832 protein-coding genes, 5 tRNA genes, 1 other RNA gene, 1 pseudogene, 2 riboswitches and 2 other annotated features (2 of these 843 only partly in view) are annotated in these 922,746 nt (G+C 59.4%); of the genes and pseudogenes, 282 read left to right on the top strand and 557 right to left on the bottom strand.

The window, feature by feature from the left end; all coding sequences use genetic code 11:
• The 27 genes from H8K20_RS04765 to H8K20_RS04635 all read right to left on the bottom strand — a co-directional run.
• Nucleotides 1-239, bottom strand: partial view of a preprotein translocase subunit SecD gene (locus H8K20_RS04765; protein WP_105203884.1) — the 5' end (the start) only. Its footprint begins 1,162 nt before the window's first position; 239 of the gene's 1,401 nt are visible here — the first part of the coding sequence; its start codon is at nt 237-239; the stop codon falls past the left edge of the window.
• Between the two features lie 149 nt (nt 240-388).
• On the bottom strand, nt 389-1,021 hold the full coding sequence (locus H8K20_RS04760) for a precorrin-8X methylmutase (RefSeq protein ID WP_207721454.1): 633 nt from the start codon (nt 1,019-1,021) through the stop codon (nt 389-391).
• Nucleotides 1,018-2,511, bottom strand: coding sequence for a cobyric acid synthase (locus H8K20_RS04755; RefSeq protein ID WP_186487642.1), 1,494 nt, complete (start codon nt 2,509-2,511; stop codon nt 1,018-1,020). The genes H8K20_RS04760 and H8K20_RS04755 overlap by 4 nt, the downstream gene beginning before the upstream one ends.
• Nucleotides 2,493-3,467: a hypothetical protein gene (locus H8K20_RS04750; protein WP_186487641.1), complete on the bottom strand. Its 975-nt coding sequence runs from the start codon at nt 3,465-3,467 to the stop codon at nt 2,493-2,495. Before H8K20_RS04750 ends, H8K20_RS04755 begins: the two co-directional genes overlap by 19 nt.
• Nucleotides 3,464-4,522, bottom strand: coding sequence for a threonine-phosphate decarboxylase CobD (cobD, locus tag H8K20_RS04745; protein WP_186487640.1), 1,059 nt, complete (start codon nt 4,520-4,522; stop codon nt 3,464-3,466). Before cobD ends, H8K20_RS04750 begins: the two co-directional genes overlap by 4 nt.
• An 18-nt stretch (nt 4,523-4,540) precedes the next feature.
• Nucleotides 4,541-5,506: an adenosylcobinamide-phosphate synthase CbiB gene (cbiB, locus tag H8K20_RS04740; protein WP_186487639.1), complete on the bottom strand. Its 966-nt coding sequence runs from the start codon at nt 5,504-5,506 to the stop codon at nt 4,541-4,543.
• A 19-nt stretch (nt 5,507-5,525) separates the two neighbouring features.
• A complete protein-coding gene (locus H8K20_RS04735; protein ID WP_186487638.1) occupies nt 5,526-6,110 on the bottom strand; it encodes a histidine phosphatase family protein in 585 nt (194 codons plus the stop codon).
• Nucleotides 6,101-6,496, bottom strand: a complete 396-nt coding sequence (locus H8K20_RS04730) for a bifunctional adenosylcobinamide kinase/adenosylcobinamide-phosphate guanylyltransferase (RefSeq protein WP_186487637.1) — start codon at nt 6,494-6,496, stop codon at nt 6,101-6,103. Before H8K20_RS04730 ends, H8K20_RS04735 begins: the two co-directional genes overlap by 10 nt.
• Nucleotides 6,493-7,266 (bottom strand): adenosylcobinamide-GDP ribazoletransferase, encoded by a 774-nt coding sequence (locus H8K20_RS04725; protein ID WP_341480815.1) that lies wholly within the window; start codon nt 7,264-7,266, stop codon nt 6,493-6,495. Before H8K20_RS04725 ends, H8K20_RS04730 begins: the two co-directional genes overlap by 4 nt.
• Complete coding sequence (locus tag H8K20_RS04720; protein ID WP_243206316.1) at nt 7,260-7,781, bottom strand: bifunctional adenosylcobinamide kinase/adenosylcobinamide-phosphate guanylyltransferase; 522 nt, start codon at nt 7,779-7,781, stop codon at nt 7,260-7,262. Before H8K20_RS04720 ends, H8K20_RS04725 begins: the two co-directional genes overlap by 7 nt.
• The gene (locus H8K20_RS04715; RefSeq protein WP_186487635.1) at nt 7,781-9,166 is read right to left on the bottom strand and encodes a cobyrinic acid a,c-diamide synthase CobB; all 1,386 of its coding nucleotides are present in this window, start codon (nt 9,164-9,166) and stop codon (nt 7,781-7,783) included. The genes H8K20_RS04720 and H8K20_RS04715 overlap by 1 nt, the downstream gene beginning before the upstream one ends.
• Nucleotides 9,163-10,341: a precorrin-6y C5,15-methyltransferase (decarboxylating) subunit CbiE gene (cbiE, locus tag H8K20_RS04710; protein ID WP_186487634.1), complete on the bottom strand. Its 1,179-nt coding sequence runs from the start codon at nt 10,339-10,341 to the stop codon at nt 9,163-9,165. Before cbiE ends, H8K20_RS04715 begins: the two co-directional genes overlap by 4 nt.
• 14 nt (nt 10,342-10,355) lie before the next feature.
• Nucleotides 10,356-10,721, bottom strand: a complete 366-nt coding sequence (locus H8K20_RS04705; protein ID WP_105203862.1) for a sirohydrochlorin chelatase — start codon at nt 10,719-10,721, stop codon at nt 10,356-10,358.
• Entirely contained in the window at nt 10,718-11,986 is a 1,269-nt protein-coding gene (gene hemL, locus H8K20_RS04700; RefSeq protein WP_186487633.1) for a glutamate-1-semialdehyde 2,1-aminomutase, read from the bottom strand. Before hemL ends, H8K20_RS04705 begins: the two co-directional genes overlap by 4 nt.
• Nucleotides 11,986-12,963: a porphobilinogen synthase gene (gene hemB, locus H8K20_RS04695; protein ID WP_105203858.1), complete on the bottom strand. Its 978-nt coding sequence runs from the start codon at nt 12,961-12,963 to the stop codon at nt 11,986-11,988. The genes hemL and hemB overlap by 1 nt, the downstream gene beginning before the upstream one ends.
• Nucleotides 12,947-14,431: a uroporphyrinogen-III C-methyltransferase gene (gene cobA / locus H8K20_RS04690; protein WP_186487632.1), complete on the bottom strand. Its 1,485-nt coding sequence runs from the start codon at nt 14,429-14,431 to the stop codon at nt 12,947-12,949. Before cobA ends, hemB begins: the two co-directional genes overlap by 17 nt.
• Complete coding sequence (hemC, locus tag H8K20_RS04685) at nt 14,418-15,305, bottom strand: hydroxymethylbilane synthase (protein WP_186487631.1); 888 nt, start codon at nt 15,303-15,305, stop codon at nt 14,418-14,420. Before hemC ends, cobA begins: the two co-directional genes overlap by 14 nt.
• On the bottom strand, nt 15,283-16,539 hold the full coding sequence (gene cobK, locus H8K20_RS04680) for a precorrin-6A reductase (RefSeq protein WP_186487630.1): 1,257 nt from the start codon (nt 16,537-16,539) through the stop codon (nt 15,283-15,285). The genes hemC and cobK overlap by 23 nt, the downstream gene beginning before the upstream one ends.
• Entirely contained in the window at nt 16,526-17,266 is a 741-nt protein-coding gene (cobJ, locus tag H8K20_RS04675; protein ID WP_105203851.1) for a precorrin-3B C(17)-methyltransferase, read from the bottom strand. The genes cobK and cobJ overlap by 14 nt, the downstream gene beginning before the upstream one ends.
• Nucleotides 17,263-18,264: a glutamyl-tRNA reductase gene (locus H8K20_RS04670; RefSeq protein WP_186487629.1), complete on the bottom strand. Its 1,002-nt coding sequence runs from the start codon at nt 18,262-18,264 to the stop codon at nt 17,263-17,265. Before H8K20_RS04670 ends, cobJ begins: the two co-directional genes overlap by 4 nt.
• On the bottom strand, nt 18,261-19,247 hold the full coding sequence (locus H8K20_RS04665; RefSeq protein WP_186487628.1) for a cobalamin biosynthesis protein: 987 nt from the start codon (nt 19,245-19,247) through the stop codon (nt 18,261-18,263). The genes H8K20_RS04670 and H8K20_RS04665 overlap by 4 nt, the downstream gene beginning before the upstream one ends.
• A complete protein-coding gene (cobM, locus tag H8K20_RS04660; protein ID WP_186487627.1) occupies nt 19,244-19,999 on the bottom strand; it encodes a precorrin-4 C(11)-methyltransferase in 756 nt (251 codons plus the stop codon). Before cobM ends, H8K20_RS04665 begins: the two co-directional genes overlap by 4 nt.
• A complete protein-coding gene (cobI, locus tag H8K20_RS04655; protein ID WP_186487626.1) occupies nt 19,996-20,682 on the bottom strand; it encodes a precorrin-2 C(20)-methyltransferase in 687 nt (228 codons plus the stop codon). Before cobI ends, cobM begins: the two co-directional genes overlap by 4 nt.
• Complete coding sequence (cbiD, locus tag H8K20_RS04650; protein WP_186487625.1) at nt 20,679-21,806, bottom strand: cobalt-precorrin-5B (C(1))-methyltransferase CbiD; 1,128 nt, start codon at nt 21,804-21,806, stop codon at nt 20,679-20,681. Before cbiD ends, cobI begins: the two co-directional genes overlap by 4 nt.
• 181 nt (nt 21,807-21,987) lie before the next feature.
• Nucleotides 21,988-22,171, bottom strand: a riboswitch (cobalamin riboswitch).
• An 809-nt stretch (nt 22,172-22,980) separates the two neighbouring features.
• On the bottom strand, nt 22,981-24,282 hold the full coding sequence (locus H8K20_RS04645; protein ID WP_186488204.1) for an aspartate aminotransferase type Ic: 1,302 nt from the start codon (nt 24,280-24,282) through the stop codon (nt 22,981-22,983).
• A gap of 402 nt (nt 24,283-24,684) precedes the next feature.
• Nucleotides 24,685-26,076, bottom strand: a complete 1,392-nt coding sequence (gene asnS, locus H8K20_RS04640) for an asparagine--tRNA ligase (RefSeq protein ID WP_186487624.1) — start codon at nt 26,074-26,076, stop codon at nt 24,685-24,687.
• A gap of 141 nt (nt 26,077-26,217) precedes the next feature.
• On the bottom strand, nt 26,218-26,841 hold the full coding sequence (locus H8K20_RS04635) for a stage II sporulation protein M (RefSeq protein WP_186487623.1): 624 nt from the start codon (nt 26,839-26,841) through the stop codon (nt 26,218-26,220).
• 140 nt (nt 26,842-26,981) lie between these two features.
• Here H8K20_RS04635 and H8K20_RS04630 point away from each other — a divergent pair, with 140 nt between their 5' ends.
• From H8K20_RS04630 to H8K20_RS04620, 3 genes are all read left to right on the top strand, one after another.
• On the top strand, nt 26,982-27,134 hold the full coding sequence (locus tag H8K20_RS04630; protein WP_164998124.1) for a hypothetical protein: 153 nt from the start codon (nt 26,982-26,984) through the stop codon (nt 27,132-27,134).
• Between the two features lie 123 nt (nt 27,135-27,257).
• The gene (locus tag H8K20_RS04625; protein ID WP_105203837.1) at nt 27,258-27,866 is read left to right on the top strand and encodes a sugar O-acetyltransferase; all 609 of its coding nucleotides are present in this window, start codon (nt 27,258-27,260) and stop codon (nt 27,864-27,866) included.
• 51 nt (nt 27,867-27,917) lie between these two features.
• A complete protein-coding gene (locus H8K20_RS04620; protein ID WP_186487622.1) occupies nt 27,918-28,325 on the top strand; it encodes a VOC family protein in 408 nt (135 codons plus the stop codon).
• Nucleotides 28,326-28,465: 140 nt separating this feature from the next.
• Here H8K20_RS04620 and feoB read toward each other — a convergent pair whose 3' ends face one another.
• Entirely contained in the window at nt 28,466-30,613 is a 2,148-nt protein-coding gene (feoB, locus tag H8K20_RS04615; protein WP_186487621.1) for a ferrous iron transport protein B, read from the bottom strand.
• A 103-nt stretch (nt 30,614-30,716) separates the two neighbouring features.
• On the bottom strand, nt 30,717-30,989 hold the full coding sequence (locus H8K20_RS04610; protein ID WP_105203819.1) for a FeoA family protein: 273 nt from the start codon (nt 30,987-30,989) through the stop codon (nt 30,717-30,719).
• Nucleotides 30,990-31,208: 219 nt separating this feature from the next.
• Here H8K20_RS04610 and H8K20_RS04605 point away from each other — a divergent pair, with 219 nt between their 5' ends.
• From H8K20_RS04605 to H8K20_RS04595, 3 genes are all read left to right on the top strand, one after another.
• Nucleotides 31,209-31,646 (top strand): metal-dependent transcriptional regulator, encoded by a 438-nt coding sequence (locus tag H8K20_RS04605; protein WP_243562506.1) that lies wholly within the window; start codon nt 31,209-31,211, stop codon nt 31,644-31,646.
• A gap of 116 nt (nt 31,647-31,762) precedes the next feature.
• Nucleotides 31,763-33,298: a cardiolipin synthase gene (gene cls, locus H8K20_RS04600; protein ID WP_186487620.1), complete on the top strand. Its 1,536-nt coding sequence runs from the start codon at nt 31,763-31,765 to the stop codon at nt 33,296-33,298.
• Between the two features lie 172 nt (nt 33,299-33,470).
• Nucleotides 33,471-34,124 carry a CatB-related O-acetyltransferase gene (locus tag H8K20_RS04595; RefSeq protein ID WP_186487619.1) on the top strand — a complete coding sequence of 218 codons (654 nt, stop codon included), beginning with the start codon at nt 33,471-33,473 and terminating at the stop codon, nt 34,122-34,124.
• Between the two features lie 198 nt (nt 34,125-34,322).
• Here H8K20_RS04595 and H8K20_RS04590 read toward each other — a convergent pair whose 3' ends face one another.
• From H8K20_RS04590 to H8K20_RS04550, 9 genes are all read right to left on the bottom strand, one after another.
• A complete protein-coding gene (locus tag H8K20_RS04590) occupies nt 34,323-35,186 on the bottom strand; it encodes an SPL family radical SAM protein (RefSeq protein ID WP_186487618.1) in 864 nt (287 codons plus the stop codon).
• Between the two features lie 108 nt (nt 35,187-35,294).
• The gene (locus tag H8K20_RS04585; protein WP_186487617.1) at nt 35,295-36,128 is read right to left on the bottom strand and encodes a CPBP family glutamic-type intramembrane protease; all 834 of its coding nucleotides are present in this window, start codon (nt 36,126-36,128) and stop codon (nt 35,295-35,297) included.
• A gap of 2 nt (nt 36,129-36,130) precedes the next feature.
• The gene (locus H8K20_RS04580; protein WP_186487616.1) at nt 36,131-37,039 is read right to left on the bottom strand and encodes a helix-turn-helix domain-containing protein; all 909 of its coding nucleotides are present in this window, start codon (nt 37,037-37,039) and stop codon (nt 36,131-36,133) included.
• Nucleotides 37,040-37,296: 257 nt separating this feature from the next.
• On the bottom strand, nt 37,297-38,142 hold the full coding sequence (locus tag H8K20_RS04575; RefSeq protein WP_186487615.1) for a TIGR03915 family putative DNA repair protein: 846 nt from the start codon (nt 38,140-38,142) through the stop codon (nt 37,297-37,299).
• Nucleotides 38,121-39,431: a putative DNA modification/repair radical SAM protein gene (locus H8K20_RS04570; protein ID WP_186487614.1), complete on the bottom strand. Its 1,311-nt coding sequence runs from the start codon at nt 39,429-39,431 to the stop codon at nt 38,121-38,123. The genes H8K20_RS04575 and H8K20_RS04570 overlap by 22 nt, the downstream gene beginning before the upstream one ends.
• Before the next feature lie 151 nt (nt 39,432-39,582).
• Nucleotides 39,583-41,244, bottom strand: coding sequence for an AMP-binding protein (locus H8K20_RS04565; protein ID WP_186487613.1), 1,662 nt, complete (start codon nt 41,242-41,244; stop codon nt 39,583-39,585).
• Nucleotides 41,245-41,290: 46 nt separating this feature from the next.
• Complete coding sequence (locus H8K20_RS04560; RefSeq protein ID WP_186487612.1) at nt 41,291-42,445, bottom strand: M20 metallopeptidase family protein; 1,155 nt, start codon at nt 42,443-42,445, stop codon at nt 41,291-41,293.
• A gap of 64 nt (nt 42,446-42,509) precedes the next feature.
• Nucleotides 42,510-43,091: a helix-turn-helix domain-containing protein gene (locus tag H8K20_RS04555; RefSeq protein WP_186487611.1), complete on the bottom strand. Its 582-nt coding sequence runs from the start codon at nt 43,089-43,091 to the stop codon at nt 42,510-42,512.
• Nucleotides 43,092-43,518: 427 nt separating this feature from the next.
• Nucleotides 43,519-43,845, bottom strand: a complete 327-nt coding sequence (locus H8K20_RS04550; RefSeq protein WP_186487610.1) for a ComEA family DNA-binding protein — start codon at nt 43,843-43,845, stop codon at nt 43,519-43,521.
• 87 nt (nt 43,846-43,932) lie between these two features.
• On the opposite strand from H8K20_RS04550, the gene H8K20_RS04545 reads away from it, so the two are divergent.
• Nucleotides 43,933-44,331: a secondary thiamine-phosphate synthase enzyme YjbQ gene (locus H8K20_RS04545; protein WP_154865537.1), complete on the top strand. Its 399-nt coding sequence runs from the start codon at nt 43,933-43,935 to the stop codon at nt 44,329-44,331.
• 127 nt (nt 44,332-44,458) lie between these two features.
• Here the strand turns inward: H8K20_RS04545 and H8K20_RS04540 are convergent, their stop codons facing one another.
• The 18 genes from H8K20_RS04540 to miaB form a co-directional block, all read right to left on the bottom strand.
• Nucleotides 44,459-44,971, bottom strand: a complete 513-nt coding sequence (locus H8K20_RS04540) for a GNAT family N-acetyltransferase (RefSeq protein WP_186487609.1) — start codon at nt 44,969-44,971, stop codon at nt 44,459-44,461.
• A gap of 49 nt (nt 44,972-45,020) precedes the next feature.
• A complete protein-coding gene (locus tag H8K20_RS04535) occupies nt 45,021-45,287 on the bottom strand; it encodes a thioredoxin family protein (protein WP_341480813.1) in 267 nt (88 codons plus the stop codon).
• A gap of 144 nt (nt 45,288-45,431) precedes the next feature.
• The gene (locus H8K20_RS04530) at nt 45,432-45,995 is read right to left on the bottom strand and encodes a DUF2812 domain-containing protein (protein WP_105203806.1); all 564 of its coding nucleotides are present in this window, start codon (nt 45,993-45,995) and stop codon (nt 45,432-45,434) included.
• 145 nt (nt 45,996-46,140) lie between these two features.
• On the bottom strand, nt 46,141-47,088 hold the full coding sequence (locus H8K20_RS04525; RefSeq protein ID WP_186487608.1) for a transketolase family protein: 948 nt from the start codon (nt 47,086-47,088) through the stop codon (nt 46,141-46,143).
• Nucleotide 47,089: 1 nt separating this feature from the next.
• Nucleotides 47,090-47,935, bottom strand: coding sequence for a transketolase (locus H8K20_RS04520; RefSeq protein ID WP_105203804.1), 846 nt, complete (start codon nt 47,933-47,935; stop codon nt 47,090-47,092).
• Nucleotides 47,936-47,992: 57 nt separating this feature from the next.
• Nucleotides 47,993-48,814: a Cof-type HAD-IIB family hydrolase gene (locus H8K20_RS04515; protein ID WP_105203803.1), complete on the bottom strand. Its 822-nt coding sequence runs from the start codon at nt 48,812-48,814 to the stop codon at nt 47,993-47,995.
• Nucleotides 48,815-48,857: 43 nt separating this feature from the next.
• On the bottom strand, nt 48,858-49,784 hold the full coding sequence (locus H8K20_RS04510; RefSeq protein ID WP_105203802.1) for an RluA family pseudouridine synthase: 927 nt from the start codon (nt 49,782-49,784) through the stop codon (nt 48,858-48,860).
• Nucleotides 49,781-50,257: a signal peptidase II gene (lspA, locus tag H8K20_RS04505; protein ID WP_186487607.1), complete on the bottom strand. Its 477-nt coding sequence runs from the start codon at nt 50,255-50,257 to the stop codon at nt 49,781-49,783. Before lspA ends, H8K20_RS04510 begins: the two co-directional genes overlap by 4 nt.
• A gap of 91 nt (nt 50,258-50,348) precedes the next feature.
• Nucleotides 50,349-50,960, bottom strand: a complete 612-nt coding sequence (locus H8K20_RS04500) for a DivIVA domain-containing protein (RefSeq protein ID WP_186487606.1) — start codon at nt 50,958-50,960, stop codon at nt 50,349-50,351.
• Nucleotides 50,961-51,010: 50 nt separating this feature from the next.
• Entirely contained in the window at nt 51,011-51,757 is a 747-nt protein-coding gene (locus H8K20_RS04495; protein WP_186487605.1) for a YlmH/Sll1252 family protein, read from the bottom strand.
• A 6-nt stretch (nt 51,758-51,763) separates the two neighbouring features.
• The gene (locus tag H8K20_RS04490; protein ID WP_105203798.1) at nt 51,764-52,240 is read right to left on the bottom strand and encodes a cell division protein SepF; all 477 of its coding nucleotides are present in this window, start codon (nt 52,238-52,240) and stop codon (nt 51,764-51,766) included.
• Nucleotides 52,241-52,265: 25 nt separating this feature from the next.
• Entirely contained in the window at nt 52,266-52,961 is a 696-nt protein-coding gene (locus H8K20_RS04485) for a YggS family pyridoxal phosphate-dependent enzyme (protein ID WP_186487604.1), read from the bottom strand.
• The gene (locus tag H8K20_RS04480) at nt 52,942-54,150 is read right to left on the bottom strand and encodes a biotin/lipoyl attachment domain-containing protein (protein WP_186487603.1); all 1,209 of its coding nucleotides are present in this window, start codon (nt 54,148-54,150) and stop codon (nt 52,942-52,944) included. The genes H8K20_RS04485 and H8K20_RS04480 overlap by 20 nt, the downstream gene beginning before the upstream one ends.
• Nucleotides 54,143-55,123, bottom strand: coding sequence for a tRNA (adenosine(37)-N6)-dimethylallyltransferase MiaA (miaA, locus tag H8K20_RS04475; protein WP_105203795.1), 981 nt, complete (start codon nt 55,121-55,123; stop codon nt 54,143-54,145). Before miaA ends, H8K20_RS04480 begins: the two co-directional genes overlap by 8 nt.
• A 68-nt stretch (nt 55,124-55,191) precedes the next feature.
• Nucleotides 55,192-57,303, bottom strand: coding sequence for a DNA mismatch repair endonuclease MutL (mutL, locus tag H8K20_RS04470; RefSeq protein ID WP_186487602.1), 2,112 nt, complete (start codon nt 57,301-57,303; stop codon nt 55,192-55,194).
• Nucleotides 57,304-57,341: 38 nt separating this feature from the next.
• Nucleotides 57,342-59,951 (bottom strand): DNA mismatch repair protein MutS, encoded by a 2,610-nt coding sequence (gene mutS, locus H8K20_RS04465; protein WP_186487601.1) that lies wholly within the window; start codon nt 59,949-59,951, stop codon nt 57,342-57,344.
• A 102-nt stretch (nt 59,952-60,053) separates the two neighbouring features.
• A complete protein-coding gene (locus H8K20_RS04460; RefSeq protein WP_186487600.1) occupies nt 60,054-60,470 on the bottom strand; it encodes a YlbF/YmcA family competence regulator in 417 nt (138 codons plus the stop codon).
• An 80-nt stretch (nt 60,471-60,550) separates the two neighbouring features.
• Complete coding sequence (gene miaB, locus H8K20_RS04455; protein WP_207721452.1) at nt 60,551-61,975, bottom strand: tRNA (N6-isopentenyl adenosine(37)-C2)-methylthiotransferase MiaB; 1,425 nt, start codon at nt 61,973-61,975, stop codon at nt 60,551-60,553.
• A gap of 234 nt (nt 61,976-62,209) precedes the next feature.
• On the opposite strand from miaB, the gene H8K20_RS04450 reads away from it, so the two are divergent.
• Nucleotides 62,210-63,343, top strand: a complete 1,134-nt coding sequence (locus tag H8K20_RS04450; protein ID WP_186487599.1) for an AI-2E family transporter — start codon at nt 62,210-62,212, stop codon at nt 63,341-63,343.
• Between the two features lie 264 nt (nt 63,344-63,607).
• Here H8K20_RS04450 and H8K20_RS04445 read toward each other — a convergent pair whose 3' ends face one another.
• The 5 genes from H8K20_RS04445 to H8K20_RS04425 all read right to left on the bottom strand — a co-directional run bounded on the left by H8K20_RS04445 (nt 63,608) and on the right by H8K20_RS04425 (nt 67,137).
• Nucleotides 63,608-64,555: a DUF4097 family beta strand repeat-containing protein gene (locus H8K20_RS04445; protein WP_186487598.1), complete on the bottom strand. Its 948-nt coding sequence runs from the start codon at nt 64,553-64,555 to the stop codon at nt 63,608-63,610.
• Nucleotides 64,552-65,133: a DUF1700 domain-containing protein gene (locus H8K20_RS04440; RefSeq protein WP_186487597.1), complete on the bottom strand. Its 582-nt coding sequence runs from the start codon at nt 65,131-65,133 to the stop codon at nt 64,552-64,554. Before H8K20_RS04440 ends, H8K20_RS04445 begins: the two co-directional genes overlap by 4 nt.
• Entirely contained in the window at nt 65,111-65,446 is a 336-nt protein-coding gene (locus H8K20_RS04435) for a PadR family transcriptional regulator (RefSeq protein ID WP_105203788.1), read from the bottom strand. Before H8K20_RS04435 ends, H8K20_RS04440 begins: the two co-directional genes overlap by 23 nt.
• A 147-nt stretch (nt 65,447-65,593) precedes the next feature.
• Nucleotides 65,594-66,772 (bottom strand): enoyl-ACP reductase FabV, encoded by a 1,179-nt coding sequence (gene fabV, locus H8K20_RS04430; protein WP_186487596.1) that lies wholly within the window; start codon nt 66,770-66,772, stop codon nt 65,594-65,596.
• A 119-nt stretch (nt 66,773-66,891) separates the two neighbouring features.
• Complete coding sequence (locus H8K20_RS04425; protein WP_186487595.1) at nt 66,892-67,137, bottom strand: helix-turn-helix domain-containing protein; 246 nt, start codon at nt 67,135-67,137, stop codon at nt 66,892-66,894.
• A gap of 178 nt (nt 67,138-67,315) precedes the next feature.
• Between H8K20_RS04425 and H8K20_RS04420 the strand changes: the two genes are divergently transcribed.
• Nucleotides 67,316-68,404 carry a lipid II:glycine glycyltransferase FemX gene (locus H8K20_RS04420; protein ID WP_186487594.1) on the top strand — a complete coding sequence of 363 codons (1,089 nt, stop codon included), beginning with the start codon at nt 67,316-67,318 and terminating at the stop codon, nt 68,402-68,404.
• A 478-nt stretch (nt 68,405-68,882) separates the two neighbouring features.
• Here H8K20_RS04420 and H8K20_RS04415 read toward each other — a convergent pair whose 3' ends face one another.
• The 4 genes from H8K20_RS04415 to H8K20_RS04400 form a co-directional block, all read right to left on the bottom strand.
• Nucleotides 68,883-69,044 (bottom strand): rubredoxin, encoded by a 162-nt coding sequence (locus H8K20_RS04415; protein WP_186487593.1) that lies wholly within the window; start codon nt 69,042-69,044, stop codon nt 68,883-68,885.
• A gap of 155 nt (nt 69,045-69,199) precedes the next feature.
• Entirely contained in the window at nt 69,200-72,034 is a 2,835-nt protein-coding gene (gene uvrA / locus H8K20_RS04410; protein ID WP_186487592.1) for an excinuclease ABC subunit UvrA, read from the bottom strand.
• Nucleotides 72,035-72,099: 65 nt separating this feature from the next.
• Nucleotides 72,100-74,070: an excinuclease ABC subunit UvrB gene (uvrB, locus tag H8K20_RS04405; RefSeq protein ID WP_105203782.1), complete on the bottom strand. Its 1,971-nt coding sequence runs from the start codon at nt 74,068-74,070 to the stop codon at nt 72,100-72,102.
• A gap of 306 nt (nt 74,071-74,376) precedes the next feature.
• Complete coding sequence (locus H8K20_RS04400; RefSeq protein ID WP_164998121.1) at nt 74,377-75,060, bottom strand: JAB domain-containing protein; 684 nt, start codon at nt 75,058-75,060, stop codon at nt 74,377-74,379.
• Nucleotides 75,061-75,200: 140 nt separating this feature from the next.
• Here H8K20_RS04400 and H8K20_RS04395 point away from each other — a divergent pair, with 140 nt between their 5' ends.
• The gene (locus H8K20_RS04395) at nt 75,201-76,169 is read left to right on the top strand and encodes an RluA family pseudouridine synthase (protein WP_105204099.1); all 969 of its coding nucleotides are present in this window, start codon (nt 75,201-75,203) and stop codon (nt 76,167-76,169) included.
• Between the two features lie 68 nt (nt 76,170-76,237).
• Here H8K20_RS04395 and H8K20_RS04390 read toward each other — a convergent pair whose 3' ends face one another.
• From H8K20_RS04390 to H8K20_RS04330, 13 genes are all read right to left on the bottom strand, one after another.
• Nucleotides 76,238-80,482, bottom strand: a complete 4,245-nt coding sequence (locus H8K20_RS04390; protein ID WP_243206178.1) for a PolC-type DNA polymerase III — start codon at nt 80,480-80,482, stop codon at nt 76,238-76,240.
• An 82-nt stretch (nt 80,483-80,564) separates the two neighbouring features.
• Nucleotides 80,565-81,614, bottom strand: coding sequence for a flavodoxin-dependent (E)-4-hydroxy-3-methylbut-2-enyl-diphosphate synthase (gene ispG / locus H8K20_RS04385; RefSeq protein ID WP_186487591.1), 1,050 nt, complete (start codon nt 81,612-81,614; stop codon nt 80,565-80,567).
• 141 nt (nt 81,615-81,755) lie between these two features.
• The gene (locus H8K20_RS04380; RefSeq protein ID WP_186487590.1) at nt 81,756-82,790 is read right to left on the bottom strand and encodes a M50 family metallopeptidase; all 1,035 of its coding nucleotides are present in this window, start codon (nt 82,788-82,790) and stop codon (nt 81,756-81,758) included.
• Between the two features lie 93 nt (nt 82,791-82,883).
• On the bottom strand, nt 82,884-84,038 hold the full coding sequence (locus H8K20_RS04375) for a 1-deoxy-D-xylulose-5-phosphate reductoisomerase (RefSeq protein WP_186487589.1): 1,155 nt from the start codon (nt 84,036-84,038) through the stop codon (nt 82,884-82,886).
• A gap of 161 nt (nt 84,039-84,199) precedes the next feature.
• Nucleotides 84,200-85,030, bottom strand: coding sequence for a phosphatidate cytidylyltransferase (locus H8K20_RS04370; protein ID WP_186487588.1), 831 nt, complete (start codon nt 85,028-85,030; stop codon nt 84,200-84,202).
• A 2-nt stretch (nt 85,031-85,032) separates the two neighbouring features.
• The gene (locus tag H8K20_RS04365; protein WP_186487587.1) at nt 85,033-85,779 is read right to left on the bottom strand and encodes an isoprenyl transferase; all 747 of its coding nucleotides are present in this window, start codon (nt 85,777-85,779) and stop codon (nt 85,033-85,035) included.
• A 4-nt stretch (nt 85,780-85,783) separates the two neighbouring features.
• Nucleotides 85,784-86,338, bottom strand: a complete 555-nt coding sequence (gene frr, locus H8K20_RS04360) for a ribosome recycling factor (RefSeq protein WP_105203775.1) — start codon at nt 86,336-86,338, stop codon at nt 85,784-85,786.
• A gap of 75 nt (nt 86,339-86,413) precedes the next feature.
• Nucleotides 86,414-87,124 (bottom strand): UMP kinase, encoded by a 711-nt coding sequence (pyrH, locus tag H8K20_RS04355; RefSeq protein WP_105203774.1) that lies wholly within the window; start codon nt 87,122-87,124, stop codon nt 86,414-86,416.
• 203 nt (nt 87,125-87,327) lie between these two features.
• Complete coding sequence (locus H8K20_RS04350) at nt 87,328-89,301, bottom strand: LTA synthase family protein (RefSeq protein ID WP_186487586.1); 1,974 nt, start codon at nt 89,299-89,301, stop codon at nt 87,328-87,330.
• Between the two features lie 232 nt (nt 89,302-89,533).
• Nucleotides 89,534-91,630 (bottom strand): LTA synthase family protein, encoded by a 2,097-nt coding sequence (locus tag H8K20_RS04345; RefSeq protein WP_186487585.1) that lies wholly within the window; start codon nt 91,628-91,630, stop codon nt 89,534-89,536.
• 324 nt (nt 91,631-91,954) lie between these two features.
• Nucleotides 91,955-92,863 (bottom strand): translation elongation factor Ts, encoded by a 909-nt coding sequence (tsf, locus tag H8K20_RS04340; RefSeq protein WP_105203771.1) that lies wholly within the window; start codon nt 92,861-92,863, stop codon nt 91,955-91,957.
• Between the two features lie 92 nt (nt 92,864-92,955).
• On the bottom strand, nt 92,956-93,678 hold the full coding sequence (rpsB, locus tag H8K20_RS04335) for a 30S ribosomal protein S2 (protein ID WP_186487584.1): 723 nt from the start codon (nt 93,676-93,678) through the stop codon (nt 92,956-92,958).
• A 180-nt stretch (nt 93,679-93,858) separates the two neighbouring features.
• Nucleotides 93,859-94,149 (bottom strand): YlmC/YmxH family sporulation protein, encoded by a 291-nt coding sequence (locus H8K20_RS04330; protein ID WP_105203769.1) that lies wholly within the window; start codon nt 94,147-94,149, stop codon nt 93,859-93,861.
• Nucleotides 94,150-94,404: 255 nt separating this feature from the next.
• Here H8K20_RS04330 and sdaAB point away from each other — a divergent pair, with 255 nt between their 5' ends.
• Both sdaAB and sdaAA read left to right on the top strand, forming a co-directional pair.
• A complete protein-coding gene (gene sdaAB / locus H8K20_RS04325) occupies nt 94,405-95,079 on the top strand; it encodes an L-serine ammonia-lyase, iron-sulfur-dependent subunit beta (protein ID WP_105203768.1) in 675 nt (224 codons plus the stop codon).
• Between the two features lie 25 nt (nt 95,080-95,104).
• Entirely contained in the window at nt 95,105-95,977 is an 873-nt protein-coding gene (sdaAA, locus tag H8K20_RS04320) for an L-serine ammonia-lyase, iron-sulfur-dependent, subunit alpha (RefSeq protein ID WP_186487583.1), read from the top strand.
• Between the two features lie 142 nt (nt 95,978-96,119).
• Here sdaAA and H8K20_RS04315 read toward each other — a convergent pair whose 3' ends face one another.
• Entirely contained in the window at nt 96,120-96,467 is a 348-nt protein-coding gene (locus tag H8K20_RS04315) for a TetR-like C-terminal domain-containing protein (protein ID WP_341480812.1), read from the bottom strand.
• Between the two features lie 297 nt (nt 96,468-96,764).
• Between H8K20_RS04315 and H8K20_RS04310 the strand changes: the two genes are divergently transcribed.
• The 3 genes from H8K20_RS04310 (at nt 96,765) to H8K20_RS04300 (ending at nt 98,099) form a co-directional block, all read left to right on the top strand.
• Nucleotides 96,765-96,995: a hypothetical protein gene (locus H8K20_RS04310; RefSeq protein ID WP_186487582.1), complete on the top strand. Its 231-nt coding sequence runs from the start codon at nt 96,765-96,767 to the stop codon at nt 96,993-96,995.
• Nucleotides 96,992-97,363: a hypothetical protein gene (locus H8K20_RS04305; protein ID WP_186487581.1), complete on the top strand. Its 372-nt coding sequence runs from the start codon at nt 96,992-96,994 to the stop codon at nt 97,361-97,363. Before H8K20_RS04310 ends, H8K20_RS04305 begins: the two co-directional genes overlap by 4 nt.
• Nucleotides 97,364-97,796: 433 nt before the next feature.
• On the top strand, nt 97,797-98,099 hold the full coding sequence (locus H8K20_RS04300) for a hypothetical protein (protein ID WP_186487580.1): 303 nt from the start codon (nt 97,797-97,799) through the stop codon (nt 98,097-98,099).
• 89 nt (nt 98,100-98,188) lie between these two features.
• Here the strand turns inward: H8K20_RS04300 and H8K20_RS04295 are convergent, their stop codons facing one another.
• Nucleotides 98,189-98,704 (bottom strand): hypothetical protein, encoded by a 516-nt coding sequence (locus H8K20_RS04295; RefSeq protein WP_186487579.1) that lies wholly within the window; start codon nt 98,702-98,704, stop codon nt 98,189-98,191.
• Between the two features lie 161 nt (nt 98,705-98,865).
• On the opposite strand from H8K20_RS04295, the gene H8K20_RS04290 reads away from it, so the two are divergent.
• Both H8K20_RS04290 and H8K20_RS04285 read left to right on the top strand, forming a co-directional pair.
• Nucleotides 98,866-99,207: a helix-turn-helix domain-containing protein gene (locus tag H8K20_RS04290; RefSeq protein ID WP_105203761.1), complete on the top strand. Its 342-nt coding sequence runs from the start codon at nt 98,866-98,868 to the stop codon at nt 99,205-99,207.
• Nucleotides 99,208-99,868: 661 nt separating this feature from the next.
• Complete coding sequence (locus tag H8K20_RS04285) at nt 99,869-100,093, top strand: phosphotransferase (protein ID WP_186487578.1); 225 nt, start codon at nt 99,869-99,871, stop codon at nt 100,091-100,093.
• Nucleotides 100,094-100,584: 491 nt separating this feature from the next.
• On the opposite strand, the gene H8K20_RS04280 is transcribed toward H8K20_RS04285, so the two are convergent.
• From H8K20_RS04280 to H8K20_RS04240, 9 genes are all read right to left on the bottom strand, one after another.
• Nucleotides 100,585-102,927, bottom strand: a complete 2,343-nt coding sequence (locus tag H8K20_RS04280; protein WP_186487577.1) for an endonuclease MutS2 — start codon at nt 102,925-102,927, stop codon at nt 100,585-100,587.
• 181 nt (nt 102,928-103,108) lie between these two features.
• Nucleotides 103,109-103,861 carry a DNA repair protein RecO gene (gene recO / locus H8K20_RS04275; protein ID WP_207721451.1) on the bottom strand — a complete coding sequence of 251 codons (753 nt, stop codon included), beginning with the start codon at nt 103,859-103,861 and terminating at the stop codon, nt 103,109-103,111.
• Nucleotides 103,824-103,973: a hypothetical protein gene (locus H8K20_RS04270; RefSeq protein WP_164998116.1), complete on the bottom strand. Its 150-nt coding sequence runs from the start codon at nt 103,971-103,973 to the stop codon at nt 103,824-103,826. The genes recO and H8K20_RS04270 overlap by 38 nt, the downstream gene beginning before the upstream one ends.
• 172 nt (nt 103,974-104,145) lie before the next feature.
• On the bottom strand, nt 104,146-105,069 hold the full coding sequence (gene era / locus H8K20_RS04265; protein ID WP_105203755.1) for a GTPase Era: 924 nt from the start codon (nt 105,067-105,069) through the stop codon (nt 104,146-104,148).
• 75 nt (nt 105,070-105,144) lie between these two features.
• Nucleotides 105,145-105,624 (bottom strand): diacylglycerol kinase, encoded by a 480-nt coding sequence (locus H8K20_RS04260; protein WP_186487576.1) that lies wholly within the window; start codon nt 105,622-105,624, stop codon nt 105,145-105,147.
• Nucleotides 105,625-105,781: 157 nt separating this feature from the next.
• Nucleotides 105,782-106,291: an rRNA maturation RNase YbeY gene (ybeY, locus tag H8K20_RS04255; RefSeq protein ID WP_105204095.1), complete on the bottom strand. Its 510-nt coding sequence runs from the start codon at nt 106,289-106,291 to the stop codon at nt 105,782-105,784.
• 65 nt (nt 106,292-106,356) lie between these two features.
• The gene (locus H8K20_RS04250; protein ID WP_186487575.1) at nt 106,357-107,361 is read right to left on the bottom strand and encodes a PhoH family protein; all 1,005 of its coding nucleotides are present in this window, start codon (nt 107,359-107,361) and stop codon (nt 106,357-106,359) included.
• A gap of 237 nt (nt 107,362-107,598) precedes the next feature.
• Nucleotides 107,599-108,774, bottom strand: a complete 1,176-nt coding sequence (locus tag H8K20_RS04245; protein WP_105203752.1) for a sporulation protein YqfD — start codon at nt 108,772-108,774, stop codon at nt 107,599-107,601.
• Between the two features lie 54 nt (nt 108,775-108,828).
• Nucleotides 108,829-109,125 (bottom strand): YabP/YqfC family sporulation protein, encoded by a 297-nt coding sequence (locus tag H8K20_RS04240; protein WP_186487574.1) that lies wholly within the window; start codon nt 109,123-109,125, stop codon nt 108,829-108,831.
• A gap of 118 nt (nt 109,126-109,243) precedes the next feature.
• Between H8K20_RS04240 and H8K20_RS04235 the strand changes: the two genes are divergently transcribed.
• The gene (locus tag H8K20_RS04235; RefSeq protein ID WP_186487573.1) at nt 109,244-110,341 is read left to right on the top strand and encodes a hypothetical protein; all 1,098 of its coding nucleotides are present in this window, start codon (nt 109,244-109,246) and stop codon (nt 110,339-110,341) included.
• A gap of 110 nt (nt 110,342-110,451) precedes the next feature.
• A complete protein-coding gene (locus H8K20_RS04230) occupies nt 110,452-110,676 on the top strand; it encodes a hypothetical protein (RefSeq protein WP_243206177.1) in 225 nt (74 codons plus the stop codon).
• Nucleotides 110,677-110,758: 82 nt separating this feature from the next.
• Here H8K20_RS04230 and H8K20_RS04225 read toward each other — a convergent pair whose 3' ends face one another.
• Nucleotides 110,759-111,514, bottom strand: coding sequence for a sulfite exporter TauE/SafE family protein (locus H8K20_RS04225; RefSeq protein WP_207721450.1), 756 nt, complete (start codon nt 111,512-111,514; stop codon nt 110,759-110,761).
• A gap of 19 nt (nt 111,515-111,533) precedes the next feature.
• On the bottom strand, nt 111,534-112,844 hold the full coding sequence (locus H8K20_RS04220) for an amidohydrolase family protein (RefSeq protein ID WP_186487572.1): 1,311 nt from the start codon (nt 112,842-112,844) through the stop codon (nt 111,534-111,536).
• Between the two features lie 194 nt (nt 112,845-113,038).
• Here H8K20_RS04220 and H8K20_RS04215 point away from each other — a divergent pair, with 194 nt between their 5' ends.
• A complete protein-coding gene (locus H8K20_RS04215) occupies nt 113,039-113,731 on the top strand; it encodes a Crp/Fnr family transcriptional regulator (RefSeq protein ID WP_154865570.1) in 693 nt (230 codons plus the stop codon).
• Between the two features lie 73 nt (nt 113,732-113,804).
• Here the strand turns inward: H8K20_RS04215 and H8K20_RS04210 are convergent, their stop codons facing one another.
• Nucleotides 113,805-114,638 carry an SGNH/GDSL hydrolase family protein gene (locus H8K20_RS04210; RefSeq protein WP_186487571.1) on the bottom strand — a complete coding sequence of 278 codons (834 nt, stop codon included), beginning with the start codon at nt 114,636-114,638 and terminating at the stop codon, nt 113,805-113,807.
• A gap of 158 nt (nt 114,639-114,796) precedes the next feature.
• Here H8K20_RS04210 and H8K20_RS04205 point away from each other — a divergent pair.
• The 3 genes from H8K20_RS04205 to H8K20_RS04195 all read left to right on the top strand — a co-directional run bounded on the left by H8K20_RS04205 (nt 114,797) and on the right by H8K20_RS04195 (nt 120,376).
• Nucleotides 114,797-114,872: transfer RNA gene (locus H8K20_RS04205), tRNA-Thr, on the top strand.
• Between the two features lie 133 nt (nt 114,873-115,005).
• Complete coding sequence (locus tag H8K20_RS04200; protein WP_186487570.1) at nt 115,006-117,450, top strand: ATP-binding cassette domain-containing protein; 2,445 nt, start codon at nt 115,006-115,008, stop codon at nt 117,448-117,450.
• A 442-nt stretch (nt 117,451-117,892) separates the two neighbouring features.
• Nucleotides 117,893-120,376 carry a transporter substrate-binding domain-containing diguanylate cyclase gene (locus H8K20_RS04195; RefSeq protein ID WP_186487569.1) on the top strand — a complete coding sequence of 828 codons (2,484 nt, stop codon included), beginning with the start codon at nt 117,893-117,895 and terminating at the stop codon, nt 120,374-120,376.
• Nucleotides 120,377-120,739: 363 nt separating this feature from the next.
• Here the strand turns inward: H8K20_RS04195 and H8K20_RS04190 are convergent, their stop codons facing one another.
• Nucleotides 120,740-121,360 carry a DJ-1/PfpI family protein gene (locus H8K20_RS04190; RefSeq protein ID WP_105203745.1) on the bottom strand — a complete coding sequence of 207 codons (621 nt, stop codon included), beginning with the start codon at nt 121,358-121,360 and terminating at the stop codon, nt 120,740-120,742.
• Between the two features lie 611 nt (nt 121,361-121,971).
• Nucleotides 121,972-122,661, bottom strand: a complete 690-nt coding sequence (locus tag H8K20_RS04185) for an ATP-binding protein (protein ID WP_186487568.1) — start codon at nt 122,659-122,661, stop codon at nt 121,972-121,974.
• Nucleotides 122,662-123,229: 568 nt separating this feature from the next.
• On the opposite strand from H8K20_RS04185, the gene abc-f reads away from it, so the two are divergent.
• Nucleotides 123,230-124,891 (top strand): ribosomal protection-like ABC-F family protein, encoded by a 1,662-nt coding sequence (abc-f, locus tag H8K20_RS04180; protein WP_186487567.1) that lies wholly within the window; start codon nt 123,230-123,232, stop codon nt 124,889-124,891.
• A 267-nt stretch (nt 124,892-125,158) separates the two neighbouring features.
• On the opposite strand, the gene H8K20_RS04175 is transcribed toward abc-f, so the two are convergent.
• Nucleotides 125,159-125,452: a hypothetical protein gene (locus H8K20_RS04175; protein WP_186487566.1), complete on the bottom strand. Its 294-nt coding sequence runs from the start codon at nt 125,450-125,452 to the stop codon at nt 125,159-125,161.
• A gap of 158 nt (nt 125,453-125,610) precedes the next feature.
• Between H8K20_RS04175 and H8K20_RS04170 the strand changes: the two genes are divergently transcribed.
• Entirely contained in the window at nt 125,611-126,021 is a 411-nt protein-coding gene (locus H8K20_RS04170; RefSeq protein WP_186487565.1) for a hypothetical protein, read from the top strand.
• A gap of 164 nt (nt 126,022-126,185) precedes the next feature.
• On the opposite strand, the gene H8K20_RS04165 is transcribed toward H8K20_RS04170, so the two are convergent.
• Nucleotides 126,186-126,434 carry a DUF6514 family protein gene (locus tag H8K20_RS04165; RefSeq protein ID WP_105203740.1) on the bottom strand — a complete coding sequence of 83 codons (249 nt, stop codon included), beginning with the start codon at nt 126,432-126,434 and terminating at the stop codon, nt 126,186-126,188.
• A 558-nt stretch (nt 126,435-126,992) separates the two neighbouring features.
• Between H8K20_RS04165 and rlmD the strand changes: the two genes are divergently transcribed.
• From rlmD to H8K20_RS04120, 10 genes are all read left to right on the top strand, one after another.
• Nucleotides 126,993-128,387: a 23S rRNA (uracil(1939)-C(5))-methyltransferase RlmD gene (gene rlmD, locus H8K20_RS04160; RefSeq protein WP_186487564.1), complete on the top strand. Its 1,395-nt coding sequence runs from the start codon at nt 126,993-126,995 to the stop codon at nt 128,385-128,387.
• A gap of 296 nt (nt 128,388-128,683) precedes the next feature.
• A complete protein-coding gene (locus H8K20_RS04155; RefSeq protein WP_186487563.1) occupies nt 128,684-129,514 on the top strand; it encodes a hypothetical protein in 831 nt (276 codons plus the stop codon).
• On the top strand, nt 129,514-129,696 hold the full coding sequence (locus H8K20_RS14185; protein WP_341480811.1) for an NUDIX domain-containing protein: 183 nt from the start codon (nt 129,514-129,516) through the stop codon (nt 129,694-129,696). Before H8K20_RS04155 ends, H8K20_RS14185 begins: the two co-directional genes overlap by 1 nt.
• A gap of 23 nt (nt 129,697-129,719) precedes the next feature.
• Nucleotides 129,720-129,917, top strand: coding sequence for an NUDIX hydrolase (locus H8K20_RS14180; protein ID WP_341480810.1), 198 nt, complete (start codon nt 129,720-129,722; stop codon nt 129,915-129,917).
• A 271-nt stretch (nt 129,918-130,188) separates the two neighbouring features.
• Nucleotides 130,189-131,205 carry a diguanylate cyclase domain-containing protein gene (locus H8K20_RS04145; RefSeq protein WP_186487562.1) on the top strand — a complete coding sequence of 339 codons (1,017 nt, stop codon included), beginning with the start codon at nt 130,189-130,191 and terminating at the stop codon, nt 131,203-131,205.
• 16 nt (nt 131,206-131,221) lie between these two features.
• Complete coding sequence (locus H8K20_RS04140) at nt 131,222-131,551, top strand: cupin domain-containing protein (RefSeq protein WP_105203737.1); 330 nt, start codon at nt 131,222-131,224, stop codon at nt 131,549-131,551.
• A gap of 506 nt (nt 131,552-132,057) precedes the next feature.
• Entirely contained in the window at nt 132,058-132,966 is a 909-nt protein-coding gene (locus H8K20_RS04135; protein ID WP_186487561.1) for a magnesium transporter CorA family protein, read from the top strand.
• Between the two features lie 62 nt (nt 132,967-133,028).
• Nucleotides 133,029-135,710 carry a bifunctional diguanylate cyclase/phosphodiesterase gene (locus H8K20_RS04130; protein WP_186487560.1) on the top strand — a complete coding sequence of 894 codons (2,682 nt, stop codon included), beginning with the start codon at nt 133,029-133,031 and terminating at the stop codon, nt 135,708-135,710.
• An 85-nt stretch (nt 135,711-135,795) separates the two neighbouring features.
• A complete protein-coding gene (locus H8K20_RS04125) occupies nt 135,796-137,217 on the top strand; it encodes a S41 family peptidase (protein WP_186487559.1) in 1,422 nt (473 codons plus the stop codon).
• Nucleotides 137,218-137,229: 12 nt separating this feature from the next.
• The gene (locus H8K20_RS04120) at nt 137,230-137,586 is read left to right on the top strand and encodes an MGMT family protein (protein WP_186487558.1); all 357 of its coding nucleotides are present in this window, start codon (nt 137,230-137,232) and stop codon (nt 137,584-137,586) included.
• 352 nt (nt 137,587-137,938) lie between these two features.
• Here the strand turns inward: H8K20_RS04120 and H8K20_RS04115 are convergent, their stop codons facing one another.
• From H8K20_RS04115 to H8K20_RS04080, 8 genes are all read right to left on the bottom strand, one after another.
• Nucleotides 137,939-138,733 (bottom strand): type III pantothenate kinase, encoded by a 795-nt coding sequence (locus H8K20_RS04115; protein ID WP_186487557.1) that lies wholly within the window; start codon nt 138,731-138,733, stop codon nt 137,939-137,941.
• A 159-nt stretch (nt 138,734-138,892) separates the two neighbouring features.
• A complete protein-coding gene (locus tag H8K20_RS04110; RefSeq protein ID WP_186487556.1) occupies nt 138,893-139,426 on the bottom strand; it encodes an HAAS signaling domain-containing protein in 534 nt (177 codons plus the stop codon).
• A gap of 2 nt (nt 139,427-139,428) precedes the next feature.
• Nucleotides 139,429-139,767, bottom strand: a complete 339-nt coding sequence (locus H8K20_RS04105; RefSeq protein WP_105203730.1) for a PadR family transcriptional regulator — start codon at nt 139,765-139,767, stop codon at nt 139,429-139,431.
• Between the two features lie 370 nt (nt 139,768-140,137).
• Nucleotides 140,138-140,947, bottom strand: a complete 810-nt coding sequence (locus tag H8K20_RS14175) for a pentapeptide repeat-containing protein (protein ID WP_186487555.1) — start codon at nt 140,945-140,947, stop codon at nt 140,138-140,140.
• 146 nt (nt 140,948-141,093) lie between these two features.
• A complete protein-coding gene (locus H8K20_RS04095) occupies nt 141,094-141,963 on the bottom strand; it encodes a putative ABC transporter permease (protein ID WP_186487554.1) in 870 nt (289 codons plus the stop codon).
• Between the two features lie 37 nt (nt 141,964-142,000).
• A complete protein-coding gene (locus H8K20_RS14005; protein ID WP_186487553.1) occupies nt 142,001-143,356 on the bottom strand; it encodes a 2-hydroxyacyl-CoA dehydratase in 1,356 nt (451 codons plus the stop codon).
• Nucleotides 143,346-146,288, bottom strand: a complete 2,943-nt coding sequence (locus tag H8K20_RS04085) for an acyl-CoA dehydratase activase (protein ID WP_186487552.1) — start codon at nt 146,286-146,288, stop codon at nt 143,346-143,348. The genes H8K20_RS14005 and H8K20_RS04085 overlap by 11 nt, the downstream gene beginning before the upstream one ends.
• A gap of 28 nt (nt 146,289-146,316) precedes the next feature.
• Nucleotides 146,317-146,901 carry a TetR/AcrR family transcriptional regulator gene (locus H8K20_RS04080; RefSeq protein ID WP_105203725.1) on the bottom strand — a complete coding sequence of 195 codons (585 nt, stop codon included), beginning with the start codon at nt 146,899-146,901 and terminating at the stop codon, nt 146,317-146,319.
• Between the two features lie 406 nt (nt 146,902-147,307).
• Here H8K20_RS04080 and H8K20_RS04075 point away from each other — a divergent pair, with 406 nt between their 5' ends.
• Both H8K20_RS04075 and H8K20_RS04070 read left to right on the top strand, forming a co-directional pair.
• Nucleotides 147,308-148,402, top strand: coding sequence for a hypothetical protein (locus tag H8K20_RS04075; RefSeq protein WP_207721449.1), 1,095 nt, complete (start codon nt 147,308-147,310; stop codon nt 148,400-148,402).
• Nucleotides 148,403-148,535: 133 nt separating this feature from the next.
• Nucleotides 148,536-149,933 (top strand): MATE family efflux transporter, encoded by a 1,398-nt coding sequence (locus H8K20_RS04070; protein ID WP_243206176.1) that lies wholly within the window; start codon nt 148,536-148,538, stop codon nt 149,931-149,933.
• Between the two features lie 204 nt (nt 149,934-150,137).
• Here H8K20_RS04070 and spoIVA read toward each other — a convergent pair whose 3' ends face one another.
• The 23 genes from spoIVA to H8K20_RS03955 all read right to left on the bottom strand — a co-directional run bounded on the left by spoIVA (nt 150,138) and on the right by H8K20_RS03955 (nt 172,657).
• Nucleotides 150,138-151,613 carry a stage IV sporulation protein A gene (gene spoIVA, locus H8K20_RS04065; protein WP_105203723.1) on the bottom strand — a complete coding sequence of 492 codons (1,476 nt, stop codon included), beginning with the start codon at nt 151,611-151,613 and terminating at the stop codon, nt 150,138-150,140.
• Between the two features lie 16 nt (nt 151,614-151,629).
• Nucleotides 151,630-153,168, bottom strand: a complete 1,539-nt coding sequence (locus H8K20_RS04060) for a DUF3794 and LysM peptidoglycan-binding domain-containing protein (RefSeq protein ID WP_186487550.1) — start codon at nt 153,166-153,168, stop codon at nt 151,630-151,632.
• 366 nt (nt 153,169-153,534) lie between these two features.
• Nucleotides 153,535-154,383: a cupin domain-containing protein gene (locus H8K20_RS04055; RefSeq protein WP_186487549.1), complete on the bottom strand. Its 849-nt coding sequence runs from the start codon at nt 154,381-154,383 to the stop codon at nt 153,535-153,537.
• Nucleotides 154,384-154,641: 258 nt separating this feature from the next.
• Nucleotides 154,642-154,725, bottom strand: coding sequence for a stage V sporulation protein SpoVM (gene spoVM / locus H8K20_RS14290; protein WP_105203720.1), 84 nt, complete (start codon nt 154,723-154,725; stop codon nt 154,642-154,644).
• Between the two features lie 50 nt (nt 154,726-154,775).
• A complete protein-coding gene (locus H8K20_RS04045) occupies nt 154,776-154,916 on the bottom strand; it encodes a hypothetical protein (protein WP_164998113.1) in 141 nt (46 codons plus the stop codon).
• Between the two features lie 57 nt (nt 154,917-154,973).
• The gene (locus tag H8K20_RS04040; RefSeq protein ID WP_154865595.1) at nt 154,974-155,603 is read right to left on the bottom strand and encodes a thiamine diphosphokinase; all 630 of its coding nucleotides are present in this window, start codon (nt 155,601-155,603) and stop codon (nt 154,974-154,976) included.
• 121 nt (nt 155,604-155,724) lie between these two features.
• Nucleotides 155,725-156,600 (bottom strand): ribosome small subunit-dependent GTPase A, encoded by an 876-nt coding sequence (gene rsgA, locus H8K20_RS04035; protein WP_186487548.1) that lies wholly within the window; start codon nt 156,598-156,600, stop codon nt 155,725-155,727.
• Between the two features lie 6 nt (nt 156,601-156,606).
• The gene (pknB, locus tag H8K20_RS04030) at nt 156,607-158,421 is read right to left on the bottom strand and encodes a Stk1 family PASTA domain-containing Ser/Thr kinase (RefSeq protein WP_154865597.1); all 1,815 of its coding nucleotides are present in this window, start codon (nt 158,419-158,421) and stop codon (nt 156,607-156,609) included.
• 13 nt (nt 158,422-158,434) lie between these two features.
• Nucleotides 158,435-159,160 carry a Stp1/IreP family PP2C-type Ser/Thr phosphatase gene (locus H8K20_RS04025; RefSeq protein ID WP_105203716.1) on the bottom strand — a complete coding sequence of 242 codons (726 nt, stop codon included), beginning with the start codon at nt 159,158-159,160 and terminating at the stop codon, nt 158,435-158,437.
• 14 nt (nt 159,161-159,174) lie between these two features.
• Nucleotides 159,175-160,197 (bottom strand): dual-specificity RNA methyltransferase RlmN, encoded by a 1,023-nt coding sequence (rlmN, locus tag H8K20_RS04020; protein ID WP_186487547.1) that lies wholly within the window; start codon nt 160,195-160,197, stop codon nt 159,175-159,177.
• On the bottom strand, nt 160,185-161,504 hold the full coding sequence (rsmB, locus tag H8K20_RS04015; RefSeq protein ID WP_186487546.1) for a 16S rRNA (cytosine(967)-C(5))-methyltransferase RsmB: 1,320 nt from the start codon (nt 161,502-161,504) through the stop codon (nt 160,185-160,187). The genes rlmN and rsmB overlap by 13 nt, the downstream gene beginning before the upstream one ends.
• A gap of 25 nt (nt 161,505-161,529) precedes the next feature.
• A complete protein-coding gene (locus H8K20_RS04010) occupies nt 161,530-162,225 on the bottom strand; it encodes a zinc metallopeptidase (protein WP_186487545.1) in 696 nt (231 codons plus the stop codon).
• A gap of 22 nt (nt 162,226-162,247) precedes the next feature.
• Nucleotides 162,248-163,195, bottom strand: a complete 948-nt coding sequence (gene fmt / locus H8K20_RS04005) for a methionyl-tRNA formyltransferase (protein ID WP_186487544.1) — start codon at nt 163,193-163,195, stop codon at nt 162,248-162,250.
• A 20-nt stretch (nt 163,196-163,215) separates the two neighbouring features.
• Entirely contained in the window at nt 163,216-163,734 is a 519-nt protein-coding gene (def, locus tag H8K20_RS04000; RefSeq protein ID WP_105203711.1) for a peptide deformylase, read from the bottom strand.
• 156 nt (nt 163,735-163,890) lie between these two features.
• Nucleotides 163,891-166,338: a replication restart helicase PriA gene (priA, locus tag H8K20_RS03995; RefSeq protein WP_186487543.1), complete on the bottom strand. Its 2,448-nt coding sequence runs from the start codon at nt 166,336-166,338 to the stop codon at nt 163,891-163,893.
• 222 nt (nt 166,339-166,560) lie between these two features.
• Entirely contained in the window at nt 166,561-167,778 is a 1,218-nt protein-coding gene (coaBC, locus tag H8K20_RS03990; protein WP_186487542.1) for a bifunctional phosphopantothenoylcysteine decarboxylase/phosphopantothenate--cysteine ligase CoaBC, read from the bottom strand.
• 99 nt (nt 167,779-167,877) lie between these two features.
• Nucleotides 167,878-168,114 carry a DNA-directed RNA polymerase subunit omega gene (gene rpoZ, locus H8K20_RS03985; RefSeq protein ID WP_243206175.1) on the bottom strand — a complete coding sequence of 79 codons (237 nt, stop codon included), beginning with the start codon at nt 168,112-168,114 and terminating at the stop codon, nt 167,878-167,880.
• Nucleotides 168,107-168,727: a guanylate kinase gene (gene gmk, locus H8K20_RS03980; protein WP_105203708.1), complete on the bottom strand. Its 621-nt coding sequence runs from the start codon at nt 168,725-168,727 to the stop codon at nt 168,107-168,109. Before gmk ends, rpoZ begins: the two co-directional genes overlap by 8 nt.
• Nucleotides 168,717-168,992, bottom strand: coding sequence for an extracellular matrix/biofilm regulator RemA (gene remA / locus H8K20_RS03975; RefSeq protein WP_105203707.1), 276 nt, complete (start codon nt 168,990-168,992; stop codon nt 168,717-168,719). The genes gmk and remA overlap by 11 nt, the downstream gene beginning before the upstream one ends.
• Before the next feature lie 25 nt (nt 168,993-169,017).
• On the bottom strand, nt 169,018-169,896 hold the full coding sequence (locus tag H8K20_RS03970; RefSeq protein ID WP_154865604.1) for a YicC/YloC family endoribonuclease: 879 nt from the start codon (nt 169,894-169,896) through the stop codon (nt 169,018-169,020).
• Between the two features lie 245 nt (nt 169,897-170,141).
• A complete protein-coding gene (locus H8K20_RS03965; protein ID WP_186487541.1) occupies nt 170,142-171,164 on the bottom strand; it encodes a PfkB family carbohydrate kinase in 1,023 nt (340 codons plus the stop codon).
• Nucleotides 171,165-171,170: 6 nt separating this feature from the next.
• The gene (locus H8K20_RS03960; RefSeq protein WP_186487540.1) at nt 171,171-171,860 is read right to left on the bottom strand and encodes a phosphoribosylanthranilate isomerase; all 690 of its coding nucleotides are present in this window, start codon (nt 171,858-171,860) and stop codon (nt 171,171-171,173) included.
• Between the two features lie 134 nt (nt 171,861-171,994).
• Nucleotides 171,995-172,657 (bottom strand): Crp/Fnr family transcriptional regulator, encoded by a 663-nt coding sequence (locus H8K20_RS03955; protein ID WP_164998111.1) that lies wholly within the window; start codon nt 172,655-172,657, stop codon nt 171,995-171,997.
• A gap of 139 nt (nt 172,658-172,796) precedes the next feature.
• Here H8K20_RS03955 and H8K20_RS03950 point away from each other — a divergent pair, with 139 nt between their 5' ends.
• Nucleotides 172,797-174,200: a spore germination protein gene (locus H8K20_RS03950; protein WP_154865606.1), complete on the top strand. Its 1,404-nt coding sequence runs from the start codon at nt 172,797-172,799 to the stop codon at nt 174,198-174,200.
• Nucleotides 174,201-174,276: 76 nt separating this feature from the next.
• Here H8K20_RS03950 and msrB read toward each other — a convergent pair whose 3' ends face one another.
• On the bottom strand, nt 174,277-174,762 hold the full coding sequence (msrB, locus tag H8K20_RS03945; RefSeq protein WP_207204800.1) for a peptide-methionine (R)-S-oxide reductase MsrB: 486 nt from the start codon (nt 174,760-174,762) through the stop codon (nt 174,277-174,279).
• 236 nt (nt 174,763-174,998) lie between these two features.
• Between msrB and H8K20_RS03940 the strand changes: the two genes are divergently transcribed.
• From H8K20_RS03940 to H8K20_RS03930, 3 genes are read left to right on the top strand one after another with little or no spacing between them, the layout of a single operon-like run.
• The gene (locus H8K20_RS03940) at nt 174,999-175,145 is read left to right on the top strand and encodes a hypothetical protein (RefSeq protein ID WP_186487539.1); all 147 of its coding nucleotides are present in this window, start codon (nt 174,999-175,001) and stop codon (nt 175,143-175,145) included.
• Nucleotides 175,145-175,330: a hypothetical protein gene (locus H8K20_RS03935; protein WP_105203700.1), complete on the top strand. Its 186-nt coding sequence runs from the start codon at nt 175,145-175,147 to the stop codon at nt 175,328-175,330. The genes H8K20_RS03940 and H8K20_RS03935 overlap by 1 nt, the downstream gene beginning before the upstream one ends.
• A gap of 19 nt (nt 175,331-175,349) precedes the next feature.
• Nucleotides 175,350-175,541, top strand: coding sequence for a hypothetical protein (locus H8K20_RS03930; protein WP_105203699.1), 192 nt, complete (start codon nt 175,350-175,352; stop codon nt 175,539-175,541).
• Between the two features lie 88 nt (nt 175,542-175,629).
• Here the strand turns inward: H8K20_RS03930 and H8K20_RS03925 are convergent, their stop codons facing one another.
• On the bottom strand, nt 175,630-175,986 hold the full coding sequence (locus H8K20_RS03925) for a hypothetical protein (protein ID WP_105203698.1): 357 nt from the start codon (nt 175,984-175,986) through the stop codon (nt 175,630-175,632).
• Between the two features lie 281 nt (nt 175,987-176,267).
• Here H8K20_RS03925 and mutY point away from each other — a divergent pair, with 281 nt between their 5' ends.
• The gene (gene mutY, locus H8K20_RS03920; protein WP_186487538.1) at nt 176,268-177,362 is read left to right on the top strand and encodes an A/G-specific adenine glycosylase; all 1,095 of its coding nucleotides are present in this window, start codon (nt 176,268-176,270) and stop codon (nt 177,360-177,362) included.
• Nucleotides 177,363-177,405: 43 nt separating this feature from the next.
• On the top strand, nt 177,406-177,966 hold the full coding sequence (locus H8K20_RS03915) for an NUDIX hydrolase (RefSeq protein ID WP_341480809.1): 561 nt from the start codon (nt 177,406-177,408) through the stop codon (nt 177,964-177,966).
• Nucleotides 177,967-178,014: 48 nt separating this feature from the next.
• Here H8K20_RS03915 and H8K20_RS03910 read toward each other — a convergent pair whose 3' ends face one another.
• The 6 genes from H8K20_RS03910 to H8K20_RS14170 all read right to left on the bottom strand — a co-directional run bounded on the left by H8K20_RS03910 (nt 178,015) and on the right by H8K20_RS14170 (nt 184,799).
• On the bottom strand, nt 178,015-178,950 hold the full coding sequence (locus tag H8K20_RS03910; RefSeq protein WP_105203696.1) for a glycosyltransferase family 2 protein: 936 nt from the start codon (nt 178,948-178,950) through the stop codon (nt 178,015-178,017).
• A gap of 120 nt (nt 178,951-179,070) precedes the next feature.
• On the bottom strand, nt 179,071-179,208 hold the full coding sequence (locus H8K20_RS03905) for an OadG-related small transporter subunit (protein WP_164998109.1): 138 nt from the start codon (nt 179,206-179,208) through the stop codon (nt 179,071-179,073).
• 12 nt (nt 179,209-179,220) lie between these two features.
• The gene (locus tag H8K20_RS03900) at nt 179,221-180,342 is read right to left on the bottom strand and encodes a sodium ion-translocating decarboxylase subunit beta (RefSeq protein ID WP_105203695.1); all 1,122 of its coding nucleotides are present in this window, start codon (nt 180,340-180,342) and stop codon (nt 179,221-179,223) included.
• A 364-nt stretch (nt 180,343-180,706) separates the two neighbouring features.
• Nucleotides 180,707-182,080 carry a hemolysin family protein gene (locus tag H8K20_RS03895; protein WP_186487537.1) on the bottom strand — a complete coding sequence of 458 codons (1,374 nt, stop codon included), beginning with the start codon at nt 182,078-182,080 and terminating at the stop codon, nt 180,707-180,709.
• Nucleotides 182,081-182,373: 293 nt separating this feature from the next.
• Nucleotides 182,374-182,952, bottom strand: a complete 579-nt coding sequence (locus H8K20_RS03890) for a response regulator (protein WP_105203693.1) — start codon at nt 182,950-182,952, stop codon at nt 182,374-182,376.
• The gene (locus H8K20_RS14170; protein ID WP_154865611.1) at nt 182,949-184,799 is read right to left on the bottom strand and encodes a sensor histidine kinase; all 1,851 of its coding nucleotides are present in this window, start codon (nt 184,797-184,799) and stop codon (nt 182,949-182,951) included. The genes H8K20_RS03890 and H8K20_RS14170 overlap by 4 nt, the downstream gene beginning before the upstream one ends.
• A gap of 301 nt (nt 184,800-185,100) precedes the next feature.
• Between H8K20_RS14170 and H8K20_RS03880 the strand changes: the two genes are divergently transcribed.
• The 4 genes from H8K20_RS03880 to H8K20_RS03865 all read left to right on the top strand — a co-directional run bounded on the left by H8K20_RS03880 (nt 185,101) and on the right by H8K20_RS03865 (nt 189,354).
• The gene (locus H8K20_RS03880; protein ID WP_243206174.1) at nt 185,101-185,925 is read left to right on the top strand and encodes a DUF368 domain-containing protein; all 825 of its coding nucleotides are present in this window, start codon (nt 185,101-185,103) and stop codon (nt 185,923-185,925) included.
• Nucleotides 185,926-185,980: 55 nt separating this feature from the next.
• Nucleotides 185,981-187,609, top strand: a complete 1,629-nt coding sequence (locus tag H8K20_RS03875) for a Na/Pi cotransporter family protein (RefSeq protein ID WP_186487536.1) — start codon at nt 185,981-185,983, stop codon at nt 187,607-187,609.
• Between the two features lie 333 nt (nt 187,610-187,942).
• Nucleotides 187,943-188,512: an RNA polymerase sigma factor gene (locus tag H8K20_RS03870; RefSeq protein WP_154865612.1), complete on the top strand. Its 570-nt coding sequence runs from the start codon at nt 187,943-187,945 to the stop codon at nt 188,510-188,512.
• Nucleotides 188,509-189,354, top strand: a complete 846-nt coding sequence (locus H8K20_RS03865) for an anti-sigma-V factor rsiV (RefSeq protein WP_105203689.1) — start codon at nt 188,509-188,511, stop codon at nt 189,352-189,354. The genes H8K20_RS03870 and H8K20_RS03865 overlap by 4 nt, the downstream gene beginning before the upstream one ends.
• Nucleotides 189,355-189,591: 237 nt before the next feature.
• On the opposite strand, the gene H8K20_RS03860 is transcribed toward H8K20_RS03865, so the two are convergent.
• Complete coding sequence (locus H8K20_RS03860; protein ID WP_186487535.1) at nt 189,592-191,694, bottom strand: SH3 domain-containing protein; 2,103 nt, start codon at nt 191,692-191,694, stop codon at nt 189,592-189,594.
• A 247-nt stretch (nt 191,695-191,941) separates the two neighbouring features.
• On the opposite strand from H8K20_RS03860, the gene H8K20_RS03855 reads away from it, so the two are divergent.
• A complete protein-coding gene (locus H8K20_RS03855) occupies nt 191,942-192,442 on the top strand; it encodes a hypothetical protein (protein ID WP_186487534.1) in 501 nt (166 codons plus the stop codon).
• Between the two features lie 136 nt (nt 192,443-192,578).
• On the opposite strand, the gene H8K20_RS03850 is transcribed toward H8K20_RS03855, so the two are convergent.
• The 9 genes from H8K20_RS03850 to H8K20_RS03810 form a co-directional block, all read right to left on the bottom strand.
• A complete protein-coding gene (locus H8K20_RS03850; RefSeq protein WP_164998108.1) occupies nt 192,579-192,974 on the bottom strand; it encodes a desulfoferrodoxin family protein in 396 nt (131 codons plus the stop codon).
• Nucleotides 192,975-193,137: 163 nt separating this feature from the next.
• On the bottom strand, nt 193,138-194,376 hold the full coding sequence (gene dinB / locus H8K20_RS03845) for a DNA polymerase IV (RefSeq protein ID WP_186487533.1): 1,239 nt from the start codon (nt 194,374-194,376) through the stop codon (nt 193,138-193,140).
• Nucleotides 194,377-195,035: 659 nt separating this feature from the next.
• Nucleotides 195,036-195,992 carry a PfkB family carbohydrate kinase gene (locus H8K20_RS03840; protein ID WP_186487532.1) on the bottom strand — a complete coding sequence of 319 codons (957 nt, stop codon included), beginning with the start codon at nt 195,990-195,992 and terminating at the stop codon, nt 195,036-195,038.
• Between the two features lie 277 nt (nt 195,993-196,269).
• A complete protein-coding gene (locus H8K20_RS03835; RefSeq protein ID WP_186487531.1) occupies nt 196,270-197,805 on the bottom strand; it encodes a hypothetical protein in 1,536 nt (511 codons plus the stop codon).
• A gap of 544 nt (nt 197,806-198,349) precedes the next feature.
• A complete protein-coding gene (locus tag H8K20_RS03830; protein ID WP_105203682.1) occupies nt 198,350-198,820 on the bottom strand; it encodes a VOC family protein in 471 nt (156 codons plus the stop codon).
• Nucleotides 198,821-198,950: 130 nt separating this feature from the next.
• On the bottom strand, nt 198,951-199,652 hold the full coding sequence (locus tag H8K20_RS03825; RefSeq protein ID WP_105203681.1) for a response regulator: 702 nt from the start codon (nt 199,650-199,652) through the stop codon (nt 198,951-198,953).
• Nucleotides 199,645-202,335: an ATP-binding protein gene (locus tag H8K20_RS03820; RefSeq protein ID WP_207721509.1), complete on the bottom strand. Its 2,691-nt coding sequence runs from the start codon at nt 202,333-202,335 to the stop codon at nt 199,645-199,647. Before H8K20_RS03820 ends, H8K20_RS03825 begins: the two co-directional genes overlap by 8 nt.
• A gap of 129 nt (nt 202,336-202,464) precedes the next feature.
• Nucleotides 202,465-203,337, bottom strand: coding sequence for a hypothetical protein (locus tag H8K20_RS03815; protein WP_186487529.1), 873 nt, complete (start codon nt 203,335-203,337; stop codon nt 202,465-202,467).
• A 227-nt stretch (nt 203,338-203,564) separates the two neighbouring features.
• Nucleotides 203,565-205,682: a putative bifunctional diguanylate cyclase/phosphodiesterase gene (locus tag H8K20_RS03810; RefSeq protein ID WP_186487528.1), complete on the bottom strand. Its 2,118-nt coding sequence runs from the start codon at nt 205,680-205,682 to the stop codon at nt 203,565-203,567.
• 215 nt (nt 205,683-205,897) lie between these two features.
• On the opposite strand from H8K20_RS03810, the gene H8K20_RS03805 reads away from it, so the two are divergent.
• Complete coding sequence (locus H8K20_RS03805) at nt 205,898-206,848, top strand: 2-hydroxyacid dehydrogenase (protein ID WP_186487527.1); 951 nt, start codon at nt 205,898-205,900, stop codon at nt 206,846-206,848.
• Nucleotides 206,849-206,918: 70 nt separating this feature from the next.
• On the opposite strand, the gene H8K20_RS03800 is transcribed toward H8K20_RS03805, so the two are convergent.
• Complete coding sequence (locus tag H8K20_RS03800; RefSeq protein ID WP_186487526.1) at nt 206,919-208,667, bottom strand: DUF885 domain-containing protein; 1,749 nt, start codon at nt 208,665-208,667, stop codon at nt 206,919-206,921.
• Nucleotides 208,668-208,814: 147 nt separating this feature from the next.
• Nucleotides 208,815-208,930, top strand: a riboswitch (TPP riboswitch).
• Between the two features lie 120 nt (nt 208,931-209,050).
• Between H8K20_RS03800 and H8K20_RS03795 the strand changes: the two genes are divergently transcribed.
• Both H8K20_RS03795 and H8K20_RS03790 read left to right on the top strand, forming a co-directional pair.
• The gene (locus tag H8K20_RS03795; RefSeq protein WP_207721447.1) at nt 209,051-209,608 is read left to right on the top strand and encodes an energy-coupled thiamine transporter ThiT; all 558 of its coding nucleotides are present in this window, start codon (nt 209,051-209,053) and stop codon (nt 209,606-209,608) included.
• A gap of 3 nt (nt 209,609-209,611) precedes the next feature.
• Nucleotides 209,612-210,406: a TatD family hydrolase gene (locus H8K20_RS03790; protein ID WP_186487525.1), complete on the top strand. Its 795-nt coding sequence runs from the start codon at nt 209,612-209,614 to the stop codon at nt 210,404-210,406.
• 283 nt (nt 210,407-210,689) lie between these two features.
• On the opposite strand, the gene H8K20_RS03785 is transcribed toward H8K20_RS03790, so the two are convergent.
• From H8K20_RS03785 to H8K20_RS03735, 11 genes are all read right to left on the bottom strand, one after another.
• A complete protein-coding gene (locus H8K20_RS03785) occupies nt 210,690-211,208 on the bottom strand; it encodes a hypothetical protein (protein ID WP_186487524.1) in 519 nt (172 codons plus the stop codon).
• The gene (locus H8K20_RS03780) at nt 211,205-212,047 is read right to left on the bottom strand and encodes a TFIIB-type zinc ribbon-containing protein (RefSeq protein ID WP_186487523.1); all 843 of its coding nucleotides are present in this window, start codon (nt 212,045-212,047) and stop codon (nt 211,205-211,207) included. Before H8K20_RS03780 ends, H8K20_RS03785 begins: the two co-directional genes overlap by 4 nt.
• Nucleotides 212,048-212,281: 234 nt before the next feature.
• The gene (locus H8K20_RS03775) at nt 212,282-213,277 is read right to left on the bottom strand and encodes a carbohydrate kinase family protein (RefSeq protein ID WP_186487522.1); all 996 of its coding nucleotides are present in this window, start codon (nt 213,275-213,277) and stop codon (nt 212,282-212,284) included.
• Between the two features lie 12 nt (nt 213,278-213,289).
• Nucleotides 213,290-214,333 (bottom strand): ADP-ribosylglycohydrolase family protein, encoded by a 1,044-nt coding sequence (locus H8K20_RS03770; RefSeq protein WP_243562477.1) that lies wholly within the window; start codon nt 214,331-214,333, stop codon nt 213,290-213,292.
• Nucleotides 214,334-214,505: 172 nt separating this feature from the next.
• Entirely contained in the window at nt 214,506-215,114 is a 609-nt protein-coding gene (locus H8K20_RS03765) for a ribonuclease M5 (protein ID WP_186487521.1), read from the bottom strand.
• A gap of 24 nt (nt 215,115-215,138) precedes the next feature.
• Nucleotides 215,139-216,170 carry a DNA polymerase III subunit delta gene (holA, locus tag H8K20_RS03760; RefSeq protein WP_186487520.1) on the bottom strand — a complete coding sequence of 344 codons (1,032 nt, stop codon included), beginning with the start codon at nt 216,168-216,170 and terminating at the stop codon, nt 215,139-215,141.
• Between the two features lie 72 nt (nt 216,171-216,242).
• Nucleotides 216,243-217,733: a ComEC/Rec2 family competence protein gene (locus tag H8K20_RS03755; protein WP_186487519.1), complete on the bottom strand. Its 1,491-nt coding sequence runs from the start codon at nt 217,731-217,733 to the stop codon at nt 216,243-216,245.
• An 89-nt stretch (nt 217,734-217,822) separates the two neighbouring features.
• On the bottom strand, nt 217,823-218,368 hold the full coding sequence (locus H8K20_RS03750) for a phosphoribosyltransferase family protein (RefSeq protein ID WP_154865629.1): 546 nt from the start codon (nt 218,366-218,368) through the stop codon (nt 217,823-217,825).
• Nucleotides 218,369-218,609: 241 nt separating this feature from the next.
• Complete coding sequence (locus H8K20_RS03745; RefSeq protein WP_105203668.1) at nt 218,610-218,954, bottom strand: histidine triad nucleotide-binding protein; 345 nt, start codon at nt 218,952-218,954, stop codon at nt 218,610-218,612.
• Nucleotides 218,955-219,013: 59 nt separating this feature from the next.
• Nucleotides 219,014-221,671, bottom strand: a complete 2,658-nt coding sequence (gene alaS, locus H8K20_RS03740; protein WP_186487518.1) for an alanine--tRNA ligase — start codon at nt 221,669-221,671, stop codon at nt 219,014-219,016.
• Between the two features lie 99 nt (nt 221,672-221,770).
• Nucleotides 221,771-221,983: a binding site (T-box leader), on the bottom strand.
• Nucleotides 221,984-222,093: 110 nt separating this feature from the next.
• The gene (locus H8K20_RS03735) at nt 222,094-223,092 is read right to left on the bottom strand and encodes an NAD-dependent epimerase/dehydratase family protein (RefSeq protein ID WP_186487517.1); all 999 of its coding nucleotides are present in this window, start codon (nt 223,090-223,092) and stop codon (nt 222,094-222,096) included.
• Between the two features lie 156 nt (nt 223,093-223,248).
• On the opposite strand from H8K20_RS03735, the gene H8K20_RS03730 reads away from it, so the two are divergent.
• The gene (locus tag H8K20_RS03730; RefSeq protein ID WP_243206173.1) at nt 223,249-223,839 is read left to right on the top strand and encodes a TetR/AcrR family transcriptional regulator; all 591 of its coding nucleotides are present in this window, start codon (nt 223,249-223,251) and stop codon (nt 223,837-223,839) included.
• A 92-nt stretch (nt 223,840-223,931) separates the two neighbouring features.
• Here H8K20_RS03730 and H8K20_RS03725 read toward each other — a convergent pair whose 3' ends face one another.
• The 5 genes from H8K20_RS03725 to H8K20_RS03705 form a co-directional block, all read right to left on the bottom strand.
• Complete coding sequence (locus H8K20_RS03725; RefSeq protein WP_186487516.1) at nt 223,932-224,822, bottom strand: YitT family protein; 891 nt, start codon at nt 224,820-224,822, stop codon at nt 223,932-223,934.
• A gap of 252 nt (nt 224,823-225,074) precedes the next feature.
• Nucleotides 225,075-225,992, bottom strand: coding sequence for a 1-phosphofructokinase (pfkB, locus tag H8K20_RS03720; RefSeq protein ID WP_186487515.1), 918 nt, complete (start codon nt 225,990-225,992; stop codon nt 225,075-225,077).
• Between the two features lie 220 nt (nt 225,993-226,212).
• Nucleotides 226,213-227,814, bottom strand: coding sequence for a peptidoglycan D,D-transpeptidase FtsI family protein (locus H8K20_RS03715; protein WP_154865634.1), 1,602 nt, complete (start codon nt 227,812-227,814; stop codon nt 226,213-226,215).
• 186 nt (nt 227,815-228,000) lie between these two features.
• The gene (locus H8K20_RS03710) at nt 228,001-228,309 is read right to left on the bottom strand and encodes a hypothetical protein (protein WP_186487514.1); all 309 of its coding nucleotides are present in this window, start codon (nt 228,307-228,309) and stop codon (nt 228,001-228,003) included.
• Nucleotides 228,306-229,058, bottom strand: coding sequence for a pseudouridine synthase (locus H8K20_RS03705; RefSeq protein ID WP_154865636.1), 753 nt, complete (start codon nt 229,056-229,058; stop codon nt 228,306-228,308). The genes H8K20_RS03710 and H8K20_RS03705 overlap by 4 nt, the downstream gene beginning before the upstream one ends.
• Before the next feature lie 474 nt (nt 229,059-229,532).
• Here H8K20_RS03705 and mgtE point away from each other — a divergent pair, with 474 nt between their 5' ends.
• From mgtE to H8K20_RS03690, 3 genes are all read left to right on the top strand, one after another.
• Entirely contained in the window at nt 229,533-230,879 is a 1,347-nt protein-coding gene (gene mgtE, locus H8K20_RS03700; protein WP_186487513.1) for a magnesium transporter, read from the top strand.
• 204 nt (nt 230,880-231,083) lie between these two features.
• On the top strand, nt 231,084-231,260 hold the full coding sequence (locus H8K20_RS03695; RefSeq protein WP_186487512.1) for a hypothetical protein: 177 nt from the start codon (nt 231,084-231,086) through the stop codon (nt 231,258-231,260).
• 36 nt (nt 231,261-231,296) lie between these two features.
• Complete coding sequence (locus H8K20_RS03690) at nt 231,297-231,749, top strand: hypothetical protein (RefSeq protein WP_186487511.1); 453 nt, start codon at nt 231,297-231,299, stop codon at nt 231,747-231,749.
• On the opposite strand, the gene H8K20_RS03685 is transcribed toward H8K20_RS03690, so the two are convergent.
• The 5 genes from H8K20_RS03685 to H8K20_RS03665 all read right to left on the bottom strand — a co-directional run bounded on the left by H8K20_RS03685 (nt 231,724) and on the right by H8K20_RS03665 (nt 235,921).
• Complete coding sequence (locus H8K20_RS03685) at nt 231,724-232,908, bottom strand: D-alanyl-D-alanine carboxypeptidase family protein (protein WP_186487510.1); 1,185 nt, start codon at nt 232,906-232,908, stop codon at nt 231,724-231,726. The two genes, H8K20_RS03690 and H8K20_RS03685, sit on opposite strands and share 26 nt — an antisense overlap.
• Nucleotides 232,909-232,992: 84 nt before the next feature.
• On the bottom strand, nt 232,993-234,078 hold the full coding sequence (locus H8K20_RS03680) for a MalY/PatB family protein (RefSeq protein WP_341480808.1): 1,086 nt from the start codon (nt 234,076-234,078) through the stop codon (nt 232,993-232,995).
• A gap of 115 nt (nt 234,079-234,193) precedes the next feature.
• Complete coding sequence (locus H8K20_RS03675; protein WP_129589451.1) at nt 234,194-234,562, bottom strand: cyclophilin-like fold protein; 369 nt, start codon at nt 234,560-234,562, stop codon at nt 234,194-234,196.
• A gap of 206 nt (nt 234,563-234,768) precedes the next feature.
• The gene (locus tag H8K20_RS03670; RefSeq protein WP_186487509.1) at nt 234,769-235,635 is read right to left on the bottom strand and encodes a DUF3737 family protein; all 867 of its coding nucleotides are present in this window, start codon (nt 235,633-235,635) and stop codon (nt 234,769-234,771) included.
• Between the two features lie 85 nt (nt 235,636-235,720).
• Nucleotides 235,721-235,921 carry a hypothetical protein gene (locus H8K20_RS03665; protein ID WP_207721446.1) on the bottom strand — a complete coding sequence of 67 codons (201 nt, stop codon included), beginning with the start codon at nt 235,919-235,921 and terminating at the stop codon, nt 235,721-235,723.
• Between the two features lie 271 nt (nt 235,922-236,192).
• Between H8K20_RS03665 and H8K20_RS03660 the strand changes: the two genes are divergently transcribed.
• On the top strand, nt 236,193-237,098 hold the full coding sequence (locus H8K20_RS03660) for a LysR substrate-binding domain-containing protein (protein ID WP_186487508.1): 906 nt from the start codon (nt 236,193-236,195) through the stop codon (nt 237,096-237,098).
• Nucleotides 237,099-237,192: 94 nt separating this feature from the next.
• On the opposite strand, the gene H8K20_RS03655 is transcribed toward H8K20_RS03660, so the two are convergent.
• From H8K20_RS03655 to H8K20_RS03610, 10 genes are all read right to left on the bottom strand, one after another.
• Nucleotides 237,193-238,359, bottom strand: a complete 1,167-nt coding sequence (locus H8K20_RS03655; protein ID WP_186487507.1) for an iron-containing alcohol dehydrogenase — start codon at nt 238,357-238,359, stop codon at nt 237,193-237,195.
• 89 nt (nt 238,360-238,448) lie between these two features.
• Nucleotides 238,449-239,564: an aldo/keto reductase gene (locus H8K20_RS03650; protein WP_243206172.1), complete on the bottom strand. Its 1,116-nt coding sequence runs from the start codon at nt 239,562-239,564 to the stop codon at nt 238,449-238,451.
• 536 nt (nt 239,565-240,100) lie between these two features.
• Nucleotides 240,101-240,820 carry a hypothetical protein gene (locus H8K20_RS03645; RefSeq protein WP_186487506.1) on the bottom strand — a complete coding sequence of 240 codons (720 nt, stop codon included), beginning with the start codon at nt 240,818-240,820 and terminating at the stop codon, nt 240,101-240,103.
• Nucleotides 240,817-241,230, bottom strand: a complete 414-nt coding sequence (locus H8K20_RS03640; protein WP_186487505.1) for a cupin domain-containing protein — start codon at nt 241,228-241,230, stop codon at nt 240,817-240,819. Before H8K20_RS03640 ends, H8K20_RS03645 begins: the two co-directional genes overlap by 4 nt.
• A gap of 200 nt (nt 241,231-241,430) precedes the next feature.
• Complete coding sequence (locus H8K20_RS03635; protein ID WP_243562749.1) at nt 241,431-242,126, bottom strand: carboxymuconolactone decarboxylase family protein; 696 nt, start codon at nt 242,124-242,126, stop codon at nt 241,431-241,433.
• 16 nt (nt 242,127-242,142) lie between these two features.
• Complete coding sequence (locus H8K20_RS03630) at nt 242,143-243,180, bottom strand: aldo/keto reductase (protein WP_186487504.1); 1,038 nt, start codon at nt 243,178-243,180, stop codon at nt 242,143-242,145.
• 16 nt (nt 243,181-243,196) lie between these two features.
• The gene (locus tag H8K20_RS03625; protein WP_186487503.1) at nt 243,197-243,832 is read right to left on the bottom strand and encodes a flavodoxin; all 636 of its coding nucleotides are present in this window, start codon (nt 243,830-243,832) and stop codon (nt 243,197-243,199) included.
• 15 nt (nt 243,833-243,847) lie between these two features.
• Nucleotides 243,848-244,330 (bottom strand): flavodoxin, encoded by a 483-nt coding sequence (locus H8K20_RS03620; RefSeq protein ID WP_154865650.1) that lies wholly within the window; start codon nt 244,328-244,330, stop codon nt 243,848-243,850.
• Between the two features lie 293 nt (nt 244,331-244,623).
• Nucleotides 244,624-244,995: a MerR family transcriptional regulator gene (locus tag H8K20_RS03615; RefSeq protein ID WP_341480806.1), complete on the bottom strand. Its 372-nt coding sequence runs from the start codon at nt 244,993-244,995 to the stop codon at nt 244,624-244,626.
• A gap of 156 nt (nt 244,996-245,151) precedes the next feature.
• Nucleotides 245,152-246,039 carry a LysR family transcriptional regulator gene (locus H8K20_RS03610; RefSeq protein ID WP_186487502.1) on the bottom strand — a complete coding sequence of 296 codons (888 nt, stop codon included), beginning with the start codon at nt 246,037-246,039 and terminating at the stop codon, nt 245,152-245,154.
• Between the two features lie 326 nt (nt 246,040-246,365).
• On the opposite strand from H8K20_RS03610, the gene H8K20_RS03605 reads away from it, so the two are divergent.
• The 5 genes from H8K20_RS03605 to H8K20_RS03585 all read left to right on the top strand — a co-directional run bounded on the left by H8K20_RS03605 (nt 246,366) and on the right by H8K20_RS03585 (nt 254,419).
• The gene (locus H8K20_RS03605) at nt 246,366-246,944 is read left to right on the top strand and encodes a helix-turn-helix domain-containing protein (protein WP_186487501.1); all 579 of its coding nucleotides are present in this window, start codon (nt 246,366-246,368) and stop codon (nt 246,942-246,944) included.
• A complete protein-coding gene (locus tag H8K20_RS03600) occupies nt 246,938-247,651 on the top strand; it encodes an ABC transporter ATP-binding protein (protein WP_105205635.1) in 714 nt (237 codons plus the stop codon). The genes H8K20_RS03605 and H8K20_RS03600 overlap by 7 nt, the downstream gene beginning before the upstream one ends.
• The gene (locus H8K20_RS03595) at nt 247,644-249,254 is read left to right on the top strand and encodes a hypothetical protein (protein WP_186487500.1); all 1,611 of its coding nucleotides are present in this window, start codon (nt 247,644-247,646) and stop codon (nt 249,252-249,254) included. The genes H8K20_RS03600 and H8K20_RS03595 overlap by 8 nt, the downstream gene beginning before the upstream one ends.
• Nucleotides 249,255-249,499: 245 nt before the next feature.
• Nucleotides 249,500-250,759 (top strand): Ltp family lipoprotein, encoded by a 1,260-nt coding sequence (locus H8K20_RS03590; RefSeq protein WP_186487499.1) that lies wholly within the window; start codon nt 249,500-249,502, stop codon nt 250,757-250,759.
• A gap of 801 nt (nt 250,760-251,560) precedes the next feature.
• Entirely contained in the window at nt 251,561-254,419 is a 2,859-nt protein-coding gene (locus tag H8K20_RS03585; protein ID WP_186487498.1) for an MBG domain-containing protein, read from the top strand.
• Between the two features lie 374 nt (nt 254,420-254,793).
• Here the strand turns inward: H8K20_RS03585 and H8K20_RS03580 are convergent, their stop codons facing one another.
• Nucleotides 254,794-257,325, bottom strand: a complete 2,532-nt coding sequence (locus tag H8K20_RS03580; protein WP_186487497.1) for an excinuclease ABC subunit UvrA — start codon at nt 257,323-257,325, stop codon at nt 254,794-254,796.
• Between the two features lie 310 nt (nt 257,326-257,635).
• On the opposite strand from H8K20_RS03580, the gene H8K20_RS03575 reads away from it, so the two are divergent.
• On the top strand, nt 257,636-257,971 hold the full coding sequence (locus H8K20_RS03575; protein WP_105205640.1) for a transporter: 336 nt from the start codon (nt 257,636-257,638) through the stop codon (nt 257,969-257,971).
• Nucleotides 257,972-258,342: 371 nt separating this feature from the next.
• Nucleotides 258,343-258,576: a helix-turn-helix domain-containing protein gene (locus H8K20_RS03570; protein WP_105205641.1), complete on the top strand. Its 234-nt coding sequence runs from the start codon at nt 258,343-258,345 to the stop codon at nt 258,574-258,576.
• A 168-nt stretch (nt 258,577-258,744) separates the two neighbouring features.
• On the opposite strand, the gene H8K20_RS03565 is transcribed toward H8K20_RS03570, so the two are convergent.
• From H8K20_RS03565 to H8K20_RS03540, 6 genes are all read right to left on the bottom strand, one after another.
• Nucleotides 258,745-259,257 (bottom strand): hypothetical protein, encoded by a 513-nt coding sequence (locus H8K20_RS03565; protein WP_186487496.1) that lies wholly within the window; start codon nt 259,255-259,257, stop codon nt 258,745-258,747.
• A 342-nt stretch (nt 259,258-259,599) separates the two neighbouring features.
• A complete protein-coding gene (locus tag H8K20_RS03560; RefSeq protein ID WP_186487495.1) occupies nt 259,600-260,766 on the bottom strand; it encodes a hypothetical protein in 1,167 nt (388 codons plus the stop codon).
• 611 nt (nt 260,767-261,377) lie between these two features.
• On the bottom strand, nt 261,378-262,289 hold the full coding sequence (locus H8K20_RS03555) for a LytR/AlgR family response regulator transcription factor (protein WP_105205644.1): 912 nt from the start codon (nt 262,287-262,289) through the stop codon (nt 261,378-261,380).
• An 851-nt stretch (nt 262,290-263,140) separates the two neighbouring features.
• Nucleotides 263,141-263,335, bottom strand: coding sequence for an RpiB/LacA/LacB family sugar-phosphate isomerase (locus H8K20_RS03550; RefSeq protein WP_186487494.1), 195 nt, complete (start codon nt 263,333-263,335; stop codon nt 263,141-263,143).
• Between the two features lie 378 nt (nt 263,336-263,713).
• Nucleotides 263,714-263,938: a hypothetical protein gene (locus tag H8K20_RS03545; RefSeq protein WP_186487493.1), complete on the bottom strand. Its 225-nt coding sequence runs from the start codon at nt 263,936-263,938 to the stop codon at nt 263,714-263,716.
• Between the two features lie 140 nt (nt 263,939-264,078).
• A complete protein-coding gene (locus H8K20_RS03540) occupies nt 264,079-264,753 on the bottom strand; it encodes a DUF2786 domain-containing protein (RefSeq protein WP_154865667.1) in 675 nt (224 codons plus the stop codon).
• 248 nt (nt 264,754-265,001) lie between these two features.
• Between H8K20_RS03540 and H8K20_RS03535 the strand changes: the two genes are divergently transcribed.
• Nucleotides 265,002-265,727 (top strand): DUF3592 domain-containing protein, encoded by a 726-nt coding sequence (locus H8K20_RS03535; protein WP_186487492.1) that lies wholly within the window; start codon nt 265,002-265,004, stop codon nt 265,725-265,727.
• Between the two features lie 672 nt (nt 265,728-266,399).
• Here H8K20_RS03535 and ytfJ read toward each other — a convergent pair.
• From ytfJ to H8K20_RS03510, 5 genes are read right to left on the bottom strand one after another with little or no spacing between them, the layout of a single operon-like run.
• Nucleotides 266,400-266,840: a GerW family sporulation protein gene (gene ytfJ, locus H8K20_RS03530; RefSeq protein WP_186487491.1), complete on the bottom strand. Its 441-nt coding sequence runs from the start codon at nt 266,838-266,840 to the stop codon at nt 266,400-266,402.
• A gap of 15 nt (nt 266,841-266,855) precedes the next feature.
• On the bottom strand, nt 266,856-267,512 hold the full coding sequence (locus H8K20_RS03525) for a DUF2953 domain-containing protein (protein WP_186487490.1): 657 nt from the start codon (nt 267,510-267,512) through the stop codon (nt 266,856-266,858).
• Between the two features lie 54 nt (nt 267,513-267,566).
• The gene (scpB, locus tag H8K20_RS03520) at nt 267,567-268,133 is read right to left on the bottom strand and encodes an SMC-Scp complex subunit ScpB (protein WP_105205654.1); all 567 of its coding nucleotides are present in this window, start codon (nt 268,131-268,133) and stop codon (nt 267,567-267,569) included.
• Between the two features lie 3 nt (nt 268,134-268,136).
• Nucleotides 268,137-268,865, bottom strand: a complete 729-nt coding sequence (locus H8K20_RS03515) for a segregation and condensation protein A (protein WP_154865671.1) — start codon at nt 268,863-268,865, stop codon at nt 268,137-268,139.
• Nucleotides 268,862-269,518, bottom strand: coding sequence for a site-2 protease family protein (locus H8K20_RS03510; RefSeq protein ID WP_105205656.1), 657 nt, complete (start codon nt 269,516-269,518; stop codon nt 268,862-268,864). Before H8K20_RS03510 ends, H8K20_RS03515 begins: the two co-directional genes overlap by 4 nt.
• Nucleotides 269,519-269,736: 218 nt before the next feature.
• On the opposite strand from H8K20_RS03510, the gene H8K20_RS03505 reads away from it, so the two are divergent.
• The 3 genes from H8K20_RS03505 to H8K20_RS03495 all read left to right on the top strand — a co-directional run bounded on the left by H8K20_RS03505 (nt 269,737) and on the right by H8K20_RS03495 (nt 271,767).
• The gene (locus H8K20_RS03505; protein ID WP_186487489.1) at nt 269,737-270,276 is read left to right on the top strand and encodes a GNAT family N-acetyltransferase; all 540 of its coding nucleotides are present in this window, start codon (nt 269,737-269,739) and stop codon (nt 270,274-270,276) included.
• 137 nt (nt 270,277-270,413) lie between these two features.
• Nucleotides 270,414-270,602: a 50S ribosomal protein L28 gene (gene rpmB, locus H8K20_RS03500; RefSeq protein WP_105205658.1), complete on the top strand. Its 189-nt coding sequence runs from the start codon at nt 270,414-270,416 to the stop codon at nt 270,600-270,602.
• 265 nt (nt 270,603-270,867) lie between these two features.
• The gene (locus H8K20_RS03495; protein WP_105205659.1) at nt 270,868-271,767 is read left to right on the top strand and encodes a diacylglycerol/lipid kinase family protein; all 900 of its coding nucleotides are present in this window, start codon (nt 270,868-270,870) and stop codon (nt 271,765-271,767) included.
• 156 nt (nt 271,768-271,923) lie between these two features.
• On the opposite strand, the gene H8K20_RS03490 is transcribed toward H8K20_RS03495, so the two are convergent.
• The 17 genes from H8K20_RS03490 to H8K20_RS03410 all read right to left on the bottom strand — a co-directional run bounded on the left by H8K20_RS03490 (nt 271,924) and on the right by H8K20_RS03410 (nt 287,776).
• A complete protein-coding gene (locus H8K20_RS03490) occupies nt 271,924-272,871 on the bottom strand; it encodes an AraC family transcriptional regulator (RefSeq protein WP_243206171.1) in 948 nt (315 codons plus the stop codon).
• An 825-nt stretch (nt 272,872-273,696) separates the two neighbouring features.
• Nucleotides 273,697-274,095 carry a pyridoxamine 5'-phosphate oxidase family protein gene (locus tag H8K20_RS03485; RefSeq protein ID WP_186487488.1) on the bottom strand — a complete coding sequence of 133 codons (399 nt, stop codon included), beginning with the start codon at nt 274,093-274,095 and terminating at the stop codon, nt 273,697-273,699.
• A 95-nt stretch (nt 274,096-274,190) separates the two neighbouring features.
• On the bottom strand, nt 274,191-274,571 hold the full coding sequence (locus H8K20_RS03480) for a sulfite exporter TauE/SafE family protein (protein WP_154865673.1): 381 nt from the start codon (nt 274,569-274,571) through the stop codon (nt 274,191-274,193).
• Nucleotides 274,568-274,945 (bottom strand): TSUP family transporter, encoded by a 378-nt coding sequence (locus tag H8K20_RS03475; protein ID WP_186487487.1) that lies wholly within the window; start codon nt 274,943-274,945, stop codon nt 274,568-274,570. The genes H8K20_RS03480 and H8K20_RS03475 overlap by 4 nt, the downstream gene beginning before the upstream one ends.
• Before the next feature lie 143 nt (nt 274,946-275,088).
• Nucleotides 275,089-275,736 (bottom strand): HD domain-containing protein, encoded by a 648-nt coding sequence (locus tag H8K20_RS03470; RefSeq protein ID WP_186488192.1) that lies wholly within the window; start codon nt 275,734-275,736, stop codon nt 275,089-275,091.
• A gap of 2 nt (nt 275,737-275,738) precedes the next feature.
• Nucleotides 275,739-276,746 (bottom strand): NAD(P)H-dependent glycerol-3-phosphate dehydrogenase, encoded by a 1,008-nt coding sequence (locus H8K20_RS03465; RefSeq protein ID WP_105205662.1) that lies wholly within the window; start codon nt 276,744-276,746, stop codon nt 275,739-275,741.
• Nucleotides 276,747-276,755: 9 nt separating this feature from the next.
• Nucleotides 276,756-277,439 carry a glycerol-3-phosphate 1-O-acyltransferase PlsY gene (gene plsY, locus H8K20_RS03460; RefSeq protein WP_243206170.1) on the bottom strand — a complete coding sequence of 228 codons (684 nt, stop codon included), beginning with the start codon at nt 277,437-277,439 and terminating at the stop codon, nt 276,756-276,758.
• A 21-nt stretch (nt 277,440-277,460) separates the two neighbouring features.
• Complete coding sequence (der, locus tag H8K20_RS03455; RefSeq protein WP_105205663.1) at nt 277,461-278,780, bottom strand: ribosome biogenesis GTPase Der; 1,320 nt, start codon at nt 278,778-278,780, stop codon at nt 277,461-277,463.
• Nucleotides 278,781-280,085 (bottom strand): DUF512 domain-containing protein, encoded by a 1,305-nt coding sequence (locus tag H8K20_RS03450; RefSeq protein ID WP_186487486.1) that lies wholly within the window; start codon nt 280,083-280,085, stop codon nt 278,781-278,783.
• A 168-nt stretch (nt 280,086-280,253) separates the two neighbouring features.
• Complete coding sequence (gene rpmF / locus H8K20_RS03445; protein ID WP_105205665.1) at nt 280,254-280,436, bottom strand: 50S ribosomal protein L32; 183 nt, start codon at nt 280,434-280,436, stop codon at nt 280,254-280,256.
• A gap of 36 nt (nt 280,437-280,472) precedes the next feature.
• Nucleotides 280,473-280,964, bottom strand: a complete 492-nt coding sequence (locus tag H8K20_RS03440) for a YceD family protein (RefSeq protein ID WP_154865675.1) — start codon at nt 280,962-280,964, stop codon at nt 280,473-280,475.
• Between the two features lie 141 nt (nt 280,965-281,105).
• Complete coding sequence (locus H8K20_RS03435) at nt 281,106-282,005, bottom strand: diaminopimelate dehydrogenase (protein WP_306418982.1); 900 nt, start codon at nt 282,003-282,005, stop codon at nt 281,106-281,108.
• A 299-nt stretch (nt 282,006-282,304) separates the two neighbouring features.
• The gene (locus H8K20_RS03430; protein WP_105205667.1) at nt 282,305-282,718 is read right to left on the bottom strand and encodes a hypothetical protein; all 414 of its coding nucleotides are present in this window, start codon (nt 282,716-282,718) and stop codon (nt 282,305-282,307) included.
• Between the two features lie 53 nt (nt 282,719-282,771).
• Nucleotides 282,772-284,112, bottom strand: a complete 1,341-nt coding sequence (locus H8K20_RS03425; protein ID WP_186487485.1) for a glucose-6-phosphate isomerase — start codon at nt 284,110-284,112, stop codon at nt 282,772-282,774.
• A gap of 100 nt (nt 284,113-284,212) precedes the next feature.
• Nucleotides 284,213-285,436: a D-alanyl-D-alanine carboxypeptidase family protein gene (locus H8K20_RS03420; protein ID WP_243206169.1), complete on the bottom strand. Its 1,224-nt coding sequence runs from the start codon at nt 285,434-285,436 to the stop codon at nt 284,213-284,215.
• Nucleotides 285,437-285,638: 202 nt separating this feature from the next.
• Entirely contained in the window at nt 285,639-286,244 is a 606-nt protein-coding gene (locus H8K20_RS03415; protein ID WP_186487484.1) for a uridine kinase family protein, read from the bottom strand.
• A gap of 1,289 nt (nt 286,245-287,533) precedes the next feature.
• Complete coding sequence (locus H8K20_RS03410) at nt 287,534-287,776, bottom strand: HPr family phosphocarrier protein (protein WP_105205669.1); 243 nt, start codon at nt 287,774-287,776, stop codon at nt 287,534-287,536.
• A 329-nt stretch (nt 287,777-288,105) separates the two neighbouring features.
• Here H8K20_RS03410 and mtaB point away from each other — a divergent pair, with 329 nt between their 5' ends.
• Nucleotides 288,106-289,446 (top strand): tRNA (N(6)-L-threonylcarbamoyladenosine(37)-C(2))-methylthiotransferase MtaB, encoded by a 1,341-nt coding sequence (mtaB, locus tag H8K20_RS03405; protein WP_186487483.1) that lies wholly within the window; start codon nt 288,106-288,108, stop codon nt 289,444-289,446.
• A gap of 84 nt (nt 289,447-289,530) precedes the next feature.
• Here the strand turns inward: mtaB and H8K20_RS03400 are convergent, their stop codons facing one another.
• Entirely contained in the window at nt 289,531-290,184 is a 654-nt protein-coding gene (locus H8K20_RS03400; RefSeq protein WP_105205670.1) for a hypothetical protein, read from the bottom strand.
• 237 nt (nt 290,185-290,421) lie between these two features.
• On the opposite strand from H8K20_RS03400, the gene H8K20_RS03395 reads away from it, so the two are divergent.
• Both H8K20_RS03395 and H8K20_RS03390 read left to right on the top strand, forming a co-directional pair.
• Complete coding sequence (locus tag H8K20_RS03395) at nt 290,422-291,162, top strand: TVP38/TMEM64 family protein (RefSeq protein ID WP_105205671.1); 741 nt, start codon at nt 290,422-290,424, stop codon at nt 291,160-291,162.
• 212 nt (nt 291,163-291,374) lie between these two features.
• The gene (locus H8K20_RS03390; RefSeq protein ID WP_243562759.1) at nt 291,375-292,865 is read left to right on the top strand and encodes a phosphate--AMP phosphotransferase; all 1,491 of its coding nucleotides are present in this window, start codon (nt 291,375-291,377) and stop codon (nt 292,863-292,865) included.
• 184 nt (nt 292,866-293,049) lie between these two features.
• On the opposite strand, the gene H8K20_RS03385 is transcribed toward H8K20_RS03390, so the two are convergent.
• From H8K20_RS03385 to H8K20_RS03350, 8 genes are all read right to left on the bottom strand, one after another.
• On the bottom strand, nt 293,050-294,414 hold the full coding sequence (locus tag H8K20_RS03385; protein WP_129589456.1) for an MATE family efflux transporter: 1,365 nt from the start codon (nt 294,412-294,414) through the stop codon (nt 293,050-293,052).
• Between the two features lie 73 nt (nt 294,415-294,487).
• Nucleotides 294,488-294,718, bottom strand: coding sequence for a DUF3006 domain-containing protein (locus H8K20_RS03380; protein WP_186487482.1), 231 nt, complete (start codon nt 294,716-294,718; stop codon nt 294,488-294,490).
• A gap of 149 nt (nt 294,719-294,867) precedes the next feature.
• Nucleotides 294,868-295,050 (bottom strand): hypothetical protein, encoded by a 183-nt coding sequence (locus tag H8K20_RS03375; protein ID WP_186487481.1) that lies wholly within the window; start codon nt 295,048-295,050, stop codon nt 294,868-294,870.
• A 48-nt stretch (nt 295,051-295,098) separates the two neighbouring features.
• Nucleotides 295,099-296,058, bottom strand: a complete 960-nt coding sequence (locus tag H8K20_RS03370) for a ComEC/Rec2 family competence protein (RefSeq protein WP_186487480.1) — start codon at nt 296,056-296,058, stop codon at nt 295,099-295,101.
• Nucleotides 295,998-297,989 carry a YgiQ family radical SAM protein gene (locus tag H8K20_RS03365; protein WP_186487479.1) on the bottom strand — a complete coding sequence of 664 codons (1,992 nt, stop codon included), beginning with the start codon at nt 297,987-297,989 and terminating at the stop codon, nt 295,998-296,000. Before H8K20_RS03365 ends, H8K20_RS03370 begins: the two co-directional genes overlap by 61 nt.
• An 85-nt stretch (nt 297,990-298,074) precedes the next feature.
• A complete protein-coding gene (locus H8K20_RS03360; protein ID WP_186487478.1) occupies nt 298,075-300,576 on the bottom strand; it encodes a DNA translocase FtsK in 2,502 nt (833 codons plus the stop codon).
• A gap of 138 nt (nt 300,577-300,714) precedes the next feature.
• Nucleotides 300,715-300,927 (bottom strand): YlzJ-like family protein, encoded by a 213-nt coding sequence (locus tag H8K20_RS03355; protein ID WP_105205678.1) that lies wholly within the window; start codon nt 300,925-300,927, stop codon nt 300,715-300,717.
• Nucleotides 300,928-301,755: 828 nt separating this feature from the next.
• Nucleotides 301,756-302,502, bottom strand: coding sequence for a ClpP family protease (locus tag H8K20_RS03350; protein WP_186487477.1), 747 nt, complete (start codon nt 302,500-302,502; stop codon nt 301,756-301,758).
• Nucleotides 302,503-302,821: 319 nt separating this feature from the next.
• On the opposite strand from H8K20_RS03350, the gene H8K20_RS03345 reads away from it, so the two are divergent.
• The 5 genes from H8K20_RS03345 to H8K20_RS03325 all read left to right on the top strand — a co-directional run bounded on the left by H8K20_RS03345 (nt 302,822) and on the right by H8K20_RS03325 (nt 308,818).
• Nucleotides 302,822-304,762: an aconitate hydratase gene (locus H8K20_RS03345; protein WP_186487476.1), complete on the top strand. Its 1,941-nt coding sequence runs from the start codon at nt 302,822-302,824 to the stop codon at nt 304,760-304,762.
• A 5-nt stretch (nt 304,763-304,767) separates the two neighbouring features.
• Nucleotides 304,768-305,934 carry an isocitrate/isopropylmalate family dehydrogenase gene (locus H8K20_RS03340; RefSeq protein ID WP_105205682.1) on the top strand — a complete coding sequence of 389 codons (1,167 nt, stop codon included), beginning with the start codon at nt 304,768-304,770 and terminating at the stop codon, nt 305,932-305,934.
• Nucleotides 305,935-306,253: 319 nt separating this feature from the next.
• Nucleotides 306,254-306,904, top strand: coding sequence for a redox-sensing transcriptional repressor Rex (locus H8K20_RS03335; RefSeq protein ID WP_370738827.1), 651 nt, complete (start codon nt 306,254-306,256; stop codon nt 306,902-306,904).
• Between the two features lie 13 nt (nt 306,905-306,917).
• Nucleotides 306,918-308,318, top strand: a complete 1,401-nt coding sequence (locus H8K20_RS03330; protein WP_186487475.1) for an ArnT family glycosyltransferase — start codon at nt 306,918-306,920, stop codon at nt 308,316-308,318.
• A gap of 23 nt (nt 308,319-308,341) precedes the next feature.
• Nucleotides 308,342-308,818 (top strand): pyridoxamine 5'-phosphate oxidase family protein, encoded by a 477-nt coding sequence (locus H8K20_RS03325; RefSeq protein ID WP_105205684.1) that lies wholly within the window; start codon nt 308,342-308,344, stop codon nt 308,816-308,818.
• 110 nt (nt 308,819-308,928) lie between these two features.
• Here the strand turns inward: H8K20_RS03325 and H8K20_RS03320 are convergent, their stop codons facing one another.
• Nucleotides 308,929-309,648 carry a purine-nucleoside phosphorylase gene (locus H8K20_RS03320; RefSeq protein ID WP_105205685.1) on the bottom strand — a complete coding sequence of 240 codons (720 nt, stop codon included), beginning with the start codon at nt 309,646-309,648 and terminating at the stop codon, nt 308,929-308,931.
• 368 nt (nt 309,649-310,016) lie between these two features.
• Between H8K20_RS03320 and H8K20_RS03315 the strand changes: the two genes are divergently transcribed.
• From H8K20_RS03315 to H8K20_RS03300, 4 genes are all read left to right on the top strand, one after another.
• Nucleotides 310,017-311,402 carry a lipopolysaccharide biosynthesis protein gene (locus tag H8K20_RS03315; RefSeq protein WP_164998280.1) on the top strand — a complete coding sequence of 462 codons (1,386 nt, stop codon included), beginning with the start codon at nt 310,017-310,019 and terminating at the stop codon, nt 311,400-311,402.
• Nucleotides 311,403-311,569: 167 nt separating this feature from the next.
• Nucleotides 311,570-312,061 (top strand): RNA polymerase sigma factor, encoded by a 492-nt coding sequence (locus tag H8K20_RS03310; protein WP_186487474.1) that lies wholly within the window; start codon nt 311,570-311,572, stop codon nt 312,059-312,061.
• On the top strand, nt 312,058-312,612 hold the full coding sequence (locus H8K20_RS03305; protein WP_154865691.1) for a zf-HC2 domain-containing protein: 555 nt from the start codon (nt 312,058-312,060) through the stop codon (nt 312,610-312,612). The genes H8K20_RS03310 and H8K20_RS03305 overlap by 4 nt, the downstream gene beginning before the upstream one ends.
• Nucleotides 312,609-313,430 (top strand): YfjL-like protein, encoded by an 822-nt coding sequence (locus H8K20_RS03300; RefSeq protein WP_186487473.1) that lies wholly within the window; start codon nt 312,609-312,611, stop codon nt 313,428-313,430. The genes H8K20_RS03305 and H8K20_RS03300 overlap by 4 nt, the downstream gene beginning before the upstream one ends.
• Before the next feature lie 403 nt (nt 313,431-313,833).
• Here H8K20_RS03300 and H8K20_RS03295 read toward each other — a convergent pair whose 3' ends face one another.
• Entirely contained in the window at nt 313,834-315,024 is a 1,191-nt protein-coding gene (locus tag H8K20_RS03295; protein ID WP_186487472.1) for a CynX/NimT family MFS transporter, read from the bottom strand.
• 287 nt (nt 315,025-315,311) lie between these two features.
• On the opposite strand from H8K20_RS03295, the gene H8K20_RS03290 reads away from it, so the two are divergent.
• The 4 genes from H8K20_RS03290 to H8K20_RS03275 all read left to right on the top strand — a co-directional run bounded on the left by H8K20_RS03290 (nt 315,312) and on the right by H8K20_RS03275 (nt 320,695).
• Nucleotides 315,312-316,541: a nucleoside hydrolase gene (locus H8K20_RS03290; RefSeq protein WP_186487471.1), complete on the top strand. Its 1,230-nt coding sequence runs from the start codon at nt 315,312-315,314 to the stop codon at nt 316,539-316,541.
• A gap of 358 nt (nt 316,542-316,899) precedes the next feature.
• Nucleotides 316,900-318,024, top strand: coding sequence for a nucleoside hydrolase (locus H8K20_RS03285; protein ID WP_186487470.1), 1,125 nt, complete (start codon nt 316,900-316,902; stop codon nt 318,022-318,024).
• A 324-nt stretch (nt 318,025-318,348) separates the two neighbouring features.
• The gene (locus H8K20_RS03280) at nt 318,349-319,500 is read left to right on the top strand and encodes a nucleoside hydrolase (protein WP_186487469.1); all 1,152 of its coding nucleotides are present in this window, start codon (nt 318,349-318,351) and stop codon (nt 319,498-319,500) included.
• A 40-nt stretch (nt 319,501-319,540) separates the two neighbouring features.
• The gene (locus H8K20_RS03275; RefSeq protein ID WP_186487468.1) at nt 319,541-320,695 is read left to right on the top strand and encodes a hypothetical protein; all 1,155 of its coding nucleotides are present in this window, start codon (nt 319,541-319,543) and stop codon (nt 320,693-320,695) included.
• Nucleotides 320,696-321,009: 314 nt separating this feature from the next.
• On the opposite strand, the gene H8K20_RS03270 is transcribed toward H8K20_RS03275, so the two are convergent.
• From H8K20_RS03270 to H8K20_RS03245, 6 genes are all read right to left on the bottom strand, one after another.
• Nucleotides 321,010-321,480, bottom strand: a complete 471-nt coding sequence (locus tag H8K20_RS03270) for a VOC family protein (RefSeq protein ID WP_186487467.1) — start codon at nt 321,478-321,480, stop codon at nt 321,010-321,012.
• An 852-nt stretch (nt 321,481-322,332) separates the two neighbouring features.
• Nucleotides 322,333-323,622, bottom strand: a complete 1,290-nt coding sequence (locus H8K20_RS03265; protein ID WP_186487466.1) for a hypothetical protein — start codon at nt 323,620-323,622, stop codon at nt 322,333-322,335.
• Between the two features lie 13 nt (nt 323,623-323,635).
• Nucleotides 323,636-324,649: a nucleoside hydrolase gene (locus H8K20_RS03260; protein WP_186487465.1), complete on the bottom strand. Its 1,014-nt coding sequence runs from the start codon at nt 324,647-324,649 to the stop codon at nt 323,636-323,638.
• 59 nt (nt 324,650-324,708) lie between these two features.
• Nucleotides 324,709-327,321 (bottom strand): transglutaminase-like domain-containing protein, encoded by a 2,613-nt coding sequence (locus tag H8K20_RS03255; RefSeq protein WP_186487464.1) that lies wholly within the window; start codon nt 327,319-327,321, stop codon nt 324,709-324,711.
• 43 nt (nt 327,322-327,364) lie between these two features.
• Nucleotides 327,365-328,552, bottom strand: coding sequence for a DUF58 domain-containing protein (locus H8K20_RS03250; RefSeq protein WP_186487463.1), 1,188 nt, complete (start codon nt 328,550-328,552; stop codon nt 327,365-327,367).
• A 53-nt stretch (nt 328,553-328,605) separates the two neighbouring features.
• Nucleotides 328,606-329,562, bottom strand: coding sequence for an AAA family ATPase (locus H8K20_RS03245; RefSeq protein ID WP_105205700.1), 957 nt, complete (start codon nt 329,560-329,562; stop codon nt 328,606-328,608).
• Between the two features lie 371 nt (nt 329,563-329,933).
• Here H8K20_RS03245 and H8K20_RS03240 point away from each other — a divergent pair, with 371 nt between their 5' ends.
• Nucleotides 329,934-330,953, top strand: a complete 1,020-nt coding sequence (locus H8K20_RS03240) for a nucleoside hydrolase (RefSeq protein ID WP_164998282.1) — start codon at nt 329,934-329,936, stop codon at nt 330,951-330,953.
• An 87-nt stretch (nt 330,954-331,040) separates the two neighbouring features.
• Here H8K20_RS03240 and putP read toward each other — a convergent pair whose 3' ends face one another.
• From putP to H8K20_RS03195, 9 genes are all read right to left on the bottom strand, one after another.
• Complete coding sequence (gene putP / locus H8K20_RS03235; RefSeq protein ID WP_186487462.1) at nt 331,041-332,540, bottom strand: sodium/proline symporter PutP; 1,500 nt, start codon at nt 332,538-332,540, stop codon at nt 331,041-331,043.
• Nucleotides 332,541-332,864: 324 nt separating this feature from the next.
• Nucleotides 332,865-334,328 (bottom strand): potassium/proton antiporter, encoded by a 1,464-nt coding sequence (locus tag H8K20_RS03230; RefSeq protein WP_186487461.1) that lies wholly within the window; start codon nt 334,326-334,328, stop codon nt 332,865-332,867.
• Between the two features lie 389 nt (nt 334,329-334,717).
• Nucleotides 334,718-335,491, bottom strand: coding sequence for an RNA polymerase sporulation sigma factor SigG (gene sigG / locus H8K20_RS03225; RefSeq protein ID WP_105205704.1), 774 nt, complete (start codon nt 335,489-335,491; stop codon nt 334,718-334,720).
• Nucleotides 335,492-336,794: 1,303 nt separating this feature from the next.
• A complete protein-coding gene (locus H8K20_RS03220) occupies nt 336,795-337,049 on the bottom strand; it encodes a helix-turn-helix domain-containing protein (protein ID WP_105205705.1) in 255 nt (84 codons plus the stop codon).
• Between the two features lie 491 nt (nt 337,050-337,540).
• The gene (locus H8K20_RS03215) at nt 337,541-338,005 is read right to left on the bottom strand and encodes a threonine/serine exporter family protein (protein WP_105205706.1); all 465 of its coding nucleotides are present in this window, start codon (nt 338,003-338,005) and stop codon (nt 337,541-337,543) included.
• On the bottom strand, nt 338,006-338,800 hold the full coding sequence (locus tag H8K20_RS03210; protein WP_105205707.1) for a threonine/serine exporter family protein: 795 nt from the start codon (nt 338,798-338,800) through the stop codon (nt 338,006-338,008).
• A gap of 28 nt (nt 338,801-338,828) precedes the next feature.
• Complete coding sequence (locus H8K20_RS03205) at nt 338,829-340,622, bottom strand: glycerophosphodiester phosphodiesterase family protein (protein ID WP_186487460.1); 1,794 nt, start codon at nt 340,620-340,622, stop codon at nt 338,829-338,831.
• Between the two features lie 252 nt (nt 340,623-340,874).
• Nucleotides 340,875-341,567, bottom strand: coding sequence for an RNA polymerase sporulation sigma factor SigE (sigE, locus tag H8K20_RS03200; RefSeq protein ID WP_105205709.1), 693 nt, complete (start codon nt 341,565-341,567; stop codon nt 340,875-340,877).
• A gap of 141 nt (nt 341,568-341,708) precedes the next feature.
• A complete protein-coding gene (locus H8K20_RS03195; RefSeq protein WP_164998284.1) occupies nt 341,709-342,545 on the bottom strand; it encodes a sigma-E processing peptidase SpoIIGA in 837 nt (278 codons plus the stop codon).
• Nucleotides 342,546-342,958: 413 nt separating this feature from the next.
• On the opposite strand from H8K20_RS03195, the gene H8K20_RS03190 reads away from it, so the two are divergent.
• Both H8K20_RS03190 and H8K20_RS03185 read left to right on the top strand, forming a co-directional pair.
• Nucleotides 342,959-343,939, top strand: coding sequence for a nucleoside hydrolase (locus H8K20_RS03190; protein WP_154865707.1), 981 nt, complete (start codon nt 342,959-342,961; stop codon nt 343,937-343,939).
• A 2,037-nt stretch (nt 343,940-345,976) separates the two neighbouring features.
• Nucleotides 345,977-348,745 carry a DUF7601 domain-containing protein gene (locus H8K20_RS03185; RefSeq protein WP_186487459.1) on the top strand — a complete coding sequence of 923 codons (2,769 nt, stop codon included), beginning with the start codon at nt 345,977-345,979 and terminating at the stop codon, nt 348,743-348,745.
• Between the two features lie 132 nt (nt 348,746-348,877).
• Here the strand turns inward: H8K20_RS03185 and H8K20_RS03180 are convergent, their stop codons facing one another.
• Nucleotides 348,878-349,174: a Dabb family protein gene (locus H8K20_RS03180; protein ID WP_105206000.1), complete on the bottom strand. Its 297-nt coding sequence runs from the start codon at nt 349,172-349,174 to the stop codon at nt 348,878-348,880.
• 270 nt (nt 349,175-349,444) lie between these two features.
• Here H8K20_RS03180 and H8K20_RS03175 point away from each other — a divergent pair, with 270 nt between their 5' ends.
• Entirely contained in the window at nt 349,445-350,137 is a 693-nt protein-coding gene (locus tag H8K20_RS03175; protein ID WP_186487458.1) for a transglycosylase domain-containing protein, read from the top strand.
• Between the two features lie 89 nt (nt 350,138-350,226).
• Here the strand turns inward: H8K20_RS03175 and H8K20_RS03170 are convergent, their stop codons facing one another.
• The 10 genes from H8K20_RS03170 to H8K20_RS03130 all read right to left on the bottom strand — a co-directional run bounded on the left by H8K20_RS03170 (nt 350,227) and on the right by H8K20_RS03130 (nt 362,661).
• A complete protein-coding gene (locus tag H8K20_RS03170; protein ID WP_164998307.1) occupies nt 350,227-350,622 on the bottom strand; it encodes a DUF3795 domain-containing protein in 396 nt (131 codons plus the stop codon).
• 43 nt (nt 350,623-350,665) lie between these two features.
• Nucleotides 350,666-351,751: a butyrate kinase gene (buk, locus tag H8K20_RS03165; protein WP_186487457.1), complete on the bottom strand. Its 1,086-nt coding sequence runs from the start codon at nt 351,749-351,751 to the stop codon at nt 350,666-350,668.
• Between the two features lie 68 nt (nt 351,752-351,819).
• Nucleotides 351,820-352,260, bottom strand: a complete 441-nt coding sequence (locus tag H8K20_RS03160) for an ACT domain-containing protein (RefSeq protein WP_186487456.1) — start codon at nt 352,258-352,260, stop codon at nt 351,820-351,822.
• A 13-nt stretch (nt 352,261-352,273) separates the two neighbouring features.
• Nucleotides 352,274-357,001, bottom strand: coding sequence for a sensor domain-containing protein (locus H8K20_RS03155; RefSeq protein ID WP_186487455.1), 4,728 nt, complete (start codon nt 356,999-357,001; stop codon nt 352,274-352,276).
• A gap of 134 nt (nt 357,002-357,135) precedes the next feature.
• On the bottom strand, nt 357,136-359,574 hold the full coding sequence (locus tag H8K20_RS03150) for a diguanylate cyclase domain-containing protein (protein WP_186487454.1): 2,439 nt from the start codon (nt 359,572-359,574) through the stop codon (nt 357,136-357,138).
• A 921-nt stretch (nt 359,575-360,495) separates the two neighbouring features.
• Nucleotides 360,496-361,071, bottom strand: a complete 576-nt coding sequence (locus H8K20_RS03145; protein WP_186487453.1) for a hypothetical protein — start codon at nt 361,069-361,071, stop codon at nt 360,496-360,498.
• 117 nt (nt 361,072-361,188) lie between these two features.
• Entirely contained in the window at nt 361,189-361,362 is a 174-nt protein-coding gene (locus H8K20_RS03140; RefSeq protein WP_186487452.1) for a hypothetical protein, read from the bottom strand.
• Nucleotides 361,359-362,165, bottom strand: coding sequence for a Lin1244/Lin1753 domain-containing protein (locus H8K20_RS03135; RefSeq protein ID WP_279287465.1), 807 nt, complete (start codon nt 362,163-362,165; stop codon nt 361,359-361,361). Before H8K20_RS03135 ends, H8K20_RS03140 begins: the two co-directional genes overlap by 4 nt.
• Nucleotides 362,166-362,188: 23 nt before the next feature.
• Entirely contained in the window at nt 362,189-362,374 is a 186-nt protein-coding gene (locus H8K20_RS13630; protein WP_164998309.1) for a hypothetical protein, read from the bottom strand.
• 74 nt (nt 362,375-362,448) lie between these two features.
• Nucleotides 362,449-362,661, bottom strand: a complete 213-nt coding sequence (locus tag H8K20_RS03130; protein WP_105206020.1) for a helix-turn-helix transcriptional regulator — start codon at nt 362,659-362,661, stop codon at nt 362,449-362,451.
• Between the two features lie 292 nt (nt 362,662-362,953).
• Here H8K20_RS03130 and H8K20_RS03125 point away from each other — a divergent pair, with 292 nt between their 5' ends.
• Both H8K20_RS03125 and H8K20_RS03120 read left to right on the top strand, forming a co-directional pair.
• Complete coding sequence (locus tag H8K20_RS03125) at nt 362,954-363,301, top strand: helix-turn-helix domain-containing protein (RefSeq protein ID WP_186487451.1); 348 nt, start codon at nt 362,954-362,956, stop codon at nt 363,299-363,301.
• Nucleotides 363,302-363,727, top strand: a complete 426-nt coding sequence (locus tag H8K20_RS03120; protein WP_186487450.1) for an ImmA/IrrE family metallo-endopeptidase — start codon at nt 363,302-363,304, stop codon at nt 363,725-363,727.
• A 741-nt stretch (nt 363,728-364,468) separates the two neighbouring features.
• Here H8K20_RS03120 and H8K20_RS03115 read toward each other — a convergent pair.
• Entirely contained in the window at nt 364,469-365,362 is an 894-nt protein-coding gene (locus H8K20_RS03115) for a hypothetical protein (protein WP_186487449.1), read from the bottom strand.
• A gap of 326 nt (nt 365,363-365,688) precedes the next feature.
• Nucleotides 365,689-367,458 carry a zinc ribbon domain-containing protein gene (locus tag H8K20_RS03110; RefSeq protein ID WP_186487448.1) on the bottom strand — a complete coding sequence of 590 codons (1,770 nt, stop codon included), beginning with the start codon at nt 367,456-367,458 and terminating at the stop codon, nt 365,689-365,691.
• A gap of 493 nt (nt 367,459-367,951) precedes the next feature.
• Here H8K20_RS03110 and H8K20_RS03105 point away from each other — a divergent pair, with 493 nt between their 5' ends.
• From H8K20_RS03105 to H8K20_RS03090, 4 genes are all read left to right on the top strand, one after another.
• Entirely contained in the window at nt 367,952-368,719 is a 768-nt protein-coding gene (locus H8K20_RS03105; protein WP_186487447.1) for a type III pantothenate kinase, read from the top strand.
• 183 nt (nt 368,720-368,902) lie between these two features.
• Nucleotides 368,903-369,568 carry an ECF transporter S component gene (locus H8K20_RS03100; protein ID WP_105205791.1) on the top strand — a complete coding sequence of 222 codons (666 nt, stop codon included), beginning with the start codon at nt 368,903-368,905 and terminating at the stop codon, nt 369,566-369,568.
• Between the two features lie 260 nt (nt 369,569-369,828).
• The gene (locus H8K20_RS03095; protein ID WP_105205792.1) at nt 369,829-370,494 is read left to right on the top strand and encodes a recombinase family protein; all 666 of its coding nucleotides are present in this window, start codon (nt 369,829-369,831) and stop codon (nt 370,492-370,494) included.
• A gap of 231 nt (nt 370,495-370,725) precedes the next feature.
• Nucleotides 370,726-370,962 (top strand): hypothetical protein, encoded by a 237-nt coding sequence (locus H8K20_RS03090; RefSeq protein ID WP_105205793.1) that lies wholly within the window; start codon nt 370,726-370,728, stop codon nt 370,960-370,962.
• Nucleotides 370,963-371,126: 164 nt separating this feature from the next.
• On the opposite strand, the gene H8K20_RS03085 is transcribed toward H8K20_RS03090, so the two are convergent.
• The 3 genes from H8K20_RS03085 to H8K20_RS03075 are packed head-to-tail and all read right to left on the bottom strand — an operon-like array spanning nt 371,127 to nt 373,422.
• Nucleotides 371,127-371,924, bottom strand: coding sequence for an ABC transporter permease subunit (locus tag H8K20_RS03085; RefSeq protein ID WP_105205794.1), 798 nt, complete (start codon nt 371,922-371,924; stop codon nt 371,127-371,129).
• Entirely contained in the window at nt 371,921-372,805 is an 885-nt protein-coding gene (locus H8K20_RS03080; RefSeq protein ID WP_186487446.1) for an ATP-binding cassette domain-containing protein, read from the bottom strand. Before H8K20_RS03080 ends, H8K20_RS03085 begins: the two co-directional genes overlap by 4 nt.
• Nucleotides 372,802-373,422, bottom strand: coding sequence for a TetR/AcrR family transcriptional regulator (locus H8K20_RS03075; protein ID WP_105205796.1), 621 nt, complete (start codon nt 373,420-373,422; stop codon nt 372,802-372,804). Before H8K20_RS03075 ends, H8K20_RS03080 begins: the two co-directional genes overlap by 4 nt.
• A 189-nt stretch (nt 373,423-373,611) precedes the next feature.
• Between H8K20_RS03075 and H8K20_RS03070 the strand changes: the two genes are divergently transcribed.
• Complete coding sequence (locus tag H8K20_RS03070) at nt 373,612-374,100, top strand: NUDIX domain-containing protein (protein WP_186487445.1); 489 nt, start codon at nt 373,612-373,614, stop codon at nt 374,098-374,100.
• 60 nt (nt 374,101-374,160) lie between these two features.
• Nucleotides 374,161-374,928 carry a 4Fe-4S binding protein gene (locus H8K20_RS03065; RefSeq protein WP_186487444.1) on the top strand — a complete coding sequence of 256 codons (768 nt, stop codon included), beginning with the start codon at nt 374,161-374,163 and terminating at the stop codon, nt 374,926-374,928.
• A gap of 234 nt (nt 374,929-375,162) precedes the next feature.
• Here the strand turns inward: H8K20_RS03065 and H8K20_RS03060 are convergent, their stop codons facing one another.
• Nucleotides 375,163-375,642 carry a DUF6530 family protein gene (locus H8K20_RS03060; protein WP_154865730.1) on the bottom strand — a complete coding sequence of 160 codons (480 nt, stop codon included), beginning with the start codon at nt 375,640-375,642 and terminating at the stop codon, nt 375,163-375,165.
• A gap of 195 nt (nt 375,643-375,837) precedes the next feature.
• Between H8K20_RS03060 and H8K20_RS03055 the strand changes: the two genes are divergently transcribed.
• Nucleotides 375,838-376,644 carry an MBL fold metallo-hydrolase gene (locus H8K20_RS03055; RefSeq protein ID WP_186487443.1) on the top strand — a complete coding sequence of 269 codons (807 nt, stop codon included), beginning with the start codon at nt 375,838-375,840 and terminating at the stop codon, nt 376,642-376,644.
• A 125-nt stretch (nt 376,645-376,769) separates the two neighbouring features.
• Here the strand turns inward: H8K20_RS03055 and H8K20_RS03050 are convergent, their stop codons facing one another.
• From H8K20_RS03050 to metF, 4 genes are all read right to left on the bottom strand, one after another.
• A complete protein-coding gene (locus tag H8K20_RS03050) occupies nt 376,770-377,495 on the bottom strand; it encodes a gamma-glutamyl-gamma-aminobutyrate hydrolase family protein (RefSeq protein ID WP_105205801.1) in 726 nt (241 codons plus the stop codon).
• 61 nt (nt 377,496-377,556) lie between these two features.
• The gene (locus tag H8K20_RS03045) at nt 377,557-379,941 is read right to left on the bottom strand and encodes a homocysteine S-methyltransferase family protein (RefSeq protein ID WP_341480804.1); all 2,385 of its coding nucleotides are present in this window, start codon (nt 379,939-379,941) and stop codon (nt 377,557-377,559) included.
• Nucleotides 379,928-380,644, bottom strand: coding sequence for a vitamin B12 dependent methionine synthase, activation domain protein (locus tag H8K20_RS03040; protein WP_186487442.1), 717 nt, complete (start codon nt 380,642-380,644; stop codon nt 379,928-379,930). Before H8K20_RS03040 ends, H8K20_RS03045 begins: the two co-directional genes overlap by 14 nt.
• 4 nt (nt 380,645-380,648) lie before the next feature.
• Nucleotides 380,649-381,533 carry a methylenetetrahydrofolate reductase [NAD(P)H] gene (gene metF / locus H8K20_RS03035; protein ID WP_105205803.1) on the bottom strand — a complete coding sequence of 295 codons (885 nt, stop codon included), beginning with the start codon at nt 381,531-381,533 and terminating at the stop codon, nt 380,649-380,651.
• Nucleotides 381,534-381,846: 313 nt separating this feature from the next.
• Here metF and H8K20_RS03030 point away from each other — a divergent pair, with 313 nt between their 5' ends.
• From H8K20_RS03030 to H8K20_RS03010, 5 genes are all read left to right on the top strand, one after another.
• A complete protein-coding gene (locus H8K20_RS03030; protein WP_164998290.1) occupies nt 381,847-382,860 on the top strand; it encodes a carbon-nitrogen hydrolase family protein in 1,014 nt (337 codons plus the stop codon).
• Between the two features lie 236 nt (nt 382,861-383,096).
• Nucleotides 383,097-384,281, top strand: a complete 1,185-nt coding sequence (locus H8K20_RS03025; RefSeq protein ID WP_186487441.1) for an SIS domain-containing protein — start codon at nt 383,097-383,099, stop codon at nt 384,279-384,281.
• A 63-nt stretch (nt 384,282-384,344) separates the two neighbouring features.
• Nucleotides 384,345-385,409 carry an SIS domain-containing protein gene (locus H8K20_RS03020; RefSeq protein WP_186487440.1) on the top strand — a complete coding sequence of 355 codons (1,065 nt, stop codon included), beginning with the start codon at nt 384,345-384,347 and terminating at the stop codon, nt 385,407-385,409.
• A gap of 28 nt (nt 385,410-385,437) precedes the next feature.
• Nucleotides 385,438-386,376: a carbohydrate kinase family protein gene (locus tag H8K20_RS03015; RefSeq protein WP_178089717.1), complete on the top strand. Its 939-nt coding sequence runs from the start codon at nt 385,438-385,440 to the stop codon at nt 386,374-386,376.
• A 108-nt stretch (nt 386,377-386,484) separates the two neighbouring features.
• Nucleotides 386,485-387,558, top strand: coding sequence for a 6-phosphofructokinase (locus tag H8K20_RS03010; protein ID WP_105205808.1), 1,074 nt, complete (start codon nt 386,485-386,487; stop codon nt 387,556-387,558).
• 317 nt (nt 387,559-387,875) lie between these two features.
• Here the strand turns inward: H8K20_RS03010 and H8K20_RS03005 are convergent, their stop codons facing one another.
• From H8K20_RS03005 to H8K20_RS02985, 5 genes are all read right to left on the bottom strand, one after another.
• A complete protein-coding gene (locus H8K20_RS03005) occupies nt 387,876-388,088 on the bottom strand; it encodes a hypothetical protein (protein WP_186487439.1) in 213 nt (70 codons plus the stop codon).
• Nucleotides 388,085-388,774 carry an L-2-amino-thiazoline-4-carboxylic acid hydrolase gene (locus H8K20_RS03000; protein ID WP_186487438.1) on the bottom strand — a complete coding sequence of 230 codons (690 nt, stop codon included), beginning with the start codon at nt 388,772-388,774 and terminating at the stop codon, nt 388,085-388,087. The genes H8K20_RS03005 and H8K20_RS03000 overlap by 4 nt, the downstream gene beginning before the upstream one ends.
• A 202-nt stretch (nt 388,775-388,976) precedes the next feature.
• The gene (locus tag H8K20_RS02995; protein ID WP_186487437.1) at nt 388,977-390,167 is read right to left on the bottom strand and encodes a tRNA nucleotidyltransferase/poly(A) polymerase-related protein; all 1,191 of its coding nucleotides are present in this window, start codon (nt 390,165-390,167) and stop codon (nt 388,977-388,979) included.
• 36 nt (nt 390,168-390,203) lie between these two features.
• The gene (locus H8K20_RS02990; RefSeq protein ID WP_154865740.1) at nt 390,204-390,953 is read right to left on the bottom strand and encodes an exodeoxyribonuclease III; all 750 of its coding nucleotides are present in this window, start codon (nt 390,951-390,953) and stop codon (nt 390,204-390,206) included.
• A 256-nt stretch (nt 390,954-391,209) separates the two neighbouring features.
• Nucleotides 391,210-392,817, bottom strand: coding sequence for an ABC-F family ATP-binding cassette domain-containing protein (locus H8K20_RS02985; RefSeq protein WP_154865741.1), 1,608 nt, complete (start codon nt 392,815-392,817; stop codon nt 391,210-391,212).
• 238 nt (nt 392,818-393,055) lie between these two features.
• On the opposite strand from H8K20_RS02985, the gene H8K20_RS02980 reads away from it, so the two are divergent.
• The gene (locus H8K20_RS02980) at nt 393,056-393,457 is read left to right on the top strand and encodes a zinc-ribbon domain-containing protein (RefSeq protein ID WP_186487436.1); all 402 of its coding nucleotides are present in this window, start codon (nt 393,056-393,058) and stop codon (nt 393,455-393,457) included.
• 330 nt (nt 393,458-393,787) lie between these two features.
• Here the strand turns inward: H8K20_RS02980 and H8K20_RS02975 are convergent, their stop codons facing one another.
• The 3 genes from H8K20_RS02975 to H8K20_RS02965 all read right to left on the bottom strand — a co-directional run bounded on the left by H8K20_RS02975 (nt 393,788) and on the right by H8K20_RS02965 (nt 396,756).
• Nucleotides 393,788-394,990: an AfsR/SARP family transcriptional regulator gene (locus H8K20_RS02975; RefSeq protein ID WP_186487435.1), complete on the bottom strand. Its 1,203-nt coding sequence runs from the start codon at nt 394,988-394,990 to the stop codon at nt 393,788-393,790.
• Between the two features lie 244 nt (nt 394,991-395,234).
• Nucleotides 395,235-396,374 carry a M20/M25/M40 family metallo-hydrolase gene (locus tag H8K20_RS02970; RefSeq protein WP_105205815.1) on the bottom strand — a complete coding sequence of 380 codons (1,140 nt, stop codon included), beginning with the start codon at nt 396,372-396,374 and terminating at the stop codon, nt 395,235-395,237.
• A gap of 205 nt (nt 396,375-396,579) precedes the next feature.
• A complete protein-coding gene (locus tag H8K20_RS02965; RefSeq protein ID WP_164998293.1) occupies nt 396,580-396,756 on the bottom strand; it encodes a hypothetical protein in 177 nt (58 codons plus the stop codon).
• A 457-nt stretch (nt 396,757-397,213) separates the two neighbouring features.
• On the opposite strand from H8K20_RS02965, the gene H8K20_RS02960 reads away from it, so the two are divergent.
• Nucleotides 397,214-397,495 (top strand): DUF6809 family protein, encoded by a 282-nt coding sequence (locus tag H8K20_RS02960; RefSeq protein WP_186487434.1) that lies wholly within the window; start codon nt 397,214-397,216, stop codon nt 397,493-397,495.
• Between the two features lie 54 nt (nt 397,496-397,549).
• On the opposite strand, the gene H8K20_RS02955 is transcribed toward H8K20_RS02960, so the two are convergent.
• The 42 genes from H8K20_RS02955 to H8K20_RS02750 all read right to left on the bottom strand — a co-directional run bounded on the left by H8K20_RS02955 (nt 397,550) and on the right by H8K20_RS02750 (nt 446,492).
• Nucleotides 397,550-398,029 (bottom strand): pyridoxamine 5'-phosphate oxidase family protein, encoded by a 480-nt coding sequence (locus H8K20_RS02955; protein ID WP_186487433.1) that lies wholly within the window; start codon nt 398,027-398,029, stop codon nt 397,550-397,552.
• Nucleotides 398,030-398,082: 53 nt separating this feature from the next.
• The gene (locus tag H8K20_RS02950) at nt 398,083-398,640 is read right to left on the bottom strand and encodes a cyclase family protein (RefSeq protein ID WP_105205817.1); all 558 of its coding nucleotides are present in this window, start codon (nt 398,638-398,640) and stop codon (nt 398,083-398,085) included.
• Complete coding sequence (locus H8K20_RS02945) at nt 398,641-399,090, bottom strand: MarR family transcriptional regulator (protein ID WP_186487432.1); 450 nt, start codon at nt 399,088-399,090, stop codon at nt 398,641-398,643.
• Nucleotides 399,091-399,262: 172 nt separating this feature from the next.
• Nucleotides 399,263-400,480: a metal-dependent hydrolase family protein gene (locus H8K20_RS02940; protein WP_186487431.1), complete on the bottom strand. Its 1,218-nt coding sequence runs from the start codon at nt 400,478-400,480 to the stop codon at nt 399,263-399,265.
• 77 nt (nt 400,481-400,557) lie between these two features.
• Entirely contained in the window at nt 400,558-400,839 is a 282-nt protein-coding gene (locus tag H8K20_RS02935) for a DUF6506 family protein (RefSeq protein WP_186487430.1), read from the bottom strand.
• A 148-nt stretch (nt 400,840-400,987) separates the two neighbouring features.
• A complete protein-coding gene (locus H8K20_RS02930; RefSeq protein WP_105205821.1) occupies nt 400,988-402,202 on the bottom strand; it encodes a metal-dependent hydrolase family protein in 1,215 nt (404 codons plus the stop codon).
• Nucleotides 402,203-402,404: 202 nt separating this feature from the next.
• The gene (locus H8K20_RS02925) at nt 402,405-403,616 is read right to left on the bottom strand and encodes a hypothetical protein (protein ID WP_186487429.1); all 1,212 of its coding nucleotides are present in this window, start codon (nt 403,614-403,616) and stop codon (nt 402,405-402,407) included.
• Nucleotides 403,617-405,180: 1,564 nt separating this feature from the next.
• On the bottom strand, nt 405,181-405,630 hold the full coding sequence (locus tag H8K20_RS02920) for a GtrA family protein (RefSeq protein ID WP_186487428.1): 450 nt from the start codon (nt 405,628-405,630) through the stop codon (nt 405,181-405,183).
• A 212-nt stretch (nt 405,631-405,842) separates the two neighbouring features.
• On the bottom strand, nt 405,843-406,430 hold the full coding sequence (locus H8K20_RS02915; protein WP_186487427.1) for a GrpB family protein: 588 nt from the start codon (nt 406,428-406,430) through the stop codon (nt 405,843-405,845).
• A gap of 110 nt (nt 406,431-406,540) precedes the next feature.
• A complete protein-coding gene (locus tag H8K20_RS02910; RefSeq protein ID WP_105205826.1) occupies nt 406,541-406,996 on the bottom strand; it encodes a CD1247 N-terminal domain-containing protein in 456 nt (151 codons plus the stop codon).
• Between the two features lie 82 nt (nt 406,997-407,078).
• On the bottom strand, nt 407,079-407,636 hold the full coding sequence (efp, locus tag H8K20_RS02905; RefSeq protein WP_105205827.1) for an elongation factor P: 558 nt from the start codon (nt 407,634-407,636) through the stop codon (nt 407,079-407,081).
• Between the two features lie 147 nt (nt 407,637-407,783).
• Complete coding sequence (locus H8K20_RS02900; protein WP_105205828.1) at nt 407,784-408,836, bottom strand: M24 family metallopeptidase; 1,053 nt, start codon at nt 408,834-408,836, stop codon at nt 407,784-407,786.
• Nucleotides 408,837-408,840: 4 nt separating this feature from the next.
• Nucleotides 408,841-409,305 (bottom strand): type II 3-dehydroquinate dehydratase, encoded by a 465-nt coding sequence (gene aroQ, locus H8K20_RS02895; protein ID WP_154865752.1) that lies wholly within the window; start codon nt 409,303-409,305, stop codon nt 408,841-408,843.
• Nucleotides 409,306-409,344: 39 nt separating this feature from the next.
• A complete protein-coding gene (locus H8K20_RS02890) occupies nt 409,345-410,067 on the bottom strand; it encodes a uracil-DNA glycosylase family protein (RefSeq protein WP_186487426.1) in 723 nt (240 codons plus the stop codon).
• A gap of 11 nt (nt 410,068-410,078) precedes the next feature.
• Nucleotides 410,079-410,948 (bottom strand): TIM barrel protein, encoded by an 870-nt coding sequence (locus H8K20_RS02885; protein WP_186487425.1) that lies wholly within the window; start codon nt 410,946-410,948, stop codon nt 410,079-410,081.
• 45 nt (nt 410,949-410,993) lie between these two features.
• Nucleotides 410,994-411,476, bottom strand: coding sequence for a YqeG family HAD IIIA-type phosphatase (locus H8K20_RS02880; protein ID WP_105205832.1), 483 nt, complete (start codon nt 411,474-411,476; stop codon nt 410,994-410,996).
• A gap of 244 nt (nt 411,477-411,720) precedes the next feature.
• A complete protein-coding gene (locus H8K20_RS02875; RefSeq protein ID WP_186487424.1) occupies nt 411,721-413,832 on the bottom strand; it encodes an Ig-like domain-containing protein in 2,112 nt (703 codons plus the stop codon).
• A gap of 677 nt (nt 413,833-414,509) precedes the next feature.
• Nucleotides 414,510-414,692 (bottom strand): 30S ribosomal protein S21, encoded by a 183-nt coding sequence (gene rpsU, locus H8K20_RS02870; protein ID WP_105205834.1) that lies wholly within the window; start codon nt 414,690-414,692, stop codon nt 414,510-414,512.
• Nucleotides 414,693-414,867: 175 nt separating this feature from the next.
• Nucleotides 414,868-417,282 carry a leucine--tRNA ligase gene (leuS, locus tag H8K20_RS02865; protein WP_186487423.1) on the bottom strand — a complete coding sequence of 805 codons (2,415 nt, stop codon included), beginning with the start codon at nt 417,280-417,282 and terminating at the stop codon, nt 414,868-414,870.
• Nucleotides 417,279-417,629, bottom strand: a complete 351-nt coding sequence (rsfS, locus tag H8K20_RS02860) for a ribosome silencing factor (protein WP_105205836.1) — start codon at nt 417,627-417,629, stop codon at nt 417,279-417,281. The genes leuS and rsfS overlap by 4 nt, the downstream gene beginning before the upstream one ends.
• 22 nt (nt 417,630-417,651) lie before the next feature.
• Nucleotides 417,652-418,869, bottom strand: coding sequence for an LCP family protein (locus H8K20_RS02855; protein ID WP_186487422.1), 1,218 nt, complete (start codon nt 418,867-418,869; stop codon nt 417,652-417,654).
• Nucleotides 418,870-418,871: 2 nt separating this feature from the next.
• On the bottom strand, nt 418,872-419,474 hold the full coding sequence (gene yqeK / locus H8K20_RS02850) for a bis(5'-nucleosyl)-tetraphosphatase (symmetrical) YqeK (RefSeq protein ID WP_164998296.1): 603 nt from the start codon (nt 419,472-419,474) through the stop codon (nt 418,872-418,874).
• Nucleotides 419,471-420,085, bottom strand: coding sequence for a nicotinate (nicotinamide) nucleotide adenylyltransferase (nadD, locus tag H8K20_RS02845; RefSeq protein WP_186487421.1), 615 nt, complete (start codon nt 420,083-420,085; stop codon nt 419,471-419,473). The genes yqeK and nadD overlap by 4 nt, the downstream gene beginning before the upstream one ends.
• A gap of 69 nt (nt 420,086-420,154) precedes the next feature.
• Nucleotides 420,155-420,451 carry a YhbY family RNA-binding protein gene (locus H8K20_RS02840; RefSeq protein ID WP_105205840.1) on the bottom strand — a complete coding sequence of 99 codons (297 nt, stop codon included), beginning with the start codon at nt 420,449-420,451 and terminating at the stop codon, nt 420,155-420,157.
• 2 nt (nt 420,452-420,453) lie between these two features.
• Nucleotides 420,454-421,050, bottom strand: coding sequence for an XTP/dITP diphosphatase (locus H8K20_RS02835; RefSeq protein WP_186487420.1), 597 nt, complete (start codon nt 421,048-421,050; stop codon nt 420,454-420,456).
• A 548-nt stretch (nt 421,051-421,598) separates the two neighbouring features.
• Entirely contained in the window at nt 421,599-422,513 is a 915-nt protein-coding gene (ftsY, locus tag H8K20_RS02830) for a signal recognition particle-docking protein FtsY (RefSeq protein WP_105205842.1), read from the bottom strand.
• A gap of 75 nt (nt 422,514-422,588) precedes the next feature.
• On the bottom strand, nt 422,589-426,155 hold the full coding sequence (gene smc, locus H8K20_RS02825) for a chromosome segregation protein SMC (RefSeq protein ID WP_186487419.1): 3,567 nt from the start codon (nt 426,153-426,155) through the stop codon (nt 422,589-422,591).
• 4 nt (nt 426,156-426,159) lie between these two features.
• A complete protein-coding gene (locus H8K20_RS02820) occupies nt 426,160-427,158 on the bottom strand; it encodes a radical SAM protein (protein ID WP_186487418.1) in 999 nt (332 codons plus the stop codon).
• Nucleotides 427,155-427,835 carry a ribonuclease III gene (gene rnc / locus H8K20_RS02815; protein WP_105205845.1) on the bottom strand — a complete coding sequence of 227 codons (681 nt, stop codon included), beginning with the start codon at nt 427,833-427,835 and terminating at the stop codon, nt 427,155-427,157. Before rnc ends, H8K20_RS02820 begins: the two co-directional genes overlap by 4 nt.
• A 25-nt stretch (nt 427,836-427,860) precedes the next feature.
• Complete coding sequence (gene plsX, locus H8K20_RS02810) at nt 427,861-428,889, bottom strand: phosphate acyltransferase PlsX (RefSeq protein ID WP_186487417.1); 1,029 nt, start codon at nt 428,887-428,889, stop codon at nt 427,861-427,863.
• A 56-nt stretch (nt 428,890-428,945) separates the two neighbouring features.
• A complete protein-coding gene (trmFO, locus tag H8K20_RS02805) occupies nt 428,946-430,265 on the bottom strand; it encodes a methylenetetrahydrofolate--tRNA-(uracil(54)-C(5))-methyltransferase (FADH(2)-oxidizing) TrmFO (RefSeq protein ID WP_105205847.1) in 1,320 nt (439 codons plus the stop codon).
• Nucleotides 430,266-430,330: 65 nt separating this feature from the next.
• The gene (topA, locus tag H8K20_RS02800; protein WP_105205848.1) at nt 430,331-432,406 is read right to left on the bottom strand and encodes a type I DNA topoisomerase; all 2,076 of its coding nucleotides are present in this window, start codon (nt 432,404-432,406) and stop codon (nt 430,331-430,333) included.
• 92 nt (nt 432,407-432,498) lie between these two features.
• The gene (locus H8K20_RS02795) at nt 432,499-433,557 is read right to left on the bottom strand and encodes a DNA-processing protein DprA (protein ID WP_186487416.1); all 1,059 of its coding nucleotides are present in this window, start codon (nt 433,555-433,557) and stop codon (nt 432,499-432,501) included.
• Entirely contained in the window at nt 433,554-434,351 is a 798-nt protein-coding gene (locus H8K20_RS02790; protein WP_186487415.1) for a TrmH family RNA methyltransferase, read from the bottom strand. The genes H8K20_RS02795 and H8K20_RS02790 overlap by 4 nt, the downstream gene beginning before the upstream one ends.
• Before the next feature lie 1,060 nt (nt 434,352-435,411).
• A complete protein-coding gene (gene rplT / locus H8K20_RS02785) occupies nt 435,412-435,765 on the bottom strand; it encodes a 50S ribosomal protein L20 (protein WP_105205851.1) in 354 nt (117 codons plus the stop codon).
• Between the two features lie 117 nt (nt 435,766-435,882).
• Nucleotides 435,883-436,080 carry a 50S ribosomal protein L35 gene (gene rpmI / locus H8K20_RS02780; RefSeq protein WP_105205852.1) on the bottom strand — a complete coding sequence of 66 codons (198 nt, stop codon included), beginning with the start codon at nt 436,078-436,080 and terminating at the stop codon, nt 435,883-435,885.
• Between the two features lie 20 nt (nt 436,081-436,100).
• Nucleotides 436,101-436,625: a translation initiation factor IF-3 gene (gene infC / locus H8K20_RS02775; protein ID WP_154865770.1), complete on the bottom strand. Its 525-nt coding sequence runs from the start codon at nt 436,623-436,625 to the stop codon at nt 436,101-436,103.
• 308 nt (nt 436,626-436,933) lie between these two features.
• Nucleotides 436,934-437,776, bottom strand: a complete 843-nt coding sequence (locus H8K20_RS02770; protein ID WP_186487414.1) for a putative RNA methyltransferase — start codon at nt 437,774-437,776, stop codon at nt 436,934-436,936.
• A gap of 34 nt (nt 437,777-437,810) precedes the next feature.
• Nucleotides 437,811-441,404, bottom strand: a complete 3,594-nt coding sequence (locus tag H8K20_RS02765) for a UvrD-helicase domain-containing protein (protein ID WP_186487413.1) — start codon at nt 441,402-441,404, stop codon at nt 437,811-437,813.
• Nucleotides 441,394-444,702, bottom strand: coding sequence for a PD-(D/E)XK nuclease family protein (locus H8K20_RS02760; protein ID WP_186487412.1), 3,309 nt, complete (start codon nt 444,700-444,702; stop codon nt 441,394-441,396). The genes H8K20_RS02765 and H8K20_RS02760 overlap by 11 nt, the downstream gene beginning before the upstream one ends.
• 480 nt (nt 444,703-445,182) lie before the next feature.
• The gene (locus H8K20_RS13765) at nt 445,183-445,344 is read right to left on the bottom strand and encodes a cupin domain-containing protein (protein ID WP_341480803.1); all 162 of its coding nucleotides are present in this window, start codon (nt 445,342-445,344) and stop codon (nt 445,183-445,185) included.
• A gap of 218 nt (nt 445,345-445,562) precedes the next feature.
• On the bottom strand, nt 445,563-446,492 hold the full coding sequence (locus tag H8K20_RS02750; protein WP_105205858.1) for a carbohydrate kinase family protein: 930 nt from the start codon (nt 446,490-446,492) through the stop codon (nt 445,563-445,565).
• A 186-nt stretch (nt 446,493-446,678) separates the two neighbouring features.
• Between H8K20_RS02750 and H8K20_RS02745 the strand changes: the two genes are divergently transcribed.
• On the top strand, nt 446,679-448,637 hold the full coding sequence (locus H8K20_RS02745) for an elongation factor G (protein ID WP_186487411.1): 1,959 nt from the start codon (nt 446,679-446,681) through the stop codon (nt 448,635-448,637).
• A gap of 91 nt (nt 448,638-448,728) precedes the next feature.
• Here H8K20_RS02745 and H8K20_RS02740 read toward each other — a convergent pair whose 3' ends face one another.
• The gene (locus tag H8K20_RS02740) at nt 448,729-449,292 is read right to left on the bottom strand and encodes a biotin transporter BioY (RefSeq protein WP_186487410.1); all 564 of its coding nucleotides are present in this window, start codon (nt 449,290-449,292) and stop codon (nt 448,729-448,731) included.
• Nucleotides 449,293-449,409: 117 nt separating this feature from the next.
• Nucleotides 449,410-450,024, bottom strand: a complete 615-nt coding sequence (gene spoIIR, locus H8K20_RS02735; RefSeq protein ID WP_186487409.1) for a stage II sporulation protein R — start codon at nt 450,022-450,024, stop codon at nt 449,410-449,412.
• A 365-nt stretch (nt 450,025-450,389) separates the two neighbouring features.
• Between spoIIR and H8K20_RS02730 the strand changes: the two genes are divergently transcribed.
• From H8K20_RS02730 to H8K20_RS02710, 5 genes are all read left to right on the top strand, one after another.
• On the top strand, nt 450,390-450,671 hold the full coding sequence (locus H8K20_RS02730) for a CD3324 family protein (RefSeq protein ID WP_154865779.1): 282 nt from the start codon (nt 450,390-450,392) through the stop codon (nt 450,669-450,671).
• A 155-nt stretch (nt 450,672-450,826) separates the two neighbouring features.
• Nucleotides 450,827-452,200 carry a neutral/alkaline non-lysosomal ceramidase N-terminal domain-containing protein gene (locus H8K20_RS02725; protein ID WP_243206257.1) on the top strand — a complete coding sequence of 458 codons (1,374 nt, stop codon included), beginning with the start codon at nt 450,827-450,829 and terminating at the stop codon, nt 452,198-452,200.
• A gap of 283 nt (nt 452,201-452,483) precedes the next feature.
• On the top strand, nt 452,484-453,083 hold the full coding sequence (locus H8K20_RS02720; protein ID WP_186487407.1) for a sugar O-acetyltransferase: 600 nt from the start codon (nt 452,484-452,486) through the stop codon (nt 453,081-453,083).
• A gap of 30 nt (nt 453,084-453,113) precedes the next feature.
• On the top strand, nt 453,114-453,464 hold the full coding sequence (locus H8K20_RS02715; RefSeq protein ID WP_475600691.1) for a GNAT family N-acetyltransferase: 351 nt from the start codon (nt 453,114-453,116) through the stop codon (nt 453,462-453,464).
• 47 nt (nt 453,465-453,511) lie between these two features.
• Nucleotides 453,512-453,895, top strand: a complete 384-nt coding sequence (locus tag H8K20_RS02710) for a GNAT family N-acetyltransferase (protein WP_207721443.1) — start codon at nt 453,512-453,514, stop codon at nt 453,893-453,895.
• 186 nt (nt 453,896-454,081) lie between these two features.
• Here the strand turns inward: H8K20_RS02710 and ispE are convergent, their stop codons facing one another.
• The 4 genes from ispE to H8K20_RS02690 all read right to left on the bottom strand — a co-directional run bounded on the left by ispE (nt 454,082) and on the right by H8K20_RS02690 (nt 457,896).
• On the bottom strand, nt 454,082-454,963 hold the full coding sequence (gene ispE / locus H8K20_RS02705) for a 4-(cytidine 5'-diphospho)-2-C-methyl-D-erythritol kinase (RefSeq protein ID WP_186487405.1): 882 nt from the start codon (nt 454,961-454,963) through the stop codon (nt 454,082-454,084).
• 21 nt (nt 454,964-454,984) lie between these two features.
• On the bottom strand, nt 454,985-456,166 hold the full coding sequence (locus H8K20_RS02700; protein ID WP_186487404.1) for a DUF362 domain-containing protein: 1,182 nt from the start codon (nt 456,164-456,166) through the stop codon (nt 454,985-454,987).
• A gap of 81 nt (nt 456,167-456,247) precedes the next feature.
• On the bottom strand, nt 456,248-457,381 hold the full coding sequence (locus tag H8K20_RS02695) for an aminotransferase class I/II-fold pyridoxal phosphate-dependent enzyme (protein WP_207721501.1): 1,134 nt from the start codon (nt 457,379-457,381) through the stop codon (nt 456,248-456,250).
• A 35-nt stretch (nt 457,382-457,416) separates the two neighbouring features.
• Nucleotides 457,417-457,896 (bottom strand): Lrp/AsnC family transcriptional regulator, encoded by a 480-nt coding sequence (locus tag H8K20_RS02690; protein WP_164998104.1) that lies wholly within the window; start codon nt 457,894-457,896, stop codon nt 457,417-457,419.
• 440 nt (nt 457,897-458,336) lie between these two features.
• Between H8K20_RS02690 and nadE the strand changes: the two genes are divergently transcribed.
• From nadE to H8K20_RS02675, 3 genes are all read left to right on the top strand, one after another.
• Nucleotides 458,337-460,088 (top strand): NAD(+) synthase, encoded by a 1,752-nt coding sequence (gene nadE / locus H8K20_RS14165; protein WP_186487403.1) that lies wholly within the window; start codon nt 458,337-458,339, stop codon nt 460,086-460,088.
• Nucleotides 460,089-460,149: 61 nt separating this feature from the next.
• On the top strand, nt 460,150-460,419 hold the full coding sequence (locus H8K20_RS02680; protein ID WP_105203631.1) for an ACT domain-containing protein: 270 nt from the start codon (nt 460,150-460,152) through the stop codon (nt 460,417-460,419).
• Nucleotides 460,420-460,431: 12 nt separating this feature from the next.
• On the top strand, nt 460,432-461,787 hold the full coding sequence (locus H8K20_RS02675; protein WP_186487402.1) for a PFL family protein: 1,356 nt from the start codon (nt 460,432-460,434) through the stop codon (nt 461,785-461,787).
• A 605-nt stretch (nt 461,788-462,392) separates the two neighbouring features.
• On the opposite strand, the gene H8K20_RS02670 is transcribed toward H8K20_RS02675, so the two are convergent.
• Nucleotides 462,393-462,899, bottom strand: coding sequence for a prolyl-tRNA synthetase associated domain-containing protein (locus tag H8K20_RS02670; RefSeq protein ID WP_186487401.1), 507 nt, complete (start codon nt 462,897-462,899; stop codon nt 462,393-462,395).
• A 399-nt stretch (nt 462,900-463,298) separates the two neighbouring features.
• On the opposite strand from H8K20_RS02670, the gene H8K20_RS02665 reads away from it, so the two are divergent.
• On the top strand, nt 463,299-463,787 hold the full coding sequence (locus tag H8K20_RS02665; protein WP_186487400.1) for an RNA polymerase sigma factor: 489 nt from the start codon (nt 463,299-463,301) through the stop codon (nt 463,785-463,787).
• Nucleotides 463,780-464,823 carry a hypothetical protein gene (locus H8K20_RS02660; RefSeq protein WP_186487399.1) on the top strand — a complete coding sequence of 348 codons (1,044 nt, stop codon included), beginning with the start codon at nt 463,780-463,782 and terminating at the stop codon, nt 464,821-464,823. Before H8K20_RS02665 ends, H8K20_RS02660 begins: the two co-directional genes overlap by 8 nt.
• Before the next feature lie 344 nt (nt 464,824-465,167).
• Here the strand turns inward: H8K20_RS02660 and H8K20_RS02655 are convergent, their stop codons facing one another.
• Together H8K20_RS02655 and H8K20_RS02650 are read right to left on the bottom strand one after the other, a co-directional pair.
• Complete coding sequence (locus tag H8K20_RS02655) at nt 465,168-465,641, bottom strand: AraC family transcriptional regulator (RefSeq protein WP_186487398.1); 474 nt, start codon at nt 465,639-465,641, stop codon at nt 465,168-465,170.
• Nucleotides 465,642-465,977: 336 nt separating this feature from the next.
• Complete coding sequence (locus H8K20_RS02650; protein ID WP_186487397.1) at nt 465,978-466,646, bottom strand: GNAT family N-acetyltransferase; 669 nt, start codon at nt 466,644-466,646, stop codon at nt 465,978-465,980.
• A gap of 85 nt (nt 466,647-466,731) precedes the next feature.
• Between H8K20_RS02650 and H8K20_RS02645 the strand changes: the two genes are divergently transcribed.
• The 3 genes from H8K20_RS02645 to H8K20_RS02635 all read left to right on the top strand — a co-directional run bounded on the left by H8K20_RS02645 (nt 466,732) and on the right by H8K20_RS02635 (nt 470,400).
• Entirely contained in the window at nt 466,732-467,535 is an 804-nt protein-coding gene (locus H8K20_RS02645) for a MerR family transcriptional regulator (protein ID WP_186487396.1), read from the top strand.
• A 575-nt stretch (nt 467,536-468,110) separates the two neighbouring features.
• Nucleotides 468,111-469,667 carry an ABC transporter permease gene (locus H8K20_RS02640; protein WP_186487395.1) on the top strand — a complete coding sequence of 519 codons (1,557 nt, stop codon included), beginning with the start codon at nt 468,111-468,113 and terminating at the stop codon, nt 469,665-469,667.
• 76 nt (nt 469,668-469,743) lie between these two features.
• Nucleotides 469,744-470,400, top strand: coding sequence for an ABC transporter ATP-binding protein (locus tag H8K20_RS02635; protein WP_186487394.1), 657 nt, complete (start codon nt 469,744-469,746; stop codon nt 470,398-470,400).
• A 285-nt stretch (nt 470,401-470,685) separates the two neighbouring features.
• Here H8K20_RS02635 and H8K20_RS02630 read toward each other — a convergent pair whose 3' ends face one another.
• Both H8K20_RS02630 and H8K20_RS02625 read right to left on the bottom strand, forming a co-directional pair.
• The gene (locus H8K20_RS02630) at nt 470,686-472,272 is read right to left on the bottom strand and encodes a leucine-rich repeat domain-containing protein (protein ID WP_186487393.1); all 1,587 of its coding nucleotides are present in this window, start codon (nt 472,270-472,272) and stop codon (nt 470,686-470,688) included.
• Nucleotides 472,273-472,593: 321 nt separating this feature from the next.
• Nucleotides 472,594-473,175, bottom strand: a complete 582-nt coding sequence (locus H8K20_RS02625) for a TFIIB-type zinc ribbon-containing protein (protein WP_186487392.1) — start codon at nt 473,173-473,175, stop codon at nt 472,594-472,596.
• A gap of 386 nt (nt 473,176-473,561) precedes the next feature.
• On the opposite strand from H8K20_RS02625, the gene H8K20_RS02620 reads away from it, so the two are divergent.
• The 12 genes from H8K20_RS02620 (at nt 473,562) to H8K20_RS02565 (ending at nt 484,343) form a co-directional block, all read left to right on the top strand.
• Nucleotides 473,562-473,876 (top strand): hypothetical protein, encoded by a 315-nt coding sequence (locus H8K20_RS02620; RefSeq protein ID WP_129589371.1) that lies wholly within the window; start codon nt 473,562-473,564, stop codon nt 473,874-473,876.
• Nucleotides 473,877-474,920, top strand: coding sequence for a V-type ATPase subunit (locus H8K20_RS02615; RefSeq protein WP_105203619.1), 1,044 nt, complete (start codon nt 473,877-473,879; stop codon nt 474,918-474,920).
• A 151-nt stretch (nt 474,921-475,071) separates the two neighbouring features.
• Nucleotides 475,072-477,102, top strand: a complete 2,031-nt coding sequence (locus tag H8K20_RS02610; RefSeq protein ID WP_186487391.1) for a V-type ATP synthase subunit I — start codon at nt 475,072-475,074, stop codon at nt 477,100-477,102.
• A gap of 48 nt (nt 477,103-477,150) precedes the next feature.
• Complete coding sequence (locus H8K20_RS02605) at nt 477,151-477,576, top strand: ATP synthase subunit C (RefSeq protein ID WP_105203617.1); 426 nt, start codon at nt 477,151-477,153, stop codon at nt 477,574-477,576.
• A gap of 120 nt (nt 477,577-477,696) precedes the next feature.
• Nucleotides 477,697-478,005: a V-type ATP synthase subunit F gene (locus H8K20_RS02600; RefSeq protein ID WP_105203616.1), complete on the top strand. Its 309-nt coding sequence runs from the start codon at nt 477,697-477,699 to the stop codon at nt 478,003-478,005.
• Between the two features lie 11 nt (nt 478,006-478,016).
• The gene (locus tag H8K20_RS02595) at nt 478,017-478,619 is read left to right on the top strand and encodes a V-type ATP synthase subunit E (RefSeq protein WP_154865798.1); all 603 of its coding nucleotides are present in this window, start codon (nt 478,017-478,019) and stop codon (nt 478,617-478,619) included.
• Between the two features lie 473 nt (nt 478,620-479,092).
• The gene (locus H8K20_RS02590; protein WP_154865800.1) at nt 479,093-480,841 is read left to right on the top strand and encodes a V-type ATP synthase subunit A; all 1,749 of its coding nucleotides are present in this window, start codon (nt 479,093-479,095) and stop codon (nt 480,839-480,841) included.
• 15 nt (nt 480,842-480,856) lie between these two features.
• Nucleotides 480,857-482,251, top strand: coding sequence for a V-type ATP synthase subunit B (locus H8K20_RS02585; protein WP_105203613.1), 1,395 nt, complete (start codon nt 480,857-480,859; stop codon nt 482,249-482,251).
• A gap of 6 nt (nt 482,252-482,257) precedes the next feature.
• Nucleotides 482,258-482,884, top strand: a complete 627-nt coding sequence (locus H8K20_RS02580) for a V-type ATP synthase subunit D (protein WP_105203612.1) — start codon at nt 482,258-482,260, stop codon at nt 482,882-482,884.
• Between the two features lie 254 nt (nt 482,885-483,138).
• Nucleotides 483,139-483,381, top strand: coding sequence for a sigma factor (locus H8K20_RS02575; RefSeq protein WP_186487390.1), 243 nt, complete (start codon nt 483,139-483,141; stop codon nt 483,379-483,381).
• 262 nt (nt 483,382-483,643) lie between these two features.
• A complete protein-coding gene (locus H8K20_RS02570; protein ID WP_186487389.1) occupies nt 483,644-483,886 on the top strand; it encodes a hypothetical protein in 243 nt (80 codons plus the stop codon).
• A gap of 244 nt (nt 483,887-484,130) precedes the next feature.
• On the top strand, nt 484,131-484,343 hold the full coding sequence (locus H8K20_RS02565) for a hypothetical protein (protein WP_186487388.1): 213 nt from the start codon (nt 484,131-484,133) through the stop codon (nt 484,341-484,343).
• Nucleotides 484,344-484,570: 227 nt separating this feature from the next.
• Here the strand turns inward: H8K20_RS02565 and H8K20_RS02560 are convergent, their stop codons facing one another.
• On the bottom strand, nt 484,571-484,744 hold the full coding sequence (locus tag H8K20_RS02560; RefSeq protein ID WP_186487387.1) for a hypothetical protein: 174 nt from the start codon (nt 484,742-484,744) through the stop codon (nt 484,571-484,573).
• 316 nt (nt 484,745-485,060) lie between these two features.
• On the opposite strand from H8K20_RS02560, the gene H8K20_RS02555 reads away from it, so the two are divergent.
• Nucleotides 485,061-485,276: a DUF378 domain-containing protein gene (locus H8K20_RS02555; protein ID WP_105203608.1), complete on the top strand. Its 216-nt coding sequence runs from the start codon at nt 485,061-485,063 to the stop codon at nt 485,274-485,276.
• Nucleotides 485,277-485,499: 223 nt separating this feature from the next.
• Entirely contained in the window at nt 485,500-486,675 is a 1,176-nt protein-coding gene (locus H8K20_RS02550; protein WP_186487386.1) for a M20 metallopeptidase family protein, read from the top strand.
• A gap of 237 nt (nt 486,676-486,912) precedes the next feature.
• On the opposite strand, the gene H8K20_RS02545 is transcribed toward H8K20_RS02550, so the two are convergent.
• Nucleotides 486,913-488,109, bottom strand: coding sequence for an acetate/propionate family kinase (locus tag H8K20_RS02545; RefSeq protein ID WP_105203606.1), 1,197 nt, complete (start codon nt 488,107-488,109; stop codon nt 486,913-486,915).
• A gap of 127 nt (nt 488,110-488,236) precedes the next feature.
• On the opposite strand from H8K20_RS02545, the gene H8K20_RS02540 reads away from it, so the two are divergent.
• From H8K20_RS02540 to H8K20_RS02515, 6 genes are all read left to right on the top strand, one after another.
• Nucleotides 488,237-489,373 (top strand): nucleotidyltransferase family protein, encoded by a 1,137-nt coding sequence (locus H8K20_RS02540; protein ID WP_186487385.1) that lies wholly within the window; start codon nt 488,237-488,239, stop codon nt 489,371-489,373.
• 146 nt (nt 489,374-489,519) lie between these two features.
• A complete protein-coding gene (gene guaA / locus H8K20_RS02535; protein ID WP_186487384.1) occupies nt 489,520-491,055 on the top strand; it encodes a glutamine-hydrolyzing GMP synthase in 1,536 nt (511 codons plus the stop codon).
• Between the two features lie 260 nt (nt 491,056-491,315).
• The gene (locus H8K20_RS02530) at nt 491,316-492,467 is read left to right on the top strand and encodes an aldo/keto reductase (RefSeq protein WP_186487383.1); all 1,152 of its coding nucleotides are present in this window, start codon (nt 491,316-491,318) and stop codon (nt 492,465-492,467) included.
• A gap of 18 nt (nt 492,468-492,485) precedes the next feature.
• Nucleotides 492,486-492,872, top strand: coding sequence for a MerR family transcriptional regulator (locus H8K20_RS02525; RefSeq protein WP_105203594.1), 387 nt, complete (start codon nt 492,486-492,488; stop codon nt 492,870-492,872).
• 143 nt (nt 492,873-493,015) lie between these two features.
• A complete protein-coding gene (locus H8K20_RS02520) occupies nt 493,016-494,467 on the top strand; it encodes a M20 family metallopeptidase (RefSeq protein ID WP_341480802.1) in 1,452 nt (483 codons plus the stop codon).
• 160 nt (nt 494,468-494,627) lie between these two features.
• A complete protein-coding gene (locus H8K20_RS02515; RefSeq protein WP_186487381.1) occupies nt 494,628-496,169 on the top strand; it encodes an NAD(P)H-hydrate dehydratase in 1,542 nt (513 codons plus the stop codon).
• A gap of 435 nt (nt 496,170-496,604) precedes the next feature.
• Here H8K20_RS02515 and H8K20_RS02510 read toward each other — a convergent pair whose 3' ends face one another.
• From H8K20_RS02510 to H8K20_RS02470, 9 genes are all read right to left on the bottom strand, one after another.
• Nucleotides 496,605-497,807, bottom strand: coding sequence for a hypothetical protein (locus H8K20_RS02510; RefSeq protein ID WP_186487380.1), 1,203 nt, complete (start codon nt 497,805-497,807; stop codon nt 496,605-496,607).
• Nucleotides 497,808-497,850: 43 nt separating this feature from the next.
• Complete coding sequence (locus H8K20_RS02505; RefSeq protein WP_186487379.1) at nt 497,851-498,966, bottom strand: nucleoside hydrolase; 1,116 nt, start codon at nt 498,964-498,966, stop codon at nt 497,851-497,853.
• Nucleotides 498,967-498,976: 10 nt separating this feature from the next.
• The gene (locus H8K20_RS02500; RefSeq protein ID WP_186487378.1) at nt 498,977-500,044 is read right to left on the bottom strand and encodes a nucleoside hydrolase; all 1,068 of its coding nucleotides are present in this window, start codon (nt 500,042-500,044) and stop codon (nt 498,977-498,979) included.
• Between the two features lie 17 nt (nt 500,045-500,061).
• Nucleotides 500,062-502,770 carry a transglutaminase domain-containing protein gene (locus tag H8K20_RS02495; RefSeq protein WP_186487377.1) on the bottom strand — a complete coding sequence of 903 codons (2,709 nt, stop codon included), beginning with the start codon at nt 502,768-502,770 and terminating at the stop codon, nt 500,062-500,064.
• A gap of 14 nt (nt 502,771-502,784) precedes the next feature.
• A complete protein-coding gene (locus tag H8K20_RS02490) occupies nt 502,785-503,825 on the bottom strand; it encodes a DUF58 domain-containing protein (RefSeq protein ID WP_186487376.1) in 1,041 nt (346 codons plus the stop codon).
• 163 nt (nt 503,826-503,988) lie between these two features.
• Entirely contained in the window at nt 503,989-504,963 is a 975-nt protein-coding gene (locus H8K20_RS02485) for an AAA family ATPase (protein ID WP_186487375.1), read from the bottom strand.
• 507 nt (nt 504,964-505,470) lie between these two features.
• Nucleotides 505,471-505,995, bottom strand: coding sequence for an AAA family ATPase (locus H8K20_RS02480; RefSeq protein ID WP_186487374.1), 525 nt, complete (start codon nt 505,993-505,995; stop codon nt 505,471-505,473).
• 60 nt (nt 505,996-506,055) lie between these two features.
• Nucleotides 506,056-506,763 carry a Bax inhibitor-1/YccA family protein gene (locus H8K20_RS02475; protein ID WP_154865821.1) on the bottom strand — a complete coding sequence of 236 codons (708 nt, stop codon included), beginning with the start codon at nt 506,761-506,763 and terminating at the stop codon, nt 506,056-506,058.
• Between the two features lie 147 nt (nt 506,764-506,910).
• Entirely contained in the window at nt 506,911-508,035 is a 1,125-nt protein-coding gene (locus H8K20_RS02470; protein WP_154865822.1) for an FtsW/RodA/SpoVE family cell cycle protein, read from the bottom strand.
• A gap of 320 nt (nt 508,036-508,355) precedes the next feature.
• On the opposite strand from H8K20_RS02470, the gene H8K20_RS02465 reads away from it, so the two are divergent.
• The 5 genes from H8K20_RS02465 (at nt 508,356) to upp (ending at nt 512,386) form a co-directional block, all read left to right on the top strand.
• Complete coding sequence (locus tag H8K20_RS02465) at nt 508,356-510,023, top strand: formate--tetrahydrofolate ligase (protein WP_186487373.1); 1,668 nt, start codon at nt 508,356-508,358, stop codon at nt 510,021-510,023.
• Between the two features lies 1 nt (nt 510,024).
• Nucleotides 510,025-510,453, top strand: coding sequence for a tRNA (adenosine(37)-N6)-threonylcarbamoyltransferase complex ATPase subunit type 1 TsaE (tsaE, locus tag H8K20_RS02460; protein WP_105203587.1), 429 nt, complete (start codon nt 510,025-510,027; stop codon nt 510,451-510,453).
• Nucleotides 510,454-510,456: 3 nt separating this feature from the next.
• Nucleotides 510,457-511,173, top strand: coding sequence for a tRNA (adenosine(37)-N6)-threonylcarbamoyltransferase complex dimerization subunit type 1 TsaB (gene tsaB / locus H8K20_RS02455; protein WP_186487372.1), 717 nt, complete (start codon nt 510,457-510,459; stop codon nt 511,171-511,173).
• 97 nt (nt 511,174-511,270) lie between these two features.
• The gene (rpiB, locus tag H8K20_RS02450) at nt 511,271-511,711 is read left to right on the top strand and encodes a ribose 5-phosphate isomerase B (protein WP_105203585.1); all 441 of its coding nucleotides are present in this window, start codon (nt 511,271-511,273) and stop codon (nt 511,709-511,711) included.
• A 42-nt stretch (nt 511,712-511,753) separates the two neighbouring features.
• The gene (gene upp, locus H8K20_RS02445) at nt 511,754-512,386 is read left to right on the top strand and encodes a uracil phosphoribosyltransferase (RefSeq protein WP_105203584.1); all 633 of its coding nucleotides are present in this window, start codon (nt 511,754-511,756) and stop codon (nt 512,384-512,386) included.
• A 119-nt stretch (nt 512,387-512,505) separates the two neighbouring features.
• Here upp and rihB read toward each other — a convergent pair whose 3' ends face one another.
• On the bottom strand, nt 512,506-513,441 hold the full coding sequence (rihB, locus tag H8K20_RS02440; protein WP_186487371.1) for a ribosylpyrimidine nucleosidase: 936 nt from the start codon (nt 513,439-513,441) through the stop codon (nt 512,506-512,508).
• Between the two features lie 122 nt (nt 513,442-513,563).
• On the opposite strand from rihB, the gene yeiL reads away from it, so the two are divergent.
• Entirely contained in the window at nt 513,564-514,250 is a 687-nt protein-coding gene (gene yeiL, locus H8K20_RS02435; protein ID WP_186487370.1) for a transcriptional regulator YeiL, read from the top strand.
• A gap of 102 nt (nt 514,251-514,352) precedes the next feature.
• Here the strand turns inward: yeiL and H8K20_RS14000 are convergent, their stop codons facing one another.
• The 9 genes from H8K20_RS14000 to H8K20_RS02390 form a co-directional block, all read right to left on the bottom strand.
• On the bottom strand, nt 514,353-514,943 hold the full coding sequence (locus H8K20_RS14000) for a sugar O-acetyltransferase (protein ID WP_178089729.1): 591 nt from the start codon (nt 514,941-514,943) through the stop codon (nt 514,353-514,355).
• A gap of 270 nt (nt 514,944-515,213) precedes the next feature.
• Nucleotides 515,214-515,732, bottom strand: a complete 519-nt coding sequence (locus H8K20_RS02425) for a methyltransferase family protein (protein ID WP_186487369.1) — start codon at nt 515,730-515,732, stop codon at nt 515,214-515,216.
• Nucleotides 515,733-515,824: 92 nt separating this feature from the next.
• Complete coding sequence (locus H8K20_RS02420) at nt 515,825-516,421, bottom strand: sugar O-acetyltransferase (protein WP_186487368.1); 597 nt, start codon at nt 516,419-516,421, stop codon at nt 515,825-515,827.
• A gap of 16 nt (nt 516,422-516,437) precedes the next feature.
• Nucleotides 516,438-518,198 carry an Rqc2 family fibronectin-binding protein gene (locus tag H8K20_RS02415; RefSeq protein ID WP_186487367.1) on the bottom strand — a complete coding sequence of 587 codons (1,761 nt, stop codon included), beginning with the start codon at nt 518,196-518,198 and terminating at the stop codon, nt 516,438-516,440.
• The gene (locus tag H8K20_RS02410) at nt 518,198-518,938 is read right to left on the bottom strand and encodes a Nif3-like dinuclear metal center hexameric protein (protein ID WP_186487366.1); all 741 of its coding nucleotides are present in this window, start codon (nt 518,936-518,938) and stop codon (nt 518,198-518,200) included. The genes H8K20_RS02415 and H8K20_RS02410 overlap by 1 nt, the downstream gene beginning before the upstream one ends.
• A 140-nt stretch (nt 518,939-519,078) precedes the next feature.
• Complete coding sequence (locus tag H8K20_RS02405; protein ID WP_105203578.1) at nt 519,079-519,738, bottom strand: class I SAM-dependent methyltransferase; 660 nt, start codon at nt 519,736-519,738, stop codon at nt 519,079-519,081.
• The gene (locus H8K20_RS02400) at nt 519,719-520,999 is read right to left on the bottom strand and encodes an MFS transporter (RefSeq protein WP_105203577.1); all 1,281 of its coding nucleotides are present in this window, start codon (nt 520,997-520,999) and stop codon (nt 519,719-519,721) included. The genes H8K20_RS02405 and H8K20_RS02400 overlap by 20 nt, the downstream gene beginning before the upstream one ends.
• 139 nt (nt 521,000-521,138) lie before the next feature.
• Nucleotides 521,139-521,342, bottom strand: a complete 204-nt coding sequence (locus H8K20_RS02395) for a DUF1858 domain-containing protein (RefSeq protein WP_105203576.1) — start codon at nt 521,340-521,342, stop codon at nt 521,139-521,141.
• A 339-nt stretch (nt 521,343-521,681) separates the two neighbouring features.
• Nucleotides 521,682-522,524 carry a MerR family transcriptional regulator gene (locus tag H8K20_RS02390; protein WP_186487365.1) on the bottom strand — a complete coding sequence of 281 codons (843 nt, stop codon included), beginning with the start codon at nt 522,522-522,524 and terminating at the stop codon, nt 521,682-521,684.
• 270 nt (nt 522,525-522,794) lie between these two features.
• Here H8K20_RS02390 and H8K20_RS02385 point away from each other — a divergent pair, with 270 nt between their 5' ends.
• The 5 genes from H8K20_RS02385 (at nt 522,795) to H8K20_RS02365 (ending at nt 533,525) form a co-directional block, all read left to right on the top strand.
• Nucleotides 522,795-524,216, top strand: a complete 1,422-nt coding sequence (locus H8K20_RS02385; protein WP_186487364.1) for an MATE family efflux transporter — start codon at nt 522,795-522,797, stop codon at nt 524,214-524,216.
• Nucleotides 524,213-524,686 (top strand): MarR family winged helix-turn-helix transcriptional regulator, encoded by a 474-nt coding sequence (locus H8K20_RS02380; RefSeq protein ID WP_105203573.1) that lies wholly within the window; start codon nt 524,213-524,215, stop codon nt 524,684-524,686. Before H8K20_RS02385 ends, H8K20_RS02380 begins: the two co-directional genes overlap by 4 nt.
• Nucleotides 524,687-525,088: 402 nt before the next feature.
• Nucleotides 525,089-526,447 (top strand): Trk system potassium transporter TrkA, encoded by a 1,359-nt coding sequence (gene trkA / locus H8K20_RS02375; protein WP_154865831.1) that lies wholly within the window; start codon nt 525,089-525,091, stop codon nt 526,445-526,447.
• A gap of 48 nt (nt 526,448-526,495) precedes the next feature.
• Nucleotides 526,496-527,977 carry a TrkH family potassium uptake protein gene (locus H8K20_RS02370; RefSeq protein WP_105203571.1) on the top strand — a complete coding sequence of 494 codons (1,482 nt, stop codon included), beginning with the start codon at nt 526,496-526,498 and terminating at the stop codon, nt 527,975-527,977.
• A 622-nt stretch (nt 527,978-528,599) separates the two neighbouring features.
• Complete coding sequence (locus H8K20_RS02365) at nt 528,600-533,525, top strand: Cna B-type domain-containing protein (RefSeq protein WP_186487363.1); 4,926 nt, start codon at nt 528,600-528,602, stop codon at nt 533,523-533,525.
• 147 nt (nt 533,526-533,672) lie between these two features.
• On the opposite strand, the gene H8K20_RS02360 is transcribed toward H8K20_RS02365, so the two are convergent.
• The 9 genes from H8K20_RS02360 to H8K20_RS02320 form a co-directional block, all read right to left on the bottom strand.
• Nucleotides 533,673-534,737, bottom strand: coding sequence for an ABC transporter ATP-binding protein (locus H8K20_RS02360; protein WP_186487362.1), 1,065 nt, complete (start codon nt 534,735-534,737; stop codon nt 533,673-533,675).
• 4 nt (nt 534,738-534,741) lie between these two features.
• On the bottom strand, nt 534,742-535,509 hold the full coding sequence (locus H8K20_RS02355) for a tyrosine-protein phosphatase (RefSeq protein ID WP_243206167.1): 768 nt from the start codon (nt 535,507-535,509) through the stop codon (nt 534,742-534,744).
• A complete protein-coding gene (locus H8K20_RS02350) occupies nt 535,494-536,315 on the bottom strand; it encodes a carbohydrate ABC transporter permease (protein WP_243562443.1) in 822 nt (273 codons plus the stop codon). Before H8K20_RS02350 ends, H8K20_RS02355 begins: the two co-directional genes overlap by 16 nt.
• A gap of 16 nt (nt 536,316-536,331) precedes the next feature.
• Nucleotides 536,332-537,270 carry a carbohydrate ABC transporter permease gene (locus H8K20_RS02345; protein WP_154865836.1) on the bottom strand — a complete coding sequence of 313 codons (939 nt, stop codon included), beginning with the start codon at nt 537,268-537,270 and terminating at the stop codon, nt 536,332-536,334.
• 13 nt (nt 537,271-537,283) lie between these two features.
• Entirely contained in the window at nt 537,284-538,612 is a 1,329-nt protein-coding gene (locus H8K20_RS02340) for an ABC transporter substrate-binding protein (protein WP_186487360.1), read from the bottom strand.
• A 46-nt stretch (nt 538,613-538,658) separates the two neighbouring features.
• Nucleotides 538,659-539,483, bottom strand: a complete 825-nt coding sequence (locus H8K20_RS02335; RefSeq protein ID WP_186487359.1) for a metallophosphoesterase family protein — start codon at nt 539,481-539,483, stop codon at nt 538,659-538,661.
• Between the two features lie 353 nt (nt 539,484-539,836).
• Nucleotides 539,837-541,798, bottom strand: coding sequence for a putative bifunctional diguanylate cyclase/phosphodiesterase (locus H8K20_RS02330; RefSeq protein WP_186487358.1), 1,962 nt, complete (start codon nt 541,796-541,798; stop codon nt 539,837-539,839).
• 372 nt (nt 541,799-542,170) lie between these two features.
• Nucleotides 542,171-543,886: an adenine deaminase C-terminal domain-containing protein gene (locus H8K20_RS02325; RefSeq protein ID WP_186487357.1), complete on the bottom strand. Its 1,716-nt coding sequence runs from the start codon at nt 543,884-543,886 to the stop codon at nt 542,171-542,173.
• A 75-nt stretch (nt 543,887-543,961) separates the two neighbouring features.
• The gene (locus H8K20_RS02320; RefSeq protein ID WP_164998095.1) at nt 543,962-544,861 is read right to left on the bottom strand and encodes a LysR family transcriptional regulator; all 900 of its coding nucleotides are present in this window, start codon (nt 544,859-544,861) and stop codon (nt 543,962-543,964) included.
• 174 nt (nt 544,862-545,035) lie between these two features.
• Here H8K20_RS02320 and H8K20_RS02315 point away from each other — a divergent pair, with 174 nt between their 5' ends.
• Nucleotides 545,036-546,226 (top strand): coenzyme F420-0:L-glutamate ligase, encoded by a 1,191-nt coding sequence (locus tag H8K20_RS02315; RefSeq protein WP_186487356.1) that lies wholly within the window; start codon nt 545,036-545,038, stop codon nt 546,224-546,226.
• A 97-nt stretch (nt 546,227-546,323) separates the two neighbouring features.
• Here H8K20_RS02315 and H8K20_RS02310 read toward each other — a convergent pair whose 3' ends face one another.
• The 12 genes from H8K20_RS02310 to H8K20_RS14160 form a co-directional block, all read right to left on the bottom strand.
• A complete protein-coding gene (locus H8K20_RS02310) occupies nt 546,324-546,809 on the bottom strand; it encodes a 3D domain-containing protein (RefSeq protein ID WP_186487355.1) in 486 nt (161 codons plus the stop codon).
• A 224-nt stretch (nt 546,810-547,033) separates the two neighbouring features.
• The gene (locus tag H8K20_RS02305) at nt 547,034-549,928 is read right to left on the bottom strand and encodes a bacterial Ig-like domain-containing protein (protein WP_186487354.1); all 2,895 of its coding nucleotides are present in this window, start codon (nt 549,926-549,928) and stop codon (nt 547,034-547,036) included.
• Between the two features lie 412 nt (nt 549,929-550,340).
• Nucleotides 550,341-551,591 (bottom strand): ABC transporter substrate-binding protein, encoded by a 1,251-nt coding sequence (locus H8K20_RS02300; protein ID WP_105203557.1) that lies wholly within the window; start codon nt 551,589-551,591, stop codon nt 550,341-550,343.
• On the bottom strand, nt 551,588-552,394 hold the full coding sequence (locus H8K20_RS02295) for an ABC transporter permease (RefSeq protein WP_105203556.1): 807 nt from the start codon (nt 552,392-552,394) through the stop codon (nt 551,588-551,590). The genes H8K20_RS02300 and H8K20_RS02295 overlap by 4 nt, the downstream gene beginning before the upstream one ends.
• Nucleotides 552,391-553,203: an ABC transporter permease gene (locus tag H8K20_RS02290; protein WP_186487353.1), complete on the bottom strand. Its 813-nt coding sequence runs from the start codon at nt 553,201-553,203 to the stop codon at nt 552,391-552,393. Before H8K20_RS02290 ends, H8K20_RS02295 begins: the two co-directional genes overlap by 4 nt.
• Before the next feature lie 2 nt (nt 553,204-553,205).
• Entirely contained in the window at nt 553,206-554,255 is a 1,050-nt protein-coding gene (gene potA / locus H8K20_RS02285; RefSeq protein WP_105203554.1) for a spermidine/putrescine ABC transporter ATP-binding protein, read from the bottom strand.
• 435 nt (nt 554,256-554,690) lie between these two features.
• Nucleotides 554,691-555,008, bottom strand: coding sequence for a hypothetical protein (locus tag H8K20_RS02280; RefSeq protein ID WP_186487352.1), 318 nt, complete (start codon nt 555,006-555,008; stop codon nt 554,691-554,693).
• Between the two features lie 2 nt (nt 555,009-555,010).
• Nucleotides 555,011-555,361 carry a hypothetical protein gene (locus H8K20_RS02275; protein WP_105203552.1) on the bottom strand — a complete coding sequence of 117 codons (351 nt, stop codon included), beginning with the start codon at nt 555,359-555,361 and terminating at the stop codon, nt 555,011-555,013.
• A gap of 157 nt (nt 555,362-555,518) precedes the next feature.
• Nucleotides 555,519-557,903 (bottom strand): ABC transporter permease, encoded by a 2,385-nt coding sequence (locus H8K20_RS02270; RefSeq protein ID WP_186487351.1) that lies wholly within the window; start codon nt 557,901-557,903, stop codon nt 555,519-555,521.
• A 1-nt stretch (nt 557,904) separates the two neighbouring features.
• The gene (locus H8K20_RS02265) at nt 557,905-558,663 is read right to left on the bottom strand and encodes an ABC transporter ATP-binding protein (RefSeq protein ID WP_105203550.1); all 759 of its coding nucleotides are present in this window, start codon (nt 558,661-558,663) and stop codon (nt 557,905-557,907) included.
• Nucleotides 558,664-558,698: 35 nt separating this feature from the next.
• A complete protein-coding gene (locus tag H8K20_RS02260) occupies nt 558,699-559,301 on the bottom strand; it encodes a TetR/AcrR family transcriptional regulator (RefSeq protein ID WP_164998093.1) in 603 nt (200 codons plus the stop codon).
• A 239-nt stretch (nt 559,302-559,540) separates the two neighbouring features.
• Entirely contained in the window at nt 559,541-561,781 is a 2,241-nt protein-coding gene (locus tag H8K20_RS14160; RefSeq protein WP_186487350.1) for an EAL domain-containing protein, read from the bottom strand.
• Between the two features lie 150 nt (nt 561,782-561,931).
• Between H8K20_RS14160 and H8K20_RS02250 the strand changes: the two genes are divergently transcribed.
• Nucleotides 561,932-563,401, top strand: coding sequence for a GntR family transcriptional regulator (locus tag H8K20_RS02250; RefSeq protein WP_186487349.1), 1,470 nt, complete (start codon nt 561,932-561,934; stop codon nt 563,399-563,401).
• A 1,091-nt stretch (nt 563,402-564,492) separates the two neighbouring features.
• Here the strand turns inward: H8K20_RS02250 and H8K20_RS02245 are convergent.
• Complete coding sequence (locus tag H8K20_RS02245; RefSeq protein ID WP_186487348.1) at nt 564,493-566,034, bottom strand: ATP-dependent nuclease; 1,542 nt, start codon at nt 566,032-566,034, stop codon at nt 564,493-564,495.
• 167 nt (nt 566,035-566,201) lie between these two features.
• A tRNA-Pro gene (locus tag H8K20_RS02240) sits at nt 566,202-566,278 on the bottom strand.
• 259 nt (nt 566,279-566,537) lie between these two features.
• On the opposite strand from H8K20_RS02240, the gene H8K20_RS02235 reads away from it, so the two are divergent.
• The 3 genes from H8K20_RS02235 to H8K20_RS02225 all read left to right on the top strand — a co-directional run bounded on the left by H8K20_RS02235 (nt 566,538) and on the right by H8K20_RS02225 (nt 568,132).
• Nucleotides 566,538-567,194, top strand: coding sequence for a hypothetical protein (locus tag H8K20_RS02235; protein ID WP_186487347.1), 657 nt, complete (start codon nt 566,538-566,540; stop codon nt 567,192-567,194).
• A 121-nt stretch (nt 567,195-567,315) separates the two neighbouring features.
• Nucleotides 567,316-567,735, top strand: coding sequence for a hypothetical protein (locus H8K20_RS02230; RefSeq protein WP_186487346.1), 420 nt, complete (start codon nt 567,316-567,318; stop codon nt 567,733-567,735).
• A 214-nt stretch (nt 567,736-567,949) separates the two neighbouring features.
• Nucleotides 567,950-568,132, top strand: coding sequence for a hypothetical protein (locus H8K20_RS02225; RefSeq protein WP_186487345.1), 183 nt, complete (start codon nt 567,950-567,952; stop codon nt 568,130-568,132).
• A gap of 103 nt (nt 568,133-568,235) precedes the next feature.
• On the opposite strand, the gene H8K20_RS02220 is transcribed toward H8K20_RS02225, so the two are convergent.
• A complete protein-coding gene (locus tag H8K20_RS02220; protein WP_186487344.1) occupies nt 568,236-568,679 on the bottom strand; it encodes an Lrp/AsnC family transcriptional regulator in 444 nt (147 codons plus the stop codon).
• 293 nt (nt 568,680-568,972) lie between these two features.
• On the opposite strand from H8K20_RS02220, the gene H8K20_RS02215 reads away from it, so the two are divergent.
• A complete protein-coding gene (locus H8K20_RS02215) occupies nt 568,973-570,373 on the top strand; it encodes an aspartate ammonia-lyase (protein WP_186487343.1) in 1,401 nt (466 codons plus the stop codon).
• Between the two features lie 300 nt (nt 570,374-570,673).
• Entirely contained in the window at nt 570,674-571,120 is a 447-nt protein-coding gene (locus H8K20_RS02210) for an effector binding domain-containing protein (protein WP_186487342.1), read from the top strand.
• Nucleotides 571,121-571,214: 94 nt separating this feature from the next.
• Here H8K20_RS02210 and H8K20_RS02205 read toward each other — a convergent pair whose 3' ends face one another.
• The 3 genes from H8K20_RS02205 to H8K20_RS02195 all read right to left on the bottom strand — a co-directional run bounded on the left by H8K20_RS02205 (nt 571,215) and on the right by H8K20_RS02195 (nt 574,109).
• Nucleotides 571,215-572,078: an LD-carboxypeptidase gene (locus H8K20_RS02205; RefSeq protein ID WP_186487341.1), complete on the bottom strand. Its 864-nt coding sequence runs from the start codon at nt 572,076-572,078 to the stop codon at nt 571,215-571,217.
• The gene (locus tag H8K20_RS02200; RefSeq protein ID WP_186487340.1) at nt 572,069-572,422 is read right to left on the bottom strand and encodes a winged helix-turn-helix transcriptional regulator; all 354 of its coding nucleotides are present in this window, start codon (nt 572,420-572,422) and stop codon (nt 572,069-572,071) included. Before H8K20_RS02200 ends, H8K20_RS02205 begins: the two co-directional genes overlap by 10 nt.
• A gap of 1,126 nt (nt 572,423-573,548) precedes the next feature.
• Nucleotides 573,549-574,109, bottom strand: coding sequence for a YdeI/OmpD-associated family protein (locus H8K20_RS02195; protein ID WP_186487339.1), 561 nt, complete (start codon nt 574,107-574,109; stop codon nt 573,549-573,551).
• 2,094 nt (nt 574,110-576,203) lie between these two features.
• Between H8K20_RS02195 and H8K20_RS02190 the strand changes: the two genes are divergently transcribed.
• The 5 genes from H8K20_RS02190 (at nt 576,204) to trxA (ending at nt 580,964) form a co-directional block, all read left to right on the top strand.
• Nucleotides 576,204-576,995, top strand: coding sequence for a substrate-binding periplasmic protein (locus H8K20_RS02190; protein WP_154865853.1), 792 nt, complete (start codon nt 576,204-576,206; stop codon nt 576,993-576,995).
• Between the two features lie 256 nt (nt 576,996-577,251).
• Nucleotides 577,252-578,601, top strand: a complete 1,350-nt coding sequence (locus H8K20_RS02185; RefSeq protein ID WP_154865854.1) for an MATE family efflux transporter — start codon at nt 577,252-577,254, stop codon at nt 578,599-578,601.
• Nucleotides 578,602-579,030: 429 nt separating this feature from the next.
• Nucleotides 579,031-579,471, top strand: coding sequence for an RNA polymerase sigma factor (locus H8K20_RS02180; RefSeq protein WP_154867115.1), 441 nt, complete (start codon nt 579,031-579,033; stop codon nt 579,469-579,471).
• Complete coding sequence (locus H8K20_RS14155) at nt 579,468-580,445, top strand: zf-HC2 domain-containing protein (RefSeq protein WP_207721441.1); 978 nt, start codon at nt 579,468-579,470, stop codon at nt 580,443-580,445. Before H8K20_RS02180 ends, H8K20_RS14155 begins: the two co-directional genes overlap by 4 nt.
• 207 nt (nt 580,446-580,652) lie before the next feature.
• The gene (gene trxA, locus H8K20_RS02170; RefSeq protein ID WP_105203535.1) at nt 580,653-580,964 is read left to right on the top strand and encodes a thioredoxin; all 312 of its coding nucleotides are present in this window, start codon (nt 580,653-580,655) and stop codon (nt 580,962-580,964) included.
• On the opposite strand, the gene H8K20_RS02165 is transcribed toward trxA, so the two are convergent.
• On the bottom strand, nt 580,950-581,636 hold the full coding sequence (locus H8K20_RS02165; RefSeq protein ID WP_370738796.1) for a Crp/Fnr family transcriptional regulator: 687 nt from the start codon (nt 581,634-581,636) through the stop codon (nt 580,950-580,952). The genes trxA and H8K20_RS02165 overlap by 15 nt on opposite strands.
• A 164-nt stretch (nt 581,637-581,800) precedes the next feature.
• Between H8K20_RS02165 and H8K20_RS02160 the strand changes: the two genes are divergently transcribed.
• A complete protein-coding gene (locus H8K20_RS02160; RefSeq protein ID WP_186487338.1) occupies nt 581,801-583,483 on the top strand; it encodes an FAD-dependent oxidoreductase in 1,683 nt (560 codons plus the stop codon).
• A gap of 44 nt (nt 583,484-583,527) precedes the next feature.
• On the opposite strand, the gene H8K20_RS02155 is transcribed toward H8K20_RS02160, so the two are convergent.
• From H8K20_RS02155 to H8K20_RS02140, 4 genes are all read right to left on the bottom strand, one after another.
• Nucleotides 583,528-583,764 (bottom strand): hypothetical protein, encoded by a 237-nt coding sequence (locus H8K20_RS02155; protein WP_105203532.1) that lies wholly within the window; start codon nt 583,762-583,764, stop codon nt 583,528-583,530.
• A gap of 12 nt (nt 583,765-583,776) precedes the next feature.
• On the bottom strand, nt 583,777-585,051 hold the full coding sequence (locus H8K20_RS02150) for a replication-associated recombination protein A (RefSeq protein WP_154865857.1): 1,275 nt from the start codon (nt 585,049-585,051) through the stop codon (nt 583,777-583,779).
• 426 nt (nt 585,052-585,477) lie between these two features.
• Nucleotides 585,478-586,734 (bottom strand): serine hydroxymethyltransferase, encoded by a 1,257-nt coding sequence (gene glyA / locus H8K20_RS02145; RefSeq protein ID WP_186487337.1) that lies wholly within the window; start codon nt 586,732-586,734, stop codon nt 585,478-585,480.
• A 121-nt stretch (nt 586,735-586,855) separates the two neighbouring features.
• Nucleotides 586,856-587,269, bottom strand: coding sequence for a DUF2752 domain-containing protein (locus H8K20_RS02140; RefSeq protein WP_105203529.1), 414 nt, complete (start codon nt 587,267-587,269; stop codon nt 586,856-586,858).
• Between the two features lie 250 nt (nt 587,270-587,519).
• On the opposite strand from H8K20_RS02140, the gene nth reads away from it, so the two are divergent.
• Nucleotides 587,520-588,215, top strand: coding sequence for an endonuclease III (gene nth / locus H8K20_RS02135; protein ID WP_186487336.1), 696 nt, complete (start codon nt 587,520-587,522; stop codon nt 588,213-588,215).
• Nucleotides 588,216-589,080: 865 nt separating this feature from the next.
• Here nth and H8K20_RS02130 read toward each other — a convergent pair.
• The 14 genes from H8K20_RS02130 to H8K20_RS02065 all read right to left on the bottom strand — a co-directional run bounded on the left by H8K20_RS02130 (nt 589,081) and on the right by H8K20_RS02065 (nt 602,379).
• Nucleotides 589,081-590,223 (bottom strand): DHHW family protein, encoded by a 1,143-nt coding sequence (locus H8K20_RS02130; RefSeq protein WP_186487335.1) that lies wholly within the window; start codon nt 590,221-590,223, stop codon nt 589,081-589,083.
• Nucleotides 590,224-590,247: 24 nt separating this feature from the next.
• Nucleotides 590,248-591,657: an MBOAT family protein gene (locus H8K20_RS02125; RefSeq protein WP_186487334.1), complete on the bottom strand. Its 1,410-nt coding sequence runs from the start codon at nt 591,655-591,657 to the stop codon at nt 590,248-590,250.
• Nucleotides 591,658-591,706: 49 nt separating this feature from the next.
• Entirely contained in the window at nt 591,707-592,285 is a 579-nt protein-coding gene (locus H8K20_RS02120; protein WP_186487333.1) for a DUF4358 domain-containing protein, read from the bottom strand.
• A 116-nt stretch (nt 592,286-592,401) separates the two neighbouring features.
• Nucleotides 592,402-593,277, bottom strand: a complete 876-nt coding sequence (locus H8K20_RS02115) for an aminoglycoside 6-adenylyltransferase (protein WP_186487332.1) — start codon at nt 593,275-593,277, stop codon at nt 592,402-592,404.
• Between the two features lie 185 nt (nt 593,278-593,462).
• Nucleotides 593,463-593,672, bottom strand: a complete 210-nt coding sequence (locus H8K20_RS02110) for a helix-turn-helix transcriptional regulator (protein ID WP_105203521.1) — start codon at nt 593,670-593,672, stop codon at nt 593,463-593,465.
• Nucleotides 593,673-593,676: 4 nt separating this feature from the next.
• Nucleotides 593,677-593,988 carry a DUF6442 family protein gene (locus tag H8K20_RS02105; protein WP_154865865.1) on the bottom strand — a complete coding sequence of 104 codons (312 nt, stop codon included), beginning with the start codon at nt 593,986-593,988 and terminating at the stop codon, nt 593,677-593,679.
• A gap of 216 nt (nt 593,989-594,204) precedes the next feature.
• Entirely contained in the window at nt 594,205-595,605 is a 1,401-nt protein-coding gene (locus H8K20_RS02100; RefSeq protein ID WP_105203519.1) for an MATE family efflux transporter, read from the bottom strand.
• A 238-nt stretch (nt 595,606-595,843) separates the two neighbouring features.
• Entirely contained in the window at nt 595,844-596,233 is a 390-nt protein-coding gene (locus tag H8K20_RS02095) for a thioesterase family protein (RefSeq protein ID WP_186487331.1), read from the bottom strand.
• Between the two features lies 1 nt (nt 596,234).
• Nucleotides 596,235-598,715, bottom strand: a complete 2,481-nt coding sequence (locus H8K20_RS02090; RefSeq protein ID WP_105203517.1) for an ATP-dependent Clp protease ATP-binding subunit — start codon at nt 598,713-598,715, stop codon at nt 596,235-596,237.
• 60 nt (nt 598,716-598,775) lie between these two features.
• Entirely contained in the window at nt 598,776-599,882 is a 1,107-nt protein-coding gene (locus H8K20_RS02085; RefSeq protein WP_186487330.1) for an ATP--guanido phosphotransferase, read from the bottom strand.
• The gene (locus tag H8K20_RS14150) at nt 599,875-600,345 is read right to left on the bottom strand and encodes a UvrB/UvrC motif-containing protein (protein WP_186487329.1); all 471 of its coding nucleotides are present in this window, start codon (nt 600,343-600,345) and stop codon (nt 599,875-599,877) included. Before H8K20_RS14150 ends, H8K20_RS02085 begins: the two co-directional genes overlap by 8 nt.
• Nucleotides 600,346-600,368: 23 nt before the next feature.
• Complete coding sequence (locus H8K20_RS02075) at nt 600,369-600,818, bottom strand: CtsR family transcriptional regulator (RefSeq protein ID WP_105203514.1); 450 nt, start codon at nt 600,816-600,818, stop codon at nt 600,369-600,371.
• 411 nt (nt 600,819-601,229) lie between these two features.
• Nucleotides 601,230-601,487 (bottom strand): TIGR03905 family TSCPD domain-containing protein, encoded by a 258-nt coding sequence (locus H8K20_RS02070; protein WP_105203513.1) that lies wholly within the window; start codon nt 601,485-601,487, stop codon nt 601,230-601,232.
• Between the two features lie 49 nt (nt 601,488-601,536).
• Nucleotides 601,537-602,379: a PHP domain-containing protein gene (locus H8K20_RS02065; protein ID WP_186487328.1), complete on the bottom strand. Its 843-nt coding sequence runs from the start codon at nt 602,377-602,379 to the stop codon at nt 601,537-601,539.
• A gap of 175 nt (nt 602,380-602,554) precedes the next feature.
• Here H8K20_RS02065 and H8K20_RS02060 point away from each other — a divergent pair, with 175 nt between their 5' ends.
• Both H8K20_RS02060 and H8K20_RS02055 read left to right on the top strand, forming a co-directional pair.
• Nucleotides 602,555-603,493 (top strand): DnaD domain protein, encoded by a 939-nt coding sequence (locus H8K20_RS02060; protein ID WP_105203511.1) that lies wholly within the window; start codon nt 602,555-602,557, stop codon nt 603,491-603,493.
• Nucleotides 603,494-603,583: 90 nt separating this feature from the next.
• On the top strand, nt 603,584-604,558 hold the full coding sequence (locus H8K20_RS02055) for an ATP-binding protein (RefSeq protein WP_186487327.1): 975 nt from the start codon (nt 603,584-603,586) through the stop codon (nt 604,556-604,558).
• A 104-nt stretch (nt 604,559-604,662) separates the two neighbouring features.
• Here H8K20_RS02055 and H8K20_RS02050 read toward each other — a convergent pair whose 3' ends face one another.
• The 3 genes from H8K20_RS02050 to prfB all read right to left on the bottom strand — a co-directional run bounded on the left by H8K20_RS02050 (nt 604,663) and on the right by prfB (nt 607,115).
• Entirely contained in the window at nt 604,663-604,995 is a 333-nt protein-coding gene (locus H8K20_RS02050) for a MarR family transcriptional regulator (RefSeq protein ID WP_105203509.1), read from the bottom strand.
• A gap of 206 nt (nt 604,996-605,201) precedes the next feature.
• On the bottom strand, nt 605,202-605,828 hold the full coding sequence (locus tag H8K20_RS02045) for a recombinase family protein (RefSeq protein ID WP_105203508.1): 627 nt from the start codon (nt 605,826-605,828) through the stop codon (nt 605,202-605,204).
• Nucleotides 605,829-605,993: 165 nt separating this feature from the next.
• A complete protein-coding gene (gene prfB / locus H8K20_RS02040; protein ID WP_105203507.1) occupies nt 605,994-607,115 on the bottom strand; it encodes a peptide chain release factor 2 in 1,122 nt (373 codons plus the stop codon).
• A 379-nt stretch (nt 607,116-607,494) separates the two neighbouring features.
• Here prfB and H8K20_RS02035 point away from each other — a divergent pair, with 379 nt between their 5' ends.
• From H8K20_RS02035 to rpsR, 5 genes are all read left to right on the top strand, one after another.
• Nucleotides 607,495-608,454, top strand: a complete 960-nt coding sequence (locus tag H8K20_RS02035; protein ID WP_105203506.1) for an RING finger protein — start codon at nt 607,495-607,497, stop codon at nt 608,452-608,454.
• A 61-nt stretch (nt 608,455-608,515) separates the two neighbouring features.
• A complete protein-coding gene (gene galU / locus H8K20_RS02030) occupies nt 608,516-609,394 on the top strand; it encodes a UTP--glucose-1-phosphate uridylyltransferase GalU (protein ID WP_186488186.1) in 879 nt (292 codons plus the stop codon).
• Between the two features lie 175 nt (nt 609,395-609,569).
• Nucleotides 609,570-609,860 (top strand): 30S ribosomal protein S6, encoded by a 291-nt coding sequence (gene rpsF, locus H8K20_RS02025; protein WP_105203505.1) that lies wholly within the window; start codon nt 609,570-609,572, stop codon nt 609,858-609,860.
• Nucleotides 609,861-609,876: 16 nt separating this feature from the next.
• Nucleotides 609,877-610,332: a single-stranded DNA-binding protein gene (locus H8K20_RS02020; RefSeq protein ID WP_105203504.1), complete on the top strand. Its 456-nt coding sequence runs from the start codon at nt 609,877-609,879 to the stop codon at nt 610,330-610,332.
• A 21-nt stretch (nt 610,333-610,353) separates the two neighbouring features.
• Entirely contained in the window at nt 610,354-610,674 is a 321-nt protein-coding gene (gene rpsR, locus H8K20_RS02015; RefSeq protein ID WP_105203503.1) for a 30S ribosomal protein S18, read from the top strand.
• Between the two features lie 183 nt (nt 610,675-610,857).
• Here the strand turns inward: rpsR and H8K20_RS02010 are convergent, their stop codons facing one another.
• From H8K20_RS02010 to H8K20_RS01935, 16 genes are all read right to left on the bottom strand, one after another.
• Entirely contained in the window at nt 610,858-612,627 is a 1,770-nt protein-coding gene (locus H8K20_RS02010; protein ID WP_186487326.1) for a PASTA domain-containing protein, read from the bottom strand.
• A 561-nt stretch (nt 612,628-613,188) separates the two neighbouring features.
• Nucleotides 613,189-613,914 (bottom strand): YebC/PmpR family DNA-binding transcriptional regulator, encoded by a 726-nt coding sequence (locus H8K20_RS02005; RefSeq protein WP_186487325.1) that lies wholly within the window; start codon nt 613,912-613,914, stop codon nt 613,189-613,191.
• 153 nt (nt 613,915-614,067) lie between these two features.
• Nucleotides 614,068-614,478 carry a Mini-ribonuclease 3 gene (locus H8K20_RS02000; RefSeq protein WP_105203499.1) on the bottom strand — a complete coding sequence of 137 codons (411 nt, stop codon included), beginning with the start codon at nt 614,476-614,478 and terminating at the stop codon, nt 614,068-614,070.
• A gap of 184 nt (nt 614,479-614,662) precedes the next feature.
• A complete protein-coding gene (gene obgE, locus H8K20_RS01995) occupies nt 614,663-615,934 on the bottom strand; it encodes a GTPase ObgE (protein ID WP_186487324.1) in 1,272 nt (423 codons plus the stop codon).
• A 195-nt stretch (nt 615,935-616,129) separates the two neighbouring features.
• The gene (gene rpmA, locus H8K20_RS01990; protein ID WP_105203497.1) at nt 616,130-616,411 is read right to left on the bottom strand and encodes a 50S ribosomal protein L27; all 282 of its coding nucleotides are present in this window, start codon (nt 616,409-616,411) and stop codon (nt 616,130-616,132) included.
• 4 nt (nt 616,412-616,415) lie between these two features.
• Nucleotides 616,416-616,730, bottom strand: a complete 315-nt coding sequence (locus tag H8K20_RS01985; protein ID WP_186487323.1) for a ribosomal-processing cysteine protease Prp — start codon at nt 616,728-616,730, stop codon at nt 616,416-616,418.
• A gap of 9 nt (nt 616,731-616,739) precedes the next feature.
• Nucleotides 616,740-617,051: a 50S ribosomal protein L21 gene (gene rplU, locus H8K20_RS01980; RefSeq protein ID WP_105203495.1), complete on the bottom strand. Its 312-nt coding sequence runs from the start codon at nt 617,049-617,051 to the stop codon at nt 616,740-616,742.
• Nucleotides 617,052-617,201: 150 nt separating this feature from the next.
• Nucleotides 617,202-618,062 (bottom strand): bifunctional methylenetetrahydrofolate dehydrogenase/methenyltetrahydrofolate cyclohydrolase FolD, encoded by an 861-nt coding sequence (folD, locus tag H8K20_RS01975; protein ID WP_186487322.1) that lies wholly within the window; start codon nt 618,060-618,062, stop codon nt 617,202-617,204.
• 2 nt (nt 618,063-618,064) lie between these two features.
• Nucleotides 618,065-619,129 (bottom strand): prolipoprotein diacylglyceryl transferase, encoded by a 1,065-nt coding sequence (gene lgt / locus H8K20_RS01970; RefSeq protein WP_186487321.1) that lies wholly within the window; start codon nt 619,127-619,129, stop codon nt 618,065-618,067.
• 88 nt (nt 619,130-619,217) lie between these two features.
• The gene (gene yfmH, locus H8K20_RS01965; RefSeq protein WP_154865880.1) at nt 619,218-620,483 is read right to left on the bottom strand and encodes an EF-P 5-aminopentanol modification-associated protein YfmH; all 1,266 of its coding nucleotides are present in this window, start codon (nt 620,481-620,483) and stop codon (nt 619,218-619,220) included.
• Between the two features lie 6 nt (nt 620,484-620,489).
• On the bottom strand, nt 620,490-621,776 hold the full coding sequence (locus H8K20_RS01960; RefSeq protein WP_186487320.1) for a M16 family metallopeptidase: 1,287 nt from the start codon (nt 621,774-621,776) through the stop codon (nt 620,490-620,492).
• A gap of 308 nt (nt 621,777-622,084) precedes the next feature.
• On the bottom strand, nt 622,085-623,293 hold the full coding sequence (locus H8K20_RS01955; protein WP_105203490.1) for an aspartate kinase: 1,209 nt from the start codon (nt 623,291-623,293) through the stop codon (nt 622,085-622,087).
• A 60-nt stretch (nt 623,294-623,353) separates the two neighbouring features.
• Nucleotides 623,354-624,277: a homoserine kinase gene (gene thrB / locus H8K20_RS01950; RefSeq protein WP_105203489.1), complete on the bottom strand. Its 924-nt coding sequence runs from the start codon at nt 624,275-624,277 to the stop codon at nt 623,354-623,356.
• A 48-nt stretch (nt 624,278-624,325) separates the two neighbouring features.
• Entirely contained in the window at nt 624,326-625,561 is a 1,236-nt protein-coding gene (locus H8K20_RS01945) for a homoserine dehydrogenase (RefSeq protein WP_186488185.1), read from the bottom strand.
• 5 nt (nt 625,562-625,566) lie between these two features.
• On the bottom strand, nt 625,567-626,007 hold the full coding sequence (locus tag H8K20_RS01940) for an ACT domain-containing protein (protein ID WP_164998089.1): 441 nt from the start codon (nt 626,005-626,007) through the stop codon (nt 625,567-625,569).
• A 247-nt stretch (nt 626,008-626,254) separates the two neighbouring features.
• Entirely contained in the window at nt 626,255-628,717 is a 2,463-nt protein-coding gene (locus tag H8K20_RS01935; protein ID WP_178089738.1) for a transglycosylase domain-containing protein, read from the bottom strand.
• A gap of 289 nt (nt 628,718-629,006) precedes the next feature.
• On the opposite strand from H8K20_RS01935, the gene H8K20_RS01930 reads away from it, so the two are divergent.
• Nucleotides 629,007-629,315 carry a BofC C-terminal domain-containing protein gene (locus H8K20_RS01930; RefSeq protein WP_154865884.1) on the top strand — a complete coding sequence of 103 codons (309 nt, stop codon included), beginning with the start codon at nt 629,007-629,009 and terminating at the stop codon, nt 629,313-629,315.
• 89 nt (nt 629,316-629,404) lie between these two features.
• Here the strand turns inward: H8K20_RS01930 and H8K20_RS01925 are convergent, their stop codons facing one another.
• From H8K20_RS01925 to H8K20_RS01915, 3 genes are all read right to left on the bottom strand, one after another.
• On the bottom strand, nt 629,405-630,082 hold the full coding sequence (locus tag H8K20_RS01925) for a YczE/YyaS/YitT family protein (RefSeq protein ID WP_186487319.1): 678 nt from the start codon (nt 630,080-630,082) through the stop codon (nt 629,405-629,407).
• 71 nt (nt 630,083-630,153) lie between these two features.
• Nucleotides 630,154-630,858, bottom strand: coding sequence for a DUF6198 family protein (locus H8K20_RS01920; protein WP_186487318.1), 705 nt, complete (start codon nt 630,856-630,858; stop codon nt 630,154-630,156).
• A gap of 211 nt (nt 630,859-631,069) precedes the next feature.
• Complete coding sequence (locus H8K20_RS01915) at nt 631,070-631,783, bottom strand: hypothetical protein (RefSeq protein WP_105203482.1); 714 nt, start codon at nt 631,781-631,783, stop codon at nt 631,070-631,072.
• A gap of 269 nt (nt 631,784-632,052) precedes the next feature.
• On the opposite strand from H8K20_RS01915, the gene H8K20_RS01910 reads away from it, so the two are divergent.
• Entirely contained in the window at nt 632,053-633,819 is a 1,767-nt protein-coding gene (locus H8K20_RS01910; RefSeq protein ID WP_105203481.1) for a phosphoenolpyruvate carboxykinase (GTP), read from the top strand.
• Between the two features lie 107 nt (nt 633,820-633,926).
• Nucleotides 633,927-634,202, top strand: a complete 276-nt coding sequence (locus tag H8K20_RS01905) for a DUF1294 domain-containing protein (protein ID WP_186487317.1) — start codon at nt 633,927-633,929, stop codon at nt 634,200-634,202.
• Nucleotides 634,203-634,375: 173 nt separating this feature from the next.
• On the opposite strand, the gene H8K20_RS01900 is transcribed toward H8K20_RS01905, so the two are convergent.
• On the bottom strand, nt 634,376-635,647 hold the full coding sequence (locus H8K20_RS01900; RefSeq protein ID WP_186487316.1) for a DUF1015 domain-containing protein: 1,272 nt from the start codon (nt 635,645-635,647) through the stop codon (nt 634,376-634,378).
• A gap of 83 nt (nt 635,648-635,730) precedes the next feature.
• Entirely contained in the window at nt 635,731-636,720 is a 990-nt protein-coding gene (locus tag H8K20_RS01895; RefSeq protein ID WP_186487315.1) for a biotin--[acetyl-CoA-carboxylase] ligase, read from the bottom strand.
• A 188-nt stretch (nt 636,721-636,908) separates the two neighbouring features.
• Between H8K20_RS01895 and sigK the strand changes: the two genes are divergently transcribed.
• Nucleotides 636,909-637,622: an RNA polymerase sporulation sigma factor SigK gene (sigK, locus tag H8K20_RS01890; RefSeq protein WP_105203477.1), complete on the top strand. Its 714-nt coding sequence runs from the start codon at nt 636,909-636,911 to the stop codon at nt 637,620-637,622.
• Between the two features lie 68 nt (nt 637,623-637,690).
• On the opposite strand, the gene H8K20_RS01885 is transcribed toward sigK, so the two are convergent.
• The 8 genes from H8K20_RS01885 to H8K20_RS01850 form a co-directional block, all read right to left on the bottom strand.
• Nucleotides 637,691-638,887, bottom strand: coding sequence for a cation:proton antiporter domain-containing protein (locus H8K20_RS01885; protein WP_186487314.1), 1,197 nt, complete (start codon nt 638,885-638,887; stop codon nt 637,691-637,693).
• 1 nt (nt 638,888) lies between these two features.
• Complete coding sequence (locus H8K20_RS01880) at nt 638,889-639,233, bottom strand: hypothetical protein (protein WP_186487313.1); 345 nt, start codon at nt 639,231-639,233, stop codon at nt 638,889-638,891.
• A gap of 252 nt (nt 639,234-639,485) precedes the next feature.
• On the bottom strand, nt 639,486-640,208 hold the full coding sequence (locus H8K20_RS01875) for an ATP-binding cassette domain-containing protein (protein WP_186487312.1): 723 nt from the start codon (nt 640,206-640,208) through the stop codon (nt 639,486-639,488).
• Nucleotides 640,183-640,872, bottom strand: coding sequence for an amino acid ABC transporter permease (locus tag H8K20_RS01870; protein WP_164998085.1), 690 nt, complete (start codon nt 640,870-640,872; stop codon nt 640,183-640,185). The genes H8K20_RS01875 and H8K20_RS01870 overlap by 26 nt, the downstream gene beginning before the upstream one ends.
• A 113-nt stretch (nt 640,873-640,985) precedes the next feature.
• A complete protein-coding gene (locus H8K20_RS01865; protein ID WP_105203472.1) occupies nt 640,986-641,870 on the bottom strand; it encodes a transporter substrate-binding domain-containing protein in 885 nt (294 codons plus the stop codon).
• A 229-nt stretch (nt 641,871-642,099) separates the two neighbouring features.
• Nucleotides 642,100-643,689: a citramalate synthase gene (gene cimA / locus H8K20_RS01860; protein ID WP_186487311.1), complete on the bottom strand. Its 1,590-nt coding sequence runs from the start codon at nt 643,687-643,689 to the stop codon at nt 642,100-642,102.
• 116 nt (nt 643,690-643,805) lie between these two features.
• A complete protein-coding gene (locus H8K20_RS01855) occupies nt 643,806-644,708 on the bottom strand; it encodes a ribokinase (RefSeq protein ID WP_105203470.1) in 903 nt (300 codons plus the stop codon).
• Nucleotides 644,709-645,068: 360 nt separating this feature from the next.
• On the bottom strand, nt 645,069-645,977 hold the full coding sequence (locus H8K20_RS01850) for a zinc dependent phospholipase C family protein (RefSeq protein WP_154865893.1): 909 nt from the start codon (nt 645,975-645,977) through the stop codon (nt 645,069-645,071).
• 266 nt (nt 645,978-646,243) lie between these two features.
• On the opposite strand from H8K20_RS01850, the gene H8K20_RS01845 reads away from it, so the two are divergent.
• Nucleotides 646,244-647,494, top strand: coding sequence for an MFS transporter (locus H8K20_RS01845; protein ID WP_186487310.1), 1,251 nt, complete (start codon nt 646,244-646,246; stop codon nt 647,492-647,494).
• Between the two features lie 291 nt (nt 647,495-647,785).
• Here the strand turns inward: H8K20_RS01845 and H8K20_RS01840 are convergent, their stop codons facing one another.
• From H8K20_RS01840 to ispD, 26 genes are all read right to left on the bottom strand, one after another.
• Nucleotides 647,786-649,474 carry a hypothetical protein gene (locus tag H8K20_RS01840; RefSeq protein ID WP_105203467.1) on the bottom strand — a complete coding sequence of 563 codons (1,689 nt, stop codon included), beginning with the start codon at nt 649,472-649,474 and terminating at the stop codon, nt 647,786-647,788.
• Between the two features lie 330 nt (nt 649,475-649,804).
• On the bottom strand, nt 649,805-650,914 hold the full coding sequence (locus H8K20_RS01835; protein ID WP_186487309.1) for a THUMP domain-containing class I SAM-dependent RNA methyltransferase: 1,110 nt from the start codon (nt 650,912-650,914) through the stop codon (nt 649,805-649,807).
• 97 nt (nt 650,915-651,011) lie between these two features.
• Nucleotides 651,012-651,530: a ribosome hibernation-promoting factor, HPF/YfiA family gene (gene hpf, locus H8K20_RS14145; RefSeq protein ID WP_105203465.1), complete on the bottom strand. Its 519-nt coding sequence runs from the start codon at nt 651,528-651,530 to the stop codon at nt 651,012-651,014.
• Nucleotides 651,531-651,629: 99 nt separating this feature from the next.
• Nucleotides 651,630-652,793, bottom strand: coding sequence for an amidohydrolase (locus H8K20_RS01825; RefSeq protein ID WP_186487308.1), 1,164 nt, complete (start codon nt 652,791-652,793; stop codon nt 651,630-651,632).
• A 105-nt stretch (nt 652,794-652,898) separates the two neighbouring features.
• The gene (locus H8K20_RS01820) at nt 652,899-653,426 is read right to left on the bottom strand and encodes a S1 RNA-binding domain-containing protein (RefSeq protein WP_105203463.1); all 528 of its coding nucleotides are present in this window, start codon (nt 653,424-653,426) and stop codon (nt 652,899-652,901) included.
• A 160-nt stretch (nt 653,427-653,586) separates the two neighbouring features.
• The gene (locus tag H8K20_RS01815; RefSeq protein ID WP_186487307.1) at nt 653,587-653,895 is read right to left on the bottom strand and encodes an FtsB family cell division protein; all 309 of its coding nucleotides are present in this window, start codon (nt 653,893-653,895) and stop codon (nt 653,587-653,589) included.
• A complete protein-coding gene (yabQ, locus tag H8K20_RS01810; RefSeq protein ID WP_186487306.1) occupies nt 653,873-654,508 on the bottom strand; it encodes a spore cortex biosynthesis protein YabQ in 636 nt (211 codons plus the stop codon). The genes H8K20_RS01815 and yabQ overlap by 23 nt, the downstream gene beginning before the upstream one ends.
• A 12-nt stretch (nt 654,509-654,520) precedes the next feature.
• Nucleotides 654,521-654,811, bottom strand: coding sequence for a sporulation protein YabP (gene yabP / locus H8K20_RS01805; RefSeq protein WP_105203460.1), 291 nt, complete (start codon nt 654,809-654,811; stop codon nt 654,521-654,523).
• A gap of 108 nt (nt 654,812-654,919) precedes the next feature.
• The gene (locus tag H8K20_RS01800; protein ID WP_105203459.1) at nt 654,920-655,162 is read right to left on the bottom strand and encodes an RNA-binding S4 domain-containing protein; all 243 of its coding nucleotides are present in this window, start codon (nt 655,160-655,162) and stop codon (nt 654,920-654,922) included.
• A gap of 139 nt (nt 655,163-655,301) precedes the next feature.
• Nucleotides 655,302-655,592 (bottom strand): HU family DNA-binding protein, encoded by a 291-nt coding sequence (locus tag H8K20_RS01795; protein WP_279287455.1) that lies wholly within the window; start codon nt 655,590-655,592, stop codon nt 655,302-655,304.
• A gap of 62 nt (nt 655,593-655,654) precedes the next feature.
• A complete protein-coding gene (gene mazG, locus H8K20_RS01790; RefSeq protein WP_164998084.1) occupies nt 655,655-656,365 on the bottom strand; it encodes a nucleoside triphosphate pyrophosphohydrolase in 711 nt (236 codons plus the stop codon).
• A 111-nt stretch (nt 656,366-656,476) separates the two neighbouring features.
• Entirely contained in the window at nt 656,477-658,246 is a 1,770-nt protein-coding gene (locus H8K20_RS14140) for an oligosaccharide flippase family protein (protein ID WP_186487305.1), read from the bottom strand.
• A 92-nt stretch (nt 658,247-658,338) separates the two neighbouring features.
• Nucleotides 658,339-659,295, bottom strand: a complete 957-nt coding sequence (locus H8K20_RS01780) for a nitrilase-related carbon-nitrogen hydrolase (RefSeq protein WP_186487304.1) — start codon at nt 659,293-659,295, stop codon at nt 658,339-658,341.
• A 190-nt stretch (nt 659,296-659,485) separates the two neighbouring features.
• Nucleotides 659,486-661,606, bottom strand: a complete 2,121-nt coding sequence (locus tag H8K20_RS01775) for a glutamine synthetase III family protein (protein WP_186487303.1) — start codon at nt 661,604-661,606, stop codon at nt 659,486-659,488.
• Between the two features lie 51 nt (nt 661,607-661,657).
• Nucleotides 661,658-662,068 (bottom strand): zinc finger Ran-binding domain-containing protein, encoded by a 411-nt coding sequence (locus H8K20_RS01770; RefSeq protein ID WP_154865899.1) that lies wholly within the window; start codon nt 662,066-662,068, stop codon nt 661,658-661,660.
• A gap of 55 nt (nt 662,069-662,123) precedes the next feature.
• Nucleotides 662,124-663,071, bottom strand: a complete 948-nt coding sequence (locus H8K20_RS01765) for a nucleoside kinase (protein WP_105203452.1) — start codon at nt 663,069-663,071, stop codon at nt 662,124-662,126.
• On the bottom strand, nt 663,049-664,524 hold the full coding sequence (gene hemZ / locus H8K20_RS01760) for a coproporphyrinogen dehydrogenase HemZ (RefSeq protein ID WP_186487302.1): 1,476 nt from the start codon (nt 664,522-664,524) through the stop codon (nt 663,049-663,051). The genes H8K20_RS01765 and hemZ overlap by 23 nt, the downstream gene beginning before the upstream one ends.
• An 11-nt stretch (nt 664,525-664,535) precedes the next feature.
• Nucleotides 664,536-665,159, bottom strand: a complete 624-nt coding sequence (locus H8K20_RS01755; protein WP_105203450.1) for an MBL fold metallo-hydrolase — start codon at nt 665,157-665,159, stop codon at nt 664,536-664,538.
• Between the two features lie 80 nt (nt 665,160-665,239).
• Complete coding sequence (gene dtd / locus H8K20_RS01750) at nt 665,240-665,704, bottom strand: D-aminoacyl-tRNA deacylase (protein WP_186487301.1); 465 nt, start codon at nt 665,702-665,704, stop codon at nt 665,240-665,242.
• Between the two features lie 30 nt (nt 665,705-665,734).
• Nucleotides 665,735-667,921 (bottom strand): RelA/SpoT family protein, encoded by a 2,187-nt coding sequence (locus tag H8K20_RS01745; RefSeq protein WP_186487300.1) that lies wholly within the window; start codon nt 667,919-667,921, stop codon nt 665,735-665,737.
• The gene (recJ, locus tag H8K20_RS01740; RefSeq protein WP_186487299.1) at nt 667,912-669,975 is read right to left on the bottom strand and encodes a single-stranded-DNA-specific exonuclease RecJ; all 2,064 of its coding nucleotides are present in this window, start codon (nt 669,973-669,975) and stop codon (nt 667,912-667,914) included. Before recJ ends, H8K20_RS01745 begins: the two co-directional genes overlap by 10 nt.
• A 178-nt stretch (nt 669,976-670,153) precedes the next feature.
• A complete protein-coding gene (locus H8K20_RS01735; protein ID WP_186487298.1) occupies nt 670,154-671,761 on the bottom strand; it encodes an NAD(P)/FAD-dependent oxidoreductase in 1,608 nt (535 codons plus the stop codon).
• 187 nt (nt 671,762-671,948) lie between these two features.
• Entirely contained in the window at nt 671,949-673,220 is a 1,272-nt protein-coding gene (locus H8K20_RS01730) for a CdaR family protein (protein ID WP_186487297.1), read from the bottom strand.
• Nucleotides 673,217-674,086, bottom strand: a complete 870-nt coding sequence (gene cdaA / locus H8K20_RS01725) for a diadenylate cyclase CdaA (protein WP_243562437.1) — start codon at nt 674,084-674,086, stop codon at nt 673,217-673,219. The genes H8K20_RS01730 and cdaA overlap by 4 nt, the downstream gene beginning before the upstream one ends.
• Nucleotides 674,071-674,586: a 2-C-methyl-D-erythritol 2,4-cyclodiphosphate synthase gene (gene ispF / locus H8K20_RS01720; RefSeq protein WP_186487296.1), complete on the bottom strand. Its 516-nt coding sequence runs from the start codon at nt 674,584-674,586 to the stop codon at nt 674,071-674,073. Before ispF ends, cdaA begins: the two co-directional genes overlap by 16 nt.
• A 73-nt stretch (nt 674,587-674,659) precedes the next feature.
• Nucleotides 674,660-675,358, bottom strand: coding sequence for a 2-C-methyl-D-erythritol 4-phosphate cytidylyltransferase (gene ispD, locus H8K20_RS01715; protein WP_186487295.1), 699 nt, complete (start codon nt 675,356-675,358; stop codon nt 674,660-674,662).
• Nucleotides 675,359-675,653: 295 nt separating this feature from the next.
• Between ispD and H8K20_RS01710 the strand changes: the two genes are divergently transcribed.
• From H8K20_RS01710 to H8K20_RS01685, 5 genes are all read left to right on the top strand, one after another.
• Nucleotides 675,654-676,976 carry an amidohydrolase gene (locus H8K20_RS01710; protein ID WP_105203442.1) on the top strand — a complete coding sequence of 441 codons (1,323 nt, stop codon included), beginning with the start codon at nt 675,654-675,656 and terminating at the stop codon, nt 676,974-676,976.
• Nucleotides 676,977-677,463: 487 nt separating this feature from the next.
• Entirely contained in the window at nt 677,464-678,228 is a 765-nt protein-coding gene (locus H8K20_RS01700) for a hypothetical protein (RefSeq protein WP_186487294.1), read from the top strand.
• A gap of 1,113 nt (nt 678,229-679,341) precedes the next feature.
• Nucleotides 679,342-679,872 carry a sigma-70 family RNA polymerase sigma factor gene (locus tag H8K20_RS01695; protein ID WP_105203438.1) on the top strand — a complete coding sequence of 177 codons (531 nt, stop codon included), beginning with the start codon at nt 679,342-679,344 and terminating at the stop codon, nt 679,870-679,872.
• A 273-nt stretch (nt 679,873-680,145) separates the two neighbouring features.
• Entirely contained in the window at nt 680,146-682,275 is a 2,130-nt protein-coding gene (locus H8K20_RS01690) for a glycoside hydrolase domain-containing protein (protein ID WP_186487293.1), read from the top strand.
• Nucleotides 682,276-682,374: 99 nt separating this feature from the next.
• Nucleotides 682,375-683,475 (top strand): hypothetical protein, encoded by a 1,101-nt coding sequence (locus H8K20_RS01685; protein ID WP_129589365.1) that lies wholly within the window; start codon nt 682,375-682,377, stop codon nt 683,473-683,475.
• Between the two features lie 358 nt (nt 683,476-683,833).
• Here the strand turns inward: H8K20_RS01685 and H8K20_RS01680 are convergent, their stop codons facing one another.
• Entirely contained in the window at nt 683,834-683,971 is a 138-nt protein-coding gene (locus tag H8K20_RS01680; protein ID WP_164998081.1) for a hypothetical protein, read from the bottom strand.
• 954 nt (nt 683,972-684,925) lie between these two features.
• On the opposite strand from H8K20_RS01680, the gene H8K20_RS14135 reads away from it, so the two are divergent.
• The 7 genes from H8K20_RS14135 (at nt 684,926) to H8K20_RS01645 (ending at nt 692,718) form a co-directional block, all read left to right on the top strand.
• The gene (locus H8K20_RS14135; RefSeq protein WP_105203436.1) at nt 684,926-685,603 is read left to right on the top strand and encodes a response regulator transcription factor; all 678 of its coding nucleotides are present in this window, start codon (nt 684,926-684,928) and stop codon (nt 685,601-685,603) included.
• Complete coding sequence (locus H8K20_RS01670; RefSeq protein ID WP_186487292.1) at nt 685,585-688,197, top strand: ATP-binding protein; 2,613 nt, start codon at nt 685,585-685,587, stop codon at nt 688,195-688,197. The genes H8K20_RS14135 and H8K20_RS01670 overlap by 19 nt, the downstream gene beginning before the upstream one ends.
• A 3-nt stretch (nt 688,198-688,200) precedes the next feature.
• Nucleotides 688,201-688,866 carry an ABC transporter ATP-binding protein gene (locus tag H8K20_RS01665; protein ID WP_186487291.1) on the top strand — a complete coding sequence of 222 codons (666 nt, stop codon included), beginning with the start codon at nt 688,201-688,203 and terminating at the stop codon, nt 688,864-688,866.
• 16 nt (nt 688,867-688,882) lie between these two features.
• The gene (locus tag H8K20_RS01660) at nt 688,883-690,115 is read left to right on the top strand and encodes an ABC transporter permease (protein ID WP_186487290.1); all 1,233 of its coding nucleotides are present in this window, start codon (nt 688,883-688,885) and stop codon (nt 690,113-690,115) included.
• Between the two features lie 12 nt (nt 690,116-690,127).
• The gene (locus H8K20_RS01655; RefSeq protein WP_186487289.1) at nt 690,128-690,643 is read left to right on the top strand and encodes a hypothetical protein; all 516 of its coding nucleotides are present in this window, start codon (nt 690,128-690,130) and stop codon (nt 690,641-690,643) included.
• 53 nt (nt 690,644-690,696) lie between these two features.
• Nucleotides 690,697-690,951, top strand: a complete 255-nt coding sequence (locus tag H8K20_RS01650; protein ID WP_186487288.1) for a hypothetical protein — start codon at nt 690,697-690,699, stop codon at nt 690,949-690,951.
• Between the two features lie 306 nt (nt 690,952-691,257).
• Nucleotides 691,258-692,718 carry a KUP/HAK/KT family potassium transporter gene (locus H8K20_RS01645; RefSeq protein WP_243206163.1) on the top strand — a complete coding sequence of 487 codons (1,461 nt, stop codon included), beginning with the start codon at nt 691,258-691,260 and terminating at the stop codon, nt 692,716-692,718.
• A gap of 67 nt (nt 692,719-692,785) precedes the next feature.
• Here H8K20_RS01645 and H8K20_RS01640 read toward each other — a convergent pair whose 3' ends face one another.
• Nucleotides 692,786-693,247, bottom strand: a complete 462-nt coding sequence (locus tag H8K20_RS01640; RefSeq protein ID WP_105203430.1) for an S-ribosylhomocysteine lyase — start codon at nt 693,245-693,247, stop codon at nt 692,786-692,788.
• Nucleotides 693,248-693,459: 212 nt separating this feature from the next.
• Here H8K20_RS01640 and H8K20_RS01635 point away from each other — a divergent pair, with 212 nt between their 5' ends.
• From H8K20_RS01635 to H8K20_RS01590, 10 genes are all read left to right on the top strand, one after another.
• Nucleotides 693,460-694,227, top strand: a complete 768-nt coding sequence (locus tag H8K20_RS01635; RefSeq protein WP_105203429.1) for an ABC transporter ATP-binding protein — start codon at nt 693,460-693,462, stop codon at nt 694,225-694,227.
• On the top strand, nt 694,220-695,047 hold the full coding sequence (locus H8K20_RS01630; RefSeq protein WP_105203428.1) for an ABC transporter permease: 828 nt from the start codon (nt 694,220-694,222) through the stop codon (nt 695,045-695,047). Before H8K20_RS01635 ends, H8K20_RS01630 begins: the two co-directional genes overlap by 8 nt.
• 143 nt (nt 695,048-695,190) lie before the next feature.
• A complete protein-coding gene (locus H8K20_RS01625; protein ID WP_105203427.1) occupies nt 695,191-696,210 on the top strand; it encodes an ABC transporter substrate-binding protein in 1,020 nt (339 codons plus the stop codon).
• A 180-nt stretch (nt 696,211-696,390) separates the two neighbouring features.
• A complete protein-coding gene (gene cls / locus H8K20_RS01620; RefSeq protein ID WP_341480799.1) occupies nt 696,391-697,926 on the top strand; it encodes a cardiolipin synthase in 1,536 nt (511 codons plus the stop codon).
• 33 nt (nt 697,927-697,959) lie between these two features.
• Nucleotides 697,960-698,652 (top strand): Crp/Fnr family transcriptional regulator, encoded by a 693-nt coding sequence (locus tag H8K20_RS01615; protein ID WP_186487287.1) that lies wholly within the window; start codon nt 697,960-697,962, stop codon nt 698,650-698,652.
• Nucleotides 698,653-698,814: 162 nt separating this feature from the next.
• Nucleotides 698,815-699,822 (top strand): MqnA/MqnD/SBP family protein, encoded by a 1,008-nt coding sequence (locus H8K20_RS01610; RefSeq protein ID WP_186487286.1) that lies wholly within the window; start codon nt 698,815-698,817, stop codon nt 699,820-699,822.
• Nucleotides 699,812-700,564: an ABC transporter permease gene (locus H8K20_RS01605; RefSeq protein ID WP_186487285.1), complete on the top strand. Its 753-nt coding sequence runs from the start codon at nt 699,812-699,814 to the stop codon at nt 700,562-700,564. The genes H8K20_RS01610 and H8K20_RS01605 overlap by 11 nt, the downstream gene beginning before the upstream one ends.
• On the top strand, nt 700,561-701,154 hold the full coding sequence (locus H8K20_RS01600) for an ATP-binding cassette domain-containing protein (protein ID WP_243562435.1): 594 nt from the start codon (nt 700,561-700,563) through the stop codon (nt 701,152-701,154). The genes H8K20_RS01605 and H8K20_RS01600 overlap by 4 nt, the downstream gene beginning before the upstream one ends.
• Nucleotides 701,154-702,137 (top strand): biotin synthase BioB, encoded by a 984-nt coding sequence (locus tag H8K20_RS01595; protein WP_186487284.1) that lies wholly within the window; start codon nt 701,154-701,156, stop codon nt 702,135-702,137. Before H8K20_RS01600 ends, H8K20_RS01595 begins: the two co-directional genes overlap by 1 nt.
• Nucleotides 702,138-702,394: 257 nt before the next feature.
• Nucleotides 702,395-702,973 carry a helix-turn-helix domain-containing protein gene (locus H8K20_RS01590; RefSeq protein WP_186487283.1) on the top strand — a complete coding sequence of 193 codons (579 nt, stop codon included), beginning with the start codon at nt 702,395-702,397 and terminating at the stop codon, nt 702,971-702,973.
• Between the two features lie 149 nt (nt 702,974-703,122).
• On the opposite strand, the gene H8K20_RS01585 is transcribed toward H8K20_RS01590, so the two are convergent.
• The 7 genes from H8K20_RS01585 to ung form a co-directional block, all read right to left on the bottom strand.
• A complete protein-coding gene (locus H8K20_RS01585; RefSeq protein WP_207721440.1) occupies nt 703,123-703,962 on the bottom strand; it encodes a prenyltransferase/squalene oxidase repeat-containing protein in 840 nt (279 codons plus the stop codon).
• 193 nt (nt 703,963-704,155) lie between these two features.
• Nucleotides 704,156-704,806: a putative ABC transporter permease gene (locus H8K20_RS01580; protein ID WP_164998079.1), complete on the bottom strand. Its 651-nt coding sequence runs from the start codon at nt 704,804-704,806 to the stop codon at nt 704,156-704,158.
• A gap of 43 nt (nt 704,807-704,849) precedes the next feature.
• Nucleotides 704,850-705,062, bottom strand: coding sequence for a hypothetical protein (locus tag H8K20_RS01575; protein ID WP_154865925.1), 213 nt, complete (start codon nt 705,060-705,062; stop codon nt 704,850-704,852).
• A 14-nt stretch (nt 705,063-705,076) separates the two neighbouring features.
• Nucleotides 705,077-705,877, bottom strand: coding sequence for a hypothetical protein (locus tag H8K20_RS01570; protein WP_186487282.1), 801 nt, complete (start codon nt 705,875-705,877; stop codon nt 705,077-705,079).
• Complete coding sequence (locus H8K20_RS01565) at nt 705,871-706,569, bottom strand: ABC transporter ATP-binding protein (RefSeq protein WP_105203416.1); 699 nt, start codon at nt 706,567-706,569, stop codon at nt 705,871-705,873. The genes H8K20_RS01570 and H8K20_RS01565 overlap by 7 nt, the downstream gene beginning before the upstream one ends.
• A gap of 6 nt (nt 706,570-706,575) precedes the next feature.
• Nucleotides 706,576-706,941, bottom strand: a complete 366-nt coding sequence (locus H8K20_RS01560; protein ID WP_105203415.1) for a GntR family transcriptional regulator — start codon at nt 706,939-706,941, stop codon at nt 706,576-706,578.
• A gap of 190 nt (nt 706,942-707,131) precedes the next feature.
• Nucleotides 707,132-707,848: a uracil-DNA glycosylase gene (gene ung / locus H8K20_RS01555; protein ID WP_186487281.1), complete on the bottom strand. Its 717-nt coding sequence runs from the start codon at nt 707,846-707,848 to the stop codon at nt 707,132-707,134.
• A gap of 257 nt (nt 707,849-708,105) precedes the next feature.
• Here ung and H8K20_RS01550 point away from each other — a divergent pair, with 257 nt between their 5' ends.
• On the top strand, nt 708,106-709,377 hold the full coding sequence (locus H8K20_RS01550) for an LCP family protein (protein ID WP_186487280.1): 1,272 nt from the start codon (nt 708,106-708,108) through the stop codon (nt 709,375-709,377).
• Nucleotides 709,378-709,483: 106 nt separating this feature from the next.
• Here H8K20_RS01550 and H8K20_RS01545 read toward each other — a convergent pair whose 3' ends face one another.
• Complete coding sequence (locus tag H8K20_RS01545) at nt 709,484-710,476, bottom strand: nucleoside hydrolase (protein ID WP_105203412.1); 993 nt, start codon at nt 710,474-710,476, stop codon at nt 709,484-709,486.
• 15 nt (nt 710,477-710,491) lie between these two features.
• Nucleotides 710,492-711,568, bottom strand: coding sequence for a BMP family ABC transporter substrate-binding protein (locus tag H8K20_RS01540; RefSeq protein ID WP_105203411.1), 1,077 nt, complete (start codon nt 711,566-711,568; stop codon nt 710,492-710,494).
• A gap of 38 nt (nt 711,569-711,606) precedes the next feature.
• Here H8K20_RS01540 and H8K20_RS01535 point away from each other — a divergent pair, with 38 nt between their 5' ends.
• The 4 genes from H8K20_RS01535 to H8K20_RS01520 all read left to right on the top strand — a co-directional run bounded on the left by H8K20_RS01535 (nt 711,607) and on the right by H8K20_RS01520 (nt 715,738).
• Nucleotides 711,607-712,233, top strand: a complete 627-nt coding sequence (locus tag H8K20_RS01535) for a helix-turn-helix domain-containing protein (protein WP_186487279.1) — start codon at nt 711,607-711,609, stop codon at nt 712,231-712,233.
• A 455-nt stretch (nt 712,234-712,688) separates the two neighbouring features.
• A complete protein-coding gene (locus tag H8K20_RS01530; RefSeq protein WP_154865931.1) occupies nt 712,689-713,849 on the top strand; it encodes a pyridoxal phosphate-dependent aminotransferase in 1,161 nt (386 codons plus the stop codon).
• Nucleotides 713,850-713,955: 106 nt separating this feature from the next.
• Nucleotides 713,956-714,918, top strand: coding sequence for an NAD(P)-dependent oxidoreductase (locus H8K20_RS01525; protein ID WP_186487278.1), 963 nt, complete (start codon nt 713,956-713,958; stop codon nt 714,916-714,918).
• A gap of 115 nt (nt 714,919-715,033) precedes the next feature.
• Nucleotides 715,034-715,738: a 5'-methylthioadenosine/S-adenosylhomocysteine nucleosidase gene (locus H8K20_RS01520; protein WP_186487277.1), complete on the top strand. Its 705-nt coding sequence runs from the start codon at nt 715,034-715,036 to the stop codon at nt 715,736-715,738.
• Nucleotides 715,739-715,868: 130 nt separating this feature from the next.
• On the opposite strand, the gene H8K20_RS01515 is transcribed toward H8K20_RS01520, so the two are convergent.
• Nucleotides 715,869-717,659, bottom strand: a complete 1,791-nt coding sequence (locus H8K20_RS01515) for a hypothetical protein (RefSeq protein WP_186487276.1) — start codon at nt 717,657-717,659, stop codon at nt 715,869-715,871.
• A gap of 332 nt (nt 717,660-717,991) precedes the next feature.
• Here H8K20_RS01515 and H8K20_RS13965 point away from each other — a divergent pair, with 332 nt between their 5' ends.
• The 6 genes from H8K20_RS13965 to H8K20_RS01490 all read left to right on the top strand — a co-directional run bounded on the left by H8K20_RS13965 (nt 717,992) and on the right by H8K20_RS01490 (nt 723,228).
• Nucleotides 717,992-718,126, top strand: a complete 135-nt coding sequence (locus H8K20_RS13965) for a hypothetical protein (protein WP_279287402.1) — start codon at nt 717,992-717,994, stop codon at nt 718,124-718,126.
• 164 nt (nt 718,127-718,290) lie between these two features.
• On the top strand, nt 718,291-718,695 hold the full coding sequence (locus tag H8K20_RS01510) for a NusG domain II-containing protein (protein ID WP_186487275.1): 405 nt from the start codon (nt 718,291-718,293) through the stop codon (nt 718,693-718,695).
• A 582-nt stretch (nt 718,696-719,277) separates the two neighbouring features.
• Complete coding sequence (locus H8K20_RS01505) at nt 719,278-720,672, top strand: ADP-ribosylglycohydrolase family protein (RefSeq protein WP_186487274.1); 1,395 nt, start codon at nt 719,278-719,280, stop codon at nt 720,670-720,672.
• 161 nt (nt 720,673-720,833) lie between these two features.
• Nucleotides 720,834-721,007 (top strand): hypothetical protein, encoded by a 174-nt coding sequence (locus H8K20_RS01500; protein ID WP_186487273.1) that lies wholly within the window; start codon nt 720,834-720,836, stop codon nt 721,005-721,007.
• A gap of 928 nt (nt 721,008-721,935) precedes the next feature.
• Nucleotides 721,936-722,541 carry a pentapeptide repeat-containing protein gene (locus tag H8K20_RS01495; protein ID WP_186487272.1) on the top strand — a complete coding sequence of 202 codons (606 nt, stop codon included), beginning with the start codon at nt 721,936-721,938 and terminating at the stop codon, nt 722,539-722,541.
• A 93-nt stretch (nt 722,542-722,634) separates the two neighbouring features.
• Nucleotides 722,635-723,228 carry a sugar O-acetyltransferase gene (locus tag H8K20_RS01490; RefSeq protein WP_186487271.1) on the top strand — a complete coding sequence of 198 codons (594 nt, stop codon included), beginning with the start codon at nt 722,635-722,637 and terminating at the stop codon, nt 723,226-723,228.
• Nucleotides 723,229-723,592: 364 nt separating this feature from the next.
• On the opposite strand, the gene H8K20_RS01485 is transcribed toward H8K20_RS01490, so the two are convergent.
• The 3 genes from H8K20_RS01485 to H8K20_RS01475 form a co-directional block, all read right to left on the bottom strand.
• Nucleotides 723,593-724,393, bottom strand: coding sequence for a ZIP family metal transporter (locus H8K20_RS01485; RefSeq protein ID WP_186487270.1), 801 nt, complete (start codon nt 724,391-724,393; stop codon nt 723,593-723,595).
• Nucleotides 724,394-724,533: 140 nt separating this feature from the next.
• A complete protein-coding gene (gene rbr / locus H8K20_RS01480; RefSeq protein ID WP_105203399.1) occupies nt 724,534-725,073 on the bottom strand; it encodes a rubrerythrin in 540 nt (179 codons plus the stop codon).
• Nucleotides 725,074-725,152: 79 nt separating this feature from the next.
• Nucleotides 725,153-725,551 (bottom strand): Fur family transcriptional regulator, encoded by a 399-nt coding sequence (locus tag H8K20_RS01475; RefSeq protein WP_186487269.1) that lies wholly within the window; start codon nt 725,549-725,551, stop codon nt 725,153-725,155.
• Nucleotides 725,552-725,912: 361 nt separating this feature from the next.
• Here H8K20_RS01475 and H8K20_RS01470 point away from each other — a divergent pair, with 361 nt between their 5' ends.
• Nucleotides 725,913-726,158 carry a hypothetical protein gene (locus H8K20_RS01470; protein WP_105203397.1) on the top strand — a complete coding sequence of 82 codons (246 nt, stop codon included), beginning with the start codon at nt 725,913-725,915 and terminating at the stop codon, nt 726,156-726,158.
• Between the two features lie 103 nt (nt 726,159-726,261).
• On the top strand, nt 726,262-727,653 hold the full coding sequence (locus tag H8K20_RS01465; protein ID WP_186487268.1) for a Sapep family Mn(2+)-dependent dipeptidase: 1,392 nt from the start codon (nt 726,262-726,264) through the stop codon (nt 727,651-727,653).
• Between the two features lie 119 nt (nt 727,654-727,772).
• Here H8K20_RS01465 and H8K20_RS01460 read toward each other — a convergent pair whose 3' ends face one another.
• Together H8K20_RS01460 and H8K20_RS01455 are read right to left on the bottom strand one after the other, a co-directional pair.
• The gene (locus H8K20_RS01460) at nt 727,773-728,147 is read right to left on the bottom strand and encodes a DUF4180 domain-containing protein (RefSeq protein WP_186487267.1); all 375 of its coding nucleotides are present in this window, start codon (nt 728,145-728,147) and stop codon (nt 727,773-727,775) included.
• A gap of 48 nt (nt 728,148-728,195) precedes the next feature.
• On the bottom strand, nt 728,196-729,290 hold the full coding sequence (locus tag H8K20_RS01455; RefSeq protein ID WP_186487266.1) for a helix-turn-helix domain-containing protein: 1,095 nt from the start codon (nt 729,288-729,290) through the stop codon (nt 728,196-728,198).
• A 210-nt stretch (nt 729,291-729,500) separates the two neighbouring features.
• On the opposite strand from H8K20_RS01455, the gene H8K20_RS01450 reads away from it, so the two are divergent.
• Both H8K20_RS01450 and H8K20_RS01445 read left to right on the top strand, forming a co-directional pair.
• Entirely contained in the window at nt 729,501-730,322 is an 822-nt protein-coding gene (locus H8K20_RS01450; RefSeq protein ID WP_186487265.1) for an HAD family hydrolase, read from the top strand.
• Nucleotides 730,323-730,351: 29 nt separating this feature from the next.
• Complete coding sequence (locus H8K20_RS01445; protein WP_186487264.1) at nt 730,352-731,509, top strand: glycerate kinase; 1,158 nt, start codon at nt 730,352-730,354, stop codon at nt 731,507-731,509.
• Nucleotides 731,510-731,767: 258 nt separating this feature from the next.
• Here H8K20_RS01445 and H8K20_RS01440 read toward each other — a convergent pair whose 3' ends face one another.
• Nucleotides 731,768-732,268, bottom strand: a complete 501-nt coding sequence (locus tag H8K20_RS01440; RefSeq protein ID WP_186487263.1) for a methylated-DNA--[protein]-cysteine S-methyltransferase — start codon at nt 732,266-732,268, stop codon at nt 731,768-731,770.
• A 216-nt stretch (nt 732,269-732,484) separates the two neighbouring features.
• Between H8K20_RS01440 and H8K20_RS01435 the strand changes: the two genes are divergently transcribed.
• The 3 genes from H8K20_RS01435 (at nt 732,485) to H8K20_RS13720 (ending at nt 736,831) form a co-directional block, all read left to right on the top strand.
• The gene (locus H8K20_RS01435) at nt 732,485-733,381 is read left to right on the top strand and encodes a polysaccharide deacetylase family protein (RefSeq protein WP_186487262.1); all 897 of its coding nucleotides are present in this window, start codon (nt 732,485-732,487) and stop codon (nt 733,379-733,381) included.
• A 316-nt stretch (nt 733,382-733,697) separates the two neighbouring features.
• Nucleotides 733,698-735,476 (top strand): Na/Pi cotransporter family protein, encoded by a 1,779-nt coding sequence (locus H8K20_RS01430; RefSeq protein WP_105203390.1) that lies wholly within the window; start codon nt 733,698-733,700, stop codon nt 735,474-735,476.
• A 179-nt stretch (nt 735,477-735,655) separates the two neighbouring features.
• Nucleotides 735,656-736,831 carry a YibE/F family protein gene (locus H8K20_RS13720; protein WP_186487261.1) on the top strand — a complete coding sequence of 392 codons (1,176 nt, stop codon included), beginning with the start codon at nt 735,656-735,658 and terminating at the stop codon, nt 736,829-736,831.
• Between the two features lie 65 nt (nt 736,832-736,896).
• On the opposite strand, the gene H8K20_RS01420 is transcribed toward H8K20_RS13720, so the two are convergent.
• On the bottom strand, nt 736,897-737,520 hold the full coding sequence (locus H8K20_RS01420) for an AAA family ATPase (protein ID WP_105203388.1): 624 nt from the start codon (nt 737,518-737,520) through the stop codon (nt 736,897-736,899).
• A gap of 264 nt (nt 737,521-737,784) precedes the next feature.
• Between H8K20_RS01420 and H8K20_RS01415 the strand changes: the two genes are divergently transcribed.
• Nucleotides 737,785-738,423, top strand: a complete 639-nt coding sequence (locus H8K20_RS01415; protein ID WP_186487260.1) for a hypothetical protein — start codon at nt 737,785-737,787, stop codon at nt 738,421-738,423.
• 129 nt (nt 738,424-738,552) lie between these two features.
• On the top strand, nt 738,553-739,125 hold the full coding sequence (locus H8K20_RS01410) for a phosphatase PAP2 family protein (protein ID WP_105203386.1): 573 nt from the start codon (nt 738,553-738,555) through the stop codon (nt 739,123-739,125).
• Nucleotides 739,126-739,259: 134 nt separating this feature from the next.
• Here H8K20_RS01410 and H8K20_RS01405 read toward each other — a convergent pair whose 3' ends face one another.
• Entirely contained in the window at nt 739,260-740,345 is a 1,086-nt protein-coding gene (locus H8K20_RS01405) for a BMP family ABC transporter substrate-binding protein (RefSeq protein ID WP_186487259.1), read from the bottom strand.
• Between the two features lie 259 nt (nt 740,346-740,604).
• Between H8K20_RS01405 and H8K20_RS01400 the strand changes: the two genes are divergently transcribed.
• Nucleotides 740,605-741,438: a DeoR/GlpR family DNA-binding transcription regulator gene (locus H8K20_RS01400; protein WP_186487258.1), complete on the top strand. Its 834-nt coding sequence runs from the start codon at nt 740,605-740,607 to the stop codon at nt 741,436-741,438.
• Nucleotides 741,439-741,560: 122 nt separating this feature from the next.
• On the opposite strand, the gene H8K20_RS01395 is transcribed toward H8K20_RS01400, so the two are convergent.
• The 5 genes from H8K20_RS01395 to H8K20_RS01375 all read right to left on the bottom strand — a co-directional run bounded on the left by H8K20_RS01395 (nt 741,561) and on the right by H8K20_RS01375 (nt 744,163).
• Nucleotides 741,561-741,737, bottom strand: a complete 177-nt coding sequence (locus H8K20_RS01395; protein ID WP_186487257.1) for a hypothetical protein — start codon at nt 741,735-741,737, stop codon at nt 741,561-741,563.
• Between the two features lie 40 nt (nt 741,738-741,777).
• Nucleotides 741,778-741,990, bottom strand: a complete 213-nt coding sequence (locus H8K20_RS01390) for a hypothetical protein (protein WP_186487256.1) — start codon at nt 741,988-741,990, stop codon at nt 741,778-741,780.
• On the bottom strand, nt 741,987-742,352 hold the full coding sequence (locus H8K20_RS01385; protein ID WP_186487255.1) for a hypothetical protein: 366 nt from the start codon (nt 742,350-742,352) through the stop codon (nt 741,987-741,989). The genes H8K20_RS01390 and H8K20_RS01385 overlap by 4 nt, the downstream gene beginning before the upstream one ends.
• Before the next feature lie 156 nt (nt 742,353-742,508).
• Nucleotides 742,509-743,012, bottom strand: a complete 504-nt coding sequence (locus H8K20_RS01380) for a zinc ribbon domain-containing protein (protein ID WP_186487254.1) — start codon at nt 743,010-743,012, stop codon at nt 742,509-742,511.
• Nucleotides 743,013-743,248: 236 nt separating this feature from the next.
• The gene (locus H8K20_RS01375; RefSeq protein WP_186487253.1) at nt 743,249-744,163 is read right to left on the bottom strand and encodes a 4Fe-4S binding protein; all 915 of its coding nucleotides are present in this window, start codon (nt 744,161-744,163) and stop codon (nt 743,249-743,251) included.
• A 140-nt stretch (nt 744,164-744,303) separates the two neighbouring features.
• Between H8K20_RS01375 and H8K20_RS01370 the strand changes: the two genes are divergently transcribed.
• Nucleotides 744,304-745,191 carry a LysR family transcriptional regulator gene (locus H8K20_RS01370; RefSeq protein WP_154865953.1) on the top strand — a complete coding sequence of 296 codons (888 nt, stop codon included), beginning with the start codon at nt 744,304-744,306 and terminating at the stop codon, nt 745,189-745,191.
• 126 nt (nt 745,192-745,317) lie between these two features.
• Here the strand turns inward: H8K20_RS01370 and H8K20_RS01365 are convergent, their stop codons facing one another.
• Nucleotides 745,318-746,148: a MerR family transcriptional regulator gene (locus tag H8K20_RS01365; RefSeq protein WP_186487252.1), complete on the bottom strand. Its 831-nt coding sequence runs from the start codon at nt 746,146-746,148 to the stop codon at nt 745,318-745,320.
• A 112-nt stretch (nt 746,149-746,260) separates the two neighbouring features.
• Between H8K20_RS01365 and H8K20_RS01360 the strand changes: the two genes are divergently transcribed.
• A complete protein-coding gene (locus tag H8K20_RS01360) occupies nt 746,261-747,208 on the top strand; it encodes a nucleoside hydrolase (protein ID WP_105203378.1) in 948 nt (315 codons plus the stop codon).
• A gap of 196 nt (nt 747,209-747,404) precedes the next feature.
• Here H8K20_RS01360 and H8K20_RS01355 read toward each other — a convergent pair whose 3' ends face one another.
• Both H8K20_RS01355 and H8K20_RS01350 read right to left on the bottom strand, forming a co-directional pair.
• Nucleotides 747,405-748,820: an MATE family efflux transporter gene (locus H8K20_RS01355; RefSeq protein WP_105203377.1), complete on the bottom strand. Its 1,416-nt coding sequence runs from the start codon at nt 748,818-748,820 to the stop codon at nt 747,405-747,407.
• A gap of 280 nt (nt 748,821-749,100) precedes the next feature.
• Nucleotides 749,101-749,176 (bottom strand) — tRNA-Lys (locus tag H8K20_RS01350).
• Nucleotides 749,177-749,506: 330 nt separating this feature from the next.
• On the opposite strand from H8K20_RS01350, the gene H8K20_RS01345 reads away from it, so the two are divergent.
• Together H8K20_RS01345 and H8K20_RS01340 are read left to right on the top strand one after the other, a co-directional pair.
• Nucleotides 749,507-750,199, top strand: a complete 693-nt coding sequence (locus tag H8K20_RS01345; protein WP_186487251.1) for a phosphoribosylanthranilate isomerase — start codon at nt 749,507-749,509, stop codon at nt 750,197-750,199.
• Nucleotides 750,196-751,209 carry a PfkB family carbohydrate kinase gene (locus H8K20_RS01340; RefSeq protein WP_186487250.1) on the top strand — a complete coding sequence of 338 codons (1,014 nt, stop codon included), beginning with the start codon at nt 750,196-750,198 and terminating at the stop codon, nt 751,207-751,209. The genes H8K20_RS01345 and H8K20_RS01340 overlap by 4 nt, the downstream gene beginning before the upstream one ends.
• 95 nt (nt 751,210-751,304) lie before the next feature.
• Here H8K20_RS01340 and thrS read toward each other — a convergent pair whose 3' ends face one another.
• Nucleotides 751,305-753,215: a threonine--tRNA ligase gene (thrS, locus tag H8K20_RS01335; protein ID WP_186487249.1), complete on the bottom strand. Its 1,911-nt coding sequence runs from the start codon at nt 753,213-753,215 to the stop codon at nt 751,305-751,307.
• 532 nt (nt 753,216-753,747) lie between these two features.
• On the opposite strand from thrS, the gene rny reads away from it, so the two are divergent.
• The 3 genes from rny to H8K20_RS01320 all read left to right on the top strand — a co-directional run bounded on the left by rny (nt 753,748) and on the right by H8K20_RS01320 (nt 756,494).
• Entirely contained in the window at nt 753,748-755,304 is a 1,557-nt protein-coding gene (rny, locus tag H8K20_RS01330) for a ribonuclease Y (RefSeq protein ID WP_154866009.1), read from the top strand.
• A gap of 72 nt (nt 755,305-755,376) precedes the next feature.
• Nucleotides 755,377-756,141, top strand: a complete 765-nt coding sequence (locus H8K20_RS01325) for a TIGR00282 family metallophosphoesterase (protein ID WP_105203372.1) — start codon at nt 755,377-755,379, stop codon at nt 756,139-756,141.
• Between the two features lie 92 nt (nt 756,142-756,233).
• Nucleotides 756,234-756,494: a stage V sporulation protein S gene (locus H8K20_RS01320; RefSeq protein WP_105203371.1), complete on the top strand. Its 261-nt coding sequence runs from the start codon at nt 756,234-756,236 to the stop codon at nt 756,492-756,494.
• Between the two features lie 129 nt (nt 756,495-756,623).
• On the opposite strand, the gene H8K20_RS01315 is transcribed toward H8K20_RS01320, so the two are convergent.
• Entirely contained in the window at nt 756,624-757,118 is a 495-nt protein-coding gene (locus tag H8K20_RS01315) for a YbhB/YbcL family Raf kinase inhibitor-like protein (RefSeq protein ID WP_186487248.1), read from the bottom strand.
• Nucleotides 757,119-757,435: 317 nt separating this feature from the next.
• Between H8K20_RS01315 and H8K20_RS01310 the strand changes: the two genes are divergently transcribed.
• The 5 genes from H8K20_RS01310 to H8K20_RS01290 all read left to right on the top strand — a co-directional run bounded on the left by H8K20_RS01310 (nt 757,436) and on the right by H8K20_RS01290 (nt 765,372).
• Nucleotides 757,436-757,798 carry an Asp23/Gls24 family envelope stress response protein gene (locus H8K20_RS01310; protein WP_370738795.1) on the top strand — a complete coding sequence of 121 codons (363 nt, stop codon included), beginning with the start codon at nt 757,436-757,438 and terminating at the stop codon, nt 757,796-757,798.
• Between the two features lie 12 nt (nt 757,799-757,810).
• Entirely contained in the window at nt 757,811-759,499 is a 1,689-nt protein-coding gene (locus tag H8K20_RS01305; RefSeq protein ID WP_186487247.1) for a DAK2 domain-containing protein, read from the top strand.
• Between the two features lie 67 nt (nt 759,500-759,566).
• Complete coding sequence (gene recG / locus H8K20_RS01300; RefSeq protein ID WP_186487246.1) at nt 759,567-761,600, top strand: ATP-dependent DNA helicase RecG; 2,034 nt, start codon at nt 759,567-759,569, stop codon at nt 761,598-761,600.
• 56 nt (nt 761,601-761,656) lie between these two features.
• Entirely contained in the window at nt 761,657-762,940 is a 1,284-nt protein-coding gene (locus H8K20_RS01295) for an amidohydrolase family protein (protein ID WP_186487245.1), read from the top strand.
• A 194-nt stretch (nt 762,941-763,134) separates the two neighbouring features.
• Nucleotides 763,135-765,372: a DUF3825 domain-containing protein gene (locus tag H8K20_RS01290; protein WP_186487244.1), complete on the top strand. Its 2,238-nt coding sequence runs from the start codon at nt 763,135-763,137 to the stop codon at nt 765,370-765,372.
• Between the two features lie 330 nt (nt 765,373-765,702).
• Here H8K20_RS01290 and clpB read toward each other — a convergent pair whose 3' ends face one another.
• From clpB to H8K20_RS01275, 3 genes are all read right to left on the bottom strand, one after another.
• Entirely contained in the window at nt 765,703-768,330 is a 2,628-nt protein-coding gene (clpB, locus tag H8K20_RS01285; RefSeq protein ID WP_186487243.1) for an ATP-dependent chaperone ClpB, read from the bottom strand.
• A 224-nt stretch (nt 768,331-768,554) separates the two neighbouring features.
• Nucleotides 768,555-768,950 (bottom strand): hypothetical protein, encoded by a 396-nt coding sequence (locus H8K20_RS01280; RefSeq protein WP_186487242.1) that lies wholly within the window; start codon nt 768,948-768,950, stop codon nt 768,555-768,557.
• Nucleotides 768,951-769,132: 182 nt separating this feature from the next.
• On the bottom strand, nt 769,133-769,762 hold the full coding sequence (locus tag H8K20_RS01275; protein WP_186487241.1) for a TFIIB-type zinc ribbon-containing protein: 630 nt from the start codon (nt 769,760-769,762) through the stop codon (nt 769,133-769,135).
• A gap of 696 nt (nt 769,763-770,458) precedes the next feature.
• Here H8K20_RS01275 and H8K20_RS01270 point away from each other — a divergent pair.
• Nucleotides 770,459-772,009, top strand: coding sequence for an MATE family efflux transporter (locus H8K20_RS01270; RefSeq protein WP_186487240.1), 1,551 nt, complete (start codon nt 770,459-770,461; stop codon nt 772,007-772,009).
• A 1,104-nt stretch (nt 772,010-773,113) separates the two neighbouring features.
• Here H8K20_RS01270 and H8K20_RS01265 read toward each other — a convergent pair.
• Entirely contained in the window at nt 773,114-773,866 is a 753-nt protein-coding gene (locus H8K20_RS01265; RefSeq protein ID WP_341480798.1) for a class I SAM-dependent methyltransferase, read from the bottom strand.
• A 244-nt stretch (nt 773,867-774,110) separates the two neighbouring features.
• Here H8K20_RS01265 and H8K20_RS01260 point away from each other — a divergent pair.
• The 4 genes and pseudogenes from H8K20_RS01260 (at nt 774,111) to H8K20_RS01245 (ending at nt 775,523) form a co-directional block, all read left to right on the top strand.
• Nucleotides 774,111-774,403, top strand: a pseudogene (locus H8K20_RS01260) (DUF2089 family protein).
• Nucleotides 774,404-774,405: 2 nt separating this feature from the next.
• Nucleotides 774,406-774,747, top strand: a complete 342-nt coding sequence (locus H8K20_RS01255) for a hypothetical protein (protein ID WP_186487238.1) — start codon at nt 774,406-774,408, stop codon at nt 774,745-774,747.
• 46 nt (nt 774,748-774,793) lie between these two features.
• Complete coding sequence (locus H8K20_RS01250) at nt 774,794-775,138, top strand: hypothetical protein (protein WP_105203357.1); 345 nt, start codon at nt 774,794-774,796, stop codon at nt 775,136-775,138.
• 217 nt (nt 775,139-775,355) lie between these two features.
• Nucleotides 775,356-775,523 (top strand): DUF1540 domain-containing protein, encoded by a 168-nt coding sequence (locus H8K20_RS01245; RefSeq protein WP_105203356.1) that lies wholly within the window; start codon nt 775,356-775,358, stop codon nt 775,521-775,523.
• A 107-nt stretch (nt 775,524-775,630) separates the two neighbouring features.
• Here H8K20_RS01245 and H8K20_RS01240 read toward each other — a convergent pair whose 3' ends face one another.
• Both H8K20_RS01240 and H8K20_RS01235 read right to left on the bottom strand, forming a co-directional pair.
• Nucleotides 775,631-776,284, bottom strand: a complete 654-nt coding sequence (locus H8K20_RS01240; protein ID WP_186487237.1) for a metallophosphoesterase — start codon at nt 776,282-776,284, stop codon at nt 775,631-775,633.
• 11 nt (nt 776,285-776,295) lie between these two features.
• The gene (locus H8K20_RS01235) at nt 776,296-777,552 is read right to left on the bottom strand and encodes an O-acetylhomoserine aminocarboxypropyltransferase/cysteine synthase family protein (protein ID WP_243206221.1); all 1,257 of its coding nucleotides are present in this window, start codon (nt 777,550-777,552) and stop codon (nt 776,296-776,298) included.
• Nucleotides 777,553-777,778: 226 nt separating this feature from the next.
• Here H8K20_RS01235 and H8K20_RS01230 point away from each other — a divergent pair, with 226 nt between their 5' ends.
• Nucleotides 777,779-779,110, top strand: coding sequence for a D-alanyl-D-alanine carboxypeptidase family protein (locus H8K20_RS01230; protein ID WP_186487236.1), 1,332 nt, complete (start codon nt 777,779-777,781; stop codon nt 779,108-779,110).
• A 692-nt stretch (nt 779,111-779,802) separates the two neighbouring features.
• On the opposite strand, the gene H8K20_RS01225 is transcribed toward H8K20_RS01230, so the two are convergent.
• Both H8K20_RS01225 and H8K20_RS01220 read right to left on the bottom strand, forming a co-directional pair.
• Entirely contained in the window at nt 779,803-780,282 is a 480-nt protein-coding gene (locus H8K20_RS01225; RefSeq protein WP_186487235.1) for a GNAT family N-acetyltransferase, read from the bottom strand.
• A complete protein-coding gene (locus H8K20_RS01220) occupies nt 780,263-780,958 on the bottom strand; it encodes a YczE/YyaS/YitT family protein (RefSeq protein WP_186487234.1) in 696 nt (231 codons plus the stop codon). The genes H8K20_RS01225 and H8K20_RS01220 overlap by 20 nt, the downstream gene beginning before the upstream one ends.
• A 112-nt stretch (nt 780,959-781,070) precedes the next feature.
• On the opposite strand from H8K20_RS01220, the gene H8K20_RS01215 reads away from it, so the two are divergent.
• A complete protein-coding gene (locus H8K20_RS01215; RefSeq protein WP_186487233.1) occupies nt 781,071-781,961 on the top strand; it encodes a LysR family transcriptional regulator in 891 nt (296 codons plus the stop codon).
• Between the two features lie 533 nt (nt 781,962-782,494).
• Here H8K20_RS01215 and H8K20_RS01210 read toward each other — a convergent pair.
• The 8 genes from H8K20_RS01210 to rpmG form a co-directional block, all read right to left on the bottom strand.
• Nucleotides 782,495-783,403: a nucleoside hydrolase gene (locus H8K20_RS01210; protein WP_186487232.1), complete on the bottom strand. Its 909-nt coding sequence runs from the start codon at nt 783,401-783,403 to the stop codon at nt 782,495-782,497.
• Between the two features lie 360 nt (nt 783,404-783,763).
• The gene (rplL, locus tag H8K20_RS01205; RefSeq protein WP_105203349.1) at nt 783,764-784,138 is read right to left on the bottom strand and encodes a 50S ribosomal protein L7/L12; all 375 of its coding nucleotides are present in this window, start codon (nt 784,136-784,138) and stop codon (nt 783,764-783,766) included.
• Nucleotides 784,139-784,188: 50 nt separating this feature from the next.
• On the bottom strand, nt 784,189-784,701 hold the full coding sequence (gene rplJ / locus H8K20_RS01200; RefSeq protein ID WP_105203348.1) for a 50S ribosomal protein L10: 513 nt from the start codon (nt 784,699-784,701) through the stop codon (nt 784,189-784,191).
• A 48-nt stretch (nt 784,702-784,749) separates the two neighbouring features.
• Nucleotides 784,750-784,913: a sequence feature (ribosomal protein L10 leader region), on the bottom strand.
• Between the two features lie 37 nt (nt 784,914-784,950).
• The gene (rplA, locus tag H8K20_RS01195) at nt 784,951-785,646 is read right to left on the bottom strand and encodes a 50S ribosomal protein L1 (RefSeq protein WP_105203347.1); all 696 of its coding nucleotides are present in this window, start codon (nt 785,644-785,646) and stop codon (nt 784,951-784,953) included.
• A gap of 58 nt (nt 785,647-785,704) precedes the next feature.
• Nucleotides 785,705-786,130: a 50S ribosomal protein L11 gene (rplK, locus tag H8K20_RS01190; RefSeq protein ID WP_105203346.1), complete on the bottom strand. Its 426-nt coding sequence runs from the start codon at nt 786,128-786,130 to the stop codon at nt 785,705-785,707.
• Nucleotides 786,131-786,244: 114 nt separating this feature from the next.
• On the bottom strand, nt 786,245-786,766 hold the full coding sequence (nusG, locus tag H8K20_RS01185) for a transcription termination/antitermination protein NusG (RefSeq protein ID WP_105203345.1): 522 nt from the start codon (nt 786,764-786,766) through the stop codon (nt 786,245-786,247).
• Nucleotides 786,767-786,801: 35 nt separating this feature from the next.
• Nucleotides 786,802-787,053 carry a preprotein translocase subunit SecE gene (gene secE, locus H8K20_RS01180; RefSeq protein WP_105203344.1) on the bottom strand — a complete coding sequence of 84 codons (252 nt, stop codon included), beginning with the start codon at nt 787,051-787,053 and terminating at the stop codon, nt 786,802-786,804.
• A gap of 24 nt (nt 787,054-787,077) precedes the next feature.
• Nucleotides 787,078-787,227, bottom strand: a complete 150-nt coding sequence (gene rpmG / locus H8K20_RS01175; RefSeq protein ID WP_105203343.1) for a 50S ribosomal protein L33 — start codon at nt 787,225-787,227, stop codon at nt 787,078-787,080.
• A 511-nt stretch (nt 787,228-787,738) separates the two neighbouring features.
• Between rpmG and H8K20_RS01170 the strand changes: the two genes are divergently transcribed.
• The 7 genes from H8K20_RS01170 (at nt 787,739) to H8K20_RS01140 (ending at nt 795,603) form a co-directional block, all read left to right on the top strand.
• A complete protein-coding gene (locus tag H8K20_RS01170) occupies nt 787,739-788,806 on the top strand; it encodes a D-alanine--D-alanine ligase family protein (RefSeq protein ID WP_186487231.1) in 1,068 nt (355 codons plus the stop codon).
• Nucleotides 788,807-788,853: 47 nt separating this feature from the next.
• A complete protein-coding gene (murI, locus tag H8K20_RS01165; protein WP_186487230.1) occupies nt 788,854-789,672 on the top strand; it encodes a glutamate racemase in 819 nt (272 codons plus the stop codon).
• A gap of 199 nt (nt 789,673-789,871) precedes the next feature.
• Complete coding sequence (vanR, locus tag H8K20_RS01160) at nt 789,872-790,573, top strand: VanR-ABDEGLN family response regulator transcription factor (protein WP_186487229.1); 702 nt, start codon at nt 789,872-789,874, stop codon at nt 790,571-790,573.
• Nucleotides 790,563-791,741, top strand: a complete 1,179-nt coding sequence (locus H8K20_RS01155; protein WP_243206161.1) for a sensor histidine kinase — start codon at nt 790,563-790,565, stop codon at nt 791,739-791,741. The genes vanR and H8K20_RS01155 overlap by 11 nt, the downstream gene beginning before the upstream one ends.
• A gap of 160 nt (nt 791,742-791,901) precedes the next feature.
• The gene (locus H8K20_RS01150) at nt 791,902-792,324 is read left to right on the top strand and encodes a YwiB family protein (RefSeq protein ID WP_164998065.1); all 423 of its coding nucleotides are present in this window, start codon (nt 791,902-791,904) and stop codon (nt 792,322-792,324) included.
• Nucleotides 792,325-792,575: 251 nt separating this feature from the next.
• Nucleotides 792,576-794,270: an arginine--tRNA ligase gene (argS, locus tag H8K20_RS01145; protein ID WP_105203338.1), complete on the top strand. Its 1,695-nt coding sequence runs from the start codon at nt 792,576-792,578 to the stop codon at nt 794,268-794,270.
• Nucleotides 794,271-794,433: 163 nt separating this feature from the next.
• On the top strand, nt 794,434-795,603 hold the full coding sequence (locus H8K20_RS01140) for a M20 metallopeptidase family protein (RefSeq protein ID WP_186487228.1): 1,170 nt from the start codon (nt 794,434-794,436) through the stop codon (nt 795,601-795,603).
• Between the two features lie 907 nt (nt 795,604-796,510).
• On the opposite strand, the gene H8K20_RS01135 is transcribed toward H8K20_RS01140, so the two are convergent.
• From H8K20_RS01135 to cdd, 4 genes are all read right to left on the bottom strand, one after another.
• Entirely contained in the window at nt 796,511-797,071 is a 561-nt protein-coding gene (locus H8K20_RS01135) for a DUF5105 domain-containing protein (RefSeq protein WP_186487227.1), read from the bottom strand.
• 268 nt (nt 797,072-797,339) lie between these two features.
• Complete coding sequence (gene rsmA / locus H8K20_RS01130; protein WP_186487226.1) at nt 797,340-798,200, bottom strand: 16S rRNA (adenine(1518)-N(6)/adenine(1519)-N(6))-dimethyltransferase RsmA; 861 nt, start codon at nt 798,198-798,200, stop codon at nt 797,340-797,342.
• Nucleotides 798,201-798,629 (bottom strand): cytidine deaminase, encoded by a 429-nt coding sequence (locus H8K20_RS01125; protein WP_105203334.1) that lies wholly within the window; start codon nt 798,627-798,629, stop codon nt 798,201-798,203. It abuts the gene before it with no gap.
• A gap of 120 nt (nt 798,630-798,749) precedes the next feature.
• The gene (gene cdd, locus H8K20_RS01120) at nt 798,750-799,169 is read right to left on the bottom strand and encodes a cytidine deaminase (protein WP_105203333.1); all 420 of its coding nucleotides are present in this window, start codon (nt 799,167-799,169) and stop codon (nt 798,750-798,752) included.
• 252 nt (nt 799,170-799,421) lie between these two features.
• Here cdd and H8K20_RS01115 point away from each other — a divergent pair, with 252 nt between their 5' ends.
• Together H8K20_RS01115 and H8K20_RS01110 are read left to right on the top strand one after the other, a co-directional pair.
• Complete coding sequence (locus H8K20_RS01115) at nt 799,422-799,916, top strand: deoxycytidylate deaminase (RefSeq protein ID WP_186487225.1); 495 nt, start codon at nt 799,422-799,424, stop codon at nt 799,914-799,916.
• A gap of 142 nt (nt 799,917-800,058) precedes the next feature.
• Nucleotides 800,059-800,964, top strand: a complete 906-nt coding sequence (locus H8K20_RS01110; RefSeq protein WP_186487224.1) for an NAD(P)-dependent oxidoreductase — start codon at nt 800,059-800,061, stop codon at nt 800,962-800,964.
• A gap of 3,486 nt (nt 800,965-804,450) precedes the next feature.
• Here the strand turns inward: H8K20_RS01110 and H8K20_RS01105 are convergent.
• The 7 genes from H8K20_RS01105 to H8K20_RS01075 all read right to left on the bottom strand — a co-directional run bounded on the left by H8K20_RS01105 (nt 804,451) and on the right by H8K20_RS01075 (nt 813,784).
• Nucleotides 804,451-805,554 (bottom strand): alkaline phosphatase family protein, encoded by a 1,104-nt coding sequence (locus tag H8K20_RS01105; protein WP_186487223.1) that lies wholly within the window; start codon nt 805,552-805,554, stop codon nt 804,451-804,453.
• Nucleotides 805,555-805,944: 390 nt separating this feature from the next.
• The gene (locus tag H8K20_RS01100) at nt 805,945-806,796 is read right to left on the bottom strand and encodes an aldo/keto reductase (RefSeq protein WP_186487222.1); all 852 of its coding nucleotides are present in this window, start codon (nt 806,794-806,796) and stop codon (nt 805,945-805,947) included.
• Between the two features lie 220 nt (nt 806,797-807,016).
• Entirely contained in the window at nt 807,017-807,625 is a 609-nt protein-coding gene (locus H8K20_RS14130) for a DUF454 family protein (protein WP_341480797.1), read from the bottom strand.
• Nucleotides 807,626-807,630: 5 nt separating this feature from the next.
• Nucleotides 807,631-807,969 (bottom strand): nitrous oxide-stimulated promoter family protein, encoded by a 339-nt coding sequence (locus H8K20_RS01090; RefSeq protein ID WP_186487220.1) that lies wholly within the window; start codon nt 807,967-807,969, stop codon nt 807,631-807,633.
• Nucleotides 807,969-809,627 carry a thiol reductant ABC exporter subunit CydC gene (gene cydC, locus H8K20_RS01085; protein WP_341480796.1) on the bottom strand — a complete coding sequence of 553 codons (1,659 nt, stop codon included), beginning with the start codon at nt 809,625-809,627 and terminating at the stop codon, nt 807,969-807,971. Before cydC ends, H8K20_RS01090 begins: the two co-directional genes overlap by 1 nt.
• Entirely contained in the window at nt 809,624-811,366 is a 1,743-nt protein-coding gene (locus H8K20_RS01080; RefSeq protein WP_186487219.1) for an ABC transporter ATP-binding protein/permease, read from the bottom strand. The genes cydC and H8K20_RS01080 overlap by 4 nt, the downstream gene beginning before the upstream one ends.
• Before the next feature lie 414 nt (nt 811,367-811,780).
• Nucleotides 811,781-813,784 (bottom strand): alpha amylase C-terminal domain-containing protein, encoded by a 2,004-nt coding sequence (locus H8K20_RS01075; RefSeq protein ID WP_243206160.1) that lies wholly within the window; start codon nt 813,782-813,784, stop codon nt 811,781-811,783.
• A 359-nt stretch (nt 813,785-814,143) separates the two neighbouring features.
• On the opposite strand from H8K20_RS01075, the gene H8K20_RS01070 reads away from it, so the two are divergent.
• The 3 genes from H8K20_RS01070 to H8K20_RS01060 all read left to right on the top strand — a co-directional run bounded on the left by H8K20_RS01070 (nt 814,144) and on the right by H8K20_RS01060 (nt 817,292).
• Nucleotides 814,144-815,382 (top strand): ROK family protein, encoded by a 1,239-nt coding sequence (locus H8K20_RS01070; protein WP_186487218.1) that lies wholly within the window; start codon nt 814,144-814,146, stop codon nt 815,380-815,382.
• Between the two features lie 79 nt (nt 815,383-815,461).
• Nucleotides 815,462-816,334 carry a D-psicose 3-epimerase gene (locus H8K20_RS01065; RefSeq protein WP_105203324.1) on the top strand — a complete coding sequence of 291 codons (873 nt, stop codon included), beginning with the start codon at nt 815,462-815,464 and terminating at the stop codon, nt 816,332-816,334.
• A 13-nt stretch (nt 816,335-816,347) separates the two neighbouring features.
• A complete protein-coding gene (locus tag H8K20_RS01060; RefSeq protein WP_243206218.1) occupies nt 816,348-817,292 on the top strand; it encodes a carbohydrate kinase family protein in 945 nt (314 codons plus the stop codon).
• Between the two features lie 83 nt (nt 817,293-817,375).
• On the opposite strand, the gene H8K20_RS01055 is transcribed toward H8K20_RS01060, so the two are convergent.
• Nucleotides 817,376-817,987, bottom strand: coding sequence for an HD domain-containing protein (locus H8K20_RS01055; RefSeq protein WP_105203648.1), 612 nt, complete (start codon nt 817,985-817,987; stop codon nt 817,376-817,378).
• A gap of 206 nt (nt 817,988-818,193) precedes the next feature.
• Nucleotides 818,194-818,790 carry a peptidylprolyl isomerase gene (locus H8K20_RS01050; protein WP_186487216.1) on the bottom strand — a complete coding sequence of 199 codons (597 nt, stop codon included), beginning with the start codon at nt 818,788-818,790 and terminating at the stop codon, nt 818,194-818,196.
• A gap of 421 nt (nt 818,791-819,211) precedes the next feature.
• On the opposite strand from H8K20_RS01050, the gene H8K20_RS01045 reads away from it, so the two are divergent.
• The 3 genes from H8K20_RS01045 (at nt 819,212) to H8K20_RS01035 (ending at nt 820,525) form a co-directional block, all read left to right on the top strand.
• Entirely contained in the window at nt 819,212-819,538 is a 327-nt protein-coding gene (locus H8K20_RS01045) for a DUF1292 domain-containing protein (protein ID WP_105203322.1), read from the top strand.
• 26 nt (nt 819,539-819,564) lie between these two features.
• Nucleotides 819,565-819,759, top strand: a non-coding RNA gene (gene ssrS, locus H8K20_RS01040) — 6S RNA.
• A 52-nt stretch (nt 819,760-819,811) separates the two neighbouring features.
• Complete coding sequence (locus H8K20_RS01035) at nt 819,812-820,525, top strand: tRNA threonylcarbamoyladenosine dehydratase (RefSeq protein WP_186487215.1); 714 nt, start codon at nt 819,812-819,814, stop codon at nt 820,523-820,525.
• Nucleotides 820,526-820,600: 75 nt separating this feature from the next.
• Here H8K20_RS01035 and H8K20_RS01030 read toward each other — a convergent pair whose 3' ends face one another.
• The 20 genes from H8K20_RS01030 to H8K20_RS00935 all read right to left on the bottom strand — a co-directional run bounded on the left by H8K20_RS01030 (nt 820,601) and on the right by H8K20_RS00935 (nt 844,958).
• A complete protein-coding gene (locus tag H8K20_RS01030) occupies nt 820,601-821,146 on the bottom strand; it encodes a GNAT family N-acetyltransferase (protein ID WP_186487214.1) in 546 nt (181 codons plus the stop codon).
• Nucleotides 821,147-821,200: 54 nt separating this feature from the next.
• Nucleotides 821,201-821,647 carry a Holliday junction resolvase RuvX gene (ruvX, locus tag H8K20_RS01025; RefSeq protein ID WP_186487213.1) on the bottom strand — a complete coding sequence of 149 codons (447 nt, stop codon included), beginning with the start codon at nt 821,645-821,647 and terminating at the stop codon, nt 821,201-821,203.
• Between the two features lie 53 nt (nt 821,648-821,700).
• Nucleotides 821,701-822,360, bottom strand: coding sequence for a histidine phosphatase family protein (locus tag H8K20_RS01020; RefSeq protein ID WP_178089761.1), 660 nt, complete (start codon nt 822,358-822,360; stop codon nt 821,701-821,703).
• A 299-nt stretch (nt 822,361-822,659) separates the two neighbouring features.
• Nucleotides 822,660-824,153 (bottom strand): lysine--tRNA ligase, encoded by a 1,494-nt coding sequence (gene lysS / locus H8K20_RS01015; protein ID WP_105203317.1) that lies wholly within the window; start codon nt 824,151-824,153, stop codon nt 822,660-822,662.
• Nucleotides 824,154-824,262: 109 nt separating this feature from the next.
• On the bottom strand, nt 824,263-824,739 hold the full coding sequence (gene greA / locus H8K20_RS01010; protein WP_105203316.1) for a transcription elongation factor GreA: 477 nt from the start codon (nt 824,737-824,739) through the stop codon (nt 824,263-824,265).
• A 212-nt stretch (nt 824,740-824,951) separates the two neighbouring features.
• On the bottom strand, nt 824,952-825,674 hold the full coding sequence (locus H8K20_RS01005; protein WP_105203315.1) for a hypothetical protein: 723 nt from the start codon (nt 825,672-825,674) through the stop codon (nt 824,952-824,954).
• Between the two features lie 203 nt (nt 825,675-825,877).
• Nucleotides 825,878-827,152 (bottom strand): S41 family peptidase, encoded by a 1,275-nt coding sequence (locus H8K20_RS01000; RefSeq protein WP_105203314.1) that lies wholly within the window; start codon nt 827,150-827,152, stop codon nt 825,878-825,880.
• Nucleotides 827,153-827,390: 238 nt separating this feature from the next.
• Nucleotides 827,391-828,590: a murein hydrolase activator EnvC family protein gene (locus H8K20_RS00995; RefSeq protein WP_186487212.1), complete on the bottom strand. Its 1,200-nt coding sequence runs from the start codon at nt 828,588-828,590 to the stop codon at nt 827,391-827,393.
• 305 nt (nt 828,591-828,895) lie between these two features.
• Nucleotides 828,896-830,248 (bottom strand): peptidoglycan DD-metalloendopeptidase family protein, encoded by a 1,353-nt coding sequence (locus tag H8K20_RS14125; protein WP_186487211.1) that lies wholly within the window; start codon nt 830,246-830,248, stop codon nt 828,896-828,898.
• A gap of 104 nt (nt 830,249-830,352) precedes the next feature.
• Nucleotides 830,353-831,264: a permease-like cell division protein FtsX gene (gene ftsX / locus H8K20_RS00985; protein WP_105203311.1), complete on the bottom strand. Its 912-nt coding sequence runs from the start codon at nt 831,262-831,264 to the stop codon at nt 830,353-830,355.
• Between the two features lies 1 nt (nt 831,265).
• Nucleotides 831,266-831,943 (bottom strand): cell division ATP-binding protein FtsE, encoded by a 678-nt coding sequence (gene ftsE, locus H8K20_RS00980; RefSeq protein ID WP_105203310.1) that lies wholly within the window; start codon nt 831,941-831,943, stop codon nt 831,266-831,268.
• A 19-nt stretch (nt 831,944-831,962) separates the two neighbouring features.
• Nucleotides 831,963-833,048, bottom strand: coding sequence for a PucR family transcriptional regulator (locus H8K20_RS00975; protein WP_105203309.1), 1,086 nt, complete (start codon nt 833,046-833,048; stop codon nt 831,963-831,965).
• 409 nt (nt 833,049-833,457) lie between these two features.
• Nucleotides 833,458-834,342: an ICP22 family protein gene (locus H8K20_RS00970; RefSeq protein ID WP_105203308.1), complete on the bottom strand. Its 885-nt coding sequence runs from the start codon at nt 834,340-834,342 to the stop codon at nt 833,458-833,460.
• Between the two features lie 351 nt (nt 834,343-834,693).
• On the bottom strand, nt 834,694-835,464 hold the full coding sequence (locus H8K20_RS00965; protein ID WP_186487210.1) for a DUF4830 domain-containing protein: 771 nt from the start codon (nt 835,462-835,464) through the stop codon (nt 834,694-834,696).
• A 180-nt stretch (nt 835,465-835,644) separates the two neighbouring features.
• Nucleotides 835,645-836,298 (bottom strand): Crp/Fnr family transcriptional regulator, encoded by a 654-nt coding sequence (locus H8K20_RS00960; protein ID WP_164998059.1) that lies wholly within the window; start codon nt 836,296-836,298, stop codon nt 835,645-835,647.
• Between the two features lie 398 nt (nt 836,299-836,696).
• Nucleotides 836,697-837,692: a nucleoside hydrolase gene (locus H8K20_RS00955; RefSeq protein WP_105203305.1), complete on the bottom strand. Its 996-nt coding sequence runs from the start codon at nt 837,690-837,692 to the stop codon at nt 836,697-836,699.
• Nucleotides 837,693-838,308: 616 nt separating this feature from the next.
• On the bottom strand, nt 838,309-840,387 hold the full coding sequence (locus H8K20_RS00950; protein WP_186487209.1) for an elongation factor G: 2,079 nt from the start codon (nt 840,385-840,387) through the stop codon (nt 838,309-838,311).
• 352 nt (nt 840,388-840,739) lie between these two features.
• Nucleotides 840,740-843,664, bottom strand: coding sequence for an HAD family hydrolase (locus H8K20_RS00945; protein WP_186487208.1), 2,925 nt, complete (start codon nt 843,662-843,664; stop codon nt 840,740-840,742).
• Nucleotides 843,665-844,417, bottom strand: a complete 753-nt coding sequence (gene rlmB, locus H8K20_RS00940) for a 23S rRNA (guanosine(2251)-2'-O)-methyltransferase RlmB (protein ID WP_105203646.1) — start codon at nt 844,415-844,417, stop codon at nt 843,665-843,667.
• 295 nt (nt 844,418-844,712) lie between these two features.
• On the bottom strand, nt 844,713-844,958 hold the full coding sequence (locus H8K20_RS00935) for a hypothetical protein (RefSeq protein WP_129589359.1): 246 nt from the start codon (nt 844,956-844,958) through the stop codon (nt 844,713-844,715).
• A gap of 560 nt (nt 844,959-845,518) precedes the next feature.
• Between H8K20_RS00935 and H8K20_RS00930 the strand changes: the two genes are divergently transcribed.
• The 3 genes from H8K20_RS00930 to H8K20_RS00920 all read left to right on the top strand — a co-directional run bounded on the left by H8K20_RS00930 (nt 845,519) and on the right by H8K20_RS00920 (nt 848,132).
• Entirely contained in the window at nt 845,519-846,463 is a 945-nt protein-coding gene (locus H8K20_RS00930; RefSeq protein ID WP_186487207.1) for a DNA-3-methyladenine glycosylase family protein, read from the top strand.
• Nucleotides 846,464-846,625: 162 nt separating this feature from the next.
• Complete coding sequence (gene fba / locus H8K20_RS00925) at nt 846,626-847,561, top strand: class II fructose-1,6-bisphosphate aldolase (RefSeq protein ID WP_105203300.1); 936 nt, start codon at nt 846,626-846,628, stop codon at nt 847,559-847,561.
• A 115-nt stretch (nt 847,562-847,676) separates the two neighbouring features.
• On the top strand, nt 847,677-848,132 hold the full coding sequence (locus tag H8K20_RS00920) for a low molecular weight protein-tyrosine-phosphatase (RefSeq protein ID WP_186487206.1): 456 nt from the start codon (nt 847,677-847,679) through the stop codon (nt 848,130-848,132).
• A gap of 68 nt (nt 848,133-848,200) precedes the next feature.
• Here the strand turns inward: H8K20_RS00920 and H8K20_RS00915 are convergent, their stop codons facing one another.
• From H8K20_RS00915 to H8K20_RS00895, 5 genes are all read right to left on the bottom strand, one after another.
• On the bottom strand, nt 848,201-849,214 hold the full coding sequence (locus tag H8K20_RS00915) for a DUF4179 domain-containing protein (RefSeq protein ID WP_186487205.1): 1,014 nt from the start codon (nt 849,212-849,214) through the stop codon (nt 848,201-848,203).
• Entirely contained in the window at nt 849,198-849,755 is a 558-nt protein-coding gene (locus H8K20_RS00910; RefSeq protein WP_186487204.1) for a sigma-70 family RNA polymerase sigma factor, read from the bottom strand. The genes H8K20_RS00915 and H8K20_RS00910 overlap by 17 nt, the downstream gene beginning before the upstream one ends.
• 165 nt (nt 849,756-849,920) lie before the next feature.
• Complete coding sequence (locus tag H8K20_RS00905) at nt 849,921-850,979, bottom strand: DUF4179 domain-containing protein (protein ID WP_186487203.1); 1,059 nt, start codon at nt 850,977-850,979, stop codon at nt 849,921-849,923.
• Nucleotides 850,976-851,515, bottom strand: a complete 540-nt coding sequence (locus H8K20_RS00900) for a sigma-70 family RNA polymerase sigma factor (RefSeq protein ID WP_129589355.1) — start codon at nt 851,513-851,515, stop codon at nt 850,976-850,978. The genes H8K20_RS00905 and H8K20_RS00900 overlap by 4 nt, the downstream gene beginning before the upstream one ends.
• Before the next feature lie 215 nt (nt 851,516-851,730).
• Nucleotides 851,731-854,097, bottom strand: coding sequence for a SpoIIE family protein phosphatase (locus H8K20_RS00895; protein WP_186487202.1), 2,367 nt, complete (start codon nt 854,095-854,097; stop codon nt 851,731-851,733).
• 520 nt (nt 854,098-854,617) lie between these two features.
• Here H8K20_RS00895 and H8K20_RS00890 point away from each other — a divergent pair.
• A complete protein-coding gene (locus H8K20_RS00890) occupies nt 854,618-855,709 on the top strand; it encodes a nucleoside 2-deoxyribosyltransferase (protein ID WP_154866060.1) in 1,092 nt (363 codons plus the stop codon).
• 110 nt (nt 855,710-855,819) lie between these two features.
• Here H8K20_RS00890 and H8K20_RS00885 read toward each other — a convergent pair whose 3' ends face one another.
• Nucleotides 855,820-856,299 (bottom strand): DUF4624 family lipoprotein, encoded by a 480-nt coding sequence (locus tag H8K20_RS00885; RefSeq protein WP_186487201.1) that lies wholly within the window; start codon nt 856,297-856,299, stop codon nt 855,820-855,822.
• A 327-nt stretch (nt 856,300-856,626) separates the two neighbouring features.
• On the opposite strand from H8K20_RS00885, the gene H8K20_RS00880 reads away from it, so the two are divergent.
• The 4 genes from H8K20_RS00880 (at nt 856,627) to H8K20_RS00865 (ending at nt 861,183) form a co-directional block, all read left to right on the top strand.
• Nucleotides 856,627-857,298 carry a response regulator transcription factor gene (locus tag H8K20_RS00880; RefSeq protein WP_105203287.1) on the top strand — a complete coding sequence of 224 codons (672 nt, stop codon included), beginning with the start codon at nt 856,627-856,629 and terminating at the stop codon, nt 857,296-857,298.
• Nucleotides 857,295-858,305 (top strand): sensor histidine kinase, encoded by a 1,011-nt coding sequence (locus H8K20_RS00875; RefSeq protein WP_207721438.1) that lies wholly within the window; start codon nt 857,295-857,297, stop codon nt 858,303-858,305. The genes H8K20_RS00880 and H8K20_RS00875 overlap by 4 nt, the downstream gene beginning before the upstream one ends.
• 117 nt (nt 858,306-858,422) lie before the next feature.
• Nucleotides 858,423-859,190 carry an ABC transporter ATP-binding protein gene (locus H8K20_RS00870; RefSeq protein WP_105203286.1) on the top strand — a complete coding sequence of 256 codons (768 nt, stop codon included), beginning with the start codon at nt 858,423-858,425 and terminating at the stop codon, nt 859,188-859,190.
• Nucleotides 859,183-861,183: an FtsX-like permease family protein gene (locus tag H8K20_RS00865; RefSeq protein WP_186487200.1), complete on the top strand. Its 2,001-nt coding sequence runs from the start codon at nt 859,183-859,185 to the stop codon at nt 861,181-861,183. The genes H8K20_RS00870 and H8K20_RS00865 overlap by 8 nt, the downstream gene beginning before the upstream one ends.
• A gap of 544 nt (nt 861,184-861,727) precedes the next feature.
• Here H8K20_RS00865 and H8K20_RS00860 read toward each other — a convergent pair.
• From H8K20_RS00860 to gltX, 3 genes are all read right to left on the bottom strand, one after another.
• Nucleotides 861,728-862,672 (bottom strand): nucleoside hydrolase, encoded by a 945-nt coding sequence (locus H8K20_RS00860; protein WP_186487199.1) that lies wholly within the window; start codon nt 862,670-862,672, stop codon nt 861,728-861,730.
• 16 nt (nt 862,673-862,688) lie between these two features.
• The gene (locus H8K20_RS00855; protein WP_154866065.1) at nt 862,689-863,627 is read right to left on the bottom strand and encodes a nucleoside hydrolase; all 939 of its coding nucleotides are present in this window, start codon (nt 863,625-863,627) and stop codon (nt 862,689-862,691) included.
• Between the two features lie 226 nt (nt 863,628-863,853).
• A complete protein-coding gene (gltX, locus tag H8K20_RS00850) occupies nt 863,854-865,320 on the bottom strand; it encodes a glutamate--tRNA ligase (RefSeq protein ID WP_186487198.1) in 1,467 nt (488 codons plus the stop codon).
• Nucleotides 865,321-865,589: 269 nt separating this feature from the next.
• Between gltX and H8K20_RS00845 the strand changes: the two genes are divergently transcribed.
• The 3 genes from H8K20_RS00845 (at nt 865,590) to H8K20_RS00835 (ending at nt 868,605) form a co-directional block, all read left to right on the top strand.
• Nucleotides 865,590-866,780, top strand: a complete 1,191-nt coding sequence (locus H8K20_RS00845) for an aminotransferase-like domain-containing protein (RefSeq protein WP_186487197.1) — start codon at nt 865,590-865,592, stop codon at nt 866,778-866,780.
• Nucleotides 866,781-866,869: 89 nt separating this feature from the next.
• Complete coding sequence (gene trpS, locus H8K20_RS00840) at nt 866,870-867,874, top strand: tryptophan--tRNA ligase (protein WP_154866067.1); 1,005 nt, start codon at nt 866,870-866,872, stop codon at nt 867,872-867,874.
• Nucleotides 867,875-868,299: 425 nt separating this feature from the next.
• Complete coding sequence (locus tag H8K20_RS00835) at nt 868,300-868,605, top strand: helix-turn-helix domain-containing protein (protein ID WP_105203278.1); 306 nt, start codon at nt 868,300-868,302, stop codon at nt 868,603-868,605.
• A 153-nt stretch (nt 868,606-868,758) separates the two neighbouring features.
• Here H8K20_RS00835 and H8K20_RS00830 read toward each other — a convergent pair whose 3' ends face one another.
• Nucleotides 868,759-869,274 (bottom strand): spore maturation protein, encoded by a 516-nt coding sequence (locus tag H8K20_RS00830; RefSeq protein WP_186487195.1) that lies wholly within the window; start codon nt 869,272-869,274, stop codon nt 868,759-868,761.
• A complete protein-coding gene (locus tag H8K20_RS00825) occupies nt 869,271-869,858 on the bottom strand; it encodes a nucleoside recognition domain-containing protein (protein ID WP_164998056.1) in 588 nt (195 codons plus the stop codon). The genes H8K20_RS00830 and H8K20_RS00825 overlap by 4 nt, the downstream gene beginning before the upstream one ends.
• 177 nt (nt 869,859-870,035) lie before the next feature.
• On the opposite strand from H8K20_RS00825, the gene H8K20_RS00820 reads away from it, so the two are divergent.
• Nucleotides 870,036-870,284, top strand: a complete 249-nt coding sequence (locus H8K20_RS00820; protein WP_105203276.1) for an AbrB/MazE/SpoVT family DNA-binding domain-containing protein — start codon at nt 870,036-870,038, stop codon at nt 870,282-870,284.
• 109 nt (nt 870,285-870,393) lie between these two features.
• On the opposite strand, the gene H8K20_RS00815 is transcribed toward H8K20_RS00820, so the two are convergent.
• Genes H8K20_RS00815 through H8K20_RS00805 form a run of 3 tightly spaced genes read right to left on the bottom strand, consistent with a single transcriptional unit; the run spans nt 870,394 to nt 872,455 of the window.
• Nucleotides 870,394-871,236 carry a DUF975 family protein gene (locus H8K20_RS00815; protein WP_186487193.1) on the bottom strand — a complete coding sequence of 281 codons (843 nt, stop codon included), beginning with the start codon at nt 871,234-871,236 and terminating at the stop codon, nt 870,394-870,396.
• A 17-nt stretch (nt 871,237-871,253) separates the two neighbouring features.
• Complete coding sequence (locus tag H8K20_RS00810; protein WP_154866070.1) at nt 871,254-871,778, bottom strand: cob(I)yrinic acid a,c-diamide adenosyltransferase; 525 nt, start codon at nt 871,776-871,778, stop codon at nt 871,254-871,256.
• Complete coding sequence (locus H8K20_RS00805; RefSeq protein ID WP_186487191.1) at nt 871,778-872,455, bottom strand: histidine phosphatase family protein; 678 nt, start codon at nt 872,453-872,455, stop codon at nt 871,778-871,780. Before H8K20_RS00805 ends, H8K20_RS00810 begins: the two co-directional genes overlap by 1 nt.
• Before the next feature lie 133 nt (nt 872,456-872,588).
• Here H8K20_RS00805 and H8K20_RS00800 point away from each other — a divergent pair, with 133 nt between their 5' ends.
• Together H8K20_RS00800 and H8K20_RS00795 are read left to right on the top strand one after the other, a co-directional pair.
• Complete coding sequence (locus tag H8K20_RS00800; protein WP_154866072.1) at nt 872,589-873,296, top strand: helix-turn-helix domain-containing protein; 708 nt, start codon at nt 872,589-872,591, stop codon at nt 873,294-873,296.
• A gap of 350 nt (nt 873,297-873,646) precedes the next feature.
• Nucleotides 873,647-874,981 carry an APC family permease gene (locus H8K20_RS00795; RefSeq protein ID WP_243206158.1) on the top strand — a complete coding sequence of 445 codons (1,335 nt, stop codon included), beginning with the start codon at nt 873,647-873,649 and terminating at the stop codon, nt 874,979-874,981.
• A gap of 1,555 nt (nt 874,982-876,536) precedes the next feature.
• Here H8K20_RS00795 and gap read toward each other — a convergent pair.
• Nucleotides 876,537-877,553, bottom strand: a complete 1,017-nt coding sequence (gap, locus tag H8K20_RS00790; protein WP_105203270.1) for a type I glyceraldehyde-3-phosphate dehydrogenase — start codon at nt 877,551-877,553, stop codon at nt 876,537-876,539.
• Nucleotides 877,554-877,793: 240 nt separating this feature from the next.
• On the opposite strand from gap, the gene H8K20_RS00785 reads away from it, so the two are divergent.
• The gene (locus H8K20_RS00785; protein WP_186487189.1) at nt 877,794-878,948 is read left to right on the top strand and encodes a sensor histidine kinase; all 1,155 of its coding nucleotides are present in this window, start codon (nt 877,794-877,796) and stop codon (nt 878,946-878,948) included.
• Between the two features lie 68 nt (nt 878,949-879,016).
• Here the strand turns inward: H8K20_RS00785 and H8K20_RS00780 are convergent, their stop codons facing one another.
• A complete protein-coding gene (locus H8K20_RS00780; protein ID WP_186487187.1) occupies nt 879,017-879,931 on the bottom strand; it encodes a hypothetical protein in 915 nt (304 codons plus the stop codon).
• Between the two features lie 12 nt (nt 879,932-879,943).
• Nucleotides 879,944-881,308, bottom strand: coding sequence for a citrate synthase (locus H8K20_RS00775; RefSeq protein WP_105203267.1), 1,365 nt, complete (start codon nt 881,306-881,308; stop codon nt 879,944-879,946).
• Between the two features lie 354 nt (nt 881,309-881,662).
• Between H8K20_RS00775 and spoIID the strand changes: the two genes are divergently transcribed.
• From spoIID to H8K20_RS00755, 4 genes are all read left to right on the top strand, one after another.
• Complete coding sequence (spoIID, locus tag H8K20_RS00770) at nt 881,663-882,679, top strand: stage II sporulation protein D (RefSeq protein WP_186487185.1); 1,017 nt, start codon at nt 881,663-881,665, stop codon at nt 882,677-882,679.
• A gap of 124 nt (nt 882,680-882,803) precedes the next feature.
• Nucleotides 882,804-883,196 (top strand): ArsR/SmtB family transcription factor, encoded by a 393-nt coding sequence (locus H8K20_RS00765; RefSeq protein ID WP_243206157.1) that lies wholly within the window; start codon nt 882,804-882,806, stop codon nt 883,194-883,196.
• A gap of 30 nt (nt 883,197-883,226) precedes the next feature.
• The gene (locus tag H8K20_RS00760) at nt 883,227-885,899 is read left to right on the top strand and encodes a heavy metal translocating P-type ATPase (RefSeq protein ID WP_186487183.1); all 2,673 of its coding nucleotides are present in this window, start codon (nt 883,227-883,229) and stop codon (nt 885,897-885,899) included.
• A 325-nt stretch (nt 885,900-886,224) separates the two neighbouring features.
• Nucleotides 886,225-887,688, top strand: a complete 1,464-nt coding sequence (locus H8K20_RS00755; protein ID WP_154866078.1) for an amidohydrolase — start codon at nt 886,225-886,227, stop codon at nt 887,686-887,688.
• A 64-nt stretch (nt 887,689-887,752) separates the two neighbouring features.
• Here H8K20_RS00755 and H8K20_RS00750 read toward each other — a convergent pair whose 3' ends face one another.
• Complete coding sequence (locus tag H8K20_RS00750; protein WP_178089766.1) at nt 887,753-888,178, bottom strand: DUF2871 domain-containing protein; 426 nt, start codon at nt 888,176-888,178, stop codon at nt 887,753-887,755.
• Between the two features lie 204 nt (nt 888,179-888,382).
• Here H8K20_RS00750 and H8K20_RS00745 point away from each other — a divergent pair, with 204 nt between their 5' ends.
• From H8K20_RS00745 to H8K20_RS00735, 3 genes are all read left to right on the top strand, one after another.
• Entirely contained in the window at nt 888,383-889,141 is a 759-nt protein-coding gene (locus H8K20_RS00745) for a hypothetical protein (protein WP_186487181.1), read from the top strand.
• A gap of 276 nt (nt 889,142-889,417) precedes the next feature.
• A complete protein-coding gene (locus H8K20_RS00740; protein ID WP_186487179.1) occupies nt 889,418-890,815 on the top strand; it encodes an MATE family efflux transporter in 1,398 nt (465 codons plus the stop codon).
• A gap of 230 nt (nt 890,816-891,045) precedes the next feature.
• A complete protein-coding gene (locus H8K20_RS00735; RefSeq protein ID WP_186487177.1) occupies nt 891,046-892,443 on the top strand; it encodes a hypothetical protein in 1,398 nt (465 codons plus the stop codon).
• 269 nt (nt 892,444-892,712) lie between these two features.
• Here H8K20_RS00735 and H8K20_RS00730 read toward each other — a convergent pair.
• The 5 genes from H8K20_RS00730 to H8K20_RS00710 form a co-directional block, all read right to left on the bottom strand.
• Nucleotides 892,713-892,803, bottom strand: a tRNA-Ser gene (locus H8K20_RS00730).
• A gap of 38 nt (nt 892,804-892,841) precedes the next feature.
• A tRNA-Ser gene (locus H8K20_RS00725) sits at nt 892,842-892,928 on the bottom strand.
• A gap of 194 nt (nt 892,929-893,122) precedes the next feature.
• The gene (locus tag H8K20_RS00720) at nt 893,123-894,040 is read right to left on the bottom strand and encodes a pseudouridine-5'-phosphate glycosidase (protein ID WP_105203259.1); all 918 of its coding nucleotides are present in this window, start codon (nt 894,038-894,040) and stop codon (nt 893,123-893,125) included.
• Nucleotides 894,041-894,070: 30 nt separating this feature from the next.
• Entirely contained in the window at nt 894,071-895,045 is a 975-nt protein-coding gene (locus H8K20_RS00715) for a PfkB family carbohydrate kinase (RefSeq protein WP_186487175.1), read from the bottom strand.
• Between the two features lie 13 nt (nt 895,046-895,058).
• A complete protein-coding gene (locus tag H8K20_RS00710) occupies nt 895,059-896,225 on the bottom strand; it encodes a mandelate racemase/muconate lactonizing enzyme family protein (protein WP_186487173.1) in 1,167 nt (388 codons plus the stop codon).
• 234 nt (nt 896,226-896,459) lie between these two features.
• Here H8K20_RS00710 and H8K20_RS00705 point away from each other — a divergent pair, with 234 nt between their 5' ends.
• The gene (locus H8K20_RS00705) at nt 896,460-897,599 is read left to right on the top strand and encodes a PfkB family carbohydrate kinase (RefSeq protein WP_186487172.1); all 1,140 of its coding nucleotides are present in this window, start codon (nt 896,460-896,462) and stop codon (nt 897,597-897,599) included.
• 76 nt (nt 897,600-897,675) lie between these two features.
• On the opposite strand, the gene H8K20_RS00700 is transcribed toward H8K20_RS00705, so the two are convergent.
• Together H8K20_RS00700 and H8K20_RS00695 are read right to left on the bottom strand one after the other, a co-directional pair.
• Nucleotides 897,676-898,995 carry an MATE family efflux transporter gene (locus tag H8K20_RS00700; protein WP_407938503.1) on the bottom strand — a complete coding sequence of 440 codons (1,320 nt, stop codon included), beginning with the start codon at nt 898,993-898,995 and terminating at the stop codon, nt 897,676-897,678.
• 35 nt (nt 898,996-899,030) lie between these two features.
• On the bottom strand, nt 899,031-900,266 hold the full coding sequence (locus H8K20_RS00695; protein ID WP_186487170.1) for an MFS transporter: 1,236 nt from the start codon (nt 900,264-900,266) through the stop codon (nt 899,031-899,033).
• Between the two features lie 188 nt (nt 900,267-900,454).
• Between H8K20_RS00695 and H8K20_RS00690 the strand changes: the two genes are divergently transcribed.
• Nucleotides 900,455-901,051, top strand: a complete 597-nt coding sequence (locus H8K20_RS00690) for a GNAT family N-acetyltransferase (RefSeq protein ID WP_186487169.1) — start codon at nt 900,455-900,457, stop codon at nt 901,049-901,051.
• A gap of 72 nt (nt 901,052-901,123) precedes the next feature.
• Here H8K20_RS00690 and H8K20_RS00685 read toward each other — a convergent pair whose 3' ends face one another.
• On the bottom strand, nt 901,124-902,482 hold the full coding sequence (locus tag H8K20_RS00685) for a hypothetical protein (protein ID WP_186487168.1): 1,359 nt from the start codon (nt 902,480-902,482) through the stop codon (nt 901,124-901,126).
• Between the two features lie 233 nt (nt 902,483-902,715).
• On the opposite strand from H8K20_RS00685, the gene H8K20_RS00680 reads away from it, so the two are divergent.
• Both H8K20_RS00680 and H8K20_RS00675 read left to right on the top strand, forming a co-directional pair.
• On the top strand, nt 902,716-903,345 hold the full coding sequence (locus H8K20_RS00680) for a DUF6198 family protein (RefSeq protein ID WP_154866090.1): 630 nt from the start codon (nt 902,716-902,718) through the stop codon (nt 903,343-903,345).
• A 252-nt stretch (nt 903,346-903,597) separates the two neighbouring features.
• Nucleotides 903,598-904,764 (top strand): amidohydrolase, encoded by a 1,167-nt coding sequence (locus tag H8K20_RS00675; RefSeq protein ID WP_186487167.1) that lies wholly within the window; start codon nt 903,598-903,600, stop codon nt 904,762-904,764.
• A 90-nt stretch (nt 904,765-904,854) separates the two neighbouring features.
• Here the strand turns inward: H8K20_RS00675 and H8K20_RS00670 are convergent, their stop codons facing one another.
• The 7 genes from H8K20_RS00670 to H8K20_RS00640 all read right to left on the bottom strand — a co-directional run bounded on the left by H8K20_RS00670 (nt 904,855) and on the right by H8K20_RS00640 (nt 912,731).
• Nucleotides 904,855-905,187, bottom strand: a complete 333-nt coding sequence (locus H8K20_RS00670; RefSeq protein WP_105203248.1) for a helix-turn-helix domain-containing protein — start codon at nt 905,185-905,187, stop codon at nt 904,855-904,857.
• Nucleotides 905,188-905,312: 125 nt separating this feature from the next.
• Nucleotides 905,313-906,827 carry a glycerol kinase GlpK gene (gene glpK, locus H8K20_RS00665; protein WP_105203247.1) on the bottom strand — a complete coding sequence of 505 codons (1,515 nt, stop codon included), beginning with the start codon at nt 906,825-906,827 and terminating at the stop codon, nt 905,313-905,315.
• Between the two features lie 149 nt (nt 906,828-906,976).
• On the bottom strand, nt 906,977-908,179 hold the full coding sequence (locus tag H8K20_RS00660; protein WP_186487166.1) for an LL-diaminopimelate aminotransferase: 1,203 nt from the start codon (nt 908,177-908,179) through the stop codon (nt 906,977-906,979).
• A 75-nt stretch (nt 908,180-908,254) separates the two neighbouring features.
• The gene (locus H8K20_RS00655; protein ID WP_105203245.1) at nt 908,255-909,865 is read right to left on the bottom strand and encodes a CTP synthase; all 1,611 of its coding nucleotides are present in this window, start codon (nt 909,863-909,865) and stop codon (nt 908,255-908,257) included.
• Between the two features lie 59 nt (nt 909,866-909,924).
• Nucleotides 909,925-910,764: a diaminopimelate epimerase gene (gene dapF / locus H8K20_RS00650; protein WP_186487165.1), complete on the bottom strand. Its 840-nt coding sequence runs from the start codon at nt 910,762-910,764 to the stop codon at nt 909,925-909,927.
• A gap of 41 nt (nt 910,765-910,805) precedes the next feature.
• A complete protein-coding gene (locus H8K20_RS00645) occupies nt 910,806-911,375 on the bottom strand; it encodes an ANTAR domain-containing response regulator (RefSeq protein ID WP_186487164.1) in 570 nt (189 codons plus the stop codon).
• 36 nt (nt 911,376-911,411) lie between these two features.
• Nucleotides 911,412-912,731 carry a glutamine synthetase family protein gene (locus H8K20_RS00640; RefSeq protein WP_154866093.1) on the bottom strand — a complete coding sequence of 440 codons (1,320 nt, stop codon included), beginning with the start codon at nt 912,729-912,731 and terminating at the stop codon, nt 911,412-911,414.
• Nucleotides 912,732-913,175: 444 nt separating this feature from the next.
• Here H8K20_RS00640 and H8K20_RS00635 point away from each other — a divergent pair, with 444 nt between their 5' ends.
• The 5 genes from H8K20_RS00635 (at nt 913,176) to H8K20_RS00615 (ending at nt 917,560) form a co-directional block, all read left to right on the top strand.
• On the top strand, nt 913,176-915,269 hold the full coding sequence (locus H8K20_RS00635; protein ID WP_186487163.1) for a glutamine synthetase III family protein: 2,094 nt from the start codon (nt 913,176-913,178) through the stop codon (nt 915,267-915,269).
• Nucleotides 915,270-915,601: 332 nt separating this feature from the next.
• Nucleotides 915,602-915,814, top strand: coding sequence for a hypothetical protein (locus tag H8K20_RS00630; RefSeq protein ID WP_105203240.1), 213 nt, complete (start codon nt 915,602-915,604; stop codon nt 915,812-915,814).
• A gap of 111 nt (nt 915,815-915,925) precedes the next feature.
• Entirely contained in the window at nt 915,926-916,267 is a 342-nt protein-coding gene (locus H8K20_RS00625) for a DUF134 domain-containing protein (RefSeq protein ID WP_105203239.1), read from the top strand.
• Between the two features lie 85 nt (nt 916,268-916,352).
• Nucleotides 916,353-917,201 (top strand): Mrp/NBP35 family ATP-binding protein, encoded by an 849-nt coding sequence (locus tag H8K20_RS00620; protein WP_105203238.1) that lies wholly within the window; start codon nt 916,353-916,355, stop codon nt 917,199-917,201.
• A gap of 5 nt (nt 917,202-917,206) precedes the next feature.
• The gene (locus tag H8K20_RS00615; protein ID WP_186487162.1) at nt 917,207-917,560 is read left to right on the top strand and encodes a NifB/NifX family molybdenum-iron cluster-binding protein; all 354 of its coding nucleotides are present in this window, start codon (nt 917,207-917,209) and stop codon (nt 917,558-917,560) included.
• 544 nt (nt 917,561-918,104) lie between these two features.
• Here the strand turns inward: H8K20_RS00615 and H8K20_RS00610 are convergent.
• From H8K20_RS00610 to H8K20_RS00590, 6 genes are all read right to left on the bottom strand, one after another.
• Nucleotides 918,105-918,821, bottom strand: a complete 717-nt coding sequence (locus tag H8K20_RS00610; RefSeq protein ID WP_186487161.1) for a hypothetical protein — start codon at nt 918,819-918,821, stop codon at nt 918,105-918,107.
• 1 nt (nt 918,822) lies between these two features.
• Nucleotides 918,823-920,187, bottom strand: coding sequence for a MurT ligase domain-containing protein (locus H8K20_RS00605; RefSeq protein WP_186487159.1), 1,365 nt, complete (start codon nt 920,185-920,187; stop codon nt 918,823-918,825).
• 358 nt (nt 920,188-920,545) lie between these two features.
• The gene (locus H8K20_RS00600; protein ID WP_154866098.1) at nt 920,546-920,851 is read right to left on the bottom strand and encodes a hypothetical protein; all 306 of its coding nucleotides are present in this window, start codon (nt 920,849-920,851) and stop codon (nt 920,546-920,548) included.
• Nucleotides 920,852-921,158: 307 nt separating this feature from the next.
• Nucleotides 921,159-921,743 carry a hypothetical protein gene (locus H8K20_RS00595; RefSeq protein ID WP_186487157.1) on the bottom strand — a complete coding sequence of 195 codons (585 nt, stop codon included), beginning with the start codon at nt 921,741-921,743 and terminating at the stop codon, nt 921,159-921,161.
• Nucleotides 921,744-921,977: 234 nt separating this feature from the next.
• Nucleotides 921,978-922,109 (bottom strand): hypothetical protein, encoded by a 132-nt coding sequence (locus H8K20_RS13960; protein ID WP_279287398.1) that lies wholly within the window; start codon nt 922,107-922,109, stop codon nt 921,978-921,980.
• A 534-nt stretch (nt 922,110-922,643) separates the two neighbouring features.
• Nucleotides 922,644-922,746: the 3' end of an aldo/keto reductase gene (locus tag H8K20_RS00590; protein ID WP_186487155.1), read on the bottom strand. 1,025 nt of this gene lie beyond the right edge of the window; 103 of the gene's 1,128 nt are visible here — the last part of the coding sequence; the start codon falls outside the window, past its right edge — the gene reads right to left on this strand; the stop codon is at nt 922,644-922,646.

Below are 922,746 nucleotides of genomic sequence, written 5' to 3'. Positions count from 1 at the left end.
TGGATGATCGATTCCGCCGCGGCCAGCTCGTCTTTGGTCGCCTTGGTGCCCTCGGGCGGGGTAAAGGTCACGTCCACACCGCCGCGGATATCAATGCCCCAGCGGATGGTGTCCACACCCTTGAGTATCGGGGTCTTGACGTCGCCGTACTGGCTGGTGATGCCAAACAGTGCAGTGTAGGCCAAGAACGCGATGAGAGCCGCAACGACGAAGAACGTAGCTTTTCCTCTCTTTTTCACTTGGGTTTCCTCCCATGCCAAATTCGGTAATATACCTGTCACGACCGCCTACCGAAAAGCGGCAGACGGTCGTGCAAATTACCGTATACACAACGTTTATTATATTGAAAACCGGATAAAAAGTCAATAAGCGCCCCCGTGCAGGCCAATCACTGCCGGCCGTCGGCCATATACAGCAGCGCATTGCAGATGCAGGCGGCAATATTGCTGCCCCCCTTACGCCCCCGGGCTGCGATACAGCACAGCCCGCTCTCGATCAGCCGCTCTTTCGATTCGATCACGTTGACAAAGCCCACCGGTACACCAATAATACCGGCCGGCCCCACGCACCCCTGGCCAGCCAGCTCCACCAAATGTAAAAGCGCTGTGGGCGCATTGCCGATGGCAAACAGCAGCGGCCCCGAAAGCGCCGCAGCGCGCTCCATCGAAACCACCGCCCGCGTAACCTGCCGCTGACGGGCCTCAGCGGCCACATCAGAGTCAGACATAAAACAGTGTACCTGCCCGCCAAAACGGGCCAGTACCGTCTTATTGATGCCCGCTCTGGCCATCTGGGTATCGGTGACGATGTGTGCCCCGGCGCGCAGAGCCGCGAGCATCCGCTCTACCGCCCCATCAGAAAAATACAGATTATCAGCGTAGTCGAAGTCGGCCGAGGTGTGGATGCAGCGCTTGATGATCGGCGCCTGCCGGGGATCTAGCTGCCTTGGTCCCAGCTCCTGGGTGATGATCTCAAAACTGCGGCTCTCGATATCCGCTGGCCTTATATTCTCTATCTTCAAAATAGTGCACCGGCTTTCTCTGTCTCTTGTGCGGGCGGCAGCCCCCGCTCTACGATCTCGTAAATAGCACGCATATCCAGGGCCTGCCGCAGCCCGTCGGCCAGCAGATCGTACTGTCGCTCCTTAAAGGCCTGCATATCGAAGGCCTGCACATCGCTGTCGTCGAGCCCTTTTTGCCGTAGCAGCGCCGATACCACTGTACCGGCTATACCCGGGCTGTCAAAAAAGCCGTGCAGGTAGGTGCCGTACACGTTGCCTTTGTGCACCAGGGGGCAGTCGCCGCTGGTGCGGCCCATGTGGATCTCGTACCCGCTGTACGCAAGCCCCGAAAGACCGGTAAAGATGCCCCCTACGGCTGGCAGCCTGCCCTGCACCTGGGTGCGGTGCTTTTGTGGGGCAAATACCGTCTCTCCATCCAAGAGTCCCATCCCGGCCATCTCGCCGCCGTGCTCCACACCATCGGGGTCGCACAGGCTCCTCCCCAACATCTGGTAGCCGCCGCACACGCCCAGCACCGGTTTTCCACGGGCCGCGTGTTTGCACACCGCCGCCTCTAGCCCCGACTGCCGCAGCCACCGCAGGTCATCCATGGTATTTTTAGTTCCCGGCAAGACGATCAGATCCGGTTCTGCCAATTCCCGCACGCTGCCCACGTACCGCAGCGACACGCCATCTATATACTCCAGCGCGTTAAAGTCGGTAAAGTTCGAGATGCGCGGCAGCCGCAGCACGGCAATGTCCACCAGCGCCGGGCGTACAGCGGCGGTAAAGCGATCACTCAGGCTGTCCTCGTCGTCTAACTGCAGCGGCATATAGGGCACCACCCCGGCTACCGGCACGCCAGTCAACCGCTCTAAAGTATCCAGCCCCGGCTGCAAAATAGTCACGTCACCGCGAAATTTATTGATGATGGTGGCTTTCACCATCGCCCGCTCGTCGGGGTCCAGCAGCATCATCGTGCCCACCAGCGCCGCAAACACACCGCCCCGGTCAATGTCCCCCACCAGAAGCACCGGCGCGCGCGCCAACTTGGCCATGCCCATGTTGACGATATCCTGCTGCTTCAGATTGATCTCTGCCGGGCTGCCGGCCCCCTCGATGACGATGATGTCATTTTCTGTCGCCAGCGACCGGTAGGCGCGCTCTATATCCGGCACCAGCGCCGCCTTGCGGGCAAAGTACTCCCGGGCGCTCATGTTGCCCCATACCTCACCGCCCACGATCACCTGCGAGCCCTGGTCGCTGGTGGGTTTGAGTAAAATGGGATTCATGCGCACATCGGGCTCTATGCCGGCGGCCTCCGCCTGCATCACCTGCGCGCGCCCCATCTCCAGCCCGTCGGCTGTAATAAACGAGTTGAGGGCCATGTTCTGCGACTTAAACGGCGCCACCCGGTAGCCGTCCTGCCTAAAAATGCGGCACAGCCCCGCCGCCACCAGGCTCTTGCCGGCATTCGAGGTGGTCCCCTGTATCATAATTGCTCGTGCCATTTTGCCACCTCCTCTGTGGGGTCAAAAACAAATGTCGGCACCGCACCGGCCCAGTGCTTGCCGGTGCGGCAGTCGGTCCCGTGATCCGCCGTAACGATCAGCGTGCTCTGCGGCGGCAGCGCGCCGGCCAGCGGAGCCAGAAATTCCCGCTCGATGCGCTGTAAAAAGGCTGTCTTCTGCCGGCGGTCGCGGCGGTGAGCCGCCTCGTCGGCGCCGTTTATATGTATCAGTACAAAGGGATAGGTCCTGGCCGCCTGTAGCGCACAGCGCAGCTTTTGGCTCAGGTCGGTATCCACTTCGGCAGTGCTGCCCGGCGGCACCAAACAGCTGAGTTCCAGCGCGCGCCCCAGTCCGGCCACCACCTCGGTGCGGCAAACCACTGCCCCCGGCGCAAGACCCAGTTGCGCGGCGGTGGGCAGCGGCGCATAGGCCGCCTGTCCCCAGGGCCACAGCCCATACCGGGCAACGAGCTGCCGCAAAAAGAGCTGCAGCGCCGGGTCCCCCGCTGTCGGCAGCAATAGATCCACACGCCGGTTCTGGTTTTGATGGGGGGCGAAGGTACATATGCCGCGCTCCAGGTGCCCCAATCCCGGCAGTACCAGCAGGTTTTTATAGCCACCCAGCGGTATCCAGCGCCCGGTATCCCCCAGCGGCGGCAGCGGCCGGTAGCAGCTGGGCCCCAGCTTGCCCCCCGCCAGGTCGATGCCGTTACAGCGCAGCACCAGGTCCCCTCTGGCCGCCGGCTCCCCAGTGGCCAGCGCCTCCAGCCAGGCCCGGCCGGTCGGTACCTGGGCTGCTTTTACCCCCAACATAGTCAAAATACAGCACAGGCTGTCCGGCGTCATACCGGCTGGGGTGTGGCTGTGGGTCCAACGGTAATCCGCCCGCTCTAAAGTGGGCAGCAATCTGGCCTCATCCGGCATCATACCATCGATGATAAGCAGTACCGTGTTCACCGCTTCACCTCCTGGTGCAATGCAGCCAGCAGTCGCCGGCAGTCGCTTTCGCCGCGCACCGCTACCCGGTAGTCCCCCGGCTGCAGTCCCTCATAGTTGCGGCAATCGCGGATGAGGATGCCCCGCTGCGCCAGCTTGAAAGCCAGCTGCGTATCTCCGGCGCTAAACAGCAGGTAATTTGCCATCGAGGGGTATACGGTAAACCCCAGCCGCCGCAGTCCCTCGGTCAAAAGCCGCCGGTTCTTTTCTACCAGCAGCACCGTCTGCCGGCGGTGCTGCTGGCATTTGAGCGCCGCTATCCCGCTGACTGCCGCCACCGTCGAAACGCTCCAGGGCTGACCGGTGGCCCGTACCTGCTCGGCCAGCGCCGGTCTGCCACACAGCAGGTAACCCAGGCGAACGCCGGCCATAGCATACATTTTGGTAAAGGCCCGCAAAATACACAGCTGGGGCTGGTTTTGCAGTTGGGGACACAGTGAATAGCGCGTCTCCTCGGCCATAAAGTCCACAAAGCACTCATCTACCACCAGCAGCACCCCACAACGGCGGCAGCGCTGCAGCACCTGCTGTAGCAGCGCCGGGTCTGCAGGCATACCGGTGGGGTTATTGGGGTTACACAAAAAAAGCATGTCCAGTCCGGGCTCAATGGCCGCCAGTATTCCCTCATCCAGGGCAAAATCGCGCGATCTTTTCAGCGGGTAATGCTCTGCCGAACAGCCCACCAGCGCCAGCGCCTGGGCGTACTCGGCAAAGGTAGGGGCCAGCACTAGCGCCCGTCGGGGCCGCCGCGCCAGCACCAGCCGAAAGATCAGGTCTGCAGCGCCGTTGCCGCACACGATGTTCGCGGCGTCCAGCTGGTGATGGTCCGCCAGCGCCCCGCGCAGGTCCCGGCACAGCGGGTCGGGGTAGGCGGCATAGTCGGGTATATGCTCCACAATGGCCCGCTGTACCTCCGGCGGCATCCCCAATGGGTTTATGTTGGCCGAAAAGTCACACAGCGGTTCTTCGGTGTCCCGGGGCGTATAGATATCGCCCCCGTGTATCAGCGGTCGCACCGCAGCCCATCCCCTCTTTTAAAAGTATAACATCGCCGCTGTCGCCAACAGCCGGCTCCCCCACAGCAGTAAAAACGCCAACGCCGAAGTGGTGTACAGCAGTCGGATCGCCGTGATGATATCCGCCGGTGTCACCGGACGCATATCGTCACCGATGGTGGGCTTAGCCACCAGCCGGCCAAAGTAATAGGCATCCCCCGCCAACTGCACCTGTAGTGCCCCGGCGGCCACCGCCTCGGTGCGGGCGCTGTTCGGGCTGGCGTGGTTTTTGCGGTCGCGGCGGTAGATGCGCCGGGCGCCGGCACTGTCCAGCCGGCACAGTGCCGACGCCGCGATCATCAGCCAGGCCGATAAGATAGCCGGCAAAAAGTTGGCCAGATCATCCAACTTGGCGGCAAAGCGCCCAAACAGCAAATAGCGGTCGTTTTTATAGCCGATCATCGAGTCCAGGGTGTTGATGGCCTTGTACAAAAAACCCAGCGGCGCCCCGCCGATAGCCAGGTAAAAAATCGGCGCCACCACCCCGTCCGAGGTGTTTTCGGCGATGGTCTCGATCACTGCGCGGGTAATGTGGGCCTCGTCCAAGCGTTCGGTATCTCGCCCCACGATCCACGACAGGTACTTTCTGGCCCCGGGCAGGTCGCCCCGCACCAGTGGCCGATACACCCGCCGGCTCTCGGTCGCCAGCGACTTGGTGGCCAGTATCTGGTAGCAAAATACCGTCTCCAGCGCCACCTGAGGCCAAAAGCCCCAGCTGCCGGCCAGCAGTAAAAGCCCCCACGGCAAAAGCAGCGAGATCGCCGTCACCCCCACCGTGAGTACCGCCCCGGCCAAGTACTCCCGGCGTGGCCACAGCCGCCGCAGCAGCTTTTCCCCGCGGGCGATCAAAAAGCCGATAAACTGCACCGGGTGGGGCAGACTGTGCGGGTCCCCCAGCAGCAGGTCCAGCAGATATCCCGCCGGCAGTGCTATGAGTATCGACATCTCTCTCCCCCCTTATTGTCTACAGCGGCCGTATCTCACTGGCCATCTGGGTCTCGGTATCGAAGTAAAAGCGGTAGCCGCCGCCGTTTTTGACCTGCCAGCGGTAAAAATCGCCGCGCGGCCGGCCGCATTGTTCCAGCACCGCCATAATGGTGCCCCCGTGGCAAACTACTGCGGCCCGCTCATCCCGGTAAAGTCCAGCGCAAAGCTCGGTAAATCCGCGCCAACACCGCCGCCGAAACTGCACGGGATCCTCTCCGCCGGGAAAGGCGGTACGCCCACCGCTGTCCAGCCACTGCTGATAGGCGGGGTGTCCGCTGAGCTGGTGGTGACTTTTTCCCTCGAACTGGCCAAAATCACATTCCCGCAGCGCCTCTACACACACGGCTTGCCGCTGGGGATACACGATCTGGGCGGTCTGCACGCACCGCCGTAAAGGGCTGCAAAATACGGTCTCTACCGTCGGGTAGCGCCCCCGCTGTCGATCCAGCTGCAGCTGCCGGGTGCTCTCGATACACAGCGGCTCATCGGTGCAGCCGATGTAGGCCCCCCGCCGGTTGCCCGCTGTCGCCCCGTGGCGGATGAGCGCGATCTCTACACGCACGGCAGTTCCCCCTTTACTGCAGTGGGGATGCCGCAGCACAGCCGCACCACCAGGGGCAGTTTGCCGGTCAGCCAGCAGCACAACCGCCCCACTTCCTCGCGCCAACGGCGCCGGTCGGCCTCTATCGGCACTACCCCGGCCCCCACCTCATCGCAGAGGATCACACAGTCCCCTCTCTGCAGGTAGGGCTGCAGCACCGTCCGGGGCTCTATCCCCTCCGCCAGCAGCCGCTTTACCAGCAGGTGCAGCTCGCCCAACACCGGGTACCGAGCTAATTGGCACCAGTCGTCCCGCCCGCCGTCAAAAATATCCTGGGGCCGGTAGCCGAGCTGTTCAGTGTAGTGGCGCTTGCCGCTATACGCCGCACCAACGATCAGCGCTCTCATAAAAAGCACCCCGCCAGCGCCGCCACTGCCAGCAGCCACAGCTCGGTCACGCAGAGCAAAAAACCTGCCAAGTCGCCCGAAAGCCCGCCAAATTCCCGCATGCACATCCGCCAAAACAGCCAAAACAGCACCACACAACCGGCCGCGGCTATCGCTGCCGCCCGCCAGTTGACAGCTGCCATAGTCAGCAGCGCCAGCAACGCATATAAAAAGCTGGTAGCGCGCACCGTGTTTTTTTCAGCACTGTCTGAAAACAGATACACCAGCCCCTCTTTTTTGGCCATGGGAAAGCTCACCACCGCCGCAGCACTCATGCTGCGCGACAGCACAAAGCCCGCGCACAGCACCACCCACCACCGGGTATCGGCGGCAAACTGTCCGGCCAGCGCATAGCTTGCCAGCAGCAGCACCCCACAGTAGATCACGCCAAAAGCGCCTACATGGGGGTCTTTCAGTATCTCCAGCTTGCGCTGCTTTTCCAGGTGTGAACCCAGCGCATCACAGCTGTCGATAAATCCGTCCAAATGGATCCCGCCGGTCAGCAGCAGTGGCAGCAATACCACTCCCCCCGCCGTCAACATCGCCCCCAGCGTCAGGTGGCGGCACAGCTGCAGCCATCCCCAAACTGCTGCTCCGATACAGCCGCCCACCAAGGGGAAAAAGCACATCGCATACTTCATCGTGCTCTTCTTCCACTGCACCTGCGGCATAGGCAGCACCGAATACATGGTAAATGCGGTCGCCAGACCACCCAGCAGTTCTCTCACCACAGCGCCTCTCCTCTCAAAAAATGCGGCACCCCACATATCACATCGGCCACCAGATCGCTCTGTCTTGCCAGTAGGCAGTTGATGCGCCCCAGCAGTTCGATATAGTGCCAGGTCTCGCTGCTGTACTCGTCGGCACTGGCCCCCACCTCGTTTGTCACCACGATCAAGTGGGTACACCGCTCGTACAGCGCGGTGATCCCCTGCAAAATGTAAGTATCGGCCCTGTCGCCGGCTCCGCCAGGGGCATAGAGTTCATTGGCCAGCAGGTTGCCCATGCATTCCAGCAGCACCGTATCACAGCCGCAGGTATGCAGTGCGCCGATATCGGTGTAGCGGTCCACGCTCAAAAAGCCTTTGTGTTGCCGCTGCTGCCGGTGACGCCGAATGCGCTGGGCCGCCTCGTCGCCAAACGGCTCCATGGTGGCCACGTACAGCTTGTTTTTCCCCCAGCGCTGGGCCAGCGTCTCGGCCAGCAGCGATTTGCCGCTGCCCGAGGGCCCGCAGAGCAGCGCCATCACGGTGCGGTCCCTCTGTTCTTGCGATACGCTCGGCAGGAGTCGACAAAGCGCTGCGCGATCTGGGGCGCTCCCGCCCAGTGCAGATGGGGGTAACCGGCGAATATCTGTCCCTTGGCAGCAACACACTCCCAGCTGCGCCCGCCCTTTTGGGCTGTAAAGGCATCTCCATTACAGCTGTTGTCGGCATAGTGGAACTCATGAGCCATCACTTGCTCACCGGCTTTAAATAGCAGCGTATCTCTTTTGGCTGTCAACTGGTGGTAGCCAAAGCGGCACAATCTCTGACCCATACTGCTCTCGCCCGGCAGGATGCCGGCCATGGGCCAGCGCTCCCCATCCTGGTCGGTAATAGCCTGTTGCAGATACATAAAGCCACCGCACTCGGCGTATATGGGCATATCTTCTGCCGCCGCCTGACGCAAGTCGGCCAGCATGCTCTCGTTGTGTGAAAGCTGCCGCCCGTACATCTCCGGATATCCCCCAGGCAGGATCAACCCGCCCAGATCTTTTGGCAAGTGTTTATCCTTTACAGGAGAAAAAGGAACGATCTGTGCCCCACAGCAGCGCAACAGGTCCAGGTTGTCCTGATAAAAAAAGCAAAACGCCGCATCCCAGGCCAGCCCTATCCGCACCGGTGCCGCTGTACTGGTCAAGTCTGGCCACAGCGGCTCGGCGATAAATGGCCTCCCCGTCTTAGCCAGATCCAGTAACCCCTCCAGATCTATCGAGCTCTCGGCCTCATCGGCCAGCAGATCCAGTTTGTGCTGCAGATCGGCTACCTCTCCAGCTGTCACCAACCCCAGGTGGCGGCTGGCCAGCACTGCCTGGGGCACCGGCGGTAAATAGCCGTAAACGGGTATCCCACAGTGCTGCTGCAACAGTTCCCGGTATACCGGGAACATGGCCGGCTTGCACCTGCTCAGGAGCAAGCCCTGCACTTGGTTGGGTGCAAAACGCAAATATCCCTCTACCAGCGCGGCCAGCGAGCGCCCCATCCCCCGCACATCTACCACCAGTACCGTGGGGGTACCGGTCAGCAGTGCCAGCTGGTTGGTCGAGTCCTGCTCTTCCATCATGCTGCGCCCGTCATACAGCCCCATCACACCCTCGATCAGCGATAGATCACACCCGTCCGCGTGGGCCGCCAACAGGTCACACACCGCTGCCGGTCCACAGAGCACCGTGTCCAGGTTGTAAGACGGCACCCCCAGTACCTGGGTGTGAAACATGGGGTCTATGTAATCGGGCCCACATTTAAAACTGTGCAGGCGCAGGCCGCGGCGCTGCAGGGCACGCAGTATCGCACAGGTACAGGTCGTCTTTCCCGCCCCGCTGCCGGTAGCAGCCAGCAGCAACCGGGGCGGGTTATAGGTGCCTTTCATCGCCCGCTTCGGCCACTTATGATATACACCGGGTTTTGTCCCATCATCATATGGCTCGCCCCCACTTTTTTGGCATTGGCCGCAGAAATACTGGTGATCTGCGGTTCTATATCGTGGCGCTGTAGTGCCTGTATGGCCCTCTGTAACGTCTCCAGTGTAATGGCGGTGATCACCAGACGGGCAGCGGGATTTTTAAGCAGCACTTGGTCAATGATATCGCCCAGCTTTCCGCCGCTGCCGCCGATAAACACCGCGTCCGGCAGCGGCAACGCTGCCAGCTTATCCGGTGCCTCGGCATCTACCGACACTACGTTGTAGGCGCCCAGCGCGGCAATATTTTGCCGCAACAGCGCCAGCGCCTCCGGGTCTCGCTCCAGGGCGTACACAGTGCCCCGGCAGGCGCGGTAAGCGGCCGATACCGCCACCGATCCGGTCCCCGCTCCGATGTCGTATACACAGTCGCCCGGTGCCACCTCTAAATAGGCAAGGCACAGAGCGCGCACCGGCTCTTTGGTCATGGGGGCCGCCCCGCGCACAAAGTCGCTGTCGTGTAAACAGCGGGCTGGGTCGCGGGCATCGGGGTTTTGTACCAGCATCACGCTCAGGTCGCCAAACGTCTGCTCAGCCAGTTCGGCCGCCGTGCCGGTGGTGATGCGCTCGCTCGGCAGCGCCAAATCTTCCCCCACTGTCACCGGCAGCTTCCCCAGGCCGGCTGCCAGCAGCTGGGCACACAGCTGTTGGGGCCTCAGCACTCCGCCGGTCAGGGCAAATACCTGCCGGTTATAGCACGCCCAGGGTACGATCTGCATGTCGCGGCCATGGGCACTCAGCATACAGGTGTCCTGGTAATCGACGCCCAGTCGCGCGCACAGCAGCTGCAAGCTGCTGATACCGGGTAAAAAGCACAGCTGCCAGCGGTCTTTGTACCGCTTTTGCAGCGAGGCGGCCAAACTGTAAAAGCCCACATCGCCCGATACCAACACGCCCCAGTCAGCGCTGTCCGGCGCTGTATCCAGCGCCGCAAATATCTCCGGCAGCCCCATAGACCGGCTGTTGGCGACAAGCGCCCCCAACTGGCGGTGCAGCCGCGGGGTGCACAGCAGCAGGTCGGTCTGTGCCATCGCTGCCCGCACCTCACCGGTCAAAAGCGCCAAGCTCCCCGGGCCGGCTCCCATAACCGTCAGCCTTCTCACAGCTCGGCCGACTCCGCTACCCGTTGGGCCAACACATCCGCTATGCGCGGGTCCTCACCCAGCGCCTTGCCCATGGTCACCGTCACCCCCGGGTGACAGTCACAAAAAGCCTGTACCTCACCGGGTATATCTTCTTTGATATGGATGCCCGAAAACAAAAAGTAGGGCACTACCCGCACGTGGTCCACCCCTTGGTCGACCAGCCTCTGCAGCCCAGTGGCAATATTTTTTTCTGAAAACTCCATATAGGCACTCTCCAGCGGAGGAGTCACCTTCTGCCGCACCATCTCTATAATGGCCTCAAAAGTCTTCTCAGTGGTCTTTTCACGGCTTCCGTGGGCAACGATCAGCGTTCCGGTCATGCTTGTATCCCTCCAAATTGTCTAATAACTTCCACTGTGTGGTCAAGGTCTTCCTGGGTGTGAGCGGCGCCCACAAACATCGCCTCAAACTGCGCCGGTGCAATGTAGATACCGCGGTCCAGCAAAAAGTGAAAATAGCGGGCATAGGCAGTGGTGTCGCTTTGGCGGGCGGTGTCGTAATCGGTCACCGGCACGTCACTAAAAAATGCGCACACCAGCGACCCCACCTGGTTCACCTGGCAGCCGGTGTACCGGCGGATACCCGCGGCGAGATAGCGGGCCTTTTCCTCTATCTCGCCGTATATCTGGGGCCGGTCGCGCAGCTGGGTCAGTGTGGCCAGCCCGGCCGCCATAGCCACCGGGTTTCCTGACAGGGTTCCCGCCTGGTACACGCTGCCCACCGGCGAAACGAACTCCATCACCTGGCGTTTGCCGGCATAGGCGCCTACCGGCATCCCGCCGCCGATGATCTTACCATAGGTGACCAGATCGGCCTCCACGCCAAAATAGGCCATAGCTCCGCCCAGCGCCAGGCGAAAACCGGTGATGACCTCATCAAAGATGAGCAGCGCTCCATACTGGTCGCACAGCTGCCGCAGCCCGGGCAAAAAGCCGTCAGCCGGCCCCACTACACCCATGTTGGCCCCCACCGGCTCTACGATCACCGCCGCCACCTGCCCGGCATTTTTGGCAAACAGCTCCGCCACCGAGTCCAGGTCGTTATAGTTTGCCAGCAGCGTATCTTGGGCCGCACCGGCAGTCACACCGCTGCTGTCGGGATTGCCGGTCGTCAGTGCGCCCGAGCCCGCCTTTACCAGCATGCTGTCGCAGTGACCGTGGTAGCAGCCGGCAAATTTTATGATCTTGTCGCGGCCGGTATAGCCCCTTGCCAGCCGGATCGCACTCATCACCGCCTCGGTGCCGCTGTTTACCATGCGCACCATCTCCACCGGCTCCACCAGCTGGCAAATGAGCTCGGCCATCTGTACCTCCAGCTCGGTGGCCGCGCCAAAGCTCAGGCCGTTTTGCATGGTCTCCTGCACCGCCCGCAAGATCACCGGGTCGCTGTGCCCCAAGATCATCGGCCCCCACGATCCGATATAGTCGATATAGGCCTTGCCGTCCACGTCATATATGCGGTCGCCGGCCGCCCGAGCCATAAAGCGCGGTGCGCCCCCCACAGCGTGAAAGGCCCGCACCGGGCTGTTTACCCCGCCGGGCAGCACCTGTCTGGCCCGCTGGTATAGCTTTTCCGATCTGCCCATCAGCCAATATCTCCTCTCTGTATGGCGCCCGCCAGCTCTCTGGCGTAATAGGTGATGAGGATATCCGCCCCGGCGCGAAATACCGCCACCGCGCTCTCACACATCACCCCGTATTCGTCGATGAGCCCGGCGGCGGCCGCCGCCTTGGTCATGGCATACTCCCCGCTCACGCTGTAGGCGGCCAGTGGCAGATGGGTGTGCTGCTTTACCGCCTGTATCACGTCCAAATAGGCCAACGCAGGCTTCACCATCAGCAGGTCGGCCCCCTCTTTTACATCGGCCAGCGCCTCTTTAATCGCCTCCCGGCGGTTGTGGCAGTCCATCTGGTACGACTTGCGGTCGCCAAAGCTGGGAGCTGAGCCAGCCGCATCGCGAAATGGTCCGTAAAAGCTGGAGGCGTATTTCACCGCGTACGACAGTATGGGTAAATGGCCAAAGCCGGCCTCGTCCAGCGCCCGGCGAATAGCCTCTACCCGCCCATCCATCATGTCCGAGGGGGCCACCATGTCTGCTCCCGCCCGCGCGTGTGAAACGGCAATGCGCGCCAGATAGGGCAGTGTCTGATCATTGTCCACTGTCTGCCCGCTCAGTATGCCGCAGTGCCCGTGCGAGGTGTACTCACACATGCAGATGTCAGTGATCAGGTACACGCGGTCGCCAAACTGGCGCCGAATGGCCCGCAGCCCCTGCTGGACTACACCGTCATCATCATAGGCGCCGCAGCCCACTTCATCCTTGTGCTCCGGCAGGCCAAACAGCAAAAACTTCGATACCCCACACTGCAGCGCCCGCTCTATCTCTTCGCCGATGCGGTCAGGGCTGCAGTGGTACTGCCCGGGCAGCGACGGTATCTCCTCTTTGATATCCTGCCCCTCTTTAATAAATACCGGCAGCACCAGCGCCTCGGCGCTCATACGCGTCTCCCGCACCAGTTCACGCAACATGGGGGTGGTGCGCAGTCTACGTCCTCTCATCATAAGCCAACTCTCCCATCCATCTCAGCATGGCCGGTATCGTCGCCTCCGGCGACACCTCTACGCGCATGCCGCACGCGGCGGCAGCACGGGCCGTCTGCGGCCCTATACAGAGCGCGCGTATCGTGCGGCAGTCATATGTGTCCCCCAGCGCCGCCATCAGTCCCCGTACACAGCTGGCACTGGTAAAAGTAACCGCATCAAACGCCGCCGGGTCAACACCGGTCACCGGCAGCTGCACCGTCTCGTACACGTCCAGCTTTTTGTGGGCAATGCCCGCGGCCGTCAAAATCTGCCCCAACTGTGGTGCTGCTACCCTGGCCTGTATCAGCAGCAGGTCGTCTTCTGGCCCCACCAGCCGCTGCTCCAGCATCTGCTGGGCCAGGTCCTGTCCGCTGTACCGACTGGGTACAAAGTCTGCCCGCAGCCCGTAGGGGCGCAGCGCCGCCGCCGTCTGTCGACCCACGGCAAATAGTCTTCGGCCAAACAGAGCTCGTGCATCCTGTCTCTGCTGCCACAGCCGTTCCATAAAGGCCTCTACTCCTACGGCGCTGGTAAATACCAGTGCCGTATAGCGGCTTAGGTCGGGCCATAAAAACTCTAGCGGGCGGGTCTCTATGGTCGGGGCGCAAACAACCTCTGCCCCCAACTGGCGCAGGCCGTCAGCCATCTTCTGGGCTCCATCCCGCGAGCGGGTCACCAAAAAGCGTCTCCCCTTCAGAGGCAGAGCATCAAACCAGTCAAATTCATCGGCTAAGGCGCACACCCGCCCCACAATAATAAGCGCCGGCGACTGCACTGCGTTTTTTTGTACCGTATCCTCCAGTCGGCACAGTGCGGTGACAAAACGCCGCTGTTGGGGCCGGGTGCCGTTTTCTACAACTGCCGCCGGCATCTGCGGGTCCATCCCCGCCCGCAGCAGCCCCTCGGCGATCTCTCCTACACTGGCTACCGACATCAAAAACAAAAGTGTACCGCCCAGCCGCACCAGCGCCGGGTAATCGAGCTGCAGTTGCTGGTCTTGCCGCCGGTGCCCGGTAATGATATGTAAAGACGAGCAGAAGTCCCGGTGGGTCACCGGGATACCGGCATAGGTAGCCGCCGCTATGGCCGAGGTGATGCCCGGCACCACCTCAAACGCGATACCCGCCTCCCGCAGGGCCTCCAGCTCCTCGCCGCCGCGGCCAAATACGAAGCTGTCGCCACCCTTTAGCCGTACCACCGGCCCCCCATTCTGGGCCTGCTCCACCAGTATCTGGTTGATACGCCACTGGGGCACCGGGTGGTCGCCGGCGCGTTTGCCCACATCTATCCTTTTGGCCCCGGCAGGTATCATTGCTAAAATATCAGCGCCCACCAGCCGGTCGTACACCACCGTTTGGGCCGCCGCCAACAGCGCCGCCCCTCTCTGGGTCAATAGTCCCTTGTCTCCGGGTCCGGCCCCCACCAGATACACTTTACCTGCCGCCACCAAAAGCCCCCCTCATCTTTTCTGCCAGCGTCTGTCCCAGCTCCACCGGCCGGTCGATGGGACCGCGGCAGCTGTCAATGGCAAAGTCGTCGCTGCCCTCACCGGCAAAAAGCCCGGTCAGGGTAATGATATCCCCCTTCACCGTAGCATAGGCCGCCACTGGTGAAGAACAGCCGCCATCCAGTGTCCGCACAAAGCTGCGCTCGCAGTCACAGACTACTTTGGCCAGCGGGTCGTGGGCTGCTCGTACCGGTGTCGCATCAAAATCGCGCCGGGCCTGCACGGCCATCACCCCCTGACAGGCGGCCGGCAGTATCTGCGCGACCGAGTAGATATGGGCGATGCGCGCCTGTAGTCCCAGCCGCTTTATGCCCGCATAGGCCAGCACCAGCCCGCTGTATTCGCCCCGGTCCAGCTTTTGCAGCCTGGTCAAAACATTGCCCCGCACCGGTTTCACCTGCATGTGCGGGTACAGCTTTTGCAGCTGTATGCGGCGGCGGGCGCTGGCACAGCCCAGCGGCAGCGCCGGGTCCAACTCTTTTGCCCCCAGGGGCAGTATCAGCACATCGCGGGGGTCTTCCCGCGGCGACACCGCCACCACTGGCAGCGCCGGGTCCTCCTCCATGGGCATGTCTTTGTAGCTGTGCACCGTCAGGTCGGCCCGCCCCTCCAGCAGCGCCTTGTCCAGTTCCTTCACAAACAGTCCTTTACCACCGATCTTGTCCAGCGTGCGGTCCAGTATCTTGTCACCGGTGGTCTTCATGGTCAAGAGCTCCAGCTCTATTTCTGGGTGCGCCGCTTTTATGGCCTCCATCACCAGCTGCGACTGGATGATTGCCAACCTGCTCTCTCTACTCGCTACCGTTATCTTCATGCCGTAATACCTCCCGGATCTTTGCCGCCGTGCGGGCCACCTGCCGGTGATCTCCGCCGCGCCCCACCAGCGCTGCCGTCTGTGTCTCCCCCAGCGCCAGCGCGGGAAAGTAAAAGTCGCACTGGTGCCGGTCGCTGGCGTTGTTTGCGAAAATGCCGCGATCCTGTGCGCAATTGACGACCCATCTGTTTACTTCACTGCTGTCAGTGGCCGCCAGCACCACATCGCTCTGCCTCACGTCCGGCTCGGCAAAGCAGCGCTTCCGCCAGCATATCGCCCCCTGCCCGGCCAGGTCTCGCAGATGTTTACTCACCTGTGGCGCTACCACTGTCACCTGCTGCCAATCAAAGTGCAGCAGCGACTGCACGCGCCTGGTCGCCACCTGGCCGCCGCCCACCACCAGCACCCTCTTGTTCGCTGTTTGCACAAACAGTGGAAAGTAGCGCCGCCACACCGCCGACACTTCACATTCTTCTGGCAGCTGCCAAATCGCAGCAATGCGCCGCCACACCTCTGCCAGCGAAAGTCCCTGTTCGCTAGTGGGGCGGTCGATGACCACCACCTGGGCGCCGGCCATCTTTGCCCCCTGCAGCTTTTGCGCAAATCCACCCGCCGCGCCCGAGCTCTTGGTCAGCAGGTAGCGGCAACTGTATTGGCGCAAAAGTGCCGCATTCAGCTCGGCCGAAAACGGCCCCTGCATACACAGGATGTGCGCCCCCGCAAAACCCAGCGCCCGGCAGGCAGACAGGTTTTCTTCCAGTGGCAAAATGCGGGCGTAAACCCGCTTCCGGTAGTCCGGCAGCTGGCACAACTGCTCTAGCTGCTTGCTGCCGACGGTACATAAAATTCCACCATCGGTATCCCGCAAGTAGTCTACTGCCGCCGCCATATCGGTGCAGTTTATCACCTCTTCGCCCGGCTGCTCGGGCCGCACCAACCGCAGGTAAGGTACCCGCCGCACCGCGCAGGCGGCGGCGATGTTGGCCGTGGCCCTATCGGCATAGGGGTGGGTGGCATCCACCACCAGCCGGTATGTCCCGCCGGCCAGCATCGCCGCTATCTGCCCCTCGTCCAGCCGCCCGGTATGTATTTTTCCGCCCAGCTCCTGCAGCTGGCTGCGGCCGTAATCGGTGGCCACCGCCGCCTCGGCGTCGATACCGCAGTTCAGAGCGCGGGCAAACAGCTCCCGCCCCTCGCTGGTGCCGGCAAACAGCAGCAGCTTACCGGGCGCCATCAGTGCAGTACCCCCGGGGCGTCACCATGCGATTGCCGATCTGCATAGTCTGGCTGTTGCCGATAAACACGGTGGTGAACATATCCGCCGGCATATCCCGCAGCTGTGCCAACGTGCACACCTGGCTCTGCTGCCCTGCGCGGCCGATGTTGCGCACCACACCGCAAACGGTAGCGGGCGATTGATGGCGCAGAACCTCATCGCAGGCCCTCTGCAGATAGTCGTGCCGCTTTTTGCTGGCCGGGTTATACAGGCAGATAACAAAATCCGCCTGTGCTGCCAACTGCAGCCGCCTGGCGATCTTCTCCCACGGCGTCAGCAGGTCGCTCAGGCTGATCACGGCAAAGTCGTGGATGAGCGGCGCCCCCAGCACGGCCGCACCGCTGCAGGCGGCGGTGATACCGGGCAGTATCTCCACCTGCACCGCCGGGTACTCCTGCGCCAGCTGCAGCAAGACGCCGGCCATACCGTACACTCCGCTGTCACCGCTGCACACCAGCGCTACCGTATGGCCGGCCGCCGCCTGTTCCAAAGCCAGCCGGCAGCGCTCCACCTCCCGCCTCATCGGGGTCGAGAGCACCGTTTTGCCCGCTGTCAGGTCAGCTACCAGCTCTACATACAGCGTGTAGCCCACCACCGTGTCGCTCTCTTCTATAGCCCGCAGTGCGTCACCGGTCATAAAACAGCTGTTGCCCGGGCCCAGGCCCACCGCATACAGTTTGCTCATTGCGCCACTACCTCCTCTCTGTATCGCCGCCACTTCTGTAGATCTGCGTAGTGCTTTTCGATCAACCGGTCTATCTCCTCCAGCTGTCGGCGGTGGTCAGCGGCGATATCCTGCCCCGACAGCGTATCCACGTTATACAGGGTGATGCCCGGCAGTTGACCGATGCTGCGCTGAATATCACGCGGCACCGCCAGATCGATGAGCAGCGCCGGCTGACGCTGCAGCTGTGTAAAGCCCTCCAGCTTTATCGTGTGGTGGGGGCTGGAAGTCGCGCTCACCACCGCGTCAAAGCGGGGCATCTGCTCGTAGCGCTGGCTGTAGTCAAAGGCCTGTGCGCCGCTCGGCAGCTCTACCTGGCTGTACTTGTACTGGCGCAGCGTCATGCTCACTCTGTAACCGCTGTCTAAAAGCGCCTGCGCCACCAGCTTGCCCACTTCCCCGTTGCCGATCACCAGAACCTCTTCTACCGGCTGTCCAAAGCTTTTTATAGCCGCCAGCGTCTGTATCGCTACCGAGTCCACCGCCCGCGAAAAGCGCACCTTGGTCTTTATATCCTTAGCCGCCGCGATCGCCGTGCGAAAAGTCACCTCTAAATAGCTGTCGATAGCCCCGCAGGCTCGGGCGTGTGCCTGGGCATTTTTCACCTGGGTGATGATCTGGTCCTCGCCCCATATCTGCGATTTGGCCCCGCAGGCCAGCCGGCACAGGTGCCAAAATGCCTCCCGGCCACGGCGGCCGCGGTACATCTGCGCATACTGCGCTGCATCTTCGCCCATGGCTGCACACAGCAGCAAAAACGGGTCGGGCGCATGGTCCTCCGCACACGAGAGGTACACCTCGGTGCGGTTGCAGGTGCACAGAAGTACCGCCCCCAATACACCGCGCTGCTGCCGCAAACTGTCATACAGTTCCTGACAGCGCGACTTGGTAAATGAAAATTTTTCACGGATGTCGATGCCCGCCAAGCTGTGGTCGATGCCCGCCATACAGATATTCAAAAGCTACAACTCCAATCTGCCGCCGCCAGCGCCAGCGTCATGCCGTCGCACACCTGTTTCGATAAGATCAGCTCTCCGCCGGCAGCCACTGCGCTGCGCTCGCACACGTTGTCCGTCCCGGTGGTGCGCAGCACGAAATCCGATACGGCAAACCGCCCCGGCACCGCCTGCAACTGCGCGGCCGAATAGGTCCAAAAAGGCAGGCTGTACTTTTGCGCCAGCGCACAGATGGCCGGCTCCTCCCGCTTGAGGTCGATAGAGGCCAGCCCCCGCACCGCCAGCGGCGAAACGCCGGCCAGCTGCAGCGACTGCACAAAAAAGCGCTCCAATGCCTGCGCGTCGGTCCCCTTTTTGCAGCCGACGCCCACCGTCACGATGCGGGGGTACAGGTGCAGCGTGGTCGTAAAGGGCTGTCTTTTTCCATCCAGCGAGATGCACAGCCCCACCTGCGCCCCGGTTCCCGTCTCCAGGCCCGGCGGCAGCTGTCCGCGCACCTCAAAATCACTGTACAGGCCCACCGTCTGGCCCCGCAAAAGCGTGCCCGACACCGCCCGGATGCGGTCGATCTCACCGATGACACAGCCCGCTTTCTGGCTCCACAGGTCCACGGCAAATACGCCGTTCAGGTCGGTGGCCGTAGTCAGTACCGGGGTGGCTCCCAGCTGCCGGGCCAGTTTGGTGGCCAGCGCATTAGCGCCCCCCAAATGCCCCGACAAAATAGGGATGACGAACTGCCCCTTCTCGTCCAGCACCAGCACGGCCGGGTCGCGGTCTTTACGGCGCAGGTGCGGCGCGATAGCCCGCACCGCAATACCTGCCGCCCCCACAAACACCAGTCCCTCACAGTCGGGCATCCAGGTGGCAACGAACTCGTCCAGCGGCATATCTCGCGGGCGCAGCGTACAGCTGTAACCGGGCAGCTGGGCAATATATCGGGCCAGCGCCGCCCCCGCCGCGGTAAAGGCACACAGCGCCAACTTCACTGGCTGGCCTCGCGAAACAGGTGCGAAAACCCCGGGTCATAGAGCTTTGAGCGCTGGTATTCGTCGCCCAAAAACTCCCCCACCAAAATAAGGGCCGTCTTGTCTATCCCGTGGCTGGCTGCCGCCGCTGCCAACTCCCCCACTTTGGTGTGGACGATCTGCTGGTCGGGCCAGCTGGCCCGATATACGATGGCCGCCGGCGTATCGGCCCGGTATCCGCCCTCCAACAGCTGGCGCGATAGTTTTTTTAGCATACCGGCGCTCAAAAACACCACCATGCTGGCACCATGGGCCGCCAGCGCCGGTATGCGCTCGGCCTCTGGCACCGGGGTGCGCCCCTCCAGGCGGGTCAGTATCACCGTCTGGCTCACTCCGGGCAGCGTGTACTCCGCTCCCACGGCCGCCGCCGCCCCGCAAAATGAGCTCACGCCCGGCACCACCTCGTAGGCGATGCCCAGCTGTTCTAACCGGTCCATCTGCTCGCGGATCGCACCGTACAGACAGGGGTCACCGGTGTGCAGGCGCACCGTGTTCTTGTGCTCCCGCTCTCCCCGCTGCATCACTGCCAATACCTCTTCCAGCGTCATGGCCGCGCTGTTATAGATCTCGCATCCCGGTCTGGTGCTCTTTAGCAGCTCAGGGTTCACCAGCGACCCGGCGTAGATAACGATGTCGGCGGCCGCCAGCTTCTGCTGGCCCCGCACAGTGATGAGGTCTGGTGCCCCCGGTCCCGCTCCCACAAAATCGATCACTGGCTCTCCTCCTTGGCGATCACTACTGTAAAATAGCTGGCGCTTTCATCTATCTGTTTTAGATCTTCATACAGCGCCTGCCCCGGCATCCCACAGCGCTCTACCGCCTGCGCGCGCAGCTGCGGCCTCGCCGCCAGCTGTTTTTTTATCTGCTGCAGGCTGCGCCCCGACTTCATCAGCACTTTGGTGCCGGGGTAATCCAGCGCCAGCTGGCTGTCCGGGTACGAGGCAGGTATCACATGCAGCATCTCGCCCCCCTCACACAGCGGCATATCCAAAGCCGCCGCCGCCGCGCAAAACGACGGCACCCCCGGCACGATACGGGTGGGGTACCCCCGCTCTTTTAAAATGCGGTGCAAATACATCGGGGTGGCGTATACCGTGGGGTCTCCCAACGTCAAAAACGCCACATTCTCCCCCCGTTCCAAATAGCCGGCCAGCAGGTCGGCGTTTTGGGCAAATACCGCCTGCAGCTGCCCGCGGTCGCGGCTCATGGGGGCTGGGCAGTAGAGCAGCTCTTTGCCCTCCAGCAGCGCCCCGGCAATGCGCGCTGCTGCGTTGTCCCCAGCACCGCTGGCCGGCAGTGCCACCACCCGGCAGCGCTTAATGGTGTCCACCGCCGCCAATGTCAGCAGCTGTGGGTCACCGGGGCCTACCCCCACGCTAATAAAAGTTCCCGTCATCTGTGTTCTCCTCTTATCTGCGCCGCCAGCGCCTGGGCGCCATCGGTCTGGGCCAGCAGCGTCTGCCCACTGCCAAACAGCAGCACTTCTACTGCCAGTCGCCCTTTGGTGCGGTAGTCGATCTGCCGGCATATCCGCTCTAACACCACAGCAAATACCGGTCCGGTCAGTGCGTGCCGGTCTAGCAGCTCCACCGCGCGGTCGGTGGTATTACAGCAGAGCAGCTGCTGTACCAGCGCACGCGGTGCCCCACAGGCAGCGGCGTGGGCAGCCAGTATCTCCATGCGGCAGTCAGCCACCGAAGAATGGGTGTTCATCACTCCGCCGGCCACCTTTACCAGCTTTCCCACATGTCCCACCAGCAGCGCCTGTTTAAAGCTCTTATACACCAGGTAATCCAACGTATCACCGATGAAATTCGAAAATTTAATGCTATTTTCCAGGTCTAGCCCCAGCTTTTCCAGGCAGTAATCACGCCCATAATTTCCCGGGGAAAGTACCACTCTCTCCGGGTCGCGCAGTTTGGCCCGGTCAACGAGCAGGTGGATGGTCTCGGTCAGAGCGCGTTCGCTCATGGGCTCCACGATACCAGTGGTCCCCAGAATAGAGATCCCCCCCGCAATGCCAAGCCGCGGATTAAAGGTCTCTCTGGCGATCTCGGCGCCGTTTTCAGCGCCGATGCGCACCTGCAGTCCACCGCTATACGCACAGGTATCGCACAGTCGCCGCAGGTTCTCCTCGATCATCCTGCGGGGCACCGGATTTATGGCCGGTTGGCCCACCGGCACCTGCAGCCCCGGCTGGGTCACTGTGCCCACCCCGGCCCCACCCAGCAGCTCTATGCCGGATGGGATACAGCGTACCTGGGCCGTAATGCCCATGCCGTGGGTCACATCGGGGTCGTCCCCGGCATCTTTAACCACCCGGGCCTCTGTGCAGTCTTGCTGCCAGCACACCTGGGCCGACAGCCGGGCCGTCTGTCCGCCGGGCAGCGTGATCTGCACCTGGGTCAGGTTCTCCCCGCGCAGCAGCAGCCAAGCCGCGGCCACCGCAGCGGCGGCGGCACAGCTGCCGGTGGTGTAGCCCCGGCGCAGGGCCTGTCCATTTTTTATCACCTGCCGCACCGATCTACACCCCCATACTCTCTCCCGCTGCCTGGCGGCACAAAAAAGCTCCCTGCCACCCTGTACCGCGCAGAGGGGGGCAGAGAGCCTATCGCCAAGTGCCCGCTGCACCCACAGTATCAAAGATCACACGGGCGCAGCGATCGCTCCAGTCGACGGCATTCCCTGTCCTCCGCAGCAAAATGACATCTCGAGCAGAGCAGGTCTTCTGGCTCAGCATCAGCGCGCCGCCCGGCCTTCCCGGCCCTTCAGGACCAGTGGCACACAGTGGGGGCGCTCCGCATCACAGCAACGGGATTGCGCAGGACTTGCACCTGACTTCCCTTTTCATCACCCAGCGGTGAACTCTCTCGTCTGTTCTCTATTATACGGCATGCAAAGCAGGGCTGTCAAACCGGCTCCTCCCCCCAACACACCGCCGCCACAGCTGTTGTTTCCGGTTTTAATGTGCTGGTTCTCGGCTCTCTGCGGTGCGCGATCCCATCACCAAAAAACGCTCTCCCCATCAGCCCTACTTTATCCCAGCATACAAATACAGATGTTCGATTCGATGTCATTGCATCTTCCTCGCAATAACATCGCGCCGCGCCAACAATATAAGCACCTGTCTGCGCCAGATCGACCGCCCTTCATCGGGCAAAGATCTGTTTTTGTATACCAAGCCCACCGGAGCAACTGTTGTGCCAATAATCCAATCATGCGCTGTGGCGCCACAGCACAAAAGCTGCAAAATAAACACAACCACAATCGCAACATGTTCTCACGATCTCTCCCGCCCACCGTCAAGTCGGTGCTCCCCTCCTGACCTGTTTCGCCCGGTCCACAGCACCCGATCGCACCCACACCACACTACGGGCCAATAGTCCACACCTGCGGCAGCCCCATACCGCACAGCGGCCGCCTCTTTATCTCCCCCATCCTGTCGGCGCTCGTTTGCCGCCCACCACCACCCCCATAAAAATTCGATGGTACTCATCCTGGCCATCTGTTTGCGTGCCGCACGCCAAAAAAATTGCTCTTTCAGTAATCTCCGAAAAAGCGTCTAAACATCTCCGCGCCCCGCATTTTCGCTCAGCCCACTCCTCAAAATACTTTGCAGCACACAGAGCGCACATAAAAACACCCCGGCAGCGCAGTCGCCACCGGGGTGTCGTATTCTCGTGATCTATGCCTTTCAGGCCGCCAGCCGCTCCCGAGCTGCCTGTTCCAGCGAGGCGATCTTTACCGCCAGGCAAAAGATCTCCATGGCTTTTTGCAGTTCTTCCAGGCTGGGGTAGGTAGGGGCAATACGGATGTTGGCGTCGTGCGGGTCCTTGCCGTACGGGTAGGTAGCTCCCACCGCAGTCAGCTTCACCCCGCAGTCACCGCACAGCTGCTCCACCCGTTTGGCACAGCCATCCAGGGTGAAAAAGCTGACGAAATAGCCGCCGTAGGGCCTGCTCCAACGGCCGATCTCGCGGCCGTCCAGGTGCCGGTGCAGCATCGTGTCCACCAGCTCAAACTTGGGGCGGATAATGGCGGCGTGCTTTTCCATGTGAGCCATAATGCCGTCCACATCTTTAAAAAATCGCACATGCCGCAGTTGGTTGATCTTGTCCGGGCCGATCGTCTGGGCCAAAATGCGCTTTTTCATATAGGCCATAGTGCGGCGGCTGCCGGCCATGATCGCCAGGCCCGAGCCGGGCAGCGATATCTTCGAAGTCGAGGTGAACACCAGCGGCATATCCTCACTGCCGTACTCAGCGCACACGTCCAAAATATTGGGTAAGCTGTCGCGGCGCTCTTTTTCCAGGTGGTGTACCATATAGGCATTATCCCACATCAGCACAAAATCAGGGGCCGCCGGCTTCATGGCCGCCAGGCGCCGCACCGTCTCCGCCGAGTAGGTCGTCCCCTCGGGGTTCGAGTACATCGGCACCGACCACATGCCCTTGATGCTGGCGTCCTGCGCCACCAGCGCCTCTACCGCATCCATATCCGGGCCATCTGGCAACATGTCCACATTGATCATCTCAATACCCAGTTCCTCGCAGATCCCAAAATGGCGGTCATAGCCCGGCACCGGGCAGATGAACTTCACTTTTTCCTCCCGGCACCAGGGGCGCTCGCTGCGGGCATTGCCCAGCAGCATAAACTTGGCCAGCGCGTCATACATCAGGTTCAGGCTGGAGTTGCCACCTATAAACAGCTGTTCCTCCGGCACACCCATCAGCTCTCCAAACAGCCGCTTGGCTTCCGGTACACCGTCTAGGATCCCGTAATTGCGGCAGTCAAAACCGTCCTCACTAAAAAAGTCCCGGGTGTCTTCCAGCACCTTGTACATGCCCATGCTCAGGTCCAGCTGCTGGGTGCAGGGCTTGCCGCGCGACATATCCAGTTTCAGGTCTTCGCCCTGATATATTTTATAGAGCTGGTAAAACTTCTCCAGCTTCCCCTTGATCTCCTCTGTCGACAATGCGCTGTATGGCTGCGCCATAAAACTCGACTCCCCTTCAAAAAATTTGCAAACCAAAAATTCAAATTCCTGCATTTTAGTGGCTAACACACCACTTTGCTCCGGTCTCTCTCTTTAGTATATGCACTATTCTACACCCAAAAACACAGCTGTATCAACTGTTCAGAACATCTTTGGACAACGGCACAAAAATGCAAGTATCCAAAATCGTTTTTTGCAAAAACCACACAAAGTTTAGGGAAAAGTTCACCAAAACACAAGAAAAAAGAGCCTGCAAGCAAGCTCTTTTTTTGCATTTTGTCTCTGTATCAAATACAGCCGTGTATTTACAGAAAGCACATTTGTGATTTCGTCCAAAAGCAAGCGTCACGACTTATCAAAAACAGCAAAACCGCTGCCACTGGCCTTTGGCAATTTTGCCCTTTAAAACTCGGCCGAACCGGTGGTGCGGGGGAACGGCAGAACATCGCGGATATTCTGGATACCGGTGATATACATGATCAGCCGCTCAAAGCCCAACCCAAATCCGGCGTGCTTGGCACTGCCAAACCGGCGCAGGTCCATGTACCAGCTGTAGTCCTCTTCTTTAAGGCCCATCTCCTGCATCCGCTCGCGCAATACGTCCAGCCGCTCCTCGCGCTGGCTGCCGCCAATGATCTCACCAACGCCGGGCACCAGCAGGTCGGTAGCAGCTACCGTTTTGCCGTCGTCGTTCAGGCGCATGTAAAAGGCCTTGATCTCTTTGGGGTAATCGGTCACGAACACCGGTTGGCCAAACACCTGTTCGGTCAGGTAGCGCTCGTGTTCGGTCTGCAGGTCACAGCCCCAGTATACCGGGTACTCAAAGCGGTCTTTTACCTTTTCCAGTATCTCCACTGCCTCGGTGTAGGTGCAGCGGCTAAACTCGGCGTTCACCAGCTTATTCAGCCGCTCCAGCAGACCCTTGTCCACAAACTGGTCAAAAAAGGCCAGCTCGTCCGGGCACTGCTCCAACACATACCCGATGACCGATTTGAGCATCGCCTCTGCCAGATCCATATCGTCCTGCAAGTCGGCAAAGGCGATCTCCGGCTCGATCATCCAAAACTCAGCTGCGTGGCGCGGCGTATTGGAGTTCTCTGCCCGGAAGGTGGGCCCAAAGGTGTACACCTTGCCAAAAGCCAGCGCCATGCACTCGGCGTTGAGCTGGCCCGATACTGTCAGACTGGTCTCCTTGCCAAAAAAGTCCTGGCTGTAGTCGATGCTGCCGTCTTCGCTGCGGGGCGGGTCTTGCATGTCCAGGGTGGTCACCCGAAACATCTCCCCGGCCCCCTCACAGTCGCTGCCGGTGATCAGCGGCGTGTGGGCGTACACAAAGCCGTTTTCATTAAAAAATTTGTGCAGCGCGTAGGCCGCTACCGAGCGCACCCGAAAAGCCGCACTGTACAGGTTGGTGCGGGGGCGCAGATGGGCGATAGTCCGCAAAAACTCCACCGAGTGGCGCTTTTTCTGCAGCGGATAGTCCGGGGTCGAGGGGCCCTCTACCTCAATGGCAGCCGCGTGCACCTCAAACGGCTGACGGGCGTCCGGGGTCAGCACCAGCGTTCCCTCTACCATCAGCGCACTGCCCACATTCAGCTTGGAGAGCTCTTTAAACCCCTCGACTTTGCCGTCCTCAAAAACGACCTGCAGATTCTTAAAGCAGCTGCCGTCGTTGAGCTCAATAAATCCCAGCGATTTCGAGGCGCGCAGCGTGCGCACCCAGCCACATACCTTTACCGGTCCCTCTTTCTGCTCGGCTGCGCGGTACAGCTGAGCAATAGTCTTTCTCTCCATGTCGTCTCTCCTCCAACAAAAATGCTATCCCCCGGCGGCAAACTACCGGTCACGGGGCAAACTACACAGTAATGTTATTAGTATAGTACAAAAACGCGGGTGTTACAAGGTGCGGCGGCAATATCGCCACCGCACTCCGCCTCACAAAAACAGCGCAAAAATATGCGGCGTTATGTATACCTCCACCGGCGCGGCGATCAGCAGCAGTGGCACCGCCACCGTCAAATACAGCCGCAGTGCATTCACAAACACCGCTGTAAACGGTACGCCCCGGCGCTGGCCCACCAATTTACACACTAGCTCAAAGCACAAATAGGCCCCCAGCGCACACGACAACACAATGGCCGGCAATTCAAAGATCCCGTGGGGCAGTATCCCCATAAAATAGGTAAACAGCCCGGCGCCGTAACTGGTATAAGCCGCCCCCAGCACCCCCAGTATAGCGGCATTTACCCCCAGTGAAAAAAGCGGCAAAAACAAAAACGGCACCAGCCCCATCAGCGCCGTAGTGGCGGTGGCACGAATGTTTCCAAAAAGCACTGCCACCAGCGATAAGCCGCCGTCCGCCCGGTACACGCCTTTGCTGGTAAAGGTGGCTGATATCGCCTCCAACAGCTGGCTCAGCAGTTGGGGGTTCCGGGCGATCACCATCCCCGTCGCCAACGCCGCCCCAAAAAATAAAATACTGGCGCCCCAAAAATATCTCTGCAGCCGGTTTTTAAAAAAGTACCAGCTCAGCACATATTGCCGCTTTACAAAACGCATCTGCACCGCTCCTTTTTTGCCAATACTACACTATACTCTACACGTTGTGGCAAAAATGTCAATCACGCACCAAAACCGGCAGAGATTGGCGCCGATAACCGGTGCTCACCGGCAAAAACTACTGTTGGAGGTGAATTTTCATGGAGATGAAACAGCCCATTGATCTGTCATCCAGCACCTGCTTTGCCAAGCTGCCCACCTTTATTCAGGAGTCTATCCGGCAAAACGGGGTCAACTTTTACAGCGAGCAGGAGCTCGTGCAGTGCGCTCAGAACATTCTCGACCAGATCTGAGCACCCACCAGGGGCCAAAAGCCCCTGTACATAACTGCCGCCACCCGATATTCTGCCCGCCCTGTGTTGCCATAAGCTGGCAGTATGTGGTAACATGGTGAAAAACTGAAAGGCGGTGCCCCCGTGGCCTACAACGACAAAGTAAAGCTCGACAATTACTACCACTACGTCGAGCCCTGGTGGCAGGATGCCTACCGGGCCAGCCAGCTCACCTACGACTATAACCTCACCCGTATCACCGAGGTACAAAAGCGCGATGAGATCTTGCGCGATCTGTTTGCCAAAGTGGGAGAAAAGCCCCTCATCGAGCCCCCTTTTCACTGTGACCGCGGCTTTTTTACCACCATCGGTAACAATTTCTACGCCAATTTCGGTTTTACCCTGCTGGATTCGGGTGAAGTAGTCATCGGCGACGACGTGCAGATCGGCCCCAACGTCACCATCTGTACTGCCAGCCATCCGGTCCACCCCGAGGAGCGCATCCAGGGCGGCATCATCAATGAACCGGTACATATCGGCAACAACGTCTGGATCGGTGCCCATGTCTTTATCGGCCCGGGGGTGCACATCGGCGACAACGCGGTCATCGGCGCCGGCAGCATCGTCATCCGTGATATCCCGGCCAATACAGTGGCGGTGGGCAACCCCTGCCGCGTCCTGCGCCAGATCACCGATGCCGACCGCATGGACGAAAAGACCCGTCAAAACTACGTCGGCAACGCCGATCTGTAACACGGCGCAGCGCGCACATCGCCGGCAGTTATAAAAAGGAGTACAGCCATCATGCGCTTTGACAAATTGACTGTTCGCATCCTGGTGCGAAAAAATTACGGCCAGTGTTTTGACTTCTACACTCAAAAACTCGGTCTCACTCCCGTTTGGGGCGACCGCAACGGCCCCTACACCTCCTTCGCCACAGCTCCGGGCCAGCCGCCCTGCTTCGCCATTTTTTCCGGTGCCAACATGCCCATGTTTCAGGGCTACCAGCCGCCTGTGGGCACCCCACAGCAGCCCGATACAGTGGCCGCCATCCTCCCCACCAGCGATCTGGAGGGCGACTATCAGCGCCTCCGCGCAGCCGGCGTGCAATTTTTGGGCGAGCCGCAGTACATCGCAGACTGGGGCATGCACTGCACCTATTTTCGTGACCCCGAGGGAAATCTCTTCGAGCTCAGCGGCGGCGATATCTAGCGCCGAATGTCCGGTACCCAAACGCAATAAAGAGCAGGCGCTCCTCTCTCACAGGAGCGCCCGCTCTTTTTCTTTTTTTCAGCTCCATGCACACCCGGCAGCCGCCGAATATACGGCCGCGCCTCGCGCACCCATCCCGGTCAGGCCAGCCCCAAAAGCCTTGCGGTCGTAGCCACGATAAAGCAGATGACGATACCAAATAAAGTCGGCACCGCAAACGAGACCAGCGTCCACCGCAAGCTCTGGGTCTCCTTTTTTATGGTCATGCAGGTAGTGGAGCAGGGCCAATGCATCAGGCAAAACAGCATGGTACAAACAGCGGTCAGCCAAGTCCAGCCGTTTTGTACCAGCAGCTCCTTCAGCTGTACCAAGCTGCTGAACTCCATTATACTGCCGGCTGACATATAGGCCATGATCATGATAGGCACCACGATCTCGTTGGCGGGGAAGCCCAAAATAAACGCCAGCAAGATCACGCCATCCATGCCGATGAGATGGGCAAACGGGTCTAAAAATCCGGCGCAATGGGCCAGCAGGCTGACACCTCCCATCTGCACGTTGGCCATCAGCCAGATGATGAGCCCCGCCGGAGCTGCCACCGCTACCGCCCGCCCCAGTACGAACAGCGTCCGGTCAAAGATCGACCGCACGATCACCTTGCCGATCTGCGGCTTACGGTAGGGGGGCAGTTCCAGCGTAAAGCTCGATGGTATGCCCTTTAAGATGGTCTTTGACAAAAGCCGCGACACCAAAAAGGTCATGACCACTCCCAGCACGATCACCCCAGTCAGCAGCAGTGTCGATGAGATCGACTGCCAAGCCCCGGCAGCCGCCCCCACAAAAAACATCGAGATGATTGCAATAAGCGTCGGGAAACGGCCGTTGCAGGGGACAAAGTTGTTGGTGATGGTAGCGATGAGCCGTTCTCGGGGCGAATCAATGATGCGGCAGCCCACGATGCCGGCGGCATTACAGCCAAACCCCATGCACATGGTCAGCGCCTGCTTGCCGCAGGCACAGGCTTTTTTAAACTGGTGGTCCAGGTTGAACGCCACCCGCGGCAGGTAGCCAAAGTCCTCCAGCAGCGTAAACAGTGGAAAGAAGATCGCCATTGGCGGCAGCATCACCGACACTACCCACGCCAGCACCCGATATACTCCCAATATCAGCGCCCCGTGCAGCCAAGCCGGCGCATGCAGCCACATAAACAGGTCGGTCAGTCGGTCCTGTACCCAAAATAGTCCGTCGGCCAGCATCTGTGACGGGTAGTTGGCCCCGGTAATGGTCAGCCAAAACACCACCGCCAGCAGCGCCAACATAATGGGGATACCGGTCCACTTACCGGTGAGGATCTTATCCAGCTTGCGGTCATAGCCGCCCGACCGTTTGGTGGTCGTGATGCAGTCCTCGCAGATCTCCTCGGCCGCCAGCACGATGCACGATACCGTATTATCCAAAAACTTGTCGCGGTCGATCCCCTGCTCCTGCAGCTGCCGCCAGGCCCCGGTCACTGCCGTGCCGATTGCGCTGTCTGGACCTATGTCTACCTGCAAATGCCCGGCCAGCGTAGCGCAGAGCACCGGTTCCCCCTCCAGCAGCTTCAGCGCTACCCAGCGGCTCGAGAGATCTTTGAGATCGACCTGATCCAGCACTGGGGTCAGCTGCGCGATAGCCGCCTCGATAGGTGCTGTGTAGCGGATGGGGCGCGGCGCAGGGTGTATTTCTCCGTGCGAGACCTGTTCCACCACCTCCACCAACTCTTTAAGTCCCTTACCGCTGCGGGCGGCAGCGCCCACCACCGGTAGACCCAGATTTTGCGACAGCTTTTTAAGGTCGATCTGCACCTTCTTTTTCTTGGCCTCATCCATCAAATTGGCGCATACCACTACGTTGGGCGTAATCTCAGCTGTCTGCAGTACCAGGTTCAAGTTGCGCTCTAAACAGGTGGCGTCGCACACTACTACCGCTGCATCCGCCCCGCCAAAGCAGATAAAATCGCGGGCTACCTCCTCCTCGGCAGAGTGGGCCATTAGGGAATATGTACCCGGCAGATCTACGAACACATAGCTGTTTTTACCGTGTTGGTGGCGTCCTTGAGCATTGGTCACTGTTTTTCCCGGCCAATTGCCGGTGTGCTGGTTGAGCCCCGTCAGTTCGTTAAACACTGTACTTTTGCCCACATTGGGGTTGCCCGCCAGAGCGATGACTTTTTCTTCTGGGCTGGTGCGCTGTATCACCAGCCCCTGATCTACTGCACCGTGGCCGGTGGATTCGGCTGTTAGGCCCATATGGTATCCTCTCCTATCTGCTTTGCCAGTATTTCTATGTAAAGCGCCCGCTTATGGGGCCTTTTTACAGGCCGCAGGCGCAAAGTTAAGCGGCGATAACGGTTCAGCTGAGTACCTTCTCCCGCCCCCGTTCAAAGCTGGTGGCCTCGACTAAGATGCGCTCGCTGTCCTCTTGCCGCAGGGCGATTACCGCCCCGCGGATAAGGTAGGCGACGGGGTCGCCAGAAAAGCTCTTTTGCAGGCACTGTACCTCTGTGCCCTCGATAATGCCGATATCCTGCAGGCGGCGGCGCATGCTGCCGGCTGATTCTATGGCGTGGACTCTGCCCAATTGGCCCTCGTGCAGGTGGTCGAGCGGTAGGTATCTATCTTTCACGGTAATCTCTCCTCTAGTCGCAGCGGCATAGGTATGCCGCCAAAATCATAAGTATGGTCTGTGGCACCGACCTACAAGATACGCGGTTGACCCGGCAGAAGCCGGAGAAATATAGATGATCTCCCCAAAAAGTTAGACCGGGGAAACTCTCACTTTCTGCTACAGTATATTCACATACCCGTCAGGGTGACACAGAGGTAAAAATACGGAGGTACTGCCGTGCACAGCCAAGACCAATTTTACACGCCCACCGGATATGACCGTCTCATCCACCGCGAATTGTCGGCGGCCATGGAAGACTATTTAGAAATGATCCTGCGCATGCAGCCACAGAGCGGCGAGATCGGGGTGAATGCGCTAGCGGCTCTCCTGCACGTACAACCGTCCAGTGCGTCAAAAATGGTAGCTCGGTTGCGTCAAGAGGGCTTTATAGAGCCGGGGCGGTACGGGCCGATCTCTCTTACAGCTAAAGGCAGCGACTACGGCAGCTACCTGCTACACCGCCACCAGGTGTTGTGTGAATTTTTTTGTGCCCTCAACCAGAGCGAGGATGAACTGGAACAGGTGGAGCAGATCGAGCACTATATCACCCCTAAAACAGTGGCCAATATGCAGCGCCTACTGCCCCTTATCAAACGATTTTCCCCTACCGAGTGACCAGCGTGCACCGGGGGACAAGATATGCTATAATAATCTATTATATAATCCGCCCGGGCCTTGGTCGCCCGCGAAACTCGTCACATGCGAAACTTTGCTGTTAAGGAGCCCTCATCGTGAAAAAATTTCTAAATATGCTGTTTAGCCGGGTGGTCATCATCAGCCTGTCTATTGCCATACAGGCCGCATTTTTGGTCCTCCTCATCTGGCGTTTTAACAACTATTACGTCTATGTGCACGCTGCCTGTGTTCTGTTGAGCCTGGTCGTGACGCTGGGCATTATCGGCGGACGTTCAAACCCCGGCTATAAGATCGCCTGGCTGGTACCAATTTTGCTGTTCCCCATTTTTGGCGGGCTGTTTTACCTGATGTTTGGGCGCAACCAACTCAGTGCCCGCGAGCGCAAGAAAATGGCCGAGATACAGCGCCACACCGAGAGCGTGGTGGACCTGAGCGGACAGATGTCGGACGAGCTGTACCAAATAGACGCCGATGCCGGCAGCATCTCCCGCTATATTGCCCGCAACGCGCTCTCACCACTGTATCAAAACACTGCCGCCACCTATTTTCCCATTGGCGAAGCCAAATTTGCCAGCCTGCTCGAAGAATTACAAAAGGCTCAGCACTTTATTTTTATGGAGTATTTTATCATCCAAGAGGGAAAGATGTGGGACCCGATCTTGGAGATCTTGACCCAAAAAGCAAAGCAGGGTGTTGAAGTGCGGGTGATCTACGACGATGTTGGCTGCATCGATACGCTCCCCTACCACTACGACCGCGAACTGGAGAAACTGGGGATCGCCTGCTGCGCCTTTAACCCCTTTGTGCCGGTGCTCTCGGCGCGGCTCAATAACCGCGACCACCGCAAGATCGTAGTCATTGACGGGCACACCGGCTTTACCGGGGGCATCAATCTGGCCGACGAGTACATCAATGCCTACCCCAAACACGGGCACTGGAAAGACGCCGCTATCATGCTTAAAGGTGACGCCGTGTGGAGCCTGACGGTGATGTTTTTGAGCATGTGGAACTACCTGCGACACACCGATGAGGACTATACCCGCTACCGCAGCACCGGTACTACCGGCCATCAGCTGGCGGCACCGGGCTATCTGCAGCCCTTTTCAGACAGCCCACTGGACCACGAGGCGGTGGGCGAAACAGTCTACATGCAGCTGATAAGCCGGGCCAAAAAATATGTGTACATCAATACCCCTTATCTGATCATCGACAACGAGATGGTCACTGCGCTGACCACTGCAGCCAAGTCGGGCGTGGACGTGCGCATTATTACTCCGCACATCGCCGATAAATGGTATGTGCATGCGGTGACCCGCGCCTACTATAAAATTCTGGTGGAGAGCGGGGTCAAGATCTTCGAGTACACCCCCGGGTTCGTTCATGCTAAGACCTTTGTAGTGGATGATATCTACGGTGTGGTGGGCACCATCAATTTAGACTACCGCAGCCTGTACCTGCACTTTGAGTGTGGGGTGTGGATGTATAAGACACCCTGCTTGACCGATATGAAGCGCGACTTTTTAGAGACGCAGCAAAAATGTCAGTCCATCACATTGCAGCAGTGCCAAAAGGTATCGCTGCCCACCCGTATATGTCGCGCGCTGCTGCGGGTATTTGCGCCGCTGATGTAGATGATAAACGAAACATACGCGTATTCGGGACGCACTTTAAATGTGAATAAATTGTAAAAACTATCGATAGAGTGAGCAAAAATGAGAGAAATACGGAAGAAAAGAGCAGTCGCAACGGCATCGAAAAATACAGATGGAGGTGATAAGGAGAAAAAATAGGAGGCATTTTCGTATGCAGATACCAGACCCAAACGCGATCTTTCCAAACGAGTATAAGACATCTTGTTTTATAAAAAATGTGATCACTGCTCCCAACATTCAAGTTGGCGACTATACCTATTATGACGATCCGGTAGACCCCACTGCTTTTGAGCGAAACAACGTGTTATTTAACTGGCCGGAGTTTGGCGACCGGCTGATTATTGGCAAATTTTGTGCTATAGCCAGCGGGACCACCTTTGTTATGGGCAGCGCCAATCACCGACTGGACAGTGTGAGCACCTACCCCTTCCACGTGTTTGGCGGTGCGTGGGCCCAGAACACGCCGCCCCACCTGACCCAGCTGCCCTTTAAAGGCGATACGGTGATTGGCAACGACGTGTGGATCGGGCGGGAGAGCGTGATCATGCCGGGGGTGAAGATCGGTGATGGGGCCATTGTCGCCGCTTACTCGGTGGTGACAAAAGATGTAGCCTCCTATACGCTGGTGGGCGGCAATCCGGCTCGATCTATTCGCAAGCGCTTCGATGACTCACTGATCCGGCAGCTGTTGGATCTGCGCTGGTGGGATATGGAGCCCAACCGGCTCGCCGCCTTTTTGCCGGTGCTATGTAGCAGCGATCTGGCAGAGGTGCGCCGTGCGATCAAAACACATTTAGACACATAAAAATGTGCCGGCACCGGCGGCTAACTGGCCAGCGGTGCTTCATCAAAAATGCTATGACCGAGAGGGGGCCGGCAGCCATATTTGGCTGTCGGCCCCCTCTTGGCGTAGAATTAAAGACGTTTTGTTTACAAACTGATGTGGGTGATGGAGCAGTACATTATCTATCGGTCTGTGGGGGCGCCAAATGAGCCCTATCTTTTAAAAAAGACGCAGCTGATCTCGCTCTTGATCCAGCGTGTGCAGATAGGTAAATATCTGCCGGTTGTCGTGCATGATACTGTGCGCTGCACACTGCTGATGAAAAAACTGCATGAGTTCTTTATTGCGTGGGCTCACTATACTATACTGGTCGCCATAGGTCTGGATATAGCGCTTCTTTAGGTGGGGAAACAGATTATCGAGCTGTGCGTAAAAGTACTCGCGGCTCCCTTCGCGCAGGGTGAGCCCCATGCCAAAGCAGATGATACCGCGCACCTTGGCCTGCACGCAGTAATCCAGGATACCGGCGATATTTTGATGGTCGTCGTTTATAAAGGGCAGGATCGGACACAGCCACACCACAGTTGGTATACCTGCTGCACGCAGCGCTTGCAGGGCCGCAAACCGCCGGCTGGTAACGCTTACCCGGGGCTCCAGCTTTTGGCACAGCACATCGTCATAGGTGGTCAATGTCATCTGCACCACGCATTTTGTCTGCCGGTTTATTTTTTGCAGGAGATCGATATCGCGCAGCACCAGATCGGACTTGGTGATGAGAGTAAAGCCGCAGCCGTACCGATAGGCGAGCTCCAGGGCTTGGCGAAGATGCTGCAGCTGCTGTTCGGGTGGAATATACGGATCGGTCATGGAGCCGGTGCTCAACATACAGGGGCGGCGTTTGCGGCGCAGTGCATCCTCTAGAAGCTCGATGGCATTTTGCTTGACCTCGATATCGGTAAAATCGTGGTCCATGTGGTAGCACCGGCTCCTGGAATCACAGTAGATACACCCGTGGGTGCATCCTCGGTATAAATTCATGCCGTTTTTAGCCGACAGTATCCCTTTTGTTTCTACAAAATGCATGGCTGCCCCTCCCCGCTCTTGATCCTGGCCCGTTTTGTGGTCTGTAACTGCAGTATAACAGATAGAACCTGACATCTGCCGTCAGGTTCTATCTGCTGTGCTATAAAATTATACAAAGCCCATATCGGGCAGTTTGCCAATATGCCGCCTTTCAAAAAACAGGTCCCGGTTGCAGAGCACGATCGCCACAGCCGCTGCGGTGATCACGACCGTCTCGACACATTTGGTGAGCGGGGTCATGGCGATCTTTTCCTGAAAGAAATTTACAAACAGGTGAAAGATGATACAGGCCAGCATACTGCGGCCATTTTTTACGTATACCCAGGTAGTGATAAAGCCCAGCGGCACCACACTAACCAAAAAATTGAGCGCATAGAGCAGTCCCAGCGCCCGCAGCCCGGCGTGGTAGGTACCGGGTACCCAAAACAGCGGCAGGTGCCACGCTGACCAGATAAGGCCAAAGAGGATAGACTCTTTAAACCAACTGTGGTATTGGGCGATTGCGTCCTCCCCATACCCGCGCCAGCCCAGCTCCTCGATGACCGCGGCCAGAAGGATCGTCAGCAGCGCAGAGCTGCCGCCGACTGAAAAAGAGAAATCGGCGGTGAGTGAAAATTGGGAGATCGGTTGCCCCACCAATAGCGACACCAGAATAGAGACCACTACGATAGCCGCAAACAGCGCCACTGCCGCCAGCAGATTGCCGGGGTGGATACAAGCTGCATGGAGCAGCTTGCGCCAAAGATCTGCCCGAAGTGCTCTGCTGCCTGAAAAGATGACAAAGCACACTGCGGTCACCGCCGGCACACACAGCCCCAAAAACATGAGTGGCAGTGCGGCCCGCCCGTTGGCGGTAAAAATGGCAGCAAACCAAAATGACCAGGTCAGCACAAAGACGAGCAGGTAAAAGAGCGCCGGGCGATACCGGTACCGCTGCGCCACGGCTATGCCTCTCCCCGACTGGCTGAGACGCTGCTGATGATCAGTTCACTTTTGATCCCGTTGAGCTCCACGATATTCTCACAATTTTGCACCGCCTCTCCCGAAAGAGAAAAATCGGCGGTGGGCTGTCCATCGCGCTGATAAAAAACCCGGTTGCGAATGCCTTTTACCACCGCGATAAACGGCGTCTTGGCCGGTAGAGAGAGCTTGGAGGATGCCGATAGCTGGTTGATATCTAACCGCCCGGAAAGTGATCGGCACTGTATCTGCATATCGCGGTTGCAGTTGAGCTCGACATGGCCCACGCCCGGCTCCAACACTACCTGGCCAGCGCTGCCGGAATACTCGAGCCTATCGGCGCACAGCCCCTTTACCACGAGCTGTTCGGTATTGCCACTGAGCTCGATATCCTTTACATAGTGGAGGGGAAACTGGATGGACAGGCCCAGCACCTCTTTTGCCCTGGACTCGGTCAGGTCGCCAAAGCGGCGCACGTCGATATCGATGCGCTGTTTTACATCGTCGATCTTTACTTTCAGCAGTTTTTGTATATCGGGCAGTTGTTCGGAATAAAGACACACCCGTATCTTCTCTCCGCCATAGCTGCTCAACTCGGTCCGTTTGGCCCCGGCCATGGTGATATCGTAGCTCTTTAGGCGGTCGATATCGTATTCAGTGATGCTCTCGAACCGAGCGGTTTTGGACTCGGCCGGCGGGGTACTATTTCCCAGCAGCTCATCCACCGAGATAGCGAACAGCTGGGCGATGGCCCGCAGGTTCTCTATATCGGGCACACCGCCACCGGTCTCCCATTTGGTCACCGCCTGCCGTGACACGTGCAGCCGGTCGGCCAGCCCCTCTTGCGACAATTTGGCCTGCTTGCGCAGTGCTTTGATCTTTTCGGCGATCATACTCTCGTCCCTCCTGATTAAGTCGATAGCGCCAGCATAGCAGACTTAAGGCGGCAAGACAAGCAACCGCTGTTTGCAGCGGTGCATTTTTTGCTACGCTGCGTAGCAAATGCCCCCAAAAGGGCTTTATAGAGCCGATCTTCTTTAAAATGGGCGTTGCCTATAACATGCCAACTATCTGTCCTATTAAAAATGGCGGCGGTATAAAGGACAAAGGGCTCCGCCCGAGTGTCGCAAAAAAAGAGCAGTTGGGCAGCTCATTTTTTGGGCAGACGCAGATCGGCGGCGGATACCGGTGGGAACCAGGGCGCTATATCGCCGCTGGGGAGCACGATCTTTTTAGATGGAGCACTCTGCTGCCGCATCTCGACCATGTTGTGCCAATAGCGCTTGGGCATATGCCCCATCTGACAGTGCAGATTTTGCCGTGGCACGATGTTGACGGCGGCACAAAAGCCTTTCCATAAACGCTGGTAGGTGCGCTCCTCATCCTCCTCGTCGGGCAGCTGTAAGTCCTGCATCGACACGATCTTAGAGCGGTGTGGCTGGTATACCAGGCCCATTTGATGGGATCGGTCGTAGATGAGGAACTGCTCTTCGTGATAGCGGTCGGTAAAGTGGTCCCTGATGAGGGGCAACACATAGTGCTTGGGGTCGATCACCGACACCAAACTGCCGCGGTAGTCGGCAAAACGGATGAACTGGATCATCTGCCCGGCCTCGTTTTGGGCGGCCCGGGCCAGCTGATGCAGTGCCGCTACCCGGTCGTCGGCCAGCATGTCGACCACGGCCGGCCCTACCCGGTACCCCAGCTGTAAAAAGGCACAGATCGTCAGCGCCTTCTCTTCGCCGCCGTATAAAAAGCAGGCGTGTACCAGCGCAGCAGCCCGGGGCCCCAGTTTTTTAGGGATCGAGCGCTCTACCCGGCGGGCCTTTTCCGGCTCGGTTGGGATCTTGTGCACCGCAAACAGGCTGGTCTGCCCCTGCTGGGGGGTGCAGATGTCGACCGGCAGCTGTTTTGTTGCCACGCTGTGAAACACACAGCAGAGCAGCCCAGCATAGCTGCCGTCGTATTGGTACACTACATCTGCCCGGTCAGACATTGGGTCACATCCTCTCTGGTGATGGGGGCCGTATCGAAAAGCGACAGCTGTTGGGGCATATCCTGCGGCAGCATAGCGGCACTGCGGTCGCTGATCAGCGCCCGAAAAGCCGACTGGGGGGTGATCTTTAGGCCCGGGGTGATCTTGCCGCGACAGGTGATGAAGTACTGGGCCCGCTTGAGCACGACGCCGATCTTTTTGAGGCCGCTGTAGTCCAAATTGCCGGTGCGGCGAGCGGCCACGATGCGCTGTGCGCTGTGCACGCCGATGCCCGGTACCCGCAGCAACATTTCAATAGGGGCACGATTTATCTCGACCGGAAAGTGCTCCATATGGTGCAGCGCCCAGTTGCACTTGGGATCGAGATAGGGATTAAAGTAGGGGTGGCCATCATCGAGCAGCTCGGAGGCGTCGAAGCCGTAAAAGCGCAGCAGCCAATCGGCCTGATACAACCGGTGTTCCCGCAACAGAGGCGGTTTGGTACCGATGGCCGGCAGCAGCCCTTCGTCGCGTACCACCGGCGTATAGGCCGAGAAAAACACCCGCTTTAGCCGGTACTTGCGGTACAGCCCCTGGGTGAGCTGCAGGATCTGGTAGTCGGTATCCGGGGTGGCGCCGATGATCATTTGGGTGCTCTGCCCGGCGGGGGCAAATTTTGGCGCCTGCCGGTAGCGCACCAGATCGGTGCTGTTTTGCTGCACGCCCTGTTTGATCAGTCCCATGGGGCGCAGAATATCGGTCTTGGACTTTTGCGGAGCCAGCGCCTGCAAACTCTTTTGTGAGGGGAGCTCGATGTTGACGCTGAGCCGGTCGGCCAGATAGCCCAGCCGGGTGATGAGCAGGTCGCTGGCGCCGGGGATGGCCTTGGCATGGATATAGCCGCCAAAGCGATATTCCTCTCGCAAAATGCGCAGCGTCTCGATCATCCGCTCACAGGTATGATCGGGATCTCTGATGATACCGGAGCTCAAAAACAGCCCCTCGATATAATTGCGGCGGTAAAACTGGATGGTCAGGTCGGCCAGCTCCCGCGGGGTAAAGGTGGCCCGGGGCACATCGTTAGAACTGCGGTTGACGCAGTACTTACAGTCGTAGGCACAGGCGTTTGACATGAGCACCTTGAGCAGTGAAATACAGCGCCCGTCGGCCGAAAAGGCGTGGCAGATGCCCGCCGCCACTGCGCTGCCGATGGTGCTGCCGGCACCGCTGCGCTGCACCCCCGAGGAAGTACAGGCTACATCATACTTGGCCGCGTCGGATAATATCGAGAGTTTTTGATAGAGGTCCACTGCAATCGCCCCAAACTAAACATTTGTTTGTTTTAGTATAGTACAAGAAACTTGTTCTGTCAACCCAAAGTAAGCAGGCCCGCAGCGCGCTGCGGCAGCAAGAAAAAAGAGCAGCGGCTCAAAGCGCCACTGCTCTTTTTAGGTGTTTACCTCACAGGTGTTTGCCCCGCAGCACATCGCGCTTGATCTTGCCGCTGATCGTTTTGGGCAGCGCGTCGACGAACTCGATGATACGGGGATATTTATAGGGGGCGGTCTGGTGCTTGACAAAATCCTGCAGCTCGACGATGAGCTCATCGGAGGGCTGATACCCCTGGGTGAGCATGATGGTGGCCTTTACCACCTGCCCGCGGATGGGATCGGGGGCACCGGTGACGGCACACTCGAGCACGGCCGGGTGCTCCATGAGGACGCTCTCGATCTCGAACGGGCCGATGCGATAGCCCGAGGCCTTGATGACATCGTCGGTGCGGCCCACATACCACAGATAGCCGTCCTCATCCTGCCAGGCGATATCGCGGGTGTGGTAGTAGCCGTCGTGCCAGATCTCCTCGGTGCGCTTATCGTCTTGATAGTAGCCGCAGAACAGTCCGGCCGGCACCCCGTCGCGGGTGTCAATGACGATCTCCCCCTCCTCGCCGGGGTCGACGATATTGCCGTCCTCATCCATCAGCTGGATGCTGTACTGGGGCGAGGGCCGACCCATCGAGCCCAGTCTGAGCGGCATGTTCTGGATGTTGCCGATGAGCAGGGTCGACTCGCTCTGGCCAAAGCCCTCGGTGAGATCGAGTCCGGTATACTCTTTAAAGCGACTGAATACTTCGGGGTTCAGCGCCTCGCCGGCGGTGGTGGCGTGCTGCAGTGAGGAGAGATCGAAGTCCTGCATCCCCTCTTTGATAAAAAAGCGGAAAATAGTCGGCGGGGCGCAAAAGGTGGTGATGCGGTACTTCTCGATCAGCGCCAGCAGGTCTTTGGGCTTAAACTTGTTGTAGTCGTAGACGAAGATACCGGCGCCCATGATCCACTGTCCGTAGATCTTGCCCCAACTGGCCTTGGCCCAACCGGTGTCGGCCACGGTGAGGTGCAGCCCGTCAGGATCGACTTTGTGCCAGTACTTAGCGGTCACGATATGGCCCAGCGGGTAGCGAAAATCGTGCAGGACCATTTTGGGCATTCCGGTGGTGCCGGAGGTAAAGAAGATGAGCATGGGGTCGCCGGCGGCGGTGGGGATGCGCTCCAGTGTGCGGGGCATCTCGTGCAGGCGGGCGTGAAACGGCACCCACCCCTCTCTGGCGCCGCGGGCGATGATCTTGTGTTTTAAGCTGGGGCACTGTTTTTGAGCGGCATCGATATCGGCGGCGGTGTCGCCGTCGGCTGTACAGATAGCCGCCACTGCCTGACAGGCCTTGATGCGGTACACCAGGTCGGGCGTAGTGAGCATGTGGGTGGCCGGCACGGCGATGGCCCCGATCTTGTGCAGCGCCACGATGGTGAACCAGTACTCGTAATGGCGCTTCAAGATGACCAGCACCGGGTCGCCTTTTTTGATACCCAGCTCTAAGAGCATGTTGGCCACCTGATTGGAGCGCTTGGAGATATCGGCAAAGGTGAAGCGGGAGGCACCGCCACGGTCGTCGGTCCAGACCAGAGCGCGGCGGCGGGGCTCGGCCGCGGCGATGCGGTCGATGATATCATAGCCAAAATTGAAGTTTTGGGGGCAGTGGACCGAAAAATTGGTGAGCGCACCGTCTTCGCCAAACTGCTCGGTGCAGAATTCCCGGTAAAAAGTACGGATATCAAAGGCTTTTTTCATCGTACAAACCTCGCTTTGCGCTTTATTGGGGTGCTTGTTTTGTGCCCTACTGGGCCAGCGCGTCTAGTGCCAGCTGGGCGTACAGGGCAACGCCGGTCTCGAAGGCGCTCTCATCGATGGTGAAGCGGTCGCTGTGCTGGGGCCACTCTCCGCCGCCGCCCAGACTAAAGAACCCGGCTTTGGTGTAGGAGGTGTACTCGGAGAAATCCTCACCGCCCATCTGGGGCTCAAAATCGGCTACCATATCGGCATCGGTGATCTTGCGGGCGGCGGCCAGGCCCAGGTCGGTGGCCTCCTGGTCGCAGATGAGCACATCGGTGATCATGTCGTACTGTACCTCAGCCTCACAGCGGAAGGCAGCCGCGGTCATTTTGGCGATGCGCTCGACGACGCCGGGCAGCTGCTGATGGATGTCGCGGTTAAAGCTGCGGATGGTGCCCTCCAGTACCGCCTCGCCCGAGACGATGTTGAAACGGCTGCCCGAGTGCATTTGGCCGATGGTCACGACCAGCGGCTCCATGGGAGAAAACTCGCGGCTGACCATGGTCTGCAGGTTCATGATGAGCGAACCGGCGGCCACGGTGGCGTCGATGCCGGTGTGAGGGGCGGCACCGTGGCACACCTTTCCTTTGATGGTGATCTTATACTGGTCGGTGGCGGCGTGGGTGGCGCCGGCGCGACCCATGATCTTACCCACCGGCTGCTGGGCGATGATGTGGATGCCGTAGGCGTAGTCGACATCCTGCATGGCTCCCTGCTCGATCATCAGCTTAGCCCCTTCGCAGACCTCTTCGGCGGGCTGGAACAAAAGGCGGACGGTGCCGCTATACTGGTCGCGGATCTCGCTGAGCAGCCGGGCCGCCCCCAGCAGCATGGCGCCGTGGGTGTCGTGGCCACAGGCGTGCATAAAGCCGTCGTTTATGCTCTTAAAGGGCAGATCGGTGTGCTCGGTCAGCGACAGCGCGTCGATATCTCCCCGCAGGGCGACACATTTGCCGGGGCCTTTACCCCCCTGTATCTCGGCGATAACACCGGTGGGCTCGGTACGGCGGTAGGAGATACCCAGCTTGTCGAGCTCCTCACAGATGCGGTCGGTGGTGCGAAACTCCTGCAGGCTGGCCTCGGGGTGCTGGTGGATGTCGCGGCGAAAAGCCACCACATAATCTTGCAGTTCGCGTGCTCTGTTTCTGATATCGTTCATTATACTCTTCCTCTCTCTACTCTCTACTGATACTGGTGTGTGGAACTATGGATCATCTGGTATCCTATTTTTCTCCGCTGCCGCCGTGGATGACGATGGCCAGGAAGGTGCAATCCTGTCCGCCGACGGCGATCATCCCATGGGGGTAACTGGAGTCGTAGTAGATGCTGTCCCCCTCATTGAGAATGGTGGTGTGGCCGTCCACCTCGACTTTGAGCGAGCCCTTGAGCACGAAATCGAACTCCTGGCCCTTGTGGGTCGACATGGAGATGGGGCCGTCTTCGGTCCCCTCCTCGTAGGGGGCGGTGACGTAGAGCGGCTCTGAGAGCTTGGAGCGGAACAGGTGTGCCTTGTGCAGATACTCAAAACCGCTGCGGCGCTCGATAGGCAGCCCTTTATCGCGCCGGACGATGGTGTAGATGTTGAGTTTGGGACGCTCGCCGGTGAGCAGCTCGATGACATCTACCCCAAAGATGTCGGCGCATTTGTTGAGGAAGGTGACGGCGAAGTCCTCCTCCCCATCCTCCAGCCGGGCATATTCAGCGGCTGTTTTGCCGGTCTTTTGGGCCATCTCCTCGATGGTGATCCCCAAAATCTCGCGCATCACCCGGATGCGCATTGCGATCTCTGCGATCTTGCTGTCCATACTTGCGACCTCCCAATCGATCTTAGCAACAAAAAAAGACCCATCCCTCAAAAGGGACGAGCCGTAAATACAATTACTACCCGCGGTACCACCCAAATTGCACGTATAGCGTGCCACTTAGCAGGGTTCCAACAAACCCCGAACCCCTAACGCGGTCCATTCGGGAGTGACTTACTGGCCGCCAAAGCGGTGTTCTGCCCTCCAACTCGGGAGCGACTGATCGCTTTACCACCTGCCGGTTTTCACCAACCACCGGCTCTCTGTAAGGAGGCTTGGGAGCGACCCCTCTCCGTCACTGTCGTTGTGTTTATTATAGCGCAGTGATTTCGTTTGTCAACAGATTTTTTTGATCTATCGCCGGATATTGGAAAATCTCACACAGTTTTTGCTATATGCGCTGCTATTTGTTGTGAAAAACGGATGGTTTTTAGTAAAAAACATACTGTAACACGACGGGGAGGCTTTCGTTGTCGACACCATAGATCTGCAAGAGGTCATCTTCTTTTCTGAAATAGCCGCGCTTTTGACGCCGGGAGAGCGCCGAGTCGACCAGTTGGGGGTAAAAGATATCTACTTCTAGGAGCTGTTCGCGCGTGGCCACATTGATGTTGAGGCGCCCGCGGCCATCTTGCAGCTGGGTGCTGGGGGGCACCGACTTGAGACGCGCCCCTTGCCAGATGAGCAGTGCCCCGGCTATAATGAGTACGAGCGACAAAAACAGGCGGATCTGCCTGGTCTCTCCGGGTAATTTCACGCCTGCCCCCCCTTTTATGATCGGCTAGTACCAGTGTAGCACAGTTGGGGGCAAATAGACAGCGCTATAAGCAGAGGAGGAACACAGATGTTTTTGCAAAAGTACCAGCTGCCCACCGGGCGGCACAGCTTTCACGACATCACCGCCACGGTGCGCCGGGCCATTAGCGAGAGCGGTGTACAGGAGGGGGTGGCGGTGATCTTTACCCCGCACACCACGGCTGGCATCACCATCAACGAAAATGCCGACCCGGACGTGCTGCACGACCTGGAGTACGGGCTGGACCACACCTTCCCCAACCTGCCCCAGTACCGCCACGCCGAGGAGAACTCCGACGCACACATGAAGTCGAGCCTGGTATCGGCTTCGCTCTCGGTCATCATTACCGGCGGTAAGCCCATTTTAGGTGTTTGGCAGGATATTTATTTTTGCGAATTCGACGGCCCGCGCCACCGCACCTACTACATAAAGGTGCTGGAGGGATAAGAAGAAAAAAGCGCTGCCGCTCCCCCGTAAAATGGGGGGTGGGCAGCGCTTTTTTGCGCTCGTGTAGTTTGTGTAGTTATGACCAGGGCGGCCTATCATGGCGCCGAGACTCCACTGCGCCGGCCCGCTAAAGCTGAGCGGGCGGCGCGCTGTCGCCGGGGGTACCAAAAGGACTGGGCGCACAGCTTTTTTGCAGGTAGCGGGCGGCAGCCTGATCGCGATAACCGCACTTTTGGTACAGAGCCTGCGCCGGGCTATTGTAACCGGCTACTAGCAGGCGCAGGTCACAGCAGCCCTGTTTTTGCGCCCGCTGCTCGGCTTTTTTGAGCAGTGCGCTGGCTACGCCTTGGCGGCGGTTGTTGGGGCGCACCCACAGCTCGTCGACAAACAGGCTGCCCCGGCCCTGATAGCGCCCCAGCTTGGGCAAAAAGAGCAGCGTGCACCAGCCGATCATCCGCTGGTCCTCACAGGCGGCGTATACCCAGCAGCCGGGATACTGCAGCTGAGCCAACTGGGTACGCCGGTCCTGGCGGTCTGCGGTGCGGCGCTCCTCCTCGGTGCGGGGGCGGCCGTTGGCGCGCTCGAACAGCATATCGCTGAACTGGGCATAGTTTTTTTCTGTTACCCGGACGATCTCCAAAAGCCGTCTCTCCCCTCTTTTTGACTTATTTACGGTTGCTGCCAGGTATTTAGGACTGCAGCGCGCGGATGAACACCTGCTCCACCTTTTCCAGTGTGGGGACGCCTTCGAGCACCTTTTCATCCCCCACAAAATAGGTGGGTACATACCAGTAGTTGAGGCCTTTTGTCTTTTCGGGCTCGCGGCTCTCCTCTACCGTCTCGATCTCGACCTGGCCGTACTCCGGGTGCTGGGCGACCAGCTGCTCCACCATAGAAAAGGCCTGCTGGCAGTAGGGACAACTCTCTAAATACATCATTTTTACCGGTCTTGCCACCGAAAATTCCTCCCCTCAAAATGTAAACGAATTGTAAATTCGAGCATTTTTCGGCCGATCGGCACCTGTTATGCCGGGCAGGTCCCCGCCGCAGGTGCTGTGGCCGCTCTCTTTATAAGTATGGCCTGCGTGGGCGCCGCGTACCTATTTTGGCGGCTGGCGGTCCCCTTTTTTAGCGGCGTAGAGGGTTATAAAGTATGTGCCGCCCATAAAAAGGAGCAAAATGCCCAGCGCCAGCGCGCCAAAGCGCAGGGCCGTCCACCGAAAGTACTGGAACACAAAGGACAACAGCAGCGCCAGCACGGCCAGCACCAATGTGCGCAGGCCCGACTTTTTGTAGGCGGCGCGATCGATGACCGCCCCGACCGCCGGCTGGGGCTGGGACTCGTTTGGGCGGGGCGGCGTACCGGCAGCGGCCCTGAAAAAGTGGCAGCCCTCGCCGCAGGAGGCCACGTACGCCCAGCCAGAGCGGGCAAAGCCGGAGACGTAGTCGCTCATGTCGGCGGCGCGGGGGCGCGCCACATCGTAGCAGTACACACAGTTTAGCGGCTGGCCCTGCTCGAGCACGAAGCCGCGGTCGCCAAAGCCGCGCAGATGCCAGCCCTGAGCGGCATAGTAGGCCAGCATCTCCATCTCGTCATCTGCCCCTTCGGCGGGCAATTTGCCGGGCTGAAAGCTGCCGGAGGGGATCACTTTTTTGCTGTTCAATATCACTTGCTCCTTTTGCTGCCGAGATCACCGGTCATTACCGGAACTATAACACCTTTTACAGTAGCACAAAAGCACCGGCTCCGTCAAATAAAAAGGGCGGGCTCCCCGACGGGAAACCTGCCCTTTTTTGAAGGAAGTAAAATTACTTTTTGGCAATAGCCTCTTTGACCTTGTCGACGATGTTGGCAGCGCGCAGGCCGAAGATATCCAGCAGCTCGGCGGCGGGGCCGGACATGCCGAATTTGTCGTAGATACCCAGCTTGACGACCGGTACCGGGCACTCCTCGGTGACGACCTCGGACACGGCCGAGCCCAGTCCGCCGATGACGCTGTGCTCCTCGGCGGTGACGATGGCGCCGGTCTCTTTAGCGGCCTTGACGATGATGTCGCGGTCGATGGGCTTGATGGTGTGGATGTTGATGACCCGGGCGCTGATGCCGTCGGCTTTTAACAGCTCGGCAGCCTCGAGAGCCTCGGATACCATGAGACCGGTGGCGACGATGGTCACATCGCTGCCGTCGGCCAGCTGGATGCCTTTGCCGATCTCGAATTTATAGTCGGCACTGGTGTTGATGACCGGGGCGGCCAGACGGCCAAAACGCAGGTAGACCGGACCGTAGTAGTTGATAGCAGCCTCGACAGCGGCTTTGGCCTCGATATCGTCGGCGGGGTTGATGACCACCATACCGGGGATGGTGCGCATGAGGGCGATATCCTCGTTGCACTGGTGGGTGGCACCGTCTTCGCCCACGGTGATACCGGCATGGGTGGCGCCGATCTTCACGTTGAGGTGGGGGTAGCCCACGGCGTTGCGGACCTGCTCGTAAGCGCGGCCGGCTGCAAACATGGCAAAGGTGCTGGCAAACGGGACCTTGCCGGTGGTGGCCAGACCGGCGGCGATGCCGATCATGTTGGCCTCGGCGATGCCGCAGTCGATAAAGCGGTCGGGATAAGCTTTTTTAAAGGTGCCGGTCTTGGTGGCGGCAGCCAAATCGGCGTCTAATACAACGACCTCGGGGTACTTCTCGGCCAGGTCTCTCAGGGCCTCGCCATAGCTCTCGCGCGTAGCCTTTTTCACTACATCTGCCATGTTACTGCACCTCCAGTTCTGCCAGGACAGCGCCCAGCTCTTTCATCGCGATCTCGTACTGCTCGTCGTTGGGGGCGGCACCGTGCCAGGAGACATTGTTCTCCATGTAGGAGACGCCTTTGCCCTTGACGCTCTTCTGAACGATGGCGACGGGCTTGTCGGTGACGGCTCTGGCCTCGGCAAAGGCGGCCTCGATCTGGTCGAAGTCGTGGCCGTCGATCTCGATGACATGCCAGTTAAAGGCGGCAAATTTGGCGCCGATGGGGTAAGGCGAGCAGACTTCCTCGACGGTGCCGTCGATCTGCAGGTTGTTGTTGTCGACCACGACCGTTAAGTTGGTCAGCCCCTTGGCACCGGCAAACATGGCGGCCTCCCAGATCTGGCCCTCCTGGATCTCACCGTCGCCGCAGATGGCGTATACACGGTAGTCTTTGCCCGACATTTTAGCCGACAGAGCCATACCGCAGGCAACCGACAGCCCCTGACCCAGCGAGCCGGAGGACATGTCCACACCGGGGGTGCCCTTCATGTCGGGGTGGCCCTGCAGCATCGCGTGGGGCTTTCTGAGCTTTTTGAGCTCCTCGAGGGGGAAGTAGCCGCGGTTGGCCAGTGCGGAGTACAGAGCCGGAGCGGTGTGGCCCTTGGAGAGCACTAAGCGGTCGCGATCCTCCATCTTGGGGTTCTGGGGATCGATGTTCATCTCTTTAAAATAGAGATAGGTCATTGTATCCGCGATAGAAAGAGAGCCACCCGGATGACCCGATTTTGCGTTGTAAACCGCCTCGATGGCACCCATACGCACTTTACATGCGGTAGCGGCAAGTTGCTTTTTTGTTGCCTGGTCCATAACTTTACCTCCTAATATTTTGTGCAAAAACGCCGCAGGGCGGCGAATCGACCTGATTTACAGCTGGGTGTAGTTGCGCTGCAGATAGCTCAAAAACTGGGCTACGCCCCCCTCGAGACAGGGGCCGGTCACCATGTCGGCCTCGACCTTAATGTCGTCGGGGGCCTCCTGCATGGCGACGGAAAAATGCGCGGCCCGCAGCATCTGCAGGTCGTTGTAGTAGTCCCCGATGGCGATGGTGCCGTCTTGACCCAGGCCCAGCAGACCGGCCAGGTCGTGCAGTGCCTCGCCTTTATCCACCCCTTCGGCCATCACCTCGAGGTAGTCCTCGCCGGTGCGCACATAGTACACGCCGGGGATGTTTTGGGCCTGCAGGTGATCGCAGAGCGGCTGCACCTGGGCCGGCGGCAGACAAAACAGAATCTTATACCAGTTCTGGGGGATATTCTCTACATCCGTTACTATATATTTTAATCTATCTACGCTTGTATGTCTATGGGTAATCGCATTGTTTTTGACCACGTAAATCTTTTTTTCACACATGATCTCGGCCCCGATACCGCCAAAAGCGGCGATGGCCGCCGCCAACACCTGGCGGGCCGCCGGCTGGGGCAAAAAGCGCTCGCGCAGCGGTCGGTCGGCGGCGTAGTCGTAGATGAGCGCGCCGTTGTTGAGGATGGCCGGGGCCGAGATATCTACTTGGGAGAGATAGCGCAGCGCCGAGGGGTGGTGCCGCCCGGTGGCGATGGTGAAACGGCCGCCGGCGGCGGCAAAATCGGCCACTGCCCGACGGTTCTCCTCCGGTACGCCGATACCGGCTTTGAGCAGGGTGCCGTCCATATCGGACACGACGATAAAGTCCTGTAAGTTGCGCTCCATAAAGAGGTCCTCCTGTACAAATGGTGGTGGTATGCCGACGGGCTCAGCGGCCGGCCCGGCAGAGTGCCAGCGCCCGGGTAAAGTAGGGCGGCAGCGGGCTCTCGAACGCCATATACGCGCCGCTGCCGGGGTGGATAAAGCCAATGAAAGCGGCGTGCAGACACTGACCCTGCAGACCCAGTGCCGGCTTTTTGGGGCCGTAGACCACATCGCCGGCCACCGGGTGGCCGGTGTGGGCCAGCTGCACCCGTATCTGATGGGTGCGGCCGGTGTAGAGCTTGAGCTTTAAATAGCTGTAGGGGCCCAGATGCTCGAGCACCTGTACATCGGTGCGGGCATAGCGCCCCCCCTCCCCGACTACCGCCATTTTTTTGCGGTCTTTGGGGCTGCGGGCGATCTGTCCCTCGAGTGTGAAGGCATCGCTTTGAAAGCCGCCGTGGCAGATGGCCCGGTACTCGCGGTCGAAGGTGTGGGCCTCTATCTGCTGCGCCAGCTGGCGGTGGGCGCAGTCGGTCTTGGCCACCAGTAAAAGGCCACTGGTATCTTTGTCGATGCGGTGCAGGATACCCGGGCGCAGCGGCCCGTTTACCGACGACAGCCCCCCGCGCCCATAGCGGCTGAGCAGGGCGGCAGCCAGCGTGTCACGCTCGCCGCCGGCACCCGGGTGTACGACCATGCCCCGCGGCTTGTCGACTACCGCCAGACAGTCATCTTCGTAGAGGATGTGCAGTGGGATATCGGCCGGGAGGAGCTCGGGCTCGGGCGGTCGATCGGGCAGTGCGAGCGCGACCTGCTGCCCGGGCTGCAGGCGGTACTTTTTATTTTGCTGGCAGGCGCCCTGGACAGACACACAGCCAGCGCCGATGAGCCGCTGGGCCTGGGCGCGGGAGGAGACCGGCGGCTGGGCGGCCAAAAACACGTCGAGCCGGGCGGGCGCAGAGACAGTAAAGACATGTGTGGTACCACTCACGAGGACTGCTCCTTTTTGGTGAAGGTGCGGTCGATAAACAGCACGTAGATGAGCATGCAGGCCACCCCGCAGCAAACCAGACAATCGGCCAGGTTAAAGACCGGAAAGTTAAAGGGCAGAAAGTGCAGATAATCTACCACAAAGCCCCGGCATACCCGGTCGATGAGGTTGCCGATGCCGCCGGCCATAACCACCAGCAGACAGCGGTTGATGACCCGATCTTGAAAGACGTTTTTGTAGAGCACCCAGCCGCCGATGACGATGATGGCGCTGGTGAGGACGACTAAAAACAGCACGTTGCCCTGAAAGATACCGAAAGCCGCCCCCCGGTTCTCGACATAGGTGAGCGAGAAGATACCGGGGATGAGCGGCACGCTGCCCACCGGCTGCAAAAAGGCCAGAACGGCCAGCTTGATGAGTTGGTCTGCGGCGATCAGCGCCGCGGCGCTGAGCACGATGGTCAAAAGCGACATAGTCCCTCCCGATAAACAGGCCCCATAATGGGGCCATTACAAAGAAAACAGCTAACCGACCGTTAGCTGTTTTCTCCACTGTGAAACACCGCTAGGCTTGTGCGCCCTCCTCGGTGTGGGTGCCAAAATCGAAGTTGCTCTCGAAGAGACCGGGATCGATCTTGTTATCGACGGCGGGCTCTTCGCTCTCGGCGACTGGGGCCTCGGCCTCGGCTGCCTCGGGCTGGGGAGCGGGTTCTTCGCTCTCGGCCGGCTCTTCGGCCGGGATCTGGCTGATGAGCTCGATATGGTCGCGGTACAGGGAGAGCATGGCATTTTTAAAGGCGCTGACCTCGGCCTTCATGCGCACCAGCTCCTCTTTGTAAAAGCCGATCTTATCCTCGGCTTTGGCCAGCATGCTGTCGCTTTTGATGGTGGCGTCGCGCAGGATGATCTCGGCTTTTTGCCGGGCCTCGCTGACCACCGAGTTGCCCAGCTTTTGGGCCCCCAGCAGTGCGGCGCGCAGGCTGTCTTCATCCTTGCGGTAGTCCTCCAGCTTTTCGGCCAAGATCTCTAATTTGGCCTCGGCGTCTTCTTTTTCGGACTGCAGTTTCTCTACCGTCTCGATGACGTTGTCGATGAAGTCGTCCACCGAGTCGGCTTTATAGCCCTTGAGGCCCGCACGCTCGAAGGTCGCATTTTTGATCTGGTCCAGTGTCAGCATGAAAATATCCTCCTGTATCTCGCACACAAGCGCCGCCGGTGAGCGGCAATTCAGATATAGCGTTTATAGACCGCCAACAGGCGTCCTTTTTTGGTGCTGCCCTCTACCCCGCAAAATATGTACTTGCCGCGGTGGCGCACCGACAACACATCACCCGGCGCCACCTGGGCGCTGGGCGAGAGCACCTCGCGGTGGTTGAGCGCCACCTGGCCGGACAGGATGATGGGCTTTAGACCGCTGCGGCTGCCGCCCAGCGCCCCAGCCAGCACACAGTCGAGCCGCGGGGCGGTGATCACGGCAGTAAAGGTCTCGGTCTTTTGGGTGAACAGGTCGGGGTCGCTCCCCTGCTGGGCGCGCACACCGACCCGGCCCACCTTTTGGAGCGAGAGCGCGATCTGGGCCGCATTTTGATGCACCAGCACACAGGTCTTGCCCGCACCCACACAGATATCGCCCACCAGTGAGCGGGCGATCTGCTGCGCCATGAGGCTGCCCAAAAAATCGCGGTGGGTGAGCGCGTCTTTTTCGCGGTAGGTGTAGAGCACCGGCACGATGGGAAAGTCGCCGTCGTCGATGGGCACCCCGGTGCCGCTGATGCACAGCACCGTGCGCACCGCACCGCTGTAGCCGCCAAAAAAACGGTAGTCGCCGTCTTTTTGGGCGCGGAGCATCTCCTCGGCCAGCGCGCGCTGGTGTTCATCTAAAAATTGGGTGGTCTTGAGCGCGCTGCGACCGGTACACAGCCGCAGCATATCCTGCACCGAGCGCAAAAAGAGCTGCTGACTATCTTGTGCCATGACAGCCTAGAAGAATACGCCGCTGGACTCCAGTTCGTCGATCAGCTCGCCCACCAGCGCCACGTTATAGGGGGTGATGATGAAGGTGGAGTTGGCCACTCGCTGGATCTGGCCGTTGTTGGCGTAGGCCACACCGCTGAGAAAATCGACCAAGCGGCGGGCGATATCTTTATTGGTGGACTCCAGATTGAGCACCACGGTGCGCTTGGCGTTGAGGTGATCGGCCACGGCCGAGGCGTCGTCGAACTTTTCGGGTTTGACCAGTACCACCTGCAGCTGGGCGGTAGCGTTGATGTTGACGACCTTGTTGCTGCGCTTGGAGGCCACCTCGTCGTAGCCGATCACCGTGTCGTCGGAGCGATCTTTGGCACTGCTGCCCGAGACCATCTCGACGTTCTCATCGTAGCTGTCGTCATAGCTCTCGTCGTAGTCGTCCTCGGACTCCATGCCCATAAAATCTTTGAATTTATCTACCAGTCCCATAGTGTTTTCCTCCTAAAATCTTATGTCAATCTCGGGCGCCAAAGAGGGTGCGCCCCAGCCGGACCTGCGTACTGCCACAGGCGATAGCGGCCTGAAAGTCGCCCGACATGCCCATTGACAGAGTTTCCATAAAGACATTATCTATTTTTTTATCTTTTATGTCAACAAAGAGTTTGTACATTTCATCAAAATAGTGCTTTTGCACGGCGATATCCTCTGAAATCGGGGGAATTGCCATCAAGCCGGCCACCCGCAGGCCCGAAAAACCGGATATTTCTGTTAAAAATTCCGTTAATTTCCCCGGCAATATACCGCCTTTGCTGGCCTCGCCGCCGATGTTCACCTCTATCAGGACATCCATTTTTTTGCCGATAGCCGCGCAGCGCTTGGAGATCTCACGTGCCAGCTCCAGGCTGTCGACGCTCTCGATCATGTGGACCTTGTCGACGATGTACTTGACCTTGTTGCGCTGCAGCTGGCCGATAAAATGGATCTCGAGCCCCTGCTTGTGGTAGGTGGGGTACTTGTCTAAAAATTCCTGTACCCGGTTTTCGCCGATCAGGTCGAGCCCGGCGTCGATATAGGCGTTGACCTTTTCGGCCGGCACCGTTTTGGTGACCCCCATCAGCCGCACCGCGCCGGGACCGCGGCCGGCGGCCGAAGCTGCCTGGGCCACCTGCGCACAGAGCTGCCTATAGCGGTCAACTGAGTAGTTTTCCATCGTAGATATCCTTCCCTTTGATGATGACCTCGTCGTATACCTTTAAGGCATTGGGGTCGGAGACCACCTCTTCCACCAGCAGGTAGCCGTTCTCCTGCAGCAGGATGTTGATCTCGCGGAACACCGCTTTGCCGCCCTTTTTCACGTATACGCCTTTTTTGTTGTCCTGCACCCGCAGCGCCTCTTCGGGCACCCGGATGCCTTTTTGCAATTTTTGACTGATCTGCACGTTTTGGATGCGCAGGTTGACCAAGTCTTTGGTGATCATATCGCAGCTGATGATGACCAGCATCTCGTCGCCGCTGGGCACCACCCGCAGGACCTGGCCGGGAATAGACTCGCTGGTGACGCCCAAAAAGTCCATATACAGCGTTTTCCCCTCGCTCACCCAGGTGTTGTCGCTGGGCAGCACACAGGCCAGATACCAGTCGAAATCGGCCACCAGACGGCCAAAATTGCCGTGTTCATCGGGGGTCTCTTCGCCGTTTATGATCTTCTTCACCTCGTCGGCGGTGAGCTGCTGCACCGTTTCGGGGGTGAGCTTCCCCTCGAACCCGTCGACGACGCTGGAAAAGTAGCCGGAGCTCTGGGCGTATTCGTAGGCTACCTGACTGGGCGCCTGGGCCTGCAGCGCATCGAGCTCGGCCTGCAGGGCGGCGATCTGCCCCGAGAGGTCGACTACTTTGCCGGTGGCAGCCTGACGGCGGCTGATCTGGGTGATGAGCTGGTTTTTATAGGTGGCGGCACCGGTAAAGGTGTTTTGGTGGAACGCCCCCTGGGCGCTGGCGGCGGTATTCAGGATCTGGTTGCTGAGGCTCTCGGGGTCGCCGAAACTGGTCTCGGTATTTTGGAACTGGGTCATGGTTGCCAGCTCGCTGCGCACCTGTTCGGTGCGGGTGACCACCGCCGAATCTTCGGCGCTGCCGTACACCGAGGCCAGCAGCTGGCCGCCGGATACTTTGGAGCCGTCGGTGACCGCATAGCCGTAGTAGCCCTGATTTTGCGGAGTGAGCACCGACTCCTGCCGGATGATAACCGACTGGGCGGTGACCGAATCGGCCATGACGTAGCTGACGGCCACCTCGGTCTTGTAGCCGGTGGCGAAGATGGAGACCGCCTGTACCCCCAGGTACAGCACGGCCAGCCCCACCAGCGCCACGGTGCCGATGATCTTGATTGCTTTAGACATGTGCTTTCCTCCCTGTGGGGCTGATGGGGCCGGCCAAATGCTCACGGCAGAGGGCTATGGCCTCCGCGGCGATCTGCGGCGGTGTTTTTTCGTCGGCGGTGATCCAGCAGATATCGGGATTGCGGCGAAACCAGGTGAGCTGCCGCTTGGCGTAGTTGCGGGTGCGCCTTTTCAGATTCTCCAGACACTGCTGCAGCGTGTCCTCCCCGTCGAAGTAGTCGCGCAGCTCTTTGTAGCCGATGGCCTGCGCGGCGGTGCGGTACTCGCTCTGCTTGCTGTAAAAGTCGAGCGCCTCCCCCACCAGGCCGGTCTGGGCCATCTGGTCTACCCGGCGGTCGATGCGGTCGTACAACAGCTGGCGGTCGCGGTAGGCGATGCCGATATAGCGGCAGTCGTAGAGCGGCCGGCGCGACACCGCCTGCCGCTGCAGCTCGGTCATGCTTTTGCCCGACAGGATACAGCACTCCAGCGCCCGCAGTACCCGGCCGGTATTGTTGGGGTGCAATTTGACCGCCAGATCGGGGTCGAGGGCCATCAGCCGCTGATGCATGTGGGCCGGTCCCATCCGCGAGAGTTCCTCCTGCAGCTGCTTTTTGAGCGAGTCGTCGCCCAGAACAGCGTCAAAATCCATATTCTTAATGAGCGCATCTACGTACAGGCCGGTGCCGCCGGCCACGATAGGCAGTCTGCCCCGGCGGTGGATATCGGCGATGACCGCCTGTGCGTCGCGCACATAGTCGGCCACCGAATAGGCACAGCAGGGCTCTAAAAAGCTGATGAGGTGGTGGGGTACGCCCTGCATCTCCTCGGCGGTGGGCTTGGCGGTGGCGATGTCCATCCCCTTATAGATCTGCATCGAATCGGCGCTGACCACCTCGCCGTCCAGCGCCTTGGCGATCTCGACAGCCAGGCCGGTTTTTCCCGAGGCGGTGGGGCCCACGACAGCTATAACTTTTATCATCTGCTCATCCATCTTGCATTTTCCTCGTTTTAACTGTTTTTTATCGCGGTGCGCTGCACAGACGCCCCCTTTGGGGCTTTTTACTGGCGGCCGAACTGCCGCTCGAAGTCGGTGCGGGTCATCTCGATGACGATGGGGCGGCCGTGTGGGCAGTACTTGATGATGCCGGTGCGGTAGATCTGCTCGATGAGCTGCTGCAGCTCGTACAGACTGGAGCGGTCGCCGCCCTTGATGGCCCCCCGGCAGGAGATGGACTGAAACAGCCAGTCGAGATGGGAGGCCTGCACCGCCTGACCCTGGGTGGTGAGCAGGTTGCTGGCGATCTCCTCGAAGATATCGGCCAGGCCCACCTGCTCTAAAAACACCGGGATCTCGCGCACCACCACCGTGTTTTGGCCGAACTCCTCAGCTACGAAGCCGGCGTCTTGCAGCAGCTGCCGGCTGGCCACCACTGCGTCGATCTCCTCTTTGGAGAGCGTGACGCTGACCGGGTCCAGGAGCATCTGGCGGTCGATACTGCCCCACTCCTGCCGCAGCCGCTCGTAGAGGATGCGCTCGTGGGCGGCGTGTTTGTCGACGATGAACAGGCTGTTGCCGCTCTGGCAGAGGATATAGGTCTTAAACACCTCGCCGATGACGGTGGGCACCGGTTCCTGCTGCTCCTCTGTCTCGTGCGGGGCCAGCGCCAGCTGGTCGGGTGCCGACACCGGCGTTGCCGGGGTGCAGACAGGCGCCGCATCCGCATTTTGGGGAGGTGTCGCAGCGGCCGGCGGCGGGGAGACTGGAGCCGGCGCGCGGTCCTGCCGCGGCTGGAGGTCCGGCTCCTCTACCTCGATATCCAGCTGACGGCTGCGGGCGGCCTGACGGGCCATATTCTCGCGCAGCAGCTTGGTCACTGCGGCGGGCAGCTGTTGCGTGTACTGGCCGTTTTGTACCTCTACCGTGCCGGTAGGGGCATGCAGCGAGAGATCTCTTTCCCGCCCGACGCCTGTTTTTGCCAAAGCTGCGTCCGGGCGGGCCGAACCAAAACGACGGCGGAACTCGTCGGCGCTCATGCGCTCGCTGCGCAGGCCCTCCGCAGCTTTTTTCTCTGTTAAAGTATCTGGCTTTACAGCGGTCGCTACCGCCGTTTGCGGCGCAGACGACCGCTGCCCGGCCAGAGAACTCATGGCACTGCCCAGTGCGGCGGCAGTTTGGTCGGAGTAGTTGGCGATGGCCGACCTGGTGGCGGCGTAGATGGCGCCGAACACCTCTTTTTCGGCGGCAAAGCGCACCTCTATCTTGGCCGGATGCACGTTGACGTCCACCAGCTCCTGCGGCATGGTGACAAACAGAAAACAGGCGGGGAACTTGCCGCTCATCAGCACGCCGCGGTAACCCTGCTCCAGCGCCACCATGCCGGTCTTGGTCTTGACCAGGCGGCCGTTTATGTAGAAGTGCTGCAGCGTGCGGTTTGACTTGGCCAGCTGCGGCTTGGAGATAAAGCCCTCTACCCGGTAGTAGCCCTCCTGGTAGGAGACGGGGATGAGCGAGGTGGCCACCGTTTTGCCAAACAGGCTGAAGATGGTATCTTGCAGCTTGCCGGTGCCGGGGGTATGCAGCTTGTCCACCCCGTCGCGCACAAAGCGAAAGGAGATGTGCGGGTGGGAGAGGGCCACCTTTTGCATGACCCCCTCTACCGAATTGCCCTCGGTGACATTTTTCTTTAAGAACTTCATCCGCGCCGGGGTGTTAAAAAAGATGTCGCGCACCACGATGGTGGTGCCCACCGGGCAGCCGGCATCTTCTGCCTCGCCGGCGCTGCCGCCCTCGATACAAAAGCGGGTGCCGGCCACCTCTTCCCGGGGACGGGTGATGAGCTCTACCCGGCAGACCGAGCTGATGGCCGCCAGCGCCTCGCCGCGAAAGCCCAAAGTGCCGATGTGGCCCAGGTCCTCCTCGGTGGATATTTTGCTGGTGGCGTGGCGCAAAAAGGCGGTGGGCACGTCTTGCCGCAGAATGCCGCAGCCGTTGTCGCTGACGCGGATATAGGAGATACCACCGTCTTTTATCTCGACGGTGATGGCGTCGGCCCCCGAGTCGATGGCGTTCTCGACCAGCTCTTTGACCACCGAGGCCGGGCGCTCCACCACCTCGCCGGCGGCGATGAGCTCGGCCACATGGCCCTGCAGTAGATTGATGCGTTCGCGCATGGCGCACCTCCTTTTTTACGGTAAACTCTTTGCTCTGCTCACTCTTTGACCATCTGGGCCAGCTCGTAGAGGATGTTGAGCGCCTCGATGGGGGTGAGCGTGTTGACGTCGATCTGTTTGATGCGCTCTTCGAGCTTGCTCTGGCTGGACATGGCAAATAAGTTGGGCTGCTCTTCCTCATGCCTGGGGGCCGCCTGCCGGTGGCGCGGCTGATCCTGGCTCTCGAGCGAGGCCAGTATCTCTTTAGCCCGGTTGACCACAAAGTCGTTGACCCCGGCCAGCTTGGCCACCTCGATGCCGTAGCTCTCATCGGCGCCGCCGGGCACGATACGCCGCAAAAAGGTGATGTCGTCCCCCCTCTTTTTGACGGCGATGTTGTAGTTTTTGACGTTGGAAAAGCTCTCTTCGAGTGCGGTGAGCTCGTGGTAGTGGGTAGCAAACAGCGTTTTGGCTCCCAGCTTGCGGCGGTTGCCGATATACTCGAGCACCGCGCGGGCGATGCTCATGCCGTCGAAGGTGGAGGTGCCGCGGCCGATCTCATCCAGGATGAGCAGGCTGTGGCGGCTGGCATTTTGCAGGATGTGGGCCACCTCGCTCATCTCGACCATGAAGGTGGATTTGCCGGCGGCCAGATCGTCGGAGGCGCCCACGCGGGTGAACACCGCGTCGACGATGCCGATCTCGGCGCTGGATGCGGGCACGAAACAGCCCATCTGGGCCATGAGCGTGATGAGCGCCACCTGCCGCATATAGGTGGATTTGCCGGCCATATTGGGGCCGGTGATGATGGCGATCTGGTTGTCGCGCTCGTCGAGCAGCGTGTCGTTGGGCACAAAGGGCACGTCTTTTTGCAGCTTTTCCACCACCGGGTGGCGGCCGTCTTTGATGCGGATGGCCTCCCCGGCGGTGACGGTGGGGCGCACGTAGCCGCCGCGCTCGCTGACGGCGGCAAAGGAGATGAGCGTATCCAGCAGCGCCAGCTGGTGGGAGGTCTCCTCCACCCGGGCTATCTGGGCGGTGATCTTTTTGCAGAGCCCATCGTACAGCTGCCGCTCGAGGGCGATGATCTCGTCGCTGGCGTTTAGGATGCGGCTCTCGAGCTCCTTGAGCTCCTGGGTGATGTAGCGCTCGCAGTTGGTGAGCGTCTGCTTGCGGATAAAGCTGTCGGGCACCAGATCGGTCTGGCCTTTAGAGACCTCTATGTAGTAGCCGAACACCTTGTTGTAGCCGACTTTTAAGTTGCGGATACCGGTCTCCTCTTTGACCTGGGCCTCCATGCGCAGGAGGATGTCTTTGGAGTGATCGATGAGGTCGCGCAGCTCGTCGACTTGCGGGTTGTAGCCGTAGCGGATGACCCGGCCGTCTTTTAAGGTGACCGGCGGGTCGTCCTCGATGGCCTCGTCGATAAGGGCCTTGAGGTCGTTTAGCGGGTCTATCCCATCACGGCACTGGCGCAGCAGGTCGCAGTCGAAAGCGGTCAGCGACTGGCGGATCGAGGGCAGCTGGCTGGCGGTGTAGGCCAGCGCCCGCACCTCTTTGGGGCCGGCGGAACCGAAGACGATACGGCTCATCAGCCGCTGCAGGTCGGAGATCTTTTGCAGGTGCTCGGTGATCTCGCTGCGGGCGGTGAGATTTTGCATGAGCTGCCCCACCGCATCCAGCCGTTTTTCGATCTGCACGATACCGGTGAGCGGCTGCTCGACAAAGCTGCGGATGAGCCGCTTGCCCATGGCCGTTTTGGTCTTGTCGAGCACCCACAGGAGGCTGCCCCGCTTCTCGCCGGTGCGCATGGTCTCGGTGAGCTCCAGGTTGCGCCGGGAGCTCAGGTCGAGGTTCATGTAGCTGTCGGTCTGATAGATGGTGAGCTCGCGGATGCGCTCGACGCCCTTTTGCTGGGTGTGGTCGAGGTAGTGCAGCAAAATGGAGATGGCAGTACTGCACAGCGGCTTGCCGGTGAGCCCCAGCTCACTGGGGTCTGCCACCCCGAACTGGTCGGCGATGCGGCGGGCGTTCTGCTCTGGCTCGAACTGGTCGCCCACCAGCTTGACCACCTGGCAGCCGATCTGCTCGCTGATATCGTCGAGCGCGCGCTTGAGCTGCAGCGAATTCTGGCACAGCAGGATCTCGGAGGGGGAGAATTTGCCCAGCTGGTCGATGATCTTCTGCTGGCAGTCTTTGCCCGAGAGCTGGGTCACCAGCATCTGGCCGGTGGAGATGTCGGCCAGGCACATGCCGGCGGTGTTCTTATCGGTGGCGATGGAGCAGAGGAAGTTGTTTTTTCCCTCCTCGAGCATGCCGGTCTCGAGTACGGTGCCGGGGGTGTAGATGCGCACCACTTCGCGCTCGACCAGTGTGCGGCCCTTCTGCGGCTCGGTCACCTGCTCGCAGATGGCGACGTTGTAACCTTTTTTCAAGAGCCTCTGTATGTAGCCCTCACAGCTGTGGTAGGGCACCCCGCACATGGGGGCCCGCTCGTCGAGGCCACAGTCGCGCCCGGTGAGGGTGAGGTCCAGCTCTTTGGACGCCTTGAGCGCGTCGTCGAAAAACATCTCGTAAAAGTCACCGAGGCGGAAAAACAATATCTCGTCTTTGTGCTGTTCTTTGATGCGCATGTACTGCTGCATCATGGGCGACAAATTCTCACACATCTCTTTTCTGCTCCTACCCTGCGCCCCGACCTGTCCGAGGCGCCCATATCCCATACAGGGCCGCGGTCGCCCGCAGCCCTGTAGCAAGTGCTCTATCGGTCCTTAACAGCCACAGCCGCCGCAGGAGGCACAGTTGCCGCCGCAGCCGGCGCTCTCGACATCGATGGCGTCGGGGTCCTCGCCGTTGATGGCGCCCATGAGGATGGCGTTGATCTGGTTGGCCAGCTGGTCCATGGCCTCTTTGGCGCCGGAGAAGATCACCATATTGGGGTTTTGCATGATCTTGGCGTAGAGGTCGCGCATCTCCTGATTGAGGGTGTCGATGCGCTGCTGGTCCTTATCTTTTTTGCCCATCTCGCCGTTGATGTTCATGCGCACCAGGTTGAATTTACCGATGAGCTCGGCCAGGGCCTTGTCGTTGTCGTTGCCCTGCTTGGCCAGCTCCAGCGCCAGGTAGCGGTCGTCCTTCTGGATCTCTTTGGCCAGCTCGCGGGCCAGCTTTAAAATCGCGTCGTCCATTTTATTGCCTCCAAAAATTTTGTTATATCCTGCCGACAGCCGCCGGCGAAATATCGGTATGATCGTGCCGGATACGGCGGTCAGTCGACCCGGTGGCCCACCAGCGCCCAGCTGGCGACCCGGTCGACCTCTACGGTGACAAAGTGGCCACAGAGGGTGCTATCTCCGATAAAGTCCACCACCATATTGTGTTCGTCGCGGCCGCTCATATACCCGGGGCCGGTCTTGCCAGGGCCCTCGCACAGCACCCGGACCGTTTGGCCCACCAGCTCGCCATAGCGCTGCCGGCCCACCTGCCGCTGTACCTCCAGCAGCTGGCCAAACCAGCGCGACTTTTCTTTGGCCGGTACCGGGTCCTCCATTTTGGCGGCGCGGGTGCCCGGCCGCGGGGAGAAGATAAAGGTAAACAGGCTGTCGTAGCGCACCTTTTTGATGAGGTCGACGGTCTGCAAAAATTCCTCGTACTGCTCGCCGGGGAAACCCACGATGATGTCGCTGGTAAAGGAGACCGCGGGGATCTTTTGGCGGGCGTAGTCGACGATAGACAGGTATTTCTCGACGTCGTAGTGGCGATTCATCTCGCGCAGTACCCGGTCACAGCCCGACTGGACCGGCAGGTGGATGTGATTACAGAGCTTGTCGTTTTGGGCGATGGTATCGATGAGCTTGTGGGTGATATCTTTGGGGTGTGAGGTCATGAACCGTATCCAGAAATCACCGGGTATCTGGCAGATGCGCTGCAACAGGTCGGCGAAGTCGCAGGGCTCGGCCAGGCCTTTGCCGTAGGAGTTGACGTTTTGGCCCAGCAGAGTGATATCGCGGTACCCCTGCCCCACCAGCTGCTCGATCTCGCGCAGCACATCGGCCGGCTGGCGGCTGACCTCGCGGCCCCGCACCAGCGGCACCACGCAGTAGGAACAGAAGTTGTCGCACCCGTACATGATGGGCACCCAGGCCTTGAGGCTGCCCTCGCGGCGGGTGGGGATCCCCTCGTAGATGATGTTTTTCTGCTCGTCCGTGTCGAACACCCGCTTTTTGCCCTGCTGGCGGCCCTGCAACAGCTCGCACAGATTTTGCGGCAGGTTTTGCAGGGCGTGGGTGCCGAACACCAGGTCGACATAGGGGTAGCTCTTTTTGATCTTCTCGGCCACCGCCGGCTGCTGCATCATACAGCCGCACAGACCGATGACCATGTCGGGGTTGCGGCGCTTGGCGTGTTTGAGTGCGCCCACATTGCCAAACAATTTTTCCTCGGCGTGCTCGCGGATGGCGCAGGTATTGTAGATGACCAGGTCGGCCCGGCCGGGGTCGGCGGTGAAACCGTAACCCATCTGAGCCAGCAGGCCGCTGATCTTTTCGCCGTCGCTGACATTTCCCTGACAGCCGTAGGAGTGTACGTGAGCCAGTGGTATGCGGTCGCCGAAAAGGCGCTGTATCAGCTGGCGGGCGCTATCTAAAAGGCGGCTGTCGAACTGCTGGCTGCCGCCGGTACCGGTGATTTCCAAACTGTGTCCTCCCCAAATGAACTTACTGCTTTATCATACCATTTTCGTCAGTTTTCTTCAAGTTCTTTGCCCGCCAAAAATACCGCCCCGAAAAAGCGTAAAACTGTGACCTGCCGCCGCGGATTTGTTTTGACATCCCACTTTCTGACAACTATAATATGGGGTATGCAAGCCGCACCAACTGAGCCATCCGCTGCGCCCGGCACGGCGCTTACACTGTGAGGACGTGATACATTGAAAGCATACTTCGAGACCCTTAAAAAGTACTGGCTGCCCATCACCTACGCTATTTTACTTTACCTGGCGCTCAATAACCTGGGCGCGCTGTACGAGATGCTGTCTTACTCGATGGGGCTCATCAGCCCCATCCTCATCGGCATTTTTATCGCCTTTATCCTGAACCTGCCCATGCGGGTGATCGAGGCGAAGCTGGTGGGGCGGCTGATCAGCCGGGAGAAAAAGCCCAGCCTGTGCCGGGCCGTCTCTATCGTGCTGACCATTTTACTGGTACTGGCCATCTTCACTCTGCTTATCTGGTACATCATCCCCGAAGTGAGCCGCAGCGTGATGACGCTGGGCAACCGGGTGCCGTCTTACGTGCAGGAACTGCAGAACCTGCTCATCAAGCTGTCTAAAAACATCGAGCTGCCAAAAGAGGTCATCGCCCAGCTGACCAAGACCTTCAACGATCTGCTGGAGAGCGCGGTCAATTTTCTCTCGGACCTGGCGCCACTGGTGGTGGGCTCGGTGATGGGGGTGGCCTCCAGCATCGTCAATTTCATCATGGGCTTTGTGTTTGCCATCTACCTGCTGTTTGGCAAGGAGCGCATGCTGCGGGGCATTAAAAAGGTCGCCGCCTGCGCACTGCCCAAAAACTTTTACGACCGCAGCCTGTCGGTGTGCCGCCTGACCAACGAGACCTTCTGCTGCTACTTTACCGGTCAGTTGACCGAGGCTTTTATTTTGGGTGGGCTGTGCTTTTTGGGCATGAGCATCTTTAAGTTTCCCTTCGCCCCGCTCATCAGCGTCATCGTGGGGGCCACCGCGCTGATCCCCATATTGGGCGCCTACATCGGCGCCATCCCCAGTGCGCTGCTGATCCTGATCGAGGACCCCATCAAGGCGCTGTGGTTCGTGGTGTTCATCATCTGCCTGCAGCAGTTAGAGGGCAGTCTCATCTATCCGCGCATCGTGGGCACCTCCATCGGGCTGTCGGGTTTTTGGGTGATGGCGGCCATGATCATCGGCTCGGCCACCTACGGCATCATGGGCATTTTGCTGGGCGTGCCCATCTGCTCGGTGCTCTACACCCTGATCTCTCGCAAGACCAACCAGACCCTGAAAAAGAAAAACATACAGATCGAATAGAGGCGATAAAAAGGCCCGCTCGTGTGACCGAGCGGGCCTTTTTCTATTTGTCGATCAGCACCTGCCGCGCCGCCGGCCAGACATGTCGGTGGCGGTGCATGATGGGCGCCGCCCACGCCACTCGCCGACTGGCAGCAGGCTTTTTTAGAGCGCAATACAAGCATCTCACGCCCGGGGGCAACTGCTGCGCAAAAAGATGCGCAACCGGGGGCGCTTTAGGGCACACCGGCACCGCAGGTGCGCAGGCCGAGATTGGACCGGCGACTACTGCTGGACGAACTCAAGACGGATCGAGGCGTTGGTGGTCTCGGCCAACAGCTGTTTGGCGCGTGCCTTATCTATGCCGGAGGACCCGGGCTCGGCCGAGCCGTTGGTGGTGGTGCAGATGATATTATAATCCTGCTGGCGGCCATCTATACTGCCCTTGATACTGCCGTTGCGGGTATGCAGCTCGATATCCGGCGCCTGCAGACGCTCCAGGACGATAGCCCCGTTGCTGGTCTCGGCCCGCAGCGTCTCTTGCAGGTGCACGTCGGTGAGCTCCAGCTTGCCGTTGGTGGAGTGCACGCTGCCGCTTTTGGCCGACACGCGCAGCAGTTCGCATTTGGCGTTGGAGGTGGTGGCGCTCAGCGACTCCTGTATGCTGACGGTGTTCAGATCGATCTTGCCGTTGGTCGAGGTGGCCTGCAGGCTGTAACAGGACACATCCTGCAGCTCGATCTTGGCGTTGGTGGTGCTCAGCAGCACAGCCTGCTCGGTGTGCAGGCCGGTGAGCGTGATACGGCCGTTACGGGTCTTGCCGGTGATGCTGCCCGCGTAGTTTTTGGGCAGTATTACCCTGACCGGGGCGATATCCAGCTGCATGATGCCGTCGACGAAGGGATTATACCAGCGGCGCACATCGCGGGCGTACACTTTGAGCTTGTGGCCCACCTGCTCGACGGTAAACTCGCGCCGGGTGCTCTCTTGATACTCTACCTGGATCTGGGTGGCGGTCTCGTCCACCTCGATCTGCAGCCGCAGATTTTCGATATCTACCTCTAGCTGCTCTACGCTCTGGCTCTGTTTTGCTGTATACATCTTGCTCTCCCCCACACTGCCGTCCATCTGATATATGTCGAAACCGGACATGGCGAAACCGCAGGCGGCGAGCACCAGCCCCACCCCGCACAGGCCGCCGGCTACCGCCAGCCATACTCTTGTCTTTTTCACTGGGCAGTCCTCCTCTCGGCGCTCTTACCGCGCAGTCTTTTGATCAGGGTGTCTATCAGCCGGCACAGCGCGCCCCACAGCTTGTAGCTGCCCAGGCCAAACGGTATGGCCAGACCAGATACGAACAGGCAGCAGCCCACTTGAAACAGCCCGGCGGCTGGTTCGCGAAAGGCCAGCAGCACCGATGGCACCAGCATGAGCACTCCGCACAGGCCCATGACCCCCGCAGTCAGCAGCAGTGCGAGGACCACGATGAAGGCCGAGAGCAGCAGAGCCAAGGCGGCGATGCCCAGCGACAACCACAGCGGCGAGCCCAGGACCAGCGCCACGGTGATGAGCACTTTAGAGCCGGTACCGCTGCCGGTGCTGCTGTTGGGCGCGGCTCCGTTTTCCTCTAAGATCTTGACGGCCACCTGGTGCGGCGTGCCCAGCTGCGCCACTGCCTGGGCCTCGCTCATACCGCCCTCGATCTTGTCGTCGATGATCTCGGCATAGTACTGGAATATCTGTTCCCGCTCCTGCGGGGAGAGCTGCCCCAGCAACTTGCGCAGCTCTTTAAAAAATCTCTCGCGGTCCATCGGTCTGGTCCTCCTCGATTATAAAGTGGTATATTTTTTCGATCTCGCGCCACTGATCGATAAATTCGGCGATGCGCTGCTGCCCCTCGGGGGTGATGCGGTAATACTTGCGCAGCCGCCCGTTGTGGGCCTGGGTGTAGGTGAGCAGGCAGCCCCCGGCCTCCAACCGTTTTAAGATCGGATACAGGGTCGATTCGGATACGGCGGCGTACGGGGGCAGGTCCCCCATGATCTTATAGCCGTAGGAGTCTTCGCGCCGCAGCAGCGAGAGCACACATATCTCCAGCAGCCCCTTTTTGAGCTGTGTATCCATGGCGTTACCTCCCTTTACCTAATACTATATAATACATAGTATACTTTGTCAACAAGAAAAGAGGACCCACAGCCATGCGCTGCGGGCCCTCTTTTATGCGGTATTTTGATCTGAGTGGAGTGCGGCCGGCCCCGTCACAGACGGGCTCTAGCTGTGGATACTGGGGATCGCGACATCGGGATCGACATCCTGCTTATAGTCCACGCCCTCGATGCCAAAGCCGAACATACGGTAAAAGTCGTCCCAGTAGCCGTCGATATCGGCCAGCTGCGAGACATTTTGACTGTTGAGCTGCTCCCAGATAAGGCTCACCTGTTCCTGCACGTCGGGGCGCATCTCGAGGTCGTCGAGCCGCAGGTAGCCCTGCTCGTCGGTCTGGGGCGCGGCGCCAAACAGTTTTTGGGAGAACAGGCGGTACATCTGGCGGGCACAGCCCTCGTGCAGGTCTTTCTCTTTCATGACTTTATAGAGGATGGACACGTAGAGCGGCACGATGGGGATAGCGGCTGAGGACTGGGTGACCAGCGCCTTATTCACCGAGACATAGCTGTGCACACCCGGTATCTGCGCCGCTATTTGGCCGGCCGTTTGATAGAGGTGTTTTTTGGCCTGGCCGATAGAGCCGTTTAAGTACATGGGATGGGTGAGCGCGGGCCCGATGTACGAATAGGCCACGGTGGTGGCGCCGGGGGCCAGCACACCGGCATTTTGCAGCTGCAGCATCCAGTCCATCCAGTCCTCGCCGCCCATCACTTTAACGGTGTCGGCAATCTCCTGTTCGGTGGCCTGCGGGATGGTGATCTCGGACACCTGGCGGGTCTTGAGATCGATGGTCTTGTTGGTGTAGGGCTCGCCGGTGGTCTTGAGCACCGAGGAGTAGGTCACCTCCCCCACCGTGCGGCGCGGTGCGGCCAGACTGTAGATCACCATATCTACCTGGCCCAGATCGCGGCGGATGCGGGCGATCGTCTCTTCTTTTATCTGGGGGGAAAAGGCGTCGCCGTTTATGGTTTGGGCATACAGGCCGTCGGCGGCGGCAAATTCCTCGAAGGCGGCGCAGTTGTACCAGCCGGCGGTAGCGGTGCGCTTACCGGCTGCCGGGCGCTCGAACGCCACCCCGAGCGTGGCGGCGCCGCAGCCAAACGCGGCCGCGATGCGCGAGGAGAGGCCGTAGCCGGTAGAACAGCCCAACACCAACACCTTTTTAGGGCCGCTGACTGCCGGCTGAGATTTTACATAGTCTATTTGGCGCTTTACCTCTGCCCGGCAGCCCACGGGGTGGGCGGTGGTACAGATAAAACCCCTGATCTTTGGCTCGATCACCATAAAAATTCCTCCTTTGGAACGTCTGTTCGCAGATGAAAGAGGGTCTCCCCTGTTTTCCTGGGTATTATACCACAGCGCAGCAGAGCGAAACAAGGCGGCAGCAAAAGATATTTAGACAGTCAAAGTTTATAATGTTCCCGCCTTTCCCGCGAGGGGGGCGGTGCCGGGTCATCGGTGCGGTCGAGCAGGTAGTCGACACTGGTTCCGTAAAAATCGGCCAATTTACAGAGCACCTCGGCGGTGAGGGCTATAGTGCCCGTCTCGTACTGGGAGTAGGTATTTTGGGCCATGCCCAACAGCTGGGCCAGCTCCCGCTGGCGGATATCACGATCGACCCGCAGGTCTTTTATGTGTTTATAAGCCATATCGCATCACCGATCTCAGTATGGCTTATCTGTATAACAGATATTGACTTTTATCTGGAATACAGATAACATGAGTATTAAACACCATATGCGGTCTGCGGCAAAATCCCCCGCTGTCGCAGCGGACTTTTGCCCCGTCATCCAGAGCGGTGACAGGGCCGACAGATCGGAGCGCAACATGTACCAGATCATCGATCATCCAGACGACAGCCAAGTGACCGAATACGAGGCCTTTATCTGCGCCTGCCACAACGGCAGCTTTACCCAATCGGCCGCCTGGGCGCAGGTAAAGGCCGGTTGGGGTCACTATTTGCTGGTATCGCGCCGGACCGATGGCGCTCTGCGCGGGGCGGCACTGGTGCTGCACAAAAAACTGCCGCCGCCCTTTGGGGGCATACTGTATAGCCCCCGCGGGCCGGTGGGTGACCTGAGCGACGAGGCGCTGGTGGCGGATTTCGCCGACGGCGCCCGGGAGTTGGCACACCGCTGTCACGCCTGTTTTTACCGCTGTGACCCCTGGCTAGCCAGTAACGAACCAAAGGTGCTGACCCCGTGGCGACAGGCCGGCTTTCGGCCGGGGCCGCAACAGGGCGATTACAATACCATCCAGCCCCGTACCCTGTATGTATTGCCGCTGGCTGGACGGGACCGCGCACAGATACTCGCCGACTTTCACCCCAAGTGGCGGTACAACCTGCGGCTGGCCCAGCGGCGCGGTGTAGTGTGCGCGCTGTGCGGAGAGGAGGCACTGGACGAGTTTTACGAGCTGATGATCGAGACCGGGCGGCGGGATGGATTCACCATCCGCCCCAAAGCGTATTTCTCTGCCCTGTTGCGGGCCTTTGGGCCCCAGTGCGCCCGGCTTTTTATCTGTCGGCACGAAGGGCGGGCGCTGTCGGGGGCGCTGTGTATACGCTATGGGGGTAAGGCCTGCTATCTGTACGGGGCCTCTAGTAGCTGTGAGCGCCGCTGCATGCCCAACCACCTGATGCAGTGGGAGATGATCTGCTGGGCACTGGACGGCGGCTGCACCGTTTACGACTTTGGGGCAATCCCCCACTGGCAGCAGCCACAGCACCCCGATTACGGCATATACCGCTTTAAAAAGGGGTTTGGCGGGCAACCCTGCACCTTTGCCGGCGAGCTGGACCTCGTGTCCCGGCCGGCAGCTTACCACCTGCTGATGGCCGGGCAGCGGTGGGGCTGTTTCTGGCGAAAGATGGGGCGCTACTTACACCGGCACCATAACCGGCGCTATCGGTCGTAGGCGACGGTGAAAAAGAGAAGTGCGGTGGGTACATATGTACCCGCGCACGTAGATGCGGGTGCGAGCGGTCAAATGCACGGATCGCGGACAACTGGCAGTGGGGGCGGGTCTATGCCGGGCTGCACCGGGCGGCCTGACAGGTGGCGGTGGAGCGGTATGCGGGCTCTGACCGGTGACACCACTGTTTTTTAGAACACAGTAGCCGGGCAGAGCTGCCGGGGTTGTGTTGTGGGTATGGACTGACACCGGTGATCTTGTATCGCCTAGAGCGCGCTACCGGACAGCGATAAGGGACAAGCAGATATGTCAGTGCGCTGGAGGGCGCTGGAGGCCCGCTTGGGGCACTGTGGCGTCCCCTAGGGGCAAAGGAGAACTCTGTTTGAGCGACCTCTGCCCTGCCCTTTTTTGCACAGAAAAAAGCAGGCGGCACACATGAGATGTGCCGTCTGCTCTCTTTTTTAAAAGCTATCGCTGAAAATCAGGCCTGCTCCTCGAACATATCTTTGCCTACGCCGCACAGGGGGCAGACAAAATCCTCGGGCACGTCGGCCCAGACAGTACCGGCAGCAACGCCGGCGTCGGGAGCGCCTTCAGCCTCGTCGTAAACATAACCACAAACGGTGCACACATATTTTGTCATGTGAAAAACTCCTTTCAGTGAAGGCGCCGGTGTTTTGGGTAGCGCCTCTTTGTTACGATCTAATTATACCAAGTTAGTCCACAATTGTAAATACCCTTTTTGCAAGAATTTCCAGACTCTGTGCACGGGGACGCAAAATGGGCGGCCAGCCGCCACTACTGCGAATCGGCCAGCATTTTTTGCAGGTATTTACCGGTGTAGGAGCCGGCCACTTTGGCCACCTTTTCGGGGGTGCCGGTAGCCACGATCTCGCCGCCCTGATCGCCGCCCTCGGGGCCGATGTCGATGATGTAGTCGGCCACCTTGACGATATCCAGGTTGTGCTCGATGACGATAATGGTGTTGCCGGCGTCTACCAGCCGCTGCAGCACGCCGATGAGCTTGTGCACGTCGGCGGTGTGCAGGCCGGTGGTGGGCTCATCCAGCACGTAGATGGTCTTGCCGGTGGCCCGGCGCGACAGCTCCAGCGAGAGTTTCACCCGCTGTGCCTCGCCGCCGGAGAGGGTGGTGGCCGGCTGGCCCAGCTTGATGTAGCCCAGGCCCACGTCTAAGAGGGTCTGCAGCTTGGCCTTGATGCGGGGGATGTTCTCGAAAAACACATAGGCCTCGTCGATGGACATCTCCAGCACGTCGTAAATGCTCTTACCTTTATATTTTACTTCCAAAGTCTCGCGATTATACCGTTTGCCGTGGCATACATCGCAGGGGACGAAGATATCGGGCAAAAAATGCATCTCGATCTTGATGATGCCGTCGCCCTGACAGGCCTCGCAGCGGCCGCCTTTGACATTGAAGGAGAAGCGGCTGGAGGTGTAGCCGCGTGCCTTGGCGTCGGCGGTCTCGGCAAAGAAGTTGCGGATATCGGTGAACACGCCGGTATAGGTGGCGGGGTTGGAGCGCGGGGTGCGGCCGATGGGAGACTGGTCAATACCGATGACCTTGTCGAGATTTTCCATGCCCACGATCTTTTGGTGCTTGCCCGGCCGCGATTTGGCGCCGTTGAGTTCCTTGGCCAGCGCCTTGTAGAGCACCTCGTTGATGAGTGAGGATTTGCCCGAGCCGGACACGCCGGTCACACAGGTAAAGGTGCCCAGCGGTATTTTGACGTTGACGTTTTTCAGGTTGTTCTGAGACGCTTTTTTGACCTCGATAAATTTACCGTTGCCCTTACGGCGGGACTTGGGCACCTCGATCTTTTGGGCGCCGCAGAGGTACTGGCCGGTGACGGACTCTTTGCAGTTCTCGATATCCCGCAGGCTGCCGGCGGCCACCACTTCCCCGCCGTACACCCCGGCGCCGGGGCCGATATCGACGATGTAGTCGGCCTCGCGGATGGTGTCCTCGTCGTGCTCCACCACAATGAGGGTATTGCCCAGGTCGCGCAGCCGCTTGAGGGTGCCGATGAGTTTGTCGTTGTCGCGCTGGTGCAGGCCGATGCTGGGCTCGTCGAGGATGTAGAGCACCCCCATCAGCGAGGAGCCGATCTGGGTGGCCAGGCGGATGCGCTGGCTCTCGCCGCCGGAGAGAGTGGTGGCCGAGCGGGCCAGGGTCAGGTAGCCCAGACCCACGCTCTTTAAGAAGGTGAGTCTCTCCTTGATCTCTTTAAACACCTGGCCGGCAATCATCTCGTCGCGCTCGCTCAGGTGCATGTTCTCGATAAAGCTGAGCTCGTCGACCACCGACATGTTGGTGAACTCGATAATGTTCTTGCCGGCGATGGTGACCGCCAGAGACTCTTTTTTCAGCCGGTCGCCGCCGCAGTCGGGGCACAGCACCGAGCTCATCACATCCTGTATCTCCTCGCGCATCCAGTTGCTGCTGGTCTCGCGGAAACGGCGCTCGAGATTGTTGATGATGCCCTCGAAGGTGGTCTTGTACACGCCGGTGCCGTACTCGTTTTGGCGGGTCATCTCGATGGCCTTTTTGCCGGTGCCGTAGAGGATGGCCTCCTGCCCCTTTTTGGGGATCTCGGCAAAAGGGGTGTCGAGGGTGAAGCCGTAGGCCTTGGCCAGCCCGTCGTAGTACATGTGGGAGATGGTGGACGAGTCTTTGTAGTACCAGCCGGAGGCGCGGATGGCCCCCTGGCGGATGGACTTTTTCTTGTCGGGCACCACCAGATCGGGGTCTACCTTGAGAAAGGTGCCCAGGCCGGTGCACTTCTCGCAGGCGCCAAAGGGGTTGTTGAACGAGAACATGCGGGGCTCGAGCTCCTCGATGCTGACCCCGTGCTCGGGGCAGGCGTAGTTTTGGGAGAAGAGCAGCTCCTCTTTTCCCACCACGTCGATGATGACCAGCCCGCCCGAGAGCGAGGTGGCGGTCTCCAGTGAATCGGTCAGGCGGGACTTGATCCCCTCTTTGATGACCAGGCGGTCGATGACCACCTCGATGTTGTGCTTTTTATTCTTGTCGAGCTTTATCTCCTCGGTCAGGTCGAAGATGCTGCCGTCGGCCCGCACCCGCACAAAGCCGCTGCGCCGGGCCGACTCGAACTCTTTGAGGTGTTCGCCTTTGCGGCCGCGCACCACCGGCGCCAGCACCTGGATGCGGTCCCCCTCATCCAGTGAGAGCACCTTGTCCACGATCTGGTCGATGGTCTGCTGCTTGATCTCGCGCCCGCAGATGGGGCAGTGGGGCACGCCGATACGGGCGTACAGTAGGCGCAGGTAGTCGTATATTTCGGTGACGGTGCCCACGGTGGAGCGCGGGTTGCGGGAGGTGGTCTTCTGGTCGATGGAGATGGCGGGGCTCAGCCCCTCGATGTAGTCGACGTCCGGCTTTTCCATCTGGCCCAAAAACTGGCGGGCGTAGGAGGACAGGCTCTCGACGTACCGGCGCTGTCCGTCGGCGTAGATGGTGTCGAAGGCCAGCGACGACTTGCCCGAGCCCGACAGCCCGGTAAAGACCACCAGCTGGTCGCGGGGGATGGTGACATCGACGTTTTTCAGGTTGTGCTCGCGGGCACCTTTGATGCGGATCTTATCTGTAGCCAATCTGCGTTCCTCTCTTTTATAAACTTCCTCTTTTTGGGGAGATCGTTGGGGGATACTGGGTCTATCTATTTCATCGCCTTGAGCTTGGCGATCTTGTCGCGCAAGAACGCCGCCTGCTCGAACTCCAGCAGCTGGGCCGCCTGGCGCATCTCTTTGGTGAGCGCGTCGATCATCTCCATCTTCTTGGCACGGCTGAGTTTTTTGTATTTCTTCTCGTCGTCGGTATCTTTGGAAGATATCTCGATAATGTCGCGCACCGGCTTGATGATGGTCTGGGGGGTGATGCCGTGCTCCTGGTTATATTTGCCCTGGATGGCGCGGCGGCGCTCGGTCTCGCGGATGGCCGCCTCCATGGAGCGGGTGACGCTGTCGGCGTACATGATGACCTGGCCGCCGGCGTTGCGGGCGGCGCGGCCGATGGTCTGTATCAGCGAGGTCTCGGAGCGGAGGAAACCCTCCTTGTCGGCGTCGAGGATGGCCACCAGCGACACCTCGGGGATATCCAGCCCCTCACGCAGTAGGTTGATGCCCACCAGCACGTCGAACTCACCCAGGCGCAGGTCGCGGATGATCTCCATGCGCTCGATGGTCTCGGTGCCGTGGTGCATGTAGCGCACCCGCACGTCCATCCCCTCCAGGTAATCGGTCAGGTCCTCGGCCATCTTTTTGGTGAGGGTGGTCACCAGCACCCGCTCGCCGCGCTGGCGGCGCTTCTGTATCTCGCCGTAAAGGTCGTCTATCTGGCCCTCGACCGGCTTGACGATGACCTCGGGGTCCATCAGGCCGGTGGGGCGGATGACCTGCTCCACGATCTGGGTGCTCTTTTCGCGCTCCAGCTCGTTGGGGGTGGCCGAGACGAAGATGACCTGGTTGAGCTTTTGGTAGAACTCGTCGAAGTTGAGCGGCCGGTTGTCGAAGGCCGACGGCAGGCGGAACCCGTAGTCGACCAGGTTTTTTTTGCGGGCGAAGTCGCCGGCGAACATGCCGCGCACCTGCGGCAGCGACACGTGGGACTCGTCGACGAACAGCAAAAAGTCGTCGGGGAAATAGTCGAGCAGGGTGTTGGGGGTGCTGCCCGGCTCGCGGCCCGAGAGCACCCGTGAGTAGTTCTCGATCCCCTTACAGAAACCGATCTCCTGCAGCATCTCGATGTCGTAGTGGGTGCGCTGCTCGATGCGCTGGGCCTCGATGAGTTTGCCCTCGGCCTTAAACTGGGCGATGCGCTGCTGCAGCTCCTCCTCGATGTTGGCGATAGCCGCCTTCATCTTCTCCTGCGGGACGATGTAGTGGGAGGCCGGGTAGATGGCCACATGGCCCACCACGTTCTTCACCTCGCCGGTGAGGGGGTTTATCTCGCAGATGCGGTCGATCTCGTCGCCGAAAAACTCGACCCGGATGGCCGTCTCGGACGAGTAGGCGGGGTAGATCTCCACCACGTCGCCCCGCACCCGGAATTTATTGCGCACAAAGTTGAGGTCGTTGCGCTCGTACTGCAGGCTCACCAGTTTTTTGATGAGCTCGTCGCGGTCTTTTTCCATGCCCGGGCGCAGCGAGATGACCATGGTGTGGTAGTCGATGGGGTCGCCCAGCGAGTAGATACAGGAGACGCTGGCCACCAGGATGACGTCGCGCCGCTCGGACAGAGCGGCGGTGGCCGAGTGGCGCATGCGCTCGATCTCCTCGTTGATGGCGCTGTCTTTTTCGATATAGGTATCGGTGGAGGCGATGTAGGCCTCGGGCTGGTAGTAGTCGTAATAGGAGACAAAATACTCGACCGCATTGTGGGGGAAAAACTCGCGGAACTCGGAGCACAGCTGTGCGGCCAGTGTTTTGTTGTGGGCCAGTACCAGTGTGGGGCGGCCGGTATTGGCGATGATGTTGGCCATGGTAAAGGTCTTGCCCGAGCCGGTGACGCCCAGCAGCGTCTGCTCTTTGTCGCCCCGCAGCACCCCCGCGGTGAGCTTTTCGATGGCCTGTGGCTGGTCGCCGGTAGGGCTGTACGGCGCCACCAGCTGAAAAACTTTTTCTTCGCCCATATCTCTTCCCTATCTTCCAATGCTCTATAAGAACAAACGTTTCTGCACCTTAATATACTACTGCTTTTGTAGGTCTTTGTCAACCGGATCTGTCGAGATCGGTCGCCGCTGGACCGAGTCGCCAGCGACCCGCCCGCCACAGCTATTCTGCCCACTGCCGGGCGCAGTACAGTCACTTTTCTGCCCAATCTCCATCATACCACAAACTGCGGCCAAAAGAGATAAAATCTCCTATATTTTTGCAACAGAGGAAAGTGTTTATGGGCAAAAAAGCGCCTGCCCTGCCCGGTGGCAGGACAGGCGGCACTAGAGCCCGACGAACAGGTTGCTGTCGCGCAGGGAGACAAAGTCGTCGCCGGCGACGATGATGTGGTCGAACAGCTGGATATTCAGGTCGCGCAGCGTTTTGTAGATCTCGAGGGTGGCGTGGATGTCCTCGTCGGAGGGCATAGCCACCCCGCCGGGGTGGTTGTGGGCGATGGCCACCAGGTTCGACTTGGCCACCACCGCCCGCTCGGCGATCTTTTGCCGGTTGACCTGTACCGCATTGTGGCTGCCGCCGCCGATACACTCACACTTGAGCAGCGAAAAGCGGTCGTCGAAACAGAGCAGGTAGACCTCCTCATCGGTCTTGCCCAAAAAGACCGGCAGCATGTATTGACCGATCTTCTCGGAGGTGTTGAGCACCCGGGAGCTGTCCTGTCCGTCGCGCATGTAGCGGCTAAAGAGGGCCAGCACCGTCTTGAGCATGACGGCGGTGTTATAACCCACCCCCGGCACCTGCTGTAGCAGCTGCACATCGGCCTCTAAAACGCCTTTGACACTGCCGAAGGTGTTTAGCAGCTGGTGGGCCAGATCGTTGGTGTCGCGCTGGGGAATGGCCGAGTAGAGCAGGATCTCGAGCAGCATGTGATCGGGCAGGCCCGCCGGCCCGGCCTGTAAAAACAGCTGCCGGGTGCGCTCCCGGTGGCCGTAGTGATTGTGTTTCATAGACGCCCCTGCCCCGCTGCAAAAAAGATTTGTGTTGCCGCACATTATCCAGTACAATACCAGTAGGCCCGCACCTCCAAAAACAGAGGTGCTTGCTTTTTGACAAATTGCGACATGTATACCCGTTTAGTATATACTATTTGCGGGCAGAAGGAAAGAGGAGAACTGCTCTGTTTACACTGATCATTGGCGACAACGACGCCGGGCAGCGACTGGATAAATTTTTGCTCAAGACGCTGGTGCACTGTCCTAAGTCGCTGCTCTATAAAGCCAATCGGCAAAAGAAGATCAAGGTCAATCGCAAGCGGGTGGAGCTGTCGGCCATGCTGCAGCCGGGCGACCAGCTGGACCTGTACCTGCCAGACGAGTTTGACCCGGCACAGCGGGGCGGCGCGGTGGCAGGGACACTGCCGGCCGCAGTGCCGCCCCTGCCGGCGGATGACATCGTGTACGAGGACGATCATCTGCTGGTGGTCAATAAGCCGGTGGGGACTCCTGCCCACAGCGAGCAGCGGGGTGCTTGTAACCTGCGCGATCAGGTGCTCTGTTACCTGATGGCCAGCGGCAGCTACCGGCCGCAGCGGGAACTGAGTTTTGTGCCGGCGCTGGCCAACCGGCTGGACCGCAACACCCAGGGGCTGGTGCTGGTGGGCAAGACCGCCCCGGCGCTGCGGGAGCTGTGCCGGCTGATACGGGAGGACCGGGTGCAAAAGCGGTATTTGTGCCTGGTATCCGGCGTGCCGCAGCCGGACCGGGCGGTGCTGACCGGCTACCTGCGCAAGGACCGACAGCAGAACCGGTCTGAGATCTTGGACGAGCCGGTACCGGGTGCCAAAAAGGTAGTGACCGAATACCGGGTGCTGCGGCAGCTGGGTGGACACGCCGAGGTAGAGGTACTTTTGCACACCGGGCGCTCACACCAGATACGGGCGCAGATGGCGGCTATCGGCCACCCGATACTGGGCGACAAAAAATACGGCGGCCAGCACCCTGCATACCGCTGGCAGGCGCTCTGCGCCTATCGGCTGCAGCTGCAGCCCGAGCCGGACAGTATGCTTTCTTACCTGGCCGGGCGAGAGTTTGCGGTGGACCCCTGGTTTGCTATATGATAAAGAGCGAGCCGACATGCCCCTTAGGATGGGCTGTGTCGGCTCGCTCTTTTCGCGCAACGAAACGATTAGAAAAAGGTCATTTGGCTGGACTGGGGCAGGTCTCCGAAAGCGCCAAACTCCTTGAGGCTCTCGACCACCGTTTTGGAGATGCCCGAACGGGTCTGCAGCTCGTCGATAGAGATGAAGTCCCCCTCCTTGACCGCGGCTTCCAGCCCCTGGGCGGCGGTATCGCCCACGCCTTTGATACAGTTAAAGGGCAGGCGGATCTTGCCGTTTTCGATCTGGTAATTGGTGGCCGAGGAGTGGTAGATATCTACCGGCAAAAACTCGTAGCCGCGCAGCTGCATCTCGTAGAGGATCTGGTAGGTCTGGAATGCGTCTTCCTCTTTGACCGAGCGCTCGTTTCCCTTGGCGCGCAGCGCCTCCATCTGCACCTTGGTATATGCCTTTCCCTTGACCGCCGCGTGGGCGTCGAGATCGCCGCCGCGCACGGTGAAGTGGGCGGCGTAGAACTCCAGCGGGCGGTGGAGCTTAAACCAGGCCAGCCGCAGTGCGCCGATGACGTAGGCGGCAGCATGAGCTTTGGGGAACATGTACTTGATCTTTAGACAGCTCTCGATATACCACTCGGGCACACCGTGCTCGCGCATGGCGGCGTAGTGCTCTTCGGTGAACAGCTTTTTGGCGTTGCCTTTACGGGTGATCTCCATGATCTTAAAGGCCATGCTGGGATCGAGCCCCTTGTGCATGAGGTAGACCATGATGCTGTCGCGGGTACCGATCACCTCGCTGATGGTGCAGGTGCCGTTTTTGATGAGGTCTTTGGCGTTGCCCAGCCACACGTCGGTGCCGTGGGACAGGCCGGATATCTGCAGCAGGTCGGAAAAGTTTTGCGGCTGCGCGTCGATGAGCATCTGTCGGGCAAAGCTGGTGCCCATCTCGGGGATGGCAAAGGTACCGGTCTCGCTGCCCAGTTCCTCAGGGGTGAGGCCCAGCGGCTCGGGGCTGGTAAAAAGCCGGTACACCTGTCTGTCGTTCATGGGGACGGTGTTGATATCGATGCCGGTGAGGCGCTCCAGATGCTTGCAGAGGGTGGGCACATCGTGACCCAGCTCGTCGAGTTTGAGGATGGTGTCGTGCAGCGAGTGGAAGTCGAAGTGGGTGGTGATGATATCGGAATCAGCTTTCTCGGCCGGGTGCTGGACGGGGGTAAAGTCGTACACGTCGTAGTTGGAGGGCACCACCACCATGCCGCCGGGGTGCTGGCCGGTGGTGCGCTTGACGCCGGTACAGCCCTGCACCAGCCGTTTCATCTCGGCCTTATGCACCACCCGGCCCCGCTCTTCGAGGTAACGCATGACAAAGCCGTAGGCGGTCTTATCCTGCACGCCGGAGATGGTACCGGCTTTGAATACGTGGTCCTTGCCGAACAGCTCCTCAGTATATTTGTGGGCGCTGGACTGGTACTCGCCGGAAAAGTTGAGGTCGATATCGGGGGCCTTGTCACCATTAAAACCCAAAAAGGTCTCGAAGGGGATATCGTGACCGTCGCCGTGCAGCGGCGTGCCGCACCGCGGGCAGTTTTTCTCCGGCAGGTCAAAGCCGGAGCCCACGCTGCCGTCGGTGATGAATTCGGAGTATTTGCAATTCGGACAGCTGTAGTGAGGAGACAGCGGGTTTACCTCGGAGATGCCGGCCATGCTGGCCACGAACGAGGAGCCCACCGAACCGCGGGAGCCCACCAGATAGCCGTCGGACTCGCTCTTGGCCACCAGCTTTTGGGCGATGATGTACAAGACGGCAAAGCCGTGCTTGATGATGGACTGCAGCTCGCGGTCCAGCCGCTTTTCGACGATCTCGGGCAGCGGCGTGCCGTAGAGCGACTCAGCCCGCTCGTGGGTGATGCGCACCAGGTCCTCTTCGGCCCCCTCGATGGTGGGGGTAAAGGTGCCTTTGGGGATGGGGCGGATGTCGCGCTCTATGGTATCGGCCAGCATATTGGGATTGGTGATGACCACCTCGCGGGCCAGGTCCTCCCCCAGGTAGGAAAATTCTTTGAGCATCTCCTGGGTGGTCTTAAAGTAGAGCGGCGCCTGTTCACCGGCATCGGAAAAGCCCATACCGGCCATGAGTATCTCGCGGAAGATGGCGTCTTCGGGGTTTTGGAAGTGCACGTCGCCGGTGGCCACCACCGGTTTGCCCAGCTCTTTGCCCAGTTGACACACGGTGCGGTTGTAGCCCTGGATCACCGTCTCGTCGGCCACGGTGCCGTTGCGGATCATAAACTGGTTGTTGCCCAGAGGCTGGATCTCTAAAAAGTCGTAAAAGCGGGCGATCTCGAGCAGCTCCTTGTAGGGCTTGCCGTCGATGATGGCGCGGTAGAGCTCGCCGGCCTCGCAGGCACTGCCGATGAGCAGCCCCTCCCGCAGGGCATTTATGCGGCTGCGGGGCATACGGGGGCGCTTGAAGTAGTAGTCGAGGTTGCTCTCGCTGACCAGCTTGTAGAGATTTTTGAGGCCGGTATGGGTCTGCACCAGCAAAATGATGTGATAGGTGCGCAGCTTTTGGGGATCGGCCCCCGGCAGAGCGGCCTGGATGCCGTCGGTATCCTGCACCCCCAGCTCGGCCAAGCGCTCGAACAGTTTTTCTAGGATGAGGGCCAGTTGTTTGGCATCGTCGCTGGCGCGGTGGTGATTAAAATCGGGTAGATTAAAGTATTTGGACACCGTGTTGAGTTTATAGTTGTGCAGATCTTTAAACAGCATTTGGGTGAGCGTGACGGTGTCTATGTAGGTGTTGTGAAAGTCGAGATCGTGCCGGCGGCTGGCGGCGGCGATAAAGCCGGTATCGAAGTCGGCGTTGTGGGCGACTAAGATGCGGTCGCCGCAGAAGGCGAGAAAGTCGGCGACCGCCTGGGCCTCTTTGGGGGCGCCGGCCACCATGGAATCGTCGATGCCGGTGAGTTGGGTAATCTTGGGCGGGATGGGCATCTCCGGGTCGACAAACGTCTCGAAGCGGTCGATCTCTTTTCCGCCCTGCACCAGTACCGCGCCGATCTCGGTGATGCGGTCCTGGGCGTTGGAGAGGCCGGTGGTCTCGATATCGAAAACGATATACTCGTCCTGCAGCGAGGCATTTTTGCCGCCTTTTACGCAGGGGACCGCGTCGTTGACGTAGTAGCCCTCCACCCCGTAGATCGCTTTGAAATCGGGATCGTCTTTCTGTATTTTGGCCACCGTGTTCATCACGTCAGGGTAGGCCTGCAGCACGCCGTGGTCGGTGATGGCCACCGCTTTATGGCCCCACTTGTGCGCCTGCATGATGAGGTCAGAGGCCTCGGACAAGCCGTCCATGGAGGACATTTTGGTATGCATGTGCAGCTCGACTCTCTTTTCGGGCGCTGTATCCTGCCGGCCCATCTCCCCCTCGATCAAATTGATATCGTAGGGCATGACGTTGATGTCGCGGTCAAACTTGTCGTAGCTGACCTTACCGCGAACCAGGATATTGTCGCCGTTTTTGAGGGTCATCACCCCGGCCAGCTTGTCCGGCTCCTTGATGACCTTTACGGTCATGGAGCCGGTGCCGTCGGTGATATCCAGCAGCACGATGAGCCGGGCGCCGTTTTGGATCTCTTTTTTCTCGATCGAGAACACGCTGCCCCGGATCACTACCATGTCGTACTCGTCGGTGAGATCACCCAGCGGGGTGATACCGGAGTCTTTGATGGTCTTGCCGAAGAGCACGTCGCCTTCCCCGGTGTATACCTTTACCGGTGACTTCTCTTTTTTGGGCAGCTCTTTTACGTAGGTGATACGCTCTTTGGGCGGCTCGGCCTCGACCTCGACAGCGCCGGTAAAGACCACCTTGGCCGGTCTTCCGTACAGGGCAGCCGCCTTCTGGCTGAACTTCTGGGCAAAACCCATACCCTCTAAGATGCGCAGCCCGCCGCCGCTCAACTCGACGGCGTAGGTGCAGCTCTCGGCGTCGAAGGACACCTGGCACTCGCTGAAGATGCAGTCGAACATGGAATTTTCTTCGCGTATGTATTCGGCGATGATGTGAAAGGCATCTTCGTCGAGCGCCACACCGCTAAAGCGGGGGTTGAGCCGCACGCCGCAGCCCAGCTGCAGGCCCAAATGGCTGCTGCAGCCCCGCAGCACCTGGCAGGACACCGGCTGAGGAAAATCGGCCTGTATCTCGATCTGGTTGCCGGCCCGGTCTACGGCGATACCCAGCACGCTGCCGCAGGACAGCGACTGGTACTCGCCGCCGGCGACCCCCAATTGCTCAAATAAACCGCTACTCAAATCTTCACCTCAAAAAAATCGCTCTGCTGCCGGCTGCCACTGCGGAAGCCGATCTTTCTTATGTATACGGCACCGACGGCGCTCACAGCCGTTCGATCTCCTCTATCAGGGCCGGCAGGATCTGGTCTTCCGGCACCTTGCGCAGTATCTTGCCGTGGGAGAACAGCAGACCGCAGCCGTCGCCACCGGCCACGCCGATATCGGCCTCTCTGGCCTCGCCCGGGCCGTTGACCGCGCAGCCCATCACCGCCACGGTGATGGGCTTGTCCATATCCCGCACCAGCTCGGTCACCTGCTCGGCCAGACCGATGAGGTCGATCTGGGTGCGGCCGCAGGTCGGGCAGGAGATCACCTCTGCCCCGCCCTGACGCAGACCCACTGTTTTGAGTATATCTCTGGCGGCGTACACCTCTTTGACCGGATCGGCCGTCAGCGACACCCGCAGTGTGTCGCCGATGCCGCACAGCAGCAGCGAGCCGATACCGACGGCGTTTTTGATGGTGCCCATACGCTCGGTGCCGGCCTCGGTCACGCCCAGGTGCAGCGGGTAATCGCAGCAGCTGGACATGAGCCGGTAGGCCTCGTACATGGTCTGTACATTGGAGGACTTCAGGCTGATGACGATATCCTCAAAGTCAAATCTCTCCAGCAAAGAGATGTGGTATTGGGCGCTCTCGACCAGTGCCTGAGCCGTGGGGTGACCGTATTTTTGTAGGATCTCTTTTTCCAGACTGCCGCCGTTTACCCCGATACGGATGGGCACGCGGCGGGCGCGGCATGCGTCGACCACCGCTTTTACCCGCTCGTTAGAGCCGATGTTGCCCGGATTGATGCGCACCTTGTCCACCCCGGCCTCGACGGCGGCGATGGCCAGCCGATAGTCGAAGTGGATATCGGCCACCAGCGGGATATCCACCGCCTTTTTGATGGCCGGGATCAGCGCCATCGCCTCCATATTGGGGATAGCGGCCCGCAGTATCTCGCAGCCGGCAGTCTGCAGCGCCTTAGCCTGCTCTACACTGCCGGCTATGTCGGTCGCCGGCGTGCTGAGCATGGACTGAATGGCGATGGGGTGATCGCCCCCCAGCTTTACGCCGCCTACATCTACAACACGGGTATGTCTTCTCTGCATGATATATCTCCCTCGTCTTTCACTTCCTGCACCAGTCCTGCACCGGTAGGGCCGGCAGTATACCGGCCCTACCGCCAAACCGCGCCGCGGCTATTTTCTCGGCGCATCAGGGCCGCTGACCTTACACATCTCGGGCGCCGGTCAGCGGGTAAATATGCGGGTGATGTCGCTGTAGCTGACAAACAGCATAAAACCGATGAGCAGTAAAAAGCCCACTGCGTGGATCGCGCCTTCGTACTTGGCGGGGATGGGCTTGCGCCGCACCGCCTCGATGAGCAGGAAGACCAGCCGTCCGCCGTCGAGCGCAGGGATGGGCAACAGGTTGAAGATGCCCACATTGATGGTGAGCAGCGCCAGCATACTGAGGGTAGTCTCCCAGCCCATGCCCACCGCCTGATCGATGACATCGATGGTGCCGATGGGGCCTGCCACCTGGGAAATAGGCACGTTGCCGGTGACCAGGTCGATGAGCGAGACCCAGACCATCTTGCCCACCGAGACGGTCCAGAGGGCGCTCTCTTTGATCACGCCGCCCACTGTTTTTTCGACTCCCAGCACCCAGAAGTCGCGGCTGATATACTGGTTGCCGCTGTCATCTTTGGCCATGGAGAACTCTACCCCGTTCAGCTCTACCAGCTTGCCGTCGCGCCGGACGGCCATATCTACCTTGCCGTCTTTGTCGCGCATCAGCTCAAAGTCGATATCGTTGGCGATAAAGACCCGCCGCCCGTTGATGGCGTGGATCTCGTCGCCTACCTGCAGGCCGCTCTGGGCACTGAGGGAACTGTCGCCGAATTTAGCCACGGTGGTGGTGGGCACCAGCTTGGCGATGGAGGTGAGGATGACCAAAATGACGAAACCCAGGATCAGGTTCATGGCGGCGCCGGCGATCACCACGAGGATGCGTATCCAAATAGGGCGCTGGCCAAAGGAGTGGGGATCGGGCGAGTCCTCGTCTTCCCCCTCCATCGAGACAAAACCGCCGATGGGTACCAGCCGCAGTGCATAGGTCGTGTCGCCTTTTTGTTTTTTGAGCAGCGTGGGGCCCATGCCGATGGCGAACTCGTTGACCTTGATACCTCCCAGCTTGGCCACCACAAAGTGGCCCAGCTCGTGTATCATGATGATCAGCCCGAACATCAGGATAGCCAGACAGATGGATAACACAAAACTCATAGTACACCTAGATCCTCACTGGGCGGCACAGCGCCGCCGTATTTTCTATTTTATTATGACCGCCACCGGTGTCAAATGCGCTGACAGCAGTGCTTATGCGCCGACAGCTGCACGCACGAACGCGCGGGCCTCCTGGTCCTGGGCCAGCACATCCTCTAGAGAATATACGTCCTTTTGCGGCAGAGTATGCATGGCCGCCCGGGCCAGCTCCCCGATCTGTAAAAAGCCGATCTTGCCCTGCAAAAACAGCGCCACCGCCTCTTCGTTGGCACCGCTGACGGTACAGGGGGCCAACCCGCCCCGGCGCGCGGCCTCGATACAGATGCCCAGACAGGTAAAGGTCTCGATGTCGGGGCGGGCAAAAGTTAAGCTGCCGCAGTCGGCCAGCGAGAGCTCTTTTACCGGCGATGGCCAGCGGTCGGGATAGGTCAGCGCGTACTGGATGGGGATGCGCATATCCGGCACGCCGAGCTGCGCCAGCATAGAGTTGTCGTCGAATTGTACCAGCGAGTGGATGATACTCTCTCGGTGCACCACGATATCGATCTCGTCGGGTGTTTTATCGAAAAGCCAGCTGGCCTCGATGAGCTCCAGCCCCTTATTCATGAGCGTGGCCGAATCGATGGTGATCTTGGCGCCCATATCCCAGTTGGGGTGTTTGAGCGCATCTTTTACCGTGACCTGCGCCAGCATATCGCGGCTGTAGCCGAAAAAGGGGCCGCCGGAGGCGGTGAGCACCACTTTTTTCAGCCGCCGGGCCGAGTGCTTATCCTGCAGGCACTGAAAGATGGCCGAGTGCTCACTGTCCACCGGCAGGATATCGACCCCCATTTTTTTAGCCAGGTCGGTTACCAGCTTGCCGCCGGCCACCAAGGTCTCTTTGTTGGCCAGAGCGATGGTGGTGCCCGCTGCGATGGCGGTGAGCGTGGGCTGCAGGCCGACCATACCCACCACCGAGTTGAGCAGGATATCGTTTTGCTCCAGCGCCGCCAAGGTGCACAGACCATCCATTCCTGCCAACACCTGAATATCGGTATCGGCCAGGGCGGTCCTCAGCTCCTTGGCCGCTGTCTCGTCCATCATACAGGCATATTGGGGGGTAAAAATGCGGCACTGCTCTTCCAGCTGAGACACCGAAGAATTGGCCGAGAGGCCCACCACTGTAAATTGGTCGGGGTGGCTGCTGATCACATCCAGCGCCTGGGTACCGATAGAGCCGGTAGACCCCAAGATCGTCACTCGTTTCATTGCTACACTCCGTTTTTCATAGGGGCCAGGTTCGGGAGCACCGGGGCCCAGCACGGCGCAAGGGGGGCCATAAATGCCCCCCTCTGCCGCACATGTATCCTCTATCTATCTGCAAAAGCCAGCCGGCCGCTGCCGAATGGGCACACCCATACACGGCCAGTTTACCGCGCGATGATCGGCAGAAAGCTGGCCATAAAGAGCACTGTGGGCGCGGTGAATAACACGCTGTCGAACCGATCCATAGCGCCGCCGTGGCCGGGCATGATATTGCCGTAGTCTTTGATCTGCATCTGCCGCTTTAGACTGGAGGCCACCAGGTCACCCATCATGCCCAGCAGCGAGGCTACGGCCACCGTGAGTGCCAGGTACAGGTGATTGATGGACGATACTCCGTCGTTAAAATGGGTATACAGTGCGGCGATACCGGCCATGAGCAATGCGCAGACGACGACACCGCCAACAGCGCCCTCGACTGTTTTGTTGGGGCTGACATGGGGCGACATTTTGTGTTTGCCGAACAGACGTCCACAGAAATAGGCGCCCGAATCGGTGAGCCAGGCACTGCCCAGCGCCACAAACAGCAAAAACAGCGCATCGGGGCCAAACGCTGTGCGCATGTACACGGCGCTGCCAAAGCCGAACAGGATGGCCATGGTCTCGAGATACAGCATGGCCACATTGGCATAGGGTACATCCTGAAAGTGAAATACAGTAAAACTGAGTACGCCCACCGTAAAGCAGAACAGACCGGCCAAAAACGGCAGGAAACCACCGAGGGGCAGGTACTCGTAAAACACCACGAACAGGCCGAACAGGCCGCACCAGAGATACAGCCCAAGGTGCTGTTTGAGTTTTACCGCACGGCACACCTCAAAGATGGCCAGCAGCACGATAGCCCCGATGATGGCGTTAAAAAACACCGTATCGAAGAGCAGTACGGCGATAGCCAGCACCACCAGGCCACCCATGGCCGAAAGTATGCGGGTCTTCAAGATCAAACCCCTCCAAATCTGCGATTTCTATTCTGGTATTCCAGCAGAGCCCGGTCGAGGTGGTGGCGCCTAAAGTCAGGCCACAGCACATCCATAAACACCAGCTCGCTGTAGGCCGACTGCCACATGAGAAAATTGGAGAGGCGCTGCTCCCCGCTGGGGCGGATGATGAGATCGGGATCGGGCTGGCCGGCGGTATAGAGGTGTTCTTCCAGCACCGTCTCGTCGACCTGCTCTGGGGTTAAACGACCCGCCGCCACTTCGCCGGCTATCTGTTGCACGGCCTGCATGATCTCGGCCCGCCCACCGTAATTGAGGGCGATATTCAAGATCATCTTGTCGTACTGGGCGCTGTCAGCCTCCAGCTTATCGATCAGGGCGATGATATCGGGTGCCAACGGGGCCTTATCACCCAGTATCTTTACCCGCACCTCTTCCTCGCGGTAGTCGAAAGCATCTTTTAGATAGCTGCGCAAAAGGTCCATGATGCTGTCGACTTCCTGTTGCGGCCGCTTCCAGTTTTCAGTTGAGAACGCGTACACCGTCATGTACTTGATCCCGATATCTTTGCAGTAGCGGACCATATCGCGAAAGACCTGAGCCCCTTTTTGATGCCCAGCCGACCGCGGCAGCCGACGCTTTTTGGCCCAGCGGCCGTTGCCGTCCATAATGAAGGCCACGTGAGCCGGCAGGTGCTCGAAGTCGGGCCGCAACAGCACCTTGCTCTTTTTTAAATTAAACCAGGCCACCGCCCTAGATCTCCATGATCTCTTTTTCTTTTTGTTTGGTGGCAGCTTCGACCTTTTCGCAGTAGTTGTCGGTCAGCTTCTGGATATCTTTCTCGGCTACTTTCAGCTCGTCCTCGGTGATCTCGGACGACTTCTTCATCGCCTTGAATTTATCGATCGCATCGCGGCGGATCGAACGGATGGCCACCTTGCACTCCTCGCCCATCTTGTGGATCTGCTTGACGATATCTTTTCTGCGCTCCTCGGTCAGCGGGGGGAAAGAGATGCGCAGCAGCTTGCCGTCGTTCATGGGATTGAGGCCCAGATCGGAAGACAGGATGGCCTTCTCGATGTTTTTCAGCGCCGATGCATCCCAGGGCTGTACCACCAAGGTGCGGGCGTCGGGCAGCGAGATCGCCGCCATCTGGCTGATCTGGGTGGGGGCGCCATAGTAGTCGACAGTCACCTTGTCGAGTACGGCGGGGTTGGCGCGGCCGGCACGGATCGAGGAGAACTCGTTCATCATCACATCGATGGATTTGCCCATCTTGCCTTCATACTTTTTCAGTTGCTCTTTCATGTTGATACCTCCGGCTGTATATATAGGTGGATGGCGGCCGCCGCGAAGCGGCTGGCCCGTATAGAAAGATCTCTCTTAATCCTCGATGACGATGGTGCCCACCTGCTCGCCGCACATGGCTTTGACGATGTTGTGGGGGTCGCTGAGGTCAAACAGTAAAATGGGCAGATCGTTGTCTTTGCACAGAGATGCCGCGGTAGAATCCATGACGCCCAGCGAGTCGGTGAGCACCTTGGTAAAGGACACCTTGTCATAGCGGACGGCGTCGCCAAACTTTTTGGGGTCTTTGTCGTAGACGCCGTCGACCATGGTAGCCTTAAAAATGATCTCGGCATTGATCTCTGCCGCGCGCAGCGAAGCGGCAGTATCGGTAGAGAAATAGGGGTTGCCGGTACCGCAGGCCAGGATCACCACTCTCCCCTTTTCCAGGTGGCGGACTGCCTTGTTGCGGATATAGGGCTCTGCCACCTGCTGCATGGGCAGTGCTGTCTGTACCCGCACCGGCACGCCCAGCTGCTCCAGTGCGTCGGCTACCGCCAAAGCGTTGATAACGGTGGCCAACATGCCCATGTGGTCGGCACGGGTGCGCTCCATCTCGCCGCTGCTGCGACCGCGCCAAAAGTTGCCGCCGCCTACCACGATGGCGATCTGGGCGCCCATCTCTACGCAGGTCTTGATATTTTTGCAGATATCGGTGACGATGTCGTAATCGATGCCCATCTTCCGCTCGCCGGCCAGGGCCTCACCGGAAATTTTCAGCAGGACCCGCTTGTACTTCAGCTCCATGTTCTAAACACTCCTACCCATTATTATTCATCCTGTATTTTACCCTATTTCGACTCGGTCTGTAAAGGACATAGGGGGAAATTCACAAATTGTCATGAAAGCGAACAACCACAACACGTGTTTTTCTACTTTCTGTCCTATGGGAACATGCAGATAGACAAAGTCTCTGCCGAGCTGACTTGCCGCGGCAGAGACTTGTAGAGCTATTGTGATTTTGCGCTATAGAGACCGGGGATGCGGTTTTTAGAGTCGAACACGCTATTGTACTGTAGCATCTCGTAGCCGTGTAACAGCTCATCGTCGGGCTCTTCTCCCCGCTGATAGTAGTTGCCCTGACTGTCGATAACGCCCAGCGCATTGATCACCGGATACTGCGCATACACCTGCTTGAGGTACTGGTTGTACGGCGGCAGCGGCAGACCGGCAGTCTCGAGGAGCAGTGTAGACAGATAATTTGCACTGATCTTATCCACCTCTCTGCTCTCGATATCGTAGTTGGCCCAGATAATAAATGGGGTGACATACTCCAACTGGCGCTCCTCAATGGTTTTTTCACTGGACTCTTTGCCGTCTAATTCCCGATAGAAGTCGGTACTCAAAGACGGCTGGTGGTCACCGAACATCAAAATGATCGTGGGTTCTTCCTGCTGACTAAAATAGGTGACGAGTTCCTGAAAAGCCAGATCGGATTCGCGGATCAGAGATAGATACTGCTCAGCGTCAGGGTAGCTCCCCTGCATATTTTGAATACGCACCGTCGGCTCGTAGCTCTCATTTGTGTACCCACCGTGATTTTGCATCGTCACATCAAATACAAAGAGCGGCGTATCGGCATCCTTCTCTTCGTACTGGCGGATGATCTCGCTATAAGTACAGCGGTCAGAGGGGAGATCACGTACGACATCTAGCTGAAAATCGTAGGTATCGATAAACTTCGTGTCATCAAAGCCCATCCAGGGGTATACACGGTATCGATTCCAGCTTGTATGTGAAAACGGATGCATAGCAGTTTTTTTATATCCTAAATCACCCAACGTCCGTACTAAACTACCGGTATTCCCATGTATGTACTGCTGATAAACGATACTTCCAGCTGGGAGATACGCAACCGTTCCACCTGACAAAAACTCCCACTCGCTGTTGCTGGTTCTTCCTCCAAAAACAGACATATATAAATTGCCACGCACAGTGTTTTCATATAATGAACTTATAAACGGTGTATAGGCTGGCTCTACCTCCAAATCTCCGCGTGCCGAGAGATCTGAAAACGATTCATTCATTATAGCAATGATGTTGGGGCGTTGCACTTCAGAAAATAGCTGCGTTTCATCTGAAGTGATCAATAAGTCGTTTACTTTTTGAGGTGTGTAACCATCTGGCTTATCAGCGTCTAGATACTGTGCATTGAGCACAAACCCCAGCATAACACCTTGTTGTTTATATGTGATCTCTTGTACCCAAAAATCGACAACGTCCAACCCCACATTGGCCAGAGCATTGGTCTTATAAACGCCAAAGAAAGCTGTTAGTGTAAAAAGTGCTACTATGCCTTTTTGTATCCATTTTTTCCATCTATTCTTACAGACCATACGGCAGGAATTCCACAGTGAGATAGCCGCCACCAGCACCACTGACGTCAATAAGATCGTGCCTGTCAGCTCTAGGCGATAACTCCCCATTACGTTAGCTGCAGTGCGAATGGCAAAAAGATCTGCTGGCAGTAATGGCGTTCCTCGGAAAATGTATACCAAGTAAAAAACAAGCCCAATGAAAAATGAGATAGACAGTGTTATCACCGCCGATATTTTAGCCCGATTGGTAAATAGATACACAGTGCATAAAATCAGCAAATATATAAAATAATTGGCAATAAACGCCAGCGGCGAAAACTGTGTGAGAACACTGCCATTTAGTGTTTCAACCATCCAGAAACAGAGAAGTGGCGTGGCGAAAAAAAGCAGCACACTGAGCACAATATCTACTTTGGGATGCAGGGTGATTTTGGGAATAAGCAGACAACCGGCCAAAAGGACCAAGCCCAACGCAGTACAGGCCAAATTGCGACTATAGACCCCGTCCACAAGAAACAGCGCCCGATTGTAGTAGATAAAAGTCAGCAGAAAAAATATTGGCGGCACGGTCAGTGCTGCCCGCTTTTTACTAAATTCTATATGCATGGATCCACCCCTGATGCTCTTTATTGCCATATTGGTATCTCAAAACAGGACCGCGTTTCAGCCAGACTCTTCATTCCTTCACTAAATAGTTAGTATACCATATGAAAATAGTTTACAAAAGGGTTACACGGCCATTACATTTCACAAATTTTTACCATTTACACGGAATTTTTACACAAAAAGACAGCTACCCAAATAAAAGGCAGCTGTTTTTTTGTTATTAATGCTCTTTTTATGCGGCGGCAGCGGTATTTTCTGAGCTGGTCTGCTGCGTGTCGGGAGACGTTGGTCCGGCATCGCTGCTCTGCGAGGAACTACTGCCCAAGTCGGCCGGCGGATCCTCTTTCTTGACTTTTAAGGCAAACACGCCTTTGAGCTTGTTTTTAGGGTCAAAGAGATTGTTGTACTGCAGAATGCTGTACTCGTCCAGCAGCGGATTGTCGGTGCCCGGATCGCCCACGGCGTAGTACTGGCCATTTTTGTCGATGATGCCGGTGGAGTCGATGACTGGGAACTCTTTGTACAGGTTTAGGAGGAACTTGTTGTAGGCCGGCAATTTGAGGCCCGCAGTTTTGAGCAGCAGACTGGAGAGGTAGTTGGTACTGATGCGCGCGATCTCCTGCTCCTCGATATCGTAATTGGCCCAGATCACAAAAGGCACCTCGTAGAGCTTTTGGGTCTCCTCGATGGTGAGGTCGTCTAAGCTCTTACCCATGAGCTTTTCAAAAAATTTGGTCTGCAGTTTGGGCTGGTGATCGCCGAACATCAGGATGATCGTCGGCTCCTCCTGCTGGCTGAAGTAATTGACCAGTTCCTGGAAGGCGGTGTCCGACTCCTTGATGAGCGAGAGGTACTGCTCAGCGTCGTCGTAGGTGCCTTCTGGTTTGGTGATGTGCACGGTGGGCTCGTAATCGCTGTAGTTATAGCCGCCGTGATTTTGCATGGTCACGTTAAACACGAACATCTTTTCGCCGGGCATACGGCTCTCGTACAGATCGATGATCTTGCGGTAGCTCTCGCGGTCACTGATATAGTCGCGGATCTTCTCGGGCGGGGTCTCCTGCTTTTCGAAGTCGTAGATGCTGTAGAAACGATCGAAGCCCAGCAGCGGATAGACGTTCTCGCGGTTCCACCCCTCGGGGTAATAGGGGTGGATGGCTGAGGTGGTGTAGCCCTGCTCTTTTAAAATAGAGGCCAGCGAGTCGGTGGGCTCTTCTATGTACTGCTGATAGGGGTACACGCCGGGCGAGAGATGCGACATGCTGTTGCCGGTGATGAACTCGAACTCGGTGTTGCAGGTGCCGGCACCTTTGACCGGCACATAGAGCGTGCCTTTGACGGTGTTTTCTTTTAAACTGCGCACAAAAGGCATGTAATCCTGATCGGTCTGCAGGTCGCCCACCACCCCCAGATCGGAGAAGGTCTCGTTCATGATAGCGATGACGTTGGGGCTCTTTTTGCTGGCTTTGGCCGTATCGGACTTATAGTCGCCGTTTTTGATGATCTGCTGGGCCTTCTCAGCCGAGTACTCCTCTGGCTCTTTGATGGAGATGTACTTTAGATTCATGGCAAAATAGGTGACTACACCGTTACGCTGGTACTGCTTGGCCGGCTGCCACAGCGTAAAGCTGAGACCCATCCAGTCCATGAGCGGGGTGGCGTAAAAAAGCAGTGCAAAGAGCGGCGCCGCCAGCGCCAGTGCGGCGCGGTGCCAGAGCTTTTCGCGCACCTTGACTTGGCACAGCTTGATTGCGAGGATGATGACAAACGCCAGCACCAGCACGGCCAGCACCAAAAGATCGGTGACTTTATAGCTGTAGCCGCCGGCCACATCCATGGCGATGCCCAGCACCAGCAAGTCGCCGGGCAGTACCGGGGTGCCGCGGAAAGTGAGCACCGCCTGATAGGCGGCGCCCAGAATGAAAGCCAGCGCATTGACGGTGATAATGGTGACCCGCATGCGGTTCGACAGTGCATAGACCAGGAGGTGGAGCACTAAAAACCACAGGTAGTTGAGCACGATCGCGCCGGGCTTTATCTCGAAGGGATTGTTGTCGTTAAAGATCTCGATGATGCAGAACGCGGCCAGTGGGGACAAAAACAGACAGCTGTGCACCACGTGCTTTTGCAGCTTTTCGCCGATGTTCCAGTCGAAAGTGAGCGCCAGCCCGATGAGCACGGCAAAGATAAAGCAGGCAATGTAGTGCATGCGCCGCAGGTTGCCGTTCTCGTTGACGAAAACGTTGCCGAGCAGCAGCAGGCCCGCCAGCAGTGCAGCGGTGATGGGCAGCGCGTACAGGCTGCGTTTTTTATTGAAACGAAAACTCATAGAGAAGACTCCTATTGTCGAATAAATACACCGATATCTTCTCAATTTTACACAAAACGGCGCAAGAATTCTATAAGAATCGGTAAAATTTAAGAGTTTTGTAATTTTACGTTGAGGCAGAGGTGATTTTTTGGTGATAAATCATTAAAAACCAGGTAAAATTTTACCGTCTTTCTCTACTTTCCCATCGATCAAACTGTGGACAAACTGTAAAAACAGGCCTTTTTTCGCTGATTTTTTATCGGATCGTGCAAAAAAGTGCAGGCCGCTCTCTACGCAGAGAGCGGCCTGCACCTAAGATCGCCACAAGACGAGACGACTGATCTATTTTACCATTTTGGCAACTTCGGCGGCCAGATCGTCCTGACGCTTCTCGATGCCTTCGCCTTTTTCAAAGCGGACGAACTTGACGATCTCGATCTTGCCACCCAGCTCTTTGGCGGTGTTCTGGGTGTATTTGGCGACCGTCAGATCCTGATCTTTGACGAAGGGCTGCTCTAACAGGCAGACCTCTTTAAAGAACTTGTTGATGCGGCCCATGACCATCTTCTCGGCGATGTTGGCGGGCTTGCCCTCATTGAGAGCCTGTACTTTGAGGATCTCTTTTTCTTTCTCGACCTGCTCGGCGGGGACCTCTTCCTTGCGCACGAAGGTGGGGTTGGCCGCGGCGATCTGCATGGCGACATCTTTGCCGTAGGCGGCAAACTCGGGCTTGCCGGCCAGATCGGTGTCGAACAGCACCATGACGCCGTGGGTGCCGCCGCCGTGGATGTAGGTGACGACATCGCCCTCGAAGCGGGCAAAACGGCGGATGATAAGATTTTCGCCGATGGTGAGGATCTTCTCGCGGAGCATCTCCTCGACGGTCATGTCGCTGTCGACGGCCTTCTCGGCCATCAGGGCAGCCACGTCGGCGGGGTTTTTCTGAGCCACGGTCTTGGCGCAGGTGTCGACAAAGGCCTGGAACTCGGCGTTTTTGGCCACGAAATCGGTCTCGCTGTTAACCTCGATGACGACGCCCACTTTGTTCACGTCGTCCACATAGGCGTACACCAGGCCGTCGGCGGCGATGCGGCCGGACTTTTTGGCGGCGGCGGCCAGGCCTTTTTCACGCAGCAGCTCGATGGCTTTGTCCATGTCGCCCTCGGCCTCGGTGAGGGCCTTCTTGCAGTCCATCATGCCGCAGCCGGTCTTTTCGCGCAGCTCTTTTACGTCTTTGGCGGTAAATGCCATTTTTGGTTCCTCCTAAATCTAGTCTATCCAAGCAGTGCCCGTGCAAACTGTACTGCGCGGGCACTCTGCTTATTATTTAAAATTGAGTAAGCTTATGCCTCGGCTTCTTCGGCGGCAGCGTCTTCTACCTGCTCGCCCTGACGGCCCTCGAGGTAGGCGTTGGCCATAGCGCCGGAGATGAGTTTGACCGCGCGGATGGCGTCGTCGTTGCCGGGGATGACATAGTCGATGTCGTCGGGGTCGCAGTTGGTGTCGACGATGGCCACGATGGGAATGTGCAGCTTCTTGGCCTCGGACACGGCGATCTTCTCTTTTCTGGGATCGACAATGAACAGGGCGCCGGGCAGACGCTCCATGGTCTTGACGCCGCCCAGGAATTTCTCGAGGCGCTCGATTTCGAGGTTCAGTTTGATGACCTCTTTTTTGGGCAGCAGATCAAAGGTGCCGTCCTCTTTCATATTATTGAGCTGATACAGGCGGTCGATGCGCTTGCGGATGGTGCGGAAGTTGGTGAGCATACCGCCCAGCCAACGGGCGTTGACATAGTGCACACCAGCTCTGGTGGCCTCGTCGCGGATGGACTCCTGCGCCTGTTTTTTGGTGCCGACGAACAGCACGCTGTCGCCCTGCTCGGCCACCGAGCGGACGAAGCTATAGGCCTCATCCAGCTTTTTGACCGTCTTTTGCAGGTCGATGATGTAGATGCCGTTTCTCTCGGTGAAGATGTAGGGAGCCATTTTGGGGTTCCATCTTCTGGTCTGGTGGCCAAAGTGCACGCCGGCCTCGAGTAGCTGTTTCATGGATACTGCTGCCATAGAATTTTTCCTCCTAGGTTTTTCCGCCGCTGTATTTCCTCCACAGCGAAGACCCTGCTGTTGCGGGCACCTTCTGTGGCTGTACAGCGTGTGTTTTATTTTTGCCTGACCTGGCAAGTTTGCCATAAATCAGAACAGTACTTTGGTAGTATAGCATGTGCACCGGTAAAATGCAACGGGTCAACTGAAAAATTTGTCCAGCATCCCGCTCTTTTTTTTGCGCAGCTGGGGCTGCTCTGTATAGTGTACCAGCACCGTGTCGCGGCCGATCTTCTGAATGTCGCCCCACTTGATGATGATATCTGGTGTGCGGCCCAAAAGGCCGAAAAATTTGAGCCGTCCAAACAAGATCAGGGCGGTTATCTGGGCGGTGTCGCCGTCGAACTCCAGGTCGCACACCTCTCCCAGCTTGACGCCGTCGGATATACTGATGACGTCTTTGTTTTTCAAGTCGTAAAAACTGCTGATCATCGGATAGATCTCCCTCCCCTATTGGCGGTATCTTGTCCCGCTGTTTTGGCAAAAAGCACGCCGCTTTTACAATGTATGCGCCCCGCCCGATATGTAGGCCCTTTTTAGTTGACTTTCGCCCGGTCATTTTGGATAATATAAGGTACAGGTACGGGAAAATACGGTTTTGGCGGCGCACAGATCCGGCTCGGCGGCAAAAAAAAGAGCCGGCGAGCGGCCTGAGCGCGGCAAGACGTTGCAAAAAGGAGTATTGTCATGGACAGTTCCAGCACCAGCCTCTTTGATATTTTGGGGCCCATCATGATCGGGCCCTCGAGCTCGCACACGGCGGGGGCGCTGCGCATTGGGCGCGCGGCCGGCATGCTGTGTACAGCACCGGTGGTAAAGGCGGTATTCAGGCTGCATGGCTCGTTTGCCAGCACCTATAAGGGGCACGGCTCGGACCGGGCGCTGGCCGCCGGCGTGTTGGGCATGCAGACGGACGACCCGGACATAAAAAACGCCCTGGAGATCTGCCGGCAGCGGGGCATAGAGGTAAAATTTACCGAGGCCGACCTGGGCGAGGTACACCCCAATACCGTACAGGTGGAGTTGACCGACGCCGGCGGTATACGCCACGTGCTGACCGGGTGCTCGGTGGGTGGGGGCGCGGTGCGCATTATCGGCATCGACGGCTTTGACACCGGCATTACCGGCGAGTACCCGACCATTGTGACCAAGCACCACGATAAAGTGGGCGTAATCAAAAATGTGGTGTCGTGCATTTCGGACGCGGAGGTCAATATCGTGACCATCAACCTGGCGCGCAGCCAGAAGGGCAAGCTGGCCACCGCCATTATTGAGACCGATACGCTGGTGGATGGCGACGTGGTGGAGAAGATCGGGCAGCTAGAGCACATGGTCGACGTGCTGACCATGGACAAATTTTAAGGCCTTTACTTAAGGAGGAGACAGCGTGTTTCGATACGGTCATGAGCTGGCGGCGCACTGCGCGCAGACCGGCAAGACGATAGCTGAGGTAGCCATAGAAGAGGAGATGCAAAACAGCGAGTGCAGCCGCGAGCTGGTGTTTGCCAAATTGGCCCGGCGGCGGGCGGTGATGGAAAAGGCCTGCCGCGCCACGCTAAAGCAGCCGGTGCCTTCGGTGAGCGGACTGACCGGGGGCGACGCCAGTTTGCTAAATAGTTTTTTGCAGCAGGGCGCACCGCTGCTGGGCGGCCCCACTGCCAAGGCGGTGGCGTATGCGCTGTCGTGCTTTGAGGTGAACACCTCGATGGGGGCCATTGTGGCCTGCCCTACCGCCGGGTCGTGCGGGATCGTGCCGGGGGCGCTGTTTGCAGTGGCCGAACAGCTCGGCGCCAGCGACGAGCAGCTGCTAAAGGCCTTTGCCGCGGCCAGCTACGTGGGAATGATCATTGCCCGCAACGCCACGGTATCGGGCGCTGAAGGCGGCTGCCAGGCCGAGTGCGGCTCGGCCGCGGCCATGGCGGCGGCGGCGCTGGTCGAGCTGCGCGGCGGCGACGCCGAGATGTGCCTGTCGGCGGCGGCCATCGCCATCAAGAACGTGATGGGGCTGGTGTGCGACCCGGTGGCCGGGCTGGTGGAGATTCCCTGCGCCAAGCGCAACGCCTCGGGCGTGGTGAACGCGATCTTGTGCAGTGACCTGGCGATGGCGGGCATTAAGAGCCAGATACCGTTTGACGAGGTGGTGAGCGCCATGCGCAAGGTGGGCAGACTGCTGCCCGAATCGCTGCGGGAGACCGCCAAGGGAGGCGTGGCCACCACCCCGACCGGCCTGCGGATGAAAAAGCAGGTGTTTGGCGAGTAGGCCAGCACACCCGGCAGCATTTTAAGCCTTATGTTACAAAAAAGAGAGCGGACACAGCTGAAGTTGTGTCCGCTCTCTTTTTTTGGGCGGGCGCCTGCAGTGCCGAAAACAGCCGGGGCGGCATAAAACAGGCCGCCCACCGCTACTTGGGACCGTACTCGGCCCGCAGGATCTCGGCCATTTGCTGCGGGGTCTCGCGGCAGCCGTTATGCAGCCACTTTTTGATGATGGCGTTAAGGCCGTGCCGAAAAAACTCGATATGGTAATCGATATAGCGGTCGCCGTAGTAGGCGGCTGCCTGACGGGTATCGTACTCGGCGACCCCGAGCGCGCCGGTGCTGCCCGGGTGCTCGAGCTTAAAATACGTCTGGTAAAAAAGCTGATTTTGATAGATGTGACAAAAGAGCTTGTAAAAGTCGTTGCTGTTATACTTTTGCTCCCGCTCATCTTGATACAGCTCGGCCACCTGCCGCTCCAGTTCTTTTTGCACGGCGTCGGCCAGATCGAAGATATCGAGATAGCTGGCGTAAAAAGTGGTGCGGTTGACACCGGCGATCTGGCAGACGGCGGTGACGGTGATCTTATCGAGCTCGGTGTGCTGCAGCAGCTGTATAAAGGCGGCCTGTATTTTTGTTTGCGCCGGTTGTTGGGCGTATTCAGGGCAGTCTCCCCCCTTTTTATTATCGCTACAGATGTGGGTGATCTGATGATTGTACCGGTACTTTTTCTACATTATACTGGATACAGACGACCTGGACAAGTGTTGTGATAATAGGAGGAGACGGCGATGTCAAAACTGAGAGAGGCCAACCGGCCGATAGAAGACGCGGTAGTAGGCAGCTACCACAAGATCGAAAAAAAGGTGGTGGACAGCTACCGCAAGATCGAGGACCGCTTTATCGACGCCTTTTTGGCACAGGACGATGAGAGCACCGAACAGGCGCGGGCGCGTGTTGTGCAGCAGCGAGAAGAGCGGCAGTGCCAGCAGGACCGGCGGGCCGGGAGGAGAGAGAGATGAAGAAGATCGATCTGGTGACGATGCTGATGGGTGCGGTCGGTGGGATCGCCTTCTCTTTGGGCATGTGCATGTGTACCGTTACCCAGTGGGACACCTTTGGACCGGGTGTGATCACCGGGGCGGCAGGGCTGCTATTTTTAGTGGCTGCACTGGCTGTGCACCGCCGCGGACACGGCAAGCGCTGGACGGCAATAAGCGGCCGAGCGGTGGGCACGGTGGCCCTGGGCGCAGCAGGCGCGCTGACATTGGGACTCGGCATGTGCATGAGCATGGTGTGGAGCGGACTTTTGGTACCCGGTATTGCCGTGGGGATATTGGGTATCGCGATGCTGCTGTGCCTGGTGCCGCTGTGCCACAGTCGCCACTAGAGAAAAGCCCCAAACGGCCGCTGTGGACCCGCATACTGTACCCCCACTGGTGGGTCTTGCTGCTGTTGTCGCCGATCGCTGTGATGGGACCGGCCGCCGCTTTGACGGCGCGCCACCCACCCACGGCAGCTGCGCCGGCCCTGTATATGCCGACCTTTTACGTGGCGGCGGCCACGGCGGCGCGGGCCTACCGGCTGCTCCGGGGCGCCGGGCGGTGGCTGGGCGGCAGGCCGCTGGTACGCCGCTACCGGACCGAGCAGGGCTTTCGGATGCGGGTGACGCTTTACCTGTCGCTGGGTGCAAACACAGTATACGCGCTGTACAAGCTGGCAGCCGGCCATCGGTACCGGGCCTGGTGGCTGGGAGCTGAAGCCCTCTACTATCTGCCTACAGCTTTGGGGCGGCGATCGCCGGCTCTGTGCGCGGCCGCCGGTTGGGCGACCCCATTTATGCGGCCAGCCGGGCTATTGCTGCGGCTGCGGCGCTGGTGTCGGTATTTTGGCTGCAGGCGGCGATGCTGCACAAGTTTGGCGGCAGTGCTCGCTGGCAGCGGCAGATGAACCTGGGCACTGGGGCGGCGGTACTTTTGCTGGTGGCGGCGATGGCCGTATACATGATCGCGCACGGGCAGCGGGCGCTAAAAGCGCTGCCCAGAGCAGAACACAGCGCCGACAAAACCGACCTGCACACGGCACAGTGCGGACAGACCCGCTTGAGACACAATAAGAGCCTGTAGAGAAGATGCTCTCTACAGGCTCTTATCTTTAGGAGGCAGTGCCGACAGCACCGGCGGTAAGCGACACTGGCCCAGGCACCAGCCCGCGTTTAGAGCTGGTCTTTTTTGTTTTCGAGCTCGCTTTTATACGCGGGGCCCATCGTGCACTGCAGGATCTCCCCGAAACTGTCGCTGTATTCCTGCTGTGTGATATCGTCGACAAAATATTCGATATCCAGGCGCATGCGGATACATTTGTCGTCGTCTAAGTAAAAGGCTATCGAGCTGGCCTTGCTGGTGATCTCGTTTATCAGGGCCATCTCCTCGCTGTCGGTGAATTCAAAGGCCGGGAGGGTGACCTGGATGGAGGCACTGCCCGGCCCCTCGCTTATCACGCCTTTTACCTGTCCTCCACCTTGCTTTGCCATCTCGTCACACTTGGCGAGCAGCTGCTCATAGGTCTGTCTCCCCTCTTCACTGACATGCTTAGGGATGGCGTCTATATACGCGGCCATCTCTTTGAAGAAACCTTTTTGGGTGAGCTGCCCAAAGAATTCGGAGCCGCCGCTCCGGAGGACCTCCGCCTCATCCACCCGATAATCCCGCTCAAAAAACTGCTTTTCCATCTCATTACTCCTTTCGGTATACTTGTTCTCATATAGCATACCATATTTGTGCACAAATTTCATCCCATTAGTGATAATTTTATTCCCAATGGTTTATTTATCATCTTACCCTCCGCACATATACTAGTAGTACCAGAGTATTACTGACAGTGGGGGTGGCAATGAATAAGCCTTTAAATCTATCATCGATCGGCAAACAGATAAGAAAATACCGCGTACAAAAGGGCTGGAGACAGGATGATCTGGCGGAAAAAGCGGATCTGAGCCACAATTATATCAGTTTGATCGAGCGCGGCGTAAAATTGCCGGCGCTGGATACTTTTATTCGGATAGCCAACGCGCTGGAGGTCACGGCAGATATGCTGCTCGCGGACGTTCTGGAGGAACACCATGTGAAAAACCTGGTGCTTTATGATGAGTTTGAGACATTACCAGATCATGTTAAAAGCCAGATATTTGAGGTAGTGACTGCCCTGATCGAACACGCGCAAAAAAACAGTTAAGTGATATCTAGCAGCGGGACCCAGCGCCCGTTTTTGCTGTGCCGCCACCCGGGGCGATCGGGGGGCGGATCTGAATAGCTAGAGCGGTATACCGGGCTCTGTGGGAAAACCTGCAGGGCCCGCTTTTTATAGGTAGAAAGGAAGTGGCGGCGCATGCAACAGCGCGCGCCGATAAGCCATTTGGTGCGGGCCTTTATCCGCGAGCCATTTTTGCTGGAATTGTTGGGATAATCGCACAACACCGTATACTGACACGCACACAGGGCATTTGGGCACACCCGTTTATTTTGCACCTGACTGCCACCAGCTACCAAAGCAGGACCAAGCTACTGAGCGAGATGGACGTTTTGCTGTACCTTGCTCAGGCGGGGAGCCCCTGCCGCCACACCGATCCGCCCGCTGTGGGGCGAACTGGTCACGGCCGGACAGCAGGAGGCCCAGGCGGTATTGGCGGCCGCTTTTGCAATTTCGGCCGGCCGGGTGAACAGAACAGAGCGCCCTAACGACCGCGCCTACAGTTTGGAGATCGGCACGCTGTCGAGACAGTACCGGCCAGGAAGCGGATATTCCAGGCGGCGCACATTTTTCAGGGGCAACACCTGGTTAAGTCAGCAGCAGGCAGCAAAGAACAGCAGCGGGCAGCAGAGGGCGGCAGAGAAATTTGGCCGCTGCGGCCGGCGGGCCGGCACGCGCCTATCAGGATTTTTTGTTACAGCTGGCAGTGCTGGCAAGAAACGACACCAATTTGGGCCTGACCCACGGGGACTACCTGCTTTCAAATATGAACATAACTGCTGACGGCCCAGTGACGGTATACGACTTTGACGAGTGTGCATACGGCTGGTCGCTCTTGGACATAGCCGTTTACCTGTACTACTTTACCTGATCGGCGACGAACCCTGAAGGGGCAGTATGCAGAGCCGGGGCCCCAACGATCTGCGTACCGATCTCTGTGCGGGTACCGGCGCGAAAAGCAGCTGCCCACCGGCGGAACTTGACCAGCTGGACCTGTTTTTACTCTATGCGACTACCCGCTGCCGTCGATTATCGGCTATTAGAGGGCGAGACGAACAGTCGCCGTGGGACCGCGACCTAAAGATCGCCGCCACCCGGAGCGTACTGAGCACTGTATCAAAAGCCGTTTTTTGACAGTGGCCCTCTGAAGGTCCAGCTGGCTGAAGAACAGCCGAGTGGCAGGTGACGCTTTTAGCCGGCGCCGCAGGGCATGAAACCATGCGCTTACCGACCCGGCTGTTTGGACGGGCCCGCCGGAAGCAGCCAACTGTGGACCTGCCCGCAATCGCCCCCTATAAAGCAGATAACAGAACGCGATAAATATGCCACCTGTCAGCTGACAGGTGGCATATTTTAGTGTGATCATTGAATGGTGACGATGGTGACGCCCGCCTCGCCTTCACCAAAGGTGCCCAGGCGGTAGCCGGCTACATTTTTGTGGTGGCGCAGGTACTCGTGGATGCCTTTGCGTAGGGCACCGGTACCTTTGCCGTGGATGATGCTCAGCTGGGTGAGGCCGGAGAGCAGCCCCTGATCGATAAAGCTGTCGATCTCCATGGTTGCCTCCTCTACGTTCATACCGCGCACATCGATCTCCATCTCGACTTTGGCACTGGCTTTGCTGCGCGGACCGCGGTAGCTCTGGCTCTTTTTCTTTTTGGGCGTCTCGAGCAGGCGCAGCCGGTCGAGGGTGACGGTGGTCTTCATGGCGCCGGCCTGCACCTCGGCTTTTTTGCCGGTGACGCGCAGTACCTCGGCCGGGGCGTTCATCCCTTTGATGGTGACGGTGTCGCCGGGGCGCAGCGGCCGGGGCAGCTGGTAGTGATCGTCGGACTCTATCGGTTTGCCGGCGATGTCGTAGAGCTTATCCACCCGGTTGCGCACCGCACCGGGGGTGAGGGACGCATCTTTTTTGCGGTGGCGCTCTTTGATCTCGGCGATGACCTGCTCGCTCTCGCGCTTGACCTTGTCGATGACGGTGCTGGCGTAGTAGTGGGCGCGCTCGGTCTCGTCTTTTGCCTGGCGCAGGCGGCGGTCGATCTCCTTTTTGCTCTCTTCCTGCTGGCGCCTGGCCTTTTGGGCGTAGTGCTCGGCCAGCTCGGTCTGGTGGACCAGCTCGGCGCGCTTTTGCTCGAGGCTCTCGATGACATCCTCGAATTTGAGGTCGTCGGACTGGACATAGCCCTTGGCCGCATCGATGATCATGCGGTTGATGCCCAGTTTGCCGGCGATGGCAAAGGCGTTGGAGCGGCCGGGCACACCGGTGATGAGCCGGTAGGTGGGGCGCAGGCTCTCGACATCGAACTCGCAGCTGGCGTTTTCGACCCCGCCCTCTTTGAGGGCGTACATCTTGAGCTCGGCGTAGTGGGTGGAGGCGGCCGTTTTGCAGCCCACCGAGCGCAGGTGCTCCAGTATGGCGATGGCCAGCGCCGCGCCTTCGGTGGGGTCGGTGCCGGCGCCCAGCTCATCGAGCAACACCAGCGACCCCCTGCCGGCGTATTTTAGGATATCGACGATGTTGACCAGGTGGGAGGAGAAGGTGGAGAGAGACTGCTCGATGCTCTGCTCGTCGCCGATGTCGGCAAAGATGCCGCTGAAATAGCCCATCCGGCTGCCCTGAGCGGCGGGGATGAGCAGCCCCGCTTTGGCCATGAGGGCAAAGAGGCCCAGCGTTTTGAGACACACTGTTTTGCCGCCGGTGTTGGGGCCGGTGATGACCAGAGTATCGTACTGCTGACCCAGCGAGATATCGACCGGTACCACCACCTCTTTGGCGATGAGCGGGTGGCGGGCCCGGCGCAGCTCGATCTGCAGGTCGTCGCCCAGCAGGGGCTTGGTGCAGTCGTACAGGCGGGCCAGGCGGGCCTTGGCCATGAGCAGGTCGATCTGGCAGAGCAGATCGTAATCGTAGAGGATATCCTGCCGCACGCCCACCACGAAATCGGTGAGCTCGGCCAGGATGCGCTCGATCTCCTGCTGCTCTTTGACTTTGCCTATGCGCACCTCGTTGTTGAGCTCGACTACGGCCATGGGCTCGACGAAAAGGGTGGCCCCGCTTTGGGAGGTATCGTGTACCAGGCCCGGCAGTGAGCCCTTATACTCCTGCTTGACCGGCAACACGAAACGGCCGTCGCGCATGGTGACGATGCTCTCTTGCAGGTATTTTTGCTGGGTGCTGGAGTGGATGATGGCGTCGAGCTTTTCGCGGGCGCGGTTTTGCGCCCGCAGAATGGCCCGGCGGATGGAGAACAGCTCGTCGCTGGCGGTGTCGGCCAATTCCTCCTCATTCTCGATGGCGCTGTCGATACGGCGGTAGATCTCGCTGTGGAACACCAGCTGATCGAAATAGGGATCGAGCACGCCGGTGGTCCCCTCACAGTTTCGGTACCAGCTGAGCGCGTCGCGGCAGCCGGCCATGAGTCTGGCCACGTTGAGCAGCTCGCGGATGGAGAGCACGCCGCCTTTTTGCGCGCGGGTGAGCGGCTGGGTCACGTCGTGAATGTGGCCGATCCCCGGCTCGGAGTAGCGCAAAAACAGCGTGTACATCTCGTCGGTGCGGTCGAGGGAGGCCACGGCGTCGGCGTAGCTCTGGCTGAGCAGCCCCTGGGGGTCGAGCTGGGTATTTTTTTCGCAGAAGGTGCGCTTTTGCAGGGTATGTACGATCTTATCGAATTCCAGCAATTTAAAGTGTTTTTGGATGTCCATACTGCTCCTCATGCCCGTTTTTTCGGGTCTAAATGGGTATGCGGCCCGAAAAAGCGGGCCGTCGCGGCAGTTATTATTATGTGATCGACGGGCGGCGGACCGATCGGGCGCCGCCCGGCATACAGGCTACGTAGAAAAGCTTTTGTGGCGAGTGGGCTCTGACGGCGTTTGCCGCCGGCGGTCACAGCAGACCTTTATAAAAGTCCAGCGCCTTGAAGCGGCCGTCGGTCTGATAGATGAGGTACTGCTCGGCCAGTTTTTCGAGGGTGGCGAGCGTAGCGGCATCTACCCGGAAGTTGAAGAGGCGGGAGAAATCGCTGTAGATGATGTGGCGCATGGCGGCCAGCAGCCCTGACCCCAGCAGCGTATAGTGGCTGTCGTCGACGGGGAGGTGGCATTCGCGGCAGATGAGGTCGCCGCTCTGGGGGCTAAAGTACATGCCCTGATCGACAAACTGGCCGCAGCGCGCGCAACCCACCAGGTCGGGCATGTAGCCGCTCATGGACAAGAGCCGCAGCTCGAAGAGCGGCTTGAGGTAAGAGATATCGCGTTTGCCGTTGTCTAAAAAATAGAGCGTGTTGAGCACCAGCTTCAGGTGGCCGCGCAGGTCGGTCTCGTCGGGCGCCAGTTTGCGCACCAGCTCTAAAAAATACATGGCCAGCGACAGCTTGACCACGTCTTGGCGGAGGTTCCAAAACTGGACCTCGATACGGGCGTCGTCGACGGTGTACATGCTTTTGCCCTGATAGAGAGAAAAGCTGGAATACGCCAAAAGGCTGGTGGAGCTCACCAGCCTGCTGCGCACCCGCATGGCCCCTTTACAGGAGGCCGACACGAGACCGAGACCGTCGGTCAGGATGTGGACGATCTTGTCCGCCTCGCCGACTTTCACCTCTTTAACTACGATCCCTTTCACTGAATAGATGCCGCTCAATGGCCTGTACCTCTGCTGTGTGTGCCTGCTGGCAGTAGGCCAGATAGTCGCCCACCGCGCCGGTGTGCGCAAATCTGTCCCACAGCTGCAGCTCTAAGGGCTCCTGTTTCATCCGCCGCGCCTCCTTTTTGTATAAGATCGCTTTGATCTTACTGTGCACAAAAAGTCGCGGCGGTATGTCTGCCAAAAGTTTCTTTGGCGTTTTGCCTGATTTACGGGGATAAAGTTTTAAATATTTCTGATGGGGGCGCGGCGCGTTTCGACACGCGGCGCCGAGAGAGGTGCTACTCCTCGACCAGGCCGAAGTTTTTGATGAGCCCCTCTTTGTTGCGCCAGTCCTCTTTTACCTTGACCCAGCACTGCAGATTGACCCGGCAGCCCAAAAACTGCTCGATGTCCTGGCGGGACTGGGAGAGTATTTTTTTGAGCATACTGCCCTGCTTGCCGATGATCATCCCCTTGTGGGACTGCCGCTCGCAGTAGACGGTGCAGTCGATATCCACCAGGTCCTGACCGGGGCGCTCTTTAAACTTCTCGACTACCACGGCAGTGCCGTGGGGGATCTCCTCGAACATGTTGCGCAGGATCTTCTCGCGCACGATCTCGGAGACGATGACCCGCTCGGGCTGGTCGGTCAGGGCGTCGTCGGGGAAAAAGTGGGGGCTCTCGACGGCGTAGTCCTTTAGGGCGGCGATGAGGTCGTCTACCCCGTCGCGCTGGGTGGCGGAGATAAAGAACACCGCGGCAAAATCGGCTTTTTGGGTGAACTGGGCGGCGCGGGCGAGCAGTTGCTCTTTATTATCGACGGTGTCTATTTTGTTGACACAGAGAATGGCCGGGGCGCCGGAGGCACCGATATCGGCCAGCAGCTGCTCCTCGGCTTCGCGGATGGGGCCGGAGGGCTCGGTGACCAGCACGCTGACATCGACGTCGCCGATGGCCTGACCTACCGCCTTGACCATGTGGGCGCTGAGCTTGGTCTTGCCTTTGTGCAGGCCGGGCGTGTCGATAAAGACCATCTGCGTCTCGTTTTGAGTGAGCACGCCGGTGATCTTGGTGCGGGTGGTCTGGGGCTTGTCGGAGACGATGGCCACCTTTTCTTGCAGGATGGCGTTGAGCAGCGAGGACTTGCCCACGTTGGGGCGGCCCACGATGCTCACAAAGACCGATCTGCTGCCCATTGGCTCGGGGCGGGGGGTATCTGTCATAAGTCGTTCCTCTCGTGGTAAAAGCCGGCCGGCCCGCCCCACCGCGTTTTGCGGACATAGAGCGGTTGGCGGCTGTTATTTTTTGTTAAGTCCGCCGCGCACCAGCAGCCAGCTGGCTAAAAGCAGCAGGGCGGTGAGCGGCAGCGGCCAGGGGCTGCGCAGGGCGGCGAGCAGCCGTGCCGGGCGGCCTGACTGGCAAAAGAGCAGCAGGCCGACGGCGGCCGCGGCTATGGCCGCCACCAGCACGGAGGCGGCCGCTACATCTTTACAGCGGCCGATGGCGCTGTCGTGTTCGGGGCAGACCTTGTCGCACAGTACCTCCAGCGCGGTGTTGCCGAGCTCGGCGGCCAACACACTGCCGCAGCACAGGGCGATCAGGCCCCACTGGCCGGCTGAAAAGCGGGCGAAAAAGCCCAGGTAGCACACCCAGACGGCGGCCGCCAGGTGAAAGCGCAGGTTGCGCTGGCTGCCCAGCGCCCAAAAAAGGCCGCGAAAGGCATGTCCAAAACTGTGAACAAATTGTAAAAACAGCCCTTTTGGGCGCTGTTTTGGCACCTTATCGCCCCCTTAATGGCCGGCAGCTCCGCCCGCCCCCTATGTAAGCCGGCAGACTGGGCCCGGGCGCCGATGCTGTGCAGCGGGCGACAGACCGGCACCGGACCGGGTCCTGATGGCCGCACAGATGTTCGCGGCCGGGCGGTGGCGGGCCTTTTTATTTTAAGATGTCTTCGTCGACGTAGCTGGCGTTGCGGGGCAGGCCCAGTTTGAGCATGATCGCCTCTTCTTTTTCGCGCATGCGCACCTGCTCCAAGCCGCCGCCTTCGTGGTCGTAGCCGAGGATGTGCAGCATGGAATGGGTGGTGAGAAAGGCGATCTCGCGCTGGAAGGAGTGGCCGTAGATCTCGGCCTGGGACTGGGCGCGCTCGGCGGAGATGACAATATCGCCCAGCACGAAGGCGCCGGTCTCCATATTCTTGTCGTACACGCCGTCTTTGCCCAGGGGAAAGCTGAGCACGTCGGTGGGTATATCTTTGTTGCGATAGGCAGCGTTGAGCTCCTGGATCTGCTCGTTGTCGACGAAGGTGACGCTCACCTCGGCCGGGCCGGGGAACTGCTCGGCGGCCAGCACAGCAGTGCAGGCACGGCGGACCAGCAGGCGCAGCCCAGAGGGCAGCTTGACCTGTTTTTGCTTGTTGGTGATCAAAACTTTTACACTAGCCATGGTGTTTCTCCTCACGTCACTGTGCCGATCTTTTACCGGCACTACTTTTACACGTACGCCCATTTTTACCTCTTATCTGTATGGGGCTGCTCTGGTGAGCGGGCCTTTTTATTTTCCTGTTTTTGGTAGTAGCGCTCGTAGGCCCGGATGATCTCCATGACCAGGCGGTGGCGCACCACGTCTTTTTCGGTAAAATATATCTGGGCGATATCCTCCACGTCGCGCACGATGCGGGCGGCGACGACCAGGCCGGACTGGCGGCTGTCGGGCAGGTCGATCTGGGTGATGTCGCCGGTGACCACCGCTTTGGAGCCGTCCCCCAGGCGGGTGAGGAACATCTTCATCTGCTCGGGGGTGGTGTTTTGGGCCTCGTCCAGAATGATGAACGACTCGTTTAAAGTGCGGCCGCGCATGTAGGCCAGCGGCGCCACCTCGATGTTGCCGCGCTCCTGATATTTATAGAAAGTCTCGGCGCCGAGCATGTCAAACAGAGCGTCGTACAGGGGGCGCAGATAGGGATCGACCTTCATCTGCAGGTCGCCGGGCAGAAAGCCCAGTTTTTCGCCCGCCTCGACCGCCGGGCGGGTGAGGATGATCTTCTCGACCTCGCCGGCGCGAAAGGCCTTGACGGCCATAGCCACGGCCAGATAGGTCTTGCCGGTGCCGGCGGGGCCGATGCCGAACACCACCGAATTTTGGGCGATGGCCTCGACATATTTTTTTTGGCCGAAGGTCTTGGCCTTGATGGGGCGGCCCTTGGCCGAGAGACAGACGATGTCGCCGTCGGCGACCGGGGGCGGCTGGCTGTCGCCGCCGGCGGCCAGCTCGAGCGAATAGCGCACGTTTTGGTCGTCTAGCGGGGTGCCGCTTTTTTGGATGAGCAGCAGGTTCTCGATCGCCTTTTTGGCCCCTGCCGTCTGCACCTCGTCGCCGTCGAGACGCACCGCCCCGTCGTGGGAGGTGATGCGCACCCCGAAGCGCCGCTCGATCTGCTTGACGTTCTCGTCGAAGCGGCCAAACAGCTCGGCCAGCTGCTGGGGGGTACAGCCCTCCAGTAAAAGTTCTTCCATGTACATACCTCGATCATCATAGCGCTGTGGCGGCGATGCCTTTGGGCCCGGAGGCCAAAAACTGCCGCCTATCCAGACATATCCCGACACCGGGGCGACCGGCGCGCAGTGGCGCCCGGGCTGCCGGCCGTCGGGATAGCTGGCTGCACCGCAGCAGCGACCGGCCGGGGCCAGTCTTTTTCTGCGGGGCGAGAAATTTACTTTGATTATAGCACAAAACTAGAAAATGTAACAGTATTATTGCGAAATTTCTTGTGATTTTGCTATATTTTCTTCACAGGTCACGGTGTACTCGACGAACAGGCTGCCGTCGCGCTCCTCGAGCTGGGTGACGGCGCACTGCGGCGCGAGATCTTTGTAGTTTTGAGCCATAAAGGCCTGCACCTGCTCGTCGGCCTGCTGTTTGGCCTCCTCGGAGGTGAGCGTGCGGACCTGACTTTTGACCGGGGTGATCTTTTGGGTGATGAGGTCGATGGGGATCTCGACCGAGAGCAGTTTGAGATCCCACTTCTTTTTCTGGATCATGAACTCCCCCTCCAGCTTTTTGGGAAAGTACAGGGGCAGCTTGAAGCCGAACAGGTCGAGCACGCGCTGCTCTTTGGCCTCGCCGGCGGGGACCCATTCGGTCTTTTGCAGGGGGATGAGATAGGAGACCTTCTCCTCGGTCTGGGCCCAGACCTCGCCCTGCGCGTGCTTGTAGACGGTGCGCTGCCAGTAGTCCTGGAACATGCCGCTGATGAGCACATCCCCCTGCCCTACATACTGACCGATCTCCACCTGAGGGTGGCCCTCCAGCGGCTGGATGCGCAGGATCTTGCCCTTTTTGGCCGCGACGATGTCGCAGGGCTGGCGGGGGTCGACGATCTCGCCTTTTTTCTGCTGCTCGCGCACCTCGATAAACAGCTGGGTACCCTTGTTGGAGATGGTCATATCGGCCAGGTCGGGCAGCGCCAGCAGCGCCTTTTCCTCGGTGGCTTTGCGGTTGAGCCGCCGCAGGTCTTTGCCCTTATTGACCCCCAGGTCGGACAGTGTTTGCAAAATGGACTGGGTGCTGACCTTCTCGTTGCCGGTGACCTGGATGGTCCAGGTGAGGTGGGACATGTGCAGCAGAAACCCGGCGCAGAGCAGCAGACCCACCACAGCGCCGATGCGCTTGCGGTAGCGGCGCGCCCAGAAGGGCAGCCCCTTCTTTTTTTGGATGCGCAGGCGCACGCCGGTACTGCGGGCCAGGTGGTGCATCTGCTTGTAGTCACGCGCCACGGTGTTGGCGGTAAAGCCCTCGGGCTCTTTTTGCAGGCCCCACAGGCGCAGGCCGTTTTTGTTTACCAGATTGATGAACCGCTCGCTGAAGATGCCGCGCAGGCGAAACTGCACGGTGCCCAGCAGCCAGCGGATAAACGAGACCAGATACAAACCCTGTCTCCCCCTTTTTCTTCTTGTGACCGGCCGGGCGGCCGTATCTCTTCCCTAGTGCATGTACTCGATGGTGACAAATCTGCCCTGGACGATCGCATCGGTATCACTCATGCATTTGAGGGACAGGTCTTCCCCCTCGAACTTTATCTGCATTTTGCCCAGGCTGAGCACGATGACGCTCTCGTCGTACTCCAGTACACCCTGACAGCCCTCGATGATGGCCTCGGTATTGCCCATGAGCTCGATGCGGCTGTCGGTGAGGTGGGCGCTGTTGATGAGCTGCTTGGTATCTACCAGCAGTGAAAAGGGCTTTTTTTCGCCCTGCTTGTTTTTTCTGCGTCTGTTCATGGCCGATCCCTCCCGTTCATATATATTAGCCAGCGGCTGCATTTAGCCCCCGGGCCGCCGAGTATCTGCCGCGGGGAGGCAAAATGGCCGATAAGGAGTGGGGTACTGGATGTATGCTATGTGGGGAAAAGTGAAAAAATACGCCGGCGAGGGCTGGCAGATCGCCGTTTGCCTGCTGCTTTTGTGGGGGGGGACCGCCGGCGGAGACCTGACCCGGCAGGGGGTGCTGCGGGGGCTGGCCACCTGCTATAAAGTGCTCATCCCTTCGCTGTTCCCGTTTATGATCGTGGCCGGACTGGTGATGAACACCCCTATGTCGCGGGTGATCAGCTGGCTGCTGCGGCCCCTGAGCCGCTGGGTGCTGCGGGTGTCGCCCCAGGGGGGGAGCGTGTTTGCCATGTCGATGATCGGCGGCTTTCCGGTGGGGGCCAAGCTGGTGCGCGCCGGGTACGACGGCGGACAGCTGCCGGGAGACGAGGCCCGGCGGCTGGCGCTGTACTGCATCGGCGCGGGGCCGGCCTTTGTGGTGACCGGGGTGGGCATGGGCATGTTTGGCAGCGCTGCGGTGGGCGGGCTCTACTACCTGTGCTGTGTGCTGAGTGCGCTGATACTGGGGGCGCTGCTGAGCCGACTGCCGGGCCGGCGGCGGGGACCGGCGGTCGCCCCGGCCAGGGCAGCTGTAAAGGCAAAAGACTTTCCCCCGTTTTCGGCGGCACTGGTGACGGCGGTGAGCACAGCGGTGACCTCGATGCTGTCGATCTGCGGGTATGTGATCGCCTTTTCGGCGCTGCTGGAACTGGTGCGGCGCTGGCTGCCGCTGCCCGCCCACCTGACTGCGCTGCTGAGCGGGCTGCTGGAGGTGACGACCGGCTGTGCGGCGGCCAGCGGGCTGCCGGGCAAGCTGGGGCTGTGCGCGGCGGCGTTTTTTTTGGGGTGCACGGGGCTCTCGGTCGTTTGCCAGGTGCTGTTTTGCCTGGGGGACCTGGCCGACATGGGGCGGCTGCTGCTTTGCCGGCTGCTGAGCGGCGTGCTGACGCTGGGGCTTTTTTTGCTGCTTTACGGGCTGCTGCCCAGCGAGAGCGCCGATGTGTGGCAGAATGTGGCCATCCCCCTGAAAACCGCCCACAACAGCCCGGCCACCGCGCTGCTGCTGGTGCTGTTTTGCCTGTGTGCGCTGTGGAAATTTTGCCGCCCGCACACCGCTTTACGGCGGTAAAAAAATGCGGTATACTGAGATGCAGCGGCGGTACCGGAGGAACGATGCCCGCCGCCAGAAAATGGATGCTGCGCAAGAGAAGTCAGCACATAGATAGGAGCGGTGCCACTTTGTTCGGCAACAGCCAGAAATTATTTGGAAGATCTATCGAGCCCAGCTGCAACTACTGCGAACACGGGCGGGCCATGCGCGGGCAGGACCTGATCCTGTGCGATAAAAAAGGGGTGGTGGCCCCTTATTACAGCTGCAAAAAGTTTATGTATGCCCCCTTAAAGCGGGTGCCCAAGCCACGGCCCAAGCCAATGGATTTTGACCCCGACGATTTTAAGCTGTAAAGGCAAAAGCCCTCCGCACGGTGCGGAGGGCTTTTTGATATCGGCGGCCGGGAGGCCTGTCGTATACACAGCCTGAGCGGCGCTACAGGACCATTTTGAGCAGCATATAGCAGGAGGCGCCGATAGCCAGCGCAGCCACCATCCACTTGAGCAGTTTCAGGTTGACTTTGCCCGCGACTTTGGCCCCCACCAGCACCCCTACAGCGTGGGTGGCGACACAGACAGCGGCCAGCAGCAGGAAGTTTTTGCCCTGCACCTGACCCATATAGCCGACACAGGCCGGCAGGGCGATTGCCACCGAATCGAGCAGGCTGATGCCCACGGCCGCCCGCAGGTCGACCCCCAGCAGCGCCAGCAGCGGCACCACCAGGATGGGACCGCCGGCCCCGGTGAGCGAGCAGATGGCGGCGGTGACTGCGCCCATGAGCAGCAAAAACGGCTTGCTGGCGGTGAGCGGCGAGCGATCTTTGCCCGGATCTTGCCGGTCTTTTTTGACCAGGATCGAGATGCCGGAGGCCAGCACCACGGTGTAGAGCAGCACTTTGGCGATATCTACCGGGATGAGCGTGTTCAGCCACACCCCGCCCAGAGCGCCCAGCACGCTGCCGGCGCAGAGCGGCAGCGCCAGCTGCATATCGAGGTGGCCCTCTTTTTTATAGGACCAGGCCCCGAGGATACCGGAGGTGAGAAAGGCCAAAAAGGCCAGTGCCAGCGAGTCGGCCAGCGGCAGGCCCAGAAAGCCCCCGAAGGTGATGGGCAGCAGAAAGCCGGCGATGCCGGAAATGCCGATGAGCACCCCGACGGCCAGACTGGAAAGGCCAATGATGGTAATGATCAAGATGTTCTCCCCTTTTTATTTAGTTGCATATGAGCCGTTTGTGCAGGTCGGCGGCGCGGCGCAGCACAGCTTTTTCGTCGATGGTCTTTACTTGCCGGTCACGCATGAGCCACCGGCCGGCTACCATCGAATCGCAGACATCGGCGGCGGTGACCGTTTCGACCAGTGTATGTACGAGGTCGGCGGTGGGCAGGATGTGGGGCTGACAGAGATCGATGGCGATGAGATCGGCCTGATAGCCGGGGGCCAAACGGCCGATATGGCGGCGCCCCAGCGCGGCGGCCGAGCCGGCGGTGGCCATGTGCAGGATGGTGGCGGCGGGCAGGATGGCGGGATCGGCGGTGGCGGCCCCGTTGACGGCGTTTTGCACCGAGCGCAGGATCTTCATCTCGTTCCAGAGACTGAGACCGCCGTGGGCGGCGCCGTCGGTGCCCAGGCCCACGGGGATGCCCTGCTCGAGCAGGCGGGGGGCCGGCGGCACCCCTTTACCGCTGTTGCTGAAGGGGCAGTGTACGGCGCGCACGCCCCGCGCGGCCATGAGCGATATCTCGCTGTCGGAGACGAAGATACAGTGGGCGGCCAACAGCCGACCGCCCAGTACGCCCAGCGACTCCAGATAGGCCATGGGGCGCAGCTTGTACTTTTCGAGACAGGCATTTACCTCGCCGGGGTACTCGTTCATGTGTACGTGTACGCTGGTGCCCAGCTCCTCGGCGGCGGCAAAGGTGCCGGCTATTAGCTGGGGGGAGCAGGAGAGCAGCGTGCGCAGCGAGAAGGACACGGTGAGCCGCCCCTGCGCCTTTTGGTGCCAGCGCGCAAACAGCTGGCGGTTATTTTGCAGCGCCTGCTGCGCATCGGCCCGCATGGTGGCGGGGACGCCGGGCTGATCGATGGTGGAGCAGGTGAGATCGGCGCGCAGACCGGAATCGGCCACCGCCTGGGCCACTTCGTCCATAAAGCGGCCGCCGGCATCGGCAAAGGCGGTGGTGCCGGACTTTATCATCTCGAGGCAGGCCAGCTGGGCGCTGACCTGGACGGTCTCCCGGTCGAGGCCGCTCTCGAACGGGAGCATGATGCGGGTCCAGATCATGGGCAGCTCGTCTAGGATACGGCCCCGCAAGAGCTGCTGACAGGTGTGGGTGTGGCCGTCGATAAGGCCGGGCATGTAGAGCTTGCCGCTGCCGTCTACCAGTTGGACGGCGGCATCTGCAGCAAGGTCTGGGCCCAGCGCGGCGATCTTTTGCCCGCTGATACCGATATCCCAGCCGGTGTGCAGCTGCATATCTGCATCGAGCACGGTGGCGTTTTGTATGAGCACATCATAGTTCATAAAATAGTCCTCCCCTATTTTGCGGCGGCGGGCGGCATTTTTTAGATCGGCGCCGCCGGCCCGGCCAGCGCCCAGCACCCAGTATAGCGGAGGGGCGAGGCGGCTGAACAGGACAAAAGTCTCTTTTCAGGAAAAAAAGTTTGCCGTATACTGTATATATAAGGGACAGCGCCCGATAGAGCGGAGGGATACGGATGCAGATAGATCAGATATTGGCGCGCACCGCCAACTGGCCGGAGCTGTGCCGCTGCTTGGCGGCAATGCCGCCGGCGCTGGCCGCCACAGCCAGCGAGCAGCGCTATGACGCCGGTGCACTGCTGCAGCAAAAAGGCGACGAGGTGGACCGGCTGGGCATTTTGTGCCGAGGCAGCTTGCGGGTGGTGAACCCCTTTGACACCGGCGACAGCTATGTGATCGAACAGGATGACGCGGTGGACTTTGTTGGCGACGTGGTGCTGCTGGCCGGCGAGCGCCGGGCCCCTATCTCGCTGCAGGCGGTGACCGACTGCCTGATCTTGTGGTTTGAGCGGGCGGCGTTTGCCCGCTGGGTGCAGGGCGACCCCGCACTGCTGCGGCTGATGGCCGGGCACATTGCCGGCAAGCTGTACCGCTCCTCTTACCGGCACGGGCAGCCGCTGTTTTACCCCGGCCCGCGGCTGCTGGCCGACTTTTTGAGCCGCTATGCCGACCAGAACCGGCCGGGCGACGACGGGCGCTACCGCGTGACGGATACCCGGCAGCAGTTGGCCCAGCTGCTGGGGCTGAGCCAAAAGACGGTGGACCGGGCGGTGGCCCAGCTGAAAAAGCAGCAGCTCATCGATACCGACCGGGGCAAGATCGTATTTTCTGACCGACAGGCGGCCGGGCTGCGAGAGCTGGGCAGCTGACGGGCACACAGGCAAGCGGCAGGCCCCGGTGGGACCTGCCGCTTGTTTTTTACTGTATTGATTTTTGACCCGCTCAACCGGCGGTGTAGCTGCGGATGGTGGACAGCCAGGCATCGACAGCCTGCTGCGACAGCTGCAGCTGAGAGGTGCCGGTATCGACGCTGGCGACGAACTGCGACAGCTCCTCCCCCTGCGGCTGCAGGTAGTAGATCTCGAGCTCTTCACACAGGGATAAGAGCAGCTCGTCGTAGGACTGAATCTTGCTGTTTTGGAAGTTGGGCAGCGCCTGCTGGGTGGCGCTGTCGACGGTGGGGATGGCCAGCAGGTAGACCTGTGCTTTGGGCAGCTCTTTTTGCACCCGCTGCACAAAATCGCGTATGCTGCTGCGCATATCTTCGCCGGAGAGCCAGGAGACGCCGTTGAGACCCAGGCAGATATACACCTTTTTGGGGCCACTGTTTTTGAGCGCCTGCAGGGCGGTGACGCTCTGCCCGTTTTGCGTGAACAGCTGCTCGCGCAGAATGTTGCTGGGGTTTGCTTTGCCGGTAGCCAAAAACAGAGTGCTCCCATCCCAAAAGCTGTGTTTGGAGAGCGCGGCGACCAGGTCGTCACCCACAAAGGCGGCGTCTTTAAAGTAGCCGGCCGTCTTCTCTTTCCCCTTTTTGGGGGTGACTTTTTGAGCGGCGGCGCTGCTGGCGGCCGTGCCCGACTGGTTGCCGACCAGGTTGGCGGTGGTGTGTTTTTCGTTGCCGGGGCCGTCGCTCTGGGGCCAGAGCAAAAAGGCCAGCAGCACGACCAGCGCCACCGCCAGCACGGCCAGCACGATCTTTTGGCCGCGGCGGCTCTTGGGTACCATCTCGTTCATATCGAAGCGGTTTTTATGAAAAAGGGGGCTATTTCTTCTCACGCCGAGTCCTCCCTGTTCGGATCATATCGATCTGCTCAAACTGCGCCGGGGCACAGACAGTTCTTATATTATAGCGCAGAACCAAAAAAAATGAAAGCTACCTCTTGACTGTTTGACGAAAATAGTGAATAATAGTGTGTGTTCTGTGACGGGACCGTGCTAGAGTGGCTCAGTTGGTAGAGCAGCTGATTCGTAATCAGCAGGCCGTGGGTTCGAGTCCCATCTCTAGCTCCAAAAATAGCGCCGGACTTTTATGTCGGGGCGCTATTTTTTATTTTTTCAGTGCTGTTTGAGCGGCGGCCGGGAGCGCGCCGGAGCCAGCGGGACCGGGCGCCGGGCGAGCAGACCAGAGCGTGAGGAGGTATGTATGCGCAACATTCAGATCGTGGGGGCCAGAGAGGGAAACTTGCAAAACATTTCTCTGGAAATACCGAGGGATAAGCTGGTGGTGTTTACCGGGCTATCGGGCTCGGGCAAGTCGACACTGCTGCTTGACGTGCTGTTTAACGAGTGCCAGCGGCAGTACCTGGAGGCCATGGCTATGGAGGGCATTCGCAAGCCGCAGGTGGAGCGCATACGGGGCGCGTCGCCGGCCATCTATATCTCTCAGGGTGACGCCAACAGAAACCCGCGCTCGACGGTGGGTACCAAGACCGACCTGTACACCGACCTGCGCATGATCTACGAAAAGCTGGGCGAGCGCAGCTGCCCCCACTGCGGGGCGCACATCGCGGCGGCCGACTGCCGCGAGGAGACCGAAAAGCGCGACGGCGAGTTTTACGTGTACATGTACTGCTGCCGGTGCGGGCAGCGGATGCGCAAGCTCACCCGCACCGACTTTTCGTTTAACACCCGCGAAGGCGCCTGCCTCACCTGCGCGGGACTGGGCAGTGTGCACACCGTGCGGCGGGAGGCGGCGGTGGACGAAGCGCTGGCGCTGGAGGACGGGGCGGTGCGCTGCTGGGAAAAGCAGTACGCCAAATACCAGCTGTCGCTGCTGTACCGGACCTATGCCCACTACGGTCTGCCGGCGCCCGCCCACCAGCCGGTAGCCCAGTTCAGCGCGCTGCAGCGGGCGATCCTCTACGAGGGGAGCAGCTGTGCGCTGGTGCGGCAGGTAATGCCGGACTGCCCGCCGCCCAAGACCGCGGGGGCCGGCAGATTTGAGGGGGTGGTGCCCAACCTGCAGCGGCGCCTGGCGGAAAAAAGCGGCGACGCCGGCAGCCTGGAGCCGTTTTTTGAGCACGCGGTATGCCCGGACTGCCGCGGCCAGCAGCTGGGGCCGACGTCGCGGGCGGTGACTGTGCGGGGCACCCGGCTGCCGCAGCTGGCGCAGTACACCCTGCAAAAGCTCTGCCGCTGGGCAGAGACGCTGCGAGCCGACCTGCCCCGGCCCCAGCTGGCGCTGGTGGCGGACTACCTGCTGGACATAGAGACCAAGCTGGGCCGACTGCGGCGGGTGGGGCTTGACTACCTGACATTACAGCGGCAGGTAGTGAGCCTGTCGGGCGGCGAGCGACAGCGGCTGCGGTTGGCGGCGGCGCTGGACTGCGACTTATCGGGCCTGTTATACATTTTAGACGAGCCCACCGCCGGGCTGCACCCCCGCGACACGGCCGGACTGGTGGACATTTTAAAAAAGCTGCGCGACTTGGGGAACACCGTACTGGTTATTGAGCACGACCCCGACGTAATGGCCGCCGCCGACTATCTGATCGACATGGGGCCGGGCGCCGGGCGGCACGGCGGGCAGGTGGTATCGGCCGGTACACCGGCGGACATTGCGCGGCAGGACACGGCCACCGGGCGCTGCCTGCGCCGGGCACCGCTGGGCAAGACCCAATACCGGGCGGCCGACGGCGCGGTGGATATCGGCAACGCAGTTATGCACAACCTGCAGGGGCTGGACCTGCGCCTGCCCTGTGGCTGCCTGGTGGCGGTGACCGGGCCCTCGGGCTCGGGCAAGTCGACGCTGGTATTCGAAGTGCTTGCCAAAGGGCAGCCCGACAGCGGCGCGAACGCGGTGCGCGGGCGGCAGCAGTTTGCGCAGGTGGTGGAGGTACGACAGGGCAGCATAGCGCGGATGAAGCGCTCGAACGTGGCGACTTACTGCGGGGTATACAGCGAGATACGGGCGCTGTACGCCCGCACCGAGGAGGCCAAAAAGGCGGGGCTGGGGGCCGGCCACTTCTCTTTCAACTCGCCCGGTGGGCGGTGTGAGGCCTGTCAGGGCATGGGCCGGGTGGACAGTAACCTGCTGTTTTTTACCGATGCCCAGGTGGTGTGCCCGGTGTGCGGCGGGCGGCGCTTTTCGCCGGCGGTACTGGCGGTGAAGCTGCATGGGCTGTCGATCAGCGAGGTGCTGGACCTTTCGGTCGAGGAGGCGGCGGTACTGTTTGAGGGCTGCCCCAAGGTGGCCGGCCCCTTAAAGCTCCTGCAGGAGGTGGGGCTTGGGTACCTGCAGCTGGGGCAGGCGCTGACGACCTTGTCGGGCGGTGAGGGACAGCGGCTGAAGCTGGCCAGAGAGCTGATCGCCAGCCGACAGGGAGAGAAGACCCTGTACCTGATGGACGAGCCCACCGCCGGGCTGCACCCACAGGATATCGATCATTTTTTGGCGCTGCTGGACCGGCTGGTGGACGCCGGTAACACGGTGGTCGTGGTGGAGCACAACCCCCAGCTGATCAAAAGCTGCGACTGGGTCATCGACCTGGGACCCGACGGCGGCGACCGGGGCGGACAGCTGATATTTGCCGGCACCCCCGCCCAACTGCGAGGCTTTGTCGGCAGCGCCACGGCGGCTTACCTGTAAAGGGGGCGGCCGCACCCGACAGCGATACCTTTTTAAAGTACCGAGAAAAAAGCTCCCTGACAGCTGTCATCCCGACAGTTGTCAGGGGGCTCTTTTTTTCGATATCTCCCCTCTTTGTGGCGGCGGGGAGCTGGCGGCACCGGGAGAGCGGACAGCAATGTGTGTGCCGTGGACAGAGCACTGTAAGCTCCGGTCACAAACTAGCGATCTTTCGTATACAATAGATAATATCTGGGACAATATTGTACTTTATCGCTAAATATATAGAAAACTATGCGGAAATGCTTGTCCTTACTTGCCTATATCCGTCAAGATAAGCTATAATAGATATATTTGAACCGAGTTTTGCGTTGTGACCGTTTACAGAGTGCTGATATGTGCATGATTATGGTGCTTTTATTCTGTTGGCGGGCAGCGATCTTGATATTTGGAGATTTGCCTTATGAAAAAAGCACTGTGTCTGCTCTCTGCCCTGCTTTTGGCCGTGCTGGCGCCGCTGTCGGTGCTGGCCTCGGCGGAAAACGGGGACTATATCATCGATGAGGAGCGGGTCATTCGGGTGGCTTATCCGATCCAGCGCGGGCTGACCGATGTGGACGAGGACGGCAACCTGTGCGGCTACACCTACGAATACCTGCAGGAGATCGCCCAGTACACCGGCTGGAGCTACGAGTTCGTGCAGACCGACGGCAGTACCGACAGTTTGATGGACCTGATGGAACAGGTACAGAGCGGTGAGATCGACCTGATGGGATCTATGTCGTACACCGAGGCGGCAGCAGAGATGTTCAACTACAGCAGCTATAGCTACGCCACCTCTGAGACGGTGCTGCAGACCTCTTACAGCAAGATGCAGGAGGTGGTATTCAACTCGCAGCTGCCGCAGACCTTTAAGATCGCGGTGACCGGAAACGAGAACAGCCGCAACGTCAAGGAGCTGCAGGACTACTGCAGCCTCAACCAGATCACGCCGGAGTTCGTCCACTGTGATAACGACGATGAGATGGTAAAGGCGGTGCAGGAAGACCGGGCGGACATGCTGCTGAGCACCAGCTTCAACTACCTGGAGGACATGTGGACCATAGCCAAGTTCTCGCCCAAGCCGGTGTACTTCGTGGCCTCTAAAAATGCCAAAGCGGACATTATGGAGGACCTGAACACCGCTATCATGCATATTGAGCAGTCGGACGCCAACTTTGCCACCCGGCTTTATAACAAATACTTTTTGCCCCAGACCAAAGACCTGGTATTTTCGGAGGCGGAAAAGCAGCACCTGCAGGAGACCGGCGTTTTGAAGGTCGGCGTGCTGAGCGGACAGCCGCCGTTTCAGCAGGTGGGGGTGGACGGTGAGGCCAGCGGAATGGCCATCGACATGCTCGACTACATCAAGACACACACCGGGCTTAAGTTTGAGCTGGTGTACGCCGACAGCCAAAACGCGCTGTATGACCTGGTCAAGGAGAAAAAGGTGGACCTGGTGGCCGGCATGCCGTACGACTACGATCTGGCCCAGGCCAAACACCTCTCGATGACCCAGCCCTATGTCTCGTCGCAGTACATACTGGTAATGAACGACAAGAGCAGCAACGACAGCCTGAAGGACAAGCGGCCGGCGCTGCTGGCTAACAGCCCTTTTCGCGGCGATGCAGATACCGAGGCGGCCATATACGAGACCACCAGGGAATGCGTGCACGCTGTGGCCAGCGGTGAAGCTGACTACACCTACATCGACACCTACTCGGCCCAGTACTACATGAACCAGCCCGAGTACCGCAACCTGCGGCTGATCTCACAGAACTACGGCACCTACACGGTGTGTTTTGGCGTGGTAAAGCCGGGGCGGCAGGAGCTGCTCTCGATCTTTAACCGGGTGATCTCCACGGCGCCGGAGGAGGACATCCAGAACATCATCAACAAAAACACGCTGCAGAAGACCCCGTTTTCGCTGGGGGACCTGATCCGCCAGAACCCGGTGGGATCGATCGCGCTGGTGGGCGGCGTGCTGCTGGTCATCATCCTCATCCTGCTGTACTTTTTGCGGCAGCGCGCCCGCATGAGCAAGCAGGCGGCGCTGGAGCTGAAAAAGCACCTGCAGGTGTATGCGCTGGTAAATGAGTACTTTTTTGAGTACGATTTTGCCACCGATACCTCGATGGTGTCGGTGCCGCCCAAGGATACCCAGGGGCCGTCGCAGCTGGTGTGCATCGACCACAAAAAGCCGCTGGAGGACGAGATGCTGCGCATCAGCAGAGAGCGGTTTTTAGCGGCGGTGCGGAGCGTGCAAAACGGCATACAGGAAATAGAGCTCTACTGGGACGGCGACATGCACTGGGTGCGCGTGGCCCTGGAGACGGTGCTGGACGGCGACCGGCCCATCTACACGCTGGGCAAGTTCAACATCATCGACGACGAGAAGAAGGAAAAAGAGGAGCTGCTGGAGAAGTCGCAGCTGGATAGCCTGACGCACATCCTCAACGCCGAGACCTGCCGCAGCCGCATCGTGGAAGACCTGCAGCTGTTACAGGACGGCGAGCACGGGGCGATGATCCTCATCGACATCGACCGCTTTAAGGAGATAAACGACACCTACGGACACATGAAGGGCGACGAGGCGCTGCAGAGCATGGCTGTGTTGCTGCGCTCCACCTTCCGCGCCGACGACGTGGTGGGGCGGCCCGGCGGGGATGAGTTTATCGTGTACATGAAAAACGTGACCGACACCGAGGCGCTGCGCGCCAAGTGCCGCACATTGTGCGACCGCGTACAGCAGCTGACGGTGGCCGGCAGCGGACTCACCATTAGCGCCGGGGGCATTTTGGCCCAAAAAGGCGATAGCTATAACGACCTGTATGTAGAGGCCGACCAGGCGCTGTACCGGGCCAAGAATGCCGGGCGCAACCGGTTTCAGATCGCGCCGCGCGACTGACCGCTCCCCCACCCTGCTTTTTGACTGCCCGCCAACGGAATAGAGAGAGTCCCCGGCAGATGAATTGCATCTGCCGGGGACTCTTTTATGTTGTGCGCCCAGATGAAAAAGACAGGCGGCGTTTTTATAGTTTTGGGGGCGAGCCTGCTACAGGTCCAGTCTGGGGGTTTGCCGAGCCTGGTTCACCGCTTTGGGGAACGACATCTTTTACAGGGAAAAAGGCAGGTAGCGGCTGGCCCTGTACGGCGCAAGTATCGGGGCGGGAAAACCGGCTGGGCAGAAAAGGCCCTCGATGAAAGATACGTGGTTAAAAGCAGTCTTCCCGGCGTCTGACTGGTGCGCTGCTGAGACACACTGCCGGAGCTAGACGACTTCTTCCCAGGAAGTGGCGTCTTGGGGCAGCGGAGCGCCGTAATAGCCCTTTTTGTGAAAGTCGTACCACTCGGTGATCTTGGGCTCGGGCGCGACTTGCAGGGCGAGCAGCACCTCGCGTGCAAACTCCAGCGCGGCGGTGCCGTTGGCGGTGACGATGCCGCCATCGGACACCGCCTGCTGGGGCAGAAAGTTGGGCTCCCCAGTATAGGCGGCACCGGCCCACGCCTTGAGATCTTCCAGGTCGTTGGCGGTGTGGCGGACGGTATTGAGTACGCCCAAGGTACCTAAAAAGCCGGCGGCGTCACAGATGGCGCCCAGCAGCTTGCCGCTACCCAGACACTGATGCACCAGTGGTGCCAACTGGCGGGCGGTCTCTTCACGCCAGGACATGCCGCCCACCAAAATCAGCGCCTGATAGTCGCTGGGGGCTGTTTGCAGATCAAAATCGGGTACTGCGAGCAGACCGCCGATAGAGCGCACCGGCGCGGGTGTGACGGATACCGTTTGACAGATAAAGGCATTTTGCCCCAGCATGCGGATGGCCGAGGCGAGATAGGCGGCCTCCCAGTCGGCCCACTGATCCAGCAGTGCAAAAAGTACAGTTTTCACGGGCAGTAGCTCCTTTCAAAAGGGCGGCCGAGCGGCCGCGGCAGTGCCGGCCGGCAAATGGCCGGACAGGCTGTAGGCTGATTGTATTCCTATGGGGCGGTGATGTCAACTGCCGTATGTACTGGGTAGAGCGTGCGGCGAGAGGGGCACGGCAACTGTAGGGCGGGATAAGCGGCAGGGTGGCACGGGGAGCAGGAGGCGTAGAGACACACCCTGTAGGAACATGAATGGCGGCAGTTTGAGGGGAGATACTGCCCTGGCTGCTGGAGCGCGCCAAGACCTACCTCGAGATCTATTTGCTGTTTTTAATAAGCTGCTGATAAAGGGACTGCCCCGCCGAGTTATACTATGTTTCTACCTCGATAGGGCAGCCAGACCTTTAGCCGGTCTGGGCGCTACTTGTAAGACCAGCCAGCTGGCAGCGCGCGCTAGACCGGCGGAGAATATCCCCCCTGCCCCACTCTGTGCGGATATTGCCGTGCGGGTACAAAGGGTAACCGGCACCAATGCGCTTGGCAAAAAGAGAAGGTGCAGCGGGTCCTATCGTTTTGCGCACAAAAAACGGGCCGGGGCTGTACTCTGCCGCCCCGGCCCGTTGGATATGCTGTTTTTTACTGCTCGACCTCGGACAGGATATCGCCATTTGTGCGCAGGGTGACCACCCGGCAGGGAATGTTTTTGCCGCACTGGGCCAAGGCGCGCTCTACTGCCGCCTGCAGGCCACCGCAACAGGGCACTTCCATACGCAGCACGGTGACCGAGCGCAGGTCGTTTTGCGCCAGTATCTGGGCCAGTTTGTCGGCATAATCTACCCCGTCTAGTTTGGGGCAACCGATGACCGTGACCCGGCCGCTCATAAACCGCTGGTGAAAATCACCGCGGGCAAAAGCGGTACAGTCGGCGGCGATGAGCAGATCGGCCCCATCGAAATAGGGGGCGCTGACTGGTACCAGCTTGATCTGTACCGGCCACTGGGCCAGCTGGCTGGGGGTCTCGGCGCCGGGCTCCTCCTTTTGCCGGGGGTGCAGGGAGGCGGCTCTGCTGCCCGGGCAGCCGCTCTGGCGGGCAGCCATTTTGGCCTCGACGGCGGCGCGGTCGTAAGGCAGGGCCTCGCGCTCGACAAAGGTGATCGCCCCGGTGGGACAGGTGGGCAGGCAGTCGCCCAGACCGTCACAGTAGTCGTCGCGCAGCAGCTTGGCTTTTCCGTCGACCATGCCGATGGCGCCTTCGTGGCAGGCGCGTGCGCACAGCCCACAGCCATTACACGCTTTTTGGTCTATGTGAATGATTTTTCTGATCATCTCGGTATCCTCCTACTGTTGGCGGCTCGCTGCCGCTTGGTGTATCTCTACTATAACATGGGGCTGCCGCCACGTATGTTGTTTTTACAACAAAGCAAAAAGATCACCTGCTCTATTTTAAAACAGGGATTCCGCCCCGTGCTGTTATACCGGGTGGGTGCTGCCAAAAGCGCCTTGGGCACCGCCTGATCTGTTGCTTTTTGGGAGGCTGTGGACCGGATACGGCCTTTAAAGGCGACAGCTGCTGTTTCGCGGCCGAACCGGGTCTCTGGAGCGTGCGGCCAGCCGACACTGAAGCGACACTTGCATATAGCGGCGCGGTCTGCTATACTCGTAGACATAGAATTTAGAAAGGCGAGGTAATCACACCGCGAATGAGACTGTAAAAACCTTTGTACGCCACAATAACGATACTCAAGACGCCCTTTAAAGAGGGGCGCCGGGGGTGCTTTGTGCGACAAAGGGGAAAACAGTGCGGTGTGCGGCGAGACGGCGGTTTCGCTCTGTTTTTTGGCGCGCCTTTTGTTTTCCTCCCGTACAGGTCACCCCTGTAAGGGAGGTTTTTTATTTGACTGAAAACAAAATACTTCTATCTATTCGCGGGCTGACCTATTTTGTGGGAGAGCGCCGCCTGCTGGACATTCCCCAGCTGCGCATCACAGAGACAGACCACATCGGTATAGTGGGAGAGAACGGCTGCGGCAAGTCGACGCTGCTGGACTTGATGGCCGGGGTGCGGCAGCCCGAGAGCGGCAGCATAAAGCGATACTGCCCGCTGGCTTATTGCCGGCAGCTGGCAGCAGCCGATCTATCGGCAGCTGATGGGCCGCTGGCGGCGCTGGGGGCGGGTGTGCTGGCCAAGCAGCCGGGCCGCAGCGGCGGCGAGGAGACCCGGGTAAAGCTGGCCGCCGCTTTGGAGGAGCGGGCCCCCCTTTTGCTGTGCGATGAGCCCACGGCCAACCTGGACGAGAGCGGGCAAAAAGAGATCTGCCAGCGGTTGGCCGAGGTGGAGACGCTGGTACTGGTGAGCCACGACCGAGCGCTGCTGAACGCTCTGTGCCGCACGATATGGGAGGTGCGCGGCGGCGAGCTGCACATCTACCCCGGCGACTACGACTGCTACCGCCGGCAAAAAGACCTGGAGGCGGAGACCGCACGACAAAAGTGGACGGCGTACAGCGAGGAGCGCGCCCGTTTACAGGCCGCTGCCAGCCAGGCCTCGCACCAGGCAGGTAAAGTAAAAAAAGCCCCCAGCCGCATGGGCAACTCGGAGGCCCGGCTCCACCGGCGGGAGGCGACCCAGAAATCCGCCAAGATCGCCCGCCGCAAAAAAGTGTTGGAGAGCCGTCTTGCGCGGATGGAGGAGGTGGAAAAGCCGCGCGAGGACGACAGCATCGCCCTGCATATCGACCCCGAGCCGCTGAGGGCCCGCACGGCCCTGTCGGCCAGCGGACTCACAGCGGGATACACGGCCGGTAGGGCGATCATCTCGGACGCCACCTTCACTCTGCCCACCGGCAGCAAGACCGCCCTGATCGGCCCCAACGGCGCGGGCAAGACCACGCTTTTGCGCGTTCTGGCGGGCGAGCTCTCCCCCATCGGCGGCAGTTATCGGCTCTCGCCCCAGGCCCGACTGGGTTTTTTGCGGCAGGGATTTGAACAGCTGGACGAGCGCCGGACGATCTTAGAGAACGCGCTGGATGGCGCATGCCAGAGCCCGACGCTGGTGCGCACCGTACTGGGCCGGCTTTTCTTTCGGCGGGAGGAAGTGAACAAGCCGCTGGGGGTGCTCAGCGGCGGGGAGCGGATGAAGGTGGCACTGTGCAAGCTGCTGGTGGGGGGATGTAATCTGCTCTTTCTCGACGAGCCGACCAACTACCTGGATCTCCCCGCGGTGGAGGCGCTGCAGGGCTTGTTGCAGAGCTATACCGGCACGCTGCTGCTGGTCAGCCATGACGAGGCCTTTTTAGAGGCGGTGGCCGACCGGCTGCTGCTTATGGACGGCGGTGAAGTGCGCGCCTTTGCCGGCGGGCTGCGCGACTGGCACCGACAGCGGGAGCTGCCGCTCAAAAAGGCGGCGCGGGACGCCACCCTGCAGAGGACCGTGCTGGAAATGCGGCTGAGCCAGCTGGCGGTGGAGATATCTGCCGCCCCGGCGCCTGAGAAAGAGGCGCTGGAGCAGGCTTACCAGAACACGGTGGCCGAGCTGCGCCGGCTGCGGGAACTGTAATAAAAGACCGGCCCTTGTTGGAGGGCCGGTCTTTTGACGGTACAGGATAAACACGGCGGCCGGGCCTTATTCACCGGTGATAAGGTAAGGCACAAGTGTCCATAGCAAGAGGCATAGCGGCGACAGCAGCTGGCCGCGGTAGGCCGGTCTTTGAGCTGCTGATCTGAAAGGCATACCACTGGCGCCGTTTATAGAGACTGGGCGGCGCCCGCCCAGACCGACAGCCCTGCGCGGCGATATGGGCCGCCTGCGCCGCACACGCTGCTGCTAGTAAAAACGGCGGCCGTCGGGCTGGGTGCCTTCGGACACCTTTTGCAGATAAGCGGCGACCTGCTCGGTGAGCCAGTCGGCAGCCTGCTGGCGGCCGCTCTCGTCGAGGGGGAAAGTTTGGCTGGCGACGATCTCGCTCTTTTCCTGACAGTAGGGGCCGTACCAGACACAGGCGGCGAACTGGCCGTTTTGCGGCTCGACGCGAAAGCGAAAGCCCTGCTGGCTGCCGGTATAGACGTTGTCGCTCTCGAAATAGGCAAAGTTGGGCAGAGTAATGGGTGTTATTTTCATTGGTGCTCTCCTCACAATTTATCACCACTATTATATACCATTTTTTGCAGGGTGCATAGACTGGTAGATGCAGCCATTTTTTGTGGTGGAAATACTTGTCGGATACGGTAAAAAGGTCTATAATATCTTTTCGTCACGCCATGGAAAGGAACGAGAAAATGGAGACCATCGAACAGATCTATGCCAGCGACGTATACCGGCCCTTCGTGCGATTTTGCCAGCTCAACGGGCTGCGGGACATGCAGCAGCTGGACAGCAGAGTTTTGGCCCGTGCGGCCAGCTGGCCCGGTATGAACGCCCAACTGCTGGCCCGGGTAAAGCTGGTTTACACCACCTACCGCAAGAAGAACCCACCGGCCGTGCCGCCGGCCTCCGCCCCGGCTGCAACGCCCCGGCTGGAGGAACAGGTGCGGGCGTATTTTGCACAAAACGCCCACAAACTGATCCACATCAGCGACCTGATGCGCGAGGTGGGCGGCGGGCTGAAGCGGGCCGATATGGCCAAGATGCTGGCCCGCACCGACTGGTGCCGGCAGGTGGACGGCTCCACATACTTTTATCAGCCCTGAACAGCAAGGCGGCGCTGGGGCCAATACCTGAAAGCGCCAATAAACAGAGGACGGTACCGAGCGGATAGATCTCCGCTGTACCGTCCTCTTTCTGCTTATGATGTTTGGGGCAGCTGCCGCCGGCTGCCCTATGTACCCGATCGATCAAAAGGGTCATACCAAAATCATACCACGGAGAAGTCCACTAAAAAGTCTTCCACCACGTCCTGCAGCTGGCAGGGGGAGAGCTGATCTCTGGTACAGGCAGCCGCCAACTCGTCTACACTTGACTTGCAGGTGTAGATATCCGCTATGCGCTGACAGACCGTGCCGCCACCGTCACATACGGCGATACCGTATGTGACGTAGCGCCCAATGTCGGGGTGTTCTCTCTCCTCCTCGTACGTCGCATACTGCCAACTGTTTGCACACATGTTATTTCCTCCTCTTTTCACCGGTGCCCACGGCATGCTTTATACTGTTAGCGTTCATTGCTGTGACTGGTGATACGGCTTTTTAGACCTCTCACGCTTTGTACAAGTAGCTGTAAAATTTTTACATGTCGCTCATTTAGGATACTGGCGCACCAAAGAAATAGCAATGTATTATATTACCCGTTATAAAAGACATGAACATTCGTTTTTGCCAGATAATCGCATAGACATGCCATTTGTGGAGACCCCATCAAAATCATATACATATTTCGACACCTTATTCTTCCAAAAAAATTTAATTTTCCCCATCTTTATCGTCTAAACTAACCAGTATTTTCTTATAAACTCCTATTTTCGTATACGTTCTTGAGCATTTCTTTACAAATGGTGTGCACCAGGTGCGACTGCTCACAATCACACACTGTGCAGCCACCGCCATGACCGGTGAGACGGCACATTGAAAAGCCGCCTCGTTTCCTGTACACTGTAGATATGTAATTATATAAGAGACTGACTTTTGGCCGAACGCGACACCGGCCTTTTTGGGAATGAGATACTATGATAAAGAAAAACGATATCTATACTTGTGAGATCACCGGCACCACCCACGACGGCAGTGGTGTGGGGCGGGTGGACGGTTTTGCCCTGTTTGTGCCCGGTGCTATTGTGGGAGAGCGGGTGCGGATACAGGTGCTAAAAGTGCTGGCCCATTACGGCTATGCCAAGATCGTGGAGATCATTGAGCCCAGCCCCGCGCGCATCGAGAGCGATTGCCCGGTGAGCAGCCGCTGCGGCGGCTGTACCTACCGCCACATGACCTATAAACAGGAGCTGGCGATCAAGACAGAGCATGTGCGGGACTGCCTGTACAAAAACGCCGGTATAGAGATGCCGCTGCCCGACTGTTTGCCCAGCCCGCTGCAGCAGGGGTACCGCAACAAATGTCAGTACCCGGTCAGCTGGAAGGATGGGCGACTGGTATTTGGGTACTACGGCAAAAACAGCCACCGGCTGGTACCCTGCACCAGCTGCCGACTACATCCGCCGGTATTTGACGAGATCGCTGCGTTTTTGTGCGATCACCTGGGGCGGCTGGGAGTAGACGCCTATGATGAGATACAGCACCGGGGGCTATTGCGGCACATCTGTCTGCGCCGGGCCGAGACCAGCGGTCAGATCATGGTGACGCTGGTGGTTTGCGGGGACGCGTTGCCCCAAGAGCAGCAGCTGTGCCGGGATCTCTGCGCCGCCTTCCCGCAGGTGTGCAGCATTTACTGCAGCAGTCAGAAAGCGCGCACCAACGTGGTAATGGGCCGCCACTGCCGGCTGCTGTGGGGGCAAAAGCAGATCTATGACCGGCTGTGCGGGGTGGAGCTGGGCATCTCTCCCCTGTCGTTTTATCAGGTAAACCGCCAGAGCGCCCAGAACCTGTATCAACTGGCCGCCGATTTTGCCCAGCTGCAAAAAGAGGATATCCTGCTGGACCTGTACTGCGGTACCGGGGCGATCGGGCTGGGTATGGCCGCGCGGGTACAGGCTCTTTACGGGGTGGAAGTGATCGCCGACGCCGTGCAGGACGCCCGGGACAACGCCCGCCGCAACGGTATCGAGAACGCCCAGTTTTTGTGCGGCGACTGCAAGAGCGCCGTCGACTACTTTGCCGCGCATCATATAGAGCCCACGGTGGTGATACTGGACCCACCTCGCAAGGGGTGTGATAGCCATGTGATCGACGAGGTGTGCGCGCTGGCCCCCCAGCGCGTGGTGATGATCTCGTGTAACGCCGCCACGATGGCCCGGGACGCAGCGCTGTTTTGCCGGGGCGGCTACTGGCTGGAAAAGGTGCAGCCGGTGGATCTGTTTCCCCGCACGGCGCACGTGGAGACGGTGGTGCTGATGTCACGGACTAAAAAAATGAAGGAAACAGGGGATTCCCGGGAGAGTTGGGATTGACATGGGGTAGGTTGAATAGATAGGATTGTCAAATATCGCTTTTGTCGTTTTGTGAAGAGATCAATTTTATACATGGTATGGAATATTTAGCAATTAGACAGACAGCCGATAGATGGGGCATCTCATTAGAAGAATGCAAGTGTTATGCACTGAAGCCTGGCGTAATGAAGATTGGTTTCTATTGGGCCATTCCTGCTGATGCGGAAAAGCTGGAAGACCAGAGCGTCAAAAGTGGAAAATATATAAAGAAAAATAATAATGATAAAAATGTAGGGTAGTGCCCAAGAGGAATTGTCATGGATTTAGTAAATAACAAAGTAAAAAGTAAGGCTTTAGGAATAGGAACCGTTATAGAACAGGATGACAGTCATATTATCGTGCAGTTCGCGGCAAAGAAAAGTACATTTCAATATCCAGAGGCTTTTAGAAAATTTCTGACAGTGGAAGACGATGAAATCCAGCAGACGTTGCTGGCGGAAATTACAGCAGCAGACGCACTTATCGCAGAAGCAAAAATCAAAGCGGAAGAGACTCGTAAGGCAGCAGAGCAAGCTAAGTTAGAAGAGTTGGATGCAAAATCTGAACGTAAAACAACAAGCAAGCCTGCAAAAAGAATTGAGCGTATGGAAGGCCAACACCTTATATTCCTTGTATTCCAGGGAGGTACCTTTGCCAAGGAGTATAAAGGTGGCTACATTTGGGCACCAAAACTCAATCAGGGCGGTGGTACATGCCATCACTGGGATAAGATGTTAGATGTTCGTAAAGGAGATATTATTCTTCACTGTGCAGATGGTCTTGTTGAAGCCATTAGTGTTGCAAAGGGACCTTGTTTTGATTGCGAAAGCCCTGATGAACTTGCAGAAGAAAAGCTCTGGGCTAAAAATGGCAGAATGGTTAATTGCGATTATGTCAAAATCCAAAAGCCTATTAGACACTCTGATTATAAGCATACAATCCTGAATTATTGCTGTGCGAAATATTCTCCGTTTGATAAGGACGGTAACGGCAATATGGGTTACTTGTTTGATTTGGATCGTGAGCTCGCAAAGTTCTTTGTTGAGAAGACCATTATTAACAACAGTTACCTGCTTGGCTTAGAATGTGTACAAGAGGTTTTGAAATAATGGCGAAGGTGGTAAAAGTTGTGGCAACGGTAATCTGTGATTCCGTGTATGAGAAAAGACAAATATTTGCTACGGCTAGAGATTATGATGAATTTAAAAGCCAGTGGGAGTTTCCGGGCGGAAAAGTAGAAGCCGGCGAGACGCCGCAGCAAGCCCTTGTCAGAGGAAAAAAGAAAAACTAGAAACAGATATAAAGGTTGGAGAATTGATAGGTACTATTGAATATGGCTATCCTACCTTCCAACTATCTATGGACTGTTTCTGGTGTGAAGTGATTTATGGAGAACTGAAGCTGCTGGAGGTAGAATCAGCACGTTGGCTTACAAAAGATACACTGTATGATGTGCAGTGGTTGCCGGCGGATATTATTTTGATTGCTGAAATTGAAAATCTGATGAATTGAATTCGGTTCACGAAAATTATGAGGTATGTAATGAAATTACTGTATAGAGCAAACGTTAAAACGTGCTCGAAATATTTTCGCAAACGGGCAGGCAGTATAGATATACTTTCTGTCGTATCGCGCCATGTGGAGACGGTGGTGCTGATGGTGAGAGGTGTTGCGGGCCGGTGACCGTAAAGTTGGATAGATAAAACAGTCGACAGCTTTTTTATCGTGTGGTATGATGAGACTCATCGATTTATGATCTTGGGACGAGAGGAGGAGACCGCTATTGCAGAGCGATCTGTGTCGGGAGGCCTGTGAACTGCTACAGCAGCTGATGGAGAGCTATGTCTCGGGCAGCCCGGGCATGGTCATGGGCATGATCAAACACCTCTCCCCGGATATTTTGGTCATTGGCACCGGCAAACACGAGCTTTATGAAAACCTGGCGGCACTGCTGCAGGGACTTGAGAAAGACCAGCAGGAGGCCGAGGGGATCGATTTTGTGATAAAAAATGCCTGGTACCAGGCCAAACCCTTAGCCGAAGATATTTGCGTGGTATACGGCGAATTTGAGGCCTGTGAGGCGGAGACCGAGGGCAAACAGGTGGTGATCAACATGGACACCCGGCTGACGGCCACCGTTCACCGCGACGCCGGCGGACAGCTTATGATCGACAGCCTGCACCACTCTACGCCGTATGTCTACCAGCAGGAGGGGGAGTATTACCCCAAGACTTTTGCCGACCAAGCCGAGGCGGCCCTGCGCCGCAGTGCGGCACTGGAAAAGGATGTACAGTTGGATGCTTTGACCGAGCTGTATAACCGCAAGTACACTGAAAAGTACATTGGGCAGTTACTGGGCAAAGGCGGACCGGGTGGCTGTTTATTTTTGCTGGATATAGATGACTTTAAAATGGTCAATGATACATATGGGCACCAGACGGGCGATACTCTGCTCAAACAGATCGCGGCAGTGCTGCTGCGCTGCGCGGGCGAAAGCGGGGTGGCCGGCCGGGTGGGCGGCGACGAGTTCATGTTGTTTTTGCCCGATATTCTGGATGAGCGGGAGCGCACTGCGATTGCCCGGCAGCTGATCGCGCAGACCGGCGAGGTGTTTGTGGCGCTGGAGCTGCCGCACAGCTGCTCGATCGGCGGAGCCAGCGCTGTGGGCGGGACCAGTACCTTTGCCGAGATCTACCGCCGGGCGGACGACGCGCTGTACCGGGCCAAAGCCGCCGGCAAAGGGGTGTACCGCAGCAGCGAAGACCGGCAGATAAAGAGTTGTATCGACACCGAAATATAGAAAAAAGGAGTATTTTATGGCGGGACTTAAAAACATTGACAAGGCGGCGATCTTGACGCTGAAAGAGCAGGTGGACTACCAGCCGGGGCAGGTGGTGAGCAAGACGCTGGCACAAAATGACGCGCTGAGCATAACGCTGTTTTCGTTTGCCGCCGGTGAGGAGATCAGCACCCATGAATCGGGCGGCGATGCGCTGGTGACCTGCCTGGACGGCGTGGGGCGCATCACCATAGACGGAGAACCCCATCTGCTGCACGAGGGGGAGTCAATCGTGATGCCGGCTAAACACCCCCATGCAGTGTACGGTGAAGAGAATTTTAAGATGTTACTAGTAGTGGTGTTTTGAGACCCAGCACACAGAGAGGACCGCTCTGCCGACCGGCAGGGCGGTTTTTTTGCCGGCTCCTCTCTTTTGACAGCTGATACGGTCTGTACGGCGGATATGCGGTGAAGCACCCCCTGTGCAGATCTGTACGCCGCGTGAACACGGTGGTAAAAACGGTAGTGGCAGGTGGCGACACTGCGCCGGCCCTTTTGCAGCTGCACCTCTCCCCTGCACTGCCAGCACGACTGCCGGCAGATATTTTGAGATATTTGACGCGCCTACCATCTTTATGACAACTGCACAAATTGCAGTGCGATATTCGGCATATGGTTATGGCACCATAAAAATAGAGCACCATTATTTCCCAGCTTATCGACCCGCTGAAAGGTGAGCAAAATCGACCTATTTCTTCGCGGCGGGAGTGGATCTGTGGTATAATAGTCAAAAATAGCCCAAAATAGTTGCCTGTTGGATCGCGCAGTTCGGCTTTTTGCCGAGAGCGCGGTTAGAGGAGGTCTGTTCACTGCATGTTTTACACGATAGGCACCCAGGAGTTGACGCCGGTACCGGGCACCCAGTGGCTGGCAGGTGGCGGTGGAGTCGGCACCTGCACGACTGACGAGTGGGAGGAGCTCCCCGCATGGCTGCGGCGCGCCGCCCAGCATCAGAGCGGAGCCATTCACTTTTGCAAGCTGGAGCGCTATCCCCGTTACCTGATGGGCACGCTACATGTGCCGGCCAAGAGGCAGCCGGGTCAACATTTGGTGCTGGCCTTTTACATGTTTGACGGGCACCTGCTGTTTTGGGATGACAGCGGCACGGTAGAAAACTTTTTACAGCGGCAGCTGGCGCAGCCACTGCGGGGACGGCTGTCGGCCGGGCGGGTGCTGTGCGAATTTTTACTGTGGCTGGTGGACGAGGACCTGACCTATTTAGAGGAACAGGAGAGCCGCATCGAGGACCTGGAGGAGGCTGTGCTGGCCGGGGAGAGAAAACAGCTGGGCGCCGAGATCCTGGCGGTGAAAAAAGAGACCTCTCACCTGTACCGCTACTACAGCCACCTGACCGATATGGGCCAGCGGTTACAGGAGAGCTGCGGCAGCTTTTTTGAGACGGAGGACAGTACCATTTTTGGCCTGTTTGCCGACCGTGCTGCCCGGCTGCAGAGCGAGACCCAGGTGCAAAGAGAGTATGCCGCACAGGTGCAGGAACTCTACCAGGCGCAGATCGGCATTCGCCAAAATGATATTATGAAGGTACTGACCATCGTCACCACCATCTTTTTGCCGCTGACGCTGATCGCCGGCTGGTACGGGATGAACTTTTTGCACATGCCGGAACTGAGCTGGACATACGGCTACCCCGCTGTGATATTCGTGAGCATTTTGGTGGTGGCCGGGTGCATCTGTCTATTTAAGAGCAGAAAATTTTGGTAGCGTACACCACTTAGTGGCGGTGCAGGATACCTTTACCGATAAGACAGGAAGGAGCGGCTAGTATGGCCTGTATCCACAAGCGATCTCTGGCGGCAGGGGGACCTGCCGATCTGCCGGGGGCGCGCTCTTTGGCGCGGCCGGCGACCGACGAAGCGACTGTACCGGCGCGCGACGATGCGCTGCAGTCGTGGGTATTTGACGCCATCATGGAGAAGATACGCGCCAACGTGTACATCACCCGCCCCGAGACCGGCGAGATCTTGTTTGTAAACAGCGCGATGCAGGAGGCGTTTGGCGGCGCAGAGACGCTGGTGGGCAAGACCTGCTGGCAGACGCTGCAGCGCGGCATGGATGGCCCCTGCCCCTTTTGCCCAGTGCCCAAGCTGATGGCCGGCGGAGACAAGAGCCCGGCCTGTGTGTGGGAGGAGCACAATACGGTAAACGACCGGGTGTATGAAAATCACGACAGTCTGTTGCAGTGGATCGATGGCACTACGGTACATTTTCAGTATTCGCTGGACGTGACCGAGACCAAGCGGCTGCAGCGGGCGGCCAGCATCGACGAGCTGACCCACACCTATAACCGCCGAGCCGGTCGCGAGAAGCTGGGACAGAGCATCGCCCAATGCCGCCAGGCGGGGCGTACCTTCTTTTTGTGCATGTACGACATCAACCTTCTCAAGGAAGTAAACGACCTGTACGGCCATACCGAGGGCGACTTTCTCATCGCTGCCGCGGCCCGGGCAGTAAAGGCGCAGATGACACCGCCTGACTACCTGTTTCGCCTGAGCGGTGACGAGTTTATCGCCGTGTTTTTTACCGATGACGGCCAGCAGGTACAGACGCGCATCGAGCGGGCGCTGTTACAGCTCAGCGATACCCGCCGCCAGCTGGATAAACCCTACACCATGGGCTTTTGCTACGGGATCATAGCGGTGTACCCTCAGGATGCGCTGGAGATGAAGGAGATACTGCGCCTGGTAGACCAGAAGATGTACGAGCAAAAGCGCGCCTATCACATTCGCCGTGCCCAGAATTTGGCGGAGAGCGGGGCCGGCAGAGAACCGGGCCCGATCTCGTTTGACTACGACAAGGAGCGGCTGTACGACGCTTTGGTACAGAGCACCGACGACTACCTGTACGTGTGCAACATGAAAACCGGCGTGTTTCGCTACTCGGCGGCTATGGTGCGCGAATTTGACTTGCCCGGCGAGGTGATCGCCAACGCGGCCGCCGTATGGGGCAGCCACGTGCACCCCCACGACAAGGCCTCGTTTTTAGAGTCGAACCAGGAGATCACCGATGGGCGCACCGACAGCCACCTGGTGGAATACCGGGCCCGCAACCGGCGCGGCGAATGGGTGTGGATGCGCTGCCGCGGCCATTTAGAGCGCGACGAGGACGGCGAACCGGTGCTATTTGCCGGCTTTATCACCAATTTGGGCAAGCGCGGAAAGATCGATCTGCTGACCGGGCTCTACAATAAATTTGAGTTTGAGCAGGTCATCACCGCCCATTTGCAGGAGCGTCCAGCTGACCCATTACAGGTAGCGGTGCTGGACCTGGACGACTTTGGACGCATCAACGACCTGTATGACCGGGATTTTGGCGACGCAGTCATTCGGGTGACTGGCCAGCGCATTTGTGCTATACTGCCCGATGGGGCCCAGCTGTTTCGGTTGGATGGCGACGAGTTCGGCATGATCTACCGCGACAGCGATACTGGGCCGCTAGAGCAGTTTTTTGAGGATATGCAGCGCACCTTTGGCCGCCAGCAGGAGTACGACGGGCAGAAATACTTTTGCACGCTGTCGGCCGGCTGTGCCGGTTATCCTGCCGACAGCGACAACTACCTGCAGCTTTTTAAGTACGCCAGCTACGCACTGGAGTACGCCAAGCAGGGTGGAGCGGGCAATGTGGCGCATTTTTCGGCCGAGATATTTGGCCACAAGTCGCAGGCGCTGCGGCTGAGCGAGGCGCTGCGCGACAGTGTAGAAAATGGATTTAGTGGCTTTTCGCTGGCCTTTCAGCCTCAGGTGGAGGCCGATACCGGCAAGCTGACCGGGGCCGAGGCGCTGGCCCGCTGGCAGCACCCGGATCTTGGCCCGGTATCGCCGGCGGAATTTATTCCCCTGCTGGAGGAGAGCGGGCTGATCCACCCGGTGGGGCGCTGGATATTTGAACGCGCGGTGCAGGCATACCGGCACTGGGCGCAGAAGGTGCCCAGCTTTTCGATGAGTGTGAATCTGTCGCGTCTACAGCTGACCCAGCCCAGCTTTATCGACTATATGCAGCAGGTGCTGCAGGAGAGCGGCGCAGACCCCAGACAGATCGTGGTGGAACTGACCGAGAGCTATATCGCCGCCAACATCGACGAGGACCGCGCGGTGCTCGACCGCATCCGCGCCTTGGGCATGCGCATCGCCATCGACGATTTCGGCACCGGCTACTCGTCGCTGGGTATTTTGAAGCGGCGACCGGGGCAGCTGGTAAAGATAGACCGCACCTTTGTGCAGGATATCCTGCACAGTTCTTTTGACACCACATTCATCCGCTTTATCGTGGCGCTGTGCCACGACGGCGGCATGCAGGTACTGCTGGAGGGCGTGGAGACCTGGGAGGAGTACCGGGCGGTAAAAGATATGGGCCTCGACTACATACAGGGTTTTTTATTTGGCCGGCCAGTAGACGGGGACGTATTCTCTGCCCTACCCGAGCAACTGCCGGCACAGGGCCGACAATGAGCGGCTATATACGGATATAGACATGTTACACCGAGCGGCTTTACGCCACCTACCCGCAGCTGTCAGCTGATACAGGAGTTTTGTCATGTCCCCAAGTGAAAAACGACCCACGAAAGACCTGTCCCCCGCCCCACGGCGGCACCCGCTGGCAGCGCGTGCTGCGGTGTGCCTGGCACTGATCGCCACGCTGTGCATGGGGCTGTGGGGCGGGTATGCACTGCGCTTTACCCACACCGACCAGGTGCAGGATGAGCTGCAAAAAAACTGGGCCTATCCCGACAGAGAAAAGCCCGATATGCAAAAAGCGGCCCTGGAGGGCATGATCAGCGCCTTAGACGACCCCTACACCCACCTGTTTACCCCCAGTGAAGGGGAGGCGTACAACCAGAGCGTAGACGGGGCGGTACTGGGTATAGGCCTTGGTTACCGGCCGCTGGAGCGGGGTGTTTTGGTGATCGAAGCCTACCGGGACGGGCCGGCCGAAAAGGCGGGCATACTGCCGGGAGACATCATCACCCAGGTGAACGGCACTGATATTACCGAGGAGGATGCGCCGGTCGGCGAGCTGCTGACCGACGGCGGCGCCGGCACGCGCACCCTGACGGTACAGCGCGGCCAAGAACTGCTCACGGTAGAGGTGGAAGTAAAAGAGCTGCAAAACGACCTGTTTTACGAGGTGCGCACCGCCGGCGACAAGTCGTTTGGCTATGTGCAGCTGACTACCTTCGGCTCGGATACCGGCGAGCATTTGGAAGAGGCGCTGCAGGACTTTAAAGAGCAGCATATCGACATACTGGTGCTGGACCTGCGGGACAACGGAGGCGGCTATTTAACTGCCGCCAAGCAGGTGCTGGACCTGTTTGTGAAAAAGGGAGAGCTGCTGTTCACTGTAGACCCGGGAAACGGTATCGATCAAAAATACCGGGCCACTGGGCGCGACAAGTACACCTTTGCCCACAGCTATCTGCTGGTAAACGGCGAGACCGCCTCGGCCTCGGAGATCGCGGCGGCGGCGCTGTCACAGCTGGCCGATTTTCAGCTGGTGGGCACGCAGACTTACGGCAAAGGTGTCGTGCAGCGGCAGAAAGAGCTGACAGACGGCTCGATCCTAAAATACACCTATGCCCGGTGGCTGACACCGGACGGCAGCTGCGTGGAGGGACAGGGGCTGACACCGGACATCGAGGTGTCCAACCCCCAGATGGGGGAAGATATCCCGCTGCGCATCGAGCGAGACTGGCAGGTAGACGGCGTGGGCGACGAGGTGGCTTACACCCAACAGCTGCTGGCGACACTGGGTTATGCGCCCGACCGCACCGACGGCTACTACTCGGAGGCCACGCGGCAGGCGATGCAGGACTTTGAGCGACAGCACGGCCTGGAACCCGACGGGATCTGCAGCCACAGCGACTACCGGTATTTGGTGGCCTACACAGTGCTACACATATCCAGTGATGAAAACGACGATCAGTACCGCGCGCTGCTCGAGCAGATCGAACAGCTTTAGGAGGTGCCTAGAATGGACTTTTATCGCCGGGTGGCAGTGGTGGGGCAGCGCATCCCCCGCGGGCGGGTAGCTACCTATGGGCAGATAGCCATGTTGTGCCAAAAGCCACGGGCGGCGCGCCAGGTGGGGTATGCGCTGGGGCGGGTGCTGCCGCCGGGGACATTGCCGGCCCAGCGGGTAGTGGGCCACGGTGGACGGCTTTCGGGCGCGCGGTCGTTTGCCACGCCGCACACCCAGCGCGAGCTGCTGGAACGAGAAGGCGTCTGCTTTTTGCCCGATGGGCGGGTAGATATGGTGCGCTCGGCTTGGCAGACCACACTGCAACAGGTCCAGGAATTGGAGGCGCTCTTTTTGCAGTTGGGGATATAGCGCCGCCAGATCTGAATCGCTGGGCGGCAGAACGCCGACTGGACCAAGTCACGTCGCGCAGTGCGGAACTGCCGTGTGGAGAGCTTTTACCGCATATGATAAAAAGAGCAGCGGAACGTTACCCCATGGGTAGCTGTCCCCTGCTCTTTTTTAATTTTTAACATATGCGCACAGGCGGATGGTCGGATGCCGATCGCCCAGGTCGCGGCTCTTGTTAAATACAGCGGCAGTAACCCTGCCCTGCATCGCAGCAGACAGCCGAACCACCTTGCCGCCGGCCCGCTGCTGCCACCGGGGAACGGCGGGTACTTTGATGAAATAACAGAGACAGACGGGCGGAACATCGGCAATGTCAGCAGCCGCGTTGCCGGCTGATATGGCGGTCGTACAGCAGCTTGATGCCGTCGAGTATGAGCGTTTTATCGATGGCACAGAAGTTGTGGTATTCCTGCCCCACCGTTTTGGCCAGACCACCGGTGCCAACCACTTTGACAGGCGCCCCCAACTGCTGTGAGAGCTTATCGACAATGTTGCTCACAGCACCGGCGTAGCCGTAGATGATGCCCGACTGCATGCTGGTGACGGTGGACACGCCGATGGCCCCTGTCTCGGGGACCTCGATCTCGACCCGGGGCAGCTTGGCGGTGCGCTCGACCAGCGCATCCATCGAGATCTTAAGGCCCGGGTAGATGGCACCGCCCAGATAGGCGCCGTCACAGTCGACCACATCGAAGGTGGTGGCGGTGCCAAAATCCACCACGATGAGCGGCGCGCCGTATTTGTGGCAGGCGGCGACTGCTGTGACCAGCCGGTCGGCCCCCACTTCGCTGGGGTTACCGTAGCGGTTGACGATATCTACCGGCAGATTTTCGCCCACCAGCAGCGCCTCTTTATCAAAGTACTTGCGCACCATATTTTGCACTGTATAGTTGAGCTGCGGCACTACCGACGAGATGACGATATCCTGCACCTGAAAGCGGTCGAGCCCGTTGAGGGCAAAAAACTGGGTGACCGAAAGGCCCAACTCGTCGGAGGTGATCGCCTTGTTGGTGGAGAGACGAAATTTGTGCTGCAGGCTGTCGCCCACAAAAACGCCAAATTCCATATTGGTATTGCCGATGTCTATGACTAGGACGGTGGGGTACATGGCAGGATGCCCCTTTCTGTAATTTGCTGATGTTTTTGCCGGGCAGCGGCGGCCTGTACCGGCAGTGGATGCCCGGCTGGCGCCAGGCAGCGGCCGGAGCTGGGATGCAGGCTGCACGGCCCTTGACGGTTTACAGTGTAGCGGTAAACCGCCAGCTTGTCAATCGTTCTTTTCGCGGTGCAGTTGGCGGTTTAGGCAGAGCAGTATTACCAGCGCTATCGCCAGCACCAGCAGGCAGGGCCAAAACAGCCCGCCGGTGACCGAAGTCGTGACAAATATACGCGTTGGGCCGTCTGCCCCGCCGATGATGCCGATGGAGCCAGCAGAACCCAGATGCCCACCGGTTACCCGATATATCAGCGGCAATACCAGCTGTATCAGCCACAGAAGTAAGCCGGCGCCGCTCGCAAATAAGAGCATCCATGCACCGCCGCGGGCGATGCGCAGCCCCTGCTGACGGCCGGTGGGCTGGATGCTCTGGTAGTTGCGGCTGAGCTCGGCGGCCAGTTCTGCCGGTGGGCCCATGCGGGCGACGATCTGGGCAGTGCTCTCCCCTGCCTCGAGCGCGGCGGCGATATCGCTCTGCAGATCGGCGACGACCCGGGTGCGCAGACCGCGGGGCAGCCGCAGCTCCCGGTACACCTGTTTTACATACTTCTCTGCCTCGGGGGGCAGTAAATCGTATCTTTGCATCTCTATTCCTCCCCCAAAAAGTGATCGGTACTGCGGCAGAGCGCCTGCCACAGCTGCCGCATATCACAGAGCTGCCGGCGCCCCTGCTCGGTAATGGTGTAATATTTTTTTGGCACGCCGCGGCCCGGCTGCTCCTCCCACCGGCTGGTGATGGCGCCGTCGTCCTCCAACCGGTACAAAATGGGATACAGAGTCCCCTCCTTGAGGGCAAACAGACCATTGCTGCCACTTTCCAGCGTGCTGATAAGCTGATAGCCATAGGTGGGCTGGTGGGATATCAGTTGGAGGATGACGAGCTCGAGCACCCCTTTTTTCATCTGTCGATAATAGCGATCCTGCACCCGGCTTTTCCCCCCATATACTTTGTATTACTATGTATTTGCAATTTTAGTATAGTCAGCTGATGGACAGCTGTCAAGACATTCATTACAAAAAAGAGGACTGCATATATTGCAGTCCTCTTTTTATAGCCGTGGTGGGGGTTGCATGTACATGCTGCGGGGAGTGCGGAGATATGCGATCTGGGATGATCGCCGGTGCTTACCGGCCTGTTTTGCCCCGGCGCAGTACACCGGACAGCTGTGCCTGCGCATGCCAGCCACGCTGCCGCTTTAGGGCTTTTCTGCCATTATAAAAATGCATCGACAGGGCAAGCTCCTCCAGCCAAAAGCTGGTAAAGGAGGCAGCCGGATACCAGCGGCGGGACACCGGTCACTGCCAGGAGACAGGCCTGCACAGGCCGGCAGGGAGCCGGGTACTGCTGTCGCCGCGGGCGGCATTCAGCTGCCCCTGCAGTAAAAACAGACTGCTGTGCAGGTCGGCGCCGCGCAGGTCACAGTCGCGCAGGTCGGCCCCCAGCAAGCTAGTACCGGACAGATCACAGCCCCGCAAGTCGGCGGCGATGAGCAGTGCCATAGAGAGGTCGCGCTCCCGCAATGTGCGTCGGCGCAGATCTCGGCCCAGATATATGCCCGGGTATTTGCCGTCCATCTTTTTACAGGACAGCGCCACCGCCCGTTTGAGCAGCTGGTTGGCGTCGGTGCGGCAGCGCTCCACATCGACCTGCAACAGTGGCAGCAGCGGCAGTGAGACCAGCCGGCAGAGCTCGTCCAATGCCCGGTCGAGCTGCTCCCAGAGCGGCTGCGCCGCCGGCAGGATCGAGGCCTCGGCCAGGTACCAGCACACTTGATAGAGCTGCCACAGCTGCAAAAATGCCGCTGACAGCCGCTCTTGCTCTGCCCTGCCGGCAGGGAGACCGCCCGCGAGCGCTGTAGCCCGCTGACCGGCTCCCATACAGTCGAAAGCCATGCAGCCGGTATACTTTTTCTGGGCCAGTTTCTGGTGGATGGCACAGCGGAAATCGCGCTGTAGATGTTGGCAGGGAACACCGGCAGGCTTGTCGGCGGGAAATCCCTCGCTGCGGGCACAGTACAGCGCCACGCAGCACAGCCCACAGCAGTTTTCGCAGTCGATGGTCATCTGTCTTTTTAGTTGGTCGGCACGCTGTTGGCGATGATCCACGGTGTTTTCCCCCTCAATGCCGCCCCCGCAGGCGGATGTATAGAACTGGTGGGCCGCAACGGTTGCTGCGGCCCACCAAAAATGTACCGGTAGATACTGGACTCTGGCTCTTTTTTACGCGGCTGCCCACACAGATCGGACGATCGCTATTTCTCTTTCTGGCGCAATTTTTGGCGCAAGCTCTGGTGCAGCTTGGCCAGCTGGTCGGAATAGCGGGTGGAGCGCATGTGGGGGAACGCGCGGCGCAGACGGCGTTTGGCAAAGCTCTCCTCCTGCGAGAGCGCCTGCAGGCGGGCAAGCAGCTTTTGCAGGCCGGCCCCACGCTGAGCGCGGCGGTCGTCTCGCCGCTCCTCCAGTTCGGCCGCCAGCTGTGCCAGTTGTTCTTTTTTGCCGTCGAAGTAGCCCTCGACCCGCTCGATGAACTCCTCGGCGCCGGCAGTGACCCCGCTCTCCTCCAGCTTGAGCCGCAGCTCCTGTGCCACCTGGGCAAAACTGGCCGTGTCGCGGTCGAGGCCGAGCAGTGCCCGCAGTGTGACGGCACTATCGACGATAAACAGTGCCAGCAGCACCGCTGCCAAAGTCCAGAGGGCCCATACAGGCAGTGCACCGAACATCGTTTCGACCCGGGGGTGCAGCACATACATCACAAACAGACACAGTGCGCCGAACTCCAGCGAATTGAGCAGACATACCCGCCCATTGATCTGTAGTTTAAACTGGGAATAGTCCCACCAGCGGGTGTGGAACAGTTTTTCCATAGCCCAGCTGGTGAAGTATTCCAGGCAGGTGGTGAGCAGCATCCCCAGCAGAAATACCGCCCAGGGGGATTTGCGCACCGGGGTGAGACAAAAGATCACCGCCAGTGCGCCAAAGCCGTAGATGGGGCACACCGGCCCACCGAGAAAGCCCCGGTTGACCAGTTTGCGCTGGATGACCGAGCAGTAGACCGTCTCGCACATCCAGCCCACAAAGCTGTAGAAAGCCAGGTATAAAAATGTGAGTACTACAGTTTCCAAATCGCAAACGCCCCTTTAGTTTTTTGCCCGTTTTTGTTTACAGGGTCACCGTCTCGCGCTGATCGCGCTCGGCCGGGATAGCGGCGGCCGGTTCGGTCTTGTCGAGGATAGGCTTGGGTTTCCCCGCCGCCGGTGCGGCACCGAACTCCTCGGTGAGGCGGGCGTTGGAGAGCATGAGCTTGAGCCGGTTCTCCTGGTTGATGGGAGTGGCGCTGGGATCGTAGTCCACCGCCACGATGTTGGCCTGGGGGTACTTGTTTTTGATCTTGCGCATCATGCCTTTAGCGATGATGTGGTTGGGCAGGCAGCCAAAAGGCTGGGTGCACACCACGTTGTTGACCCCGCTCTGGATGAGCTCGAGCATCTCGGCGGTGAGCAGCCACCCCTCACCCATTTTAGCGCCTTTGCCGATAAAGCCATCTACAGCTGCTTCGAGCTCGGCAAAAGGTGTGGGGGCGGTGAACTCACCGTGTTTTTTGATGGCCCGGATCATCTGGTTTTGCCAGTGCTGGCAGTAGCGCAGCGACAGCGTCTTGATGGTCTTGCCACCTTTGGTACCGCCGTAGAGCTTGTAGTCGATAATGCCATTTTTGAGACAGTAGAGGCAGAAATCCAACACGCCAGAGACCACCGGCTGGGCCCCTTCTTTGATGAGGAAGTTCTCGAGGTCGTTGTTGCCCAGCGGGGCGTATTTCATGTAGATCTCGCCGACGATGCCCACCTTGATCTTTTTTTCGCGGTGGCGCTCGATGGCGGCAAAATCCTCTAAGATCTCGCGGTAGTTGTGGCCCACCCGCAAAAACTTGCCGCTGGAGAACTGGCGGTTCATGATCTTGATCCAGCGGTCGACCACTTTATCGGTCTGCCCCTTTTTGAGCTCGTAGGGCTTGCACTGATTGCGCAGCCACATGAGCATGTCGCCGTAGATCATGGCATACACGATCTTGATGAGCATTTTGGGGGTGATCTTAAAACCGGTACCGCCGGCCAGGTCGGTAAAGTTGATGCTGATGACCGGCACCTGGGGAAATCCGCTCTGCCGCAGCGCCTTGCGCAGCAGGTATATGTAGTTGGAGGCGCGGCAACCGCCGCCGGTCTGGGTGATGAGCAGCGCTGTTTTGTTGACGTCGTATTGGCCGCTCTTGAGTGCATCGATCATCTGCCCAATGACCAGCAGAGCCGGATAACAGGTGTCGTTGTGCACGTTTTTAAGGCCTTCATCCACCAGCCGGCGGCCGGTAGTGCGCAGCAGCTCGGCGCGGTAGCCGCTCTCGCGCAGGATCTGCACGATCATCTCAAAATGGATGGGCAGCATCATGGGCACCAGGATGGTATAGTCCTCGCGCATGGCCGGGGTGAACTCCACCGGCTTGTTCTGGTGTTCAGTTGGCATGCTCTTTCTCCCTCTCGTCCATGGCTGCCAGCAGACTGCGCAGCCTGATCTTGATGGCGCCCAGGTTGTCGATCTCGTCGATCTTCAGCTGGGTGTACAGCTTGTCGCTCTCCCGCAGGATATCCCGTACCTCATCGGTGGTGATGGCATCTAAGCCACAGCCAAAGCTCACCAGCTGCACCAGCTCGGTACCCGGCGCGTGGGACACATAACGGGCGGCGTTATACATGCGGGCGTGGTAGGTCCACTGGTTGAGCACGTTGGTTTGGGGGGCATTGGCCAGGTTGGCCACACAGTCCTCGGTCACCACCACAAAGCCCAGGCTGGAGAGCAGCTTGTCGATGCCGTGGTTTATCTCGGGGTCGATGTGATAGGGGCGGCCGGCCAGCACCACCGTTTTTTTGTGGTGATCTTTGGCAAAGCGCAGCGCCCGCATTCCTTCCTCGCAGATATCGGCGCGATGGGCGTCGTAGGCGGCATAGGCCTTTTCGCTGGCCTGCTGCACCTCTTTTTTCGTCAGGGCAAAGCCGTACTCGTTGAGGTATTTGATGATCTTTTGCTCGAAGATCTTTTTGTCGTTGAGACTGATGTAGGGGTAGATGAACTGTACCCCATCCATAGGCACATTGCCCTTGATGAGTTCGGGGTAATAGGCCACCACCGGGCAGTTATAGCAGTTTTGCGAGATCGACTCGTCAAAATTATAGCTCATACAGGGGTAGAAGATGGTCTTGACCCCTTTTTCGAGCAGCGTGCGGATATGGCCGTGTACCAGCTTGGCCGGGTAACACACCGTGTCGGAGGGGATCGTATTTTGCCCCTTGAGGTACATCTGCTTGGTGGAGCGGCCGGAGGTGACTACCTCGAAGCCCAGTTCGGTGAAAAAGGTGTGCCAAAAGGGCAGGTTTTCGTAGCTGTTGAGGCACATGGGCAGACCGATCTGCCCCCGCGGGCCGGGCCGGCCGGTGTAGCTCATGAGTTTTTTGTATTTGTAGGCCACCATGTTGGGCAGCTGGACATCGGCCTTTTTGCCGGTGACCGGGCGCTCGCAGCGGTTGCCGGCGATAAAGCGGCTGCCGTCGGAAAAGGTGTTGACGGTGAGGTTACAGTGGTTGGTACAGATACCGCAGACCGTGGCTTTAGACTGGTGCGTGAACGCCGCCAACTGCTGGGCGGTGAGCACCGTCGACTGACTGCCCGCATTGCGCATGGCCCAGATGGCCGCACCAAAAGCGCCCATCAGGCCGGCGATGGCCGGTCGCACCACTTTGCGGCCCAACTCTTTTTCAAAACTGCGCAGCACCGAGTCGTTTAAAAAGGTGCCGCCCTGCACCACGATGTTTTGGCCGATATCGTCGGCGCTGCGGGCACGGATGACCTTATACAGCGCGTTTTTGACCACGCTCATGGCCAGACCAGCCGAGATATCCTCGACGGTGGCACCGTTTTTCTGCGCCTGTTTGACCGAGGAATTCATGAACACCGTACAGCGGGTACCCAGATCGACCGGGTGTTTGGCAAAGAGGCCCAGGGTGGCAAACTCGGTGATGGGGTAGCCCAGGCTCTTGGCAAAAGTCTCGATAAACGAGCCGCAGCCGGAGGAGCAAGCCTCGTTGAGGACGATATCGTCGATGGTATCATCTTTGATCTTGAAGCACTTCATGTCCTGCCCGCCGATATCGATGATAAAATCGACCGCCGGATCAAAGTGCTTGGCAGCAGTAAAATGGGCCATGGTCTCGACCACGCCAAAATCCAGGTGGAAGGCGGCGCGGATCAGGTCTTCGCCGTAACCGGTCACCGCGGCACCGGCGATCGTGAGCCCCGGCCCCGCCTGGCTGTAGATCTCGTCGAGCTGGCGCTTGACGGCGGTGATGGGGTTGCCCAGGTTGTTGACGTAATCGCTGTAGAGAATGTGGTAATCCTCATCCAGCAGCACCGTTTTAGTAGTGGTGCTGCCGGCGTCTACCCCCAGAAAGGCCCGACCTGAAAATGCGGACAGGTCGCGCTGCTCCACCGCAGTGGCGGCGTGGCGATCACAGAAATCCTGGTACTCCTGCTCGTCGGCGAACAGCGGTTCCATCCCCTGTACCTCCTGCGGGGCGGCCAGCACCTGGGTGAAGATCTGCTCGAGTTCATCGTAACTGCGGTAGCCCGACAGCCCCTTACTGTACAGGGCGGCGCCCAGCGCCACAAAATAGGGGGCCAGCGGGTGAAAGTTGGCGCTCTCCCCATCCAGTTCCAGCGTTTTGATAAAGCGCTCCTGCAGGCCCTTGAGGAAGGAGAGCGGCCCGCCCAAAAACAGCACGTTGCCCTCGATCTCGCGGCCCTGAGCCAAGCCGGCGATGGTCTGGTCGACCACCGCCTGAAAGATGCTGGCGGCTATATTTTCGGGCTGGGCACCCTGATTGATCAGCGGCTGGATATCAGTTTTGGCAAATACCCCGCAGCGGGAGGCAATGGGATAAATGCGGTCGTGGGCCAGACTCAGCCGATCCAGCTCGGCCAGGTCTACGTTGAGCAGGCTGGCCATCTGGTCGATAAAGGCACCAGTACCGCCGGCACAGGTGCTGTTCATCCGTTCTTCCAGCGCCCCTTTTAAGAAGATGATCTTGGCGTCCTCACCGCCCAGCTCGATGACCACGTCGGTGCTGGGCACATACTGCCGCACCGCACCGGCAGTGGCGTACACCTCCTGCACGAAATCGATACCGCTCTCTTTGGCCATGCCCAGACCGGCACTACCGGTGATGGCGATGCGCAGGTGGTGACCGGTGAGCAGCTCCTTGAGACTCTGTATCTTTTCCAGAGCCATCTCCCGCACCCGGGAGCGGTGGCGCTCGTAGCTCTTGTAAACCAGATTGTCCTGCGTGTCGAGCACCACGACCTTAATGGTCGTACTGCCTACATCCAGTCCTATTTTATAGCTCATATTTTCTTCTCCTTGCCGGGTAACAGCGCTAGCGACTGCTGCAGAGTTTGGATACAGTATGTAAAATAAGGGGCCTTACCACCCGGATATCGTCGGGCTGCCGCCGAACTACCGCGTAGTAGCTGGAGCTGACGACGAATTCCAGGGCCATGGCCATGCGATTGAAGTCGTCACGGGTGGGCTCGCCACAGCAGAAGTGGCCGACCAGACGCCGTAAAAAGTGCCCCTGGGGCACCGAGAGCTGGCCGCTCTCTACATAGCTGGCGAGTACGCCCCGCTCTTTGCTGGCCATGATAAAGCGCAAGATATGTGGATTTTGCGTATAAAAATCTATCAGTGCGCCACAAAAAGTCACCGGCCAGTCCTCCCCCTGCGCGGGGGGCGCCTGCTGCAGCGTGTATTCGAACACCTCAAACGTTTTATCGAGCACGGCCTGATCGATAATGGCCTGTTTGTCTTTAAAATAGGTGTAGACACTGCCTTTGGCCACGCCGGCTTTCTGGGCGATCTGCCCCACCGAGGTGCCCCCGATGCCTTGGCGCAGAAACAGCTCGATAGCGGCATTCTCGATGCGCAGCCGCTTGTCGTCGGTGCGCAGGGCGCTCTCTTGCATCTGTGGCTCATCCCTTTCCGGTTTGGTAAACAGACTAAATTCAAATGACAAAAACTGTCGGGTATCGCCAAAATTCTTATCCAGTCTCTATGATAAACCTTTATTGACCGCCGGTCAACGGATGAGAAAACAGATTTTTAAAGTTAGGCGAATAGACCAGTTTGTGCTGACCATTCCCGGCTGTAATTATCCACTTTTTCGGTATATATTAAGAAACTGTGTACGTTATCGCTCCGGGCCGGCTTGTCTACTTTCTATTTGTATGCCGCTCCCAGCCACAACTTGCCTCATCGCGGAATGCACCTATTCTCCCCTGTACCATACCATCTGCACAAGCACGGCCGCTCTTTTTTGCCCTATCCTGAGAATATTTGCCGAGACGGTTTTCTAAATGAAGATATATAGTATGATAGAGGTGATCTATGTTTTGGTGAGGTGGTACGAGATGTGGAAAAAATGGGCGCCGCTGTTGTGCGCGGCGCTACTGGTATTGCTGACCGGCTGTGCCGGCGGTGAAAAGAAACACGGGAGCGGGGACGGGGCAAAAAAGAGTGCTGGCCCCACCTATGCCGACCGCCTGTACGACGACACTGGCGGCCGCTATCTCAACGCCCGCTTGGTTCAGGATAGCGACCATCTGTACCTCTGTGGCAACACGGCGCTTTATCAGGTGGACAGAAAGACCGACAGGGCCCAGCTGCTGGTGGAACACGGCAGCGAGATCGGCGCGCTGTTTCGCTACAAGCACTGCCTGTACTACACCGACATTCAGGCAAACAGCGCCTGGGTATACGACCTGAAGGCAAAAAAAGAGAGCCCTCTGCCCATACCTCCCATCGAGAACATCATCTTGGACGAGTGCCACTGCACCTATCGTGGAGATGATGCCTCTACCCGCTACCGCACCTACTGCCTAGAGCCCGACCCCACCGTCCCCCAGCTGATAGACGATAAGCTGTACAAGGCGGCCGACACCGGCGGTGAGATACTAGAGACCATTTTACAGCCGGAAGAAGGGCTCTTTATCCGGGCCTATCGGCCGGAATTCTACCGACAAAACCGCCATATATGGTTGCGAGACATCTCGTATGAAGGGGATGCCATGCAGGTCATCACTGAACTGTATGTACCCGAAGGCGCCTATTATACCGATCTGGCCGGGCAGCTGCAGTTTGCCGGTGTCGATGGAAAAAAGCAGATCGTCGCCGACTTGGGGGACAGCTGTCGGATATACCTGGCCAACTACGATGAGCAGTGGCTATATGGGGTCTGCTCCACCGACTGCCAGGTGGATTTCGTGCAGATCTCCCGGCAAAACGGACAGATGACGGTACTGCCCGCCATGCAGCACGCCTCCGACCAGTACGCCCTGACCCCAGCCGCCCAATTTTCAGTGAACACAGCCGACGGCTGGGTGTACTTTCTGGATGCCCAGCAAGAGAAGCTGATGCGCTTTCGGGCCGCCGAGCCAGACCATGTACAGGCAGAGCCCTTTGCCTGAGCTGCGCAGAACGCACAGCGCTCTACAAGCGCGCCCTTATGCACCAGGGGTGGCTTGTTACGGCGGCCCAAGTGGTGTATAATAAGGTTATATTCTGCGCGGCGGCAGCTCTTTTGGGCTTGCCGTTGCGCTTTTGTCGGGGGGAATCGATACGGGAGAGAAAAACGACTTTTCCAAGGGTAAGGTGTGGAAAAACATCCTCAACCTGGCGCTGCCCATGACTCTGGCGCAGCTCATCAACGTGCTGTACAACGTAGTCGACCGCATGTACATCGGGCATATTCCCCAGGCCTCGACGCTGGCGCTGACCGGGTTGGGCCTCACCTTCCCCATCATCTCTATCATCACGGCTTTTGCCAACCTCTTTGGCATGGGTGGTGCGCCGCTCTGCTCGATAGCGCGGGGCAAAGGAGACCATGAGCGCGCTGAGACCATTATGGGCAACGCCTTCTTTCTGCTGGTGTCGGTGGGCCTAGGGCTGACGGCGCTGTTTTTGTTGTTTAAAAAGCCGCTTCTCTATCTTTTTGGCGCCAGCAGCCAAACTTTCCCCTACGCCGACAGTTACCTGACCATCTACCTATGCGGCAGTGTTTTTGTAATGGTCGGGTTGGGCATGAACAGCTTTATCAACTCGCAGGGGTTTGCCCGCACCGGTATGATGACGGTGCTGCTGGGGGCAGTCGTCAACATCGTGCTGGACCCGCTATTTATCTTTGTGCTGCACATGGGGGTCCAGGGGGCGGCACTGGCCACCATCATTGCCCAATTTTTGTCGGCTGCCTGGGTGCTGCGGTTCCTCACCGGCAAAAAAGCGATCTACCGCATCCAGAAAAAGACTATGAAACTGCAGTGGCCGCTGGTCAAAGAGATCATTGCGCTGGGACTCTCGAACTTCTGCTTTGCCATCACCAACAGCTTGGTGCAGATCGTCTGCAACATCAACCTGCAGCAGTTTGGCGGTGACCTGTATATCGGTATCATGACAGTGGCCGGGTCGATCCGCGAGGTGGTGAGCATGCCTATCAACGGCGTGACGAGCGGCGCCCAGCCGGTGATGGGCTATAACTTTGGCGCCGAAAAGTATGAGCGGGTGCGCAGTTCCATCCGCTTTACCTCGGTGGCCTGTATCGTGTACACGACTGTGATCTGGATCGTGCTGATGGTGTTTCCCGAACCGTTCATCCACCTCTTTAACAGCGACCCGCAACTGATCAAGGAAGGGGCATCTTCGCTGAATGTCTACTTCTTCGGCTACTTCATGATGGCTTTTCAGCAGGCGGGGCAGTCCACATTCGTAGCGCTGGGAAAGTCGAAACAGGCAGTGTTTTTCTCGCTGCTGCGCAAAGTGGTGATCGTCGTGCCGCTGACCATCCTGCTCCCCCGCATGTTTGGTCTGGGCGTGGTCGGTGTATTCCTGGCCGAGCCCATCTCGAACTTTGTGGGCGGTGCCGCCTGTTATGTGACGATGCTGTTCACAGTGTACCGGCCGCTGAAAGGCGCCAGCGGGGACCGGGTGACCGCAGATACATGATCTATAACCTGTTTTCTTTAGAAGAGCTACCTTATGGTGGCTCTTTTTTGTTATGTCGATCATCGATGGCCTTTTTAAAAAAACATCAGACAAATCTATAGACCTACACAGCGCAACCCAACAAACCACGCCGGGACTGACCGCAGTCAGGCCCGGCGTGGTTCAGGGAACGGATACGTGCACTTTTGAGGAGGGGGAACGCCCCTAGATGATGATGCAGATGAGACCGGAGCAGCCCTCGTTGATGACCCGCTCTACCGTCTCCTGTATCTTGCCGCGCGCGTCTTGGGGCATGCGGTAGAGCTTGTTGTGCAGCCCCTCGTTAACTAAGTCGTGCAGGCTCTTACCAAAGATGTTCGACTCCCAGATCTTGCTGGGATTCTCCTCGAACTCTTTGAGCAGGTACATGACCAGTTCTTCCGACTGCTTTTCGCTGCCCACGATGGGGCTCACCTCGGTGTTGATGTTGGCCTTCATCATATGGATAGAGGGAGCTGACGCCTTGAGCCGCACGCCGTAACGCCCACCCTGCTTGACGATCTCCGGCTCCTCTAAACTGAGTTCATCGATAGAGGGCATTACGATCCCATAACCGGTGGCCTCGACCTCAGCCAACGCATCTTTTATCTTGTCGTACTCTGCTTTGGCCGCAGCCAGGTCCATGATACAGGGCATCAGGTCCGACTCGTCGTTCAGGTCCAGGCCCGTATTCTCGGCAATGATCTTATAAAACAGATCCTGCTCCAGACCAATATTGAGCACGGCGGTGCCGGTAGCCAGGTCGATGCTCTTTACATTGACATTGGATATCTGCTCACAGTCATAGAGCTTTTGGGCAGTGGCGTCGATCTTGGAGATGTGATCGATGCCCTCAAACAGCTCGATGATCTTGCCAAACACCGACTGGCGCAGCCAGTGATCTTGTTTCAGCGTATTGATCCAGCGTGGCATCTGCACCGAGATCTCTTTGACCGGGAACTCGTACAGCAGTGCTTTGAGGATATCGGTGATGTCCTGCCCGGTCAAGTCGAGACAGTTGAGTGCCAACACCGGTACGTTGTGGCGATCTTGTAGGTATTCCCGCAGTTTTTGAGTTTTATCGCTGCCGGGATGAGCGGAGTTGAGCAGGATGAGGAACGGTTTTCCCCGCTCTTTGAGCTCTTTGATCACTCTGGTCTCGGCCTCTACATAATCCTCTCGCGGGATATCGCTGATAGAACCGTCGGTGGTGACTACGATGCCCACTGTAGCGTGTTCGCGTATGACCTTTTCGGTGCCTATCTCGGCGGCCTGCTCAAAAGGTATGGGCTCATCTGACCAAGGCGAATCGACCAGTCTGGTCTCGCCCCCGTCCAGGTATCCCACGGCGCTGTCGACCACATACCCCACACAGTCGACCATGCGCACCCGGAAATGGGCGCCGCTATCCAGATCCACCTCGATGGCCTCTTCGGGAATGAACTTGGGCTCGGTGGTCATGATCATCTTTCCGGCCGCCGACTGCGGCAGCTCATCTACAGTGCGCTGTCTTATGAAGTCATCGTGGATGTTGGGGATCACCAGCGTCTCCATCATCCGCTTGATAAAGGTGGATTTTCCAGTGCGTACCGGACCCACCACCCCCACGTAAATGTCGCCCGCTGTGCGCTGAGCTATGTCTTTATAGATATCGTGTTGCATGGCTATCCCCCCGCTTTTATTCCGAGACGATCGGGATCAGCAGAGTTCTCTTGTCCCCGATCCGGTCGTCTTCCAAGTCATTAGACTGCATGATGGCATCTACCGAGGTATTGTACCGTTTGGCGATCTGCCATACTTCTTCACCGGTGTCACAGTAGTAGATGGTGAGAGCGGTATTTTTGTCTACCTCTTTGACCGTCTCCTCATCCACGGTGACATCTTCGACCACATTGCCCGAAAATTGCTGGGTGAGCACAGCTTGGCAAGCGATATCCAGCTGCAGCTCGATGGCACCGTCTCCCCCCAGCGACCAACTGATGGTCGCGATCTGGGCATTTAGGTCCACAGCCGCGCTTTCAGCTGATTGACCGGCGGGCAGACGCAATTCGCAGTCGAGATTTTTGTCCTGCACCTGCAGCACCTCATCGGCGCCGCGTCCCAACACTGTGACTTTAATAGTACCGGAAGATACGACGTTCTCCCCTTCGGTGCGGCTGCCCATCAGGTTGAGTTCGCCCCACACATCGTAGATGGTCTCGATGGGGGCCCCGTCAAGGTGCAGCTGTTTTTTGATCTGTACGGTAGTGGGGGCCAAGATCGTCGACGAAGCACAGGCAAACGGTTTTGTCTTGTACTGGTAGTCATAGGTAGTGGAAAACACATCGCGTATCGTCTCGACGGTGGTCTGCTCAAAACAGATAGCGGTGACCTCCCCCACGATCTGGGTGGAGAGTACAGTATTTTCGCCTTCTATATTCTGCTTGAGCTCCACTTTGCTGTCGAGAACGGCTAGACGCACATCGTACTGCATGTCGGAGGTGCACCCGTCGATATCGACCACCTGGCTGACGGGTATGACATAGTCGGCTGTCTGCACGCTGCCATCCTCCATCAGGTAGGTGACGTGGGTCTTACACTCCCCTTTGATGATGACTTTGTTGGTTATAACTTTGTAGTCGCCGGGTTCGATACGGCTCTCGGCGCCGATGACGGCCCGTACAGAGCCGTTTAAGGCCAGATCGGTCTCGTCTTCAGCACTAAAGAGCTTTTGCCCCATTGCCGCGGGGAAGCTGGCCTGCATCTCCTCTTTTTTCTGCTGGATACCACCGCCCTGCACGTCACTGAGTACTGTTTGGGTGCTGACTCCACTGACCTTTACCCGGATGGATACCGAGCTGCGCACCGAGATAGCGCGGGGGTTGGTGGCACGGCAGTTGATATACTCGCCTTTCACTGCCGTCTCGACCAGATCGCTCTCGATGGGGACTTTGCAGTCTATCTGTTTGGTAAAAGGAATGGTCTGCTCAAAACACTGCAGAGCACTGCTGTCTTCTGAGGTGTACAGCAGGGTGAACTGCAGGTAGCCGTCGAGAATGACTTTCGAATCTACCTTTTGTTTGTTGACGATGTGGGGCGTGCCGATGCACTTGACGATGCGCACGATCTCTGCCAGATAATCGGGCAGGATGAAATCGCTCTCTACCGTCTGTTCAAACGTCTTGTCTAATACGGCGTTGCCCAGCTGGTAGGTCCTGGTATCTTTTTTCAGCTCCATGGCGTAAAACCTCCTCAAGTTCCCGTTTAATCCATCTTTATTTGGACAGGGAGGGGTTTATGACACCTTATCGCGTGATCGGCCCCACATATTTGTAAAAAATATCGTTTATCCGCTCTCGGCCCTGCTGTGCGATACGTGCGGGGACTTTTGGCAGGCCTGCAGACCTCCTGCCGCCGAGCAGCGGCGCGAGTTTTGCGAAGCGAAGGTTTACGGCTCAGTACTGTATAGCATGATTTTATATGTATATGCGGAATATCTGAAAGAGCCGCCCTGCTCTGCCGGCGTATCGCGACTTTAGGGACTAAATAAAGAGGACCGGAAGCAGATACACCTGCCCCCGGTCTTTTTTATTTACATGGCACTTTACTTTTTCTCGGTCAGTAGCGCTGGAGCGCACTGTACATTGGCGATCGCGCTGGCCGACCAGTATGCGAGCATGTGCAGCGGTCGATCGCCGGTAGCTACTATCTTGTAGGGTTGATCGGCAAAGATATAATAGGCGATATCTTTTTGCAGGGCAAACACCTCATCGGGAAAGATGAGCAGACCGGCGCCAGCGGTAACAAGGGCCATCTCATCGGCGTTGCGCGAGACATAAAAGCCCCCGCGCTGGCTGGCAGCTGGTTGGGCGACTACACGGCCGGAAGAAAGGCCCGGCGTCTCGAGCACAGCCTCGACGGTGGCGGCACCGCCCCACAGCTGGTACACTTGGCCCTGGCCGCGATGGGCAATGCGGTACCCACCGTCACGGCAGTAGTACTCATTTTGATCCCAGCGGCCGCGATCAGCCCCCAGTTGGCCGGGAAAGCGCTCAGTAGCTGAACCGTTGACCCCGATACACAGCTCGATACCCACATCGGTCATATTTTTTAGCCGGTGCGGCTGGCCCTCGGCGTGGAACATACAGTCGCCGGCCTGGACCTGATGCGTGCTGCCATCGGGGTAATACTGACAGCCACGGCCGGTGAGCGCATACTCGATCTCGGACCGATTTTCGTGGTACACATAACCGGGCAGGCTGGGTGAGGATACCCCCGCCCCCTGTATGGCCCGCATAAGGGACATCTTGTCTTCATCAAAGATGGTCTTGCCCAAATTTCCCCGATTGATGGGGCAGCCATCAAAACTGGGAGAAGCCGCCCAGCGAGCCGCTTCTACGTACTGACCGGTGACCAGGTCTTTGCCCACGTCGGTATCCATCACTCTGTACATCCGCTGACATCTCCTTTATCGTTTAGGCCGCATACACATACGGCCCAACGCCTTTTTACCATCATACTGCGGCGCTGATGGCACGTCAAGGACAGCCAAATAGAAGCAGCGATTCGGACTCTTTTTGTTCTGGCTCTATTGGCCCATAGCCGGTACAGCGGTTTGCCGAGGCAGAATATATGCCGGCTGGCCAGGTTTAGACACACAATAAGCAAAGAGCCGTCTACCTCCCCGCATGTGGGGGCAGACGGCTCTTTGTCACCTGTGTTCGTCTTTGATCTTGAAGATCTTTTTTAAGATACCGGACATGAATTTTGAGCTCTTGATCACTACGACTTGCATGCTGTGTGCCCCCTATTCTTGATCGCCCGGCCCCACAGGAGGGGCTGTGTTCAGCAGGAAACGAGCAGGCCCAGTAAAATGAGCACGACTGCCACGACCACCACTACAGAACCGGAGCTGAGACAGAAAGAGAGCAGTAGACCGGCGCCCAGTGTGACCATCATCAGTTTGAGCGCTCTGTTTCGTTTCACGGTCATTCCCCCCTCCTGCCTGTTTAGTACAGTATATACAGAAGGGGCGTTTTTGGTTCATTCCCGCACCAAAAGCACCAGCAAAACACCTTGTTTTACCCCGATCTTGCAGCAGATGTCGGTGAACTCGTTGCTGACCCCAATCGGAAAATGGCTCTCCATCGTGTAGCCGGACAGCGGGTACTTGACCCCCTGCAAACTGACGCCCAGGCACTGCGGGGTGAAACTGAATACCGAGAGATAGCGATACCCCTCGTCGGGCAGCAGCACCTCTTCGTCTTGCAGCATGAAGGCGCGGGTGCTGGCATCAGCCAGCACGCCGCTGGCCCCCTGCGCCTTTAAATAAAAGAGATTTTGCAAATTGGCGATCGTGTGATCGAGCCGGGCGCCGGTGCCCCCCAAGATCAAGAAATCTTCGAAACCGCGTCTCAGTCCCTCTTTGAGGGCGATGCGGGTATCGGTGTCATCTTTGACCGGATCGAACTTGACGGTGGGGATATCGGCGGGGAGGACATCGATAGAGTCGAGATCGCCCATGAGCAGATCGGGCGTTATGCCGGCTTTTTGCAGGTGCCGGTACCCGCCGTCGGCGCAGATGACAAAATCTTGCGGGCCTATTTGCGACCGCAAAAAGTCCACCTCCTCCATGGGGGCGGCTCCCACCACTACACAGCGCGATTTCTCCACGGCTCTTCACTTTCCTTTCTCTGTACAGAGCTCTGGGGCCTCGGGGCCCGCTCGCACAGGGGGGACAGCTAAGAAAGCCGTCCCCCATTTTTATCGCCGAGACCGCCGTACTGCACGGCCGCTACAGCTGCCAATCTTTGATATCTTTTACTGCCTGGTAGAGGGCCACGTAACTCTGGTGGCGGGAGGGGGCGATCTTGCCCTGCTCCAGTGCGGCCAGCACGGCGCAGCCCTTTTCACAGGTGTGGGAACAGCCCACGAACTTACACTGCCCCACCAGCGGCGCGATCTCGCGGAAGGTGTACTGCAGCTGATCTTTTAATATGCCTTCCTGCCGGTGCAGGTCCACATCGGAAAAGCCCGGCGTATCGGCGATATAGCCGCCAAAGGGCAGCTGGAACAGCTCCACGTGGCGGGTGGTGTGCCGACCGCGGCCCAGCTTTTCGCTGGTCTCGCCGGTCTTGAGGGAGAGGCCCAGCCCCAGATGGTTGAGCAGGGTGGATTTGCCCACCCCCGAATTGCCGCAAAAGGCGGAGACTTTGCCGGCCAGACAGTCGAGGACCTGCTGCTTCCAGGCTTTTTGCTGGTAGTCCACCTCGATGACGGTAAAGCCCGCCTGGCGGTAGATATCGGCCACCCCGGGCAGCTGGGCCATATCCAGCTTGGTGAGCACTATGATCGGCTCGACATCTTTATATTCGGCGATCGAGAGCAGTTTGTCGACCACGAACAGGTTGGGCGACGGACTGACTGCCGACACTACCACGATGAACTGGTCGATATTGGCCATGGGCGGCCGGATAAAGGCGTTTTTACGGGGGGAGATCTCCTCGATGACCCCCTTCTCGTTTTGATCGACCGAGATCGTGACCTCGTCGCCCACTGTCGGGCTGAGGCCGCGCTTGCGAAAAATGCCTTTGGCACGGCACTCGATCAGGCCGCTGCCGCACTGTACATAGTAAAAGCCGCTTATAGCCTTTAAAATGCGCCCGTTCATCATCGGCTACTCCCCTTCTTCGCCGCTGTCAGCGCTGGAACCGGAGCTGGAGCTGGACTGGCTGGACGAGCTGGAGCTGGAGGAAGAGCTGCTGGACTGGCTCGAAGAGGCGGCGGGCTCTTTTCCCTCGCTGATCTGGATAGAGACTACCGTACCTTTGGCCACCCGGATGCCTTTGCTGGGGTTTTGGCTGACGACTTTGCCTTTGTCGGCATCGCTGTCGGTATAGACGTTCTCTACCCCGCCGATGGTCAGCCCTTTGGCCGACAGTGCGGCGCGAGCGCTGGACTCGGACAGGCCTATGAGATTGGGCACCTCGACCAGTTCATCCTGGGGCTCCTCTTCCTTTTCGGCCCCGTCGCTGACAACCAGTGTTACGGTGCTGCCTTTTTTGACCTCGGTACCCGCTTCGGGATCGAGACGGATGACGTACTTGAGCGGCACCGTGTCGCTCTTTTCGCGGGTGACGCTCACCACCAGGTCCATCTTTTCCAGCTGGCGCTGGGCGCTGGAGGCCTCGACATTTGAGAGGTCGGGGATCTTTACCACCTCGGGGCCCTTGCTGACTTTTACAGTGATGGCCTGCGATTTTTTGATCTTGGTGCCCGCGCGGGGCGATTGGGAGATGATGGTCCCCTTTTCGACCTTGTCGCTGTAGGCCTCTTCTTTTTTGAAAGTGTAGTCTTTATACTGCTCTTTGGCCTGGGTATAGGTGAGACCGGTCACCTGTGGGACCGATACCTTTTTGCCGCCGAACACGCCGGTATTGACCAGCACCATGCCGATGATGAGCAGCAGCGCCGCCACCAGAAAAGCTGCGGCCACACCGCCCAGCACCACCATATTGTTGACCTTTTTTTTGCCCGGTTTGGCGCCGGACGTTTTTTTGCCGGTCTCTGGCGGCTGGGTCTGCTTTTCACGCACGTCTTCGATGGCATTTACGTATTTGGTGGGTTCGGCGTCGACGAAATACTTGTACTGGAAGCTGATGGAGGGGTTCTTTTTAAACTCCTCGATATCCAGGAGCATCTCTGAGGCCGACTGATAGCGCAGATTTACATCTTTCTGCATGGCCTTTAAGGTGATCTCCTCCAGCCCCTCGGGAATATCGGCGTTGATAGAGCGGGGGGATACCGGTTTATCGGATATCTGTTTAATGGCCACACTGACGGCAGTATCGGCCTCGAAAGGCAGCTGGCCGGTGAGCATCTCGAAGAGGATGACCCCGGTGGAGTAGAGATCGGCTTTGGCGTCGGTCTCGTCCCCACGGGCCTGCTCGGGGCTGATATAGTGCACCGAACCGATGGCCTTATCGGTGATGGTGCGATTTTCGCTGCGGGCAAAGCGGGCGATGCCAAAATCCATCACCTTGAGCGAACCGTCGGGCAGCAGCATGATGTTTTGCGGCTTGATATCGCGGTGGATGATGCCCCGGTCGTGAGCGTGTTGCAGCGCCCGCAATATCTGCTGCGTGAAGTGGACGGCATCTTTCCAGGTGAGCACCCCCTGCTGCTGGATGTACTCTTTTAAAGTGATGCCGTCGATGTGCTCCATGACGATGTAGTTGATGCGGTCGGTGAAGTTGACATCGAACACCTTGACGATGTTGGGATGGGAGAGCAGAGCGATAGCCCGCGACTCGTTTTTAAAGCGGCGGATGAACTCCTCGTTCTCGGCAAACTCGTCTTTGAGGATCTTGACCGCCACTGTTTTTTGCTCGAGCAGGTCGGTGGCTTTGTACACGTTGGCCATGCCGCCGATGCCGATGATCTCCTGCACCAGGTAGCGGCCATCCAGTCTTTTTCCGATATATTTGTCCATAGTGACCTGCCCCCTAACCGATCAAAACTGCAGTGGAGTTGTCGCTGCCGCCGCGGGCGTTGGCCTCGTCGATGAGCGCCTGGGCCGCATCGAAAAAGTCGTGTTCGCGCACCAGCTGCCAGAGTTCACGGTCATCGATATGGCCGGTGACCCCGTCGGTGCACAAAAGCAGGATATCCCCATCCTGCAGAGGGATCTCGTCGTAGTCGATATCTATGTTGCGGTTGATACCCACCGCCCGGGTGATGACGTTGCGCTTGGGGTGGTTTTTGGCCTCTTCGGGCGAGATCTGTCCCTGGTCTACCAGCACCTGTACCATCGAGTGGTCGCGGGTGAGCTGCACGATATCGTCTTTTTGCAGTAAGTAGGCGCGGGAATCGCCCACATGGGCGATATGTGCCACCGAGTCTTTGACCACACAGGCCACCAGCGTGGTGCCCATGCCGGCCAGTTCGGGCTGCTCCATGATCTTGTCGATCATCAAGTTGTTGGCCCGGGAGATGGCCACCTCTAAAAAGTTTTTGAGCGACCCGCTGGGCAGCTGGTCGAGACCCTCGTCCACCGACTGCTCGAAGGCGTCGACCACCAGTTTGCTGGCTATAGCGCCGCCCACCGCGCCGCCCATACCGTCGCACACCACCGACCAGATGGTCCCGTCGGCCAGAGCGCCGGATTTGGCGCAGTCTTGATTTTGCTGCCGCATAACACCGGTATCGGTTTGAGATACGATCCTAAGCATACTGTCTCCTCCTACTACTGTTGCAAGCTCTGGCGGCGCAGCTGGCCGCAGGCGGCACTGATATCCTGCCCCAGTGTGCGCCGTACCGTGGCGTTGACTCCCCGGTCTTGCAGCCAGGCCTGAAATTGCGAGACCTGATGGCTCTGTGTGTAGCCGGTCTCCTGTACTTTATTGACCGGTATCAGGTTCACATGACACATGAGACCGCGGCACAGGTCGGCCAGCTGCCGGGCGCAGTCACGGCTGTCGTTGACCCCGTCGATAAGCGTGTACTCGAAGCTTATGCGGCGGCCAGTCTTTTGCTCGAACTGGCGGCAGGCGGCGAGCACCTGGTGGATGCGGTATTTGCGGTTGACCGGCATCAGCTGGTCGCGCAGCGCGTCGTTTGGCGCGTGCAGCGAGATGGAGAGCGTGATGGGCAGCCCCTCATCGGCCAGCTTTAAAATACCCGGCACGATGCCGCAGGTAGAGAGTGTGATGTGCCGGGGGCTGAGATCCATACCGCGGCTATCGGTAACCAGGCGGATAAAATCCAGCACGTTCTGGTAGTTGTCCAGCGGCTCGCCGATGCCCATGAGCACGATGTTGCCGATGCGCTCGCCCAGATCATCGGCGGCAGTGTAGATCTGATCGAGTATCTCGGCGGCGGTGAGATCGCGCACATAGCCGGCCAGTGTGGATGCGCAGAAACTGCAGCCCATTTTGCAGCCCACCTGGGTGGAGAGACAGATGGACAGGCCGTGCTTATAGCGCATGACCACGCACTCTACCGTCTCGCCGTCGGGCAGTGAAAACAGGTATTTTACGGTGCCGTCGAGCTGGGAGACCAGCTTTTTCTCGATGGTCACTTTGGCGATGGTGCCGCGCGCTGCCAGCTGCTCGCGAAAGGCCTTGGGCAGGTTTTTCATATCCTCGAAGGCGGCGGCGCGCTTTTGGTGCAGCCAGCCAAACAGCTGGCCGGCGCGGTAGGCCGGTTGGCCGCACGCCTTGACCAGCTCTTCTACCTGTGCATAAGAGAGACCATTTATCTGTTGCATGGGGTTCCCCTTTTCAGTTTGGCGATAAAAAAGCCGTCGCTGCCCGTTTGATGGGGCAGCAGTGTAGCCATGCCGTCGGTGACGGTGGCGCCGGGACACAGACCGGTGAGATCGACGGCGGTAAAATCGGGGCAGTCGCGCAGGAATTTGCCCACCACGCCCTGATTTTCATTGGGGCTGAGGGTACAGGTGGAGTACACCAGCACGCCGCCGGGGCGCAGCTGTTCTGCCGCCTGTTTTAAGATGCGCAGCTGCAGATCGGGCAGATCTTTGATCTCGCCGCGCTGCTTGTAGCGCAAGTCGGGCTTTTTGCCCAGGATACCCAACCCCGAGCAGGGCACGTCGCACAGTATCTTGTCGGCCAGCGGCACCCCGGTATAGGGGGTGGTGGCGTCGTGACAAGCGGCAGTGAGGTTTATGATGCCCAGGCGCCGGGCGCCATCTTCGATCTTGGGCAGCTTTTGTGCCCAGATATCGAAAGCGCAGAGCCGCCCCTGGCCGCCCATGTACTGGGCGACAGTAAAGCTCTTGCCGCCGGGGGCGGCGCAGCAGTCGAGTACCGTGTCGCCGGGCTGGGCACCCAGCGCCTGGCAGCAGTACTGCGATGAGAGGTCCTGTACATGAAACAGCCCCTCGGCAAAGCTGGGCAGCCCCGGCAGGTAGCCGGTACGGCGCAAGAGCAGGCAGTTTGGCAGCGCGGTGGGCTCGGCTGTCAGCCCCTCATCAGAGAGGCGCCGGATCAGGTCTGGGGCGGTAGTCCGGAGCGTATTGACCCGGATGAACGTGGGAAACTCGCCCTCGAAACGGGCCAGCAGCTGGCGTGTCTGCTCCTCTCCGTAGGCCTTACACCACATCTTGGCGATCCAGGGCTCTACCGAATAGCGCACCGACAAATCGCTGCCGCTATAAGTGGGTTTGCCATCGCGCAGGTAACAGCGCAACACGGCATTGACCAGACCGGTGGCACTTTTTTGCCGCAGCAGAGCCGGCAGCCGCACGGTCTCGTTGACGGCGGCGGCATCGGGCACCCCATCCATCGACTGCAGCTGGTACAGGCCCAGCCGCAGCGTGTTGCAAATCGGCGGGGTGAGCTTTTTGCCCGCACAGTACCCTGCGAGCTGCGCATCCAGCCGACGGCGGGCGGCGGTGACCCCATAGACCATGCGGGTGCACAGCGCCCGCTCTTTGGCCGGCAGCCCGCTTTTTTGCAGGGCGGCATCGAGAGCTGCATCGACGTAGCCGCCGTCCTCGCACCGGGTGAGCACCTGTACGGCTACCAGTCGGGGGTTTTGTTGCCCAGCTGCCATGTGCAGCCCTCCTTTTTGCTTACATCTAGTCGTTGCGGCGGCGGCCGAACAGCAGCACCAGCCGCAACAGGTTGGCCAGCGATACCAAGAGCGACGCCACATAGGTGAGCGCGGCGGCGGTGAGCACCTTTTTGGCCCCCTGCAGCTCCTCGCTGGAGAGCATGGCCTGCTGGCCGATGATGGCGATGGCCCGGCGGGAGGCGTTAAACTCTACCGGCAGCGTGATGAGCTGGAATACCACCACCAGGGAAAACAGCACGATACCGGCAGTTACCAGTGGCTGCGCGCCCATGAAATAGCCGATGAGCACCAGCGGGATCGACAGCGTGGAGCCCAAATTGGTGAGTGGGATGATAGCATTGCGCAGTTTTAGCGGCGCGTAGTGCTCGGCGTGCTGCAGCGCATGCCCGGCCTCGTGTGCGGCGACCCCGATGGAGGCCACCGATGTGGAACCGTACACATCCTGCGAGAGGCGGATGACCCCGGCGCGCGGATCGTAGTGGTCGGTAAGGCTGCCGGCCACCGGCTCGACCCGAATGTCGTAAAGGCCGGCCCCGCGCAGGATATCCTCTGCCGCGCGGCTGCCGCTGATGCCACGGCTGGAGAGCACCCGGCTGTAGCGGGCAAAGGTGGACTTTACCTTGTACTGGGCCCACACGGTGATGAGCAGTGCGGGGACCACCAGCAGCAGATAGTAGTAGTCAAAGTAGAAAAAAGGCATGTATGCCCCTCCTTTTTGGGGGCTATTCCCCCATTTTGCGGCCCAGCTGCAGCCCGCGGCGGCACTTTGCACCATGCCCCTGCAAGAACTGCTCTGCGCTCATGCGCTTTGACCCCTCGAGCAATACATCTGTCAGGGCTACGACTCCGCCGTCGCCGCAGGCCACCTGCAGTGTGCCGTCGGCGGTCAGCTGGCCGGCGGCGGTGCCGGCAGCGCCCGAAATCACCCGAGAGGAAAACACCTTGAGCTTTTTGCCGTCAAAAAAAGTATGGGCTACCGGCCAGGGATTTAGGCCGCGAATGTGATCGTGTACCTGCTGTGCCGTAAGCGAGAAGTCGAGCTCGGCGATCTGCTTGTCCAGCATGGGGGCGTAGGTGGACTGACCGTCGTCCTGCTTTTGACGGGGCGCGGTGCCGTCGGCGATGCCCGTGAGCGTTTTGAGGAGCAGATCGGCCCCCACCTTGGCCAGGCGCTGATACAGCTGGCCGGAGGTCTCGTCCCCGCCGATCTCGACGGTGTCGGTGTAGATCATGTCGCCGGTGTCGAGACCGGCGTCCATATACATGGTGGTGACGCCCGTCGTCTTCTCCCCGTTTATCACCGACCACTGGATAGGTGCGGCGCCCCGGTATTTGGGCAGCAGCGAGCCGTGGACGTTGATACAGCCCAGCGGCGGCAGATCGATGACCTGCTGAGGCAGTATTTTGCCGTAGGCCACCACGGCGATGAGGTCGGGCTGCAGGCTGGCCAGCAGCTCGATCGTCTCGGCTTTTTTGACCGAGGCGGGCTGGTATACCGGGATGCCGAGCTGTTGCGCCAGCTGTTTGACCGGCGGTGCGGTGAGTACTTTTTTGCGCCCGACCGGCTTATCCGGCTGGGTAAATGCGGCGACGACCCGGTGCCCGCTGTCGGCCAGCGCCTGCAGGCTGACAGCGGCAAACTCCGGTGTGCCCATAAAGACGATGTTCATAAATCGGCCCCCTTATCTGCTCAGTGCGCCTGCTCCTGCTCGGCCTCGTACTCGGCCTGCTTCTCGGCCACCAGCTCCTCCAGCTCTTCCTGGGTGAGCATCTTCTCGGCTTTGTCCACATACAAAACGCCGTCTAAATGGTCCAGCTCGTGGCACACGCAGCGGGCAAACAGGTCCTCGCCTTCCTCTTCGTGCACGGCGCCGGTGCGGTCCTGAAAGCGCACCCGCAATTTATGCGGGCGCACCACAAAGCCCCACTGGCCGGGAAATGACAGGCAGCCCTCCAGACCGTCATCCTCCCCCTCGGTCCAGAGGATCTCGGGGTTTACCAGCTCCATGGGGCCATCGCCCACATTGATGACTACTACCCTGCGCAAAACGCCTACCTGCGGGGCGGCCAGGCCGGCGCCTTCGGCCTGTTCCAGCGTCTGATACATGTCGTCGATCAGGGTGGCCAGCTTGTCGTCGAACACCTCGACCCGGCGGCTCTTTTTGCGCAGGATCTCCTGCTCTTTGGTCAAAATATTGCGGTATGCCATCGTTTCATCTCCTATATCTGTGGGGCGCGCCCCGGTAAATATGCCGTAAAACCGCAGTGCGATGCGGCTGCGCAGTGCTTTTGCAGTGCTCTTATTATAGCATCCGGGCGGATGCGGTTTGGTTTCTCAATTGTTAATAAACTGTTACTTTGGGCTTTAAATCTCGCCTTGCGGCCAGAAATCGACTGCTAAACGCACCCCGAACAGCTTTTTTTGCTCGGCCAGCTGCAGGATCGCGGTGCGAAACAGCTGGCGGGTGCGGGCGTCTTTGCGGCACTTGGCGATGATCTTGTAGCGGTAGCGGTCGCCGACCCGCTCGACCAGAAACGGGGTGGGGCCCATGAGCCGCAGCGGCAGCCCCGCATACTCGCCGGTGGCCAGCTGACCCAGTATCTCCATCAGCGCCCGGCCGGCCTGCAGGCAGCTCTCGCGCTGGGTGGCCGAGAGCGAGAACATGGCCATGTGGCAGTAGGGCGGATAGAGCAGATAGCGGCGGGCCTGCAGCTCCTCCGTAGCGAAGGTGTCGTAGTCCTGCTTGGCGGCCAGCTGCAGCACCCGGTTTTTCGGGTCGAAGGTCTGCAGGATGGCGCGGCCGGCATCGGCCCCACGGCCGCCGCGGCCCACCACCTGGGTGACCAGTGAGAAACAGCGCTCGTAGCTCTGGTAGCTGGTGCCGGCCAGAAGGTTGTCGATACCCAGCACCCCCACCAGCGTGACGCCGGGAAAATCGAGCCCCTTGGCCACCATCTGGGTGCCCACCAGCACATCGTATTCGCCGCGGGAAAAAGCCTCTAAAAAGGTGCGGTGGGCGTTTTTGGAGGCGGTGGTATCGGTGTCCATACGCAGGATGCGGGCCCCGGGCAGCGCCTTTTCCAGCTCGTCCTCCAGCTTTTGGGTGCCGGCGCCAAGCAGGCGCAGATGGGGTTCGCCGCAGTTGTCACAGCAGGTGGCCATAGGCGCCGAGTAGCCGCAGTAATGGCACATGAGCCGCCCGTTGGCCCGGTGATAGGTGAGCGGTATGTCGCAGTGGGGGCACTTGGCCACCGCCCCGCAGGTGGGACAGGTGGCCGAGGTGTGGTACCCCCGGCGGTTGAGCAGCAGGATGCTCTGCTTGCCGGCCTGCAGGTTTTTTTGCAGCTCGCGGCGCAGGGGGCGCGACAGATCTTCCACCGCGCCGGCGGCCATCTCGGCCCGCATATCCACCATCTGTACCTGGGGCAGCTGCGCACCGGCGTAGCGGGCCGGCAGCTGGTAGAGTGCGATCTCGCCTTTTTTGGCGCGGTAATAGGTGTCGATGCTGGGGGTGGCCGAGGCCAGCACCACCTGGGCCCCGTGGCGGCGGGCCCGCCAGCAGGCCACATCGCGGGCGTGGTAGCGGGGGGCCGAGTCGGAGTGATAGCTGCTCTCCTGCTCCTCGTCGAGGACGATGAGACCGATGTTTTCGAGTGGGGCAAACACTGCCGAGCGGGTGCCGATGACGATATCGGCCTCTTTTTGACGGATGCGCCGGTACTCGCTGAGACGCTGGCCCACCGAGAGCGCCGAGTGGATGACCGCCACCCGCTGGCCAAAGAGCTTTTTAAAGCGGGTGATCACCTGGGGGGTGAGCGAGATCTCGGGCACCAGCAGCATAGCCTGCCGCCCCTGCTCGAGCGCGTGGCGGATGAGGTCGACGAACACCACCGTTTTGCCGGAGCCGGTGACCCCGTAGAGCAGGTCGCAGCCCCAGCTGCCGCTGTCCATACGGCCCCGGATATCGGCGGCGATCTGCTGCTGGGCGCAGGTGAGCTGCACCGGCTGCTCGCCGCCGCTTTCTACAGTGAACACCTCTTTGTAGTCGTACTGCTCGAAGTAGCGGGCAGCGCCGGCGCGCACCAGCCGGTCGGCCACCGAGCGGGTGACCCCGGTCTGGTACAGCGCCGCGCGCAGCGGCATACCGGTATTGCCGCAGGGAGCCAGCAGCTGGTAGAGCTGCTGCTGTTTGGCGGTGAGCTTGCCCGAAAAGCCGGCGGTGGCGGCGATGCTGGTGGCCTGGTCGCTGACGTAGCGGCGGCGGTTCTCGGCCGTTTTGAGCAGCGCCCCCCGGCGCAGGAGCTCAGCGATCGCGCGGTCGCCGGGCTCCAGCTCCAGCTGGCGGCACAGCGCCCGCAGCTCGGCTCGGCCGCCCTGTGCGGCCAGACAGTCGAGCACCCGGGCCTCGGTCTCGGACCGGGGGGCGGTATCGGGGGCGGTGAGCTGCAGGTACTCGCGGATGTGCACCCCGGCCCCGGCGGGCAAAATGGCTTTGGCCGCGTCGTACCAGGTGCAGAAAGTGGACTCTTTTAAGTAGTCGATGAGGTCCAACAGCTCGGGGCTGTCGCACAATTCGCTGTCGTACACAGTGGCGATCGTTTTGTAGCCGGTACAGTCGCACGCATCTCTATCCTCGCAGGAGAGCACCAGCGCACTGCGCACCCGGCCCCCGCGGCCAAAAGGCACCGTGACCCGGGCGCCGCGGCGCACCTGGGGAGCCAGCTCGTCGGGTACGAGATAGCTGTAGCCCCGGTCAAAGTAGAAAGCGGCACCGTCCACCGCTACCGTCGCTATACGTTTTGCCGCGGACAATGGCCGCCCCCCTTTTTTGACAGCGCGTACAGCCGACACCGAAAGCGGCATAGAGCGGCACGGGCTGCTTTTAAGTGTGGTAACGATCTTTCCTCCCGATCGCGCACGCGCACATCGGGCCGGTATGCCGACATGCAGGCGATCGGATAAACAGGCCGGGCACAAGTTGCCGCGCGCCACCCACGGTCCGGTACTGCCGGCCTAGCGCGCGCCGATCACCGATCACTGCGCGGCGGGATTTTTTTGCCGGTAGATGGCCAGCAGTTTATCCAGCAGGCGGTCGGCCAGCTCCTCTTTGCTCATGAGCGGCAGCGGCAGCTCCTCGTCTTTAGACAGCAGCGTGGCCACATTGGTGTCGACGCCGAACCCGGCGCCGGGCTGTTTTAAGCTGTTGGCGACGATGAGGTCGCAGTGCTTGCTGTCGAGTTTTTTGCGGGAGTTCTCGATGAGGTCGCGGGTCTCCATGGAAAAGCCGCAGACCACCTGGCCCGGAGCGGCGGCGTGGCCCACCTCTTTTAGGATATCTTTGGTGCGCACCAGTTGCAGCGTGCCGTCGGACTGAGACTTTTTGATCTTGTCGTCGGCAAACTGCGCCGGGGTGAAGTCGGCCACGGCGGCGGCTTTGACGATGATATCCTGTGTCGGCAGCCGGGTCATCACCGCCTCGTACATCTGGCTGGCCGAATCGATGGGCACCATCGCCACCCCCGGCGGCGGGATCAGCTGTACTTTGCCGGTGACCAGCGTGACCTCGGCCCCGCGGCGGCGGGCACAGTCGGCGATGGCATAGCCCATTTTGCCGGTGGAGCGGTTGGAGATAAAGCGCACCGGGTCTAAGAACTCGCGGGTGGGGCCGGCGGTCACCAGTATGCGTTTGCCGGCCAAGTCTTGCCGCTGCTCGAGTTGGCGCAGGATACAGTCCACCAGCTCGGGGGGCTCGGGCAGACGGCCGGCGCCTATGTCGCCGCAGGCCAACCGCCCGCTGCCGGGCTGCAGGATGAGCATGCCCAGGTCGCGCAGCGTCTGGATGTTTTTTTGCACCACCGGGTTTTGCAGCATGGCGGTATTCATGGCCGGGGCGATGATCTTTTTGCAGGTGGCGGCCAGAAAGGTGGTGGTGAGCATATCGTCGGCGATACCGCCGGCAAATTTGCCGATGATGTTGGCGCTGGCCGGGGCCACCACGAACAGATCGGCCCCGGTGTTGAGCGAGATGTGCTTGACATCCCAGGAGAACAGCCGGTCGAAAGTATCGATATAGGTCTTGTTTTTGGTGAGGGTCTCGAAGGTGAGCGGGGTGATGAACTGGGTGGCGTTCTCGGTCATGATGACGTGCACGTCGACCCCTAACTTGGTCAGGGCGCTGGCCACGTTGGCCATCTTATAGGCGGCGATACCGCCGGTGATGCCCAGCAGCACCTTTTTTCCGGTATAGTCCACAGGCGTTTCCCCCTCTGCTGGCCGGCTCGCCGCCGGCGCTATCGGTCATAAAAGGCGTAGGGGGAGGGGCTGGCCCCTCCCCTGCTATAGATATCGTGTTCAGTCGTTATCGTGGTGGGTGGCCGGGCGCACCGAGCACTCACCGTCGGCAAACTCCTCCACCGCCAGCTTGACCGGCTTTTCGGTGAGGATCTCTTTTTCTTCCTCGGCCTCCTCGCAGATCTCGCGGGCGCGTTTGGCGACGGCCACTACCAGCGAATAGTAGCTCTGGTTGGGCTCTAACAGCTCGGACATGGCCGGGCGCAGCATATTGGTCTCTCTTTTGGTATTAGACATGTTGTATCACTCTTTCCATAAATGCACGCATGCGCGTGGTGGCGGTCTTTTCGGCCTGCATGATGGCGCCGATGCGGCCCACGCATTGCTCCACTGTATCGTTTAGGGCCAGGTAGTCGTAGTTGACGTACTCACCCAGCTCGCTTCTGGCCACTTCGAGGCGGCGCTCGATGGTGGCGCTGTCCTCGGTCCCGCGGCCGGTGAGGCGCTCGCGCAGCTCTTTGATGCTGGGCGGGGCGATGAAGATGAGCACCGCCTCGGGCAGCAGGCGCTTTACGTTCTTGCCGCCGGTCACCTCGATCTCCAGCAGCATGTCGCGGCCCTGGCGCAGGGTCTCTTCGACCGGGGCGCGGGGCGTGCCGTAGTAGTTGCCGCAGTACTCCACGTACTCCAGCATCTCGCCGCTGGCTATCTTGTTTTCAAAATCCTGGCGGGTGATGAAAAAATAGTCTTTGCCGTCGATCTCGCCGGGGCGGGGGCTGCGGGTGGTAGCCGACACCGAAAAGGCGAAGCGGTCGGCATCCTGCTGCAGCATATGGCGGATGACCGTTCCTTTGCCCGAGCCCGAGGGCCCGGAGAGCACGTATAAAATACCCCTGCTGTCACTGCCCATCTTCCAGCTGTACCTCCTCTATGAGTTCCTGTTTTTCGTCGAGCCGGCCGGCTATGGTCTCGGGTTGGATGGCTGAGAGCACCACGTGGTCGCTGTCGGTGACGATGACCGCGCGGGTGCGCCGCCCGTAAGTGGCGTCAATGAGCAGGCCTTTGTCGCGGGCCTCCTGAATGATACGCTTGATGGGGGCCGACTCGGGGCTGACCACCGCCACCAGGCGGGAGGCCGAGACCATGTTGCCAAAGCCTATGTTGAGTAATTTCATACTGTTTCTCCTGCCGCTGGGGCCGTCACTCGATGTTTTGCACCTGTTCGCGCATCTTCTCGATCTCGCTCTTGAGCTCGACTACCAGCTTGGTGACGGCCATATCGGAGCACTTGGAGCCGATGGTATTGGCCTCGCGGTTAAATTCCTGTACCAAAAAGTCGAGCTTGCGGCCCACGGCGCCGCCGGCGGCAAAGATCTCCTCCAGCGAGCGGATGTGGCTGCGCAGCCGCACGACCTCCTCGTCCACCGCCACCTTGTCGGCGAAGATGGCCGCCTCGGTGAGGATGCGGGCCTCGTCGATCTGGCGGCTCTCCAGTATCTCTTGCAGTTTGGCCTGCAGGCGCTGCCGATATGCCTGTACCGTCTGGGGGGAGAGCACCTCGATCTCGTCGACCAGCTGGCCCACCCGCGACGCGCGGCAGGTGATGTCTTCTGCCATGCGGGCGCCTTCTTTTTGCCGCATGGTGCAAAACTCCTCCAGCGCGGCGGCGGCCACCTGGCTCACCAGCTGCCACACCTGCTGGGGGTCCTCCTGGGCGCGCTGCACCAGAAACACATCGGGGAAGCGGGCCACGTCGCACAGCGAGAGGTCATCGCGCACCTGCAGCTCCTGCTGCACGCCGCGCAGCGCCTGCACATAGCCGGCGGCCACCGCCCGATCGACGGCGATATGGGTATCTTGCCCCTGGATGGCCTGGAGATAGAGGTTGAGCTGGATCTTGCCGCGGGAGACCTGCGACGAGACCAGCGCCTTGAGTTTATCCTCCAGGTAGCCGTACATGCGGGGGGTCTTGCAGGCGAACTCGAAATAGCGGTGATTGACGCTCTTGAGCTCTACCAAAATGTCGTAGCCGCCCAGCTGCTGTTGGCTGCGGCCGTAACCGGTCATGCTCCTGACCATTTGCACACTCCCAATTTACAGCCGGTGCTCTGACAAGAGTACCGGCTGACTTTGATTTCTGTATAGTTTTCTTAAAAACATTCTACTATTTTTGACGGGGTGCTGTCAACCGAAAGGGCCGTCAAAATCGTCCATCCTCGTCTTTTGGCCGTTTTTCGCTGCCGGGCGCCGGCGGCGGGCCAAGAAAGAGCGCACCGGGGACACGAGGTCACCGGTGCGCTCTTGAGAGGTGCTCTTTTTGTATTCTAGACAGCGACCGGGCCGATCTGAGCGGCGATATCGGCGTGCTCGGCCATAAAAGCGGCCAGTTGCCGGCTGTTGGGGGTGGTGCGGCTGCCGGTAAACTGGATGGAGTAGCCGGCGGCGGCACTGCCCCACAGCAGGCAGTCGCGCAGGGACTTGTTTTGCACATAGGCGGTGAGGAACCCGGCGTTAAAGGCGTCGCCGGCGCCCAGCGTGTCTTTTACCGATACCGGGAAGGCCGGCATTTGGCAGCTCTCGCCGGGGCCGAACACCGCCGCCCCGGCGGCGCCGTTTTTGCTCACTACCACCCGGCAGCTCCGGCTCAACTTCTGCGCTGCCTGCACCCAGTCGGTGCAGCCGGTCAAGATGGGCAGCTCCTGGGTGGCAGAGCCGAACAGGATGTCGCTCGCGGCGGCGGCCTGCTCGAAGGCGCGGCGGATATCGTCGGTATAGCCGTGGGCCTCGACGCGCATATTGAGGTCGAAAGCCACCGTGACCCCCAGTTTATGGCAGCGGTGCATACAGTCGATGAGCGTGCTGCGGGTGGGGTCGAACAGGATGGGCACCCCGGTGGTGTAAAATACCGAGAACTGCGCCAGCAGCGCATCGGGCAGGTGATCGGGGGTGAGCAGTGTGAAAGCCGCCCCCTGCTCGGGGAAGGCAAAGCTCAGTTCGCGGTCGCCGTTTTGGTCGAAGATGTTGACGGTGACCATGGTAAAGCCGCCGGGCAGACGCACCAGATGGCTGGTGTCCACCCCGTCCTTTTCGAGGTGGTCGATGGAGAATTGGCCAAAGCCATCGGCCCCGATGAGGCCGGCGATGGCCACGCGGGTGCCCAGCCGACCCAGGCCCACTGCGGTGTTGGCCGCTGTGCCGCCGGGGCAGAGCATGCCTTTATTGCCCACCGAACCGCCGCGCATCAGGTCCTCGGCGCTCTGGGTGACAGTCTTGACGGCTCGGCGGTCGATGTTGATATCGGCGTTTATATCCCCCACGCAGAGGACGCCGGCTCTATTTTGTGGCACCGCCGCTCACCTCCCGGCCGCTTTGGCCGCCTGACAGAAAGCCCGCACTTTGGCGATATCTTTTTTCTGCAGGCGCGTGCCGTCGGGCAGGAACTCGTCGGTCTTGGTGAGCGAGTCGACGCCCCAGGGGCGGACGTGCTCGATGGCGGCGGCCACGTTGTCGGGGCCCAGGCCGCCGGCGATGATGACCGGGACATCGACCGACTCCACGATCTGGCGATCGAGATCCCAGTCGTGGGTGACGCCGGCCGCGCCGATCTCATCGTGGTCCGGCGCCACCGAGTCTAAAATGAGCAGGTCGGCCCACTGGGCGTATTTCTTGGCAAAATCCACCGCCTCGGGGCCGGTCATGGGCACCGCCTGCATGACCCGGGTGCCGGGCGAGAGCTCTTTGATCGTTTTGACGAACGGCTCGCTGACGAAAAAGCGCTTGCCGGTGACGTGGATGATGTCGGGGTGGTACTCGCTGGCCATGTCGTAGTAAAACTGGGGGTCGTCGTTAACCGATAGGAAAGAGAGCACCGCTCTGCCGCGGCAGGCGTTTAGGATATCGTGGCAGACCGACTTGGGCACCCCGCAGGGGATGGGCTTGCCGTCTTCCAGCTGCTCGGGCAGCAGGCCGAGATGGTCGGCCCCAGCCTCGATGCAGGCCAGCGCCTCTTCTACGGTTTGGATGGAGTAAATCTGGGTGATCATGTCGCATTGCCGCCTTTCTGTTATTAGGTGGGCACCGCGCCGGGCGCGATGCTGTTTACACCTATCATGATAGACTGGGGCCGCTGCCCCCGGCAAGGACCCAGGTCCGATAAGGCGCCTAAAATGCGGCGCTGTTATTGTATAAATCGCCAGTGGCCGTTTTGGCAGGAGAGCCCGGCGCGGCGGGCCTGTGCGAACAGGGCGGCGCGGTCGAGAATGGTGATGGCGGTGCGGTCGACATCAATAAACCCCTGCTGGCGAAAGCGGGCCAGCACCCGGTTGGTACTGCGGGGGGCGGCGGCCATCTGCCAGACCACGTGCGCTTTGTCGAGCTGTGACTGGCCGCGCTGGGCCGCCTGGGCCAGTTCTAGGAGCAGGATCTGGTCGAGAGTGGCGCAGCTGTTGAGCGCCGCCTGCTGGGAGAGCAGCACCACTTTTTGGGCCAGCTGGTCCATGACCTGACGGCAAAAGGGCCAGCTGGAACGGCACCAGTCGAAAAAGTCCTCCCGGGTGAGGCAGAGCGTTTCGCAGGCGGTCACTGCGCGGGCGGTGTGCAGCACCGACTGCTGGCCCAGCGCCTCCAGGTCGCCGATGAGCACCCCCGGCTGCATGAGCCCCACCGAGAACTGACGCCCATCGGCCAGCTGCTTGAAGATCTCTACCTGGCCCTGCCGCAGCAGGTAGAGCCAGTGCTCCTGCTCTCCCTGCAAGAGCAGCAGTTCGCCCGGGTCAAAACTGCGGGCCAGCAAGCGCTGGCGGATCGCGGCTGGGCAGCTGTCGAGCAGTTTATCCTCCACGGTCAAGTCACCTCCCTATCTACACAATCACATCTTTCACATTGGTTTTATTTTAGCATGTGCAGCGGACTGCTGGCAATGACGAGCGCTGCATAGGGCAACTTTTTACCGGGCAGACTGACTGTTGGAGGTGAGTGCTGTGAGACCTGACGAGCTGCGGGCCCTGTTGCCCATGGAAAAGAGCTTTGACCTGCTGGAAAAAGCCATCGTTATCGGCCAGCGGCAGTGCACGATGTACTTTGTCGACGGCTTTGTAAAGGACGACCTGCTGCAGCGCATCATGCAGTTTTGGTACTCTATCAAAAAAGAGCAGATGGACCGGCTGCAGTCGCTGGAACAATTTGGCGACCAGTTTATGCCCTATGTGGAGTACACGGTAGAGACAGACCCCCAAAAGGCGGTGGACAGCCTGCTGGCCGGGCCGGCGCTGATGCTTATAGAGGGGCTGGAGGGCTGCATTGTTTTAGATACCCGCACCTACCCGGCCAGAGGCGTTGACGAGCCGGAAAAGGACAAGGTGCTGCGGGGCAGCCGCGACGGCTTTACCGAGACGGTGGTATTCAATACCGCTCTGATCCGCCGCCGCATCCGCGACCCCAAGCTGGTGTTTGAGATCTTCTCGGTGGGGGCGCAGTCGAAGACCGACGTCGTGGTGGGCTATATCGGCGGCAAAGCCGATGAAAAACTGCTGCAGTCGCTGCGGGAGCGCCTACAGCAGCTGGATGTAAAAAACGAGATCATCAACCAGCAGAACCTGGTGGAGCTGCTGTTGCCGCGGCCATCGCTCAACCCGTTCCCCAAGGTGCGCAACAGCGAGCGCCCGGACGTGACCGCCGCCAACCTGGTGGAGGGGCGGGTGGTGCTGCTGGTGGACAACTGCCCCACCTCGATCATTTTGCCCACCCGGCTGGTAGACTTTACCCAGGAGGCCGACGACTTCTATTTTCCGCCGCTGGTGGGGTGGTATATGAAGATGATCCGCATCTCCACTGCCTTTGTCACCATGCTCATCACCCCGGTGTGGATGCTGGCGCTGCACTACCCCGACAAGATCCCATCGCTATTTTCGTTTTTAAAGGTGGAGAACACCTCGGCGCTGCCCATCGTGCTGCAGCTCATCCTCATCGAGTTCGCCATCGATGGGCTGCGGCTGGCCAGCATCAACACCCCTTCGGTGCTCTCGAGTTCATTTAGCATCGTCGGCGGGCTGATACTGGGTGATTTTGCGGTGCAGTCGGGGGTGGCGATCCCGCAGACGATCTTCTACATGTCGTTCGTGGCCATCGCCACCTTTTCTCAGCCGAGCATCGAGCTGGGCTACTCGATCAAATTTTGCCGCATGGGGCTTTTGGTGCTGACCTGGGCGTTTGGTATTTGGGGCTTTGGCGCCGGGCTGGTGCTGATCTTTATCATGGCCGCGGTCAATTCTACCATCACCAGAGACCGCTACCTCTCCCCCATCTGCCCCTTTGAACCGCGGGGCTTCATCGACCTGTTCAAGCGGCGCTTTGCCCGCAACAGCCAGCACCCGCACCACTCGTGAGAGAGAAATAAAAAGCACAGGGCCGCCCGCATGGATAGCGGCCCTGTGCTTTGACATTTTTAAAAAGGCTGGCGGTTCAGCCGTCGACCAGCGGTAACAGATAGCCGTAACCGGCGCGCTGCATCTCACTTTTGGGGATAAAGCGCAGTGCGGCGGCGTTGATGCAGTAGCGCAGGCCGCCGCGCTCGGCCGGGCCGTCGTCAAAGACGTGGCCCAGGTGGCTGTCGCCCAGCTTGCTGCGCACCTCGGTGCGGCACATGCCCAGCGAGTGATCGGGCCGTTCCTCCAGCAGGTCTTGCCGGATGGGGCGGGTAAAGCTGGGCCATCCGCAGCCGGCGTCAAATTTGTCGTTGGAACAAAAGAGCGGCTCGCCGGTGGCGATATCGACATAGATGCCGGGCCGCTGCTCCTGCCAATAACTGCTGCTGTAGGGTTCCTCGGTATGGTCTTTGCGCACCACGGCAAACTGCTGGGGCGTGAGCCGCTTTTTTAGCTGTGCATCGCTGGGGCGTGTATAGCGCACCGGCTGTTTGGGCCGCTGTTCACTGGGTTGTATGGGCATGTATCTTTTCCCCCTCATCATTCTCGTCTCTCGGTCGCCGGCAGGCGGCGATATGCGGGCTTTTTTCATAAAATTAGTATAACCCAAATAGAACCCAAAATCGGTGTACGGCCTGTAGCGCTGAGATTTTCCATGGATGGTGCCGGCGGCGCGCTCCATACTAACAGTGCGGGGCGAAATCGATTTTTTATGGGGACCTGCCGCCGGACCGCCCCGCTAGAGAAAAGGAGAGAGACATGGGAGAACAAAACGCGCAGCAGTACGAGATCGCCCCCCTGACCCCGCAGGAGGCGCTGACCATCGGCGAGGTGGAGCGCCAGATCGCCGACGTGTTGGGGGACGAGCTGATACTGATCGCCTACCGCAAAAAAGGGGGACAGTGATGGCCGAGGAACTGTATTACCGGTTGGGGCTGTCGGATTTGCTGGACCAGGACCTATCGGCCTACGAGTACTACTGCAGCCAGCCGGTGTTTATAAAGCGCAAGCTGGACGCGCTGGATATCGGCAGCTTTGAGGAGCTGCAGCGAGCCGTGGGGATGCTGGCGGCCAAGTACACCCCTTTTTGATCAAGAGGAGGGCTAAACGGTGAAAAAGGAAAAGAAAAACACCCGCTACCAAGACCTGTACGAACTCATCGATCGAAGCGAAAAGGCCCACCAGTTGTTTGCGGCGCTGCCCCAGTATGTGCAGGGCATGATCGGTGACCGGGCCGAGAACGTGCACACCTACAAGGAGCTGTCTGCCTTTGCCGACAATCTGACCGCCGGAGACGACTGAGCGGACGCCTTGCCGGGGCAGATAAACCGACAAAAAGGGCCGCGAGAGCGGCCCTTTTTTACATATGGATACCCCTTTACTCAGGTGACTAGCGGCAGGAGCAGCCCACGTACTGGATGCAGACGTCGACGACCATATCTTCGCAGCTCTGGCAGCCGGTGAGCGGCACCATGATCTCCAGCGGGATCTCGGTCTTGCAGTCACAGCCCTCCGGCCGTACCGGTGTAAAGTAGCTGGCGGTGGCCACGGTCTCCCCGCACTCACATTCGCTGTCGCGGACCTCTACAAAGATGTAGTAGTCCATATCGCGCAGGCCGAAGACCTCCAGCATGATGCGCATCTTCTGGGCGGCAGGTGGCGCGGTGATGCAGCCGTGTACCTCGCAGCAGGCGTCAGAGTCCTCTACTGCTACCGATTCCAGGGTCTTTTTCATAAGAAATGCCATGTCAATATCTCCCCCATCGATTTTGGTATTGGGCTGGCCGCTGCTTGGCACAGGAGCGGCAAATTGCGGAGAACCTGCCGTCTGGCGGGCCAGCTCTTTGTGTCATGCTATGCCAGACCGACCGATAGGTTCCTGCACTGGTGGCCATAAGTGTCCAAAAAGTGGGTATTTGCGTTTTTTATGGCCCTGTGGGGCGCAGATGTGCTATACTTGGGCGGTAAAGAGATTTTTGCCGGGACACTCTCGTGGTACCCGGCCGACCGATACCGATCCGGAGGATTATGGACGAGATCTTACATACAGACCTAGCCCCGGGAGAGTGCCGGGAACTGCTGGCGGCGATGAGCCAGCCGCTGCTGCAGTGGTACGACCGCAGCGCCCGGGTGCTGCCCTGGCGTGAGCGGCCCACCCCTTACCGGGTGTGGGTGTCGGAGATCATGCTGCAGCAGACCCGGGTGGCGGCGGTACTGCCCTACTTTGAGCGCTTTGTGACCGCGCTGCCCGATGAGCAGGCACTGGCCGACGCGCCCCAGGACCAGCTGCTCAAGCTGTGGGAGGGGCTGGGCTACTATAACCGAGTAAAAAATATGCAAAAATGTGCCCGGGAGGTGGTGGCCTGCCACGGGGGCCGACTGCCGGGCGACTACTGCGCGCTGCTCAAGCTGCCGGGCATCGGCGCATACACGGCCGGGGCCATCGCCTCTATCGCCTTTGGCCAGCGCTTTCCGGCAGTGGACGGCAATGTACTGCGGGTGATGGCACGGCTCATCAGCTGCGACAGCGACATTTTGCAGCCCCGGGTAAAAAAGGCCTTTGGCGAGCTGGTGCTCAGCGCTATGCCACACCACCGACCGGGGGACTTTAACCAAGCGATGATGGAGCTGGGGGCGACCATCTGCCTGCCCAACACGCTGCCTTTGTGTCCCAGCTGCCCGCTGGGGGACATCTGCCGCGGACGGGCGCTGCAGACCCATCACCACCTGCCCCATAAGGCCCCCAAAAAGGCCAAACGCAATGAACAGTGGACGGTGGTGGTGGCCCGCTGGCAGGGGCGCATCCTGCTGCAGCGGCGGCCGGAGAGCGGGCTGTTGGGCGGTATGTACCAGTACCTGTGCCTGCCGGGCCATTTAGGCGCGGAGGAGTGTCAACAGCAGCTGGCCGCACAGGGGTTTTGCGTACACACCTTGCGCCCGCTGGGGGCGGCCAAGCATATTTTTACCCATATCGTGTGGCAGATGGAGGGGTACCTGGCCGACCTGAGCGCACCACCCCAAGAGCCCCTGTACACCTTGGAGGAGATCGAAGAGCAGCTGTCGGTGCCCAGCGCTTTTGCACACTATACCCGTCAGCTGCCGACCCTGCCACTGCCCCTTTGAGGCAGCGGCGGGGAGAGCATAAATACCAGAGGAGTGGATACAAGTGGAACTGAAAACACTGTTGGAGCAGTACCGGCCGCTGTGTGAGCAGGAGGAGAAGGACCGGGAAGTGATGCTCTCGTACATGCGGCAATTTGACAACCTGTACACCCGGGAAAACGAGTTCGCCCACTTTACCAGTTCGGCCTTTATCGTGAACCCAGCGCGGGACAAGACGCTGATGATCTACCACAATATATATGACAGCTGGGCCTGGACCGGCGGGCACGCCGACGGCATGCAGGACCTTTTGGCCGTGGCGGTAAAGGAGGCCCAGGAGGAGACCGGGCTGGCCCAATTTGCGCCCCTGTACGGCGGGCAGATCTACACGCTGGATATTTTGCCGGTGTGGGGGCACGTAAAGCGGGGCAAATATGTATCGTCGCACCTGCACCTGTCGCTTTGCTATGCGCTGGAAGCTGACGACACGCTGCCGCTGACTGTGAAACCAGACGAAAACAGCGGGGTGAAATGGGTGCCCATCGACGAGATGATCGCCCACTCCAGCGAAAAAGACATGCACCCGGTATACCAGAAGCTGATCGACAAGTTGAGGGAGCTGTAGAGCTGGAATAAAAAAGAGGGACAGGTAACGCCTGTCCCTCTTTTTTATTTAGTGTTCTTCCCGCAGGATATAAATAGGCCTTTTTTTGGTCTCGAGATAGGTCTTGGCCAGGTACTGGCCCAAAATGCCCATACAAAACAGCTGGATGCCGCCGATAAAGGTGATGATACACACCAGTGATGGCCAGCCGGAGACCGGATCGCCCCACACCAGCGTGCGCACGATGATAAAGAGCACGGCGACGACAGCTACCAGGCACAGCAGAAAACCGAATACCGAAGCCAGTGCCAGCGGCGTGGTGGAAAAGGCGATGATGCCCTCCATCGAGTAGAGGAACAGCTTCCAGAACGACCACTTGGTCTCCCCCGCTACCCGCTCTACATTTTCGTAGGCCAGCCACTTGGTGCGAAAGCCCACCCAGCCAAAAATACCTTTGGAAAAGCGGTTGTACTCGCTCATGGAGAGGATGGCGTCGACCATCTGCCTGGTCATGAGCCGGTAGTCACGGGCGCCATCGACGATATCGGCCTTGGATATCTTGTTGATGAGCTTATAGAACATGCGGGCAAAAAAAGAGCGGATGGGGGGCTCTCCCTTACGGGATACCCGGCGGGTGGCCACGCTGTCATAGCCCTCTTCGGTAATGGCGGTATACATCTCATCGAGCAGCGCCGGCGGGTCTTGCAAGTCGGCGTCCATCAGCACCACAAAATCGCCTTTGGCGTGCTGCAGACCGGCATAGATGGCCGCCTCTTTGCCAAAATTGCGGGAAAAAGACAGATAATGCACCCGACTGTCGGCCGCGGCCAGTTGGCGGCAGACCGCCAGCGTCTGATCTTTTGAGCCGTCGTCGACAAAGATATACTCGAATTCCACCGGGTGCTTTTTGACCATCTCGTCGGCTACCCGGGTCATTTCTTTGTGAAACAGCGGGAGCGACTCCTCCTCGTTGTAGCTGGGGACGATGACCGTTATGAGCTGCATTTGTAGTTCCACCTTTGCGCATTTTTTATAAAAAAGAACAGGCAACCGCTGCCGCCTGTTCTAAGTTTAGGGGAAGTTTGTGGCAAAGTCAACTACGGGGTCAAAAACTTCAGGAAATCATCAGGAATCCTTTTCGGGGAAAAAGCGGCCCAGCAGTTTGATGCACAGATAGACCACCATGATGACCGTGAATATGCCCAGCATGCCGTAGAGCATCATGGGCAGGGTGGAAAGAAAATTTTCGATATTGAGATCCATTATACTCTCTCCTTAGCGGGCGATGAGGCTGATGATCAGACCGCCGGCGATGACCGAGGCGATCTGGCCGGACACGTTGGCGCCGGCCGCGTGCATGAGCAGGAAGTTCTGCGGGTCCTCTTGCAGGCCCATTTTGTGGATGACTCTGGCGGACATGGGGAACGCCGAGATGCCGGCGGCGCCGACCATGGGGTTGATCTTATTTTTACTAAACAGGTTGAGCAGCTTGGCGAACATCACGCCGCCCACAGTATCGAACACGAACGCCACCAGGCCCAGGGCCATGATGAGCAACGTCTCTTTGCGCAAAAACTGGTCGGCCTGCATTTTGGTGGCCACTGTGATGCCCAAGAGCAGTGTGATGAGGTTGGCCAGCTCTTTTTGGGCGCTCTCGGACAGAGCGCGCAGCACGCCGCATTCGCGGATGAGGTTGCCGAACATCAAAAAGCCCACCAGCGCCACCGAGCGGGGCGCGACCAGACCGGCGATAGCGGTGACCACGATGGGAAACAGGATGCGGGTGGTCTTAGACACGTTGCCCGGCTTGTAGGGCATGCGGATACGCCGCTCTTTTTGGGTGGTGATGAGCCGGATGACCGGCGGCTGTACGATGGGCACCAGGGCCATGTAAGAGTAGGCGGCCACGATGATGGCCCCCAGGTAGTTGGAGCCGAAATAGTTGGCCACAAAGATGGAGGTGGGGCCGTCGGCAGCGCCGATGATGGCGATCGAAGCGGCGTCTTTCATATCGAAAAACAGCGACGAGAGACTGAGTGTAAAGAAGATGCCGAACTGGGCGGCAGCGCCGAACAGCAGCATTTTGGGGTTGGAGAGCAGCGGGCCAAAATCGATCATGGCGCCGATGCCGATAAACAGCAGCAGCGGAAACAGCTCGTTGGCGATGCCGGCGTTAAACAGCGTGTCGATCGGGCCGTGCTCCACCACGCCCTCGATCGTTTGATTCACGGCGCCAGACAGCGGCAAATTGACCAGTATAGCGCCAAAGCCCATGGGCAAGAGCAGGGCGGGCTCCATCTCTTTTTTGATGGCCAGCCAGATGAGCAGGCCGCCAATGACCCACATGATGATCTGTCCGGGCTGCAGATTGAGGATATTTTCAAATAAAATTTCCATCGCTCGGTGTACCTTCTCCTTTTCGTTTGGCGGCGCTGGGCCGCCGACCGTATTCCCCCACCCGCGGCGGGTGGGGGGCGTATCTATAAAAAGCGCCCGTATCTTCTCTGCGTTATCCTGTAGAGTGTTGACCGCTGTTGGTACCTTTTATGCCTGCCGGCGGGCGCTGAGAGCCGAAACAGGGCAAAAGAAAAAGACTCCTATCACAGCGGATCACTGTGATAAAAGTCTTACTTTCTATAGTAGGCGCGGACCTCTTTACAGAGATCGGTATGACGCGATCTACTACGCCGCTGCCGTGGCGGCGCAAGTTACTCCCTCTTATCGAGAAACAAATATGCAATTTATAAATATCATCATACCATCACCCATCAGTTTCTTCCAGGGGTCCCGGTAGATTTTCGGTGTTTTGCTCGGTTTTTTTGCTTGGGAATACGCGTACCTGTGCAATACGCTGCCCCTCGATACGGGTGACCTGCAGCTGCAGAGCATCTCCCAAAGGCAGCAGGATCGCCTCTCCCGGGGACGGAATGCGGTCGAGCACCTCCACCACGTAGCCGGCCAGCGTGTCGTACTCCCCCTGATAGGGGATATTCGTCTGCAGGATCTTTTCGGCCTCCTCCAGAGTGACGCTGCCGTCGAAAATACAGCTGCCATCGGGCTGCCAGCAGAATTCCAGCTCCTGGGTATCGTACTCGTCCTCAATGGGGCCGACGATGCTCTCGAGCAGGTCCTCCATGGTGGCGATGCCGGCGGTGCCGCCGTACTCATCTACCACCACAGCCATATGGGTGTGGTCCTGGCGCATCTGCGCCAGCAGCTTGCCGCACATTTTGGCCTGGGGGATGAATACCGCCGGGCGCAGATAGTCTTTTACCGAGAAGTGTGCCGCCCGGTCCGGCTCCACCAGATCCAGCAGATCTTTGGCGTAGACGATGCCCAGGATATCGTCTACATCTTCGCCGTAGACCGGGATGCGGGAGTAGCCCTCCTGCCGGATGACTTCCAGCAGCTGGGGCAGAGTGATATCCTCCCCCACCGCTACCATATCGGTGCGGTGGGTCATCACATCTTCTACCCGACGGTCGCCGGCGGCCAAGATATTTTCGATCATATCCTTCTCGCTGTTTTCCAACACGCCTTGGCCGGCGCCTTCGTCGATGAGCAGCAGGATATCTTCCTCGCTCACCTGCTCGGTATCTTCACTGCCCAGGCCCATCAATTTTAGTATGCCGTTGGTGCTGTGGGCCAACAGGGCGACGAACGGTTTGGCGATACGGGAAAAGTACCAGATGGGGGTGGCTACTTTCAGGGACACCCCTTCTGCGTTTTTCATGGCGATGCGCTTGGGCACCAGCTCGCCGAAGATGATGGTGAAGTACGAGAGTATCAGCGTGATGACCACCAGCGATACGCCCTCGATCACCGAGCGGGGAATAGGCACGTCGCCGATGGCTTTGACCAGCATGCCGGCAAAGTTCTCGGCCGCCACGGCCGAGGCCAGAAAGCCGGACAGCGTGATGCCCACCTGGATAGTGGAGAGAAAGTCGGAAGACGACCTGGTGAGGCGGGCCAGATAGCCGGCCCGGCGGTCGCCCTGCTCGCTGCGCTTTTGCAGCTTGGCGCGATTGAGCGAGATGACGGCGATCTCGCTCATGGCAAAAAAGGCGTTGGCGCCGATGAGCAAGAGCAGAATGAATAAGCTCAAAAATAAGTTACCGCTACTGTCGGGGTCCATGTAAGGAAATCTCCTCCTCGTAAAAATGTGGATATCGGTCCAGTTTTATGGGCGGTAGAGCCGGGCTCGGCGCACCGCTGTGGCGTTTTCGGGCCTGACCTCGCCCTACTGGCCGTGAGTCTATTATAGCAGGCTGCGGGGGCAGCGCCAAACGACGCCAGCAGCTATCTTCTGCGCGCTAGCGAGCGCCTGACGCCGTGGGCGGGGCGATTTTGGGCCCCTTTTCAAATATTTTACCCGCTGAACCTGCATTTTTTGCGCAAAATAAGTTTTGTGTAATAGTTTGTGCCGACTCAACTTTCGGCGCTGCGCAATGTGTCGCACAGAAGCTGATATTTTTCGGCAGCGGCAACATCGCCCTGACCCCGGGCGGCGGCTGCCAGCAGGCGGTATATCTCGGGGTCCAGCGTGTGGCGGGGGAGCATGGCCAGCAGGCTATCGGCCGCCTGGCTGTATGCCCCCAGGCCCAACTGACCCTCGATATAGGCCAGCAGAGCGGTCTCGTCGCCGGCCAGCTCCTGCTGCAGCTCCTCTAATACTTTTTTGATCTTGTCGGCGGTAAACGGTTTTTGCAGGTAACACAGCGCCCCCAGATTGGTGGTCTCCACTGCATTTTTTATGGTGCCGTAGGCAGTCATCACCACCACCGGCGTATCGATATGCTGCTGGCGCAACCGCCGCAGCACCTCGGTGCCGGACATCTCGGGCATTTTGATATCCAGCATGATGAGGTCGTACGGGGTGCTCTGGGCCATCTCCAGCGCCTGGGGGCCGTTTTGGGCGGTGGCCACTTGATAGCCCTCATGCTCCAGGCAGCGGCTGAGCAGCAGCCGGATATTTTTGGTGTCGTCGGCGATCAGGGCACGCTTCATAGGTCGCTGTCCTCCTCTGGTCGTGTAGTCTTATCATATATGGGCACGGTAAAAGAAAAAATGCTGCCGCCGGTCGCGCCCGGTCGGACCCAGATATCGCCGCCGTGGGCCCGGACGATCTTCTGGGATAAAAACAGCCCGATACCGCTGCCCCGTGTCTCGAGATCATTTTCCTGATAGGTAAAGTCGCTCTCGAATATCTTGTGCAGATATTCCGGCGGTACCCCCATGCCGGTATCGGCTACCGACACTTCTACCCATCCGCCGCCAGTATCGGCAGCCGAGAGTCGGATATCGTCGCCGGGACGGGTGTATTTGAGCGCATTGCCCAGAATGTTGGAAAAGACCCAGCCCAGCTTTTCACCGTCGCAGTACACCGGCGGCAGAGCGGGCATATCGACTGCCAGCGACACCTGGCTGTAGCGGGCCAGGTCGGCAAACTGGGCAGTGGTCTGCCGGGCGATCTGCCGGATATCGGTGGCAGCCATGCGGTAGGACACGTTTCCCGACTGTACTTTAGAGAGCTCCAGCAGGTCCTCGATGAGGCGCCCCATGCGGTCGATATCCTCCCGCAGGGCGGACACCACCTCGGCCTGCTGCTGCCCCAGCGGACCCATGTCGCCGTTTTGCAGCATGCTGGCACCCATGAGCATGCTGGTAAGCGGGGTCTTGAGCTCGTGGGAGACTGTGGCGATAAAGTCGCCGCGGATCTTCTCGGTCTTTTTGACGACGGTGATGTTTTGCAGCAGCAGCGACAGGCACCAGGGGCTGTCGGCGCTGACGTGGGGCATGCGCGTACAGACGGCGTTGAAAACCCGCTCGTCGCCGGGCAGCTGCAGCTGGCACTCGCTGCGCTGCTCGCCGCCCAGCACCGACTCGGCCATAGAGACGACCTGCTCGCTGTCCAGTACCTCTAATATATGGCGGCCGGAGGCGACCGATTCAGCGGTGGAGAACAGGCGGCAGGCAGCGGGGTTCATGGTCTGTATGAGCAGCCGGCCATCGAGCAGAAAAAAGGCGTCTTCCATATTTTGCAAGATGGCATCGGTCTTTTTCTTCTCGGCCAGCAGTTCGTTGACCCCCTGCTCGTCAAAGGCGCGCAGCTGGCCGATCATCTTGTTGAACTCCCGCTCCAGCTGGCCGATCTCACCGGGGGCCGCGAGCGATACCTCGCGCAGCTCGCCGCCGGCGGAAACATCGCGCAGGCCTTGACACAGCTGGCCCAGCGGGGCCAGATAGCGCCGAGTGCCGCGCAGCGACAGCCAGAGCCCCAGCGCCGTCAGCAGTGCCGAAAAGCCCAGGATTCCCGCCGAGAGCCCCACCGCCTGACGGGTGGCGGCATTTTTGCGGCTGAGCATTTGGGTGCTGGCCGTCTGCCGCGCCCGCCGCAGACCGGCCTTAATCTCCTCCAGATCGGGTGCCAAGCTCTGCTGGTAGTAGCTGTACATCTGCTGCTGGTCCGGCTGCTCCTGCAATAGAGAGAAGGCTTTGCAGTAGTGGTCGTACCGGGCGGTGAGCTTCTCGACTTCCCGTTTCATCTCGGCGCTCTGGGCGCCGGCCTCCAGCTGGTACTGCCATTTGAGATAGTTTTGCATCCCCTCGGTAAACACCTCGATGCCGCCCACCCGGTCAAAGCTCATATAGGTGAGCGCGGCGCTGTCTTGCCGGTCGATGAGCTCGAGCATCTCGTCTGCTGCCTGGATGTTTTTATAGTCCTCCTCGATCATGCCGTCGACGTTTTTCCCCACCCAGTACATCGCGCCGGTCGACACGGCGCCAACAGTCAAGATGCACAGCGCCAAGGCGACGTAGATGGTGGTAAATTTGTGCCGCAAAGTGCCCCGCACAGCCCGCACCTCCACTTTTTTATCGATTGCCGCAGCAAAGGCAGTGCGCGGCCCCACGTCCCATTATAGTGGAAAGCCAGAGGGTTACAACCGCTTATTCCTGCAAAAAACAGCCGTATTTTGACGAAAGGCAAGGAAAACAGCGGTTTTTACAGCGTTATCGCCTTTAAAAAGGCATGGCAATATAAAAGCAACGGAATATGAGGGTTTGCGCATCAAAAGACTGACAAACTACAATGGTAGGTGCGGGATGGCCGACACCCGGCCGCCCCTGTTTTTAGCAGAAAAAGGAGTGTTTTACTTGCATGAAGATAAAAAGAGCATGGCCAAGACAGCTCTTTCCGGGGTGGTGGTCGGCTCCTCGATGCTCATTCCCGGCGTATCTGGCGGGACCACTGCCATCATGCTGGGCATTTACGACCGACTGGTGCGCAGCATATCGGGACTGCGGCGTCACCCCAAAGAGAGCCTGCTGTTTTTAGGGCTCTTTTGTCTGGGCGGCGGGGCGGGCATGCTGCTGTTTTCCAGACTGGCGCTGTTTGTTGTAGAGCAGCTTGCCTACCCGGCCCAGTACTTTTTTACCGGGGCGATATTGGGCAGTTTGCCGCTGCTGATCAAAAAGTCTACGGTGCGCCGCTTTACCCCCGGCACAGCCCTGTTTGGGGTGGTGGGCTTTTTGCTGGTGCTGGCCCTGCGGCTGGTGCCCAAAGACCTGTTCGTGCTGTACGGCAAGGTAGATGTGGCCACGATGCTGCTGCTGGCCTTTACCGGGGTGATCATCGCCGTTGCATTGGTTTTGCCGGGTATCAGCGCCTCGCACATGCTGCTGCTTTTGGGGCTGTACCAGATGACCCTCAAGGCCATCGGCGACTTTTATCTGCCCTTTTTGATCCCGTTGGGACTGGGTGGTATCGCCGGTATCTTTTTGTGTACCGCCGCGCTGGAGCGGGCCATGGACGGACATCCCCAGCAGACGTACATGCTCATCGTGGGGTTTGTGGCCGCGTCGGTCATGGAGGTCTTTCCCGGACTGCCGGGCAGTGTGGGGCTGTGGTTCATCTGCCCGCTGTGCCTGGTGGCGGGGGCGCTGCTCATCTACTGGGTGAGCGGTAAATTTGGCCAGTAGACAGCAGACGTAAGGCGGCACTGCCGGGGATTTTTTGAGGGAGGAAATGACAGCCATGCATGTAAGCGATTATTTGATGACTGCCGGGGGACTGGCCCTGTTTTTGTACGGTATGAAGATGATGAGCGGCGGCCTGGAGGCCGCTGCCGGTACGCGGCTGAAAACGCTGCTGGAAAAGCTGACCTCCAACCGCATTTTAGGGGTGCTGGTGGGGGCCGGTATCACCATGGTGATCCAGTCCTCCTCGGCCACTACCGTAATGGTGGTGGGGTTTGTCAACTCCGGCCTGATGGGGCTCAGCCAGGCGGTGTGGGTGATCATGGGCGCCAATATCGGCACCACCATCACCGGGCAGCTCATCGCTCTGGACGTGGGGGCGCTGGCCCCTGTGGTGGCGCTGGCCGGCGTGGTGATGGTCACCTTTTTCAAACAGAAAAAGGTGGTGGATACCGGTACGATCATCGCCGGGTTGGGGATTTTGTTCATCGGCATGGACCTGATGAGCTCATCGCTGCAGCCGCTGCAGAACTCCCCTGCCTTCATCTCGATGATGACTAAATTTTCAAATCCCCTGCTGGGGATCTTGGCCGGGGCAGTATTCACCGCTATCATCCAGTCCTCCTCAGCCTCGGTAGGCATTTTGCAGGCGCTGGCCACCAGCGGGCTCATTGGGTTGGGCAGCTCGGTCTACGTGTTGTTTGGGCAGAATATCGGCACCTGTATCACGGCGGTTCTGGCCAGCATCGGCACCAACAAAAATGCCCGCCGCAGCACGATCATCCACATCCTGTTCAACTGTATCGGTACTGCGGTGTTCGTGATCATCTGCATGACCACCCCATTCGTGTCGTTTATGCAGTCGCTGACGCCGGATAACCCCGCCGCCCAGATCGCCAACGTACATACGCTGTTTAACATCGTGACGACCCTGCTGCTGCTCCCCTTTGGGCAGCTGCTGGCAAAAGCTGCCTGCCGCATACTGCCCGGCGAGGATCAGCCGGACGCCGACATGGCCCCGTTACATCTGACCGAGCAGGGTATGGGCTCGACGGCTATCGCCATCTCGCAGCTGGAGCGCGAGGTGGGGCACATGTATGAGCTGGCCTGCCAAAACCTATTTGACGGTATGGACAGCGTGGTAGCCGGTAAGGCGGCCGACTTAAAAAAGATCGAGGAGCGGGAGGAGTATATCGACTACCTCAACACCGCTATCACCAGCTATATAGCCGGCGTCACTGCGGAAAATATCGCCGCCCGCGACGCGGCGGCCCTCAATGCACTGTTCTCTGTTGCCGGCAACGTGGAGCGCATGGGCGACCACGCCATGAATATTGCCCAGTACACCCAGAGCGCCAAGGATCGGGGCGTAGAGTTTTCAGACGGCGCCACCCAGGAGATGGAGATCATGCGCGAGGTACTGCGGCGGGGGCTGGAAGTGCTGCCGAGATCGTTTGCCGCCGACCGCCGTCAGGGTCTATCGGCCATCTCTCACGCCGAGGAGAAGATCGACGAGATGAACCGCCGCTTTCGGCATAACCAGATCAGCCGCCTGGGCAGCCACCAGTGCAGCGCCCAGGCCTGTGTGATGTACAGCGAGCTGCTGACCGATGTGGAGCGGGTGGGCGACCACCTGCTGAACATCGCCCAGGCCTGTTACCAGCACGAACTGCAGCTGGTATTTTAAGTTTGGTTCCCCATTATTTCAAAATAGAAAATACCTGTAGAGAAAAAGGCGCCACAGCTGCTACCAACTGCTGCGGTGCCTTTTTCTGTTTGCCAGACCGCCCCGCTCACACTTTTTATTGAGCGCCGCCGCCCGCGCTGGTATACTGCCAGTGAGGGGCGCGCGTCTGTCGCCGGACCATGCGCCCCAAAAGAGCCCACCTTGTTACCGGGGCAAAAACTGCGGCGGACTATGTGACTTTTTTGATGTACTGCCCGTCTAAAAGACAGTGAGATGATCTGGTCGGCCCTACATTTTGCGGGCGGGCTTTGCGATATAGAGGAGTGATCTGGCTTGCACAACGCTGCCAACGACCCCCTGCGACCGCGCTTTACCGCCTTTGTGCGCGAGCGCCAACAGGATTTTTATAAACTGGCCTACAGCTATGTACACAACCAGGACGCCGCCATGGACATGGTGCAAAACGCGATCGTACAGGCGCTGGGGAGCCTGCACCGCCTGCGCCAGCCCCAGTACATGGAGACCTGGTTCTACCGCATTCTGGTCAATGCCTGCCTGAGCTACCTGCGCACCGCCGGCCGGGTCGTGCTGGTGGACCAGCTGCCGCCGCAGTCGGCGCCGCACAGCGATCTGGACCGCTCGATGGATATCGACCGCGCGCTGGACCAACTGCCGCCCAAGCTGAAAACGGTCATTGTTCTGCGCTATTTTGAGGACCGCCCACTGCAGCAGATAGCGATGATGACCGGAGTGGGGCTGAGCTGTGCCAAGGGGCGGCTGTACCGCGCACTGCAGGCCCTGCAGCGCATACTGGGCGAAGAGCTGGAGGAACTGCAGCAGCTGGAGGCCAAAAATCCGGCGGCTGCCGGCACCTACCGGGACAGAGAGGAGCCTTTGAGATGAAAAATCTGCGCCGCGCCAGAGAGCGCTACGACCAGACCCCCACTCCGCCGCTGCTGGCCGGGCGGGTAGAAAACGCCCTCAATGCAACCGGCCCCAAGCCCCGCCGCCAGCTGGTGTGGCTGCGGTACACGGCGCTGGCCACCGCATTTTTGTGCGGGGTGTTCGTGTTGTCGGTCAACCTGAGCCCGGCGTTTGCCAGTTCAGTATATGCCATACCGGTGCTGGGTGAAGTGGCGCGGGTGGTGACCTTTACCGAGTACTCCCACCAGGACGACAGCGGCCTGATCAGCGTAAAGCTGCCGGCGCTGCAAAACACCGGCAATACCCGCCTGGAGCGGCGCATAAATCGCGAGATCCAGCAAAAGATGAATGCCCGGGCCGACGAGGCGCGCAGCTGGGCGCGCTCCTACAAAGACTCGTTTTTGGCCGCTGGATTTACCGAGGAGGAGTACCGGCCGGTGGAGACGGTCATCGACTACGAGATCGAGTACTCGGGACCGGACCGGGTGTCGTTCATGATCGTGCAGTACACCTCCTGTATCAACTACCAGGAGGAGCGCTTTTACTACAACATCGACCTAGAGAGCGGCGAGGAGCTCACCCTGAAAGACCTGCTGGGCAAACATTACCGGGAGATCTGCGATGAACAGATACGCCGGCAGATAGAGGAGCGCAAAAAAGACCCGCAAAACAGCTATTTTGACGGCGATATGGGCTTTACCTCGATACGGGCCGACCAGCCGTTTTACCTGAATGAAAAGCAGCAGGTGGTGGTCGTGTTTGCCAAGTACGCGATAGCGCCCGGTTATATGGGTGTACAGGAATTCGTGATCGAGCCGTAGCTGCCGGGCCCTGGGGCCGGTGCGGGGATTGTGGCTCACTCTGCCGCTGCCGCCGGCACGCCCCCCTGACCAGCGCCCGATAAAAAAGGGGTTTGAGTTATACACGATGCATTGTACACCGCGCACACCCGGCCGATACCGGCGGCGAACTGCATGGCCAATACAATAGATAAAAAGCAGTTCTGTGGGGAAAAAGATCCCCGCAGAGCTGCTTTTTTTATCGCGGTTTAAATATTGTCAGCTGTCCAGCGCCACATAGTCGCCGTGCACGTAACCCAGTACACCACTGGGCAGCCGCACCCAGTACCAGCCGTTTTGTTTTTCGCCGATGACGGTGAGCATATCGCCCCGGTTTAACAGGCCCAGAACGGCGGATGCGGTGCTGCTCTGGCTGCGCAGCCGCACGCTGTTACCGGTGATGTGCGCCCCCCGACCGAGCGCCACGTAATCGCCGTGTACATAGCCTTCGGTACCGTCGGCCAACCGCACCCGGTACCAGCCGTTTTGCACCTCGCCTACGGCGGTAAAGGCATCTCCCCGATTTAATAGCCCCAGGATATCGGCCACCGTAGAGGGTCGGGCGCGCACCCGTACCCGGTCACCGGTAGAGTAGGCCGGCCGATCGACCACCGGTCTTGTAAAGCTGACATAATCACTGTGCACGTAGCCGGTGGTGCCGTCGGTCAGCTGTACCTGATACCAGCTGTTTTGCGCCTCTCCCACCACCGTAAAGGCATCGCCGCGGGAGAGATGGCGCAGAATATCGCCCCCGGTAGAGGGCTGGGCGCGCACCCGTACCCGGTCGCCGGTGGAATAACCCGTGCGGGTGATCACCGGCGGCACCTCCGGCTCTTCTACCTGGATATAGTCGGCGCTGACGTAGCCGTAGCCGTTGTCGGCCAGCCGAATGCGATACCAGCCATCCAGCCGGGCCACGATGGTGACCTGCTGCCCCTGGGCGAGAAAGCCGATAGTGTCGCTGGCGGTGGTGGGGCGGCGGCGAATGCGCAGCGAAGAGGCGGTGACTTTGCCGCTGAGCGATACCTCTTCCTCGCTCTCCCCCTCTACCCAGCCGGGCAGCTGGCCCAGCACCTCGTCGGAGGCCTGTGAGAGCGCCCAGGAACCCAGGCCCTTTAGGTCGTACTGGTGCATGAGCTGAGCCTTGGCCTGCAGCGACTGCCCATTTTCAAACCAGACGGTATAGTTTCCCGGCGTCAGCGGCTTGCCGGCCACTGTATACACCTTATCCCCCTCACGCACAGTAAACTCCGCCTTGGGCGACTGCATCGTGTCGGAATACGTGATGGTGGCGCGGTAGTCGGCCAGCATGCGCTCCAGCGTTTTGATGCTGATACCGTTACCCTGCAGGCGTCCGTCGGCGCTCCAAATGCGGCCGTACAGCGGGACGCCCAGCACGATCTTTTCGGCTGGGACGTGTTGCAGCGCGTAGCGGATGGACTTTTCGACGAATGGCGCGCTGGCTACCGGGCCGGGGGCGCTCCCCTCCCAGCTCTCGTCGTAGGCCATGATCATCAGATAGTCGGCGTATTGGGCCAGCCCGGCATAGTCGTACGAGCCGTGCCAGCCGGTAGTCCACCCGTTGGGGTTGGCCGCCACTGCCACCGATACCTCTTTGCCCGCCGGCAGGCGCTGCCGCAAAATGCGCACCAGCTGCGTATAGGCATCGCGGTGGGCGGCGGTGACGTTTTCGATGTCGACATTCACCCCGTCGAGGCCGTGGGTATTGATGGCGTCGATGATCTGCCCGGCCAGTTTCTCCGGGTCCTGCAGGGCCCGCTCGCCGGCGGTGCGATCCCAGTGGTTGCTGAGCATGGGAACCACCTTGATGCCCATCTGGTGCATGGCGTCGACCAGCGTGGCACTGACCCCGTTGAGCGAGAGCTCTCCCTGGGCGCTGATATCGAAGTAGCTGGGAGACACGGTGTCGAAATTTCCAACAGCCTGCACCTGGGCAATCTGCTGGGAGACGCTGCCGCCGTACAGGTAGGTCATGTGAAATTTATCCCCCGCGCGCACCGCTTGCTCTACCGCCGCGAGCACCCCATCGGCGATGGAGGTGAAGTGGGGGCTCTCGGCCAGAGCAACCGTGGCGGCGCTAAAGGGGATGACCGCCACCAGCAGGCCGGCCACCACAAAGCGGATGGTCTTGATCTTTTTTTGGCGGCCGTCTTTGGCCAGATAGGCCGCCAGCTGTTTTTCTGGTTTGGGAGCCGAATTTCCGCCCCACAGGTCAAAGCCGAACTCCGCCTCTCTCCAGGGTATTTCGACGATCAGGTCGTACCCGCCGTCGGTGCGCTGTGTAAGACTATACGTATACATGCTTTTTTACCACCTCTCTCTGTTATCAGGATGTGGATTTGCGCCAAAAATATGCAGGTCTGCACCGCCGGCCACCGCCACTTTTTTACCGCCGGCGGCCCGTGCTCACACTATATGTAGCGCCGGGCGCAGTGGTCCCGTACGGGGGCGGCGACGCCCGGGTTTGGCACCAATCCGGGCGGCTGCATATACTGAGGTTACAGGCGGGCCCATTACGCCTGCAAATCCAGAAAGGAGATCTTATTTTATGAGCAACTCCAAATTCGGCTGCCTCATTGCCGGGCTGCTGAGCGTGGTGTTTGGCGGATTCATCGCCTACGCCTTTTATCAGGGCGACCGCGCTTTCATCTCGCTGCTGGCACCTTTTATCCTGGTGCTGTCGTTCATTATGCTGATGGCTCTGTTATACACGGCGGTAAAGAACGCCAGCCAGGAGAAAAATCTTCTCAACCAGTGTATGTGCGGGTACGGAAAATGCCTGATCGTCACCACGGCGGTCACCTTTTTGCTGTCGCTGCTGCTGGCCATTCTCATCGACGGGTCGCTGTCGATCATTTTGACCACCGTTATCGTCGGCCTGTGGGCCGCGTTCCTGGCGGCTGCCATTATGATCCTGGCCATGCTGCTGTCGTGTGTGTTTGAGGCGCGCTGCCCGCGGCCCGAGCCCTGCTACCCCCGCGAGAGCGACTACCGCCGCGAGAGCCGCGGACCCGATTCCAGCCGCTACGACGACCGCTACGGCCGCTAAAGACAACCTGCACACCGGCACTGCGCTGCCCGGCCCTGCCTAGCGCTGCCTGGCGCACCCACTGCGCCGCCACATAAAAAGAGGAGGTCCCGCCAGTTTGGCAGGGCCTCCTCTTTTGCTTTTCACCGCCCGGAGCCTATATGTCCTGCCGCCACAGGCCGTGCAGGTTGCAGTGGGCGTATACCGCCACCGGGCTCTCGCCCGGCGCCAACACGAACTGACACACCGGCTGGCTCTGGGCGGTGAGCAGGTGGTAGTGGCCGCCGCAGTCGGTCTGCAAAAACACCCAGTCGATGAGGTGTTCCTCGCCCATGGGGTGGTGGTTCTGCCCCACCTCTACCGTGACGGTATCGTCTTGCCGCAACACCACCGGCTGGTGTTTTTCCACGGCGGCATCTACCTGGCCGGGCACCAGCTTTTGCAGCTGTTGGCCGCAGCACATCAGCGGGGCATCGAGGCCCCAGGGCACGATGGCAAAGCCCGGGCACTGGTCGCTGGTGAGAAACTGTAAGCTCTCTTTGGTCTGTCTCATAGTGATCCTCCTGTTGCGCCGGCGATACGGCTGTTTAACAGCCGTGCGGGGCCGGTGACTATCTTGTTATCCACATCCCAAACTATGGGCCAAAAAGAGCGCAAGTATACAAAAAAGGCGCATCCCAAAACAGAGTTTGGGACACGCTCACATATTCACAGATCTATTCCCGGTCGCCGCCGGGCTCTATCTCGTCGGGGCGGCGGTGAAAGATATCGCTCTCGATGAGCGAGCCAAAGCCCACCGAATCGCTGCCGTACCGCTGGCGGATGGCATCGAGTGCCTGCTCCAGCTTTTGCTGGCGCTCGTGGTCGGGGGTGGAGGAAGGCACATCGAGCCGCAGCTGCTCGCCGGTATCCTGATCGGTGAGTGCGGTGCCGGTCACCGTGAGCATGCGAATGGGCTTTTTCATGTCCCAGCTGCGCTCGATGATGGCCATCGCGGCACAAAACAGCTCCCGCGCCAGATTGGTGGAGCGGGAGAGCCCCTGCTGGCGCGAGATGACGCGCAGATCGGGCGACTTGATCTGCACCTGTACCGTTTGGCAGTAGAGCTTGTGGGCGCGCAGACGGGCGGCCACCGTGTCGCACAGGGACAGCACCCCGGCGCGGATATCGCGCTGGCCCACCAGATTGCGGCGAAAAGTGATGCTGTTGCCCACGCTCTTGACTTCGCGCTGCTCATCAAAGCGGCGCACCGGGCTGTCATCGAGACCCTGGGCGTAGATCTTGGCCGTTAGGCCCCCTTTACCCAGCAGGCGCTGCAGCAGCCAGTCGTCGGCGCGGGCCAGATCGCCTATGGTGTGGATGCCCGCCCGCGCCAGCTTGCCGGCAGCCACCTGCCCGATAAACAGCATGCGCTCGGCCGGCAGCGGCCACAGCAGGCTGGTGTAATTTTGGCGGGTGATCACGGTGGTGGCATCGGGCTTTTTATAGTCGCTGCCCAGTTTGGCAAACACCTTGTTAAAAGATACTCCCACCGAGATAGTGACCTTTACCTCTTGGCGGATACGGCGGCGCAGCTCGTCGGCGATCTTTTCGCCGCTGCCAAACAGACGGTAGCTGCCGCCCACATCCAGCCAGCTCTCGTCGATGGAAAAGGGTTCGACCAGGTCGGTATACTGCTGATAGATGGCATTTATCTGCTGGGAGAACTGGCGGTACAGGTCGTGGTGAGAGGGGGCCAGCACCAAGTCGGGGCACTTGCGCTTAGCCTGCCACACCGTCTCGGCAGTCTTGATGCCGTAGGCCTTAGCCAGCTCGTTTTTGGCCAGAATGATGCCGTGTCGGCTCTCGGGGTCGCCGCACACAGCCATGGGCACGTTGCGGTACTGGGGGTGCAGCGCACACTCTACCGAGGCATAAAAGCCATTGCAGTCACAGTGCAGTATCGTGCGGTCCACGCCCGTCCCCCCAGTAAAATCAAAAGTTTGTTCTTTATAGAGTATAGCACATCGGCCGGACCGGGGCAACCGCTCTTCGTTCCCCCGGCAGCAATGAAAAGTACACTGCGGCTGTGTTGTAACAGACAAATAAAGGAGTTGGGGAAAACCAGGGATCTGCTGCAGCTGGCTATAGCTGATGGAGCGCTGCACAGTGCGGCGATGGACTATTGGCAGGAACTTCTGGCGCACGGCGGGCGGTAGCAGCACGGCGGCGCGCTGCCGGGATGATGGACACCCGCCACTACCTCAACGACTTTTGCGGCAATACAGCGGCTGTATCGGCTACGGGGAACGGCCCATCGAACGAGGCAAGAGATATGCCACCCCGCTCTTACAGCTGTCGCGCGGTTACCGCCGGCAGCTGGAGCCCAAGTGGGGGCTGCCGGGCTGCGACTTGCAAAACGGGGGCGCGCGCCGCACCATCGAACGCGGCGGCAGGCTGGATAATGCGTTTGGATCACCCACACCGACAGGCAAGAGGCACTGCTCTACTGGATCGAGATACAAACAGGCACCGTTCTATCGGGTACTGTATAGACGGCGGGATCGGTGGGTGTCTCATCCTCCCCACCGGGTCCCGCCGCATTTTCGCTTTTTCCGGCCTCAACAGTCAAACCTCACCGGGATATATGCTTTAGCACAGGCGCATAGCGGCGCTCGGCGATAAAATGCTGCACCACCTGTGCCGATACCGCCCCGCCCCGCGGGTCGCGGTAGAGTGTGGAACGGGCGGCAGCAGCCGAGGCGAACAGAGCACATTTCTCGAGCGGCCAGCGGTTGGTCAGGCCGTAGAGAAAGGCGCCGTTATAGGTGTCGCCGGCGCCGGTGGTATCGACAGCCGCCACCGGTAGGGCCGGCACCTGCAGCGCCACATCACGGGTGTAGATACGGCTGCCCTGCGCGCCCAGCGTGTGGGCCACGATACAATTTGGTGCGCGCTGAAGCAGCTGTTGGATGGCCCGGTGGCCGCTGTCGCCGCAAAACTTTTGGTAGGCAAACTCGTTGAGCGAGAGAAAGCTGCAGCGTGAAAAATAGAAGTCGTCCTGCTGACGGCTCTCAAATGAAGCCGCCTCGGCATCGATAGCCAGTTTGACCCCGCCGCGCAGCACGGTATCGAGCATTTTTTGGGGATGGGGAAAGCAGCGCAGGTCGCTCAGGTTCACCAGCAGCCAATCGGCGCCGCCGATCAGCGCCAGCTCGCTCTCGGTATAGGGTACGGGCTGGTGGGGCTGCTCCAGCGAAAAAATGGTGCGCTCACCGGACCGGGCGGTCTTTAAGATGACACAGTGGTGGTTTTGATACCCCTGTTTGGTGCGCACCAGATCGGTCTTGATGCCCTGCTGGCGCATGAGCTGCTGGTGCATAGCCGTGCTCTCGTCCTCGGCGCCAAAAGTCTCGGCAATGTAGCAGGTGAGGCCCAGCGCCGCCATGACAAAGGCGGAATTGGAAAAGCCACCGGCCACCTTCTCTCTGCGGTAGACCGATATCTTCTCTCCCGCCATCGGGTAGTGCTCGGCCTCCCAGTACTCGTCCTGCACGCTGCGGCCCAGGGTAACGACATAGGGCTTATCCACGCGATCAACTCCTGTCTATACGTCTCTGGCTTTATGATACGCCCCGCCAGCGGCAGATACAATGACCTGCAGCGCCGAAATACCGGTGCCACATTTGGCCAAAACTCCCGGTAGTCTCCCCTTTTTATGCCGCCGCAGCACACATTTTATCGGTGATCTTTAGCCGTAAAGGTCCGCTTGTCCCCCAACAGCGGCACCGACCGGGCCCCGGCAAAAAGAAAACAGCCGACAGGACAAGACCTGTCGGCTGTTTGATCATGACATCGGACCTGTGCTGCTACCGCACCTGTTTTTTGCGCTTATACAGGCTCAGGCCGGTAATCGCAGCGGCTGAGAGCACCAGCACACCGCCCCAGAGCAAAACGCTGCTGTCGCCGGTAGCGGGCGCCTGTGTATCTTCACTCTCGGGTTTTTGCCCGTCGCTGGGCTCGGGCTCTTTTTGCTCGCCGGTGGCGGGCAGTACAGTGTCTTCCCTGGTGATCTCCTGCGTCAAGTCTGCATCGGCAAAGTACTTACCGCAGGCCGCACAGTACCAGTATGCCACGTTGCCTTCCTCGGTGGCTGTCGCCTCTTTGCCCTCTACCTTTTGGGCCTGGTGACCAGTGGCGGCGAGCAGGATATCTGCCGCTGTAATGGCCTGCTGACAGTCCTCATCGGCAAAGTACTGCTTGCAGTTGTCGCAGTACCAGTAGGGGATGTTTCCATGCTCGATGCAGGTGGCCTCTATGCCGTCCACCGCCGAGAGCTGTTTGTGGGCGCACTGGAAAGCAGGGGCAAACTGTCCGTCGTAGGCCGTTTCGAGCGGATAGCTCTTTTCGGGCGTCACGATCTCGGCAAAAAATACAGCGGGCTTCCAGGCGGCATAAGCCTCGCCTTTTATGACGGTCCAGTCCTGATCGCGCCCCTCGACGAGCTCGACACCGCTTGTAGTCACCTGATAAAACGGGGCGCTGCTCAGGCCCTCGGCGGTGATATAGCCGTTTTCCGCCTGATAGGCCAGCTGCTCCTTGTCGGCCGTATACGCCACGATCAGCTTTCCGTCGGCGTCTCTCATACCCACCTGGATAGCGGTGATCGAGTCGGTATCAAAGCCGCCCACGTATTTCCAGCCCAGATTGTAGGCATTGCTCCAGCTATCGCCCCAGGCGCCGCAGTCGGTAATGACGACATTGGCCACCGGCCGGCCCACTTTTAAGCCGCCGGACACCGAGATGTCGTTAAACCAGATATAGCCGCGCGTACCGCAATCGGCGCTCTTTACCTTCATGTCGATGTCGCCGGTGGTGCTTACCTGCTCGCCGTTTTTTAACAGCGAAAACTCGGCGTACAGGTCGCCGGAATGATCAAAATACCGGTACTGCAGCGTGTACACGCCCGCCTCGGTCACTTTGCCCTGATAGCCGGGCTGCATACCGGCAGCCACCGACACGCTCCCGTCGTTGTCTTTCCAGAACTGGACCATCAGTTCGGTCCGATACTGGCCCTGCTTGTCGTTCATCGAGACCGACAGGGCAAACTTCTCGCCGACTGTCATGCTGGCGGGGTCGATGGTCACGTCTACCGCGTCCAGCGTCTCGCCATCGGCCAGGCTGGCCCCGCCCGCTTTGGTATAGGGCCCGCAGTGGGAGTTATCTGTATTGAGCGCCGGGTCGCCCGTGTAGGTGCAAGTCCCATCCTCGTTGGCCTGAATACTGCCGTATCCGTTTCCAGTGATCCATTCGCTGCTTTCTGCCGAGGCTGCGCTCAGCGGCACCGCGCTCACCGTGAGCAGCGCCGCCGTCAAAACGGCAAGCAGCTTACTTTTTTTCCTCACAACTAAAACCTCCTGTTTTTTGACCGGGAAGAGGTCGGCGGCTCTTCATACGGGGAGCGGCACCCAGCCTCTTCTCCACTTACTGGAACACTGTGCCCATCGATTGAAAACGTTTACTTTTTCATATCGCCGCCGTTTTCGGCAACTATTCCAAATAGGTAACTGGAAAAAGGCTTGAAACATGGAAAATTGTGGTGTACAATGTGGATGTGTGAACGAGTTGCCGACCGAACGAAATTCTAATCTTTTTCGTTCACAAACAGCGTGTAAAGTACACAATATTAAAACACATTGTCCCATCACAAAAGTGTATGTGCGCCGCCCAAATCGGAGCGGCGTTTTTTTAGCTAAAGACCCAGCTGTCTCCGCGGGCAGATGGGCCTTGAGGAAATCTGTCGACCGGCTCTCTCACCGGCGCTCGGTCCCGGCAAATGTTGGGCGACAGCGATACTCTTTGTGCGTTATCGCAAAAAAGAGGCTCCACTGTATAGTGGAACCTCTTTTTTATGTGCCTATAGCTGCCGGTACTTGCCGGGCGACGTCTCTATGAAAATTTGCCGTCGAGGGGGCCATCGACCAGCAGGCCCATGACCTCGATATGGATGCCGTCGGGGTCGACGATATGCACCCACTGACCATAGGTGAGCTTGGTCACCGGGCTGGCAATGGGCACGCCCAGCTGCTGCATCTGCTCTAAAAAGTCGTCGAAGTGTTCTACGATCAGGGAGATGTGCCCCAGGCCCACCCGATTTTGAGCGATGGGGCCGGTGTGGCCGGGAGCGCTCTTATACTGCATCAGCTCCATGGTGATACCGTAGCCCTGCAGCTGCGCCAGTTCCAGGGCGGCGCCAGGTACGCACAGGCCCATCTCCACCTTTTCTGGTCCCTCGGCCCAGCGGTCACGAAGGTCAAAACCCAGGATACGGGTGTAAAAATCGACCGATCGGTCGAGGTCCTGCACCACAAAACCAATATGGTGCAGATGGTGTACGTATTTTTTTGCACAATAAGCCATCTGTTCTCCCCCATTTTTCGCGCGGGCAGAGACCCGCCCTTTTTATCAGCATAGCGCACCGACCGGGTGCTGTAAAGTATTGCTGTAAAAAGCCGCCTGCCAAAAATGGCGGCGGCTTTTTGTGCAGATATCACTCTATGCGCAGCATGCGGTAACCGACCCCTACATGGGTCTGGATATACTTGGGATGTGCGGTATCGGTCTCGATCTTTTTGCGCAGCGTAGCCATGAATACCCGCAGCGACGCCACATCGCCGGCCCAGCTGGAGCCCCACACCTCTTTGGTGATAAAGGTGTGGGTGAGCACCTTGCCCACGTTTTTGGCCAGCAGGCACAAGAGCTTATACTCGATCGGGGTCAGGTGCAGCTCCCGCCCGGCCAGATACACGCAGCCGGAGGGGTAATCGATGCGCAGGTCGCCGTTTACGAATATCGGCTCCTCCCCCTCAGCCGGGCCCTGCATGTAGTGCAGGCGCCGCAGCGTGACCCGCACCCGGGCCAGCAGCTCATCGACCGAGAAGGGCTTGGTCAGGTAATCGTCGGCACCGGCGTCCAGCGCCTCGATCTTGTCGCGGTCCTCGCTGCGGGCGCTGATGACGATGATGGGCATATTCGACCAGCTGCGGATCTTTTTGATGATCTCCACCCCGTCCATATCCGGCAGACCCAGGTCCAGCAGCACGATATCCGGTTTTTGCGATACCGCCTCTACCACCGCCTCACCGCCGGTCTTGGCCATGTGGTACTGGTAGGACTGGGTCTCGAGGGTGGTGGCGATGAGGTTGCGGACGGCGGTGTCGTCTTCAACTACCAGGATGAGCGGTTTATTCATGTAGCGTTACCTCCTCTGCGGGCAGGGTGAAACAAAATACCGTACCTTGGGGCTGGTTGTCGCGGACTGTTATCTGCCCTCCGTGCGCATTGACGATAGACTTGCACAGCGCCAGGCCCATGCCCATACTGCGGCGGCTGTCGGCGATATCGGAACCCAGCGTATAAAACATCTCGAACACCCGCTTTTTCTGTTCGTCGGGGATGCCGGGCCCATTGTCGGCGATCTCGACGGCTACCATATCGCCCTGTTTTTGGCTGGTGAGCACGATCGTCGACCCGGGCGGGGTGTACTTGATGGCGTTGTCTAAAATATTGATGACCACCTGTACGATGAGCCGGGCATCCATCTTGGCCAGCAGCAGTTCGTCTGAACACTGCACGTCGATGTGATACTGGTCGCTGTGGCGGGGCAGGTGGCGCAGCGCCTCGTCGATGACCTCCTCCACCAGCTCGGCCTGGGTGTGTATCTGCATGGTGCCGTCTTCGATACGGGTGACCGAGAGCAGGTTCTCCACCAGGTTGATCAGCCACATGGCGTCGTCGTAGATGTCGCCGTACAGCTGTTTTTGCTTGGCTTTTGAAAGCGAGTCGGCGCTGGCCAGCAGCACTCCGGCATTGCCGGAGATCGAAGTCAGCGGCGTGCGCAGATCGTGGGAGATAGAGCGCAGCAGATTGGCCCGCAGCTGCTCATTTTTGGCCCGGGCGGCCGCCTCCTCCCGCTTTTGTACCAGCAGCTCTTTTTCCAGTGCCAAGCCGCATTCGCCCAGTATCGAGAGCACCAGGCTGTAGGTGAAGCTGTCGGGCTCATCGCTCTCTAGGGCAATGCCCACCACACCGTACACCGCATTGGCCCCGCGCACCGCCAGGTACTGGCACTGGGCACTGCCCAGTGTGCTGGTGCCGGCGCCGGCCCGCTTGTTGTTTTTATACACCCAATGGGCCACCGCCCGCTCATTTTCATCCAGCAGGTCCTGGTGCTCGGCGCCGCTCCGGCTGGAAAAGAGAGTGGGCTGGCCCAGGCTGCCGTCTTCGGGCAGATAAAATACGATGTCCCGGTCCAGCAGCTTGATGAGCTGGCCGGCGGTGACGCTGACGATGTCGCGCTGCTCCTGCTTTTGCTGCAGCATCTGGTTGGTCTCGAGCAACACCTTGGTGCGATAGGCCACCATCGCCGACTGTTTGGCCTGTTTTTTTATTTTGCCAGCCAACGAGCCGGTTATAAAGGCGGCGGCAAACATGATGACGAAGGTGACCGGGTAGCCCTGGTCGTAGGCGTTAAAGGTAAAGCGCGGTTGGGTGAACAGAAAGTTAAAGATGAGCACGCTGGCCAGCGACATGACGCCGCTGTACACCAGCCCGTTGGTGGCCACCGCCGAGAGCAGCACCCCCAAAATGTAGACGGTGATGATGTTGACGTCGCTAAAGCCCAGCCGATCAAAACCGATGCCGACGAGCGTTACCGCCAGCAGGATACCCAGACACTTGGCGAACTCGACTGCCGGGCGTGCCCTGTCTGTGCGGGGCACCGGGCGGGGGCGGTAGGGCGGCAGCTCGCGGTCGGGGATGATGTAGATATCTAAATTGGGCGAGTAGGTGGCCAGCTGCTCAGAGAGCGAGCGGCGGCGCAGCCCCAGGCGCCGCTGGGTACCGCTGCGGCCGATAACGATCTTCGACACGCCAACGATGCGGGCGAACTCGGCAATCTGGTAGGGGACGTCGTCGCCGTATACCGTCTCGATGCGGGCGCCCAGCTGTTGGGCCAGATGGATATTTTGGCGCAGCCGGTCGCGGTCTTTTCGGTTCATGCTGGCAAAGCCGGTCGTCTCGACGAACAACGCCGTAAAGGTGCCGCGAAAAGCCAGAGCCATGCGGGCTGCCGTGCGGATGATCTTGGCGTTGGAGGGCGAGGAGGACAGACAGACCAGAATGTGTTCGCCGGTGTAGTAATCGCTGCCGGAGGACTGCTTGCTGCGCTCGCCCACCCGGTTGACTCGGTCGGCCGTACGGCGCAGGGCGATCTCGCGCAGGGCCGTCAGGTTCTCGAGACTAAAAAAGTGGCCCATGGCCTGCCGGGCCTGGCGCGGCTGGTACACCTTGCCGTCGCGCAGGCGGGCCAGCAGATCTTCCGGCTCGATATCCACCAGCTCTACCTGGTCGGCCCCGTCGAACACCCGGTCGGGGATGCGCTCGCGCACGCTGACACCGGTGATCGAGGCCACGATGTCGTTGAGGCTCTCGATGTGCTGTACGTTGACGGTGGTGTACACGTCGATACCGGCCGCCAGCAGCTCCTCAATGTCCTGATAGCGCTTTTGATGGCGGCAGCCCTCGGCGTTTTGGTGGGCCAGTTCATCGACCAGCAGCAGCTGGGGGTGGCGCTCGATAGCCCGGTCGAGGTCGAATTCCCGCAGCTGTACCCCTTTGTAGAGCAGCTGCCTGGCCGGCAGCTGCTCCAGCCCCTCCAGCAGCGCCATCGTCTGGGGGCGGGTGTGGGGCTCGATGTAGCCGGCCACCACATCGATGCCCTGCTCGGCGGCATCGTGGGCGGCCTGCAGCATGGCATAGGTCTTACCCACACCGGCGGCATAGCCAAAAAAGATCTTCAGCCGGCCGCGGTGGCGCGCCTCTTCCTCCCGCTCGATCTGGCGCAGGATATCCCGCGGGGTCTTGGGGTCTTGCAGCACAAAAGTCACCTCCACTGTATTTTGCCCGGTACCGACCGGATCTCTACTCCCTACTATACCGTATAGGGCGTGAAAAGAGCGTTAATATCTGATAAAGAGGTATAAAGATAGCATAAAGATAGCCGCTCACCCGGCGATGGGAAACAGTGCGCGCAGTAAAAAGCGCTGGGCGTCGGTGCCGCGCTGGTAGTCGAGCGCTAGGCGCTGGCCGCCACGGTACAGGTGAAAGCCGGTCTTGCCATCGGTCTGGGTATACACACCGGCGCGATCCATTGCCGTGGTCAGCGCCAGATACCAGCCAAAGTCGGGGCAGCTGTCGCCCAGCGCTGCCAGCGCCCAGCCAAACTCGGCCGGGTCGTCACCATCCTGTAAAAAGGCCAGCCACAATTCCTGTCGCTGCAGCACGCTCAGCGCCTGCTGCCAGTTTTCTGTACCCGCCCCGTCGCACAGCGGCAGGTAGCGAAAATAGCTGTCGGTATCTCGGGGGCCGCAGCTGCCCAACTCCTCCTCTAAAAACGGGGTGCGGGGCAGAGCCAACAGATCGCAGCCGGGGTGAATGCCCATAAGCATCGACGCGATCTGCTGCCCGGCCACCCGATCGGGCACCGCGATACACAGGCAGATATCGCACAGGGTATCGAAGTCCTGCCCGGTAACGGTGCGGGTCTGGTACGAGATGCCGTGCCAATCGGGCGCCCAGGTGGCCGAGATATCGGCCGGTTCGCCCCAGTCGGTGCTGCCGCAAAAACGCAGCGGATAGTGCTGTGAGATCAGTGCGGCGGCCAGATCGTATTGGCTCAGCAGGTCATCGCAATCGGCGCAGCCGCCGGGCCAGTAAACCCACACCGACTCCTGGCCCTGTAACACCTGCGGCAAAGCCTCCAGCTGCTGATCCAGCTGCCACACCAACTGGCACAGCCGCCACAGGTCGGCAGCCGGCTCGATATGGGCATCTACCTGTACTTGCCACTGCCGGGCGAGCACTTTTTGATATTTCATCTGCGGTCCCTCTCTCTGCTGTAAAAGATCTGGAGAATACACATCCTCTGTCCTTAGCATAGCAAATCGCGGGTAAATGTAGTGTTAGGGCCGCCGGCCGGCAGATAAAGATCAGGTAAAGCTCCGCCCGATACAGCACCGCTCACACAAAAAAATAGCAAGGCGGCAAAAAGGCGGCGGCAGGCGGAGATGCCCGCCTACTGCCGCCGCCTACAAAGTGCTGCCGCTCACTGCTTATTTGCCAGATAGCGCTGATAAAATTCCTCGCCGGGCATGGGGTGGGCAAAGTGAAAGCCCTGACCCAGCTTGCAGCCGTAGGTGCGCAGCAGTAGCAGCTGCTGCACCGTCTCTATCCCCTCGGCCACCGGGGTGGTCCCCAGGTCTTGGCACAGGCTGATACCGTGCTTGGCCACCACTGTGGCCTGCGGTTGCTGCCCGATCTCCTCGACCAAGCTGCGGTCGAATTTGATCTCGTCGAAGCCGGCGGCGGTGAGCACCGACAGATTGGAATACTGCGAGCCAAAATCGTCTAGTGAGAGCGAGAACCCGGCCCCTTTTATCTGCTGGGCGATATCGCCCAGCGAGACGCCGTCCATCTTGCCGGTGCTCTCGGTCACCTCGACGATGATCTGCCCGGGGGCGATACCGTACCGCTGCAAGATGCTCTTCATCTTCTCTTCCACACCGTGTTCCATCAGGGTGATGCGCGAGAAGTTCACCGCGATCTGCTCCGGGGCACAGCCTTTCTCCCGCCACTCTTTGAGCCACTTGCAGACGGTGCGCAGCACAAAGAAATCCACATGGCGGATCACACCGCCCGCCTCGTACAGGGGGATGAACCGGTCGGGCGGGATGACCGACCCGTCGCTGCCGCGGCGGCGCACCAGCGCCTCGGCGCCGGCCATCGCCCCGGTGACCAGGTCGAATTTGGGCTGGAGATATACCATAAACTCGCCGGCGTCCAGCGCCTTTTTCAGCTCCTGCGACAGCACCCCGCGCCGGGGGTGGCGGATGCGGTGGGTGGAGCTGTTATAGTAGGCCTGTTTCTCGACGTACATCAGGTTGTCGCTGTAGCTGATCTGCTGGGAGGGGTGCACCTGCCCCGCGCTCCAGTTGACGCCGATCGAAAAGCCGGCCAAACTGTCTTTCGCCTCGTAGCGGCGCAGCGCCTCTACCCGGCGGTCGAACTCCTCGCGCTCGGCGTCGATGAGCAGGCCCACGAATTCGTCGCCGCCGATGCGAAAGGTGTGCTCGGGGAATATCTCCCGCAGGCCGTGGCCCACACTGCGTATCATCTCGTCGCCGTACTGGTGGCCAAAGCTATCGTTTGCCACCTTGAGGCCGTTGATATCGATGAACACCACCCCCATCGACCGGGGCGGCGCCTTGTCGAGCCCCGCCAAAAAGCTGATATACTGGTGGCGGTTGCCCAGGCCGGTGAGCCCATCGGTGTAGCTGAGCTCTTTGAGCTGCTCGAGCAGGTGGCGCTTTTGGATGTCCTCTTTGATAAAATAGGTGATGGATTTGAGCAGATGGGTCTCGCCGGTATTGGCGGCGGGATTATCTACACCGATGAACCCGCTGAGGGTCTCCCCCTCCCACAGCGGCGCGGCCATCAGGCTGTCGATCTGCTGTGGGGCCAGTATCTGGTACTCGATCGAATCGGGCTGCAGGGTCTTGCCGGCAGAGGTGAGAAAAAACTCCCCCTGGGTGGTGAAGTACTCCATCCAGCGGTCGATAGCGGTGATCGGGATTTGCTGCAGATTTTCGATCTGCGGCTGTACCTGTTCCTGGCACCACTCGTAGGAGTTAGAGATCATTTGCCCGCCGGGATCGACCTCGAAGAGATAGGCGCGGTCGGCCTGGTAGTAGCCGCCGATGATCGAGAGCAGCTTGTTGATGGCCGTGTCGGTATCGTCCTCACCCGAGAGCGTATGTACACAGCGCAGCAGCGTCTCCTCGGTGGTGAGCTGGTTTTGCAGATGCAGGTTGGTGTTCTCGCTGTCGGTAATATCGGTACAGATCTCCAGCCGCACCAGGCGGCCGCCGGGGAGTTTAAACAGCTTATCCCGCAGCAGATAGTACTGCTTTAAAATGGGGTTATAGTGTTTCCAGTACAGATACTTTTCGGTGGTGAGCAGATGATTGGTGCAAAACGGGCAGGGGGCCTCTAGCCCCTGCAGCACCCGGTAGCAGGGCTGGCCCAGATAGGCGTCGCCGCAGAGACCGAAGCCGCGCACCACCGCCTTGTTGACATACAGCAGTTCGTAGGTTGAGGGGTCGGCCACATAGGCCATATTCTCGCTCTCATCGGCGATGAGGGCGGCGATCTGTTCGCGCTGCATAATCGTTCTCCCGCAGTTGGCCGCACAAGGGGCACGGCCTGACCAGTCTACTTTGTCTCATTATACCCCAAACGGCCACATCTGCGCAAGCAGATACGGCAGCTGACCGCACTTTGTGACCGCCGCACTTTACGGCGCCGGCGCGATAGCGTATACTGATAAAAAAGTGGGGCCGCAGCTTGGCCCCACCGACCAGAAAAAGGTGGTATGACCATATGGACGACAAGACCGTACTGCTCAATGCGGCACGCATCGATTTCGACGGCAAGATAGACATGTGCAGTTTGGCCAGCCAGGTGACCGTATACGACGACACCCCGGCCGAGCTCATCTGCCAGCGGGCACAGGGCCACCGCATCGTGGTGACCAAAGAAATGCCCATGCCCGCCGCCGTGATCGACGCGCTGCCCAGCTGTGTGCAGCTCATCTGCGAGGCGGGTACCGGCTACAACAACATCGACCTGGATGCCGCCCGCCGCCGGGGGATCGCCGTGTGCAACATCCCCGCTTACAGCACCCAGCGGGTGGCGCACACCGTTATTATGATGCTGCTGGCGCTGGCCTCCTCTATGGGGGTGCAAAAGGCTATGTTGGCGCGCGGCGACCACCGCAATTTTACCGATCATTTGGCGGTGCCGCACACCGAAGTAAACGGCAAGACGCTGGGTATCATCGGCGCCGGCACCATCGGCCGCGAGGTGATGCGGGTGGCGCGGGCGATGGACATGCAGATCCTCGCCTACACCCGCACCCCCCGCCCCGACGAGGACGGCATCCGCTACGTGGCGCTGGATGAGGTGCTCAAAAACTGCGATTATCTCAGTCTGCACTGCCCCCTGACTGAAGATACCCGCCACATGATCGACCGCCGGGCGCTAGAGCTGATGAAGCCCACCGCCTGTGTGATCAACACCTCCCGCGGGGCGCTCATCGATCAGCCGGCCCTGATCGAGGCACTGCAGCAGGGGGTCATTGCCGGGGCCGGGCTGGATGTGCTGGAACAGGAGCCGCCGGCCGAGGACTGCCCGCTCTACACGATGGACAACGTCATCCTCACCCCGCACATGGGCTGGAAGGGGCTGGAGACCCGGCAGCGGCTGGTCTCGCTGCTGGCCCAAAACATCCGCCACTTTGTGGCCGGCGACCCCATCAACCGCGTCGTTTGACCGCTGTTATAAAACGGCTGCAAAACGCCCCACCGCACGATAACTACGGTGGGGCGTTTTTGTCTGCGCGCTATTTATAACTCTCAATAAAGCTGGCTACCTGCTGTTTTTGCACCTCGTAAGAGCAGCCGCCCAGCGAGGCAAACATCTGGTGAAAGGCGCTCTCGTCAAATTCTTTGCCCAGCTCTTTTTGGGCCTGCTGGTAAAGCTGGCGAATGAGCAGCGCCCCCACCCCGTAGGAGAGATAGGTGCCGGGGTCATCGGTGACCTGCTGGTAGACAGCCTGAGCCCCGTCATCGCCAAATATAGTCGCCAGGGACGCGATCACCTCCTGCTCACTGTAGTCGCCGCTGTGAGCCATGATATCGGCTTTGCAGTAAAGCAGCAGCGAGGCAAAGCTGTTGTGCGCTAGCAGCGCTGTCGCCTCCTTGTCATCGGTGGGCAAATACTGATAGCCGTAGCCGTACTCCACATAGGTGGCCCACCCCTCGCTGTAGCCGTTAAAGCTCGTAAAGGCCCGCACGTCGTCGGTGCGCGCACGCATCTCCATATTTGTCTGGTACAGGTGGCCCGGGTACCCCTCGTGGGCTATGGTAGTGTAATCGGCGACCGGGTCGCTGCTTTCCAAATTGGGGTTTACGTACACCACATTGGCGCCCGAGCCGTCGATGGGCGGGATGATGTACAGGGCGGGGTTGGGGATGGCGCTGTCGGTGGGCAACTCTTTTACCCGGCAATCTACGCCGGAGAGCGGCGGGAAAGAAGACGCTGTTTTCTCTTGCAGGTCCTCTAGCATCTGCTGCGGTGCCATTTCTGGCAAAGTCAGTGCAAAGGCCCGCTCTATAGTATTTTCGTCGGTGCCGGCCATCGCCTGCATCTCTTTGGCGATAGCCCGGTCCACCAGGTCTTCCAGCTCATCGAGCCGGCCGTAGTAACCGGTCTTCTCTTTGACCAGATTTTGGTAGTACGCTTTTCCCTGTTTGGTGGTGCCCAGGCCGGCGTGCTGACTGCAGCTGGGGCGCAGCGCCTCCAGCCCCTGGATCAGTGTCTGGTAGGCGGGCACTACCTGCTCCAGCACCAAACTGCTATTTCGCTGGGTGTACTGCTGCCGCTGCTGCTCATCGGTATCGGGTATCGCCTCCAGGCGCTGGGAAAAGGTGGTGATCAGCGCATTTTGCTGCGGATCGCGCACATTGGTGGTCAAGGCCTCCAGTGCCGCATCGAGCTGTGCGGTGGTCATAAAGGTACCGGCAGCCGCCTTTTGCTGCTCGAACAGGAGTATCTCGCCAAAGTAGCGGGGCATGTCGCCCAGCAGAGCCAGATAGTCCTCCACATCCCCGCTGTCCTGCAGCGCATACTCGGACAGCAGCAGCGGTATCTGGTTGACCAGCCCGTTGGGAGAGCAGTACTCGTAATACAGTGCCAGGCCGGCATAGTCCGCCTGCACCTGCAGGTAGTCTTCCAGCACGTCATATACCAGCTGCTGGCTCTCGGTCAGCGCCTCTCTCTTAAAGGCCCGCAGCTCTTTGAGCTGCTCAGTGCTCTGATCGGCGGCCTGCTCCCAACTGTCGCGGCCGACACTGCCCCAGGTGGCCGGGCCGGAGGTATAGCCCCGGGCCTCGGGGTCCAGCAAAATAAAGTGCTCGCTCATCTTGTCGGCGGCCAGTGATTGCTGGGTGAGCCGGTGGGTGAACGCGTTGAAGTTTTGTTGCTGGGCCCTGTCTTGGCTGCCGGTGGCGCACCCGGCCAGCAGCGAGACCAGCAATGCCAAACATAGAAAGAGCGCCGCCGGTCGGCGGGCGCGGTAGACGGTGTGCATAAAATGCCCCCTTATTTTATCGCTGTGTTCAGTATAGCACAGGGCGGCGGTAAAAAATAGCACATTGCCCCGGAGCGGCACCCCTTGACAGCTACCGGCCAGCGGCATATAATGAGCACGGCTAGACAGGATGTGACAGATCCTGCTGTGAGCCGACAGGGGTGCTGGGTGCAAGCCCGGCTGAGATAGAGCGTAACGCCGCTCTGGACCCTCTATACCTGATCCGGGTAATGCCGGCGTAGGAAGGTTTTTAAAAGCTTGTATTACGCACCGCATTACAGACATGCCGGTGCGTTTTTTGCGCCTTGTGCGCTTTTAGGTGCCGCCACCGGCCAGACCCACGACCGCCGCCATATGCGGCAGAAAGAAAAGGAGCATATACGATGTCAACACAGTCGAGCCGAAACTCAAAGGTGCGCATCCTCTGTGAAGGGGCGCTGATGGTGGCGGCAGCCATCATTCTGAGCTATTTTAAACTGCAGTTTTTACTGGCCGGGTCGATCAGCTTTGCCATGATCCCCATCATCATCTTCGCCGTTCGCCGGGGCGCCGGTTGGGGCGTAGCCGCCGGTGTGGTGTACGGTACCTTAAAATTTATTTTGGGTGCGGGCTATGCCTGGAACTGGGCCTCTATTTTGCTGGACTACTCGCTGGCCTACGGTGCGGTGGGCTTTGCCGGGCTGTGTAAGGGCCGCAAATGGGGGCTGCCGGTAGGCGCCTTCGTGGGCTGCTTTGCCCGCTTTATCGTCCACTTTATCAGCGGTATCACCATCTACAAGATCACCGCCCCCACCGAGGTCATCGGTGTAACGGTAGCCAATCCCTGGATCTACTCGCTGCTCTATAACATCTCGTACATGCTGCCCAATACCATCATTGCCATCGTGGCCGGCCTGCTGCTGACTGCCCCACTGAAGAAATACATGCGGGGGCAGCTGTAGACGGTGATCGACAGCCACTGCCACCTCGACTTGTACCCCGCTGCAGAAGATCAGCTGTCCAGCTGGCTAAAGCAGGGGCTCACTGCGCTCGTCACGCCGTCGACCGACAGCGCGTCGCTGCAGCGGCTGCTCGTTCTGGCCCGCCACTTTCCCGGGCGGGTATTTCCCGCTGCCGGGGTGCACCCCGAGCAACCGGTGACCCCGCAACTGCTCGAACAGGCGCAGCAGGTGGCGCGCTGGGTGCGGCAAGGCGGCAGCCGGCAGCTGTGCGCCATCGGCGAGGTGGGGTTGCCCTGCTACAGCCAGGAGCCGCCCTACCACCCTATTTCCCGGGAGATATTTGCGCTGTTTGCCAGGCTGGCGGTCGACTGTGACCTGCCGCTCATCGTACATGCGGTGCACGATGCGGCGGCTTTGGCACTGGAGCTCTTGCAGCAGCTGGGGGTGCGGCGCGCCGTCTTTCACTGGCTCAAAGCGCCCAGAGAAGTGGCACAGGCAATTGCCGCTGCCGGGTATTGCGCCTCGCTCACGCCGGAGATCTGCTGCATGCAGCGCGACGGACAGCTGAGCGACTGTTTCCCCCTTACTCAGCTGTTGGCCGAGACCGACGGCCCCTACCCACAGCGGCTGACCGCCGACGGCGGGATAGAGGACACCCCTACCCCACTGTGGACCATGCGGGTGCACCGGGCGCTGGCGGCGCGTCGGCATCTGCCAGAACAGGTGATAGCCCGCCAGCTAGATCAAAATGCGCGCCAGCTGTTTGGCCTGCCCGCCAGCTGTGCTGATAAAATATGACCTGCAATAAAAGAGAGGCGTCCGCCGGGATATCCCCAGCTGGCGCCTCTCTTTTTTCGTCTATACGGGGCGGGATACAAGCAGCTCTAGCGGCTGCGGCCCAGGCCGATGGCACCCAGTGTGGTGACGGCAGCACCGCATAGGGTAATGAGCACCCCCAGCACGATCGATACGATAGAAAAGCCTTTTTTCACAAGTAGCGCCTCCTTTTGATCTTTTGATGTATCCAGTATAGCATAAACCAGCCGCATATAGTACACAAAATATAGCGGACACTTCCACTTTATACCAGTGAATATGCATGGCCCTGCGCCCAATCCAGCGGCAGAGACCAGGTCTTCTCATCGCCCTCTATACCGCTGTAGCAGCGCACGTTGAGCTGGGGCAAGCCGTCGGCCACTTCCAGGATCACCGTGTGCTGTCCGCGCTGACCGGCGGGCAGCACCGGGGTGTTCTGGTAGTAAAAGAGCGTCTCGTCGCTGTTTTCTTCTACCTCTTCTACGTCGCTGTAACTATTGCCCTCGAAATACAGCGACAGATAGCGCAGCTGTTGGGTGGTGCCGCCGGTGTTCTCCACCTCTACCTGTACCTGCCAAAACGAGCGGCCACTGTCGGCCTGCTTGCCCCGATAGCTGGTGCCCAGCCGGGTGGCCGTGAGGCCATGTACGGTGATAGCCGGCTCGTACTGGGCGCGCCGGTAGCGGTCGTGGGCCGGGATCAGCAGCCCCAGCGAGAGCAGCAGCGACAAAAGCAGGCCGGTGACCGCCGCCAGCGGCAGCCAGTTCACTCTCCGCTGTTTCACGCGATCACCCCGCTCTCGTCAATCGGTAAAGACACGCGAAACACCTTTTCGGCCCGCTCACCGCTCTCGTCAGCTTGTTCCACACAAAAAGTGAGCGCCGTGATATCGGCGGGCACAAAAAAGAGCAGGTCGCCCGCCCGGTCGCCGTCACCCACCAGATCGTACTCGTCCAAAACAGACTGCACCCCGTGCAGCGCCGCATAGGGGCGTATGTCGCTGCCGCTGACCGGCTGTTTATATACCGTGCCGCACTGCACATAAGGAATGCGCACATCGCGCCGCCAGTCGCGCGCACCGCCTTTTACCTGCACCGACACGGCTACCGCCTTTTGTCCCGGCGGAAAACCGGGTTGGCTGTCGGCGGCAATGACCGTGCGGGCGCCGGTAACGGTGAGTTTGCTGTTTTCTGCGAAGAAGGGCTGCCCTGCCGCCTGGGCAGTGGCTACCGGCGGTGGGCAAGAGATCTTTTTTTCGGCTTGGCGCTGCAAAAAGTCGCGCCCCACCAAAGCGCCCACCGGCAGCACCAGCGCTATGGCCAGCAGCACGACCCAGATAGCACCGCCGCGCTTTTTAGCTGCGACCATCTGGTGCGGTATCTGCACTTTTTGCGGCGAAACACCGGTGTTGGGCGCCGCCCCCCGAACCTCGCCCGGGGCACTGTATCCGGCCGGGCCCCGGGCGTAACTGGTATGTACCGGCGGCGCGCTGGATGGCATATGTGGTGCCCCTACGCCAGACGCTGACGGGCGGCTAAAGTGGCCGCACTTGGGGCAACTGCCCCCGTGCATATCGTAATCAAAGCGCTTGCCGCAGTTGGGGCAGCGGTGTTTTTGGGTCATGGTACTCCCCTCTTTATCTGCATTTTTCCGGGCTGCCGGGCGGCGGCCCCACCAGCACCATTATGGCACAAACTTCCGGCAAAGAAAAGGCCTGTAGGCGGTGTGCGTACTCGCCGCCGTTTGCACCGCGCCCCCCTCTTTATCGGCGGTGTACGGTACTGTATGTTATCGGACCACATAGCCGCACACCAAAAACTGGGCCCCGGCAGTGCCGGGACCCAGTATATTTACTGGCTACAGAGTAAATGTGGCGAAACTGCGCTGTGTATGTACGCTGTCGGGCAGGCTATAGCCCCCCTGCTGCAGCACAGACACGATCTCGTCAAAGGTGGGCACCTGGGTACCGGAACCGTGCTTGCGCACCTTGGCCGCGCCCATGGCGTTGGCCAGCGTAGCGGTGGCCCGCTCACCCAGGCCGTACAGGTGTCCGTACATCAGCCCGGCGATAAACGAGTCGCCGGCGGCGGTGGTGTCGACCAGCGGCACATTAAATCCGGGGTACCAGCGGCCCTCCTCACCGGCGCGCTGGATATAACAGCCGCGGCCACCGGCCTTGTTGACGATAAGGCCGGGGCAGCGCGCGCACAGTGCGGCAGTAGCCGCCTCCACATCGTCTTTTATGCCGGTGATATCGCCGGTCTCGGTGTCGTTGCCCACGTACACGGTAACGCCCGCCAGGACCTGGTCCATGATCGCCGGGTCCACTTTGGCAATGACCGGGCCGGGGTCAAAAAAGATCTCTAGCCCCCGGTCTCTGGCCTGCTGATAAAAGTCTAGCGTGCTCTTTAAAAAACAGGGCTCGGCCAACATGTAGCCCGAGAGATAAATGGCTTTGGCGCTCTGCATCGGGGCCTCAAATACCGCCGAGTCGACCGGCGTCCCCTCGAGCATGCTGATAAAGCTGTGCTGGCCATCCTGGTCGATAAGCACCAGCGCCTTGGGCGTCTCCATGCCCGGTACCACCTCCAGCAGCGACAGGTCTATCCCTTCGCTGCGGTAGGCGCTCTGCAAAAACTGGCCGTAGTAGTCGTCTCCGATCGCGCCGATGGGCACGATATCCAGCCCGATACGCCCCGAGGCGATCAGCGTGTTGCCGGGGCCGCCCGGCTCGTTGCCAACGGTGAGTATTTTAGTGGTGGTACTCTTTTCTACCGGAAATCTGGCCTGCATGGGCACGATGAGGTCCACACAGGGAAAGGTATAAAAGAGCACGTCGTGCTGTTTTGCCATACCTGTGCCCCGTTACATCCGCGACTCGGCGATGGCAGCCAGGTCTTTAGAGACCGCCTTAAAGTCCAGCGCGGGGTTGGCCTGCTCAAACAGCTCTACCCAGTCTTTGCGCAGAGCCTCGTAGCCGCTGTAAGCACCGGCCACCATGCCGGCGATGCAGGCGATCGTATCGGTATCGCCGCCGATGTTAGCGCCGCCCAGGATCGTCTGGTGCGGGTCGCCGCAGGCGAACACGAACAGACCCATCGCACAGGCGACCGAGGGCTGGATCTCACCGCCGTTGCCGATGCGGGCCTCCAGCTTGGCGATGCAGTCTTCCATGTCGGTGGCGTCGAGACCGATGGTGATGCCCTCCAACAGTTTGTCGTACAGGCGCACACCGGTGGCGATGCGGGCCTCTTTCAGGCCGATCTCCTCGCCCCGTTTCGCGCCGTACAGCGCCGCTTTGATGATGGTAAACACGTTGGCCTGCTCGGTCATGGCCTCGGCGATTGCACAGGCGATCGCACAGGCGCCCGAGTAGGCGTGCTGGGTACCGTGGGAGGGTTTGGTCATGATCACAGCTGTCTGCACGGCTCCTTCTAGGTCACCGGGGTGTACCAGACCGGCAGCCGCCACGCGCATAGCCGCACCGTTTGAGGTGCCGCGGCCATACAAAAGCCCCACCTTGCCCACTTCTTCGGGGTCGGCCCCCTCTTTGAGCTCTTTGATGACGTGTGAAGTGGTCGGCCCGGCGTTGCGGGGGAAATACTTGGGGTAGCTCTCGCTCCAGATGACCAGCGCGTCGGCTGCCCCCTGCACGGTGAGATCGCCTTTTTCCTTGACCATCATCTTGGCCATCTCGTACATCTGGGAGGCGTCGTCGGTCACCTCGGCCACAAAGTTGCCATAGGCGATCTTGTTGTCAAAAGGATCTTCAAACTTGGTGACCAGTCCACCAAATTTTTTCTTGATCTCGTCGGTGCTCATGGCCTCGGTGGCGCCACCCATGCCGTCGCCCATACCAGCCACTGTCAAAGAACCCAAAATTCTGTCATATACACTGTAACTTTTCACAATACATTCCTCCTCGTAGACAATAAAAGGATACATCTTCACGAGAAGTATACCTGAAATAGCGGCAAAGTGCAATATGGCCAAGCCATTCAAATAGCCCCCTGTAGCGGGTCTGCAACGGTCTGAAACAGCTGCTACAGGGGGCTTTAAAAATCCAGGTATAGAGCTCTATTTAGAGAGCGGCACGCACAAGGTCTCCTACCAGTTCCTCCAGCTGCCGGCTGTCAAACTGCCGGGCCAGCACCTGAGTCAGTGCCTTGGGCGATAGGTTTTCGGGCAGATCGAGTTTCTTTTGCAGCTTTTGGCGCAGGGCAGCGCTGTCGGCACTGCCGTATAGGCCCAGGTTATACAGTGTCAGCCGGGTGACCGGCGGCCCCTGTGGCGTCGGCGCACGAACATCGGCCGGAAGCAGCGCACCGCAGTCGCGCAGCGCCTGTATAAGGATCGGGGCCGGCACGCCTTCCACCCCCAGCTTCCCCTCTTTGCCCGGGCGAGCCTTGCGCCGCTCCTTGCCGTAGATATCGGGGATAAAGCAGTCCAGCACATCCAGGCCCTGCAGCAGATTTTTGAGGTAACTGCGCAACTGAAAGCCGGCCACGTCGCTGTCGGTGAGGATGACCGCCCCGTACTGGGCCGCCATTTTTTTGATAAAGTCCCGCCGCTGGATGTCTTTATAGATGCCAAATCCGTGGCAGGGGATGATCTGGGCCTGTACCAGACTAGAGAGCTTTGTCTTGTCGTACCGGCCCTCTACAATAATGATACGGCTACACGCAACCATATAGTCTCTCCTTACCTGCTGCGCTCAGTGTCGGCGCATGAGCAGACTGATCTCTACCAGCAGCTTTTGCAGCAGTATCTTCGGGTCGGCGGTGGTGGATTTCAGCGCCAAGTCGCACTGCAGCAGCGCCTCGATGATGGCATCGATCTGCTGTTGGCTCACGCCGCGGCCATTCTGGCCCGCCTGCTTGATGCGAAAATCACCCGGCCGGTAGCCAAAGGTCTTCTCGATCTGACTGGCGCTCATATAGGCGGCCCCGGCCACCTTTACCTTAAAAATATCGCAAAAATTGGTGCTGAGTGCGGCGATGATCGAGACCGGCTCCTCCCGCAGCGAGAACAGGTCCTCCAGCAGCCGCATGGCCTGCGGCACATCGCCCCGCAACAGCGCGCGGGCCATCTCGAACGAGGTGAGCTCTACCGTGCGGGGGGTAAAGGCGTCGATATCCCGGCGGGTGACCGGCTCGCCCAGCCGGTAGCTGCCCAGTTTGCACAACTCATTTTGAGTTTTGAGCAGATCGCCGCCGCAGCGCTCCAACAGATAGCGCAGGTCTGCCTGCCCGATCTGCACCCCTTCTTTTTTGGCCAGAGCCTGGGCCACTGTCAGGTTTTGCCGGGTATCTTTTTGTCCCACATCTACCAGCACGCCTTTTTCCTGGGCCAACTTGCGCAACTTCTGCGCCTTGGCCCGCTTGTTGCGCGGCCCCTCGGGCAAAAAGTTTTCTTTGATGATAAGGGTCGTCTGCGGCGACAGATAATCGGCGATCTCGCCCAGTCGAGTGATGTCGGCCTCGCTGGTCGCCTCGGGCGACAGACCGTTGATCACCGTCACCTGTACCGGCGCAAACGATACCGTCACCGCCATATCGCCCAGCTGCTCCATATCCAGCTGGTCGCCGTCGATGACCGCCACATCATCTTCCCCGGCGCCCAGCGCGTGTATGATCGCCGCCGCGTAGGCGTCTATCAGGTAGCGCTGCTGCCCGTGCAGATAGCAAAAGCCGTACAGCTCTTTTGCCGCCAGCGCCTTTTTAAAGGTGGACGGTGTGTATTTCACCGCGGGTCTCCCCTCTCTGCTCTGTCACTGTCGGGCCCAAAAATGCCCGTCTATATTTTTTTGCACTGTTTTTTATTTTACCCCAGTACCGCGGTCACTGTCAAACCGGTGGCGGCGGGGCAGCCACAGCATCAGCGCCAGCAAAATAAGGGCCACCCCTATCACCGTCAGCGCTGTGGGCGTGCCGGCGTCTACCAGCAACCAGGGAAAGCGCTGTACAAAGCGGTACATCTGCCCGGCCACCAGCTCGATGCCCCGGGCAGCCAAGCCCGAGATTACGAGCGGCAAAAAGCCCACACTACCCACCCCCGGCAGTGCGGTGAGCAGCGCCCCTATCAGCCCCAGCGATACGACGATGCCGCATAGTGGAATACACACAAGATTGGAAAGGAGTCCCAACAGCGATACTTTCCCCACACTGACCGCTGCCATCGGCAGCGTGCACAGCGTAGCCGCCAGCGTTTGACAGAGGCTGGCGGCCACTGGGCCCCGGGACCTGCGGCGCTGTAACCTGGGCAGCAGCAACACCAGCCCGGCAGTGGCCCCCAACGACAGCAGCAAGCGCACATCGGCCACCGCCAGCGGGTCGCCTGCCGTCAGCACCAGCGCCGCCACTCCCAGCAGCGTATAGGGGTCTACACTCTTGTAAAACAGCAGTGCCGAGCGGGCGTAAAAAAACATACACAGTGCCCGCACCACCGAGGGAGAAAAGCCCACCAGCGCCCCATAAGCCAAACAGACAGCTGCACACAGCAGCGTATTTACCCGGTAGTCCAGCCCCAATAGCTGTAGCAGCGCCGTCAGTAACCCCGCCACTACCGCCACGTGCAGCCCGGAAAGTGCCAGCAGGTGCGAGATGCCGGCAGCGGCGTAGGCCTCTTTGGTATCCGCCGAGAGATACCGCTTATCCCCCAGCGACATAGCACAAACAGCCCCTCCGGCCTGTGCGGGCAGCTGCCTATACACCCCATCTGCCAGCTGGCGCCGGGCATCGGCCCAAAATGTCGCCATACCGCTGTCACTATCTGGCACCGGTGGGTATACCAGCTGGTCGGCGCTGGGCACAAAAGCCCGCAAAAATATGCCCCGCCCTAAAAAGGAGTCGAATATCTGGTCCTCGTCAGCTCGCTGCAGTTGGGTTGAGACCGCTATATACTGCCCCTGCTGTACATCAGCTGACCCCAGTACGGTAAAGTAGATCAAAAATTCATCGGGCGCCTGGGGCAGATCGCAGCCGATGACCCGGCCGGTGAAACCGGTTGTCTGGCCCGAGTACTGGGGCAGATCCGTCACCTGCACCGTAAAGCTGCCCGCACTGCCGGCCAGCGCCTGCTGGGGCAGCATGCGATCAGTGGTGGCGCGGTAGTTTGCCAGCACGCCCACCGCTGCCGTTAAGCAGATGAGCGCCGTGGGGCGCAGCTGTTTACCGCCGATGGCCACTGTCAGCAGTGCACAGCCCAAAAGCGCCAGCACTGCCGGCAGTTTGGCCGGCAACGGCAAAAAAAGAGCGACCCCCAGGGAAAACAGGTAGGAAAACCCGATGATCCCCAGAGGTCGTCTCATTTTGATCGCACCTTTCAGCCGGACCTAGACAGCCGGCGCAAAACAGATCCACTCAGCAGCCGGCTGCGCCCAGTGTGCTCTGGCTGTACTTATCCCTCGGTGGGGAATACCGGCAGCTTCTCTAAGAAGATGATATCGTCGCGGTCGGCAGCGTCGCCCTCAGCCAACACGAAAGCCTTGCCCACGATGTTGCCGCCAGCCTCGTTTACCAGCACTTCCAGCGCGCGCAGGCTGTCGCCGCCGCTCACCACGTCGTCGACGATGAGGATGCGTTTGCCGCGCAGCAGCTCGGCCTCGTTTTTATCCAGATACAGGTCCTGCACCTTGGCAGTGGTGATCGATTTTACCTGCACGTGGATGGGGTCGCGCATGTACAGTTTGGTCATCTTGCGGGCGGGGAAATACTTTTTGCCCGACTGGCGCGACATCTCGTATGCCAGGGGTATGCCTTTGGCCTCGGCGGTGACGATGTAGTCGAACTCCGGCACCTTTTTGAGCAGCTCTTCGGCACAGGCAACGGTGATCTCCACATCCGAGAACATCACGAAACCCGCGATGGACAGCTGGTCGTTTACCTTGCAGATGGGCAGGTCACGGGTCAACCCGGCGATCTGCATTCTGTGAAATTCATTCATCTCTATAACGCCTTTCTCCAAAGCCGTGCCCCTTTGGCCCGGCTGTATTACATTGTAGAGGCCGGGGAGCGGTAGCCGCCACCCCTGCCGCACGACAAAATCAGTGCATTGTGCGTGCTGAACTGATAACTACTCTACCACATATGCACAATTTGATGCGCACAAGACGAGTGGAAAATATCCAGTACCGCGCTGTACGCAAATATTTTACCTCTATTGCGAGACCTGCACACTAAAGGGCTCAGCTCGCAAAAGGTGGCCACCCCATCTCTCTGCCACCCAGCACGTGAAAATGCAGGTGCTGTACCGTCTGCCCACCGTCGGCGCCGCAGTTATTGACGATGCGGTACCCGCCGGTGAGTCCCAGCTGCTTGGCCAGCCGGGCGATCACAGTGAACACGTGCGATACCACCGGGTCCTCACTCTCTTCCAGCGCGTCGCAGGAGGGGATGTGCGCCTTGGGGATGACCAGAAAATGGACTGGGGCCTGCGGGTCGATATCGTAAAAGGCCAGCACCTGCTCATCCTCATAGATCTTGTTAGAGGGTATCTCTCCCGCTGCTATTTTACAGAATAAACAATCCATTGTAAATACTGCCTCCTTAAAAAGATGGCTTTCCCACCGCCGGGCGACCTGCCCGGCATTTAGGCCAGCATATCGCGGATGAGGTCGGGGGTAGCGGCCATGGCCTCATCGATCTTAAAGATCTCTTTCACGCCGGCCATAGCGCTGTCGGGGCGGCCGCCGCCGCTGCCGCCGGCCAGCTTGGCGATCTCTTTGATGAGTTTGCCGGCATGCAGGCCAGCAGCCACCGCACTCTTTCCGCAGGCCACGCAGATGGTCCCCTTCTCGCCGACTACCGTCGACAGAACCACCACCAGATCATCTTTGCCTTCGCGGGCCTTTTCGCCCATGGTGCGCAGCGCACCGGCATCGGTGCCGGTGAAGCTGGCAGTGATCACCTTGACCGGACCCACCTGGATGGCTTTGTCAAACAGTCCCTCGGCCTCGATAGCGGCCAATTTGGAGGACAGCTCTTCGATCTTGCGGCCGGCCTCTTTGAGCTCAGCCATCACCGACTCGGCTTTGTGGACGAGCTCGGCAGTGTTTTGCAGCTTTAGAGTATGGGCCGTATCGCGGATCTGCTGGGTCTGCTCGCCGATAAAGCGGATGACCCCGGTGCCGGTGACCGCCTCTATACGGCGAATGCCGGCAGCTGCCGACGACTCCGAGAGGATCTTGAACAGACCGATACAGCCGGTGTTCTGCACATGGGTGCCGCCGCACAGCTCCATCGAGAAATCGCCGACCCGGCACACCCGCACCACATCGCCGTACTTCTCGCCAAACAGGGCCATCGCACCCAGGTCGCGGGCGGCCTGCTGGCTCATCTCGCTGATGTCGGTGGGGATGGCGGCCATGATCTTGCGGTTGACGATCTCCTCTACCTGCATGATCTCCTTGCCGCTCATGGCCGAAAAATGGCTGAAGTCAAAGCGCACACGGTGGCTGTCGACCAGCTGGCCGGCCTGGTGCACGTGGTCGCCCAACACCTGCCGCAGCGCCGCCTGCAGCAGGTGGGCGGCGGTGTGATTGCGGGCGACCGCCTGGCGGTAGTCGTTGTCGATGGCGCAGTGCAAGCTGTCGCCGGTGGCGATGACGCCTTCCTGCACCTGTATATGATGGAGGAAGTAGCCGCCGGTGGCACTCTTCTGACAACCGGTGACCAGTGCGCTGAGCCCCGCGCCGCTCACGGCGCCGCGATCGGCCACCTGGCCGCCGCTCTCGGCATAAAACGGGGTCTGATCCAGGATCAGGATGGCCTGCTGGCCCTGCCCTACCTGCTCGACGATCTCACCGTTTTCGATGATGCAGAGCACTTTGGCGGTGGCCTCATCGCGGCCGTAGCCCACAAACTCGGTGGCCGGCAGGTCGAGCGTAGCCGTCACGTCCTCCACCCAGGCCACATCACCCATATCTTCACGGGCGGCACGGGCGCGGGCGCGCTGCTGATCCATCAGCTCGTCAAAGCGGTCCTGGTCCAGGGCGATCTGCCGCTCGGCGATGATCTCGCGCACCAGATCCACCGGGAACCCATAGGTGTCGTAGAGCTTAAAGGCGTCGTCGCCGGGCAAAACGGCCTTACCGGCCTCGATGGCGGCGGCATCCATCTTGTCGATCAGCTCCGATAGCATCTCCATACCCTGATCGATGGTCTTTTCAAAGCGGGCCTCCTCGTTTTGAATGACCTTTTTGATATAGCCGCGCTTGCCCTCCAGCTCGGGGTAAGCCGAGAGGTTCTCATCGATCACGGTATCGCACACCTTGTAGAGGAACGCCTCTTTAATACCCAGCAGCCGGCCGTGGCGGGCTGCCCGGCGCAGCAGACGGCGCAGCACATAGCCGCGGCCCTCGTTTTGCGGCACCACCCCGTCGGCTACCATAAATACGGTGGAGCGGATGTGGTCGGTAACTACCCGCAGCGACACGTCCTGCTCGGGGGTGCCCTGATGATAGGCGATGCCGGCGATGCGGCTGATGTGCTGCATGATGTTCTGGACGGTATCTACCTCAAACAGGTTGTCTACCCCCTGCATGATGCAGGCCAGCCGCTCCAGACCCATACCGGTATCGATGTTCTTGTGCTCCATCTCGGTATAGTTGCCCTCACCGTCGTTGACAAACTGCGAGAACACCAGGTTCCAAAACTCCATGTAGCGGTCACACTCACAGCCGGGGCCACAGTCGGGGCTGCCGCAGCCAAATTTCTCGCCCCGGTCAAAATAGATCTCCGAGCAGGGGCCGCAGGGGCCGGCGCCGATCTCCCAGAAGTTGTCGTCTTTGCCCAGGCGCACGATGCGCTCGGGGGGGATGCCCACCTCTTTGGTCCAGATGTCAAAAGCCTCGTCATCATCCAGATAAATGGTGACCCACAGCCGGTCTTTGGGGATCTCGAGCCGCTCGGTGATAAACTCCCAGGCCCACTTGGTGGCCTCATGTTTAAAGTAGTCGCCAAACGAAAAGTTGCCCAGCATCTCGAAATAGGTGCCGTGGCGGGCGGTCTTACCCACCTGCTCGATATCTGGGGTGCGGATACACTTCTGGCAGGTGGTCACCCGCACATTGGGCGGGGTCTCCTGCCCCAAAAAGAACTTTTTCATGGGTGCCATGCCCGAGTTGATGAGCAGCAGGCTGTTGTCGCCCTGGGGCACCAGCGGGTAGCTGGGCAGCCGGGTGTGCCCCTTCTCCTCAAAAAACGAGAGGAACATCTCCCGCAGCTCGTTGAGACCAGTCCATTTCATCTTTTATCACCTGTCTTTTTGTTTTTGTGCCGCGCACTACAGCGGCTTTTATATCATGTCTTGCGTGTCTCGGGCAAAAAAGATAGGCTCCCGCCCCGGTTATGGGACGAAAGCCTGTATCTGCTCCGCGGTACCACCCAAATTGCGCGCTCGTCTGCGCGCCACTTTGCCGCCGTAACGGGGCGTGCCGTCACCGCTTTTGGCGGCGAAACTCCGAGGTGGCCGCTGCCTGTCGCCGCCGCGCCCCTCTCACCAAATGGGGCGCTCTCTGCACACAGCTCTCCAGGCAGTCTTCCTCATCATCGTCTTTTACCGTATAAGTATACCCCGCCACAGCCGCCTTTGTCAACTGTATCCGGGTCTGGCGGTGTTTTTTATGCCGGTCTAAACCATATTTTTTCGTCCGCTCTTCTTTTTGTTCTCTAGGTTCCCCGGACCGCCCCCTCCCGCAGCCAGCACACTGTGTCGGCGACCGTCACCGCCAGATCGCGGGTGGTGTAACCCAACTCACGGCTGGCCCGTTCGTGGGAAAAACGGCTGCCGGCAGTCAGTGTATGCAGCGCGTACGGGGTATAGAGTGGCCGGCGCCCACGGCGGCGCTGTATCCAGCTGATAGCCGGGCAGACAGCCCGAGCCACCCACATGGGCAGCGCTGCCAGTTTTCTGCCACCGGCGGTCCGGCGCACCAGTTCCAACACCTCTTTTACCGTGTACTGGTCGCCCGACAAAATGTAGCAGCGGCCGCGGCGGCCCCTATCTGCCGCCGCAACACAGCCGTCGGCCACATCGCGCACATCTACAAAATCATAGGCGCCGCGCACGCAGGCCGGTAGCCGTCCGTTCATATAGTCCTCTACCATCTGTACCAGATGGTTGCCGCCATCACTGTAAGGGCCCAAAATGCCAGACGGATGGACCACCACCGCATCGAGGCCGGCCGCCGCGGCCAGCAACACCCGGCGAGTGGCGGCGGCTTTGGTCTTGGCATAGCCGCCCACCAGCAGGTCGGGCGAAAAATGCGCCACCTCCCGCACAGTGTTCAGCTGACCTCGTTCGGGGATCGCATGCACCGAACTCACATATACCAGCCGCGCTATCTGATACCTTTGGCAGCAGTCGATCATATTCTGCGTGCCCAGCACATTTACCTGCCACAGCCGGTCGGTCCCTCGCTGGGCAATGTCCACGATCCCCGCGGTGTGGATGACGGCCGTATCCCCAGCAGGTACCCCTTCAAACAGCGGTCGCAGCGTCGCAGCATCACAGATATCGCCGGTAAAGTACCGGGTGCCAGGTCCGGCCGTTGGCCGTTGTCCAGGCTGGATCAATCCCCGGATAGACACCCCTTTTTGCTGCAAAGCGCGGATGATCGCGGTGCCCAGGTGTCCTGCCGCACCGGTCACGATATACAGCTTAAACATATTATAAACACCTCCGCCATATACTGCACACCGTGTTGATTATCTCTTCTAATTACAGTATACTCAGAGGGAAAGCAGCGCGCAATAAACAGCTGGGGCGCAGTTGTGCAGATATCCGACACCGGCAGCCCCAACTGTCTAATAGGGGGAGATCTTTTGAGAAATACCGACCACCGGGTGCGGGTGACCCGGATGCTCATCCGGCAGGCCTTTACCAAGCTGCTGCAGCAAAAACCGATCCAGAGCATCTCTATCAAGGAGCTGTGTGCCGCCGCCGGTATCAACCGGGGTACCTTTTACGCCCACTATACCGATATTTACGATCTGCTCGCCAAGATCGAACAGGAGATGTTTGGCGAGATCCAAGAGGCCCTACAGCCGCTGCTGGAGGAGGCACGTCCCCTCAATCCGGTCGATATCAGCACCGGCATCTTTCAGTGCTTAAAAGACAACTCCGATCTGTGTATCGTGACACTGGGCCCTTATGGCGATAAGGCTTTTGCCGCCAAGTTACTCGAGCTGGGGCGCGAGCGCTGTCAGGCCAGCTACAGCCAGTACTTTCGCCGCGCCACCCCCGAGCAGATTAGCTACTACTATGCCTTTGTCAGCGCCGGCTGCATTGGCCTACTCGACCGCTGGCTGCAGGACGGCATGCGGGCGCCGGCCGGCGAGATAGCCCGCATCGCCCAGGAGATCATGCTCAGCGGGATCGGTTTTTTACAGGGTCGACAAGAGGAAACGCCCTAAATAAATAGTACCTCGTCCATACACCAATTTAAAAAGGCGCATCGTGTACTCAGATCGTGCACGGCGCGCCTTTTAACAATGCTCTACAGTTTTTACTCTGCGTTCTGCCCCTCTATTCTGCGGGCTGGGTGATCTTTGTGCAGACTAAAGCCGCGGCCGCGGACCTCGCTGACTTTGGCCGCCACCAAAAAGGCGGTGGGGTCAATCTCCTCTACCAGCTCTTTCATGGCCGGCAGCTGCCGGTGGCTGATGACCGAGAGGATGACCCGGCCGGGCTGTTCCAGCCAGCCGGTGACTGATTCTAAATAGGTCACGCCCCGGTCCAGCTTTTGCTGGATCGCCTGGCTGATCTCGGCGTGTTTGGGGCTGACGATGGTGACCTGTGTCTGGCTCTCGCCCAGCATCATCACCTTATCCATCACCACGCTGGTGACGATGATGACCACGATGCCGTAGAGCAGCTGCTCCGGCGTGGCAAAGAGGATCTGAAAGGCGATGATAACAAAATCGAATACCCAGATGAGCATGGGCACCGACAGGCCAAATTTTTTGTTGAGGATCAGCGGGGGGATGTCCATGCCGCCGGTCGAGGCGCCCTCTTTGATGACCAGACCCATGCCCGCCCCAACAAGGATACCGGCAAACAGCGCGGCCAACAGCACATCGTCGGTAATATGCTGCAGGTAATCTACCTTGCGCAGCAGCATGAGTTCAAACGGGTAGACGACGGTGGCCAATAGAGTGGATAGAGCAAACTTTTTACCCAGAAAGAGCGCGCCCACAAAAAACAGCACCCAGTTGCACACGGTGATACCCAGGCCCACATCGAACCCCAGCCAGTGCTCGGCGATCAGACCTAGGCCGGTGATGCCGCCAGATACCAGATCATTGGGCAAGATAAACGCCGCTACGCCCAGCGCCAACAGCCCGTTGCCCACGATCACCATCAAGGCCGTCTTTGCCTCTTTCTTCCAGTTTTTCACAACCCATTCCTCCGTCTTTGGCATACTTGCCGCCCGCTGGCAGTTCCCGCTCGCCACCAGCTGTCAAACGGGTGGCGAGCCGAGATCTCTGGCGGGCGGCACGCGCATTACCGAATCAGTATACCACACTCCCGCAGGCCTTACAATATGTCATTTTCCGCATAGTTATCCGCTTTTTTGTACTGCTGTGCTGCCCTGTTAAACAGCTGGCGTCTTTGCCGCCCAAGCGGCAAGTCTGGGAGCTTTTGCCGCTCACAGCCGCTCCACACGCAAGCCCTCGCGCAGTGCCTCGACCTGGCTGCGGGTAGCCAGACCAGGTGAAAATGCCGATGCGCTGCCGGCAGCTACACCCCAGCAAAATGCCTGGCGGCAGTCGCCGCTGCACTGCCATCCAGCCAAAAAGCCGGCCACCATCGAGTCGCCCGCCCCCACTGAATTGACCACTTTTCCCTGCGGCGCCGGCAGCTTGTATACTGCCCCATCTTCGGCGCACAAAAGCGCCCCGTCGCCGGCCATCGACACCAGCACGTTGCGGGCCCCCTGTTTTTGCAGCTGACGGGCAAAAGCAATGCGCTGGCGGTCATCGTCCAACGGCCGACCGGCTATCTCCGCCAGCTCGTGATGGTTGGGCTTTATGAGAAATGGCCGGTAGCGCAGCGTCTCACCCAGCAGCCGGCCGGTGGCGTCCACCACAAAATCGACCCCCCGCTGCTGTAGCCGGGCCATGACCGTCTGGTAGATATCGTCGGGCAGGCTCCGGGGGATGCTTCCGGCCAGCACCAGCACATCTCCCGTTTGCAGGCGGTCCAGCTTGTGTTGCAGCGCCTGTAGTGCCACCGGTTCTATGTCGGGGCCGGCGCCGTTTATCTCGGTCTCCTGCCCGGTGTGCAGCTTTACATTGATGCGCGAAACACCCCGTGCCAGCCGTATAAAATCGGTGCGGCAACCGGTATTTTGCAGCTGTCGGGCGATCTCGTCGCCCACAAAGCCACCCACAAAACCCATAGCCACACTGTCAACGCCCAAATTGCCCAGTACCAGCGACACATTGAGTCCCTTACCGCCCACCGTGAGCTGCTCTTTTTCTGCGCGGTTGACCCGCCCCATCTGCAGCTCTTCGAGCTGTAGCACGTAATCCAGCGACGGGTTAAAGGTCACTGTGTAGATCATTGCACTCTCCCCCTACATAAAATCATGTATCGGTACCATCGGCAGATCGCCCGACCACTTTTTTCCCATCGTGCCTGGCGCGGTTGCCCGCACCGCATATAAATCCCTTTACACCGGCCGCCGATCCCGGCTGTCTCTACGATCATAGCACGGCCGCTCTCCACTGAAAAGTACTTCCGTCGACGGCTCTTGTTACCCTACGGTATCCACCAGCACCTACTTATTCCAGCTCCATCAGCCGGGCGCAGATCTTGGCAAACACCGGGGCGGCGGTAAACGAGCCCTCACCGCCGTACTCATAAAACACCAGTACCGTGTATCGGGGGTCCTCAGCCGGGAAAAAGCCGCTGAAGTAACTGTGCAGTTTCTCGATCCCATCCTCGCCAAATTCACCGGTCTGGGCGGTGGCGGTCTTGCCGGCGATGCGCACCCCATCCACCGCTGCCTGCCGCCCGGTGCCGGTCACGGTCACCGCTACCATCGCGTCGGCTATCTTCTGTGCCGTCTGTGGCTCCATCACGCGAATGGGGTCCGGCGTCTCCTGTTCTTGCAAACTGCCATCCTGCCATATCCCCTGTACCAGCGTGGGGCGCAGGTACTCCCCGCCGCGGGCAAAGGTGTTTACCATAGCCGCCAGCTGCAGTGGGGTGGCGGTGAGTCCCCCCTGCCCAAACGAGAAGTTGGGCAGATCATAGCTCGCCAGTGCCTGGGTACTGGGCAGGTTGCCGGCCTGACACAAAAGACCCGGCGCCAGCTGCCACGACTGGCCAAAGCCAAAGCTCTGGGCGGTGGCGCGGGCAAAGGCGGGGTCGAGCTTCTCGGCCAGCTGCACGAAATAGCAGTTGCACGACAGCTCGATAGCCTGGGCCATGTCGATCTCGCCGTGTCCCTCTGCGCGGTGGCACTTGTACTCGGTATCGCCGATCTTCACACTGCCGGTACAGGTGAACCTGGTCGACAGCGGCAGCCCCGCCTCCAAAGCCGAGGTGGCACTGACCAGTTTAAAGGTGGAGCCCACGCTGTAGGGCTGCAGCGTCTTGTTGAGCAGCGGCGAATTCACCTCTTTTAAGCTGGCTCCCACATCCTGCGGGTCGTAGCTGGGAAAGCTGGCCGCCCCCCGCACCTGGCCGGTGGCACAGTCCAGCACCACGATACTGCCCGAGGGCACTCCGCTCTTTCCTTCCTCCTCAATGATCTGCTGCACCCGCTTGTCGATGGTGAGCACTACCCCATCTTCCAGGTCGGGCACCTGCTGAGCCAACGGCTCCCCACTGCGCAGCGGCTGGCCCAGCGCATCGATGCCAAAAGTAATGCTCTGGGTACCGCCGGCCTGCCGCAAAAAGTCCTCGTATCCCGCCTCCAGGCCGGTAAAGCCCTGGCCGTCCTGCAGATATCCGATCAGGTGGGGGCACAAAAAGCGGCTGCCATAGCGCTTTTTGTAGGGGACGGTATACCCGCCGGAAAACTGCACCGGCCCAGTCAGCTCCACGGCAAATATCTGTTCTTTTTTAGCCATCTCGCGGGCATAGCTGCGGTCGTCCTTTTTGATGGACGGGAGAATATCATCCACCTGGTCAAAATCGCCGGTGACTACCAGCTTATAGCCGGTCTCGGCGTTGACCAGCGGCTGCATATCCCGGTCATAGATGGTCCCGCGGCATTGGGCGATCTCGATTTTTTTCTGCGACTGCCCCTGCGCCGCCTGCACGATCTCGCTGTCCTCCCCCAAGGCGCCAATACGCACCACCAGCACCACCGCACACAGCACCACCGCTATAAATATGGCCGCCATACGCCGCGATAATTTTTCAAAACCAGCCACCTGTCCTGCCTCCTCTGCGGTCTATTACCCAGTAGCAGTATGGGCAGCACAGCAGAAGTTATGTCGCCAGTTTGTCAGTCTGCGCATAGAATAGCAGTGGCCGCACCGGCTAAAACAGCTCGGTCGCTGCACGCCAAAAAGAGCCATGCCCCATCTGGCACAGCTCTTCTCTCGTTTCCTAATTGGCTATTTTCCGCCACACTTTTTTACCATAAACAGCCCGGGAACACTGTAGGCTCCCCCTGCTGCCGGCGGGTAGCCCAGCGCCGCTATCGTCTGCCGGCAGCGCTCGTCTCCGGGGCGGTAAAAGCTGATATCCCGGTCCAGGCAGTGGGCCAGGCAGGCCCGCAGGACCCCGTCGATCACGGGCAGATCCTGATATTCTAGCGCATCCAGCACCACGGTGTCGCCCTGTATGGCAAAATGGCAGCTGGCCAGTTGGCCGCTCTGATCGCGGGCCACAAAACAATCGCCTTGTCGGCTGATGGTGATCACCGCTCCTCGCCCCTCTCCTGGGCCAGGCCCGCTGCATTTCGCAGAGCAGCGACCTCCTGCTTGGTCAGATCGCGGTACTTGGCCGGGCCCAACATGCCCAGCTTTACCGGGCCGTAGGCGGTGCGCTTTAGGCGGGCCACTTCCAGCTCCAGCGACTCGCACATGCGGCGGATCTGCCGGTTGCGCCCCTCGCGGATAACGAATTCCAGCACGCAGCGGCCGGGAGACTTATCCAGCACCCGCACGATGGCCGGCGCCGTCTTGCGGCCATCCAGGTAAATGCCTTCCGCCAGCTTGGCCAGCTGCTCGTCGCTGGGCTCGGGCCGCACCGTTACCCGGTAGGTCTTGCTCACCTTTTTGCTGGGGTGCATCATCAGGTTGGCAAACTCGCCGTCGTTGGTGCACAAAAGCAGGCCCTCCGAATTTTTGTCGAGTCTGCCGATGGGGAACAGCCGCTGGTCCTCGCCGGCCAGCAGTTGCGCCACACAGCGGCGGTCGAATTCGTCTTTCATGGTGGTGACGAACCCGCGGGGCTTGTGCAGCATGATATAGCGCTGCTCCACCTTGAGCCCCCCCACCCGCTCGCCGTCTAAGGTGACCAGGTCGCGGGCCATATCGATCTTGTCGCCCAGGCTGGCCGGGTGGCCGTTCACCTTGACCCGGCCCTTGCGGATATACTCCTCCGCGTGGCGGCGGGAACACACGCCCCAAAGGGACATGGCCTTTTGCAGTCGGGTATCTCTTGCCATCGTCTCACTCCTATAAATCTGGCTGTCTCGCGCAGCCGTATCCTCTCCGGTCTCTCCCCTGCCGGCGGTGGCAGGGGGCCGGTCGTTTTCACACTCAAACAAGCGCCGCCATCAAACAGCACACCGGCTGCGGCGGCAGGTATTCTCCACACAGCAGTCGTCTTTTAATCATAACACTAAAAAGAGCAAAGGTCCACACCCGTTTTGCGCCGGTACACAGCCGGGTATTTTCGGTGTAAATTGCCGTTTTAGGGTTGCGCCCGGCAGCGGGCAGGTGGTACTATTAAGAAAAAGCCGAGCTGTGCTCAAACGGCAGATATCTGCCGCTCAGGGCGGGCTCCTGCCCACAGAGAGATACGGGGCCATCGCGCCCGGGCAGGGGCTCGTTTTTCTGCGTTTGGCGCCGGACCGTGGGCCTCTGTGTATGGGGCGCCGGCGCCAGTGCCATACTCAGCTTGTAAAGGGGTTGTTACCATGGGGAAACATTTGGACAGCGGTGAGCTCTTAGATCTGCTCTTACACGCGCCCGATGATCTGCTGCAAGAAAAGCTGGAGTACGTGCACCCGGCCGATATCCTGCAGCTCATCCACGACGAGGAGGCCGACCCCCGAGAACTGCTGAGCCGCCTGAGCGAGGAGCAGATCGCCGATATCATCGACGAAGAGGAGGAGGAGGACAAGTACGAGCTGCTCAAGCTGTTCCCCTCCATCCGACAGGAGCAGATCGTCGACGAGATGTCCTCCGACGAGCTGGCCGACCTCATTGGCTCTATCGAGAATGAGGGGGAGGCCAAAGCCCTGCTGGATAAGATGTCGCAGGAGAACCGGGAAGACGTGGGGCAGCTGCTCTCGTACGACCCCGATACTGCCGGCGGTATCATGGCCACCGAATTTATCACCATCTACGACAACAAGACCGTGCAGAGCACCTTAAAATATTTGCGCGAGATCGCCGATGAGGTGGAAAACGCCTACTCGCTGTACGTGACCGACCGCCAGGACCACCTGCGGGGCACGCTCGATTTAAAAGATATCGTCACCTCCTCGCTGGAGACGCCCATCATGGAGGTGATGAACCCCCACGTGCTGAGCGTGCCGGTAGAGATGGATCAGGAGGAAGTGATCGCTCTTTTTGACAAGTACAGTGCCGTCGAGCTGCCTGTCGTCAACGGCGACAACCAGATCGTGGGCATCATCACCGTCGACGACGCCATGGACGTCATGCGCGAAGAGGCCACCGAGGATATCCACTATATGGGCGGTGTGGCCGGCGAAGAAAAGGTGGACGGTAGCTTGGGCGAGTCGCTCAAGAGCCGGCTGCCATGGCTGCTGGTCAATCTGCTCACCGCCTTTTTGGCCTCCAGCGTGGTGGGCCTGTTTCAAGAGACCATCGGCAAAGTGGTACTGCTGGCCACCATCATGCCCATCGTCACCGGCATGGGCGGCAATGCCGGCACCCAGTCGATGACCCTCATCGTACGGGGCATCGCCCTGGGCGAGCTCGACCGCGACAACGCGCTGCGGGTCTTCGCCAAAGAATGCGGCGTCGGGGTATTCACCGGTCTGGTCATCGGGGTCATCGTGGCGGTAGCCAGCGCGCTGGTGGGTGGCAACCCGGTGCTGGGTCTGGTCACCGGCTGCGCCATGCTCCTCAACATGGCGGTAGCTACCGCCACCGGCTATGTCGTACCGGTGGTGCTCAAAAAATTGCACGTCGATCCGGCGCTGGCCTCGGCGGTGTTCGTCACCACTGCCACCGACGTGATGGGCTTTTTCTTCTTTCTGGGGTTGGCCACCCTGTTTTTGCCGCTGCTGCTATAGGTCCCGTACCGTCTGCAGGTCGGACCCGCTCAAGATCAAAATAGCCCCTACCGGTCATCTTCTCACCGACCGGTAGGGGCTGTTTTTCATTTTATAATATAGTGAGTTTTTCGATAAATTTTATTCCTGTTCTTCAGGCGCTTGCCCAGCAGTATTTGTACTCTCTGCGGTATGCTCATCCCATAGATCTTGGAGGTGATCGATATGAAAAAATATGTCCATCTATTTTCTTGTCTGCTCTTGGTGCTGGCCCGTCTGGCAGGTTGTGGCATCACTTCTGCAGGTAAAGACCGGGGGGCCAGCGAAACATCTTCGTCTGGCAGCGGCAGCAAGGTCCAACTGCTCCCCACTACCCGTACCGCGTTTGTCAGCGACCTATGAAAGTTGTTTGCGGATAAAAACCTTGAGTTACAGGCGATGAGCGAGGAACTGCCCCAGGACAACGGCCAGGAACTGACTGGCCGCTATGCGGTGCGCGACCCGGCCCACCCCACCAGGTCCTGGGGCGGCCTTAACTGCACGTATCAAAAAAGCGGGCAGCTGCTGTCTGTAACGGTAGACGGCAAACTGACTGCCCTCACCGGCAGCGCCGGCTGGTACACCCTAGGCTGCATCGTCTACCTCATCGACAAAAAAACGATTACCAGCAGGTATTCGACGTGCTGGATATCCCCGCGATCACCGCTGGCGGCGACCAGGGCTCCACCCAAAAAAGCGGTGTCCACTACCTTTTTATGTGCCTTGGCACCGACGACTGGATCTTCTCTATGCCCCCAGCACCGCCAGCTAAAAAACAGAAGAAGAGCCTGCGACCGCTGTCGGTCGCAGGCTCTTCTTCTGTCTGTCAGTCCTTTACGAACCATCCCTTGATCCAGTCAAAAATGCCGCCCGTCTTTTTCTTGTCGCCGGTTTTTTTCCCCTTTTCGGGCACTTCTTCGGTGGCGGTCACCGGCAGGCGGTACTCGCCGCCGTCAGGGCTGCGGTAAACCACCTCCCCCACCACCTGCCCCGCGGTGATCGGGGCGTAGATAAAGCCGGGCAACTGTACGGTCTTTTGCAGGCTACTGCCCTCTTTGAGCAGCAAAAAGTCCAGCTCGCTCTGCACGGTGATCTGCACGCTGTCTTTGCTGCCGCCCACCACCGGCAGACTGCTCTTTTCCTCCGGTGGCAGCTGCTGGGTACTGCCGGTGGCAAAGGCGTAATCGTACAGTGCGGTGTGGGTCTTCCAGTCCTCGCCGCAGTTGAGGGTCACACAGATGAGCGTACTGCCCTCACGGGTGACCGCCGACACCAGGCAGCGGCCGGCCTTTTTGGTAAAGCCGGTCTTTATGCCGCAGGCGCCGTCCAGCTCCCGCAGCAACCGGTTCGAATTTTTCAGGTGCCAGGTGTCTCCGTTTACGGTGATCGCCGCGGTAGAAGAGGCGCAGATAGCGGCAAAATCAGGGTTTTGCAGCGCCGCTTTGGCCAGCAGCGCCATATCGTAGGCGGTGGAGTAGTGGTCGTCATCCGGCAGCCCGGCCGGGTTGGTAAAATGGGTGTTGCGCATGCCCAGCTGGGCGGCCCTCTGGTTCATCATGTCCACAAAGCCGTCTCCGCCCACGATGTGCGCCACGCTGCGGGCAGCATCGTTGCCGCTCTTGAGCATCATCCCGGTGATCAGGTCGCGCAGCGTCAGCTGATCGCCCTCCCGCACGCCCAGGCTGCTCCCCTCTACCGTCACATCCTCTTTGCGCATGGTATACACCGTATCCAGCGAGCCGTTCTCCACCGCCAGCAGCGCCGTCATGATCTTGGTCGTGCTGGCCATGGGCAGCTGCTGGTGCATATTGCCCTCTAAAAACACCTGCCCGGTCTGGGCGCTCATCAGCACAAAGGCCTGGGCCTCCACCGCCGGCGGCGCATTGGGGTCGGCGGTCTGCTCGGCCGCCCACGCTGCTGGCACCCACAGCACCGCGGCTGCCAGCAGCGCCCCCAACCAGCGCCGCAGGGGGTGTTTATGTGTTTTTTTCTCTGTTCGCTGACCTATCAAAACGCATCACCTCTGCCGCTTTTAGTGTATGCGCGCCGTCCCGGCAACATGCCGGCGCACACAGACGAACCGCGGCTCCGGCACTCAGAACTGTTCGCTCCACCATGCCTCATAGGCCAAAACGCCCCGTTTTAGACGCTGCAGCCCCGCGTATAGCTGGGCCCTGGGGCAGGCGATATTCATGCGCAAAAACTGTTCACTGCCGCCGCCGAACTGCGCCCCGCCCGACAGGTAGAGCCCTGTCTTTTGCCGCAGATGATCGGCCAAGTCCGCCCCGCTGCCCCGCACCTGCCGGCAGTCCAGCCACAGCAGGTAGGTCGCCGTCGACGGCACCACCTGTACCTGGGGCAGCTCTTTTTTTAAATAGGCGGCAGCCATCTGTTTATTCTGGTACAGGTAGCTGCGCAGCGCCTCCAGCCAGGGGCCGCCGCTGGTGTAGACAGCCACCGCGGCGGTGATGGCAAAGGTGTTGGGTTCTGCTATCTCATCGGTGCCCAGCGCCCGCTCTACCCGGTGTCGCAAAGCCCCGCTAGGCACCAGTACGGCCGACGTCTGCAGGCCGGCCAGGTTAAAGGTCTTGGTCGGCGCGACGCAGGTGATGCTGTTTTGCCGGCAGTCATTCGACACGGCGGCAAACGGCGTATAGTTCTGCCCCGGGTCGGTCAGGTCGCAGTGGATCTCGTCCGCGAGCACCAGCACATGGTGGCGCCGGCACAGTGCGCCGATCTCCTCCAACTCAGTGCGGTCCCATATCTTGCCGATCGGGTTGTGGGGGTTGCACAACAGCATCATCGTGGTCTGCGGGTCCGCCAGCTTTTGCTGCAGGTCGGTAAAATCGATGTGGTAGCGCCCGCCGTCGTACACCAGCCGGTTCTCCACTACCTGGCGGCCGTTATTGCGGATGCAGTTATAAAAGATGTTGTAGACCGGCGTCTGCACCAGCACCTTCTCTCCCGGGGTCGTCAATTTGCGGATCGCGCTGGATATCGCCGGCACCACACCGGTACAGTAAAGTATCCACTCGCGGGGGATCTGCAGGCCGTGGCGCTGTGCCCACCAGCTGCTTATCGCCCGGTACCAGTCCCCCGGCACCTCTGTGTAACCAAATATCCCGTGGGCGGCCCTCTGTGTGATCGCGCGCTGTATCTCCGGTGCCACCAAAAAGTCCATATCCGCCACCTATATGGGCAGCTCTTCACCGCCCACCGCCCATTTTAAAGAGTTGGTGCCGCGGCGGTCCACCACGGTGTCAAAATCATACTGCACGGCGTTTCACCTCCAGTTTTTATACCCGCTCTATCACTGCGGTAGAGCCCTCTGGCAGTGCTGCCAGCTGCTGCAGCCCGCTCTCCACCCGGCCCATGTAATAAAGCCCCTGGGCATAGGGCTGATCCCCGTAAAAAAACACCAGGTTGCCCCAGGGCCCATAACAGGCCACATCCCCCACCGCCGGGTCGTAGCCCGCCTCTCCCCGGCCCGCCAGATCTTGGGGCAGGTAGGCGATCTTCTCGGCGCCGGCAAAATCCTCTATGGCCACCTCTGCCGGCAGCTGTGTCAGCAGGCTCTGGGTGGCGGCATTCTCTTCCAGCACAGCTTCGGCCGTGCCGCCGGCAAAAGTCAGCCGGATGCGGGTACCCACAATTGCCGGTGGCACCGTCTCCCCGCTCGCAGTACCGGCCGCCGTCTCTCTGTCCCGGCTCTGCGCCGGGGGAGACGATACCCGTGTAGAGGTCTCTTTTCTGCCGGTGCTCGCCCCGCTGCAGCCAAATAGTACGATACAAAAAAGCAGTGGCAGCCACATTTTTCGCCGTGATCCTGGTCGTCTTTTCACTTTTTAGTCCCTCCCCGGTACAGAGTCTCTCAACTGGCTGTGCGCATGTCTCCCCGGCAGACGATGCGGGTCTTGTCGGGGTCTACCTGGTCTGGCTGCACGATCAATTCACCGATATAGTCGGCGCAGATGGTGCCACCGGCCGGATTGAGCACGCTGTCGATCCCGCCCTCGATCTGGGCGTCGACTGTGGAGTACTCAAAAGCCAGCGTGGTGTTTAGCAGACGGCAGTCGCGCAGGGTCAGGTGATCGATGTAGCAAAAGCCCTGCAGGCTCTCGATGGTACAGCCGATCAGTGTCAGGTCTTTGGCATTCCACCCCAGGTACTCCCCACTGATAAACGAGTCGTATACCGTGACGTTCTCGCTGTTCCAAAAGGCATCTTTTGACAGGAGCTTGGCGCCGTGGATCTGCACATCCGCCGCGCCGTCAAAGGGGTAATCGCCCACCAGCGTGAGATCGCGGATGTCCATATGTCTGCTGTTCATAGCAAAGTAATCGCCGCGGGCCTGCACCTTACACATCTGCACGTCCCGGCAGTTCCACAGCGTCTCGGCCGCTGCCAGCATCGAGACATTTTTTAAGGTGATGCCGCGGCTGCGGCGGAACGTTTTGGGAGCCTGGATCACAGTGTCTTCCACCGCGATATCGCTGGTGTACCAGATACCGGCGCGGGCTGTCTCCAACAGCGTGCAGTCGTGCATCGCGATATGCCTGCTGTACCAGAGCGGGTACTTCCATTTAAACGAGCTGCCCGTCAGCTCGATGTTGCGGCTCTCTTTTAGGGGCGACTCCCCCGCGGCAAAAGTGGTGTTGGCGATGTGCAGGTCCTGCCCCTGAAAGAGGGCCCGCTCGCCGGTAAGGTACTGCTGTCTGATCTCCTGTGTTTCGCTCATCTCGTCTGCTCCCTTCACACTGTGCCGGGGACCCGGCCCCTGTGGCTAGCCCCCGGCTCATCTTTGCATGTATGCACCCGGTCCTTTACCGCGGGGGACGCCCCTCCTTTTTTATCTGGTACACCAGATAATCCAGGCAGTCGATACGGCGCTGTTCCCGGTGCAGCACATCCAGCAGCTCCCGCCGGTGCCGGTCCAAAAGCTGCAGCAGGTACTCGGTCTCGCCCCGCTCCCGGCACTGCAAAAAACACCTGATCAGCGCCGGCTCGCAGCCCGCGTCGCGCAAGTTCTGTATAAGCGTCTGCTGAATATCACCGGTCTTTATCGTCGATCACCTCGCTGTCTATCCTGTTTTATGGCTCTATTATAAGGGAGAGGAGCAGTTCATATCAAATACCTATATCAAATATATAACTATGTTTTTAAGCTATATATTTTTAGCTTCTTTTGCCATTATTCCGCTTTTATAAAACATATGCAAAAAACATAGATATCTCTATAATATACTTGACTGCTATATACAGCTGCTCTATACTGTACAAAAAGGAGTGTTTTTGGTGGAAATCAGAGTGTTACAGTACTTTTTGGCCGTGGCCAGAGAGGAGACCATTTCCGGCGCCGCCGAGTCGCTGCACCTCTCGCAGCCCACGCTCTCCCGGCAGTTAAAAGACCTGGAAGAAGAGCTGGGCAAGCAGCTCATGATCCGCGGCAGCCGCCAGATCACGCTCACCGAGGAGGGCATGCTTTTGCGCAAGCGGGCGCAGGAGATCATCGACTTGGTGCAAAAGACCGAGAGCGAGATCACCTTTTCCAGCGAGTCGGTCACCGGCGACGTGTTTATCGGCGCCGGCGAGACCGACTCGCTGCGCACCGTCGTCGGGGCGGCGCATGGCCTGCGGCAGGACTACCCGAACATCCGCTTTCACATCGTCAGCGGCGACGCCGCCGACGTGCTCGAGCAGCTGGACAAAGGTCTTATCGACTTCGGCGTTCTGCTCGAGCCGGTAGATATCTCGAAGTACGACTATCTGCAGCTGCCGGCCAGAGACCGGTGGGGCGTGCTGATGCGGCGCGACGCACCGCTGGCCCAAAAAGACTGCATCGCCCCCCAAGACCTGTGGGGCAAGCCGCTCATCATCTCCCGTCAGACCACCGGCGGCAGCCCGCTGGAAAAATGGATGAAGGTGGATATGGGGCGCTGGAACATCGCCGCCACCTACAATCTGCTCTATAACGGCTCGCTCATGGTCGACGAGGGGCTGGGCTACGCGCTCTGTCTGGACAAGTTGGTCAACACCACCGGCAACAGCGATCTCTGCTTTCGGCCGCTCAGCCCCGCGGTGGAGATCGGGCTGGATATCGTGTGGAAAAAGTACCAGATCTTTTCCAAAGCGGCCGAGCGGTTCCTTCACCACCTGCGCCACTGTCTGGGGGTCGATGCCGCGCCGCGGCGGTATAAATAAAGCCCACTTAAAATGAGCTGGGGGAGCGGGATGTGTACACATCCCGCTCCCCCAGCTGCTCTATCTTGCGGCCGTCAGCGGCTGGCGCCGCCCGCTACATGCTCTCTTTTAAAATGGCCACTACCTCGTCGCGGTCCAGCACCTTGTAGCCGCCGTCCATTATAAAGGTGCCGTCGGCGATGCCGTCGAGCATCTCCTCGGTGACACCCAGTGCAGTGATATCCATCACCAGACCCAGCTGGCGCATATAGGCCTCCATCCGCTCCAGCCCCTCGGCCGCCACCTGCTCCTCGCTCTTTGCCTGGGGGTCTACTCCCCATACCTGCACCGCGTAGCGGTAGAACTTGGGCAGACCGTACGGCAGGATGTGGCGGTAGTAAGCCATAGAGACCGCCGACAGCGTCATGCCGTGGGTGGCGTCGGTATAGGCGCCGATAGACTGGCCGATCATGTGCACCATCCAATCGGTGCTTTTTCCCTTCGCGATCAGGGTGTTGAGCGCCCAGGTGGCGATCCACATGATGTTGCTGCGGGCCTCGTAATTTTGCGGGTCCTCGGCGGCGATGCGGGAGCTGTGGATCAGCGACCGCAGCAGCCCCTCGGCGATATAGTCGCTGGTGTTGTCGTCGGTACCCGAGAAGTACTGCTCTAAAATGTGCGACATGATGTCGAAAAAGCCGGCTACCATCTGGTGGCGGGGCAGCGTGTAGGTGAACACCGGGTCGAGGATCGAGAACTTGGGGAACACGTCGTCGCCAAACACATGGCCGATCTTCAGCTTGCTGTCGGGGTTGGTGATGACCGCGCCGCCGTTCATCTCTGAGCCGGTGCCCACCATGGTCAGCACACAGCCCACCGGCACGATCTCGTTGTCCACATCCTCCATGCGCAGGTAGTATTTTTCCCAGGGGTCCTCGCTGCAGTAGGCCGATACCGACACCGCCTTGGCGTAGTCGCAGACCGAGCCGCCGCCGACTGCCAGGATCAAGTCGATGTGATTTTGGCGCACCTTTTCACAGCCCTCATACAGCTTTTGTACCGTGGGGTTGGGCATGACGCCCGCGTCCTCGACTACCCGCTTGCCGCTCGCTTTCAGCGCCGCCAACACCTGATCGTATATGCCGTTTTTCTTGATCGACCCGCCGCCGTACACCAGCAGCACGTTCTCGCCGTACTGCGCCAGCTCCTCCGGCAGGTATTTTAAAGAACCCTCGCCAAAATACAGTCTCGTGGGGTTTGCGTAGCAAAAATTTCCCAACATATCTATCTGCTCCTTTTTCTATCAAGTGGGCTGTGTGCCCGTTTATCGCTTGCTTGCCGGCCGGCGGCAGACGGTGCGCGGCCGCCGCGTCACTGTGTGGAAACCGGGTCAAAATAGGCTGCGATCTCGCGCATGCGGCGCTCCTGCTCAACGTGAAACGGGCAGCGCTTTTCACAGTGGCCGCACTGCAGGCAGTCTTTGGCCCCGCGCGAGAGTTTTTGGTAGTGGCCGGCAGCCATTTCGTCGCCGGCTTGCGCCAAGTCGTAATATTTATTGATGAGCCCCACGTCCAGCCCCGCTGGGCAGGGCTGACAGTGGTTGCAGTACACACAGATCCCATCGGCATTTTGCGGTGTGAAGGCGCTGATGGCCGCGTAGTCGCGCTCCTGGGGGCCGGTCTGCAAATAGGCGAGCACCTCTTTGAGGTCCCTGCTGCCGCGCACCCCCGGCAGCACCGTGAGCACCGCCGGCCGGTCCAGTGCGTACTGGATGCACTGCGTTTTGGTAAGCGCCGCTTTAAACGGCGAGGTCTTAGCGTCTAAGAGCTGGCCGCCGCCAAACGGCTTCATCACCGAAATGCCCACCCCGGCTCTCTCACATTCGCGGTACAGCTGCCCGCGGTCGGCCATGCTGCCGATACCGTAGGCGCCGGTGGAATAGTCGTAGGCCGGGTTGATGCTGAACATGACCATATCGATGAGCCCCGTATCCAAAAAGCGGCGCAAAATGGCCGGGTCGTGAGAGGACAGCCCCAGGTGGCGCACGACACCGCTCTGCCTGAGCGACTTCATATACGCCCACAGGCCCCCCTGCATCACCTGTTCAAAGTCCTCCATCTCGTCGATGCAGTGCACAAAGCCCATGTCTGCATAGTCGGTGTGCAGCGTGCGCAGCTGCTCGCCAAAGGTGCGCTCGATCTTTTCCAGGTCCCGCGTCCAGCCGTACTTGCCGCCGTCGTACAGCGCGCCAAAATGCATCTGCAGATACACCTTTTCCCGCCGGCCGGCCAGGGCTCTCGCATAGCAGGCGTACGGCTTGCCCGACGAGGCGGCCATATCAAAGTAGTTGATGCCGCTCTCGACGGCCAGCTCGACGGTGCGCTGGATCTCCGCCTCGTCGCTCAGGTGGATCGAGCCCATACCCAGGCCGATCACACTGATCTGCTCACCGCCGTGGGGCAGCTTGCGGTACTGCATCGTTGCCATATCATTCTGTCCTTTCAAACATCAAACATTACGCTTCAAACACTGCACATTACACACTACACACTGAATACGAACCGCTAAACTGTATACAGCACACTGTGCCGCTGCCCGATCGGCCTCAGGTAGGCCCGGCCGGGCCCGGCGCTGACCGCTATTGGTCCCCAGATCCCCCTCGGGGTGCCACTTATACGCCTTTTAGGCAAAGCCTGTGGCGCCTCCACACCCCTCTGCCCCACCTTACACCCTGGAGTGCACTCCAAGTCAAGAGCCTTGTTCACAGATATTTTTGGAAACCGTCTATCGGGCAGAGGCAGCGCTGTACGGTGCGGCGGTGGGTCATCACCGCGCGGTCCGCTGTCACCAGGATACCCGCTGACGCGTGTTATAGCAAATACTTATTTTTTATAACATTCCATACACCAAAAGCATAGGTGTATTGGGCGCGGCGGCCGCCGCGACTGCCAAAGAGCCGGTGGGCTTTAGCCCATACCGGCTCCTCTGCCATACCGGCCCCGGGCCGATGTGGCCGGGCCGCGTCATCTTTCTGCTCCAGTTTGCACGGCGCTGTGTTCAGGGCGCGGTGGCCGCAGCGACTTGGCGGCGTAGTGGCCAATAAAGACCCACAGCCCCAACAGCGCCAAATAGTCCAGGTAAAAGAGCGCCGCCGGCTCGCCGTAGTCGTAAAATACAAATTCGGTCTGCAAAAACAGATACGCCAGCAGGTCCCGCTTTATCACCACCCAGATACCGTACCCCGCTGCCAGCAGAGCCAGCGCAAACCAGACGCCCGCGCGGTCGAGCCGGGCGGCCCGGGCCGGGCGGCGCCGGCGCACCGCCGCGAGCACCGTGTGCCACTGCACGCCCAGGTGCAGCCCCATCAGCAGAAAGCCCCAGTAAGCGCCCAGGATGTGCAGCCGCCGCGCCAAGGGCAGACCGCCACCCGCCGGCCAGAGAGCCGTTGCCGGCCAAGTCATCCGTGCCCCGCTGTACCCGAGCGCCAGCACAGCCGCCAGCAGGAGCACCCGAAGCGCCACCTGCACGGTGCGCAGCGGCGTGTGCCGCCGACCGCGATACCGGCCCCGGCTAAAAAGGTGGTGGGCGGCAGAGAGTGCCGTCAACCCGGCACCGATCCACGCGTGCACAGGTGCCGCCAAATAGGGGCGGCCCATCAGCGCCAGCAGGCCCAGCACCATCGCCGCATCTACAGCCAGACGCCTGTCGGCGCGGGCCTTTCTACCGGCAGGTGATCTGTTCACAGGCTGTTATACTGGCTGTCGGCGACCTGCTCCAGCCACTCGTTGGCGGTCCCTTTTCCCGGCACCTCGATCGAGAGATGGGCAAACCAGCTGTCTTTGGCGGCGCCGTGCCAGTGTTTTACCCCCGCGGGTATCACCACCACGTCGCCCGGGCGCAGTGCCCGGGCCGGCTGGCCCCACGCCTGGTACCAGCCGCGGCCGTCGGTACACAGCAGGACCTGCCCGCCGCCGCTCTCGGCGCGGTGGATGTGCCAGTTGTTGCGGCAGCCGGGGGCAAACGTCACGTTGGCGATCGGCAGCGCCCCCTCGGTCAGCCGGTTGAGGTAGCTCTGCCCCACAAAGTACGGGGCGTAGGCGGTGTTGGGCTCCCCCAGTAAAAACAGGGGCTCTATGGGTCGTCTGTCACACATCGGTATCTCCTCCTTGTGGCCGGGCGGGCACGGTAGCGCCCGCCCGGCTGTCTTGTTGTCTTGTTGTCTTGCCGTCTGGGGCCGCCCGATCCCTTCGGGCGGCTATTTTTTTGTTTGCCGGCGGCGGTGGCCGGATACTCGCGCGCCCGCACGCCGCCGGACCGTCGCCTTATCTTGCCGCGCCCGGTGCGGCGAAGCCTTTACGCCCCCTGTGCCGCCGCGGCGCGATCTACACAGGCCAGCGCATTGAGGCTGCGGGGATAGCCGATATAGGGCAGGCACTGCAGCACCACCCGGCGCAGGAATACCAGGTCGTTGCCCAGCCGTACATTGCCCTCGATGTGTGCGGCCAGCTGGGGCTCACAGCCGCCCTGTGCCGCTAAAAACACAAAGGTGATCATCTCCCGCTGGGCCAGGTCCAACCCCGTGCGGGTGTAGTAGTCGCCAAAACAGTTGGCCGCCAGCCAGCGGTTGACGGTGCTCTTCTGCCAGAGATCCGCCATGTGCGGCCCAAATATCTGCACCTGGGCGGCCGCCCCTCTGGGCAGCCGGTCCTGCAGGGTAGTGGTGGCCTGCCCGGGCAGCGGCAGCGCCACTCCGCGCTGTATCAGCACCTGGTTGGTGGCGGTCAAAAAAGGCCAAACGCGGCCCAGGCCCAGGTAATCTACCGCCTGATATACGATCTCTTTTACCGCTACCGGCGAAAGCCCCGCCTCCAGAGCCCGGGGCAGCATCTCCCGGTAGAGCTCTGTTCCCTGACAGCCCAGCAGGGCGGCCAGGATCGCCATATAGCGGGTGTCGGCGGCCAGTTCTGCGCCCGGCTCCTCCACCACCTCCGCCCCGGCAAAGTGCTCCACACGCTCCATAAATTCAGGGTCTGTATCGTGTAGGTTCACGCTGTGTCTCTCCTCTCTAAATGTGCTGTGCCCCGGTCGACCACACCTGTTTTTGACCGGCGGTCTCGGGGGTGTTCTGGGCCATGACCCCCACCAGTGGGTGCGGCTGGTACAGCTCTTCTAAATAGGCAATCTCTGCTTTTGTCAAAGTGATCTCGGTCGCCTGTACGGCCCCCTGCAGGTGCTGGGGCCCTGTCATGCCCACCACCGGCGCCGCCACTTTTGTGAGCAGCCAGGCCAGCGCTATCTCGGGCATGCCCACCCCGCGCTGCCGGGCCAGTTTTTCTACCCGGTCGATGATCGGCTGGTCCATCTGGCGCGCCGCCCGGTACTTCAGCGCCGCGTAATCGTCCTGCCTGGCGCGGCGTGAACTGCCGTCTCCCCGCCGGGCCAGACGGCCGCCTGCCAGCGGGCTGTAGGGGGTCAGGGCGATGTTTTCGGCCCGACAGCACGGTACCATCTCGCGCTCCTCCTCTCTAAAGATCAGATTGTAGTGCCCCTGCACCGCCACAAACGGCGTAAGGCCCTGATCTGCCGCCAGCGCACCCGCTTTTTCCAGTTGCCAGGCAAAGCAGTTGGAGATGCCGATATAGCGCGCCTTGCCCGACCGCACGGCCCGGTCCAGCCCGCGCATGATCTCCGGCAGCGGGGTCTGATAGTCCCACATGTGGCAGATATACAGGTCCACATAGTCTGTGCCCAGGTTTTGCAGGCTCTTATCGAGCATGCGCGCCACGTGCTGTTCACCGCTGATGCCGGCGGCGATCTCCTCTTTTGTGCGGGGCAAAAATTTGGTGGCTACCACCACCTCGTCGCGCCGGGCAAAGTCTCTCAGGGCCCGGCCCAGATACTGTTCGCTGGTGCCGCTCTGGTAGGCGATCGCGGTGTCGAAAAAATTGATGCCCCTCTCCAGCCCGCGGCGGATGATCTGGCGGGCATGCGTCTCGTCTACCGTCCAGCGGTGCTGGCCGCTGGACGCGGCGCCAAAGCCCATACAGCCCATACAGATGCGCGATACCTCCAGCTCGGTGGTCCCCAGTTTTGTGTACTGCATATATGTTCCCCGCTCTCTATCTGTAGAGGTCCAGCTCGCTCAGCCAGCTGTTCACGGCGCCGGTGGCGTCGGCGGCTGCCGCACTGCCCACGTGCAGACCCTGTTTTACATCTGCCCCGGCCGCCAACTGCTCGATCGTCTCCACCGTCCCTGAGAGCCCGCTGCCGCCGCTGGTGCAAAACGGCACCACCGTCTTACCGGAAAAGTCGCCGTCCTCAAAAAAGGTGTACAGGATCATCGGCATATCTCCCCACCAGATGGGGTACCCCACATAGATCACGTCGTAACTGTCGAGGTCGGGCAGCGGCGTGGCTATGGCCGGGCGGGCGCCGTTCTGCTGCTCGCTGCTCGCTACCTCCAGCAGCGCGTCGTAGTCGTCGGTGTAGGGCTTTTGCGGCCGCAGGGCCCAGAGCTCGGCCCCCGTCTGTTCCCCGATCGCTCTGGCCACCGCCTCGGTGTTGCCCGACTGCGAAAAGTACACCACCAGCGACTTTTTGCCGGCAGCCGGGTCGACCGGCTGCTTTGCCGGCTGGCTCACCTCTGCCTCCGGGGCGTGCGATGCCGCCCGCTCCCGGCTCTCCTGCTGCCCGCACCCGCTCAGCGCCAGTAGCGCCGCCAGCCCCAACAGAGCTGCAAGTACTCTTTTTACCATTTCTCACACCTCCCTCTACTGCTCTTTATCCAGTTGCTGCAGCCAGGCGGCGATATCTGCCGCCGCCTGTTTTCCGCCCCCTTCATAGGCGGTGTACATGTCGAGCACGGTAGCTCCTCTGCAGGCCCGGGCTATGTCGCGGTCGGCGCGGCCCTTACCGCCGCCCCCGTGGGTGCTAAAAGGCATCACCGTTTTGCCGTGCAGGTCGGCCTGCTGCAAAAAAGTAGCTACCGGCGGGGCCATGGTCCCCCACCAGATGGGGGTCCCCACAAATATCACCTCATACGCCGCCACTGCGGCGCCGGTCGGCACGATCGGCGGGTGCTCTTTACGGCGTATCTCCTCTTTGGCCTGGGCCACCACCGCACTGTAATCCCGCGGATAGTCCTCCTGCGGGCATATCTCCAGCAGGTCGGCCCCCGTCTGGGCGGCGATCTTCTCCGCCATCTCGCGGGTGCGGCCCGACCAGCTGTAGTAGACGATCAAACTCTTACGCATGTTTGCGCTCCTTTCTCCACTGTGTGCACTGTATACGGCTCCGGCAGCTCCTTATCGGGGTGCAGGCAGCCGCAGCGCGGGTGATCTGCCCGGGGCGGTCACCCGCGCCACCACCCGCCGCCCAGGGCTCCGGTCTGGTGCACGTATGTGTATAGCCGGGCCCGCCAAAATGCAGCCCTGCCCGGCGGCCCCCGCGCGCCCAACTGGTGGACGGGCAGCTATCTGCCGCGGTGGGGGTGTGCGGGGCAACAAGCCGGTGCGGCCCCCACCCCGCTATTTGTGTGCGGCTCTCATCACCTGGAAAGACCTTCTTTTTGCATCTTGTAGCGCAGGTGGTCCAGCTGGTCCAGCTGTCTCTCGCGGCGGTGAATGGCCTTTAAAATGCAGTCCCTCTTGTGCTTTAGCAGCTGCAGCCGTTTTGCCGTCGTGTCGGTACCTGACAAAATGAGCTGCATGTAGGTCTTTACTTCTTCACCGGTAAAGCCGGCGTCGTGCAGCGTCATGATCATGCTCAGCCGCTCTAAGTCGCGGTCGTCGTACTGCCACGCCCCCATCACCTTTTTCACCGTGTCGCACAGCCCCCACCGCTCGTACTCCCGCAGCAGCTCCAGGGGGATGTGGTATTTCTCGCTCGCCTCTTTTATGGTCATATCAGTCGCTCTCACCTCCCGTGCTCCCGCCCGGCCCGGCATCCGTCGGCGGTCGGGGGCACACAGCGGTGGCCGGTGGGGCCCGCTGCCAGTGCCAACCGGCACAAAAAAAGCAGGTGCTCCCGCGGGAACACCTACATTGTATGGCCAATATCAAGAAATGTCCAATACTTATAAATTATCATCAGAAATGCCTGATAAGCATAACTTGACATGCCGCAAAAAGGCGTCGAAGGTGGGGGAGAGCGCCTGATTTTTCTTCCACACCAAAACCGTGCCCGACTCCCAGCGCGGCCACAGCGGCACGAACCGCAGCCCCTCATAATGGCAGTCCAGCTCCAGGCACAGCGCCACCCCCATCCCCTGCTGCACCATCATGGCTACATTGTACAGCAGGTTGTAGGTGGTCGTGATCTCCACCTGCTGCTGCAGCTCCCCCAGCCAGCTGGCCAGCGCGTTTTGCACCAGCGCCCGCTGTGAGACCATCAGCCGCTGGCCGGCCAGATCTGCCGGCGCTATCTGCTCTTTTTGCCCCAGGGGGGAGTCGGCCGGGGCCAAAATGCCCCACACCTCTTTTTGGGGCAGGCGAGCGAATTCGTACTTGCCGATATCCACCGGGTCCGAGAGCAGCCCGATATCCAGCGTCCCGCGCTCGATGCGGTCTTTGATGTTGTCGGCGTTGCCACTGTACAGGTCAAAGCGCACCAGCGGGTACTGCCGGCGAAACGAGGCCAGCAGCGTGGCCAGCAGCGAGAAACTGTGAAACTCCCCGCTGCCGATGGAGATCTCACCGCTCAGCTGCTCATCCCGGCGCAGCTCCCGCCGGGTCTTTTCGGCCAGCGACACCAGCTCCTGCGCCCGGCGCCTGAGCAGCATCCCCTCGTCGGTCAACACGATGTGGTGGCTGCTGCGGGTAAAGAGCCGCACCCCCAGCTCCTGCTCCAGCTGCATCAGCTGCCGCGACAAGGTGGGTTGGGTCACGTGCAAAAGCTGTGCCGCCCGGGTGATGTTCTCCTCCCGGGCCACCATCAAAAAGTAACTGAGCACCCGCAGTTCCATCTATCTATCGCCCCTTTCTGCCCTCAGAATAGCACATCACCTGCCCATATTCAACATATCTATAAGCGAGATATGCCTCAAAAACATTTTTCTTTCTGTGCGGGCCCGGCCGGCACCTCTTGCCTATCATCCCAGGCTCGCCCGGCAAAATGGCGGCCGCAGCCTCGTCTGCCCGGCCCGCTGCGGCCACAGCTCCGCCTTCGGCTCTCTTTACAAAACTTTTATATAGATCGGGCCGATTTTCCTATTGACTATTCTCACGATTGAGAATATTATCATAATTGAGAACGATATTTATTGAGAGCTCACACAAAAGGAGGTGCCGTATGTTCTCTGATCAAATAGAGGTGCTGCTCAACCCGGTGCGCATGCGCATCATCCAGTATCTGGCGCTGCACCCCAGCGCCACCAGCGCCCAGATCGCCACCTACGTAGAAAACGTGTCCAAGGCCAGCCTGTACCGGCACATCAAAAAGCTGGTCGACTCCGGTCTCATCCAGGTGGCATCTACCCGGCGGGTGCGCGGCGTGCAGGAGCGCTTTTACGCATTGGCCCCACCGCAGCAGATAAACGGCAGCATGCCCAGCGGCGACCAGCTGCACCGCGCCTACGAGCAGTTTTTGCTGGCGCTGCTGGGCGACGGTGCCCACTACTTCTCCCGCGCCGATATCGACCCGCTGCACGACGGGATCTCTTTTTCCACCTCCACGCTCATGCTCTCCCCCGAAGAGATGTCTGAGCTGGGGCAAAAAATCAATACCGCCGTGCTCGACTACCTGCAAAACGCACCGGGGCCAAACCGCCGCCCCATCCGCCTGAGTATGATCACCATCCCCACGGCCCAGGGGCCCAGTGAGAGCGATGCCCCAGCCGGCCACGACAGCAAGGAGACACCGACATGCTGAAGATTACCCACCTGAGCAAGACCTACAAAGGCGGCAAAAAGGCCGTCGACGACCTCACGCTCACCGTCGAAAGCGGCGAGATATTCGGTTTTATCGGCCACAACGGCGCCGGCAAGACCACCACCATCAAGTCGGTGGTCGGCATTCTCGATTTCGATCGCGGCAGCATCGAGATCGACGGCCACTCGGTCAAAGACGACCCCATGGCCTGCAAATCGATCACCGCCTACATCCCCGACAACCCCGATCTCTACGACCACCTCACCGGCATCCAGTACCTGGGTTTCGTCGGCGACGTGTTCGGTGTAGAGGGGCAGCTGCGCCGGCAGCGCATCGCCCAGTACGGCGACGCTTTCGAGCTCACCGCCAACCTGGGCGACCCCGTCTCCTCTTACTCCCACGGCATGAAGCAGAAGCTGGCCCTCATCTCGGCGCTGCTGCATGCGCCCAAGCTGCTGGTGCTCGACGAGCCGTTCGTCGGCCTCGACCCCAAGGCCTCCCACACCCTCAAGCAGATCATGGCCGAGCTGTGCGCCCAGGGCAGCGCGATCTTTTTCTCCACCCACGTGCTGGAGGTGGCCGAAAAGCTCTGCGACCGCATCGGCATCATCAAAGAGGGCCGGCTGGTCGTCAGCGGGCCCACACACGAAGTGATCGGCCAGAGCAGTCTTGAAGACGTATTTTTGGAGTTGATCGACCATGAATAAACTAATTTTACTGGGCAGAGTGTACGCGCTGGAATCGCTGGGTCTGGGCAAATTGTTCCACGCCAAAGACCCCAGAGAAAAGAGAAAGTCGCTGCTCATGGCGGTGGGCTTCGTCCTCATCGCCGTCATGCTGGTGGGTATCTCCACCACCTACTCGGTGGCCATGGGCCAGATGGCCGCCATGCTGGGCCGCCCCGAACTGGTGCTCACCGTCATGGCCGTCGCCGCCTCGCTGCTCTCGCTCATCACGGTCATCTATAAGGCCGGCAGTGTGCTGTTTTCCTTTCGAGACTACGACCTGCAAATGGCTCTCCCCATCCCCCAGAGCACCGTCGTCGCCAGCCGGGTGCTCATCCTCTACAGCGGCAGTCTGCTCTTTTCCTGTCTGCTGCTGGTCCCGGCGGCGGTAGTCTACGGCCTGCAGGCCGGCCCCTCTATGTGGTACTGGCTGGCCCTGATCCCCGCACTGCTGGCCCTGCCTCTGTTGCCGCTCATCCTGGGTCTCATCATCGGCGGGGCGGTGGCGCTGCTCTCTGCGCGCCTGGGCCACAGCAAGATCATCTCGGTGCTGCTCTACGGGCTGGTGGTCGTCGGCGTGCTGGTAGGCTCCACCGCTCTCAGCTTCCAGGCCACCGAGATGCAGGTCACCGAGCTGGCCCAAATAGGCGGGCAAGTCGCCTCCCAGCTAGAGGCCGTGTACCCCCCTGCCCGGCTGTTCACGCAGGGGGTAGCCGGCGGCAGCGCGGCCAGCTGGGCGCTGCTCATGGCCCTGTGCGTGTTGCCCTTTTTGCTCTTCTGTGCGCTGGTGGGCCGCTTTTACCGGCAGCTGCACGCGGTGTTCTCCACCACCACAGCCAGGGGCAAGTACCGGCTGGGCCAGCTGCGCCAGTCCTCGGCGCTCACGGCGCTCTATCAAAAAGAGTGGCGCCGTTTCACCTCCTCCACCCTCTATATCTTTAACACCGGCATGGGTGCGCTCATGCTGGTGGTGGCTGCCGGCGCGCTGCTCTTTATGCCCCGCGCCCAGCTCGAGGGCTTTCTGGGCATCCCCGGCCTGGGCGGCATGCTCACCGGCCTCTGCCCGCTGGTGATGGCCGCCATCGGCGGGATGGGCAGTGTCAGCTGCTGTTCCATCTCGCTGGAGGGCGACCATCTCTGGATCTTAAAGTCGCTGCCGGTCAGCACCTCGCAGATCTTTATCAGCAAGGTGCTGGTCAACCTCACCGTCCTCGTCCCCGCCTGTCTGCTCGGCTCCACCATGGCCGGTATCGCCCTGCGCCCCTCGCCCGTCGAGTGGATCTTTTTCTACCTGACGCCGCTGGTCTTCGCCGTGTTTACCGCTGTTGCCGGGCTGGTGGTCAACCTCCTGTTTCCCAAGCTGGATTGGCAGAGCGAAGTCACCGTCATCAAACAGTCTGCCGCCTCCTTTACCGGGGTATTTGCCACGCCGCTGTTGGCGGGCGCTTTTATCGGGCTCGGCTTTCTGCTGCACCTGCCCATGGCGCTCGTGGCCATCGCTGCCACCGCTGTCGCCGCGCTCCTGTGCCTGGCGCTGTGGCTGTGGCTCGGCACCAAAGGCGCCCGCATCTTCGCACAGCTGTAAAAAGAGAGGTCTTCTCGGTCGAGAAGGCCTCTCTTTCTTGCTCCGGCCGCCCACCCGCGCCCGAAATGTGCGGCCTGTACACGTCCCGCTATCCCCGGCAGGTCCCCTGTTTTCTCCAGTCGGGTCTGGCTCCGCCATTTTGGCACAGTACACAAAATATTTGTCGAAATCTCTTCTTCTCTATCGCATTGTTTTGTGGTATCCTGTCTTTAATCCATGAGTGATTGGATTTTGGAGGGATCTATATGAAAAAAGTGATCGCCGCTGCTCTCGCGCTGGTGCTGTGTCTGCAACTGGCCGGTTGCGGCACGCCCCAAAAAGAGAGCGGCACCAAAGAAGAGACATCGTCTTCCTCTGCGGTCAAGACGACGGGCGGCACCCTGCAGGCACTGACCTACAGGGTGCCGTCCACGTGGAGAAAGGTAAAAGCCGAGAGCGGGTATTACCACTATCCCACCGATGACAACAAAGCGGGATTTCTGTTCGTCAGCTACAACGAGATCGACTTCTCCTCGGTGAGCAGCACAGAGGACCTCCACGAGGTCTACAGCACCTTTTTTAAAGGTGTGCAGGGGGACTCGAAAGACTTTAAGCTGGGCAAAAAGGAATTTATAAAGTTGGCGGGAATAGAGGCTTTTAAGGCCAGCTACAGCGATCGGGTCGACACATACGGCATGTATAACATGGAACTATACGTGCTTGCCGACGTGCCCAATAACGCCCTGTACTACGTGACCTTCACCATGCGCGACAAATTGCAAAAGGAGATCGGCGCCCAAATAGACACCGTCGTCGGCAGCCTCCGCCTCGATAAAAAGGCCACAAAGGCCGGCGGCTCCAGTTCCGGCAGCAGTACCGCCGGCAGCGATGGCCAAACCGGCAGCACCTCTTCGTCTGCCGCCGGTTCCGGTTCTGCCGCCGGCAGCGCCGGAGGACAAAGCGCAGGCGGACAGAATGCCGGTGGCTCCGGTCAAGCCGGCGCCGGCACCAACACCAGCCCCAATACCAGCTCTAACTCTGGCACCAACACCAGCCCCAGCGGTGGCGAGACCCAGAGCAGCGAGCCGTCCGGCGTCACGGCGGGGCAAGCCAACGCTCTGTCCAGGGCTCGCGCGTATCTGGGTGTGTCCGCCTTTTCCCACGATGGGCTCGTCAGGCAGCTGGAGTACGAGCAGTTCTCGCACGAAGAGGCGGTGTACGGGGCCGACAACTGCGGCGTCGACTGGAACGCTCAGGCCCTGAAAAAGGCGGGATCTTATCTGAACACCTCGGCTTTCTCCTATCAGGGGCTCATCAGGCAGCTGGAATATGAGCAGTTCACCAGCGAACAGGCCGCATATGGGGCCAACAACTGCGGCGCCGATTGGAACGAGCAGGCGGCGAAAAAGGCCCAGACCTATATGAATTTCAGCTCTTTCTCCCGTCAGGGTCTCATCGACCAGCTGAAGTACGAGGGTTTTACCGACGAACAGGCCGCTTACGGCGCCAGTGCCGTGGGGCTGTAAAAACACATCTGTATAAAAAGGACGGGCTCGCAGTTCAGCGGGCCCGTCCTTTTTTCTCGGGTTTGCCAGCCACCAGCAAGCAGTCTCTCGCGCTCTACTGCTGCCCGGCACCTGCCCCGGCTGGGATGCGCATGGCGGTTTCTGCGTGCGACGGTCCCCCGACAGCGCAACCTCTGGTCATGGCCCTGTTTCTGGCCACCCGCCCAGAGCGTTTCGGCCAGGTCTATCCCACCTACAGTGCTCCTCACCGGGCCGCGTTCTCTCTCTGCCGCTTTTAAAAAAGAGAAGTATACCTGTCCGGCAGAACACCTGCCGCCGCTGCCGGTGTCCAATAGATAGCCTGCCCGCTCACATCTTTTTCCCGGCAGGCCGGGGCAGACCGAGCTATCTTGCCGTCCAGCGCGCTCCTCTCTGCCAGCCGGGCGGAGTTCGCCAAAGCCGCTTGCTCTGCAGCCTCCACCGCGATCTTTTCTTTTGTCGCCGCTCCCCACCCCCCACATGCTCCCCACATATAAAATGCCTGCTGTGGCAGCCCTGCTTGCTATAGGCGCCGTCTCAGTTTGCCTTTATCTATATACCCGCTTGCCAGCTCTCCCCCGTATACCTGCGGGCCCCAGCGCCGCCACACAGGGGTACCGCTGTCTCTTCGCTCCCCCCACAATTCATTTTTAAATGATCAAACGATATCTTTTTAAAAAAGCTCCGTTTTTTAAAGACAATTTGCTATAATGGTAAAAGCAGTCTAAAAGTTTTGGATGCTGGGCGGGCGACCGCGCCAGTAAAACAGAGGAGAGTCGTAATATGAACCGTTTTGCCAACCGCAAGCAGGCCAGATGTCTTGTTTTTCTGGTCGTGGGGGCGCTTTTACTGGGGTGTTTCCCCCCGTCAGTCAAAGCCGCCGACAGCCAGATGACCACGCTCGACATCTCCAAGGGCAATATCGTCATCGCCGCCGACAGCGTCAGCGGCTACGCCCCGTCGGGGGAGGCGGTCACCCAGCCCGATGCTGCCGGCTACCACATCGTGCAGAGCACTTACGGCACTACCGCCCATACCATCCTCATCAAAAAAGGGGCCGACACCCATATTCTGGCCGATGGCCTGCATATACAGATGGATTATAACAATTATGGCGCGCTCTCCCCCCTGTTTATCGAGCCGGGCGCCTCGCTGCAGCTGACTCTCAAGGGGGAAAACGCATTTTACGGACCGGCCTACAACGCGGGGATCGGCGTCCCGCAGGATACCGACGGTACCATGGCCGAGCTGACGATCGACGGTGACGGCTCCGCCACCTGCTACTCTGCCAAGCGCGGGGCCGGCATCGGCGGCGGCCAGCGGTGCGGCTATACCGAGGCGGCGGGCAAGATCGTCATCAACAGCGGCACCATCACGGCGATCGGCGGGCAGGACGGGAACGGCTACGGCGGCGGCATCGGCAACGCCGAGATCCCCGACAACGCCCCCAATGACTGTGTGATCGTGATAAACGGCGGATCGGTGACCGCCAACGCCGTACAGGCCTCCAGCGGCATCGGCGGCGGCAGATCGTCCAGGGCCTGCAAAGCCGACGTGACCATCAACGGTGGCGTAGTCAGCGCGCAGGGCGCCGGCGATCACGGTATCCGCGCCAACTCCATAGAGATAAACGGCGGCAACGTGATCGCCCTGGATAGCGTCTCTGACGATAACTGGCAGTCCTTCTCCACCCCGCCGCGAAACAGCGACGGCGAGCAGGTAAAGATCGCCTCGGTAGAACTCGGCCCGATCGACTACGGCGCCAGCTGCCAGCTGCAGTCCGGCTCTTTTGCCAGCACCGTTATAAGCAGCAGCAACGGCCGGGTCAACGCGCTCATTCCGCCATCTGAAAACACCGTCCACATCACCACCGCCAAACAAAATGTCTACCGCGTAGACTGGTCCGCTCTCTCGCCCTCAACCCAGATCTCATATCGCCCCTATGCCTTTCCGGTGCTGACCATCGTACCGGACAGCGGTCAGAGCTTTTTCTACGGCGACCCGGCTGCCCCCACTTACAAGCTGTACAGCGGCAGCTCGGTGGTGGCTGACGACCTGGTCACGCTGGACGGCGCGCTCCGTTATGATGCAGAGCACCTCTCTCCCCTGCCCAGCCAGGTGAGCATTTTGCCGGGCTCTATTCGCCGCGTAGCCGGCGACTACTGTATCGAGTTCGACAGCTCGGTCACCTGCCGGATCGAAAAGCGAAAGATCGCTGTATCCGCCGAAGACCTGACCACCCACTACCTGCAGTATAGCCGCTACCAACTGCCGTTTGTGTTTCACCTGGAAGCGGGCAGTCTGTTGGCGGGAGATACGCTGGAAGACGCCTTCTACTTTTCGGCCAAGGATCTCGACTATTTTCCCCCTGTGGGCAGGTACGAAAACACCCAATTTTCTTTTTACAGCGACTATTATGATGTAGAGCTCGTCGGCCCCGGCCCGGCGCTCACCGTCTTAGAAAACAGCTCGCTGCTGCAGGTCGGCGAAACGCTCCGCTTCGGGACCGACGCCGCCGGGGCCCCCATAGAATGGGTGGTCTCCCGGGTGGACGAAAACGGCGCGTATCTCTACTCCAAATGGGTCTACGACGATCTCCCCTACGACCAGATCTCCACCCAGAGATACAGTTACCTGCAGACCGCTTTTCCCTCTCTGGATGCCTGTGACTTCGTCTCTGGCGGCCAGTTGGTCGACAGCCGGTATATAGACGCCTATGCCCCCTCTATCAAAGAGGACTACCGGGCCACCGCCAGCGACCAAACGCCAAAAGCCTACTGGCTCTTTTCTCCCCCGGACGATATCCACGCCGACGGCCCCTATTACGTAGATACCGACGGCAGCATCCGGCAGGCGACAGACAGCGCCTTTACCGCCGGCGTAAGGCTGGCCCTGGAAATAGACATCAACTCCCACACCGTCCCCGGCATCACCCTATCCGATCTGCTGGCTGCCCCGGCCACCTACGGGGATATCGGTCCGGGCGACGCCGTCGGCCAGGTGACCGATAACGCCGTGCTCACCGGGCACCATACCGCCTCTTTCTCGCTGACAGACGGCGAAGGTGCGACCTCGCTGTTCTCCCTGGACCAAAACGGCACCATTTACGCCGAGCAGCGGCTGGCGGCTGGCAGCTACCGCCTCACCGTACAGGCAGTGGACGACACCGGGTATGTAAGCCGGCAGGAGACCGCGTTCACCGTCAAGAAAAAAGAGATTGCGATCACCCCGGCAAGTGACTTCACCATCCAGGTCGGCGACAGCGCCCCAGCCCTCCCCTATACCTATAGCGAGGCCGATCTGCTGCCGGGAGACGTTTTCACCGGAGAACTGGCAGTCGGCGGCGATCTCTCGGAGCCGGGTCAGTATCCCATCACCCTGGGCAGTCTGAGCGCCGGTGACAACTATCGCCTGCTCCTAAACGGGCCCGCCTACCTCACCGTCCGCGAAAAGACTTCACCGCCCGATACCGATACGCCCGACGATACCCCTGCTCCCCCCGACGAGCACAGCGGCGGGCAGCCTGAAACGGCCGCCCCCACCGGCGATACCAGCACCAACGGCAGTATCCGGGCAGCGCTGGTGCTTGCCGCGGCGGGCGCCGCGCTCCTCCTCGGTCAAAAGCGCCGCCAAAAAAGTTAAGCGCTCAGTTTCATTCCAGTAAAAAAAAGAAAAGAGAGCGGGCTCACCAGTGATCTGTACGGTGAGCCCGCTCTCTTTTGACTGCCGACCAGAGGGCCGCCCACATCTGTCTCGTCAGGGGTCCACCAGACAGACCCAGCCCAGCCCAGCCCAGTCCAGCCCGACCCAACCCGACCCAGCCCGGTCCCGCGCCCCTCATTTCTCCGCTCCCGCCGCCCCGCTGTATAGAAAAGCTGGCACCGGCAGCGCTCAAGCCGCACAGTTCCCCGCTCTGCAGTGGCGGCCAACAGCAAGAGAGCGCTCCCCGCACAGGGAGCGCTCTCTTGTTTCTTGCGTCTATCTGTCAAAATACCGGCTCAGCAGACAGGTGCGCGTCAGCTGTCCCGGTCGGCCTCCAGCCAGCTCTGACCGGCTTTTTTCAGGTATTCACCGGTGACGCTCTCCCCGTTCTCGGCGATCTCAGCCGGGGTGCCCACCGCCACGATGCGGCCGCCTTCCTCGCCGCCGCCAGGCCCCATATCGACGATGTAGTCGGCGTTGCGGATCACGTCCAGGTCGTGCTCGATCACAATGACCGTAGCGCCGTTATCGATCAGAGTCCGAAATACGGCGAGCAGCGTCTGCACGTCCAGCGGGTGCAGGCCGATGGTCGGCTCGTCAAACACGAAGATGGTGTCCGACTGCCCCCTGCCCATCTCGCTGGCCAATTTTAGCCGCTGTGCCTCTCCGCCCGACAGGCTGGGCGTCGCCTCGCCCAGGGTCAAATAGCCCAGCCCTAGGCTCTGCAGCACCTGCAGCCGCCGCTGCACCACCTTCAGGTCCGCGCAGGCGCCCAGCGCCGTGCTGATATCCATGGCCATCAGGTCGGGCAGCGCATACTGCTCCCCGGCCCCGTTTTGGTAGCGCACCTGCCCGGCGTCTTTGGCATACCGCGAGCCGCGGCAGTCCGGGCAGGGGATGTCCACATCGGGTAAAAACTGCACGTCCAGGCTGATGACGCCGGTCCCGTCGCAGACCGGGCAGCGCAGCTTACCGGTGTTGTAAGAAAAGTCGCCCGCCCTGTAGCCGCGGTCTTTGGCGGCCGGCGTCTTGGCGTATATCTTGCGCAGCTCGTCGTGCACATTGGCATAGGTGGCCACCGTAGAGCGGACGTTGATGCCGATCGGCGTGGCGTCGATCAGCTTGATCCGGCCGATCCCCTCTGCGCCGATCTCCCGCACGTGCTCCGGCAGTGCACCCCCCGCAATCGCCGCCTCCAGCCCCGGTATCAAGCTCTCTAAGATCAGCGTCGTCTTGCCCGAGCCCGACACGCCGGTCACCACCGTCAGTTTTCCTTTCGGTATATCCACAGAAAGCGGCTTGACCGTGTGGATGGCCGATGTCGCCAGGTGTATCCTGCCGCCGGCAAATACGTCTCCCCCGCTGCCCGGCGTCTGCACCTGCGCGCTGCCCGACAAAAACGGCCCGATCAGCGAGCTGCCGTCGCGCGCCAGCTCTGCTACCGTCCCCTGTGCCACAACGCGGCCACCGTCCGCCCCGGCCTGCGGGCCCATCTCGATGAGCCAGTCCACCTCCGACAGGATCTGTGTGTCGTGGTCCACCAGCAAGACCGAGTTGCCGTCGGCGATCAGGTCGCGCATGACCGCGGTCAGCCCCACGATGTTCGAGGGGTGCAGCCCGATGGAGGGCTCGTCCAGCACGTACAAAACACCGGTGGTGCGGTTGCGCACCGCGCGGGCCAGCTGCATCCGCTGGCGCTCGCCGGTAGACAGCGTAGCCGCCGAGCGGTCGAGGGTCAAATAGCCGAGCCCCAGTTCCATCAGCCGCCTGGCCACCACCGCAAACGACTCGCAGATGCTCTGTGCCATCGGGCGCATCTGCTCCGGCAGAGAGCCCGGCACCTTTTTTACCCACTCCACCAGCTCGGTCAAAGTCATCCGGCAGGCCTCGTCCAGGCCGATCCCGCACAGCTTTGGCGCTCTCGCCGCCGCCGACAGCCGCGTGCCGCCGCAGTCGGGGCACACGCCTTCTTTTAAAAACTTCTCCACCCGCTTCATGCCTTTTTCGTCCTTGACTTTGGCCAAGGCGTTCTCCACCGTGTACACTGCATTAAAGTAGGTAAAGTCCAGCTCGCCGCCGGGCCGGTCGTTTTTAGGCTGGTAGTAAATGTGCTTTTTCACCGCCGGGCCGTTATAGACAATGTCCCGCTCCTGCTCTGTCAGCTCGCAAAACGGCACGTCGGTGCGCACGCCCATCTCCCGGCAAACGTCGGTCATCAGCGACCACATCAGCGATTTCCAGGGCGCCACCGCCCCTTCGTCGATGGTGAGCGTCTCGTCGGGGACCAGCGTCGCCCGGTCCACGGTGCGAACGATCCCCGTCCCGCTGCAGGTGCGGCAGGCCCCTTGGCTGTTAAAGGCCAGCTCCTCGGCCCCGGGCGGGAAAAAGTGCACCCCGCACACCGGGCAGGTCATCTCTTTGCCCGCGGCTACCGCCAGCGTAGGTGGCTGGTAGTGCCCGTTGGGGCAGCGGTGGCTGGCCAGCCGCGAAAACATCAGCCGCAAACTGTTTAGCAGCTCGGTCCCGGTCCCAAACGTGCTGCGGATGCCCGGCACGCCCGGCCGCTGGTGCAGCGCCAGCGAGGCGGGCACGTACAGCACCTCATCCACATCTGCGTGCGCCGCCTGGGTCATGCGCCGGCGGGTGTAGGTCGAGAGCGCATCCAGGTAGCGCCGCGAGCCCTCGGCATAGAGCACCCCCAGCGCCAGCGACGATTTGCCCGAACCCGACACGCCGGTGATACCGACGATCTTATGCAGCGGAATATCCACATCGATATTTTTCAGGTTGTGTACCCGCGCGCCCCGGATCTGTATTTTTTGCGGTATCTCAGTTCTCTCTCTCATAAAAAGTACCTCGTCTTAGATCTCACGTTCATCCTCTATTATACCACACCGCCAAAAGATGAAAATACCGACCTGCCCGCCGCGGCAAAATAAACCGCTCCCCGCCGCGCGCCCCTGGCGGCAAAAGGCTATCCGCCGCCCCAGGTACACCTCTTTTACCGCCCCGCCACAAGTCTCTTTTCCCTTTACCTTCCGCCAAAGCGTGGTATACTGTATGTTGTATACGATACACGGTACATTGGCCCTGGTCGATATCTTCGCCCCGCTGTTTCACCGGCCCCAGCGGCGCCCATCCAAAGGAGCAAGAGAGATGCAAAGTCTTTTTTACCTGTGCGCCGCACTGTCTGTCGGCGTCATCTGCGGAACAGTGGCCGGCGGTGTCACCCGCGGCACCCGGCAAAAAAAGTATACCGACGAGCAGGTCAAACGGGGGCTGCGCTTTTGGAAGATGGGCTCCCGGATACTGACCTATATCACCTTTGTCTTTCTGGCGCTGGGTTTTATCTGGTGCGTCTATTTTCTGGTCCTCGGCGCGGTCTCCCCCAGCCACACCGAGTACGCCGACAACATGTCCGAGCTGATCGTATCGGTGCTGACCGTAGTCTCTATCGCCTTTGCCTTTTACGAGTTCATTCGCCGCAAATAGCGCGCCCAGTAGCCCATTCCCGCCGCCCCGGCAAGAGGAATATATGCAGCAAAATAAGTACCGCACAGCGCAATACTGCTGTGCGGTGCTTTTTTGTTGCCTGCAGCTGTCTGCTGTCTCCCGATACGCCTGTTTTGCAGTCTTTCACCGGCCCGGTAAAGGTGCTTTTGCCCCCGCTTCTATGCAGTTGAGCACCCCCGCGCACCGCTGTGTGCCCGCTCGTCTCTTTTTCGCAAAAAACGAAAAGTTTGTCATCAGAGCTGAGACCTCCCTCAGATTTGACGGCTTTACCGTAAGTACGTAATGAGCGCCGAGGACCTCATTACTTCTGATCGATCAGAATCAGTAAGCCTCCGAGAGGAGGTGAAAACATGAAAAGTCACGAGAGCTTTGGTAAGCTGGTGCGCGCCTATCGCAAGAGCCATCACCTGAGCCAACAGGATATGGCCGAGCTCTGTAACGTCTCGATATGCTACTACCAGCGCATCGAGCACGGAAAAGCCAATCTCGGTCTTGATCTGGCCATCTATATCGCCGCCGCACTCGACATCAGTCTCGACGAGCTAAAGCAAAACGTACATGTACTGCCGCTCCTCTTCGTCTAGGGCGGTCCCCAAAAACGGCCGTGAACAGAGGGTGTCGCCAGCGGGCGGTGCCCTCTGTTCTCTCTGTGCCTTTAAGCAGCTCTGCGCCGCTTTTAACCTCCGCCTGCCCCTTTGGCCCGCCGGTCCATCATGCCCCTACCGCCTGTGCCCTGCGGGCGCGATATCCCGCTAGTTAGCCGTCCGGTAGCGCTTGTGGGGCACGTTTGCGCGGTCCTCTTTAAAGCCCACCAGCAATTCGTGGCCGCTGCGCCCCTGCATCTCCTCTATCAGCTGTGCCGTGGTCTGTACGGCAGTATCTTCCCCCGGTGCCCCCGCTGCAAAATCGCGCAGGAGAGGTCGGTTGCCAAAACTGACATACTGCTCCACCGTGTAGGCACTGCGGGTACCGGCCAATATCCACCTGGCAAACTCATCCGGCTCAAAAGGCCGGTTTTTACTCTTGTAGTGCGTGCCTTCCTCCAGCGCCTTCAGGGCGTACTGCTGCGCCAGTTCCTGCATCTCCTCCCACGTGTACGCCAGTTTCAGTGGGTCGGTCTGCAAAACGGCCCAAAAGTGTTTGGGAACGGGGTTTCCCGCCTTTCCCCGGGTCAGCAAAGTCGATGAGCTCACATTCACACAAGGAATAAAAATGCCTTGTTCGAGCCAAAAAAAACGGCGCGCGTAGTAGATGCGATAAGTCAACGCCAAGTCCCCCTATCATAAAGTCTGCCCATATGGTACCAGCCGATCCCGATTTTTACAAAATGTATACCTTTTCGATTTAGTACCCCTTTATTTTAATCGCAAAAGCGGCGAAAAGTGTCTAAATATAGAGCACGATAGATGCGATAAAACGCTTTTTCTGTCAGTTTTTACCGCGCTGCATCGTCTCCTGTCGCTCTCGCCTGTGCCGCCGTCAAAACTCGGCATAAAAACAGGGCGGAGCCATCGCCCCGCCCGCTACATGCAGCCGCATATCCGCACCCGCTCACCACCGGCCATACCCCCATAAAAAAGGGGCCCGCCCACGGCAGGCCCCCTTGATCAGATCTGGTCAAAAATGAGCTCGCAGCCCTCGGGCGCCATCTTAAAAAGATCCTCCGCCCGGTAAGAGGCCAGCACCGTCTCGTGCCGTCCATCAAAAATGACCATCATATCTTTGGCCCCGTCTGTCCACTCGCAAATGTGCAAACTGGCCCCGGTACTCTCAAGTGTTTGAGCTATCTCGTAAAGTCCGTTTCCATGTCCGGCTCCCCGCGTCGTGTTGCCGGGCCGGCCCAGTTCAAACAGCACCGCCGGCAAAAAGGGTTCGCCGGTGTCGCCGACGGTAATGCTGTAGTCGCCGCCCAGGTACCCCAGTATCAGCGAGATATCTCTCACGGGCCGGTCTTTAACTGCCCGGCAGGCGTTTCTCATCAAATTTCCGATCAGCGAGAGCAGCGCTCGCTCCGGTATGATGTGCTCCCGTACCAAAACATCTATCGGTTCGCGCACATTCACCGTCAACATTCCTTTTACGCTGTCCACCAGATCGAAAAAGTGTTCCACTTGAAAGTCGAGCGCCAGCAGCCCCGTGTCGATAGACTCTCTGTTTTGCTGCATGTCGTTCTTCCTCGTTTCTTCGCCCTGCTCCTCGGTCAGACGGGCGATCTCCTCGATCCAGGCCCGCCGTTCCTCCGGTGCTATCGAGCCCAGCTCGATCCCTCTGGCCATCGTCTTGGCCATACCGCGCAGGGCCGGGATCACCGCCGCGTCGCGGTGCATCTTTCGCGCCAGGTCCTCACTTTTCCTCTGCGCGTCGCGCAGTTCCTCCCTCACCACCTTCGCCCTGTATTTGTCTTTGGTCCAGCTAATGATCGTTGCGATCATCAATATGACCAGCAGGAAGAACAGAAAATAGTCTTTTGGACTTATCGAGGTCTCCATCCCGGTGCGCAGCGTTCCCAGCGACAGGTACGACAAAACAGCAATCATCGAGGCCAGCACAGCCACCACATGAAAGTGGTATGAGAGCAGTTCTCTCATGATGCGAAACAGTTTTACGCGCACCGCCAGCCAATATGTAGCAAGCTCGGCCACCGTCGATAGGAGCACCACCAGGTCCATTTTCAAGTGGAGTGTCGCACCAATAGCTGCAACGAGCAGCGCACAGATAAATCGAATAGCTACGACTGCCACCACCGAGACCACTGCGTGCGTATATGGGGCCATCCTAAATAATTTTCTATACCGCGTGGCCGAAAAATAGGCTCCGCCAAGTACGGATAAAAGCACATAGACGATGACCGATGGAAGAGAGAAGTGATCTTTCCCATATGCCACCACGATAGCGAGCACAGAAAAAGCACCCATCTCAAAAACGTTTTTAAGTCTGAGCCGCATAGCACAGCTGTCTTCGCAGAGATTGAGAAGTATCCAGTACAGCCCCGCACCAAACGCTATTAAGTCCAAAACATCAGTAAATGCTTTCACAGTCAAATCCTCTTTGTCGATGATTGACTATAATTATAACATATAAAAGAAAAGGAGGGGTAACCCCTCCCTTACGCTCTAACCATATGTTTAGATGCGGCCAATGATCTCGCACACCATGTGCATCCATCTCTGCAACCAGCTCATCTCTTCGCCCCCTTCCGGTGATCCTCACTTGTCTTCCTGCAAGTTAAAATTACCTTTGGGGGCCGCGTAGCTCTCCGCATTGCCGGTGCGCGGTCAGCCGTTTCTCTGCTCAGCAGTGCTCACTATGTGCAATTTTTACACAGCCATTAAAAAAAGCCGGCCCTCAAACGAGGGCCGGCTCTCGGCATCTCTCTATCTCAAACTCAAAACAGTCCCAGGTCTCTGCCCAGGCGCTTGGCGAACAAAATAATAAAAGACCGCACCGGGTTCTCCTCCATGCTCAACAGCTCTACCGAAGCATATTTTTCCAGCGCCTCGGTGTGGTCTTTGGCCCCGCCCAAGGCCTGCTCCAACACTCTCTGCATACCGCCCACAAAGCTGGTGTACACCACCTGTTCCCGCCGCCGCACCTGTGTGATAATATCCGATACGTACCGCTCGGGATTGTGCGCGCAGGCGGGTTCGTTTTTCATCTTTACCACCAGTGCCGTTATGGTATCCCGCAGTCTATGCGTCCCCACCTTGGTCACCGGGCAGCCGATCTCGATCAGTCTTTCCTCCACCACGCCGGCTATCTCTGCCGCTGGGTCCGCCGGCTGCTTTTCCAAGTCGGCGCTGGCCGGCACGGTCTCCTCGGCCACCGGTCCTGCGGTGGCAAGCTCGCGCTCGCGCCGGTTGCGCCGCTCGCGGTCCTGCAGCTTGTACGGGGCAAACCGCAACAGCTGTACAGCCACCAGCGGCGGGCCATAATCCGCCCTGCTCTTTTCCAGTACGTAATCAATGCCGATACCCCGCGCGTATTTTACCGCCGCCGAATCGGAACGGTTGTTGGTGGTCACCAAAATAATGGGGCGGTCTGCCGGCGCCAGATGTTGCAGGTGCTCCAAAATATCCATACCGTCGCCTTCTCTCAGTTCCAGGTCCAGTACCAGCGCGTCAATAAAGGTGTGCGCCCGCAAATAGGTGATGGCCTCTGTTGCATTGTCCACCACCGCCACGATCTCAAACTGCTTTTGGGCGGCCAGATACCGGCGCAGCTCATCGGCCTCCAGCGCGTTGTCCTCAACGATCATCACCCGCAGCACCAGGTTTGTCGGCTTTCTCAATACGGCCACAATAACCCACACCTTTCGTACGCCTGTTATCTGTCATATATTATAAAATTTACGCAACTATCTTACAATACTACCGCGCACGATTTGTGGCTTTGTACCCAGGGATTGCCGGCAAACTTGTAAACTATCTCCTCCATATCCCACTCGGTCATAAAGTATATCGTCTGATCGCGTTCTATCCCACGCAGTACCCACAGTTGGCCCACCGCTCCGGCCCGATACCGCCCCACACAGATACCCGCGACCGGTATTTGTCCCCGTACCCCCAAAAGAGCCCGTTTCCCCGCCGGGCTCCGCCCCCTCCCGCTCTCTTTTGGGGGCTACCCTGCCGGCTCTACCCGCTGGCTGCCCCCATTTTCTCCGCCTGTTCATGGCCCCACTTTGACCGATCCCCCATCAAAAAAAGGGCCGCCACTGCAGCAGCGCCCCATGTCAAAATTCTGATAGCCCCCGGCAAAAAACACTTGCCGCCTGTGCTCTGGCTGGAAGTCTCCCGCTCTGTGCGCCGCTGGCTGTGTCACCTGCTCCCCGTCACAGCCATTTTTCACCGCGCACGCATGCACGTCCTCCCGCGCCAGAGGAGACTGTAAAAGGCTCGGTCCACCCGCACCAGCACCCCTGCCAGCGTCTGCCCAGCCGCGCCGCCAAGGTCTTTTAGCCCCTCTCGGTGCCTGGCTATTTGCGCGCGGCGTCAAATAGCCCTCAAAACGCGCCCAGCGCGCCCTGAAAGCCGATCCCCGCCGCCCAGCCAAACCTTGGCCCCAGCAGGCACGAGATCGTGTTGCCACCATGGATGCGCCAAAGCAAAGAAGTGTCCGCCCGGTCGGCCGCACATAACGCCCGGCAAACTGTCACAGGCATCCTATCCCCCCGCCCACCGAGCATCCCGTCACCACAAACTCAATCACCCGACTGCAAAACAGCACGCTCACGCCGTGCGCCAGTTGCATCTGTACATACGAAAAGGCGGTGCTTTCGCCCTCGAGCACGCCCAGACCGGTGACCGCGCCCCCCTGCCCGGCCACCACCTTTTTTGCACGCTGCACACTGTATACTGTACACCTCATACCGTACACAGTACCAGCCACGCGCAGCGCCTTTTCTCTGGCTGTGAGCACCCCTGTATAACAGTTATCTTTATCCTATCCCACCGCCCGACAAGCACCCCGTCATCACAAACTCAGTCACCCAGCTGCAAAGCAGCACGCTCACACCGTGCGCCATCTGCGTCTGCGTATACAAAAAAGCGGCGCTTTCGCCCTCGAGCACGCCCAAATCGGTGACCGACCCCTGCCCGGCCACCGCCTTCTTTGCACACTGCACACTGCAAACTGTATACTGTACACCTCATACCGTACACAGTACCAGCCATGCGCAGCGCCTTTTTTCTGGCCGTGAGCACCTCTATACAACGGCTGTTTTTATCATGTCCTCCCGCCCACCGAGCACCCCGTCATCACAAACTCAATCACCCGGCTGCAAAGCAGCGCGCTCACGCCGTGCGCCATCTGCATCTGCGTATACAAAAAGGCGGCGCTTTCGCCCGCGAGCACGCCCAGACCGGTGACCGACCCCTGCCCGGCCACCGCCTTTTCTGCACACTGCAAACTGTATACTGTACACTTCACACCGTACACAGTACCAGCCACGCGCAGCACCTTTTCTCTTGCCCTGAGCATCCCTGTATAACGGCTGTCTTTATCATATCCCCTGCCACGGCCGCGGCGCCCACCTGCACCCCAGCTCCCATCAGCGCCCGCCCAGGTACAGGCGTCGCTACGCCCGTCGACTATTCTCCCAGCAGCTTTTTGGTCCGGTACTTCTTTCCCTTACGGTAGCCCTCCTGGTATTTCTCCTGGTCGGCGGTGCGAAATTCAGTCCGTTTCCACTTCAGGTGCAGGCTCAAATACGCCTTGTTCACCTCATCCGAGGGAACCACCATCAGCTCCCACTTGTTTTCCTGTACCTGGGCGGCCAGCGCCTTGTCGATGCCGTCTAAAAAGCCCAAAACAAAGCTGTCCCGCTCGATCTTGGCCCGCGCCTTCGAGTAGTGGCCGCTCGCCCGCCGCTCCTTATCCCGCTTGCGCATCTCCCCCAAATACTTGTTTAAGATCTTGAGCACGTCGTTGTACACCGCCGCCGAAATCCTGGCGTCTATCCGCTCCCCCAAAAAGGTGATGGCTCTCTTTCCGTCCGATTTTCTGCGGCTCACAAAGCCCTTGGTGCGAAAATTCTCGCTGATGATCTGGCCCAGCTGCTGGTGATAGTAGCAGATATTGCCCGACCAATAGGCGTATTCCCGCACGATGTCGCCGTCGTCCTCCTCGCCCGGCACCATGTCCAGGTGGTACTTGGCCATCAGCTCCTGCGCCTTGAGCAGCGCTCTCTCCGCCTCTTCAGGGGAGGGGTTGTTCCCCGCCAAACGCAAGAGCTTTAGCACTCTCTTTTCAATTTTGCTCTGCATAGTCCGGCTCCTCCCCTCATACCAAAAACAGTATACCACATTCTGTCCCCGCCCCACGCAAAAAAAGGCGGGCTTTCTCCTTTTTCGCTCCTCCGCCGGTCGGGCGCGGCCCTTTTCACCTGCCCGGCCCAGCTCTTTACCGCCGCGCCCCGCTTTTCCCGCGCAATATTTTGGTCTGCGCCCAAATATGGTATAATTCAAATAGGTACGCCGCTCACCGTACCCATCTCCCAAAAAGTGGTGGTAGCATGTTCAAAAAAATAAGGATCGGCCTGCCGCTGCGAGCCATCCTCGCCATCGGCCTGATCCTGCTCTCGGTACTGAGCGGAGTCTTTCTCTTTATCCTGGGGATAAAAGAGACCGTCTCCACCCACCGCCAGGCGCAAAATTATCAAACTGTCACCGGCTATCTCTACAGCTACATACCGGAGACCGGCAGCGAGCCCCACTCCGCACACCGGCAGCGCAACGCCACCTCCTTTTATCTGGTCTACCGCTACACGGTAAACGGGCAGGACTACACCGTCGCCACCGACTACAGCACCGGCGCTCTGCCCGAGGTCGGCAGCCAAAAGCAGATCCGCTACGACCCCAGCGACCCACAAAACGCCCTGATCGTGGGCCCCGATCGCGGTGGCATCCTGCTGTTTGCCGGCGCCATGTTCGCCGGTATCCCGCTTGCGTTGGCGCTGGCCGTCTTTATCGTCTTAAAGAGCAAAAAAGAAAAGAGCTCCATCGATGTCGTCGGGGCCACCTTTGGCCTGCTCTTTGTCCTGTTCAGTTACGGGATGATGTACATGGCCAGCGGAACATATACCCCGCTGGGTATCTGGCGTTTTTACACCCGTTCCTTTTCCCCCATGCTGCTCATACTGCCGCTGCTCACCGCCGCCGGTCTCTTTGTGCTGGTAAAAAGTCTCTTCTTCGCCGCGCCCCGCCGGGGCCGCTCCCAAAAGCGTGCGGCGCGCCGGTAACGTGGCCGCTGTTTTGCTCTCATCGGCCGCTCTGCAGCAGCGCTTCGCCCCAGGCGGAGCGCTTTCTCTTTATACCGTGCTCCCACATCAGACCACATCGGCGCACCCAGCGGCAACGCACCGCCCAACTGCCTTATCCTCCTCCGCCCGGGCGCGCTGCCGGCGGCCAGACCACACAGCAGCCGTTTTAGCCCCGCACAGCCATCCATAGCCGCCGTGCCCGTCTTTTATCGGCACCGCGGCAGCCACCGACCGACGACACAGCGCCCCGGTCCACGCCGGCGCTCCCCGGCCCCTACGATACCCCTGTTGCCAGCAAATGCCACGTGCTGCCGCCGAATGCCCGCTAGGCGGCAAAACATCCACCACCCCGTCTCTCCACTGCCTACTGCTCCACTGCACAGAGCGCCCAGTCACCACCTGTTCGCACCGCCAGCCGATGCCGCCCATTTCCCCCGCGCCCCGGTTTTTACACGTTTATACACCGTGCATTGCAGAACAAACACTGCAAACTGTACTCCACATTCCACATTTCACATTCTACATTCCACACTCTATATTCTGTACTCTATCTACCGCATATCACAGACCACACACCGCACACCAAAAGCGGGCCTGTACACCTCCCCATCAGGGGGTGCAGGCCCGCTCTCACCGTAACTGTATAGCGCCTCAGCTCTCCTGCTGGGGCTCCTGCTGAGGCTTGTCCGCTGCCGATCGTGCCGGCGGCGGCGCCTTCTTGTCTTTTTTGCCGTCCACCAGGCTGGTCACCTTGTCCACCACATCCGGCACCATGCTCACCAGCCGATCGGCGGTGGTGTCCGACTTTTTGGTGAACTCCATCAGCCGCACATCGCCCTTGTTGACCACCAAAAAGCCGATGGGCGAGACCGACAGACCGCCGCCGCTGCCGCCGCCGAACATGTCTTTTTGCACCTTGGTGGGCAGGTCGCTGCCGCCCGAGGCAAAGCCGATCGACACCTTCGACACCGGTATGATCACACAGTCCTCCCCCATGCGGATGGGGTCGCCGATGACCGTGTTGCCGTCGATCATCTCGCGTATTTTGTTCATGGCCGAATCGATCAGCCCCTGAATGGGATGTTCACTCATGATTTTTGCCCCTTTCTATCTCTGTGCCGGTCTGCTGTCCGGCTCGCGTTTTATCTCCGGCGCCGCCTGTCGGCGCTGTCTCATATTTTTGAGCAGCCGCACCGCCACAACAGCGGCGGTCACTAGCAGTATAACAGGAAGTGCCCACAGGCGAAAGCCCAGTTTGAAAAAAAAGCCCTCTTCCGCAAAGTCCGGCTCCAGCTCCACCCGGCGGTAACGGGTGTCAAACACCGACGACACGAGCCCCAGCACCGGCCACAAAACAGCGTTTATCTGCCCGTACAGCACCGCCGTCTGGTCCGGCTCCTCAGCCCCTACCCGGGCATACAGCTCCACTCTGCGCAGGTGGATATGCCGGGTCAAAAAGCGCAGCCCGTGCAGCGTCGAGCCCAGCATGTCCAAAATAAAGCCCAGGTCCATCTTTTTTTTGCCGCCGTCCCCGCCGCGGCCGCCCTTCTTCCCGGCAGCGGCCGCCAGCTCGTCCTCCTCGAGCTCCTCGGCCTCTTTGGCCTCCTTGCCCGGGTAGAGGGGAAAGCGCAAAAACAGGTAGTGCAGCTCTACCTGCTGGCTGTCCGGGTCGGCCTGCACCCGCACCTGCAGGGGGATGAGCAGCGCCGCTACCAGCAGTATGAGCAGGCCCAGCAGCACATAACCCAAAATGCGAAAAAACATGCAGCCACTCCCCTCTCTGCTGGCGGTGCACCGCCTGGCGCCGTGCGTTTTTTTCTAGCTCTCGGTCTCCGGCTCTGCCGTCTCTGCCCCGTCGCCGTCCTCCGGCGGCAAAAAGTCGCGCACCGGCGGCAGCTGCTCGATCGACGACAGCCCAAAACAGCGCAAAAAGTTCTCAGTGGTCTTATAGGCGATGGGCCGCCCCGGCAGGTCCAGTCGGCTGTGCTCCTCCACCAGCCCCTTATCGCACAGGTTCGATACGATAGAGGACGAGTCGATGCCCCGCACCTGCTCAATAAACGAGCGGGTCACCGGCTGGTTGTAGGCGATGATGGCCAGCACCTCCATGGCCGCCTGCGACAGCGGCGTGTTGCGCCGCACCTCCAGCGCCTGGCGCACCTGCGGGGCAAACTGGTTTTTGGTGGCCAGCTGGTAACTGTCCTGCAATTTTAAAAGCACCGTGCCCCGGCCCGGCTTTTCGCACTCGTCGGCGATCATGGTCAGCACTCTCTGGATGGTGGGCAGCTCAATATCCAGCACCTCGGCCAGCCGCTTGGCCGCCACCGGTTCCCCGCTGGCAAACAGTATGGCCTCCACCGCGCCTTTTGCAAAATCTATGTCCATCGCCTATCCCCTCTCGGCCCGGCGGCCGGTCTTTTTCAGGGTGATCTCCCCCTCGTCGTCCAGCCTTATACGGCCGCCCTTTATCAGCTCCAGCAGCGCCAAAAAGGTGGCCACGTTCTCGGTCTTTTCGTACTTCTTCGAAAACAGCGCCTCATAGCGCAGCTTGGCCCCCACCTTCAGCCGCCGCAGCACGAACAAAATGCGCGACGAGACCGACACCACCCGCTTGGCCACAATGCCCGAAAAACTCTTTTTGGGCGGGGCCTGCCGCACCAGCAGCTTTCCCTTCAGCGCCGCCAAGGCCAACAGCAGCTGCTCGGTGTCGTGGCGGCGGGTGTAGGGCAGCGCCCCCGGCGGGGCCGGCTGCGGCGCGCGCACAAACAGATCGCTTTCCCCGCCGCGGTCCCTCAGGTGGGCCGCTATCCGCCGGCACAGCTGGTACTCGATCAGCTGGCCCTGCAGCTCGGTCTTCAGCTGCTCCTTCTCCTCCTCGCGGCGGGGCAGCAGCATCACCGTCTTCATGTACACCAGCCGCGAAGCCATCTCTAAAAAGTCGCCGGTCAGGTCCATATCGATGCGCTGGGCGTCGTTCATATAGGCCATATACTGGTCTACCAGCTCAATGATATTGATGTCGTACAGGTCCAGTTTGTGTTTCGAGATCAGGTGCAAAAGCAGGTCCAGCGGCCCCTCAAACGCATTTTGCGGCAGTAAAAAGGTCAGCTCGCTCATAGCAGCCGCACCAATATATCCACATAGCCGGTCAAAAAGTCGAGTCCCCCGTAAAGCAGCCGCGACAGAAACGACAGCGGTGTGCTCAAAATGCCGGTAAACAGCAAAAAGAACACGGCCAGCATGATATAGCGCTCGTACTGCATGATGCGGTAATAGGTCTGCTGGGGCAGCACCAGCTGCAGGATCTTCGAGCCGTCCAGCGGCGGGATGGGCAGCAGGTTAAACACCGCCAGCGAGATGTTCAGCAGGATCACCATCTGCAAAATGGCAAAAATGCCCCACACCGCCTGGGAGGAGCCGTAGCTCAAAAACAGCCCGGCGCCCAACTTGTAAAAGATCATAAAAATGTAGGCCAGCAAAATGTTCGAGGCCGGTCCGGCCAGGGCCGACAGGGCTGTGCCCACCCGCGGGTTCTTATAGCGGTAGGGGTTTATGGGCACCGGCTTGGCCCAGCCCACCCCGGCCACCAGAATGCACAGGCTGCCCATCAGGTCCAGGTGGGCAAAAGGGTTTAAAGTCAGCCGTCCCATGTTTTTGGCCGTGGGGTCGCCCAATTTGTCCGAGGCCCAGGCATGGGCCGCCTCGTGCACCGGCAAAGCGGTAAACAGCACGATGACCTTGGTGAATAGACCGATGATAAAACTTGACATAAGCAGGTATTCTCCTATACGATAAGGGCGGCGGCGCCCCCTGTTATAGCGCGCTCTCAGTCGCAGTATGGGTCAAAATCGGCCCGCCAAACCGCGCGGGCCACACCTACTATAGAGTATAGCAATTTGGCGCCAAAAACACAATACCGCCCGCCGCCGGCCCGGTCACCCACCGCCGGCCGCACGGGCGGTCCAGTATCGGAAAAAGGTGACTGTATATGCAGATACGCCCCCTGCTGCCGGGCGACGACCCGGCGGCGGTAAGCCGTGTGTACGAACAGAGCTGGCAAACAGCCTACCGCGGCATCATCCCCAGCGCCTATCTCGACGCCATCCCCGCCGGCAACTGGTGCCGGGCAGTCACCGCCACCGACCGGCACACGCTGGTGCTCGTCAGCGACGGGCAGATCGTCGGCACCAGCGCCTACTGCGCCGCCCGCAGCGAGCAGATGGCCGGCTGGGGCGAAGTCATCAGCCTCTACCTGCTGCCGGGCTACTGCCGCCGGGGCCTGGGTACCGGCCTGCTCAGGGCGGCGGTGGCGGGCCTGGCGCAGCTGGGCTTTGCCGATGTCTACCTGTGGGTGCTGGCACAAAACCAGCCGGCGCGCCGTTTTTACCAAAAATTTGGTTTTGCCGACAGCGGCATCTGGCAGCAGCAGTGCATCGGCGGCCGCTCACTGCGCGATCTGATCTACACCTGTCACCTTCCCCCCAACAGCGCCAAACAGCCAAATGCAGGCCCCGCTGCCGGGCCCTGAGCACCGCCCTCCGGCTGCCGCGATACCGGCCTCAGCGCCAAAAAGTGGGAAAAGATCAAAAAAAGGTTGCTTTTCCCTCCGCAATCTGATAGAATACATACGTTGACTAAAAATTTGTATTAAGGAGGTGCAGATAAATGGCTAAATGTGATATCTGTGGGAAAGGTGTAACGTTCGGCATCAAGGTGTCCCACTCCCACAAACGTGCAAACCGCGCCTGGAAGCCCAACGTGCGCAAAGTAAAGGCGGTCGTTGACGGTACCCCTTGCCGGGTTAACGCCTGCACCCGTTGCCTGCGTTCCGGCAAAGTGACCCGCGCTATCTAAGCTGAAAAACGCTAAAAAAGGCCGAACATTTTGGTTCGGCCTTTTTTTGTTGCCCGCAATTTCCCGCCCCCAAGCCTCTCACCCCCCTCAACACTCTCAGCCCATCTTGCCTCTCTCGGCCCATCGGCCCGCCCCCCGCCGGGGCCGATCTGTCGACAGGGGTATAAAAATAGGGCAAAATGTGCTATAATAGGGCTGTATTTACTGCTGTTTCACCACGTGTCCACCGGCAAATTCTCTCCGGTCTTACAGGTGTCTAATAGATATGAAGAAAAAATTGCTCCTCATGCTCAACCCCCACGCGGGCAAAGCCGAAGTGAAAAATAAACTCCTCGATATCGTAGATCTGTTTGTCAAAGCGGGCTACGACGTCACCGTGCGCCCCACCCAGCGCCGGCTCGAGATCCCCGATATCCTGCGCGACGAGGCGGCGCAGTTCGATCTGGTGGTCTGCTGCGGCGGCGACGGCACCCTCAACGAGACGATCTCCGGCCTCATGCAAAACGGGCAAAAGCGCACCATCGGCTACATCCCCACCGGCACCGTGAACGACTTTGCCACCAGCCTGCACCTCTCTAAAAACATGCTGGTCGCCGCCGAGACCATCATCAAAGGCTTTCCTTTCTCCTGCGATGTGGGCCAGTTCGGCGACCGCTACTTTTCTTATGTGGCCGCCTTTGGCGCCTTTACCGAGGTCTCGTACCAGACCCCGCAGGAATTTAAAAACTTTCTCGGCCGCACCGCCTATATCCTGGAGGGGGTCAAGCGTCTGGCCAACCTTGCCTCCTATCACGTTCGTTTCGACTACGATGACGAGGTCATCGAGGACGACTTTCTGCTGGGTCTCATCACCAACTCCTACTCAGTGGGCGGCTTTCGCTTCATCTCACAAGACCGTATCTCCATGTGCGACGGCAAGATGGAGGTGCTGCTGGTCAAGACTCCGCACACGCTGTCCGAGCGCTTTGCCATCGTCAATGCTCTGCTGCACCAGCGCATCGACCCCGAAGTGATGTATTTCTTTAACGCCAGCAAGGTCAAGGTCCACACCCTGCACGAGATCGCCTGGACCCTCGACGGCGAGTACGGCGGCTCCTGGACCGATGTCGAGGTAGCCAGCGTCAAACAGGCCGTCGACATTCTGGTCGATACCAAAGTCAAATAGCGCCAATTAGCGCCAAATAACGTTACCGCCGCCAACAACAGACAAACAGCCGTTTTCGGCCCCCTATCTTGCTAAAATAGGGCCGAAAACGGCTGTTTTTACAATTTATTCACATTTTCCAGTCGCTGGACGCGCCGCTTTTCTCACCGCTGCGCGCTACACCGCCGGCCGGCTGTCCAGCGCCCGTACCGGCAGCGCCTCTATGCAGCCCCGCTCGCCGGTGGGCGACAGCTGGATGCGCGGGCCCGCTGCCGGCGCCCACTGGTAGCCCATCGGCGCCGGGTCAAAGCGCTCGATATAGGCCCACAGCACCTGTACCGCCTCGCAAAACTCGTCGTCTAAAAACGGCTCGCCGCGAAAGACCAGGTAATCGCAGGCGGGCAAATCGATCAGGCTAAAGCCCTCCGGCACTGGCCCGGCATAGTCGGCCGGCAATTCTACCGCCTGCACATAGCGCGAGGTCCCGGGCTCTATCAGGTGGTCGGGCAGCCACATGCCGGCCGGCTCGTACAGCGCCTCTTTCACACTGCACAGCACCGGCCACATGTCGCAGCCCACCTCCTGGCAATAGGTCATGTAATCCTCGGCCTGCTTGCCCCGGTACAGCATCAGCTTGCGCGCCGGGTGGGTGCTGGTGCTCACAAACACAGCACTGGGAAACTGTTTGGTATCCATACTGTTCTCACTCCTTTTTAACATGCGAAAGGCGTGGTACACGCTGTCGGGCATAAACAGCTTGACCGGTGGCGCCGTGCGGCTGTAGGTTGCCGGCGGCATGCCAAAGGTGCGGCAAAAGGCGCGGGTAAACCCCTCGTGCGTCTCAAAGTGGCTCTGCAGCGCCACCTCCAACACGCGGTCCTCCCCGTCGCGCAGCTTTAGCGCCGCCCCCGTCAGCCGCAACAGCCGAATATACTGGGCTGGGCTGTTGCCGGTCAGTTCCCGAAACACCTTGGCGGCGTGCCAGTTCGAGTACCCCGCCACATGGGCCAGTTGGGCCAGAGTAATATTTTGGTGCAGGTGCTCGGCAATATACTGCTGCATGCGCGCCACTGCGCGGGCTGTCTGCTCGTCGTGCACGGCCATCACCTTCCTTGCTCTCATCATACCAGTCCTAGCTCTTTGCTGTCTTGACCGTTTTTGTGCAAGTGCCGTCCCCTGCTCAATCGCTGCGCCGATCCCCAAGCCACCGGTGTGTGCTCCGCTCCCCTGCCGCGGGCACCTTGTCGCGGGCCCATCATCGGCAGCGCGCCAGGTCCAGCTATATCAGGCAGCTTGTCTTCCCGGTCATCCTCTGCCACCACACGGCAAAATGCACCATCCCCAACGCTCTCTAAAAATACCAGAAACAGGCCAAAAGCATCGCCGCTGTTGTCCCTGCCCGCGTCCCGCATTTTTGTCTACAATGGTCTTTTACCGCCCTACCTTTTGCCTACACGCGCCCGGCGATCGCCAAAAGGTCCTTCTGTAGCAACAGATATCCGCAAAAGTCCCAGACCTGCTGCCCCTGCTCCACCGGCAGTCCCACCACAGCTCCTGTCCGCTTATCTCTCTAAATTTGTCGCACCCGCGCAAACTGCCCCTCTGTCCCACCACTTTGCACCGGGCTATCTGTGCGGCGCTGCATCGCTGTGTGGCGCGGTGTAGCGCTTATATAACGCTAAATGATGCCACTGGGCGGCCGTCGCCCCTCTGCCCCTCTACCCCCTGACGCGAGCTTGAGCAGCGCGGCCGCAGCGCTCCGCCGATGAACAGAGCTTTCGCGCACCCGCCAGCACCCCGCCCAGCTCCATCTTAACTCCGTTGGGAGCAGTTTTTGCGCCTTTTATCCTCACTATCTAAAGCGTTCACATCTTCACTCGGCTGACCCAGCCGGTGCGCACCACATAAAAGAGGGGCAGCAGTGCTGCCCCTCTTGATCATCATCCCGTTTTACAGCATGTCTTTGGGTGCGTCCTCTTCGTGGTACAGCTTGGCGGTGAGACCGTCCAGATAAAACACCACAAATTCTTTGCCCTCGGGCGAGCCATAGATCTCCGGCAGGCTCTCGTCCGCCTCAAACATGGCCTTTTTGGCGCCCATGTCGTCAGAGAACACCGCTTTGCCGCACAGGCGCAGCCAGTCGCCGTTTTCCTGCAGCGCGCAGATCTCCACTTTGGGGTAGGCTACCAGCTGGTCGTATACCGGCTTGTTGTTGCCGGTGCAAAACCAGATCTTGTCCTCGTAGGCCATAACCGAGCCAAAGGGCCGTACTCTGGCCTGGTCGCCGTCGCAGGTGGCCAGGTAAAAGGCGCCGCAATCCCTCATGATCTTCACTACATCTTGTAACATAAAAATACCTCCCAGTAAAATCGTTTTGGGTATACGTTTATGTTACCGTTTACCGGCGCGCATTGCAAGCACCGACCTGCACAAAAGCGCACGGTCTATTCTGTGTCCTTTTCCTTGGGCGGCGTTTTCGAAAACAGCTCTTTTATTCCCAGTATCAGCACCAGCACGGCAAAGGCTTTTCCCACCCATCTGGGGCTCAGCATACCGGCGACCCACACCCCCAAAAAGGCGCCGGCGATGCCAAAAGGCGCACATTTTAGGGCAAACTTATAATCGATCATCTTATTTTTCACGTGGATAAAGATGGATACCGCCGCGATGGGTAAAAAGAAGATGAGGTTTATGCCGCCGGCCTGCTTTTGGCCCATATCCAAAAACAGCGTCAGGTAGAGGATCAAGATCCCACCGCCGCCCAGGCCCAGCGCGCTCACAAAGCCCGCTATCACACTGGCGACTACCGCGATCACCCAGCTCATCGCAGCAGCAGCCTTATGGCCGCATACACCATAAAGCCCCCAAAGATGCGCCGCAGCCACTGGCCGGGTATCTTTTTCATGTACAGCGCCCCGGCAATGGCCCCCACAAAGCCGCCCGGCAAATAGACGAGCGCCTGAGAAAACTGTACCGTCCCGTTGATCATGTAGAGGATCGCGCTCACCAGCGAGATGGGCAGGATCACCGCCAGCGAGGTGGCGTGGGCCTTTTTCAGCTCGATGCCACTATACTTGAGCAGCGGTACCGCCGCGATACCGCCGCCGGCGCCAAACAGGCCGTTGAGCACGCCGCACACCGCGCCGATGAGCGGCGGTATCCATTTTTTCTGGGCCGTCTGTCCGGTCTGTTCGCTCACTGGCGGTCCCTCCCTCACATTTACTCGTTTACAGAGTTAGTGTGGCGGTTTACCCTCTATTTATACGCGCTTGGCCGGCAGCACCCATTTTCGTCTTTAAATAAAAAACGCCCACACCGCCGCATATGCAGCGTGGGCGCCTTTTACCGGCGTGGGTCCTCTTTTTTTGCCGTGTCATAAAACTGCCGGCACATCTGTTTTAAACGGGGCGCATCGTCTAAAAGTTGTCGCAGCGCCTCTAGGTCGCGGGTATTTTTACCGGTTCGCAGCCACATCTTCACGTAGCCGCCGGGCCCGTACTTGCCGCGCAAATGCTCCCATGCACGGGCGTACTGGCCGTCAAAATCCAGTTGCGGGCAGTGGTCCAGCCCGTACAAAACGGTGCGCCGCACCACCGTCTCGGGGTCCAGGGTGCGGTCGGCCTCGCTGACGATCTCCCCGTAGATCGACCGCGGCCGCTCCTTGGCCGAGGCCCGGTGGTCCTCCACCGCCTGGGCCATCGTCTCTATCTGCGGCGGTGAAAACCACTGCCGCAGCCGGCAGTCGGCCCGCAGTGCCGCGGCCGAGGTCAGGTGGTGATCTGCCCGCCCCTGCGGGATGCCGATGTCGTGGTAGGCGGCGACCGCATACACCATATCGATATCGAGCGCATACCGCCCACGCAGCTCCCGGGCGATCTCCAAGCTGTTTTCGATTACCGCCTCAATGTGGCGCAGGTCGTGGGCCGCATCGCAGTCGCGGTAGCGGGGCAGCACCTGCTCTTCCAGATAGCGGCGCAGCGACGGTGCCACCGTCAATGGAACCACACCTGCTCGGTCTCGTCTTTTTTGGGGCGGGTCATCAGGTTGGCAATTGCCTTTTTACAGTCCTCCCCCTCGTACAGCACCCGGTACATCTGCTCGGTGATGGGCATCTCCACCCCCATTTTCTGCGACAGGTGGTAGGCCACCAGCGTCGAGCGGTAGCCCTCTACCGTCATGCCGATCTCCTGTACCGCCTGCTCGGCGGGGGTACCGGCCCCGATGAGCAGGCCGCAGCGCCGATTGCGCGAATGCATGCTAGTACAGGTGACGATCAGATCCCCCACCCCGGTCAGCCCGGCAAAAGTATCGATGCGCCCGCCCATCTTTACCCCCAGCCGGGCGATCTCCGACAGCCCGCGGGTCATCAGCGCCGCCTTGGTGTTGTCGCCCAGGCCCATACCGTCGCTGATACCGGCCGCCAACGCGATCACGTTTTTCAGCGCGCCGCCCAGCTCCACGCCCACCAGGTCGTCGTTTAAGTAGATGCGCAGGTTGGGGCCCATCAGCAGCTCCTGTACATACTCCGCCGCCTGGCCGCTTTTCGAGGCCGCCACCAGGCTGGTGGGCACGCCACGGGCCACCTCCTCCGCGTGGGAGGGGCCGGAGAGCACCACAACCGGGTTTTGGGGCAGCTCCTGCTCTATCACCTGCGACAGCCGCAAAAAGCTCTCGTCCTCTACTCCCTTAGCCACGCTGGCGATGGTGCAGTGGGGGGCTATATGCCCGGCCACCCGCTGCGCGGTCTGCCGTATCGCATGGGAGGGGACAGCAAACAGCAAAAGATCCGCCTTCTCTGCTACGGCAATGTCGGTACCCAGCTCTATCTCGGGCTGTATGGCTATGCCCGGCAACAGCTTTTTGTGCTCCCGGTCGGCTCTCAGCGTCTCGATCTCCGGCGCAAAGGGGCTCCACACGCTCACCTGGTGGCCACAGCTGCAGGCGGTAACCGCCAGCGCCACGCCAAAACCGCCAGAACCCAAAATCACGATATGTGCCATCTCAATCCCTCACGATCTCTTCTGCTCGTCGGCAGGTTCTCTTTTCTTTTTCTTGCCAAAGCCCAGCTCCTCACCGCGGATGAGCCGGCCGATATTCGAGCGGTGCATAAAGATGATGATGGCGGCAAAGATCACCGCGCACACCGTCAGCGGCACCGGGTCGCGGCCAAACGCCAGCGACACGAAATATGTAACCACCGGGTAGCAGATGGCCATCACCACCGACCCCAGCGATACGATCTTCGAGGTAAAGGTCACTGCGGCAAAGATCAGCGCTGTAATGGCCACCGACACCGGGTCGATGAGCACCGCCGCCCCGGCCGAAGTGAGCACTCCTTTGCCCCCTTTAAAGTGAAAATAGATGGGAAAGATATGCCCCAGTATCGCGCAGTAGGCCGCCAGATAGGCGCCGTACATGGGCTCTACGTGCAATATGTGCGCAAACACCAGCCGACCCACCACCACCGACAGCATGCCTTTGCCCAGGTCACCCACTGCGGTGAGCACCGCCGCCTTTTTGCCGGCGGTGCGCAGCACGTTGGTCATGCCGGCATTGTGGCTGCCGTACTTGCGCACATCATCTTTTAAAAACAGTTTGCCCACCAGCACCGCAAAGGAGATGCTGCCCAACAAATACGAAAACAGCATCACCCCGGCAATACCCAGGCAATTTTTCAGCTCAAACACCGCCATACACCCCTTTTCCTGTCAGTCTTACTCGCCCCGCTGGCGGACCGAGAGCCGCACCGGGGTGCCCTCCAGGTCGTAGGCGTCGCGTATCTGGTTCTCTAAATACCGCTGGTACGAAAAATGGAACAGCTCCGCGTCGTTGACAAAGCACACGAAGTGGGGCGGGTTCGACGAGGCTTGGGTCATGTAGTAGATCTTCAGCCTCTTGCCTTTATCGGTGGGCGGCTGTACCCGGGCGGTGGCACTGGCCAAAATATCGTTGAGCACGCCGGTGCTGATGCGGCGGGAGTTGTTGGCATACACCTTTACGATCGTCTCATACAGCTTATCCACCCGCTGTCCGGTCTTGGCCGAGATAAATAAGATCGGCGCGTAGGACATGAACGAGAAATCCTGTTCCAGCTTTTTGCGGAAACTCTGCATGGTATGGGTGTCCTTTTCGATCAGATCCCACTTGTTCACCGCGATGAGGCAGGCCTTGCCCTGTTCGTGGGCGTAGCCGGCCACCTTTGAGTCCTGTTCGGTAAAACCCTGGGTGGCGTCGATCATCACCACCGCCACGTCGGCCCGGTCCACCGCCATAAAGGCCCGCAGCACACTGTACTTCTCCACCGACTCATCCACCTTGCTGCGGCGGCGAATGCCGGCGGTATCGATAAATACGAACTGGCCGTACTGGTTTTCCACCCGCGAGTCCACAGCGTCGCGGGTGGTACCGGCAATGTCCGATACGATCATGCGGTCCTCGCCCAAAATGCGGTTGACCAGCGAGGACTTGCCGGCGTTGGGCTTGCCGATGACGGCCACCTTGATGGCCTCGTCCTCCTCGTCCTCCTCGGCGCTGCCGGGCAGCTGATCCACCACCGCGTCCAGCAGATCGCCGGTGCCGTGGCCGTGGACCGAGGAGACGGCGATGGGGTCGCCCAGCCCCAGATTGTAAAACTCATACAGCTCTGCCGGCACCTCACCCACCGAGTCGCACTTGTTCACACACAGCACCACCGGCCGGCCCGATTTGTGCAGCATGGCCGCCACCTCCTGGTCGGTGGCGGTGACGCCGTCGCGCAGGTCGGTGACCAAAACGATCACGTCGGCGCTGCTGATGGCCAGCTGGGCCTGCCGGCGGATGTGCGACAAAATAATGTCGTCCGACTGGGGCTCGATACCGCCGGTATCCACCAGCATAAAGGTGCGCCCTCCCCAATTGCAGTCGCTGTAAATGCGGTCGCGGGTCACACCGGGGGTATCCTCCACGATGGACAGCCGCCGCCCGATGAGTTTATTAAACAGGGTAGATTTGCCCACATTGGGGCGTCCCACTACCGCCACTACTGGTTTTGCCATCTAGTTACCTCCCAAAACGGCCTCTATAAAGTCGTATCCGTCGTTTTCCACCAGCCGCAGCGAAACGCCCAGCCGCTGCTCCAGCTCTTCTCTGGTGCAGTCGTCTAAAAACTTGTCCTGCTCGTGGCGCAGCATACAGCTGGGCACCAACATGCGCTGCGAGAGCAGCTTACCCTGCACCTGGTCGATGATATCGGTGGCGGTGACGAGTCCCGTCACGGTGATGTTGCCGCCAAAAAAGTTGTTCTCGATCACGTGTACCCGGCACGCCAGGTCCGGGTAGTGTTTTCTGAGTTCCTCCACCATCCAGTGGATATAGGCGCTGGGCGCCTGCCCGGTGACCAGGTCGCAGGGCACCGGCTGCCGGTCCTCTTGCAGCCGGGCCAGCTCCTCTTTAAACTCGCTCAGCAGCAGCGCCGTCATGCCCACGCCGTTTTCCAGCTGCTCAAAGTCTCCGTAGTAGTCTGTCCCCGGCAGCTCGCGGCCCGACAGCACAAAAAATTCATCGGCCGGGTAGATCAGGCGGGTGCCGTGGGCAGCCAAAAAGCCGTCGGTAAACTGGTGGATGGTATCCAGCGCCTGTGCGGCAGTCTCCCGGTCAAACGGCTGCAGCGAAAAGAGGTCCTGCCGGTAGCCGGTCAGCCCCACCGGCACCACCGCCACACTGGACACGCTGGGCCACAGCGCCGACAGGTCGGTCATGGTGCGGGTGAGCTCTTCCCCGTCGTTTAGCCCCGGGCACAAAACGATCTGGCAGTTGATATGGATGTCCGCCGCCGCCAGCTGACGGATGTAATCGAGCTTCTGCCCGGCAAAGCGGTTGCCCATCATGCGGCAGCGCAGTTGGGGGTTGGTGGTGTGCACCGAGATGTTGATGGGGCTGATGTGCATCTTGATGATGCGGTCGATCTCTTTTTGCTTCAGGTTGGTCAGCGTCACGTAGTTGCCAAACAAAAACGAGAGCCGCTCGTCGTCGTCCTTAAAGTACAGGCTCTCCCGCATCCCCTGGGGCATCTGGTCCACAAAGCAGAAAATACAGTTGTTGGTACAGCTGTGCTGCTTGTCCATCAAATAGGTCTCGAATTCCAGTCCCAGATCCTCGTCTTCGTCCTTTTCCACCAGCGCCTCTAACGGGCCGTCCGCCTGCTCAAAAAGCAGTGTCAGGCTGGTCTCGCGGGCGTAGAACTGGTAGTCCAGCACATCCCCGATCTCGTTGCCGTCTATCTTTAGCAGTCTGTCGCCGGGCACGATACCCAGCTCCTGGGCCAGCGAGCCCTCTATCACCTGTTTTACCGTCACTGCCATGTCTACATTTCTCCAGTTGTACCACAAGCGGTCCCACCGCTGTATATTGAAGTTATTATATCATAAAAGCCCGCACAATATAACCATTTGTGGCCGAATGTGCGCCGCCTTTGTCTCACGAAAAAAGAGAGGGCCAAAACCCTCTCCTCTCGTACCCAAAAAAGTCGCTTACGCCTCTTTTTTGATGATCTCTTTGCCTTTGTAGTAGCCGCAGTTTCCACAAACTCTGTGAGGGGTCTTCAGCTCACCACACTGTGGGCATTTGGAAAATGCCGGCATATCCAATTTCCAGACATTGTTGCGCCGTTTGTCGCGTCTGGCTTTGGACGATTTTCTCTTTGGTACCGCCATGGTCAGCACCTCCTTAACCTTGGTGTCATAAAAAACCTATTGCAATAGCTCTTTTAAAGCCTCTAGGCGGGGATCTATGGGATCTTTGTCACAGTTGCAGCTCTCGCGGTTCAAGTTGGCACCACATTGGGGGCACAACCCCTTGCAGTCCTCACAGCACAGAAGTTTGAGTGGGAATTCCAGCTGTATGTCGGTCAGTGCAAGCCTGTCCAGATTCAGTTTATCACCGTCGACAATGATATCTTCCTCAAAGCCGTCTATCACCTCTTGGGTGAGAACATGGGTAAATTGGTAGTCAAATACCCGTGTCAGCGGCTCCAGACACCGGTCACACACACTGTTTACGGTGAAGTGCGCTCCAAAGCGGATCTCGACGATCTGCGCCCTGTTTTGCGCCACACCTTTCAGGTGTATCTCGACCGGGTCGGGGACAGTACCCGTCAGGTCGCTCTGCGCAGCCGCGAGCGTGTAGTCGATATCTACTACCTCGCCCTCACTGGCAAACAACCTCTTTAAATCGATAAGCATAATGACTCCTTAGTCCGCCACAGATTAATTATATAGACCAGCCCCCGCTTTGTCAACCGGCGTTTGCAAAAATCCACCATTTTTGCCGCCTTACCGCTGTCAAAAAGGCATTTTCCGGGGCCGCCTTCTCATTTTTATCTCTTACACCAGCTTGGGGATCCACTGGCTGCGGTCGCCGGGCAACAGGTCCACCACCGGGATATCGATCAACGTGTAGCAGCCGGGCTGGCGCTTAAAGCTGGCCCGGGCGGCGCATACCAGCACCTGGGCGGTGAGCGCGGGGTTGTTGATGTGCATATTGAACTCCAACAGCTGGTTGTGGGTGGTGCCCGAAACACCTTTGCGCACCAGGTTCACCCCGTGGCCGGTGTCGATCAGCGCCTCAACATCGTCCACCTGCTGCACGTGGGTCTCGTCGTGCACAAAGTAGTCGTCCTGCAGCACTGCCTGCTTCACCGTCTCAAAGTCTGCCCCGGGGCAGAGCTGCACATACACCATGCGCCGGTGGATGCCGGTGCCGGTGGGGATGGTCATCGACAGCGCGTTCTCCACCCCGTCGATGGCCTTTACCGCCACCGTATGGCCCATGCTCATGCCGGGGCCAAAGTTGGTGTAGGTGATACCCTTAGGCGCAATAGCCTGCATCAGGGTGCGCACCACCGAGTCCGAGCCCGGGTCCCACCCGCAGGAGATCACCGACACAGCGCCGTTTTCTTTGGCTACCGGGTCCAGCTGCTGGCACAGATCCCATATACCGGTGTGGATGTCATAGCTGTCCACCGTGTTGATGCCCATCGCCAAATAGTCGCTGGCGTACTGGGGCACGGCGCGGGTGGGGGTGCACAAAATAGCCACCTGGGGCTTTTGGCTCAGGTCGCAGATATCGGTGACGATCTCCACGCCCTCGAGCTCCGGCGGCAGCCCCTCTCTGCTGGCGCTGCGGCGCACCAGGCCCACCAGCTCAAAGTCCTCGGCGGCGCGCACCGCCTCCAGCACTGCTCTGCCAATATTGCCATAGCCTACGATCGCTGCTTTTATCACGGTCAGTTCCTCCTTTGATCTCACGTATTATCAGGCACCTTATTTTACCCGATTTTTCCCTCTCCCGTCAACCAGAATATGCCGTCTCCCGCCGCCGTATGTCCGTCCGCCTACCGCTGCCGCAGCCCGCCGCACCGGATGCTGTCGGCCCGGAGTCCATATCGGCCGCCTGCCTCGGCGGCCCCAGCGGCCCCGCACAAAAAAGAGCCGCCGGCTCATTTTACCGGCAGCTCTCTCTTTACTTTAACAGCGGTGCGGCCCCCAAAGATCGGGAGATACCGCCCCTCAAAATCAGGTCCTCAGAGGTACTTTCTCACGCTCTCGGGCAGTGCCGCCTCTTCGGCCGACACGGTGAACACGAACTCGATGTCCTTGGCGTCTTTGAGTTCGTCGATCTCGCCCAGCATCACGCCCAGACCATCCAGGTCTTTCTCGGCGCCGCCTACTTTTAAGATAGAGTCCACAAAGATGTGTGTGATGTCGTAGTTGCCGGCCATCAGCCCGCACACGAAGCCCAAAAACTCACCAAAGCCCTTGATACCGTACTGGTCGATATCCACCAGCCGCACATTGGTCGCCAGATCGTACTGCAGTTTTAATGTTTTATCCAGACAGATGACGTTGCCCGCCGAGGTTTTTGCCGCTTCGTTGATTTGGTCGATGAGAGTCTTGGTCTTGCCGGAGCCTCTGCTTCCTACGATTATTTTTATCATTGTGGTAACCTCCTATTTTTTAAATGGGGGGCGCGCTGACTGCGCGCTCGCCATCATTCTGCCAGTTCTTTGTCGATCTCTGCCCGCAGCTCCTCGTACCCGGGTTTGCCCAGCAGCGCGAACATATTGTTTTTGTACCCCTCTACACCGGGCTGGTCAAAGGGATTGACCCCCAGCAGGTAGCCGGATATCGCACAGGCTTTTTCGAAGAAGTAGACCAGGTAGCCAAAGGAGTAGTCGTCCATCTTCTCGAGCTCCAGCACCACGTTGGGCACACCGCCCTTTACGTGGGCCAAAATGGTGCCCTGCATGGCCATCTTGTTCACGCTGGACATATTCTGCCCGGCCAGGAAATTCAGTCCGTCAAAGTTGCTGGCGTCTTCCTTAATAAAGAAGTCGCTCTTGGGCTGCTGCAGGTCGATGACTGTCTCGAACAGCTGGCGGCGGCCATCCTGGATATACTGGCCCATCGAGTGCAGGTCGGTCGAGAAGATGACACTGGCCGGGAACAGCCCCTTGTTGTCTTTTCCCTCGCTCTCGCCGTACAGCTGCTTGAACCACTCGCACATCTCGCGGAAGCTGGGCTCGTATGCGGCCAGCACCTCCACGCTGTAGCCCTTGTTGTACAGCAGGTTGCGGATCGCCGCATACCGATAGCAGTCGTTTTTGTCAAGGTCCGGGTCCTCAGCCGCCTTGGCCGAGTCCTGGGCGCCGGCCATCACCGCCTCCAGGTCACAGCCGGCCACCGCCATGGGCAAAAGGCCGACCGCCGTCAGCACCGAGAAACGGCCGCCCACATCGTCGGGGATGACGAAGGTCTCGTAACCGTTTTTGTCCGACAGCTCTTTTAAAGTGCCGCGGGCCTTGTCGGTGGTGGCGTAGATGCGCTCCTTGGCTCCCTCTACACCGTAGCGCTGCTCCAGCAGTTCCTTAAACACGCGAAACGCCAGCGCCGGCTCGGTGGTGGTGCCGGATTTGGAGATGACGTTGACCGAGAAGTCCACCCCATCTACCAGCGAGAGGATATCATTGAGATAGGCCGGTGAGATCGTATTGCCCACGAAGTAGATGTTCGGGGTATCTTTTTTCAGGGCGTTATAGTTGTTGGATTTGATGTACTCGATGGCCGCCCGGGCGCCCAGATACGAGCCGCCGATACCGATGACGATCAGTGCCTGCGACTGATTTTTGATCTTCTCAGCCGCCGCCTTGATGCGGGCAAATTCCTCTTTGTCATAAGAGAAAGGCAGGTCCACCCAGCCCAAAAAGTCGTTGCCCAGGCCGGATTTCTGGTGTACCTGCTGGTGAGCAGCCGCCACCAGCGGTGCCAAACCGTCGAGTTCGTGGGGTCTAACAAAGGATCTTAAGTACTTGGTATTCAGTTTTACTGACATTGGACATCCCCCCTATTTGATGTATTCATTTTAGTATACGTAAGCAATATTGTCAAGTAACAGCACCGTGATGTTCGGCTTTTTGTATAGTATTTACATTTTATTTCATAATAAATAACTGTTTAGACAAATTTGAAAAGCCTGTTAAAAAATCCATTTTGGGCACTGCTTTTTTAGCTACGATGTCATATCCACCGATGCGCTGCCCCTCCAGCACAATGTCACAGCTGCCCAGCTTCTGCCCCTTTTCAACCGGCGCCGTCAGCGTCTCGGCCAGCTTTATCTCCTGGGTGATCTTGTCGGCGCTGCCTTTTTTCACCAGGAACTTACCGCTGGACTGGTACACCAGCTGTACCGCCTGCTCGGTGCCGTTTTTCACTTTCAGCGCCGCCGGGGCGGTCTCAGGCAGCTTCAGCTCGGCCATCTCGTAGTTGGCAAAGCCGTAATCCAGCAGCGTGCGGGCGCTGGCAAAGCGGTCGTTGGAGGTCTCACAGCCCATCACCACCGCCACCAGCGAAAGCCCGCCCCGGGTGGCACTGGCCGAGAGACAGCTGCCCGCCCCGTCGGTGGTGCCGGTCTTGAGCCCTGTGGCTCCCTCATAAAAGCGCACCAGCTTGTTGGTGTTCACCAACTGGGTGGCCCCGCCCCGCAGCGAGTCCATCCACACGGTGGAGTACTTGGTAATGTCCGGGTGTTTGAGCAGCTCGCAGGACATGATGGCGATGTCCCGGGCGCTGGACACATGCCCCTCCGCATCCAGCCCGTTGGGGTTTACAAAATGGGTGTTCTTCATACCCAACTGGGCCGCCCGCTCGTTCATCATGTTGATAAAGGCATCCGGGCTGCCGGCCACATACTCGCCCAGCGCCGCCGCCGCGTCGTTGGCCGACGAGATGGCCGTGGCCTTGAGCAGCTCATCCACCGTCATGGTCTCCCCCGGCTCCAGCCATATCTGGCTGCCGCCCATAGCGCAGGCGTATTCGCTGGCGCTCACCTGGTCGTCATAGCCGAATTTGCCGGCGTCGATGGCCTCCATCACCAGCAGCAGCGTCATCACCTTGGTGATCGAGGCCGGCGGCATCTGCACGTCGGCGTCCATCTCGTAGAGCACCGTCCCGGTAGACTGCTCCAGCAAAATAGCCGATTTGGCCGCTACCGCCAGATCCCCCTCGGGTGCAGCGATACCGGCAGTGGGCTGGGCGGTCTCCTCGTCCAGCAGCGGAAAGTCAGTGGTCGTCACCCCTTCATAGCCCAGGACAGACAGGGGCAAAAGCAGCGAACAGAACAGTAAAAGCGCCATAGCGGCAGCACACATGCGTCTCATACAAATCACCTCTGGTGCAAGTCTATGTTCGCCGCTTTAAAAAAAGTCGTCCTGTTTTGACTTTTTGTATGCCCCGCCCTCCATCTGGCCGCCCCCTGCCCGCCGTCACCTCACACACACTCAAAAGAGGGGCTCCCGCCCCCCCCCTACCCGCCGCTCAGTTTACAACTCGGTCACCGCTCACATCAGCTCTCAAACACGCTCAGCGCCCCGCTGGCCCCTCACCGGCGCAGTCTCTTCGCACCTGCTCGCACAATACCGCCGGCTCACGCATGGCGTCGAGCACCGTGCAGTACACCCGCGATGGGTAGACAAACTGGCGGTACATGGGCCGCACGAACTGTAGATAGCGCCGTAGCGTGCTCTGCAAATTGCCGCCCCAACTCTCCATATCCCGCTGTATCCGCCGGATCAAGCGTATATCGTCGGGCAGATCCAGGTAAAAACAGCGGTCCATCTGCCGCCGCAATTCTGGGTCTTGGGCGATCAGGATCCCCTCTAAAAGCACTGTATCCGGGGCGGTGATCTTGGCGCGCTCGCCTGTGCGCACACTATTTACATAGTCGAAGATGGGCACTTCTACCATGCCACCTGCCCGCAGCCGTTTCAGATCATCGACCAGCTGCGCCGTGTCATAGGCATCCGGATGATCAAAGTTTATGTCCTCTACCTCGGTATCTTTCTGCCGCAGCTCCGGCCTGTAGTACGAGTCGTGGCAGATGACCGGGCAGCGATAATGCGCCGCCAGCAGCTGTGTCAACGTCGTCTTGCCCGAACCAGATCCCCCGGTTATGCCGATCACTACCATTTTTTCTCCTCCACTTTCCAGGCAAAAGTAAGCGTGCACCGAAGGCCCAGCCTATCCTCTGTCCGCAAACGTGCCCCCAAAAACTGCGGCAGGCAGCCCGACACCGCGTTTCCTATCGCGGGCCGTCGCACCAGACGGTGTGCACCTATAAAAAGATCATAATCTATACCTTTACTTTACACGTTGCCACCCGGTATTTCCATTGGCGAATTCCCTCATATTTTGTCTTTTCTTTTTGAGATGCCGTCATATTCGCTCGCCGGCACCAGCCCTTTTTGTGCAAAAACAAAAAACATCTGTATTCTGCTTGGAAACCGCCTGCCTCTGGCTCCTTATCGCTCTTGCCAGCAGCAATATCCCAAGCTGCGCGCCCCACACCCCTTCCCGCTACCTAGCACTTATACCCCAGTCGCCGTCCCACTTTAAAACTACACAGTTCCCTCAGTCAGTACGGGCAGTGCCCTACACCTGCACAGCACGTCCCGCCGGCAGCGAGCCGGTGTCCGTGCGAACAGCTTCTCTCTGCTCTACCGTTCTTCCCCCGCCGGCCACCCCCGCGCCCCTCTCTGCGAACAGACCAATTCTGCACCGTCTTTCTCCAAAGTCGAGGTAAGATGCCCCAGGCGCGCCCGGCCTGCTGTGCCCAATCGCCACTGTATCCGCCCGCACACGGCGCAAAACAAAATGTCGATGTCCGCCCCCATCCGCACAAGCTCGGCTCCTCATGCCCCTGCTTTTCAGCGGTCCATATTGCCCATTCCGTACTGTCGGCACGTGGGACGGCACTGCCGCGGCCCTCCACACGCCCGCTCGACCGGCCGCCCCCACAACCACCTCTCCCCCATCAGGCAAAACAACTACCCCATCTATCAGTCTTAATTGGCCGGCAGGAGCCGTGTGACCGGTCACCATCAAACATCGGTGTACCACCCCAACATCACCCAAAACCACTCCAACAACACCCCAACAACACCCCGGCCGCCACCACAGCAGTTCTCTGGCACCAAAAAGATCTCTTCATGTCCCCCGTGTTGCGCTCCGCGGCGCCGCCATACTCAAATATGCCCGTCTCTCTATCCGCAGCGCACCCACGGCGCGAACACCCGCTGCGGCCAGAACACCAGAACATCTCCGCGCAAAAAACAGCCGCCGCTGCGTTCCCGCAGCTGGCGGCTGTCCTCTGTCCTGTATTCTTTTCTCAAGTACAGCAAAAACTGCCCCCAAACAGTGGCAGTACGCGCAAAGTTTTGATACAATAGAAAGTGGCCGACAGACCATAGATCACCCAGCTACCGGTCATCCTCTTTTACGATGAACTCGCTGATATCGTCGAGCACCTCCGGGCAGTGGTCACAGTCGATATTGAGCGTCAGCGGCTTTGACAGGTCCTGACTGAATATACCGATGATAGATTTTGCGTTGACCCGGTTCTCGGGGTCACCGATGGTGGCAGCGGCATCGTAGCCAGAGAGTTTGTGGATAAAGAGCTTGATATCATTGGCGCTTTTAAAGAATACCTTGACGTGTGTCATTACGTAGGCCTCCCATCTTTCTATACCATATTATAGCGGATTGTCACAGATTTGGCAATGGATATTTTGTCCTGAATGGCTAATTTTTATCCAATATTCCCCGTATAAAACTAGATGGTCCGTCAATTCACCGGCGTATATGTCCGCTTTTTACGGTCTGTTTTGCCGCCGTTCGGCGCATCGTCGACCCCGGCTGCCCGCCGCCACCTATAAGCGGCTGTCTTTCTGTGACCGGTCAACACCAAAACGCCGGCATCTTACCATTCTATGCCGCCGGCACGCACACCATGTCAAAAAGGAGCGGCCCCGCCCGGGGCCTGATACAGAGTATGGATGTCACATTTTACACCTTGGGCTGCAAAGTCAACCAGTACGAGACCCAGGCCATGATTGCCCAATTTAAAAACGCCGGCTTTACCGTAGTAGAGCCCGGTCAGCCGGCCCAGGTGCTGGTGGTCAACTCCTGCACCGTCACCGCCACCGGCGACAAAAAGAGCCGCAACCGCCTGGCCCGCTTTCGGCGCGAAAACCCACACGGTCTGGTGGTGCTCACCGGCTGCTACCCCCAGGCCTTCCCCGATAAGGCGGCCGGGAGCGGAGCCGACATCATTACCGGCACCGCCAACAAGGGGCAGATCGTCGAGCTGGTTCTAGACGAGCTCGCCCGCCGCGGGGTCGGCGCCGGCAGCAGCGCGCTGCCGGTGCTGCCCACCGACGAGCCCGTGCACAGCACCATCGCCATCACCCCCTACACCGGCCACGACCGCTTCGAGCCCATGCAGGTAAAGCGGTTCGAGGGCAAGACCCGCGCCTTCGTCAAGGTGCAAGACGGCTGCGACCGCTTCTGCTCCTACTGCATCATCCCCGTGGCCCGGGGCCGGGTGCGCTCCAAGGCGCTGGCCGACATCACTTCCGAGCTCGCCGCGCTGGCCCAAAACGGCTACCGCGAAGTGGTGCTGGTGGGGATCAACCTGCCCTGCTACGGCAAAGATACCGGCCGCCGGCTGGTCGATGCGCTGGAGGCCGCCTGTGCCGTCGACGGCATCGAGCGGGTGCGCCTGGGCTCGCTGGAGCCCGAGCTGCTCACCGACGAGGACCTGCGCCGCATGGCCGCCCAGCCCAAATTCTGCCCCCAGTTCCACCTCTCTTTGCAGAGCGGTTGCGACAATACCCTGCGCCGCATGAACCGGCACTACACCGCCGCCGAATACGCCGATATCGTGCGTCGCATCCGGGCCCAGTTCCCCGGTGCCGCCATCACTACCGACGTTATCGTCGGTTTCCCCGGCGAGACCGAGGAGGACTTCCTCACCACGCTGGCCTTCGTGCAGAAGATCGCCTTTTCGCGGGTACACGTGTTCACCTACTCCCGCCGCGAAGGCACCCGCGCCGCCGCCATGCCCGACCAGATCCCCAAAAAGGTCAAGGAGGAGCGCGGCGCCCGCCTCACCGCCGCCGTCGGCACGCTGCACCGCCAGTTCTGCGCCCAGCAGGTGGGCAGCACCCAGAGCGTCCTGCTCGAGCGCCAGGTGGAACCCGACACCTTCGAGGGGTACACCAAAAACTACACTCAGGTGCTCGTCACCGGCAGCGGTCTGGCTGCCGGGCAGATCAGAGAGGTGCTCATCACCGGCATAAGCGGCGACTACTGCACCGGTCAGGCTCGGTAAACAGCTGCCCGCACAAAAAAAGGCGGTCTCCGGCGGGCAGAGACCGCACCGGCAGACCGTCTTTTTTACATGTCGCACAATGTGTTAGCGGTATTGGGGTTTCAGTACATCCTGTAGGTCGGTCAGGGCTATGGGCACTTCGTAGGCCCGCAGGTCCTGGCTGTCCTCCTCCCCCTGTTTACACACCAGTACCAGTTCGGTATCGGTGAGATAGAAGGAGCATTCGTCGTCGACGTCTAGGGGCTGGTTGACGAGTGTTTTCATTTCGTTTTTCACTATCTTCAAATAGTCACTCGAATTGTTAAACAGCTCGCTCAAACGCAGCTTTGCGCCGGTCTGGGCGTCAAATACCTGCCCCGACTTATCGCTGTAGATCTTGTGTTCTCCCACCGAAAAGTCGCGGCTGGTCTTGACGCTTATCAGGTCTTTGGTCTGGCGAGTCACGCTCTGGTGGTACTCGCCGGTTGCGCGGGAATCAGAATAAGTCATGACATTGCTCTGTGAGATTGCCAGCAGCATGCTGTCGCGGGCGCTCTCTTCCAGTTGGCGGTTGATGCTCGCCTCGGCGCTTTCGTCGCCTAAGTCCGAGACGCGGACATACTCGACTTTATAGCCGAGGTTTATGTTGTCCATCACATCTTCCGCCGTAACGGTGTGAGAGCTCCCCTGGGCAAATACCGGCACCAGCAGCAGGGCACAAGTGGCCAAACTCATAAAGAGACCGATCAGTTTTTTCATGGTTCCTCCTGCCTGTGCGACAGTACTAGTTTGGCACCGTCGCCGCCAGTTACCCCAGAGAGTTCTTGGGACCGTTGGTTTTTTCGGCCAGCACCTTCACCGCCTTTTCCATTTTTTACTAAAATTTATAACCACACATTTTCATTCCAGACTCTGGCCGCTCCCCGCTCCGGCGTCTGTCCCGGCGGCATAGCCGCAAAGGTCCTCTCCCCCTATCTGCCGCAGGAGGTGTTTTTCTTGTCCGTCAAAAAAACAGATCCCCACCCGCGCACCGGTGGCAAAAAATTCTGGCGACTGGCCGCGCTGGTGCTCATCGCCCTGCTTCTGGCCGCCGCCGTGTGGGCACTGTGGCCGGCAGTGCGGCTGCTGGGCCAGCGCGGCGCCGCCCAAAAGATCTCGGCCTATCTCGACAGCTTTGGCGCCGGGGCCGCCTTTATGTACCTGGCCCTGCAGATCCTGCAGGTCGTCATCGCCTTCCTCCCCGGCGAGCCGCTGGAGGTGCTGGCCGGCATCCTCTACGGCACGCTGCCCGGCCTGGGGCTGGCCATGCTCGGCTGCCTGGTGGGCTCGGCGCTGGTGTTTTTGCTGGTGCGCTGGCTGGGCGAAGGTTTCGCCCTGCGCTTTTTCAGCGCCGAAAAACTGCAAAAGCTCCACTTCCTCACCGAAAAGGGGCGTTTCGAGCGGCTGGTGTTCCTGCTGTTCTTTATCCCCGGCACCCCCAAAGATATCCTCACCTATGTGGCCGGTCTCACCCCCATCACCCTGCCGCGCTTTCTGCTCATCTCCACCATCGCCCGCATCCCCTCTATCGTCACCTCGACTCTGGCCGGGCACCTGCTCATCCAGGGGCGGGCCGCCCACTCGCTGTATGTGTTTCTGGCCACCGGCCTCCTGTCGCTGGCCGGCATGGCCATCTATCAAAAGATCCTGCGGGCCCACCAAAAGCGCCACGACAGCCGCGACAGCCACGAGAGCTGAGCGGTGCCCCTAAAAACATGACTTCCCCTGCTCCCAGCGGCTTTAAAGCCGCTTTTTTGTGTGCAAAAAGTCCTTTTAGCCGCACTGCCGGTTCTCTTTCTATCTGCCGATCTTCCCCAGCGCAAAATCACTTGTGTCATTCAGTAGGATGTGCTAAAATATTTTTAATATCCGTTTTCTGCTTTAGTCAATTTGCGCCAGGAGGTGTTTTTGTGTTAGACAGTGTAAACCTGCAAAAAGTGCTGGTCAAAGAGGAGTATAAACCCATGGCCGCCAAGCTCAAGCAGCAGCTCAGTGTGCTGCAGCAGTCGGTCAAGCAAAACGCGCTGCCGGTGGTGGTGCTGTTCGAGGGGTGGAGCGCCGCCGGTAAGGGCAGCAAGATCGGCGACATCATCCTCAATCTCGACCCCCGCGGCTTTAAAGTCTACTCCACCGTCTCCCCCACCGAGGAGGAAAAGCGCTACCCCTACCTGTGGCGCTTCTGGTCCAAAACGCCCCGTCAGGGCGACATCTCCATCTTCGACCGCAGCTGGTATCAGGGCGTATCGGTCGAAAAGATCGAGCAGCAGCTCGATAGCGAAACGGTAGCCGCCCGCATCAAGAGCATCCTCACCTTCGAGCGGCAGCTGGTCGACGACGGCTGTCTGGTACTCAAATTCTTTTTGCACATCAGCAAAAAAGAGCAGAAAAAACGGCTGGAAGACCTGCGCGAGCAAAAGAGCACCCGCTGGCGCGCCACCGACCGCGACTGGTACCAAAACAAGCACTACGAGGACTACTACCGCGTCTTCGATGAGATGCTCGAGGCCACCAGCACCAGTTACGCCCCGTGGCACGCCATCGGCTGCAACGACCGAAATGCCGCCCTGGCCGAGATCTACCAGATCCTCATCAAACAGATCACCGCCGCCATCGCCAAAAAACAGGCGCTGCAAAAAGACCCGCCGCCGGTGGGCCCCATCGCCATCGATCCAAAATTCAGGCTGGTGCAGGTCCCCCGTCTAGAGGAGGTCGACCTCGATAAGACCATCGACCCCGACAAGTACAAGGTGGTGCTCAAAGAGGAGCAGCGCAAGCTCAAAAAGCTGCACAACCAGCTCTACGCCAAAAAGCGCCCGGTAGTGGTGGTGTACGAGGGGTGGGACGCCGCCGGCAAAGGCGGCAACATCCGCCGGGTGGCCGCCGCTCTTGACCCCCGCGGGTTCGAGGTGGTCCCCATCGCCGCCCCCGACAAGACCGAGCTCTCCCACCACTATCTGTGGCGGTTCTGGACTCGTCTGCCCAAAGACGGGCACGTGGGCATCTTCGACCGCAGCTGGTACGGCCGGCTGATGGTCGAGCGGGTCGAGGGCTTTTGCACTCCGGCCGACTGGCACCGCGCCTATAACGAGATCAACGAGTTCGAGCGCGAGCTCTACGACTGGGGCGCTGTCGTGGTCAAATTCTGGGTGCACATCGATAAAGACGAGCAGCTGCGCCGCTTTAACGACCGGCAGAACACCCCCGAAAAGCAGTGGAAGATCACCGACGAGGACTGGCGCAACCGCGAGAAGTGGGACCAGCACCAGATCGCCGTCAACGACATGCTGCGCTACACCTCCACCGATTTTGCCCCCTGGAACATCATCGAGTCCAACGACAAGAAGTTCGCCCGCATCAAGGCCATCAAAACGCTCATCGCCGCTATCGAGGCCCGTCTCTGACCTGACCGCCAGAGGCGCTAAAAGATCGCGGCGGCCGGCCCCGCTCTCCAAACGTGCACCGCTCCCCAAAAAGCGCCGGAGGGGGGCACCTGCACCCGCTGTGCCGAGCAGCTAAAAAACAGAGCACCCGCCCCGGGGACAGCGTGTCCCTGGGGCGGGTGCTCTCTATATGCCCGGTACCGGCTCACACCTCTGCCCGCTGCGGCGCCGGCTGCAGCAGTTTCTTTTTCTCCCGCCGGTACAGCACCGCCAGCACCAGCAAAAAGGCGGTCCAGCCGGTGCCGGTGCCCACGCACACGCTGATGAGCCCCAGCGACCCGGCCAGCAGGTAGGTCAGCGACACCCGAATCGCGATCTGAAAAACGGTGCCGTACAGCGACACGTTGAGTTTGCCGATGCCCCTGAAAAAGCCCTGCATCATGTCGCCCATGGCCGGCATGATGTAAAACAGCGCCATCGCGTGCATATAGGCCACCCCCTGCTGTATCACCGCCGTCTCGCCGGCATTTACAAACAGGGCGGTAAACGGCGCCGCCAACAGGTACATGCTCACCACCATCAGCGCGCCGTAGCTCCAGGCCATGACACAGCCGCGGCGAAAACCGGCAAAGATGCGGTCAGTGCGCCGGGCCCCCTTGTTCTGGGCAATAAAGGTGGTCACCGCGGTGGCGATACTGTTGCCCGGCGCCAGCACAAAGCCCTCGATGCGGCTGACGGCATTAAAGGCGGCGATAGCGTCGGTGCCCATGGGGTTGATGGCCCCCTGCAACAGCAGCTTGCCGATAAAAAAGCAGGTCTGCTGCAGCGCCGCCGACTGGCTGTACCCCACCGTCTGCCGCAAAAGCCCGGCGTCCAGCACCAGGTCCCGGCGCCGCAGGTGCAGCTGGGGCATCTTTTTGGCGGTGTAAAAATAGCACAGCACCGCCGACAGCCCCTGCGCCAGCACCGTGGCCACCGCCGCCCCCGCGATCCCCAGCTCTAACCCCACCACAAACCACAGGTCCAGCAATACATTGATGGCCGAAGACAGCACCAAAAAGTACAGCGGTGAGACCGAGTCCCCGGCCGCCCGCAGCGCCGCCGTGTAGATGTTATACAAAAAGGTACACACCAGCCCGGCAAACACCACCGCCAGGTACTGCTTGGCCCCCGCCATCAGCTCCTGCGGGGTCTGCATCAGCCGCAGTACCGGCCCGGTCAGCAGCACCGCCAGCACCGATACCACCACCGTAAAGCCCAGCCCCGCCAGCACGCAGGTCGAGAACTCCCGCCGGCACTTTTTCATGTCCCCCTCCCCCCAAAAGGTGGCCATCAAGATCGAGGCCCCGGTGCACAGCCCGATGATGGTGAACATGACGATGTTCATCACCGGCGCCGCCGCCCCCAGCGCCGCCAGCGCCCGCTTGCCCACGAACCGCCCCAGTATGATGGAATCGGCCGCATTGTAAAACTGCTGAAAGATGTTGCCCACCAGCAGCGGCAGGGCAAAGCGCAGTATGTGCCCGGTCACCCCGCCGGTGGTCATGTCGCGTGTGTTCGCTCTGGCCAATGGTCTCTCCTCCTCTGTCCCGCCCGCTCACCGCGCGCGGCCGAGCGCTTTTTACATCAAAAAAGAGGGGCGTTCACCGCCGCCCCTCCAAGCGGCGCAGCAGGGCCTCGGCTCGCTGTTGTCGCCTCTTTTTTTCCTCTGGGTCCAGTGCCCAGCCGCTCTCGGTGCGGCGCAGCACGTCGCTCTCCTGCACCACAAAGTCCAGCTGGTCCAGGGGCAGCAGGTGCAGCGCGCCGCCGTCGTCCTGACACACGGCGGTCTCGCCCTCCAGGCGGTCTACGCTCCAGTACTCCTCCACCGTCATCTCCCCCTCCTTTTTATCCGGTCTTTACACCCCCGCGGGCGGGCGTCTTTTTATCTCCCGGGGCGGTCCCATATGCCCCTGCCCCGCTCGCGGCGGGCGGCACATCCTCATCTTCGCGCGGCGGTCAAACAGCGGTCAAACGCAAAGTTCTATCGCTTTATGCGCGCCCGCACCGCGCTGTACACGGTCACCGCCAGCGCCACCAGCACCCCGGTGCCAAACAGCCGCACCGCCCAGTCGCCCAGCCAGCCGGTCAAAAGGCACAGCGCCAGCAGCGCGGTAAAAATAGTCAGCGCCGCGGCGCTCACTCCCAGTAACACCCTGTTTTTCATCTGCTCTCGCTCCCTCTAGGCACCGCCGGGCCATACCTCCGGCGCCGGTCACTTCTGCGTCTGTACGGTGATGTGTTGGCCGTCGGTGTTAAACAGCAGGTTTCCCTGCAAGTCGGTGCGGTACAGCGCCACGCCGCGGCTGCCCAACAGGTCCAGCGTCTGCTGGCTGGGGTGTCCGTAGCTGTTGTCGGCCCCCACGCAGGCCACCGCGTAGGCCGGCGACACCGCCTGCAAAAAATCGGTAGAAGTCGAGGTGTCGCTGCCGTGATGGCCCAGTTTCAGCACGTCGGCGCGCAGGTCTGTCCCCGCGCCGAGCAGCGCCTTCTCGCTCTTTTTCTCGGCGTCGCCGGTAAACAAAAACCGGGTCTGCCCGTAGGTAAAGCGCAGCACTACCGAGGTGTTGTTGGCGTCCTCGTACTGCTCGGTGGGCCCCAGCACCTCGATCTTGCCCTCGTCAAAGGAGAACTGCTGCCCCGGCGCGGCATATACCAGCTCTGCGCCAGTCTCGTCGGCCGCCTGCAGCATGTCCAGGTAGGTCTTGGTGGTGGGGGTCTTGCCCGGGGCCGATTTGGGCATCAGCAGCGTCTTGGTGGGGATGGCGCGCATCACCACGTCCAGCCCGCCGATGTGGTCACTGTGGGCGTGGGTGGCCACCACCATATCCAGCTCGGTGATCGACAGGCCCTGCAGGTAGGCCACCACCCGCTGGCCCTGGTTGTTCTCTCCCCCGTCGATGAGGATGTTCTTGCCCCCCGACTGGATGAGCGCGCAGTCTCCCTGCCCCACGTCGATAAAGTGTACCGCCCCCGGTGCCTGTGGCTGCTGCACGTCCGAGAGGCCCAGCGTCTCCAGCCAGCCGCCCAGCTGCGGCAGGTAGTCCCGCCCGGCGGATACCAAAACGCAGAGCACCGCCATGAGCGCCGCCAGCAAATAGCCGTATTTTCCCTTTACCGGCCGCCTTTTCGTTGTCCGCCGCCGCTTTTGCGGCTGCCGTTTTGCGCCTGCCATCGGTCTGCCCCCTTTCCGGTAGCGGGCCTTTTACCGCGCCCGGCCGGGCTGCCCTTCTTCCCGCCGGGGCGGCGGTCCCGCCCCTTTTGCGGGCGCTGCTGCACCTTTTCCCTTCTGGCCTGCAAAATGGCCGCCGTCTTCTGGTCCGGGCGCACCAGGCAGTTCTTTCCCACGCCGATCAGGTCGGCCCGGCCCGCCCGAAGCAGTGCCTCGCACACCAGCGCGCGGTTCTGCGGTAAAAAGTACTGGATCAGTGCCCGCTGCATGGCCTTCTCGTGGGGGTCGGTGGCCACGTAGACCGGCTGCAGGGTAAACGGGTCCAGCCCGGTGTAGTACATGCAGGTCGACACCGTGTTGGGGGTGGGGTAAAAGTCCTGCACCTGCTGCGGGTGCAGCCCCTCCTCCTTTAAAAACAGCGCCAGGTCGATGGCCTCTTTTAAGCCGCTGCCCGGGTGGCTGCTCATCAAATAGGGCACCAAATACTGCTTCTTGCCGATCTTGGCCGTCTTTTTGTAAAACTGCGACTGAAAGCGCTTGTAGGCGGCGATAGCCGGCTTGCCCATGGCCGCCAGCACCCCGGCGCTGCAGTGCTCCGGCGCCACCTTCAGCTGTCCGCTCACGTGGTGGGCCACCAGGTGGTCAAAAAAGCTCTGGTCCTTATCTAGGTTCAGGTAGTCAAAGCGGATGCCCGAGCGCACGAACACTTTTTTGATGCCCGGTATCTTCCGCATGTCGCTCAGCAGCTCATCGTACTCCCGGTGATCCACCTGCAGTCGCGGGCAGGGGGTCGGCGCCAAGCACTTTTTGTTTTTGCACATGCCCCGCTCCAGCTGCCCGGAACAGCTGGGCTGCCGAAAGTTGGCAGTGGGGCCGCCCACGTCGTGGATGTAGCCCTTAAAGCGCGGGTTTTCAGTCAGCGCCTTTGCCTCTTTTAGCACCGACTGGGTCGAGCGGCAGGTGATGTGCCGCCCCTGGTGCACGGCGATGGCGCAGAAATTGCAGGCGCCAAAACAGCCCCGGTTGTGGATGATGGAGAACTCCACCTCTTTGATGGCCGGCACCCCGCCCAGCTTCTCGTAGCTGGGGTGGTAGGTGCGCTGGTAGGGCAGCGCGTACACGTAATCGAGCATCTCGGTGTCCAGCGGCTTGGCCGGCGGGTTTTGCACCAGCACCCGGTCGCCGTGCTTCTGCACCACGGTGCGCCCGCGGGCATAGTCGAACTCCCCGTACTGGATGGCGGTGGCCTTGGCGTAGCTCAGTTTGTTTTCCCGCACCTTCTCAAAGCTGGCGCACTCCACAAAGCCGGGTGCCAGCTGGTCGCGGGTGGTCATATAGCAGGTGCCCCGCACATCGGTAATGGCGCTGATGGGCTCGCCGGCGGCCAGCCGGTCGGCCAGCTCGATGGTCTGGTACTCGCCCATCCCGTACGAGATGAGGTCCGCCCCGCTGTCGGCCAAAATGCTGGGCCGCACCTTGTCATCCCAGTAGTCGTAGTGGGCAAACCGCCGCAGCGAGGCCTCCACCCCGCCGATGATGATGGCGCTTTGGGGGTAGAGCCGCCGCACCGTGCGCGTGTAGACGGTCACCGCCCGGTCCGGCCGGCGGCCCATCTCGCCGCCGGCGGTGTAAAAGTCGGTGCTCCGGCGCTTTTTGGCCACCGTGTAGTGGTTCACCATCGAGTCCACATTGCCCGAAGATATCATAAAGCCCAGCCGCGGGGTGCCAAATTGGGTAAACACCGCCTCGTCGCCTATGTCCGGCTGGGGCAAGATGGCCACCCTGTAGCCCCGGTCCTCCAGCAGGCGGGTGATGATGGCGGCGCCAAAACTGGGGTGGTCGATGTAGCTGTCGCCGCTGATGTAGACAAAGTCCACCTGCTCCCACCCCCGGGCCTCCATATCCGCCCGGCAGATCGGTAAAAAATCTCTCATATGTAAAATTCCTTATATCCTGTATCGCGGCAACTGCCGCTCTGTTTAAAGCGGCAGTTGCCGACCTTATCGGGCAGCGCTGCACCTACTGCTCTCTGGCGTTCATCTCCAGCCACTGCTGCCGGGTGATGAGCACCCGCCGCGGCTTAGAGCCCTCAAACCCGCTGATGATGCCTTTCTCCTCCATGGCGTCGATGATGCGGGCGGCGCGAGCATAGCCCAGTTTCAGCTTGCGCTGCAGCATCGAAGTCGATATCTGCCCCAGGTCGACAGCCACCTCGATGGCGTCGGGCAGCATGTCGTCATCCTCGTCGCCGTCACCGCCGCTGCCGCCTTTGCTCTTTTCGGCCGTGGCTTGTTTCTCGATCTCCTCGATGATCTGCTCGTCGTAGGTCTTGGGCGTCTCGGGTTTTATAAATTCCACCACCCGCTCGATCTCCTCGTCGGTGACAAAGCAGCCCTGCAACCGGGTCGGCTTGGAGGCCCCCACCGGGAAGTACAGCATGTCCCCTTTGCCCAGCAGTTTTTCCGCCCCCGAGCCGTCCAGTATGGTGCGCGAGTCGATCTGCGACGAAACCGCAAAGGCGATACGGCTGGGGATGTTGGCCTTGATGACGCCGGTGATCACGTCCACCGAGGGCCGCTGGGTGGCGATGATGAGGTGCATGCCGGCGGCGCGGGCCATCTGCGCCAAGCGGCAGATGGCATCCTCCACCTCGCCGGGGGCGGCCATCATCAAGTCGGCCAGCTCGTCGATGATGATGACGATACGGGGCAACTTCTCCATGTCCTCGCGGGCCTCGCACAGCTTGTTGTAGCCGCCGATATCCCGCACGTTGTTGGCGGCAAACAGCTTGTAGCGGTTTAGCATCTCGGTCACCGCCCAGCCCAGCGCGCCGGCGGCCTTATGGGGGTCGGTCACCACCGGCACCAGCAGGTGGGGGATGCCGTTATAGATGCCCAGCTCCACCACCTTGGGGTCCACCATCAACAGCCGCACCTCCTCGGGGGAGGACTTGTACAGCAAACTGAGGATGATGGAGTTTATGCATACCGACTTGCCCGAGCCGGTGGCGCCGGCGATGAGCACGTGGGGCATCTTGCCGATATCGGCCACCTTTACCGCCCCGGCGATGTCTTTGCCCAGCGCCACCGTCAGCGGGCTGGACGCCTCTCGAAAGGTGTCAGAGGCCAGCAGCTCGCGGATGCCCACCACGCTCACGTTGCGGTTGGGCACCTCGATGCCCACCGCCGCCTTGCCGGGGATGGGCGCCTCGATGCGCACCCCCACCGCCGCCAGGTTCAGGGCGATGTCGTCGGCCAGGTTGGTTATCTTGCTGATCTTCACCCCGGCGTTGGGCTGCAGCTCGTAGCGGGTCACCGCCGGGCCGCGGCTGATGTTGATGATGCGCGTCTGCACGCCAAAGCTCTTGAGGGTATCTACCAGCCGGTCGGCGTTCTGCCGCAGTTCATTAGAGATATCGGCGTTGGCCGGTCCCCGGGTGGCGTCCAATATGCTCACCGGCGGGAACTTGTAGGGCGGCGCCTGCCCCGGCGCCGGGGCGGGCACCAGGTCGATGGGCGGCATCACCTCCACCGCCCCCTCCAGCGGCGAACTGTTTTTCTCTTCTGCGGCGGCAAACGGCAGCTCCGGCCCGGTGGCCGGGGCCGGCTTTTGGGCGCCCGAGGGGCTAAAGATCTCCGCCGGGCTGGGCCCCTGCTGCTCGGCGGCCACCCGGCTCACCAGCTCGTCTATATCGCCCAGCGGCTGGGCCCTCTCCCCCACCGGAAACGGCTCGATGGGGTCCTCGTCAAAAATGTCGTCCACCACCGGTACCGCCGTCTGTCGGTCTCCCTCGGCCGATAGCTCCTCCACCGGCGCGCTCACCGGGATCGATGCGCTCACCGGGGTCGGCGGCTCCTCGTCCAGCGGGATATCGATGGGGTGGGTGTTGCCCAGATCGATGTCGATGGCCGCCTTTTTCTGGCGCTGCTGCTCTCTTTTTTCCATCTGGCGCTCGATCATCTGCCCGGCCTGCTTCACCGGCTGCGACACGCTCTTATGCAGGTCTACCAGCGTCTTGCCGCTGTAGATCATCAGCCCCACAAACAGGGTGATACACATGATGAGCACCGCCCCGATGCGGCCGCACAGCGCCGAAAGCGGCCAGCCGATCACGCAAAACAGCAGACCACCGCCCTGCTTGGCTGAACCGGTGGCCCACAGATTCACAAATTTGTCAAAAAAGTTGTTGCCGGCCAGCTCGGGCGAAAACATCAGCTGCAGCAGTCCGCAGCCAAAGGCCAACGCCCCCAGCGCGATCAGAAAGGGCCACAGGATCGAGCGCTTTTTCAGCGCGCAGTCCAGCGACAGGTAGCAGATCAGCGGCCCCACCGCGTAGGTGCACAGCCCAAACAGGCCAAACAGCGCGCTGTGCAAAAAGCGCCACACGTTCTCCCCCGCTATAAAGGTGAGCGCGGTGATGAGCAGCCCCGCGCCAAAGGCGATGACCGCCGCCATCTGCTGGTGGAACACCCGTTTTTTTTCCGCCGCTGTATTTTTGCGTCTCGTCGTTTTGGTGGCCATAGTAGAGATACGCTCCTTATATGTAAATAAAATGACCGGTCCGACCGGTCCGGTCAGCTCGCCGCGCGCCCCGCCGCGGCGGAGTATGTAGGGCCCGGCACCAGCCGGGCGATCAGCTTTGTCTGTGCCCTGTACGCCTTAAAAGTAGTAGATGCGCCGGCACCCCGGCGGCAGCTGCCGGCCCGGGGCCAGCTTGGGGTCTAAAAAGGCGCTGGGGTCGGTGGTGCACAGCCGCTGTATACAGCCGTTTTGCACCTGGCAGGGCACGCCCCCCACACTGCGGTAGTCGGCCGGTCGGCTGACTTCGCTACCCATTATCATACCATAAGGAACGACGGTGTGTAAAATCATAATTTGTCCCCTCCCACCGGGTTTTTAAAAATAGCTGCCGACGGCCGCGGTGCGCGCTCTGCCCCCAGCTGCGGCCGCCATCTGTCACTGTCCCATGCCCGCGGCCGCCCCCAATATCTCCCACGTCACACTACCAGTACGGCCGGCGGTCTGCTGCCGGCCAAAAATTGCCTGCACAACCTGCACAAGTTCTGCACGAGCACAAGTTTTACACGGGTCCTGCACTGATCTTGCACAGGTTTTGCACGGGTTTTGCACGGGGCGCACAGGGTAGCGGTAGGCCTGTCCAGTACAGGGGCGGGGCCAAGTCGGCATGCGGTCCTCATCCACATCAAGAGCGGCGCGCACCGCCGCCCATTTTTCCCGCCGCACGGCTCGCCCGTTCCACCGCTCTTCTGCTCCACTGCTTTTCTGCTCTACTGCTTTTCTGCTCCATTTTCCGCCGTGTCAGGCCGCCGCCCTCTATATAAGGAGGAGCCGTCCACTGTCCGAAAGCGCCCAGTCCGCCAAAACGGCCAAAAAGCCCGTGTCGCTGTCTCTTTGCGCTGCCGCATGCCGCTCTGTCCACCGCTCTTCACGCGTCGAGCTTCTTGACCGGCGGCCAAAGTTCGCCGTGCGCAGTACACTGTGTACAGTACACAGTACACAGTGCAGCGAGTACGCCGCCTGGCCGAGAGCTGTGTCGGCTCTACATGCCCACGGCGGCGCACCGCCAAGGCAGGCGTCCTGCTCCGCGCGCCAGGCGCCGCCGGTCGTCTCCCCGCCTCACCGTCTCCTCGGCCCGCCGAACCACACGCGCAGGCCATCGGCCAATACCGGTCTGTGGCGCTACTCGGCTGTCTGCTCCTCATGCTGGTGCCGGCTCTCTATCTCCTGGTACAGCCAGTCCATGGCGTCCTTCAGGCCGCCCAGCTGGTCGATGAGCCCCTCTTTGGTGGCCCGCTCGCCATCGAGCACGGTGCCCACGTCCATGGCCAGCTCGCCGGTGGTCATCATCAGCTCGCGAAAGCGCTCCTTGGATATCTGCGAGTTCTGGGCCACGAACTTCAAAATGCGGTCCTGCATCTGCTCAAAATACGAAAACGACTGCGGCACCCCCAGCACCAGCCCGTTGAGCCGCACCGGGTGCACCGTCATGGTGGCCGACGGGGCGATGAACGACCGCTTGGCCGCCACCGCCAGCGGCACACCGATGGAGTGGCCGCCCCCCAGCACCAGCGACACGGTGGGCTTTTGCATGCCGGCTATCAGCTCGGCAATGGCCAGCCCCGCCTCCACGTCGCCGCCCACAGTGTTGAGGATCACGATCAGCCCGTCGATGTCCTCGTGCTCCTCAATGGCCACCAGCTGGGGGATGACGTGCTCGTACTTGGTGGTCTTGTTCTGCGGCGGCAGGATGTAGTGCCCCTCGATCTGGCCAATGATAGTCAGGCAGTGGATGGTGCGCTCCCCCTTTTTCACCGTCACCGACCCCATCGAGGTGATCATCTGCTGCTCGGCCTGCTGCTCCTCCCGCTCGGTCTGTTCTTCCTCTCTCTCCTCCTGGTCTGCGGCGCTGTTTTGTATCTCCTGCATGGCTCTTCCCCTCTCTGTGGCGCATCGGCCCCGCTGCAGCCGGCGGCTGCCCGCGTCCCGATGTACTCAAAATCCTGCTGTGCAGCAGCGTCCGCCAAACTGCCGTTTTGCAAGCTGCACACAGCTTTTGGTTTAGTATCTGCCAAAAAATGCGCCTTATTCGGTGCTGCGGCCAGTAATCTTCCTAAATTTTGCAAGTTTTGATTTCTAAAAATTCAAATCCTGCCAGAATTTACATTGACAGACGGCCTGTATTGTTTTAAAATGGTGGAGTACTATTTTAAAATTGCAGCAAAAACAGAGAGGACGGGATACCACTATGGGATATACACTGGCCCAAAAGATCATCAAAGCCCACCTGCTCTCGGGCGAGATGATCCCCGGCAGCGAGGTCGGCCTCAAGATCGACCAGACCCTCACCCAGGATGCCACCGGCTCCATGGCCTATCTGGAGTTCGAGGCCATCGGCATTCCCCGGGTCAAGACCGAAAAGTCGGTCGCCTATATCGACCACAACACCCTGCAGTCGGGTTTTGAAAACGCCGACGACCACGCCTACATGCAGTCCATCACCAAAAAGATCGGGGTAGATTTCTCCCGTCCCGGCAACGGCATCTGCCACCAGGTGCACCTCGAGCGCTACGGCGTCCCCGGCAAGACCCTCATCGGTTCTGACAGCCACACCCCCACCTGCGGCGGCATCGGCATGCTGGCCATCGGCGCCGGCGGTCTCGACGTGGCCGTGGCCATGGGCGGCGGCGCCTACTATATTCCCATGCCCGGCACCATCAAAGTCGAGCTCACCGGCCGCCTGCAGGGCTATGTCAGCGCCAAAGATGTCATCTTAGAGGTGCTGCGCCAGCTCAGCGTCAAGGGCGGTGTCGGCTACGTGGTCGAGTACGCCGGCGAAGGCGTGTCCACCCTGTCGGTGCCCGAACGGGCCACCATCACCAACATGGGCGCCGAGCTGGGGGCCACCACCTCCATCTTCCCCGCCGACGAGGTCACCCGCGACTTTCTGCGCGCCCAGGGCCGCGAGAGCGACTTTACCCCTCTGCAGCCCGACAGCGACGCCCAGTACGACAAGGTCATCACCGTCGATCTGTCGGCGCTGCGCCCGCTGGCGGCTTGCCCCCACTCCCCCGACAACGTAAAACCGGTATCTGAGCTCTGCGGCATCAAGGTCGACCAGGTGTGCATCGGCTCCTGCACCAACTCGTCGCTGCGCGACCTGCTGCGGGTGGCCGGCATGTTAAAGGGCCAAACGGTGGCCGAAGGCGTCAGTCTCACCATCTCGCCGGGCTCCAAGCAGGTCTTTGCCATGATGGCCGACTGCGGCGCGCTGGGCGATCTCATCGCCGCCGGCGCCCGGGTGCTGGAGTGCACCTGCGGCCCCTGTATCGGCATGGGCCAGTCGCCCCGCTCGGCGGGCGTGTCGCTGCGCACCTTCAACCGCAACTTTAAGGGCCGCAGCGGCACGGCCGACGCCCAGGTCTACCTGGTCAGCCCCGAGACGGCGGCCGCCTCGGCCCTCACCGGCTATATCACCGACCCCACCACCCTGGGGCAGGCAGCCGAGGTGGTCATGCCCGAGCGCTTTACCATCAGCGACAACCTCATCGTCCACCCCGCCGGCGCCGACGAGGCGCAGGCCCTCGAGATCCGGCGCGGCCCCAACATCAAACCCTACCCCCAGACCGCCCCGCTGGCCGAGGATATCCGCTGCGAAGTCACTTTAAAGGTAGAGGACAACATCACCACCGACCACATCATGCCCGCCGGGGCCAAGGTGCTGCCCTACCGCTCCAACGTGCCCAAGATCTCCGAGTTCTGCTTTGTCGCCGTCGACCCCGATTTCCCCGCCCGCTGCAAAGAGAAGGGGCAAGGCATCATCGTCGGCGGGCACAACTACGGGCAGGGCTCCTCCCGCGAGCATGCGGCGCTGGCCCCCCTGTATCTGGGGGTCAAGGCGGTCATCGCCAAGAGCTTTGCCCGCATCCACAAGGCAAATCTGGTAAACGCCGGCATTTTGCCGCTGGAATTTGTCAGCGAAGCCGACTACGACGGCGTCGAGCTGGGCCATGCGCTGTCTATCTGCGGCGTGCCGGCCGGCCTGAAGGCCGGCGGCGACCTCACCGTCACCGACAGCACCACCGGCCGCAGCTTTGCCGTAAGAGCCGAGCTGTCGGGCCGGCAGATCGATATCCTACTCGCGGGCGGCCTGCTGCCCTACACCAAAAAAATAAGCGAAAGGCAGTGAGCAGTATGACCAGAGAAGAGACCATCAAAAGAGCGTGTGAACACTTCGCCAAGGTGCTGGAGGGCCAGCTGGACCGGGTAGAGATGATGAAGGCGCAGGGCGATTTCGTCGACTACCAGAATCTGGATAAACTCATCATCGGCGTCTGCGGCGGCGACGGCATCGGCCCCCGCATCACCCACGAGGCCGAGCGGGTCGTGTCCTGGCTGCTGGCCGATAAGGTGCGGGCCGGCAAGGTGGAGTTTCGCGAGATAGACGGCCTCACCATCGAGAACCGGGTGGCCCACAAAAAAGCCATCCCCGACGATGTGCTGGCCGAGCTCAAGGCCTGCCACGTCATCTTAAAGGGCCCCACCACCACTCCCCGCAAAGGCGATAAGTGGCCCAATATCGAGAGCGCCAACGTGGCCATGCGCAAAGAGCTCGACTTGTTTGCTAACGTGCGCCCGGTCAAGGTGCCCGAGCAGGGCATCGACTGGACCTTCTTCCGCGAGAACACCGAGGGCGCCTACACCCTGGGCTCCAGCGGTCTGGCCGCCGACGACGACCTCTCGGTCGACTTCACCGTCACCACCACTCAGGGCACCGAGCGCATCGCCCGCCTGGCCTACGACTTCGCTCGCAAAAACGGCAAAGAGCGGGTGTCCATCATCACCAAAGCCAACGTGGTCAAAGCCACCGACGGCAAGTTTTTAGAGCTGTGCCAAAACATCGGCAAAGAGTACCCCGAGATCATCACCGACGACTGGTACATCGACATCACCACCGCCAAGCTCATCGACGAAAAGCGCCGCCGCGACTTCAAGGTGTTCGTGCTGCCCAACCTGTACGGCGACATCATCACCGACGAGGCGGCCGAGTTCCAGGGCGGCGTCGGCACCGCCGGCAGCGCCAACCTGGGCAAGCGCTACGCCATGTTCGAGGCCATCCACGGCTCGGCCCCCCGCATGGTCGACGAGGGCCGCGACATCTACGCCGACCCCTGCTCCATGCTGCGCGCGGCGGTGCTGATGCTCTCCCACGTGGGCTATCAGCAGGAGGCCGACAAGCTGGAGCGCGCCCTGGACATCTGCATGTACGAGGAGCACAAGATGCAGTGCACCGGCCGCGACACCGGCTGCACCTGCCAGCAGTTCGGCGACTACGTGATGGAGACCATCCAAAAGCTGTAGAGCACAAGCACGCGGCCGCCCACGGCTGCATGCGCACACGTACACAAGCACACACGGGCACATGTGGATACACCGGATTATGCGGGTGTTTTTGCCCAATGGTCTCGTGAATATTTTGTCATATCATCCGATATTATTCTCTTTGCCTAAACCGACATTGCGGTTTTCGTAAAAATGCTATAAAATACGAGGAGGGAGGCAGCAATGCCTCCCTCCTATTTCCTGTCTCTGCCGTCCGGCGGTGCCGGCAGTTTTTAAACGATGCCTGACACACGATAAACGATATACGATACTTTTTTGATTGGCGAGGTAGATGTCTGTGAAAAAAAACACGGTTTCCTTTTCTGTCATCCGCCGGCTGCCCCGGTACTACCGCTTTCTGGGCGATCTGCTGGCCAGCGGTGTGGGCCGCATTTCCTCTAAAGAGCTGGCCGAGCGCATGCACCTCACCGCCTCCCAGATCCGGCAGGACCTCAACTGCTTCGGCGGCTTTGGCCAGCAGGGGTACGGCTATAACATCCATCAGCTGCACCGCGAGATCGGCAAGATCATCGGCGTCGACCACGACCTGCAGGCCATCCTCATCGGCGCCGGCAATCTGGGGCAGGCGATCGCCACCCACATGCATTTCGAAAAGCGGGGCTTTACCCTCACCGGCATCTTCGACTGCGACGCCCAAAAGGTGGGGCGGCAGGTCGCTGGCCTGCAGGTGCAGCACAGCGACGATCTCTCCGCTTTCTGCGCCCAGCGCCACCCCACCATCGCCATCCTCTGCATTCCCAAAACAGCCGCCGCCCAGGTGGCCGAGTCGCTCGTCGAGCTGGGCATCACCGGCTTTTGGAACTTCAGCCACTACGACTTGCGGGTGGACCACAAAAACGTAGTGGTCGAAAACGTCCATCTGGGCGACAGCCTGCTCACCCTGTGCTACCAGGCGACCCACAACATCCACACCCCCGACTTTTTGTAACTAGGAGATTAAAATGGCCTCTCACAAACATATCAATCATCGAAAGCTTATTTTATTGCTCCTTCTCATTATAAGTTTTGGTATCTATTTTTATATTTCACTGCATCTGCCCATGGAGCAGGCCCCCGACGAATACATGCGCTATGATGTACCTCTTTACATCTTTCATCATGGAAATCTTCCCTCCGGTTTCGAAGAGAGCATACGCAATTCGGTCTGGGGTTTCTCCTATGCGTTTACTCCGTATGGCTCTTCCCTGATCGCCGCCCTGTTCATGAAAGTAGTCGGTCTCTTTACTGGTAACGCATTCACTCTTCTGGTAGCCGCTCGCCTAGTCAGTGTACTTTCGGGGGTCGGCACGCTCTATTTCCTGGTCAAAATCGGAAGAAAGGTCTTCCCACATAGTGCACTACAGTACCTTCCCGCTGTATTGTGTGGTTTTCTACCGCAATTTGCATTTCTAAGCGCCTACTTTAATTCTGACGTTTTTGGCATATTTACCACCGCGATGATCGCTTACGGATGGCTCTATTGTCTTGAACACCGCTGGGACCTCAGATCTTGTCTTTTTCTCGGCGTCTCCATAGGTCTTTGCGCCATGAGTTACTACAATGTCTATGCCTTCATTTTGGGTAGCATCTTTCTCTTTCTAGGTGACCGTCTGCTCAATCAACCCGGTCTGACTTGGAAAAACAGATTGATCTCGCTGCTTCGCCCCGGTATATGCATCGCAGTTGTTGCTCTCGTGTTAGCTGGTTGGTTTTTTATCCGTAATTTCATTATGTATAACGGCGATTTTCTCGGTATGGATACGATGTACGCCTGCGGCGAAAAATATGCTCCAGACTTCTATAAACCGTCTAATCGCCCTACGCCTGCAAATAGCGGAGTATCGGTCATCGACATGTTGACCAAGCCCTATATGGGGTTGATGTGGGTATCCACATCGATAAAAAGTTTTATCGGTGTGTTCGGCTACATGACCGCCTACGCACCGCGCAGCATCTATTTTGTTTATACGCTATTCTTTGCTATCTCCATATTTCTTGGTCTTTTCTATATCATCAGTCACAGCAACTCCGTGCAAAAAAGGCTCCTGGCCTTCAATGGCTTTCTCTGTGTTATCGTTCCCGTTATCCTGAGCGTCAAATACTCCTACAGTATCGATTATCAACCTCAGGGGCGCTATTGCATCCCCGCTCTGCTCCCTCTTGTCCTTTGGATATCTTGTGGTTTTGCCTGGACCATAGAAAAAGTCAAGTTAAAAAAGAAACATTTACCCGCTCATGTTCTGTCAAGGCCCCAGGCATCGACACTTGAAGACCGCCTTGTAGTTTTCTCGGCGTCGGTAGTCTATATCGCACTATTTTTTTATGTCATGATCAGTACACTGCTCCCACTTTGCACCGTATAATGTAACAAGTAAGGAGGTCTCCCATGCGCCGCCGCGACCGCCAGATCACCGACCCCGCCGCTATCGCCGACCTGCTCTCCCGCTGCAAGGTCTGCCGCATCGCCGTCACCGACAGGCAGGGCCCCTACATCGTGCCGCTCAATTTTGGCTATCAGCTGTCCGAGAGCGGTGCGCTCACGCTGTACTTTCACAGCGCTCAGACCGGCCGCAAGCTGTCTGCCCTGCAGGCCTGCACCGGCCCCGTCGCCTTCGAGATGGATTGTGCCCACCGGCTCACCGCCGGTCCCACCGCCTGCCAGTACGGCTACGATTACCAGAGCCTGCTTGGCACCGGCCAGGTCCGCATCCTAAAAGACCCCGCCGAAAAGGCGGCGGCCCTATCTCTGCTCATGCGCGCCCAGACCGGCCGCGACTTCTCTTTTAGCGAGAGCGAAACCCGCTCGGTCGCCGTCTTTTCCCTCACCTCCACCGATTATACCGCCAAGCAGCGGGGGTACTGATCGCCCCCGTCCATTCATCCAACGCAAAAAAGGCCCCTATCTTTGCCAAACAGCGAAAATAGGGGCCTTTTTTACAATTTGTTCACATTTTACTTTGCTGCCGGTCGCGCCTACTGCGCTGCGGTATCCAGCGCCAGCTCGATCATGTCGATAAGATTTTTCTCCTTGTCCTCGGCCGAGACCCCGCCCTCGTGGCTGCCGTCGCCGCCAAAATTGGTCACCACGATGCTCATCATGGTCAGCGCCTTGGCGCCGTAGCGGGCCGCGGCCGTGTACAGCGCCGTTCCCTCCATCTCCGAGGCGATCACCCCGTATGCCGCCCACTTGGCCGCATAGGCCGGCTTGTCGTCGATATACAGGTGGTCGTTGCACAGCGTGTTGCCGGCAAAAATGCGCAGCCCCCGGTCCCGTCCCAAATGGTAGGCCTTGTCCAGCAACTCAAAGTCGGCGCAGGCGGCAAAATGGCCGGGCAAAATGTAGTCGTTGATGGCCGAGGTGGTGCTGGTGGCCTGCGACAGCACGATGTCCATCAGCTTCAAGTCGGGGTCAAAAGCGCCGGCCGTGCCCAGCCGCACCAGCCGCTTACAACCGTAATCACGGGTGAGCTCGGTGGCGTAGATGAGCATCGACGGTATGCCCATCCCCGTCCCCATCACCGACATGGGCTGCCCCTTATAAAGGCCGGTATAGCCGTACATCCCCCGCACTCTATTGAAACATACCGGGTCCTGCAGGTAGTTCTCCGCTATGAATTTGGCCCGCTCCGGGTCTCCCGGCAGCAAAATACTGGGGGCGATATCCCCCATCTTGGCCTCGATGTGCATGCTCATCGCGCTCGCTCCTTCTCATCATCAGAAGAGCGGCCCCACTTTACCGCCGCTCTCCACCCCGTGTTTTCTTTAGTATACCACTCCCGCCGCCGGCAGCACAACACGCCGCCTTGCCGCCCCGCTCGGCCCTAAACCGCCCCCAGCGCCCCTATCTGTGGCTTTTGCACAGGATTGTTCACAGGATATCTGTATAATCGACAGTGCAAATGGGTATATAGTAATAATTATTGCGCATAAGTTTGTCATTTTTTCCTGACATTGGTATAATAGGCTATATGTTCGATGCCGACCGCTCCGGCCGGCCCTCGCTTGAACACGGCGCCCACGGCTCCCGCGCCCGGCGCTGCACAGTAAAGGGTGGTTTTCGCTTGAATAAATACAAAAAGCTGATGTCCAATACCATCATCTTCTCCATCGGTACTTTCAGCTCCAAACTGCTGGTCTTTTTGCTCATGCCGCTGTATACCCGGGTGCTCTCCCCCAGCGACTACGGCACCGTCGATATCATCACGCAAACGGCCAGCCTGCTCATGCCGGTCGTCTCTCTGAGCATCGCCAGCGGCATCATCCGCTTCGGGCTCGATAAGCGCATCGACAAATCCGACGTGTTCTCTATCGGTCTGGTCACCATCCTGGCCGGCTTCGGGGTGTTCTTCCTATTCTCGCCACTACTCAAAAAGATCACCTTCATCAGTCAGTACACGCTGCTCATCTACCTGTACGTGTTCATGGCTCTCATCAAGCAGCTGTGCGCCGAGTTCGTCCGCTCCAAGCAGTACGTCAAGCTCTACGCCTTCGACGGCATCTTGGCCACGGTGCTCACCATCATCCTCAACGTGCTGTTTTTGGTGGTGTTCAAGTGGGGCATCACCGGTTATGTCCTGGCCACCATCGTGGCCGATACACTGTGTACCCTGTTTTTGTTCACCATCGCCGGGCTGCACCGGTACATCAAGCTGGGCCACTGGCGCCCCGGCCTGTGGGGCTCGATGATGCGCTACTGCATCCCCATGATCCCCTCGGCGGTGTTCTGGTGGATCACCAACGTCTCCGACCGGTACATGGTCACCTACTACCTGGGTGAAGGGGCCAACGGCCTGTACGCCGCCAGCTACAAGGTGCCCACCGCCATCGTGCTGCTCTCCACCATCTTCTCCGACGCCTGGCAGATCTCCGCCGTCGAGTCGGCCGACAGCAAAAAGCGCTCCGCCTTTTTTTCCAATGTCTTTTCCTCCTTCCAGTCGCTCCTGTTTCTGGGCTCTTCCGGCCTCATCATGATGGCCAAGTTCATCACCTCCATCCTGGTCTCCCAAACCTTCTACGACTCCTGGCGCTACATCCCGGTGCTGGTCATCGCCACGCTGTTTAACTGCTTTGCCACCTTCATCGGCAGCGTCTACCTGGTCGAAAAAAAGACTACGCTCATCCTGGGTACCGTCATCTCGGGCGCGCTCATCAACATCGTGCTCAATCTGGCGCTCATCCCGCGGGTGGGGGTCAACGGGGCGGCCATCGCCACGCTGGCCAGCTATTTTGTCATCTACCTCATTCGCGCCGCCAACTCCCGCAAGTATATAAAGATCAACTTCCAGTTCCCCAAAATGCTTTTTAACACCGCGATCCTCATTCTGCAGGCCGTCATCATGATCACCGAGATTCCCTACTGGATCCCCTGCCAGATCGCACTGGTGCTCGTCATGCTGCTGTGCAACTTTAAGCCCATTTTACGGGGCGTATCCCGCATCATCAAGTAACGCCTTTCAGCTGTCCGCAGGTCCACCGCCGCCGCTCCCGGCCCGGTGGGCCTGTTTTCCTGTCAAGGCACTTATGAAGCGGTCAAAAAAGAAAAAACGCCTCTTTTTCAGGTTTTTTGTAACAAAATCTGTTTTGCGGCGACAGATAGGTGAGAGGAGATGATGGCATGCACCGGGTCGAGCAGCTGTACCGCGCTTTTCAGCGGGATGTATACCTCTACCTGCTGTCGCTCACCGGCGACCCCACCCAGGCCGAAGACCTCACCTCCGAGACATTTTTGCAGGCCCTGTGCGCCATCGGCCGCTTTCGCGGCGACAGCAGCGTAAAGACCTGGCTGCTGGGCATCGCCCGCCACCTGTGGCTGCGCCAGCTGCGGTCTCCCCCGCCCCTCACCGGCGACAGCGCGTTGCTGGGCGCCTATCTGTGCGGCCCGGGCCCCGAGTCCCAGCTCATCGCCCGGCAGGCAGTCGACCGCATCGCCCAGCTGCTCTCAGAAAAAGGTGAAGCCCCGCGGCGCACCATCTATCTGCGGGCGCTGGGCCACAGCTACGACGAGATCGCCGCCGCGCTGCACATCTCACCCAATTCGGCCCGGGTCATCGAATTTCGCACCAAAAAGTGGCTGCGCGAGCAGCTGCAAAAGGAGGGGTACTTATGAGTGAACGGCAACCGCACATCGGCTGTGGCGCCTGCCAAGACCTGATACCGCTGGTACAAGACGGGGTGGCCAGCACCGAGAGCCGGCAACTGGTGGCCGGCCACACCGCCCAGTGCCCCCAGTGTCGGGCGCTGCTGGCAGCGGGCAGCTCTTCGGTGCCGCCCGTCGCCCCGGCGCCAGAACTGCTCACCGTGCGCCGTCTGCGGCGGCAGCTGCTCACCGGCGCGCTGCTCATCCTGCTGGTGGGCGTGCTGGGCGGCAGCCTGCTCACCTACTCCATAGACATGTTCTACAACCTGCTCATCATGCCGGCCATCGGCGCCGCTGGCTACCTGGTGTTGCGGCGGCAGTGGTACTGGTCGGTGGCCGGGGCCGGGCTGTGCTCTCTCGTCGGGGTGCTCTGCAAACTGCTCCTTTTCGACCACAGCGGCCCAGTCGCCGCGCTGATCGCCGCAGTGCCCATGGCGGTCCTCTATGCCGCTCTCGCCGCAGTGGGCTGCCTCATCGGTTTTCTGCTGCACTTCGCCTTTAAAAAGGAGGATACGCCATGACCGCCAAAAAGCGTCTGCTCAAGCTGGGGGCATTGCTCGCCGCCCTGCTGCTCATCGCCGCTATCGCCGGTGTCGCCGCCTCCTTTCTGGGCGATCCCGTCTCGGCGGCCATCGCCCAAAAAGGGATAGACCGCTATCTGCGGCAGCAGTACCCCCACAGCCAGCTGCAGGTAAAAAAGCCGGTCTACAATTTCAAGCTCGGCCGCTATACCGTCCAGGTGCAGGACCCCGGCCATGTCGACGCGCATTTTTCCGTCGAGTGGAAGCCCCACTTTTTAGGCGGCAGCGTCTGTTACGACAGCTACGACACCAGTGTCACGGCGCTGCACAACACCGCTCTTCGTCTGGAGGAGTCCTTCGGCAGCTATCTACAGCCCCACTTAGCCCAAATAGAGGGGCTAAAGCAGGTAGACTCGAGGGTCGAATTCACCGCGACCGCCTACGAGGACCTCTCCCCGTATCTGCAGCTGGATATGCCGTTCGACCCCCGCCAGCAACTGCCGCTACAGCTGCAGCTGTTCGTCGACCTGGGCGACATGTCCTGCCAGCAGCTGGCGGCGCTCTTTACCCAGGTGCACCAGCGCTGTCTGGACGCCGGGGTAGCGGTGCAGTGCTACCACCTCTCCTCCTTCGCTGAAAACGGCCCCACCATCCGTGTCGAGAACCTGCGCCCAGCCGATATCGAGAGCGGCCAGTTGGTCGCTCTGCTGCAAAATGCGCTCCAAAACCCCGACCCCATCGGCCAAAAGCCCAAAGAAGAGGTCACCGACGAGGAGTACCGCCAGTACCGCGACCGGCTGCACGTCTCTGTCAGCTAAAAAGCCCGGCGCACAATACCGGGCCAAAGTACCGGGTGCAAAAACCAGGTGCCAGCGTCTAAATCGGCTCCGGTCCGGTTTTTTAGGCCCTCCGGCGGCAAGCTCGCAGCCCCGCTCCACACGTGCGCATACACCGGTATAGCCCAGTATAAGACGAGGATCTCCGTCCCGTCTTTCTACAGTGGCCCCGCTATCCGCTATTTTGTACACATGTAGCCACGGCTGAACTGCTTGCTTAAACCCGCCCACACCGCCGGCAGTTCTGCGCTGCCCGCGGTCTTACCGATCAGCTCAACGGCAAAAAAAGAGAGGACAGCGAGTGCGCTGTCCTCTCTTTTTTATCCGCTTATATGTGCATACGCCGCCATCTGGCCGCCCCCCAAACAGACGACAATACCGGCGCTTACTCCTCGTCTAAGATATAGCGGTCGCGGGCGGCGCCCACACCAAACAGTGTCAGCAGCACCAGTACCCCCACCAGCACGCCCAGCGGCACCATCCACGAGCCGATCACATCGTACAGCGCCCCGATGAGGATGGGCCCCACCGCTGCCAGCAGATAACCGATCGACTGGGCCATCCCCGACAAAGTCGCCGTCTGCTGTACGCTCTTACACCGGTACGACATGAAGATCAGCGCCAGCGCCAAGCTGCCGGCAGTGCCCAGTCCGGCACAGATCAGCGACGGGATGAGGATAAACAGGTTGTCACCGGCAAACATCACCCCGGCCACCCCAACGGTAAACAGCGCCGAGTCGACAAAGGTGACCAGCCGCTGGTCGCGCTTTTTAGCCGCCCAGATGGGGAAGATGAACGAGGCCGGGATGCTGGAGAGCTGGAATACCAGCACCAAAAAACCGGCGTCTGCCGCCGATATGCCCCGGCTCTGTAGGATCGTTGCCAGCCAGGATACCAGCGAGTAGAACAAAAACGACTGACAGCCCATATACAGGGCGATCCGCCAGCTCAAAGGGCTGCTCATCACCCGGCGGGCCGGGGAGGGTCTGCCCTTGACCTCCCGCCCGCGGGGGCCGCCCTCTTCCCCGCGGCCCAGCTGCCGCGACCAGACCAGCGCGGCCAGCGCCAGCGTGGCCAGCCACATCGCCAGCGAGCCCCGCCACCCCAGCCCAGCCTCGGCCGCCGGTACACTGATGCCCGAGCCGATAGCCGAAAAAGTCGACATGGAAGTGGTGAACAGGCTGGTCATAAAACCCACCTTTAAGGGAAAGCGCTCCTTGATGATGCTGGGCAGCAAAATGTTTCCCACTGCAATGCCCACACCCAGCAGCGTGGTACCGATAAAAATACCCGGCACCCCGCAAAACGAGCGGGTCAGCACACCGGCGATCATGCTCAAAAGCCCCAGCAGCATGGTCCACTCCATGCCCAGCTTGTCCATCATCGTCGAGACGAACGGCGACACCACGGCAAAAGCCAGCAGCGGCAGCGTGGTGATAAAGCCCGCCAGAGCACTCGACATGCCCGTATCGCCCTGTATCATCGATACCAGCGAGCCCACCGACGTGATGGGCGCGCGCAGGTTGCAGGCAATGAGCACAATGCCCCAAAACAGCCATACTTTCTTGTTGTTCATAAAACCCTACTCCTCAAAACTGTCCTCAAACTGTCATATAGCGCTATCATACCACAAATTTTGCCACCACGCCACCCAGCATGCCCTGCTTTCTCTGATCCGCTCCTCTTTGCTTTCTGCACTTTTTCAAAGTCGAATACAGCAGAGCTCTTCCAGATAACATAACGATTGATCTATATATTTTATCTATATGAAGATTATTATTGTGCATATAGTAAAGATGCTGTATACTGGTCGTAAGAACAGACCGGCTGTGCGCCGGTGCTCTTTGTTGGGAGGTACTTTTCATGCGGCGTTTTCGATCGGTGCCCGCTCTCTGGCACAAACTCTCTAACTCTAAGCGCGTCCGGTGGCCCATGGCTATCCTCGCTGTCTTTCTGGTCGTTACCTGCATAAACACCGCGCTCGAGACCCCGCCCGATCCGCTCTCCTCCTCCGGTAACGTCATCCCCGTCATCATCGACTGCACCGGTACGGCTCAAGACGGCTATGCGCTCGTACTGGCCGGCAGCGTCCGCGGTCTCGATGTGCGGGGCGTCACCACTGTATACGGCGATCTGCCGGCCGGGGCCGCCAGCCAAAACACCTTGTCGCTGGTCGACTATATCGGGCTCGGCTGTCCGGTAGCCACCGGGGCTACCTCTCCCCTGCGGCGGGCACGGATCTCCAGCACCACCGCCAGCGGCGCCGTCGGCCTGTGTAATGTGGCTCTGCCGGTGCCCGCCCAAAAGCTCGACGAGCGCCCCGCCTGGCAGCTCATCTACGACGAGGCAGTCGCCCAAAACGGCAAGCTGCAGCTCATCTGTTTGGGCCCGCTCACCAACGTGGCCACCGCCCTGCAACAGTATCCCGACCTGGCTCAAAAGCTGGCCGGCATCACCCTTTTGGCCGGCGAGCTGGAGGCCGGTACAGCCGATGCCAACGCGCTCTACGACCCACATGCCCTCGACGCCGTGCTGCACAGCGGCGTGCCGCTGCTCATCGTCCCCTTTAGCGCTGCGGCCAGCGACACCATCCTTTTAAACCCCTGTCCTGTCGCCAGCGGGCAAGAGCCCGGTACCATCCATCTGCCCACCGCACAGCTGTCAGAAAAAGAAAAGCAGGAGGCGGAAAAAAAGATACAGGAAAAAGCGCAAAAGACCGGCCGCGCGCCCGCAGAGTCCTCCGGCGAACAACTCTACTGGTCCGATCTGCTCACCCCCAAAAGCGACGTGTACGACTTTTTAGCCGGCGTGCAGCAGTACACCGACTGGCAGTGGAAAATAGAAGGTGACCGAGATACCGCCAACGGTCTTACTTTTGCCAGTATGGTACCGGTACTGGCTACCGCCGGCCGGGGCAGCATCTGCTCAAAGGTCAATCGCTGGGTGTCGGTCTCCACCACCGGTGATGACATCGGTTTCGTCACCTTCTCCGAATATCGCGATAAATCGGGCGTCAAGGCCACCGTCGTCACCAGAACCGACCGCACCCGCTACCTGCAGGCGGTCGAAAATATGTCCCGCGCCTATACCTGAGCCATATCCATCGCGCTGCCTCAGCGCCTTTTTCGCCCCGGAACGGTTGCGCCACGGGCATGGTCCCACGCCTTTACCGCTGTTTTCATCGGGAGGTGCCGCCACCGCCCTGCAGCTGCCCACAGCGGTCCTCCCCCAAAGGCTAAGACCGGCAAGCACATCAGCATTCGTCTGCCGCGCCCGAACACCAAGTTTTTGTCAGGTCTTTTGCCAGGAGATCGGCACATCAGCCGTCTGGATGGCTGTCGGCGCAGAATGCACCTAAAATGCGCGCAATCATATGCGCTGCGTTCTCCCTCTACCGGCATGTCCACCTCCTACACCCATCATGAGACCCTCTTTGGGCAGGAGAACACGGATGAAAAAACTGATCACTAACGGCCCCACAGCCGTTTCGCCCTCCAAAAAACGCGGCCGGCGGCCGGTCTTTCTTCTCGCCACCACTATACTGGTGTGTGGGGTGCTTAGTGGGCTCGGGCAGTTGCTCGATCAGCCCGATTATCTCTCCGGTCCCTCCCCTATCCCGGTCATCATCGACTGCGATCCCGGCGCTGACGATGGCTATGCTCTGGTTCTGGCCGGCTGCGCTGCCGGCCTGGACATCCGCGCCGTCACTGCGGTCTATGGCAGTCTGCCGCTGGGTGCCTGTGCCCAAAACGCGTGTGCATTGGCCGACTATATCGGCCTGCGGTGCCCGGTGGCAGCCGGGGCTGCAGTCCCACTCAAACGCTCCCTACAGCCCAGCGCTGCCGGCAGCGGTGCCGGTGGTCTATGCGGTGTCGCTCTGCCGGTGCCCACCCGCCAGCTGGATGCCCGTCCCGCCTGGCAGCTCATCTACGACGAGGCAGTCGCCCAAAACGGCAAGCTGCAGCTCATCTGCCTGGGCCCGCTCACCAACATCGCCACCGCCCTGCAGCTCTACCCCGACCTGGCCGGCAAGATCGACAAGATCACCCTGCTGTGCGGAAATGTCTCGCTCTCCGCGCGCGAGCCAAACGCCAGTGCCGACCCGCACGCGCTGCAGCTGGTGCTGCAAAGTGGCATCGAGCTGCAGATCGTCCCCCGCGATACCGCCTACGACTGCACCTATCTCTCTAATCCCAGCCCCACTGCCAACACAGATACCTACTGGGGCGAGATCGTCTCCCCCTCAAGCCGCGTGCACGCGCTGCTTGCCGGTGTACAGCGATACACCGATGAGCAGTGGCGGGTAGAGGCATCCGCCCTCGACCCAAATGGCCGCGGTCTGCCCGATCTGGCAGCGGTCATCGCAGTGATCGCCCCCTCTATCTGCCAAAAGCGCACCGCCTACATGTCAGTCGGCACCCAGTCAGAGCAGTGCGGCACAACCGCCTTTTATCCGCTCACCGACCAACCGGCGATAGCCGCCCACCCCGCCGGCTGTCGGGTAACCGTGCTCACCGGCCTGGACAGCGAGATCTATATCCAGCTCCTGCGCGACATGGTCGAGAGCTACCGCTAGCCGGGCAGGCGAGCAGCCGGTATTGCCGGCAGCGGCCGCACCGGCTGCTCGCAGTATGCCGGGTACTTCCGGCCACTGCTTGATGTCCTTCTGTATCCTGCTGCCCAGCCCGTACATATACAGGGCCGCCCATACCCGCCGCTCTATTTGTTACAAAAGTCTCACAACTCGGGGCTGTTTCTTGAATTTCGCCCCTCATCGTGCTATACTGTACAAAACCTCATAAATATTCGGTGCACATTGTATGCACCATTCATATTTTATCGGCATTTTTGTTGTATAGGACGACCAGAGCAGAGCAGCTCTGCGCGGGGGAGGCGGCAGATGAGCACGCGGTACAATCCCAACCCTTTTGAAAAGAAAAAGATGAAAAAGAGCACCAAATGGGTGCTCTGTATTTTAGCTGCCGTCTCGGCCGTCGGCTGCATCGTCGCCGCGCTGGTACAGGAGCCGGTCATCCCCGCCTATAAAGAGGCTGTCCCCGTCATCATCGACTGCGATCCCGGCACCGACGACGGCTATGCTCTGGTCATGGCCGGGGGCACCGATAATCTGGATGTGCGCGGTATCACCACCGTTTACGGTGCGCTCTCCATCGGCGCCACCACCCAAAACGCGCTGTCCCTCACCGACTATATCGGGCTTGGCTGTCCGGTCTCTGTCGGAGCCGCCACACCACTGGTGCGCTCGCTGCGCCCCAGCTCCGAAAACAACGGGGTCGGCGGCCTGTGCAGTGTGGCGCTGCCGGTCCCCGCCCAAAAGCTCGACGAGCGCCCCGCCTGGCAGCTCATCTACGACGAGGCAGTCGCCCAAAACGGCAAGCTGCAGCTCATCTGCCTGGGCCCGCTCACCAACGTCGCCACCGCCCTGCAGCAATATCCCGACCTGGCTCAAAAGCTGGCCGGTATCACTTTTATGGCCGGCAACTTCGATTCTCCCGCCGTCGAATTCAACACCTCCTGCGACCCGCAGGCGCTGGATGTCGTGCTGCGCTGTGGGGTTCCACTGACCGTCGTACCCCGCGACCGCGCCTATTTGGCCACCCGGCTTATTAACCCCTGCCCCGTGGCCGATGGCGACGGCAATACGGCCCTGTGGGGAAGCGGAGCTCCAGACTACTGGTCTGATCTGGTATCCGACAAGAGCCCGGTCCAGAGCTTCCTGGTCGGGGTACAGCAGTACACCGACGACAACTGGAAGACCAACGACCAAACTACCTCCCTCAACTGCCGGGCCATGCCCAGCATGGCGCCGCTGCTCAGCGTGATAAGCGGCGGCAGCGACCTGTGCCGGTACGACAAATGCTGGGTCAACATCATCACCACCGGCGAAAAGACCGGGACGGTCGTTTTCACCTCCGCTCAAGATGCAGAAAAGTCAGATGAAGATCTCGGCGCCGAGGTCTCTCTGCTGGTCGATATCGACCGCACGCTCTACCGGCAGGCCATCCGGCAAATGGTCAATTCCTACCGGTAGAGCTTGCCCCTCCATCCTACCAGAAAGGCAGGTTACCCCTATGAAGCTCTATAAAAAGCCGCTCCCCAAGCGGGCGGTACAGGGTATCGCTATCGCGCTGGCTGCAGTCATGGTGGCGCTCACCGCGGCGGCCGCCACCCTCACCGTGCAGCACGCCCGCAAGAGCGAGATCCTGCAGGACGACAAGCAGGAGCTGCTGGTAGAAGACCTGATCCTCGACGGCCAGACCGCCTATCTCCTGTTGTCGCAGATCACCTACTCCGACAAGTTAGAGGGCTTCTCCATCCAGGAACAGGGGTATCTCGAGGCCGACGCCAAACTCAACAGCGCAGTCGTCACATTAGAAGTAAGCACCGGCGGCAAGCGCTATCAGGTAGGCGAAGACCAGATTCAGCGCAGCTATAGCGTCTCCGGCGGCCGGTTTTACTGCTACTATCTGGCCCGCATCGACGGCGTGCGCGAAGCCGGCGACACGGCGGTGGTCACCGCCAACTATAAACGGCGCGACATCGACGTCCAGCAGCTGTCTGCCCTGCAAACGCAGACCGAGCAGATCCAGCTGCTCACCGGTCACACCGTCCAGATCGAGACCCGCTTTCTGCAGAGCGGCAGTGGCAGCGTACTGCAAAAGGTCGTCCTCCCCAAAGACGATCCCAGCCTTACCAGTGTCGTCCCCACCCTTACAATCGGCGCCAGCGACGGGCGCATGTACAGCGCCGCCGCCCAGCAGCTTGGCGACTATACGCTCTACCGCCTGCAGGACGACCGCATCGAGCGCAAAGGTTCCCCCGCGGTCTCCTACCTCTCGTACAGCAATCTGCTCGTCACCTTTAGTGGCCAGCGCAGCGCCACCTTTACTGCCCCTATCTTACAGGACGGCGAGAGCCGGGAGATCGCGCAGCCAGTCACCTGCGGCAGCTTTACGCTGCCCGCCGTCACCGCGCTGCAAGACGGCGAAGACACCGCGCTGCGGCTGCCGCCCATGTCCAGTGTCGGGGTCATCACCAAGCTCTCCATGGCCCAGCCCGACGATCAGGATGTCTCCTCCCGCACCTCTTTTGAGCTCATGGATGTGAGTACCGACCCCCACTTTCTCTTCAAGTGGAAAAACTGGTCCGGGAAAGAGATGCCGGTCGCCGTCACCGAGATCCAGCTGCAGCTGGAGCAGTTCGGCTGGATCCAGCGAAATAGCTGATCCTCGGCACATTCGGTCGCCCCGGTAAGACCGTCTCCGTCTATCTCTCATCAAAAGCAGTAGACCCAACTTCCCGATCTCAAAAGAGCGATCCCCCCGTGTACAGACCGCGTACACAGGGGGATCGCTCTTTTGGGGACACATCTTGCCACGCAGCAGCACTGCCCCGCCGGTCTATCTCTCGGCAGGCCCGTCCACCACAGTGGTCCCCCTCCTAACACCCGCGAGCGGCGCAGGCCAAAGTGGTATGCCCGCCTACTAGTACTCCACCGCGAAGCCGCCGCAAAGCAGCGGCAGGACCTGCGCGGAGCCGCTCACTCCGCCAACAGCTGAGCGGCGAAGTCCGCCCCGACATCCATGCGCCGGGCGATCTGCTCTACATCCATTCCCTGCCCGGCAAAACGGCGCGCTACCGCCGGCAGCGGCTCCCCTATCTCGATGATATGTCGGTCGGGGTCGTATATGCGCACCGCCCGCTGCCCCCAGCGGTGCTCTATTACCGGATGCACGTAAGAGATATCTTCCATCGCCGCCAGCCGCGCGGCAAAAGCGTCAAAATCGGTCTCTTCAAAATACAGCTCGGCACTCTTGCCGCCAAACCGGATATCCCGCTCGTCACAGCCCAAAAATCCGGCCCAGCTCTCCAGCGTCTGCAGAGAAACACCGCCCGTGAGCACCTGGTTGGTGCCAAAATCCTGCTCTACCGTCAGGCCCAACACCCGGTGATAAAAGTCCAGGCTCTTTTGCATATCCGCTACCGCGATCAGGGGGTTCTTATAGGTCATCTTCGCTCTCCTTTATCGATTATAAGCTTTATACAGGTACCGCTCGCCGCTGGTCCATGGCGGCAGGTACACCGTACCGTCCACCAGCCCGGCACCGGGGTGCCCGCCATCGGGGCCAAGGTGTCACCGCCGTTTTCAGCAGCCGTGCTCCCGCTCTCGCAAACACATAGTCTCGGGCACAGGGCAGGCTATCCGCCCACCGCGCTCAAAGGTCCGTCAGCGCCGCGCAGACCTATCCGCCAGCTGCCCTGTGTTGCCAATAAATAGCCGCCGTCCCAGTGTTTTGCGCTGTCCAACAGCAGTGTGTCCCCGCACGGTCTATATCCATTTCCCGCTCAAGGCGCATACCCCGCATCTTCTTTTCGGGGCGATGAACATCGGCAGCTGTCACAGGGCCATTTTTACCGCACAGACAGGCCTTTCCGCCCAAAGATCCATGGAGCACACATATAGGTCAGCTCTGGCCAGGCGCCTTTTAAAGATCTGCTCCCCAAGCTCCGCCAGCCGCGCTGGGGCATCCCCGCCACGCCCGCCACTGCACCTAGGCCGGGTCAGTCCGCCAGCCGCGCTGGGTCCCCGCCATCACCCGCACACCAGCATACCAGCACACCGACACACCAGCCCCGCGGGGATAGGTCCGCGCCGGCCGGCGCCCGGACCCCAGGTTTTCTTCATTCTATCCCCCGCCCCGCGATCTGTCAAACCGGCCACCTGGTCCTATCCCGCCTTTTCACGCCGGAAGATCCTCCAGGCTTCCCGCCCCCACTAAAAAAAACAGACTGCATAAGACCCATCTCATACAGTCTGTCCTCTCTTTTCCGGTAGCGAGTACCGCGTTCTCTTTTTGCCCGCCTACTGCTCTGCCGAACGCGCGGCCGCTATCTCTATCCAGCCCGGGCAGGTCCTCTGCACCAGCGCCGTGTCGATGAGCAGGGTCAGCTGCTCCCCCGGCTCGGCCCGCACGGCGTAGGTCATGGTGTCAAAATCAGAGATGTAGCCCCGGCTCAGCAGCCCGCGCTCACCGGCAGTCAGGATCTGGCCCTCCTGCAGCTTCTGGTAAAGCGCGTCGTCGGCCGTCTTTTCGGCCGCTATCAAGCCGGTCACCGGCCCCCAGTCACTCTCGCCCTGCAATTTGATGTACACATACGGCCCCTCGCGGTACACGCTCTGCAAACGTACGCTGGCCGGGCCAACAGCCAGCTCGCGATCATCCAGCTGTATCGTCTGCCCATCTTCCGGGTTGGGCAGGGTGGTCTCCCGCGGTTTTTCGGCCCGGGCCGCCACCGAATAGCCGCCGTAGTCCAGGCGGGTCACCAGCCGGCCGGTCTCAGCATCCTGCAGGTGATAGGCCCAGCGCATAGCCCCATCCGAAAAGCAGAGACGTCTGGCCGTCGGCTGCGCCGCCGCATAGTCCTCGCTCACGGCAAACAGGTCGGTCAGGTACAGGTCCTCCCACCCCTCCTGTTGGGGCTGCGCATACTCCACCACAAAGTCCTGCCCATCGTTAGAGAGCGGTGTGATCACCACCTCGGTCTCTTCCCCGCCGGCCAGCTGCACCTGTTTTTTCACCGGCTCCTGCCCGGCGGTGTACTGCAGCGCAATGCGCTTGAGTCCCTCCCCGTTGACCGAAAGGTACACCGCCTCCTGCCGGCGCGTGTCGGCAAAGCGAAAGTCGGTGGTCACCGTGTACTCGTACTCGCCAATACCCGAGATACCGCTCCCCAGCGCTGTGGCCGTGTACACCTTGTCGCTCATGTGCATCTCTAAAGTCACCTGCGGGGTGGGCAGCTCATCGGTCCGGTCCTCCAGCAGCTTGCCGGTCTCCCCGTCGTAGCGCAGATAGTCCTCCAGTAAAAAATCCTTGCCGTCCACCACCTTGTAGCTCGACTCCACCGACACCAGCGTCTCGCTCTTATTCTGGTACACCGCCACCACACTGTGGCGGCTGGCCCCCTCGCCAAACGTGGTGCGGGCCGTGCTGTAGGTGTAGTCCGCCCGTATCGTCACAAAGTTATAGGTCAGCAAAAAAATGCCCAGCAGCACGCCCAACGCCGCTGCCGCGATCACCGTCGTAGCCTTGGCCGCTCGGCGCACCTTTTTGTTGCCGGCTGCCCGGCGCAGCCGCTCCGGCAGTTTCAGCATGCCGCCACCTCCCTTACTTCTGGTAATCTGCGCACATCCGGCGCAGCACATCCAGCATCTTTTCCCGGTCAAGCCCCACCGCGTAGCGCACCGGGCTGCCGTCATCAGTCAGCACCGTAGTGCCGCGGTCCGCGCGCCCGGTCAGGCAGCGCAGCGAGCCCTGTTCTATCGTCAGCACCTGGGGATCTGTCAGGGCCATCACCGCCAGCACATCGTTGAGGATCTTGCTGTCGCTCTCCTCCCCCACAAAGGTCCGGCGCATCCCATTTAAGAGCAGCGGTATGCGGCTGTCGCCGATCATGGCCTCCAGCTCATCCCCCTGCACCACCGCCTGCGATGTCACGTCATAGCCAATCACCGTAATGTCCACGCCGCTCTCCAGCACCGCCTCCATCGCCCAGGGGTCGTTAAAGGCGTTGAACTCGGCGCTGGGGGTCATGTTGCCCAGCCCGGTGGGCGAGCCCCCCATCACCGTGATACCGGCCAGCATATCTTTTAAATCGGGGTACAGTTCCAGCGCCTTGGCGATGTTCGTCAGCGGCCCGATGGCGATCACCTGCAGCTGTCCGCCACAGGCCTTGGCCGTGTCGTATAACAGCTTCCAGGCCGGGCGCCGGTCAAAGGTGCGGTCGGGCGTGGGCAGCGCCACCCCGCCCATGCCGTCGCTGCCGTGGGCGTAAGCGGCCCCCATGGGCACCCCCTGCAGGGGGTAGGTGGCGCCCAGCGCCACCGGGCACCCCAGCCCAATATAGCTGGCAATGCTCAGAGCGTTGGCCCCGGTGCGCCCCAGCCCCACGTTCCCCTGTACGGCGCCAATGCCCAACACCTGCAGCGCGGGGCTCTTTTTTGCCAGGGCCAAGGCAAAGGTATCGTCGATGCCGGGGTCGCAGTCGATAAACACCGGCACCTTGTCCCGCTGCCAAGTCACCGCCGCCGTCCCCTCTTTTTGGGGGGCTGCCGCAGCGGCCGCGCACAGGCAAAAAAGCACCGCTGCCACCAGCGTCGATGCAGTCCGTTTTCCCCTCATTTCTTCGCCCCCTTTTTTGCGTGTTCGCGCCGCGTGCGCAGGCCGGCATCAGCGGCTGTTTACCACAGCCATTTGCGCAGCCGCAGCATCCGCCGCCGGCTGGGCTCCAGCCGGCTCACCACTTCGCCGGCCATCTTGTCGGCCAGCGCCAGGCAGCGCTCGTAAGCGGCCTCATCCAAAGGCTCGGCGCTGAATTTGGCCTGCACCGCGTATTCCTGAAATTCCCGCAGCTCCTCGTAATCGATCCCCAGCAGGCGGTTGGGCACACTTTTGGCGTACCAGCTGTACTTCTTTCCCCGCGGGTGCCGCACACCGGCAAAGCCAAACAGGGTGGTCACATACCAGTACAAATAGCGCACACAGTCGCTGTAATCGCCGCTGTGCACCGCCCGTCGTATGGCCTGCAGCCGCGCAAAGCGGCGGTACAGCACCCACAGCACCAACGCCACCACAAACAGCGCCGCCGCCACCAGCAGCAGATCGATAGCCATGCGCCGGTCCAGCCGCTGGGCCAGCAGCTGCAGCCGGGTGGGCGGCTCTACCTCGGCAGAGCTGCCGCCGCTCTTATAGCGGGTCACCCGCACCGGCAGGCTCTCAACGTCCAAATTTGCACTGCTCTGGCGGACCTCCGGCAAATTGTCCTGTACGTTTTCGTAGCCGGGGGTCACCTCTACCGGCTGCCAGCCGATCCCATCTACATACACCTCTACCCAGGCGTGCTGGGCCGCATCGGTCACCGGCAGCTCGTATCTCACCGCCGTCAGCGACTGCCCCGAAGCCAGATCGTGCAGGGTCGCGCTGCCCTTTTGGTAGTCCTTAAAAAAGTCGGTGGGCGCTATGACATATCCCTCCGCATAGCGGGCGGGTATACCGGCCGCGCGGTACATCATCACCGCAGCCGAGGCAAAATGCGCCGAAAAGCCCTTTTTGTTGGTGCCGATAAAGTACTCGATAAAGTCCTCTCCCTCCGGCACCTCGCCCGGCTGCTCATCATAGGTGTAGTGGCTCTGCATATAGGCTTGCACATAGCTGGTAAACCGGTCCAGGCTGCCCAGCTGTGCGTACAGCTCGGGGGTAAACTGGGCCTTTATGTCCTCCAGCCCGCTCTCGGGCAGCTTGGTGTAGAGCTTTTGCGCCTCTTTCTGGTAGAGCGGTTGCCGCTGCATAAAAAAGCGGGTCTGGGCGTCCTCATTGGCCCCCTCTTTTCCCTCTCTGACGTAGGGGATCTCGGTATTTAGCCCCTCCAGCTTGCCGGTGGTGTAAAAATCCTGCTCGTAGGTATTCATCAGCCCAAACCACGGCAAGATCACCCCCGCGTCGGCGTCCAGATCCAAAAGCGGGACCATACCGCCGCTGCCGTCGGGGTAAGCGGGGTAATACGGCATATAGTTCAGGCGCCGGGTGGTCTTTTTGCGTATCTCTTTGTGCTTCACGATCATCGTCGACTGGTATACCGGCTGCTTATTCACCTGCTTTTGGGTCTCGTACTTCAAAAACTCGCCGGCCAGGTTCTGCGGGTAATAGCCCGGGTCGTAAAACGACTTCGAGAGCGAGGCGCGCAGCTGGCGCTCCTCCTTGTCGGTGATCGGCCCCCACTGGGTACCGGTATAGGTGCTGCCGGTGTAGCCCTTTAGATACATCGTGTTGCCCCAGTTAAAGGTGGTCACCTCCATGTCCACCTTGCCCTTTTTCTCAAAGGTGTCCATGTGGGTCAGGTCGCCAGAATTAAAGGTGGGCACCGCATATTCTCTCTTCTCCAGCAGCTTTACCATAAAGTGGTTCAGCGTGGTGCGAAACTCCACAAACGAGTCCTTGTTATACAGCGTGGGCGAGAACACCAAAAAGCTCACCGCCGCGCAGATGCCGGCCACCAACACCAGCAGTGTGCCGGCCGGCAGCGACATGGCCCGCCGGCCCGCCCCGTTTTGGTAGCGCACCTGCCACACATAGCGCTTTTTCACCTGTCTGGCGGCAAAGTCGCTCTTTTTGCTGCCCGGCCGCCAGCCGGCAAACACGTGCATCCCGGCAACGGCCAAATAGGTCACCGCCAGCACAGCCATCCAAAAGCCGCTGGGCGGCAGACCAAAATACATGCCGATAGCCAGCAGCGGAAAAGTGGCGGCAAAATACAGGTAAAAGTTGCGCCGCCACACGCTGCACACCGCCACCAAATACCCCACCGCCAGCATGAGCACCACGGCAAACTGAAAGGTGTACTGCGGCAGGGTCATCTGCGGCGATATCGTGGGCCCCAGCACCAGCTGGGCCGATACGGTGTTGATCTTCTCCACGATCTGCGAGATCGTATACAGCATCCCGTAGTAGATGCTCTGCCCCATCACCAGCGCCGCCGCCAGCAGCGCGCCGCCCAGTATCGCCAGCAGCTTGGGCTTTTTATAGGCCGCCAGCACAAACAGCGCCGTGCCCGCCCCCACGATGGGGTAGAGCAGCAGCGTATCCACGCCCATATCGCCGTACAGCCCGGTCAGCGCAAACCAAAACGCCGCCACGCAGCACAGCGCCCACAGCATATACCACAGCCACCCCAACCGCTTGGGCGGCTGGGGCTGCGGGTAGCGGGGGGGCAGCTTCAGCCGAAAATCGCGGTCCTCAATAAAGAACTGCGGCTCCTCTTTTTTCTTTTTCAGTCGCCGCCACAACTGCCGTATCATCTGCCCACCTCCTCTTTTTTCTCTCGGCTAAGCGCCCACCCGCTCACAGCACCAGGTCCATAAAGTCCGGCTGCGGGTCGGCGGCGTCTATCTCGATAATGCGGTACCGGTCCCAAACGGGCGAGTCCTCCGGCTGCCCCACGTGGCAGTAGAACATCACCGTCTTGCGCTGCAGCGAGTAAGGCAGGTTGTCCAGCTCCTCAAACAGCTTGGGGGTGATGTACAGCACCCGGTTGGCCTGCACGCGCGCCGGGTCCTTTACCATCTCTTTGGCCATGAGCGGGGTCTCCCAGTACAGGCTGCCGGTAAACATCTCCGACATGGCGGCAAACAGGTCCCCCTCATCGGCTATCTCGGCGCTGCAGGGCCCGCCGCCGGCGTGGTCAAACCAGTGCAGCTGGTGCTCGATGCCCGACTGCAGCAAAAACAGCGACATCATATAGGTGGTCTCCAGCACCCCGTCCACGCAACTCTTGTCGTCGGGGGTGTAGCGCGCCGGACAGTACAGCTCGGTGTAAATCGCCACCGAGTTCTCGATGGGAAAGCTGGCCTGCCGCACCATCACATCGCTCGTCTTGGCGCTCAGCTTCCAGTGGATGCGGTGCATCTTGTCCCCCGGCCGGTACTCGCGGATGACAAACGTCTCCGAGGCGTCATCGCCCGGCTTATAGGGCGAAAAATGGGTCACGTCGTCGCTGGAGCGCAAAAAATCGTCGCTCAGGTGCATGCCCAGGCTGTCGGGTACGTAGGGCAGTACCGTCACCGTGTTGACAAGCGTTTTCCGCGCGCGCCCCGCCGTCAGGCGAAAAAAGTCCAGCACCCGTATACGGCCCACCTTCAGCTGCAGGTTGCCCACGTGCATGGGCTGCAGGTCCACCTGCAAAATGCGCTTTTCCTTGGGCTTTAGCGGCACCTCCAGCAGCAGCGTCTTCTCCTCGGCGTAAAAGCCGTACTTGATCTGCAGGGTGATCTCCACAAACGGCATCGCCATCTTCGAGTCGTTAGACACCTGCAGCTTGATGGGGATGTCTCTGCCCCGGTTGCCCAAAACGTCGCGGGTGTCCAGCCAAACCCGCACCTGCTCCCGCAGCGCGTTCACATACAAAAACAGGCCCAGGGGCAGCACCAGGCAAAACCCCAGCCCCAAAAAGGACACGTAGTTTTGGTACATGATAAAAAACCACACCATCACCAGGCACAGCACGCCGTAGGTGATCCTGGAACGCCTCATCCGGCCGCCCCCCTCTCTATTCCCATAAATGCTCTATCGCTGCCGTGGTGCGCTCACGGCGCCTCGCTGGGCTTTACCACCGGCGGCACATCCACCTGCCCCACCGCGTCGGCCAGCACCTGTTCTACCGTCAGGTTATTTACCTTGGCCCGCGACGAGAGCACCACGCGGTGGGCGGCCACATCGGTGAACACGTCCTGCACGTCGTCGGGGGTCACGTAGCTGCGGCCGTACACATACGCCGCCGCCTTGGCCATGCGGATCAGGGCGATCGAGCCGCGGGGCGACAGCCCCAACTCAATGCGCGGGTGCTCGCGGGTGGCGGCGGCCAGGTCGGCTATGTAGGCGTAGATGGCGTCGTCCACGTGCACCGCCTCCACCTCTTTTTGCATCTGCAAAATGTCGGCGATCTGCACCGCCGGCTCCAGCGTGTCCAGCGGGTTGTGGTCGTGGCGGCGCTTGAGTATCTCGATCTCGCCCGCGCGGTCGGGGTAGCCCATGTTCAAGCGGATGATAAAGCGGTCCAGCTGGCTCTCCGGCAGCATCTGGGTGCCGATAGAGCCCACCGGGTTCTGAGTGGCGATGACCACGTAGGGGCTGGGCATGGGTCTCGTCACCCCCTCCACGGTGATCCTGCCCTCCTCCATCACCTCCAGCAGCGCCGACTGGGTCTTGGAGCTGGTGCGGTTGATCTCGTCGGCCAAAAACAGGTTGCAAAACGCCGCGCCGGGCTGAAAGCGAAACTCCCCGCTCTCCTTGTCGTACATAGAAAAGCCCACTACATCGGTGGGCAGCACATCGGGCGTAAACTGCAGGCGGGAAAATTCCAGCTGCATCGCCTTGGAAAACGCCAGCGCAGTGGTGGTCTTACCCACGCCGGGTATATCGTCGAGCAGGATATGTCCCTTGGCCAAAATGGCCATCAGTATCTTGGCGACCGCATCGTCTTTGCCCACCACCGCATGTCCCACCGCCTGCATGATCTTTTCGGCGCGCTGGTTGTATTTCATAAAAGAAGCCCCTTTCTATCCGCTATTTATTGTCTTATTATATACCTGCCGCACCACAAGAACAAGTTTCCTTACAGGTCTGTCATAATTTTTATACATATTATCCAAACACACTGCACCTCTTTTTAGCCAAAGATATACAGACCCACCCCTGTAAAAGAACAGCGGCAGCCGTCGCCTTCCGGTACGATATGCCTGTCGGCTCCGCCGGTGCGGTACTCTTTTTGCACTGCAACTGTGCACTCTGCGTGATTTTACGCAAAATATTTGGCACAGTTTCAGGACATATGTCCTATCATTTGGCCGGTCGCGCTCTTACAATAAAGGCAGAAACAAAGTCCTACACCAACAGCCAAAAAGGAGATGCGACTATGGATACCAAAAGAAAGATCATCATGGACGTAGATACCGGTTCTGACGACGCGATCGCGCTGGTCATGGCCATGCTCTGCGAAGACTTCGACTGCCTGGGCATCTGCTCCGTCAACGGCAACGTAGAGGTCAAGCTCACCACCGACAACTCGCTGCGCGTGGTCGAGTGCTGCGACAAGCAGGGTCAGGTCAAGGTGTATAAGGGCTGCGATCTGCCCATCGCCTCTACCCTCATGCCCTGGACTGCCCAGTCCCTGCGCCCCTTCCCCACCCGTGAGGGCACCCGCGAAGGCCAAACAGTGGTCCACGGCGACCATCTGCCCCTGCCCGCCCCCACCATCAAAGAAGAGCGCGACAGCGCCGTCGTCTGGCTCATCAACACCCTGCTCGACTCCGAAGACGGCGAGATCACGCTGGTCCCGGTCGGCCCGCTGACCAACGTCGCAGTCGCCATGCGCGCCGATCCCCGCATCATCCCCAAGATCAAAGAGATCTTCATCATGGGCGGCGGCCACCTGGTCAACAACTCCTCTCCCGCGGCCGAGTTTAACATCTGGGCCGACCCCGAGGCGATGGAGATCGTGCTGCAGTCCGGCTGCAAGATCACTATGGTCCCGCTCGACGCCACCCACCAGGCCTACATCACCGTCGACGAGGCCCAGAAGATCCGCGCTATCGGCACCAAACCCGCACAGCTGGTGGCCGACCTGGTCGAGTCCCGCACCGCCGGCTACGGCGTCAACGACGCCGAGATGAAGGCCCTCAACGCCGCCCCCATCCACGATGCGCTGGCGCTGTGCGCCGTCTTGCACCCCGAGTGCTTAAAAGATGTGCTGCACGTCAACTGCCACACCGATATCTCCCGCGGTTTCGCCTACGGCCAGACCATCATCGACCGCCGCGTACGCGTCAACCCCGAGCCGAAGAACTGCTACTTTGCCCTGGGCGCCGACAAAGACGTGTTCTACAACTGGGTGATGGATGTTTTGGAGAAAGACAAAGCCAAAAGAGGTCTGTGATCGCCCGGCCCCAAACGAAACATAATAAAGGAGTGGGTACCAGCTCGGTACCCACTCCTTTTATCTGTATTCTCGTTGATCCCTGATCTATTTTGCCTGTAGCGAGCGCTCAAACTGGTCGAGCACCTCTTTGTCGGGCGCCTTATCCAAAAGCGACGCCACGATCACAGCCACCAGCGCCAAGGCAAAGCCCGGCACCAGCGAGTACAGGCCGGTCCCCGACAGCAGGGGCACGTTCTCCCATATCAAAATGGTCGCACCGCCCACTACCATGCCGGCGATCGCGCCTTTCAGCGTCATCCGCCGCCAGAACAGCGACAGCAGGATCACCGGGCCAAAAGCGGCGCCAAAGCCCGCCCAGGCGTACGACACCAGCCCCATCACCGAGCTGTTGGGGTCCAGCGCCATGATGAAGGCCAGCACCGAGATGGCGATGACCGAGCCGCGGCTCACCCACATCAGTTCCCTGTCGCTGGCGCCGGGGCGGAACAGCGGCTTGTAAAAGTCGTTGGATACCGCCGACGCCGTCACCAGCAGCTGGCTGTCGGCAGTGCTCATCACCGCCGCCAAAATGGCCGACAGCAGCACCCCGGCGATCAGACCCGGGGCCAGCCGGCCCACCATCTGCATAAATACCACCTCGGCGCTGGCGGTGTCGGTGTACTGGATCCCCTGACCCGACAGGTAGGTCCGCCCCACCATGCCGATGATGACCGAAGCCCCCAGGCTGATGACCACCCAGATCATGGCGATCAGTCGCGATTTTTTGATCAGCCGCTTCTCGCGGATAGCCATGAAACGGGTCAGGATGTGGGGCATGCCAAAGTAGCCCAGGCCCCAGGCCAAACTCGAGATGATCGCCACCCAGCCCAGCGGGCCGGAGGCATTTTTAAACAGGTTGGTGAACGTGCCGCCCTCCAGCGCCGACAGCGTGGCCAGCGAGAAGTCGGGGGTGCGCAGCACCGCCAGCACCGGCACGATGACGATGGCGCAGAACATCAGGATGCCCTGGATCAGATCGGTCCAGCACACCGCCAAAAAGCCGCCCAAAAAGGTGTAGGCCACGATGACGATGGCGCCGATGGCCAGCGCCAGCACATAGTCGTCCATGCCCAGCACATACATCACCAGCTTGGCGCCGGCGTTAAAGGCCGAGGCGGTGTACACCAAAAAGAACACGAAGATGATGATCGCACAGATGCAGCGCACCAGCTTCGACTTGCTCATGAACCGGTTTTGCAGGTACTGGGGGATGGTGATAGAATCGCCCGAGATCTCGGTAAAGCTGCGCAGCCGCCCCGCCACGATCTTCCAGTTTAGATAGGTGCCCAGCCCCAGCCCGATGGCGATCCACGAGGCGCTCAGCCCCGATATGTAGGCCGCCGCCGGCAGGCCCATCAGCAGCCAGCCGCTCATGTCCGAGGCCTGGGCGCTGATGGCCGTCACCCAGCTGCCAAGGCCCCTGCCGCCCAAAAAGTAGTCCGACAAGTTGCTCGACTTGCTGAAAAAGAAAATGCCGATACCCAGCATCAGCGCCAGGTACAGGATGAATGTGATGAGTACAGATAAGTTGGTCTGCACGCGCATCTCCTCCTCTTTTGCTCATATTTTTCACGCCGCTGCTCACCGCAGTGGGGCCGCACAGCGCCGCGCTCCTCTGCCCGCAGCCGGCAGTGCCCCGCGCCCCGTCTTTACCGGGGCGGCCGCCGGGCACTGCCAGCACACAGTATTTTATTATACTGTATTTGCCAAAAAACTGCAAATACCGCTCTCTCATTATGCAAAATATTTTGCTCACAGCTCTTCACAGCTCTGCCTCTCAGCCCGTCCACAGCCATTTTGCATCCGCTAAAAAAAGCGGCCGCCGCCCGTTTTTGACGGATGGCAGCCGCCCTGTTGCAGGCGCGGGCGTCATTTCTTTTGGGGGTCGCTGCAGCACTGGGCCAGCAGCGCCTGCATCTGGGCCCGCCCCAGCCCGCCCAGCACCAGCAGGTCGCCGCCGGCGATCACCGTTCCCCCCTTGGGGATCACCGTCTCCTCCCCCCGCACGATCATGGTGATGAGCAGCTCCGGCGGCAGCCCCAGGTCCCGCACCGCTTTGCCGCACCAAAAATCTCCCTGCACCACCGGCAGCTCGATGAGCTGCACCTTCTCCTGGTCCTGGTAGTCGGTAAAGGTCTTCCACACGCCGCCGCCCTCCTGGTCGCCCACCAGGCCGAGCTTGCGGGCCAGCACCGGCAGCAGCGTCCCCTGCACCGCCACCGAAAACAGCGCCACACAGAAAACGATGTGAAAGATGTCCAGCCGCATGGGCACGCCGGCGTTCATGGCCATCACCGCAAACACGATGGAGGCCGCCCCCCGGATACCCGCCATCGACACGAAAAACTGCTGCCGCAGCGGCACCTTGAACCAGCTCAAAATGGCCAGCGTGGCCGCCGGCCGCGCCACCAGCGACAAAAAGGCGGTGATCGCCACCGCGGTACCCAGCAGCGCCGGTATCTGCGACGGAAAGGCAAGCAGCCCCAGCACAAAAAAGATCAGCACCTGCGCCAGCCAGGTGATACCGTCAAAAAAGTGGACCAGCTCCACCTTGTGTAAAATGCGGCTGTTGCCCAGCACGATGCCGGCCACATACACCGCCAGGTAGCCGTTACCGCCCAGCAGCTGAGCCAGCGCATAGCAGCCCAGCGCCACCGCCACCAAAAAGGTGGTGTGCAGCCCTTTTTGCTCAAAACTCACCCGCGTGAGCACCGCCGTGGCCAGCACCGCTACCAGCGCCCCCACCGCCAGCCCAAACAGCACCTGCGAGAGCAGCTGCAGCGGCACATTTTTCTGCCCCCGGCCGCCCATGGCCGCCAGCACGATCGCCGTGAGCATGTACGAGGTGGGGTCGTTGCTGCCGCTCTCCAGCTCCAGCAGCGAGGCCAGCCCGTGCTTGAGCGACAGCTTCTTCGAGCGCAGGATCGAAAACACCGAGGCGGCGTCGGTAGAGCTGATCACCGAGCCGATGAGCAGGCTCTCGTATACCGAGAGCCCCAACACGCCAAAGCAAAACAGCGCCGTGATGCCCGCCGTCAGCACCACGCCCAGGCTGGCCAGCAGGATCGCCTGGGCGGCCACCGGCCGGGCCTCTTTCCAGCTGGTGCCAAATCCGCCGTAAAACATGATGAACACCAGCGCCACCGAGCACACCTGTTCGGTGAGCTGGTAGTTGTCAAACGGCAGCCCAAACACCCCGTCCGAGCCGAAGATCATCCCCAGCACGATAAATAAAAACAGCACCGGCACCCCCAGCCGGTAGGATAACCGGCTGGAGCCGATGCAGATGAGCAGCACCACGGCCACCAGTAATAAAGCTGTATAGATCCCCATCAAACAGTGCTCCTTCCCTGTCTGCCCCCACTATGGAGGTGTGTGTGTTCGGCAAAGAGGTGTGCACACAGGCGGCGGCCGCCGCCCATTTCCTACCCAGTTACTATCATATTAACAAAAAAGCCAGAAAATGTCAAAATCGCGCCCCTGCACCTCTTTCGCCATCCGCCGGCGCGCCGACCTCAGCCCACCGTCTGCGCTCTATCTCCCGCCATCCCGCCTCCCTTTTTCCCCGGCAATATCCCGCCGGTACCGGCGGCAGCAGCCGGGCGCCCCAACACCCGGCCCTCGCTGCCGGTGCACCGCAGCGGCAAAACAAAAAAGGCACGCCGGCCAACGGCCGCGTGCCCCCATCTCTCACTTTGCATCCAGCCGGGCTCTACGCCCCGCTACAGCTCCCGCTTGATCTTTTCCAGCGCCCCTTTTTCCAGCCGCGATATCTGCGCCTGCGAGATGCCGATCTCCCGCGCCACCTCCATCTGGGTCTTGCCGCCCAAAAACCGCAGCGAGATGATGCGTTTCTCCCGCTCGTCCAGATTACTGATGGCCGTCTTCATCGACAGCTCGCTCTGCCAGTCCCGGTCGTCCGAGCTGTCCCCCACCTGGTCGATGACATACAGCACGTCGCCGCCGTCGGCATACATGGGCTCGTAGAGCGAGACCGGGTCCACAATGGCCTCCAGGGCAATGACCACGTCGCTCACCGGCAGGTCCAGCTCACCGGCCAGCTCGGTGGTGGTGGGCTCACGGCGGTGGGCGGCGGTAAAGGCCTCCTTGGCCTTCATGGCTTTATAGGCGGTGTCCCGCAGCGAGCGCGATACCCGTATGGGGTTGTTGTCGCGCAGGTAGCGCCGTATCTCGCCGATGATCATCGGCACCGCGTAGGTCGAAAAGCGCACCTTGTGGATGGGGTCGAAATTGTCGATGGCCTTGATCAGGCCGATACACCCCACCTGGAACAGATCATCCAGGTTCTCGCCCCGGCTGGCAAAGCGCTTGATCACGCTGAGCACCAGCCGCAGGTTCCCCGCGATCAGCTGCTCGCGGGCGACCATGTCCCGCTTTTCCCGCAGCCGCAGAATGAGCGCCTGGTTCTGGGCCTCGGTGAGCACCTTTAACTCTGCGGTATTCACCCCACAGATCTCCACCTTGTTTTGGTACAACTGCCGCAACCCCTTTTCACTGTTTTACAGTGAGAAGTATGGCCGCGGCCCGGTGCGAACATGCACTGCCGGCCTCTGGCAAAGATTGTTATACTGCCCGCTCCATCAGCGGCGGCGCACCTGGTAAGCGCGCCGCCGCCTGTACGAGATGGCTGTTTTTTAAATGATGATCGCCCGCAGATCTCTTTACACCAGTCCAACATCAGCCCAGCACCAACCCAACACCAGCCTGTTTTGCCCACCGCCTTACCAGTCAGCGGCTCATCAGCCCGCCCGGCAGTCCGTCTGCTCCGCACAGCACGGATCTTATCCCCACCCCAGATACTTTTTGCGCCTGTGCGCTCTGTATGAATTTTCGATCTCACAAGAAAAGCAAAAACACCGCCAGCGTCCACCGGCACAAGTCAGTATTCGTCAGCGCACCGTCAGTACACCCCAGCACACCCCAAAACAAGCCAGCACCCGTCCGTGCCCGCCGGCGCCCCGTGTCGCTCCCCCCACTGCCAGCCGTCTCTGCTCCGGCGGCGCGCTCACCGCACGGCAAACGCCCCTACAGATCTCCATAAACTTCCACCGCCCGGCCGCTTACGGCAGTGCCATCCCTCATCCACACAACTTGCCGCCTATCCCCCCTAGCGGTGCCCATGTCTTATACAGATAGAATGCCCAGATCACTGCCCCCATGACCAGCCATAACCGGCTACAGCCAGCCCAACCAGCCCGACCACTTTTTCACAACATGAATTTTCGATCTCTAAAGAAAAGACAAAACACTGCCAGCACCCACCAGCACACTCCAAAACAAGCCAGCACCCGTCCGTGCCCGCCGGCGCCCCGTGCCGCTCCCTCCACTGCCAGCCGTCTCTGCTCCGGCGGCGCGCTCACCGCACGGCAAACGCCCCTACAGATCTCCATAAACTTCCACCGTCCGACCGCTTACAGCAGTGCCGTCCCTCATCTGCACAACACACCCGCCTATCCCCCTTTAGCGGTGCCCATGTCTTATACAGATAGAATGCCCAGATCACCGCCCCCATGATCAGCCATAACTGGCTGCAACCGGCCACAGCCAACCCAACCAGCCCGACCACTTTTTCACTGCGCCACCGGCCAGCAGACCCGTCCGCCCCTTCTATTTATAGAGGGGCGTCTCTCCCCACCTCAACACACCTCAACACATCTCTGCCCGTCTCTACCGGCCGCCCGCCCACGGCAAACAGGGCGAAAAGCCAAGCTGCCGTCCCGGCAGCTGCCTCTCACCTCGCCCGCAAATATAGCCGGTCCCCCCCGGCCCATCGGTCTGCTACCGGTCCCGTTCTCTCACCCGGCGGCAGGTCTGGTCCACAAAGGTATCCTTACTTTTCAACGCGTCTAAGTCAATGTTCAAAACTTTGGCAATATGAACAACGATACTCAATCCGGGATTGACCTGACCCATCTCCAGCCGCTGATAGTACTTGATCGAAATGCCACACAGCTCAGCCATCTGTTCTTGGGTCAGACCGCTGGCGTCTCGATAGCGGAACACCTGTCGAGAAAATTCAACATTTACAGACATAAAATACCTCCTATCACTAGGATTTTATGTCTACTATTGCATAAATCAACCGATGATTGGGGGTTGACAATACCAATTGTCACTGCATGTCACTATGCTAGTGGTTATTCTACGATACTCCACTCATTAATCTATGATTTTATGCAACATTTTCAGTTGTTCACCGCTCCACTACCTTTTTACCACTCTGCTGCGCCCCGCCCCTTTTTGCGGCCATACCCCGTTTTTGACGCTCTAAAAGCAGAATATCACGCCTTTTTATAGGGGCATAACATCAACTTATGCTTATAAGGCGTTTTTTCACACCTCTAAAGTCGCTATCCATACTTGCCGGCGCCTTTCGGCCCGTCAAAAAAAGCGCCGCAGCCATCCGCTGCAGCGCTCACGCTCCGTTTATGATCCGCTTCTTTTTCTGTCCTGCCTCCATAGCCCCGCTGCCGCGACCACTGCGGCCGCCCGCCGGGCCCCCGAAAACGCGCCGGGCCCCTGGGCTACCGGCTGCCCGCCCATGCGCGCTGCACCCGCTCCTTTACCCGGTAGTACACCCGCACAAAGCTGCCCGCCACCACAATGCCCACCACAATGGCTCCGGCCACCTGCACCGTGTGCAGGCCGGTAGCCAAAAAGGCGGCGGTGTCTCCGGCCATCCCGTACTCCATGGTATAGTAGATGCCACTGCCCGGCACCAGCGGCAAAAACGACACCACCAGGTATACCGACGCCGGCGTCTTGTGTCGGCGGGCCATCAGCTCACTGTATAAAGTCACTGCGGCTGCCGCCACAAAGTTGGCCAAAATATCTCCCTGGGGCAAAAGCCCCACTACCGCCAGGTACACCGCCCAGCTCAGGCTGCCCCCCAGCGCGGCAAACAGGATCTTTTTGCCCCGCAGCGAAAAAGCCACCCCAAAGCTCAGGCAGGCGGCAAACACAAATACGCAGGCCCACACATCCGCCATCTACACCACCCCCAGTACCGGCTGCAGCACCGCCAGCATCACCGAAACGCCCACCGCGATACCGGCGCCGATGAGCAGCGCCTCGGTCACCTTAATGGTGCCCGCCAGCGCATCGCCGGCCATAAAGTCGCGCAGTGCATTGGTGAAAACGATGCCCGGCACCAGCGTCATCAGCATGCCGATGGTGATCTTGTCCGCCGCCGCCCCCGGCAGCCAGGCAGCCGTCAGCTGGGCGATGGCCGAGCCCGCCGCCGCGCACAGCAGGTTTACAAAAAAGGCGTTTTGGCGTATGCCCCGCAGCGCCATCCCCATACCCCGCAGCAGCGCGCCGATCAGCCCGGCCACCACCGCGTCCTGCCAGCTGCCGCCAAAAAACAGCGCAAACGAGGCGGCGCCGGTGCCGTACACCAGTATCTGCAGCCAGCGCGGGTAACCGGGCCGGGCCGCGATCGCCGCCAGCCGCCGGTCTATCTGCCGCGTATCGCCGGGCGCGGCGCACAGGTCGCGCACCAGCTGGTTATACTGGTCCACCAGGTCCAGGTTGGTGTCGCCCACTCTGGTCTGGCGCATCTTGCTCACCGAGGGCGCCCCCGGCAGCGACAGCGTCAAAATGATCGCCGACGGGATCACAAAAGCCGAGAACTCGCTGGCGCCGTACGCCCGCCCCAGCCGGCGCAGCGCCTCCTCCACCCGGTACACCTCGGCCCCGTGTTCCAGCAGTCCCGCGCCGATACACAGCATCCGGTCAACAAGCGGCTGCGCGTCGGCAGCCGGTGTCTCTCTATCTGGGCTCATCTCTCTTTTTCCCCTCTCTCCGGCGGCACTATTTGCCAAATAGCCACTGGGTCAGCTCGTCCAGCAGCAGGTCTCTGCCCTGCAGGTCCTGGGTGTAGTGGGCCATGGGCACGTTGTCGGTGATGATGCCGTCCGCCCCGCAGGAAAAAGCCTTTTGTATCGTCCCCTCCGAGTTGGTGGTCCAGGCAAACACCCGCTTGTGTTCCAGGTGGGCGGCAGCTACCATCTCGCCGGTCAGCATGCTGGTCTCCACGCTAAAGGCGTCGATCCACTGCATGTCGTAGCGGTCGGCCACCAGCAAAGCCGAGATGTACACCGTGGGCAAGCCCGGCTGCAGCTCCTTTACCTGCCTGAGCAGGTCCAGGTCCATCGAGGCCAAAACGCATTGCCGCATCATGTCGGCGTCTTTGATGGCCGCTATGGTCCTGGCCACCAGCTCCCGGTCGTGGCCGGTGCTCTTGAGCTCGATCATCAAGTCTATGCGCCCCTTGGCCGCCTTTAGCATCTGCGGCAAGCTGGGCACCGGCTCGCCGGCGTATTCGGCGCCAAAATAGCTGCCGGCGTCGTAGCGCTGCACCTGCTCCCAGGTCACCGCCCATACCGGCCGGTCCACCCCCGCCGTGCGGGCAAAGCTGGTGTCGTGCAGGATCACCAGCGCCCCGTCGGCGGTCTGCTGCACATCGATCTCGGCCATGTCCGCCCCGTCGGCCACCGCCCGGTCCAGGGCGGCCACCGTGTTCTCGGGGGCAAACAGGCTGCCGGCCCGGTGGGCCACGATATAGGGGTCGTACCCGGCCGGGGCGGGCAGGTAACCGGCCATCTCGCTCTCGCCAAACAGCCCCACCGCCAGCAAGCTGCACAGCACCGCCACCGCCTGGCGGCCCAGCACGTACCAGCGGCGGCGGGGGCGGCGGTAGGGCGGCCGCTCGGCGCCCATACAGCGGTAGTAAAAAGCCACTACCGCCGCCACCAGCACCACCGTGGCAAACACCGGCAGCGCCATCCGCACAAAACTGGCCCCGCTGCCGTAGAGGCTGCGAAACGCATAGCGCGCGGCGCTGCCGCTGTAGCGCAGCTTGGTGTAAGCCGCCAACCCGCCTACCGCCGCGGCCAACAGCGCGCCGGCTGCCAGCCAAAACAGCACCGTCGTCAGCAGTATGCGCCCCAGTGCCCGGCGCATGTTGCCCCGCAGCAGGCGCCAGCTGGTCTTGATCGAGGAAAAAAAGTGCTCCTCTCCCAGCACCATGGCCGGCATCCCCAGCAGGTAAAAAAACAGCAGCGCGCAGCTCAGCGCCACCAGCGCGATATACGCCGCCGTGAGCGCCTTGCTCTGCCAGATAAAATCGGTGATGAACTCCGGCAGCTGCACCTGGGGCAGTATCCCGCCGGCCAGTGGCCAGGCAGTCAGGGCAAACAGCGGCAGCACCAGCAAAATGCCGATGTTGCGGGGCAAAAACAGCCGCATGGTGCGCACCGCCGCCCGGCCGCACAGGCTCCACACGGCGGTGCGCTGCCGCTGCCAGCCGGCCTGGCAATAGCACAGCTGCCACACCATCTCAAACAGCAGGTACAGCCCCAGCAGCAGCCCCGCCGCCAGCAGCAGGGCCACCGCCGCCGGGCTGTGCAGCAGCTGCCCCAGCGTCTGCTGCCCCAAAAAGGTGAGCCCCGATACCCGTATAGCCCGCCGCAGCAGCGCGTTCAGGGCCGGCAGCACCACTGCAAACCCCAGCAGCTTATAGAGCACCTCAAACAGCAGCAGCGTGCTCCCGCCGCGCAGCGCGATCGAAAGCACCTGCCGCGCCTCTGCCCACGATCTCTTCACAGCGCGCTCATCTCCCCCAACTTCTGTGTGCCCATTGTAGCGCATCGGGCCGCCGGCCGTCAAACGGCACCTCCGCCGCCCGTCCCCGCCGATCTCCCCTTCACAATATGCCCCATCCGGCGCCCCGCTAAAGCCCGCCGCGCCACCCGGCCCCCCTCTTTGCAGCGGGCTGGTCGGTTTTGCTGCCGGCTCGGCACGCCAAAACAGGGCCGGCGCGGCCCCGTGTGCCGCCCAGCCCTGTACCGCCCGCGATCAGATCACCTTCTCCAGCTCTCCCCGCAACCGCTTGATGATGCGCTTTTCCAGCCGCGAGATGTACGACTGCGAGATGCCGATCATCGCCGCCACCTCTTTTTGGGTGTGCTCCTTGTAGCCGCCCAGCCCAAAGCGCATCTGCATGATGATGCGCTCCCGCTCCGGCAGCCGCTGTACCGCCTCCACCAGCACGCCCCGCTCGGTGGCCTGCTCGATGCCGCGGCCCACACAGTCGGGCTCGGTGCCCAGTATGTCCGAGAGCAGCAGCTCGTTGCCGTCCCAGTCCACATTCAGCGGCTCGTCGATCGAGAGATCCTGGTGCTTGTTCGACGCCTTGCGCAAAAACATCAGGATCTCGTTTTCGATACAGCGGGAGGCATAGGTGGCCAGCTTGATATTTTTGTCCGGCTTAAAGGTGCCCACCGCCTTGATCAGGCCGATGGTCCCGATCGATATCAGGTCCTCCACCCCCACCCCGGTCGACTCGAACTTCTTGGCGATGTACACCACCAGCCGCAGGTTGTGGACGATCAGCTTCTCGCGGGCCCACTCCTCCCCCCGCTCCAGGGCGGCAAATACCGGCCCTTCCTCGCTCTTTTGCAGCGGGGCCGGCAGCACCTCCGGCCCGTTTATGTAGTGTACATGTCTGCCCAAAAATATCTTTTGCAGCAGTCGTATCAGTGCATGCATCTTTTTCCTCCCTCGCTCTCATCTCACACGGCCGGTCTCTGTTTTTTCCGTGTGCGCTCCCGCAGCCGGTATCCGCCGCCGGGGCCGCTCTTTTCTCTGTGCGGGCGCCCGCCGGTCCGGCCGCTCTCTATCGTCTCTCTGTCACGGCGCCACGATCTGTGGGCTCAGCAAAAAGCTGCACCCCTCCTGCCCTATAGCGTGCCCCACAATGCCCACCGCCACCCGGTCGGTCTGTTTTACACACTGATCGCCCTCAAATATCTGCAGGCTGTCCGGGTAAAAAATGGGCAGCAGCCCCCCGCCCGACACCGTGTGGTAAGGAATGAGCAGCAGCCCGGCCGGGCTCTCTTCGCGGGGGTGCTGCAGGTACCGGCGCTGCTCGGGGGTCAGCAGGTCCTCCACGCTGGCGCGGTCGGCCAGCACCACCGGCACCATGCGAAACGGGTCCTGCAGGCTGTTGCCGGTATCCACAAAGCCGGTCCCCTGGGCGCTGGCTGATCCTTTTTGTACCCGCACCCGCACCTTGCGGTTTTGAAAGCGCCCCAGCAAAAAGCTCACGCACTCCACCAGCAGATAGGCGATGCCGGCCAGCGCCACCAGCACCGTAATGGGCAGGTCAAAGTACAAAACGCCGTTTATGTAGGCCAGCTTGCCCGGCGAAAAAGCCATCTCCAGCCCCACCATCAGCCCGGCAAACAAAAAGTTTACCGCCAAAAAGTACAGCGTATTTTTAAGCAGGCCCCGCCAGCCGGCAAACGGCAGCCCCAACACCACCGTCGCTAAGCACAGCGCCACCTTCAGCCACAGGCTATTGAGCCCCGGCACCAGAATAAATACCGACAATACCCCCGACAGCGCGCTGGCCCCCAGCAGCCGCAGCCGGCTGGTGGGCTGGTGGGTAAAGTAGGTGGTGGCCGACAACAGCAGGTAATTGAGCACCAGGTTTATCACCACCAACACGTCCACGTACACCGTCACCGCATCTCCCCCTCTCCTGCTCAAAGTATTTAAAAGCTGCTCAAAGCAGCTCTCGGTACTTCTGATGATAGACCGCCTGGGGCTAGACATTTGTCAAATAGTGGCAATCAGTTCCGGCGGCGGCTGCCGATCATTGGCGGTGTGATTTATATAGCCTGCACATTTTCTCCATGCAGAATGTACACAAAACACGAAAATACGCCGGTAGGACAATTGTCCTTTTTTCTCTCCCCGCCACTTTGCTATACTCTATAAGTAAGAGATACCCCTCACTGCAGGGGCCCCTCCCTGGGGTCTGTGTAGTGGGGGTATTGCGCTCATTTGGGGGCGATTTTTGCCCCGTCAGCGCCTTTTACACCCATCGCGCCCGGCGGTCTCTGCCGCGGCCACAACAAAAACAGGAGGTACTAGACATGCCCAGAAAGATCATCTTAGACGTAGACACCGGTACAGACGACGCCGTGGCCATCGCCGCGGCCATCAACTCGCCCGATATCGATCTCATCGCCCTCACTACCGTCAACGGCAACCGCAATGTGGAATACACCACCTATAACACCCTGCAGGTGGTGGAGTATCTGGGCGCCGACGTACCGGTATACCGCGGCTGCGCACACCCCATCGCCGCCACGCTGGACCCCCGCCGCAAGCCCGGTATGCCCTACTATGTGAGCTCCCGCCCCAAAGATGGCGATGTGCACGGCGATCACCTCGACATCCCCGCCCCCACCATCAAAGAGCAGGATCTCAACGCCGTCTCCTTTATCGTCGACTGCCTCATGCATTCCGACGGCGACATCACCCTGGTGCCGGTGGGCCCGCTCACCAACATCGCCACGGCCCTGCGCATCGAGCCGCGCATCAAAGACAAGATCCAGGAGATCGTGCTCATGGGCGGCGGCTACAAGTTCGGCAACCGCTCGCCGGTGGCCGAGATGAACATCTGGGCCGACCCCGAGGCGGCCAAGATCGTCTTTTCCAGCGGTGTAAAGGTCACCGCCTGTACCCTCGACAGCACCCATCAGGGGGCCAACATCACCAATGAAGAGTGCGAGCAGATGGCCAAGCTGGGCACCAGAGCCGGTGAGATGTGCGCCAAGTTCATCGCCAAGCGCATCTGGGCCTACCACAACTGGGACCCCACCCAGCACAACGGCCAGGCCCCCATCCACGACCCGCTGGCCGTGCTGGCGGTCATCGACCCCACCATCCTCACCGAGGTACACCACACCTATGTGGATGTCGACTTCTCGGGCGGCAACGCCGACGGCCAGACCATCTGCGAGATAAACTTCACCACCCAGGAGGCTCACGAGCCCAACGCCTACATGGCCCTCAACGCCGACCGCGACAAATTTGCCAAAATGCTCTTAGAGATCCTGGCCATCAAATAGCCGCTCTGTCCGCCCCGTGATCTTAAAAAGGCAGCTGACGCACCGCCGTCAGCTGCCTTTTTTGTGCCCCATCGCCGCTCTCCGCATCCCACACGCCCCGCCCAACGCCCAATTCATGCCGCCAACCGCCAAATTGCGCCCCACCGGCGCTGCCACCCCGGCATTTTGCCCCCAAAAGGCCCCGTAATTACCCGGCAGCTCCCTACCGGCAGTACCGCCACCCAGCTTTTGGCCCAGCCGGGTAGCAGTCCTCTGCCATCCGTGGCACCCCAACGCATCACACCACTACTCTACCACTGCACCACTGCTCTGCCGCCACTCCTTTTAAGCCGCAGTGCCCCGCCGGCGCTGCCGCCCAGGCATTTTGCCCCCAAAAGGCCCCGTAATTACCCGGCAGCTCCCTACCGGCAGTATCGCCGCCCAGCTTTTGGTACAACCGGGTAGCAGCCCTCTGCCATCCGTGGCACCCCAACGCATCACACCACTACTCTACCACTCCACCACTCCACTGCACCACTGCTCTGCCGCCACTCCTTTTAAGCCGCAGTGCCCCACCGGCGCTGCCGCCCACAGCCTTTTTAGAAAAAAGATCCGCTTTCGCACCACACCTCTCCCCCCATATTGCCGCCATCCCCAATGCCCCCCGCTCAGCCGATAACACCTCTCCCATCACCACTCCATCAGTGCTCTCGCCCCCCCACCCGTGCCACCGACCGCTCTCGCGCCTGCCCTAAAAATATCTGTTTCCCGTCTCCCGCTCGGGACCGCCGCCCGGCCGCGGCCGGCCCCCCAAGCACCCACCGGCATCTCACTTAAAAGATCTGGCGTTCCCCCGTCTCCCCACGCCAAATAACGCCGCCCCCAGCGCCTGTTGCCCGCTCTGTAAAAACGCGCCCCTGCTGCTCTACTGTTCTACTGCTCTGCTCCCCTACGGTTCTGCTCCTCCGCCCCAGTCGCACGCCTGTTATGTCTGTGCAAACAAGTCGTTTTACCGCCTAGCTGCCATGTTTCCGCCCCTCAACTCGCAGCGATACCCCCACATCCCCCCAACACCTCACCAATACCTCTCCAACACTTCACCAGTATCTCATCGGCGGCGCCGCGCATTTTCTCTCACGGCAAAAAAAGCCGTCCCTAATATTGCACCCAGAATATGCGCTGCCACCCCGTTTTTCTCCGCCAAAAGATATCTGCTTTTATTTCCCCGCCAATATGGTCCGGCACCTCTCTGCCTGCGTTTACGCGCCGGGCGGGGCAGATCCTCCGCACCGGGCGGGGCAGGCATCGTTATCGTGTAGCTTTTGTCCTCTCTCCGCGCGTCTTTATCATCTGGGAGGCCGGGCGCAAAGCTGCTCTCTGGCCGGTGGCCCGGCAGCGCATTTTTTAGCGGCAACATCGCGTGCGCCGGGCGGGCCCGCTCTAAAGTGTTCCTTGGCAGATATACGGTCGGCGGGCGCCGGCGCTTTTTGCTCCAACAGCCGCCTTTTCGGTCGATCTTGTCCCCAATCGCCCCAAAAAGGCCCGTTTTTACAATTTGGTAACAATTTAAAATTTGTCAAAAATGTATAGCTTTTCTCTGCGACTTCACCGCCGTACAAGCAAAAAATCAGCCTGTGGCCGCCCTCACTCTGCGTTTAAGTGCACAAATATCATCTTGTATATGCAAATAGCTGATGTTAAAATCAGTAATAATTTTGAGAGCCCAAGACAGCCCAAGATAGCCCAAAGAAACCACCCCCCGCTATATCCGGCGCCTTTTTGCGCTGATCCGCGGCAGGTGCACACCGCCCCAGAACCACTTCGTGTACCTTTTCGTTCACACCAAAAAGTATTTTTTAAAACAGAAAAAGACAAGCCCACATTGAGCAGGCTCGTCTTAAAAACTAAAAAAGCAGTAGAAAACTGCATCTCTATTTTGAACGGAAAAGTACAGAAATCCGCGCCCAACGGCTCTCAAACCTCTTTTTACACGTCCTAAACAGCCAAGATCAACGCGCAAACAAACCCTGTTTGCACCTTTTTGAGAGGAGGATACTTATGAGAGCAGCCAAGCGGATCGGCGCTGCTTTTGCCGTTATGGCCCTGCTTTTGCACACCGGCTCTGCCTTAGCGCTGGATGCAGATACCAGTGTTTGCTGCCCCCATCACCCCACCCACACCGAGAGCTGCGGCTACCGATCAGAATACCCCGACCAGCCCTGCACCTTTGTTTGCCCCACCTGCCAGTCGCTGCCCGCCGGTGAAGACGAGCATGCGCCCCCAGCCGGCGAAAGCGCGCCGCCCGAGACCGGTGCGGGCGCGGCGGCACCGCTGCCCTCCGGCACCGCTTCGGCCCCCGCCGACGGCCCGGCACCGGCAGAGCAGCCCGCCAGCCCGGCGCAGTCTGTCATTCCGGCACAGACCGAGATCACCACCTTTACCCAGCTCAAAAGCGCCATCGACGCTGCAGCCGGCAGCTCGGCGGTGCTCTCTCTATCCGGTGAGATCTACATGGAAGAGCTGCTCACGATACCGGCGGGCACCGCAGTCACGCTGCAGGGCGGCGGCACGCTGGCCCGAGATGCCCGCTACACCGGCCTGTTCTTTCTTGTCCAAAAGGGCGGTGCACTGAATATCGACGGCATCACGCTCGACGGGCGGGGCCTGGCGGCCAGCTCCAACGGCCTGATCTGCAGCTACGGCGCAGTGGCGCTCAACACCGGGGCCCTGCAGGGTATCCACTGTCTCGGCGGCTCCTCAAATTACCAGCGCAGCGCAGTCAGTGTCGTGGGCCTCGACGCCACCTTTACCATGACCGGCGGCCAGATACGGGATAACACCTACACCCAGCCGCGCAGCAATCAGCATATCGGCGCAGTTATGGCTGTAGATGGGGCCACGATCGAGCTGTCTGGCGGGCAGATCACCCAAAACACGCTGGAGGCCAGCATCTCTGCGGCGGTCGTGGTGTTTGGCGGTACCGACAAAGAGGTAGATTCGCACCTGTATATCAGCGGCGACGCCCAGATCACCGACAACGTCGCCTATAACGGCGGCGTACTGCTGGGCAACTCCAATGCCTCCTCTCTGTGGAGCGACCTGGGGCTGGCGGTCTGCCAGATGGATGGCGGGCTCATTGCCCGCAACACCGCCCAGGGGTTCGGGGGCTACACCAAAAACTACGGCGGCGGGGTCATGGTGTACTACCACGCCGACTTTACCATGAACGGCGGCCAGATCCTGCAAAACACCGGCAAGATGGGGGCTGGCGTGTGTGTGACCGACGGTTTTGTCGAGTCTGGCGCCTATGCCGCCGGCTGGTCGTACCAGGAGCTGTGGATAGAGAAATACAACATCCCCGGCGCCTTTCGCCTAAACGGCGGCGAGATATCCGGCAACCGGGCCATCGGCGGCGGCACCGGCGATGAGGGCTGCGGCGGCGGCATATACATCGCCTCGAATCAGGTGACGCTAAGCGGCGGCAGCATTACCGACAACAGCGCCGGCCGTCAGGGCGGCGGCGTGTATGTGGGCTGTGTGCCCTATGTGCTGCACGTGTACGACGCGCTGATCACCGACAATACCGCCGAGCTGCTGGGCGGTGGGCTGTGGTTTTGCCCCACCGGTGACGCCACCAATGCAGTGACCAACGGCGGCGCCATCTACGGCAACCGGGCCGGTGGGGCCGGCGACGATTTTGTCGCCGTGCCGCAGACCGGCAAGCTCTACACCACCAACCTGGCCGACCGCATGCTCGGCGGCGGCGCGGTCAGCTGGTACCGCGACGGCGGTGTCGAGCTACTCGACGGCGACCAGCTGGGCCAGCCCGACCAGACAGCACGATTTGACCCCCAAGACCCCGGTCAGCGGCTGACCGACATCCAAAACAGCACCCAGGGGCATGCCCTGAAGGCGGTGGTTTCGCCGGCGGCACAGCAGCTGGCCCAAAGCCGGGCCAAGCTCTACATCACCGGCAACCGCGCCCCGCGCGGCGGCGGCGTTGGCTCGAACGGCAGCGTGATCATCGGCACACCGCAGCAGGAGTACACACTACAGGTGCGCAAGGTGTGGCCCGACGGTGTTTTGCCGGCGGCGCAGGCGGCGGTGACCGTGGCCCTGCAGATCGGCGACTATCAGCTGGATACCGTGGTGCTGGAACAGAAAAACAGCTGGCAGGCCACCTTTACCCAACTGCCAGACCCCGCAACACTGGGGGAGCTGCAGGTACAGGTGCTCGAGACGCCGGTGCCCGACGGCTTTGCCCCCAGCTACTCGCAGGCGGTGGTGGATGAAGACGCCAAGACCATCTCGATCACCATCACCAACACACCGCTGCCCACCGCCACCGGCTCGCTCACGGTGGAAAAAACGGTAGCCGGCACCGGCGGCGAGACCGACCGCGATTTTACCTTTGTGGTGCAGCTGAGCGACACCGCCGTTTCGGGCGTATACGGAGAGATGCTGTTTACCGGCGGTAAGGCGCAGTTCACGCTCAGGCACGGGCAGCGGTGTACCGCCACCGGCCTGCCCGCCGGCACCACCTACCGGGTGACCGAGGCCGAGGCCGATGAGGACGGCTACCGCACCACCGCCACCGGCGACAGCGGCGCGATCGCCGCCGGGCAGATGAGCACGGCGGTATTTACCAACTGGCGCGACAGCCAGACGCCGAGACCGCCCGCCGAGACCGAGACCGGCTCTCCCGGCTCCCCCGCTACCGGCGGGAGCGTATCGGCGGTGCTGCTGCTCATATCCGCGGTGGCGGCGGGGTCGCTGCTGCTGTTATACCGGCGGCGCTGGGGCTATCGCCCCAAACACAGCAAGTAAAATAGCGCGGCCGAGAAAGGCAAAAGACCGGGCTGTCCGTGTAAGGACAGCCCGGTCTTTTATCTGCGGATGGATGGGGCCGCTTGGCCGGGCATACCGCCCGGGCGGCACCGCGGCAGCGCGCCTTTTTAACTACACCTCGAAGTCGGCGGCGCTGCGGCCGGTCACGACCTGATGGACGAACGCCTTCACCTTGACGTGCTCGGGGTGATCTTGATATACCGCCAGCGCCTGGCGGTCACAAAGCTCTGCATACAGGCAGACATCGGCCCCGCCGGGGGTGAAATTGAGCCCCACCTGGGCCATTAGCAGCCCGGGGACTTTGCCCACTAGCGCCTCCAGCTTTTGTTTCATGATGGCGGCGTTCTCCGCCCGGGTGCGGCCGTCGGCCTCTTCTGCCAAATTCCACATAACGATATGCTTTACCATAGATAAAACCTTCCTTTCTCTGGTCCGGCCATACGGCCGGTGTGCTGCTCGCCCGTCTGTCTGCATTATACCAAATCTGGGCGCCGGTGTAAAAGCTCTTTAACGGCCGGGCCGGCACTGCTTTTCCCGCCGGCGCCGAGAAGAAATCGTCACAAAACCGTAATGCGTCTGTAAGAAACAGCGCTAGATTTTTACCGCCTGTTTCGCTATACTGAAAAAAGAGACCGGCGGGCGCACACAGCCGCCCGCTACAACAAAGGAGGTGTGCCTGTGAAGACCTTTTTTAAGTGGCTGGGCCGCATCGTCTGCTGCCTGCTCTTGCTGCTTATCGTCGGCGGCACCGCTCTTACCCTGTACTGCCATCACCAGTATGCGCAGATCATCGAAAAGGAACCGGTGGCGCAAAAGGTGGCCGCGCTCAAACAAAAAGAGGGCTATGTGCCGCTGGAGGAGATGAGCGACTACTACCTGGAGGCGGTGGTGGCCGTGGAGGACCACCGCTTTTACGACCACGGCGGCATCGACCCGCTGGCACTGGTGCGCATCTTCTTTGACAGCGTGCGCGCCGGGCACATCGTGGGCGGCGGCAGCACCATCACCCAACAGCTGTGCAAAAACATCTACCTGAGCCAGGAGCAGACCATTACCCGCAAAATAACCGAGGTGTTTTTTGCCCTGGAGGTGGAAAAAGAGCTCTCTAAAGACGAGATACTGGAGCTGTACTGCAACGACGCCTACTTTGGCAACAACTGCTACGGCATCGGGCAGGCCAGCGCCTACTACTACCAAAAAGCGCCGGCCGACCTCACTCTGGAGGAGGCCACCTTTTTGGCCGGTCTCCCCCAGGCGCCCAGTTATTTTGCCGACAACCCCGACCAGGGGCGCCAGCGGCAGGAAGAGGTGCTGGACGCGATGGTAAAATACGGCTATTTGAGTGAGAGCGACCGCCCCAGCCTGGCCTGAACCCCAAAAATAAAACAGAGCGCCGGATACGCATACCGTACCCGGCGCTCTGTTTTATTGCGCGGGCCCCGGGTCGGGGAGCCGCACAGCTACTCTTTTTTTAGACAGTGCAGACAACAGCCGTCCTGCAGAGAAAAAAGGCGGCCACAGGCGGGGCAGCGGTGGCTCTCTTGCAGCGCCGCCAGCGCCCGCGGTTTGCCCACTGTTTTTATGTGGGCTACAAACGCCGGCAGATCGACCTGATAGCGGCGGCGGTAATTTTTATAGAGCGGCAGCAGCTTTTTGCAGGGCCAGCTCGCACAGGTCAAACACCCGCCGGCCCCGCGCGCCTGCACACAGCCGCGTATGGCACATTTTTGGCACGACACCGCAAGCTGCGCCGCCGGCCCCCGGCAGCCGCCACAGGGCTTTTTGGCCGCCAGGTAACGGCTGCACAGGCCGCAGTACACCCCGCAGGGGGCCAACAGCTCTACCCGCTCCTGCACCACAGCTCCCCCCTTCTGCCTCAAGGCCCTCAGCGCCGGGGGCCTACTCGTACTCCAGTATGCGGCAGCTGCCCTGTAACGCCGCCAGCGCCCCTTGGGCCATAGCCAGCATCTCGCTCTCCCCGGGGTAGACGAACACCGGGGCGATCAGGTCTACGCGCTCTTTTATCTGGCCGGTGAAGCGGTCGCTGTAGGCCATACCGCCGGTGAGCACGATGCCGTCGACCCGGCCGCAGAGCACCGCCACCATAGCGCCGATCTGTTTGGACACCTGGTAGGCCATGCTCTCCAGCACCAGCGCCGCAAACGAGTCGCCGTTTTTGATCATCTTCTCACATACCCGCAGATCGTTGGTGCCCAGCAGCGCCTGCATGCCGCTCTGGTTGGTGATGAGATCCACCATCTCCTGCCGGGAGTACTGGCCCGAAAAGCACATGTCGATGACCGGTACCAGCGGCAGCGCCCCGCTGCGCTCGGGGGTGAAGGGGCCCTCCCCCATCATGGCGTCGTTGACGTCGATGACCCGCCCGTAATGGTGGGCGCCGACGGTGATGCCGCCGCCCATGTGGGCCACGATGAGCCGGCTGTTTTGATAGCTCTTGCCCAGCTCTGCACAGGCCCGGCGGGCCATAGCTTTGGCGTTGAGCGCGTGGAAGATGCTGCGCCGCTCGATACCGGGCATGCCGGTGAGCTTGGCCTGGGGCACCAGCTCGTCGGTCACCACCGGGTCAACGGTAAAGGCCGGTATGCCCAGCGCGTCGCCGATATCCCGGGCGATGAGCCCGCCCAGCGAGGAGGCGTGCAGGCTGGCCTCGCCGCTGGACAGATCCTCCACCATCTTGTCGCCGATGCGGTAGGTGCCCGAATCCAGCGGCTTTACCATGCCGCAGCGGCCGACCACCGCATCCAGCACGATGTGCTCCTGCTCCTGACCCTGCCCGGCCTCCCGCAGGGCCTGCATCACCATCTGCTGGCGCAGCGGCTTTTGCCCCATCACGCTGCCGCAGCGGTCCAGCTCGTCGCGGTCGTGGGTCAGGGCCCTCTCCAGCACACATTGCTGGTCTTTATACACGGCGATCTTGGTGGTGGTAGAGCCCGGATTGATCGCCAGGATATAATATGCGCGCACCGCGCACCTCCTCCTTGGTTTGGGCCCGCCGGCTGCCCGTGCCGGTCGGCGGGCGGGCAGAGTAAGTTTTACAGCCACACCTCGCCGGTGCGGATCGTGCGCGCGCCGGCAGCGCCGCAGAGCGCCAAAAACGCATCGACGGCCGCCGGTGCGGCGCAGAGCTGCCAGGTGTTTTTTTGCCCCGGCAGCGGGGCGGCTCCCAACTGCCGCAGCTCCTCTTCGGGGGCCTCTTTGTCAAAAGACGCCAGCGCCAGCTCCCGGCCCTGGGCGCACGTGTCGGCGGCGAGCGACAGGATACAGTCGAGCCGGTCCAGCTGGCCGAGCAGCAGCCGCATATCGCCCCGCCCCTGCACCGTGATGAGCAGCCGGGTGGTCTGCCCGTCGTACTGCGGGCTGGCGTGTATCTCGCTGATGTTGAGCCCCGAGCGCCGGATGAGGATGGATATCTGGTCGAGCACCCCCACCCGATCTTGCACATGCAGGTGCAGTTTATGTGTTTTTTGCAGCAAAGTCTCTCACCTTCTATGCGCCGCCTGTCGGCCGGTCCTGGGCCGACAGGTAGCGCTTAAAGTCATCGGCCGGCATGGGCCGGCTGAACAGGTAGCCCTGGGCGCAGTCGCAGCCCAGCTGTGCCAGCAGCTGTAGCTGGGTCTCGTCTTCCACTCCCTCGGCGATGGTGGCGATGCCCATCTCCCGGCACATCTGCACCGTGTGGGCCACCACGGCCCTGGTGCGCTCGTTCTGGCCGATCTGGGTGACCAGGCTGCGGTCGAGCTTTACCACGTCCACATCCATGCCGGTGAGCATGGACAGGTTGGTGTACTTGGTGCCGAAGTCGTCCAGCGAGATCAGGAAGTGTTCGCCTTTCAGCTTTTCGCTGATGGCCGCCACCGTCTCTTTGCCCACCTCGCCGACAGTCTCGGTGATCTCGATCTCGATGGTGTGGCTGTCTACCCGGTACTGCGCCAGCAGCTGTTGCAGCATCTGGGTCAGGTCGGTCTCCAGCAGCGTGATGCGCGAGAAGTTGAGCGAGATGATCAGCGGCTCGAGGCCCTGCGCCGCGCGCCGGCTCTGGAACTTGCACACCTCTTCGAAAATAAAGAAATCGATGTAGCGGATCAGCCGCAGCCGCTCGAAAAACGGGATGAACCTGGCCGGCGGCAGCACCTTTTTCGTCTGCGGGTCGACGCTGCGCACCAGCGCCTCGGCCCCCACCACCCGGCCGGTGGCGATATCCACTTTGGGCTGCAGATACATCTGGTAAACGCCGCCGCGCAGGTCGGCCAGCAGCTGCTGCAGCACCTGGGGCCGGTTGTGCTTGCTCACCGTCTGCCGGTCGCTGTAATAGCGCTGTTTTTCCACCAGCATCTGCTCGCGGGCGTGCTCCAGCTGGGCCTGCAGCTCCGGCTCGTCGTCGGTCCAGCTGGTGCCCAGCGCCACCCCGTTGGAGGTGACTCCGAACAGGTCTTGCCGCAGGGCCGATACCGCCCCCTCAAAGTCCTGCTGCCCGATATCCTGACAGAACACCAAAAACTCGTCGCCGCCGGGCAAAAACACCCGTTCGTCGCCAAAGCGGTCGCAGATGCAGCGGGCCGTCTGCCGCACCACCTTGTCGCCCTCGGCGTAGCCGTACTGGTCGTTTATCTGCTTTAGGCCGTTGATATCGGCGACCAGAACGCCCAGGCTGGCAAAGCTCTGCTCGTCGATGCCGGTCAGGTACGCCACATAGCGCCGGCGGCCCTGCAGGCCGGTGAGCGGGTCGTGCTCGCGCAGAAAGTCGATGCTGCGCTGCTGCTCCAGCCGCTGGAAGGCGGCGTAGAGCAGGGCGACGGCGATCTCGAAAAAGCTCTGCCGGTAGTAGCTGTGGCGGCAGTTGACCATGCACAGGTAGTACTGTTTTTGCCGCTTTTGACCCATGGGCATAAACGGGGCGGCAAACAGATTGTACACCCCCAATTTAGAAAACAGCTGGTACAGCACCACGCTGCTGTGTTTGAGCAGCTGGATATCCTCTATCTCGAGCTTGCGCTGCTCTCCCATCAGTTCGGCCACCTGGCCGGTGAGACGCACGCTCTCCCAGTTTCTGGCCTGTTCGGTGCGCAGTTCATCGCGCCACAGGGGGTAGAACCTGAGCAGGTCGGCGCCGGCGTCGTACTCCAGCCACAGCACCTCGCCGGCGCCGTAGTGGGCCGCCACCGCCGCACCGGCGATATCTATGGCCCGCTGGCGGTCGGGGCAGTCCTCCAGCTCTTTTAAAAGCACCTTTACATCGGTCTGCACAGCCTGTGCGTGCGACACATCCGACAAGTCGGTGATGTCGACGGCCACCTCCATGCGGGCCGGGCGGCCCTGGTAGTTGATGAGCTTGTCTTTGATGATATAGTCGCGCTGCAACAGGTTGTTGGCGTGCTCCCACACGTAGGGGCGGTCGAAGCGGAGCAGGTGGTTGGTGCAGAAGGCGCAGGGGGCATCCAGCCCCTGCAGCGCCTTATAGCACTTTTGGCCCAGGTACTCCTGGCCCACAAAGCCCAGGTTCTCGGCGCCGGTGGGGTTTATATACAGCAGCTGGTAGGTGACCGGGTCGCTGATGTAGAGCACGTCGTCAAACTCGTCTATCAGCGAGTCTTTGGCCGTTGGCATACTGCCGGGCTCGGCCCGCTCTTCGGGCTCGACGGTGGGCTGGTCGATCTGGGTGACTACCCGCTGCGAGCGCCCCTTTATGCACATGTCGTCGGTGTAGAACACATACCGGTCGCGGCCGCGCTGCTTGGCCTGATACAGCGCGATATCCGCCTTTTGGTACAGCTCGGGGAAGGTGTCGCCGCAGGCCGGGCACAGCGATATACCCACCGAGCAGCTGAGCCCCTCGAAGCTGCGGCGAAAGCTGGCGCAGATCTGGGCGGCTTTTTTCTCGGCGATGTCGCTGTCGGCAATGTTTTTCATAAAGATGATGAACTCGTCGCCGCCCATGCGGCCCACCACGTCGTCGGCGCGAAAGCCGGCCTGCAGCTTGCCGGCCATCTGAGATAGTACCCGGTCGCCGTACATGTGGCCAAAGCTGTCGTTTATCTTTTTAAAATCGTCTACGTCGATGATCAAAAAGGCGTGCATGCCCCCGGCGGGCACCTCGGCCAAAAAGTCGCGTATCAGCGTCTCGGATACGCCTTTGTTGTATAGCCCCGTCAGCGAGTCGCGCCGCGACTGGTACTGCAGCGAGAGCTCCTCTCTCTTTTGCTTGTCGATATCCTTTACATAGCAGAGCATCTTCACCGCGTCAGAGACCGGGTCTTTGATGATGTGGGCGGTCATGCGCACCCAGCGCAGGCGCTCGCCCATCCCGATCTGGCGGTACTCCATGCTCACCTCGGCCTGACCTTCGCCGTACCGCTCAAGCAGCTGTCCGCGGCCAAAGCAGCGCTCGAAATCGGCCCGCTCCTCCGGGTGCAGGCGGCGGCGCATGAGCAGCTGCAGGCTGTGCTCGTAATTTTGCTGGCGGCCGGGGCCGATGAGCTCGGCCCACTGGCCGGTGGCTTCGTCCACCGTGTTGGCGCTCAGGTCCACCTCGGCGTAAGAGAGCACGTCGGCCAGCATGGCCTGCCGATATTTCTCCTCTTTGATAAAGGCGTACTCGGTCTCTTTTTGGTGGGTGATATCCTCCACCAGGCCAACGGCCCGCCGGGGCGTGCCGGCCGGGCCGGGCACGGCGGTCATCGAGAGGCGGTCCCAGATGTATTTGCCGTGCACATTGCGGGCCTTGATCACGGTGCTCACCCGCGGTGCGCCGCGCTGTATATCCCGGTAGGCCTGCAGGTAGGGCTCTATGTAGTCGGGGTGGATGATCCCCCGGTCGATCAGGGACTGGGGCACGTCGTCCACCCGCTGCGGCAGGCCGTAGATCTCGGCGGCGCGGCTGGTGTATACGTTGTAGCCGCCGTCGATGTGGTAGTCGAACACCGCGCCCCCGGTCTGGTCCATGGCGATGCGAAAGCGCTCCTCGCTCTGGCGCAGCTCCTCCTCCACCTTTTTGCGGTCGGAGATGTCGAGCACCACACAGTTCATGTAGGGCACGCCGTGGTCCTCGCCGCCAAAACTGCCCCTGGTCAAGATCCAGGTCAGCTTTCCGTCGCCGCGGGTCACCCGCTTTTCAAACTCAAAATTGCGCTTTTGGTCGGCGTAGGCGGCGCCGGTCACCTGCATGATGTTGGGCACATCCTCGGGGATGATGGCGGCGATGAGGCGGTTTCCCAGCTTGTCGCGCATCTGCTGGGCGGTGTAGCCGTACAGGCGAAAAAAGCTGGGGCTGCCATACAGCAGCGTAAAGTCCTCATCCATGCGCACGCGGCAGATACCGCCGGGCAGGTTGTCGGAAAAGTCTTCCAGCTCGCGGTTTTTCTTCAGCAGATCGGCGGCGGTGCTGGCCAGCTTCTGGTTGAGCAGCGCCCGCTCGGTGATGTCGACGAAAACGCCCACCAGGATCTCGTCCTGCCCCTCAAACAGCCGCCGGCCGCGGTCGAGCACCCACACGCTGCCGCCGTCTTTTTTGAGCAGGCGAAATTCGGCCTCGAAGGTGTTCCCCACCGCCAGCTGGCCGGTGATGGCCTCCACAGTCGGCTGCCGGTCGTCGGGGTGCAGGGCGCCGATGAGCAGCCCGCCGGTGGCGCGCTCGAACTCCTCGTAGCTGTAGCCCAGCATGTGCAGCAGCTGCTGGTTGACAAAGCGCAGCGGCGCCCCCTCCTGGTACCGGGCGCCGGCGATGCCCGCCGCCACCGCCTCGCCGAGCTGGGCCAAAATATCCAGCTGCAGCTCAAGCTCCACCGCCTGCCCGCCCTTAAAAGAGAGCTCCAGCGGCAGCAGCTGCCCCAACTTGTTTTGCATGGGCGTCGACACGTGCACCGCCTGCAGGCCCAGACGGCCGCCGCTCAGCTGCTCGATCTTGGCGCTGATGCGCAGCTCGGTGCCGCGGTCGCCGTACCGCAGGTACAGCCGGGCCATGGCTAAAAAGCCGTCGCCGTCGCCGCTCACCTGCAGCTCCTGCCAGCACATGTCGTCGGGGGCGCTCACCCCCTGCAGCTCCCGGTCGAGCAGCTCGGTCAGGTGGCGGTCATCGGGCGCCCACGCGCGGCTGCCCACGCCGATGCCAAAGGCGCCGGGCGCAAAAAAGGTCAGGGTCTTGGGGACGTCGCGGTCTTTTAAATAAGCGGTGCAAAAGGCCTTTAAAAAGGCCTCTGCACGCGCGTGCTCTCTATCCATAAATACGCTCCTCGCGCCCGGTCTTCTCCTGTCTGCCCCACTGCAGCCCGCGCAGACCCCGGCGCCTGTTGTCTAGCTCTCATTGTACCATACCGGCCCCCGCAAGTCACCGTTTTTATCACCCGGCGGGCGGGCTACATCTCCCCGTACAAAACGCAGCGGCCGCCGCCCAGTTTCTTGGCCCTCTGCACGGCTTCTTCGGCCCGCGCCAGCAGCTGGCGGCAGGTGGCCGCCTCATCCGGCGCACAGCAGACCCCGATGCTCATCTTGAGGCCGCGGGCGGCGTGCGGCGCTGAAAACGGCTGGTACAGCTTTGCCAGCACCTGCTGCAGCCGCTCCTCCAGGTCCTCGCGGCCGTCCAGCCCCTTGAGCAGCAGTGCGAACTGGTCGCCGCCGCTGCGGGCCACGATGTCGTGTCTGTCCACGCTGCGGCGCAGCCGCCCGGCGATGTTGCGCAGCAGCGCATCGCCGGCCACGTGCCCCAGCTCGGCATTGACGCCGGAAAAGTCGTCGATATCCACCAGGATCAGCCCCAGCTTTTGCTGCCCAAAGCGCAGGTAGGTCTCGACCTGCCGCACCAGCGCCTGCCGGTCGTACAGCCCGGTCAGCGCGTCGCGGCGCGGGCTGCTCTCCTCCGCCGGCTGCTCTACATCGTGTACGATCTTACCCACCAGCCCCAGCACGCGGCTGCCGCTCTGGTCCCAGAGCGAGCTTATCGAGACAGAAAACCGCTGCATGCCCCGAGCCAGCGTATGAAACCGCAGATAGCAGCGCACCGGGCCGCGCTCGCGCCGGCAGTACTCCAGCACCGCGCGCAGCGCGGCCCGGTCGTCGGGGTGTATCAGTCTGGTGTGTGCCAGCAGCCGCCGGGCTTTGGTAAACACCCGCTGCTCGCCGCCAAAATAGGCCAGAAACGGCTCGGAAAAGGTGAGCTGGTCCTCTTTGAGGTCGTAGTCGAAAACGACGCTGCCGCTCAGGCTGCCGGGCTGCTGCTCCGGCGGCTTTATAAACTGCCCGGTCGCCCCATCGTACAGCGTGGGGCGGCACTCCCCGCCCTCGATGACCTGGCGGTAGCGGGCGCGCAGGTCCTCCAGCTCCTGCCGCATGCGGTGGCGGTCGGTCTTTTCGCGCACCACCACCTGGGTCACCGGCACGCCGTCCAGCTCTCCGGCCGGGCGGCCCTGCACCTGCACCCACACCACGGTGCCGTCGCGCCGCCGCACCCGCATCTCCATATCCAAAGGCGCGCCGCCGCGGGCCGCCTCCACCTCTCTTTGCACCTGGTCGCGGTCGTCCGGGTGCACCCAGGCCAGCGCCCCGTCGATCATGTCCGCCATCTCGCAGCCCAGGATGTCCAGATAGGCGCGGTTGGCTTCCAGCAGGCTCAGGTCTCTGTCTAAAAGCAGCTTGGCCACCCCTACCGGCAGCTGCTCAAAGAGCTCGTGGTGCTCTTTTTCCAGCATTTTGCGCGCCGTGATATCGACCAGTATCCCGTAGTACAGGGGGGCGTTGCCGCGCTGGCCGGTGTAGATGAACTGCACCTGGAGCCACTGGGTGCTGCCGTCTTTTTTTTGGCGCGCAAACTCCAGCGAGATGGGCTCGTGCAGCGCCGACTTCTCCACCATCATGCAGATGTAGCGGCGGCGCTGGCGGGGGTCCATGCCCGGAAAAATGCCGTCGCGGTAATCGGACGGCGAGGTATCCAGCAGCTGAAAGTAGCGGTCGCTGCCCTGCAGGAGGTACACGTTCTGGTCGCGCACGATGTATTTGCCGCACACCCCCCGCAGGTTCTGGTTGTCTATCTCCAGCGCCTCCTGCAGGCGCTGCTCATCCTCTTTTTGCTGCTGGATACAGCGGCTGAGCAGCACCGCCAGCTGCCGCTGGCCAAACGGGTCCTGCACCCGCACCAGCCACGTCTCATACCAGCGCGGCTCCTCCTCCAGCGCGTCCCGCCAGCGGTGCTGCAAGTAGGGGTCTTTGGCGGTGTTTCGCCACACCTGCCTGGCCGCCGCAGGCATAAAGGCGCTCAGGTAGGCCTGCCGCTCCGGCTCCTCTAACCTGTCGGCCACGCCGCCGATCAGCTCGGAGTACGTCCCGGTCCTGCCAAAGGGCTGTTTGCCCGGGCCGCGGTACTGCGAGAGGAAGGTATAGCTGTCCTGTGACAGATCGACCGACACGACCGAGTCGTAGATCTGCAGGATGCCCCGCATGAGGAGCTCGCGGTCTAAGATGGCCTGCTGTTCGATCTCGGTGAATTGGTGGGGGGCCACGGTGATGATGTAGGCCGGTGTTCCGTCCTCCCAAACAGTTTTGGTGGCCGAGATATCGACCACTTCGCCAAAGGCGTCGCCGCTGCTGATCGATGTGCTGGTCTCGGCGTCGCCGATGGTGTGGAGCGGGCAGTTTTGGCACCCCTCCGGCCACACCTGGTGGCAGATCATCCCCACCCGCACCTGGGGGCTCACCCGCTCTACTCGCCGATTGTAGTACAGGATCCGGTGGTCCTCACGGCTGATCACATACACCGCCACATTGCCCAGATCGTCGAGGATGTTCGTTGCGTCTTGCTGCATAGTGGTCCTTTCCCGGCCGCCTCGCAGGGGCCTGTATCCACCTGGTGACACAGGCGGCGCACTCTATATAAAAACCATTTTTATCCAAATTATGTAACAATCATATCACACGCCTATTTTACTTGCAACATTTCTGTGCATGTTATACAGTTGAGGCTTGGACAAGTCGTGTTCTGTCCGTGTCCCAACGACTTTTCGCAGCAAAACCGAGCTTTTTCGGCATTTTTGTCTACTAGGCGCGAACAGATCATAAAAAGCGCCTAAAATATCAGGAACCATCGTGCCTATGGCTATTGTTCCAGCCTAAAAATGCGCACCTCTTCCGGTCGTCTGTAAGGTGGTCGGCACCGCCAAGCGCCTAAGCAGTGGGGCTGCTCCATCGGGCGGTGGCAGCGCCACCTATCGAGGTGATCCGCTGCCGCCGGCAGCCGTGGAGGTGGTGGCCGGCAGCTGCCTTGTGCCCCCGGAAACAGCCGCCAGACCAGTACCCACACACAGCGCGTATTCCGCAGGCGCGCCAAGCGCCGCCCGCCGAGACTGGGAGCCGGTATCTTTGGGGCTGGCGGCGGACTACCAGCACACCGGATATCTTTGCCAGCGTTACAGCAAACGCCGCGCGCATGTATGATCTTCTGGCAAGCGCTGTCGCCCGTCGTTTATGCAAGCAGCGGTACGGAGCATTTTTGAGGCGCTTCGGGGGCATCTGGTCCCCAATGGCCCCCAAAAAGTCGAACTTTACACCGCTTTTATCGCATACGCAAAACGCGGTCAGTGGCTGCCAGTATACTTCCAATATGGTTTACATGGCTTGCGCGCTACCTCTCTTTTACCAGTCTCCATGTCTCTCGTATAAAAAAGGCACATCGAGAGATGTGCCTTTTTAGTTGCCCCGCCAACATTGACCGAGCCGTTCTATTCAATTTATTCCGGGTAAAAAGTTGCTACGACATGATATTGATGAGTCACTATATTCGCTTGGCAGTCGCATTTCTGAACATCAAAACCATATTTTACGCCGTTTGCCGAAGTGGTATTTTCCCCATATTCTGTAAAGTCATCTACGTGCAGTTTACCAACAATATCCTCTATCGCTGCATCGTCTGACTCCTTGTCGAGTAGCGGAATGATCGCCCTGTACAATTGGGGGGTCAGTCTTCTGGTCTTCGCCCCCCGAGGAGCGCCAAAAGCAACGATGACCACGCTCTTCACGTCGCCTTTTTTTTCGTTACGTGTAATATAGATGCTAACGGACTCGTCCGAAATTTCAGCCGACGGCTTTTCATTCGAACTTGATGCAGAGTATATACTTTCAATTTCCCCTTCAATGTCAGACTCTTCTTTTTCAAATGTCAGTCGCACCCCTAAAGATAGCGCCTCTGTCTGCAAGTCGCTCTCAAAATCCTCATAGTCAACACCAAAACTATGTTTCTTCCCACACCCCGCAAATACCCCCAGCGCCACACACAGGCACAGTATCATCGCCAATACCTTTTTCATATAGAACCCTCCAATCTCTGTAATCTATTATACAGTATGTAGGGGATGTACACAATCGGCTCTTTCAAGTTTCCAGCGCAAACTGCTGCTAAATATCAGCCGCGTTCTCTGGGCAGATCAACAGTTGCACACACCGCTGATCACAAACCAGAATGGGCCCGTCACCCGCGATGAGGTGTCGGTCGCGGCCGCCTCCAGCTCCCGCAAGCGGCGGCGGTCGAGCTCTATCTCCCGCTGCAGATGGCCCAGGTGCGCCAGTTCCCGGACCGTCATGCCGCTGTGTCTGCTCATACCTTCCCGTCCTCTCTGGCCCACTTTAAAATGGTCCGGTAGTGGTCCTTGACAAAACGCCCCTTATGGCCGATGTAATCCGCCAGCTTTTCCACGTAATAGTCAAAGGCCTCGTGGCCGATCTGGATCATCAAGCTGTCGATCTGGGCGTCGGTGAGCAGCACCCGATGCTGGCCGATGCCCCCAAACAGCTGGGGGTAGTCTGGCCGCAGCTGTTGGCCCTCGTCGGTATCCAGCACGTCCTCTACGTATATATCCAATGCTCGCGGGCCGCCGCCGCTGCGGGTACTGTCCTTTTCTTTACTTTGCGCTTCACGCGGGGGATCTTCACCGTTATTCGCCCCATAAACGCCGTTTTCTCCCCGGTCGAATTGGCGCAGGATCGCGCTCTTGCGCGATAAGAGCTGCATCTCCTCGGGCGAGAGCAGCCAGTAGGCGGGCTGTATCTGCACTTCGCGCCGCTCCACCGTGGCCCGGTAGTAGGTGCGCTGGATGCGGTGCGACGTCAGTATCCCCTGTTCGGCCAGCCGGGGCTCAAAAAGCCCGCTGTCGATAAGCGACGCCACCATCTTGCTGATCTTGTCTACCACGGGCTGGTCTTTGCCCTGCAGCCCCGTCTGTATCGCCCAGTGCACGTCCTCTTTTTGGTCAGTGCTGCCGTAGTACAAAAAGTAGCCCTGATCGCCGTATATCAGGTCTAAGAGCAGCTCGTACACCAGCACCACCACCGCCCCGTGCTGCAGCCGGGGACGCCTGAATTTGCGGTCGCGTTCCAGGCCGATGTCCCGGGCGTAATACTCCAGCCGCGCCTTGGTCGGGGCCGCTATCAGCGCTGCCCCCCACAGCGGCGGCAGTGATCTGCCGCCCGTCTCTGCAGTGCCTGCTCCCGCTCGGTCAGCGCCTCTAAAAGCGCCCGTTTGATCTCTCTGGCGTCCGCCCGGCCATACAGCTCCAGCAGCTCGCGGGTCTCGCGCAGCCGCGCGTCGTACGGGGTCTCTATACCTCTGTCCATTTTTCTTTCCTCCTGTCTCAAAAGTCCGTTTTATCGTACATATCTCCTGCTATACTGTTAACAGGGTAAGAGCTCTACATCTTGCCGGTCTGCTCGTGGCGCAGGATCTGCTCCGGCCGCACCCGCAGCGCTTTTGCCAGCCGGTAGGCCATATCCACCTGCATGCGCTTTTGCCGGCTGCCCCGCTCGATCATGCAGTAGTAATTCTGGCTGATGCCCACGCGCCTGGCCACCTCACACTGCAAAAGGCCTCTGTCCTCGCGCATCTCTTTTAAGTAATTTCTCATCTTGATATCTCCCTTCTGGCCGCTTGCCAAATTATCCTGTAATGAGATATTACCATGTAACGCCCCAGCAGTCAACTCATTTTGAGATATTTTTCTTTGTATTTATCTCTTTTTGCGCTGAACTGTGCCGTAGAGCAGTCCATAACAGCGGTAGGAACAGGTATTTCTCGCCCCTAAAGGTGCAAAATCTCTTTACAAACCATCCCGTTTTGTGATATGCTGAGTACATACATCTCAGTTTGCCGGTATCTTTTAGCGAGCGGCCGGCAGTCTCACAATAAGGAGGAACACCATGTTCGGCGAGAGATTGCGCCAGCTGCGCAGAGAGCGGAAGATCACCCAGCAGGCTTTTGCCCGCGACTTGCAAGTCGCGCAGAACACCGTATCGAATTGGGAGAACGGCGGCCGGCAGCCCAACCTGGATATGTTGCGCCGTATTGCCGACTATTTTGCCGTACGCGTCGACTATCTGCTGGGCGATGCCGCACCCGGCGACGACACCGATAACGGCGACATCACCTTTGACAGTTTCACCTATGCCCTATACGGCGAGACCCGCGACCTGACCGAAGAAAATCGCCAAAAGCTGCTGGAGATGGCCCGCTTTTTTAAGCAGCAACAGGAGAAGGAAGGAAAGTAAATGGATGCCACCTCGCTGCTGGTCGAACTGTACTGTCAGGCCTACGCCGACGGTATCTCAGTTTTTAGCCGCTACCCGGTGGGGGATCTGGGGGCCGCCACCATCGAGATGAACGGCCGCTACGCGGTATTTATCGACGATGAGCAGTTCGGCACCGCCGCCGATGAGCTCTGTGCGCTGGCCCACGAATGCGGCCATGTCCACACCGGCGCCACCCACGCTGTGGCCAGCCCCTACGACCTGATCGAGCGGCACGAGTACCGCGCCGACCGCTGGGCCATCCATCAGCTCCTCCCCCCCGAGCGCCTGCAAAAGGCGCTGGGCAGCGGCGGCGAGTGCTGGCAACTGGCCGAGGAGCTGGGTCTTCCCCAGCACTTCATCTGCAAAGCCATCGATCTCTACCGGGCAGAGGGCCGCCTGCAGTGATCTATCTATAAAAAGCGGGCGACCGGTCCCCACCAGGGTCCTCGGCCGCCCGTCTGTATTGTATGCCGCACCGCACTGCGGCGGGCGCTGTTTGCCGTCCGCTGTGTGCTGTCTACCGTCTGCTATCTGCCGTCTACTGTATACCGTCCGTCGTCTGCCATGTGCCTTCTGCTGTGTGCTGTCTGCCACCTGCTGTCTGTCGTCTGCTGTATGCCGTCCGTCGTCTGCCATTTGCCGTGTGCCTTCTGCCGTCTGCTGTTTGTCTCATCTACCGTCTGCCGTGTGTCTCATCTACCGTCTGCTGTGTGTCTCATCTACCGTCTGCTGTGTGTCGCGTTTATCGTCTGCCACCTGCTGTCTGTCGTCTGCTGTATGCCGTCCGTCTCGTCTGCCATCTGCCGTCTGCTGTATGCCGTCCGTCGTCTGCCATTTGCCGTGTGCCTTCTGCTGCCTGCTATCGCTGTCCGTCGTCTGTCGTCTGTCGTCTGCCATCTGCCGTCTGCGCGGTGCCGCCGAGGTCTCGTGTCCTGTTTGCTGTTTACAGTTTACTGTCTGCTATCTACGCCGCTGCCTGTACCGCCCGCCGCACCGCTATTTTTGCGCACTGCATCCCACACCACCACACGCCGCATTTTATCCGGCAAAAAAGCCCACCCGCAGTTGGCAGGTGGGCTTTTTTCGGCTTATGCATGGCCGGTTCTATTTCGTTTTATCCGGCTCTGGAGCGGCAGCGCTGCCAGCTCACTGGGTGTCTTCGATGACCAGCGTGTTGGCCGTATCCGGAACCAGCGACACGCCCAGCGTCTTGGCCTCTCTGTCGGCTGTAAACAGGTACAAGATCCCACTGCGCTGTAAAGACGCCGTCTCTGCCTTGCCCGAGCCCAGCCCGATCTCCTCTAATTTTTGCAGAACCAGCGGGCAGTCCTGCTGGGCTGTCGAGGGCTGCATGCACTGCACCAGCGCAGTCAGGTAGCCGCTGTACACCCGGGTGTCGCCGCCGTCGATAGGCATCTCGGTCATGATCGAGCTGATGCGGCTCTCCCCTTCCGGGCAGGTCAGCACCAGCTGCACCTTACCGCCCAACTTGGCGGTAAAAAAGGTGTACCCGCCGGTGTCCTGCACGGTAAATTTCCCCACCGCTTTTTGCCCGGTGAGCCAGCTGTTCATCCGCTCCCGCAGCTGGTCGGGCTTTACGTCAAAGCGCCCGTTTTTGATCGGCACGTCGGCGGTCGTCTCCGCTTCTTTATTCTGTGTCGCCGCCGTATCGGGCCGGGCCGCAGCGCTCTTTTTGCCGCTGGTGCTGCTGCGAAACAGGCCCAGCACCATCGCCGCCACCAACACCAGCACCAGTACGGCCAGCAGCGCGGCACCCAGCGCCAGCCAGTTGCGCCGCCCTTTTTGCCGCGGCGCCGCCTCGCTTGCCAGCAGTACCTGGTCGGCCGGCACCTCCTGCACCACTGGCACCTTGCCGGGGCGCGGCGTCTCCTCCGCCGGCTCGGGCAGAGGTCCCGCCCCGTCTGCCCGGTCTTCCTTTTCTTCCTCTTGCCACTGCGCAGGCCGCTGGCAGCAGGGGCAGCTGTCGCCCGCATATTCTCTGCCGCATTTCAGGCACTTGGGCATATCTTCACCCCACATCTTCTCTTCTGTTTGCCGGGCGACTGCCGCTGGGTACAGGTGCACCAAAAGCGCACCGCCGCCCCGCAAACCGATATTCCCCTGGTGGGGCCTATTCTCTCTATTCTTTTCCTCATACAGCGTACATTATAACACAGCAGCGCCGGCAGGGCAAATTTTCGGCATATCCGGCTCCTCGTTTCTCCACTTTTAGGCGCAAATTTTGCAAAAAAGCACAAAATGTCTCCACTTTTCCTCAAAATAAAGGCCTGTGGTCTCCACTGTGACCACAGGCCTCTTTTTTAAGGATAACAGGCGCTCTACCGGTCCGGCTTGCTGCCCACTGCTCAGGCTGCGGTAAAGGTGCCGCGGGTAACGGTGAGGTACTGCCCCTCCGATACCGTCACATACTTTTCACCATCGAAGTTGTCGTTGGTGATGATGCTGTCGAAGTTGCCGGTGCTGTCGGAAGATACCTCGATATAGCAGGAGTACTCGCTGTTGCAGGTCACCTTGTACTCGCCGGCCGGCAGGTCTTTGCCCACCTTGTACATGCCTTCGCTGTACACGCCGTTTTTGCTGGTGATCTGCACCTCCGCCTCAGCGGCGAAACGGCCGCGGTTGACGGTGAAGTACTGGCCGTCCTGCAGGGTGATGTAGCCGAAGGTGTCCAGGTTGTCGTTGGTGATGATGCTGTCGAACTCGCCGGACGAGTCGGATGAAACCTCGATGTAGCAGGACAGATCGCTGGTGTTCTGCACCACGTACTCGCCGGCCGGGATGTCGGTGCCGACCTTGTACATGCCTTCTTTGTGCCAGTTGACCGTCTTGCTCGGCGTGCCGCTGGAGGCGCTCTGCGAGGACGAGCCCGAGCTGCCGCCCGCCGGCGCCGTATCCCAGGGCAGCTCCACGCCGCTGTTGGGCGCGCCGACCGGCGCGATCAAAAACACCACCTGATCGCCGTCTGTCGATATCGCGTACACGACCTTATTGCGGGCCTGGGTGCCGCTGTCGCGCTCGCCGTCGATCACCTCGTCGAGCAGGTCCATGACGTTGTCCAGGTCCTTTTCGCGGATAGAGGGGTTCACGGCGAGCACCGCGCTCTCACAGCTGTCCTCAAAGCGGTCGGTGCTGCCGGTGGCGGCGTGGCGGATGCCGATATACTGCACGTCGCTGCCATCGACCACGATCACCATCTGGCTGCCGCTGCCCATATCGGCGTAGTACGCGCCGCCGTCGCCGGCCGTCAGCTTGGAGATATCGGCCACGCCGCCTTTTTTGTACTGGTTATAGCGCTCTACGAACTCGTCGGGGTCCATTTTAAACAGCGCCGACTCTATCTTGACGTCGTCGCTCTGCACCGCGCCCGACGAGCTGCCCGGCCGCTCGTCGTCGCTGCCGCCCAGCGCCAGCAGCACGCCCGCCACCACCAGCAGCAAAAGCAGCGCGCCGACGACCGCCCCAATGATGATAAAGGTCTTTTTCTTGTTCTGCTTTTTGGCCCCACCGGCGGCCGGCTGGGGGTGCAGCTGTCCCGTGGTGTAGACCGAGGCCGGGTTTTGGCCGCTCGGCGGCGCCCCCCAGCTGATGCTGCCCGGGGCGGGCGGCACCGGCGCGGATTGGCTGTCGCCCGCTGCCCCGGCGGCGGGGTCTGCCGCGGCGGGCGGCACCGGCGCGGGCTGGCTGTCGCCCACTGCCCCGGCGGCGGGGTCTGCCGGGGTGGGCGGCACCGGCGCGGGCTGGCTATCGCCCGCTGTCCCGGCGGCGGGGTCTGCCGGGGTGGGCGGCACCGGCGCGGGTTGGCTGTCGCCCGCTGCCCCGGCGGCGGGGTCTGCCGGGGTGGGCGGTACCGGCACGGGCTGGCTGTCGCCCGCTGTCCCGGCGGCGGGGTCTGCCGGGGTGGGCGGTACCGGCGCGGGCTGCGGCTGGTCGGCCGGGGTGCCGCAGAACATGCAGAAGTTCCCGCTTAATTCTTTGCCGCAGTTCCGGCAGCGGCGGGGCGCCGCGGCGCTCTTGTCCGCAGCGCTCTGTACCGGCGCGTCGGCCGGGGCCGGCGCGCCGCATTCCGTGCAAAAATTGCCCTCAAATTCATTGCCACATTGGCTGCATTTTTTCATGAGCTGTTCCTCCTCTTGCGCAGGGCTTACCAAACACCTCTGCTGCAGGGCCGCGAAACTGCGGCGCATTCTGCGCACCGCCACAAAGCGGGTCCACACAGCGCGCACCCTGTATCTTTAAACAGTATACCATATCGACACACCGGGCCAAATATACCCCCCTAAATTTCTCTCATTTTGCCGATTTCGCGTCTCGTTCTCTGTGCAATACTGTCACTGCCGCGCACCGGGGCCGCCGATTTTATAAATTCCGCCGCGCGCCGTACGCCGCTCGGCCGATCGCCGTTTTTCCGGGCGCGACCGCGCCGGCCCGCACGCGTGGCCGGCGTTTACAGCGGGCGGTATTTCTGGTATACTGCCACTGCGGGAGGTCGGTGCGCTCATTGCTTATTGCTTGTAGCTCGTAGCTCGGCACTCGGTACAGCCCGCCAGAGCGGCACAGCCTATAGGCGGCTGCTCTCTTGCAGTAGTTATAAAAAAGGGAGGTCTTACCGTGCTGCTGGTCTTAGAGGTGGGCAACGCCACCACCACGCTGGGCGCCTTTCGCGGCGACGAGCTGGTATTCACCGCCCGCACCGCCACCCGCCACACGCCGCTGCCCGATGAGCACGCGCTCATGCTGGGCCAGCTGCTGGCGCTGTACGGCTGCGCGCCAAACAGCTTTGACGGCGCGGCCATCTCCTCGGTGGTGCCGGGCCTGTACCCGGCGCTCACGGCGGCTGTAAAACAGCTCTGCGGCTGCGCGGCCGTCTGTGTGGGGCCGGGGGTAAAGACCGGGCTGGACATCCGGCTCGACGCCCCCGCCGCTCTGGGCAGCGACCGGGTGTGCGGGGCGGTGGCCGCTGCCAGCGCCTACCCGCTGCCGGCGCTGGTCTGCAATTTCGGCACCGCCACCACCATCTGCTGTATCGGCGATGGCGGCCAGTACCTGGGGGGCTGTATAGCGCCGGGGGTAGAGGTGGGCGCGCAGGCGCTTGCCGACCGCGCCGCTCAGCTGCCGCAGGTGGCGCTAAAGGCGCCGGCCAGCGTTCTGGGCAAAAACACTGCCGAGGCCATGCAGACCGGCATCGTCTACGGCGCCGCCAGCATGGTCGACGGTATGGTCGCCCGCTACACACAGCTGTTGGGGCAGGCGCCCACGGTCGTCGCCACCGGCGAGTTCGCGCCGCTGATCGCCCCCTGCTGCCGCACCCCGCTGGTGCAAGACGCCCATCTGCTCCTGCGCGGGCTGCGGCAGATCTACTGCAAAAACCGCCGCTAAAAGCCCCGGGCGCCGGCGGCAAAATGCACATTATCGCGGTGGGGCCGGCCGGCAGCACTTTTGCGCCGGACCGGTACCAGCCGCCGCTGTGCGCGCCCCGCAGGCGCCAACGAGCGCACCGAGATACCCGCTAATAATGCGCTGCATCCCCACTGCTGGGGAGCGGCAGCAGGAGGTATCGCTATGAAATCATCCGCCATCCACCAAAGGGGCACTGTCCGCACGGTCCAGCTGGCTCTGCTCTCGGCCATCATCTTTGTGCTGGCCCTCACTCCGCTGGGCTTTATCCCGCTGGGGCCCATCAACGCCACCACCATCCACATCCCCGTCATTTTGGGGGCCATCTGGCTGGGGCCGGCCGCCGGCGGCTTTTTGGGCGGGGTGTTCGGTCTGTCCAGCCTGCTCATCAACACGGTGCGCCCCGGCCCCTCATCGTTCGTGTTCTCCCCGTTTTACGCCGCTTCCATCGGCATGGGCGGCGCCAAAAACGCGCTGTACAGCCTGCTCATCTGCTTTTTGCCCCGCATTCTCATCGGGGTGGCCGCCGGCTGGCTGTACCGGGGCCTCTCGTCCCTGTGCCAAAAAAGCCGCGCCCGGCAGACCTTTGCCAGCGGTCTGTGCGGTGTGGTGGGCTCGTTTGTGAACACGCTGCTGGTGATGGGGGGCATTTGGCTGCTGTTTGGCCCGGTGTACGCCCAGCAGGTCAAAAATGTCCCCTACAGCGCCCTGGGCGGGATCATCATGGGGGTCATCGGTCTCAACGGCACGCTGGAGGCGCTGGTCGCCGGCGTCATCACCGCCCTGATCAGCGCCCCGGTGGCCGCCGTGCTCTCCCGGCAGCGGCGGTGACCGGCCCGCGGCCCGGGAAACATTTTCCAGTATGCGGCGACCCTGTTTAGCTGTAAAATATACGTGTACCAAAGCGGCACATTCGTGCCGCTTTTTCTGTAGTGGAAACGGCCTGTTTTTTGGCAGGGCCGCCACCTGCCTGCCCGCGCGGGCGCCGCCAGCTCGATCCGCGCCCTGTACAGAATACAGGGTAAAGAGTAAAGCCGCTGTTTTTATACACCTCGATACACACGACAAATTTTATTACGGAGGGATAAAAAATGGACAGCACCACCGACCGCACTACCGATAGCACTACTGTCAGCAGAGTGTTTGGCTACATTCGCGTCTCCAGCAGAGACCAGAATGAGGAGCGCCAGCACATCGCCATGGACCAGTTTGGCGTGCCGCACAAAAACCGGTACCTGGATAAGCTCAGCGGCAAAGACTTCTGCCGCCCCGCCTACCAGCGCCTGGTGCGGCGCCTGCGCCCCGGCGATGTGCTGGTGGTCAAATCCATCGACCGGCTGGGCCGCAACTACGACGAGATCCTCGAGCAGTGGCGCCACATCACCAAAGAAAAGCAGGCGGCCATCGTGGTGCTCGACATGCCCCTGCTCGACACCCGCCAGGGGCGCGACCTCACCGGTACCCTGATCGCCGATATCGTGCTGCAGCTGCTCTCTTATGTGGCCCAGACCGAGCGCGAGAACATCCGCCAGCGGCAGGCGGAAGGCATTGCCGCCGCCAAGGCCCGGGGGGTCCGCTTCGGGCATCCCCCCATCCCCATGCCGCCCCAGTTTGAGGAGTTGCGCCGCCGCTGGCAGCGGGGCGAGATCTCCTCCCGCCAGGCGGGCAAGCTGCTGGGCGTCAGCTACCAGACCTTTTTGCGCCGCTGCCGCCAGGCGCAGCAGGAACGGCCCGCCGCCGAAAAACCGGCGCGGTGAGCGCCCCTTTTGCCCCCCAAAATTATTTGCGCCAGAGGGTAGACATTTTGTGACCATCATCGTATAATAGTTTTACTGGCGAATTTTTGTGTTTTTTACACATTTTAAGCGGTTTTTCACCAGTTTGGCGGCTGTTACTCTAAGTCTAATTACCGTCACAATTTCTAGTAATTTATGACAAAAATGGTTTTTTATACCAGTTTCTATTCCGTTTAAAAAGGGGGGCAAGTCATGGCAGAGCAGTTATCGCTTTTAGAGCAGTTGGCCCAGGCGACCCACTGCACCTACCTCTCAGACCTGCACCGGCCCGGGCTGCGCGCCGCCGTGTTAAAGGCGGCCCAAACGCTCTCTCAGGGCGATTTCTCGCCCCGCGAGTGGAGCGACGCGGTCTCTTACATCACCGGCAACGAGCAGCAGTTTTTAAGCGCGCAAGCCGCGATCGACTATTTGAATAAAGAGAGCCGGTAGCGCTGCTCTCCCGCCGCCCACCTGTCCGTGGGCTTTTTTCATGCCCAAAACATGCTCAAAACATGCCCAAGACATGCTCCAATACGCCCAAAAAGGCGCCGGCCGTGTGCGGTTTGCACGGCCGGCGCCTCTCGTCTGTTGGCGGCACTTCTTTTTTAAGATATCTACAGGGGCAGATCGCGGCGGCAAAAGATCGCGCCACCGGCCAAAAAGAGCAGGGTCCCCAGCGCATAGAGCACCAAAAAGCCGGCGACAGCGCCGCTCTCACCAGCGATCAGGCCACCGGCGTCAAACAGGGTCAGCGGGGTCAGGTACTTGAGCCAATCCATCTTGTCCCCCACCTGCGACAGCATCTGCAGCAGGATAAAGGCGATGCACGAGCCGGCGCCCAGGCCGCAGCTCAGCTTGGTCTGGTCAAAGCAGCACACCGATAAAAAGCACAGGCCGGCCATGAACAAAAGCAGGCCGTAGAGCCCCGCGTTCAGCAGCAAAAACCGCCCTACATCCAGCTGCTCGTCAAACATCGCCCCGCCGCAAAACAGCACCAGCACCGTCACGTACACCACCAGAAGCAGCGTGCCCAGCGCCATAAATACCCCCTGCGTGGCTATAATGCTGCGCCGCTTGTGCGGGGTGGCCAGCAGGTAGGCCATCGACCCCCGGTCGATATAGCGCGCCACCAGGCGGCTGGCCATCAGCACGATGAACAAAAGCGGTATCACGATGAGGATGAAGCCGTACAGGTAGTTGCCCACGAACTCCAGCAGCGTGTTGCCGGGGCTCTGCATCTGAAAAGCCGAAAACAGCTCCGGCATGCTCTCGGCCATCATCTGCAGGCTCTTACCCAGCTCCGGGTCGTACATGGCCACGATCAGCGCGCCGTACACCGTCAGTATCCCCATAAATAAAAGCACCAGCTTGTAGTTGGCGCGGGCCTCTCTTTTAAACAGCGGGCCGGTCATTTCGATCCCCTCCCATAGTAGTGCATAAACAGTTCCTCCAGCGATTGGGTGCGGGTGGCCAGCTCTGTCACGGTGTACCCGGCCAGCTCTTTGATCAGCGCGTCGGCCCGCCCGCTGGTGCGCAGCACCACCCGGCAGCCGTCCAGCTGGCGGCCGGCGCCGCCGGCACAGAACCGCTCGGCCTCGGCGGCGGTGGCAAAGTCGATCAAAAACACCTTGGTGCGGCTCTGGCGCAGGTGCTGCATCTCCTCGGCGGCGATCACGCGGCCCTCTTTGATGATCACCACCCGGTCGCAGGTCTGCTCCACCTCCTCAAACATGTGGGAGGACATCAGCACCGTTTTGCCCGCCTTCTTGGCCCGGCTGATCAGCTGCACGAATTTGCCCTGCATCAGCGGGTCCAGGCCGCTGGTGGGCTCATCCAGCACCAGAACATCCGGGTCCTGCATAAAGGCGATCACCAGCCCGATCTTCTGCTTCATCCCTTTAGACATGCGCCGGATGCGGCCCCGGCCGTCCAGCTCTAAAAATTCCATCAGCTGCCGGGCCCGCGCCAAGTCGCCCATGCCTTTCATCTGGGCGATAAAGCGGATAAACGCCGTGCCGGTCATGTCCTCCATAAAGGCGATCTCGCCCGGCAGGTAGCCCAGCCGGGCCTGCACCTGGTCGCGCTGGGCAAAGCAGTCCATCCCCAGCACCTCGGCGCGCCCCCGGTCGGGGCGAATAAAGCCCATCAGCTGGCGGATAGTCGTTGTTTTACCGGCTCCGTTGGGGCCCAAAAAGCCCACCACTTCGCCCCGCTCCACGGCAAACGACACATCGAACACCCCGCGCCCCTTCCCGTAGTCCTTGGTGATATTTTGTATCTCTATCACGCTCACTGATACTCCTCCTTATAAGTCAGGCGGCGAAGATCGCGCAGCCAGCAGTGCCACTCGGCCATCATCTCGTCCACATCCGGCGCGAGCCCCAGGCGCTGCATCTCGGCCACATAGCCCTGCACCATAAACAGCAGCATGCGGTGCAGCCGCACCGGGTCCACGTCGTCGCGAAAGCGGTCCAGCCGCACCCCGGCAAAATACTGGCCGTAATTCTGGCGCATGGCTTTTTGCAGCTGACTGGTGATCTGCTCGGCGTGCTGCTGCCCCTGCTCGGCCCACACCCGCATCATAAAGTCCATAATGGCCGGGTGCCGGCGGATCAGGTCCGCCTTGGCGTCTGCCCCGCGGTCCATCAGCTCAAAAAAGTCGTCGCAGCCCTGCTGCAGGTCGGCCGCCACCGTCTGCTGCACCTGCTTATCGCAGTAGTGGTACACATACTCGTACAGCGCCTGCTTGCTCTTAAAATAGTAAAACAACAGCCCCTTCGAGATGCCCGCCCGGTAGGCGATCTCCTCGGTCGAGGCGTGCTTATAGCTGTTTTTGCCAAACACCTCCATGGCGGCGTTGACGATCTGCAGCTGCCGTTTTGGCGGCAGCTCATCAAAGGTCTGGCGCATTGCGGGCGCCTCCTCTCTCGGATGTGTGACCAAACCGGTCAATCTCCATTCTACGGCATTGACTGGTTTTTACAAGGCCCCCCAAAGATTTTTTAGGGGATCGGCGGCCGCTAAAAACTTTTGGGTGTGGCCGGTTTGCATGCGCCCGGCAAAAGTAGTACACTGTTTTTTAAAAAGGGAGGTGTTTTGGTGGACGGTAAACTGCGCAACATGACCTCGGTCTACATCCTCGACGGCGACCGCATCCTGCTGCTCTACCGCGTTGGCTCACGGGTGGTGTCGCCCAGCTGGTGCGGGATCGGCGGCCATTTTATGCCAGAGGAGCTGGGTGACGCCCGCGCCTGCGCGCTGCGGGAGCTCGAGGAGGAGAGCGGCCTCGGCGAAGGCGATCTCCTCGATCTGCGGCTGCGCTACATCACCCTGTGCCAAAAAAACGGCGAGACCCGGCAGAACTACTTTTTCTTTGCCCGCCTGCGGCCCGGCAGCACCGTGCCCGCCACCAGCAGCGAGGGGCAGCTGCGCTGGTTTTCGCTCGGCGAGATCGCCGCGCTGCCCATGCCGCTGACTGCCGGGCAGATGCTCGCCCACTACCTGCACACCGGCCGGCACACCCGGTTGCTCTACGGCGGCATCACCACCCCCGAGCAGCTGGCGGTCACCCCGCTGGAAGATTTTTAAGGCGCACCGGCCGGCGCTCTGGGGCCGGCGCGGCGCCCACAACAGAAAGGGGCCCTCGATTTGTCACTCTATACCATCTGTTTCAGCCCTACCGGCGGCACGCAAAAGGTGGTGGATATCCTCGCTGCCGACTGGGGCGAGCCGGCCACCGCGGTAGACCTGTCGGCACCCCAAGGCGGGTGCGCCGGTCTCTCTCTGCAGAGCGGCGACATCTGCCTGGTGGCGGTGCCCAGCTTTGGCGGGCGGGTGCCCGCCGTCGCCGCAGAGCGGCTGGCGGCCGTCCGCGGCGGCGGAGCTATGGCCGTGGCGATCGCCGTCTACGGCAACCGCCATTACGACGACACGCTGCGCGAGCTGCAAGACGTGCTGGAGGCGGGCGGTTTTACCTGTATCGCCGGCATCGCCGCCGTGGCCGAGCACTCGATCATGCGCCAGTTCGCCACCGGCCGCCCCGACGCCGAAGACGCCCGGCAGCTGCGCGCCTTTGGGCAGGAGATCAGGCGGGCCATCGCCCAAAAGGCGCTGGCGCCCGGCCTGCGGCTGCCGGGAAACGTGCCCTACCGCGACTACGGCGGCGTTCCCTTTGTGCCTAAAGCCGGCAAGAGCTGCACCCGCTGCGGCCGCTGTGCCGCCGGCTGCCCGGTGGCGGCCATCCCCGCCGGCGACCCCGCCAGCACCGACAAGGCGCTGTGTATCTCCTGCATGCGCTGTATCGCGGTGTGCCCGGCGGGGGCGCGCAAAGTAAACCGCGCGGCGCTGCTGGCGGCCGGTCAAAAACTCAAAAAAGCCTGCCAGGAGCCCAAATCCAACGCGCTCTTTCTAGGCTAAAATTGTAAACAAACTGAAAACAGCGCTGTCTTTTTGGCTGAGACAGCGCTGTTTTTTCTGTTTTGCACCCGTTTGCGACCGGCGCCTGCCGGGCGCTGCTCACCGCCCCACGCATGCAGCACACAGCACACAGCACACTGTATGCTGTGTGCTGCATGCTGAACGCCTGTGTACTGTATACTCTATACTCTATACTGGGCAGTGCGCGCTGCCGGGCCGGCGCTCTATTGGCGCTCAGTAACCGGCCTCGCGCAGCATGCGGCTCAGGGTGTGCAGCCGCTCGCTCAAAAACTCGTCCTCCTCCGACAGCGCCTGGCCAAACAGCTTGATATCCTCGTCGATCATGGGGTTGTCCCGGCACACGGCCACCGTCATGGCGTCGCCCTGCAGGCCGATGCGGTCGATCTGCGGCTGCTGCGGGTCGTACAGCTTGGGGTAGCGGTAACTCTCGGCCATGTACTGCTTGGCGCGGCAGATGAGGATGGCCAGGTCGAGCACCCGGTGCAGGGGCAGCTCCTCAGACTGGCGCGACCACTTTTCACCGGTGTAGCGCCACACCTTGGCCGACACCTCTACCCTGCCCCGGTCGTTCCACTGGGCCAGCCCCAGCGACAGGCCCTTGGCGTCGGACTGGTAGGCCTTGTGGCCGTCGACCTGCTCGTAATTCTCGACGGTGATGACCGGTTTGTGTTTTAGGGTGGTGGGGATCTTCATCGCGTTTCCTCCTCTGCGGTAAAACTTCGTTTTTACGTTTACTGTTTTACTAAATTACTAATTTAGTAAAATCAATATACCACACCGACTGCACCTTGTCAACTGAAAAAGCGCCGTGTTATAATCTATAATCAGTTACCGCCTACCGGCCGGAGCGCACACTGCGCCGATGGGCGGCAGAAAGGGGCCTATCTCATGCAGCTGTCTGTACTTGCCGAAAACACCGCCCGGCCCGGCTTTGAGGCCGAGCACGGGCTGAGCCTGTACCTGCGGGTCGGGCGGCGCCGGCTGCTGGTGGATGCCGGCGGCAGCGCGCTGTTTGCGCGCAACGCGCAAAAGCTGGGGATCGACCTGGCCGCCGTCGACACCGCCGTCCTCACCCACGGCCACCGCGACCACGGCGGCGGGCTGCCGACCTTTTTGGCGCTAAACCAAAGCGCCCCCATCTACCTGCGCCCCGGGGCTCTGGACCCCCACTTTTCGCGGCGGCTGCACGGCCTGGGCGATATCTCGGTGCCGCCGCTAACAGCTGGCGACCGGCTCGTCTACACCGGCAGCACCCACCCGCTGGGCGATGGGCTGCTGCTGTTTGCCGGGGTGCCGCGCGACGCGCTGCTTCCCACCTACAACCGGCTGCTGCTAAACGGGCGGCGGCAGCCCGATGCGTTTGCCCACGAGCAGCACCTGCTCATAGAGCGGGGCGGGCGGCGGGTGCTGGTGTGCGGCTGCGGGCACACGGGCATTGCCGCCATCCTGCGCCGGTGCCGCCTGCTGTGCGGCCACTACCCGCAGGTGGTAGTGGGCGGCCTGCACCTGAGCGACCCCCACACCCACACCAGCGAGGAGCCCGGCCGCATCGCCGCCGTGGCCCACGCCGTCAAACAGGCCGGCTGTACCCTGTACACCGGCCACTGTACCGGGCCGGTGGCGCTGGCCCAGCTGCAGCACCTGCTGCCGGGGCGGGTGTTCCCCATCACTGTCGGGCAGCACATCGACCTGTGACCGGGGCTGCCGCCCCCAGGGCCGCCCGGGCCGCGCCGCCGCAAGCAATAAAGAGCGGGCACAGATGCATAGAACATCTGTGCCCGCTCTCTTTTTTATGCGGTCTGCCCCAAACTGGCGGGGCGCTACTTCTGGCAGCAGGCGGTGAACATTTTAAACACGCCGAGCATCTTCTCGTCCTGTGCGGCCATCATTTCCGGGTGCCACTGGATGCCCAGCACCAGGCTTCCCTCGGCCCGCTGTATGGCCTCTATGTTGCCGTCGGCGTCGACCGCGGCGGCAAAAAAGCCCGGCGCGATCTGGTCCACCGTCTGATGGTGCAGCGAGTTTACCCGGTACCGCTCGCCCAGCAGCGGGTACAGCACCGACTGGCTGTCGATAAACACCTCGTGGCTGGGGCGGCAGGGGTCGCCCAGCTGCCGGTGCTGGATGTCGCTGCCGCTGATCTCGCCCAGGTCCTGATACAGCGTGCCGCCCAGCGCGCAGTTGAGCAGCTGGTGCCCCCGGCAGATGCCCAGCACCGGCTTGCCCGCCGCCAGCGCCGCTCGCAGCAAAAGCAGCTCGCAGGTGTCGCGCGGGGCGCACACCTCGGCCAGCGCCTGGCGCGGCTGCTGCCCGTAGATGGCCGGGTCGATATCGTGCCCGCCCGAGAGCAGCAGCCCGTCGACGCGGTCGATCATGGCGGACGCCAGCTCCTCGCTCTCTACGGTGGGCAGCAGCACCGGTATACTGCCGCCCGCCGCCACCGACGCGGCATAATTCCCGTTGATACCGTCGCTCACCCGCCCAAAAAACATGGGATCGGTGTGCACGATCGGCCCGGTGCTGATCCCTATAACTGGTCGCTCCATCAAAAAACACTACCTCTCTTATTTTTGCCGCCCCAAACAGGCGCCCGCGCCAAAGCGGCGGCTATTTAAAGATCTTTTTGGCGATATCCGCCGACATCTTGGCGTCTTTGGCGTAGTAGTCGGCCCCGATCTGCAGGGCGTAGTCCTCGGTGAGCACGGCGCCGCCCACCATGATCCGGCAGCCGGGTTTGGCCGCTCTGAGCTGGCGGATGGTCTCCTCCATGCTGCAGAGCGTGGTCGTCATCAGCGCGCTCAGGCCCACCAGCTGCACGTCCTGCTCCACTGCGGTGCGCACCACCTCTTCCGGCGGCACGTCGCGGCCCAGGTCCAGCACGGTAAAACCGTAGTTTTCCAAAATAACCTTGACGATATTTTTGCCGATATCGTGGATGTCCCCCTTGACGGTGGCCAGAATGATCTTGTCGCCGCCGGCCTGCTCGCCGCCGCTGGCGGCGATGTGGGCCTTTACCCGGTCAAAAGCCGCCCCCGCCGCGTTGGCCGACTGCATCAGCTGCGGCAAAAAGATGGTCCCTTTTTCAAAGTCGGCGCCCACCTGGTCGAGGGCCGGGATGAGCACCTGCTGCACCACCTGCAGCGGGTCTTTTTTAGCCAGCAGCGCCTCGGTCATCTCTGCCGCCCGGTCGGCCAGGCCCCGGTGGATGGCGGCCGGTATCTCTTTTTGCGGGTCAGCCGCCGCGCCGGTGGGCGCCGCCGGGCCGGCAGCCGGGCCCGCCGCCGGCTGGCTGCCGTAGGTCTGCACGTAATAAGCGGCGTTTTTATCGATGTTAAAGAGCACGCGAAAGCTGTCTACCGTCTGCCGCATGGCCTCCAGGTTGGGGTTTAAGATGGGCAGGTCCAGCCCGGCGGCCAGCGCCAGCGTCAAAAAGCTGCGGTTGATCTGCTCTCTGGCCGGCAGCCCAAACGAGATGTTCGACACGCCCAGCACAGTCTTTAGCCCCAGCTGCTCTTTGACCATGCGCACCGCCTTGAGCGTCTCGACCACCTCGGCCTGCTGCACCGAGGCGGTGAGCACCAGACAGTCGATGTACACGTCTTCCCGGGGGATGCCCGCCGCCAGCGCCGCCGCCAATATCTTTTCGGCCACCGCCAGCCGGTCCTCGGCCCGGTTTGGGATGCCGTTTTCGTCCAGCGTGAGGCCCACCACCGCCGCCCCGTACTTTTTGGCCAGCGGCAGCACGGTATGAAGGCTCTTCTCCTCGCCGTTTACCGAGTTGATGAGCGGCTTGCCGCTGTACACCCGCAGCGCCGCTTCCAGGGCGGCCGGGTCGGTGGTGTCGATCTGCAGCGGCGCATCCACCACCGCCTGCAGCCGCCGCACCACCCTGCTCATCATCTGGCGCTCGTCGATCTGGGGCAGGCCCACGTTCACGTCTAAGATGTCGGCCCCCGCCTCGACCTGCGACAGCCCCTGCGCCAGCACATAGTCGATATCGCCGTTTATCAGCGCCTGCTTAAACAGCTTTTTGCCGGTGGGGTTGATGCGCTCGCCGATGATCTTGGGGCCGTCGATCTCGACTACCCTCGAGGGGGAGCACAAGGCGCTGCGCCGCTGCCGGGGCCGCGGCGACGGCGCCCGGCCCGCCAGCATCTCGCCGATCTTCTGGATATAGGCCGGCGAGGTGCCGCAGCAGCCGCCAAACACGGTGATGCCCAGTTCGATATAGCCGCGCAGGTAGCCGGCGTAGGCGGCGGGGTCGATATCGTAGCTGCCGGTCTGCAGGTTGGGCAGGCCGGCGTTGGCTTTGATAAAGATCGGGCGGTCGCAGCAGGCGGCCAGCTCTTTGGCCAGCGGGTAGATATCGTCGGGCCCCAGCGAGCAGTTGATGCCGATGGCCTCGGCCCCCAGCCCCGACAAAGTCAGGGCCATGGCCGGTATGCTGGTGCCGGTAAAGGTGCGGCCGGTCTTTTCAAAGCTCATCGAGCACCACACCGGCAGGTCGCAGTTCTCCTTCACGGCCAGCACCGCCGCCTTTACCTCGGCTAAGTCGGTCATGGTCTCGCACACCACCAGGTCGGCGCCGCTGGCGGCCCCCTGCCGCACCTGCCGGGCAAACAGCTCTATGGCCTCCTCCATCTGCAGGCTGCCGCCCGGCTCCAGCAGCTCGCCGATAGGCCCCAGGTCCAGCGCCACCTTACAGCCGGTACCGGCCGCCGCCCGGCGGGCGATGCGCACCGCCGCGTCCACCACCTGCTCGACGGTGTAGCCGCTGCCGGCCAGCTTGTGGGCGTTGGCGCCAAAGGTGTTGGTGTAGATCACCTGGCTGCCGGCGCCGATGTAAGCGCGGTGGATGTCCTCGATGATCTGGGGGTGGGTGATGTTATAGCTCTCGGGGCGGCCGCCGGCGGGCAGGCCGGCCGCCTGCAGCATGGTGCCCATAGCCCCGTCGAGCAGGGTAAAGGTATGCGTAAAATCAAAAGTCGCCACAGCGCTTTCCTCCCCGTCTGAATGTGCAGTTTTCGCGCAGGCTGCAGTGGGTGCAGCCGCTCTTTTTATCCTGTGTGGCGCGCTCTCCCACGCCGATGATCGCCGTCACCGATTTAGACGGGGTCAGCAGGCAGCTGGAGGACACCGCCAGCCCGATCTGCCGCCCGGTATCCAGCAGCCGCGCCACCTGGGGCTGGCAGGTGATGGGCATGTCGCCGTACCCCGGCGAAAAGCGCCAGGTACAGCGCTGCCCCCGCTGGCCGCAGGCGCCTTTTATCAGCGCGTTCACACGGTCGCAGACCGCCTCGATGGCGGTGACGGCGGCGCTGTCGCAGACCACGGCGGCGGCCATGTCGGCCACCTGCTGCCGGCGCAGCAGCGCGTCGACGCCCGCCCCCAGCGTGGCGGCCATCAAAACGCAGCTGTCGCAGCCCGCCAGCAGCTGCAAAATGTCTTCCCCCGGCAGGTAAAAGTCGGTATCCAGCAGGGGGATGCCCTGCGGCTGGGGGGCGCCCAGCAAAAATTCGCGGCACACATAGCGGGGCGTCGCCGCCGCCTGCACCGCCTGCACCGACCGGTCTATCAGCGCGTCTATCTCGGGCGGGATAACGCTGCCGCGATGGCCCAGGTAGCGCAGTATCTCCGCCCGGTCCAGCACCAGGTCGGCCGGGTCCACCGCCCCCTGCGCGCGGTACAGCGCCACCGCGCTAGGCCTCCGTGCAGTTCAGGTCGCAGAGCAGCTTCTGCACGCTGCCCACCACTTTTTTGGCCACGTAGGGGCTGTTCATGGTGTACAGGTGGATGCCCTGCACACCGCTGGCCATCAGGTCTACGATCTGGTCGACGGCGTAGGCGATACCCGCATCCCGCAGCGCCGCCTTGTTGTGGCCCCATTTATCGATGATGCCGGCCAGCTTGTCGGGTAGGCTGGCCCCGCAGAGCGACACCATGCGCTCGATCTGGCTCTTGTTGGTCACCGGCATGATGCCGGCGGCGATGGGCACGGTGATGCCCATGGCCCGGGCCTTTTTTTCAAAGCTGTAAAAGGCGGCGTTGTCAAAAAACAGCTGGCTGGCCAGGTGGCTCACCCCGGCGTCTACCTTGCGGCGCAGGTGGACGATGTCCTCCTCCAAGCTGGGCGCCTCGGTGTGCCCCTCGGGGTAGCAGGCGCCGGCCACCGAAAAGCCGCCGCGGCTCTTGATCAGCTCTACCAGCTCGCTGGCGTAGTGAAAGGCGCCGGGCAGCGCCCCCTCTACCCTGTCTCCCCGCAGCGCCAGCACGTTGTCGATGCCCAGCGCGGCCAGCTCGTCGAGCAGCGCCAGCACCGTCTCTCTGGTGGAGTTGATGCAGGTGAGGTGGGGCAGCGGCTCGATGCCGTACTCGCGCTTGATGGTATCGGCCAGGTGCACCGTCTGCTGGCGCTGCTCGCCGCTGCCGCCGGCGCCGTAGGTGACGCTGATATAGTCGGGCGCCAGATCGTGCAGCCCCTCCAGCGTGCGGTACAGCCCCCGCACATCGTCGGTCTTTTTGGGCGGGAACACCTCAAAAGACAGCACACATTTTTTCTGCTCATACAGGGTCGATAAGTTCATGTCAGTCCACTCCAAAGCTACCGCTGCGGCCCCGCTGGCAGCCGCCGCTCTGCGGTATTTTTTCTAATTCTTACAGGCTATCATTATAACATTTCACCAGGCGATTGAAAAGCGCCCGCCAAAGAAAAAGGGGCCGTCCGCCGCCGGTCGCGCGCGCCGAGTCGCCGTGGTGTAAATCTGCCAAAATACGGCCTGCAATTTCTATATAAACTGGGACACCTGTCCTATCCTCCGCCCGCCGGCGGGGCGTATGATATAGGATAGTAGAAAATGGATATGCCCGATCACTTTTGCCGTAAAAGGAGGTAAGACCGTGCCCAACATCATCCCACAGGAAGAGATCCTCAACCTGGCCGTCGTCAACTTTCGCGCTGTGTGGGGCCAAAAGCAGCGCAATCTGGCCCGCATCATCAGCTATATCCGCGCCGCCGCCCGCCGCGGGGCCGACATCGTCTGTTTTCCCGAGCTGGCCCTCACCGGCTATGAAAACCAGACCGGCGTCCCCAAGGAGGAGAAGATGCAGGTGCAGCTGGCCGAGCCGGTGAGCGGCCCCGCGGTGGCGGCGGTGGCCAAGGTGTGCCGCCAGATGGAGATATACGCCGTTTTTGGCATGCCCGAGCGCGATGAGGACCGCCCCGACACCATCTACAACACGGCGGTGGCCTGCGGGCCCCAGGGGTATATCGGCCGCTACCGCAAGATCCACCCGGCCATGGCCGAGAGCTGCTGGTGCGACCGCGGCAGCGACCCCTTCTCGTTTGAGACCCCGTGGGGCAAGATCGCCGTGGGCATCTGCTACGACACCTACTCATTCCACGAGATCCTGCGCTACCACGCCGCCACCGGGGCCAAGGTGTACTTAAACCCCACCGCTATGGCCGAGGCCCCCCACTTCGACTGGAAGACCTGCTACTACGAGGGGCTGCGCCAGGCGGTCATCGCCAACGACTTTTTCGTGGCCAGCTCAAATCTGGTGGGCTATGATATCGTGGACGAGGATTTTTGCAACCAGACCGACGCGCTGCTGGAGCCCGATTCCCCCGGACGGCAGTTTTGCCGCCCCTTTTGCCCGCGGCCGGACCCGGCCTACTTTACCGGCGCCAGCATGGTGTTGGGGCCGGGGATCGGGCCTGATAAGGTACACGTGTACTGCGGCGATATCGACCTGTGCGAGCCCGAGCTGCTCATCGCCACCGTGGATCTGTCGGTCGGCTCCCGCATGATCTTTAACCGCAACCCCTTCAGCGGCAGGCCCGACTACCGGCCCGACATCTACAAAAAGCTAAACGAGCTGCTGCTGGAAGACCCGTATTGGGGGGAACAGTAGGTATTTCTCTCAGAGAAAGGCGGCCGCACGGGCTGCTTTTGCCGCCGCCCCTAAAGAAAAAGCTTCCCCGCCGGTGAAAAGCGGCGCCCAAAACCCCGTTTTTCACCCGGCCAAAGGCTTTGCCGCCGCCCGGCAGAAAAAGCTGTTTTAAAAACGCCGAAACGTGCCGGCAGGCACTGCCGCCGCATGTTCACGCCGTTACATATCCACATGTTGTGAGGAAGGTGATCTTACTGATGTCTCGCTTAAAAAAAGAGGATTACAACAATTCCATGCGGCTGGAGAGCTATGATCTGGCTACGTTTGCCGGTCAGCTGTACCAGCTCAACCACCAGAAGATACTCGACGCCGTCACCACCCCGGAGTACCTGCTGGCCAAAAAGGTGCTGGCCTGCGGCTGCGGCGACTCGTTCTGCGCCGCCGCCTGTGCCAAACAGGCCTTTTTGCAGCTGGCTCAGGTGCCCATGGAAGGCATGCCCGCCATCGAGCTGTCGCGCCACTACAGCGGCCAGGACCTGGACGACACGCTGCTCTTCTCCATCTCCAGCCGGGGCAAGACCTCCCGCGTCGTCGAGGCCACCCAGCGGGTGAAAAAGCTGGGCAAAAACACCACCGCGGTGGCCATCGTCAACTTTCCCGAGTCGCCACTGGTCGACGCCGCCGACGAGCTGCTGCTCATCCAGATGCCCAAGTTCGAGTGCGGCCCCTATACCGAGCACGCGCCTTGCCAGCGCTCGTACTTCAGCACCATGTTCACCATGATGCTGCTGGCCGTGCGCATGGGCGAGGTGCGGGGCCACTACTGTGCCCGGCAGGCCGAGGCCTACCGGCAGGGGATGATCGACTACGCCGCCTCGTTCACCCGCGAGCTGGTCGACCAAAACGACGACCGCATGTGGCAGCTGGCCCAGACCTGGGTAAACTTTCACCACTACGAGGTGGTGGCCTGTGGGCCGGAGTACCCCAACGCCTGGTTCGGCGCCGCCAAATTCGTCGAGGCCTACGGCGATCTGGCCACCTACGAAAACACCGAGAACTGGCCCGCCACCGGCCCCTATGCCAAAGACCCCCAGAGCATCGGCACGGTGGTGATCTTAGACCGCGAAAACGAGGCCTTTGACCTGAGCGTGGAGGTGATCGGGCAGATGGTGGCGCTGGGGCGGCCCACCATCGTCATCACCGACGCCGACGCCGGCGCCTTCCCCGCCGGGGCCGAGGTGTTTGAGATACCCTCTACCCCCTACCGCTGGGCCAAACCGCTGATGCAGTACTCGCCCCTGGGCAACCTGCTGGGCTACATCAGCAAAATGCGCGGCAGCAGCTTTTACCGCTACGGCGACCACGAGCCGTTCGTGCGCGAGACGATGGCCCGCATGGGCGGCGACCCCATCTCGAACGAGCCGCTGCTCATCGTCCCCTGACGGGGGCGGATGCGCCACACGCCGCTTTGCCGGCCCGTTTTTCCAGTTAAAAAGGAGGTCTTTATGAACGCTCAAGATATCACTTCGGCTTCAGCTGCGGCTCTGCCCCCGCTGATCCGGCACTACAGCACAGTCACCGCCGCGCTGCTGCCGACCCTGTGCCGCCAGATAGAAAACCTGTTCCCCGGCGACTGTCTCAAGAACACCGGCCGCATACTGCTGGTGGGCAGCGGTGAAGACTACGCGGCCGCGCTGGCCGGGCGGTCGGTGTTCTCGTCGCTGTCTTCCTACCCCGCCGAGTGGGTAGAGGCGCTCACCCCCACCGCGCTGCGCCACTTTATCGAGCGCGAAAAGCTGCAGCTGGGCAGCGCTTTCGTCATCGCCATCGACTGTGCCGGCGACGACGGCCAGCTGCCCCACGCCGTGCGCGAGGCGCAGAGCACCGGCGCCAAGGTGCTGCTGCTGACCGCCCGGGCCGACTGCCCCGCCGCCGCGCTGTGCGACTGGCTGCTATCGCTGCCGGCGGCCGGCGCGCCGCTGCTGCCCGAGACCGAGCACTTTTTTGTGAGCTACCTGGCGCTTTTGCTGTTGGGGCGCGCCATGGGTCTTGCCAGCGGCAAGCTGTGCGACAAAAAGGCCGGCGAGCTGCTCGACGAGATCGCCGATCACATCGACACGGTCAGCCAGCAGGCCGAGGACCTGTGCGCCCGGGCCCGGCAGGTGGCCGAGAGCTGCGCCGACGCCGCCGACATCGACATCATCGCCAGCGGCCGCGACTACCCGGCCGGCTACCTGGCGCGCATGCTGTGCTACCGCCGGCTGGGCCAAGTGGTGACGCTGGAGGAGAGCGAGGACTGGCTGCACGTCAACATGCTGGCGCTGGACCCGCACCGCTTTCTCACGCTGTTTTTCGTGTCGGGCGCCAACTCGTCGATGGACCGCACCCTGCGGACCATCGCCTTTGCCAAAGAGCTGGGCCGCCAGGTGGTGACCGTCACCGACATGGACGACCACGACCCGCTGGCGCTGGCGCTGCCCGCCTCGCGCTACAGCTGGGTCACCCCGCTGTCGCAGCTCATCCCCGCCGCGCTGCTGGTAGAGATGCTCCGCCTGTCGCGCCCGTTTTGAGCGCCGGCGGCAAAAGGAGATGACAGCCATGCGCTACCTGGCCACCGGCCTCAATATGCTCGACCAGATCATCACCCCCGCAGGGCAGGCGCTGCCCCCCAAATTGGGCGGGGTGCCGCTGTACGGTTACTGCGGCATGCGGGTGTTCACCGACGACGTCCTCTACCTGGCGCGGGTCGGCAACGACTTTTTTGATATCTACGACCCCTGGTTCTCGCAAAACGGCGTCCCCCGGCAGGGGCTGCGGTTCGTCTCGGACAAGACGCCGTACTGCGCTATCCAGTACCGGGCCGACGAGACGGTGCAGGACACCTGGTTTTTTACCCGCGACTGGGCCGATTCCGATTTTTGGCGACCCCAGCCCGAGGACTACCGCCGGCACATTGGCCCCGACACCCGGGGCGTGTGTCTCTGTGGGCCACCGCAACCCTCCCCCAGCTGGGCGGAGCTCTTCTCTCTGCGGGAAAAATACCACTTTCAGATCATGTGGGAGCCCAACGGCTCGCACACCTTCGCCGCCGACCGGGCCGCCACGGTAGAGCTCTGCCAAAAGGTGGACATGGCCTCGTTCAACCTGGTGGAGGGGTGCCGGATCTTTGGGCTGGCCGGCGAGGCCGAGCTGCTGGACTTTTTAAAGCGGCTGGGCCCCGAGCTGGTGCTGCTGCGGGTGGGCAGCCGCGGCATGTACACCATCGCCGGCGGCAGGGCCTATCTGCTGCCTTCGGCGCCGCTGCCGCCGGGGACAGCGGTGGTGGACACCACCGGCTGCGGCAACGCCTCCACCGCCGCCTGCTGTTATGCCTGGTGCGAGAAAAACGACCCGGTGATGACCGGGATCATGGGCAACGTGGCCTCCAGCTACAACCTGCGCCAGTACGGCCCCTGGCCGCAGTTTGGCCCCGCGCTCACCGCCGAGGCGACAGATATGGCGGACCAGTTATACCAAAAATACCGCTGCCTGCTGTAGTTTCTTGTATTTTCTGCCTATTTGTCCTATACTAAAAGGTACAGATAGACTGCGCACGGTGCCGCCCTGAGCGGCGGCGGACCAACACACCTTAAAGGGGGATACATCATGAAACGCATCGGCATGCTCACATCCGGCGGCGACTGTCAGGGCCTCAATGCGGCGCTGCGGGGCGTGGCCAAGACCCTGTACCAGCACTACGGCAGCGACGTGCAGATATTCGGCATCCGCGACGGCTATCGCGGCCTTATCGAGGGGGACTATCACCCTATGGCTCCGGCCGATTTCTCCGGCATTTTGGTGCAGGGGGGCACCATCCTCGGCACCTCCCGGCAGCCCTTTAAAAAAATGCAGGTGGAGGAAAACGGCGTCGACAAAGTGGCCCGGATGAAAGAGACCTATAACAAGATGAAGCTCGACTGTCTGGTGATCCTGGGCGGCAACGGCACCCACAAGACCGCCAACCTGCTGTCGCAGGAGGGGCTGCACGTGGTGACTTTGCCCAAGACCATCGACAACGACCTGTGGGGCACCGACATGACCTTTGGCTTTCAGAGCGCCGTCGATATCGCCACCAACGTGCTCGACTGCATCCACACCACCGCCACCAGCCACGGCCGGGTGTTCATCGTCGAGGTGATGGGCCACAAGGTGGGCTGGCTCACGCTGCACGCGGGCATCGCCGGCGGCGCCGACGTGATCTTGCTGCCGGAGATCCCCTACGATGTGGACAAGATCGCCAAGGTGCTCAGCCGCCGCAACGAGATGGGCAAACGCTTCTCCATCCTGGCGGTGGCGGAAGGGGCGCTCTCGAAAGAGGAGGCCAAGCTCTCGAAGAAAGAGTTTAAGGCGGCCCGGGCCAAGATGACCGAGCCCTCTATCTCGTACCGGCTGGCCGGTGAGCTGGCCAGCCGCACCGGGCAGGAGATCCGGGTGACCATCCCCGGCCACTTCCAGCGCGGCGGCAGCCCCTGTGCCTTTGACAAGATGCTCTCGACCCGCTTTGGCGCCGCGGCCGGCAAGCTCATCATCAAAGAGCAGTACGGCTACATGGTGGGCCTGCGGGATAACAAGGTGGTGCCGGTGCCCCTGTGCGAAGTGGCCGGCAAGCTCAAAACGGTCCCCGTCGACTGCCAGGAGGTCAAGACGGCCCGCCTGCTGGGGATCAGCTTGGGGGATTGACAGCGTATTTCGAACGCAGATAGCAAAGAGCCGGGCGCTTAAAAGCGCCCGGCTCTTTATTGTATTAGCTGCATCCGCACAAAGCCATTTTCGGTATATAAACAGGGTTTATAATGGAAATAGCTTGACCGGTCCGGTACAGCCCGCATTCCCCCAAATAACCAAAAATGCACCTCTACCGAGATCGTCAGCACATACCAAATGTCTCATTTGCTCCCAAACATATTTCAGATGCGCTTTATCCCCACAATTTTCTCTCTGCTCTCGCGGCAGGCAGCCGATCACTGCGCGCAGCGAGCAGCAGATATGTGCCAGCTTTATACCGCCTCATCCATTCGGGCACTGCTCTCATTTGCGTGCTTTGCCGCTATCTCTAAGTCCCACAAAAACAGCTTAAAATTGGGTGGTGCTTCTAAACTAAATTTGCATACGAAGTAACTTCTTTTCGCCGGTACTCTCTTGCTGAGATCCTTTTCGTTTTTTGCATCAGCTGCGACGGTTTTGCGGATCGTGATCTGCTCTTCTCTCATCTATCCCCGCTGTCATTGATAAAACCGCCTTTTTCATACGGGCGACTATTTTCTATCTCGACAAAGGCCCGCAGCGCTCGGGCGGCCACCACGTCGCCCAGGCCCGGCTCCTCGCTGTTGAGGCTCTGCTTGGCGCAGTGCAGCAAATGGTCGGTCAGCTGGCCCCAGCTCATCACAAAGCGGCCCTGCAGCTGCTCCTTTTTGGCCGCCACCCGTTCGGGGCAAAGCGTTACGCCGGGCCACACGAAGCGGCAAACCGTCGAGCCATCCCGCCCCATGAGGGCCGGTATCTCTAAGGTGATGGCCGGGTTATACCCCCGCATCATCGCCTTATCGCAGTACAGGCAGTAGCGCTTGCCATATTCGAGCAGACCGTACTGCCGCCACACGTCGATCCAGCAGCACCGGCTCACCTCGGTCGTCAGGTCTGGGCCGTAGCTGAGCACCTCTTCCACAAACTCGTCGTCGGTGGTGCGCAGCGACTTGTAGGCCTTATAGTTGTGTATGTCCAGGCTGTCGCCCATTTTCAGCGTGTTCTCTCTGGCAATGCGGCCCCGGTCGAGGCCGTAGTCGGTCACCACCCGCTCGGTCAGCCGGCGGCAGTCGGCCGGGCAGACCCGCTCGATCTCGCGGTAGAGCAGGGCGGCCAGCAGCGCGTGGTGGCGCTGGCAGCTAAAGGTACACATGTCGCCCTCCTTTTTAAAGGTCGTTGTCGGCTACCTTTACTTTACCACCTGCCGCCCCAAACATCTACTGACAGAGCTACAAAAGTAGCCGGTGTTCTTTGCACATTGTGCCGGGCGGCGGCAGCCGCAAAAAGGTGGGCCTGCACCCCTCTTTATAAAAAAGCGCCCGGCTCTTGTGAGCCGGGCGGCTGTATAATTTTTTCTATACGGCGCCGCTGTTGCCGGCGCTCCAGTTTTGGGCGGCGGCCAGCAGCGCGGCGCGCCGGTTGGGCAGGCGGTCAGCCATCACCTCGCCCAGCAGCCAGTCAAGGCAGGCCCCCAGCCGGCGGCCGGGCGCAAGGCCCACCTGCTGCAGATCGCGGCCGCTGACGGCCAGCTGAGACAGCGCGGTGCAGTCTCCCTGCGCCTGTATATCGGCCGCCACCGCCAGCGCCCGGGCCGCTACCGGGCTGCCCATCTGCACTTTTAGGCGGCACAGCAGCTGTAGGCGGTCGCTGCCCCAGCGGTGGGTCAGCACCCGCAGCTGCCGCCGGTCGGCAGTGGCGGGCCAGGACCGGTTCTGCACCAAAAATCGCACCGTACGGCACAGCGCGCCCGGCTGCCGCAGCAGCACCAGCGTTTGGGCGGCCCGGGCCGGGTGCCGGCAGCTGCCAAACAGCAGTGCCAGCCGCACTGGGAGATGGCTGTCGGTACAGGAAAAATCGCCGTAGGGCGGCATAAACTGGGCAAAGACAGCCGGGTACCCCTGCAGGGCCTGCCGGGCGTAGCGGCCGGCAATGCACCGCACGAACTCGGCCCCTATGCGCTCGGCCGAAATGCGCCCCAGGCCCGGGGCCTGCGCGGCCATCGCGGCGGCGGTGACCGGCTCGACGGCAAAGCCCAGCACCCCCACAAAGCGCACCGCCCGCAAGATGCGCAGCGCGTCCTCCTTAAAGCGGACAGCCGGATCGCCCACGCAGCGCAGCTGTTTGGCGGCCAAGTCGGCCCGGCCGCCAAACGGGTCGAGGATACGCCCGTCAGCCCCGCAGGCCATCGCGTTGACGGTAAAGTCGCGCCGGGCAAGATCGGTCTTGATGGTGCCGCCAAAAGCCACCCGATCGGGATGGCGGCCGTCGCTGTACGTCGCCTCGCGGCGAAAAGTGGTGATCTCCAGCGCACGGCCGCGCCACAGCACCGTTACCGTGCCGTGGGCGATACCGGTATCGGCGGTGCGGCAGCCGGCAAACACCGTTTTTACCTGCTGGGGCAGCGCGGCGGTGGCGATGTCGTAATCGGCTGTTTGGCGGCCGAGCAGGCCGTCACGCACGCAGCCGCCCACGCAGTAGGCGGCGTAGCCGGCGCATTCCAGCCGCCGCAGCGCCGCTATGATATCTGCCGGCAGTTGCAGCTGCACCGCCGCTCACCTCCCACTCAAAGCCGGGCGCTGCGGCTACAGCTCCAGCAGTACCGGGCAGTGGTCGCTGCCCAGCACGTCGCTAAAAATGGTGCAGCCCTGCACCTGCTCGAACAGTCGCTGCGATACCAAAAAGTAGTCGATCCGCCACCCGGCGTTGTTTTTGCGGGCATTAAAGCGGTAGCTCCACCAGGTATAGGCGCCGGTCAGATCGGGGTTCAGAGCGCGAAACACGTCGGTAAAGCCGCTCGCCAGCGTCTTGCCAAAGCTCTGCCGCTCCTCGTCAGAAAAACCGGCGTTTTTGCGATTGGTCTTGGGGTTCTTCAGGTCGATCTCGCAGTGGGCCACGTTCATATCGCCGCACACCACCACCGGTTTTTGCGCATCCAGCTCCAGCAGATAGGCGCGAAAGGCGTCCTCCCACTCCAGCCGGTAATCGAGACGGGCCAGCTTGTCCTGCGAGTTGGGGCTGTAGACGTTGACCAGGTAAAAATCCGGGTATTCCAAGGTGAGCACCCGCCCCTCGTGGCTGTGCTGCTCAACGCCAAAATCCCGCCGCACCGACAGCGGCTGCTGTTTTGAAAACACCGCCGTGCCGGAATAGCCCTTTTTCTCGGCGCTGTGCCAGTACTGGTGGTAGCCCGGCGTCTCTACCTGCGCCTGGTCGGGCTGCATCTTGGTCTCTTGGACACAGAAGATATCTGCCCCCACCTGCGCAAAAAAATCCATAAACCCCTTATTTAAACAGGCGCGCAGCCCGTTCACGTTCCAGGTGACGATCTTCATCCAATCCCTCCTGCTATCTCGATATACGGCGTCTCTCGGCGCCGCCCAGCGGTCTCTTTTCATCATGCCCTGCGGCGGCCCCTACCGGCTGGCGCCGCGGGCGTAAAATGGGCCGGGCCCACGGCTGCGGCAGACGCCGGGCCACCAGCACGCTATTTTCTACTATTTTAGTCTATTTTAGGTGTGCTGTCAATCCGCCGCCGCACACGCAAAAGCGCCGCCTCCCCGGGGGGAGCGCGGCGCCGCTCAAAACAGGCTACTGGCCCATCTCTTTTTTGTACTCGATAAACTCGTCGAAGGTGCTCATGCGGTCGATGGTGCCGACCTCGCGCAGCTCGATGATGCGGTTGGCGATGTTCTGCACGAACTCGTGGTCGTGCGAGGTAAACAGCACGTTGGAGCCAAAGTCGCACAGCCCGTTTTGCACCGCGGTGATCGACTCCAGATCCAGGTGGCTGGTGGGCTGGTCGAGCACCAGCACATTTGAGCCGTACATCATCATCCGCGACAGCATACAGCGCACCTTTTCGCCGCCCGACAGCACCTTTACCTGCTTGTACACGTCTTCGCCGCTAAACAGCATGCGGCCCAAAAAGCCCCGCAGATAGGTCTCGGTGTTCTCGTCCTGGGCATACTGACCCAGCCACTCTAAGATGCTCATCTCCCCCGCCGCGCCGCTGAAAAAGGCGGTGTTGTCCTGGGGAAAATAGCTCTGGCTGGTGCTCACGCCCCACTTGAAGCTGCCGCTGTCCGGCTCGATCTCCTCGGTCAAGATGCGAAACAGGGTGGTCACCGCCAGGTCGTTCTCGCTCAAAAAGGCGATCTTGTCGCCGCGGTTGACGGTAAAGCTGACGTCGTTTAGCACCTGCACGCCGTCGATGGTCTTGGACAGGCCGCTGACCTGTAAGATCTCTTTGCCCGGCTCGCGGTTCATGGTAAAGCCCACATAAGGGTATTTGCGCGAGCTGGCCGGCAGCTCCTCCACCGTGAGCTTGTCCAGCAGCTTTTTGCGGCTGGTGGCCTGCTTGGCCTTTGACTTGTTGGCCGAAAAGCGCGAGATAAAGCTCTGCAGCTCGCGGATCTTGTCCTCGCGCTTTTTCTTCTGGTCGCCCAGCACCCGCTGCATCAGCAGGCTGGACTGATACCAGAAGTCGTAGTTGCCCACATACATGCGGATCTTGGTGAAGTCGATATCCACGATATGGGTGCAGACCATGTTGAGAAAGTGCCGGTCGTGCGAGACCACGATGACCGTGCCGGGGAAGTTTACCAAAAACTCCTCCAGCCACTCGATGGCGGCGATATCCAGGCCGTTGGTGGGCTCGTCGAGCAAAATGATATCGGGCTGGCCAAACAGGGCCTGCGCCAGCAGCACCTTTACCTTTAGCTTTTCGGGCAGGCCGGCCATCTCGGCGTACAGCAGGTCTACCCCCACGCCCAGGCCCTCCAGCAGGCGGCCGGCCTCGGTGTCGATCTCCCAGCCGCCCAGCTCGGCAAACTCGGCCTCCAGCTCCGAGGCCAGAATGCCGTCCTCCTCTGAAAAGTCCTCTTTGGCGTACAGCGCCTCTTTTTGGCCGATGATCTCGTACAGGCGGGGGTTGCCCTGCACGATGGTATCCAGCACGTTAAAGTCATCATAGGCAAAGTGGTCCTGCCCCAACACCGACATGCGGGTCTTTTCGGGGATGATGACCTCGCCGGTGCTGGGCTCGAGTTCGCCCGAGAGTATTTTTAAAAAGGTGGATTTGCCCGCCCCGTTGGCACCGATGATGCCGTAGCAGTTTTCGGGGGTAAATTTTAAATTGACCCCTTTAAACAAGTTCTGGCCGTTGAAGGCCAGGCTCAGTTCCTGTACTGTGATCATAGTTCCTCCTGTATGTTACAGCGGGCAGGCCCGCATATCTACCCTGCAGCTGCCCGCCAAGGCGGGCAGACCTTTCCTATTTTACCATACCCGGCCGACAAAACCTAGTAAAAACGCCAATTTTCTGTCGAGTATTTGCGCTGCCAACTTGTATCCTGCCCGCCGGTACTCTATAATGGTCGTAGAGAATTGCCAGGTGGGCGGCGGGCTCTATCCGCCGCCCCGGAAAGGACCTGTTATGCAAAACAAACGCTGCACCCGCTGCGGTGCTTCTATCGATCTGGCGGCCGGTTACTGCCCCCACTGCGGGGCCCAGCAGCCGATCAGCTATACGCAGGGCGGCTATACCCCACCTTATCAGCCCGCCGGTCCCCGCTGCCAACAGCAAAATAACACCGCCACGCTGGTGCTGGGCATCGTGGGCATCATCTGCGCCTTTTTTGTGCCCATCGTGGGCTGTGTGTGCGCCGTTATCGGGCTGGTCATGAGTATTCAAAACAGCAAAAACGGCCAGTCCGATACCACCGGCAAGCTGCTCAGCGGCGCGGCGCTGGTGATCCTGGTGGGGCGGGTAGTGCTGAGCATCCTGTTTTCCCTGCTGGGGTTTGGGCTGTTTTTGGGTTTTGCCTCGCTGTGGTGAGCGCCCATGAGCGCATGTGGGCATATTTTATCTGCGCACATCAAAATAAAAGGCAGCGGCTCTAAAATGAGCTGCTGCCTTTTTTGTGGCCGCCGGGCCCCAGCAACCAGCTCCCATCAACCAGTGGGCGGCGGCCGGGCAATTGTGAACAAACTGTAAAAACGGCTGTTTTTTCTGCTATTTGCGCCCCGTTGCCGCGGCTACAGACGCTGCCGCCAAAAAAGGCCCTGCGGGCCGCCGGCAAATGAGCGGCAGCCGGGCCTTGTCAGAGAAAATGCGGACCTTGCTGCGGCTCCCCCGCCCGCTGCCTGCCGGCGGCGGCGCGGGCGCTCAGTCGCGGATATCGGGGTCGGGCAGGGGCATCACGTCGAAATCCAGTGCGATGCCCGGCACCCGGCACAGCTCGCCGAACTGCTCGACCATGCGCCGCATAGCCTGGGCGCCGTGGCGGTGCAGCTGTACCGTGAGCAGCACCAAAAACTGGCAGTCGCTGTAGCGGCAGAACACGTCGCCCCGCCGCAGCCCCAGCTGCAGCACCGTGAGCAGGTCGGTCATGGCGGCGCGGCAGTGGTGCTCGGCCAGCGCGCCGCCGTCGGCCCGCTCTACGGTGAACACGCCCAGGCAGCAGTGCAGCTGATGGCGCTGCAAAATGCGCTGCAGCACCTGGCTTATTTGGCAAAAAGAGGCGTACTCACACTGGTAGGCCCCTTCGTGGCCGCGGGGCTCGGCCATCATGTTGGCCAGCATATGTACCCGCTTTTCTACCCGTTTGGGCCAGCTGAGCACCTGCCGCTGCATTTTTTGCAGCTCCTCGGGCACCGGCAGGCCCCGGGACTTGATCTTGGCGATGGTGCGCTCGCTCACCGCCCGGGCCTGCTTCCAGTCACCTACCTGCAGCAGCGACCAGATGTGCAGGCGCTGGAAGGTGGTGCTGTTGGGGTCGATCTCGAGCACCCGGCTGCAGAGCGTGGGGATCTCCTGGTAGTAGCTCCACCGGATCAGGTAGTCGACGATCTGGCGGCAGGCGCGCAGGTACATGTCGTGCAGCTTTTGCTGGTAGTTGCGTATCCACTCTACCGGCGAGAGCTCCTGCAAAAAGCGGCCCCGGTACAGGCCGACGAGCTCGGAAAACAGGGCATAGCCCTCTTCGACATACACCTCTTGGCGCTCTAAATGGTGGCACAGCTCGGTGAAACGGCGGATGTCGCTGCTGAAGTCGACCTCCCGCTCTACAAAGCAGTAGCCGCCTTTTTGGCTGGCCAGCGCATCGGCCAGCCCGTCGGCCCCGCTGCGGCGCAGCATGGCTCGGGCGCGGTACATGAGGTTTTTCAGGGCGTGCTCGGTCTTGGCATCGGGCTCGCGCTCGGGCCACAGCACCTCTACCAGCTCTTTGTTGGGCAGCTCGCGCCCCGGATTGACAAGCAGGTAGACCAGCAGGCTGGTCAGTTGTCGCGAGCGCGCCAGCTCCTCTACGTATTCGCCGTCTACACATAAGCTGCACATGCCCAGCGTGCGCAGTGAAACAACGGTCATGGGTCATCTCCTCCCTCGTGGCGGCAGTCGTTGCCCGCAAAAAAAGAGCGCGCTCTCGCCGGAACGGGCGCGCTCTTTTTTGCTCTTTACTTTTTGGTGGTACAGATAGCGCCGCCTCTGCCAGGGGCAGACGGTCCCCGGCAGAGGCGGCCGTTTTTACTTTTTAATATGCGCCAAAACTGCCGGGCCGGCCATGCAGGGCCAGCCGGGGGCAGGTGGCATTTTGCGCCGTGAGCGGCGGGCTCTACGCCAGCCAGTTTTGCAGCACGGTGGCGGCGATGGCCGCCCCCACCGGCAGCGAGTCGAGCTCGATATACTCGCCGCGGGTGTGGGCGCCGCCGCCCAGGCACACGCCAAAGCAGCAGGCGGGCACGCCCAGCGACAGGGGGATATTACAGTCGGTAGAGCCGGGCATGCGCATGGGCTGTTTGCCGGCGTGCTGCTCGATGGCGTCGGCGCACAGGTCGGCCAGCACTTTTTGCGCCACCGGGTCGACATCGCCCATGCAGGGGCGCTCGCCCAGAAGCTCGACTTCTACCTCGAGATCCATATTGCGGTAGCTCTCGACCACGCTGGTGAAAAAGCGCTTCATGAAAGAGAGCCCCTCACGGGAATCGCTGCGGAACTCGTAGAGCATGCTGGCGGACTGGGCGATCGTATTCACCGAAGTGCCGCCGCTGATCTCGCCCACATTGTAGGTGGTCTTGCCGGCCTGGGGCACCCGCACCGTGTACAGCGTCTGGATCATGCTGGAGAGCTTTTCGATGGCGTTGCGGTTGCCGAAATCGCCGTAGGAGTGGCCCCCCTCGGTGCGCAGGGTGACCCGGTAGCGCATAGAGCCCACCGGCATATCGCACAGGCCCAGGTAGTAGCCGTCCAGCGAGATGAGCTCGTGCACCCGGCCGGCGTAGTCGGCCATGATCTGGCGGCTGCCCTTTAAGTTGCCCAGCCCCTCCTCGCAGGAGTTGCAGACGAACAGCAGCCCGTTTTTCACCGGGCAATCGTTTTGGATGACGTATTTGGCCAGCAGCATGAGCACGGCCAGGTTGGCGGTGTCGTCGCCCACGCCGGGGCAGTAGAGCCTGCCGTCTTTTTGCTGGGGGACAAAGGGCTCGGTGTCGGGAAATACGGTGTCGGTGTGGGCCATGAACACGGTGACCGGCTCTTCTTCGCGGCAGCGGTGGGGGTACACCACGTTGAGGGCCTCGTCGATATAGACGCCTTTGGCGCCCTGACGCTCGAGCCACTGCTTACAAAAGGCGGCGCGCTGCTCCTCGTGGTGAGAAGGGGCGGGTATTTGGCAGAGGGCCAGCAGCAGTTCGGTGAGCTGCTGCTGGCTGTTTTGCAGGTACTGTTTGAGTTCGTCACGCAGAGGTAGGGCCATGATCAAAACACTCCTTTAAGCGGGCGCACCGCAGCTGCGCCACCAGGCAGGATCGTGCCGGTAAGGCGTGCAGCGGCGCGTCTTTCAATATATGCAGACAGGTTATGTACACAATCAGTATAACACATATTGCGCCGTCGGAAAATGTATTTTATCAAAACCGGCGCGCTGCCGATCTGCGGGGCGGGCCCGTGCGCAGGCCTGTTTATTTGTGGCGCTTTTCGGTGATCACCCGCAGGATGGGGGGCATTTGCGAGAGATCGCCCCCGGCCATTTGGTAGCCGGCCATAAAGGCCTCGCGCACCATGCAGAAAAGCATGCCCTCGAATTGGTCGTATTGGTTGCTCTCTAAAAATTGCGAGAATGCAGTCTCGAAGTCCATTTGAACGTCCTCCTTATAACGTGTAAGAGTGGATAGGCAGTTGGTTTATCTTTATTTATGGCGAGACGGGACCGTAGCGCACCCGCGCATTGTGGCACCGGTTGGCACATTGTCCCTTGTGTTGACTTGATTATAGCTTGTACACGCTGTGGAGTTTGTCGATTTAGGGATGGATTTGGTGGGAAATCAGAAAACGGCGGAGTTTGTGCGATACCACAGAATAATCTGCCAGTAATTGGATAAGTTGTATCTACCTCGCCAAAAATAGGACATTTGAGCGACTGGGCGGGGCAGAACAGGCCTTCGATCACTCCTGGTCTTTTCACCTTTCAAAGTTTGAGTCGCCGCAGCCTGTAAAGTAAAATAGCTTTTCAGATATAAATAGGTCCCTTTTACCCTAACAGAGACCCCAAACATATGGTATGGTGTATGGGAGATAAAAGAGAGGAGTGAGCAGATGCAGGATATATTACAGGCGCTATATTACGGCAACCTCTGCCCAGCCGACCAAATTGGGCCACTGGGCAGCGACTATCGCGCCGCCAACCGGGAATCCGAGAGACAGGACCGGTGGTGCCGAGAAAACCTGCCGCCAGAAGCATATCGACGGGTGCGGCTGTTGCAGAGCGCGGCCACCGAGTGCAGCCAAATAGAGCTGTACCACACCTTTTGTCGCGGATTTTCGCTGGGTGCACAGCTGTTGCTGGCAGCGCTAGAGGAGCCAAGAACGAAGAGATAGGCTCGTTGGCGGCGCCAATCAGTAAAGGAATTTCCCTTTACTATAATGCTGAGATCAAAAAAGAGCGGGGCCACTTTGGCTCCGCTCTCTTTCGTCTATAACATTATACTCAGTGCTGTTTGGCGGGGCGGCCGAGTCCTGTCGGCGGCCGGGCTCGTCGTCCGGCGCATATCCGGCCGCCAGCAGCTCGAGGGCGGCCCGCTTTTGGCCGACATCTTGCAGCACCCGGGCCCGGCCAAACACCACCACGCTGCGAAAATAGGTGGTGTACTGCTGCGGCATCACCTGGTCTTTATCCACCACGCAAAACGACACCTGACTGTGGCGGGCGATGGCATCGAGCTTGTGGCCGGTGCGGGCGCAGTGAAAGTACAGTTTTTGAGCGCTCTCGTCGTAGGCGTAGCTCAGCGGCACGGCATAGGGGTAGCCGCCGTCGCCCAGCACCGCCAGCACACCGGCCGTACCGCGCTTTAACACCGCGGCGCACGCCGACGCCGACAGAGCCTGTTTTTTGCGGCGCATCTCTCGAAACATCTCTGCTCTTTCCTTTCTCTTATGCGGTATACGGGGGCAGGCGGGCGGCAGCGTTAAAACTCGGCTACCACCCGGCAGGGCAGCCCGGTCATGCCGGTGTAGTTGACCGGGTAGGTGTGGGCGGTAAAGCTGGGACCGGCCGCCGCCACCGGGCCCAGGTGACACAGGTTCTCGATGATGAACACGCCGCGGTCGGCGCAGTACTGGTCTTTGGGGGTGTGCTCGCGGCCGCGGCGCACACCGGCGAAGTCGACGCCGATGAGCGAGACACCCCGGTCGAGCAGCGCGTCGATAAGCGCGTGGGACAGCTGTGGATGCTGTGAAAAATAGGTCTTGCTACCGTAGCCCTCCCGCTCGATAAAGCCGGTATAAAAAGCCACGAACATCTCATTTTGCACCTGTTCCAGATCGATATCGCCGCAGTCGATATCGCGGCCGGCCACCTGGCGCACATCGAATACCACCGCCCGGCGGCGGGTGTATGCGAGCGGGAACTGCTTGTCCATCACGTCGAAGTGGGTGCCCAGGTGACCCACCAGCGCTTTTTCCTCGTTCCCCCGGGCATTTTGTACCATCTCTGGGGTGACCTGTACGGTCAGATCCTGTAACATCTATCTTCCTCCCAACTGCTGTATCTGCTCTTGTAAATACGCGTTATAGTCCCGCATAAAGCGAGTCACGGCCTGCAGCTGCCGCTGGTCGCAGCGCCGCAAAAAGGCCTGATCACGCTGCTGCCACTGCCGGTGGCGCGCATCGTGTTCGGCACAGAGCGCCGCCCCTTTTTTGGTGAGGTGGTAGTACACCTCTTTTTTGTTGCCCGGCTCGGTGTAGGGGGTGATGCAGCCGCTGTGCCGCAGGCGCTTGGCGATCTTGCTCACGGCGCCGCGGGTCATGTGCAGGTGGGCGGCGATCTTGGTGACGTTGGCGTGATCGATGGCGGCAATGGCGGCGATAGCATGTACATCTGAATAGCCGTAGCCGTGCAGGCGCTCGCTCTCGGTGAGTTTAGAGAGCAGGTCTTGCCGCTCTAAAAACTGGGCCAACAGCTGTAACAGTTCCACACTACCCGCTCCTTTTTGTTTCTATGGATACAGTATAGCGGCGTATCGTCTCTCTGTCAACGATTTTTAGCGGTGGTGGTCCGCGGTGGCCCCCCTACCCGCCGGGCGATACAAAAGAGGTGCCGCGGGGCGGCACCTCTTTTGTTGCGTTTTGCGCGGGAGCGCTGGCAGCTTAGGCCTTATAGACCTTGCCGCCTTTCATGACGAAGCTGCAGCGCTGCATAGACGAGATATCGGCGAAGGGATCGCCGTCAAAGGCGGCGATATCGGCCAGCTTGCCCGGCTCTACGCTGCCGACTTTATCCTGCCAGCCCAGCAGCTGGGCGTTGGTGGCGGTGGCCGCCTGCAGCACCTGGGCCACAGTAAAGCCGAAATCTACCATGAGACTAAACTCGTAGGCCTGTTTGCCGTGGTAGTTAAAGGAGGTGCCGGCATCGGTGCCAAAGCAGATCTTTACCCCCGCCTGGCGGCACTTGCGCAGGTTTTCGCGGTGGCCCTGCAGGCAGCGGACCGATTTTTCGACCACCTCGGCCGGCAGGCCGGCAGCCACGCCGTTTTCGTTGATGCGCTGGCCGGCGATGATGGTGGGCACCAGGTAGGTGCCGTGCCGGGCCATCAGCTCTACACATTCATCGTCCATGAGCATGCCGTGCTCGATGGAGGTGATGCCGGCACGGATGGCGTTTTTGATGCCCTGCGCGCCGTGGGCGTGGGCCGAGGAGATGCGGCCGCGGCTGTTGGCCACGTCTAAAATGGCTTTCATCTCCTCAAAGGTGAGCTCGATGGCGCCGGGTTCGCCGGGGTTGCCCACCCCGCCGGTGGCCATGATCTTGATCTGGTCGGCGCCGTATTTGAGGTTGTAGCGGGCGGCGCGGCGGCCGGCATCCGGCCCGTCGATAATGACCCCCGACTGGCATTTACCGGTGATCTGCGGCGCCAGCCAGCCGTCGGAATGGCCGCCGGTGGAGGAGATGGCCTCGCCGCTGACGAACATGCGCGGGCCGTCTATCTCGCCCCGGTCGATGGCGTTTCGCACGGCGATATCGGCAAAGCCGTAAGAGCCCTCGTCGCGGATGGTGGTGAAACCGGCCATCAGGTCTTTTTTCGCCAGCAGCATGGAGCGGATGGTGAGGTCGCCGATGGTGCCCTTGTTGATGCAGTCCATAAACTCCACCTCACCGTCCCAAATGGTGTGGACGTGGGCGTCGATGAGGCCGGGGGTGACGAACTTGTCGCCCAGGTCGTAAACGGTGCAGCCGGCGGTATCGGCCTGCTCGACCGGGCAGACGGCGGTGATCTTTTCGCCCTCAACGGTGACGGCCACCTTTTCTTTGACGGTACCGGTCGTGCTGCAAAACAGCTTGCCGCACAAAAGCACGATCTTATCCATAAGCGCTTCTCCTTCTCTACTTTATAAAGTATCGGCTCGTTTGCCCAGCCGGCAGTCCGTCGCCGCTGGGAAGAGCTCTAACCAAATATCTCTTCGAACAGAGCGTCCTGTTCGGGCAGGTGCACCGCATAGCTCACCGCCACTTTGCCGCCGGTGGCGGCGATGACGGCGCGGGCCCCCGCCTCCTCAAAGGCGCCGCACAGCTCGATGCAGCGCACCCCGTCGGCTGCCAGCTGCTGCGCTGTTTGGCAGGCGTCTTCGATACTGGATACGCCGACGACCTGCACACCGCCGCCGTGCATGTCGGCGCGGTCGCGGCGGCTGTCGAAGTGGCCCATGAGCATATAGGCGAGTTTCATATTTTAGACCTCTTTCTATCGGCGGAGCGCCGGTCACCTTTTCGATAAGCGGCGCCCGCACGCTTTTTTTAGCGGTGGGCCCCAAGGGGCATACAGCCAAAAAAGTGGCCGCTTGCAGGCGGCCACTCTGGCGGTTTAAAGCTGGGGGTTAGCCCTTATACACGACGCCGTCTTTCATGACGAAGGTGCAGTTTTCCATGGTGTGGATATCGTCGAAGGGGCTGACGTCGAAGGCGGTGATATCGGCCAGTTTGCCGGCCTCGATGGAGCCGACCCTGTCGTTCATGCGCATGAGCTCAGAGGCGACTTTGGTGGCCGACAGCAGGCTCTCGGCCACGCCGAAGTTGCCGTATTTCTGCATGAGGGCAAACTCGCAGGTCTGGGTACCGTGGTAGTTATAGTAGGTGCCGGCGTCGGTGCCGAAGGCGATCTTTACGCCTTTGGCGCGGCATTTTTCCAGGTTCTTGCCGTGGTTGACCAGGCAGCGGGTGGCTTTCTCGACCGCCTCGGCGGGCAGGGAGTCGCCGTTCTCGACGATCTTGTAGGCCGCTACGATGGTGGGGACCAGGTAGGTGCCGTGCTCGGCCATCATGTCGATGCACTCGTCGTCCATCATCATGCCGTGCTCGATGGAGGTGATACCGGCCCTGATGGCGTTTTTGATGCCCACTGCGCCGTGTGCATGAGCCGAGGAGATGTGGCCGCGGCTGTTGGCCACATCCAGCGCCGCCTTCATCTCTTCGAAGGTGAAGTCGGGGGCGCCGGGCTCGTCGCCGATGGACATGACGCCGCCGGTGGCCATGAGTTTGATCTGGTCAGCGCCGTATTTCAGGGTGTAGCGGGCGGCATGACGGGCGCCGTCGGGGCCGTCGGAGATGAGGCCCATGGTGGTCTCGCCGTGGATGTCGGGGTTATAGTGGGAGTCGGAGTGGCCGCCGGTGGTGCCCAAGGGACGGCCGGAGACCATCATGCGGGGGCCCACCACGTCGCCGCGGTTGATGGCATTTCTCAGCGCCACGTCGACAAAGCCGTAAGAACCCTCGTCGCGCACGGTGGTAAAGCCGGCCATCAGGTCTTTCTCGGCGTTTTTCATGCTGGCGAAGGCAAAGTCGCCGGCGGTCCAGGTGATCTGGGTCTCCATGCAGCCGGGGCGGCCGTCGAAAGCGGTGTGCAGATGGGTGTCGATCAGGCCGGGCATAACAAATTTATCCGACAGGTCGATGACCTCACAGCCGGCGCAGTCCACTGCCGCCGCGGGGGCGACTTCCACGATCTTGTTGTCCTCGATGACAACAGCCATGTTCTCCTGTACGCGCTCGTCGGTGGCGGTAAAGAGCTTGCCGCATTTGATTACTTTTTTCATCTCAAACACTCCTTTACAGTTTTACAGTACTGTGTGTATGGCAGGGCCGCGGCTGCGGCCCGATACAGCGATCCTTGATCCTTTAAAGGGCTAAAACGAAGTTGTGCCGCCAGCGGCAGAGCGCGGGCGGCACGACTTATATGCTTTTCAAACTGCGCACTGTCGGGCAATATGCGCGCTGCGCGCATTGCTCAGGCAGTTTTTATTTGAAGATCATGGGGGCGATGATGCCGGCGAACACGACCGAGGCGATGGTGACGGTGGTGAAACCGCCGACCAGCATTTTGGGCAGCAGGATCTCGGAGACAGCTGCTTTCTCCTCGTCGGAGGCGTCGAGGCCGTTGGTGACCTCGTTGGTGATGACCTGGGTGCCGGGGTAGCCGATCAGGGCGGTGAGGCCGATGGTGATGGACATGGCCGGGGAGTAGCCCAGCAGTTTGCCGGCGATGGCCGCGAATACGGCGATGCCGATGGAGCCCAGGATCAGGGTGCCGATGAGGGGATAGATCATGCCCAGGAACGCCTTAAACGAGATGGAGGCGAAACTGCCGGGGACGATGCTCATCAGGGCGATACCCACAAAGCCGTAGGCGTTGGCCTTGTTCAGGGCGTTCTTCTCGAGGAAACCGAACTCGCAGAACAGGATGCCGAACAGCAGATAGGCGATGTTGGGGTTTAAGATGTAGTTGGTGGGGTTGGAGCCGGGTATGGCGGTGAAGTTGGCCAGGATGGCGGCAATAGCGGCCACGATGGCCACGCGGCCGATGATCCAGCTGGAGGTGCTCAGGCTCTTGGGCATGGGGGGGATGAAGCGCAGATTGATCTTCTTTTTCTTGTCTGCGCTGTCGCCGCTCAGGTCCAGCGTGCCGGATTTGACCAGCTTGTTGGCCTCTTTTTTCAGCAGGAAAGAGGCGATGGGCATACCGATGAACATCTGGAAGGCCACCACCAGCATGGCGAAACCGCCCAGCTCGGGTTTGCCGGCAGCGACTGCCGACTCGTTGGTGATGACACCGGCGATAACGCCGCCGGCAATGGGCGAAGCAGCGCTCAGGGCGTACTCACGGCCGAAGAGCATGGTCGAAAGCGTAAAGCTGATGGCCGCCAAGCCGACCAGACCGATCAGGGCGATCAGGACGGTCTTCCACTCTTTTAACAGGTCCTCCAGGTTGATGATGGTGCCTACGTGTACCAGCAAAATAGCGATACCAAAGGCGCTCATCATAGCCGGCAGGGTGGTGTCGGTCAGGGAAGAAGCGGGGATGATCTTGGTCCAGAAACCAACCAGATACACGGCAGCGCCGATGATGATGGATGAGACCAGACCTTTTGTTTTCTCTGCTACCAGGTCGCCGAACGCGAAAACGATCACGAATACGGCAAACGAGAATAGCGGCGTCCATAAGCTTTGCATAAGGATCCTCCTACTCTTTTTGAGAATGACCGGCTTTGCCCGTCATTTTTCCATAGTATAGCACGCGCATTTTTCGTTGTCACCACTTTTAGTCCGATTTCGTCACATGTGTCAATTCATCACTTTCAACCAGTAAAATCGGCGGTAAAAATCACGTATTTTCAAAGTTTATTCATAAATTGATAACGGTTTGACAATGTAATGTGTTTTATATGCGCACACATTTGCCTTATACCGCACTTTTGTGTTTGTATAGAAAACACTTTCGTCCGTGACAGGACTACCGGCAGATCTTCCAGCGGAGATAGACCTGGTTCGTCAATGTGCACAGACCACATGGTGGAAAACCGCTGTTTTAGCAATTTTTGTTGTTTTTTGGTAAAAAAAGTTGCCACATCGCTTTGTCACTGCAAAGTGCTGGAAGAACTGGGGCCAACTCTCAGTTTTGGGTGGGCGGCGAGCGGGTTGGGGGCGGGGGACCTAACCGGGCGGTGGCGAGCAGCGGACGGGTTGGGTGTGGGGTTTAACCGGACGGCAGTGAGCGGGCAGGTTGGGTGGGGGGTTAACCGGACGGCGGTGAGCGGGCAGGTTGGATGTGGGGTTAACCGGACGGCGGTGAGCGGGCAGGTTGGGTGCGGGGTTAACCGGACGGCGGTGAGCGGGCAGGTTGGGTGCGGGGTTAACCGGACGGCGGTGAGCGGGCAGGTTTAGTGCGGGAGACCTGCCGGGTGGCGGCGAGCAGCGGACGAGTTGGTACGGGACTTGACCGGGCTGCGGTGAGCGGGCGGGTTGGGTGGGGGGGGGGACCGGCCGGGTGGCGAGCGGGCGGGCAGGTTGGGGGGGGAGGATCGGGCGGGCGGCAAGCAGTGGGTGTGTTGGAGACGGGGGACCTGCCGGGTGGCGGCGGGCAGCGGACGGGTTGGCACGGGACTTGACCGGGTGGCGGTGAACGGGTGGGTTGGGTGCGGAGGATCGGGCGGGTGGCAAGCAATGGGTGTGTTGGAGACGGGGGACCTGCCGGGTGGCGGCGGGCAGCGGACGGGTTGGCACGAGGCTTGACCGGGTGGCGGTGAGCGGGCAGGTTTAGTGCGGGAGACCTGCCGGGTGGCGGCGAGCAGCGGACGGGTTGGCACGGGACTTGACCGGGTGGCGGTGAACGGGTGGGTTGGGTGCGGGGCTTAACCGGACAGCAGTGAGCGGGCGGGTTGGGTGCGGGGTTTAACCGGACGGCAGTGAGCGAGCGGGTTTAGTGCGGGGGATCGGACGGGCATGTTGGGGGTGGAGGATCAGGCGGGCGGCGAGCAGTGGGTATGTTTTAGACGGGGACCGGGTGGGTGGCGAGTGGGCAGCGACTGGAAAGCTGTTCGGCAGCGACGATGGCGGGCCGGTGGGGATCGGGTATATGGAGAAAAACGGCGGCAGAGCGGCACTGGGCATGTTGGCGGGGGCACAAGCCGGCCCGGGCGCTCATGCGCGCTTTGGCAGCCCGTGCCGGTAAACAAAGGCGGCGGTACGATAAAAAAGAGCGCCCTGACGAGCGCTCTTTTTATTTTGCTGGTCTATATCACCGGCGCTCGCCGGCGCTGTTTTTCTTGGAAAATATGATGAGGCAGCTGACCAGGTAGTTGAGGATGGCCGAGGTGGCGCTGGCGATGATCTTGGTCAGGTTTTTGTTGCCGTGCAGCAGGGTGACGAACACAAAGAGCATGACATTTTCGAGCAGGCAGGTGGCCAGACGGCTGCCTGCAAAGCGGGCCAGGTCGGCTGCGACCTGTTTGCCGGTCTGCCCGCGGGTGCCAAAGACGTACAGCTTGTTGGTAAAGAAGGCCGCGACCACGTACAGGACCCAGGCGACGGTATTGCTGACGAGGTAGTGTAGCCCCAAGGCGTTGGTCAGCAGCAGGTACACGCCCAAATTGAAAAAGGCGGTGATGGCCCCCCAGAACACGTAGCGCACAAAGCGGGGCAGATCGTTTTTAATGTCGCCAAATACTTTGGCAGCCAGCTTTTTCACCAGCAGCCCCCCTGTCAGCGCCCGGCTGGTGGGCCGGGTTTGAGATGTCGAATACTGTCGCGTTGACTGGCATTGTACCACCGCCGGCAGCGGTTGTCAAATCGCAGCCGCTACCGGCGGCGTGCCGGTAACGCGCCTCCTCTGCCCTGCTGCAGGACTGCCGGCGGCCTGGGCGGCAGGTGGCGGCAGCTGCTGCGCCGACCTGTCGGCGGCTACCGGGCGCTGCCGGCGGAGGCCAGCGCCCGCTGCATGATCTGCTGCACCACCGCGGTCTTGGCGTCGGCGTAGTGCTGCACGTGGCGCCACACCCGGGCGGCCAGCCGGCGCTTTGCAGCGGCGTACAGGTCGCGGTCTTCGGGGTGGGCGCGCAGCCAGTCGCGAAACAGCAGCATGCGCTGCGCCTCCTCTGACCCGACGGTGAACACGTGGATGTTGCAGTCGGTCCCGGGGCCTTTAAACATGCGGTGCTGATACCAGTCCGGCTCGCGGATGCGCAGCGTGTAGCCGGCCTTTTGCATAGCGGGCAGATAGGCGGACTCATCGGCCGAGTCGGCCACCAGCAACAGCATATCGATGATGGGCTTGGCGCACAGGCCCGGCACCGAGGTGGAGCCCACGTGCTCGATCTGCCGGGCGCCTGCGCCCAGCGCGGCCTGTATGCGCTGCCGCTCGGCGGCGTACAGCCGGGGCCACTGGGGGTCGTATTCCTGCAAAAAGATGGTGCTGTTGTGGGGGACCCGCTCCCCCACGGTGACCTGGGCCAGCTCGGCGTCGCTGCGCTCTATCTTTGGTGATGGCATATCGTATGACCTCCCATTGCGGGCTGCACCGCCGGGGCGGTACAGCAGAAAGAGAGGACCGGTATACCGGTCCTCTCTGTGCGCGATCTCGCTATTTTCGTGGCGGCGGACTACTTGCAGTCGCAGCCCTCTTCGTGGCAGTCGCAGCCGCCCTCGGGCTCGTCCTCATCGTAGACGAAATCCATATCGAACTCCAGCTCCTCGCCGCAGTTGGGGCAGGGGATGCTGCCCAGGTCCAGCATGTCCTCGTCCACGCAGACCACTTCGCCGCAACTGGGGCAGGTCACTTCGTACAGCTCGCCCTCATCGAAGTCTTCACAGCCGCAGTCGCAGCCGTCCTCGTCTTCGCCGTAGAGGTCGTCCTCCACATCGGACAGGTCCTCGTCGATCTCCTCGACCAGATCCATCACTTCGTCCAGATCTTCCTCGATGTCGTCGACAGTCAGCGCCAAATCTTCAATGATGTCCACCATTGCCGAAATCACTTTGACTTCTTTTTTGCCTTTGTCCAGTTCCAGGCCCTCCATCAGGCCTTTCAGGTAGGACACTTTTTCGTTTATTGTCACTGCAATCTCTCCTGTCCTTATAAATTTGGATGCGCTTACTCCCCAGTAACCAGTATCCAGTAACCAGTATAGAGTATGGGGCTTATGCGCGCTCCATATACTCGCCAGTGCGGGTATCGATGCGGATCTTGTCGCCCTCGTCGAGGAACAGGGGCACGCGGATCTCGGCACCGGTCTCCAGAATGGCGGGTTTGGTGGTGTTGGTGGCCGTGTTGCCCTTAAAGCCCGGATCGGTCTTGGTGATCTCGAGATCGACGAAGAACGGGGGCTCTACGCCAAACACGTTGCCTTTGTAGGAGAGCACCTTCACGTCGGTGTTCTCTTTGACGAACTTGAAGTTGTCGCTGAGCACCGACTTGTTGATCGGCAGCTGCTCGTAGTTCTCGTTGTCCATAAAGTAGTACAGATCGCCGTCGCTGTACAAATACTGCATGTCGCGGCGCTCGATGTAGGCGGTGGGGTATTTCTCGGTGGGGTTAAAGGTCTTCTCGACCACGCCACCGGTGATGACGTTTTTGACTTTGGTGCGCACGAACGCGGCGCCTTTGCCCGGCTTTACGTGCTGGAACTCGATGACCTGCATCACGTTGCCGTCCATCTCGAATGTCACGCCGTTTCTAAAATCTCCCGCAGATATCATTGTTGACCTCCATACTCATAGTTCTATCTAATTCTATCCTATCTCGGTCGCTTTTTCAACCCCGAGTTTGTGGATAAGCGCATAAACAGGCCACTTTTCGGGGCCCGGGCGGCCGATGTGTCCGCAGTGGGCGGACAGGCAGCACCGCTATAGCGCCAGCAGCTCTTTGGGGGAGCGGGTGATGTCGGTGCAGCCGTCCCGGGTGATGACGACCATGTCCTCGATGCGGACCCCAAACCTGCCCGGCAGGTAGATGCCCGGCTCGACGGTGATGACCATGCCCGGCCGGGTGAGCGTGCCGCAGGAGGGGGAAAAAGCCGGTTCCTCGTGGATATCCAGCCCCACCCCGTGGCCCAGACCGTGGCCGAAGCATTCGCCGTAGCCGGCGTCGGCGATGAGCGCGCGCACCTGGGCGTCCACCCAGTCGCAGGCGACGCCCGGGCCGGCCAACTGTACCCCCAGGCGGTTGGCCTGCAGCACGATATCGTAGACCTGCCGCTGCTCGTCTGTCACCTGCCCCACCGCCACGGTGCGGGTCATGTCGGAGCAGTAGCCGCCGACGGTGCAGCCGAAATCCATGGTGATGAAGTCGCCCGGCTGCACCAGCCGCTCGCCGGGCACCCCGTGGGGCTTGGAGGAATTTTCGCCCGACACCACGATGAAGTCGAAGCTGACCCCTTGGGCCCCCTGACGGCGGATGTAGAACTCCATATCCAGGGCGATGTCGCGCTCGCTGCGGCCGGCGGCGATGCGCTGGGTGATGTAGGAAAAGCAGTCGTCGGTGAGCTGCTGGGCCTGGCGGATAAAGCCCAGCTCCACCTCTGACTTGCACATGCGCAGCTGCTGCAGCAGGCCGTCTACCCCGCTGTCTTCTAAAAAGGCGCCGGGCAGCTGTTTTTGGTAGCGCCGCAGCTGGGCCAGATCGGTGAGGCTGTCGCACAGGCCCCAGGTTTTGACCCCGTGGGCTGCAAACAGCTCGCCGATCTGCTGGTACAGCCGGCCCTGCAGGAGCACCTGGCAGTCGACAGCTGTTTGGCGGGCCATCTCGATATAGCGGAAGTCGATGATGAGATAGGTCTCGTCGCGGGTGACGACCACCGTGCCCGCCGAGGAGCGCACCCCGGTCAGGTACTGGCGGTTCTTCTCGTCGCTGATGATGGCGGCGTCTACGCCTTGCGGCAGTTTATCACAGATGCGCATATCTCTATTCCCCCTCTTTCAGGCGCTGGGCCAGCGCCTCGATGGCCAGCAGATAGCCCATAGAGCCCAGGCCCACGATCTGGCCGACACACACCGCCGCCGTCACCGACTGGTGGCGAAACTCCTCGCGCCGGTGCACGTTGGAGATGTGCACCTCGACAGCCGGCAGCGAGACCGCGGCCAGCGCGTCGCGGATGGCATAGCTGTAATGGGTGTAGGCGCCGGGGTTGATGACGATGGCGTCGAATTCGCCGGGGGCGCCGTCGGGGCCCAGGCCCCGGTGGATAAAGTCGATGAGGTCCCCCTCGCTGTTTGACTGAAAGGTGATACAGTCAAATCCCAGCTGGCGGCATTTTTCGATACAGGCCTCCTCGATGGACTGCAGCGTTTGCCGGCCGTAGTGGGCCGGTTCCCGCACGCCCAACAGGTCGAGGTTGGGCCCGTTGACGATGGCGATGGTCCCGCGCATAAAAAGTCCCCCTTTTTTTACAATAGAGTGGGTAGTCGTCTACCGGTACAGCCCCCGCGCCAGCAGCCGGTCGTGCAGCTTTGCCAGGTGTTTTTCGTCGGCACAGCGGTAGCTGGGGTGGTACACGCTGAGCACCGTATAGGGCCGCAGCGCGTCGGCCCCCACATACTGCTCGAGCAAATTCTGGACGCCGCCCCCACAGCAGACGATGACCTGCGGGCCGATCAGCTCGATCTCGCGGCGGATGTAACCGGCGTATTTTTGGGTGTAGCAGCGCAGCGTGTGCCAGCAGCACCGGCTGGCCCCGCCCCGCTTGTTGAGGTTCATGAAAGCGATCTCGGGGAGGAGGCTGCCGCTCTTGTCGGGGCGCGCGAAGTCACCGCTGACGGCGGCGCTGTAGAGCATGCCCAGCCGCCGGGAGAAGTTTGTCTGTGGACAGCTGCCGGCGGCCACCTCGCGCAGCCAAAAGCCTTTTCCGCACCAGCTCTCCTCGCCATCCGTCGAGATATTTGCCTCTTTAGAAATAAAGAGATACCGCTTGGCCGGTGCCTGCAGCGCCGTGTAGCGGCGGGGTGAGAGGATACCGTCCTTTACAAAAGAGCAGCTGTTTACCTGCACGTTTGCATACAGGCGGTAATGATGCGGCTGCTCCGCTCGGTGCTCCCGGCGCCAGCAGTCCATGAGTGCTCCCAGCGAGGTGACGGCCCCCAGTTCTCTGTCCGTGCGCTTGACACGGCCAATATCTGCCCCTGTGGCACGCATGCCGGTCCCCCCTACTCTTTTGCCAGCTGCTGGTGATAGTAGATCTTCATGGCCAAGGCGTCTTCGGCCTGGGTGCCGGCCGACTCGCAGATGATGGTGGGGCAGCTGCCGTATTCGGCCAGCAGCTCCATCAGCGGGTGAAAGTCGGGGCCGAACAGGCCGTCGGCAAAGGTGAGGTGGCGCTTTTCGCCGCCGTTTTCGGTGTACTCGATCATCGAGTAGTGGGCGTGAAAGTCGCGCAGTCTCTCCTCCCCCAATACGCTGCCGATGGCATCTAAAATGCGGCGGAAGTCGTCTTTGCCGGCTATGCCGCCCAGCGTGCGGGCGTACAGGTGACCGAAGTCGATACAGGGGATGAGACGGCTGTCGAGCTGGCAGAGCGCCAGCACCTCCTCCAGCGTGCCCAGCTGGTTTAATTTGCCCATGGTCTCGGGGCAGATGTGGATGTGGCCCAGCCCGGCGGCGTCGAGGGCATCCAGCGCAGTCTGTATGGTGTCTTTGGCCAGCTCCAGCGCCTCGGCCCGGGATATTTTGGCGCAGGAGCCGGTGTGCACCACGATGCGGCTGGCACCCAGCATATCGGCGGCGCGGGCGCTCTGCAGGATGTAGTCGACCGACTTCTGCCGCTTTTCCTCCTCAACCGAGGACAGCGAGATGTAGTACGGCGCGTGCAGCGACACGGCGACACGGTGCTCTGCCGCTTTGCGGCGAAACTTCTCGGCCGTGTCGGGGTTTACCCGCACGCCGCGGCCGCACTGGTACTCGTAGCAGTCGAGGCCCATCTTCTCTACATAGCCCGGGGCCTGCAGGGTGGTCTTGTAGCCCTGCTCTTTAAAGCTGTTGGAATTGCCGGCCGGGCCGAATATGGCGGTATCTGGCATGGTATAATAGCTCTCCTTCCCGGTGGGGTATGGGCGGTGCGGCGGTCAGTCGTCCACCCGCTTGACGATCAGGTCCTCCAGCTTGCGCTTAAAGCGTATCTGGCGCAGCTCAGAGGAGTCGATGGGGTTTACCAGGATGGTCTTGACCCCGGCCAGGTTGCCGCCCAGCGTGTCGGTAAACAGCTGGTCGCCGACCATAGCCACCTGACTTTTGGGCAGCCCCATTTTGGCCACCGCCTTTTTGTAGCTGCCGGGCAGCGGTTTTTTGGCGTCGCAGATGTAATCTACCCCAAAGATCTCGGCAAAGGGGCGCACCCGGTCGTAGCCGTTGTTGGAGATGATGACCGTTTGTATGCCGTTTTGGTGCAGCTTGTCCATCCACGCCTCCACCCCTTCGGCGGGGACCGGGTGGTCGTGCTTGGCCAGCGTGTTATCGATATCGATGATCAGGCCGCGGATATTATTTTGTTTTAAAAAATTTATGGTCACGTCGGCGACGCTCCTGAACATATAACCGGGTCTCAGCATGGTGTTCTCCTGTTAAAAGCTTTGGTGTGGTGGCCGGCGGCAGCGCGCCGGCGGCTTCTTCCATAGTATAGCAATTTTGCGCCTTTATTTCTACAGGTAAACGGCCCGTGACACAAATTATCTGCCACCCGGGCGGACAGTGCTGCCCGGCAGTGGGACCGGTGTGGGGGGTACGGCCGCCGCCACAGCAAAAAAGGGCCCCGATAGATCGGGAGCCCTTTTTATGAAAAGAGGAAGATGCAGTTTATTTCATGTGGCGGAATTTGCTCTGTTTGCCCCGCAGGGTGAGTACTGCGCCGGCGGATACGGCCAGAGCCGCGCCCAGTACCGCGATGGGCAGCACGTCGCCGGTGTTGGCGCTGTCACTGCCTTTACCGGTATCGGTGGTGCTGTCGCCGCCGGGCGTGGTGGTCTCGCCGCCGTTGTTGCCGTTTCCGCCGCTGGACCCATCAAGATAGACCAGCGCATAGGTGGAGAAGCGGTCGGTGGAGAAGGTGAGCGTGCCGTCTTCATTTTGGACGGTCTCGAGCAGGTCGACTTTGCCGTCGTGCAGGCGGGCGATATGGAAAATGCGCCCGTCGGCTTTCAGCTCTTCGGGGACGGCGATGGTGAAGCTGGCCGCGGAGTTGAGCTTATTGAGGGTGCCGAGCTCGACGCCGTCGGCAGTGAGCAGCACCTTTAAGTCGAGGTACTGGGCCACGACCGCGCCGCTGGCCACTTTATCGGCACTCTCTTTGATGAGCGCTTTATCGGCCTCGGCCACCTGGCTCTCGTCCATCAGCTCGACCGAGACGGCCGCCGTGATGGCTTTGCCGCTCTCGGCGGCCTGTTTGACCGCCTCTTTGGTGGCCTCGTCTACCGCGTCTACTGCTTTGCCGGCCAGGACCTCGGTGACTAGCTGGTTGGCGGAGCTGGAGATGACGACATGGGTATTGGAGGTGGAACCGACCTCGACTTTGTCGACCGGTTTGGAGGGGTCGATGGTGGGGATCTGGGGCTCCTCTACCTCGTAAACGGTAACTTCACACTGGGCCGATACGTCACCGGCAGTGGCGGTGATGATAGCTGTGCCGGCAGAACGCGGGTCCACCCGGCCATCCAGCACCTCGGCGACTTCGGGGGCGGAGGTGGTCCAGACGATGCCGTCGGTGTTGTACTCGGGCAGTACGCTGGCGTTGAGCTGTACGGCTCGGCCGCCGGCGTTCAGCAGCAGCTCGTTCTGGTCCAGGGTGATACCGGTGGCTTTCCAGTTGGTGGTCACGTAGCTGGCGTCGCTGCCGATGACCGAGAAGGCGTCCAGCTTTTCGGCGCTGGGGCGAGCAGACAGGTTGAGCACGATGGGGGCAGTGGTGTCGATCTCTTTGATACACCAGCTGGCATCGGCGTATTTGTTTTTAAAGATCTCTACGTCTTCGCGGTACTGGAAGCCGGAGATGATGTCGTTATATTTGGCGTCGGCCCCGACATTGATCTCGGTGCTGCCCACAAAGCCGTAATCGACGCCGCCAAAGCCCCAGCCGTCCCAGTTGTTAGAACCGGCAGCGGTCTCCTCGGCGGGGTAGTAAGAACCGGCGTAGATATCGCCGATCTGGCCGCCGAGGATGTTGTAGGTCATTTTGCCGAGGATGGAGCAGCGCAGGATGGACTGGCCGATATCGGTGCTGCCGCTGTACATGGTGAAGGTGGCGTTGCCGATGATGCCGTTGGTGCCCCACATAAAGCCCTTGAGCTGTGCGGCCGCATCTCTGCCCACCACCACATCGACATTTTCGGCGTAGGCGTAAGAGGTGACGCCGCGGAAATCGTTGACGGTGGCCCCGTCGATGGTGACGTTCAGGTCGCCGATGGCATAGTTTTTATAGGACTTGCCGTTTTGCTCTTTGCGCACGTCGGCGCCAAAGGCAGTGTGCTGGTTGTCGATACCGTGCAGGCCCCGGGTGATGGTGCCGCCGTTGATATCCAGCGTGACGGTGTCGATCAGGCTGTAATCGCAGCCGTTCTTTTCGTTTTTGGTCTTGTTGCCGCCGACCAGATCTTTTACCTGGCCGCCGTTCATGGTGATGGAGGTGCTGCGCAGGTGGATGTTAGAGGACACGGTATCGCTGCCGCCGTATACAGCTGCATCGGCAGCGATGAGCTGCTGGCCACCATCCCACTTGATGAGGGCTGCTTTGCCGGCCTCATCGGTATCTTCGATGGTGATGGGCGTGCCACCTGCAAAAAACTCGTTAGTCGACTCGTTATAGGTAGGCGCTTGGGCGGCGTCGATGTCGTTTTGGGCGGCCAGTGCCGCCAGCGGCAGACATCCCACGACCAGCATGAGTGCCAGTACCGAGGATATGATCTTTTTCTTCATCGATGTGTGCTCCTTCTTCTTTACACATTCTGGTGCGCCCGCCCGTAGGCGAGCACTCCCCCACTTTTTCACTGCCGGTGCAAAACTTATATGCATCCTCCTCTCTGCAGGTGCCGGGTTCAGCGCGGCGGTGCCGGCAGGCGGTGCTCTGCACACAGAGCGAGCGCGCCACCGCCGACCGGCTCTCGCGGCCCAGCTATGTTTTGCACTGGAAATTATGGTTTTTCGTTCACCGGCCGCTCCTAGCTACAGACGCGCAAAAAGGCCGGTCTGCAGCGTGCAGACCGGCCATAAATACCAGGTATATCCAATTTTGCAAAAGAACGAAAAACCATACTTTGCTGAAAAGGCAGCGCGCCGCCACGGGGACCTGCCACCGACGGGCAGACCGATCAAACGCCGCTATCATGCCGTTTTTTGCCCGTCTGCCCCTGGGTGGAAATGGATATCCCTGGCAGATGTTGCAAAATATTCCCAGCTTTTGCCTCCTATTATAAGAGGAAACGCCAGAAATGTCAAACAAATCGGCGGCAAAAGCGTTTTGATGTCGAAAATATGACCGCACGATACATAATGAGGGCAGTGTGGGGAGGCAGTGGTATTTTGGCAGACAAAAAAAGCGGACAACCTAAGTTGTCCGCTTTTTGCACATTTGTCACACACCGGCAAAGCGCAAATTATCTCTTTTTAAATTTGCGTTTACGCGCTGCTTCAGACTTTTTCTTGCGCTTGACAGAAGGTTTCTCGTAGTGCTCCCTCTTACGGACCTCTTGGAGGACGCCCGCTCTGGCGCACTGTCTTTTAAATCTTCTCAAGGCGCTGTCCAAAGACTCGTTGTCTTTGATACGAACTTCTGACACTTACTTCCCCTCCCTCCGCCATGGGGCAGGAGTTTATAATCATTGCCAAGGCAAAAACTATAACCAAACCATATTAGTAGAACAGAGATTATTATACATCTTTTGCCTATACGGTGTCAAGAGAAAATGTATCTGCTCTCTGGTAAATCTGCGCAGAGCAGCTGCCCGCTCAGGTCTACTTGATAACGATATTGACCAGACGGCCCGGCACATACACCTCTTTGATGGGCATTTTGCCGGTGAGCTCGGCGGCGATGGCCGCGTGGTCTTTGGCCAGCCGGATAGCCGTTTCTTTGTCGCAGTTGGCCGGCACCACGATGCGGGCCTTTACCTTGCCGTTTACCTGCACGGCCAGCTCGACGGTGGCGTCGACGCATTTGCTCTCGTCGTACTGCACCCATTTCTGGTGGGAGAGCATCCCTTTGCCCAGGCCGTATTTCTCGAACATCTCCTCGGTGATGTGGGGGGCAAACGGGTTGAGCATGATGAGAAAATCGCGCAGCTCGTCGCGGGTGACCGCTTTCTGGGCATAGATCTCGTTGATGAGGGCCATCATGGCGGCGATCGCGGTGTTGAATTTGAGGTTCTCGATATCCTCGGTCACCTTTTTGATGGTCTTGTGGAAGCTGGTCTCCAGCGCGGCGGAGTAGCCCTCGCCGGGTACCAGCAGCTTGCCCAGGCCCCAGGTGCGCTCTAAAAAGCGGCAGCAGCCCTTGATGGAGTCGGCGCTCCAGGGGGCGGCTTTCTCGAAGTCGCCGATGAACATCTCGTAAAGGCGCAGCGTGTCGGCGCCGTACTGTTCGACGATATCGTCGGGGTTGACCACGTTGCCGCGGGACTTGGACATCTTCTCGCCGTTCTCGCCCAGGATCATGCCGTGGCTGGTGCGCTTATTATAGGGCTCTTTGGTGGGCACCACGCCGATATCGTAGAGGAACTTGTGCCAGAAACGGGAGTACAGCAGGTGCAGGGTGGTGTGCTCCATGCCGCCGTTGTACCAGTCGACCGGCATCCAGTACTCCAGCGCCTCTTTGCTGGCCAGCTCCTTGTCGTTGTGGGGGTCGCAGTAGCGCAGGAAATACCAGGACGAGCCGGCCCACTGGGGCATAGTGTCGGTCTCGCGTTTGGCGGGGCCGCCGCAGTGGGGGCAGGTGGTATTGACCCAGCTGTCGAGCTTGGCCAGCGGGGACTGGCCGTCCTCGGTCTGCTCGAAGTCCTCGATCTCGGGCAGCTTAAGCGGCAGCTGATCCTCGGGGATTGGCACGAAACCGCACTTATCGCAGTGCACGATGGGGATGGGCTCGCCCCAGTAGCGCTGGCGGGAGAACACCCAGTCGCGCAGCTTGAAATTGACTTTGGGGTGACCTTTTTTCTCTTTGTCCAGCCACTCGACGATCGCCTTTTTGGCCTCGTCGACCGTTAGGCCGTCTAAAAAGCCGGAGTTGACCATAGTGCCGGTACCGCAGTCGGTATAGGCCTCTTTTTCCACGTTGCCGCCGGCCACGACCTCGATGATGGGCAGCGAGAATGCCTTGGCGAACTCCCAGTCGCGGGTATCGTGGCCGGGCACCGCCATGATGGCCCCGGTGCCGTAGCTCATGAGCACGTAGTCGGACACGAAGATGGGGATCTCTTTGCCGTTGACCGGGTTGACGGCGCGCACGCCGTCGATGCACACGCCGGTCTTTTCTTTGACCAGCTCGGTGCGCTCGAAGTCGCTCTTGCGGGCGGCCTGCTCGCGGTAGGAGAGCAGTGCATCCAGGTTGTGCACCTTGCCCGCCTGCCCCCACTGGTCTATGTAGGGGTGCTCGGGCGAGAGCACCATGTAGGTGACGCCGAACAGCGTGTCGGGGCGGGTGGTGTAGACGGTGAGCTTGTCCCCCTCGGTGGTGGAGAAATCCACCTCGGCTCCGGTGGAGCGGCCGATCCAGTTGATCTGCGAGGTCTTGACCCGGTCGATAAAGTTGACCTCGTCGAGGTCGTCGATAAGGCGCTGGGCGTACTCGGTGATCCCAAGCATCCACTGGCTCTTGACTTTGCGCACCACTTCGCCGCCGCAGCGCTCGCACACGCCGCCGACGACTTCCTCGTTGGCCAGCACCACTTTGCAGGAGGTGCAGAAGTTGACGGCCATCTCTTTTTTATAAGCCAGCCCCTTTTTGAACAGCTGCAAGAAGATCCACTGGGTCCACTTGTAATAGGAGGGGTCGGTGGTATTTACTTCCCGGTCCCAGTCAAACGACAGACCCAGCGACTTCAGCTGGCTCTTAAAGCGGGCCACGTTCTGCCTGGTGACGATCTCGGGGTGGATGTGGTTTTTGATGGCGTAGTTCTCGGTGGGCAGGCCAAAGGCGTCCCATCCCATGGGGTAGAGCACGTTGTACCCCTCGAGGCGGCGCTTTCTGGCCACGATGTCGAGGGCGGTATAGGAGCGGGGGTGCCCCACGTGCAGGCCCTGACCAGAGGGGTAGGGAAACTCTACCAGCGGGTAGAACTTGGGTTTTGAGTAGTCGGTGGTGGCGGCAAAGGTCTTGTCCTCATCCCACCGGTCCTGCCATTTTTTTTCGATCTGCTTAAAGTCGTAGTTCATGCTTCACTCTCCCAATCTACCAGCTCACCGTCGGCCCACAGCCGCTCCAGGTCGTAAAACTCCCGGGTCTCGTGCAAAAACACGTGCACCATCACGTCGCCGTAATCCAGCAAGATCCAGTTTGCCGACTGGTACCCCTCGACCCGCAGCGGCTCGGCTCCCTGCTGCTTGAGGAGAAACTCCACGTTGTCGGCCAGCGCCTTGACCTGGGTGGTGCTGCCGCCCTCACAGAGGACGAAGTAGTCGCCCAGAGTGGAGATCTTGGCGATCTTGAGCACTTTGATATCGGTGGCTTTTTTATCGTCTAAGGCTTTGGCTGCCAAGAGATATTTTTGTTTTGCGTCCATGCGTTCACTCCTCTGTGTGGCTCTACTCCTCGCCGGTATCGGAGCCGGTGCCGGAGCTGTCTTCTCCGCTGCCGTCACCGGTGCCGCTGGTGGTATCTTCTCTATCGCTGAGACTGTCTTTGCCGGGGGTGTGGCCGTCCAGCAGGTCTTGGATAGAGTTGCCGTTTTGGTCGTAGTAGTCGTACTCGTGGCTGACCTCTATGACATTTAGATTCTCGGCCAGCACGTCGTCGGTGTGGGGCCTGAATTTCTGGTTGAGCAGGTCGGCCAGCTCGTCTTTGTGGATGCCGTAGATAGACAGCCCATCGTCGGAATAGGTGGGCTCGCCGGGGACCATATACATCTCGACCTTGGCCAGGTCGAGCTTAGAGGCCTCCTGGGCATAAGCCAGGATATCGGCCATGGTGAGGTCGGTCTCGACCTTGTCGTAGCAGAGCTTGACTAACTTGATCATCTGGCTGCTGTTGAGGGTGGTGAGCTCCTCCATGGCCGCCGAGATAAACAGCCGCTGGGCCTTGACGCGGCCGATATCGCCCTCGGCATAGCCGTCGCGCCAGCGCACGAACCACTCGGCCTGCTGGCCGGTGAGCTTCTGCTGGCCGGCGGGGATGATCTTGCCCTCGGGCGCACAGTAGTCGATCTGGTAGGGGACGTTCATATCGATGCCGCCTATGGCGTCGATGGCCTCGCGGAAAGTCTCCATGGTGATGGTGACGTAGTGGTCGATGGGCAGGGCAAACTGGTCGTTGAGCAGGCCCACCAGATTTTTGATCTTCTCTTTCTGGTTGTCGCCGTGGGCGTAGACGGCGTTCACCTTGCCGGAGGGGTAGTCGCTGCCGATATAGGTGTCGCGGGGGACCTGCAGAATGGTGGCCTCGCTCTTCTCGAAATTGAAGTTGACGATCATGATGACGTCGGTGAGCTCGTTTTCGGTGTGCTCGGCCGCCGGGTCGGAGTCGTTATCGATGCCGCAGACCAGGATGTTCACCGACTTGTCCTGGATCTTTTTGGGGCTGGAGTACTCGGTGATGTCGGCGCCGCCGAACAGGTTGGTGTGCAGCAGCGCATAGCCCACCCCGCACAGCAGGATGACCACCGCCAGCACGCTGGACAGGATGATGGTGAGCCGCTTTTTCTTGTTGACCGGCTTTTTTACGCGCAGGCGCTTACTGTTACCAGCCGGGCCGCGGCCGCGCTGATCGCCGCCACCGTTGCTATTGTTGTTGGGTCTATTTGCCAAAATCAATCATCTCCCAGAAGTTGGTAGTAGTTATAGGCCGAGACCGTGTCCTCGTAAATGGGCTTTTGCTCTTTGGCCAGGTAGAGGATATTGTTTCTTAAAGCGGCGGCCATGCCGCGGTTTAAACTGGCAAAGCACAGTTTTCGCAGCTTGTCCACCCCGTGAAAATCGCGGTCCAGCCCCACCATGTCCGCTAAAAATACCACCTTTTCGGCCCCGGTCATGGCCGGGCGGCCGGTGGTATGGTAGTACACAGCGTCTAGTATCTCCCGATCGGCAATGCCCAATTCCTTTTGGGCGTAAGCGCTGGCGGCCGGGCCGTGTAAGAGAGCCCGGGTACAGACGACTTTTTGCTGATACGGCAGGCGAATATGCTCTATTATAGCAAAACCCCGGCACCAATGCAATAATTCGGGCAGCGGGGACTCTTTCATCAGGTCGTGCAGCAGCGCCGCCGCCTGACAGCGCCAGATATCTGCCCCGTGGGTGCGCGCCAGGTCCACCGCCATTTTTTCTACCGCCAGCACGTGGCGAAAGCGCTTTTTCGAGAGCCGCTCTTTGGCCAGCTGGCGCAGGGCGGCGAGATCGATATCGGTACCAGTCAAACAGATGCCCCCTGTCTGTAGAGGTGATGGGTATTTATGTAGCTTGCCACCGCCGGGTCGAGATAGGCGCCGACGGCGGCCCCGGCGGCCAGGCTCTGCCGCAGCGCGCTGGAGGAGATCTCCACCGGCGGAAAGTCAAACAGCAGGATCTCTCCCCCCGCCTGTGCGGTCAGCTCGTCGGCAAAGGCCTGCAGGCCCGCCCGGTCCGCGGCGTTGCGGGCGGCGGCGCAAAAAGTGGCCAGCCCCAGCAGCTCCTGCCAGCGGTGCCACTTTTTAAAGTAGTAGAGCATGTCGCTGCCCAGCAGAAAGTAGAACTTTTCGCCGGGGTAGAGCGCGCGCAGCTGCACCAGCGTGTCGTAGGTGTAGCTCTTGCCGGTGCGGGCGAGCTCTATATCCGACACCTGGGCCGGCACGCCCCAGTCGCACAGGGCGGCCATGGCCAGCCGGTCGGCGGCGCTGGCCCCGCCGGTAGCCTGCCGCTTGTGCGGCGGGATGTTGGTGGGGATGATGAGACACCGCCCGAGCCCCAGCTGACTGCACACCGCCGACACCAGTTTGGTGTGGCCTTTGTGGGGCGGGTCGAAAGTGCCGCCGAACACCGCCATAGACATTGCCGTCACCTGCCTTTTAAGAGCTTTTTTTGCACCGGCGGCGCTTCGCCGCCGGTGTGCCGGAAGCAGCTACTTGAGCAGCTCCTGGTACTTGCTGTCTTTTTTCTTGCCGCGGAAGAGCACAAAGCGGGTGCCGATGACCTGCACCACCTCGGCGCCGGTGTACTCGGCCAGCTCGGCGGCCGCCTCCTTGGCGGTATAGAGGCTGTTTTCCAGTACCCGCATCTTGATGAGCTCGCGGGCGGCCAAAGCGTCTTTTACCTGGGTGACTACTGCGTCGTCCAGCCCGCCTTTGCCCACCTGCAGGATGGTGTCGAGGGAATTGGCAGCGGCCCGCAGACGGGCCCTCTGTTTGCTGCTGAGCATAATTATCTCTCCTTTAGATATTGCTGTAATAGGGGTGCAAAGTCGGCCAGCGCCTTACCCCGGTGGCTGATAGCATCCTTTTCATCCGACCCGATGCTGGCGAAGGTCTTGTCCTCCCCCACGTAAAACAGCGGGTCGTAGCCAAAGCCGCTGTCGCCTTTGGGCGCCAGACCGATGACCCCCGGACACTCGCCGCGGGTGTGAAAGCTGCGGCCGTCGGGGAACACGCAGGTGATGACGCTGACAAATTTGGCCCCGCGCTCTTCAGCCGGTACGCCCTCCAGCGCCGCCAGCAGCTTTTGGTTGTTCTTCTCGTCGGTGGCCCCCTCGCCGCTGTAGCGGGCCGAGTACACCCCCGGCGCCCCGCCCAGCGCATCCACCGCCAGACCGGAGTCGTCGGCAATAGCCGGCTGGCCGCTCAGGTCGCAGATGGCTTTGGCCTTGATAAAGGAATTTTCTTCAAAAGTGGTGCCGGTCTCCTCGATCTCGGTCTCGATGTCGGCCTCTTTTAAAGAGACCGCCTCGATACCGTAGCTGTCGAGAATGCGGCGGAACTCCTTGAGCTTTTTTTGATTGTTGGTGGCGATGATAAAGCGCATGGTCGCTCTCCTTTGTGCAGGCAGACGGGGCCTTGGCAGGCCTTGGGAAAATGTTAATAAATTGTAAATTCGGACTTAAAACAGGAAATCAGGCGGCAAATAGCACCCCTTTGGGCTGACCTGCCTTACGACGACATTGTAAAGTGACGACACGGTGCGAGCCGGCAACGCCGGGAGCCACAAAGCCACATATCGGCGGCTAGGCAGTAGCGTGGTAGGAAATGAAAGCTAACTTCTTAACGAAACCGCAGCAGCTCAACCTGGTGCGAGCCGGCAGCGCCGGGAGCCACAAAACAATATATCGGCGATTGGCCCCGGCACCTCCCGTTTGGCACGACCGGCGTTTTGATAAGACCATTTAGATTTCATCGGCCGGACGGCCGATACCTTCCACCGCCTAAAAATTGCGGCCCGGCCGTGATTTTGGGGCGGTGCCAGAGGATTGCAAAGAGGAGGATAACAGAGCAAGGCGAGCGCAGCGAGTCCGCAGCGATTGGCATCCGCCTTTTGAACGCAGTCACTACCGTTTTCCGCTCTAACCGCAGTCGCTACTGTTCTTCGCTAAACAGCGCCTCGATAAACTCTCTGGCGTCAAACGGCTGCAGGTCGTCGACCTGCTCGCCCACGCCGATATAGCGCACCGGCAGGCCCAGCTGATCTTTGATGGCCACCACCACCCCGCCTTTGGCGGTGCCGTCGAGCTTGGTGAGCACGATGCCGGTGAGGTCGGTGACTTCCATAAACTGTTTGGCCTGGTTGACGCCGTTTTGGCCGGTGGTGGCGTCGAGCACCAAAAAGGTCTCTTTTTTGCAGCCGGCCGCCTCGCGGTCGATGACCCGGCCGATCTTCTCGAGCTCGGCCATGAGGTTTTTCTTGTTGTGCAGCCGGCCGGCAGTGTCGCAGATGAGCACATCGGCGCCGCGGGCCTTGGCCGCCTGCACCGCGTCGAACACCACCGCCGCCGGGTCGGAGCCCTCCTGGTGGGCGATAACGTCGCACCCGGCGCGTTGGCCCCACACCTGCAGCTGATCGATGGCCGCGGCGCGGAACGTATCGGCTGCCGCCAGCAGCACCTTGTTTCCCTTACCGCGCAGGTCGGCGGCTATTTTGCCGATGGTGGTGGTTTTGCCCACCCCGTTTACCCCGATGACGAGCAGGATGGTGGGCTTGGTGGGCAGCTGCAGGGCGGTGTCGCCGGCCAGTATCTCGTACAGTGCGTCTTTCAGGTAGCTCTTGACCTGGGCGGGGTCGGTGACCCGGTCGCGCTTGATGGCCGCGCGCAGGTTCTCGACCACCTTGAGGGCGGTATCGACCCCCACGTCGGCCATGATGAGGGTCTCCTCAATCTCCTCGAACAGCTCCTCGTCGATCTTGGTAAAGCTGGCGGCGATGCCGCTGATGGCCCCGGCAAAAGAATCGCGGGTCTTTTTAAGTCCCTGCTTGAGTTTTTCAAAAAAGCCCAACTTGCTGCCTCCTCTTTCTGATCCGTGTAGTCGGTGTGCTGCCGGCCGCGGCCGGCGGGGCCTTACGGCCCATCTCTATTTGTATTCGGAGCCGATCTCGCTGACATCCAGCTTGAGCAGCTTCGACACCCCTTTTTCCTGCATAGTGACGCCGTAGAGCACGTCGGATTCCTCCATGGTGCCGCGGCGGTGGGTGATGAGGATGAACTGGGTGCGGTCGTTCATGGTGCGCAGGTAGCTGGCGTATTTGGCGACGTTGACGTCGTCTAGAGCGGCCTCGATCTCGTCGAGGATGCAAAACGGCGACGGGTGCACGGTGAGGATGGCAAAGTAGATGGCGATGGCCACAAAGGCCTGCTCGCCGCCGGAGAGCGCCTGCAGGCTCTTGACCAGCTTGCCCGGGGGCGAGACCTGGATCTCGATGCCCGACTCCAGCACGTTGTCCGGCTCGGTGAGCACCAGACCGGCGCTGCCGCCGCCGAACAGGTCGACAAAGATGCGGGAGAAGTTGTCGCCTATTTTTTTGAAGTTGTCCGAGAAGATGGCGATCATCTCTTTGGTGAGCGAGCCGATCATCTGGCGCAGTTTCTCTTTGCTCTCCTGCACGTCGGTCATCTGGCCGGTCATAAAGTCGTAGCGCTCTTTTTCGGCCCGGTACTCCTCGATGGCCTCCACGTTGACCGCGCCCAGCGCGCGCATCTTGGCCTTTAGGCTGGCCAGCTGGCGGTTTTGCTCCCGCTCGTCGGTGACCGGGCGGGCCTCCTCTTCGGCCTGGGAGCGGCTGAGCTCGTACTGGTCGTACAAGTCGGCGATGATCTGGTCGTACTGCTGCTGCATGGTGCGGCCCCGCTCTTCCAGGCGGGCCAGCTCCCGCGCCAGCTCCTCTTTTTGGGTCTGCAGCTGGCGCTGGTGCTGGCGGTCGGCGGTCTCTTTTTGCTCCAGCGCCTGCCGGGCCTCCACCTGGGCCTGTATATCCAGCCTGCACTGCTCCACCGAGGCCTGCAGGCCATTATTCTGCCCGACCAGGGCCTGCGCCTGCTCCTCCAGCTCGCCCAGCTGCGCCTCGGCGCTCTCTATCTGCTGCTGCAGCTGCTCTTTTTGGCGGCCGCCGGCCAGTTTCTGCTCGCTTAAAGCCACCATCTCCTGGCCGGCCACCAGAATGTCTTTTTGCAGGCCGGAGATCTGTACTTTCAGCTCGGTGATCTCGTCGATGATCTGCTGGCGGCGGTCGGTATAGGCCTTGGCCTCTCCCGACAGACTAGCCAGCTTTTCGTCGAGCTCGTCGTGCAGCTGTCTGGTCTCGTGCTGCTGGGCGCCGAGCTCGCTGATCTCGCTCTCGAGCTGCTGCCGGTAGGCGGCGGCGCGGTCACCGTCGTCCTTTATGGACGCCAGCTGGCGGTCGGCCGTCTGCAGGTACTGCTCGATCTTGGCCAGTTCTCCCTCACAGCGGATCTTGTCCTGGGTGAAGGTGATCTTTTCGCTGCCGGCGCCGTCGACGATAGCGGTGAGCTTGGCCACCTCTTCGCCCAGCGCTTTCTCCTCGGCGGCTTTTTGGCGGTAGCTCTCGGCCGTCTGCTGCAGCCTTTGGCTGAGCTTGTCCAGCTCGCTCTGGCGGGAAAACACCCCGGCGGACTTAGACAGGTGGCCGCCGGTAAAGCTGCCGCCGGCGTTGACCACCTGTCCGTCGAGGGTGACGATGCGAAAGCGGTAGCCAAAGCGCTTGGCCATCGCCGCCGCGGCGTCCAGATCCTCGGCCACCACCGTTTTGCCCAGAATATTCTGGGCGATGGGGGCGATATCTGCCTCGCAGCGCACCAGCGCGCTGGCTATGCCCACAAAGCCGTCTGCCTCCTCGACGCCCCGCTCGTTTAAGCTGCGGGGGCGGATGGTGGTCTGGGGCAAAAAGGTGGCCCGGCCGCCCCGGGTCTCTTTTAAAAAGCGGATACCGGCCTTGGCGGCGGCCTCGTCGGTGCAGACGATGTGCTGGGCGGCGCCGCCCAGCGCCACCTCGATGGCGGTGGCGTACTGGCTGTCGACCGAGAGCAGCTGCGCCACCGGGCCCAAAATGCCCCGCAGCTTGCCCTCTTTGGCGGCCATGCTCACCTTTTTTACGCTGTAGGCAAAGCCCTCCATATTGTCTTTTAAGTCGCGCAGCACTTTGATCTTGTTTTGCATATCGGTGCCGGCGGCGCGCAGCTCGGCCAGCTCCTGCACCAGCTTTTGGTGCTTATCGCTGCGGCTGCGCAGTTTCATGGCGTAGCCCTCGCCGGCGTTTTGGGCCGACTGCAGCGCCTCTTCGGTCTCGGTCAGCTGGCGGCGCACCTGCTCGAGCTCCTCGACGGCCAGCTGGCGGTCTTTTTGCAGCTGCTCGCGGTTTTTTTGCAGCTGCTCGAGCTGGCTGGCACTGCGGGCGCGGTTGTCCTCGGCCGCGTGCAGTTTCACCCTGTACTCCCCCAGCTGCAGCGCGTACTGGGAGAGCTGGTCGGCCATCTGCTGGATCTCGGACTGCACGGTGGCGTTGTCGCTCATGAGCGCCTGCAGCGCCTGCTCCTTTTTTGCCACCTGCTGCTCGCGCTCGGCGGCCATCTGCCGGCTCTTCTCGATGAGCGCCTGCTGGTCGGCGATCTGGCGGTCTTTCTGGGCGCTCTGCACGCCGATATCCCCCATCTGCGCCCGGTAGCGCTCGATGCTCTCGGCCACGTGCTTTTTCTCGTTTTGCAACACCAGCGCGCTGGCCTCGTTTTGACTCATCTGCTCGCGAATGGCGGCGATCTGCCCGTTGATATCGTCGATCCGGCGGCTGATGGCCCCCTTTTGCATAAAGGCATCCTCGGCGGCCCGGTCGATCTGCGCGATCTCGCCGTCGAGCCGCTGCAGGTCGTTTTGACAGATGAGCAGCTTGTCCTCCTGCTGGCGCAGCAGCTGGCGGGATTTGTTCAGAGTATGCACCCACAGCGATATCTCGATCTGGCGGCGGCGGGCGGCCAGATTCAGGTACTCGCTGGCCTTTTCGCTCTGGCGGTGCAGCGGCTCTAAGCGCGACTCGATCTCGTCGACGATATCCTGCAACCGGGTGAGATTCTCCTCGGCCCGGGCCAGTTTGCGCTCGGCCTCGGTCTTTTTGTAGCGGTATTTGGCGATGCCGGCGGCCTCCTCGAAGATCTCGCGGCGCTCGTCGCTCTTGGCGGCCACGATCTCGGCGATGCGGCCCTGGCCGATAATGGAGTAGCCATCTTTGCCCAGGCCGGTGTCCATAAACATCTCGTGGATGTCTTTTAGGCGAACCATGGCGCCGTTTATGCGGTACTCACTCTCGCCGGAGCGGTACAGCTTGCGGGTGACGGTGACCTCCGGCGCCTGGATGCCGGCCAGCTCGCCCTCCTGGTTGTCGATGACCAGCGACACCTGGGCAAAGCCCATAGCTCCCCGCTGCTGGGTGCCGCCGAAGATGACGTCCTGCATCTTGCTGCTGCGCAGGCTTTTGGTGGACTGCTCGCCCAGCACCCAGCGCATGGCGTCGGAGATGTTTGATTTGCCCGAGCCGTTGGGGCCCACTACCGCCGTAAGACCCCGCTCAAAGGTGAGCCGGGTCTTGTCGGGAAACGATTTAAAGCCGTATATCTCCAGTGCTTTTAAAAACAAGCTGTCACGTCCTTACGAGTTTGAGGGTAAAGGGGGGCACGCCGGGGTCGGGCACCGGGCGCAGCTGCCAGCCCTGTGCGGCAAAAAAGGCGCGGTTTTGCCCCCCGTGGCCGCACAGCCTGGATATCTGCGACGGGTGCACCGCCACCACCACCCGGCCCGGCGGCACGTCTTTTAGAGCGCGCCCCAGCGCGCGGGCGTAGATGCGGCTCTCGCAGAGCTCGCGAAAAGCCGGGTGCCAAGGGCCGGCGACCATGCCGCTGAGCAGCCCTTCGTCCCGGTGCAGGCCCACGCGGATGACCGGTATGTGCCGGGCGTAAAACAGCTGTAGCAGCTGCGACACCTGCTCCACCGCCTGCTCGAGACTGGGGGGCAGGTAGTCGCCGCGGCGGTACAGGTCGCACAGGGCGGTGCCCGCCATGACGATGGTGGGGTAAACGCGCACCGTATCTGGCTCTATTTTACAAAAACTCTGTGCGGTTTGCAAATCCTTTTGCGCGCTGCTGCCGTAAAGGCCGGTCATCATCTGTAGCCCCAGCTGCAGGCCCGCCTTTTTGATGGTGGCACTGGCCTTTTTTACCTGGGCGGCGGTGTGGCCGCGGCGGTTTTTTGCCAGCACCTCGTCGTCCATACACTGGGCCCCCAGCTCGATGGCGGTGACTCCCCGCTCTTTGAGGTGGCGGCAGAGGGACTCGTCGAGACAGTCGGGCCGGGTAGAGATGCGGATGCCGGTAAAGGCGCCGCTCTGCAAAAAGGGCTGGGCGGCGTCTAGCAGCTGCTCGCGGTAGAGCGGGTCGATGGCGGTGAAGCTGCCGCCGAAAAAGGCGATCTCACAGCTGCGGTCGGGCCTACCAGCCTGCCCGGAGGCGGCCTGCAGCAGCGCGCCCACCTGTGCGGGGGACGGGGCGCTCTGGTGGCCGGAGATGGACCGCTGGTTGCAAAAGGAGCACTGCTGCGGGCAGCCCAGGTGGGGGATGAACACGGCGACGTTGCCGTGTTTCACACCTCGTACCCCATAAGGCGCAGCGCCTCTTTGGCGGCGTTTTGCTCGGCCACCTTTTTGCTGCGGCCGGTGGCGGTGGAGAACACGTTGGAATTGAGGTGCACCTGTACGGTGAACACCTTGGCGTGGTCGGGGCCCTCCTCGCCGGCCAGCACGTACTGCAGCTGCTCCTCGGGGTTTTGCTGCACGATCTCCTGCAGCTGGGTCTTGTAGTCGACAAAGGGCTTGTACTGCCGGTTGTTGATGAGGCTGCCCATGTTGCGCAGGATAAAGGCGGAGGCCGCCTCCATGCCGCCGTCGAGATAGATGGCGGCGATGACCGCCTCGAAGGCGTCGGCCAGAATAGAGGGCCGGTCGCGGCCGCCGGACAGGTCCTCGCCCCGGCCCAGGTAGAGGAAATTGCCCAGGTGGATGGCCCGGGCCAGATCGCACAGCGACTTCTCGCACACCAGAGTGGCGCGGATGCGGGTGAGCTCCCCCTCGGGCAGGTCCTGCAGGTTTTTGAAGATGTAGTCGGACACCACGATCGAAAGCACCGCGTCGCCCAAAAATTCCAGCCGCTCGTTGTAGGGCACCTTGCCGCCCCGCTCGTTGGCAAACGACGAGTGGGTCAGGGCGGTGTGCAGCAGGTCGCGGTCTTTAAAGCTGTAGTGCAGGCTCTTTTCTAAACTCTCCATGTCTTTTTATTCACTTCTCCCCGTGCTACTGTTCTTGGGCGCCGGCGCGCTGTTTTAATTGGCTGTTGAGCTGCGTCATAGCCTGTTCGGTGGTCTCGACCACTCGGTTCTCCACCATGGATACCGCCTGGCGGATGGCGTTTTGGAAGGCCTCGGCGTCGGAGCTGCCGTGGGCCTTGATGACCGGTCTCATGAGGCCCAGCAGCGGTGCGCCGCCGGACTTTTTGTAGTCGAGCTTTTGCTTAAAGCTCTTTAGGCTGCCCGACAAGGTGAGCGCCCCCATCTTGGTGAGCAGGTTTTTAAACAGCACCTGCTTGAGCTCGCCGACGAACATTTTGGCCAGCCCCTCGGTGAGCTTGAGCATGACGTTGCCGGTAAAGCCGTCGCAGACCACCACGTCGGCACAGCCCAGCGGCACATCGCGCACCTCGGCGTTGCCGATAAAGTTTATGGGCGCGTCTTTGAGCAGCGCCAGCGCCTGGCGCTGCAGGTCGGTGCCTTTGTGCTCCTCGGTGCCGATGTTGGCAATGCCCACCCGGGGCTCTTTGACCCCCACGATCTTCTCCATATAGGCGCTGCCCATCACCGCGAACTGGGCCAGCATCTCGGGCCGGCAGTCGGCGTTGGCGCCCACATCCAAAAGCAGGTAGTTGCCGGTGGCGCTGGGGATGAGGGCGGTCAGCGCCGCCCGCTTGACCCCCTTGATGCGCTTGACGATCATGGTGGCGCCCACCACCAGCGCGCCGGTGTTGCCGCCGGAGACGAAGGCGTCGCCTTCCCCCTGATGTAAAAGGCGCAGCCCCTCGGCCATAGAGCAGTCGCTCAGGCGCTTGAGCACGTCGGTAGGCTCGTCTTCCATGGTGATGGCGGTGGGGGCGTGGTGCAGGTCGATGCCATCCAGCGAAACCCCCAGCTGGCCGGCCCGGTGGGCGATGGCCTCACTGTCGCCCACCAGCGTGAGCTCGATGGGGTACTGGTCTTTGGCCAGTCTGGCGGCCTTGATGGCCTCGTCTGGGGTGTTGTCGCCGCCGTAGGCGTCAAAGAGTATGCGCATAGGTCAAAACCCTCTCTTTCTAAACGAAAAGCAGTGGCCGGCCGGTAGGCCCGGGCTCACCACCCATTTTGGTACAGATAGCGGTGCAGGCTGTCAAGCGCCTTTTGGGCCAGCGCCAGGTAGCGCTCCTTTTTGCCCTTTATGCGCTCTGCCAGCGGCGGCAGCACGCCCATATTGCTGCCCATGGGCTGAAAGTCGCTGGTGTAGGGGTCGCTGATATAGCCCACCAGCGCCCCCAGCATGGTGTCGCGGGGCAGAGTGAGGAGCGGCTGCCCGGCGGCCAGCCGGGCGGCGTTTTGCCCGGCCAAAATGCCGCCGGCAGCGCTCTCGATATAGCCCTCGGTGCCGGTGATCTGCCCGGCAAAAAACACCTTGGGATACGCGCGCAGGTTTAGGGTGGGCCCGAGCAGCTTGGGGGCGTTTAAAAAGGTGTTGCGGTGCATGACCCCATAGCGCATAAAGCGGGCGCTCTGCAGGCCGGGGATCAGCGAGAACACCCGCTTTTGCTCGCCGAACTTTAAGTTGGTCTGAAAGCCCACCAGGTTGTAGAGGGTGCCGGCGCGGTTTTCTTTGCGCAGCTGCACCACCGCCCAGGGGCGGTGGCCGGTGGCCGGGTCGCGCAGGCCCACCGGTTTTAGGGGGCCAAAGCGCAGCGTGTCGGGGCCGCGGGCAGCCATCACCTCTACCGGCATACAGCCCTCGTATACCTGGCGGCCGTCAAAGTCGTGCTGGGGGGCGCGCTCGGCGGTGAGCAGCGCCTGCACAAAGGCCTCGTACTCGGGCTTATTCATGGGGCAGTTCAGGTAGTCGGCGTCGCCCCGGCCGTAGCGGGCGGCGGCAAACACCCGGCTGTAGTCTAAGCTGTCGGCGGCCACGATGGGGGCCGCGGCGTCGAAAAAGCTGAGGTACTCCTCCCCCAGCAGCGCCCCGATAGCCGCCGACAGCCGGTCGCTGGTCAGCGGGCCGGTGGCCACCACCGTGATCTCGTCGGGGTCGATGGAGGTGACCTCCTCTTCCCGCACGGTGATGTATGGGTGCGCGCGCACCCGGCGGGTGATGTAGTCGGAAAACTGTTCTCTGTCCACCGCCAGCGCGCCGCCGGCGGGCACCTGGGTGGCCCGGGCGGCCTGACAGACCACCGAGCCGAACTGGCGCATCTCCTCTTTGAGCAGGCCGGCGGCGCTCTCCAGCCGGTCGGCCTTGAGCGAGTTGGAGCAGACCAGCTCGGCAAAGCCGGGGTAGTGGTGGGCGGGGCTATACTGGGCCGGTTTTTGCTCGTACAGCGCGACGGGGATGCCGCGGCCGGCGATCTGCAGCGCCGCCTCGCACCCGGCCAGCCCGGCGCCGATCACTTTTACAGTAGATTTTGGTGACATGGTCCTCCTGCCGATACTCGGGTCGCTTCAGTGGAGATCGGGTGCGCGGCAGTGCGCGCCCCTGTCTATTTTACGTAGCCACAGCCCTCTTTGAGGCAGTGGATCATGGCGTCTTTGCCGGTCTTTTTAAACAACGTGCTGCCGCACTGGGGGCAGATCTCGGCCAGCGGCTCGTCCCAGGTCATGAACGAGCAGGTGGGGTTTTTTTCACAGCCGAAAAATTTGCGGCCCCGTTTTGACTTTTTCTCGAGCATCTTGCCGCCGCAGACCGGGCACTTGCCGGGGGTCTCGACGGTGATGGCCTTGGTGTTTTTGCACTCGGGAAAGCCCGGGCAGGCCAAGAATTTGCCGTAGCGGCCGGTCTTGATGACCATCTTGCGGCCGCACAGCTCGCAGACGATGTCGGTCTCCTCGTCGGGGATCTTGATCCGGGTGCCCTCCATCGCCTTTTCGGCGTTTTGCAGCGTGCGGTCAAACTGGTCGTAGAAGTGGTGCAGGGTGGCCACCCAATCGGCTTTTCCCTCCTCGATCTTGTCCAGGTCATCCTCCAGCCCGGCGGTAAAGCCCACATCCACGATGCTGTCGAAGTGCTCTTTGAGCAGCTCGGTGGTGATCTCGCCCAGCTGGGTGGGGGCCAGCGCCTTGGCCTGGCGCTCCACGTAGCCGCGGCTCAAGATCGTGGTGATGGTGGGGGCGTAGGTGCTGGGGCGGCCGATGCCGTTTTCCTCCATGGCCTTGATGAGGGTGGCCTCGGTGTAGCGCGGCGGCGGCTCGGTAAAGTGCTGGGCACCCTGCACCTTGTCGGTGAGGATCGCCGAGTCCTCCTTGATGGGCGGCAGCGACTTCTCGTCCTCCTCCTGGGTGTCTTTGCCCTCGATATACACCTTGGTAAAGCCGTCGAACTTGACGGTAAAGCCGGTGGCCCTGAAGTCGTAGCCGGCGGCCTTTAGGTTGACGGTTACGGTATCCAGCAGCGAGGAGGCCATCTGGCTGGCGATAAAGCGCTTCCAGATGAGGTTATAGAGCTTAAACTGGTCGGCCGTCAGCGAGTCTTTGATCTGCATGGGGGTAAGCGACGGCATGGTGGGGCGGATGGCCTCGTGGGCGTCCTGGGTGTTGGCGCTCTTTTTCTGGGCGTAGTGGCGGGGCTTTTCGGGCAGGTAGCTGTCGCCGTAGTGGTCTTTGATGTAGGCGGTGGCCTCGTCCTGCGCGTCCTGCGAGATGCGCAGCGAGTCGGTACGCATGTAGGTGATAAGGCCCACAGCGCCCAGATCTTCTACATCCACACCTTCGTACAGCTGCTGGGCGGCCTGCATGGTGCGCCGCGACTGGAAGCCCAGCTTGCGCGAGGCCTCCTGCTGGAGGGTGGAGGTGGTAAAGGGCGGCGCCGGGTTGCGCTTGCGGCTGCCGCGCTTGATGGAGTCGATGAGAAACTGCTGGCCCTTGAGATCGGCCAGCACCGCGTCGGCCTGCTGCTTGTCGGTGATCTCGAGTTTTTTGCCGTCTTTGCCCACCAGTTTGGAGACGAACCTGCCCTGACTGCCCTGGATGCGGTGGTGGGCCTCGATGCTCCAGTACTCCTTGGGGACAAAGGCGCGTATCTCCAGCTCGCGGTCGACGATGAGCCGCACCGCCACCGACTGCACGCGCCCGGCCGACAGCCCTTTGCGCACCTTGCGCCACAAAAACGGGCTGAGCTTGTAGCCGACGATACGGTCGAGGATGCGGCGGGTCTGCTGGGCGTTAAAGAGGTCGATATCGATGGTGCGGGGGTGTTTCATGCCGTTTTGGATGCCGGATTTGGTGATCTCGTTGAAAGAGACCCGGTTGGGCGCCGACACGTCCAGCCCCAAAATGTGGGCCAGATGCCAGGAGATGGCCTCCCCCTCTCTGTCCGGGTCGGCGGCCAGGTAGACGGTATCGCACTTTTTGGCGGCGGCCTTGAGCTCTTTGATGAGCCCGCCTTTGCCCTTGATGTTGATGTACTGGGGCTCGAAATCGTGCTCGATATCCACCCCCATCTTGGTTTTCGGCAGGTCCCGCACGTGGCCCATGGAGGCGATCACCTCGTAGCCGCGGCCCAGGTATTTTTTGATGGTCTTGGCCTTGGCGGGGGACTCCACTATCACCAGTTTTGACATAGGTATGATCGCGCCTTTCTATCTGCGCCCACCGGGGCGCAAGATGCTGGCAGGGCAGACCTGCCGCGTATGGATAAAAGGGGCCGAGCCCCTTATTTTTTCGTTTTGGCGTAGCGCCCGTCGCTGCGGCGCAAAAGCAGGCCCTCGAGCTCTAACCGCGAGAGCGCCTGCATGGCCGCGCCGGGGGACATACCGCCGGCGGCCAGCACCTCTTCGAGCAGCAGCGCCCGACCGCCGGCAAACAGCGGCCACAGCGGCGAGTCGGGCTCTGATCCGGGCGGTGGCGGCGCCGCGGATGGCACGGCCGGCGCCAGGCCCATATCCGCCGGACTGGCGGTGGCTCTAGCGCCTTTTTGCAGCAGTGCGGTAAGGCCCTGGGCGTGCTCGGAAAAGATGTCGCCGGCGGCGGCATATACCGGCCGGCCCAGCTTTAGCGCGTAGTCGGCGGTCATCTGGGCGCCACCGGCTGCACCGCACTGGGGGATAAACAGCTGCCGGCCGAGAGCGGCCAGCAGCCGGTTGCGCTGGTAGTAACCGGCTTTTTGCACCGGGCAGTCGGGCCGGTACTCAGACAAAATAAGGCCGCCAGCAGCAGCGATATCCCGCAACAGGGCCGCCGATCGTACCGGCGCCGGGTGAAAAAAGCCGCCCGGCAGCACCGCCACTGTTTTGCCGCCCGCCGCCAGCGCGGCCCGGTGGGCACAGCTGTCGGCGCCCAGGGCGGTGCCGCTGAGCACGACCCGGCCCGCCTGGGCCAGAGCTGCCGCATAATGGCCGCACACCTGCCGACCGTAGCCGTCGATGCGGCGGCTGCCCACCACCGCGGTGACCGGGCGCTGCAGCAGCGACAGATCGCCCTGGAAATAGAGCAGGGCTGGTGGGTTTGCCAGATCATCCAGCGCCGCGGGGTAACCGGGCGTGCCGAATGCTACCATACCACAGTTTTTTGGCAAATCTGTGAACGGGACAAAATTTTGCCGCAGGTTTGCCAGTCGGCGGCGCTCCTCACCGGTCAAAAAGTCGCTGTCTGCCCCCTGCCGCCACACATTCTGTGGGCTGCCAAAGTGGCGCAGTACCGGCCGCAGCCGGTGGCTGCCCGGCCCCAGCAGCGCCTGCAGCTGCTGCCAAGCGGCCATATCGGCGCTGTTCACCGCATCATCTCCCAGCTGAAGATGGCTGCCGCCGCCGCCGCGTTGAGCGACTCGGCCGCCGGGGTGATGGGGATGTGCACCAGCTGGTCACAGGCGGCAGCGGTCGGCTCGGTGATGCCGCGGCCCTCGTTGCCGATGACCACGGCGCAGGGGGCGCGCAGGTCTACCTGGCCGATATCTACGCTGCGGCAGGAAAGAGTAGAACCGTATACCGGCAGGCCCTGCCGCTTGAGCCAGGCGACGGTGTCGGGTGCGCTGTCTACCCGGTAGACCGGCAGCTTAAAAATGCTGCCCATGCTGGCGCGCACCGCCTTATCTCCCAGGCAGTCGGCACAGCCGCTGTCGAGCAAAATGCCCCCCAGCCCCAGCGCCGCCGCCGTGCGCAGGATGGTGCCCACGTTGCCCGGGTCGGACACCTGCTCCAGCAGCAGATAGCTCCTGTTTACATCGAGCTGGTCGAGCGGGGCGAGCACGCTCTGCTCGGCTACGCCGCACAGCACCCCCTGGGGCGCCTTTTGACCGCTGAGTTTTAAAAACACCTCGTCGGTGGCGGTGTAGCTGCGCGCCGCCGCCGACAGCACCAGCCGGCAGGCCTCGGGGTAGCGCTGCTGTGCCTGATCCGAGCACACCGCCCAGAGGATCTGGGCCCCGGCATCGGCCGCGTCGGCGCAGAGCTTGTGGCCCTCGGCCAAAAACACCCCCTGCTGCCGCCGGTAAGCCGGCTTGGCGCGGAGTTTCTGCACCTCTTTGACCAGAGGGTTTTGGCGGCTGGTAATGTGGACAATCTCGGGCAAAGGTGACGCCTCCTAACAGAGTGTGGCCGCCAGAGGCAGCACCGTATACACAATACATAAAGAACAGTCAAAATGAAGCGCCGGGAGCGGGGCGGCCGTTTACATAAAGACGCGTGGGCCGGTTTTGGCTGGAATGAACCTCGCTGCCGCTCTCGCCGTAACAGTTCGCGCCAAAGCTCTCCCCGGACTATCAGCGAGCCCTGCGGACGCCTCAACACACCGAGGACGGAAAGAATGCCGTTGCCGCTCCGCGGCGGAAGGGCCGGTGGCCCGAGAGGTATTCTTTCATCGCCTATCACACTGCTGCCCTAGGTGCTGATACCCCCCGGCTTGATACCATATAAATGGGTAACGGTGCGATAAGCTCGGCGGGAGAGCCGGTGGCCCGAGAGGTATTCTTTCATCGCTTATCGCACTGCTGCCCTAGGTGCTGATACCCCCGGCTTGATATCATATAAATGGGTAACGGTGCGATAAGCTCGGCGGGAGGGCCGGTGGCCCGAGAGGTATTCTTTCATCGCTTATCGCACTGCTGCCCCAGGTGCTGATACCCTCCGGCTTGGTACCATATAAATGGGTAACGGTGCGATAAGATCGGCGGGAGGGCCGGCGCCCCGAACAGAGGTTCTTTCATCGCTTATCGTGCCACTTCCCCAGGTGCCGGCACCCGTCCATTTATAGGAGATCAGCGAGTCACCGTCAGGCGATCAGATACCCAGCAGAAAGAATCGCGTTATCGCCCCTAGGGCGATAGGAGGGCCGGTGGCCCGAACAGAGATTCTTTCATCGCTTATCGTGCCACTTCCCCAGGTGCCGGCACTCGTTCATTTATCAGAGATCAGCGGGTCACCGCTAGGCCATCAGATGATACCCAGCAGAAAGAATCGCGTTATCGCCCTTAGGGGCGATAGGAGGGCCGGCGGCCCGAACAGAGATTCTTTCATCGCTTATCGCGCCACTTCCTCAGGCGCCCATACCCACCCATTTATCTTGAAAGCAGTGGGTTACTGCGCGATAAGCTAAACGCCCAGTCCAAAGACCGGGCGTAAAAGTAGCTTTTTTAGATAGCGGCCTTGGCCTTCTCGCACAGCGAGGTGAAAGCGGCGGGGTCGTGGATGGCCAGCTCCGACAGCATTTTGCGGTTGAGGGAGATACCGGCCTTTTTGAGACCATTTACGAAGGTGGAGTAGTTCATGCCGTTTGCCTTGCAGCCGGCCGAGATGCGGGTGATCCACAGTCTTCTGAAGTCGCGCTTTTTCTGCTTGCGGCCGATGTAGGCGTACTGGCCGGACTTCATGACTGCCTGCTTGGCAGTTTTAAACAGCTTGCTCTTGCCGCCAAAGTAACCCTTGGCCAGTTTCAGCACCTTTTTGCGTCTTTTATGTGTCATCGTCGCTCTCTTGATACGAGCCATATTGAAAACCTCCTGCGTTATGTCTGTAGATGGCCGGCAGTGCCGACGCGCAAAAACCCCAGCCCAGGCAGCACCGTGCCCGTAGCCGTGGCGATCCCTTTTTCTAAGCGCCGGCGCTTAGCTGTAGGGCAGTAACTTTTTGATGATCTTGGCGTTGGTCTCGTCGGCGTAGGCCGCTTTGCGCAGACCGCGTTTTCTCTTGGTATCTTTTTTGGTGAGGATGTGGGATCTGAAAGCGTGACCGCGTTTCACCTTACCGTTTTTGGTGAGTTTAAAGCGCTTTTTGGCACCGGTATGAGTTTTTAACTTAGGCATGATACGTCCTCCTAAAAATTTTACTTTGCTGCTTTGGCGGAAAAGAATGCCACCAGACTGCGGCCTTCCATTTTGGGCGGTTTGTCGATGGTGCCCACCTCTTCACACAGGGCGGTGAAGCGCTCCATCAGCTCGAAACCCAGGTTTTTGTGGGCCAGCTCGCGGCCGCGAAAGCGGATGGATACCTTGACTTTATTGCCCGCCGACAAAAACTTGGTCGCCTGGCCGACTTTGGTCTCGAGATCGTGGGTGTCGATATTCAGGCCCATGCGGACTTCTTTGTTCTCGATGACTTTCTGCTTTTTCTTGGCCTCTTTGTCCCGCTTGGACTGCTCGAAGCGATACTTGCCGTAGTCCATGATCTTGCAGACCGGGGGCTGGGCGCCCGGCGAGATCATCACCAGGTCCATGTCCTTGTCGTAGGCCATGGACAGCGCCTGCCTGGTGGGCAAAACGCCCAACTGGCTGCCGTCGGAATCGATGGTCCTGACTTCTTTTTCACGAATACTCCCGTTGATGAGCAGTTCTTTTTTAGCTATGCTCATACACCTCCAAAGCACAAAATTACAAAAGCGCGACAACACCGTGTTGCCGCGCCAAATCGCAAAGATACACCCGCTGTGGGGCTTTCTCGACTATTGACCACATGACCCGTTAGCCATGGGTGAGAACGGCAGATGTTGTTCTACTTTGTTTTCCAAACTAGTGTAACAGACTATCAGCGGCCTGTCAAGTGCTTTTTTCGCTTTGGACGCGCGGGCGGGCCCCCGCCGGGCACCGCCGGATGGGCGGCTCAAAAAAGCGGGTACCGGTCGAGGATACCGCACCGGGCGAAAAATGTCAATCCCTGTATTTAAAGACAGCCGCCGTTTTCCGCCTCGGGCGGCAGCTTTTGGTACAGCGCCAGCACGAACTCGATGGGGGTATCCAGCTGCTGCCGCCCCAGCAGCTCCTCTGCCTTTTGGGGCGGCGTGCGGTAGCAATACGGGGTCATGGCGAACAGGTCGGCGATCTGCTGGGGGGCAGAAAGCTGCAGCTGCGCGGTCACCGCCGTCTGCCGGCACAGCGAAAAGCCGGCGGGCCGGTAGGCAAAAGGCGGGTTTTGGTAAGGGGTTTCGTAGAGGGTCTGTTTGAGGCCCCACAGGTGCCGGGGGCCGGGGGCGGCCACCAGCAGATGGCCCCCCGGCTGCAGCACCCGCCAGAACTCGCGCTCGTCGTGGGGGGCAAACAGGTTGGTCACCGCCGCCAGGCTCCCATCTGCCACCGGCAGCGCGTGCACCCCCGCCACCGCGAAGCGGCAGCCCTTGTGGCGGCGGGCGGCGCGGTCCACCGCGCTTTTGGAGATATCGACGCCCCCCACCCAGCCGGCACCCGGCAGCCCGGCGCGCACGGCGGCGGTAAAGTAGCCCTCGCCGCAGCCGGCGTCGAGCACTGCACCGCCGGCGGGCACCAGGTCGGCCAGCTGTTTTACCACCGCATCAGCCAGTACATCGTAGCTGCCGCCGGCCAAAAAACGGGCCCGCGCCGCCACCATCTGCCGGTTGTCGCCGGGGTCTTTGGAGTGGCGGCGGGTGGGCGGCAGCAGGTTTAAGTAGCCGCTGCCGGCAAAGTCGAAGCTGTGGCCGGCCGCACAGCGGGCGCTGCCGCCGGCAGTGGTGAGCGCCCCGCCACAGTGGGGGCAGCAAAATACAGTCATGATACAGTCCTTTCAAAACACAGCCGGCAACGCCTCACACGTCGACGCTCTGCCCCAGGTAAAAAGAGTAGAGCACCCGCCGCGTGACCGGCTTGCCCAGCAGCTCGCCGATGCCGCGGGTGTACACCTCCAGCTGGGTGCGGTAGCGCTCGGCCAGCTGGTCGGCGGCCTTTACCCGGTCGGTCTTATAGTCGATGATCCACAGCCCGTCGCCGCGGTCGAGCACACAGTCGGCCACGCCCTGAATGAGCACCTGCGCCCCCAGTCCGGCGCTGGCCGGGTCGATCTCGCCGCTGTCTACGGCGGTGAAAAAGTCGAGCTCGCGGTACAGCGTTTGGCAGGCCAGTATCTCGGCGCCGATGTCGCTGGCAAAAAAGGCGGCCACACTGGCGGGCTCTATGCTGTCGGCCTCCTGCGGGTGCAGGTAGGCCTCGGCCCTGAGCCTGGCGATCTCGGCGGCGGGGTCGGCGGCGGCGCGGTGGTAGCAGCAGTACTGCATGAACTTGTGCAGCGCGTTACCCCGCTGCACCGGCGTGAGCCCGCCCTGATAGGTAAATACCGGACGGGTGTTGAGGCGGGTGCTGCGCCCCTTGGCCAGCTGCGATACCGACACCTTGGCCGGCACCTGCCCCAGCGCCGCCAGCGGGTAGCGGTAGGCCAGCTGCTGTTTGAGCTGCGCGACCAGCGCCGCATCGGGCGCGGCCGGCTGTGCCTGATGCGGCGCCGATGCCGGCTGCAGCGGCTGGGGGGCGCGGCAGCTGTTTGCCACCAGCCCAAAACCGCACCGCTTTTGCCACTGGGACACCACCCCCAGCCCGGCAAACAGGCTGTCGGCACCGCTGCAGTCGGCCAGCGCCGAGAGCACGCAGTCGCCAAAGCAGCGGCTCTCGGACACCGCGTAGGGCGAGGTGCCGGCCCGGTGGCGCCGCAGCAGCCAGTTTTGGGGGTCGGTGCTGTGCATGGTGAGGATGAGCTTTTGCTTGGCCCTGGTCATGGCCACGTATAAAATGCGCATCTCCTCGCTGATGGTGGATGCCTTTTGCTGCAGGCGGGCCGCCTCGTGGCACAGAGTGCTGTGCTGTAAAAAGTGCTCGCGCCGACGGTACAGCGAAAAGCCCAGCGCCGGCGACAGCAGCCACCGCCCCTGGATATCGCTCAAATTGTAGAGGTGCCCCAGGTCACAGACGAAGCACACCGGGAACTCCAGCCCTTTGGAGCGGTGGATGCTCAGCACCGACACCGCGTCTTCCCCGCCGGGGCCCTGTGCGCCTTTGAGGTCGCCTTTTTGCTCCTCGATACGCTCGAGATAGGCGAGAAAATCGCGCGCCGAGCCCGACTGGCCAAACTGCTGGGCGTAGGTGAGCAGCAGCTTTAAGTTCTCCTGCCGCACCCGGCCCTGGGACAGCTGCCCCACGATGGCCGGCAGGTCGGTGGCGTCGTAGATGCGCTCGATGAGCTCGCGGGCCGAGAGCAGATCGCTCAGGCGGCGGAAATGCTCGGTGAGCGAGAGAAAATCATCCACCTTTTTTTGGCCCCGGCAGCAAAGCACCATGCTGTAAAAGCTCTGGCGGGCGCCCTCAGGCGCCGGGGGCGCACCGGCGCGGATAGCCGCCAGCTCGCCGGGGGTAAAACCGAAAATGGGGCTGAGCATACAGCCGGTGAGAGCCAGATCGTTTTTGGGGTTTTTGAGCACCCCCAGCAGGTTTTTGACCATCACCACCTCTTTTTGAGTCAAAAACCCCTGTGATCCCTCCCCCGCCGCCGGCACTCCGGCCAGCTTCATGCGGCGGATATAGGTGCCCGCCTTGCCCTTGACCGAGCGCAGCAGCACCGCAAAGTCGCCGTAGCGGGCCGGGCGCACCTCGTCGCCGTCGCGCACCAAAAAGCCGTCCTGTACCATCTGGGCGATCCTGGCGGCCACCCAGTCGGCCTCCTGCTCATCGGGGGTGCGGGTCTCCTCGCAGGGGGGCGGGTCCTCTTTTGGGGGCGCACCGAACAGCGACTGCTGGGCCTGGCCGGCCACCGGTTTTGGGGCGGCGGGGTCGGAGCAGTCGATCAGCGCCACCTCGGTGGCGGTATCCAGGTCGAATTTGTCGTAGCCGCCGGCACACACCAGTGCCTCGCCGTCGCGGTAGTCCACCTCGCCCACCTGAAGGCTCATCAGGCGCGAGAAAAAGAAGTTGACCGTCTCGGTCACGTCGCGGCTGCTGCGAAAGTTGCGGTCGAGATTGATGAGCGCCGGGTAGTGGACGCCGTCGTAGGGCGAGAAGGCCCGTTTTTTCTGCATGAAGATCTCGGGTCGGGCCTGGCGAAAGCGGTAGATCGACTGCTTTACATCCCCCACCATAAACAGGTTGCCGCCGTTTTTTGAGAGGGCCAAAAACAGCGCGTCCTGGGCGTCGTTGGTATCCTGGTACTCGTCGACCATGATGAAGTCGATGTCGGCGGCCAGCTTTTCTCCCCAGTCGCTCTGGCGGATGGTGTCGCCGTCGCGCACCGTGCACAGCCGCAGGGCCATCTGCTCCAGGTCAGAAAATTCCAGCAGGTTCTGGGCGCGCTTTTCAGCGGTGAGCTGGGCGTCGAACTCCAGCACCAGATCGTACATCTGGCGCAGCACCGGCAGCTGGGCCTCTACATCCTGGGCGTGCTGCTCAAGCGAGCGGGGCAGCCGCTTTTGCAAAAAGTCTTTGAGCGCCTTTTTGAGCTTGTCCCGGTCTTGCTGCAGCTGTTTTTTGAGCGGGTCGTCGGCGTAGCCCTTGGGGGCGGTAAAGCGGGCAAAACCCAGCTGCAGCAGGCTCTGCCGCAGCGCCTCTACGTCGCCGGAGCGGGCCGCCTGCCACACGGTGCGCACCTGGGCGGCATCCTGCGAAAACAGGTCGTCGAGCGCGGCGTAGAGCACCCCGTCCTCGGCGCTCTGCCGGCGCATGCGGTCGACGGTCTGCAAGAGGTCCTCGCACAGCGCCGCCGCACTCTGGCAAAGCTGTATGCCCCAGGGGCTGGCAGAGAAGTCCTCCCCGCTGGCGGCAAAGGCGGCGAGCATCTGGCGGCACCAGTGTTCGGGGTAGGGGTGGGAGACGAAAAAGTCGTGCAGGCCGAGCACCACCTCGCCCAGCTTGTGGTCGCTGCGCTGGGCGTCGATCTGCTCGCTCAGCGCCAAAAAGCCGGGTTCGGCGCGCTCGTACTTCTCGTCGAGCAGCCGGGCCACCGTCTCTTTTTTGAGCAATCTGGCCTGGGCGTCGTCGCAGAGGGAAAAATCGCGCCGCAGGCCCAGAGAAGAAAACTGCTCGCGGATGAGCCGCAGGCAAAAGGCGTGGATGGTGCAGATATCCGCCCGCCCCACCAGCGCCTGCTGCCGCCGCAAAAAGGCGTTTTGCGGGTCTTTGGCGATCTTGTCGGCCAGGCCCTGATAGATGCGCTGTTTCATCTCGGCGGCGGCGGCGTGGGTAAAGGTGACGATGAGCATGCTCTGCGGGTCGCGGGGGCACTGCTCGTCGCAGAGCAGCGCCACCACCCGCGCGGTGAGCACCGAGGTCTTGCCCGAGCCGGCGGCCGCCGAGATGAGCAGCGTGCCGCCCCGGTCGTCTACAGCCGCCTGCTGGGCGGGGGTAAATCTGCGCTTAGCGGCCATCGGTCTCCTCCTCTCGCAGGCGCTCGAAAAACAGTTTATCGGTCTTTATTTTGGGGCAGCTGCGCGCCGGGTCGTCATCCTCGCGCATGCACACGCGGCGGTAGTCGCAGTAGTCGCAGAGCAAAAACTGGCCGTGGCGCAGCGGCAGCGCGGCGATATCGCCCCGGTGCAGCGTGTCGGCCAGCTGGCGCAGTGTGTGCTCGATATGGCCGCGGATGAGCGAGAACTCCTCGGCGCTGGCGGTGCGGGAGTACTGGCTGAAGCTGCCGTCTTTTTTGGCGGTGACCGGGATATAGCGGCCGGCCACCTCCCGCTCCATAGCGGTGATGACCGCCGGGTCAGAGAGCACCAGCCCTTTTTGCTGCAGCGTGCTCCCAAAGAGCTGGTCGTCTTTTGGCGACGGCTCGCGCTCCAGGCTGGTGTAGTCGACCGAGGCGGGCATGTACAGCACACCGGCCGGCTGCTGCCCACTGTGCTCGCACAGGGCGAACAGGTAGATGAGCATCTGCATGTTGAGACCGCTGTACACATCCTCCAGCGCAAAGGCTTTGCCGCCGGACTTGTAGTCGATGACCCGCAGGTACTCCCGGTCGTCCAGCTGGCAGCTGTCGACCCGGTCCACGGTGCCCGACACCTCCACCACGGTGCCGTCACCGGCACTCACCCGCAGCGGCGGTATGTCGCTGCCGGCGCCGATGGGCACCTCGAACCCCTGGGGAAAAAACAGCGACTGGGCCAGCTCTTTTTGCAGGTGCCCCAACAGCAGCAGCGTGTTCTTTTGTATCTTCTGCAGCAGATACTGCTGCCGGGCCGTCAGGTTTTCGCGCCCCAGGCTCTGGGCCACGTACTCGTCGGCCACCTGCCGCGCGCAGGCGGCGATCTCGTCGGTGCCGGCGGCGGGGAAGCCGCGGCCAAAGCGAGAGAGCACCTGCTCGAGCAGGTAGTGGATAAAGCTGCCGGTCTCCAGCGGCGAGATCTCCCCTTTGGGCGGGGGGGCAATGTGCAGGCCCCGCCGCAAAAAAAAGGAAAAGCGGCAGTTTTCAAACTGCTCCAGCCCGGTGGGCGACAGGCCCAGCCGGCTGCCGAACAGCAACCGGCTCTCGGCGGGGTCCAGGTGAAACGAGAACTGCTGCGGCGCGCCCAGCACCCGGTCGATGCGGCCGGTATAGCCGGGCCCCAACGCCTGCTGCAGCGCCGCCTGCACCGCCGGCTGGTCCGCGCTCTGGCACAGGGCCATAAAGGCGGTATGGGGGCTGTGGGGGGCCTCCTGCAGCACCTGGCGGGCGGTGGCGGCACCGGCGCCGGGGATGCGCCGGGCAGTCTCGACGAGTTCGCTGGGGCGGCTCTCCTCCCCGGCTAGGCTGCCGGTGTAATAGCTGATGTACAGCACCTCTGCAGGGGCGGTGGCCGCACTGTAGCAGTGGCCCAGCTCGATGCTGATATCCTGCTCGGTATCGGGCAGAAAATCGACCCCGGCGGCCACCAGCGCGTTTTTCTCTTTTTGGCTGAGCAGGCCGGTATCTTTTTCCTGCAGCGGAAAAGAGCCGAACACCGCCCCCACCACAAAACACACCCTGATGCCGGCCGGACGGGTCTTGTCGGCGCTGCCCACCAACACCTCGTCCAGGCTGCGGGGCAGCGTGCCAAAATCACATTTTTGCAGCGACAGCCGCAGCACCTCTAAAAAGCGCTCGACGCTCATGGGGGTGCGGCGCAGCGTGAGGTACAGCTCGTCGAGCACCCCCATCACCGCATCCCACTGGGCCACAAAGTCGTCGGCCAGCTGGGTTTCGCCCAGCTCCTCGAGCTGCTCGATCTTCTGCTGGCCCAGCTCGCCGGTGCCCAGCGCCCCAAAGGCGGCAAACAGCGCCTTGACGATGTCGCCGCCGGTGGCCCGGCGGCAGGCGCCGGCAAAGGTCTGCACCGCCCCCACCACCTGTGCCCGCAGCGCCTCGATGCGGGCCAGCTGCTGCTTTTCGGCCGCGGTCATCTGCCCGCCAAAGCCGCCGGGGCTGCGGGTAAAGGGCTCTTTGAGGGCGCTGCCGCGCAGGTCCCAGGTGTAGAGGTAATCCTCGAAGTCGCAGATCGTCTCCTCGGTGGCGCCCAGCACCCCTTCGCGGGCGATCGCACAGATGTCCTCGGGCGTGAGTCCGCGCACCGCACAGCTGAGCAGATGCAGGCACAGCGTGACCGTGGGCTTGGCATACACCTGCTGGTTCTCATCTAAAAAGTAGGGGATTTCGCGGGCGGCGAAGGTCTGGCGGATGGGGACGGCATAGTCCTGCGCACTGCGGGCCATCACCGCGATGTCGCGGTAGCGGTAGCCCTGGCGCACCAGCTGGGCGATCTTGGCGGCCACCGCCTCGCACTCCTCAAACACGGTGGCGGCAGACATCACCGTGAGCGTGCCGTCGCGCACCGCCGCCGGGCGGTGGCCGGCCAGCGCCCGCTCCATCTGCCGCGGGCCGTCGCCGACAAAGCCGTCGGCGCGCATCACCTTGGGCTTTTCGGCCGGCACGCCCCACTTTCTGGCCACAGCCAGCAGCCGCCGCCCGGTCTGCACCGCCGGCCAAAAGGGGGACAAGGCGTCTTTGCCGGCGGCGCGGCGGGGGTACAGCTCATCGCAGGTAAGGGCTACCGTCAGGCTGTCGCAATCGCGCAAAATTGCGGTGAGCAGATCGGTCTGGGGCTTGGTAAAACCGGTAAACTCCTCCACAAACACCGCTTTGCCGGCAAAGAAGTCGCCGCGGCGCTCGACGGCGCGATACAGCTTTTCGGTCTCGTCGGCGTAGGCGCTGTCGATAAGGCTGTCGAAAGCAGTGTATACCGCCGCCAGATCGCCGAGCTTTTGCTGCAGGGCCGGGGCGGACACCAGCTGAGCGGTTTCCTCCATCAGCTTGGGGGTGAGGCCCAGATTATAGAGCTCCTGCCGGGCGGAGAGCAGCGCCGAGAGGAACCCCTCCCCCATCGACTGGCTGTCGTAGTAGTGCAGCTGGTCTTTTACCTCGTCAAAACTCACGCTCATCAGCGCCGCACCGCCCACATCGGTCAGGTCCGGCAGGGCCAAACCGCCGTTTTTGGCAAAGATCTGGGCGCACAGGCGGGTGAATGAACAGACCGATACCCGCGAAAACTCGGCGCGGGTGAGAGAGGAAAACAGTGCGCTCTCGGTCTGGTACGAGGCCTGCTCCGGCACCAGATAGATCACCTGGCGCCCGGCGGCTACCTGCTGTTTTACCCGCGCTAACAGCTCGGCGCTCTTGCCCGATCTGGCCCGGCCCAGCAGCAGTTTCAGCACGGTCATCCCTCCCCTTTTCGTCCTGTGCCGCCGCCCGGCGGCAGCGGCAATGCGGCTCTGCGGCCAGTCGGCGCACCCGTGTCGCGCCGGCGGCAGAGCCGGTGATCTATCTACAGTAGCATACCACGAGCGCCGCTGTCTGCGCAACCGGCAGCTATGGCCCCAGCGCTTAAAGATCGCGGCAGTCAAAGGCACCGGCAGGGCCCTAAAATACAAAGAGAGACAGCGACCCGGCGTGGGCCCCTGTCTCTCTTTTCATTATACCTGCCGAATACATACTGATGCCGGTCGGCGATCACGCACGGTCAGGAGAAGCCGCCGGCCGCAAAAGACCGGCAGCAAACGCGCCGGGTATCGAATATCGCATGCCAGACATTGGATGCCGGCCAAACGCCTCCGACTGCCGGGCAGCAGCGCCGGCTGCACCCAGCTGGGTGCAGCCCAGCAGACAGAGGGCCGGCACACCGGATGGACCGATAATCAGCGCTCCACCACCACCGTCAGCAGTACCAGATCGCTGTCACCGGTGTTGGCGATACTGTGCACAGAACCTTTTGGGCATATGTGGCACACGCCCGCTGCCAGCAGCTCCTCCCGCCCGTCGCACACCGCTTTGCCCGTGCCCGAAAGAACATAGCTCACATCGTCGCTCGTATCGTGCCGGTGCGGGCCTATCGACCCGCCCACATGGATCTTACAGGGGTAATCTTGCCGCGCTCATCCGCAAAGAGCTTGGCTGTCATCTCCCCCGTACCGCCGTTCATGGCGGGTATCCTACGCGCCTCTATCCCGTTAAAATCGATGCGCAAATGCCGCGCCTCCCATCTCGCGATCTTTTACCGGCTACCAGGCCGGCTCCTCTACAGCGCCACCCCGTGGTCGCGGATAAAGGCGAGCACCTCTTCTTCGGGGGCGATACCGCCGCCACCGCCCAGGATGGTGCACAGACGGGCGGCGGCGCCGTTGGCGAAGGTGGCCGCATAGCGCAGGTCTTTGCCCTGCAGCAGGCAGTGCAAAAACGAGGCGGCAAAGGTGTCGCCGGCGCCGGTGGTGTCGATGGCCTTGACCGGGATGCCCGGGGCCGCAAAGTGCTCCTCGCGGGTAAACACCTCGCAGCCGTCGGGGCCCTTGGTCATCACCACCACCTGGGCGGCGTCGGCCAGCAGCGAGGCGGCCGGATCGGCGCCGATGCAGGCCTTTAACCGCCCGTAAGAGGTGTCGTTGATGAGCACGATATCGGCCATATGCAAGAGCTCCAGGTTGCTCTGGTCCTCGTAGTGGCCCTCGCCGTCGATGACCAGCTTGCAGCCGGCGGCGCGGGCTCTTTTGATGCAGTCGGTAGAGCGCAGCACGTCGCCGATATAGCGGTTCATGGTGTAAAAATAGGTGGCGTTTTCGATGCGCTCCAGCATCTGGCCCGACGGCTCGATAGGGTCGCAGTAGCTCTGCTCCAAAAAGATGGCCCGGTCTCCCTCCCTCTTCGAGACGAACAGGATCCCCTCGCTGTTTTTGCAGTTCTCCTGCCGCACCACACAGCTGGTATCCACCCCGCGCTCGGCCAGCGACTGCATCACGAATTCGCCGTCGGCATTGCGGGGGATAGCGTCCATAAAGTATACCTTATCGCCGTACCCCGCCAGCACCGAGGACATATTGAGCTGTGGCCCGCCCAAAATGCGCTCTACGAACTGGCAGCTGATCTTGTCCCCCAGCTGGATCCAGTTATCTACCATATAGTAATTGTCGATGGTGGTGCCGCCCATGGCGAACACATATTTCTGCCGCTCCATCCCCAGTATCCTCCTCACAAAAAGTCATACAAACTGAACAGTTTCAGCATAACACGCATACAGTTTTTGTCAATCATCCCCACTGCGATTTTTACAGATTTGTGATTTTGACCCAAAAGCAGTATAATACTTGCAGCATTTTACCCTGCCGGCCGGGCGCCGGCGGGATGGGAGGAGTGGCGCTGCATGATGGAAAAAGTGGTGGGGGTGCTGGCCCATGTCGACGCGGGCAAGACCACCCTGTGTGAGGGGCTGCTCTACGCCGCCGGGGCGCTGCGCCGGCGCGGCCGGGTGGACCACCAAAACGCCTTTTTAGACTGCGATGAGCAGGAGCGCCGGCGCGGTATCACCATATTTTCCGGCCAGGCCCAGTTTTCGTGGCAGGGCCAGCACTTCACGCTGGTCGACACCCCCGGCCACACCGACTTTGCCGCCGAGACCGAGCGGGCGCTGGCGGTGCTCGACTGCGCGGTGGTGCTCGTCGACTGCACCGCCGGCATTCAGGGGCACACCCGCACGCTGTGCCGGCTGCTGCAAAAATACCGGCTGCCCACCTTTTACTTTTTAAACAAGTGCGACCGGCCGGGGGCCGACCCCCAGGCGGTGCGGGCGGCGCTGCAGCAGGCCTTTGGCGGGGCGGTGGTCGACTGCACCAGCCTGGCCGCCGACGGCGCGCTGAGCGAGACTGCCCGCGAGGAGCTGGCGGCGCTGGATGAACAGCTGATGGAGCGCTACTTTGACGGCACCGCCACCGGAGACGACTTTTTGTGCGCCGCCCGGCAGCTGGCAGAGAGCCGGGCGCTGCGGCCCTGCTTTTGCGGCAGCGCGCTGCAGGGCACGGGTATCGAGCCGCTGCTGCATGGGCTGGCGCTGCTGTTTGCCACCAGCCACGACGAGAGCGCCCCGCTGGGCGGCCGGGTGCAAAAGGTGCGCTGCGACCCCACCCGCGGCCAGCTGACCTTCATCAAGCTCTTGAGCGGCACGCTGCGGCCCCGGCAGCCCCTGTACCTGCACACCGCCCACGGCGAGTTCGAGGAAAAATGCGGAGAGCTGCGGCTATTCAGCGGCGAAAAGTCGCACAGTGTACCGCAGGCCACCGCCGGGCAGCTGGTGGCGGTGACCGGCCTGCACCGGGCCGGGCCGGGCGACGGTGTCGGCTGGGTGGCCGACACGTTGGCCCCCACCGTGACCCCGGCGCTGCAGGTAGCGGTGCTGCCGCAAGACGGGCTGCCGCTGGTAAGAGCCGCCGAGCTGTGCCGCCTGCTGGAACGGGAGGACCCGCTGCTGGGGGTGCAGTACAGCCCCCAGCTGGAACAGCTGCAGCTGCAGATCATGGGCCCCATCCAGCTGGAGGTGCTGGCCGGGCAGCTCAGCACGCGCTTTGGCGCCCGGGTGGCGTTTGGCCCCTGCCGGGTACTGTACCGCGAGACCATAAAAAACACGGTGGTCGGCTACGGCCACTTTGAGCCGCTGCGCCACTACGCCGAGGTACACCTGCGCCTGGCCCCCGGGGCGCCGGGCAGCGGGATCACCTTCGAGAGCGCCTGCCCGCTGGATCTGCTGGACAAAAACTACCAGAACCTGGTGCGCACCCACGTTTTTGAGCGCACCCACAAAGGCGTGCTCACCGGCTCGCCGCTGTGCGACGTGCATATCACCTTGCTGCGGGGGCGGGCCCACCTCAAGCACACCGAGGGGGGCGATTTTCGCGAGGCCACCTACCGGGCTATCCGCCAGGGGCTGGAGCAGGCCGAGAGCGTTCTGCTGGAGCCGGTATACCGCTTTACCGCCCAGCTGCCGGCCGCACACCTGGGCCGCCTGCTGGCCGACGTGCAAAAGGTGGGGGGCAGCTTTTTGCCGCCCGAGACCGCCGGCGGCGACGCGCAGGTACAGGGGCTGTGCCCGGTGGCCGGGTTTATGGATTACCCGCCGCAGCTGGCGGCCTACACCGGCGGCCAGGGCAGCATGAGCTTGCAGGTAGACAGTTACCGCCCGGTGCCCGAGCCCGGCCCCATCATCGACGCCATCGGCTACGACAAGGTGCGCGATACCGAGAACACCTCCGACTCGATCTTCTGTGCCAAAGGCGCCGGCTATGCTGTAAAGTGGGACCAGGTGCCGGCCATGATACACATAAAAGATTGACCGCCGCCAATACCCGAGATAGAGCGAAAAAAAGAGAGCCGCGGCATGGGCCGCAGCTCTCTTTTTACGATCGGGCACCGGGGGTGACCGCTCACTGTCCGGTGCGGGCCAGCAGCGGCCGCAGCCGGCAGACGAGCAGGGTGGCCACGGCGATCTTCAGCGCGTCGCCGGCCAAAAACGGGATGACGCAGACTGTCAGTGCGTACCACAGCCCGGCGCCGGTGACCACCAAGAACCAGGCGGTGCCCAGCGCATAGCAGGTGGCGAGCCCAGCTGCCATAGCGAGCACCACCACCGGCACCCGCAGCTTGCCGTTTTCTCTCACGGCCAGGTGGCCGACGAGCAGCCCGGTGAGCCAGGCGGCGGCGATATAGCCCACGATGTAGCCGCCGGTGGGGCCCACCACCACGCCCGGCCCGCCCGAAAAGCCCGAGAATACCGGCACCCCCAGCAGGCCCACCAGCAGGTACACCGTTTGGCTCACGGCGCCGGCGCCGGCCCCCAACAGGCCGCCGGCCACGAACACCGGCAGCATGGCCAGATTGATGGGCACCGGCCCGATGGGGACAGCCACCTGGGCGCACACGGCGGTAATGGCGGCCATCATGGCGCAGAGCACCAGTTTTTGTACAGAACCTCTTCTCGCAGAAGTCATTTCTCTCGCTCCTGTCAACCTAAATTTTACATCTGGTAAACAAGGCTAGTATAGCTGTTGCCGCCGGTATTGTCAACTATATTTTAAGCAAAGGTTTACAAGGCTGTGCGCCGGGGATCAGCGCTCCTCCTGGCCGGTGAGCTTTTGCCACCACTCGGCCAGTTTGAATTTTACCTGGATGGTGCCGCCGGGGGCCACCTCTTTGGCGCCGTCCTCGCCGTATACGGTCAGGGTGGTCTGCTCGCTGGCGGTGGGCACGCACAGCGGCGGGAACATCACGCACCACCAGTTGTGGCCCGCCCCGTCCCCAATGATCACCCGCAGCGCGTCGTAGGTGCCGGCGGGCAGTGTGGCGGTGTCCTCGTACTCCTTGGCGGCAAAATCCATCTCTACGATCTTGGCCTGCACCGGCAGGTCACAGCCGTTTTGCCGCAGCACCTCGCCGGCGATCTGCTCGATCTGGGGCAGCTTTTGCCGCAGCGCCTGCAGGGCCTGCTCTTTGCTGGCGGCACCGTCAAACCACTCGTCCGAGCGGGCCAGCAGCTCGTCGCGCACCGCCAGCTTCAGGGCCTGGTCGCGCTCGCTGTCGGAGTTTGCCAAGATGTGCAGCCGCACCGTGTTCTGGCGGATGTTCTGCTCGGCGCCCGACTGGGCGTACACCGCGCTGTACAGGCAACACAGTACCAGCGTCAGGGCCAGCACCCACTCTATTTTACCCGGTCTTCTTTTCATGGGAAATCGCTCCTTTTTTGATCTCGTCGTACCACGAGTATGGGCGGCCATTCCCCGGCGTATGCAGTTTATGTGTGGAAAAATATGGCATGTGGCGCGACCCCTCTACCCCCTTGGCAGCGCCGCCGGATCACCGTATAATAGAAGTGGTAGACAGGCGGCCCGGTGCCGCCCCATCAGCGGCCGCCCGGCGGCCCCGCCAAAAGGAGACGACCCATGCGGCCAGAGGACAACAAAAAGCGCGACAACAGCAGCTACCTCCACACGGGGACAGCGCCGGGCGGCGTCTGTGTGGAGTAACTGCCGCCCGGCGTCGGCCCCTGCCAGATCCGATATCCACGCAATAGGCAGGGAGCGCGCAAAATATGAGAGCTTATCAAAACGCCAAAGATGTGCTGCCGCCGCCGCTGTTGGCGGCGCTGCAGCAGTATATACAGGGCGGGTACCTGTACGTGCCCGCCACCGGCCGCCGCCCCTGGGGCAGCGGGACCAACACCCGGGCGCTGCTGGCGGCACGGGACCGGCAGCTGGCGGCGCTGTACCGGCAAGGCACTTCGGTGCGGGCATTGGCGGCGCAGTACGCGCTGTCGGTGCGGGCGGTATACCGGGCGCTGGAGCGCGCCGGTCAGCCCCGCGGCGGGCGCTGAGCGGCATTCTTTCAGATCGTATCAAAAGAGCAGGCGGGGTTAGTGCGGCCCCGCCTGCTCTTTTGTGCACCAAATACTGCCGCGGCAAACGGTGCAGCCCGCAGGGCCACCGGCAGTGCTATACTGGTCTCAGCACATGACAGGAGGTACTTTTGATGACTGCCCACACCCCTACCGGCGCCGTGCAGGTGGGTTATGCCGCCGCCGATATCACCCCCACTATGCCGGTACAGCTCATCGGCTTTGCCCGGGAGGACGATACTTCCCGCGGCGTGTTGGAACCCCTGGTCGCCCAGGTGCTGCTGTTTGACCAGGACGGCGACCGCTGCTGCCTGGTAACGCTGGACCTGCTGGGGCTCACCCAGCAGCTGGGCGACCGCCTGCGCGACGAGCTGGCCCAGCTGCTGTGCTGCGCGCGCAGTCAGGTGATGCTCTGCTGCAGCCACACCCATTCCGGCCCCGACTGTGCCGCCGCGCCCGCCTACTACCGCTTTTTGTGCCGCCAGGTATCCGGCGCCGCCCGGGCGGCGCTGCAAGACTTGGCCCCCGCCGCCGGCGCCTGGGCGGTGGTGCGGGCGGCTATCGGCCAAAACCGGCGCGGTGACGGCCCCGTCGACGACCGCATTGGGGCGCTCAAGCTGGCGCGCCCCGGCCGCCCCGACCTGCTGCTCATACGCCTCACCGCCCACCCCAACGTGCTCACCTGGGAGAATCGGCGCATCTCGCCGGACTATTTTGGCGCTGTGCGGCGGCAGCTGGGGACACAGCTGGGCGCCGAGGTTCTCGTCACCCAGGGGGCGGCCGGCAATATCCGCCCCGCTTTTCGCTGGCATCGGGCAAACTATCTCGAGACCCACCCGCTGCAAAAAGCGGCGCTGGCCCGCACCCCACAGCTGATGCTGGAGATCGAGCGCGATTCGCTGGCGGCTCTGGAACGGATGGCTGCTGCGGTGGCCGCGGCGCTGGCGCCGGCAGTGACCGCGCTGCCGCTGCGCCCGCTGCAGGTGGTGCGCATGGTCTCGGACTGGCTCGACTGTACCTCGCCGGTGCCCGACCCACAGCAGGAGCGCGCTATCGCCGACGAGGCCTGGACGATGGGCCAGGTGCCGGCCGCGGGCTGGCGCGCCGAGATCGCCCGGCTGCGCCGGTCGGGGGTCGCCGTGCAGCACACCCCGGTAGAACTGCAGTTTTTGCAGATAGACGGCGGCTGCCTGTGCGGCACCATCTGTGAGGCCATGTGTGAGCTGGCGCTGGAGGCAGCCGAGCTGGCCGATGATGAACTGCTGTTTTTCGGCGGCTACACCGGCGGCTGCTCTGGCTACCTGCCCGACGCCGCCGAGTACGATCGCGGCGGATACGAGGTGCTGTGGTCTATGCTGCTGTACTACCCCTATCACGGGCGGGTCATGCCGCTGGACCGCGATACCGGCCACCGGCTGGCCGTCCGCGCCGCCGCCTGCTGGCGGGCGCTGAGAGCCGGCGGCCCGCTGCCGCCTCAGCCATCTACAGAGCCATCTGCCAACACCTGATACAAGCGGTCCCGGCAAGGCGCCCAGTGTGCTGCCGGGGCTATTTTTGTGCGCCGGTGTCTGCCGGATATCGGCACCGGCAGGTTGCCAGCAACCGGGTCGCGGGCAGTCCTCCATTGAGCCAAAAGCCGGCCCCCACCGACCTCTCAGAGGGGCGGCCGCCGGTCGCGCACAGCCCGGCGATCGGGGGCAAAAGTGGTGGCGCCATCGGCCGGGCTGTGGTAAAATAGGCGTACTTCATCTATGGCGCCCGAGCGGCGCTCAAGCGAGTAAAGGAGACGATATGACCGAGTGGGAAAAAGCCCAGAGCGGCTATCTGTACGACGCCAACCACGACGCCGAGATCATCGCGGCGCGGACCAAATGCGCAGACCTGTGCCACGCCTTTAACTGCTGCCGCCCCTCCGACACCCAGACGCAGGCCAAGCTGCTGCGTGAGATACTGGGGTCGGTCAAGGGGGAGCCGGTCGCCACCGCGCCTTTTTACTGCGATTACGGCTTTCACATCACCGTGGGGGAAAACTTTTACACCAATCACAACTGCACCATCCTGGACGGCGCGCCGGTCACCTTTGGCGACAACGTGTTTATCGGCCCCAACTGTGTATTCTCAACGGCCGGCCACGCCTTAGACGCCCAGCAGCGCAGCAGCGGGCTGGAGATCGCGCGGCCCATCACCGTGGGCAACAACGTGTGGTTTGGCGCCAACGTGGCCGTTTTGCCCGGGGTGTGTATCGGCGACGACACCGTCGTCGGGGCAGGCAGCGTGGTGAGCCGGGACCTGCCCTCGGGGGTGATCGCCGTGGGGAGCCCCTGCCGGGTGCTGCGGCCCATCACGCCGGCCGACCGGGAAAAATACCCGCTCTGGCAGCCACAGCGGTAGCAACCTTATCTAAAATACGGTGTTTGGCAAATAGAGGCTACCGCTGGCCACAGCCAGATGTGGATAGCCGAACTAAACGGGCAGATCGTCGGAGATATTGCCATGATCAAAAGAGGAACAGACCGGGCACAGCTGCGCTGGTTTGGGGTGGACACACATGTGCAGGGTCAGGGGCTGGGCAGCAGACTGCTCAAAACGGCGATGGACTTTTGCCGTGAAAAGGGGTATACCCACATCTCGCTCGGCACACTCGATATCCTAAAGCCGGCCCGACACCTGTACGCAAAATTTGGTTTTCACAAGATAGAGAGCGAATTTTTTAACGAGTGGGCTGAAGGCCGGGATATCTACCACGAGCTCTGGGTGTGTGAGCGCCAGTAGCGGTCCCGGCTTGTAGAGCTCCTGCTTTTTAGGGGGAGGTACCGAAGATGATCACCTACCAGGCGGACGACCGCGCGCTGTGTGCCGCGGATTTCATCTCTTTTGTAAACCAGGTCTGGCCCGGGGAGTACGACCTGCAGCTGACCCGGGCGGCGCTGCGCAAAACGATCAACCTGACCGCCCGCGACGGCGAGGCGCTGGTGGGCTGTCTGCGCATTTTATCAGACGGCTACTTTTTCGGGACCATCACCGAACTGCTCGTTCTGCCGGCCTACCAAAAGCGGGGCATCGGCAGCCGGCTGCTGCAGCTGGCCAAGGCGCACACGCCCACCATGCTCTACTTCGGTGCGCAGCCGCAGGCCGAGGCTTTTTACCAAAAAAACGGCTGTCAAAAAAGCCTGCAATCCTACGCCATACAAAAGCGGGAATAGCCGGGCAGTCCTCTCTCCCGGCACCGGTCTCTACCGGCCCGCTCAAAAGCCGACAGGGCGGCAGCAGCCGCACCGGGCGCCCCATCCCGCCCGGCCCATCCCGGCGGGATGGGGCCCCGCACGCTCCACACTCAAAAAAGCGGCACCGCTCAGGGTCTCCCCTGTGCAGTACCGCTCATTTTCTTTTTATCGGCCGCCCGCTGCCGGCTCAACCCCCTGCGCCACCGGTCGGCACAGCCAGCTGCGCACCCCGGCGTCACACAGCTGCCGCAGCGCCAGCTGGGCCAGACCCCGCCGCTCGAACAGGCCGAACACCGCCGCCCCGCTGCCGGTCATACAGGCGGCGTCGGCGCCCAGGTAGAGCAGCCTCCTGCGAGTCTCCTCAATGATCGGCGGCAGCCAGTCGCCGGCCATAGCGTTGCCCAGCGACCGGCACAGCTGCTGGTAGCTGCCCCGGCGCACCGCCGCCGCACAGCGCCCGGTATCCGGCCGCTGCGGGTCGCGCGCCGCGTCAAAGGCGGCAAAGGCAGAGCCGGTGGGCACGTCCACCTGCGGCTTGGCGATGAGGATGTAGCACGCCGGCATGGCCGGCAGCGGCTCGATCTGCTCGCCGATGCCGCCCACCCGGGCGGTGCCGCCACCCACCATAAAGGGGATATCTGCCCCCACCCCGGCGCCGATACGCCGCAGCTCCTCGGTGCCCAGATGGGTGCCGCACAGCGTATCCAGCGCCACCAGCACCGCCGCCCCGTCGCCGCTGCCGCCGCCCAGGCCGGCCTGCGACGGCACGTGTTTTTCGATCTCGATACGACAGCCTACCGGCTGGCCGGTGGCGGCGAAAAAGGCCGCCGCCGCCCGGTGGGCGATGTTGCGCCCGTCCAGCGGCATAGCGGTCTCGTCGCCGGCCAGCACGATGCTGCCGCCGGTGCGCTCTACCGCTACCTCGTCGAAGAGCGAGACCGACTGCATCACCATATCCATCAGGTGATAGCCGTCCTCCCGCCGGCCCACGATATCCAGGGCCAGGTTTATCTTGGCGTAAGCGCGCAAACGCAGGGTCTTGTCCATCGCTCTCTCCTCCTAGTGCCATCAGTGCCGTGTGAGCAGGTTTTTCGAGACCGAGATGGCCGACACCGGGCACATCTCGTGGCAGCAGTAGCAGCGGATACAGTCTTTGCGGCCGATCACCGCCACCTCTTTGCCCCGCCCCCTGCTGCTGGGCACCAGCCGGATGGTCTGGGGCGGGCAGCTCTCGGCGCATTTGCCGCAGCCGATACAGCGCCGCACATCGATCCTGGGGCGGGGGGCAAACAGCGCCGTCAGCACCTTGCCGGCCATCGGTCGCAAAAAGCCCGGCAGCCGGCCGGTAAAGTCTACCGATGCCGACCGGGGCAGTTTCAGCTGCCGGTCACACAGCAGCTGCGGCTGGCCCACCACCTCGATATCATCGCCGCACAGCCCCCGCGCGGCGGCCAGGCGCACCGTGGGCACCTGCTCGGGCGCAAACCCGGCCAGCCGGCACAGCGCCACATCCACCGCAAAGGGGCTCACGCCGGCCAGCAGCAGGCCCAGCTGCCGCTTGTCTCCGCTGGAGGGGCCGTCCCCCTCCATGGTCTCGATGGCGTCTACCACCACCAGGTGCGGCGTCACCGTCTGGCAGAGGTCCACCAGCATCCCCGCAAAGTCCTCCACCTGGGGGTAGCGGTAGTGCATCCGCGGCTTGAGCAGCCCGGGTATGCTGCCAAACATGTTTTTCACCGCCCCCGACAAGGTGGTCATACAGTGGGTCTTGAGCTTGCAGATGTCCACGATGTAGTCGCAGCCGCTGTCTTTTTCCCGCGGGCACAGCGGCTCTATCACCGTAAAGCTGCCCACCGGGCCGCTGCCGGCGCTCTTTATCTCCCGCGAGCCGAGGTCGAGGTTGAGCACCGCGCCGGTCTCGGCGGCCACCCGCTCCATGCCGCTGGCCCGGTAGATGGCCATAAGCGCCTGTTTCGTATAGGGGCCGCCGGGGCTGTCGGCGATGGTGATGTGGCGCACGCCCTGCTGTTTTAGCCAGCATATCACCGCGTACACCACCTCCGGATGGGTGGTGGTGTACGCGTCCGGCGCGCGCTTCATCAGCAAGTTGGGCTTTACGGTCACCCGGCTGTGGGGCCCCAGCCGCCCGTCGCGCGGCAACAGGCCGAGCAGCCGCTCCACCGTCTCACCTACCGCCGCCCGCTCGTACTGCGGGCAGGGCAGCACCGCCACCGTATCTCTCTTGTCCATAGGGCCTCCCTCTACCTCTTCTGCTACACAAACAAAGCCGGTGCCACCGCACCGGCCTGCCGGGCCTATCCCCCGCCGGGCTCAGCCCAGTTCGCGGATGAATTCACCGATCTTTTCCACTGCTTTTTTCAGGTGCTTGATCGAGTAGCAATAGCTCACCCGCAAGTACCCCTCACCGCAGGCGCCAAAGGCGTCGCCCGGCACCACGGCGATCTTTTTGGCCTGCAGCAGCTGCTCGCAAAACGCGGCCGAGCTCAGGCCGGTAGACTTGATGCAGGGGAACACGTAAAACGCCCCCCGGGGCGAAAAGCAGTCGAGCCCCATCTTGTTAAAGGCGTCGACGATGAAGCGGCGGCGGGCATCGTACTCGTCGCGCATGGCCTCGATCTCCTCGTCGCAGTTGTTGATGGCCTCGATGGCCGCGTACTGGCTGGTGGTGGGGGCGCACATGATGGCGAACTGGTGGATCTTTTTGATCTGGGCGACAATGGGCGCCGGCGCGCACACATAGCCCAGCCGCCAGCCGGTCATGGCGTAGGATTTGGAAAAGCCGCCCACCAGCAGGGTTCGCTCCCACATATCGTCGAGCTGGGCGATGGAGGTGTGCTTGACGCCGCCGTAGGTCAGCTCGGCGTAGATCTCGTCCGAGAGCACGCAGATATCGGTCCCCCGCAGCACCTGGGCGATCTCCTCCAGGTCCTCGCGGCGCATGATGGCCCCGGTGGGGTTGTTGGGAAACGGCAAAATGAGCAGCTTGGTCTTGCTCGTGATCTTCTCTTTTAAGTCCTTGGCCGTCAGGCGAAACTCGTCCTCCACCTTGGTCTCGATGATCACCGGCACCCCGCCGCACAGCTGCACGATGGGCTCGTAGCAGACAAAGCTGGGCTGGGGGATAATGACCTCGTCGCCGGGGTTCACCAGCGCCCGCACGCCGATGTCGATGGCCTCCGACCCGCCCACCGTGACGAGGATCTCGTCTTTGGGCGCGTAGGAGAGCGAAAAGCGGCGCTGCAGGTAGCGGGAGATGCCCTCCCTGAGCTCCATCAGACCGTTGTTGGCGGTGTAGTAGGTGCGCCCCTGCTCCAGCGAGCGGATACCGGCCTGCCGCACCGAGTAGGGGGTGTCGAAGTCCGGCTCCCCCACCCCCAGGCTGATGACCCCCTCCATCTCGCTGGCCAGGTCAAAAAATTTGCGGATGCCCGAGGGCTTTACCATCTTCACCTTGTCCGAGAGTATCTGGTCGTAGCTTATCACAGGTTCGTCAGTCCCCTCTCGTCGATTTTCTCGGTGCTAAAGAGGACGTTCTCCTCCTTGTATTTCTTGAGCACGAAATGGGTCTTGGTGCCGGTGACCCCCTCGATGGTCGAGAGCTTGCGGGCCACCATCATGGCGATGTCCTGAAAGGTCTTGCCCACCACCTTGACCGACAGGTCGTACCCGCCGCTCATCAGGTAGAGCGACTCCACCTCTTTCATCTGGGCGATCTTGTTGGCCACGTAGTCAAAGCCGCAGTCTTTGCGGGGGGTCACTTTTAAGTCGATCAGCGCTTCCACATGGTCCTCGCCGGTCTTCTCAAAATCCAGGATCGCCCGGTAGCCCATAATGACGCCCTGATCCTCTAGCTCGCGAAGACGCGCGGCCACGGCCGCCTCCTCTTCCCCCAGTAAAATGGCCAGTTGGGCCGGTTCCATCGCGCCCTCTTTGCGCAGCAGCCGCAAAAGTTTGTCCATGCAAAACGCTCCTTTCAACTCTGTATTTTTTGTTTTTGCCGGCCGCCGGGCCCACGGCTCCGGGCCGCCGGTTCTTACCATTATAAACAAAAGTAAAGTCATATACAAGTGTCCACTGCTGCCAGCTGCTGCCAACTGCCGCCCGCCGCTGCCCACTGTGCCGGGGGCGCCGCCCGCCGCGCGCCAGACGGTGCCGTCTCCGCCAAGCTGTGGTACCGGTCCGGCTGTTTGGGGCGGGGTTTTATGCAAATCGCCATATTCTGGCAAGCAGGGGCAAAAACGCGGTTTTTCTTTCAGTGCGCTGTGAAAATATGCTATAATAAACTATCTGTAGCGCAGGGCAGCTGCGGCCGTTGTGGCCGGTATCGGCTGGCCCCCCGCGCAGCGCCGCCGCGCTTTGGCCCGGCGGCCATATCAAGATGTCAGGAGGACCTTGTACCGTGCAAAACAATGTCCGTATCTGTGCTCTGTCAGCCCCCATCGACCAGTCGGATCTGGGGCTGGGCGCACAGCAGGCGGCAGAGCGCATCGCCGAGCTGGCGCAGCAGCACTGCCCCGATTTGATCTTTTTGCCCCACCACAGCTTTACCGGCGGCAGTTTGGGCTCTGTCTTCCAAAATGGTCTCATCGCCGAGCAGGGCCAGCAGCTGCTGCCCTACCTGCTGTCAAAGACCGCCATGATCAAAAGCGCCGTGCTCTTTACTCTGCCCGACGGCGGCGGCGAGAGCTGCTACATCTGCCAGGCGGGGCAGCTGCTGGGCCAATTTCGCGCCGACAGCGCGGCGGGCCTGTTCACCTTTACGCTGGCCGGCAGCCGGGCGGCGGTGCTGTTTTGCGACCCCGCTCAGCTGGTGCGCCACGCCGGCGATATCGCCCGCAGCGGCGCCCAGATCCTGCTGCTGCCTGCCTGCCAGCCCTGTATCCTGGGCTACAGTGACCGGGTGCTGCGCCAGATAAAAGAGGTCTCGGCGGCGCTGGGCATCTGTGTCGCGCTGTGTCAGGGCGGGCTGGGCGGCTCGTCGTCCCCCTGGGTGTTCGAGCCCCAGACGGCGGTGTTCGAGAGCGGCCAGCTGCTCGACTTTGGCCGCGAGATCGACGGCCCACCGGTGAGCTGTGTCGATATCGACCTCGATATACTGGCCGCCGGCAGCGCCCCCGCCTCGTTCGAGGCCGCCTGCCACACTCAGCCGGTAGAGGGGCAGCGCACGCTGATGCGCCCCTTGCGCCAAAACCCCTACATCCTGCGCCCCGAGCAGCTCGACGAGCTGTTTGCGCTGCAGGTAAAGAGTTTGGCGGTGCGCATGGAGAACACCGGCATCAAAAACCTGGTCATCGCCGTCTCCGGCGGGCTGGATTCTACTCTGGCGCTGCTGGTGTGCGCCGGCGCCTGCGATCGGCTGGGGCTGGGCCACGAGCACATCACCGCCATCACCATGCCCGGTTTTGGCACCACTGGCCGCACCTACCAAAACGCCAAGGCGCTGATTTCGGCCCTGGGCTGTGCGCTGCGCGAGATCCCCATCAAAGACAGCGTGCAGGTGCACTTCACCGCCATCGGCCACGACGGGCAGAAAAAAGATATCACCTACGAAAACGCTCAGGCCCGCGAGCGCACCCAGATCGCGCTGGACATCGCCAACACTGTCGGCGGTTTCGTGGTGGGCACCGGCGATCTGTCCGAGGCGGCGCTGGGCTTTTGCACCTTTGGCGGCGATGCGCTGGCCAACTTCAATGTCAACATCTGCCTGCCCAAAACGGTGGTGCGGCAGGTGGCCGGCCGGGTAAAAGACCGCTTTTACGGCGCCGGCGAAGTGGTGCAGGACATTTTAGACACCCCCGTCAGCCCCGAACTGCTGCCCCCCGACGAGACCGGCGAGGCCAGCCAGAAGACCGAGGAGATATTGGGCGAGTACGACCTGCTCGACTTTATCCTCTACTACCACTTAAAGTACGGCATGCACCCGCAAAAACTGTACTACTACGCCTGTGTGGCCTTTTCGCAAAACTACAGCGCCGACTACATCAAAGAAAAGCTGCAGCTCTTCTACCGGCGCTTTTTCGCCAGCCAGTTTAAGCGCGCCGCCGCGCCCGAGAGCGCCATCCTCACCGAGGTGTGCCTGCACACGCTGCAGTTTCAAATGCCCGGCGACATGAGCGCCAAGCTGTTTTTACACGCGGTAGAGGAACTCTAGCACCCGCTGCCGCCCCGCCTTATCCACTATAAAACAGATAGGAAAATAGGAGGAACATACTGTGAACGCTGTCATCTCTGTAATCGGTAAAGACACGGTGGGCATTCTGGCCGCCGTCAGCGGGCTGTGCGCCCAGGTAAACGCCAATGTGCAAGACGTGACCCAGTCGGTGCTGGGGGGGTACTTCGCCATGATCATGGTGGTGGATATCTCCAAATGCAACGTAGACCTGTCTGACCTGCGCACCCAGCTGACTGCCCTGGGGCAGGATCGGAATCTGCAGATCCACCTGATGCACGAGGATATCTTCAACTCGATGCACCGCATATAGGGAGGGCCGACCATGCTGAGTACGAGCGAGATACTAGAGACCATACAGATGATCCAGCAGGAGAACCTGGACATCCGCACCATCACCATGGGCATCTCCCTGCTGGACTGCGCCGACGCCGATATCGACCGCGCCTGCGAAAAGATCTACCAGAAGATCACCACCCGCGCCAAAGACCTGGTAAAAGTCGGCCAGCAGATCGAGGACAAGTACGGCATCCCCATCGTCAACAAGCGCATCTCCGTCACCCCCATCTCCCACGTGTTGGCGGTGTCCGGCGGTGATCCGGTCAAATATGCCCTCACGCTGGAGCGGGCGGCCGGCACGGTGGGCGTCAACTTTTTGGGCGGCTTCTCGGCGCTGGTGCAAAAGGGCTTCGCTCCCGGCGACATGGAGCTGATAGAGGCCATCCCCGAGGCGCTGCGCCAGACCGAGCACATCTGCGCCTCGGTCAATGTGGGCTCCACCCGCACCGGCATCAATATGGACGCGGTGAAGATGATGGGCGAGATCGTCAAGAAGAGCGCCGAGGTCACCGCCGACAAAAACTGCATCGGCCCGGCCAAGCTGGTGGTGTTTTGCAATGCGGTGGAGGACAACCCTTTTATGGCCGGCGCCTTCCACGGCGTGGGCGAGCCCGACTGCGTCATCAACGTGGGCGTATCCGGCCCCGGAGTGGTGCGGGCGGCCCTGGCCAAAATGCAGGGCGGCGACCTCACCGACGTGGCCGATCTCATCAAAAAGACCGCCTTTAAGATCACCCGCATGGGCCAGCTGGTGGGGGCCGAGGCGGCAGAAGCGCTGGGCGTTCCCTTCGGCATCGTCGATCTGTCGCTGGCGCCCACTCCGGCCATCGGCGACAGTGTGGCCCACATCTTAGAGGAGATCGGTCTCGAGCAGTGCGGCACCCACGGCACTACCGCCGCGCTGGCCATGCTCAACGACGCGGTGAAAAAGGGCGGCGTCATGGCTTCCTCCAATGTGGGCGGGCTCTCCGGCGCCTTTATCCCGGTATCGGAAGACGCCGGCATGATCGCCGCGGCCAAGGCCGGCACCCTAACGCTGGAAAAGCTGGAAGCTATGACCGCCGTGTGCTCGGTGGGGCTTGACATGATCGTGGTGCCCGGCGATATCACCCCGGCCACCATCAGCGCCATCATCGCCGACGAGGCGGCCATCGGCATGGTCAACTCCAAGACCACCGCCGTGCGCATCATCCCCGCCATCGGCAAAAAGGTGGGCGAGGAGCTGGAATTTGGCGGCCTGCTTGGCAGCGGCCCGGTCATGCCGGTGGGCAGTAAATCAGCCGAGAAGATGATCGCCCGCGGCGGCCGTATCCCCGCCCCGCTGCAGAGCTTAAAAAACTGATCTCTCTCCAAAACTGTTTTGGCCGCCCCATAGCGGCCGAGTCCCAAAACAAAAAGCCTCTGCCGGTACGGCAGACAGTAAAAAACGGCAAAAGCGAGGTCTCCCTGAAATAGGGATACCTCGCTTTTTTGTCACCTCGCCAACTTTTCGGGCGCGCCATCCGTTTGGGCGATCTCCCCCGCGCATATCTCTACATCTCATTTTCGCCAATACAGGTCGGCACCGATCAAACTGCTCCTTCAGGTCGGCGGTGATGCGCTATACCGGTATGGAAATAATTTCCGGCGTTTGTCACAGCAGTACAGAAGGCATGAATTATGTATTTGATATAGATGGCAAGCGGTTAAAACCCGCCAACACTTTGTGAACAAAGGCTTTACAGACATCGAAACTGATAGGACAAGGTGTTTATGGCTTTTCTTACGAAAACACCTTCTATCTGCGTAACATTTTTATTAAATAGTTGTCCTTTCCCTTCCATTCCTTGGTGAAAAATTTCGTAGCAAGCATAGAAAAAGGGTATCCTTTCCATAGAAATCACTATCTCGTATGCGACGGTAAAAGTGATTTTTGCTTACTGGGAATACCCCAAACCATCGTGCAAATTACAATTTGTCTGTGGCTTGTATCTGCACGGTATTTACCGTGTTTCCGTGTTTCTGAATAAGTTTCATTAAGTCTTTTGCTTTAAGCCAAACTGTTGCCGTATTATCATTTGGGTGAACACCTATCAAACCCGAATCATCCATAAAGTCATTATCTAAAAATAGTGTCACCTTACATTCGGAATCATTCAACAACCCAAGAGGCGTTACTGCTCCAGGTATCAATCCCATAATATCCATTAAATCATCAGCCGATGCAAAAGATAATGCTCTTGTGTTGTTGCTTTTACGAAACTCTTTCAAATCTACTCGCTTATCTCCTTTAACGGTAATAAGATAATAATTTCTTTTCTTATCATCACGGACAAAGAGATTTTTCGCATCATATTCTGGATAAGGTACCTCAATATTTGATAGTTCAGCCATATTATAAACTGCTTCGTGTTCTGTTATCTCATGCCAAATATTTTCTTGTCTTAAATAATCGTATATTTGTTGCTTATTCATCAATCCATCCTGCCTGCCGATCAAAATTTATATGCTTGCATTATATCACCTGTATTTTGACTTTTCTATAATTTTCGGCTGACAAGTTCGTCTGCCCCTGCTTATATGGTAACCAAGAGGATAAAAGCAACGAGTGCTTTCGCCCCCGCATAGTGCGATATTTTTTACAGCTGCCCCTATCGTTTTATATCTCTATAAGAAATCTGAGCACCATTTGGGCATCAAAGCGTCAAAATTATTACTTTTATAAGTGTCCTAATAGATGAAAAATCATGTAATTGCAGGAGTTTTCACAGTTCAAGGCTTTTGGTCAGCATAAAAACTAATACTATTTTTCTTATTTTTGTGTAGCATTTTAAAACTCTCACCGGTGTTATCAGTAGAAGGGGGGGTACATGTATGGAACAGCGATCATTGCGTACGAATGATTGCACTGAAAAAGTAATTAAGCAGTATTCCGATATGGTATATCGACTTGCTTTTGCTCGAACAGGAACAAAGCACGATGCCGATGATGTCTTTCAAGAAGTCTTTTTCCGCTATGTGAAAAAGAGACCGGTTTTTAGAGATGAAGAACATCGAAAAGCATGGCTCATACGAGTGACGATAAATTGTTCCAACAGTTTTTGGAGCTCCCTGTGGAATAAAAACACACAGGAGCTCTGCGATGAGATCGTATTTGAAACCAGAGAAAGCATCGATCTCCACACCGAACTGAATCGATTGCCACCAAAATATCGTGAAGTCGTCCATCTATTCTATTACGAAAATATGCCACTTAAAAAAATCAGTGCTATTCTGCATCGCAAAAATTCGGCTGTGAGAATGCAGCTCACCAGAGCAAGAGCTATGTTAAAAAAATCCATGAAGGAGGAAGATTGTGTTTAGAGAGCAGTATCGTCAACTCAACGAGCAGGTGCGCCCCGATAAAAGTTTGCTGCAGAGCACGATCCGTGAGGCTAAAAAAATAGAGCAAAGATCTCACCATACACTTTATGCGATCCGCAAACCAGTAGTAGCACTGGTTTCGGTCTGTCTGTGTCTGTCACTTGCAATGCCAGCTTTAGCTGCAGCGGTAGAACCGGTATATGAACTCATGTATGCTGTCTCCCCGACTATCGCACAGTTTTTTATGCCTGTCCAAAGATCAGACGAGGACAGCGGTATAAAAATGGAAGTGGTGTCAGCCTATATACATGGTCATGTGGCAGAGATCTACATAACCATGCAAGACCGAACAGGAGACCGCATCGATGCGACCACAGATTTATTTGATAGCTATTCCATAAACTGTCCATTCGACAGCTCCGCACATTGTGAGCGTATCGGGTATGATGACCGCACAAAAACAGCAACATTTTTAATTACTATTGAGGGAGCGGAAAACAGAGACATTACGGGTGACAAGATCACCTTTACAGTAAAGGAATTTCTGAGTCACAAACAAGTATATGATGAGATCAAAATCCCTGTATCTCTCTCATCTGTTACCGCCGCACAAGCCACTCAAAACGTCTCAAATATCACCGGAAGTGGCAAAGTGGATTGCGGGCAATTTGATGAAGAAGACCCCGCCGCCCTGATCCCGTCTTCGCCCATGAAAGAATTTCCTGTAGATGGCATTGATCTAACAGGTATTGGCTACATTGAGGGAAAACTTCATATTCAAACAGCGGTTGTCGACAATCTGAACAAAGGCAATTATGGGTCCTTTTATTTAAAAGACAGTACTGGCGATCAAATAGATTGCAACTACAGTTTCAATTTTGTCGATCACGACGATGGAGGCGAGCGGATCGACTATTACAACTATGTTTTCGATATCCCGCAAAGTGAAATTTCAAAGTACACGTTACATGGTGACTTTATAACTTCTAATAGGATGACAAAAGGAAACTGGAGGGTCACCTTTCCTCTGACCTGACAGAGTAACTGAGCACTGAACTGGGCACTGTAAAAAGCAATATGCGCCTACAAGAGCGGCCAGGCATGACCGAGCGGTCTCCACAAGCAGGCCACCCCACAAACTCCAACAGTTCGCGGGGTGGCTGTATGCTGTATTTAGGTATAAGTAAAATCCGTCCTTACCCATCGGCTATCCTCTGCACTCGGTCCCACAGCCGAATACGCCCAAAAATATCCTTTTTCAAATGTCCCTGTTGGACAGGTGCTATACGGAAAGCCGCTTTTCACACCTGTACACTCAAGTCTCAAATCGTCACCCGTTTTTCCACCGTCGGCAGCAGCGGTATGCCCGGCAGAGCGCCCCTACCCTCTATCTCCGGTGCCGCGGGCAAACACAGGTAGGCAGAACTGGCACCTCCCCTCCTCGACCAGCGCGATCGGGTACCGCTCCAAGATCGGCCGGCTCCCATCGAGCTGTTCCCCCACAGCCGCCGCGGCAGTGCCGACCTGCCCCCAAAACTGCCCCACCGCAGCGGCGGTATGCGCAATTTCACAGACCAAGTATCGCCCCGCCGGCAAAGTGCCGCGGCGCACCGCCACATCCGCCAGTTCACTCCGGGCGACATAGCACACGTCGTAGCGGCACTTTTTCGGTGGGGTAACGGCGGGGTCGTCCCGGGCCACAGCATACAGCACCCCGCCCGCACACCAGAGCCCACGGTCGTGCAGCCACGCCTTCATGGCCTGCATAAGCGCCCGGTTCTCCTCCCCGTAGGGGCCGGTACGGCGCATGTACACCACCGGCTGGGCGGGCAGCTCCTCTATAAATGTTTTCATGTCTGCACTCCTTTTCACATGGGATAAGCTGAGACTACCACCCTATAAAATGTTTTGCAAACACATTTTTAAAACTCGTTTTAGCCCGTCGGCTGGCCGGTAGGCGGTCGGTTTGCCGCCGGTATTGCCCGCCGTGCCGGCAGCCTCCCTCTATCCGCCCGGCATCCCCGGCACAGCGCACCGCTCGGGCCTGCTGCTTTGTGCCGGTGCGATCCGCCCCGCGGCGGGTCAGGGCGACATACAGCGCTCCTGCCGTCCGCTCTTTTTAAAGGTCTTATCCGGTAAGTCCCGCCTGTCCCCTATGTGGCTTTGTGCGCTCTACTGCGGCCGCCGCGCCTACCGCGCACCAGCTTTTTCATCCGCTTTTTCCCACTGCTCTGCCGGCGGCGAGCTGTACAGAAAAAAGTGCATCTCCTCCCGGCGGCCACCCATGTCAAAAATGTGGTCCTGCCGGGCGCATCGCCGCATACCTTGGTGCTCGTAAAAGCCGTAGTTGCAGCTGGTGTCGGTAAACAGGTAAAACCGCTGCACGTCCTCCCGGCTCATGTATGTCCGCAGCGCGTCAAACAGCTTTTGTCCCACGCCCAGGCCGCGGCAGTCTTCCCGCACGGCAAAAAACGACAGCTCGCCCTGAAACATCGCCCGCCGCGGGGCCAGCAACTGCCGGTCGATGCTGTCCACACTGCGAAAGATGCGCGACACCGCGCGCCCCTCCCGGCTTGCCAGCAGCCGCAGAATTGCCGCTGCCTGCCCCGCCGCTTCGCGCAGCCGCCAGCGGTACGACCGGTCGCTGCGCCCCATGATCACCCCCACCGGCACGCCGTCCACCGCCGCCACCCGCACAAAGGTCTGGTTTTTTAGGCAGCTGCGCAAAAACACCGCTGCCAGCTGCCGGGCAGTGTCGGGGCCGGCCAGGTCGTCGTAGTGCCAGGCGCGGCGGATGATATCTTCTATGGCGCCCAGATCGCTTTTTTGCAGCGCCCGCAGTATTACTTCTTGTCGCATGGTATCGCTCCTTTTCTATTACCCCTTTCTGGGGTATACTAGGAGCATAAAGTATACAGTAGCTGTAAAGTCAAGGAGAATTTTCATGAAAAAATATCCGGTGCGGCTGACGACCGCTCAATTTGCCGACCTGCACGGTCTCTGCCGCCGCACACTGCATTACTACGACCAGATCGGCCTGTTCTCCCCCAGCTATAAGGGGGAGAACGGCTACCGCTACTACGACGCCCAGCAGACCATCGAGCTGGGGCACATCCGCATGCTCAAAGAGCTGGGCGTACAGCTGAGCGAGATCAGGACCTACCGTCAGCACCCCAGCGCCGACGCCTTTTTACAGGTGGCCGACGCCCGCCTGCAGCAGATCGATGAGGAGCTCAAAAAGCTGCGCCGCGCCAAAAAGATCTTACAGCAGAAAAAAGAGATGCTCCACACCTGCCGCCGGGTACAGAGCGGCCAGGTCGAGCTGGTCCAGTGCCCCGCCACCTATCTGCTCACCGCCCCCATGCCCGGTGACGACTCCCACCAGGCGGCCGCCATCCTGGGGCAGCTGTGGCAGGCCGACGAGTATCAGACCGGGTTCGGCAGCTATATCAGCGCCGACAAGGTATACCGGGGCGATTTTTCGGTCTACGACGGGCTGTTCGTGCCGGTGCCCGCCAGCTATCGCAGCAGTCGGCGGCTGGTGCTGCCCGCCGGCGACTACCTCTGCGGCTACTGGGTGGGCGACTGGGATGGCCTGCCGCGCCTCTACGATAAGATGTTGCAGTTTTCCCGGGAAAACCACCTCAAGCTGACAGGATACGCCTGTGAACTGGGCCTCAACGAGCTGGCCATCGCCGATATGAGCCAGTATGTCACCCGGGTCACCGTCGCGGTGGCGCCGGCCTAGCTGCCCACTACCGCGCCCCTGGGCCCGACCGAGAGCGGTCGGGCCCTTTTTTTGCTCCCCCGGCCATGGGCTCTTGTCCCCAGCGGCCCTGTTTGCCCGCGCCGCTGCCCCGTTATTACCGCGCGCGTTGCCGGCCCATGCGCTATCTATCGCCATCCGGCGGCAAGGCCCCACCCAGCCGCCGTCTGTCGCCCGCACCGCGCGGTCTCCCACCCCCGCCTTCACCCCTCCAACTCCCCCAACATCTCCCCAACACCCCCATCAGCAGCCCTGTACCCGTCCTCTTTTTCCCCGCTACGGCGCCTACTGCCCGCTGTCCTGCTTGTGCCCTCAACGACGCTGTAAAGTGCTCCCCCCGCCCCTGACCACCCGCGCCGCCGCGAGCGGTACCCGCCATACCGCCCCGCACCCCGGCGCCGCCGAAACGCCGCTTACCGCCCACCGGCGGTGCCGACCCGCGCTCTCCCATGCAAAATAAGCACGGCGTTCACCCGTCCATCACCTGCTATACAAAATGCGGTCAACTGGCCGGGCTATGCTCTTTGTATCGACTATACAAGGAGGAACCCCCGTCTATGTATATTTTTCATAACGCCATGCGCAACATCACCCGCTACAAGGGGCGCAGCATCCTCATCGGCATCATCACCGGGGTCATCGCCGTGGCCTGCTGTATCGCCCTGTGCATCCGACAGGCCGCCGTCACCGCCAAAGAGGACGGCCTGGCCGACCTCGCCATCACCGCCCAGATCAGCGTCGACCGTCAGGGCATGATGGAGAGGAGCCAGCAGTCCGGGGAAGATATGCGCCAGGCGCTCTCCGGTGCACAGGATCTATCCTTAGAGCAGCTCGAGCTGTACGCCACCGCCGAATGTGTGCAGCGCTTCACCTATACCATCTCCAGCTCGCTCTCGGCCGCGGGTGAGCTGGAGCCGTTCTCCACCGACAGCGCCGCCGAACAGTCCGGCAGCGGGCAGGGCGGCGATATGCCCGGCGGGATGGGCGGCCGCGGCCAGATGGGGGTCCAGGGCGACTTCACCGTCTCCGGCTACACCGACGCCGGCGATATCTCCGGCTACCAGCAAGGCACGCTGGCGCTCACCAGCGGCCAGCTGCCCGACTTTAGCGCCGGCGACAACAGCTGTCTCATCTCCAGCGAGCTGGCCACCCTCAACGGCTTGGCCGTGGGCGATACCATCACGCTCAAAAACCCCAGCGCCGACAGCGAGACCTATGCGCTCACCGTGACCGGCATCTACCAAAACAGCAGCAGCGACAGCGGCCAGATGGGCCCCATGTTCTCCACCGCGTCCGACCCGGCCAACCAGATCATCACCTCTTTTGCCACGCTGCAGCAGATCTGTACCGACTCCGCGAGCCGGGCCACCACCTCTACCGACGCCGACACCGGCATCACCTCCACCTCCGCCCTGCGCAGCCAAACTGCCGGCACCTACTACTTTGCCGACGTCGCCCACTACGAGCAGTTCGAGGAACAGGTCCGGGCGCTGGGCCTGCCGGACGACTACACTGTGCAGTCGTCCGATATCAGCCGCTTCGAGCAGAGCCTGACCCCGCTGGAAAACCTCTCTAACTTTGCCGGCTGGTTTTTGCTGGTGGTGCTGGCCATCGGCGCCGTCATTCTGGTGGTGTTCGGCATCTTCACCATCCGCGAGCGCAAATACGAGGTGGGGGTACTCACCGCCATCGGCATGAAAAAGAGCAAGGTGGCGCTGCAGTTCGTGCTGGAGATGTTCTGCGTCACCGTGGCCAGCTTCATCATCGGCACCGGTATCGGCGCCGTCGCCTCGGTGCCGGTGGGCAATGCGCTGCTCTCGGCCCAGCAGAGCAGTGCCAGCCAGAGCATACAGCAGCCCGGTGATATGGGCGGCCGCGGCGCGGACAAAAACACAGCGGCCGCCAGCGGCGATATGCCCGGCGGGGCGCCCGGCGGCTTTGGCGGCATGGTACAGGGGGCCGCCGACTACGTCGACCAGGTAAACGCCTCGCTCGACCTGCAGGTACTGCTGCAGCTGTTGGGGCTGGGCATAGCCCTCTCGATCGTCTCGTCGGCGGTGGGCGTCGTGTTCATCATGCGCTACGAGCCGCTGCAGATACTGGCCGACCGCTAGTCACCGCCCCCGCCGGGGCACTACTCTACCGCGAAAGGAGGCGCGCCGCCACATCTGCGGCGGCGCGATACGACATATGAGCATACTACAACTCGATCAGGTGGGCTACAGCTATACCGGTATCCGGCAGCGGGTGCAGGTGCTGCGCGATATCAGCTACCAGTTCTCTCCCGGGTCGGTCTACGGGATCGTCGGCCGCTCCGGCGCCGGCAAGACCACGCTGCTGTCGCTGCTGTCGGGGCTCACTCTGCCCACCAGCGGGCGGGTGCTGTTTGATGGGCGCGACCTGGCCGCCTGCGACCGCTACCGCTATCGCAGCCGCGATGTGGGGGTGGTGTTCCAGAGCTTCAACCTGCTGCCCAGCCTCACCGCCACCGAAAATATCGTGCTCTCGATGCACATCTCCGGCAAACAGTACCGCGACTACCGCGGCCACGCCCTAAAGCTGCTGCAAAAGGTGGGCATCGAGCGCGAAAAAGCCGACCGCCGGGTGCTGCACCTCTCGGGCGGCGAGCAGCAGCGGGTAGCCATCGCCCGGGCGCTCTCTTACGATCCGGCTGTCATTTTGGCCGACGAGCCCACCGGCAATCTGGACGAGACAACGCAGGATCAGGTCATGGCCATCCTCACCCAGCTGGCCCACCGCGAAAATAAGTGCGTCATCATCGTCACTCACTCCCCCGCCGTGGCCCGCCAGGTAGATATGCTGTATAAGCTGGCGCCGCTGCAATAGGCCCTCCAACATCCGCCCTCCACCGGCCACCAGTTATCCACTGCCAGCCCCACACTCCTCCCCGCGCCCGTGCCGGCAGGTATCTGCCGACAGCCGTACCGCCTGTAGCTTACCCCAGTGGCGGCAGGCGGCCGCCCCGCCCCTTGTAGCCGGCGTCTGCTCGCACACGGTCAGCACAAAGTCTGCACACGGTCAGCACACAGTCTGTACGCGGTCCATTTTATACGAAAAAAAGAGGCGGATATCCGCCTCTTTTTGCTCTTTCACCATCATTTTATCGGGTATCTACACCCGCTGACGCCGTTTAACGGCCCCGGCCGCCAGCAGGCACAGCGCCACCGAGCCGCCCACCAGCAGCTGCACCAGCGGGGCGCTGCCGTCGCCGGTCTCGGGGCTGTCGCCGCCGGTCAGTGCGTGGTCGGCATACAGCACTGCGTACAGGCTAAAGTGGTCCGCCGTGATGACCAGGTGGCCGTCTTTTACCGCGCAGGGCACCTGCACCAGCTGCCCGTCTTCGTCTATGCGGTACACCAGGTAGTGATAGGCAACCGCCTCTTCAGCCAGCGGGATCTTTAAGGTGGTGCTGCCCGTCGGCTGGATCTTGCTGCCGTTTAGGTCAAACGAGAGATCCACCAGGGCCAGCTTGGCGTCCAGATCCCTGCTCATCGCCAACATCCGCTCGTAATCCGGCCCCTGCTGCACCGCACGCAGCTGGGCCTTGGTCCCCATCGGCACGTTGGCCTCTATATACATGTACATGATCTCGCTGTCCGCCATCAGCGTCTGCTGCACCGGCTCGGTGCTGGGCGCCGGGTCAGGCTGCGGCTGGGGGTCAGGCTGCGGCTGGGGATCGGGTTGTGGCTGCGGGTCCGGGTCCGGCGTGGGGTCCGGGTCGGGAACTTCGCCGGCGATCAGCACAAACTTGTGCGGCGCTACAATATAGATAGCGGCCTTTTGCGCCACGATCGAACCCTCCGGTGCGTAAACGGTCACCGCCGGCTGGTCGGTCACCGTCTGCGGCATAAAAATTTTCATCGCCATATTGGTCACGTAGATATCGGTCACCGCGCTGCCTTTCAGCGCCTCCGGCATGATCACCTCTGTCTTGTCCGGCAGTCGCAGCTCGGTCCCGGGCTTTTTAGCCGGGTAGCGCAGCAGTATCGCACTCTCGCCGCCACTTTTTCTGTACAGTACGCCGTCCACATCGAGATAGCAGGCATTGCCTTTATCCACATGAATGGCTTTTAGGCTGCTGCAGCCGTCAAAGTAACCGTTTTTATCATTCTCCGAGGTCTCTATGTACTCTATCCCGGCGGGAATGGTCACTTCCTCCAAGTAGCAGGCGCCGGTAAAGGCTCTCTCGTAGATGCTCGTAACGGTCTGTGGTATCGCAAAGCTCTTATCGGCCTTTTTAGGCGGGTAATAAACCAGCTGTTCTGGCTTCGTCTCGTCATCATGGCCACTCAGGTACAGCACGCCGTCGATGCTCAGGTACAGGCTGCTCCCCTCCTGTACCTCTATGCTCTGCAGGTTGTTCGAGATGGTGCGGATCCCCTCATCAAAGCCGGTACCGCCCTGCCGGTTGAGCGTCAACGCGGTCACCTGATCGTTGGGCGTGGCAAAGTTTATATGCGTCACCCTTTTTTCGCCCAGTTTCTCCGGTATTACCAGATGGGTCTCGCTGCCGGTATATCCCACCAGCGTGACTACGGCATCACTTTTTTCCACATACTGAAAGTCGCCCTCGGTCTTTACCTCCTGGGCCGGCGGCGTCGGCTCCTCGGCATAAGCCGGTACCGCCGCGGCAAACACGCTCGCCAGCAGCACCGCTGCGGTGAGCCCGGCCAGTAGTCTGGTCTTGATACTTTTCATCTTCCTGCTCCTCTACTGTCGATTTTGCGCGCGGCAGCGCCGCCGCGCAGGTCTCTGCTCTCCCGCCGGGCCACCGTCAAACAGTAAAGAGCGGGTATTTTTTTGATCGCTGTAAAAAACAGGTCTGCCCCAAGCAGACCTGTTTTCGGCATAAAGGCTGCACACACAGCCGCCAAGCCAAGAGAGCTCTATACATTCGAGTATAGCACCTTCTACCACGGCATTCAATGATCGCCGTCATATTTTAGATATCCTGCCACAAGCAGACAGCACTTTTTGTGACAAATTCACTCTGCAACACAGCCGGCGGCCGACAGCCCTCTAAAGCGAGGCCAGCTGCCGACGCAGTTTTCGCACCCGCAGCGCGTTAAAAATAAATATCGGCAGGCCCGCCAAAAGGGACAGCGGCACCGCGATCACGGCCCATATCGCCACAATGAGCAGCAGCATTTCCGACGCCTGGTGGGATGCAAACAGCTCCAGCACCACTGCGATGATAAAAAGCAGAGCCGGCAGCGCCAGTGCAGTCGCCAGCGCGATCAGGCTTATCTGGCAGCGGCGCAGCGCCCGGCGGTGCTCCTCCCCCACCTGCTGGCGGGTAGGGGCCGCCGGCGCCGTGTAGATCTGTACCGGCGACGGGGCATAGGTATATCGCTCGGGCACGTAGGCGGTCTCTGCCGGCTCTGGGGGGCGCCGCTCGATCGGCCGCCTTCTCACCGGCTCCTCTCGAAACAGCTCATCTCTGTACGACTCCTGCCTAAATGGCTCCTCTCTGGCCGCCTGCCGTCTTACCGGCTGTCGTTTACACGGCTGCCAGTTGCCGCAAAAATCGCAGCGCAGCACCTCCTCCCGGCCATCATAACGCATCACCGCCCCGCAGCGCGTGCAAACCGTGTCTTCCATCCCGGTCCCTCCTTCGGCTCTCTTCCTCTAAAAAAGCGGCAGCGCACCAGGCAGAAAAATGCCTGCAAGATCCGCAAAAGCGCCGATTACACCGCCCATCTCCTGCCAAAACTTCCATTTAAAAAAAGTATACTTCTATACCCATTCATTTGCAATCAGTTTTTTATGGCTCTACAAGGCCAATACAGCCCTCCCCCTTTAAAATATCTGTACAGTTTTTTTACCGTTTCGTTATGGAATACGCCCAAAAAAGGCCGGTCCCTCTCCCCCAAATTCAGGTGGTTACACATTGCACAACCCCGGGAAAAGGAGTAGTATTGAGTTTGGCAAAAGCGGGGTATTGCGCCCAAAAGCGCCCCCGCGCCAACCGAAAGGAGGCAGGTTTTGTGGAAGATTTGATCACGAACCTTTTGGAAATCGATCAGGGCGCCAAAGCCCGGCTGGAACAGGCCCGGCTGCAGGAAAAGCAGATCCTCGACGCGCTGGAGGACGAGGCGGCCGCCGCCAGCGACGAAGTGCTGGCCGAAGCCACCGCGCAGGTCGACTCGCTCATGCGCGAGAGCGACGCCAGAGCAAAAAAGCGCATCGAGGAGCTGCAACTGCGCTACCAGCAGGCGGTGGCCGCACTCGACGCCAGCTACGCCGAGAAAAAAGAGCAGCTGGTAAAGGCCATCGTGGCGCGCTGTATAGGCGGTGAGTAGATGCTGAGCTCGTTTTCGCAAAATGCCATCCTGGCCAAGATCAAGGCCATGTACGGAAAGCGCATCACCCCCGCCCAGTATAACGACATGCTGCACAAGCTCTCCATCCCCGAGCTGGCTTCCTATTTAAAGAACAACACCCACTACCGCGACGTGATGGAGAGCGTGAACACCGCCACCATCCACCGCGGCCAGCTCGAGACCATCATCAAAAAGGATCTCTACCAGTCCATTTTGCGGCTGGGCAGGTATCTGCCCGGCAAGCGCGAGCAGTACATGCAGTTTTTCGTCGGTCAGCTCGAGATCGAGCAGCTGGTCATGTGTGTGGGCCAGTTCGACCTCGAGGGCGAGACCGAGCTGGTCAGCGACATCCCCGGCTTTCTCATCCCGCTGCTGTCGTTTGACGTGATGGCCCTGGCCACCGTCGAGACCCCGCGCCAGCTGCTCTCGCTGCTGGAGGGCGGCCCCTACTATAAGACGGTCGAGCCGTTCGTGCAGTCCGAAAACAAGGAGTTCGATGTGGCCGGCTGTACCCGCGCGCTGCGCCAGCAGTACTACGACAACCTGTTTGCCGGCATCGACAGCGAGTACAAGGGCCGCACCCGGCAGGAGATGCGCGACATCATCTCCACCAACGTCGAGCTGTTTAACATCACCAATATCTACCGCCTCAAGGTGTTTTTCCACTACGAGCCCGAGAAGATCCGCCCGCTGCTCATAAAAAATCCCGGCAGCCGCATCTCCGAGCGGTTCATGGAGGCACTCATCCAGGCGCCCGACGGCGACCGTTTCACCCAGCTCATCTCCCAGAGCAAGTACAAAAACTACTTCGACCAAAACGACTTTTTGTACATCGAGTACCACACCAGCTACATCAAGTACAATCTCAACCGGCGCCACATCAGCTTTGCCACCAAGGCGCCCACCGCCTTTTTGGCCTTTTTGATCCTGGGCGGTATCGAGGGTGAAAACCTCACCCACATCATCGAGGGCATCCGCTACGGCGTGGCCCCCGAGGATATCCAAAAACTGCTCATCATCTAAAAAACGCGCGTTCTGGGCCCGCGCCGCCGCTCTGGCAGAGCTCTCGGTTCCGCCCACACCGGCAGGGGGGCCTGTGCTCCCCGCCCGCGCTACTATAAAAAACAGTCCCCCGGCGGCGTGCGGCCGCCAACCAAGAGAGGAGGTTTTTATCATGGCTATTCAAAAGACGACCCTGGTCAGCCTGATCGGTCGCCTTGAGAGCCTGGACGACGTAGTTTTGAAATTATCGACTCTGGACTACTTCCACCCCGAGAAGATCACCACCAAGGACGGCACCTCATTTAAAGAGGCGTCGGGCGAGAACCCCTACTCCGAGCCGCTGGACGATGTGCGCTCGGTGTGTGCCATGGCCGGTATCGATCTTTCCGGCATCCGCAGCGACCGCCCCGCCACCAACACCCACGACTTCGACCTGGAGGCGGCCAAGACCTATATCCGCAGCTACAAAGACACCTACAAAAAAGCGGTGGCTCTGCGCGACAAGGTACAGCAAAACGTGCAGGACCACCAGATGAGCAAGTCCCACCTGGAAATGCTGCACAGTCTCAACACCAGCTTCGACGAGCTGTTCTCGTCCAAGTTCTTAAAGGTGCGCTTTGGCAAGCTGCCGCTAGACAGCATGCCCAAACTGGCCCACTACGACGACCGGCTGTTCTTCGTGTTTCCATTCGCCCACGACAAGGCCTACCAGTGGTGCCTGTACCTCACCGATGAGCGCCACAGCGCCGAGGCCGACTCCATCATGGACGCGCTGTTCTTCGAGCGGGTGCGCATCCCCGACTACCTGCACGGCTCGCCCGACGACGCCGCTGCCTACCTCGAGGACATCCTCAAAAAAGAGACCGCTCAGCTGCAGAGCTGCCAGCAGAAGATCGACGGCATGCGCAGCGAGAACCAGCAAAAGCTCACCGATCTGTACAAGACGGTCAAGTTCCTCAGCGAGACCTACTCGGTGCGCCGCTACGTGGGCACCTCTTACGACAAGTTCGCTCTGGGCGAGTACTTCGAGTTCGTCGGCTATGTGCCCAAAGACCGCGAGAGCGACTTTGAGTCTCTGTTCGGCGACATCAAAGACGTCACCGTCAGCGTCGACCGCGGCGACGACGGCGCCGTGCCCATGCTGCCCGGCCTCATCACCGTGTCGAGCAAGCGGGCCCACGATACCGGTGTGCGCGCCGAGCGGCCCACCAAGCTCAAAAACGGCTGGTTCTCCCGCCCGTTCGAGATGTACGTCGAGATGTACGGCGTCCCCTCCCACTCCGAGATCGACCCCACCCCGTTCGTCGCCGTCACCTACACGCTGCTGTTCGGCATCATGTTCGGCGACGTGGGTCAGGGCGTCGTGGTGGCCATTTTGGGCTACCTGTTCGCCAAGTGGAAAAAGAGCCGCCTGGGCGAGATCATCATGCGCATGGGTATCTGCTCCACCCTGTTCGGCTTTGTCTACGGCTCGGTGTTCGGGTTCGAGCACGCCCTCGACGGCCTGTATCATGCGCTGGGCTTCGCCGAAAAGCCGGTAGAGGTCATGAATGCCGCCACCATCAACGTGCTGCTGGTGGTAGCGGTGGCCATCGGTGTGGTGCTCATTTTGGGCTCCATGCTCTTAAACATCTATATCGGCCTCAAAAACCGCGACTACACCAAGGCGCTGTTTTCACAAAACGGGGTGGCCGGCTTCGTGCTGTACGCCACCGTCATCGCGGCCATCGGCCTGCCCATCCTGGGGGTCTCCTTCAGTCTCAATGCCCCCATCATCCTGCTGTGCCTGGTGGTGCCCGGTTTCTGCATCTTCTTAAAAGAGCCCCTGGGCCACCTGTGCCAAAAGACCAAGGCCTTCCCTGAAGGCGTCGGCGGCTACATCCTCGAGAGCATATTCGAGATGCTCGAGATCGCCATCTCCTTCGTGGCCAATACCATGTCTTTCCTGCGCGTGGGCGGCTTTATCCTCAGCCACGCCGGTATGATGAGCGTGGTGTTCACGCTGGCCGGTATGTTTACCGGTGCGGGCAACATCATCGTCACCATCGTGGGCAACCTGTTCGTCATCGGCCTGGAGGGCCTCATCGTCGGCATCCAGGTCCTGCGTCTGGAATTTTATGAGATGTTCGGCCGCTACTACTCCGGCGACGGGGTCCCCTTTACCCCCATCTCGGCCATCGTACACGAAAACGCCGCGGCCTGATCGGCTCTCCGGCTCCCATCCTAAAACTATTCTTTGGAGGTACTTACTATGGATATCGTTATGCTCCTGATCGCTACTGCTGCTATCGCGGCCCTGGCCGTGCCCCTGTTTAAAGCCTATAAAAACGGCTACACCAAAGAGAAAAAGATCTCCATGATCAAACGCCAGCTGTGCGCTTTCGGCGGTGTTACCCTGGGCTCGGTGCTCATGCCGGTCATTGCCGGCGCCGCTGAGCCCGCCACCACCGCTGCCGCCTCCTCCGGCGCCGGCATGGCCTATCTGGGCGCCGCTCTGGTAACGGGTCTGGCCTGCATCGGCTGTGGTATCGCCGTCGCCGCCGCCGCTCCCGCCGCCATCGGCGCCGTCAGCGAGAACGACAAATCCTTCGGTAAAGCGCTGATCTTCGTGGCCATGGGCGAAGGCGTCGCCATCTACGGCCTGCTCATCTCCATCATGATCCTCAACAAAGTCTGATTAAAAAAGGTGCGGCGCACGCCGCATTTTTTGACCCGTTAGCGGGTCACCGGGGCTCCAAAGCCCCCCATTCCACGATCCGCCGGGGCTCCTGCCCCGCGCGGGAGGGAGCGTATAGCCATGAAATTTTTTGTCATCAGTGACAACAACGACACATATATCGGGATGCGCCTTGCCGGTATGGAAGGAGTTGTGGTCCACGAGTACGACGAGACGGTCGCCGCCCTGCAAAAAGCGGTGGAAGACCCCGAGATCGGCGTCGTGCTCATGACCCAACAGCTGGTCTCGCTGTGCGAAGAGGTGGTGCAGGACTACAAGCTGCGCGCCCGCGGCACACTGATCGCCGAGATCCCCGACCGCCACGGTTCCTCCCACCTGGAAGATGCTCTGTCCCAGTACATCAAAGACGCGATCGGCGTTAAGATTTGAGGTGAAGCGCCATGTATTCCAACGATGAAAAACTCCGCATGATCAAACAGGAGATCGACCAGACCACCGAAGAGATGGTGGGGGCGATCTTAGATAAAGTACAGAAAAAGCGCATCTCCCGCCTGTCCGACGCAGAGGCCAAAGCCAACGAGGAGGCCGCGCTGATGGTCGAGAAGGCCAAACGCGACGCCAAGACCCGCGAGACCACTGCCGTCTCCCGCGCCACGCTGCAGTACCGCACCCAGCTGCTGCAAAAGAGCGAGGCCTACGCACAGGAGATATTTGCCGCCGCCCAAAAAGAGCTGAGCGCGTTTGCCGCCAGCGAGGCCTACACCGCCTACATCCAAAAGCGGCTGGCCCAGGTGGCGAAAAACTACCAGTTCGACACGGTGTATCTGCGCATCGCCCCCCAGGATGAGCCGCTCAAAGAGCTATACAGCAAGGCTTTCTCGGCCCCCTGCGTGATCGAGATCGACCCCGAAAATCACCTGGGCGGCTTTATCGCCGAGAACCGGACCGAGGGTTTTGCCTGCGACGAGACGCTGCAAAATGCGCTGTCCGAGCAAAAGAGCTGGTTCTACAGCAACTCGGGACTCACCATCCAGGCGATCTAGTAAAACGTAGGTTCTACCACCCAAAGAAGGGTGGCAATCGCACGGGCTGTCGCCCTCCTCTGCCAGAAGATCGCGGTACCGCATAGCGGCAGGAGGGGCTCTGCCCCGACAGCGATCTTTACCGGGCTCTGCACAGCAGAGACTGGCCCTCTTCTTGGGGATTCCCCCCACTAATCCAAAACAGCGGCCAAACCGCTATTTTGGATTAGTGATAGGCGCCGGGCGTTCGTCCGGCATATCTAATGGTTCCAGCGATACATTTTTATACCTACTATGTTTTTGCAGTTCTAAATCTGCAAAAACAGTGCCTAATTTGCTGGTTTTTACAGTTTGTTCACAATATTTCTGCTGGTCCGGCACTGCATTTACGGTGCTGTACGCGGCCATCCATTTAAAACACCCGGTTCATTTACCGGCTTTCCCGCCTTTTTCACAGGCGGCCCCCAGTATCACTCTAGAAAGGGGTAACTGCTTTGAACACGATTTTTTCCATTAACGGCCCGGTGGTCAAAGTCCTAAATACCAAGACTTTTTCCATGGGCGAGATGGTGTATGTGGGCAAAAAGCGGCTGATGGGCGAAGTCATTTCCATCAGCGACAAAGAGACCACCATCCAGGTCTACGAAGAGACCTCCGGCCTCTTTCCCGGCGAGGAGGTCATCTCCACCGGCTCGCCTATCAGCTTGACGCTGGGCCCCGGCATCATCTCTAATATCTACGACGGCGTACAGCGCCCCCTGGGCGACATCGAGCAGATCTCGGGTGCCTTTATCGCCAACGGGCTGGAGGTCTCTCCCCTGCCGGCCGACAAAGAGTGGGACGTGACGGTTCTGGTGCACGAAGGCGACGAGCTCGTCCCCGGCCAGATCATCGCCACCTGCCCCGAGACTTCCTCCATCGTCCACAAGATCATGGTGCCCCCCACTCTGTCGGGCAAAGCCGGCAAAGTGGCCCCCAGCGGCAAATATACCATCCGCGATACCCTGCTCACCCTGATCGATGAAAAGGGCCAGGAGCACCCCATCGGCCTCACCCAGAAGTGGCCCATCCGCACCCCCCGGCCCAGCAAGTCGCGGTTGCCCATCAGCCGCCCGCTCATCACCGGCCAGCGCATCCTCGACACCATGTTCCCCATCGCCAAAGGCGGTGCGGCGGCGGTGCCCGGCGGCTTTGGCACCGGCAAGACCATGACCCAGCACCAGATCGCCAAATGGTGCGATGCCGATCTCATCATCTACATCGGCTGCGGCGAGCGCGGCAACGAGATGACTCAGGTGCTGGAGGAGTTCGGCTCGCTGGTCGATCCCAAGACCGGCCGCCCGCTGACCGACCGCACCGTGCTCATCGCCAACACCTCCAACATGCCGGTGGCCGCCCGCGAGGCGTCTATCTACACCGGCATCACCCTGGCCGAGTACTACCGCGACATGGGCTACCACGTGGCCATCATGGCCGACTCCACTTCCCGCTGGGCCGAAGCCCTGCGCGAGATCTCCGGCCGGTTGGAGGAGATGCCCGCCGAGGAGGGCTTCCCCGCCTACCTGCCCAGCCGCATCGCCACCTTCTACGAGCGCGCCGGCTACATGGTCAACCTAAACGATACCGAGGGCTCGATCACCATCATCGGCGCCGTATCGCCTCAGGGCGGCGACCTGTCCGAGCCGGTCACCCAAAACACCAAGCGCTTCGTGCGCTGCTTCTGGGCGCTGGATAAGAGCTTAGCCTACGCCCGCCACTACCCGGCCATCAACTGGACCACCAGCTACAGCGAGTACTTAGACGACCTGCGCGACTGGTACAACGCCAACCTGGGCGAGCGCTTTTTGCGCTATCGCGCCCGCATCGTCACGCTGCTGCAGGAAGAGGCCCAGCTGCTGGAGATCGTAAAGCTCATCGGCGCCGACGTACTGCCGGACGATCAGAAACTCATCATCGAGATCGCCAAGCTCATCCGCACCGGCTTTTTACAGCAGAACGCCTTCCACAAAGAGGACACCTACGTGCCGCTGGAAAAGCAGCTGGAGATGATGCGCTGCATCTGGTACCTGTACAAAAAAGCGCTGCTGGTGGTAAACGAGCGGCACATCCCGGTAACGGCCATCGCCAAGACCGGGCTGTTCGACAAGATCAACAAGATGAAATACGACATAGAGAACGACCGGCTGGATAAGTTCGATGCCCTGCGCCAAGAGATCGACCAGACTCTGGCAGCCATGGATTAAGGGGGGAGCGTTTTTATGAGCTTACAATATGTAGGACTAAAAGAGATAAACGGCCCTCTAGTCGTGCTGGATAAAGTCAAAAACGCCAGCTACGACGAGGTGGTCGAGATCCGTCTGGACTCCGGCGAGGTCCGCACCGGCCGCATCGTCGAGATACACGGCGAAAAGGCGGTCATCCAGGTGTTCGAGGGCACCGAGGGCCTGAGCCTGCAAAACACCAAGACCCAGCTCACCGGCCACTCGCTCGAGATAGCCCTCTCCCCCCAGATACTGGGGCGGGTATTCTCCGGCGCCGGCCGCCCCATCGACAACCTGGGCGAGATACATGCCACCAAGTTCGAGGACATCAACGGCCGCCCCATCAACCCGGTGTCCCGCGTGTACCCCAGAAACTACATCTCCACCGGCATCAGCTCTATCGACTGCCTGGCCACCCTTATCCGCGGCCAGAAGCTGCCCATCTTCTCCGGTTCGGGCATGAGCCACAACAAGCTGGCGGTGCAGATCGTCAAACAGGCCAAGATCGGCGACGGCGAGGATTTCTGTATCGTGTTTGCCGCCATGGGCGTGCAAAACGACGTGGCCGATTACTTCAAGCGCTCCTTCGAGGAGGCGGGCGTCATGTCCAACGTGGTCATGTACCTGAACCTGGCCTCCGACCCCATCGTCGAGCGCATCCTCACCCCCCGCTGCGCGCTCACCGCCGCCGAGTACCTGGCCTACGAGCTGGGCAAACACGTGCTGGTCATCATGACCGATATGACCTCCTACTGTGAGGCGGTGCGCGAATTCTCGTCATCCAAAGGCGAGATCCCGGCCAGAAAGGGTTTCCCTGGCTACCTGTACTCCGATCTGGCCTCGCTGTACGAGCGGGCCGGCATCATCAAAGGCAAAAACGCCTCGGTCACCCAGATACCCATCCTCACCATGCCCAACGACGATATCACCCACCCGGTGCCCGACCTGACCGGTTACATCACCGAGGGGCAGATCGTGCTGGACCGCGCGCTGGACAACCAGGGCATCTTCCCGCCGGTAGCGGTGCTGCCGTCGCTGTCGCGTTTAATGAAAGACGGCATCGGCGCCGAGTACACCCGCGAAGACCACTCCCCGGTAGCCAACCAGCTGTTTGCCAGCTACGCCCAGGTGCAGGATGCCCGCAGCTTGGCCTCGGTCATCGGCGAGGAGGAGCTGTCCGACAGCGACAAGAAATTGATGGTATTCGGGCGCGAGTTCGAAAAGCGTTTCTTAAATCAGGGCGACAGCCAAAACCGCACTATCGAGGAGACGCTGGACCTGGCCTGGGAGCTGCTGAGCATCCTGCCCAAGCAGGACCTCGACCGCATCGAGGGCAGTCTCATCGAAAAACACTACCGCGAGCAGGTGTTCGAGGAGTTTAACAGGGGGTGATGATCCGTGCCAAATCAACAGGTATTCGCGACCAAGTCTAACCTCCTGGCCACCCGCAAAACGCTGGACCTCTCCAGTTTGGGCTTTGACCTGCTCGACCGCAAGCGCAATGTGCTCATCCGCGAGCTGATGCAGCGGGTAGACGACGCCAAGGCTCTCAAAGACGAGGTGGCCACCACCTTTAACCAGGCCTATTTCGCCCTGCAGCAGGCCAATATGTCGCTGGGCGTGGTAGAGAACCTGGTGGGCTCTATCCCCATCGACGAGTCGGTGGCGCTCACCTCCCGCTCGGTGATGGGCGTCGAGATCCCCCACGTCACCTACGCCGGGCAGGACCCCGGCCCGGTCTATGGGTTCGAGATGTCCAACTCCAAGTTCGACGACGCCTTTCGCAAGTTTCAAAAGGTAAAAGAACTGTGCGTGCGTCTGGCCGAGGTGGAAAACAGCGTGTACCGGCTGGCCGGCGCCATCCGCAAAACGCAAAAGCGCGCCAACGCCCTGGAGCACATCATCATCCCCAACCTGAAAGCTACCGAAAAGGCCATCACCGAGGCGCTGGAGGAAAAAGACCGCGAGGAATTTTCCCGCTTAAAGGTCATCAAAGCCCAAAAAGAGCGCGCCAAAGAAGAATAGCACCGATCGAGCAATCGTAAAAAGCTCTGCCATCTCTCAACAGACGGCAGAGCTTTTTTCCATATGCGAACATCTCTTCTCGCCTGCTCCGTGTTACTTTTTCGGCCCTGTGCCAAAGCTGCTGCCAGCCCCTGCAAAGCCGTACACAAAAAAACAAACATTTCCAGTAACAAAGGGCTGTTTTTTACGGTACTATCTAGTTGGAGTGGTCTTATTTTGAGTGCGCGGAGTAAGGTAGGGGGAGGTGGGGCCCTGTGTCATGCGACGAAATTCCCGGTCAGCTGCCGGATCAGCAGCTGCTTATTTACCAAAAATACCAGCGCCTGGCCTACACGGTGGCTCTGCGCATCCTGCACGATCCCCGCGACGCCGAGGAGATCGCCAGCGATGCCATCAGCAGGTTCTCACAGCTCCCCAAAAGTACGACAGCAATCGCGCCAGCATCAAAAGCTATGTGGCGGTCATCGCCCGCAGCCGCGCCCGGAACCGGCTGGTGACCCTACAGCAGCAAGAGACCCCGCCGCACCTCCCCGCCCGATTAGACCCGCTCACTGGGGGGCCGCGAGCGGCTCAGTGCCGCGATCAGAGCACTGCCAGCACAGGAAAAACAGCTGTTTACCATGCGTTTTTTATACGGCTATTCCACCCCGCGAGACGGCCCGCTATTTCGGTATCAGTCAAAACGCCGTCACCACCCGAGTACCCCGGTTGCGCGACAAGCTAAAACTGCTGCAGGAGCCAAAAGGAGGCGAGCTGTAAATGGAAGACGAACAATTTGATCGCTATATCGCCGACATGTTAGACGATGATACAGTGCTGAAGATGAGCGAACAGCTCTTTCACGGTCGGCCGCCCCGCCGCTGGTGGCGGCGTATCGCAGCCATAGCGGCCTGCTTTATGCTGGTACTGGGCGCGGCTAACTACCGCACCGTACTGGCGGCGGCAGCTATGAACTCAGACAGGCCATCCAGACCGAGAGCGGCGACATTCGGCTGGTGGTGATGTACCAGCTGTCCCCAGAAGAGCTGCAGCAGCTGCCCCCCCTATGCCAGCGACGCCCGATCACCAGCGAGCTGATCCAGCGCTTTGTGCAGATAGATTTCTCCCTACAGGCCGCTGGAAGGTCCCTCCCCATACAAAAGAACATAAGCGGCACCGGGGCGCCCTACATGAACGCCGACGGCACCCGGGACCATGCCAGCATTATTTTCATCTCTCGGCCGCCTGTGAGCAGCCGCTGGAACAGGTGGTACTACAAGCCGGCTGCTGCACCATGACTGCCGAGCTCGAGCCATCCAAATCCATCCGGTTAGAAGAGGTGCAGCAACAGATCAGCGGTAAAGTGGGCTGTGCATTGGTACAGCTGCGAAGTGACGGCCGCCTGGTGGCGGTGTTGCCACAGGTGCAGGGCTTATCCGCACAAAACTACAGCCTATCACTGGGCGGCACCCGCTTTTGAACACGCGATTGGCCCGATATCGTCTCGGCCGATGCGCTCACAGTGCCCGGTCGAGATGGGCCGATATATTTCTATGAGGCCGCTGCCGAGCCGCCGGATGAGTACGAGCTGTACAGCTTCCGCTTTGATGAGATCCAGCTATACGTGTTCCCCACCTGTTTAGCCGATACCCCCGTCACCGTCCTGGATATTCCCGCCGAAGGGCAGACTACTTTGCTAAATCAGACCTACTCTGTCAGCGGGGTGCCTGTGCAGCTGGTCAGCTTAAAAACCAGGGTGACAAAGTGCCCCTGACCGTCGACCGCAGCACCCCGTACGGTCAGATCACCAGCCTGCACGCCTTTGAGCTCGGTCATCAAAAAAAGGTGTTTGACCAGCTCAGCGGTAGTATTTCCGATCATAGCGGTACCGCGATATACGACGACTTTCTCTTTTACGCCGAGTCCCGCACCGATCGAGTAGAGATCAGCTGGCAAAAAAGTCAGTTGGGAAAACGCTCCGGCTGTGCATCTCCTCGGTCGAAGTCGCCGGCAATATCCGCTTTCAGTAATTGTGCCGCCGCCGGCACTTTTTATAAAATTTTTTATCACTCGAGGCCCAACCGTATAAAAAGCTGAATATCCCGGCGATAAGCTCCCATACTATACCTGTATCCACATCATCTTTAAGCGGCGGCAGCGCCTCTGTCTGCCGCCCGAGAAAGGGTTTGAAGCAGATATGGGAATCACAACCAAGATCGCACTGATCTTAGTCATCATCGGCGCGCTCAACTGGGGGCTCATCGGCATCTTCTCGTTTGATCTGGTGGCCTACCTGTTTGGCGGGATGGCGGCTATCGCCAGCCGGGTGATCTACACCTTGGTGGGCATTGCAGGTATCTGGTGCATCGCGCTGCTCTTCAAAGACAGCCGCGCTCTGGACGTATCTGAATAAAGGTCTGCTGTGTATCTACACAAAAAAGGCCGGTACACCCGCTGCACTGCGTTGTGGGGTGTGCCGGTCTTTTTGCCCTGCTGTCAAAAAATAATGCGCCCGCCGGGGGATTGTGCTATACTGTGGACGTAGCTTTTTCCTGCCGCAACACCTGCCGGCAGCTATTTGATCGATACCGGGGCCCCCGCTGCGGCCGCCCCATCGCCAAAGGAGTTCTTGTCATATGTCTGATATCCTGCTCGAGGCCAAGGCGCTACAGGACGAGATCGTCGCCATGCGCCGCACGATACATACTTTTGCCGAGGTCGGGCTCGACCTGCCCCAGACCACCGCTTTCGTCCGCCAAAAACTCACCGAGTTCGGTCTCGTACCGGTCGACTGCGGCCCCGGCATCACCTGCCAGCTGGGCAGCGGCGGCAAGGTACTGCTCCTGCGGTGCGACATGGATGCGCTGCCCATGGCCGAAGAGACCGGGCTGCCCTTTGCCGCTCAAAACGGGGCCTGCCACTCCTGTGGGCACGACGCCCACACCGCGATGCTGTTGGCCGCGGCCAAGCTCTTAAAGACCCACGAGAGCGAGCTGAAAGGCACCGTTAAGCTGATGTTCCAGCCGGCGGAAGAGCAGCTGGCCGGCGCCACTGCCATGATCAGAGCCGGCGTGCTGGAAAACCCCAAAGTAGATGCCGCTATGGCCCTGCACACCGCCGTTGGCCGCGAAGACAGCACCGTCGGTTGCCTGCAGTACGTGCCCGGTACCGCCATGAACTCCGGCGACGCAGTCAAGATCACCGTCACCGGCGTGGGCGCCCACGGCTCCACCCCCTACCTGGGGGTCGACGCCATCAGTGCCGCCGCTCATATCGTGGTGGCGCTGGAGGAGATCATCGCCCGCGAGGTCCCCTCTACCGACGGCTCGGTGCTCATCGTGGGTACCATCCACGGCGGCAGCACCTGCAACACCGTTTCCGGCTCCTGTGAGATGGAGTGCTCCATCCGCGCCACCAGCTATGAAAGCCGCGACTTTTTAAAGCGCCGTATCAAAGAGGTGGCCGAAGGTACCGCCGCCGTGTACCGCGCCAAGGCCGAGGTAGAGTACGTGTACGGCATGCCTCCGCTGGTCAACGACGAGCAGGTCACCGCCGATATGGCCCGCTACAGCGCTTCTATCCTGCCGCCGCAAGACGTGCAGCAGGTCCCGCCGGTAGCCGGCACCGAGGACTTTACCGACATTGCCGCCCATGTACCCGCCTGCTACTTTATGCTGGGCGCCGGCAGCATCGGTGAGGGGTATACTCTCTCGGCGCACAACCCGGCAATGATGATCGACGAGTCGGTATTCTACAAAGGCGCCGCCCTGTATGCCGGCTGCGCCATGCAGTGGTTGGCCGAGCACCAGTAGCCCCTGCCGCATTGCGGCACTACTGTTTTTACATCTTTCATGATCTATCGATCCGGCCGGCCGCGCTCTCAGCGGCCGGCCTTTTTTGTGCGGTATGGCTTTAGAGCTGCAGCCGACTGACAGAGGATAGAGTCATCGGGTTTTCAGAAACTGTCTGTCCTCCCCCACCACCTGCAAACACCTACAAAACAAAAAAGCAGCCGGGGCCAGCCCCGGCTGCTTTTTCTAAAGTCTCTTTTATCTGCTGATGAGCTCCACGGTATCGCGGGCGATCATTTTCTCCTCGTTGGTGGGGATGACCCAAGCCTCGATCTTGGAGTTCTCGGTGGAGAACTTGCAGTCTTTGCGCGAAGCCGCCTCGCACAGCTCCTGGGTGATCTCCAGGCCCAGGCCCTCCATGTCGGCGCACACCTCGCCGCGGAACACAGCGTCGTTCTCACCGATACCGCCGGTAAAGATAATGGCGTCCACCCCGTTCATGGCGGCAATGTAAGAGCCGATGAACTTCTTGATCTGGTACACCACGATCTCCAGCGTCATAATGGCGCGCTTGTTGCCCTCATTGGCGGCGTGGCGCAGGTCGCGGCAATCGCTTGAAACGCCCGACAGACCCACAAATCCCGACTTTTTGTTGAGCAGGTCGCTCATCTCATCGGGGGTAAAGCCCTCTTTGTTCATCAGGTAGGTGACTACAGAGGGGTCGATGCCGCCCGAGCGGGTACCCATGATAAAGCCATCCAGCGGGGTAAAGCCCATGGTGGTGTCGACGACCTTACCGTCTTTTACCGCGGCGATGGAGCTGCCGTTACCCAGGTGGCAGGTGATGATCTTGGTGCCCTCTAAGCCGCCCTTGATCTTGCCGTAGCGGGCGGTCACGTAGCGGTGGCTGGTGCCGTGGAAACCATAGCGGCGGATGTGATATTTCTCGTAGTACTCATAGGGGATACCAAACATGTAAGCCTTCTGGGGCATTGTCTGGTGGAAAGAGGTATCGAACACCGCCACCATCGGGGTATCTTTGCCAAACACCTCCTGGCAGGCCTTCATCGCGGTGGCCTGGGGCGGGTTGTGCAGCGGGCCCAGCTCAGAGAAGTCAAAGATATCCTGGATGACCTGGTCGGTGACCAGAGTGGAGGTCTTGTATTTTTCACTGCCGTGCAGCACCCGGTGGCCGACCGCCGAGATCTCAGACACCGAGTCGATGACTTTGCCCGCGCCGGAGGTGAGCATCTCCACCACAGCCATAAACGCCTCTTTGTGGGTGGGGAAATCCATCTCTTGCTGGATCTCGTCCTTGCCCGTCGGGCTGTGGGTGATCAGACCGCCGATACCGATGCGCTCGCAGTTGCCTTTGGCCAGCACGCTCTCGTCGGTCATGTCGATGAGCTGGTACTTGAGCGATGAGCTGCCGGCGTTGATAACCAATACTTTCATTGAATACTATCCCCCTGTTAGTCTTGTGTTTTTAACAGTTCTAGTTTAGTATAATTCGTATGATAATTCAAGTAAAAAGCCAAAAACCCGGCTATTTGTGCCGGTTTTTGGCAGTGGGAGGGGCCATATGGGCGTTTTCGGCGTCATCTGCGAGTACAATCCGCTGCACCTGGGCCACTGCTGGCAGCTAAAAAAGGCCCGCGAACTGGGTGCCGATACCGTCGTCTGCGCCATGAGCGGCAACTTTGTACAGCGCGGTGCGCCGGCGCTCTGCCACTGGCGGTACCGGGCCCGGGCGGCGCTGCAAAACGGGGCCGACCTGGTGCTGCGCATCCCCACTCCCCGCTGTCTCTCCTCCGCTCAATTTTTTGCCGAGGGGGGCGTGGCGGTGCTCGCCGCGATCGGTGTGGACAAGCTGTTTTTCGGCAGCGAATGCGGCGATCTGGCCGCTCTGCAGCAGACTGTACGGCTGGTAGAGAGCAGCAGCTTCCAGGCGCTTTTTTTGCAGCTGCGGCGGCAGGGTCTCTCCTACCCCCGGGCCAGGCAGCAGGCGGCGGCGCAGTTGGGCGATCACAGCGCCGCACTGCAGTCCCCCAACGATACGCTGGCGCTGGAGTATCTGCGCGCCCTAGAGGGCACCGGTATCCGCCCACTGTGCCTGCCCCGCAACACAGCCGGCCACCACAGCACAAGTACCGATAGCCCCATCGCCAGTGCCACCGCACTGCGCACACTGCTGCAGGCTGATCCCCACAGCCCGCGCGCCAGGCAGCTGGTTCCCCCCGGCACACTGCCGGGCCCCGACGAAATGGCTGACAGCCGCTATCTCGACCGGGCGCTGTGCCAAAAGGTACAGATGGCCAGTCAGCAGCAGCTGACAGCGCTGCCGTTTGTCGATACCGGGTTGGCCAATCGGCTGCAGGCCGCAGCTGCCGGGCAGAGCACGCTGGCTGGTCTGGTGGCTGCCGGCACCTCTCCCCAACACACAGCCGCCCGCATACGCCGGGCGGTGTGGTGCCTCTATCTTGGCGTCACCCAACAAGATGTTTTAGCACCGGTCCAATACCTGCACGTGCTGGGGGCTAACAGCCGCGGGCTGGCTCTGCTCAAAAGAGCCCAGTTGCCGGTGCTCACCAATCTGGCCGGCGCCAAAGGCACCCGCTACGAGCAGATCGAACGCACCGCCTTTGCCGCTTTCACCGGTTGTCTGCCCCACATCCCCACCGAAAATTGGGAATACACCCAAAAGTTTTTGCGGGTCTAGCAAACAGGTTGCATTCACCGCTGTTTCATGGCAAAATAGATGAGGAATATTCTTCGTTTTTGTGCTGTGTGTGACATGTTCCGGCCGTTTTATAGCGAGGTAGTCGGGAACGCACCGCCTTTTTTACAAGAGGAGGCTACTATATTATGGAAAACCAATTGGTTTTGGTCATCGACTTCGGTGGCCAGTACAACCAGCTCATCGCCCGCCGAGTGCGGGATCTGGGCGTGTTCTGCGAGGTGATCTCCTCCACCACTCCCATCGAGGAGATCCGCGCTAAAAACCCGGTGGGCATCATCTTCACCGGCGGCCCCAACAGCGCCTACCTGCCCGAGTCTCCCAAGATCGACCCGGCTGTATACGAGCTGGGCGTGCCTGTCCTGGGCATCTGCTACGGCGCCCAGCTAATGGCCCATATGTTCGGCGGCACGGTAGAGGCGGCGCCGGTGGGTGAGTTTGGCAAGACAACTACTTATTTTGATACCTCTGCCCCCATGTTTGCCGGCCTGCCGGCCGAAAACATCGTGTGGATGAGCCATGTAGACTATATCTCACAGGTGCCCCAGGGCTTCACTATCACCGCCCACACCGATAATTGCCCCGTGGCCGCTATGCAGGACGAGAGCCGCAAACTCTACGCGGTGCAGTTTCACCTGGAGGTCAACCACACCCAAAACGGCAACGACATGCTCAAAAACTTCCTCTATCAGGTGTGTGGCTGCGTGGGCGACTGGAGCATGGAGAACTACTGCGAGATAGCCATCGAGCAGCTGCGGCAAAAGATCGGCGACAAAAAGGTATTGTTAGCCCTGTCGGGCGGGGTGGACTCCTCGGTGTGCGCGGCGCTGCTGTCTAAAGCCGTGGGCAGGCAGCTCTACTGCATCTTCGTCGATCACGGTCTCATGCGCTATAAGGAAGGCGACGAGATCGAGGAAATCTTCGGCAATATGGACGTGAATTTCCGCCGCGTCAACGCCCAGGACCGCTACTTTGCCAAGCTGAAGGGCGTCACCGACCCCGAGCAAAAGCGCAAGATCATCGGCGAGGAATTTATCCGCGTGTTCGAGGAAGAGGCCAAGAAGGTGGGCAAAGTCGACTTTTTGGCGCAGGGCACCATCTATCCCGACGTGGTGGAATCAGGTCTTGGCGGGCAGAGCGCCGTCATCAAGAGCCACCACAATGTCGGCGGTCTGCCCGATCATGTCGACTTTGAAGATATCGTGGAGCCCTTAAATCTGCTGTTTAAAGACGAGACCCGCCGGCTGGGCACCCTGCTGGGCCTGCCCGACTTTTTGGTGTGGCGTCAGCCCTTCCCCGGCCCCGGTTTAGGCATTCGGGTCATGGGCGAAGTCACCCCCGAAAAGGTGGCGCTGCTGCAAAAAGCAGATTTTATCTATCGCGAGGAGCTGGCCAAAGCCGGTGTCGACAAGGGTCTCAGCCAGTACTTTGCCGTGCTGACCAATCAGCGCTCGGTGGGTGTGGTAGGCGATTTCAGGACCTATGACTATACGCTCGCCCTGCGCGCAGTGACCACCGACGACTTCATGACCGCCGATTTTGCCCGCATCCCCTACGATGTGCTGGAGAAGATCTCCTCCCGCATCATCGGCGAGGTCCAGGGCATCGGCCGCATGGTGTACGATATCACTACCAAGCCCCCGGCAACGATTGAGTGGGAATAACAGCAGCCAAAAGAGCCTTTACGAACTGCCATGTAGCAGGTTCGTAAAGGCTCTTTTTTACACCAACTTCTATCCCCCATCTGCGCAGAAAAGCCACCGCATACGTCTATCATGAGTCCCACTCGCAGGGCTTCTCTGAGCCCGCAAATTGTATTTTCTCCGTCTATTTCGACTGCGCAGCCCTTGACTTAGAGTGCACTCCAGGTGTTAAGATATATACAGATACAGCATTACCGATATGCTGTGAGGAGGAGAGAGCCATGAACTACCGACAACTGGGCCGCACCGGCCTACAGGTGAGCGAGATCGGCATGGGCTGTGAGGGGTTCGTCGACCATGACGGTGCGATGATTGGCCCACTGCTGGATGCCGCCGAACGGGCGGGTGTCAACTGCATCGACCTGTATACCCCCAACGCCGACATGCGTGACCGGCTGGGCATCGCCCTACAGGGGCGAAGAGAAAAATTCATCCTACAGGCGCACCTGTGCACCATCTGGAAAAATGGCCAGTACAAGCGCACGCGCCAGATCGATGAGGTGCGTGCCGGGTTCGAAGACTTATTTGCGCGGCTACAAACTGATCATGTCGAGATCGGCATGATCCACTATGTCGACTCGCTTGACGACTGGCACCAAGTAGCTCAGGGCCCGGTGATGGCCTACGCCAAAGAGCTGCAAGACGCCGGTAAGATCGGGCATATCGGCCTGAGCAGCCACAACCCCGCCGTGGCTATCGAGGCGGTGCAGAGCGGCCTTATCGAGGTGCTGATGTTCAGCATCAACCCCTGCTACGACCTGCAGCCCCCCAGCGAACACTGCGAAGATCTGTGGGCCGACGAGAGCTATGCCGGGCAGTTGACCAACATGGACCCTCTGCGCCAACAGCTGTACGAGCTCTGCGCGCGCACTGGGGTGGGCATCACGGTGATGAAGGCCTTTGGCGGCGGCGACCTGCTCGATGAGCAGCTCTCCCCCGCCGGCAAAGCGCTCACCTCCAGTCAGTGTATCCACTATGCGCTCACCCGGCCAGGGGTCGCCTCGGTACTGGTGGGGGCCCACACGGTGGAGCAGCTGCACCATAGCTTGGCCTACGAGCGAGCCAGCGCCGCCCAGCGCGACTATGCGGCTGCCCTGTCCGCCTTTCCCCAGATCAGCTGGCAGGGTCACTGTATGATGTACTGCGGCCACTGTGCCCCTTGCCCGCAGGGCATCGAGGTAGCTGCTGTCACCAAGTTCTTAAATCTGGCTCTAGCTCAAAAAACGCTGCCCGAGACCGTACGGGAGCACTACCTGGCACTCCCCCATCGCGGGGGCGACTGTATCGCCTGCGGGGCCTGTGAAAGGCGCTGCCCCTTTGGGGTGCCAGTCATCCAAAACATGAACCGAGCGGCCGATATCTTTGGCTGCTGATCGAGAGGAAGAGTTCTTATGACGATAGCAGAGGTGAGCCGCCGCTACCAGCTCTCGCCCGACACGCTGCGCTACTACGAGCGCATTGGCCTGATACCCGCTGTGGGGCGCACCAAAAGCGGTATCCGCGACTACAGCGAGAGCGACTGCAACTGGGTGGAGTTCATCAAATGTATGCGCGGGGCCGGCCTGCCCATCGAGTCGCTGGTGGAATATGTGGCGCTCTTCGTGCAGGGGGATAAGACCATCCCCGCCCGCAAGCTGCTGCTTATCGAGCAGCGGCAAAAGCTGGCCCAGCGCATCAGTGAGATGCAGGGCGTGCTGGCTCGCCTGGATACCAAGATCGAGGGGTACGACAGCCACCTGCTCCAAGCTGAGCGGGCACTGGTGAACCAGGATAACTAAGCATATAAGAAGAGCTGCCCCCTGCAGCTCTTCTTTGTCGTTGGCGGCCGTGCTATAATGGTACCGGCTCTATTTGATGGGCTGGGCTGCCCGATAAAAAGCCCATCCGTCTCTAAATCTGTATGATAAAGGAAGCGAGAACTGTGGACAAACAAAAAGCACTGGATGCGCTCGACGCCTTGGCGCCTTCGTTTTATGAGCTGAGCGATGCGATCTGGGATACCCCCGAGACCGCCTTTACCGAGACCCGCTCTGCCGCTGCACTCTGTCAGGCGCTGCAGCAAAACGGCTTTGAGGTAGAACAAAACGTAGCCGGTATCGCCACCGCCTTTTGCGCCAGCTATGGGCAGGGCAGCCCTGTGATCGGCCTGCTGGGGGAATTCGATGCGCTGTCCGGCCTCAGCCAGCAGGCCGACTACACCGAAAAAAGCCCGGTAGTCGACGGGGCACCGGGGCACGGCTGTGGCCACAATCTGTTGGGCGCCGGGGCGCTGGCGGCAGCTGTAGCGGTAAAAAACTATCTACAGCAGACTGGTCTGCCTGGCCGAGTCGTCTATTATGGCTGCCCCGGCGAAGAAGGCGGATCGGGCAAGGCATTCATGGCCCGCGACGGGGTGTTTGACGAGCTCGATTGTGCGCTCACCTGGCATCCCGGCGATATGAACGCCGTCAACACCGCCAGCAGCTTGGCCAACTATCAGATCTGCTACCGCTTTTACGGGGTCAGCGCCCATGCCGCTGCCTGCCCGCACAAGGGGCGCAGCGCGCTCGATGGAGTGGAGCTCCTCAATATCGGGGTGCAATTTTTGCGTGAGCACATCATCCCCGATGCACGGGTCCACTATGCCATCACCAATACAGGCGGCTTTTCTCCCAATGTAGTGCAGCCGTTTGCCGAGGTATTGTACCTCATTCGTGCGCCCAAGACTACCCAGGTACAGCAGATCTACGAATGGGTAGAAGATATCGCCAAAGGTGCTGCTCTGATGAGCGGGACCAGAGTAGAGCGCCAGTTCATCAAGGCCTGCTCAAACCTGGTGCCCAACAGCGCGCTGGCAGCACTGCTACAGCAAAATATGGAAGACCAGCCGCTCCCCACTTATAGCGAGCGGGAGCGGCAGTATGCCGCCGCCATGCAGGCCACCTTTGAAAACGGCGGCTCCAGCCTTGCGGAGTCGGCAGCTATGTTTGGCCCACAGGCTATTGCCGTGGCCAAGCAGCACGCAGGCCAGCCGCTGGGCGATTTTATCAGTCCACTCACCGGAGCCGAGCCGGTCATGCCCGGCTCGACCGACGTGGGTGATGTGAGCTGGGTGTGCCCTACTGCCCAGATATCGGTCTGCACCATGGCCGCCGGTACTCCGGGCCACTCCTGGCAGCTGGTCAGTCAGGGTAAGAGCAGTCTGGCCCATAAAGGCATGCTCTACGCAGCCAAAGTCCTGGCCGGCTCCGCCATCGACCTGCTGCACCGCCCCGAAGTGGTGGCCGCCGCCAAAAAGGAGCTGGCCGAACGGCTGGAAGGCGGTCACTACATCCCGCCTATCCCACAAGGGGTGACCCCCACGGCTATCGATCCCGGCGCCAAGTTGGGGTAATGGGGCGCTCGTTCCATTACTGCCAGAGGTATATTCTAAGGCGATCTTTTGAGGGCAACACACCGTGTTGTCCTCTCACTTTTCCACCCGCTTTTCACAATTTGTTCGCAAAATCGTGGTATACTGGCCAGCATAAAGAACCGAGAGGATGTGTACTTCCATGCGCGTATATACCTGTGACGAAATGCGGCAGATCGAGCAGCGTGCCGATGCCGGCGGGCTCAGCTATCGGCAGATGATGGAGAATGCCGGCTGGCGGGCCACGGCGATCTTGCTGCACTGGTGGCGCCAGTCCCACCCGGCGCAGCCGGTGATGCGGGTGGCCATATTCTGTGGCAAAGGCGGAAACGGCGGCGACGGACTGGTGATGGCCCGCCATCTGTCGGCGGCTGGTATGGCCGTGGTAGTCGTACTGTGTCAGGGCCAGCCGGTACCGGCTCACAGCGCTGCCAACCTGCAGCTGCTGCGCGGTCGGTCGATCCCCATATACCAGCTGGGGGAAGCCGCCGTCGATCAGCTGGCGGCTGAGGCCGACGTGCTCATCGACGCGGTGTACGGAACCGGCTTTCACGGCGAGATGGATGATCGGGGCCGGCAGGCCGCCGCGCTGATGAACAGCGCCCCCGGCACCGTGTGGGCTGTCGACGTACCCAGCGGAGTCGCTGGCGACAGCGGCCACATCGACCCCGGTGCCGTGCAGGCCAACTTTACAGTGGCACTGCACAGCTACAAGCCAGCCCATCTGGTCTACCCCGCCGCCGGGCACAGCGGCCAGTTGGTTTTGGCTGATATCGGTATCCCCGCCAGCTGCGACCCCGTACAGCCCGCCTTTCACGTCACCGATGCTCAGCAGGTGTTCACCGCGCTGCCGCCGCGCCAGCAAGATACCCACAAAGGTGATTTTGGCAAGCTGCTGGCAGTGGTATCCAGCGGCGACATGCCCGGCGCCGGGCAGATCTGCACAGCCGGTGCGCTGCGGGTTGGTACCGGCCTGGTACGGGTCGCCATACCCCGGCCACTGGTGGCACAGTATGCCCCCCACCTGCCCGAGGCGGTCTACCTGCCACTGCCACAAAGTGAAGATGGGTCCGCCGCGCCGGGGGCTGCTCCAGTGCTGGAAAAAGCTCTAGCCGACAGCACTGCCTGCGTCGTTGGCTGCGGTATGGGTACCGGTCAGGGACCAGCCCAACTGCTGCAGTACCTGTTGCAGCACGCCGCCTGTCCCCTACTGCTGGATGCCGATGCGTTGGGCATACTCTCACAGTCTCCAGATTGGCTAAACGGGGTCAAAGCGCCGCTGGTGCTCACCCCCCACCCCGGAGAGATGGCCCGCTTGCTTGGTATCTCCACCGGGCAGCTGGTGGCCAACAAGTTGCAGTACGGCCGCCAGTTCATAGAGAAGTACCCGGTCACTTTGGTGCTCAAAGGGGCTCATACGCTGGTATTCTCCCCCGGCTGTCCGGTGGTTATCAACCCCACCGGCAACCCAGGCATGTCCAAAGCCGGCAGTGGCGACCTGCTCTCGGGTATCATTGGCGGTCTGTTGGCTCAAGGGCTTTCGCCTTATCTGGCGGCGGTGTGTGGCGTTTGGCTGCACGGAGCCGCCGGCGACCGCTGTGCAGCCCGCCTATCGCAGACGGCCATGTTGCCCACCGATATGCAAAAAGATCTCTCTGATCTGTTTTTAGCCCACCACCGCTGACCGATACGCATATCACCGTGCTAAATAAGGGCGGGGGTTACACTTATTGTATGTTTATGTTGTCCTCGGTCTTTATTATCTGCATTTCTGTAAGGGCAGTAATATACTGCGGCAGTGTTAGTGGCCAGTAATCTTCTTTGCTTATCTCGGGCATCAAACCAAGTAATAGCCGGGCGTCAGCGCACACGATACACCGCTTGATCCATCTCTTCTTTTAAATACAGATCACATCACCAAAGAAAATTAAAGAGAAGGAAACGATCTGCTATAAAGCAGATCGTTTCCTTCTCTTATCATGTCTCAAAATTTCACTTATCTACAGGAAAGGTAGCGGGTATATCCTCTTACCTTACAGACAGCATCTATCTTATCTGAACTTTTCGACACTATCTTAATTATACGATACATCACTTTCCCATCTAAAAGCAACTATAATTACTCACCTTGTCCAAAAGCCCAACCAATTACCGGATAAAAATAACTCAGACGAACGATCTCACAAGAAAAGGTCTCCTGATCGGATGAAATCGGGCAAATTATAGGGTACTCAGACATATCATCAGTACTGATCCCCCCCAGTTTTGTAACGCTCTTATCCTCTGACACGTTGGGGATGTTGCACTCAAATTCCCACACTTTTAAATAATCTGATACTTGGGGAATATCGAGCAGCAACCATATATCATTGCTCGTCTGCTTGATCATGCCGACTAATGGCGCCCGAAGCTCAGGGGAAAACTCTACTTTTTGATCCTCAAACAGTACGGGTATTTCTTTTTCTGTAGGAACCGGAAACTCCAATTTTACTGCTGAGGTCGGATAATAGGAGAACGTAAGCCCTTGGTAGAGCAAGTCATTTATTTTGGGGGTCCGCTCAAACATGCTGAGACTCTCCCGCTTCTTTTCACGGCGGTATAATACCAGTGTCTCCTCAGGGGATATCTCAATAGGCAGTTCCAGTACACTCTGTAAACTATTGTCTTCGCCACCCATCTGTACCAGATCGATCCCCGGACTGTGCAGTTTCTGTGGGTTACTGCTCACACAGCGAACAAGTATCTCATCTCTTTCTGGCGTCAGCGGATAAAACTGAGTCGTTACCTGGCCGTCTGGCAGCTGCCACACTTTTTGAGATGGCTGCTGTGTGTCCAAGCGAAACAGGGGCAGTGTCTTTTCACCCATTCCCTCAATGTCAACAGTAATCTCCTGGGCGTCAGTAGGTATATCTCCCTGTAGGGCAACCGTGTAGTAGGTATAAAATGCACCGTTTTGCCCCCCATAAAACACTTTGTAGGAGGTGCTGTCACCTAAATATGTAGTCGCACCGATCTTAGCTACGGCACTTACCTTGCTCGCATTTGCAGCTAGCTGCATAGAGGCATACTCGATATCTTTAAAATTTTTAAAAAATGGATTTTGGTATTCTTGGCGCAGGATAATATAGCCCTTCCCAGCATGGGATACCACTACAGAATTTATTCTCAAGATACCGGCCTTGGTGGTATATTCGGGAGTCTCTCTCACACTCTTGACCCCAGCATATGCGGCAGTGGCTAAAAGGAATGCCAAGACAAGCACCGCAGCGGTACATTGGATCACCACTCTGCGCGGGGAGTGGGGCCTTTTCAGTAGTTTCATAGAGGACCCTCCAATATTGTGGGAATTTTACATAGTAGGGGGCTTACTTGTGCTTGCTATAATACGCAGGCATCTGCCAAATAATGTCTGAATACCGGGTGAGACCATTTTCACTCTGGTCGTTGGGATTATCTACAACAGTGGGGTAGTCTTTATAATTGACAGCGATTTGAATGGTCCCCTCACTCTCTTCCCCAGGTTTCGTAAGACGGAGAGAATCACTTTCTATTGAAACAGTAGAAAAAGCATCAAAACCTACGATATCATCGCTGATAACGCTGGCCAAAGATACCGCGCTGGGGAACGAAGCGCTTTCAAGTTCTTTATCTTCTTTTTCATAATGTTTGCGCACCTGCATAAAATAGTCGGAATACTTGCTTTTGGGTTTTAGCCACAGGTCTAATTCGCTCTCGTGTTCCTGGCCATTGTAGGTAAAACGGAGTCGATTGGCGAGCTTATCACCGATACAGCGCAGGGGAATACCGCTGTTTGCAACCGTAAGAAATGCATCGGGGTCAGAGAGAAGGTCGACCTCGCCATTCTCAATTATCGCTACTACATCATTTCCCTCTTGCAGTGCCTTATCCAAATTGCTCACTCCGGCATTGGTAGTGACGCCTGCCACCATCTGGGCAAAATCCGGGTAGGTATTGACTGCCATAGCCACATTCGTCAGCGGCCCCATACAGATGATTTGCAGTTTGCCGTCCGACTCTTTTGCCACTTCGTACATTACTTCCCATGCCGGTTTATCGGAAAGCTTCTTTTTCCCCGTTGGCAGCACAACTCCACCCAGGCCATATTTGCCGTCAGCAATACCCGTAGCTTTAAAGAGCTTTACCAGCGGCTCGGTTTTACCCATAGAAATAGGGCAGTCAAAACCATAAAGCTCTGCCATCCCCAGCAGATTTTTACCCGCCTGCTCTGCGGAGACAGCGCCGTAGGTAGCTGTGAGCGCTTTTAATTGTAACTTGTCACTGGTATTAACGATACCCATTGCATAAAAATCAGATATATTGCCATCACTGTCGATAATAATAGGCGTATTCTCTGTTAATGTCGTCCGCACGGGATCCTCCCCTAAATCGGAGTCGTCACAGCCACAAAATGCAGCAAGTATAAATAGCATACAGAGAGCTAAGGCGGTAAAGCGTTTCATATAAAGCCTCCTACTCTTGTGCCCTATAATAGATGGGCATAAACATAAACATCTCGTCATACTGATCGAGGTCGGAGATGCTTGTGGCGATTTGGATAGTACTGCTGTCCCGATCCTGCATAGGCATCTGCATGATCTCTAAGGTGCTCTCCCTGCACACGGCGCTCTTCAATGGGGAATATGTGAGTAAGGTCGGATCAATGACGCTCAATATCGCCATCACACTGGGAAAAGCGGCGATATCTTGAAATTTTCCCGAAGCCTTAAAGTGCTCGCGCACAGCAAGGAAGTACTCGCTATAGGTGCTTTCAGGAGCAAGCCACACATCCAATGTGTTTTCTGCTCCCTTTTCAGGGGAATAGCCTAAAAAATAACCGGGAGATACATACGTGCCGATCAAAGTAACAGGAATACCACTCGTAGTGAGCGTTTCCAGTGCCCCTGTGTCGTTGAGCAGATCGCTCTGTTCAGGCATGACCGGGCCGGTGAGTCTGGTTCCATCAGACGCCAGATCCTCTACACTGCCGCCCCCGGCAGTGGTGGTGACACCCGCAACATAGTCTTTAAAATCCGGATACTCTGTAATTGCCCGTGCCACATTGGTCAAGGGGCCCATACAGATAATCTGTAACTTACCCCCCTCCTCCTTGGCAGTTTCATACATCACCTGCCACGCTGGACGGCTGTCAAACTGTTTTTTAGGGGTAGGTAATATCACGTCTCCCAGCCCATTCTTCCCATCCGTTTGACTGTTGTAGATCACAAACGAAGACGTGGGATAGCGCGCCCCCAACGCGACCGGACAGGAAAAGCCATAGAGTTCTGCTGATGAGAGGAGATTGATGCCTGCCTGCTCCAGCGATACTGCCCCATAGCTGCAGGTGATAGCGCGCAGGTCTAGCTTATCACAGGTATTTACATACGCCAGCGCATAGAAGTCCGAGATATTGCCGTCGCTATCGATCAGAATAGGCGTACGCTGTGTCAGAGCAGTGGAGATATGGGCTTGTTTTCCTGCAGCACCACAGCCAGAAAACAGCAGTGCAGCACACACACATAGTGCAAGTAATCGTTTCACAAGCTATTCTCTCCCCTCTACCAAATTGCCCGGAGGAAAATGAGCTTACACCGCCGTAACGGTCCCAACGTACCGGACATAACATTTAAAATATTCTGCACCTTAGACAGACACTTTTTCATCTGTTCAGCGTCTATGACCTTATCGCCGAATCCGACTTTCACGGCAGTGGAAAAGACATTGGCAAAATCCTGCTCGATCTCGGGATGTTTAGCCGGTATTTTCTCTGAAAATGCCTGGCGATAACTCTCATATGAGGCGCTCTTCTCAACAGAAACGTCAAAAAATGCCAGCACCTTTTTTAAATATCGGTATAGGTTGATCGTATTGCGCCGAATGTCATCTGTGTAAAAACGCCGTTTTTCTCTCTGTAGACACACATACCGCCGCAGTACCAAAAACATGAGCGCCGCGCAGATGACAATAGTGATTGTAAAAAACAGGATCTTTTTCACCGTTAAAAAGCTGATATTAAATACCCGTGACTTGAGGGTACTATATTTTGCTTCCGCTAGGCCGATGCTGGGTGCTATTCCGCCAGAGGTGACATTGCCGCTCTCGCTTGGAGGTACAAAATCATTCTCTTTTTCTGGCAGTTTTTCGCCCTGATACAAAGCCGGGTCAAACTCTGTTTGTTGTGAAAAGCCCGGAGTGACCTCCACTGGCACCCAGCCAAATCCATCTAAGTAGATCTCTACCCAGGCATGCATATTTTTTCCGGTCAGCCAATACGTGTAGCCAACCGCGCTCTGCTGTTCGCCATTCCCCAAATTGGTGATCGTGGTAACAAAATCGGGATCGCCTTTTTTTATATCCTCTTCTGGATCGATGCGGTATCCTTCCACATAACGGGCTGGGATACCCGCAGAGCGGAACATGATTGCAGCTGCAGAGGCAAAATGCGAAGAGTGCCCCTGCTTACCGGTGTACAAGAAGTGCTCTATAAAGTCCTCTCCTTTGGCCGGGGCAGGATTCCCGTTCAGGGAGAACGTGGCGGTGGCAGCCAGATCTGCTTTTACCTGTTCCACAAAGCCTGATAAGCTTCCTGAATCGATCCTAGCTTGCGGTGTATACTGTGCTTTGAGCTGGTCAAATTTATTCTCTGGCAAACGAGTGTAGTAATCGTGTACAAAGCTGCGGTAGGTCTGTTCGTCCTGCAACAGCAGTGCCGCTTCGGAAGACTCTTTTGCCGCTGTCTCCAAGTAAGAGAGCATATCTGTATCCAACAGCGACTGCGTGGCAAAATACGAAAATTCGTAATTCCCGGCAAATCGATCTAAACGGGGGAACATCGTACTGTCACCGTATATCTCAGTGGGCACGTCTGTAAAGATCTCCTGCCCGGTCGTGTCATCCTTACCAACAGAAATTGCCGTGGCATCAGGATATTTTGCCTGGTAAGGGATGTATGTAAAGCGCTTATGCGCATATGCTAAAGCGTCGTAAAGCAGTATGTCTGTTTGGGTTTCGTATGCTATATCAAGATTCGGATTTTTAATTACAGAGGCATTAAGTGCAATATAATCGGCAGGGATATTTTGTACATGACGACTTCTCTCACTAAAACTTTGGCTCTGAATCGTCTCACGGTCTTTATCAATACTCTCCCAGCGATCCCCCTCATAACTAGCTCCCACAAATCCTTTCAAATAAAGCGTCTGCCCCAGATCTGCAGACTGCACTTTTAAATCTTTGGAGGGAATAGCAAAGATCTGTACAAAATTGGGGGTCATGCTGACCTGGCCATTATAAAGCTCTAGCCATCTATCTATGTGCCTTTTCTTTATAAAGATATTACTCAGTTCTTTTCGCACAGCGACGACCGGCTTACTCTGGTAGACGGCGGGAGAAAATACGGCCACTCCTATTGCGGCAGAGATCAAAAATGTCGCCAGTAAAAAAAGGCTGCAGGTTATTCCAAACCCAAAGCGTACCTCACGCCGTGCATAATTGCTGACAAATACATTCTGAAATGTACCTCTGCTTTTTTGTTCGGAGAAATATGTAGTAAAATCATTCTTTCGGCGGCTTTTCCAAGTAGAGACCTGCAAAAAAGCGATCACAACATAGCAGATCAATAACAAAATAAAGGAGAAATAGTTCGGCACTAACTCGTAGGCTAATCCGGTAAAAATAGTTGCACCAGTCGGCAGTAAAAAAACAGCAATATTGGGAGAGCAGATCACTGCATAAGCCGTACAGAAAACACATATTCCCAAAACAAGGATTAGACAGGTGTGTATATTTTCTACCGTGTCGTACTGTGCCGGGACCCGCAGCGGGGGGATAAAGTATCTGGTGATGAGATTTATTCGATCTATCACATCATTGATAATCGCTTTGGCGCCCCACAGGATAGATTCATTTCCAAACCAGGCGAGAAATCCCACCGCCAAAGCACCTATGCCCAGGGAGATCCACCCTATTTTCTTACTGTGCCGAATGGGAGGAATACTGTAAAATATAGCCCCAGAAACTACTAAAATGCCCAACCACCAAGGGGAGACATTCCAATCTGGAAAATCATAGAGTGTGAAAAATGTCACTAAAAAGCTGGCGGAACTCAAAATGTACAATCCCAGCGCGATACTTAGCCGCTGTTTCGGCAAATCTTTATCGCTATGTGTTTTCATATCAGATAGAAAGACAAAATCATCATTTGCGATGACAGAACTATCACCTGTTTTTCTCCGCCAGCGAGAGAGGGCTGCTTTTAGTTTTTTCATCTTCGCCCCTCCTGTTATAGAACCATCTCATTAAAAGCGGTAATTGGGTTTTTGCAGTCTACAAGTTGAACGGAGGCGCTGGACCAGTCAATATCCACCTTCTCAACCTCACTAAAATCGTCTACCCAAAAAACTGTGAGTTTACTGCTTTTTTGTGGAGATAGCAAATTGAGCCGCTGTTTGGGCAGTTGCGGTCCCAAGTAAAACACTTTGCTGCATTCTGCAAACAGCACATCATACTGGGCACTATAGGTCTCCATTGCGTACAGATTACCGGCATACACATCGGTGCGTAAAACACGTTCTATAGCAACGTACAGATCATCCATGGTAAAAATGGGTTGCCGCTGCATCTGTGTTGCCGTGTCATCATACCAAAATACTGTGTGCTCCACCCCTTCTTGCAAAAATAGCATGGACAAAATGCACAGGGACTCAATAATACCATCGATGTTTGCTTTGTTTTGTCCCATGGGTGAATAGAGCTCCAAAATAAGATAGGTATCGCTGCGGATGGGCATGCCCGGTTCTTTTACGACGAAATCGTCCCCTTTAGCCGTCAGTTTCCAGTGAACGCGGTTGAGCCTGTCACCCGGCTGGTAGGGGCGCAACTTCAATATCTCCGACGGGTCATTACCCATACGAGTTTTAGAAAACAGATCACTGTCATCCGCCTCAAAAAAATACCGTTCTCCCAGCTGTGCACTGCTGTCTAAAATGCGCGGCAACACTGCAATTTCACCATTATCATTTTCTATGGGAATCTTCACTTTAAATAGCCGCAAGAAGTCGTATGCCAGTGCCTCCTTTACCACTAACTTGTGGTAGCCCACATGCTGGGGCTGTACGGCAATCGAAACTGACTGCCGATTTTTCGCATAGCCCAGTAGATATACATAGTGGTCGGTAAGTTGAGGGTATAACTCGTTTTTTAACTGATAACAAATCCCCACCTGTGCTGCGGGAATGCGGGATTTGTTTTCTACGGTAAATACCAGCGACAGTGTCTCTTGTTTATGTAGTGTATCAGGGGAAAAGGAGAATTGCAGCTTCATTTTTTTAGCCACAAGCCGAAGTTGCAGATAGAGAAAAAGAGGAAATATAAGGCAACTGACAAAGATCAAAAAGGAGAGGTAATCCCAATAAACACTGGCGAATGCCAGCGCGCAAAAGCATAAGAACCCATATAGTATACGGCTCCTCCGCATATTCCTCACCTCAGCTTTCTACATGTTCTCCCATCAGCAATTCTTCCGATATCTGGGGTACCTCAACCTGAGATAAGATGTCTTTGGCTATCTGAGCCGCGGTGACACCCCCTACTTTGGCCTTGGTGCTCAATAGCAGGCGATGGACCGCCACGTCACCAAAACAATTCTGCACATCGTCAGGGATGGCAAAATCGCGCCCGCTCAGATATGCTCTCGCCTTGGTCATACGGATAAGTGCCATCGATCCACGGGGACTCAGTCCTAAGGAGACCATATCAAATTCCCTCGACTTGGTCGACAGAGCCGACACATAATCATAAATCGCATCGTGTACAAAAATTTCCGCTGCCTCTTTGCGCATATTTAAAATGTCTTCCTTAGACAAGATCGAGTTGATCTTGTCTAAGGGATTATCGACTCGTCTCTGCTTCATGATCACAGATAGTTCTTCCGGGGTAGGATAACCCATAGATAGGCAGATCATAAAGCGGTCCAATTGGCTCTCAGGCAGCTGCTGCGTGCCAATAGAGCCTATGGGGTTCTGTGTAGCGATGACGATAAAGGGCTGTGGCACCTGACGGGTCTCCCCCTCCACAGTAAAACGTCCCTCCTCCATGACCTCCAGCAGGGCTGACTGGGTCTTGGCGCTGGTACGGTTGATCTCATCAGCCAAAAACAGATTACAGAGGATGGCGCCGGTATTGTATTCAAACTCACCGCTCTTTTTGTTGTACATCATAAATCCGGTGATATCCGATGGAGTGACGTCGGGCGTGAATTGTAACCGCTTATAATCCAGTGACAGAGCTTTGGAGAAAGAGAGAGCCAACGTAGTCTTGCCCACACCGGGGATATCGTCTAGCAGCACATGTCCGCCGGCAGTCAGAGCCATCAAGATTTTCCCAGCCACCTCTTCTTTCCCCACCACCGCCTTTTTAATTTCATATAGCACTCGATCCATGATCTCTTTTCCATTCGACATAATTCTACCCACCTATCACAACTTGTTTTATTACTATGATCATATATACATAATGCACTTATCATATTTGTATGTAAATAGAATTTTGTATTTTTTTCGTTTTACTTAAAAATCAAAGCCAGACCTTAGCTAAGTTGCCGGTAGTAAAAATGGCAGTCTATAAGAAGATCAACAAAAAGCAGCCGTTGTAAATCAATTTACAACGGCTGCTTTTTGTTATTTTCTTTTGATCAGTACCATTTTTCCTTATATATTTGTATATTTTAAAATACAATCAAGCACATTGTACCACCACACTATTTCTCTCCCGTTTCCTTATTGCCCCAGAATCCAACTTTACCAACATCAAAATGCCGGCTCCATGGACCTAAGTGATCCCCTACAGTCAAACCACAGTCTTCTCGCCACCTACCGCTATTCATGCCAAATTGACTGCGCCGGCAGCTCCGCGATCGCCCCGTTCTCAGCCCTGTAATCCACAGTCAAAACACCCACATCTTACTCTATCTACCAGCGCCCCGCTATCTCTCCCCTGTCCGCCAGCTGCGCGATCTCTTCCGCCGCCTGTCTGGCCGTGCGGTCGGTGGTATCCAGCAGCGGCACCGGCAGTTTGGCAAAAGACGCCAGCCGCTGCCTGCTGCGATCGATGACATCTGCGGTGCGCAGACCGCGCGCCACATCGCTCTGCAACCGGTACACCAGCTGCTCTTCACTGCATACCAGTGCCACCTGGCACAGTTCCCAACCGAGTAAGTCCAGCCGGTCCAGCAGCTGCCGCCATATCTGCTCCTCGTGCAGCACCCAGCAAAACACCACGTTCATAAACTGACCGCAGCGCAAAAAATTCTGCAGCAGTGTAGTGATATTTTGCAGCACCAGCGCCTTGGTCTGCTCGTTTACCACAAACGGGTCCATATCCCAACACCAATCTCCGTCTAAAAACACACAGTTTGGCAGCAGCCGTTTCAGCTCCTGGCACGTAGTGGTCTTGCCTACCCCCATAGGGCCGCCGACCATAAACAGCGTAGGCACAGCGCACCTTCCCTTCTCAGCATATAAAAAGAGCGCCCGGCCGGGCGCTCTTTTGCATTTCTACTTGCGTTTGCCCAGCAGGCGCAGCAGGTACAAAAAGATATTGATAAAGTCCAGGTACAAGTTTAAAGCCGAATAGATCGAGATCTTATCCAGCATAGCCGGGTCGCCCTGGAAGCTGTAGTAGTAGTCCTTTACTTTTTTGGAATCGTAGGTGGTGATGCCCAAAAACAGGATCAGGCCCACGAAGCAGACTACCGTGTCGAGCATGTAAAAATTAAAAAACATGCTCACCAGTCCCATGATGATCAGGGCGATAAGCCCCATACCGATCATGGGGCCAAAGCCCGACAGGTCGCGCTTGGTGATGAGGCCCACCGCCGCCATCACCCCAAAGTACAGCGAGGTGACGCCAAAAACAAAGATGGTAGCCGTCACGTCATACATCAAAAATAGGGTGGAGAAGACGATACCGGTGGTCACCGCATAAGCGATAAAGGTAATACGGGCCGCCGTCAGCGACATCTTCTGCAGGCGGGCGGTGAGTACCACCACCAACACCAGCTTGCCTATCAGCAGGGCCAGCGGCATCCACGGGGTCACGAACAGCGCCAGCACTGCACCGGTGGCGTACAGCCCATAAGAAGTGGCAAAGGTGATGGCCAGAGCAATAAACATCCACAGGTATGTCTTGGCTACATGTCTGTACAGCGGGGTCTTCACATTTTGCTCGGTGCCGATCCAGGCACCGGTCTGTGCGTCGTACATAGATAGATTACCTCCTCTTTCTATTTAGTAACAGTATACTGTATCAGGTTCTCTATTTCAACTGCCACCGCCCGTTTTATCCCGCTAAAAACCGCCGCCGGCAGCGCTCTGCCAGCAGCGGTCATTTTGAGACCAGACCGTAGCGGCTCAGGTAAACAGCTCGGTCTTCGAGTTCATATACACGCTCATCACGATGCCGATAGCCAGGTACAAGACCATCACCGAGGTGCCCCCAGCGCTAAAAAACGGCAGCGTCAGGCCGATGACCGGCATCACACCGATGCACATGCCCACATTGGCCAGTATTTGAAACAGCAGTACGGCAAAAATGCCCACACACACAAAGTAGCCCTGCTTGTCCGCCGAGCGCCGGGCCACAAACAGCGTTTTGCCCGCCACCGCCAGCAGCAGCCCCACTACCAGCAGGCAGCCGATAAAGCCCATCGTCTGTCCCACATAGCTAAAAATAAAGTCGTTGCGCATGTAGGGCACTTCCCGCGGCACATTGTCGCCAAACAGCCCCAGGCCAAATATCTTGCCGCTGCCGATGGCGATCTTGCTCTGTAACGGCTGAAAGCCCACCCCCTGCGGGTCCAGTTCGGGGTTAAATATGGTCAAAAACCGCTTTTTCTGGTGGCTGGAGAGGATGAAATTCCAAAACACCGGCACTGCCGCCGCCGCCAGTGCCAGCCCGGCCAGCACATACCGCCACGAGATACCGGCGGCGAACAGCATCGCCACAAAGATCACCGCAAAAGCCAGTGCCGTGCCGTCGTCGCCCTGCAGATGGATCAGCAAAATAGGCGCCGCCCCGTGCAGACAGAGCATGAGCACATTTTTATACTGATTGATGTTGTCCCCCACTGCATTCAGGTGCATGGCAAAGGTAAAGATGAACGAGAGCTTGGCCAGCTCGGTGGGCTGAAAAGTCATACCAAAAGGCATCGGCAGCCAGGCTTTGTCGTCGGCGCCTGGGTTTTGGATACCAAATACAAAAGTAGCCAGCACCAGCGCCCAGCAGATCACCACGTGGTACTTCCAAAAGGTAAACCCCACATGAAAGTCCAGTTTCGAGATGATCACCGCCGCCACGACCCCGATAGCCGTGGCGATAGCCTGGGTCATCACCACCCGAATACTCAAAAATTCGTAGAACACCTGCGACGAAAGCAGCACGAGAGACATGCCGCTACAGGTAAAGCACAGCAGCCACAGCACCTTGTCGGTGCGCCGAAAATAGTCGGCCACCGAGGCGGTCAATTTTTTTAACATAAATATGGACCTCTCTTGAAAACGGGACGGCAACGCCGCCCGAAAAACACCTCTTACGCGATCAGCCGGGCCGCCGCGCGGCAACCCGCAGATAGAATAGGTTCATTGTACTAAAAAAACCGGGGTTATTCAAGGAAATGCGCAGTTTAATTCGCTGGCTGAATATGCTATACTTATTTTTGATACCTGCGGCACGGCCCCTGCTACGGCGGGCAAAACGGCCCTTTTAGGGCCGCATTTATGTGCCGCCGTTCACCAATTGTTTACATGCCGGCGCAGCCAGGGGCATCGCCGGACGACTTTGATACAGGGGTGAGGATATGCTGACCGATATTGAGATCGCCAGCCAGTGCCGCATGCGGCCCATAAAAGAAGTTGCCGCCCAGCTGGGCATCGACGAGTCCGAGTACGAGCCGTACGGCCACTACAAAGCCAAACTGACCCAGCCGCTCTTCGACCGGCTGCGCGGCCGTCCCGACGGCAAGCTGGTGCTGGTGACCGCCGTCAACCCCACCCCCGCCGGCGAGGGGAAGACCACCACCACCGTAGGGCTGGGGCAAGCCATGCAAAAACTGGGAGAAAACTGTGTCATCGCCCTGCGCGAGCCGTCGCTGGGGCCGGTGTTCGGGGTAAAGGGTGGGGCTGCCGGCGGCGGCTACGCCCAGGTGGTGCCCATGGAGGATATCAATCTCCACTTCACCGGCGACATGCACGCCATCACCGCCGCCAACAATCTCATCTGCGCCTGCCTCGATAACCACCTGCAGCAGGGAAATCAGCTGGGGATCGATCCGCGGCGGGTGGTATTTAAGCGCGCCATGGACATGAACGACCGGGCCCTGCGGCAGATCGTGGTGGGGATGGGCGGTCCTTTGAGCGGCATACCTCGGCAGGATGGATTTCTCATCTCGGTAGCCAGCGAGATCATGGCCATCCTCTGTCTGGCCGACGATCTGCACGATTTAAAACAGCGGGTGGGGAACATTCTGCTGGGCTATACTTTCGGCCGCCAGCCGGTTTACGTGCGCGACCTGCATATAAGCGGCGCGGTCACCGCGCTGCTCAAAGACGCCATAAAACCCAATCTGGTGCAGACGCTGGAGGGAACGCCGGCCATTTTACACGGCGGCCCGTTTGCCAACATCGCCCACGGCTGTAACTCGGTGCGGGCCACTCGTCTGGCACTCAAGCTGGGCGACTACTGCTTTACCGAGGCGGGCTTCGGCTCCGACCTGGGGGCCGAGAAATTTTTAGATATCAAGTGCCGCCAGGCGGGCCTTGCCCCCAGTGCCATCGTGGTGGTGGCCACGGTGCGGGCGCTCAAGTATAACGGCGGCGTCAAAAAAGATGCACTGCAGCAAGAGGATCTGGCAGCGCTGCAGCGCGGTCTGCCCAATCTGGTGGCCCACGTGCAGAATATGCAGCAGTACGGGGTGCCGGTGGTGGTGGCTCTCAACCACTTCTACGCCGATACCGGGGCCGAGATCGCCGCCGTGGGCGCCTGTCTCGACGAGCTGGGCGTGCCCTGGGCGGTATCCGATGTGTTCGCCCGCGGCGGCGATGGCGGCACCGATGTGTGCCGGCTCATTTTAGAGGCCTGCCGGCAGCCCAGCCACTTCTCCCCCATCTACAGCGAACAGCTGCCCATCGAGGAGAAGATCGCGGCCATCGCCCAAAAGATCTACGGCGCCGACGGGGTGGACTACTCCGCCGCCGCCCAAAAGCAGATCGCCCAGATCGCGGCACTGGGGTACGGCAAAACGCCGGTCTGTATCGCCAAGACCCAGTACTCGCTGTCGGATGACCCGGCCAAACTGGGCCGGCCTACCGGCTTTCGCCTGCAGGTAAAAGAGGTGCGCCTCTCGGCCGGGGCCGGGTTCGTGGTGGCGCTGGCCGGCGACATCATGACCATGCCCGGCCTGCCCAAAGTCCCGGCGGCCGAGAGTATCGATATCGACGACGAGGGCAATATCACGGGGTTGTTTTAGTATGGAATTTATCACCGAGAGCACACAGCAGACCGAGGCGCTGGCCAAAAAGCTGGCTCGCCGGCTGCGCCCGGGCGACGTGGTGGCCTACCGCGGCGGCATGGGGGCGGGCAAAACTGCCTTTACCCGCGGGTTGGCCGCCGGCCTGGGCGCCACCGGCGAGGTGTCCAGCCCCACCTTTGCCATCGTCAACGAGTACCCGGGCCCGCTGCCGCTCTATCACTTCGACATGTACCGCATCCTGGATCTCGACGACCTGGAGACTACCGGCTACTACGACTATCTGGATGCCGGCGACAGCGTACTGGCCATCGAGTGGAGCGAGAACATCCAGCCGGCCCTGCCGGAACACACCATCTACATCACCATCCAGCCGCTGAGTGAAGACCGGCGGCGCATCGTGGTAGAAAATCTTGAGAGGGGCGCCTGACCGATGCGGATACTGGCACTGGATACCTCGGCCAAATCGGCCTCCTGTGCAGTGTGGGAAAACGATGTGCTGTTGGCCGAGAGTTTTATAAACACCAGGCTCACCCACAGCGAAACGCTGATGCCCATGCTGCACAGCACATTGCAAAATGCCAAGCTGCAACTTGGCGATACCGACTATCTGGCCCTCACCCACGGGCCGGGCTCATTTACCGGGCTGCGCATCGGCACCGCGGCAGTCAAGGGGCTGTGTGCTGGGTTGCAGCGGCCCTGTGTGGGCGTCTCCAGCCTCGAGGCCACCGCCTATAACCTGCTGGGCTGGCACGGCTATATCGTGCCGGCCATGGACGCCCGACGCGGCCAGGTATACACCGCCGCCTTTTTGTGCGATGAGAGCGGTATCCGCCGCCTCACCGATGACTGTGCCGCCGATGCCGCCGGCGTACTGACGGCCTGCAGCGACGAAAATTTACCGGTATATTTACTAGGCGACGGAGCCAGCTTGTGCTATAATACTGTAGGGGCAGACAGCCGGGTGCGCTTGGCGCCGGCCCACCTGCTCTTTACCCGCGCCGGGGCAGTTGCCCAATGCGCGGCCGCACACATACAAAAAGGCGAGGCCGGCCCCGCCCGCGACCTGGGTATCTCCTATATCCGGCTGTCGCAGGCCCAGCGGGAATTGGCCCAACGCCAGCAGTCGGCGCCGAGTGGGGCTGACTGATAGGTACTTACCTCTGATCGCAGCCCGCCAGCACTGCGCACGGCGGGCAGATACTGTGAAATGCGCCGGGCGCAGCGGCAGAATGGAGCTGTTTACTATGAAATTGTCAGTTGGTTGTGACCACGGCGGCTACGAGCTGAAAGAAGCGGTGCTCAAGCACCTGGACGAAAAAGGTATCGCCTACATCGACTGTGGCTGCCACGGCGAGAGCGTGGACTATCCGGTCATCGCCAAAGAGGTCTGCTCCCACATCGTCTCCGGCGAATGCGAGTGCGGTCTGCTGTTCTGCGGCACCGGCATCGGTATCTCGATGGCAGCCAATAAGGTCAAGGGCATTCGCGCCGCCTGCTGCTCAGATTACTACAGCGCCAAATACACCAAAATGCACAACAACGCCAACGTGCTGTGTATGGGCGGTCGGGTGCTGGGCCCGGGCGCTGCCTGTGAACTGGTCGACGTGTACCTCGAGACCGAGTATGAGGGCGGCCGCCACCAGCGCCGTATCGATATGCTCACCGAGCTGGACAACGAGAGATAACTCCCCCGCCGGGACGTGTAAAGTAAAGAGAGGGAATTGACTATGGCCAAAAAGACCTTTATCATGGACCATCCGCTGATCAAACACAAGATCTCGCTGCTGCGCGACAAACACACCAGCACCAAAGAGTTCAGAGAGCTGGTCTCTGAGATCGCCATGCTGATGTGCTACGAGGCGACCCGCGACCTGCCCTTAAAAGAGGTGGAGATCGAGACTCCTGTCGCCACCGCCAAAGCGCAGATCATCTCGGGCCGCAAGATCGCCTTCGTGCCCATCCTGCGCGCCGGTCTGGGCATGGTGGAGGGCATCCTCAACCTGGTGCCCTCGGCCAAGATCGGCCACGTGGGCCTGTACCGCGACCCCGAGACCATGAAGCCGGTCGAGTACTACTGCAAAATGCCCACCGATATCGGCGAGCGCGACGTAGTGGTCCTCGATCCCATGCTGGCCACCGGCGGCAGCGCCATCGACGCCATCGGCCTGGTCAAGAGCTATAATCCCCGCTCGATCAAATTCATGTGCATCATCGCCGCCCCCGAAGGGCTGGCCGCGCTGGAAGAGGCACACCCCGACGTCGAGATCTACGTCGGTGCGCTCGACGATCACCTCAACGACCACAAGTACATCGTCCCCGGTCTGGGCGATGCCGGCGACCGTATCTTCGGCACCAAATAATCTCTTTTGCACCATCTTTTGTACATAGGTGTTCCGGCATAGTCACCGGTACCAAAATAGGGGCGGGACAGCAGCTGTGCTGTCCCGCCCCTATTTATTTGCATATCGGCAGCATCGCTTTAGCTGTACTGCTCTACGCTCTCGGCCACCAGGTCCCAAAAGCGCTCCTGATCCAGTGTAATGCCCACTTTGCAGTTGGGCGCCTTATCGCCGTACACGTGGTAGTAGTCGCACAGAGTGCGGCCATAACTGGGCCCACCGGTGATATCCACCTCGGCGTACATATCCTGCACGGTGAAGATGGTGGGGTCGATGAGGTAGGCCACACAGGTGACGTCGTGTACCGGGCCGCCATCCAGGCCGTAGGCGTCGTGCTGGGTCTTGTGGGTAAAGCGCATGATGTCGCCAAACAGCTTGCCGGCGCGGTTGCCTATGGCCTCCATGCGCTCGATCACCGCCATGGTGCAGGCAGTCTGATTGGTCAGGTCCAGCCCCATCATCACCAGCGGCACACCAGAGGAGAACACCACGTGAGCGGCTTCGGGGTCGGCGTAGATGTTAAACTCGGCGGCCGGGGTGGTGTTCCCCAGCCCATAGGCCCCGCCCATAAGTACGATCTGTTTGATCTTGGGCACAATGGCCGGCTGGGCGCGCATGGCCACAGCGATGTTGGTCAGCGGGCCTACCGGCACCAGGGTGATATCGCCGTCAGAGGCCATCAGTGTGTCGATGATGAACTGCACCGCACCGATCTTCTCCTCGCAGCGGGTCAGCGGCTCAAATACCGGGCCGTCCAGTCCGCTCTCGCCGTGGATATTGGCCGCCACCACCTGCTGGCGGACCAGCGGCAGCGGCATGCCGGCATACACCGGCACATCCAGCTCCAGGGTCTGGCAGATGTGCAGCGCGTTGGGCAGCGTCTTGTCCAGCGTCTGGTTGCCGGCCACCACCGTGATGCCCAGCAGGTCGATGGCCGGGTGCTTGGCCGCCAGCATAATGGCGATAGCGTCGTCGTGACCCGGGTCGCAGTCGAGAATGATCTTCTGTCTGTCCATGATATACCTCTCCCTCTATGGCCGCCCCGTGTTGGGGCACAAGGTGTATTTCGTTGTTTGTAGTATAGCAGTGGCCGTGCTATACTGTATATGAGATTTCTCATATTTCGGGAGGGATACCGATGCAGCAGATAAACGATGCCAAACTGCGCGCCCATTTTTTGCAGCGATCCGACTTTTTACAGTGCTTTTCTTTCGACGCTGCCCCCTATACCCAGCTGTACCACGCCGAAGCGACCGACTATATCGTCAGTGAAGGCGCGCAGCTGCACCACCTGTTTTACCTGGTAGCAGGGCGGGCCAAGCTGTACCTCACGCTGCCCAACGGCAAGGTGTCGCTGATCGACTTCTTTAAAGCCCCCTGCTTTGTAGGGGAGATGGAACTGCTTGGCATCCAGCGGCAGTCGCGGGCGGTACAGGCGCTGGTGCCCTGCTACTGCCTGGCCCTGCCGGTAGACCGCTGCCGCCAGCAGCTGCTGCAAGACGCCCGCTTTCTGCGCCGCCTGTGCGATTACCTGGGCAGTAAAAACTACCGTACAGTGCTCTCCCTATCGCAAAATAAAGGTTTTCCGCTGGAAAACCGGCTGGCGCAGTTTTTATTGATCGCCGCCCCCGAGGGCTGGTACCGCGAAAAGCACGGCCACGCCGCCGAGTATCTGGGCGTATCGTATCGGCATCTGCTGTATGTGCTGGCCGATTTCGTGCGCCTGGGCTACATCGCCAAAGACGAAGGCGGCTACCGCATCGCCGACCGGCCAGCCCTGCTATCTCTGGCCCGCGAGATGGACCCCCAGTGGGAGCTCCCCTAGCCCGTCTTCCCTGCACAAAAGCACCCTACAGGCACACGATATCGTGTGCCTGTAGGGTGCTTTTCCTTCTGCTGTCTATAAGCATACACCGGGGCAGTATCTCTACCGGCGCAAACGGTCTTTCTCGGTAATGGGCCGCAGCACCCGGCAGGGGTTGCCCACCGCCACCACTTTAGGAGGAATATCGCGGGTGACCACACTGCCGGCGCCGATGACCGCCTCGTCGCCGATGTGCACGCCGCCCAAAATGGTGGTATTGCCGCCAATCCACACCCGGTCGCCCACCGTAATGGGCCGGGCCACGATATCGCCGGCCAGCCGCTCGTCGGCCAGCAGCGCGTGGTCCGAGGTGAAAAAGCACACCCGCGGCCCCATCATCACCTCCCGGCCAATGGTCACCGGTGCACAGTCCAGCCAAATGCTCCCCTGATTGACAAAGCTGCCCGCCCCCAAGGTGACGAAAAAGCCAAACTCCATCGAAAACGGCGGCACGATATGCGCCCCTTCTCCCCGGTCGTGCAGCAGCTCATCCAGGGCGCGCTGCATACCCGTCTCATTCTGCTGCCCGTAGCACTGGGTGTAGCGGGCTATAGCGGCCGCCGCCTGCTTACGGCGATCAGCCAGCCATGGGTCAAAGTCGTCGTAGGGCCGCCCCGCAGCCATATCCTCTAAAAGTTGCCGGTGTTCGCGCATCGCAAGCTCTCCTCTCCCCGTCCGCTCCGGTCCCGGCGGCAAACGTCTCTCTACCACCACTGTATAAGCTGACTCAGGTCCCGTCAAGGACAATTGCCTCTTAAAGCACACATCGGGTAGCTTCCGCTTTTCCACCATTAAAGTGCCCCGATCCCACAGGTCTCCATAGTCTCCCCATCGGCCATCCATGCCGCTGCGCCCCGGCAAAACGCGATCTCCCCGCTCCCGCACGCCAGCAAAAAAGCCGGCAGCTACACGCCACCGGCCTTTTCAAAAATACCGCCGCACCCGCTGCATATACCGGCGGTAGTCGTCGCCAAACTGCCGCTGGCACCAGCGCTCTTCCGCGCGGATGATCCAGTGCGCCGACACCTGAAACACCGCCACCAGCGCCGCCAAAAGCCACGACTGCACCAGCAGCGCACAGCCGGCAAAGATCGCGAGATACGCCACATACATGGGGTTGCGCGACAGCCGGTACAGCCCCTTCACGCTCATCTTCCCAGGCGGCGTGGCGGCAAAAGCCACCACCGCTGCCGCCAGCAGCGCCAGCCCGGCAATATACACCGCCAGCCCACCGGCAAACAGCCACGCCGGCCGGGTCTGTATCTGCGATACGCCGATGTAGACGATGATCGCCACACTAGTCAGCTGGTACAGCCAGTAGGCCACTCTCTCGCCCCCCTGTATGGGGGCAAAATGGGCCGCGCGCAGCACCGACTCCCGGCCGTATCGACCCAGCAGCCCAAAGCGCACACCAAAAAATGGGAGCAGCAATAAAAACCCCATTCCCGCACCCCTTCCTTCTGTCGCACCGCGGCCCAACGTGCCGGCCGATGTGATCCATGTACCGATCGATCACACCGCCGCACAGGGCCTGCCTAAAGCAGCTGCTGCAAACTGTCTTTTTCGGTGATGGGCCGCAGCACCCGGCAGGGGTTGCCTACCGCCACCACGCCCGGTTCGATATCGCGGGTCACCACGCTGCCGGCCCCCACTACCGAGCCAGCCCCAACCGTCACTCCGCCCATGAGGATAGCGCCGCCGCCGATCCACACGTCGTCCTCTACGGTGATGGGGCGGGCGGTTATAAGCCCGGCGGCCCGCTCCTGCGGCAGTAGCGCGTGGGTGGTGGTGTAAAAGCACACCCGCGGCCCGATGAGCACCCGCTCGCCGATGACCACTGGCGCGCAGTCCATAAAAATACTGCCCTGGTTGATAAAGCTGTCTTTGCCCAGCGATATGAACGACCCCAGCTGCACAGAAAACGGCGGCAGGATAAAGGCGCCGGGCCCACAGTGGCCCAGCAGCTCTTTTAAGATGGCGGTCATACCGGCGTTGTCGCCGCTTTTTTGGCAGGCGGTATATCGCTCGGCCAGTGCTGCCACCTCGCCCCGCCGGGCCTGCAGCCGGGGGTCAAAGTCGTTAAAAGTCTTGCCGGCGGCCATGTCGGCCATCAGCTGCTCTGGCAACTGCAAGTCGGTATCCCCCTTTTTAGGTGTTGGCGGCCAACCGGTCGCACAGCGCCCGGTCCGGCGTTACATAAGCCGAGTAGTTCTGGTCAAAGATCACCATCCCCGGCTTGGCCGCCGGCGGCTTTTTGATGTTCTTTACCAGCGTGTAGTCCACCGTCACCTGCGCAGCCGGCCCGGCTTTGGAGTGGGTGGCGGCAATGATGGCCGCCTGGGTAAAGGCCCGCTCGGGGATCGCGTCAAAATCCTCTCCCCCCGTCAGCAGGATCACATGGCTGCCGGGGATCGACTTGGTGTGAAACCAGATGTCCCACCTCTCGGCGGTGCGCAGTGTCAGCTGGTCGTTTTGCAGGTTGTTGCGGCCCACCAGCACGGTGTAGCCGTCGTCCAGCACAAATTTCAGCGGGTCGCGGGGGCGGGTCTTTACCTTGGCGTGCAGCCGTTTCACATAGCCCTGCCCGGCCAGCTCCTGCCGGATCTGCGCCAAGTCGTCCTCGCCGGTGGCGCGGGTCAGGCTGTCAAACACGCTCTCCAGGTAATCGAGCTCCTGCTGCCCCTGCTCGATGAGTCCGCGCAGCTTCTTCTCAGCCGTGTCCAGTTTTTTGTATTTCTTGTAGCAGTGCTGGGCATTTTGCGCCGGGGTCAGGCGGGGGTCCAGCGGGATCTCCACCTCCTCCAGCGCCGGGCTGTAATAGTTTTGCAGCTGCACCGACTTCTGCCCCTTTTGCAGCTGGTACAGGCTGCTCGAGAGCAGGTCCCCCCACACCCGGTATCGGTCGCGGTCGGCACAGTCCAGCAGCTCCTGCCGCTGCGCCGCCAGCTTGCGCTGGATGCGCTCGGTCTTTTGCAGGATCAGGCCAAACAGGTCGCCGCTCTTCTGCTTCATGCGGTGGTAGGTGTCGCGCTCGGCGTAGTAGCTGTCCAGCAGCTGCCCCATCGTCTCAAAGTGGCGGGTCTCATAGGGGTAGCCAAACTGGGCCAGGTCTAAAAACGACAGGTCCTTGGGCGCTTTCTCGCCGTCGAGCACCATTGTCGGGGCGGGTGTGCCCTGCTGCAGCACCGCCTGCAGGTTGCCGATAAAAAAGCGCAACCGGTCCATCTGGTCCTTTTCCAGCGCATCCAGCTTTTGCCAGTGGCACACATAGTGCTCGATCTCGCCGGCCACCACCGGCGAGATACCCGCCAGCGCCTTCATAGCTGCCCGGTGCAGGTCGCCGTCAAATTTGTCGGCCACTGCCTGCGCCGCCTCCTCGCGGCTGGCGGTAAACAGGCTCAGCTTGTTCTGGGCCGGCGGCAGCTGATACTGCATGCCCGGCAACACCTGCCGCACCGAGGACATCGACAGATCCACCCGCTTTACCGAGTCGATGATGCGCCCCTTTTCACCGATGAGGATGATGTTGGAGTGGCGGCCCATGATCTCGCAGGCCAGCGTCAGCTGCACCGGGTCGCCGATCTCTGAGGTGCAGGCAAAGTCCAAAAACACGATGCGCTCGCTGTCGGGCTGGCGCACCGCCAGCAGCTTGCCGCCGGTCAGGTGCTTGCGCAGCAGCATGCAAAACATGGGCGGCACCTGGGGGTTCTGGTAGCTCTGCCGGGTCACATGCAGCCGCGGCGCGTCGGCACGGGCCGACAAAAACAGCTTGCAGCCCACCCCCGCACCGCTCATCGTCAGCACCAGTTCCTCTTTCGAGAGCTGGTGTACCTTGGTGATGCGGCCGCCCAGCGCCGCCTGCTCGATCTCGCGGCACACAAAGTGCAGGCTCAGTGCATCCAGCGCCATTACAAAAACACCTCCACGTCCTGTTCATCGGTCAAAAAAATGGGCACCGTACCGGCCAGCACCTCTTTCAGGGCCGGCAGCACCACCACCTCGGTGGCGTAGTGGCCGGCGGCGATCAGCGTCACGTCCCGCTGCCGGGCATACAAAAATTCGCTGTACTTGGCCTCGCCCACCAATAGCGTGTCCGCCCCGGCGGCCACGGCGGCGTCCACCAGGTCTCCCCCCGCGCCCGAGCAGATGGCCACCCGCTGTACTGTGCGGCTGCCCGGCGCGCAGCGCACCCCGCCGGCGCCCAGGCACTGGCGAACATGCCGGGCATAGTCGGCCGGGCCGCACACCCGGTGGGGCGTCCCCACCCGGCCCAGCCCGTCGGCGCACAGCGGCGCGCATCCGGTCACCCCCACCGCCGCGGCCAGGCAGTCGTTCACACCGCCGGTGGCAATATCCAGGTTGGTGTGAAAGCTGATGATCGCCAGCCCCCTCTGTACCGCCCGGTACACCGGCTGCAGCGGGGTCAGCGCCTTTATGGGGCGAAAGATCACCGGGTGGTGGGTGACGATGAGGTTGGCCCCGTTTCGCCCCGCCTGGTCGATGGCCGCATCGGTCACGTCCAGCGCCAGCTGGATGCCGGTACACGCCGCCTCACCGTCGCCGGCCAGCAGTCCCACGTTATCCCACTCGCAGGCCAAAGCGGTGGGGTAGTGTTCTTCTAATCGTGCCAGTATATCTAAAATGCGCATAGCAGATCCCTCTCTGTGTAAATGTCATCGGCAGGCGGCTACATCCCCGTCGGCGGTGCAAAAATGCCCGCGATCGGTCCGGTCGCGGGCAGTGCCGGGGGCTCGGTGCCGCTGCACCGGGTCGTGTGCCCGGTTACCGGCTAGTAGAGCTTTTGCACGTCGACGATCAACCTGTCGATGTGGCCGGTATCTTTCTGCTGGGCCAGCAGCCCGGCTTTGCGGTCATAGAGCATCTTGAGCACCCCGTCGTAATAGGCGGCCTTCTGCTCATCGGCACAAAACGGCACCATGCCCACCAGGCTCTGCAGCGGCGATATGCGCTCCTTTTCCCCGGTATAGCACACCAGCATCACTGTGTATACCTTGCCCCGCTCGCACACCACCCGCTCCTTGACCACCGCAAAGCCCTGCTTGCCCAAAAATATCCGCAGCACTCCAGCGTGGGTCATGGGCTGCAGCACCAACGTGCACTGCGGCTGGCGCAGCCAGTCGCAGCGGTCGATGATGCCGCAGATGGTGTGTCCGCCCATTCCGGCGATGATAACGGTGTCCACCGGCGGCACCCCGTCGAGCCCGTCGGTGTGGATGCAGGTGATGGGCAGGTCGGCCCGCTCGGCCAGCCGCTGCGCCTTTTGTAAAGACGGCAGCGACACATCGCAGCAAAGGCCCCGCTCCACCTTGTTCTGCTGCAGCAAGTAGGCCATCAGCAGGCCGTGGTCGCAGCCCACATCGGCGGCGCTGCCGCCGGCGGGCACCATGTCCGCTACCATCTGCAGCCGTTTATCGAGTGACCTGGGCATCTTTCGCGCTCGCTTTCTCCCGGTCTATCCGGGCAAAGTCTTTTTCCTGTACATGCATGATAAACGAGGAGATATACTGGGTCAGCACCAGCACCAGCATACCGGTCACCACCATGAAAGTGGTGTTGGGCAGCACCGCCATCATCACCGTGCCCAGGGCACCGCCAATGCCGATACACACCTGGCTGAACACGATGAACTCGGCGCTCAGGGGTTTGGCGCCCGGCACCTTGTCCACCGACAGGTAGAACATGGTGGTGTAGCCGGTATCCATCACACAGCCCAAAAAGCTGTTGATCACCGCAAAGAACATAATGGTGGTGACGTTGAGGCCAAAGTACAGCAGCGCCGTGGCCATTGCCAGTGCCGTGACCGAGCTGTAGAGCAGCTTTACGCGGTTTTTGTCGCGCATCACGCGGCCGCACACCCAGTTGGCCAAAATGGCCGCCAGCCCCACCAGCAGGTTGTTGGTGCCCACCAGCGCCTCGCTCTGAACGATCTGGTAGATGAGCACGTTGAGAAAGAACTTCATCACTCCCGAGCGAAAGCCCTTGATGGTCTCGCTGAGGATAAAGCTGCGCCAGGTGACCGAGTGAAAGGCGATGGACAGCATCTTGCCAAACTGCGCCTTTTTCGAGTTGAAGGTGATCTGCGGCAGCCGCAGCGCCTTGTACAGCGCCACCAGCGCCACCAGCGTCGAGATGCCAAACACCACGTAGTAGCCCGCCAGCCCCTCAAAGCGCGAGATGAGCAGGCCGGATAAAAACGGCATCCCCAAACTGATGACGCCGTTGGTCACCCCCATAAAGGCCACCGTCTGCCCGGCGTTGCCCTGGCTGGAGAACTGGGCCACCGAGTTGAGGTAGGTCATCGAGAAAAAGCCCTGTCCAATAGCCGCCAGCAGCGCAATGAGCACCACGAACTGGTCCAGTCGGCTCATCACCACAAAAAAGGTGACGTACATCGCCAAACTGTCGACGATGGCGATGGTAAACGTCGTCTTGCCCGAAAAGCGTCGCATCATGGGCACGCAGAGAATGCTCATCACCGGCGAGAGCACCATCATGATGGTGTTGTACTGCATGACGGCAGTGTTGTCGCCGGTCAGCTTTAAAAACAGCGTGTTGACGAAGATGGAGTGCAGGTTCATAAAGATCTGATAACAGATGTTGACCTGCAGCACCTGTAAAAACTTGCTCGATACGTCTTGGATACCCAAAAACTGCTTGATACGGTCGGATGTGGTGAACTGTTCTGCCAACTCTAAAAGCCCCTCTCAACGGTGGTGAAACGGGGCGGTATCGCCGTCCGACCGCCGTGCCGCCGGCGGCCGGGACAATTGTCCCGCCCCTGTCAAAGTACAAAAGCGGCCACCTGGTGGCCGCCCTTGGCTGTGTTCGCTACTCGCCCTGTGCGATGGCGTCGTTTAGCTTCTGCACCAGCGCCGCGCAGTCGGTGCCATGTACGGCACAGGCCTGCTCAACGGTCTCGCCGCGAGACATGGGGCACCCCAGGCAGTGCATGCCGATCTCTAAAAAATAGGGGGCCAGCTGGTCGTTATAATCGAGGATATCGCCGATGACGGTGTCTTTGGTGATGGTCATGGTAAGATCTTCCTTTCTATTGTCACAATATATGGTAGCGCCTGTACAGGCGCCGATACGGCGTACACGGGTCCGGCGGGCGTCCGCCCACTGACCTCGCTGATATTATACCCGTTTTGTCCATTTGTGACAAGGGGCCTACCGCGTTTTCCCCACAAAATCCACCGGTCGGGCGGCATGCCCTCCATCTGCTCCTCGCTCCACACCGGTTGCCATCTCCTTTTTTCGCCGTTGTGTTCTGCCACCGGTGCGCACATCCGGCCGCGGGCGCCAAAAAGGCAGGGCCAGCGGCTCATCGCCCTGCTCGGCCCCGCCCAACCCCACCCCGGCGCTCAGCGCCTAGCTCTCTATTTTCTCGCCGTGCTCGTGCAGCTTCTGTACCGGCACCTGCAGTTGGGTGCGGTAGTCGGCCGGCGAATGTACGTCGGCCGGCGAGGCGATCGCTTTGCCCCGAATGGGTCCGGTCATGCGGTAGCCGTTTTCCTCTACCCAGGTGGCCAGCGCCTGGGTGGCGGCAGCATAGCCGTCGTAGGGTCCGGCAAACTCCACCGCGGCCGCCAGCGGTATCGCCGGCAGCGTGTGGCAGCTGTAGGGGGGTGGCGCCTCTACGGGCGCCGCCAGCGGCACCGCCACCTCCACATCCACATCCTGGTCGCGAAATTCCTCGTCGTGGTAGATCGAGTATCCACCCTGATCGCAGGCAACGCCCACCTCCGCCATGTAGCGGCACAGCCGGTGCCACAGCTCTCCCTCCCGCTGGTAATCGGGCAGCGTGTCCCGCAGCGACAGCACGGTCTCGGCCGGCAAGCTGGTCAGTTTTACCTCATAGGTCATATCTCTGCGCTCCTTTTCTAGCGCGCCGCAAAAGGCGGCGATCCGCTCCAGCTTTGTCTGTTCGTCGGCGATCGTCGCCCGCACCGCCCGCTCCTTTTTTCGCAGTGCGGCGCCCATGGCCGCCGCGTCGCCAAAACAGGGCAGCAGCGCCGCGATCTCCTCTACGCCAAAGCCCATGTCCCGCAGCGCCACGATGCGCGCCAGGTCGGTCAGCTGGGCGGCGCTGTACAGCCGGTAACCGGTAAAGTGGTCTACCCGGTCCGGGTGCAGCAGCCCGCACTGGTCGTAATAGCGCAGCATCCGCGCCGAGACCTGGGCCAGCCGTGAAAATTCGCCGATCTTAAACATACAAAGTTCTCCTCTCTCATACATGCGTTCCGGTCCGCACTTACAGCATAGACCTTGGCACTGTGTCAAGGTCAAGAGCGGCGGCAAAAAATTTTATTTTTCCCCCACCCAATATACGATATCGGCGGCGACGGCGGGCGGTCGCCGCACGCCGTCCACCACTTTCCATCCTGCCGCGCTGCTGCCCGCAAAATAGTTGTGTTGACAACTATTTTGCACCGTCGTATACTAAAATATGAAAAGAGAGAGCAATGAAAGGTGTGATGCAGCATGTCCGATACGGCCGCACAGGAAGCAAAATACAAAAAAATGGTAGAGACCCCCATCCCCAAACTGGTGGTGTCTCTGGCGGTGCCCACCATCATCAGCATGATGGTCACCTCTATCTACAACATGGCCGATACCTTTTTCGTGGGCCAGATCGGCACCAGCGCCACCGGCGCGGTCGGCGTGGTATTCTCGCTGATGGCCATCATCCAGGCCATCGGCTTTACGCTGGGCATGGGCTCGGGCAACTACATCTCGCGCCTGCTGGGCCAGCGCGACCATGAGCGCGCCCAGCAGGTGGCCTCCACCGGCTTTGTCACCGCCCTTATCGTGGGCGCGGTGGTGGCGGTGCTGGGGCTTATCTTCATCGATCCGCTGGTGCGCATGCTCGGCGCCACCGAGACGATTCTCCCCCACGCCCGGGCCTATGCCCAGTACATCCTCATCGGCGCGCCGTACATGGCCGCCTCCTTCGTGCTCAACAACATCCTGCGCTTTCAGGGTAACGCCATCTACGCCATGGTGGGCCTCACCGCCGGCGGCGTGCTCAACATCATCCTCGACCCCATCTTCATCTTCGGGCTGGGTATGGGCACCGGCGGCGCGGCGCTGGCCACCATCATCAGCCAGTTCGTCAGCTTCCTCATCCTGTTTTACAACTGTCAGGGCAAAGGCGGCGGCATCAAGGTGCGCTTTACTTCCTTTAAGCCCTGCTGGTCTATCTATAAAGAGATCCTGCGCGGCGGTCTGCCCTCCTTCTACCGGCAGGGCCTGGCCAGCATCTCCACCATCTGCCTCAATTTGGGCGCCGGCCCCTTCGGCGACGCCGCCATCGCCGCTATGAGCATCGTCGGCAAGGTGTTCATGTTCGCCTTCTCCATCCTGCTGGGCTTCGGGCAGGGCTTTCAGCCGGTGTGCGGCTTCAACTACGGTGCCCAGCGCTACGACCGGGTGCTGCGCGCCTTCTGGTTCTGCGTCAAGGTAGGCGTTATCCTGCTGGCCGTACTGGCGGTGGGCGGGGTGATCTTTGCCCCTCAGCTGGTCGAGCTCTTTAGAAAAGGCGACGCCGAAGTGGTGGCCATCGGGGTGGTGGCCATGCGCTGGCAGGCGGTCGTGTTCCCGCTCTCGGCCTGGGTCACCATGTGTAACATGCTGCTGCAGGCCATCGGCAAAGGCACCAAGGCCTCGATCCTGGCCATGGCCCGGCAGGGCATCTTCTTCCTGCCCCTCATCCTGGTGCTGCCCCACACCATCGGCCTGCTGGGCGTGCAGATCAGTCAGCCCATCGCCGATGTGTGCACCTTCCTGTTGGCCGTCCCACTGACGGTGAGCGTCCTGCGGGAGCTCAAGCAGCAGATGTACCTGCAGCCCGGCTACGACCCCGAGACCGAGACCATGTCCCCCGCGGAGGAAACAGCAAAATGAGTGAACTGGGCGATATGCCCCGCATCAGCTATCCGGTCTCTACCCTGTACCGGCGTATGCAGCGCTATCTATCGCGCAAACTGGCCGAGGAGGGTCTGCCGGTAGAGGCCGGCCAGCTGCCGGCCCTGCTGCACACCTACTGGCACCCGGGCATCACCCAGGACGGTATCGCCGCCGGGGTGGGCATCGATAAAGGCACCGCCGCCCGGGCGCTGGCCCGGCTGGAGGAGCTGTCTCTCATCTGCCGTGTGCCCGACGAGGTCGACAAGCGGGTTCGCCGCATCCACCTCACCGAGCAGGGGCTGGCCATACGTCAGCAGGTGATGGATATCTACAGCCAGATGTACGAGATCTTATATCAGGGTCTCAGCCAGCAGGAGATCGCCCAGGCGGCGGCGCTCCTTGGCCAGCTCAGCGAAAATATGCACCGCCATCTGCGCGATACCTGCCGCGGCAAGCGCCAGCCCTGACTATCGCACATCCCTTTTACATAGCTTTATAAAAAGAGCGAGAGCCACAGCCCTTGCTCTTTTTTTCGTGCGCGCCTATCTGCAGGGGGCGGTCTCTCTCCCGGCAAGAACACATAAAGATCTTCCATTTAATATTAAGATATCATTAAATCTTCCGTTTCTATACGGCTTTATACCGTGCCGCTCAAAATCAAAGTTATCGTGTGATACCGGACTATAGCCGCTCTCAGCCCCTGCTTTTAGCTCGATTTTCGCCGATTTTCCGGGAAATCTGACGGTTACGTGGCGATACTCGTCTTGTCACTGCCAGCATAAATTGCTATACTGACAGATGTTCTTTACTTTATGTTATCTTTATACAAGGTATAAATATTACGCGGCAAGACCGCCCGGAGGAAACAGATGAAGATCATTATCGTGGGCGACGGCAAAGTGGGCGCCACCCTGACCGAACAGCTGTCTAAAGAGGGCCACGACCTGACGGTGATCGACCGCCGGCCCCAGGCCCTGCAGAGCCTGCAAGAGACATACGACGTGCGCTGTGTCTGCGGCAACGGCGCCGCCATGGGTGCCCTGGAAGAGGCCGGCGCCGGCGAAGCCGACCTGCTCATAGCCGCCACCTCGGCCGACGAGATCAACCTCCTGTGCTGCATCACCGCCAGCAAAATGGGCAGTGCCAGCACTATAGCCCGGGTGCGCAACACCGACTACGCCCAGCAGCTGGATCTGCTCAAAGACGAGCTGGGCCTGAGCATGACCATCAACCCCGAGCGCACCGCCGCGCGGGAGATCTACCACATCCTGCGGGCCCCCTCATCGGTCAACCGCGACTTTTTCGCCGGCGGCAAGGTGGAGCTCGTCGAGCTGCACATCCCCCAAAACAGCGCTATCGTCGGGCAGCCGCTGTCAAAGCTGTATAAAAAGTCGGGGGCCAAGGTGCTCATCTGCGCCGTCACCCGTGGCGACGAGGTGGTCATCCCCTCCGGCGACTTTGTGGTGGCTGCCGGCGACAACATCCACGTCACCGCCCAGCCGCAGGATATGGCTGTGCTGCTGCGCTACCTGGGCATCAAAACGCCCCGCATCCAGGCAGTCACCATCCTGGGCGGCAGCCGCATCGCCTACTACCTGGCCACCCGGCTCATGAGCACCGGTGTGCGGGTCAAGATCATCGAAAAAGAGTACGAGACCTGCCGCCACCTGTCGCAGCTGCTGCCCGGGGCGCTCATCATCCACGGCGACGCCACCCAAAAAGTGCTGCTCGACGAGGAGGGCCTGCGCGACGCCGACGCGCTGGTGAGCCTGATGAACTTCGACGAGACCAACGCGATCGTCTCGATGTACGCCATGCAGCAGGGGCTGCCAAAAGTCATCGCCAAGATCGACCGCATCGACTATATGAACATCTTTAAAAAGATGGATGTGCAGACCTTTATCAGCCCCAAAAGGCTCATCTGCAACCACGTGCTGCGCTATGTGCGGGCCATGACCGCCTCCAGCGGCAGCTCCTTTAATACCATGTACCAGCTGGTGGGCGGCCGGGTCGAGGCGCTGGAATTTACCGCCTCCCCCGCCACCAAATACTTAAATGTCCCCTTTAAAGACGCACCGGTGCGCAGCGGGGTGCTCATCGCCTGTATCCTGCGGCGGCAAAAAGTCATCATCGCCACCGGCAACGACTGCATCCAGGACGGCGACACCGTCATCCTCGTCACCACCTCCGAGATGCAGGTCAGCGACCTCAACGACATCTTCCAGTAGCTCGTCCCCCGTCCGCGCCAAAAAACTGTCATACAGAGGAGTTTTGTTATGAATCGCCGTATGGTCGGCTACCTTTTGGGCCAGCTGATGCTGGTAGAACTGCTGGTGCTGATACCGCCGATGTTTATCTCGATGTACTGCGGGGAGTGGCACGCAGTACGGGCCTTTTTATACACCATCCTGCTGGTGGCCGCCGGCGGTCTGGCACTGCTGCGCCTCAAACCCCAAAACAAGGCCATCTACTCGGCCGAGGGGTTTGTGGTCACCGCCCTGGGCTGGGTCCTTCTCTCCTTTTTTGGGGGGCTGCCGTTTTTCTTCAGCGGTGCGATCACCAATCCGTTCGACTGCTTTTTCGAGATCGTCTCCGGCTTTACCACCACCGGAGCCAGCATTTTAAGCGACGTGGAGGTGCTGCCCAAAGGCATCCTCTTCTGGCGCAGCTTCACCCACTGGCTGGGCGGCATGGGCGTGCTGGTATTTTTGCTGGCGGTAGCGCCCGGCCACAAGAGCGGCGAGGGGCACGACCTGTACCTGATGCGGGCCGAGAGCCCCGGCCCGGCGGTGGACAAGCTCACCTCCAAGATCCGCCAGAGCGCCAAGATCCTGTACGCCATCTACATCGGCATGAGTGTACTCGAGACGGTACTGCTGCTGGCCGGCGGTATGCCGCTGTTCGATAGTCTGTGCAACATGTTCGGCACTGCCGGCACCGGCGGCTTCTCCATCAAAAACGCCAGCATGGCCGCCTACCCCAGCTTTTACCTGCAGGGGGTGGTCACCGTCTTTATGGCCCTGTTCGGGGTCAACTTCACCATCTTCTACCTGCTGCTCATCCGCGAGTTCTCACAGGCCCTGCACGACGAGGAGCTGCGCTGCTACCTCGGTATCATGCTGGGGTCCATCGCGCTGATCACCATCAACGTGCTGCCCCATTACAAGACCTGGTTCGAGGCCCTGCACCACGCCGCTTTTCAGGTGTCCTCGGTCATGACCACTACCGGCTACGCCACCACCGACTTTAATGCCTGGCCCCAGCTGTCCAAGACCATCCTGGTGCTGCTGATGATCCTGGGTGCCAGTGCCGGCTCTACCGGCGGCGGCATCAAGTCGGCCCGTATCGTGATCTTATTCAAGTCGGTGCGCAAAGAGATACGGCGCATGCTGCACCCGCGGGCAGTGCAGACGGTGCAGATGAACGGCAAACCACTGGAGGACCGCATCATCAAAGGTGTAAACGTGTTCATGGCGGTGTATTTCTGCGTGATGGGTGTCTCGTTTTTGCTGGTCTCGCTGGACGATTTTGATATGATCACCAACCTGACGGCGGTGCTCAGCTGTCTCAATAACATCGGCCCCGGGCTGGAACTGGTAGGGCCAACCGGCAACTTCGGCCACTTTTCCAACTTCAGCAAGCTGGTGCTCACTGCCGATATGTTGCTGGGCCGCCTCGAGATCTTCCCTATGTTGCTGCTGTTTAGCCCCACCGCCTGGAAGTGCCGCCGCGATATCCGCTGCCGCAAACGCGCCTAGCCTATTGGGGGTGTACTGGCCGTCAGGGCGTTACAGTACCCCGTCTTATCTAAAAAAAGAGGAGAGCAAAAGCTCTCCTCTTTTTTATCCACTGCAAACAGCTGGACCGGCTTTCCTTAAAAACGGTCTGCAGTCTGTTCCGGCCCGTGTTATCCGGTCTAAGCAGTCAGCTCCACTTTACGCCTCCCCCGCATATCTCCCGTCCCAAAAAATATGTATAAGACCACTTTCGTCTGCCGCTTTTTCTTGTGGCCAACAAATTTAAAAGCCTTTATCCAGGGTCTCAAAACTTTTTGTGCCCAACACTAGCACTTACACTAATACCAGCACACATATCCCACATCTCCCCGCCGCCCCAAGGCAAATCACTTTAATTTTCATAATTTCAGCCAAACTCTGTGCAAACAGTCACAGTTTTTACAATTTATTAATATTTAAAGTTTTATTTGATACTTTTTCGATGTTTCGACCTATATTTTCCGTTTTTTGCATATTTTAGGGTAAACTTCATTAAGAAAACTTTAGTTCTATGGAAAATTATGCTATACTTCTCAAAAATACAGGAAAGTGGCCATGGGGTATTTCCGTCTCCATTTAGGCCCTATTTTTGCGGAGGAACGCCATGAAATACACTAAAAAACTGCTGTCCGTACTGCTGTCGGTGGCATTGCTTTGTACTGCTCTGCCCACTGTGCTGCCGGTGCGGGCTGCCGACCGGGTAGACCTGGTCACCCAGCTGCCCACCGCCCTCACGCCGTCTGCCGCCTTTACCGCCATGGCGGTGGGCGGCAGCACCGACGAGCAGGGCGAAAAAGCCAACCTGTGGTTCGATTGGTCGCTCGACTCGGTCGGTGACACCAGCTATATCCAGCAGACCGGCAGCGCCTTCGCCACCAAATTTTTCGAGCAGCAAACACGCGTGCCCACCGCCGACGACTACCTGGCCGCCAGCGATGACGACCTGCCGCCGATCGGATTTCAGTTTTCCTGTATCCTATCTGACAACATTTCCGTAGAGAGCGCACAGTTGGGCGCCTTCCCCATTCAGGTCGAGGGCGAAAACATCGGCAACTACGCCATCTCTCTGTCCGGCGGCTCGCTCCTTGTCACCGGCAGCTTTGACAAATCTGTCTACGCCCGCACCTCTGTCGCCGGCCGCCACAGCATGGAACTAAACGTCGACCCGCAGGGCGACAGCGACCCCGAGTTTTCAGTGGAGCCCAAAAACGGCCAACTGCAGGTGGCGGTAGAATTTAAGACCAGTGGCGGCGGCAGCGGCCAACCCAACAGCAACTACACCCTGCAAAAATCCGCTTTGCCCCGCAGCGACACCGACCCGCACATCACCTATACGCTCGCCGCCGGGCTCAAGCCCGATGCCCCGGCCGACGCCACACTGGCCGGGCTGGTATTTTCCGATCCGATCCCCCAGGGTCTCACCGTCACCGGTGTCGAGCTCGACGGTACCGCGCTAGAGGATGTAAGCGGCTATACCATCACCGACGGCACCTTATCCGTCACCATCCCCGCTGTGGGCAGCGCCCCAGTGACCAGTGCTGTCGTCACCGTAAATACTCAGGCCGACCTGGCTACCTACCAGGCTTTTCTCGAAGGCCAGGAGCGCGCATTTCAAAATACGGCCGTGTTGCACCGAGCCGACTCGCCCAAGTCACTGGCCATCTCCGACCCGGTCACATCTGACTTGAAAGGCGCCTTTTTTGCCAAATCAGAGGGCCAACAGGTCGGCTCTAACGGCAGGCGCTACCATTGGACAGTGACCGCACAGACCTATTTTACCGGCGGGCAGGTGTGGCTGGTCGACCGCATCCAGCACATCGATACCGCCCACATGTACGAGCTGAGTGGCGGCAGCCTCTCCTACCAGCTCAACGGCAGCAGCTATACGGCAGCCCGCGACAGTAGTTTTTCTACGTCTTATAGCGCGCTCACTGCCGATATTCTGCAAAACAGCGGCCAAAACGCCCCTTTTTACTACACCTGCGACACCGATCACAACGGTATCGACGACGAAGCCGTGCTCATCATCCCCCTGACCGGAGCCCAGCTCAGCGGTCCGCTCACCTTAAAATACTGTACGCAGGTGGTGGAGCAGAGCGAGCAGGACTACCAGAACAAGGTGCTAAAAAACGACGCCACCATGCTGTGGAGCGCCGTCGGCTATGGCCCGGGGCCCGGAGAGCTGCCGGCCTTCTCGTTCTCCCTGCAAAAAGAGACCACCGCCCACTACAATCTGGGCGAAAAAACCTATTCCAAATACGACCAGGACACACGGCTGCTCACCTGGCAATTCGATGTCAATCAGTGCGGTAAAGAGATGGGCGACGTGTGCATCACCGACGTGTTAAGCGATCATAGCCAGCGGTTTGCCGCACTGCGCTGGCAGGTAAACGGCGGCGCCGCCCAGGATGTTCCTTACTGGGACGGCACGGGCACGGCACCGGCTGCTCCCTACTACCAAAAAGCCACCGACAGCGGCGCCACTTCTCTCACGATCCATCTGGGGAATATCCCCGCCGATCAGCTGTATACCTTATCTTTAGATACCGAGGTCGTAGACGCCGCCTTTTTGGCCACCCAGGGTAGTGCCGTCGATCCGGCCATCCAAAACACTGCCACTATCTACGCCAATGTCGGCGGCGCACCGCAGGTATCCGCTCTTGACGCCGGCAAAAAGCTGCCCAACACGCTCCTCACCAAAAAGGCGATCAAGCGCGACGGCAGCACCGAGGGCTCTCAGTACGACTATCAGGCCCATGCGGTAAACTGGCAGGTCACCGTCAACCCCCACCACATCCCCCTCGTCGACGGTGTACTCACCGACACGCTGCCCGTCGGCACCTCTTTTAAAGCGCTGCTGTCCGTTAGGCGCACCACCGCAGCGGGCGGCGTAAGCGACGGCGATATCAGCAGTCTCGTCGATGGGGCAGGTACAGTAACCTTTACCGACGGCAGCGCAGTAGAGCTCTCACACGATCTGGCGACAAACGATTCCGGTTTTTCGGCTGATACCGCCACCTTTACGTTGCGGCCATCCGGCGGCAACACGACCGCCGACCAGTATACTTTCACCTTTTGCACCTCGGTGGATCAGGACTACCGCGACCAGGCTTTTGTCAGTATGCAGCAACAAAAGCTGGTCAATAACGCAGTCCTCACCGGCAGCGTGGCCGACATAGTAGATGGGGCTCTTTCCCCTCTATCGGCCAGTGCCAGCGCCACCCAGACCTTTAAAGCACCACCGGCAGACAAATCCGGTCAATATCACGCCAATACCCAGTACGGCGATCTGGGAAAAGTCGATTATGCCAGCTGGAAAGTAGTGATGAACGCCGATCAGATCGATATGGCCGGTGCGTCGCTGGTGGACCAGCTGCCCAGCTGGTTCGAGCTCGACCCCTCCTCGGTCGATATTCGCGAGGCGGCGATAGATGCCGACGGCAAAGCTACGGTCAAGCCCAGGGCGGCCGCCATCACCGAGGGGCTCACCGCCGCCTATGACGGCTTTAACTTTGCCGTGCCCACGCAGTTGGCCCGCACACCGCTCATCATCACCTTTGATACGCTGCTGGTAGACAGCACCAGCGCCGGAAACATGAAAAACGGCGTCTCGCTTCGCTGGAATGACGGCCGTGAAGCAGCTACTGCCCAGGTACAGGCCAGTGGGGCGGCCGCCTTTGATGTGGGCCGCTACGCCACAGCTCTGTCGGTCCCCTACTTGCAGATCGATAAGACCAGCACCAACAACGCCGGTTTCACCGCCGATGGGCGGCCGCTGTTTGCTCTCGGCGGCGCCGAGTTCACGCTGGTACCGCTTACTTATAGCAGCAGCGGCTGGGCGCCCGACCCCAGCGGCCTGACCAAGACCCGCACCACCGCACAAACCAGCGGCACTGCCCTGTTTTTGTTCCTGCAGCGCGACACGCTCTACCAGCTGGTAGAGACGAGCGCCCCGGCTGGTTATTCGGCCGATACAGCCCCCAGCTATGTAGTGTTTCAAACGAAAGAGCCAACGGCAGCATACCCCGCCGGCACCACCGTTATCGACGGCAGCGAGCACGGTGCCAGTATCACCGTAGAAAACCAGCCTCAGACCGGCGGCAGCCAGCAGCAGGGGTCGGTCTGGCTTACCAAGCAGACCGAGACCGGCCAGCCTCTGCCAGGTGCCGTGTTCACCCTGCACGACAAGAGCGGCAAAACTGTCGACCAGCAGGCCACAAGCGGCCGCAGCGGACTCGTTCATTTTGACCATGTCGACCCCGGCCAATACACGTTGGACGAGCAGTGCCCCAGCGGGTTTGCCACTGCCCCCAGTTACGAGGTGACGGTGCAGTACGACACCGCTGCCGGGTACCAGTTTACCATGTCGGGAACCAGCGGCCTGACCGGAGACCCGGACAGCGGTTACACCGTTATTAATACCTATACCGTAGGCGATGTATCACTGCGTAAAACGCAGTCAGAAAGTGCCGATATACCGGTTTCGGGGGCCGAATTCACCATATATGCCGATGGACAAGACCATCCGGCCGCCTATTTGCTGGAAGACCCCGCAGTGCCGGGCAGTTACCGGCTCTCGTCGACCAGCATGCGCGGCGCTGCCGCCACCGCACAAAATGCCTACGGCGATCAGTACTGGCAGCTGCAGCCCGATGGGCAGCTGATGCTGCTCACCGGTACATACGCCCTGCGGGAGACTGTGGTGCCTTTCGGCTTTAGCGCCCCATCCGGCGACCCGCTGTGCACCTTTACTGTGACCGATCATACCAAGGGACAGCCGGTACAGCTGCAGGTGCAAAACGGGCTTGTCCATGTCTCAAAAACGGTTGAAAAGCGGTGGGACGACGATGGTGACCGCGACGGCTTGCGGCCGGCCGCAGTGACTGTGCAGCTGCTGGCCGACGGCACGCCGTTAGGCGACCCGGTACAGGTGACCAGCCAAAATGGCTGGACCTATACCTGGTCCGACCTGCTCTACGCCCACGGCGGCCGCGAGATCGTCTACTCGGTGCAGGAAATAGCAGTGCCCACGGGGTATACGGTCCACTACAGCGCCGGTAACCTTCTCATCACCAACACGCATCAGCCCCATCAGACCCAGCGCTCGGTGACTAAGCACTGGTCAGACGACGGCGATCAGGCTGCTGCCCGGCCCGATACCATCACCGTACAGCTGCTGGCCGATGGGCAAGCTGTCGGGGAGCCGGTGCAGTTGGATGCGCAGAGCGGCTGGTCGTACACCTGGCCGCAGCTGCCGCAAAACAGCGGCGGCAAGCCCCTTCGCTACACTGCGCAGGAGATCGACTGCCCCGCCGGTTACATGGCCAGCTACAGCGATGATACCTTTACCATCACCAACACCTATCAGCCCCAAGCACCGATAACCGACCGGCCCGGCGACAGTGCCCACGGCGGCACTGCTCACACGGGAGACAGCAGTTCTACGCCCCTGTTCTGGTGGTTGGTCCCGGTCTCTCTGCTAGCGGCTATCCCATTGTTTTACCGCCGTCAAAAACGCGATCGATCTTGATCTAACAATCAAAAAAGGGACCGGTGATCCGTACCGGTCCTTTTTTTGTTGCGGGGCGATCGCAGCGCGCTGCCAGGTATCACCAAAAAACATGTATTCGGCGACAGTTCTCTGATCGGATCAGAGCGCACACCCGGCAGCAATCGCTCAGTCGGCGACGGCGCGGCTGGCCATATTACAGTGGCCCAGGTAGAGAGAAAAATCCTGCCGCAGAGTATCGGTGTCGGGGATGCGGTCGCCCTGCTCATCAAAGAAATAGAGTTTTTCTGCCGGCAACAGAATGCGTATCTCCTCTTCCTGCTGCTGCCAGTTACAGGGCCGCTTCATCTTCATCTGCCCCAGTGGGGTCGAGAGCAGATAGATGCTGTCATCGCCCAGCTGTTCGGTCGAGAGGATCTTGGCAGGCATCGTGAGCCCCGGCTCGCCGGTGCCCGCGGTGCGTACCTCTTCGGGACGGATGGCTACCGAGCCCCTGTTCCAGGGTAGAATATTGCAGGGCGGGGAACCGATAAAGCCGGCCACAAAGGTGTTTTGCGGGTCGGTATAGATCTGCTGCGGGGTACCCCGCTGCATGATCTTACCCTGATTTAAAATAACGATATCGGTACCCATACTCATGGCCTCGACCTGATCGTGGGTGACGTATAAAAAGGTGCTGCCCAGCTGGCGGTACAGCTGCGAGATCTTTACCCGCATCTGGTTGCGCAGCTTAGCATCCAGATTTGACAGCGGCTCATCCATCAAAAACACCTTGGGGCTTTTGACCAGTGCCCGAGCCAGCGCCACCCGCTGCCGTTGGCCGCCCGACATCTGCGCCGGCCGTTTTTGTGCCTGGTCGCCCAACTCTACCATAGCCAGCGCGTCCTGCACCCGCCGCCGGCGCTCTTCTTTGGGCACTTTTTTGATCTTTAGACCGTATTCCACGTTCTGTTCGGCGGTCATGTGCGGGTACAGCGCATAGTTTTGAAAGACCATAGCCAGCTGTCTCTGCCCCGGCTCGGTATCGGTGATGTCCTGCCCGTCCAGCAGTACCCGACCCGAAGTGGGTGTCTCGAGCCCGGCGATGATGCGCAGCAAGGTGGATTTGCCACAGCCAGAGGGCCCCAACAGTACGGTAAAAGAGCCGTCCTCTATCTGGAGCTCCAGGTCTTTTAACACCTGGATATCTCTCGAAAAATTTTTGACGATGTGTTGTATCGTTATGGCGCCCAAAGTATCACTCCCCTATCAATTTGCGCTGCAGTGCCTGTATCTCTTCCGACGACAGTCCGATCTCAGCCAGGTAACCGGCGGCGCTGCGGTAGCGGTGGTGCAGGTGCTGCAGCGTGCGGGCCATATCCTGCGGCTTTGCCTGCAGCAGGTAGTCGGGCACATGCATACCCAACGCCTCCATCTGCGCCTTTTGGCTGGCAAACAGGTCTTTCATATAGATCTCAGTAGCGGCGTAGTCGGCGATGATGGCCTCTTCGCTCACACCGCACAGCTCCAGCAGCAGCATGGCGACGGTACCGGTGCGGTCTTTGCCGGCCGAACAGTGAAACAGCACCGTCTCACGGGGGTGGCGCAGTGCCGTCTGCATCACCTGGTAGATGCTCGGGCCGGCGCTGTCGAGCAGGCCGATATACAGGTCGGCCATAGTGGGGGGAAAATCATTCCCCTGCAGCCCACTGGACTGCACCCCGTCTGATATCGAGATGTTTTCATACTCGATATCGCAGTACCCCTTTAACCGGTTGGGCTCGCGCTGCAGCTCCTGTTCTGAGCGCAGGTCGATGACACAGCGCACTCCGTACTGGTACAGTGCCTGACGATCTTGTTCCGAGAGGCGGCCCAAACTGTCGGCCCGCAGAAAAGCACCTCTGCGTGTCGCTACACCGCCGGTACCGATATAGCCCCCCAGGTCACGGACGTTTTTTGCCCCCTGTAAGGGTAGAGGCCGTGAAACTGCCAAAGTATTTTTTGTGATCACTATTTGATCCCCCATTTCATAAAACTGTCTACAATGTGGCGCTGTAGAATGATGTAGATGATGAGGATAGGCAGACAGGAGATGGTGGTGGCAGCCATCAGTGAGCCCCACATATTCACGTCACTGCTGACAAACGACTTGATGCCGATCTGAATAGGTGCGCTCTCCAGCTTTTTAGTCACCAGCATGGGCCAGAGATACTCGTTCCAGGAATTTATGAATAACAGGATACCCAGCGAGGAGATGGTCGCTTTCATAGGCGGTAACACCACTCGAGTGAGGATCTGCCACTCCCCCGCCCCATCGAGTCGGGCGGCATCGATCAGTGCCCGCGGGAACTGGTTAAAGCCCTGATACATCGAGATGACGGCAAATGCCGAGGCGGCAAACGGCAGCACGATGGCCAGAGGGTTCCCCTGCAGGCCCCACTCGTTTACCTGGATGTAGTTGGGAATCATGGTGGCCTGAGCGGGGATGAGCCAGGTGAGGGTGAGCATCGTGTAGAGAATGCCCCGTCCTTTAAATTGCCACCTGGTCAGGGCGTAAGCGGCCAGAATAGAGGTGAGCAGCTGTAGCGCCGTCATGGCGATGGCTATGATAAAGGAATTGAGCAGCATGCGGCTGATAGGCATTTGCTCAAAGGCGTAGGTGTAATTTTCCAGCGTGGGGGCAGCCGGCCAAAAGGCTGTGCCAAAGATCTCTCCCTGATTTTTAAAGGAGGAGACCACCATCCAGTACAGCGGAAACACCGCCAACAGCGAGAGCAGTACCAAAAGGCCGTGTTTGCCTATGCTGCCACATTTTTTGCGCAGTGTATACACAGGGGTTCCCTCCTCTCTAGTTATCGTAAAAGGCATATTTTTTCGACAGTCTCATCATTACCAGCGCGATGAGACCAAACACAATGAAAAACAGAGCTGCTGCGGCCGCCGACAGGCCTACATTCATATCGCTAAACCCAAATTTGTACATCATATAGTAGATATTGGTCGAGGTGCCGTACGGGCCACCTTGACTGAGCACATCGATATAAGCAAAAGTCCACTGACTGGCAAACAGCACGCTCATCATCACCATCAACATGACCGTTGGCGAGAGCAGCGGCAGTGTAATAGTAAAAAATTGGCGGATATTGCTGGCACCGTCCAGCTTGGCCGACTCGTAGTACTCCCGGTTGACGCCGGAGATCGCCGCCGAAAACATGAGCGTAGAAAAACCGATCATCTTCCAGCCGGTAATGAGCAGGATCATCAGGCGCGAAAAGGTCTCGTTAGAGAAAAAGGCGATGCCCTGCTCGATGACACCCAGATCGATGAGCAGCTTGTTGACCAGGCCGTTGGTGGGGTGCAGCAGCCACTGAAAGATGACGCTCACAGCTACCGGGGCCATGATCATAGGAACAAAAAACAGCGCCCGATATACCTTCTGCGCCCGGCCGCGCACCGTTTGGGTGGCGGCGGCGATAAACAGCGGCAGCACGATCGAAAAGGGGAGCAGCCCCAGCGTGTAAAACAGCGTGTTTTTTACCGCCGGCCAAAAGTCTTTGTTAGAAAACAATTTGGTAAAGTTTTGCAGCCCCACAAATTCCGGGGTGGTGCCGGGCACCATAGACCACTTATACCCGGCAAGCCCCAGTGTTTGGCACAGCGGTTTGTACACCCAAAAGCCGATGAGCGCCACCGCCGGCAACATGAACAGGTAGGGCTTTAATTTGGCCAGTGAGATCTTTTTATGGGAAACCGCCCCCGGCGGGGCGGTCATAGCGGCAGTTTTCATCTGTCTGCCTCCCTTACTGTTGGGCCAAGATCTTGTCGATCTGAGACTGAGCCTCTTTTAACGTCTCTTCCACATCGGCATCGGTGGTGAGCGATCTAGTGATCGCGTCGGTAAAGATGGTAAAGCACTCAGTAGCAGTACCGGCGGGCCAGATCGTGACCGGCTTTACATTTTTGAGCTGGTCTATATTTACCCGCACCAGAGGATTTTCATCTACGAACGATTTGAGGTATTTCTCATCATCGGCCAGGTAGGTGCGCAGGGGCAGATAACCGATCTCTGAGGTGATGATGGTATAGCCTTCATCGCCGGTGACGTATTTGATAAACTCCCAGATCGCCTTGGCTTTTAAGTCGCTGTCGGGACGAACCGCCAGGCAGGAACCGGAGTTGACCGGTGCCGGCGTCTTTTCGCCAAACGATGGCATTGCTGCGCCGTAGACTTTCCATCCACCGGCCTCAGCCGAGGACAGAATGCCCGACAGCAGCGAGGTTGACTGGATGTGCATGCCCACATTGCCGGCCATAAAAGCCTGCGACACTTCGCTGTCGGTTCCCAGCGCCGCTACCCCAGAAGTAAAGAACTCTTTCCACTTGGAGATGGCCTCTACCCCTTCTTTAGAGGCAAAGGTGGCCTTCGTGCGGTCGCTGTTTAGCATGCTGCCGCCGTTAGAGAAAATGACCCCTTCGGTGACCCAGCCATTTTGTGGGCTCAGGCCAAAACCGTCTTTACCGGTCTTTTCTTTGATCTGCTTGGCGGCGGCCAGCACCTCGTCCCAGGTCTTGGGCGGGTCGTTAGGGTCAAGCCCGGCCTGCTCGAACAGCGTGCCGTTTATGTAGAGGATAGGAGTACTGAAAGTAAAGGCCAGCCCATAGGTCTTGCCGTCGATCTGGCCGAGCTTTACGGCGTTTTGCTCCATGCCGGAAAAGTGTTCTTCCAGCTCGTCTTTGGGAAACACATCCTCATAGGCCTTGATACCCATATTCTCTTTCGAGTCGTCTAAACTGTTCCAGCCGTGCTGGACGATGTCTACCTGTTGGCCGGCCTGGATATCAGATTTATACTTGGACATGTTGGCATCGGGCACGCCCTCGACGATCACCCCTTTTTCTTTGCCGACCGTGTCGTTAAATTCCTGGATGAGGTGTTCCATGCCCGGTTTCATACTGGGATAGGTGAGACTGTACGAGTAGAAGGTGACTTTGGTGGGGTTTTCAGGGTCCAGCTCACTGCCGGTGTTGCCACCGGTATCTTTGCTGTCGCCGCAGCCGGTAAAAACCGACAGAGCCAATGTGCCGGCCAGCAGCGCGGCAGCTGCTCTTTTGGCAAAGATCTTTTTCATATGTTCTCTCCTCTTCTTCTGATAGATCGCTCTTTGTCCGCAACATCTAATCTTTCATCATGGCCTGCAGCTGCTGTATGCTGATATCGGCCACGCTGGCGGCTACCGGCGTGTTGGGGTGTACCTCGCTTTTTACTCCGTTCTGGCTGACCGTTACCAAACTGTAGCAGGTCTGGGTGGTAAAATGCAGGCCCGTCCCATCCACAGAAAAGCCAAAGGCCAGCGAATCAGCCACCAATTGCGGTTTGCCGCCCACCAGCGACAAACTGTTCTGGTGGGTATGCCCACAGAAGATCGCCGCGATATCGCTCTCTTTTACGATCTGCTGCAGGCGGGGAGACACCTCGACGCCCGGTACCATGCCACCTTCGTCCATGACGGGGTGGTGAAAGCAGAGTACGCTCCCGCGCGGTGCCGGCTGCTGTACCTGCCGGGCCAGCCAGTCAAGCTGAGACTCGCTGATAGCACCGTTTTCTTTGCCCTCGATAGCTGAGTCCAGGCAGATCACGCGCAGGCCATCGATCTCGGTCACCGCCAGATAGGGCTCACTGCTGGGAGCCTCTTTTAAATAGCCCTGACGAAACGCCGCTTTGCGGTCGTGATTACCCAAACAACAGACAGCCGGTATCTCGGGGATCTCCTCCCTTAAAATATCGGCCAGCAGCGCGTAGTCCTCTGTCTGCCCCTCGTGGATCAGATCGCCGGTGATGAGCACAAAACTGGGCTTGGCGGCGGCGATGCAGGTCAGTGCACGGCGCAGGTTTTCAGCCGGGCTGGGTGCTGCGGCAAAGATAGCATCCATGCCGGTATCCTGATAGCTCTTTCGAATATGGGTATCTGAGATGTGCGCAAAGGTGATCGGTCGCAACATGTATTCCCTCCAGATCTTTGTTTGTTTTACCTTGTTTTAGGTCCTCTATTATTATAACTTGCACAAAGCGTGACCCAATAGAGGGGCTGCAAAGCCTGTGTAAAGAGTGGATATGCAAAACGGGATCTGTGTAAAGAGCGCGCGCCTCTCTGCAAAGAGCCGGTAAACTGCGATCATCTACCGGTAAATATCTGGTAAGGACCCGCTGTGTTGTGTCTCACCGCCCTGTGTCTGCACCAGCATGCACAGGGCGGGAACACCAACTTCTGCCCACGCAAAAAGAGCAGTCTCTCCGATCACCAGAGAAACTGCTCTTTTCATTTATTCTGAGTTGAGGAGATCGCCAGCTGCCCCTAGGCAGTCGTATGTCTGCCGGCACCCGTTGCGGCACTCACGTGCTCGCTTAAAAATTGCTCCGTCCGCTTGGCCGGCATGGGCCTGGCATAGTAAAACCCCTGTATCTGGTCTACGCCAAAGTTCTCAACCAGCTGGCTCTGCGCCAAGTCCTCTACGCCTTCAGCCACGACTACCATCCCCAGATCTTTAAAGGTGTGCACCAGGTTTTTCACCGTTCGCGCCGACTTTTCACTGTCGATAGAGGCCCATACCAAGCTCTTGTCAAATTTGAGCGTATCAAAAGGGATACTGATAACGGTGGCGATGTTCGAATAGCCGGTACCAAAGTCATCCAGCCCGATGAGCAGGCCGTGTCGCTCCATCTCCCGTGCAAAACTGGCCACCACTTCTGTACTCTCGGCCAGCGTGCTCTCGGTAAATTCGATCTTGATAGCCGACAGCGGCGTGCCGTTTTGATGTATGATATCCAGCACCCGATCGGCCAGATCGGGCTGGGAAAACTGCAGAGCCGAAAAGTTGACATGTACGGCGCCGATATCGAGCGACTGGGCGAGCAGGCGATTTACAAACTTGCACACCTTGTCGAGCACCAGATAGGTCATCTCGACGATGAGCCCGGTCTCCTCGGCAATGGGGATGAACTCAGACGGGTAAATAGGGCCGATTGATGAATCGGGAATGCGCATGAGCGACTCGGCATAGCGAAAGCTGCCGTCCTCGACCGAGTAAATAGGCTGGTAATAGAGCTCGACCTCCCGCTTTTGCAGGCGCTCTTTGAGGATATTCACAATGCTGCGGCGGCGCTCCAGCTCGGCGAGCATAGCCTGGTCGCAGTAGCATATCTTCCCATACCGCCCTGTTTTGGCCCTGGCTACAGCATATTCTACCGCACTGATGATGTTTTCCAGCGTCATGCTGTCGTCTTGGCGGCGCATGATCCCCATCACCGCCGGCAGCATAAAGCTCAGATCACCCACCATCCAGGTCTCAGTCATGCGCTGCTGGACAGCTTCTACACAGCCGCGCGCCTGCCGTTCACCGTCACCGTAAAAGAGCAGGGCAAACTCGTCACCGCTAAAGCGATACACATTCTCCCGCGGGCCTACCCGGCTCAAAAAGCGGCAGACAGCACACAACAGCTCATCGCCCCGCTGTTGGCCATAGGCGCTGTTTATCTGGCGAAAATCCCGCAGCGATACGACCACGAGCGTAAAGCTGATACCTGGCTGGCGCTTTACGATCAACTCCAACATGTCCAGTAGCTCCTGCCGATTGGGCACACCGGTAAGATAATCCTGCGAGATCTGCTTGTTTTGCAGGTGCAGGTAGATGATGAGCATGGCACAGGTCGCCGCCGAACCCGACAGGATGATATTGGGATAGACCTGCTGCACCACGATGACCAACACCGCCAACACCGGAAAAGCTGCTAAGATCCGGTAAACCGATGGGGGCACGCGCCGCCTCTCCAACACCGTGACGGCGATACTGGCCACACAGTACAGATAAAAAAGCAGGTAGGTGACCATCACCCACGGGCCGCGGACGTATCCCATTTGTCGGTCCAGGTAAAACAGCAGCCCGGTAAATGGGTTTATGAGCACCAACACAGCGTAGCCGACAGCTGGCACCACTCCCAGCAAAACGATACGGCGCAGCTGTCGCCCTTCGGGGTAGATGACCGAGACGGCATACAGAAAATAGGCCAGCCCCATCAACGGGGTGAGCAGATAGTACACCGTGGTCACTATATTGGTGAGCCAGAGTGGTGCCACCTGACTTTTATACAGCAAAAGCGTCGACAGAATATTGCTGGCCATGGCACAGAAAGTGACCAGTAAACAGCCCTGAAACACCCGATTTTTCAGGGTGGGCAGATGGCTGCCTTTGCGGGCATACACCCAAATGATCCCCAGTATGACCAGAGAGATACACTCTGGTGCGATGTTCCAGCTCATTTCATCAGCCCGCCGTTCCCCGGCAAAAGCCGGCTGCCTTTGCCCAGTTATTCATGTGTCTATTCTAACACAAGTTGCCTGATCACACAATCGATAGCGGGTCGAGCCGATGTCTCTTCTCTGTGACTCATATTCTGTCAGCTGACGGCAGCAGTGGGCATATCGAACAAGCGCAGAACAAGCACATTTGTATATAAAAAGGCAGAGCATCTAAAATGCTCTGCCTTTTATATATTTACGGTACTCGTGCAGATCGCCGCCAACGGCTGCCGGGCCGCCGGGACCTATTCTCCCCCGGTAGGAAAAGATCTCATTTTAACGGCACTCTACCAGCACCTGCACACATTACTGGGGGCCACTGTGCCGGAACTACTAATCAACTCGCCAGCTCAACAGCTTGCCGGTCTTCACTTCTACCAGACCTTTATCGGTGATCTTCAGCTCTGGGCTGACCGGCAAACTGGTAGTACAAAAACTCATCACCGGCTCGTAGTGCTCATACCCCAGTGCGCGCATGGCGTCCTGTACCTCCGCCAACTGACGGCCGGTCTCCTCCATGGGCTCCTCGCTGAGCAGCCCCGCTACCGGCAGATGGATGGTGGCCAGTACCTTACCGTTTTCTACCACGCACATACCGCCCTGCATCTCGATGAGCTGGTTGACCGCCAGAGCCATATCGGTGGCACTGCGGCCCACCACCATCAGATTGTGGTGATCATGGGCATAGGTCGTGGCCACTGCGCCGCGCTTTATGGTGCCGCCGCTGGTAAAGCCCCAGCCTATCCCGCCATTTTTGCCGTAGCGCTCAAACACAGCTGTCAGGGCAGCAGGGCCGCTCTCCCACTGGACCTGCCCGTTTGCTACGGGCAGCGTAAAGTGCTGCTCGCTGGTCTGGGTGCGGTCGGGGTGTACCTGCATAGCCCGCACGGTGACACTGTCGCCGCTGGCTTTAAGGGCAAAGGTGTCGGCGGTGACCGGCTTGACCTGCACGCTGTGATAAAACTTTTTGGGGAAAGCGCCGGGCCGCCCCACCGGCTCGATACCTATCTGACTGTCGTATACCAAGCGGCCGTTTTTATATGTGCTGTGGGCCACAAAGCCCGGCAGGTCCTCCATCACCACCATATCGGCGATACGGCCCGGTGCGATAGCGCCGCGGTCGAACAGGCGCATACGGCGAGCGGCGGTATAAGTGGCACAATAAACAGCATCCTCCACCCGCATACCCAGCTCCACCGCACCGGCAGCCACGGTGTTGAGGTGGCCCTTATGCACCAGCACATCGGCCATCGTGTCGTCGGTGACAAAAGCAGTGTGCTCGAACAGCTGATTTTCACAGATAAAATCGATCACTTCTTTTTTGAGCATCTTATTTTGCAGCTCAAAGAACATCCCTTTAAAATAGCGGTGCTGCACCTCTTCCAGATCGTGCTCGGTGTGGTCTGAATCGATACCGGTATAGATATAGCGCGACAGTTCAACGCCTTTGATACGGGGACAATGACCCTCTAACGGCATATCCGGTTTGTGTTGGCGCAGGTAGCGCACAAATTGATTGGGACGGCTGTCGGGGTCGTTTAAGACTCCACGGGTGTCCATCACCTCCCCCAGACACAGGATACCCGGCGCATCCATCAGCGCTTTTAACTCATCCATACCGATGATGCCGCCGGTCGTCTCGAGTTCTTCGCTGGTAGAGGGTACCGAGCTGGATATTCCGTAATACACGTCCATCTTCTGCGGATCGCAGGCATCGATCATCGCCTGTATGCCCTCAATCCCAAAGGCGTTGGCGATCTCATGGGGCTCACTGACGATGGTGGTCACCCCATACTTTACCAGATAATCGCAAAACGGCATGGGCGCCGACATCGAGCTCTCGATATGCATGTGGATATCGATCAGGCCGGGAATGACGTAGCGTCCCCCCAGGTCGACTCTTTCATCAGCCTCGAATTGCTCTACATCTTTTTCGCCTACACCCACATGTAAAAAGCGCCCATCCAGCACCGCGGCATAGCCGGCAAAAAACCTCTTAAAATAGCTGTTATAAAAATTTCCGTTTACAAACAGTTTGTCCACTCTCATAAAATGGTCCCTTTCTGCCCTGCCGGGCGGCGGAGCGTGGTTTCTCTACCCCTCTATTATAAGGGCCGGCAGATGCTATTGCAATACAGTGGGGGCAGTGCCGATCAGATCGGCAAATATCTGGCCGCTGGGCGACAGCGCACTGCTTTTCAGCTTGCACCATGAGACCCACCGGGCGGGTACGGCAAATTCGGTCTGCAATTTAAATACCAGGTTCCACTTTAAATAGTGGGCGGCAAATTCCTCGATGACACAGGATACTCCCAAGTTGATACGGGCCAAGTCTAGCAGCAGGTCGTGAGAGCCCAGCTCGATCTCCGGCGCAATTTGAATACCCTGCTGGGCAAATAAGCGGTCGATGCGCCGGCGGGCGTTAGATTTGCGCTCGAGCAAGATGAGCGGCAGGTCTGCCAACTGCCGGGCGGTGAGCGGTCTGCCAGCTAAGTGCCGGTACTCATCACCGGCCACGAACACGTCATGCACTTTAAAAAAGGGATGTTCCTCCAGCGCAGCGTCCTTAACTGGTGAGTTGACAAAGGCAATGTCCACGTCGCGGCTCTTGAGCATTTGTACCGCTTCAATCGAGGTGCCGTTGATAATGGAGAGGTGGATATAGGGGTAGATGCGGTGAAAGCTGTCGAGCTGGTTTAAGATGACGAAGCGGGAAATCGTATCGGATACCCCGATCTTCAGCTCTCCTTTTTCCAGTTTGGCATACTGGCCCAGCTGCTCCTCCCCCTGACGGATACTTTTAAGCCCCTCATCGATGTACCCGTATAACAGCCGTCCCTCCGGCGTGAGCGCGATCTGCTTGCCGCGGCGGTCAAACAGCGCTACCCCCAGTTGGCTCTCAAGGTTTTTGATCGACTGGCTCACCGCCGACTGAGAGATGAACAGCGCCTCGGCAGCAGCGGAAAAGCTGCCCCGGCGAGCCACTTCGCGAAAGGTTCGGTACAGTTCTAATTTGACGTCCATAGGCCCTCCTTACATTAGATTTACTTATATAAAATATTAGTAATATCTATTTTACTTATAAATCTAACTATAGTATACTGTACGGGTAACAGGCTGTAAAGGCCTGCCTTCCAGTGTGATGGCAGACCGTGATCGCCGGGCGGCTACCGCCCGGGACAAAAGGAGTTAATAAACATGAGCAAACTGGTTGGAACCATCTCCCGCGGGATCAAATTGCCCATCGTCAAGGAAGGCGATGATCTGGCTGATATCGTTGTGCAGTCGCTGCTGGACGCCGCCCAGAGCGAGGATTTCTCTCTGCAGGACCGCGATGTGGTGGCCGTGACCGAGTCGGTCGTAGCGCGCACCCAGGGCAACTACGCCACTGTGGATGATATTGCCGCAGGCGTGCGCGAAAAATTTGGTCCCGACTGTGTGGGGCTGGTCTTCCCCATCCTCAGCCGCAACCGGTTTGCCATCTGTTTAAAAGGTATTGCCAAAGCTGTTAAAAAGGTCGTCATCCAGCTGAGCTACCCCTCCGACGAGGTCGGCAACCACCTCATCGATGTAGACAGTCTGGATGAAAAAGGCATCAGCCCCTGGGATGACGTGCTCACCGCCGCCCAGTTTAAAGAGCTGTTCGGCTCGATCATCCACCCCTTTACCGGGGTCGACTACATCCAGTACTACACCGATGTGGTAGAGTCTGCCGGCGCCGAGTGCCAGATCATTTTGGCCAACCGCCCGGCCGCCATCTTAGAGTACACCCGCAATGTGCTGGCCTGTGATATCCATACCCGCCAGCGCACCTGTCAAAAGCTGCGTCAGTCCGGAGCCGAAAAGGTATACGACCTGACCGATATCCTCAAGGCCCCACACAACGGCAGTGGCTTTAATCAGAACTACGGCCTGCTGGGTTCGAACAAATCGACCGAAGATACCGTAAAGCTGTTCCCGCAGAACTGCGATGTATTTGTCAACCGGGTAGCCGAGCTGCTGCGCGAGAAGACCGGGAAATCAATTGAAGTCATGGTCTACGGCGACGGCGCTTTTAAAGACCCGGTGGGCAACATTTGGGAGCTGGCCGACCCGGTGGTCTCACCCGCGCATACGGCTGGTCTCGTCGGTACCCCCAACGAACTGAAACTGAAGTACCTGGCCGACAACGATTTTGCCGATCTCTCGGGCGAGGAACTCAAAAAAGCGGTGAGCGAGCGTATCAGCCATAAAAAAGAGCAGATGGTCGGCGATATGGCCGCCCAGGGCACGACTCCTCGCCGCCTGACCGATCTGATCGGCTCGCTGTGCGATCTGACCTCGGGTTCTGGTGACAAAGGTACCCCGGTGGTACTGGTACAAAATTATTTTGACAACTACACCAAATAGGTTTTCTTCCTCACTTTACAAAAAGAGCTGTGCTACATACTGTAGCACAGCTCTTTTTGCAGGTGGCGATCTGCAGCAGTTGACAGCAAGGTAACCGCTATGTGGGCGTGCTGAGCACCCATACCCGGCACTGGCGCACCCCCATATCGATCGCCTGTTGATGCTGGGCCACTGCCATATCGATGCGGCTGCCGTTGATTGCCGAGCCGGTATCGTGGGCAAAGCGCACCCCGATCCCCTCGATATAGAGCATACTGCCCAGAGGGATGACGCTGGGGTCTACCGCCACTGTAAAGCCGGGCATCACCGGGTTGCCGCTGTAGGTGGTGGGATTGCCACCACAGATATGCGGATACTGCTCAGTACAGTAGGCAAACACTTCAAACTCGCCCTGATACTGGGCGGTAAAGGGCAGGTCTGGCTTTTGGGTGGGCAGCACCACCGGGGCACTGACCTCCACCGGCTGGTACACCACTTGATGCTGTACCAGCGGCTTTTGGGTGGCGGTCATGCCGCCCAGCAGAGCGATATCTGCGGTCGCCACCGTCAGCAGTGCCGCTGCAAAAAAGCGCCGAAAGCGCATTGCGTCTCCTCCTCTCACTGGTAGGGAGTTTGGGCTAACCGCTAGCCCCATATGCATGTACTTCCTGTTTTTTCCACTTCCGGCACAGCAATATACGCTGTATGGGGCATTGTACCGCAGGTATCGGGGTACAACCTAGTTCTTTTTGCAGCACAAAAAAGGAGTTGTGGGTCTGTTCCCCACAACTCCTGTCGCAATCGCTTATCTCTCGTCGCCTATCTCTTTCACGGGTGTCGCATGGCCCATAGCAGAGCTGCACTGCCGGCGCCCACACAGAGTACCGACCACCAAAGCAGCAGGCTATCACTGCCCGTAGCGGGGACCGTACTGCCATCCAGCACCAGGTCTGCATCATTTTCCAGCGTCTTGGGCGCAAAAGCAATGTCGGTGCGCCGCCACTGGTCGGGCCGCAAGGTCTGCGCCGGTATTTGGGTCGTAAACTGCAGTGCATAGCGCCCGGTACCCGGTAACGTGGCTACAGCATAGCCCTCTGTATCTACTGCTGTGGGCAGTTGCCGCCAACAATTTTCTGCGGTGTCTCGATACCACAGCTGCACCTGCCCGCCGTCATCCTGTAGGCCATAGAGCCAAAATCTCCCCTGCAGTTGCGGTAAAGTCGCGTCTTTCTGCCCGGCAGCGCCGGTATAGCTCAGCTGATAGCCCAATACCATCATCTGCTGATACCCTACAGCAGGCGTCAGCTGAACATCTTCCAGCTCCATTCTCTGCATCTGAATATCTCCACCTTCAGACATCTCGCCGGCAGCTAGGTCTAAGATCACCTCTCCCTGTAGACAGTAGCGATGGACAGCCGGAAAATCCAGTAGATACAGCTCGCGCTGGGCCAGTGGCAACCGGCCGGCATTGTAAACGGCGGTGCGCTCTAGTGCTGTCAGTGCGTCATATTGGTATTGCAACCGCTCTACCCGCCCTGTGTCGCGGCGGGTGAGCCGGCCCAGCGGCAGTGCCTCTAGCAGCCCGGTGAGCTCGTCCGCCCGGCTGCGCGAGAGCACCTCTACTAAAAAGCTGACGCTGGTGCTGCCTCCCCCTTCCGAGTAAGTGGCGGTGATGGTCTGCCGGCCGGGCAGGTCGCTGCGATAACCTGCTACTGCCAGTGCTGTCAGTGGATAGACCTGGGTATCACCGCTGTCAAACTGCACCTGTATGCGGGCATTGGGAGCAGTAAAAGCCTGCCCCTGCAAAAATACTGTCGGCGCGCCGGCCACCAGGTGGGCTGAGGCCGGTCGTCGACTGCGCACCTGCACCCAAAAGCTGGCGCTATTGCCGCCAAAGCAAACAGTGAGCTTTTGGCTGCCCAGCAGCTGGGGGCGATAGCCGCTGACCATATCTGAAGTGATGGGGACCTGCTCACTGCGACCGCCTTCATAGTACACGGTAAGCTGGGCGCCAGATAGTAAAAGCGGCTGACCCTGGATATACGTCTGCTTTTGCGGCGGTGTATGTACAGCGATCGCCAACACCGCCGCCACCTTCACCCGCACAGTAAAGCTGGTCTGCAGACCGCCCCACTGTACCGTTACCGTGCACGTCCCCGGATGACTGCTCGTAAAGCCCGTGCACATAGCGGCAGTCAGATCTACTGTTTCTCTTTTGCCATCGGGATAGAGCAGCGTGACTTTACCGCCGGTGACGTCGAGCGGCTGACCGGGAAAATAATCGCTCTTGTAAGGGGCAGTCAACTCGATCCCCGTCGGTCGCGGAGCGAGTACCAACACCGAAAACGACAGCTGTCGGCCATCATAGGTAACAGTGATCTGTTGCTGGCCCAACTGCTGTGGATCATAACCGGTACAGTAAGAAAAAAGTAGCGGCAGCCGGTCGGTCTCCCCATTATCGTAGGTGAGCTGCAGCTCTCCACCAGTGAGGTCAAGCGGTTGGCCTTGCGTGTACTGCAGTTTGCTCGGCAATGCAGAGAATGCCAGCTTTTGCAGCTGTTTTTGCCGCACGGTGATATCGTAGCTGACCGTGTGGCCGCCATACGTCACTGTTATCGCCGCCGGGCCGATTACATCGGCCCGATAGCCGCTGCACCAGGCGGGATCGATATCCAGCTGCTGGGCACTGCCGTCGCTGTACCGGCACAAAAGCTTGCCGCCAACAGCTGTGAATATCTCTCCTTCTATATACGATGTTTTGGGTTCTTCCGCGATCTCGATTCCGGTCAGTGTCCGCTCCCCTACCTGCACCGAAAACTGCGTGGACTGACCCTGATAGTAGACCGCGATCTGTTGGGTGGTATTGGCCGCAAACGGCCCAGTGGGACTGCACATATCCAGAGCGAGCGGCACCGTCTGCTGGTCGCCGTCGGGGTAGGTACAGAGGATGCTGCCGCCATCGACCTCCAGCAGTTCTCCTGCTGCATACACCGTTTTTTGAGGCAGCGCCTGCATGGCGATCTCACGGGGCAGCTGTACGGTCTGCTGTATAGTGAAAACAGCCACCGCCTGGTTTTGCGCCGCATCGGTAACGGTGAGCTGATAGCTGCCCGGTTGGTCGAGTACTGTGCCGCTGACTATATCGGCCTGTACACCGCCGTCTTTTTTCAGGACACCGCTGCCCTTATCAAAAGTTACGGTCACACTGCCGGTATACTCTGCTGCCGGCGCCGCTTTATTGAGCTGGATAACCGGCTTTTTTACCAGCGCCGAAAGAGAAAATACTGTTTGGTAGGTATAGGTATCCCCGCTCGTATCGCCGAGCATCACAGTGAGCGTATAGCTCTCCTGCACATCTTGTGTACCCAGCTTGGCTGTTAAGGTAAAGCCGCAGATCGCGACCGGCCCCCCGGGCAGCGGCGAGGAAAAATAGCCGGCAAAGGTGCGGTCGGGCACGCCACCGCCACCATCGATAAACATTCCTTCATCGGTGTATGCTGACGGCAAATGGCTGTTGGAGGCCACCTCCTGTTCGTATATTTGGGGATCGTTCAGATCGGGGCGCGTCCACTGCAGGCCGCTGCTGCTCCCCTGCGCCGCCAGCTGTATCTCGACCGAATCGATCTGTGCGCCAGCCGCAGTGCCGTCGGTCAGTGCCACATCTATCTGTATAGGCGCCTTACCGGGGGCAGCGGCTCTCTGCGAGAGAGATGCCTGTACCACAACCGGGCCATCACCGGGCAGTTCTACCGGTTGGGGCGTTGGGGCAGCAGACACCGGCTGGGCAAAGACCTGCCAGCAACCAAAAGCTAACTGCAGACAAAATAGAAATGCCAAAAACAAACCGATCGGCCGACACTTTATACGCATACGCCACCTCGAAACTGCACCGATCTGTCATCGGTGCCATACTTCCAGCTTTCTCCATTTTATCACTCTTTTTATAATTTCGACATATATCGACACAACTTCTCCTTATTGTTGCACATCCCGAGTTATTTATGGGCGAAATGTATGCTTGGGGAAAGATCTGCATTCCCGGCCATATATCGTCTATAGGTGCAGTACAAAAAAGCGCGCCGTCACCAACGTGACAGCGCGCCATAGACCGATCACACTGACCGGCAGAGCATATTTACTTATAGGTACCGCGGCGTTTCTTTACAGTGCGGCTGATATTTATATACAGCGACGCACCCAGTGCAGCCGTGATAAAAATAGGGATCAGCCATTTGTTCACATGTTGATCGTCGCTGAGCACCTCGGTCCACAGCTGCTGGGTATACTCGTTAGTCTCGGTATCCAGATTGATAAAGCCCTCGGCATTGTCCAAGACCTGCTGGTCGGGGTACAGTGCCTCGTTCTTTTTATACATATCGGGCAACATATCGTAGGTGCCTTTGTTGGGCGAGGAATAGCCGATAGTCAGAAAGTTTTCGTACCCGACGACCGGATCACACAAAAAATTGATAAACAGCTCCGCCGCCTCTTTGTTGTTGCAGTCTTTCGGGATACAGACGGCATCTACAAAGCGGTTGGTTCCCTCTTTGGGCACGGCGAACTCGATGGCGGGGTTATCGGCCTTGATCAGCGGGTAGTCTCCGGCATAGTAGGGGGCGATCGCCGCCTCGCCGGCGCCCAGTTTATCGAAGATCTCATCCATAACGTAAGCCTGTACCACTGTCTTCTGCTTTTTTAAGCTCTCGGCAGCTTCCTGTAACTGTTTTTTATCGGTGGTATTCATCGAATAGCCCAACCGTTTGAGGGCGATACCGAATGCGTCGCGGGAATTGTTGAACATCAGGATATCGCCGGTATAGTCGGGATCCCACAAAATGTCCCAGCTATCCACTGGTTTCTTGACCAGATCGGCGTTGTAGAGGATGCCCACGATACCCCAAGTATAGGGGACCGAATACAGGTTTTGTGGGTCGTACTCCAGATTTTTAAACGAGTCGTCGATATAGCGGTCGTAGTTGGGGATATTGTCAAAGTCCAGCGGCAGGATCATATCCTCCTCGATCATCCGCCCCACCATGTAGTCGGAGGGGAAGATCACATCGTACTTGGCACCGCCGCTCTTGAGCTTGGCGTACATCTCCTCGTTGGTGGCGTACATGGTGTAATTGACCTTGATACCGGTGAGCTCTTCAAATTCCTTAACAACGTTCATACCGCCGTCTTCGCCTTCGGCGATGTAGAGGCCCCAGTTGTAGACGTTTATCGAGACGCCTTTGCCTTTAAACTTCTGGTAGTCTATCCCGCTCTTATCAAAGCTGTATTTCGTTTTACTGCTGCCGGCAGCCGCCGCAGCGGGCAGGCTGGCAAAGCAGACCGAAAAAACTGTGCACAGGGCCAGTATCAGGCTGAGTACGCGTTTTTTCAACGGCGCTGCACCCCCCTTTTTTTCTTGCTCTCACGGCGGATGTCGGCGATGTTGATGAGCAGCAGTACCGCCAGGATCGCCACGAACATGATGGTGGAGAGCGCATTGATCTCGGGGCTCACCTTTTTGCGGGTCATCGAGAAAATAGCCAGCGGCAGTGTTTGGGCGGTGGGCCCGGCCACAAAGTGGCTGATGATGAAGTCGTCGAAGGAGTAGGTAAGTGAGATGAGGAAGCCCGACATGATGCCCGGCATGATCTCGGGGATGACCACCTTAAAAAACGCCTGGGTGGGGTTGCAGCCCAGGTCCTGGGCGGCCTCCACCTGAAACACGTCCATCTGCCGCAGTTTGGGCATCACTGATAAGATGACGTAAGGCACATTAAAGGTGGTGTGGGCCACCACCAGCGTAGTGAGACCAAACCCCATCTTTAAAAATACGAACATCAGCATCAGCGAGACACCGGTGACGATCTCGGGGTTGATGACCGGGATATTGGTCAGATTCATTACCATGCTGCGCATACGCCGGTTCATGGCGTGGATGCCCACCGCTGCCAGCGTACCCAGCACCGTGGCCACCACCGACGAGATGACCGCCACGATCAGGCTGTTGAGCAGGGCAGACATGATCGCCTCGTTGTGGAACAGCTTCTGGTACCAATCCAGCGTAAAGCCGGTAAACACCGCCCTGCTCTTAGACTGGTTAAACGAAAATACCACCAATACCATGATGGGCAGATACAAAAAGGCCAGCACCACGGCAATATAGACTTTTGAAAAGAGGGAGCTTCTCTTTTTCATCCGTATATCCCCTCCCTCTCAGACTTGTCAAACTGATTAAAGAGGCTCATGCACAGGAGCACGATGACCATCATCACCAGCGAGATAGCCGACCCCAAGTTGGGGTTGTAGCTGCTGCCGATAAACTGCAGCTCGATGAGGTCACCGATGAGGATATTGCCGCCGCCGCCCAGCATACGCGAGATGATAAAAGTAGAGATAGACGGCACAAACACCATCGTCACCCCGGTCATGATGCCGGGGATGCTCAGCGGCAGCACCACCCGGCGAAAGCTCTGCCACCAGTTGGCGCCCAGGTCTTGGGCGGCCTCCAACGTGGTGTTTTCGATCTTGGTCATGATGGAGTGCAGCGGCAGGATCATAAAGGGCAGGTAGTTATACACCATGCCCAGTACCACCGCCCCGGGGGTATTGATCATCTGCACCGGTCCCAGACCGATCAGACCCAACAGCTTGTTGATCAGACCAGATGTCTCCAGCAGCGTCATCCAGGCATAGGTGCGCAGCAAAAAGTTCATCCACATGGGCAGCATGACCAGCATGATGAGGGTCCGCTGTACCGAGTAGTTGGCTCTGGAGAGAAAAAACGCCAGCGGATAGGCGATGAGCAGACACAGTACCGTGGCCACTGCCGCCAGCCAGATAGAGCGCAGCAGCACACCGGTGTACTGCCCCACCTGCGAGATATTGGCAATCGTAAACTGCCCGTCGGCCGTGGTAAAGGCAAAGTACACCACCAGCCCCAACGGCACCACGATGAACAGCGCCATCCATATCAGGTATGGCAGCGCAGGGAGTTTCGACTTCATGGCTACTCCTCCATTTTCTTCATGATGTGGATGTCGTCGGGGGTGAGGCTCATGCCCACCACTGCGCCCACCTCCTCACTCTGGGTGGAGTGGACGATCCAGCGGTGACCCATCGCGTCGATGGATATCTCGAAATGCACCCCTTTAAATATGATGGATTCCACCACGCCGGTCAGTTGGCCGGCGATCTGGGGGACGATCTTCACATCTTCCGGGCGCACCACCACGTCTACCTGTTCGTTGGGGGCAAACCCCTTGTCGACACAGGTGAACTCATGGCCGCCAAACTCCACCAAAAAGTCGCGCTTCATAATACCGGGGAGGATATTCGACTCGCCGATAAAATCAGCCACAAAAGCATTTTTGGGCTCGTTATAAATGTCCTCGGGCGAACCGATCTGCTGGATGACCCCCTGATTCATCACCACCACCGTGTCTGACATGGTCAGCGCCTCTTCCTGGTCGTGCGTGACGTAGATGAAGGTGATCTCGGTCTCTTTTTGTATGCGCTTGAGCTCGATCTGCATGTCTTTGCGCAGTTTCAGATCCAAAGCGCCCAGCGGCTCGTCGAGCAGCAGCACTCTGGGCTGGTTGACCAGCGCCCGGGCGATAGCCACCCGCTGCTGCTGACCGCCCGAGAGCTGATCGATGCTGCGGCGCTCATACCCGGAGAGGTTTACGATGCGCAGCATCTCGGTCACCCGCTGGCGGATCTCATCTTCCGACAGCTTTTGAATGCGCAGCCCAAAGGCCACATTCTCGTACACATTCAGGTGCGTGAACAGTGCGTAGCGCTGGAACACGGTGTTGACCTGCCTTTTATGAGGGGGCAGATCTTTGATATCTTTCCCATCAAAAAAGACCTCTCCCGCGCTGGGTTCGACAAAGCCGCCAATTACGCGTAGCGTCGTTGTCTTCCCGCAACCAGATGGTCCCAGTAGAGTCACAAATTCCTTGTCGCGGATCTCCAGGTCCAAGCCGTCGATGACGCGCTCGTCATCGTAATCCACCACGAGGTCTTTGAGCTTGATGATACAATTTTCCAATAACATCACATCCCCTTTGCGGAATTTTTGCAGTTCGCCTCCCGGCTTGCGCGCTACAGCTTTTGACTCCACCCCGCAAAAGGTTTTTAAACCGGCATCCCGGCTTAGTGGGCATACGCTGTGGCGTACAGATAACTGCACAATGAGATACCACTCAACTATAAGGCTTTTGTAGTCCTTTGTCAACATGTGTAGAGAAACTCTTACTCAGCATCACATAAAAGCCACTGCAGACCCACTTTTTTGGTCTGATCGGCTGTTTTGAAGTGTATTTCTTCTATATAAATATGACTGGGCCGCAGCGCGCAGATACCGACATGCGCATTGTCACCGCGATCGGCTCGATATTAGCCGGCCATCAAAAAAGAGCGGCTCTCCGCCTGCACTGTGCAGACGGCTCGCCGCTCTAAAACAAAAGGTGCCAAACAGGGCCAAACCGCTCTACTTGCCGGTACAGTCCTTAGGTGGGAGACACAGGTCGATGGTGCCGGCCTCTACAGTGGCGCTGTAGGTCACCGGCACCTCTACCCGCAACTGTTGGGTAAAAGTCAGCAGACAGCTGCCGTCACAGGTCCGGCGGCAACACACAGATGGCTCTCCACAGCAGGTCAAACGGATGTCGCCCACCTGGGCAGCCGGCTGGATCGAGATGGGCAGTTCCACCTGCGTATACGTGCAGGTAGTCCTTGCGCAGCCCGGTCTTTTGGTGTCGGGCCGGTTCTCACACCCGTCTCGTTTCTTATCACGGCTTGGCGCCATATTTACGCACCTCCTATACAATTACTGCTTACATTGGTGGCCGTGGCCCCCTGACAGTCGACATATGTGTCACCGACGATGGCCGAAGCGCCAAATTCCACTGGCACTTCAATGCAGATGGTCTGGCTGATGGTGAAGTTGCACTGGCCGTTTATCTCGCCGGGGCAGTGGTCGTTGCCCGGGGTGACGATCGGCGCGCCGCAACAGCGGGTGATGGGCTCGCTCACCTGGGCGTAGGGAGTTACTGCTACCGGCACGCACACGTCGACCTGCTGGTAGCCAACAGCAGGGCAGTCGGCAACAGCACGGGCCGCCAGCTCCTGCTCGGTCAGATCGCGCTCGTTTTCTTGCATCGGGTATCCCTCCTCTCTGTTTGGGGATACCTCATCTTATGCCGCCGGCTGCCGGGCGGTGCGAGCGGATGACCACTCCATTTTTTTATCCGCTAAAAAAGGCGCGCACTGCCCGGTAACGGAGCAGTACGCGCCTTTTATACACCGATATCAGTGACTACTCTGTCACCAGCGCATAGGCAGATATCTTGCGGATACGCCAGGTGGTGAGCAGTGACAGCAGGTAAGAGAACACCACCGTTCCCAGCCCAAAAGCCACCACCCATAGTGGGTCTACTAAAAAGCCGGCCTTCATGATCCCAACGCCGCGCATGGCCACCGACATCATGGGGTTGGTGTACAGTGCCCCCAGCAAACTGCCGGCCGCCGCGCCCACCGCCACCGGTGCCACGTAGGTGAGCGACAGCTGATTCATCAGCTGAAACGTGGTAAAACCTATCGCCTTCTGGACGCCCAGATCCCGTTTTTGACGGATGACCGAGGAGCTGATCATAAAATAAAGCACCAGAGTCACCACAGCCAGCGTGATGACCAGCATTGCCAGCCCCATGGCCGCTACGATATTTTGATACGAGGCCATCCCTTCCGCCAACCCCTTGTCAAAGTTGGTGACACTGAGCAGAGTCTGGCTGTCGAAGGTATCATTTAGCCGCTCGATAAAGCTGGCGCTGTCTGTCCCTGTATCCAGATAGATGTACAGTATCTGCGGTTTAAAATCGGCGTTCAGCCGCCGCATATCGGCGGTGCGGATAGAGGTGTTGAGTCCGCCCATAGATGAGCCGTTAGACAGGCCCGTGACCCGAAAGGTCTCCTCGCTGTCACCCCAGCGCACCGCAACAAGATCGCCTACTTCTTTGCCGATGCGGTCAGCCAAAATGCCGGCCAGTACGATCTCCCCATCTTTTTGAGGATAGCGGCCCTCATAGACCAACCGCGTCTGTTTGCCGGCGTAATCTCCCATCACGTAAGAAGATACCTGGGTGCCGTCTACCTCCAGCTTTACCTCATCCAGGTACTGCACCAGCCGCACATGTTCCATATCTTTTATGGCGGCCACCGTGCTGCTCTGGTCCTCTTTTGCGTTGAGCGCGGCGATGACGTTGGTTATCTCCATGCCCGGCACCTCGGCAAAAGCCTTGGTGTCGATGGCAGTATTGTAGTACATGATGATACCGTAGGCACCGGCAAATGTGACAGCGATCATGATCATGACCACCATGATATTCTGCTTGATATTTTGCAGGATCGACTTGCCGGCTAAAGTGACCGATAATGGCCCATGGGCCCGCTCTAGGGGCAGCATATTGTGCCGGTACTTGTGTATTGTGCTCTCGCCCCGCAGTGCTCTGATGGGGCTCAGATGGTTGACCCGCCTGGTGGCCAGCACCACGACCAGCACCACAACGGCCAGCAGCACCAGCAGCGCAGACGCACTGATGCCCACATCAAATCCCTGCTCCCACTTCAGGCCCGACTGCTGCTCAAAGATCATCGAGATCGATGGCAGCAGTCCGTAAGACGCGCCGATCCCCAGCACACTGCCCAGCCCGGCGATGAGCAGATACTGGATCAGCAGCGACAGGCGTATCTGCCGGCCGGTATAGCCGATAGCCTTGAGCGAACCGATCTTCATCAGGTCGTCTTCAATGCTGTTGACGATGCGAAAGCGCACCACCAGCAGGCACACCACAACGATGATCAGCGCAAACAGCACCATCATAGCCGCTATCATTGTGGCCATCATACAGCGGGACAGCTCGATAAGTTCGATATCCAGCGCGATCAGCATCGCGTCGCTGTCACCGGCCATCAGCGAGGAGCTGTCGAGCCCCAGGGTCTGCCGAATACCCGCCTCTACTGCCGAGGCACTTTTCACTTCGTCTAAGCGGGTGTGCACCAGGTGCATCCGGTAAGACGGTCCCTGTAGGATATCAGCCACCTGGCGGTAGGTCTCCTGCGGCAGATAAAAACCCATCATCCCCGTGTCGGTAGAGCTAAAAAAGATATCCTCTGTGTAGCCCTGTACGGTAAAGGTCAGCTGCCGCTTTTCGCCCGTCGTCTGGTCGGTGTAGTGCAGTGTCATTTTATCGCCCAGCTGGTAACCGCCAACCGCTTTAAAGATATCTGGCACATAAACTGACATCTCGGTGGCCGGATGGTGTTCTCCCACATATTTCCACTTGGAGATCTCCCGTTTTTCATCCATATTCTGCAGCAGTACCGTATACGATCTTTTCTTGCCTTTCTGGGTGATCTCCGCCCCCAGAGCGAGAGCCTCGTTGGTCTGGACCTTTTTTACGTGTTCATTTTGGCTGATATAGTCCTGTACCTGTTGGGTGTACACTGCTTGGGGCAGAGCAAAATAGGCATCGGCCGGCGCCAGTTCCTCTTTCAGTTGGCCAAAAAAGCTGCCGTACCGAATAGCCACCAAAAGCCCCACATTAAGCAGTAGCGCGGCGATGAGGAACATCACCACCAGAGTGGCCGACACCGACTTCGTCTTTTTGATATTCGCACGGGCGTGCATCCACAGTTTGTACATCTCACCACCCCATCTCGGCTAAGAAAGAGAGCAGTTTGTCGTGCCGCTGCCGGTCGCCGCTCACGTATTTTCCCAGTTCGCACACACCGCCGATCACCCCGTCTCGGATATAGAGGATACGGTTGCCCCGTCGGGCCGACACCAGATCGTGGGTGACCATAATGATGCTCTGCCCGCTCTGGTGCACCTCGGTCAGCACGTCTAGCACAGCCCGGCCCGATGCCGAGTTCAGCGCACCTGTGGGCTCATCGGCAAACACGACCTGCGGCCGGTTGACCAGCGCCCGTACGATTGCAGCCCGCTGATTTTCTCCACCCGAGAGCTGGGCGGGGAATTTGCGCCAGATCTTCTCGGTCAAGCCCACTTTACCCAGCAGTTCTTTGGCATAGGTCACGATCGCTCTCTTGTCTTTTCCAGTCAGCAGGCCGGCGGCCAATATATTGTCCAGGATACTCATATTGTCCAGCAAAAACATCTGCTGGAATACAAAGCCACAGTGCTCACGGCGAAAGATCGCCAGCTTGTCATTGTCCATCTGCTCGATCTCGGTGTCAAAAAAGTGGATCTGGCCGCTGGTGGGCTGGTCCATGCCCGACAGTGCATACAGCAGCGTAGACTTGCCCGCCCCCGATGAACCCATGATCACGGTAAAATCGTCCTGATATATCTCGATATCCAGGTCCTTGAGCACCTGCTGTTGCTGCGCTCCGGTGCCAAAATACTTGCAGAGCCTCTCGGTCTTGATGACGGTATTTTTCATAATGTATCCCTTCTCGCCGACTTTATATCACCCGGTCACACCTTGCCCATCTTGCTGTCCTCGGCCGCCAATGCATCCTCCTGCGCGCCGTAAACACGGGCTAAAGCCACAAACTCCAGCCGCAGACGGCGGCATATCTCGTCTTCGTCTATATCCAGATAATTGGCGTTTACCATAACTGCCAGCCCATAGGCGTAGATCATCATATCGTAGTGCAGCTGTTTTGCCTGATCGGCGGCCATATTGTAGCGCTGTGTCAGAGTCTGCATGATATTGGGCGCGTTGATATCATCGATCGCCCGCCCATTACCGTGGCGATCGCGCATGTACAGATAGCGAAACATCTCTTTTTCCTGTTTGGCAAAGCGGATAAACCCCAGGCCAAAGGCCATATATGGCGGGTACTTGCTCTGCGCCGTATAGTGCGCAACTGCCTGTACGTAAAGTCGCTCAGCCTCTCTCTTCATCTCTGCTTTCAGCGCTTCCATACTGCCAAATTCTGTGTAGATAGGTTGAGTTGAGCAGCCCAGCTTTTGTGCCACACTGCGGGCATTGAGATGGTCATGGCCTTCTTTGCGCAATATTTCTACCGCCGCCTGCAGCATAGCTGCACGGGTCACCTTCTTTTTGGCCGGCATAGCATACTTCCTCTCTTCAATATAACGCATGTTATTAAAACACTTGTTATAATAACATGCGTTATATTTTCTGTCAATCGTTTTCTTCTCTATTTACGGGCATAACAAAAGCCCGATCAGCCGGTGGGGCGGCTATCGGGCCAGAAATTATCAATATTTACCTGTCAAGTCATACCGTCACTTTGTTTTGTACGGGCCAGCTTGCCGCGCCAGCCACTCTCTGGTGAGAAAGCTGCACATCATCCCTCTATTGCCGGGGGAGCCCACCGCTCAAAATCGGAGATAGATAGCGGCTTAGAAAAGACGTATCCCTGTATCATGTCGCAGCCTACAGCGCGCAAAAAGGCCAGCTGCGATTGGGTCTCTATCCCCTCCGCCACCGTGTGGATGTGCAATTTTGCAGCCAGCTGGACAAAGCTGGCGATCACCTTCTGCGCTTTTTCGCTGGCGATGTCATCAAAAAATTGCCGATCCAGCTTAATGGTGTCCACATCAAATTCTTTGAGCAGTGCCAGCGAAGAAAATCCCACTCCAAAGTCATCCAGCGAGCAAAGAAAACCATTGCGGTGCATCTCTTCCACCGAATTTTGCACCAACTTACGCTGCTGCTCATCAAAAAATGTCGACTCGGTCAGCTCGATCTCGATCATTGTATCGGGGATGTGGTAGCGCTCTTTCAGAGCGGTAAACGGCCGCAAAAAATTGAGATTTTTAAAGTGCGCACGGGACATGTTCACCGATATGGGAACCAATTCGCGACCCTCCCGCCTCCACCTGTCCAGCAAGATACACACCTCTTCAAACACATAGAGGTCCAGCTTGCAGATATCCCCCGTCTTTTCAAACAGCGGGATAAAATCGGATGGAAAGATGGTCCCCCGCTGGGGGTGTACCCACCGCACCAGCGCCTCAGCTCCGGCTAAGCGGCCATCCGTCAATCTCACCTTGGGCTGTAGATAGACCTGAAAGTCGTGATTCTTTAGCGACGCCTCAAACAGCGCGCCCAACTCCTGCTCTTTCTTCATCTGTTCCAGCATCTCGGCACTGTAAAAGGCACATTTCCCCTTCTCGCCCTGTAGCTTGCAGGCCATGCGGGCCCGGTCTTGCCAAATAGTCACGTCGGCAGCGGGATCTTCTACCACACAGGCCCCCTGTAAAATGGTCAGATAATACCGGATGTCGGTGTGTTGAGAAAAGCTGTTGATATCGGCCATCAGCTGGTCTAAACGCTTTTGAATAGTCTCTTTATCTCCGGTGTGCAAGCACAGAAAAAACTGATCAGCTGCTCCTCTGGCAGCGATCTCATCGGCTTGGATATGCCTTTTGAGCGACACATAGATGTGGCGCAGCGTATCGTTGCCAGCCTCTACACCAAAATTTTCGTTGATGAGCTTAAAGCCCCGTACATTTAAAAAGATTACCGTATAGGCGCCGGGGTCCATACCCAACGATATGAGCTTTTCGTATGCCAAACGAAAAGCAGCCTGATTCATACCTCCGGTCAGTTGGTCGGTAAATGCCACCTGCTCCAGGTATTTCCTACTGGTGCGGTAATAGCGCAGCTGTAGCAACAAAAATACCGTCAGTACCGCCACGATACCGCCGACGATCAAAAAAGCGCGCAACATATAGGCGTCGGCACTGCCAGATATCAGCCCGGCCGGCACCAGTGTCAGCAGTAACCAGTCGTTTACATATAGCGGCCGATAAGACAAGACCAGTTGGCTGTCATCGGTGGCGGTAAACTGAAATACGCCGGCCTGTTGCTGGGCTATATTTTGCTGCATCTGGGCGATCGCCTGCTCAGCAGCTAAGTCCTCCCCCTCTTTAAAAACACTGTCCAACTGCAAAAAAGGCTTGAGGTCGGTAGGTGAGAGCACCACCTTTCCGGTACCATCTATAATACAGGTGAGACCGTGCCCCGAAAAACTCTTTGGCTGGATGAGCTGCTGCATATTCTCTTTACTGCGCACTCCTGCCAGCACGCTATCGATCTGCCCATCCTGCTCGATGGGGGTCAAAAATAAAAGATTTTGCCTGTCTTCAATATAGGTGACCGTCTGCTGGCCTGCAAAGGCGTCTTTTATGCCCGGAACACTCTGCAGGTCGACTTCTCCAAGATCCGGTAAGTCCGTGAGCTTATTTTTTTCTATGATGAACAGCGCGTCAAAATCCAGGATATCGGCTTGGCGCTCCAAGAGCTGCTGGGTCTCATCCGGCCCTGAAAAACTTGACAGTTCTTCCGACAGAGCAGCCAATGTCATCTGATAAATATGAAAACGGGAAGAGATATCGCTGGCCAGCTGATCAGATACATCGGTCACATACTGCTCGGTGCTGGCCTTCAACGCCTTTTTTAGGCCTGAGGTATTCCACAACATCAGGGCGATCACCAGCAATAAAATAGCTGATATCACGCCCAGCTGCACCCCGTGCCCAGCAGACGATCTATTCTGTGCCTGGTCGTACTTCGCACGCACCCGTACACCTCCTCATTTACTCTATCCTCATGCTATCATGCTTTTTTTACAGGGACAACAATCAATCTGTGTACGTACACATATAGTATGTTGTGTTTTGTCATTATCTACAGTACAATAAAGACAAATTGTGATCGAGAGGAGCCTATCATGCAAAATAAACAGACTTTATTTGACCACGTGTACCGAGATTTGCGGGAACAGATCCTGACTGGACGCCTGCAGTACGGCGATAAGCTCCCCTCTATCAGCAGGATGTGCGAACTCTATAATGTCGGTATCCGCACCGTGCGCGATGTTTTGCGCGCACTCAAAGAAGAGGGGTATATCTCCACGCAGGAACGGCGGCCCACTACTGTTCAGTATCAGTTGCCCGTCACTGAGGGAATAGATGCAGCTATGCAGTCGGTTCTGGTACGCCGCACGTCGATCATTGATGTATACCGCACGATGTCGATCATCATGCCACCCGTATTTGCGCTCTCAGCCCAGGTGTTTGGCGATGCCTCATTTGTTCAGTGGTCGCGTGATCTGGCCCGGCTCAAGGGAAAAGATCCGGCAGTCTGCTGGCAGGCCTATTCTTCCCTGCTCTATACACTGCTAGACCGCTCTCATAATCTCCTATTTCGGGACATGTTTGCCAGCCTGGAAATATACGCTCGCACACCGTATTTTCAAAAGCATCCCCGTCACGCCCAATGGGTGGCGGCACACAGTACCTTTCACAGCGCTATGCAGACCATGGAGTCTCTGCCCACCAAAGATGGAGCACTCATCACCACCCGATTTCAGAGTATGTTCCAAGCACTGACAATAGCCGTGGAAAAGTGGATCGATGAAGCGCTGGCGACCTGTAAGACCCCTCCACAGGAGGATCCCAATTCCGGTTATACCTGGACCTCTGAGCGGGGCCGGGACCACTACTACACCCAGATCACCCGCGATCTCATCGATAAGATCGGCATGGGTATATACCGCGAAGGAGAATTTCTCCCCTCCGAGGCAGCGCTGGCCAAGCAATACGGCGTGTGTATCTCCACCGTACGCAAAGCTATGGCTATGCTCGGTGAATTGGGCTTTGGGCAGACCTTTAATGCCAAAGGTACCCAAGTACTGTTACAAAAAGATGACGAAGTACTGCAGTGCATGAAAAACAAGACCTACCGGCGCGATACACTGCTCTACCTGAGCGGACTGCAGTTCATGGCCATCGCCATCAAGCCGGCAGCCATGCTGGCTCTCCCCCATCTAGACCGGCAAGTAGTCCTCGATCTGCAAAAGCAGTGCCGCAGCCAAAATGCGATCCCACTGGAAAAGATCTTTTTTTGTATCACCGATCATCTGCCACTAGCGCCGTTCAGAACTATTTTATTAGAGGTAAACAAGCTGCTGCACTGGGGATATTATTTTTCCTTTTACAGCGAAGGGCCAGCCAGCTCTAATCTGCTCTTTCAGATCAGTTTCGCCGCTCTCGATGCTCTGCGGCAGGGAGATGCTAATGGGTTTATCACCCATCTCTCGTCCTGCTATGGGCACATTCTCACCTTCGTGCGCGATTTCGTGGCTACCCGAGGCCTGCCAGAGGCCGCCGATATTATCTCCCCGCAGGAATTGCACTAAAAATAAACATCTTACTGGGCCGTAAACATGGCCTACAGAGTAAGCATATATTTCATAAAGTAGCTGCCACTACGTGGCGGCTACTTTACTATTTTTCATCTCGGAAATAAGCCCAATCCATATCAGATAGTATAACTGAGAACTAAGATTGCAAAAAGAAAAAAGCCATCGACTTTGTCGATGGCTTTTGCACTAGTAAGTGTTTGTAAAAAAGGCACTCATTAGAAAGAAAAAAGAATATTATCTTAAATGCTACATGCAGTATATCCTAATTTTTCACATGATTGATTTTCTAAAAAAGAGAATAATCCTTAAATAACAGCCCAACCATTGAGCCTATTGTATTCAAAAGGTCTTGCCCGTAGCCCCAGATTTACTTTTCTATTTTTTGATACTTGCCTCATTTTAAAGCGAAATAGTCATGTTCATCATTCACAAGTTTCATTATCTCTAAAATATCCTCTGTTTTGACATCGGGAATGTCAAGGGGTCTCGTTCGCTATGAAATTTTAAAGTATCATCAAACGACTCATCAATATAAACGTGCGTTTTAACTTCTCCAGCACACCAATCACAATGATTATGTATACACCGCGATTCCTCATAACTATTTTTGCTGACTGCTGTTTTTACAATATTCTTAAATCGTTTGTCGTAATTTTGGCAAGCAAAAAACGAAACATAAAAATCGGTCTCGGCTGCTTGCCTTATACCGATTTTGACTATCTGTTTGCTGTGCAAATCGTGCTTAAAAGAGATTCTCATCCTCTCTTATTTAGGATTGTAACCAAGCTCCGAAAGGTACATTATAAGTTCACGGTATATCGCTTGCTTTTCACAATCAAGTTGTGATAGATATAGCTCTATCAATTCCTTTTGTTTCTTGGTTTTCACTGTGTTACACCCTGAATATCTCCAATTTCAGTTGTATTTCTAAAATTTATCAATATAAGCAAAAAGATTGCCGATATAATATCGACAATCTTCATGGTCCGAGTGTAATGATAGGACTTAAAGAAACCCAGTCATATCAACAGTTTACAGGCCGCAAGCAAGAGGCTTTTATCCTTTTGATCTCCAATATATTGACCTCAAAGACTTTTTATAGCTGCACTAATGAGTTCACAGACTATATTACACTCATCAGGGTATTGAGATTTGAAGGACTTAATACAGTCATTCCTAACGGAAAATTCATCCATTGACAATAGTTTTGCTAGATGGAAAAACTCTTTATGCTTTCCTACAGCTAGTGCTTGTTCAAGGAAGGATGTAACATCTTCGGCAGAAATGTCCCATCGTTCAACTAGACCCTCTAAATTTGGAGCTTTTAACAAATATTGAAGAATACTCATCTCAGGCCAAGTATCTCCTGGTATATAACAAATTTTAGCTCCAATAATTCTCTGGAAAGTGCCTTCATCATCTATACGTGTTTCCAAATGATTCCTAATTTGACGAATTTGTTCATCATGAGCTGTCCGTTTGTCGCCATCTAAAAATGAAATGAAGTTCATTTTTTCTTCTCGATAACGAGCCGCCATTTGCTTTAAAATAGCCTGATCAGATCCAATAACATATACTTCTAAACGTTCTCGTATGTGTAAAGGAAGAAGATTTATAATAACAGATTTTCCAACCTCATCCTCAACAAACACGTCTAACTCATGGGTGTTTTGCCCAGCTAATTTCCCAAATGCATATTCTGCACTAATCCCTTGGGTAATATTAGTTTGGGCATTTTGATTCTGGATGAAGAATCTTGCTTCAGGAGGAATACAACTTAAAACGATGTCAGAGTGAGTTGAACATATAACTTGACATTTATTTTTATAACATATTTCTTTTAATATTTTAATAAATTCTCGTTGCGCTTTTGCGTGCAAACCGAGCTCAATTTCGTCTATAACTAGCAATGATCCGGAGCCTGCAATTAACAATTCCAATAAAATTGATATTACCGCATTTTCTCCCGCTCCCATGTTAAATCCAGAGTAGGAAATTTCATTTCTCTCCACTAGAAAAAGCCTATATGAGTTATGCGAAAAAATACGTAATGAAGAATAGTTCTTTCCAAAAATCCGCCCCGCTAATGTTTTAATTTGATCTAGTATAATGGGGGGAATTGCTTCTGTCTCAAAGGCTTTTCGATATGAGCGGTGCGCTGAACTCTCGGATGGAGGAACAATTCTATTAATCCCTAAGTAAATTACGTTCCTAGATTTTCTGGTGTTGAAGTCATTCCATTTACCGCTAGGTTTTTTCTTTCGAAGATTGGGAATGTCGCCATCCGTCTGACGAATTGTATAGGTTATTTCTATTCCCTGGAGGCCTGTCTCTTCTGGAGAAAAGGTGAAAAAATCTCCATAAGTAAAATAACTTTTTTTTCGCGCAAACTGATGAAATGTATCATCATTATGAAATGCACATGCAGCTAGTGCTAAAATGGTTGATTTACCAGAACCATTCTCCCCGACAAAAGCTGAAATTGGATAGGTAAAATCTATTTTACAGGGGAAAACACCTCGAATATTTCCGTTATCAATTTCTAAGCCTACTAAGGAATTACGAGATTTATCATGAGAAAACCATCGAAGATTATCCTTATCTAATTGTGATAGGGCATAACTCATATAATCATTACCTCATTAGTAGAGTAGATATAAGACATTATAATAATAGCCTCTAAATACTCTAATTGCAAGAATTTGTTGAATTTGCCCGCCCATAATTTTATGCTTATGCCGTTCAATGTGTTAGAAAAATAAAAAGCCGCAGAAATCATATGATTCTGCGGCTTTGGTCCGAGTGACAGGAGTCGAACCTGCGGCCTCTTGAACCCCATTCAAGCGCGCTACCAAACTGCGCTACACCCGGAAGTGCCTATTTAGTATAGCACGACACTTTTCAAAATGCAACACCCAAATTCTATTTTTCTATAAATTTATCGCCATATAGTTTCCGTACTCATATTGATTACAAAACTAACTGTTCCGGCAACTTTTAAGTCGCAATTATTCCAGTAATATTAAATAATATCGGAAATATTTATTGTATATGCCCGGAACATGTGATATCCTGAATAAAAAAGTATATATTCCGGAAATTTAGCAAGAACAAAGGAGGGAAATCCATCTTGTTAGCGAAACTTCAACTGGATATCTCTTCGGATACGATCTGTATCCGAATGGAAGGCGAGGATCAATTTGTACAGACAGTGCTAGACGACCTGCGCACCAGCGGGCTTGGCGCGCTGGAAAAGGCAGCTACTTATGGTGATACATCGGGTATATCAGCAGCAGGGAATGATTTGCCTGACCAAAAAGATCCCGCGGCTCTTTTCCCGGAAATCCATACTTCCACTTCTTCAATAACGGAAGATCCATCACCAGGGCTGGATACGGCTCCACAAGGTAGTTCCTCCCCTATTTACGGTCGTAAAAAGAGTCATGCGGCTGCAAAACCACAGCTTGTAGATGGGCTGGATGTATCGGTAAACGGCGGACATATCAGTTTGCCGGATTATTTGCGCGGCCAGCGTCTGCGCACCCGCTTTGATACACTGGTCGCCATCATGGCCTATTTGCGCAATGTGTATGGTTTTCGTGGGACCATCACAGCCGATGTGGTCTATACCGCCTGGTATCAGCTAGACAGCTCTGTCGATCGGGTCAAAGGTTGTATCTATGATGCCTGTCGCCCTAAGTGCGGTTATCTGCGCGCTGTTGGGGGCGGCTACGAGTTGACTGAAAAAGGCGAGCGGCGGGCTCAGCAGCTGCAGAGCGGCAAATAGCGCGTTTCGTACAACTTGTTTTTTGCGGTCGTAAATGCTATAATAACTGCAGCTTGGCCGTGGAGAAACGGAGACTGGGAATATTATTTCTCACTACTACAAGTCGATCAAGGAGCGCAGTATGGCCTATTTTGTAGCGTTTACTATTTTGGTTTTGATCATCTCGAACGTCCCCTTTTTACTGAAATTGCCCATCTATCAGTGGGGAATGTGGCAGTGGATCATGTTGGTGCTCAACATTCTGCTCATTTTCTTCTTTGTGCTGATGGTGTGGTTTGCCATCCAGGGCTCGAAAGAGAAAAAGGCCGAGAAAAAAGCTATAGAGGAACGGCAGGCAGCAGCCAAACGCCGGCAGGCCCAAATGGACTACTCCGACTTGGATATCGTGCCTGATGGCAGCCGCCGTGACACCAACGACTACGAGTACTACACTCAGGTGGAAGACGGCGAGGTGGAATATCGGGACGGCAAGATCGTGCTGCACGCTGAAGACGGTGATGAGGACGACACAGCGTCCTCCGGCGAGCCCGATGCACAGTAACCATAAAACTCAAAAAAGAGGTATCGCCGTATGGCGATACCTCTTTTTTGAGTTTCAATCAGCAAGCATGCTCAGACACATATAATAATGATCCATTTTTAACTCCTGATATTGAAGTCATTGACGTATGTGCGCGGCTGATAGTGGCAAAATAAAAGCAACAGCTATCAAAAAATTCTCTGACTATTTAAATGTATAATAGGAGGCGCTACAGATGATCGCACCGCGTGGAAACCGCACGACTTTAAAAGAGATGAAAAAAGAACCGCCCACCACCGTGACCACAGCCGGCACTGATTACCGCTCCAAAGATGGTAATCAGCACAGTATCCACTCACAAGTAGCAGACTTTGAAGTAAAAAATGAGCGCGACTACAGCGAGGAAAACCAGAAGTAAAGATCTTTTGCCCAAGAGAGCCCGCCGGCTAAAGCCAGTGGGCTCTCTACTTTTGCACTGCACAGACAGTGATGCGGCTGTATTGTGGACAGAGTGTATGCTCTTACTGTTCGGATGAAAATTCCAGCTGGCGGGGTGCGATGACCTGGGAAAATACGATCTGTGTTTGGGTGTTGCCAAAGCGCTGCAGCTGGGCCACAAAGAGATCGAGCTGGGCCGTATCTGGAAAGCAGACTTTTAAGAGCATGGAAAAGGCGCCGGTAACATGGTAGCACTCCAGCACGTTTTTTTGCTCTTTGATAAAGTCGCGAAAAGCGGGCTGATTTTGGTGAGACAGTACCATATTGATAAAAGCGGTGATGGCATATCCGGCTTTTTTTGCGTCTACTGTGGCACAGTACCCGGTTATGATACCCTGCCGTTCCAGCCGCTCTATACGCGCTGCCACTGCCGGCGAGGAGAGATAGACCTGTTGAGCCAACTGCTTGAGCGGCATGCGCGCATTTCGCTGCAGCAGCGCCACGATCTTTTGGTCTACACGGTCCATGCCCATTCCCCCACCTGCTGCCAGAGGGCAGCTGTTTTCCAGTACGATTATACCACAGGCTGGTAAGCGTTTAAAAGAGGAGCAACGCTCAGTTTTGGTAATTTATCAAAATAAAGCAAACCGGCTGGTTGGCTTAACAATTTTAAGTACATACAAAAAATACCAAACATTCTTTCTAGTTTGCCTAAAAGGCTTTACCAGACGCCACCGGCACACTATGCTGTGGGTAGAGAGAAGTGTTTATATTGCCTGGGCAGACAGCCTAGGTAGATTGAGAAAGGTGTGCGTGCACAATGACTACCAGAGTGGAAGCAGATTCGATCGGTACCTTAGAGGTCCCCAGTGAGGCCTATTACGGTGTACAGGCGCTGCGCGCCAGCCAGAACTTTCCCATTACCGGACGCAAGATGCACCCGCTGCTGATCCGGTCGCTGGCCTGCATCAAAAAGGCTGCCGCCATTTCAAACCGGGACGCAGGTGCGCTGCCGGGCAATATTGCTCAGGCTATCATCAGTGCCTGCGACGAGGTGATCGATGGTGCCTTTGCCGATCAGTTTATTGTGGACGCCATACAGGGCGGGGCGGGCACCTCGGCCAATATGAACGCCAACGAAGTAATTGCCAACCGGGCCATCGAGTTGCTGGGCGGCCAAAAAGGCGATTACGCAGTGGTGCACCCCAACGACCATGTGAATATGGCCCAATCCACCAACGACGTGTTCCCCACAGCTGGCAAGCTGACCGTTTTGCAGCTGTTGCCGCTGGCCGCCCACCAGTTAGAGCGGCTGTATGAGGCGCTGCGCCAAAAAGGTGAGGAGTTCGATGACATTATTAAAATGGGGCGAACCCAATTGCAGGACGCAGTGCCGATCCGCCTGGGGCAGTCGTTTTATGCGCTGAGCCAGGCAGTGCGCCGGGATTTGGAGCGGTTGCGGCTGGCCGAAGAAGAGATGCACACCATCAATATGGGTGGCACTGCTATCGGCACCGCTATCAACGTCTCTCCCCGGTACTTGGCCACCATCACCGACAACATCCGCCACGTCACCGGTCTGCCGATGGTACAGGCGGTGGACCTGATCGATGCCACCCAGAACCTGGACGGTTTCGTCACCGTTTCGGGCATTATCAAGACCTGCGCGGTGAACCTCTCAAAAATGGCCAACGACCTGCGGCTGCTCTCGAGCGGGCCCAAGACCGGCGTGGCCGAGATCAATCTGCCAGCTAAGCAAAACGGCTCCTCTATCATGCCGGGCAAGGTAAACCCCGTTATCCCCGAAGTGGTGTCGCAGGTGGCCTTTAACGTGATTGGCAACGACTTTGCCATTACGATGGCGGCTGAGGCGGGTCAGCTGGAGCTCAACGCGTTTGAGCCGGTGCTGTTTTACAACCTGTTTGAATCGATCGAGACGTTGACGGGGGCGGTACAGACCTTTGTGGACAACTGTGTACTGGGCATTACCGCCAACCGGGAGCACTGTCTAGAGCTGCTGGAACACAGTGTGGGTATGGTGACTGCTCTGTGCCCCAAAATAGGCTATAAGCGGTCGGCCGAGATCGCCAAGCAATCGCTGAAAACCGGCATTCCCGTGCGAAAAATGGTGGTGGATATGGGCATTGTGAGCGCCGACGAGGTGGACCGCATATTAAACCCGGTATCGATGACCGAGCCACAGCTACAGGCTGTACAGTAGATAAAATTCCGCCAAAAGCACCGCTTTAGGCTCTGTAAGACGGGGCTGGGACGGTGCTTTTTTCTTGATATTTTAATGGACCGACATGCTCTTGTGGGGTAGCAGTTGGTGCAAACGCGTACTTTTATCCCCTATTTTTATCGGAAATAACATGATTTTATGCCAGAAAACACCTGTTGGAGAGCTGTTTAGCTGGAAATGATGGCCAAAGCCACCAGTGCCGTGCTAGAATAAAGCGATCGGACAAGTTTGCGGCTGCTGCCGCTGGCGTGATGGGCCGAGAAGATGGGAGGGCTTTGTGTGAAATACCGCGTAGTGGCTAAAGAGGCATTTAGTGTGGCCGGGGTGCGGACAGTGACCGAGCAACCCGGCGGTGTGTGGGACATAATAAAAAAAGACGGCCGCATGCAGCAGATGCAGCGGGACGCCCAAGGGCAGCCAGTGACACTGGGGCTGTGTTTTGGCTTTGACGGTACAGGGCGCAACGACAATATGGTGGGCTTTGTGGTGGCAGAGGAAGTACCGGGGTACGCCTTCTACACATTTCCCCCCTCGGACTGGGTGGTGTTAAAGGCCGAGGGCAAGATATCCGACGGGGTGCTGTATAAGAGCTGGCAGTACATCCACGGCGAGCTGATCGACCGCCAGGTGATCTGCCAGCGGGAGGTACCGACCATTGAGGACTACCAGGTGTGGAACGAGGAGTCGGACTACTGCCGGGTGGAGATCGGGGTGGCGGTGGTATAGGTTACTGGTCTACAGCATAAAAAGAGCGGGCGCACGGGTGGCGCCTGCTCTTTTTTGCTTTTTAAATGTTACCAAATTGTTAAAACGGGCAATTTTAGGGCAATTGGACTGTATAAGGCCCGCCGATGGGCAGACAGCGGGAGGTGTTGGCATGACCCACCTGGCTGGTATAGGCGATGGGAAAGGCGCAGCCCTGTGTTTCCTGTAACACCAGCTGGTGCATGCTTGGCTGTTGGCGGTGCTGCTGCATATAGGTGAAGGTGCCCAGCAACAGGCCGGAGATATGTTTAAATACACCCAGCTGCCGCAGCTGGGAGAGGTAGGTGACCATTTGCGGTACGCCGCCGCCAAGGCTCTCGATAAACAGCAGCTTGCCGGTGAGATCGGGCATGTAGGGTGTGCCGGCCAGTTTGAGCAGACAGCGCAGATTTCCGCCCAGCAGTGTTCCGGACATCCGTTCTCCGCGCAGGAAGTGCCACTTCACCCGGAACAGGTCGTCTGCTCCGGAAAACATGCTGGCGACGAAGGCGGGCTGTTGCTGAGCACTGCTTTGCCAGATGAGATTTTTGACCTGATACAGATAGGAGACCACACCGGTCTTGGTGTACAGGGCATTGAGCAGCACCGTGAGATCGCTGTAACCGAAAAATGGCTTGGGGCTGGCGGCGATCTGACGGTAATCGAGCAGATCGAGCAGCTGGTTGGCCATATCGCCGCCGGAGATATCGAAGATCGCGCGGATTTGGCTGTCGGCGTAGGCCTGCTGCAGCGCCGCGGCCCGTTGGGCGGCAGTACCGGCAAAAGCGGTGGGCCCGGCGTACAGATAGTCGCTGCACACCGGGCAAAGGCCCATGCCGCGCAGCACCTGCATGAGCCGCTGCACCTCTGGCTGCTGATCGACAGGCAGGCCGTTGGAGCAGGCCACCAGCGCGACCTTGTTTCCCGCTGTTAACTGCATGGCAATCCCTCTTTTTGGTGGGTGGCCACCTTTTGCTGATAGCTGCTGCCCCAATCGACCATGGCATCCAGCACCGGTTTAAGGCTGTAACCGGTAGCGGTGAGTGTGTACTCGACCCGGGGCGGGACCTCGGCGTAGACTTTGCGGCTGACCAGACCGCTCTGCTCCATGGCCCGCAGGTTGGCAGTGAGCACCTTCTGCGATATTTTGCCGATAGATTTTTTAAGCTGCCCAAAGCGCTTGGTGCCGGCGAGCAGATCGCGAATGATGAGTACTTTCCAGCGGTCGCTGATGAGCATGAGCGTGGTCTCGACCGGGCAGGCGGGCAATTCTTTTTCGGTCATGGGTGTTCCCTATCCTTTCTTTTAAAAAAGCTGCTGAACACACAGTATTTGATAAGATACAAAAGCGAAGATCCTGCACATCTATTATAGGCGGGCTGGTGGGTGGTGACAAGGGGCGGATATGGAGGCGGGGTGGGAGATGGCAGCTACCTGGTGGATATCAGGCGACAGCCAAGGCCCTGTTGTGTGCCGACATATAAGCTGCACCTGAACCATGCGATATCTGCTATTTAGTGTACTAAAAACTATTCATTGGTGTGTTGGTGGGGAAATTTGGGGAGATATTATGAGTGATGACCAGATAGGCCTGCTGCAGACGGACAGATCTTTAAATGATAGGACCGCTCTGCTGCTAAGGTGCCTATAGACAAAAAGCACTCCTTTACCCCTGTTAGGGCCGCGGGCCAGGAATATACGATCAGAGGAATGAGGGATAATTTTCTAGAGATGGATCTATTGACAGGGACTCTGAAAAACACTTGCTGACCCAGGGACGATTGCGCGTGATGTTGGAACTGATCCCAGATGCATTTTCGTATCCGGCGTCTTGGAAGACGGACGCCTGTCATATAGCTGATTGGCAATATCAGCCGACTATCGATTACATCTGCTCCAGTTTATTGGGAGGAAAAACACCCCAGAAATCTGGGCAACAACTTCGTTGGCGCACAATTCGGCAAAAAGCAATTTTATGTTTAAACAACTCGGTTGGACACTTTGGGATAAAGGGGATGTTCGGGACTGGGATGGATCACCTAAACTGTCCGTTTAGCTTGTTGCGTAAAACCCGTTATTACTTGACGTGCAAGGAGTAAAAAACTACCCGGCGACAAAGCAAATGATGCAAAAGTATGCACGATAGAGATCTGGACATATATGCTGCGGGCAGCGATACAGAATGTTCTTATACGGTGATACAGGGACCTGGAGAGCAGAGGTGGAGCGCCTTTGCTCTCGTTGTTTTTTAAGGGGCATTGGGCAGTTGCCGCGGACAAGGTGCTGGTAAATACTTACTTTGACGGCAGTTAAAGGCTATTTTGTTTGCTGTTCACCGCTTACTGTTTGCTGTTTGCGGGAAAGCAGGCAGCAGTAGGGGACGGTGAGCGAGGCGCTGGGTGAGATAGCTTTACATGGGCTTTAGATTTTTATTGAGCCGATCGACCATCCACGACAGGCGCCGGGCGCGGCCAGACGCGGTCTTGGCGCTGAAATACGCCCGGGCATATGTTTTTTGTACCGACGGAGACATGGCCAAAAAGTTGGTGTGCGCCGGCTGGTAGGCCTGTAACAGAGTGGACAGGGTACCGATCTGCTCACTGGTGACCGGCGGTGGGGGCGGGGCGCTCCACTGGCCATTTTGCTGGGCCAGCTGGATCTTTTCAAGGCCACTTGGGGTCATGAGGCCCTGTTTTTGCAGCTTTTGGGCCAGCGCTCTGTTTTTGGCCGACCATTTACTGTTATTGCGGCGCTCGGCAAAATACTTTTTATAGCGCTTATCGTCGATGCGCTGCATCTGGCCGTCGATCCAGCCAAAGCAGAGCGCCTCTTCCAGCGCATCGCTGGCACTGATGGTATTGGGGCCGCCTGCTTTGCCCAGCAGCAGCCAGACACCAGTTCCCGAGTGGCAGTGCTCGGAGAGCCAACGGCGGAAGTCTTGACGGCTGATAAAATGCATTAGTTCACACATGATACGATACCTCCCGGTGGTGGATACTGCCGGATGAGTCGCGGCAGTGGGTATATGGCGGCCAGGCGGTGGACGGACCTTGCTACTTGGGCGATCTGCCTTTTTTAAGTATAACACGGTGGCGGTGTGGGGTTGGGCGGCAGATGTTTTGCCGGGCGCGTCAGGATGCTTTTTTGCTGTGCGAGCTGGGTACTGGCGGGGCTGTCAGTCAGGGGTGGCGCTTTGGAATACCGGTGTCCAAAGGCACGCACATATGCGAATGTGCGCATATACCGGATAGTCTTGTATAACGGTTTTCCCCGGCAGTAGAGACTACTGATCAGAGGTGTGGCAGGAAGTATATGGCGGACAAGCCTTGCTACTTAGGCGACCGGCCTTATTTTTTAAGTGTAACACGGTGGCGGTACGGGTTGGGCGGCAGATATTTTGCCGGGTGCGCATGGCCATTTTTTGCTGTGTGGGCTGGGTACTGGCGGGGGCTACTGGTCGGGGGTAGCGCTTTGGAATACCGGTAACTCAAGGCGGGCATGCGTATATATGCATTGCGAATAATCCTGTATAAAACAGTTTTTTCCGGCAGCGGAAACTGTCGGTCGGGGGTGCGGCCGCTGGTATATGGGTGACTAGACAGCGGTCAATGCTTTGCGATTGGACGACCAGCTTTATTTTTTAGTGTACACGGTGGCGGTACGGGGTGAGTGGCAGATGTTTTGCCGGGCGCGTCAGGATGCTTTTTTACTGTTCGGGCTGAGTAGTGGCGGAGCTGCCGGCCGGGGTGATGCTTTGGGCACTGGTAACCTGAATCAGGCACATATACGTATTACTGGACAATCTTGTATGAAACAGTTTTTTCGGCGGTAGAAACTACCGGCTAAATGGCGCGGCAGTGGGTATATGGCAGTCAGGCGGTGGACGGATCTTGCTACTTGGGCGACCGACCTTATTTTTTAAGTGTAACACGGTGGCGGTACGGGTTGGGCGGCAGATGTTTTATCGGGATGCGCATGGCCGTTTTTTGCTGTGTGGGCTGGGTACTGGCGGGAGCTACTGGTCGGGGGGTGGCGCTTTGAAGTGCCGGGGCCAAAGGCGTGCACATATGCGAATGTGCGCATATACCGGATAGTCCTGTATTACAGTTTTCCCCGGCGGTGGAGACTGACAATCGAGACAGCAGACGGGCTTTTGTGTTTGGGCGACTAGCTTTTTTAGTATAACATAGTGGCAGTACGGGGTGAGTGGCAGATGTTTTGCCGGGATGCGCATAGCCGTTTTTTTGCTGTGTGGGTTGGGTGCTGGCGGGGCTGCTGGTCGGGGGTAGCGCTTTGGAATACCGGTGACCCAAGGCGGGCGTACACGTATTTATACCATGACAGGCGATTTTTATAAAATAGCCCTCCCCGACGATAAAAACTGCTGGCCGGGTAGCGCGGCCGCGGCTATATGGGGGACTAGAAGGCGGACGGGCCTTGCCACTTAGGCGACCGGCTTTACTTTTGATCTAACACGATGGCGGTACGGAGGGCGCAGTAGGCATTTTGTCGGGGGCTCATAGCCGTTTTTTGCTGTGTGGGCTGGGTACGGTCGGGGGTACGGCCGCTGGTATATGGGGACTAGATGGCGGTCGGGGCTTTGCTACTTAGGCGACCAGCTTTATTTTTTAGTGTACACGGTGGCGGTACGGGGTGGGTGGCAGATGTTTTTTCGAGTGCGCCCGGATGCTTTTTGCAACGTGTGGGCTGGGTACTGGCGAGGCTGGCGGTCGGAGGTGCTTTGGGACACCCGTGCCAAAAGCGGGTGTACATATGTATACGCTATTGTATAATATTTCGTATATTTAAAATATTTTTGCATTTTTATTGACAAATTATGAATTGTATAGTATATATATTCATATACCAACACACAGAGGAGGGCACCTTTTTGAAGACGATACACGGTGATACCAACATGGGCGCAAGATATCCGCTACCGAGATATGACCGAGCCCCCGCTATGAGACTGCGAAGACGGCATTTTGTGCGACTGTAGGGTATAAAATGAGAGCCGGCAGCCGGGCAGCTGGCCCGGCGCTGTAGAGATAGAGGAGAGAGAACTGTGAAAAAACATTTGCTGAAAGTACTGACTTTACTCATGGCAGCAGCTGTGCTGCTCTGTGCCTGCGGCGACGGCAAAAACGCCGCCGACAGCGGTGCGCAGGAGAGCTGGCAGAAGCAGCTCATTAGCAAAGACAAGCTGGTGGTGGGCATGTGCAGCGACTACCCGCCCTACGAGTCGCTGAATGCCAGTGGTGAGATAGAGGGCTTTGACGTGGACATGGCCAAAGAGCTGGCCGAACTGATGGGGCTGGAACTGGAGATCAAACAGATGGAGTTCTCGCAGATCGTGACGGCGGTACAGATGGGCCAGGTGGATATTGGTGTTTCGGCTTTTGCCTACAAGGCAGACCGCGACGTACTGTTTAGCGACCCCTACATCGAGACCGACCAGGTGATGGTGGTGACCAAGAACTCGGGCATTACCCAGTTGTCGCAGCTGGCGGGCAAAAAGATCGGCGCCGGTACCGGCACCAGCTGTGAGGAGGCGGCCATGAAGGCGGTGCCGGAAGGTGTGTTCTCGAACCCCGGCGACTACAACATCATGTTCGCAGCGCTGCAGAGCGGGGCCATCGACGCGGTGGCCTGCAACGACCAGGTGGCCAAGGGCTATATTTCTGCCAACGACGATCTGGCGCAGATCGAGGAGATCATGGCCACCGAGGGCACCCACGTGATCGCCATGAAGGGCCACGATGACCTGATGGGGGCGGTAAACGAAGCTATCGGCAAATACATGGGCTCGAGCGCTTACACCACGGCACTGGAGAAATGGGAGATCGGCCAGGAATAGGACCGATACAAAAAAGCATCTATTCACAATACACATATTGCCAACCCGGCAGCAGTGTGCTATGATAGCTATTGCTCACGCGGAGGGCTGCCCGTTCGTAGGAAACGGTTAGGCTGGATAAGGTGACAGGTTGAGATACCTGCTGCTTTACCCGGCCTTTTTTGACGCCCATGGGCGGGAGAGCAGCAGGGCAAACACGGCCCCGGCGCCACTGGACAGGACATATGGCACCGGGGATATTGGGAGGAGGACGAGGATGGACCTTTTACACCAAGATGTAAGACACATTTATAAAAAGTACCTGGCGGCCGCTTTTGGCAGCGCCATGATCGGCTCGATCTACGGGCTGGTGGACATGGCGATGGTGGGGCAGTACCAGGGGCCCATAGGTACAGCGGCGCTGGCGGTGGTGGCCCCCATCTGGAACATCATCTACAGCCTGGGCCTGCTGACCGGGATCGGCGGGTCGGTGCTGTACGGCACGGCCAAGGGGCGGGCGAGCCGCGACGGTGAGCGGGAAAACGAGTATTTTACCGCCGCCTGTATCGGCACTGCGGTACTGGCGGCGGTGTGCTGGGCGGCAGTGGTGCTGTTTGACCGGCAGCTGCTTGAGCTTTTTGGCGCCAGCGGCGAGATACTGCCCATTGCGCGGCAGTACCTGCTGCCCATTAAATTTGTGGTGCCGCTATACATGGTAAACCAGATGCTGGCTGCCTTTTTGCGCAACGACGGAGCGCCGGGATTGGCCACGGCGGCGGTGCTGGCCGGCGGGGCGGTAAACGTTGTCGGCGACTACGCCTTTGTCTTTTTGCTGGACATGGGCGCAATGGGTGCGGGCCTGGCTACGGCGCTGTGCGCGGTGCTGACTACCCTGGTGATGGCGGTGCACTTTTTTACCCGCCAAAACACGCTGCGGCTGGTGCGCACCGGCCAGCTGGGGGACAAGCTGCGCCGCATCGGCACCACCGGGTTCTCGACCTTTTTTATCGATGTGGCCATGGGCTTTTTAACCATGCTCTTTAACCGCCAGATCATGCGCTATTTGGGTGCGGATGCGCTGGCGGTATACGGGGTGATCGTGAATATCAGCACCATCGTGCAGTGCTGTGCCTACAGTGTGGGCCAGGCGGCACAGCCCATATTTTCGATCAATTACGGCGCCGGCAATTGGCAGCGCATGCGGCAGGTGCTGCGCTACGCACTGTATACAGTAGCGGTGTTTGGACTGGCGTGGACGGCGGTGATGTGGCTCTTTCCCACCGGTCTCGTGCGCATTTTTATGGCCCCTACCCCGGCGGTGCTGCAGATTGCGCCGAGCATCATGCGCTGCTACGGGATCTCGTTTTTGCTGCTGCCGCTGAATGTGTTCTCGACCTACTACTTTCAGTCGCTGATGCGGCCGCGGGCCTCATTTTGGATATCGGTAGCTCGGGGGGCGGCGGTGAGCGGGGCGCTCATCTGTGTTTTGCCGGCGGTGTTTGGACCGGCAGCGCTGTGGCTATGCATGCCGGTGACCGAGCTGGTGGTGGCGGTGGCAGCCATTGGGCTGATACGCATCTATACCCGGGCGCTGACCGGAGAACCGGCGACGGCGCGGCAGCGGTGAGCGCTGCTGACGGCGGGATACCGAGGGGGGACTGCGGGCCGCGGGGCCGGGTGGTCTCCCCTCCCCTATTTATATACAGCGCCTACTGCCGGGTGGCGGTGACAGTGACGGGGCAGATATGGTGTGCCACACCCGGGGAAGCTGCGCCTCATGGTGGCGGGGGCGGCAATAGCCGGCGGCCGGCGGGGCAAATACCCGGGCAAAAGTGGCCGGGTGGGGGGCAGCTAGCGGCAGTGCGCCCACTTTGCTGTGTGCAGGATCTGAAAACAGCAGATATGTGGGGGTATAAAAATACTGGGCGCGGCCGCAAAAAAATTATTGCCAAAAGCTGTAACGAAAGCGGCGCTGGGACGTCTAACCGGTGAGACTGGCCGGAGAGGAGGTGGTGATTTGGATACTGAGTTTGAGCAGCTCTACAACACCTACTACATGCAGGTATACAGTTATGTGATGACCCTGGGCAAAGACCGGCAGCTGGCCGAGGAGATCACTCAAAAGACTTTTTTTAAAGTGATGACCACCGCGCACGGCTACCGCGGTGCGGCGGCCACGCTGACCTGGCTGTGTGCTATAGCTAAAAATCTGTACCTGGACTTTTGCCGCAAACGACGGCGGGACGGCGACCTGCCAGAGCAGGTGGCGGCGGACGGCGACATGGCCGAGGCACTGGCGGACGAGGAACTGTCGTTTCGCATCCACCAGGTACTGCACCAGCTGGAGGAACCGTATAAAGAGGTGTTTGGGCTGCGGGTGTTTGGCGAGCTGCCGTTTAAAAAGATCGGTGCTCTGTTTGAAAAGAGCGAGAATTGGGCCCGGGTGACCTATCACCGCGCCCGACTGAAGCTGCGCGAGAGGATGGAGAGCGAATGAGATATTCCTGTGAACTGATAAAAGACCTGCTGCCGCTGTATTACGACGGCGCCTGCAGCGCGCCGAGCAGGGCGGCGGTAGAGGAGCACCTGGCCGCCTGCCCCGCCTGCCGCCAGACGCTGGCGGCGATGGGCGAGGACCCCTACAGCGGCCAGTTGCAAAGAGAGCGGGAGCAGGTGATCGCGCACTATGGCGACCACCTGAAAAAAAAGGCGGTGCTGATCGGCGGCTGCGCGCTGTTGGTACCGCTGCTGGCCTGCCTCGTGGTGAACATTGTCACCGGCCATGCGCTGGACTGGTTTTTTATCGTGTTGGCGGCGATGGCGGTATTTGCCTCGCTGACGGCGGTACCGCTGCTGGCTGTGCGAAAAAAGGGATTGTGGACGCTTTGCGGCTTTACCTGCAGCCTGCTTGTACTGCTGCTTTGCTGCTGCCTGTATGCCGGCGGCGACTGGTTTTGGGTGGCGGCGGTACCGGTGCTGTTTGGACTGGCGGCGGTATTTTTGCCGATGGTGGCAAGACAGCTGCCGCTGCGCGGAGCACCGGCGCGGCACCGGGCACTTTTGGTGATGGCGGTGGACACGCTTCTTTTGTACGCGGTGATCGCGGTGTGTGGGGCCTACAGCGGGGCGGCGGGCTACTGGCGGCCGGCGCTGCTCATCACTACCGTGTGCGCGCTGTTTGCCTGGCTGCTGTTTTTGGCCATCCGCTACCTGCCGGCCAGCGGGCTTACCCGGGCCGGCATCTGTACAGCGGCAGTAGCGGTATTTGGCAGCACCATCCAGGACGTGATCTTTTGGATCCTGTACGGAGAGCGGGAGCTGACTTTGCTGCAGGCCGACCTGTGGCACTGGCACACCGACGCGCTGGTGAATGCCAACACCTACCTGCTTATTTTGCTGGTGGGCGGCGCGGTGGGGGCGGCGCTGATAGCGGCGGGGCTGCTGCGCCGGCGGACGCCCAAAAAGCGGTGATCGCCGCCACAGGGCAACAGACAGAAAAAAAGGGGCGAGCGCAAAAATATGCGCTCGCCCCTTTTGGGTGCCGGCTAAAAACATGCGGGCCGAGGTACAGGGACGCGTGTGTGACCTGATCACAGCGCGGCATTTAAAAAGTGGTACAATGTAGACAGTGGCGGGCGATCGGCCCCCACCCCAGAGACAAGAGAAGGAGGCAGCAACATGGCTGTAACTGTTACGAGAGAAAATTTTGCGCGCGAGGTACTGCAGGCCGACCGGCCGGTACTGGTGGACTTTTGGGCCAGCTGGTGTGGCCCCTGCCAGATGCTGGGACCCATTATAGAGCAGGTAGCCGCCGAGCGCCCGGACGTAAAGGTGTGCAAGATAAATGTGGATGAACAGCCCCAGCTGGCCAGCCAGTTTGGCGTGATGAGCATACCCACGCTGGCGGTGATCAAAGACGGGCAGACGACACAGCAGGCGGTGGGCTTTCGCCCCAAGGCGGCGGTGCTGGCGCTGTTAGACGGTAAGTGAGCGCAGCTTTTCGCGGTCGGTGATATCGATGCCGCCGCGGCCGTGGGTGACGATACCCTCAGACGCAAAGTACTTGAGCATGCGGGACACCACCTCCCGCGCGGAGCCGGTGTATTTGGCGACCTGCCCCTGGGTGAGGGGCAGGTGGGTGCTGCCGGTCTTGACCATCTCATCCCACAAGAAGATGGCCAGGCGCTTATCGTAGCTCATGAACAGGATCTGCTGCATGACCCACATGACGTCGGAAAAGCGGGAGACGGCCACGCCGAGGGCAAAATTCTCCACCTCCAGCTGGCGCGCGGCCAGTTGGGCAAAGGCGCCGCCGGCTATGATGTGGCAGCAGCTCTCTTCCTCGGCGTCGATGAGCACGTCGAAGGTGATGGCCTGCAGGACGCAGGAGGCCGAGAGCATGCACAGGTCGCCGGGGTACAGCCGGTAGAGGGTGACCTCGCGCCCCTCTTCGCTGAGCAGGTAGGCGCGCACGCAGCCGCTTTTGACCACGATGCAGCCGGTACATTCGCCGCTGCCGCCGTGGATGTTTTGCCCCTTTTGGTAGGTGGCGGTGGCGGTGTGCTGGCAGAGAAAGCGCTTTTCCGCCTCGGGCAGGCCGGCCCAGAAGGGAAAGGTGCGGGCAAAGAGCTGATAACAGGCGGTGTGTTCCAAGGTGTTCACTCCCCTTTTGGTGTTAAAATAAAGCAGATGGCACAGACTTTTTAGGCGCGGGTAGCCGGTAGCAGCCGGGTGCGCCGGCGAGTATGGCCGCAAGCGAAAAAAGGGACCCTGCCGGGCGGCTGTATCGCCGCGGGCGGCAGGCAGACAGATATGGAGGAAAAATTATGAAAACAGTGATCATTGGCGGAGTGGCCGGCGGCGCATCGGCGGCGGCCAGACTGCGGCGGCTGGATGAGCAGGCCGAGATCGTCGTGCTGGAGCGGGGGGATTTCGTCTCGTTTGCCAACTGCGGTCTGCCCTATTTTATCGGTGGGGAGATCACCGAGCAGAGCGCTTTGACCTTACAGACGCCCCAGAGCTTTAAGGCCCGCTTTCATGTGGACGTGCGGGTGAGGAGCGAGGCGGTGGCCATAGACCCCGCGGCCAAAGAGGTGCGGGTGCGCGACCTGGCCGACGGCAGCGAGTACCGGGAGCGCTATGACGCGCTGATCCTCTCGCCCGGGGCGGCGCCGCTGATTCCGCCGCTGGGGGATGTAGAGTCGCCGCGGGTGTTTACGCTGCGCAACATCCCCGACACGCTGGCTATCCAATCGTTCATCAAAGAGCGGGCGCCGCGCCGGGCGGTGGTGGTGGGCGGCGGCTACATCGGTGTGGAGATGGCCGAAAATCTGATGAGAGCCGGGCTGGAAGTGACTGTTGTTGAGCTGGCCGACCACCTGATCGCGCCGCTGGACCTCGACATGGCTGCCGACGTGCACGCCTACGCCGAAACAAAGGGGCTGCAGCTGCTTTTGGGGCGGGCGGTCAAGCACATCGCCGACACCGGCAGCCAGCTGCAGATAGAGCTGGACAAAGGCAGCCTGACTGCGGATATGCTGCTCCTCTCGGTGGGGGTGCGGCCGGACACTGCGCTGGCGGCCGATTGCGGCATTGACGTAAACGCGCGGGGCGCTATCGTGGTGGATGCGGCGATGCGCACCAACCTGCCGGATATCTACGCGGTGGGCGACGCGGTACAGGTGACCGACCTGGTGACCGGGGAGCCGGCATTCATCCCCCTGGCCGGGCCGGCCAACAAGCAGGGGCGCATTGCCGCCGACAACATCTGCGGACTTGCGAGCAGCTACCGGGGGACGCAGGGGTCGGCGGTGTTAAAGCTGTTTGACATGACGGTGGCCACCACCGGCCTGAGCGAGACTGCCGCCCAGAGGGCGGGGCTTTGCTACGACAAGACCTACACCTACTCGGCCAGCCATGCCGGCTACTACCCCGGCGGCAGCAGTATGTCGATCAAGGTGCTGTGGGAAAAAGGGTCGCTGCGGCTGCTGGGGGCGCAGATCGTGGGCTTTGACGGCGTGGACAAGCGGCTGGACGTGCTGGCTACCGCGCTGCGGCTGGGGGCCAAGGTCACCGACCTAGCCGAGCTGGAGCTGTGCTACGCACCGCCGTTTGGCAGCGCCAAAGACCCGGTGAACATGGTGGGTTTTGTGGCCGAGAACATCGTCACCAGCAAGGTAAAACAGTTCTTTTGGCACGACGTGGCCGACCTGCCCCGCGACGGCAGCGTGACGCTGCTGGACGTGCGCACCGACACCGAGCGCGCCCGCGGACACATCGACGGCTTTTCGCACATCCCGCTGGACAGCCTGCGCCAGCGGCTGGGCGAATTACCGGCGGGCAAGCCGGTATATGTCCACTGCCACAGTGGGCTGCGCAGCTATATCGCCTGCCGGCTGCTGGCGGGGCACGGCTTTACCTGCTACAACCTGGCCGGCGGCTGGCGCCTTTACGAGGCAGTGACCCAAAACCGCCAGGTGCCGCCCTACATCTGCACCCAGTGCAAATAGCCACCTACTGCAAAGCGTATCCGGCAGCTGCCGGATACGCTTTTTTAGTAGCGCGCCCCCGCCCGGCCGATGAGGGCCCGGGCCCGCTCCAGGTCGTTTTTGTGGACGTAGACGCCCCGCTCGCCGCCGGGGTAGTCCCGGCTGGTAAAGTCGGGGCCGTTTTGCTGCAGGATGCGCACGGTGTAGGGGATGCTGTTTTGCTTTAAGATATCCAGTATCCGCCAGTACTCCTGTTGGGAAAAGGTGACGCACAGTTCGCGGCGGTTAAAGATGTGCAGCATGGAAAAGCCCCCCTACTTCTGCCCACGGTTTTTTCGTATTCTCTCCCAGTAGGCCTTGGCGGCCTGCTCGACCTTGTTCTCGCCGTACTGGTAATAGGTGGTGCCGCGCAGCGCATCGGGCAGATACTGCTGGGGCACGTAGTGGTCGGGGAAGTCGTGGGGGAACTGGTAGGTGAGACCGCGGCCCATTTTTTTGGCGCCGCTGTAGTGGGCGTCTTGGATGTGGGCGGGAATGTCGCCGGTGCGGCCGGCACGCACGTCGGCCAACGCGGCCTGGATGGCTGCATTGGCGCTGTTTGACTTGGGGGCGGTGGCCATGACCAGCGCCGCCTGCGACAGAGGGATAGAGGCCTCGGGCAGGCCCAGCTGCAGGGCGCTGTCGACGCAGGCCTTGACGATGGTGATGCACTGGGGGAAGGCCAGACCCACGTCTTCGCTGGCGATGACCAGCAGCCGCCGACAGGCCGAGAGCAGGTCGCCCCCGGCCAGCAGCCGTGCCAGATAGTGGACGGCGGCATCGGGGTCGGAGCCGCGGATGGACTTTTGCAGGGCGCTCATCACGTCGTAGTGGACGTCGGCGTCGCGGTCGTAGCGCATGGCGCTGCGCTGGGCCACCTGCTCTGCCTGCTCGAGGGTGATGGTCTTGCTGCCGTCATCGCCAAAACCGGCGCCGGCGGTCAGCAGCTCCACCGCGTTGATGGATTTGCGCACGTCGCCGCCGCAGCTGACGGCGATGTAGTCGGCCACCTCGTCGGGGCAGTGGACCGGATAGCCCAGCTGCTCAGACAGCACCGAAAAGCCGCGCAGCACCGCCCGCTTGACCTCGGGCGGGTCGACGGGCTTAAACTCGAAGATGGTGCTGCGGCTGAGGATGGCGTTGTAGACGTAAAAATAGGGGTTTTCGGTGGTGGAGGCGATGAGGGTGATGGAGCCGTCCTCCAAAAACTCCAGCAGGGTCTGCTGCTGCTTTTTGTTGAGGTACTGGATCTCGTCGAGGTACAGGATGACGCCGTCGATACCGGAGAAGGTGTCGAGCTCGGCGATGACGGCCTTGATATCGGCGGTGGAGGCGGTGGTGCCGTTGAGCTTGTGCAGCCGCTTGTGGGTGTTTTGGGCGATGATGCGGGCGACGGTGGTCTTACCCACGCCGGAGGGGCCGTAGAAGATCATGTTGGGGATGTCGCCCGACTCGACGATGCCGCGAAACATCGAGCCCTTTTGGAGCAGGTGCTGCTGGCCCACCACCTCGTCGAGGGTGGTGGGGCGGATGCGGTCGGCCAGTGGCATGGTGTATCTCCCTCCTATGAAAAATAGCCGCTTTGCGACTAGGCGCGGCTGGCGCCGCTCTCTGTATGGAGCCCTGGGCCCATACAGGATATTTTTTGAAAACGCCGGTAGCTGGCTACTGCCAGCTGTACTGACGCACCCAAGATCTGGCAATCTTGGATCGGCTATTATAAAAAATACGTGCGGGGCGCTTTTTAAAGTACAGTGGCGGGTCGACGCCGGGCGGATGGCGGATATTGCCGGCAGCGGCCCGGCGGCGCCAAAAAGGCGCGGCAAAACCGGTGTTTTGCGCGCCTTTTGGCTGTTTTTATGGGGCTGGGGACCCTTTTGCCTGGTGTGCCAAAGGCGCGCGGCCGGCTGTTGCCGGTGCGAGCCCCCATCTTAAAAGTGCCGGCTACTGCCGGGTCGGTGCTGTGCCCGGTACTGCTACTGGTACAGGGGGTACTTTTTACACAGCGCCTCGACCTGGGCGCGGATATCGTCGGCGCTGTTTGCAAAGTCGGTGGCGGTGCGGTACATCAGCTCGGCGATGGTGGTCATGTCCTCTTCTTTTAGGCCGCGGGTGGTGACCGCCGGGGTGCCGATGCGCACGCCGCTGGTGATAAAGGGGCTTTTGGGGTCGAAGGGGACGGCGTTTTTGTTGACGGTGATGTACACCTCGTCCAGCCGTTTCTCGAACTCCTTGCCGGTGATATCGAAGTTTTGCAGATCCAGCAGGATGAGGTGGTTGTCGGTCCCGCCGGAGACCAGGTGAAAGCCTTTATCTAGCAGCGCCTGAGCCAGCGCGGCGGCGTTTTTGACCACCTGGTGCTGGTACTGGGCGAACTCGGGCCTGAGGGCCTCGCCGAAACAGACGGCTTTGGCGGCGATGATGTGCTCGAGCGGGCCGCCCTGGATGCCGGGGAAGATGGCCTTATCGATCTTTTTGCCCAGCTCCTCGTCGTTAGAGAGGATGAGGCCGCCGCGGGGGCCGCGCAGGGTCTTGTGGGTGGTGGAGGTGACCACGTCGGCAAATGGAACCGGCGAGGGGTGGTCGCCGCTGGCGACCAGACCGGCGATGTGGGCCATGTCGACCATCAGGTAAGCGCCGACCTCTTTGGCGATGTGGGAGAGCTTTTCAAAATCGATGATGCGGGGGTAGGCGCTGGCACCGGCCACGATCATCTTGGGCTTTTCCTCCAGGGCTATGCGGCGAACCTCGTCGTAGTCGATGCGGTTGTCGTCGCGGGTGACGCCGTAGGAGACAAAGCGGAAGTACTTGCCGGAGATGTTGACCGGGCTGCCGTGGGTGAGGTGGCCGCCGTCGGCCAGGCTCATGCCCAAAACGGTGTCGCCGTGCTGCAGCAGGGCGAAGTAGACGGCCATGTTGGCCTGGCTGCCCGAGTGGGGCTGCACGTTGGCCCACTTGGCTGAAAACAGCTGCTTGGCGCGGTCGCGGGCGATGTTCTCGACCACGTCGACGCATTCACAGCCGCCGTAATAGCGCTTGGAGGGGTACCCCTCGGCGTACTTGTTGGTGAGCACGGTGCCCATGGCTGCCATCACCGCGGGGGAGACGATATTTTCTGAGGCGATGAGCTCGAGGTTGCGGCGCTGGCGGGCCAGCTCCTGCTCCATAGCGCGGCCCACCTCGGGGTCGGTCTTTTCTACAAAGCCGATGGTGTCCATCATGTTTTCAAACATTGGGGTACCTCCTATAAAGTGTGATTGTTGCAGGAGCAAGAGGTGTGTGGGGCAAACTGGGCCCACTCTCTCCCCGCCCTGTAAGTATAGCACAAAACCGGCGCGGCTAAAAGCGGCGGCTCTAGCCGCGCAGCAGGCGCACCAGCAGGCTGTGCTGGTTGACGACCATGGGGTACTGGTCGGGGAACATGGTGAACATGCGCACCAGCCAGACGATGATGATAGCCATGCAGACGGCCATGTAGAAGTGGATGTCGCGGTACAGCCGGCGGCCCTTTTTGCCCCGCAGCGCCGAGATGCCGGCTACCACCCCCGCTGCCAGCAGCAGGTAGATGGAGGGATTTAAGGTAAAGGCGGCGCCAAAATCCAGCCGCAGCAGCGCCCAGCCGGCGCGGGTCATGCCGCAGCCGGCACAGGGCACGCCAAAGGTGGCGTAGATGGGGCACTGGTAGTGGCCGGTGACGATGAGCAGTGCCAGCGCCGCCGACACCGCCAGCGCGCCGCCCCACACCAGCAGTTTGCGCCGTTTGGCCATAGGACTCTCCCCCCCTCTTTTTTATGCGTTTGATACCGGCCGGTACAGCCGGCGGCACGGCGGCCGCCGATCGGCTGATCTATGATAGTATAGCACAAAAGGCCACTGCCGTACAGCCGCCAAACGGTGTGGCCCGGCTGCAAAATAGGGCGAAAAAGGCGATAAAAACAGACCTGGGGCTTTACTATAGTGTACTTTTTTGGTATAATTTAAACAAGTTTTGCAGATAGATCTAAAGGAGTGGACGACTATGACGAAAAAACAGCGGGCGCTGGCGATCGTACAGCGCCTGATCGAGATCTACCCCATGTCGGAGTGCTCGCTGGAGTACGACGAGGCCTACCGGCTGCTGATCGCGGTGCGGTTGGCCGCCCAGTGCACCGACGCACGGGTGAACACGGTGACCCCTATTTTGTTCCAGAAGTTTCCCACCCTGCAGTCGCTGGCTGATGCCACGGTGGACCAGGTGGCCGAGATCGTACACCCCTGCGGGCTGTACCGCTCGAAGGCCAAAGACATTGTGGCCTGCTGCAAGATGTTGGTGGAGCAGTACGACGGCAAGGTGCCCGACACCCTGGAAGAGCTGCTGAAGTTGCCGGGGGTGGGGCGCAAGACGGCCAACCTGATCGTGGGCGACGTGTACGGCAAGCCGGCGGTGGTGACCGACACCCACTGTATACGGCTGTGCGGCCGCTTTGGGCTGACCGACAGCAAGGTGCCGGTAAAGGTGGAGATGGACCTGTGGAAGCTGCTGCCGCCGGAGGAATCGAACGACTTCTGCCACCGGTTGGTGTATTTTGGCCGCGACCGCTGCACCGCCCGCAGCCCCCAGTGCGAGGGCTGTCCGTTGGCCGACCTGTGCAAAAAAGTGGGGGTAAATATCCCCAAAAAGGCGGCGGGCAAAAAGAGCACCGCCAAAAAAACTGCCGCTGCGGTGGGGCGGTAGAGCTGCTGGAGATCACACACCGCTGCTGCCGCACCTGGTGGAGAGACCAGTTGTCGGGCAGTTTACCGGCGTCGGTACCGGCGCTGACGAGGGCCGCGGCAGGGCTGTTGAGCGGCTGATAGGATACCGGTGAGCTTTATATGAGCGACAAAGCGGCCACCCGCGGCCATGATTTGTACGCGGTGGCGAAGAGGTATCGGCGGGTCTGCATATCAGTGGGGCTGATACCGGCCGGCTGCTGCCGACGGGCGGCCAGCCGGTGCGACTTGCAGGGCCGCTGCCGCACGCCCATAAAAACGGCTGCTCAACAGGACAGAGATCGCGATCTGCTTATAGAGGACAGCGCTGTGGTCGCCGCCGTGACGCTGTTTTTTATTTTGGTAGGAGATGTGTGCGGTTTAAAGAGTTGTCTCCTGCTCCACGGCAGAGCACTGCCAGCTGTTGAGGTACCCGGTACCGGGATGGACTATTTTGTACAAGGTACCGGGTAGCGGCCTTTACTGCGAACACGTAAGGGGGAAAACGCTTTTTTTGGGGGTAGCTTTTTTACCCGAGAGAGCGGTACTGCGTTGATCGGCCGGCCTGTAACGGCAGATAGGGCAAAGCCGCTGCATGCTGTGTTGGACCTGTAAATCGCTTAAGCGACCGCGCATGATTAGCGATACCCCTGTAGGCAACTGCGTATTTTTGTAAAAAAGGTACCTGTGGCCTGTGGCAGCATATGCACCTTGACCGAATTGACCAAAAAGCAAAAAGAGGGAGATACCGCTCGATCGGTATCTCCCCTTTTTTATTGCCCGTTATATTTGGAGCTAGAGAGCCGGTATAACATGCCCCAACGCCCCCCACGGTGATGGTGGGACTATCAGCGCACCAGGGCCAGCGTGCCCCGGTCGTCGGCAAAGCCGGTGGTGCTGTAGAGCACCAGCAGGTCGGTGATCTGGTGGTCGGCGACATACTGGGGCACCGAGCCGGTAAAGGCGCGCAGGTCGATCATGTGCAGCTGCTGGTAGTGGGCGGCGGCCAGCGGGGCAAAACAGTTGGCAAAAGAGTCTTTGACGATGAGCAGGCGGCGGCCGTTGTCCAGGCCGGTCTCTACCTGTACCAATGGATAGTTGCCGCCGAAAAACACGCCGTAATCGTCGCCGGAACCGAGTTTTTGGAGATCGTAAAAGCCCACCTGCCAGCTGGCGCCACCATCGACGCTGACCGGGCACCGCTCGAGGCCGCGGGGGGTGTAGAGCTCGACTTTGTCGGGGCGGCCGCCCAGGCGGACCTTAGACCAGCTGGAGCCCCAAAAATCGTGCGGGCTCGGGGTGACGGTGATCTGGTCTTTTGACAGCGGGGCAAGACCCATGCTCTCGGCCCAGACGGTATAGCTGTAATAGGCGCCCAGCGTGGTCCAGTGGTGGTCGGTATAGTAGTAGACGGGCTGGTCGCTGTGGGCGACGAGCTGGGGGCAGACGTCGACAGTCAGGCCGGGCGGCAGGTCGCGGGTGAGCGCCTGATAGAGCTCTTTTTCCTGCTGGGGACCGGGGGCGAAAGCCGGCAGCCGCTGCGGCCAGACCCGCACCGCGCTGGGGGCCAGCAGCACCCGCACCCGCTCAGCGCCCAGCTGCTGGGACATGGCCCCGGCAAACTGAGCCAACCGGCGGCTGTTTTTTTGCAGCTGCTGGGCATCAGGCGCCGCCGGAACTGGCAGCAGCGTTTGCCGGCGGCCCAAATAGACACCTTTTAGCTCGCGGCTGCCCAGCAGGTACTGGCTGCGCCCGCTCACCTCTACCAGCAGCGGGCGGGCGATGAACTGGTCGTCGAGATAGGTCTGGTACGCCTGGGTGTAGCTGCCGTTTTGCAAGCCCTGCCAGCTGAGCGTGGGGCGCTGGGCCAGCGGGCGCTTTAGCTCGGCAGAGAAAGCGCGGTCGGGGCGCAGCAGGTCGAGGGCGGTGATGGCAAGCAGTGCCGCCATAAAACAGAGCGCCGGCAGCGCGGCGGCTTTTTTGTGGATCATGGAGGTCTCTCCCCTTCTGCGCTGTCAAAAGCGAAAGTACAAAAACGGGTTGTAGCCGGCGCCGACCAGGTAGGCGGTACCGAGCAGCAGCAGCGCCACACAGCCGACGCCCTGTAGTGCCCCGGCACCGACCGGGCGGCACCGGCGCAGGCGCGCCCACCAGCGGGCCAGCGGGCGCGGCAGCGGGGCGCAGCAGAGCAGCGCGAGCAGCAGGACGGCGCCGTACTGGGTGAGGTAGTACCAGTCGGCAGAGGCGGCCAGCGCCGAGCCGGAAAGACCGAACATAGCCGCCACCCAGCGCAGCCCGCGGCCGATATCATCAAAGGCAAACAGCGCCCAGCTGACCGCCACTGCCGCCAGCGTATAGAGGTGCCCCAGTGCCGGGCAGCGCTGCAAAAGCGGTAAGAGCAGCAGCTTTTCGAGTATGAGCAGCAGGCCGAAATAGCCGCCCCACACCAGAAAATTGAGGCTGGCGCCGTGCCACAGGCCGGTGAGCAGCCACACGGCGGCGATGTTTAACAGCCAACGGGCCCGGCGGCAGCGGGAACCGCCCAGCGGGATATAGAGATAGTCGCGAAACCAGCTGCCCAGCGAGATGTGCCAGCGGCGCCAGAACTGGGTGATGCTGGTGGCCAGATAGGGGTGTCTAAAATTTTCTGCAAAGGTAAAGCCGAACATGGCGCCCAGGCCGATGGCCATATCGGAGTAACCGGAAAAATCGAAATACAGCTGCAGACCAAAGGCGACGGCCCCCAGCCAGCTGCCCAGCACGGTGGGGGCGCCTGCTGCCGACAGGCGCCCAAACAGCGGGCCCAGACTGTTGGCAAGCAGCACCTTTTTGCCAAGGCCCACACAAAAGCGCCAACAGCCGCCAGAGAGACCGGCCGCGGTGACGGTGCGGTGTTTGAGCTGAGGCGCTATGTCGCGGTAGCGCACGATGGGGCCGGCGATGAGCTGGGGAAACAGGGCGATATAGGCGCCCAGATCGACGATATTAGTTTGAGCTGGTACCTGACGGCGGTACACGTCAACCACGTAGCTCAAGGCCTGAAAGGTGTAAAAGGAGATGCCGATGGGCAGCGCGAGGTGGGGCACGGCCACCGGCAGACCGGCACCGCGCAGCAGCGAGGCCGCCCAGGCAGCGTATTTAAAGACAAGCAGCAGCGCCAGCTCGCACCCCACCGAGGCCCCCAGCGCCCATTTGGCCGCCCGCGCCCGGCCGCGGTGCAGCAGCGCCGCTACCCAGCGCCCCTGCAGGTAGCACAGGCCGATGGTGGCGGCCATGAGCGGCAGGTAGACCGGCTCGCCCCAGGCGTAAAAAAATAGGCTGGCAGCCAGCAGCAGGGCATTTTGGTGTTTTTTAGGGCACAAAAAAGAGAGGAGCAGCACCGCCGGCAAGAACCGGTATAAAAATACCAGGCTGCTGAATACCACGGCGATCTCCTCCCCTCACAGGCGGTATGGCGGGCGGCGGCTGTCTGCTCTACTGAAAGCTGGCCTTAATGGCGTCGACAGCCTGCTGATTTTGAGCGGCAAAATAGGCGGTGGTCTGCTCATCGTCCATCTCCTGCTCGACGGGCGGGTAGGCCCCCAACAGCACCAAAAAGACGTAATCGCCCTGGGCGAATACCTGGGTGGCGGGGATCTTGAGCGCGTTTTGGGGGTAGTTCATGGTGTTGTCGAGCATTTTTTGCCGGTAGGCCTGCAGCGCCTGCAACACCTGTTGGGTGTGGCCGGCGCTGGCGTGTACGCCGATAAAGAGGTCGACATGGGCGCTCATCAGCGGGCCCTCGGCCAAGACATGGTCGTACAGAGACGGCGACAGGCCGTACTGCTCTTCGAGCAGGTCGGCCGGTATCTCGGCGCTGGGGATATAGTTTTCGCCCAGCAGCTGGCGCGCGGCCTCCCTGGCCTTTTTGAGCTGGCTGTCGGCGCCGGCATAGCTGCCGGCAGACGGCGCGGAGGAACTGCTGGCAGGGCTTTCAGCACCGCTTTGGCCGCAGCCGGCAAACAGGTACAGGCAGCACAGGGCCGCCAGCAAAAGGGGTAGTGCTCTTTTCATCGAGATCGCTCCTTTTTACACGTTTTCACCGTATAGGTTGCCCGGTCGGCATGGGTCTCATACCGGCCGGGCACCGAGAGGCCATTGTACCATGGGCGATAGGGGCCGTCAACAAGTTACTGGCGGCGGGTGCCGAAAGCGCCGTTTTGCACGCCGTGCAGGTAGCCGAGCGCCCCCTGCTGCTGGCAGCTGTCGTAAGAAAAGCCCTGGGCGGCGGCCACGGCGGCGGCCGCCTGGGAAAACAGCTCGGCGGCGTTAAAGAGCGCCTGCCAGATGGCCTCTTCGTCCAGCGGCGGGTAGGTGCCCGCTAGCAGCTTTTGCCACGCTGACGGCAGGTTTGCGGGCAGGTACTTACAGCACTTGCCCATGCTGGCTTTAAAACCGGTGCGCTGGCCGACCCACCAGCAGAGCATGCGCAGCAGCATGGGGCGCACGCCGAGATTCAGCTGGTCGATGGCGTAGAGCAGCTCGCCCCGCCACAGGCCTTTGGCGACGTAGGTGCTGACCCACCAGAACTCGTTGCAGCAGCCGTGGTAGCCGGCAGCGGTGGGGGGCTTTACCCAGTAGTCGCGGTCGGTGGCGGGAGCAGGCGGCGGGAGGATGCCGTCTTTATCTAAAAGCGGCCGCACGATCTTGTCGGCGGTGTAGTGGCTCTTTACCAGGCTGGGCGCCAGCAGTGTGAGATCGATGCGCACCCCGTCGCGAAACTGCATCAAAAAGGCGTAGCGTTGATCGGGATCGTGCCCGTCGGGGAAGATGGCGGGGTCGTCGGGCTGCTGCATGACGGCGATCTGGCCGAAGTTGGCGATCCAGCTGGTGTCTCCCCGGTAGGCGGCGATCTTATCGGTGACATAGACCACGTCGTAATCCATAAAATCGTCCTGCGGGGCGTTGGGATTGGCTCTGGAGCCGTTGAGATAGACGGCGCGGATATCGGCCCGGTCGCGGGCAAACTGTAAGATGGTGTAGTACATCTGTTCGGGTGTGCGCATGGAGATCCCTCCTTTTTTGGTGGTGCCGTCAGCGGATGTTTTTGCAGGGCGCGCGCAGAGCGGCAGGGCCCGACGGCTGTGTATACGCCGCTTGCCGGCGCTGGCGTATGGCGGCTTTTACAGCGCGATCCTGCTCTGCCGCCCGGTTTAGGTTCGTGACACGCCCGGTGTTATGCCCCCGATATCTAGTCGAAGTAAAAGAGCTCCTCGAACTTTTTATTTAGGGCGATACAGAGGATCAGCGCCAATTTGGCGGTGGGGTTAAACTGCCCGGTCTCGATGGAACTGATGGTGTTGCGCGACACGCCCACCATGTCGGCCAGCTGCGACTGGCTGATACCGAGCGCCGTACGCGCCGCTCTCAGCCTGTTTTTTAAGACCAGTTCGCTCTTCATGCGGCTACCTCAAAAAGGAGAGGACAAAGCTGAGCAGCGATGCCAGCGACGCGATGGCACCGCAGACCGCGGTGATGAGATAGGCTTTATTCTGGGTGAATTTGTATTTGGGGTAGGCCTCGGCCGCCGTGAACGCCCAGAACATGGCAAACGGGGCGTAGTTGTCTTTTCCGTGAAACAGGTTAAAAAGAACGATCAGGATAAATACCACCGCAAAGGCGAGAAAGCCTATTTTGCGGCCTGTGTCCTCGGCGTGCTGAAAACCCTCGTCGGCATTTTCCTGGCGGCTCTTTTGCAAGATCTCTTCTCTGTCCATCGATAGGTCCTCCTGTTATACCAAGTTTTCTTGTCAAAGCCATTGTAACTGTGCCAAGTTTACTTGTCAAGAATTTCCGCCAAGTTTTCTCTGCAAAAAAATAGGGATAAGATCTCTCTTATCCCTATCGCTATACGGTGTGGTGGCTGACATTGGCTGGGCCGGGCCCAGCCGAACAGAGACTTTGCGTGCCGGCGCCGAGCGGGCACAGGCACATCAGGCTTTACCCGTATCCCGCTGCTGTTTTTCACTGGGCGGCTGCAGGCCGGCCTGCTCGACTTGCAGCAGCCGACCGGGCAGCACCCGCACCAGCAGCACCGCGCAGAGTACCAGCGTGGCCAGTTCGGATACCGGCTTAGCCAGCCACACGCCGTCGAGACCCAGGGCAAACGGCAGAGTGAACAGGCTGGCCAGCATGAAGATGACCCCTTTACAGACCGACAGCAGGTTGGCGCTGCCCGAGCACTCCATAGCCTGCAGCAGGGCGATGGTGGCCAGGTTGACCGCCATGGTGATGAAGGCAAAGCTGTAGAGTCGCAACCCGTGGGTGCCGATGGCGATGAGCCCGGTCTCGCCGGCTTTGGCAAAGGCGCCGATGACCTGGCTGGGGATGAGCTCGAACACGCCGAACAGCAGCAGGCCAAAAGCACCGGCAAAGAGGTAAGTGATCTTGATGGCCTTTTTGACCCGGGCGGTGTTGCCGGCACCGCAGTTGACCCCCACCATGGGCTGGGCCGACTGGCCGATGGAGTTGGCCAGCGAGAAGGAGATAAAATCGATGTTGGAGATGACCGAGTAGGCGGCCACCGCCAGCGCCCCGCCGCCGGGTATCTTTAGCAGGATAGAATTGTAGCAGAAGATGGAGAAAGAGGACGCCACCTCGGACACGCAGGAGCCGAAGCCGTTTTTACACACCCGGGGCAGCCAGCGGAACATGCTGCGGGAGGGCCGCAGGTGGATCTTGTTCTTTTTGCGCCAGAAATGACTGCAGTTTACCAGCAGCCCCACCCCCGGCGCCAGGCCGGTGGCCAGCGAGGCGCCGAACACGCCCCAGTGCACCACCATGACCAGGATATAGTCGAACAGGATATTAAAGCCGTTGGAGGCGATGGTGGCATACATGACGGTGCGGGGATCGCCGTCGACCCGGATGAAAAAGCCGATGATCTGGTTGGCAATATACAGCATCTGGGTGGCGGTGAGCGGGATGAGGTACTGCTTGACGCCGTCGAACAGTTCCTCGGACGCGCCGAGAAAGTGGGTGATGGGATCTAAAAACAGCAGGCCGAACACGGTGATGAGGCCGCCGATGATGAGGCCCACCGTCATGCAGACCGAGAATATCTCGGTCTGGGCGCGGGTGTTTTTGCGGCCCATCTCGATGCCGAGGATGGTGCAGCCGCCGATGCCCAGCAGCAGCGACACGGCACCGCCCACGATGACGAACGGCAGCGCCAGACTGAGCACCGCCAGCCCGTCGCTGCCCACCCCTTTGCCGACAAACAGCATATCGACAAAGGCAAAGGTCGAGACCGACAGAGTCCCCAGCATGGTGGGTATCAGGTAGCTGACAAACTGTTTGAGGATAGGGCCCCTGGTCAAGTCTTTCTGTTTCAAAAAAGCACCTCCAGATCCTTATAGCGGCGCGACGCCGCCAATCTTTATACAACTGTAACGCATTGTACCATATTGTACGAACCAGTGCAACCGGAGCGGCCGATCCCGTGTATTTTGCCGGGAAGTACCGGCCGCGGCGGCTTGGAACAGCTGCAGACAAAACGAGAGCGAGCCGCCGTCCGGATGGGGCGGCGGCTCGCTTGGCAGTTTCTTTTATTTAAAAAGGCAGACGACAACGCTATTTTTGCACCGGTTTTTTCTGGGCCAGGCGGTCCATAAAGCGGCTGGCGGTGATGACGGCGCGGGTGTGGCTTCCCTCGCCGATGGGGCCGAACTCATCCTGCGCGCGCAGGGTGAAGGTGGCCTTTTTGCCGTCGAATGAGAGCAGCTCGGCGGTGGCGGTGACAGTGACGCCAACCGGGCTGGCGGCATTGTGCCAGACCTCGATCTGGGTGCCTACCGAGGTGTCGCCGTCGGGCAACTGCTGCTGGAGCAGCTCGGCGGCGGCTTTTTCCATCAGGGCGCTCATGGCCGGGGTGGCAAATACCTCCAGGCTGCCGCTGCCCATAGACAGGGCCGTTTTGGCGGCGGTGACGGTACAGCTGACTGTGTGGGTGGTGTTTGACATGCTAATCCTCCTGTGCTGGGGTGTGCTCTTGCTCTTGCTCGTGCACCTTGTGATACGAGAATTTGTCGGTGTATTCCAGTACGATCATATCACCCCTGTCAAGCTCGCCGGCCAGCAGCGCCTCGGAGAGCATATCTTCGATATGGGCGATGATGGCCCGGCGCAGTGGGCGGGCGCCGTACACCGGGTCAAAGCCCACCGAGGCCAGCTGGGCGGTGACTTCCGGCTGCCAGGACATGGTGATCTCCATGGTCTGCAGACGGGCGGCCAGGTCGCGCAGCATGCCGTCGGCTATTTTTTCGATATCCTGCCGGGAGAGCTTGTTAAAGACGACGATGTCGTCGACGCGGTTTAAAAATTCAGGGCGGAAAGCCTGTTTGAGCTCCTCCATCACCCGCTCTTTGACGCCGCTCTCGAGCCCATCGACATCGCCGGCGTCGGGGGCAAAGCCCAGGCTCTTTTTGTGCTGGGTGATCTGCCGGGCGCCCACGTTGGAGGTCATGATGATGACGCAGTTTTTAAAGTCGACCCGGCGGCCCTGGGAGTCGGTCAGCTGGCCGTCCTCCATGATCTGCAGCAGCATGTTGAACACGTCGGGGTGGGCCTTTTCGATCTCGTCGAACAGCACTACGCTGTAGGGGTTGCGGCGGATCTTTTCGGTGAGCTGCCCCCCCTCCTCAAAGCCGACATAGCCCGGAGGCGAGCCGATGAGCTTGGAGACGGTGTGCTTTTCCATGTACTCGGACATGTCGAGACGGATCATGGCGTTCTCGTCGCCGAACAGCGCCTGGGCCACCGCTTTGGTGAGCTCGGTCTTGCCTACACCGGTGGGCCCTAAGAAGATGAACGAGCCGATGGGGCGGCGGGGGTCTTTTAGGCCAGCGCGGCCGCGGCGGATGGCCTTGGAGATGACCGCCACTGCCTCGTCTTGGCCCACTACCCGCTCTTTTAAGATGCGCTCCATGTCCAGAAGGCGCTGGCTCTCGGCCTTAGTCAGCTGGCTGACGGGAACCTTGGTCCACAGCGAAACCACCTGGGCGATATCTTCGGCGCCGATCTGGTCGGCTTTTTGGGTGTTCTGGCTCTTCCACTGGTTTTTTTCCTGATCCAGTTTCTCCCGCAGTTCCCGCTCACGGTCGCGGATGGTGGCCGCACGCTCGAAATCCTGGGCGTTGACGGCGGCCTCTTTCTCGGCGGCCAGAGCGCCCAACTGCTCCTCGAGATCGTGCAGGTCTTTGGGGGCGGTGTAGGTGTGCAGCCGCACCTTGGAACAGGCCTCGTCGACCAGGTCGATGGCCTTATCGGGGAGAAAGCGGTCGGTGATGTAGCGGGCGGACAGGTCGACGGCGGCGCGGATGGCCTCGTCGGTGATCTTTATTTTATGGTGGGCCTCGTACTTGTCGCGCAGACCCTTTAAGATCTCGATCGAGTCCTCTTTGCTGGGCTCATCCACCATGACCGGCTGAAAGCGGCGCTCGAGAGCGGCGTCTTTTTCGATGTATTTGCGGTACTCGTTTAAGGTGGTGGCGCCGATGACCTGTATCTCGCCGCGGGCCAGCGACGGCTTTAAGATGTTGGCGGCATCGACTGCCCCCTCGGCGGCGCCGGCGCCCATGATGGTGTGCAGCTCGTCGATAAAGAGGATGGTGTTTTTAGAGGCGGTGAGCTCGGTGATGGCGTTTTTGAGCCGCTCCTCGAAGTCGCCCCGGTACTTGGTGCCGGCCAGCATACCGGTGAGATCTAAGGTGATGAGCTTTTTGCCCTTGAGCGTTTCGGGCACCTCGCCGGCGGTGATCTTTTGGGCCAGACCCTCGACCACCGCCGTTTTGCCCACCCCGGGCTCGCCGATGAGCACCGGGTTGTTTTTGGTGCGGCGGGAGAGGATCTGGCAGACCCGCTCGATCTCCTGACTGCGGCCGATGACCGGGTCTAAGAGCCCCTCCTTGGCCTGGCGGGTGAGATCTTTGCCGTATTTGTCGAGGGTGGCGGTGCCGCCTTTGCCGCTGGCGGCGCCGGACTGCTCGCCGGCAGCCGGGGCAGTGTCGGAGGAGACGGCCTCGACACAGTCGTCGTACACCCGCTCGGTGTCGACGCCGAACTGCTCCAGCAGCCTGACGGCCACCGAGTCGCGTTCGGACAGAAGTGCCAGCAGGATGTGCTCGGTGCCCACATAGTTGTGGCCCAGCTTGCGCGCCTGCAGGATGGACAGCTCCAGGATGCGCTTGACGCGGGGGGTAAAGTCGGCCGGGCCCACGCTGCTGTGGATGCCGCGGCCCACGGTCTCGACGATCTTCTGCTCCAGGTCGGAGTAGGTGATATCGGACTGGGAGAGCACCTGCCCGGCCACGCCGGAACCCTCTTTGAGCAGGCCGGCGAGGATGTGCTCGCTGCCGATATAGGTGTGGCCCAGGACCTGGGCGATCTCGATGGCCATGTTGAGGGCCTGATTTGCTTTTTCGGTAAATCCTCTGAATGCGTACATGATTTCCGCCTCCTGTTCTATATGCCGCCGCCAAGGCGGGCGGCTGAGTGGGGTCTGTGATCAGGCCCGGCCGCCGGGTGCGGCGGGGCGGGCGGCAGATCCGCTGATGATCTGGCGCACCAGGTCGGCGCGCAGTTTATCTTGCTGGCGGTGGGTGGTAGCCTGGGGCGCCGTTTGCAGGATGGCCCCGGTGCCGGTGGCCGCCTCGATGTGGGATAGCGTTTCGAGGGTGAGCTCGGGGCAAAGGCCCAGGCTGCAGCCCAGGCGCAGTACCCCGCAGTGCTCCATCACCTCCTGGTGGGTGAGCAGGCGGGCATACTGCAGCACGCCCAGACTGCGGTATATCCGGTCGCAGAAGGCCAGCTGGTCTTTGCAGTAGAGCTGGCGCTCGGCCCGCTCTCTCTCGGCGATCTGCTCTACCACCGCCTGCAGGTTCTCGAGTATCTGCCCCTCGGAGAGGCCCAAGCTGTGCTGGTTGGAGATCTGGTACATGCTGCGCTCGCCGCCGGTGCCTTCGCCGTAGGCGCCGCGGATGGTGAGCCCCAGCTTATGCGCCACCCCCACCAGCTCCTGCAGGTAGCCGGTGTGCTCCAGCGCCGGCAGGTGCATGAGCACCGAGGCCCGCATGCCGGTGCCCAGGTTGGTGGGGCAGTGGGTGAGGTAGCCCAGCTTTTCGTCGAAAGAGAATTCGAGCCGGGAATCGAAGTAGTCGTCGAGCAGGTTGGCCTGCTGCCAACACTTTTTTAAAGAGAGACCGGCGTTCATCACCTGGATGCGCAGGTGGTCTTCTTCGCAGAGCATGATGCTGACCTGCTCGTCGCCCGAGAGCAGCAGCCCGCCGCCTTTTTGGGCCAGCTGCACGCTCATGAGCCGGTGCTGGACCAGCTCCATGCGGCGCCAGTCGGCCAGGTCGGCCACATTGTAGAAGGTGAGTGACCGGCCCGGGCCAAAGGCGGCGCCGTCGGCTGCCTGCTGGGCCCGCTGATAGAGCTGCACCGTCTGTTCTGCGCTCATGTGGCCGGGAAAAGGCAGGCCCTGCAGATTGCGGGCCAGCCGCACCCGGCTGGAGAGCACCACGTCGCCCTGTGGGCCGCTCTGGGCGTACCAGGGGCGGGGGGCAGCCGGATCGGCGGCGCCGGCCGGCAGTGTGCGATCGTTGTCAGTCATTGGCGGCCTCCAGTTTTTTGATCTCGTCGCGCACCTGGGCGGCCTCCTCAAAGGCCTGCTCCTCGATAAGGCCGGCGAGCTTTTGCCGCAGCTGAGTGAGCTGGCGGTCTTTGACCCGCACCGCCCGCACCCCGGCCAGGCGCACCGGGCGTTTGCCCTGATGGGTGGCGTTGCCGTGGATCTTTTGCAGCATAGCGCGGTTTTCGCGCTTGAAGAAGCGATAGCACTGGGCACAGCCCAGTTTGCCCTCTTTGGCGATGTCGCGGTAGGTACTGCCGCAGCCGGGGCAGCGGCGCTGGGTCTCCTCTTTATCAAACAGGGCCCCGGGCAGTGCGCCGGTGTAGAGGTACCCCTCTATTTTGGCCATACAGGCCGCACAGATATGCAGTGTTTGGGGCTGACCGTCTTTTAATTGTGTGTAAGTGATCTGAGCCGGATTTTTACCACAGAGTGCACAGAGCACGGCGCTTTCCTCCTCTGATGTCGTTATTGGGCGCAAAGCAGCATATTTTTAAAGATGGTGGCCCGCAGGCTGTCGCGCAGATCGGCTTTGGCCTGACGCAGCGATTTGTCGGACACAGCGGCAAAGATGAGCTGCGCTGCTTTGGCAGTGAGCACCTGCTGGTAGGTGAGATTTTCCAGCAAAATGCGGGCGGTGTTTTCATCGAGCGTGTCGCCGATGGTGTTGATGACGTGCATGAGCAGATTTTGGCCGGTGGTGGTGATGCGGGTGATCTTGATGTACCCGCCGCCACCGCGGCGGCTCTCGATGGCGTAGCCCTGCTCCGGCGTGAAGCGGGAGGTGAGCACGTAGTTGATCTGGCTGGGCACACAGCCGATCTGCTGGGCAAAATCGTTGCGCTGGATCTCGGCGGTGCCGTCGGTCTGCTCCATCAGCTGTAGGATGCGCTGGGTGATCAGGTCGCTGATTTTCAAGTCCATCACTCCTCTGACTTTTACTGACCTATGTATTATAGTATACCCAAAAGTCAGAAAAAGTCAAACTTTTTTCGCGTGTTTTTTGATCCTTTTTGTCTTTAGCGGCCACGGGGGCATGCGGCGCGATGCGGCACTGTTTTTTGGGGCGCCAGGCGCACCGGGCGGCTCTGTGGGTGAGGGGCCGCCCATCGTGCACACCGCTCGCAGCTCACTGCTTATTGCTCGTTGCTCGCCGGCTTACGGTGGGAGTGCTTCCTGCAGTTTTGCCGCGGCGGGGCGCACAGCCTGTTTTTACCATATGAAAAGAGAGAGCCGGATACCCCTTTTTAGGGGCCTGCTCTCTCTTGATCTCGTTTTGACAGCGGCCAAAAAAGCGGCCGTGGCATGGGCCTTGACGGTACGGTGGCATTAGACGCCGGCGGTCTGCAGCGTCTCCTCCAGCGCCTTGGAGAGCTGGTCGGGGCAGGAGGTGCCGCGGATGCCGCACTGAGTGCCGCGCAGCAGCTCGATGACCTCTTCTACCTTGCGGCCCTCACACAGCTTGGCCACGCCGGTGGTGTTGCCCATGCAGCCGCCCACGAACTCGACTTTGCGGATGACGCCGTCCTCGACGTCGACGGTGATCTGGCGGGAACATACGCCGTGGGGTTTATAAGTGTGTTTCATTGGGTACTTCCTTTCTCTTGTATCTTACCGCCTATAGTGGGTGCGGCGGTCATTTTTGGGGGTGGCTGTACAGCAGTTTTTGCAGCACTGCGTCGCCGGTGGTACCGGTGCCCAGTGGGTGATCCTTTTGGGGATTGTGGCCGTGATAGTCGGTGCCGCCGGTGATGAGCAGGCCGTACTGATCGGCCAGCTGCCGCAGTGCGCGCTTGTCCTCCTCGGTGTTGCGGGGATGGTCGACCTCGACCCCGTCGATGAGACCCTGTGCGGCCAGCTGACCGACCAGATCCATACTGCGGTACACCGACGGGTGGGCGATGACCACCCAGCCGCCGGAGGCGCGGGCGACCTCGATCGCGCGGTAGATACTGGGGTAGGCGATGGGCTCGAAACAGCTGCCGCCGGGACCCAGCAGCTGGCCAAAGAGCGGGCCGCCGTAATAGGTATCGGTATGGCCCAGATCGACCAGCGGCCGCATGATATGGGTCTTGTACAGCCCTTCGCTGACAGCGGCGTAGTTTAAGATCTGCTCCATGTGCACCGGGTATTTTTGACAGATGCGGCGGGCCATTTTGACACCGGCGGCAAAGCGGGCGTCGGCAGTCTCGGCGCACAGGGCGCGGATGCCGTCGACCCGCTGGGGATTGTAGCACAGCAGGTGCACACTGCGGCCGGTGGCTGGGTCCATGGCCGACATCTCGATGCCTTTCAGGATACGCAGGCCGGTGCCTTCGGCCAGGATCTGCGCGCAGTCGTTGCCGCGAAAGGTCTCGTGATCGGTGATGGCCAGCACATCCAGCCCCGCCTGTTTGGCCAGGCCGATGAGCTGGCTGATGGTGGCGGCGCCGTCGGAATAGTGGCTGTGGCAGTGCAGGTCTCCAGTCGTAGTAAACACCTCCTGACAGTTTCTAATAATGCATTATACCACGGCCCTGTTTTAAAATCCAGACCAAAAAGGCCCTGCATGACCAGCTTGTGCCAGTGCTGCAAACCGGGCTGTACAAACCGGGGCCGGGCCTTTATAATAAGGGTAGAGACCGGCCCCCGGGGCCAGTTGGGGAGGCGCTTATTTGTACACCATAGACTACAGCCAGTACGCCGAGACGGTGGTGCTGCCGGCCGAGGCGGCGCGCCAGATGATGGCCTGCCACGACGAGGCGGTCATCCGCATATTTTTACATATCCTGCTGCAAAAGCCCGGCTCGATCCACCCGGCCAGCCTGGCTGAAGCGCTGGACCTGCCCATTTTAAAGGTGGATAAGGCGCTGCGCTTTTGGTGCGAAAAGGGGCTGCTCAAAAAAGAGGAGCCGCTGCCGGCACAGCCGGAAAAGCAGGCGGTGGTGGCCACCCCACAAAAGCTGTCGCGCCAGGAGGTAAACGAGATCGCCGCCACCTCGGAGGAGATACAGTTTTTGCTGGCCGAGTGCCAAAATGCCTTTGGGCGCCCCATCTCCCCCACCGAGGTGAGCACGTTGGTGAGCCTGAACCGGCTGTTTTGCCTGCCGGTGCCGGTGATCTTAATGCTGGTGCGGTACTGTGTGTGCATCGGCAAACCGGGCATGGCCTACATTCAAAAGACCGGCGTGGGCTGGCTGAACGCCGGTATCGACACGGTGGAAAAGGCCGACCTGCACATTCAAAAGCTACTGCGCACCCGGGAACTGGAGGGGGAGATCAAGCAGCTGTTTGGCATTTACGACCGCGCGCTCACCCGCAAGGAGCAGTCTCTCTGCTACACCTGGGTGGAGGAGTACGGCTTTACCAGCGATATCATCGCCGAGGCCTACGAGATCGGGGTGAATGCCAAAGGGACGGTGAATTTTCCCTATATCGGCGGGATATTGCGGGCCTGGTACCTAAAGGGCTACCGCACCTTGGAGGAAGTACGGGCCGGCGAGAAGGTGGAGAAGCGGCGTGAAAAAGAGCGCCAGCAATCTTCGTTTTCGGCCCGGGACCTGGATGCCGATATACGCCCGCTGCCCCCGGTGGCCGGCGCGGCGCGCAAGTAGCGTTAGTGCCGGCACCGGCCGGCCGATGGCGGCGCGGCACCGGCGCCGCCAAGAGACACAGAACCGACACCAACTAGGAGGTGGACCCGATTGCCCTACGACAAATCGGTCTTTGACCGCGCCCACCAGATACTATCGGCCCGGCGGCGGGCGGCGGTGGATATACAGGCTAAAAACAGACAGCAGGCCTTTGCCGCGATACCCCGTCTGCGCCAGATAGACGCCGAGCTGCGCACCATGGGCAGCCGCATCGCCAAGGCGGTGCTGACCCAGGGGGGCGACTCGCATCAGCTGCTGGAGGGGCTGCGGCTGCGGGGGGTATCGCTCTCGGAGGAGCGGGCCCAGCTGCTGCGCCAGAACGGCCTGCCCGAGAATCACCTGCGGCCCCAGTACACCTGCCGGGACTGCCGGGATACCGGCTACCTGCCCAGCGGGCGGCGCTGCCACTGCCTGACCGAGCTGCTGCGGGAGGTAGAGGCCCAGCGCATCAACGCCATCTCGTCGATGAAGCTCTCTACCTTTGACAGCTTTTCGCTGGACTACTACCCGTCCGGACCGCAGCGGCAGCAGATGGAGGGGGTGCTCTACTACTGCAGGGACTACGCCGAGACGTTCTCCCGCTCCTCGCACAATCTGCTGCTGATGGGGCCCACCGGTCTGGGCAAGACCCACCTGTCGCTGGCTATCGCCGATGCGGTGGTGGCCCAGGGATATGCGGTGCTGTACGGCAGTTTTGCCAACTTTGCCGGCACCATTGAGCGGGAGAAATTTGGCCAGGCGGCGACGGTCGGCGGCGACACCCTCTCTACCCTGCTGGACTGTGATCTGCTGATCCTTGATGATGTGGGCAGCGAGTTCGTGACCCCGTTTGTGACCGCGCTGCTGTATAACATCGTAAACACCAGGCTGAACACCGGCCGCCCCACCATCATCAGTACCAATCTGACCTTTTCACAGCTGGGTGAGACCTACAGCGACCGCATCACCTCCCGCCTGGGCGGGGCGTATATCGATCTGCGCTTTACCGGTACCGACGTGCGGCTGGCTAAGGGAAGGCAGCGGTGAGCAGTTTTTCCGGTACCGGCACGGGGCTGCCGGCCCATTATAAAAAACACAGCCCGGCAGGATATGCCGGGCTGTGTTTTGCGCTGCTGCTGTGTGTTTGGACACTAATCCCGCTGAATGCCTTCTTGCTGCTCGTAGCGCTTGACCAGCCGGTGAAAAGACGCCCGACTGATGCCCATGGTGGCGATCGCCTCGCCCACGGTGAGCGCACCGCTGCGGTAGAGACGATACACCTTCTCGAAATTTTTGGGCACCGGCTTTTGCGGGCGGCCGAACTTGACCCCGCGCTCTTTGGCGGCGGCGATCCCCTCGGCCTGCAGCTTGGCCTTTTGCTGTTTTTGGTCGGCCTGCTCCTGCTGTAACAGCTGCAAGATGGCCTCGGCCTTCTGCTGGTCCTGCACGATATCGAAAATCTTTTGGTACAGCTTATCGCTCATCCCGATTCCTCCTCACAAGTCGCCCCTTTGCCAATGCGCTTGGCTGTATTGCGGGCCCGGCAGAGCACTGGGGTGCACGCCGGGACACATCTATACTTTTTTGTATATTTGTGTCGAATATTGTCGAATTTTTGTACAGAAATAAGCATAACCAATTTATCGCCGCTTGTCTATACCCGATTGCCACAATCTTAGGTGGTAATTTTTTACTGCTTTTTACAGATGGGGGCACCGGGCTCTTTTTTTTCGCGCGCCCAGCGCAAAAAGGTGTCTTGTGCCACCCCGACCTGCCGCGCCGCCTCCCGCGAGGAGATCTGGTGGGTGAGCCACAGGTCGCGCACGCTGAAAAAATGCGGCGGCACCGGTTTGGGCGGCCGACCAAGCCGCACGCCCCGGGCCCGGGCGGCGGCGATGCCCTCCGCCTGCCGCTGACGGATGTTCTCGCGCTCGGTCTGGGCCACGTAGGAGAGCAGCTGCAGCACGATATCGGCGATGAGCGTGCCGGTCAAGTCGCGGCCGCCGCGGGTGTCGAGCAGCGGCATATCCAGCACCACGATCTCGGCCCGTTTTTCTTTGGTGATGATGCGCCACTGATCGAGGATCTCGTCGTAATTGCGGCCCAGCCGGTCGATGGATTTGACCACCAGCAGATCGCCCTGATGCAGGGCTCGCATCATGCGGCGGTAGGCGGGGCGGTTGAAGTCTTTGCCGCTGAGCTTATCCATATAGATGCGCTGGATGGGCTGTTCGAACTCCCGCAGGGCAATGAGCTGACGGTCCTCGTTTTGCTCTCTGGTGGATACGCGCACATAGCCAAAAATCCTGTTTTCCATCATATTCCTCCAACTACAGTATTTTACAGGCCAACGGCCCATAAAGAAAAATTGTAGAGGAAAATGAACATACGGTTGTGTACAAATGTAAAAAAATGTAGAAAACAGGCACAGGTAAATGTTGGTAACCTGTGCCTGCCGCATATACAGCTGTATTTAAAATTTTTACTGGGCGCCGATCTCGCCGCGGCTGAGGGCCCCCAGATAGGCGTTGACGAAACCGTCAAGATCGCCGTCCATCACCGCATTGACGTTGCCGCTCTCGTACCCGGTGCGGTGGTCTTTGACCAGCGTATAGGGCATAAATACGTAGGAGCGGATCTGCGAGCCCCAGGCGATCTCGCGCTGGTCCCCCTTGATGTCCTCGATGCGGTCGTAGTGCTCCTGCTCTTTGATCTTGACCAGCTTGCTGACGAGCATCTTCATGGCCACCTCGCGGTTCTGGTGCTGGCTGCGCTCGTTTTGGCAGGCCACCACGATGCCGGTGGGCAGATGGGTGAGACGCACCGCCGAGGAGGTCTTGTTGACGTGCTGGCCGCCGGCACCGCTGGCCCGATACACGTCCATCTTCACGTCTTCGGGCCGGATCTCGACCTGGGTGTCCTCGTCGATCTCGGGCACCACCTCCAGCGAGGCAAAAGAGGTGTGCCGGCGGCCGGAGGAGTCGAACGGCGAGATGCGCACCAGGCGGTGCACCCCGTTTTCACCTTTCAAGTAGCCGTAGGCATTTTCGCCCTCGATGAGCACCGAGGCGCTCTTGAGGCCGGCCTCTTCGCCGTCGAGATAGTCGAGCACCTTGACCGAAAAGCCGTGGCGCTGGGCGTATCGGGTGTACATGCGGTAGAGCATCTGCGCCCAATCTTGCGCCTCGGTCCCGCCGGCACCGGCGTGGAAGGTGAGGATGGCGTTGCTGCCATCGTACTCGCCCGAGAGCAGCGTGGAGAGCCGCTGATTTTGCAGCGCCTGCTCGATGTCGTCGATGGCACCGGCGATCTCCTCGGCCAGGCTCTCGTCGCTCTCTTCGGCGGCCAGATCGATGAGCGTGAGCGTGTCCTCGTAGTCGGTCTGCAATTTTTGATAGTCCTGGATGGTGTTTTGCAGCTGCCGCAGCTCTTTGAGGATCTTCTGAGAGCTCTGCATGTCGTCCCAGAAGCCCGGCTCGCCGGATTTGAGTTCTAAAAAGCCCGCCCGCTCCTTTTTCTCCTCCAGCGCCAGCGCCTGGCCCAGGTCCTCTATCTCGCTGCGCAGCGCCTCGGCCCGCTGCTTTTGCTCTTCTATTAAAATCATGGGGTATGCTCCTTATCGCGGTGGTGTTTTGTGCCGGTACACGGATGAAAATATTCTATCATCTTGTCACAACCTTTTCAATTCATTCACAGATTTTATTTGATTTTTAGCATTTGTACGGTATAATGCTCTTATAGTATCCCCCCTGCTTTTCTGCCCGCTGCACGGCGGGCGGCGGCACAGGGGCTGGGGCCGGTATCGCGCCCCGTTTTCGGCGCCGGGTACGACCGGCGCCTTTTATAGCGGCGGCTATAGGCGGCCAGTACCGCGGGCACCAGATGGTATCCTGTCGGCCGGCTGCGCGGGCCCGGATAGATCGGGTCTGCGCGCTCTACACCTGCCGGGCCGCTCTATTGTGAAAAAATCAGGAGGTGTTCTTTTGGCATCCTTTGTTGGACAGGAATGTCCGGTCTGCCACCAAAAATTTGGTGACAGCGAGCAGATCGTCGTGTGCCCGGAGTGCGGCACGCCCCACCACCGGGCCTGCTATTTTAAAGAGGGCAGATGCGCCAACGAGGCGCGGCACGCCGACGGCTACGTGTGGGAACCGGAGAAGCTGCCCGGACAGGAGCAGCCCGGGGCGCAGGCGCCCCAGGACTCGCCGGCTACCGGCGGCGACCCCAGCCAGAATTATCAGATCCCTTGCCCCCACTGCGGGGCGGCAAACCCCCAGGGGGCCAGCTTTTGTATCTCCTGCGGCAAACCCATGAGCAGCCAGCAGGAGTCGGCCTTTCAGGGGGTGGGCTTTGGCGGGTTCCAATTTGACCAGCAGGCCATCCGCTACGGCGGGGTGAGCCCTACCGACACCATCGACGGCATACCGGTGGCGGATATGGCCGAGTTCATCGGGCCCAGCTCGGGCTATTACCTGCAGGCCTTTAAGCGTATGGACATCAGCGGCAAAAAGCTGTCGTTTTCGTGGTCGGGCTTTTTTATCAGTCCGCTCTACACGCTGTTTCGCAAGATATGGCCGTTGGCAGTGCTCTGTCTGCTGTTTACCACGGTGATGAACCTGCCCACCCTGATCTCGCTGTTTGAGAGCGGCGGCAATTTGGACACCATGATGAACATGCTCAACAGCGACCGCTTTTTGACCTTCTCGTACATCTCTACCCTGCTGATGATGGTGTACCGAGTGGTGTTTGGACTGTTTTCCAACTACTTCTACCGCAGGTCGGTGGTGAGCAAGATGCGCAAGATACAGGAGAAAGGGCTGCCGCGAGAGGAGACCTTGGCGCTGTACCGCAAAAAAGGCGGCGTGAGCCGGGCGGCGATCCTGATCTTGCTGGGCATATACCTGGCAGCCAGCTTTTTGATGGTGCTTGCCCTGGATATCTGACCGAAAACCAGAGGGCCGCAGGCCCCTGACTGATAGAAAAAAGAGAGGATCGACATTCATGATGCAAAGACGTGTGAGAAAAGCGGTCATCCCCGCGGCGGGAATGGGCACCCGGGTGCTGCCGGCCTCGAAGGCCATGCCCAAAGAGATGCTGCCCATCGTGGACAAGCCGGCCATCCAGTACATTGTAGAGGAGGCCGCTAAGAGCGGCATTGAGGAAGTGCTCATCATCACCTCCCGCGGCAAGAGCATTATGGAAGACCACTTTGACCGCGCCCCGGTGCTGGAACAGAAGCTGCAGGAGAGCGGCAAGGTGGAGCTGTACCGGGCGGTGATCGAGAGTGCCGACCTGGCCAACATCACCTATGTGCGCCAAAAGGAACAAAAGGGGTTGGGGCACGCCATCCTCTGTGCCAAAAATTTTGTGGGCGACGAGCCGTTCGCTGTTTTGTACGGCGACGACGTGATCATTTCGGAGGAGCCGGTCTGCGGTCAGCTGATCGCCGCCTACGAGAAATACGGCAAGGCCTGTGTGGGCATTAAAGAGGTGCCAGCCAGCGACATCAGCCGCTACTCCTCGCTGGCTGTACAGCCGCTGGAAGAGAATATCTACGCCATCGACAATATGACGGAAAAGCCCCAGACGCCTGAAGAGGTGTTGTCGCTGTTTTCGATCCTGGGCCGCTGTGTGCTGACACCGGACATCTTTGAGATCCTGGAGCACACCGCCCCCGGCGCCGGCGGCGAGATCCAGCTGACCGACGCCATGAGAGAGCTGGCCCTGAACCGGGGCATGGTGGGCGTCGACTATGTTGGCAAGCGCTATGACATGGGTAACAAGCTGGGTATTTTACAGGCCATCGTAGAGGTGGGGGTAAAACACGCCGAGGTGGGCGAGGACTTTACCCGCTACCTGAAGGCCTTTGTCGAGACGTTATAGCTTTGGTATTTATGCCGATCTGAAGAGAGAATTTTTAGTAAAAAAAGCTGTTTGGCTGTTGGTTTTGATTGACAGCCCACAGCTCTTTTGTTATAATTAAAGTGTTGCTTTATGCAACATCCTTGCTCTCTTTCAGTGAGAGAGGGCCGAAAGTCCAAAAGGAGGTGCAACGAAAATGGCTAATGTGAAATACGAGACTGTCTTGGTTTTGAACACCAAGGAAGGCGAAGAGGGTATCAAGGCTCTGATCGAGAAGTTTTCGAACCTGATCGCCCAGAACGGTACTGTCGACAACGTCGACGAGTGGGGCAAAAGACGTCTGGCCTACGAGATCGATGACGAGACCGAAGGCTACTATGTCCAGATCGACTTCACCAGCGAGCCCGAGTTCCCCGCTGAACTCGACCGCGTGTACAAGATCACCAGCGGCATCCTGCGCACACTGATCATCAAGAAAGAGCAGTAAGGGAGGAAGGGTTACCATGCTGAATATTGCAGCGATCATGGGAAGACTCACAGCCGATCCTGAGCTCCGCCAAACACCTAATGGCATATCGGTCACCTCGTTTTCGGTGGCTGTTGGGCGTTCTTACGTCCGCCAGGGTGGCGAGCGCGAGACTGACTTTATCAATGTAGTTGCCTGGAGAAGCACTGCTGAATTTGTGTGCCGCTACTTTAAAAAGGGGCAGATGATTGCCGTGAACGGGTCGATCCAGACCCGCAATTACGTCGACAAAAACGGCAATAATCGCACCGCTTTTGAGATCGTGGCGGACAATGTGCACTTCTGCGAGAGCAAGGCCTCGGCGCAGCAGAGCACTACCTTTGCAGTGCCACAGCCCCCTGCCGCCCAGCAAAACAGCGATGTGATGTCGTTTGAGTCGGGCAGTGTAGGTGATTTTGAAGAGATCGCGTCGGACGACGATCTGCCATTCTAGACGTAAAGGAGGAACACTACCGTGGAGAAAGAGACCAACAACACGGCTGCCAGCACCACTGCTGGCGCCAGCAACAATACTGCCCCCCGCGAGAACCGCGAGCGCAGACAGGGCGGCCCTCGTGGCGGCAAGCGCTCTCGCCGGAAGGTTTGCGCTTTTTGCGTAGACAAGGCCGAGACCATCGATTACAAGGATATCGCCAAACTGAGAAGATTTATGTCTGACCGGGCAAAGATCGTTCCCAGAAGAGTGACCGGCACCTGTGCTTTTCATCAGCGCGCCCTGACCACTGCGATCAAGCGCGCCCGGCATCTGGCACTGCTGCCCTACACCAACGACTGAGTTTTTGGTGACCGAGCGATAAAACGGCATGCGCTGACGGCGCGTGCCGTTTTTTGGTTGTCATATCTACCTAACAACCAACGGGCACAGCAGTTAAAAGAGACGCCCCCGAGCGGCAGATGTCGCTGGGGGCGTCTCTTTTTTAAGCACGGCTACTTATTAAATAAAAATCATGTAAGCTGATCACTGGCTCACGTATACCAGCAACGTCTCTTCGCCCGGCGTGACCTCGGTGCCGGCAGACAGGTCGGTCTCGACCACCACCCCAGAAGATTCGCCGCTTACGGCCTGACGGGGAATGATGGTATACTGGATGCCCAGTTCTTTGAGCTTAGCCTCGGCGGCGGCCTGACTCGCACCAATGAGATCGGGCACCGGTACCTTTTCTTTTCCTTTGCTCACGGTAAGGGTGATGATATCTCCCTCCTCGATGCTGGCACCCACCGACGGGGAGACCGAGATGACCTTACCGGCTTCATATTCGCTGCTGTAGGACTCAACTACTTTAAAGGTATAGGTAGCCTGCAGCTCGCTATCAGCCTCGATATCCGAGAGATTCATCCCCTCCAGATCGGGGACCTTGAGCGGTTCGCCCTTAGAGCTGCCAGAGCTGGAAGACGACGAGGAACTGCCGGAGGAGGACCTGCTGCTGGAAGAACTGGAGGAGGACTTTGCCGAGGAGCTGCCGCCGTCAGGCGTGCTGTCGTGCAGCATGAAAAAGGCGATCACCGAACCCAATATGACCAGACCGGCGGCAATAGCTACCACCATCATCACCAACTGCCGGGTGGTTTTGACCTGCCGCTTGCCGCTCTTTTTTGTACCGTTGTCTCCCCTTTTTTGCTGCTTATCAGGTTGGGGGGGAGCAAAGCGATTGGTGGCCTCCAGCGGGATAGCCACCGTGGGTTCTTCGTCCACGACCGGCTCGCTCTTTGTGGCTGGCTGCGGCACCGGCTTGGCCAGGATCGAGGCAAACTGCTCGACGGTGTGCACCCGGTGCTTGCTGTTGAGCACCAGTGCGGCGGCGATTGCGTTGGAGATACGGCGATCGATACTGGGACTGAGCTCGGCGGCAGGCACCAGCGTATCGCGCTGCAGACGATCGACCGACAGTGGCGGCCGAGTGCCGGTGATGCACCGGTACATGGTGGCGCCCATGGCGTATAGGTCGGTCCAGCTGCCCTGCCAACCGGTGACGCTGTACTGCTCGGGGGCGGAGTACCCCTCGAACAGCTCACAGTCGAGCTCGGCATCGGCAGTGCGCAGGCCGGCAGTGGCAAAGCCGCACAGGCGCACCTGCCCGTCGGTACTGACTAAGATGTTGTCGGGGCAGATGCCGCCGTGGATCATTCCCTCACGGTGCATTTTGGAGAGAGTCTTGAAAAACGGCTTGAGAATGGTGAGCAGGTCCTCACCGCCGATCTCGCCCATGGTGCCCGAGAGCACTGCGCTGAGACTTTTGCCCTCGAAGTACTCGCGGCAGATATAGACGGTGCTGTTGTCTTTAAAGACGCCGTGGATCTGGTAGAGCGCCTCACATTCGTTCTGTAGTTTGCTGATGTTGTGAAACAGATCAACAAAGCTGGTGAGCACCGTTTTGAACTGCATAAAGTGCTCCTGCTCCACCAGGATATGGCCGTTTTGATCGCGGTACGAGAGATTTTGGGGGAAGAACTCGCGCAGTACCACCCGCTGCTCTTTTTCGCCGTCGTAGGCGATATAGGTGATCCCCTCCCCGTTTTGGTGCAGCACCTGGCCCAGCCAAAAACGCTCGGCCACTACCGTACCTACCGGCAGAGCATTGGCCGGGTTTTGGATAGACTGATCGAAGTGACAGTTGGAGCACTGCCCCTTTTCGTTGAGTATGTGCATGCAGCGGCTGCAGCGGCCGCTGCCCCTTATGTATCGGGTGTCGCTGTCGGGCAGGTGGGCGGGCATGTTCTGTTCGGTCATCTGATTACACTCCCAGTCATCTATCGAAAAGCGCTGCCGTACGCTGGTCGAGCGGCAAGGCAGCAGATATCATCTTTTTCATCTGGCTCCCCCGATACGGGGGAACACCATACACGCCGCATCAGAGCTGTATCGCCGCTGTATGTGCCGGCATCTACGTCTGATCGACAGGTGGGGAACAGGGGCAACTCCTATATAAGTAATGGGGATCTATCTGGTGGCTGACTGCACATGTAGATCGCGTATTTATATACTTTTCAGGACGAGATTTTGGCTTGTACCCGTGTAAGACCCCAGATCAAGTACTTCCTATCACTATGACAGGGGTATACACTTTTTTAAATACGGTATAGGGGGCACAGCTCTTTATGTAGGATGGTGATCCGTGCGAGCTGTATCGTGGTTATTTTTTATGATACCTTTTTTTGCCCGGTGTTGCAAGCATTTTGGCCGGCAATATCTGGATGAAACAGGCAGCTAGCAAAAGAGAGCGGAACCGTACTGCCCATTGGCAGATCGGCGCCGCTCTCACTCATTTTGCAAAGGTCAAAGGGGAGATTCTCACTCGGTCTCTTCCCAGTTGTGCCAGATGGCCTGTACGTCGTCGTTATCCTCCAGCTGGTCGATGAGCAGAGTCATTTTTTTGATCTGCTCCTCGTCGGTGAGGGCAACATAGGTGGAGGGGACATATTCCACCTCGGCCGAGAGGAAGGTAAATCCCTGGTCCTCGAGGTACTGGCGGGCATCGCTGAAATCGGGCACCTGGGTGTAGCACTCGATGGCCCCGTCCTCAAAGCTGTAGTCCTCTACCCCGGCCTCGAGCGCATGCTCCATAAAGGCCTCTTCGTCTACGCCTTCGGCATCCAGTACGATAACACCTTTTTGGGTGAACATATAGGACACACAGCCGGACTGGCCCAACCCGGCGCCAAACTTATCGAAATAGTGGCGCAGATCGGCGGCGGTGCGGTTGCGATTGTCGGTGAGGGCCTCGACCATGACGGCTACCCCGCCCACGCCATAACCCTCGTAGACGATCTCCTCGTAGGTGTCGCGATCCTCGCCCTGTGCCTTTTTGATGATGCGGTCGATGTTGTCGTTGGGGACGTTGTTGGCTTTGGCCTTGGCGATGCAGTCGCGCAGCTTGGCGTTAGTGGTGGGGTCGGCCCCTCCCTCTTTGACCGCCACCGCCATCTCGCGGCCGATCTTGGTAAAGATCTTGGCGCGTTTGCCGTCGATCTTCTCTTTTTTCCTCTTGATGGTGCTCCACTTAGAATGTCCCGACATGGTGAACTCCTCCAAACATAAGTATGTGTATGGTTGGGCGCCGCTGGGCGCAGATACGCAGGCCCCCAGAGCAGCGGCCGGACTGTGTGGCCGCTGTGGGAAACGCGCTTGCTGGCTGTACCTATATGTAGCAGAGGGCCGAAGGCCCCTGCCCTACTCGGCGGTGGGCGGCGGCTGGCCCTCCAGATCCAGCGTGAGCAGTTGGGCAAACAGCTGCTGCAGCCGCTGGTGTTCTCCCTTGAGGAAAAGATAGCCCCACAGCGCCTCGAACCCGGTGGCATAGCGGTACTCGGTGGGGCAGGCATTTTTGGGCACCGACATACCGCTGGCGTTGCGGCCGCGGCGAAAAATCGTCTGCTCCTCCTCGGTGAGGCTGTCGTACAAAAGCTGCATGGCCCGGTACTGGGCGCCGGCCCGCACATAGCGCACACAGAGTTGGTGCAGCTTGCCCGGCGGCATGCTGCCGTGCTGGCGCACCAGATGATCGCGGACCATCAGCTCGTACACCCCGTCGCCGAGAAAGGCCAGCGTGAGGGGGCTGATCTGTTTGGGGTTTTGGGGCATTACACAGCCCTCCTCTCTAAAAATATAGTTGCGCGTGCAGCTGTCTGCACCCGACGATACACTTTAAACCTGACCGACCTGCCCTGTTAAAAGATCGGCTACAGATCGGCCGCTGGTCATTGCCGGCTGTGTGCACCCCAAGCGACAGTATACACGCGATCCAGAACAGGATACTGGAAAGAGATCAGAATACGAATTCAAACTCGAAGTCGCCCACGCGCACCGTGTCGCCTTCCTGGATGCCCATCTCTTCTAACCGGTCGATGACGCCGCTCTGGCGCAGGATGCGCTGGAAGTACTGCAGCGACTCATAGTCGTCCATATTGACCGAGGCCAACAGCTGATCGGCCCAGTCGGTCTCGACCACGTAGGCCGCATCGTCGGCGCGGTGGATGGTGAAGATGGTAAAGTCGGTCTCGGGGCGCTCGGGCTTGACGAAATCGGCCTCGTAGCGGGAGATGGGGGGCAGCTTTTCCAGCTCCTGGGCGATAGCGTACACCAACTCTTCCAGTCCCTGCCGGGTGGCGGCGGAGATGGTGAAGTAGCGGTAACCCCGCCCCTCTACAAACTGGCGAAAGCGCTCGACCGCAGCTTCGTCGGCCAGCTCGCTCTTGTTGCCGCAGACCAGCTGAGGCCGGTCTGCCAGCAGCGCACTGAAATTTGAAAGCTCGCGGTTGATGGCCTGAAAGTCCTCAATGGGGTCGCGGCCCTCCAGCCCTGAGACGTCGACGATATGCACGATGAGCCGGCAGCGATCGACGTGACGCAAAAACTGGTGACCCAGGCCCACACCTTCGCTGGCGCCCTCGATGAGGCCGGGGATATCGGCCATGACGAACGAGCCGCCGCCCGGTACCTTGACCACGCCCAGCACCGGGCTGAGGGTGGTGAAGTGGTAGTTGGCGATCTTGGGCTTGGCGTCGCTGACGGCGGAGATGAGGGTGGACTTGCCCACATTGGGAAAGCCCACCAGCCCCACGTCGGCCAGCAGTTTGAGTTCCAGCACCAGCTCGAACTCCTCGCCGGGCAGACCCGGTTTGGCAAAGCGCGGCACCTGGCGGGTGGCAGTGGCAAAATGGGTGTTGCCCCAACCGCCGTTGCCGCCTTTAGCCAGCACCACCGGCTGCTTATCGGACATGTCGGCCATGACCTGACCGGTAGTGGCCTCTTTGATGAGGGTGCCCAGCGGCACCTTGATGACGATGTCTTTGCCGTCGCGGCCCTTACACTTTTTGCCCTGACCGTTTTGCCCGCGCTCGGCGGCAAATTTGCGCTTGTACTTAAAATCGACCAGGGTGGAGAGGTTGGTGTCGGCCACGAATATCACGTTGCCGCCCCGGCCGCCGTCACCGCCGTCGGGCCCGCCGGCCGCCACGTACTTCTCGCGGTGGAAAGCCACCGCCCCGTCGCCGCCGTCGCCGGCTTTTACTTTGATCTTTACGATATCTACAAACATTGGTGTGCTCCTGTCCGCTGCGCCAGAGATATGGCACAGCTTTGTCCCTGCGGCGCCAAGTGCGCCGCGCGTGTCCTGTGCACAGTTAGTATGGGCACAGGGCCAGGGCAAAAATCTGCTCTTGCGGCAGCAGCTGCACCCCGACAACATCAAAAACAAATCCCGAGCTTTCGCTCGGGATCGCCTGTGTGTTTACTAGTCAGCCTTGTAAACGCTCACTCTTTTGCGGTCTCTGCCGACGCGCTCGAATTTCACTTTGCCATCAACCATTGCAAACAGGGTGTCGTCGGAACCACGGCCGACGTTCTCGCCCGGATGGATGTGGGTGCCTCTCTGGCGGACCAGAATGTTGCCGGCCAGCACGAACTGACCGTCGCCGCGCTTTACGCCCAGCCGTTTGGCCTCGGAATCGCGGCCGTTTCTGGTAGAACCAACACCTTTTTTATGAGCAAAAAACTGGATACTTACTTTCAGCATGTTTCTACACCTCCGTATCGGTGACTTGTATGTGTTTTGGATGGTCCTGCATGAGCAGCGTGAGCTGCAGGTGCAGGGAGTCAAACAGTATCTGCGCTGTTTTGCCGCCGCCGGTGTACTCTATGGCGATCTCGCCCTCGGTAGCGGTGACGACTGCCGGCAGGTGTGCACACTCGGTCAGGGCATTGGCGATCATCTGCACGGCAGAGGTGACCGCCGCACAGACGATATCCTGACCGCGGTCGGCGTAGCCGGCGTGGCCACTGCAGCGAAACTGCACTACCTGACCGTTTTGGCGGCAAAATCTGGCCTTAATCACTGCCGGTACTTAGGCGTTGATAGCCTCGATAGCTACCTTGGTGTACAGCTGTCTGTGGCCCATTTTGCGCTTGGAATCTTTTTTTGGTTTATAGGTGAAAACAGTGATCTTCTTGCCCTTACCGGACTTGATGACCTTACCGCTCACGGTAGCGCCTTTGACAACGGGATCGCCCACGGTGAGACCGTTGTCGCCCGATACCGCCAGGACCTCCTCGAAGGTGACCTCCGAGCCGTCTTCTGCGTCCAGTTTCTCGATATAGATCTCGTCGCCCTGAGAAACTTTGTACTGTTTTCCGCCGGTTTGAATAATAGCGTACATACCTTGTACTCCTTCTCTATTAATCTCGCTGTACAGCAGGCGGGCGTTTTCCACTTATGGCACGACAAAGTCGTACCGCCTGCAACATGCGGCTTATCCAGTTTAACATAAAAAGGCGGCCACTGTCAATAAATTCCCGTCCAAAACCCGCTATTTTTGCGGGTCTTTCGCCTGCCCTGCAGCCGTTAGGGTATTTTGCAGCAGCATGCTGATGGTCATGGGGCCCACCCCACCGGGCACCGGGGTGATGTGAGAGGCCACCTGTGAGACGGCGGCAAAATCCACGTCGCCGCAGAGCTTGCCATTTTGGTCGCGGTTCATGCCCACATCGATGACCACTGCCCCCGGTTTTACCATATCGGCGGTGACAAAGCCCACCCGGCCGACGGCCGAGATCACGATATCGGCCCGGCGCACCACCTGCGCCAGCTCTCTGGTGCGGGAGTGGCAGATAGTGACGGTGGCGTTTTGGTGCAGCAGGAGCATGGCCATGGGCTTGCCGACAATGTTGGAGCGGCCGATGACCACACATTCCTTGCCTGCCACCTCGACGCCGGTGGAGGCGATGAGCTCCATCACTCCGGCGGGGGTACAGGGCAAAAAGGCGTAGTCGCCGATCATGATGCGGCCCACGTTGACCGGGTGGAAGGCGTCGACATCTTTGTGCGGATCGATGGCGGCGATGACCGCCTTTTGGTCGATGTGCGGCGGCAGCGGCAGCTGGACCAGAATGCCGTGGATCCGCTCGTCTCTGTTGAGCTTCCGCACCAGTTCGATGAGCTCGGCCTGGGTGGTTTGCTGGGGCAGCGCGTACTCTGCCGAGTAAAAGCCTACCTCGGCACAGGCGCGCTTTTTGTTGCGCACGTATACCAGCGAGGCCGGGTCTTCGCCCACGATGACCACCGCCAGACCGGGCACGATGCCCCGCTCAGCCAGTTGAGCGGCCTGCTGGGCCACCCGCTGACGCACCTTTTTCGAGACGGCTCTGCCGTCGATGATCTGTGCTGCCATCGTTACTCCTCCTCGATGATCCCCAGCTCCTCGGCCTCGACCGGCTGGGCGTCTTTTGCCGCTTCGGCCTCGGCCTGCTCGGCGGTCTCGCCTATTGGGGAGATATCTGTCTCTCCGCTATCTTGAGAGGCGGCTTTTTCTTTTTCCTGCTGCTTTTTGTTCTGGGCCGTCTGCGCCTCTAACCGGCCGACCTCGGTCATGCCGACAGGAGTGAGATAGCCCTCCTGGTGGCTGCTTTTTATTTTAGAGCGCACCACCAGCCAGATGACTGCCGTGGCGATGACACACAGGGCGGCCAGCAGTTGGGAGATGCGGATGCGGCCGATCATGAGACTGTCAGTGCGCAGCCCCTCGATGACGAAACGGCCGGCACCGTACCAGCCAATGTAAAAGAGGAACATCTCGCCGTCGAATTTGCGGTGTCTGGTGTAGAGATGCAAGAGCAGCAGACCCAGCGCACACCACAGCGACTCGTACAAAAAGCAGGGATGTACCGGCATGGTGGGGTCGACGGCGACCCCCAGATCGGCCAAGTTGGCCGCGTGCAGCTGCAGGTAGTCATGGGTATTTTGGCTGTACATGCCCCAGGGAAGCGAGGTGTTGGCACCAAAGGCCTCCTGGTTAAAAAAGTTGCCCCAGCGCCCCAGCGACTGGCCGATCAAAAAGCCCATACCGGCTAAGTCGAGCACCGGCAGCACCCGCATTTTTTTGAGTTTGCAGGCGGTGACGCCCACCAGCAGCGCCCCGATGATACCGCCGTAGATGGCCATGCCGCCGGTGCGGAAATTCAGGATACGCAGTGGATCGTCTTTGAACATATCCCAGGAATAGGCCACATAGTAGAGCCGGGCGCCGATGACGCCGCCGAAAAAGCCCCAGAAGATCACGTCGAGCAGTTTGTCGCTGTTGACGCCAAACAGCTTGGCGCGGCGGTAGGTGTAGAGCACCGCCAGCACCAGGCCCAGCGTGATGACCACAGCGTACCAGTAGATCTCGAAACTGCCGATCTTGAAAGCGACCTGACCGATCTGCAGATCGAGACCCAGGCCGGGAAAGGAAACGCGCATAGATATACCCCCTGTAGACCGCCCGCAGACCGGGGCGGCATGCATTAGCGATTGTTTGGATATAGGCCGAGCGGGCGCCGGCCACTGCTCACTGCTTGGGCCACACCACCGACACGGCGCTGTAGCGGCGGTCGAGCACCTGCTCCAACCGCCGGCACACGTCGGCAAAGGTGAGCTGCTGCACCTGGTCGTAGGTATCGAACAGGCCCCCACCGAGCATCTGTGCCCCCAGCATGGCGGTGGCGATGGCCTCGGGACGGCCGAAGCTGCGGACATAGCGGCCATAAAGGCCCTTTTTGACCCGGTGGAAATCGTCCTCTCGCAGACCTTGCCGCCGCGCCTGCTCGATGCGAGCGTACAGACTGTCGACAAAGGCGTCGGTCTGACGGGTCTCGCAGCTGAACAGCAGGCTGTGGTAGCTGTCGCCGCTGAACACATCGTAACCGAAAGTGGGGCCGATGACCCCGCTGTCGTACTGTTGGCGGTAGAAATCGGTCGTCTCGCCCACCAGCAGCTCCAGCAGTACATTGTCGACCAGCCGCCAGTACCTATCGGCCACCGGCTGCTCTTTAAAGCCCAGTGTGACCAGCGGTGCCGAGACCTGCAGGGCGCATTCGGCGCGGGGGTGATCGATCTGCCGCGGCTCGTCGATGGGAACCCGCTCGAGGGAAAAGTCTCTCTGCTGGGCGCAGTAGACCTCGCACACCGCCAACATCTCTTGCGGGTCGATGGGGCCGGCGATAGACAGCACCATGTTGTGGTGGTCGTAATAGGCACCGTGTACCGCCAGCAGTGTGTCGCGGTCAATCTCCTGAATGGACTCTACCGTTCCGGCGATGTCCACCCGCACCGGGTGATGCTGGTACAGGCAGCCCAGGATCTCGGTGGTGGAGCGCCAGTCGGGGTCGTCATCGTACATGCGGATCTCCTGGGCGATGATCCCTTTTTCCTTTTCGACGTTCTGATCGGTGAGGTAGGGATTTTGGATCTGCCGCAGCAGGATGTGCAGCGACTGCGGCACCTGCTGGGTGGTGGAGAACAGGTAACAGGTGCGGTCGAAGCTGGTATAGGCGTTGGCGTTGGCGCCGGTCTTGGCAAATTGCAAAAACAGGTCGCCCTCCTCGCTCTCGAACAGCTTGTGCTCGAGAAAATGGGCGGTGCCGGCAGGTACCTTGACCAGCTTGCCGCCGCTGTAGTAGCCGCTGTCCAGCGAGCCGATCTTGCAGCCTAAGATACAGTGGGTAGTGGAGAGACCGCTGGTGGGATATAAAAGCACCGTTAGCCCCGAGGGCAGCACCGCCTTGGTATAGCTGCCCAGCGCGGGGTGGGTGATGATCTGTCTGTCGTATCGCATGCTCGTCTACTCCTTTTCCGGGTGCTGCTCTTCGGCCAGCGTATAGCGCAAAATGGGTTTTAAAGAGCGGTAGACGGTCACCATCTCTTCTCGAGTGGCCCGGCGCACCTGGTCGGCCGCCTGTTCGGGGCTCTGGCAGCGGCCCTCGATGATCTGGGCCAGATACCAGGGGTCGAGCTCGCCCAGCGAGTCGCCCATACTGGCAAAACCGCCCAGCAGGTATTTTTTGGTATCCTCGATCTCGCTGTCGGAAAAGTCGCCGGCCTGCAGCGCCTGTATCTGCTCCATCACCGCTTTTTCGGCGCGGGCACAGTCTTTATAATCGAGGCCCAGATCGATGGTGGTGAGACCGTTGAGGCGGTTATAGCGGCCGTCGCAGTAGTAGCACAAGCTCTCTTTTTCGCGCACATTGACAAACAGGCGCGAAAACGGCGTGCTGCCGAGCAGGGCCATCGCCACCCGCACTGCGCCGTACTGCTGGGCGGTAAAAGGCGGACAAGGGGCCAGGCAGAACACCAGTTTGGTCTGATTCATCTGCATCTCTTCCAGCTGCTCGGTCTTTTCTGGCGCGGTGGGGACGCTGTGGTGGCAAATAGAGAGCGGCCGGCGGTCGGCAGTGATAGCGCTCAGGCGACGGCACAGCGGCTCTTCTACCTGCGACAGCGCACCGCTGCCCGAGACGATGATATGGATGCTCGCCTCGCGCAGCAGGCGACGGTAGCTGCTATACAGCGAAGCCGGCGTGATGGCATCCAGTGTTTCGGCCCAGCCCAGGCGGGGAATAGCCGCCGGCTGACCGCAAAACACCTGCTCGCGGGCGCGCTGCAGCGCCCAAGCGCGCTTGTTGTTGAGCTGAGCGGCGATCTCGTCGCGCTGATTTTTCTTTTCGACCTCTACCAGCTGGGCGTCAAAACCGTTTTGGTCGGCGCAGGGGCACAGCAACATATCGCACAGAAAGTCGGCCAACTGGGTCAGCAGCGGCTCTTTTTCCAGACAGAAGCGATCGTCGATGCCCTGGACCATGAGCGTGAGCACCTGGCAATCGCCCAGCGAGGAGACACGGCAGTCGTAAAAAGAGCCGTACAGATCGTACAGGCGGCGGTTGAGAGCGGCAAAGGTGGGGTATTTTTGGCTGCTGCGGCCCAGTATCTCCCCCAGCAGGGCATAGGGGGTGACGGTGTCGGCCTGCAGCGGCACACAGAGATTTATAGACAGCCGGTTCGATACGTGGCGGCTGTCGTGCAGGGTATGCAGGTCGATGCCCGCATACAGATGGACAGTTTTCAGTTCCATAGATCTTCCTTTTCGGCGGGCCCAGATGTAGGCGCCGCATATATTTTCGTGGCCGACTACTGTGTGCCGTATGCGCTGCCGGCCTTTTCACTGGACGCTGGGCACACGGTACACATTACACATTGCAGAGCATCTGCGGACAGACACACGACAGCGTACATCTGCTGTATTCTGCCCGCGGCGGCACCGGACGTATACCGGCGCTGTGCGGCAGCTATCTGTTATTATAGCAAAAAAGCGGCACAGTTAAAAGAGCGGCAAAAGACAGCGGCAGTTTTTCTGCCGCTGTCTTTTTGAAAAGGTGTTATTTATTCGTCGAAGAAAGCCCCGTGGATGGCGCTGACGGCCCGGTCGGCGTCGTCCTCGTCGATGATGACCGAGATCTTGATCTCGCTGGTGGAGATCATTTTGATGTTGATATTGGCCTCGGCCAGCGCCTCGAACATGGTGGCGGCCACGCCGGGGTTCGACTGCATGCCCGCCCCCACGATAGAGACCTTGGCGATGCCGTCTTCGCAGCGGATCTCGGCGCCGGGGAAGCGGTGGCTGTGCCGCTGTAAAACGGCCAGCGTCTCCTCTTTCTGGTCTTCGCTGACGGTAAAGCTGATGGCCTGCAGGCCGTCGACCGGCGGGGTCTGCAGGATGATGTCGACGTTGACTTTATGCTTGGCCAGCAGCGAGAAGATCTTGTGGGCGATACCCGGCTCGTCTTTGACCCCCACTACGCTGACACGCACCACGTTTTCGTCTTTGGCCACGCCTTTGATGAGCATTTTTTCCACTTCAACATCCTCCTTAACGATGGTGCCCGGTACCCGCTCTAAACTGGAGAGCACCTCGATCTGTACCCCGTATTTTTTCGCCATCTCCACCGAACGGTTGTGCAGTACCTGGGCACCCAGGGTGGCCAGCTCCAACATCTCGTCAAAGGAGATTTCGTCTAATTTTTTGGCGTTTTTCACCTTGCGCGGATCGGCGGTATACACGCCGTCCACATCGGTGTAGATCTGGCAGGTATCGGCCGAGAGGGACGCCGCCAGTGCCACGGCGGAAGTGTCGGAGCCGCCGCGGCCCAGGGTGGTGATGTTGTCGTACCGGTTGAGGCCCTGGAACCCCGCCACGATAACGATGTTGCGCTTATCCAGCTCGGTCTGCAGCCGCTCGGTGTTGATGCGGCGGATGCGGGCGTTGGAGTAGGCGCTGGTGGTGAGGAAGCCGGCCTGCCAGCCGGTGAGCGACACCACCGGGAATCCCAGCTTTTCGATGGCCATAGCCAGCAGCGAACAGCTGATCTGCTCGCCGGTAGCCAGCAGCATATCCATCTCGCGCTTGGAGGCGTCGGGATTGATCTCGGCGGCCTTTGCGATGAGGTCGTCGGTGGTATCACCCTGAGCAGAGACCACCACCACCACATCGTTGCCCTGCTTATATGTATCGGTCACCAGGTTGGCGACATTTCTGAGCCGCTCGGCGTCTCGGACCGAGCTGCCGCCGAACTTCTGTACTACTAAACCCATAAAAGAACCCCCTATTTTCTGCTTTTCTGAGCGGCAAACGTGCAGACACTGCAATCCATTCTATTCCGCTGCCGGTAAAAAGGTATCATCCAGCTGCTGGACATAGGCGCCCCGATTATCTGGTGTGAGCCGAGTCAGGGCAAAGCGCGCCGTCTGTTCATTTTGGCTGATGCGCGCCTGTACCCGCTGGCAAAAGCCGGTATCGCCGCCATCTACCAGTGCCAAAATAGTGGGGCCGGCGCCGCTGACGAATACCGCCAGAGCCCCTTCACTGTAAGCGGCATCGAAGATGCCATCCCCGCCGGGAATGAGGCCCAGCCGGTAGGGCTGGTGCAGCCGGTCGCCGGCGGCGACCCGGATGTTATCGAGCTTGCCGGTGCAGATGGACGTGGCCATCAGCGCCGCCCGCGACAGATTGTACACCGCATCTTTGTGGCTGACTGTGGCCGGCAGCGCTGCCCGTGCCTCTTCTGTTTTGAGGGCGAAGTCGGGAATAAAGGCCACGAAGTGCAGGCTGCTGTCCAGATCTTTTTTGACATAGAACACGTGCTCGTCTTCCAGCACCGCCGCCACGAACCCCCCCAGTATGGCCGGGGTGGAGTTGTCGGGGTGGCCCTCCATGTGCGCGGCCATATCCACCAGTTCATCGGTGGTAAAGGGCTGCCCCAGCAGTGCATTGCCCCCCAGGAGGCCCCCGACGATACAGGCCGAGGAGCTGCCCAGGCCCCGGGTCATGGGGATGGTGTTTTGCTGCCGGATGTACAGGCCGGGAAAGGACCGACCACACCTGTTATACAGATCTTTCACCGTTTGATAGATGAGATTTTTTTCGCCGGTGGGCACCCGCACCCCATCCAGCGAGGCGATGTCCGGGCCCTGCGCCTCTTTTAAATAGATGGTGTTGTGCATGCCCAGCGCCAGACCCAGCGAATCGAACCCGGCGCCGATGTTGGCACTGGTGGCGGGGACGGTGACTTTTATCATATCAAATCATATCCTTTTGCGTTTTGTGGCCCCAGCCGGCACTGCCGACTAATAGGGCATGACTTTCATACAGTTTTCTACCGGAAGCAGCGCGGCCAGCTTGTCGCGGGCGTTCTCGAAATCGCGCTGCGACTGCTCGGCGGTGACAAAGGCGGTGTACGCCCCACAGCTCTCGCAGCGACCCAGTTGGCCAAACACCAGCTCGGCTACCTCCAGCACCTTGGCGGTGTCGGCACAGGCCACCCGCAGATAGTGGCCGCACACATCCTGCGCGGCGTCCTGCAAGAAGTCCTCGTCCACCTTTTCCCAGTACAGCGACTGGTGGATGTTCTCGCTGCGCACTGTGTCGATAATATCGGCCACCACTGCGCTGGCGGTGGGCAGTTTACCGGCGCCGCGGCCGTAAAACAGCACGTCGCCCAGCATATCGGAGCGCACCAATATGCCGTTAAACACATCGTCTACCGTGGAGAGCTGGCTGGCGCGGTCGACCAGAGCGGGGCACACCTCGATAAACACGCGGCCATCCTCCTGCTTTTTGGCCCGCCCGATGAGTTTGATCGCATAGCCCAACTGGCCAGCCAGGGCGATATCTTCGGTGGTGACGGTGCGGATGCCGCTGGTGGGCACCTGGTCGGGGAAGATGTGCCGCCCAAAGGCCAGCGAAGCCAAGATGCAGATCTTGCGGCAGCAGTCGTGACCGTCGACGTCGGCGGAGGGATCGATGGTCTCTGCATAGCCCAGCTGCTGGGCCAGCGACAGCGCCTCATCAAAGGAAAGGCCCTCTCTGGCCATTTTGGTGAGCATGAAGTTGGTAGTGCCGTTTAAGATGCCGGCGATCTCGTCGAACTGGTTGGCGGCCAGGCACTGGTGCATGGGGCGGATGATGGGGGTACCGCCGCCCACGCTGGCCTCGAACAGAAAGTTGACCCCCTGCTCTCTGGCGATCTTTAAAAGCTCCCAGCCCTTGGTGGCCACCAGCTCTTTGTTGGAGGTGACGACACTCTTGTGTGCCAGCAGGCTGTCTTTTACAAACTGATAGGCGGGCTTGAGGCCGCCGATAGACTCCACCACCACCGAGATATCGGGGTCGTTTAAGATGATAGAAAAGTCTTTAATGAGCTTATCCTGATTGGGGTCGTCTGTGAAGTCGCGGATATCACAGATGTATTTGACCTCTATTTTTTGGCCGGCCTTTTTGGCGATGCTCTCAGCGTTGCGCTCTATGACCTCTGCCACGCCGGAGCCCACCGTGCCGTACCCGATGATCGCTACCTGTACCAATGCGTTCACTCTCCTAACAGTCGTTTGATCTCGACGATGCCGCCGAGCTTGCCGATCTCCCGCTCCAGCTGTTCTAAGCTGACCGATTCGCCGTCCATGCGAAAAGAAATGGTCACCGGCGCCACTGAATCGATGGGGATGGACTGGTTGATGGTGAGAATATTCACCCCGCAGCCGGTCACTGTGTTGATGAGCTGAGAGAGCACCCCCGGCTCGTCTTTGAGCGAGAAAGAGTAGGTGCACAGCTGCCGCGCGTCTTTGGCCGGGCGAAAGACCCGGTCTTTGTACTTGTAAAAGGCGCTGCGGGAGATGCCCACCCGCTTGACCGCCTCGGAAGAACTCTTGACCGCGCCCTGGGCGATCAGCTCTTTGGCCTCCACCACCTTGGGGTATACCCCCGGCAGGGCGGTAGTCTCTACCAGCAAAAACTTTGGCAAATCGCGCATTCGTCCGTCCCCCATATACTATTGTTTTTCTGACAGAAACAATAGTACCACTTCTGCCATTCCTTTGCAACTGACCGGCGACAAAATCAGAGCGATTCTGTCACCTTCTCTCTATTGGCAAAAAACGTTATTCTCCGGTGATATTTTTTGTGCAACTAGTGCGGTGCATACTTATGTCAAATAGAAAAAGTCCCGGACCCGCAGATAGTGCGGTCCGGGACTTTGATATTGGACGGATTGACCCCTGTCAGGAGACAGTTTTATTTTTGGTAGTCGTACCTGACGAAGAGCTGCTGGAAGATCCGTTTGACGGCGTGCTGCCCGAGGAGGAATTGGATGAGGAGGCCGAGGACGAATTCTTATTCTCCTCTTCCTCGCGGGAGATGGAGGCAGATTTGGAGGCGGAGATACTGGCCGAGCGGGAGGCCTCTTCCTCCTCCTGCTTTTTCTTCTTCTCCTCTTCCTCTTTCTGCTTTTTCTCCTCATCGGTCAGGCACTCGGTGCCGTCGCAGGTCTCGGTGGGCACATTAGATGTCTTGTACCAACCGGTCGCCTTTTCCTTACAGGTGTCGCTGGCGAGCTTGCCGCTCTTGACGCAGTAGGTGCGGGTGGTGACACCGCTGGCCGAGGGGAAGTCTTTATAGGCCAGCCCCTCGTGGATGTGGCCCATGACATCCTGCCAGACGCCAGCGGGCACATAGCCATCCTCGTTCAAATTGGTGTCGAAATCGTAACCCCACCACACGCTGGTGACATAGTATGGCGAGAAACCGACGAACCAGATATCGTGCGCATAGCCGTCTTCATCGGTACTGGTACCGGTCTTGCCGCCCTGGGGCTGATAGCCGAAACCGTAGCCCGAGGCGGTGCCGCCAGCGCGCAGCACCTGCTGCAACATCTGGTTCATGACCTTGGCGCCGGCCGGCGACAGGGCCTGTTTGGTGGTCGGGTTAGACTTATCCAGCAGCGAGTTGCCAAACTGGTCTTCCACCTTGGTGTAGCAGCGGGGCTGATAGTACACGCCGCCAGTGGTAAACGGCACATAGGCGGCAGCCATCTCCAGCGGCGAGATACCGTAGGCCATGCCACCCAAGCCCAGCGAACTCTCGGTATAGTCGCTCACACCAGACGGGTCATCTTCCTCCGCCAACGTGGTGACCCCCAGGTTATCGCGCAGGTGCTGAAATGACTCGGTGATACCCACCTTTTGCAGCACACGGACAGCCAGGGTATTGACAGACTTCTTCAGCCCTTCTTCTACTGTCATTTTGCCCCGGTAGGCGTTGTAGTAGTTTTTGGGCCAGTTTCCGCGCACCGGCTGATCTTCTAAGATAGTGGACCAGTTGACAAGATCTCTGTCGATAGCCGGCCCATAAGAGGCGATGGGCTTGATGGAAGATCCCGGTGGGCGCGGACTGACTGCCCGGTTAAAGCCGCGGTTGGTCTCTTTGACTCCGCGTCCGCCGACCATACCGACGATGTTGCCGTTGACATCCATGACCACCGCCGCCGACTGGGGCTCTTCACCCAAATTGCGGCCCGGGTCGGAGGGGAAGTTGGAGTCGTCCTGGTAGTAGGCCTCCAGATAACTCTGTACCGAGGTATCCATGGGCGTGTGGATGCGCAGGCCGCCGGTGTAGATGAGGCTGATGGCGTCTTCTTCGGAATAGCCCAGTTTTTCCAGATCGTCGGAGACCTGCTCGATCACATAGTCTACATAGTAGCTCTCGATCTTGGTGCCCTGATTGGCAGCGGCAGTATTGAACACCAGTTCCTCGTTCTTGGCTGCCTCGTACTCCTCTTTGGTGATGAACTCGAGCTCGTACATTTTAGCCAGCACCTGTAACTGGCGCTTTTTATTGGCCTCGGGGTTTGTAAACGGATCGTAGGCCGACGGCGCCTGGGTGATACCGGCCAGACAGGCCGCCTCGGCAATGGATACCTGCGAGATATCTTTATTAAAGTACAGGTTGGCCGCCGCCTGCACGCCGTCGGTACCGTTGCCCAGGTGGAAGGTGTTGAGATAGGCCTCTAAAATGCGGTCTTTGGAATAGGTCTTCTCCAGATTGAGCGCGCGGAAGATCTCGCGCGCTTTTCGGGCATATCCCTCCAGCGCATTGGTGGAACGGTCGTTGGTGATATTTTTGATGAGCTGCTGGGTGATGGTACTACCGCCCTGCCGGTTGGAGAAGATCGGCACGATCTCGTTGACGGTAGCGGCAATAGTGCGCTTCCAGTCCACGCCTTTATGGCTGCGGAAACGCTCGTCCTCGATGGCAATAACCGCGTTTTGCATGTGCTTGGGGATCTGATCGATGGACACGTAGATGCGATTGGACTCGCTCTCGAGACGGGTGAGCTCCACCTCGTTGCCGGCGGCATCCTGGCCGTAAATGATGGTGGTGTAGGGCAGCTTGACCTTGTCGAGGTCCAGCAGCTGGTCGTCGTCTTTCATGGTGGAGAACACGTACATCACAAAAGATGTGGCAGCCACCGAGCCGACGATCACGCAGACCATAAAGATCGAGAGCACGACCCGAAACCAGGTGCGGTCGCGCAGCCGTTTCTTCCCCTTTTTGTTGAGCTTTACCTCTTTTTTGGGCTTTTTGGTTTTCTTCGACTGTTTATCGGTCTTCCCATTCGCGGCAAGCGCTTTTTTCTCGTCCCGGTCTTTGGGGTCCGGGCCAGAAAGGTGCTTGTTGTCTGGCATAGAACCGACCTCCTTGCTTGTGTTAAGGCGCAACATATGCAGCGCAAATTCGCTGTTTTACAGCCGCTCAGTCCCCGGCGGAAAAACCGCAAAAAACCGAGCGCCGGATACCCGGCCGCCGCCGGACCAGTATCTGGGCACTGGACTGGTTGACCGCGCCAAAGGGTACAGAGCGGCCTGGGTATACAAGAACAGGTTACATTATAGCATATCTGTCGGGGTTTGTTAAATGCCCCCGAAGCATATTCATGGAAATTTAAGAGAATACTACCAGTGCGAGGTGATCGTTATGCGCAAAAAAACTATGGTCCTCACCGGCGTGACCGCCGCGGCATTTTTGCTCTTCTGCCTTTTATTCTCTATGACAGTAGGATGGCTGCAAGCTAAGGGAGATATGCAGGCGGGCGCCTACCCCCACTACACCATAACCCAGGTGGAGGGGCAACTGGCGGTATACAGCCCCGGTGAAAAGGAGCCCCAACTATATGACGTGTACATCGACACGCTGCCCCAGACCGAGCAGCAGCGGCTGCGCGAAGGCGTGGAGGTATACACGCAGCGGGAGCTCAAGAGCCTGTTGGAGGACTACACCAGCTAGCGGGAGAGCAGCACAGACTGCTGCGCCAAAAGAGGTGCCCGGCGGTACATTGGTACTGCCGGGCACCTCTTTTATATAGAAGATAGCCGCTATTCTTTTTTAGATCGCATCTCGTTGAGCGGATTTTGCAGGTGCAGCGCTTTGAGCACGGTGCGGTTCATGGTCTTGACCCCAAACTCCACCATCGGCCCGGTGCACAGCACACTGAGCACGGTGCCCACACCCAGCACGCCGCCCATGACGAACCCCAGAATGAGGTAGGTGGCGTCAAAAGCCATTTTGAGGTACTTGTAGTGCCAACCGGTCCAGTCGATGATGCGAAAGATGATGGCATCGGTAGAGCCCAGGCCAAAGCGCAGCGACACCGTGACCGAGATGCCCACACACATGATGGTCTGCCCCAGGATGAAAAACAGCGCCCGCTGCCACATGGTGAGGACCATAGGGTCTATACCGACAAACAAAAATTCGTACAGCTTTAAGAACGGCCCCATCAACATGCCGCCCAGCACGGTACCGATATATACGTTGCGCCAGGCGATGATGCAGGCCAGCACGATAAAGGTGCCGTTATACAGGAGCGAGGCGTTGGAGTAGGCCATACCCAGTACTTTGGAGATGCCCTCGATAAACAGCGAGGTGGGGTCGATACCCAGCCGCGCCTTAAGACACAGGCTCACCCCCAGAGCCGAGAACATAGGCCCGAAGATAAAGACCGGCAGCTTGTGACAGGCCTCCAGCAGTTTGCTTTTCACAGTGGCGTTCATACAGTTTCTTCCTCTCTCTTTTGGTGTTTTGATCTATCTTTGGGGACCCGGACGCCAGCGCCCGGGCAATATCAGCGCTTGCGTACCGCCACGGGACGGGACTTCTTTTTGGCCTTCATTTCGTTGAGGGGATTTTGCAGCCCCAATTTTTTGAGCAGTGTGCGGTTGAGAAACTTTACCCCCACCTCGACGATGGGGCCGGTGGTGAGCATGCTGAGCACCGTGCCCACGCCCAGCACACCACCCATGAGGAAACCGACAGTCAGGTAGGTGGCGTCAAACGTCATTTTCAGGTATTTATAGTGCCAGCCGGTGACCGAACAGATCTTGAAGATGATCGCGTCGGAGGAGCCGAGACCAAACCGCAGCGACACGTTGACCGAGATGCCCAGGCACATGATGACCTGACCGACAGCAAAGAAGAGGAAGCGCTGCCACAGGACCAGCGAGGCCGGGTCGATGAAGGCCAGCACATGCTCGTACACCTTTAAAAAAGGCCCCATGAGCATGCCCGAGAGCACGGTGCCGATGTAGATGTTCTTCCAGGCCAGGATACAGGCCAGCAAAATAAAACTGCCGTTATACAGGAGCGAGGCGTTGGAGTAGGCCATACCCAGCACCTTGGAGAGCCCCTCGATAAACAGCGAGATCGGGTCGAGGCCCAGTGCGGCTTTTAGACACAGGCTGATGCCCAGTGCTGAGAGCAGCGGTGCAAAAATAAAGATCGGCAGTTTCTTTCCCGCCTCGGTCAGCCTGTCTTTCACGCTCTGTTTCACGGCCGTTCCTCCCCTGTGTTCGCCTGTTTTTGGCAAGTATCGACTGCACAGCAGCCATAGTAAATATTATACAGCTCTCTGCATTTTCACACAATAAAGGTCTGCAGAGAAAAAGCCTGATATATTTTAGGCAGAAACACAGTTGTGCGCCAAAAAGCGGCGTGCTACACAGCTATGCTGGTTCACGCCGCTTTTGACAGTTTATTTTGTACTATTTTTCTGACAGCTGCTCGGTGAGCTGGTCGTAGAGCTGATCGGTAGTGTCGTCGTTGCCGCCATTTATGTAATAGAGCGTGCCGTCTTTGGTGGTGATACGCAGCGACTTGGCGCCGCCGTTGTCGTAGAGCACGGCAGTCTCGCCGCCTTTGAGGTGGTACTTGCCCCGGTAGGTGCCGTTGAACTCGGCCACCTGACCGGCGGCTTCTTTGCGCTCGGGGATGCGCTCGACCTCTTCGAGCAGCTGGATATCCGTCAGGGCGATCTCGGTCTGGCTGGGCCCGGAGATAGCGAGCGCCTCATCGGTCACTTTAAAGCTATTGGGACCAAACGAATAGGTAAAGGTGGTGGCGAAGTAGAGCAGGCTCACCAGCACTGCGGCGATGGTGCAGACTTTACCCGGCCCTTTTTTGGCGTCTTTTTGCAAAAAGGTCTTGCCGATAAAGCGGATGAGCAAAAACAGGTACACCGCCATGAGCAGATCTTTAAAGATGAGGTAGCCCATGAGTTGGCAGATACCGGAGACAGCCGACACCGCGCCCATGATATACAGGCTCTTCTGTGAAAAAGACTGGCGCTGGACCTCGATCTCTTCCATCTGCTCGTTGGTGAGCTTGGGGTCGTAATAGGTGATAAACAGGGTCAGGATCTTCTTTTGGGTGCAGTAGCCCAAAGCCAGCATGGAAACGCCCAACAGTATGGCAAACACAGCAGTTTCTCCTTTATAAAAGCATCAAATATCTTTTATCTTAGCACAATGCGACAGAAAAGGAAATAAACAAATTTTGAACTTGTTAAAAACTAGACAATGCCTGTCATTTTCAGCAAAACACATAATTTCATTTGGGGATGTTTATGCAAAAACGCTCAATTTTTCGGTATTTACCCGTTGAAATCAACCAACTTTTTGCGTATAATGCTAATTAGGGAACGTTGTAGTTTTTTACAACGCCACTATTTTGAAAGGGGTTAAGACCAATGACCAACAATAAAAATGTCTTGAACTGGGTCGAAGAGATGGTAGCACTCTGCAAACCCGACAAGGTCGTCTGGATCGACGGCAGCGAGAAGCAGCTGGACGAGATCCGGAACCTGTCTATCTCCACCGGCGAGATGGAAAAACTCAACGAGGAGAAACTGCCGGGCTGCTATCTGCACAGAACCGCAGAGAACGACGTGGCCCGTGTCGAGCATAGAACATTCATCTGCACCAGAGATGAAAAAGACGCCGGCCCTACCAACAACTGGGAAGACCCGAAAGTCATGTACGAGAAACTGGGCAAGATGTTTGACGGTGTGATGAAGGGCCGCACCATGTACGTGATTCCTTACTGCATGGGCCCCATCGGCTCCAAGCTGTCGAAAGTCGGCGTTGAGCTGACCGACTCTACTTATGTTGTGCTGAACATGGCCATCATGACCAGAATGGGTCAGGCCGCTTTTGAGCAGCTGGGCGAGACCTCTAACGACTTTGTGCGCGGCCTGCACTCCAAAGCCGACATCGACGAGGAGAACCGCTACATCTGCCACTTCCCCGAGGACAACACGATTTGGTCGATCAACTCCGGTTACGGCGGCAACGTTCTGCTGGGCAAGAAGTGCTTTGCGCTGCGCATCGCCTCTTTCCAGGGCAAAAACGAGGGCTGGATGGCCGAGCATATGCTCATTCTGGGTATCGAGAATCCCCAGGGCGAGGTCAAATATGTCACCGCTGCTTTCCCCTCGGCCTGCGGCAAGACCAACCTGGCCATGCTCATTCCGCCTGAGGTCTACACCGAGAAAGGCTACAAAGTATGGACCGTGGGCGACGATATCGCCTGGCTGCGCATCGGCGACGACGGCAGACTGTGGGCCATCAACCCCGAGGCCGGTTTCTTCGGCGTTGCCCCCGGCACCAACATGAAGTCTAACCCCAACGCACTGAAATCCACCATGCAGGGCACTATCTTCACCAACGTGGTCCACAATCTGGACGACAACACTGTTTGGTGGGAGGGCCTGGATAAGAACCCGCCGAAGAATGCTGTTGACTGGAAAGGCAACAAGTGGGACCCCGAGAGCGGCGTAAAAGGCGCACACCCCAACAGCCGTTTCACCGCCCCCGCCAAGAATTGCCCCTGCGTCAGCCCCGAGTTTGACAACCCGAAAGGCGTGCCGATCTCGGCTATCGTGTTTGGTGGCCGCCGCGCCAAGACCGCTCCGCTGGTCTACCAGGCAAGAGATTGGCAGAACGGCGTGTTCGTAGGTTCGATCATGGCCTCTGAGACCACCGCTGCCGCTACCGGCGCTGTTGGTGTGGTCCGCCGTGACCCCATGGCTATGCTGCCTTTCTGCGGCTACCACATGGGCGACTACTGGAAACACTGGCTGGAGATGGGCAAGAAGCTGGGCGACAAAGCGCCGAAGATCTTCAACGTCAACTGGTTTAGAACCGACGACGAAGGCCACTTCATCTGGCCCGGTTTCGGCGATAACATGCGTGTTCTGGAGTGGATCATCAACCGCTGCGAAGGCAAAGCTGACGCCGTTGAGACCCCGATCGGCTACGAGCCCAAAGCCGAGGACATCAACCTGGAGGGGCTGGACCTGTCTCTGGACACCCTCAAAGGCCTGCTGAATGTCGACAAAGATCTGTGGAAAGAAGAGGCCAAAGGCATCCGCGAGTTCTACGGCAAATTTGGCGACAGACTGCCCACCGAGATGATGGACGAGCTGAATAAACTGGAGGCCAACCTGAACAAGTAAGGTATGCCTGCTTTAAAAAGGCCGCGTTTGATGCGCGGCCTTTTTTATATCCGTTCTTTTCGGCCTGAAAAGCCGCGCTATAGAATAGAATTTGAGGAGGCACGCCGATGCAAACTGTTTTGACCGCATATCTGGTCGCGGTAAATCTGGCCGGTCTACTGCTGTGCGCCACTGACAAATACCGGGCCAAAAAGGGGCGCTGGCGCATACCGGAACACACCCTGATGTCGGTCGCGGCTCTGGGTGGCTGCTTTGGCCTGTACCTGGGAATGAAAGCCTGCCACCACAAGACCCGCCACCCCAAATTTTATGTGGGCGTGCCGCTCTTATGCCTGATGTGGGCAGCTGTAGTGGGACTGGCCTGGTGGAACGGATGGCTGTAGAAGCGCCACCGGCTGCCCCATAAGATGACAGTGCCACCCTTTTTCAGATCCCGCCCAAGGCAGCACAAAATAGCAGATGGATGTAGGACCGGTCATGCAAGCATTTCTCAGCAGCAAAAAAAGCGCCAGCGGCAGAGCTCTGCCGCTGGCGCTTTTTTATGATCTTATTCTAGTCAGCGAATGCGCCGGCACTCCAGGTAAAAGCGCTTATCCCAGGCATGGCCCATCGAAAAGGTCTTGCGCGGCAAGGCGCCGTCGAGCACCACTGTGCGAAACAGATCTTCTTTTTGCATAGCCGGCAGCAAAAAGCCCACCGTATTGGGCTGCGCCGTAAGTGCAGCCACTGCCTGCTCGCCGTGGATATAGTCGACCCGGCCGCCACACTGCGCCAGATAGCTGTCTAAAAAGTTTTGCAGGGTCCCCACCGGCAGATTGGAGGTGGGCGTTTTTAAGCAGTAGTCCTGCACACAGTCGCCTATTTGAACTTTTATCTGCTGACCAGCTGATTCAGAGCTCGCCGGTACTGCACCACACTGCGCCGATAAGGCCTCCAGCAGCTGTTGGGGCTGCACGCCAAAGGCCACCCGGTGAATAGGCTCGAACACCAGCGACTCGTCGTGCAGGTTGACCACCTCCACCAGCGCATAGCGGGCCGGGTGCATAAGGGCTTGCTGGGGGGAGAGCTGCTTTTTGATCTGCTCATAACAGGTCTTGGCGGTGGCCAACGAGTGGTTGCCGTCGCCCACCGCAAAAAGCAGCGGGGCTTGGCTCTGCGTGCCGCAGCGGCGATTAAAGCCGTCGGTATCGGCCAGCTCTGACAGCGCCTGCATGATACGCCAGTTCTCGGCCCCATCGCACAGATACCCCACGGCGCGGCCACTGTCTTGCATGAGCGGAGTATCGTACACCTGTTCCAGCTGCTCCACCCGCTGCTCAATGGGCTCGATAACGGTGTGCGCCCGGTCGTCGATGAGCAGCATCACGTGGGGGCACTCCAGTGCAGCCTGCTGCCGCACCCGTACCCGGGGCGGTATGCGTTCGAGCACAGTTCCCTCGGTGGCCCGCACCAACGACTGGGAGCCAGGGGCGAAGTCATAGCACTCCAGATCAATGATGCCCAGCAGGCCGCGGCGGATACCGCCGTCGCGCAGTGTTCGCCGCAGATATAAAAAATCGGAAAACGGCTCCAGCAGATCGCGCTGCAGGTAGTCCTCCATGGCGGCGCCGGCGCTCTTTATCCGCTTGTCGATATCGTCTTTTTCCAGATCACATTCGGGGATGATCATATGCAGTGTTGACGGGGCTTCCCCCACCTGCTGCCGCACCTGCTCCCAGTATTCGGGCTGAGAGGTGTACTGGTCGCAGGCCACGACACACCACTTTTGCAGATCCACTTCTTTTTTGGGGATGTACAGGTCGCCGGGGAAAAAGCCGGTCTTGTTCATCAAATCAACCTCTCTAATGGCAGCGGTCCGCCGCCGATCTACGTAAAATAGCCGGTCACTCTTCCCTTCCGGCTAAAGCGATATTACTGCTGGCCCACGGGAAAAATGTCGCCGGAATACAGCACCTCCTGCCGCCCCTCTCTGGCAATGAGCAGCCCGCCGTCTTCGGCGATATCCAGCAGCTGGGCCTGCACCCGTTGCCCCTGCGGCAGGTGCAGCGAGACCTGCTGCCCGCGATACAGCATCTGCTGGCGGTAATCCTGTATGATCTGCGCCCAATTCTCTTGAAATAGCTGTTCCAACTGCTGCTCGATCCCGGTGAGCACCGCATCGAGCAGATCTGACCGGGATATATCGCGCCCCGCAGAGCCGACCAGCGCAGTGGCTACCGACACCAATTCGGGGGGAAAAGCAGTCTCTTTTACATTGATACCCACCCCTACCACCGCGTAGTCCAGCGAGCCGGTCTCGGCTACCAAGCTGCACTCAGTGAGGATACCACAGCACTTTTTGCCCGCCAGCAGCAGATCGTTGGGCCACTTGATGGACGGCGATACGCCGCACAGAGCTCCAATACCGGCACTGGTACCCAAGGCCACCGCCATCGTTAAAAAACGCAGTGCCTGCAGTGACAGCGGGCGGCAGATGGCAAAGGAAAAGTAGAGCCCGCTGCTGGCCGGCGAGTAAAAGCTGCGGCCCTGCCGTCCCCGGCCAGCAGTTTGATGGCCCGCCACCAGCAGACAGCCGTCGGAAAGATCACCGGTACCGGCCAGCGCGCGCAGTGCCGAATTGGTAGAGGGCACCTCATCTCTATAAAAAGCAGTAGCACCCAGATAATGGCCCCTGCGGCGGCGCTGTATCTCGTGGGACGAGAGCACATCGCCATCCGCCTCCAGCCGGTAACCGCCGCTCTGGATAGCGGTGATGGGGTAGCCCTCTTTTTTCAGGGCGCCTATCGCCTTCCACACTGCGGTGCGCGACACACCGGTCTCTTGCACCAGCTGGGCACTGGATACGACCTGCCCGATCTGCTGTCTGAGCCGCTGCAATACAGTGTATTTGGTCTCGCTCACCGGGCACCTCCTTATCCTCTGCATGCTACTGTGCGCGGTCCTCTTCGTGCAAGTAGTATAGCATGTTTTTATAGGGCAATCAATCATGTCAAAACTCGGTGGACAGACAAAAAAGCGCACCGCTCGGCATATGCATAGAAAGCGGGCAGTGAAAATGCCTGTAATAACCAGGAAAACGGTGATTTTTGATGTATACCGCGTTTATCTGCCTGATACTGGCAAACCTGCTGTACTTTGCGCTGCACATCTCCAGCCAGAGCAGTTTTCCCAAACCGCTGGATAAAGAGGAGGAAGCTGACCTCTTTAGGAAATACAAAGAGGAAGGAGACATGGAGGCCCGCGGCAAGCTGATCGAGCACAACCTGCGACTGGTGGCCCACATCTGCAAAAAATACTACGCTGCCGGGCAGGCCGACCAGGATGATCTGGTGTCTATCGGCACGATCGGGCTGATCAAGGCTGTATCTACCTTCAACCATCAAAAGGGGATACGCTTTGCCACCTACGCCGCCAAATGTATAGAGAATGAGATACTGATGCAGTTTCGATCTCAGAAGAAAAATGCCGGGCTGCTGTACATCAATGACTCTATTGAGCAGGACGGCGAAGGCGGCAGCCTGACCTACTTAGATGTGGTGGCCGACGATACCGATATCGTCGAGACCATTGACCTGGGGATACGCTCGGAGAAGATGATCCACCTGATCAACACAGTGCTCACCCCCCGCGAGCGCATCATTATCAAGTTGCGCTTTGGCCTCAATAACCAGCGTCCACAGACCCAAAAAGAGGTGGCTGGTCTGCTGGGCATCTCCCGCTCGTATGTGAGCCGGATCGAGAAGAAGGCTTTGGGAAAGCTGTATAAGGGGCTTAAAGATATGGGGCAGGCCCCTGGGCGATAAAAAATGTGCAGACAGCAGCGAACTGTCTGCACATTTTTTTACGTATTGTAGATGTATACAGCTATACCCTATAGGCGATCGCTGCCGGTGGGTAGCTCCCCCGCCTTGCGCAGAGCGTATTTGGCCACTGCCGGGCCGACGATATCGCACAGCAGTGTGGAGCAGAGCACCACTGTGTGGATAGCGGCACCGTGTTGGGGCAGCTGCTGAGCGGCCAGCAGCGAAAGCCCCACTGCCACCCCGGCCTGGGGCAGCAGCGCCGGGCCCAGATATTTCTGTACCGAGACCGGACTGTGCGTCAGCTTGGCACCCAGCGCCGAGCCCAGTGTTTTACCCAGCGCCCGCATCACCAGGTAGAGAATACCGATCAGGCCCACCGACGGCAGCAGCGAGAGCTGCATTTTGGCCCCGGAGATAACAAAGAACAGCAAAAATACCGGCGGGGCTATCGAGTCGGCAATTCTGGGGATGGCCGCAGCATCCTGTTGCAGGTTAGCCAGCGCCGCCCCCATACAGAGCAGCATCAAAAGCGCCGAAAGGCCCAGAAGATCGGCCAGCGCTACCCCCAGCAGGATAAAGCTGCAGGTGAGGATGAGCCGGCTCTCGCGGCCTTTAAAAAAGCGAAGCGGTACCGAAAAAGCCATGCCCAATCCAATGCCGATAAACAGCGCCCCGGCCAACTCGATGACCGGGCCGACCATAGCCATTCCAACCTCGCGGGGGGAACTGCCGATCCCATCGTGCAGTAGGGTGGTAGCGGCCGAGGCGATGCCAAAAGCCACCAGCGCCACCGCATCGTCCAGTGCCACTACCGCCAGCAATGTATCGGTAAAGGGGCCGCTGGCCCGGTATTGGCGCGCCACCATGATGATGGAGATCGGCGCGGTGGCGGCGGCAATAGCAGCCAGCATAACTGCGCAGTCGGCCGGATAGCCAGCTATCAGCAGTGCTGCCAGCACCAAAGCCACCGCCCCCAGCGACTCGCATAAGGTAATGATGAGGGGCGTTTTGCCCAGCTTTTTTAAATAGGAGAGCTTGCAGTCGCTCCCCACCAAAAAAGCGATGAATCCCAGTGCCACTTCACCGAATGCCTCCATCCCCGTCAGCGCGGTGGCGGGGATCAGCCCCAACACGCTGGGGCCGATCAGCAGCCCTGCCACCAGGTAGCCGGTGACGTTGGGCAGGTAAAAGCGCTTGGCCAAACGGCCGAACAGCAGCCCTATCAGTAAAATGACACCCAGATAGAACAGGATGCTCCTCTCCACCCTACTCTGCGCCCCCGATACCCGCAGTAAAGCTCACCGGCACGGCAAACATGATACCGGTATCGGGTTTGGAGAGATCGCCCACCACGTCGGTCACGATCTGTTTGACTGCCGGTATCTTCTCCTCGGGCAGCACAGTAAAAATGGTGCGGTTCTCCTCCCGTACGGGACTGAACATCATGCGCAGCGAGCCGAAGATGCGCAGATCGTCTTTGCCCCCCAATACCCGGGCCATACCGGTAGACTCGATCACTGTGGCGCCGCTGATGCCCCCCTCGGCAAAACGGACCAGCAGTTCCTCCAGACACTCGAACTTGTTTAGGATGATCACGACCAGATGCATCATATACTTTCCCCCTATAGCGGGCCGCAAACCACTTTTTAAAGGGGAGCAGTGCCTCCCGCCTTATCTCTGCGGCCACCTATCGTTACCAGTATTATACCACAAAACGGATGGGAGGGAAAAGTGTTACCATCCGTTTTGGACGGTGCGGTTAAACGTAAGGCCACCGCTTACCTCTACCGCTGTCTCCGCGCACGAAAAAAGCAGCGGCCACACAAACAGTAGCCGCTGCCGCCGGATATTCTATGCCAGATATCAGAGCACTTTAGAGAGGAAGTCGATGGTGCGGGGATTTTGTGGGTGATCGAACAGCTGCGACGGCGTGCCCTGCTCGACGATCTTTCCCTCGTCCATAAACAGGATGCGGTCCCCCACTTCGCGGGCAAAACGCATCTCGTGGGTGACCACCACCATGGTCATACCGCCCCGGGCCAGCTCTTTCATGACATCGAGCACCTCGCCGACCATCTCGGGGTCAAGCGCGGAGGTGGGCTCGTCAAACAGCATCACTTCCGGGTCCATAGCCAGTGCCCGGGCGATGGCTACCCGCTGCTTTTGCCCACCCGAGAGCGATGCCGGGTATGCCTGAGCCTTATCGGCCAGACCCACCCGTTCCAGCAGCTCCAGCGCCCGTTTTTTGGCTTCAGCAGGCTTTTGTTTTTTCACCTGGATGGGGGCCAGCGTAATATTTTCGAGTACCTTACGGCCGGAAAAGAGGCCAAACTGCTGAAAAACCATGCCCATCTTTTCGCGCACCTGATCGATCTTTACCTTTTTGGCGGTGATCTCCTCTCCGTCAAAAAAGATCTGACCGCTGGTGGGCTGCTCGAGCAGATTGAGACAGCGCAAAAATGTAGACTTTCCCGAGCCCGAAGGGCCGATGACCACCACCACTTCTCCTTTTTCCACCGTTTCGGTGATGTCGCGCAACACCTGATTGTCGCCAAAGGATTTACAGAGTTCTCTCACGCAGATCACTTTGCTTACACCTCCTCTCGATAAACAGCATCAGCCGTCCCAGCGGGAAGGTGAGCACGAAATAGAAGATCGCTGCCACTGCCAGCGGTGTAAACGGCAGGAAAGTGGCGCCGGTGACCATTTTCGCGGTGAACAGCACTTCTGCCACCCCCAGCACAGAGGCCATGGAGGAGCCCTTGATCACGCTGACGAACTCGTTGCCGATAGCCGGCAAGATATTTTTGATCGCCTGGGGCATCGTGATAAAGCGCATGGTCTGAACCTTGTTCAGCCCCAGACTGCGGGCGGCTTCGATCTGGGCTTTGTCGACCCCCTCGATGCCGGCGCGGACGATCTCGGCGATGTACACACTGGAGTTCATGACGATGGCCACCACCGCCGCCTGAAAGGTGGTGAAGTCGATACCCAGCAGCAGCTTGCTGCCCGAGTAGACCAGCAGCAGGAGCAGTAACATGGGCACACAGCGAATGACCTCGATAAAGACCACAGCGATCCACCGCAGCGGCCGGAACGGGCCGATGCCGAACCGGGATGTCTTCATCCAGTAGATGATGACCCCCAGCAGAGTGGCAAAGAGAATAGCCAGTATCGACAGCTGCAGGGTCACCACCAAGCTGCTGTAATAACTGCCCTTATAGGCGTTCCAAAAACTAAAATCCCACACGAAAATCGTTCTCCTTTTACCGGCTCTGGCCGGCAGATTTGAGGGGGCTCATGCCCCTTATACGCAGCACATCAGGCAGGAAGCCCGCCTGATGTGCTGGGAGCGATACTATTTTACTGGTCCATATTCTGGGCCGAGAGCTGGCAGGCCTCATCGATAAAGCGCTCCATATCTCCCGACTGTTGCAGGCGATCGATAGTCTTATTGATCTCCTCGCGCAGGCCATCCTGCCCTTTGGGCATAGCCACCCCCACCGAGTCGGCATCGGGATTTTCGGCGGTGGCCTCTGAATCTTCTGGCAGCACACATTTTTGGTTGACGGTGAGCTGCGGGTTGGACAGAGCGATGGTGCGGCTGACCAGGTCATCGGTGACGATGCCGTCGATCTGTTTGGCTGTAAGTGAGAGCAGCAGCGTGTTCATGCTGCCGATATAGGTGATCTGGGTACCTTGGGGCTCTAAGTACTTCTTGGCAAATTCCTGTTGAGTAGAGGACATTTGGATGCCGATATTTTTGCCGGTCAGTGCCTCTACCGTATCGGTGCCGGACATATTCTCTTTATTGACCAGCAGTACGTTTTTGCCTTTGTAGTAACCTTTGGAAAAATCGGCCTGCTGTTTGCGCTTGTCGGTGATGGCCAGACCGGAGATGAGGATATCGCACTGGTCGGCCGACAGCGCCCCCAGCAGCGACTCGAATTCCATCTCTTTGATCTCCAGATCTACACCCAGATCTTTGGCGATCTCTTTGGCCAGCGATACATCGAAACCGGCGACTACATCTTTTCCATCCACGGACGCATGAAATTCGTAGGGGGCGAATTCGGCGTTCATACCGACGACAATCTTTCCTCTCTCTTTGATCTGGGCCAGTTTGTCCTTCGACTTGCCGGAAGCGGCGTCCGCCGCATCGGCATTGGTGCATCCGGCCAGCAGTGACAGCGCGCTGACAGCTGCCAGGCCCATCGCGATGATCTTTGCAAGCATTTTGTTTTTCATGGTAGTTTCCCCCTATCATATTTATCCGTGGATCGGATTGCTTTATCATAGTAGCATGTTAGCACATTAAAGTCAACAGAAAAATCGATATCTCCTTTTATGAACAAAATATGAAATAGGCGTTTAGATCGTGTAGCTGTATTGCACAAAAAAAGAGCGAGAGATAGCTGGGACGCTAACTCTCGCTCTTTTTCATTATGCCCATATTGATTTTTGTAAAAAGACCTCTTTAAAGAGAACCGTCGTCGCGGCTGAGTTTATACTCCAGCGAGTCGACGATAGCGCGTAAACTGGCCTTGATGATGTCGCGGGAAGTGCCCACGGTGGTCCAGGTCTCCTCGCCGTCGCTGGTCTCGATGAGCACCCGCACCCGGGCGGCGGAGGCGGTGTTCTGATCCACCACCCGCACCTTGTAGTCGATCAGGCGCACCTTTTGTATAGCCGGATAGAATTTGGTCACCGCCTTACGAGTGGCCTTATCCAGCGCATTGACCGGACCTTTTCCCTCGTCGGCAGTCATTTCCCACCCGTCGCCCACCGTGACCTTGACGATCGCCGTAGACAGACTAAAGATGTTGGAGTTCTGCTCGCCCATGATGCGGTACATATCGAGTTTAAAGTGGGGTTTTAAACGTTTGAGGTGCCCCAGAATGAGCAGTTTGAGGCTGGCTTCGGCCGACTCGTACTGGTAGCCCTCCATCTCTTTTTTCTTTATGGTCTCACGGATCTGCTCGATCACCGGGTCGTCTTTTTTTATGTCGGGCTGTATTTTTTTTACACTGTGCAGCAGAGCTGCTTTCCCCCCCACCTCAGAGATGAGGATATGCCGCTCATTACCTACCTGACCGGGATCGATGTGTTCAAAGGTCTGGCTGTTTTTGTGCACCGCATCTACATGCATGCCTGCCTTGTGGGAAAAGGCGCCGCTGCCCACGAACGGCAAGCTGCTGCGCAGGATGACGTTGGAGATATCGGCGATGTGCCGGGCAGTACCGGTGAGCAGCGGCAGCTGCTGGGGAGCGACACAGCTGTAGCCCATCTTCAGCTGCAGTACCGGCAGGATGGTGGAGAGATTGGCGTTGCCGCAGCGCTCTCCGTAGCCCACAAAGGTGCCCTGCACGTGGCGGGCCCCCGCCTCGACAGCGGCCAGGCTGGCCGCTACCGCGCAGCCGATATCGTCGTGGCAGTGGATGCCCACCTCACCGCCCAGCTGCCGCACCACCTGGGCGGTGACGGCCCCTACCTCGGCAGGCAGGGCGGCGCCATTGGTGTCGCACAGGATCACACAGGTGGCGCCGGCCTGTCTGGCTGCGCGCACCGTCTGCATGGCGTAGGTCGGGTTGTGGCGGTAGCCGTCGAAAAAGTGCTCGGCATCGTAGAGCACCTGGCGGCCCTGCGCCACCAGGTTGGCCACCGTATCGCTGATCATGGCCAGGTTTTCTTCCAGCGTGGTGCGCAGCACCTGATCCACCTGCATATCCCAGCTCTTGCCAAACACGGTCACGTACTCGGTGCCGGCGGCCAGCAGTGCCTGCAGGCCCACATCGTCCTGCGGGCGGCAGTTTTTGCGGCGGGTGGCGCCAAAGGCGACCAGCCGGCTGTTTTGCAGCGGTATACTGCGCATGCGCTCGAACAGCTGTACGTCTTTGGGGCCCGCGGAGGGATTGCCGGCCTCGATAAAGGGGATGCCCTGCTCGTCCAGCGCGCGGATGATATCGATCTTATCGGCCACCGAAAAGGCGATCTGTTTGCCCTGTGAGCCATCGCGCAGACTGGAGTCGCAGAGCCACACGCGCTGAGATTGGGGATTTGCTTGCATATCATCTTCCTCTCTGCAGATCTCGGGGAAATACCCGGCGGCAAAAAAGACGGCCCGCCCTGCTTTCAGGGGCGCGGCCGCCTTTGCCGTGCGCCGTGTTGTACAGGCGCCAGTATTTACAGGTTCAGGGGTTTGATGGTAGTGGTGTCGACCTCTTCCCGGGTGGGAATAGAGGGGGATGCGCCTTTTCTGCCCACGGCGATGCTGGAGGCCTTGGAGGCCTTTTCGAGCACGGTCTCGATGGGCAGGCCCTCGGCTAAGCAGGCCAGGAAGTAACCGGTGAAGGTGTCGCCGGCCGCAGTGGAGTCGACCCGGGCCACATCGTAGATGCCGTGGGTGGCTTTCTGGTGGTCGTCTTTATACATGACGCCGTGTTTGCCCAGCGTGAGCACGACTTTACAGCCGGGATATTTTTTCAGCAGCGTGTCACAGATCTTCTCGGGATCTTTTTCGCCGCCGGCAATATCCTCACCCTCGACCTCGTTTAGGATAAAGTACTCGACCTTGTGCAGCGGGGCCTTGAGCAGCTCTTCGTTCATGGGCGAGGGATTGAGCACGATGCGCAGGCCCTTTTCGCTGGCGTAATCGATAATGAAATCGGTCATGTTCAGCTCGTTTTGAACCAGGATCATGTCGCCGGCCTCGAACTGGTCGATGACCGATCTTATGTATTCCTCGGTATTGGCGTGGTTGGAACCGCCGAACAGCAGGATGCAGTTTTGGCCGCTCTTGTTGACCTGGATGATGGCGCGGCCGGCAGCCACGTCTTTTTTCTGCATCAGGGAGGTGTTGACCCCGCTGTTTTGCATGGTCTCTACCAGAAAGTCGGCGCCTTCGCCCACGATGCAGGCGTGGTACACGTCGGCCCCTGCTCTCGCCAGAGCGATGGACTGGTTGAGGCCCTTACCGCCGCAGAACTTGTTGTAGCCCAGGGAAGACATGGTCTCGCCGGACCGGACAAAATGGTCTACATCAAAGACCTCATCGATGTTGATAGAGCCAAAATCCAGTATTTTCATGGCCATTCTCCTTTTAACATGAAATTTGCCCTGCCCGGGCAGGGCACGCTGTGGGGCCGGCTCTATGGCCAAGCGGGCCCCACATACCATGATACCATGACAGCGGCGGGCGCCCAAGGCGCCAATTGCCGCGTGTATATACCTCTATTGTATCAGTTTTTTGGCGATTATCAAGTAAAACAGCGGTGAATTTAGCCGGATTTTTTGTAGTAGTGTGGATAAAGAGCAGTGCCGATCTTATGTGCGGGACGAAGGACGGCACCGAACATCTGCTAAAAGCGAAAAACAGCCTGCAGCCCCCGGTCAGGAGCAGCAGGCTGTTTTTTTAGATGGGTGAAAATAAAGAGCGGCAGGGCCCGCTTATTTTTCGGGTTTACCGTTATCGAACGTCTCGGTCCCGCACACCGCGCGCGGAGACATATGGCGCAGGTTGTGCAAAAATGCATCGATCATGGTACAGGCCTCTTGCCGGGCGCAGCCCATGATCTGGTAGAAATCGAGCGTACAGGTACTGCCGGGGCTGTTGAGGTTGCACCATGGGTGGTGGCGCAGATTCAGACAATCCCACCCCACCGGCTCGCGGCGCATATAGCCGGAAAAACCGTATTTCTTTTTACAGAAGCTGTCTAGAAATACCCCGCCCCGGTGGGTGACAGCGCCGTTTTCCACAAACAGGGTCATAAAAAAATTGTCCCAGACAAAGCTGTTTTCCACCTTGTTCACATTGGTCTTGGCGAAGTACACCTTTTTGAGCAGGTAGGTCAGGAGCAGCGCCACGCCGCGGGTGGTGGCCGGGTGGAACATACTTTTGGGGATGACATAGCGGTTCACGCAGCGGCCGGTGAGCTGCCGGTAGAGCACGGTGTCGATATCCGACTCGATGCGGTTGTGGACGCCGACGCCGGCCTCCCCTTTTTTCATGAAGGCGTGCTGCAGGTAGTAGACGTAGGGGTGGGCGTTTTTATCGAGCGCATAGTGGCACAAAAAGCCCAGGCAATAGGCCAGCTGTTGGCCAAAAAACAGCCCTTGACGGGTGCGCAGCAGGTAGCGCTGCATGGCCACCATATTCTGTTGTACCTTGTCCACGTGCATGATGAAGCCCCACAGCGGCAACACCGTGGATATCTTGTTGAAAAACAGCACATCAGGGCCCTGACAGCCCCACAGAAAGGCGTCGTAGTTCTGGGCGATGGCGCGCTTGGCTGCCCCTTCGGGCAGCGCCTTATATACACTGTCGGCAAACAGGTGATGGGTGACGAATGCGGGCATCGTGATCCTCCAATCGCGGCGGGGCCCTGTGGGCCTGAGGCAGGGCGGGCAGGTGCGGGCGCAGGGCCCGGATACCAGTATGCCCGGCCGAGCGCGCAGACATGCTGTGCCGCGCTGCCGCGCACACCTCTATTTTTACCTCATATATACAGACATATTATACCGTTTCTCTTGCTTTTTCACAACTGGATACGGTATAAATGATGTGAGGGCCGTGTAAAGTGCCCATCACGGCGGCCGTGCCGCTTTGGAAGAGGTTCGCTAGTATGAAAAAACTCGATCTGACTCGGGAGGAGCTCAGCTGGTCGCTTTACGACTGGGCCTCCAGCGCCTTTACGCTGATGCTCTCCACCGTCATCCCCATCTACTTAAAAAACATGGGCGACGCCGCCGGGCTTCGCTCGGCCCAGACCACCAGCCACTGGGCTGTGACCCAGTCGATCGCCACGCTGCTGGTGGCCATTATGGCCCCGGTACTGGGGGCCATGGCCGACCGCCGGGGCAAAAAGAAGCTCTTTTTCTGCGGCTTTTTGGCGCTGGCGCTGTTGTTTTCATGTGCGCTGGCCGGCACCAACTCCTATTACCTGCTGCTGGTGTTCTCGCTGGTGGCCTCGATTGGCTACGCCGGCACCAACATATTCTATGACGCATTTATCGTCGACGTGACCAGCGATGAGCGGATGGACTTTATCTCCTCCTTTGGATATGCCATCGGCTATATCGGCAGCTGTATCCCCTTCATCGCCGGCATCCTGCTGATAAATTTCACCCCGTTTGGGCTGTCGGCCACTGGGGCGGTGAAGGCGGCGCTGCTCATAAACGTGGCCTGGTGGCTGGTGTTCTCGATCCCGCTGATCAAAAATGTGCGGCAGAAGTACCAGCTGCGGACCGAGAGCCAGCGGGGCGAGAGCCTGTTTTTGTCCTCGTTTAAAAAGACCTGGAGCACCTTGAAGGTGATCTTTCAGGACAAGACCATCGGCCTGTTTTTGCTCTCGTACTTTTTTTACATCGACGGTGTGGACACCATCATCAAGATGTCTACCTCTTTTGGTAAAGACGTGGGCATTGGCGACAACTCGCTGCTGTTGGCGCTGCTGATGACCCAGATCATCGCCTTTCCGGCAGTACTCATCTGCGCCAAACTGGTGCGGCGCTTCTCCTCGAAAAAGATCATTCTCACGGCGATCGTGGTGTATATCGGCATTACCGTGTTCGGCTTTGTGATGCAGCACGCCTGGCAGTTTTGGGTACTGGCAGTGTTCGTGGCGGTGGTGCAGGGCACCATACAGGCGCTCTCCCGCTCGTATTTTGGCAAGCTCATACCCAACAAGGAAAACGCCAACGAATACTTTGGCTTTTACAACATTTTTGGCAAGTACGCCTCTATTTTCGGCACGGCGCTGATGGCGCTGTTTACCACCCTGACGGGCAGCTCGCGCTACGGCGTGCTGAGCGTGGCGCTGCTCTTTATCGCCGGTTTCTTTTTATTTATAAAGGTGCCGGACGTGGAAAAATAGCGGCTTTTAAAACGCAGAGGCGGGCCTCTCCCCGGTTTGGTGGAGGCCCGCCTTTTTAGCGCCTGGCGGCGCTATAGCGCCGCCGCTAGCAGGATGTGACAAAAAGATGCCAGGCACAGAAGTGCCCGGCATCTTTTCCGTTTTTACAGCGCGGGCAGCACCGGTGGTGTTGCCGGTAGAACCGAAACCGACAGCAGCCGGTACGCACGCCCATCAAAAGATATTCTGAACAGCGCCCGCTGCCCCCAGTGGAGGCAGTATTGGCTGCGGTGCACCGCAGTGCAGCTATTTTCAGCTCTCGGCGGTGCCGATAGCCAGGTTGTCGAAAGCGGTGACGGTGGTGACGGCATCGGCTGGACCGGAGAAAGTGACCTTTACCCGGTCGCCCGCCTGGGTGAGTGCCAGCTCATCGCTGACCTTGGCGGCGCTGACGAAGATGACCCCGTCGCCGGTATCGAGCAGGAACTTGTAACGGGTATCGCCGTCGGACTGCTCCTGGGCGATGCGCAGCACCGTGCCCTCGAGCGTCTGCTCCTCGGTGGTAGTGTCGCCGGGCTGGATGGTGTTGTCACCGGAACTCTGCAGTGCCCGCATGTAGTCGCGCTCAGCGTCGCCGATGGTCTCGCCCACGCCGACGAGCTGGTAGTTTTTCACCGATACGAAGGCGTACTGCTTGATGAGGCCCTCGTTGTCTTTGAGGGGCATGAAATAGGTGGGGGCGTTATTGAGGTTGATGATGAGCGGGAAAGAGGCCTGGTAGCCGTACTGCTGTACCTTGCCGTTAGCCGACTTTTGGGCTGCCTCCTCGGTGGCGCCGCCGCCCAGTTTGTACTGGTAGGTCTCTTTGGTGACCATATCGACCATGATAAAACCGATGGTGCTGTCGTCGGCGCCCACGCTGGTGAGGCCGGTAAACAGGTAGCAGCGGCCGTCGTTGTAGACGATGATGTGCCCCTCGGAGGTGGTGAACTTGTCTTTGTTGGAGAAGTTTAAAAAGCCGTGTACATATTCGCCGCGGTTGTTGATCTGGTTGATGACGAAATCTTCGGGCTGGACGCGGTCGACCCACTCGGGCACGTCTTTGAGGGCGTACTTCTGGCAGTCGCCGGTCTGGGCGTTGACCAGTACGATACCGCTGGCCTCGGGCAGCGAGAAGCCGCGCCGGTTTTTATAGGTGGTGACGATCCAGTAGGGGTTGCCGTCGTCATCGATCTCGAACGAGTAGTCGGTGATGCCGGTGAACAGCGCCGCGTTAAAGCGGGTGTGGCGCTCCAGATCGTCCATCAGATAAGCTGAGCCGGGCTGGATCTTGATCTTGTAGTCTTCGCGGTACTCGACATCCTGCGGGTCGGAGGCGGAGACGGTGATGTAGCCGGGCGAGCCATCCAGGTTGGCAAACCACTTGAACAGGCCGGAGTGGTGCAGCGGCGCCACCCACATGAGCTTGCCGTCGACCTGCTGGATGGTGACGGTGTTGATATCGATGTGGGCCTGCGAGCCCACCGACGAATTCTCGCCCAGCTTTTTGACTGCCAGCTTGTAGGCCAGCTCCTGGTCGACTACCGGCACGTTTTCGAGATCGACCGGCTGGATATCCTCGGTAAATTCGCCCACGATGGGCTCGGTGAGCTGATTTTTGTAGGCGTTGACGTTAAAGAGCACACTGGAAAACAGGCTGACACCGCCAAAAAAGATCCAGACTGCCGCCAGGATGACGATGGCGGTCTTGGGAAACTTTTTCTTGCCGCCGCCGAACTCGACGTTGACGACCTTGACGTGGGGGTTGTCGCCGTCGCGCACCAGGCGCAGGCCGCCCAGCTTCATGATGGCCCAGGCCACCACGTACACGGTGACGGCCATCGCGTAGAAGGCGGCGCTGTCCTGGTAGAAGGGATTGAGGTTTACGTTGTTGAAAAAGATATACAGCAGCATGAGCGCCGTGATGCCGGTATACACCCATACTTTATGCTTTTTGCGCATGGAAATCTCCTCTCACTTTTCATATACAAAATAAGGGCCCGGGGCCGCTGTGCCCCGGGCCTAACAAACAGTATACTATCCCCGCCAAAGGAAAAGTAAATAAACTGTGAACTCTGGCCCATCTTTATACTGTTTTAATGGTCTGGAAACTGTTTTTAGGCGGTGTGGGGGCCAGGTGCAGCCCCCGGTGGAGGGCTGCTGCAAATGTAAACAAATTGTAAATACGGGGGTTTTTGACGCTAAAACAGGCAACTTGTCCCCCGCCGCAGCACCCATCGCCCATCGTGTTCAGCCGACGGCAGCCGGTGGGGCCGGCGGTCAGGGAGGGGGCTATTTAAAATACATGTACAGCTGGCACTTGAGCTCGCCGTTATAGAGCTTGCGGCGGCGGTCGGCCTTTTTGCCGAACTCCTCCTCGAACCGGTCGCTGCTGGTGATGATATAGCTCTTGAGGTCGTTGTGGTGGCACATGGCCCCCAGCGCCTGGTGGATGCGGCTGCACTGGGCCGGAGTGAGCAGCCGCTCGCCGTAGGGGGGATTGGTGATGAGGATGCCGTGGGCATCTTTGAGCTTATGGCGGGTGATATCCTGTACCTGCACCGTGATGCGGCTGTCGACCCCGGCCAGCTTGGCGTTTTCTGCGGTGAGCTGTGCCGCCTGGGGATCGATATCGAAGCCGATCCCCTCGAAGGCGGCACTGCGGTCGATCTCGTCGAGGGCCTGCCGGCGGGCATCGGCAAAGGCCTTTTTGGGGAAGGTGGTCCACTGCTCGGCGGCAAAGCTGCGCTGCAGGCCGGGGGCGATGTTCATGGCCCGCATGGCGGCCTCGATGAGGATGGTACCACTGCCGCACAGCGGGTCGTACACGGTGTCGCCGGGGCGCACCCGAGCCAGATCGATGATGCCGGCGGCCAGCGTTTCTTTGATGGGGGCGGCGCCTTGACGGCGGCGGTAGCCCCGCTTGTGCAGCCCGTCGCCGGAGGTATCGAGCAGGATGGAGACCTGATCTTTAAAGATGGAGAACTGGATCTGATATTTTTCGCCGGTCTCGCTAAACCAGCTGATGCCATAGGCGGCCTTGAGCTTTTCGACCGCCGCTTTTTTGATGATGGACTGACAGTCGGGGATGCTGGCCAGCTGGGAACCCAGCGACCACCCCTTGACCGGGAAAGCACCTGTTTGGGGAATGATGCCGGCCCAATCGATGGCGTAGGTGCCCTGGAACAGATCTTCGAAGCTGGTGGCGGAAAACTGGGCCAGCTGGATGAGCACCCGCTCGGCACAGCGCAGGCCCAGGTTGGCTTTGGCCACGGTGAGCGCGTCGCCGCGGGCGGTGACTTTGCCGTTGTCGGCCACGATGTCGGTGGCGCCGACGCGGCGCAGCTCGAAGCTGACGATCTTTTCCAGACCAAAAATGCAGGGGCAGACCAGTGTATACATGTTTTTGCACGTCCTATCTCGAGAGTGGCGGCCGGTGCCGCCCAGAAAAAGACCGCGACGACAAGGTCGCGGTCTCTGCTAACTTACCTGTGCGCGATCATTCGGGCTCTATCACGCCGTACTTTCCGTCACGTCTAACATATACGAGATTGACCTCGTTGTCAACTGCGTTGCGGAACAAAAAGAACTGGTGGCCGATGAGATTCATCTGCAGGATGGCCTCTTCTACGCTCATGGGTTTGAGCGAGAACTGTTTGCGCCTGACGATATCGAACTCGTCCTGGGGCTCGGCTGCCTCGCTCTCCTGGAAGGTGGCAAAGCTCATCTTCATGCGGTCCTGCAGCCGGTCTTTGTTGCGGACGATCTGTTTGAAGAGCACATCCGTCACCAGATCGAGAGCGGTCTCCATCTGCTCGGCGGTGCGCTCGGCTCTGAAAATCGCGGAGGCCTGACGTATGGTGATCTCTACAGTTTGACGGCCCTTTTCTACGGTCACGATCACCGTGGCGGTAGCCGAGTCGTCGAACAGCTTGGAGAATTTTTTGAGTTTTTTCTCGACTCTCTCTTTAAAGCTGTCTTTGACTGTCACTTTACGACCGACGATCTCAATTTTCACAACATCAACCCCTTTTGATCTACAGCTGCCTGACGGTAGCTGCTTTATGAGTATAGTATATCACAAATACACAAAAAATCAATTGGGTAAATACTTATTTTATATCTCGTTTACAATTTGTCCATCTACTGTCACCAGACGTGGCCGGCACAGGTTGGACAGCGGATCGCCGTCGAAAACGGCGAGGTCGGCGTCTTTGCCCGGCGCCAGCGAGCCGACCCGATCGGCGATGCCACAGATGCTGGCGGCGCCGATGGTGATGGCCCTGAGCGCCTGCTGGCGGTCCATCCCTTCGCGCACGGCCAGGCCGGCGGTGAGGGGCAGGTATTGGATGGGGGTGACCGGGTGGTCGGTACACAGGGCGCAGGGCACCCCGGCAGCGGCCAGGATACCGGGGTTTTTGGGGGTGAGGTTTACGAGCTCGGGCTTGGAGCGGTCGCAGAGGATGGGACCGGTGATGACCGGCACCTGCTCGGCGGCCAGAATGTCGGCGATGAGATGGCCCTCGGTGCCATGGACGATGACACAGCGCAGGCCGAACTCGCGGCACAGGCGCAGGGCGGTGAAGATATCGTCGGCCCGGTGGGCGTGAAAGTGGGCCGGCATCTGCCGCCGCAAGAGCGGCAGCAGCGCCTCGCACTTGATATCGTATTCGGGCAGCTCCTCCCCCTCCCGGCCGGCGCGGTCGACATCCTCCATATACCGCTTGGCCCTGAAGAGCTGCTCGCGGATGATGGCGGCGGTGGCCATGCGGGTGATGGGGGCCATATCTTTGTCGTTATACACCGTTTTGGGGTTTTCGCCCAGGGCAAATTTAATGGCCACACAGGGCGAGAGCATGCCGGTATCGATGCGGGACAGGCGGGTCTTGACGGCGCAGAGCTGGCCGCCGATGGCGTTGGCGCTGCCCGGACCGGTAACGGCGGTGGTGACCCCGCCGGCCAGCGCCTCGGCAAAGCAGTAGTCGGCGTGGTTGACCGCATCGATGGCCCGCAGGTGGGGGGTGGCGGGGTCGGATTCCTCGTTGCCGTCGGCCCCCTCGAAACCCAGCCCGTTGCCCCACATGCCCAGGTGGCTGTGGGCGTCGACAAAGCCGGGGTACATATGTGCCCCCTGCAGGTCGATGACCTGCTCGCCGGGGAGGGGGCCGTCCAGCTCCCCCATATCCCCCAGGCTGTGTATTTTTGTGCCCCGGGTGCGCAGGTAGCCACAGGGGTAGTCGCGTGCTTCCATGGTGTGGAGGTGGGCGCTTATAAAGAGCATAGTCTCTCCTTTTTTCACAGCGCCCTGAAAATAGATCCGGGCGCAAAACAGGGGCGCAGCCTGCGCCCCTGAAAGATCTGTATATCTTCTGTTTGCCGGCAACCCCTACTTGGAACCCTTGCGGGAGTAGCCGCCGCGGCGCTTGGAATCCTGCGACCGCTTGAGGTCGGACATGCGCTCTTCGCTGGACTGCTTGAATTTGCTCATCATGTCCTCGAAGGTGGCGGGGCGGTCGTTGGCGCGGGGCTTGTAGCCGGCGCTGCGGGGACCGTTGTAGGAGCGGCTGGCGACGCCGCGGCTCGCGCCGGAGCTGCGGGGGGCGTGGCCCTGCTTTTGAAAGTCGCGCCGGGGAAAATCGCGCCGGGGGCCGTCGCGGCGGGGCGGGCGCTGCTGATCGGCCGGCAGCGCCTGCTTGATGGACAGGGCGATCTTGCCGTCGTCGCCGATGGACAATATTTTGACGGTGACAGTCTGTCCCTCTTTTACAAAGTCTGAGATCTCCTGCACAAAAGTGGCGGCGACTTCGGAGATGTGCACCATGCCTGTTTTGTTTTCACCCAGGTCGACAAAGGCACCAAACTTGGTGATGCCTGAAACTTTCCCCTCAACGATCTTTCCAACTTCGAGCTGCATATAAAAATAAGTCCTCCTTAAAAAGTGACCGCCCCACGGATCTGGCGGCGGCCGCCGCAACCTGTAATGGGGCCAGCGCCCCACACAGCTCCTTTTTTTAAAAGCGCGGGCAGCCGGCTGCCCGCCCGCTGCCCTGCGCACGCAAGACCAGCGCTGCCCCTCAGCTTCCCGACGCGTCGGCAAACACCCGCTCACCGGGGGCCGCATAGCCCAGCTTTTCGCGGGCGACACGCTCGATGAACTCGCTGTCTTCGCCGGAGTTCAGTATGCGCTCGAGCTCCTGATTTTTTTGGGTGGTCTCGCTGATCGAGTGATTGACTTCTTCGAGCTGATTTTTTTTAGATACGATCTCGACCTGGGTGGTGATGAGAGACACAGCGGCATAGACCATCACCGCGGCGATGGCCAACTTCGATAAAAACCCCATCGAGATCTTTTTTTTCTTTTTATCGCTCTTGGCTTTTTTCATGGCTCTTTCTCGCTTTTTTGGCCGGGGCCGGTTTGGCGGCCGCCGCTCGCTGCCGGCGGCGGGACGGATGTGACCGGCCCGCCGATGGGCTGCTGTCTTCTGGTTTTTTGGGTCGCTTTAATAGATTATACAATACTATCCGCTTGTCTTTCAAGTGAAAGTTGTGCTTATTTGCAGCTCTTTTGGCCCCGGACACCGCCTTTTTATAAATTTTGCCACTCTTTCGACCCAAAAAGCCAAAAAACTTGCGTACCGGCACGATAAACAGGCGGTACAGCAGCCGCAAAAAGCGGGCTACCAGGTCGATGATGGCGGCGGTGAGCGCGTGGATGAGGCGGCCCAGCGTGAGGAAATACAAAAGCAGGCCGAGCCCCTCCCCCAGCAGCACGTACCCCCGGATCATACCGCTGGTAAAGCGCATAAAAAACAAAAAGGTGACGGCGCCGGCGCCGATCCAGTACAGAATATCCTGGATGGCTACCAGCACGCTGCCCCAGGGCAGCACCATGCGCAGGATGCGAAAGACCTCGTACACGAGGCCCAGCGCAAAACCCAGCAGCAGCGCGTAGAGAAACGTCTCGAATTCAAAGCCTACCGGCACCAGCAGTTCCATGCCCGGGCGCCCCTATTTGAAGATGCGGGCGAACAGGCCTTTTTCTTTGGGGCCGCCGTCGTAGTAGGTGAGCGAGTCCACCTCGCCGTCGAGGGTGAGCTCGCCGGTCTCGACCGAGAGCTTGTTGATGTGCAGGTCGCGCCCGGCGATGACCAGCTCGCCCAGGTCGGTGTAGAGGACGATGCTGTCCTCGCTGAACGAGTCGATATCCACCACCCCGGAGACGGTGAGGTGGTTGCGATTTTCCATAATGACGTTGTGGGGGCCGCCGGACCCCTGGAGCTTTGTCCTCTCTTCTTGCATGTTCCTGTCCTCCATACTGGTATTGCCGCTTTTTTTATAAGCCGCATGTTCATGTATATGAGGACAGACCGCCCGGCAGTACTAAAAGCGGGCGGGGGACGGTGAAAATTAGTCGATGATGCGGTACATGGTCTTGGCGTCTTCTTTGAGGGCGTGCTCGGCCACGGTGAGCACCTCGAGCTTGACCGGCTTTTGGGCAAAGTCGATCTCGATGATGTCGCCCTCTTTGACGCTGTGCGAGGCCCGGGCCAACTTGCCGTTGACCGACACCTTGCCGGCGTCGCAGGCCTCGTTGGCCACGGTGCGGCGCTTGATGATACGCACTACTTTTAAATACTTGTCGAGTCTCATAGTTCCTCCTGCCGGGGGGCGGCGCGACCGCCAGCCGGTGTGGTATTGGGTCGTCTGTGGCCGGGCGGGACCCGGCCCGTATAAAAAAAGAAACTGGTTGGCAGTGCCTGTCACCAGTTTCTTATTTTTAAAGGAGCCTTTATTTCGCGACGGCGTCTTTCAGGGCCTTACCGGCTTTGAAAGCGGGCAGCTTGGAAGCGGGGATGGTGATCTCCTCTTTGGTGCGGGGGTTGCGGCCTTTTCTCTCGCTTCTCTCGCGGACCTCGAAAGTGCCGAAGCCGACGATCTGCACCTTGTCACCGGCGACCAGTGCATCGGAAACGGTGTCGATGACTGCGCTAACGGCTTTCTCGGCGTCTTTCTTGGACAGGCCGGTCTGCTCTGCGACCTTGGCGATCAAATCAGTTTTCGTCATGTTTTTTTCCTCCAGTATTGTTGACTTCCTTACTCACAAAGGATATACTGCACCGCTGGCGTTTATGCACGCGGTCCTCATTTCTGCTGACGCTGCGCGTGCCGGGAAATAGCCCTGTCGCAGGTGAAGCCCAGCACTTCCTCGGCGTCTGCCCCGGCCAACCTGGCTACACTTACCAGAGCGTACAGGGCATCACCAATGAGTTCTTCCCTATTATCACAGTTTTGCAGGTCTTTGTCAAGACAGTCCACCGCATTTTTCAGCGAAGAAATGGCTTGCCCACGGTCTTTAAGGGCACTGTCCTCCTCGGCCAGACGCTTTTGCACCTTCTTGGCGCGCATGAGCGCCGGCAGGCAGTGCGGGACGGCCGCGGCGTGCTGGGCGGCGCTGGTGACGCCTTTGGACTGCTTTTTGATCGCCTCCCAGTTATCGAGGGCCTGGCTGCCGTCACCGGCCTTTGCCGAACCGAAGATATGGGGGTGGCGAAGTACCAGTTTTTGACAGATGTCGTCAGCCACGTCGCCGAAGTCGAAATGGCCCTGCTCCTGCTCCATCTGGGTGTGCAGCGCCACCTGCAGCAGCACGTCGCCCAGCTCCTCGCGCAGGCCGGCGACGTCGTTTTGATCGATGGCGTCGCAGACCTCATAGGTCTCCTCGATAAAGTTGCGGCGTATGGACTGGTGGGTCTGCACCTTGTCCCAGGGGCAGCCCTCGGCGGGATCGCGCAGCAGCCGCACGATGGCCAGCAGGTCCTGCAGGTCGTAGTGGTCTTTGACGGTGAAATCCATGTAGATAGCCCTCCCTTTTTGGCGCGTTTTCTTTATCATAGCACAAACACAGCACAAACGGGTGACAGTTTGTACGCCCGGGGAGGGAAAAATGGCGGCGCGCGGGCCGGATCAGACGGCTTTTGGGCGGTGGGCGGCGCGCTTTGAGGCGCTGCCCAGCAGGCCCCAGCGGTGCAGCTTGGCGGCCAGCTTTTGCCCGCCCGGCAGTGCCAGCAGGTCTTCCTCCTGCACCGAGCCGGTGCCCAGCAGCGCCAGCAGATAGCAGCCGCAGCCCACGGCGATGCCCAGCACACAGCTGATATTGGACACGAAGACATGGCAGAGCAGCGAGTAGGCGGTGCGGGCGGAGACGGCGCAGATGAGCCCCGAGAAAGCGGGGCCCAGCACCGCGCGCCAGAAGTGCACCGGCGCCCCCACCTGGCGCAAAAACAGCGCTACCGCGCCGATGACGATGAACAGATAGCAGCACAGGGTGCCGAAGCTGGCCCCCAGCAGATTATAGCGGGGGTCGCGCACCAGGACCAGGTTGCAGGCCAGCTTGATGGCCCCGCCCACCACCATGAGCTTGAGCGGCAGATCGGCCCGGCCGATGGCCTGCAGCATACTGTACACCGGGGTGGTAAAGGCCAGCAGCACCGCGGCCGCCCCCAAAACGGTGAGCGTGGGGGCCACGGCGGCGATCTCCTGCTGGCGGCCGCCGTAGAGCAGGTGCAGGATGGGCCGGGCCATGGCGGCGATGCCAAGGCCCGCGGGCACGGCCATCATGGCGCTGACGCGAAATACCGACTGGGCGTTTTGGGCCAGCTGGCGGCGGTCGCCCCCCACATAGGCGGCGGTGACGGCCGGCAGCGCGCTGACGCCGAAGGTGGTGGTGAGGGCCGGCACCAGATTGTAGAGGGTGGTGGCCATGCCGGTGTAGCAGCCGTAGAGGAAGGTGGGCAGGTCGACGGCGGACATCTGCAGGCCGTACATGGCGCAGATGATATCGGCGCCGCGGCCGGCGGCGCGCTCGAGCGCGTTCATTACCGAAAACAGGTCGATGACCGAGGTGAGACTGGTGGCAAAGCTGCCCAGACAGATGGGCAGGGCGATCTGCACCAGGCGGCGGGCGATGTGGCGGGCGGAGGCGGGTCGGGCGCTGCTCTGAGCGCTTTTGACCGGCAGGGCGTGACGGCCGAACTTGTGCTGGCAAAACAGGTAGAGCATGGACACGCCGGTGGAGAGGGCCACCCCCAGCACCGCCCCGGCCGCGGCGTAGGGCAGCGCCAGCTGCTTGGCCTGGGCGGCGCTGGCGGCGGCGCGGCCGAACACCAGCCCGGTGCGGGCGTACCCCTCCATGGCCCAGACGAAGGTGCCGTAGGAGAGCGCGATGCCCAACACCAGCTTGGCCACCGCCTCGACCACCTGGCTGATGGCGGTGGGCACCATGTTTTGACAGCCCTGGTAGTAGCCGCGCACCGCCGCCGACAGACAGCCGAACACCAGCGCCGGCGAGAGCATCTGCACCGCCAGCGCGGCGTCGGGATTGCCCACCGCGCGGCAGAACACCTTGCCGCCGAAATAGAGCAGGGCAAAGCCCACCGCCCCCACCGCCAGAAACAGTGCGCTGGCTATTTTGAGGGTGCGGCGGGCATCGCGCTGGCGGCCGCGGGCGGTGTACTCGCTGACCAGGCGGCTGACGGCGGCGGGAAAACCGGCCACCGACAGCGCATAGATGGGGTTGAACACCTCGTAGGCGGTCATGAAATAGGCCATGCCGGTGCCGCCCAGGATATTCATCAGCGGCACCTTGAACAGCGCCCCGATGGCCTTGACCAGCAGCGTGCTGCCGGTGAGGATCACCGCCCCTTGTATAAATGACTGTTTTGCCGCTCTCTCCACGAAATCAGGCCCCCGTCCCACACATTCTTCCCTCTAGTGTATGTGCCTGGGGGGCGGCAATAGACCTGTGGGGCCCGGCTGGCAGAAGGCGCTTACCGCCCCTGCCGCCGGGCCAGCTCGCCGTAGAGCTGCTGGTAGCGCTCGGGGCGAAAATCGGGCGTGCCGGTATAGGGGTTTTGGCTGTAGATGGTGCGGTTTGCCAGCGACAGATCGACGGTGGTGAGCACCAGCTCGGCCTCACAGTGCCGGGGGCTGCCGGCGTAGAGGTGCACCCGCCGGCCAAAGCCGGGACCGATGACGAGGCTGCCGCCCAGAAAGGTGGCCGGCTGGGGGATACCGGGGCCGGCTGGCAGGCGCCAGCGATAGCCGGGATCGATGACATCCTCGGACACCAGGTTGGCGCTGACCAGAAAGATATCGTTTTGGTGCACGGCGGCATAGAGGGTGTCGCGGTAGAAGCTGCGGCTCTCGCGGCGGTGATTTTCGGGCATGGCGGTGGGATTCAGGTACAGGCGGGCGCCGCTGGCGGCGTAGTAGCGCAGCAGCTCGGGGAAGGAGTAGCTGTCGTAGCAGATGCCCACCCCGACCGGGCCCCAGGGGGTGGAAAAGAGCAGCGGCTGCTCCCCTTTTTGACACCAGAGGCTCTCGTCGCCGGCAGGGTGCATTTTGCGGTATATCCCCAGCGGCCCGTCGGGCCCGCAGACGGCGGCGGCATTATACACCGCGCCGGTGGCGGGGTCGCGCTCGGGCAGGCCGAACACCACATACACGCCCAGCTGGCGGCAGCAGTCGGCCACGGCGGCGATGCTGGGGCCGCCGGCAGTCTCGGCCAGCCGGTGGTGCATCTTCTCGCCCAGCGGGGTGTCGGGCTGGTCTTCGTAGCCGGTGAGCGCCAGCTCGGGGAAGGTGATGATGTCGGCGCCGCGCCGGGCGGCGGCGACGGTGTAGTCGAGGATGCGGCGCAGGTTTTGCGCCTTGTCGCCCCAGACGGCGCGCAGGTTGACGGCGGCCAGGTTGACGATATCGCGCTGTACGGCAGTGTTTTCCACGGGGTACCTCCTTTTTTACGGGCCGACTGGCGGCGTGTTTGCAAAAAGGCGCTCCGGCCCGGGAGAGGGTCAAAGCGCCTTTGCTGTGCTCGCGTGTTGTGTGTTGTGTGTTGTGTGTTGCGTTGTGTGTTGTATGGGTAAACTATACGGCGTTTGCCGACGGCTGTCAAGGGGGAGCGGGGCGGCGGGGCTAACCCTGCTCGTCGAAGAGGATCTCGTCGTAGGTGGGGATGGGCCAGAAGCGGGCGTCGACTTTCTCCTCCAGGCAGTCGGCGGTGTGGCGCAGCTGGCGCATAGCCGGCAGCAGCGCGTCGCGGCAGTAGGTGGCGGTGGCCGGATCGCAGTAGTCGCCGATACCGGCGGTGACGGCGGCCAGCGCATCGGTCTGGGCGATGAGCGAGCGCACCAGCGCCGCGATCTCGTCGACGTGTACCCGCAGGTAATCTACGTCCAGGCCGGCGGACTGGGTGTCGGCCAGCTGGCGGGACTGCTGGGCCAGATAGGCCCTGACCGCGGGCAGGATCTGGCGGCGGCACATGGTGAGCATGGTCTTGGCCTCGATCGCCGCCTTTTTGCTGTAGGTCTCGAGGATGATCTCGTAGCGGGCCATGAGCTCCTCTTTGGAGTGCACCGAGAATTTGGCGAACATGTCGATGACGGCGGAGGACTTGAGCACCTCGGCGGCGCTGACGGTATCCGGCACTACCGGCAGACCGCGGCGGCGGGCCTCGGACTCCCAATCGCCGGCGTAGCCGTTGCCGTTAAAGATGATGCGGCCGTGATCCTGATAGATCTCGCGGATGATGGCGTTTACCTCCAGGTCGAAATCCCTGCAGGCGCGCAGACGGTCGTAGATCTCGGAGAGCACGTCGGCGGTGATGGTATTGAGCACCGTGTTGACCCAGGAGATGGACATGGAGGAACCCAGCATGCGGAACTCGAACTTGTTGCCGGTAAAGGCAAACGGCGAGGTGCGGTTGCGGTCGGAGGAGTCGACGTGCAGCTTGGGCAGGGTGCCGACCCCCATATCCATCACCTTGCGCTGGTAGCCCTCGGGCTTTTGATCGCCGCTGGCGATGGTCTCGAGAATGCGCTGGATATCGCTTCCTAAAAACATGGAGATGATGGCCGGCGGGGCCTCGTACCCGCCCAGGCGGCAGTCGTTGGTGTAGCTGGCGGTGGCCAGCCGCAGCAGGCCGCTGTACTCGTCGACAGCTTTGATGACCGCCGAGAGCATGAGCAGAAACTGCATGTTCTCGTAGGGGGTGTTGCCGGGCTCGAACAGGTTTTGGCCGTCGTCGGTGCTCAGCGACCAGTTGTTGTGCTTGCCGGAGCCGTTTATGTAGTCGAAGGGCTTTTCGTGCAGCAGGCAGCACAGATCGTGGCGGGCGGCCACCTTGTGCAGCGTCTCCATGATGATCTGGTTCTGGTCGGCGGCGATGTTGACGGCGGAGAATACCGGCGCCAGCTCGTGCTGGGAGGGGGCCGCCTCGTTGTGCTTGGTCTTGGCGGTGACCCCCACCTTCCACAGCTCGTAGTCGAGCTCTTTCATAAAGGAAGAGATCTTCTCGTTTAAGTTGCCGTAGTAGTGGTCCTCCAGCTCCTGGCACTTGGGCGGCCGGGCGCCAAACAGGGTGCGGCCGGTGAACTTTAAGTCGAGCCGCTTTTTGAGGTGGCTGCGGTCGATGAGGAAGTACTCCTGCTCGGCCCCCACCGAGGGGCTGACCCGGCGGGTATCGAGGTGGCCAAACAGCGTCAGCACTTTACGGGCCTGCTCGTCGACGGCCACCAGCGAGCGCAGCAGCGGGGTCTTTTCGTCCAGCGCCTCGCCAGTGTAGGAGCAGAAAGCGGTGGGGATGCACAGGGTGACCCCAGACTTATCCTCCTTTAAAAAGACCGGCGAGGTACAGTCCCACATGGTGTAGCCGCGGGCCTCGAAGGTGGCGCGCAGGCCGCCGGAGGGAAAGCTGGAGGCGTCGGACTCGCCCTTGATGAGCATTTTGCCCGAGAAGGCGGTGATGACGCCGCCCCCCTCGGTGGGGGAGATGAACGACTCGTGCTTTTCGGCGGTGAAGCCGTTAAGGGGCTGGAACCAGTGGGTGTAGTGGGTGGCCCCTTTGGCGATGGCCCACTCCTTCATGCCTTCAGCCACCACATCGGCCAGCGACGAGTGCAGCTGGCCGCCCTGCTCGATGACCTCTTTGAGCTGGCGGTAACTCTCGAAGGGGATGTAGCGCTGCATGGTCTCGTCGTCAAAGACATTCTCGCCGAAAAAGTCGATGGGGTAGGCGCTGGGCTGATCATTTCTCATAGATACTCTCCTTGCCGCTTGGGTCTCGGGTAAAGATGACGGGCGGGGCGCTCAGGCCGACGGGCCGCCAGCGCTCTGGGGCTGGGCGGGGTCGTCGGGCTCGCTGATGAGCTGGTAGCCGCAGCTGATGCAGTAGCTGGCGTCGGGCTCGTTTAAAAAGCCGCATTTGGGGCAGTTGACCTTGACGTTTATCTCGTTGAGCTCGCTGCGGGCGCGGCGCATTGCCGCCAGTGTCTCGTCGATCTCGCGGTAGCACTGCTCCAGCAGCTTTTCGTTTTGGGTGCCGGCACGGTGCATGCCGTACACCAGCGAGCCCAGCTTGCGCTGCTGGCCCTTGAGCGTGTAGGTGAGTTTTTCGAGTTGGTACTTGATCTTGCCCTTTTGCACCAGTTCGTCGGCCTTGTTGCCGGCTACCTCGCCGACCTGTTTGGTCTTGTCGACCAGTTCATCCCAAAATCCCATGAGCGTGACCTCCTTTTTCTGCCGTGCTGCCCAGCCGCCAGTGGCCGGGCGGCGCCTATACTTGTGTTTTTGCGGCGGGGCCGATAAATTCGCGGACCATCGCCGCAGGGGCGATGAGCGCGGCGCCGATGGGGGTGAAAGCCCGCAGTTTTTGCAGGATGCCCCGCACCTTGGCCGCCTGGGCGCTCTGCTGGTCCATCGTCTGCAGGATCGCTTGCAGGTAGGACTGGTAGAGCCCCGGCTCGTAGCCGAAAGCGGTGTTTACATAGTAGTCGCAGGTGGAGCGAAACGGCTTGATGTACAGAAACTCCCCCTCACAGACGTAGGGCCAGAAGTCGACGGTGGTGGCGCCGTCGGTGCCGCGGCTCCAGCTGTCGCGGACGATGCGGCGCACGAAGCGCAGGTCGTTGGTGCTCAGCGTCACATCTCCCAGCATATAGCGGTCCTGCGCGGTGGCGTACAGGGTGCTGTAGCGGCCCTGTACCAGCTCGGTGAGCAGCGGGTTGAGGGCGTGGATGCCCTCGACGATGAGCACCTCGCTGCGGTCGAGATCCACCTCGCGCCAGTCGTCCAACCGGCCGCCTTTTTGAAAATCGAACACCGGGAACAGCGCGCGGCCGGTCTCGGTCACCTCTTTTAAGCAGCGGTTGACCACCGGCAGGTCGAGGGCGTGTACCGTCTCAACGTCTACGGTGCCGTCGTCGCGCACCGGACACTGGGAGCGGGGAAGGTAGAAATCATCGAGACTGATGACCTCGGAGCCGACGCCGATCTTTTGCAGCCGCGCGGCCAGCTGGTGGGCGGTGGTCGTTTTGCCCGAGGCCGAGGGGCCGGCGAGCATAACGATGTGCTTTTCTGCGCGCTGGGCCTTTACGCGGGCGGCCACACCGTCGAGCGCGGCGGTGTAGCGGCTGTCGCACTGGGACACCAGCGCCGCCGGGTCCTGGCGGGCCAGGCGGTCGATGTCGTCGGCCAGGATGTTATACTTGGAAAAGGTCTCCATAAAATACCTCCAGGCTGTGTTTTCTGCTGCAGATCTCGCTGAAGTTCTTGGTGTATTCCAGCGGGTACTTGAAGTTGAAGCTGCGCTGGATGAGGTTTTTGCGGGGGTCGACCATCTTGGTCACCGAGCCGGCGCCGCAGCCGATGGTGGTGTGCAGCTCCTCCATCATGTAGATGTTGTAGAGCCCCTCGGTGCCGGGCTTGGCATAGCCGACGTTCTCGAGGTTGGAGAGCGTATTTTTTTGCCGGTACATGTAGTAGGGGCGGTAGCCGCTCTCCCCCACCAGCCGCTCGACGGTGTAGGTGAGCATGGCCTCGACCGGCAGGTCCTGGGCGCTGTAGCGGACCATCTGCGAGTACTTTAAGTCGGCCGAGCGCTTGACCGAGAGCGTGTGTACGGTGATGTTTTCGGGGTCCAGGTCGAGCACTCGGTCGAGGGTGGCACAAAAGCCCTGATAGCTGTCGCCGGGCAGGCCGGCGATGAGATCCATATTGATGTTGTCAAAACCCGCCTGCCGGGCCAAATGAAAGCTCTCGATGGTCTGGGCAGCCGAGTGCCGGCGGCCGATGTTTTGCAGCACCTGGTCGCTGAGGGTCTGGGGGTTTATGTTGACCCGGGTGACCGGCCAGCGGCGCATGACCTGCAGCTTTTCGAGGTCGATGGTGTCGGGGCGGCCGGCCTCGACGGTGCACTCCTCAAGCGGGTGGTGGATACGGGCGAAGATAGCCGCCAGCAGGCGGTCCATCTGCTGGGCCGACAAGGTGGTGGGGGTGCCGCCGCCGATATACACCGTTTTGAGGTGCAGGCCCAGCTTGTCGATGAGATCGAAGGTGAGGTTGATCTCCTGCAGCAGCAGTTGCAGATAGGGCTCTACCAGTTTATGGCTCTTCTCGATGGAGTGGGACACAAAAGAGCAGTAGAGACAGCGGCTGGGGCAAAAGGGGATGGAGACATAGAGGCTCACATCGCGCAGGTCTACCGGGGACAGCACCTGTTTTTGCACTATGGCCGTCTGGTAGGCCAGGTCGAACTTTTCGGGGGAGACCCTGTAGTCGCCGCAGAAGAGCTGGCGCAGGGCGGGCTCGTCGCAGCCGGCAGCCATGTGCTGCTGCAGATTTTTGACCGGCCGCACCCCGGTGAGGATGCCCCACTTGGGCACCACCCCGGTGAGGTCGGAGTAGGCGGTGTAGAGCATTTGGCCAAAGGCGGTCTCGCACCGCTGCTTGTAGCGCTCGCCGCTGTTTGGCACCCGGCGGTGGTAGCGCAAAATACCGCTCTCTGTTTTGACCAGCAATAGCAGGTAGCTGTTTTGCCGGCCGGCGCGCAGGTAGGTGAGCACATCCCAATCGGGCTGTTTTTCATACACCGTCTCGAGTTTTTGACCGGGGTGAAAGGCGGCGGTGACGTTTTGTATCTCGTACTGGAGCTTGTGGCCCAGGATCAGTATCTTCATAGATGCACCCACTACAGCGCGCCGCCCAGATAGGGGTTCGCCTCTTTTTCGCGGTCGAGGTTGGTCACGTCGCCGTGGCCGGGATAGACCGCATAGTTGTCGCAAAAGCTGGCGATGCGCACCAGCGAGTTGTGCAGCTCGAGCTCGTCGCCGCCGGGCAGGTCGGTGCGGCCCACCCCGTCGCAAAACAGGGTATCGCCGGTGAACATCGCCTGGCCGCAGAGGATGGTGATGCCGCCCTCGGTGTGGCCGGGGGTGTGCAGGATGCGCAGCTGCAGGTCCCCTGCCTCGAGGGTCTGCTCATCTTTTAGCAGCAGGTCGGCCGGCTGCTGGGGCGCGGTGTAGACGCCAAAGCGGGCCCCCTCTTTATCTACCTGGGGCAGGCGGTAGGCGTCGTCTTGGTGGATGGCCACCGGGGCCCCGGTAGCCCGGCGCACCTCTTCCAGGGCGCCCACATGGTCGAAGTGGCCGTGGGTGAGCAGAATGTAGTGCAGGGTGACCCCCTGCTCCTGGATGGCGTTTAAGATAAAAGTGGCGTTGGCGCCGGGGTCGATGAGCACCCCCTGTTTTTGGTCGTCGAATACCAGGTAACAGTTGGTCCCCATAACGCCCAAAGGCATCATACCGATCTCCATAGCTGCTTTTTGCCCCGCGCGCCGGCGGCGGGGCTCTCCTCTCTGAATTTGACTGTGTGCGGCCGGGGCGCTGCGTGCCCTCAAGCGCCGCGGATGATATCTTTTGAGTCGAGCACAATGGTCACCGGGCCGTCGTTGACCAGCTCTATCTGCATGTCGGAGCCGAACTTTCCGCTCACTGTGGGAGACACCCCCAGCTGGGTAAAGCCCTGCACCAGATCTAAAAAACACTGGCGGGCAAAGTCGGGGGCGGCGCTGCGGCCAAACGAGGGGCGGCGGCCCTTGGCGCAGTCGGCGGCCAGGGTAAAGTTGGGCACTGCCAGTACCCCCAGGCCCCTATCTAGGAGCGACAGGTTGAGCTTGCCGGCATCATCTTCAAAGATGCGCAGGTTGGCGATCTTTTGGCAGAAGGCGGGCACATAGTCGGCCCGATCCCCCTCCTCGACGCCAAACAGCACCACCAGGCCGCCATTTGACAGGTCGTAGTGCTCGCTGTGGTCGATATCGATCGATGCGCGGGTGACCCGCTGCAAAACTGCTCTCATACAGGTGTTTTCCCTCCTATATACCGGGCGCTACTGCTTGGCGCGCTCCACGCTCTCGACCCCCTGGATCTTTTTCAGGCGGGCGGTGATGCTGTTCAGGTGTTCCAGATTGGTGATGCCCACGGTGATCACCACCACCGCGTAGCCGTTGCCCAGGCTGCGGGCGTTGATGGCGTAGATGGGCACCCGCATGGCCGACAGCGCCACCGAGATATCGGCGAACAGGCCCTGCCGGTCGAGACCCACCACCTCGAGGGTGGATTTGAACGAATCCTGGTTGGAGGCGCTCCAGCGGACGTTGACCCAGCGCTGGCTGTTCTCCTCCAGGTTTTGGGCGGCCAGCACGTTGGGACAGTCACTCTTGTGGACCGAGACGCCGAAGCCGCGGGTGATGAAGCCGACGATGTTGTCGCCGGGCAGAGGGTTACAGCACTTGGCGAACTTGATCAGACAGTTGTCGATCCCCTCGACCTCGACACCGCCCGAGGAGGAGCGCCGCGGTCTGGCGATGGGCACATCCTGCTTTTGCATGACCGGCTCGGCCGGCTTGACCATTTTGTTGTAGGCCTCTTTGATGCGGGGCATGAGCCGGGTGAGACTGATGCCGCCGTAGCCCAGGGCGGCATAGAAGTCGTCCAGGCTGGAGAGCTGGTACTTTTTGTAGGTGCCGGCCAGCAGCTCCTCGAGCATTTTGTCGTCGGCACTTATCTGGTTGCGCTTGAATTCGCGCTCCACCTCGATCTTGCCCTCGAGGATGTTCTCCTCCCGCTGGGTCTTTTTGAACCAGTTGCGGATCTTGTTGCGGGCCTCGCTGGTGCGCACGATCTTGAGCCAGTCGCGGCTGGGACCGCGACCGGGGGATTTGGAGGTGATGATCTCGATGATCTCGCCGTTTTGGATCTGGTAGTCCAGCGAGACGATGCGGCCGTCCACCTTGGCCCCGACCATGGCGTTGCCCACCCCGGAGTGGATGGCGTAGGCGAAGTCGATGACCGTGGAGCCTTTGGGCAGGCTCTTGACATCTCCTTTCGGGGTGAAGGCGTAGACCTCCTCGATGGCCAGGTCGCTCTTGATGCTGCGGATGAGGTCGCGGGCATCCTCGGACTCTTTTTGCGCCTCGAGCAGCTGGCGGATCCAGGCCAGGCGCTCGTCCATCTTGTCGCTGCCGCCGCCGCGGATGCCGGCCTTGTACTTCCAGTGGGCGGCGATGCCGTACTCGGCGGTGTGGTGCATCTCGTAGGTGCGTATCTGGATCTCGAACGGCATGCGCTCTTTGGAGATGACGGTGGTGTGCAGCGACTGGTACATGTTGGGCTTGGGGGTGGAGATATAGTCTTTAAAGCGGTTGGGGATGGGCCTGAACAGGTCGTGCATGAGGCCCAGGATGTTATAGCACTCGTTGACGGTGTTGCAGAGGATGCGCACCGCCACGATGTCGTAGATCTCGTCGAAATTTTTGCCGGCGATGAACACCTTGCGGTAGATGCCGTAGACCGACTTCATGCGGCCGGATATCTCGATGACATCGGTGTAGTCGGCCAGGCGCTCGCGGATGCGGCCGGTGATGGTCTGCAAAAAGCCCTCCTGGTCCATCTTGTTCTCGGCCAGGTATTTCTGGATCTGCTGGTAGCCAAAGGGATCGAGGTACTTTAAGGCGGTGTCCTCCAGCTCCTCTTTGACGGTGGTGATGCCCAGCCGGTGGGCGATGGGGGCATAGACCTCCATGGTCTCGAGCGAGGTGTCGCGCTGTTTTTGCGGGGGCTTGGCATCGAGGGTGCGCATATTGTGCAGCCGGTCGCACAGCTTGATGAGGATGACCCGGATATCCTGACTCATGGCCAGGAGCATTTTGCGCACGTTCTCGGCCTGCTCGTCCTCACGGGTGGTGAACTGGATCTTGCCCAGCTTGGTGACCCCGTCGACCAGCAGCGCCACGTCTTCGCCAAAGGTCTTTTTCACCGCCTCCAGCGGAGTGTCGGTATCCTCGATGACGTCGTGCAGCAGGGCGGCCACGATACAGTCGGTATCCATGCCCAGCTCGACGAGCAGCGCCGCCACGTGCAGCGGGTGGGTGATATACGGTTCGCCCGACAGCCGCATCTGCCCGGCATGGGCGTTATCGGCCAGGTGATAGGCCTTTTCGATGAGGGGCAGGTCGTAGCTCTTCTCGCTCTCCTGCAGCGTCTTTTCGAGGTCTTCAAAACGCATTATATCCATAACTGTGCAGTCCTTTTTTCACAAAAAGATCGATATACCGCCGAGCGGCCCAGGTCGGCGCGCACGCCGCGGTCTACCCGCAGGCAGCGCGCGGCGCCGCTGGCCGCCGGCTTTAAGATGCCCAGATCGCAGAGCACCGACAGCGCCAGCATCATCTTGCTGTAGGAGATGCCCTTGTGGCAGATCTTGGCGTAAAAAACGATGGGGTCGCCCACCTGGCCGCCGTAGTACAGCACCGCCTTATAGACCAGGCCGATATCCTGCCGAGTGGCGCCGGTGAGGGCCATCTCCTCGTCGGAGAGCGGCTCGCACAGCTGCATTTTTTGATAGATGCCGATGTGGCGGTAGATATCGGGCGGCAGCGGGCGGGGGTGGATGTCTTTTACCTTGATGGAGACGCTCTCCTCCCCCAGGTACTGGTAGCTGTCGAGGGTGACGGCGATGTCTACCACGTCGCCCACCTTGTAGCCGAAGTCTTTGGTGGACATGCGAAAGTAGACTGCAAACAGAGTTTGGCCGTCTTTTTTGAGCTTGAGACGCAGGTGCTTGTCGTGACTGATGGGAAAGATGCCCTCGATAGAACAGCCGGCGAGCACGAAATTGGGTTTGGGGTTTTGATGGCCGTAGGGGCCCAGCCGCTCCAGCGCATAGACGTTTTCCAGCGTCACCTCGGCCGGGGCCAGCTCGGTGTCGATCTGCAGCTTGGGCAGCGGCATATAGGGGTGCTCTTTTTGCGCGTACTCGTTGATGGCGCGGCGGAAGGCGGGGATATTTTGGCTCTTCATGGTGAGGCCGGCGGCCAGCTTGTGGCCGCCAAAGCGCTCGAGATGTTCGCCGGCGTACTGCAGCGCCTGGTAGAGCGAGAAGTCGCCGAAGCTGCGGCCGGAACCCTTGGCCTGCTCGCCGTCTTTGACCAGCAGGATGCAGGGCTTGGCGTAGCGGTCGACGATGCGGGAGGAGACGATGCCCACGATCCCTTTGTGCCAGCCCTCGCCGTCGAGTACGATGACCCGCTGGGAGAAATACTCGGGGTGCTCTTTTTCGAGGCGGGCGACGTCGGCGATGATCTGGGCCTCTACCTCTTGCCGGCGGGTGTTTTGACCGCAGAGCTGCTCGACGTAGCCGGCGGCCTCCTCCTCATCGAGACAGGTGAGCAGCTTGACGGCCACCTCGGCGCTGCCCATGCGGCCGGCGGCATTGATCCGCGGGACGATGGTGAACGCCAGCGTTTGGGCCGAGATCTCGCCGGGTTCTTTGAGGCACTGGGCGATGAGCGCCAGCAGGCCGGGGTTGTCGCAGTAGGGCAGCTGGGCCAGGCCCTGCTTGACGATGATGCGGTTTTCGCCCCAGAGGGGCATGACGTCGGCCACGGTGCCGATGGCCACCAGCGGGGCCAGCTCGTCGAGCATGTCGCGGGGGTCTGCATCCTCCAGTGCGCAGACCAGCTTAAAGGCCACCCCCACCCCGGCCATGGTCTTGTAGGTGCTGGGGCAGTCGCGGCGATAGGGGTCGATGACCGCGGCGGCCGCCGGCAGCTCTTGACCGGGCTGATGGTGGTCGGTGACCACCACGTCGATCCCCAGCGAGGCGGCGTAGTCGACTTCCTGCAGGCAGGCGATACCGTTATCTACCGTGATGATGAGCTGCACCCCTTTTTGCTGCAGCTGGTCGATGGCCCCGCAGGACAGACCGTAGCCGTCGTCCTCACGGGTGGGGATGTAGTAGCAGACATCGGCGCCCAGCATCTCGAGGTAGGAGTAGAGCAGCACGGTGGAGGTGACGCCGTCGGCATCGTAATCGCCGAACACGGCGATGCGCTCGCCGCGGTCGAGAGCCTGTTGGATGCGGGCGACGGCTTCTTTCATACCGGCCAGGGTCCAGGGGCTCTCGATCGGGCCGGTGTCGGCCATGTACGCCTCGACCTTGTCGGCATCGTCTACACCGCGGGCGCACAGCACCCGGCAGACCAGCGGCGGCAGGCCGGTAGACGCGGCCAGATCGCTGCTGGCGGTATTTGGTTTTTTGGATGGGTACTCCCACTTTAGTATACGCACATTCTCACACTCTCTCGGGTATCGGCGGCAAAGCTGCCGGCGCTGTATGCGCCGCGGCGGTCTGCCGGCCACACCCGCAGGCGGGCAGCGGGTCTGCCCTGTTTTTGGCCAAAAAGATATCTACTGATTATAGCATTTTTTGCGCCGGTATTCAACTTGTAACGGCGATTGCGTGCGGTCACCGGCGGGGCGGGCGGCCCTGCTGCATGATCTGCTGGGCCACGCGGATGCCGTCGACAGCGGCGCTCATGATGCCGCCGGCATAGCCGGCCCCTTCGCCGCAGGGATAGAGACCGGGACAGGACAGCGACTGGCAATCTTCGCCCCGGAGCAGCCGCACCGGGGAGGAGGTGCGGCTCTCGACCCCGGTGAGCACCGCGTCGGGGGCGTCGAACCCGGGCAGGCGGCGACCAAAGCGGGTGAGGCCCTGACGCAGCATCTGCAAAATATCCGGGGAAAACAGCTGCCCGAAATCGGCCGGCGTGGTGCCCAGACAGTAGCTGGGGGCCACCCGGCCCAGCTGCGCGCCGGGCTCGCCCTGCAAAAAGCGGCCCACCGTTTGGATGGGGGCGCGGTAGTTGCCGCCCCCCAGCTGGTAGGCCCGGCGCTCGAGCTGCTGCTGAAAGCGGATGCCGCCGTCTACCCCGGGGCCAAAATCGCGGCTGTCTACCGACACCACCACCGCGCTGTTGGCGTTTTGGCGGTCGCGGGCAAACTCGCTCATGCCGTTTACCACCACCATCTCTGTCTGGGAGGCGGCGGGCACCACCAGGCCGCCGGGGCACATGCAGAAGGTGTACACCCCCCGGTCGCCCTGACGCCAGGAGAGCTGGTACTCGCCCACCGGCAGATCGCGGTGGCGGTGTCCACCGGCGGCCAGCGGCCCGTAGAGGCCGCGGTCGATATCCGCCTGCAGGTGCTCGACGCGCAGGCCCACCGAAAAGGCTTTGGGCGCCGCCTTTACCCCCTGCTCGAAGATGGTAAAAAAGGTGTCGCGGGCGCTGTGGCCGACCGCCAGCACCAGCTGCTGGCAGCTGAATTTTTGGCCGCCGGCGACGGCACCGCAGATGCGGCCGGCGCTGTCGGTACAGAGCTTTTCGAGCTGGCAGTAGAAGTGCACCTGCCCGCCCAGGGCCACGATCTCGCGGCGGATGGCGGCCACCACATCGCGCAGCAGGTCGGTGCCGATGTGGGGTTTGGCCCGGTGCAGGATCTGCTCGGGTGCGCCAAAGCGCACCAGCTGGCGCAGCACGTAGTGGCAGCGGCTGTCGGAGATGCGGGTGGTGAGCTTGCCGTCGGAAAAGGTGCCGGCCCCCCCTTCACCGAACTGCACGTTGGTATTTGCATCGAGCCGGCCGGTGCGCCAGAACTGCTCGACCGTGCGGCAGCGGTCCTCGACCGGACCGCCCCGCTCGAGCACGATGGGGCGGTAGCCCTGCCGGGCCAGCGCCAGCGCGCAAAACAGGCCGGCCGGACCCAGCCCCACCACCACCGGCGGATCGCCGAGCGGCGGGCCGGCGGGGGCGAACACGGGGTCTTCCTCGGTATAAAAGCGGGCGGCGGGGCAGCGGGCGGCGGCCGCCTGCTCCTGCGCGGGGGTGTGCAGCTGCACCTTGACCGAGCAGACCAGCTGCATGGCGTTTTGGCGCCGGGCATCCAGTGAGACCTTGGCCAAGTGGGCGGCCTGGACCTGTTCGGGGCGCACGGCCAGCGCGTGCAGCGCCCGGGTGATCGCCTCGCTCTTGTCGCGGCCGACGGGCAGCTTGATACCTGATATCAGTAACAAATCGGGACTCCTTTTTACTCAAAAACTGCCCCGCCGGGACTCGCCCGGCAGGACAGCACTGCTTTTGGGGGTGGTGTACGGCGCGCGACGCGCTGTGGGCGCTGTGGGCTCTGTAAACCCGGTGAGCTGGTAGGCGCAGATACGCCTGAAAAAGCCTGGTCTTCACCGCGCAGCAGCTTTTTACCCGCTACTTTTTGGCGCTGATCCCCACCACTGCCTCGTAGCTGCCGGCGGCCCACACGGTGCTGCCGTCGGTGGCGTAGAGCTTGACCGGGACGTTATACTGCCCCTCTTTCATGTCGATGGTGGAGGCGTCGATCTCGGCGACCACGTTGGTCTCTTGCAGGGCGGCGATATCGGCGGCCAGGCCCGCCATCTGCACCCCGTAGATGCGCTTGGTGGTGACGGTGACGTTCCAGTTGGAGGGCGGGTTGATGACGCTGAAATTGCTGACGGTGATCGACTTGCCCGCATAGGCGCCGCCGAAGGTGACCGACACGGTATCGAAGCTGTCGAGATTGACAAAGCCGTTGGGCAGCTCGATCTGGAAGGTGTAGCCCTCGCCGTATTTGAAGTCGAGCAGGTTGATATAGCCCACATTGATGGCCTCGAGCTTGCTGATGGTCTCTTCGGGGCCGGCCACATCGATCTCTTTGGCCGACAGCTCGTAGGTGAGCTTGTCGGTCTGGATGCTGGCCGGGGCGTTTAAGAACTTGACCTTGAGCGGCAGAGTGGCCTTTTTGAGCACCGGGATGGTCATCTCGACATCGGAGACGTCGAAGGTCATGGCATCGGTCTTTTCCACCTCGTTGCCGTCGGCATCGTACAGGGTGAGCTCGGCGGGGACCTTATAGGTGCGGGAGAGGACGGTGTCGCTGGTGACGGTGGCCACGCAGCGCTCGATCTTATCGACTGTCCCCTCGGGGCCCTTGACGGTGATCTCGACCGGGTCGGTGGTGGGCTTGCCCAGCACGTAGCCGTCTTTGGCGGTGAGGCCGACGGCTTTGGCCTCGACGGTGAGCTTTTTGCTGACCACCCGGGCAAAGGTGAACTCCATCTTCTCGGGCGAGACGCCCAGGATCTCGAAGTCGTCCATCACGTTTTGTTTGGACCAGCGCAGCTGCAGGGTATAGGTGCCGGGGCCGGTGACATCGGTGAGGACCGGCGAGACGACGATATCGGACGGTTTCAGGGCGCCGACCACTTCGCGGCTGCCCTTGACCCGCACGGTGACCGTTTCAGTCTGGCCGCCGACGGCCTCGAGCCCCAGGCCGGCCAGCGTCTCGTTGTTGGGGGAGATGGTGATGGGCACGCCCCGGATGCGGGCATTGTCGACGGTGGGTGAAAAGATCATGGCCACGCCGAACCAGAGCAGGATGGCCACCAGCACCGACACCAGCTTGAGGGTGAGACCGTTTTCGATCATCTTCTGGAAATCCAGTTTTTTCGTTTTTTTCATTTCGACCCCCTCTTCCAAAACGGCCGCTTTTTCTGCTGGGTGTCGTCAGGTCTTTGGGGCAACAGCTCGTTGGAGAGCAGCTTTTGCAGGTAGTCGCGCTCGATGCCGCGGTGCAGGTGGCCGTTTTGCGCCACCGAGATGAGGCCGGTCTCCTCGGACACTACCACCACCATAGCGTCGGAATTTTCGGACACGCCCAGAGCGGCCCGGTGGCGGGTACCCAGCTCTTTAGAGATCTCGAAATTGTCGCTCAGCGGCAAAAAACAGCCGGCGGCGTGGATGAGCCCGTCGCGCATGATGATGGCGCCGTCGTGCAGCGGGGTGTTGACGAAAAACAGGTTGCCGAACAGCTCGACGCTGGGCACCGCATCGAGCGTGGTGCCGGTGGCGGCGATCTCGCCCAGCTTGGTGGTGCACTCCACTACGATGAGCGCGCCGGTCTTTTTGTTGGAGAGCATGTCGGCGGCGTCGCACACCGTCATGATCATGCGGCGTATCTTGCGCTGCTGCTCCTCGTCGGGGGCCGACTGGCGAAACAGCTGCAGGTTGCCGATCTTGGTGCGGCCCACCTTTTCCAGCGCGCGGCGCAGCTCGGGCTGAAAGATGACTACCATGGCGATAACGCCGAACTGCAGCACTGCGTTGAGCAGGAACTTTAAAGTGGACAGGCCGAACTGAGCGGCCAGCACATAGGCCACCACAAAGATGGCCACGCCTTTGATGAGCTGGGCGGCGCGGGTCTCGCGCACCAGCACGAAAGCGATGTAGATGATGTAGGAGACGATGGCCACATCGAGCACGTCGACAAAAGTGATGGTTTTGATGACGCTGACGATGGAGTCGAAAAACATTAGGATCTGCTGCACGGTGTGACCTCCCCTCTCTGGCCGGGCGACCGCTCATTTAGCAGGCAGACGCTGTGGGCGGACATCCCCTCCCCGCGGCCGGTAAAGCCCAGGCGCTCCTCGGTGGTGGCCTTGACGCCGACCCGGTCGACGGCGATGCCCAGACACCGGGCGATATTTTGGCGCATGGCCGGTATGTAAGGGGCCACCTTGGGCGCTTGGGCAATGAGCGTACAGTCGATATTCTGCACCTCGTAGCCTGCCTCGGTCAGCAGTTTAGCCACCTGGCGCAGCAGCGCCAGGCTGCTGGCCCCGCGGTAGCGGTCGTCGGTGTCGGGAAAGTGGGTGCCGATGTCGCCCAGGGCGGCGGCGCCCAGCAGGCTGTCCATCACGGCGTGGGTGAGCACGTCGGCGTCGGAATGGCCGGCGAGCCCCTGCTCGTATTCTATCTGCACACCGCCCAAAATGAGCGCCCGTTCGGGCGCCAAGGCGTGTACGTCGTATCCGTGTCCTATGCGCATAGCCGCTCCTCTCTGCAAAGGGCTGCCGGCGGTGCCACGCCAGCAGTATATCGTGAGCGCCGCCAAGAGGCCGCTAGTCGAGAAAGCTCTCGGCCAGGGCAATGTCTTCGGGCGTGGTGATCTTGATGTTCTGGTAGTCGCCGCGGGAGAGATAGACCTTTTGGCCAGCGTGCTCCAGCAGCTGGCAGTCGTCGGTGAAGTCGAGACCCTGACCGGCGGCGCCGGCGAGCGCCTGGCGGTAGGGACCGGCGGCGAAGATCTGCGGGGTCTGGCAGCTGTAGAGGGTGGACCGGTCGGGGGTGGCGGCGATAAAGCCGCTGTCATCGGACACCTTGATGGTGTCTTTGACCGGCACGGCGGCAGCAGCTGCCCCGTGGGTGACGGCGTCGGCCAGCACCTCGGTGATACAGTCGGGCCGCACCAGCGGGCGGGCGCCGTCGTGTACGGCGATGTACTGGCAGCTCTCTGGCAGGCAGGCGACGCCGGCGGCCACCGACTGCTGGCGGCTCTTCCCCCCGGCGACGATGTGGCGCAGCTTGTCGACCCCCAGGTCGGCGGCGATGGCCTGTACTGGGGAAAACAGGTCCTGCCGGGTGACCACCACGATGCCGGTTATATCGCGGCACTGCTGGAAGGCCAGCATGCTGCGGCCGATACAGGGCAGGCCGCCGATGTCGCACAGCTGCTTGTCGATGCCCTGCATACGGCTGGCGCTGCCGGCCGCCACCAGGATGGCCCAGGTCTCGTATTTCGCTCTGCGCGCTCTGAACATATCTACCCCTCCGATACGCGTACCAAATCAAGTTTAGTATACTATAAACAGGCCGCATTTAAAACCCCTGCCGGCCCCCGCCGCCAGAAAAATTTGGCCGGCGGCAGCGCTGGGCGATGTATGGCAAATAGCCAGAAATCGCAGGGAAAGTTTATGAAAATGGCCGCTTGTGCCGTGGGGCGGCGCCGGGGTATAGTGATAGAAAGTGCCGTGCGCCGGGACCTGACCGGCGCATAGCAGACACCGGGCCGGCCGGCGACAGCGCCGCGCGGGCCGCAGAAAAGAGGAGACCGCTATGGACAGAGAGGCACTGAAACAGCGCGTTTACGCGCAGATCGATAAGAATCGGGAGAAGATCATCGCCATCGGCAAGGAGATCTTTAACCACCCCGAGCTGGGCTTTAAAGAGTTTAAGACCAGCGCGCTGGTGCAGAAGACCTTTGATGAGTTGGGTCTTGCCTACCAGAAAGATATTGCCATTACCGGCGTGAAGGCGCGGGCCAAAGGCCGTGCCGACGGCCCTACCGTGGCGGTGATGGGCGAGCTGGACGCGGTGGTGAGCCCCATGCACCCCTGCTGCGACAAGCAGACCGGCGCCGCCCACGCCTGCGGCCACAACGCCCAGATCGCCACCATGCTGGGCGCGGCGATGGGGCTGTGCCAGTCGGGGGCCATGGAAGAGCTGGACGGCGACGCGGTATTTATGGCGGTGCCGGCCGAGGAGTTCGTGGAGCTGGAGTACCGTGAGAAGCTGATCCAGGACGGCCAGGTGGAGTTTTTGTCGGGCAAGCAGGAATTCATCAAGCTGGGGGCCTACGACGACGTGGACATGGCCATGATGGTCCACTCCTTCCCCGGGGCACCGGGCAAACTGGCGGCGGTGGGCTCGGCCACCTCGGGTTTTGTGGGCAAGCTGGTGAAGTACCGCGGCAAAGAGGCCCACGCCGGCGCCGCGCCCCACGACGGCATCAACGCCCTCAACGCGGCCATGCTGGGGCTGATGGGCATCAATGCCCAGCGCGAGACCTTTAAAGATGAGGATGGCATTCGCGTGCACCCCATTATCACCAAAGGCGGCGATCTGGTAAATATCGTGCCGGCCGACGTGCGCATCGAGACCTATGTGCGGGGGCGCAACATCGCCGGTATCGTGGACGCCAGCGCCAAGGTGAACAATGCCCTGAAAGGCGGAGCCATGGCCGTGGGCGCCCAGGTGGAGATCGTGGAGCTGCCCGGCTACCTGCCCATGGAGAACGACCCGGTGATGGACGGTTACTTTATGAAAAATGCGGCCGGTCTCATCGGTGAAAAGAGCGTGATCGACGCCTCGAAGATGCCGGCAGGCGGCGGCTCGACCGACGCGGGCGATCTGAGCCTGCTTATCCCCACCATCCAGCCGGTGTGCTCGGGCTTTTGCGGCACCGCCCACGCCTACGACTTTATGGTGGACGACGAGGAGATGGCCTACATCGCCCCGGCCAAGATGATGGCGGCCACCGTGATCGACCTGCTGGCCGACGGGGCCGAAGGTGCCAAACAGGTAAAAGCGGCTTACGCGCCCACCTACACCAAGGAGAGCTACCTGGCGTTTTGGCGCGACTTTGTGAGGGCTGAGTGAGCCAGGGGTAGCTTCTGGGGCGCAGTACGGAGTAGTCCGCACCGCGACTCAAAATAAATCTCCTCTGGTGGGCAGGACCCCGGCTTAACGAGATTTTTTGCCGGTGGCCCAGGTCGGCGTACCGCGCCGTATCGTCATTGAAAAAGAGCACCGGCACAGCTTTCGCTGTGCCGGTGCTCTTTTTTACTGCTTTTTTTGCGCTGCCTGGGCAGAGCGCCACACCCGCTGCGGCAAAATGGGTGCTAAGACAGGCAGGTCAGCTGCTCCTCGCTCCAGTTTTGCAGCATACCGCACATCTTTTGGGCGTACTGGCGGCACTGCCCGAGGTCGTGCCCGCGGTAGTTGCCGCACTCGATGCGGCTGGCGCCGGAGATGGGGTTCTGATAGTCGGCGATAAAGGTGAAAGCCTCTCATAGCAAGCTGATGAACTCTGCCCTGCTAACGGTACCGCGGACGACAGGTAAAAGCTGGGGTGGCGGTCCCGAATATGAACACCGCCAGCGAGAGCATCCCCTTCAGCTGCTCCCTCGACGAGACCATCATCATCTACAAGGCGGTAGTGGACAACCCCCAAGGGACGGCAGTCACCGTAGGCCAGATGATGCTGGATGACTTCTTCTGCTCCAAGAACCACTTGGGCGACACCCCGATCTCCCCGATCAATCTGATACCCCTCGCCCCCAAAAAACCAGTGGAGGAACGGGGCAAGACGGGCAAGGATTACCACTACACCCGCACCCCAGACAGCGAAAGTGGTCGGAACGACACTGATGTGTCCATCGTGTTCTTCCCCGGCGGCTACAGCAAGTTCCACATCATGAACAACAAAAACACCACCGAAGTGCACTACCCGACCCCAGGCAATACCATCCAGACTTTCATCAAAGATCTGCCTGGGGAGCAGCTGGAGCTGCAGGCCCACAACCCCAACACCGGGGAGATATCTGCCCTGAAAGACGGCGCGATGAAGATCGATAAGACCGCACCTGCTTTTACCGCCGCGGCGGATGGCCAGTTGACCCTGACAGACAATTTCTCCGGCATATGGAAGTTGGGGGGCTACGACGCGGCCGCCAAGAGCTATATTACCGGCCAAATTGGGAAATATCGGGCGGTGGATGCGGCGGGGAACACCTCTGCCACACAGGCAGTTACGGTCAACGACCCGCTCGCTGTCACCCCCACAGACCCTACTTTCCCCCTGCCGACACCCGAGCAGAACGCGACAACAACGACCTCGCCCACGCAGTGATCACAGATACCATGCAGGAGTATCTCGACAGCTTGGCCCACCTTACGGCGGCCGCTTCACGGCGGAGGACGCCAAAGACCTATTTGACATCTCCGCTACGGCTTCTCCTCCAATGCGGCCTAGGACGATAGGCTGATCTACCCTTACAGTAGCTCTCAAAACAGCAAAGATGTCATCGCCCAGGGGGGCAGTATTTTGGCCGATGGACCATCGCCATGACTGTCGAGGAGAAAGGAGTCGGCTCTGCCGGGTTTGACACCACTGTGCCCGGCAGCGATGTCATCAGCCAGACGGTGACGGACAGTCAGGGCAACACTATCTTGTCTGTGACCTGATCGGCAGCGATGTGCCGCCTGCGATCGCTTACAACCCCGACGGCGGAACAGTAGAGTCGGAAAACAAACTGGAAAGCCCCGAAATCGTGGAGGGCTGGCTTAATTATATAAAGAGAGAAAAGGAGCACTATATCAATCTAGCGCTCCTCAATAGCTTATCATCGTTTAGGGGCTGAGCTTCACAAAAAGGCTTCTGTGCGATACCCTCTTAATCATTGCTTAGCACCAGAAGAGGACAGTCTTGCTATATATCTCGAGACCATCTTCCTCGGTATCTGTTCGTCGTACTCGCCAATTTTATATGCCACATCCCGCCATGTTCTACCGTCTATAAAGCGGTATCGCAGTACCTGCCGCAATCTGCTATCTGATATATTGCCTATTTGTCGGAGCATGTCCTCTACCTCTTTGGTACGTGTATCAAGCTCGGTAGTCAAATGGGTCTCTAAAGATGCCAGATGAGTCAGTTCAATACCTTCATGACCCCGTCTCAGCGCCGCTAGCCTAGCTTGCAATTCATGTACTTCTCGCATCTCATCTCTTAATTGGCCCAACTTCTTAAGAATTGGCTCTACTTCTCGTTGTTGTCCCATCAATGTCCCCCTCTTATGTCTCAATATCTTATAGTTTCATTATATTACATTTGTTTTTATTTTGCAACCAAATTTTACTTTTATAAAACATTTTACGTTTAATACGTTTTTATTTTGCTACCATAAAATTGTAGAAACGCCATTCATATATTACTCAATTTTTGCATTGGTATAGGGGTGAAACGATGGGTAAGTACACGGACGTTTTAACAACTAAAATTTTAGAGGCACAGAGCAGAAACAAAACATCTATATTGGAAATTGTAAAGGACTTCACACCACTTATATGTAAATACGCATATAGATTGGAAGGTGAAGATACTCGAAGTGAACTGACTCTTTTTTTAATTGAACTGGTATTAAAAATGCCAGTTGATAATTTTAACGGGCCAAATCCAAATGCCCAAGCCACAAAATACATACACACGGCTATTGTGAACAAGGCCTATTCCCTTTATCGGAAACAGCAGCCCATCTGCTACGATCTAGACAGCCTAGTCGATTTGCCAAACCAAGAATGTCCAACAGCAAATTCAGAGCTAAAACAGTCTATTAAAGAGCTCTCTCCCAAACAGCAGACTGTCTTATACGCCAGATATTGGTATGGTTACTCCATTCAAGATATCGCACAAATGACTGGTACATCCAGGCAAAGTGTAAATCAGGTACATGCCCGTGCAATACAGCGTCTGAAAAAAATGGATCTTGCTTGTTAGGTAAATGGTCGGACTGATCTTAGTCATCCCGACCCTTATAACTTGCGGAAGAATGCGGGTAATTAGGCACCCAGTCTGTCTTCTTACTGGTGATCCCACCGTATCATAGTTTGCGTCTAATATATCAATATGACTCCTGCTTTTTATATTTTAGGCGGTTTACAAATTGGCGTAAAACAGCTTTCTATCTATGTAGTTCTTTTTCAGGAGAGAGGAGGTGAACATGCTCGTCACCTCGATCAAGAGCGAAACGAAATATAAAGGAGAAATCATATGGACGTAATGGTGTTACAGACACAGCGGTGGCTTAACAGGACCTATGGCAGCGTTCCTACTTTCGGATCAGTCGAAGAGACTGGCTCCACCGGGTGGGACACTATTTATGGGTTGATCCGAGCCCTTCAACACGAGGAAGGCATCACCGATCTTGTCGACAACTTCGGTGAAACCACCATGGCTCTCTGCCCCACCCTGAAACTGGGCAGCACCGGTCGAGTTGTCACTATCCTGCAGGGTGGTCTTTGGTGTAAAGGCTATGGCACTGGTGCCGCTGACCTGACTGCCAACTTTGCCGGTGGCACTGAAGACGCCGTCAAACAACTCCAGGCCGATGCAGGACTGCCCCAGACCGGTATCGTGACCCCGATGCTTATGAAAGCGATCCTCAGCATGGACGCTTTTACAAATACATGGTCGGGCGGCTCTGACCGTATTTGCGAGATGCAGAGAGCACTCAATGCTTCTATCTCGAGCTACGCCGGCATCATCTTCCCCTGCGACGGTCTCTATTCCCGCTCTCTCAACGAGGCGATCATCTACGCCATCCAGAAAGATATCGGTATGGATGCCGGTACTGCCAACGGTGCTTTCGGTCCCACCACCACCTCGATGTGGAAATCGGCCTATCCCAACGGCGTGAGCGCCGGGAGCAGCGCCACCGCCATGGTCAAGATCATCCAGTACGCGCTGTACTGCAATGGTGCCTCCTATGATACCGGCACCTTTGACGGCGTTTACGACAGCACTGTGACTACTCGTGTTTCGCAGTTCCAGTCTTTCTCTGGTCTGCCAGCTACCGGCACTGTAGATATCTCCACCATGCTCTCGATGCTCGTCAGCTATGGCGATCAGGACCGTGCTGTTACCGGTTTAGACTGTGCCAACACTCTGACTGACTCCTATCTGGCTGCTTTGGATAGCTACGGCTACAAGATCTGCGGCCGCTACATTGTCGGTGGTGACTGGAAACGGCTCAAGGTAGACGAGTTTGCCCGCATTTTAGCCAAAGGCATGAGCGTTTTCCCCATCTATCAGACCAATGGTATGGAGGAGAGCTACTTTTCATACAATCAAGGTTGGGAAGATGGCAAAGAAGCTGTAATGAATGCACGTGCTTTCGGCTTTCCCAATAACACCGTCATCTACTTTGCCGTAGATTTCGATGCCATGGATTACCAGGTGACTAACAGTGTCATCCCGTACTTCCAAGGTATATATGAGCGACTTCAAAAGATGAGTTGCTATCCTTATCGTATTGGCATCTACGGTCCTCGAAATGTTTGTTCCAGAGTCAGTGATGCTGGTTATGCCGAACTGAGCTTTGTTTCCGATATGTCCAGCGGTTTCAGCGGCAACCTCGGCTATCCCCTCCCTGTCAACTGGGCTTTCGACCAGATCGATACAGTCTCCTATCCGGTCCAGGCACCCGATTTTGTAGAAATCGATAAAGATGTCGTTTCGGGCAGAGACAGCGGTGCATCTGTTGCTTTCCCAATTCCTGATACCGATTATACCGGTGGGGAATCTCTCATCAAAGTCAACATTGGCAATGATGAAATTCCCGTTTACGCAAATATGGATACCAACTATCCTTTCGTAAAAAATCAAATTGGTTCCATCAAAAAAGGGCAATTCTACATCGCTCGGGCAAGCAAGGATGGTGCCAGCTGGGCTCCTAGTTATCGCAAAGTAATCTATAAAAAAGGCGATGGAGCACTAGCTACAGGGCTTATAATCGTTTCCAATACGATTATGGGGGGTAGTTTTATACAAACTGGCGTAGTAGACTTCCATTCGGTCATTTTCAACGGCTCGGATTTAGAGGTCCTCAACCCTGATGAAGATCATATCTCTGGGCTTCCCGGTTATATCGCTCACACCGTTCATAAACCCGTCGCCGCAATGAACTCTTCTGGTACATTTATTAAGACTATTCCTGCAGGAGCAAAAATCGCTGCGGACGTATCCGAAACCGGATACTCTCATCCAGAGTATCTGATTTGCAATTATGTTAACTATGGGGAAGGCAATGGATGGGAGCCCATCACCAGTTCCGACTCCTACTTCTTTGTAGATGTCGATCTGTATTCAGCAACATCAGGGGCAGATAGAGCAATCTGGTAATTATACAAAAAAGAAAACAGGACGGTTTTCCGTCCTGTTTTCTTTTTTGTATAGAAAGAGTTTCTTAATTGTTGTATGATAAAAACAGGAGGTTTTAATATGAACAAATTAGGACATATAGTATTGATATGTTTGTTTTCTTTTACTCTTCTAATAAGCTGTGGACACACAAGATCAGGAGATAAAGTCACACCTCCTTCTTCACCTTCATCCACCTCATCTCAAAAGATCCTCACCAAATTATCTGATATCCAGTATTCTAACGCCAAATATACGAACAGGAGAGTCTATTCAAAAGACGGTTACTTATATGTTTGCTCTCTGAACAACATATACCAAGTAGATCCAGAGGGCACAATTGAAAAAATAGTAAGTATAGATGAATCGACCTTTCTTCGGAGTTTACAGGGTTATGACAATCATCTTTTCTTTAATTCTTCTAATTTGATTCATAACCCTAATCCCACTGCAGAGACTACCCAGAGACATTTTTGGCATTACAACATAAGCACACAGCAATTAGAAAAAATAGATCTCCCCTATATAGTCTCATTTCAGACCGTTAATGACAATCTTTATACAAATCAAATGTTAGAAGATATGAGCAGTATTGATCAGATTTTTTCTTTACCCTCTATGGCAGTAAAAAATGAAAATGAATGGCCTTTCTATGAAAACTATTTATACGGCTCTCGGGTCATCAACTATGATGAAGGCATTGTAGTGAGCGAATATCAAAGTGAAGATAGTGATTATGAAAGCCCGTTAAATATTGGAGTTGGTTTCATTGAAGGCGACGGCCACCGTGATATAACTGTTTCAATCCCCCAAAAATCCACTGTAGAAAACGACTGGTTGGCAACAGATAAAGGAATTTACTTTCACAGAAACGGCATTTTCTTTTTTAATGCCTACAATTCAGATAAACCGATAGAACTCGGCAGACCAGCAAATAGTGATATCTATACAATTAAAAGTTATGATGAGAACTGGTTGTACATCACCTGTGAAAAAAGCAATTGCATTAGAATGAACCTAGAAACTCACGAATTTCAAGAATTGCCATTTTCTATGTCTAATGATGAGTTGTCAGTAATAGACACAGCAGATGGATGGGTATATTGTTTTGATCTCACAAAGCTTACTAGCTACCGCTTCCAGGCTGATGAACCAAATAATGTCGAAGTTTTTCCCAATTAACTCCTATTTCATTTTTTAATAAATGTATATAGAAGCATCTTTCTTATCGGGATAACAAGTACACCAACAACCGCATTTACACAAACAGAACTTCTACCTATATCTGTAGTCTACAGAATAACTATCAAGTTGATCTAGAGGGAAATATCATAAAAACATTGGTGTCGATACCAGCAAAAGACATTACCCGGTTACAAGTTCACACAAATTTATAGAGGTGCAGTCTTCATCTCAAACCGACTACACCTCACTCAATCAGAGTAAACTAGCTGATAGCCTAAAGGCCATCCGCTAATTGATTCTGGAAGTACGAAACTATTCGTCGTTCTAAGGCCTCAGATGAAACAATATGGATTATTTATGTTCCACGTATTGTTTCATCCGTTGCTCCGCTGGCAGGTGTGTCTATGGTAATGGAAGAAATATCGTCCAATGTAGGGGAATCAATTTTCGGAACGTCGACATGTTTTCGCCTCTTGCCGTTTAAGCTGTCCATGCGTACCTAGCCTCCTATATGGATTGCTCAGTCGCATCTAATAATGACAAATGTAAAGTTAAGAAATCCTGAGACAGCTTCATGGCATCACCTGTCTTTTTGTAAGAAGAAGAGTTTGGAGTCTCGCTTTCCACAAAAATACAATAAAGTAAACATCTGAAAATCGCATGTATATGCGAAATTCTTATGTTGGGTCCCATTATAACAGCCCCTCCAGCTACTGTTAAATATGGACCTGCAATTTTACTCCTAGATCTATTAAATAGCTATTTATTCCTTTGGGAGCATTATTTTTAGAATTATATATTGGGGAATGTGGTACAATCATCATTCAGGAAGTGATTCTATGGAATCGAGATCAGACGACTACCAGGCTATATTCTATATTGGATCACTGGACTGCAAATTGCAAAATTCGGTCTATATCGGACATCGATAAGTTCTTAGACAACTTTCGAACACTTTTTGTCTACAACTTGGGCAAGATAGAGAACCTCCCAATCCCAGGAGCGTTCAAGCGGCATGATCGTGTCACTGGAAACTGGAGGTGGGGGCATCGGCTGGAGAGTTCGCCGCCCAGATTAAGAACTTTATAGCCGAAGCAAACGAAAGCGGTAGTAAAAACCACTGACAGCTGCCGCATACCGGTATGCCAATTTTGAGTATGCATCCATTTGCGAACAGGAACGGACGGGGGGCCGAGTGTTTCCCAACTATTGGTTTTTGAGTTTTTGCAGTTTGAGATCGTGGAGACCTGACGTAAGACCATACATGATAAAGGAAAAAGAAACAGAAAAAGCTTATCAGATTTCGGCGGTCTATAGTGCCAAAGCCAAAGGCAGGTGGATATCCACCTGCCTTTTTATTACACGTCTTGCGATTGTGAAGAAACATTCGTGTAACAATTGAAATGATATAATCAGGAAGAATGGACTTTTAGGAGGGTAGCACATCGTGCGACTTTTAATTATTGAGGACGACAAACTCCTTGCTCTATCCATGAAAAAGGGGCTTGAAAAATATGGGTTTTATGTAGATATATCGAATGTCGGGATGGACGGTGAGGAAAAGGCTTACAGCAACGAATATGATGCGATTTTACTAGACCTCAACCTGCCAGATAAAGACGGCACAGAGATTTTGCAATTTTTACGGGAATCTGGCATACAGACCCCGGTACTGATCATTACGGCTCGGGATGAAATAGAGGAGCGTGCATTAGGGCTCGACTTGGGCGCCGATGATTACATCACCAAACCGTTCCAGCTCTTGGAACTGAGAGCGAGGATTCAAGCGGTAATTCGCCGGTTCCATGGCCGAACGAGCCCGGTCATATCGATTGGTGAGCTCTCTATCAATCCGTCGACACGGACTGTGACGGTAAACGCTACACCGGTAGAACTGACACCTAAAGAGTTCGATATTTTGGAATATCTCGCCCAGAGGCACCCTGCAGTCACCACAGCGGAACAGGTGGCAGAACACATCTATGATGAGACTTTTGACCCCTCCTCGTCCATCCTGCGGGTGCATTTCAGCCGCTTAAAACGAAAACTGGCAGATGCATGCGGCAGAGAGGTGCTGCAAAACATTCGCGGAAAGGGGTACTGGCTATGCGAACAGGAAAACTGAAGAGCAGTGTTAAAACTGGCCTAGTGTTTTTCATCTATACTTTACTGGTGTCTGCCGCGTTCTTGGGGAGTGTATTTCTTTTTCAGCGCCAACTTCAACAGGCAGACCCGTTCGCTGAAGCCGGTGACAGATCTTACTACGCGCTGGAGCAGGTCACGCAAGATCAGATACAACAGGATGGATTTGGGCTCATCAGCCCCAACCAAATCACCGAGCCAGAACGATTGAGCAAAGCATATTACGCACAACTTTTATGGTCGCTGGTCCCTCTGACCATTTTTTTCTGTCTATTTTTGTTGGTGACCTCGGTGCTCTTCTGGTCCATTTTAAAACGAGTGCAAGAAAAAAGCACCCGGGAGATAGCTGGGCATCTTCACACTATTATTGACGGAGATGTCCCTTGGAATACAGAGGTGGATCTGGCGCCAGCATATGCATCTCTGAGCCGGCAGATGGAGACCCATTTTGAAGATTATAGACGGCTGAGCGCCTATCTCTCCCATGAGCAGAAGAACGCGATCGCCAGAATGCGCACGCGCATGGAGTTGGAAGAAAACAGCACCTACCTTACCGAATTGGATGACCTGACTGCCGGGCTCGACGACATTCTCACGCTGAGCGACAGCAGTGGTGTCCCCACCGGTCCAGTGGACGTGACAGCGGTCTGCGCCTCTGTTTGCGATGACTATCAAAAGGTGACCGGCATGATATCATTTGACTTTGATGACCGGGATGAGACCATCGTTGAGGGCAAGGAACGCTGGGTGGCTCGTGCCGTTAGCAATTTGGTGGACAATGCAGTCAAATACGGTGGCGGCAAGCCTGTCAAGGTCGGGGTAAAAAGCTTGCATGGCAGCGTCGTAGTAACGGTCGAGGACCAAGGTCCTGGGATCTCGGAAGAAGATCAAAAAAATGTTTTTGATTTCTGCTACCGGGTAAACCCTCTGAACCGGGATGGGTATGGAATTGGCTTGAGCCTTGTAGCTCACGTATGCGACCTGTGCGGCGCATCGGTAACGGTGGATAGCGTATTGGGGAGCGGGTCTACCTTTTATCTGTCATTTCCCCAGAAAAAAGCGCCTCCTATCGGGAGGATGGAAGCACTGGAGAAACATACTGCATGTTATACTGCCCCTTGTAAATCGGACAATCGTCCATACCACAAGGGAACGGAGGGTCAAAACCACATGTATATCTTCACCAATGCGCTGAAAAACATCTGGCGCAATAAGGGGCGGAATGTGCTCCTGTTCTGCGTCATACTTCTGATGATCTTATCGACCGTAGTGTCTGTTGTCATAAATACGGCAACCGGCAACGCCATCAATGCCTACAAAGCTAAATTCGGGTCAGAGGTCACCTTGATCCGCAGCAATCAAAAGATCGAGGAGCAAAATATCCCCCTCAGCAGTCTGCAGGTACCATCTCTAGAAGACTATCAGAAATACGGGGCATCGGCGCTGCTCAAAAGCAAGACGTACGCAGCAACTGCTTTTGTACTCATGGAAGGGCTGGATACTCTTGACCAGGGGAAGAGTGAAGGAGCCGGTATCGTAGGAGAGAGCGGCAGCACCCCGGGCCAAACCGGCGGCAATTTCTTTACACGGCCGGTCGCCACGCTGATTGGGTCTTCTGATCCACAGGGCAGTGCAGAGTTCGAAAATGGCCTGCGAAAAATAAGAGAGGGCAAATTCTCGGATAGTAAAAACACCTGTGTTGTAAGTCAAAAGTTCGCTGAGCTCAACGGCCTGACTGTCGGCTCCTCTGTAACCTTTTCCAATTATTCTTACACCGGTGAAGAGGTGGTCTCTCAGACGCTGACCATCAGTGGCATTTATGAGGATAACGTCCCAGCAGGGAGCAGTGGCGTGGTCACATCCTCCACCAATCGAGGCAATGAGATACTGACCAATCTCAGCACCTTTACCAGCTTGCCACTGTATGAAAATGCAAAGTCAAACGGCATGTTGGATATCCAGGTCTCCTTTATATTAAAGAATCCCGATCTTGCAGATGCCTTTCAGAGTGAGCTGTATGAAAAAGGATTGCCCACCTATTACACAGTCTCGGCGGACGCGTCAAAATACAACAAAGCCGTGGGGCCGGTAGAGGGGCTCTCTCGCATTGCGACCACCTTTATGGCGGTGGTGCTGGTGCTCGGCTCTCTAATATTGATCCTTCTCTCGACATTGGCGATCCGTGAGAGGAAATATGAAGTTGGTGTATTGCGAGCTATGGGGATGAAGAAAGCCAAGATCGCCCTGGGGATGGTCACAGAGATGGTGATCATCACTGCGGCCTGTCTGGTGATCGGTCTTGGAGCAGGCGCTGCCGCTTCGCAGCCCATCACCGATTCTTTACTGCAAAATCAAGTACAGGTATCTCAATCTGATCCCACTTCGCACAGCGACGAGGTCAGCAGCGGTATCCAGTCCGGCCAAAGCACCGTCACCGAGCTGGATACGCGGCTAAGCGGGGCGGCAATCGGTCAGATCGCCATGATCTCTCTGCTTCTGGCACTGGTATCCAGTGCGGCAGGTGTAATCTTCATCACGCGGTATGAACCGGTCAAGATACTGTCGGAAAGGAATTAAAAGATGAGTATATTACAGATGGAGCAAGTCTCTTACCAGTATGCAGGAAGTAAAAAGAAGGTGCTGAAAAAAATCAATATGGCGTTTGAACCGGGAAAACTCTACGTCGTTGTAGGCAGGTCTGGAGCTGGCAAAAGCACCTTGCTGGCGCTATTATCCGGGTTGGACCTCTGTACAGAGGGGAGCATGTATTATGAGGGTCAGGATATGAAGGTACTTGATCGAGATGCGTATCGCGCCAAAGGTATCGGCGTCATCTTTCAGGGATACAATTTGCTGACTAATGCGACGGCACTGGAAAACATCGTGCTCTCGATGAACATAAGTGGGAGCCGAGAAAAAGACAAGAGAGAATATGCCCTGAGGCTGTTGGAGAAGGTCGGTATCGACCGAGATACTGCGATGCGCAAAGTTCTCAAGCTCTCTGGCGGAGAACAGCAGCGCGTGGGGATCGCCCGTGCTATCGCCCATGAGCCGGCCATCATCATTGCCGACGAGCCCACCGGCAACCTGGACGGTGATACTGAAAAGAACATCATGGAGATACTGCGTTCTCTGGCCCATGATCAGGGGAAATGCGTCATCGTCGTCACCCACTCAAAGGCGGTATCTAAATACGCTGATGAGCTGTGGGGACTCAATGCTGGGAACCTCGTGTTTCTGAAGTAAGAATAGGAGTCCCTGTATGTATCTTTTTGAAAATGCTATCCGCAATATTTTTCGCAACAAAGGCCGGAACATTATTTTGGCGCTGGTCACCTTTCTCATCATTTTTGCGGCAGCGGTCTCATTTTTCATCAGCGGCGCCACAGCATCGATGATCCGCAATACCCGCACCCAGTTTGGCAACCAAGCCACGATCGAGCTGAAAGATGAAACCGCCAGCACGGGTGGACTGGAAGTCGCAGCTTACCTGAAATATGGGGCGTCTGACCTGCTTTGCAAAACGGAGTATAGCATGACAGCCTACGGGCGTTTAGATAGTCTGCGCGCACTGGATGAGGAAGCGCCCGATGGGCAGGCCAACACCATTCTCGCCGCCACTTCCCGCACTGATCTGGGAGACGACTTTCGCAAGGGACTTCGCAGTATCACCCGGGGAAAGGCACCGGAGAAAAAAGGAGAATGTCTGATCAGCGAAGAATTCGCTGCCCTCAACTCTTTGAGCATCGGTTCGCAGATAAAACTTTTGCCGGCCGATACCGGGAGAACAGGAACTGCTGAATTCACTGTCTCAGGTATCTATTCTGACAACTCGGTAAACGGTACCGGAGGACAACCCGGGATGCCACTATACAATCGAAATAACGAGATCATCACTACGATAGAAACGGCCGCTGCCATCGATTTTATGGCCGACAGTATAGGTCGGCAGTTTAATGCGGTCTACTTTCTCAAGAGTTCCGACCAGCTAGACGCGTTTCAAAACGAGCTTTTGGAGAAGGGGCTGCCTGCTGCCTACACGGTCAGTGCCAACGAAGAAGAGTACCGGCAAGTGGTCGCCCCAATTGAAAAGCTCTCCAAAATCAGCAACATCTTTCTGCTTGTGGTCCTTTTGCTGGGCACGTTCGTTCTGGTCCTCATATCCGTAATGTCGATGCGGGAACGAAAATATGAGGTTGGGGTACTGCGGGCGATGGGGATGAAAAAGCCGAAAGTCCTGCTGGGGATGCTTACGGAAACACTGGCAGTTACAGCTGTATGCCTGCTCTTTGGACTATTGGCCGGAGCGGTGGCGGCACAGCCGGTGGCCAATACACTAATACAGCAGGCAGCTCAAGTCAATATCCACATGACCGCTCCGATCATTGGACAAATCAGCATGGTAGCACTGTTATTGGCAGGTTTGTCCAGTACAGCCGGCATTTTGTATATCACGCGATTTGAACCCAACAAAATCTTATCTGAACGAAATTAGGGGAGGACTCTCATGAAAAAATTAGCCATGCTTCTCGTAGCTCTTGCTGTTCTTTTTACCACCACCGCCTGTACCAGCCGCAATGGAGGAGGTGATTCGCAAGGCCTAGGAAACAGTGGAAGTGCGCAGAACAGTTCTTCGAATAGCACTAAAAACAGCGTTTCACCCGGACAAGGCAACGGCAGTAGACAGCCGGGAGAAAACCAACAGGTAGATGCCTATTACAGTATGGATGATCTGATCACACGGGTCAAACAGGCCGGCTGTATCGATGGTACACCAGAGCCATTAGATGTCAAAGCCATCGGCGCTGTAAAAGGTGTTGCATATGGAAATGTCGTGTTCTTGGATTATGAGTTTACCGACAAAAAGGAATTTACAGATGCTTACGCTGCAAACAAAGTTTTAGTAAAGGGAAAAGATGCAAAGATCGGTGCAATAAATGGTCCGTATGTCATGGCGTTTTTAAATCATAACATAGACGAACAGGCGGTAAAGGCATTTCACTCGCTGGGCTTTGGCGGATAGCCGAGAACAGGCAAAAAAGGAAAGGCAGGTGGAGATCCACCTGCCTTTCCTGATTGATGCCGGCTATCCACCCGGTGGCCGGCGGCTTTTGCGGCAGTGCCCGTACCCAGGACTTTGTTATATACGACGAGGAGATTGTCTATATCGTACCGGCCAAGATGATGGCGGCCACGGTGAGCGACCCGCCGGCCGATGGGGCCGGGGCGGCCCAGGAGGTACCGGCGCAGTTGGAGGCGTCGTATTCTATCCCCCAACACCTGAAACTCTGGCGTGATCTTGCCGCCCAGGGGCCACAGACAGCGCAGTGAGCGCAGACATAGAGGCGACACCGGCACAACGTGTACTGTACCGGTGTTTTTTAGTGTGAGGCGCTGAGCCGGCTCCCCCCTGCCCCGCAGCCGGGCGCAAAACGGCAAAAAGCCAAAAGCCGGAGCGGCGAAATGACAAAATCGCGGCTTGACGGCGTCTGAGCCGCCGTTTGCGGCGCACACCGGCTTTTGCCTTTTTTATGGGAAAGCATTATAACGAGAGAGCCCGCTCGTTAAGGGCGCGTAAAGAAACACGACCGGCCGGGCGCCAGCGGCGGACCGGTGCCGGTGACAGGAGTTGAGGACATGATGACAGGAGCTTCGGCCCCATTGGCGACACGGCCCAAGCGCACCGCTCTCTCGGCCGGAGGAGCGCTCATTGCCCTGGGGGTGGTGTCCGGTGATATCGGGACCTCGCCCATGTATGTGCTCAAGGCGGTCATTGCCCAAAATGGCGGTATGGCGGCAGTCAGCGACGAGCTGATACTGGGGGCTCTGTCGCTGGTCATATGGACGCTGACGCTGCTGACCACCGTGAAGTACGTGCTGATCGCCATGCGGGCGGACAACCGCGGTGAGGGCGGCATTTTTGCCCTGTACAGCCTGGTGCGCCGCTACGGCGGCTATTTGGTGATACCGGCCATGGTGGGCGGGGCGGCGCTGCTGGCCGACGGAATGCTGACTCCCGCGGTGACGGTGACCACTGCCATAGAGGGGCTGCGCACCGTGGGTTCCGCACGGCGCTTTTTGGACGGCGAACACGCGATCCTGCTCATCGTGCTGGCTGTCATCACCCTGCTGTTTTTGGTGCAGCGGGCGGGCACCAGCCGCATAGGTAAGGCCTTCGGCCCGGTGATGGGGGTCTGGTTTTTGTTTTTGGCGGCGGTGGGAGTATACTGTATCGGCGGCGACTGGTCGGTGCTGCGGGCTTTTAACCCGCTGCGGGGCCTGGGGCTGCTGTTTTCGCCCCACAACCGGGCCGGGTTGCTGATACTGGGCAGCGTATTTTTGGCCACCACCGGCGCCGAGGCGCTGGGGCTGGCGGCGGTGATCCTATGGGTGATGGCGGTGTGGTATAAAGGGACCCAGATCGAGCGCAGCCAGGCAGTACAGTACCCGCTGACAGACTACCTGGAGACCCTGCGAGACCTGCGCGGCGATACGTCGCTGCCGCTGTTTTGTGATAACCTGGTGTACATCACCCGCAGCCGGCCCGGTGACGGGGTGGACCGGGATATCCTCTACTCGATCTTTGACCGGCGCCCCAAGCGGGCGGCCGCCTACTGGCTGGTGAGCATAGCGGTGACCGATGAGCCCTACACCCGGCAGTACACTGTGCAGAGCTTGGGCACCGACTACCTGTTTCGGGTGCAGCTGCAGCTGGGTTTTAAGGTGCATCAGCAGGTAAATACCTACCTGCGGCAGATCGTCACCGACCTGATAGAGAGCGGTGAACTGCCGCCGCAGGGACACCGGTACTCGGTGTACGGGCGTCGGCAGGTGGGGGATTTTCGCTTTTGTATTCTGCGCAAACAGCTGCCGGCGGGCTGTGCGCTGCCGGCTGTCAGCCAGGCGGTGATGGCCTGCAAATATGCTATACGGCGGGCAGCGGGCACCCCTATCCGCTGGTACGGGCTGGAAAATGCGGCCACCTTTATCGAGTACCTGCCGCTGTTTGTGAGCCGGCGTGACCAGACCCGCCTGGCCCGCGCCCGGCCGGGCGCCGCCAAACAGGATACCGGCACGCCGGCGAGCATGCGCGCATAGCAATAAAAGAGGAGGAGCACTTTTGCTCCTCCTCTTTTTTGCCGGTGCAGATAGAGCTTGCGGGGCTCTAGGGCAGATAGACCATCTGTTCCTCGGTCCAGTTTTGCAGGACGCGGCACATCTTTTGGGCATACTGCCGGCACTGCTCGAGGTCGTGCTCCAGGTAATTGCCGCACTCGATGCGGCTGGCCCCGGGGATGGGGCCCTGATAGCCGGCGATAAAGGCAAAGGCGGCCCGTGTGAGCGCGATGGCCTCTGCCCTGCTGACGGTGTCGCGGGCCAGCAGGTAAAAACCGGTGCGGCAGCCCATGGGGCCCACGTAGATGATCTTATCAGACCAGGCGCTGCTGCGCGCATAGGTGGCAAACAGGTGCTCGAGGGTGTGCAGGCCGGCATTTTCCAAGTACGCGCCGCCATTGGGGCGGCACATGCGGATATCGTAGGTGACGACATCGCCGTCGACCCGGGACACATACATTCCTTCGGTGAGGCGGTCGTGATTTACCTGGAAGCTCTGGATCTTTTGCATGGGGCTCATCCTCTCGTACTTTTTGCCTTTTACTATACCACAGCGGGGCGCGCGGCACAATGCACCCATCGCGGCCGCTGCTCATACACTACTAGTATCGGCGGGTGGGCCACCGACTGCCCACACAAGAGCGCCCGGTGCACAGGATGCCGGGCTCTCTCCCCTTTTTGGCCCGCCCCGGCGATCTGATAATTGCCTAGGAGGTTTTAACAGTGGACAGTATTTTAAAAGTAGACCATGTATCGCAGAAGTACCAGGCGCAAAACGGCGAAGTCACCGCCATTCAAAATATCACCTTTTCGGTAGACGAGGGGGAGTTCATCAGCATCGTGGGGCCGTCGGGCTGCGGCAAATCCACCCTGCTGTCTATCGTGGCGGGGCTGGATAGGCCCACCTACGGCCATGTCTATCTGGCGGGACAACCTGTCAGCGGTATCTCGAGCCAGATCGGCTACATGCTGCAAAAAGACAACTTGCTGGAGTGGCGGACCATTTGGCGCAACGTGTTGCTGGGGCTGGAGATACGCGGGCTATTGACCCCGGAGAACACCGAGCACGCCGAGCAGCTGCTGAAGACCTATGAGCTGTACGAGTTTCGCGACAAGTACCCCTCACAGCTCTCGGGCGGCATGCGGCAGCGGGCGGCGCTGATACGGACACTGGCGGTGCGCCCCCAGATCTTGCTGCTGGACGAGGCGTTTTCGGCGCTGGACTACCAGACCCGGCTGACGGTGACCGACGACATCTACCAGATCTTAAAGCGGGAACACAAGACCACGTTGATGGTGACCCACGACATTCCCGAGGCCATCAGCATGTCTGACCGCATCGTGGTGTTGTCGGCCCGGCCGGCCACGGTGAAAAACACCCATATCATCGAGTTCGAGCCCGCCGGTATGGCCCCGCTGCAGCGCCGCAACAATCCCAAATTCAGCCACTACTTCAACCTGATCTGGAAGGAGCTGGACCAAAATGACTGAGGCAACTGCCGTCGTTTCTAAAGAGCGGGCGCTGTACCTGCAAAAGGTGCGCCGCCGCAAAAACCGCATTCGCTTTACGCAGATCACCATTCTGCTGGCGATCTTGTCGCTGTGGGAGATACTGGCACAGGTCGGCATCATCGACAGCTTTGTGATGAGCCAGCCGTCGCGTATCGCCAAAACATTTTTAAACGCCGCCCAAAACGGTTTGGCCCTACATATCGGCGTCACCTGTCTGGAGACCTTGATCGGGTTTTTGGCCGGGGTGATGTTGGGGGTAGGTATTGCCATTTTGCTTTGGTGGTCTCCTTTTCTATCGAAGGTGTCGGAGCCGTACCTGGTGGTGCTCAACTCGCTGCCCAAGATCGCGCTGGGGCCGGTGATCATTATTTGGGTGGGGGCCGGCATGCAGGCCATCATCGTGATGGCGCTGGCCATCTCGCTGATCGTGACGGTGATGGAGATGCTAAACGGCTTTTTAGCCACCGACCCCGAGACCATGAAGATGGCCCGCACCTTTGGCGCCAGCCGCATGCAGCTGTTTTCAAAGATCGTGTTCCCGGCCAACCTGCACACGCTGTTTAACTCCCTCAAGGTGAATATCGGCCTGTCGCTGGTGGGCGTGATCGCCGGTGAGTTTTTGGTGTCAAAAGCCGGGCTGGGCTACCTGATCGTATACGGCGGGCAGGTGTTCCAGATGGACCTGGTGATGGCCAGCGTGATCATTTTGGCGGTGCTGGCCGCCCTGCTCTACGAGGTGGTCGTGATTATTGAGCTGCTGGTGACCCGGCACCTGGGCCACCGTCTGCGCGGGCACTGAAAATAGAACTTTTGCGGGGCGCCGGCCAGATTTTGGCCGGCGCCCCACCGATTTTGGAACACTTTTTGCCGCCGGCGCATAAACCGGTATATCTGCAGGCCGCACCACCACTGCGGCCCAAACTACATAAAGGAGTGTACGCCATGAAAAAAAGCACCAAAGCGCTGGCCGCCGTTATGGCGCTGGCCGTGACTGCCGGCATCTTCACCGGCTGTTCGTCCAGCAAAAAAGAGGGGGATAAGAAAGAGCTGACCAAAGTGAAGGTGAGCGAGGTCACCCACTCGGTATTCTACGCCCCCCAGTACGCCGCCATCAATCTGGGTTTTTTTGAGGACGAGGGACTGGATATCGAGCTGTCGGCCGGTCAGGGCACCGACAAGGTGATGGCCGCGGTGCTGTCGGGCTCTATCGACATCGGCTTTGGCGGCCCCGAGGCGGCCATCTACATCTATAACGAGGGCAAGAAGGACTACAGCCAGATCTTTGCCCAGGTCACCAAGCGCGACGGCTCGTTTTTGATGGGCCGCGAGAAGGTGGAGTCGTTTGACTGGAACAGCTTAAAGGGCAAGAGCCTGCTGCCGGGCCGCAAAGGCGGCGTTCCCTACATGACGCTGGAGCACGTGGTGAAAGAGAAAGGGCTGACCCCCGGCACCGATGTGGTGTTTGACGACAGCATCCAGTTCTCGGCCATGGCCGGCGCCTTTACCGGCGGTACCGGCGACTTTGTCACCGTGTTCGAGCCCACCGCCTCGATGATGGAAAAAGAGGGTAAAGGCTATATCGTGGCCTCGATCGGCGAGGAGAGCGGCGAGATCCCCTACACCGCCTACTTTGCCAACAAAGACCTGCTGGCTGAAAAGCCGGAGCTGTACCAGAAATTTGTAAACGCTCTGTACCGGGGCCAGCAGTGGGTGCAGGAGCACTCAGCCGCCGAGATCGCCAAAGCGATCGCCCCGTCGTTTGCCGACACCGACATGGATATTTTGGAGACGGTGGTACAGCGCTACAAGGATATCGACGCCTGGAGCACCGACCCGGTGATGGAGGAGCAGTCTTTTGAAAAGCTGCAGGACATCATGAGCGAGGCCGGTGAGCTGGATGCGCGCGCCGACTACTCGAAACTGGTCAACAACACCTTTGCCGAAAAAGCGGTAAAGGGCTGAGCGGGACAGAAACATTTTATAGGAGGTGGCGCCTGTGCGGCGCCACCTTTTTTGGTGCTGGCCAGCTCCCAAACAGCAGACAGGTACCCAGCGCGGCGGTAATCTGTTATAATGGGGGTGGAAGTGATGTGCAGACCGCCTGATATGTGACCGGGCGATCTTTTGAGGGGGGGCGGTCCGGTGCAAAAAAAGTGGTTTCGCGAGCTGTTTCGCCGCCGTATGTTGGTGGCGTTTCTCATTCTTTTACAGATGGGGTGCATGCTGTATCTCATCATCAGCGGCAGCCGGGCCTCGCAGGCGGTCAACTGGGTGCTGGTGGCCATTAGTCTGGTGGTGTCGCTGCAGATCGTATCCACCCGCGATAAGGGCGCCTATAAGCTGACCTGGGTATTTTTGATCCTGCTGTTTCCGGTGTTTGGCGGGCTGCTCTACCTGGTGTTCAACTTTCAGACCTCGACCAAAAAATTCTCGCGGCAGATCCAGGCCGCGCAGGAGATGGCGGCACCGCTTTTTTACCTGCCCGGAGACTGTTTTTTGCAGGCGGCCCGGCAGGCGCCGCAGCACATGGCACAGATGCGCTACCTGCAGCAGTTCGTGGGCTTTCCGGTGTACGGCCACAGCCAGACCACCTATTTCCCCTCGGGCAAGGCAAAACTGGAGCGGCTGCTCTTGGAGCTGGAGAGAGCCGAGCGCTATATTTTTTTAGAGTACTTCATCGTGCAGCAGGGCGTGATGTGGGACAGCATTTTTCAGGTGCTGCGGCGCAAGGCGGCCCAGGGGGTAGATGTGCGGCTGCTGTACGACGACCTGGGCTGTTTTTTGCTGTTGCCCACCGACTTTCCCCAACAGATGGAGCGCGCAGGCATCCGCTGCGCGGTGTTCTCCCCCTTTAGGCCCATGCTCACTGCGCGGCAAAATAACCGCGACCACCGCAAGATCATCTCGATAGACGGCAAGGTGGCCTTTACCGGCGGGATCAACCTGGCCGACGAGTATATCGACGTGTACGAAAAGCACGGGCGCTGGAAAGATGCCGGCATTATGGTAGAGGGGGCTGCCGCCTGGAGCTTTACGCTGATGTTTTTGCAGATGTGGTCGCTCTACCAGAAACAGCCGGAGGACTTTGCCGGCTACTACCCCTGGGCAGACGGCCCCTGCCCCCAGCAGAGCGACGGACTGGTACAGCCCTATGCCGACAGCCCCATGGATAAAGAAAACGTGGGGGAACACGTGTACATGCAGATGATCGCCGGGGCCAAAGATTACCTGTACATCACCACCCCGTACCTGATCGTGGACGACAGCATGGTGTCGGCGCTGTGTCTGGCGGCCAAGAGCGGGGTGGATGTGCGCATCATCACCCCGCACAAGTGGGACAAGTGGCTGGTGCACATGACCACCCGCTCGTACTACCGGGAGCTGATCCAGGGCGGGGTGCGCATCTACGAGTACACCGAGGGGTTCATCCACGCCAAGACGTTCGTATCGGACGACGAGGTGGCCACGGTGGGCACCACCAACATGGATTTTCGCAGCCTGTACCTGCACTTTGAGTGCGGGGTATGGATGTGCGGCAGCCGGGCGGTGGGCGAAGTAAAAAGCGATTTTTTACAGACTTTACAGGTGTGCCAGGAGATCACCGAAGAGGACTGCCGCTGCGGCTTTTTCACCCGGCTGGCGCAGGACGTGATCCGGCTGGTGGCACCGCTGATGTGACCGGCCCGCGCGCCGGAAAAGAGGAGGGGCGTTATGGCGCTGACACTGACGGCCGAGGACCTGGCGGCCCTGCAGAAGAGCGAACTGTTTTGCGGCCTGCAGGGGCCGGCGCTGCAGCGGGCACTGGCTTTTTTTGACGCGCTGCCCGGGCAGTACCCCAAAGGGGCGCTGCTGCACCGCTGTGGCAGTACGCTGGCGCGGTTTGGGCTGGTGCTCACCGGCAGCGTACAGGTGTTTATGGACGATATCGACGGCAACCAGATCATTATGGCCGGGGTGGGGCCGGGCAGTACCTTTGGCGAGTCGATGTGCTTTTTGGCGGTGGAGGAGCAGCCCATCTCAGTCGTGGCGGCCAGCGATACCCGGGTGCTTTGGATGCAGACGGCAGCCATACACCGCGCCTGCGGCGGCGACCCCCAGGACCACCTGCTGGTGGAGCGGTTCATTGCGCTGCTGGCCGGCAAGGCGCTGTCGATGAATGACCGGGTGCAGGTGCTCTCGAAAAACACGCTGCGGGGAAAGCTGGTAGTGTTTTTTACCCAGTGTGCCCACCGCGCCGGCAGCAACCGCTTTACGGTGCCTTTTGGCCGACAGGACATGGCCGCCTACCTGGGCACCGACCGCAGCGCGCTGTCGCGGGAGCTGTCGAAGATGCAGCGCGAAGGCGTGCTGCGATTTCACAAAAATCAGTTTGAACTGCTCACGTCGATGGGACCCACCCTCTGACAATATTTTGACAGACCGACCATTTCGTTGCAAATGCAACGGCACACAGCAGAAATATGGGGTATGATACATACGCGGCCAGAGATGGCGGCGTATGTTTGCGTTTTGGGGCCCTGTGGCATAAAACGGGCGCCCGTTTAAAAAGAGAGAGAGGGAATTTTTGTGAAGAGAGTACTGTCTGCGCTGCTGGCGCTTTCGCTGGTGACCCTTTTGTTTGCCGGCTGCGGCGAAAAAGACACCGGTGACAAGGGAAATGTCTCCTCGGGGCAGGAGGCGACCACCACCATTCGCCTGGGCGGCCTGAAGGGCCCCACCTCTATGGGTATGGTCAAACTGCTTTCTGACGCCGAGGAGAAAAAGAGTGAGAGCCAGATCGAGTTCACGATGGCCGGATCGGCCGACGAGCTGACCCCCAAGCTGCTCAAGGGAGAGCTCGATATTTTGGCAGTACCGGCCAACCTGGGGGCCATCCTCTATAACAACTCTGAGGGGGCGGTGGAGTTTTTGGCCATCAATACCCTCGGTGTGATCTACATCACCGAAAAAGGCGGCAACACGGTAAACAGCTGGGCCGACTTAAAGGGCAAGACCATCTATGCCACCGGTAAGGGCTCCACGCCGGAGTACGCGCTCAACTACCTATTACAGCAAAACGGTCTTGACCCGGCCACCGATGTGACGGTGGAGTGGAAGAGCGAGCCCACCGAGGTGGTGGCCCAGATGGCCACCCAGGACCAGGCTATCGCCATGCTGCCCCAGCCGTTCGTAACGGTGGCCAGCACCCAGATCGCCGATCTGCGGGTGGCGCTGGACCTGACCGGAGAGTGGGACAAACTGGATAACGACAGCCAGTTCATCACCGCCGGGCTGATCGTGCGGCGGGAGTTTGCCGAGAAGTACCCCCAGCAGTTACAGAAATTTTTAGAGGAGTACAAAGCCTCGACCGACTATGTGAACCAGAACGTGGAGGCGGCCGCGCAGTTGGTGGAGAAGTACGATATCGTCAAGGCGCCCATCGCCCAGAAGGCCATCCCCTACTGCAATATCACCTATATTGACGGCAGCGAGATGAAGACCGCTCTGAAGGGTTATTTACAGGTGCTGTACGACCAGAACCCTGCCTCGGTCGGCGGCAAACTGCCGGCTGACGATTTCTACTATGAAAAATAAACTGTTCTGGCAGCGCGCCGGTGCAGTGCTGTTTGCCTTAGTGCTGTGGCAATTTGCCGCTATGGCACTGGGGCAACAGCTGCTTTTGGTGACCCCGGTAAAGGTGGCCGGACGACTGGCCGAGCTGGTGCGCGAGAGCGCATTTTGGCAGACGGTGGGCTTTAGTTTTTGGCGCATCGTGGCCGGCTTTTTGCTGGCCCTGATTGCCGGGGCGGTACTGGGGGCGCTGTCGGCCCGGGTACACGCTATCGAGGTGCTGCTGTGGCCGTTCATCGTGGCGGTAAAGTCGGTGCCTGTCGCCTCTTTCATCATCCTCAGCCTGATCTGGCTGCAGGCCAGCAGCTTGTCGGTATTCATCTCGTTTTTGATGGTGTTTCCGGTGGTGTACTTTAACACCTTACAGGGCATGCAGGCCACCGACCGGCAGCTGGTGGAGATGGCCCACCTGTTTAAAGTACCTTGGCGCCGCCGGCTGCTGTACATCTACCTGCCGCAATTACAGCCGTTTTTGCTCTCGGCCTGCAGCGTGGCACTGGGCATGTCGTGGAAGGCGGGCATCGCCACCGAGGTCATCGGCATCCCATCGGGGTCGATCGGGGAGCAGCTATACGAGGCCAAGGTATACCTGAGCACCGCCGATCTGTTATCGTGGACGGTGGTCATCGTGCTGGTGAGCGTGCTGTTTGAAAAACTGTTTATCACCTTACTGAAACGGGCCTTTGCCGGATTGGAGCGACTGTGAGCGATATCGTATTGCGCGGCATCACCAAGCGCTTTGGCGACAAGGTGGTGCTCGAGGATCTAAACGCCCGCTTTTTAAAGGGGCAGACCAGCTGTATCATGGGTCCCTCCGGCTGCGGCAAGACCACCCTGCTACAGCTGCTGATGGGTTTTTTGACGCCCGACGAGGGGACGATCACCGGCGTGCCGAAAAAAAAGAGCGCCGTGTTTCAAGAGGACCGGCTGTGTGAGCCGTTTACAGCGGTCTCGAACATAAAGATGGTACTGGGGCGCACGGCCGATACCGGGCGTATACGCGACCACCTGCGGCAATTGGGGCTGGAGGAAGCGGCGCTCGACAAGCCGGTACGGGACTTTAGCGGCGGTATGAAACGGCGGGTATCGATCGCGCGGGCGGTGCTGTTTGGCGGCGAAGTGCTGTTTTTAGACGAGCCCTTTAAGGGGTTGGACGCCGCCACCCGCGAGCAGGCTATGGATTACGTAAAGCGCCACACAAAGGGCAGCACCGTGCTGCTCATCACTCACGACCAACAAGAGGCCCGGAAGATGGGCGGACAGCTGCTGGCTATGGCGCAGAGAGGAGAACCGTGATGGAGATAACGACCCGGTCGGAGGTACTGGAAGTTTTGCGCATGGACAGAAGCCGCTTTGAAAGCGAGATCTTGCCGGCGGCGGGTGCGGCACTGGACGCCCAGAAAGGCGGACAGCTGCGGGTGACCTCGATGCTGGGGTACTCGAACATCTGCAAAAACAAGTGCCTGTACTGCGGCATGCGGGCGGGCAACACCGGGGTAAAGCGCTACCGAATTGCCCCGGCCGAGATCGTGGCCGCCGCCAAAATGGCTGCAGAGAGCGGGTTTGGCCGCATTTTTCTCATTTCGGGAGAGGACCCGGGCGCCCACTTTGAGGACCTGCTGTACATAGTGGAGCAGATCCACGCGCTGGGGCTCTACCAGAGCTTGGCCTGCGGTGAGTACAGCGCCCAGCAGTATGCCCAGCTGCGGGCGGCCGGGGCCGACGAGTACGTGATGAAATTTGAGATGTCGGACCCCGAGACGTTTGACCGGCTCAATCCCTCTACCAACTTTGCCCAGCGCATGGCGGCCATTGAGGCGGTGCAGGCAAGCGGTATGAAGCTGGCCTCGGGCAACATCGTGGGCTTTCCCGGACAGGATATAGAGCAGCTGGCTGACGACATCATGCTGATGAAAGAGTTACAGATCAGCTGGGCGCCGGTCATCCCCTACATGCCGGCCATGGGCACCCCGCTGGCCGCTGAAGGCGGGCGGGGCGACCTGCTGACCAACCTGAAGGAGATCGCTCTTTTGCGGCTGATGATACCGGGGGTGAACATCACCGCCCAACAGCCGGGAGAGGACTTGAAAAACGGGCTGGCCGACGAGCAGGGCAACCTGGATGCTATCGCCGCCGGAGCCAACGTGCTGTTTTGCGACCTGCTGCCCGAGACCATGGCCGGCGATTTTCGAGTCATCGATCACCGCAACGTCACCGGTACGGCCCACTTATACCAGATCGCCGAGAAGAGCGGCTTAGAGCTGGATTTTGGGGTGTAAGGTCCCTGATATATCATCTTTAAAAAGGAGAGATCGCCTGCTGAGGCGATCTCTCCTTTTTATGATACATCTGAAATATTTATGGGTTTATCTAGCTGCCGATCGTCACCTCTTTTTTTGCAGAAAGACGGCTGTCAAATTCTTTTGACAGTAGTTTTTTGACCATGTCAACAGTTCTTGCTGGACCTGACGTGTTACGAATGTTAAGCTGGTCAAAAGCCTGGTATACAGGCAGGTGATATGAGGAGTGTAACGGCATGGATATCGGCAATCAAATAAAAAAGTTTCGGACCAATTTACAGCTCTCTCAGGAGATGCTCGCTGAAAAGATGTGTGTTTCAAGACAGACCGTATCTAACTGGGAGACCCAAAAAAGCTATCCGGACATCCACCGTTTGCTACAGCTCGGCGCGCTGTTTCAAGTTTCTCTGGACCAGTTGCTCGAGGGAGATATTGAGCGCATGCGACAGCAGGTCGAGCAAAAAGAGATAGATAAACTCAATCGATACAGCGCTGTATATGCGGTCTTTTTGCCCGTTACTGTACTTGCTGCTGTGCCGCTGGTCAAATGGTGGGGACTTGGTGGTGCGCTGCTGTGGACCGTGTTACTGGGGGCTACCCTGATTTTTGCCCTGCGTCTCGAACGCTTAAAAAGGCGCCACGATATCCAGACCTATAGGGAGATCGTGGCCTTTATGGAGAATCGGCCGTTAAACGGCGAGCGGAAACAGCAGAAATTGGGCAAACGACCTTACCAAAAAATCCTGCTAGCCATAGGCAGCGCTGTTTCTGCTCTGCTGCTATGTGCGGTGCTATGGAGCCTTTTTTCTCATTGATCGGTGTATCGGCGACACCGGCATACCTCAAAGGCCATACCTGTAAACACCGGCTCTCGCCACTCGGATCATGCGGCCGGCACCGCCCCGGTGCCGCCCTGGATAGGTGCACCACCAGCGGATGTGCCCGGCGCTTTTGCTGTGGCAGGTCATCCGAGATTTTGCAGGATCTCGCGGTAGCGGGCGGTGGCCAGCGAGCTGGGCTGCCCCTTTTTGCAAAAGGACAGACCGGCCAACTTGGGAACTACCCGCTCGACGACGATCTGGCCGTCGACCGTTTTTTCTTGTAGGGCGTGAAAGGCCTCTAAAAAACGGCGGTCCCCCCGCACGGCAGGCAAGTGGGACAACACGTAGACGTATAAAAACAAATTGTAGCCCCGGAAGGGGTACTCCACCTGCATAAACCGGCTGCCGATCCCATAGTGGCAGGGGCCGATGGGCTTTTTGATATCCCAGTGAGCCAGCAAAAACTTCGCCGCCCGCTCCAGCGCCGGCTGACAGTCACACCGGCCGCTGCGCCGCAGTGCGTCCAGCGCTATGAGCGTGGGGTAGGGGTTGGAGTACGCGGTCTCGGGCCCGCGGCCAAAGAAGTATTTCTCGCAGCGCCAGCCTCCGTCGGGCTGCTGAGTATCGAACAGGTGCTGCATCGTCACCTGCAGACGCGGGTGACAGCTCTGCCCCAGCTGGCACAGGACCTGGGCGGCATGGGCTGTTTGGCAGGGAAAGATAGCGCCTTTGGGGTAGAGACGAAAGCGGCCGTCAGGGCGCTGACAGTTCCACAGCAGCGCGGCGGCGGCCTGCAAGTCGGGGTCTTGCGGCTCTACGCCCAGCTCCAGCAGGTACTGCATACACTCCAGCATATTAAAGGGCGAGCCCTTGAGCAGCCGGTGGTCCGGCGTGGTCCAATAGTCTCCTCCCTGGTCGTGCCGGTGGGCGCGTATCGCCTCTACATCGGCGGCAAACAGCTCGTCTACTGCCACGAAGATCATCTCCCCTCTTTTTCGGGCGCCACTGACACCCGAAAAGCTCCTTTTTTATGCGTATACCTTGTTCAGCCGGTATGTGTGGTGTGAAAAAGTCGACTGCCGGGGGCAGCCCATGCCGACAGGTATAAAAACAGACGGTGTGCCGAAACGGTGCACCGCCTGTTTTTTTATGTATGGGTGAATGTGCCGGCCGGCGCTACTTTTGCACCTGGGTGTTGGGGTAGCGCTGCTGGAGCACGGCATCGCTGTAGTGGGTGTCTAAAAACACGGCCAGCGGGTCGGCGGCGACAACACCTTCGCGCCGCTGGGCCTGACGGCCCACCGCCATAAAGGAGAGGCCCATATTGACGGCCATAAAGATGGCCACGGCCACTGTGAGCCAGCCGGCCTGCTGCTGCAGAATACGGCTGATGAAAGCATCTAACCGCGGGTAGAGCACCCGGATCCAAAACAGGCCCAGCGCGCCCCAGCCCAGAGCATAAAACAGATTGACCCGGCCGCCGATGCTGAAAGGCAGATGACTGTATTCCCACGAGACGGTGCCCAGCAGGCGCTCCTCGATATAGCTGTAGGCAAACTCGTACCCGGCACCCAACAGCGCCCCGCAACCAAACAGCCACAAGTTGCCCCGGTGCTCTACCGCTGTGAGCAGCACCGTGAGCAGCACGGCCCCAATGCCGTATACCGGATTAAAGGGACCATACAGCACGCCGGCCCGGCTCTGTACGGTGCCGGTGGTGAGTACACACCACAGTGTCTCTACGACCACACCGCCCAGACTGCCGGCCATAAACAGCCAAAACAGCTTGGCGGGTGTGAGCTTGCCTACCTGTGTTTGCCGTTGCATGGATCTATTTCTCCTCTCGCATGTATTTGTTTGCATGTAGTACTCAGCGGATGGTGCTGCTGGGCAGCCGCCCTAAAAAGCGATACACCACGGCGGCACTTACGGCCAAACCGGCCGACAGCACCAGCAGCGAAAACAGCCACAGCGGTACCGCGCGCAGTGCCAGCGTGACGGCCAGAGACCCGGCGCACACCGCCGCGCTGGCCCCGGCCACCGCCCCCAGTAACAGCCGGGGGAGCAATTTGCAGTTTGACATGATCGGTTATTCCCCTACTCTAAATTGAGTTTGTGTTTGAGCAGATAGTTGGTGGCGATGAAACAGGCCACCCCAATAACTGCCGAGAGACCTATGGTGGAGAGCATGAGCCCATGCAGGAAATTGATGGGCGGTATAGCGGCGTTTAACATATCCAGCCCGCCCATGGCGATGCCCAGCACCATGATGACGCCGGTGGAGAGTATCTGTGTGGTCATGTACAGCACCACGTAGGCGCCGATGGAGCCCAGCAGCCGGTGACCGCGCACCTGGTGGCCGATGGCGATGGCGCAGTAGACCATGAAACCGCCCGATACCAGCCCCACCAACATGGCGATGATGGTCTCGATGACCAGCGGCAGCAGCTTGGCCTGATACACCTGCTCGAACATCCACACCAGCTGGTGTAAGAGGTGGCCGATGGTGGCGAGCACCTCGCGGTTCCAGACCAAGATCAGGATAGACAGCAGCACGACGGCGACGGTGGCGATGCTCCAGACGGTGGCGGTGATGAATTTGGACCAGATGTGGCTGGCCGGCGAGACCGGCAGCGTGTTCATGAGGTAGCCCTCATCGCCCAGCAGGTTTTTGTAAAAGCGCTGTATCATCACCACAAAGCCCACTACGAACACGGCGATGAGTACGCAGACATAGAGGATGATGCTCAGGCCGGCCAGTGTATCCATAAACGATATCTGGCTCTGCAGCACCAATAGCCCCTTAGAGACCAGTGTGAGCAGCAGCACTGCGCCGAACATGGGCAGGTAGATGCGGCTGGTGGCTTTAAACTCGTGTTTTATCAGTTTGCCTAGCATTTGAATACCTCCCGGAACAGACCGTCGACCGATTTGCCCTGCTTTTCGCGGATGTCTTCCACCGCCGCCTGCAGCATGACCTGGCCGTCTTTGATGAACACCACATCGTCGAGGATCTGCTCTACGTCGGCGATGAGATGGGTGGAGATGAGCACGGTGGCATTTTCGTCGTAATTGGAAATGATGGTCTGCAGGATGTAGTCCCGCGCGGCCGGATCTACGCCGCCGATGGGCTCATCCAGCAGGTAGAGCTGGGCGCGGCGGCTCATGACCAGGATGAGCTGTACCTTTTCTTTGGTGCCTTTAGACATGGTCTTAAAGCGCGCCCGCGGGTCGATCTGCAGGCGGCTGAGCATATCATAGGCCCGCTCTTTGCTAAAGTCGGGGTAAAAGTCGACGAACATGTCGATGGCGTCGTCGACCTTCATCCAGTCGCTGAGATAGGTGCGCTCGGGCAGGTAGGAGACGATGCGCTTGGTCTCGATGCCCGGGGCGAACCCGCCGATCTGTATTTGGCCGGCGGTGGGGCAGAGCACCCCACTGAGTATTTTGATCAGTGTGCTCTTACCCGAACCGTTAGGCCCCAAAAGGCCGATGATACGGCCCTTGGGCAGCGCCAGATTGACCCCCCGCAGCGCCTGTTTGATACCGTAATTTTTGGTGAGGCCGCTGATCGACACGATAAGATCCATATCCCTCTATCCCCTCTCTGCTACGGCGCGTTCCATCAGCGCCACGATCTCGACCCGTGAAAAACCCAGGTCAGCCATTTTGTTTAAAAAAGCCTGCGCCTGCTCCAGCGCGATGTCTTCCCGCATTTTTTGTATCCTCCCCGCGTCTTCGGTAATGAAGCGGCCGCTGGTGCGCTGGGCGTACACCAGATCGCTGCGCTCGAGCTCGGTCAGCGCCTTTTGCATGGTGTTGGGGTTTACCCCCGCCTCCTGCGCCAGATCCCGCACCGAGGGCAATTTATCCCCCGGGCGGTACACGCCGGTGATGATGCGCTGGCGGATCTTGTCCGCCAGCTGGATGTAGATAGGCCGGTCATTTTTTATCTCCCACATCTGGCCACCTCCCGATGTACCACTGTACTAAGTCGTTAATACAATAATACAGCTGTGCAGATCGGTTGTCAAGCGCTTATCAAAGATTTTATCAAAAACTGTCGCCAGCGGCGGCGGCAGCGCGTTTTAGCCGGTAACGGCACTACACCGATACACAAAAAAGCCGGCCGCAGTGCGGCCGGAACACATTTTACTCGCTTTTATTGCAGGGGCCATCCCCCTCTGCTGCCGTTTTATTGCGGCCCAGGTTCCACTCGATGCCCCGCCCGTAGTGCTGAAGCAAAAAGGCGTTTGTCTGCGAGAAGTGGCGACAGCCGAAAAAGCCGCGAAACGCCGACAGCGGGCTGGGGTGGGGCGCGCGCAGGATCAGGTGCTGGCGGCCCTTGATCAGCGGCGCTTTGCGGCCGGCATCGCTGCCCCACAGCAGAAACACTATCGGCTCGGGCCGCTGACCGAGTTTGGCGATGACCGCATCGGTAAAGCGCTGCCAGCCAAATTCGCGGTGGCTGCCCGCCCGGCCCCGCTGCACCGTGAGGCAGCTGTTGAGCAGCAGCACCCCCTGCTCTGCCCAGGGGCCCAGGTAGCCGGTATCGGCCGGGGGGATGCCCAGATCGTCATACAGCTCCTGGTAGATGTTTTGCAGCGAGGGGGGAATGGGCATACCCGGCGCCACCGAAAAGCTCATCCCCTGCGCCTGGCCGGGGCCGTGGTAGGGATCTTGCCCCAGGAGTACCACCCGCACCTGTTTATAGGGCGTCTTTAAAAAAGCGGTGAACACCTGGCCCCGGGGCGGGTAGACGGTGGCGGTGCGGTAGGCCTGCTGCACCCGCTGCACCAGCTGTTTAAAATAGGGGGCCGCCAGTTCATCGGCCAGCGCCTCGCTCCAATCGCCCAACTTTTCGTACATTGGATCTCCTCCCCGTCCTCGGTAAAAGTGAAACTGCCCCTATCATAGCACGGGCGGACGGCGGCTGTAAACCTATATGGCCGGGGTCGATCGGTGGCAGATCGTGGCAGCTGATCGTCCCTCTGCGTTGCATTTTAGCGCGAATTATACTATAATAAGGCAGTTCTTATGCACTGGGGCCCTCACGGTGACAGCTGTCGCCGTGAGGGCCCGGCAAAGGCGGCTACCGCCGCCCGGTACAGAAAGGAGTGACCGCAATGTCCAGACCAGACAGGGGTTCTGACCCCTTTGACATTTTGGATACAGGCAGTGGCGACACCGGCCTGACTGGCGACTTTACCCCCGGCGCCCCCCGCCGGACCCCGACCGATGGCGCCGACAACACCCGCACGTATCAGCCGGCCCCCAGCGCCCCCTATACCCAGCCAACAGAGGCGCGCACCCGCGAGATACCCGGCGGGGAGGAGAGCGGTGAAGACGCACAGGAGGCCGACGGCCAGAGTGGTCGCAGCCGCAAAAAAAGACAGAAAAAAGGTGATCGAGTGAAACACGGCGAACCCAAACAGAAAAAGGCAAAGAAAAAACACGGTATCCTCTTTAAAATAGGCATTACGCTGCTGGTGTTGGTGCTGCTGGTCGGCGCTGCCGGCGGCTACCTGATCTGGGATATGACCAAAGGACTGGATTCCCAGAAATTGGATAAGGGAAAGCTGGGCATCACCACCGGTCTGGACAGCAAGGTGAAAAATATCGCCCTGTTTGGTGTGGATTCCCGCGACAGCAGCACCAACTCCCGTTCTGACTCGATCATGATCTTGTCGGTGGACAAGGCGCACAACAAGGTGAAGGTATCCTCCATCATGCGCGACGCCTATGTCAACATCCCCGACCGCGGCTACGACAAGATCACTCATGCCTATGCCTTTGGCGGGCCGGAGCTGGCCATTCGCACCCTCAACGAAAACTTTCAGCTGGATATCGCCGACTACGCCACCGTCAACTTTAACGACATGGCCGAGATCGTCGACGCGGTGGACGGCGTGACGCTGGAGATATCTGACGAAGAGGCGGAAAACGCCAATAACAGCATCGCCGAGCAGTGCCAGATCGCCGGCAAAGACCCCAGTGCCTATTATTTCTCGGGCGGGGGCACCTACCAGATGAACGGCATTCAGGCAGTTGCCTACTCCCGTATCCGCTATGTGGGCAACGGCGACTTCGGCCGCACCGAGCGCCAGCGCGAAGTGCTCTCGGCCATCTTCTCCAAGGCGCTGAACATGTCTCCGCTGGAGTACCCCGGTATGGTCAAGCAGCTGCTCTCGCTGACCACCACCTCGATCGGTTTTGACACGGTGATGGCCTACGGCCCCATGATGCTGGGCAAACCCACTTTTGAGACCAGCCGCTTCCCCTGCGATGGCGACTACTGGGGAGACATGTCGACCGGTACCTACTACATGATGTTTGACGAGGAGACCACTGTGCAAAAGCTGCACGACTTTATCTATAACGATGTGGCGCCCGCGTGATAACGGGCTAAAAGAAAAAGGGGGGCCCCGATCGGGGTCCCCTTTTTGTGAGAAGGAAAAACACTTGCAGTGTTGTGGCCAAAATAAACCTTGGCCCTTAGATCATTTAGGGCAGTCGCCTGCCGGACAGACGGGCAAACAGGTCGGAGAATATTTTTTCGCGGTGCACCGCATAGGCACAGGCCATGCTGTGGCCGGCGGGGCGCACTTCATAGTAGCCGCTGTAGCTGGGCGGCCAGGCCGGCAGTATCTGGGTATCTACCATGTCTTTGCCCATCAGCCAGGAGACCGGAGCGATATCCCAGATGATGCGGTTCCACTGGGGCCCCTGGCAGTAGAGGGCGGCCTCTTTGGCGGTGAGGTCGCACAGGTAGTTGCAAAAGGCGTTTTGTCCCCGCAGCGCCGCCTCCAGCTCGGGGCCGGTGACCGCCAGCTGTTCGCACACACCGGCACAGGGAAACTGCACCAGTGGCACTTTGCTGGCAAACACGGCCCGGGCGGCGGCGATATCCTGCACCAAGTTAAACTCACGGGTGTTGGGCCAGTGGCGGCTATGGCCGCCCAGCCAGAGCACTACGATGTTGTCGCGGATAGCCGGACGGCACAGCAGCGCTGAGGCCACGTTGGTGATAGCGCCGATCGCCACCACGTACAGCGGATCTTCTGGTAGGCGGCGCTCTGCCAGATCGATGATCTTCTGCGCGCCCGGCGATAATACCGGCGTCTTCTCGTCGGGCAAAAAGCTTTCGGCGCCCAGGTAGACGTCTTTTTTTCGCTGTGGACAGCCGAGCAGTTCCAGCACGTGAAGGATCTCGCGGTAGCTGCGCTGCATGCCCTGCGCAGGGCTTTCTGCTTTGATATTATGAAAAGGGGCGGCGGTGATAGCCTGTATGCGTACCCGGTCGGGGGCGCATAACAGCCAAGCTAGCGCGTACTGATCGTCGATCTCGTTGTAGGCGTCGGTATCTACTACCGCGTCGACCGTGCCGGTCGGGGGCTGTAATCTGCTCTGTAGCCAGCGGTCGCGGACCAGGTCCCGGTCCGGCTCGCGGCCATAGCCGCAGTCGAAGTAAGTCTGTAGCAGCGGGGGATATCTCACGGTGTTTTTCCCCCTTTACGGCTTGACCGCGTTGCGCATCTGGGCAAAGGTCTCCTGCTCCATGCCGTAAGCAGTTTTGACGGTGATGGCGCCGCTGGCGATCTGGTCGGCGACCTGCTGCACCTCATCGCGAACCGGCTGCGGGACCGTTTGCCGGTAGTAGTCGTTATCGGCCAGTACGGTGGCCCCCTGCTTGACGCCCCACTTCTCCATGGTGCCGAAGGCGATGTTGCCATCCAAGCTATCTTTGATTATATTGTAGAGGGAGACATCGTTGCGCTTGAGCATAGAGGTGACGATGACATCGGCCACCTTGGGATTTGACTCGAGGAAGTAGGCCCGCTGGTCGGCGTCGACCCCGATCGCTCTGGCGCCGCCGCGGTCGACGCAGGCCTCGAACACGCCCAGCCCGGCACCGCCGGCCACCTGGTGCAGCACATCGGCCCCCTGATCCATCTGCAGGTAGGCCAGCTCTTTGGCCTTGGGCGAATCGGTGAAGCCGCCCACATAGGAGATGGCCACCTTGGCGTTGGGGTCGGCGTACTGGACGCCCTGGATGTAACCCACCAGAAAATCGTTGATGCCCACAGCCTCGGTGCCGCCCACCAGGCCGGTGACCCCGCTGGCAGACAGCCGCTGGGCCAGCACACCGGTCAAAAACTCTCCCTGGTGCTGCAGATAGGCCACCACAAACACGTTGGGCATCGTCAGCTCGTACACCGGGTCGATATCGAAGGCGACGAACTTGGTATCGGGGAAGTCCTCGTAGCACTTCTCCAGGAACTCGATCATCTCGTTGCCGCTGAAGATGACCATGTCATAGCTGCCGGCCGCATCCTGCAGCGTGGGCTCCATACGGGATTTGTTGTCGGCCCCGTACTCCACCGCCTTGACTTCGAGGCCGAATTCTTCACCGGCCTTTTTTACGCCTTCCCAGGCCACGTCATTAAAAGATTTATCGCCCAGGTTGGAGCAGAGATAGGCGATCTTCTTGATCTCTTTTTGCTCCTGAGCACCGTTTTTACCGCCGCAGCCGGACAGGCTGCCCAGGCAGAGCACTGCTGCCAGCAGCACCGCCAAATACTTTTTCATAATGTGTCCTCCCTTTTTTTCTGTGAGGTGATCTTTGCGTGCAAACTGTTTACGAGATCCTGCGGCAGCACCGGCTGCTGGATCACTTTTTTAAAGTAGAGCTTTCGGCCGGGCAGCTGATCTACCGCTCGGGCGATCTGGTGCAGACCGTATACCTCATTCTCGACGGCGAGGTGGTGACCCGGCTGCCCACCCCGGACGGCGGATACCGCAGCCGGCTCTGCTGGGGGCCGGGTACGCTGCTGGGCCAGATCGAGGCGCTGGTGGCTTACCCCAACCAGCCCGACACCTTTGCCAGCACCGACGCGGTGCTGCTGGGTACCCCGGTAGCTGATTTTTTGCAGATGGTACACAGCTGTAACGACCTGTGCTACTATCTGGCCTGCCACAACGCCCGCGGTATGGCCGATGGGTTCATGCGTTCGCTGTACCACCGGCCCCGGTCAGTCAGGGCCAGACTGGCCGACTACCTGTTAAAAAATGCCGCTCCAGATGGCCTGTGTCAGCGGGCCGAAGACACCGCCGAGGTGCTGGGCACCACCCCCCGCACAGTGCGCAAATACCTGCAGCAGTTACAGGAAAAAGGGGCCATCATACGGCGGGACGGGCGGGTATATGTCGGTGATGCCGACATATTGCGGCAGTGTGCCGGCCGGGACCGGTGAACCGGCTACGGCGGTAATAGCAAGTTCAAAAGCGCTTTTGTGCCTTCAGTATACCGCCCCCACCAGCTGGGCTGGATGTCCATGGACCCGTTATCGTGCACAAATATCCAGCATATTTTTGTGTAATAATCGAATAAGCCCTCTGCTTTTTACAGAATGCAGAGGGCTTATTTGCAAGTTTTCTTTCTCTAAACTTTCAAATCCTGCTATTTTCTGGCGTATATATCAGGCACCAGGAACTATTCAGCCGGGCCCCCTGACAATGAAAATCCCTGTATCTGCGCAGTTTGCACCGTTTTAAAGGGCTGCCTACAAAATCGTTTTTGGAAAATAGATTTCCTGCAAAAAATAATTGACGGTACCTTTGTGCATCTGTATAATAAAAACATCAGAAATTTAGCTTTTTGCACAGCTCACAGCTGGATTACAAACTATGCAACAAGGGAGAGAACGTTATGTTAGGGCTTTCAAATATCGCGGCCAACTTCCCCGCCTCGGGTATTCGCGCCATGTTCGACGTGGCGGCTAAATACCCCGGCTACGCCAATCTCTGTAACGGTGAACCCAATTTTGAGACTCCGGACAACATCAAGGAGGCGGCTATCCGGGCCATTCGCGACGGCCAGACCCGCTATGCGCCGGAGGCCGGCACCATGGAATTCAGGCAGGCGGTGGCCGACAAGTACACCCGCCAGTTTGGCCGCACCTACGGGCCGGAAAACGTGTGTGCCTCGCTGGGCGGCGTAGAGGGCGTAATGCTGACGCTGATGGCTATTATAGACCCCGGCGACGAGGTGCTCATCCCCGACCCGTCGTACACCTGTTATCCCGGCCAGGTGGAGGTGCTGGGCGGCAAAGTGGTGCGGGTACCGGTGTACGAAGCAGACGGCTTTAAACTGACACCAGAGACGCTGGAGCGGTACATCACCCCCAAGACCAAGGCAGTCATCGTCAATTACCCCAATAACCCCATCGGCTCGATGCTGACCCCAGAGGCCGCCGAGGGGCTGGCCGACGTTATAGAGCGGCACGGCCTGTACGTCATATCTGACGAGGTGTACGAGGCCATCGTTTTTGACGGCAAAAAGCACTACTCGCTGGCCCAGGTGGAGCGCATCAAAGACCAGGTGATCGTGGTCAACTCGCTCTCGAAGACCTATGCCATGACCGGGTGGCGGATCGGCTACTGTTTGGGCAGCGCCGAACTCATCTTCCACATCGGCCAGATGCAGCAGTCGCTGGCCGCCTGCCTGCCCACCTTTGTGCTGGCTGCCGGTACCGAGGCCATCAGCGGCCCGCAGGATGCCGTAGAGGCTATGGCCAAAGAGTATGCCGCCCGCCGCGATATCCTCATGCAGGGGCTGTCGGGCTTGCCCAAAATAAAGCTCTTCCACACCGAGGGGTCGTTTTGCACCTTTATCAATGTAAAAGAGCTGGGCAAGCGTTCGGAGGAGATCGCCATCGACCTGATCGCCAAAGCCGGGGTGCTGACGGTGGGCGGCCAGGCCTTTGGCCGGATGGGCGAGGGATATCTGCGGGTGTGCTTTGCCAACTCGCAGGAAGTCATCCGCGAAGGGGTATCCCGCATCAGCCAGTACATCCACTCTATTGCCTGACCGGCAGGCAGCTTGCCCCCCTGTCCATCTGCCTGCAGATGTGCGGATATACCGGCTTGACCAAGCCCTGCGACCACATCGACCACATAGAAAAAAGGAGACGACTATGGCCTACAAGGCACTTTTCACCCAGCCATACAGTGCAGCTGAGATGCAGCGTGTAGCCGAGCTGGGTATCGACGCCACCTACATCGATGAATCGGCATTTTCGGAACCCGGTTTTTCATTGCCGGAGCAGCTGCGAGATATCGACCTGCTGGTGGGATACAACCCGTTCGTCGGGCTTGACCTGGACCAGCTGCCCGCTCTCAAATTCATCCAGCTGGTGAGCGTGGGCTTCAACCACGTGCCCGCCGGCGACATCCAGCGGCTGGGTATCGATATCGCCCACAACGTGGGGGCCACCCGCTTCCCCATCAGCGAATGGGTGCTCTGCCAGCTGCTGCAGATCTACAAAAAGGCCAAGGTGTTCTGCCGCCAGCAGCAGGTCCACCAGTGGCAGGTGCAGACCGATATATTGGAGCTCACCGGCAAGACGGTCACCTTTTTGGGGGCTGGCAACATCGCTGTAGAGACCGCCCGCAAACTAAAGGCCTTCGACTGCCACACCCAGGCCCTGAACCTGAATGAGGACCCGGTAGAAAACATCGATGAGGTCATCGATATTGCCAGGATCGACGAGGTGCTGCCCCACAGCGATATCGTCATCAGTGCGCTGCCGGCCACCAAAGAGACGTTTCACCTGCTAAACGGCGACCGGCTGCGGGCGATGAAAGACACGGCTGCGCTGGTAAATATCTCTCGCGGTACGGTCATCGACCAGCAGGCGCTCACCGAAGTGCTGCGCAACGGCAAGTTCCGCGGCGTGGCACTGGATGTGTTTGAGCAGGAGCCTCTGGATGCAGGCGACCCGCTGTGGGATATGGAGAACGTCTACATCACCCCCCACAACGCCATCTTTTCAGATCTGAGCGCCAGCCGGGTGTTTGAGTTGGTGTATGGCAATCTGGCCCATTTTGTAAGGGGAGAACCGGTAGAACACCCGGTACATTTTGACCGGGGCTACTGACGCTGGCCGCCTAAAAGACCGATCATCTAAATTACCTGTACCTGACCCCGTCCGCGGAGACGATCCCCGGACGGGGCAGTACTTTTGCCGCCGAGGCGGCCGAGAGGAGGACGAGATGGCAGCACCTATTTTGATATCGGGAGCTATGGACTGTGAGATCGACTACTTTTTAGAAGAACTCGCCGGCAGTACTCATCGGCAGATACACGGCTTTGACTTTTGGCAGGGTTCTTTACAGGGGCTGCCGGTGGTGGTGAGCCAGACCCGGGTGGGGATGGTAGCCGCCGCTATCGCCACCGCTGTTGGGTTGTCGGCATATATGCCGTCCGCCGTTATCAATCAGGGCACGGCCGGCGGCCACCGCCGCGACTTAAAGGTGGGCGATATCGTGATCGGGCGGGCCTGTGTGCCGATAAACGGGCTGGAGATGCCCGCCCGGAGCGAGGGGCAGGGCTGTGCCCCGCTCGAGTGGACACCAAACCACCGCACGATCTCACACCTGAGCGACCGGGCGCTGTGCGACCTGTTTGCCAGCACGCCCTATACCGGCGGGCAAAAGCGGTTGGGGGTGTTGGGCTGCGGGGATCTTTTCTCGCGGGAGATGGACCGCATCGACTGGTTGCAGGCCACTTTTGGCGAGGACTGTGAGGACATGGAGACCTATGCCGTACAGCAGGCCTGCCAGCACTTTGGCGTGCCGTTTGCCGGGGTGCGCATCATCTCGAACAACGAGCGCACGCTGGACCCCTACGACCGCTCCACCGCGCGGACTCTGCAGCAATTCGTCTGCCGGGCGCTGGCAGACTGGCCGGCGCACTAGATCGTGCAGCGCAATACCAAAATAGGAGCGGGAGCCGTGGATCACACCACCGCTCCCGCTCCTATTTTTTATCTGATCGGTCTCACTTTTTACGGTCTTTCTGTCTGTCAGCGAGCTGGTCTACTCGTATTTACTCGCCCAGGATACGCCTGTTCTCGCTCTGGTAATAGGCTGCCGCCTGGCGGTTGGGGTAACCGCTGTCGGTGCGCGCAGCGCGGGTGCCCGACAGGCGGGTAAACAGCTGGTTGGCCGGCAGATCTTCATCATAGCGGGGCCGCTCTTCAAAAGTCACCTCGTCGATGTGGCCGCAATGGGGCCGGTGGGGCAAATTTTCAAATGTGGTGTCTTCACAGCCCACACATTTGCCGCAGTAGCCGTTGACATGGTAACGACAGCCGGTATTTCGGCAGCGGCAGCTGTTGCCGCCGGTGCAGCACACGTAGCTGCAGTCGCAGCAGTCTCCACACTCGCAGGTCTCATCGTCTTCACAACCACAGCCACAGCCGCAGCCGGTATTGCCGCAGGTATTGGCGGTACCGCAGGCGCCCTGACTGCTCTCGCCGTCACAGCTCATGCCCGGGGCGCCGCGGCCACACACGTCGCAGGGGTCTTCACAGCAGCACCGGCAGCAGCAACCGCCAGTTCCGCCCGTCTCACCGCCGGTGCCGCCGGTAGAGCCGGTATCGGAGCAGTGACACACGCCGTTTTCGTCCAGATAGCCGTGGCAGTAGCCGTCGGCGTCTACGCAGCCGGTACCGCCGCCAGTTCCGCCCGTCTCACCGCCGGTGCCACCGGTAGAGCCGGTATCGGAGCAGTGACACACGCCGTTTTCGTCCAGATAGCCATGGCAGTAGCCGTCGGCGTCTACGCAGCCGGTGCCGCCGCCAGTTCCGCCCGTCTCGCCGCCGGTGCCACCGGTAGAGCCGGTATCGGAGCAGTGGCACACGCCGTTTTCGTCCAGATAGCCGTGGCAGTAGCCGTCGGCGTCTACGCAGCCGGTACCACCGCCAGTTCCGCCCGTCTCGCCGCCGGTGCCGCCGGTAGAACCGGTGTCAGAGCAGTGGCAGATGCCGTTTTCGTCCCAGTAACCGTGGCAGTAGCCGTCGGCATCGATACAGCCGGTGCCACCACCGGTACCGCCGGTGGGCTCACAGCTGCAGGTGCACTGACAGTTGCCGTTTTCATCGGTGTAACACCAGCAGGTACAGCCCTCACAGCCACAGGTACAGCCAGTAGGGCCGGTGGGACCGGTCGTGCCGGTGTCATCCCAGCAGTTTTGCGCGCCGCTGGGGGGGACTACACCGGCACAGCTGTTGTCGCAGCCGCTGGCACCACAGCCAAACAGGCAGCCATCCTGATCGTCACAGCAGCCGTCAGGGCCGCAGGGTCCGCTCCCACCGGTGCTGCCGGTGTCGCAGCCGCAATTGCAGCAGCTGCAGCAGTTACAGCTGCCACTTTCGGCGGCTTCCGGTTGGATAGGGCGATCGATGTCTGGGATGATGCTCTCCTCTGGCCCCGGCTCTATATAGGTGGGCTCGGGTTCAGGGATGGCGATGGGCTGCCGGTAAGTATCGGGTTCCTCCGCCACCGGAGCAGCGCGTTTTTGACGGCGGGGGCGGGGGTATTCCGGCGGTTGCACCGGTTCAAAGTCCTGTGGGTCGTGGGGGCGTTCCTCCTCCTCGTAGTAGCGGGTATAGGCTTCTACCTGGGCGGCGGTGTCCTCCTCGCGCAGCAGTTCTTCACAGCTCTTGTCTTTGGCGCGCTTGTAGAACCGGTCTTTGTCGCTGTAGTTTTTAATGCTGTCGTACACGCTCAGCAGCAGGTTTTTGACGCCGCCCGGTCCTTCCCCGGTCGGCAGACTGCGCCGGCTGTACGCCTCGGTGGCAAATGCCAGGGCGGGCCTTGCAAAAAAGTCAAACATAACACTCTCACCTTTGTCATATAAATTGTGCGGGCCCCAAGTGCGGGCAAAGGGCCGCGATTAACTGCCGACCCCGTCCCGCTCCGCCGGGCTGCCGCGCCCGACAGATGTGTGCCGGTATCAGGATCCTCTGTACAGTCTATTCCCACCCCGGCCATTGTGTCACAAACGCGTTTTGACCGCAGTTTGGCGGGCATTTTGGTGGCCGACGGTGTGTTTTGGCGATTGTAACCTTTTCTTAACTTATTTGTAACTGCTTTTTAGTTTTATTTACCCCCGACCCGTGTATAATGAAAATATAGAGAACAAACTCATCAAAGGAGGTCACGCACGTGAAAAAAGTCATCGGTATCCTGGCCGCAGTATTGATCTTAGGTTCACTTATCGCCATAGCGGGGGACAGACCCCGGGGAACTTTTTATGCCGGTGGCAGCCACAGTACCTCTGTGTGTGACACCATCTTTTAACAAAAGCCCTGACAGCACCCCAAAAACAGCATATGTAAATGTAAAGGAGGTGTGAATTCACCTCCTTTTTTCTTTTCAAAACCCTGTTGGCTGTGCTATAATAACATGCATATGGCCCGGTGTTTTTATGGACGGGCAATTTTTCGTGTAAGGTGGTACCTTCTTTGAAGAAGAAAGAGTTTAAGATCGCAGTACTGGTCCTGCTGGTAGTAGTGGGGCTTTCAGCCTGGGGCATCTTGGCCAAGGCACCGGTAGTAGGCGGCACGGTGGCCCAGGTGACCTATGACGGCAAAGAGGTGCTCTCTATCCCCCTCAACGGCGAGCCGGGCACCTTCACCGTAAAAGGCGCCATGGTCTGGAAAGAGGATGAAAACGGCGACCCCATCACCGATGATGACGGCAACAAGATAGAGGAGCGGCTGGTGGCCACACTGGTCCGCGATGAAAAAGGGGTAAAGTTTATCAACTCGGTCTGCCCCGACCACCTGTGTGAACAGCAGGGCTACGTAAAAGATAAAGGTGACACTGCGGTGTGCATACCGGGCAAGATCTCGGTGACTGCCGAGTAGAAATTTACAAAAAGAACAAACCCCGGCAGAGTGCTCTGCCGGGGTTTGTTCTTTTTTACAGGGGGAGAAAATACCCGCGCGGTCTCCCCTTCTTCGCTTTTGGGGCCGGTATCTGCCGGGCGGGTGGCGCTAAATAGAGCACAGGTGGGCCAGCACCTTGCCAAAACAGGCCGCTAAAGCTGGCGCGGCCGGGTAAATGTATGCAAGAGAAAAGGCCCGCCTTGACCGAGCGGGCCCTCTCTCTAAAAGAGGAGTTATATGAAAAACAAAAGGTTTGGAAGTAAGCTGCGTTGGGGTGCTGTAGCTGCCGGTCGGCAGCTGCTTTAGAAGAAGTGTTTCTCTCTTTCTGGTATGTACACAGTATACCCCTGTTGGCCCGCTGAATATACAAGTTTGGGTAAACAGTTTGTGTCTGTTTTGTTACCAAGGCCTTTGGTGTATATAGTCAAATCTGGCTATAAAACCGCAGCATGTCGCCAAAAATAGATAGCTCACCTTATAATTTAAAAGCCCCTATGCTATCATGGTCGATGATGGGCGAGCAATACGGCTGTGGCCCCAAGTGGAAAGGAAGGCAAATCCATGAAAACTGTATATCAACACAACCGCGAGCTGATCGAAAATGCCGTACCACGCATCCTCTCCGAAGACGAGCAGTCCTGGACCAAGGCGCTGGCACTGGATGACCAGCTCTCGGCCAAAGACAGGCTGCTCTGGGGCTCTAACGTGCCCGGTTCCGGGGCGCCGGAACAGGTCATCGTCGGCGGTATTCTGGCCATGCAGACCATGGGCTACGACGTATCGGAGGCCGAAAAGCTCATCGAGCCGGCGCTGAAAGCCCGGCAGGAAGACGACCGCATCACCTTGGGCATGCTCACCGCCAAGGTTTTTCACATCCTCAATAACTGCCCCAAGGTAAAAGATCACCCCTACTTTGCATACACGGTATACGAGAACTACGACCAGTACCGCAAAGCAGTATCGTTCCCCGCCAAGGCGGATATCGACACTGCCAGCAAAGACTTTTTAGACCGCACCCACGCCGCCTGGCTGACCCAGATCATCGGCGCGGCACTGGGCACCTGCCTGGAAGGCTATACCGCCGACGCGCTGAAAGCATTTTTCGGCGAGATCAGAGATTACCCGCGCAAGCCCAGTACCTATAACGACGACATCACCTTTGAGCTGGCCTTTTTAGAGGCATTCATCAAATCTGGCAGCAAGATCACCTCTGAAGATGTGGCCCTGCACTGGGCGGGCATGATCCCCAGCGCCTGGTCGGCAGAGGATATCGCGCTGCAGAACTTTAAGCTGGGCATCTTTCCGCCTGAGAGCGGCTACCGCTGCAACCCGTGGCGGGAGTGGATTGGCGCCCAGATGCGCGGGGCGATCTGCGGCATGTTGGCCCCCGGCAACGCCGAGGAAGCTGCCCGGCTGGCCTGGATCGACGGCTGTATCTCACACCACAACAACGGCATCCTAGGCGAGATCTTTAATGCCGTGATGGTGAGCCTGGCCTATAGCATGGACAACGTCAAGGATGTGATGCTGGCCGCTTTCAGCGCGATCCCCGCTGACAGCGAGTACCGCAGCGTGATTGATTTCGCCCTGGAGAGCTGCCGCCAGCACGACAACTGGCTGTCGGCTTGGCGCCCCTGTGAGGAGAAATACAGCGCCTATAACTGGATCCACGCCTACCCCAATGCCGCCGCCGAAGTGGTGGCGCTGTACTACTGCGACAACGACTTTGATACCTGTATGAATATCATTGGCATGCTGGGGCAAGACAGCGACTGCAACGCCGCCCAGATCGCCACTCTGTTCGGTGCCATGCAGGGCCACAGCTGTATCGACGCCCACTGGTCTGACCCCATCGGCGACGATCTGTACACCTATGTGCGCGGCTACCACCAGCTGACGATCACCGAGCTGGCTCAGCGCACAGTCGACGCGGTCAACAACGCCGATAAGCACTAAATACTGCAAGACCGTGCACCTCTGCACAGAATGCGGCCCCGGCTAAAAGCCGGGGCCGCATTTTTATAGCCAGGACCGAATATTTTTGCACCGCCAGAATACCGGGCTCTTTTTACCCAAAAGAGAAGTGCCGCCATGGACATGTATGGCGCGTCGTTTATATGCGCTTTAGAGAGCAGCGGCCTGAACGCGTGTGCCGCATCCCCAAAGCAGGCTTGCACAATCACTTTTCTCTGGGGGCAGCCGACAACTGCAGCCACTCGTGCCGGCGTACCAGCTACCACATCGAGCCGGTGATGGGCGTGCTCTCTTCTTCTGCCGAGATGGAGACCTGAGGCATGCGCTGCACACAGAGCTGTTTTGACTCACCCGACGGGCACGAGCTGTCCACCGGGGCCGCCCTGTTTTAGGCCCAGCAACACGGTGTGACCGTGCTGAAGATCGATAAAGATGTATGGCACTGGACGCCTATTATGGCGGCGATATCGATCGTCTGCTAAATGCCTTACCGGTTCTCAGCCGCGCATCGCCCCCAATATGGAACTGCGGCTGCCGATCGAGCTGTCACGCCGCACCCCTGTGGGCTATTTGCCGGCCCGTCTGGAACATTTTTGGGGGCGGCCGGAATTTTACTCGATCGATCTGTACGGCGGCCAACACGCCCGACTCGTCGAGAGCTCTCGTTCTCTTTACCGGCAGGCGAAAAAGCATGGGCTGTGTCTGAAAATCCAATGTTGGCTACTGGGATCCAGCCGAGGGTGTCATAGCCGCCGTGGGTTACCTAAAGCTTGACGATGTACGGTGCCAAATTTCCGCTGCCGATCCTCCCCGAGCGAGCGATCTGCTCTGCCAGCAGGGTATTTGTTCAGGCGCCGCTCCCACCGGCAATCTGGAGTTGGGGCGGGTATCCTGTGTGGCTACATACACCATCGGGCTACTTTTGGATGCTGGAGTAACGGTGACACCGGCACCGGGCGACTGCCTTCTGTTATAACAGCGATGTGTTGGGAGCATATTTAAAGCTGTGCGGGGCCTTGACCGAATTTCGACTGCAGCAAAATCGGCATGACGTGCTGTGAGCCGTTTATAGTGTACATCGACGAGATAGGAAGAGCCGTTGGCCCCCCTGCCCGGCAGCTCTTTTACCATATTGTCTTTTGGGCCTGCAAAGCTAAAGCTGCCGCAAAAAAGGCATCTCGTCTCTTGCTCTGAAAAGCCATGCAGGGTATACTGGGGGCATGGCCAAAAAGGGAGGACTTTTACATGGAGATATTGTTCGGGCAGACCTATACCGAACAGCTATTTGACCGGGCTGATTTTACCGATGCCCGCTGGGAGCAGGTGCAATTTGTGCGCTGCACCTTTGCCTCTTGCGCACTGGACTACCTGCAGACCGATCGCTGCCAGTTTGAAAACTGCAAGTTTGAATTTTGCCAGCTGGGTGGCAGCAAGCACGAAAAGAGCGTGTTCGCCGGCTGTAAATTTCGCGATTGCAACCTGTTTTCAGCGGAGTTTACCGGCTGTAAAGGCATTGGCAGCAACCTGCACGGCTGTGCCTCTACCGGGCTCGCGATACGCGGCGGCAATTGGTCGTACGCCAGTTTTTCAGGGCTGTTTTTGCAGGGGACCGACTTTTCGGGCCTGATGCTGGCCCATGCCGATCTGCGCGACTGCAAGCTGCAGAAGTGCAACTTTCGCGACTGTGACATGACCCAGTGCTACCTGCAAAACGCCGATCTGACCGAGGCCGACCTGCGCGGCGCCCAGTTAGATGGCGTGGACCTGCGTGCCTGCCGCATGAAAAAGACCAAACTGGATATGGTACACGCCATCCAGATAGCGGAGGCAATGGGCGCGGTGATCGTGTAGACTGGTACTGTTCCACCCGCCCGGTAAATAATTACGGGGCAACCAAAAACGTGATGTTCTGGCGCTGAGACGCTTTTTATGAGGAGGACGATGATGACCGAACTGGAAAAAATGCTCGCCGGTGAACTGTACAACGCCGCCGACCCGGAGCTGGTGGCCCTGCACCAGCAGGCCCGGCAGCTGACTGCCCAAATAAACCGCGAAGAAGATATCGAGCGCCGCACCCAACTGTGCTACCAGCTGCTGGGAGAGGCCGGGGAAAACCTGTTTATCGAGACGCCTTTTGCCTGCGACTACGGGCGGTTTATTAAAGTGGGCAATCATTTTTACGCCAACGTAGGCGTTACGATCCTAGATTGCGCACCGGTTACGATCGGCGACAACGTTCTGCTGGCCCCCGGCGTAAAACTGCTGACTGCCACCCACCCAGTAAGCGCTAAATTGCGGGCCACCGGCCTGGAGTACGCGCTGCCCATCACCATCGGCAGCGACTGCTGGCTGGGGGCGGGCTGTATGGTGGGTCCGGGGGTCACCATTGGCAGCGGTACGGTCATCGGCATGGGCAGCGTGGTGACCAAAGATATCCCCGCCGGGGTAGTGGCTGCCGGCAACCCAGCGCGTATATTGCGTCCGGTAGGGCCAGAAGACGACCTTTACTATGCTAAGGGGCGAAAAGTTGAACTGTAAACTCGGAATATATTATACGATACGTAATATTTTTACATGATAATACTTATTTTGACCTGTTTTTGGATGATCTGCTGCACTTTGACAGCATTGTATAAAAAGTATGCGTTGACTGGTGCGCCGTGTCAGAGATGGGCAAACGATAGATATGGCCGCGGTCTGTATCGTTGGCAGACAGGTAAACTGCCGCTGTGGGCAGCGCATTCCTGCTGGGATGCCATCTAAGACGGACAAAAAAGGGACTGGACCTGCACAATGTGCAGGTCCAGTCCCTTTTGGGCAATTCTTTTCGGCGCACAGTAAACAGTCCGTATACAGTTCACCGTACACAGTACACAGTACACCGTTCACAGCGACCGGCTGTTTAACCCAGCGCCACGTCGAGCAGCATCATCAGTGCAAAGCCGATCATTGCGCCCCAGGTACCGGCGTGACTGTGACCGGTCTGCGACTCGGGGATGAGCTCTTCTACAACCACGTAGATCATGGCGCCGGCGGCAAAAGCCAGCATCCAGGGCATGATCCCCTGGACCGTAGCCGCCAGCAGCACACCCACCAATCCGGCCACCGGCTCGACAAAGCCACTGGCTGCACCGTAGAAAAACGATTTCTTTTTTGATAGCCCCTCTTTTTTAAGCGGCAGCGAGATGGCCGCCCCCTCAGGGAAGTTTTGCAGCCCGATGCCGATAGCCAGAGCGATCGCCGCCGACAGTGTAGCGGTGCTGCCCCCCTGCGCGGCCAGCCCAAAAGCCAAGCCCACAGCCATACCTTCGGGTATATTGTGCATAGTCACCGCCAGCACCAACATCGTGCTGCGGCGAAAGCTGTCGGTATGCGTCCCCTCGGGCGTTTTGGCGCCGGGATGCAGGTGGGGCAGCAGGCGGTCGAGCAAAAACAGAAATCCGCCCCCTAACAAAAAGCCGATAAAGGCCGGCGGCCAGCCCAGTTTCCCCTGCTCCTCAGCCATGTCGATAGCCGGGATGAGCAGCGACCAAACTGAGGCGGCCATCATCACCCCTGAGGCAAAGCCCAAAAAACCTTTTTGCATCGACGGGTCGATATCGTCCTTTACCAAAAACACCATACCCGCCCCCAGGGCAGTGACCAAAAAGGTAAAGCCAGTGCCCAGCATGGCCATCGCCACGGGGTTTTGCAGCACTGCCATGATCTCTCCTCCTCTTTATAGTTTTCTACCAGCCCTTCTACCACCGCAGTGGGGCCCGGTACACCAGCCTATGTTCGCGGTGCGAAAAAAGGCCCTCTGCCGCACGGCAGAGGGCCTTTTTGGCTGGTAAAATAGCTGATTTAGTAGTTCTCGGCCTTGACCTGGAAGTAGGCGCGGGGATGTGCGCAGACCGGGCAGACCTCGGGGGCCTCGGTGCCCAGAACGATGTGGCCGCAGTTGCGGCACTGCCACAGGACTTTTTCGCCCTTGATAAATACTGCGTTGCCCTCGACGTTGGCCAGCAGCTTGAGGTAGCGCTCCTCGTGCTCTTTCTCGATCTTGGCTACGCCTTCCATCAGGTCGGCAATGTGGTCAAAACCCTCTTCTCTGGCCTCTTTGGCAAAATTGGCATACATGTCGGTCCACTCGTAGTTCTCGCCTTCGGCGGCATCTTTCAGGTTGGCGGCAGTGTCGCCAATGCCGTCGTGCAGCAGTTTAAACCACATTTTGGCATGCTCTTTCTCGTTATCGGCAGTCTCCTGGAACAGAGCGGCGATCTGCTCATAACCCTCTTTTTTGGCCTTGGAGGCATAGAAGGTGTATTTGTTTCTGGCCTGGCTCTCGCCGGCAAAAGCAGTCATCAGGTTGGCTTCGGTCTTGGTACCTTTTAAATTCTTCATTTCAAAATTCCCTCTTTCTATAAAACTTTTGTGGGTATATAGTTGCGGACACGGCGCCCGCCAGAGTACAAAATAAGATCTAGTGGGCAGTGCTGTCCGCGCCCGCCTGCTGGCAGTGGGGACAATACCCGGTGACGATGAGCTGGTGGCCGGTAACGGCAAAGCCGGTACTGGCCTGTATCTGCTCGTCCAATCCGTCGAGCAGCGACAGCTGCAGGTCGAACACCTGACCGCACTGCTGGCAGAGCATGTGATAGTGGGGCACGGTGTGGCCGTCGAACCGGTCGCCTTGATTGGGTAGCGGTATCTTCACGATCTGCCCCGTTTGGCTGAGCAGGTTGAGATTGCGGTACACGGTGGCCAGACTGATCTGCGGATTGTCTTTTTTAAGGATGTGGTAGACCTGGTCGGCTGTGGGGTGGATGGAATTTTCGCGCACCGCCTGCAGCACCAGTTCGCGCTGTCTGGAATATTTCATAGCTGCACTTTCATTAAAAGAATAACTGTTATTGTTTTTGTTTGAGTTTATTATAGACGAAAGCAGTCCAGTTGTCAACATATTTTTCGCATTTATTTTTTTAATTGCCAAACAGCCCCGGCGGCGCTACACAGAGCATGCCCAATATGTGCGGCAGATATTTCCACCGGTCCTGTTTCATCTATTATACATAATTGCTGTAACGTGATTTGGTATTTTATGTGAATTTTTTATGGCGGCACTTTCCTTTGTTAAATGGCTATGCTATAATAAGGTACACGGCAGCGGCGTGTTGCTGCGCCGTGCGCCGTCCCACCGGACGCAGAGAGAGCGCCGTAATTGGCGAATGGAGGTATAGCGTATGTCTAAAGTTCTGGTAAAAGTCGACGATCTGGCAAAAGCTGTGCGGTTATACGAGTTGGCATCGGCCGCCAAAAGTGAAGTTGCTGTAGAGCAGGGCCAGTGGAGATCCCCCGTTGTCTCGCCCTTGGGCTTCTTCGGTCTGTGCGCTTTCAATATGAAAGAGCCCATGACCGTCATCAGTGATGACGAGGACTTCATTGCAAAAGTAAAGGCTGACACCACCCTGTTCCACAGCGATAACTAATGCCTTGATAGAACCCCGAAAAGCCGCTTTTAAAGCGGCTTTTTTCTCCCCACCGGCCCCCGTACAAAGCGATGGGGCATCACAGAAGAAAGTGGTGATACCTTTGAGAGAGATCATCGAAAAATTTATAGACGATAACGGCCAGCAGCTGCTGCACGATCTGGGCCGCCTGGTCGCCATCCCGTCGGTGGCACCGGTGAGCCCGCAGCCCGGCCCCTACCCCTACCTGGAGCCCTGTGCCCAGGCCCTGGACTACATGCTGCGCCGGGGCAGCGAGATCGGGCTGGCCGGCGAGAACATCGACTACCGCTGCGGTGTGCTGAGCTACGGCGACGGCGACGAGTCGATCGCGATCGCCGCCCACCTGGACGTGGTGCCGGCCGGCGACGGCTGGACCGGCGACCCCTTCAGCCTGCGGGTAGAGGGCGACACGCTGTACGGGCGCGGCGTCAACGACAACAAGGGCTCTGCCATCATGAGCCTTTACCTGATGAAGTTTTTGCAGGAAAACCAGATCCCCCTCAAACACAAGATCCAGCTCATTTTGGGCTGCGACGAGGAGACCGGCATGACCGACATGCCGTACTACCTGTCCAAGAAAAAGGCGCCTGCGATCACGCTGGTACCGGACGGCGAATTCCCCATCTGCGTAGGTGAAAAAGGCCTGTGTGAGGGAGAGATCATCTCGCAGCCGACCAGTGATGACAGCCCTATCCTCTCGCTTAAGGGGGGCAGCGCCTCGAACATGGTGCCCTCCAGTGCGGTGGCCGTGGTGCGGGCTACCGACTTGCCCACACCCGCATGCGGCGACATCACCCTCTGTGAAAAAGACGGGCAGACCACCATCACCGCCGCCGGGGTCTCGGCGCACGCCTCTACCCCCGATGCCGGCGACAACGCCATTGGCAAACTGGTCGATTACCTGCTGGACTGCGCGCTGGTCGAAGGCTACGAAAAAGACGTGCTGGAGACCGCCCGTGACCTGAGCTGCACCTGCTACGGCGAGGGGTTTGGTGTGGCCTGCGCCGACGAGACCTTTGGCAAGCTCACCTGCATTTGCGGTACCATTAAAAAAGACGAGCAGGGGCAATATGCCATCGGCTTTAACATCCGCTGGCCGATGGCCATACAGGGCGATGTGCTCAAGAGCGCCATCGAGCTCTGCTGTGGCGATATCGACGCCAAGCTGCAGCTGAACCTGTTTGATGAGCCCCACTACGTAGATCCCGAGCAACCGGCTGTACAGGCACTTAAACGCTGTTACGAGCAGGTCACCGGCGAGCCCTGTGGCCACTATGTCATCAGCGGGGCAACCTATGCCCGCTATTTTCCCATGGGGCTTACCTTTGGCCCCATGTTCCACAGCGATATCGAGCAGATGCCGGCCGGGCACGGCAGCGCCCACCAGCCCGATGAGATGTTGCCGCTGGCGACGCTGAAAAAGGCGCTGGCTATCTATATCGATACCATCGCCGCTCTGGACGGTATCCTGTAGCCGGGCGCTATATGCTCTATATAATAGTAAAAAGGATGGGGAGCTTTTTGCTCCCCATCCTTTTTATTTCGTATTTTTATCGATCTAAACGGCAGTGATCATCCGGGGATACGTGACTGCTATTTTGCCTGCGCCAGTTGCTGTACGGCAGCCCCGCAGTCAGCGACAAAGAAAAAGTTGCGCCCACGGTTGCTCTCGCTGATAAAGTCGTGCAGCGGCTTGCTGGTGTACCGGCTGTAGTCGCCGTAGATAGCCAGTTTTACCCCGTACTGGATATACTTTTCCAGCACTGCGCCCGCCAGGCCGGTACTGAGAATAAAAAAGTCTTCGTGTACCGCTTTTTTGCCGATGGCGATGCGGTCGGCATCGGCCTGACAGCGCACCTGCATCATCAGGTCCAGCGCCGAGTCGACATCGGTCAGCACCTTTTCACGGCCGGCCGCTTCAATCACGGCGATGCGGCGGCCATTTTCTATCTGCAGCTGTATCTGCATGTCTCATCATCTCCTGTTCGGCAGTGCCACTGCGACACCGCCTATCTCTTATGGTATATTTTCCCCACTCTGTTCCCCCAGCGCCCGCAGTCGCTGGAGCACGGCTGCATAGCGGGGATGGCGGCGCAGCGAATCTAGCTGGGTCTGCTCCTCCACCATCTGACACAGGTGCGGCTTGAGCAGCGCCTCACCCATAGGTTGCGCCGTCATTTTGATGCGGTCAAACCAGGGGTAGGTACCTATCTCCCCCACATCGGGCCAGCGCGCAGCCAGGTCAGCATACCGTTCCAGCGCGTCGAGGGCGGACTCTACCTCACCCTGTGTTGCCAGGCAGCCGGCCAGCGCCAAAAACAGGTTCTGCCCCAACCCCACCTGCAAGCCGAGGACCTGCGCCACGTCGATAGCCCGCTGTAACAGGAACTGTTGGCGGCGGGCATCCTGCCCCTTTTGGGCAATGTTGGCCAGTAACATCAGGTCGGTCACCGCCATAAAGGCGCACATGTACAGGTCCTGCTGGGCCAGTTCGGCGGCGCGGTCATCTTTTCCCTGCCGGGCATAAAGCGGCGCCAGTTGGCGGCGGGGGTCGAAGCTGTTCGGCGGCTGCTGTTCGAGCAGGTACACCGCCTCGTCGGTGCGCTCGAGCATGCTGTAATAGGCGGTGAGAGCCACAATGGCTGCCTGGGCCGTCTCGCCCTGCGCGATCTCACGGCAGCGCTCCAGCAGTTCGCACCCCCACTGTAACACCTGCTTAGCCTGCTTTTCATCTTGGCAGCAAAGCACCAGCTGCTGGGCAAAGCTGCCCAGCTTTAACAGCAGCAGGCTGTCGGCGGGATACTGATGGACCAGTGCCTTTGCCTGCTCCCAGGCCGGGCACAGCCCCTCACGCACCAGCAGTGCGCTGCAGGCAGCTACCAGCGACTGTACCTGCCCGCTATCGAGCTGGGGGCGAAAATTCAGCAGCGCGTCGGGGGTGGTGTGCAGAGCGCGGGCGATCGGCGCCAATAGGGCAATATCGGGGCAGGTGGCCCCCATCTCCCACTTGGAGACCGCCGAATGGCTGACCCCCACCAGATCGGCCAGCTGCCCCTGGGTGAGCCCGCATTTGTGCCGGGCGGCGGCGATATTTTTTGCCAACTGCTGCATCGTATCTTCCCCCTCTATCTACCCCTATCATACCCCACAGACCGCCCGCTGACAATGGAGCTTCGCGCCTGTCATCGCAGCTTCACTGTTCCTGGCAGGAAAGTTTGCCGGTCACCGGGCTTGACTTGACGCTGCCGGGCACCGTACAATACAGCTGTACCAGAGAAAAACGGATGGCCATGTTCTATTATAAATAGGAGAGAGACTGCCATGGAATGGACTTACCCGCAGATACAAGATGACATCAAACTGGTGGCACTGGATATGGACGGGACTCTGCTCGACAGCCAAAAGCGGCTGCCGCCCGATTTTTTTGACGCCGTGCATGCACTGCGCGCAAAAGGGGTGCGCTGCTGCATTGCCAGTGGACGGCAGTACTATGCGCTGCTGCGAGATCTGGAGCCGGTGGCCGACGACCTGCTGTTTTTGGCTGAGAACGGCTCGATCATCTTTGATGGACGACAGAACATCTTCACCCAAGATCTGCCCTATTCGCTGTACCGACCGGTAGTCGAGCACATCCGCCAGGTTGATGACTGCCAGATCGTGCTCTGTGGTGCCAGAGCGGCTTATATCGAGCAGCAGGACCCGGCCTATCTGCACCAGATCGACCTGTACTACGCCCGCCGACAGCTGCGAGAGGACCTGTTGGCCCCGCCGGTAGAAGATGCGGTGTGCAAGCTGGCCGTGTACTGTGACCGGCGCGCCGAGCAGCGCGTGCTGCCACTGCTCGAGGAGTACCGGGACCGCTTTCTGGTGAGCTTGGCGGGCAGCGACTGGGTGGACATGATGCTGCCCGGTACCAATAAGGGCAGTGGGTTGACCCGGCTACAGCAATACCTGGGCATAGGCCCAGATAACTGCATGGCTTTTGGCGACTACCTGAACGACCTGCAGATGATGGGCGCCTGTACCCACAGCGTGGCCATGCATAACGCCCACCCCCAGTTGGCAGCGGTCTGCCGGCATCGGGCCCCCTCCAACGACCAGGACGGGGTGATGCGGGTGCTGCGCCACCAATTCGATCTGTGATGCATACAGAGGGACAGAAGAGGTGTATGGTGAAAAAGATCTTGCTGGTACCCGACTCGTTCAAGGGGACGCTCTCTGCCCGAGAGGTATGTGCGGTCATTGCCGAACGGGCGCAGGCACTGCTGCCCGAAACCGATATCTGCCAGATACCGGTGGCTGACGGCGGGGAGGGCAGTGTGGATTGCCTGCTGCAGGCCGTGGGCGGCCAAAAGGTGACCTGCCCGGTTGCGGGCCCCTTTTTTGATGAACTGACCGCCTTTTATGGAGTGCTGCGCGAGCGGCCCGGCCACCCCCGCACTGCGGTGATCGAGATGGCAGCCTGCGCCGGGCTGCCGCTGGCCGAGACGCGGCTAGACCCCGAAAAGACCACCACCTACGGTGTGGGCCAGCTCATTGCCCATGCGGTGGTACACAGCGGTTGCCGCCAGATCTTGTTGGGACTGGGCGGCAGCGCCACCAACGACGGCGGCTGCGGTATGGCCGCTGCGCTGGGAGTGCGCTTTACCGACCGAGAGGGGCGGGTCTTTGTGCCCACCGGCGGTACACTGTCAAACATCGCCGCTGTGGATACCAGCGGCCTGCTGCCACAGCTGTCCCAAGTAGAGATCACCGCCATCTGCGATATCGATAACCCGCTCACCGGCCCACAGGGGGCGGCAGCGATATTCGGCCCGCAAAAAGGGGCCGATCGTCAGATGGTGGCCCGGTTGGACGCCGGGCTAAAACACCTGGCCGAACAGGTGCTGCACGATCTGGGTACTGCTGGCGAGACCGATGCCGGGGCCGGAGCCGCCGGCGGCATGGGTTTTGGTGTAGCGGCCCTGTTGGGCGGCCGGCTGCGTATGGGCATTGAAGTCGTACTGGACACAGTGGGCTTTCAGCAGCTGGCCCAAGATGCCGATCTCATCATCACCGGTGAGGGCCGGCTGGACGGGCAGAGCGCCCGCGGCAAGGTGGTCAGCGGGGTGTGTAAACGCGCCAAAGAGCTCGGTGTACCGGTAGTGGCGCTGGTCGGCGCCCTGGAAAAAGGTTACCAGCCGCTCTACCGGCAGGGACTCACAGCGGCATTTAGCATAAATCCCCGACCAGAAGACTTTGCCACCGCCCGCCATAAGAGCGCCGAAAACCTGGCGCAGGCCGCCGAGAACCTGCTGCGGCTATTTGCCGCCGCACAGTGCGCCCGATAGATCTCCGTCGGCAGTCAGCATCCCATACAAGGCACCGCCGACTATAAAACAGGAGGGCTTTCCTGCTAAAACATGCCTGTGCCGGTGGTCGCCGGCCCACGCTATCAGCGAGAAAACCGATGGCCAAGAGCACGGCGGGAAACCCCATAGAATGTACTGGGCACTGCCCTATCTATCACACTATAAAAAGAGCACCGCTGCCAAAAATCGGTAGCGGCGCTCTTTTCTCTTTTATAACTTACCTGCCAGGTGAGACCGCTACCGCGCCAGCGGCTGGGCCAGATCTTTTTTATCTGCCCGCAGAGTGTGGCCCTCCAGTTCCAGCAGGCGGTATTTTAGCTCCATACCGGCACTAAAACCACCCAGCGAGTGCTTGCCCAGTACTCGGTGACAAGGCACGATGAGCAGCAGTGGATTGTTCCCCACCGCGGTGCCCACCGGGCGCGGATGGCTGCCCACCTGCTCGGCCAGCCACTGGTAGCTCACCAGCTCACCGTAAGGGACCTGGATGAGCGCCCGGTACACCCGCTGCGCAAACGGGGTGCCGGTAAAGGCGATCGGCAGGTCAAACACCTGGCGCTCGCCGGCCAAATACTCCCCCACCTGGCGGCGGCAGGCCTCGATAAGGGGCGTATTTTTGTTTTTCATGGTCACCGCACCGCCAAATTCTGGATGCCACCCCACAAATACGATGTGGCCGTCCTCCTCGGCGATCAGCAACTGCAGGTCGTCAAAATCACACACCTGGTAGGTAAGCATCGTCTCTCCTCCACACGTGGCCGCAGGGCCGTCTCCCGAACAAAACAATCGTTCTTTTCATCTTTTTTATTATACGCAAGCGAGCTGTTTTGCACAAGTGCGGGCTGCGATTTTTTGCCGGGTATAATTGGTTTTGGCCGCGCCACACTACTACTGTTCGCAATAGTGTTCGGCGCTTTGCGCCCAAAATACCGCGTGCAGAAAGGAAACAGCGCTATGAAAAAGACGTTGACACTGGTGCTGGCTCTGGCGATGTGCTGTATGTGCTTTGTCGGCTGTGGCACCGACACCAAGCCCGAGGACAAGGAGAACTCCTCTTCCCTCATGACCCCCAGCCGGGGAAATGAGCACAGCGACACCGACCCCTCCACCTCGCAGGGGACAGCGGCCGCCGCCAACTCGCAGACCACCGCCAAACAGGATTACGACAGCCTAAACGGCGACAAGATCGGCTGGGGTCAGGGCTATGAAAAAGATGCCGACGGTATCCCCACCTCCTGCACCCAGATGCAGGCCAAACTGGGGAAATACGGAGCCATGTTTATCGGAGCTAAAGAAAAGACCATCTATCTGACTTTTGACCAGGGGTATGAAAACGGATTTACCGCCACCATCCTCGACACGTTAAAAGAAAAAAAAGTGCCGGCCACCTTCTTTTTGACCTACGATTACTGCAAGACCGAAGAGGTGCTCATCCGCCGCATGATCGCCGAGGGCCACACCCTGGGCAACCACTCGCAAAAACACAAGTCGTTCCCCACCATCTCGGTGAGCGAGGCCCAGCAGGATATCGACTTCATGCACCAGCATGTCAAAAACGTGTACGGCTACGACATGAAGGTGTTCCGCTTCCCCATGGGCGAGTACTCGGAGCGGATGCTGGCCGCCGTGCAGGATTACGGTTATAAATCGATCTTCTGGTCGTTTGCCTACAAAGATTGGGTGACTGATGCCCAGCCCGATAAGGCCGAGAGCTTGCAAAAGCTGGAGGAGAACCTGCACCCCGGCGCCATATACCTGCTGCACTCGGTCAGCTCTACCAACGCCGCCATCCTGGGCGACTTTATCGACTACGCGCTGGCGCAGGGCTACACCTTTGCCGCTATCGCCTAAAACCGCACCGTCAGGCCGCTGACGTCTATGCAGACGGCGCGGCGATTGTCAAGTAAAATCTCTGTAAAGTCACTTGGATTTCGCTTGACAAAATACATAGACTTCACTTACGCCACCTATACAAATCTGAAGAAAATGCGGGAATTTTGTCAAACCCATTTTCCCCCCGCCAGCAGCGATGCTATACTCAAAATGTACCCACCTGTGTACCGCCGCGGGGCAGTGCGCCTTTTTTGGCGTGTGGCTGCGGCGTACACGTTCCGTAAAACCGCAAGTGTAGCATGTGCCCAATTGGGAAAAGTATGAGGGGAGCACTATGAATTTTTTCAACTTCCTGTCGCTGGCCGGCGGATTGGCCCTGTTTTTGTACGGTATGAACATCATGGGGTCTGGGCTGGAAAAACTGGCCGGCTCTAAGCTCGAGATCATCTTGACCAAGATGACTTCCAACATCTTTAAGAGCGTACTGCTGGGCGCGCTGATCACCGCCGCCATCCAGTCTTCCTCGGCCACTACCGTCATCGTGGTGGGCCTGGTGAACTCGGGCATCTTAAAGCTCGACCGGGCAGTCGGCATCATCATGGGCGCCAACATCGGCACCACCATCACCGCCCAGATCTTGGCGCTGGGCGATATCTCCAGCGATAACTTCTTGCTGCAGCTGCTCAAGCCCACAGCGCTCTCGCCGCTGTTCGCCGCGCTGGGCATCGTGCTGTTCATGTTCTTAAAGAGCAACAAATCCAAAAACCTGGGGCAGATCCTCATTGGTTTCGGCATCCTCTTTACCGGCATGAAAGCCATGGAAACGGCCATGGAGCCGCTGCGCACCATGCCGCAGTTCACCAACCTGATGGTCACGCTCTCCAACCCCGTGCTGGGCGTGTTGGCCGGCGCACTGGTCACCGCGGTGATCCAGTCCTCCTCGGCCTCGGTAGGTATCTTACAGGCCATATCCTCCACCGGTCAGCTCAAATTTTCCACCGCGATCCCGGTCATCATGGGCCAGAACATCGGCACCTGTATCACCGCGATCATCTCCAGCGTGGGCGCCAACAAAAACGCCAAGCGCGCAGCGGCGGTGCACCTGTACTTTAATATCATCGGCTCGGCGGTGTTTTTGACCGGCGTCTACGCCTTCCAGTACACAGTGGGTTTTGACTTTTGGAACCAGGCCATCACCCGCGGCGACATCGCCAATTTCCACACGATCTTTAACATCGTCACCACACTGCTGCTCATTCCTTTCCACAAGGGGCTGTGCAAACTGGCCGAGCTCTCTATCCGCTCTAAAAAGGGCGAGGACGAGCAGAGCCCCGAGATCCCCATGCTCGACGAGCGCCTGCTCATGAGCCCCAGTCTGGCCATCGAGCAGAGCCGCAAGGTGCTGACGCTGATGGGCAGCTACGCCCAGAAGAACTTCTCGCGGGCCATCCCCCAGCTGTTTCACTACGACCACAAAGTAGGCGATAAAGTAAACGAATACGAGGCGGCCATCGACAAGATGGAGGTGATCTTGCCGCGCTACCTGCTCAAGCTCACCGACAAAGAGCTCTCTGACCGCGAGAGCAGCAGCGTATCTGAGATGTTTCGCCTGGTGACCGAATTCGAGCGCATCGGCGACTACGCCATCAATGTGCTCGAGCGCGGCGGCGAGATATACGACAAGAAGATCACGCTGTCCGAGACCGCCCGCAAGGAGCTGTATGTGCTCAACGACGCCATCGGTGAGATCATCGAGTTGGCTGTCACCAGCTTTAACAACCACGATATCCTGCTGGCGCGCACCATCGAGCCGCTGGAGCAGTGCATCGACAAGATGAAAGAGATGCTCAAGACCAAGCATATCGACCGCCTCAAAAACGGGGAGTGTGCCATCGACGCCGGCGTCATCTTCTTAGAGATCCTCACCAATTTAGAGCGCATCGCCGACCACTGCTCCAACATCGCCGCCTATGTTATCGGCTATGAGGGGGAGGAGATGGACGACTTTGACGCCCACGAGTACCGCCAAACGCTGCACGACGGCCACGAGGAAGAGTATAACCGCCTCTACGCCTTCTACAAAGAGAAATATGCCAGTCAGATCAGCCGCTGAGCGTTGAGCGCTGACGGAGCAGTTCAATAGCGCGGGTGGTGCAGCCTGGAACAGCAGGGTTGCACCGCCCGCTTTTTTGTGTCGGTTTGCGCTCGAGCCGCAATTTATAGTATACTGTGGTTGGCGAAAAATGCGGCACAGTGGTGCCCGCTATCCCAGAAGATACGGAGGACTTGCCCGTGAGCGTAAAGAGAAGACCGCTGCCCTATCTGCTGACTATTTTACTGTCGTGCCTGGTGCTGTACGGGGCCGGCAAGCTGGCCGACGGGCCGGATAATTTTTTGTTTACCCAGCGCACCGGCGAACAGGGAACCAAGGCCCAGGTGGTGGATGTGCTGTCGGACGAAGACACCACCCAGGACTACGAGACGGTGAGCTTTGCCCAGCGCACCGTCACCTTTAGAGCCAAATTTTTAGAGGGCGATAAAAAAGGTCAGGTAGTGCGGGCCACCCAGACCATGGATACGCTGCAGATGCAGGCGGTACACGCGGTGGAAAAAGGCGACAAACTGTACCTGACCGCCGCCCACAAAGCAGACGGCAGCGACGATTATATAGCCGGCAACTTTGTCAGAGAAAACTGGCTGTTGGGGCTGGTGGCGGTATTCTTTTTGCTGATGCTGCTGTTTGGCCGCATGCAGGGGCTAAACACTATCCTCTCGCTGGTTCTCACCTGCGCGGCGGTGTTCACCGTACTGGTACCGGCCATCGCCTCGGGCAGGAACATCTACCTCTGGACGGTGCTGGTATGCCTGTTCATCGTGGTGATGACACTGTCGATCATCACCGGCTTTACCCGCAAAAGCGCTGCCGCGGCGCTGGGTTGCCTGGGCGGCGTGTGTGTGGCCGGTCTGCTGACGGTGTTTATGAACAGCGCCATGAAGATATCGGGTCTGGTGGATGAGGACACCTTTATGTTGGCCTCACAAGACCCAAGCCGCAATCTCGACTTGTTGGGCATCATCTTTGCAGCCATCGTCATCGGCGCGCTGGGGGCCACGATGGACGTATCGATGTCGATCTCCAGCTCGCTGGAGGAATTGCTCATCAAGGTCCCCAACATGTCGTTTATAGAGCTGTTGCGCAGTGGGCTGCGCATCGGCCGCGACATTATGGGCACGATGGCCAATACGCTGATACTGGCCTATGTGGGCTCGTCGCTCAGTCTTATCCTACTGATGCTCTCGTACCAAAACACCACCGCCTCGCTCTTTAATCTGGAGTTCATCGCCACCGAGGTGCTGCAGGCGCTGGCCGGCAGTATCGGTATCCTCTTCACCATCCCGCTCACGGCCATCTCTACCGGGCTGCTATACCGCCGGCGGCAGCAGCGTCTGCAAAACAAGCAGGTCTGATAAAATTTATTGCCAAAAAAGAGCGCCTGCCCACAGTGGGCAGGCGCTCTTTTTTGGTGTTCGTATCAGTACTGCCAGACGTTATAGCTAAAGGCGCCATCCACTACCGGCAGCTGGCCGTCCTGCTCTTTTTCGATGACTTCGATGAGCTGCTGGCGATAGGTGTCGTCATAGCCCTCCATCACCGGCGTCACCCGGCTGGCCTCGTTTAAGAAATGCAGCACGTCGCGGCCCATAGCCCGCCCCTTGTCGGTGTGCACATCATAGGCATAATCGGGCACCTCGGGCTGGTAGCCGTGCTCGAATTTTTTGATGACGATGTTCTTCAGGCAGTCGGTGGAGCGCTCTTTGGCGCAGCCGCACAAAAAGCGGATCGCGTGCATAAAAAAGATGGGCTGGTCGCCGTCGGAGTACGGGAACTCCGATGCGATCTGCCGCAGCGCCCGCACGACCACCGGGGCGTTTACATTGCCAAAGCCGATATCTTCCACCGCGATGACCTGCAGCCGCCGCCAGAGCTTCTCTAAAAACTGCGGGCTGGTAATGTACATCTCGTAGGCCATCTCAATGGCTTTTTCGGCGTTGCCGCGGCGGATGGATTTTTGCAGGCCCGACACGACTTCGTCGCCGGGCAGGCCGTTTCTGGTGGTGATATTTTTCCAGGGATCGTAAGACATAAATTCAGACATGGGCGTCTCCTCCAAAAAATGCGTAATCACAGTGTGTGCAGCCCAAATGACAGGCGCGCTCTTCTCTTTAATGATACGGGATTTGCCGCCGGTTGACAAGCAGTTTTTCACCCGTTTTTCCACCGCGCCGGTCAATGTGTCAAATTACCAAAAAACTGCACCGACATGCGAAAATTTAACCTCTTGTGTTTGCATTTTCCACCGCATCATGTTAATATTATTGATAGTAGACTTATTTACACACATTAAAAGGATGGACACCTTATGCTGAAAAAATGGACCGCACTTGTTTTGACTGCCGTGATGGCGCTGACCGTATTTGTGGGGTGCGAGGCCCCCACCCCGCAGGAAGACGCTGTCAAGACGTATTTAGAGGCAGTGCGCGATGGCAATACCGAGCTGATGCGGGTAGCTGATGGCTACACCACCCGCGATATCGACTTTGACTTTGCCCGCCAAGTTATCGAGAAAAAGCGCAAAAAGGCCAAGATCAAGATCTTGAGTTCCACCGAGACCGGCACCGATACCTACACCGTCGAGGCCAGTATCACTTTTTTTGATCTGCTCGACGCCCATCAGGAAGAGGTGGCCCGTCAGCTGGATGCAGAGAGCCAGCAGCCCAGTGATGGTGTGAGCAGCGACAGCGGCCAGAGCGCCCCCACCGACGAAACTTCCAGCGCCGCCAGCTCCTCTGCTGGCGCGGCCGGCGAGAGCACCTCTCACCTGTCGGAGGAGGAGATAAACGAGGCCTTTTTAAAAGTGTACGAGGACTGCGACAAAAAGACCAGCTATAAGTTGACTTTCAAAGTGGTCAAAGTGGGCGAGGACTACAATGTAGATGTGAGCGAGTGTCTGGACGAAGTAAATGCCCTGTACACCTGCAATCTGGAATCGGTACTGTAAATATCTTGCGGCAAAGGCCCGGTGGGACCACTGTGTGCAGTGGCTCTCTGCGGGCCTTTTTTGCCCCCTGAATACTGGGACCACGTTTAAAGGCATTTGAAAAGAGACGACTGATAAGGAGGTGTGGCGGTGCTGCGCAAAAAGCTGTATCACTACGACGTGGCCATCCTGTACTTCATACAGGAGAAGTGCCGGCGGCCCATCTGGACGCCGCTGATGGTGGGGGCCTCGATGCTGGGCAACGGCGGGCTCTTGTGGCTGGGCGTCAGCGCGGCGCTGCTGGCCATCCCCGGCTGGCGACGGGTGGGCTATACGATCCTGGCGGCACTGGTGCTGGGGCTGCTCATCGGCAATGTGGCCATCAAGCTGGCGGTGGGGCGCACCCGGCCCTACGTGGCGTTGGCCCGCAAGGTACTGCACATCGCCCCTCCACAAGACAGCAGCTTTCCCTCCTGCCACACGCTGTCTTCTTTTGCCGCGGCCACGGTACTGTTTATGGCCGACTACCGGCTGGGTCTCATTGCCGGGGCAGTGGCGGCTGTCATCGCCTTCTCGCGCCTGTATCTGTTTGTACACTACCCCAGCGACGTGTTGGCCGGGCTGGTGCTGGGTATCGGCGTGGCAGTTTTGACCGTATTGCTGTTGCAGGCCTATGTGTGGCACGGTCACGGCTTTATGGGTTTTTACCGGCTGGTCCCGTAAAACGGCCACATCTTATCCTGAAATAAACAGCATAAAAAGGCGGGGAGGGCAGCTCAGGTAGAGCTGCCCTCCCCGCCTTTTGTAGAGTAGGAGAGATGTCAAAAAACTTCACGGCACGGTTGCCGGGTCATACACTAGGGTTTGGCGTTGTTGCGGATAGAGTTGAGCTCTTCCTGTTCCATGCCGTAGGCGCTCTGTACCTTGATCTCGCCGTCGGCGATCTTCTGGCGCTGCTCGTCTATATAAGTCTGCACATCCGTCGGGACCTGCTCTTTGTAGTAGTCGTTTTCAGCCAGGGCCACAACTCCTTTTTTAACGCCCCATTTTTCCAGCGTACCAAAAGGCAGTTCCCCCTTTACCGCCAGCGTGATCGCCTCTTTTAAGGCGATATCATTGCGCTTGGTCATCGAGGTGAGGATGACTTTGGCCAGTTCGGGATCCGAGTCGATAAAGTACTCGCGCTGGTCGGCATCTACGCCCAATGCCCAGCAGCCGGCATCCTGACAGGCCTGGAATACGCCCAAGCCGGCGCCGGCAGCCACCTGGTGGACCACATCGGCCTTGTTGGTGTTGATCTGTACGTTCGAGAGCTCTTTGGCCTTGGGTGCATCGGTGTAGTTGCCGATAAACGAGACCGCCACTTTTCCGGAGGGCTCTACGCTCTGAGCGCCCTGGATATAGCCGACCATAAAGTCGCCAATGAGCACGCCGTCAGCGCCGCCCACAAAGCCGATGACTTTCGACTGAGACATCTTCATAGCCAGCGCACCGGCCAGGTACTCGCCTTCGCTCTGCACGTAGTTGATGCAGAAGCAGTTCGAGAGCTTGTTGTCGTAGTTGGGATCGATATCATAGGCAATAAAGCGTTTGGTGGGGTACTCCTCGGCGTGTTTTTCAAGGATCTCCAGCATCTCGCCCTGTGAAAAGAGCACCAGATCATAGGTATCGGCCGCATCCATCAGGGTGGGCTCCATCTTCGACTTGGAGTCGGTGCCGTACTCGATGACTTTTACATCGATATCCAGCTCCTCGCCAGCCTCCTGCACACCTTTCCACGAGATGTCGGCAAAAGATTTGTCACCCAGGTTGCTGGTCACGTAAACGATCGATTTGATCTCGGATTTCTTACTGTCGCCCCCATCGTCACTGTCGCCACAACCGGTCAGGGCAGCGGTGAGCAGCATAGACGACGCCAGGAGCAGCGCGGTCAGCTTTTTCATACAGATGTTACCTCCTCTGTACACTCTGTGTGGGAGAAAATTATCACCACTCGATAACTTTCCTCTTCCTCTGTCCCCATCATAACAAAATATTGTGCATAGTCAATCATTTATCTTGCTGTTCTCCGATAATTATAGTTTGATTTTATATTGTTTTGCAAGATTGCACATACAAATTTATCGAGTTTGATAATTATTGAGATGATCGCTTGACAAATACGGTTGTCTCTATCATAATACAAGGAAAAAGGATTTTCTCATGATGGACAAAAACGACATGCAGTCTGCCGCCCCGCTGGGCAAAAAGCAGCGGCGACAGCAGAAGATACTGTCCCTGTTGCAGGAAAACAGTCATATGTCCTGCCGCGAGCTGCAGCAGCAGTGCGGCTGCAGCGAGGCCACCATGCGCAACGATCTGCGACAGATGGAACACGATGGTCTGCTGCGGCGCACCTTTGGCGGGGCCTGCTGTATCCACATAACCCCGGCTACTCTGGCCATGCCGTCGGTATACATGAAACAGAATCTGGCCGAAAAAGAGGCGATCGCCCGTTTTGCCGCCGACACCTTTGTGCGCCCCGACCAGACGCTGCTGCTAGATCTGGGCGGCAGCAGTTACGCATTGGCAAGCTACCTGATACAGCGCGGATTGCCGCTGGATGTGGTGACCAACTCGCTGGTGACTGCCGGGCTGCTGGCCCGTGCCGGTCATATTCGGCTGCACCTGCCCGGCGGGGTATACAACCGGGAGATCGATTCTTTCGATGTGCCTTCTTCGCTGGAGTATTACCGCAATATCCACGTACAACACCTGTTTTTAGGTGCCAACGGGATAAACGACCGCGGCGATATCACCGTCAACATCTCCTCGCTCTCCACCCATCGGCTGATGGTCAAGCGGGCCATGGTGAACTCGGCCGACAAAGTGGTGTTGCTGTGCGACCACAGCAAGATCGGCAAGAGCTGCTTTTACAAGGTCTGCAGCATCGACCAGATCGACTGCATCGTGACCGACGACGGCTGTGACGAGAGCCAACGGCAAATGCTCTCCAGCCTGGGACTGCCGGTCTACTACGCACCGCTGGATACATAGGCACTGTACATAAAAATGTAGGGCCATACCCTGTTTGGTATGGCCCGTTTATTTTAGACGATGTTCCCCTGCGCCGGTGCGACGCCAGCCCTACACGCAGGGCAAAAAGGTCACCGCCGCGCTCAGCGTACCCCAAAAGTAGTGCGCGGACAGCGCCCGGCCAGCACATCGGCGATGCGGTACCGAGAGTTGGCGGTCCGCATCGTCGCCCCCTGACGGATGGGCTCTTTCAAAAATTCCAGTTCGGCGCTGGCACGGCTGGCGCCGGCGTGGCTGTCACCAATACAGTGGTCCTGCATCGTGCAGCCTGCCGGCAGCTGCCATCATCTCATCGGCGTCTTAATCCTCTACCGAAGTAAAGATCAGCAGATAGCGGGGGTGGACCAGCGCGGCGATGACAGCGGCGGTCCCGTCGTTGTCGATGCACGCTACCACCTGCTGTTGGACACTGCTACGCAGCTGCTTTAGCTCCCAGCGGTGGTTTTCTTCAAAACTGGCCGTACCGTTACAGTTGGTGATGGATCCAGCTCCCCTGCCCGTACAGCGCGTCAAAAACTGGTGGCTGTGTAGATGTACGCGCGCTTTTCGGCGTCGTTAAAATGGGTGTGCGACACCAGCATCTGCCGCACCGAATATTTTGACGAGATGCAGCACCGGTACTTCTCCATCAAGATCGCCTGTCCCTGGGACGAGTAATCGGTCATCACGGCGCTGCTTGGCACCTCTAGGGCATGACCGGTACGCTTGATATAATTTAGCCGTCCGATCTTGGCCACCCCAGAGCTGGCCCAGATCATGCCCGGGCGCAGTTCGCGCCCAATGTGTCTGAACACATTGCAGTCGATGTCACGTTCCTCCTGACGAATGAGCGCCATCGAACCGATCTTGTCCACCGGCTCTATATCGTGTTGCATGTTCTCTCCTCCCCCACAGGGCAGCCCGCAGCGCCGTCCCATACAAAAAAACCAGCTCGGTACAGGTCGTCTGCACCGATGCCGGCCTTTTTAGTTTTACTGCCCGCAATAGGGCAGTGTCGCTTTTACAATCTGTGCGCCGGGTATCGCCTGACTTTAATAGAAGTACCAGGCCGAGCGCAAAAAGCCAAAGATCCCGCCGATACCGCTGATCACAAAGAGGACCGCCAACACCATCGAGCCGATGGTCGCCCACTTGATCATCCTGTCGGCCAAGTCGCGGTGTTTGCCCTCCTCGGCGGTGCGCAGCATCAGCGCCACCACCAGCAGCACCGGCGGCACAACAAAGCTGAGCGCCTGTAAGACAAAGCGCACTGCCGGGCACTCGAAGATAGGTCCGCCTTTAAAGTCGAATGCACCGCGTTTGGGCTTTATGGGGTATCCCGGGGCAGGGGCGCCGTACGGAGCGCCCTGATAGCCCGGCTGTGGGCCCTGGGGCGGCACCTGCTGATAAGCTGTCTGCGGGCCGGAGGCCGGGGCCTCGGGGGCCGGTTGGGCCGGTTGCTGCACTTCTGCCTGGGCGGTATCTACCGGCACACCGCAAACGGTGCAAAACAGGCTGCCCGGTGCGATCTCGTTGCCACAATTTTTACAGGTCATAAAACGTGTTCCTCCTAAGTCGTAATGGGCGGGCCACCGCGGCCCGAATGCCCGCTATTAGGCCGCCGAGATGGCAGCCGGGGCCCGCTCCCTGCCGCCATTATACCACAGCTTTTTTATTTTACCAAACTGCACTGGCCAGCACCGGCCTGTACCGGCACACATCCAGACGGTCGCACAGAAAAACAGCCGCCGCCAAATGTTCTCGGCCGCGGCTGTCTGTTTATCTCTCGCCGCTACTGTGCGGCGAGTATCTTTTCTTTTTGCGCCAGCAGTGCATCTCCCTCTAACTGCTGCTGGACCCAGGCGGTGCCCAGGCGGTCGATCATCACGCCAAAGCGCTCGCCGGGCTGACCCTCTTTTTTAAACAGCAAGATCGCCTTTTCCACCATATCCATGGCCTCGTCACGGGTGTACAGCCGGGGTAGCTGGTCGCCGATACGCACTTTTTTGCCCCAGCGGCCGCCTATGTAGATGCGGTACATGGTCTCGTTATCGGCCACGGCGCCAAAGGGACACCCCTTTATGCAACGGCCGCAGTTGTTGCAGATCTCCTCGTCCAGCTGCAACAGCTCATCCCGGTAACTGGCGGCCTGCATGGGGCAGTTTGTCTCAACGGCGCACTGCTTGCACTGACGGCACTGTTCCCCCAGGTACTGGGGTACCTTTTGCCCAACGATGCCAATATCGTTTAGATCGGGCTTCATACAGTTGTTGGGGCAGCCGCCCACGGCGATCTTAAACTTGTGGGGCAGTGCCACACTGCCGTAGCCCACGTAAAAGCGGTGGTGGATATCGGCCGCCATCTGCTGCGTGTCGTAGAGGCCAAACACACAGGTAGTCCCCTTACAGGCCACCACCGGGCGCACCTTGGCGCCGGTGCCGCCGGTGACCATCCCCTCCCGGGCCACAAAGGCCTTAAAGGACTCGATATCGCGGTAGTGGATACCGGGCAGTTCCACCGTCAGGCGGGTGGTAAAGCTGATGTTGCCGTTGCCGAACTCGTGTGCTGCCTGGCTGAGGTTCTGCATCTGCGCGGCGGTGAGCACGCCGTTTTCGGTGATGATGCGGGCAGAAAATTCCTCGGTGCCGCGGTTGAGCAAAAACCCCTCACCTTTTACCCGTTTGATATCTGCTGGTGAAATCGCCACAGTTTATCCGTCCTTTCTATCGCGTCTCTCGGCCCCGCCTTGCAAAGGCGGGCAAAAAACGGTACCATATGTGTATTACGACTGCGGCCAACAGGCCCTATATAGTCCGGCCGCAGATCATCGGTGCAGGAAGTGAAATCATGACCACCCGCCACTTAGAAGTTTTTCTGGCGGTGGCCCGCGTAGGCAGTATGAGCGGCGCCGCCAAAGAGCTGTACATCTCGCAGCCCACCGTCAGCCAGGTGATCGCCGAGCTGGAGGAGCACTATCACACCCGCCTGTTCGAGCGGCTGCAAAAGCGGCTGTACATCACCCCTGCCGGGCAACAGCTGCAGCGCTACGCCCAGCAGATCACCGACCTGTTCTCGCAGATGGACCAGGAGATGGACCACACCGCCCACCACCGTCTGCTGCGGGTGGGGGCGACCATCACCATCGGCAGCTGCCTGCTGCCCGGCCTGGTGGCCAGATTTGAGTCAGTCTGCCCCAGCACCCAGGTACAGGTCTACGTCGACAACACCCAGGCCATCGAGGGGATGCTCTGCCGCAGCGAGCTGGACCTGGCGCTGGTAGAGGGCAAGATCAGCAGTCCCCAGCTGCGCACCTTTGATGTGCTCGACGACCAGCTGGTGCTGATCTGCGCCCCCGATCACCCGCTGGCCAAGCAAAACAAAGTGACGCCCCAACAGCTGCAGGGGCAGCAGTTCATCATGCGCGAGACCGGCAGCGGCACCCGGGCCCTGTTCGAGGAGTTCCTGCGCCAAAATCAGGTACAGATCAACGTGAAGTGGAGCTGCCACAGCTCCGACTCGGTGCTGGCCGCAGTGGCCGCCGGGCAGGGGTTGGCGATGCTCTCGCTGGTGCTGGTACAAAAGCCGGCCGCCCAGGGCCAGGTGGCGATCTTACCGCTGCAGCGGGCGGGTCTCAGCCGCAGCTTTCAGCTGGTATACCACAAAGACAAGTACCTCTCGGCCGTCATGCGCCAGTTTATAAAAAGTTTGCCGCACGCGCCACCTGTTCTAGGGTAACACGGCGCCACCTTTCTGTAAAATAGCGGTTTTCAATATTTACCATAGTGAAACACCTATCATCTTTTATTTATCTATTTTTAAAAGAGGTGCTCTGCCCGCTGCCTGGCGGTGAAGCACCTCTTTTTATCGCTCTACCCGTATCTCCACCCGCGTCACGTACGACTGCTCATCTTTGACCGACAGGTAGGTCAGCAGGTCGTACTCGTAGCTGCCCTCAACGATGGTCAGCCCCTGCCGGCGAATAAAATCCAGCAAGATGCGATAGCTCTCCTGGGTGCTGCCATAACTGCCCCGGTGGTGTATCACCCCGCACAGTCCGGCTGTCCTCACCCGCTCCAGTCGGTCGCCGGTCTGCTCGGTGCTCTGTATGGCCATATACGAGCCATTTTGGTAAATCCCCCGCTGCAGCTGCCGGCAGCTCACACCCGACCCGGGCAGGTTACCGGCGGTGGAGGGGTACTTGGCACAGTACTGCATCAGTTGGGTACTGGCCTCGGTGTAGTCGTGAGAGGTGATACCCAGCGGATTTTGGATGGGCATACACAAAAAAAACTCCTGCGGGCGCTCCTCCAACCAGGGGACCTCCACCGGGTGGCTGGCGGCGAGCTGTGTCTGCGCCGTCTTGCGGTCGATAGCGCCGTGCAGCGCCTGCAGGCGCCGTATCTCACCGGCCAACCACTGCTGCTTGCTCTGGAGCAGCGCCAGCAGCGTGCCCGAATCGCCGTGCAGGTAATCACCGATCTCCCGCAGCGAGCTGCCGATCTCTTTGAGCGTACGGATCGCACTGAGGATATCGCTCTGGCGGTTGGTATAGTATCGGTAGCCATTTTGTCCCACTACTGCCGGCGAAAACAGCCCGGTGCGGTCGTAGTAGATCAGCGTTTGGCGGCTGATACCGTGCAGGGCGGCAAACTCCCCCACTGTGTAGAGGATCTCTCCCTTGGGAATATCCATCTCTTGGCCCTCCAAAAAAATTTTGCCAAAGGTCTTGACTGTATAGTTACTATATAGTTTATCATAGACGCTGTGAGAAACCAAGACACAGATATCCAAACAGGAGGAACAAATGGAAGTAAGGAAACCTATCCCCGTAATACTGGATGTAGACCCCGGCGTAGACGACGCGCTGGCCATCATCCTGGCTCTGCAGTGTAAAGATTTGGATGTGCGCGGCATCACCGCCTGCTTTGGTAACCGGCAGCTGTGGCGCACTCTGCGCAACGCGCTGCAGCTGGTAGAACTGATGGGCCGGGACATCCCCGTCGCCAAAGGCGCCAGCGAGCCGCTGTGCAAGCCGCTGCGGGAATACGACGGTCCCGACGACCATCTGATCCATGGCCTGGAGGGGCTGGGCCCGGTAGTGCTGCCCGCCCCCACCCACCACGAGGTCGAGCTGCCCGCACCCGACTTTATCGCCGAGCTGCTGCGCCAGAGTGATGAGCCCATCACGCTTATCCCGGTGGGGCCGCTGACCAATATCGCCCGTTTTGTGGTCGCCTACCCCGAGCTGCTGTCTAAAGTGCGGGCCATCCACCTGATGGGCGGTGCTGCCGTAGGCGGCAACGTCACCCCGTATGTAGAGGCCAACATCTACTCCGATCCCGAGGCGGCGGCTACCGTGTTCGCCTGCGGAGTGCCCATCGTCATGTGCGGTCTCGACGCCACGCTGCAGTGCCTCATCTACCCCGACGAGGAGGAGGCGCTCATCCAGGGCGAGCACACCCACCTGGCTCAGCTGGCCCACGATATGCTCTCGGTGTACGAAAAGGGGGAGGAATTCCCCGGCTCGGCGCTGCACGACTCGCTGGCAGTAGCCTCGGTCTTCTGCCCCGATATCATCACCACCAAAGACTGCTATGTCGATATCTGTCTCACCCCCGGCGAGCACCGCGGGCAGACGGTGGTGGACCTGGAGGGCCGTACCGGCCGCGCCCCCAATGTAAAGGTGGCGCTGTCGGCCGACCGCCTCAAAATGCTCGACCTGCTGCGCGCCAGCCTCAACGGCCCCTTTTAGCAGGTGTCGCTACTACCCGCAGCACCGGTCGCCGCACTGCTCTGCGGGTACCACGCCGGTACCTCGTACAGGCGCGCAGCACTCATCCCGTACGCACTCTACATGAGAAAAAGAGAGATGGACTGCAGTCCATCTCTCTTTTTTATGCGGTCGATCGCCCCGCAGTGTGTCTGCAAAGCGGCGCGTACACAGCCGCCTACACCGTCTCCTGATGGGCAGACTGTTCCCGCTCGATAGTTTGGTCGGCCTTTTTGCGCCAGCCGCCGCGGCGGTACATGATAAAGGTCACCAGCGCACCCAAGACCCACGAGAAGAGCAGCGAGATCCAGATGCTGGTGTAGTGGCCCTGGGGCCGGGCAGCCGAGCGGGTGATGTAAGCCAGCCCATAAGCCACCGGCACCCGCACGATAACGGTGGTAAACATCGAGATCCACATCGGGGTCATGGTGTCTCCGGCGCCGCGCATCACACCAGACAGGCACTGGGTCACGGCCATGGCGATGTAGCCCACCGCCAGTATCTTCATCATATCGGCACTCAGCGCCACCAGCTCGGCGGTGTTGGTAAACACCCCCATCAGATTTCTGCCAAACAGCAAGATCAGTACAGTGATAGCCGTAGAAAAGCCCACCGCCATCAGCGTTCCCTGCTTGGTGCCGCTGTGTACCCGGTCCATCTTGCCGGCGCCCACATTCTGGCCGGTATAGGTGGTCATGGCAGTGCCAAACGAGAAGTTGGGCATCATGGCAAAACCATCTACACGCATGATGATGACGTTGGCGGCGATGACCATCTCGCCAAAACTGTTGGTGAGCGACTGCACCACGATCATGGCCATCGAGAAGATCGCCTGGGTAATGCCCGAGGGCAGCCCCAGCTTGACGATGGTCCCGGCAAACTCGCCCCGCAGCTTTAAATAGCGCGCCCGCATGTCAAACACGTCCTGCATACGCAGCAGCTTGAGCAGGCACATCAGCGCCGATACGCCCTGCGCGATAGCGGTAGCCAGGGCCACCCCGGCCACGCCCATATCGAGCCCCGCCACAAACCACAGGTCCAGCACGATGTTGAGCACCGTGGCCACCAGCAGATAGAGAAGTGCCGACATCGAGTCGCCCAGCCCCCGCAGCACACCGCAGAGGATGTTGTAAAAAGCCACTCCAGCCACACCCCACATCAGGATATTGAGGTATGAGGTGCACCAGTCGATGATGCTGGCCGGCGTGTCCAGCAGCTCTAGCAGCGGGCGGGCCACCAGCGGGCCGACCACCATGATGATCAGCGAGGCCAGCGCTGTCAGGGTGATACAGTTGCCCACCGTCTTCGAGAGCTTGTCCCGGTCGCGGGCACCAAAATACTGGCTGACCATGACCGTGGCGCCGGTGGAGATACCGATAAACAGCACCAGCAGCAGGTTGAGGATCGGTGAGGCGCTGCCCACGGCGGCCAGCGCATTGTCCCCCACATATTTGCCTACCACGATACTGTCGACAGTGTTGTACAGCTGCTGGGCGATGTTTCCCAGCAACATGGGCGCAGTGAAGACGGCGATCTTCTTCCACGGCGATCCCGTCGTCATGTCAGACGGGGCAAAGAGTTCTTTTAGCTTCATAAAACGTGTATTCCTCCTCTTCTCTGATAATCCATATCTGTACTACTATAGCAGAAATCGCACATGCCTGCAACAAATAGCCGCTGTCCCTGCCGGCAAAAATACGCGCTTTCCCGCCAGACTCTCGTGTACCCATCGCCGCTGCTCCGGGTCACGATCGCGCCCGTCTACCCTGCTTCTTAGCTGGGGATCGGCAGCAAACACAGCCGGCACACGGCGGCGCGCCGCATATCTATACATAAAAAACAAAGTCTACACGATTGCTCGCGTAGACTTTGTTTGGTGAACCACCGGGGACTCGAACCCCGGACCCTCTGATTAAAAGTCAGATGCTCTGCCAACTGAGCTAGTGATTCATATGCAGTTTTATGCGCTGTATGCCCGCCAAAGCGCTCCATTATAATAGCATTTTGTTCCGGTGATGTCAACACATTTTTGCAAAAATTTCTAAATGCCCACCTTCTCCGGCGGCGCGCCGGCCGCGTTGCCGCCCTGTATCCAGTATACCCAAAAAGCTGGTCCCTATACACCGGTACGCTTCCCGCTCTCAGCGCGCCGCGGCCATCTCCTTTTCGCACCGCCGCGCTGCCAAATAACAGCCGCTATTCTTGTGACAGTTGGCTCTAGAGCACACTGTGTGCACATGCTATAATGGCAGCAAACACCAATTTTGAGGAGGACGCACCATGATCGTACAAGTTTACGGCATTTTAGATCCCGACGAGGCGCTGGCAGTTATCGCGGCGGGGGCCGACTATATCGGCATCTGCCCACCCCAATACGCCGGGTACGACGATACCCTCACCGAGGTGGTCAGCGAAGAGACCACCTCCGCCATCCTGCAGGCCACTAAAGGGCTGTGCAAACGGGTGCTCATCGCCCTCAGCGACGACCCGCAGGTCACCTATAATATGGTAGAGCGCCACCACCCCGACGTCATCCACATCTCGGCACCCAATTTTGCCGCCACCCCAGAGGTGGTGGCCCACATCCGCGCGCTGGACCCCGCTATCAAGATCCTGCAGGCCATCGCTGTAGGCAGCGCCAAAGATATCGAGACGGCCAGGCACTACGCCGGCTTTGTCGATATGCTGATCCTCGACTCGGCCAACCCCGACGACGGTATGATCGGCGCCGCCGGGGTGGGGCACGACCGCGCGCTCGATCGCGCCATCGTCGAGGCGGTGGATATCCCGGTCATCGTGGCCGGCGGTCTGGGGCCCGACAATGTGGCGCAGGTCATCGCCGAGACCCATCCCTGGGGGGTGGACTCGCTGACCGGCACCAACAAGATCTTCCCTGACGGCAGCTTCGTCAAGGATATCGAGCTGGTGCGCGCCTTCTGCCAAAACGCCAAAGCTGCCGGGCAGAAGCTGTGAGCGCCCCCGGCTCTGTCCTCTGTCTGGGGGACTATCACGCCGATATTATCCTGCAGGCGGCCGCCGCCCCGGCGGTAGACGCCGCACTGCTGGCCGATATCGCTCAGGGCAGACCGGTCCCCAGCATCACCTACGCCAGTGGCGGGGTGGGCGGCAGCGTATGTGCCGCCATCGCCCGGCTGGGTGTACCGGCGCGCCCGCTGGGGGTAGTGGGGGACGACTTTCTGGGCCGCTATGCGCGGCAGGTACTGGCCCCGCTGGGTGTCGACACCACCTATCTGCACACCGATCCCCACCGCCGCACCATGATGGTGCTCTGTCACATTGCCGGCGACGGTGAGCGCAGCTTTTCTTACGGATTTCCCATGGAACAGGCCGCCGATGTGTTCTTTTATCCCCAGCACGCGCCAGATTCGGCGCTGGCCGGGGCGGCAGCGCTGTATGTCTCGGGCATCCAGCTCATCTTCTCCCCCGGCTGCGACACCGCCATCGAGCTCATGGAGCGCTGCCGGTCGCGGGGCATTCCAGTCGCTATGGACTTAAACCTGCGGCCCGACAATTTTGCCCTCGACGACGCGCTGCAAAAGCGCTACCGCCGAGCCATCGACCTGTGCGACATCGTGTTCGGCTCGGGCGAGGAAGAGCTGATGCCGCTGACCGGGGCCGCCACACCGCTGGCCGCCGCCCAGCAGCTGGCCGCGCGGGGAAAAGTGGCGGTGTGCAAACTGGGGGCGCAGGGGGCGCTGGCCTGCGGTCCCAACGGGGGGTATCGTCTCGCCGGCTATCCCGCTCAGGTAGCCGACACCGTGGGGGCCGGCGACACGTTCGTAGGTGCCTTTCTGGCCCGCTATGTACAGGATGGCGACCTGGCCGGCAGCCTGCAGTGGGGGTGCGCTGCCGGCAGCTATTCAGTGCGGTTCACCGGCGCCGGCCACAGCCCCGACCGATCGCAGATGAGCGCCCTGCTGGCTGAAAACAGCCATATCTTGCCGCAGACTCTGCCCCTCTGACTTTATTTTAGATACTAAAAAGGATAAAAAAGCGGGGGAGGACCAACTGGTCCTCCCCCGCTTTTTTATCTTTCAAACTGTGAGCCGGGCGCTCTCTACTCGTCCAGCGCCTTGTCGGCAATCTGCTGCTCGGCCATAGCGATAAAATCGGCTACCGGCATAGCGCCCAGGTCGCCGCCTTTGCGGCTGCGCACCGATACCGTGCCCGACTCTACCTCTTTTTCGCCCAGCACCAGCATATAGGGGATCTTCTCCATCTGGGCCTCGCGGATCTTGTAGCCCATCTTCTCGGAGCGGTAGTCCCCCTCCACCTTTAAGCCCGCCGCTGCCAGCTGGCTCTCCAGCGCTTTGGCCTGCTCGTGGAACTTGTCGCTGATGGGGATGATCTTCACCTGTACCGGAGCCAGCCACAGCGGGAAAGCGCCGGCAAAGTGCTCGATGAGAATGCCGATGAACCGCTCGATACTGCCGAACACCACCCGGTGGATCATCACCGGCCGGTGCTTCTGGCCGTCCTCACCGGTGTATTCTAGCTCAAAGCGCTCGGGCATCTGCATATCCAGCTGAATGGTGCCGCACTGCCATGTGCGGCCGATAGCGTCCACCAGGTGGAAGTCCAGTTTGGGGCCGTAGAAGGCGCCGTCTCCCTCGTTGATGCTGTAGTCGCGGCCCATCTCTTCGATGGCGCTCACCAGGCCCTGGGTCGCTACCTCCCAGTCCTTTTCATCGCCGATATGGTCCTCGGGCATGGTGGACAGCTCGATATTATAAGTAAAGCCAAACAGGTTATACACCTTATCGATCAGCTGCACCACGCCTTTGATCTCATCTTTGATCTGGTCGGGGGTCATAAAGATGTGGGCGTCGTCCTGGGTAAAGCAGCGCACCCGCATCAGGCCGTGCAGCGCGCCCGAGAGCTCGTGCCGGTGCACCAGGCCCAATTCGCCCACCCGCAGCGGCAGGTCGCGATAGGAGCGGGGCTGGGTCTTGTACACCAGCATGCCGCCGGGGCAGTTCATCGGTTTAATGGAGTAGTCCTGCTCGTCGATGACGGTGGTGTACATGTTGTCTTTATAGTGATCCCAGTGACCGCTGCGCTCCCACAGCGTACGGCTGAGGATCATCGGCGTGCTGATCTCTACATAGCCGGCCTCTTTGTGGATCTGGCGCCAGTAGTCGATCAGGGTATTTTTCAGTTCCATGCCTTTGGGCAGGAAAAATGGGAAGCCCGGTCCCTCCTCCATCAGGGCAAATAGTTTCAGCTCTTTTCCCAGCTTGCGGTGGTCGCGCTTTTTGGCCTCCTCGAGCATGGTCAGATGGGCCTCCAGCTCGCTGGCTTTGGGGAAAGCGGTGCCGTATACCCGGCAGAGCATGGCTTTATCCGAATCGCCGCGCCAGTAGGCGCCGGTAGAAGAGGTCAGCTTGATAGCCTTTACTTTCGAGGTGTCCATCAGGTGGGGGCCGGCGCACAGGTCGCAGAAGTCGCCCTGTTTAAAGAAGGAGATCTTCTCCCCCTTACCGGCGTGCTCGGCGATGAGCTCCAGCTTGTAGGGCTGGTCTTTCATCAGCTCTCTGGCCTCGTCCGGCGACAGCTCAAACCGCTCCAGCGGCAGCGCCGCCTTTACGATCTTTTTCATCTCGGCCTCGATCTTTTCCAGGTCCTCGGTGGTAAAGGGCTTCTCCAGGTCAAAATCGTAGTAAAAGCCGCCGTCGATAGCCGGGCCGATGGCAAACTTGGTATCGGGGTACAGGTGCTGCACCGCCTGGGCCAAAATGTGCGAGGCGGTGTGCCAAAACACCCGCTTGCCCGCGTCGTCGGCAAAGGTCAGCACCTCCAGTGCGCAGTCGTGCTCCAACGGCTGGCGCAGGTCGGCCACCGTGCCGTCGACCAGGCCCCCCACCGCATTGCGGTAAAGGCCCATCGATATCTGTTTGGCCACATCGGCCACGGTGCTGCCGGCCTCTACCTGCAGCACCGAGCCGTCTTTTAATCTCACATCGATCATCTTATAAGTCCTCCTGTCTCACAGTTTTTATGGATACCGGTCTGTTTTTTGTTGCAAAAAAGCGCTCCACCCCTCACTTTCCTCTACGAGAAACTAAGGGATGAAGCGCAACTGTTTCGTTTGGCTCCACGGTTCCACCCAAATTGCACACCGCCTATCTGCGGTATACCACTTGACTTGTGGGGGATAACGGTCCCTGGCCGGCAGGTATTGACTGCGCTCCGGGGGGGTACGCAAAGGGCCGGTCACCGCGCCGCTCTCAGCACAAAGGCAGCGCTCTCTGTACGGTGCCATAGCCGGTGCACATGTCCCCATCACCGCTTTGACACTGTCAGTGTAACACAGCCCCGGTCCGCTGTCAAATAGGTCTCGCCGCTCTCCCAACGCCTTTTTTCATTCTTTTGTGCGCTGCCTGCATTTTCCTTGACAGTCTGTATAGCTCTATTATAAAATAGTCATGTAGTCTGTTTTGTTTTATTCTACCAATAATACATAAAACGCACAAAATTTTAGGAAAAGGAGGGGTTTTTTTATGCCATTTACGCCGGTTATGATCGTGGTACTGGTGCTAATCGCGCTGGTCCTGATGGCAGTGGCTTTCGTGTTGGGCACCGTATACCGCAAAAAAGTGTCCGAGGCCAAGCTGGGCGACGCCGAGACCGAGGCGACCCGCATCGTCAACGAAGCCGTAAAAGAAGCCCAAGCAAAGAAAAAAGAGAGCCTGATCGAGGCGAAAGACGAGATCTACAAACTCAAGACCGAGGCCGACAAAGAGATCAAGGAGCGCCGCTCCGATATCTCGCGGCAGGAAAAACGGCTGATCCAAAAAGAGGAGTCACTGGACAAAAAGATCACCGGGGTCGAGCAGAAAGACGAGAAGCTCAACCAAAAGCTCAAGGCGGCCGACGACAAGTTAGAGGAGATCGAGCAGGTCAAAAAGAGCCAGTTCGAGATGCTCGAGAAGATCTCCGGTCTCACGGCGCAGCAGGCCAAAGACCAGCTGCTGCAAACGCTGGACGAGGAGCTCACCCACGAAAAGGCGGTGCACATCTCCAGCTACGCCACCTCTTTAAAAGAGGAAAAGGACGAGCTCACCCGCAACCTGCTGGCCACCACCATCGCCCGCTGCGCCGCCGATCACGCCTCTGAGGCCACGGTATCGGTAGTGCCGCTGCCGAGCGACGAGATGAAGGGCCGCATCATCGGCCGCGAGGGCCGCAATATCCGCGCGCTCGAAACGCTCACCGGGGTCGACCTCATCATCGATGACACCCCCGAGGCCATCACCCTATCCAGTTTTGACCCGGTGCGCCGCGAAGTGGCTCGGGTGGCGCTGGAGCGCCTGATACAGGACGGCCGCATCCATCCTTCCCGCATCGAGGAGATGGTGGAGAAAGCCAAGACCGATGTCGATAACATCATCAAGCAGGAGGGGCAGCGCGCCGTCATGGAGCTGGGCGTCCACGCCATCAACCCCGAACTGGTCAAACTCATCGGCCGGCTGCGCTACCGCACCAGCTACGGCCAAAACGTGCTCAACCACTCTATCGAGGTGGCGCAGCTGGCAGGCCTGCTGGCCGGCGAGCTGGGCGTGAACATCGATATGGCCAAACGGGCAGGCCTGTTGCACGATATCGGCAAGGCGCTGGACCATGAGGTCGAGGGCTCGCACATCAAGATTGGCGTAGATGTGGCCAAGCGCTACAAGGAAAACCAGCAGATCATCCACGCCATCGAGGCCCACCACGGCGATGTAGAGGCCAAGACTGTTCTGGCCTGTATCATCAAGGCTGCCGATGCCATCTCCGCCGCGCGCCCCGGCGCCCGCCGCGAGAATGTCGAGAACTACATCAAGCGCCTGCAGCGGCTGGAAGAGCTGGCCAATTCCTTCGATGGCGTAGAGAAATCCTTTGCCATCCAGGCCGGCCGCGAGATCCGCATCATGGTCAAGCCCGAGGTGGTCAAAGACGATCAGATGGTCATCCTGGCTCACGATATCGTCAAAAAGATCGAGGCCGAACTCGATTATCCCGGCCAGATCAAGGTCCACATGATCCGCGAGAGCCGCGCGATCGACTTTGCCAAATAAGGTACATACCGCGTGGGGGGAGGCAGACGGCCTCCCCCCACTTTTTACTCTCTCACATAAAGGAGCACCACAATGAAGATCCTGTTTATCGGCGACGTGGTGGGCCCCCAGGGCTGCCGCTTCCTGCAAAAAAAGCTGCCCCAGCTCAAGGCCCAGTACCGCCCCGACCTGACCATCTGCAACGGCGAGAACTCCGCTGCGGGAAATGGGCTCACCTTCGACAGCGCCGACTGGCTGCTGCGCTGCGGGGCCGACGTCATCACCACCGGCAACCACCTGTTTAAAAAGCCCGAGGCCCGCCAGGTGCTGGAGCGCTGCCCCCACGTGGTGCGCCCGCTCAACTACGACTGTGCCCCCGGCGATGGCTACTATCTGTTCGATTCCATCAAGGGCCGGGTGTGTGTCGTCAGCCTGATGGGCACCGTATTTCTCGATGCGCTGCCCTGTCCTTTTCGCACCATCGATGCCTTTTTGGCACACCCGCCGGTGGAGTACGACTGTCTGGTGCTCGACTTCCACGCCGAGGCCACCAGCGAAAAGCGAGCCATGGGCTTTTTCCTCGACGGCCGGGCGGCAGCGGTGCTCGGCACCCACACCCACGTCCAAACTGCCGACGCCCAACTGCTGCCCGGCGGCACCGCCTATATTACCGACGCCGGCATGACTGGCCCCATCGACTCGGTGCTGGGGGTCAAAAAAGAAGTCATTTTACAGCGCTTCTTGACCCATCTGCCCAACCGATTTGAAATTGCCGACGGCGACTGCTCTGTACAGGGAGTGTTTTTTGACACAGATGGCAAAAAGGCAAAAACCATCCACGCATTTTGTGAGAGTTAGCCTATCTTTAGATTTATTATTGAATTATTTTAAACACTATGTTACAATTTTCTCATGCAAGACCATAGATCGTCGCGCAGGAGGGAACCACCATGGAAGTGTTAAAAGTATCATCTAAATCCGCCCCCAATTCGGTGGCAGGTGCAATCGCAGCAGTGGTCAAAGAGCACGGTGCAGCAGAGCTCCAGGCAGTCGGCGCCGGGGCCATCAACCAGGCCCTCAAGGCAGTGGCGGTAGCGCGGGGCTACATGGCGCCGTCGGGCGTCAACCTGATCTGTGTGCCGGCCTTTACCACCATCGCCATCGACGGCGAGGAAAAAACGGGTATCAAGCTCATCGTCGAACCCCGCTAAAACAGTTCGCCACTCACCACTTACTAGTCACTACTCTTTTTTCCATCTCTTTAAAAAAGGCATAGAGGGCGGTACAGCTGTACCGCCCTCTATATCCGTTTGGACACACCTGTTACTGCCTAAAAGTACCTATGCGCCGTACAGGCCGGTGATCGCCGTCTGGGCCAGCAGGTGGCCCTCTATGGCAAAATACATCTCGTTATAGGTAAAACCGTTCTGCAGCGGTAGCAGGCAGTCCAGCGCAAATACGTGCAGCTGATAGCGGTGGTCGCCGTCAGGTGGGGCCATCCCGCCATAAAAGCTGGCCTGTCGGCGGTCTAAGCTCCCCAGCGGCCCGGCCCAGCTGTTGGCCCCCTGCAAAAAGTCATCCCGCTCCTGACTGGCATTTTCCGGCAGGCTCCCCTGCTGAATGTTGGCCGCCACCCAGTGGATCCACGAAAACCCGCAGACCGGGATGGCGTCCTTGTCCTCAAACAGCAGCGCAAACGACTTGGTCCCCTCCGGCACATCGTGCACGGCAAAGCCAAAGGAGCGGCACGGCATATCGCCGATAAAGTCCTCTCCCCGGCTGCCAAAGCGGTCTAAAAAGCGGCCTTTTTGTATCGCGTCGGTCGTGATATACATCGAGCTCCCCCCATCTCTACTGGCCACTGCAGCGCCGCGTGGCGCTGCCGGCGGTGTACTTTTCCTTCTAACTCCAGTATACCACCGCTGTAAAGCAGTGGCAGTTGCCGTACAGATATTTACAAAAGGGCTGCAAATCGGTATAATATGAAGATACACAAGGCCCGCTGGCGGTCGGCCGGCCGGTCTTTGTGCGGCGCGGCGGCGCCGTATAAAAACGGTGGCCGGGCGCGAATACCCGCAACTTTTACATATAATATCCCCAGCGGAGCGTACAATACAAAAAACTGGGTCTTTGCCATCTACAGAAAAAAGGAGTGATCAGGTTGCTAAAATTAGAGAACCATCTGGGCACCACCACCATCACCGGCGAGTATTTTGCCGGCCTGGTGGGCAACGTGGTGAGCGACTGTTACGGCGTTATCGGCATTGCCGCCTCTACCCCGGTCCAGGGCATCAAGCGCTTTTTGTCCGGCAAATCCACCCCCGATCAGGGCGTGCGCATCAAGACCATCGGCGATAAGCTGGTCATCGATATCCACATCGTGGTGCTCTACGGCATCAATGTGTCGGCTATCGTCAAGAGCATCATCAACAAAGTTCGGTACGCCGTGTCTCAGGCCGTGGGGATGCAGGTCGCAAAGATCAACGTGTATGTCGACGGTATGGCTGCCGAATAAAGGAGAGTTTTCATGATCACAGGAAAAATGCTGCGGGATAGCATCATCTCCGCATCCAATAATATCCAAAACCAGCGCCTGGCCGTCGATGAGCTCAACGTGTTCCCGGTGCCCGACGGCGATACCGGCACCAACATGTCTATGACCATCTCGGCCGGCGCCAAGGAGCTGTCGATGCTGCCCGACACCTGCACCGTGGCCCAGGCCTCAAAAACGGCGGCCTCGGCGCTGTTGCGCGGGGCGCGGGGCAATTCCGGCGTGATTTTGTCGCTGATTTTCCGCGGCTTTTCCAAGGGTCTCAAGGAGCACGAGACCGCCACCGCGGCCGATATCGTAAATGCCCTGCACGAAGGAGTCAGCGCTGCCTACAAGGCGGTCATGAAGCCCACCGAGGGCACCATCCTCACCGTGGCCCGGGTCAGCGCCGAGAAGGCCGATGACTTTTTACTCGAAAACGACGATACCACCGCCCTGTGGAACTATGTCTGCCAATGCGCCAAAGAGGCGGTAGCCAACACCCCCGAGCAGCTGCCGGTACTCAAAAAAGCTGGTGTGGTCGATGCCGGCGGGCAGGGCCTGCTCGTCATCTTCGAGGGCATGCGCAGCGTCATCTGTGACGGGGTGATGGTCGAGGGCGAGAACGCCCCGTCCGCCGCACCCGCTGCCGCGGCTCCCAAACAGGTGGCCGGCGAATTCGACATGAGCATGACCGAGCTCTACTGCACCGAGTTCATCATCAACAAAAAAGATCCCGGCGCCGACTCGCTCAAGCTGCGCGCCTTTTTAGAGGCCATGGGCAACAGCGTAGTGGTGGTCGATGATGAGGACATCATCAAGGTCCACGTGCATACCGGCAATCCCGGCGGCGCACTCACCGAGGCGGTCAAGTGGGGCTATCTCACCAACTTAAAGATCGAGAACATGCTCGAGCAGTACAAGGCCCGCCTGGCCGCCGGGCAAGAGCCCAGCGAGGACACTCCGCCCAGTTTCGAGAGCGGCGAGTCGGGGGAGGACTTCTCCTACAAGCCGGTAGATCCCGATATCCCCTACGGCTTTGTGGCAGTGGCTGCCGGTAGCGGCGTCAAGAGCCTGTTTGTCGACCTGGGCGTCAACGCCGTGGTCAGCGGCGGCCAGACCATGAACCCCTCCACCGAGGACATTCTCAAGGCCATCCACTCGGTGCCGGCCAAAACCGTGTTCGTGCTGCCCAACAACAAAAATATCATCATGTCCGCCGAGCAGACTCTCTCGCTGGCCGACCGCCGGGTAGTGGTGCTGCAGACCCGCACCATTCCCCAGGGCCTCTCGGCCATGCTCAGCTTTGACCCCGACGCCAGCGTCAAAGACAACTCGGTCAACATGACCAAGGCCATTGACCACGTGGGCACCGGCCAGATCACCTACGCCGCCCGCAACTCCGACTACGACGGTCACAAGATCAAAGAGGGGCAGATGCTGGCCATGGTCAACGGCAAACTCTCGTTTACCGATACCGACCTGCAAAAAACAGTGGTCAAACTGGTGCGCCAGCTCATCAAAAAAGATACCACCTTCGTCACGCTGATCACCGGGCTGGACGTGCCCACCGCCGAGAGCGAAGTCATCGAGGACGCGGTGCGCGCCAAGCTGCCCGAAGGTGTCGAGATGGCTGTGGTGTACGGCGGCCAGCCGGTCTACTACTACATCATCTCGGCCGAGTGATGCGCGTCGTCTGCCATATCTTCTGCCGGTATGCCTGCTGGGGCCGGCAGCTGCACAAGGTGTTTTCGTGAAAGACCTATTTTCTGTAGATATCCAATTTCTCAAGGGAGTGGGACCGAAGCGCGCCCAGCTTTACCAAAAGCTGGGGGTCGACTCGGTCGGCTCCCTTTTGCAGTATTACCCCCGCAGCTACATCGATCTGCACGACACAGTGCCCCTCTCCGCCGCCCCGTTCGACTCCCCCTGTGCCGTACAGGGGCGGGTGGTGCGCAAGCTGCCGGTAGCGCGGCTCTCCGGCGGGCGCACCCTGTACAAGGTGCTGTGCACCAATTACGAGCAGGACTTTGCCGTCACTTTTTTTAACACCCCCTACCCCTACGGCCAGCTAGTCGAGGGGGAGGACTATATCTTCTACGGCAAATTCGGCGGCACCTTTACCGGCCGCCAGGTGGGGTCTCCCCTGTTTATCCCCGCCGGTCAGCCCCACGACGTGCTACCGGTCTATCCGCTCACCAAGGGGCTCACCTCCAAAGAGATCAGCCGGTCTGTGGCCGTGGCCATCGACGCTTTTTTAGCCCAGCTGGCCGACCCGCTGCCCAGCTGGGTGCGCACCCAGTACGACCTGTGCCACATCGGCTTTGCCGTGCAGAACATCCACCTGCCCCAGTCGCCGCAGGCCGCCCAGCTGGCCCGCCGGCGCCTCATCTTCGAGGAGCTGCTGGTGCTGCAGCTGGGCATGGCCCTGCTCAAGCAGCGCACCCGCCGCCGCACCGACTACCGGCTCATTCCCCCCGATCTGGCCCCCTTTACCGCTGCACTGCCCTACCAGCTCACCGGCGCTCAGCGCCGCTGCATCGGCGAGATACTCACCGACCTGCAGCGCCCGCAGCCCATGAGCCGTCTCTTACAGGGAGACGTGGGCTCGGGCAAAACGGTGGTGGCCGCCGCCGGGGTGTACGCCGCCGCCCAAAACGGGGCCCAGAGCGCGCTGATGGCCCCCACCGAGATACTGGCCGAACAGCACTACCAAACACTCAACACGCTGCTGCAGCCGCTGGGCATCACCGTGGCGCTGCTCACCGGCAGCACCAAAGGCGCGGCCAAAAAGGCGCTGCTGGCCGATCTGGCGGCCGGCAAGATCGATCTGCTGGTCGGCACCCACGCGCTCATCTCGCAGAACGTCACCTTCTCCAAACTGGCGCTGGTCGTCACCGACGAGCAGCACCGTTTCGGCGTCAAGCAGCGGGGCGCGCTGGGCGAAAAAGGGCAGTATCCACATATGCTGGTCATGTCGGCCACCCCCATCCCCCGCACCTTGGCCCTCATCATCTACGGCGATCTCGACATTTCGGTACTGGATGAAAAGCCGGCCGGCCGCCGCGAGATCGAGACCTTTGCCGTCGACTTCGGTAAATTTCGCCGGGCCGTAGCCTTTGCCGAAAAGCAGATACGCGCCGGCGGCCAGGTTTATGTGGTCTGCCCCCTTATCGAAGACAGCGGCAGCGAGCTCAAAGACGCCGCCACCGCCCAGCAGCAGATCCAGCAGCTGCTGCCCCACCGCCGGGTGGGTCTGCTGCACGGCCGCATGCGCCCCAAAGAAAAAGAGGCGGTGATGGCCGCCTTTAAACAAAAACAGCTCGATCTGCTCGTCAGCACCACCGTCATCGAGGTGGGGGTCGACGTGCCCGACGCCAACCTCATCATCGTCCAAAACGCCGAGCGCTTCGGCCTCTCGGCTCTGCACCAGCTGCGGGGCCGGGTAGGCCGGTCCGACCGCCAGAGCTACTGCATCCTCATTTCCGACGCCCAGGGCGAGACGGCCAAAAAGCGGCTCGACGCCATGTGCCGCACCAGCGACGGCTTTGCGCTGGCCAATTTCGACCTGGAACTGCGCGGCCCCGGCGACTTTTTCGGCAGCGCCCAGCACGGATTGCCCAAACTGAAGATCGCCGACCTGCTGCAGGACCGCATGGTCTTAGCCCAGACCGGCACCGTCTGCCGCCAGCTGCTGGACGCAGACCCACAGCTGCGCCAAAATCCCCTGCTGCGCGCCGAGGTCGGCCGCCTGTTTTCGCAGGTGGGGCAGCAGGGCCTCAACTAAACGCCCCCACGCTGCCGGTGCTCAGTGCCCGGCGATGGCAAAGCGAGGTATCTCTTATGACACTATTTCAAAATGTCACGCTCATCGACGAGATGGGCAACGTAACCCCCCGCACCGACCTGCTGGTACAGGGCGGCAGGATCATCCAGATCGGCACGGCGATCCCCTGTCCGCCGGGCGCCGAGCGCATCGACTGCACCGGCAAATTTCTCACCCCCGGCCTGGTCGTACTGCACACCCACACCCCCATGAACATCTTCCGCGGCATCGCCGAGGATGTGAACATCGACGACTGGTTCAACCGGGAGCTCTGGCCGTTCGAGAGCAAGATGACCGAGCAGGATATCTACTGGGGCGCCAAACTGGCCTGCGCCGAGATGGCACAAAACGGCGTCACCGCCTTTGCCGACCACTACTTCGGCTGCCAGCACATCGCCCGTGCCGCCGGCGAGCTGGGCCTGCGCTGCGATCTCGCCTACACCATCTTTGGCTTTGGCGGCGACCCCGAGCCAGAGCTGCAAAAGGCCGAGGAGCTGCTGGCGGCCTACGCCGGCAACGAGATGGTCCATCTGCGCATCGGCCCCCACTCCCCCTATATCTGCTCGCCCCAGGTGCTGCGACGGCTGGTAGAAGCGGCCCGTCAGCACGACTGCGGCATCCATCTGCACGTGTCCGAGACCGCCGAGCAGGTAAAAGAGAGCTATCAAAAGTTCGGCAAGTCCCCCTTTGCCGTGGTGGCCGAGGCAGGTGGTTTCACCGTTCCCTGTATCGTGGCCCACGCGCTGTATATCCAAAAAGAAGACCTGCCGCTGCTGGCCGGTGATACCTTCGTTGCCGCCTGCCCCAAGACCTATCTCAAGCTGGGTATGGGTGAGGGCCAGCTGTGGCAGCACTGGCAGTCGCTGCAGCTGGGTATCGGTACCGACGGCGCCGCCAGCTCCAACACCATCGATCCCTTAGAGCAGGTGCGCCTGTTTGCCCTGCTGGGCAAATGGGCCGATCAGGCCGAGCAGTTTACCCTGCCGCAGATGTGGCAGCTGCTGTTTGCCGGGCACCGGGCGCTGCCGTTCGGGGCCGGTAGGTTGGCCGTGGGCGCACCGGCCGACCTGGCTCTGTGGGATCTGGACACCCCGGCCACCGCCCCGGTGTACGACCCCTTAGCCGCCATCCTCTACAGCGCCAGCGCCGCCGCCAACATCACCCACACCATGGTGGCAGGCAGATTTGTCAAAAAAGAGGGCCGCCTGCAGACCGATGTCACCGCCATCACCAAACAGGTCGCCGACTGTGCCGCCGCCATCACCCGCCGCGGACGCGGCGAGAGCAAGGTGTATTTCTAGCACCTCTGCACATCCGCCGGGTATCCCCGCGCCGCCGCTGCGATACCGCCAATAGGTCTTTTCCTGCCGAGCCGCCCCACAGGCGGCTTTTTTGTCGTCTCTCGATTGTGCTGCACCGGTCAGGCGTGTATAATAAAAACAAGATCAGAGCGTCCGGCCAGTCCCCCGGCCGGCGAGAGAGGAGTTTTCATCACTTGGAAAAGATCGGGTTATACGGGTTCGGCTACCTGGGTAAAGGCCGGGCCTACTTGGAAAAACTGCAGCAGCACGCCACCGAGACCGTCGACGAACAGGCGCTCAACCAGTATGTCCAGCAGCAGATCGAGCGCGGCGAGGTGGTGTATTACGGCTATCAGGCAAACGGCAGCCTGGCCTATGGGCCCGACTTTTCTCCCGCTAAAGCCCAGGCCAAAGCAGTGGCCACCGGCTATACCGACCACAGCGGCGACAAGCTGCTGGCCTGCACCCGGCGCGGGCCCAGCGGCAGCTGGGGCGAGGTGTTCTTTACCGACCACACCTTTTTGTTCAACACCATGCGCGCCTACCGCATGGGCTTTCTCAGCTTTCGCAGCTACGAGGAGGCCGACGCCTTTATCAGTGCCATCCACCAAAACCTGCTGCCCGGCGAAAAGTGGCAGTTTGCCAAAGGAGAGCAAAACCCCGCTCTGGTGCGCCCCAAGACCCGGTACGAGATCCTGGAGTCCTACCTGCAGATGACTTTTTCCAAGCTGGTGCTGGAGTATCAGGACCCCCAGAGCCCCAACTACCAGAAGATCATCTTCTCAAAAGACGGCAAGTACTGCTACTTTAACACCGGCCTGCTCACCAATTTTGCCGAGGATCTCTACCTCATAGGCGAGGTGTACGGCAAAAAGCCAAACGGCCTGTTCATCTGCAACGATCCCCGCATGGCTGACGGTCAGCGCAGTCTGGTCACCCGCTACGGCTTTGCCAAAGAGGCGGTGCAAAACGGTCCCGGCGTGGCCACCTTCTTCACCAGGATACAGGACATCATCTACGACCCCAGCGTCCCCATCGACTTCACCGCCGCCAAGCTGCAGCATATCATCGTCGACGGCATCGAGCGGGGCCGTTTCCCCCGCCACTACACCCAGCAGTACCAAAACGGCCAGATCGCCCTTTGGGACCTGTCGCAAAAACTAAAGGCCGGCATCGAAAATGCCCGTCTCATCGCCACCCGCAACTACAAATATGTAGTGCCCCAGTACCGGGCCGCCACCCGCCAGCGCCCAGGAGCCATCCAGTTTTTAATGCCCATCTACCTCGACCGCATGTTCGACAAGCAACCCGATTTTGCCCTGGTGCTCAGCTACCACGACGGCTACTACGTGCCCGAGACCATTTTGCTGCTGGCCTGGGCCTATCAAAATGCCCGCATCCTCTGCAAGCCCGATGACAGCTGGCTCAACCCCAGCGAGATCGTCGACGACGTACCCGAAGGTGCACCGTCCGACGAGAGCACCGCCGCCCCTGTCACCCGCCACCCGGCGCCCGCCGTCAATACCGCCAGCGCACCGCCCCAGTCGCCGGCTACTGCCGGGCCGTCCGCGGTCGCATCAGTCGTTTCCCGCCCGGCAGCCGGGGACTCTGCTCTGACAGAGGGGGCTCTGGCTTTCCCTCACCGCGTCTGGCTGCGCCAGCTCACCATCGGCAACAACGCCAGCCTGCGCGGTCTGTTTGACGGCGACAAAGTGGGGACCATCTCCCGTAAAAAGACCGGTGACTGCGACCTCGAACCACTGCTGGGCCAGCAGATGCTGGTAGATATCGTGGCCCGCAATCCGCTGGGCGGCACCTATCAGGCGACGCCGGTGCGCGATGGGTCAAATGCCTTCACCCTGCGCCCCGAGCACCCCAACTGTGCGGTAAAGCAGCCTGCCGGCACCCCAGCCCACACCCCACAGGCGCAGGCCGCTCCCCATCAGGGCAGCCATACCACCACCGGCACAGCTCCCGCTACCGCCGCGCCCGACCTTCCGGCAGCTGTACCGGCCGCCGCCACCTCTCCGCTGGAGCAACTGGTGCAAAATCTTCCGCAGGGGATAACGGTGCAAGACCTGTTTTCCCAACTGGTACAGGGTATGCAGGCCAGTATAACCCCCACCTCCAATCCGGCCGAAACCGCGCCGGCGGCAGCACCCGCACCCATCTCGGCGCCACCGCCGCCCACAGCCGGCCCCACCAGCTCGCCGTCCATCGGCGACATAGTCGTGCTGCGCGATATCAAAAAGGGCAATAACGGCGGCATCCGCGGGGTTTTCGGCGACGGCAGTGCCACTGCCACCATCTCCCGCTCGCTGCTCACCCACCCCAAAGCGTACTACTACGAAAAGCAGCAGCTGCCGGTACGCCTGCTCGGGGTCAATCCACTCGGCGGCGGTTTCCGCGCCGAGCCGGCCGAGCAGCCCTAAACAGCACCTGTTTCTCAGCACCGCCCGTCTCATGACCGGCGGTGTTTTTTTGCTCCGGACAGGTAGCGCGCCCCTGCCCCATTACACCGCACCGGTGCGCTCTGTATACCGGCCGATCTCTTTATCTCCATAGCTGTCTCCTCGTCCCACTGCTCCCACACGGGGGCAGTGCCAAGGCACCTCGCCGATTGCACAGCTCCCCCTTTACCGGCGCCGCTCCTCCAACTGCCTGCACATAAAAGAGGTACCGTGCCGGTCTGCACGGTACCTCTCTATTTTTCCGCTTGTCACGGCGCTTCTTTTTTGCCTGTCACAGTATTGCAGCAGGTCTTACGGCTGCACCTTTGCCAGTTGGGGCTTGGCAGTTACGGTCAGTTTTCCATCCTGCACGTCCACCACGAGGTCGCTGCCGGCGTCAAAGTCGCCGGCAATGATTTTTTTGGCCAGCAGCGTCTCCACCTCTTTCTGAATGAAACGCCGCAGCGGGCGGGCGCCGTATACCGGGTCATAACCGCCGTCTACCACATAGGCCTTAGCCGCCGGGGTCAGTTCACAGCGCAGCTGCTGCCGCGCCAGCCGGTCGCTCAGCTCATCTATCATCAGGTCTACGATCGCGGCGATGTTGTCCTTGGTCAGCGGTTTGTAGAACACGATCTCGTCCAGCCGGTTCAAAAACTCGGGGCGGAAGGTCTGGCGCAGCAGCGCCTCTACCTGCTCCCTGGCCTGTTGGGTGATCTCGCCGCTCTGGTCGATGCCCTCCAGCAGGTAGGCCGAGCCCAGGTTGGAGGTGAGGATGATGATGGTGTTTTTAAAGTCTACCGTGCGGCCCTGGCTGTCGGTGATGCGACCATCATCGAGCACCTGCAACAGGATGTTGAACACGTCGGGGTGGGCTTTTTCCACCTCGTCGAACAGGATCACCGAATAGGGTTTGCGGCGCACCGCCTCGGTCAGCTGACCGCCCTCCTCAAAGCCCACATAGCCCGGAGGAGCGCCGATCAGCCGCGATACCGAGTGTTTTTCCATATACTCGGTCATGTCGATGCGCACGATGTTGTGCTCGTCGTCAAACAGGTTCTGCGCCAGCGCCTTGGCCAGCTCGGTCTTGCCCACACCGGTGGGGCCCAAAAAGAGAAACGAGCCGATGGGCCGGTTCTCGTCCTGAATGCCCGCCCGCGAGCGCAATATCGCCTCGCTGACCTTGGTCACCGCCTCGTCTTGGCCCACCACCCGCTCGTGCAGGGTGTCCTCCAGGTGCAAGAGCTTCTCTTTTTCGCCCTCCATCAGCCGCGATACCGGTATTCCCGTCCACCGCTGTACGATGCGGGCGATCTCCTCCTCAGTCACCTTGTCCCGCAATAGGTTATCCTCGCGGCTGCCGCTCTCGGCCAGCTTTTCCTCCTCCTCCAGCTCCTTTTGCAGCTGGGGCAGACGGCCGTATTTCAGCTCGGCAGCACGGTTCAGATCGTAGTCCTGCTCGGCCTTCTCGATCTGGGCCGAGAGCTGCTCCAGCTCCTTGCGCAGGTTCTGCACCTTGCCGATGGCCGCTTTCTCGTTATCCCACTTGGCTTTCATAGCCGCAAAGTGGTCTCGGGCCTCGGCCAGCTCTTTTTGTATCTCGGCCAGGTGCTCTTTCGACAGCGTGTCGCTCTCTTTTTTCAGCGCCGCCTCCTCGATCTCCAGCTGGATGATCCTGCGGGACACCACATCCAGTTCGGTGGGCATCGAGTCGATCTCGGTGCGGATCATAGCGCAGGCCTCATCCACCAGGTCGATGGCCTTGTCCGGCAAAAAGCGGTCGGAGATGTAGCGATCCGACAGAGTGGCCGCGGCGATGAGCGCCTGGTCCTGTATCTTCACCCCGTGGTACACCTCGTAGCGCTCTTTTAAGCCGCGCAAAATGGCGATGGTGTCGTCCACCGTCGGCTCACCCACCAGCACCGGCTGGAACCGCCGCTCCAAAGCGGGGTCTTTTTCAATGTACTGGCGGTACTCGTCTAAAGTAGTGGCGCCGATACAGTGCAGTTCGCCCCGGGCCAGCATGGGTTTTAACAGGTTGCCCGCGTCCATCGAGCCCTCGGTCTTGCCGGCGCCCACGATGGTGTGCAGTTCGTCGATGAACAGGATGATGCGCCCCTGCGAGCCCTTTACCTCTTTGAGCACCGCTTTCAGCCGCTCCTCGAACTCGCCGCGGTACTTGGCGCCGGCGATGAGCGCGCCCATGTCCAGCGAAAAAATGGTCTTGTCTTTCAAACTGCCGGGCACGTCGCCGCGCACGATGCGCTGAGCCAGTCCCTCGGCGATAGCGGTCTTACCCACGCCGGGCTCACCGATGAGCACCGGGTTGTTTTTGGTCTTGCGCGACAGGATGCGGATGACGTTGCGGATCTCGTCGTCCCGCCCGATCACCGGGTCGAGCTGTTGGCCGCGCGCCCGCTCCACCAGGTCGGTACCGTACTTTTTCAGTGCGTCATAGGTGGTCTCCGGGCTGTCGGAGGTGACCCGGGTGTTGCCCCGCACCGACGACAGCGCCTGTAAAAACTTGTCCTTGGTGATGCCAAACTGGTCAAAATAGCGCTTTAACGGGGCGTTGGCCGCCTCGATGAGCGCCAAAAAAATGTGCTCTACCGACACGTATTCGTCTTTCATGCCGGCAGCTGTCTTTTCCGCCGCCACCAGCACCCGGTCCACGTCCTGGGTGATATACACCTTCTCCGGGTCGCGGCCCGGCCCCGTCACATGGGGGATGGCCGCCACCAGCTTTTGCGCCTCTTTTTGGGCCACCTGTGCGTCGAGTCCCATCTTGGGCAAAAGCTGGCTGATGAGCCCCTGCTCCTGGTCGAGCAGTGCCAGCAGCAGGTGCTGCTGCTCGATCTGCTGGTTTTGGTACTCGATGGTCAGCGCCTGCGCCGACTGGATGGCCTCCAGCGATTTTTGCGTAAATTTATTAGCCTGCATAGTCTTCCTACCTCCTCTTCTGCCCGCATTTTTGGGGGCGGACAGCGCTCCTTTGGCGGAGTCTTTTTCTTTTCTTACAGCTTCTAATTTACCCAAAAATTATGTCTAAATCATGAAATATACGTATCTACTTTTTAAATATTAGCACTCTATCAAAAAGAGTGCTAATATGCGCCCAAAAAATAAAAACCGGCCCCGCTCTCGGGGTCGGTCCGCACCGGGCACTATCTAGCTGCCACAGCCGCCGCGAACAGCAGTACCAGCAACCCTGCCCCCAACAGCACAGTCATCGCCCACCGCGACCATGTTACTTGCCTGCGCTCGACCTCTGCCTCCGTCAACTTGCCAGGCTCATAGCTGGCAGCGGCAGCCGCCCTGTTTTTAGCCGCGGCACGCGCATATCCGCCGTAGCGCTCCAACTGCTCTCCCCGGGCAAAACGAACTGCTTTTTGATAAGCGCTATACTGCTCCAACACCTCCGTACTGTTTTCTAGCGCATCTTCCGAGCACAGCTTTAGCTCAGCCAACAGCTTGCCCATATAAGCGCTGGCTAAAAAAGGCTCTATATCCAGCGCCCGCTCAAAATAATCCGCCACCGCGGCAAAGTCTCCGTCCTCCAAGCCAGCCGCCCTCTGGCTGTCATCGCACCGGCTGTCGTCACCTGCACCTTCAGGTCCTGAAGCAGGCTCACGCCACCACAAAATCGGCAGGTCATCTAATCCTGACCCGGCAATATCTCCAGTTGGGCGCCACAATTTTTACAGGTAAATACTGCCTGTTTCCATCTCTTACTCCCCGCTCCTCACGCCTTTGTCAAAAGCACCACCAACAGCATAAACAGTACCGCTCCCGCCACTACCCACAGTGCACAGCCATACTCCCTGTTGTCTGTTTCAGGCGCGCTATTTCTCTCCAGCGCACGGGCGATCTCGGCCCGCTCCGCGCTCTCCCGGCGCAGCATCTCCTGTCTGTACTGCTCATTTTCTCGCTTCGCTTTCATTTCCGGGCCCTGCAGCCACTGCTGTATCTTTTCCTCACAGGCCAAATATGTCTCTCGCTGTTCGGGGCTGCCAAACTCCACCGCCCGTAAAAAGTCCGGCTCTTGGGCAATAGAGCACTCCAGTTTCTCCATCTGCTCCGGCCGGTCAGCTCCCATCTTCAACATCAGTCGGCACCAGTAGGCCTCGCTGCAGCTGGCGTCGGCATTCAGCACCCACTCTATATAACTCGCCGCATGTATTCTGTCGCCGTCGCGCAAAAACATCTTGGCGCGCTGCAGCAGCGAGCGGGCAGAGATCATTTGCCCCTCTCGGCCCGCTCTGCCGCCTGACGGCAGACAGATCACCGTATCACAAAATGGACAGGTCGCCGTATTCTTTCCCTCTTCTATGGGCACCGAGGCCCCACACTGTTCACACTTGATCGACCACATAGCCTGCACCTCCACCGCCGGCCATCGGCCGGCACCCACCTATATAAAACAGCTCTCAGCCGTCATCTGAGATCGTCCTCTCTCGGCGCCACCCACATCTGCGGCCAATTCTTCCCCGCAGCGGACCGCGGCGGGCCGCAGCGGCAAAATCGGCAAGCCGCCCGGTACCTGCCTGTTGCTGACCGCGGCCCCGCTCCCCCGCAAACATGTAGCCCCCGCTCTTTTGCCGAGTGTATGGGCTATACTTGTATCGCACAGCGGCCGCACGCAGCCGACTGCCATCGTCTGCAGTGCCTTACCCTGCTTGTCAGTTTATCTTTTCACAGTTTTCTAACGGGCAGGTACCGCCAGCCGCCGTGTTCACGACCCGGCCCCCGCCAAAGCACCAAAAGCGGCAATAATTGGGCCATTGGTCAGGCCGGGTGCGCCGCTTTTCCCGCCAGCAGCCTGCAATCTATCACCGCCTCGGCGGTGTACAAGTCGGGGTCTGTCTCCGCACCGCCTGTCATGCCCCTGTGCTCCTCGCTTTTTTACGCGCTGCCGGATCGCTCTATGATGCCGGTTCCATTTATCTCATTATAGGAAAAAACGACACGATGTGCAACCGCTGCTGTCCTCTTCTACCCCGCTTTACCCGTGCATATGCTGGTAAAGTGTAAAGACCTATCTAGGCCAAAAGAGGGGGGAACTCCCATCGTGCAAACGGCTATCGCCAAAAATCACTCCCGCCACGTCTGGCTACAGCGGCTGTGGGGGGCCGGTGCGCTCACGGTGCTGGCGCTGTTTTTGCGCACCCTGAGCATCTCTTTCAAGATCTACCTCTCCGGGCAGATCGGCGCCGCGGGCATGGGCCTTTACCAGCTGATCTACTCGGTCTACGGCTTTGGCTGTACACTGGCCTGCGGCGGTCTGGGGCTGGGCGTCACCACCCTGTGCTCCCGCGCTATCGCCAAAAAACAGTGGCACCGGGTGCCGCAGGTGGTGTTGCGAGCGCTGGCTTTTGCCGCCGTACTGGGCTGTATTGCCACCGGGCTGCTCTATTTTGGCGCCGCACCGGTGTCCAAAATGCTGGGTCAGCCTATCCTGGCCACTCCGCTGCGGCTGTTTTCGGTCTCGCTGCCGTTCGCCGCTATCAGCGGCTGCCTGCAGGGGTATTTCTACGCCACCGGCGAAGTGGTGCGCAGCGAGCTGTCGCAGGTGCTCAAGCGCTTTACCAAAATGGGCATCGTCATGGCTGCTTTTGCCGCCTCTCCCCCCCGCCAGATGGATGCGGCACTGGCTCTTATCTTTTTTGCCTCGTCTCTCTCCGAGATCGTGCCGGCTTTTTATCTCTCGGTGCTCTACCGCGTCAGCCGCAAAAAATTCACCTCTGCCCAGTTGCCGCCATCTGCTCTTACCGCCGCCAAAGGCTCTATCGCGCTGGCGCTGGTAAAGATCTGCCTGCCGCTGGCCGTGTGCCAAAACCTGCAGAGCGCCTTTCACACCCTCGAAAACACGCTGGTGCCCCAGGGCTTTGCCAAGAGCGGCATCGCCGACGCCATGGAGCGCTACGGCGTGCTCAGCGGCATGGCCATGCCCCTGCTCTCCTATCCGGCGGCGCTGCTGGTCAGCTTCTCCATGCTGCTCATCCCGGCCATCGTGCGGCTGCACACCCGCGGCCAGCGCGAAAAACTGGGCCGCAGCCTGTCTCACATTTTGCGCATCACCTTTGTTTTCTGCTGCGGGGTCATGGCCGTCTTTCTCTTTTTCCCCGGTCCGGTCTCGGGTATCTTCAGCACCAAAGGCGTCGCGGTCTACCTGCGCCTGTTGGCGCCGCTGTGCCCGCTCATCTACATGGATCACGTCACCGACTGTATGCTCAAAGGCCTGGGTCTGCAATTTCACGTCATGATCCAAAACCTGACCGATATGATGCTCACCGTCGTACTGCTCTACTTCCTGCTGCCCGTCTGGGGGCTGGCCGGGTATCTGTTCACCCTCTACTGCACCACCACCTACAACCTCGTCGCCGGCTGGTGGCTGCTGCGCCGCCGGGTCGACTTCTCTTACCTGGCGCCGGGTTGGGTGGCCAAGCCGCTGCTCTGCTGCCTCATCGCAGGTTTTGTCGCTACCCGCGGGCTGCCGCCGGTGCTGTCGGCGTTTCCCGTTCGGCTGGTCCTATTCCTCGTGCTCTACTTTGCGCTGCTGTTTCTGTGCCGCGACCTGACCAGCAAAGATCTGCACCGCCTGCGGGCCCTGTTGGGGTAGTAATAGCCAGCTGCCACCGGCACAGCAGGGGCCGAAAATAACCGGAAAAGCGGGCGGACCATATTGTTGGTCCGCCCGCTTTTCCATATATGCACCAATAAGCGCGTCAGTTTTCTAATCTCCCATGGTATATGGGCGCACCTCCAAAAGGTTCTGCGCGTTCTACTCTAAAGAGGTGGGAAAGCAATAGATTGGCTCGACGATACGCGTGTAGTCATCAACTGCATCGAGACACATCTGGCAGAGGTCATCTCCTACGGCTGCGCCGCCCGCGCGCCACGCAGATCGCCCGCTGCTCTACCCATCATTTTCAGTAGATGTTTTCACACCGCACCGGGGTACTGCTGCCGGGAAACGTTCGACACCGGTGACCGACTCTGATCGCCTTTGAGCTGCGGGCTGGCAAATGTATGGTGATCGATGCCCCCCAATATGGCAGTGAGCCGCCGAAGGCGTCCAATCGGGCACTTAAAAACCACACAGCACCGCGTCTATACCTGCGCGCAATACAGGTGCTTCGCTCAAGGGCTACCCCCAAAATAGCCCTCCCTATCGCCATCAGCACCACCGTCAGCGCCGATCAGAAAACGCCATAAAAGCAGGTGCCGCAGTTTTTCAGTAAGTGCGATAATGACCTGTACCCGTTCAGATCGGGGGCCCATTGGGCTGCTTTGGCAGCGATCACCACATCTCAGCACTTTACGGCCACAGCAGAGATACCTCTCGGTGCATGCCCATATACTCTGCCAGCTCCTGTTCCAATCTCTCTGTACTCGATAAGTTTACGGTACCCAAAGCACCGTCGGCGACCTGCCTTCTTTTAAGTACCCGGCGGCAGCGCACACGCCATACAAAAACTGCTCTGGACCAGATAGCCCCCCACCTCCGTCCACAAGTCGGTGACGGGCATCCTGTCAAATTGGGCGTTCCACGGGCTGGCCAGTCATAACTATATCTTCATCTTCGGCGAGATCTGGAGCCCCGTCAAAAACAGATAGCCGCACTGCACACGCGATCACCTATAACGACCGCTAGAGGGGCGCCACCAGGCGCCCCTCTATGTTTTTACAGCCTGCGCGCGCACAGCTGGCAAACACTGGCCAGTCAGCATCTGCACACAAATAAGAACATCTCACCCCGGTCATCCAAGGCGATCTCTTTACTGAAAGATGTATACGTGGTGATCTCTCTGAACCCGACCTCCTGCAAATACTGCTGCATCTCCCCAAACCGGTAAAGATGCGTCTGAAAATCCATCGCTTCACTCTGCAGCAGCTCGGTGCCGTTATACAGTTCATATATCCCCGGCGAAAATTGGGTCTGGCTCTGTTCATCATAGTGATTTTTGCTCTTTAAGATCAGGTCAAACCCCTCTTTTGTCTTTACCGAGATCGCTTCTTTATATGTGCTGTCGTCTGTACACCGTGTAGCGATGGTATCCACCGCAAAGACAAGGCGGCCCCCCGGCAAAAGCAGGTCCTTCAATTTGCACAGGATCTCTTTACACAGGTCAATATCCGTAAACAGAGACATCGAGCCAGAGGTGATAAAGATATAGTGAAATTTTTCTTGGGGCGCAAATTCTAGAATGTCTGCCTGAACGACCTTTGCCGCAGGTGCTTTTTGCTTTAATTTTTCCAGCATCTCCTCCGATAGGTCTACACCGCTAATATCAAACCCTCTCTTTAAAAAAGGGACCAAAAAGCGCCCGCTCCCACACAGCGGTTCCAATATCTTCTCTCCTTTACCGGCAAAAGAGAGGTAAAACGCCAGCTCATCCCGCGGTGCTTCGGCATGTAAGATCTCATACATCTCCGTGCACAAACTGCCGTAGTAATTTTGTCTCTGTTCTCCCACTTTCTCCATCTCCTATCCCGGTCTTGTCATCGCCGCAGCACTTCGGTTGCAAGCCGTCCAGCTTTCCGGCCCCTCTCGCAACAGCACTACCCACATTTTTCCACATTCCCGTTTCCTTTTCAAGACGATACGTATGACCTGCAAATTTTTAAATACTATTTAGCATAAGCCACTGTTTAGTAATGCTATCTTCCATAAAAGAAACTTCGCACATTTTCAAAATTAGAGGATGTGCATGGCAGTTATGGATGTTTTACCCGACTGGATGGTACATCTCGACGACGGGGGCGTGACCTTCATCAAAAAATTCTGCTGGCTTCCGGCTCTCAAAAAGAGACCGCCAAACAGTACGGGGTCTCCTATCCCCCCGTGAGGTTAAAGTTCGATAAACTGATACAAAAAATAAAGATCGCCGAAGAGGCGATCGAGGACCCCTACATAGCCACCATCAAGCGCCTGGCCGTCAACGAAAAAATGGATTTCAGCACCGCCAAACTGCTGATAACTGCATACAAAAAGCAAGAGGAGGCGCCGTAGACATGAGCGAAACGTCTGTCTGGACCTATCTCATAAAACTGGCTGTCTTTGGCACCGCTTTCCTCTTTCTCTTTTCAGTGCTCCAGTACTTCCTCTGCAAAATAAAGCGCTGGTGGCCAGGGCTCATACTCCCACTTTTGACCTTCCTGCATTCTTTACCACTTATAAGTTGGCTTTTGCCTTTACAAAACATATCGGGGCCACGCATAGTAGCGCAGTGGTTTTCTTCTTTTGCCTCCGCCAACATCCCCACCGCCGTTTTTCTCTGTATCTATTTGGCCTGCCGCGGAAAGCATAAAAAGAAAAAACAGATCGAAAAAATGAATATCCAAGACCTGAAATAAAGTCTTTTTATCGTCTGTGCGATGCGACAAAGGAGGGGCAACACTTATGGATGACCAGCTCACATGGATGCCAAGGCTCGCCATATTCATTTTTCAACTAATTCCGCTGATCGGTTTCTCTTTACTGCAGTACTTCCTCTCAAATAAAGATCACAAGTGGCTGGGCTACATACTCCCCATCCTGTCTTTTTTCAATGCCGGTTTAAAAGTCTTTCTCTGGGCGCTTCCACCAGTTTCCATACCGCTCCCCCATGCCATACATCGCGTCCTATCTTCACTTTTCTTCCACAACATCCCCACCCTGATCTTCCTCTGCATATACTGGCTCTGCCGCAGAAGAATAAAAAAGCGCGCTCAAATAGAAAAAATGAACATACAGGATCTCGAGTAGTCTTCTGTCCGTCTGCCGTACCTGCATCTCCCCCGCCTGTCACTGCAAAGCTCTGCTGCCACATAGCCCAATACCCGCAATTTTATAAATACCCCCCCCTGCGGCCGCCAATGCTGTCTGAAGACCTGTTTTTTTAAAAATTTCCAGGATAGCCTCCACCAGATCTGCACATACTACTAGCAGGCAAGTCCCCACTTAAATTTTGGAGGTATGTATCATGCACAACTGCAAAGCCAACAAGTCGATCAAATGTACCGTCCAGCAGTGCAAAAACCACTGCGAGAACGAGAACTTCTGCGCCCTGGACTGCATCACCGTGGGCACCCATGAGCTCAACCCCACCATGGATCAGTGCACCGACTGCAAATCTTTCCAGCTCAAATAAGTGTAGCGAAACTTCACTAAAAACATGATCGTGCGTTTGCAACTGAAAAAGCGGCCTGATACAGGCCGCTTTTTCCTATGTACAAAATATTTTCGTCGTCCCCGCCACTAGCGGTACGGCACTACCTTTTCAAACACGCCCATGTAGCGCGGCGTCACCCGCTTATCCACGTGGTGCTTGCCAAAAAACCACTGTTTAAACTCGATCTGCCGCGAGATCGTGTCCAGGTACAGGCCATAATAGCTGTCGGCTTTGGCCTCCAGATCCAAAAACGAGGCGATCGCATACGGCGGCTCATACGACACCACCAGGTCGGTCTTCTCGCCGGCGTGCTGCTGGCAAAAAACGTCCAGCTCGGCCTTGGTCGGCAGCTGGTCGCAAAACAGCTCGCGGCCAATGATATCCTGATCCATCGACTCGCCGCCGCCAAAAGCCAGCAATCGCTTGCCGTCAATATCGTAAAACTGGCCGGTGAGCAGCTGGTACACCCCCTGCTCGATACGGCGGGCCGGGGCGCCGTACACCGTCTCCTCCGGGTATTCGCGCAGCAGGTCGTAGTTGTCGCCCGAGCCGGGCACGAATAGGATGGTATACTTCTTTTTGCCCAGCTTTTTTAAGATCTTCTGCTCGCGCTTGCCCCCGTCCCACACAAAGCCAAAATCGCCGCAGACCACCAGCACATCGCCCTGTTTCAGGCGGCGCACCGCCTTGTCCTCAAAGCGGTCATAGTCGCCGTGGGTATCACCGGTTATATACAGCACAGCATCGCCCCCTAGCAGGTGGCCGCCAGCGCCTGCTCGAGATCGGCCAAAATATCGCCGATCTCCTCCAGTCCCACCGACAGCCGCACCGTGCCGGCGGTGATGCCGGCCGCCTTCAGCTGCTCTGGGGTCAACTGACTGTGGGTAGTGGTGCCCGGGTGGATCACCAAACTGCGCACGTCGCCCACATTGGCCACGTGCGAAAACAGCTTCAGCGCGCTGATGAACTTGGCGCCGGCCTCTTTGCCGCCGTGCAGCTCAAAGGTAAACACGCTGGACGCCCCCTTGGGCAGGTACTTTTTAGCCAGCTGGTAATCGGGGCTGGAGGGCAGCAGCGGATAATTCACCTTATCCACCGCCGGGTGTCCCTCTAAAAACTCGGCCACCTTCAGGGCGTTTTCACAGTGGCGCTGCATGCGCAGCGACAGCGTCTCGATACCCTGACAGATCATAAAGGCGTTAAACGGGCTCAGGCAGGCGCCCAGGTCCCGCAGGTACAGCGCCCGCAGCCGGCTGATAAACCCGGCATTGCCAAAATCCTTGGCAAACACGCAGCCGTGGTAGCTGCCGTCCGGCTGGTTATACTGGGGGAAGCGCCCGTTGCCGGCAAAGACAAAATTGCCCGAGTCCACCACCACACCGGCCATGCTGGTGCCGTGGCCGCCCAGGTACTTGGTGGCCGAGTGCACCACGATATCGGCCCCAAACTCGATGGGCCGCTGCAGGTACGGGGTGGTAAAGGTCGAGTCGACGATGAGCGGGATCCCGTGGCGGTGGGCCAATTCAGCCAGCTTTTCGATGTCGGCCACATTGGCGTTGGGGTTGCCGATACCCTCCACAAAATAGGCTTTGGTGCGGTCGTCGGTGGCGGCCTCCCAGGCGGTAAGATCGTTGGTGTCCACAAAAGTGGTGGTGATGCCCATCCCGGCAAAGGTGGGCCCCAGCAGATTGATGGCCCCGCCATAGATCTTGTCGGAAGACACGATGTTGTCACCGCACGCCGCCAGGTTGAGCATCACCGCACAGATGGCCGCATGGCCCGAGGCAAAAGCCAGCGCCCCCACGCCGCCGTCCAGCGCCGCCACCCGCTCCTCCAGCGTCTGCTGGGTGGGGTTGGAGATGCGGGAGTAGATGTTGCCCGGCGCCTTGAGCTCAAACAGGTCCTGGGCGTGCTGCAGATCTTCAAATCCGTAGGCGGTGGTCTGGTAGATGGGCAGCGCCCGCGAATAGGTCTGGCTGTCCAGCTGTTGGCCGCTGTGGATAGCCATGGTATCAAAGCCGTATTTCAATGGATATGCCCCCTTAATTAAGATTTCCTTCATTGTTTTTTGCCGTGCGATTTGCTATACTAATGAGCGTAGAGTGGCTTATTGGGCCCACAAAAGCCCATCTTCCACCCGCCTGCAAGCATTTTAAACAGATCGCGCGGCCGCGGGCTCATTTTCCCGCTGCATGTGCTTTCATCATACAATATTTTAAGGGTAGATGTCTACTATGAAAAAGAGCAGAAAATTCCTCGCTGTCCTGCTGACAGTATGTATATGTATCACCGCCGTCATCCTCCCCGCCAGCGCCTACGAGCCCGATTTCGAGGTGCCCGCCGACGAGGGGGTATTCCTCATGTCGCTGGACACCGGCCAAGTGCTCTACGAGCAAAACGCCGATAAGCAGATGGCCCCCGCCTCGATGACCAAGGTGATGAGCACCATCGTCGCGCTGGAAAACTGTCAGGATCTGGGCGAGATGGTCACCGCCCCGTCCTATATCTACGACGAGTTCGTGGGCATCAACGTCTCCACAGCCGGCATCTCCCCCGGCGAGCAGCTCAGCGTCAAAGACCTGCTCTACTGTATGATGCTGCAGTCGGCCAACGAGGCCGCCAGCATCATCGCCGACCATTTCGGCGGCAGCATCGAGGGCTTTGCCGAGATGATGAACAAAAAGGCCGCCGAGCTGGGCTGTACCAACACCCACTTCGTCAACCCCCACGGGCTGGACGCCGACGGCCACTACACCTCCCCCCGCGACATGGCCACCATCGCCCAATACGCTCTGGGCGTAAACGGTTTCCGCGATATCTGCACCTCCACCCGCTACACCTTGCCGCAAACCAACATCCGCGAGGAGCAGGTGGTGGTCACCACCATCCTCATGCAGGATGAGTACCGCGGCGGCGACCTGTATAACCCCTATATCAAGGGCATCAAGACCGGCACTACCGACAACGCCGGCCGCTGTTTCGTCTCCACCTACCAGCGCGACGGCGAAAACCTGCTGCTGGTAGTCATGAACGCCCCCAACACTGATGACGACGACAACCAGGCTTTCACCCAAACTCAGCAGTTCTACGACTGGGCGCACAACAACTTCGACCTCGAGACACTGGTAGAAAAAGGCTCGGTACTGCACGAGGTAAAGATCAAGCAGTCGTTCGATACCGATGTGCTCATCCTCACCGCCGCCAGCGACGTGACGCTGCTGCTGCCCAGCGGAGCCGACAAGACCGCCGTGCAGTACGTGGCCACTCTCGACGATGAAGAGATCGTCGCCCCGGTGAAAAAAGGCGATAAGATCGGCAAGATGACCCTCAAGCTGGGCGGCGAGACCATCGGCGAGGTGGACATGCTGGCCGAAAAAGACGTCAAGGGCTCCACCATCTTAAAAATAGCCGACGCCATACACGGCGCTCTGTCCTCCACCGCCGCCAAGATCATACTGGTGCTGGTCATTCTCTTTATCCTGGTGTATATCCTCTTCGTCATACGCTCCATCAACCTGCAAAAGAAAAAGGGTAAGATCAAGCGCCACAAAAAATACAAATTGTAAAGAGCGCGGCCCGGTGCATATGCACCGGGCCGCTTTTGTACAGGCAGGCGCCCCACCACCTCATCTCATCCCGGCACTGCACTGCTACCTGCTCGGTTTGCACTGCCCCTGCAAATAGGTCCCCGCAATAGGCCCAATAGGCAGTTCCCATACCTGGTCAACGTCAACCGGGCATCGCCGCCGCACCACCTTCCCCCCATTCGTCCGATAGCTGCACCGTTCGGCCGGCACTTTATAAACCATCACCCGCTCATCGCTGTACGCTCTCCCCCTGTTATCACCGCTTACCCGGCTGTCTGCCCCGCCAAGCACATCGCCCGCTAAAATGGACTAGCTGCCCAGCAAAACGCATCCCTACACCGCCGTTTTCCGCCGGCAGCCCGTTCCTCGGTCCCAGCTGCACCTGCCGGCCGGGTATCTCCCTGTCACATAGTCCGCAATAGTCTGTAATAGTCCGCGCACTTTTTCCCACTCCCCACAAGCACAAAAAGCGGGCTGCTCAAACTCGGTCAAGCAGCCCGCCCAAAATAAAAAAGTTACCTCGCCGCCTCCATCCCACGCCGCCCATCTCTCTCGCCCAAGCCCCCCAAGCCCCCCAACTCTGCCCAACTCCGCCCAGCCCTCTTCAGTGCTCCCCAGCACTGTACAGTACTACCATACAGCGCCATACAATGCCCAGCCCCTCGATCTGGTCACAGGTCCAGGCAAAAAAAGTCACAATCGCAGTAGGGGTGATCGTAGACCAGCGGCAGCTGTTGCTCCGGTATCTTGTAAAATCCAGCCCGCTCGTAAAACTTGTGTGCCCGCTCTGTATTTTGGGGCGTATCCAAGATCAGCCGCCGCAGGCCCTGCTCTCTGGCAAAAGCCAGCAGTACCGCATACAGCTGGCTGCCCAGATGGTGGGGCGCGCCCCGGTACTGCTCATACACAAAAAATTTCTTTAGTATGCCCGTCTCCTCCCCCGCGCGCATCAGGCCAATACTACCGGCCACCCGCCCCTCATCTCGGGCCACCCAAAAGTTGCCGCCACCGGCCATGTACGCGCGCTCGATGCACAGCAGCTCCGGCTGGTCCTGCACCGAGACCGGGGGCCTGGTGCCGTCATTCTGGCAGTGCAGCACCAGCTCGATCACCGCCTCTCGGTCCCGCTCTCTATATACGCCTATCTCCATGTATATCCTCCTCGATCGCTCTTGTGCCGCTGCCGGCGGTGTCTGTACAGCCGCCGGCAAACAGCCATATTTGTGAAAAGGTGCTGGCAGCCGCCACCACCTGGCCAATGGTCAAGGTGATAAGCACCGTGCCGCCGCCAAATGGTCCCTGCACGAATAGCAGCACCGCAAACCCGCACAGCTCGATCGCCAAACGCGCCCGCTGTACCCGCCAGCAAAACCGTTCTGCCAGCGCCAGCATCAACCCGTCGATAGGCATTTTGGCAAATCCGGTCGACACGTAGATGCCGGTGCCCAGCGCCACCAGCAAATAGCCCAGTAAAAAGCATGTGCATCCCGGCCAAAAGCCCGGGGGGATCGCCCAGCGGGCAACTGCCGCTTTTGACAGGTCTAAAAACAGGCCCTTCAAGGCGATCGGTATCACGCACAGCCACTGCGCCCGGCGGCAGAGCAGTGCGGCAATTACCCAAAAACTTCCCTGCACGATCATCGACCACCCGCCCAGCGACAGCGGCGTACACGCTGCCAATCCTGCAAAAACACCGTTCCAGGCATCCAGCCCCCAGTCGGTCTGCAAGATCACCGCCACCCCCAAGCAGGTCAGCAGCAGCCCCAACAGGTAAAATGCCACTCTCTTCCACCAGCAGCACGGCTCCTGGCGCCAGTTTGCTCTCATCCTTGACTCCCCTCCTTTGCTCTACTATAATAGCTTATAAGAATCATTCAGTCTAATAGAATATTTCCAATTCAGACTTCATTAAATATAAACTATATAGGAGATACCTTTCATGGAGCTCAAATATCTGTACACCTTCAAAACTATCCTCGACGCCGGCAGTTTTCAAAAGGCAGCCGAGCGGCTGCACTACGCCCAGTCTACCGTCACTCTGCAAATGCAGTTGCTTTCACAGTCGCTGTCAACGGCGCTGTTTGAGAAGATCGGCCGCAAAATGGTCCTCACCCAGTCGGGGCGGGAGCTGCTGCCCTATATCGAGGAGGTCCTCGCCGCCGCCGAGCGCTTGCAGCAGTACAGCCAGCACGGCCGCCAGCTGACCGGTACCCTGCGTATCGCCCTGCCCGAAACACTGCTCTCCTACCAGATGTCACCGGTACTCGCCGCCTTTCGCCGTGCTGCGCCCGCGGTAAAGCTCTCTCTGCAGACCCCCAACTGCTACGAGATTCGGCGCCAACTCATAAACGGTGCCGTCGATATCGGCATCCACTACGATATCGGCGGCTACGGGCCGTCTCTGGTCACCCAAAAACTCGGCAGCTACCCGCTGGTGCTGGTGGGCAGCCCCGCCTTACACCAGCAGGAGCAGGACTTTGTCACGCCCGGCCAGCAAAAGGATCTCTGCCTGCTCACAGCTGATAAAAACAGCCTCTACCAGCAGATGTTCGATGCGTATCTGCGCACCGCCGCGATCACCTTAAACGGCGAGATCGAGATCCTCAGCACCGAGGCCATCAAGCGCAGCGTCAGCGGCAACATCGGGGTCTCCTATCTGCCCCGCTTCACCGTGGAGGAGGAGCTCCGGCAAGGTACCCTGCGGGCGCTCCCCGCCGCCGTCCCCCGCCCCGAAGTCGCCACTGTCTGCACCTACCACAAAAACAAGTGGGTCGCCCCGGCTATGGAGCTGTTTATCCGCCTGCTCAAAGAGCAGCTCTGTCCCACCTGATCCCCCTGCTCCCTCTGCTCACCCTGCTCCCGCCGTCTCATGACCCTACCAGTGTCACCCTCCGTATAACGCCGGCCCACCGCTCTGCCCTACATATGCCCCTGCTCTCGCCGCGTATCCAAGACCGCACGCCGGCTCCCCATATCCCCGCTCGGCACCAGCCACACGGCTATCACCACACCGCTACTTTGGCACCTATCCTCATCGCCCGGCAGCGCTCACACCCATTTTTAACTTTTCCCTCTCCCCCAATGCTGTGATCCTTACACTGCCGCATCTCCGGCTGCCTGTGCGCTCTCGCCCCCGCCCCACACCAGGCCCAACCGTATGCCCCATTCGGGTCTCCACCTCTTCTGCCCCCGTTTTTCTCACATCGGCCGCAGACCTTTCCTCCCACCTTCACCCTTTAAAGAGCGGCCGCAGGACAACAAAAAAGAGACATCCCCGGGGGATGTCTCTTTTTGCACGCTCCATTGTCAGCAGCGCCGCTGTTTATATTTTTAGATACTGCGCAGTTTCACCGCCCATGCGGTCTATTTGCGGCTATAGCCGGCAAACAGGTCCACCATCATCTGGCCAAAACCCTGTCTGTCCATATTCAGGGGCACCACAGCATTGGGCTGGGCGGCGTAAAAATCCACCACCGTCTGTCCCAGCCGTTTCTGGTCGGCACACTCGATGTACACCTCGGCCGGGCGGCTCTCAAACATCTCCGGCCGCTCCAGCCACGCCACCGTCACCGCGTCAAAAATAATGCTCTCCCCCTCACGCAGGCCCAGCTCCAGCTCCTCGGCAAATGCCTTGGCCTGGTCATTGCCCAGCGCTGTCAGCGCCTCGATCTGCGGCCGCCCCACTCGCGACTGCAGGCAGACCTCCTCACCGCACATCACCAGCGGTATTCCGGCCGAAAACACCTCTGCCGCCGCTTCCGGGTCCACATAGATGTTAAATTCAGCATAGCCGGTGGCGTTGCCGCCGGTAAACGAGCCACCCATGATCACCATCTGGGCAATGTTTGACTTTAGCTCCGGGTACTGCCGCAGCAGCGCGGCGATATTGGTGAGCGGGGCCAGCGGTATCAGTGTCACCGGGTCGGGGCTCTGGCGGATGAGGTCGGCCATAAAGGTGACGGCGTCCCGCTCGTCCGGTGCGTTCTCCACCTGGTCATAGGCCTCAAATAATACGTGGCCCGGCCGCCCCGAGTCGATGAGCGCTCGGGCCTGTGGTTTCGCCGCCCCCACCGCATAGGGAACGGCCGGGTCGGTGCAAGACAAAGTGTTTCTGGTGTTGCGCACCACCTTGTCCAGCGGCACGTTGCCGGCCACCGTCGTAACTCCCAGCACCTGCAATTTCTCGCTGGCGATCGCCAGTGCCATTGCCATCGCATCGTCGCCGCCGGTATCGCAGTCCAGTATCACCGGTATCTTTTTTTCTGTCGCCATTGTCATGTCCTCCTCCACTGTAAAGCGGTCGTTTTCTCTATCATAAACTATATAGCCCCTATACAGTCAAGGGCCGCGCCCCGCTTTTGCCCCGGCACTCTCCACCATCTTTCCCCCCACAAATTATAGATATCGCCCACTTGTCCGCAGATCTGTCTCTCCCCCATTTGCCCCCATAAGTCCCCGCTCCCCCTGCCGGGCCTATTTCTTTCCCGGCTCGCCCCTCATCCGCCCCACAGCACTACAACACTACAACACCACAACACCACAGCGCCATCAACACCGCGGCACTACACCCCCCATTTTTGCACGCAAAAAAGCCGCCCCTTGCGGAGCGGCTTTCTCTCGATTGTAAAAAACTTACTTGAGCTCGACTTTGGCGCCGACGTCTTCCAGTTTCTTTTTGAGCTCTTCGGCCTCGTCTTTGCCGACAGCCTCTTTAATAGCCTTGGGAGCACCCTCGACCAGCTCTTTAGACTCTTTCAGGCCCAGACCGGTGATCTCTTTCACAGCTTTGATGACCTGCATCTTGCTGCCGCCAACATCAGCCAGCACTACGTCAAACTCGGTCTTCTCCTCAGCAGCAGCGGCACCGGCAGCGGGGCCAGCAACCATAACGGGAGCAGCGGCAGAAACACCAAACTCCTCCTCGATGGCCTTTACCAGCTCAGACAGTTCCATAACAGACAGAGTTTTTACCTCTTCTACGAATTTCAGGATTTTCTCAGAAGCCATTGTAGCTACCTCCTAATTTTTAAGTTGTTGTGGGGCAAAAACAGAGGCGATTAAGCAGCCTCTCCCTCGCCGTCTTTCTCCACGATCGCGTTGAGCGCAACAGCCAGCCCGCGGATGTTGCCCTCCAGAGCGCTGCACAGCATGCTGAGCAGCTCCTCGCGGCTGGGCAGTTTGGCGATCTCGCTCACGCCGGCCAGATCCAGGGTCTTGCCCTCTAAGAAGCCCGCCTTCACGGCAAAGCCATTCTGGGCCTTGTCGGCGTACTTGCTCAGGATCTTCGCAGCGCTGATGGGGTCATCTTTCGATACGGCCAGAGCCGTGCTCCCCTTCATTTCGCCTACCAGCTCCTCGTAAGGGGTGCCGGCAACAGCCAGGCGCAGCATGGTGTTTTTAACGACCGCGTAATCTACGCCGGCCTCACGCAGCTCGCGGCGCAGCGCGGTGTCGTCCTCCACGTTGATGCCTTTGTAGCTGACCAGAACACCGGCCATAGAGCCCTCGATCTTCTCTTTGAGCTCGGCGACCAGCTGCTGTTTCTGCAGTAAAATCTTCTCGCTTGGCAAATGAATTCACCTCCGGTTAAGTCGTTTTGGTGTACACAGTGCCGTCACTTGGAAAAAGGAAGAGCCCTTCTTCGGCGTGTGCGCGAAGAAGGGCTCGAAAATACAATGGCAAAGCGATGTATTCTGTAAGACCTCATCCTCGGCAGGCAGGGAATACTCTCCCTATTACGCACGGGTGCACCTGCTGTCTTAGAATGACAGCAAATATATTCTAGCAGGTAAGCGCCAAAAAGTCAAACGCTTTTTTGCTTACTGCTGAATGAACTTGTTGGGGTTCACCTTTACGCCAGGCCCCATGGTAGAGGCGATGACGCAAGACTTGATGTAGGTGCCTTTGGCAGCGGCGGGTTTTGCCTTCACGATGGCGTCCATCAGGGTGCTGATGTTCTCGCCGAGCTTCTCCGGGCCAAAGGAAACTTTGCCGGCCGGGCAGTGGATGATGTTCGATTTGTCCAAGCGGTACTCGATCTTACCGGCCTTGGCCTCGGTGATGGCTCTGGCCACATCGGGGGTAACGGTGCCGGCTTTGGGGTTGGGCATCAGGCCACGGGGGCCCAGCACTTTACCCAAACGGCCGACCACGCCCATCATGTCGGGGGTGGCGATGACCACGTCGAAATCCATCCAGCCGCCCTGGATCTTGGGGATCATATCCTCGGCACCGATGTAATCTGCCCCGGCCTCCTGGGCCAGTTTCTCGTTGTCGCCCTTGCAAAACACCAGAGTGCGCACCGTCTTACCGGTACCGTTGGGCAGCACTACCGCGCCGCGGACCTGCTGGTCGGCATGGCGGGAGTCGACGCCCAAACGCACATGGATCTCAACGGTCTCGTCAAACTTGGCCTTGGCGGTCTCACATACCAGCGCGCTGGCCTCTTCCAGGTCGTACAACTTGTCGGTGTCTACGACCTTCTTGCTATCTGTATATTTCTTACCGTGTTTCACTTTCGTTCCTCCCTGTAATAGTGGTAATTAGCGGAAATTTCCTCCCACGAGTAGGGTTTTACTCCTCTACAGTGATGCCCATGCTCCGCGCAGTACCGGCGATCATGCTCATGGCCGACTCGATGCTCGCAGCATTGAGGTCGCGCATTTTAGTCTCGGCGATCTTCTGGATCTGCTCTTTGGTGATCGAGCCGACTTTGTTCTTGTTGGGCTCGCCCGAAGCCTTGTCCAGACCGATGGCCTTTTTGATGAGCACAGCAGCCGGAGGAGTCTTGGTGATGAAGCTGAACGAACGATCAGCGTATACGGTGATGACGACAGGGATGATCATGCCGACGTCATTTTTGGTGCGCTCGTTGAATTCCTTGGTGAACGACATGATATTGACGCCGTGCTGACCCAGAGCAGGGCCGACCGGGGGGGCCGGAGTCGCTTTTCCTGCGGGGATCTGCAGCTTGATAAAGCCTACTACCTTTTGTGCCATTTTATTTGCACCTCCAAAAAGATTGTGGTCATTGCGATAGAGTCGCCGCAGCGGCGCGCTCTTTCTCCCACATGCCGGTTTTGCGGCTGGCAGGGCCGTGTTTCACATAAAAAATCAGACCAGCTGTACCTGCGACAGCTCCAGTTCGACGGGGGTCTCCCGCCCAAACATCGAGACCTTCACCTTCACCAGGTTGGCCTCTGCGTCCAGCTCCTCGACAGTCCCCACAAAATCTTTGAGGGGCCCCTCTTTGATGCTGACGCTGTCGCCCACCTTGTAGTCGACCTTAAACGAGCGCTTCTCCACGCCCAGGTTCTCTACTTCGCGGGGTGACAGGGGCACCGGCTTAGAGCCGGGGCCTACAAAACCCGTTACGCCCCGTATGTTGCGCACAACATACCAGGAATCGTCGGTCATCTCCATCTTCACCAGGACATAACCGGGAAACAGTTTGCGCTCGACCTCTTTTTGCTGGTCCTCTTTCTGTTCGACGACCAGTTCAGTCGGCACCTTGACTTCGTAAATCAGGGATTGCAGATTTCTGTTCTCAACAAGTTTTTCCAGGTTCTGGGCCACCTTGTTCTCATAGCCGGAATAGGTGTGCACCACATACCATCTGGCGGCGGTTTCTGACATAATCTTATCCCTCCACGCGCCGGGGCTGCGCCCGACTAAGCGTTTTTAAGGAGCAGCTGGACCAGCAGACCCAGCAGCGAGTCAAGACCCCACAGCACGACGGCGGCGATCAGCACCATCACGATGACCACGATGGTGTTGTTGATGACCTGTTTCTTGCCGGGCCACACGATCTTTTTGATCTCACTTCTCAGGTCTCTAAAGTACTTGGCTGTTCTTGAGGCGATACGTTTGGGGCTGAAACGGCTGGGCTTTTTCACCGCTTTATCCGTACTGGTTTTTGCCATAGGGTGTCCCCTCCTGCCTTTCGCCTATTTTGTCTCCTTGTGCGGAGTGTGTTTCCTGCAGAAACGGCAATACTTGTTCATTTCCAGTCTGTCAGGGTTGTTCTTCTTGTTCTTCATGGTGTTGTAGTTGCGCTGCTTGCACTCGGTGCAAGCCAAAGTGACCTTCACTCTCATTAACGGCACCTCCTGATATACTCAGATTTTTTAGCCTCCCTCAGAAGGGCTCGTCCCGCACAAATTTTTGCACAAAAAAATAAGCCCTTTTTTAGAGGTACACTCAATATAGCACACCCCCGGGCAGAAGTCAAGCTGTTTGCCCCAATTCTAGCCGTGAGCTGTTCCATTTTTCTCCACCGGCAGCTGCCGCGCCGCCCACTATACCGGCGCGCTCCCCTGTCCGCCTCCCCTCTTCGCATCTGCAACAGCGCCGTTTATATAGTGTCGCAAATAAATTGAACGCGGCGGCGAATTGTGCTAAAATAACCTGAGGCAGACCGCTTGCCCCGCCCACAACCGCCCCACACCAGCCCCACACCAGCCTATACCGGCCCCGGTGCCCGGCGGCGGGCAAAACAGCGGCGGCCGCCGCATAGGTATATATTTAAAGGTATGTACACCGCCCGGCGCACAGCCGCGGCCCCCATCTCTGCGCGGCCAGTAAAGCTGCAGATAGGAGCATTTTACTATGTCCAGAATAAAAGTAGCCGTCTTATTCGGCGGCGTCTCCAGCGAGTACGAAGTCTCGCTGCAATCGGCCACCAGCGTCATCAAAAATATCCCCGCCGACAAGTACGAGGTGCTGCCCATCGGCATCACCAAGTCCGGCCGCTGGCTCTACTTCCCCGGCGATTACGACATGATCGCCGACGGCAGCTATAAGACCCACCCCGACTGTGTGGGCTGCGCCATCCTGCCCGACCGCTCTAAAAAAGGTATCACCAAATTCCTCGCCGACGGCACCACCGCCTTTGTGGCCGTCGATGTGGTGTTCCCGGTACTGCACGGCAAAAACGGCGAGGACGGCACCATCCAGGGCCTGCTCGAGCTCAGCGGCATCCCCTATGTGGGCTGCGACGTCATCTCCTCGGCCAACTGCATGGACAAGGTGGTCACCAAGGTGCTGCTCGAGCAGGCGGGCATCGCCACCACCCCGTTTTTGTGGTTCACCAAATACGATATGGACCAGTTCGAGCAGTATAAGCGGCAGGTGGCCCAAAAGCTGGGCTACCCCTGCTTTGTCAAACCGGTCAACGCCGGCTCTTCGGTGGGGGTCACCAAAGTGTCAGACGAGAGCGCCCTCAAAGACGCGGTGCTGCTGGCCTTCACCCACGACAGCAAGGTGCTCATCGAAAAGAACATCACCGCCCACGAGGTGGAGTGCGCTGTCTTGGGCAACCGCGAGCTCATCGCCGGCGTGCCCGGCGAGATCGTGCCCGAGGCCGACTTCTACGACTACGAGGCCAAATACATCTCCGGCACCAGCAAACTGCTCATCCCCGCCGGGGTGCCTGAAGATACCCTCCGCCAGGTACAGGATATCGCCCGGCGCGCCTTCTCTACCCTGGGCTGCACCGGCTTGTCGCGGGTCGACTTCTTCGTCGGCGACGACTTCATCTACTTAAACGAGATCAACACCCTGCCCGGCTTCACCTCTATCAGCATGTACCCTAAAATGATGGACGCCTGCGGCATCCCCTACCCCGAGCTGTGCGACCGGCTCATCCAGCTGGGGCTCGCGCGTGCGGCCCAGTAGCCGCCAAGTCGTCTAGTCGCCAAAACACCAAAAAGGGGCGTATGATTATGGATACCAGACCCATCGGCGTATTCGATTCCGGCCTGGGTGGGCTCACGGTGGTCAAGCAGCTCAAGGCGCTGCTGCCCAGCGAGCAGATCGTCTACTTCGGCGACACCGCCCGGGTCCCCTACGGCACCCGCAGCCGCTCCACCCTCATGACCTACGCCGGGCAAGACAGCGGCTTTTTGCTGCGCCAAGGCGTCAAGCTCATTGTGGCCGCCTGCGGCACCATCAGCTCCACCGTCGACGACAGCTTCATCCGCGCGCTGCCGGTGCCCTACTGCGGCGTCATCGAGCACACCGCCGCCGCTGCGGCCGCCGCCACCCGGGTGGGCAAGGTGGGCATCATCGGCACCACCGCCACCGTAAACAGCGGCAGCTTTGCCCGCGCCATCCACCGCTGCGACCCCAAGGTCACCGCCGTGGCCCGCGCCTGTCCGCTGTTCGTACCGCTGGTCGAAAACGGCTACATCCGGCCCAACGACCCGGTCACCACGCTGGTGGCGCAGGATTACCTCTCCTTCATCCGCGAAAAAAGGGTCGACACGCTCATCCTCGGCTGCACCCATTTCCCCATCCTGGCTCCGGTCATCAGTCGGGTGCTGGGCGACGGGGTCACCCTGATCGACCCCGGGGTGTACACCGCCCGCCAGGTGGCCCAGATCCTAAACGAGCAGCACCTGGCCGCCCCCTACCGGGGCGACGGCCAGCCCGCCGACGCCTACTACATCACCGACCAGTCCGACTTTCAGTCGGTGGCCTCGATCTTCATGGGCGACGCCTTCTGCGGCCAGGTGCAGACCGTCGACGTAAACGACCTGTAAGCACCGCCACCTTCGGCCAGACCGCCGCGGCCGCTCGGGCCGGCAAGTCAAACACCCACCGCGGGCCGGGCGCCTCATGGCCGTCCGGCCCGCTTTTTGCTGCTGTCGGCACCGCCGCCGCACTTTAAGGTTTTCTTAAACAAATGCGCAGCCGCCTGTGCTATGATAGAGAGCGGATACCAAAAGAGGAGGATTTTTGTTGCAGACTGATATTTTAGTAGTGGATGACGAGCAGGAGATCGCCGACGTAGTGGCCCTCTACTTAAAAAACGAGGGTTTTGCAGTCCACAAGTGCTACACCGCCGCGCAGGCCATCGCCTGTATCGGCAGCCAGTCCATTGACCTGGCCATCCTGGACGTCATGCTGCCCGATGCCGATGGCTTCTCCATCTGCCGGGCCATCCGCGACGGGGGCCACAACTACCCGGTCATCATGCTCACCGCCAAAGGCGACGAGACCGACAAGATCAGCGGCCTGTCGCTGGGGGCCGACGACTACATCACCAAGCCTTTTCGCCCGCTGGAGCTGGTGGCCCGGGTCAAGGCGCAGCTGCGCCGGTACCGCACCTACGGCGGCGAGACGGCCGGCGCCGACGGCTCGGTCGTCAGCGTCTCCGGCCTCATCATCGACCGCGACAGCCACCAGTGCTTTCTAAACGAAAAACCGCTGTCCCTCACCCCCACCGAGTTCTCCATCCTCTGGCACCTGTGCCAAAACCGGGGCAAAGTGGTCAGTGCCGAGCAGCTGTTCTTGTCCGTCTGGGGCGAGGGCTACTACACCAGCGACAACAACACCGTCATGGTGCACATCCGCCATCTGCGCGAAAAAATGGGCGAGTCGGGAGACCGCCCCCGCTACATCAAGACCGTATGGGGAGTGGGGTATAAACTTGAGGGGTAAAAACAGGCCGCAAACGGCCAGAAAAAAACGCTACAACTGGCGCCGCTGGGTGCGGCAGCTCACCTCCATCCTGTGGCCGCCGCTGCTCACCGCCGGCGGGGTGGGGCTGCTCTTTTATCTCATGACTCCGGGCATGCCGCTGTACACGCCCGCATATAGGATCTGGCGGATGGTCTGCCGGGGCATCTTGCGCATCGGCGTCTGGGGCACCGACTACTCCTTTTACAAATTTACCGAGCGCAACCTCCCCTTTTATATCATCGCCGTGCTGGTCATCTTCACCCTGTCCAGGGCCTGCCGCAAGCTGTTTGCGCTGCAAGACGATCTGCAGCAGATCTATATGGGGATGGATACGCTGCTGGCACCGGAAGCCGCCGCTTTAGCCCTCGACAGCAGCCTGGCGCCTTTTGCCAAAAAGATCACCGATATCCGCACCACCCTCGACCGCCGCAGCTGGGAGGCCCACGCCGCCGAGCAGCGCAAAAACGATCTGGTGGTCTACCTGGCCCACGATATCAAAACGCCGCTCACCTCGGTCATCGCCTACCTCAACTTGCTGCAGGAGGCGCCCGACCTGCCCACCGAGCAGCGCACCCGCTACATCGGCATCACCCTCGAAAAGGCCTACCGCCTCGAGCAGCTCATCGACGAATTTTTCGAGATCACCCGCTTTAACCTCCAGAGCATCGTCCTCTACAGAGAGCCGCTGCACCTCTGCTACATGTTGCGGCAGATGGCCGACGAGTTCTACCCCATCCTGTCGGCCACCCGCAACACGGTGGAGGTCGAGGCCCCGCCGGAACTCACCGTCCAGGCCGACCCCGACAAGCTGGCCCGGGTATTTAACAACATCCTCAAAAACGCCGCTGCCTACAGCGCCCCCGGCACCCCTATCCGCATCGTCGCCAAGCAGCAGGAAGACGAGGTGTTCATCTCCTTTTACAATCAGGGGAAGATCATCCCCCAAGACCAGCTCGACTCCATCTTCGAAAAGTTCTACCGGCTCGACAGCGCCCGCGGCACCAAAAACGGCGGTGCCGGGCTGGGCCTGGCCATCGCCAAAGAGATCGTCACCGCCCACGGCGGCAACATCCATGCCGCCAGCAGCGCACAGGGCACCTGCTTCACCGTCATGCTGCCGGCAAACAGCCCCGAAAGCGCCGTCTAGCCCCCCGATACACCGCCACTTTTGGCCGATACAAGCCCGCTCGGGCTTGTTTTTTTGTAGGCAGTAGGGTAAAATAAAGCAGTTAGCTAAAAAGCCGGCCCGGCGCCCGCCCCCAGGCGGCGCCCCCGCCGAAAAACAGACCAAGAGAAGGAGTGGCGTATTGAAAAAAGACGCGCTCATCACCCTAAAAGCGACCTCCACCGCCGACGGCGAGAGCGAGACCACCGAACTGGTGACCGAGGGCTACTTCTACCAAAAAGACGGCAAGTATTTCCTCTCCTACACCGAGACCGAAGCCACCGGCTTCGACGGCGACACCACCACTCTAAAGGTCGACGGGCAAAAGGCGGTCACCATGCTGCGCTTCGGCAAGAGCCGCACCCACCTGCTCATCGAGAGCGGCCGCCGCAACCCCTGCAGCTACGATACCGGCTACGGCATTATGGATATCGAGATCGTGGGCGGCCGCATCCGCAACCGCCTCACCGAGATGGGCGGCCAGCTCACCTTCGCCTACACCATCGACGTAGATCGCGACTACGAGATCGAAAACAGCATCGATATCTCGGTGCGTATCTCTTAGCCCGCCCCGGCGGGCCGCCACCCACCCTCTTTTTGCGCCACAGGCCGGTCCAGCCACTGCCTACCGGTAGTCTCTGCCCCCGCCGCGCAGCACAAAAAGTGTAAGAGCCGCCCCACGGCCGCCTGTCGGCGGCGCCGCGGTTCTTGCGCTGCCCACCGGCAGCAAACAGCTCCCGGGCCGCTCTCTGCGCCCCGGTACAGGTACACGGGCCGCCGCGTCGCGCCCCCCAGCAGAAAGGAAAGAAGCACATCATGTCTAACCTCGTTAAACAGGCCAAACTGCAAGTGGCCCAGATCGTCTCGGCCGCGCTGGCCAAAGCCATGGCCGACGGCGCGCTGCCGGAGGCCCCCCTGCCCGACTTCGCCGTCGAGATCCCGGCCGATACCGCCCACGGCGACTTTGCCTGCAACGCCGCCATGGTCGGCGCCCGCACCTTTAAGCGCGCCCCCCGCCAGATCGCCGACGCCATCGTGGCGGCCGCCGACCTGTCCGGCACCTTTTTCGACCGGTGCGAAGTGGCCGGTCCCGGCTTTCTCAACTTCTTTTTAAACGGCAGCTGGTTCTCCCAGTCGGTGCTGGCCGTCCGCCAGGAGGGCGACCACTATGGCCGCAGCGACATGGGGCAGGGCCAAAAAGCCATGGTCGAGTTCGTCTCGGCCAACCCCACCGGACCCATGCATCTGGGCAACGCCCGCGGCGGCGCGCTGGGCGACTGTCTGGCCAGCGTGCTCGACTGGGCCGGCTACCAGGTCACCCGCGAGTTCTACATCAACGACGCCGGCAACCAGATCGAAAAATTCGGCAAGTCGCTGGCCGCTCGCTACCTGCAGATCTACAAAGGCGAGGAGAACGTCGAGTTCCCCGAGGACGGCTATCAGGGCGAGGATATCAAGCAGCGCGCCCGGGAGTACGCCGACCTGTACGGCGACAAGCTGGTCGACTGCACCCCCGAGGAGCGCAGCCATGCTCTGGTCGATTACGCGCTGCCGCTGAACATCCAAAAACTAAAAGACGATCTGGCCAAATACCGCATCCACTACGACGTGTGGTTCAAAGAGAGCGTCCTGCACCAAAATGGCAGCGTACAGAAGATCGTCGACCTGATGAAAGAGCGCGGTCTCACCTACGAAAAAGAAGGCGCCATCTGGTATAAAGCCACCGAGTACGGCGCCGAAAAAGACGACGTGCTGGTGCGCGCCAACGGGGTGCCCACCTACTTTACCGCCGACATCGCCTACCACTACAACAAGTTCGCCGAGCGCGGCTTCGATTGGGTGGTCAACGTCTGGGGCGCCGACCACCACGGCCACGTGGCCCGGCTCAAAGGCGCTATGGACGCCGTCGGTCTCGATGGCAGCAAACTCGACGTGGTGCTCATGCAGATGGTCCGCCTCATGCGCGGCGGCGAAGTCGCCCGCATGAGCAAGCGCACCGGCAAAGCCATCTCGCTGGTAGACCTGCTCGACGAGATCCCCGTCGACGCCGCCCGCTTCTTCTTCAACCAGCGCGAGCCCAACACCCACTGCGAGTTCGACCTCGACCTGGCCATCAAAAACTCGTCCGAGAACCCGGTCTACTACGTCCAGTACGCCCACGCCCGCATCTGCAGCATCCTCAAGGCGCTGTCCGCCGAAGGCGTCACCGCCGAGAGTTGCACCCCTGAGCAGCTGGCCCTGCTCTCTACCGAGCAGGAGCGCGCGCTCATCCGCCACCTCGCCGGTCTCACCGACTGTATCGAGCAGAGCGCCAAGGCCCTCGACCCCTCCAAGATGACCAAGTACTGCCTCGAGACGGCCACTCTGTTCCACAAGTTCTATAACGCCTGCCGCGTCAAAGGCGAGGCCCACGACCTGCTGCAGGCCCGCCTGAACCTGTGCCTGGCCACCAAGCAGGTACTGGCCAACGTACTGCGCATGTTGGGCATCACCGCCCCCGAATCCATGTGATCTCTTTCTGTAAAACCGCCTATTGCCCGTACGATAGGCGGTTTTATGCTATCTATCAGCCGCTTTTTTTAGCAGCTGCATCCCCATCCCGCCACCGCGCCGCTCCCCTATAGGCCCCTGCGGTGCGGCCGGCCCCACACAAAGGCACAAGGAGGACTGCCCCATGACCGAGATTCAAAAACAGGCCCAACAACTGGGCGACTACATGGTGCTCTGGCGCCGCCAGTTCCACCAATTCCCCGAGCTCTCGCTGCAGGAGGCGGCCACCAGCCGCCACATCCAGCAGGAGCTGCAAAACATGGGCCTTGAGCCGGTCGTACTCAAAAACCGCAGCGTGATCGCCCGGCTCGACGGCCCGCTCCCCGGCCGCCGCCTGGCCATCCGCGCCGATATCGACGCCTTGCCCCTGCAGGAAGAGACCGGCCTCTCTTACGCCAGCCAGGTGCCGGGCGTCATGCACGCCTGCGGGCACGACTACCACGCCGCCTGCCTGCTGGGGGTGGCCAAACTGCTGCTGCAAAACCAAAAGTCGCTGTGCGGCAGCGTGTACCTCTGCTTTCAGACCGCCGAGGAAGTCAGTGAGGGCGGCGCCTGGCAGATCGTCGACTACCTCAAAGAAAACGGCGGCGTAGATCAGGCCATCGCCGCCCACGTCTCCGGCTCGCTGCCGGGCGGCCACATCCAGCTGCCCGCCGGCCCCATGATGGCCGGCATCGCCCAGTGGACGCTCACCGTCTCGGGCACCGGCGGCCACGGCTCCCGGCCCGATCTCTGCCGCGACCCCATCCGCCCGGCCAGCGACATCCTGCGCGAGTTTTCCGCCATCCCGGTCAATCGGCACGCCCCGTTCGACGTGTGCGTCATAAATCCCTGCACCTTCCACGCCGGCACCGCCTTCAACATTGTGCCCGAACAGGCGGTGGTCAGCGGCAATCTGCGCTACTTTAAGCCCGGCGATATCGACGTCATCCGCCGCTCGATGGAAGAGATCGCCGCCGGTATCGCCGCCGCCCACGGCTGCCGGGCCACACTGGACTTCGAGGGCATGCTCCCCCCCTGCTATAACGATCCCGAGGCGGCCGCTGCCGGGCAGGCGCTCTGTGCCCAGCTGGGTATCCCTCTGGCCCCATCCGGCGACCCCGATACCGGCTCCGATGACTTCGCCGAGTTCCTGTCCGCCTTTTCCGGCTTTTACCTGCGCATCGGCGCCCACAGCGGTCAGCCCGGCACCGTCGGGGTGCACCACAACCCCCGCTTTGCCCTCGATGACAGCTCGCTGCCCACTGCCGCCGCCTTTTTGGCCGCCTACGCCGCCACCTTCCTCCGCGCCTAAACGCCTTCGCACAGCCCCCACGCGAGCAGGCAGGTCCACCCGGCGACGGCGAGTCCCTGCCGTCCCGCGCGGGCCCCAATGGCCCAGGTGATCACTTCCAGCACACCAATACGCCAGCGCTCCCGCTCTGCCACCGGCGCCGCCCGGGCACTGAACATGCGCTCGTGTGTTCATATGCTCATGTGCTCATGTTCAGCGCAGAGCCCACTCGCCGCCCCGAGGTCAAACACCCGCTGCTCTCAGACAGCAGCTGTACGCTGCTCCCGGTCCGGGCAACGCCACGCCGGTGTTTTGCCGCCCCCCAACTCTGCCTGCCCCCGTCATCGGTGCCGCTTTGTCCTGCTCCTGCCAAACCGGCGGCTGCTCCTCAGTGCCTCCTCGACCGGCATCTCCCCACCGGACGCTGTCAGGCCGGGCACTGGGCGCCATTATAGAGTGTATATCCCGCCTGCCGCCGGCAATCGTTGTCAGCAGATATCCCCCGCACGCCTCCAAAACATTACTACAGCACTACACCAACATAACACTGTGTCGAACCGCCGGCACGACCGCCAATGTCTGCGCGCCAAAGATCACCGCTCTCCGGCCGATCCTGCGGCCCCGGCGCAAAGAGTTTTTCCACCGGTAGGTTTCTATCAAAGCCCACCACCCGTACGGGTGGTATACGGCCGGTCTTTCCCGCAGCGGCTACGGCCCCCTTCAAATAGCACCGTCTCCTCAGCAGCTCCGTGGCCTGCGCCCTCGGTACTGGCGCCCCATGTGCCCCCGGTACCCCCATGCCCGCTCAAAAGGCCCAAGCGCAAAAAAGGCCCCCGAAAACAGACTCTGTGCCTGTTGCCGGGGGCCTTTTCTATTGGGGGCGCGTTCCGGTCTCCCGGCCGCGTTTCTCTACAGTTTCAGCTGTCGCTTACTGCAGCTCCTGCATGGCGTTTATCATATCGCCCACGATCGCGTTGGTCAGCTCGTCGCTCTCCTGGATCTCCCACTTACCGCTGACCTTCTTCAGCTCGATGTTTACATCCAGAGTGATCTTGTTGCTGGCGTCGGCATTGACCAGCGCGTCGACCAGAATGTCACTGGTCTGCTGGGTCAGCTCATCCTCCGACAAGGTCCCCATATTGGCGATCGCGTTGGCCAGCGCATCCTGGTAGCCCTGCTGGATGGCCTCGCCAAAGTTCACGTTGGTGATCTTGCAGGCAACAGTGGCGGTATCGCCGTTTACGGTAGATTTGCCGGTCTCGCAGCTCAGGTTCTTTAGCAGCGCCTCTACCAGCTTCTCCTCGTTGTCGGTGCCCAGGCCCGACTGGCCCAGCGAGTCGCCCAGCACTTTGGTGTACTCGTCATCCTTCAGGCTGCTGATGGCCTTGAACTCCGATTTGATGACATCCTCCGGTTTCTGCGCGCCGCAGCCGGCAAATACGCCCAGCATCAGCACTGCACACAGGATCATCGAAACGACTTTTTTCATCTTACGTCCTCTCCTTTTTCACAGTATGACCTATAATCTGTACATTTCCGTTCATCCCGCTGCCCCGGTTTCACTGGCGTAGTTTTACAGGTCTGCACGCACCAGATCTGTTTTTTTATGCATATACGCCAAAAAAGACACACGTTCTGCACAGAATGACAATGTACACTTTACCACATTTCTCTACAATTTTCAATTCAGATATTAAAAAGCCAGAAAACCAACAGATTATCTGTCAGTTTCTGGCTCTTATTCCGGTCATTTCCTACTATTTGCCGCCGTACAGCGCTGCCGTCAGCGCCGCGTACTGCTGCAGCTGCAGCTGCTCGGCGCGGCTGGTGGGGGCGATTCCGGCGGCGGCAAAGGCAGCCGCCACCCGCTCTTTCTCTATGCCCAGCGACATGCTCACACTGTTGATCGCCGTCTTGCGGCGGCCGGCAAACGCCGCCCGCACCACTTTAAAAAACTGGCGTTCGTCGCAGCCCAGGTCGGGGGTCTGCTGCCGCACATGCAGCTGTATCACCGCCGAGTCCACTTTGGGGGCGGGCATAAAGCTGCCTTTCGACACCTTAAAGAGGATCTCCGGCTCGCTGTAATAGTGTACCGCCGCCGTCACCGCACCGCAGTCCCGGCTGCCCATGGGGGCGCACAGCCGCTGGGCGGCCTCCTTTTGCACCATCACGGTAATGCTGCGCAGCGGCAGCCGCTCCTCCAGCAGCCTCATGATCACCTGCGAGGTGATATAGTAGGGCAGGTTGGCGCACAGGCACACGTCCATACCGCCAAACTCGTCGGCTATGATCTGGCGCAGGTCCAGCTTCAGCACATCGCCGTTTATCACCCGCACATTGCCAAACTCATCCAGCGTCTCATCCAGCACCGGCAGCAGCCGCTCGTCCAGCTCAATGGCCACCACCTTCCGGGCCCGGCGGGCCAGCTCACAGGTCAGCACGCCCAGGCCCGGCCCCACCTCGATCACGCCCGACTGCGCATCCACACCACAGCTGTCGGCCATGCGCGGGCACACCGCGGGGTTCACTAAAAAGTTCTGCCCCAGCGACTTGGAAAAGGTAAAACCGTGCCGCCCCAAAATATCCTTGATCGACCCTATCTTCCACAAACCATCCATCTATTTGTCGGTGCCGTCCTTCTCAAAGTTCATAAAGGCGTACGGCATCACCTCGCTAAAGGGCTTTACCATGTAGCGGCCGTCCATCGCCACCGAGTAGATGGGCACCTCCGGGCTCTCGACGAACTCACACAAAAACTGGCGGCAGATCCCACACGGCATCGAGTCGCAGCTGTTGCCCGCCGCCACCGCCAGCGCCTTTATTTTGCGGCAGCTAGAATTGGTCAGCATGCTTATGACCGCCGCCTGCTCGCCGCAGGTGGTCGCCCCGTACGAGACGTTCTCGATGTTGAAACCGGTGTAAAAATTGCCGTCCTCGCCCAGCACGCAGGCCCCCACATGAAAGTCGCTGTAGGGCACATAGGCACCCGGTGCCGCCTCGATCGATTTTTTTATCAGTATCTCTTCCTGTTCTCTGCTGATCGCCATAGCGCTCGCTCCTCCTCTTTTATCTCGCCGGGCCACAGCGGCGCTCCCCACTGGGGGGCAACGCGGCGCTGCCGGCCGGCCTGCTGATCTCAATAGGCCCTATACAGGCCCTATACGCGTCTACCCCTGGGCTGTGGCTTTAAACGAGGCAAACGCCTTGGGCATGATCTCGTCATAGGTGGTCTTTTCAAAATTGCCCTGCATGTCGCTGGCGTAGATGGGCATGTCCCCCGACTCGATGAATTCCACCATAAACTGGCGGCAGATGCCGCAGCAGCTCAGGTCCTTCCCCATGGTCGAGGCAATAGCCAACGCCCGCATCTTGCGCGATTTCCCGCTGGCCAGCATGTGCAAAATAGCGGTGCGCTCCCCGCAGATGGTGGCCCCGTAAGACGAGTTCTCCACATTAAAACCGGTGTAGAACTCCCCGTCCTCGCCCAGCACACAGGCCCCCACGCGAAACCCGCTGTAGGGCACATAAGCTCCGGCGGTGGCCTCGATCGCCTTTTGTACCAGCGTCTTTTCCTGCTCAGCTGTCAATGTCGTCCCCTCCTTGTGGCGGGCACAGCGCCCGCTTTGCTGTCAGTATACCATAAAAGCGCCGGTCGGGGCAAAACAAATCATCTATTTTCCCCTCTAAAAGCACCCCGTCGACCACTTTTTTAGCTGCTTTGTCACAATTTTTACCCACTTGGAATTGAAAAACAGCCGTCGATGCACTATGATAAGAGAAAAGCGGAAAACTTTCTTTTGCCGCTCTCCCCAATTTTCCCGCAAAGAGGTGTCACTGCAATGTCTGCCAGAAGAGATAAGATCAACTACTATTTAGATATCGCCGAGAGCGTACTCTCCCGCAGCACCTGTCTGCGCCGCCACTACGGCGCTATCATCGTCTCCAACGACGAGATCATCTCCACCGGTTACGTGGGGGCTCCCCGCGGCCGCAAAAACTGCTGCGACATGGGCTACTGCCTGCGCGAAAAGCTGCAGATCCCCCGCGGCGAGCGGTACGAGATGTGCCGCAGCGTCCACGCCGAGGCCAACGCCATCATCTCCGCCGAGCGCTCCAAGACCATCGGCGCCACCATGTACCTGGTGGGCAAAGACGCGCGCACCAGCGCCTACGTGCAAAACGCCAATTCCTGCTCCATGTGCAAGCGGCTCATCATCAACGCCGGCATCGACACCGTCATCATCCGTGACACCCGCGACGTCTACCGCACCATCGACGTCTCCAGCGAGTGGATCGAAAACGACGAGTCGCTCACCGGTACCGCCGGCTACTAGAGCCCATATTTCCCCCAGACGATCAGCCCGCCCTGTCCGGGTACAGGGCGGGCTTCCGTTATGATACTGTACGCATCCCCCGGCGGCACCACCGCCGCCCTGTACACTGTACACTGTATACTTTTTAAAGGAGCGTGTGTCCATGCAAAAATTCAGGCATCTGGTGGCGGTCGATCAGACCGGCATCAACCAAAACGGCATCCAGCGCCTGCAGGCCATGAGCCAACAGGCCGACTTTTACTGCGACCTCCCCGACGAGCAGACGGTCATCGACCGTCTGCAAGGCGCCGACTGTCTGCTGGTCTCATACAAGACGCCCATCAGCGGCCGGGCCATCCGCGCAGCCAAAGACCTCAAGTATATCGGCATGTGCTGCAGCCTGTACGGCCCCGACAGCGCCAACGTCGACATCCGCACCGCTCAGGAGCTGGGCGTCCCGGTCACCGGTATCTTCGACTACGGCGACAACGGTGTCATCGAGTACGAGCTCTCCGCCCTCATCCAGCTGCTGCACGGTTTTGGCGGCCCGCTATATAAGGGCCGGCCGCGAGAGCTGGGCGGTCTCAAGGTGGGCATCATCGGTCTGGGCACCGTGGGTATCCTGTTGGCCGACGCACTGCGCTATTTCGGCTGCGAGCTCTACTACTACAGCCGTACCCGCAAACCCAGCCAGGAGGAGCGCGGTCTCACCTACCTGCCGCTGCACCAGCTGCTAAAGACCTGCGACGCCGTCTCCACCCATCTGCCCCGGGGCCTGCACCTGCTCGACAGCGAGGCTTTTTCCCACTTTGGCGGGGGCAAGATCCTGCTCAACACCTCGCTGGGCCCCACCTTCGAGATAGAGGCTCTCAAAAACTGGCTGGCCGCCGATCCTGATAACTACTATCTCTGCGACGGTTGCGGCATGGGCACAGCCGCCGATCAGCTGCAGGGCATACGGGGCGTGCTGTACACCCAACAGGGCTCCGGCGCCTCGATCCAGTGCACCCAGCGCCTCACCGATAAAGTCATCGCCAACGCACAAAAATTCCTCGACGGCGCCCTGTAACCCCGTAACTCCAGATAACATGACCGATAGCCAGCTGCAAAAGGCCGCGGCCAGCCGCCCACCGCACAAAGCCAAAAGCTACCAGCGCCGGGACGGGGCACGCCCATACGCCTATTCGCAGGCTGAACATGCACATATACCCCACAGGCCTACATCGTACAGCTATGTAGGCCTGTTTTTAATGCGCTAATGTGCGGTCACGACCGATAGGCCTCACGCATGCGCGCGAACAGGCTCTCTCAACTACTCGTATAAGTATATCAAAGCCCGTCGCCCCTACAGACATCGCCGATGTATCTCCCCCATATATTCACGTCTGGCCGCACGCATCATACGGCCACCGAAAAACTGCTCCATACACACACAGCCATAAAAATAGGTCTCTACTCTCTACACAAGTGTCTCTCAGCCTCCATGCAGGCCATACACCAGCTGTATAGAGTGGTTGGTACTGGTCCGCGACCTCTCTATCTGCCACCCGCCGTATACAGAGCGTCCGCTCTCCTGCAATCCACTGTGTACACGGTCATCGACCACAAACTCCCGTACGCGTGTACGCGTGCCCCGATCGATGGCCATCTGTATTGCAGACATTCCATACAATTACCAGCTCCTCCGCCGAACATACGCAGTCGCAAACCGTAGGCCCTGCTCGAGTATGCACAACTACCTGTGTAGGCTCCCAAGCCCCACCCCGCGCACAGATATCGCCGTTGCGCCGCGCCCATCCGCGCCCGCCGATCTCTGCAACCTGTTACACAGGTATAGCCCCCAAAACGCCGCTGCGCTTGTGTATATACAGGCATTCATAATGAGTCCTGCGTACGTAGCCACACAATCACCCCTCTTCATACCAATATCCGCCGCACACATCTACCTGCAGCCCATCACGCATACAACACCACCGGTCCCCCACCTGGGTACACATAGCCATACGCAGTAAGCCCTGCACCTACCCCTGTCCTCCTTTGTACACAGCCACAGCTACGTGCGTGTAAGTGCCGCTCCCACACAGCCGCAAACAGTGGGCCCTGCTCGAGTATGCACAACTACCTGTGTAGGCCCAACCCCCACCCCGCGCACAGATATCGCCGTTGCGCCGTGCCCATCCACGCCCACCGGTCTTTTGCAACCTGTTACACAGATATTACCCCCAAAACGCCACTGCACCTGTGTGCGTGTACAGATACAGTCATTTATAACGATCCCTGCGTACGTAGCCGCACAATCACCCCTGCTCATACCAATATCCGCCGCACACCACATACCCGCCCATTGGCACGCACCCATCCGCACACGCCTACCCGCAGCCCACCACGCATACATCGCCAACGGTATCCTGCCTTGGTACATATAACTATAGGCAATAAACCTCGCACCGACTACTTACAACCGCCTGTAAAGTTCTAAATGCCACCCGTACACCATGTACATGACAATTTATACCAGACCGCAACCATCCATAACCATCCACCTGTTTTCAACCGGCCACACGTGTCACCACCTACACCCCACTGTGCGCGCATATCCACACATAGCGCGACCGGCACCTCCCCCTCCCTTTGTACACAGTCATGCACATATAGCCGCCGCCCCACCCAGCTACAAGCAGCAAGCAACAAGCCTCTCGCAAACATACACAACTACCCATAAAGCTCCAATACCGCCCACACCGTGTACACAGCAATTGGCGACAGACCGCAACCATCTATTCCAAACCCGCTGTACAGGTATGACCTCCAACATCCCACCACACGCGCATAGCCGTACATAATGCGCCCCATGTCTGCCCATACCTCTCTTTGCGAACAGGCGCGCACACATCCCTGCCGTCCCCACGCTGTCGCAAGCAGTCAACTTTCCATGATACCTATAAAATTCCAAATACCACCTACCACATGCCACCTACCACTCATCCCCACTGTACAGGTGCAGCTATATAGTGAGCTCTGCGCAGGCATTCAAAAGCAACCATGTAGGTATGGTCAGCATCACCCCGCTGGGCGCCCACGGCTATAAGCTAAAAGTCCCGTCACCCTTATGCGACTATTTGCGTTTGGCCGGGCCCATGTAACTGTCGGCGCCCCACCGTATATGTATGGTACCGTTAATCCTTCGCCCCCACGCACAGATATTCAAGATCAGATCTACCGGCGCGCCCCACATCAAACCGCCATATGTATACAGCCCTTGACAATGAGCGGCACACACAAACATTTTCATACAGTCCTGACCGCATCATTGTTGGTGGCCTACTGTGTACAAAATCATCATAAGTGTCGGGCCCTATGTATGCATGTATTTGCAGCCAATTATGTAGAGGTATCCTCCGGACAACCACTATGTACACAGCGCCACCGTTGGTCCGTATTTCGGCATTCGCACTTATCTGTGTACCGCAGTTTTCTCCAAGGTCGCCGCAATCGACTTTTTGTTTCATTTCCTATATTATACTTTTAGTATAATATCAACACAATAGTACTATATAAGGCAAAAAGCAGGGAAAACCGACATCGTTTCCCCTGCTTTTCTATGTAAGTAAGCCCTCTGCTACCAGCTTTCTCTCGTCGTTCAAGCAAAAAGTCTTCACCGTACTAACCAGTCGCAAATCTTTCTGTGCCCCATCCGCCTGCCAGCGTATAGCAGTTCTGTCGTCTGCCATACGGTGTAACAGATAAATCTGTATAGTGGCCACGAAAACTATTCGGCGCGGCTAAAATAGAACATCCGCACGATGTGGGCGGTCACTTCCAAGTCTATCCCCCAAAATAAAAGCGCGCGCTGTAGCACTGGCCCATCTCCCCGTGAGCTCCACCATTTTTACACACTCATGCGCGGGTATTTCAGCAGAGCCCAATTTGCTATGCTCCATCCGGTACAGAACGAAAGCGCTAAACAAAAAAGATCAGACTTTTCTACATCCAAAGTATCGTACAGGCCGTAATAAGTGGTGCCAAGACCGGCTGACAGACGTCTGGCTGTCGGCCAGATTTCTTCCCAGGCGCTGCCTGCCCATACACGGGCAGCGAGCACACCGAGGTGCAAAAGCAAACCGCCTCAGCAGCGGACCGCAACAGCAATACAGCCACTCGCCTTCTTAAAGGTCCTGCTGGCACTGCACTGATCTGTATGCCCGCCATCCATCCTACACCTGCTTTTTTCAAAGGACCCACCTACTGCCGTCTATGCACCAGATCCACTCCCCGGCCAGCTGTTGCCCCGCACTGAACTGCGCCTATGTGTGCTGTGTTATGCTGGGCTAGTCTGGGCTGTGCCAAGCCGCACTGGAACGCACCTATGCCCAGACGACCATCCCCGCAGCCCCCGTCTCTTCAGCTCACCGCACACTCAAACTGGCACCCGTACACGGGCGCTCTGCGCAGAATATACACACAGCGGATACATCCCCAGCAAGCCATCTCGTTTGGCGGCCGCTCTCACGCTGCACGCTCCTGCTGCCACCTGTGCCGCTCTGTCGTCTATTCACTAAAACTGCAGATAGGCGGCTATATCCTTGTGGTAGCGGTATGCCTTTTCCGGCCGCAGCGCCCCCAGCGCGAGCAGCGGTATCTCTCGCTCGTATTCCGAACCGTGAGACCGCGACGCTTCGGTGCACAGCAGTTCTCCCTCCACCTCGCCAAAAGCGCAATCTCTGCCGGCCAGCAGTACATAGTCGCCGATCTGGTCCTGTGGCAGGTGGTAGCGGGCCGCCGCCTGGGCGGCAGTCAGTACCTCTTCCACCTGCGGGCAGCTCTGGGCAAAATTTAAAAATGCTTCTCTCTGCAGCGGTTCCTTTAAAAATACGTATAGCATGCCCCCCTCCTGGTAGATGTGGTTTTCGATGTAGCGGTCTTTCAGCGGCGGCAGGCAATATGTCCGTAACCCGGCCCGGTCAGCCATGGCCTGAAAGTTCAAGATCGTCTTTTTCTGGTTCATACCGTGGTCGGCTGTAATGTATATCTGCCGGTGCGGCTGGCTCGCCGCCAGTTGGGCCAGGCAGTCATCCACTGCCGCGATCTGGGCGCGCGCTGGCTCGCTGCCGGGGGCAAAGTGGTGAAATATATAGTCGTTGGTGGTGCAGTACACCAGGTCGGGGTCCTCCCTCTCTATGCAGCGGCAAGCCGCCCGTACGATCCAGTCCGTCGCCTCTATACTCTGTATAGTCGGCGGCCAGTCCAGCCCGTATCGCCGCAGCAGCACGGGGTCCGGGTCCTGTGCGCTCAGGCCAATGTCGGCGCCCGCGCCGTACACGCCCAGTACCTTTCCCTTTACGGTAAACAGCGCTGTTTTGCCCCCCGCCTGCTGGCAGCGCTGCAAAATGGTCGGTGCCCGCATATAGCCCCGCTCCTCGATAAAGCCCTCACAGCCGGTATTGGGGTCATAGTAGTAATTGCCTACCACTCCGGTCTCCGCCGGCCACCTCCCCGACAAAATACAGGCGTGGTTCACGTTAGTCACCGAAGGCATCGCACACCGCACCGTCTTTACAAAGCCCCGCTGCCGGGCCAGCGCAAATAGTTTGGGGGCCGTCTGCTCGGTCAGGTAAGCGGGCGCACAGCCATCTATCACCAGGATCAATACTTTTTCCAAAATACCACCTCTATCATCGTCCTATGTTAGACAAATTATAGCACCAATGTCCCCAGCTTCCCAGTATCTTTTTTGATCTTGCAATTTTTCTTCATTTTTTGCCTGTTTTAACAGTTTATTAATAATTTGCGTCGCCATCAACCATGTATATTTTGTCACCGCTCGCCGTGCAAAAGTTTTGCGCTCCTACTTTCCGCCCACGGCACTACCAATAAAAAGATGCCAGACCATCAGCGGTCTGGCATCTTTTTATCCAAATCATATGTAGTTTATATAGTGATGTGCGCGGCTACACGGCTGCATATGCCCCCTGTGTCGCCTGCTACCGGGCATGAGCGCCGGCGCCCCAACACACCAGCACACCAGCACACCAGCACACCAGTACTCACCTTATTGCACCGGCAGCAAAAAGTCACTGCCGTCGTACTGCCGCGGGTCGCCGCCGAAATGGCGGCCACAGGCCAAAGCGTCAATAGCCGCCATATCCGTCTCGCTCAGTGCAAAGTCAAACAGGGCGGCATTCTCGGCTATGCGCTCCCGATTGGTCGATTTGGGGATCACCACCAACCCTTTTTGCAGGTGCCACCGCAGCGTCACCTGTACCGGCGACTTGTGGTATCGCTCGGCCAGCTGCTGCATCAGCGGTACCTCATCGATGTGTCCGCGAAAAATAGGCCCCCAAGCGGTCAACGCTATACCGCGCTGCCGGCAATAGGCCTGCGTCTCCCACTGGGGGTACCAGGGGTGCAGTTCCACCTGGTTCACCGCTGGCACCACGCCAAATTTCTCAATGAGCTCCTCGATCTGTTCCGGCAAAAAGTTCGATACCCCGGCAAAGCGCACCTGTCCGTGCTCCACCGCCTCCAGTACTGTCTCCCAGGCGCGAAAGCGGGCCTCTCGATCAGTGCCCGGCCAGTGCAGCAGATAGCCGTCGATATAGCCGATATCCAGCTGTCTCAAGCTGTAGCGCAGCCCCTCCTGCGGCCGCTCAAAGCTAGTCGGCCACAGCTTGCTCACTACACACACCTGTTCCCGCTCTAGTCCGCAGCTGCGTATGCCGCGCCCCACCTGGTCCTCATTCAAATAGCGGGTGGCGGTGTCAAACATGCGATATCCCGCCTGCACCGCCCAGCGTATGGCCTGCACCAGTTCCTCCCCCTGCGCCCTGTAACAGCCCAGGCCAAATCCGGGCATCTGCTGGCCGCCGGGCAGGTCTATCTTTTCTCCCACAGCATGGATCATGCGCGTACCTCCTATCTTATACCCGCTCAATACACACCGCGCTTGGTGCCGGGCAGGTCAAATTCTTTTGCGGCCCCCCTGTCTGCCGCCTCTCTCTTTATTATACCGATCTCTGCACGCCGCTGTCTACCTGCCAAACACTGCTAAAAGAGGGCCAAACTGCGTTTTTCCCCGCAATTTGCCCCTCTTTTTTTCTGTGATCTGCCTGTTTTGCCGTCCTTTACACCGTCTTTTCCACCGCTGTCAGCTGGTATCCGGCCCTGCTCACCAGCCGCGAAAGCGTGCTGTCGGGCAGCGGTGTCCTGGTGTAGACGGTAGCCGTCTTGGTGGTGTAGTCCACCTTGGCCCGAATCTTCTCATGTTTCTCCAGCGCACAGGTCAGCCGGTCTGCGCAGTCCGCACAGTGCATCCCGTGCACCTTCAGCCGGTAGCAGTGGGGATAGGCTTCCTGCCGCTCTCCCGTGGCCGGCAGCGTCTTAATGGCAAACAAAAAGTAAAAAATATGAAATACCCACACTGCTGCCAGCACGATACGGCCCACCGGCACGCGGTGCATCAGCAAAAAACCGATCCCCATCATCAGCGAAGCGCAGCCCATAATGGTAAATTTAGTCCGCAGCGTCATGCCCCGTTTCTGCACGAACGGCTCCAGGTGTTTTTTGTATAGGCCGGTGGCCACAAACCAGCTGTGCAGCCGTTCAGAGCTGCGGGCAAAGCAGAACACCGTGAGCAGGTAAAACGGCACTGTAGGCAATATCGGCAGCACCACACCAATCGTGCCAGCCGCCAAACTCAAAAAACCCACCAGCAAAAACAGCAATTTCTTCACGCGCATTACCTCTCCCCCATTCTCTTTTTCTCCCGCCTCCTCTCCACCAGGTGCCGCACGGCCAGCACCGGGTGGTAAAAGAGCATCCTCGGTCCGCAAAAGCGCATGACCTGACGTATCTGTTTGCGCATCTGCGGCTGATAGCAGTGCACCTTGCAGTTCGAGCAAAAAGTCTTGGTCTCCATAAAGGGGCAGCGGTCACTGCGGCTAAAGGCGTAGTCGCGCAGCGCTGTGCATGCAGGGCATAGCCTCTCCCGGCAGCGGTGCTTCTTTTTGCAGTACAACGCGATCATCTGCCCCACCATCTCCTTTTCACGCTGTCGTTTGGTAGTGGTATCGGCCATCAGCTCATCCTCCCGTTCTCCACCGAGTACACGGTATCGGCGATGCGCATGGTAGACTGCCGGTGCGACACCAGCACTACCGTCTTCTGCCCGCGCTCCTGCGCCAGCGACTTGAGGATCACCGCCTCGTTGAGGCTGTCCAGATTGCTGGTCGGTTCATCCAGCAGTAAAAGCGGGGCACCGTGTAAAAAGGCGCGGGCCAACCCGATGCGCTGTCGCTCCCCGCCAGAGAGCGTGCTGCCCAGTTCTCCCACCGGGGTGTCGTACCCCTGCGGTAAAGCGGCAATAAAGTCATGTACCGAGGCCCTTTTGCAGGCCTCCTCTATCTCCTGCTGGGTGGCATCGAGCCGGGCGATGCGCAGGTTGTCACCAATACTGCCGCTAAACAGGTGGGTCTGTTGCGTCACATAGCTCTCCATCTGCCGCAGATCGGCGGTATTGACAGCCCCGATGTCCCGGTCAGAGACCTGTACGCTGCCCGGTGCCGCCGGCCAAAAGCGCATCAGCAGTTTGAGCAGTGTAGATTTGCCGCTGCCGCTGCGCCCAACGATACCTGTTACCGTGCCCGGTCTCAGCGCCAGTGACATATTTTGCAAGATGGTCTCGTCTCCATAAGAAAAGGTCAGGTCCTGTACCGACGCACCAGAAAACGTGGTCTTTGGCTGGCCAGCTATCTCCTCGGCCACCGGTTGCTCATCCAAGATATCCAGTACCCGGTCAGCAGCGGCAAAGGTATTTTGCAGCGTGCTGCCCAGATTGGCCAAGGCAATGACCGGCCCAAAAGAGCTCATCAGGGCGATCGTGGCGATAAGCGCCCCGTCAAAACCCAGCCGGCCGGTCTGATACAGCCAAGCCGCCAAAAACAGCATACCGATATCAGACAGCAGGATCACCGTGTTGGTGAGGGCTGTGTTGCGCCCGGTATTTTGGCGCATGCGCTGCTCTACCTGAGCCAGATCATCAGTCTTGACCTCCATCTGCTCAAGCCGACGGCTGCCGGCGGCGTACTGCATGATTTCCGACAAGCCCCGCAGGCTGCCCAGCACGTAACTGCTCAGCGCCCCAGACTGGGTGCGAAATGCAGCGCCGTCACGCCCGCCGCGGCGGGCTATATACAGCGGCACCAGCACTCCCACCAGCAGATAGGCCACCGCCGCTGCCACACCCAACACCCAGTGATACAGCCCGATAAACACGCTAAACAGTACCGACATGAGCAGAGCGATGACTATCGGCGAGATCGTATGGGCGTAAAACACCTCCAGCAGCTCGATATCAGCGGTGATGACCGCGATGAGATCGCCTTTGTCCCGCCCCTCCAGCTTGGCGGGGCACAACCGCCGCAGCGCCAAAAACACCTTGTCGCGGATGAGCGCCAGCAGCTTAAAGGCGATGAAGTGGTTGCGGGCCTGCTCACCATAGCGCAACACACCCCGCAGCACGGCAAAAATGCAGCAGCACCAAAAGGCGGCATGCATACCCACCGGCACGCTCAGCCCGGCTACATCTAATAGTGCATAGCCGCCCAACACGGTGATGAGCGCGGCACACAGGTGGCCCACCAGCCCCATAGTGACAGCGGCTATCATGTAGCCAAGCAGCGGTCTTACCAGCCCGATCAGCCGGGCCCCGATCGCGATCGAACTTCTCTTTTTCACTGTATGCCCCCCTCTCCGTACATCTCCAGTTCCTGCTGTGCGCTCCACAAGGCGTGGTAGTGCCCCTGTCTCTCCAGCAGCTGGTGGTGCATTCCGCTCTCCACTACCCGTCCCGCCTGCAGCACATAGATGTTCTGCGCCGGCACCACCGCAGCCAATCGGTGCGAGATGAGGATGACCGTCTTCTCTTCGGCCAGTTTTACGATCTGCTCCATAATATCGTTTTCGCTCTCCACATCGACGTTGGAGGTCGCCTCGTCAAAGATATATACAGCGGCATCATAAAGCAGCGCTCTGGCCAGCGCCAAACGCTGGCACTGCCCACCCGAAAAATTGCTGCCCCCCTCGGCGATCACGGTATCAAGCCCCTGCTCCGCTTGCAAAAAGTCGGCGATGTGGGCCCGCTCGAGCACTGCCCACAGCTGTGCATCTTCCGCCTGTGGGGCCGCCATCTGCAAGTTCTCTCGCACCGTACCGGCAAACAGGTAGCTTCCGTGCCCCACATACACGACCGAGCGCAACAGGCTCTCGGCATTGAGGTCTGCTATCTCGTCGCCGCCGATGCAGGCGCTGCCGCTGTAGCCGCTGCTGCGCCCGGTCAAGATCGAGGCGATGGTAGATTTCCCACACCCGCTGTCACCCACGACAGCCGTCAAGCCCTTAGCGGGAATATCCATATCTACCTGGTGCAGTACCTCCCGCTCGGTGCCGGCATAGGTATAGCACAAGTTCCGGCAGGTAACTGTGCAGCGGCACGGATCGACTGTCTTGTGTTTGGGCGGGGGCTGCGGCAGGTCGAGCAGATGAAAGATCTTGTCACTGGCAGCCATTCCGTTCATGGCGATGTGAAAAAAGCTGCCCAACTGGCGCATGGGGATAAAGAAGTCGGCTGACAGCAGGATGATCGCCAGACAACCGGCCAGCGATACCGCTCCCGCCCGGTAGCGAGTGACCGAGAGGACGACCCCCAGCGCTGCCCCGCCGTAGGCCACTAGGTCCATCACGGTGATCGAGTTCAGCTGCATAGTCAACACGCGCATGGTGATCTTGCGAAACTTCTCTGCCTCCTCGTTCATCTGCTGGTTCTTATAGGCATCTGCCCGGTAGATCTTCAAGGTAGTAAGCCCCTGTAGGTTCTCTAAAAAAGTGTCTCCCAACGTCGTGTACTGGCTCCAGTACCGCGATAACAGCTTTTTTGCAAAGGTCTGCACCGCCGCAATAGATACCGGTATCAGCGGCACACACACCAGCAGGGCAATAGCCGACGGCAAACTGATCGGTGCCAGCACGGCAAACAGCGTCAGCGGCGCCAACATACTGTAAAAAAATTGTGGCAGATAGGCGCCAAAGTAGGTCTCGAGCTGATCCACGCCCTCCACGGTGATCTGTACCACCTCTGAGGTGGGCACCTGTTGGCTGTAAGCGGGCCCCAGGTGGAGCAGTTTTTTGAATATTTGGCTGCGCAGCGTCCTTTTTACCGCTTTGGCCGACAGGTAGCTCATATCGCTGGCTTTGCGCGTACAGATATAGCGCAGCAGCAGGCTGGCCGCACACACCACCGCCACCAGCAAAAAGTCGCCGCGCACCGCCTGCTCAAAAAATAGGCGCTGCAAAAACCAGGTGATGGTAAAGATCATCCCCACGTTGGCCAGCAAGCTGCACCACTGCCACAGAACCCCTGCCGCTATGTACTTTTTGCTCTCGCCCACTGTCTGTATCAGCCGCTTATTGATCATCATATCCGGTCTGCCACCCCTTATTTTGCACCGGTCTGCACTGTGAGGATGCAGTCCGGTGACCTCTGTTCTTCCACAAAAGTTGCTTTTAGCTAACTCTCTGTCAAAAAAAATAAATGCCGCAATTAGTTTTAGCTAACAACAGTTAGTATAACACAACCTCCATTGTTGTCAAGCAGTTTACAACGTTTTTTCCGCCGCCGGTAAACCGCTGCCGTGTGCTGCTCTGTCCATTTATCGATTGTACGCGCCCATCTTCTTTATCTGCCCCACCCACCTCACACAAGCATAAAAAGAGCCGTCCCCGCTCGGGGGACAGCTCTTTTTACATTACAGAACATTTAAACCACCGCTGGCCAGCACGTGTCGCCGGTGACTGCCAGCCGGCATGATAATATCTACATGCGAAGTGTGATACTAGCGGCCACCTTTTTTGCGCAGTACCACCGCCGTGCGGGGGGGCAGCACCCATTGCAGAGTATTGTTTTCACCCTGCGTAGCTGTCTGTGGCGCTGGGCCGCAGAGCTCATCAAAGCCACCAAATCTCACGTCGTCGGTAGAGAGCACCTGGGTATAGGTACCGGCTGCCGGTAGGTCGAACTGGGCATTTTGCCCCTGCGTGGGGTGGAAATTACAGATAAACAGGTAGTTTCCCTTCTGGTAGCACAGCAGTTTGCGGTCCTGATCTAATAGGCACAGCTGTGCCGGTCTGCCAAATATCCGGTTCCCGCTCAGGGTGCCGAGCATGGCCGTGTCAAACGCCAGCAGATCACCGTAGCGCAGCAGACCGTTGTCGGCCAAGCTCCACTGGCGGCGGGCGTATTTATAGCTCCAGTTATTTCCCTCACGGGGAAAGTCGATCCACTCGGGGTGGCCGAACTCGTTGCCCATAAAGTTGAGATATCCCTCGCCCGCCAGCGAAAACGACACCAGCCGGATCATTTTGTGCAGCGCTATGGCCCGATCGATGACGATAGACTGGCTGGCCTTATCCATGTGCCAGTACATCTCCTGGTCAGCCAGCCAGAAGATGATAGTCTTGTCGCCCACCAGCGCCTGATCGTGGCTCTCGCAGTAGCCGATATTTTTTTCCTTGGGGCGGCGGGTCGTCAGCTCGTACCACATCCTGCCCATATCCCACTGCTCGTCCCGCTGGGTCTTCAGGGTGTTGATCCAAAAATCCGGCACCCCCATCGACAGCCGGTAATCAAAGCCGAGGCCGCCGTCTCGCACCGGCAGGGCTGTCCCGGGCATACCACTCATGTCCTCGGCCACCGTCAGGGCAGCGGGGTCTATCTCGTGGATGAGCTGATTGGCCAGCTGCAGATAGGTGACCGCATCCACATCGGTATCCATGCTGAAATACTTGTCGTAACTGTCAAAGGCCACGCCCAGCCCGTGGTGGTGATACAGCATCGAAGTCACGCCGTCAAAGCGGAACCCGTCAAAGTGATATTCCTCCATCCAGTAACGGATGTTCGAGAGCAAAAAGTGCAGCACCCGGTCTTTGCCATAGTCAAACAGCTTGGTGCCCCAGGCGGGGTGATCGCCTTTGGCTCCGGCGTGAAAGAACTGGTACTCGGTGCCGTCAAAACAGTTGATCCCCTCACTGGTATTGCGCACCGCATGGGAGTGGATCAGATCTAAAAGCACCGTGATCCCCATGCTGTGGGCGGTATCGATCAGTTTTTTGAGTTCCTCCGGAGTCCCATATTTCGAGGAGGCGGCAAAAAAGTTCGACACCTGGTAACCAAACGAGCCGTAATAGGGGTGCTCCATAATGGCCATCAGCTGGATGGTATTATAGCCCTCCTTTTGTATGCGCGGCAAAATATTTTTGGTGAACTGGGCATAGGAACCAATGCCTTCCTCCTCGGTAGCCATGCCGATGTGGCACTCGTACACCAGGGGCGGGGTGGTCTTCTTGCGCAAAAACTCTTTATCGTGCCAGCGATAGGCCCGCTTGGGCGCCCAGATGACCGCGTCAAAGGCGCCGGTCGTCGGGTCCTGTACCACCCGGTTTGCATACAGCGGGATGCGGTCGAAATCCCGGCCGTTCGCGGTGACCTGTACCTTCACCAGGCTCCCGTGGGGCATCTCTCCGGGCACGAACAGCTCCCAGTCGCCGTCCTCTAGCTGGGTCATGGGGTGGGCGCTGCGGTCCCAGCCGTTAAAGTCGCCGATCAGGTGCATGGCCGTGGCGTTGGGGGCCCACTCCCGGTAGGTCCACCCGCCTTTGGCGCGGTGAAAGCCGTAGTACAAGCTGCCGCTGGCAAAGTCACGCAGGCTCTGCCCCTTTTGCAGCAACCGCTTTTTGGCTTGGTCGTACAGGTCCATGCGCAGGCGAATATCGCCCGCATAGGGTTTTATGTAGGGGTCGATATCCAGTATCTTATAATTCTTTTCTCTTTTTGTCGCCAATGTCTTGCGCTCCTCTGCATTTGTAACGCGGGCCCGATATCGGTGTGGCCGCCGCGTGGGGTATGTAAGTCGTCGATCTGGGCGCGGGCATCTATTTTTACGAATCGTAGTAGAAATCGTGCAGAAAATAATCGCTCTTTTTATTTATTGTACCAGTGTTCCCCTCCAGCGTCAACGAAAGTCCTGTCGAATGGCCCCATCTACCTGCTTTCTCCACAAAATACGCGCCGTGTAAAAAGATTTTTCAGACCTATTGACAAAGCAAAGTTCAGCGGCTACTATATACTTAATCAAATTAAGTATATGCCTCTTCGATCATTTTTCCCTGTATCGGCAACGTTCCAAAAGAGGTATCGTCTTTGAGCAGGAGGTGGTCTCTTCTGGACAGTACCGACATTAAAAGGCCCAAACTGGGCTCTAACGCCACCGATATCCAGCAGCAGAACCGGGCACTGCTGGTGCGGCTGGTGCGCCAGTACAGCGGCTGCAGCCGCGCCCAACTGGCCAAGATGAGCGGGCTCACCCAGGCCACCGTCACCAAGATCGTGGCCGACCTGTTGGCGATGGACATCCTGCAAGAGAACGGCCGGCAGTCTGCGCAGCGGGGGCGGCGGGCCACCAGTCTGCAGGTGCGCAGCGACCGCTTTTTGGTGCTGGGCATCAAGCTGGCCCGCACTTCTTTTGCCGCCGGCGTGTTCGATATCTCCGGCCAGCTCTACGAGCAGATCCAGGGCCCGCTAGACCCCGGCCACGGCCCTGACCGTGCCCTGCAGAGCATACAAAAAGCCGCCCAAAAACTAAAGTCTCTCTACCCTGTGCGGGCGGTGGGGGTAGCGCTGCCCGGCCCCTACTTTCGCCGCGCGGGCAAGATCGGCCTGATGACCGGTTTCCCCGGCTGGGAAAAGGTAGATCTGCACGCCGCTTTTGCCCGGATGTTTGCGCTGCCGGTATTTTTAGAACACGACGCCAAAGCCGGGGCGCTGGCCGAGTGGTACTTTGGCGGCCATAAACCCGACGAAGTGCTGCTGTACTTCCTGGCCGGTGAAGGGATAGGCGCCGGCATCATCTCCCAGCAGGGTGTGTTCGTCGGCAGTCAGGGGATAGCCGGCGAGATCGGCCACATGAGCATCGATTATGACGGCCGCCCCTGCAGCTGTGGCAGCCGCGGATGTCTGGAGCGCTACTGTTCCTCGCTGGCACTGGTGGCCGATGTGCAAAAAGAGCTGTGCCGCGGGGCCGCCAGCTGCCTAAAAGATGTTCAGCCACTCACTCCACAAGCTGTATTTGGCGCCGCTGCGCAGGGCGACATGCTGGCCCAACAGGCGGTAGATACAGCTGCCGACTACATGGGCTACGGGCTGGCAAACCTGGTCAGCGCCTACGACCCGGGGCGCATCATCATCGGCCAAACTATGGCGCTGGGCGGCCAGCGGCTGCTCAGCCGGGTGCGCGCCGTTTTGCAGCAGCGCCTGCTGCCGCAGGTCTATACCTATTTAAAGGTCGAGCTGTCCGCACTGCCCGACGCGATACTCAGCGGCGCCGCCGCCACCGCCACCGACCAGATCTTAAAAGACCCCGCTGCCTTTGCCGGCAGCTAGCAGCTGGCAGTTCGCCGGGCAAGATAAACGCCAACTCAAATCTGCTACTGGGGCATGTCCCCACAAAGGAGCGATACACATGAAATACGGTATCTACTACGCATTTTGGGAAAAGCAGTGGGGCGGTGAATTTCGCCCCTATGTAAAAAAAGTACGCGATCTGGGGTTTGATATTCTCGAGATCAGCTGTGCCACACTGCCCCAAACGCCCGACAGCGAGATGGTCGAACTGGGCCAGCTGGCCAAAGAGGCCGGTATCACGCTGACCGCCGGGTACGGCCCGGCCCCATGCTACGACCTGAGCTCCCCCGACCCGTCGGTGGTGCAAAACGGGCTGCATTTCTACCGGCAGGTATTTGCCAAGATGGCCCTCGCCGACATCCACTTCGTAGGCGGCGGCCTTTACTCCCACTGGCCGGTCGATTTTTCCAAGCCCATCGACAAGCAGGCTGACTGGCAGCGCAGCGTAAATGGCGTCCGCCAGCTGGCCGACATGGCCGCCGGCTTCGATATCACGCTGGGCATGGAGGTGCTCAACCGCTTCGAGGGCTATCTGCTCACCTGTGCCGCCGAAGGGGTGGCCTATGTAAAAGAGGTGGACCGCCCCAACGTAAAGGTGATGCTCGACACCTTTCACATGAATATTGAAGAGGACAGCTTTACCGAGGCCATCCTCACTGCCGGCGATGCGCTGGGCCACTTCCACATCGGCGAATGTAACCGCAAGCTGCCCGGCCAGGGCCGCATCCCGTGGGAGGAGATCGGCAGCGCTCTGCGCCAGATCGGCTACGACGGCAATGTGGTGATGGAACCGTTCATTCTCTCCGGCGGCCAGGTCGGACAGGATATCAAGGTCTGGCGCGACATCTCGGCGGGCAAGAGCCCGGCCCAAATAGACCGCGAGACCGCCGAATCGGTGGCATATGTACGCCGTGTTTTTGAGGGGAGGTAGCCATTTGGAGCAGATGTTCGATCTGGTGAGCCTGGGAGAGCTGCTCATCGACTTTACCCCGGCGGGGATCTCGCCCCAGCAAAACCCGCTGTACGAGCAAAATCCCGGCGGCGGCGCCGCCAATATGGCGGTAGCCGCGGCCCGCTACGGCCTGCGCTGCGCTTTTATCGGCAAAGTTGGCGACGATTTTTTCGGCCATTTTTTAAAGGAGACACTTCAGCAGGTGCCGGTAGATACCAGCGGTCTCATCCTCTCGAGATCGCATAAGACCACGCTGGCATTCGTCAAGCTGCAGCCCAACGGCGAGCGCGACTTCTCGTTCTACCGCAAAGAAGGCGCCGACGTGATGCTGCAAAAAGACGAGGTGGACTTCTCGCTCATCGACCGCGCCCGGGCACTGCACTTCAGCTCGCTGACCATGACCAACGCCTGGAGCAAAGAGGCCACGCTGGCGGCGGCCCACCGGGCCAAGCTGGGCGGTAAGCTGGTCACCTACGACGCCAATTGGCGCCCGCTGCTCTGGGAGAGCGAGGCCCAGTGCAGGGCCTCGATGCTGGAGGGGCTGCGCCACTGCGATATCGCCAAGCTCTCGCGTGAGGAGCTCTGCTACCTCACCGGCGAGGAGCACACCGAGCCCGGCGCCAAAAAGCTGCTGACCATGGGTCCGCGGGTGCTGCTGGTGTCCCACGGGGAAAAAGGAAGCCGCTGCTACTGGGAGGAGGGTCGCATCGATGTGCCCCCATGCCCCGCCCGGGCGGTAGATGGCACCGGCGCCGGCGACTGCTTTTTTGGCAACGCCGTAGCAGCTCTGCTGCAGCACGACTTCTCCATCCAAAAGATCGATCCCCAGCTGCTGCGCGAGGCGCTCACCTACGCCTCCAAGGCCGCAGCCTACTGTGTCGAGCGCAAAGGCGCAATACCGGCCATGCCTACCCCGGCCGATCTGGCACAGGTTTAGGGTCACTCATGTCAGCCCGGCTCTCATAAAAAAGCAGCGCCCCGCTTTTAAAATGCGGGGCGCTGCTCTTGCGTTCTCGCCGCTCACTGCACGAACGGCACGCCGTTTATCTCCAGATGGAAGCGCAGACCCAGGTACTTGGCCGCCTGCTTGCACAGGCTCATGCGCCCCAAAAAGATCTCGAAGTAATCCATCACATCCGAGATCGAGCTGTCCAGCTGGATCTTCAGGATCAAGTTTTTCTTGTCCTCGCTCAATTTCATCTCGCTGCTGGTAACGGCATAGTTGACCCGGTCGTGGATATCGTAGTGGCGCTTTTTTTGCTGTCCCCGTACCCGGGTGCGGCGCACATCCGACTTGTCGGCCAAGATCAGCGCCGCCGATTCGGGGTTCACCGGCTGGGCCGTCCCCTCGTCGTGGTTGCCGATGGCCGCCACCACCGTGGCGATCTCGGCCGGCGGCATACCCAGCTTATCTAAAATGCGAAACGCCATGATCGCCCCGCTCTGGGCATGAGCCACCCGGTTTACGGTGTTGCCGATATCGTGCATAAAACCGGCGATACGCGCCAGTTCCACCTCCCGCGAGGAATAGCCCAACTGCTCCAACAGGTCACCGGCCTTTTTGGCGCAGAGCGTCACATGGGCAAACGAGTGCTCGGTAAAGCCCAGCGCCGAGAGCGTCTTATCGGCCATCTCGATGTAGGTGCGGATATCAGGGTTGTCTTTTATCTGCTGGTAAGTCACGGCGCTGGGCCGCTCATCGTGTCGGGTCAAAGTCGACTCGCCTCCTCTTTTTCTCTCTACTAGCCTGCCCGCCCCACTTGGCAGGCAAACCAAAAGCAGGCGAAAGACGGGGTGTACCCCTTCCCCACCTGCTCTACAGTTTTTCTGTCTGGCGGCTATTTTACCTCGCCGTAAGTGGTCACGTCGATCGACTCGATCACCACGTCGTGCACCGGCTTATCCTGGGCGCCGGTCTGGGTCTTCGAGATGTCGTCCACCACGTCCATACCGTCTATCACCTGGCCAAATACCGTGTGCTTGCCGTCTAAATACGGGGTGCCGCCGGCCTGTTTATAGGTGTCGATCACCTCGTCTGGCCAGCCCACTGCCTTCATCTGTCCCAGCATATCCTCGCCCACATCGGCACAGGTGACGATGAAGAACTGGCTGCCGTTGGTGCCGGGGCCGGCGTTGGCCATCGACAGTGCCCCGCGGAAGTTGCGCAGGTCCGCACTGAACTCATCGGCAAAAGGCTGGCCCCAAATACTCTCGCCGCCACGGCCGGTGCCGGTGGGGTCGCCGCCCTGGATCATAAAGTCCTCGATGACCCGGTGAAAAATGATACCGTCATAGTAGCCGTTTTTGGCGTGGGTCAAAAAATTCTCGACCGTTTTGGGCGCCTGCTCGGGGAACAGGACCAAGCTCACGTCGCCCTTGTTGGTGTGCATAACTGCCACCGGGGCGCTGTCTTCAGGAGTTTTAAACTGTAACATGTTGCTCTCCACCTTACTCTCTGTGTTTGCCGACTGCCCCCGTTTGCCGCAACCTGCCAGTGCCGGCAGCAAAACAAGTGCCAGGAGCAGGGCCAGTACGCGCTTTTTCAATATACGTTCCTCCCTGGCATACGCGCCTAAAACAGGCGGTGCCGAATCGGGCCGCAGCAGCCAAAAAGGCCTAAACTGCGTAAGTTTATACTAGCCCGTTTAGATAAAAAATGCAAGCAAATTTTGTGTGAACAGACCATGCATTTTGTTTGTTTTACCAGTGTTTGACCCGGTGTCAATATCTATACCCAACAAGAATATCCCACATGTTTTCAGTATAGCGCTGATTTTTCAAATTGTTTGTCAAATTTGTTGACTGGACCGGCAGCAGCGGGGTACAATAAAGGCAGCAATTGAAGGGAGCACATCCATGAGCCAGGAAAATTACAGTCCCGCCGAGGATGAAGAATACGACCCCTATATCGTCAGTATGACCGACGAGGAGGGAAACGAGCAGTCGTTCGAGATGATCGACACGCTGGAGTATGAAGGCAGTCTCTATGCGGCCATGATCCCGGTGTACGACCCGGAGGAGATGCTGCAGAGCGACGCCCAGCTGGTCATCATGCGCGCCCTGGAAGACGAGGAGCAGGACCTGTTCGAGACCATCGAAGACGACGCCGAATTTACCGCCGTATCGCAGCTGTTCATCGATCGTCTGTCCGATATCTTCGAGATACAGGAAGAGGACCTGTGATCCACTCTCGATAAAAGCCATACCAGATCGCCCTGTGGTGTTCGATTTGTTGCAATCTTTTATAATCCTACAAGTATGTAATTTGGAGGGCCTCCTCCCGCTGCCTATTGCAGACCTCCCCCTTTTGGGGACGCAGGGAGCGTGCGGCTGCGGGGGGGTCATATCCACCCTGTCTTTAAGATGGGTTTTAACTTGATTGCAGACGGCACGATGGGGCATTTTTATGTCTATTTTTAAGGGCCCAGAAGTGGGCTCGTTTTTTAGGAGGAGCCTATGTGGTTAAACAGACAGCAGCTGCTCATCGGCGCCGACGCCTGTGAGCGGCTGCGGCACAGCCGGGTGTGTATCTGCGGGCTGGGCGGTGTGGGCAGCACCGCTGCCGAGGCGGTGTGCCGGGCCGGGGTGGGTACCCTGATACTCGTCGACCACGACTGTGTGGACCTCACCAACCTCAACCGGCAGATCGTCGCCACCCGCGACTGTATCGGCAAAAAAAAGGTGGCCGCTATGGCCCGGCGGCTACAGCAGATAAACCCCGACTGTCAGATCATCCCGCTCGACTGTTTCGTGGCTGACGACACGCTGCCGCTGCTGGGCGCCCAGCAGCCCAGCTACATCATCGACGCCATCGACACCGTCACCTCCAAGCTGGCTCTGGCCCAGTACTGCCGGCAGCAACAGATCGGTCTCATCTGCTGTCTGGGTACCGGCAATCGGCTCGATCCCACCGGTTTTCACATCGGCGATATCGCCGACACTGCCGGCTGCGGCGATCCGTTGGCGCGGGTCATGCGGCGCGAGTGCCGCAAGCGCGGTATCGAAAATCTCACGGTGGTATACTCCACCGCGCCGGTGCTGTCCCCCGCCGGCGGGTTTGCCGCCGACTCACCCAGGGGCCGCCATGCGCCGGGCAGTGTCTCTTTTGTGCCGCCGGTGGCCGGCTACACGCTGGCCGCCCACGTGATCACCCAGCTGGCCGGCCTTTAAATGCCAAATATCCCCGTCAAAAAAGAGCAGCCGCCCGTATATGGGCAGCTGCTCTTTTTCACTTTCTACGCGGCTTTACGGCCGTGGCGGTACCAATTTTTCGTACAGCCTAAACCAGTCCAGACCGTAGTGGCCCAGCCCGATATCCACCGTATCGATATACTGGTATCCACACCGCTCATAGGTGTGTATGGCCGGCAGGTTCTTCTCGTATACATCCAGCCGCAGGATCTTCATACGCCGGTCGGCCGCCAGCCGCTCAGCAAACGCCAGCAGTGCTGTGCCCACGCCCCGCCGCATATACATCGGGTGCACTACAAATACATGTACCGCCAATACCTCGTCGTCGGTCGCCTCTATCAGCCACCGGCCACGCACCGGCGGCGTTTCGGGCAGATGGTTGAGCACCACCGAACCGGCTATCGGGCCGCCCGGCTGTAGGCGCGCCACATACAGGGCGTCTTCGGCCAGTCCGTCCAGCGCATTTTGCCGCACTGGATACACGCCTTTTTTCCAACCTGGCCAGTTGGTACCAGCGGCCAAATGGTCGTTGAGCGCATCGTACATGCGCTCGATCTCATCGATATCGGCCGCGGTCGCTTTTTTGATCTCAATGCCCATCTCCCCGGTCTCCTCTCTGCTCGTCTCGCACGCAGCTGCACTGCTAAGGCCTGTCTACCGGTCCTCTCCTTCTGGCTGTTGGCGCTTGCGCCAAGCCATGTAGGCCTCTAAAATAATGGTCGCCGCCACCGCGTCCACCGTATCTTTGCGCTTTTTCCCCCGCACATCCGCCTCGTTGAGTATCTGTATCGCCGATATGGTAGTGGAGCGCTCATCGAACATCTCTACCTTGATGCTGGTGGCGTTCAGCCGCCCGGCTATTTTGCGGGCCACCTTCTGGCACTTTTCCGCCCGCTCGCCCAGGCTGCCGTCCATATTTTTAGGCAGCCCCACCACGATCCCCTCAACTCCGTTTTGCAGGGCAAACTCCACCACCTGCTTTACAGTCTTATCCATACCCAGTTGGTGGATCACTCCCGCCGGGCGGGCCAGCATCTCACCCTTATCGCACAGGGCCAAACCGGTGCGGGCGTCGCCGTAATCTACTGCCAAAAGTACCATGTCTCTCCCCCTCAACCATGCCCGGTCCCATTTCTCTCTGCGCGCAACATCCTCTACTTGCGGCTGTAAAAAGTGCCGCCCTTTAAGATCGTAGACGGGTCGATGTGCCCGGTGTAGCCGTGGTATACCAGTATGCCCGGTATCGCATCGGCGGCAAATTCCATCTTGCTCACCCCGCCGTTGCGGATCCACTCCACCTGCCCCATCTCCTCTATGGGCAGGCCCAGGGCCGCAGTGATCAGGTTGCGGGTGGCACAGCCGTGCGACACCACCGCCAGCGACCGCCCGGCATTTTTGGCCAGGATATCTGCCAGCGCCGCCCGGCAGCGGTCGAACACCTGCACCATGGTCTCCGAGCCCTCAACGGCAAAATCCCAGGGGCTCTGCTGCCAGATGCGAAAGTTTTCCGGATCATTTTTTTCCAGATCATCGATGGGCTGGCCCTCCCACACGCCGGCGCAGATCTCCCGCAGCCGGTCATCGGTCAAAATGGGGATCTGCTTTCGCCCGGCCCGGCAAGCCTCTGCCGTCAGCACTGCTCGCTTAAGCGGCGAGGTGTAGATAGCATCCAGCGAAAGATCGGCAAAGTAGTCGCTCAGGTTCTGGCACTGCAGTTCTCCCTGCGCGCTGATATCGGTGTCACAGGCTCCCTGAAATGTGCGCTGGATGTTGCCAGCTGCCTGTACGTGGCGAACAAAATAAATGGTAGTCACAGATAAAACGCCCCTTTTATACATCCGGCACCGGGCTCGGCTCCCGGGTCGGCCGCTTTTCTCGGCCGCCGCCCATAGTCGGCACCAGGTAAAGGCATGTCACCGGGCGGCACCGCGGTATTTCTAAACGCCGGCGGCACCGTCGCCCGGCCGCCCGCTCTCATTTCTCTTTCTATTGTACCAGACCTCCCGGTATTTTTAAACCCGCTCGGCGCCGCTTTCTCCGCCGACAGTATAGAAAAAGGCGCCGGTATCCCCCCACACACATCGCGGGTCATACCGGTGCCTCTATCGCCAAATTACTTATCTAAATTTTTCATCGTCGGGAACAGCAACACATCGCGAATGGCTGCCGAGTCGGTAAACAGCATGCACATGCGGTCGATACCGTAGCCGATACCGCCCGTCGGGGGCATACCGATCTCCAGCGCGTTGAGGAAGTCCTCATCGGTGTGGTTGGCCTCTTCGTCACCCTGCGAGAACTGCTCTTCCTGGGCGGCAAAGCGCTCCCGCTGGTCGATGGGGTCGTTGAGCTCCGAGTAGGCGTTGGCCATCTCCCAGCCGTTCATAAAGAACTCGAACCGCTCCACGTAGTCGGGGTCCTGGGGCTTTCTCTTGGTCAGGGGGCTGATCTCCACCGGGTGGTCCATCACAAAGGTGGGCTGTACCAGGTGCTCCTCCACAAATTCCTCAAAGAACAAGTTGAGGATGTCGCCCTTCTTGTGGCGCTCCTCATAGGCCACATGGTGCTCTTTGGCCGCTGCTCTGGCCTCTTCCAGGGTGTGTATCTCGTTAAAGTCCACCCCGGCATACTGCTTGACTGCATCCAGCATGGTGATGCGGGCAAACGGCTGGCCCAGATCCATCTCCACCCCGTTATAGGTGATCTTGGTGGTGCCCAGCACCTCTTGCGCCACATAGCGGTACATATTTTCCGTCAGGTCCATCATACCGTGATAATCGGTATAGGCCTGGTAAAGCTCCATCAGCGTAAACTCGGGGTTGTGCCGGGTGTCCAGCCCCTCGTTGCGAAATACCCGGCCGATCTCGTATACTCGGTCCATACCGCCCACGATCAGCCGCTTTAAGTACAATTCCAGCGAGATGCGCAGCTTCAGGTCCTCATCCAAGGCGTTGAAGTGGGTCTCAAAGGGGCGGGCAGCGGCGCCGCCGGCATTCGAGACCAGCATGGGGGTCTCCACCTCCATAAAGCCCTGGCTGTCTAAAAAGCGACGGATCGCACTGATGATCTTCGAGCGCTTGATAAAGGTCGCCTTTACCTCGGGGTTCATGATCAGGTCCACATAGCGCTGGCGGTAGCGCATGTCGGTGTTGGTCAGACCGTGGAATTTCTCGGGCAGCGGCTGCAGCGACTTCGACAGCAGCTCCATCTTGTGCGCCTTTACCGAGATCTCTCCCCGCCGGGTGCGAAACACCTCGCCCTCTAAGCCGATGATGTCGCCCAGGTCCCAGCGCTTAAATTCCTTAAATTCTTCCTCGCCCAACCCGCCGATATTGGCAAAGATCTGAATGCGGCCCTGGGTGTCCTGCAGGTCGATGAAGTTGGCTTTGCCCATGTCGCGGCGGCCCATCAGCCGGCCGGCCATCGTCACCGTCTGGCCCTCCATCTCCTCAAAGTTTGCCCGTATCTGCTCCGAGTAGGCGCTCACTTCAAAGCGGGTCTTCACAAAGGGGTCGTTGCCGCTCTGGCGCAGCTGGTCCAGCTTTTCCAGGCGAATGCGCACCTGGTCGTTTACCTCCTGCTGGGGGCTCGTGTTCTCTACTTCGCTCATAGTACCATGCCTTTCTCTTTAGTGTGCAGCGCGGGCCACGCGCTCTCCCTGCTGCTCATTCGTCCTCTCAAAAAAGTAAGCGGACCCTCAAGGCCCGCTCACGTCAACTCTACTTGCCGATCTCGAGGATCTGGTAATGCATCGTGTTGCCGTTGGGCAGCTCGACTTCGGCGGTCTCGCCGACACCGCGGCCGATCAGCGCCTTGCCCACCGGCGACTCGTCAGAGATCTTGCCGGCGAAGGGGTCAGCCTCGGTCGAGCCGACGATGCTGTACGTCTCGGTCTCATCGTCTTCCTGGCAGTGGACTTTAACGATCAGTCCCACACTCACCACATCGGTGGCGATCTCGCTCTCGTCGAGGACTTTTACATTTTTCAGCTGCTTTTCCAGCTGGGCGATCTTGGCCTCGACCATTGCCTGCTCGTTCTTGGCCTCGTCATACTCGCTGTTTTCAGACAGGTCGCCAAAGCCGCGGGCGACTTTGATCTTCTCGGCGATCTCCTGCCGTTTTACAGTTTTGAGTATATCCAGCTCGTCTTCGAGCTTTTTGAGTCCTTCTTCGGTGACAACCAGCTGTTTCTCCAATGGTCTTCCCCTTCCTTTCGCGGGCGGCAGACACTAAAAAATACAGGATGTACCGCGCCACCGCGCAGCACCTCCCAAAAAAGCATGCCACCGAGGTGCTCGCGCGCCCCAGCAGCAAATATGCCGACCCATTAACAGATAGTAATCATTATAGCCAGATAGCCCTTCAATGTCAAGGCAAAAGCGGCCAAAACACCGCCTAGATGCACCATCTATACCACTCTGTCCACGCACTGCTTTTGCACATAGCTGCAAAACTCGCTCAGCCCCATGCGCCGGCGGTCGGCCACCTGCAATTCGTCGCAAAACAGGTAGCCCTGTCCCATCTGCCCGTCCAGGTACAGGCAGTAAGCGGTATCTATGTCCATGCCCGCACAGCCCGAGGGCAGTACCGGCACGCCACCGCCACCCCCCAGTACGATGCGGCCCGCTCCGCCGGTCAGCGGTACCCCGCTGGGGTTTATCACCAGCGGCTCCCGTTGGCCGTCCATGGCACTGCCTATATCGGTCACCGCCATCACAGCGCCGGTCTGCCCGGCCACTTTTTGCGCCAGCTGCAGGTAACCGTCGGCGTCATCGGTGGCCACCGTAATGGTGTTCACTCTGGTCAGGCAGTTTTGCACCAGGCTGGTATAGCGCATATCCGGGTCCACCACCGTCAGCCGCAGTCGGCTCGACACCCGGCGCCCCAACTTTTGAAAGGTACTGCGCAGCGTGTCCTGCAGCAGTAAAAACATAAATTCCTCACTTGGCTGCTGCCGGCCTACAATAGTGTACGCCTCCGGTAAAGACTGCAGATACCGGTCTCTCTTCTTATCGCTGGGATAGCACAGGTGGTACAGCAAATATCCCTTTTCACGCACCGGGTGCAGTTGCACACCGGCAAACAGTGCCGCCAGCGGATTTTTAAGCTGTGGGCATAACTTGATGACCATAGGCACACCTCGCTGCACAAAGTGTCAAAAGCGGCGTCTGGCCGCTGTCTCTCTACACGATACCGCTACCAGCATATGTGCCATCGCGCGGGGATATGTGTATCTTGGCCCCACTCACCCAAAAGAGGGCCCAGCCCGTACGGCTGAGCCCTCTTGTATTCAGTTTGTGATCGGTCCACGCAGTGCCACTGCCGGCCGCAGATCTATGCCGCCGGCTGCTCCTGCTCCTGCTGAACCTGCTCGGCGCTCTCCTGCCCGGCAGCGCCGCCGTTACTGCTCGACTGGGGGTCCAGCTCGGCCTTGACCACCTCGATCGCCTTTTTGATCTGCGGGTCGGTCTTAGTAGTCAGCTGGTAAGACTGCTGCTGTTGCTGCTGGGTGAGGGCCACCTCATAATCGGGTTTCAGACCGATCTCGTCAAAGATCTCCCCGCTGGGCGGCAGCAGATAGGCCACCGTCACATCCACGCCCGATCCGTCAGAGAGCTGTTTATACTCCTGCATCACGCCTTTGCCATAGGTGGCAGTACCCACCAGCTTGGCCTTTTCAAAGTCGCGCAGCACCGCGGCAAACAGCTCGGCACTGGAGGCGGTATTCTCGTTGGTGAGCACTGCCATGGGTTTAGCCAGCTGCTTTTTGTCAGAGGTGTACAGCTTCTCTACCTTGCCGTCGCGGTACTGGGCCGAGGCGATGGTCCCTTTGGGCACCAGCATGTCCAGCATGTCGGCCGCCACCTCGGTCAGCCCACCGCCGTTGTCCCGCACGTCAAAAACATAGCCCTTAACGTCCTGGGCCTCCAACTGGTTGATGGCGTAATCGAACTGCGAGAGCGTATTGTTGTTAAACTCGTAAATGCGGATATAGCCCAGGTCATCGACCTTCTGGTATTCCACGGTGGGCACCGTCACGCTGCGGCGCACCACCTCGATGCTGTTCTCGGCGTTGCCGCGCATATAGCCGATCTTCACCTTGCTGCCCGGGTCGCCCTGGATCTGCTTCATGGCGGTAGCCGCCCCCAGCTCCAGCACGTCTTTACCGTCGATCGAGATGATCAGGTCATCCACCGCCAGCCCGGCCTCACCGGCCGGCGAGCTGTCGTACACCTTGGTCACCCGAATATAGCCGGAGGTATCGGCCTTGCCGGCAATGCCCACACCAGTGACCGTGCCATTAAAGCTGTTTTGGATATCTTTCCACTCCTGCACCGAGTAGTAGCGGGCGTACTTGTCGTCCATACCGGCCACATAGCCCCTGAGCACGCTGTCCATCATCCGGCTGTCGTCGATATCGCCCACGTAGCTGGCGCGCACATAGTTGTCCACCTCGGCGATCTTCGAGTACATGGCCTCGCGCCCCTTCGTAGAAGACATCTTGTTGTCGAACAGGCCGATCGAAAATACCATGGTAACGGTAAAGGTCAGCGCCATGACCATGGCCGCCACCGATACCAGCACCCCGACAGATACCTTTTTATTCATAACCTGTCATCTCACCTTTCTGGCCCCCGCGGGGGAAATACTAGATATGCCGTTGCAGGTCGTTTTTTACACAGAACAGTATTATTTTACCACACTGTGCCCCGTCGGCATAGACCCCGAACAAAATTTCGACAGTTTAAACAGCTTGCCGGGGGCACAAAAAACGGCCGGCTGTAACGACAGCGGCCGTTTTGCGCCCTGTTTTTCTGTAATGCTGTGTTGCCGTCGGGCCTTTGTCTTACAGGTAATTGAGCGGATTTACATCGCTGCCGTAGCTGCCGCCCTGCCGCACCTCAAAGTGCAGATGCGGGCCGGTCGAGTTGCCGGTCGAGCCCACATAGGCGATAGTCTGACCGCGGCGCACCGTCTCCCCTTTGCCCACCGCCAAGCTGCTGCAGTGGCCGTACAGCGTGTACAGGCCGTTGCCGTGGTACACGAGTAGATAGTTGCCGTAGCCGTAGTTGCCGTAGATGGCCGATACGACCTGTCCGTCATCGGCGGCCACGATGGCTTGTCCGTAGATGCCGCCGCCCGATATATCGATACCGGTGTGCCACTCACTGCCGTAAATGGCCGAGTAGCCGTAAGGGGCGTAGATGTTCGAGCAGCTGGGTACCGGCCACTGGAACACGCCGCTGCTGGGGGTAAAGCCGCCACCGCCGCTGCCGCCTCCGCTGTTATTGGCCTCGTTTTCCTTAATGGCCGCCTCGATCTGCGCCTGGTTCACCTTTAACTCATCCCGGCGCTGGGCCAACTGGCTCTCGGTCATCGCCTTTTGCTGGTTGAGCTGATCGATGTTTGCGTCCACCACCGACTTCTGCCCCGCCAGCTGGGCATTTTTGCTGTCCAGCTCCGATTTGGACGACTCCAGATCCGCCTTAGAGGCCGCCAGTTCGTCTTTGGCCGCTACCAGATCGGCTTTCTGCTGGGTGAGCGTCTCGATGAGCTGCTTGTCGTGGTCGGCGATACGGGTCATGGTGTCGGCCTTTATGAGCATCTCGCTAAAGGTCGAAGCCCCCAGCACCGCGCTGAGCCCGTCGGCGTCCGGCGACATGTACTGCGCTTTCAGCCGCTGGCGAAACAGTTCCTCGTTCTCGGCGATCTCCGCCTCTTTTTGCTCTATGTACTGCTCTTTTTCCGCGATCTGCGCGTTGAGCGTATCGATCTTGGTGCGCAACAGGTCTACCTGCTGCTGGATGATACCCATCTGCTGCTCCAGCTGCTGCTGTTCGGCCTGCTGGCGGGCAGTCTCGTCGGTAATGCTGTCCAGGTCGCCCTGCAGGTCGTTTATCTGCTGCTGCAGGTCACTGTATTGGCTGTTGAGCTCACCGATGCTGGCGGCCTCTGCCCGGGGCGTCCCCATCACGGCAATATTGAATACCATAGCTGCAGACAACATCACCGACAGCATGCCCACAACGCGTTTTTTAAGTAGCAAAACCAGTTCCCCCTCTGTCACCAGGTATTTATGATAGGCGCCCAGCCCCATGTGCGCAAACAGCTGGGGCCACGGGCGCCGGTACTCTCTGCACGCAATTCGCAGCGTCCGAACTTATTATAGCACACCTTCTGCCAAATTTGTAACCAGATTGTAACATCTTACACGAATTTCCAACAAAAAATTCACAGCTGCGACACAAATAAGCAAGCCGGCCGCTTTCTTCGGTGCCGGCGCCCACACTGCCCACACAGCAAAAAGCAGGCCCTGCAGCTAACACAGGGCCTGCTCTTATATAGATTCGATCACAGGTACTTGTAGGGGTTTACATCGCTGCCGTAGTTGCCGCCCTCCCGCACTTCAAAGTGCAGGTGCGGCCCGGTGGAGTTGCCGGTCGAGCCGACCGCGGCGATGGTCTGGCCGCGGCGCACTGTAGCGCCTTTGCCCACATACAGGTTGCTGCAGTGGCCATACAGGCTGTACAGGCTGTTGCCGTGGTAGATCAGCAGGTAATAACCGTATCCGTAGTTGCCGTAAATGGCCGAAATGACCTCGCCGTCAGCCGCGGCCACGATGTCCGAGCCGTAGATGCCGCCGCCGGCGATATCGATACCGGTGTGCCACTCATTGCCGTAGATCGCCGAATAACCGTACGGCGCCGATATGTAAGAGAAGCCCGGCACCGGCCACTGAAAGGCGGTCACCGGCGGGTCGGGTTCCGGTTCCGGCTCTGGCTCCGGTTCAGGAGCCGGGGTAGAGGAGCTCTCTCCCCCCGACGAACCACCGTCAGAGCTGCCCCCGCCGTCCGGTGCCGGCGGCGGTGTCGGCGTGCTGCTGGAAGAGCTGTTCTGGCCGCCGCTGTTTTCGTTATTGTGCTTGTTCTCATTTTCGCGGATGGCCGCCAGGATATCGGCCTCCACCGCGTCGCGCTCCTGCCGGTACTGGACCTGCTGCTGGGCATTGAGGGCCAGCTGCCCACCCAGCTGATCGATGGTCGACGCGGCGGCGTCCGCCTCGCCGGCCAACACGGCATTCTTCTGGTCCAGCAGCGACTTCGAGGCGTCCAGGTCGCTCTTGCTGGCCGACAGCTCGTTCTGTGCGGCCTCCATGTCCTCTTTTTCCTTGGTCAAAGTGGCGATGAGCTGCCGGTCGTGTTCCGCCAGTCGCGACATCGTGTCGGCCCGCAGGAGCATTTCGCTAAAGGATGAGGCCCCCAGCACTGCGCTGAGCCCGCTGGCCTCCGGCGACATGTACTGCGCTCTCAGCCGCTGGCGAAACAGTTCCTCATTCTCCTCGATGCTCTGCTGTTTTTGCTCTATATAAGCCTCTTTTTCCTCAACCTGTCCGTTCAGCTGCTCGATCTTGTCCTGCAGCAGATCCACCTGCTCCTGCACCAGCTGTTTTTGCTCCAACAGCTGGGCGCGCTTTTGCTCCTCCTCGCCTTTGGCGGCCGAGAGCCCGTCTATCTCCTGCTGCAGCTGCTGGATCTGCTGGTCCAGCTGGCTGTATTTGTCGTTGAGCGCGCCGATACTGTCGCCGGCGGGCTCTTCTTTTTCTTGGGCGCGCGCCGGTGTCACGCTGCCGGTGAGCACGGCCAGCAGCATGGCCGCCGCTATCAGCAGCGCCAGACCTCTGTGCCGGCTGATCGATCTGTTCACAGTACACTACCTCCTCACCGGTGCAAAAAAGACGTACAGCAATTGGGGCTTTTCGTCGTTGCCATACGTCTTTTCACACTTCATATAGACTGCCAGAACAAGTTTTATACTTTCAGGTGCTTGCGCATCGAGACCACGCTGCCCAGCACGCCGGTGAGCATGCCGCCGCCCACAAAGCCACCCAGCACATAAAACCAGATGTCTTTAAAGGGGATGAAGCTGTCGGCCAGCGAGGTGATGAACGGGGAGGAAAACTGCCCCAGTCCATCCATGATGGTCGCGTAGCCAAAGTAGATCGCCACATAGGCGATGACGGCCGAGATCAGGCCGATGAGCATGCCCTCGATCACAAACGGCATGCGGATAAAGCCGTTGGTAGCGCCCACGTATTTCATGATGTTGATCTCTTTGCGGCGCGAGAACACCGTCAGCCGTATCGTGTTGGCGATGATCAGCAGCGACACCGCCACCAGTACCACCACCAGCGTCACCCCAGCAACGCTGACGATATTTTTCAGCGAGACGATGGCCTCGGCCTCCGCCCGGGGGGAATTTACCTTCTCAACGCCTTCGGTCACCGTGAACTGCGCCACCGTATCGTCCATTTTGTCCAGGTCTTTCAGGGTGATGCGGTACGATGCGGGCAACGGGTTGCCGCTGCCGCCCTCCTCGATACCGTCCAGCAAGCTGGCGTCCTCACCAAAACCGGCCCGCGCCTCTTCCAGCGCCTGCTCTTTGGATATGTAGGTGTACGAGGCGATGTTGTCATGGGTCTTGACCTTGTTCTCGATCTCCGCCTTCTGCTCGTCGGTGGCGGTGTCGTATACGAAGACCACCACCTCGTTCTGGCTCTCTACATAATCGAGCGCCTTGCCGATATTAGCTGAGAACAGAGTGGCCACGCCCACCAAAATCAGGCACGCCGAGAGCACCGCCACCGAGGCAATGCTCATGAGCTTGTTGAGCCATATGCTCTCGCAGCCCTTTTTAAAAAGATAGGAAAAACTGCTGTTCATATCACACAGACCTCCAATCCGGCCTGTCCGATAAGATGGTGCCGTTTTCTATGGTGATGATGCGGTTCTCATACCGCCTGATGAGCTCGTGCTCGTGGGTGACCATCAAGATCGTGGTGCCCACCTTGTTGATCGAGTCGAGCATGTCCACGATCTCCATCGACAGCTCCGGGTCGATGTTGCCGGTGGGCTCGTCGGCAATGATCAGCGACGGCTTGTTGACCAGCGCCCGGGCCAGAGCCACCCGCTGCTGTTCGCCGCCCGAGAGCTCGGTGGGCATGTTCTTGGCCTTGTCCACCAGCCCCACCAGATCCAAAACAAACGGCACCCGCTTGCGCAGCTCCCGCGTCGGCGTGCCGGTTACCCGCAGCGCAAAGGCCACGTTGTCGTACACGTTCATGTTGGGGATGAGCCGAAAGTCCTGGAATACGATGCCCATCGAGCGCCGCAAGAGCGGCACCTCTTTTTGCTTCATCGAGCTCACCTTAAAATCGTTTACGGTGATCTCGCCAGAAGTGGGCGTCTCCTCGTGCATAATGAGCTTTAGAAAGGTGGATTTGCCGGCGCCCGAAGATCCCAAAACAAAGACGAATTCGCCCTGCTCGATCTTTACGCTCACATCCTTTAGCCCATAGGTGCCGTTGGGGTACACCTTTGAGACATTTTTAAATTCAATCATGATTTCCTCATCTCAGATCTTAGTATTTAACAGGGTTCGAGTTGAGGTACTTTTTCACCATGAGCGCCACCTTGAAGATGATCGCGTGGTCGAACTCCCGCAGGTCCAGGCCGGTCAGCTTTTTGATCTTCTCCAGCCGGTACACCAGCGTGTTGCGGTGTACGAACAGCCCGCGCGAGGTCTCCGACACATTGAGGTTGTTTTCAAAGAAGCGCTGGATGGTAAACAGCGTCTCCTGGTCCAGCAGCTCGATCGAGCCTTTCTTGAACACCTCTTTTAAGAACATCTCGCACACGGTGGTGGGCAGCTGATAGATCAGACGGGCGATACCCAGATTGTCAAAGCTGACGATCGACTTTTCAGCGTCGAATACCTTCGACACCTCCAGCGCCACCTGGGCCTCTTTAAACGAGCGGGCCAGATCTTTGATGCCGGTGACCACCGTGCCGATGCCCACGAACGAGCGGATATAGAACTCGCTGGACAGCGTGTCGACGATCGAGCGGGCCAGCTTCTCGATATCCTTGGTCTCGATGTCGGGGTGGATCTCCTTGACGATGACCGTATCGGTCTCCGAGATGTTAAAGATAAAGTCTTTCTGCTTGTCCGGGAACAAATTGACGATCACATCGTAGGCCGATACCTCGGTCTTGCCCACGGTGCGCACCAGCAGCACGATGCGGTGTGCATCGGTGCCAAAATGCAACTCTCTGGCCTTCACGTACACGTCGCCGGGCAAAATGTTATCGAGAATGACGTTCTTGATAAAGTTGTTGCGGTCGTACTTCTCGTCGTGATACTGCTTGATGCTGGTCAAAGAGACGGTCAGCAGCCCGGCATAGCGGCTGGCGATCTCGTCGGTGCCGGCCACGAAAACGGCGTAGTCGCCTTTCTCGTTGGTGCCAAAGGGCTTAAAGGTATAGGTATCTTTGACAAAGCAGTCTTTCAAGTTGGCACTGGAGAGATTGCAGCCCTCAAAGACGTCGCCGATCTTCTGCAGCTCGCTGCAGGAGATGACGTTGCCCTTGTCGTCAATCACGCCGATTGTGCGATCGAGCACATCTTTCATCTGGTGAATAATACCTTGAAATAGTCTGTTAGACATAGTACTGTACCCTCTCTTTTCCTGTATTCCAGTTGGTTCTTGTAAGAAGTGATAATATTGCTAGTCCATATTATCTATATTGTACACAGCCTTTGGTATTTTTGCAATATTATTCTGCAAAAATAATTCCGTATTTGTGCAAAAATTTTACAAGCCCCAAAGCGTACAGCCCTGTTATGCTGATTATACCGCCATATTGTGACAGATTTTTGAAAAATATATGAACAGCCATTTTCCAATTTTTGTATATCTTGCTCAACGCAGACCGCACAGCTAAGCCATTTATCCGTCAAAAAAGCCATGACCCCCACCGGGGCCACGGCCTCTTTTAACGCGCCGCTGGCGCGCCTTTACACTTTATCTGGCCGGGCTGCCCGGCGCCATATCTGGCTGCATTTTCCAGCCAAAATTATTTCTCTTCCGGTCCGTTTTCGCCGTCATCGCCGATATCTTCCCCGTCCTCCGGGTCCTCGTCGGCCCCGTCGGCGGTCACCAGATCGTCCAGCCAACTCTCGTCCTCTTCTGCGGGTGCCGGCTCCACCGCCTCCTCGCTTCCGGCAGCGCCGCCGCTGCCGGCCAGTACCGCCTCTCTCTTTTGCCGGTACTCCTCCTCACTGAGGACGCCCTGACTGCGCAGGTTTTCGAGCTGTCCCAGTTGGGTCTCCACCCGGTGGCCCGACTTGGCGGCCCGGTGCACCTCGATCTCCTGGCGGGAAAAGCGGCTCCCGCGGCTGGCGCCGTAGAGCAGCAGTACTGCCAGCGCCAGCGGCAGCAGCAGATAGGCGGCGGTGGCGTACAGGATATACAGAATATCATAGCCGCCACCCAGCCAGTTGAGCAGCCCACTGGTAATGAACACGAACAGCCCGTACACCGCCGCCAGCACCGCTGCCACGGTATTGAGCGCCGGCACCGCCCCGCGAAATACGGCCAGGTACACCGCCGCCAGCGCAAACAAAATGGGCAGTATCAGCTGTAACAATATCTGGAACGACTGCCCGTAGGCGCCGGCGATCAACATGTTGTCCACCGCCGTGTAGACCAGCGTCACCCCGATCAGCACAGCCGCCGCCGTGTCCAGTTTCAAGATCATCAGCACAAATACCGCCAGCAGCAGCACCATGGGCAGGTAGTAGTCGGGCATGCTGGTGAGCAGCGGCCCAAACCCAAATTTCGCCACCCGAACGACGAGGTCGCTAAACAGGTAGGCAGCGGTGAACACCGTCCCCAACAGGCCCAGCGCCCGGTATAGTTTCTGCAGCAGCGGCTGCTTGTCTGCGAGTTGATTGGTCATGGCAAATTCTCCTTAAGCGATGGTATTGGCCCCGCCGCGGTGCGGGTGCTATCGCCCTGTCCGCCGTCACTTTACTGGCACAGGTGGCGGGCAAGGCGCGCTGTCATGCCTGCTATTTTACCACAACGCACCGCAGCCGCGCAAACGAAAAAGCGCCGATTTTATCGGCGCCTTCACACATCGGGCAAAAACGCGCCACCATAGCCGCCGCCACCGGCCGGTCATCTCACCGGCCATCCGGCGGGCACAAACCGCCTGGCAGTAGGCTTTGCAGCTTACTATAGCGCATCTCTTTTTTCCTTTTTTCGCCCGCTGCCGTCACCTGGCGCTCACTTAAACGGGCAGGAAAGTTTACTTTTTCTTCACAAACAGCGGGCTGCTGGCTGTGTCCTGGGCCGCCGGCGTAATGTCGCCACCCACAATGTTCCCCTTGTACACCAGCAGGTGCACGTAGGTCTCTCCCTCACCGTCCGCCGCCTTTTTTAAATACCGGTAGCGCTTAACTGATTTTCCTTTGTACTTCGCCAGGTCCATACCGCTCTTTTTCTGCAGGTCGTTATACTGGGTATAGCGCTCGTCAAAGTCGCTGGGCAGCCGCACCTGCAGCACCTCCAGCGGCTCGCTCTCCACCGCAATGCCCACCGCCTTTAAAAAGGTCGACCGCTGCTTGGCCGTCTCCCCCTTCAGCGAGAGTTTCTCGGCGCGGGTATCTATCTCCCGGGGCAGCTGGTCCTGCTTCTTCGCGGTGGCCGACTGGGCCTCCTCGGTGGGCTGGGTCGCCTGGCTCTGCTCAGCCGCTTCAGCTTTCTGCTGCGATTCGGCCTGCACCGCCGCCTGCAGCTCGCCGGTCTGCTCTACGGCGTCCCCCTGCTGTGAGGCCACCTCGGCCTGGGCCTGCTCATCCTGCGGCGCCGCTTCTTCCGCCGGCTGCTCGGCCTGCTCGCCCGCCTGCTGCCCAGGCGTCTGTACCGGCGCCTGGGCAGCGGGCGGGACCGCTTCGGTCTGCAGTGCATCCCGGTGGTCCTGATAAAAGCGAAAGCCGCCGGCGCAGGCCAGCAGAGCCACCGCAAAGCACCCCACCCCCACTGCCAGTTTTTTTGCCTTGATGGTATAGCTGAACACGTAGCACCACTCCCCCACAGGCGCGCCACATCGGTCGCCCGTCTTGATTTTGTTTGACAAGAGTTGCTACATCTATATGCGCCGCCCCCTGCAAACAGACCGCCGACGATCCATCTGCAGACAGTAAAAAAGCGCCGGCCGGGCGGTAGGTCCCGCCCGCGGCGCTCTGGCTTTCTGTCTCTATTCCTCGCTCTCCTGTACCAGCTGCTGCAGTGCCTCCTCGTTTAACACCTTCAGATGGTTGCCCCGCACGGCAATGAGCCGCTCCTCGCGCATGGTCTTTAAAATGCGGTTGGTACTGCGCATGCTGGTGGCCAATATACCCGAGAGCTCATCCTTGCCAATATCCACCTCGCCGCCGGGCTGCAGATGATCCAGCAGCAGCATCGCCGCCCGCACCTTCAGCGGGCGCACCGCCGACGACACCCCGTACTCCGAGGCCTCGGCCATCTGGCGGGCAAAGCGGCGCAGCAAAAACAGGCTCCAGTCCGGGTCCTGCCGCACCCACTGCAAAAACAGCGCCTTGGGGATCTTCATGGCCGAGCAGGCCGTCACCGCCAGCACATTGCGCGAGATCGCGTAGCCGTCGTCCCGCAGCGCCTCCACCTCGCCGAACAGCTCCCTGTTTTTCGAGCCGATATACGAGATGATGATCTCGCCGTTTTGCGCGTAGTGGAACACTTTGACGTCCCCCTCCAGCAGCAGGTATACCGTATCGGCCTCGTCTCCGCAGCGCATCAGGTATTCCCCAGCGGCAAAATGGCAGTGTTCCATCTGTTCCCGCAGCGGCGGCGGGCAGTGTAAAAACCGCTCGGTGATCTCTTTTGACTGCAACTCCTTCACCCCTCTGCCCATGTGTCCACTGTGCACGCTCTCTTCTGTTTTTCAGTATAGCAAATTTTTTCCGGCTGTGGCACTACTACCCTGTGCAAAATTTACGCTGCTTTTTTAGCTCAATATACCAAAAAGTGATCGACCAAGGTTCAATTTGTCATCTCGCCCGCAGCCCTTCACCGCTCAAATAGGGCCGTCTCCGCCCGCCGGGGCGCTCGCAGCCAGCACTGCCTGCCACTCGATCAGCGCCGCCCCCAGCCACCGCCGCGCGCCGCTGCAAAAAGCAGCGGCACAGGAGCCGTGCCCCTGTGCCGCTTGCCTGGCGAAACACCCCTGCGGGTGCCATGATCTATTGTTTCTCTCGGTCTGTTTTTACTGCTCAAAGGCGGGAGAACTGTTTACTTCTTGGTGTTCTCCAGCAGCTGGCAGAGGATATCCACGTATTTTTGGCGGTCGGCGTGCAGGGCCACTTTGCAGTTGGGCTCTTTGGCCTCCATGCGCCCATTGAGGATATCGAACATGGTCACGCCGTAAGCCGAGCCGCGGCCGCAGTCCACCACACAGGGGGCGTCCATCACGTCCACCAGCACGGTGGGGTCTACCAGCGCCGCCACACACAGCGGGTCGTGGATCGGGGCGGCGTCCTCCACCTCGACTTTTTGCCAGCTGCTGTAGCCAAAGATGCGCTGATCTACCAGATCGGCCACCACCTCGGCCGGGCGGGTGCCGATGGCGCGGATGCGGGCGGCGTCCTCTTTGGTCAGGTAGGCCTGATGGGTGGCGTCCAGCGGCACGAAGGTAAAGTTCTTGATACCGGCATCCAGCACCGCCTGAGCGGCCTCGGGGTCCAGCCATACGTTGAACTCAGCCAGCGCCGACTTGTTGCCGATGCGGAAACCGCCGCCCATGTACATCACCTCTTTGATCTTCGAGACGATGCGGGGCTCAATGCGGATCGCGTGGGCGATATTGGTCAGAGGCCCCAGGGGGATCAGAGTGATCGACTCCTCCTCGGCGGCCATCAGCGTGTCTACCAGCCAGCTGACCGCATTTTGGTCCTCGGCTTTTTTGGTGGCCTTGGGGCACTGGTCGATATAGGTTCCGTGGATGTTGCGGTATTTTGCGTCTGCGGGGGCCTCGTACTGGGGGTAATTTTTGCGCAGGCCCAGCATGCAGGAGGTCCAGGGCAGCGCACACCCCTGGTACACCGGCACGGTGCCGCCCATCAGTTCGCTGATACGCAGGCTGTTCTCGGTGGTGATGGGAACAGCGCGGTTGCCGTTGACGGTAGTGATGCCCAATACTTCAAAGTCGGGGTTGGCCATGGCGGCGATCAGAGCGATCGCGTCATCCGAGCCGGTATCGACGTCTAAAATTACTTTTTTCTTTTCCATGGTACGGTCTCCTTTTACTGCTGGTGCAGATTGTCACACCGGGCGTCCACATCCCGGTTTTTTCTCACAACGTCCAGTATACGGATTTCACCTGGCCGCACAAGGACCGTTGTCCTTTCATTCATTTTTTGTCGTATAGTACAAAACTCTTCCTCTCCTTTCATCACTGTTGCCCAGCTGTCCATGCCTTTTTCTACCACCTCTGCGCAGCTTTTCCCCGCACCGCGCCCCAATGGCGCCCAAAATAAGATTTCGTTACCCCCGGTCCCCGCGCCGCCACATTGCCGGTGCCACCCTATCTGCCGGCTTTTCCCGGGGTACCCAGTAACCGGCGGACCCAGGTCGGTCCTATTAAGCGCCAGCACCGATCGCAGATCAGTGCCGGATCTTCCATGTACCGCCCGCAAATCAATAAACAGGTCCGCGCTGCACAGGCGGCCATCTTCTCTCATCGCCGGGGTACCAGCAACACCTTTGCTCTCTGCCCCAATAAAAAGCCTTCTTACCATATTGCATACGGGCACCGGCCAAGTCGCGGTTTTCCTCTAAACAAAAAAGCCGAGCCGTACCCCGCGGTACAGCTCTGCTTTTCAGCTCATCTTTTTTTCTCTACCGATCACTCAAAAAACTTTTTAGCCTCTTCCACCACTTTGGCCTCCAGCTGTGGGGGCAGCGGCTCGTAGCGGGTAAACACAAAGGTAAAGCTGCCGCGGCCCTGGGTAGTCTGGCGCATGGTGGTGGTAAAATCGCTCATCTCCGCCATGGGGATCTCCGCCACGATCTCGGTATAACCGCCGTCCTGCGGGTCCATACCCAGCACGCGGCCGCGCCGCTTGTTCACCTCGCCCATAATGTCGCCGGTGTTCTGCTCCGGCACCAGCGCATTCAGGGTGCCGATGGGCTCCAGCAGATAGGCGCCCGCCTGCTTGATGCCCTCTTTGTAGGCCAAGCTGGCCGCCGTCTTAAAGGCCAGCTCCGACGAGTCCACCGGGTGGTACGAGCCATCAAGCAGTGTCGCCTTCAGGCCCACTACCGGGTAACCGGCCACCACACCGTGTTGGATGCTCTCCTGCAATCCCTTTTCTACCGCCGGGAAATAGTTTTTGGGTACCGCACCGCCAAATACTTTCTCCTCAAATACCAGGCCCTCACCGTCGCAGGGCTCGAACTCGATCCACACGTGCCCGTACTGGCCGTGGCCGCCGGTCTGTTTTTTGTATTTGCCCTCTACCTTTACCTTTTTGCCAATGGCCTCCCGGTAGGCGACCATGGGCTTTTCCAGCTTGGCGTCTACGCCGTACTTGCTCTTGAGCCGCGAGATGACCACATCCAGGTGCTGCTCCCCCATACCGGTGAGCACCTGCTGCTTGGTCTCCTTGTCGGTGGCAAAATGCAGCGTCTGGTCCTCCTCGCACAGCTTTAAGATCCCCTGCCCGATCTTCGACTCATCGCCCTTATCCACCGGCTGTACCGCCATAGCATAGGTGGGGATCGGGAAACTGGGGGCCAGCACCTTATATACCTTTCCCTCACGGCACAGCGTGTCGCCGGTAAACACCCCCGACAGCTTGGTCACTGCGCCGATATCGCCGGCCGGCAGTTCTTTGGTATCGATCTGCTTTTTGCCGCAAAGGTATACCATCTTACCCATCTTCACCGCCTCGCCGCGGGTGCCATTATACAGCTTTAAGTCGCCGGTCAGCTTGCCCGACAGCACCTTCACGAACGACAGCCGACCCACAAACGGGTCGTTGACGGTCTTAAACACATAGGCCACCGGGTCGCCGGCGGGGTCGCAGGGCAGCGATACCGGCTCGCCGCTCTCATCCTCCACCCCACTCGACTCGTCGTGTGCCGCACTGGGCAGCAGGTGGGCCATCATATCGGCAGTCAGGTCCACCGCCTCCAGCATCAGGGCACTGCCGCAGATGACCGGCGTGATGGCCCCGTCCTTTACCCCCTGCTGCACGCCGCGGCGCAGCTCTTCCTCGGTAAACTGCTCGCCCGAGAAAAACTTTTCAAACAGCTCTTCGTCAGCCTCGGCCACCGCCTCGCTCATGGCCGAGCGCAGGCCCTCCAACCGGTGCTCCATATCCGGCACCGGCACCTCGCTGGGGTTGCCCCCGGCGTCATAGGTGTAGGCCTTGTCGGTGATCAGGTTTATGTAGATATTCCTGTCGCCGTCGCGGCAGGGCACCACTACCGGACAGACCGAGGGGCCAAAAGCGCTCTTTAGCTCCTCCAACACCTTGTAAAAATCGGCACTGGGGCGGTCCATCTTCGACACATATACCATGCGCGACTTGCCGTTTTTCACCGCTGATTTATAGGCTTTCTCAGCGCCCACCGACATGCCCGACTTGCCCGACACCACGATCAATACGCTCTCACAGGCGCTCATTGCCTCGCACTGGGCCCCTTCATAGTCAAACAGTCCCGGGGCGTCGACCATGTTGATCTTGCGCTCGTCCCCGCCGCGCACCACCTCTACCGGCACCACCGACGAGAACACCGAGGTGCCCCGCTTGATCTCCTCCTCAGTATAGTCGCTGACCGAGGTCCCGTTATCCACCTTGCCCAGGCGATCACTCTGTCCTTTGCACCACAGAATAGCCTCTACCAGCGAGGTCTTTCCCGCATTGCCATGACCCATGACAGCGACGTTTCTGATCTTCTCCGGCGTATACTGTTTCACAAAATCACATACCTTTCTGTAAATCTATGGTGCATGGCAGCCCCAGATCGGGCGCATTTCCTGCGCACCCGGCCGCCGAACGGGCAGATTACACAACAGTTTTCGGTCTGTCTGTGTACACCTTGCCCAATACTTGCAGCATCTGATTTTTTATTTTAGTTTATATTACCACGGAACTGCCATAAAGAATATACATATCCTGTCACAAATCCGCCGCCACATCTTAGACAGTTTGACGAACGCCGTCCCACGCCGCGCGCTGTACGCCGCCGGGCAGCAAAAAAGAGAGGCTTTTCGCCGCCGGGCGGCGAAAAGCCTCTCTTCTATCAAACTTTCCTTATAGGGCCGCCACTCACAATCTCTTCGCGCAGGGCAGCCCGATAGACAGCACCAGCCATACCATCTGGTACAAAAACAGCACCGAGGTAGAGATGAGCCCCTGGCCGAACACCATCGAGAACAGCACCGCCAACAGCAGGGCGATGCCCGCCCCCACCGACTGGATGACCACCGACGCCGTCACCTGGCTCTTGGCGTGAAATGCGCTGAGGATGCCCTGGGCAAACGAGATGAACGAACCCATCGTACACAGCGCACAGTCGCCTGGCAGGTCAGCCGGTTTTTCCTCCAGCTGCGCAGCCGTATGACTGTGGATGACGGTGAACATGTCCTCTGGCAGATCGTAGACCTGGGCCACCCGCTGGGCCGTCAGGTTGGGGTCCTTGGTCTTTACAGCCAGCAGCAGCCCGGTGGGATCCAATTTTTGCAGCATCTCGGCCACCTGCGGGTTCTGATTATAGCTGAGCACGAACATGGCCGTCAACTCGCCCGAGGTAGCCAGATACAACAGCTCCCGGGTCCCGTCGCGGCGGTACTTCTTCTCGTAATCGGCCGACGGCACGTCCACTCCGTGGTTGAGCATCAGCTCCCGATTTCCCACCAGAATGCGCTTGTTGTCGATCCAGCAGGAGTACCCCATCCCGTTTTCGTACACGTAACTGTCAAACGACAGCAGGATGTCGGTGCGGTTTTCGATGACCTTTAAAAATACCGAGGAGATGGCCGAGTCCTTGGAACACACCACGCTGGCGGTCTTGAGGATGGCCTCGTCGATGCGCTCGCCGCCAAAAGTCTTGATGCCGTGCAGCAGCACGCTGCCGCGGGGGAACAGGTCGGCGTCCGACACCACCACCGCATTGAGGTCCTGCAGCTTCTCCACCGCCGAGTAGCCCGACAGCACCCCGCCAAAGCGGTTGAGATACTTGCAGATACGCGAAAACGGGATGTTGAAGCACAGCATCAGCGAGAAGGGACACACCGCGCAGAGTATCAGCGCCACAGTGGAGCTCACCGCTACCACGTCGCCGCGGGTAATGAACAGAAAGCAGCCCACCAGCAGCGCTACCACCGCCCCCAGCACGCCCAATACCCGGGCGCACTTATCCGAAAAGTCCTCCGAAAAGCTGTGGCTGATAAAGCCCGAAAGCTCCCGGCAGGGCCGGCGGTAGGCCACCTGCGGGTCGCGGATCGCCACGCCTTTCACGATGTTCTCCGCCAAGCTCGCCGGTTCCACCAGCTCACAGGTATACTTTTCGATGTCCGAGGTGATGAACTTGTAGTTGCGCAGGATGCGGCACACCATATTGAGCTTGCCCATACAGTTGCAAAACAGCGCCATCATGGCCACCGCCGAGTAGAGAAACACCCCCGACTTGGCCATCTGGTCGGCATTAAAAAACAGTACCACGTACTGCAGCAGGCAGCCCAAAAAGCACAGCCCCACCGGGGAGTCGTTGTCCCCCTTCAGGGTAAAGGTGTACCCCAGCCCGCCAATAACGGTAGAGGTGCAGCACAGCACACCGCCCAATAGCAGTACCAGCCCCAGGCCCAAATAGACAAATGGGGCGTCTACCGGCGACAAAAAGCCCGGCAGCGGCAGCGGCAAGATGGGTGCTAAATTGTGATACAGCAAAAGCAGCGTCAAGATACCGGTGACCGATATGCGCATGCGCAGCTTGCCCTTTAGCGAGATCAGCCGCTCCAGCGCCGCGTGCTCGTCATCGGCCTGGTACACATCCTCCTCGTCGTCGGCGTCGGTGTACAGGTCCGGCTCGTCCTGCTCGGTAAACGCCTCGTCGGGGCCGATGCCCGGTTCAAACTCCCCCTCGATCTGCTGGCGGTCGATCTGGAAGTTCTTCACCTTGCTGGCCCGGGCCCGCTTGAGCAACTCCCGGTCGCCCAGGTGCATGGTCTCCTCCACCAGCGGCTCGATCTTCTCCTCCAGCCGCCGGCCCATCTCAAAGGTGCCCGAGGCCTCGTCGGCCACCAGCTGGCTCACCGGCTTGTCATCGGCGCGGATGAGCATCTCGTCGGTGGCAAAAAAGTTGATGGGCACCGCCCCCTTTTGCTGGTGCGGCCCGGCCACCGGCGATCTTTCTGCCGCCGCCATCTCGGGTGCGGCGGCCTCCGGCTGAGCTGGCTGTCCTCCGCCCACCGGCTCAGCAGCCCGCGCGGCGGGCGCCTGGTCCGTTGCGAGCGCTGTCGCCCCGCGTGCAGACTCACCGCTCTCAGCGCGCGCCGTCTCCTTTGGGGCCGCCCCTTTTTCCGCCGGCGTCAGCTCGCTCTGCTGTGCCTGCCGGCGGGTCTCGTCGATCACCTGCTGGTGCGACTTCTCAGCGCTTTTTTTAACGCGGCCAAACAGCCCCTTTTTCTCTAGAGCAGGGCCGGCGGCCGCCTTTTTCCCCAGGTCGGGGCCGGTCACCCGCTCCTGGCGCGGCATCTCCGCGGCGATCTCGGGCACGATGTCGTCGGGCGTCTCGCTCTCTTTAAAAAAGCTGGCCATCTTCTGGATGCGTATCTGCTCGGTGTCGGTGATCTCGCGCTTTTGCACCTTGCGCGGCACGATATCGTGGTGGATGGTCTCCTGCAGCTTGTCCTCGCCGCCGCCAAAAAAAGCGGCCGCCTTGGGCAGCAGCGCGGTCTCCTGCTCCCGCAGGGCCACCTTCTCCGCCACCGCCTGCATCACCGGTTTGGGTCTCTGCCCTTCTTCTTTTGTCCCGGCAGCCGGCGGCTGGTCGGCGGGGGCAGTATGTATAGCGGCAGGGGCCTTTTTTGCCGCCCGCTCCTGCTGCAGCTCCTGCAGCAGCGCGTCGGCCCGGCTCACCTTGGCCCGGTCGGCTGTCGCGGTCGGCCCGGTGTGTTTTTTGCGCACCTGATCGAGGATCTCGTCGACGATGGCATTTTTGGTGAGCGTGTCGTACTTCCTGTTTTTCTCCATCTACTGAGCCCCCTTTTTCGCCGCCAGCCGCTGGCCCGCTACCTCGTACAGGACGATGCCCGCCGCCACCGAGGCGTTGAGCGAACTGATCTGCCCCAGCAGCGGCAGGCTCACCGCACCGTCACAGCTCTGGCGCACCAGCCGCGACACGCCTTCACCTTCGCTGCCCACCACAATGGCCACCGGCCCGCCAAAGTCCTGGTCGCGAAAATTCACCCCGTCCATGTCCGCACAGTACACCCACACGCCGGCCTCTTTCAGCTGCTCGATGGTCTGCACCAGATTGCCCACCCGGCACAGCGGCAGGTGCTCACAGGCCCCGGCCGAAGACTTGTACACCGTCGTCGAGATGGGCGCACTGCGCCGCTTGGGCATCAGCACCCCGTGGGCGCCGGCGCACTCGGCAGTGCGGATGATGGCCCCCAGGTTATGGGGGTCGAGTATGCCGTCACACAGCACCAAAAACGGGGCCTCCCCCCGCTGTTTGGCGCGCTGCAGCACCTCCTGCAGGGTGTAGTAGTGCACCGGGCTGGCAGCGGCGACAACGCCCTGATGATTCTGCCCCGGGCACAGCGCGTCCAGCTTTTTGGCGTCGGCGTCCTTGATGATGACCCCCCGCTTTTTAGCCGCGGCGACCACCCGGCCCAGGCCCTTGCCGGCGCCGGACCGCTGCAGGTAGATACAGTCTATCTCCCGCCCGGCCTCCAGCGCCTCATATACGGCATTTCTGCCGGCAATAAATTCATCGTACATGGTATCTGACCCCTCAAAAGGTAAAGTGGTCCGCCCCGCGCCCTGATCGGCGCCGTCGGCAAACACAGATATATACTCATAGATATTTGTATTATAGCATACATCTTTGGCAGTTTACACGGTTTTTTTACAAGATGCGACGGCAACTTTTACCGGTCCTGTCCCGCCCTTTGGCACCGCTCTCCACAGCGGGCGCTCCTTTTTTTGCCGCCGCTCTTAGCGCGCTAAAAAGCGGCGGCGCGGGCCTTTTGTCCCACACCGCCGTCTGTATCTTATCGGCTTAATCGGTCGCCGGTCAGTGCAGCAGCAGCCACCCCAGCCCGGCCCCGGCAGCCAGCACCGCCAGGTAGCGCACTCCGGTGCGCAGCAGCCAGCGCCAGTCGCGGCGGGGGCGGCAGCTGACCATGCCGGTAATGGCGCCCCCCGCCTGGCGGTGCAGCTGGGTGTCGCTGAGCCCCAGCCGCGAGCTCTTGACGATGACGATGGCCCGCTCAAAACAGTCCTCCTTGCCACCTACGATCTCCACTACCTTCTTGTTCACACCCCGCACCACATCCGGTCCCCCCTGCCAAAAAATTCTGTGCCGCCCGCGCTCTTTTCGGGCTAATACTATCTTTGTCAGTTGTGGCCCCGCTTTATACGCCCGCCGCCAAAACTGCCGTCAGGCAAAAGCTGGGCACACTGCACGGGTACAGGTTTTGACACTGCTCATACCGCCGTTATACAGACAGTATTGATATTGGTTTACATAATTTGTGTGGAGAACTATGTTGAAATGGTGGAATACCCGTTACGCAAGATTTTGCCAACGCGTTAAAAGCGCCGTTTACGGCGGTGGAATGGATATGTGGAAATTTCAAATTATGTAAACTCGCATCTTCATTCCAAAGCAGGATAACGCTAAAAAAGCAAGAGGTTTCTCCCTGTTTTCCTCCACATTTTTTGCGGGAAAAATCACCGTCCGATTTGGGCGAACTGTTCAGTTGCCCAGTAACGGGGCAGTTGTTTACAAAAATTACAGTTCCGCAAGCTCTATTTTTTCTGGTATACTGAGACCATCGCCGCTGTCGGCCGGCAGCGGCACAAGAGAGGGGCGTCTGCATGGTACCAGTCATCCAGGCCGCCCGCAGTCCCGGTCTCAGCACCCGGCTGCAGGGCGACACCTATATCATCGAAAATACCCGCGATACGGCGCCGCCGTTCTCGCTGCCACTCACGCTGGATTGCGGCCAGGCCTTTCGCTTTGATCAGGACCACCTGGGCCGGTGGTACGGCGTGGCCGGCGATGTGCTGCTGTGCGCCCAAACAGTCAAAGAGCGGGTCGAGTTCTACGGAGTCAGCGCCGACACCGCCGCCTTTATCGATCACTACTTCGACCTGTCCTGCGACTATGCACCGCTCAAAGAGCTGTTTTGCCGGCGCCGCCCGCTGCGGCTGGCTGTCGAGCAGTTTCCCGGCATCCGGGTGCTGCGGCAAAACGCCTTCGAGGCGCTCTGCACCTTCATCCTCTCGCAGAATAACAATATCACCCGCATCAAGGGGCTGGTCCAGCGGCTGTGCCAGCTCACCGGTCAGCCGTTTTGCTCGCCGCTCTACCCCGGTCGCACCTTCTACCGCTTTCCCGCCCCGGCCGACCTGGCCGGGCTGGAGGTCTCCGATCTGGCGCCGGTCCGGGCCGGCTTTCGCGCCAAGTACCTGCTCGATGCCGCCCGCCGGGTCCACGCCGGCCAGGTAGATCTCGAGCGCTGCCGTACGCTGCCCATCGACGAGGCCCGGCAGCACCTGATGCAGATCTACGGGGTGGGCCCCAAAGTGGCCGACTGCGCCCTGCTCTACGGCCTGTACCGCACCGAATGCGTGCCCATGGATGTATGGATGAAACGGGTGATGAAAGAGCTGCTGCCCGGCGGCTTTCCCCGCTATATGCGCCCCTATGCCGGCATCGCCCAGCAGTTTTTGTTTCACTACGCCCGTCAAAACGCCGCCCTCTTTAAAGAAAAGGAGCCGGCCGCCCCGGCAAAAGACAGCCTGTCGATTGGCGGATAGCGATACAATGCGCCCCGGCCGCCGGTCAAAAACCGCAAAAATGCCAAAAGGGGTGTAAATTGTCTTTTCATTTGCAGTCCCGTTTGTTATAATAAAGACAAGTTCGGGCCTACATACCCATGGGGTGGTGGGGCGCAACAATATTTTAGGAGTGTGATCTTTATGCCACTGGTAAATACCAGAGAGATGTTCAAAAAGGCATATGAAGGCGGCTATGCGATCGGCGCTTTCAATGTAAACAACATGGAGATCGTTCAGGGCATCACCGAGGCCTGCAAAGAGCTGCAGGCTCCGGTCATCCTGCAGGTTTCCGCCGGCGCACGCAAGTACGCCAACCACACCTACCTCACCAAACTGGTCGAGGCTGCCGTCATCGAGACCGGCGTGCCCATCGCCCTGCACCTGGACCACGGCAACAGCTTTGAGCTGTGCAAGAGCTGCATCGACGGCGGTTTCACCTCGGTCATGATCGACGGCTCGCACCTGCCCTACGAGGAGAACGTGGCCCTGGCCAAAAAAGTGGCCGACTATGCCCATCAGTTCGACGTGACCGTCGAGGCTGAGCTTGGCCAGCTGGCCGGCATCGAGGACGACGTCAAAGTCGACGCCGAAAACGCCTCCTTCACCGATCCCGCCCAGGTCGAGGACTTCGTCACCCGCACCGGGGTCGACTCGCTGGCTATCGCCATCGGCACCAGCCACGGCGCCTACAAATTCAAACCCGGCCAGAAACCCCAGCTGCGCTTCGACATCTTAGAGGATGTCTCCAAGCGGCTGCCCGGCTTCCCCATCGTGCTGCACGGCGCCTCTTCGGTAGTGCCCGAGTTCGTCGAGATGATCAACAAATACGGCGGCGAGATGCCCGACGCTATCGGCATCCCCGAGGAGATGCTGCGCCAGGCAGCTACCATGGCCGTCTGCAAGATCAACGTCGACTCCGACCTGCGCCTGGCCATGACTGCCGCCGTCAGAAAGTACCTGGCCGAGAACCCCTCTCACTTCGACCCCAGACAGTACCTGGCTCCGGCCCGCGACGCCATCCGCGACATGGTCAAACACAAGATCACCGATGTGATGGGCTGCGCCGGCAAAGCCTAAACTCCTATCATGTCCTCATAAAACGGGTGCGGCAGCTGCCGCACCCGTTTTTTATCCTCGCCCCGGTCCTGCCCCCCAACGAATATCCCCCACACCAACAGGAGGTACCTCTTCCATGACCCGCATCCTCTTCATCTGCCACGGCAACATCTGCCGCTCGCCCATGGCCCAGTTCGTACTGCAGCACATGGTAAACGAGCGCGGCCTGTCCGGCGACTTCACTATCGACTCCTGCGCCGTCAGCCGCGAGGAGCTGGGCAACCCCGTGCACCCCGGCACCCGCCGCATACTGGCCCAACACGGCATCCCCGTCCCCGCCCACCGCGCCCGTCAGCTGCAGCGGCAAGACTACAGCCGCTACGATCTGCTCATCGCCATGGAGCAAAAAAATCTCTCCGGCATCCGCCGCATCGTGGGCCCCGACATCCAAAACAAGGTCCATCTGCTGCTCTGCTATACCCGTTCCCCCGGCGATATTGCCGACCCGTGGTATACCGGCGATTTCGCCCCCACCTATCGCGACGTCACCGCCGGCTGTCAGGGCCTGCTCCAGGCGTTGGGCCACATATAGTATATACCCTGCAAAACCGGCAAGAGCGGGGAGCCCGTGGAGGCTCCCCGCTCTTTTTTATCTGCCGGCTACGAGAGCGGCATCTGCTGGCCGGCGATCTCTATGCTGGCGATCTGCCCCGGCTCGATCATCTCGGTAAAGAGCACCGTTATCTGCGCACACCTCCCGCCATGGATCACCGTGCTGTCCAGGTAGTCTCGGCGCGGCTGCAACACCCACCCATCCTTCATGGTCACTTTTATGGCGTCCACATAAGAGCCATCGGGCACCTGTGGATTCATCTCGGTATATTTCCCATCCCGCAGCGTGGCCCGCACCATAAAGTCCGAGTAGTAAAAATCCTCGATATACACCGGATGGCCCTCTATCTGGCCCGGCAGATCCAGTTTTTGCACGCCGTCTGCAACGTCCTGGTAGCGCAGTGTCCAGGACAGCTGCCAGCTGCCCGATATGGTCTTTACTTTTGTCACTTCACCGGTCTCGGGGTCGGTCATGGTCAGCGTGATATCCTCTATAGATAGGGTCACTTTTTGCCCCTGTATCGGCTGGTCGTGGCTCATGCGCAGCAGGCAGACAGCCTCTTTGCTCTGCGGGTCTATTTCTATCTGATTCAGGCCGCCGCCCCCGCTGTAGCCGACCATATCGATGCGCATATTAAGCTGCGAAAAACTCAGTTGACTTACATTTTGGTATTTCTGGGGGTACCGGATACGGCACAGTGCGTAGGCGCTGTAGCTGTCCCCCACCACCTGGTCTACTTCTACCGTCACCCCGTTTTGGATCACCTTTCTATCCACCTGCTGGCCCGCCAGCTGTAGCTGCTCCTGCTGCGTTTGGCTCGGCTGTAAAAACGCCAGCAACTTCTGGTCCCACTCAAATACCACCGCCGCCACTGCCGTACAGGCCAGCACTGCCAGCGCCGCCGTCAGCGCAATCACTCGGCGGGGCAGATACCGCTTGTACCTGCCGCTCTTGCGGCGCACCAAGTCCAGGATGCGTCCGGTGTCGGCCCGCTCCGGCGTCAGCTGTTGTAGCAGTTCCTCCGGCGGCAGTACCTGCAGCCATTCATGCCAGGTATTCATCACTGATCCCCCTCTCCTGCAGCTGTCGCAACAGCTGCTTGCGGTCGCGCGCCAGTCTGCTCTTCACGGTAGACAGCGGCATACACAGCACCTGGGCGATAGCCGCCAGTGTTTGCTCCAGGTAGTAGTGCCGCACAAATATCTCCCGGTCCCGCTCGGGCAGCTGAGCCAGCAACTGCCGCACCAGCTGCGCCTGTTCCTGTCGCTCGGCCTCCTGCTCCGGCCCGGCATGGGCGTCCTGGGCCACGTCCTCATGTAGCGGCAGCTCGCCTCCTCGCACCCGCAGCCGGTTTTTAGCCATATTGCGGGCCGTCGCCGCCAAATAGCCCCGCAAACTTCCCTCCGGCGACAGCGCCGCCGCCTTCTTCCACACAGCTGTAAACACGTCGGCCACCACCTCTTCGGTGTCCTGCCGGGTCACCGCTTCCCCCAGTACCGCCCGCACGATCGTGTACACATATCCGCTGTAGCAGCGCACCATCTGCTCTAGGGCGCCCCGCCGTTGCGCGCGCAGCTCCTGCAGCAATCGCCGCTCCTCCACTTCGCTCCCCCCTTTTTCTTCTCCTCACCTCTCTATACACCAGTCTAAGCCAAACGGTCGCCCATTTCGACGATTTTTTATAAACAGAGCGGGAGGGCCGCCGGCGAGTGTCGGCAGCCCTCCCGCTCTGTTTATCATATCGTCTCCTATGTTCACACTGACCCGCTATTCTCCCAGTGGTATTTCAAGGTCTCCCACCCGCACATATTCGATGTCCGCAAACTCCACCGGCCGCTCAAAGCGGCACTGATACTGCAGGCGGCGTACATTTTGATACTGTCCCACTTCCAGGCCGCGGTACTGCTCCAGTACGGTCCCATCTCTCATAGCCACGGTGATCGGCGCCGAGTACACCTCCTCTTCCGACAGCTGGGGCGCCATATCCGGGTACCGGTCACTGACCAGCGTCACCTCCATCGACAGGTTCGATATCTGCAGCTGTTTTACCAGCGCCCGCCCCTGTCCGATCGCGCAGACCTCATCCACCGCCAGCGACTTCTTCTCATTTTGGTAGTCCATGTTCCAGGCGATCTCCCACGGTCCCTCTTTCCATATAATAAAATCATCCCTGCCTATTTGCCCCATATATTCTGTCTTTAGCATTTCCGGGTTAAAGTAACCCAGGTCCCCCAACGTCAGCACCATCTTATGGCCCCGCATCGATTCGTCGCTCTGCAGGCAAAACAGGTACGCATACACATTGTCTTCCGGGTCCTCATCTGTGAGCAGCTCTACCTGTTGTGTCACCGCGGGGCCCGTCACCGAAAACTCGATCCCACGGTCGGCAAACTGCAGATATGGCGGCTTTTGTGGCATCTCTTCTAAAAAAGTCACCTGACACAGCACGTAGGCGGTATTCTCGTCGCCCACGACCTGCTTGACCTCTACGGTAACACCGTCTCTGGTGACCGATCTTTCCACCTGCTGGCCGGCATCGGTCAGTTTTTCCTGCCACGGCGGTGTAATGCCCAAAAATTCCAGCAGCCGCTGATCCCAGCCAAATATCGCCGAGGCGGCTACCGTCGCCACCAGCGCGCACAGCAGTGCGGCGATACACACCGCCCGGCGCAGCGCCTTTTGACGCGTGGTGCGGTACACCCGGGTACGGGCCACCTGCCTCAATACCCGCGCGGCGACATCTGCCTGCGGCAGGTCTGTTTGCACCGGCAGCGATAGCTCCTCGGGAAGCAGCAGTCCCATCCAGTCACTGATATATTGCTTCACCGCGTGTACCCCCTCTCGCGCAAGATCGTCTCCAGCTGTCTGCGGCCGGCCACCAGGTGGTTTTTTACCGTAGACGGGTTCATATCTATCGCGGCTCCGATCTCCTGCACAGTCTGGCACAAATAGTAGTGCCGCGCAAATATCTCCCGGTCTACGGGCTGCATCTGGTCTAGAGCTTCCAGCAACACCTGTCGCACCTCTGTGTCATCCAGCTGTTTTTGTGCCTTTAGATCGATCACATCGTATTCCAGCTTGCCATCGGGCCGCAGCTGGCGCAGCTTATTTCTGGCCATGTTGCGGGCGGTGGCAGCCACATAGGGTTTTATGGTCGCAAACGCCTCGCTCAGCTGTTCGCCGCTTTGCCAAACAGCCAAAAACACGTCGCTCACCACCTCCTCAATGTCCTCCCGGGCCATCACTCCGCCCAATATCCCCTGCACGATGGTATAGACGTACCCGCTATACTGCAAGATCAGCTGCCGCAGTGCCGCCGTCTTTTTCTTTTTGAGGCCGCGTATCAGTGTTTGCTCCCCCATAAAGTGCACCTCCCTGCCCAAAACGTCCTCTTCACCCTCCTATACACAATCTACACACGGCCGGTCCTGCCCGTCAACACATTTTAGGCCAATAAAAGAGCGCCGAACACATTCGTCCGGCGCCCCAGCAGGGAGAAAAAATAGGAGGGAGAGCAATAGAAAAATGGTGGCTGCCCTATTTGTCACAGCAGCCCTGTATGTCAGTCAGCCATCTGCTAGGCTCCTTTTTCCACCTTAAAGCAGATAGCGGTGATATCGTCTTTCGAGCCGATGCTGTGCCGGGCCAGCTCACAGATGGCGGTGGCGATCTCCTGGGGCTCTTTGTCCCGCAGCAGTGCCAGCTGGCGGCTGATGAAGGTCTCGTCCTCGCCCACCGCCCCATCGCTGACCATCAGCAAAACGTCGCCGACCCGCAGCCGCACCTGGCTCTTGTCCAGCGTCACCGACTGCAAGATGCCGATGGGCAAAGACGGTTTGCCCAGCCGCAGCACCTTGCCGCCGCGCAGCACATAGGTGTTGGGGCTGCCGCCCTTTACCAGCAGGCAGTCGCCGGTAAAGCAGTCAAAGCGCAGTAGATCGATGGTGGAGATGGTCTCGTCGCCGGTCTTCACTGCCAGCGCACTGTTGATCAGGTCGATCGAGCCGTCCACGTCAAACCCCGCCTTCAGCACCGTCGACACCACATTGCAGGTCATGGTCGAGTCGATGGCGGCAAAGTCGCCGGTCCCCATCCCGTCAGATAGTATGCAGTAGCTGTAGCCGTCCTCACCGCCAAACACCTCAAAGCTGTCGCCGCAGTGGCCGCGTCCGGCGGCGATCTGACAGCTGCCTTTTTTGAGCACCATGGGCGGCAGCTCGCTGTAGCACAGCAGTGTGGCATCGCCGTCCTGTCGGCACACCCCACTGTCAAAGTTGCGGTCGCAGTACTCCGACAGCTCACTGCCGATATAGGCGCGCTGCTTTTCGGTGATATCACAGTCCAGCTTCAGCTCGATCTTGGCCCCCTTTACCTCCGAGGTGGTGCACAGCACATCCAGCGGGGCAAAGCCCATGTCCATTAGCAGCTGGTAGATCTGCTTGGACGACTGCATGTCCACGTCCTCCAGCGCGTCCACCTGTTCGGACACATTGTACAAGAGCTTTGACAGGCTCTCCATCTGGCCGATGACGCCGCCTTTTACGTACGAGAGCTTGCGCACCACCGCCTGGTTGTTCTGGTACTGGGCAAACTGGTCGGTCATGGCGTCCACCAGCGATCCCAGGCGAATACACCGCTTGGCAAAATAGAGCGGCAGGTCGGTGCCGTTGAGCCGGCCGGTGGCCTGCAGCTGCTGCACGCCTTTACCCAAACAGTCGCTGGTCTCCGAGTAGTTCTGGTCCCAGCAGTAGGGGCACAGGCCGCAATTTTTGCACACCTGGTCGGCCGCCGCATGGTACACGCAGGATGGGTCTGTCGTCTGCAGCTCATCCAGCCGCTTGTACAGGGTCTGGATCTTGTGCGAAATGGTCTCCAGTCCACCGGCGGTGGCGCGCAGTTTGTAGCCCACGATCTTTTTGACCCGCTCGCTCTTTACCATGCTGTCGGCTCCCTGTCCCAGTGGCAGCGCCCCCAACAGCTTCGAGGGGATGAGCAAAAACAGCGCGCAGCCCAAAAACCACTCGATGATAAAGGCCGGCGCCACCGACTGCTGTGGCAGCAGGGTCGCCATCATGGTGCAGCACACCCCGTAAGCCACGCTGCCCAGCACCTTGCTCTGCCGCGAAAACAGGCCGGATACCAGCCCCCCCAGCGGATAGGCGCCCATAAACAGCAGCATCTCCGGCGCCGCCAGCGACACCGCCAGCGCCGTCAGCACCCCGGTGACCGACCCGTAGGTCTCTTTTCCCAGGTAGGCGGCGGTAATGGTCAGCACCGCCGCCGTCACCCGCCCCAGCGACAGCCCCAGCACCTGCACTGCGCTCAGCGAGATGAGCCCCACCGACAGGCAGATGAGCAGGCTGGCCAGCTGCAGGTTCGAAAAACTGCGGATCGATTTCTGTTTTTGAAAGGCCTCGATGGTGATGGTAAAAAAGTAGCACATGCCCATGGCCAACATGCCTTCGCTGGCGATCACCGCCAGGTTCAGCCCCGTCAGGCCCATGGCCCCCGACAGCGCCAGCCGCGAGAGCACCACGCCAAACCCGGCCGATATCACCCCCGGCCAGCGGGCACTGGCCTCTTCTCTGTGCGCCAGCACCCAGCGAAACGCCACTGTAATGAGCACCGCCGCCGTGTAGAGCAGCCCCACGTCGATGGCATTTAAGAACACATAGCCACTGACCACACCGGTCACGCACCACAGCAGGTGGGTGGTGGGCATAGCCGCCGCCAGCGCAATACCAAACGGGCTGAGTTCCCCCAAGATCGAGGCCGATGATACCAGCACCGATACCCCAAACACCGCCAGCTGCGACAGCAGGTAGCTGTAGTCCTTTAAAAACCGCGCCAGACCTCCGCGCTTTTTTGCCCGCCCCGGCGCTGTGCGCACACCGCCGGCAGCTGCAGAGCCCGCCGAGCCCGACCCTTTAAAATGAATACCCACGCCTAGATCACCTCTCCTGATTTTTTGCCCGGCAGTGTTCTGCCGCGGGGCAGACACGCATATGCTATAGGGGCAAACTGTAAAATATTGGATATCTGCATTGTACAGGCCCCACCACAAGAAGTTTGTCACTTGACCGGTGGCGCAACTTGCAGCTTGCGGTAGAAAAAACAGGACGAGCCGGCGGGTTTTGTCCCCCACTGCCAATCGCCGCAAAATTGTGGGGAAAAGAGACAGGATTTGCGGCGGTGTTTTGTGTATTCAGTTTCTTTTCAGCGGGCCGGGCTTTGTGCTATGATAGAAAAAACAGCTGCCCCGCGCCGCGCCTATGGTGCCGGCCTGCCGTGACTTATGTCCCGCCATGCCCATTTTTTACAGTCGGCGCCGCTGTGCCGGGCCGCTGCATCTCCGTGTCTTTTCTTTTAGGTGTGCTCTTTTATAGAAGAGAGCATCATGCACCGCGCGATCCCTATATTTTATGTAAAGGCGCCTCTGGGTGCCGTGCCGAGGAGGACAAATCATGATCAAAGACGAAAATATCTACATCGCCGGCCCAGCCTGCTTTTACGAGCGGGGCAACGAGCTGTGGGACTCCTGGAAAAAAGAGGCTATCTACTATGGCTTCGGCGTCTCGCTGCCCAACGATGCCAAACTGGATTTCGACCCCGACGACAAAAAGAGCCTGTCGGCGGCCATCTTTAAAAACTGCTACGACAGCATCAAGGCTTCGACCGGCATTATCGCCAATTTCGAGACCTACCGCGGCGCCGAGCCCGACGGCGGCACCATCTACGAGGTGGGCATGGCCTATGGCCGCGGCCTCAAGTGCTACGGCTACACCCGCGACAAGCGCCCCATCGGCGTCAAGTACCAGAGCGGCCGCTATGTGGGCGATACTCTGCTCGATCTCGACGGCCGCCAGCTGCCCGACTTAAAGCTCCCCTTCTCGGCCTGCCTGGTGGGTGCCTGCAAGATCGTCGAGGGCAGCTTCAGCGACGCGCTCAAGGTGTACATGCTCGACATCGAGGAGGAGTCCAAGCGCAAAGCCATGCACCTGAAAGCCGAGATCGCCATCCCCGACCAGACCATCCCCCGCTCTGGCCGCCCCATCGTCTACCTGGCCACGCTGGAGCGCTACAGCGATCAGGCCGCCGAAAAGTACGCGGCCATGAAAGAGGTGCTCGACCGCTACGGCTTCGACGCCATCGCCCCCAGCGATCTGGCCCCCGGCGTCGAGGACCTGGCTACCGACGATGTCTACGCCAGAGCCTACAACCTGTTCGACCGCTACCAGCAGCACGTGCGCAACTGCGATATCATTCTGGCCGATCTCAGCGACTACCACGGCTACGAGCCCAACAGCGACGTGGCGTTCGAGTGCGGCATGGCCAACAGCCTGGGCAAAAAAATGTTTGCCTATATGGACGATGTGCGCCCCATGATCGAGCGCATCCCCAACAGCGGCGAGCCCGGCGGTTTCCGCGACATAAACGGCATGAACGTCGAGAATTTCGAGGCCCCGCTCAACCTGATGTTCGGCGCCTCGATGGAGCTCTTTGGCGGCGCTTTCGAAGATGTGGTGCGCCAGATGGCCGCGTCTTTAAAAAAATAGCTGTATCGCGAGCAGTGTGCCGCGGTCTGTGGGCGCTGTCTGCCGCCCGCGGCGTACAGTATAAAAAACACGGGGGACGACTGCGGTCGTCCCCCGTGTTTTTTCATGCCCTATCTGGGTGCCGGTCCGCCCCGCACCTGTGCGGCGGCGCGTGTGCGTGTCTCCCGGCGCGGCCGCTCCCGCTCTTTTATACGTCCCCCATGTGCGGTCAGCGCGACCGCCGCGCGGTCTACCCCGGTCCCCGTGATCCGCACCACATACTCTCTTTCTCTCTCAAGGCCGCGCAGCGCCACGTCCCGGGTCTCCCGCTCCACCTCTCCCCGCCAGCTCTCGTGCCAAAACACCCGGCCGCTCTCGTTATCTGCTATCTCCACCAGACAGCTCTCTCCGCTCATCTCAAACGCCATTTTCAGCGGCAGCTCCTCTATTTCACCGGGCAGGTAAAACAGCTTCTCATTCACCATCGGTTCTGTATCACTGTAATCCTTTGTCAGCTCCAGCTCTATCACGGTATCGCCGCCGCACGCCGTCAATAAGGTCGCCGACAGCAGCACCAGCAGCACACCGGCCGCAAACCGTCTCCCCTTCATGTTTATTCCCCCTGTGCGGTCTGTGCCGCTGTCGCCCTGCATCCGCCGGGGCGCCGGTGATCGGTCCAGGCCCTTTTGTATATCGGCCCGCTTGCTCGGTATGCGGCTCATTCCGTTTTTCCCATTGTACCACCGGTACCGGCCGCTGTCACACCGCTTTCTAAATACGGCGGTGATTTGCTTCCCCGCCCCCGGTTGGGCTATACTAAAAACAGTTGCCGGCGGTCCCCCACCAGTTCCCCCGTCTATTCGGGTCGGCTGCTCCGCCGCGCCGCTCTTTTCTGTCCTGCCACCGCTCACCCATCCGCCCCAACAGGAGGGTCCACTATGTATAAGATACTCGTCGTCGAGGACGACGCCACCATCGCCGCCGCCATCGTGCAGCACATCCAGAGCTGGGGCTTCACCGCCCACTGCGTCGGCGATTTCCGCCAGGTGCTCACCGAATTCGTACAGTTCTCGCCCCAGCTGGTGCTGCTGGATATCTCGCTGCCCTTTTTTAACGGCTACCACTGGTGTGAGGAGATCCGCAAGGTCTCCAAAGTGCCCATCATCTTCATCTCCTCAGCCAGCGAGAACATGAACATCGTCATGGCCGTCAGCGCCGGCGGCGACGACTTTGTCGCCAAGCCGTTCGATCTGTCGGTGCTCATGGCCAAGATACAGGCGCTGCTGCGCCGCACCTACGACTATGCCGGTCAGACCGATCTCATAGGCTACGGCGGGGTGCTGCTCGATACCGGCGACTGCATCGTCACCTGCGGTGACCGATCCATCGAGCTCTCCAAAAACGAAAATCGCATCCTGGCCACCCTGCTCGAGCACGGCGGCAGCTTGGTCAGCCGCGAGACGCTCATGGCCCGCCTGTGGGAGAGCGACGCCTTCGTCGACGAGAACACGCTGTCGGTAAACGTCGCCCGCCTGCGCAAAAAGCTGGCCGAGATCGGGGTACATGACCTGATACAGACCAAAAAAGGCATGGGGTACATGGCGGTATGAAACAAAAGCTGTTCTGGCCGGCCCTGTCTTGCTACCTGAAAGAAAAGCTGCGCTGCCTCTGTCTCATGGCCGCCTGCGGGCTGCTGTTCGCCGCCGTATTCTCGCTGTACCGGCTGCAGGTCGAGGCGGTGCTCTACGCCTGTGCGCTCTGCGCCGCACTGCTGCTGGTCTGCGGCGCGGTCGACTTTTACCGCTACTACCACCGCCATTTAGCGCTCGTCTCTCTGCTGGCACAGCTGCCCTACGGCACCGAGCAGCTGCCCGTCTCCCGCGACCTCATCAGCCGCGACTACCAGGCGCTCATCGGCAGACTGCATCACCTGCTGGTGCAGGCCGAGACCCGCGCCGCCAGCGAGCGGCTGGAGCAGGTCGACTACTACTCGCTGTGGGTGCACCAGATCAAGACCCCCATCGCCGCCATGCACCTGCTGCTGCAGGCCCAGCCCGATACCCCCGCCACCAAGGCGCTGGCGGCCGAGCTGTTTAAGATCGAGCAGTACGCCGAGCTGGTGCTCTCCTACCTGCGCCTGGGCCGCGACGCCAGCGACTACCTGCTCACCACCTGTTCGCTCAAAGACCTGGTGCACCAGGCAGTGCGCAAATACGCCCCGCTGTTCATCCGGCAAAAACTGTCGCTGCAGCTGGGCGCGCTCGATATCTCGGTGCTCACCGACGAGAAGTGGCTGGTGCTGGTCATCGAGCAGCTGCTCTCCAATGCCGTCAAATACACCCCCAGCGGCCAGATCAGCATCGCGGTGCAAAACGGCGATGAGCTCGTCATCGCCGACACCGGTATCGGCATCGACCCCGCCGACCTCCCCCGCATCTGCGAAAAGGGGTATACCGGCCACAGCGGCCGCCTGTATAAGCGCTCCACCGGGCTGGGCCTGTACCTCTGCCGGCGCATTCTGGACTCTCTGGGCCACACCATGCGCATCGAGTCCTCCCCCGGCGCCGGCACCCGGGTCATCCTGGGCCTGGGGCGTCCCCCGCTGGAGGTGGAGTGAACAGCACCTTGCAAAACTGTAAGAAACGGCGTCCGGCTGTAAGGCAAATCGATGGCAGCGCCGCCGCCCGACCTGTTATACTGGGTATCGCCAACAACATATAGGAGGTATCAGACGATGTCCGTATTAGAGGTACGAGGTCTCAAAAAAGTATATACCACCCGCTTCGGCGGCAGCCGCGTCCAGGCCCTCAGCGACGTGTCCTTCTCGGTCGATCAGGGCGAATACGTGGCCATCATGGGCGAGTCGGGCTCCGGCAAGACCACCCTGCTCAACATCTTAGCCGCGCTGGATAAGCCCAGCGGCGGCACCGTACTGCTGGGCGGCCGCGACCTGAGCGGCATCTCCGAGCGCGAGATCGCCGCCTTCCGCCGCGACAATCTGGGCTTTGTGTTTCAAGACTTTAATCTGCTCGACACCTTCTCCCTGCAAGACAACATCTTTCTGCCGCTGGTGCTGGCCGGCAAGCGCTACGGCGAGATGGCCCGCCGGCTGCAGCCGCTGGCCGCCCAGCTGGGCATCGCCGGTATCCTGCACAAATACCCCTACGAGGTCTCGGGCGGCCAAAAACAGCGGGCGGCAGTCTGCCGGGCACTTATCACCAGCCCCCAGCTGGTGCTGGCCGACGAGCCCACCGGCGCGCTGGATTCCCGCGCCGCTGACAGCCTGCTCGACCTGTTCGGGCAGATAAATCGCGCCGGCCAGACCATCCTCATGGTCACCCACTCCACCAAAGCCGCCAGCCACGCCGGCCGGGTGCTGTTCATCAAAGACGGGCAGGTGTTCCACCAGCTGTACCGGGGCGAAAACACCTCGCGGCAGATGTTCGAGAAGATCTCCGACACGCTCACCGTGATCGCGACAGGTGGTGACCGCCGTGACTAAGCTGTTTTATTCCCGGCTGGCGGCCACCAATATCCAAAAGAACCGGCGCACCTACCTGCCCTTCTTGCTCACCTGCACCTTCACCGTGTCCATGTACTACATGATCACCTCGCTGTCACAAAATCCCGGCCTCGACAAAATGCTCGGCTCCGATGTGCTGCGCTACACGCTGTCGCTGGGCGGGTGGGTCACCGCCATCTTCTCGGCTATCTTCCTGTTTTATACCAACAGCTTTCTCATCAAGCGCCGCAAAAAAGAGTTCGGCCTCTTTAACATCCTCGGTATGGAGAAAAAGCACCTGGCCAAAGTCATCGCCCTCGAAACGCTGTACGTGGCCGTCATCAGCCTGGCACTGGGCCTGGGCCTGGGCGTACTGCTGGAAAAACTGCTGTTTTTGGTCCTGCTCAAAATGTTCGAGACCGCTATCCCTCTGGGCTTTTCGCCCTCGCTGTCCGCGGTGTTCATGACGCTGGCGCTCTTTGGCGCCATCTTCCTGCTCATCTTTTTAAACACCCTGCGGCAGATCCGCGTCTCCAGCCCCATCGAGCTGCTGCACAGCGGCAACGTCGGCGAGCGCGAGCCCAAGACCCGCTGGATCATGGCCGTTCTGGGGGCCATCTCGCTGGGGGCCGGCTACTATATTTCGGTCACCACCAAAAACCCCGTCGCCGCCATGGGCCTGTTCTTCGTGGCGGTGCTGCTGGTCATCATCGGCACCTACCTGCTCTTTACCGCCGGCAGCATCGCCCTGCTCAAATCCATGCGCAAAAACAAGCGCTTTTACTACACCTCCAAACACTTCACCAGCGTCTCCGGCATGCTCTACCGCATGAAGCAAAACGCGGTGGGGCTGGCCAATATCTGTATCCTCTCCACCGCCGTGCTGGTCATGGTCTCCTCCACACTCTCCATGTGGATGGGCATGCAGGGCATCCTCGACACCCGCTACCCCCGCGAATTGCTCATCTCCAGCCGCGACTACAGCCAGCAGGCAGTCAGCGACCTGCACCGCGACGCCCAGCAGGTGCTGGACAGCCACGGCCTGCAGAGCAATAACGCCTTCGAGTACACCTATCTCACCTTTTCGCTGCTGGAGCAGGGGGACACGTTCACCACCGGCGGCGCCGACACCTCCTCGGCCAAAATGCTCAGCAGTATGAACAGCCTGCGCAACCTCTTCTTCGTCACCCTGGAAGACTACAACCGGGTCACCGGCCAGCACCAGAGCCTGGAAGACGGGGAGGTACTGCTCTATTCCAACCGCGAGTCCTACCCCCACGACACACTGCGGGTGTTCGACACCACCTTCACCGTAAAGCAGCGCGTCGACGACTTCCCCGGCAACGGCTTTATGGCTGCCAACATCGCCAGCAGTCACTTTCTGGTGGTCAAAGACCTGTCGGTCATCCAGCAGCTCGACAGCTGGCAAAAAGCCTCCTACGGCGAAAACGCCTCCGATATCAAACTCTACTGGGGCTTCGATCTCACCGGTTCCCCGCAGCAGAAGATCGCCTTCTACGAAGATCTGCAGACCACCCTGCACGAGCGGGAGTTCGAGGGCGCGCTGGAATGTCGGTCCGAGGCCAAACAGAGCTTTGTCTCTCTGTACGGCGGGCTGTTCTTTATCGGCGTGTTCCTGGGGCTGCTCTTTACCGTGGCCGCCATCCTCATCATCTACTATAAACAGGTGTCCGAGGGGTACGACGACCGCGAGCGCTTCGTCATCATGCAGCAGGTGGGCATGAGCCACAGCGAGGTGCGCCGCTCCATCCACGCCCAGATCATGACCGTGTTTTTCCTGCCGCTCATCACCGCCGGCATCCACATCGCCTTTGCCTTTCCGGTCATCACCCGCCTGCTGGCCGTCTTCAGCCTCACCGATGTCGGGCTGTTCGCCCTGTGCACCGTGGGCACCTTCCTGGCCTTTGGCCTGCTGTACGCGCTCATCTACGGCCTAACCGCCAAGGTGTACTACCGCATCGTGCGCACATAACTGTCCGCCTGCTCCCATACTGCTCTCATAAATGCGCCGGCTGCCGGCGCCAAAAAAAGGGATCCGGCTCTTCGGTGCCGGGTCTCTTTTTTATGCCGGCGGCTCAGCACCCGCTCACACGCTCCGGCACCGCCCCACCCCGCCGCGGCTCCCATGTCATCGGTACCTGTCGACGGGCCCAGCCCAGCCCAACACCCGCCACCGACGACCGCCGCCCACTGCCCCCTATCTGGGCTCTACTGGGCAGTTTTGCGGCGATATCATACGCTTTTTACAGATTGTTCACAATTAAAAAGAGGGGCCGCCCCTAGCAGGCCCCGGCCAAAGCAGAGCAGACAGAGGGTTTTTCCCCTGTCTGCTCTGTTTTTTATTCCCCTCAGTTTCCCTCAGCTTTCCCCAACCTCCCCCAACTTCCCCCAGCGGCCTTTTTCCCCATCCGGCGGCGCCTGCCCCCGCGCCAAAAGCGGGCCGGGAACACGTTCGTCCCGGCCCGTTCACCATTATAAATGCCCGTCCTGTGTCTCTTTTTGCCCCTGTATAAACCCTAACCGCGCAGTAGATTATAGGCGTAATCTTTGTACCGCCGCTCGCTCACCTTGGTGATCAAAGTGGCGTTTATCGGCTTGCCCGCGCGGTTCCAGTAGTCGTACACCATCACTCCGCGGGTGTATCTGCCCCGGGTCTCAAACTCCATCACGCAGTCTTTTTTCTCCTCCACGCAGTCGGGGCACAGCGCCACCGCCATAGCCACCGGGTCGGCCGGGTCGATCACCGCCCGCCCCCAGCGCTGCTTGTTAAAGCCGATGAGGGTCCGGTTGCAGTCGACCGAAAATTTGCCCACCGGCCCCGAGGCGGTCAGCATCTCGATCTCCTCCTCGGTGGTCAAAATGTCGCCCCGGCACACGTTGATGGGCACCATCACCACCGGCACGCCGCAGCCCAATATCAAGTTGGCGCTCTCCACATCGTTTCGGATGTTGCTCTCGGCCGGCGGTACCCAATAATCACCCGGCTCCATCCAGGCGCCCCCCATCACGGTGATCCGGCGCAGCTTTTTCACCAGGTCCGGCGCCCGCATGATCAGGGTGCCGATGTTGCAGGTGGGCCCCAGCGTCACCAGCTCCAGTTCACCGGCGGGGTGCTGTTTCAGAATGCGCATCAGCGCGTCCACTGCGTGCTCGGCTTTTGGCTGCATGTCCGCCGGCGGCACCAGCCCAATATCGCCCATGCCGTCCTTACCGTGGGCGCCAAAGGCGTGCTGCATCTGGCTGCAGATGGGCTTTGCCAGTCCCTGATACACCGGCGGGGCATAGGTGCCGGCCATGTGGATGGTGATCAGGGCGTTCTTGGTGGCCTGTTCCAGCGGCACATTGCCCGCCACGGTGGTCACCGCCACCACCTCTACGCTCGGGTCTCGCAGGGCCAGCAGCATAGCCACCGCATCGTCCGAGCCGGTATCGGTGTCGATGAGTATCTTCCTCTTGTCCATACCAGCAAAACCTCCCCTACACGATCTTTTCGTAACAGTATTTCTTGTACGCCGGCCCGTCCATCGAGATGACGATCTCGGCGTTGGGCTCTTGGCCGTAGTGTCCCTTGGTGTCAAAGATCATCATACCGCGGGTGATCTCGCCCTCCTGCTCAAAGGTCACAAAAGCCCGCTCCTTTACGCCAATGGTCTCCGGCGCAGTGGCGCAGGCCATGGCTACCGGGTCGGCCGGGTCAAAGCCGCGCATGCCAAAGCGCTCCTTGTTGCCCTCGATGAGCAGCGTGTTCGACTGCACGCAAAACCGCGCCCGCTCGGTGCCGGTGGCCAGCAGCATCTCCACCTCTTCGCCGGTCATAAAGGCCTCGCCGTGGCAGGCGTTGATGGGCGCAAACAAAAGCGGCACCCCACAGCCGCACACCACATTGGCCGCCTCCACATCGCCTTTTATATTAAACTCGGCAATAGGCGCCGTAAACACTCCGGTCTCGGCAAAAGCGCCGCCCATAATGGTGATCTGGCGCAGCTTTTTCACCAGCTCCGGCGCCCGCATGATAGCCACGGCAATATTGGTCAGCGGGCCCAAAGTCACCAGCTCCAGCGCCTGGTCCTCACTGTGGCGCAGAATGCGCAGCAGCGCATCCACCGCGTGCTCCTTTTGCACCTTGCCTTTGGGTTCGCCAAAATCCATGTCCGCCAAGCCGTTCACCCCGTGGGCCATGGGCGCCCGTATCAGCGACTTCTCCACGATCGGGTGGCTGCACCCCTCGTACACCGGTGGGGCGTAGGTGCCGGCATAGTCGATCGAGAGCAGCGCGTTTTTGGTGGCATAGCACAGGTCTACATTGCCCGCCACCGTGGTGATGGCCTCCACTTTTACACGCTCGTCCCGCAGCGCCATAACGATGGCCATCGCGTCATCCGAGCCGGTATCGGTATCGATGAGTATCCTCTTCAACAGTACTCCACCTCATTTTCTCGTCTGTCGTCGGGCCGATCGCGGCCCGGTATCACTTGCTTACTCCCTATTGTACGGCAGTGCCACTGGGCTTGACCATTGGCGGGCTCCACCAAAAATGCCGCTAAAACTCGGCTATCTGCCCGGTAACAGTTTTTTATAAGCAAACGAGCACACTGCCCGGTATCGGGCGGTGTGCTCGTATAAGTTCACAAAAGTACGCTATCTACTGGGCTTCCAGCTGGGCAATACCCTTTTTCAGGCGGGCGATGGTCTCGTCTTTGCCCAAAATGGCCGCCATCTCAATGCCGCCGCCGGGTGTAAACGATTTGCCGGTCAGCGCCACCCGCACCGGCCACAGCATATAGCCGTTCTTTACCCCCAGCTGGCCGATCAGGCCAAACAGTGCCTCGTGCACGCTGTCGGCCGAAAAATCCTCCAGCGCTTCCAGTACCGGCAGCGCCGCCTGCAGCGCCGCCAGTGCCGTCTCGGGGTCGGTCTTCATCTTCTTGTGGGTGTACAGGTCGTTTTCATAGGCCGGCAGCTGGTCGATAAAGTCCAGCTGCGCCGGGATCTCGCCCAGCACCTCGGTGCGGGCCTGCAGCACCTGGCACAGCAGCTTAAAATCGATATCCGCGCGCTGTACCCCCTGTTTTACCCAGGGCAGTGCCACCTGGTAAAACTCCTCCGGGCTCATACGGCGCAGGTACTCACTGTTGATGTAGCGCAGCTTTTGAATGTCAAAAATGGCCGGTGATTTCGAAATGCCTTCGATCGAGAACGACTCCACCAGCTCGGGCAGAGTAAAGATCTCCTGCTCGCTCTGCTCGCCGCGGGGGCTCCACCCCAGCAGGGCAATGTAGTTGAGCACCGCCTCTTTTAGATAGCCCTTGGCCACCAGGTCTTGGAACGAGGCGTCGCCGTTGCGCTTAGAGAGCTTGTGGGTGGCGTCTTTCATCACCGGCGGGCAGTGGATGTACACCGGGACCTCCCACCCAAAAGCCCGATACAGCAAATTGTACTTGGGGGCCGAGGACAGGTACTCGCTGCCGCGGATAACATGGGTGATGCCCATCAGGTGGTCGTCCACCACGTTGGCGAAGTTATAGGTGGGCATCCCGTCGGCCTTGATGAGGATCTGGTCGTCGAGCACCGAGTTGTCCACCACGATATCGCCGTAGATCTCATCGTGAAAAGAGGTCTTGCCCTCGGTGGGCATCTTCTGGCGGATCACCCAGGGGATGCCCGCGTCCAGTTTTTCCTGCACCTCTTCGGGGCTCAGGTCCCGGCAGTGGCCGTCGTATTTTGGGGGCTGGCCGCTGGCTTTCTGGATGGTCTTTACCTCCTCCAGCCGCTCCTTGTCGCAAAAACAGTAGTAGGCCTCTCCCTTTTCCACCAGCTCTTTGGCGTAGTCGATAAACATGCCCATGCGCTGTGACTGGATGTACGGCCCCACCGGGCCGCCGATATCCGGTCCCTCGTCCCACAAAAGGCCGGTCTCGCGCAGGGTATTGTAAATGATGTCGGTGGCGCCCTCTACCTGGCGCTGCTGATCGGTGTCCTCGATGCGCAAAATAAAGGTGCCGTCTTGGCCCTTAGCCACCAAATACGCGTACAGCGCCGTCCTCAAGTTGCCCACATGCATATAGCCCGTGGGGCTGGGGGCAAATCTCGTCCTCACTTCTCTGCTCATTTTTTTACCACCTTTTGTCGTAATCGGCCGCCCCGATCCGGGCGGTCTTCTCTAGGTAGATAGTTTAGCATATTTTACAGATAAACTCAATTTATTTTGGGCTGTACGGCAGGTATTTAGCCAAAAACCGTGTGCTTCTGGCCGCTCCTTATTTTCTTGCGGCCGGATCTGTGCTAAAATAGTAAATATTATAAAGCGGCCAAGTGCCGCCTGTCCCCAAACCGCGCCCGTCCTGCCAGTCGGTGCACGGGCCAGAAAGGAGTATCGGCATGGACTATCGATTTTCTCAAAAAATGTCCACCATGAAACCCTCGGTCATCCGCGAGATCTTAAAGCTCTCGTCCGACCCGTCGGTCATCTCGTTCTCGGCGGGCAATCCCGCCAGCGAGACCTTCCCCACCGAAAAGATCGCCGCCATCACCGCCGACGCCTTAGCCGTCGATCCGGTCAAGTGTCTGCAGTACTCGGTGAGCGAGGGCTATCCCCCGCTGCGGGAGGAGCTGGTACGATGGCTGGGGCAGGATTACGGCATCGATTTCTCCCACAACTCGCTGCTCGTCACCTCCGGCGCCCAGCAGGGCATCGATCTGGTCACCAAGTGCCTGGTCGACGAAGGCGACACCATCCTCGTCGAAAAGCCCACCTTCCTCGGTGCGCTCAACACCTTCCGCTCCTATAACGCCAACTTGGTGGGGGTGGAGATGGAGGACGACGGCGTCGATCTGGCCAGTCTAGAGCAGGCTATCCGCTCGTCCCACAACCCGCGCTTTTTCTACGTCATCCCCACCTTCCAAAATCCCAGCGGCATCGTTACCTCGCTGGCAAAGCGTCAGGGCATTCTCGAGATCTGCCGCCGCTACGGCGTGCTGGTGCTCGAAGATAACCCCTACGGCGATCTGCGCATCAGCGGCCAGCCGGTGCCCACCATCAAGTCGCTGGATGAGACCGGCCGCGACGTCATCTACCTGGGCAGCTTTTCCAAACTGCTGGCCCCGGCCCTACGGGTGGGCTACACCGTGGCCGACGACGCCCTGATGGCCAAACTGGTGGTGGCCAAGCAGACCACCGACGTACACTCCAACTCGCTGGCCCAGATCATCTGCGCCGAGTTCCTGACCCGCTGGGACGTGCACGACCACATCGCCCTGCTGCAGGAAGTATACCGCAAAAAAGCCGGTGTCATGTGCAGTGCGCTCGACACCTATCTGGGCGGTAAGGTCACCTACCAAAAGCCGCAGGGCGGCCTGTTTATCTGGTGTACCCTGCCCGCGCAGATCGATATGCCCACCTTCTGTAAAGAGGCGGTCAAGGCCGGTGTGGCCGTGGTCCCCGGCAACGCCTTTTACGTAAACGAGGAAGAGACCTGCCACAGCTTCCGGGTCAATTACTCCACCCCCACCGACCAGCAGATCGTCGACGGTGTGCAGATATTGGCAAAAATCGTAGAAAATAGCCTATAATATACGATACGTATATTCTTTTTTGTCGTATCAAGCGCTACAATGTAATATTTTAATTTAAATTTACTTTTAGTATAGGAGAATTCTCTATGGAACAAGCAGCCCCCAAAAAGCGGATATTCAGCGGCATCCAACCCACCGGCATCTTCACGCTGGGCAACTATCTGGGCGCCATCAAAAACTGGGGCCCGCTGCAGGATGAGTATAATTGTATCTACTCCATCGTCGACCAGCACGCCATCACCGTCCGGCAAGACCCGGCCAAGCTGCGGCGCCAGTCGCTGGAGTGCTATGCACTGCTCATCGCCTGCGGCATCGACCCCGAAAAGAGCGTCCTGTTCATCCAGAGCCACAACCCCGCCCACGCCCAACTGTCGTGGGTGCTGGGCTGTTTCACCCAGTTTGGCGAGCTCTCGCGCATGACCCAGTTTAAAGATAAATCGCAAAAAAATGCCGACAACATCAACGCCGGCCTGTTCACCTATCCGGTGCTCATGGCCGCCGATATCCTGGTGTACAACGCCGACTTGGTGCCGGTGGGGCAAGATCAGAAGCAGCACCTGGAGCTGGCGCGCGACATTGCCGGCCGCTTTAACGGCGTGTACTCCCCCACCTTCACCGTGCCCGAGGGCTATATTCCCAAGACCTCGGCCAAGATCATGAGCCTGACCGAGCCCGGGAAGAAGATGAGCAAGTCCGACCCCAACCCCAACGGCTACATCTCCATCCTCGACGACGTCGACACCATCCTGCGCAAATTCAAGCGCGCCGTCACCGACTCCGACGGCGAGGTCTGCTACCGCGCCGGCAAAGACGGCATCAACAACCTCATGTCCATCTACGCCTCCATCACCGGCAAAGACTTTGCCGCCATCGAGTCAGAGTTTACCGGTAAGGGCTACGGCGACTTTAAGATGGCCGTGGGAGAATGTGTGGCCGACTGCCTGCGCCCGGTCCGAGAGGACTTTGCCCGCCTGATGGGCGACAAGGCCTACCTGCAGGCGTGCTACACCAAAGGCGCCGAGAGCGCTCGCCAGTTAAGTGCCAAATGCCTGCGCAAGGTCTACAAAAAGGTTGGCTTTATCGAGCTATAGCTCCCACATGGATCTTATAAAAAGAGACGGCTGTTGCCGTCTTTTTTTGCGCCTGTTTTCCCCAACTACCGCCGCCAAATGCCCCATCCTCCCTTGTATTCTTTTAAAAAGCGTATACACTATGGGCATATCATATTTCTTTTTGCACACTTCTTTGCCGCCCAAAATCGCAAAGTCTCAGGCCTCTTTACAAGTTTTGGATAATTTTGGATAAATATATGTAATTTTATAGGGAGAAATGCAGATTGATAGCAGAAAAATCCTCTATTCGAAACGCTTGTCGTCTATATGAGTACGTGCATTCGGTACACTATGTGTATATATATTTCCGCTGTATAGAGCCCGGGTGTGTCGGTAGGAGATCAGGGCTGTGTTGGGTGGGAGTTGGGAAGCATTTGTAAAAGATGGAGTATTGGAGGTGCCCTATGGCAGAACTCTCGCAATTATCGGCAAAAATCAAATTACTCAGACAGAGCTATGGCCTCACACAAGAGCAGTTGGCTGAGCGGCTCTGGACCACCAAATCAGTCATCAGCTCCTACGAGACAGGAGCCAGACAACCCACTTACCAAAACCTGATCAAACTGGCGACCACCTTCCGCGTCTCTACCGACTGGCTGCTGGGGATCAATGAAGACGTGCGCGTCTCCTCGACCAACCTGACCGAGAGCCAGATCGAGGCAGTCAACCACATCGTCATCGAACTGCAAAAAGCCAACGGCACGCTGTAACTGCACAAAACAGTCAGCGCGCCGTGCGCCCGGCCGTTTTGGCGGAGCGCCCAGACCAGCAGATAGCCCACCGTTTCGCCTCCTATATAAAGGGGCGACCAAAAAGAGAGCTGCCTCGGCAGCTCTCTTTTTCCTGTCTCTTTCCCGCCGCAACTATCTCCCCAGCAGCAGATGCACCAGCAGCGCACTGCACACAAAGCCGGTCATGTCGGCCGACAGCGCCGACGGCAGCGTGTGCCGTGTCTTTTTGATGCCGATCGCCCCGTAGTACAGCGCCAATGTGTAAAAAGTAGTCTCGGTAGAGCCCATCAGCACGCTGGCCACCCGGCCGATGGTCCCGTCGGGCCCAAAGTTCTGCAGGATATCCTGAAAGATGACCATAGCTCCGCTGCCCGATATAGGGCGCAGCAGCGCCAGCGGCAGCACCTGCTTGGGCAGACCCAGCAGCTCTGCCAGCGGGGCCAGCCCCTCCGTCAGCAGATCCAGCCCGCCCGAGGCCTTGAACATCCCCACCGCCGTCATCAGCGCCACCAGCGAAGGCAGTATCTTTAAGATCACCTTCATGTTCTCACCGGCGCCCTCTACAAAGCAGTCGAACACCGGCACGCCCCGGTACAGCCCGTACAGTATAAAACCCACCAGCAAACAGGGCACCGCATAGCCGGTCATCGCCGCCTCCTGTGCAGCGCGCAGCCCAGCTTGGCCACCGTCAGCCCCACCGTCACCGACAAGATCGACGCCAGCCACACGCAGGGCAGTATCTCCATCGGAGCCTGGCTGCCGGCCTTTAACCGCAGTGTAGCGGTAGTGGTGGGGATGAGTTGCAGCGAGGCGGTGTTGAGCACCACGAATAAGATCATGTTGTCGGTGGCCGTCTCGGGGTCGGGGTTCTCTTTTTGCAGCTGGGTCATCGCCGCCAGGCCCAGAGGTGTGGCGGCGTTGCCCAGCCCCAGCAAGTTGGCCATCAGGTTCATGGCGATGGCGGCAAACGCCGCGCTGCCCCGCCGCAGCCCGTGAAAGATCCTGCCCAAAAGCGGGTACAAAAGCCCCGATATCTTCTCCGACAGGCCCGACTTCTCGGCGATCTTCATCACCCCGCCCCACAGGCACAGCCCGCCTAAAAGCGTGGCCGACAGCTCCACCGCCTTCAGGCACTCGCCCAGCGCCGCGGTGCTCACCGCATCGATGCGGCCGGTCAGTGCGCCAAAGATCACCGACAGCACCACCAGCCCCGACCAGATATAGGTCATCATGGCAGCCACCTCCTGGGCTATACTTATGCGCCGCGCCCAGCCGTCATGATTTCTTCCAAAATTTTACTTGTAATATTTGACAAATCGACGTAAGACTACTATAATATACTAGAAATTACGGATCAGAACAAAATATCCGTATTCTCCCCAACCATCCACGCGAAACGGAGGACAAACATGAAATCTACAGGTATAATCAGAGAAATGGACGAACTTGGCCGCATTGTCATCCCCAAAGAACTCCGCCGCACCCTGTCTATGGAAAAGGGCTCTCACATCGAGATCTTTACCGATAAAGATATGATCTGTCTCAAAAAGGCGGGCAACGGCTGTGTGTTCTGCGGCAAAGAGAGCGAGCACCTCACCAGCTACATGGGCAAATACGTGTGCGCCGACTGCGCCAAGAACCTCAGCTCCGGCAAATAGTTTTCCCCACCGCCCAAAACGGGATTTGGTAGGTCCTGTATTCGGCGCCAAGACAAATAAAATACGAGCTGGCAAGCACACCGCTTAGCCAGCTCGTTTTTTATGCTCTCTACTTGCCTGCCGCCCGGTTTCCCCGGTAGTCGGCAAAATCGGTGCTGTACAGGTAACAGCGGGCATACAGGGTACATACGGTAAAATAGTGGGGCACTGCGTAGAGGATGGGGATGATGAATATACAGGACAAAAACCACGGAAAAAACGACAGGTCCAGCATCATGATCTCGCCCCGATGGCCGCGCATCTGCCGCACCGATATGAAAAAGGCCTGCCGCACCGTCACCTCCGGGTGCGATACCACAATGTACTTGGCCAAAAAGTAGCGGCGCAAAAAGCAGTACAGCAGCGGCACCGTAAAGATAAACAGCAGCACCGACAGCATCAGCGCCACCGAACCCACGGCGATCATCCAACTGCTGCTGGCTGCCAGGTAACCGCGGTAGCCAAAAAACAGCAGCAGGCCCGACGGCAGCATAAACAGCACCGTGTACAGCGCACAGCGGGCCCAAATGTTCACCGTGTACCACAGCGAGCGGCCAAACATCCTCAGCGAGCTGAACTGGCTGAACATCTCCCACACCGGGGTGTTGGGGTAGCAGGCGGCGTTCCAGTACCAGCTCACCTGCCCCATATAGATGGGGCTGAGCACAAAAAAGCGCAGCACCGCAATGAGCAGGATGATCAGCAGGCTCAGCTGCACCACCCTCGACGACAGGTCGATGTGCGGCTGGGCCAGCAGGCTCTCAAAGCCCAGCACCCCCAGTGTCACCGCGCAAAGCCGCTCGATAGCCCAGAAGAATAGGACCACCGCCACCACCATAAAGGCGATAGCCAGCGCCTTGCCGATCTGGTGGCGCAGTATTTTTTTGGAGTCGCGTTTGAGCTGTTGTCGCAAAGTCCGGTCCTCCCCGATCAGTATTCTATGCCCCTGCGAGCGGCTATGCCCTGCTCGTAGGGGTGTTTTTTGCACTGGATGTCCGACAGGTAATCGCACCGCTCTACCAGCTCCGCCGGCGCCCCGCGCCCAGTCAGCACCAGCTCACAGCCCGGCGCCCGCCCGTCGATGAGCGCACACACCTGGTCCAGTTTTACCGTGCCCAGCGCCAGCGCAGCCATGATCTCGTCGCACACCACCAGGTCATAGTCGGCCGCCGCCGCAACAGCGCCAGCCAGCGCCCGCTGCTGGGCAGTGCGGCACCGCTCCTTTTCCGCCTCGGTCATGGCGGCAAAAAATTTGGCCTGCTGGGGCGGGATATCCACCGTGGCCCCCAGTGCCCGCAGCTGGCTTATCTCGGCTGAGCTGCCGTCTTTTAAAAACTGGGTGAAGTACACCCGCTTACCGGCCCCCAGCGCCCGCACGCACAGCCCCACCGCCGCCGTTGTCTTGCCTTTACCGGTGCCGGTATAGATGTGCACCAGCCCCTGCTGGGCGCCCATCAGCCGTCGTCCTCCGGCATGTATTTGGCCGCCGCCAGCGCCCCGCGGGCGTCTTCGGCCCCATGGGGCATGATGCCGATGATCTCAAAGGCCCGGGCCGACTGCCACAGCTGCGGGGTGATGAGGATGGTGTAGCCGTAGCCGTTGTCGGCCATCCACTCCACGTGGTTTTTCTTGGGGTAGCCGTAAGCCGCCAGCAGGCCCATGATCACCCCGCCGTGGGTCACCACCGCCGCCTGGGTGTTGCCCGCACGCATCATGTCGCTGATGATAAGGTCCAGCCCCTCGCCGCAGCGGCGGGCAAAGTCGGCCAGGCTCTCGCCGCCGGGTATCTGCACCTGGTCGTCGCCGGTGGCAAAAGAGCGAAAAGCCGGGTCGTTTTGCAGCTGGGCGATCGTCTTGCCCTCAAAGTCGCCAAAATCCATCTCGGCGATCTGCTCTACCTCGGCGATATTTTTCATCTCCGGGTACAGGAGCGCCGCCGTCTGCCGGCAGCGGGTCATGGGGCTTATATACAGCTTGCCCACGCCGGGATAATCATACCGCTGCCTGAGCGCGATGAGCGCCTGCACCCCCTGCGGACACAGCGGCGAGTCGGTGCGGCGGCCCACATACTGGCCGCGGATGTTGCCTTCAGTAAGTCCATGACGGATGAAATGTATCTTGTAAGTTTTCATAAAATCTCCTGGTCTCCTATGTTTGCTCTACTAAAATCCTGGGAATGTGTTTTAAAATTGCACGAACTGCCTTTACAAAAGGTTTTTCGTGCTATATAATTTACATTATGTAAAAAAGGGGGAGGTTTTGACGATGAATGCCGATTTTCACCGGATCCTGACTCTGCTGCGCAAAGAAAAAGGCGTCAGTCAGAAGCAGGTCGCAGCCAGTCTGGGCATTTCTCAGGCGTTGCTGTCACACTATGAAAAAGGCATTCGCGAGTGCGGGCTCGAATTTGTCGTCAAGGTAGCCGACTACTACGGCGTCTCCTGCGACTACCTGCTGGGCCGCTCGCCCGACCGGGCCGGCCTCACCCTCAGCGTAGAGGATATACCCGACAGCGATGAGCCGGGCAAGCAAAATATCATGCAGCACGGCAGCATCATGCCGGTGCTCAACAAAAAGCTCATCACCAACTCGCTGCACATCGTGTTCGATATGCTGGCCAAAGGCGGCAACGCCTCACTCACCAAAGAGGTCTCCAGCTACATCATGGTGGCGGTGTACAAGATGTTCCGCAAGCTCTACGGCCTCACCCCCAAAAACCAGAGCACCATGTTCTCGGTCTCCAAGGTGCGCTACAGTCAGCTGTGCGACGCCGCCATGCACGAGAGCGTGGCCGATATCGACTGCCTGGACCAAAACGTCGATCTGGGGGACATGAGACCGCTGGAGGACCGCGACGACTTCGAGCTCACCACCCAGTCGCTGGCCGAGAATTATCCGCTCTTTTACTCCTCTTTGCAAAACCTGATCTCCAACGTCGAGGATACACTGGGCAAAGACAGCGGCAAAAAGTAGGGCCGCGCTCCGCCAAGTAGGAGCATGCCCAATATCTGGGTCTGTCACCTATATATAGTACCATTTTTTCACTCTAAAGAAAACGGCTTTTTCATATTTTTAACGGCGTGTACATATACTTAGCGGCAGCCGCCGCCCGGGTCCACCGGCAGCCCAGAGGGGTGTCTTGCCCAACAACCGCCCAACAGCAGCGGCCGGTTTTGCACACCGTCAAAAAAATGCACAGCGATCGCGTCGCCAGGGGCATCCCGCAGCGGGTGTCTCTTTTTTTGTGCCGCGGCCGCTGCCAGCCGTCTGGCGCCCGGCGCGCCGGACCACACTATACTATCATATACAGGGGGCGATCTTTCTTGCAGGAACAACACAAAAAATATGGTCTGGTCACCGCCGTCGCCGTGATCGTCGGCACCGTGATCGGCTCGGGCATCTTTTTTAAGAGCGACGATATACTGGTACTCACCGGCGGCAACATCCTGCTCGGGGCGGCAGCGTTCTGCGTGGCGGCGTTTGCCATCGTCTTTGGCAGTCTGGCCTTCTCCGAGCTGGCCGCGCTCACCGATAAGCCCGGCGGGCTCATCACCTACGCCGACGAGTTCTCCACCTCTAGGGCGGCCTGTGTGGTGGGTTGGTTCCAGACCTTTATCTACTACCCCAGCCTCATCGCTGTGGTGTCCTGGGTGGTGGGGGTATACACCGGCCTGCTGTTCGGGCTCGCTCTGCCACTGGAGGGGCAAATGCTCATCGGCTTTGGTTTCTGTGCCGTCTGTTATCTCTACAACACCTTCTCCCCCCGCTTTGGCGGCATTTTTCAGCGCTTTTCCACCGTGGCCAAGCTGCTGCCGCTCATCGCCTTTGCCCTGATCGGGGTCATCTTCGGCGATCCCACCACCATCATCCCCGCCGGTACCGGCCGCAGCCTGGCCAGCTTTAGCTGGCTGGCAGCGCTGGCCCCTATCGCCTTTTCTTTTGACGGGTGGATCGTAGCCACCTCTATCGCCCACGAGATACGCGACTCCAAGCGCAATCTGCGCCGGGCGCTGGTCATGGGCCCGCTGTTCATCCTGCTTGCCTACCTGCTGTACTTTGTGGGGGTCTCTACCCTGTTGGGGCCCGAACAGGTCATGGCCATGGGCGATGCCCACATCGACCAGCTGGCTATTCAGGTGCTGGGCAAGACCGGTTCCAAGCTGGTGCTGATCTTTGTCATCATCTCGGTCATGGGTACCGTCAACGGCCTCACGCTGGGCAGCATCCGCATGCCCTATGCGCTCTCGCTGCGAGGCATGGTCCCCGGCGCCACCAAACTGCAGCAGGTCAGCAAAAAGTTCGATATGCCCCTGCGCTCGGGACTGATGGCGTTTTTGCTGGCCAGCGGCTGGTTCCTGCTGCACTATCTCACCCAAAAATTCGGTCTGCTGCCCAACTCCGACGTGTCCGAGGTACCGGTGGCCATCAGTTACCTGCTGTACGTCTTCTTCTACGGCAAAGTCATCTCGCTGCACCGGTCCGGGCGCATCCCCGGCAAAATACGGGGCGTACTGGTACCGCTGCTGGCCAGCCTGGGCTCGCTCATCATTCTCTACGGCGGCGCACAAAACCCGGCTTTCTTCCCCTACGCGCTGCTCTGTGCACTGCTGCTGGGCGGCGGCCTGCTCTACTACACCCGCCGGGCCACCCGGTCTTAAAAGGATAGGCCCCACCACCCATGGCAGCTATCCGGGAATAGCCGCCCGCATCCGCTTTAAACAGGCCGTGTCCCCCCTACCTTATAAGTATCCGTCATGAAACAAAAATACAGGCCAGCGCCCAGACTGCGCTGGCTTTTTTGTTGCCCGTATTCCAAACGATACTGCCCCTCGAATACAAAAAGATGGCGCTCTCGTCCCCACCGTTCCTTTTTTGTCCCTCTTTCCCCACTGCACATTTTTGCGTGTCAACCACATCGAGACCTGAGCTGGGCGCACTGATCGACCTACTCCTCCAAAACAGATAGCCGTTGTTCGGCGTTCTTATGTTTTTCTGCCTTAGGAGTTATCTTCTCATCTTTAAGCCACCGCCCCACCGGACCCCGCCACGGTCGATGCGTAAACGCCCCATATTTTTGCAAGCTATACACCGGTGCGCCCCACACGCCCCATGCATAGAGCATAGGGCACAGATAAATACTCTCCACGCTGATCCCTTTTGCGATTTTGACCGCGCGCGTTTTGCGGCAAAACGCAGATGTGTATTCTGCGATCTGCCGCGCATGCTATCTTGAGCCACCGTCTGTCAGGAGGATAAACACCATGTATACGGTCCCACCTTACCGCAATTCCCATAAGTTCACTCTGCTCACAGGATTTCTGCCGCTCTGATCGCTGATAGAGCGCCAATAGGCGCAGTTCATATCAGCCCCAAATCAGCTTCGGATCACTTCCAGACCAACTCTAGCTCCCTGGACCGACCTAAGACCAGCCTAAGACCGGCCTAAAACCCAAAAACCGACCCTGCTCAACTCCAGACCATTTCCAGGCCGGTTCATATGCCCCAGACGCACTAATTTCTCAAGATCGCTCGGTCCTATCTCTGTTCCAGCCCAAAACAGCCGCTGTCTTCTCAAAGGGCGGTCCTATTTTCACACCGTCTCTCCCCGCTTGTCTGGCGGCCGGCCATCAGGCGGCGCAGCACAACATTTTCAGCTTGCAAACAAAAAACCGTTTCGGTGCCTGCACCTCTTTGGGGTGTATCGTGTATGAACAGCTGTCACCGGGAAAAACTAACGGAGCGCAATATCTGTACTGTTTTTAAATGGCAAGATACGCATGGGGTCCACACCATCCGATATCTATAATACTGCCCCAGTTCAAAACAGAAAACAGCGCTCCCTGCCGGCATTTCCTGCCCTTGTTCCCGCTCGTTCTACCACGCCCCCGCGCTTTGCCCGGCACAGCGGCCCCCCATCTTGCCGGTCGATCGGATATTAGGCCCAAGACCTACCGGCTCAATATTCCAACTGCCAAGATATCCGTGTGTATCTCCCTGCGCTGATACTCCCCCGGCGGTTCGGCAAGTTTTACCCGTCTCGGCATGGTTTTGGCCCCCGCACCTGAATATCCTCTGCGTATACCGCAGTTCTCCGCACCAAAAACGCCGGTCTTCCTTTGGGGCTCACTATTTTAGGGCACAAAAAAAGAGCAGCGGCATAAAAGCCACTGCTCTCTCATGTACCCTATACCGGGCACCTTCTGTGCGTTTTGCTTACTGAGCGTCGACCTCAGCCATGTGAGAGATCAGCTTCAGCACTTTGTTGGAGTAGCCCCACTCGTTGTCGTACCAGGAGACCAGCTTTACGAAAGTATCGTTGAGCATGATGCCGGCCTTGGCGTCGAAGATGGAGGTTCTGGGGTCGCCGTAGAAGTCGGAAGAGACAACAGCGTCCTCGGTGTAGCCCAGTACGCCGTTCAGATAGGTCTCAGAGGCCTCTTTCATCTTGGCGCAGATGTCCTCGTAGGTAGCGGGCTTGGCCAGTTTAACGGTCAGGTCAACAACAGATACATCCAGGGTGGGAACACGCATGGACATACCGGTCAGTTTGCCGGCCAGGTCGGGGATGACCAGAGCGGTCGCTTTGGCAGCGCCGGTCGAAGAGGGGATGATGTTGCCGGCAGCAGCACGGCCACCTCTCCAGTCTTTCTTGGAGGGGCCATCAACGGTCTTCTGGGTACCGGTGGTGGAGTGAACGGTGGTCATCAGGCCCTCAACGATACCGTAGTTGTCGTTGATGACTTTGGCGATGGGAGCCAGGCAGTTGGTGGTGCAGGAGGCGTTGGAGACGACCATCATGTCTTTGGTGTAGGTCTCGAGGTTTACACCGCAAACAAAAGTCGGGGTCTCTTTGTCCTTGGCAGGAGCGGAGATGACAACTTTCTTGGCGCCAGCTTTGATGTGGGCAGAAGCCTTCTCGGTGGTGCAGAACACGCCGGTAGACTCTACCACGTAGTCGGCACCGCACTCGCCCCAGGGAATGTTGGCGGGATCCATCTCAGCGTAGAATTTGATCTCTTTGCCGTTGACGACGATGGCGTCATCGGTGTAGCTGATCTCGCCTTTGTACTGGCCGTGGACCGTGTCGTAGCGCAGCATGTAAGCGCAGTAGTCGGGGGTCATGAACGGGTCGTTGATGCCCACGAACTCGTAGTCGGGATTGTCCAAACCGGCACGGAAGACCAGTCTGCCGATGCGGCCAAAGCCATTGATACCAATTTTGATAGCCATAGGGATAGCCTCCTATTTATTATAGTCTATCTGTATTTTATAACAAAAAGCTATCTATAGCAAGAGTTTGTCAGGAATTTAACCAGAAGTTTTCACACAATTCAAAAATTCACTTTTTCCCCACCCGGGTCCTTGGTACCAATTTCAGTAAGATCTGCTGCCAGTATTTGCATTGGCACAAAAACCATAGTATACTATATGAAAACAAGTCGAAATTTGTCGAATTACGGTAGGTTCTAAATGGAAATCTGTAATGAAACCCAATACCTGGCGGCGGCGCAGTCCATCTTCGAGCACGCCCACCTGCCGGTGCTCGTGTGCGATAAAAAAATGCTCATCCTCTGGCACAACAGCTGTGCCGAGGTCTATATCCACGGTCTCACCGGCTACCCCAGTGCCGCCGGTCTTTTGCCCACCGGCGATCTCGGCAGTATTCTTGCGCAGCTGCAAAAGGGGCTGGACGTCTATCTGCCGTCCCCGCAGCTGCCGGCCGGCGGCAGCCCGCTGCAGCTGCACCTGATCCCGGTACTAGGCGCCCAGGGCCAGCTGCAGCTGGTCACGCTCATGCTGCCGGTGGCCAGCAGCTCCCTCACCGAGGGCTCCCGCCGGCAGATCGACCGGGTCAGCACCGCTTTTTCGGCCGCCAGCCGCACCAACCTCACCGCCATCTTCTCGGCCCTCTCGCCCCTGGCCCGCAAGTTCGAGGAGTACGCCGACTACGAGGGGCAAAAAATGCTCGACCAGATCAACCGCAGCGCCTATCGCCTGCTGCGGCTGGGGAAAAATATCGAGCAGGCCTCGCAGCTGCTGACCGGGGCCTATCAGCTGCAGCTGCGCCCGGTAGAGATGTCCCGCCTGCTGCAAGACCTCTGTCAGGGGGCGGCCACCGTGCTGCGGCAGAGCCCTGTACCGCTCACCTACCAGATCGATTTTAAGCAGCTGTTCATGCTCATCGACCAGCAGCTGCTCGTCGGGTGCATCACCAACCTGCTCTCCAACGCCTTTCTCTATTCCAGCGACCAAAACACCGTGCACCTGCACGCCCAGGTGGTGCGCGATGCTCTGCACATCTCGGTGCGCGACCGCGGCGCCGGTATCCCGGCCGAGGTGCTGCCCCGGGTGTTCGACCCCTACTACTCCTACCGCGACCCCGAGCTGGGTTTCGTGCAGGCGGCCGGTCTGGGCCTCACCATCTGCCGTCAGGCGGTCCAGGCCATGGGCGGCCAGATCTTTCTCACCAGTACCCCCGGCGACGGCACGACCGTGCGCTTTTCACTGCCCATCACCCCGCCGCAGCCGGGCCTTTCCTCGCCGGCGGCAGAGGACTTTATCGGCAACCGCTACTCCAGCCTGTATGTCGATCTGGCCGATGTCTGCACCTTCCCCTACCTGTAAGTATACCGTTTCTGTACGGCCGCCAAAAAGGCGGGCAGCTCACTGCGAGCTGCCCGCCTTTTTTTGCGCTATCGGCGCAGGCGCCGGGGGGCACTGCCCGCCCGCCGCGGCCGGTACACGTAGCTCCCCTTTTCCGGCGAGCGGTGTTCGTCTTTTGCGTCCTCTTCCTCTGGCCGCTGGCCGCCGTGCCGGGGCCCCACCCGCTCCATCGAGCGGTCAAACGCCCCCATATACCACAGAGTAACGGCCAGCACCGCCGCCAAAAACAGCAGATGCGTGGCCAGTGACAGCATCGCCGGCAGCTCAAACGGGCCGCCGTTTAACATCTGCCGCACCAAGTTGGGCAGATAGGCCACAGCGCCCAGCACCAGCGTGCGCCACCCCCAGCTGATGGCCGCCCGCGCCCGGCGGGCGGTAAACTCGCCGGTAAAGGTGTAGCACACCTGCAAAAACAGAAAGCTGCCAGCACAGCTGGTCAAAAAGTCCAGCACCCGCTGCGGCAGGTACGGCGATACCGCCTTGCCGGCAATGAGCAGCACCAGGCTAAACCCGGTCCACACCACCACCAGCAGCACCGCCGGCGACAGCCCACCGGGCCCGCCGCGGCCGATAAACTGGCCGGCCCCCAGCAGTCCCACGCCCATCAGGGCGCCAAATAGGCTGTACCCCAGCTGCCCGATAGACACGTACCCCTGCACAAATTGCAGCAGCACCGAGGCGATGCCCACAGCAATGGCCAGCACGCCGCACAGCTTCACCGCGCCCCCCAGTGCCCGTGCGGGCCGGGGGCGGCTGTCAAAGTGCCCCCGGCCCAGCAGCACCGCCAGCAGCGACACCGCTACCAACACTGCCAACAGCGCCCCGTAGAGCAGCAGCACCTCTTTTCTCTCAAAAGATACCATGCCTTTTTGGCCCAGTACCAGGTAACCGACGGGGAACCCCACCGTCAAAATAGCGAGCAGCGCCGCGACGAGCCGTTTCATAAAGTATATCCCCTATCTATTTTCTATGGGAACATACGCGCGTTTTTCACTGAGCGCCTTGTATGCGGGCCTCATGATACGGCCGCCGAACATCAGCTCCTCCAGGCGGTGCGCACACCAGCCCGGCATTCTGGACGCCGCGAACAGCGGGGTAAACAGGTCCTCCGGTATCCCAAGCGTCTTGAATACCAGTCCCGAATACAAGTCTACATTGGCACACAAATTCTTGTCAATACCCTTGAGCTCGCCAAATACCACCGGCGTCAGCTCCTCCACCTTCTGCAGCAGTCGCAGGTCGTCGCCAAAACCCTTCTCCACCGCCAGCTTCTCGGCGTGCGTCTTCAGTATCTGGGCGCGGGGGTCGCTCTTGGTGTACACCGCGTGGCCGATTCCGTAGATGAGCCCGCTCTTATCGCCGGCCTCTCTGCGGATGAGTTTGGCCAAAAAGTCTTTGATCTGCCCGTCGTCGCCATAGTCGGCGATCCCCTCTTTCATGTACTCCAGCATCTCCACCACCTTGATGTTGGCGCCGCCGTGGCGAAAGCCCTTCAGCGACCCCACCGCCGCCGAGATGGCTGCGTAGGTGTCGGTGCCCGAGGAGGAAAGTACCCGGCAGGCAAAGGTGGAGTTGTTGCCGCCGCCGTGCTCGGCCATCAAGATCATGCACAGGTCCAGCAGCTTGGCCTCCTCCTCGGTAAAGCGCTTGTCGGGGCGGATGGTGCGCATAATGGTCTGCGCCGTCGACATGCCGCGCTTGGGCATGTGGAAGTACATGCTTTTCTTGTCGTACTGCCGCCGCTTTACCTGGTAGGCATTGGTGATGATGGTGGGGGTGCAGGCGATGAGCTCGATGCATTGGCGCATCACATTTTCCATGCTCACGTCATCGGCGTTGTCGTCGTAGGAGTACATGGCCAGTATACTGCGGGCCAATTTATTCATCACGTTGGGCGACGGGGCCTTCATGATCATGTCCTCTACAAAATACGGCGGCAGGTCGCGAAAGTCGGCCAGCGTGTCGCAAAATCCCTCCAGCTGGCGGGCAGTGGGCAAAATGCCAAACAGAAGCAGATAGCTCAGCTCTTCAAACCCGTAGCGGTCCTGCGCCAAAATGCCCTGCACAAAATCCTCCAGATCGATACCGCGGTAGTACAGCTTGCCCTCGGCCGGGGTCTTTACCCCGTCTACCATATCGTAGCCCACCACGTCGCAGATCAGCGTCAGGCCGGCCAGCACGCCGGTGTTGTCGGCGTTGCGCAGGCCGCGCTTTACCCCCAGCTTCTCGCAGTCCGAGGGGTCGATGAAGTTATACTTGCGAAACTGCTCACATAGTCTATTGATAGCCTGCTGTTTCTCGTAGGACATGTGTAATGCCATGTAGATGCACCTGCTTTCTTAAATGTCGCGAAAGGCCCCGGGCCTTCCAGCAGCCCAAAAGGCGGCCATTTATGTGAATTTCAGGTCCAAAAAGGCCCGAATTCATCGTTTGTTAACATTTGCAGCCGCTGCCGGGCAGCGGCTGGTCAGCACCGGGCGGGGCTGTTCCCCTTTTTAGAATGTACCTATTCTACTCTGGCCCCCGGCAAAAGTCAATAAAAAACTAGCAAAATTTGAAATTTGTACATATCTTCATTTCAAATAATCGCCGATAAATAGGTTATTTCCCAAATAACAAACGAAAATATGAATTATCAAAAACAAAAAATTTCATTTTAAAGGAAGTGGAGCCTCATGCGATTAAAATTGTCCGTCCTCATCATCTTCGCGCTGGTCACATTCGGCACCCCATTCGCCGTATTTTTGGCGCAAAAAGACACCTCCTCCCCCGCCCCCCCACAGACCAGCAGCGCCACCAGCGGCGCCGCCGACAAAGGCCTGCAAAAGAGCCACACCATTAAAGTTTTAGACGGCTCTACCGGGCAGGTACAGGAGCTGGCCCTGCGCGATTACCTGTACGGGGCGGTGGCTGCCGAAATGCCCCCCAACTTTAGCCAGGAGGCGCTCAAGGCCCAGGCGATCGCCTGCTCCACCTACGCCGTGCGCCTCAAGCAGCAGGCCGCGACCAGCCCCAACGCCGACCTAAAAGGAGCCGATATCTCGGTCGACTCCAAGGTGCACCAGGGCTATGTGAGCACCGACGAGATGAAGAAGATGTGGGGAGACAACTTCGATACCTATTTTGCCCTCATCAAAGATGCTGTCGACCCGGTGGCCGACCAGGTGCTCACTTATGAAGGAGCTCCCATCATCTCGGCCTACCACTCCATCTCGCCGGGCAAGACCGAGGCTGCCGCCGACATCTGGGGGCAGGAGGTCCCCTACCTGGTCTCGGTCGACAGCCCCGGTGACGCGCTGGCCCCCGACTACGAGACCAAAGAGGTATTTACCGCCGCCGTGGTAAAAGAGAACCTGCTCACCGCCTTTTCAGATATCGCCTTCACCGAGGACCCGGCTGGCTGGTTTACCGACCCAGCTGCCACCGCCGCCGGCAGTGTCAAAACTATTAAGGTCTGCGGCAAAGAACTCACCGGCGACGATATCCGAACGGCGCTCAACCTGCGCTGCGCTGCCTTTACAGTAGCTTTTGCCGACGGAAACTTCACCTTTACCGTAAAGGGTTATGGTCACGGTGTGGGTATGAGCCAGTATGGGGCCGACTACATGGGCCGGCAGGGTTCAAGCTACCAGGATATTCTGGCTCACTATTTTCCCAATACTTCGGTTGAACCTATTGACAACTTTCTCTAAATAGATTATTATATGCACAGATGAACAGCTGTTCATGTGTGCATATTTTCATTTCACCGTGAACGGCCCTCATATAAGCTGCAGGCATGCTGCTTGCCCCGCAGCCGAGAAAGGCGGTCACACCATGACAGAAAACCAGTCTCAACACGATATCCCCACCGACACCGACGAGATGTGTCAGGAGCCCCACAAACACACCTGTCTGGTATCTAGAGCGAAGGCCCACATATTGGAAAATGACAAGCTGGACCCGCTCTGCGATATCTTTAAAGTCCTGTCCGATCCCACCCGCATGCGCATTATCTTGGCGCTGGTCGATACCGAGATGTGTGTCTGCGATCTGGCCGACGTAGCCGAATCGAGTCAGTCGAACATCTCGCATCAGCTGCGGCAGATGCGGCAGACCGGTATCGTAAAGTCCCGCAAAGAGGGAAAATCGGTGTTTTACTCACTGGATGACGACCACATCAAGACCATCATCGTTCAGGCCGTAAACCACGTGGCCCACATGCGCTGATATAGCGCTTTTATCCGAAAGGAGGACACCATGAAGACCAGACTTTCCATACAGGGACTGAGCTGCTCCCACTGCGCCATGAAGATCGAAGAAAAGCTGGAGCACTCGAACAAATTCGACAGTATAGCGCTGCTGTTTGCTACCGGCGTGCTCCTCATAGAAAACGATCATCCGGTCACCGATCAAGAACTGTCCTATATCCAGCAGGTGTGCGACGACATCGAGCCCGGCACCGTCATCAGCCGAGCCACCGGCAACACCACTGCCCCAGATGCGACCCCGGCAGCCCACGCAAACGGCGACAGCTGCGAATGTGATCATGAGCACCATCACGAGCACGGCGACAGCTGCGGGTGCGGCCTTGAGCACCACCACGAACACGGCGACAGCTGCGGGTGCGACCATGAGCACCATCACGAACACGGCGACAGCTGTGGGTGCGACCACGAGCACCACCACAAGCACGGCGACAGCTGCGGGTGCGGTCATGAGCACCACCACGAACACGGCGACAGCTGCGGGTGTGGCCATGAGCACACAGATGAGCCGGCAGCCCCCATCGATCCAAAGGCTTTTGCCGGCAGTCAAAAGCTCTATTTTACCGGTCTCTCCTGCTCCCACTGCGCCATGAAGATCGAGGAGAAGCTGCAGCAGTCGGGCAAATTCCAGCGGGCGGCGGTCTCGTTTGCCAGCGGGACCATCCTCATCAAAAATGATCACCCGCTCACCGACAGCGAAGTCGCATTCATCGCCCAGGTATGTGACGATATAGAACCCGGCACCCATATCAGCCGTATACCTGCCGATACGGTAACCGTCTCTGCTGAAAGTGCCTCTCCATCTGCCCGCAAATCAGTCTCTAAAGCCGAAAAGAAACGTCCATTCGTGTTGCTTATCGCCTCTGTGGCGCTGGCAGTGGCCGGCCTTATCACCTCCAAGCTGCTCGATATCAACTGGTTGCCGCCGGTATTGTTCGTGCTCTCCTGTGTGCTTTCCAGCTACGATGTGTGGTACCGGGGCATTACCGGCATCGCCAAAAAGCGGGTGGATGAGAACCTGCTGGTGACCATCGCCATCATCGCCTCTTTCTTTATCGGCGAATTTCCCGAGGCAGCTATGGTCGCCCTGCTATTTAAGATCAGCCTGTTTTTAGAGGATAAAGCCGTGGGCGCTACCCGCAAAAACATCAGCGCCATCACCAACATCCAGCCCGACTCGGCCAAAGTGCTGCTGCCCGATGGCAGTACCCGCCAACTGCGGGCCGAAGAGGTGCAGGTGGGCCAAACTATCGTCATCAGCCCGTCTGAGCGCATCCCGCTGGACTGCACGGTGTTAGAAGGCAACACAGCCACCGACAATTCGGCCATCACCGGTGAGAGCATTCCCGTCAACGTGGGACCCGGCGACAAACTGCTATCGGGGTCTATCAACCTCACTGGGCTCATCAAGGCCACCGTCACCTCCCGCGTGGAGGAGAGCACCGCTGCCAGGATCATCAATCTGGTGGAGGAATCGGCCGCCCAAAAGAGCCACTCGCAAAAATTCATCACCAAATTTGCCGCTGTCTATACACCGGTCATCATCGGCCTGGCTATCTTGGTGGCGATCTTCCCGCCGCTGCTGGGGCTGGGCAGCTGGAAGCAGTGGATCTACACCGCGCTGGTGTTCGTGGTCTCGGCCTGCCCCTGTGCGCTGGTCATCTCGATCCCGCTGGGTTTCTTCTCCGGTATCGGCGCCGCCACCAAGCGCGGGGTGCTCATCAAGGGCGGCAAGCACATCGAAAACCTCTCTAAACTCACCGACGCTGTATTCGATAAGACCGGCACCCTGACCGATGGGCAGCTCAAAGTGACCGGTATCACCGCTTTTGGCGACTTTACTACCGAACAGGTACTGCGCTACAGCGCGCTGGCCGAGAGCTTTTCGGCCCATCCGATCTCCCGCTCTATCGTTGCTCAGTGCCCCGATAAGCCCCAGGAGGAGATCGTCAGCTACCAGGAAGTAGCCGGTAAAGGCGTGCTGGTACAGCTCAAAGAGCATCAGCTGGCTTGCGGTTCCTTAAAGCTGATGGCTGATCAGGATATCCGCGTGCCGCAGGGGGTAGAGGCCAATGTACTGCTGGCCGTTGACGGGCAGCTGGCCGGGGCCATTACCGTGGGCGACGCACTGCGGCCCGACAGCGCCCAGATGGTAGCCGACTTAAAGGCGGCCGGCGTACAGACTGTGACCATGCTCACCGGCGACAGCCAAAAAGCCGCTGCCAAAATTTCGGGCGAATTGGGGCTAGATCGCTACTATGCCGAGCTGCTGCCCCAAGATAAGGTACAGCGCCTGACCGATATCAAAGGTGAGGGCCGTATGGTCGCCTTTGTGGGGGACGGCATCAACGACGCCCCGGTACTGGCTGCCTCTGACGTAGGTGTCGCCATGGGCTTTGGCACCGAGGCCGCTATCGAAGCCGCTGACGTGGTACTGGTCTCTGGCAAACCCAGCTCGCTGGTAACTGCAGTAAAGCTGTCCAAGCGGGTCATGCGCATCATCCAGGCCAACATCGTCTTTGCTCTGGCTGTAAAATTTTTGGTCATCGTACTGTCGCTGTTCTCGCTTTCCACCATTTGGATGGCTGTATTCGCCGATGTGGGCGTAACTGTGCTGTCGGTGCTCAACACCACCCGCCTGCTACTGGGCAAAAAGGGCACCTAACTTCTAAATATCCATGCTATCAATGCCGTATTTTGTGTAAGTAGAGGGGCCGAAACGATCGTGTTTCGGCCCCTCTACCCTGTTTCGTGCACTATACCCGCCTGTAATTGCCAGATAGAAGCTGCGCACTATGCCGATACCCCACAGAATAAACCGCTTTTTCTGTAGGCAAAGAGGCAAAATACGGCGAGAAGTTTTAGAAAAAACTCCAATCTTTTTAGACCCGCGCCTCCATCTACTTGCACCGCTGTCAGACTGTGTTACACTAAAAGAAAAGAGTCTGCTTTTTATATAGTGTGCAGACACAATAAGGAGGATGCTACCTTTGAACGAGAAGAATTTTGTCAAAGACGCAGTTGCCAAACACCAGGCGTCTATTTGGGAGCTGCAAAAAGCTGTGTGGGAGGCTGCCGAACTTGGATATGAAGAAGTAAAATCGGCCGCTGCTTTTTGCCGGTCTTTAAAAGAGGCCGGGTTTACCGTTGAGAGCGGTGTGGCCGAGATCCCCACCGCCTTTATCGGCACCTATGGCAGCGGCAAACCAGTAATTGGCATTTTGGCCGAGTTCGACGCCTTGTCGCAGCTGGGCCAGGAGGCTGCCTGCCCGGTAAAAACGCCTACTCCCGACAACGAAAACGGCCACGGCTGCGGCCACAGCGCACTGGGTGCCGGCGCTTTTGCCGCGGCAGTTGCAGTGAAAGATTATTTGGACGCCACCGGCTGCAGCGGTACCGTGAAACTGTTTGGCTGCCCAGCTGAAGAGACCGGTTACGGCAAGACCTTTATGACCCGCTACGGCTGTTTTGACGGCGTAGACGCGGTGTTCACCTGGCACCCATTTGACAACAATGCCGCCTGGGGCGTGAGCTGCCAGGCGAATATCAACATGGTATTTTCGTTTAAGGGCCGCACTGCGCATGCCGCCGCTGCCCCCCACGACGGCCGCAGCGCGCTAGACAGCTGCGAGATCATGAATGTGGGCGTAAACTACCTGCGCGAGCACGTGATCCCCGATGCCCGGCTGCACTATGCCTATTTGGATGTGGGCGGCAGCTCGCCCAATGTGGTACAGGACCACGCCACGCTCAGCTACTTTATCCGCGCACCCAAGATCGAACAGGTGCGCGAGATCGTAGAGCGGGTGAAAGATATCGCCCGCGGCGCGGCGCTCATCTGCGGCACTGAGACCAGTTGGTACCTGCGTACCGGTGTGAGCAACTACATACCCAACCACACGCTGACCGAGCTGCTCTACAGCGCTATGGAGGAAGTTGGCGCGCCCGCCTTTGACCAGAAAGACTTCGACCTGGCGGCCGCTTTTGGCAAGACTCTGCCCGAAGATGTTAAGCAGAAGACCGCCCAGCTGCTGGTCAAAAAATTCGGACCTGAAAAAGGCGCTCAGCTACAGGCGCAGGGGCTCTCTACCGAGATCGAGCCGCTGGTCATCACCGACATGTGCGCCCCCGGCTCTACCGACGTGGGCGATGTCAGCTATGTAGTGCCCACAGCCCAGGCCATGATCGCCGGTATGGCTTTGGGTACCCCCGGCCACACCTGGCAGATCTCCGGCCAGACCTGCTCTTCTATCGGTCAAAAGGCGGTGGAGAATGCCGGCGAGATCTTGGCGCTGTCGGCCATCAAAGTGCTGCAAGACCCGTCTATCTGCGACAAGGCCAAAGCAGAGCTGCAGGCAGTGACTGGCGGCGAGTACGAGTGCCCCATCCCCGCCGAGGTAAAGCCCCCGGTACCGGAGTGGGTGCCGCAGGCCGCCAAAGAGGCCGGTCTGTAGAGAGACTTTAAAAAATAGTAAAGAGAGCACTGCATGGGGCAGTGCTCTCTTTTTATTGCCGTATTTATGCGGTGAGATGAGCGGAACGGCTGCGGCGCAGGCAGCAAAACAGCAGTACCAGACCCGTGCCCAACAAGATGTGGCCGATACCCGCCACCCCTGAAAGTGCCGCATCAAAAGCCTTGGATAAGGCAACACCCCGCACCTGCACCACACCCCGCCCGAGGAGCGTGACCGCCGTCAGTGGCAGACCGATGTTGTAGAGCCGGTAAAACAGCGCAAAACCCTTTTGTTGGGAAACATCCGTGCTGGCGACAAACAGTGCCACCAACAGAAATAGCAACATTCCCAGCACCAGCAGATGCAGGTGCACAAACGACAGTGCCGTGCGACCGGAAAAGCCGGAAAACTTGGTGAATTCCCGGTAAAATACGCCGCTGGCCAGCCCGGCTACAGCATAAATAAAAGCGGTATTGATGTATTTTTTCACAGTTAGACCTCCATTTCGGGCGGAGCCCGAAAAAAATGTTGCGCGCAATAAACCATACGAATATTGTATATTATAAAGTGCACCTACAAGTCTGTCAACCTGAGCCATTCATGTGTGCTATAATGGGATACAGAAGTCAAAAAAAATATGCAGCTGCCGTTAGGCGCCGTGCTGTATAGCCATTTAAAAGTGGGAGACCGCCCAATGAATATGTTAACAAATTATGAAAACGCCATCAAAAACTTACCTTTGGGGCGAATTTTAACTAAAAAAGAGCTTTTGACCGAGACCTTTTTGCTGGAGCGCAGCGGCCAGGTAGAGATCTATTACGCACCCCACAACGCCTACCAAAACCCCAACGCCAAGATCGTCATCGTGGGCATATGCCCCGGCTGGACCCAGACCGAGATCGCCTTTCGCACCGCCAGGCAGGGATTGGCTGAAAACTGGCCCCAGGAGGAGATCTTAAAAGCCTGTAAAAAAGAGGCGCGCTTTGCCGGTACTATGCGCACCAACCTGATACACATGCTCGACGAGATCGGCCTGCAGGACATTTTGGCGCTGGAAAGCTGTGCACAACTGTTTACCTGTGTAGATGGGCTGCTGCACACTACTTCGCTGCTGCCCTACCCGGTATTTGTACGGGGAAAAAACTATACCGGATACAACCCTTCTATGCGCCAACCGCTGCTGAAAAAATACCTAGATGCATTTTTTACCGCCGAGCTCAATGTGTACCGCGAGCCGGTGCTACTCATTCCCCTGGGCAAAGTAGTGGAAGAAGAAGCCCAGCGCATCATCGGCGAGTTGGGGCGCACCAACATCACCTGCCTGCGGGGGCTGCCCCACCCATCGGGCGCCAATGCCCGCCGCCTGCCGCAGATGCGCGAAAATGGTGCGGACCTGGCTGGGCAGGTACGGCGCTTCGGGCAGAAAGCCTGCCCCGGCCAGGTGCATGCATAAGCTCAACTAAAAAAGAGACGTCGCACTTGGCGATGTCTCTTTTTTGATTGACAGCGCAATGTTTTTACGCGGGAAAAAGTACCGCAGCCGCGCTGTGGACCGGCATGTAAAAAAGCGAGTGCTGTTTTCTGTTTGCTGTTTATTGTGCACTGCACGGGGTCTGTAGCGCACGATTTTATATCGATAAAAAGTTTTTCTTGTGTTTTTTTAATAAGTTCGTATAATATAAAGCGCGTATTGAGATAAGCTGCAATTCAGACGGTAGAAGAGGTAGTTATGCGACAGGAAAATGATCTTGGCAAAGACCCCATCGGCAAGCTGGTGCTGCGCATTGCGCTGCCCAGTATGCTGGCGCAGTTCGTCAACGTTTTATACAGCATCGTCGACCGCATGTACATCGGCAACATTGCCGGAGTGGGAGAGCTGGCCCTGGCCGGGGTGGGTGTGTGCGGCCCGGTGATCACCATGATCGGGTCGGTGGCCTCGCTGGTGGGCATTGGCGGTGCCCCGCTGATGAGCATTCGGCTGGGTGAGGGAAAACAGGCTAAAGCCAAGGCGATACTCGCCAACTGCTTTATGATGCTGTGTGTGCTCTCGCTGGTACTTATGGCGGTGCTGTTTTTGGTAAAGCGGCCGATGCTGCTGTTTTTTGGCGCCAGCAAGGCGACGATCCCCTATGCCGACAGCTATTTTTCAGTGTATATTGCCGGCACGCTGTTTGCTCTGCTGGCCACCGGTATGAGCCAGTTCATCATCTGTCAGGGTTTTGCCAAGATCGCCATGTGCGCGGTGATATTGGGCGCCGTATTAAATATCGTTTTAGACCCGATCTTTATTTTTGCCCTGGATATGGGGGTGGCCGGAGCGGCGATCGCCACCGTTTTGTCGCAGCTGGCCAGCTGCTGTTTTGTGCTCGCCTTTTTATTTGGGCAGCGGCCGATGGTATCTATCAGCTTTGGCGGGTACAGCTGGCAGGTGATACGGCGGGTGCTCGTCATCGGCCTTACACCGTTTGCTATTATAGCTGTGGACAACATGATGATCATTGCCATGAATACAGTTTTGCAGCGGTATGGGGGCGCGGTACAGGGGGATGTTTTGGTGACCTGTGCCACCATCGCCCAGAGTTTTATGCTGGTGGTGACCATGCCTTTGAGCGGGATCAGCGGCGGCACCCAGGCCATTTTGAGCTACAACTACGGGGCACAGCAGATAGACCGGGTGCGAGCGGCACAGCGCAAGATATTTTTACTGTGCCTGACCTATACGGTGTGCATGACGGCGGTAGCTTGGCTGTGCGGACAGTGGTTTGTACGGCTGTTTACCAGCGATGCGGCTGTGGCACAAAAAGCACTGTGGGCTATTCGCGTATGTACGCTATCACTTTTGCCGCTGGGTATTCAGTACGAGATCGTCGACGGGTTTACGGCCATTGGGCAGGTGCGCTTTTCGCTGCCGCTCTCGTTTTGGCGCAAGCTGGTCTATTTTGCCGCCCTGTTTGCGCTGCCCGTTATATGGGGGGCACAGGCGGCGTTTTATGCCGAGCCGATCTCGGACTTTTTTGGGCCGCTGGTGTCTATGATCGTGTATTTGCTGGCCATGAAACGGGTGCTTAAAAAGAGAGAGGCCAAACGCGAAACCGCCCCGGACCCGGTTCGTGTAACGGCAGAGTAAAACAACTCCTGACATAATATACTCAAATCAAACTATCTCTATAAAATTTTATATATACTTTACAAGATTATTCCCATGTGTTAAAGTGTACTTGTCTGCTGGACAGCGGACGGAAAAATATATGCCTGGACAGGCTCTGGAAATAATTGCGTTGTACGATTTTCGAGGGCTAACCTGTGTGTTAGCCCTTTTTATTTTCGGGGCGTTCCACCTGGGAAAAGGAGAGACAAATGCCTATCAAAAAGCCGAGTATTATTATCAAGTTCGATTGTTCGGGGGAACAGACGGTTGGCGAGATCACCAAGATTGTCGGTCTTACCAGAGCCAGATTTTTAATCTCTATTATCGACGCGCTGGACCTAGAGGCCAATCCGCGCTCTGCAAAAACCGGACCGGTTACCGATGCCATACAGGAATCTATTGAAAATGACCCTCGGGTATTTCCATTCAAGACCAAAGGTGTTTTGTTGGCGTCTTCGCGGTACGATCGGCTGGAGAGAAATCGCATAAGGATCACCCCGGAGAGCCCTGAAATAGAAGGGATTTTAGATGGCGGCCACAATACGTTGGCAATTGGCCTGTATATATTAAATAGAGCCATGCAGCATAAAGGAATCCCTTTACCCCGAAACACCAAAACCTGGGATGTGTTTAAAGAGCTGTGGCAAAAAAACCGCGACATTGTTGACGAGTACCTGGATATGTTGCGCCGAGAACCCGATAATGATGCGCTAAACTTTTTCGTACCTATTGAGCTACTGGTTCCCCGGGACGCAGAGGACGGCGGCTGTGTGGAATCATTCAAGAGCGACCTGCTTGAAATTTGCGCGGCGCGAAATAACAATGTGCAGCTGCAGGTATCGGCCAAGGCCAACCAGCGCGGGTATTTTGATACCCTGAAAAGCCTGATGGAGAGCTATGATGCCGACGTGAACCGCCGAATTGAGTGGAAGACAAACGACGGTGGTGAAGTGAAGGTGCAGGACCTCGTTGCACTGGCCTGGATTCCGCTGAGTTTGATCAACCCGGTGAGAGATTGCGACGGCAGAACCGTTGAGCCCGTATCTCCGCAAAAAATATATTCGGCTAAGGGCAGTTGTCTGAGCCAGTTTGAGCGGCTGATGAGCTCGCCTGAAGTTACTCTGGAGGTAGACAGTGACTACAGGCGAGAGCTGTTCAACCCGGAGGTTTTGTCTGCCTTTGAAGTTGCCGTCCAGCTCCCGAAGCTATACGATTACATTTATGAGATGTTTCCCAAATTTTACAATTTTGCCGGTGGGAGTTATGGCCGTATTACTGCGGTAAAGAGATTAAATGAAAACCGCCGTGAAAAAAAGGTGCCGTTTACCGCCAAAACGGTTGAGACACTGAGCCCCGACGGTTTTATTGCCCCACTGGTTTACGGATTGCAGGCACTGATGGAAAACGCCGTTGTCGACGGCCATTCTGTTATTCGTTGGAAGCAGGAGCCGATGGACTTTTTGCGGGCAAACTTAGAAAAAGTTGTGGTATACTACGCCGGTATCTTTAGCATGTGCGACTATGACCCGCAAAAGATCGGCAAAAACGCCCAGAGTTACACGCAGGCACTATCTGGTTATAAGATGACTCTTGCCGGGATACTATAAGCCAGATTTGAATTTAAACCCTTGATAGGCCCTGCGTACTGTGGCTGCGCCCAGAGAAGGCGGAGCCGGTCGGGTATATGGACTTTTATCCGCCAAAAGATACCTTGTGATCTGGCAGTTGCCCGGTGTTGAGATCATAAATGATCTACTTTCATATAGCTAAAAAGCAAAAAGAGAGACAGGCACGCGTCAGGCGTATCGGTCTCTCTTTTTTTACAGCAGTTATAAGATAGAAAAAACCTGCGGTCGCAAAATGCGGACCGCAGGTTTGGCGGAGATGGAGGGATTTGAACCCTCGCGACGGTTTCCCGCCCTACACCCTTAGCAGGGGCGCCTCTTCGACCTCTTGAGTACATCTCCAAAGTCAAAGGAACAGGGGCTATTTTATTAGGATCGGCTGGCGGAGAGGGTGGGATTCGAACCCACGGCTCTTGCGAGTCACTGGTTTTCAAGACCAGCTCCTTAAACCGCTCGGACACCTCTCCATCGCAAGTAACAGACATTATAATAGCATACCGGCATTTTTCTGTCAACTATTTCCGGGGTTTTTTTAAGCGCCTTTGGCCCCCTGTCTATACTCTGCCCAGTTGTGGCGATTTTACACCGCTGCGGTGTCGGACCGCCGTCTGCGCCAAAAGAGAAGAGCCTAAAAGGCTCTTCTCTTTTGGTTCTGGCAGGATCAGAGTGCGGCGTATGCGCGGGCGACCTGAGCGCCCACGACGGCGTTTGCCTTGACCATTTCGGAGAGCTGGACAAAAGAGCGGCCGCCGGTCATCTGCTTGATAGCCCGCAGGATAAACGGTGTGGACTCCTTGCCGCTGACCCCCTGCTGGCGGCACTGCTCGACGGCGCGGGTGATGACCACTTCCATCTCGTCGTAGTCGACGGCGTACGGTGCGGGGATGGGATTGGCGATGAGCAGCCCACCGCTCAGGCCCATAGACCACTTTGTCTTGGCGATACGGGCCGCCTCTTCGGCACTAGCGACAGCATAGTCGAGTGGAAGATGGCTGGTGCGACTGAAAAAGGCCGGGAACTCGCTGGTGCCGTAGCCGATGACCGGCACGCCAAAGGTCTCGAGGTACTCCAGTGTGAGCTTTAGATCGAGGATCGATTTGGCGCCGGAGCTGACGACCGCCACATCGGTGTGAGCCAACTCTTGCAGGTCGGCGGAGATGTCGAAACTCTGGCTGGCGCCACGGTGCACGCCGCCGATACCGCCGGTGACAAAAAAGCGGATACCGGCCATTTTGGCAATGACCATGGTGGCCGACACGGTGGTGGCGCCGGCCCGGCCGATGGCGGCGTAGGTGGGCAGGTCGCGGCGGCTGACCTTGCCGATTTGATTTTCTTTTGTCTGGCACATATAGAGCAGCTCGTCACGGGTGAGGCCCGCGCGCAGCTGGCCATCGATGACCGCAGTGGTCGCCGGCACGGCCCCGGCCCCGCGCACGATCTGCTCGATCTCGAGGGCAAAGGCGGCGTTTTCGGGGCTGGGCATCCCGTGGCTCAGGATGGTGGATTCCAGTGCCACCACCGGCTCGCCGTTTTTGAGGGCGGACTGGACTTCGGTGCTCATTTGCAGATAGCGATTCATGTTTTTCCTCCTTTATTTGTAAAGCGGTGGCTATCTATTACAGCTGGTTACAGCCGGCGCCCGCAGCAGCGCCTGCAGTGCGGTGAGGCTCATGTGCGGGTTGACGGTATCGGGGTGCTGCGTGGCCAGCAGTCCGGCGGCCAGAGCCATATCGAGACACTGCGTCGGCGCGCTTTTTTGGCAGTATCCCCACAGGAGACCGGCGGCAAAGGCATCGCCGGCGCCCACTGCGCTGCGTACCTGTTTGGCTGGCGGCAGATGGCGAAACAGACTGTTTCCAGCGCGGTCGCAGTAGTAACAGCCGCGCGCGCCCAGCGTGACCACCACCGCCTGTACCCCGGCATCTAACAGGCGCTGGGCTGCCAACTGCAGCTGACGGCGATCGCCAACCGGCAGCCCGGTAAGCGCCGCCAGCTCGTAGACATTGGGGGTGACGGTATGCAGACCGTTTAGATAGGGCCGCAGGCGGCGGGCGTTTTGGGTGGAGACCGGGTCCCACAGTACTGGTTTTTGGGGGGCTATTTGCCGGGAGATAACGGCCATGAGTGCCTCGGGAAGGCTGCCGTCACAGACCAGCCAATCGGCGCGCTCGATATCGCGCTGAGCGGCGGTGAGCAGTTCTGGGCCCAGCTGGCGGTAAATGGACAGATCGGAGACTGCCACCAGCATATCGCCCTGCTCGTCGAGCACCACCAGGTGGGTGGCGGTGTGGCACGCCGGCAACACCGCCACCTGCTGGCTATCGATGCCGCGGGCGCGCAAGTCGGCCAGCACAGCGCGGCCATAGAGATCGTCCCCCACCGCTGAGAGCTGCTGCACCCCAGCCCCCAGCAGCGCCAGATTGGCCAGAATATTGTGGGTGACGCCCCCCACCGCGGTGTGTACCTGCCCCATGTTGGAATCGCGCAGGACGGGGCTGCTGTGCGGGCGCCCGCTGACATCGACGTTGGCAGCCCCGATACCCAGTATGTAACTCGCTGTGCTCACTGTGCTCACTATGCTCACTATGCTCTCCCCTTTACTGTACGGTGTAGTGCAGGCCGTCGGCCATGGCCAGCGGCGACCAGCTGTCACCCAGGCCCGGGCGATCGGGCGGCAAAAACGCCCCCTGTACCGGCGACGCCGGGTGCAGGGTGAGCGCCCTGTTTTGAGGGCGCTCTTGCAGGATGTGGTGCTCGTGGACCAAAAAGTTTGGCAGCGCTGCCTCTAGCTGGAGGGCGGCGGCGGTGGAGAGACCGGTGCCGCAGACATGCAGCTGCACTGCCACATCGCTGGTCGCCGCCATATCGCAGATCTTTTTGACCTCGGTAATGCCGCCGGCAGTGCCGATATCGGGCTGGATGATCTGGATCGAGCCATCGGCCAGGTAGGTGGCGTACTGCCAGCGGGTGTAGATGCGCTCGCCGTGGGCGATGGGCAGCCCGGCCCCGGCGTGCAGCTGGCGCAGCAGTTGGGGGGTGGGGGTATTTCCCTCCTCTAAAAACCAGATGCCCAGCTCGCGCACCGCCTGGGCCAGTTGGACAGCGGCCGGCGTATCGGTGTTGCCGTGATTTTCGATGATGAGGTCGATCTCCTCTCCCACCGCCCGCCGCACCGCCGCCACCCGATCGTAAAACAGGCGCACCACAGATCGGGACAGCGGACCGTGCAGCGCACGGCGGTCAAAAAGGCCGCCGTCGGGCGCGATCTCTAAAAAATCTATCTTCAGGGCGGTATAGCCGTCCTCCAGCGCTGCCAGCGCGTTCTCGGCGTACTGCTGCGGGGTGCGGGCGCTCTGACGGTGGGACTTCCAACCGGTCTGCAGCTGGGAGGCATAGGCCCGCAGCGGTCGCTTGACACCGCCCAGCAGCTGCCACACCGGCACACCAAAGTATTTGCCGCGGATATCCCACAGAGCCATATCGATAGCGGAGATCGCAGCGAACACTGCCGGGCCGCCGTTTTGTGCCCAAAAGCTGTGCCGGTACAGCCGCTCCCACACCTGCTCGTGAGCCAGTGGGCCGGCCTTTAGTACCAGCGGCGCCAGATCGCGCAGGGCCCCCAGCGCGGCGAAGCTGCCGCGCCCGTAGCCGAGGGCAGCTTCACCGTCGCCAAAGAGGCCAGTATCGGTGTACACCCGGCAGCCCACCGGGCAGAGCGTATCTGCACAGTCGAGCCGAAACAGGTCGATCTTTTGCACCTGCATAAAAGCCCCTCCTACTACAGCATCTGCTGGTTTTAATAAGCAATTACTATATTAGCACAGCATACGCTACTGTCAAGCGCCAGAACCGCCAACATTTCTCTTCCCTTTTGCAGCAGGTACACAAATGGTCGGCCAAAGACAGCTATAGTTGGCTGTTCGGGACCAAACATGCTATACTGAAAGCAGAAATGGGGCGGCCCGGTGGGGACGGCTATCGATACTGAGGTGTATGACATGACAGACAGAGAGACGGAGATCCTGCATATTATTGAGAAGGACCCCACGATCTCGCAGAACCAGATCGCCGATATGCTGGGCATCACCCGCTCATCGGTATCGGTATACATCAACAACATGACCAAAAAGGGTATCTTGCGGGGGCGGGGTTATATTATTGCCCGGGAGCGCTACCCGCTGGTGGTCGGGGCGGTAAATATGGATATTATCGCCACGCCCCAGCCCCAAGACCTGGCGGAACCACTGTGTGCCGGCCGTATTTTTGAGGACAGCCGGGTGGCGGTACGCTACGGCGGCTGTGCCAAAAATGTGTCGGAACTGCTGGTGCGGTTAGGCTGTGCGCCGCGGATGATCGCCGCAATCGCCGGCGACATTTTTGGCCGCAGTATTTTGCAGGAGTGCCGCGATCAGGGCATTGTGACTGACAGCTCGCTGGTTCTGGAGGGGGCCAGCACCTCGCTCATCGTGGAGGTGCAGGACCCCGGCGGTCAGCAGGTGCTCACCGGGCTGCGCTCGCGCAACATCGCCCAGCAGATCACGCCGGGATTTTTGCGCCAGCAGGCACCGGTGTTGAGCCAAGCGGCGCAGATCGTTATCGAGGACAAGCTGAGTGCCGAGACCCTGAGCTACCTGACGGCGGCGTGGGGTGACAGACCGCTGTTTTTACACGCCACCTCCTACTCTCGCACCGGGGTATATATCGGGTTGCTGGACCGCTTTCACACCGTGCTCATACCGCCGGAGATCGCCTGTATCGCCGCCGGGGCCGAGCGGACAGACGGCAGCGACTTGGGCGTCGTGCGGGAGCTGGCCCGACAACTAATGCAAATGGGCGCTCGTCGGGCGGTGCTGCCGCTGCCCGACGGCACGCTGTGCCTGGCAGACGGTGCCGGCTGTACCGTTTATGCACCGGCAGTGGGACGTACGGCGGGCTACACCTTTTACCGCGATGCGGTGATGGCCGGACTGGTGTACAGCTGCGACCGCGGTCTGGACGAGAGGGAGACGATGCGCTTTTTGGCGGCCTGCCGAGAGGCGGCGCTGCAGAGCGGGGGCGGTGAGAGTTTTTGCCTGCCGCTGGTAAATCAGCAGCTGGAAAAAGGCGGCGGGCGCTTTTTCCAGACCGCGTGGGCGTAAAAAACGCGCAAAAAGAGAGGGGCGGTACAGGGGACCGCCCCTCTCTTTTTTACGCCTGTATATGCAATTTGTGCCGCTAGACCTGGTGCTGCCATTTTGCGCCTCGGTAGCGCACCCAAAAGCAGATGGCGCGCACCACCCAATCGAGAACCATGGCTACCCATACCCCGAACACGCCCAGACCCAGGTATTTGCCCAGCACGTAGCTCATGGCGATGCGGCACAGCCACATGGAGAGGATGGAGGTGACCATGGTGAACTTGATATCACTGGAAGCCCGCAGCGCATTGGGCAAAATAAAGGCCGAGGGCCAGATGACCGTACAGGCCACAGCGTGGAAGACGAGTATTTGCCTGGCCAGCTCGCCGGTGGCTCTGGACAGACTGTAGAGCTTTAGGATAAACGGCATGACGAGCACGATGAGCAGATTGAGACCCAAGAGGCCCAGATGGGTGACCTTGAGCAGTTTTTTGGTGTAGTGGCGGGCCTGCTGGTAATCGCCCGCACCGGCGCATTGACCCACTACGGTGATGACCGCCAGACCGATGGCTGAGCCGGGGATGATCTGAAAAGTGGCCACCGTGTTGGAGACGGCATTGGCGGCGATAGCGGTGGTGCCGAAGGTGGCGATGAGGCTGGCCACCAGGATCTTGCCCAGCTGGAACATGGCGTTTTCCAGCCCGTTGGGGATGCCGATACTAAAGATCTTGCGGATGACCGCCGGATGAAAGCCCAGGCGAAAGTGCTCGTCGATATGGATGGTGTTTTGTGGGTTTTTGATGAGCAGCAGCATACAGAGCGCCGCCACTGCCCGCGACAGCAGTGTGGGCCAAGCCACCCCGGCCACCCCCATGTGCAGGCCGTACACGCAGATGGCGTTGCCGACGATGTTGATGCCGTTCATGAGGATAGAGGTCTTCATGGAGACCTTGGAGTTGCCCATGGACCGGTACAGGGCGGCGCAGCTATTATAGATGGCCAAAAACGGATAGGACAGAGCGGTGATCTGAAAGTAGGTGAGCGCATCCTGCATGATGGCCGGTTCGACGTTGCCGAAGATGAGATTTAGGAGCGGGCGGCGGGCCAGCAGGGCGGCGGCCATGATGACGATCGACAGCACCGTTGTGGAGAGCAGCAGCTGATTGGCGGCCATGTTGGCGCCGTCGTTATCTTTGCGGCCCAGGTGTTGGGCGGAGATGACGGCGCCGCCGGTGGCCAGCGCCGAGAGCATATAGATGATGAGCACGCCGATGGTATCGACCAGCGAGACGCCGGAGACAGCCGTTTCGCCGACGCTGGAGACCATGATGATATCGATCATGCCCACCGACACGGCCAGCAGCTGTTCGACCAGCAGCGGCAGGATAAGCTTTTTTAAATCGCGATTAGAAAACAGCATGGAGCAGCAGGACCCTCTTTCGTAATGTGCTTTTAGGCGGCGGTATCGGCCGCGGGCTGGTGGGGACGGCCGGTGCGCTGGATAAAGATATTAGACACCAGCACCCCCAGCAGGGTGATGCCCACCCCGCAGTACAGCATGATGCGGATGCCGAACTGGTCGATGAGCCAGCCACCCAAAAGCGAGCCGAACACACCGCCCAGCGTGTTGGTCACCGTCATGACCGCCTGTCCTTTGACCTTGTCGGGCTCTTCCATCAGGTCGTTGGCATAGTAGACCGAGGCGGGTATGAACAGCGCATAGGCGCCGATCTGGCAGCACTGGCTGACATAGACCCCCGCCACGCTGCCGGCCAGCGCCAAGGTGGCGGCTTTGAGCAGGAAAAACACCAGTGACACCCGCATGAGCGTGTCGCAGCGCACCCGCTTTACCAGCCGCGAGAACAGCAGCATAGCCGGCAGCTCCAGCACTGCCGCCAGCGTAAGCGCGCTGCTGAACTGGGTCTCGGCTCCGCCCATATAGGTGACGATCTGCAGCAAGAAGTTATTGAGCATGGTGTGGAAGATGAACACACAGGTGCAGCCCAACATAAAGGCGGTAAAAGCGGGGTATTTTTTAAAGAAGTGCAGCAGCCCGCCGGACTGCGGCGGGACAGTGGCGGCCTGCTGGGGGGACGCGGCGGCGGCCGGACGGCCCGGCGCCCGGAAGGCCAGTGCCAGCACCATGATGAGCAGGTACAGGGCCATAAAAGTGACCGGCAGCACATCGGCCCCAAAGCGGGCCACCAGCAGCCCCAGCAGATAAGAGGCGGCGGCAAACGCCACCGAGCCCACCCCGCGGGCGATGCCAAAGTCGATGGTGATACCCAGCTTTTCGTACACGAAGCCCAAGGCGTTGAGCAGGGGCTGGATGACGAACATGAGCGTACCTACCAGGCAAAACAGAGCCATGGTGATATAGAAGGTGTGAGGGATGATGAGCAGCACCCCCGAGAGCGCCGCGGTGATAAAGGCCACCAGCGCCACGATGTGCCGCAGCGGCACCTTGCGGGCGCGGTCGGCCAGCGCGGCCACTGCCGGTTGCAGCAGGGCGCCAAAGGCGTTGGCCAGTGCCAGCACTACGCCGATCTGGGTGTTGTCAAAGTCTCGCGAGAGCAAAAAGACCGAGGCAAAACTGAGGATGGCGCAGAATACCATCCAATAGGTGCCCTGTAAGCCGGCGTAGTGGGCCGTCATCCGCCGGGAGGCGGCAGTGCCTGATGTGGACATGAAAAATCCCCTCTTTCACGCGCAAACTGCGCAAATACGCTGATTTTCTCCCATAAAATATAAGTATAGCACAACTTCTTCCAGCTGTCAGCTGGGCAGTTGACGACAGCGGTGCGCTGTGGTATCATCACTAGCAAGATCTATATGGTCTTATTTTGTACTACACACCTGTGACACGAGGAGGAACTATGCAGAGCAGATCGCTGCGGGGCGAACAGATCGACCAGTTGTACCAGGAGCACCTGTGCCGGGATTTTCCCCCCGACGAGCGCAAGCCTTTGGGGCAGATCCACCGGGCGGTGGACCGGGGCATTTACCGGGTGGTGGGCTTTTACCGGGAAGATACGCTGTGCGGCTACGCACTGCTGTCGGTGCTGCCGGGGCGCCGTTTTGGCTTTTTAGATTACTTTGCCGTAGTGCCCCAGATGCGCGGCGGCGGGATAGGCGGCCAGCTGCTGGCCGACCTGCGCCGACAGATGGCCGACCTGCAGGGCATATTTTTTGAGGTGGAGCAGCCGCAGAGCGCCCCTGACCCCCAGCAGGCAGGCCGACGCATACGCTTTTATCAGCGGGGCGGCTGCCGCTACACCGGTGTATACACCCGGCTGTTTGGGGTAAATTACTACATTTTATACCTGCCCTGTGCCGGCGATGCCGACGACGAGACGCTTCTTGTAGAGGTGGAGGCAAGCTACCGGGCGATGGTAGACCCCGCCCTATACGACCAAAAAGTGGCGATATGGAGACATGCGCCGCCGGCCGACGGGCGCTGCATACAGCAGTAAAAATAGCGAAAAAGCCCTGCCGGCAAGCACATTTGCCGACAGGGCCTTTTTGATGGATGAAAGCCGCTTTACCTAGCCGCGGTAGTACAGCCGGGCGCTGGTATTGACGTGGATCATGTCGCTGGCGCTCCAGCCGCTAAAGCAAAATGGGCCGGCATAGCTGCCATTATACCAGCTGCCGCCAAAAATGACGGCCCGCAGGCCCGGGCGCTGCCAGTAGCAGTCGCTGTAATAGGTACTGGCGCTGCCGCCGGTACAGGCGGTGGGAAAGCGGGCAGAGGGCAGTGCCGGGTCGTACCCCTGGGCGGTGATGTAGGACTCGTCCTCGGCCGCATTGCGGTAGGCCACCTTTTGGTAGGGGCCGGTGGTGGTGATATCGTCGTAATGGCGGGGGTCGGTACACACATAGGCCTGCCGATCGGCGATGTTGACGCCGTCGAGCCACTCCCAGGTGTTGCCGTAGGGATTTTCGATGCCCCGGTACACGATGGGCGACCGGCCGCTCGACGGGCCGTAGAGGGAGCCGGAGGAAGCCGCCACCCCGTCGGCACCCCCGTTTTTCCAGACTGAGGTATATAGCAGCATGCCCGGTGCGGCCGGGCCGCCGCAGTCTAGGGTGACACGGCAGAGACCCTGCGGCTTTTGTTCAATGGCGGTGACGGTGGCGTGGGGGATGGCGGCGTTGTCGCCCAACTGAGGCCCCACAGCTACCCCCTGACCCAGCACGAACTGACAGGCATAGTCGGCATTGACCCACAGCTGGCGACCGCCATCGGCCACCTGTTCGATGGGCCAGCGGTCACTGTAGGGCATATCGCAGATGCCCCGCAGCACCGACTGGCCGTTTAAGGTGGCGAACTCCACCACAAACAGCGGCTGCAGCAGGTCGCAGAGATAGGTGATATCGCCCATCTCCCAGCCGGGGCCGCGGCGGCAGAGCGCGCGCCAGGTGGGGCGGTCGGTGCGGATGCGGCCATAGCCGCCGGCGCGGCTGGACACGGTGGCGACGCCGTCTTTTTCGTCGTCGCAGCAGAGGTACGCCCCCACATACACCGCGCTGCGCTGTGTGCCGTCGGGCCGCACGAACGCCGGTGACAGCCGGTAACCGGGCACCGGGTCGGGCGACACCCACCAGCGGGCACAGCCATCTCTCTGCTCGTAGAGCTGGTAAAAGCGCGGGATCTCGACCATCACCTGGCCGCCGGTGCCGTCATCCCGGTACGCCGGTTGACCGGCATAGGCGAGCACCCGGCCGTCGTCGGACAGATTACAGCGGCGCAGGCCGCTCCAGGGCCGCAGCGCGTCGAAATCGCTCACTGCCGGCTGACTGCCGGTGCCCACCGCCGCCTGCAGGCCCACCGCGTCGCCCAGCCGCCGCAGCTGTGGATCGGGCACACCCAACTCGTATTCTACCCCGTATCGTCTCATCATCTCTCTGCCGCCTCTCTCACTATCATAGTTTCTCTTACTATAGCGCGCATACGCGGTGCCGCGCAATACGGCGGCGCATATTTTTGTGCTCAGCTGCGTGCAGAGGGGAAAAATAACGCTTGGCACAGAGAAAAAGTATGATATGGGACCATTTGACTTTATCATGCCGCTGTGCTACAATCGTGGCGGGCGGGAGACTTCTGCCCGCTATACCACCGAAAAGGAGTACGGGCATGAACTTCCGCCGGGAGTGGAAAAATTATTTGACGATCATGCTGGGGGCCGCGATCTTGGCTTTCGGCATTTATAATGTGCACCGCCAGGCGGGTATTACCGAGGGCGGCGTTTTGGGCATGACCCTGCTGCTAGACCGCTGGTTTGGTATTTCGCCGGCGGTGGGTGAACTGGTGATGGACATCATCTGCTATGCCGTCGGCTACAAGGTGTTGGGCGGCGCGTTCGCCCGCTACTCGCTGGTGGCTACCTGCTCGTTTGCGCTCTCGTACGGGGTGTACGAGATGTTTCCCCCGCTGCTGCCGGACCTGTCGGCACACCCGCTGGTGGCAGCAGTGCTTGGCGCCGTATTTGTAGGGGTGGGCGTGGGCCTGGCCGTGCGGGTGGGCGGCGCCTGCGGCGGCGACGACGCGCTGGCCATGGTGCTGGCTAAAAAGCTGCGCTGGCCCATCTCGCGCTGTTACCTGTCTACCGACTTGGCGGTGCTGCTGCTGTCGCTGAGCTACATTCCGCTGGGGCGCATCGCCTACTCGCTGATCACAGTGACGATCAGCTCATTTTTGATCGGCAAAGTACAGACCGTGGGCAAAAAGGAGCCGGCAGCGGCCGAATGTGACCAACCGCTATAGAAGTATCGATATCGAAAGCCATCAGCCGACAGCGGCTGGTGGCTTTTTTACCGGCTAAAAAAGGACAGAACTGGCAGGTATTTCTCCTGCGAATAGACGATTTCTTTTTCTGTTTGGCGCCACATTTTGTGCGGGTGGGAAAAAATCGCTGCCGGTGATTTACAGCGGCGGCAGCATCCCGTATACTGTAGCATAATACTCTGCTTACTTTGACGCCCGCTGCGGCGCTTACCGTTAGACAAAGGAGACCTTATGAAGACCATTAAAGAGATCGCCCCCGCCTACAGCGACTATGCCGTAGCCATGCGCCGCACCTTTCACCAGCACCCCGAGGCGAGCATGCAGGAGACCTGGACCTGCGCTAAGATCTGCCAGGAGCTGCGGGATATGGGGATCCGCCACCAGGTGGTGGCGGGCACCGGCGTGGTGGCTACCCTGGGCCGGGGCGACGGCAAGACGGTGATGCTGCGGGCCGACATGGACGCCCTGACCGTGACCGAGGAGACCGGACTCGATTTTTGTTCGCAGCAGCCGGGCATGATGCACGCCTGCGGCCACGACGGCCACATGGCCATGCTGCTGACGGCGGCCAAACTTCTGCAGGAGGTAGAGGAGCAGCTGGCCGGCACGGTGAAACTGTTTTTTCAGCCCGGCGAAGAGGTAGGGCTGGGGGCCAAGGCGATGATCGCCGCCGGGGCGCTGGAAGGGGTGGATGGCTGCTTTGGCATCCACCTGTGGTCGGATATCCCCACCGGCAAGATCTCGGTAGAGGCCGGGCCGCGCATGGCCTCGGCCGACCGGTTTGAACTGACTATCACCGGCAAGAGCGGGCACGGCTCGATGCCCCATCAGGGCGCGGATGCGGTGCTGGCGGCAGCAGCGGTGGTAATGAACCTGCAGCAGATCGCCAGCCGCCGCACCGACCCGCTGGAGTCGGCGGTAGTGACGGTGGGCACCGTGGAGGGGGGCAGCCGCTGGAACGTGCTGGCCGGCGAGGCCAAGCTGACCGGCACTACCCGCACCTTTAGCAGCGAGATATGCCGGGATTTCCCGGCCATGATCGAGCAGATCGCCACCTCTACCGCTATGACTTACGGCGCCACCGCCCGGCTAGACTACACCCCGCTGCTGGGGCCCACCGTAAACGACGAGACCTGCTCGGCCATTGCCGCCGATGCGGTGCGTGCGCTGTGCGGCGAAAAGGCACTGTACCACTTTGAGCGCATCACCGGCGGCGAGGACTTCTCGTACTACCTGCAAGAGGTACCGGGCTGCCTGGCATTTGTGGGCATCCGCAGCGAGGAAAAGGGTTCTACCTACCCCCACCACCATGAAAAATTCCAGATGGATGAGGACGCACTGATCACCGGGGCGGCACTGTATGCCCAGTTCGCAGTAGATTTTTTGGCCAAGTTTTAAAGTATATCTAAAAGAGCGGGGCGGCACTTTGGTGCCGCCCCGCTCGCAGATATCGAACACTTGCTGCCGGCTGGATGACCGATCTTGATATTAGTCGGGATCTTTTTCCAGCAGGTGGGTGATGGTGGTCTCGATGAACAGGCGGTCTTTTTCGCTCATCTGGCGGTACTCGTCCATAATGCGCTCCTCCCGGGCATCCCACTCAAAAGTGAGGTTGCGTCCAAACAGAATACTGGCATCTACCCCCAGCGCAGTGGCCAGCCGATACATGGTATCCAGGGTGGGATTGGCCTTACCCGACTCGATCAGACTGATGCGGCGCGGTTCGATCTTGGCTCGATAGGCCAGGTCTTCCTGGGTGAGATCGCGGGTCTTGCGCAGCGATTTGATGTTTCTTCCGACGCGGTTTTTGAGTGTTTGCATAGTGCTCCCTTCTCGGTGATCATGGGCGGGTACAGAGCGCTGCCCCGGGCGACATTTCCTGCCTCTCTATCATAGACGCATTTTTTGTAGAGACATGGCGAAATTTGTCGCATATATCGCAATTTCTATGTTTTTGTTTTCGGCTGCTGTTTATTTTCCCACTGCAGAGAGCGGCCTACCGCCCGCTGCCAGCCGGTCAACAGCTTTTGCCGCCGCTCGGGCTCCATAGCGGGGTAAAAGCTGCGCTGGACCTGCCAGTTGCGCACGATCTCCTGCTCGTTTTTCCAGTAGCCGACTGCCAGGCCGGCCAGGTAGGCCGCACCCAGGGCCGTGGTCTCGGTACAGGTAGGGCGGCAGATGGGGCGGGCCAGCACATCGGCCTGGAACTGGAGCAAAAAGTCGTTTTGCGAGGCGCCGCCATCTACTTTTAGCTGGCTTAAGTGCATGCCGCTATCGGCTTCCATAGCCTGCAGCACGTCGTGCACCTGGTAGGCGATAGACTCGAGCGCGGCGCGGATGATGTGGTTTTTGCCGGTGCCGCGGGTGATGCCGACGATGGCCCCGCGGGCATAGGGGTCCCAGTGGGGGGCGCCCAGGCCGGTGAAGGCCGGCACCAGATACACCCCGCCGGTGTCCTCGACCTTGGAGGCAAAATAGGCGGTGTCGGCGGCGGATTCGACCAGTTTCATCTCGTCGCGCAGCCACTGTACCACTGCGCCGCCCACAAAGATAGAGCCCTCCAGCGCATAGGTGACCCGGTCGCCGAGCCCCCAGGCGACGGTGGTGATGAGCCCGTTTTGTGAGGCCACCGGTCTCTCGCCGGTATTCATCAGCAAAAAGCAGCCGGTGCCGTAGGTGTTTTTGGCGTCGCCGCCGGCAAAGCAGGCCTGCCCAAACAGCGCCGCCTGCTGGTCGCCCGCGGCACCGGCGATGGGGATCTTGCCGCCGAAGATGCGCGGGTCGGTGTGGCCGTAGACCCAGCTGGAGGGCTTTGGCTGCGGCAGCATGCTGGCGGGAATGTCCAGCAGCGCCAGTATCTCGGGGTCCCACTGCAGAGTGTGGATGTCAAAAAGCATGGTGCGCGAGGCGTTGGAGTAGTCGGTCACATGCACCTTTTTGCCCGACAGCCGCCAGATGAGCCAGCTGTCGACAGTGCCGAACAGCAGCTCGCCCCGCTGGGCCCGCTCGCGGGCGCCGGGCACGTTTTCGAGTATCCAGCGGATCTTGGTACCGGAAAAATAGGGGTCGATGGGCAGGCCGGTCTTGCGGCGGATCATCTCGCCGCAGCCGTCTTGTTCGAGCTGGGCGCAGTAGTCGGCGGTGCGGCGGCACTGCCAGACGATGGCATTATAAACCGGCTCGCCGGTCTGGCGGTCCCAGACGATGGTGCTCTCGCGCTGGTTGGTGATGCCGATGGCGGCGATCTGCTCGCTCTGGGCGCCGATCTTATAGAGTGCCTCCCCCGCCACACCGACCTGTGTGGACCAGATATCCATGGGATCGTGCTCCACCCAGCCCGGCTGGGGGTAGATCTGCCGATACTCCTTTTGGGCCACACTGCACACTCGGCCCTGACGGTCAAACAGGATGCAGCGCGAACTGGTGGTCCCCTGATCCAGAGCCATGATATACTGCTCCATATGCTTTCCCCCAAATCGTCACAACTTGTATGTTTCGTATAATCAGTATACTACAAACCGTGATTTATGCAAATCCCTATGTTCTGTACAACGCCGCCTATATAGATAGACCGGGCAGGCAGCCGATCGGCTGTCTGCCCGGTCTATTTTCACTGTCCCGCGCTTTGCCCGGGTATCCCCTTTTGTATAAAGCGCTCCATAGCGCGGACCGTATCGTCGCGGCCGGCAAAGGAGGAAAGCCGCAGATAACCCTCACCGCTGCTGCCAAAACCGGCCCCCGGCGTGCTGACGATGTGGCAGGTGTGCAGCAGATACTCGAAATACGCCCAGGAGCCCATACCGCTGGGACACTTGAGCCATACGTACGGCGAGTGCTCGCCGCCCACGTGCCAGATGCCGAGCTCTTCGAGCGCGTTCTTGATGATGCGGCCGTTTTCGCGGTAGTAGGCGATGGCCGAGCGGGTCTGCTCGATCCCCTCGGGAGAGAATACCGCCTCGGCCCCGCGCTGCACGATGTAGGAGACGCCGTTAAATTTGGTGGTCTGCCGGCGCAGCCACATGCGCCGCAGCTCCAGCCCCTCACGTACCAATCGGCGGGGCACCACCGTATAGCCACAGCGGGTGCCGGTAAAGCCCGCCGTTTTTGACAGCGAACAGATCTCGATGGCACAGGTCTTGGCCCCGCGGATCTCGAAGATGCTGTGGGGCAGGTCGGGGGTGGCGATGAACGACTCGTAGGCGGCGTCGAAGATGATGATAGCACCCATGTCGTTGGCGTAATCCACCCATTTTTCGAGTTGCGCGCGGGAATAGACCGCCCCGGTGGGATTGCCGGGCGAACACAGGTAGATGATATCGGCCTGTATGCTCTTGTCCGGCAGCGGTAAAAAGCCATTTTGCTCACTGGCGTGCATGTAGAGGATCTTGCGGCCAGCCATGATGTTGGTGTCCTCGTACACCGGATATACCGGGTTTGGGATGAGGACGGTGTTATCGCGGTCGAACAGATCGAGAATGTTGCCCAGATCGCTGTTGGCCCCGTCGCTGACAAAGATCTCGTCCATCTCGAGCCGCACCCCGTAGCGGCGGTAGTAGCCCCTTATGGCGCTGCGCAAAAAGTCGTACCCCTGCTCGGGCCCGTAACCGTGAAAAGTGCCTTTGCGGCCCATCTCTTGTACCGCTTGCTGCATGGCGTGCACCACCGCCGGGCACAGGGGGATACTCACATCGCCCACACCCAGACGAATGATATCGGCTTTGGGATCTTGGGCGCGGTAGTCCTCGGTCTTTTTGACAATAGAGGAAAAGAAGTAGCTGTTTTGTAGATGGCGGTATCCCTGGTTGAGTTTCATGTTGCTCCCCTCTCTGCGGTATATGTAGGCGGGCTCCGGCCCGCAGGGCATGTGCTGTTTGCTGTTTACTGTATGCTACCGTGCTTTTTGTCGGCGTAGGGCCGCCTCGACAAAGGCGCGAAAAATGGGGTGGGCGTGGTTGGGGCGGCTCTTAAATTCGGGGTGGAACTGCACCCCTACGTAAAACGGGTGGGCGGGGATCTCGACGGCCTCGACCAGGCGGCCGTCGGGCGAGGTACCGGTAATGAGCATACCGGCCGACTCGTACTGTTCGCGGTAGTGGTTAGCGAACTCGTACCGGTGGCGGTGGCGCTCGCTGATGAGCTGCTGGCCGTAGGCGCGCATGAGCTGACTGCCGGGCGAGAGCTGGCAGGGATAGGCGCCCAGACGCATAGTGCCGCCTTTGGGCAGGTCGCCGTGCTGGTCGGGCATGAGATCGATGACCGAGTGAGGGCCATCGGGGTAAAACTCGCTGGAGTTGGCCCCGTCGAGCTGCAGCACATGGCGGGCAAATTCGATGGCGGCGATCTGCATACCCAGACAGATGCCCAGGTAGGGGATGTTGTTTTTGCGGGCGTATTTGGCGGCGGCGACCATCCCCTCGATACCCCGGTCGCCGAAGCCGCCGGGCACCAGGATGCCGTCGCAGCCCCGCAGCTTTTCACCGGCGGTGCGGTCGGTTATCTCCTCGGCCTCCAGCCAGCGTATCTCGACCTCAGCGGCATTTTCGTAACCGGCATGAGCCAGCGCCTCGACGACCGAGAGGTACGCATCATGCAGCTTGATGTATTTGCCCACCAGGGCGATGGTGACCTTTTCGCAGCGGGCTGCGATGCGGTCTAACATCTGCTGCCAGTCGCCCAGATCGGGGGCCGGCGCGGTGATGTGCAGTTTGCGGCAGACGATGTCGGAAAAATGCTGCTGCTCGAGCATGATGGGGGCCTGGTAGAGGTGGGGCAGCGTGACGTTTTCGAGCACGCAGTCGGGCTCGACATTGCAAAACAGCGATATCTTCTCTTTGATACCGGGGCCCAGCGGCTCGTCGGAGCGCAATACGATGACCCCGGGCAGGATACCCACCCCCATGAGCTGTTTGACCGAGTGCTGGGTGGGCTTTGACTTGTGCTCGCCGGAGGACCGCAGGTAGGGTACCAGTGTGACGTGGATGAACAGGCTGTTTTGCGGCCCCACCTCCAGTGAGACCTGGCGAATGGCCTCTAAAAAGGGCTGACTCTCGATATCGCCGATGGTGCCGCCGATCTCGGTGATGACCACATCGGCCGATGAGGAGCGGCCTACCGCGTAGATAAAATCTTTGATCTCGGAGGTGATGTGGGGGATGACCTGCACAGTCTCACCCAGGTACTGGCCACGGCGCTCCTTGTTGAGCACGTTCCAGTACACCTTGCCGGTGGTGAGATTGGAAAAGCGATTGAGGTCCTCATCGATAAACCGCTCGTAGTGGCCCAGGTCGAGATCGGTCTCGGCCCCGTCTTCGGTGACGAACACCTCCCCGTGCTGATAGGGACTCATGGTGCCGGGATCTACATTTATATAGGGGTCGAGCTTTTGGGCGGCCACCTGCAGGCCTCGCGCCTTGAGCAGCCGGCCCAACGAGGCGGCGGTGATGCCTTTGCCCAGGCCGGAAACCACGCCGCCGGTCACGAAAATATACTTTGTCTCCATCTTCTCTTTTCCTCCCTGCCTGCTTGGCTCTTTGTTATATTGGACGGTGGGGCACCGGCTCATACCTCTGCGGTGCCGGTGAAAGCCACTTCTGCCGGGCCGGTCATATACACCGTCTCGGGCGCATAGCGCACGGTGAGCGCGCCGCCGCGCAGCTGCACCTGTACCTCGGTATTGCGGGCGCACAGGCCGGCGGCCACCGCCGCACACACCGCCGCACAGGCGCCGGTGCCGCAGGCCAGCGTTTCGCCGCTGCCCCGCTCGTGTACCCGCATGCGCAGCTGGTCAGGCCCCAGCACCTGCACGAACTCGGTGTTGACGCCCTGCGGGAACAGCCCGCTGCGCTCGAAATCTCGTCCCAGCGAGACCAGATCGAGCTGCTCGACGGCGGGCAAGAACACCACGCAGTGGGGGTTGCCCATAGAGAGGCAGGTGATCTCGTACCGGCGGCCCCCCACCTTGACCGGCGTGCCCACTACCCGTGCACCGGGCAGATCGACCGGGATCTGCTCGGGCCGCCAGACTGGGGGGCCCATATCGACGGTGGCCCCCACCGCTCTAGAACCGGCGATCTGCATCTGCAGTGTCTTTATACCGCTGGCGGTCTCGACTGTAATCTGCCGCTTTTTGCAGTAGCCGCTGTCGTAGAGGTATTTGCCCACACAGCGGATGGCGTTGCCGCACATTTTCCCCTCACTGCCGTCGGCGTTATACATGCGCATGCGGGCGGCGGCCACAGAAGAGGGACAGATGAGCACGATGCCGTCGCCGCCGATGCCAAAGTGGCGATCGGACAGCTGTTTGGCCAGCGATGCCGGTTTTGGCACTGTGTGTTTCAGACAATCGAAATAGATATAGTCGTTGCCACAGCCGTGCATTTTGACAAACGGCAGCTGCATGGTCGCTTCCCTCCTATATGGCCGTGCGGACTTTCTGCCGCTCAGTTCTCGTAGGTCTTGAGGATGTTTTTGGCCACCTGGCCGCGGGTGATGCGCAGATCCATAGCCTGTTTTTCGATATAGCGGTGGGCCTGGGGCTCGGTCATATCCAGGTATTGGATCAAGGCGCATTTGGCACGGTCGACCAATCGGATCTCCTGGATGCGACCGTGCAATTTTACGTTTTCGCGGTGCAGGCCCTGCAGGCGGTAGCGCTGGCCGGCGGCCATGCGCAGCACCCGCAAAAATTGCGGCCGGCTCAGCGGGCTGTCGGCCACCAGTACACCGTAGGGCTCTACCCGGGGGGCGATATCGCCGTACTCCTCCCGCCGGACCGCCAGCACTACCCCGCCGGTACTGCTCTCGGCCAGCTGTATGGCCAGCTCGTGGCCGTACTCGTCGGGCAGCGGGGCGCAGATGAGCACCAGATCGAACTCGGCCTGATCCAGCTGCCGCCGGGCGGCACCGCCGGAACCGGCCACCAAGATGCGCGCATAACCGGCTGTTTTGAGCAGTGCGCCGAGCGGTTGGGCGTGCTGGGCGTCGGCGCCGGATACGATGAGTGCCTGCATCTGCTGTTCCCCCCTTTTTTAGCTGGCTGACCGCCCTTAAATATAGTAGAAGTAGCGGTCGCGCTCATACCGGTCGCGGTCCTCGGCGCTGGTGCAGCCCTCCCAGCTGCGGCGCTTGGCATCTACCATTTGGCGGATCATCCGCGCCGGCAGGTGCTCGCGCACAAAATCGGACTGTTGGGCCAGCTGCAGCGCCCGGCCCAAGCTGTCGGGCAGCGGCTGCACGCCGCTCAGGGCCGCTTTGTCGGCACTGTAGGTGTTTAGATCGAGCGGGGCGCCCAGCGGCTTTTGCTGCACGATCCCCTCCAAGCCCGCCCAGATGAGCAGGGCAAACACCACGTAGGGGTTGCAGGACGGATCGGGCGAGCGCAGCTCCATGCGCGCCTTCTCGCCCTGCGCGGCGGGGATGCGAATGAGCTGGGAGCGGTTCTGGTGCGACCAGCTGATGTATTTGGGGGCCTCGAAAGCGCCCAGACGCCGATAGGAATTGGTGAGCGGATTGCAAAAGAGCGTGATCTCGGCGATGCGGTCCAGAATGCCGGCGATAAAGCTCTCGGCTTGGGGAGAATGCCCCTGGCCGGCGGGGACAAAGATATTTTGCCCGTCTTTTTGCAGCGACATGTTCACGTGCAGGCCGCTGCCGCTATGCTTTTTGAGCGGCTTGGGCATAAAGGAGGCATACAGGCCGTTTTGCGCGGCCAGCACCCGCACCAGCGACTTGAAGGTGACCAGATTGTCGGCGGCGGTCAGGGCACCGGTATAGGCAAAATCCACCTCGTTTTGGCCCGGACCCTGCTCGTGGTGAGAGCTCTCGGGGCGCAGGCCCATCTCCTCCATGGTGAGGCAGATCTCGCGGCGGATGTTCTCCCCCCGGTCCATGGGGGCGGTATCGAAATAGCCGGCGCGATCGTGGGGGGTACCGGTGGGGTTTTGGTGTTCGTCGGTCTCGAACAGGTAAAACTCGCACTCGGCCCCGATCTGGCAGCGGTAACCGGCCTGTTCGAGATCGGCCACCGCCCGCCTCAGCAGCGCCCGGCCGTCGCCGTCGAAGGTGCGGCCGTCGGGGTGACGGATATCACAGTAAAAGCGCAGTACCCGCCCCTGCTGGGGTCTCCATGGCAAAATGGCCATGGTGGACGGGTCGGGAAACAAAAACAGGTCGGATTCCTCGACGTTCATAAAGCCCTCTACTGCCGAGGCGTCGAAGCTGATGCCGTCGGCAAAGGCGCGGGGCAATTCGCCGGCCATGATGGCAATATTTTTAAGAGAGCCGAACATATCACAAAATGCCAGCCGCACGAATTTGACGTCGTTTTCCTCGACGAACTGCAAGATCTCCTGCACGGTATAATCCATTCTCTACCCGCCTTTCTGTACCGGGGCGCTGCCCGACACACTGCATATGAGCCGCCGGCAGCGGCGCTATATCCACAAAAAAAGAGTGCTCACCCAGGGGGGCACCGGCCACTGCTGCCCCTCTAAGATGAACACCTTTGTCCACACATTATTCACGATATCAGAAGTATACCGCCCGCAAGATCGGTTGTCAATAAGTCTGCACAACAAAAATGCGAAAAAACTGTGTAATAGTGACGTCGCCTTTTACCTAAAAGGGGCGGGTGACGGTCTTTGGGGATAGCGAAATTTTGCTGCAAAAAAACTGTTGACAACGCGCCGGACGGGGTTTATACTGCATCCATGGAAAAACAGCAAAGGCGCTGCGGGCCGCATGGCCCCGGCGCCTTTTTTGCGTGGGGAGAGCGGCAAGCAGGCGCCGGCGACACACGAGGAGGAATTTCGATGGCGCATATCAGCGATACTTTTGGCAGTATGGTTTTTGGCGACAGCGCTATGCGCGAGCGACTGCCCCAAGAGACCTACCGGGCTCTGCAGCGGACCATTTGCGACGGACGGAGTTTAGACCGCAGCGTGGCCAATGTAGTGGCCAACGCCATGAAAGATTGGGCTACCGAAAAGGGGGCCACCCATTTTACCCACTGGTTTCAGCCCATGACCGGCATCACGGCCGAAAAGCACGAGAGTTTTTTGGCCCCCGACGGGATATCGGGGCGCCCGATCTTGGAGTTTTCGGGCAGAGAGCTCATCAAAGGTGAACCCGACGCCTCCAGCTTTCCCTCCGGCGGGCTGCGGGCCACCTTTGAGGCCCGGGGCTACACCGCCTGGGACCCGACCTCCTACGCCTTTATCAAAGACGACACGCTCTGCATCCCCACCGCTTTTTGCTCGTACGGCGGCCATGCACTGGACAAAAAAACACCGCTGCTGCGCTCGATGGAGGCGCTCAACCGGCAGGCCATGCGCATAATGAAGCTGTTTGGCAACGACTATGTGCGCCGGGTAAACACTACGGTGGGCTGTGAGCAGGAGTATTTTCTCATCGATAAGGCGCTCTACTGGCGGCGGCCGGACCTGCGCTTTACCGGGCGCACACTGTTTGGCGCCAAGCCGCCCAAGGGACAGGAACTGGACGACCACTACTTTGGCGCTCTAAAGCCGCGGGTAGCCGCCTTTATGGCCGATTTGGACCGGGAATTGTGGAGGCTTGGCATTTTTTCCAAGACTGAGCACAACGAAGTGGCCCCCGCCCAGCACGAGCTGGCCCCGGTGTTTACCACTGCCAACATCGCCGCCGACCAGAACCAGCTGATGATGGAGTATATGAAAAAGGTGGCCGACCGGCACGGTATGTGCTGCCTGCTGCACGAAAAACCGTTTGCCGGTATCAACGGCTCGGGCAAGCACAACAACTGGTCGCTGACGACCAATACCGGTATCAACCTGCTCGACCCGGGCGACACCCCCCACGAAAATGCCCAGTTCCTGCTGTTTTTGTGTGCAGTGATCTTGGCGGTGGACGAGTACCAGGACCTGTTGCGGGCGGCGGTGGCCACGGCGGGCAACGACCACCGGCTGGGCGGCAACGAGGCGCCTCCGGCCATCATCTCGATGTTTGTGGGCGACGAACTTTCGGCAGTACTGGGGGCCATTGAGCGCGGTGAGCGGTATGTACAGAGCGAGCGCAGCGTGATGCGCACCGGTGTGCACGTGCTGCCCAAGATCCCACAGGACACCACCGACCGCAACCGCACCTCTCCGTTTGCCTTTACCGGCAATAAGTTCGAATTCCGCATGCCGGGCTCGGCGATCTCCCCCTCGGGGCCCAACACGGTACTCAATACCATCGTGGCCGAGGCACTGTGCCGCTTTGCCGATACGCTGGAGGAGGCCGATGACTTTGACACCGCCCTCAACAGCCTGTTGCGCACTACTTTAAAAGAACACGGCCGCATCTTGTTTGGCGGCAACGGCTACGCCGGCGACTGGAGCGACGAGGCCGAGCGGCGCGGGCTGTCGAACTTAAAATCGACCGCCGACGCGCTGCCGGCACTGGTAGCCCCAAAAAATGTTGCGCTGTACACCCGGCACAAGGTGTTTTCTGCATGTGAGCTGCGCGCCCGCTACGAGATCATGCTGGAAGAGTACACCAAGGTGTTGGGCATTGAGGCGCTGACTATGCTGGAGATGGCCAAACGGGATATTTTGCCGGCTGTGAGCGGCTATACCTCTACTCTGTCGGCAGCTATCGCGACCAAAAAGGCGGTAGACGACGGCTTGCCCTGCACCTATGAGCAGGATACTCTGCGCCAGCTCTGCGCGCTGAGCGACTGCCTTTATCGCAAAGTTGAGCGGCTGGACAGTGCACTGCTGGAGGGCGGCAACTGCAGTGACTCGCTGGAGCTGGCCCAGCACTACCGCCGAAGCGTGTTTGCCGCCATGCAGGAGATGCGGGCGGTAGCCGACGAGATGGAGACGCTGCTGCCCCGCACCAGTTGGCCCTACCCCACCTACGAAGAACTGCTGTTTAGCGTATAAAAGTCCCGTTCGGCACCCAAAACCCCCGGTAAAAACCTACCGTATATAAAACGGCTGCCTGCCGCCCGATATCGCCCCAAAGTTAGAGAGATCCTGTCAGGAGAGCGATACCTGTATGCGGCAGGGTGGCACTCTCTTCTTTTCCCACCCATCCAAATAGAAAAAGAGTCTCCTCCCCGAGGCTCTTTTTCTATTTGGATGTGACCGCCTCTTATCGCGTGATGGACGGCTTTTGGCCGCAGTGTTCCCACGGCCGTTGCGCCGGATGCCGGCAGATGCTATACTGGTAGGCATACGAGAAGGGGCCTGCTTTTGTTGAGGAGGATACCAATATGAAAAAGAGATGGATGGGCCTGCTGGTGGCGCTGGGGTGCGCCTGCCCGGCATTGTTTAGCGGTGTGCTGGCTGCCGGTGTGGCCACCGGCGACGAGGCGGCAGCGCAGAAAGGGCTGTCGCCGGTGGTGATCGCGCTGATCGTGGCCGGAGTGGTCATTGTGGCCGGAGTCGTGTTTGCGGTGATCAAAAAGAAGAAAGGCGACCAATAACTGGCTCTACCAGGCCTATTGACTTCGATCTGGCAGCGGCGTATAATGTGCGTAGTGTGCATATGCACACTACGCACATTTTGCAGTTTACACGGATAAGGGGGGAGTGCCATGCCGCCGGTAAAGAAGTGCCGCCGGGTCTGTTTTGAGCCGGCTTGCCGCCAGTTTGGCCCGGCCGTAGCAGAGGGCACACCCCTGCGCATCACGCTGGAGGAGGCCGAGGCCCTGCGCCTATCTGACCTGGAAGGGCTGGACCAATTAGCCGGCGCGGCCGAGATGAACATCTCCCGCGGGACCTATCAGCGCATTTTGGCGGCGGCCCGCCAAAAGGTGGCCGACGCGCTGATCAATGCCCGGGCCCTGTATATCGAGGGCGGCCAGTACGAACTGGTGCGGGAGGGCCGCGGCTGCCAAAAGATGTGTAAAAACTGTACCTTTTGCCAGATGAGGTAGATCGGGCGGCAGGGTCTCTGACCGGCCGTCTTGCCCCTGCCGGTGCTTTAGCCGGCAGGAGATGTAAAAAAATGGAGATGAAACTATGGCAGAACAGAATTGTACCCACGACTGTTCCTCCTGCGGCGAGAACTGTCCCTCCCGCAAACAGGACCCGGCCAGCTTTTTGGAGAAACCCCATCAGCTGAGCTCTATTAAAAAAGTGATCGCCGTTGCCAGCGGCAAAGGCGGCGTAGGCAAGAGCCTGGTCACCTCGATGCTGGCAGTGGAGATGGCCCGCCGCGGCTATAAGACCGCTGTGCTGGACGCCGACATCACCGGCCCCTCTATTCCCAAGGTATTTGGCATCCATCAGCGCGCCTATTCCGACGAGATCGGTATCTACCCCGCAGTCAGCGAGAAAGGCACCCAGGTCATCTCGTCGAACATGCTACTGGAGACCGAGGACACCCCGGTCATCTGGCGCGGTCCGGTGCTGGCTGGCGTAGTCAAACAGTTTTGGACCGACGTGATCTGGAAAGACGTAGATTTTATGTTCGTCGACCTGCCGCCGGGAACCGGTGACGTGCCGCTGACGGTGTTCCAGTCAATCCCCGTCGACGGCGTGATGGTGGTCACCACCCCGCAGGACCTGGTGTCGATGATCGTGTCGAAGGCGCTAAACATGGCCGGCGCCATGCACATCCCCACCCTGGGACTGATCGAAAACATGAGCTATGTGGAGTGCCCGGACTGCGGCAAGAAGATCCACATCTTCGGCGAGGGACGCACCCAGCACGTAGCCGACCAGTTTGGCATTCCGCTGCTGGCCCAGCTGCCCATCGATCCCGCGGTGCCCGCCCTGTGCGACGCCGGCCGGGTAGAGTACGTGCAGATGCCCTATTTGCAGCGCGCCTGCGACGTAGCTGAAAAGTTGATCAAAGAGGAGGCCTAGAGACAATGACCATTGCGATCCCCACTTTAGACGGACAGGTCTCGGCCCATTTTGGCAAGACCCGTGATTTTACCCTGTTTTCTATCTCGGATGACCGCCAGGTGACCGGTACCCGTACCGTGATCAACCCGGTGCACGACCACAATCAGCTGGGCGATATGCTCAAGCAAAATGGCGTGGACCTGGTCATCTGCGGTGGCATGGGCCAAGGCGCCCGGGACAAGCTGGCCGCTGTTGGTATTTTGGTGCTGGGCGGCGTGACCGGCGACATCCACCAGGTGGTGAGCAGTTACCTCGACGGCATCTTGCAGCCCACCGGTACCGGCCAGTGTAACTGCGGCGGACATCACCACGCATAAAGTGCGGCCACACTCGTTTACAGTGCGCCGGCACGGTCGGCAAAACAAATAAAGACAGACCACCACAGGGCGGAGACCGGGCGGCAGGAGCCGCTGGTCTCTGCCCTGTTTTTTAATAAATTGTGAGGAGACCGCAACCTTTTTGCAAACGATGCGCGCGGGGCCTTGACCTGGAGCGGGCTCCAGGTAGTATACTGCTGCCAGAGCAGCAGACCGGCGTCTGCAGCGCAGTGGAGACAAAGTGCAGCGATCACCTGCACTGCGTGGCCGGTACTCGCATGCTAAAACAAGGTGGCCGCGGCAGCCGGTGCCGGCACAGACGACCGGAAGAGAAAAGACATGCAGATACCAGTATCTATTTGCTGCCAGCAGCCGCCATCGCATAGATATTGGCGGGTCTATTAGCTACCCGCCGGCAGAGCCACACAGCGCGCATGGGCTCTGCCAGTCGTTATGTTATTTCCTTTTTAGATTTTTTGTGCTGAGACCGAAAAGAAGCGGCAGCTCTGCTGAGTGCAGAGCTGCCGCTTCTTACTGTGCTTTTTTATTCGTACTGTACTTTGGGATCTTTAAACTCGGCCAGGCGCTGCTGATAGGCCTGCTCCACTACTTCAGGGTAGGCCAGCTGCGGCTGTTCTACTCCCATTTTGCCAAGCAGGTAGCGGGTAAAGGGCGGGTTGAGCACCAGCAGTGGTCCCACCAAATAGGTACCGTAAAAGCTGCCGCGGCGCACCCCTTCTAACCGAGACTGTTTGTTGAGGCCGATGCCCCGGTTGACCGGCATGAAAGCGCAATTTTCGTTGTCGCCATAAGCCATGGTGAACTGGGTCTTAAAGCCGATGATATCCATGTCCTCGAAGGTGCCCCAGACCAGACCATTATAGCGGTGAAACAGGTCGCGCTTGGCATAAAAGCCGGCGAAAACGCCCAACCCCTGATCGCGGGTGCCATCCTCGTTCTCCATGTAATCAAAAAACACCTCGCAGGCGTTTCCAGTGGCTAAAAAGATGGTCTTCTGCCCATCGATGAGCTGACAGATGCGCGCTTGGTAGGGCTGCAGTTTATCGGCGATCTTCTGCTGGGCGCGCTCGGTCATGGCGCCGATATAGACCAGCGCCACCTCCTCGGTGACAAAAGCCGGTTCGCTGTCAAACGAGGTATAGACGAACTCGGCCTGGGGCAAACACTGCTGCAGGTACTTCATGTTGCTGGAGTCGCCGAACAGATTGCACATTTCGGGGAACAGAACTTCGATCTTCATCTCAGGCCACCCCTTTCTGCAGTTTTTCCAGTATCTTTTTTTGCAGCGCGACCGACACATCGTAAGTATACAGATCATTTAGGATGAATACGGTGTCTACCTCGTCGAGCCGCAGCATATCGGCAGCCCGTTCATCCTGCGGACAGGCCTGTGCCCGGTCGGCGGGTATGCCGGCCATCAGGCAGCGCAGCTGGTAATCCAGCGCCCGCACCCCTACGCAGAGCACCTGATTTATATCGGGGTGATCTAAAAACTCAAAATCAGTGTCGAACAGCCAGGCGATATTCTCGGAGGTCTCCTGTTTGTCGAAGTAATCATAGTTGAGCAGCACCACCGCCTTTTTACCCGGCTGATGGCGCACAAAGTCGAACACACGGGAGCAGGCGATGGGGTTTTGGCCTTTGGCCAGCATCATCACCACCCGCTTATCGCCCACGATGTCCTCCTCAAAACGGGTCTTGACGATCTGCATGGCGTCGAAGGCGGCGGTGATCTTTTGCTGGCTGAGACCCAGCTCGGACAGGAGCGCCACAGCAGTGACGGTGTTGTAGATGTCGGTGATGTTGTCGCCCACCAGCCGATAGGTCTGCCGTCCAGAGGGCGTATCGATCTGTAGCAGGTGGCGCTGATAGTCGATATCCTGCACTGCATAATCGAGATCGGGCGAGCCGAAATCGCAGTTGGGGCAGTGGGCACGGCCGATGTGATTATAGCGGATATACTCGAACTGGAGCTTGGCCCCACACTGCGGGCAGACCAGGATATCGTGAATGATGTTGCCCTGACTGGTACTCTTGGCGTCGCCGGCGGCAATGCCAAAATACACCCGGCTGTTTTGCGGGCACAGGTGATTGCTGACCAGATCCTCGCCATTTAAGATGAGCTTGGTATCGGGGGCGATGTTGCTCTGCAAGATCGAGGAGATAAAGTCTACGTGGGCGTTGCGCTTGTACGAGTCACGGAACAGATTGGTGATGACCAGGTAGTCGAGATGTACATAGGGCAGTATCTTCGGGGCCATGCGCTCATCGATCTCCAGCACGGCCAGCTCTTTTTTGCTGCTGCCCAAAAGCCCACAGCTATCTAGCAGTACGGTGGCGATACCGGCGTTGGTGTTGGAGCCGAACCGGTTGCCAATGGGGGTATACCCGCTTTTTTCGAGTACATCACCCACCAGGTTGGAAACCGTGGTCTTGCCGTTGGTGCCGGTAACGCCGATGACGGTTTTTGGTTTGCCCACCTGCCCCAAAAAGTTGGGGCACAGGCGGATTGCGGTGTTGCCCGGCAGGTAGGTGCCGTTACGGCCCAGCAGCTTTAGGGCCAACTTCATGGCTTTAGCCACCCACAGGGCAAAAATAAAGCGCAAAGTCCTCTTCTCTTTCATGCCTTTTTCATACTCCATTACTCAATTAGTGCCCCGCTACTTCCAAATAGCCGGGCGGCAGACCCGATCTTGGCCGATCGCAGCCATGTCTGCCTTACTATCATAGCATTTTGCCTGTTGACATGCCAGATATTTTGCCAATTCTTAAAAAAATATAAGATAAACAGTCGCTTTTTGTCGCCCTGTTTTAGCAGATATGGAATTACCGGTAAGTATGCCCTATTTTATACCGGTAGCGCCACTCTGCACAGCTATCAAAAAAATCTGCTAGAACGGCCAAAAGTCAGGGCCCGCTCCCCGTTTTGGGGAGTGGGCCCTGCACGCATTTGATCTGCCACCGTCAAGCGGCGACATACCCCTGGTACCACGCCTGCTGCAGCGGCAGAGGCAGGGGCTGGCCCTGCAGCTCCCGCCAGTCGCCGGGATCTACCACCAGCAGCAGGTCGGCCACGATGTCATCGATATCGGTGGTCATGCGGCCCAGCTTTCTGGCAAAGAGCAGCATTTGTGTGTTGGCCAGATAGGGGTGCTGCTCGGCAAACTGCAGCTCGGCGGCAGTTGCACCGGTCACATGTACGCGCAGCGAGACGATCTTGTAAATTCGCCCCAACGCCATACATTGCGGATACATTTTTTTGAATTCCATCGTGATACCTCCTTTTCGCGGTGGTCCCCGGATCGGCAAGGTGTTTCCAATTTCTGGTTTCATTGTATGCCTGTATCCGGTAGATTACAAGGGCTACTTTATGAACTTTTTAGCACTTTATCACGCAAAACTCCACCAAATCAGGACTACGCCGTCTTTTAGGTGATCGATGTCTTATCAGCAACGCCCAAAACAGGGCAAAAGGCGCTCTGCCCCGATGGGTAAAGCGCCTTTTCATCTATTTTACGCATATCCCTCTACCTGCCCCCATAGCAACAGACCACTAGGCCGCCGGTAAATTCCAGCACTACCTGCTGGAATTTACCGCTCCAGCGAGCCCAGCGACCATCGCTGACCCCGGCCAGACCCAAGCCGATAAGCAGCACAGGGTTTGTGGCATAAAACACATTGGAAAAACCATCGCCGTAAGCATCAGCCAGTACGGTGAGCTGCCGCGAGATACTGCACAGATCGGCCATAGGCGCATGAGTAAAAAGGCTTTGGCTAAATCGGAGGCGATAAAAAAGTCCATTATCAGCGCGATGCGGTACAAAAAAAGCACCGCCACCCCTATGGGGAGCTGCTGCATAAGGCTGGTAGCCCGGTACAGCACCGTATCGAGCACCTTGCCCTCGGTCAAGGTGTATTTGGCGGAGCTGGCCATCAGGATCAGCAGTATTGCCGGCAAGATACTTACGGCCCCGCCGCGAATCGTGCCCTCCAACCGGTCCCAGCCGATACTGCACGGCTTGGTGGGCAGCACACCGACCGCCAGAAATACCAGCGCGACGAACGGTATGAGCGCTACTTGCAGCGCCGGAAAAAGCGAGAGCAAAATGAGCGCTATACCGCCGACTAATGCGCCGACGAAGGTCCGTAGGCCCCGTTCCATCTGCCACTGGCGGAAAAAAGTGGCGCCGCTGCACTGCCTGGGGCGGGCTTTCTGGTCTTTTTAGCACAGCGCACCAGAAAGATAGCCAGAGCCAGACAGAAGAGGAAAAAGGTAAGCAGCCGCAAGTCGATACTGGAAAATAGCGGTAGTCCAGCCGATCTTTGCGCTACCCCCACGTAACTGGGTGGTAGACACCGGAAAAATACCCACAGCCCACCGCCAGCAGGTTTATGCTCATACCGGTAAGGCTATCCCCACCACTGACACCGCCAGTGCCACAGCAATAGGCACCAGCGGCACACATTCCTCAAAGCTGCCCACCAGTGCCCCCAGCGCCATAAAAAACAGGGTGATACAGCACAGCAATGTGTACTACCGGCTCTCGGTAACGCCACACGATCTTTTTCAGCATATAGGAGATGATCCCGCCCCGGCCGAGGTTGTGGAAGGTGCCGCCCACGATGAGCAGAAAGGCAATGATAGCCAAAATGGTGCCACCGCCTTGAGCCGTCAACACGAAAAGCGGCGACAGCAGTCACTTCCAAAAGAGCAGTCCCCCCTGCTACCTGGTGATAGGTATCCGCCACCATCACCTGTTGCCCCACCTGCATTTGCTGCTGATAGCTGCCGATGGGAATAAGCAGCGTCAGCGCATAGGTGGCCACCATGGGCACCAGCAGCATAATGGGTGCAGTGACAAACGATCTGACGCTGATGTCAAGGCTGTGCTTTTTGTCCTTTTGCATCACCAGTATCCCTATCAAGACCACCCAAGCCGCCGGGTGAGACCTTAAAATGGCTGTATTGTATACCTCTATCTATGCGCAATCTGTGCGCACATACAAGAGGCGGCACCCCCTAAGGAATGCCGCCTTTTATCAGATAGTTGGTCAGGTCTGCTTATTTTTCGAAAGTCGCCGCCACTTCTTTCAGGTGGCGCACGATCTCGATATGCTGGGGACAGCTGCGCTCACACTGTTTGCAGCCGATACAGTCGGAGGCT

Origin of the sequence: Neobittarella massiliensis (ex Bilen et al. 2018), from assembly GCF_014269355.1 — a bacterium.
Classification (GTDB): domain Bacteria; phylum Bacillota; class Clostridia; order Oscillospirales; family Ruminococcaceae; genus Neobittarella; species Neobittarella massiliensis.
The sequence above is the reverse complement of the archived record's forward strand: the minus strand, read 5'-3'. Positions and strand labels throughout refer to the sequence as shown.

Excerpts from the sequence above, each read along its gene's own strand:
- H8K20_RS04755 (WP_186487642.1), bottom strand. The coding sequence starts at position 2,511 with ATGGCACGAGCAATTATGATACAGGGGACCACCTCGAATGCCGGCAAG.
- cbiB (WP_186487639.1), bottom strand. The coding sequence starts at position 5,506 with ATGTCGATACTCATAGCACTGCCGGCGGGATATCTGCTGGACCTGCTG.
- H8K20_RS04730 (WP_186487637.1), bottom strand. The coding sequence starts at position 6,496 with ATGAGAGCGCTGATCGTTGGTGCGGCGTATAGCGGCAAGCGCCACTAC.
- H8K20_RS04720 (WP_243206316.1), bottom strand. The coding sequence starts at position 7,781 with ATGGCGCTGCTCTGCGGGCCCTCGGGCAGCGGCAAATCGCTGCTGGCC.
- H8K20_RS04715 (WP_186487635.1), bottom strand. The coding sequence starts at position 9,166 with ATGAAAGGCACCTATAACCCGCCCCGGTTGCTGCTGGCTGCTACCGGC.
- cbiE (WP_186487634.1), bottom strand. The coding sequence starts at position 10,341 with ATGGGAGCCGGCCCGGGGAGCTTGGCGCTTTTGACCGGTGAGGTGCGG.
- H8K20_RS04705 (WP_105203862.1), bottom strand. The coding sequence starts at position 10,721 with ATGACCGGAACGCTGATCGTTGCCCACGGAAGCCGTGAAAAGACCACT.
- hemL (WP_186487633.1), bottom strand. The coding sequence starts at position 11,986 with ATGGGCAGATCGGAAAAGCTATACCAGCGGGCCAGACAGGTGCTGCCC.
- hemB (WP_105203858.1), bottom strand. The coding sequence starts at position 12,963 with ATGATGAGAGGACGTAGACTGCGCACCACCCCCATGTTGCGTGAACTG.
- hemC (WP_186487631.1), bottom strand. The coding sequence starts at position 15,305 with ATGAAGATAACGGTAGCGAGTAGAGAGAGCAGGTTGGCAATCATCCAG.
- cobK (WP_186487630.1), bottom strand. The coding sequence starts at position 16,539 with ATGGCGCCCGGTAAGCTGCTGCTGTTTGCCGGCACCAGCGAGGGGCGG.
- cobJ (WP_105203851.1), bottom strand. The coding sequence starts at position 17,266 with ATGAGCAAACTGTATGCGGTGGGCCTGGGCCCGGGCAACAGCTGTTTT.
- cobI (WP_186487626.1), bottom strand. The coding sequence starts at position 20,682 with ATGACGGGAACTTTTATTAGCGTGGGGGTAGGCCCCGGTGACCCACAG.
- H8K20_RS04645 (WP_186488204.1), bottom strand. The coding sequence starts at position 24,282 with ATGGCGCAGCCATACAGCGCATTGTCGACAGAGGAGATCAAGGGGAAG.
- asnS (WP_186487624.1), bottom strand. The coding sequence starts at position 26,076 with ATGGAGAGAAAGACTATTGCTCAGCTGTACCGCGCAGCCGAGCAGAAA.
- H8K20_RS04635 (WP_186487623.1), bottom strand. The coding sequence starts at position 26,841 with ATGCGTTTTGTAAAGCGGCAATATGTGCTGAGCTGGTACTTTTTTAAA.
- H8K20_RS04630 (WP_164998124.1), top strand. The coding sequence starts at position 26,982 with ATGGAGATGAAACAGCCCATTGATCTGTCATCCAGCACCTGCTTTGCC.
- H8K20_RS04620 (WP_186487622.1), top strand. The coding sequence starts at position 27,918 with ATGCGCTTTGACAAATTGACTGTTCGCATCCTGGTGCGAAAAAATTAC.
- feoB (WP_186487621.1), bottom strand. The coding sequence starts at position 30,613 with ATGGGCCTAACAGCCGAATCCACCGGCCACGGTGCAGTAGATCAGGGG.
- H8K20_RS04595 (WP_186487619.1), top strand. The coding sequence starts at position 33,471 with ATGCAGATACCAGACCCAAACGCGATCTTTCCAAACGAGTATAAGACA.
- H8K20_RS04590 (WP_186487618.1), bottom strand. The coding sequence starts at position 35,186 with ATGCATTTTGTAGAAACAAAAGGGATACTGTCGGCTAAAAACGGCATG.
- H8K20_RS04580 (WP_186487616.1), bottom strand. The coding sequence starts at position 37,039 with ATGATCGCCGAAAAGATCAAAGCACTGCGCAAGCAGGCCAAATTGTCG.
- H8K20_RS04575 (WP_186487615.1), bottom strand. The coding sequence starts at position 38,142 with ATGTCTGACCGGGCAGATGTAGTGTACCAATACGACGGCAGCTATGCT.
- H8K20_RS04565 (WP_186487613.1), bottom strand. The coding sequence starts at position 41,244 with ATGAAAAAAGCCTTTGATATCCGTACTTTTTACCGGGAATTCTGCACC.
- H8K20_RS04560 (WP_186487612.1), bottom strand. The coding sequence starts at position 42,445 with ATGAACGATATCAGAAACAGAGCACGCGAACTGCAAGATTATGTGGTG.
- H8K20_RS04555 (WP_186487611.1), bottom strand. The coding sequence starts at position 43,091 with ATGGACAGCAAGATCGCAGAGATCGCAATGCGCATCCGGGTGATGCGC.
- H8K20_RS04545 (WP_154865537.1), top strand. The coding sequence starts at position 43,933 with ATGTTTTTGCAAAAGTACCAGCTGCCCACCGGGCGGCACAGCTTTCAC.
- H8K20_RS04525 (WP_186487608.1), bottom strand. The coding sequence starts at position 47,088 with ATGGCAGATGTAGTGAAAAAGGCTACGCGCGAGAGCTATGGCGAGGCC.
- H8K20_RS04520 (WP_105203804.1), bottom strand. The coding sequence starts at position 47,935 with ATGGACCAGGCAACAAAAAAGCAACTTGCCGCTACCGCATGTAAAGTG.
- H8K20_RS04515 (WP_105203803.1), bottom strand. The coding sequence starts at position 48,814 with ATGGAGCGCAACTTACAGGACTTTATCGTCGTGTCCGATATGGACGGC.
- lspA (WP_186487607.1), bottom strand. The coding sequence starts at position 50,257 with ATGTCGCTTTTGACCATCGTGCTCAGCGCCGCGGCGCTGATCGCCGCA.
- H8K20_RS04500 (WP_186487606.1), bottom strand. The coding sequence starts at position 50,960 with ATGCTGACACTGGACCAGATCAAAAATGCGACCTTCGAGCGTGCGGGC.
- H8K20_RS04495 (WP_186487605.1), bottom strand. The coding sequence starts at position 51,757 with ATGGCACAAGATAGTCAGCAGCTCTTTTTGCGCTCGGTGCAGGATATG.
- H8K20_RS04490 (WP_105203798.1), bottom strand. The coding sequence starts at position 52,240 with ATGGGACTGGTAGATAAATTCAAAGATTTTATGGGCATGGAGTCCGAG.
- H8K20_RS04485 (WP_186487604.1), bottom strand. The coding sequence starts at position 52,961 with ATGGAAAACTACTCAGTTGACCGCTATAGGCAGCTCTGTGCGCAGGTG.
- H8K20_RS04480 (WP_186487603.1), bottom strand. The coding sequence starts at position 54,150 with ATGTCTAAAGCAATCAAGATCATCGGCACCGTGGCGCTGGTGGGGCTG.
- miaA (WP_105203795.1), bottom strand. The coding sequence starts at position 55,123 with ATGGATGAGCAGATGATAAAAGTTATAGCTGTCGTGGGCCCCACCGCC.
- mutL (WP_186487602.1), bottom strand. The coding sequence starts at position 57,303 with ATGCGCGAACGCATCAATCTACTGCAGGGCCATGTGGCCGAGCTCATC.
- mutS (WP_186487601.1), bottom strand. The coding sequence starts at position 59,951 with ATGTGTGAGAATTTGTCGCCCATGATGCAGCAGTACATGCGCATCAAA.
- H8K20_RS04460 (WP_186487600.1), bottom strand. The coding sequence starts at position 60,470 with ATGGACGACGCGATTTTAAAGCTGGCCCGCGAGCTGGCCAAAGAGATC.
- H8K20_RS04440 (WP_186487597.1), bottom strand. The coding sequence starts at position 65,133 with ATGGACCGCGAGAGATTTTTTAAAGAGCTGCGCAAGTTGCTGGGGCAG.
- H8K20_RS04435 (WP_105203788.1), bottom strand. The coding sequence starts at position 65,446 with ATGGATACACAGCTCAAAAAGGGGCTGCTGGAGATATGTGTGCTCTCG.
- fabV (WP_186487596.1), bottom strand. The coding sequence starts at position 66,772 with ATGGTGATCGAGCCAAAGATCAGGGGTTTTATCTGTACCACCGCCCAC.
- H8K20_RS04425 (WP_186487595.1), bottom strand. The coding sequence starts at position 67,137 with ATGGCTTATAAACACATAAAAGACCTGCGGGTCGATCGTGATATCCGC.
- H8K20_RS04420 (WP_186487594.1), top strand. The coding sequence starts at position 67,316 with ATGTACCAGATCATCGATCATCCAGACGACAGCCAAGTGACCGAATAC.
- H8K20_RS04415 (WP_186487593.1), bottom strand. The coding sequence starts at position 69,044 with ATGACAAAATATGTGTGCACCGTTTGTGGTTATGTTTACGACGAGGCT.
- uvrB (WP_105203782.1), bottom strand. The coding sequence starts at position 74,070 with ATGGGCGAAGAAAAAGTTTTTCAGCTGGTGGCGCCGTACAGCCCTACC.
- H8K20_RS04400 (WP_164998121.1), bottom strand. The coding sequence starts at position 75,060 with ATGAAACACAATCACTACGGCCACCGGGAGCGCACCCGGCAGCTGTTT.
- ispG (WP_186487591.1), bottom strand. The coding sequence starts at position 81,614 with ATGCAGAGAAGACATACCCGTGTTGTAGATGTAGGCGGCGTAAAGCTG.
- H8K20_RS04380 (WP_186487590.1), bottom strand. The coding sequence starts at position 82,790 with ATGAGTTTTGTGTTATCCATCTGTCTGGCTATCCTGATGTTCGGGCTG.
- H8K20_RS04375 (WP_186487589.1), bottom strand. The coding sequence starts at position 84,038 with ATGAAACGAGTGACGATCTTGGGGTCTACCGGCTCTATCGGTACCCAG.
- frr (WP_105203775.1), bottom strand. The coding sequence starts at position 86,338 with ATGAAAGAGCAACTGAAAAAGTATGAAGGCAAGATGGGCAAATCCATC.
- pyrH (WP_105203774.1), bottom strand. The coding sequence starts at position 87,124 with ATGGAGCTGAAGTACAAGCGGGTCCTGCTGAAAATTTCCGGTGAGGCC.
- H8K20_RS04350 (WP_186487586.1), bottom strand. The coding sequence starts at position 89,301 with ATGCATATAGAATTTAGTAAAAAGCGGGCAGCACTGACCGTGCCGCCA.
- H8K20_RS04345 (WP_186487585.1), bottom strand. The coding sequence starts at position 91,630 with ATGAGTTTTCGTTTCAATAAAAAACGCAGCCTGTACGCGCTGCCCATC.
- tsf (WP_105203771.1), bottom strand. The coding sequence starts at position 92,863 with ATGGCATTTACCGCCAAAGACGTAAAAGAGCTGCGCGAAAAGACCGGC.
- rpsB (WP_186487584.1), bottom strand. The coding sequence starts at position 93,678 with ATGGCAGCAGTATCCATGAAACAGCTACTCGAGGCCGGCGTGCACTTT.
- H8K20_RS04330 (WP_105203769.1), bottom strand. The coding sequence starts at position 94,149 with ATGATCAGCAGTTTTTACGACTTGAAAAACAAAGACGTCATCAGTATA.
- sdaAB (WP_105203768.1), top strand. The coding sequence starts at position 94,405 with ATGGACAGTTCCAGCACCAGCCTCTTTGATATTTTGGGGCCCATCATG.
- H8K20_RS04310 (WP_186487582.1), top strand. The coding sequence starts at position 96,765 with ATGTCAAAACTGAGAGAGGCCAACCGGCCGATAGAAGACGCGGTAGTA.
- H8K20_RS04305 (WP_186487581.1), top strand. The coding sequence starts at position 96,992 with ATGAAGAAGATCGATCTGGTGACGATGCTGATGGGTGCGGTCGGTGGG.
- H8K20_RS04295 (WP_186487579.1), bottom strand. The coding sequence starts at position 98,704 with ATGGAAAAGCAGTTTTTTGAGCGGGATTATCGGGTGGATGAGGCGGAG.
- H8K20_RS04290 (WP_105203761.1), top strand. The coding sequence starts at position 98,866 with ATGAATAAGCCTTTAAATCTATCATCGATCGGCAAACAGATAAGAAAA.
- H8K20_RS04280 (WP_186487577.1), bottom strand. The coding sequence starts at position 102,927 with ATGGACATCCAAAAACACTTTAAATTGCTGGAATTCGATAAGATCGTA.
- H8K20_RS04270 (WP_164998116.1), bottom strand. The coding sequence starts at position 103,973 with ATGAAACAGGAGCCCTTAGAGCTGCAGCTGTGGGACAGATTTGCGCAC.
- era (WP_105203755.1), bottom strand. The coding sequence starts at position 105,069 with ATGACAGATACCCCCCGCCCCGAGCCAATGGGCAGCAGATCGGTCTTT.
- ybeY (WP_105204095.1), bottom strand. The coding sequence starts at position 106,291 with ATGGCTAGTGTAAAAGTTTTGATCACCAACAAGCAAAAACAGGTCAAG.
- H8K20_RS04250 (WP_186487575.1), bottom strand. The coding sequence starts at position 107,361 with ATGGAAGAACTTTTACTGGAGGGCTGTACCCCCCAGCAGCTGGCCGAG.
- H8K20_RS04240 (WP_186487574.1), bottom strand. The coding sequence starts at position 109,125 with ATGAACAGACGCAGAAAAAACAAGCAGGGCGAAAAAAAGCCCTTTTCA.
- H8K20_RS04235 (WP_186487573.1), top strand. The coding sequence starts at position 109,244 with ATGTGGGGAAAAGTGAAAAAATACGCCGGCGAGGGCTGGCAGATCGCC.
- H8K20_RS04220 (WP_186487572.1), bottom strand. The coding sequence starts at position 112,844 with ATGAACTATGATGTGCTCATACAAAACGCCACCGTGCTCGATGCAGAT.
- H8K20_RS04215 (WP_154865570.1), top strand. The coding sequence starts at position 113,039 with ATGCAGATAGATCAGATATTGGCGCGCACCGCCAACTGGCCGGAGCTG.
- H8K20_RS04200 (WP_186487570.1), top strand. The coding sequence starts at position 115,006 with ATGCGCAACATTCAGATCGTGGGGGCCAGAGAGGGAAACTTGCAAAAC.
- H8K20_RS04195 (WP_186487569.1), top strand. The coding sequence starts at position 117,893 with ATGAAAAAAGCACTGTGTCTGCTCTCTGCCCTGCTTTTGGCCGTGCTG.
- H8K20_RS04185 (WP_186487568.1), bottom strand. The coding sequence starts at position 122,661 with ATGATCAGAAAAATCATTCACATAGACCAAAAAGCGTGTAATGGCTGT.
- H8K20_RS04175 (WP_186487566.1), bottom strand. The coding sequence starts at position 125,452 with ATGAAAATAACACCCATTACTCTGCCCAACTTTGCCTATTTCGAGAGC.
- H8K20_RS04170 (WP_186487565.1), top strand. The coding sequence starts at position 125,611 with ATGGAGACCATCGAACAGATCTATGCCAGCGACGTATACCGGCCCTTC.
- H8K20_RS04165 (WP_105203740.1), bottom strand. The coding sequence starts at position 126,434 with ATGTGTGCAAACAGTTGGCAGTATGCGACGTACGAGGAGGAGAGAGAA.
- rlmD (WP_186487564.1), top strand. The coding sequence starts at position 126,993 with ATGATAAAGAAAAACGATATCTATACTTGTGAGATCACCGGCACCACC.
- H8K20_RS04155 (WP_186487563.1), top strand. The coding sequence starts at position 128,684 with ATGGATTTAGTAAATAACAAAGTAAAAAGTAAGGCTTTAGGAATAGGA.
- H8K20_RS14185 (WP_341480811.1), top strand. The coding sequence starts at position 129,514 with ATGGCGAAGGTGGTAAAAGTTGTGGCAACGGTAATCTGTGATTCCGTG.
- H8K20_RS04140 (WP_105203737.1), top strand. The coding sequence starts at position 131,222 with ATGGCGGGACTTAAAAACATTGACAAGGCGGCGATCTTGACGCTGAAA.
- H8K20_RS04135 (WP_186487561.1), top strand. The coding sequence starts at position 132,058 with ATGTTTTACACGATAGGCACCCAGGAGTTGACGCCGGTACCGGGCACC.
- H8K20_RS04130 (WP_186487560.1), top strand. The coding sequence starts at position 133,029 with ATGGCCTGTATCCACAAGCGATCTCTGGCGGCAGGGGGACCTGCCGAT.
- H8K20_RS04125 (WP_186487559.1), top strand. The coding sequence starts at position 135,796 with ATGTCCCCAAGTGAAAAACGACCCACGAAAGACCTGTCCCCCGCCCCA.
- H8K20_RS04120 (WP_186487558.1), top strand. The coding sequence starts at position 137,230 with ATGGACTTTTATCGCCGGGTGGCAGTGGTGGGGCAGCGCATCCCCCGC.
- H8K20_RS04115 (WP_186487557.1), bottom strand. The coding sequence starts at position 138,733 with ATGTACCCCACCGTCCTAGTCATAGACATCGGCAATACCAATATGGAA.
- H8K20_RS04110 (WP_186487556.1), bottom strand. The coding sequence starts at position 139,426 with ATGCAAAGATACGATTTACTGCCCCCCGAGGCAGAGAAGTATGTAAAA.
- H8K20_RS14005 (WP_186487553.1), bottom strand. The coding sequence starts at position 143,356 with ATGCCAACTGAACACCAGAACAAGCCGGTGGAGTTCACCCCGGCCATG.
- H8K20_RS04085 (WP_186487552.1), bottom strand. The coding sequence starts at position 146,288 with ATGAGCTATAAAATAGGACTGGATGTAGGCAGTACGACCATTAAGGTC.
- H8K20_RS04080 (WP_105203725.1), bottom strand. The coding sequence starts at position 146,901 with ATGCAAGAGAGCGCCCTGCGCACCGACGACAAGCGGCTGCGCATCGAG.
- H8K20_RS04075 (WP_207721449.1), top strand. The coding sequence starts at position 147,308 with ATGATAGAGGTGATCTATGTTTTGGTGAGGTGGTACGAGATGTGGAAA.
- spoIVA (WP_105203723.1), bottom strand. The coding sequence starts at position 151,613 with ATGCAACACGATATCTATAAAGACATAGCTCAGCGCACAGCGGGCGAC.
- H8K20_RS04060 (WP_186487550.1), bottom strand. The coding sequence starts at position 153,168 with ATGGAGCTGAAAAAAGATACCAGGACCTACCAGCTGGGCAACGCCGTA.
- H8K20_RS04055 (WP_186487549.1), bottom strand. The coding sequence starts at position 154,383 with ATGTACAGAGTGATGGATACCGACGTGGGCAAAGACCTGGTCACCGGT.
- spoVM (WP_105203720.1), bottom strand. The coding sequence starts at position 154,725 with ATGCAAGTCGTAGTGATCAAGAGCTCAAAATTCATGTCCGGTATCTTA.
- rsgA (WP_186487548.1), bottom strand. The coding sequence starts at position 156,600 with ATGAACGGGCGCATTTTAAAGGCTATAAGCGGCTTTTACTATGTACAG.
- pknB (WP_154865597.1), bottom strand. The coding sequence starts at position 158,421 with ATGGACAAATATATCGGAAAAAGACTGGATGGCCGCTACCTGGTGCAG.
- H8K20_RS04025 (WP_105203716.1), bottom strand. The coding sequence starts at position 159,160 with ATGCTTAGGATCGTATCTCAAACCGATACCGGTGTTATGCGGCAGCAA.
- rlmN (WP_186487547.1), bottom strand. The coding sequence starts at position 160,197 with ATGCAACAGATAAATGGTCTCTCTTATGCACAGGTAGAAGAGCTGGTC.
- rsmB (WP_186487546.1), bottom strand. The coding sequence starts at position 161,504 with ATGGCAGCTGGGCAACAAAACCCCCGACTGGTAGCCGTACAGGTGCTC.
- H8K20_RS04010 (WP_186487545.1), bottom strand. The coding sequence starts at position 162,225 with ATGCCTTTTTTCTACTTTGACTACTACTATCTGCTGCTGGTGGTCCCC.
- fmt (WP_186487544.1), bottom strand. The coding sequence starts at position 163,195 with ATGAACATCGTCTTTATGGGCACACCGGAGTTTGCCGCTGTCAGCCTG.
- def (WP_105203711.1), bottom strand. The coding sequence starts at position 163,734 with ATGGCATACCGCAATATTTTGACCAAAGAGCAGGAGATCCTGCGCAAA.
- rpoZ (WP_243206175.1), bottom strand. The coding sequence starts at position 168,114 with ATGTCTAATACCAAAAGAGAGACCAATATGCTGCGCCCGGCCATGTCC.
- gmk (WP_105203708.1), bottom strand. The coding sequence starts at position 168,727 with ATGGGCAGTGACAGCAGGGGTATTTTATACGTGCTCTCCGGGCCCTCG.
- remA (WP_105203707.1), bottom strand. The coding sequence starts at position 168,992 with ATGAAATTACTCAACATAGGCTTTGGCAACATGGTCTCGGCCTCCCGC.
- H8K20_RS03970 (WP_154865604.1), bottom strand. The coding sequence starts at position 169,896 with ATGGTCAGGAGCATGACCGGTTACGGCCGCAGCCAACAGCAGCTGGGC.
- H8K20_RS03960 (WP_186487540.1), bottom strand. The coding sequence starts at position 171,860 with ATGATCACCCAGATTTACTCCATCCAAACCGTAGAAGAGGCGCTGGCC.
- msrB (WP_207204800.1), bottom strand. The coding sequence starts at position 174,762 with ATGCCCATACAACCCAGTGAACAGCGGCCCAAACAGCCGGTGCGCTAT.
- H8K20_RS03940 (WP_186487539.1), top strand. The coding sequence starts at position 174,999 with ATGGGAGAACAAAACGCGCAGCAGTACGAGATCGCCCCCCTGACCCCG.
- H8K20_RS03935 (WP_105203700.1), top strand. The coding sequence starts at position 175,145 with ATGGCCGAGGAACTGTATTACCGGTTGGGGCTGTCGGATTTGCTGGAC.
- H8K20_RS03925 (WP_105203698.1), bottom strand. The coding sequence starts at position 175,986 with ATGGCATTTCTTATGAAAAAGACCCTGGAATCGGTAGCAGTAGAGGAC.
- mutY (WP_186487538.1), top strand. The coding sequence starts at position 176,268 with ATGGACGAGATCTTACATACAGACCTAGCCCCGGGAGAGTGCCGGGAA.
- H8K20_RS03910 (WP_105203696.1), bottom strand. The coding sequence starts at position 178,950 with ATGCAGCTCATAACGGTCATCGTCCCCAGCTACAACGAGGAGGAGTCG.
- H8K20_RS03905 (WP_164998109.1), bottom strand. The coding sequence starts at position 179,208 with ATGGATCTCAATATCGAAAATTTTCTTTCCACCCTGCCCATGATGCTC.
- H8K20_RS03900 (WP_105203695.1), bottom strand. The coding sequence starts at position 180,342 with ATGGAAATTTTATTTGAAAATATCCTCAATCTGCAGCCCGGACAGATC.
- H8K20_RS03895 (WP_186487537.1), bottom strand. The coding sequence starts at position 182,080 with ATGGACCCCGACAGTAGCGGTAACTTATTTTTGAGCTTATTCATTCTG.
- H8K20_RS03890 (WP_105203693.1), bottom strand. The coding sequence starts at position 182,952 with ATGAAGCGTGCCCTGATCGCCGACGACACCAAAAATATCCGGCTGCTG.
- H8K20_RS03875 (WP_186487536.1), top strand. The coding sequence starts at position 185,981 with ATGCATGTAAGCGATTATTTGATGACTGCCGGGGGACTGGCCCTGTTT.
- H8K20_RS03865 (WP_105203689.1), top strand. The coding sequence starts at position 188,509 with ATGAAAAATCTGCGCCGCGCCAGAGAGCGCTACGACCAGACCCCCACT.
- H8K20_RS03860 (WP_186487535.1), bottom strand. The coding sequence starts at position 191,694 with ATGTATACGTATAGTCTTACACAGCGCACCGACGGCGGGTACGACCTG.
- H8K20_RS03855 (WP_186487534.1), top strand. The coding sequence starts at position 191,942 with ATGAGCAACTCCAAATTCGGCTGCCTCATTGCCGGGCTGCTGAGCGTG.
- H8K20_RS03850 (WP_164998108.1), bottom strand. The coding sequence starts at position 192,974 with ATGAGACAGACCAAAGAGAGCTTACAGTTTCTCACCAGCGACCAGTGC.
- H8K20_RS03830 (WP_105203682.1), bottom strand. The coding sequence starts at position 198,820 with ATGGCTTATTGTGCAAAAAAATACGTACACCATCTGCACCATATTGGT.
- H8K20_RS03825 (WP_105203681.1), bottom strand. The coding sequence starts at position 199,652 with ATGAATAAACCGCTCATCCTGGTAGTTGAAGACGACACCGCCGTCCGC.
- H8K20_RS03815 (WP_186487529.1), bottom strand. The coding sequence starts at position 203,337 with ATGAAATATCAAAAAGTGCTCGCCCGGCAGTGGCAAGTACAGGTAGAT.
- H8K20_RS03810 (WP_186487528.1), bottom strand. The coding sequence starts at position 205,682 with ATGCAGCGCGAACAGATCGCCGCCCTCATCGCCGATGAGAGCGAGAAT.
- H8K20_RS03805 (WP_186487527.1), top strand. The coding sequence starts at position 205,898 with ATGGACGACAAGACCGTACTGCTCAATGCGGCACGCATCGATTTCGAC.
- H8K20_RS03800 (WP_186487526.1), bottom strand. The coding sequence starts at position 208,667 with ATGCACACCGTCTACCGCGCCCGCCGACCGGCGGCGCTCTTTCTATGT.
- H8K20_RS03795 (WP_207721447.1), top strand. The coding sequence starts at position 209,051 with ATGTCAACACAGTCGAGCCGAAACTCAAAGGTGCGCATCCTCTGTGAA.
- H8K20_RS03780 (WP_186487523.1), bottom strand. The coding sequence starts at position 212,047 with ATGACCCAAAAACACCGCTGCCCCAACTGCGGCAAGCGCTTTGATTAC.
- H8K20_RS03775 (WP_186487522.1), bottom strand. The coding sequence starts at position 213,277 with ATGGCAAAACAGCACGACGTGCTCTTTTATACCTTTCCCTGTGTGGAC.
- H8K20_RS03765 (WP_186487521.1), bottom strand. The coding sequence starts at position 215,114 with ATGGTTGCGTGTAGCCGTATCATTATTGTAGAGGGCCGGTACGACAAG.
- H8K20_RS03755 (WP_186487519.1), bottom strand. The coding sequence starts at position 217,733 with ATGAGACGACCTCTGGGGATCATCGGGTTTTCCTACCTGTTTTCCCTG.
- H8K20_RS03750 (WP_154865629.1), bottom strand. The coding sequence starts at position 218,368 with ATGAATGAATTTCACAGAATGCAGATCGCCGGGTTGACCCGTGACCTG.
- H8K20_RS03745 (WP_105203668.1), bottom strand. The coding sequence starts at position 218,954 with ATGGATTGTTTATTCTGTAAAATAGCAGCGGGAGAGATACCCTCTAAC.
- alaS (WP_186487518.1), bottom strand. The coding sequence starts at position 221,671 with ATGAAATGGACTGGTCTCAACGAGCTGCGGGAGATGTTCCTCTCGTTT.
- H8K20_RS03735 (WP_186487517.1), bottom strand. The coding sequence starts at position 223,092 with ATGTTTAAGCTGTATATCGTGACCGGTGCGGCAGGACACCTGGGCACC.
- pfkB (WP_186487515.1), bottom strand. The coding sequence starts at position 225,992 with ATGATCTACACAGTGACCTTTAACCCGTCGCTGGATTACGTGCTACAG.
- H8K20_RS03705 (WP_154865636.1), bottom strand. The coding sequence starts at position 229,058 with ATGGCAAGAGATACCCGACTGCAAAAGGCCATGTCCCTTTGGGGCGTG.
- mgtE (WP_186487513.1), top strand. The coding sequence starts at position 229,533 with ATGGGGAAACATTTGGACAGCGGTGAGCTCTTAGATCTGCTCTTACAC.
- H8K20_RS03695 (WP_186487512.1), top strand. The coding sequence starts at position 231,084 with ATGAAAAAATATGTCCATCTATTTTCTTGTCTGCTCTTGGTGCTGGCC.
- H8K20_RS03690 (WP_186487511.1), top strand. The coding sequence starts at position 231,297 with ATGAGCGAGGAACTGCCCCAGGACAACGGCCAGGAACTGACTGGCCGC.
- H8K20_RS03680 (WP_341480808.1), bottom strand. The coding sequence starts at position 234,078 with ATGGACTTTTTGGTGGCACCGGAGATACAGCGCGCGATCACACAGAGG.
- H8K20_RS03670 (WP_186487509.1), bottom strand. The coding sequence starts at position 235,635 with ATGAGCGAAACACAGGAGATCAGACAGCAGTACCTTACCGGCGAGCGG.
- H8K20_RS03655 (WP_186487507.1), bottom strand. The coding sequence starts at position 238,359 with ATGTTGGGAAATTTTTGCTACGCAAACCCCACGAGACTGTATTTTGGC.
- H8K20_RS03650 (WP_243206172.1), bottom strand. The coding sequence starts at position 239,564 with ATGGCAACGATGCAGTACCGCAAGCTGCCCCACGGCGGTGAGCAGATC.
- H8K20_RS03640 (WP_186487505.1), bottom strand. The coding sequence starts at position 241,230 with ATGTGTGACAGACGACCCATAGAGCCCCTGTTTTTACTGGGGGAGCCC.
- H8K20_RS03630 (WP_186487504.1), bottom strand. The coding sequence starts at position 243,180 with ATGCAGTACACAAAACTGGGGACCACCGAGCTGGAGGTATCGCGCATC.
- H8K20_RS03625 (WP_186487503.1), bottom strand. The coding sequence starts at position 243,832 with ATGGTAAAAAGAGTACTTGCAGCTCTGTTGGGGCTGGCGGCGCTACTG.
- H8K20_RS03620 (WP_154865650.1), bottom strand. The coding sequence starts at position 244,330 with ATGCGTAAGAGTTTGATCGTCTACTACAGCTGGTCGGGCCGCACCCGC.
- H8K20_RS03610 (WP_186487502.1), bottom strand. The coding sequence starts at position 246,039 with ATGGAACTGCGGGTGCTCAGTTACTTTTTGATGGTGGCCCGGGAGGAG.
- H8K20_RS03605 (WP_186487501.1), top strand. The coding sequence starts at position 246,366 with ATGTTCTCTGATCAAATAGAGGTGCTGCTCAACCCGGTGCGCATGCGC.
- H8K20_RS03600 (WP_105205635.1), top strand. The coding sequence starts at position 246,938 with ATGCTGAAGATTACCCACCTGAGCAAGACCTACAAAGGCGGCAAAAAG.
- H8K20_RS03595 (WP_186487500.1), top strand. The coding sequence starts at position 247,644 with ATGAATAAACTAATTTTACTGGGCAGAGTGTACGCGCTGGAATCGCTG.
- H8K20_RS03590 (WP_186487499.1), top strand. The coding sequence starts at position 249,500 with ATGAAAAAAGTGATCGCCGCTGCTCTCGCGCTGGTGCTGTGTCTGCAA.
- H8K20_RS03585 (WP_186487498.1), top strand. The coding sequence starts at position 251,561 with ATGAACCGTTTTGCCAACCGCAAGCAGGCCAGATGTCTTGTTTTTCTG.
- H8K20_RS03580 (WP_186487497.1), bottom strand. The coding sequence starts at position 257,325 with ATGAGAGAGAGAACTGAGATACCGCAAAAAATACAGATCCGGGGCGCG.
- H8K20_RS03575 (WP_105205640.1), top strand. The coding sequence starts at position 257,636 with ATGCAAAGTCTTTTTTACCTGTGCGCCGCACTGTCTGTCGGCGTCATC.
- H8K20_RS03570 (WP_105205641.1), top strand. The coding sequence starts at position 258,343 with ATGAAAAGTCACGAGAGCTTTGGTAAGCTGGTGCGCGCCTATCGCAAG.
- H8K20_RS03560 (WP_186487495.1), bottom strand. The coding sequence starts at position 260,766 with ATGGCCCCATATACGCACGCAGTGGTCTCGGTGGTGGCAGTCGTAGCT.
- H8K20_RS03540 (WP_154865667.1), bottom strand. The coding sequence starts at position 264,753 with ATGCAGAGCAAAATTGAAAAGAGAGTGCTAAAGCTCTTGCGTTTGGCG.
- H8K20_RS03535 (WP_186487492.1), top strand. The coding sequence starts at position 265,002 with ATGTTCAAAAAAATAAGGATCGGCCTGCCGCTGCGAGCCATCCTCGCC.
- ytfJ (WP_186487491.1), bottom strand. The coding sequence starts at position 266,840 with ATGAGTGAACATCCCATTCAGGGGCTGATCGATTCGGCCATGAACAAA.
- H8K20_RS03525 (WP_186487490.1), bottom strand. The coding sequence starts at position 267,512 with ATGTTTTTTCGCATTTTGGGTTATGTGCTGCTGGGCCTGCTCATACTG.
- scpB (WP_105205654.1), bottom strand. The coding sequence starts at position 268,133 with ATGGACATAGATTTTGCAAAAGGCGCGGTGGAGGCCATACTGTTTGCC.
- H8K20_RS03515 (WP_154865671.1), bottom strand. The coding sequence starts at position 268,865 with ATGAGCGAGCTGACCTTTTTACTGCCGCAAAATGCGTTTGAGGGGCCG.
- H8K20_RS03510 (WP_105205656.1), bottom strand. The coding sequence starts at position 269,518 with ATGTCAAGTTTTATCATCGGTCTATTCACCAAGGTCATCGTGCTGTTT.
- H8K20_RS03505 (WP_186487489.1), top strand. The coding sequence starts at position 269,737 with ATGCAGATACGCCCCCTGCTGCCGGGCGACGACCCGGCGGCGGTAAGC.
- rpmB (WP_105205658.1), top strand. The coding sequence starts at position 270,414 with ATGGCTAAATGTGATATCTGTGGGAAAGGTGTAACGTTCGGCATCAAG.
- H8K20_RS03495 (WP_105205659.1), top strand. The coding sequence starts at position 270,868 with ATGAAGAAAAAATTGCTCCTCATGCTCAACCCCCACGCGGGCAAAGCC.
- H8K20_RS03490 (WP_243206171.1), bottom strand. The coding sequence starts at position 272,871 with ATGATGAGAGCAAGGAAGGTGATGGCCGTGCACGACGAGCAGACAGCC.
- H8K20_RS03485 (WP_186487488.1), bottom strand. The coding sequence starts at position 274,095 with ATGTTACAAGATGTAGTGAAGATCATGAGGGATTGCGGCGCCTTTTAC.
- H8K20_RS03480 (WP_154865673.1), bottom strand. The coding sequence starts at position 274,571 with ATGAGCTGGGTGATCGCGGTAGTCGCCAGTGTGATAGCGGGCTTTGTG.
- H8K20_RS03465 (WP_105205662.1), bottom strand. The coding sequence starts at position 276,746 with ATGGCACATATCGTGATTTTGGGTTCTGGCGGTTTTGGCGTGGCGCTG.
- plsY (WP_243206170.1), bottom strand. The coding sequence starts at position 277,439 with ATGGCGGTGTTTGAGCTGAAAAATTGCCTGGGTATTGCCGGGGTGATG.
- der (WP_105205663.1), bottom strand. The coding sequence starts at position 278,780 with ATGGCAAAACCAGTAGTGGCGGTAGTGGGACGCCCCAATGTGGGCAAA.
- H8K20_RS03450 (WP_186487486.1), bottom strand. The coding sequence starts at position 280,085 with ATGGCAGTGACGGTAAAACAGGTGATAGAGGGCTCGCTGGCCCAGGAG.
- rpmF (WP_105205665.1), bottom strand. The coding sequence starts at position 280,436 with ATGGCGGTACCAAAGAGAAAATCGTCCAAAGCCAGACGCGACAAACGG.
- H8K20_RS03440 (WP_154865675.1), bottom strand. The coding sequence starts at position 280,964 with ATGCTTATCGATTTAAAGAGGTTGTTTGCCAGTGAGGGCGAGGTAGTA.
- H8K20_RS03430 (WP_105205667.1), bottom strand. The coding sequence starts at position 282,718 with ATGATAAAAATAATCGTAGGAAGCAGAGGCTCCGGCAAGACCAAGACT.
- H8K20_RS03425 (WP_186487485.1), bottom strand. The coding sequence starts at position 284,112 with ATGTCAGTAAAACTGAATACCAAGTACTTAAGATCCTTTGTTAGACCC.
- H8K20_RS03420 (WP_243206169.1), bottom strand. The coding sequence starts at position 285,436 with ATGAGACGCATGTGTGCTGCCGCTATGGCGCTTTTACTGTTCTGTTCG.
- H8K20_RS03415 (WP_186487484.1), bottom strand. The coding sequence starts at position 286,244 with ATGGTAGTGATCGGCATAACCGGGGGATCTGGTTCGGGCAAGACGACG.
- H8K20_RS03410 (WP_105205669.1), bottom strand. The coding sequence starts at position 287,776 with ATGACACACGTCAAGGTATTCTTTAAAAGCGCCAATGATATCAAGCTC.
- mtaB (WP_186487483.1), top strand. The coding sequence starts at position 288,106 with ATGGATGTCACATTTTACACCTTGGGCTGCAAAGTCAACCAGTACGAG.
- H8K20_RS03400 (WP_105205670.1), bottom strand. The coding sequence starts at position 290,184 with ATGAAAAAACTGATCGGTCTCTTTATGAGTTTGGCCACTTGTGCCCTG.
- H8K20_RS03380 (WP_186487482.1), bottom strand. The coding sequence starts at position 294,718 with ATGACGGTGGAGGAGTACTGGAGCGTAGACCGCCTGGAGGGCGAGACC.
- H8K20_RS03375 (WP_186487481.1), bottom strand. The coding sequence starts at position 295,050 with ATGAAAAACAGGGTGTTACTGGGAGTGAGCGCCGCGGCGCTGACTATT.
- H8K20_RS03370 (WP_186487480.1), bottom strand. The coding sequence starts at position 296,058 with ATGGCAGGCGCAAAACGGCAGCCGCAAAAGCGGCGGCGGACAACGAAA.
- H8K20_RS03365 (WP_186487479.1), bottom strand. The coding sequence starts at position 297,989 with ATGAGAGATTTTTTACCGATCTGCCGGGCGGATATGGAGGCCCGGGGG.
- H8K20_RS03360 (WP_186487478.1), bottom strand. The coding sequence starts at position 300,576 with ATGGCCACCAAAACGACGAGACGCAAAAATACAGCGGCGGAAAAAAAA.
- H8K20_RS03355 (WP_105205678.1), bottom strand. The coding sequence starts at position 300,927 with ATGATTTTACACACCGTCGTTCCTTATGGTATGATAATGGGTAGCGAA.
- H8K20_RS03350 (WP_186487477.1), bottom strand. The coding sequence starts at position 302,502 with ATGCAGGAGATACAAAACAGCGCCGCAGACCAGGAGGAGAGAGAGGAA.
- H8K20_RS03345 (WP_186487476.1), top strand. The coding sequence starts at position 302,822 with ATGGGATATACACTGGCCCAAAAGATCATCAAAGCCCACCTGCTCTCG.
- H8K20_RS03340 (WP_105205682.1), top strand. The coding sequence starts at position 304,768 with ATGACCAGAGAAGAGACCATCAAAAGAGCGTGTGAACACTTCGCCAAG.
- H8K20_RS03330 (WP_186487475.1), top strand. The coding sequence starts at position 306,918 with ATGGCCTCTCACAAACATATCAATCATCGAAAGCTTATTTTATTGCTC.
- H8K20_RS03325 (WP_105205684.1), top strand. The coding sequence starts at position 308,342 with ATGCGCCGCCGCGACCGCCAGATCACCGACCCCGCCGCTATCGCCGAC.
- H8K20_RS03320 (WP_105205685.1), bottom strand. The coding sequence starts at position 309,648 with ATGAGCATGCACATCGAGGCCAAGATGGGGGATATCGCCCCCAGTATT.
- H8K20_RS03310 (WP_186487474.1), top strand. The coding sequence starts at position 311,570 with ATGCACCGGGTCGAGCAGCTGTACCGCGCTTTTCAGCGGGATGTATAC.
- H8K20_RS03305 (WP_154865691.1), top strand. The coding sequence starts at position 312,058 with ATGAGTGAACGGCAACCGCACATCGGCTGTGGCGCCTGCCAAGACCTG.
- H8K20_RS03300 (WP_186487473.1), top strand. The coding sequence starts at position 312,609 with ATGACCGCCAAAAAGCGTCTGCTCAAGCTGGGGGCATTGCTCGCCGCC.
- H8K20_RS03295 (WP_186487472.1), bottom strand. The coding sequence starts at position 315,024 with ATGAACAACAAGAAAGTATGGCTGTTTTGGGGCATTGTGCTCATTGCC.
- H8K20_RS03290 (WP_186487471.1), top strand. The coding sequence starts at position 315,312 with ATGCGGCGTTTTCGATCGGTGCCCGCTCTCTGGCACAAACTCTCTAAC.
- H8K20_RS03285 (WP_186487470.1), top strand. The coding sequence starts at position 316,900 with ATGAAAAAACTGATCACTAACGGCCCCACAGCCGTTTCGCCCTCCAAA.
- H8K20_RS03280 (WP_186487469.1), top strand. The coding sequence starts at position 318,349 with ATGAGCACGCGGTACAATCCCAACCCTTTTGAAAAGAAAAAGATGAAA.
- H8K20_RS03275 (WP_186487468.1), top strand. The coding sequence starts at position 319,541 with ATGAAGCTCTATAAAAAGCCGCTCCCCAAGCGGGCGGTACAGGGTATC.
- H8K20_RS03270 (WP_186487467.1), bottom strand. The coding sequence starts at position 321,480 with ATGACCTATAAGAACCCCCTGATCGCGGTAGCGGATATGCAAAAGAGC.
- H8K20_RS03265 (WP_186487466.1), bottom strand. The coding sequence starts at position 323,622 with ATGCTGAAACTGCCGGAGCGGCTGCGCCGGGCAGCCGGCAACAAAAAG.
- H8K20_RS03260 (WP_186487465.1), bottom strand. The coding sequence starts at position 324,649 with ATGAGGGGAAAACGGACTGCATCGACGCTGGTGGCAGCGGTGCTTTTT.
- H8K20_RS03255 (WP_186487464.1), bottom strand. The coding sequence starts at position 327,321 with ATGATACGGCAGTTGTGGCGGCGACTGAAAAAGAAAAAAGAGGAGCCG.
- H8K20_RS03250 (WP_186487463.1), bottom strand. The coding sequence starts at position 328,552 with ATGAGGCGTTCCAGGATCACCTACGGCGTGCTGTGCCTGGTGATGGTG.
- H8K20_RS03245 (WP_105205700.1), bottom strand. The coding sequence starts at position 329,562 with ATGAAATACAACCAGCGCGCCGAAAAGATCATGCAGGCGGTGGGACAT.
- H8K20_RS03240 (WP_164998282.1), top strand. The coding sequence starts at position 329,934 with ATGGATACCAAAAGAAAGATCATCATGGACGTAGATACCGGTTCTGAC.
- putP (WP_186487462.1), bottom strand. The coding sequence starts at position 332,540 with ATGCGCGTGCAGACCAACTTATCTGTACTCATCACATTCATCCTGTAC.
- H8K20_RS03230 (WP_186487461.1), bottom strand. The coding sequence starts at position 334,328 with ATGGGGATCTATACAGCTTTATTACTGGTGGCCGTGGTGCTGCTCATC.
- H8K20_RS03220 (WP_105205705.1), bottom strand. The coding sequence starts at position 337,049 with ATGTCTGTAAATGTTGAATTTTCTCGACAGGTGTTCCGCTATCGAGAC.
- H8K20_RS03215 (WP_105205706.1), bottom strand. The coding sequence starts at position 338,005 with ATGGCGGATGTGTGGGCCTGCGTATTTGTGTTTGCCGCCTGCCTGAGC.
- H8K20_RS03210 (WP_105205707.1), bottom strand. The coding sequence starts at position 338,800 with ATGAGCCCAGATAGAGAGACACCGGCTGCCGACGCGCAGCCGCTTGTT.
- sigE (WP_105205709.1), bottom strand. The coding sequence starts at position 341,567 with ATGCATGCACTGATACGACTGCTGCAAAAGATATTTTTGGGCAGACAT.
- H8K20_RS03190 (WP_154865707.1), top strand. The coding sequence starts at position 342,959 with ATGCCCAGAAAGATCATCTTAGACGTAGACACCGGTACAGACGACGCC.
- H8K20_RS03185 (WP_186487459.1), top strand. The coding sequence starts at position 345,977 with ATGAGAGCAGCCAAGCGGATCGGCGCTGCTTTTGCCGTTATGGCCCTG.
- H8K20_RS03180 (WP_105206000.1), bottom strand. The coding sequence starts at position 349,174 with ATGGTAAAGCATATCGTTATGTGGAATTTGGCAGAAGAGGCCGACGGC.
- H8K20_RS03155 (WP_186487455.1), bottom strand. The coding sequence starts at position 357,001 with ATGGATAGAGAGCACGCGCGTGCAGAGGCCTTTTTAAAGGCCTTTTGC.
- H8K20_RS03150 (WP_186487454.1), bottom strand. The coding sequence starts at position 359,574 with ATGCAGCAAGACGCAACGAACATCCTCGACGATCTGGGCAATGTGGCG.
- H8K20_RS03145 (WP_186487453.1), bottom strand. The coding sequence starts at position 361,071 with ATGAAAAAGGTATTGGCGATGATACTGTGCCTGTGTGTGGCGCTGGGG.
- H8K20_RS03140 (WP_186487452.1), bottom strand. The coding sequence starts at position 361,362 with ATGAGCAGACACAGCGGCATGACGGTCCGGGAACTGGCGCACCTGGGC.
- H8K20_RS13630 (WP_164998309.1), bottom strand. The coding sequence starts at position 362,374 with ATGGACAGAGGTATAGAGACCCCGTACGACGCGCGGCTGCGCGAGACC.
- H8K20_RS03130 (WP_105206020.1), bottom strand. The coding sequence starts at position 362,661 with ATGAGAAATTACTTAAAAGAGATGCGCGAGGACAGAGGCCTTTTGCAG.
- H8K20_RS03125 (WP_186487451.1), top strand. The coding sequence starts at position 362,954 with ATGTTCGGCGAGAGATTGCGCCAGCTGCGCAGAGAGCGGAAGATCACC.
- H8K20_RS03120 (WP_186487450.1), top strand. The coding sequence starts at position 363,302 with ATGGATGCCACCTCGCTGCTGGTCGAACTGTACTGTCAGGCCTACGCC.
- H8K20_RS03115 (WP_186487449.1), bottom strand. The coding sequence starts at position 365,362 with ATGTGGGGTGAAGATATGCCCAAGTGCCTGAAATGCGGCAGAGAATAT.
- H8K20_RS03110 (WP_186487448.1), bottom strand. The coding sequence starts at position 367,458 with ATGAAAAAATGCAGCCAATGTGGCAATGAATTTGAGGGCAATTTTTGC.
- H8K20_RS03100 (WP_105205791.1), top strand. The coding sequence starts at position 368,903 with ATGAAATCATCCGCCATCCACCAAAGGGGCACTGTCCGCACGGTCCAG.
- H8K20_RS03095 (WP_105205792.1), top strand. The coding sequence starts at position 369,829 with ATGGACAGCACCACCGACCGCACTACCGATAGCACTACTGTCAGCAGA.
- H8K20_RS03090 (WP_105205793.1), top strand. The coding sequence starts at position 370,726 with ATGGCAGAGCAGTTATCGCTTTTAGAGCAGTTGGCCCAGGCGACCCAC.
- H8K20_RS03085 (WP_105205794.1), bottom strand. The coding sequence starts at position 371,924 with ATGACCGGCCCGCTGTTTAAAAGAGAGGCCCGCGCCAACTACAAGCTG.
- H8K20_RS03075 (WP_105205796.1), bottom strand. The coding sequence starts at position 373,422 with ATGCGCCAGACCTTTGATGAGCTGCCGCCAAAACGGCAGCTGCAGATC.
- H8K20_RS03060 (WP_154865730.1), bottom strand. The coding sequence starts at position 375,642 with ATGAAGATCCCCACCACCCTAAAACACAAACCGGTCATCACCGTCGAG.
- H8K20_RS03055 (WP_186487443.1), top strand. The coding sequence starts at position 375,838 with ATGCAGCTGTCTGTACTTGCCGAAAACACCGCCCGGCCCGGCTTTGAG.
- H8K20_RS03050 (WP_105205801.1), bottom strand. The coding sequence starts at position 377,495 with ATGGAGCGACCAGTTATAGGGATCAGCACCGGGCCGATCGTGCACACC.
- metF (WP_105205803.1), bottom strand. The coding sequence starts at position 381,533 with ATGAACTTATCGACCCTGTATGAGCAGAAAAAATGTGTGCTGTCTTTT.
- H8K20_RS03025 (WP_186487441.1), top strand. The coding sequence starts at position 383,097 with ATGTCTCGCTTAAAAAAAGAGGATTACAACAATTCCATGCGGCTGGAG.
- H8K20_RS03020 (WP_186487440.1), top strand. The coding sequence starts at position 384,345 with ATGAACGCTCAAGATATCACTTCGGCTTCAGCTGCGGCTCTGCCCCCG.
- H8K20_RS03015 (WP_178089717.1), top strand. The coding sequence starts at position 385,438 with ATGCGCTACCTGGCCACCGGCCTCAATATGCTCGACCAGATCATCACC.
- H8K20_RS03010 (WP_105205808.1), top strand. The coding sequence starts at position 386,485 with ATGAAACGCATCGGCATGCTCACATCCGGCGGCGACTGTCAGGGCCTC.
- H8K20_RS03005 (WP_186487439.1), bottom strand. The coding sequence starts at position 388,088 with ATGAGAGAAGAGCAGATCACGATCCGCAAAACCGTCGCAGCTGATGCA.
- H8K20_RS03000 (WP_186487438.1), bottom strand. The coding sequence starts at position 388,774 with ATGTGTACCTTTAGCTGCCAGCGCCACCACGCGCTGCTGGCCGCCCTG.
- H8K20_RS02990 (WP_154865740.1), bottom strand. The coding sequence starts at position 390,953 with ATGAAGATCGTCACCTGGAACGTGAACGGGCTGCGCGCCTGTTTAAAT.
- H8K20_RS02985 (WP_154865741.1), bottom strand. The coding sequence starts at position 392,817 with ATGATCACAGTACAGGAACTGAGCCTGGCCTTCAACGGCCAGAACTTG.
- H8K20_RS02980 (WP_186487436.1), top strand. The coding sequence starts at position 393,056 with ATGCAAAACAAACGCTGCACCCGCTGCGGTGCTTCTATCGATCTGGCG.
- H8K20_RS02975 (WP_186487435.1), bottom strand. The coding sequence starts at position 394,990 with ATGACCGTTGTTTCACTGCGCACGCTGGGCATGTGCAGCTTATGTGTA.
- H8K20_RS02970 (WP_105205815.1), bottom strand. The coding sequence starts at position 396,374 with ATGGCCCTACCTCTGCGTGACGAACTCAAACAGTACCTGCAAAACAGC.
- H8K20_RS02965 (WP_164998293.1), bottom strand. The coding sequence starts at position 396,756 with ATGGACTTCGAGACTGCATTCTCGCAATTTTTAGAGAGCAACCAATAC.
- H8K20_RS02960 (WP_186487434.1), top strand. The coding sequence starts at position 397,214 with ATGCAGGATATATTACAGGCGCTATATTACGGCAACCTCTGCCCAGCC.
- H8K20_RS02955 (WP_186487433.1), bottom strand. The coding sequence starts at position 398,029 with ATGTTTCGAGAGATGCGCCGCAAAAAACAGGCTCTGTCGGCGTCGGCG.
- H8K20_RS02950 (WP_105205817.1), bottom strand. The coding sequence starts at position 398,640 with ATGTTACAGGATCTGACCGTACAGGTCACCCCAGAGATGGTACAAAAT.
- H8K20_RS02940 (WP_186487431.1), bottom strand. The coding sequence starts at position 400,480 with ATGGATAAGATCGTGCTTTTGTGCGGCAAGCTGTTTTGCAGCACGACC.
- H8K20_RS02935 (WP_186487430.1), bottom strand. The coding sequence starts at position 400,839 with ATGAAACTCGCCTATATGCTCATGGGCCACTTCGACAGCCGCCGCGAC.
- H8K20_RS02930 (WP_105205821.1), bottom strand. The coding sequence starts at position 402,202 with ATGAAAAAAGTAATCAAATGCGGCAAGCTCTTTACCGCCACCGACGAG.
- H8K20_RS02925 (WP_186487429.1), bottom strand. The coding sequence starts at position 403,616 with ATGCAAAGCTTATGGACGCCGCTATTCTCGTTTGCCGTATTCGTGATC.
- H8K20_RS02915 (WP_186487427.1), bottom strand. The coding sequence starts at position 406,430 with ATGCCATCACCAAAGATAGAGCGCAGCGACGCCGAGCTGGCCCAGGTC.
- efp (WP_105205827.1), bottom strand. The coding sequence starts at position 407,636 with ATGATATCTGCGGGAGATTTTAGAAACGGCGTGACATTCGAGATGGAC.
- H8K20_RS02900 (WP_105205828.1), bottom strand. The coding sequence starts at position 408,836 with ATGCGCATCTGTGATAAACTGCCGCAAGGCGTAGACGCCGCCATCATC.
- aroQ (WP_154865752.1), bottom strand. The coding sequence starts at position 409,305 with ATGCGCGGGACCATCGCCATCGTCAACGGGCCCAACCTCGACCTGTTG.
- H8K20_RS02890 (WP_186487426.1), bottom strand. The coding sequence starts at position 410,067 with ATGCGTGCCACAGGGGCAGATATTGGCCGTGTCAAGCGCACGGACAGA.
- H8K20_RS02885 (WP_186487425.1), bottom strand. The coding sequence starts at position 410,948 with ATGCCAGATACCGCCATATTCGGCCCGGCCGGCAATTCCAACAGCTTT.
- H8K20_RS02880 (WP_105205832.1), bottom strand. The coding sequence starts at position 411,476 with ATGCTGAGACCCGGTTATATGTTCAGGAGCGTCGCCGACGTGACCATA.
- H8K20_RS02875 (WP_186487424.1), bottom strand. The coding sequence starts at position 413,832 with ATGAAGAAAAAGATCATATCCTCGGTACTGGCACTCATGCTGGTCGTG.
- leuS (WP_186487423.1), bottom strand. The coding sequence starts at position 417,282 with ATGAACTACGACTTTAAGCAGATCGAAAAAAAATGGCAGGACCGGTGG.
- rsfS (WP_105205836.1), bottom strand. The coding sequence starts at position 417,629 with ATGGACGCAAAACAAAAATATCTCTTGGCAGCCAAAGCCTTAGACGAT.
- nadD (WP_186487421.1), bottom strand. The coding sequence starts at position 420,085 with ATGTCTATGGCGGTGTTCGGCGGCACTTTCGACCCGCCCCACAAAGGC.
- H8K20_RS02840 (WP_105205840.1), bottom strand. The coding sequence starts at position 420,451 with ATGCTCAGCAGCAAACAGAGGGCCCGTCTGCGGGCCGCTGCCAATTCC.
- H8K20_RS02835 (WP_186487420.1), bottom strand. The coding sequence starts at position 421,050 with ATGCGCTTTATCATCGCCACCAACAATCAAAAAAAGCTCAAGGAGTTC.
- rnc (WP_105205845.1), bottom strand. The coding sequence starts at position 427,835 with ATGGAGAGTTTAGAAAAGAGCCTGCACTACAGCTTTAAAGACCGCGAC.
- plsX (WP_186487417.1), bottom strand. The coding sequence starts at position 428,889 with ATGCGCATACTCTTTGACGCCTACGGCGGCGACAACACCCCAGACGAG.
- trmFO (WP_105205847.1), bottom strand. The coding sequence starts at position 430,265 with ATGTCACCAAAATCTACTGTAAAAGTGATCGGCGCCGGGCTGGCCGGG.
- topA (WP_105205848.1), bottom strand. The coding sequence starts at position 432,406 with ATGTCAAAACTGGTGATAGTGGAGTCCCCCGCCAAGGCCAAGACCATC.
- rplT (WP_105205851.1), bottom strand. The coding sequence starts at position 435,765 with ATGGCTCGTATCAAGAGAGCGACGATGACACATAAAAGACGCAAAAAG.
- rpmI (WP_105205852.1), bottom strand. The coding sequence starts at position 436,080 with ATGCCTAAGTTAAAAACTCATACCGGTGCCAAAAAGCGCTTTAAACTC.
- infC (WP_154865770.1), bottom strand. The coding sequence starts at position 436,625 with ATGAGCATAGCTAAAAAAGAACTGCTCATCAACGGGAGTATTCGTGAA.
- H8K20_RS02770 (WP_186487414.1), bottom strand. The coding sequence starts at position 437,776 with ATGACTGTATTTTGCTGCCCCCACTGTGGCGGGGCGCTCACCACTGCC.
- H8K20_RS02765 (WP_186487413.1), bottom strand. The coding sequence starts at position 441,404 with ATGGCCGCTAAGCGCAGATTTACCCCCGCCCAGCAGGCGGCTGTAGAC.
- H8K20_RS02750 (WP_105205858.1), bottom strand. The coding sequence starts at position 446,492 with ATGGAGCGGCAGAAATATGTGTTCGCCATGGGCGGCACCACCATCGAC.
- H8K20_RS02745 (WP_186487411.1), top strand. The coding sequence starts at position 446,679 with ATGATGGAAAAAGTGGTGGGGGTGCTGGCCCATGTCGACGCGGGCAAG.
- H8K20_RS02740 (WP_186487410.1), bottom strand. The coding sequence starts at position 449,292 with ATGACTTCTGCGAGAAGAGGTTCTGTACAAAAACTGGTGCTCTGCGCC.
- spoIIR (WP_186487409.1), bottom strand. The coding sequence starts at position 450,024 with ATGAAAAGAAGACCGGGTAAAATAGAGTGGGTGCTGGCCCTGACGCTG.
- H8K20_RS02730 (WP_154865779.1), top strand. The coding sequence starts at position 450,390 with ATGAGAGCTTATCAAAACGCCAAAGATGTGCTGCCGCCGCCGCTGTTG.
- H8K20_RS02725 (WP_243206257.1), top strand. The coding sequence starts at position 450,827 with ATGACTGCCCACACCCCTACCGGCGCCGTGCAGGTGGGTTATGCCGCC.
- H8K20_RS02720 (WP_186487407.1), top strand. The coding sequence starts at position 452,484 with ATGACCGAGTGGGAAAAAGCCCAGAGCGGCTATCTGTACGACGCCAAC.
- H8K20_RS02710 (WP_207721443.1), top strand. The coding sequence starts at position 453,512 with ATGATCACCTACCAGGCGGACGACCGCGCGCTGTGTGCCGCGGATTTC.
- ispE (WP_186487405.1), bottom strand. The coding sequence starts at position 454,963 with ATGGACAAGACCCTGCGTTTGCGCGCTTACGCCAAGATAAACCTGGCC.
- H8K20_RS02700 (WP_186487404.1), bottom strand. The coding sequence starts at position 456,166 with ATGGACAAGAGAGATACGGTGGCGGTGCTGCCCTGCCCGCAGTACGAG.
- H8K20_RS02695 (WP_207721501.1), bottom strand. The coding sequence starts at position 457,381 with ATGGTAAAGCCCTCGGGCATCCGCAAATTTTTTGACCTGGCCAGCGAG.
- H8K20_RS02690 (WP_164998104.1), bottom strand. The coding sequence starts at position 457,896 with ATGGACAAACTTTTGCGGCTGCTGCGCAAAGAGGGCGCGATGGAACCG.
- H8K20_RS02675 (WP_186487402.1), top strand. The coding sequence starts at position 460,432 with ATGCTGAGTACGAGCGAGATACTAGAGACCATACAGATGATCCAGCAG.
- H8K20_RS02670 (WP_186487401.1), bottom strand. The coding sequence starts at position 462,899 with ATGAATAAGCAACAAATATACGATTATTTAAGACAAGAAAATATTTGG.
- H8K20_RS02665 (WP_186487400.1), top strand. The coding sequence starts at position 463,299 with ATGGAACAGCGATCATTGCGTACGAATGATTGCACTGAAAAAGTAATT.
- H8K20_RS02655 (WP_186487398.1), bottom strand. The coding sequence starts at position 465,641 with ATGAAAACATTTATAGAGGAGCTGCCCGCCCAGCCGGTGGTGTACATG.
- H8K20_RS02650 (WP_186487397.1), bottom strand. The coding sequence starts at position 466,646 with ATGCGACAAGAAGTAATACTGCGGGCGCTGCAAAAAAGCGATCTGGGC.
- H8K20_RS02645 (WP_186487396.1), top strand. The coding sequence starts at position 466,732 with ATGAAAAAATATCCGGTGCGGCTGACGACCGCTCAATTTGCCGACCTG.
- H8K20_RS02640 (WP_186487395.1), top strand. The coding sequence starts at position 468,111 with ATGTATATTTTTCATAACGCCATGCGCAACATCACCCGCTACAAGGGG.
- H8K20_RS02635 (WP_186487394.1), top strand. The coding sequence starts at position 469,744 with ATGAGCATACTACAACTCGATCAGGTGGGCTACAGCTATACCGGTATC.
- H8K20_RS02630 (WP_186487393.1), bottom strand. The coding sequence starts at position 472,272 with ATGAAAAGTATCAAGACCAGACTACTGGCCGGGCTCACCGCAGCGGTG.
- H8K20_RS02625 (WP_186487392.1), bottom strand. The coding sequence starts at position 473,175 with ATGGAAGACACGGTTTGCACGCGCTGCGGGGCGGTGATGCGTTATGAT.
- H8K20_RS02615 (WP_105203619.1), top strand. The coding sequence starts at position 473,877 with ATGCTGAGCTCGTTTTCGCAAAATGCCATCCTGGCCAAGATCAAGGCC.
- H8K20_RS02610 (WP_186487391.1), top strand. The coding sequence starts at position 475,072 with ATGGCTATTCAAAAGACGACCCTGGTCAGCCTGATCGGTCGCCTTGAG.
- H8K20_RS02605 (WP_105203617.1), top strand. The coding sequence starts at position 477,151 with ATGGATATCGTTATGCTCCTGATCGCTACTGCTGCTATCGCGGCCCTG.
- H8K20_RS02600 (WP_105203616.1), top strand. The coding sequence starts at position 477,697 with ATGAAATTTTTTGTCATCAGTGACAACAACGACACATATATCGGGATG.
- H8K20_RS02595 (WP_154865798.1), top strand. The coding sequence starts at position 478,017 with ATGTATTCCAACGATGAAAAACTCCGCATGATCAAACAGGAGATCGAC.
- H8K20_RS02585 (WP_105203613.1), top strand. The coding sequence starts at position 480,857 with ATGAGCTTACAATATGTAGGACTAAAAGAGATAAACGGCCCTCTAGTC.
- H8K20_RS02570 (WP_186487389.1), top strand. The coding sequence starts at position 483,644 with ATGGAAGACGAACAATTTGATCGCTATATCGCCGACATGTTAGACGAT.
- H8K20_RS02560 (WP_186487387.1), bottom strand. The coding sequence starts at position 484,744 with ATGATCGGAAATACTACCGCTGAGCTGGTCAAACACCTTTTTTTGATG.
- H8K20_RS02555 (WP_105203608.1), top strand. The coding sequence starts at position 485,061 with ATGGGAATCACAACCAAGATCGCACTGATCTTAGTCATCATCGGCGCG.
- H8K20_RS02550 (WP_186487386.1), top strand. The coding sequence starts at position 485,500 with ATGTCTGATATCCTGCTCGAGGCCAAGGCGCTACAGGACGAGATCGTC.
- H8K20_RS02545 (WP_105203606.1), bottom strand. The coding sequence starts at position 488,109 with ATGAAAGTATTGGTTATCAACGCCGGCAGCTCATCGCTCAAGTACCAG.
- H8K20_RS02540 (WP_186487385.1), top strand. The coding sequence starts at position 488,237 with ATGGGCGTTTTCGGCGTCATCTGCGAGTACAATCCGCTGCACCTGGGC.
- guaA (WP_186487384.1), top strand. The coding sequence starts at position 489,520 with ATGGAAAACCAATTGGTTTTGGTCATCGACTTCGGTGGCCAGTACAAC.
- H8K20_RS02530 (WP_186487383.1), top strand. The coding sequence starts at position 491,316 with ATGAACTACCGACAACTGGGCCGCACCGGCCTACAGGTGAGCGAGATC.
- H8K20_RS02525 (WP_105203594.1), top strand. The coding sequence starts at position 492,486 with ATGACGATAGCAGAGGTGAGCCGCCGCTACCAGCTCTCGCCCGACACG.
- H8K20_RS02515 (WP_186487381.1), top strand. The coding sequence starts at position 494,628 with ATGCGCGTATATACCTGTGACGAAATGCGGCAGATCGAGCAGCGTGCC.
- H8K20_RS02510 (WP_186487380.1), bottom strand. The coding sequence starts at position 497,807 with ATGAAACTACTGAAAAGGCCCCACTCCCCGCGCAGAGTGGTGATCCAA.
- H8K20_RS02505 (WP_186487379.1), bottom strand. The coding sequence starts at position 498,966 with ATGAAACGCTTTACCGCCTTAGCTCTCTGTATGCTATTTATACTTGCT.
- H8K20_RS02495 (WP_186487377.1), bottom strand. The coding sequence starts at position 502,770 with ATGAAAAAACTAAAAGCAGCCCTCTCTCGCTGGCGGAGAAAAACAGGT.
- H8K20_RS02490 (WP_186487376.1), bottom strand. The coding sequence starts at position 503,825 with ATGAAGCTGCAATTCTCCTTTTCCCCTGATACACTACATAAACAAGAG.
- H8K20_RS02485 (WP_186487375.1), bottom strand. The coding sequence starts at position 504,963 with ATGTCGAATGGAAAAGAGATCATGGATCGAGTGCTATATGAAATTAAA.
- H8K20_RS02475 (WP_154865821.1), bottom strand. The coding sequence starts at position 506,763 with ATGTACGACGCACAGACCGGTGCCTGGATCGGCACCGAGCAAAATGTG.
- H8K20_RS02470 (WP_154865822.1), bottom strand. The coding sequence starts at position 508,035 with ATGTTAAAAAAATTGACCGCCTCGGTGGCCGACTATTTTCGGCGCACC.
- H8K20_RS02465 (WP_186487373.1), top strand. The coding sequence starts at position 508,356 with ATGCTGACCGATATTGAGATCGCCAGCCAGTGCCGCATGCGGCCCATA.
- tsaE (WP_105203587.1), top strand. The coding sequence starts at position 510,025 with ATGGAATTTATCACCGAGAGCACACAGCAGACCGAGGCGCTGGCCAAA.
- tsaB (WP_186487372.1), top strand. The coding sequence starts at position 510,457 with ATGCGGATACTGGCACTGGATACCTCGGCCAAATCGGCCTCCTGTGCA.
- rpiB (WP_105203585.1), top strand. The coding sequence starts at position 511,271 with ATGAAATTGTCAGTTGGTTGTGACCACGGCGGCTACGAGCTGAAAGAA.
- upp (WP_105203584.1), top strand. The coding sequence starts at position 511,754 with ATGGCCAAAAAGACCTTTATCATGGACCATCCGCTGATCAAACACAAG.
- rihB (WP_186487371.1), bottom strand. The coding sequence starts at position 513,441 with ATGGACAGACAGAAGATCATTCTCGACTGCGACCCGGGTCACGACGAC.
- yeiL (WP_186487370.1), top strand. The coding sequence starts at position 513,564 with ATGCAGCAGATAAACGATGCCAAACTGCGCGCCCATTTTTTGCAGCGA.
- H8K20_RS14000 (WP_178089729.1), bottom strand. The coding sequence starts at position 514,943 with ATGCGCGAACACCGGCAACTTTTAGAGGATATGGCTGCGGGGCGGCCC.
- H8K20_RS02425 (WP_186487369.1), bottom strand. The coding sequence starts at position 515,732 with ATGGGGTTTTTATTGCTGCTCCCATTTTTTGGTGTGCGCTTTGGGCTG.
- H8K20_RS02415 (WP_186487367.1), bottom strand. The coding sequence starts at position 518,198 with ATGGCGCTGGATGCACTGAGCCTGCACTTTGTGTGCCGCGAGATCGAG.
- H8K20_RS02410 (WP_186487366.1), bottom strand. The coding sequence starts at position 518,938 with ATGCGCATTTTAGATATACTGGCACGATTAGAAGAACACTACCCCACC.
- H8K20_RS02405 (WP_105203578.1), bottom strand. The coding sequence starts at position 519,738 with ATGCCCAGGTCACTCGATAAACGGCTGCAGATGGTAGCGGACATGGTG.
- H8K20_RS02395 (WP_105203576.1), bottom strand. The coding sequence starts at position 521,342 with ATGACCATCACCAAAGACACCGTCATCGGCGATATCCTCGATTATAAC.
- H8K20_RS02390 (WP_186487365.1), bottom strand. The coding sequence starts at position 522,524 with ATGTTTAAGATCGGCGAATTTTCACGGCTGGCCCAGGTCTCGGCGCGG.
- H8K20_RS02385 (WP_186487364.1), top strand. The coding sequence starts at position 522,795 with ATGTCCGATACGGCCGCACAGGAAGCAAAATACAAAAAAATGGTAGAG.
- H8K20_RS02380 (WP_105203573.1), top strand. The coding sequence starts at position 524,213 with ATGAGTGAACTGGGCGATATGCCCCGCATCAGCTATCCGGTCTCTACC.
- trkA (WP_154865831.1), top strand. The coding sequence starts at position 525,089 with ATGAAGATCATTATCGTGGGCGACGGCAAAGTGGGCGCCACCCTGACC.
- H8K20_RS02370 (WP_105203571.1), top strand. The coding sequence starts at position 526,496 with ATGAATCGCCGTATGGTCGGCTACCTTTTGGGCCAGCTGATGCTGGTA.
- H8K20_RS02365 (WP_186487363.1), top strand. The coding sequence starts at position 528,600 with ATGAAATACACTAAAAAACTGCTGTCCGTACTGCTGTCGGTGGCATTG.
- H8K20_RS02355 (WP_243206167.1), bottom strand. The coding sequence starts at position 535,509 with ATGGGGGATCAAATAGTGATCACAAAAAATACTTTGGCAGTTTCACGG.
- H8K20_RS02345 (WP_154865836.1), bottom strand. The coding sequence starts at position 537,270 with ATGAAAACTGCCGCTATGACCGCCCCGCCGGGGGCGGTTTCCCATAAA.
- H8K20_RS02340 (WP_186487360.1), bottom strand. The coding sequence starts at position 538,612 with ATGAAAAAGATCTTTGCCAAAAGAGCAGCTGCCGCGCTGCTGGCCGGC.
- H8K20_RS02335 (WP_186487359.1), bottom strand. The coding sequence starts at position 539,483 with ATGTTGCGACCGATCACCTTTGCGCACATCTCAGATACCCATATTCGA.
- H8K20_RS02330 (WP_186487358.1), bottom strand. The coding sequence starts at position 541,798 with ATGAGCTGGAACATCGCACCAGAGTGTATCTCTCTGGTCATACTGGGG.
- H8K20_RS02325 (WP_186487357.1), bottom strand. The coding sequence starts at position 543,886 with ATGAGAGTGGACAAACTGTTTGTAAACGGAAATTTTTATAACAGCTAT.
- H8K20_RS02320 (WP_164998095.1), bottom strand. The coding sequence starts at position 544,861 with ATGGACGTCAAATTAGAACTGTACCGAACCTTTCGCGAAGTGGCTCGC.
- H8K20_RS02315 (WP_186487356.1), top strand. The coding sequence starts at position 545,036 with ATGAGCAAACTGGTTGGAACCATCTCCCGCGGGATCAAATTGCCCATC.
- H8K20_RS02310 (WP_186487355.1), bottom strand. The coding sequence starts at position 546,809 with ATGCGCTTTCGGCGCTTTTTTGCAGCGGCACTGCTGACGGTGGCGACC.
- H8K20_RS02295 (WP_105203556.1), bottom strand. The coding sequence starts at position 552,394 with ATGAAAAAGAGAAGCTCCCTCTTTTCAAAAGTCTATATTGCCGTGGTG.
- H8K20_RS02290 (WP_186487353.1), bottom strand. The coding sequence starts at position 553,203 with ATGAAGTCGAAACTCCCTGCGCTGCCATACCTGATATGGATGGCGCTG.
- potA (WP_105203554.1), bottom strand. The coding sequence starts at position 554,255 with ATGTTATTGGAAAATTGTATCATCAAGCTCAAAGACCTCGTGGTGGAT.
- H8K20_RS02280 (WP_186487352.1), bottom strand. The coding sequence starts at position 555,008 with ATGGCGCCAAGCCGTGATAAGAAACGAGACGGGTGTGAGAACCGGCCC.
- H8K20_RS02275 (WP_105203552.1), bottom strand. The coding sequence starts at position 555,361 with ATGCAAGAAAACGAGCGCGATCTGACCGAGCAGGAGCTGGCGGCCCGT.
- H8K20_RS02270 (WP_186487351.1), bottom strand. The coding sequence starts at position 557,903 with ATGTACAAACTGTGGATGCACGCCCGTGCGAATATCAAAAAGACGAAG.
- H8K20_RS02265 (WP_105203550.1), bottom strand. The coding sequence starts at position 558,663 with ATGAAAAATACCGTCATCAAGACCGAGAGGCTCTGCAAGTATTTTGGC.
- H8K20_RS02260 (WP_164998093.1), bottom strand. The coding sequence starts at position 559,301 with ATGCCGGCCAAAAAGAAGGTGACCCGTGCAGCTATGCTGCAGGCGGCG.
- H8K20_RS02250 (WP_186487349.1), top strand. The coding sequence starts at position 561,932 with ATGCAAAATAAACAGACTTTATTTGACCACGTGTACCGAGATTTGCGG.
- H8K20_RS02245 (WP_186487348.1), bottom strand. The coding sequence starts at position 566,034 with ATGAGTTATGCCCTATCACAATTAGATAAGGATAATCTTCGATGGTTT.
- H8K20_RS02230 (WP_186487346.1), top strand. The coding sequence starts at position 567,316 with ATGGCCTATTTTGTAGCGTTTACTATTTTGGTTTTGATCATCTCGAAC.
- H8K20_RS02225 (WP_186487345.1), top strand. The coding sequence starts at position 567,950 with ATGATCGCACCGCGTGGAAACCGCACGACTTTAAAAGAGATGAAAAAA.
- H8K20_RS02220 (WP_186487344.1), bottom strand. The coding sequence starts at position 568,679 with ATGGACCGTGTAGACCAAAAGATCGTGGCGCTGCTGCAGCGAAATGCG.
- H8K20_RS02215 (WP_186487343.1), top strand. The coding sequence starts at position 568,973 with ATGACTACCAGAGTGGAAGCAGATTCGATCGGTACCTTAGAGGTCCCC.
- H8K20_RS02205 (WP_186487341.1), bottom strand. The coding sequence starts at position 572,078 with ATGCAGTTAACAGCGGGAAACAAGGTCGCGCTGGTGGCCTGCTCCAAC.
- H8K20_RS02200 (WP_186487340.1), bottom strand. The coding sequence starts at position 572,422 with ATGACCGAAAAAGAATTGCCCGCCTGCCCGGTCGAGACCACGCTCATG.
- H8K20_RS02195 (WP_186487339.1), bottom strand. The coding sequence starts at position 574,109 with ATGTGTGAACTAATGCATTTTATCAGCCGTCAAGACTTCCGCCGTTGG.
- H8K20_RS02185 (WP_154865854.1), top strand. The coding sequence starts at position 577,252 with ATGGACCTTTTACACCAAGATGTAAGACACATTTATAAAAAGTACCTG.
- H8K20_RS02180 (WP_154867115.1), top strand. The coding sequence starts at position 579,031 with ATGCAGGTATACAGTTATGTGATGACCCTGGGCAAAGACCGGCAGCTG.
- H8K20_RS14155 (WP_207721441.1), top strand. The coding sequence starts at position 579,468 with ATGAGATATTCCTGTGAACTGATAAAAGACCTGCTGCCGCTGTATTAC.
- trxA (WP_105203535.1), top strand. The coding sequence starts at position 580,653 with ATGGCTGTAACTGTTACGAGAGAAAATTTTGCGCGCGAGGTACTGCAG.
- H8K20_RS02160 (WP_186487338.1), top strand. The coding sequence starts at position 581,801 with ATGAAAACAGTGATCATTGGCGGAGTGGCCGGCGGCGCATCGGCGGCG.
- H8K20_RS02155 (WP_105203532.1), bottom strand. The coding sequence starts at position 583,764 with ATGCTGCACATCTTTAACCGCCGCGAACTGTGCGTCACCTTTTCCCAA.
- H8K20_RS02150 (WP_154865857.1), bottom strand. The coding sequence starts at position 585,051 with ATGCCACTGGCCGACCGCATCCGCCCCACCACCCTCGACGAGGTGGTG.
- glyA (WP_186487337.1), bottom strand. The coding sequence starts at position 586,734 with ATGTTTGAAAACATGATGGACACCATCGGCTTTGTAGAAAAGACCGAC.
- H8K20_RS02140 (WP_105203529.1), bottom strand. The coding sequence starts at position 587,269 with ATGGCCAAACGGCGCAAACTGCTGGTGTGGGGCGGCGCGCTGGCGGTG.
- nth (WP_186487336.1), top strand. The coding sequence starts at position 587,520 with ATGACGAAAAAACAGCGGGCGCTGGCGATCGTACAGCGCCTGATCGAG.
- H8K20_RS02130 (WP_186487335.1), bottom strand. The coding sequence starts at position 590,223 with ATGATCCACAAAAAAGCCGCCGCGCTGCCGGCGCTCTGTTTTATGGCG.
- H8K20_RS02120 (WP_186487333.1), bottom strand. The coding sequence starts at position 592,285 with ATGAAAAGAGCACTACCCCTTTTGCTGGCGGCCCTGTGCTGCCTGTAC.
- H8K20_RS02115 (WP_186487332.1), bottom strand. The coding sequence starts at position 593,277 with ATGCGCACACCCGAACAGATGTACTACACCATCTTACAGTTTGCCCGC.
- H8K20_RS02110 (WP_105203521.1), bottom strand. The coding sequence starts at position 593,672 with ATGAAGAGCGAACTGGTCTTAAAAAACAGGCTGAGAGCGGCGCGTACG.
- H8K20_RS02105 (WP_154865865.1), bottom strand. The coding sequence starts at position 593,988 with ATGGACAGAGAAGAGATCTTGCAAAAGAGCCGCCAGGAAAATGCCGAC.
- H8K20_RS02095 (WP_186487331.1), bottom strand. The coding sequence starts at position 596,233 with ATGTCAAACACCACCCACACAGTCAGCTGTACCGTCACCGCCGCCAAA.
- H8K20_RS02090 (WP_105203517.1), bottom strand. The coding sequence starts at position 598,715 with ATGTACGCATTCAGAGGATTTACCGAAAAAGCAAATCAGGCCCTCAAC.
- H8K20_RS02085 (WP_186487330.1), bottom strand. The coding sequence starts at position 599,882 with ATGACTGACAACGATCGCACACTGCCGGCCGGCGCCGCCGATCCGGCT.
- H8K20_RS02070 (WP_105203513.1), bottom strand. The coding sequence starts at position 601,487 with ATGAAACACACTTATAAACCCCACGGCGTATGTTCCCGCCAGATCACC.
- H8K20_RS02050 (WP_105203509.1), bottom strand. The coding sequence starts at position 604,995 with ATGAGCGATAAGCTGTACCAAAAGATTTTCGATATCGTGCAGGACCAG.
- H8K20_RS02045 (WP_105203508.1), bottom strand. The coding sequence starts at position 605,828 with ATGGAAAACAGGATTTTTGGCTATGTGCGCGTATCCACCAGAGAGCAA.
- prfB (WP_105203507.1), bottom strand. The coding sequence starts at position 607,115 with ATGATTTTAATAGAAGAGCAAAAGCAGCGGGCCGAGGCGCTGCGCAGC.
- galU (WP_186488186.1), top strand. The coding sequence starts at position 608,516 with ATGCAAAGACGTGTGAGAAAAGCGGTCATCCCCGCGGCGGGAATGGGC.
- rpsF (WP_105203505.1), top strand. The coding sequence starts at position 609,570 with ATGGCTAATGTGAAATACGAGACTGTCTTGGTTTTGAACACCAAGGAA.
- H8K20_RS02020 (WP_105203504.1), top strand. The coding sequence starts at position 609,877 with ATGCTGAATATTGCAGCGATCATGGGAAGACTCACAGCCGATCCTGAG.
- H8K20_RS02010 (WP_186487326.1), bottom strand. The coding sequence starts at position 612,627 with ATGACCGAACAGAACATGCCCGCCCACCTGCCCGACAGCGACACCCGA.
- H8K20_RS02005 (WP_186487325.1), bottom strand. The coding sequence starts at position 613,914 with ATGTCGGGACATTCTAAGTGGAGCACCATCAAGAGGAAAAAAGAGAAG.
- H8K20_RS02000 (WP_105203499.1), bottom strand. The coding sequence starts at position 614,478 with ATGCCCCAAAACCCCAAACAGATCAGCCCCCTCACGCTGGCCTTTCTC.
- obgE (WP_186487324.1), bottom strand. The coding sequence starts at position 615,934 with ATGTTTGTAGATATCGTAAAGATCAAAGTAAAAGCCGGCGACGGCGGC.
- rpmA (WP_105203497.1), bottom strand. The coding sequence starts at position 616,411 with ATGCTGAAAGTAAGTATCCAGTTTTTTGCTCATAAAAAAGGTGTTGGT.
- rplU (WP_105203495.1), bottom strand. The coding sequence starts at position 617,051 with ATGTACGCTATTATTCAAACCGGCGGAAAACAGTACAAAGTTTCTCAG.
- folD (WP_186487322.1), bottom strand. The coding sequence starts at position 618,062 with ATGGCAGCACAGATCATCGACGGCAGAGCCGTCTCGAAAAAGGTGCGT.
- lgt (WP_186487321.1), bottom strand. The coding sequence starts at position 619,129 with ATGCGCGTTTCCTTTCCCGGCCTGGGTCTCGATCTGCAGATCGGTCAG.
- yfmH (WP_154865880.1), bottom strand. The coding sequence starts at position 620,483 with ATGCGATACGACAGACAGATCATCACCCACCCCGCGCTGGGCAGCTAT.
- H8K20_RS01960 (WP_186487320.1), bottom strand. The coding sequence starts at position 621,776 with ATGGAACTGAAAACTGTCCATCTGTATGCGGGCATCGACCTGCATACC.
- H8K20_RS01955 (WP_105203490.1), bottom strand. The coding sequence starts at position 623,293 with ATGGGTTTAGTAGTACAGAAGTTCGGCGGCAGCTCGGTCCGAGACGCC.
- thrB (WP_105203489.1), bottom strand. The coding sequence starts at position 624,277 with ATGATAAAAGTCACCGTCCCCGCCACCAGTGCCAACATCGGCGCCGGG.
- H8K20_RS01940 (WP_164998089.1), bottom strand. The coding sequence starts at position 626,007 with ATGCGCGATTTGCCAAAGTTTTTGCTGGTAGAGACTACCGCCCTGCCG.
- H8K20_RS01935 (WP_178089738.1), bottom strand. The coding sequence starts at position 628,717 with ATGCCAGACAACAAGCACCTTTCTGGCCCGGACCCCAAAGACCGGGAC.
- H8K20_RS01930 (WP_154865884.1), top strand. The coding sequence starts at position 629,007 with ATGCGCAAAAAAACTATGGTCCTCACCGGCGTGACCGCCGCGGCATTT.
- H8K20_RS01925 (WP_186487319.1), bottom strand. The coding sequence starts at position 630,082 with ATGAACGCCACTGTGAAAAGCAAACTGCTGGAGGCCTGTCACAAGCTG.
- H8K20_RS01910 (WP_105203481.1), top strand. The coding sequence starts at position 632,053 with ATGACCAACAATAAAAATGTCTTGAACTGGGTCGAAGAGATGGTAGCA.
- H8K20_RS01905 (WP_186487317.1), top strand. The coding sequence starts at position 633,927 with ATGCAAACTGTTTTGACCGCATATCTGGTCGCGGTAAATCTGGCCGGT.
- H8K20_RS01900 (WP_186487316.1), bottom strand. The coding sequence starts at position 635,647 with ATGAACAAGACCGGCTTTTTCCCCGGCGACCTGTACATCCCCAAAAAA.
- sigK (WP_105203477.1), top strand. The coding sequence starts at position 636,909 with ATGTATACCGCGTTTATCTGCCTGATACTGGCAAACCTGCTGTACTTT.
- H8K20_RS01880 (WP_186487313.1), bottom strand. The coding sequence starts at position 639,233 with ATGATGCATCTGGTCGTGATCATCCTAAACAAGTTCGAGTGTCTGGAG.
- H8K20_RS01865 (WP_105203472.1), bottom strand. The coding sequence starts at position 641,870 with ATGAAAAACAAAATGCTTGCAAAGATCATCGCGATGGGCCTGGCAGCT.
- cimA (WP_186487311.1), bottom strand. The coding sequence starts at position 643,689 with ATGCAAGCAAATCCCCAATCTCAGCGCGTGTGGCTCTGCGACTCCAGT.
- H8K20_RS01855 (WP_105203470.1), bottom strand. The coding sequence starts at position 644,708 with ATGAAAATACTGGATTTTGGCTCTATCAACATCGATGAGGTCTTTGAT.
- H8K20_RS01850 (WP_154865893.1), bottom strand. The coding sequence starts at position 645,977 with ATGCCCGCATTCGTCACCCATCACCTGTTTGCCGACAGTGTATATAAG.
- H8K20_RS01845 (WP_186487310.1), top strand. The coding sequence starts at position 646,244 with ATGAAAAAACTCGATCTGACTCGGGAGGAGCTCAGCTGGTCGCTTTAC.
- H8K20_RS01840 (WP_105203467.1), bottom strand. The coding sequence starts at position 649,474 with ATGCGCAAAAAGCATAAAGTATGGGTGTATACCGGCATCACGGCGCTC.
- H8K20_RS01835 (WP_186487309.1), bottom strand. The coding sequence starts at position 650,914 with ATGTATACACTGGTCTGCCCCTGCATTTTTGGTCTGGAAAAGATCGTC.
- H8K20_RS01825 (WP_186487308.1), bottom strand. The coding sequence starts at position 652,793 with ATGCTCTTTATAAGCGCCCACCTCCACACCATGGAAGCACGCGACTAC.
- H8K20_RS01820 (WP_105203463.1), bottom strand. The coding sequence starts at position 653,426 with ATGCAGCTCGAAGTTGGAAAGATCGTTGAGGGGAAAGTTTCAGGCATC.
- H8K20_RS01815 (WP_186487307.1), bottom strand. The coding sequence starts at position 653,895 with ATGAAAAAAGCCAAGAGCGATAAAAAGAAAAAAAAGATCTCGATGGGG.
- yabQ (WP_186487306.1), bottom strand. The coding sequence starts at position 654,508 with ATGGAACTGCTGGTGCCGGTAGGCTTTGAATTCGAGACGTTTCTCTAC.
- yabP (WP_105203460.1), bottom strand. The coding sequence starts at position 654,811 with ATGCAAGAAGAGAGGACAAAGCTCCAGGGGTCCGGCGGCCCCCACAAC.
- H8K20_RS01800 (WP_105203459.1), bottom strand. The coding sequence starts at position 655,162 with ATGAGACTCGACAAGTATTTAAAAGTAGTGCGTATCATCAAGCGCCGC.
- mazG (WP_164998084.1), bottom strand. The coding sequence starts at position 656,365 with ATGGATTTCACCGTCAAAGACCACTACGACCTGCAGGACCTGCTGGCC.
- H8K20_RS01775 (WP_186487303.1), bottom strand. The coding sequence starts at position 661,606 with ATGAGAAATGATCAGCCCAGCGCCTACCCCATCGACTTTTTCGGCGAG.
- H8K20_RS01770 (WP_154865899.1), bottom strand. The coding sequence starts at position 662,068 with ATGGGATTTTGGGATGAACTGGTCGACAAGACCAAACAGGTCGGCGAG.
- H8K20_RS01765 (WP_105203452.1), bottom strand. The coding sequence starts at position 663,071 with ATGGAGACCTTTTCCAAGTATAACATCCTGGCCGACGACATCGACCGC.
- hemZ (WP_186487302.1), bottom strand. The coding sequence starts at position 664,524 with ATGAAGATACTGATCCTGGGCCACAAGCTCCAGTACGAGATACAAAAC.
- H8K20_RS01755 (WP_105203450.1), bottom strand. The coding sequence starts at position 665,159 with ATGGAGATCGGTATGATGCCTTTGGGCGTTATGGGGACCAACTGTTAC.
- dtd (WP_186487301.1), bottom strand. The coding sequence starts at position 665,704 with ATGAGAGCAGTTTTGCAGCGGGTCACCCGCGCATCGATCGATATCGAC.
- H8K20_RS01745 (WP_186487300.1), bottom strand. The coding sequence starts at position 667,921 with ATGGATATAATGCGTTTTGAAGACCTCGAAAAGACGCTGCAGGAGAGC.
- H8K20_RS01730 (WP_186487297.1), bottom strand. The coding sequence starts at position 673,220 with ATGAAAAAAACGAAAAAACTGGATTTCCAGAAGATGATCGAAAACGGT.
- ispF (WP_186487296.1), bottom strand. The coding sequence starts at position 674,586 with ATGCGCATAGGACACGGATACGACGTACACGCCTTGGCGCCCGAACGG.
- ispD (WP_186487295.1), bottom strand. The coding sequence starts at position 675,358 with ATGTTCAGAGCGCGCAGAGCGAAATACGAGACCTGGGCCATCCTGGTG.
- H8K20_RS01710 (WP_105203442.1), top strand. The coding sequence starts at position 675,654 with ATGGACAGAGAGGCACTGAAACAGCGCGTTTACGCGCAGATCGATAAG.
- H8K20_RS01700 (WP_186487294.1), top strand. The coding sequence starts at position 677,464 with ATGAACACCGCCAGCGAGAGCATCCCCTTCAGCTGCTCCCTCGACGAG.
- H8K20_RS01695 (WP_105203438.1), top strand. The coding sequence starts at position 679,342 with ATGGGTAAGTACACGGACGTTTTAACAACTAAAATTTTAGAGGCACAG.
- H8K20_RS01690 (WP_186487293.1), top strand. The coding sequence starts at position 680,146 with ATGGACGTAATGGTGTTACAGACACAGCGGTGGCTTAACAGGACCTAT.
- H8K20_RS01685 (WP_129589365.1), top strand. The coding sequence starts at position 682,375 with ATGAACAAATTAGGACATATAGTATTGATATGTTTGTTTTCTTTTACT.
- H8K20_RS01680 (WP_164998081.1), bottom strand. The coding sequence starts at position 683,971 with ATGGACAGCTTAAACGGCAAGAGGCGAAAACATGTCGACGTTCCGAAA.
- H8K20_RS01670 (WP_186487292.1), top strand. The coding sequence starts at position 685,585 with ATGCGAACAGGAAAACTGAAGAGCAGTGTTAAAACTGGCCTAGTGTTT.
- H8K20_RS01665 (WP_186487291.1), top strand. The coding sequence starts at position 688,201 with ATGAGTATATTACAGATGGAGCAAGTCTCTTACCAGTATGCAGGAAGT.
- H8K20_RS01660 (WP_186487290.1), top strand. The coding sequence starts at position 688,883 with ATGTATCTTTTTGAAAATGCTATCCGCAATATTTTTCGCAACAAAGGC.
- H8K20_RS01655 (WP_186487289.1), top strand. The coding sequence starts at position 690,128 with ATGAAAAAATTAGCCATGCTTCTCGTAGCTCTTGCTGTTCTTTTTACC.
- H8K20_RS01645 (WP_243206163.1), top strand. The coding sequence starts at position 691,258 with ATGATGACAGGAGCTTCGGCCCCATTGGCGACACGGCCCAAGCGCACC.
- H8K20_RS01640 (WP_105203430.1), bottom strand. The coding sequence starts at position 693,247 with ATGCAAAAGATCCAGAGCTTCCAGGTAAATCACGACCGCCTCACCGAA.
- H8K20_RS01630 (WP_105203428.1), top strand. The coding sequence starts at position 694,220 with ATGACTGAGGCAACTGCCGTCGTTTCTAAAGAGCGGGCGCTGTACCTG.
- H8K20_RS01625 (WP_105203427.1), top strand. The coding sequence starts at position 695,191 with ATGAAAAAAAGCACCAAAGCGCTGGCCGCCGTTATGGCGCTGGCCGTG.
- H8K20_RS01615 (WP_186487287.1), top strand. The coding sequence starts at position 697,960 with ATGGCGCTGACACTGACGGCCGAGGACCTGGCGGCCCTGCAGAAGAGC.
- H8K20_RS01605 (WP_186487285.1), top strand. The coding sequence starts at position 699,812 with ATGAAAAATAAACTGTTCTGGCAGCGCGCCGGTGCAGTGCTGTTTGCC.
- H8K20_RS01595 (WP_186487284.1), top strand. The coding sequence starts at position 701,154 with ATGGAGATAACGACCCGGTCGGAGGTACTGGAAGTTTTGCGCATGGAC.
- H8K20_RS01590 (WP_186487283.1), top strand. The coding sequence starts at position 702,395 with ATGGATATCGGCAATCAAATAAAAAAGTTTCGGACCAATTTACAGCTC.
- H8K20_RS01585 (WP_207721440.1), bottom strand. The coding sequence starts at position 703,962 with ATGATCTTCGTGGCAGTAGACGAGCTGTTTGCCGCCGATGTAGAGGCG.
- H8K20_RS01580 (WP_164998079.1), bottom strand. The coding sequence starts at position 704,806 with ATGCAACGGCAAACACAGGTAGGCAAGCTCACACCCGCCAAGCTGTTT.
- H8K20_RS01575 (WP_154865925.1), bottom strand. The coding sequence starts at position 705,062 with ATGTCAAACTGCAAATTGCTCCCCCGGCTGTTACTGGGGGCGGTGGCC.
- H8K20_RS01570 (WP_186487282.1), bottom strand. The coding sequence starts at position 705,877 with ATGCTAGGCAAACTGATAAAACACGAGTTTAAAGCCACCAGCCGCATC.
- H8K20_RS01565 (WP_105203416.1), bottom strand. The coding sequence starts at position 706,569 with ATGGATCTTATCGTGTCGATCAGCGGCCTCACCAAAAATTACGGTATC.
- H8K20_RS01560 (WP_105203415.1), bottom strand. The coding sequence starts at position 706,941 with ATGTGGGAGATAAAAAATGACCGGCCTATCTACATCCAGCTGGCGGAC.
- ung (WP_186487281.1), bottom strand. The coding sequence starts at position 707,848 with ATGTACGAAAAGTTGGGCGATTGGAGCGAGGCGCTGGCCGATGAACTG.
- H8K20_RS01550 (WP_186487280.1), top strand. The coding sequence starts at position 708,106 with ATGTCCAGACCAGACAGGGGTTCTGACCCCTTTGACATTTTGGATACA.
- H8K20_RS01540 (WP_105203411.1), bottom strand. The coding sequence starts at position 711,568 with ATGAAAAAGTATTTGGCGGTGCTGCTGGCAGCAGTGCTCTGCCTGGGC.
- H8K20_RS01530 (WP_154865931.1), top strand. The coding sequence starts at position 712,689 with ATGTTAGGGCTTTCAAATATCGCGGCCAACTTCCCCGCCTCGGGTATT.
- H8K20_RS01525 (WP_186487278.1), top strand. The coding sequence starts at position 713,956 with ATGGCCTACAAGGCACTTTTCACCCAGCCATACAGTGCAGCTGAGATG.
- H8K20_RS01520 (WP_186487277.1), top strand. The coding sequence starts at position 715,034 with ATGGCAGCACCTATTTTGATATCGGGAGCTATGGACTGTGAGATCGAC.
- H8K20_RS01515 (WP_186487276.1), bottom strand. The coding sequence starts at position 717,659 with ATGTTTGACTTTTTTGCAAGGCCCGCCCTGGCATTTGCCACCGAGGCG.
- H8K20_RS01505 (WP_186487274.1), top strand. The coding sequence starts at position 719,278 with ATGAAAACTGTATATCAACACAACCGCGAGCTGATCGAAAATGCCGTA.
- H8K20_RS01500 (WP_186487273.1), top strand. The coding sequence starts at position 720,834 with ATGCGCTTTAGAGAGCAGCGGCCTGAACGCGTGTGCCGCATCCCCAAA.
- H8K20_RS01495 (WP_186487272.1), top strand. The coding sequence starts at position 721,936 with ATGGAGATATTGTTCGGGCAGACCTATACCGAACAGCTATTTGACCGG.
- H8K20_RS01490 (WP_186487271.1), top strand. The coding sequence starts at position 722,635 with ATGACCGAACTGGAAAAAATGCTCGCCGGTGAACTGTACAACGCCGCC.
- H8K20_RS01485 (WP_186487270.1), bottom strand. The coding sequence starts at position 724,393 with ATGGCAGTGCTGCAAAACCCCGTGGCGATGGCCATGCTGGGCACTGGC.
- rbr (WP_105203399.1), bottom strand. The coding sequence starts at position 725,073 with ATGAAGAATTTAAAAGGTACCAAGACCGAAGCCAACCTGATGACTGCT.
- H8K20_RS01475 (WP_186487269.1), bottom strand. The coding sequence starts at position 725,551 with ATGAAATATTCCAGACAGCGCGAACTGGTGCTGCAGGCGGTGCGCGAA.
- H8K20_RS01470 (WP_105203397.1), top strand. The coding sequence starts at position 725,913 with ATGTCTAAAGTTCTGGTAAAAGTCGACGATCTGGCAAAAGCTGTGCGG.
- H8K20_RS01460 (WP_186487267.1), bottom strand. The coding sequence starts at position 728,147 with ATGCAGATACAGCTGCAGATAGAAAATGGCCGCCGCATCGCCGTGATT.
- H8K20_RS01455 (WP_186487266.1), bottom strand. The coding sequence starts at position 729,290 with ATGCAGCAGTTGGCAAAAAATATCGCCGCCGCCCGGCACAAATGCGGG.
- H8K20_RS01450 (WP_186487265.1), top strand. The coding sequence starts at position 729,501 with ATGGAATGGACTTACCCGCAGATACAAGATGACATCAAACTGGTGGCA.
- H8K20_RS01440 (WP_186487263.1), bottom strand. The coding sequence starts at position 732,268 with ATGCTTACCTACCAGGTGTGTGATTTTGACGACCTGCAGTTGCTGATC.
- H8K20_RS01435 (WP_186487262.1), top strand. The coding sequence starts at position 732,485 with ATGAAAAAGACGTTGACACTGGTGCTGGCTCTGGCGATGTGCTGTATG.
- H8K20_RS01430 (WP_105203390.1), top strand. The coding sequence starts at position 733,698 with ATGAATTTTTTCAACTTCCTGTCGCTGGCCGGCGGATTGGCCCTGTTT.
- H8K20_RS01420 (WP_105203388.1), bottom strand. The coding sequence starts at position 737,520 with ATGTCTGAATTTATGTCTTACGATCCCTGGAAAAATATCACCACCAGA.
- H8K20_RS01415 (WP_186487260.1), top strand. The coding sequence starts at position 737,785 with ATGCTGAAAAAATGGACCGCACTTGTTTTGACTGCCGTGATGGCGCTG.
- H8K20_RS01405 (WP_186487259.1), bottom strand. The coding sequence starts at position 740,345 with ATGAAAAAGCTGACCGCGCTGCTCCTGGCGTCGTCTATGCTGCTCACC.
- H8K20_RS01400 (WP_186487258.1), top strand. The coding sequence starts at position 740,605 with ATGATGGACAAAAACGACATGCAGTCTGCCGCCCCGCTGGGCAAAAAG.
- H8K20_RS01395 (WP_186487257.1), bottom strand. The coding sequence starts at position 741,737 with ATGCAGGACCACTGTATTGGTGACAGCCACGCCGGCGCCAGCCGTGCC.
- H8K20_RS01385 (WP_186487255.1), bottom strand. The coding sequence starts at position 742,352 with ATGCAACACGATATAGAGCCGGTGGACAAGATCGGTTCGATGGCGCTC.
- H8K20_RS01380 (WP_186487254.1), bottom strand. The coding sequence starts at position 743,012 with ATGACCTGTAAAAATTGTGGCAACGAGATCGCACCGGGCAGCCTGTTT.
- H8K20_RS01370 (WP_154865953.1), top strand. The coding sequence starts at position 744,304 with ATGACCACCCGCCACTTAGAAGTTTTTCTGGCGGTGGCCCGCGTAGGC.
- H8K20_RS01365 (WP_186487252.1), bottom strand. The coding sequence starts at position 746,148 with ATGGATATTCCCAAGGGAGAGATCCTCTACACAGTGGGGGAGTTTGCC.
- H8K20_RS01360 (WP_105203378.1), top strand. The coding sequence starts at position 746,261 with ATGGAAGTAAGGAAACCTATCCCCGTAATACTGGATGTAGACCCCGGC.
- H8K20_RS01355 (WP_105203377.1), bottom strand. The coding sequence starts at position 748,820 with ATGAAGCTAAAAGAACTCTTTGCCCCGTCTGACATGACGACGGGATCG.
- H8K20_RS01345 (WP_186487251.1), top strand. The coding sequence starts at position 749,507 with ATGATCGTACAAGTTTACGGCATTTTAGATCCCGACGAGGCGCTGGCA.
- thrS (WP_186487249.1), bottom strand. The coding sequence starts at position 753,215 with ATGATCGATGTGAGATTAAAAGACGGCTCGGTGCTGCAGGTAGAGGCC.
- rny (WP_154866009.1), top strand. The coding sequence starts at position 753,748 with ATGCCATTTACGCCGGTTATGATCGTGGTACTGGTGCTAATCGCGCTG.
- H8K20_RS01325 (WP_105203372.1), top strand. The coding sequence starts at position 755,377 with ATGAAGATCCTGTTTATCGGCGACGTGGTGGGCCCCCAGGGCTGCCGC.
- H8K20_RS01320 (WP_105203371.1), top strand. The coding sequence starts at position 756,234 with ATGGAAGTGTTAAAAGTATCATCTAAATCCGCCCCCAATTCGGTGGCA.
- H8K20_RS01315 (WP_186487248.1), bottom strand. The coding sequence starts at position 757,118 with ATGTATATCACGACCGACGCGATACAAAAAGGCCGCTTTTTAGACCGC.
- H8K20_RS01305 (WP_186487247.1), top strand. The coding sequence starts at position 757,811 with ATGATCACAGGAAAAATGCTGCGGGATAGCATCATCTCCGCATCCAAT.
- H8K20_RS01295 (WP_186487245.1), top strand. The coding sequence starts at position 761,657 with ATGACACTATTTCAAAATGTCACGCTCATCGACGAGATGGGCAACGTA.
- clpB (WP_186487243.1), bottom strand. The coding sequence starts at position 768,330 with ATGCAGGCTAATAAATTTACGCAAAAATCGCTGGAGGCCATCCAGTCG.
- H8K20_RS01275 (WP_186487241.1), bottom strand. The coding sequence starts at position 769,762 with ATGTGGTCGATCAAGTGTGAACAGTGTGGGGCCTCGGTGCCCATAGAA.
- H8K20_RS01255 (WP_186487238.1), top strand. The coding sequence starts at position 774,406 with ATGAGCGAAACGTCTGTCTGGACCTATCTCATAAAACTGGCTGTCTTT.
- H8K20_RS01250 (WP_105203357.1), top strand. The coding sequence starts at position 774,794 with ATGGATGACCAGCTCACATGGATGCCAAGGCTCGCCATATTCATTTTT.
- H8K20_RS01245 (WP_105203356.1), top strand. The coding sequence starts at position 775,356 with ATGCACAACTGCAAAGCCAACAAGTCGATCAAATGTACCGTCCAGCAG.
- H8K20_RS01235 (WP_243206221.1), bottom strand. The coding sequence starts at position 777,552 with ATGGCTATCCACAGCGGCCAACAGCTGGACAGCCAGACCTATTCGCGG.
- H8K20_RS01230 (WP_186487236.1), top strand. The coding sequence starts at position 777,779 with ATGAAAAAGAGCAGAAAATTCCTCGCTGTCCTGCTGACAGTATGTATA.
- H8K20_RS01225 (WP_186487235.1), bottom strand. The coding sequence starts at position 780,282 with ATGGAGATAGGCGTATATAGAGAGCGGGACCGAGAGGCGGTGATCGAG.
- H8K20_RS01220 (WP_186487234.1), bottom strand. The coding sequence starts at position 780,958 with ATGAGAGCAAACTGGCGCCAGGAGCCGTGCTGCTGGTGGAAGAGAGTG.
- H8K20_RS01215 (WP_186487233.1), top strand. The coding sequence starts at position 781,071 with ATGGAGCTCAAATATCTGTACACCTTCAAAACTATCCTCGACGCCGGC.
- H8K20_RS01210 (WP_186487232.1), bottom strand. The coding sequence starts at position 783,403 with ATGGCGACAGAAAAAAAGATACCGGTGATACTGGACTGCGATACCGGC.
- rplL (WP_105203349.1), bottom strand. The coding sequence starts at position 784,138 with ATGGCTTCTGAGAAAATCCTGAAATTCGTAGAAGAGGTAAAAACTCTG.
- rplK (WP_105203346.1), bottom strand. The coding sequence starts at position 786,130 with ATGGCACAAAAGGTAGTAGGCTTTATCAAGCTGCAGATCCCCGCAGGA.
- nusG (WP_105203345.1), bottom strand. The coding sequence starts at position 786,766 with ATGTCAGAAACCGCCGCCAGATGGTATGTGGTGCACACCTATTCCGGC.
- secE (WP_105203344.1), bottom strand. The coding sequence starts at position 787,053 with ATGGCAAAAACCAGTACGGATAAAGCGGTGAAAAAGCCCAGCCGTTTC.
- rpmG (WP_105203343.1), bottom strand. The coding sequence starts at position 787,227 with ATGAGAGTGAAGGTCACTTTGGCTTGCACCGAGTGCAAGCAGCGCAAC.
- H8K20_RS01170 (WP_186487231.1), top strand. The coding sequence starts at position 787,739 with ATGTCCAGAATAAAAGTAGCCGTCTTATTCGGCGGCGTCTCCAGCGAG.
- murI (WP_186487230.1), top strand. The coding sequence starts at position 788,854 with ATGGATACCAGACCCATCGGCGTATTCGATTCCGGCCTGGGTGGGCTC.
- argS (WP_105203338.1), top strand. The coding sequence starts at position 792,576 with ATGTCTAACCTCGTTAAACAGGCCAAACTGCAAGTGGCCCAGATCGTC.
- H8K20_RS01140 (WP_186487228.1), top strand. The coding sequence starts at position 794,434 with ATGACCGAGATTCAAAAACAGGCCCAACAACTGGGCGACTACATGGTG.
- H8K20_RS01135 (WP_186487227.1), bottom strand. The coding sequence starts at position 797,071 with ATGAAAAAAGTCGTTTCGATGATCCTGTGTGCAGTGCTGATGCTGGGC.
- rsmA (WP_186487226.1), bottom strand. The coding sequence starts at position 798,200 with ATGGATGGTTTGTGGAAGATAGGGTCGATCAAGGATATTTTGGGGCGG.
- H8K20_RS01125 (WP_105203334.1), bottom strand. The coding sequence starts at position 798,629 with ATGGCGATCAGCAGAGAACAGGAAGAGATACTGATAAAAAAATCGATC.
- H8K20_RS01115 (WP_186487225.1), top strand. The coding sequence starts at position 799,422 with ATGTCTGCCAGAAGAGATAAGATCAACTACTATTTAGATATCGCCGAG.
- H8K20_RS01110 (WP_186487224.1), top strand. The coding sequence starts at position 800,059 with ATGCAAAAATTCAGGCATCTGGTGGCGGTCGATCAGACCGGCATCAAC.
- H8K20_RS01100 (WP_186487222.1), bottom strand. The coding sequence starts at position 806,796 with ATGATCCATGCTGTGGGAGAAAAGATAGACCTGCCCGGCGGCCAGCAG.
- H8K20_RS01090 (WP_186487220.1), bottom strand. The coding sequence starts at position 807,969 with ATGGCCGATACCACTACCAAACGACAGCGTGAAAAGGAGATGGTGGGG.
- H8K20_RS01080 (WP_186487219.1), bottom strand. The coding sequence starts at position 811,366 with ATGATGATCAATAAGCGGCTGATACAGACAGTGGGCGAGAGCAAAAAG.
- H8K20_RS01065 (WP_105203324.1), top strand. The coding sequence starts at position 815,462 with ATGAAATACGGTATCTACTACGCATTTTGGGAAAAGCAGTGGGGCGGT.
- H8K20_RS01060 (WP_243206218.1), top strand. The coding sequence starts at position 816,348 with ATGTTCGATCTGGTGAGCCTGGGAGAGCTGCTCATCGACTTTACCCCG.
- H8K20_RS01055 (WP_105203648.1), bottom strand. The coding sequence starts at position 817,987 with ATGGCCGATAAGACGCTCTCGGCGCTGGGCTTTACCGAGCACTCGTTT.
- H8K20_RS01050 (WP_186487216.1), bottom strand. The coding sequence starts at position 818,790 with ATGTTACAGTTTAAAACTCCTGAAGACAGCGCCCCGGTGGCAGTTATG.
- H8K20_RS01045 (WP_105203322.1), top strand. The coding sequence starts at position 819,212 with ATGAGCCAGGAAAATTACAGTCCCGCCGAGGATGAAGAATACGACCCC.
- H8K20_RS01035 (WP_186487215.1), top strand. The coding sequence starts at position 819,812 with ATGTGGTTAAACAGACAGCAGCTGCTCATCGGCGCCGACGCCTGTGAG.
- H8K20_RS01030 (WP_186487214.1), bottom strand. The coding sequence starts at position 821,146 with ATGGGCATTGAGATCAAAAAAGCGACCGCGGCCGATATCGATGAGATC.
- ruvX (WP_186487213.1), bottom strand. The coding sequence starts at position 821,647 with ATGGTACTTTTGGCAGTAGATTACGGCGACGCCCGCACCGGTTTGGCC.
- lysS (WP_105203317.1), bottom strand. The coding sequence starts at position 824,153 with ATGAGCGAAGTAGAGAACACGAGCCCCCAGCAGGAGGTAAACGACCAG.
- H8K20_RS01005 (WP_105203315.1), bottom strand. The coding sequence starts at position 825,674 with ATGGTCATCAAGTTATGCCCACAGCTTAAAAATCCGCTGGCGGCACTG.
- H8K20_RS01000 (WP_105203314.1), bottom strand. The coding sequence starts at position 827,152 with ATGAATAAAAAGGTATCTGTCGGGGTGCTGGTATCGGTGGCGGCCATG.
- ftsX (WP_105203311.1), bottom strand. The coding sequence starts at position 831,264 with ATGAACAGCAGTTTTTCCTATCTTTTTAAAAAGGGCTGCGAGAGCATA.
- ftsE (WP_105203310.1), bottom strand. The coding sequence starts at position 831,943 with ATGATTGAATTTAAAAATGTCTCAAAGGTGTACCCCAACGGCACCTAT.
- H8K20_RS00975 (WP_105203309.1), bottom strand. The coding sequence starts at position 833,048 with ATGTCTAACAGACTATTTCAAGGTATTATTCACCAGATGAAAGATGTG.
- H8K20_RS00970 (WP_105203308.1), bottom strand. The coding sequence starts at position 834,342 with ATGACCAATCAACTCGCAGACAAGCAGCCGCTGCTGCAGAAACTATAC.
- H8K20_RS00955 (WP_105203305.1), bottom strand. The coding sequence starts at position 837,692 with ATGGAAAAGAAAAAAGTAATTTTAGACGTCGATACCGGCTCGGATGAC.
- H8K20_RS00945 (WP_186487208.1), bottom strand. The coding sequence starts at position 843,664 with ATGGAGAAAAACAGGAAGTACGACACGCTCACCAAAAATGCCATCGTC.
- rlmB (WP_105203646.1), bottom strand. The coding sequence starts at position 844,417 with ATGTACGATGAATTTATTGCCGGCAGAAATGCCGTATATGAGGCGCTG.
- H8K20_RS00930 (WP_186487207.1), top strand. The coding sequence starts at position 845,519 with ATGGTACCAGTCATCCAGGCCGCCCGCAGTCCCGGTCTCAGCACCCGG.
- fba (WP_105203300.1), top strand. The coding sequence starts at position 846,626 with ATGCCACTGGTAAATACCAGAGAGATGTTCAAAAAGGCATATGAAGGC.
- H8K20_RS00920 (WP_186487206.1), top strand. The coding sequence starts at position 847,677 with ATGACCCGCATCCTCTTCATCTGCCACGGCAACATCTGCCGCTCGCCC.
- H8K20_RS00915 (WP_186487205.1), bottom strand. The coding sequence starts at position 849,214 with ATGAATACCTGGCATGAATGGCTGCAGGTACTGCCGCCGGAGGAACTG.
- H8K20_RS00900 (WP_129589355.1), bottom strand. The coding sequence starts at position 851,515 with ATGGGGGAGCAAACACTGATACGCGGCCTCAAAAAGAAAAAGACGGCG.
- H8K20_RS00890 (WP_154866060.1), top strand. The coding sequence starts at position 854,618 with ATGATCAAAGACGAAAATATCTACATCGCCGGCCCAGCCTGCTTTTAC.
- H8K20_RS00885 (WP_186487201.1), bottom strand. The coding sequence starts at position 856,299 with ATGAAGGGGAGACGGTTTGCGGCCGGTGTGCTGCTGGTGCTGCTGTCG.
- H8K20_RS00880 (WP_105203287.1), top strand. The coding sequence starts at position 856,627 with ATGTATAAGATACTCGTCGTCGAGGACGACGCCACCATCGCCGCCGCC.
- H8K20_RS00875 (WP_207721438.1), top strand. The coding sequence starts at position 857,295 with ATGAAACAAAAGCTGTTCTGGCCGGCCCTGTCTTGCTACCTGAAAGAA.
- H8K20_RS00870 (WP_105203286.1), top strand. The coding sequence starts at position 858,423 with ATGTCCGTATTAGAGGTACGAGGTCTCAAAAAAGTATATACCACCCGC.
- H8K20_RS00860 (WP_186487199.1), bottom strand. The coding sequence starts at position 862,672 with ATGGACAAGAGGAAGATACTCATCGACACCGATACCGGCTCGGACGAT.
- gltX (WP_186487198.1), bottom strand. The coding sequence starts at position 865,320 with ATGAGCAGAGAAGTGAGGACGAGATTTGCCCCCAGCCCCACGGGCTAT.
- H8K20_RS00845 (WP_186487197.1), top strand. The coding sequence starts at position 865,590 with ATGGACTATCGATTTTCTCAAAAAATGTCCACCATGAAACCCTCGGTC.
- trpS (WP_154866067.1), top strand. The coding sequence starts at position 866,870 with ATGGAACAAGCAGCCCCCAAAAAGCGGATATTCAGCGGCATCCAACCC.
- H8K20_RS00835 (WP_105203278.1), top strand. The coding sequence starts at position 868,300 with ATGGCAGAACTCTCGCAATTATCGGCAAAAATCAAATTACTCAGACAG.
- H8K20_RS00830 (WP_186487195.1), bottom strand. The coding sequence starts at position 869,274 with ATGACCGGCTATGCGGTGCCCTGTTTGCTGGTGGGTTTTATACTGTAC.
- H8K20_RS00825 (WP_164998056.1), bottom strand. The coding sequence starts at position 869,858 with ATGATGACCTATATCTGGTCGGGGCTGGTGGTGCTGTCGGTGATCTTT.
- H8K20_RS00820 (WP_105203276.1), top strand. The coding sequence starts at position 870,036 with ATGAAATCTACAGGTATAATCAGAGAAATGGACGAACTTGGCCGCATT.
- H8K20_RS00810 (WP_154866070.1), bottom strand. The coding sequence starts at position 871,778 with ATGGGCGCCCAGCAGGGGCTGGTGCACATCTATACCGGCACCGGTAAA.
- H8K20_RS00805 (WP_186487191.1), bottom strand. The coding sequence starts at position 872,455 with ATGAAAACTTACAAGATACATTTCATCCGTCATGGACTTACTGAAGGC.
- H8K20_RS00800 (WP_154866072.1), top strand. The coding sequence starts at position 872,589 with ATGAATGCCGATTTTCACCGGATCCTGACTCTGCTGCGCAAAGAAAAA.
- gap (WP_105203270.1), bottom strand. The coding sequence starts at position 877,553 with ATGGCTATCAAAATTGGTATCAATGGCTTTGGCCGCATCGGCAGACTG.
- H8K20_RS00785 (WP_186487189.1), top strand. The coding sequence starts at position 877,794 with ATGGAAATCTGTAATGAAACCCAATACCTGGCGGCGGCGCAGTCCATC.
- H8K20_RS00780 (WP_186487187.1), bottom strand. The coding sequence starts at position 879,931 with ATGAAACGGCTCGTCGCGGCGCTGCTCGCTATTTTGACGGTGGGGTTC.
- H8K20_RS00775 (WP_105203267.1), bottom strand. The coding sequence starts at position 881,308 with ATGGCATTACACATGTCCTACGAGAAACAGCAGGCTATCAATAGACTA.
- spoIID (WP_186487185.1), top strand. The coding sequence starts at position 881,663 with ATGCGATTAAAATTGTCCGTCCTCATCATCTTCGCGCTGGTCACATTC.
- H8K20_RS00765 (WP_243206157.1), top strand. The coding sequence starts at position 882,804 with ATGACAGAAAACCAGTCTCAACACGATATCCCCACCGACACCGACGAG.
- H8K20_RS00760 (WP_186487183.1), top strand. The coding sequence starts at position 883,227 with ATGAAGACCAGACTTTCCATACAGGGACTGAGCTGCTCCCACTGCGCC.
- H8K20_RS00745 (WP_186487181.1), top strand. The coding sequence starts at position 888,383 with ATGAATATGTTAACAAATTATGAAAACGCCATCAAAAACTTACCTTTG.
- H8K20_RS00740 (WP_186487179.1), top strand. The coding sequence starts at position 889,418 with ATGCGACAGGAAAATGATCTTGGCAAAGACCCCATCGGCAAGCTGGTG.
- H8K20_RS00735 (WP_186487177.1), top strand. The coding sequence starts at position 891,046 with ATGCCTATCAAAAAGCCGAGTATTATTATCAAGTTCGATTGTTCGGGG.
- H8K20_RS00720 (WP_105203259.1), bottom strand. The coding sequence starts at position 894,040 with ATGAATCGCTATCTGCAAATGAGCACCGAAGTCCAGTCCGCCCTCAAA.
- H8K20_RS00710 (WP_186487173.1), bottom strand. The coding sequence starts at position 896,225 with ATGCAGGTGCAAAAGATCGACCTGTTTCGGCTCGACTGTGCAGATACG.
- H8K20_RS00705 (WP_186487172.1), top strand. The coding sequence starts at position 896,460 with ATGACAGACAGAGAGACGGAGATCCTGCATATTATTGAGAAGGACCCC.
- H8K20_RS00695 (WP_186487170.1), bottom strand. The coding sequence starts at position 900,266 with ATGTCCACATCAGGCACTGCCGCCTCCCGGCGGATGACGGCCCACTAC.
- H8K20_RS00690 (WP_186487169.1), top strand. The coding sequence starts at position 900,455 with ATGCAGAGCAGATCGCTGCGGGGCGAACAGATCGACCAGTTGTACCAG.
- H8K20_RS00685 (WP_186487168.1), bottom strand. The coding sequence starts at position 902,482 with ATGATGAGACGATACGGGGTAGAATACGAGTTGGGTGTGCCCGATCCA.
- H8K20_RS00680 (WP_154866090.1), top strand. The coding sequence starts at position 902,716 with ATGAACTTCCGCCGGGAGTGGAAAAATTATTTGACGATCATGCTGGGG.
- H8K20_RS00675 (WP_186487167.1), top strand. The coding sequence starts at position 903,598 with ATGAAGACCATTAAAGAGATCGCCCCCGCCTACAGCGACTATGCCGTA.
- H8K20_RS00670 (WP_105203248.1), bottom strand. The coding sequence starts at position 905,187 with ATGCAAACACTCAAAAACCGCGTCGGAAGAAACATCAAATCGCTGCGC.
- glpK (WP_105203247.1), bottom strand. The coding sequence starts at position 906,827 with ATGGAGCAGTATATCATGGCTCTGGATCAGGGGACCACCAGTTCGCGC.
- H8K20_RS00660 (WP_186487166.1), bottom strand. The coding sequence starts at position 908,179 with ATGAAACTCAACCAGGGATACCGCCATCTACAAAACAGCTACTTCTTT.
- H8K20_RS00655 (WP_105203245.1), bottom strand. The coding sequence starts at position 909,865 with ATGGAGACAAAGTATATTTTCGTGACCGGCGGCGTGGTTTCCGGCCTG.
- dapF (WP_186487165.1), bottom strand. The coding sequence starts at position 910,764 with ATGCAGCTGCCGTTTGTCAAAATGCACGGCTGTGGCAACGACTATATC.
- H8K20_RS00645 (WP_186487164.1), bottom strand. The coding sequence starts at position 911,375 with ATGCAGGCACTCATCGTATCCGGCGCCGACGCCCAGCACGCCCAACCG.
- H8K20_RS00640 (WP_154866093.1), bottom strand. The coding sequence starts at position 912,731 with ATGGATTATACCGTGCAGGAGATCTTGCAGTTCGTCGAGGAAAACGAC.
- H8K20_RS00635 (WP_186487163.1), top strand. The coding sequence starts at position 913,176 with ATGGCGCATATCAGCGATACTTTTGGCAGTATGGTTTTTGGCGACAGC.
- H8K20_RS00630 (WP_105203240.1), top strand. The coding sequence starts at position 915,602 with ATGAAAAAGAGATGGATGGGCCTGCTGGTGGCGCTGGGGTGCGCCTGC.
- H8K20_RS00625 (WP_105203239.1), top strand. The coding sequence starts at position 915,926 with ATGCCGCCGGTAAAGAAGTGCCGCCGGGTCTGTTTTGAGCCGGCTTGC.
- H8K20_RS00620 (WP_105203238.1), top strand. The coding sequence starts at position 916,353 with ATGGCAGAACAGAATTGTACCCACGACTGTTCCTCCTGCGGCGAGAAC.
- H8K20_RS00615 (WP_186487162.1), top strand. The coding sequence starts at position 917,207 with ATGACCATTGCGATCCCCACTTTAGACGGACAGGTCTCGGCCCATTTT.
- H8K20_RS00610 (WP_186487161.1), bottom strand. The coding sequence starts at position 918,821 with ATGAAGATCGAAGTTCTGTTCCCCGAAATGTGCAATCTGTTCGGCGAC.
- H8K20_RS00600 (WP_154866098.1), bottom strand. The coding sequence starts at position 920,851 with ATGGAATTCAAAAAAATGTATCCGCAATGTATGGCGTTGGGGCGAATT.
- H8K20_RS00595 (WP_186487157.1), bottom strand. The coding sequence starts at position 921,743 with ATGGAACGGGGCCTACGGACCTTCGTCGGCGCATTAGTCGGCGGTATA.